The sequence below is a fragment of the Streptomyces aurantiacus genome (assembly GCF_027107535.1).
Lineage (GTDB): Bacteria > Actinomycetota > Actinomycetes > Streptomycetales > Streptomycetaceae > Streptomyces.
In genome coordinates this window covers 1,602,663-2,512,850 of the sequence record NZ_CP114283.1, presented here as the reverse complement: position 1 = coordinate 2,512,850, position 910,188 = coordinate 1,602,663, and the positions used below count along the sequence as shown (strand labels likewise).

Annotated in this window: 803 protein-coding genes, 2 tRNA genes, 3 rRNA genes, 1 other RNA gene, 7 pseudogenes and 4 riboswitches (2 of these 820 running past the window's edge); of the genes and pseudogenes, 369 read left to right on the top strand and 447 right to left on the bottom strand. The window is 71.1% G+C overall.

Features of this window, described 5'->3' with window-relative positions; all coding sequences use genetic code 11:
* A protein-coding gene (locus O1Q96_RS12825) for a Rieske (2Fe-2S) protein (protein WP_269248288.1) crosses the window boundary here: on the top strand, nt 1-431 show its 3' portion. The gene continues 13 nt to the left of window position 1, outside the view; the window shows 431 of its 444 coding nt (coding positions 14-444); the start codon falls outside the window, past its left edge; it ends in the stop codon at nt 429-431.
* A 36-nt stretch (nt 432-467) separates the two neighbouring features.
* Here the strand turns inward: O1Q96_RS12825 and O1Q96_RS12820 are convergent, their stop codons facing one another.
* The 11 genes from O1Q96_RS12820 to O1Q96_RS12770 all read right to left on the bottom strand — a co-directional run bounded on the left by O1Q96_RS12820 (nt 468) and on the right by O1Q96_RS12770 (nt 13,776).
* A complete protein-coding gene (locus O1Q96_RS12820; RefSeq protein WP_269248287.1) occupies nt 468-1,487 on the bottom strand; it encodes an ADP-ribosylglycohydrolase family protein in 1,020 nt (339 codons plus the stop codon).
* The gene (locus tag O1Q96_RS12815; protein ID WP_269248286.1) at nt 1,484-2,284 is read right to left on the bottom strand and encodes an NUDIX hydrolase; all 801 of its coding nucleotides are present in this window, start codon (nt 2,282-2,284) and stop codon (nt 1,484-1,486) included. Before O1Q96_RS12815 ends, O1Q96_RS12820 begins: the two co-directional genes overlap by 4 nt.
* 252 nt (nt 2,285-2,536) lie before the next feature.
* A complete protein-coding gene (locus tag O1Q96_RS12810; protein ID WP_269248285.1) occupies nt 2,537-3,883 on the bottom strand; it encodes a pseudouridine synthase in 1,347 nt (448 codons plus the stop codon).
* Nucleotides 3,883-4,539 (bottom strand): SMC-Scp complex subunit ScpB, encoded by a 657-nt coding sequence (gene scpB, locus O1Q96_RS12805; RefSeq protein WP_269248284.1) that lies wholly within the window; start codon nt 4,537-4,539, stop codon nt 3,883-3,885. Before scpB ends, O1Q96_RS12810 begins: the two co-directional genes overlap by 1 nt.
* Nucleotides 4,536-5,711, bottom strand: coding sequence for a segregation and condensation protein A (locus tag O1Q96_RS12800; RefSeq protein ID WP_269248283.1), 1,176 nt, complete (start codon nt 5,709-5,711; stop codon nt 4,536-4,538). Before O1Q96_RS12800 ends, scpB begins: the two co-directional genes overlap by 4 nt.
* An 18-nt stretch (nt 5,712-5,729) precedes the next feature.
* Nucleotides 5,730-6,296, bottom strand: a complete 567-nt coding sequence (locus O1Q96_RS12795) for a hypothetical protein (protein ID WP_269248282.1) — start codon at nt 6,294-6,296, stop codon at nt 5,730-5,732.
* Nucleotides 6,281-7,417, bottom strand: a complete 1,137-nt coding sequence (locus O1Q96_RS12790; RefSeq protein WP_269248281.1) for a ParA family protein — start codon at nt 7,415-7,417, stop codon at nt 6,281-6,283. The genes O1Q96_RS12795 and O1Q96_RS12790 overlap by 16 nt, the downstream gene beginning before the upstream one ends.
* Nucleotides 7,418-7,838: 421 nt before the next feature.
* Nucleotides 7,839-8,963 (bottom strand): alanine dehydrogenase, encoded by a 1,125-nt coding sequence (ald, locus tag O1Q96_RS12785; RefSeq protein WP_269248280.1) that lies wholly within the window; start codon nt 8,961-8,963, stop codon nt 7,839-7,841.
* A 155-nt stretch (nt 8,964-9,118) separates the two neighbouring features.
* Nucleotides 9,119-11,200 carry a tetratricopeptide repeat protein gene (locus tag O1Q96_RS12780; protein ID WP_269248279.1) on the bottom strand — a complete coding sequence of 694 codons (2,082 nt, stop codon included), beginning with the start codon at nt 11,198-11,200 and terminating at the stop codon, nt 9,119-9,121.
* A gap of 169 nt (nt 11,201-11,369) precedes the next feature.
* Nucleotides 11,370-11,996 (bottom strand): NUDIX domain-containing protein, encoded by a 627-nt coding sequence (locus tag O1Q96_RS12775; RefSeq protein ID WP_269248278.1) that lies wholly within the window; start codon nt 11,994-11,996, stop codon nt 11,370-11,372.
* 112 nt (nt 11,997-12,108) lie between these two features.
* Complete coding sequence (locus O1Q96_RS12770) at nt 12,109-13,776, bottom strand: CTP synthase (RefSeq protein ID WP_217459405.1); 1,668 nt, start codon at nt 13,774-13,776, stop codon at nt 12,109-12,111.
* Between the two features lie 495 nt (nt 13,777-14,271).
* Here O1Q96_RS12770 and O1Q96_RS12765 point away from each other — a divergent pair, with 495 nt between their 5' ends.
* Together O1Q96_RS12765 and O1Q96_RS12760 are read left to right on the top strand one after the other, a co-directional pair.
* Nucleotides 14,272-16,074 (top strand): glycoside hydrolase family 15 protein, encoded by a 1,803-nt coding sequence (locus O1Q96_RS12765; RefSeq protein ID WP_269248277.1) that lies wholly within the window; start codon nt 14,272-14,274, stop codon nt 16,072-16,074.
* Between the two features lie 152 nt (nt 16,075-16,226).
* The gene (locus O1Q96_RS12760) at nt 16,227-17,870 is read left to right on the top strand and encodes a PucR family transcriptional regulator (RefSeq protein ID WP_269248276.1); all 1,644 of its coding nucleotides are present in this window, start codon (nt 16,227-16,229) and stop codon (nt 17,868-17,870) included.
* Between the two features lie 64 nt (nt 17,871-17,934).
* Here the strand turns inward: O1Q96_RS12760 and O1Q96_RS12755 are convergent, their stop codons facing one another.
* The 5 genes from O1Q96_RS12755 to O1Q96_RS12735 all read right to left on the bottom strand — a co-directional run bounded on the left by O1Q96_RS12755 (nt 17,935) and on the right by O1Q96_RS12735 (nt 23,699).
* A complete protein-coding gene (locus tag O1Q96_RS12755; protein WP_269248275.1) occupies nt 17,935-19,071 on the bottom strand; it encodes a glycosyltransferase family 4 protein in 1,137 nt (378 codons plus the stop codon).
* Between the two features lie 533 nt (nt 19,072-19,604).
* On the bottom strand, nt 19,605-21,347 hold the full coding sequence (gene recN / locus O1Q96_RS12750; RefSeq protein WP_269248274.1) for a DNA repair protein RecN: 1,743 nt from the start codon (nt 21,345-21,347) through the stop codon (nt 19,605-19,607).
* Nucleotides 21,348-21,545: 198 nt separating this feature from the next.
* Nucleotides 21,546-22,451, bottom strand: a complete 906-nt coding sequence (locus O1Q96_RS12745) for an NAD kinase (protein ID WP_217459409.1) — start codon at nt 22,449-22,451, stop codon at nt 21,546-21,548.
* Nucleotides 22,448-23,263, bottom strand: coding sequence for a TlyA family RNA methyltransferase (locus O1Q96_RS12740; protein ID WP_269248273.1), 816 nt, complete (start codon nt 23,261-23,263; stop codon nt 22,448-22,450). The genes O1Q96_RS12745 and O1Q96_RS12740 overlap by 4 nt, the downstream gene beginning before the upstream one ends.
* A 7-nt stretch (nt 23,264-23,270) precedes the next feature.
* Nucleotides 23,271-23,699: a hypothetical protein gene (locus tag O1Q96_RS12735; protein ID WP_419587043.1), complete on the bottom strand. Its 429-nt coding sequence runs from the start codon at nt 23,697-23,699 to the stop codon at nt 23,271-23,273.
* Between the two features lie 54 nt (nt 23,700-23,753).
* On the opposite strand from O1Q96_RS12735, the gene O1Q96_RS12730 reads away from it, so the two are divergent.
* On the top strand, nt 23,754-24,101 hold the full coding sequence (locus O1Q96_RS12730) for an SCP2 sterol-binding domain-containing protein (protein ID WP_269248272.1): 348 nt from the start codon (nt 23,754-23,756) through the stop codon (nt 24,099-24,101).
* 40 nt (nt 24,102-24,141) lie between these two features.
* On the opposite strand, the gene O1Q96_RS12725 is transcribed toward O1Q96_RS12730, so the two are convergent.
* The 4 genes from O1Q96_RS12725 to O1Q96_RS12710 all read right to left on the bottom strand — a co-directional run bounded on the left by O1Q96_RS12725 (nt 24,142) and on the right by O1Q96_RS12710 (nt 28,424).
* A complete protein-coding gene (locus tag O1Q96_RS12725) occupies nt 24,142-24,984 on the bottom strand; it encodes an ABC transporter ATP-binding protein (protein WP_269253582.1) in 843 nt (280 codons plus the stop codon).
* 116 nt (nt 24,985-25,100) lie between these two features.
* Nucleotides 25,101-26,120, bottom strand: coding sequence for a FecCD family ABC transporter permease (locus O1Q96_RS12720; RefSeq protein WP_269253581.1), 1,020 nt, complete (start codon nt 26,118-26,120; stop codon nt 25,101-25,103).
* Nucleotides 26,121-26,215: 95 nt separating this feature from the next.
* The gene (locus O1Q96_RS12715; protein WP_269248271.1) at nt 26,216-27,259 is read right to left on the bottom strand and encodes a FecCD family ABC transporter permease; all 1,044 of its coding nucleotides are present in this window, start codon (nt 27,257-27,259) and stop codon (nt 26,216-26,218) included.
* A 136-nt stretch (nt 27,260-27,395) separates the two neighbouring features.
* Nucleotides 27,396-28,424 (bottom strand): HAD hydrolase-like protein, encoded by a 1,029-nt coding sequence (locus O1Q96_RS12710; RefSeq protein ID WP_269248270.1) that lies wholly within the window; start codon nt 28,422-28,424, stop codon nt 27,396-27,398.
* A 72-nt stretch (nt 28,425-28,496) separates the two neighbouring features.
* On the opposite strand from O1Q96_RS12710, the gene O1Q96_RS12705 reads away from it, so the two are divergent.
* Nucleotides 28,497-29,786: a DUF1015 domain-containing protein gene (locus tag O1Q96_RS12705; RefSeq protein WP_269248269.1), complete on the top strand. Its 1,290-nt coding sequence runs from the start codon at nt 28,497-28,499 to the stop codon at nt 29,784-29,786.
* 115 nt (nt 29,787-29,901) lie between these two features.
* Here the strand turns inward: O1Q96_RS12705 and O1Q96_RS12700 are convergent, their stop codons facing one another.
* From O1Q96_RS12700 to O1Q96_RS12675, 6 genes and pseudogenes are all read right to left on the bottom strand, one after another.
* Nucleotides 29,902-30,804 carry a hypothetical protein gene (locus O1Q96_RS12700; protein WP_269253580.1) on the bottom strand — a complete coding sequence of 301 codons (903 nt, stop codon included), beginning with the start codon at nt 30,802-30,804 and terminating at the stop codon, nt 29,902-29,904.
* Nucleotides 30,805-31,404: 600 nt separating this feature from the next.
* A pseudogene (locus tag O1Q96_RS44765) lies at nt 31,405-32,367 on the bottom strand (hypothetical protein); the annotation flags it as partial.
* A gap of 124 nt (nt 32,368-32,491) precedes the next feature.
* Nucleotides 32,492-32,608 (bottom strand): 5S ribosomal RNA (gene rrf, locus O1Q96_RS12690).
* A gap of 135 nt (nt 32,609-32,743) precedes the next feature.
* A 23S ribosomal RNA gene (locus tag O1Q96_RS12685) occupies nt 32,744-35,867 on the bottom strand.
* Between the two features lie 312 nt (nt 35,868-36,179).
* Nucleotides 36,180-37,707: ribosomal RNA gene (locus O1Q96_RS12680) — 16S ribosomal RNA — on the bottom strand.
* Together the 16S, 23S and 5S rRNA genes form the textbook arrangement of a ribosomal RNA operon.
* 542 nt (nt 37,708-38,249) lie before the next feature.
* Nucleotides 38,250-38,891 (bottom strand): DNA-3-methyladenine glycosylase, encoded by a 642-nt coding sequence (locus O1Q96_RS12675; RefSeq protein ID WP_269248268.1) that lies wholly within the window; start codon nt 38,889-38,891, stop codon nt 38,250-38,252.
* Between the two features lie 167 nt (nt 38,892-39,058).
* On the opposite strand from O1Q96_RS12675, the gene O1Q96_RS12670 reads away from it, so the two are divergent.
* The 3 genes from O1Q96_RS12670 to O1Q96_RS12660 all read left to right on the top strand — a co-directional run bounded on the left by O1Q96_RS12670 (nt 39,059) and on the right by O1Q96_RS12660 (nt 41,084).
* A complete protein-coding gene (locus tag O1Q96_RS12670) occupies nt 39,059-39,844 on the top strand; it encodes a sporulation protein (protein WP_269248267.1) in 786 nt (261 codons plus the stop codon).
* A 49-nt stretch (nt 39,845-39,893) separates the two neighbouring features.
* Nucleotides 39,894-40,433 (top strand): YbhB/YbcL family Raf kinase inhibitor-like protein, encoded by a 540-nt coding sequence (locus O1Q96_RS12665; RefSeq protein ID WP_269248266.1) that lies wholly within the window; start codon nt 39,894-39,896, stop codon nt 40,431-40,433.
* A 144-nt stretch (nt 40,434-40,577) separates the two neighbouring features.
* The gene (locus O1Q96_RS12660) at nt 40,578-41,084 is read left to right on the top strand and encodes an HNH endonuclease (protein WP_217452526.1); all 507 of its coding nucleotides are present in this window, start codon (nt 40,578-40,580) and stop codon (nt 41,082-41,084) included.
* A 189-nt stretch (nt 41,085-41,273) separates the two neighbouring features.
* Here O1Q96_RS12660 and O1Q96_RS12655 read toward each other — a convergent pair whose 3' ends face one another.
* The 3 genes from O1Q96_RS12655 to O1Q96_RS12645 all read right to left on the bottom strand — a co-directional run bounded on the left by O1Q96_RS12655 (nt 41,274) and on the right by O1Q96_RS12645 (nt 43,643).
* Complete coding sequence (locus tag O1Q96_RS12655) at nt 41,274-42,215, bottom strand: SPFH domain-containing protein (RefSeq protein WP_269248265.1); 942 nt, start codon at nt 42,213-42,215, stop codon at nt 41,274-41,276.
* A 133-nt stretch (nt 42,216-42,348) separates the two neighbouring features.
* Nucleotides 42,349-42,780 (bottom strand): NfeD family protein, encoded by a 432-nt coding sequence (locus tag O1Q96_RS12650; RefSeq protein ID WP_269248264.1) that lies wholly within the window; start codon nt 42,778-42,780, stop codon nt 42,349-42,351.
* 71 nt (nt 42,781-42,851) lie between these two features.
* Entirely contained in the window at nt 42,852-43,643 is a 792-nt protein-coding gene (locus O1Q96_RS12645) for an ABC transporter ATP-binding protein (RefSeq protein WP_269248263.1), read from the bottom strand.
* 121 nt (nt 43,644-43,764) lie between these two features.
* On the opposite strand from O1Q96_RS12645, the gene O1Q96_RS12640 reads away from it, so the two are divergent.
* The gene (locus O1Q96_RS12640; protein WP_269248262.1) at nt 43,765-44,553 is read left to right on the top strand and encodes a hypothetical protein; all 789 of its coding nucleotides are present in this window, start codon (nt 43,765-43,767) and stop codon (nt 44,551-44,553) included.
* Nucleotides 44,554-44,613: 60 nt separating this feature from the next.
* Here O1Q96_RS12640 and O1Q96_RS12635 read toward each other — a convergent pair whose 3' ends face one another.
* The 4 genes from O1Q96_RS12635 to O1Q96_RS12620 all read right to left on the bottom strand — a co-directional run bounded on the left by O1Q96_RS12635 (nt 44,614) and on the right by O1Q96_RS12620 (nt 47,307).
* On the bottom strand, nt 44,614-44,853 hold the full coding sequence (locus tag O1Q96_RS12635) for a chaplin (RefSeq protein ID WP_217452521.1): 240 nt from the start codon (nt 44,851-44,853) through the stop codon (nt 44,614-44,616).
* 217 nt (nt 44,854-45,070) lie between these two features.
* Entirely contained in the window at nt 45,071-45,316 is a 246-nt protein-coding gene (locus O1Q96_RS12630) for a chaplin (RefSeq protein WP_217452520.1), read from the bottom strand.
* Between the two features lie 184 nt (nt 45,317-45,500).
* Entirely contained in the window at nt 45,501-46,142 is a 642-nt protein-coding gene (locus O1Q96_RS12625) for a response regulator (protein WP_269248261.1), read from the bottom strand.
* Nucleotides 46,135-47,307 carry a GAF domain-containing sensor histidine kinase gene (locus tag O1Q96_RS12620; protein WP_269248260.1) on the bottom strand — a complete coding sequence of 391 codons (1,173 nt, stop codon included), beginning with the start codon at nt 47,305-47,307 and terminating at the stop codon, nt 46,135-46,137. The genes O1Q96_RS12625 and O1Q96_RS12620 overlap by 8 nt, the downstream gene beginning before the upstream one ends.
* A 186-nt stretch (nt 47,308-47,493) precedes the next feature.
* On the opposite strand from O1Q96_RS12620, the gene O1Q96_RS12615 reads away from it, so the two are divergent.
* The 3 genes from O1Q96_RS12615 to O1Q96_RS12605 all read left to right on the top strand — a co-directional run bounded on the left by O1Q96_RS12615 (nt 47,494) and on the right by O1Q96_RS12605 (nt 50,441).
* Nucleotides 47,494-48,192 (top strand): SDR family NAD(P)-dependent oxidoreductase, encoded by a 699-nt coding sequence (locus O1Q96_RS12615; protein WP_269248259.1) that lies wholly within the window; start codon nt 47,494-47,496, stop codon nt 48,190-48,192.
* 121 nt (nt 48,193-48,313) lie between these two features.
* Complete coding sequence (locus tag O1Q96_RS12610) at nt 48,314-49,435, top strand: S-adenosylmethionine:tRNA ribosyltransferase-isomerase (RefSeq protein WP_269248258.1); 1,122 nt, start codon at nt 48,314-48,316, stop codon at nt 49,433-49,435.
* A 298-nt stretch (nt 49,436-49,733) separates the two neighbouring features.
* Nucleotides 49,734-50,441 (top strand): transglycosylase SLT domain-containing protein, encoded by a 708-nt coding sequence (locus O1Q96_RS12605; RefSeq protein WP_217452515.1) that lies wholly within the window; start codon nt 49,734-49,736, stop codon nt 50,439-50,441.
* Nucleotides 50,442-50,535: 94 nt separating this feature from the next.
* Here the strand turns inward: O1Q96_RS12605 and O1Q96_RS12600 are convergent, their stop codons facing one another.
* On the bottom strand, nt 50,536-53,049 hold the full coding sequence (locus O1Q96_RS12600; protein WP_269248257.1) for an ABC transporter ATP-binding protein/permease: 2,514 nt from the start codon (nt 53,047-53,049) through the stop codon (nt 50,536-50,538).
* Between the two features lie 229 nt (nt 53,050-53,278).
* Here O1Q96_RS12600 and O1Q96_RS12595 point away from each other — a divergent pair, with 229 nt between their 5' ends.
* Nucleotides 53,279-55,054 (top strand): streptophobe family protein, encoded by a 1,776-nt coding sequence (locus O1Q96_RS12595; RefSeq protein WP_269248256.1) that lies wholly within the window; start codon nt 53,279-53,281, stop codon nt 55,052-55,054.
* A 154-nt stretch (nt 55,055-55,208) separates the two neighbouring features.
* Entirely contained in the window at nt 55,209-56,414 is a 1,206-nt protein-coding gene (gene serB, locus O1Q96_RS12590) for a phosphoserine phosphatase SerB (protein WP_269248255.1), read from the top strand.
* A 102-nt stretch (nt 56,415-56,516) separates the two neighbouring features.
* Here serB and O1Q96_RS12585 read toward each other — a convergent pair whose 3' ends face one another.
* The 4 genes from O1Q96_RS12585 to O1Q96_RS12570 all read right to left on the bottom strand — a co-directional run bounded on the left by O1Q96_RS12585 (nt 56,517) and on the right by O1Q96_RS12570 (nt 59,037).
* Nucleotides 56,517-57,035, bottom strand: coding sequence for a SixA phosphatase family protein (locus O1Q96_RS12585; protein ID WP_269248254.1), 519 nt, complete (start codon nt 57,033-57,035; stop codon nt 56,517-56,519).
* Between the two features lie 74 nt (nt 57,036-57,109).
* On the bottom strand, nt 57,110-57,325 hold the full coding sequence (locus tag O1Q96_RS12580; RefSeq protein ID WP_269248253.1) for a hypothetical protein: 216 nt from the start codon (nt 57,323-57,325) through the stop codon (nt 57,110-57,112).
* 207 nt (nt 57,326-57,532) lie between these two features.
* A complete protein-coding gene (locus O1Q96_RS12575; RefSeq protein ID WP_254643715.1) occupies nt 57,533-57,649 on the bottom strand; it encodes an SGM_5486 family transporter-associated protein in 117 nt (38 codons plus the stop codon).
* Nucleotides 57,650-57,732: 83 nt separating this feature from the next.
* Nucleotides 57,733-59,037, bottom strand: a complete 1,305-nt coding sequence (locus O1Q96_RS12570) for a CynX/NimT family MFS transporter (protein ID WP_269248252.1) — start codon at nt 59,035-59,037, stop codon at nt 57,733-57,735.
* 103 nt (nt 59,038-59,140) lie between these two features.
* Between O1Q96_RS12570 and O1Q96_RS12565 the strand changes: the two genes are divergently transcribed.
* Nucleotides 59,141-59,836, top strand: coding sequence for a FadR/GntR family transcriptional regulator (locus O1Q96_RS12565; protein ID WP_269248251.1), 696 nt, complete (start codon nt 59,141-59,143; stop codon nt 59,834-59,836).
* Here O1Q96_RS12565 and O1Q96_RS12560 read toward each other — a convergent pair.
* The 3 genes from O1Q96_RS12560 to fabG all read right to left on the bottom strand — a co-directional run bounded on the left by O1Q96_RS12560 (nt 59,820) and on the right by fabG (nt 61,853).
* A complete protein-coding gene (locus O1Q96_RS12560) occupies nt 59,820-60,182 on the bottom strand; it encodes a hypothetical protein (RefSeq protein ID WP_269248250.1) in 363 nt (120 codons plus the stop codon). The genes O1Q96_RS12565 and O1Q96_RS12560 overlap by 17 nt on opposite strands.
* Before the next feature lie 178 nt (nt 60,183-60,360).
* The gene (gene fabI, locus O1Q96_RS12555; protein ID WP_269248249.1) at nt 60,361-61,128 is read right to left on the bottom strand and encodes an enoyl-ACP reductase FabI; all 768 of its coding nucleotides are present in this window, start codon (nt 61,126-61,128) and stop codon (nt 60,361-60,363) included.
* Between the two features lie 5 nt (nt 61,129-61,133).
* Complete coding sequence (gene fabG / locus O1Q96_RS12550; protein ID WP_217454617.1) at nt 61,134-61,853, bottom strand: 3-oxoacyl-[acyl-carrier-protein] reductase; 720 nt, start codon at nt 61,851-61,853, stop codon at nt 61,134-61,136.
* Between the two features lie 186 nt (nt 61,854-62,039).
* On the opposite strand from fabG, the gene O1Q96_RS12545 reads away from it, so the two are divergent.
* From O1Q96_RS12545 to tyrS, 3 genes are all read left to right on the top strand, one after another.
* Nucleotides 62,040-63,563, top strand: a complete 1,524-nt coding sequence (locus O1Q96_RS12545; protein ID WP_269248248.1) for a TldD/PmbA family protein — start codon at nt 62,040-62,042, stop codon at nt 63,561-63,563.
* Nucleotides 63,560-64,978, top strand: coding sequence for a metallopeptidase TldD-related protein (locus O1Q96_RS12540; RefSeq protein WP_269248247.1), 1,419 nt, complete (start codon nt 63,560-63,562; stop codon nt 64,976-64,978). The genes O1Q96_RS12545 and O1Q96_RS12540 overlap by 4 nt, the downstream gene beginning before the upstream one ends.
* A gap of 66 nt (nt 64,979-65,044) precedes the next feature.
* Nucleotides 65,045-66,310, top strand: coding sequence for a tyrosine--tRNA ligase (gene tyrS / locus O1Q96_RS12535; RefSeq protein WP_269248246.1), 1,266 nt, complete (start codon nt 65,045-65,047; stop codon nt 66,308-66,310).
* Between the two features lie 81 nt (nt 66,311-66,391).
* On the opposite strand, the gene O1Q96_RS12530 is transcribed toward tyrS, so the two are convergent.
* On the bottom strand, nt 66,392-66,667 hold the full coding sequence (locus O1Q96_RS12530; RefSeq protein WP_217454613.1) for a GlsB/YeaQ/YmgE family stress response membrane protein: 276 nt from the start codon (nt 66,665-66,667) through the stop codon (nt 66,392-66,394).
* A 211-nt stretch (nt 66,668-66,878) separates the two neighbouring features.
* On the opposite strand from O1Q96_RS12530, the gene O1Q96_RS12525 reads away from it, so the two are divergent.
* Nucleotides 66,879-67,265 carry a DUF3099 domain-containing protein gene (locus O1Q96_RS12525; RefSeq protein ID WP_269253579.1) on the top strand — a complete coding sequence of 129 codons (387 nt, stop codon included), beginning with the start codon at nt 66,879-66,881 and terminating at the stop codon, nt 67,263-67,265.
* A 256-nt stretch (nt 67,266-67,521) separates the two neighbouring features.
* Nucleotides 67,522-67,779: a hypothetical protein gene (locus tag O1Q96_RS12520; protein WP_269248245.1), complete on the top strand. Its 258-nt coding sequence runs from the start codon at nt 67,522-67,524 to the stop codon at nt 67,777-67,779.
* Nucleotides 67,780-67,805: 26 nt separating this feature from the next.
* On the opposite strand, the gene moaA is transcribed toward O1Q96_RS12520, so the two are convergent.
* The 3 genes from moaA to O1Q96_RS12505 form a co-directional block, all read right to left on the bottom strand.
* On the bottom strand, nt 67,806-68,795 hold the full coding sequence (moaA, locus tag O1Q96_RS12515; RefSeq protein WP_269248244.1) for a GTP 3',8-cyclase MoaA: 990 nt from the start codon (nt 68,793-68,795) through the stop codon (nt 67,806-67,808).
* Nucleotides 68,796-68,957: 162 nt separating this feature from the next.
* Complete coding sequence (locus tag O1Q96_RS12510) at nt 68,958-70,586, bottom strand: solute symporter family protein (RefSeq protein ID WP_269248243.1); 1,629 nt, start codon at nt 70,584-70,586, stop codon at nt 68,958-68,960.
* The gene (locus O1Q96_RS12505) at nt 70,583-70,939 is read right to left on the bottom strand and encodes a DUF485 domain-containing protein (RefSeq protein ID WP_269248242.1); all 357 of its coding nucleotides are present in this window, start codon (nt 70,937-70,939) and stop codon (nt 70,583-70,585) included. The genes O1Q96_RS12510 and O1Q96_RS12505 overlap by 4 nt, the downstream gene beginning before the upstream one ends.
* Before the next feature lie 394 nt (nt 70,940-71,333).
* Here O1Q96_RS12505 and O1Q96_RS12500 point away from each other — a divergent pair, with 394 nt between their 5' ends.
* The 4 genes from O1Q96_RS12500 (at nt 71,334) to O1Q96_RS12485 (ending at nt 77,119) form a co-directional block, all read left to right on the top strand.
* Complete coding sequence (locus O1Q96_RS12500) at nt 71,334-72,857, top strand: S8 family peptidase (protein ID WP_269248241.1); 1,524 nt, start codon at nt 71,334-71,336, stop codon at nt 72,855-72,857.
* A 60-nt stretch (nt 72,858-72,917) separates the two neighbouring features.
* Nucleotides 72,918-74,453 (top strand): S8 family peptidase, encoded by a 1,536-nt coding sequence (locus O1Q96_RS12495; RefSeq protein WP_269248240.1) that lies wholly within the window; start codon nt 72,918-72,920, stop codon nt 74,451-74,453.
* A 110-nt stretch (nt 74,454-74,563) separates the two neighbouring features.
* Nucleotides 74,564-75,976 (top strand): CoA transferase, encoded by a 1,413-nt coding sequence (locus tag O1Q96_RS12490; protein ID WP_269248239.1) that lies wholly within the window; start codon nt 74,564-74,566, stop codon nt 75,974-75,976.
* 120 nt (nt 75,977-76,096) lie between these two features.
* Complete coding sequence (locus O1Q96_RS12485) at nt 76,097-77,119, top strand: CopD family protein (protein WP_269248238.1); 1,023 nt, start codon at nt 76,097-76,099, stop codon at nt 77,117-77,119.
* Here O1Q96_RS12485 and O1Q96_RS12480 read toward each other — a convergent pair.
* The 7 genes from O1Q96_RS12480 to O1Q96_RS12450 form a co-directional block, all read right to left on the bottom strand.
* Nucleotides 77,088-77,774 (bottom strand): lysoplasmalogenase, encoded by a 687-nt coding sequence (locus O1Q96_RS12480; protein ID WP_269248237.1) that lies wholly within the window; start codon nt 77,772-77,774, stop codon nt 77,088-77,090. The genes O1Q96_RS12485 and O1Q96_RS12480 overlap by 32 nt on opposite strands.
* Nucleotides 77,771-78,664: a sterol desaturase family protein gene (locus O1Q96_RS12475; RefSeq protein WP_269248236.1), complete on the bottom strand. Its 894-nt coding sequence runs from the start codon at nt 78,662-78,664 to the stop codon at nt 77,771-77,773. The genes O1Q96_RS12480 and O1Q96_RS12475 overlap by 4 nt, the downstream gene beginning before the upstream one ends.
* A 123-nt stretch (nt 78,665-78,787) precedes the next feature.
* A complete protein-coding gene (locus O1Q96_RS12470) occupies nt 78,788-79,498 on the bottom strand; it encodes a VIT1/CCC1 transporter family protein (RefSeq protein ID WP_269248235.1) in 711 nt (236 codons plus the stop codon).
* Nucleotides 79,499-79,604: 106 nt separating this feature from the next.
* Nucleotides 79,605-80,834: an amidohydrolase family protein gene (locus O1Q96_RS12465; protein WP_269248234.1), complete on the bottom strand. Its 1,230-nt coding sequence runs from the start codon at nt 80,832-80,834 to the stop codon at nt 79,605-79,607.
* Nucleotides 80,831-82,117: an amidohydrolase family protein gene (locus O1Q96_RS12460; protein WP_269248233.1), complete on the bottom strand. Its 1,287-nt coding sequence runs from the start codon at nt 82,115-82,117 to the stop codon at nt 80,831-80,833. The genes O1Q96_RS12465 and O1Q96_RS12460 overlap by 4 nt, the downstream gene beginning before the upstream one ends.
* A gap of 20 nt (nt 82,118-82,137) precedes the next feature.
* A complete protein-coding gene (locus O1Q96_RS12455) occupies nt 82,138-83,022 on the bottom strand; it encodes an SDR family NAD(P)-dependent oxidoreductase (protein WP_269248232.1) in 885 nt (294 codons plus the stop codon).
* Nucleotides 83,022-83,819, bottom strand: coding sequence for an acetoacetate decarboxylase family protein (locus O1Q96_RS12450; RefSeq protein WP_269248231.1), 798 nt, complete (start codon nt 83,817-83,819; stop codon nt 83,022-83,024). The genes O1Q96_RS12455 and O1Q96_RS12450 overlap by 1 nt, the downstream gene beginning before the upstream one ends.
* 457 nt (nt 83,820-84,276) lie before the next feature.
* On the opposite strand from O1Q96_RS12450, the gene O1Q96_RS12445 reads away from it, so the two are divergent.
* From O1Q96_RS12445 to O1Q96_RS12425, 5 genes are all read left to right on the top strand, one after another.
* Nucleotides 84,277-85,272, top strand: a complete 996-nt coding sequence (locus tag O1Q96_RS12445; RefSeq protein WP_269248230.1) for a DEDDh family exonuclease — start codon at nt 84,277-84,279, stop codon at nt 85,270-85,272.
* Nucleotides 85,273-85,351: 79 nt separating this feature from the next.
* The gene (locus O1Q96_RS12440) at nt 85,352-85,585 is read left to right on the top strand and encodes a hypothetical protein (RefSeq protein ID WP_217454597.1); all 234 of its coding nucleotides are present in this window, start codon (nt 85,352-85,354) and stop codon (nt 85,583-85,585) included.
* A gap of 49 nt (nt 85,586-85,634) precedes the next feature.
* Entirely contained in the window at nt 85,635-86,426 is a 792-nt protein-coding gene (locus O1Q96_RS12435) for an SURF1 family cytochrome oxidase biogenesis protein (protein ID WP_269248229.1), read from the top strand.
* Between the two features lie 177 nt (nt 86,427-86,603).
* Nucleotides 86,604-88,430, top strand: coding sequence for a glycoside hydrolase family 15 protein (locus tag O1Q96_RS12430; RefSeq protein WP_269248228.1), 1,827 nt, complete (start codon nt 86,604-86,606; stop codon nt 88,428-88,430).
* Nucleotides 88,431-88,435: 5 nt separating this feature from the next.
* The gene (locus O1Q96_RS12425) at nt 88,436-89,191 is read left to right on the top strand and encodes an SDR family oxidoreductase (protein ID WP_269248227.1); all 756 of its coding nucleotides are present in this window, start codon (nt 88,436-88,438) and stop codon (nt 89,189-89,191) included.
* A 152-nt stretch (nt 89,192-89,343) separates the two neighbouring features.
* On the opposite strand, the gene amaP is transcribed toward O1Q96_RS12425, so the two are convergent.
* From amaP to O1Q96_RS12400, 5 genes are all read right to left on the bottom strand, one after another.
* On the bottom strand, nt 89,344-89,922 hold the full coding sequence (gene amaP / locus O1Q96_RS12420; protein ID WP_269248226.1) for an alkaline shock response membrane anchor protein AmaP: 579 nt from the start codon (nt 89,920-89,922) through the stop codon (nt 89,344-89,346).
* Nucleotides 89,923-89,926: 4 nt separating this feature from the next.
* On the bottom strand, nt 89,927-90,601 hold the full coding sequence (locus O1Q96_RS12415) for a DUF6286 domain-containing protein (RefSeq protein ID WP_269248225.1): 675 nt from the start codon (nt 90,599-90,601) through the stop codon (nt 89,927-89,929).
* The gene (locus O1Q96_RS12410) at nt 90,598-90,900 is read right to left on the bottom strand and encodes a hypothetical protein (protein ID WP_269253578.1); all 303 of its coding nucleotides are present in this window, start codon (nt 90,898-90,900) and stop codon (nt 90,598-90,600) included. Before O1Q96_RS12410 ends, O1Q96_RS12415 begins: the two co-directional genes overlap by 4 nt.
* A gap of 122 nt (nt 90,901-91,022) precedes the next feature.
* Entirely contained in the window at nt 91,023-91,217 is a 195-nt protein-coding gene (locus O1Q96_RS12405) for a hypothetical protein (RefSeq protein WP_269248224.1), read from the bottom strand.
* 54 nt (nt 91,218-91,271) lie between these two features.
* A complete protein-coding gene (locus tag O1Q96_RS12400) occupies nt 91,272-91,766 on the bottom strand; it encodes an Asp23/Gls24 family envelope stress response protein (protein WP_269248223.1) in 495 nt (164 codons plus the stop codon).
* Between the two features lie 85 nt (nt 91,767-91,851).
* Between O1Q96_RS12400 and O1Q96_RS12395 the strand changes: the two genes are divergently transcribed.
* The gene (locus tag O1Q96_RS12395; RefSeq protein ID WP_269248222.1) at nt 91,852-92,580 is read left to right on the top strand and encodes a nucleopolyhedrovirus P10 family protein; all 729 of its coding nucleotides are present in this window, start codon (nt 91,852-91,854) and stop codon (nt 92,578-92,580) included.
* A 75-nt stretch (nt 92,581-92,655) separates the two neighbouring features.
* On the opposite strand, the gene O1Q96_RS12390 is transcribed toward O1Q96_RS12395, so the two are convergent.
* From O1Q96_RS12390 to O1Q96_RS12380, 3 genes are all read right to left on the bottom strand, one after another.
* Entirely contained in the window at nt 92,656-93,447 is a 792-nt protein-coding gene (locus O1Q96_RS12390; RefSeq protein WP_269248221.1) for an enoyl-CoA hydratase/isomerase family protein, read from the bottom strand.
* Nucleotides 93,448-93,579: 132 nt separating this feature from the next.
* On the bottom strand, nt 93,580-93,801 hold the full coding sequence (locus O1Q96_RS12385; protein ID WP_006123601.1) for a helix-turn-helix domain-containing protein: 222 nt from the start codon (nt 93,799-93,801) through the stop codon (nt 93,580-93,582).
* Nucleotides 93,802-94,202: 401 nt separating this feature from the next.
* Entirely contained in the window at nt 94,203-95,801 is a 1,599-nt protein-coding gene (locus O1Q96_RS12380) for an ABC-F family ATP-binding cassette domain-containing protein (RefSeq protein WP_269248220.1), read from the bottom strand.
* Nucleotides 95,802-96,059: 258 nt separating this feature from the next.
* Between O1Q96_RS12380 and O1Q96_RS12375 the strand changes: the two genes are divergently transcribed.
* A complete protein-coding gene (locus tag O1Q96_RS12375) occupies nt 96,060-96,473 on the top strand; it encodes a VOC family protein (RefSeq protein WP_217454336.1) in 414 nt (137 codons plus the stop codon).
* A gap of 116 nt (nt 96,474-96,589) precedes the next feature.
* Here O1Q96_RS12375 and O1Q96_RS12370 read toward each other — a convergent pair whose 3' ends face one another.
* From O1Q96_RS12370 to O1Q96_RS12360, 3 genes are all read right to left on the bottom strand, one after another.
* Nucleotides 96,590-98,017 carry a hypothetical protein gene (locus O1Q96_RS12370; protein WP_269248219.1) on the bottom strand — a complete coding sequence of 476 codons (1,428 nt, stop codon included), beginning with the start codon at nt 98,015-98,017 and terminating at the stop codon, nt 96,590-96,592.
* A 158-nt stretch (nt 98,018-98,175) separates the two neighbouring features.
* Nucleotides 98,176-99,312 (bottom strand): alpha/beta hydrolase family protein, encoded by a 1,137-nt coding sequence (locus O1Q96_RS12365; protein ID WP_269248218.1) that lies wholly within the window; start codon nt 99,310-99,312, stop codon nt 98,176-98,178.
* A 562-nt stretch (nt 99,313-99,874) separates the two neighbouring features.
* On the bottom strand, nt 99,875-100,588 hold the full coding sequence (locus O1Q96_RS12360; protein ID WP_269248217.1) for a class II aldolase/adducin family protein: 714 nt from the start codon (nt 100,586-100,588) through the stop codon (nt 99,875-99,877).
* A gap of 194 nt (nt 100,589-100,782) precedes the next feature.
* Between O1Q96_RS12360 and O1Q96_RS12355 the strand changes: the two genes are divergently transcribed.
* The 10 genes from O1Q96_RS12355 to cobI all read left to right on the top strand — a co-directional run bounded on the left by O1Q96_RS12355 (nt 100,783) and on the right by cobI (nt 114,455).
* A complete protein-coding gene (locus tag O1Q96_RS12355; protein ID WP_269248216.1) occupies nt 100,783-101,520 on the top strand; it encodes a lysozyme in 738 nt (245 codons plus the stop codon).
* Nucleotides 101,521-101,688: 168 nt separating this feature from the next.
* Nucleotides 101,689-102,939, top strand: a complete 1,251-nt coding sequence (locus O1Q96_RS12350; protein ID WP_269248215.1) for an inorganic phosphate transporter — start codon at nt 101,689-101,691, stop codon at nt 102,937-102,939.
* Between the two features lie 19 nt (nt 102,940-102,958).
* Nucleotides 102,959-103,180, top strand: a complete 222-nt coding sequence (locus tag O1Q96_RS12345; RefSeq protein ID WP_269248214.1) for a hypothetical protein — start codon at nt 102,959-102,961, stop codon at nt 103,178-103,180.
* Between the two features lie 122 nt (nt 103,181-103,302).
* Nucleotides 103,303-103,443: riboswitch (cobalamin riboswitch) on the top strand.
* Nucleotides 103,444-103,553: 110 nt separating this feature from the next.
* Nucleotides 103,554-104,510, top strand: a complete 957-nt coding sequence (locus tag O1Q96_RS12340) for a cobalamin biosynthesis protein (protein WP_269248213.1) — start codon at nt 103,554-103,556, stop codon at nt 104,508-104,510.
* The gene (locus tag O1Q96_RS12335) at nt 104,507-106,015 is read left to right on the top strand and encodes a cobyric acid synthase (RefSeq protein ID WP_269248212.1); all 1,509 of its coding nucleotides are present in this window, start codon (nt 104,507-104,509) and stop codon (nt 106,013-106,015) included. Before O1Q96_RS12340 ends, O1Q96_RS12335 begins: the two co-directional genes overlap by 4 nt.
* Nucleotides 106,012-109,665: a cobaltochelatase subunit CobN gene (gene cobN, locus O1Q96_RS12330; RefSeq protein WP_269248211.1), complete on the top strand. Its 3,654-nt coding sequence runs from the start codon at nt 106,012-106,014 to the stop codon at nt 109,663-109,665. Before O1Q96_RS12335 ends, cobN begins: the two co-directional genes overlap by 4 nt.
* Nucleotides 109,662-111,752, top strand: a complete 2,091-nt coding sequence (locus O1Q96_RS12325) for a putative cobaltochelatase (RefSeq protein WP_269248210.1) — start codon at nt 109,662-109,664, stop codon at nt 111,750-111,752. Before cobN ends, O1Q96_RS12325 begins: the two co-directional genes overlap by 4 nt.
* A complete protein-coding gene (gene cobO, locus O1Q96_RS12320) occupies nt 111,752-112,351 on the top strand; it encodes a cob(I)yrinic acid a,c-diamide adenosyltransferase (RefSeq protein WP_217454325.1) in 600 nt (199 codons plus the stop codon). The genes O1Q96_RS12325 and cobO overlap by 1 nt, the downstream gene beginning before the upstream one ends.
* The gene (locus tag O1Q96_RS12315) at nt 112,351-113,706 is read left to right on the top strand and encodes a cobyrinic acid a,c-diamide synthase CobB (RefSeq protein ID WP_269248209.1); all 1,356 of its coding nucleotides are present in this window, start codon (nt 112,351-112,353) and stop codon (nt 113,704-113,706) included. The genes cobO and O1Q96_RS12315 overlap by 1 nt, the downstream gene beginning before the upstream one ends.
* Nucleotides 113,703-114,455 carry a precorrin-2 C(20)-methyltransferase gene (gene cobI / locus O1Q96_RS12310; RefSeq protein WP_269248208.1) on the top strand — a complete coding sequence of 251 codons (753 nt, stop codon included), beginning with the start codon at nt 113,703-113,705 and terminating at the stop codon, nt 114,453-114,455. Before O1Q96_RS12315 ends, cobI begins: the two co-directional genes overlap by 4 nt.
* 29 nt (nt 114,456-114,484) lie before the next feature.
* Here cobI and O1Q96_RS12305 read toward each other — a convergent pair whose 3' ends face one another.
* On the bottom strand, nt 114,485-115,213 hold the full coding sequence (locus tag O1Q96_RS12305; protein ID WP_269248207.1) for a ZIP family metal transporter: 729 nt from the start codon (nt 115,211-115,213) through the stop codon (nt 114,485-114,487).
* A gap of 146 nt (nt 115,214-115,359) precedes the next feature.
* Between O1Q96_RS12305 and cobM the strand changes: the two genes are divergently transcribed.
* From cobM to cobC, 6 genes are read left to right on the top strand one after another with little or no spacing between them, the layout of a single operon-like run.
* Nucleotides 115,360-116,178, top strand: coding sequence for a precorrin-4 C(11)-methyltransferase (gene cobM, locus O1Q96_RS12300; protein ID WP_269248206.1), 819 nt, complete (start codon nt 115,360-115,362; stop codon nt 116,176-116,178).
* The gene (cbiE, locus tag O1Q96_RS12295; protein WP_269248205.1) at nt 116,175-117,605 is read left to right on the top strand and encodes a precorrin-6y C5,15-methyltransferase (decarboxylating) subunit CbiE; all 1,431 of its coding nucleotides are present in this window, start codon (nt 116,175-116,177) and stop codon (nt 117,603-117,605) included. The genes cobM and cbiE overlap by 4 nt, the downstream gene beginning before the upstream one ends.
* A complete protein-coding gene (gene cobJ / locus O1Q96_RS12290; RefSeq protein ID WP_269248204.1) occupies nt 117,602-119,287 on the top strand; it encodes a precorrin-3B C(17)-methyltransferase in 1,686 nt (561 codons plus the stop codon). The genes cbiE and cobJ overlap by 4 nt, the downstream gene beginning before the upstream one ends.
* Nucleotides 119,288-119,310: 23 nt before the next feature.
* Nucleotides 119,311-119,919, top strand: coding sequence for a precorrin-8X methylmutase (locus O1Q96_RS12285; protein WP_269248203.1), 609 nt, complete (start codon nt 119,311-119,313; stop codon nt 119,917-119,919).
* Nucleotides 119,916-120,842, top strand: a complete 927-nt coding sequence (locus O1Q96_RS12280) for a sirohydrochlorin chelatase (protein ID WP_269248202.1) — start codon at nt 119,916-119,918, stop codon at nt 120,840-120,842. The genes O1Q96_RS12285 and O1Q96_RS12280 overlap by 4 nt, the downstream gene beginning before the upstream one ends.
* Entirely contained in the window at nt 120,832-121,974 is a 1,143-nt protein-coding gene (gene cobC, locus O1Q96_RS12275) for an Rv2231c family histidinol phosphate aminotransferase CobC (protein ID WP_269248201.1), read from the top strand. Before O1Q96_RS12280 ends, cobC begins: the two co-directional genes overlap by 11 nt.
* Nucleotides 121,975-122,149: 175 nt before the next feature.
* On the opposite strand, the gene O1Q96_RS12270 is transcribed toward cobC, so the two are convergent.
* The 5 genes from O1Q96_RS12270 to O1Q96_RS12250 form a co-directional block, all read right to left on the bottom strand.
* Nucleotides 122,150-123,049: an SCO1860 family LAETG-anchored protein gene (locus tag O1Q96_RS12270; RefSeq protein ID WP_269248200.1), complete on the bottom strand. Its 900-nt coding sequence runs from the start codon at nt 123,047-123,049 to the stop codon at nt 122,150-122,152.
* Between the two features lie 345 nt (nt 123,050-123,394).
* Entirely contained in the window at nt 123,395-124,486 is a 1,092-nt protein-coding gene (locus tag O1Q96_RS12265; protein ID WP_269248199.1) for an amidohydrolase family protein, read from the bottom strand.
* 87 nt (nt 124,487-124,573) lie between these two features.
* On the bottom strand, nt 124,574-125,383 hold the full coding sequence (locus O1Q96_RS12260) for an amino acid ABC transporter ATP-binding protein (protein ID WP_269248198.1): 810 nt from the start codon (nt 125,381-125,383) through the stop codon (nt 124,574-124,576).
* Nucleotides 125,380-126,213 (bottom strand): amino acid ABC transporter permease, encoded by an 834-nt coding sequence (locus O1Q96_RS12255; protein WP_269248197.1) that lies wholly within the window; start codon nt 126,211-126,213, stop codon nt 125,380-125,382. Before O1Q96_RS12255 ends, O1Q96_RS12260 begins: the two co-directional genes overlap by 4 nt.
* On the bottom strand, nt 126,210-127,067 hold the full coding sequence (locus O1Q96_RS12250) for an ABC transporter substrate-binding protein (RefSeq protein WP_269248196.1): 858 nt from the start codon (nt 127,065-127,067) through the stop codon (nt 126,210-126,212). The genes O1Q96_RS12255 and O1Q96_RS12250 overlap by 4 nt, the downstream gene beginning before the upstream one ends.
* A gap of 155 nt (nt 127,068-127,222) precedes the next feature.
* On the opposite strand from O1Q96_RS12250, the gene O1Q96_RS12245 reads away from it, so the two are divergent.
* From O1Q96_RS12245 to O1Q96_RS12225, 5 genes are all read left to right on the top strand, one after another.
* Complete coding sequence (locus tag O1Q96_RS12245) at nt 127,223-128,296, top strand: pyridoxal-phosphate-dependent aminotransferase family protein (RefSeq protein WP_269248195.1); 1,074 nt, start codon at nt 127,223-127,225, stop codon at nt 128,294-128,296.
* A 209-nt stretch (nt 128,297-128,505) separates the two neighbouring features.
* Complete coding sequence (locus tag O1Q96_RS12240) at nt 128,506-129,222, top strand: DsbA family oxidoreductase (protein ID WP_269248194.1); 717 nt, start codon at nt 128,506-128,508, stop codon at nt 129,220-129,222.
* A gap of 104 nt (nt 129,223-129,326) precedes the next feature.
* Nucleotides 129,327-130,376: an aminotransferase class V-fold PLP-dependent enzyme gene (locus O1Q96_RS12235; protein WP_269248193.1), complete on the top strand. Its 1,050-nt coding sequence runs from the start codon at nt 129,327-129,329 to the stop codon at nt 130,374-130,376.
* Nucleotides 130,377-130,430: 54 nt separating this feature from the next.
* Nucleotides 130,431-131,075, top strand: coding sequence for an RNA polymerase sigma factor (locus tag O1Q96_RS12230; protein ID WP_269248192.1), 645 nt, complete (start codon nt 130,431-130,433; stop codon nt 131,073-131,075).
* Nucleotides 131,076-131,100: 25 nt separating this feature from the next.
* Nucleotides 131,101-132,138 carry a maleylpyruvate isomerase family mycothiol-dependent enzyme gene (locus O1Q96_RS12225; protein WP_269248191.1) on the top strand — a complete coding sequence of 346 codons (1,038 nt, stop codon included), beginning with the start codon at nt 131,101-131,103 and terminating at the stop codon, nt 132,136-132,138.
* A gap of 88 nt (nt 132,139-132,226) precedes the next feature.
* Here O1Q96_RS12225 and O1Q96_RS12220 read toward each other — a convergent pair whose 3' ends face one another.
* The 7 genes from O1Q96_RS12220 to O1Q96_RS12190 all read right to left on the bottom strand — a co-directional run bounded on the left by O1Q96_RS12220 (nt 132,227) and on the right by O1Q96_RS12190 (nt 138,861).
* Nucleotides 132,227-132,748 carry a MarR family winged helix-turn-helix transcriptional regulator gene (locus O1Q96_RS12220; protein WP_269248190.1) on the bottom strand — a complete coding sequence of 174 codons (522 nt, stop codon included), beginning with the start codon at nt 132,746-132,748 and terminating at the stop codon, nt 132,227-132,229.
* A 164-nt stretch (nt 132,749-132,912) separates the two neighbouring features.
* On the bottom strand, nt 132,913-133,800 hold the full coding sequence (thpD, locus tag O1Q96_RS12215; RefSeq protein ID WP_269248189.1) for an ectoine hydroxylase: 888 nt from the start codon (nt 133,798-133,800) through the stop codon (nt 132,913-132,915).
* Between the two features lie 5 nt (nt 133,801-133,805).
* Entirely contained in the window at nt 133,806-134,210 is a 405-nt protein-coding gene (locus O1Q96_RS12210; protein WP_217453769.1) for an ectoine synthase, read from the bottom strand.
* 62 nt (nt 134,211-134,272) lie between these two features.
* Nucleotides 134,273-135,544, bottom strand: a complete 1,272-nt coding sequence (gene ectB, locus O1Q96_RS12205) for a diaminobutyrate--2-oxoglutarate transaminase (protein ID WP_217453770.1) — start codon at nt 135,542-135,544, stop codon at nt 134,273-134,275.
* Nucleotides 135,545-135,570: 26 nt separating this feature from the next.
* Entirely contained in the window at nt 135,571-136,110 is a 540-nt protein-coding gene (gene ectA, locus O1Q96_RS12200; protein WP_217453771.1) for a diaminobutyrate acetyltransferase, read from the bottom strand.
* Nucleotides 136,111-136,538: 428 nt separating this feature from the next.
* The gene (locus tag O1Q96_RS12195) at nt 136,539-137,147 is read right to left on the bottom strand and encodes a DUF1349 domain-containing protein (RefSeq protein ID WP_269248188.1); all 609 of its coding nucleotides are present in this window, start codon (nt 137,145-137,147) and stop codon (nt 136,539-136,541) included.
* Nucleotides 137,148-137,331: 184 nt separating this feature from the next.
* On the bottom strand, nt 137,332-138,861 hold the full coding sequence (locus O1Q96_RS12190; protein WP_269248187.1) for an aldehyde dehydrogenase (NADP(+)): 1,530 nt from the start codon (nt 138,859-138,861) through the stop codon (nt 137,332-137,334).
* 130 nt (nt 138,862-138,991) lie between these two features.
* Between O1Q96_RS12190 and O1Q96_RS12185 the strand changes: the two genes are divergently transcribed.
* The 6 genes from O1Q96_RS12185 to O1Q96_RS12160 all read left to right on the top strand — a co-directional run bounded on the left by O1Q96_RS12185 (nt 138,992) and on the right by O1Q96_RS12160 (nt 144,912).
* Nucleotides 138,992-139,765, top strand: coding sequence for an IclR family transcriptional regulator (locus O1Q96_RS12185; protein WP_217453774.1), 774 nt, complete (start codon nt 138,992-138,994; stop codon nt 139,763-139,765).
* A 1-nt stretch (nt 139,766) separates the two neighbouring features.
* Nucleotides 139,767-140,237 (top strand): GNAT family N-acetyltransferase, encoded by a 471-nt coding sequence (locus O1Q96_RS12180; protein ID WP_269248186.1) that lies wholly within the window; start codon nt 139,767-139,769, stop codon nt 140,235-140,237.
* Nucleotides 140,238-140,506: 269 nt separating this feature from the next.
* Nucleotides 140,507-141,505 (top strand): hypothetical protein, encoded by a 999-nt coding sequence (locus tag O1Q96_RS12175; protein WP_269248185.1) that lies wholly within the window; start codon nt 140,507-140,509, stop codon nt 141,503-141,505.
* Nucleotides 141,502-142,758 carry a sensor histidine kinase gene (locus O1Q96_RS12170; RefSeq protein ID WP_269248184.1) on the top strand — a complete coding sequence of 419 codons (1,257 nt, stop codon included), beginning with the start codon at nt 141,502-141,504 and terminating at the stop codon, nt 142,756-142,758. Before O1Q96_RS12175 ends, O1Q96_RS12170 begins: the two co-directional genes overlap by 4 nt.
* On the top strand, nt 142,755-143,405 hold the full coding sequence (locus tag O1Q96_RS12165) for a response regulator transcription factor (RefSeq protein ID WP_269248183.1): 651 nt from the start codon (nt 142,755-142,757) through the stop codon (nt 143,403-143,405). Before O1Q96_RS12170 ends, O1Q96_RS12165 begins: the two co-directional genes overlap by 4 nt.
* A gap of 55 nt (nt 143,406-143,460) precedes the next feature.
* The gene (locus tag O1Q96_RS12160; RefSeq protein ID WP_269248182.1) at nt 143,461-144,912 is read left to right on the top strand and encodes a peptidoglycan D,D-transpeptidase FtsI family protein; all 1,452 of its coding nucleotides are present in this window, start codon (nt 143,461-143,463) and stop codon (nt 144,910-144,912) included.
* Nucleotides 144,913-145,002: 90 nt separating this feature from the next.
* Here the strand turns inward: O1Q96_RS12160 and O1Q96_RS12155 are convergent, their stop codons facing one another.
* The gene (locus tag O1Q96_RS12155) at nt 145,003-146,454 is read right to left on the bottom strand and encodes an NCS2 family permease (protein ID WP_269248181.1); all 1,452 of its coding nucleotides are present in this window, start codon (nt 146,452-146,454) and stop codon (nt 145,003-145,005) included.
* A 289-nt stretch (nt 146,455-146,743) separates the two neighbouring features.
* Between O1Q96_RS12155 and O1Q96_RS12150 the strand changes: the two genes are divergently transcribed.
* The 3 genes from O1Q96_RS12150 to O1Q96_RS12140 all read left to right on the top strand — a co-directional run bounded on the left by O1Q96_RS12150 (nt 146,744) and on the right by O1Q96_RS12140 (nt 149,958).
* Complete coding sequence (locus O1Q96_RS12150) at nt 146,744-147,310, top strand: SigE family RNA polymerase sigma factor (protein ID WP_269248180.1); 567 nt, start codon at nt 146,744-146,746, stop codon at nt 147,308-147,310.
* Nucleotides 147,307-148,149 carry a hypothetical protein gene (locus O1Q96_RS12145; protein ID WP_269248179.1) on the top strand — a complete coding sequence of 281 codons (843 nt, stop codon included), beginning with the start codon at nt 147,307-147,309 and terminating at the stop codon, nt 148,147-148,149. The genes O1Q96_RS12150 and O1Q96_RS12145 overlap by 4 nt, the downstream gene beginning before the upstream one ends.
* Before the next feature lie 135 nt (nt 148,150-148,284).
* A complete protein-coding gene (locus tag O1Q96_RS12140; RefSeq protein WP_269248178.1) occupies nt 148,285-149,958 on the top strand; it encodes a rhamnogalacturonan lyase B N-terminal domain-containing protein in 1,674 nt (557 codons plus the stop codon).
* Between the two features lie 90 nt (nt 149,959-150,048).
* Here O1Q96_RS12140 and O1Q96_RS12135 read toward each other — a convergent pair.
* Nucleotides 150,049-150,930 (bottom strand): annotated as a pseudogene (locus O1Q96_RS12135) (right-handed parallel beta-helix repeat-containing protein); the annotation flags it as partial.
* Nucleotides 150,931-151,174: 244 nt separating this feature from the next.
* On the opposite strand from O1Q96_RS12135, the gene O1Q96_RS12130 reads away from it, so the two are divergent.
* A complete protein-coding gene (locus O1Q96_RS12130; protein ID WP_269248177.1) occupies nt 151,175-153,397 on the top strand; it encodes a glycoside hydrolase family 43 protein in 2,223 nt (740 codons plus the stop codon).
* On the opposite strand, the gene O1Q96_RS12125 is transcribed toward O1Q96_RS12130, so the two are convergent.
* The 19 genes from O1Q96_RS12125 to O1Q96_RS12035 form a co-directional block, all read right to left on the bottom strand.
* Nucleotides 153,378-153,602: a hypothetical protein gene (locus tag O1Q96_RS12125; protein ID WP_269248176.1), complete on the bottom strand. Its 225-nt coding sequence runs from the start codon at nt 153,600-153,602 to the stop codon at nt 153,378-153,380. The two genes, O1Q96_RS12130 and O1Q96_RS12125, sit on opposite strands and share 20 nt — an antisense overlap.
* A complete protein-coding gene (locus O1Q96_RS12120) occupies nt 153,599-154,786 on the bottom strand; it encodes a dienelactone hydrolase family protein (protein WP_269248175.1) in 1,188 nt (395 codons plus the stop codon). Before O1Q96_RS12120 ends, O1Q96_RS12125 begins: the two co-directional genes overlap by 4 nt.
* The gene (locus O1Q96_RS12115) at nt 154,770-155,816 is read right to left on the bottom strand and encodes a pectinesterase family protein (RefSeq protein WP_269248174.1); all 1,047 of its coding nucleotides are present in this window, start codon (nt 155,814-155,816) and stop codon (nt 154,770-154,772) included. Before O1Q96_RS12115 ends, O1Q96_RS12120 begins: the two co-directional genes overlap by 17 nt.
* The gene (locus O1Q96_RS12110) at nt 155,816-156,928 is read right to left on the bottom strand and encodes a pectinesterase family protein (protein WP_269248173.1); all 1,113 of its coding nucleotides are present in this window, start codon (nt 156,926-156,928) and stop codon (nt 155,816-155,818) included. The genes O1Q96_RS12115 and O1Q96_RS12110 overlap by 1 nt, the downstream gene beginning before the upstream one ends.
* A gap of 2 nt (nt 156,929-156,930) precedes the next feature.
* The gene (locus O1Q96_RS12105; protein ID WP_269248172.1) at nt 156,931-158,235 is read right to left on the bottom strand and encodes a pectate lyase family protein; all 1,305 of its coding nucleotides are present in this window, start codon (nt 158,233-158,235) and stop codon (nt 156,931-156,933) included.
* Between the two features lie 141 nt (nt 158,236-158,376).
* Nucleotides 158,377-159,177 carry a rhamnogalacturonan acetylesterase gene (locus O1Q96_RS12100; protein ID WP_269248171.1) on the bottom strand — a complete coding sequence of 267 codons (801 nt, stop codon included), beginning with the start codon at nt 159,175-159,177 and terminating at the stop codon, nt 158,377-158,379.
* A gap of 180 nt (nt 159,178-159,357) precedes the next feature.
* Nucleotides 159,358-160,719 carry an ABC transporter substrate-binding protein gene (locus tag O1Q96_RS12095; RefSeq protein WP_269248170.1) on the bottom strand — a complete coding sequence of 454 codons (1,362 nt, stop codon included), beginning with the start codon at nt 160,717-160,719 and terminating at the stop codon, nt 159,358-159,360.
* A 64-nt stretch (nt 160,720-160,783) separates the two neighbouring features.
* Entirely contained in the window at nt 160,784-162,799 is a 2,016-nt protein-coding gene (locus O1Q96_RS12090; RefSeq protein ID WP_269248169.1) for a pectinesterase family protein, read from the bottom strand.
* A 42-nt stretch (nt 162,800-162,841) separates the two neighbouring features.
* Nucleotides 162,842-164,392: a glycoside hydrolase family 43 protein gene (locus O1Q96_RS12085; RefSeq protein WP_269248168.1), complete on the bottom strand. Its 1,551-nt coding sequence runs from the start codon at nt 164,390-164,392 to the stop codon at nt 162,842-162,844.
* Nucleotides 164,389-165,231: a DUF6807 domain-containing protein gene (locus O1Q96_RS12080; protein WP_419586751.1), complete on the bottom strand. Its 843-nt coding sequence runs from the start codon at nt 165,229-165,231 to the stop codon at nt 164,389-164,391. Before O1Q96_RS12080 ends, O1Q96_RS12085 begins: the two co-directional genes overlap by 4 nt.
* Nucleotides 165,231-166,406, bottom strand: coding sequence for a Gfo/Idh/MocA family protein (locus tag O1Q96_RS12075; RefSeq protein ID WP_269248167.1), 1,176 nt, complete (start codon nt 166,404-166,406; stop codon nt 165,231-165,233). The genes O1Q96_RS12080 and O1Q96_RS12075 overlap by 1 nt, the downstream gene beginning before the upstream one ends.
* A 38-nt stretch (nt 166,407-166,444) precedes the next feature.
* Nucleotides 166,445-167,704: a pectate lyase family protein gene (locus O1Q96_RS12070; RefSeq protein WP_269253576.1), complete on the bottom strand. Its 1,260-nt coding sequence runs from the start codon at nt 167,702-167,704 to the stop codon at nt 166,445-166,447.
* Nucleotides 167,705-167,775: 71 nt separating this feature from the next.
* On the bottom strand, nt 167,776-168,678 hold the full coding sequence (locus tag O1Q96_RS12065; RefSeq protein ID WP_419586749.1) for a carbohydrate ABC transporter permease: 903 nt from the start codon (nt 168,676-168,678) through the stop codon (nt 167,776-167,778).
* Nucleotides 168,675-169,613, bottom strand: coding sequence for a carbohydrate ABC transporter permease (locus O1Q96_RS12060; RefSeq protein WP_217453795.1), 939 nt, complete (start codon nt 169,611-169,613; stop codon nt 168,675-168,677). The genes O1Q96_RS12065 and O1Q96_RS12060 overlap by 4 nt, the downstream gene beginning before the upstream one ends.
* Nucleotides 169,614-169,750: 137 nt before the next feature.
* Nucleotides 169,751-171,514, bottom strand: coding sequence for an L-arabinonate dehydratase (gene araD, locus O1Q96_RS12055; protein WP_269248166.1), 1,764 nt, complete (start codon nt 171,512-171,514; stop codon nt 169,751-169,753).
* Complete coding sequence (locus O1Q96_RS12050) at nt 171,511-172,428, bottom strand: dihydrodipicolinate synthase family protein (protein WP_269248165.1); 918 nt, start codon at nt 172,426-172,428, stop codon at nt 171,511-171,513. The genes araD and O1Q96_RS12050 overlap by 4 nt, the downstream gene beginning before the upstream one ends.
* Entirely contained in the window at nt 172,425-173,081 is a 657-nt protein-coding gene (locus O1Q96_RS12045) for a GntR family transcriptional regulator (RefSeq protein ID WP_217453797.1), read from the bottom strand. Before O1Q96_RS12045 ends, O1Q96_RS12050 begins: the two co-directional genes overlap by 4 nt.
* A gap of 186 nt (nt 173,082-173,267) precedes the next feature.
* The gene (locus tag O1Q96_RS12040) at nt 173,268-174,023 is read right to left on the bottom strand and encodes an MBL fold metallo-hydrolase (protein WP_269248164.1); all 756 of its coding nucleotides are present in this window, start codon (nt 174,021-174,023) and stop codon (nt 173,268-173,270) included.
* 74 nt (nt 174,024-174,097) lie between these two features.
* Nucleotides 174,098-174,706, bottom strand: a complete 609-nt coding sequence (locus tag O1Q96_RS12035; RefSeq protein WP_269248163.1) for a TIGR03086 family metal-binding protein — start codon at nt 174,704-174,706, stop codon at nt 174,098-174,100.
* Between the two features lie 172 nt (nt 174,707-174,878).
* Between O1Q96_RS12035 and O1Q96_RS12030 the strand changes: the two genes are divergently transcribed.
* Nucleotides 174,879-175,856 carry an NAD(P)-dependent alcohol dehydrogenase gene (locus O1Q96_RS12030; RefSeq protein WP_269248162.1) on the top strand — a complete coding sequence of 326 codons (978 nt, stop codon included), beginning with the start codon at nt 174,879-174,881 and terminating at the stop codon, nt 175,854-175,856.
* A 139-nt stretch (nt 175,857-175,995) separates the two neighbouring features.
* Complete coding sequence (locus O1Q96_RS12025) at nt 175,996-177,276, top strand: MFS transporter (RefSeq protein ID WP_269248161.1); 1,281 nt, start codon at nt 175,996-175,998, stop codon at nt 177,274-177,276.
* On the opposite strand, the gene O1Q96_RS12020 is transcribed toward O1Q96_RS12025, so the two are convergent.
* Together O1Q96_RS12020 and O1Q96_RS12015 are read right to left on the bottom strand one after the other, a co-directional pair.
* On the bottom strand, nt 177,210-178,379 hold the full coding sequence (locus tag O1Q96_RS12020; protein ID WP_269248160.1) for a hypothetical protein: 1,170 nt from the start codon (nt 178,377-178,379) through the stop codon (nt 177,210-177,212). The two genes, O1Q96_RS12025 and O1Q96_RS12020, sit on opposite strands and share 67 nt — an antisense overlap.
* Nucleotides 178,376-179,317, bottom strand: coding sequence for a 5-dehydro-4-deoxyglucarate dehydratase (locus O1Q96_RS12015; protein WP_269248159.1), 942 nt, complete (start codon nt 179,315-179,317; stop codon nt 178,376-178,378). The genes O1Q96_RS12020 and O1Q96_RS12015 overlap by 4 nt, the downstream gene beginning before the upstream one ends.
* A gap of 276 nt (nt 179,318-179,593) precedes the next feature.
* Here O1Q96_RS12015 and O1Q96_RS12010 point away from each other — a divergent pair, with 276 nt between their 5' ends.
* From O1Q96_RS12010 to O1Q96_RS11975, 8 genes are all read left to right on the top strand, one after another.
* Entirely contained in the window at nt 179,594-180,418 is an 825-nt protein-coding gene (locus O1Q96_RS12010) for an NAD-dependent epimerase/dehydratase family protein (protein ID WP_269248158.1), read from the top strand.
* Between the two features lie 300 nt (nt 180,419-180,718).
* On the top strand, nt 180,719-181,480 hold the full coding sequence (locus O1Q96_RS12005; protein ID WP_269248157.1) for a DeoR/GlpR family DNA-binding transcription regulator: 762 nt from the start codon (nt 180,719-180,721) through the stop codon (nt 181,478-181,480).
* 110 nt (nt 181,481-181,590) lie between these two features.
* A complete protein-coding gene (locus tag O1Q96_RS12000) occupies nt 181,591-182,958 on the top strand; it encodes an ABC transporter substrate-binding protein (RefSeq protein ID WP_269248156.1) in 1,368 nt (455 codons plus the stop codon).
* The gene (locus O1Q96_RS11995; protein ID WP_269248155.1) at nt 182,955-183,896 is read left to right on the top strand and encodes a carbohydrate ABC transporter permease; all 942 of its coding nucleotides are present in this window, start codon (nt 182,955-182,957) and stop codon (nt 183,894-183,896) included. Before O1Q96_RS12000 ends, O1Q96_RS11995 begins: the two co-directional genes overlap by 4 nt.
* Nucleotides 183,893-184,774, top strand: a complete 882-nt coding sequence (locus O1Q96_RS11990) for a carbohydrate ABC transporter permease (protein WP_269248154.1) — start codon at nt 183,893-183,895, stop codon at nt 184,772-184,774. The genes O1Q96_RS11995 and O1Q96_RS11990 overlap by 4 nt, the downstream gene beginning before the upstream one ends.
* Nucleotides 184,771-185,760 carry a zinc-dependent alcohol dehydrogenase family protein gene (locus tag O1Q96_RS11985; RefSeq protein WP_269248153.1) on the top strand — a complete coding sequence of 330 codons (990 nt, stop codon included), beginning with the start codon at nt 184,771-184,773 and terminating at the stop codon, nt 185,758-185,760. The genes O1Q96_RS11990 and O1Q96_RS11985 overlap by 4 nt, the downstream gene beginning before the upstream one ends.
* A 107-nt stretch (nt 185,761-185,867) precedes the next feature.
* Entirely contained in the window at nt 185,868-186,089 is a 222-nt protein-coding gene (locus O1Q96_RS11980) for a hypothetical protein (RefSeq protein ID WP_269248152.1), read from the top strand.
* Nucleotides 186,090-186,153: 64 nt separating this feature from the next.
* Entirely contained in the window at nt 186,154-187,353 is a 1,200-nt protein-coding gene (locus O1Q96_RS11975) for a TerD family protein (protein ID WP_269253574.1), read from the top strand.
* Nucleotides 187,354-187,570: 217 nt separating this feature from the next.
* Here O1Q96_RS11975 and O1Q96_RS11970 read toward each other — a convergent pair whose 3' ends face one another.
* The 9 genes from O1Q96_RS11970 to O1Q96_RS11930 all read right to left on the bottom strand — a co-directional run bounded on the left by O1Q96_RS11970 (nt 187,571) and on the right by O1Q96_RS11930 (nt 199,204).
* The gene (locus tag O1Q96_RS11970) at nt 187,571-188,470 is read right to left on the bottom strand and encodes a carbohydrate ABC transporter permease (protein ID WP_269248151.1); all 900 of its coding nucleotides are present in this window, start codon (nt 188,468-188,470) and stop codon (nt 187,571-187,573) included.
* Nucleotides 188,460-189,482: a carbohydrate ABC transporter permease gene (locus O1Q96_RS11965; protein WP_269248150.1), complete on the bottom strand. Its 1,023-nt coding sequence runs from the start codon at nt 189,480-189,482 to the stop codon at nt 188,460-188,462. The genes O1Q96_RS11970 and O1Q96_RS11965 overlap by 11 nt, the downstream gene beginning before the upstream one ends.
* Nucleotide 189,483: 1 nt before the next feature.
* Complete coding sequence (locus tag O1Q96_RS11960) at nt 189,484-190,770, bottom strand: ABC transporter substrate-binding protein (protein WP_269248149.1); 1,287 nt, start codon at nt 190,768-190,770, stop codon at nt 189,484-189,486.
* A 259-nt stretch (nt 190,771-191,029) separates the two neighbouring features.
* Nucleotides 191,030-192,070 carry a LacI family DNA-binding transcriptional regulator gene (locus O1Q96_RS11955; protein WP_269248148.1) on the bottom strand — a complete coding sequence of 347 codons (1,041 nt, stop codon included), beginning with the start codon at nt 192,068-192,070 and terminating at the stop codon, nt 191,030-191,032.
* 389 nt (nt 192,071-192,459) lie between these two features.
* The gene (locus O1Q96_RS11950; protein WP_269248147.1) at nt 192,460-193,476 is read right to left on the bottom strand and encodes a 1-aminocyclopropane-1-carboxylate deaminase; all 1,017 of its coding nucleotides are present in this window, start codon (nt 193,474-193,476) and stop codon (nt 192,460-192,462) included.
* A 20-nt stretch (nt 193,477-193,496) separates the two neighbouring features.
* On the bottom strand, nt 193,497-194,144 hold the full coding sequence (locus tag O1Q96_RS11945) for a GntR family transcriptional regulator (protein ID WP_269248146.1): 648 nt from the start codon (nt 194,142-194,144) through the stop codon (nt 193,497-193,499).
* Between the two features lie 114 nt (nt 194,145-194,258).
* On the bottom strand, nt 194,259-195,617 hold the full coding sequence (locus O1Q96_RS11940) for a hypothetical protein (protein WP_269248145.1): 1,359 nt from the start codon (nt 195,615-195,617) through the stop codon (nt 194,259-194,261).
* Between the two features lie 53 nt (nt 195,618-195,670).
* Nucleotides 195,671-197,254, bottom strand: a complete 1,584-nt coding sequence (locus O1Q96_RS11935; RefSeq protein ID WP_269248144.1) for a TROVE domain-containing protein — start codon at nt 197,252-197,254, stop codon at nt 195,671-195,673.
* Nucleotides 197,255-197,755: 501 nt separating this feature from the next.
* Nucleotides 197,756-199,204: an alkaline phosphatase PhoX gene (locus tag O1Q96_RS11930; RefSeq protein ID WP_269248143.1), complete on the bottom strand. Its 1,449-nt coding sequence runs from the start codon at nt 199,202-199,204 to the stop codon at nt 197,756-197,758.
* Nucleotides 199,205-199,514: 310 nt separating this feature from the next.
* Between O1Q96_RS11930 and O1Q96_RS11925 the strand changes: the two genes are divergently transcribed.
* Complete coding sequence (locus O1Q96_RS11925; RefSeq protein WP_217460329.1) at nt 199,515-199,709, top strand: hypothetical protein; 195 nt, start codon at nt 199,515-199,517, stop codon at nt 199,707-199,709.
* A gap of 192 nt (nt 199,710-199,901) precedes the next feature.
* Here the strand turns inward: O1Q96_RS11925 and O1Q96_RS11920 are convergent, their stop codons facing one another.
* Complete coding sequence (locus O1Q96_RS11920) at nt 199,902-201,329, bottom strand: hypothetical protein (RefSeq protein WP_269248142.1); 1,428 nt, start codon at nt 201,327-201,329, stop codon at nt 199,902-199,904.
* A gap of 454 nt (nt 201,330-201,783) precedes the next feature.
* Between O1Q96_RS11920 and O1Q96_RS11915 the strand changes: the two genes are divergently transcribed.
* Nucleotides 201,784-203,616: an endonuclease/exonuclease/phosphatase family protein gene (locus tag O1Q96_RS11915; protein ID WP_269248141.1), complete on the top strand. Its 1,833-nt coding sequence runs from the start codon at nt 201,784-201,786 to the stop codon at nt 203,614-203,616.
* A 121-nt stretch (nt 203,617-203,737) separates the two neighbouring features.
* Here O1Q96_RS11915 and O1Q96_RS11910 read toward each other — a convergent pair whose 3' ends face one another.
* The 3 genes from O1Q96_RS11910 to O1Q96_RS11900 form a co-directional block, all read right to left on the bottom strand.
* Nucleotides 203,738-204,475 (bottom strand): SRPBCC family protein, encoded by a 738-nt coding sequence (locus O1Q96_RS11910; protein WP_269248140.1) that lies wholly within the window; start codon nt 204,473-204,475, stop codon nt 203,738-203,740.
* A gap of 20 nt (nt 204,476-204,495) precedes the next feature.
* Nucleotides 204,496-205,167, bottom strand: a complete 672-nt coding sequence (locus O1Q96_RS11905) for an ArsR/SmtB family transcription factor (protein WP_269248139.1) — start codon at nt 205,165-205,167, stop codon at nt 204,496-204,498.
* Nucleotides 205,168-205,673: 506 nt separating this feature from the next.
* A complete protein-coding gene (locus tag O1Q96_RS11900; RefSeq protein WP_269248138.1) occupies nt 205,674-206,375 on the bottom strand; it encodes an antibiotic biosynthesis monooxygenase in 702 nt (233 codons plus the stop codon).
* Between the two features lie 126 nt (nt 206,376-206,501).
* Here O1Q96_RS11900 and O1Q96_RS11895 point away from each other — a divergent pair, with 126 nt between their 5' ends.
* On the top strand, nt 206,502-207,500 hold the full coding sequence (locus O1Q96_RS11895; RefSeq protein ID WP_269248137.1) for a YihY/virulence factor BrkB family protein: 999 nt from the start codon (nt 206,502-206,504) through the stop codon (nt 207,498-207,500).
* Nucleotides 207,501-207,656: 156 nt separating this feature from the next.
* Here the strand turns inward: O1Q96_RS11895 and O1Q96_RS11890 are convergent, their stop codons facing one another.
* Both O1Q96_RS11890 and O1Q96_RS11885 read right to left on the bottom strand, forming a co-directional pair.
* On the bottom strand, nt 207,657-208,121 hold the full coding sequence (locus O1Q96_RS11890; RefSeq protein ID WP_269248136.1) for a DUF3618 domain-containing protein: 465 nt from the start codon (nt 208,119-208,121) through the stop codon (nt 207,657-207,659).
* A complete protein-coding gene (locus O1Q96_RS11885; RefSeq protein WP_269248135.1) occupies nt 208,118-208,531 on the bottom strand; it encodes a phage holin family protein in 414 nt (137 codons plus the stop codon). Before O1Q96_RS11885 ends, O1Q96_RS11890 begins: the two co-directional genes overlap by 4 nt.
* A 264-nt stretch (nt 208,532-208,795) precedes the next feature.
* On the opposite strand from O1Q96_RS11885, the gene dapA reads away from it, so the two are divergent.
* Nucleotides 208,796-209,701: a 4-hydroxy-tetrahydrodipicolinate synthase gene (gene dapA / locus O1Q96_RS11880; protein WP_269248134.1), complete on the top strand. Its 906-nt coding sequence runs from the start codon at nt 208,796-208,798 to the stop codon at nt 209,699-209,701.
* A gap of 31 nt (nt 209,702-209,732) precedes the next feature.
* Here dapA and O1Q96_RS11875 read toward each other — a convergent pair whose 3' ends face one another.
* From O1Q96_RS11875 to O1Q96_RS11845, 7 genes are all read right to left on the bottom strand, one after another.
* Nucleotides 209,733-210,971 carry a WD40 repeat domain-containing protein gene (locus O1Q96_RS11875; protein WP_269248133.1) on the bottom strand — a complete coding sequence of 413 codons (1,239 nt, stop codon included), beginning with the start codon at nt 210,969-210,971 and terminating at the stop codon, nt 209,733-209,735.
* On the bottom strand, nt 210,968-211,525 hold the full coding sequence (locus O1Q96_RS11870) for a SigE family RNA polymerase sigma factor (protein WP_269253573.1): 558 nt from the start codon (nt 211,523-211,525) through the stop codon (nt 210,968-210,970). The genes O1Q96_RS11875 and O1Q96_RS11870 overlap by 4 nt, the downstream gene beginning before the upstream one ends.
* A 209-nt stretch (nt 211,526-211,734) precedes the next feature.
* Nucleotides 211,735-212,724: a 2,3,4,5-tetrahydropyridine-2,6-dicarboxylate N-succinyltransferase gene (gene dapD / locus O1Q96_RS11865; RefSeq protein WP_269248132.1), complete on the bottom strand. Its 990-nt coding sequence runs from the start codon at nt 212,722-212,724 to the stop codon at nt 211,735-211,737.
* Nucleotides 212,725-212,887: 163 nt separating this feature from the next.
* Nucleotides 212,888-213,868 carry a CU044_5270 family protein gene (locus O1Q96_RS11860; protein WP_269248131.1) on the bottom strand — a complete coding sequence of 327 codons (981 nt, stop codon included), beginning with the start codon at nt 213,866-213,868 and terminating at the stop codon, nt 212,888-212,890.
* 1 nt (nt 213,869) lies between these two features.
* Entirely contained in the window at nt 213,870-214,463 is a 594-nt protein-coding gene (locus tag O1Q96_RS11855) for an RNA polymerase sigma factor (protein ID WP_269248130.1), read from the bottom strand.
* 142 nt (nt 214,464-214,605) lie between these two features.
* Complete coding sequence (locus O1Q96_RS11850; protein ID WP_269248129.1) at nt 214,606-215,142, bottom strand: TetR/AcrR family transcriptional regulator; 537 nt, start codon at nt 215,140-215,142, stop codon at nt 214,606-214,608.
* 22 nt (nt 215,143-215,164) lie between these two features.
* A complete protein-coding gene (locus O1Q96_RS11845) occupies nt 215,165-215,485 on the bottom strand; it encodes a DMT family transporter (RefSeq protein WP_269248128.1) in 321 nt (106 codons plus the stop codon).
* A 236-nt stretch (nt 215,486-215,721) separates the two neighbouring features.
* On the opposite strand from O1Q96_RS11845, the gene O1Q96_RS11840 reads away from it, so the two are divergent.
* Together O1Q96_RS11840 and O1Q96_RS11835 are read left to right on the top strand one after the other, a co-directional pair.
* Nucleotides 215,722-217,473 (top strand): hypothetical protein, encoded by a 1,752-nt coding sequence (locus O1Q96_RS11840; RefSeq protein WP_269248127.1) that lies wholly within the window; start codon nt 215,722-215,724, stop codon nt 217,471-217,473.
* Between the two features lie 375 nt (nt 217,474-217,848).
* Nucleotides 217,849-218,694, top strand: coding sequence for an AbfB domain-containing protein (locus tag O1Q96_RS11835; protein WP_269248126.1), 846 nt, complete (start codon nt 217,849-217,851; stop codon nt 218,692-218,694).
* A 114-nt stretch (nt 218,695-218,808) separates the two neighbouring features.
* Here O1Q96_RS11835 and O1Q96_RS11830 read toward each other — a convergent pair whose 3' ends face one another.
* The 8 genes from O1Q96_RS11830 to O1Q96_RS11795 are packed head-to-tail and all read right to left on the bottom strand — an operon-like array spanning nt 218,809 to nt 225,390.
* Nucleotides 218,809-219,141, bottom strand: a complete 333-nt coding sequence (locus O1Q96_RS11830) for a metal-sulfur cluster assembly factor (protein WP_217460312.1) — start codon at nt 219,139-219,141, stop codon at nt 218,809-218,811.
* Nucleotides 219,138-219,605 carry a Fe-S cluster assembly sulfur transfer protein SufU gene (sufU, locus tag O1Q96_RS11825; protein WP_217460311.1) on the bottom strand — a complete coding sequence of 156 codons (468 nt, stop codon included), beginning with the start codon at nt 219,603-219,605 and terminating at the stop codon, nt 219,138-219,140. Before sufU ends, O1Q96_RS11830 begins: the two co-directional genes overlap by 4 nt.
* 16 nt (nt 219,606-219,621) lie before the next feature.
* On the bottom strand, nt 219,622-220,878 hold the full coding sequence (locus O1Q96_RS11820) for a cysteine desulfurase (protein ID WP_269248125.1): 1,257 nt from the start codon (nt 220,876-220,878) through the stop codon (nt 219,622-219,624).
* Nucleotides 220,875-221,639 (bottom strand): Fe-S cluster assembly ATPase SufC, encoded by a 765-nt coding sequence (gene sufC / locus O1Q96_RS11815; RefSeq protein ID WP_269248124.1) that lies wholly within the window; start codon nt 221,637-221,639, stop codon nt 220,875-220,877. The genes O1Q96_RS11820 and sufC overlap by 4 nt, the downstream gene beginning before the upstream one ends.
* A 7-nt stretch (nt 221,640-221,646) precedes the next feature.
* Entirely contained in the window at nt 221,647-221,979 is a 333-nt protein-coding gene (locus tag O1Q96_RS11810; RefSeq protein ID WP_269248123.1) for a non-heme iron oxygenase ferredoxin subunit, read from the bottom strand.
* Nucleotides 221,979-223,160, bottom strand: a complete 1,182-nt coding sequence (gene sufD / locus O1Q96_RS11805; RefSeq protein ID WP_269248122.1) for a Fe-S cluster assembly protein SufD — start codon at nt 223,158-223,160, stop codon at nt 221,979-221,981. The genes O1Q96_RS11810 and sufD overlap by 1 nt, the downstream gene beginning before the upstream one ends.
* 56 nt (nt 223,161-223,216) lie before the next feature.
* Nucleotides 223,217-224,641, bottom strand: coding sequence for a Fe-S cluster assembly protein SufB (gene sufB, locus O1Q96_RS11800; RefSeq protein WP_217460306.1), 1,425 nt, complete (start codon nt 224,639-224,641; stop codon nt 223,217-223,219).
* Nucleotides 224,638-225,390: a helix-turn-helix transcriptional regulator gene (locus O1Q96_RS11795; RefSeq protein WP_269248121.1), complete on the bottom strand. Its 753-nt coding sequence runs from the start codon at nt 225,388-225,390 to the stop codon at nt 224,638-224,640. Before O1Q96_RS11795 ends, sufB begins: the two co-directional genes overlap by 4 nt.
* Nucleotides 225,391-225,551: 161 nt before the next feature.
* On the opposite strand from O1Q96_RS11795, the gene O1Q96_RS11790 reads away from it, so the two are divergent.
* From O1Q96_RS11790 to O1Q96_RS11775, 4 genes are all read left to right on the top strand, one after another.
* On the top strand, nt 225,552-226,391 hold the full coding sequence (locus O1Q96_RS11790) for an AAC(3) family N-acetyltransferase (RefSeq protein WP_269248120.1): 840 nt from the start codon (nt 225,552-225,554) through the stop codon (nt 226,389-226,391).
* Between the two features lie 68 nt (nt 226,392-226,459).
* Entirely contained in the window at nt 226,460-227,383 is a 924-nt protein-coding gene (locus O1Q96_RS11785) for an ABC transporter ATP-binding protein (RefSeq protein ID WP_269248119.1), read from the top strand.
* Complete coding sequence (locus O1Q96_RS11780) at nt 227,380-228,174, top strand: ABC transporter permease (protein WP_269248118.1); 795 nt, start codon at nt 227,380-227,382, stop codon at nt 228,172-228,174. The genes O1Q96_RS11785 and O1Q96_RS11780 overlap by 4 nt, the downstream gene beginning before the upstream one ends.
* Nucleotides 228,175-228,238: 64 nt before the next feature.
* Nucleotides 228,239-229,246, top strand: coding sequence for a COX15/CtaA family protein (locus O1Q96_RS11775; RefSeq protein ID WP_269248117.1), 1,008 nt, complete (start codon nt 228,239-228,241; stop codon nt 229,244-229,246).
* A 24-nt stretch (nt 229,247-229,270) separates the two neighbouring features.
* On the opposite strand, the gene O1Q96_RS11770 is transcribed toward O1Q96_RS11775, so the two are convergent.
* The 4 genes from O1Q96_RS11770 to O1Q96_RS11755 all read right to left on the bottom strand — a co-directional run bounded on the left by O1Q96_RS11770 (nt 229,271) and on the right by O1Q96_RS11755 (nt 232,716).
* Complete coding sequence (locus tag O1Q96_RS11770) at nt 229,271-230,020, bottom strand: nucleotidyltransferase family protein (RefSeq protein WP_269248116.1); 750 nt, start codon at nt 230,018-230,020, stop codon at nt 229,271-229,273.
* Between the two features lie 18 nt (nt 230,021-230,038).
* Nucleotides 230,039-231,145: an amidohydrolase family protein gene (locus tag O1Q96_RS11765; protein WP_269248115.1), complete on the bottom strand. Its 1,107-nt coding sequence runs from the start codon at nt 231,143-231,145 to the stop codon at nt 230,039-230,041.
* Between the two features lie 172 nt (nt 231,146-231,317).
* Entirely contained in the window at nt 231,318-231,674 is a 357-nt protein-coding gene (locus O1Q96_RS11760) for a hypothetical protein (RefSeq protein ID WP_269248114.1), read from the bottom strand.
* Between the two features lie 85 nt (nt 231,675-231,759).
* Complete coding sequence (locus O1Q96_RS11755) at nt 231,760-232,716, bottom strand: heme o synthase (RefSeq protein ID WP_269253572.1); 957 nt, start codon at nt 232,714-232,716, stop codon at nt 231,760-231,762.
* 355 nt (nt 232,717-233,071) lie between these two features.
* Here O1Q96_RS11755 and tkt point away from each other — a divergent pair, with 355 nt between their 5' ends.
* Genes tkt through pgl form a run of 5 tightly spaced genes read left to right on the top strand, consistent with a single transcriptional unit; the run spans nt 233,072 to nt 239,737 of the window.
* On the top strand, nt 233,072-235,159 hold the full coding sequence (gene tkt, locus O1Q96_RS11750; RefSeq protein WP_269248113.1) for a transketolase: 2,088 nt from the start codon (nt 233,072-233,074) through the stop codon (nt 235,157-235,159).
* A 34-nt stretch (nt 235,160-235,193) separates the two neighbouring features.
* The gene (gene tal, locus O1Q96_RS11745) at nt 235,194-236,312 is read left to right on the top strand and encodes a transaldolase (protein WP_269248112.1); all 1,119 of its coding nucleotides are present in this window, start codon (nt 235,194-235,196) and stop codon (nt 236,310-236,312) included.
* 1 nt (nt 236,313) lies between these two features.
* Nucleotides 236,314-237,840 (top strand): glucose-6-phosphate dehydrogenase, encoded by a 1,527-nt coding sequence (zwf, locus tag O1Q96_RS11740; RefSeq protein ID WP_331276104.1) that lies wholly within the window; start codon nt 236,314-236,316, stop codon nt 237,838-237,840.
* Complete coding sequence (opcA, locus tag O1Q96_RS11735) at nt 237,837-238,958, top strand: glucose-6-phosphate dehydrogenase assembly protein OpcA (RefSeq protein WP_269248110.1); 1,122 nt, start codon at nt 237,837-237,839, stop codon at nt 238,956-238,958. The genes zwf and opcA overlap by 4 nt, the downstream gene beginning before the upstream one ends.
* Nucleotides 238,955-239,737 (top strand): 6-phosphogluconolactonase, encoded by a 783-nt coding sequence (gene pgl, locus O1Q96_RS11730; RefSeq protein WP_269248109.1) that lies wholly within the window; start codon nt 238,955-238,957, stop codon nt 239,735-239,737. Before opcA ends, pgl begins: the two co-directional genes overlap by 4 nt.
* Nucleotides 239,738-239,859: 122 nt before the next feature.
* Here the strand turns inward: pgl and O1Q96_RS11725 are convergent, their stop codons facing one another.
* The 5 genes from O1Q96_RS11725 to O1Q96_RS11705 all read right to left on the bottom strand — a co-directional run bounded on the left by O1Q96_RS11725 (nt 239,860) and on the right by O1Q96_RS11705 (nt 246,589).
* A complete protein-coding gene (locus O1Q96_RS11725; protein WP_269248108.1) occupies nt 239,860-240,699 on the bottom strand; it encodes a carbohydrate ABC transporter permease in 840 nt (279 codons plus the stop codon).
* The gene (locus O1Q96_RS11720) at nt 240,696-242,060 is read right to left on the bottom strand and encodes an ABC transporter permease subunit (RefSeq protein WP_269248107.1); all 1,365 of its coding nucleotides are present in this window, start codon (nt 242,058-242,060) and stop codon (nt 240,696-240,698) included. The genes O1Q96_RS11725 and O1Q96_RS11720 overlap by 4 nt, the downstream gene beginning before the upstream one ends.
* A 5-nt stretch (nt 242,061-242,065) precedes the next feature.
* Nucleotides 242,066-243,391: an ABC transporter substrate-binding protein gene (locus tag O1Q96_RS11715; RefSeq protein ID WP_269248106.1), complete on the bottom strand. Its 1,326-nt coding sequence runs from the start codon at nt 243,389-243,391 to the stop codon at nt 242,066-242,068.
* A gap of 86 nt (nt 243,392-243,477) precedes the next feature.
* A complete protein-coding gene (locus O1Q96_RS11710) occupies nt 243,478-245,151 on the bottom strand; it encodes a glycoside hydrolase family 13 protein (protein ID WP_269248105.1) in 1,674 nt (557 codons plus the stop codon).
* Nucleotides 245,152-245,314: 163 nt separating this feature from the next.
* Nucleotides 245,315-246,589, bottom strand: a complete 1,275-nt coding sequence (locus tag O1Q96_RS11705) for an ABC transporter substrate-binding protein (protein ID WP_269248104.1) — start codon at nt 246,587-246,589, stop codon at nt 245,315-245,317.
* A gap of 163 nt (nt 246,590-246,752) precedes the next feature.
* Here O1Q96_RS11705 and O1Q96_RS11700 point away from each other — a divergent pair, with 163 nt between their 5' ends.
* The 3 genes from O1Q96_RS11700 (at nt 246,753) to O1Q96_RS11690 (ending at nt 250,415) form a co-directional block, all read left to right on the top strand.
* The gene (locus O1Q96_RS11700) at nt 246,753-247,268 is read left to right on the top strand and encodes a PadR family transcriptional regulator (RefSeq protein ID WP_269248103.1); all 516 of its coding nucleotides are present in this window, start codon (nt 246,753-246,755) and stop codon (nt 247,266-247,268) included.
* Nucleotides 247,265-248,035 carry an ABC transporter ATP-binding protein gene (locus O1Q96_RS11695; protein WP_269248102.1) on the top strand — a complete coding sequence of 257 codons (771 nt, stop codon included), beginning with the start codon at nt 247,265-247,267 and terminating at the stop codon, nt 248,033-248,035. Before O1Q96_RS11700 ends, O1Q96_RS11695 begins: the two co-directional genes overlap by 4 nt.
* 88 nt (nt 248,036-248,123) lie before the next feature.
* Nucleotides 248,124-250,415, top strand: coding sequence for an ABC transporter permease (locus tag O1Q96_RS11690; RefSeq protein ID WP_269248101.1), 2,292 nt, complete (start codon nt 248,124-248,126; stop codon nt 250,413-250,415).
* 19 nt (nt 250,416-250,434) lie between these two features.
* Here O1Q96_RS11690 and O1Q96_RS11685 read toward each other — a convergent pair whose 3' ends face one another.
* The 14 genes from O1Q96_RS11685 to O1Q96_RS11620 all read right to left on the bottom strand — a co-directional run bounded on the left by O1Q96_RS11685 (nt 250,435) and on the right by O1Q96_RS11620 (nt 267,789).
* On the bottom strand, nt 250,435-251,406 hold the full coding sequence (locus O1Q96_RS11685) for a DUF3824 domain-containing protein (protein WP_269248100.1): 972 nt from the start codon (nt 251,404-251,406) through the stop codon (nt 250,435-250,437).
* Nucleotides 251,407-251,509: 103 nt separating this feature from the next.
* Nucleotides 251,510-253,165 carry a glucose-6-phosphate isomerase gene (gene pgi / locus O1Q96_RS11680; RefSeq protein WP_269248099.1) on the bottom strand — a complete coding sequence of 552 codons (1,656 nt, stop codon included), beginning with the start codon at nt 253,163-253,165 and terminating at the stop codon, nt 251,510-251,512.
* A gap of 68 nt (nt 253,166-253,233) precedes the next feature.
* On the bottom strand, nt 253,234-254,502 hold the full coding sequence (locus tag O1Q96_RS11675; RefSeq protein WP_269248098.1) for an MFS transporter: 1,269 nt from the start codon (nt 254,500-254,502) through the stop codon (nt 253,234-253,236).
* Between the two features lie 172 nt (nt 254,503-254,674).
* On the bottom strand, nt 254,675-255,010 hold the full coding sequence (locus O1Q96_RS11670) for an RNA polymerase-binding protein RbpA (RefSeq protein WP_003957010.1): 336 nt from the start codon (nt 255,008-255,010) through the stop codon (nt 254,675-254,677).
* Nucleotides 255,011-255,245: 235 nt separating this feature from the next.
* Nucleotides 255,246-255,476, bottom strand: a complete 231-nt coding sequence (secG, locus tag O1Q96_RS11665; protein ID WP_009300451.1) for a preprotein translocase subunit SecG — start codon at nt 255,474-255,476, stop codon at nt 255,246-255,248.
* Nucleotides 255,477-255,621: 145 nt separating this feature from the next.
* Complete coding sequence (gene tpiA / locus O1Q96_RS11660) at nt 255,622-256,398, bottom strand: triose-phosphate isomerase (protein WP_217460280.1); 777 nt, start codon at nt 256,396-256,398, stop codon at nt 255,622-255,624.
* A 6-nt stretch (nt 256,399-256,404) separates the two neighbouring features.
* On the bottom strand, nt 256,405-257,616 hold the full coding sequence (locus O1Q96_RS11655) for a phosphoglycerate kinase (protein ID WP_269248097.1): 1,212 nt from the start codon (nt 257,614-257,616) through the stop codon (nt 256,405-256,407).
* 129 nt (nt 257,617-257,745) lie between these two features.
* Nucleotides 257,746-258,756 (bottom strand): type I glyceraldehyde-3-phosphate dehydrogenase, encoded by a 1,011-nt coding sequence (gene gap / locus O1Q96_RS11650; RefSeq protein WP_269248096.1) that lies wholly within the window; start codon nt 258,754-258,756, stop codon nt 257,746-257,748.
* 191 nt (nt 258,757-258,947) lie between these two features.
* Complete coding sequence (locus O1Q96_RS11645; protein ID WP_269248095.1) at nt 258,948-261,899, bottom strand: M14 family metallopeptidase; 2,952 nt, start codon at nt 261,897-261,899, stop codon at nt 258,948-258,950.
* A 187-nt stretch (nt 261,900-262,086) separates the two neighbouring features.
* Nucleotides 262,087-263,076 (bottom strand): DNA-binding protein WhiA, encoded by a 990-nt coding sequence (gene whiA / locus O1Q96_RS11640; RefSeq protein WP_269248094.1) that lies wholly within the window; start codon nt 263,074-263,076, stop codon nt 262,087-262,089.
* Nucleotides 263,067-264,134, bottom strand: coding sequence for a gluconeogenesis factor YvcK family protein (locus tag O1Q96_RS11635; protein ID WP_217460275.1), 1,068 nt, complete (start codon nt 264,132-264,134; stop codon nt 263,067-263,069). The genes whiA and O1Q96_RS11635 overlap by 10 nt, the downstream gene beginning before the upstream one ends.
* On the bottom strand, nt 264,131-265,228 hold the full coding sequence (gene rapZ / locus O1Q96_RS11630; RefSeq protein ID WP_269248093.1) for an RNase adapter RapZ: 1,098 nt from the start codon (nt 265,226-265,228) through the stop codon (nt 264,131-264,133). Before rapZ ends, O1Q96_RS11635 begins: the two co-directional genes overlap by 4 nt.
* The gene (gene uvrC / locus O1Q96_RS11625) at nt 265,225-267,276 is read right to left on the bottom strand and encodes an excinuclease ABC subunit UvrC (protein WP_269248092.1); all 2,052 of its coding nucleotides are present in this window, start codon (nt 267,274-267,276) and stop codon (nt 265,225-265,227) included. Before uvrC ends, rapZ begins: the two co-directional genes overlap by 4 nt.
* Before the next feature lie 75 nt (nt 267,277-267,351).
* Nucleotides 267,352-267,789 carry a response regulator transcription factor gene (locus O1Q96_RS11620; protein ID WP_269248091.1) on the bottom strand — a complete coding sequence of 146 codons (438 nt, stop codon included), beginning with the start codon at nt 267,787-267,789 and terminating at the stop codon, nt 267,352-267,354.
* A 212-nt stretch (nt 267,790-268,001) separates the two neighbouring features.
* Here O1Q96_RS11620 and O1Q96_RS11615 point away from each other — a divergent pair, with 212 nt between their 5' ends.
* Nucleotides 268,002-268,253: a hypothetical protein gene (locus O1Q96_RS11615; RefSeq protein WP_269248090.1), complete on the top strand. Its 252-nt coding sequence runs from the start codon at nt 268,002-268,004 to the stop codon at nt 268,251-268,253.
* A 104-nt stretch (nt 268,254-268,357) separates the two neighbouring features.
* Here the strand turns inward: O1Q96_RS11615 and O1Q96_RS11610 are convergent, their stop codons facing one another.
* Complete coding sequence (locus tag O1Q96_RS11610; RefSeq protein ID WP_331276036.1) at nt 268,358-268,600, bottom strand: sensor histidine kinase; 243 nt, start codon at nt 268,598-268,600, stop codon at nt 268,358-268,360.
* A gap of 228 nt (nt 268,601-268,828) precedes the next feature.
* Here O1Q96_RS11610 and O1Q96_RS11605 point away from each other — a divergent pair, with 228 nt between their 5' ends.
* The 4 genes from O1Q96_RS11605 (at nt 268,829) to O1Q96_RS11590 (ending at nt 272,270) form a co-directional block, all read left to right on the top strand.
* Nucleotides 268,829-268,987 carry a hypothetical protein gene (locus O1Q96_RS11605; protein WP_269248089.1) on the top strand — a complete coding sequence of 53 codons (159 nt, stop codon included), beginning with the start codon at nt 268,829-268,831 and terminating at the stop codon, nt 268,985-268,987.
* A 228-nt stretch (nt 268,988-269,215) separates the two neighbouring features.
* The gene (locus O1Q96_RS11600) at nt 269,216-270,163 is read left to right on the top strand and encodes a hypothetical protein (RefSeq protein ID WP_269248088.1); all 948 of its coding nucleotides are present in this window, start codon (nt 269,216-269,218) and stop codon (nt 270,161-270,163) included.
* Nucleotides 270,164-270,330: 167 nt separating this feature from the next.
* Entirely contained in the window at nt 270,331-271,362 is a 1,032-nt protein-coding gene (locus O1Q96_RS11595; RefSeq protein ID WP_269248087.1) for a LacI family DNA-binding transcriptional regulator, read from the top strand.
* On the top strand, nt 271,359-272,270 hold the full coding sequence (locus O1Q96_RS11590; protein ID WP_269248086.1) for a carbohydrate kinase family protein: 912 nt from the start codon (nt 271,359-271,361) through the stop codon (nt 272,268-272,270). The genes O1Q96_RS11595 and O1Q96_RS11590 overlap by 4 nt, the downstream gene beginning before the upstream one ends.
* Nucleotides 272,271-272,423: 153 nt before the next feature.
* Here the strand turns inward: O1Q96_RS11590 and uvrA are convergent, their stop codons facing one another.
* Entirely contained in the window at nt 272,424-275,522 is a 3,099-nt protein-coding gene (gene uvrA, locus O1Q96_RS11585; protein ID WP_269248085.1) for an excinuclease ABC subunit UvrA, read from the bottom strand.
* A 223-nt stretch (nt 275,523-275,745) separates the two neighbouring features.
* Here uvrA and O1Q96_RS11580 point away from each other — a divergent pair, with 223 nt between their 5' ends.
* On the top strand, nt 275,746-276,435 hold the full coding sequence (locus O1Q96_RS11580; RefSeq protein WP_269248084.1) for a maleylpyruvate isomerase family mycothiol-dependent enzyme: 690 nt from the start codon (nt 275,746-275,748) through the stop codon (nt 276,433-276,435).
* Between the two features lie 10 nt (nt 276,436-276,445).
* Nucleotides 276,446-277,102, top strand: coding sequence for an MBL fold metallo-hydrolase (locus tag O1Q96_RS11575; protein WP_269248083.1), 657 nt, complete (start codon nt 276,446-276,448; stop codon nt 277,100-277,102).
* A gap of 380 nt (nt 277,103-277,482) precedes the next feature.
* Here O1Q96_RS11575 and aroQ read toward each other — a convergent pair whose 3' ends face one another.
* A complete protein-coding gene (aroQ, locus tag O1Q96_RS11570) occupies nt 277,483-277,956 on the bottom strand; it encodes a type II 3-dehydroquinate dehydratase (RefSeq protein WP_269248082.1) in 474 nt (157 codons plus the stop codon).
* A gap of 103 nt (nt 277,957-278,059) precedes the next feature.
* Between aroQ and O1Q96_RS11565 the strand changes: the two genes are divergently transcribed.
* Together O1Q96_RS11565 and O1Q96_RS11560 are read left to right on the top strand one after the other, a co-directional pair.
* Nucleotides 278,060-279,106, top strand: a complete 1,047-nt coding sequence (locus tag O1Q96_RS11565) for a S66 family peptidase (RefSeq protein ID WP_269248081.1) — start codon at nt 278,060-278,062, stop codon at nt 279,104-279,106.
* 60 nt (nt 279,107-279,166) lie between these two features.
* Nucleotides 279,167-280,471 (top strand): MFS transporter, encoded by a 1,305-nt coding sequence (locus tag O1Q96_RS11560; RefSeq protein ID WP_254645124.1) that lies wholly within the window; start codon nt 279,167-279,169, stop codon nt 280,469-280,471.
* Between the two features lie 74 nt (nt 280,472-280,545).
* Here O1Q96_RS11560 and O1Q96_RS11555 read toward each other — a convergent pair whose 3' ends face one another.
* The 7 genes from O1Q96_RS11555 to O1Q96_RS11525 form a co-directional block, all read right to left on the bottom strand.
* Nucleotides 280,546-281,646, bottom strand: coding sequence for a calcium:cation antiporter (locus O1Q96_RS11555; protein ID WP_269248080.1), 1,101 nt, complete (start codon nt 281,644-281,646; stop codon nt 280,546-280,548).
* A gap of 194 nt (nt 281,647-281,840) precedes the next feature.
* Nucleotides 281,841-282,143 (bottom strand): DUF1330 domain-containing protein, encoded by a 303-nt coding sequence (locus O1Q96_RS11550; RefSeq protein WP_269248079.1) that lies wholly within the window; start codon nt 282,141-282,143, stop codon nt 281,841-281,843.
* A 126-nt stretch (nt 282,144-282,269) separates the two neighbouring features.
* Nucleotides 282,270-283,283, bottom strand: coding sequence for a TerC family protein (locus O1Q96_RS11545; protein ID WP_269248078.1), 1,014 nt, complete (start codon nt 283,281-283,283; stop codon nt 282,270-282,272).
* A gap of 285 nt (nt 283,284-283,568) precedes the next feature.
* Nucleotides 283,569-285,608, bottom strand: a complete 2,040-nt coding sequence (locus O1Q96_RS11540) for a TerD family protein (RefSeq protein ID WP_269248077.1) — start codon at nt 285,606-285,608, stop codon at nt 283,569-283,571.
* Nucleotides 285,609-285,654: 46 nt separating this feature from the next.
* The gene (locus O1Q96_RS11535) at nt 285,655-286,233 is read right to left on the bottom strand and encodes a TerD family protein (protein WP_151478427.1); all 579 of its coding nucleotides are present in this window, start codon (nt 286,231-286,233) and stop codon (nt 285,655-285,657) included.
* Nucleotides 286,234-286,374: 141 nt separating this feature from the next.
* Complete coding sequence (uvrB, locus tag O1Q96_RS11530; RefSeq protein ID WP_269248076.1) at nt 286,375-288,513, bottom strand: excinuclease ABC subunit UvrB; 2,139 nt, start codon at nt 288,511-288,513, stop codon at nt 286,375-286,377.
* 40 nt (nt 288,514-288,553) lie between these two features.
* On the bottom strand, nt 288,554-289,411 hold the full coding sequence (locus tag O1Q96_RS11525) for an MHYT domain-containing protein (protein WP_269248075.1): 858 nt from the start codon (nt 289,409-289,411) through the stop codon (nt 288,554-288,556).
* A 277-nt stretch (nt 289,412-289,688) separates the two neighbouring features.
* Here O1Q96_RS11525 and O1Q96_RS11520 point away from each other — a divergent pair, with 277 nt between their 5' ends.
* From O1Q96_RS11520 to fdhA, 4 genes are all read left to right on the top strand, one after another.
* Complete coding sequence (locus O1Q96_RS11520; protein ID WP_269248074.1) at nt 289,689-290,564, top strand: glycerophosphodiester phosphodiesterase; 876 nt, start codon at nt 289,689-289,691, stop codon at nt 290,562-290,564.
* A 95-nt stretch (nt 290,565-290,659) separates the two neighbouring features.
* Nucleotides 290,660-291,214 carry a methylated-DNA--[protein]-cysteine S-methyltransferase gene (locus O1Q96_RS11515; RefSeq protein WP_269248073.1) on the top strand — a complete coding sequence of 185 codons (555 nt, stop codon included), beginning with the start codon at nt 290,660-290,662 and terminating at the stop codon, nt 291,212-291,214.
* Between the two features lie 198 nt (nt 291,215-291,412).
* Nucleotides 291,413-292,684, top strand: coding sequence for an MFS transporter (locus tag O1Q96_RS11510; RefSeq protein ID WP_269248072.1), 1,272 nt, complete (start codon nt 291,413-291,415; stop codon nt 292,682-292,684).
* 116 nt (nt 292,685-292,800) lie between these two features.
* The gene (fdhA, locus tag O1Q96_RS11505; protein WP_269248071.1) at nt 292,801-294,027 is read left to right on the top strand and encodes a formaldehyde dehydrogenase, glutathione-independent; all 1,227 of its coding nucleotides are present in this window, start codon (nt 292,801-292,803) and stop codon (nt 294,025-294,027) included.
* A gap of 108 nt (nt 294,028-294,135) precedes the next feature.
* Here the strand turns inward: fdhA and O1Q96_RS11500 are convergent, their stop codons facing one another.
* Nucleotides 294,136-294,564, bottom strand: coding sequence for a VOC family protein (locus O1Q96_RS11500; RefSeq protein ID WP_269248070.1), 429 nt, complete (start codon nt 294,562-294,564; stop codon nt 294,136-294,138).
* A 99-nt stretch (nt 294,565-294,663) separates the two neighbouring features.
* Here O1Q96_RS11500 and O1Q96_RS11495 point away from each other — a divergent pair, with 99 nt between their 5' ends.
* Nucleotides 294,664-295,569: a pseudouridine-5'-phosphate glycosidase gene (locus tag O1Q96_RS11495; RefSeq protein ID WP_269248069.1), complete on the top strand. Its 906-nt coding sequence runs from the start codon at nt 294,664-294,666 to the stop codon at nt 295,567-295,569.
* Nucleotides 295,566-296,486, top strand: a complete 921-nt coding sequence (locus tag O1Q96_RS11490) for a carbohydrate kinase family protein (RefSeq protein ID WP_269248068.1) — start codon at nt 295,566-295,568, stop codon at nt 296,484-296,486. Before O1Q96_RS11495 ends, O1Q96_RS11490 begins: the two co-directional genes overlap by 4 nt.
* A 12-nt stretch (nt 296,487-296,498) precedes the next feature.
* Here the strand turns inward: O1Q96_RS11490 and O1Q96_RS11485 are convergent, their stop codons facing one another.
* The gene (locus O1Q96_RS11485; protein WP_269248067.1) at nt 296,499-297,293 is read right to left on the bottom strand and encodes a methyltransferase domain-containing protein; all 795 of its coding nucleotides are present in this window, start codon (nt 297,291-297,293) and stop codon (nt 296,499-296,501) included.
* A gap of 233 nt (nt 297,294-297,526) precedes the next feature.
* Between O1Q96_RS11485 and O1Q96_RS11480 the strand changes: the two genes are divergently transcribed.
* The gene (locus tag O1Q96_RS11480; RefSeq protein ID WP_269248066.1) at nt 297,527-298,654 is read left to right on the top strand and encodes a magnesium and cobalt transport protein CorA; all 1,128 of its coding nucleotides are present in this window, start codon (nt 297,527-297,529) and stop codon (nt 298,652-298,654) included.
* A gap of 63 nt (nt 298,655-298,717) precedes the next feature.
* Here the strand turns inward: O1Q96_RS11480 and O1Q96_RS11475 are convergent, their stop codons facing one another.
* Together O1Q96_RS11475 and O1Q96_RS11470 are read right to left on the bottom strand one after the other, a co-directional pair.
* The gene (locus O1Q96_RS11475) at nt 298,718-299,146 is read right to left on the bottom strand and encodes a CBS domain-containing protein (protein WP_269248065.1); all 429 of its coding nucleotides are present in this window, start codon (nt 299,144-299,146) and stop codon (nt 298,718-298,720) included.
* Between the two features lie 235 nt (nt 299,147-299,381).
* Nucleotides 299,382-300,023, bottom strand: coding sequence for a nucleoside/nucleotide kinase family protein (locus O1Q96_RS11470; RefSeq protein WP_269248064.1), 642 nt, complete (start codon nt 300,021-300,023; stop codon nt 299,382-299,384).
* 158 nt (nt 300,024-300,181) lie between these two features.
* On the opposite strand from O1Q96_RS11470, the pseudogene O1Q96_RS11465 reads away from it, so the two are divergent.
* The 3 genes and pseudogenes from O1Q96_RS11465 to O1Q96_RS11455 form a co-directional block, all read left to right on the top strand.
* Nucleotides 300,182-300,871 (top strand): annotated as a pseudogene (locus O1Q96_RS11465) (DUF2293 domain-containing protein); the annotation flags it as partial.
* 415 nt (nt 300,872-301,286) lie between these two features.
* Nucleotides 301,287-301,766 (top strand): anthrone oxygenase family protein, encoded by a 480-nt coding sequence (locus O1Q96_RS11460; protein ID WP_269248063.1) that lies wholly within the window; start codon nt 301,287-301,289, stop codon nt 301,764-301,766.
* A gap of 241 nt (nt 301,767-302,007) precedes the next feature.
* On the top strand, nt 302,008-303,495 hold the full coding sequence (locus tag O1Q96_RS11455) for a glutamate synthase subunit beta (protein WP_269248062.1): 1,488 nt from the start codon (nt 302,008-302,010) through the stop codon (nt 303,493-303,495).
* A 33-nt stretch (nt 303,496-303,528) separates the two neighbouring features.
* On the opposite strand, the gene O1Q96_RS11450 is transcribed toward O1Q96_RS11455, so the two are convergent.
* Complete coding sequence (locus O1Q96_RS11450; protein WP_269253571.1) at nt 303,529-303,996, bottom strand: carboxymuconolactone decarboxylase family protein; 468 nt, start codon at nt 303,994-303,996, stop codon at nt 303,529-303,531.
* Nucleotides 303,997-304,229: 233 nt separating this feature from the next.
* On the opposite strand from O1Q96_RS11450, the gene pdxR reads away from it, so the two are divergent.
* The gene (gene pdxR / locus O1Q96_RS11445; protein WP_269248061.1) at nt 304,230-305,639 is read left to right on the top strand and encodes a MocR-like pyridoxine biosynthesis transcription factor PdxR; all 1,410 of its coding nucleotides are present in this window, start codon (nt 304,230-304,232) and stop codon (nt 305,637-305,639) included.
* Between the two features lie 504 nt (nt 305,640-306,143).
* Here pdxR and O1Q96_RS11440 read toward each other — a convergent pair.
* Entirely contained in the window at nt 306,144-306,407 is a 264-nt protein-coding gene (locus O1Q96_RS11440; RefSeq protein WP_217460243.1) for a DUF397 domain-containing protein, read from the bottom strand.
* Nucleotides 306,408-307,268, bottom strand: a complete 861-nt coding sequence (locus tag O1Q96_RS11435) for a helix-turn-helix domain-containing protein (RefSeq protein WP_269248060.1) — start codon at nt 307,266-307,268, stop codon at nt 306,408-306,410.
* 178 nt (nt 307,269-307,446) lie between these two features.
* On the opposite strand from O1Q96_RS11435, the gene O1Q96_RS11430 reads away from it, so the two are divergent.
* The 3 genes from O1Q96_RS11430 (at nt 307,447) to O1Q96_RS11420 (ending at nt 310,893) form a co-directional block, all read left to right on the top strand.
* Nucleotides 307,447-308,046, top strand: a complete 600-nt coding sequence (locus O1Q96_RS11430; RefSeq protein ID WP_269248059.1) for an ATP-binding protein — start codon at nt 307,447-307,449, stop codon at nt 308,044-308,046.
* Nucleotides 308,047-308,129: 83 nt separating this feature from the next.
* Nucleotides 308,130-308,588 (top strand): hypothetical protein, encoded by a 459-nt coding sequence (locus tag O1Q96_RS11425; RefSeq protein ID WP_269248058.1) that lies wholly within the window; start codon nt 308,130-308,132, stop codon nt 308,586-308,588.
* A 442-nt stretch (nt 308,589-309,030) separates the two neighbouring features.
* Entirely contained in the window at nt 309,031-310,893 is a 1,863-nt protein-coding gene (locus tag O1Q96_RS11420) for an ABC transporter ATP-binding protein (RefSeq protein WP_269253570.1), read from the top strand.
* 22 nt (nt 310,894-310,915) lie between these two features.
* Here O1Q96_RS11420 and O1Q96_RS11415 read toward each other — a convergent pair whose 3' ends face one another.
* The 3 genes from O1Q96_RS11415 to O1Q96_RS11405 all read right to left on the bottom strand — a co-directional run bounded on the left by O1Q96_RS11415 (nt 310,916) and on the right by O1Q96_RS11405 (nt 313,490).
* Nucleotides 310,916-311,083, bottom strand: coding sequence for a hypothetical protein (locus O1Q96_RS11415; RefSeq protein WP_217460360.1), 168 nt, complete (start codon nt 311,081-311,083; stop codon nt 310,916-310,918).
* A 175-nt stretch (nt 311,084-311,258) separates the two neighbouring features.
* On the bottom strand, nt 311,259-311,954 hold the full coding sequence (locus O1Q96_RS11410) for a DUF899 domain-containing protein (RefSeq protein ID WP_269248057.1): 696 nt from the start codon (nt 311,952-311,954) through the stop codon (nt 311,259-311,261).
* A 177-nt stretch (nt 311,955-312,131) separates the two neighbouring features.
* Nucleotides 312,132-313,490 (bottom strand): amidohydrolase, encoded by a 1,359-nt coding sequence (locus tag O1Q96_RS11405; protein ID WP_269248056.1) that lies wholly within the window; start codon nt 313,488-313,490, stop codon nt 312,132-312,134.
* Between the two features lie 254 nt (nt 313,491-313,744).
* Between O1Q96_RS11405 and O1Q96_RS11400 the strand changes: the two genes are divergently transcribed.
* A complete protein-coding gene (locus tag O1Q96_RS11400; RefSeq protein WP_269248055.1) occupies nt 313,745-314,695 on the top strand; it encodes an endonuclease/exonuclease/phosphatase family protein in 951 nt (316 codons plus the stop codon).
* Nucleotides 314,696-314,717: 22 nt separating this feature from the next.
* Here O1Q96_RS11400 and O1Q96_RS11395 read toward each other — a convergent pair whose 3' ends face one another.
* The 4 genes from O1Q96_RS11395 to O1Q96_RS11380 form a co-directional block, all read right to left on the bottom strand.
* The gene (locus O1Q96_RS11395) at nt 314,718-316,757 is read right to left on the bottom strand and encodes an FUSC family protein (protein WP_269248054.1); all 2,040 of its coding nucleotides are present in this window, start codon (nt 316,755-316,757) and stop codon (nt 314,718-314,720) included.
* A 700-nt stretch (nt 316,758-317,457) separates the two neighbouring features.
* Nucleotides 317,458-318,189 (bottom strand): DUF7873 family protein, encoded by a 732-nt coding sequence (locus tag O1Q96_RS11390; protein WP_269248053.1) that lies wholly within the window; start codon nt 318,187-318,189, stop codon nt 317,458-317,460.
* 76 nt (nt 318,190-318,265) lie between these two features.
* The gene (locus O1Q96_RS11385) at nt 318,266-318,718 is read right to left on the bottom strand and encodes a hypothetical protein (RefSeq protein WP_269248052.1); all 453 of its coding nucleotides are present in this window, start codon (nt 318,716-318,718) and stop codon (nt 318,266-318,268) included.
* Nucleotides 318,719-318,905: 187 nt separating this feature from the next.
* The gene (locus tag O1Q96_RS11380; protein WP_269248051.1) at nt 318,906-320,066 is read right to left on the bottom strand and encodes a peptidoglycan recognition protein family protein; all 1,161 of its coding nucleotides are present in this window, start codon (nt 320,064-320,066) and stop codon (nt 318,906-318,908) included.
* A gap of 152 nt (nt 320,067-320,218) precedes the next feature.
* Here O1Q96_RS11380 and O1Q96_RS11375 point away from each other — a divergent pair, with 152 nt between their 5' ends.
* From O1Q96_RS11375 to O1Q96_RS11365, 3 genes are all read left to right on the top strand, one after another.
* Complete coding sequence (locus O1Q96_RS11375) at nt 320,219-320,689, top strand: pyrophosphohydrolase domain-containing protein (RefSeq protein ID WP_269248050.1); 471 nt, start codon at nt 320,219-320,221, stop codon at nt 320,687-320,689.
* A 203-nt stretch (nt 320,690-320,892) separates the two neighbouring features.
* On the top strand, nt 320,893-321,369 hold the full coding sequence (locus O1Q96_RS11370) for a RidA family protein (protein WP_269248049.1): 477 nt from the start codon (nt 320,893-320,895) through the stop codon (nt 321,367-321,369).
* A 9-nt stretch (nt 321,370-321,378) separates the two neighbouring features.
* Entirely contained in the window at nt 321,379-322,086 is a 708-nt protein-coding gene (locus O1Q96_RS11365; protein ID WP_269248048.1) for a gamma carbonic anhydrase family protein, read from the top strand.
* Nucleotides 322,087-322,221: 135 nt separating this feature from the next.
* On the opposite strand, the gene O1Q96_RS11360 is transcribed toward O1Q96_RS11365, so the two are convergent.
* Nucleotides 322,222-323,223, bottom strand: a complete 1,002-nt coding sequence (locus O1Q96_RS11360) for a LacI family DNA-binding transcriptional regulator (protein WP_269253569.1) — start codon at nt 323,221-323,223, stop codon at nt 322,222-322,224.
* A 268-nt stretch (nt 323,224-323,491) separates the two neighbouring features.
* On the opposite strand from O1Q96_RS11360, the gene O1Q96_RS11355 reads away from it, so the two are divergent.
* Both O1Q96_RS11355 and O1Q96_RS11350 read left to right on the top strand, forming a co-directional pair.
* The gene (locus O1Q96_RS11355; RefSeq protein ID WP_269248047.1) at nt 323,492-324,517 is read left to right on the top strand and encodes a Gfo/Idh/MocA family oxidoreductase; all 1,026 of its coding nucleotides are present in this window, start codon (nt 323,492-323,494) and stop codon (nt 324,515-324,517) included.
* On the top strand, nt 324,514-325,380 hold the full coding sequence (locus tag O1Q96_RS11350) for a sugar phosphate isomerase/epimerase family protein (RefSeq protein WP_269248046.1): 867 nt from the start codon (nt 324,514-324,516) through the stop codon (nt 325,378-325,380). Before O1Q96_RS11355 ends, O1Q96_RS11350 begins: the two co-directional genes overlap by 4 nt.
* Nucleotides 325,381-325,425: 45 nt before the next feature.
* On the opposite strand, the gene O1Q96_RS11345 is transcribed toward O1Q96_RS11350, so the two are convergent.
* The 3 genes from O1Q96_RS11345 to O1Q96_RS11335 form a co-directional block, all read right to left on the bottom strand.
* On the bottom strand, nt 325,426-326,703 hold the full coding sequence (locus tag O1Q96_RS11345) for a glycoside hydrolase family 6 protein (RefSeq protein ID WP_331276035.1): 1,278 nt from the start codon (nt 326,701-326,703) through the stop codon (nt 325,426-325,428).
* A gap of 137 nt (nt 326,704-326,840) precedes the next feature.
* Nucleotides 326,841-327,557, bottom strand: coding sequence for an aspartate/glutamate racemase family protein (locus O1Q96_RS11340; RefSeq protein ID WP_269248045.1), 717 nt, complete (start codon nt 327,555-327,557; stop codon nt 326,841-326,843).
* 2 nt (nt 327,558-327,559) lie between these two features.
* Entirely contained in the window at nt 327,560-329,044 is a 1,485-nt protein-coding gene (locus tag O1Q96_RS11335) for an NCS1 family nucleobase:cation symporter-1 (RefSeq protein ID WP_269248044.1), read from the bottom strand.
* A gap of 266 nt (nt 329,045-329,310) precedes the next feature.
* Here O1Q96_RS11335 and O1Q96_RS11330 point away from each other — a divergent pair, with 266 nt between their 5' ends.
* On the top strand, nt 329,311-330,105 hold the full coding sequence (locus O1Q96_RS11330; RefSeq protein ID WP_269248043.1) for a GntR family transcriptional regulator: 795 nt from the start codon (nt 329,311-329,313) through the stop codon (nt 330,103-330,105).
* Nucleotides 330,102-330,509, top strand: a complete 408-nt coding sequence (locus O1Q96_RS11325; protein WP_269248042.1) for a (2Fe-2S) ferredoxin domain-containing protein — start codon at nt 330,102-330,104, stop codon at nt 330,507-330,509. Before O1Q96_RS11330 ends, O1Q96_RS11325 begins: the two co-directional genes overlap by 4 nt.
* Here the strand turns inward: O1Q96_RS11325 and O1Q96_RS11320 are convergent.
* Nucleotides 330,506-331,537 carry an alpha/beta fold hydrolase gene (locus tag O1Q96_RS11320; RefSeq protein ID WP_269248041.1) on the bottom strand — a complete coding sequence of 344 codons (1,032 nt, stop codon included), beginning with the start codon at nt 331,535-331,537 and terminating at the stop codon, nt 330,506-330,508. The genes O1Q96_RS11325 and O1Q96_RS11320 overlap by 4 nt on opposite strands.
* A 9-nt stretch (nt 331,538-331,546) precedes the next feature.
* Complete coding sequence (locus O1Q96_RS11315) at nt 331,547-332,272, bottom strand: uracil-DNA glycosylase (protein ID WP_269248040.1); 726 nt, start codon at nt 332,270-332,272, stop codon at nt 331,547-331,549.
* A gap of 86 nt (nt 332,273-332,358) precedes the next feature.
* Here O1Q96_RS11315 and O1Q96_RS11310 point away from each other — a divergent pair, with 86 nt between their 5' ends.
* Entirely contained in the window at nt 332,359-332,877 is a 519-nt protein-coding gene (locus O1Q96_RS11310; RefSeq protein ID WP_269248039.1) for an RNA-binding S4 domain-containing protein, read from the top strand.
* A 146-nt stretch (nt 332,878-333,023) separates the two neighbouring features.
* Here O1Q96_RS11310 and O1Q96_RS11305 read toward each other — a convergent pair whose 3' ends face one another.
* From O1Q96_RS11305 to O1Q96_RS11295, 3 genes are all read right to left on the bottom strand, one after another.
* Nucleotides 333,024-333,479, bottom strand: coding sequence for a DoxX family protein (locus O1Q96_RS11305; RefSeq protein WP_269248038.1), 456 nt, complete (start codon nt 333,477-333,479; stop codon nt 333,024-333,026).
* 204 nt (nt 333,480-333,683) lie between these two features.
* Nucleotides 333,684-334,367, bottom strand: coding sequence for a class I SAM-dependent methyltransferase (locus O1Q96_RS11300; RefSeq protein WP_269248037.1), 684 nt, complete (start codon nt 334,365-334,367; stop codon nt 333,684-333,686).
* 103 nt (nt 334,368-334,470) lie between these two features.
* Nucleotides 334,471-335,457, bottom strand: coding sequence for an acyltransferase domain-containing protein (locus tag O1Q96_RS11295; RefSeq protein WP_269253567.1), 987 nt, complete (start codon nt 335,455-335,457; stop codon nt 334,471-334,473).
* A gap of 79 nt (nt 335,458-335,536) precedes the next feature.
* On the opposite strand from O1Q96_RS11295, the gene O1Q96_RS11290 reads away from it, so the two are divergent.
* Entirely contained in the window at nt 335,537-335,800 is a 264-nt protein-coding gene (locus O1Q96_RS11290) for a DUF6343 family protein (RefSeq protein ID WP_269248036.1), read from the top strand.
* Nucleotides 335,801-335,870: 70 nt separating this feature from the next.
* Here O1Q96_RS11290 and O1Q96_RS11285 read toward each other — a convergent pair whose 3' ends face one another.
* From O1Q96_RS11285 to rpsA, 4 genes are all read right to left on the bottom strand, one after another.
* Entirely contained in the window at nt 335,871-336,251 is a 381-nt protein-coding gene (locus O1Q96_RS11285) for a tetratricopeptide repeat protein (RefSeq protein WP_217460217.1), read from the bottom strand.
* A 49-nt stretch (nt 336,252-336,300) separates the two neighbouring features.
* On the bottom strand, nt 336,301-336,903 hold the full coding sequence (coaE, locus tag O1Q96_RS11280) for a dephospho-CoA kinase (RefSeq protein ID WP_269248035.1): 603 nt from the start codon (nt 336,901-336,903) through the stop codon (nt 336,301-336,303).
* Between the two features lie 262 nt (nt 336,904-337,165).
* Nucleotides 337,166-338,104 (bottom strand): PAC2 family protein, encoded by a 939-nt coding sequence (locus tag O1Q96_RS11275; protein WP_217460215.1) that lies wholly within the window; start codon nt 338,102-338,104, stop codon nt 337,166-337,168.
* Nucleotides 338,105-338,499: 395 nt separating this feature from the next.
* On the bottom strand, nt 338,500-340,011 hold the full coding sequence (gene rpsA / locus O1Q96_RS11270) for a 30S ribosomal protein S1 (protein ID WP_269248034.1): 1,512 nt from the start codon (nt 340,009-340,011) through the stop codon (nt 338,500-338,502).
* 421 nt (nt 340,012-340,432) lie between these two features.
* Here rpsA and O1Q96_RS11265 point away from each other — a divergent pair, with 421 nt between their 5' ends.
* Both O1Q96_RS11265 and hrpB read left to right on the top strand, forming a co-directional pair.
* Entirely contained in the window at nt 340,433-341,287 is an 855-nt protein-coding gene (locus O1Q96_RS11265) for a class I SAM-dependent methyltransferase (protein WP_269253566.1), read from the top strand.
* A 4-nt stretch (nt 341,288-341,291) separates the two neighbouring features.
* On the top strand, nt 341,292-343,865 hold the full coding sequence (hrpB, locus tag O1Q96_RS11260) for an ATP-dependent helicase HrpB (RefSeq protein WP_269248033.1): 2,574 nt from the start codon (nt 341,292-341,294) through the stop codon (nt 343,863-343,865).
* Here hrpB and pgfA (O1Q96_RS11255) read toward each other — a convergent pair.
* From pgfA (O1Q96_RS11255) to O1Q96_RS11245, 3 genes are all read right to left on the bottom strand, one after another.
* The gene (gene pgfA / locus O1Q96_RS11255; RefSeq protein ID WP_269248032.1) at nt 343,855-344,847 is read right to left on the bottom strand and encodes a cell envelope lipid trafficking protein PgfA; all 993 of its coding nucleotides are present in this window, start codon (nt 344,845-344,847) and stop codon (nt 343,855-343,857) included. The two genes, hrpB and pgfA (O1Q96_RS11255), sit on opposite strands and share 11 nt — an antisense overlap.
* A gap of 21 nt (nt 344,848-344,868) precedes the next feature.
* A complete protein-coding gene (locus O1Q96_RS11250; RefSeq protein ID WP_269248031.1) occupies nt 344,869-345,003 on the bottom strand; it encodes an SPW_0924 family protein in 135 nt (44 codons plus the stop codon).
* A gap of 143 nt (nt 345,004-345,146) precedes the next feature.
* On the bottom strand, nt 345,147-346,856 hold the full coding sequence (locus O1Q96_RS11245; RefSeq protein ID WP_269248030.1) for a lytic transglycosylase domain-containing protein: 1,710 nt from the start codon (nt 346,854-346,856) through the stop codon (nt 345,147-345,149).
* Between the two features lie 303 nt (nt 346,857-347,159).
* Here O1Q96_RS11245 and O1Q96_RS11240 point away from each other — a divergent pair, with 303 nt between their 5' ends.
* Nucleotides 347,160-348,014, top strand: a complete 855-nt coding sequence (locus O1Q96_RS11240; protein WP_269248029.1) for a DUF4184 family protein — start codon at nt 347,160-347,162, stop codon at nt 348,012-348,014.
* Here O1Q96_RS11240 and O1Q96_RS11235 read toward each other — a convergent pair.
* On the bottom strand, nt 347,935-349,032 hold the full coding sequence (locus O1Q96_RS11235) for a serine hydrolase (protein ID WP_269248028.1): 1,098 nt from the start codon (nt 349,030-349,032) through the stop codon (nt 347,935-347,937). The two genes, O1Q96_RS11240 and O1Q96_RS11235, sit on opposite strands and share 80 nt — an antisense overlap.
* A gap of 235 nt (nt 349,033-349,267) precedes the next feature.
* Nucleotides 349,268-351,994, bottom strand: a complete 2,727-nt coding sequence (gene polA / locus O1Q96_RS11230; protein ID WP_269248027.1) for a DNA polymerase I — start codon at nt 351,992-351,994, stop codon at nt 349,268-349,270.
* A gap of 192 nt (nt 351,995-352,186) precedes the next feature.
* Here polA and O1Q96_RS11225 point away from each other — a divergent pair, with 192 nt between their 5' ends.
* From O1Q96_RS11225 to O1Q96_RS11185, 9 genes are all read left to right on the top strand, one after another.
* Entirely contained in the window at nt 352,187-354,466 is a 2,280-nt protein-coding gene (locus O1Q96_RS11225) for an FdhF/YdeP family oxidoreductase (protein ID WP_269253565.1), read from the top strand.
* A 45-nt stretch (nt 354,467-354,511) separates the two neighbouring features.
* Entirely contained in the window at nt 354,512-355,000 is a 489-nt protein-coding gene (locus tag O1Q96_RS11220; protein ID WP_269248026.1) for a PaaI family thioesterase, read from the top strand.
* Nucleotides 355,001-355,079: 79 nt separating this feature from the next.
* A complete protein-coding gene (locus O1Q96_RS11215; protein ID WP_269248025.1) occupies nt 355,080-355,514 on the top strand; it encodes a hypothetical protein in 435 nt (144 codons plus the stop codon).
* On the top strand, nt 355,511-356,122 hold the full coding sequence (locus O1Q96_RS11210) for a Tat pathway signal sequence domain protein (RefSeq protein ID WP_269248024.1): 612 nt from the start codon (nt 355,511-355,513) through the stop codon (nt 356,120-356,122). The genes O1Q96_RS11215 and O1Q96_RS11210 overlap by 4 nt, the downstream gene beginning before the upstream one ends.
* A 301-nt stretch (nt 356,123-356,423) precedes the next feature.
* Entirely contained in the window at nt 356,424-357,659 is a 1,236-nt protein-coding gene (locus O1Q96_RS11205; RefSeq protein WP_269248023.1) for a branched-chain amino acid ABC transporter substrate-binding protein, read from the top strand.
* Between the two features lie 109 nt (nt 357,660-357,768).
* Entirely contained in the window at nt 357,769-358,701 is a 933-nt protein-coding gene (locus O1Q96_RS11200) for a branched-chain amino acid ABC transporter permease (RefSeq protein WP_269248022.1), read from the top strand.
* Between the two features lie 5 nt (nt 358,702-358,706).
* Nucleotides 358,707-360,530: a branched-chain amino acid ABC transporter permease gene (locus O1Q96_RS11195; RefSeq protein ID WP_269248021.1), complete on the top strand. Its 1,824-nt coding sequence runs from the start codon at nt 358,707-358,709 to the stop codon at nt 360,528-360,530.
* A 5-nt stretch (nt 360,531-360,535) separates the two neighbouring features.
* Complete coding sequence (locus tag O1Q96_RS11190; RefSeq protein WP_269248020.1) at nt 360,536-361,435, top strand: ABC transporter ATP-binding protein; 900 nt, start codon at nt 360,536-360,538, stop codon at nt 361,433-361,435.
* The gene (locus O1Q96_RS11185; RefSeq protein WP_269248019.1) at nt 361,432-362,148 is read left to right on the top strand and encodes an ABC transporter ATP-binding protein; all 717 of its coding nucleotides are present in this window, start codon (nt 361,432-361,434) and stop codon (nt 362,146-362,148) included. The genes O1Q96_RS11190 and O1Q96_RS11185 overlap by 4 nt, the downstream gene beginning before the upstream one ends.
* 99 nt (nt 362,149-362,247) lie before the next feature.
* On the opposite strand, the gene O1Q96_RS11180 is transcribed toward O1Q96_RS11185, so the two are convergent.
* On the bottom strand, nt 362,248-362,904 hold the full coding sequence (locus O1Q96_RS11180; RefSeq protein WP_269248018.1) for an ANTAR domain-containing response regulator: 657 nt from the start codon (nt 362,902-362,904) through the stop codon (nt 362,248-362,250).
* Nucleotides 362,905-363,002: 98 nt separating this feature from the next.
* Between O1Q96_RS11180 and O1Q96_RS11175 the strand changes: the two genes are divergently transcribed.
* Nucleotides 363,003-363,085 (top strand) — tRNA-Leu (locus O1Q96_RS11175).
* Between the two features lie 87 nt (nt 363,086-363,172).
* Nucleotides 363,173-363,961, top strand: coding sequence for a helix-turn-helix domain-containing protein (locus O1Q96_RS11170; RefSeq protein WP_269248017.1), 789 nt, complete (start codon nt 363,173-363,175; stop codon nt 363,959-363,961).
* 10 nt (nt 363,962-363,971) lie between these two features.
* On the opposite strand, the gene pyk is transcribed toward O1Q96_RS11170, so the two are convergent.
* Together pyk and O1Q96_RS11160 are read right to left on the bottom strand one after the other, a co-directional pair.
* Nucleotides 363,972-365,408, bottom strand: coding sequence for a pyruvate kinase (gene pyk / locus O1Q96_RS11165; RefSeq protein ID WP_269248016.1), 1,437 nt, complete (start codon nt 365,406-365,408; stop codon nt 363,972-363,974).
* Nucleotides 365,409-365,540: 132 nt separating this feature from the next.
* Complete coding sequence (locus O1Q96_RS11160; RefSeq protein ID WP_269248015.1) at nt 365,541-366,257, bottom strand: SIMPL domain-containing protein; 717 nt, start codon at nt 366,255-366,257, stop codon at nt 365,541-365,543.
* 137 nt (nt 366,258-366,394) lie between these two features.
* On the opposite strand from O1Q96_RS11160, the gene O1Q96_RS11155 reads away from it, so the two are divergent.
* Nucleotides 366,395-368,203: a bifunctional metallophosphatase/5'-nucleotidase gene (locus tag O1Q96_RS11155; RefSeq protein WP_269248014.1), complete on the top strand. Its 1,809-nt coding sequence runs from the start codon at nt 366,395-366,397 to the stop codon at nt 368,201-368,203.
* 69 nt (nt 368,204-368,272) lie between these two features.
* Here the strand turns inward: O1Q96_RS11155 and O1Q96_RS11150 are convergent, their stop codons facing one another.
* From O1Q96_RS11150 to O1Q96_RS11125, 6 genes are all read right to left on the bottom strand, one after another.
* Nucleotides 368,273-369,694 carry a lysine N(6)-hydroxylase/L-ornithine N(5)-oxygenase family protein gene (locus tag O1Q96_RS11150; RefSeq protein WP_269248013.1) on the bottom strand — a complete coding sequence of 474 codons (1,422 nt, stop codon included), beginning with the start codon at nt 369,692-369,694 and terminating at the stop codon, nt 368,273-368,275.
* A complete protein-coding gene (locus tag O1Q96_RS11145) occupies nt 369,691-371,064 on the bottom strand; it encodes a pyridoxal phosphate-dependent decarboxylase family protein (RefSeq protein WP_269248012.1) in 1,374 nt (457 codons plus the stop codon). The genes O1Q96_RS11150 and O1Q96_RS11145 overlap by 4 nt, the downstream gene beginning before the upstream one ends.
* 433 nt (nt 371,065-371,497) lie before the next feature.
* Nucleotides 371,498-373,999 (bottom strand): aminopeptidase N, encoded by a 2,502-nt coding sequence (gene pepN / locus O1Q96_RS11140; RefSeq protein WP_269248011.1) that lies wholly within the window; start codon nt 373,997-373,999, stop codon nt 371,498-371,500.
* Between the two features lie 108 nt (nt 374,000-374,107).
* Nucleotides 374,108-374,626 carry a response regulator gene (locus O1Q96_RS11135; RefSeq protein WP_269248010.1) on the bottom strand — a complete coding sequence of 173 codons (519 nt, stop codon included), beginning with the start codon at nt 374,624-374,626 and terminating at the stop codon, nt 374,108-374,110.
* A gap of 172 nt (nt 374,627-374,798) precedes the next feature.
* Nucleotides 374,799-375,137 carry a chorismate mutase gene (locus O1Q96_RS11130; RefSeq protein WP_217460192.1) on the bottom strand — a complete coding sequence of 113 codons (339 nt, stop codon included), beginning with the start codon at nt 375,135-375,137 and terminating at the stop codon, nt 374,799-374,801.
* Between the two features lie 25 nt (nt 375,138-375,162).
* The gene (locus O1Q96_RS11125; protein WP_269248009.1) at nt 375,163-376,053 is read right to left on the bottom strand and encodes a helix-turn-helix domain-containing protein; all 891 of its coding nucleotides are present in this window, start codon (nt 376,051-376,053) and stop codon (nt 375,163-375,165) included.
* 150 nt (nt 376,054-376,203) lie between these two features.
* Here O1Q96_RS11125 and O1Q96_RS11120 point away from each other — a divergent pair, with 150 nt between their 5' ends.
* Nucleotides 376,204-377,994 carry a glycoside hydrolase family 35 protein gene (locus O1Q96_RS11120; RefSeq protein ID WP_269248008.1) on the top strand — a complete coding sequence of 597 codons (1,791 nt, stop codon included), beginning with the start codon at nt 376,204-376,206 and terminating at the stop codon, nt 377,992-377,994.
* Between the two features lie 112 nt (nt 377,995-378,106).
* Here O1Q96_RS11120 and O1Q96_RS11115 read toward each other — a convergent pair whose 3' ends face one another.
* Complete coding sequence (locus tag O1Q96_RS11115; RefSeq protein ID WP_269248007.1) at nt 378,107-378,922, bottom strand: S1 family peptidase; 816 nt, start codon at nt 378,920-378,922, stop codon at nt 378,107-378,109.
* 175 nt (nt 378,923-379,097) lie between these two features.
* Between O1Q96_RS11115 and O1Q96_RS11110 the strand changes: the two genes are divergently transcribed.
* Nucleotides 379,098-379,994, top strand: coding sequence for a hypothetical protein (locus O1Q96_RS11110; protein WP_269248006.1), 897 nt, complete (start codon nt 379,098-379,100; stop codon nt 379,992-379,994).
* A gap of 151 nt (nt 379,995-380,145) precedes the next feature.
* On the opposite strand, the gene O1Q96_RS11105 is transcribed toward O1Q96_RS11110, so the two are convergent.
* Nucleotides 380,146-381,093 (bottom strand): SDR family oxidoreductase, encoded by a 948-nt coding sequence (locus O1Q96_RS11105; RefSeq protein ID WP_269248005.1) that lies wholly within the window; start codon nt 381,091-381,093, stop codon nt 380,146-380,148.
* A gap of 1 nt (nt 381,094) precedes the next feature.
* Nucleotides 381,095-381,829 carry an SDR family oxidoreductase gene (locus tag O1Q96_RS11100; protein ID WP_269248004.1) on the bottom strand — a complete coding sequence of 245 codons (735 nt, stop codon included), beginning with the start codon at nt 381,827-381,829 and terminating at the stop codon, nt 381,095-381,097.
* Nucleotides 381,830-381,916: 87 nt separating this feature from the next.
* Between O1Q96_RS11100 and O1Q96_RS11095 the strand changes: the two genes are divergently transcribed.
* The 4 genes from O1Q96_RS11095 to O1Q96_RS11080 are packed head-to-tail and all read left to right on the top strand — an operon-like array spanning nt 381,917 to nt 385,334.
* The gene (locus tag O1Q96_RS11095) at nt 381,917-382,660 is read left to right on the top strand and encodes an enoyl-CoA hydratase family protein (RefSeq protein WP_269248003.1); all 744 of its coding nucleotides are present in this window, start codon (nt 381,917-381,919) and stop codon (nt 382,658-382,660) included.
* The gene (locus O1Q96_RS11090) at nt 382,661-383,524 is read left to right on the top strand and encodes a CoA transferase subunit A (protein ID WP_269248002.1); all 864 of its coding nucleotides are present in this window, start codon (nt 382,661-382,663) and stop codon (nt 383,522-383,524) included. It abuts the gene before it with no gap.
* The gene (locus O1Q96_RS11085; protein ID WP_269248001.1) at nt 383,521-384,279 is read left to right on the top strand and encodes a CoA-transferase subunit beta; all 759 of its coding nucleotides are present in this window, start codon (nt 383,521-383,523) and stop codon (nt 384,277-384,279) included. Before O1Q96_RS11090 ends, O1Q96_RS11085 begins: the two co-directional genes overlap by 4 nt.
* Nucleotides 384,279-385,334, top strand: a complete 1,056-nt coding sequence (locus O1Q96_RS11080) for an NAD(P)H-dependent flavin oxidoreductase (RefSeq protein WP_269248000.1) — start codon at nt 384,279-384,281, stop codon at nt 385,332-385,334. Before O1Q96_RS11085 ends, O1Q96_RS11080 begins: the two co-directional genes overlap by 1 nt.
* 103 nt (nt 385,335-385,437) lie before the next feature.
* Here O1Q96_RS11080 and O1Q96_RS11075 read toward each other — a convergent pair whose 3' ends face one another.
* The 3 genes from O1Q96_RS11075 to O1Q96_RS11065 form a co-directional block, all read right to left on the bottom strand.
* The gene (locus O1Q96_RS11075) at nt 385,438-386,595 is read right to left on the bottom strand and encodes an acetyl-CoA C-acetyltransferase (RefSeq protein ID WP_269247999.1); all 1,158 of its coding nucleotides are present in this window, start codon (nt 386,593-386,595) and stop codon (nt 385,438-385,440) included.
* Between the two features lie 102 nt (nt 386,596-386,697).
* Nucleotides 386,698-387,315 carry a TetR/AcrR family transcriptional regulator gene (locus O1Q96_RS11070; RefSeq protein ID WP_217460180.1) on the bottom strand — a complete coding sequence of 206 codons (618 nt, stop codon included), beginning with the start codon at nt 387,313-387,315 and terminating at the stop codon, nt 386,698-386,700.
* A 48-nt stretch (nt 387,316-387,363) separates the two neighbouring features.
* Complete coding sequence (locus O1Q96_RS11065) at nt 387,364-388,149, bottom strand: SDR family oxidoreductase (protein WP_269247998.1); 786 nt, start codon at nt 388,147-388,149, stop codon at nt 387,364-387,366.
* A gap of 64 nt (nt 388,150-388,213) precedes the next feature.
* Between O1Q96_RS11065 and O1Q96_RS11060 the strand changes: the two genes are divergently transcribed.
* Both O1Q96_RS11060 and O1Q96_RS11055 read left to right on the top strand, forming a co-directional pair.
* Nucleotides 388,214-389,422, top strand: coding sequence for an acyl-CoA dehydrogenase family protein (locus tag O1Q96_RS11060; protein ID WP_269247997.1), 1,209 nt, complete (start codon nt 388,214-388,216; stop codon nt 389,420-389,422).
* Nucleotides 389,422-390,504: an acyl-CoA dehydrogenase family protein gene (locus O1Q96_RS11055; RefSeq protein WP_269247996.1), complete on the top strand. Its 1,083-nt coding sequence runs from the start codon at nt 389,422-389,424 to the stop codon at nt 390,502-390,504. Before O1Q96_RS11060 ends, O1Q96_RS11055 begins: the two co-directional genes overlap by 1 nt.
* Nucleotides 390,505-390,555: 51 nt before the next feature.
* Here O1Q96_RS11055 and O1Q96_RS11050 read toward each other — a convergent pair whose 3' ends face one another.
* From O1Q96_RS11050 to O1Q96_RS11040, 3 genes are read right to left on the bottom strand one after another with little or no spacing between them, the layout of a single operon-like run.
* Nucleotides 390,556-391,275, bottom strand: coding sequence for a vWA domain-containing protein (locus O1Q96_RS11050; RefSeq protein ID WP_269247995.1), 720 nt, complete (start codon nt 391,273-391,275; stop codon nt 390,556-390,558).
* Nucleotides 391,276-391,311: 36 nt separating this feature from the next.
* The gene (locus tag O1Q96_RS11045; protein ID WP_269247994.1) at nt 391,312-392,415 is read right to left on the bottom strand and encodes a hypothetical protein; all 1,104 of its coding nucleotides are present in this window, start codon (nt 392,413-392,415) and stop codon (nt 391,312-391,314) included.
* Between the two features lie 11 nt (nt 392,416-392,426).
* Nucleotides 392,427-392,645, bottom strand: a complete 219-nt coding sequence (locus O1Q96_RS11040; protein ID WP_269247993.1) for a hypothetical protein — start codon at nt 392,643-392,645, stop codon at nt 392,427-392,429.
* A gap of 74 nt (nt 392,646-392,719) precedes the next feature.
* On the opposite strand from O1Q96_RS11040, the gene O1Q96_RS11035 reads away from it, so the two are divergent.
* Nucleotides 392,720-393,559, top strand: coding sequence for a chitosanase (locus O1Q96_RS11035; RefSeq protein WP_269247992.1), 840 nt, complete (start codon nt 392,720-392,722; stop codon nt 393,557-393,559).
* Nucleotides 393,560-393,860: 301 nt separating this feature from the next.
* Here O1Q96_RS11035 and O1Q96_RS11030 read toward each other — a convergent pair whose 3' ends face one another.
* From O1Q96_RS11030 to O1Q96_RS11020, 3 genes are all read right to left on the bottom strand, one after another.
* The gene (locus tag O1Q96_RS11030; RefSeq protein WP_269247991.1) at nt 393,861-395,321 is read right to left on the bottom strand and encodes a glutamate synthase subunit beta; all 1,461 of its coding nucleotides are present in this window, start codon (nt 395,319-395,321) and stop codon (nt 393,861-393,863) included.
* Nucleotides 395,314-399,909, bottom strand: a complete 4,596-nt coding sequence (gene gltB, locus O1Q96_RS11025) for a glutamate synthase large subunit (RefSeq protein ID WP_269247990.1) — start codon at nt 399,907-399,909, stop codon at nt 395,314-395,316. Before gltB ends, O1Q96_RS11030 begins: the two co-directional genes overlap by 8 nt.
* A 402-nt stretch (nt 399,910-400,311) precedes the next feature.
* Nucleotides 400,312-401,043 (bottom strand): VIT1/CCC1 transporter family protein, encoded by a 732-nt coding sequence (locus tag O1Q96_RS11020; protein ID WP_269247989.1) that lies wholly within the window; start codon nt 401,041-401,043, stop codon nt 400,312-400,314.
* A gap of 260 nt (nt 401,044-401,303) precedes the next feature.
* Between O1Q96_RS11020 and O1Q96_RS11015 the strand changes: the two genes are divergently transcribed.
* The 6 genes from O1Q96_RS11015 (at nt 401,304) to O1Q96_RS10990 (ending at nt 408,341) form a co-directional block, all read left to right on the top strand.
* Nucleotides 401,304-402,311: an ADP-ribosylglycohydrolase family protein gene (locus O1Q96_RS11015; protein ID WP_269247988.1), complete on the top strand. Its 1,008-nt coding sequence runs from the start codon at nt 401,304-401,306 to the stop codon at nt 402,309-402,311.
* On the top strand, nt 402,308-403,663 hold the full coding sequence (locus O1Q96_RS11010; protein WP_331276034.1) for an ADP-ribosylglycohydrolase family protein: 1,356 nt from the start codon (nt 402,308-402,310) through the stop codon (nt 403,661-403,663). Before O1Q96_RS11015 ends, O1Q96_RS11010 begins: the two co-directional genes overlap by 4 nt.
* Before the next feature lie 7 nt (nt 403,664-403,670).
* Entirely contained in the window at nt 403,671-404,822 is a 1,152-nt protein-coding gene (locus tag O1Q96_RS11005; RefSeq protein ID WP_269247987.1) for an ADP-ribosylglycohydrolase family protein, read from the top strand.
* Nucleotides 404,819-406,270 (top strand): ADP-ribosylglycohydrolase family protein, encoded by a 1,452-nt coding sequence (locus O1Q96_RS11000; protein WP_269247986.1) that lies wholly within the window; start codon nt 404,819-404,821, stop codon nt 406,268-406,270. Before O1Q96_RS11005 ends, O1Q96_RS11000 begins: the two co-directional genes overlap by 4 nt.
* Complete coding sequence (locus tag O1Q96_RS10995; RefSeq protein WP_269247985.1) at nt 406,267-407,475, top strand: CaiB/BaiF CoA transferase family protein; 1,209 nt, start codon at nt 406,267-406,269, stop codon at nt 407,473-407,475. The genes O1Q96_RS11000 and O1Q96_RS10995 overlap by 4 nt, the downstream gene beginning before the upstream one ends.
* Nucleotides 407,476-407,549: 74 nt before the next feature.
* Nucleotides 407,550-408,341 (top strand): HpcH/HpaI aldolase/citrate lyase family protein, encoded by a 792-nt coding sequence (locus O1Q96_RS10990; RefSeq protein WP_269253563.1) that lies wholly within the window; start codon nt 407,550-407,552, stop codon nt 408,339-408,341.
* Between the two features lie 62 nt (nt 408,342-408,403).
* Here the strand turns inward: O1Q96_RS10990 and lgt are convergent, their stop codons facing one another.
* From lgt to hisI, 11 genes are all read right to left on the bottom strand, one after another.
* Entirely contained in the window at nt 408,404-409,498 is a 1,095-nt protein-coding gene (gene lgt / locus O1Q96_RS10985) for a prolipoprotein diacylglyceryl transferase (protein WP_269247984.1), read from the bottom strand.
* A 118-nt stretch (nt 409,499-409,616) separates the two neighbouring features.
* Nucleotides 409,617-410,390, bottom strand: a complete 774-nt coding sequence (locus O1Q96_RS10980) for a DsbA family protein (protein WP_269247983.1) — start codon at nt 410,388-410,390, stop codon at nt 409,617-409,619.
* Between the two features lie 115 nt (nt 410,391-410,505).
* Nucleotides 410,506-411,321, bottom strand: coding sequence for a tryptophan synthase subunit alpha (gene trpA, locus O1Q96_RS10975; protein ID WP_217460163.1), 816 nt, complete (start codon nt 411,319-411,321; stop codon nt 410,506-410,508).
* A complete protein-coding gene (trpB, locus tag O1Q96_RS10970; protein WP_217460162.1) occupies nt 411,318-412,610 on the bottom strand; it encodes a tryptophan synthase subunit beta in 1,293 nt (430 codons plus the stop codon). Before trpB ends, trpA begins: the two co-directional genes overlap by 4 nt.
* Before the next feature lie 262 nt (nt 412,611-412,872).
* The gene (gene trpM, locus O1Q96_RS10965; RefSeq protein WP_269247982.1) at nt 412,873-413,157 is read right to left on the bottom strand and encodes a tryptophan biosynthesis modulator TrpM; all 285 of its coding nucleotides are present in this window, start codon (nt 413,155-413,157) and stop codon (nt 412,873-412,875) included.
* A gap of 8 nt (nt 413,158-413,165) precedes the next feature.
* Nucleotides 413,166-413,975, bottom strand: a complete 810-nt coding sequence (gene trpC / locus O1Q96_RS10960) for an indole-3-glycerol phosphate synthase TrpC (RefSeq protein WP_217460160.1) — start codon at nt 413,973-413,975, stop codon at nt 413,166-413,168.
* 167 nt (nt 413,976-414,142) lie between these two features.
* Entirely contained in the window at nt 414,143-414,586 is a 444-nt protein-coding gene (locus O1Q96_RS10955; protein ID WP_269247981.1) for a DUF2752 domain-containing protein, read from the bottom strand.
* A 141-nt stretch (nt 414,587-414,727) separates the two neighbouring features.
* Nucleotides 414,728-414,961, bottom strand: coding sequence for an HGxxPAAW family protein (locus O1Q96_RS10950; RefSeq protein WP_217460158.1), 234 nt, complete (start codon nt 414,959-414,961; stop codon nt 414,728-414,730).
* Between the two features lie 168 nt (nt 414,962-415,129).
* A complete protein-coding gene (locus O1Q96_RS10945; RefSeq protein WP_269247980.1) occupies nt 415,130-415,771 on the bottom strand; it encodes a TIGR02234 family membrane protein in 642 nt (213 codons plus the stop codon).
* Nucleotides 415,772-415,917: 146 nt separating this feature from the next.
* Nucleotides 415,918-417,417: an anthranilate synthase component I gene (locus O1Q96_RS10940; protein ID WP_269247979.1), complete on the bottom strand. Its 1,500-nt coding sequence runs from the start codon at nt 417,415-417,417 to the stop codon at nt 415,918-415,920.
* An 11-nt stretch (nt 417,418-417,428) separates the two neighbouring features.
* Nucleotides 417,429-417,830, bottom strand: coding sequence for a phosphoribosyl-AMP cyclohydrolase (gene hisI, locus O1Q96_RS10935; RefSeq protein WP_269247978.1), 402 nt, complete (start codon nt 417,828-417,830; stop codon nt 417,429-417,431).
* Nucleotides 417,831-418,001: 171 nt separating this feature from the next.
* Here hisI and O1Q96_RS10930 point away from each other — a divergent pair, with 171 nt between their 5' ends.
* Nucleotides 418,002-418,637 (top strand): TIGR03085 family metal-binding protein, encoded by a 636-nt coding sequence (locus O1Q96_RS10930; RefSeq protein WP_269247977.1) that lies wholly within the window; start codon nt 418,002-418,004, stop codon nt 418,635-418,637.
* A gap of 116 nt (nt 418,638-418,753) precedes the next feature.
* Here O1Q96_RS10930 and O1Q96_RS10925 read toward each other — a convergent pair whose 3' ends face one another.
* From O1Q96_RS10925 to hisD, 9 genes are read right to left on the bottom strand one after another with little or no spacing between them, the layout of a single operon-like run.
* Nucleotides 418,754-419,110: an MFS transporter gene (locus O1Q96_RS10925; protein WP_331276033.1), complete on the bottom strand. Its 357-nt coding sequence runs from the start codon at nt 419,108-419,110 to the stop codon at nt 418,754-418,756.
* Between the two features lie 32 nt (nt 419,111-419,142).
* Nucleotides 419,143-419,898 carry an imidazole glycerol phosphate synthase subunit HisF gene (hisF, locus tag O1Q96_RS10920; protein ID WP_269247976.1) on the bottom strand — a complete coding sequence of 252 codons (756 nt, stop codon included), beginning with the start codon at nt 419,896-419,898 and terminating at the stop codon, nt 419,143-419,145.
* Nucleotides 419,895-420,293 carry a RidA family protein gene (locus tag O1Q96_RS10915; protein WP_269247975.1) on the bottom strand — a complete coding sequence of 133 codons (399 nt, stop codon included), beginning with the start codon at nt 420,291-420,293 and terminating at the stop codon, nt 419,895-419,897. Before O1Q96_RS10915 ends, hisF begins: the two co-directional genes overlap by 4 nt.
* A complete protein-coding gene (gene priA, locus O1Q96_RS10910; protein ID WP_269247974.1) occupies nt 420,290-421,015 on the bottom strand; it encodes a bifunctional 1-(5-phosphoribosyl)-5-((5-phosphoribosylamino)methylideneamino)imidazole-4-carboxamide isomerase/phosphoribosylanthranilate isomerase PriA in 726 nt (241 codons plus the stop codon). Before priA ends, O1Q96_RS10915 begins: the two co-directional genes overlap by 4 nt.
* Nucleotides 421,016-421,018: 3 nt before the next feature.
* Complete coding sequence (gene hisH / locus O1Q96_RS10905) at nt 421,019-421,669, bottom strand: imidazole glycerol phosphate synthase subunit HisH (protein WP_269247973.1); 651 nt, start codon at nt 421,667-421,669, stop codon at nt 421,019-421,021.
* On the bottom strand, nt 421,660-421,824 hold the full coding sequence (locus O1Q96_RS10900; RefSeq protein ID WP_269247972.1) for a hypothetical protein: 165 nt from the start codon (nt 421,822-421,824) through the stop codon (nt 421,660-421,662). Before O1Q96_RS10900 ends, hisH begins: the two co-directional genes overlap by 10 nt.
* A 4-nt stretch (nt 421,825-421,828) precedes the next feature.
* The gene (hisB, locus tag O1Q96_RS10895) at nt 421,829-422,422 is read right to left on the bottom strand and encodes an imidazoleglycerol-phosphate dehydratase HisB (protein ID WP_055518513.1); all 594 of its coding nucleotides are present in this window, start codon (nt 422,420-422,422) and stop codon (nt 421,829-421,831) included.
* On the bottom strand, nt 422,419-423,534 hold the full coding sequence (locus O1Q96_RS10890; RefSeq protein ID WP_269247971.1) for a histidinol-phosphate transaminase: 1,116 nt from the start codon (nt 423,532-423,534) through the stop codon (nt 422,419-422,421). The genes hisB and O1Q96_RS10890 overlap by 4 nt, the downstream gene beginning before the upstream one ends.
* On the bottom strand, nt 423,531-424,853 hold the full coding sequence (gene hisD, locus O1Q96_RS10885; RefSeq protein WP_269247970.1) for a histidinol dehydrogenase: 1,323 nt from the start codon (nt 424,851-424,853) through the stop codon (nt 423,531-423,533). Before hisD ends, O1Q96_RS10890 begins: the two co-directional genes overlap by 4 nt.
* Before the next feature lie 213 nt (nt 424,854-425,066).
* Here hisD and O1Q96_RS10880 point away from each other — a divergent pair, with 213 nt between their 5' ends.
* The 4 genes from O1Q96_RS10880 to ybaK all read left to right on the top strand — a co-directional run bounded on the left by O1Q96_RS10880 (nt 425,067) and on the right by ybaK (nt 429,223).
* On the top strand, nt 425,067-426,647 hold the full coding sequence (locus O1Q96_RS10880) for an oxidoreductase (protein ID WP_269247969.1): 1,581 nt from the start codon (nt 425,067-425,069) through the stop codon (nt 426,645-426,647).
* A 154-nt stretch (nt 426,648-426,801) separates the two neighbouring features.
* Complete coding sequence (locus tag O1Q96_RS10875) at nt 426,802-427,857, top strand: hypothetical protein (RefSeq protein WP_269247968.1); 1,056 nt, start codon at nt 426,802-426,804, stop codon at nt 427,855-427,857.
* 11 nt (nt 427,858-427,868) lie between these two features.
* On the top strand, nt 427,869-428,609 hold the full coding sequence (locus O1Q96_RS10870) for an LON peptidase substrate-binding domain-containing protein (RefSeq protein WP_269247967.1): 741 nt from the start codon (nt 427,869-427,871) through the stop codon (nt 428,607-428,609).
* A 107-nt stretch (nt 428,610-428,716) separates the two neighbouring features.
* Nucleotides 428,717-429,223: a Cys-tRNA(Pro) deacylase gene (gene ybaK, locus O1Q96_RS10865; protein ID WP_269247966.1), complete on the top strand. Its 507-nt coding sequence runs from the start codon at nt 428,717-428,719 to the stop codon at nt 429,221-429,223.
* Nucleotides 429,224-429,484: 261 nt separating this feature from the next.
* On the opposite strand, the gene O1Q96_RS10860 is transcribed toward ybaK, so the two are convergent.
* The 4 genes from O1Q96_RS10860 to O1Q96_RS10845 form a co-directional block, all read right to left on the bottom strand.
* The gene (locus tag O1Q96_RS10860; RefSeq protein WP_269247965.1) at nt 429,485-430,120 is read right to left on the bottom strand and encodes an AAA family ATPase; all 636 of its coding nucleotides are present in this window, start codon (nt 430,118-430,120) and stop codon (nt 429,485-429,487) included.
* A 34-nt stretch (nt 430,121-430,154) separates the two neighbouring features.
* Nucleotides 430,155-430,997, bottom strand: coding sequence for an ABC transporter permease (locus O1Q96_RS10855; protein ID WP_269247964.1), 843 nt, complete (start codon nt 430,995-430,997; stop codon nt 430,155-430,157).
* Nucleotides 430,998-431,067: 70 nt separating this feature from the next.
* Nucleotides 431,068-432,048, bottom strand: coding sequence for an ABC transporter ATP-binding protein (locus O1Q96_RS10850; protein ID WP_269253562.1), 981 nt, complete (start codon nt 432,046-432,048; stop codon nt 431,068-431,070).
* 202 nt (nt 432,049-432,250) lie between these two features.
* Nucleotides 432,251-433,486, bottom strand: a complete 1,236-nt coding sequence (locus O1Q96_RS10845) for an NYN domain-containing protein (RefSeq protein ID WP_269247963.1) — start codon at nt 433,484-433,486, stop codon at nt 432,251-432,253.
* A 224-nt stretch (nt 433,487-433,710) separates the two neighbouring features.
* On the opposite strand from O1Q96_RS10845, the gene O1Q96_RS10840 reads away from it, so the two are divergent.
* Nucleotides 433,711-433,890 carry a hypothetical protein gene (locus O1Q96_RS10840; RefSeq protein ID WP_143637796.1) on the top strand — a complete coding sequence of 60 codons (180 nt, stop codon included), beginning with the start codon at nt 433,711-433,713 and terminating at the stop codon, nt 433,888-433,890.
* A 142-nt stretch (nt 433,891-434,032) separates the two neighbouring features.
* Here O1Q96_RS10840 and dnaE read toward each other — a convergent pair whose 3' ends face one another.
* Nucleotides 434,033-437,575 carry a DNA polymerase III subunit alpha gene (gene dnaE / locus O1Q96_RS10835; RefSeq protein WP_269247962.1) on the bottom strand — a complete coding sequence of 1,181 codons (3,543 nt, stop codon included), beginning with the start codon at nt 437,573-437,575 and terminating at the stop codon, nt 434,033-434,035.
* A 247-nt stretch (nt 437,576-437,822) separates the two neighbouring features.
* On the opposite strand from dnaE, the gene O1Q96_RS10830 reads away from it, so the two are divergent.
* From O1Q96_RS10830 to O1Q96_RS10815, 4 genes are all read left to right on the top strand, one after another.
* Nucleotides 437,823-439,157, top strand: a complete 1,335-nt coding sequence (locus O1Q96_RS10830; protein ID WP_269247961.1) for a DUF2252 domain-containing protein — start codon at nt 437,823-437,825, stop codon at nt 439,155-439,157.
* Nucleotides 439,158-439,225: 68 nt separating this feature from the next.
* A complete protein-coding gene (locus O1Q96_RS10825; RefSeq protein ID WP_269247960.1) occupies nt 439,226-439,912 on the top strand; it encodes a hypothetical protein in 687 nt (228 codons plus the stop codon).
* Nucleotides 439,913-439,956: 44 nt separating this feature from the next.
* A complete protein-coding gene (locus tag O1Q96_RS10820; RefSeq protein ID WP_269247959.1) occupies nt 439,957-440,757 on the top strand; it encodes a DsbA family protein in 801 nt (266 codons plus the stop codon).
* A gap of 96 nt (nt 440,758-440,853) precedes the next feature.
* The gene (locus O1Q96_RS10815; protein WP_269247958.1) at nt 440,854-442,512 is read left to right on the top strand and encodes an alkaline phosphatase D family protein; all 1,659 of its coding nucleotides are present in this window, start codon (nt 440,854-440,856) and stop codon (nt 442,510-442,512) included.
* 58 nt (nt 442,513-442,570) lie between these two features.
* Here O1Q96_RS10815 and O1Q96_RS10810 read toward each other — a convergent pair whose 3' ends face one another.
* The gene (locus O1Q96_RS10810) at nt 442,571-443,140 is read right to left on the bottom strand and encodes a dienelactone hydrolase family protein (RefSeq protein ID WP_269247957.1); all 570 of its coding nucleotides are present in this window, start codon (nt 443,138-443,140) and stop codon (nt 442,571-442,573) included.
* A 161-nt stretch (nt 443,141-443,301) separates the two neighbouring features.
* Here O1Q96_RS10810 and O1Q96_RS10805 point away from each other — a divergent pair, with 161 nt between their 5' ends.
* The gene (locus O1Q96_RS10805; protein WP_269247956.1) at nt 443,302-444,426 is read left to right on the top strand and encodes a mechanosensitive ion channel family protein; all 1,125 of its coding nucleotides are present in this window, start codon (nt 443,302-443,304) and stop codon (nt 444,424-444,426) included.
* A gap of 105 nt (nt 444,427-444,531) precedes the next feature.
* On the opposite strand, the gene O1Q96_RS10800 is transcribed toward O1Q96_RS10805, so the two are convergent.
* The 5 genes from O1Q96_RS10800 to O1Q96_RS10780 form a co-directional block, all read right to left on the bottom strand.
* Complete coding sequence (locus O1Q96_RS10800) at nt 444,532-446,118, bottom strand: Na+/H+ antiporter (protein WP_269247955.1); 1,587 nt, start codon at nt 446,116-446,118, stop codon at nt 444,532-444,534.
* A gap of 141 nt (nt 446,119-446,259) precedes the next feature.
* Entirely contained in the window at nt 446,260-446,730 is a 471-nt protein-coding gene (locus O1Q96_RS10795) for a GNAT family N-acetyltransferase (RefSeq protein ID WP_269247954.1), read from the bottom strand.
* The gene (locus tag O1Q96_RS10790; protein WP_269247953.1) at nt 446,727-447,671 is read right to left on the bottom strand and encodes an RluA family pseudouridine synthase; all 945 of its coding nucleotides are present in this window, start codon (nt 447,669-447,671) and stop codon (nt 446,727-446,729) included. The genes O1Q96_RS10795 and O1Q96_RS10790 overlap by 4 nt, the downstream gene beginning before the upstream one ends.
* Nucleotides 447,672-447,722: 51 nt before the next feature.
* Complete coding sequence (gene lspA, locus O1Q96_RS10785) at nt 447,723-448,469, bottom strand: signal peptidase II (RefSeq protein WP_269247952.1); 747 nt, start codon at nt 448,467-448,469, stop codon at nt 447,723-447,725.
* 109 nt (nt 448,470-448,578) lie between these two features.
* Nucleotides 448,579-449,718 carry a TraR/DksA family transcriptional regulator gene (locus O1Q96_RS10780; RefSeq protein WP_269247951.1) on the bottom strand — a complete coding sequence of 380 codons (1,140 nt, stop codon included), beginning with the start codon at nt 449,716-449,718 and terminating at the stop codon, nt 448,579-448,581.
* Between the two features lie 611 nt (nt 449,719-450,329).
* Between O1Q96_RS10780 and ileS the strand changes: the two genes are divergently transcribed.
* Nucleotides 450,330-453,503, top strand: a complete 3,174-nt coding sequence (gene ileS, locus O1Q96_RS10775; protein ID WP_269247950.1) for an isoleucine--tRNA ligase — start codon at nt 450,330-450,332, stop codon at nt 453,501-453,503.
* A 255-nt stretch (nt 453,504-453,758) separates the two neighbouring features.
* Here the strand turns inward: ileS and O1Q96_RS10770 are convergent, their stop codons facing one another.
* The 16 genes from O1Q96_RS10770 to rsmH form a co-directional block, all read right to left on the bottom strand.
* Nucleotides 453,759-454,943, bottom strand: a complete 1,185-nt coding sequence (locus O1Q96_RS10770) for a DivIVA domain-containing protein (protein WP_269247949.1) — start codon at nt 454,941-454,943, stop codon at nt 453,759-453,761.
* 55 nt (nt 454,944-454,998) lie between these two features.
* Nucleotides 454,999-455,283: a YggT family protein gene (locus O1Q96_RS10765; RefSeq protein WP_055612103.1), complete on the bottom strand. Its 285-nt coding sequence runs from the start codon at nt 455,281-455,283 to the stop codon at nt 454,999-455,001.
* A 49-nt stretch (nt 455,284-455,332) separates the two neighbouring features.
* Complete coding sequence (locus O1Q96_RS10760) at nt 455,333-455,974, bottom strand: cell division protein SepF (protein WP_217455057.1); 642 nt, start codon at nt 455,972-455,974, stop codon at nt 455,333-455,335.
* A 128-nt stretch (nt 455,975-456,102) separates the two neighbouring features.
* A complete protein-coding gene (locus O1Q96_RS10755) occupies nt 456,103-456,822 on the bottom strand; it encodes a YggS family pyridoxal phosphate-dependent enzyme (protein ID WP_269247948.1) in 720 nt (239 codons plus the stop codon).
* Nucleotides 456,823-456,828: 6 nt separating this feature from the next.
* Complete coding sequence (gene pgeF / locus O1Q96_RS10750) at nt 456,829-457,536, bottom strand: peptidoglycan editing factor PgeF (RefSeq protein ID WP_419586667.1); 708 nt, start codon at nt 457,534-457,536, stop codon at nt 456,829-456,831.
* 26 nt (nt 457,537-457,562) lie between these two features.
* Nucleotides 457,563-458,759: a cell division protein FtsZ gene (gene ftsZ, locus O1Q96_RS10745; protein ID WP_269247946.1), complete on the bottom strand. Its 1,197-nt coding sequence runs from the start codon at nt 458,757-458,759 to the stop codon at nt 457,563-457,565.
* A gap of 278 nt (nt 458,760-459,037) precedes the next feature.
* Complete coding sequence (locus tag O1Q96_RS10740; RefSeq protein WP_269247945.1) at nt 459,038-459,841, bottom strand: cell division protein FtsQ/DivIB; 804 nt, start codon at nt 459,839-459,841, stop codon at nt 459,038-459,040.
* A 23-nt stretch (nt 459,842-459,864) separates the two neighbouring features.
* On the bottom strand, nt 459,865-460,953 hold the full coding sequence (gene murG / locus O1Q96_RS10735; RefSeq protein ID WP_269247944.1) for an undecaprenyldiphospho-muramoylpentapeptide beta-N-acetylglucosaminyltransferase: 1,089 nt from the start codon (nt 460,951-460,953) through the stop codon (nt 459,865-459,867).
* A 6-nt stretch (nt 460,954-460,959) separates the two neighbouring features.
* Entirely contained in the window at nt 460,960-462,318 is a 1,359-nt protein-coding gene (gene ftsW, locus O1Q96_RS10730) for a putative lipid II flippase FtsW (protein WP_269247943.1), read from the bottom strand.
* 380 nt (nt 462,319-462,698) lie between these two features.
* Nucleotides 462,699-464,156, bottom strand: a complete 1,458-nt coding sequence (gene murD / locus O1Q96_RS10725) for a UDP-N-acetylmuramoyl-L-alanine--D-glutamate ligase (RefSeq protein ID WP_269247942.1) — start codon at nt 464,154-464,156, stop codon at nt 462,699-462,701.
* Nucleotides 464,138-465,211: a phospho-N-acetylmuramoyl-pentapeptide-transferase gene (mraY, locus tag O1Q96_RS10720; RefSeq protein ID WP_217455065.1), complete on the bottom strand. Its 1,074-nt coding sequence runs from the start codon at nt 465,209-465,211 to the stop codon at nt 464,138-464,140. The genes murD and mraY overlap by 19 nt, the downstream gene beginning before the upstream one ends.
* Nucleotides 465,211-466,611, bottom strand: a complete 1,401-nt coding sequence (locus O1Q96_RS10715) for a UDP-N-acetylmuramoyl-tripeptide--D-alanyl-D-alanine ligase (protein ID WP_269247941.1) — start codon at nt 466,609-466,611, stop codon at nt 465,211-465,213. Before O1Q96_RS10715 ends, mraY begins: the two co-directional genes overlap by 1 nt.
* Before the next feature lie 4 nt (nt 466,612-466,615).
* Nucleotides 466,616-468,292, bottom strand: coding sequence for a UDP-N-acetylmuramoyl-L-alanyl-D-glutamate--2,6-diaminopimelate ligase (locus O1Q96_RS10710; RefSeq protein ID WP_269247940.1), 1,677 nt, complete (start codon nt 468,290-468,292; stop codon nt 466,616-466,618).
* 79 nt (nt 468,293-468,371) lie between these two features.
* The gene (locus O1Q96_RS10705; RefSeq protein ID WP_269247939.1) at nt 468,372-470,324 is read right to left on the bottom strand and encodes a peptidoglycan D,D-transpeptidase FtsI family protein; all 1,953 of its coding nucleotides are present in this window, start codon (nt 470,322-470,324) and stop codon (nt 468,372-468,374) included.
* 5 nt (nt 470,325-470,329) lie between these two features.
* Nucleotides 470,330-470,884, bottom strand: coding sequence for a cell division protein FtsL (ftsL, locus tag O1Q96_RS10700; RefSeq protein WP_269247938.1), 555 nt, complete (start codon nt 470,882-470,884; stop codon nt 470,330-470,332).
* A gap of 96 nt (nt 470,885-470,980) precedes the next feature.
* On the bottom strand, nt 470,981-471,937 hold the full coding sequence (gene rsmH / locus O1Q96_RS10695) for a 16S rRNA (cytosine(1402)-N(4))-methyltransferase RsmH (protein WP_269247937.1): 957 nt from the start codon (nt 471,935-471,937) through the stop codon (nt 470,981-470,983).
* 449 nt (nt 471,938-472,386) lie between these two features.
* Between rsmH and O1Q96_RS10690 the strand changes: the two genes are divergently transcribed.
* The 4 genes from O1Q96_RS10690 (at nt 472,387) to O1Q96_RS10675 (ending at nt 477,922) form a co-directional block, all read left to right on the top strand.
* Entirely contained in the window at nt 472,387-472,935 is a 549-nt protein-coding gene (locus O1Q96_RS10690; RefSeq protein ID WP_269247936.1) for a beta-class carbonic anhydrase, read from the top strand.
* A 204-nt stretch (nt 472,936-473,139) separates the two neighbouring features.
* Nucleotides 473,140-474,177: an AAA family ATPase gene (locus tag O1Q96_RS10685; protein ID WP_269247935.1), complete on the top strand. Its 1,038-nt coding sequence runs from the start codon at nt 473,140-473,142 to the stop codon at nt 474,175-474,177.
* On the top strand, nt 474,177-475,529 hold the full coding sequence (locus tag O1Q96_RS10680) for a DUF58 domain-containing protein (protein ID WP_269247934.1): 1,353 nt from the start codon (nt 474,177-474,179) through the stop codon (nt 475,527-475,529). Before O1Q96_RS10685 ends, O1Q96_RS10680 begins: the two co-directional genes overlap by 1 nt.
* A complete protein-coding gene (locus O1Q96_RS10675; RefSeq protein WP_269247933.1) occupies nt 475,526-477,922 on the top strand; it encodes a transglutaminase TgpA family protein in 2,397 nt (798 codons plus the stop codon). Before O1Q96_RS10680 ends, O1Q96_RS10675 begins: the two co-directional genes overlap by 4 nt.
* Nucleotides 477,923-478,331: 409 nt before the next feature.
* Here the strand turns inward: O1Q96_RS10675 and O1Q96_RS10670 are convergent, their stop codons facing one another.
* The 3 genes from O1Q96_RS10670 to O1Q96_RS10660 form a co-directional block, all read right to left on the bottom strand.
* Complete coding sequence (locus tag O1Q96_RS10670) at nt 478,332-478,736, bottom strand: DUF3040 domain-containing protein (RefSeq protein ID WP_189779038.1); 405 nt, start codon at nt 478,734-478,736, stop codon at nt 478,332-478,334.
* A 273-nt stretch (nt 478,737-479,009) separates the two neighbouring features.
* Nucleotides 479,010-479,780, bottom strand: coding sequence for a class I SAM-dependent methyltransferase (locus O1Q96_RS10665; RefSeq protein WP_269247932.1), 771 nt, complete (start codon nt 479,778-479,780; stop codon nt 479,010-479,012).
* 317 nt (nt 479,781-480,097) lie between these two features.
* On the bottom strand, nt 480,098-480,673 hold the full coding sequence (locus O1Q96_RS10660) for an SAV_6107 family HEPN domain-containing protein (protein WP_269247931.1): 576 nt from the start codon (nt 480,671-480,673) through the stop codon (nt 480,098-480,100).
* 178 nt (nt 480,674-480,851) lie between these two features.
* On the opposite strand from O1Q96_RS10660, the gene O1Q96_RS10655 reads away from it, so the two are divergent.
* The 5 genes from O1Q96_RS10655 (at nt 480,852) to O1Q96_RS10635 (ending at nt 487,071) form a co-directional block, all read left to right on the top strand.
* On the top strand, nt 480,852-481,769 hold the full coding sequence (locus O1Q96_RS10655) for an ATP-binding cassette domain-containing protein (protein WP_269247930.1): 918 nt from the start codon (nt 480,852-480,854) through the stop codon (nt 481,767-481,769).
* The gene (locus tag O1Q96_RS10650; protein ID WP_269247929.1) at nt 481,741-483,825 is read left to right on the top strand and encodes a YhgE/Pip domain-containing protein; all 2,085 of its coding nucleotides are present in this window, start codon (nt 481,741-481,743) and stop codon (nt 483,823-483,825) included. The genes O1Q96_RS10655 and O1Q96_RS10650 overlap by 29 nt, the downstream gene beginning before the upstream one ends.
* Nucleotides 483,826-483,836: 11 nt before the next feature.
* Entirely contained in the window at nt 483,837-484,478 is a 642-nt protein-coding gene (locus O1Q96_RS10645; RefSeq protein ID WP_269247928.1) for a TetR/AcrR family transcriptional regulator, read from the top strand.
* A gap of 369 nt (nt 484,479-484,847) precedes the next feature.
* Nucleotides 484,848-485,459 (top strand): DUF4126 domain-containing protein, encoded by a 612-nt coding sequence (locus O1Q96_RS10640; RefSeq protein ID WP_269247927.1) that lies wholly within the window; start codon nt 484,848-484,850, stop codon nt 485,457-485,459.
* A gap of 97 nt (nt 485,460-485,556) precedes the next feature.
* Entirely contained in the window at nt 485,557-487,071 is a 1,515-nt protein-coding gene (locus O1Q96_RS10635; protein WP_269247926.1) for a phytoene desaturase family protein, read from the top strand.
* A 66-nt stretch (nt 487,072-487,137) separates the two neighbouring features.
* On the opposite strand, the gene O1Q96_RS10630 is transcribed toward O1Q96_RS10635, so the two are convergent.
* From O1Q96_RS10630 to O1Q96_RS10605, 6 genes are all read right to left on the bottom strand, one after another.
* On the bottom strand, nt 487,138-488,127 hold the full coding sequence (locus O1Q96_RS10630) for an SCO2102 family sporulation regulator (RefSeq protein ID WP_269247925.1): 990 nt from the start codon (nt 488,125-488,127) through the stop codon (nt 487,138-487,140).
* A gap of 57 nt (nt 488,128-488,184) precedes the next feature.
* Nucleotides 488,185-489,108: a methylenetetrahydrofolate reductase [NAD(P)H] gene (gene metF, locus O1Q96_RS10625; protein WP_269247924.1), complete on the bottom strand. Its 924-nt coding sequence runs from the start codon at nt 489,106-489,108 to the stop codon at nt 488,185-488,187.
* 158 nt (nt 489,109-489,266) lie between these two features.
* Nucleotides 489,267-489,917: a thiamine phosphate synthase gene (thiE, locus tag O1Q96_RS10620; RefSeq protein WP_269247923.1), complete on the bottom strand. Its 651-nt coding sequence runs from the start codon at nt 489,915-489,917 to the stop codon at nt 489,267-489,269.
* A 76-nt stretch (nt 489,918-489,993) separates the two neighbouring features.
* Nucleotides 489,994-490,365 carry an Rv2175c family DNA-binding protein gene (locus O1Q96_RS10615; RefSeq protein ID WP_269247922.1) on the bottom strand — a complete coding sequence of 124 codons (372 nt, stop codon included), beginning with the start codon at nt 490,363-490,365 and terminating at the stop codon, nt 489,994-489,996.
* A gap of 201 nt (nt 490,366-490,566) precedes the next feature.
* Nucleotides 490,567-491,730, bottom strand: coding sequence for an NAD(P)/FAD-dependent oxidoreductase (locus O1Q96_RS10610; protein WP_269253561.1), 1,164 nt, complete (start codon nt 491,728-491,730; stop codon nt 490,567-490,569).
* 98 nt (nt 491,731-491,828) lie between these two features.
* On the bottom strand, nt 491,829-492,206 hold the full coding sequence (locus O1Q96_RS10605; RefSeq protein WP_269247921.1) for an avidin-fold protein: 378 nt from the start codon (nt 492,204-492,206) through the stop codon (nt 491,829-491,831).
* A gap of 52 nt (nt 492,207-492,258) precedes the next feature.
* Nucleotides 492,259-492,372, top strand: a riboswitch (TPP riboswitch).
* Between O1Q96_RS10605 and thiO the strand changes: the two genes are divergently transcribed.
* The 5 genes from thiO to O1Q96_RS10580 all read left to right on the top strand — a co-directional run bounded on the left by thiO (nt 492,369) and on the right by O1Q96_RS10580 (nt 497,609).
* Nucleotides 492,369-493,595 carry a glycine oxidase ThiO gene (gene thiO / locus O1Q96_RS10600; protein WP_269247920.1) on the top strand — a complete coding sequence of 409 codons (1,227 nt, stop codon included), beginning with the start codon at nt 492,369-492,371 and terminating at the stop codon, nt 493,593-493,595. It overlaps the preceding riboswitch by 4 nt.
* A 2-nt stretch (nt 493,596-493,597) precedes the next feature.
* A complete protein-coding gene (gene thiS / locus O1Q96_RS10595; RefSeq protein ID WP_217455427.1) occupies nt 493,598-493,798 on the top strand; it encodes a sulfur carrier protein ThiS in 201 nt (66 codons plus the stop codon).
* A gap of 3 nt (nt 493,799-493,801) precedes the next feature.
* A complete protein-coding gene (locus O1Q96_RS10590; protein WP_269247919.1) occupies nt 493,802-494,596 on the top strand; it encodes a thiazole synthase in 795 nt (264 codons plus the stop codon).
* A gap of 142 nt (nt 494,597-494,738) precedes the next feature.
* Complete coding sequence (pknB, locus tag O1Q96_RS10585) at nt 494,739-496,667, top strand: Stk1 family PASTA domain-containing Ser/Thr kinase (RefSeq protein WP_269247918.1); 1,929 nt, start codon at nt 494,739-494,741, stop codon at nt 496,665-496,667.
* Nucleotides 496,668-496,739: 72 nt separating this feature from the next.
* A complete protein-coding gene (locus O1Q96_RS10580) occupies nt 496,740-497,609 on the top strand; it encodes a deoxyribonuclease IV (RefSeq protein WP_269247917.1) in 870 nt (289 codons plus the stop codon).
* Nucleotides 497,610-497,822: 213 nt separating this feature from the next.
* On the opposite strand, the gene O1Q96_RS10575 is transcribed toward O1Q96_RS10580, so the two are convergent.
* Complete coding sequence (locus O1Q96_RS10575) at nt 497,823-498,455, bottom strand: sulfite oxidase-like oxidoreductase (RefSeq protein ID WP_269247916.1); 633 nt, start codon at nt 498,453-498,455, stop codon at nt 497,823-497,825.
* Between the two features lie 185 nt (nt 498,456-498,640).
* On the opposite strand from O1Q96_RS10575, the gene bfr reads away from it, so the two are divergent.
* The gene (bfr, locus tag O1Q96_RS10570) at nt 498,641-499,120 is read left to right on the top strand and encodes a bacterioferritin (protein WP_217455401.1); all 480 of its coding nucleotides are present in this window, start codon (nt 498,641-498,643) and stop codon (nt 499,118-499,120) included.
* Nucleotides 499,121-499,147: 27 nt separating this feature from the next.
* On the opposite strand, the gene O1Q96_RS10565 is transcribed toward bfr, so the two are convergent.
* A complete protein-coding gene (locus O1Q96_RS10565) occupies nt 499,148-499,390 on the bottom strand; it encodes a (2Fe-2S)-binding protein (protein ID WP_269247915.1) in 243 nt (80 codons plus the stop codon).
* Between the two features lie 163 nt (nt 499,391-499,553).
* Nucleotides 499,554-500,906, bottom strand: a complete 1,353-nt coding sequence (locus O1Q96_RS10560; RefSeq protein WP_269247914.1) for a class II 3-deoxy-7-phosphoheptulonate synthase — start codon at nt 500,904-500,906, stop codon at nt 499,554-499,556.
* A gap of 165 nt (nt 500,907-501,071) precedes the next feature.
* Here O1Q96_RS10560 and O1Q96_RS44430 point away from each other — a divergent pair, with 165 nt between their 5' ends.
* Both O1Q96_RS44430 and O1Q96_RS10555 read left to right on the top strand, forming a co-directional pair.
* Nucleotides 501,072-501,128, top strand: a complete 57-nt coding sequence (locus tag O1Q96_RS44430) for a trp operon leader peptide (RefSeq protein ID WP_076973970.1) — start codon at nt 501,072-501,074, stop codon at nt 501,126-501,128.
* 115 nt (nt 501,129-501,243) lie between these two features.
* Nucleotides 501,244-503,214, top strand: a complete 1,971-nt coding sequence (locus O1Q96_RS10555) for an anthranilate synthase family protein (protein ID WP_269247913.1) — start codon at nt 501,244-501,246, stop codon at nt 503,212-503,214.
* On the opposite strand, the gene O1Q96_RS10550 is transcribed toward O1Q96_RS10555, so the two are convergent.
* The 5 genes from O1Q96_RS10550 to O1Q96_RS10530 all read right to left on the bottom strand — a co-directional run bounded on the left by O1Q96_RS10550 (nt 503,157) and on the right by O1Q96_RS10530 (nt 508,343).
* Nucleotides 503,157-504,167, bottom strand: a complete 1,011-nt coding sequence (locus O1Q96_RS10550) for a 2-hydroxyacid dehydrogenase (protein WP_269253560.1) — start codon at nt 504,165-504,167, stop codon at nt 503,157-503,159. The two genes, O1Q96_RS10555 and O1Q96_RS10550, sit on opposite strands and share 58 nt — an antisense overlap.
* Before the next feature lie 168 nt (nt 504,168-504,335).
* Complete coding sequence (locus tag O1Q96_RS10545) at nt 504,336-505,364, bottom strand: 6-phosphofructokinase (protein ID WP_269247912.1); 1,029 nt, start codon at nt 505,362-505,364, stop codon at nt 504,336-504,338.
* A gap of 143 nt (nt 505,365-505,507) precedes the next feature.
* Nucleotides 505,508-506,191 (bottom strand): response regulator, encoded by a 684-nt coding sequence (locus O1Q96_RS10540; RefSeq protein WP_269247911.1) that lies wholly within the window; start codon nt 506,189-506,191, stop codon nt 505,508-505,510.
* Nucleotides 506,188-507,447 (bottom strand): MacS family sensor histidine kinase, encoded by a 1,260-nt coding sequence (macS, locus tag O1Q96_RS10535; RefSeq protein ID WP_269247910.1) that lies wholly within the window; start codon nt 507,445-507,447, stop codon nt 506,188-506,190. The genes O1Q96_RS10540 and macS overlap by 4 nt, the downstream gene beginning before the upstream one ends.
* 38 nt (nt 507,448-507,485) lie before the next feature.
* A complete protein-coding gene (locus O1Q96_RS10530) occupies nt 507,486-508,343 on the bottom strand; it encodes a lysophospholipid acyltransferase family protein (RefSeq protein WP_269247909.1) in 858 nt (285 codons plus the stop codon).
* A gap of 173 nt (nt 508,344-508,516) precedes the next feature.
* On the opposite strand from O1Q96_RS10530, the gene O1Q96_RS10525 reads away from it, so the two are divergent.
* The gene (locus tag O1Q96_RS10525) at nt 508,517-509,326 is read left to right on the top strand and encodes an alpha/beta hydrolase (protein ID WP_269247908.1); all 810 of its coding nucleotides are present in this window, start codon (nt 508,517-508,519) and stop codon (nt 509,324-509,326) included.
* Complete coding sequence (locus O1Q96_RS10520) at nt 509,319-509,981, top strand: hypothetical protein (protein WP_269247907.1); 663 nt, start codon at nt 509,319-509,321, stop codon at nt 509,979-509,981. The genes O1Q96_RS10525 and O1Q96_RS10520 overlap by 8 nt, the downstream gene beginning before the upstream one ends.
* A 59-nt stretch (nt 509,982-510,040) precedes the next feature.
* Here O1Q96_RS10520 and O1Q96_RS10515 read toward each other — a convergent pair whose 3' ends face one another.
* The 6 genes from O1Q96_RS10515 to O1Q96_RS10490 all read right to left on the bottom strand — a co-directional run bounded on the left by O1Q96_RS10515 (nt 510,041) and on the right by O1Q96_RS10490 (nt 515,143).
* Nucleotides 510,041-510,850: an endonuclease/exonuclease/phosphatase family protein gene (locus O1Q96_RS10515; RefSeq protein WP_269253559.1), complete on the bottom strand. Its 810-nt coding sequence runs from the start codon at nt 510,848-510,850 to the stop codon at nt 510,041-510,043.
* 111 nt (nt 510,851-510,961) lie between these two features.
* Complete coding sequence (locus tag O1Q96_RS10510) at nt 510,962-511,915, bottom strand: ROK family glucokinase (RefSeq protein WP_217455389.1); 954 nt, start codon at nt 511,913-511,915, stop codon at nt 510,962-510,964.
* A gap of 53 nt (nt 511,916-511,968) precedes the next feature.
* A complete protein-coding gene (locus tag O1Q96_RS10505) occupies nt 511,969-512,466 on the bottom strand; it encodes a DUF5304 domain-containing protein (protein WP_269247906.1) in 498 nt (165 codons plus the stop codon).
* A gap of 59 nt (nt 512,467-512,525) precedes the next feature.
* Nucleotides 512,526-513,707, bottom strand: coding sequence for an ArsA family ATPase (locus O1Q96_RS10500; protein WP_269247905.1), 1,182 nt, complete (start codon nt 513,705-513,707; stop codon nt 512,526-512,528).
* 42 nt (nt 513,708-513,749) lie between these two features.
* Nucleotides 513,750-514,193 (bottom strand): SRPBCC family protein, encoded by a 444-nt coding sequence (locus O1Q96_RS10495; RefSeq protein ID WP_217455386.1) that lies wholly within the window; start codon nt 514,191-514,193, stop codon nt 513,750-513,752.
* 137 nt (nt 514,194-514,330) lie between these two features.
* Nucleotides 514,331-515,143, bottom strand: a complete 813-nt coding sequence (locus tag O1Q96_RS10490) for a metallophosphoesterase family protein (RefSeq protein ID WP_269247904.1) — start codon at nt 515,141-515,143, stop codon at nt 514,331-514,333.
* A 295-nt stretch (nt 515,144-515,438) separates the two neighbouring features.
* Between O1Q96_RS10490 and O1Q96_RS10485 the strand changes: the two genes are divergently transcribed.
* Nucleotides 515,439-517,235 carry an AMP-dependent synthetase/ligase gene (locus O1Q96_RS10485; RefSeq protein WP_269247903.1) on the top strand — a complete coding sequence of 599 codons (1,797 nt, stop codon included), beginning with the start codon at nt 515,439-515,441 and terminating at the stop codon, nt 517,233-517,235.
* A 210-nt stretch (nt 517,236-517,445) separates the two neighbouring features.
* Here O1Q96_RS10485 and O1Q96_RS10480 read toward each other — a convergent pair whose 3' ends face one another.
* Complete coding sequence (locus O1Q96_RS10480) at nt 517,446-518,588, bottom strand: glycosyltransferase family 4 protein (protein ID WP_269247902.1); 1,143 nt, start codon at nt 518,586-518,588, stop codon at nt 517,446-517,448.
* Nucleotides 518,589-518,709: 121 nt separating this feature from the next.
* Here O1Q96_RS10480 and O1Q96_RS10475 point away from each other — a divergent pair, with 121 nt between their 5' ends.
* Entirely contained in the window at nt 518,710-519,945 is a 1,236-nt protein-coding gene (locus tag O1Q96_RS10475) for a glycosyltransferase 87 family protein (protein ID WP_269247901.1), read from the top strand.
* 23 nt (nt 519,946-519,968) lie between these two features.
* On the opposite strand, the gene O1Q96_RS10470 is transcribed toward O1Q96_RS10475, so the two are convergent.
* The 5 genes from O1Q96_RS10470 to O1Q96_RS10450 form a co-directional block, all read right to left on the bottom strand.
* Complete coding sequence (locus O1Q96_RS10470) at nt 519,969-521,183, bottom strand: hypothetical protein (protein WP_269247900.1); 1,215 nt, start codon at nt 521,181-521,183, stop codon at nt 519,969-519,971.
* 32 nt (nt 521,184-521,215) lie between these two features.
* Nucleotides 521,216-522,226 carry a C40 family peptidase gene (locus O1Q96_RS10465; protein WP_269247899.1) on the bottom strand — a complete coding sequence of 337 codons (1,011 nt, stop codon included), beginning with the start codon at nt 522,224-522,226 and terminating at the stop codon, nt 521,216-521,218.
* Between the two features lie 330 nt (nt 522,227-522,556).
* Nucleotides 522,557-523,588 carry a C40 family peptidase gene (locus O1Q96_RS10460; RefSeq protein ID WP_269247898.1) on the bottom strand — a complete coding sequence of 344 codons (1,032 nt, stop codon included), beginning with the start codon at nt 523,586-523,588 and terminating at the stop codon, nt 522,557-522,559.
* Between the two features lie 354 nt (nt 523,589-523,942).
* Entirely contained in the window at nt 523,943-525,292 is a 1,350-nt protein-coding gene (locus O1Q96_RS10455) for an NYN domain-containing protein (protein ID WP_269247897.1), read from the bottom strand.
* A gap of 35 nt (nt 525,293-525,327) precedes the next feature.
* The gene (locus O1Q96_RS10450) at nt 525,328-525,567 is read right to left on the bottom strand and encodes a hypothetical protein (protein WP_217455377.1); all 240 of its coding nucleotides are present in this window, start codon (nt 525,565-525,567) and stop codon (nt 525,328-525,330) included.
* A gap of 247 nt (nt 525,568-525,814) precedes the next feature.
* Here O1Q96_RS10450 and O1Q96_RS10445 point away from each other — a divergent pair, with 247 nt between their 5' ends.
* The 7 genes from O1Q96_RS10445 to O1Q96_RS10415 all read left to right on the top strand — a co-directional run bounded on the left by O1Q96_RS10445 (nt 525,815) and on the right by O1Q96_RS10415 (nt 532,319).
* On the top strand, nt 525,815-526,555 hold the full coding sequence (locus O1Q96_RS10445; RefSeq protein ID WP_269247896.1) for a rhomboid family intramembrane serine protease: 741 nt from the start codon (nt 525,815-525,817) through the stop codon (nt 526,553-526,555).
* Complete coding sequence (locus O1Q96_RS10440; protein WP_055615922.1) at nt 526,552-526,833, top strand: Lrp/AsnC family transcriptional regulator; 282 nt, start codon at nt 526,552-526,554, stop codon at nt 526,831-526,833. The genes O1Q96_RS10445 and O1Q96_RS10440 overlap by 4 nt, the downstream gene beginning before the upstream one ends.
* Before the next feature lie 223 nt (nt 526,834-527,056).
* Entirely contained in the window at nt 527,057-527,323 is a 267-nt protein-coding gene (locus O1Q96_RS10435; protein ID WP_269247895.1) for a small secreted hydrophilic protein, read from the top strand.
* Nucleotides 527,324-527,435: 112 nt separating this feature from the next.
* On the top strand, nt 527,436-528,827 hold the full coding sequence (locus tag O1Q96_RS10430) for a sensor histidine kinase (protein WP_331276103.1): 1,392 nt from the start codon (nt 527,436-527,438) through the stop codon (nt 528,825-528,827).
* Nucleotides 528,824-529,486, top strand: coding sequence for a response regulator transcription factor (locus O1Q96_RS10425; RefSeq protein ID WP_269247894.1), 663 nt, complete (start codon nt 528,824-528,826; stop codon nt 529,484-529,486). Before O1Q96_RS10430 ends, O1Q96_RS10425 begins: the two co-directional genes overlap by 4 nt.
* A gap of 63 nt (nt 529,487-529,549) precedes the next feature.
* Entirely contained in the window at nt 529,550-530,968 is a 1,419-nt protein-coding gene (locus O1Q96_RS10420; protein WP_269247893.1) for an SLC13 family permease, read from the top strand.
* An 82-nt stretch (nt 530,969-531,050) separates the two neighbouring features.
* Nucleotides 531,051-532,319 (top strand): glycerate kinase family protein, encoded by a 1,269-nt coding sequence (locus tag O1Q96_RS10415; protein ID WP_269247892.1) that lies wholly within the window; start codon nt 531,051-531,053, stop codon nt 532,317-532,319.
* Here O1Q96_RS10415 and O1Q96_RS10410 read toward each other — a convergent pair.
* From O1Q96_RS10410 to ctaE, 6 genes are all read right to left on the bottom strand, one after another.
* Complete coding sequence (locus O1Q96_RS10410) at nt 532,262-533,659, bottom strand: aminotransferase class V-fold PLP-dependent enzyme (protein ID WP_269247891.1); 1,398 nt, start codon at nt 533,657-533,659, stop codon at nt 532,262-532,264. The genes O1Q96_RS10415 and O1Q96_RS10410 overlap by 58 nt on opposite strands.
* A 177-nt stretch (nt 533,660-533,836) precedes the next feature.
* Nucleotides 533,837-533,953, bottom strand: a riboswitch (SAM riboswitch).
* Nucleotides 533,954-534,123: 170 nt separating this feature from the next.
* The gene (gene trpD, locus O1Q96_RS10405) at nt 534,124-535,188 is read right to left on the bottom strand and encodes an anthranilate phosphoribosyltransferase (RefSeq protein WP_269247890.1); all 1,065 of its coding nucleotides are present in this window, start codon (nt 535,186-535,188) and stop codon (nt 534,124-534,126) included.
* A gap of 142 nt (nt 535,189-535,330) precedes the next feature.
* Nucleotides 535,331-536,971 carry a cytochrome bc1 complex cytochrome b subunit gene (gene qcrB / locus O1Q96_RS10400; RefSeq protein WP_269247889.1) on the bottom strand — a complete coding sequence of 547 codons (1,641 nt, stop codon included), beginning with the start codon at nt 536,969-536,971 and terminating at the stop codon, nt 535,331-535,333.
* Nucleotides 536,968-538,035, bottom strand: a complete 1,068-nt coding sequence (gene qcrA / locus O1Q96_RS10395) for a cytochrome bc1 complex Rieske iron-sulfur subunit (protein ID WP_269247888.1) — start codon at nt 538,033-538,035, stop codon at nt 536,968-536,970. The genes qcrB and qcrA overlap by 4 nt, the downstream gene beginning before the upstream one ends.
* The gene (gene qcrC, locus O1Q96_RS10390; protein WP_217455366.1) at nt 538,032-538,841 is read right to left on the bottom strand and encodes a cytochrome bc1 complex diheme cytochrome c subunit; all 810 of its coding nucleotides are present in this window, start codon (nt 538,839-538,841) and stop codon (nt 538,032-538,034) included. The genes qcrA and qcrC overlap by 4 nt, the downstream gene beginning before the upstream one ends.
* A 65-nt stretch (nt 538,842-538,906) precedes the next feature.
* Nucleotides 538,907-539,527 carry an aa3-type cytochrome oxidase subunit III gene (gene ctaE / locus O1Q96_RS10385; protein ID WP_217455365.1) on the bottom strand — a complete coding sequence of 207 codons (621 nt, stop codon included), beginning with the start codon at nt 539,525-539,527 and terminating at the stop codon, nt 538,907-538,909.
* A gap of 189 nt (nt 539,528-539,716) precedes the next feature.
* Here ctaE and O1Q96_RS10380 point away from each other — a divergent pair, with 189 nt between their 5' ends.
* Nucleotides 539,717-540,118 (top strand): DNA-binding transcriptional response regulator, encoded by a 402-nt coding sequence (locus O1Q96_RS10380; protein ID WP_269247887.1) that lies wholly within the window; start codon nt 539,717-539,719, stop codon nt 540,116-540,118.
* A 108-nt stretch (nt 540,119-540,226) separates the two neighbouring features.
* Here the strand turns inward: O1Q96_RS10380 and O1Q96_RS10375 are convergent, their stop codons facing one another.
* The 4 genes from O1Q96_RS10375 to ctaC form a co-directional block, all read right to left on the bottom strand.
* Nucleotides 540,227-541,525 (bottom strand): L,D-transpeptidase, encoded by a 1,299-nt coding sequence (locus tag O1Q96_RS10375; protein WP_269247886.1) that lies wholly within the window; start codon nt 541,523-541,525, stop codon nt 540,227-540,229.
* A 129-nt stretch (nt 541,526-541,654) separates the two neighbouring features.
* Nucleotides 541,655-542,053: a cytochrome c oxidase subunit 4 gene (locus O1Q96_RS10370; RefSeq protein WP_269247885.1), complete on the bottom strand. Its 399-nt coding sequence runs from the start codon at nt 542,051-542,053 to the stop codon at nt 541,655-541,657.
* Nucleotides 542,050-543,783 carry an aa3-type cytochrome oxidase subunit I gene (ctaD, locus tag O1Q96_RS10365; protein WP_269247884.1) on the bottom strand — a complete coding sequence of 578 codons (1,734 nt, stop codon included), beginning with the start codon at nt 543,781-543,783 and terminating at the stop codon, nt 542,050-542,052. Before ctaD ends, O1Q96_RS10370 begins: the two co-directional genes overlap by 4 nt.
* Complete coding sequence (gene ctaC, locus O1Q96_RS10360) at nt 543,780-544,772, bottom strand: aa3-type cytochrome oxidase subunit II (RefSeq protein ID WP_383205481.1); 993 nt, start codon at nt 544,770-544,772, stop codon at nt 543,780-543,782. The genes ctaD and ctaC overlap by 4 nt, the downstream gene beginning before the upstream one ends.
* A gap of 443 nt (nt 544,773-545,215) precedes the next feature.
* Here ctaC and O1Q96_RS10355 point away from each other — a divergent pair, with 443 nt between their 5' ends.
* Complete coding sequence (locus O1Q96_RS10355) at nt 545,216-546,619, top strand: cysteine desulfurase/sulfurtransferase TusA family protein (protein WP_269247882.1); 1,404 nt, start codon at nt 545,216-545,218, stop codon at nt 546,617-546,619.
* 99 nt (nt 546,620-546,718) lie between these two features.
* On the opposite strand, the gene O1Q96_RS10350 is transcribed toward O1Q96_RS10355, so the two are convergent.
* Complete coding sequence (locus O1Q96_RS10350; RefSeq protein WP_269247881.1) at nt 546,719-547,693, bottom strand: carbohydrate kinase family protein; 975 nt, start codon at nt 547,691-547,693, stop codon at nt 546,719-546,721.
* Between the two features lie 162 nt (nt 547,694-547,855).
* Here O1Q96_RS10350 and O1Q96_RS10345 point away from each other — a divergent pair, with 162 nt between their 5' ends.
* Nucleotides 547,856-548,074 carry a hypothetical protein gene (locus O1Q96_RS10345; protein ID WP_269247880.1) on the top strand — a complete coding sequence of 73 codons (219 nt, stop codon included), beginning with the start codon at nt 547,856-547,858 and terminating at the stop codon, nt 548,072-548,074.
* A 235-nt stretch (nt 548,075-548,309) separates the two neighbouring features.
* The gene (locus O1Q96_RS10340; protein WP_269247879.1) at nt 548,310-549,839 is read left to right on the top strand and encodes a hypothetical protein; all 1,530 of its coding nucleotides are present in this window, start codon (nt 548,310-548,312) and stop codon (nt 549,837-549,839) included.
* A 149-nt stretch (nt 549,840-549,988) separates the two neighbouring features.
* Here O1Q96_RS10340 and O1Q96_RS10335 read toward each other — a convergent pair whose 3' ends face one another.
* Nucleotides 549,989-550,345, bottom strand: a complete 357-nt coding sequence (locus O1Q96_RS10335; RefSeq protein WP_055617203.1) for a HesB/IscA family protein — start codon at nt 550,343-550,345, stop codon at nt 549,989-549,991.
* Between the two features lie 384 nt (nt 550,346-550,729).
* Between O1Q96_RS10335 and nadA the strand changes: the two genes are divergently transcribed.
* Entirely contained in the window at nt 550,730-551,914 is a 1,185-nt protein-coding gene (nadA, locus tag O1Q96_RS10330) for a quinolinate synthase NadA (protein WP_217455354.1), read from the top strand.
* Between the two features lie 164 nt (nt 551,915-552,078).
* On the opposite strand, the gene O1Q96_RS10325 is transcribed toward nadA, so the two are convergent.
* From O1Q96_RS10325 to O1Q96_RS10305, 5 genes are all read right to left on the bottom strand, one after another.
* Complete coding sequence (locus O1Q96_RS10325) at nt 552,079-555,219, bottom strand: efflux RND transporter permease subunit (RefSeq protein ID WP_269247878.1); 3,141 nt, start codon at nt 555,217-555,219, stop codon at nt 552,079-552,081.
* A 165-nt stretch (nt 555,220-555,384) separates the two neighbouring features.
* Nucleotides 555,385-556,065: a response regulator transcription factor gene (locus tag O1Q96_RS10320; protein ID WP_217455352.1), complete on the bottom strand. Its 681-nt coding sequence runs from the start codon at nt 556,063-556,065 to the stop codon at nt 555,385-555,387.
* Entirely contained in the window at nt 556,062-557,447 is a 1,386-nt protein-coding gene (locus O1Q96_RS10315) for a sensor histidine kinase (RefSeq protein ID WP_269247877.1), read from the bottom strand. Before O1Q96_RS10315 ends, O1Q96_RS10320 begins: the two co-directional genes overlap by 4 nt.
* A gap of 173 nt (nt 557,448-557,620) precedes the next feature.
* Complete coding sequence (pspAA, locus tag O1Q96_RS10310) at nt 557,621-557,899, bottom strand: PspA-associated protein PspAA (RefSeq protein ID WP_217455350.1); 279 nt, start codon at nt 557,897-557,899, stop codon at nt 557,621-557,623.
* Between the two features lie 33 nt (nt 557,900-557,932).
* Entirely contained in the window at nt 557,933-558,727 is a 795-nt protein-coding gene (locus tag O1Q96_RS10305; protein WP_269247876.1) for a PspA/IM30 family protein, read from the bottom strand.
* 279 nt (nt 558,728-559,006) lie between these two features.
* Here O1Q96_RS10305 and O1Q96_RS10300 point away from each other — a divergent pair, with 279 nt between their 5' ends.
* Both O1Q96_RS10300 and O1Q96_RS10295 read left to right on the top strand, forming a co-directional pair.
* A complete protein-coding gene (locus O1Q96_RS10300) occupies nt 559,007-559,630 on the top strand; it encodes a DUF3043 domain-containing protein (protein WP_217455348.1) in 624 nt (207 codons plus the stop codon).
* Nucleotides 559,631-559,713: 83 nt separating this feature from the next.
* On the top strand, nt 559,714-560,415 hold the full coding sequence (locus tag O1Q96_RS10295; protein WP_269247875.1) for a class I SAM-dependent methyltransferase: 702 nt from the start codon (nt 559,714-559,716) through the stop codon (nt 560,413-560,415).
* 153 nt (nt 560,416-560,568) lie between these two features.
* Here the strand turns inward: O1Q96_RS10295 and O1Q96_RS10290 are convergent, their stop codons facing one another.
* A complete protein-coding gene (locus tag O1Q96_RS10290; protein ID WP_269247874.1) occupies nt 560,569-560,781 on the bottom strand; it encodes a hypothetical protein in 213 nt (70 codons plus the stop codon).
* 216 nt (nt 560,782-560,997) lie between these two features.
* Between O1Q96_RS10290 and O1Q96_RS10285 the strand changes: the two genes are divergently transcribed.
* Nucleotides 560,998-562,197, top strand: a complete 1,200-nt coding sequence (locus tag O1Q96_RS10285) for a bifunctional adenosylcobinamide kinase/adenosylcobinamide-phosphate guanylyltransferase (protein ID WP_269247873.1) — start codon at nt 560,998-561,000, stop codon at nt 562,195-562,197.
* Here O1Q96_RS10285 and O1Q96_RS10280 read toward each other — a convergent pair.
* The gene (locus O1Q96_RS10280) at nt 562,181-563,371 is read right to left on the bottom strand and encodes a class I SAM-dependent methyltransferase (protein WP_269247872.1); all 1,191 of its coding nucleotides are present in this window, start codon (nt 563,369-563,371) and stop codon (nt 562,181-562,183) included. The genes O1Q96_RS10285 and O1Q96_RS10280 overlap by 17 nt on opposite strands.
* 200 nt (nt 563,372-563,571) lie before the next feature.
* On the opposite strand from O1Q96_RS10280, the gene cobT reads away from it, so the two are divergent.
* From cobT to O1Q96_RS10265, 3 genes are all read left to right on the top strand, one after another.
* Nucleotides 563,572-564,711, top strand: a complete 1,140-nt coding sequence (gene cobT, locus O1Q96_RS10275) for a nicotinate-nucleotide--dimethylbenzimidazole phosphoribosyltransferase (protein WP_269247871.1) — start codon at nt 563,572-563,574, stop codon at nt 564,709-564,711.
* A 117-nt stretch (nt 564,712-564,828) separates the two neighbouring features.
* On the top strand, nt 564,829-566,568 hold the full coding sequence (locus O1Q96_RS10270; protein ID WP_269247870.1) for a phosphatidylglycerol lysyltransferase domain-containing protein: 1,740 nt from the start codon (nt 564,829-564,831) through the stop codon (nt 566,566-566,568).
* Between the two features lie 74 nt (nt 566,569-566,642).
* Nucleotides 566,643-567,344: a hypothetical protein gene (locus tag O1Q96_RS10265; protein ID WP_269247869.1), complete on the top strand. Its 702-nt coding sequence runs from the start codon at nt 566,643-566,645 to the stop codon at nt 567,342-567,344.
* On the opposite strand, the gene O1Q96_RS10260 is transcribed toward O1Q96_RS10265, so the two are convergent.
* Nucleotides 567,281-568,048: a hypothetical protein gene (locus O1Q96_RS10260; protein WP_269247868.1), complete on the bottom strand. Its 768-nt coding sequence runs from the start codon at nt 568,046-568,048 to the stop codon at nt 567,281-567,283. The two genes, O1Q96_RS10265 and O1Q96_RS10260, sit on opposite strands and share 64 nt — an antisense overlap.
* Nucleotides 568,049-568,147: 99 nt before the next feature.
* Between O1Q96_RS10260 and O1Q96_RS10255 the strand changes: the two genes are divergently transcribed.
* The 7 genes from O1Q96_RS10255 to O1Q96_RS10225 all read left to right on the top strand — a co-directional run bounded on the left by O1Q96_RS10255 (nt 568,148) and on the right by O1Q96_RS10225 (nt 579,547).
* Nucleotides 568,148-568,924 carry an adenosylcobinamide-GDP ribazoletransferase gene (locus O1Q96_RS10255; protein WP_269253557.1) on the top strand — a complete coding sequence of 259 codons (777 nt, stop codon included), beginning with the start codon at nt 568,148-568,150 and terminating at the stop codon, nt 568,922-568,924.
* A 369-nt stretch (nt 568,925-569,293) separates the two neighbouring features.
* Nucleotides 569,294-570,835 carry a leucyl aminopeptidase gene (locus O1Q96_RS10250; RefSeq protein WP_269247867.1) on the top strand — a complete coding sequence of 514 codons (1,542 nt, stop codon included), beginning with the start codon at nt 569,294-569,296 and terminating at the stop codon, nt 570,833-570,835.
* A 301-nt stretch (nt 570,836-571,136) separates the two neighbouring features.
* Nucleotides 571,137-572,525, top strand: a complete 1,389-nt coding sequence (lpdA, locus tag O1Q96_RS10245) for a dihydrolipoyl dehydrogenase (protein ID WP_269247866.1) — start codon at nt 571,137-571,139, stop codon at nt 572,523-572,525.
* Between the two features lie 67 nt (nt 572,526-572,592).
* Complete coding sequence (sucB, locus tag O1Q96_RS10240) at nt 572,593-574,398, top strand: 2-oxoglutarate dehydrogenase, E2 component, dihydrolipoamide succinyltransferase (protein ID WP_269247865.1); 1,806 nt, start codon at nt 572,593-572,595, stop codon at nt 574,396-574,398.
* Nucleotides 574,399-574,778: 380 nt separating this feature from the next.
* The gene (locus O1Q96_RS10235; RefSeq protein ID WP_217458430.1) at nt 574,779-575,417 is read left to right on the top strand and encodes a GntR family transcriptional regulator; all 639 of its coding nucleotides are present in this window, start codon (nt 574,779-574,781) and stop codon (nt 575,415-575,417) included.
* Nucleotides 575,418-575,720: 303 nt separating this feature from the next.
* On the top strand, nt 575,721-578,426 hold the full coding sequence (aceE, locus tag O1Q96_RS10230; protein ID WP_269247864.1) for a pyruvate dehydrogenase (acetyl-transferring), homodimeric type: 2,706 nt from the start codon (nt 575,721-575,723) through the stop codon (nt 578,424-578,426).
* Between the two features lie 140 nt (nt 578,427-578,566).
* Nucleotides 578,567-579,547, top strand: a complete 981-nt coding sequence (locus tag O1Q96_RS10225; RefSeq protein WP_269247863.1) for a helix-turn-helix transcriptional regulator — start codon at nt 578,567-578,569, stop codon at nt 579,545-579,547.
* A gap of 16 nt (nt 579,548-579,563) precedes the next feature.
* Here O1Q96_RS10225 and O1Q96_RS10220 read toward each other — a convergent pair whose 3' ends face one another.
* A complete protein-coding gene (locus tag O1Q96_RS10220; RefSeq protein WP_269247862.1) occupies nt 579,564-580,532 on the bottom strand; it encodes an SDR family oxidoreductase in 969 nt (322 codons plus the stop codon).
* Nucleotides 580,533-580,654: 122 nt separating this feature from the next.
* Between O1Q96_RS10220 and O1Q96_RS10215 the strand changes: the two genes are divergently transcribed.
* Complete coding sequence (locus O1Q96_RS10215) at nt 580,655-581,173, top strand: DUF4240 domain-containing protein (protein ID WP_269253556.1); 519 nt, start codon at nt 580,655-580,657, stop codon at nt 581,171-581,173.
* Between the two features lie 94 nt (nt 581,174-581,267).
* Here the strand turns inward: O1Q96_RS10215 and O1Q96_RS44200 are convergent, their stop codons facing one another.
* A complete protein-coding gene (locus O1Q96_RS44200; protein ID WP_331276032.1) occupies nt 581,268-581,621 on the bottom strand; it encodes a hypothetical protein in 354 nt (117 codons plus the stop codon).
* A 129-nt stretch (nt 581,622-581,750) separates the two neighbouring features.
* Nucleotides 581,751-582,506, bottom strand: coding sequence for a peptidoglycan recognition protein family protein (locus O1Q96_RS10205; protein ID WP_269247861.1), 756 nt, complete (start codon nt 582,504-582,506; stop codon nt 581,751-581,753).
* Between the two features lie 374 nt (nt 582,507-582,880).
* Here O1Q96_RS10205 and O1Q96_RS10200 point away from each other — a divergent pair, with 374 nt between their 5' ends.
* Complete coding sequence (locus tag O1Q96_RS10200) at nt 582,881-584,065, top strand: MarP family serine protease (protein ID WP_269247860.1); 1,185 nt, start codon at nt 582,881-582,883, stop codon at nt 584,063-584,065.
* A 111-nt stretch (nt 584,066-584,176) separates the two neighbouring features.
* Nucleotides 584,177-584,836: a TetR/AcrR family transcriptional regulator gene (locus O1Q96_RS10195; protein WP_269247859.1), complete on the top strand. Its 660-nt coding sequence runs from the start codon at nt 584,177-584,179 to the stop codon at nt 584,834-584,836.
* 66 nt (nt 584,837-584,902) lie between these two features.
* Here O1Q96_RS10195 and O1Q96_RS10190 read toward each other — a convergent pair whose 3' ends face one another.
* Complete coding sequence (locus O1Q96_RS10190) at nt 584,903-585,391, bottom strand: GNAT family N-acetyltransferase (protein WP_269247858.1); 489 nt, start codon at nt 585,389-585,391, stop codon at nt 584,903-584,905.
* Nucleotides 585,392-585,484: 93 nt separating this feature from the next.
* Here O1Q96_RS10190 and O1Q96_RS10185 point away from each other — a divergent pair, with 93 nt between their 5' ends.
* Together O1Q96_RS10185 and O1Q96_RS10180 are read left to right on the top strand one after the other, a co-directional pair.
* Nucleotides 585,485-586,384, top strand: a complete 900-nt coding sequence (locus tag O1Q96_RS10185; protein WP_269247857.1) for a TIGR01777 family oxidoreductase — start codon at nt 585,485-585,487, stop codon at nt 586,382-586,384.
* A gap of 352 nt (nt 586,385-586,736) precedes the next feature.
* On the top strand, nt 586,737-588,113 hold the full coding sequence (locus O1Q96_RS10180) for an NAD(P)/FAD-dependent oxidoreductase (protein WP_269247856.1): 1,377 nt from the start codon (nt 586,737-586,739) through the stop codon (nt 588,111-588,113).
* Between the two features lie 167 nt (nt 588,114-588,280).
* Here O1Q96_RS10180 and O1Q96_RS10175 read toward each other — a convergent pair whose 3' ends face one another.
* Nucleotides 588,281-589,759: an NsdA family TPR-like regulatory protein gene (locus O1Q96_RS10175; RefSeq protein WP_269247855.1), complete on the bottom strand. Its 1,479-nt coding sequence runs from the start codon at nt 589,757-589,759 to the stop codon at nt 588,281-588,283.
* Nucleotides 589,760-590,018: 259 nt separating this feature from the next.
* On the opposite strand from O1Q96_RS10175, the gene lipB reads away from it, so the two are divergent.
* The 4 genes from lipB (at nt 590,019) to O1Q96_RS10155 (ending at nt 593,192) form a co-directional block, all read left to right on the top strand.
* Nucleotides 590,019-590,807, top strand: a complete 789-nt coding sequence (gene lipB / locus O1Q96_RS10170; protein WP_269247854.1) for a lipoyl(octanoyl) transferase LipB — start codon at nt 590,019-590,021, stop codon at nt 590,805-590,807.
* Between the two features lie 142 nt (nt 590,808-590,949).
* Nucleotides 590,950-591,915: a lipoyl synthase gene (lipA, locus tag O1Q96_RS10165; RefSeq protein WP_269247853.1), complete on the top strand. Its 966-nt coding sequence runs from the start codon at nt 590,950-590,952 to the stop codon at nt 591,913-591,915.
* A gap of 279 nt (nt 591,916-592,194) precedes the next feature.
* Nucleotides 592,195-592,395, top strand: a complete 201-nt coding sequence (locus tag O1Q96_RS10160) for an SCO2195 family GlnR-regulated protein (RefSeq protein WP_217458418.1) — start codon at nt 592,195-592,197, stop codon at nt 592,393-592,395.
* A gap of 98 nt (nt 592,396-592,493) precedes the next feature.
* On the top strand, nt 592,494-593,192 hold the full coding sequence (locus O1Q96_RS10155) for a DUF4191 domain-containing protein (RefSeq protein ID WP_217458417.1): 699 nt from the start codon (nt 592,494-592,496) through the stop codon (nt 593,190-593,192).
* A gap of 230 nt (nt 593,193-593,422) precedes the next feature.
* Here O1Q96_RS10155 and O1Q96_RS10150 read toward each other — a convergent pair whose 3' ends face one another.
* Entirely contained in the window at nt 593,423-593,890 is a 468-nt protein-coding gene (locus tag O1Q96_RS10150) for an RDD family protein (protein WP_269247852.1), read from the bottom strand.
* Between the two features lie 199 nt (nt 593,891-594,089).
* Here O1Q96_RS10150 and glnA point away from each other — a divergent pair, with 199 nt between their 5' ends.
* Nucleotides 594,090-595,499 carry a type I glutamate--ammonia ligase gene (gene glnA, locus O1Q96_RS10145; protein ID WP_217458415.1) on the top strand — a complete coding sequence of 470 codons (1,410 nt, stop codon included), beginning with the start codon at nt 594,090-594,092 and terminating at the stop codon, nt 595,497-595,499.
* 165 nt (nt 595,500-595,664) lie between these two features.
* Here the strand turns inward: glnA and O1Q96_RS10140 are convergent, their stop codons facing one another.
* Together O1Q96_RS10140 and O1Q96_RS10135 are read right to left on the bottom strand one after the other, a co-directional pair.
* The gene (locus tag O1Q96_RS10140; protein ID WP_269247851.1) at nt 595,665-595,961 is read right to left on the bottom strand and encodes a hypothetical protein; all 297 of its coding nucleotides are present in this window, start codon (nt 595,959-595,961) and stop codon (nt 595,665-595,667) included.
* A 218-nt stretch (nt 595,962-596,179) separates the two neighbouring features.
* The gene (locus O1Q96_RS10135) at nt 596,180-596,488 is read right to left on the bottom strand and encodes a hypothetical protein (RefSeq protein WP_269247850.1); all 309 of its coding nucleotides are present in this window, start codon (nt 596,486-596,488) and stop codon (nt 596,180-596,182) included.
* 164 nt (nt 596,489-596,652) lie between these two features.
* Here O1Q96_RS10135 and O1Q96_RS10130 point away from each other — a divergent pair, with 164 nt between their 5' ends.
* The 8 genes from O1Q96_RS10130 to O1Q96_RS10095 all read left to right on the top strand — a co-directional run bounded on the left by O1Q96_RS10130 (nt 596,653) and on the right by O1Q96_RS10095 (nt 605,187).
* Nucleotides 596,653-597,012 (top strand): arsenate reductase family protein, encoded by a 360-nt coding sequence (locus tag O1Q96_RS10130; RefSeq protein ID WP_269247849.1) that lies wholly within the window; start codon nt 596,653-596,655, stop codon nt 597,010-597,012.
* A gap of 147 nt (nt 597,013-597,159) precedes the next feature.
* A complete protein-coding gene (locus tag O1Q96_RS10125; protein WP_269247848.1) occupies nt 597,160-597,828 on the top strand; it encodes an RlpA-like double-psi beta-barrel domain-containing protein in 669 nt (222 codons plus the stop codon).
* A 273-nt stretch (nt 597,829-598,101) separates the two neighbouring features.
* The gene (gene glnII, locus O1Q96_RS10120; RefSeq protein ID WP_269247847.1) at nt 598,102-599,130 is read left to right on the top strand and encodes a glutamine synthetase; all 1,029 of its coding nucleotides are present in this window, start codon (nt 598,102-598,104) and stop codon (nt 599,128-599,130) included.
* Nucleotides 599,131-599,600: 470 nt separating this feature from the next.
* Entirely contained in the window at nt 599,601-600,224 is a 624-nt protein-coding gene (locus tag O1Q96_RS10115) for a winged helix-turn-helix domain-containing protein (RefSeq protein WP_269247846.1), read from the top strand.
* A 102-nt stretch (nt 600,225-600,326) separates the two neighbouring features.
* Entirely contained in the window at nt 600,327-601,319 is a 993-nt protein-coding gene (locus O1Q96_RS10110) for an SDR family oxidoreductase (protein ID WP_269247845.1), read from the top strand.
* Between the two features lie 86 nt (nt 601,320-601,405).
* Complete coding sequence (locus O1Q96_RS10105) at nt 601,406-602,704, top strand: sensor histidine kinase (RefSeq protein ID WP_269247844.1); 1,299 nt, start codon at nt 601,406-601,408, stop codon at nt 602,702-602,704.
* Nucleotides 602,689-603,342, top strand: a complete 654-nt coding sequence (locus O1Q96_RS10100) for a LuxR C-terminal-related transcriptional regulator (protein WP_269247843.1) — start codon at nt 602,689-602,691, stop codon at nt 603,340-603,342. Before O1Q96_RS10105 ends, O1Q96_RS10100 begins: the two co-directional genes overlap by 16 nt.
* 282 nt (nt 603,343-603,624) lie before the next feature.
* Nucleotides 603,625-605,187: a DUF1996 domain-containing protein gene (locus tag O1Q96_RS10095; protein ID WP_269247842.1), complete on the top strand. Its 1,563-nt coding sequence runs from the start codon at nt 603,625-603,627 to the stop codon at nt 605,185-605,187.
* 110 nt (nt 605,188-605,297) lie between these two features.
* Here the strand turns inward: O1Q96_RS10095 and O1Q96_RS10090 are convergent, their stop codons facing one another.
* A complete protein-coding gene (locus O1Q96_RS10090; RefSeq protein ID WP_269247841.1) occupies nt 605,298-605,750 on the bottom strand; it encodes a hypothetical protein in 453 nt (150 codons plus the stop codon).
* 316 nt (nt 605,751-606,066) lie between these two features.
* On the opposite strand from O1Q96_RS10090, the gene O1Q96_RS10085 reads away from it, so the two are divergent.
* From O1Q96_RS10085 to O1Q96_RS10075, 3 genes are all read left to right on the top strand, one after another.
* A complete protein-coding gene (locus tag O1Q96_RS10085) occupies nt 606,067-606,582 on the top strand; it encodes a tetratricopeptide repeat protein (RefSeq protein WP_269247840.1) in 516 nt (171 codons plus the stop codon).
* An 82-nt stretch (nt 606,583-606,664) separates the two neighbouring features.
* Entirely contained in the window at nt 606,665-608,599 is a 1,935-nt protein-coding gene (locus O1Q96_RS10080; RefSeq protein ID WP_269247839.1) for a hypothetical protein, read from the top strand.
* A gap of 116 nt (nt 608,600-608,715) precedes the next feature.
* The gene (locus O1Q96_RS10075; protein ID WP_269247838.1) at nt 608,716-609,432 is read left to right on the top strand and encodes a TetR/AcrR family transcriptional regulator; all 717 of its coding nucleotides are present in this window, start codon (nt 608,716-608,718) and stop codon (nt 609,430-609,432) included.
* Nucleotides 609,433-609,550: 118 nt separating this feature from the next.
* Here O1Q96_RS10075 and O1Q96_RS10070 read toward each other — a convergent pair whose 3' ends face one another.
* The 8 genes from O1Q96_RS10070 to O1Q96_RS10035 form a co-directional block, all read right to left on the bottom strand.
* Complete coding sequence (locus O1Q96_RS10070) at nt 609,551-609,907, bottom strand: 5-carboxymethyl-2-hydroxymuconate Delta-isomerase (RefSeq protein WP_269247837.1); 357 nt, start codon at nt 609,905-609,907, stop codon at nt 609,551-609,553.
* Nucleotides 609,908-609,948: 41 nt separating this feature from the next.
* Nucleotides 609,949-611,571 (bottom strand): fused response regulator/phosphatase, encoded by a 1,623-nt coding sequence (locus O1Q96_RS10065; protein WP_269247836.1) that lies wholly within the window; start codon nt 611,569-611,571, stop codon nt 609,949-609,951.
* A 70-nt stretch (nt 611,572-611,641) separates the two neighbouring features.
* On the bottom strand, nt 611,642-617,089 hold the full coding sequence (gene pulA, locus O1Q96_RS10060; RefSeq protein WP_269247835.1) for a pullulanase-type alpha-1,6-glucosidase: 5,448 nt from the start codon (nt 617,087-617,089) through the stop codon (nt 611,642-611,644).
* A gap of 385 nt (nt 617,090-617,474) precedes the next feature.
* Nucleotides 617,475-618,857 (bottom strand): alpha-amylase, encoded by a 1,383-nt coding sequence (locus tag O1Q96_RS10055; protein WP_269247834.1) that lies wholly within the window; start codon nt 618,855-618,857, stop codon nt 617,475-617,477.
* A gap of 147 nt (nt 618,858-619,004) precedes the next feature.
* A complete protein-coding gene (locus tag O1Q96_RS10050) occupies nt 619,005-620,687 on the bottom strand; it encodes a glycoside hydrolase family 13 protein (RefSeq protein WP_269247833.1) in 1,683 nt (560 codons plus the stop codon).
* Between the two features lie 194 nt (nt 620,688-620,881).
* Nucleotides 620,882-621,793, bottom strand: coding sequence for a sugar ABC transporter permease (locus tag O1Q96_RS10045; RefSeq protein ID WP_269247832.1), 912 nt, complete (start codon nt 621,791-621,793; stop codon nt 620,882-620,884).
* Nucleotides 621,794-621,806: 13 nt separating this feature from the next.
* Nucleotides 621,807-622,811 carry a carbohydrate ABC transporter permease gene (locus O1Q96_RS10040; RefSeq protein ID WP_269247831.1) on the bottom strand — a complete coding sequence of 335 codons (1,005 nt, stop codon included), beginning with the start codon at nt 622,809-622,811 and terminating at the stop codon, nt 621,807-621,809.
* A gap of 154 nt (nt 622,812-622,965) precedes the next feature.
* A complete protein-coding gene (locus O1Q96_RS10035) occupies nt 622,966-624,240 on the bottom strand; it encodes an extracellular solute-binding protein (RefSeq protein WP_269247830.1) in 1,275 nt (424 codons plus the stop codon).
* A 475-nt stretch (nt 624,241-624,715) separates the two neighbouring features.
* Here O1Q96_RS10035 and O1Q96_RS10030 point away from each other — a divergent pair, with 475 nt between their 5' ends.
* Together O1Q96_RS10030 and O1Q96_RS10025 are read left to right on the top strand one after the other, a co-directional pair.
* Nucleotides 624,716-625,750 carry a LacI family DNA-binding transcriptional regulator gene (locus O1Q96_RS10030; protein WP_269247829.1) on the top strand — a complete coding sequence of 345 codons (1,035 nt, stop codon included), beginning with the start codon at nt 624,716-624,718 and terminating at the stop codon, nt 625,748-625,750.
* A gap of 98 nt (nt 625,751-625,848) precedes the next feature.
* Nucleotides 625,849-626,721 carry a phosphatase PAP2 family protein gene (locus O1Q96_RS10025; protein WP_269247828.1) on the top strand — a complete coding sequence of 291 codons (873 nt, stop codon included), beginning with the start codon at nt 625,849-625,851 and terminating at the stop codon, nt 626,719-626,721.
* 135 nt (nt 626,722-626,856) lie between these two features.
* Here the strand turns inward: O1Q96_RS10025 and O1Q96_RS10020 are convergent, their stop codons facing one another.
* Entirely contained in the window at nt 626,857-629,853 is a 2,997-nt protein-coding gene (locus O1Q96_RS10020) for a bifunctional [glutamine synthetase] adenylyltransferase/[glutamine synthetase]-adenylyl-L-tyrosine phosphorylase (protein ID WP_269247827.1), read from the bottom strand.
* A gap of 309 nt (nt 629,854-630,162) precedes the next feature.
* Here O1Q96_RS10020 and O1Q96_RS10015 point away from each other — a divergent pair, with 309 nt between their 5' ends.
* Together O1Q96_RS10015 and O1Q96_RS10010 are read left to right on the top strand one after the other, a co-directional pair.
* Entirely contained in the window at nt 630,163-630,681 is a 519-nt protein-coding gene (locus tag O1Q96_RS10015; protein ID WP_269247826.1) for a pyridoxamine 5'-phosphate oxidase family protein, read from the top strand.
* A 43-nt stretch (nt 630,682-630,724) separates the two neighbouring features.
* Nucleotides 630,725-631,165, top strand: a complete 441-nt coding sequence (locus O1Q96_RS10010) for a VOC family protein (RefSeq protein ID WP_269247825.1) — start codon at nt 630,725-630,727, stop codon at nt 631,163-631,165.
* 147 nt (nt 631,166-631,312) lie between these two features.
* On the opposite strand, the gene O1Q96_RS10005 is transcribed toward O1Q96_RS10010, so the two are convergent.
* A complete protein-coding gene (locus tag O1Q96_RS10005) occupies nt 631,313-632,674 on the bottom strand; it encodes a glutamine synthetase family protein (protein WP_217458370.1) in 1,362 nt (453 codons plus the stop codon).
* A 309-nt stretch (nt 632,675-632,983) separates the two neighbouring features.
* Here O1Q96_RS10005 and O1Q96_RS10000 point away from each other — a divergent pair, with 309 nt between their 5' ends.
* Nucleotides 632,984-634,183 (top strand): globin domain-containing protein, encoded by a 1,200-nt coding sequence (locus O1Q96_RS10000; protein WP_269247824.1) that lies wholly within the window; start codon nt 632,984-632,986, stop codon nt 634,181-634,183.
* Nucleotides 634,184-634,290: 107 nt separating this feature from the next.
* On the opposite strand, the gene O1Q96_RS09995 is transcribed toward O1Q96_RS10000, so the two are convergent.
* Nucleotides 634,291-634,722 carry an RrF2 family transcriptional regulator gene (locus O1Q96_RS09995; protein WP_269247823.1) on the bottom strand — a complete coding sequence of 144 codons (432 nt, stop codon included), beginning with the start codon at nt 634,720-634,722 and terminating at the stop codon, nt 634,291-634,293.
* A 153-nt stretch (nt 634,723-634,875) separates the two neighbouring features.
* On the opposite strand from O1Q96_RS09995, the gene O1Q96_RS09990 reads away from it, so the two are divergent.
* From O1Q96_RS09990 to O1Q96_RS09980, 3 genes are all read left to right on the top strand, one after another.
* Nucleotides 634,876-635,544 (top strand): thioredoxin-like domain-containing protein, encoded by a 669-nt coding sequence (locus tag O1Q96_RS09990; RefSeq protein WP_269247822.1) that lies wholly within the window; start codon nt 634,876-634,878, stop codon nt 635,542-635,544.
* Nucleotides 635,545-635,549: 5 nt separating this feature from the next.
* Entirely contained in the window at nt 635,550-636,173 is a 624-nt protein-coding gene (locus O1Q96_RS09985; protein ID WP_269247821.1) for a DUF305 domain-containing protein, read from the top strand.
* A gap of 344 nt (nt 636,174-636,517) precedes the next feature.
* Nucleotides 636,518-638,419, top strand: coding sequence for a S53 family peptidase (locus tag O1Q96_RS09980; protein ID WP_269253554.1), 1,902 nt, complete (start codon nt 636,518-636,520; stop codon nt 638,417-638,419).
* 5 nt (nt 638,420-638,424) lie between these two features.
* Here O1Q96_RS09980 and O1Q96_RS09975 read toward each other — a convergent pair whose 3' ends face one another.
* Entirely contained in the window at nt 638,425-639,294 is an 870-nt protein-coding gene (locus O1Q96_RS09975) for an alpha/beta fold hydrolase (RefSeq protein ID WP_269247820.1), read from the bottom strand.
* A complete protein-coding gene (locus O1Q96_RS09970; RefSeq protein WP_269247819.1) occupies nt 639,291-640,034 on the bottom strand; it encodes a DUF998 domain-containing protein in 744 nt (247 codons plus the stop codon). Before O1Q96_RS09970 ends, O1Q96_RS09975 begins: the two co-directional genes overlap by 4 nt.
* A 227-nt stretch (nt 640,035-640,261) precedes the next feature.
* On the opposite strand from O1Q96_RS09970, the gene O1Q96_RS09965 reads away from it, so the two are divergent.
* The gene (locus tag O1Q96_RS09965) at nt 640,262-642,016 is read left to right on the top strand and encodes an NAD+ synthase (RefSeq protein ID WP_269247818.1); all 1,755 of its coding nucleotides are present in this window, start codon (nt 640,262-640,264) and stop codon (nt 642,014-642,016) included.
* 142 nt (nt 642,017-642,158) lie between these two features.
* Here the strand turns inward: O1Q96_RS09965 and O1Q96_RS09960 are convergent, their stop codons facing one another.
* The 4 genes from O1Q96_RS09960 to O1Q96_RS09945 form a co-directional block, all read right to left on the bottom strand.
* Nucleotides 642,159-643,376 (bottom strand): MFS transporter, encoded by a 1,218-nt coding sequence (locus tag O1Q96_RS09960; protein ID WP_269247817.1) that lies wholly within the window; start codon nt 643,374-643,376, stop codon nt 642,159-642,161.
* 86 nt (nt 643,377-643,462) lie between these two features.
* On the bottom strand, nt 643,463-644,500 hold the full coding sequence (locus O1Q96_RS09955; protein WP_269247816.1) for an endonuclease/exonuclease/phosphatase family protein: 1,038 nt from the start codon (nt 644,498-644,500) through the stop codon (nt 643,463-643,465).
* A 196-nt stretch (nt 644,501-644,696) separates the two neighbouring features.
* Nucleotides 644,697-645,350, bottom strand: a complete 654-nt coding sequence (locus O1Q96_RS09950; RefSeq protein ID WP_269247815.1) for a TetR/AcrR family transcriptional regulator — start codon at nt 645,348-645,350, stop codon at nt 644,697-644,699.
* A 185-nt stretch (nt 645,351-645,535) separates the two neighbouring features.
* On the bottom strand, nt 645,536-647,110 hold the full coding sequence (locus O1Q96_RS09945; protein ID WP_269247814.1) for an MFS transporter: 1,575 nt from the start codon (nt 647,108-647,110) through the stop codon (nt 645,536-645,538).
* A 207-nt stretch (nt 647,111-647,317) separates the two neighbouring features.
* Between O1Q96_RS09945 and panB the strand changes: the two genes are divergently transcribed.
* The 3 genes from panB to O1Q96_RS09930 all read left to right on the top strand — a co-directional run bounded on the left by panB (nt 647,318) and on the right by O1Q96_RS09930 (nt 650,261).
* Complete coding sequence (gene panB / locus O1Q96_RS09940; protein ID WP_269247813.1) at nt 647,318-648,181, top strand: 3-methyl-2-oxobutanoate hydroxymethyltransferase; 864 nt, start codon at nt 647,318-647,320, stop codon at nt 648,179-648,181.
* 218 nt (nt 648,182-648,399) lie between these two features.
* Nucleotides 648,400-649,434 (top strand): ATP-binding cassette domain-containing protein, encoded by a 1,035-nt coding sequence (locus O1Q96_RS09935; RefSeq protein WP_269247812.1) that lies wholly within the window; start codon nt 648,400-648,402, stop codon nt 649,432-649,434.
* Nucleotides 649,431-650,261, top strand: coding sequence for an ABC transporter permease (locus O1Q96_RS09930; protein WP_269247811.1), 831 nt, complete (start codon nt 649,431-649,433; stop codon nt 650,259-650,261). The genes O1Q96_RS09935 and O1Q96_RS09930 overlap by 4 nt, the downstream gene beginning before the upstream one ends.
* Nucleotides 650,262-650,296: 35 nt before the next feature.
* Here the strand turns inward: O1Q96_RS09930 and O1Q96_RS09925 are convergent, their stop codons facing one another.
* A complete protein-coding gene (locus O1Q96_RS09925) occupies nt 650,297-653,770 on the bottom strand; it encodes an AfsR/SARP family transcriptional regulator (RefSeq protein WP_269247810.1) in 3,474 nt (1,157 codons plus the stop codon).
* A gap of 178 nt (nt 653,771-653,948) precedes the next feature.
* On the opposite strand from O1Q96_RS09925, the gene O1Q96_RS09920 reads away from it, so the two are divergent.
* Entirely contained in the window at nt 653,949-654,749 is an 801-nt protein-coding gene (locus O1Q96_RS09920) for a site-2 protease family protein (protein ID WP_269247809.1), read from the top strand.
* Here the strand turns inward: O1Q96_RS09920 and O1Q96_RS09915 are convergent.
* From O1Q96_RS09915 to O1Q96_RS09905, 3 genes are all read right to left on the bottom strand, one after another.
* The gene (locus tag O1Q96_RS09915; RefSeq protein ID WP_217455546.1) at nt 654,739-654,927 is read right to left on the bottom strand and encodes a hypothetical protein; all 189 of its coding nucleotides are present in this window, start codon (nt 654,925-654,927) and stop codon (nt 654,739-654,741) included. The genes O1Q96_RS09920 and O1Q96_RS09915 overlap by 11 nt on opposite strands.
* Nucleotides 654,928-655,056: 129 nt before the next feature.
* Nucleotides 655,057-655,761, bottom strand: a complete 705-nt coding sequence (gene npdG / locus O1Q96_RS09910; protein WP_269247808.1) for an NADPH-dependent F420 reductase — start codon at nt 655,759-655,761, stop codon at nt 655,057-655,059.
* A 37-nt stretch (nt 655,762-655,798) separates the two neighbouring features.
* A complete protein-coding gene (locus tag O1Q96_RS09905) occupies nt 655,799-656,878 on the bottom strand; it encodes a sialidase family protein (RefSeq protein WP_269247807.1) in 1,080 nt (359 codons plus the stop codon).
* 103 nt (nt 656,879-656,981) lie between these two features.
* Between O1Q96_RS09905 and O1Q96_RS09900 the strand changes: the two genes are divergently transcribed.
* Both O1Q96_RS09900 and O1Q96_RS09895 read left to right on the top strand, forming a co-directional pair.
* On the top strand, nt 656,982-657,584 hold the full coding sequence (locus tag O1Q96_RS09900; protein ID WP_269247806.1) for a hypothetical protein: 603 nt from the start codon (nt 656,982-656,984) through the stop codon (nt 657,582-657,584).
* A 151-nt stretch (nt 657,585-657,735) separates the two neighbouring features.
* The gene (locus O1Q96_RS09895; protein ID WP_269253553.1) at nt 657,736-659,010 is read left to right on the top strand and encodes an MFS transporter; all 1,275 of its coding nucleotides are present in this window, start codon (nt 657,736-657,738) and stop codon (nt 659,008-659,010) included.
* An 88-nt stretch (nt 659,011-659,098) separates the two neighbouring features.
* Here the strand turns inward: O1Q96_RS09895 and O1Q96_RS09890 are convergent, their stop codons facing one another.
* Nucleotides 659,099-659,329, bottom strand: coding sequence for a hypothetical protein (locus O1Q96_RS09890; RefSeq protein WP_269247805.1), 231 nt, complete (start codon nt 659,327-659,329; stop codon nt 659,099-659,101).
* A gap of 58 nt (nt 659,330-659,387) precedes the next feature.
* Here O1Q96_RS09890 and map point away from each other — a divergent pair, with 58 nt between their 5' ends.
* Both map and O1Q96_RS09880 read left to right on the top strand, forming a co-directional pair.
* Nucleotides 659,388-660,245 (top strand): type I methionyl aminopeptidase, encoded by an 858-nt coding sequence (gene map, locus O1Q96_RS09885; RefSeq protein WP_269247804.1) that lies wholly within the window; start codon nt 659,388-659,390, stop codon nt 660,243-660,245.
* A gap of 195 nt (nt 660,246-660,440) precedes the next feature.
* Nucleotides 660,441-661,100 carry a biliverdin-producing heme oxygenase gene (locus O1Q96_RS09880; protein WP_269247803.1) on the top strand — a complete coding sequence of 220 codons (660 nt, stop codon included), beginning with the start codon at nt 660,441-660,443 and terminating at the stop codon, nt 661,098-661,100.
* Between the two features lie 150 nt (nt 661,101-661,250).
* On the opposite strand, the gene O1Q96_RS09875 is transcribed toward O1Q96_RS09880, so the two are convergent.
* The 3 genes from O1Q96_RS09875 to O1Q96_RS09865 form a co-directional block, all read right to left on the bottom strand.
* A complete protein-coding gene (locus tag O1Q96_RS09875) occupies nt 661,251-661,895 on the bottom strand; it encodes a PhzF family phenazine biosynthesis protein (RefSeq protein ID WP_269247802.1) in 645 nt (214 codons plus the stop codon).
* Nucleotides 661,896-661,987: 92 nt separating this feature from the next.
* Nucleotides 661,988-663,457, bottom strand: a complete 1,470-nt coding sequence (locus tag O1Q96_RS09870; protein WP_269247801.1) for an HtaA domain-containing protein — start codon at nt 663,455-663,457, stop codon at nt 661,988-661,990.
* A 64-nt stretch (nt 663,458-663,521) separates the two neighbouring features.
* Nucleotides 663,522-664,934 carry an HtaA domain-containing protein gene (locus O1Q96_RS09865; protein ID WP_269247800.1) on the bottom strand — a complete coding sequence of 471 codons (1,413 nt, stop codon included), beginning with the start codon at nt 664,932-664,934 and terminating at the stop codon, nt 663,522-663,524.
* A 240-nt stretch (nt 664,935-665,174) separates the two neighbouring features.
* On the opposite strand from O1Q96_RS09865, the gene O1Q96_RS09860 reads away from it, so the two are divergent.
* The 7 genes from O1Q96_RS09860 to O1Q96_RS09825 all read left to right on the top strand — a co-directional run bounded on the left by O1Q96_RS09860 (nt 665,175) and on the right by O1Q96_RS09825 (nt 672,846).
* Nucleotides 665,175-666,176 (top strand): heme/hemin ABC transporter substrate-binding protein, encoded by a 1,002-nt coding sequence (locus tag O1Q96_RS09860; RefSeq protein WP_269253552.1) that lies wholly within the window; start codon nt 665,175-665,177, stop codon nt 666,174-666,176.
* A complete protein-coding gene (locus O1Q96_RS09855) occupies nt 666,173-667,282 on the top strand; it encodes a FecCD family ABC transporter permease (protein ID WP_419586618.1) in 1,110 nt (369 codons plus the stop codon). Before O1Q96_RS09860 ends, O1Q96_RS09855 begins: the two co-directional genes overlap by 4 nt.
* A complete protein-coding gene (locus tag O1Q96_RS09850; RefSeq protein WP_269247799.1) occupies nt 667,279-668,112 on the top strand; it encodes a heme ABC transporter ATP-binding protein in 834 nt (277 codons plus the stop codon). The genes O1Q96_RS09855 and O1Q96_RS09850 overlap by 4 nt, the downstream gene beginning before the upstream one ends.
* Nucleotides 668,113-668,289: 177 nt before the next feature.
* A complete protein-coding gene (gene efeO / locus O1Q96_RS09845; protein ID WP_269247798.1) occupies nt 668,290-669,441 on the top strand; it encodes an iron uptake system protein EfeO in 1,152 nt (383 codons plus the stop codon).
* A gap of 14 nt (nt 669,442-669,455) precedes the next feature.
* Nucleotides 669,456-670,829, top strand: a complete 1,374-nt coding sequence (efeB, locus tag O1Q96_RS09840; protein ID WP_269247797.1) for an iron uptake transporter deferrochelatase/peroxidase subunit — start codon at nt 669,456-669,458, stop codon at nt 670,827-670,829.
* Nucleotides 670,830-670,832: 3 nt separating this feature from the next.
* A complete protein-coding gene (gene efeU / locus O1Q96_RS09835) occupies nt 670,833-671,690 on the top strand; it encodes an iron uptake transporter permease EfeU (RefSeq protein WP_269247796.1) in 858 nt (285 codons plus the stop codon).
* Between the two features lie 151 nt (nt 671,691-671,841).
* Nucleotides 671,842-672,846 carry an SCO2278 family lipoprotein gene (locus O1Q96_RS09825; RefSeq protein WP_269247795.1) on the top strand — a complete coding sequence of 335 codons (1,005 nt, stop codon included), beginning with the start codon at nt 671,842-671,844 and terminating at the stop codon, nt 672,844-672,846.
* A gap of 196 nt (nt 672,847-673,042) precedes the next feature.
* Here O1Q96_RS09825 and O1Q96_RS09820 read toward each other — a convergent pair whose 3' ends face one another.
* On the bottom strand, nt 673,043-673,774 hold the full coding sequence (locus tag O1Q96_RS09820) for a bifunctional DNA primase/polymerase (protein WP_269247794.1): 732 nt from the start codon (nt 673,772-673,774) through the stop codon (nt 673,043-673,045).
* A 167-nt stretch (nt 673,775-673,941) separates the two neighbouring features.
* Here O1Q96_RS09820 and O1Q96_RS09815 point away from each other — a divergent pair, with 167 nt between their 5' ends.
* A complete protein-coding gene (locus O1Q96_RS09815; RefSeq protein ID WP_269247793.1) occupies nt 673,942-674,769 on the top strand; it encodes a glycerophosphodiester phosphodiesterase in 828 nt (275 codons plus the stop codon).
* 67 nt (nt 674,770-674,836) lie between these two features.
* Here the strand turns inward: O1Q96_RS09815 and O1Q96_RS09810 are convergent, their stop codons facing one another.
* Nucleotides 674,837-675,493 carry a TetR/AcrR family transcriptional regulator gene (locus O1Q96_RS09810; protein ID WP_269247792.1) on the bottom strand — a complete coding sequence of 219 codons (657 nt, stop codon included), beginning with the start codon at nt 675,491-675,493 and terminating at the stop codon, nt 674,837-674,839.
* A gap of 102 nt (nt 675,494-675,595) precedes the next feature.
* Here O1Q96_RS09810 and O1Q96_RS09805 point away from each other — a divergent pair, with 102 nt between their 5' ends.
* Nucleotides 675,596-675,820: a DUF6243 family protein gene (locus O1Q96_RS09805; protein WP_269247791.1), complete on the top strand. Its 225-nt coding sequence runs from the start codon at nt 675,596-675,598 to the stop codon at nt 675,818-675,820.
* A gap of 100 nt (nt 675,821-675,920) precedes the next feature.
* Here O1Q96_RS09805 and O1Q96_RS09800 read toward each other — a convergent pair whose 3' ends face one another.
* The 3 genes from O1Q96_RS09800 to O1Q96_RS09790 form a co-directional block, all read right to left on the bottom strand.
* Complete coding sequence (locus O1Q96_RS09800; protein ID WP_269247790.1) at nt 675,921-676,904, bottom strand: small ribosomal subunit Rsm22 family protein; 984 nt, start codon at nt 676,902-676,904, stop codon at nt 675,921-675,923.
* An 82-nt stretch (nt 676,905-676,986) separates the two neighbouring features.
* Nucleotides 676,987-678,165 carry a serine hydrolase domain-containing protein gene (locus tag O1Q96_RS09795; protein ID WP_269247789.1) on the bottom strand — a complete coding sequence of 393 codons (1,179 nt, stop codon included), beginning with the start codon at nt 678,163-678,165 and terminating at the stop codon, nt 676,987-676,989.
* The gene (locus tag O1Q96_RS09790) at nt 678,117-679,460 is read right to left on the bottom strand and encodes a Bcr/CflA family multidrug efflux MFS transporter (RefSeq protein WP_269247788.1); all 1,344 of its coding nucleotides are present in this window, start codon (nt 679,458-679,460) and stop codon (nt 678,117-678,119) included. Before O1Q96_RS09790 ends, O1Q96_RS09795 begins: the two co-directional genes overlap by 49 nt.
* Before the next feature lie 114 nt (nt 679,461-679,574).
* Here O1Q96_RS09790 and O1Q96_RS09785 point away from each other — a divergent pair, with 114 nt between their 5' ends.
* Nucleotides 679,575-680,576: a Gfo/Idh/MocA family protein gene (locus tag O1Q96_RS09785; protein ID WP_269247787.1), complete on the top strand. Its 1,002-nt coding sequence runs from the start codon at nt 679,575-679,577 to the stop codon at nt 680,574-680,576.
* Nucleotides 680,577-680,730: 154 nt separating this feature from the next.
* On the opposite strand, the gene O1Q96_RS09780 is transcribed toward O1Q96_RS09785, so the two are convergent.
* Nucleotides 680,731-682,377: an alkaline phosphatase D family protein gene (locus O1Q96_RS09780; RefSeq protein WP_269247786.1), complete on the bottom strand. Its 1,647-nt coding sequence runs from the start codon at nt 682,375-682,377 to the stop codon at nt 680,731-680,733.
* Between the two features lie 143 nt (nt 682,378-682,520).
* Here O1Q96_RS09780 and O1Q96_RS09775 point away from each other — a divergent pair, with 143 nt between their 5' ends.
* On the top strand, nt 682,521-683,309 hold the full coding sequence (locus O1Q96_RS09775) for an SDR family oxidoreductase (protein WP_269247785.1): 789 nt from the start codon (nt 682,521-682,523) through the stop codon (nt 683,307-683,309).
* A 139-nt stretch (nt 683,310-683,448) separates the two neighbouring features.
* On the opposite strand, the gene O1Q96_RS09770 is transcribed toward O1Q96_RS09775, so the two are convergent.
* On the bottom strand, nt 683,449-683,775 hold the full coding sequence (locus tag O1Q96_RS09770) for a nuclear transport factor 2 family protein (RefSeq protein WP_269247784.1): 327 nt from the start codon (nt 683,773-683,775) through the stop codon (nt 683,449-683,451).
* Between the two features lie 150 nt (nt 683,776-683,925).
* Here O1Q96_RS09770 and O1Q96_RS09765 point away from each other — a divergent pair, with 150 nt between their 5' ends.
* Together O1Q96_RS09765 and O1Q96_RS09760 are read left to right on the top strand one after the other, a co-directional pair.
* Nucleotides 683,926-684,492: a DoxX family membrane protein gene (locus O1Q96_RS09765; RefSeq protein ID WP_269247783.1), complete on the top strand. Its 567-nt coding sequence runs from the start codon at nt 683,926-683,928 to the stop codon at nt 684,490-684,492.
* Between the two features lie 102 nt (nt 684,493-684,594).
* Nucleotides 684,595-684,918 carry a MazG-like family protein gene (locus O1Q96_RS09760; RefSeq protein WP_269247782.1) on the top strand — a complete coding sequence of 108 codons (324 nt, stop codon included), beginning with the start codon at nt 684,595-684,597 and terminating at the stop codon, nt 684,916-684,918.
* A 47-nt stretch (nt 684,919-684,965) separates the two neighbouring features.
* Here O1Q96_RS09760 and O1Q96_RS09755 read toward each other — a convergent pair whose 3' ends face one another.
* The 5 genes from O1Q96_RS09755 to O1Q96_RS09735 all read right to left on the bottom strand — a co-directional run bounded on the left by O1Q96_RS09755 (nt 684,966) and on the right by O1Q96_RS09735 (nt 690,493).
* Nucleotides 684,966-686,183 (bottom strand): GTP-binding protein, encoded by a 1,218-nt coding sequence (locus O1Q96_RS09755; RefSeq protein WP_269247781.1) that lies wholly within the window; start codon nt 686,181-686,183, stop codon nt 684,966-684,968.
* Between the two features lie 105 nt (nt 686,184-686,288).
* Nucleotides 686,289-686,981, bottom strand: a complete 693-nt coding sequence (locus O1Q96_RS09750) for a response regulator (protein WP_269247780.1) — start codon at nt 686,979-686,981, stop codon at nt 686,289-686,291.
* A gap of 256 nt (nt 686,982-687,237) precedes the next feature.
* Nucleotides 687,238-689,259, bottom strand: a complete 2,022-nt coding sequence (locus tag O1Q96_RS09745) for an ABC transporter permease (protein WP_269247779.1) — start codon at nt 689,257-689,259, stop codon at nt 687,238-687,240.
* A gap of 47 nt (nt 689,260-689,306) precedes the next feature.
* Complete coding sequence (locus O1Q96_RS09740; protein ID WP_269247778.1) at nt 689,307-690,032, bottom strand: ABC transporter ATP-binding protein; 726 nt, start codon at nt 690,030-690,032, stop codon at nt 689,307-689,309.
* Nucleotides 690,033-690,124: 92 nt separating this feature from the next.
* Entirely contained in the window at nt 690,125-690,493 is a 369-nt protein-coding gene (locus tag O1Q96_RS09735; protein WP_269247777.1) for a DUF4333 domain-containing protein, read from the bottom strand.
* 166 nt (nt 690,494-690,659) lie between these two features.
* Here O1Q96_RS09735 and O1Q96_RS09730 point away from each other — a divergent pair, with 166 nt between their 5' ends.
* Nucleotides 690,660-691,976, top strand: a complete 1,317-nt coding sequence (locus O1Q96_RS09730) for a sensor histidine kinase (protein WP_269247776.1) — start codon at nt 690,660-690,662, stop codon at nt 691,974-691,976.
* A gap of 65 nt (nt 691,977-692,041) precedes the next feature.
* Here O1Q96_RS09730 and O1Q96_RS09725 read toward each other — a convergent pair whose 3' ends face one another.
* A complete protein-coding gene (locus O1Q96_RS09725) occupies nt 692,042-692,557 on the bottom strand; it encodes a YceI family protein (protein WP_217455513.1) in 516 nt (171 codons plus the stop codon).
* 105 nt (nt 692,558-692,662) lie between these two features.
* On the opposite strand from O1Q96_RS09725, the gene O1Q96_RS09720 reads away from it, so the two are divergent.
* Nucleotides 692,663-693,184, top strand: coding sequence for a MarR family winged helix-turn-helix transcriptional regulator (locus tag O1Q96_RS09720; RefSeq protein WP_269247775.1), 522 nt, complete (start codon nt 692,663-692,665; stop codon nt 693,182-693,184).
* 77 nt (nt 693,185-693,261) lie between these two features.
* Here O1Q96_RS09720 and O1Q96_RS09715 read toward each other — a convergent pair whose 3' ends face one another.
* Both O1Q96_RS09715 and O1Q96_RS09710 read right to left on the bottom strand, forming a co-directional pair.
* Nucleotides 693,262-694,569 (bottom strand): SGNH/GDSL hydrolase family protein, encoded by a 1,308-nt coding sequence (locus O1Q96_RS09715; protein WP_269253550.1) that lies wholly within the window; start codon nt 694,567-694,569, stop codon nt 693,262-693,264.
* A 206-nt stretch (nt 694,570-694,775) separates the two neighbouring features.
* Nucleotides 694,776-696,098 carry an extracellular catalytic domain type 1 short-chain-length polyhydroxyalkanoate depolymerase gene (locus O1Q96_RS09710; protein WP_269247774.1) on the bottom strand — a complete coding sequence of 441 codons (1,323 nt, stop codon included), beginning with the start codon at nt 696,096-696,098 and terminating at the stop codon, nt 694,776-694,778.
* A 306-nt stretch (nt 696,099-696,404) separates the two neighbouring features.
* On the opposite strand from O1Q96_RS09710, the gene O1Q96_RS09705 reads away from it, so the two are divergent.
* Nucleotides 696,405-697,076, top strand: coding sequence for an enoyl-CoA hydratase-related protein (locus tag O1Q96_RS09705; RefSeq protein ID WP_269247773.1), 672 nt, complete (start codon nt 696,405-696,407; stop codon nt 697,074-697,076).
* Between the two features lie 30 nt (nt 697,077-697,106).
* Here the strand turns inward: O1Q96_RS09705 and O1Q96_RS09700 are convergent, their stop codons facing one another.
* Together O1Q96_RS09700 and O1Q96_RS09695 are read right to left on the bottom strand one after the other, a co-directional pair.
* Nucleotides 697,107-697,874 carry an SDR family NAD(P)-dependent oxidoreductase gene (locus O1Q96_RS09700; RefSeq protein ID WP_269247772.1) on the bottom strand — a complete coding sequence of 256 codons (768 nt, stop codon included), beginning with the start codon at nt 697,872-697,874 and terminating at the stop codon, nt 697,107-697,109.
* A complete protein-coding gene (locus O1Q96_RS09695; RefSeq protein ID WP_269247771.1) occupies nt 697,871-698,830 on the bottom strand; it encodes an alpha/beta hydrolase in 960 nt (319 codons plus the stop codon). The genes O1Q96_RS09700 and O1Q96_RS09695 overlap by 4 nt, the downstream gene beginning before the upstream one ends.
* 399 nt (nt 698,831-699,229) lie before the next feature.
* Between O1Q96_RS09695 and O1Q96_RS09690 the strand changes: the two genes are divergently transcribed.
* Nucleotides 699,230-700,003, top strand: a complete 774-nt coding sequence (locus tag O1Q96_RS09690) for a TetR/AcrR family transcriptional regulator (protein WP_269247770.1) — start codon at nt 699,230-699,232, stop codon at nt 700,001-700,003.
* 41 nt (nt 700,004-700,044) lie between these two features.
* On the opposite strand, the gene O1Q96_RS09685 is transcribed toward O1Q96_RS09690, so the two are convergent.
* On the bottom strand, nt 700,045-701,130 hold the full coding sequence (locus tag O1Q96_RS09685; protein WP_269247769.1) for a WD40 repeat domain-containing protein: 1,086 nt from the start codon (nt 701,128-701,130) through the stop codon (nt 700,045-700,047).
* Between the two features lie 297 nt (nt 701,131-701,427).
* On the opposite strand from O1Q96_RS09685, the gene O1Q96_RS09680 reads away from it, so the two are divergent.
* The 3 genes from O1Q96_RS09680 (at nt 701,428) to O1Q96_RS09670 (ending at nt 703,172) form a co-directional block, all read left to right on the top strand.
* Nucleotides 701,428-702,255: a class I SAM-dependent methyltransferase gene (locus tag O1Q96_RS09680; RefSeq protein ID WP_269247768.1), complete on the top strand. Its 828-nt coding sequence runs from the start codon at nt 701,428-701,430 to the stop codon at nt 702,253-702,255.
* Nucleotides 702,252-702,434, top strand: coding sequence for a hypothetical protein (locus O1Q96_RS09675; RefSeq protein ID WP_269247767.1), 183 nt, complete (start codon nt 702,252-702,254; stop codon nt 702,432-702,434). The genes O1Q96_RS09680 and O1Q96_RS09675 overlap by 4 nt, the downstream gene beginning before the upstream one ends.
* Before the next feature lie 195 nt (nt 702,435-702,629).
* On the top strand, nt 702,630-703,172 hold the full coding sequence (locus O1Q96_RS09670) for a hypothetical protein (RefSeq protein ID WP_269247766.1): 543 nt from the start codon (nt 702,630-702,632) through the stop codon (nt 703,170-703,172).
* A gap of 375 nt (nt 703,173-703,547) precedes the next feature.
* Here O1Q96_RS09670 and O1Q96_RS09665 read toward each other — a convergent pair whose 3' ends face one another.
* Genes O1Q96_RS09665 through O1Q96_RS09650 form a run of 4 tightly spaced genes read right to left on the bottom strand, consistent with a single transcriptional unit; the run spans nt 703,548 to nt 711,965 of the window.
* Nucleotides 703,548-704,846 (bottom strand): TIGR02679 family protein, encoded by a 1,299-nt coding sequence (locus O1Q96_RS09665; RefSeq protein ID WP_269247765.1) that lies wholly within the window; start codon nt 704,844-704,846, stop codon nt 703,548-703,550.
* A complete protein-coding gene (locus tag O1Q96_RS09660) occupies nt 704,843-709,018 on the bottom strand; it encodes a TIGR02680 family protein (RefSeq protein WP_269247764.1) in 4,176 nt (1,391 codons plus the stop codon). Before O1Q96_RS09660 ends, O1Q96_RS09665 begins: the two co-directional genes overlap by 4 nt.
* Nucleotides 709,015-710,358 (bottom strand): TIGR02678 family protein, encoded by a 1,344-nt coding sequence (locus O1Q96_RS09655; RefSeq protein WP_269247763.1) that lies wholly within the window; start codon nt 710,356-710,358, stop codon nt 709,015-709,017. The genes O1Q96_RS09660 and O1Q96_RS09655 overlap by 4 nt, the downstream gene beginning before the upstream one ends.
* Nucleotides 710,358-711,965, bottom strand: a complete 1,608-nt coding sequence (locus tag O1Q96_RS09650) for a TIGR02677 family protein (protein WP_269247762.1) — start codon at nt 711,963-711,965, stop codon at nt 710,358-710,360. The genes O1Q96_RS09655 and O1Q96_RS09650 overlap by 1 nt, the downstream gene beginning before the upstream one ends.
* Nucleotides 711,966-712,521: 556 nt before the next feature.
* On the opposite strand from O1Q96_RS09650, the gene O1Q96_RS09645 reads away from it, so the two are divergent.
* Entirely contained in the window at nt 712,522-713,415 is an 894-nt protein-coding gene (locus O1Q96_RS09645) for a replication-relaxation family protein (RefSeq protein ID WP_269247761.1), read from the top strand.
* Nucleotides 713,416-714,228: 813 nt separating this feature from the next.
* On the opposite strand, the gene O1Q96_RS09640 is transcribed toward O1Q96_RS09645, so the two are convergent.
* Nucleotides 714,229-715,119 carry an IS3 family transposase gene (locus O1Q96_RS09640; protein WP_269253549.1) on the bottom strand — a complete coding sequence of 297 codons (891 nt, stop codon included), beginning with the start codon at nt 715,117-715,119 and terminating at the stop codon, nt 714,229-714,231.
* Nucleotides 715,120-715,142: 23 nt separating this feature from the next.
* Complete coding sequence (locus tag O1Q96_RS09635) at nt 715,143-715,430, bottom strand: transposase (protein WP_269246258.1); 288 nt, start codon at nt 715,428-715,430, stop codon at nt 715,143-715,145.
* Between the two features lie 151 nt (nt 715,431-715,581).
* Here O1Q96_RS09635 and O1Q96_RS09630 point away from each other — a divergent pair, with 151 nt between their 5' ends.
* On the top strand, nt 715,582-715,920 hold the full coding sequence (locus O1Q96_RS09630; protein ID WP_269247760.1) for a hypothetical protein: 339 nt from the start codon (nt 715,582-715,584) through the stop codon (nt 715,918-715,920).
* Nucleotides 715,921-715,952: 32 nt separating this feature from the next.
* Here the strand turns inward: O1Q96_RS09630 and O1Q96_RS09625 are convergent, their stop codons facing one another.
* A complete protein-coding gene (locus tag O1Q96_RS09625; RefSeq protein WP_269247759.1) occupies nt 715,953-716,480 on the bottom strand; it encodes a GNAT family N-acetyltransferase in 528 nt (175 codons plus the stop codon).
* Nucleotides 716,477-717,730 (bottom strand): helix-turn-helix domain-containing protein, encoded by a 1,254-nt coding sequence (locus tag O1Q96_RS09620; RefSeq protein WP_269247758.1) that lies wholly within the window; start codon nt 717,728-717,730, stop codon nt 716,477-716,479. Before O1Q96_RS09620 ends, O1Q96_RS09625 begins: the two co-directional genes overlap by 4 nt.
* Nucleotides 717,731-718,117: 387 nt before the next feature.
* On the opposite strand from O1Q96_RS09620, the gene O1Q96_RS09615 reads away from it, so the two are divergent.
* The 12 genes from O1Q96_RS09615 (at nt 718,118) to O1Q96_RS09560 (ending at nt 728,105) form a co-directional block, all read left to right on the top strand.
* Nucleotides 718,118-718,522, top strand: coding sequence for an ATP-binding protein (locus O1Q96_RS09615; protein ID WP_269247757.1), 405 nt, complete (start codon nt 718,118-718,120; stop codon nt 718,520-718,522).
* 107 nt (nt 718,523-718,629) lie between these two features.
* Entirely contained in the window at nt 718,630-719,175 is a 546-nt protein-coding gene (locus tag O1Q96_RS09610; RefSeq protein WP_269247756.1) for a DUF6624 domain-containing protein, read from the top strand.
* Nucleotides 719,176-719,428: 253 nt separating this feature from the next.
* Nucleotides 719,429-720,361: a hypothetical protein gene (locus O1Q96_RS09605; protein ID WP_269247755.1), complete on the top strand. Its 933-nt coding sequence runs from the start codon at nt 719,429-719,431 to the stop codon at nt 720,359-720,361.
* Between the two features lie 131 nt (nt 720,362-720,492).
* The gene (locus O1Q96_RS09600; protein ID WP_269247754.1) at nt 720,493-721,977 is read left to right on the top strand and encodes an amino acid permease; all 1,485 of its coding nucleotides are present in this window, start codon (nt 720,493-720,495) and stop codon (nt 721,975-721,977) included.
* On the top strand, nt 721,977-723,368 hold the full coding sequence (locus tag O1Q96_RS09595) for a glutamine synthetase family protein (RefSeq protein WP_269247753.1): 1,392 nt from the start codon (nt 721,977-721,979) through the stop codon (nt 723,366-723,368). Before O1Q96_RS09600 ends, O1Q96_RS09595 begins: the two co-directional genes overlap by 1 nt.
* Complete coding sequence (locus tag O1Q96_RS09590) at nt 723,361-723,879, top strand: GntR family transcriptional regulator (RefSeq protein WP_269247752.1); 519 nt, start codon at nt 723,361-723,363, stop codon at nt 723,877-723,879. Before O1Q96_RS09595 ends, O1Q96_RS09590 begins: the two co-directional genes overlap by 8 nt.
* 222 nt (nt 723,880-724,101) lie before the next feature.
* Nucleotides 724,102-725,124 (top strand): radical SAM protein, encoded by a 1,023-nt coding sequence (locus O1Q96_RS09585; RefSeq protein WP_269247751.1) that lies wholly within the window; start codon nt 724,102-724,104, stop codon nt 725,122-725,124.
* The gene (locus O1Q96_RS09580; protein ID WP_269247750.1) at nt 725,121-725,762 is read left to right on the top strand and encodes a dTMP kinase; all 642 of its coding nucleotides are present in this window, start codon (nt 725,121-725,123) and stop codon (nt 725,760-725,762) included. The genes O1Q96_RS09585 and O1Q96_RS09580 overlap by 4 nt, the downstream gene beginning before the upstream one ends.
* Nucleotides 725,755-726,261, top strand: a complete 507-nt coding sequence (locus tag O1Q96_RS09575) for a hypothetical protein (RefSeq protein ID WP_269247749.1) — start codon at nt 725,755-725,757, stop codon at nt 726,259-726,261. The genes O1Q96_RS09580 and O1Q96_RS09575 overlap by 8 nt, the downstream gene beginning before the upstream one ends.
* Nucleotides 726,258-727,055 (top strand): STM4013/SEN3800 family hydrolase, encoded by a 798-nt coding sequence (locus O1Q96_RS09570; RefSeq protein WP_269247748.1) that lies wholly within the window; start codon nt 726,258-726,260, stop codon nt 727,053-727,055. The genes O1Q96_RS09575 and O1Q96_RS09570 overlap by 4 nt, the downstream gene beginning before the upstream one ends.
* Nucleotides 727,056-727,073: 18 nt before the next feature.
* Nucleotides 727,074-727,511 (top strand): NUDIX hydrolase, encoded by a 438-nt coding sequence (locus O1Q96_RS09565; RefSeq protein ID WP_269247747.1) that lies wholly within the window; start codon nt 727,074-727,076, stop codon nt 727,509-727,511.
* An 81-nt stretch (nt 727,512-727,592) separates the two neighbouring features.
* A complete protein-coding gene (locus O1Q96_RS09560; protein WP_269247746.1) occupies nt 727,593-728,105 on the top strand; it encodes a hypothetical protein in 513 nt (170 codons plus the stop codon).
* Between the two features lie 418 nt (nt 728,106-728,523).
* Here the strand turns inward: O1Q96_RS09560 and rnpB are convergent.
* From rnpB to O1Q96_RS09530, 5 genes and pseudogenes are all read right to left on the bottom strand, one after another.
* Nucleotides 728,524-728,939, bottom strand: an RNA gene (gene rnpB / locus O1Q96_RS09555) — RNase P RNA component class A.
* 172 nt (nt 728,940-729,111) lie between these two features.
* A pseudogene (locus tag O1Q96_RS44425) lies at nt 729,112-729,831 on the bottom strand (DMT family transporter); the annotation flags it as partial.
* A gap of 82 nt (nt 729,832-729,913) precedes the next feature.
* Complete coding sequence (locus O1Q96_RS09540) at nt 729,914-730,765, bottom strand: AraC family transcriptional regulator (RefSeq protein WP_269247743.1); 852 nt, start codon at nt 730,763-730,765, stop codon at nt 729,914-729,916.
* 14 nt (nt 730,766-730,779) lie between these two features.
* Nucleotides 730,780-731,289, bottom strand: coding sequence for a TetR/AcrR family transcriptional regulator (locus tag O1Q96_RS09535; RefSeq protein ID WP_269253548.1), 510 nt, complete (start codon nt 731,287-731,289; stop codon nt 730,780-730,782).
* A 73-nt stretch (nt 731,290-731,362) separates the two neighbouring features.
* Nucleotides 731,363-731,875, bottom strand: coding sequence for a DUF4260 family protein (locus tag O1Q96_RS09530; RefSeq protein WP_269247742.1), 513 nt, complete (start codon nt 731,873-731,875; stop codon nt 731,363-731,365).
* A 214-nt stretch (nt 731,876-732,089) separates the two neighbouring features.
* Between O1Q96_RS09530 and O1Q96_RS09525 the strand changes: the two genes are divergently transcribed.
* Both O1Q96_RS09525 and O1Q96_RS09520 read left to right on the top strand, forming a co-directional pair.
* Nucleotides 732,090-732,869: a MerR family transcriptional regulator gene (locus tag O1Q96_RS09525; protein WP_269247741.1), complete on the top strand. Its 780-nt coding sequence runs from the start codon at nt 732,090-732,092 to the stop codon at nt 732,867-732,869.
* Complete coding sequence (locus tag O1Q96_RS09520; RefSeq protein ID WP_269247740.1) at nt 732,866-733,495, top strand: hypothetical protein; 630 nt, start codon at nt 732,866-732,868, stop codon at nt 733,493-733,495. Before O1Q96_RS09525 ends, O1Q96_RS09520 begins: the two co-directional genes overlap by 4 nt.
* Here the strand turns inward: O1Q96_RS09520 and O1Q96_RS09515 are convergent.
* Nucleotides 733,446-734,885, bottom strand: coding sequence for an RNB domain-containing ribonuclease (locus O1Q96_RS09515; RefSeq protein WP_269247739.1), 1,440 nt, complete (start codon nt 734,883-734,885; stop codon nt 733,446-733,448). The genes O1Q96_RS09520 and O1Q96_RS09515 overlap by 50 nt on opposite strands.
* 90 nt (nt 734,886-734,975) lie before the next feature.
* On the opposite strand from O1Q96_RS09515, the gene yaaA reads away from it, so the two are divergent.
* Together yaaA and eda are read left to right on the top strand one after the other, a co-directional pair.
* Entirely contained in the window at nt 734,976-735,758 is a 783-nt protein-coding gene (gene yaaA / locus O1Q96_RS09510; protein ID WP_269247738.1) for a peroxide stress protein YaaA, read from the top strand.
* A 73-nt stretch (nt 735,759-735,831) separates the two neighbouring features.
* Entirely contained in the window at nt 735,832-736,515 is a 684-nt protein-coding gene (gene eda / locus O1Q96_RS09505) for a bifunctional 4-hydroxy-2-oxoglutarate aldolase/2-dehydro-3-deoxy-phosphogluconate aldolase (protein WP_269247737.1), read from the top strand.
* A 266-nt stretch (nt 736,516-736,781) separates the two neighbouring features.
* Here the strand turns inward: eda and O1Q96_RS09500 are convergent, their stop codons facing one another.
* The 5 genes and pseudogenes from O1Q96_RS09500 to O1Q96_RS09480 form a co-directional block, all read right to left on the bottom strand.
* On the bottom strand, nt 736,782-740,138 hold the full coding sequence (locus tag O1Q96_RS09500; RefSeq protein ID WP_269247736.1) for a S8 family serine peptidase: 3,357 nt from the start codon (nt 740,136-740,138) through the stop codon (nt 736,782-736,784).
* Between the two features lie 183 nt (nt 740,139-740,321).
* A pseudogene (locus tag O1Q96_RS09495) lies at nt 740,322-740,981 on the bottom strand (histidine phosphatase family protein); the annotation flags it as partial.
* Between the two features lie 191 nt (nt 740,982-741,172).
* Nucleotides 741,173-741,916: a zinc ribbon domain-containing protein gene (locus tag O1Q96_RS09490; RefSeq protein WP_269253547.1), complete on the bottom strand. Its 744-nt coding sequence runs from the start codon at nt 741,914-741,916 to the stop codon at nt 741,173-741,175.
* Nucleotides 741,913-742,761, bottom strand: coding sequence for a Nif3-like dinuclear metal center hexameric protein (locus tag O1Q96_RS09485; RefSeq protein WP_269247735.1), 849 nt, complete (start codon nt 742,759-742,761; stop codon nt 741,913-741,915). Before O1Q96_RS09485 ends, O1Q96_RS09490 begins: the two co-directional genes overlap by 4 nt.
* 120 nt (nt 742,762-742,881) lie before the next feature.
* Nucleotides 742,882-743,922 (bottom strand): annotated as a pseudogene (locus O1Q96_RS09480) (ABC transporter substrate-binding protein).
* Between the two features lie 207 nt (nt 743,923-744,129).
* Here O1Q96_RS09480 and O1Q96_RS09475 point away from each other — a divergent pair.
* Both O1Q96_RS09475 and O1Q96_RS09470 read left to right on the top strand, forming a co-directional pair.
* Nucleotides 744,130-745,308 (top strand): annotated as a pseudogene (locus tag O1Q96_RS09475) (hypothetical protein); the annotation flags it as partial.
* A gap of 879 nt (nt 745,309-746,187) precedes the next feature.
* Nucleotides 746,188-746,364, top strand: coding sequence for a hypothetical protein (locus O1Q96_RS09470; RefSeq protein ID WP_269247734.1), 177 nt, complete (start codon nt 746,188-746,190; stop codon nt 746,362-746,364).
* A gap of 163 nt (nt 746,365-746,527) precedes the next feature.
* On the opposite strand, the gene O1Q96_RS09465 is transcribed toward O1Q96_RS09470, so the two are convergent.
* The 3 genes from O1Q96_RS09465 to O1Q96_RS09455 form a co-directional block, all read right to left on the bottom strand.
* Complete coding sequence (locus O1Q96_RS09465; RefSeq protein WP_269247733.1) at nt 746,528-747,481, bottom strand: 3-oxoacyl-ACP reductase; 954 nt, start codon at nt 747,479-747,481, stop codon at nt 746,528-746,530.
* A gap of 38 nt (nt 747,482-747,519) precedes the next feature.
* Nucleotides 747,520-748,596 carry a Zn-dependent alcohol dehydrogenase gene (locus tag O1Q96_RS09460; RefSeq protein ID WP_269247732.1) on the bottom strand — a complete coding sequence of 359 codons (1,077 nt, stop codon included), beginning with the start codon at nt 748,594-748,596 and terminating at the stop codon, nt 747,520-747,522.
* Between the two features lie 159 nt (nt 748,597-748,755).
* A complete protein-coding gene (locus tag O1Q96_RS09455; protein ID WP_269247731.1) occupies nt 748,756-749,631 on the bottom strand; it encodes a MaoC/PaaZ C-terminal domain-containing protein in 876 nt (291 codons plus the stop codon).
* A gap of 466 nt (nt 749,632-750,097) precedes the next feature.
* Here O1Q96_RS09455 and O1Q96_RS09450 point away from each other — a divergent pair, with 466 nt between their 5' ends.
* The 4 genes from O1Q96_RS09450 to O1Q96_RS09435 all read left to right on the top strand — a co-directional run bounded on the left by O1Q96_RS09450 (nt 750,098) and on the right by O1Q96_RS09435 (nt 754,032).
* Nucleotides 750,098-750,997: an ABC transporter ATP-binding protein gene (locus O1Q96_RS09450; RefSeq protein WP_269253546.1), complete on the top strand. Its 900-nt coding sequence runs from the start codon at nt 750,098-750,100 to the stop codon at nt 750,995-750,997.
* Nucleotides 750,997-751,716 carry an ABC transporter permease gene (locus tag O1Q96_RS09445; protein WP_217455481.1) on the top strand — a complete coding sequence of 240 codons (720 nt, stop codon included), beginning with the start codon at nt 750,997-750,999 and terminating at the stop codon, nt 751,714-751,716. Before O1Q96_RS09450 ends, O1Q96_RS09445 begins: the two co-directional genes overlap by 1 nt.
* 64 nt (nt 751,717-751,780) lie before the next feature.
* On the top strand, nt 751,781-753,229 hold the full coding sequence (locus O1Q96_RS09440; RefSeq protein WP_269247730.1) for a sensor histidine kinase: 1,449 nt from the start codon (nt 751,781-751,783) through the stop codon (nt 753,227-753,229).
* A gap of 170 nt (nt 753,230-753,399) precedes the next feature.
* Nucleotides 753,400-754,032, top strand: a complete 633-nt coding sequence (locus tag O1Q96_RS09435; RefSeq protein ID WP_269253545.1) for a response regulator transcription factor — start codon at nt 753,400-753,402, stop codon at nt 754,030-754,032.
* A gap of 135 nt (nt 754,033-754,167) precedes the next feature.
* Here O1Q96_RS09435 and O1Q96_RS09430 read toward each other — a convergent pair whose 3' ends face one another.
* The 5 genes from O1Q96_RS09430 to O1Q96_RS09410 all read right to left on the bottom strand — a co-directional run bounded on the left by O1Q96_RS09430 (nt 754,168) and on the right by O1Q96_RS09410 (nt 760,695).
* Nucleotides 754,168-755,010 (bottom strand): hypothetical protein, encoded by an 843-nt coding sequence (locus tag O1Q96_RS09430; RefSeq protein WP_269247729.1) that lies wholly within the window; start codon nt 755,008-755,010, stop codon nt 754,168-754,170.
* On the bottom strand, nt 755,010-755,483 hold the full coding sequence (locus tag O1Q96_RS09425) for a SigE family RNA polymerase sigma factor (RefSeq protein WP_269247728.1): 474 nt from the start codon (nt 755,481-755,483) through the stop codon (nt 755,010-755,012). The genes O1Q96_RS09430 and O1Q96_RS09425 overlap by 1 nt, the downstream gene beginning before the upstream one ends.
* A 126-nt stretch (nt 755,484-755,609) precedes the next feature.
* Complete coding sequence (locus O1Q96_RS09420) at nt 755,610-757,046, bottom strand: MFS transporter (RefSeq protein WP_269247727.1); 1,437 nt, start codon at nt 757,044-757,046, stop codon at nt 755,610-755,612.
* Between the two features lie 170 nt (nt 757,047-757,216).
* Nucleotides 757,217-758,416, bottom strand: coding sequence for a lipid-transfer protein (locus O1Q96_RS09415; protein WP_269247726.1), 1,200 nt, complete (start codon nt 758,414-758,416; stop codon nt 757,217-757,219).
* Nucleotides 758,413-760,695, bottom strand: coding sequence for an acyl-CoA dehydrogenase family protein (locus tag O1Q96_RS09410; RefSeq protein ID WP_269247725.1), 2,283 nt, complete (start codon nt 760,693-760,695; stop codon nt 758,413-758,415). The genes O1Q96_RS09415 and O1Q96_RS09410 overlap by 4 nt, the downstream gene beginning before the upstream one ends.
* A gap of 254 nt (nt 760,696-760,949) precedes the next feature.
* Here O1Q96_RS09410 and O1Q96_RS09405 point away from each other — a divergent pair, with 254 nt between their 5' ends.
* The 9 genes from O1Q96_RS09405 to O1Q96_RS09365 all read left to right on the top strand — a co-directional run bounded on the left by O1Q96_RS09405 (nt 760,950) and on the right by O1Q96_RS09365 (nt 770,432).
* Nucleotides 760,950-762,704 carry an MFS transporter gene (locus O1Q96_RS09405; RefSeq protein WP_269247724.1) on the top strand — a complete coding sequence of 585 codons (1,755 nt, stop codon included), beginning with the start codon at nt 760,950-760,952 and terminating at the stop codon, nt 762,702-762,704.
* Between the two features lie 180 nt (nt 762,705-762,884).
* A complete protein-coding gene (locus O1Q96_RS09400; protein WP_269247723.1) occupies nt 762,885-763,535 on the top strand; it encodes a class I SAM-dependent methyltransferase in 651 nt (216 codons plus the stop codon).
* A 159-nt stretch (nt 763,536-763,694) separates the two neighbouring features.
* Nucleotides 763,695-764,696, top strand: a complete 1,002-nt coding sequence (locus O1Q96_RS09395; protein ID WP_269247722.1) for an AraC family transcriptional regulator — start codon at nt 763,695-763,697, stop codon at nt 764,694-764,696.
* Between the two features lie 120 nt (nt 764,697-764,816).
* Nucleotides 764,817-765,323 (top strand): RICIN domain-containing protein, encoded by a 507-nt coding sequence (locus O1Q96_RS09390; RefSeq protein ID WP_269247721.1) that lies wholly within the window; start codon nt 764,817-764,819, stop codon nt 765,321-765,323.
* Between the two features lie 103 nt (nt 765,324-765,426).
* Entirely contained in the window at nt 765,427-765,975 is a 549-nt protein-coding gene (locus O1Q96_RS09385; protein ID WP_269247720.1) for an RICIN domain-containing protein, read from the top strand.
* Nucleotides 765,963-767,147 (top strand): sialidase family protein, encoded by a 1,185-nt coding sequence (locus O1Q96_RS09380; protein WP_269247719.1) that lies wholly within the window; start codon nt 765,963-765,965, stop codon nt 767,145-767,147. Before O1Q96_RS09385 ends, O1Q96_RS09380 begins: the two co-directional genes overlap by 13 nt.
* A gap of 148 nt (nt 767,148-767,295) precedes the next feature.
* Nucleotides 767,296-768,273 carry an N-acetylmuramoyl-L-alanine amidase gene (locus tag O1Q96_RS09375; protein WP_269247718.1) on the top strand — a complete coding sequence of 326 codons (978 nt, stop codon included), beginning with the start codon at nt 767,296-767,298 and terminating at the stop codon, nt 768,271-768,273.
* A 158-nt stretch (nt 768,274-768,431) separates the two neighbouring features.
* Nucleotides 768,432-769,298, top strand: coding sequence for a DUF5336 domain-containing protein (locus tag O1Q96_RS09370; RefSeq protein ID WP_269247717.1), 867 nt, complete (start codon nt 768,432-768,434; stop codon nt 769,296-769,298).
* A 126-nt stretch (nt 769,299-769,424) separates the two neighbouring features.
* Nucleotides 769,425-770,432, top strand: coding sequence for an LLM class F420-dependent oxidoreductase (locus tag O1Q96_RS09365; protein ID WP_269247716.1), 1,008 nt, complete (start codon nt 769,425-769,427; stop codon nt 770,430-770,432).
* Between the two features lie 112 nt (nt 770,433-770,544).
* On the opposite strand, the gene O1Q96_RS09360 is transcribed toward O1Q96_RS09365, so the two are convergent.
* The 3 genes from O1Q96_RS09360 to O1Q96_RS09350 are packed head-to-tail and all read right to left on the bottom strand — an operon-like array spanning nt 770,545 to nt 774,183.
* Nucleotides 770,545-771,303 carry a hypothetical protein gene (locus O1Q96_RS09360; protein ID WP_269247715.1) on the bottom strand — a complete coding sequence of 253 codons (759 nt, stop codon included), beginning with the start codon at nt 771,301-771,303 and terminating at the stop codon, nt 770,545-770,547.
* Entirely contained in the window at nt 771,290-772,882 is a 1,593-nt protein-coding gene (locus tag O1Q96_RS09355; RefSeq protein WP_269247714.1) for a VWA domain-containing protein, read from the bottom strand. Before O1Q96_RS09355 ends, O1Q96_RS09360 begins: the two co-directional genes overlap by 14 nt.
* Complete coding sequence (locus O1Q96_RS09350) at nt 772,879-774,183, bottom strand: hypothetical protein (RefSeq protein WP_269247713.1); 1,305 nt, start codon at nt 774,181-774,183, stop codon at nt 772,879-772,881. The genes O1Q96_RS09355 and O1Q96_RS09350 overlap by 4 nt, the downstream gene beginning before the upstream one ends.
* A 268-nt stretch (nt 774,184-774,451) precedes the next feature.
* Between O1Q96_RS09350 and O1Q96_RS09345 the strand changes: the two genes are divergently transcribed.
* Nucleotides 774,452-774,745 carry a hypothetical protein gene (locus tag O1Q96_RS09345; RefSeq protein WP_269247712.1) on the top strand — a complete coding sequence of 98 codons (294 nt, stop codon included), beginning with the start codon at nt 774,452-774,454 and terminating at the stop codon, nt 774,743-774,745.
* A gap of 22 nt (nt 774,746-774,767) precedes the next feature.
* Here the strand turns inward: O1Q96_RS09345 and O1Q96_RS09340 are convergent, their stop codons facing one another.
* Genes O1Q96_RS09340 through O1Q96_RS09330 form a run of 3 tightly spaced genes read right to left on the bottom strand, consistent with a single transcriptional unit; the run spans nt 774,768 to nt 778,371 of the window.
* Nucleotides 774,768-775,838, bottom strand: a complete 1,071-nt coding sequence (locus tag O1Q96_RS09340; RefSeq protein ID WP_269247711.1) for a prenyltransferase/squalene oxidase repeat-containing protein — start codon at nt 775,836-775,838, stop codon at nt 774,768-774,770.
* Nucleotides 775,835-776,638 carry a class I SAM-dependent methyltransferase gene (locus O1Q96_RS09335; protein ID WP_269247710.1) on the bottom strand — a complete coding sequence of 268 codons (804 nt, stop codon included), beginning with the start codon at nt 776,636-776,638 and terminating at the stop codon, nt 775,835-775,837. The genes O1Q96_RS09340 and O1Q96_RS09335 overlap by 4 nt, the downstream gene beginning before the upstream one ends.
* Nucleotides 776,632-778,371: a glycosyltransferase family 4 protein gene (locus tag O1Q96_RS09330; protein ID WP_419586589.1), complete on the bottom strand. Its 1,740-nt coding sequence runs from the start codon at nt 778,369-778,371 to the stop codon at nt 776,632-776,634. The genes O1Q96_RS09335 and O1Q96_RS09330 overlap by 7 nt, the downstream gene beginning before the upstream one ends.
* Before the next feature lie 220 nt (nt 778,372-778,591).
* Here O1Q96_RS09330 and O1Q96_RS09325 point away from each other — a divergent pair, with 220 nt between their 5' ends.
* Nucleotides 778,592-779,245, top strand: coding sequence for a TetR family transcriptional regulator (locus tag O1Q96_RS09325; RefSeq protein ID WP_217452439.1), 654 nt, complete (start codon nt 778,592-778,594; stop codon nt 779,243-779,245).
* Here O1Q96_RS09325 and O1Q96_RS09320 read toward each other — a convergent pair.
* The 3 genes from O1Q96_RS09320 to O1Q96_RS09310 form a co-directional block, all read right to left on the bottom strand.
* Nucleotides 779,229-779,735: a hypothetical protein gene (locus O1Q96_RS09320; RefSeq protein ID WP_269247709.1), complete on the bottom strand. Its 507-nt coding sequence runs from the start codon at nt 779,733-779,735 to the stop codon at nt 779,229-779,231. The genes O1Q96_RS09325 and O1Q96_RS09320 overlap by 17 nt on opposite strands.
* Before the next feature lie 123 nt (nt 779,736-779,858).
* Nucleotides 779,859-780,092 (bottom strand): ferredoxin, encoded by a 234-nt coding sequence (locus O1Q96_RS09315; RefSeq protein ID WP_269247708.1) that lies wholly within the window; start codon nt 780,090-780,092, stop codon nt 779,859-779,861.
* 3 nt (nt 780,093-780,095) lie between these two features.
* Nucleotides 780,096-781,553: an aldehyde dehydrogenase gene (locus tag O1Q96_RS09310; RefSeq protein ID WP_269247707.1), complete on the bottom strand. Its 1,458-nt coding sequence runs from the start codon at nt 781,551-781,553 to the stop codon at nt 780,096-780,098.
* A 198-nt stretch (nt 781,554-781,751) separates the two neighbouring features.
* Here O1Q96_RS09310 and O1Q96_RS09305 point away from each other — a divergent pair, with 198 nt between their 5' ends.
* A complete protein-coding gene (locus O1Q96_RS09305) occupies nt 781,752-782,774 on the top strand; it encodes a Strvi_7410 family MBL fold metallo-hydrolase (RefSeq protein WP_269247706.1) in 1,023 nt (340 codons plus the stop codon).
* A gap of 97 nt (nt 782,775-782,871) precedes the next feature.
* On the opposite strand, the gene O1Q96_RS09300 is transcribed toward O1Q96_RS09305, so the two are convergent.
* On the bottom strand, nt 782,872-785,103 hold the full coding sequence (locus tag O1Q96_RS09300) for an ATP-binding protein (protein WP_269247705.1): 2,232 nt from the start codon (nt 785,101-785,103) through the stop codon (nt 782,872-782,874).
* A gap of 337 nt (nt 785,104-785,440) precedes the next feature.
* On the bottom strand, nt 785,441-785,605 hold the full coding sequence (locus O1Q96_RS09295) for a hypothetical protein (RefSeq protein ID WP_269247704.1): 165 nt from the start codon (nt 785,603-785,605) through the stop codon (nt 785,441-785,443).
* 75 nt (nt 785,606-785,680) lie between these two features.
* Between O1Q96_RS09295 and O1Q96_RS09290 the strand changes: the two genes are divergently transcribed.
* From O1Q96_RS09290 to O1Q96_RS09260, 7 genes are all read left to right on the top strand, one after another.
* Complete coding sequence (locus O1Q96_RS09290; RefSeq protein WP_269247703.1) at nt 785,681-786,622, top strand: PP2C family protein-serine/threonine phosphatase; 942 nt, start codon at nt 785,681-785,683, stop codon at nt 786,620-786,622.
* Nucleotides 786,623-786,743: 121 nt separating this feature from the next.
* A riboswitch (cobalamin riboswitch) is annotated at nt 786,744-786,823 on the top strand.
* A 231-nt stretch (nt 786,824-787,054) separates the two neighbouring features.
* Nucleotides 787,055-788,308 carry an SCO2321 family membrane protein gene (locus O1Q96_RS09285; RefSeq protein ID WP_269253543.1) on the top strand — a complete coding sequence of 418 codons (1,254 nt, stop codon included), beginning with the start codon at nt 787,055-787,057 and terminating at the stop codon, nt 788,306-788,308.
* Nucleotides 788,305-788,958, top strand: coding sequence for an SCO2322 family protein (locus O1Q96_RS09280; RefSeq protein ID WP_269247702.1), 654 nt, complete (start codon nt 788,305-788,307; stop codon nt 788,956-788,958). The genes O1Q96_RS09285 and O1Q96_RS09280 overlap by 4 nt, the downstream gene beginning before the upstream one ends.
* A gap of 13 nt (nt 788,959-788,971) precedes the next feature.
* Nucleotides 788,972-790,210, top strand: a complete 1,239-nt coding sequence (locus O1Q96_RS09275) for a CbiQ family ECF transporter T component (protein ID WP_419586583.1) — start codon at nt 788,972-788,974, stop codon at nt 790,208-790,210.
* On the top strand, nt 790,207-791,919 hold the full coding sequence (locus tag O1Q96_RS09270) for an ABC transporter ATP-binding protein (RefSeq protein ID WP_269247701.1): 1,713 nt from the start codon (nt 790,207-790,209) through the stop codon (nt 791,917-791,919). Before O1Q96_RS09275 ends, O1Q96_RS09270 begins: the two co-directional genes overlap by 4 nt.
* Nucleotides 791,916-792,788 (top strand): ECF transporter S component, encoded by an 873-nt coding sequence (locus O1Q96_RS09265; RefSeq protein WP_269247700.1) that lies wholly within the window; start codon nt 791,916-791,918, stop codon nt 792,786-792,788. Before O1Q96_RS09270 ends, O1Q96_RS09265 begins: the two co-directional genes overlap by 4 nt.
* Before the next feature lie 268 nt (nt 792,789-793,056).
* On the top strand, nt 793,057-793,545 hold the full coding sequence (locus O1Q96_RS09260; RefSeq protein ID WP_419586580.1) for an aggregation-promoting factor C-terminal-like domain-containing protein: 489 nt from the start codon (nt 793,057-793,059) through the stop codon (nt 793,543-793,545).
* Between the two features lie 197 nt (nt 793,546-793,742).
* Here the strand turns inward: O1Q96_RS09260 and O1Q96_RS09255 are convergent, their stop codons facing one another.
* Nucleotides 793,743-794,912 (bottom strand): steroid 3-ketoacyl-CoA thiolase, encoded by a 1,170-nt coding sequence (locus O1Q96_RS09255; protein WP_269247698.1) that lies wholly within the window; start codon nt 794,910-794,912, stop codon nt 793,743-793,745.
* Nucleotides 794,913-795,224: 312 nt separating this feature from the next.
* Between O1Q96_RS09255 and O1Q96_RS09250 the strand changes: the two genes are divergently transcribed.
* Both O1Q96_RS09250 and O1Q96_RS09245 read left to right on the top strand, forming a co-directional pair.
* Complete coding sequence (locus O1Q96_RS09250; protein WP_269247697.1) at nt 795,225-796,469, top strand: cytochrome P450; 1,245 nt, start codon at nt 795,225-795,227, stop codon at nt 796,467-796,469.
* Between the two features lie 174 nt (nt 796,470-796,643).
* On the top strand, nt 796,644-798,329 hold the full coding sequence (locus O1Q96_RS09245; RefSeq protein ID WP_419586577.1) for a hypothetical protein: 1,686 nt from the start codon (nt 796,644-796,646) through the stop codon (nt 798,327-798,329).
* Here O1Q96_RS09245 and O1Q96_RS09240 read toward each other — a convergent pair.
* A complete protein-coding gene (locus O1Q96_RS09240) occupies nt 798,262-800,316 on the bottom strand; it encodes a bifunctional glycosyltransferase 87/phosphatase PAP2 family protein (protein ID WP_269247695.1) in 2,055 nt (684 codons plus the stop codon). The genes O1Q96_RS09245 and O1Q96_RS09240 overlap by 68 nt on opposite strands.
* Nucleotides 800,317-800,626: 310 nt before the next feature.
* On the opposite strand from O1Q96_RS09240, the gene O1Q96_RS09235 reads away from it, so the two are divergent.
* Complete coding sequence (locus tag O1Q96_RS09235) at nt 800,627-801,298, top strand: O-methyltransferase (protein ID WP_269247694.1); 672 nt, start codon at nt 800,627-800,629, stop codon at nt 801,296-801,298.
* Between the two features lie 97 nt (nt 801,299-801,395).
* Here O1Q96_RS09235 and O1Q96_RS09230 read toward each other — a convergent pair whose 3' ends face one another.
* Nucleotides 801,396-801,791 carry a hypothetical protein gene (locus tag O1Q96_RS09230; protein WP_269247693.1) on the bottom strand — a complete coding sequence of 132 codons (396 nt, stop codon included), beginning with the start codon at nt 801,789-801,791 and terminating at the stop codon, nt 801,396-801,398.
* A gap of 170 nt (nt 801,792-801,961) precedes the next feature.
* Here O1Q96_RS09230 and O1Q96_RS09225 point away from each other — a divergent pair, with 170 nt between their 5' ends.
* Nucleotides 801,962-802,366 (top strand): DnaJ family domain-containing protein, encoded by a 405-nt coding sequence (locus O1Q96_RS09225; RefSeq protein WP_269247692.1) that lies wholly within the window; start codon nt 801,962-801,964, stop codon nt 802,364-802,366.
* Nucleotides 802,367-802,532: 166 nt separating this feature from the next.
* On the opposite strand, the gene O1Q96_RS09220 is transcribed toward O1Q96_RS09225, so the two are convergent.
* The 3 genes from O1Q96_RS09220 to O1Q96_RS09210 form a co-directional block, all read right to left on the bottom strand.
* Nucleotides 802,533-803,132: a hypothetical protein gene (locus O1Q96_RS09220; RefSeq protein ID WP_269247691.1), complete on the bottom strand. Its 600-nt coding sequence runs from the start codon at nt 803,130-803,132 to the stop codon at nt 802,533-802,535.
* A 200-nt stretch (nt 803,133-803,332) separates the two neighbouring features.
* The gene (locus O1Q96_RS09215; protein ID WP_269247690.1) at nt 803,333-804,019 is read right to left on the bottom strand and encodes a hypothetical protein; all 687 of its coding nucleotides are present in this window, start codon (nt 804,017-804,019) and stop codon (nt 803,333-803,335) included.
* Nucleotides 804,020-804,198: 179 nt separating this feature from the next.
* Nucleotides 804,199-806,307, bottom strand: coding sequence for an MDR family MFS transporter (locus O1Q96_RS09210; RefSeq protein WP_269247689.1), 2,109 nt, complete (start codon nt 806,305-806,307; stop codon nt 804,199-804,201).
* A 334-nt stretch (nt 806,308-806,641) separates the two neighbouring features.
* Between O1Q96_RS09210 and O1Q96_RS09205 the strand changes: the two genes are divergently transcribed.
* On the top strand, nt 806,642-807,847 hold the full coding sequence (locus O1Q96_RS09205) for a peptidoglycan-binding domain-containing protein (protein ID WP_269247688.1): 1,206 nt from the start codon (nt 806,642-806,644) through the stop codon (nt 807,845-807,847).
* Between the two features lie 176 nt (nt 807,848-808,023).
* Here O1Q96_RS09205 and O1Q96_RS09200 read toward each other — a convergent pair whose 3' ends face one another.
* Nucleotides 808,024-808,707 carry an HAD family hydrolase gene (locus O1Q96_RS09200; protein WP_269247687.1) on the bottom strand — a complete coding sequence of 228 codons (684 nt, stop codon included), beginning with the start codon at nt 808,705-808,707 and terminating at the stop codon, nt 808,024-808,026.
* A gap of 321 nt (nt 808,708-809,028) precedes the next feature.
* Here O1Q96_RS09200 and O1Q96_RS09195 point away from each other — a divergent pair, with 321 nt between their 5' ends.
* From O1Q96_RS09195 to O1Q96_RS09185, 3 genes are all read left to right on the top strand, one after another.
* The gene (locus tag O1Q96_RS09195) at nt 809,029-809,673 is read left to right on the top strand and encodes an HNH endonuclease family protein (RefSeq protein ID WP_269247686.1); all 645 of its coding nucleotides are present in this window, start codon (nt 809,029-809,031) and stop codon (nt 809,671-809,673) included.
* 97 nt (nt 809,674-809,770) lie between these two features.
* Nucleotides 809,771-811,414: an alkaline phosphatase D family protein gene (locus O1Q96_RS09190; RefSeq protein ID WP_269247685.1), complete on the top strand. Its 1,644-nt coding sequence runs from the start codon at nt 809,771-809,773 to the stop codon at nt 811,412-811,414.
* 425 nt (nt 811,415-811,839) lie between these two features.
* The gene (locus O1Q96_RS09185; protein WP_269247684.1) at nt 811,840-812,292 is read left to right on the top strand and encodes a DoxX family protein; all 453 of its coding nucleotides are present in this window, start codon (nt 811,840-811,842) and stop codon (nt 812,290-812,292) included.
* A gap of 189 nt (nt 812,293-812,481) precedes the next feature.
* On the opposite strand, the gene O1Q96_RS09180 is transcribed toward O1Q96_RS09185, so the two are convergent.
* Nucleotides 812,482-813,162, bottom strand: coding sequence for a superoxide dismutase family protein (locus O1Q96_RS09180; RefSeq protein WP_269247683.1), 681 nt, complete (start codon nt 813,160-813,162; stop codon nt 812,482-812,484).
* A gap of 304 nt (nt 813,163-813,466) precedes the next feature.
* Between O1Q96_RS09180 and O1Q96_RS09175 the strand changes: the two genes are divergently transcribed.
* Nucleotides 813,467-814,132, top strand: coding sequence for a DedA family protein (locus O1Q96_RS09175; RefSeq protein ID WP_269247682.1), 666 nt, complete (start codon nt 813,467-813,469; stop codon nt 814,130-814,132).
* A gap of 184 nt (nt 814,133-814,316) precedes the next feature.
* Here O1Q96_RS09175 and O1Q96_RS09170 read toward each other — a convergent pair whose 3' ends face one another.
* Nucleotides 814,317-814,556, bottom strand: coding sequence for a DUF2277 domain-containing protein (locus tag O1Q96_RS09170; protein ID WP_269247681.1), 240 nt, complete (start codon nt 814,554-814,556; stop codon nt 814,317-814,319).
* A gap of 142 nt (nt 814,557-814,698) precedes the next feature.
* On the opposite strand from O1Q96_RS09170, the gene O1Q96_RS09165 reads away from it, so the two are divergent.
* The gene (locus O1Q96_RS09165; protein WP_269247680.1) at nt 814,699-815,106 is read left to right on the top strand and encodes a hypothetical protein; all 408 of its coding nucleotides are present in this window, start codon (nt 814,699-814,701) and stop codon (nt 815,104-815,106) included.
* A 146-nt stretch (nt 815,107-815,252) separates the two neighbouring features.
* Here O1Q96_RS09165 and O1Q96_RS09160 read toward each other — a convergent pair whose 3' ends face one another.
* Both O1Q96_RS09160 and O1Q96_RS09155 read right to left on the bottom strand, forming a co-directional pair.
* Nucleotides 815,253-816,671, bottom strand: a complete 1,419-nt coding sequence (locus O1Q96_RS09160; RefSeq protein WP_269247679.1) for a coiled-coil domain-containing protein — start codon at nt 816,669-816,671, stop codon at nt 815,253-815,255.
* 82 nt (nt 816,672-816,753) lie between these two features.
* Complete coding sequence (locus O1Q96_RS09155) at nt 816,754-817,572, bottom strand: DUF4097 family beta strand repeat-containing protein (RefSeq protein WP_269247678.1); 819 nt, start codon at nt 817,570-817,572, stop codon at nt 816,754-816,756.
* A 208-nt stretch (nt 817,573-817,780) separates the two neighbouring features.
* On the opposite strand from O1Q96_RS09155, the gene O1Q96_RS09150 reads away from it, so the two are divergent.
* From O1Q96_RS09150 to O1Q96_RS09130, 5 genes are all read left to right on the top strand, one after another.
* Nucleotides 817,781-817,852: transfer RNA gene (locus O1Q96_RS09150), tRNA-Val, on the top strand.
* Between the two features lie 249 nt (nt 817,853-818,101).
* Nucleotides 818,102-819,505 carry a Tat pathway signal sequence domain protein gene (locus tag O1Q96_RS09145; protein WP_269247677.1) on the top strand — a complete coding sequence of 468 codons (1,404 nt, stop codon included), beginning with the start codon at nt 818,102-818,104 and terminating at the stop codon, nt 819,503-819,505.
* Nucleotides 819,506-819,651: 146 nt separating this feature from the next.
* Nucleotides 819,652-820,254: a DUF4383 domain-containing protein gene (locus O1Q96_RS09140; protein WP_269247676.1), complete on the top strand. Its 603-nt coding sequence runs from the start codon at nt 819,652-819,654 to the stop codon at nt 820,252-820,254.
* Nucleotides 820,255-820,263: 9 nt separating this feature from the next.
* Entirely contained in the window at nt 820,264-820,482 is a 219-nt protein-coding gene (locus O1Q96_RS09135) for an FmdB family zinc ribbon protein (protein WP_269247675.1), read from the top strand.
* Between the two features lie 99 nt (nt 820,483-820,581).
* Complete coding sequence (locus tag O1Q96_RS09130; RefSeq protein ID WP_269253541.1) at nt 820,582-821,286, top strand: DedA family protein; 705 nt, start codon at nt 820,582-820,584, stop codon at nt 821,284-821,286.
* Here the strand turns inward: O1Q96_RS09130 and O1Q96_RS09125 are convergent.
* From O1Q96_RS09125 to O1Q96_RS09115, 3 genes are read right to left on the bottom strand one after another with little or no spacing between them, the layout of a single operon-like run.
* On the bottom strand, nt 821,213-822,031 hold the full coding sequence (locus tag O1Q96_RS09125) for an HAD family hydrolase (RefSeq protein ID WP_269247674.1): 819 nt from the start codon (nt 822,029-822,031) through the stop codon (nt 821,213-821,215). The genes O1Q96_RS09130 and O1Q96_RS09125 overlap by 74 nt on opposite strands.
* Before the next feature lie 5 nt (nt 822,032-822,036).
* Entirely contained in the window at nt 822,037-824,625 is a 2,589-nt protein-coding gene (locus O1Q96_RS09120; protein ID WP_269247673.1) for a phosphoribosyltransferase, read from the bottom strand.
* Nucleotides 824,626-824,653: 28 nt separating this feature from the next.
* Nucleotides 824,654-825,820 (bottom strand): HpcH/HpaI aldolase/citrate lyase family protein, encoded by a 1,167-nt coding sequence (locus tag O1Q96_RS09115; RefSeq protein ID WP_269247672.1) that lies wholly within the window; start codon nt 825,818-825,820, stop codon nt 824,654-824,656.
* 199 nt (nt 825,821-826,019) lie between these two features.
* Between O1Q96_RS09115 and O1Q96_RS09110 the strand changes: the two genes are divergently transcribed.
* The gene (locus O1Q96_RS09110; protein WP_269247671.1) at nt 826,020-826,862 is read left to right on the top strand and encodes a TerD family protein; all 843 of its coding nucleotides are present in this window, start codon (nt 826,020-826,022) and stop codon (nt 826,860-826,862) included.
* A gap of 125 nt (nt 826,863-826,987) precedes the next feature.
* On the opposite strand, the gene O1Q96_RS09105 is transcribed toward O1Q96_RS09110, so the two are convergent.
* The 6 genes from O1Q96_RS09105 to O1Q96_RS09080 all read right to left on the bottom strand — a co-directional run bounded on the left by O1Q96_RS09105 (nt 826,988) and on the right by O1Q96_RS09080 (nt 831,730).
* Entirely contained in the window at nt 826,988-827,728 is a 741-nt protein-coding gene (locus tag O1Q96_RS09105) for a TerD family protein (RefSeq protein WP_269247670.1), read from the bottom strand.
* A gap of 118 nt (nt 827,729-827,846) precedes the next feature.
* Entirely contained in the window at nt 827,847-828,992 is a 1,146-nt protein-coding gene (locus tag O1Q96_RS09100) for a DUF475 domain-containing protein (protein ID WP_269247669.1), read from the bottom strand.
* Between the two features lie 270 nt (nt 828,993-829,262).
* On the bottom strand, nt 829,263-829,838 hold the full coding sequence (locus O1Q96_RS09095; protein WP_269247668.1) for a TerD family protein: 576 nt from the start codon (nt 829,836-829,838) through the stop codon (nt 829,263-829,265).
* Between the two features lie 126 nt (nt 829,839-829,964).
* Nucleotides 829,965-830,540 (bottom strand): TerD family protein, encoded by a 576-nt coding sequence (locus tag O1Q96_RS09090; RefSeq protein ID WP_055617911.1) that lies wholly within the window; start codon nt 830,538-830,540, stop codon nt 829,965-829,967.
* Nucleotides 830,541-830,700: 160 nt separating this feature from the next.
* Entirely contained in the window at nt 830,701-831,159 is a 459-nt protein-coding gene (locus tag O1Q96_RS09085; protein ID WP_269247667.1) for a peroxiredoxin, read from the bottom strand.
* Between the two features lie 133 nt (nt 831,160-831,292).
* Nucleotides 831,293-831,730, bottom strand: coding sequence for a DUF3052 domain-containing protein (locus O1Q96_RS09080; protein ID WP_055519877.1), 438 nt, complete (start codon nt 831,728-831,730; stop codon nt 831,293-831,295).
* Between the two features lie 497 nt (nt 831,731-832,227).
* Here O1Q96_RS09080 and aceE (O1Q96_RS09075) point away from each other — a divergent pair, with 497 nt between their 5' ends.
* Complete coding sequence (gene aceE, locus O1Q96_RS09075; RefSeq protein ID WP_269247666.1) at nt 832,228-834,975, top strand: pyruvate dehydrogenase (acetyl-transferring), homodimeric type; 2,748 nt, start codon at nt 832,228-832,230, stop codon at nt 834,973-834,975.
* A 265-nt stretch (nt 834,976-835,240) separates the two neighbouring features.
* On the opposite strand, the gene O1Q96_RS09070 is transcribed toward aceE (O1Q96_RS09075), so the two are convergent.
* Nucleotides 835,241-835,549 carry a small hydrophobic protein gene (locus tag O1Q96_RS09070; protein ID WP_269247665.1) on the bottom strand — a complete coding sequence of 103 codons (309 nt, stop codon included), beginning with the start codon at nt 835,547-835,549 and terminating at the stop codon, nt 835,241-835,243.
* Between the two features lie 308 nt (nt 835,550-835,857).
* Complete coding sequence (locus tag O1Q96_RS09065; protein ID WP_269247664.1) at nt 835,858-837,477, bottom strand: MFS transporter; 1,620 nt, start codon at nt 837,475-837,477, stop codon at nt 835,858-835,860.
* Nucleotides 837,478-837,611: 134 nt separating this feature from the next.
* On the opposite strand from O1Q96_RS09065, the gene O1Q96_RS09060 reads away from it, so the two are divergent.
* The 3 genes from O1Q96_RS09060 (at nt 837,612) to O1Q96_RS09050 (ending at nt 840,659) form a co-directional block, all read left to right on the top strand.
* Nucleotides 837,612-838,307, top strand: a complete 696-nt coding sequence (locus tag O1Q96_RS09060) for a TetR family transcriptional regulator (protein WP_269247663.1) — start codon at nt 837,612-837,614, stop codon at nt 838,305-838,307.
* 173 nt (nt 838,308-838,480) lie between these two features.
* Nucleotides 838,481-839,704 carry an alpha/beta hydrolase gene (locus tag O1Q96_RS09055; protein WP_269247662.1) on the top strand — a complete coding sequence of 408 codons (1,224 nt, stop codon included), beginning with the start codon at nt 838,481-838,483 and terminating at the stop codon, nt 839,702-839,704.
* A 67-nt stretch (nt 839,705-839,771) separates the two neighbouring features.
* Nucleotides 839,772-840,659 carry a DUF4429 domain-containing protein gene (locus tag O1Q96_RS09050; protein ID WP_269247661.1) on the top strand — a complete coding sequence of 296 codons (888 nt, stop codon included), beginning with the start codon at nt 839,772-839,774 and terminating at the stop codon, nt 840,657-840,659.
* A gap of 40 nt (nt 840,660-840,699) precedes the next feature.
* Here O1Q96_RS09050 and O1Q96_RS09045 read toward each other — a convergent pair whose 3' ends face one another.
* On the bottom strand, nt 840,700-841,716 hold the full coding sequence (locus tag O1Q96_RS09045) for an aldo/keto reductase (protein ID WP_269247660.1): 1,017 nt from the start codon (nt 841,714-841,716) through the stop codon (nt 840,700-840,702).
* Complete coding sequence (locus O1Q96_RS09040; RefSeq protein ID WP_269247659.1) at nt 841,713-842,177, bottom strand: MerR family transcriptional regulator; 465 nt, start codon at nt 842,175-842,177, stop codon at nt 841,713-841,715. Before O1Q96_RS09040 ends, O1Q96_RS09045 begins: the two co-directional genes overlap by 4 nt.
* Before the next feature lie 96 nt (nt 842,178-842,273).
* Here O1Q96_RS09040 and O1Q96_RS09035 point away from each other — a divergent pair, with 96 nt between their 5' ends.
* Complete coding sequence (locus O1Q96_RS09035; protein ID WP_269247658.1) at nt 842,274-842,744, top strand: GNAT family N-acetyltransferase; 471 nt, start codon at nt 842,274-842,276, stop codon at nt 842,742-842,744.
* 91 nt (nt 842,745-842,835) lie between these two features.
* On the top strand, nt 842,836-843,684 hold the full coding sequence (locus tag O1Q96_RS09030) for a serine hydrolase domain-containing protein (RefSeq protein ID WP_269247657.1): 849 nt from the start codon (nt 842,836-842,838) through the stop codon (nt 843,682-843,684).
* Here the strand turns inward: O1Q96_RS09030 and O1Q96_RS09025 are convergent.
* Nucleotides 843,681-844,331 carry a pirin family protein gene (locus O1Q96_RS09025; protein WP_269253540.1) on the bottom strand — a complete coding sequence of 217 codons (651 nt, stop codon included), beginning with the start codon at nt 844,329-844,331 and terminating at the stop codon, nt 843,681-843,683. The genes O1Q96_RS09030 and O1Q96_RS09025 overlap by 4 nt on opposite strands.
* Nucleotides 844,332-844,415: 84 nt before the next feature.
* Between O1Q96_RS09025 and O1Q96_RS09020 the strand changes: the two genes are divergently transcribed.
* The 5 genes from O1Q96_RS09020 to O1Q96_RS09000 all read left to right on the top strand — a co-directional run bounded on the left by O1Q96_RS09020 (nt 844,416) and on the right by O1Q96_RS09000 (nt 849,452).
* A complete protein-coding gene (locus O1Q96_RS09020) occupies nt 844,416-845,621 on the top strand; it encodes a PucR family transcriptional regulator (protein ID WP_269247656.1) in 1,206 nt (401 codons plus the stop codon).
* Nucleotides 845,622-845,710: 89 nt separating this feature from the next.
* Nucleotides 845,711-846,646 (top strand): ACP S-malonyltransferase, encoded by a 936-nt coding sequence (locus O1Q96_RS09015; RefSeq protein WP_269253539.1) that lies wholly within the window; start codon nt 845,711-845,713, stop codon nt 846,644-846,646.
* A gap of 22 nt (nt 846,647-846,668) precedes the next feature.
* Nucleotides 846,669-847,736, top strand: coding sequence for a ketoacyl-ACP synthase III (locus O1Q96_RS09010; RefSeq protein WP_269247655.1), 1,068 nt, complete (start codon nt 846,669-846,671; stop codon nt 847,734-847,736).
* Nucleotides 847,737-847,807: 71 nt separating this feature from the next.
* Nucleotides 847,808-848,071, top strand: a complete 264-nt coding sequence (locus O1Q96_RS09005) for an acyl carrier protein (RefSeq protein ID WP_269247654.1) — start codon at nt 847,808-847,810, stop codon at nt 848,069-848,071.
* Between the two features lie 85 nt (nt 848,072-848,156).
* Entirely contained in the window at nt 848,157-849,452 is a 1,296-nt protein-coding gene (locus tag O1Q96_RS09000) for a beta-ketoacyl-[acyl-carrier-protein] synthase family protein (protein WP_269247653.1), read from the top strand.
* 72 nt (nt 849,453-849,524) lie between these two features.
* On the opposite strand, the gene O1Q96_RS08995 is transcribed toward O1Q96_RS09000, so the two are convergent.
* A complete protein-coding gene (locus tag O1Q96_RS08995) occupies nt 849,525-850,019 on the bottom strand; it encodes a DUF3145 domain-containing protein (protein ID WP_269247652.1) in 495 nt (164 codons plus the stop codon).
* Between the two features lie 264 nt (nt 850,020-850,283).
* Here O1Q96_RS08995 and O1Q96_RS08990 point away from each other — a divergent pair, with 264 nt between their 5' ends.
* Nucleotides 850,284-851,198: an SGNH/GDSL hydrolase family protein gene (locus tag O1Q96_RS08990; protein WP_269247651.1), complete on the top strand. Its 915-nt coding sequence runs from the start codon at nt 850,284-850,286 to the stop codon at nt 851,196-851,198.
* A 41-nt stretch (nt 851,199-851,239) separates the two neighbouring features.
* Here O1Q96_RS08990 and O1Q96_RS08985 read toward each other — a convergent pair whose 3' ends face one another.
* Nucleotides 851,240-853,687 carry a glycoside hydrolase family 3 protein gene (locus tag O1Q96_RS08985; protein ID WP_269247650.1) on the bottom strand — a complete coding sequence of 816 codons (2,448 nt, stop codon included), beginning with the start codon at nt 853,685-853,687 and terminating at the stop codon, nt 851,240-851,242.
* A 113-nt stretch (nt 853,688-853,800) separates the two neighbouring features.
* Here O1Q96_RS08985 and O1Q96_RS08980 point away from each other — a divergent pair, with 113 nt between their 5' ends.
* Both O1Q96_RS08980 and O1Q96_RS08975 read left to right on the top strand, forming a co-directional pair.
* Nucleotides 853,801-854,400: a TetR/AcrR family transcriptional regulator gene (locus O1Q96_RS08980; RefSeq protein ID WP_217452500.1), complete on the top strand. Its 600-nt coding sequence runs from the start codon at nt 853,801-853,803 to the stop codon at nt 854,398-854,400.
* Nucleotides 854,401-854,510: 110 nt separating this feature from the next.
* Nucleotides 854,511-855,758, top strand: coding sequence for a pyroglutamyl-peptidase I (locus tag O1Q96_RS08975; RefSeq protein ID WP_269247649.1), 1,248 nt, complete (start codon nt 854,511-854,513; stop codon nt 855,756-855,758).
* Between the two features lie 15 nt (nt 855,759-855,773).
* Here O1Q96_RS08975 and O1Q96_RS08970 read toward each other — a convergent pair whose 3' ends face one another.
* Nucleotides 855,774-856,571 (bottom strand): EI24 domain-containing protein, encoded by a 798-nt coding sequence (locus O1Q96_RS08970; protein ID WP_269247648.1) that lies wholly within the window; start codon nt 856,569-856,571, stop codon nt 855,774-855,776.
* Nucleotides 856,572-856,855: 284 nt separating this feature from the next.
* Here O1Q96_RS08970 and O1Q96_RS08965 point away from each other — a divergent pair, with 284 nt between their 5' ends.
* The gene (locus O1Q96_RS08965) at nt 856,856-859,411 is read left to right on the top strand and encodes a M14 family zinc carboxypeptidase (RefSeq protein ID WP_269247647.1); all 2,556 of its coding nucleotides are present in this window, start codon (nt 856,856-856,858) and stop codon (nt 859,409-859,411) included.
* 67 nt (nt 859,412-859,478) lie between these two features.
* The gene (locus O1Q96_RS08960; protein WP_269247646.1) at nt 859,479-860,627 is read left to right on the top strand and encodes a serine hydrolase domain-containing protein; all 1,149 of its coding nucleotides are present in this window, start codon (nt 859,479-859,481) and stop codon (nt 860,625-860,627) included.
* 102 nt (nt 860,628-860,729) lie between these two features.
* On the opposite strand, the gene O1Q96_RS08955 is transcribed toward O1Q96_RS08960, so the two are convergent.
* Both O1Q96_RS08955 and O1Q96_RS08950 read right to left on the bottom strand, forming a co-directional pair.
* A complete protein-coding gene (locus O1Q96_RS08955) occupies nt 860,730-861,158 on the bottom strand; it encodes an organic hydroperoxide resistance protein (protein ID WP_269247645.1) in 429 nt (142 codons plus the stop codon).
* Nucleotides 861,159-861,313: 155 nt separating this feature from the next.
* Nucleotides 861,314-862,336, bottom strand: a complete 1,023-nt coding sequence (locus O1Q96_RS08950; protein ID WP_269247644.1) for an NADP-dependent oxidoreductase — start codon at nt 862,334-862,336, stop codon at nt 861,314-861,316.
* A gap of 111 nt (nt 862,337-862,447) precedes the next feature.
* Between O1Q96_RS08950 and O1Q96_RS08945 the strand changes: the two genes are divergently transcribed.
* Nucleotides 862,448-862,918 carry a MarR family winged helix-turn-helix transcriptional regulator gene (locus tag O1Q96_RS08945; RefSeq protein ID WP_269247643.1) on the top strand — a complete coding sequence of 157 codons (471 nt, stop codon included), beginning with the start codon at nt 862,448-862,450 and terminating at the stop codon, nt 862,916-862,918.
* A gap of 223 nt (nt 862,919-863,141) precedes the next feature.
* On the opposite strand, the gene O1Q96_RS08940 is transcribed toward O1Q96_RS08945, so the two are convergent.
* Entirely contained in the window at nt 863,142-863,876 is a 735-nt protein-coding gene (locus O1Q96_RS08940; protein ID WP_269247642.1) for an SCO2400 family protein, read from the bottom strand.
* 255 nt (nt 863,877-864,131) lie between these two features.
* Here O1Q96_RS08940 and O1Q96_RS08935 point away from each other — a divergent pair, with 255 nt between their 5' ends.
* The 8 genes from O1Q96_RS08935 (at nt 864,132) to O1Q96_RS08900 (ending at nt 874,572) form a co-directional block, all read left to right on the top strand.
* Nucleotides 864,132-865,292 (top strand): mandelate racemase/muconate lactonizing enzyme family protein, encoded by a 1,161-nt coding sequence (locus O1Q96_RS08935; protein WP_217454381.1) that lies wholly within the window; start codon nt 864,132-864,134, stop codon nt 865,290-865,292.
* A 115-nt stretch (nt 865,293-865,407) separates the two neighbouring features.
* Nucleotides 865,408-866,421 (top strand): zinc-dependent alcohol dehydrogenase, encoded by a 1,014-nt coding sequence (locus O1Q96_RS08930; RefSeq protein WP_269247641.1) that lies wholly within the window; start codon nt 865,408-865,410, stop codon nt 866,419-866,421.
* 132 nt (nt 866,422-866,553) lie between these two features.
* Nucleotides 866,554-867,522, top strand: coding sequence for a hypothetical protein (locus tag O1Q96_RS08925; protein ID WP_269247640.1), 969 nt, complete (start codon nt 866,554-866,556; stop codon nt 867,520-867,522).
* A gap of 134 nt (nt 867,523-867,656) precedes the next feature.
* Entirely contained in the window at nt 867,657-868,772 is a 1,116-nt protein-coding gene (gene chvE / locus O1Q96_RS08920) for a multiple monosaccharide ABC transporter substrate-binding protein (RefSeq protein ID WP_269247639.1), read from the top strand.
* 32 nt (nt 868,773-868,804) lie between these two features.
* Complete coding sequence (gene mmsA, locus O1Q96_RS08915) at nt 868,805-870,346, top strand: multiple monosaccharide ABC transporter ATP-binding protein (protein WP_269247638.1); 1,542 nt, start codon at nt 868,805-868,807, stop codon at nt 870,344-870,346.
* 5 nt (nt 870,347-870,351) lie between these two features.
* Nucleotides 870,352-871,596, top strand: coding sequence for a multiple monosaccharide ABC transporter permease (gene mmsB / locus O1Q96_RS08910; RefSeq protein ID WP_269247637.1), 1,245 nt, complete (start codon nt 870,352-870,354; stop codon nt 871,594-871,596).
* Between the two features lie 49 nt (nt 871,597-871,645).
* On the top strand, nt 871,646-872,737 hold the full coding sequence (locus O1Q96_RS08905; RefSeq protein ID WP_269247636.1) for an aldose epimerase family protein: 1,092 nt from the start codon (nt 871,646-871,648) through the stop codon (nt 872,735-872,737).
* 128 nt (nt 872,738-872,865) lie between these two features.
* Nucleotides 872,866-874,572: a pyridoxal phosphate-dependent aminotransferase gene (locus tag O1Q96_RS08900; RefSeq protein ID WP_269247635.1), complete on the top strand. Its 1,707-nt coding sequence runs from the start codon at nt 872,866-872,868 to the stop codon at nt 874,570-874,572.
* 152 nt (nt 874,573-874,724) lie between these two features.
* On the opposite strand, the gene O1Q96_RS08895 is transcribed toward O1Q96_RS08900, so the two are convergent.
* On the bottom strand, nt 874,725-876,161 hold the full coding sequence (locus O1Q96_RS08895) for a family 43 glycosylhydrolase (protein ID WP_269247634.1): 1,437 nt from the start codon (nt 876,159-876,161) through the stop codon (nt 874,725-874,727).
* Entirely contained in the window at nt 876,143-877,132 is a 990-nt protein-coding gene (locus O1Q96_RS08890; RefSeq protein ID WP_269247633.1) for an arabinan endo-1,5-alpha-L-arabinosidase, read from the bottom strand. The genes O1Q96_RS08895 and O1Q96_RS08890 overlap by 19 nt, the downstream gene beginning before the upstream one ends.
* Before the next feature lie 234 nt (nt 877,133-877,366).
* On the opposite strand from O1Q96_RS08890, the gene O1Q96_RS08885 reads away from it, so the two are divergent.
* Nucleotides 877,367-878,113 carry an intradiol ring-cleavage dioxygenase gene (locus O1Q96_RS08885; protein ID WP_269247632.1) on the top strand — a complete coding sequence of 249 codons (747 nt, stop codon included), beginning with the start codon at nt 877,367-877,369 and terminating at the stop codon, nt 878,111-878,113.
* Nucleotides 878,114-878,214: 101 nt separating this feature from the next.
* Here the strand turns inward: O1Q96_RS08885 and O1Q96_RS08880 are convergent, their stop codons facing one another.
* The gene (locus tag O1Q96_RS08880) at nt 878,215-878,493 is read right to left on the bottom strand and encodes a hypothetical protein (RefSeq protein WP_269247631.1); all 279 of its coding nucleotides are present in this window, start codon (nt 878,491-878,493) and stop codon (nt 878,215-878,217) included.
* A 119-nt stretch (nt 878,494-878,612) separates the two neighbouring features.
* On the opposite strand from O1Q96_RS08880, the gene O1Q96_RS08875 reads away from it, so the two are divergent.
* Both O1Q96_RS08875 and O1Q96_RS08870 read left to right on the top strand, forming a co-directional pair.
* Complete coding sequence (locus O1Q96_RS08875) at nt 878,613-879,518, top strand: LysR family transcriptional regulator (RefSeq protein ID WP_269247630.1); 906 nt, start codon at nt 878,613-878,615, stop codon at nt 879,516-879,518.
* A gap of 67 nt (nt 879,519-879,585) precedes the next feature.
* Nucleotides 879,586-881,106, top strand: a complete 1,521-nt coding sequence (locus O1Q96_RS08870; RefSeq protein ID WP_269247629.1) for a helix-turn-helix domain-containing protein — start codon at nt 879,586-879,588, stop codon at nt 881,104-881,106.
* A 164-nt stretch (nt 881,107-881,270) separates the two neighbouring features.
* On the opposite strand, the gene arfA is transcribed toward O1Q96_RS08870, so the two are convergent.
* The 9 genes from arfA to O1Q96_RS08825 form a co-directional block, all read right to left on the bottom strand.
* Nucleotides 881,271-882,782: an arabinosylfuranosidase ArfA gene (arfA, locus tag O1Q96_RS08865; protein WP_269247628.1), complete on the bottom strand. Its 1,512-nt coding sequence runs from the start codon at nt 882,780-882,782 to the stop codon at nt 881,271-881,273.
* Between the two features lie 66 nt (nt 882,783-882,848).
* Entirely contained in the window at nt 882,849-883,853 is a 1,005-nt protein-coding gene (locus O1Q96_RS08860) for an arabinan endo-1,5-alpha-L-arabinosidase (RefSeq protein WP_269247627.1), read from the bottom strand.
* A 22-nt stretch (nt 883,854-883,875) separates the two neighbouring features.
* Entirely contained in the window at nt 883,876-884,736 is an 861-nt protein-coding gene (locus O1Q96_RS08855) for a carbohydrate ABC transporter permease (protein WP_269247626.1), read from the bottom strand.
* Nucleotides 884,733-885,674, bottom strand: a complete 942-nt coding sequence (locus O1Q96_RS08850; protein WP_269247625.1) for a carbohydrate ABC transporter permease — start codon at nt 885,672-885,674, stop codon at nt 884,733-884,735. Before O1Q96_RS08850 ends, O1Q96_RS08855 begins: the two co-directional genes overlap by 4 nt.
* Entirely contained in the window at nt 885,671-887,029 is a 1,359-nt protein-coding gene (locus O1Q96_RS08845; RefSeq protein ID WP_269247624.1) for an extracellular solute-binding protein, read from the bottom strand. The genes O1Q96_RS08850 and O1Q96_RS08845 overlap by 4 nt, the downstream gene beginning before the upstream one ends.
* Before the next feature lie 159 nt (nt 887,030-887,188).
* Entirely contained in the window at nt 887,189-888,082 is an 894-nt protein-coding gene (locus O1Q96_RS08840) for an SMP-30/gluconolactonase/LRE family protein (RefSeq protein WP_269247623.1), read from the bottom strand.
* Nucleotides 888,079-888,852: an IclR family transcriptional regulator gene (locus O1Q96_RS08835; RefSeq protein WP_269247622.1), complete on the bottom strand. Its 774-nt coding sequence runs from the start codon at nt 888,850-888,852 to the stop codon at nt 888,079-888,081. The genes O1Q96_RS08840 and O1Q96_RS08835 overlap by 4 nt, the downstream gene beginning before the upstream one ends.
* A 230-nt stretch (nt 888,853-889,082) precedes the next feature.
* Complete coding sequence (locus O1Q96_RS08830) at nt 889,083-890,324, bottom strand: PucR-like N-terminal domain-containing protein (RefSeq protein ID WP_269247621.1); 1,242 nt, start codon at nt 890,322-890,324, stop codon at nt 889,083-889,085.
* Nucleotides 890,325-890,326: 2 nt separating this feature from the next.
* Complete coding sequence (locus O1Q96_RS08825; protein ID WP_269247620.1) at nt 890,327-890,479, bottom strand: hypothetical protein; 153 nt, start codon at nt 890,477-890,479, stop codon at nt 890,327-890,329.
* A gap of 324 nt (nt 890,480-890,803) precedes the next feature.
* Here O1Q96_RS08825 and pgfA (O1Q96_RS08820) point away from each other — a divergent pair, with 324 nt between their 5' ends.
* The 10 genes from pgfA (O1Q96_RS08820) to O1Q96_RS08775 all read left to right on the top strand — a co-directional run bounded on the left by pgfA (O1Q96_RS08820) (nt 890,804) and on the right by O1Q96_RS08775 (nt 903,385).
* Nucleotides 890,804-891,781, top strand: a complete 978-nt coding sequence (pgfA, locus tag O1Q96_RS08820) for a cell envelope lipid trafficking protein PgfA (RefSeq protein WP_269247619.1) — start codon at nt 890,804-890,806, stop codon at nt 891,779-891,781.
* A gap of 504 nt (nt 891,782-892,285) precedes the next feature.
* Entirely contained in the window at nt 892,286-893,437 is a 1,152-nt protein-coding gene (locus O1Q96_RS08815) for a glycosyltransferase family 4 protein (protein WP_269247618.1), read from the top strand.
* Complete coding sequence (locus tag O1Q96_RS08810; RefSeq protein WP_269247617.1) at nt 893,434-894,201, top strand: class I SAM-dependent methyltransferase; 768 nt, start codon at nt 893,434-893,436, stop codon at nt 894,199-894,201. Before O1Q96_RS08815 ends, O1Q96_RS08810 begins: the two co-directional genes overlap by 4 nt.
* Nucleotides 894,198-898,703: an alpha-(1->3)-arabinofuranosyltransferase gene (locus O1Q96_RS08805; protein ID WP_269253538.1), complete on the top strand. Its 4,506-nt coding sequence runs from the start codon at nt 894,198-894,200 to the stop codon at nt 898,701-898,703. The genes O1Q96_RS08810 and O1Q96_RS08805 overlap by 4 nt, the downstream gene beginning before the upstream one ends.
* On the top strand, nt 898,700-900,022 hold the full coding sequence (locus tag O1Q96_RS08800) for a condensation protein (RefSeq protein WP_269247616.1): 1,323 nt from the start codon (nt 898,700-898,702) through the stop codon (nt 900,020-900,022). The genes O1Q96_RS08805 and O1Q96_RS08800 overlap by 4 nt, the downstream gene beginning before the upstream one ends.
* Nucleotides 900,019-900,759, top strand: a complete 741-nt coding sequence (locus O1Q96_RS08795; RefSeq protein ID WP_269247615.1) for a class I SAM-dependent methyltransferase — start codon at nt 900,019-900,021, stop codon at nt 900,757-900,759. The genes O1Q96_RS08800 and O1Q96_RS08795 overlap by 4 nt, the downstream gene beginning before the upstream one ends.
* Nucleotides 900,760-900,762: 3 nt before the next feature.
* Nucleotides 900,763-901,773 carry a hypothetical protein gene (locus O1Q96_RS08790; protein WP_269247614.1) on the top strand — a complete coding sequence of 337 codons (1,011 nt, stop codon included), beginning with the start codon at nt 900,763-900,765 and terminating at the stop codon, nt 901,771-901,773.
* On the top strand, nt 901,682-901,981 hold the full coding sequence (locus tag O1Q96_RS08785; protein WP_269247613.1) for a Trm112 family protein: 300 nt from the start codon (nt 901,682-901,684) through the stop codon (nt 901,979-901,981). Before O1Q96_RS08790 ends, O1Q96_RS08785 begins: the two co-directional genes overlap by 92 nt.
* The gene (locus O1Q96_RS08780; RefSeq protein ID WP_269247612.1) at nt 901,978-902,811 is read left to right on the top strand and encodes an FkbM family methyltransferase; all 834 of its coding nucleotides are present in this window, start codon (nt 901,978-901,980) and stop codon (nt 902,809-902,811) included. The genes O1Q96_RS08785 and O1Q96_RS08780 overlap by 4 nt, the downstream gene beginning before the upstream one ends.
* Nucleotides 902,777-903,385, top strand: a complete 609-nt coding sequence (locus tag O1Q96_RS08775; protein ID WP_269247611.1) for a hypothetical protein — start codon at nt 902,777-902,779, stop codon at nt 903,383-903,385. Before O1Q96_RS08780 ends, O1Q96_RS08775 begins: the two co-directional genes overlap by 35 nt.
* Nucleotides 903,386-903,395: 10 nt before the next feature.
* Here O1Q96_RS08775 and O1Q96_RS08770 read toward each other — a convergent pair whose 3' ends face one another.
* Nucleotides 903,396-904,280: an ATP-grasp domain-containing protein gene (locus tag O1Q96_RS08770; protein WP_419586551.1), complete on the bottom strand. Its 885-nt coding sequence runs from the start codon at nt 904,278-904,280 to the stop codon at nt 903,396-903,398.
* Between the two features lie 171 nt (nt 904,281-904,451).
* Between O1Q96_RS08770 and O1Q96_RS08765 the strand changes: the two genes are divergently transcribed.
* On the top strand, nt 904,452-905,534 hold the full coding sequence (locus tag O1Q96_RS08765) for a MerR family transcriptional regulator (protein ID WP_269247610.1): 1,083 nt from the start codon (nt 904,452-904,454) through the stop codon (nt 905,532-905,534).
* Here the strand turns inward: O1Q96_RS08765 and O1Q96_RS08760 are convergent.
* Together O1Q96_RS08760 and O1Q96_RS08755 are read right to left on the bottom strand one after the other, a co-directional pair.
* Complete coding sequence (locus O1Q96_RS08760) at nt 905,531-906,202, bottom strand: Type 1 glutamine amidotransferase-like domain-containing protein (RefSeq protein WP_269253536.1); 672 nt, start codon at nt 906,200-906,202, stop codon at nt 905,531-905,533. The genes O1Q96_RS08765 and O1Q96_RS08760 overlap by 4 nt on opposite strands.
* Before the next feature lie 158 nt (nt 906,203-906,360).
* Nucleotides 906,361-907,083, bottom strand: a complete 723-nt coding sequence (locus O1Q96_RS08755) for a FadR/GntR family transcriptional regulator (RefSeq protein ID WP_269247609.1) — start codon at nt 907,081-907,083, stop codon at nt 906,361-906,363.
* Nucleotides 907,084-907,380: 297 nt separating this feature from the next.
* On the opposite strand from O1Q96_RS08755, the gene O1Q96_RS08750 reads away from it, so the two are divergent.
* Both O1Q96_RS08750 and O1Q96_RS08745 read left to right on the top strand, forming a co-directional pair.
* The gene (locus tag O1Q96_RS08750) at nt 907,381-908,751 is read left to right on the top strand and encodes an SLC13 family permease (protein ID WP_269247608.1); all 1,371 of its coding nucleotides are present in this window, start codon (nt 907,381-907,383) and stop codon (nt 908,749-908,751) included.
* A 139-nt stretch (nt 908,752-908,890) separates the two neighbouring features.
* Nucleotides 908,891-910,188: the 5' portion of an acyl-CoA synthetase gene (locus O1Q96_RS08745; RefSeq protein WP_269247607.1), read on the top strand. The gene runs 199 nt beyond the window's last position; the window shows 1,298 of its 1,497 coding nt (coding positions 1-1,298); its start codon is at nt 908,891-908,893; the stop codon falls past the right edge of the window.

Sequence of the window (910,188 nt, the reverse complement as noted above, 5' to 3'; positions counted from 1 at the left end):
CGACGCGGCGCACGGTGCTCGTGACGGGCGCGGCGGGCGCGCTGCTCCTGGGCTGCAGCAAGTACGGCGACGAGAACGGCGGGGGCGACACGGAGGAGGCGCCCTCTTCGGCCCCCTCCGGAAGCGGGAGCCGGGCGCCCGGCGGCGAGGAACTCACCAGGACGGGTGACGTCCCGGTCGGCGGCGGCAAGATCTTCAAGGACGAGAAGGTCGTCGTCACCCAGCCCGAACTGGGCGACTTCAAGGCCTTCTCGGCGGTCTGCACCCACTCGGGCTGCATCGTCGCCAACGTCTCGGACGGCACGATCAACTGCACGTGCCACGGCAGCAGGTTCCGTGTCGCCGACGGCTCGGTGGCGGGCGGCCCGGCGCCGAAGCCGCTCCCCGCGAAGCAGATCACGGTCACGGGCGACTCGATCAGCGTCGCCTGACCCAAGCGGCCCGTCACACCGGGCCGGCCGGGCCGGTCAGGCGTCCCAGAGCGCGCCGAAGGACATCAGGTCCCCCTGGTGCTCGATCCTGTCGGCCCATTCCGTGGGCCATGCGTCGGCGCCGAGGTGCGCCCCCGCGAAGGCGCCGGCCAGACAGGCGATCGAGTCCGAGTCCCCGGAGGTGCAGGCGGCCCGGCGCAGGGCCGTCACGGGCTCGTCGACGAAGAGCAGGAAGCACAGCAGTCCGGTGGCGAGGGCCTCCTCGGCGATCCACCCGGGGCCGGTGGCGAGGCACGGGTCCGTCTCGGGCGACGGCGACCGCAGGGCCCGCTGAAGCCGTTCCAGGGCTTCCAGGCACTCGTCCCAGCCGCGCGAGATGTAGTGCGCCGGAGTCGGGTCCTGGGCGCGGGCCCACAGGTCGCCCAGCCAGCGGTCGTGGTAGCGCGTCCGGTTCTCGTACGCGTACGACCGCAGGAGTCCGACCAGGCCCGTCGGTTCGGTGCCCTGTGCGAGCAGCCGTACCGCGTGCGCGGTGAGGTCGGAGGCGGCCAGCGCCGTCGGGTGGCCGTGGGTGAGGGCGGCCTGCAACTGGGCGGCGCCCGCGCGCTGTTCGTCGCTGAGCCCAGGGACGAGGCCGAGGGGCGCCACGCGCATGTTGGCGCCGCAGCCCTTCGAGCCCACCTGGCTGGCGTCCTGCCAGAGCCGGTCCGCGCTCTTCAGCTTCTCGCAGGCGACGAGGCAGGTACGGCCGGGCGCGCGGTTGTTCTCCGGGGACTGGTACCAGTCCACGAACTCCTCGCGCACGGGCCGCTCCATCCGCTTGGGCCCGAGGAGCCCCCGGTCCATGGCCGTCCGCAGCCCCCGCGCCAGCGCCAGGGTCATCTGCGTGTCGTCCGTGACGAAGGCGGGGTCCGGCAGCTCCATCTCCCGCCAGGGTCCGCACTTGGCGAGGATCGACGGCACGTCGTTGAACTCGGTCGGGAAGCCGAGCGCGTCCCCGAGGGCGAGCCCGACCAGTGCCCCGGTGGCGGCGTGCTTTCTGACGGTCGTGGTCATGAGGATCGTCCTTCCGGAGACGAGGACTGCGAGGGGGACGGCGGCGGGGACCGGTGGGCACCGGGAGAGGGGCCGGTCCCGGCGGACGGTGGTGCCGGAGCCGGTCGCAGCAGCGGCGGATGCAACGCCGTGGCGGCGCCCGCCCGGTACAGCGCGGCGGGCTTCCCCCGGCCTCCGGTCAGCCGGGCCGCACCCGGGACCGGCTCGACGAACCCGGGCGTGGCGAGGACCTTGCGCCGGAAGTTCGGGCGGTCGAGCGCGGTCCCCCACACCGTCTCGTAGACCTGCTGGAGCTCCCCGAGTGTGAACCGGGGCGGGCAGAACGCCGTGGCCAGGCAGGTGTACTCCAGCTTGGCGCCGATCCGTTCGTGGGCGTCGGCGAGGATCCGGTCGTGGTCGAAGGCGAGCGGGCCGAGTCCGCCGTACGGCAGCCATCGCGCGCTCGCCGCGTCCCCGCCGCCGCGCGGCTCGGGAGGGTCCGGCAGCAGCGCGGTGTACGCCACGGAGACCACCCGCATCCGGGGATCGCGGTCCGGCTCGCTGTAGGTACGCAGTTGCTCCAGGTGCAGCCCCGAGACGTCCGACAGGCCGGTCTCCTCGGCCAGTTCGCGCCGGGCGGCCGTCCCGGCGGACTCCTCGGGCAGCACGAACCCTCCCGGCAGTGCCCAGCGGCCCAGGTACGGCTCCTGCCCGCGCTCGATCAGGAGCACGTCCAGTACGCCCGTCCGGACCGTGAACACCGCGAGATCCACGGTGACGGCGAAGGGCTCGAAGGCGTACTTGTCGTAGCCCTCCATACCCCCTCCTCGTGCCGCCTCGACGGCTGTCGGTGCCCTGCCGGGCGACGGCGGAGGACCGGGACCACCCCCGTGGGCCCTGCTCCACCGGCCGCGCCCGGCAGGGACGCTCTTTAATAGTCAGTACGACTATAAATAGCGAACCGTGTGCCCACAACCCCCGGACACGAATCGGCCGGCCCCGGGAAGATCCCGGAACCGGCCGATGCCGTGCGGACGAGGACGGCGGAAGAGGTCCCCGCCGCGAGACGCCTAGAGGTCGACCTCCTGCATCAGCATCCCGACCTCGGTGTTGGACAGCCGCCTCAGCCAGCCCGACTTCTGGTCGCCGAGGGCGATCGGCCCGAAGGACACGCGCACGAGCTTGTCGACCGGGAAGCCGGCCTCGGCGAGCATGCGGCGCACGATGTGCTTGCGGCCCTCGTGCAGCGTCACCTCGACCATGTAGTTCTTGCCGGTCTGCTCGACGACCCTGAAGTGGTCCGCCTTCGCGTACCCGTCCTCCAGCTGGATGCCGTCCTTGAGCTGCTTGCCCAGGTCGCGCGGGATCGGGCCCACGATGTGCGCGAGGTAGACCTTCTTCACGCCGTACTTGGGATGGGTCAGGCGGTGCGCCAGCTCACCGTGGTTGGTGAGCAGGATGATGCCCTCGGTCTCGGTGTCGAGCCGTCCCACGTGGAAGAGCCGCGTCTCGCGGTTCGTCACGTAGTCGCCGAGGCACTGACGGCCCTCGTTGTCCTCCATGGTGGAGACGACACCGGCGGGCTTGTTGAGCACGAAGAACTGGTACGACTGCGTGGCCACCGTCAGCCCGTCGACCCTGATCTCGTCGTTCTCCGGGTCGACGCGCATGCCCTGTTCCACGACGATCTCGCCGTTGACCTCGACGCGGGACTGCTCGACCAGCTCCTCGCAGGCACGCCGCGAGCCGTAGCCCGCGCGCGCGAGCACCTTCTGCAGGCGCTCGCCCTCCTGCTCGGCGCCCGGGAAGGTCTTGGGCGTCTTGACCTCGGGCCGGCCCGCGTACCGGTCCCTGTTGCGCTCCTCGGTCCGCGTCTCGTACTCACGGGAGCGCGCGTTCTCCGTACGGCCGCCGCGCTGCTGGCCCTGCCTGGGGCCGCCCTTGGCACCGCCGCGGGCGGAGCTGCCGCGCCCGGACTTCGCACCCTCGTGGGTGGCGCCGGGGCCTACGTCGTAACGACGCTCCTCGGGGCGGGGCTTGCTGGGGCGCTTCGGCCTGTCGTCGGACCCTCCCGCGCCGTTCTGCTGGGGGCCCCTCCCCGCGGTCCCCCGGGAGTCGTATCCGCTGCCGGAGGTGCGGGGGCCACCGCCTCCGCCACCGGAGCCACGGGGGTTGCCGCCGCCGAAGCCACGAGACCCCCCGCCACCGGATCCGCGGGAGTTACCGCCTCCACCGCCAGAACCACGGGGGTTACCGCCTCCACCGCCGGAACCACGGGGGTTACCGCCTCCACCGCCGGAACCACGGGGGTTACCGCCTCCACCGCCGGAGCCGCGGGAGTTACCGCCCCCACCGGTCCCGCGGGGGTTGCCTCGCCCGCCGCTGTTCCTGCCACTGCCGCTGCCACTGCTTCGCATCAAAGTTCCGTCGTCGTCGTGTCGTCTGCATCTGCGTCCGGCGCATCCGGATCGAACGACGGGACCCCTTCCAGCGTCTCTGCCTCGATCGCGTCCGCCTCCGGAAGGAAGGGCGCGAGCTCCGGGAGCTCGTCCAGGCCGCGCAGGCCCATTCGCTCCAGGAAGTAGTTCGTCGTCCTGTACAGGATCGCACCTGTTTCGGGTTCCGCGCCCGCCTCCTCGACCAGACCGCGCTGAAGGAGGGTGCGCATGACCCCGTCACAGTTCACTCCGCGGACCGCCGAGACCCGGGAACGGCTGACCGGCTGCCGGTACGCGACCACGGCGAGGGTCTCCAGTGCGGCCTGTGTGAGCCGGGCCTGCTGCCCGTCCAGCACGAACCGCTCGACGGCCGCCGCGTACTGCGGCCGGCTGTAGAACCGCCAGCCTCCGGCGATGAGCCGCAGCTCGAAGCCACGGCCCTGGACGGTGTACTCGTCAGCCAGCGCCCGCAGCGCGTCCGCGACCTGCCGCCTGGGCCGCTCCAGAATTTTCGCGAGGTGCTCCTCGGTGGCGGGCTCGTCCACGACCATCAGGACGGCCTCCAGGGCGGGCCCGAGGTCGAGATCCGCGACGCCGCGCGCCCCTGCCGGGGCCTCGGTGGTGTCCTCGCTCACACCTTCTCCTCCTTCACCGGCTCAGGCGGTCTGTCGAACTCGTCCGTCACCGTCGGCTGCGCCCCCCCCTCCCCGCCCGTCCAGCGCACCACCAGCTCCCCCAGAGCCTCCTCCTGGTCCAGGGAGACCGCCTTCTCGCGATAGAGCTCCAGAAGGGCCAGGAAACGCGCCACGACGGTGAGGGTGTCGTCGGTGTCGTCGACGAGCGAGCGGAAACTGGCCTCCCCGAGCTCCCGCAGCCGCGCCACCACGATCGCCGCCTGCTCCTGCACGCTCACGAGCGGCGCGTGGATGTGGTCGACGTACACCTGGGGCTTCGGCTTCGGCTGCATCGCCTTCACGGCGAGCCTGGCGAATCCTTCCGCCCCGATGCTGATGACGACTTCCGGCAGCAGCTCGGCGTGGTGGGGCTCCAGCCCGACGGTCCGGGGGTACCGCCGCGCCTCCTCGTCGAGGCGCCGGTTGAAGATGTCGGCGATCTGTTTGTACGCGCGGTACTGCAGCAGGCGCGCGAAGAGCAGGTCGCGGGCCTCCAGCAGCGCCAGATCGGCCTCGTCCTCGACCTCGGCGGACGGCAGCAGGCGGGCGGCCTTCAGATCGAGCAGGGTCGCCGCGACGACCAGGAATTCAGTCGTCTGGTCGAGGTCCCAGTCCGGCCCCATCGCCCTGATGTGCGCCATGAACTCGTCGGTGACCTTGGAGAGGGCCACCTCGGTGACGTCCATCTTGTGCTTGGAGATCAGCTGAAGCAGCAGATCGAAGGGGCCCTCGAAGTTGGCGAGCCGAACGGTGAAGACACCGTCACCGGGTTCGTCGGCCTCGACGGAGGCGGACTGCTCCCCAGGGAGTTCGACGGAGGCGGGCCCCTCCTCGGGGCGGACGGCTTCGGACTCGCGCTCCGGGTCGCCCGTGGCGTCCTGGGCAGGCGTTCCCCCGGGCGGCGGGGGTCCCTCCGCCCGGACGGGGCCGAGGGTGGGGGGCGGTGGCGGGTGCGGCGCTTCACGGTCCGCACCCGGGGACCCGTCACCGGACGCGGACGGTCTCTCCGGGTCGGACGGTCTCTCCGCTGCCTGCGGCTCGGCGGGGGGCACGCCCCGAGGCCCCCGCCCCAGCGCGCGCCGCCGGCCACCGGTACCGCCGGAGGCAGAGGCAGGGACGTCGTTCGAGGTCATAGCCGTCGCAGGCTACCGCTACCGCCCGCGCAACCGTCGTACGAGGATGCTCGCGTCTCCGCGGGACTCGAGATCCGCGAGGACCACGGCGACGGCCTCACGCACGATCCGTCCTCGGTCGACCGCGAGCCCGTGCTCCCCGCGGAGCACCAGCCGGGCGTGTTCGAGGTCCATGAGCTCCTCGGCGGACACGTACACCGTGATCTTCTCGTCGTGCCGCTCGCGCCCGCTGGGCCGCCGTCCGGAGCCCCGGCCGCGCTTGCGGGGCTGCGCCCCGGCAGAACCTTCCTGCACCCCCTGACGTCGTCCGGAGGGGTCGGCCGTGACGGCGCCCCGGCTGCGGGACTCCCCGTCGGCGGAGTCGGCGTCGGCCGCGACGTGTTCGTCGCCCTCGCCGTCCCCGCCCTGCACGGGCACCGACTGCGGCGTGTCCTCCCCGGAGGCTCCGGCGTCACTCTCGCCCGCCGGAGCCGGTACCCGGGCCTCGCCGTTGACCGGACGCCTGGGGGTGGACGACTGGAGGGCCATCCCCCCGGTCGTGCGGAACAGTTCGTCGGCCCCCGGCAGACTCACTCGGCGTGACACCGGGCGAGCACCTCCCTGGCGAGCTGACGGTAGGCGGCGGCGCCGACGGAGTTGGAGGCGTACGTCGTGATCGGCTCACCGGCGACCGTGGTCTCCGGGAAGCGGACGGTCCGGCCGATCACCGTGTGGTAGACGTGATCGTCGAACGCCTCGACCACGCGCGCGAGCACCTCACGGCTGTGCACGGTGCGCGAGTCGTACATCGTGGCGAGGATGCCGTCGAGCTCCAGCTCGGGGTTGAGCCGCTCCTGGACCTTCTCGATGGTCTCGGTGAGCAGCGCGACTCCGCGCAGCGCGAAGAACTCGCACTCCAGTGGCACTATCACCTTGTGGGCGGCCGTCAGCGCGTTCACGGTGAGCAGGCCCAGGGAGGGCTGACAGTCGATCACGATGTAGTCGTAGTCGGCCATCAGCGGCTTCAGGGCGCGCTGCAGAGTGGACTCGCGGGCGACCTCGCTCACCAGTTGCACCTCGGCGGCGGACAGGTCGATGTTGCTGGGCAGCAGGTCCATGTTCGGGACCGCTGTCTTCAGGAGCACCTCGTCGGCCGCCATGCCCCGCTCCATGAGCAGGTTGTAGACCGTGAGGTCGAGCTCCATCGGGTTGACGCCGAGGCCCACGGACAGTGCGCCCTGCGGGTCGAAGTCGACGAGCAGAACCCGGCGTCCGTACTCCGCGAGAGCGGCACCCAGGTTGATGGTCGACGTCGTCTTTCCGACGCCGCCCTTCTGGTTGCACATCGCGATGATCTTCGCGGGGCCGTGATCGGTCAGCGGGCCCGGGATCGGGAAGTACGGCAGCGGGCGTCCGGTCGGGCCGATGCGCTCACGGCGCTGGCGCGCCGCGTCGGGCGCGAGCGTGGCCGCGTACTCCGGATCGGGCTCGTACTCGGCGTCGGGGTCGTAGAAGTGCCCCTCGGGCAGGTCGTCGTAGTCGGCGAAGTGGGTGCGGTTCTCGCCACTTCCGTTGCCGGCCATGGCGTTCACGTGATGGCCATCCATGCTCTGGTGTGCGGGCTGAGTCGTCCGCGAGGTGTGGTGACTCTGGTGGGCTGCGAAGGTGCGCACAGCGACGGAGCCGACAGCCTCGAGCCCCGTGGGCCTCGAGCCCTGCGCAGGCATTCCTGGTTGACCACCCCCGGGAGTAAATGTCGACTCATTCACAAGTCGTCTTACCTCCTTGGTGACCAGGAAATTTCTCGATAGGTCAGCGTGGCACCATGCCGACGGTTGGCGACTCTATGGCGTGTCACCGCTCCGCAGCAACACAATCCGCCGGACCCGGCCGGATGTGTCGGCAAGGGAACACCCCTCTGTCAAGGGCGTAAGGGCGTCGCACGGCAGGTTTCAAGGGTGTGCGAAACGGTTCAAGGGTTACGTTCGAGGCGAGTTGAACGAGTCTCGCAAAGTGACCCGAGACACATCCGGCCGGGCCTTGTGGGACAAGGTCCGGCCGTACGTGCGATGTTGACGACCCGTGTTGACGTATCGCCTTTTGTCGGTGGAGAGATCCTTGGCGAGGCGGGACAAACCGGGTCGTACGTCAGCCGAGCAGGGTCTCCAGCTCGGCGTGCTCCAGGCCGTGGGCTTCCGCGACCTCACGGTAAACAACCTTGCCGTCATGGGTGTTGAGACCCCTGGCGAGCGCCGGGTCACGGCGCAGCGCCTCGACCCAGCCGCGGTCCGCGAGCTCCACGATGTACGGCAGCGTGGCGTTCGTCAGCGCGTATGTCGACGTGTTGGGAACGGCGCCGGGCATGTTGGCCACACAGTAGAAGACCGAGTTGTGGACCGGGAAGGTCGGCTCGGCGTGTGTCGTCGGACGCGAGTCCTCGAAGCAGCCGCCCTGGTCGATCGCGATGTCGACAAGAACACTTCCGGGCTTCATCCGTGACACGAGCTCGTTGGTGACCAGCTTCGGGGCCTTGGCGCCCGGGATGAGCACGGCTCCGATGACGAGGTCCGCCTCCAGGCAGGCCTTCTCGAGCTCGTAGGCGTTGGAGACGACGGTCTGGATCTTCGTACCGAAGATCTTGTCGGCTTCCTTGAGCTTGTTGATGTCACGGTCGAGCAGGGTCACGTGGAAGCCCATGCCGATGGCGATCTGTGCGGCGTTCCAGCCGGAGACTCCGCCGCCGATGACGACGGCCCGGCCGGCGAGCACGCCCGGAACGCCGCCGGGCAGCACACCGCGGCCGCCGTTGGCGCGCATCAGGTGGTAGGCGCCGACCTGCGGGGCGAGGCGGCCCGCGACCTCGGACATCGGGGCGAGCAGGGGCAGCGCGCGGCTGGGCAGCTCGACCGTCTCGTAGGCGATCGCCGTGGTGCCGGAGACCAGGAGCGCGTCCGTGCACTCCTTGGAGGCGGCCAGGTGCAGGTAGGTGAAGAGCGTCTGGTCCTTGCGCAGGCGGTGGTACTCCTCCGCGATGGGCTCCTTGACCTTCAGCAGCAGGTCGGCGGTGGCCCAGACCTCGTCGGCGGTCTGCAGGATCCGCGCACCGGCGGCGACGTACTCCTCGTCCGGGATCGACGAACCGACACCGGCGTTCTGCTCGACGAGGACCTGGTGGCCGTGGCGCACCAGCTCGTGCACACCGGCGGGGGTGATGGCCACCCGGAACTCGTTGTTCTTGACCTCGCGGGGGATGCCGACCTTCACGTCGATCACGGTCCTTGACTCAGAAGGGGTCTGGGAGTAGGCAGCGCAAGACGGGACGATGCCAGCCATACCCGGATGCACGGGAGCACACCGGGAGACACCACGAAGAGACGCGGCGGAGCCAGTCTAATGAAGGGATTCTCTCTGTCTAGCCTTTCAATGCATCAATCTTCTTCGGATGCACTACGGATTTCGCAGGCATCGGCGTCCCGTTCCCTGGCTGATGCACTCTCAGGGAGCTCGTCACCCAGCATCTGCTCGGCCGTGACGCGGTGCAGCCGGGCGGCCGCGGGGTCCCCCAGCCGGTCCAGCGTGTCGGCGAGCCGGACCTGGAGCGCGGCCTGCAGCCGGACGTCCTCGGCGTGGCGCGCCCACTCGACCGCCTCCTGGCAGGTGACGAGGGACTCCTCGGGCCGGCCCGCGTACTCCTGCACCCGCGCCATCTCGCTCAACGCCCTTGCCTGACCTGCCACATCACCGGCCCTGCGGTGACCGGTGACGGCGGATCGCCAGCTGCGCAGCGCCTCGCCGTAGCGGCCCGCGTAGGTGTGCGCGGTCGCGATCCGGCCGTGCAGCCGGGCCGCGTCCGCGCGCTCGTCCCGGGCGAGCCGCTGGGCGAGCGCGCGCCCGTACCAGTCGGCGGCCCGGTCGTAGTCCCCGAGCTCCTCGTGAGCGCCGCCTACGGATTCCATCGCGCGGCCGGTCGCGTACGGGTCGTTCGCCTCCCGGCCGGCGTCCAGAGCGGCCCGGTAGCGGGCCAGAGCGTCCGTGGTGCGGCCGGTCTGGGCGTCCAGATCCGCGAGGTTCAGCAGCGCGGCGGCCTTCTCGCGGGGCAGGTTGCGGCGCTCGGCGACATCCAGGACGAGCCGGTGGATGCCGTACAGCTCGGGTGCCGCGGCCTGCGTACCGACATGGGCGACCATCGCCTTGACCAGGGCGGCCATGAGGCGGCGGGCCAGCGTGTCCAGCTCCCCGTCGGCGACCGCGAGCCGGGCGGCGGCCAGCAGGGCGGGCTGCCGGATGCGCAGCCAGTCGGCGGCCGCTCGGGGGTTCGGGAACCGCAGCGCGCGGGGCATTTCGGCGAGCTTCTCGCGGGCGGGCGAGCTGTCGGTCTCGGTGATCGCACGGCAGGACACCAGGAGCCGTACGGTCCGCTCCAGCATCCGGGCGCGGGCCAGCTGGACCTCGGCCGCGCGGTCCTCGGTCCCGGTGAGCGAGCGCAGCAGCGGCATCAGGCAGCCGGGCACCTCGTACTGCGGCAGCGGCGACCGGACGGCGCGTACGAGCCCGAGCCCGGTGAAGTCGTCCAGGGTGGTGCGGGCGGCGCCGACCGAGCAGCCGGCCAGCGCGGACGCGGTGTGCGGATCCACGAGGCCCGCGGGGGCGAGCGACAGGAGTCGCAGTATCCGCGCGGCCGCCGACGGCAGGGCGGCGTACGAGAGCCGGAAGACACGCTCCAGGACCGGACTCTCGTCGCCGTCGGTGCGCAGTTGCTTGGCGAGGTCGGCGACGGCCGCCTTGGGCCGGTGGGCCAGCCAGGCCCCGGCGAGGACGAGCGCCGCGGGCTGGGCCGCGCAGATCTCCACGAGCCCTTCGGCGGCACGCGGGTCCACGGTGATGCGCACGGAGCCGGTGTACCGGTCGAGGAGGTCGAGTGCGGATTTCGTGTCGAGGCCGCCGAGGGTGCAGGGGCGGACGTCGGAGATCCCGGTCAGGGGGCCGCCGGAGACGGCGACGACGAGACAGTCGGGGTTCTCCGGGAGGAGCGCGTCGACCTGTCCGGCGTCCGCCGCGTCGTCGAGCAGGAGCAGCGTCCGGCGGGTGGCGAGCGCCTCGCGCAGCCGTTCGGAGAGGTCGTCCTCGTCCGCTCCGGCCGGGGCGGTCAGTTCGAGTGCGGTGAGCAGGTCACGGGCGGTTCGTTCGGTCGGCACGGGCGTGCCGTCGGGCTCGGAGAGCCGAGCTCTCAGGACGCCGTCGGGGTAACTGTCCGCGACCTGCCGCACGAGCTCCTCGGCGAGTGCGGTGCGGCCTGAGCCGGGCCTGCCGGCGATGAGCAGCACGCGCGCGCGTGGCGCCTTCCGGCCGGCGAGGGTGTCCAGTCCCGCCCGCTCGATGTCGGCCCGCAGTTCCTTCAACTCTCTTGTACGGCCGAGGAACTGACTCTCCGTGAGGGAGGACTCGGCAGCCGGGGGCCGCCCTTCCTCCGACACCGTCGTGCCGCTGACGTCCACCGCCTGGTCCGTCACGGGCCACACTCCCGTCCCACTGCGCGCAAGCCCGCCGGGACTCCGGACGGGGCGTTTTCAGAGCCTAGTTCACGCTCTGCGACGATCCGTGCGGAGCGCGGCGGGCACATCCCCCGATCGGATCAGGCGATCGTCACACCGGTGGGCCGACTGCACGCACCCGAGTGACTCAGGCCTCGAACGGACGCGCGGGCCACGGCGCCTCGGCCGGCCTCAGGGCGTCCAGGCCGTCGCCGCCGCGGGCCGCGACCAGCGACAGAACGCCCACCACGAGACAGTTGTTGTGCAGCTCACCGGCGAGGACACCACGGACGAGCTCGTCGACCGGGACCCGGGAGAGCTCCATGTCGGCCTCCTCGTCCTCGACCTCGAAGCGCTGCCCCTCGGCCTCGGAGAGATCACGGGCGAGGAAGATGCGGACGGCCTCGTCGCAGCCACCGGGCGTGGTGAACACGTCCGCGAGCACACGCCAGTCCTCGGCCTTGACGTGGGCCTCCTCGTAGAGCTCGCGCTGCGCGGCGTGCAGCGGGTTCTCGCCCGGGATGTCGAGCAGGCCGGCCGGGATCTCCCAGAGCTTGTGGCGCACGGGGTGCCGGTACTGGCGGATGACCAGGGCACGGCCCTCGTCGTCGAGGGCGAGGACGGCGACCGAACCGGGATGCACCTGGTAGTCCCGGTGGACGACCGATCCGTCGGGCATGACCACGTCGTCGGTGCGCACGGAGGTCTTGTTGCCCACGAACGGGGTCTGGGTCGCCCTGACCTCCCACTCCTCGGCGGTGTCCTTGATGGTCATGTCGACTTGTCCTCCCACACGCACGAACCTGCGCCGCGTCAGATGCACACGGCGAAAACCGGGGCACGCGCCCCAAAAAGACGCGTACCCCGGCAACCGTACAACCCTCGTGCTACTTGGCCGTCTTGCGCTCCACCGCGGCCCTGACCAGGCCCGCGAAGAGCGGGTGCGGCCGGGTGGGACGCGAGCGCAGCTCGGGGTGCGCCTGGGTCGCGACCAGGTACGGGTGGACCTCCCGCGGGTACTCCACGTACTCCACGAGCTTGCCGTCCGGGGAGGTGCCGGAGAACTGCAGGCCGGCCTTCTTCTCCAGCTCGGCGCGGTAGGAGTTGTTCACCTCGTAGCGGTGACGGTGCCGCTCCTCCACGTACTCCTTGCCGTCGTAGACCTCACGCACGATGGAGCCCTCGGCGAGCTTGGCGGGGTACATGCCCAGGCGCATCGTGCCGCCCATGTCGCCGTCGCCCGCGACGATGTCGAGCTGCTCGGCCATGGTGGAGATGACGGGGTGGCCGGTGGCGGAGTCGAACTCGGTGGAGTTGGCGTCCGCGATGTCGGCGAGGTTGCGCGCGGCCTCGATCACGATGCACTGCAGGCCCAGGCACAGGCCGAGCAGCGGGATCCTGTTCTCGCGGGCGTACTGGATGGCGCCGACCTTGCCGGACACGCCGCGGTCGCCGAAGCCGCCGGGGATACAGATCGCGTCGACGTCACCGAGCTGCTCGGCGGCGCCCGAGGGGGTCTTGCAGTCGTCCGAGGCGACCCACTTGATCTTCACCCGGGCCTTGTTGGCGAAGCCGCCCGCGCGCAGGGCCTCGGTGACCGAGAGATAGGCGTCGGGCAGGTCGATGTACTTGCCGACGAGTGCGAGGTTGATCTCGTGCAGCGGCCTGTGGACGCGGTCGAGCAGGTCGTCCCAGGTCGTCCAGTCCACGTCCCGGAACGGCAGGTCCAGCTTGCGGACCACGTACGCGTCGAGGCCCTCGGTGTGCAGGACCTTGGGGATGTCGTAGATCGAGCGGGCGTCGGGGCAGGCGACCACGGCCGCCTCGTCGACGTCGCACATCAGCGAGATCTTGCGCTTGATCGCGGTGGGCACCTCCCGGTCGGCGCGCAGCACGATCGCGTCCGGCTGGATACCGATGTTGCGCAGGGCCGCAACCGAGTGCTGGGTCGGCTTCGTCTTCAGCTCCCCGGAGGGGCCGATGTACGGGAGGAGCGAGATGTGGACGACGAACACGTTGTCGCGACCGACCTCGTGACGGACCTGGCGGACGGTCTCCAGGAACGGCAGCGACTCGATGTCGCCGACCGTGCCGCCGACCTCCGTGATGACGACGTCGACGTCGTCGGTGGCCATCCGGCGGATGCGGTGCTTGATCTCGTTCGTGATGTGCGGGATCACCTGCACGGTGTCGCCGAGGTACTCACCGCGCCGCTCCTTCGCGATGACCGTGGAGTAGACCTGCCCGGTCGTGACGTTCGCGGAGCCGTCCAGGTCGACGTCGAGGAAACGCTCGTAGTGCCCGATGTCGAGGTCGGTCTCGGCCCCGTCGTTGGTGACGAACACCTCACCGTGCTGGAAGGGGTTCATCGTGCCGGGATCGACGTTCAGGTACGGGTCGAGCTTCTGCATCGTGACCCGCAGACCCCGCGCCTTGAGCAGCGCGCCCAGGCTGGAGGCGGTCAGGCCCTTACCGAGGGAGGAGGCGACACCCCCGGTGACGAAGAGGTGCTTGGTCGTCGTGGCTGTGCTGCTTCGGAAAGCAGCGGGCGGCATGGCCAAGAGGGGGCTCCCGTGGTCGCGGTCTGGAGTGCGGTACGGCTGCCCGGCCCGGAGGTTTCCGGAGGTGCCGTCGCTGCGGTTCGGGGGGCCCTTTTGCTGCCGGGGCACCCACCGGTCCACGGGCTACCAGGGTATCAGCGACGGGACGAGGCCGCTTCCGGCCACGCTCCGCGCACGGGCCGACACGGACCACGGTCGTGCTCACTCGTTCGGCTCAGACGGGTTGCAGAGAGGGGCGCGCGGAACATCATCGTGCGTCGTATCCTGCTCGGACACTCGCTGCCGACCCAGGCCGGCAAACGGCACCACCCCGCCGGTATTCCTGGACCCGGATCTCGTCAGTTCGCCTCGCGACGGCAATCACTGCAACCATCGACATGCGTGACACGCGACAACTGACGTTCCGCAACGACGCTTTACCAATGATCCTCTGACCGCAAAGAGCGACCGCCCCCTGGGGGCGACGTGGCCGTTCGACTGGAGTTGCACGTGGCCGGGCGCATCGAAGACTACGCACTTATCGGAGACATGCAGACGGCCGCGCTGGTCTGCAGGGACGGCACGGTGGACTGGCTGTGCCTCCCCCGCTTCGACTCCCACGCCGTCTTCGCAGGACTGCTCGGTACGGAGGAACACGGGTTCTGGCGGCTCGGTCCCGCGCACGCCGCCGACGCGGCACCGCCGACGGCGGTGCGCCGCCGCTACCGCGGTGACTCGCTGATCCTCGAATCCGAGTGGGACACGTCACGCGGCACGGTCCGCGTGACCGATTTCATGCCCCCGCGTGACGGCGCGCCCCAGCTGATCCGGATCGTCGAGGGCGTCACGGGCCGCGTCCCGATGCGCTCCGCGCTGCGGATGCGTTTCTCGTACGGGCGTGTGGTGCCCTGGGTGCACAAGCACGAGGGCCGGACGGTGGCTGTCGCCGGGCCCGACTCCGTGTGGTTCGACACCGAGTGCGAGACCTACGGCAAGGCCCTCACGACGTACTCGGACTTCACGGTCGCGCCGGGCGACCGGATCGCCTTCACGATCTCCTGGGAGCCCTCGCACAAGCAGCCGCCCGCCCTGCCGGAGCCGGAGGCCTCCCTGGAGGCCACCGAGGAGTTCTGGCGCGAGTGGGTGGAGCAGTGTACGTACCACGGGCCGTACCGCGAGGCCGTGGTCCGCTCGCTGATCACGCTGAAGGCGCTGACGTACGGACCGACGGGCGGCATCGTCGCCGCTCCCACGACCTCTCTGCCGGAGGAGATCGGCGGTGTCCGCAACTGGGACTACCGCTACACGTGGCTGCGGGACGCGGCGATCACCCTCTCCTCCCTGCTGCGCACCGGCTACCGCGAGGAGGCGCGGGCCTGGCGCGAGTGGCTGCTGCGCGCGGTCGCCGGCGACCCCGAGAACCTGCAGATCATGTACGGCATCGCGGGCGAACGGGAACTGGGCGAGGCGGAGCTCGACTGGCTGCCCGGGTACGAGAACTCCGGGCCCGTGCGCGTCGGCAACGGAGCCGCCCACCAGCTCCAGCTGGACGTGTACGGCGAGGTGACGGAGGCCCTGCACCTGGCCCACATGACGGGTCTGGCCCGCAACGACTACGCGTCCCTGCTCCAGCTGAAGCTGATCCGCTACCTCGAGGACCACTGGGACGAGCCGGACGAGGGCATCTGGGAGGTGCGCGGCCCGCGCCGTCACTTCGTGCACTCGAAGGTGATGGCCTGGGTCGCCGTCGACCGGACGATCAAGCTCATCGAGTCCGGCGACGCGGACGGCCCGCTGGAGAAGTGGCGCGAGCTGCGCGACGACATCCACCGGGACGTGTGTGAGAAGGGCTACGACAAGGAGCGCAACACGTTCACGCAGTCGTACGGCTCGAAGGAGCTGGACGCCTCGCTGCTGCTGATTCCGCAGATGGGCTTCCTGCCGCCGGACGACAAGCGGGTGATCGGCACGATCGAGGCCATCCAGCGCGAGCTGTCCACGTCGGACGGCTTCATCCTGCGCTACCCGACCTCCGGTGAGGACGCGGGCGTGGACGGCCTCGAGGGCGACGAGGGCGCGTTCCTGGCCTGCTCGTTCTGGATGGCGGACGACCTCGCGATGATCGGCCGGGTGGACGAGGCCCGCAAGCTCTTCGAGAAGCTGCTGGCGCTGCGCAACGACCTGGGTCTCCTCGCGGAGGAGTGGGATTCGCGTCTGCAGCGCCAGGTCGGCAACTTCCCGCAGGCGTTCAGCCACGTGCCGCTGATCGACACGGCGCTGCGTCTGACGGCGTCCGGGGCGTACGGCGGCTGACGGCCCCTGGGCCCGCCGCCGGGCCGTGCGGGAGCCTGCCGGTGCGGGAGCCTGCCGGTGCGGCGGCCTCCGCCCGGCCGGGGCCCGTGCGGCGCAGCGCGGCAGGCGCACACCGTGTCACCGCAGGTGGCGGACGAGGTAGCGTCCGCCTCATGGACAGCCGTGTCGACACCCCGGACGCGCAGGGTGGCGGGATCACCGTGCAGCGGGCCCTGGAACTGCCCGGCCTGCGGGGCGGCCTGCCCGAGGTCCTGGCGGGTGCCGACCGGCTGGGCCGTACCGTGCGCTGGGTGCACGCGGGCGAGGTCCCGAACATCGCCTCCCTCCTGAAGGGCGGCGAACTGCTCCTGACCACGGGCTACGGCCTGGGCACCCGCCCCGCCGACCAGCGCGCCTTCGTCCGCACGCTCGCCGAGCGCGGCATCGCCGCCCTGGTCGTGGAGTTGGGGCCGCGCTTCACGAAGCTGCCCGCGGCGCTCGTCGAGACGGCACGCACGGCCGGTCTGCCGCTGGTGCAGCTGCACCGCGAGGTGGCGTTCGTGACGGTCACGGAGGAGGTCCACACCGAGATCGTCAACGGCCACTACGCGCTGCTCCAGCGCGCCGAGGAGGTGCACCGGCGCTGCACCCGGGCCCTGCTCGACGGTGGCGGCATCCCGCAGGTCCTCGGCATCCTGGCCGACTTCAGCGGCAATCCGGTCTTCCTGGAGAGCCCGGACGGACAGCTCCTGTACGCAGCCGGGGCAGGCCCCGCGAACGCCGACCCGCTCCAGGTGTGGGAGGGGCTGCGGGGCCAGCACAAGGACGATCCGCCCGCCGGTTCGGTCCTCGTGGAGGTACCCGGCGGCGGGCCCGGCGGCGGCCCCGGTTCCGTCCGCGCCCGGCTCGTCCTCCTCCCCGTGAACGCGCCGCTCGCGCCCGTGCACCGGATCGCGGCGGAGCGGGCGGCGGGCGTCCTCGCCGTGGTCCTGATGCAGGCCCGCCAGGAGGAGGAGTTGGCAGCCCGCGGTCGCGGCGACTTCCTCACCGACCTCGCCGAGGGCCGGATCGCGGCCGAGGACGCCCCCGCGCAGGCCCGTGTCCTCGGCTTCAAGCCCGGCGGGAGCCCGCTGCTGCCGGTCGTGATGCGCCTCGCCGACGGGCTCTCCCCCGGCGGCGGCTGGGCCGTGCTGGCACGCGCGGTCGCCGAGGAGCTCACTTCGGTGGGCGTACCGGTCCTACTGGGCGTACGCCCCGTGGAGGGCCGTGTGCCGCTGCTGGTGGGGCTGCGGGCGGAGTCCGAGCGGACGGTGGTCGCCGACCGTGTCGCCGCCGCGCTGCGGGCGGGGGTGGAGCGGGCGGGGATGCAGCGGCCGGGTGCGCAGCCGCCGGTCGTGGTGGTCGGTGTGGCGGGTGGCTGGGCTGCGGCGTCGGCGGGCCTGCGGCACGCGGCCGAGACGTCCACGGCGGCCCAGGGGCTGTCCGACCGGCCCTGGTACGACGCCCGGCGCCTGGACATCGACCTGCTGCTGTGGCGCCTGCGGGACCATCCGGACCTGGCCGCCTTCGTGGACCGCGCGATCGGTCCTCTGCGCGACCACGACAACCGCTCCAGGCCGCCGCTGCTGCCCACCCTGCAGACCTACCTGGCGCACGCGGGCCGCAAGGCGGAGACCGCGCGCGAGCTGCACCTCAACCGGCAGACGCTCTACAACCGGCTCGCGCGGATCGGGGAGTTGCTCGGAACGGACCTCGACGATCCGCAGACGGTACTGGCGCTGAGCCTCGCGCTGCGGGCCCGCAGACTCGTCCCCTGAGCGTCGCCCGGATCGCCGGGCCTGCCGCCCCGATCACGGGCTTTGCCGCCCGGGCCTTCAGCCCCTACGGGAGCGGCAGGGGCTTGGTCAGCTCGTCGTACACGCTGAGCACCTGGGCCACCGTCTCGTCCTCGGTCGGCCAGGTGGCCGCCTGGCGCGTTCCCCTGTCCCTGAGGCGCTCACACCGGCCCGGGTCGGCGAGAAGGCCCACCACGGCCTCGGAGAGCGCTTCGCAGTCACCGGGCGGGACGAGCTCGGCGGCGTCGCCGACCAGTTCGGGGATACCTCCGGTGGCGACCGCGACCAGGGGCACGCGCGCGTGCAGGGCTTCCTGGGCGAGCACGGAACGCGATTCCGGGCAGCCGGGCAGCAGGGCGAGATCGGCGGCCCCGAGAAGCTCCCCGATGTCGTCCCTCCGGCCGACGAGGCGCACGGGAAGCCCTTCGTTCTCGATACGCCGCTGGAGTTCGCCCCTCAGCGGTCCTTCTCCGGCGATCACGAGCAGGGGCAGGGGGTCGAGCCGTCGCCACGCGCGCGTGGCGTCCAGCAGCGTGTCGTACCCCCGGTGCCGGTCGAGGGATCCGACCGCCATCAGCAGCGGCCGGTCGGTCGCGCCGAGTTCGGCACGTACCTTGGGCCGCATCCGGTCGGCGTCCTCGTCCTCGGCGGGCCGGCGCTGGGCCGGCAGGGCGACCGCGGCGAGCCGCGCGTCCCGCGCACCCCTGGTGCGGGCCCGGTCCACGAGGTCGGACGAGGACCCGAGGACGACCGACGCGGACTTCGCCACCCGCCGCTCCAGAAGCCGCAGCAGGTGGGCCCGCGCGCCCTCGGCGTACGGACGGGTGTGCCAGGTGACGACGAGCGGGACGTGCCGCCCGCTGAGCGCGAGCGCGGCCCTCAGCGCGGCGTGCAGACCGTGCGCGTGCACCAGGTCGGCATCCGCGCAGGCCACCCGCAACGCCGCCACCGAGGCCGGGTCGTTGCGCCTCGGCACATGCACGTGATCGGCGCCGACACCGGTGAAGTCGTACAGGTGGTCGGCCGCTGCCGGGGCGCACACGGTGACCCGCACGCCCCTCGCGACGAGCCCCGAGGTCAGCGACCGGACATGGGCACTGCTGCCCGCGCTGCCGCCGCCCAGCACCTGGACGGCACGCAGCGACGGCTGTCCGTGCGGTGAGTGGCTGCTCACGGGGCTCACGTGGCCGGGGCTCCTGGTTCGGCGTCGGGCGGTCACGAAGAAACGTACAGAAGGAACGGGTGGCGGGGGTGGACCGCTCGTCCTCCTCCTAAGGATGCCAGGACGGAAAGGAGTTGCCGACCACCGAGGGACCGCTGCGGCAGGGGGTGCGCGGCCTGGATGCGGGCAGTCACTCACACGAGTGAGAAAGAGGCGGTGTGCGAAAACAGTCCAGGGCGGGCGTCGCCCCTGGCGAGCCCCCGTTCACGCCCCTTTCGCGCCCCTCCACGCGCTCGATGTGCACCCCAACGACCGTGCGGCGTCGCTCACATCGTCCGCGGCATCGCTCACATCGTCCCCGGACACGGCCGGGGCGGGCGACGAGCCGCAAGGAGCCGCCGAGCGACCTGTGGCCGAACGCCGTTCCACGGGCAGCGAGCGACGGTCGCCGCGTGGGGCCGCCAGGCCCTCGCGGGCGCACCCACCCGTCCGACCTGCCCGCCGGAGCGGCGGCCCGACCGACGGCCGCACCGGCCTGTCCGTCGTACCGGCGCCTAGCCGTCGCCCCGCGCCGCCGCCAGCAGTTCCTCCGCGTGCGCCCGTGCCGTCTCCGAGTCCTCCTGGCCCGCCAGCATCCGGGACAGTTCCCGGATGCGCTCCTCGCCCTCCAGGACCTTCACACCGGAGCGGGTGACCGACCCGTCGTTCGTCTTCTCGACCAGCAACTGCCGGTCCGCGAAGGCGGCCACCTGGGGCAGGTGGGTGACGACGACGACCTGGGCGCTCTTGGCGAGTTTCGCGAGGCGCCGGCCGATCTCGACGGCGGCCTTGCCACCGACGCCGGCGTCGACCTCGTCGAAGAGATACGTGGGCACGGGGTCCGTCCCCGCGAAGACGACCTCGACGGCGAGCATGACGCGCGACAGTTCACCGCCGGACGCCCCCTTGGCGATGGGCCGTGGCGGCGCTCCCGGGTGCGGGGCGAGCAGCAGCTCGACCTCGTCGACACCGGCGGGCCCGTACGAGACCGGACGTCCGCCGACCACCACCCCCTCGGGGTCCCCGGTCTGCCGGATCTCGAACGACACGCGCGCGTGCGGCATGGCGAGGGAGGCGAGTTCGGCGGTCACCGCGGCGGCGAAGCGGTCGGCGGCCTCCGTACGGGCGTCGGTCAGGGACTGTGCCAGTCCGCCCAGTTCGGCCCGCAGAGCGTCCCGCTCGGCGGTGAGCTCGCCGATCCGGTCGTCGTCGCCGTCCAGCTCGAGGAGCCGCGCGGCCCCCTGCTCGGCCCAGGTCATCACGGCGCCCACATCGTCGCCGTACTTGCGGGTCAGCGTGGTGAGCGCGGCGCGCCGCTCCTCGACCGCCGCGAGCCGCAGCGGATCCGCGTCGAGGTCGTCGGCGTATCCCGCCAGCTCCCCCGCCACGTCGCCCAGCAGGATCCCGATCTCCCCGATGCGGCCGGCCAGCGCGCCGAGGGCCGCGTCGTGGGACCGTACGGCGTCCAGGGCCCGGTGGGCGCCCGCGACGAGCGTCGTGGCGTCGATGCCCTCCGGGTCCTCGGGGTTGCCCGCGAGGGCGGCGTGCGCGACCGTGGCGGCCGACGCGAGGGCCTCCGCGTGCCCGAGCCGCTCGGCCTCGGCCGCGAGCTCCACGTCCTCGCCCGCCCGGGGCTCCACGGCGGCGATCTCGTCGAGCCCGAAGCGCAGCAGGTCGGCTTCCTGGGCGCGTTCCCGGGCGCGCGTGGTGATCTGGTCCAGCTCGGCGGAGATGGCGCGCAGCCGCCGGTAGGCGCCCGTGTACTTGGCGAGCGGCACGGCGACGGCGTCGCCCGCGTACCGGTCGAGCGCCTGCCGCTGCCGGGACAGCTTGAGCAGCCCCTGCTGGTCGGTCTGGCCGTGCACGGCCACCAGGTCGTCGGCGAGCTCGGCGAGCAGCCCCACCGGCACGGAACGCCCGCCGAGGTGCGCCCGCGAGCGGCCCTCCGCGGAGACGGTACGGCTGATGAGCAGGGTCCCGTCGTCGAGCTCGGCACCGGCCTCCTCGGCCCGCAGGATCGCCGAGGCGCCGTCGGGGACGGAGATCCGCCCCTCCACGACCGCGTTCTTCGCCCCGATCCGCACGAGGGCGGCGTCGGCGCGTCCGCCCAGCAGCAGGCCCAGGCTGGTGACCACCATCGTCTTGCCCGCGCCGGTCTCGCCGGTCACGGCGGTGAAGCCGGGCGACAGCTCGACTACCGCGTCGTCGATGACTCCGAGCGACCGTATCCGCATCTCCTCCAACACGGACATGACCATACGAGGTTTCTCCCGCCCGGCGCGACGCCGCCCCATTCCCTGCACAAACGTCCAGGTGTCCGCGGTACCCCGGGCGGCTCCCGGCAGTCACCCCGGCTGACGGGAATGCCTGCCTTCTGCGCGTCCGCGGCATCTTCGGGTTCCCGGACGGTGAGGCCCCCTTCCCCCGTGCGGAGCCTCACCCGTTCGGACCGCGGCTCAGTGCGGGGCGCCCCGCCAACCGGCCACCGGCAGCGCGAACTTGGCGACGAGCCGGTCGGTGAACGACGCGTGGTGCAGCCGTGCCAGCCGCACCGGCACCGACCCGCGGCGGACCTCGACACGTGCGCCGGGCGGCAGCTCGATCGTGCGGCGGCCGTCGCACCACAGGACCCCGGGCGGGATGTGCGGCAGGATCTCCACGGCCAGCACCGAGTTCGGCGAGGTCACCAGCGGCTTGGCGAACAGGGCGTGCGCGCTGATCGGCACCATGAGCAGCGCCTCGACCTCCGGCCACACCACGGGCCCGCCCGCGGAGAACGCGTACGCCGTCGACCCGGTCGGTGTCGCGCACACGATCCCGTCGCAGCCGAAGCCGGTGACGGGCCGCCCGTCGATCTCCAGGACGACCTCGAGGAGCTTCTCGGCGGATACCTTCTGCACGGCGGCCTCGTTGAGCGCCCAGTCCGTGTGCACGACGTCGCCGTTGCTGTGCACGACGACATCGACGGTCATGCGCTCCTCGACCTCGTACGACTTGGTCACCACCCGGTCGACGACCTTGTCGAGGTCGTCGCGCTCGGCCTCGGCGAGGAAGCCGACCCGGCCCAGGTTCACTCCGAGCATCGGCACCCCGGAGGCCCGGGCGAACTCGGCACCGCGCAGCAGCGTCCCGTCACCGCCGAGGACGATCAGCAGCTCACATCCGTCGAGGCACTCCGGAGTCGCCTCCTTGACGAGTTCCACCGTCGGTGGCAGCGGCAGGTCGGCCGCCTCCGCCTCCAGGACCCGTACGCCGAGCCCGGAGCGCAGGAGCCCCTCGACGACGAGCTCGGCGCTGCGGATGGCCGCGGGCCGTCCGGTGTGGGCGAGCAGGAAAACAGTACGAGCTCGGGTCTGAGTCAACGCGGCCCCTCCGCCACAGCACGGTCAACGTCGGCCGGGTCCAGTGCGGGTGCCCCGGCACGCAGCCACAGAAAATACTCGACATTCCCGGAGGGGCCGGGCAGCGGACTGGCCGTCACACCCTGCACCCCGAGCCCCAGTTCCCCCGCCTGCCGGGCCACGCCGCGCACGGCGTCGGCCCGCAACTCGGGGCTGCGGACGACTCCGCCGCTCCCGAGCCGTTCCCTGCCCACCTCGAACTGCGGCTTGACCATCATCACCAGGTCGGCTCCGGGTGCCGCGCACCGCACAAGGGCGGGCAGCACCAGGCCGAGCGGGATGAAGGACAAGTCACCGACAACAAGATCCACCGGCTCCCCATCGATCGCCTCCAACGTCAACTCGCGTACGTTCGTACGGTCTTTGACGGTGACGCGTTCATCGCTTCGGAGAGACCACGCCAACTGCCCGTAGCCGACGTCCACGGCGACGACGTGCGCGACGCCCGCGCGCAGCAGCACGTCGGTGAACCCGCCGGTCGAGGCGCCGGCGTCCAGAGCCCGCCGCCCCTCGACCTCCAGGCCGAGCGGAACGAACGCCTCCAGTGCCCCGGCGAGCTTGTGGCCGCCTCGCGAGACGTAGTCGGGGTCGTTGTCGTCCTGGGTGACCACGATGGCCGCGGCGGTCTCCACCTGGGTGGCGGGTTTGGTCGCGAGGGTCTTGCCGACGGAGACCCGGCCGGCGGCGATCAGCTGTCCGGCGTGCTCGCGCGAGCGGGCGAGCTTGCGTCGGACCAGTTCGGCGTCGAGGCGGCGTCGTGCCACTCCTGCCACGTTCGGTTCAGCTCCTGTTGCTGTTGTTGCTGCTGTACGGCGGTTCGGACGGGGGGCCCGAAGGGCCTCGTTGAGGGGTGGTGGTCGGGTGACGGAGGGGAGCCGGAGGTTCCGGGCGGGCGTCGAGCGCGGTGAGCGCGTCACGCAGCCCCCGGTGCACATCCTCGTACACCTGGATGTGGCCGTCCGTGGCGAGGTGGTCCGCGTCGGCCAGCCGGTCGAGCAGGGCGTCGACCTCGGCGTCGCCCGTGGGCGTGCGGGGCACGTGCAGCGGGGCGGGGGCGGCGGGGTCGTACTCGGGCCGGGCGTCCGGCTCACCGCCGGGCCCGGCCGCGCGGTCGGCGGGCAGTGCCGGATCCGCTCCGGGATGGACCGGAACATCCGCCTCCGTACCGAAAGGCCGCGTACCGAGGGATTCGGTCTCGGGGCCGGTCATGGAGTGGCTCATGCCACGACGCTACCGCGTGGCGCTGGGGTACCGTCGATCACGATGGCGACGATCGAGGAGTGCCGCAGCGCACTCGACAAACTCTCGGACAGCATGGCGGGCGCGGACGGCGACGTTCGGAGCGCCGCGGCGCTGGACCGCTCGCTGAGCTGCCATGTCACCGATCTCGACGTCACCTTCGTCGGCCGTCTGCGGGACGGCCGGATCACGGTGCTCGACACGGTCGAGGGGCTCCCGCCCGAAAAGGCCGAGATCAGGCTCGCCATGACCGGCGACGACCTGGTGGCGATGGTGGACGGCGAGCTGAACTTCGCGAAGGCCTGGGGCTCGGGCCGGGTCAAGCTCGAAGCGGGCCTGCGCGACCTCCTCCGGCTCAGAAAGCTCCTCTGACGCCTCCGTGCCCCTCTGACGCCTCCGTGCCCCTGCCCGGTCACCCCTTCGTGAGACCGACGGGCACGGGAGCCGTACGTGCCCTGCGCGCCGCGGGCACCACCAGCGGCGTGCCCGTCTCCGGGTCTTCGATGACCTGGCAGCGCAGCCCGAAGACCTCTTCCACCATCTCGGCGGTGACGATGTCGGCCGGGGCGCCCTCCGCGATCACCGACCCGCCCCGCAGGGCGATCAGGTGGGTGGCGTACCGGGCGGCGTGATTGAGGTCGTGCAGTACGGCGACCAGCGTGCGGCCCTGCTCCTCGTGGAGCTCGGCGCACAGGTCGAGCACATCGATCTGGTGCTGGATGTCGAGGAAGGTCGTCGGCTCGTCGAGCAGCAGCAGCGGTGTCTGCTGGGCGAGCGCCATCGCGATCCACACGCGCTGGCGCTGGCCCCCGGAGAGCTCGTCGACGTACCGGTCGGCGAGCTCCGCGACGCCGGTCGAGGCCATGGACTCCCGTACGACCCGCTCGTCCTCGGCCGACCACTGGCGCAGCAGCCCCTGGTGCGGGTACCGGCCGCGCCCCACGAGGTCGCCGACCGTGATGCCGTCGGGTGCGGTCGACGACTGCGGGAGCAACCCGAGCGTCCTCGCCACCTTCTTCGCGGGCATCGACTGGATGACCTGCCCGTCGAGCAGCACACGGCCCTGGTTCGGCTTCAGCATGCGCGACAGCGCGCGCAGCAGCGTGGACTTGCCGCAGGCGTTGGGGCCGACGATCACGGTGAACGAGTTGTCCGGTATCTCGACCGACAACCGTTCGGCGATGACGCGCTGGTCGTAGGCCAGGGTGACGTTCTCGGCGGACAGGCGGTTCACAGTGCTCCTCGGGTTGTTCATGTGCGGCCCGCCACCGGCGCCCGTACCGCTCCTGGCGGGGGCGTCCGTGCTCGTCTCCGCGGGGGCCTCCGTACGTGCCGGGCTGCCGGCGCCCGGGCTCGTCCCGCCGTCGGCGTTCATATCCGGCCCGCCTTGCGCTCGGTGACCAGGAGCCACAGCAGATAGACACCGCCGAGCACTCCGGTCACGACGCCGACGGGCAGCTGGTCGGCTCCGAAGGCCCGCTGGGAGGCCCAGTCCGCGACGACGAGGAGCGCGGCGCCCATGCACGTCGCCGGCAGCAGGTTGGGACCCGGTGAGCGGGTGAGGCGCCGCGCGAGTTGCGGCGCGGTGAGCGCGACGAAGGCGACCGGGCCCGCGGCGGCGGTGGCCGACGCGGTCAGCAGCACGGCGGCCACCATCAGCAGCAGCCGCGTCCGCTCCACCGGCACGCCGAGCGCGTACGCCACGTCGTCGCCCATCTCCAGCATCCGCAGGGCGCGCGCGTTGCCGAGGACCAGCGGTACGAGTACGGCGCACAGGCCGAGCAGCGGCCAGACCTGGGACCAGTCACGGCCGTTGAGGGAGCCGGTCATCCAGACGACCGCGCGGGCCGCGTCGACGAGGTCCGCCTTGGTGATCAGATAGCCGTTGACGGCCGTGACGATCGCGGAGACGCCGATACCCACCAGCACGAGCCGGTATCCGTGCACGCCCCTCTTCCACGCGAGCACGTAGATGGCGAACCCGGTCACCAGACCGCCGGCCAGCGCACCCACGGCGACCTGGGTGGCGCTTCCCGAGAACAGCACGATCATCACGAGCGCACCGGCGGTCGAGCCCTGCCCGAGGCCGAGTACGTCCGGACTGCCCAGCGGATTGCGGGAGATGGCCTGGAAGAGCGCGCCGCCGAGTCCCAGTGAGGCGCCGACGAGGAGCCCCACCAGGACCCGCGGCAGCCGCAGCTCGTTGACGATGAACTCCTGGCCCGCGTCGCCGTTGCCGAGCAGCGTCCTGAGGACGTCGCCGGCGGGGATCGGGAAGTCGCCGGTGCCGATGAGCACGACCCCCGCGGTGAGCGCCGTCACCAGCAGCAGGGTGACGACCGTGAACACGCGGACGTCGACGCGGACCGACAACCCGCCGCCGGCACGGATCGCGCGGCCGCGGAAGGCCCGGTCGGTGGCGGCCCGCTCGTGGTCGGCCTGCTCGCGTGGGGCCCGCTCGCGTGGGACTTGGTTGCGTGGGGCCTTCACAGCTGTGCCGTCCTCCGCCGTCGTACGAGAAAGATGAAGACCGGGCCACCGAGGATCGCGGTGACGATGCCGACCTGGAGTTCCGCGGGCCGGGCGACCACGCGGCCGACGACGTCGGCGCCGAGCAGCAGCACCGGCGACAGCACGGTGGCGTACGGCAGGATCCAGCGCAGGTCGGGCCCGGTGAAGGACCGGACGACGTGCGGGACCATCAGTCCCACGAAGACGATCGGCCCGCAGGCCGCGGTCGCGGCTCCGCAGAGCACCGTGGCGGCGGCCATGGACAGCGCGCGGGTGCGGTTCAGATGCGCTCCGAGCGCACGTGCGGTGTCGTCCCCCATGGCCATGGCGTTCAGCGGCCGGGCGAGCGCCAGCGCGAGGACCGTGCCGACCACGATGAACGGGAGCACCTGCCGGATGGTGCTTTCGGTGGCCGAGGCCAGCGAACCGACCGTCCAGAAGCGCATCTTGCCGAGCGCCGCCTCATCCATGATCATCACGGCCTGGAGGTAGCCGTAGAGCGCGGCACTGATCGCGGTGCCGGCGAGCGCGAGCCGCACCGGCGTCGCCCCCCTGCTGCCGCCGAGGAAGTACACCAGCGCCCCGACGACGGCCGCGCCCGCGAAGGCGAACCACACATAGCCGTTCAGTGAGGTGACGCCGAAGAAGGTGATGGCCGTGACGACCGCGGCGGACGCGCCCGCGTTGATACCGAGCAGCCCGGGGTCGGCGAGCGGGTTGCGGGTGAGCGCCTGGAGCACCGCCCCCGCGAGACCGAGCGCGGCGCCGGCGAGGAGCCCGAGGACCGTACGCGACAACCGCTCGCTCACCACGACGTCGCCGTACGTCCCCGAGTCCTCGAACAGGCCGTGCCAGACCTGCTCCAGCGACAGCTCTTTCGCGCCGATCGCGATGCTCGCCAGGGCGACGAGCACCAGTACGGCGAGGGAAAGCAGGAGCCCTGCGGCTCGAATCGCCCGGCGGCTCGGGGGCGCGGGGGCGGTCTCCGCGCGCGGTTCGGGGGGACTGTCGACCAACACGTAGTTAGGTTAGCCTACCCTCGCAAGCCGCTTCGATCCGCGTACGCGTTGGCCTGCGCGACCTCCCCCTTCGGCCGCCATGCGCCGAAGACCGCGAGCCGAGCGGACGGTCCCGGGCGCACAGTGATCAGAGCCCTCAAAGCCCCAGCCGTGCCAGCGCCTTGCCTCCGTCCAGTTCGCAGGTGCCGTCGCCGGCCGCCGTCCAGGCTGCGGCGCACAGGGCCCGCAGCCCGTCCATCGGCTCGCCCTCACCGTCCAGTTCGAGCCGCTCGCTCCCGGCCGTCGCCGTGTAACCCCCGCACCGGAAGCCACCGCCCGCCTCGACGACTTCGGGCTGGCCGGTCAGCAACCCCCGCAGGTCGGCGTCGACATAGGTCGGCCGGTGCTCCGGCGGCGCCGCGAGGAGCTGCGGCCCGTCGGTCACCCCGGTCAGTACGAGCAGCGAGTCCACCTCTCCGTTGAACGCTCCCTCGATGTCGGTGTCGAGCCGGTCACCCACGACCAGCGGTCGCACGGCCCCGGTCCGCAGGATCGTCTCGCGGTGCATCGGCGGCAGCGGCTTGCCCGCCACCTGCGGCTCGGCGCCCGTCGCGATCCGTACGACCTCCACGGCCGCCCCGTTGCCCGGAGCGATTCCGCGCGCGCTGGGAATCGTCAGGTCGGTGTTGGACGCGAACCACGGCACCCCGCGCGCGACGGCGTAGCTGGCCTCCGCGAAGCGTCCCCAGGGCAGGTCGGGCCCGCCGAAGCCCTGCACGACCGCCACCGGCTCGTCGTCGGCCGACTCGACCGGCTCCAGCCCCCGCTCACGCAGGGCGACCCGCAGCCCCTCTCCGCCGATCACCAGCACGCGGGCCCCCTGGGGCACCTGCTCGCTGATCAGCCGGGCCACGGCCTGCGCCGAGGTGATGACGTCCGACGCCTCGGTCGCCATGCCCAGCTCCGTGAGGTGCTCCGCGACGGCGTCGGGCGTTCGCAGCGCGTTGTTCGTCACGTACGCGAGCCGCATCCCGCCCGTGCGGGCCGTACCGAGCGACGCGACCGCGTACGCGATCGCGTTCCCGCCCGCGTACACCACGCCGTCCAGGTCGAGCAGCGCCGTGTCGTACGCCTCACTCAGGGCCGTGTCACTGCCATCGGGCCGCGTCCTCGCGGTCTGGCTCATTACGCATCGCTCCTCGTTCGATCCCATTCCCCCGATCATCGCGCATGGCACCGACACACTTACGATGCATCAATGAACACTGCAGGTACCGCGGACGTACCGGCACGCATGGGCCTTGATCTCACCCCGTTCCGGGGCCTGCGCTACGACCCCGACCGGGTCGGCAGCCTGTCCGCCGTGACATCCCCGCCGTACGACGTGGTCGTACGGCCCGACGGTCTGCACCACCTCGAATCGGCGGACCCGCACAACATCGTCCGGCTGATCCTGCCGCAGGCCACCACGCCCGGCGTCCGCAACGAGCAGGCGGCGGACACCCTGAACCGCTGGCTGTCCGAGGGCGTCCTGACGACCGACACCGAGCCGGGTCTGTACGTCTACGAGCAGCGGGACCGCGATGGTCTTCTCCAGCGGGGTGTCATCGGGGCCCTGCGCCTGTCGGAACCGGCGGACGGCGTCGTGCTGCCGCACGAGGACGTCATGCCGCACGTCGTCGCGGACCGCGCGGCCCTCATGCGAGCCACCTCCGCGAACCTCGAACCCCTGCTGCTGACCTACCGGGGCGACGGCACCGACTCCGGGACGACGGCCGTCATCGAGCGCACCGCCGAAGGCCCGCCCCTGCTGTCCACCACCACGGAGGACGGCTTCAGCCATCGTCTGTGGGCCGTCACCCAGCCCACCGATCTCGCCGAGGTGCGCACGGACCTGGCCGGCCGCCAGGCGCTCATCGCGGACGGCCACCACCGCTGGGCCACCTACCTGCGTCTACGCGCGGAGCACCCCTCCCCCAGCGCCTGGGACTTCGGTCTGGTGCTGTTGGTCGACACCGCCCGCCATCCGCTCCGCGTCCGCGCGATCCACCGTCTCCTGCACCGCCTCCCGGTGCCCGAGGCCCTCGCCGCCCTGGACGGGTCCTTCCGCATACGCGACGTGGCCGGGCCCCTGGACGAAGCCCTGTCCGCCCTGTCCACCGCGGCTGCCGATGGAAACGCCTTCCTCCTCGCCGGCGACGGCGCCTTCCACCTCGTGGACCGCCCCTCCCCCGAACTCCTCGCCCGTACGATCCAGCAGGACCGGCCGGAAGCCTGGCGCACCCTCGACGCGACAGTCCTGCACGCCACCCTCCTCGACCATGTGTGGCGCATTCCGGACGTCCCGGAGCACATCGCGTACATCCACGACACGGCCGCCACCGTGGCCAAGGCCGAGCGCGACGGCGGCACGGCCGTCCTGATGCACCCGGTCCACGAGGAGGTCGTACGGGCCCTGGCGAGCCAGGGTGTCACCATGCCCCGCAAGTCGACGTCCTTCGGCCCGAAGCCGGCATCGGGCCTGGTGCTCCGCGCGCTCGGCGTCTGACTCGGCTCCCGGCGACACCGCAACACCGCAACACCGCAACACAAACGGGCGGGACCCCCTCCAGGGGATCCCGCCCGCACGCTCCTACAAGTCCGACTCCGGCTGCTGAGGGACCTCAGTCCTCCAGGTCGTCCTTGCTGCTGTCCTTGACAGCGTCCTTGTCGACGTCGGCGCCCTTGTCGACGTCGGCGCCCTTGTCGACGTCGTCACTGTCGACGGCGCCCTGCGATTCGCCCACAGAACCTTCGGTCTCCTCGACCGCCTCGACGGCCTCGGTCTCCGGCACCTCGGCGGTCACGACCTCCGGCACCTCGACGGTCACGACCTCCGGGAGACTGTCGCCATCGCGCTCCAGCTCCGGCTCGTCCTGGCCATCTCCCCCGCCCTCGTGCTCGTCTTCGTCGAATGCGTCCATGAACTCGACACCGTCGAGCTCCGCGAGCCGGTCCGAGGCGTCGGTGCTGCCGTCCTTGTCGGACTCGACGGCCTTGGCGAACCAGTCGCGCGCCTCGCCCTCACGCCCGGCCGCGAGCAGCGCGTCGGCGTACGCGTAACGCAGCCGCGCGGTCCAGGGCTGTACGGAGTTGGAGGCCAGCTCGGGGCTCTGCAGCGTGACGATGGCCGCGTCGAGCTGGTCCATGTCCCGCCGTGCACCGGCCGCCACAAGCCGCATCTCGACCTGGCCGGCCTTGTCGAGCTTCTGCACCTCGGGAGCCCCGGCCATGTCGAGCGTCCTCTCCGGACGTCCCAGCCCACGCTCGCAGTCCGCCATCACGGGCCACAGGTCGACGTTTCCGGTCATGCGCCGCGCGGCCCGGAACTCGGCGAGCGCCTCGCTGTACTTCTGGTTCGCGTACGCGGCGAAGCCGGCCGCCTCCCGCACGGCGGCGACACGCGACGCGAGACGCAGCGCGACCCTGGAGTAGCCGTACGCACCTTCGGGGTCCTCGTCGATGAGCCGGGCCACCATCACCAGGTTCCTGGAGACGTCCTCGGCGAGCCCCTTGGGCAGGCTCATCAACTCCTGTCGTACGTCCTTGTCGATCTCCTCACCCGTGACGTCGTCCGGGATCGGCAGCCGTTTGATCGGCTCGCGGTCGCGTTCCCGCTCGTCGCGGAAGCGGCCACCACCGCCGCCACCGCGCCGGTCGTCCCGGCGATCATCGCGCCCACGGAACCCGCCGCGGTCGTCGTCGCGGCGAGGCCCGCCCCGATCGTCCCGCCCGCGGAAGCCGCCACCACCGCGGCTGTCGTCGCGCCGGAAGCCGCCACGGTCGCCACCGCCACGGTTGTCATCACGCCGGTCGTCGCGGCGGAAGGGGGGACGGTCGCTGTCACGCCGGGGACCGCGGTCGTCGTCACGACGGAACGCCGGACGGTCACCACCACGGCTGTCATCACGACGGAAGCCGCCACGGTCGCCGCCACTGCGGTTGTCATCACGCCGGTCGTCGCGGCGGAAGGGGGGACGGTCGCTGTCACGCCGCGGGCCACGGTCACGGTCGTCACGGCTCGGCCCGCTGGGTCGGTCGTCACGCCGGAACGCCGGACGGTCACCGCCACGGTTGTCGTCACGCCGGAAGCCGCCACGGTCGCCGCCGCCACGGTTGTCGTCACGCCGGTCGTCACGACGGAACGGGGGACGGTCACCGTCACGCCGAGGGGCGCCGCGCTCATCGTCACGACGGAACGCCGGACGGTCACTGCGGTTGTCGTCACGCCGGTCGTCGCGGCGGAAGGGGGGACGGTCGCTGTCACGCCGCGGGCCACCACGGTCACGGTCGTCACGGCTCGGCCCGCTGGGTCGGTCGTCACGCCGGAATGCCGGACGGTCACCGCCGCGGCTGTCGTCACGCCGGAAGCCGCCGCGGTCGCCGCCACTGCGGTTGTCATCACGCCGGTCGTCGCGGCGGAAGGGGGGACGGTCGCTGTCACGCCGGGGACCGCGGTCGTCGTCACGACGGAACGCCGGACGGTCACCACCACGGCTGTCATCACGACGGAAGCCGCCGCGGTCGCCGCCACTGCGGTTGTCGTCACGGCGGAAGCCGCCGCGGTCGCCGCCGCCACGGTTGTCATCACGCCGGTCATCACGACGGAACGCGGGACGGTCACCACTGCGGTTGTCATCGCGGCGGAAGGGGGGACGGTCGCTGTCACGCCGCGGGCCACGGTCACGGTCGTCGCGGCTCGGCCCGCTGGGTCGGTCGTCCCGACGGAACGGCGGACGCCCTCCACGGTCGCCGCCACCACGGTTGTCATCACGACGATCGTCACGACGGAATGCCGGACGGTCACCGCCGCGGTTGTCATCACGGCGGAAGCCGCCGCGGTCGCCACCGCCACGGTTGTCATCACGCCGGTCGTCGCGGCGGAAGGGGGGACGGTCGCTGTCACGCCGGGGACCGCGGTCGTCGTCACGACGGAACGCCGGACGGTCACCACCACGGCTGTCGTCGCGACGGTCGTCACGCCGGCCGGACCCACCACGGTCGTTGTCCCGGCGCGGTCCTCCGCGGTCACCACTGTCCCGGCGTCGCTGGTCGCGCTCCGGTCGCTCGTCGGGAGAGTTGGTGGACATGGGTGACTCCTGTCATCGGTACCGCAAGTCATTCTCGCGCAGCCGGGTACCCGGCGCGCTTCGGAAAACAAAAAAGGACCTTTGGTCCCAGCGAGTCGCTGGGACCAAAGGTCCTCCAAAAATTGTTCGGCGGCGTCCTACTCTCCCACAGGGTCCCCCCTGCAGTACCATCGGCGCTGTAAGGCTTAGCTTCCGGGTTCGGAATGTAACCGGGCGTTTCCCTCACGCTATGACCACCGAAACCCTTTCAGACACCCTGCCATAGACAGAGCTGTGAACGGGCAGCGAACAAGCACACTATTCAATTGATTAGTGGAACTGTTCAGCCAGCACAACCGTTCGTTGTCTGGGAACTACACAGTGGACGCGAGCAACTGAGGACAAGCCCTCGGCCTATTAGTACCAGTCAGCTTCACCCCTTACAGGGCTTCCACATCTGGCCTATCAACCCAGTCGTCTACTGGGAGCCTTAACCAATCTAGTTGGTGGGAATACTCATCTCGAAGCAGGCTTCCCGCTTAGATGCTTTCAGCGGTTATCCCTCCCGAACGTAGCCAACCAGCCATGCCCTTGGCAGGACAACTGGCACACCAGAGGTTCGTCCGTCCCGGTCCTCTCGTACTAGGGACAGCCCTTCTCAATATTCCTACGCGCACAGCGGATAGGGACCGAACTGTCTCACGACGTTCTAAACCCAGCTCGCGTACCGCTTTAATGGGCGAACAGCCCAACCCTTGGGACCGACTCCAGCCCCAGGATGCGACGAGCCGACATCGAGGTGCCAAACCATCCCGTCGATATGGACTCTTGGGGAAGATCAGCCTGTTATCCCCGGGGTACCTTTTATCCGTTGAGCGACGGCGCTTCCACAAGCCACCGCCGGATCACTAGTCCCGACTTTCGTCCCTGCTCGACCCGTCGGTCTCACAGTCAAGCTCCCTTGTGCACTTACACTCAACACCTGATTGCCAACCAGGCTGAGGGAACCTTTGGGCGCCTCCGTTACTCTTTAGGAGGCAACCGCCCCAGTTAAACTACCCATCAGACACTGTCCCTGATCCGGATCACGGACCCAGGTTAGACATCCAGCACGACCAGACTGGTATTTCAACGACGACTCCACCATGGCTGGCGCCATGACTTCAAAGTCTCCCAGCTATCCTACACAAGCCGAACCGAACACCAATATCAAACTGTAGTAAAGGTCCCGGGGTCTTTCCGTCCTGCTGCGCGAAACGAGCATCTTTACTCGTAGTGCAATTTCACCGGGCCTATGGTTGAGACAGTCGAGAAGTCGTTACGCCATTCGTGCAGGTCGGAACTTACCCGACAAGGAATTTCGCTACCTTAGGATGGTTATAGTTACCACCGCCGTTTACTGGCGCTTAAGTTCTCAGCTTCGCCAAACCGAAGTTTGACTAACCGGTCCCCTTAACGTTCCAGCACCGGGCAGGCGTCAGTCCGTATACATCGCCTTACGGCTTCGCACGGACCTGTGTTTTTAGTAAACAGTCGCTTCTCGCTGGTCTCTGCGGCCACCCCCAGCTCACCGAGTAAATCGGATCACCAGTGATGGCCCCCCTTCTCCCGAAGTTACGGGGGCATTTTGCCGAGTTCCTTAACCATAGTTCACCCGAACGCCTCGGTATTCTCTACCTGACCACCTGAGTCGGTTTAGGGTACGGGCCGCCATGAAACTCGCTAGAGGCTTTTCTCGACAGCATAGGATCATCCACTTCACCACAATCGGCTCGGCATCAGGTCTCACCCTTGATGTGCGACGGATTTACCTATCACACGGGCTACACCCTTACCCCGGGACAACCACCGCCCGGGATGGACTACCTTCCTGCGTCACCCCATCACTCACCTACTGCAGGTCTGGTCCGTCGGCTCCACCACTTTCCTTTCCCCGAAGGGTCCGGAACGGCTTCACGGACTTAGCATCGCCTGGTTCAATGTTTGACGCTTCACAGCGGGTACCGGAATATCAACCGGTTATCCATCGACTACGCCTGTCGGCCTCGCCTTAGGTCCCGACTTACCCTGGGCAGATCAGCTTGACCCAGGAACCCTTAGTCAATCGGCGCACACGTTTCTCACGTGTGTATCGCTACTCATGCCTGCATTCTCACTCGTGAACCGTCCACCACTGCCTTCCGGCGCGGCTTCACCCGGCACACGACGCTCCCCTACCCATCCCAGCGGGCGTTGGCCCTATATGCTGAAATGACACGACTTCGGCGGTACGCTTGAGCCCCGCTACATTGTCGGCGCGGAATCACTAGACCAGTGAGCTATTACGCACTCTTTCAAGGGTGGCTGCTTCTAAGCCAACCTCCTGGTTGTCTGTGCGACTCCACATCCTTTCCCACTTAGCGTACGCTTAGGGGCCTTAGTCGATGCTCTGGGCTGTTTCCCTCTCGACCATGGAGCTTATCCCCCACAGTCTCACTGCCGCGCTCTCACTTACCGGCATTCGGAGTTTGGCTAAGGTCAGTAACCCGGTAGGGCCCATCGCCTATCCAGTGCTCTACCTCCGGCAAGAAACACACGACGCTGCACCTAAATGCATTTCGGGGAGAACCAGCTATCACGGAGTTTGATTGGCCTTTCACCCCTAACCACAGGTCATCCCCCAGGTTTTCAACCCTGGTGGGTTCGGTCCTCCACGACCTCTTACAGCCGCTTCAACCTGCCCATGGCTAGATCACTCCGCTTCGGGTCTTGAGCGCGCTACTGAATCGCCCTATTCGGACTCGCTTTCGCTACGGCTTCCCCACACGGGTTAACCTCGCAACACACCGCAAACTCGCAGGCTCATTCTTCAAAAGGCACGCAGTCACGACCCACAGAGTAAACTCTGTGAGCGACGCTCCCACGGCTTGTAGGCACACGGTTTCAGGTACTATTTCACTCCGCTCCCGCGGTACTTTTCACCATTCCCTCACGGTACTATCCGCTATCGGTCACCAGGGAATATTTAGGCTTAGCGGGTGGTCCCGCCAGATTCACACGGGATTTCTCGGGCCCCGTGCTACTTGGGTGTCTCTCAAACGAGCCGTTGATGTTTCGACTACGGGGGTCTTACCCTCTACGCCGGACCTTTCGCATGTCCTTCGCCTACACCAACGGTTTCTGACTCGTCTCACAGCCGGCAGACTGTGAAAGAGAGATCCCACAACCCCGCATGCGCAACCCCTGCCGGGTCTCACACACATACGGTTTGGCCTCATCCGGTTTCGCTCGCCACTACTCCCGGAATCACGGTTGTTTTCTCTTCCTGCGGGTACTGAGATGTTTCACTTCCCCGCGTTCCCTCCACACACCCTATGTGTTCAGATGTGGGTGACAGCCCATGACGACTGCCGGGTTTCCCCATTCGGAAACCCCCGGATCAAAGCCTGGTTGACGGCTCCCCGGGGACTATCGTGGCCTCCCACGTCCTTCATCGGTTCCTGGTACCAAGGCATCCACCGTGCGCCCTTAAAAACTTGGCCACAGATGCTCGCGTCCACTGTGCAGTTCTCAAACAACGACCAACCACCCATCACCCCGCCTTCACAGGCGAGTGCACTGGGGCCGGCACTGAAGGCAGCCATACGGCCATACCCTCAGACACCCAACAGCGTGCCCGGCACCCTCGCCGCTTCCCTCATTCTTTCCACGCCCCGAAGGACAGTACTGGAAGGAGAAGACGACCAAGAGTGCCGAATAATCAACGTTCCACCCATGAGCAACCACCGTCGAACGTGTGCCGACGTAATGGCCCTGGACCACCAAGCAAGCTTGGCGGCCTAGATGCTCCTTAGAAAGGAGGTGATCCAGCCGCACCTTCCGGTACGGCTACCTTGTTACGACTTCGTCCCAATCGCCAGTCCCACCTTCGACAGCTCCCTCCCCACAAGGGGGTTGGGCCACCGGCTTCGGGTGTTACCGACTTTCGTGACGTGACGGGCGGTGTGTACAAGGCCCGGGAACGTATTCACCGCAGCAATGCTGATCTGCGATTACTAGCAACTCCGACTTCATGGGGTCGAGTTGCAGACCCCAATCCGAACTGAGACAGGCTTTTTGAGATTCGCTCCACCTTGCGGTATCGCAGCTCATTGTACCTGCCATTGTAGCACGTGTGCAGCCCAAGACATAAGGGGCATGATGACTTGACGTCGTCCCCACCTTCCTCCGAGTTGACCCCGGCAGTCTCCTGTGAGTCCCCATCACCCCGAAGGGCATGCTGGCAACACAGAACAAGGGTTGCGCTCGTTGCGGGACTTAACCCAACATCTCACGACACGAGCTGACGACAGCCATGCACCACCTGTCACCCGACCACAAGGGGGGCACCATCTCTGATGCTTTCCGGGCGATGTCAAGCCTTGGTAAGGTTCTTCGCGTTGCGTCGAATTAAGCCACATGCTCCGCTGCTTGTGCGGGCCCCCGTCAATTCCTTTGAGTTTTAGCCTTGCGGCCGTACTCCCCAGGCGGGGAACTTAATGCGTTAGCTGCGGCACCGACGACGTGGAATGTCGCCAACACCTAGTTCCCACCGTTTACGGCGTGGACTACCAGGGTATCTAATCCTGTTCGCTCCCCACGCTTTCGCTCCTCAGCGTCAGTAATGGCCCAGAGATCCGCCTTCGCCACCGGTGTTCCTCCTGATATCTGCGCATTTCACCGCTACACCAGGAATTCCGATCTCCCCTACCACACTCTAGTCTGCCCGTATCGAATGCAGACCCGGGGTTAAGCCCCGGGCTTTCACATCCGACGCGACAGACCGCCTACGAGCTCTTTACGCCCAATAATTCCGGACAACGCTTGCGCCCTACGTATTACCGCGGCTGCTGGCACGTAGTTAGCCGGCGCTTCTTCTGCAGGTACCGTCACTTTCGCTTCTTCCCTGCTGAAAGAGGTTTACAACCCGAAGGCCGTCATCCCTCACGCGGCGTCGCTGCATCAGGCTTTCGCCCATTGTGCAATATTCCCCACTGCTGCCTCCCGTAGGAGTCTGGGCCGTGTCTCAGTCCCAGTGTGGCCGGTCGCCCTCTCAGGCCGGCTACCCGTCGTCGCCTTGGTGAGCCACTACCTCACCAACAAGCTGATAGGCCGCGGGCTCATCCTTCACCGCCGGAGCTTTCAACCCCCACCCATGCGAGTGGAAGTATCATCCGGTATTAGACCCCGTTTCCAGGGCTTGTCCCAGAGTGAAGGGCAGATTGCCCACGTGTTACTCACCCGTTCGCCACTAATCCCCACCGAAGTGGTTCATCGTTCGACTTGCATGTGTTAAGCACGCCGCCAGCGTTCGTCCTGAGCCAGGATCAAACTCTCCGTGAATGTATTCCCGTAATCGGGAGAACACCACGAGAGCGGAACAGTCAACCGGAATAAGGAAGACTGTTCACAGCGTCCTCGCTGATGCGCCTACCGAACTCACGTCCGGCAGGACTTTTTCAAAGGAACCTCCACCCACCACAAAGTGATGGACGGGGTATCAACATATCTGGCGTTGATTTTTGGCACGCTGTTGAGTTCTCAAGGAACGGACGCTTCCTTCGTACTCACCCTCTCGGGCTTTCCTCCGGGCGCTTCCCTTCGGTCTTGCGTTTCCGACTCTATCAGACCGTTTCGGGCCGTGATTCCCAGTCGGTGGGATTTGCCTTTTGGCCTCGCGGCCTTTCGACATTCACTACGTTAGCCGATCCTCTCGGCAACTCATAATCGAGTTCCGCGAGTTCCAATTCAGACATGCGGACATGCTGAATAGACCCTCGCTGAGAGGAAGTCGTAGGTAGTGGGTTGGCCACTTCCGGCTGCAGGCTGAACGCCGTACCCGGGTCAAGCGGCTCGGGCTACGTTACGGATCGCCCAGGGGCGAGTCAAGTTCGGCGCCGACGAGGGGTGTGCGCCCGATACGGGCTCACCGTCGGGTCGTTGGTGATCCAGAAGCGCCACGGGTGGACACCTCCGTCGCCGGCCACTCCGGTTCGCGGACCGTTGAGTACCTGGTCGGAGGGTGCCGGGGTGCCCCTCAGCAAGGTCATCGACGAACCCTCGGGGGCGCAGGCGTCCGTACCGTCGAAGGACCGGTCGACCCCCAGTGCTGTGGCCAGGCGGGCGGGGCCTTTGGCCAGTTCTCTGTCATGTCGGGCCGAAAGTCGACGTTTGCGGGCCAGTTCGGCACCTTTGGTGATCTCCCCGGCGCGCAGCAGGACGCCGCTCGCCGTGCCCTCAGGGCCGCAGACCAGGTTCATGCAGTGCCACATGCCGTAGGTGAAGTAGACGTACACGTGTCCGGGCGGACCGAACATCACCGCGTTGCGGGCCGTGCGGCCGCGATAGGCGTGCGATCCGGGATCGTTCGGACCGTCGTAGGCCTCGACCTCCGTGAGGCGGAGCTCGATCGGACCGTCCGGGGTGGTGCACACGAGCAGACGCCCCAGCAGGTCGGGGGCGACCTCGAGAACGGGTCGGTCGAAGAAGTCCCGGGTGAGGGGCGTACGGTCAGGGGCCGCGATCATGGCGTACGAGCGTAGTGCAGACGTGTGACTGCGCGCGGGGTGGTCAGGGAGCGCCCGCCTTGCCAGGGTGAGGGCGCGGAACCGGACACGGCTGGATCGCGTTTGTATGGATCAAGGATTCGATCCGGACAGATCAACAACGGGGCGTTGCCCGAGGAGGAAAAGACATGGGGTTCAAGCGGCTGCTTGCGAGCCTGGGGGCCGGTGGGGCTTCGGTCGAGACGGTGCTGACCGAGGTCAACGTCGTTCCCGGCGGTGTCGTCCAGGGTGAGGTGCGGATCCAGGGCGGATCCGTGGCTCAGCAGATCGAGGGGCTGTCGGTCGGGTTGCAGGCCCGCGTGGAGGTCGAGGGCCCGGACGACCAGGAGCACAAGCAGGACATCGAGTTCACGAAGACGCGGCTCGGTGGTGCTTTCGAGCTGGAGGCGAACGCGGTGCACGCGGTGCCGTTCGGGCTCGAGATCCCGTGGGAGACGCCGATCACGACCATCGCCGGTCAGCCGCTGCACGGTATGAACGTGGGTGTGACCACGGAACTGGAGATCGCGCGCGCGGTGGACTCCGGTGACCTGGACCCGATCAGCGTGCACCCGCTGCCGGCGCAGCAGGCTCTGCTGGACGCGTTCATCCAGCTCGGTTTCCGCTTCAAGAGCGCGGACCTGGAGCGCGGCCGCATCCGGGGCACGCGCCAGAAGCTGCCGTTCTACCAGGAGATCGAGTTCTTCCCGCCGCAGCAGTACCGCGGTCTCAACCAGGTCGAGCTGAGCTTCGTCGCGGACGACCGTGAGATGGACGTCGTCCTGGAGATGGACAAGAAGCCGGGGCTGTTCAGCGAGGGCAGCGACTCGTTCCGTTCCTTCAAGGTGGGTCTCAACGACTTCCAGGGGACCGACTGGGCCGCGTACCTCAACCAGTGGCTGTCCGAGGTCGGCAGTCGCCGCAGCTGGTTCTAGGCTCGGGCGAGAGTTTCCACAGAGCAGGAACCGATCAGGAGGTGCCGAGGTGACGGAGTCCACGAGGCCGCCGCTTCCCCATGACTTCCATCCCGTCGTGCCGTCGTTCACGGTCACGAGTGAGGACGTCGAACCGGGCGCGACGCTGGACGACGCTCAGGTCTACGCGGCCGGGAACACCTCGCCGCAGTTGCGCTGGGAGGGCTTCCCGGCGGAGACCGGGAGTTTCGCCGTGACGTGCTTCGATCCGGACGCCCCCACGGGGAGCGGATTCTGGCACTGGGTCGTGTTCGACATTCCGGCTTCGGCGACGGAACTGCCGACGGGTGCGGGCACGGGGAAGTTCGAGGGCCTGCCGGAAGGCGCGGTCCACGTGCGCAACGACTACGGGTCGAAGGACTTCGGGGGCGCCGCGCCTCCCGCGGGTGACCCGGCACACCGGTACGTGTTCACGGTGTACGCGGTGGACCAGGAGAAGCTCGGTCCCGACTCGGACGCTTCACCGGCCGTCGTGGGCTTCAATCTCCGGTTCCACACGTTGGCGAGGGCGCAGGTCGTCGCCGAGTACGCGGCTCCCGCGGAGAGCTGAGCGTTCGCTGAACGTTTGCCCGTCTCTGGTCTTGGAATTGATCAGAGGCGGGCATTTTTATTGCGTTGTCCATCTCGGCGTGCCCGGCCAGAGTTGATCCAAGCTCGCCACGCGGTGGGCCGGTGCACATGGGAGGTGGGCTGGATGCGTGACACGCTGGTGCTGAATGCGAGCTTCGAGCCGCTGTCGACGGTGACGTTGAACCGAGCCGTCGTTCTGGTGCTGCAGGACAAGGCCGTCGTCGAGCAGGCCCACCCCGAACTGCGCATGCGCGGAGCCGCGCTGGACATACCGGTGCCGCGGGTGATCAGGCTCTGCCGCTATGTACGGGTGCCGTTCCGAAGACAAGCACCGTGGTCGAGGCGGGGTGTGCTGGTACGTGACCGGCACAGGTGCGCGTACTGCGGCCGTCGGGCGACCACGGTGGACCATGTGGTGCCGCGGGCGCAGGGTGGTCAGGACTCCTGGCTGAACACGGTCGCCTCGTGCGCGGAGGACAACCATCGCAAGGCCGCGCGTACGCCGGATCAGGCGGGGATGCCGCTGCTGCGGCAGCCGTTCGAGCCGACGCCGGCCGATGCGATGCTGCTTGCGCTGGGGCGGGACGATCTTGAGGGTCTGCCGGAGTGGCTGGCCCAGCCGGCCGCGTGAGCGGGTCCCTCCGGGGACTGTGAGGCGCTGCCGGTGAGGTGGTGAGTCGGGTGCGGGTCCGTCATGGCTGGTCGCGCAGTTCCCCGCGCCCCTGAAGCACCGCGCCGTTTCCGGTGCTCCCCGAGGACTGCCTCGCAGCAGAGCGGGGGCTCACCTCTTGTGAGGTGAGCCCCCGTCTGTCTGTGTCTGTCAGTCCACCGACGGCTTTTCGCGGCGTTCCGTGCCGCCGTTGCCCGAGCCGCCGCCCATGCCGCCCATCGGGCCGAAGTTGCCCATCGCTCCGCTCAGGCCCTTGAGGGCGTCGCCGATCTCGCTGGGCACGATCCAGAGCTTGTTGGCGTCGCCTTCGGCGATCTTCGGGAGCATCTGGAGGTACTGGTAGGCGAGGAGCTTCTGGTCCGCGTCACCGGCGTGGATGGACTCGAAGACCGTACGGATCGCCTGGGCCTCACCCTCGGCGCGGAGGGCCGCGGCCCTGGCCTCGCCTTCGGCTCGGAGGATGGCGGACTGCTTCTCGCCCTCGGCGGTGAGGATCTGCGACTGGCGGATACCTTCGGCGGTGAGGATCGCGGCGCGCTTGTCCCGGTCGGCGCGCATCTGCTTCTCCATCGAGTCCTGGATGGAGGTGGGCGGCTCGATCGCCTTCAGCTCGACGCGGTTGACGCGGATGCCCCACTTGCCGGTGGCCTCGTCGAGCACTCCGCGCAGGGCCGCGTTGATCTCCTCGCGGGAGGTCAGGGTCCGCTCCAGGTCCATGCCGCCGATGATGTTGCGGAGCGTGGTGACCGTGAGCTGCTCGATCGCCTGGATGTAGCTGGCGACCTCGTACGTCGCGGCGCGGGCGTCCGTCACCTGGTAGTAGATGACCGTGTCGATGTTCACGACCAGGTTGTCCTGGGTGATCACCGGCTGGGGCGGGAAGGGCACGACCTGCTCGCGGAGGTCGATGCGGTTGCGGATGGAGTCGATGAACGGGACGACGATGTTGAGCCCCGCGTTGAGTGTCCTCGTGTAGCGGCCGAAGCGCTCGACGATGGCCGCGCTGGCCTGTGGGATCACCTGGATGGTCTTGATCAGGGCGATGAAGACCAACACCACCAGAATGATCAGGACGATGACGACCGGTCCCATCGTGGCTCCCCGTACCCTTCTCCGCCTCGGCGCTTGCCGGAAGATCTTGTGATTGTCGAAGATCTTGCTGGACGAGTGTGTCAGACCACAACTCGCCACGTGCAACGTTCCGTTCACTGGACGCCGCGAGGGGTCACATGACGATCGCCGTGGCCCCCTCGATCTCCACGACGTCCACCTCTTGGCCTACGTCGAAGGCGCGTCCCGTGTCCAGGGAACGAGCGGACCAGATCTCCCCGGCGAGCTTGATCCGGCCACCCGAACCGTCGACCCTCTCCAGGACGACGGCCTGCTTGCCCTTCAAGGCATCGATGCCCGTGGCCAGTTGGGGTCGCTGAGAGCGATGTCGGGCCGCGACGGGGCGTACCACCGCGATGAGGGAGACCGAGACGGCGGCGAAGACCACGACCTGGATGACGACACCGCCTCCGATCCCCGCGGTCACGGCGCCCGCCACGGCGCCGACGGCGAGCATTCCGAACTCCGGCATCGCGGTCACGACCAGCGGGATTCCGAGCCCGACCGCGCCGATCAGCCACCACACCCATGCGTCGATGTCGTCCACGTGGTCATGGTAGGTCCGCGGGTCCGTCCCGGACAGGGCGCCGATCAAGTTGGGGCGGGTGTTCCTGGTTGTCAGGACAGGGGCAGGCCCTGCGCGGTCCAGCGGTCGCCGGCCTGGCCGACGACGAGCGGGAGGCCGAAGCACAACGACAGGTTGCGCGAGGTGAGTTCGAGCTCCAGGGGGCCGGCCGCGAGCACCTTGCCCTGACGGATCATCAGGACGTGGGTGAAACCGGGGGCGATCTCCTCGACGTGGTGCGTGACCATGATCATGGAGGGGGCGATCGGGTCGCGGGCGAGGCGGCCGAGGCGGCGTACGAGGTCCTCGCGGCCGCCGAGGTCGAGTCCGGCGGCCGGCTCGTCGAGGAGCAGCAGCTCGGGGTCGGTCATCAGCGCGCGGGCGATGAGGGTGCGCTTTCGCTCACCCTCGGAGAGCGTGCCGAACCGGCGGTCCACGTACTCGGTCATGCCGAGGCGGTCGAGGAACGCGCGGGCGCGCCGCTCGTCGATGTCCTCGTAGTCCTCGTGCCAGCCGGCCGTCATGCCGTACGCCGCGGTCAGCACCGTCTGCAGGACGGTCTGGCGCTTGGGGAGCTTGTCGGCCATGGCGATGCCGGCCATGCCGATGCGCGGGCGCAGTTCGAAGACGTCGACCCTGCCGAGGGTCTCGCCGAGGATGGTGGCGGTGCCCTGGCTGGGGTAGAGGTAGCTGGAGGCGAGGTTCAGAAGGGTCGTTTTTCCGGCGCCGTTGGGTCCGAGGATGACCCAGCGCTCGCCCTCCTTGACCGACCAGGAGACCTGGTCCACCAGAGCCCGGCCCTCTCGGACCACGGATACGTCCTCAAGCTCCAGTACATCGCTCATGAGCGCGCTGTCTCCCATTGCAGTCTCGGCCGTCGCTGTCGTCTGTGGACGAAGCCCCCAGGGAAAACCTACGCCACCGGTCGACCCGTCCAATCCATCGGCCGGTCCTTAGGGTGGGGGCATGCTTTCGGAACCACGCTCAGGACGGCTGGCCGCATGGGGAAATGCCCTGTTGGCCGGTTTTGCTTCGCCGGACGACGCGGTCGTCGCCATCGTCGGCGAGGACGTCGTGCACCGCGTCGAGGGGCTGCCCGGCGAGACGGGGCCCGTCGGACTCACCCTCGCCCTGGGGCGGCTGCGCGCGCTCGGGGTGACCGGGCTGCGGGTTGCGCTGCCCGCGCCCGGGCATCCGCTCGGACTGAGCGGGCCGCCGGACTTCAACGCGCGCGCACTGGAGGCGGAGGAGGCGGTGGTCTGCCACGGGGCCGGGCTGGGGCTCGTGCCCGAGGTGTACGAGGCCGGCCCGGACGGCGACGTGCACGTGGAGGTCGTCTGGCACTGCCTGGCCGTGCGCGAGGCGCCACCCGCCGACGTGCCGTCCCTCGGTGAGGCGGAGCGGGAGCTCGCGGAGGCGTTGCGTGACGCGACCGACTTGTTGTCACGGCTCGACGTGGCGGGCTCGGGCCCGGTCGCCGAGGCGGCGATCGACGCGTACCGGGCGCGGGCCGAGCGGGACGGTGAGGCGCTCGCTCCCGGCTACCCGCCGCGGGCGGTCCGCGTGTTGGCGCTGTCCCGGCGCATCGGGCTGCTCATCTCCGTGGCGTACGAGAACGGGCACGGCGGCGCTGTGAGCGCGGCGGAGATGGCTGCACGCTCCGAGGCTCTGCGTCCGGTCGAACGGACGGCCAGGCGGGCTCAGGTCGCGGCGTACAACGCGTTCGTGGAGGAGAGAGAGCGCGGGGTCCGCTGAGGCCCCATGGCGAAACCCCGCGGACCGTGCGGTCCGCGGGGCTCTCGGCCGGGCAGGGCGTCAGTCGTTCACGGCCTCGTTGCCGAAGGTCGGGTTCAGGAGCCCGATCACGTTGACGCTGTCACCGACGACGTTGACGGGGACGTGGACCGGGACCTGGGCGACATTGCCCGAGCCGACGCCCGGAGACTTCACGGCAGCGCCGTCGGCAGCCGAGTCGGCGACCGCGGCACCGGCGGAGGCACCCGCCGCGAGGCCGGCGACGGTTACGGCCATGGCGGCCTTCTTGGCGATGTTCATGAAAAGCGTTCCTCCTGCGTTCGCGTGTCCGGCCCAGCCGCAGGCCGTGGCCTGAGCTACGCCCGGAACATCGGAACGGCAAGGCGGGTGGGCGCGTTCTGCCCGTTCGGGTCTTTGATCCGACGAGCCGAAGAACGGACCGGCCCCCCAGGCGAACCTGGAAGGCCGGTGGTCACTGCTGACCCGCGTACGGGTCGCTGCGGACCCTGGGCGTACGTCAGCCGTTGATGCCGTCGTTGCCGAAGGCCGGGTTCAGGATGCCGACAACGTTCACGGTGTTGCCGACCGCGTTCACCGGGATGGCGACCGGGACCTGGACGAGGTTGCCCGAGGCGACGCCCGGCGAACCCACGGCCTGGCCGCCCGCGTGCGCACCATCGGTGGCGGAGGCGAAACCGGCACCGGCGGCAACCAGGCCACCGGCCACCATCGTGACGGCTGCGGCCTTCTTCAGGTTCTTCACTTCGTGAGCCCTCTCCTTGTGAACCACTGCGGCAAAGCGCCGCAGCACGCACTGGAGAACGGCGGAGATCGAGGAAGGATGCGCCATCCGGGGGACATTCCCACGACGGTATGAATCTCAGCCCGGAAGAAGACCCTCCGCTTTTCCGGCACGAAGAGCCGCGATCGAACCGATCAGCAGGTCATCAGCCCGCCACGCCGTGCCGTACGGCCCACAGTGCGGCCTGGGTGCGGTCGGCGAGGTCCAGCTTCATAAGGATGTTCGAGACATGCGTCTTGACGGTCTTCTCGGAGAGGACGAGGGCACGGGCTATCTCGCGGTTGGAGCGGCCGTCGGCGATCAGGCCGAGCACCTCGCGCTCCCGCTCCGTGAGCGAACCGCCTCTGCCCTGGCCGTAGTTGGTCTCCTCCTGGGACAGCAGCGCCCCGGCCACCTCGGCCTGGAGCAGGACGTGCCCCGCGTGCACCGAGCGGATGGCGCCGGCGAGGGCGTCGGGGTCCACGTCCTTGTAGACATAGCCCGCGGCGCCCGCGCGCAGGGCCGGGACCACCGTGCGCTGTTCGGTGAAGCTGGTGACGATGAGCACGCGCGCGGGGTTGTCGAGTGCGCGGAGCCTGCGCAGGGCCTCCACGCCGTCCATCCCCGGCATCTTGACGTCCATGAGGACGACGTCGGGCTTCAACTCCTCGGCGCGGGCGACTCCTTCGGCGCCGTCGGACGCCTCACCCACGACCTCGATGTCGTCCTGCACTTCGAGGAACGTGCGCAGCCCCCGGCGGACGACCTGGTGGTCGTCGACGAGCAGCACCTTGATTGCGTCAGCCACCAGGGACCTCCATCTCGATCGTGGTGCCCTTTCCGGGCGCCGATTCCACCCTGAGCGTGCCTCCGACGCCGTTCGTACGGTCACGCATGGACACCAGGCCGAGATGGCGGCCCGCGCGGCGGGTCGCCCGGGGCTCGAAGCCGGCGCCGTCGTCGCTGACGCGCAGCACGGCGCCCTGGCCCCGCCTCTCCAGGGTGACGTCGACGCGGGCTCCGCCGGAGTGCCGCAGCGCGTTGTGCAGGGCCTCCTGGGCGACCCGCAGCATGGCCTCCTCCTGGGCTGCGGGCAGCGCGCGGACACTCCGGCTGTCGAAGGTCACGCGCGCGGTGTGGGCCCGGTCGAGGACCTGTATCTGGGTGCGCAGCGTGGCGACCAGGCCGTCCTCGTCGAGGGCGGCGGGGCGCAGCTCCACCACGGCGGCGCGCAGTTCGTCGGCGGCCTCGGCGGCCAGCGTCGCCACCTGGTGCAGTTCCCCCTTGGCGCGGTCCGGGTCGCGGTCCACCAGGGCCGCGGCGGCCTGGGCGGTGAGGCGCAGGGAGAACAGCTTCTGGCTGACGGCGTCGTGCAGTTCGTGGGCGAGGCGGGACCGCTCCTCGGCGATGGTCAGCTCGCGGCTGCGCTCGTACAGGCGGGCGTTCGTGAGGGCGATCGCGGCGTGCTGGGCGAGGATCCGCAGCAGTTCCTCGTCGTCCTCGGTGAAGCCGCAGGCCGGCTCGCGGCCCGCGGGGTGTGAGGGGTCGCCCGCCGCGGGACGCAGCTTGTTGGCGAGGAAGAGGGCGCCGATGACCTCGTCGCCGTCGCGGATGGGCAGGCCCAGGAAATCGGACATGTCGGGGTGGGCGGAGGGCCAGCCCTCGAAGCGCGGATCCTGGCGCACGTCGGCGAGGCGCTCGGCGCGGGCCTCCTGCAGCATCGCGGCGAGGATGCCGTGCTGGCGCGGAAGCGGGCCGATGGCCTTCCACTGGGCGTCACTGACACCGTCGACGACGAACTGGGCGAAGCCGCCGTGGTCGTCGGGAACCCCGAGCGCCGCGTACTGCGCGTCGAGCAGTTCGCGGGCCGAGGCGACGATCGTCTTGAGGACGTCACGCACCTCCAGGTGCCTGCTCATCGCGAGCAGCGCGGAACTCACCGCGTACAGGCCCGACCGGGGTCCTTGACTCATGACCTCACGGTACCGGCGGGGTGTGACAGCGCGTATCCGACCTGTGGCGGCCCTCCCTGGGCCGCTGGACCTAGGGCGAAGGGCCCCGGCGCATGGGGCCTGCGCACGAGGCGGCGAGGGCCTCCTGGTTCCTACGTTGAGGACGGCTGCCGGGAGCGGCGGCCGTGCGACGAGGGGACGGACGTCATGCCGGTAGCGATCATCACAGGGGCTTCGAAGGGGCTGGGGCGCGCGCTCGCCGAGGCCCTGGCGGAGCGCGGCTGGGATCTGGTGCTCGACGCCAGAACGGGCCCGCCCCTTCGGGAGACGGCCGCGGCCCTCGGCGCGTACGGGACACGGGTGCGGGCGCTGCCCGGGGACGTCACGGACGGTGCGCACCGTGCCGGTCTGGTGGCGGCGGCGCGGGAGCTCGGCGGCGTCGATCTCCTGGTGAACAACGCGAGCGCGCTGGGCGCCGAACCGCTCGTACGGCTCGAAGCGCTGGCGCTGGAGGGGCTGCGGCGCGCTCTGGAGGTCAACGTGGTCGCGGCGCTCGGGCTGGTCCAGGAGGCGCTGCCGCTGTTGCGCGAGTCGCCGGCGGGCACGGTGATCGACGTCAGTTCGGACGCCGCCGCCGAGGCGTACGAGACCTGGGGCGGCTACGGGGCCTCGAAGGCGGCGCTCGACCATCTCTCCGCGGTGCTCGGGGCGGAGGAGCCCGGGCTGCGGGTCTGGGCGGTCGATCCGGGTGACATGGCCACGGACCTGTACGCGGCGGCCGTACCCGACGACGACGATCCGCGGCCCGGTCCGGCGAGTGTCGTCCCGGCCTTTCTGCGCCTGCTCGACCGGCGTCCGGAAAGTGGCAGGTACGCGGCGCCGGCCCTCCTGGAGGTGACCCGATGAGCCGCTCCGCCGTCGCCGGGCCTCGTGTCGCCGCGGCGACCGGTGCCGGTGCTGTCTCGGAAGGGTCCGCCCGGCGTCCGGTGAGCGGGCGCTCCGGGGCCTCGTCTCCGCAGGGTCGGCGATGACGACCGCCATGGGGAGGCCTCCGTCCGGTCGCGGCAGGACGGGGTGGAGGGTGCCGGAGGAGCTGTCGGCCCGCGTGCCGGCCGAGCAGCGGGGGCCGGGGCTCGACCGCGACGCGGTGCGGCTGCTCGTCTCCCGCGGGGCCCAGGTGTCGCATCACGCGTTCGTGGATCTGCCGGGGCGTCTGCGGGCCGGGGACCTCCTCGTCGTGAACACGTCCGCGACGCTGGCGGCGGCGGTGGACGGAAAGGTCGGGCACGCGCGCGTGGTGGTGCATTTCTCCACCCACGGCGACGACGGGCGCTGGGCCGTGGAGCTGCGGGAGCCCGATGGGAGGGGCACCACGCGCGCGCGGGCGGGCGGGCCCGCCGGGGCGGAGGTACGGCTCCCCGGGGGCGTTCGGATCGTGCTGGAGGAGCCCCTCACCGGGCGGAGCGCACGGCTGTGGTGGGGGCGGGCCTCGGATCCCGACGTCCTGGGGCTTCTGCGGCGGCACGGGAGGCCCGTCCGGTACTCCTACACGGAGAGGGACCAGCCGCTGTCCGCGTACCAGACGGTGTTCGCGCTGCCGTCCGCGGACGGGTCGGGGAGCGCGGAGATGCCGAGCGCGGCGCGGCCCTTCACCACGCGGCTGGTGGCGGAGCTGGTGAGCCGTGGTGTGCAGTTCGCGCCCGTCACCCTGCACACGGGGGTCGCCTCGGCCGAGGCGCACGAACCGCCGTACCCGGAGCGTTTCGCGGTGCCGGAGGCCTCGGCGCGGCTGATCAACGCGGCTAAGGCCGGCGACGGCCGGGTCATCGGGATCGGCACCACGGCCGTGCGCGCCGTGGAGTCGGCGGCCGGCACCGACGGGGTGGTGCGGGCGGCGGAGGGCTGGACCGGCCTCGTGGTGACCCCGGAGCGCGGGGTGCGGGTCGTCGACGGGCTGCTCACCGGGCTGCACGAGCCCGAGGCCTCCCATCTGCTGATGCTGGAGGCGATCGCCGGCGGGGTGGCTGTCGACCGCGGGTACGACGAGGCGCTGCGGGGGCGCTACCTGTGGCACGAGTTCGGCGACGTGCACCTCATCCTCCCGGAGGAGGACCCTCACACAGAGCATTGCTCCAGCAACTGCTGGTGAGACCGCACCCCGGCCGATGTGAGCCCGCACATAGGACGCACATCACGTACGAACGGACATAGGAGATATACGGACTCATGGTGAGCGGGGCAGACGTATCGGTCTGCCCCGTTTTGCCCCTACGGGGTCCACTACCCGAGGTCGTACGTCACACCTTTGCCAGGGAAAATTGCGGTCGCTAAGAATGGCTGCCGTCGCTCGGCGCCGCAGGTACCTACCCGCGGCGTTTGATCCGGAAACACTTTGTCCCCTCCGGACCGAGAGCGGCCTCCGCGCTATTCGAAGAGGTCCCTCAGCCATGCCCAAGCAGCTCCGCACTCCTGGTCATAGTCCCGCGCTGACCAAGACCCACAAGCTCTCGTTCGCCGGTGTCGCCACGCTCGGCGCCGCGGCCCTCGCGTTCTCCCTCGTACCGGCCGAGACCCAGGCAAGCGCCGACTCGGTCGCCGCCGCTCCGGCCTCCGTCTCCTCCCAGCAGCTCAAGGTCGCGACCGTCGGCCTCAGTGGCCAGCTGGCCGACGCCCAGGCCGCGGCCGCGAAGAAGAAGGCCGCCGACGCGGCCGCCGCAAAGAAGGCAGCCGACGCCGCCGCGAAGAAGAAGGCCGAGGACGCCCGCAAGGCGAAGGAGGCCGCGAGCCGGTCCGCCAAGCGTGCCGCGGTCAAGCCGGCCGCCGCCAAGACCTACGCGAACAACCTCGACGGCTGGATCCGCCAGTCGCTGGACATCATGAAGAAGCACGGCATACCGGGTACGTACGACGGTCTGCACCGCAACATCATCCGCGAGTCCGCGGGCGACCCGAACGCGATCAACAACTGGGACATCAACGCCATCAACGGTGTCCCGTCGATCGGTCTGCTGCAGGTCATCAAGCCCACCTTCGACGCCTACCACGTCGCCGGCACGGTCAAGAGCCAGTACAACCCGGTCGCCAACATCACCGCCGCCGCCAACTACGCGGCCGACCGGTACGGCTCGATCGACAACGTCAACGGCGCGTACTGAGGTCTGCGCGGACCTCTGACCCGTACGCCCGAAGGGCGGCACCCCACCGGGGGTGCCGCCCTTCGCGTGTCCTGGGACCGCTCGTGCCCGGGAACTACTTCCGCATGACCTCCGGCTCGTGGCGGCGCAGGAAGCGGGCCACGAGGAAGCCGCAGACGGCGGCCAGGGCGAACAGGGCGGTCATGTCCAGGGCCCACGTCAGGGCGTCGTGGTCCCAGAGCGGATCCGAGTCGGTCGAGTTGTGCGGGTTGATCTTGTTGAAGTCGAGCGTGGTACCGGCGGCGCCGACGGCCCAGCGCGACGGCATCAGGTACGAGAACTCGTTGACGCCGAGGGCGCCGGCGAGGGGGAACAGGCAGCCGGTGAAGACGACCTGGATGATCGCGAACATCACCAACAGGGGCATGGTCTTCTCGGCGGTCTTCACCAGCGAGGAGATGACCAGGCCGAACATCATCGAGGTGAAGCCCAGCGCCATGATCGGCAGGGAGAGCTCGATCGCGACCGCGCCTCCGAGGATGAGGCCCTCGTCGGGGATCGTGCGGCTCATGAAGCCGATCGCGCCGACCAGTGCGCCCTGGAGCATCGTGATGACGCCCAGGACGATCACCTTGGACATCAGATACGCCGAGCGCGACAGGCCGGTCGCGCGCTCCCGCTCGTAGATGACCCGTTCCTTGATCAGCTCACGGACCGAGTTGGCGGCGCCCGCGAAACAGGCGCCGACGGCGAGGATCAGCAGCACCGTGGCGGCCGTGCTGTTCGGGATCGGCAGGCCGTTCGGACCCAGCTGCTTGTTGACCAGCAGCGTCTTGTCCGGCTCGATGAGCAGGCTGACCGCGCCGAGGACCGCCGGCAGGATCACCGTCAGGGCCAGGAAACCCTTGTCGGACACGATGACCGAGACGTACCGCCGGACCAGCGTGCTCAGCTGGGAGAGCCAGCCCTGCGGCTTCGGCGGCCGCATCGCCTGCGGCGACGGCATGTGTACGGACTGCGGGGCGACGGCGTCGATGTCCGCGGCGTACATCTGGTAGTGCTGCGAGCCCTTCCAGCGGCCCGCCCAGTCGTAGTCGCGGTAGTTCTCGAAGGCGGAGAAGACATCGGCCCAGGTGTCGTAGCCGAAGAAGTTCAGTGCCTCCTCGGGCGGACCGAAATAGGCCACCGAGCCGCCGGGCGCCATGACCAGAAGCTTGTCGCAGATGGCCAGCTCGGCCACGGAGTGCGTGACGACGAGGACCGTACGGCCGTCGTCGGCGAGGCCGCGCAGCAGCTGCATGACATCGCGGTCCATGCCCGGGTCGAGACCGGAGGTCGGCTCGTCCAGGAAGATCAGCGACGGCTTGGTGAGCAGCTCCAGGGCCACCGAGACGCGCTTGCGCTGGCCACCGGAGAGGGAGGTGACCTTCTTCTCCTTGTGGACGTCGAGCTTCAGCTCGCGCAGCACCTCGTCGATCCGGGCGTCGCGCTCCTGCGTCGTGGTGTCCGCGGGGAAGCGCAGCTTGGCCGCGTACTTGAGGGCCTTCTTGACGGTCAGTTCCTTGTGCAGGATGTCGTCCTGCGGGACCAGACCGATGCGCTGACGCAGCTCGGCGAACTGCTTGTAGAGGTTCCGGTTGTCGTAGAGGACGTCGCCCTGGTTGGCGGGGCGGTAGCCCGTGAGCGCCTTCAGGAGCGTCGACTTGCCGGAACCGGAGGGGCCGATGACCGCGATGAGCGACTTCTCCGGTACGCCGAAGGAGACGTCCTTGAGGATCTGCTTGCCGCCGTCGACCGTGACGGTCAGGTGGCGGGCCGAGAAGGAGACCTCACCGGTGTCGACGAACTCCTCGAGGCGGTCGCCCACCAGGCGGAACGTCGAGTGGCCGACGCCGACGATGTCGTTCGGGCCGAGCAGCGCGGAGCCGCCCTTGGCGATCGGCATACCGTTGACGTACGTGCCGTTGTGCGAGCCGAGGTCGCGGATCTCGTAACGCCCGTCGGGCGTCGCGTGGAACTCGGCGTGGTGGCGTGAGACCTGCAGGTCGGACACGACCAGTTCGTTCTCCAGCGCACGGCCGATGCGCATCACACGGCCGAGGGACATCTGGTGGAACGTGGTCGGGCTGCGGTCGCCGTAGACCGGCGGCGCCCCCGCGCCCCCACCGGGTCCCTGCTGCTGCGGGATGTGCCCGCCCTGCTGGGGCTGCTGCCAGCCCTGCTCCGGCGCGGGCTGCTGCGGCGGCGGCGCCTGCTGGGCCCAGCCGGCCGCCGGTGCGCCCTGCGCCGCGTACGGCTGCTGCTGCGCCTGCGGTGCGGCGGCCGCGGCGCCCGACAGGCTCAGGCGTGGTCCGTCGGTCGCGTTGCCGAGGTGCACGGCCGAGCCGGGGCCGATCTCCATCTGATGGATCCGCTGCCCCTGCACGAATGTGCCGTTGGTGCTGCCGTGGTCCTCTATGACCCAACTGCGGCCGCCCCAGCTGATCGTGGCGTGACGCCAGGACACCCTGGCGTCGTCGAGCACCACGTCCCCCTGCGGATCACGCCCGAGGGTGTATGGCCTGGACGCGTCGAGCGTCCAGGTCCGTCCGTTCAATTCCAGTACGAGTTCCGGCACTCCATGCCCCACTGTGTTGTCCCCCGAGTTACCCCCAACACAGGGAGTCTAGGGATGTCGAACATCGTGGGGAACTATTTCAGTAGGAGGCCTCTGACCGAAAGTCGGGCCCCGTGAAGACCGCGTACGGGCGGCTTGTCCGTTTCCGTTGACGGGGTTGAAACCGGCCCGGAGAGTGGTAATCCCACGCGAGGGGGACACCGCGGTGGAAGTGTCGCGGTGCGGAGTCGGGGGGCTGACGATGAGCGACGGGTCCGTGGGACACGGCAGGCGCGTGCCACTGGGTGATGTGCTGTTGTCCTCGATCGCCGCCGTGAGCTGGGCGTTGATCGGGATGGCGGGCGTCGCGGCACTGGGCCTGCATCTGCTCGGCGCGGACGCGGAGGCCTCGCTCGGGCCGATGACCGCGGCGGTTGTGGCGCTCGGGGCGGGTGGTTCGGTGACTCCCTCGGGTGACGTGTCGGCTTTCGGCCTGGACGGCGCGCAGGCCGAGACGGCCCTCCAGATCACGCCACTCGGTGTGAGCCTGGTGGGCGCGCTGCTGCTGTCCTGGTTCTTCCTGCGTTCCCTGCACGGTGCGGGAGCGGTGATCGCACCCGCCGAACTGCTCGCGCGGGCGGGCACGGTGGCCGCTCTCTTCGTGGCGATGCTGGGCGGTCTCGCCTGGGCGGGACACGACATCATCACGATCGACGGCGGTTCGCTCGGGCTCGACGAGCTGCCGGGCGGCGGGCTGCCCGACGCCGTGGAGGTGCCCGGGCTCGGCGACATCGGCGGCCTGCTGCCGGACCGGCTCGGGGATCTCGCGGAGGCGAACGCCCAGGTGGGCTTCACCGTCGAGACGGTACCGACCCTCCTCGGCGGCCTGGGCTGGGTGCTCGGCGTCCTGGTGATCGCGCTGCTGGCCTCGCGCCGGACCCCGCTGCCGCCCGGCTGGACAGCGGTGCACCGCCTGGTGCGTCCCGCGGTGTCCGCGCTGGTCACGGTTGTGCTGGTGGCGGTCCTGGCGGGCTGCGCGGCGGCGGCGTACGCGGCTCTCGGCGACGACAACCCCAAGCGGATCGCCGGCGCCGCCCTGCTCGGGGCGCCCAACGGGGTGTGGCTCGGCATCCCGATCGGGCTCTTCGTGCCGTGGGACGGGAAGGCGACGGGTCCGTTCCTCCAGTTCCTGCCGGATCCCATGGACGACCTCCTGAAGTTCTCCGAGCAGCCCGTCACGCTCGGCAGGCTGGCCGAACTGGACAGCCGCGTATGGCTGTTGGGGGTCGCCGCGGCCCTGATGATGCTGTTCGCGGGCGTCCTGACCGCGGCGCGCACGCCGTTCGTACGGGAGCGGGGCGTCCTCGGTTTCGCGGGTCGCTGCGCGCTGCGGCTGGCGGTCGTGACCGCGTCGGCGATGCCGTTGCTGGCCTGGCTGACGGAGGTGTCCGTGGACGCCTCCCTGTCCGTGCTGGGCATCGACGCGTTCGACTCCGGGATCGAGCTGCGGGGGCAGCTGGGCATGGCTCTGCTGCTCGGTGCGCTGTGGGGCGCGGGAGCGGGGGCGGCGGGCGCGCTGCTCGCGTGCGCCACGGGCGCCGCCGGCCGGCAGGCGGCTCCGCAGGCACGGGTCGGGGCGGGCACCGGGTCCGGTGCCCCGTACGCGGAGGCCGCCGGGGAGGCCGGGCCCTACCACCCCGGAACGCCGTTCCGGCCGGCGAACCCGGACACGAACCCCTATCTGCGGCTGCCCGACGAGCTGCGGGAGCCCGGGCCCGGTCGGGGACCCGGCGCGCGGACCCCCGGTGCTCCTTCCTCCCCCGGCGGGCAGGCTCCCGGCGGGCGGCTCCCCGGCGCCCGGCCGCCCGACGACGTGTACGGGGCTCGGACGGTGGCCGGGCCCTTCATCCCGCCTCCCCCGCCGCCGGCCGGTCCGGGGTCTCGGCACCGCTCCCGGTCGTCGCAGGACGGGCCGCCTCCCCCGCCGGACGAGCTGCCGCCCCCGCCCCCGCCGCGGAAGCCGGGCGGACGGCGATGACCAGGGACGGGACGAGGGCCGGGGCGAAGAGCGGGACGAGGGGCGGACATGATCCGTACGGTCCGGGGACATCCCGGGGACACCTACTGTTCCGTGTCCGTCAGGCGGACCTCGGGGGCGGGCGGCACGGGGTGCCGGATACGGTGTGAACACCATGAGCTCATCGCAGACCTCTGACGTTCCCACTCTCCTCGTCAAGATCTTCGGCAAGGACCGTCCCGGTATCACGGCCGGGCTCTTCGACACCCTTGCCGCCTACTCGGTCGACGTGGTCGACATCGAGCAGGTCGTCACCCGTGGCCGGATCGTGCTGTGCGCGCTCGTGACACATCCGCCGGCCGGTCTGGAAGGCGATCTGCGGGCCACGGTGCACAGCTGGGCCGACTCGATGAGGCTGCAGGCCGAGATCATCTCCGGGCACGGCGACAACCGGCCGCGCGGGCACGGCAGGTCGCTGGTGACCGTCCTCGGGCATCCGCTCACCGCGGAGTCGACGGCCGCCATCGCCGCCCGGATCACCGGGACCGGCGGCAACATCGACCGTATCTTCCGGCTGGCCAAGTACCCCGTGACGGCCGTCGAGTTCGCTGTCTCCGGTACGGAGCCCGAGGCGCTCAGGACCGCCCTGGTGACCGAGGCCGCGGCTCTCGGCGTCGACATCGCGGTGGTCGCCGCCGGGCTGCACCGGCGGGCGCAGCGCCTGGTCGTCATGGACGTGGACTCCACGCTCATCCAGGACGAGGTCATCGAGCTCTTCGCCGCACACGCCGGCTGCGAGGACGAGGTCGCCGAGGTGACGGCGGCCGCGATGCGCGGGGAGCTGGACTTCGAGCAGTCGCTGCACGCGCGCGTGGCGCTCCTCGAAGGGCTCGACGCCTCCGTGGTGGACAAGGTGCGCAGCGAGGTGCGGCTGACGCCGGGCGCGCGCACGCTCATCCGTACGCTGAAGCGGCTCGGTTTCCAGGTCGGGGTCGTCTCGGGCGGGTTCACGCAGGTGACGGACGATCTCAAGGAGCGGCTCGGGCTCGACTTCGCCCAGGCCAACACGCTGGAGATCGTCGACGGGAAGCTGACGGGCAGGGTCACCGGCGAGATCGTGGACCGCGCGGGCAAGGCACGGCTGCTGCGCCGGTTCGCCGCGGAGGCGGGCGTACCGCTCACTCAGACGGTGGCGATCGGTGACGGCGCCAACGACCTGGACATGCTCAACGCGGCCGGCCTGGGGGTGGCCTTCAACGCCAAGCCGGTAGTGCGCCAGGCGGCGCACACCGCGGTGAACTTCCCCTTCCTGGACACGGTCCTCTACCTGCTCGGTGTGACGCGGGAAGAGGTCGAGGCGGCGGACATGCACGTGGACTGACGCGTCCCCGCAACCCACCCGGGTCCTCACCCGGGTCTCCCACGACAGGGACGGGGCCCGGCACCGTGAAGGTGCCGGGCCCCGTCCGCGTTCGGCGGGTGACTACTCGGACGGGTCCCAGTGCTCGACCAGCGTGGCCGCGCCGGGCTCCAGGCTCTTCCACGAGCCGGTGAAGGAGAACACGGCGAAGGCGGCGGCGGGGAACTCGTGGCGGCTCAGCCGCTCCTGCGCGTCATCCTCGGACCGGTCGGCCAGGATGTCCGCGAGGCCCTGCACTCCGGGGTTGTGCCCGATCAGGAGGGCGTTGCGCACGTCGTCCGGGGTTTCGTTGAGTACGGCGATCAGCTGGCCGGGTGAGGCCTCGTAGAGCCGCTCCTCATAGACCGTTTTCGGCCGGTGCGGGAGCTCATGGACGGCGAGCTTCCATGTCTCGCGGGTCCGGACCGCGGTGGAGCAGAGGGCCAGATCGAAGGGGATGCCGGAGTCGGCCAGCTTGCGTCCGGCGACGGCGGCGTCCTTGCGGCCCCGCTCAGCGAGCGGACGCTCGTGGTCGGGCACGTCGGGCCAGTCGGCCTTCGCATGCCGGAAAAGGACAATCCTGCGGGGTTCTGCGACGCTCATGAGTCCCAGCTTCGCACGAAACACGCCATGGGGCGCAGGGAGTTGATGCGCTGCCCGCCATGGGCGCCGGGAACTCAGGAGTCCTCGTGCAGCACGATCTGCTGGATCCGCTCGAACAGGTTTCCGACCACCGGGTCCGTGCCCGCCGCGTGGGCGTCCGCCGGGTTCAGGATCAGCAGCAGGAGCGCCACGAAGGCGAGCGCGGGGAGGACGAGCGCCCACCAGGGCAGCGTGACCTCGACGCCGCGCCTGCTCGCCGGACGGGGCGTGATGTGCGTAGGGGCCGACATGCCGCCTCCGTGGGGCTCCGAGTGGTCCGTGGTCCGCGTCCTCGCGGTCACATCTCGAAGGTACGGACTCGGGAACGCCCAACCCATCCGGTGATCCACCCACTTGACCCTGACACTCACCCCCTAGGGGATGGTGGGGACAACCCCACCATCGCGTCGCGCGGAGGTCGGGGCGTCGGGGTCACGGCCGGTGGCGGACCGCCGCGTTCAGGGGGAGGCGATCGACGCGATGACGCCGATGACCACGAAGATGAGAAGGAACGCGCCGAAGACGAGCAGCATCTTCTTCTGGCCGTTCTGAGGGTTCGGATCGAGCACGGGCATACGGCAAGTCTCGCACCCTCCGCCCGCCCCCTCACCGGTGGGGTCGGCCCCCCGGGGCGGCCACGCGCACGCCGTCCGTCATGTCACCGCGCGGCCTCGTCCTCCACGGTGCGGTCGCGGCCCGCGAGGACGCCCACCACGATCTGCGGGACCATCAGGCCCGTCATGAGGGCGATCGGCAGTCCCCAGCCACCGCTGTGCTGGTAGAGCACGCCCACCAGCAGCGGGCCGGGGATCGAGATGAGGTACCCGGTGCTCTGCGCGAAGGCCGACAGCTGCGCGACCCCCGCGCCGGTCCTGGCCCGCATGCCGACCATCGTGAGGGCCAGCGGGAACGCGCAGTTGGAGACGCCGAGCAGCAGGGCCCAGGCCCAGGCGCCGCCCGCCGGAGCGAGGTAGAGGCCCGCGTAGCCGACGAAGCCGCAGAGGCCGAGGGCGACCACGATCGGTCCCTGGTGGGGCATCCGGGTGGCCAGCCGCGGAATGACGAAGGCCAGCGGCACGCCCATCACCATCGTGACCGCGAGCAGCAGTCCGGCGGTGCCCGCCGGGACACCCGCGTCCCGGAAGATCTGCGCCATCCAGCCCATCGTGATGTACGCGGCGGTGGCCTGGAGCCCGAAGAACACGGCGAGGGCCCAGGCGGTACGGCTCCGGGTGATCCGCAGCGGAGCGGCCTCCTGCGCCGATCCGGAGGCCGCGGCGGGGACGCGCTCGGCGGACAGGGCCGTGCCCCGGGCCCGCGCGAGGGGGATCCACGGCAGGACCGCGACGGCCGCGAGGCCCGCCCAGACGGCGAGACCCGACTGCCAGGCGCCTCCCAGGGCCCGTGTCATGGGCACGGTGACGGCGGCCGCGGAGGCGGTGCCGAGGGCGAGGGCCATGGAGTAGAGGCCGGTCATGGAGCCGACCCGGTCCGGGAACCAGCGCTTGACGATCACCGGCATGAGGACGTTGCTGACCGCGATGCCCATGAGCGCGAGGGCGCTGGCCGCCAGAAAGCCGGCCGTGCTGCCCGCGAACGGCCGGACGGCCAGGCCCGCACCGATCGCCAGCATGCCGGCGCAGACCACGGCGGCGGGTCCGAAACGGCGGGCGAGGCGCGGTGCCATGACGCCGAAGACGGCGAAGCACAGGGGCGGTACGGAGGTGAGGAGGCCGGCGACGCTGCCGCTCATGCCGAGTCCGTCGCGCACCTCTTCGAGGAGGGCGCCGAGGCTGGTGATGGCGGGACGCAGGTTGAGGGCGGTCAGGACGATGCCGACGATCACCAGGCGCGTCATCCACGCGCGCGTGACGGGCGGCCGGAGGTCCGCGTCGTGCGCGGAGCTGCGTATCGGTGGTGCCATCGTCGTCCGGGTTTCCTCGCCAGTCATGCGCCCCATCATAGAATCATGGGATGATTGGTTGTCCACTCCCCTGGTGCACAATTCCCTGGCACCCGTATCGCGGTGCCTCCTCCTGGTGCACCCCCTGGCGCGAAGGACCGTCATGCCGCTGAGCCACCCCCGCCGTTCGGCGCTGTCCGAGCAGGTCATCGCCGCACTGCGGAACCAGATCACCTCCGGCGAGTGGCCGGTGGGCGCCCGCATCCCCACCGAGCCGGAACTGGTCGAACAGCTGGGGGTCGCCCGCAACACGGTCCGGGAGGCCGTCAGAGCGCTCGCGCACAACGGCCTGCTCGACATCCGGCAGGGCTCGGGCACCTACGTCGTGGCCACCAGCGAGCTGGCCGGTGTGATGCACCGCCGGTTCGCGGACGCCGATCCGCGGCACATCGCCGAACTGCGCGCCACGCTGGAGTCGAGTGCGGCGAGGCTGGCCGCCGAGCGCCGCACCGAGCGCGATCTCAAGCAGCTGGACGCACTCCTCGTACGCCGGGAGGAGGCCTGGGAGTCAGGGGACGCGGAGGCCTTCGTGAGCGCCGACACGACCTTCCACCTGGCCGTGGTCGCCGCGTCCCACAACGACGTCATGACGGCGATGTACGCGGACCTGGGCGAGGTGGTGCGCGACTGGCTGCGCGAGGACATCGGCGAGGAGCTGACGCCCGGGACGTACATGGACCACTCGCGCCTGGTGGACGCGATCCGCACGGGCGACGCGGAGACGGCCGCCTCGGAGGCGGCCGGTTATCCCTTCCAGTGCCGCCCGGGGCGGCCCGGGAACGTCACCTCCGGTGGCTGACCCACGCCGAGCGGACCTCCTTCCAGCAGCGGCCGGTCAGCCGGACGGTCTGCGCGGGCCCCGCCTCGACCCTCGTCCCGTCGGCGTCGATGTCCCACCACCGGTCGCACTCGATGTGCAGGCCGACCCGGTCGGGCTCCGGGTACGGGTTGTGGCAGTACGCCGTCACGTACGAGCCGTCGACGACGGTCCGGCAGACCGCTCCGAAGGGTCTGTCGTCATCGTCCTGCGAGGGCACGCGCGCGTGGGGCGCTGTTTCCGCGGTGTGCGAGACGGCGTCGAAGGGCAGCACGAGCAGAAGGGTCAGAGCGGCAAGCAGCGGGGGAAAACGCTGGGAGAGGCGCACAAAGGGACCTCCTCGGCCGGGCTGGGGAGGGGCATCTCGGGAGGGGAACTCCTACTCCAGAGTGGGCCGTTACCTCCCGTCGCCGCCCGGCCGGTGGGGCCGAACGGGTGACGCCCCGCTCCCCGCGCGCTGCGGGGAACGGGGCGCCGACTCCGTACGAGGACCTTCGCGGGGGCGTTTACGCGCCGATCGCGTGCAGACCGCCGTCGACGTGGATGATCTCGCCGGTGGTCTTCGGGAACCAGTCACTGAGCAGGGCGACGATCCCGCGGCCGGCCGGCTCGGGGTCCTTGAGGTCCCACTCGAGCGGCGAGCGGTCGTCCCAGACCGCGGCCAGCTCGCCGAAGCCCGGGATGGACTTGGCGGCCATGGACCCGATGGGGCCCGCGGAGATGAGGTTGCAGCGGATGTTCTGCTTGCCCAGGTCGCGCGCCATGTAGCGGCTGGTGGCCTCCAGGGCCGCCTTGGCCGGGCCCATCCAGTCGTACTGCGGCCAGGCGTACTGCGCGTCGAAGGTGAGGCCGACGACGGAGCCGCCGTTCTGCATCAGCGGCAGGCAGGCCATGGTCAGCGACTTCAGGGAGAACGCCGAGACGTGCATGGCGGTGGCCACGGACTCGAACGGCGTGTTGAGGAAGTTGCCGCCCAGGGCGTCCTGCGGGGCGAAGCCGATGGAGTGCACGACGCCGTCCAGGCCGCCCAGCTCCTCACCGACCAGGTCGGCCAGGCGCGCCAGGTGCTCGTCGTTGCTGACGTCGAGCTCGATGACCTTGGCGGGCTTGGGCAGCTTCTTGGCGATGCGCTCGGTCAGGGTGGGCCGCGGGAACGCGGTGAGGATGATCTCGGCGCCCTGCTCCTGGGCCAGCTTGGCCGCGTGGAAGGCGATGGACGACTCCATCAGCACACCGGAGATCAGGACGCGCTTGCCCTCGAGAATTCCGCTCATGGTGATCAGTGACCCATTCCCAGTCCGCCGTCTACGGGGATGACGGCTCCAGTGATGTACGAGGCGTCGTCCGAGGCGAGGAACCGCACTGTCGCGGCGATCTCCTCGGGCTGCGCGTACCGGCCGAGCGGCACCTGCTTCACGATGCCCTCGCGCTGCTCGTCGGTGAGCACCTTGGTCATGTCGGTGTCGACGAAACCGGGCGCGACGACGTTGAAGGTGAGGTTGCGCGAGCCCAGCTCGCGGGCGAGGGAGCGCGCGAACCCGACCAGGCCGGCCTTGGACGCGGCGTAGTTGGCCTGGCCCGGCGAGCCGTACAGACCGACGACGGAGGAGATCAGCACCACGCGGCCCTTCCTCGCGCGCAGCATGCCGCGGTTGGCGCGCTTCACGACCCGGAAGGTGCCCGTCAGGTTGGTGTCCAGGACGGACGTGAAGTCCTCCTCGGACATCCGCATCAGCAACTGGTCCTTGGTGACACCGGCGTTGGCGACGAGAACCTCGACCGGGCCGTGCTCGGCCTCGATCTGCTTGTAGGCCTGCTCCACCTGCTCGCTGTCGGTGATGTCGCACTTGACCGCGAGGCAGCCCAGTTCGGTGACGGCGGCCGGAGGCTCGCCCGTACGGTATGTGATCGCGACCTTGTCGCCCGCGTCGACGAAAGCGCGGGCGATGGCAAGGCCGATGCCCCGGTTTCCTCCGGTGACGAGAACCGAGCGGCTCAACGGATCACCCTTTCGATAGCCGGTCTGGTACCTCAAAAACCTATCGGTACCGTCAGCCTTGCGGAGAATCGGGCACCGACAGTGGCTTGGGGGACTCACTGTCGGATCCCTACAGAAAGGTGTGGCCGCCGGGCCCGCCCGCGCGACATGATCGGACCGACAGGCGACGACAGCAGGGAGACCTCCGTGCCCCATTCCATCGACGAAGCCTTCGCGGCACTGCCGCTGAGGGCCCTGGCCGACGCGGCGCTCGCGCGGGCCCGGGCGCTGGGCGCCGACCACGCCGACTTCCGGTTCGAGCGGGTGCGCAGCGCGGCCTGGCGGCTGCGGGACGCGAAGCCCGCCGGCTCCTCGGACACCACGGACCTCGGCTACGCGGTGCGCGTGGTGCACGGCGGCACCTGGGGGTTCGCGTCGGGTGTCGATCTGACGATGGACGCCGCCGCGAAGGTGGCGTCACAGGCCGTGGCGATGGCGAAGCTGTCGGCGCAGGTGATCAAGGCGGCGGGTTCGGACGAGCGGGTCGAGCTGGCGGACGAGCCCGTGCACGCCGAGCAGACGTGGGTCTCCTCGTACGAGATCGACCCCTTCTCCGTGCCGGACCAGGAGAAGTCGGGGCTGCTGGAAGAGTGGAGCGCGCGGCTGCTCGCGGCGGACGGCGTCAGTCACGTGGACGCCTCGCTGCTGACGGTGCACGAGAACAAGTTCTACGCGGACACGGCCGGCACGGTGACGACCCAGCAGCGGGTCAGGCTGCACCCCCAGCTCAATGCCGTGGCCGTCGACGAGTCGAGCGGCGAGTTCGACTCGATGCGCACGATCGCGCCGCCCGTCGGGCGCGGCTGGGAGTACCTGACGGGCACCGGCTGGGACTGGGAGTCGGAGCTCGCGCGGATCCCCGAGCTGCTCGCCGAGAAGATGCGGGCGCCGAGCGTCGAGGCGGGGTTGTACGACCTGGTCGTCGACCCCTCGAACCTGTGGCTGACCATCCACGAGTCCATCGGCCACGCCACCGAGCTGGACCGTGCGCTCGGCTACGAGGCGGCGTACGCCGGGACGTCGTTCGCCACCTTCGACCAGCTGGGCAAGCTGAGGTACGGCTCCGAGCTGATGAACGTGACGGGTGACCGCACCGCCGAGCACGGTCTCGCGACCATCGGGTACGACGACGAGGGCGTCGCCGGGCAGTCCTGGGACCTGGTGAAGGACGGGACGTTGGTCGGCTACCAGCTGGACCGCCGGATCGCGAAGCTGACCGGCTTCGAGCGGTCCAACGGCTGCGCGTACGCCGACTCCCCCGGCCATGTGCCCGTACAGCGCATGGCGAACGTGTCGCTCCAGCCGGATCCCGCCGGGATGTCCACCGAGGACCTGATCGGGAGCGTCGACCGCGGTATCTACGTCGTGGGCGACCGGTCCTGGTCGATCGACATGCAGCGGTACAACTTCCAGTTCACCGGGCAGCGGTTCTTCCGGATCGAGAACGGCCGGATCACGGGCCAGCTGCGGGATGTCGCCTACCAGGCGACGACCACGGACTTCTGGGGCTCGATGGCGGCCGTCGGCGGCCCGCAGACGTACGTCCTGGGCGGCGCCTTCAACTGCGGCAAGGCCCAGCCGGGCCAGGTCGCGGCGGTCTCGCACGGCTGCCCGTCGGCCCTCTTCAAGGGTGTCAATATCCTCAACACGACCCAGGAGGCCGGTCGATGAGCGCGCGCACGCCCCATGGCAGTACTTCCTCGACGAACAAGCCGCACGAGGTCGTCGAGCGTGCCCTCGCGCTGTCCCGGGCGGACGGGTGTGTGGTCATCGCCGACGAGCGGTCGACCGCCAACCTGCGCTGGGCCGGCAACGCGCTGACGACGAACGGTGTCACGCGCGGGCGCACGCTGACCGTCATCGCGACGGTCGACGGCCGCGAGGGCACCGCCTCCGGTGTCGTCTCGCGTTCGGCAGTGACCCCGGACGAGCTGGAGCCCCTGGTGCGGGCCGCCGAGGCGGCTGCGCGCGGGGCGGGCCCGGCCGAGGACGCACAGCCGCTCGTGGCGGGCGTGTCCGCCTCCCCCGACTTCACGGACGCGCCCGCCGAGACTTCGTCGGCCGTCTTCACGGACTTCGCCCCGGCACTGGGCGAATCGTTCGCACGCGCGCGTGCGGGTGGACGCGAGCTGTACGGCTTCGCCAACCACGAGCTCGTCTCCAGCTATCTCGGCACGTCCACGGGGCTGCGCCTGCGTCACGACCAGCCCACCGGGACGCTGGAGCTGAACGCCAAGTCGCCGGACCGTACGCGCTCGGCGTGGGCGGGGCGCTCGACGCGGGACTTCAAGGACGTGGACCCGGCGGCGCTCGACGCCGAGCTGGCCGTCCGGCTGGGCTGGGCGCAGCGGCGTGTCGAGCTGCCCGCCGGACGGTACGAGACGCTACTGCCGCCGACCGCCGTCGCGGACCTGCTGATCTACCAGATGTGGTCGGCGGCGGCCCGGGACGCGGCGGAGGGCCGGACGGTGTTCAGCAGGCCCGGCGGCGGTACGCGCGTCGGCGACCGGCTCACCGACCTGCCGCTGACCCTGCGCAGCGACCCGAACGAGGCCGGGCTGGAGAGCGCCCCCTTCGTCCTCACGCACTCCTCCGGGGACGACGCCTCCGTCTTCGACAACGGGCTGCCGCTCAGCGCCACGGAGTGGGTCCGCGAGGGTGAGCTGAAGCATCTGACGAGCACGCGGCACAGTGCGGGCCTGACCGGGCTGCCGGTGGCCCCCGGTATCGGCAACCTCATCCTCGACGGCGGCGACGACACCTCTCTGGAGGAGATGGTCGCCGCCACGGAGCGCGGGCTGCTGCTGACCTGCCTCTGGTACATCCGCGAGGTCGACCCGGCGACGCTGCTGCTGACCGGACTGACCCGGGACGGCGTCTACCTCGTGGAGAACGGCGAGGTCACCGGCGAGGTCAACAACTTCCGGTTCAACGAGTCGCCGGTGGGCCTGCTGGGGCGGGCGACCGAGGCGGGACGGACGGAGAAGACGCTGCCGCGCGAGTGGAGCGACTGGTTCACCAGGGCCGCGATGCCCGCGCTGCGGGTGCCGGACTTCAACATGAGCTCTGTCAGCCAGGGCGTATAACCTCGATAGCCTCGCAGTCGGCCGTTTTCCGGCTGCCCGAAGATCACCCAAGGAGACACGAGAACCGTGACGGACATCGTCGACGAGCTGAAGTGGCGCGGGCTGTTCGCCCTGTCCACCGACGAGGACGCATTGCGCAAGGCGCTCGCGGACGGTCCCGTCACGTTCTATTGCGGCTTCGACCCCACCGCGGCCTCGCTGCACGTCGGGCACCTGGTGCAGGTCCTCACCATGCGCCGCCTCCAGCAGGCGGGTCTGCGCCCGCTGGCCCTGGTGGGCGGGGCGACCGGCCAGATCGGCGACCCGCGGCCGACGGCGGAGCGCACGCTCAACGACCCGGAGACCGTCGCCAACTGGGTCGGCCGGCTGCGCGGCCAGATCGAGCCGTTCCTGTCCTTCGAGGGCGAGAACGCCGCGGTGATGGTGAACAACCTGGACTGGACGGCCGGTCTCTCGGCCATCGAGTTCCTCCGGGACATCGGCAAGCACTTCCGCGTCAACAAGATGCTCACCAAGGACTCCGTCGCCCGGCGTCTGGAGTCCCAGGAGGGCATCAGCTACACGGAGTTCAGCTACCAGCTGCTCCAGGGCATGGACTTCCTGGAGCTGTACCGCAGGTACGGCTGCACGCTCCAGCAGGGCGGCAGCGACCAGTGGGGCAACCTCACGGCGGGCCTGGACCTGATCCACCGGCTGGAGCCGGACGCCGCGGTGCACTGCGTCGCGACGCCGCTGATGGTCAAGGCGGACGGCACCAAGTTCGGCAAGACCGAGGGCGGCGCCGTCTGGCTCGACCCGGAGATGACGACGCCGTACGCGTTCTACCAGTTCTGGCTGAACGTGGACGACCGCGACGTGTCGACGTACATGCGGATCCTGTCCTTCAGGTCCCGCGAGGAGCTGGAGGAGCTGGAGAGGCAGACCGAGGAGCGCCCTCAGGCCCGCGCCGCCCAGCGGGCGCTGGCCGAGGAGCTGACGACGCTGGTGCACGGCGCCGGCCAGACGGCCGCCGTGATCGCCGCGTCGCGGGCGCTCTTCGGCCAGGGCGAGCTCGCCGAGCTCGACCCGGCGACGCTGAGCGCCGCGCTCTCCGAGCTGCCGCACGTACGGGTTTCCGAGCCCGGCCCCGTGGTGGACCTCTTCGCGGAGGTGGGCCTCGTGGCCAGCAAGTCGGCGGCGCGAAGGACGGTCAAGGAGGGCGGGGCGTACGTGAACAACGTGAAGGTCGCCTCCGAGGACGCCGTCCCCGGCAAGGAGGACCTGCTGCACGGGCGGTGGCTGGTGCTGCGGCGGGGCAAGAAGAACCTTGCCGCCGTGGAGGTCGCTCCGTAGGAAAAGGGCGCCCGCTGCCGCCGGCGCCCGGCTCGCGAGGGAGGGCGGGTCCGCCACGGACCCGCCCTCCCTCGCGTGCGTTCAGGTTCTCTGTTTGTTGCCTCGCATCGCCGTGTAGAGCATGTCGCCCAGGAAGACGATGACGACCGCGGCGGCGAGCTGGAGGGCGTGCCGGCCCCAGTCGATGCCACTGGTCTCGTCGATACCGAAGCCGCGGGCGATCGCGTTGCCGACGATCGCGCCGATGATCCCGAAGATCGTGGTGAGCCAGAGCGGGCTGTGCTGTTTGCCCGGAATGATCGCCTTGGCCAGCAGGCCCAGTACGAATCCCACGATGATCGCCCACAACCAGCCCATGGCTGCCTCCTATACGGCTCTACGCGAGCATTACGCCCAGTGTCGGGCCGGTTGCCGTACGGCGCATGTCGGGCACGGCCGTACGCGGTACGGCGCAGTCGTCACCAGCCGGACCGGAGCCGACCCGGTCTCGTGGGCGGCGCAGCCGCGGCGTAACGTGGAGGTCCGTACGGGCCGGGAGCGTCCGATGCAGGCGGGGTGGTGGAGCGTGATGCGCAAGCAGAGCGACGCCGAGGTCTTCCGGATCACCGGGGCCCGGCAGGGGCTCGCCGACGACGTACGGGGCAGGCAGCGCCGCTACATCATCTCGATGTCCGTCCGCACGGTCTCCGTGGTCCTCGCGGCCACCCTGTGGAACGTCGAGCGGCACGTCGCGGTCGTTGCGCTGGTGCTCGGCATCCTGCTCCCCTACATCTCCGTGGTGATCGCCAACGCGGGCCGGGAGAACGCGCCCTCGCTGCCGTCCACCTTCGTGACCGCGCCCACCCGTCCCATGCTGGCGGAGCCCGGTGCCGGAGGCGTCGCGGAACCCGCCCCGGAGGACCTGGCGGCCGACCCGGACGCGCGTCCGCGGGGCGAACCGCGCGAGCGGGCCTGACCACGGAGGATGCTCCGAAAGCGGAATCCGGACCCCCCGCAAAGCTCAGGAAAAGCTCAGATCAATCATGTTGTTCCGTTGCCGGGCAACGGGTTACCCGTGACATACTTGGAACGCGCTCCGCATCCCCCGTCGGAGCGACAGACCGACGCCGGGCAGCTCCCCCCGTGGCTGCTCGGCGTCGCCTTTTGCGGGGCCTGCCGGACGGGCACATCCGCCGGTCCTACCGGGTGACTCCTCGACTAGGGTCGAGGACGTGATTCTGAACGTCCCCGGTTCCGACCCGGAGTCCTCCTCTTCTCCCATCTGCTCCGCCAAGGCCTGCCGGGCGGACGCCGTGTGGGTGCTCGCCTGGAACAATCCGAAGCTGCACACACCTGAGCGGCGCAAGACCTGGCTCGCGTGCGAGGAGCACCGCGAACACCTGTCGAAGTTCCTGGGCACGCGCGGCTTCCTGAAGGATGTCGTGCTCATGGAGGAATGGGAGTCCGCGGAGCGGCCGCCCGAGAGCTGAGCGGGCGGCGCCCCCGCGCCGGGCCGTCAGCCGCCGATCGCCGACATCGGGCGGTCCGGCTGTACGAACGACGGGTCGTCCAGACCTGCTCCGGCCTTCTTCCCCCACATCGCCAGCCGCCAGATCCGGGCGACCTCCTCGTCCGGCGCGTCCGAGCGGAGCGCCGCCCGCAGGTCGGTCTCCTCCGAGGCGAAGAGGCAGGTGCGGACCTGGCCGTCCGCGGTGAGCCGCGTACGGTCGCAGGCCGAGCAGAACGGGCGGGTGACCGAGGCGATCACTCCGACCCGGTGCGGTCCGCCGTCCACGACCCAGCGCTCGGCGGGCGCCGAGCCGCGCTCCTCGGACCCTTCCTCCGTGAGCTCGAAGCGCGTACGCAGCGAGGCGAGGATGTCCCCGGCGGTGACCATGCCCTCGCGCTTCCAGCCGTGCTGCGCGTCGAGGGGCATCTGCTCGATGAACCGCAGTTCGTAGTCGTGCTCCACGGCCCAGGCGAGCAGGTCCGGCGCCTCGTTCTCGTTCAGTCCCGGCATGAGTACGGAATTGACCTTGACCGGCGTCAGCTCCGCGGCGCGGGCCGCTTCGAGGCCCTCGATGACGTCCTTGTGGCGGTCACGGCGGGTGAGGGTCTTGAAGACGTCCGGGCGCAGGGTGTCCAGCGAGACGTTGACCCGGTCGAGCCCTGCCGCCTTCAGGGCGGTCGCGGTGCGCTTGAGGCCGATGCCGTTCGTCGTCAGGGACATCTGGGGGCGGGGCTCAAGAGCGGCCACGCGCTCCACGATCCCGACGAGACCGGGGCGCAGCAGGGGCTCGCCGCCGGTGAAGCGGACCTCGGTGATGCCGAGTCGCGTCACCGCTATGCCGATGAGACGGACGATCTCGTCGTCCGTGAGCAGGTCGGGCTTGGCCAGCCACTGCAGGCCCTCCTCGGGCATGCAGTACGTACATCTCAGGTTGCACCGGTCGGTCAGTGAGACGCGCAGGTCGGTGGCCACCCGGCCGTAGGTGTCGATGAGCACGTGGGCCCCCTCCCTCGATACGGACCTGACTGCTTCGAACGATCAGTCGACCCGATACCTGCGAGCCTACGTGAAGGGACCGACAACGAGAGTGGCCCGATCGCTCCAGACATGCCGCGGCCGCGTCGTAGGGATCTACGACGCGGCCGCTCGGTGTGACGGTCAGTGCGCTCCGGTTCCGGTGAGGGAGCGGACCTCCAGCTCGGCGTACTTGCCGGCGTCCGCCTTCTCCTTGGACAGGAGGGTGCCGACGAAGCCCAGCAGGAAGCCGACCGGGATGGAGATGATGCCCGGGTTCTCCAGCGGGAACCAGTGGAAGTCGACGTCCGGGAACATCGAGGTGGCCTTGCCCGAGACGACCGGCGAGAAGAGCACCAGGCCGACCGCCGTGGTGAGGCCTCCGTAGATCGACCACAGCGCGCCCTGGGTGGTGAACCGCTTCCAGAAGAGGCTGTAGAGGATCGTCGGCAGGTTGGCGGAGGCGGCGACCGCGAAGGCGAGGGCGACCAGACCGGCGACGTTGAGGTCGCGGGCGAGGGCGCCGAGGCCGATGGAGACGACTCCGATGCCGATGGTGGCGTAGCGGGCGGCGTTGATCTCCTGCTTCTCGGTCGCCTGGCCCTTCTTGATGACGTTCGCGTAGATGTCGTGGGCGAACGACGAGGACGAGGCCAGGGTCAGACCGGCGACCACCGCGAGGATCGTCGCGAAGGCCACCGCGGAGATCGTGGCGAGCAGGATCGCGCCCCAGGCCGAGTCGACGCCGCCCAGATGCAGGGCGAGCAGTGGCGCGGCCGTGTTGCCCGCGGGATTGGATTCGACGATCTCCTGCTTGGAGATGAGGGCCGCCGCGCCGAAGCCGAGCGCGATGGTCATCAGGTAGAAGCCGCCGATGATGCCGATCGCCCAGTTCACGGACTTACGGGCGGCCTTGGCGTTGGGCACGGTGTAGAAGCGGATCAGGATGTGGGGCAGACCGGCCGTGCCCAGCACCAGGGCGATGCCCAGCGAGATGAAGTCGATGCTGGAGGTGGTCGTGAGGCCGTACTTGAGGCCGGGCTCCAGGAAGGCCGCGCCCTGGCCGCTGTTCTTGGCCGCCGATCCGAGCAGGTCGGAGACGTTGAAGTCGAACTTGAGCAGCACCAGGAAGGTGATGAGCAGCGTGCCGCTGATGAGCAGCACGGCCTTGACCATCTGGACCCAGGTGGTGCCCTTCATGCCGCCGATGGTGACGTACACGATCATCAGGATGCCGACCAGGGCGACGATGCCGACCTTCCCGGCGTCACTGGTGATGCCGAGCAGCAGCGAGACCAGGACGCCGGCGCCCGCCATCTGCGCGAGCAGGTAGAAGATCGACACGACGATGGTAGAGGTGCCGGCCGCGGTACGCACCGGGCGCTGGCGCATGCGGTAGGCGAGGACGTCGCCCATGGTGTACCGGCCGGAGTTGCGCAGCGGCTCGGCGACCAGGAGCAGCGCCACCAGCCAGGCGACCAGGAAGCCGATGGAGTACAGGAAGCCGTCGTACCCGAAGAGGGCGATGGCGCCCGCGATGCCGAGGAACGAGGCGGCGGACATGTAGTCGCCGGAGACGGCGAGGCCGTTCTGGAAGGCGCTGAACTGGCGGCCGCCCGCGTAGAAGTCGGCGGCGTCCTTGGTCTGCCGGCCCGCCCAGACGGTGATGACGAGGGTGGCGACGACGAAGACCGCGAACAGGGCGATGATCAGCGGCCGGTGCTCGCTGGCCTCCCCCGCCGCGAGTGGGACCTGGGTGATCGCGGGGCTCATGCGCCGCCCTCCATCCGGGACTTGATCGCCTCGGCCTTGGGGTCGAGTTTGGTGGACGAGTGCCGCTCGTACCACCAGGCGATGAGGAACGTGGTGAGGAACTGGGCGAGGCCCAGGACGAAGGCAACGTTGAAGTTGCCGACGAGCTTGGTGCCCATGAAGTCGTCCGCGTAGATCGACAGCAGGACGTACAGCAGGTACCAGCTGATGAAGCCGACGGTCAGCGGGAAGGCGAAGGAGCGGTGGGCGCGGCGCAGTTCACCGAACTCAGCGCTCTCCTGCACCTCTACGAACTCCGCGGTGGTCGGGAGATGAGGTTCTGCTTTCGAGGGGGGCGGTGCGTCGGTGGCCACGGAGTCTCCTCGCGTTGCGGGTGCGGGTGCGGCTTCGGACGGGGGTGTCTCGGGATCGGGGGACGGGCTGGGTACGGACATGGCTGATTTCTGACCTCACGGTGACGTGGATCACGTTGTCCGGGGGGCGACGTCAGGTACCCCGGGCGTGATCCAACAGGGGGCCCGATGGTGCTCGTGCTCCCTGCTCAACGTCACGGCGCCGCGTGGGGAGCGGTTCAACACGCGGCACTTCTTTCGGAACTCGTCGTCGGCGTTTCACAAGACATCCCCGTAAGTCATTGCTGGCCAGGGACGACGGGAGATAGCTTCGCCCTGCACCACCCCGTCATGTACCTGCCCGAGCACCACCTGTGTTCGGGCTGGTTCCGTTTCCGGATGAAGTGGAGATCCCATGGCTCATCTGCGTTCCAGACGCCGTCTTGCTCTCGCCGTGCCCGTCGCGCTGTCCCTCACCGCCTCGCTCGGCTTCCTGCCGGGTGTCGCCTCGGCGGCCCCGCAGGCCGCGCCCGCCGTCACGGCGGCCGACGGACCGAACCTCGCGTACGTGGTCAACACGAAGACCGACCACCGCACGATCGGCTCGGTGAAGAAGGCGATAGCCAAGGCCGGCGGCACGGTCGTCACCACGTACGACAGGATCGGCGTCATAGTCGTCCACTCGGCCAACCCCGAGTTCGGGCCGAAGATCCGTGCCGTGCGCGGTGTCCAGTCCGCCGGTGCCACGCGTACGACGCCGCTGACCGCGGCGGGCACGACGGACGAGGGCGCCGCCGACTACCTCTCGGCCGCCGAGGCCGCCAAGGTGAAGGCCGCGGCCACCCCGAAGAGCGAGCCCCTCGAGGCCGACCAGTGGGACCTGCGCGCGATAGGCGCCGACAAGGCCGCACAGATCAACCCGGGCAGCAAGAAGGTCACGGTCGCCGTGATCGACACGGGTGTCGACGACACGCACCCGGACCTGGCCCCGAACTTCTCCGCCAAGCAGTCCGCGAACTGCGTGGGCGGCGTGGCCGACACGAGCGAGGGCGCCTGGCGTCCGTACACCGCCGAGGACTACCACGGCACGCATGTCGCCGGTGAGATCGCCGCCGCCCGCAACGGCATCGGCGTAGCCGGTGTCGCGCCCGGCGTGAAGGTCTCCGGCATCAAGGTCAGCGACCCGGACAACGGGCTCTTCTACCCGGAGAGCGTCGTCTGCGCCTTCGTGTTCGCCGCCGACCACGGCGTGGAGATCACGAACAACAGCTACTACGTGGACCCGTGGCTCTACAACTGCATGGACGACCCCGACCAGCGGGCGATCGTCGACGCGGTGAACCGGGCCCAGAAGTACGCCACGAAGAAGGGCACCCTGCACCTCGCGTCGGCGGGCAACTCGAACCACGACCTCGACTCGGACGCGATCGTCGACGACTCCAGCCCCGACGACTCGACGCCGGTGACCCGCACGATCGACCCGCACGAGTGCTTCGACGTTCCGACCCAGCTCCCGGGCATCGTCACGGTGAGCGCGACGGGCGTGCAGAACCTCAAGTCGTACTACTCCACGTACGGCAAGGGCGTCGTCGACGTCGCGGCCCCCGGCGGTGACCGGCTCTACCAGATCCCGGACACCCCGTCGAAGAACGGCCGCATCCTCTCCACGATGCCGAACAACCAGTACGGCTTCCTGCAGGGCACCTCGATGGCGTCGCCGCACGCCGCGGGTGTCGCCGCGCTGCTGAAGTCCGAGCACCCGTGGGCGAGCCCGGCCCAGCTGCAGGCGCTGCTGAAGGCCCAGGCGGACAACCCGGGCTGCCCCGACTCGTACGACCAGGACGGCAACGGCACGCAGGACGCCACCTGTGAGGGCGGCAAGCGCGTGAACGGCTTCTACGGCTTCGGCATCGTCAACGCGCTGAAGGCCGTCAAGTAGCCCGAGTCTCCTGGGGATTCCCGCACGGCCCATGAACTCGAGAAACGAACTGGAGACAGCATGACCGCGCCTCACACGCGCTCGCGCCGCGTCATAGCCATCCCGATGGGCATGGCCCTGGCCACGGCTCTCGCCTTCCTGCCGAACGTCAGCGCGTCCGCGGCTCCGGCGCCCGACGCGGCCGACGTGGCCGGACAGCTCTCGGCGGAGGCGACCCCGCTGAGCTACGTCGTCAACGTCCGTGCCGGCCACGGCCCTTCCTCGCAGGTGAAGAAGGCCATCGCCAAGGCCGGCGGCACGATCGTGACGTCGTACGACAGGATCGGCGTGATCGTCGTCCACTCGTCGAACGCCGACTTCGCGAAGACCATCCGCAAGGTGCGCGGGGTCGCGTCGGCGGGCTCGACGCGTACGGCGCCGCTGCCCGCGCAGTCCACGACCGACGTCGGCACCCCCAAGGTGCTCACCGCGAAGCAGGTCGCGGACGTCGAGGCGGCGGACGGACAGGACCCGCTGGAGCCCCTGCAGTGGGACCTGCCCGCCATCAAGGCGGACAAGGCGCACAAGAAGACGCTCGGCAGCAAGAAGGTCACCGTCGCGGTGATCGACACCGGCGTGGACGACACGCACCCCGACATCGCGCCGAACTTCGACCGCAAGGCGTCGGTCAACTGCGTGTCGGGCAAGCCGGACACGACCGACGGGGCCTGGCGGCCGAGCGCCGCCGAGAGCCCGCACGGCACGCATGTGGCGGGCGAGATCGCCGCCGCGAAGAACGGTGTCGGCGTCACGGGCGTCGCGCCCGGCGTGAAGGTCTCCGGCATCAAGGTCTCCACGACGGCCGGCTTCTTCTACACGGAGGCCGTCGTCTGCGGCTTCATGTGGGCGGCCGAGCACGACGTGGACGTCACGAACAACAGCTATTACACCGACCCGTGGTACTTCAACTGCAAGAACGACCCGGACCAGAAGGCGCTCGTCGAGGCCATCACCCGGGCGTCGCGGTACGCGGAGAAGAAGGGCACGGTCAACGTCGCGGCGGCGGGCAACGAGAACTACGACCTCGCCGCGGACTCGATCACCGACCCGACCTCGCCCAACGACACGACTCCGGGCGAGCGCGTCATCGACCCGTCCGAGTGCCTCGACATCCCGACCCAGCTGCCGGGTGTCGTCACGGTCGCGTCGACCGGCGCGAAGGGCATCAAGTCGTCCTTCTCGAACCACGGTCTGGGCGTCATCGACATCGCTGCCCCCGGCGGCGACTCGACGCGCCTGCAGACCCCCGCCCCGCCTGCCACCAGCGGTCTGATCCTCGGCCCGATGCCGGGCGGCACGTGGGGCTACATGGCCGGTACGTCGATGGCCTCCCCGCACGTCGCGGGCGTCGCCGCGCTGATCAAGTCGACGCACCCGCGGGCCTCGGCGGCCATGGTCAAGGCGCTGCTGTACGCGGAGGCCGACGCCACGCCGTGCACCAAGCCGTACGACATCGACGGCGACGGCAAGGTCGACGCGGTCTGCGAGGGGCCGAAGAACTACAACGGCTTCTACGGCTGGGGTACCGCGGACGCGCTGGACGCGGTGACGAAGTAGGGCGCACCACCTGAGGGCGCCTCTCGCTGGCGCCTCTCGCGGGGCCGGGCAGCCGTGTGCTGCCCGGCCCCGTCGTCATGTCGCCCGAGCGCACCCGGCACAGTGTCCCCATGACCGCCACCGACTTCGCATGGGCCGCGCTGGGCGGCGATCCCGCGCTGCCGTCCCGGATCTCGACCGTCGTACGCCCCAGGACACTGGAATCACGGCTGCCGGTACGGGAGTTGGCGCGGGCCTGCGTGGGCGTGTGCGCGCTGGCCGCCGCCGAGCTGGGCGCGCGGCGGGCGGGACGCCCGGACGTACCCGGGGTGCGGGTCGACGACGGGGCCCTCGCCACGGCGTTCGTCAGCGAGCGGCATCTGCTCGTCGACGGGCGGGCGCCGGTCGCCTTCGCGGCGCTGTCGCGGTTCTGGCGGACGTCGGACGGCTGGGTGCGGACGCACGCCAACTACCCGCATCACCGGGCGCGGCTGCTCGGCGCGCTGGGGCTGCCCGCGGACACCGCGGACGCGGCCTCGGTCGCCCCGGTGCTCGCCGAGCGGTCGGCCCTGGAGGTCGAGGAGACCGTGTGCGCGGCCGGTGGTCTCGCCGTCGCGGCGCGCACCGCCCAGGAGTGGGCACGGCATCCGCAGGGGGTGGCGGTCGCCGGGCGGCCGCTGGTCGAGCGCGCCCGGCTCGACTCCGCGGGCACGCGCGGCCTCGCGCCCGCCGGACCAGGGCCGGTCCTGCCCGCCGCCGGGCTGCGCGTGCTCGACCTCACCCGTGTCATCGCCGGGCCCGTCGCGACCCGGACCCTCGCGCTGCTCGGCGCGGACGTGCTGCGTGTCGACCCGCCCGGGCTGCCCGAACTGGCCGACCAGCACGCGGACACCGGCTTCGGGAAACGGTCCGCCACGCTCGACCTGACGACCGGTCGGCGGGCCTTCGAGGAACTGCTCGCCGCGGCGGACGTCGTCGTGACCGGCTACCGCCCGGGGTCCCTGGACCGGTTCGGGCTCTCCCCCGAGGCGCTGGCCGAGCGGCGGCCCGGGATCGTGGTGGGCCGGCTGTCGGCGTGGGGGGCCTACGGGCCGTGGGGCGGCCGGCGGGGGTTCGACAGCCTCGTGCAGGTCGCTACGGGTATCGCCGCCCGCGAGGGCTCCGGGGAGCGGCCCGGGGCATTGCCCGCGCAGGCTCTCGACCACGGCACGGGGTATCTGCTAGCGGCCGGGATCCTGCGCGCCGTCACTGAGCAGTTTGACGAGGGCGGGTCACGCCTCGTGGAGCCGGCGCTGGCCAGGACGGCGGGGTGGCTCATGGGTGAGGACATGGGGGGCGAGGGAGGGGCGGACGCCGCCGGCCCGGACGACGGCTCCCTCGGCGATCCGGATGCGTACGACGGCCCGGGTCCGTGGCTCGCGGAGACGGACAGTGAGCTGGGCCGGCTGAGGTACGCCCTGTCGCCGGTGTCCTTCACGGGCGGGCCGTCGGACTGGGCGCGGCCGCCCGGCCCCTGGGGCTCGGATTTCCCGCGCTGGACCTGAGTCGCGGGACGGTCGCAGGCGTATGAATGGGCGGAATGCCCGTGGGACGGGCGGAATGCCGCTGCGCCAGTTGTTTTCCAGGACTTGCCCCGATCTGGGACGACTGGTGAAGATCTTGAGGTGAGTTCGATAAGACCGACTGCCGACACGGGTGGCGGGGCGGGCGCGCCCCGGGTGAGTGCGGCCTCCGTGCAGCGTTCCGTCATCGTCGTGGCCCTGGTGGCCCTTGCCGCGCTGATCCCGCTGCTCGGGCCCTCCGTCGCGCTGCGCGGCACGGGTGAGGCCGCCGCGCCCGGTGCGGGCGGGATCGCGCTGCTGCGGGCGGTCCTGTTCGCGGCGGTGTGCGTGCCGGCCGGCGAGCTCTTCGTCGCCCACTTGGCGCGCCGGGTGCCCGGCGCGCCGCGGGAGGACGCGCCGCGCAGCTGGGCCCCGGCCGCGGCCGCCGTCGGTTGCGTCGCCGCGCTCGGTCTCGCCTCGGTGGTGGCCACCGGGAATCTGGTGCCGCGCAGCGTCTCCGACATGGACATCGGCGGGCTCTACCAGTCCAGGGACGGCGCGCTCGCGCTGCTGGAGGTCAACGCGTTCGTCGTGGCGGGCCTGTGCGCGCTGTCGCGCCGCCCGTCCACCCAGGTCTGGCCGCTGGCCGCCGTCGCCGTCGCGGAGGCGCTGCGCGCCCATCCGGTGACCGAGCTGAGTCCGCTGGTCGGTTCGGGCCTGACGCTGGTGCACGTGATCTGCGCGGCGCTGTGGGCGGGCGGGCTGCTGTACGTGCTGCGGACGCTGATGCGGTGGCGGCACACGGCTCCTGTGGAGGGGGCCGCGCTGTTGGGTCTCTACGCGCGCGTGGCGGCCGTTCTGCTCGCCGCGATCACCGCGACGGGGGTAAGCAGCACCCTGCGCCGGATGCCGCCCGGCACCGTCCTGGAGCAGCTGACGACGACGGCGTACGGGCGCACGCTGGTCGCGAAGATGCTCCTCGTGGTCGTCGTCGCCGTGCTCGCGCTGTGGGCGCGTCACCGGCTGCGGCGGGCGGCCGATCCGCTCACCGCCCACTCCCCCGCGCGCGCGGAGGTCGTGGTTCTGGGCCTGGTGGTGGCGGTGTCGGCCGTGCTCACGGCAGTGCCTGTGCCGATCCGCTGGTGAGCGGCCGGGTTTCTGGGGGCGAGCGGACGGCGAGCACGCCCGCTGCCAGCAGGCACTGGGCCGCGAGGTAGGTGAGCATGATCCAGAGGTCGGGCCGTGGCGGCTGCGGCCAGTCGGCGACACCGGTGGCGATGAGGGTGTCCGACAGCATGAACAGCGCGCCGCCCGCGCCCGCGACGGGCCCGAGCCGCGTGGCGCCGTACGCCATCGCGGTCAGCAGCAGGCTGTAACCGGCGACCGGGACGCGGAGGTCCGCCGGAAGGCCCGGCCACAGGAGGGTGACGGTGGCCACGAGGGCGAGGACGTACGCGGCGGCCGTGAGACGGCTTCCCCGCGCGCGGGGGGAGCTTTTCGCGAGGCTCCTCCTGAACAGCAGCAGGTAGCACACATGGCCCGCCGCGAAGGACGCCATCCCGGCGAGGAACGCCGGTTCGGCGTCGAGGAGGAGCAGGACGTCGCCGCCCCAGCCGAAGAGCAGGGCGCCGACGAGGAGCGCGGGCCCGCCGTACAGGTGGGCGCAGACGGCGAGCAGGGGCATCAGCAGCGGCTTGGCCAGCGTGTGACCGGTGTCGTGACCGAGGGCCAGCGAGACGAGATCCACGACGCCCGCCAGGCCGAAGGCGACGAGCGGCACGCGCGCGTGGCGTGCGTTCACGCGGCGGGCTCCGTGAGGGACTTCTCCGGGGCGGCGGCCCGCGCCGGAGCGGGTGCCGGCACCGCCGGCTGCCAGCCCGGTCCCCGGAACACCCGCCCCGCCCGCTCGCGCCAGCTCCCCGCCGCCCGCAGGTCCCTGGCGATGGCGGCGTACTCGTGGGTGGCGACCCGGAGCGGGTTGTACGTGCCGATGTTCTTGGTCAGTCCGTACACCGGCCGGTCCGTCTCCGGGACGAACGACCCGAAGAGGCGGTCCCAGACGATCAGGATGCCGCCGAAGTTCCGGTCCAGGTATCCGCCCTGGGAGGCGTGGTGGACCCGGTGGTGCGAGGGCGCGTTGAAGACGGACTCGAAGGCCCGGGGCAGTTTGCCGATGCGCTCGGTGTGGATCCAGAACTGGTACACGAGGTTCACGGACGAGCAGAAGGCGAGCGCCGCCGGATGGACGCCGAGGGCGATGAGCGGGACGTAGAAGGGCCACACGGTCCAGGTCGTCCAGGGCTGTCGCAGGGCGGTCGTGAGGTTGAACTTCTCGCTGGAGTGGTGCACGACGTGACAGGCCCACAGGACGCGGATCACGTGGTGCCCTCGGTGGGACCAGTAGTAGAAGAAGTCCTGGCCCAGCAACATCAGTGGCACGGTCCACCACAGGACGGGCACGTGCAGTGGTGTCAGCTCATATACGGCCGTGTAGACGGCGAGGATCGGGATCTTCCACAGGAAGTCGAAGGCCAGACTGCCCAGGCCCATGCCGACACTCGTGGCGGCGTCCTTCGTCTCGTATCCCGCGGCGGACTCGTCCGGATGGACGCGGACACTCACCATCTCCACCACGGTGAGCAGCACAAACGCGGGTATCGACCACAGCACGACATCGGGCAGGTTCGGCATGTCTGCACCGTAGGACGGCCCGTCGCCCGCGGCTAGACGTTGTTACCCACAAGTATTACCAGGGGTACGCGCTTGCTTCTTGGCGATCTCCACCAAGGGGCCTCGCCCCCGGAACAGGGGTCGTCACACGCCCGCCGCCCCCAGCAGCGCCCCCGCCCCGTACGTGACGGCCATGGCCAGCCCTCCGCCCAGCATGTTCCGCGCCACGGCCGGGCGCGGGCTCGCGGCTCCCAGGCGCGCGCTCCCCCACCCCGTGACGGCCAGCGCGGCGAGCACCGACCCCACGGTGACCGGGAGCCTCGCGTCGGCGGGCGGCAGGACGATGGCCAGCAGCGGCAGCAGCGCCCCGACCGTGAACGCGAAGAAGCTCGCCCAGGCCGCGTGCCACGGGTTGGTCAGCTCGTCCGGGTCGATGCCGAGCTCCACGCGCGCGTGCGCCCGCAGCGCGTCCCGTTCGGTGAGCTGTTCCGCCGCCTCCCGGGCCACGTCCAGCGAGAGCCCGCGTTCGGCCAGCAGGCCGGTGAGCTCCTCCAGTTCCGCCTGTGGCTGTTCCCGCAGTTCCCGTTGTTCCAGCGCCAGGGCCGCCTTCTCGGAGTCCCGCTGGGTGGAGACGGAGACGTACTCTCCGGCGGCCATGGACATCGACCCGGCGAGGAGCCCCGCGAGCCCGGCCGTGAGGAGCGCGGAGCGGTCGTCCGTGGCCCCGGCGACGCCGACGACGAGGCCCGCCGTGGACACGATGCCGTCGTTGGCGCCGAGCACGGCGGCCCGCAGCCAGTTCAGCCGGGAGGCGAGCGCACCGCCGTGGGCCTCGTCGTGGATCGGTTCGGTCACAGGGGCGAGGATCCCACCACGCGCGGTTCCCGCCCCGGACCGACCCGGCACGGGAACCGCGCCCGCCCGGCCCGGGATCCGGCGGGGCCCCGGCGGACGAATCCCGTCACCAGACCCGTACCGACCCTCCCCGGGCGAACACCGGACTCGTCGCGTCCGCCGGAGGCTCCTCGAGGGGTTCGGCGATCTCCTCCACCGTGGGCCCCACCTTCGCCGCGACGCGATCGAGGAGGTCCAGGTCGAAGCCGTAGACCCGGGCCGCGTTCCCGCCGGTCATCGCCGTGATCTCCTCGCGCGTCAGACCCGCGTACGCGATCCGCAGTCCCTCTCTGCTGTAGGGGTACGTGCCCTCGTCGTGCGGGTAGTCGCTGCCCCACATGATCTTGTCGAGGCCGATGCGGTCCCGCAGCGGCACCTCGTGGGGGCGCATGAAGCTCGCCCCGACGAAGCAGTTGTCCCGCCACACCTGTGAGGGCCCCTTGCCCATCGAGGCGGCGAGCCCGGCACCGAACTTGGACTCGGCCGTGGACGCCTTCGCCGCCGCGGCCACCAGACGGCCGTGGTAGTAGTCCAGCATGTCGAGCACCCCGGGGATCCAGCCCGAACCCTGCTCGGTCAGCACCAGTCTCAGGCCGGGATGCCGGCGGAACGCGCCGCCGAAGACCAGGTGCCACAGCGCGCGGTGCGAGAACCAGGTCGTCTCCACCATGAAGACCGCCCGGGCCGCGGGCTCCTCGCCCAGCGGCGGCGAGGCCGAGCCCGCGTGGTGGTTCACGGGGACGCCCAGTTCCTCGCACACCGCCCAGATGGGGTCGTACGCCGACGAGTACAGCTCGGGCAGTCCCGAACCGGGCGGGGTGCCGGGCAGCAGCAGCCCTCCGGTGAGGCCCGCGTCGACGGCCCACCGGATCTCCTTCACCGCCTCGCCGACGTCGTTCAGAAGGATCTGGAAGACGCCCGCCCGGCGCCCGGGGGCCGCCGCGCAGAAGTCCGCGAGCCAGCGGTTGTGCGCGCGCAGACCGGCCCAGCGCCGCGCGAACTCGCCGACCGTCGGCGCCGGTGCCATCAGGGATCCCGACGGGAAGAACGGCGGGATGGTGTTGGGGAAGACGACCTCCGCGACGATCCCGTCCCGCTCCAGCTCCGCGAGGCGCCGGTCCGAGTTCCAGTTCTTGTCGGCCGTGTCGGCCATCAGGTCCTCGTACGGGTTGACGTACGAGGCCGCCCAGCCGTCGAAATCGTCGTGGAACGCCTTCGCCAGGTAGGGCCGGTAGTCGAGGAGGTCGGCTCCGGCATGGCAGTCGGCCGAGATGACGGTGTACCGGTCCTCGCTCACGGGGCCACCCCGAGGACCGGGAAGTCGTGATCCGTCAGCCAGTGCCGGCCCACTTCGCGCGAGCGCGCCCAGGACGCCTCGACCGCCTGCTGGTCCTCGGACTGGCCGAGCTCGGCCGGGGTCGGACCGATACGCCGCGCGAGGGGGGCGAGCTTTCCGGTGTCGAAGCCGAAGACCTCCGCGGCCGCGAGGCCCAACATGCGGCGCGTCTCGGCGACGGGGATGTCGTGGAAGGTCCGCGACAGCCACGCGCGCGTGTCGGGCCAGGTGCCCTCGGGGTGCGGGAAGTCGCTGCCCCAGAGGATGTTGTCGACACCGATCTCGTACCGCTGGGCCAGCTCGCGGCGCTTGGTGTTCGTCGCGCAGACGAAGACCTGGCGGTCCAGGTACTCGTGCGGCGGGCGCGTCAGCTCCGCGAAGGGGGACAGCTTCTTGCCGCCGTGCGCGCCGAGGTACAGCCGGTCCATGAACCACAGCAGGTTCGGCAGCCACCAGCACCCGGACTCCGCGACCCCGAACCTGAGTCCGGGGTGCCGCTCGAAGACGCCCGACCAGAGCAGGAACCACAGCGGCCGGGCCGGCCACCAGGTCACCTCGCTCACGTAGATGCCGAGGTGGTCGCCGTACTCGTGGCGCGGCGCCGCTCCGGAGTGGGTCAGCACGGGCATCCCGCACTCGGCCGCCGCGGCCCACACGGGGTCGTAACGGCGGTCGTGGTACGGCTCCTTGTCGACCCACATGGAGGGGATCATCAGGGCGCCGAGTCCGGACTCCCTGGCGCGGTGGATCTCGGCGACGACCCGGTCGGTGGGGGCCGTGACGGGCAACAGGGCGACTCCGCAGTGCCGTTCGGGGTTCTCGCCGACGAACTCCGCGAGCCACCGGTTGTGCGCCTGCGCGCCCGCCATGCCGAGTTCGGGGTCGTGGTCGCCGGAGAGCCCGAGGCCCACCCCGAAGGGTGCGGCCGTCCGGCTGTCCACGGCGTCGGCGTCCGGGAAGACCACCTCGGCCGCCACGCCGTCGCCGTCCAGTTCCTTGAGGCGCTGCGCGGGGTCCCAACCACCGCGCAGACCCTCCTCGTTGTCGTGGAACCACTTGTCCGCGAAGGCCTCGTTGCGGATGCCGAGGCGGGTCATCTCCTCGCGGCGGCGGTCGCGTCCCGCGAGGAACTCGTCGAAGTCCCGGTGGAAACGGGCATCCAGATAGGGCCGGTACTCCTCGGTGGGCAGCCCAGCGTGGCAGTCGGAGGAGATGATCAGGTAGGGCTCCGTTGCAGAGGCCATAGCGGCTCCTCGGTCGGTCCTCAGTCCAGGATGAAGCTCTCCAGGTACGCCGGATCGGCGCGGTCCAGCATCGACTGCGAGCGCGCCCGTATCTGCGCGTCGCTGTGGCCGCTCTCGGGCAGCAGCCAGAACCGGCCGGCCCGGATGCCGTCCACCACGAAGCCGGCGACCTCCTCGACCGGCGTGAACCGCACCTCCTTCCCGGCCTCCTTCATCGCGGCCTCCCACTGGCCGAGGCTGCGGTAGGGCGTCCGGCGGGGCCGCTGCTTCGCGTACCGGTCCGGCCGGTTGCGATGCGACTCCCACAGGCCCGTACGGAGCATGTGCGGTCCCGGGAAGAGCACGGAGGCCCCCACGCGCGCGTGCTCGGCCTTCAGATGCGCGTACAGCGACTCGGTGAGCGTCACGACGGCCGCCTTGGTGACGGCGTACACGGAGGCGGTGGGCAGGGGCGCGATGCCGCCGTCGCCGGATGAGGTGTTGACGACGTGGCCCGGTTCGCCGCCCGCCAGCATCCGCGGCACGAAGGCCTGGACGCCGTGGAAGACGCCCCACACGTTGACCGCGAAGGCCCATTTCCAGTCGTTCGGGTCGTGCTCCCACATGCGCCCCTCGGCGCCCGAACCGACCCCCGCGTTGTTGCACAGGACATGCACGGCACCGAACCTCGCGTACGTCTCCTCGGCGAGCGCGACGACCTCCTCGCGCTCCCCGACGTCCACCACACGTGCGTGCACCACGGCTCCGTCCTCGCGCAGCCCGTCGGCGGCCTTCTCCAGGGCGCCCTTCTCGACGTCCGCGAGGACGACCTTCAGCCCTTCGGCCGCGAACCGCCGGGCCATCGCGAGCCCGATGCCGCTCGCCGCTCCGGTGACGACGGCGACCTGCCCCTCCTCCAGATCCATCAGGCACTCCCTTCAGGGGGGCCGTCGAGGATCTGCCGCGGATCGTCGTAACGCTGGTGGATGTACGGCAACAACGCCTGTGCGTCCACCCGTTCGACGACCCTGCCTCTCTGGTCGGTCGTCTTCTCGCCGAGGGTGATCTCGACGAGGGTGCGTACGGGCAGGTCGGCGACCGGGTCGTACATCGATTCGCGCAGGACGACGTCGCCGGTGATCCGCTCCAGCCTGCGCACCTTCTCGTTGCGCACGCAGTGGACGAGGACGGGGTCGGCGTCGAAGCCCGAACCGTCCACCGCCGGAAGGAACTTGAAGTAGAAGTCGGTCTTCGGGAGCGGCTCCGGGACGGGCAGCGGCCCGCTGACGGCCCCGCGCACCTCGACGAACTCGATGCCGTGGCGGGCCAGGGCGGCGCGTACGACGAGGCCCTCGCGCTCGACCGTCACCTCGCCCAGCTTCTTGGGCTCGCCGAAGACCTCGCGGCCGCCGACGAGGGCCCGTTCGTGGGTCATCGGCATGACGAGCGGATACCAGCCCTCGACGCCGTCGTGCGCGGCGGCCACGGCGAACGAACCGGCACCCAGGGGATATCCGGCCAGGTCGACCTTGCTGATGTTCACCCGGACCAGAGGGCGTCCGGTGGGTTTGAGCGGAGGCGGCAGGACCGCCGCGACCGCGTCCGGGTCGCTCTCCCAGAGGGCCACCACGCCGGTGGACCAGATGTCGGGGAGCCGGGAGCTCGCGGTGCGCGCGGCGGCGATCTCCGCCCCGGTCCGCGCGCCGTACCGTACGCGTGCCATGCCGTACCGCCCTTCGCGTCGCGTGCATTCCAGGCGCGCAGCACAGTCGCATCGAGCACGGCAATGGTCCATAGCCGTGCAGGCACGAGCCCGCACGAAATCGGCGGGGCAGGCCCGCCCGGGCCCCGGACGGCACCCCTGCCCGCCACGCAACTCCCGTGCCGCGCGGCGCGTTTCGGGGGCGGCGGGCGGCGGGCGGTTCCGCACGTGTGGGCGCGCCCCGGCGCAGTACCCGGGCGCGGGGGCGCTCGGGGGCGCGTACGGGGGACGAGGACCCGCCACCCGCCCGCGCCGTCGCCCGGACCGTCCGCACGGGGAAACCGTCCGCCCTCTTCGAGAAGGCGCTGGTGGCCGCGCTGTTGACGGAGACTTCTGACGGAATGCCAGACTCCGGATGCTCCCCGGAGCCGGACTCCGGGGACAGGACTGTCAGTCGCGCCCCTTATCCTCAGTGACCATGCTCGAAGACCGTCAGACCGCACCGTCCGCCGCCCCGTGGCCGGCCGCGTATCCGCAGGGGTACGCGGTCGTCGACGTGGAGACCACCGGACTGGCCCGTGACGACCGCATAGTGTCGGCCGCGGTCTACCGGCTGGACGCGCGCGGCGAGGTCGAGGACCACTGGTACACGCTGGTCAACCCGGAGCGGGACCCGGGCCCGGTGTGGATCCACGGCCTGACGAGCGACGTGCTCGAAGGGGCTCCCCTGTTTCCGGAGATCGCCGAGGAGTTCACGGCCCGGCTCCAGGGCCGGGTGCTCGTCGCACACAACGCGGTCTTCGACTGGGGGATGATCGCCCGGGAGTACGCGCGCGCCGAGCGTGAGGCACCGGTCCGTCAGCGGCTGTGCACCATCGCCCTGTCCAAGGAGCTGGGCCTGCCGCTGGCCAACCACAAGCTGGAGTCGCTCGCCGCGCACTTCGGCGTCGTGCAGCAGCGCGCGCACCACGCGCTGGACGACGCGCGGGTGCTCGCGGAGGCGTTCCGGCCGAGTCTGCGGGCCGCCGCGCGCGACGGTGTACGGCTGCCGCTGCTGGAGTGCCGGCCGCTGACGGAGTGGTCGGACCGCTCGGCCCCGCGCATCGGACGGCAGTCCGGGGGCTACCCGTCCGGGGGTTATCCGTCGGGGAGTTGGCGCCCCTCGCGCAAGCGGCCCGCCTGCCCGTACCCGAACCCGGGACGGTACGAACCGGGCAGGCAGCTCAAGCAGGGCATGCGCATCGCGTTCTCCGGGGACACCTCGGTCGAGCGCGACCTCCTCGAGGACCGCGCCGTAGAGGCCGGACTGCATGTCGCGACGAGCCTGTCCCGGCTGACCAGCCTCCTCGTCACGAACGACCCCGACTCCGGTACGTCCAAGGTGGTCAAGGCCCGGCAGTTCGGCACCCCGGTCGTCGACGAGGCGGCCTTCGGGCAGCTCCTCGGGAACGTGGAGCCGGCGTCGGACGCGTGACCGTGCGGACGGGTGATTGCCGCGCGACTCGCCCGGAGCCCTCTCGCCCGGGCCTTCGCGACGGCCCACCCTGTGGCGCATGGCGACATGTGAAGTTTGCGGCAACAGCTACGGAATGACCTTCGAGGTGCACGCGCAGGGCGCTGTGCACGTCTTCGACTGCTTCTCCTGCGCGATCCACCGCATGGCACCCATCTGCGAGCACTGTCGTGTCCAGATCATCGGGCAGGGCGTCGAGGTCGAGGGCCACTGGTACTGCGGTGCCCACTGCGCCCGCGCGGAGGGAAAGGTGGGGATCGTCGACAAGGTGTGACCCGGTACCCGACCGAACACACCCCACGGCCCGGTTGTACGGTCGTGGGGTGTACCGCTTCCTGTTGTCCCGGCAGTGGGTGATCCTCACCCTCATCACGCTCACGCTCATCCCGACGATGATCGAGCTGGGTTTCTGGCAGCTGCACCGGCACGAGCACAAGGTCGCGCTGAACCACGTGATCTCCGACTCGCTGGCCGCGAAGCCGGTCCCCGCCGAGTCGCTCACCGCACCGGGCCGGGCCGTCGGGCGCGACGACCTGTACCGCCGGGTGACCGCGAAGGGCACCTTCGACACCGCCGACGAGGTGGTGGTCCGCCGCCGCACCAACTCCGACGAGGAGGTGGGCTTCCACGTGCTGACACCGTTCGTCCTGGACGACGGCCGGGTCCTCATGGTCAACCGGGGCTGGATCCCCGCGGACGGCGCGCAGACCGAGTTCCCGAAGATCCCCGCGCCCGCGAAGGGCGAGACCACCGTCACGGGCCGGCTGATGGCCGACGAGACGACGGCCGACAGCGGTATCAAGGACGTGCGCGGCCTCCCCGACCGCATGGTCATGCTGATCAGCAGCGAGCAGCAGGCGAAGGCCCTCGGCAAGGAGGTCCTCGGCGGCTACGTCGAGATGACCGCGCCCGAGCCGAAGGGCGACAGCCCCGAACTGATCGCGGAACCGGACCACAGTGGCATCGGCCCCCACATGGCGTACGCGATCCAGTGGTGGCTCTTCGCCGCGGGCGTCCCCGTCGGCTGGGTGGTCCTGGTCCGCCGTGAGCGCCGCGACCGGGCGGAGGCGGCCGAGGCCGAGTCCGCGCCGGAGGCCGAGCCCGCCGTCGTCTGACTCCGGAAACCGGGCCGCACCCCGTCTTTCCAGGAGTGCGGAACCGCGTCCCCTCAGGGTCGCGGTGAACTGGGCGTCAAGCCCCCACCGGAACCGCGACACAGCCGAACCGACAAAGGGATCAGGCGAGCCGATCCGCCGGGATTGATCACCGGATCCGCCGGGAACCCGGCACACGTGCACCCTTCCATCGAGGACTACGCGCTCATCGGCGACCACCAGACCGCCGCCCTGGTAGGGCGGGACGGTTCCATCGACTGGCTCTGTCTGCCCCGGTTCGACTCCGCGGCCTGCTTCGCGAAGCTGCTGGGGGACGAGGAGAACGGACACTGGCGGATCGCGCCGGAGGGAGCGGGCGTCTGCACGCGCCGGGCCTACCGGCCCGACACCCTCGTGCTCGACACCGAGTGGGACACCGAGGAGGGCACGGTACGCGTCACCGACCTGATGCCCCAGCGCGACCGCGCACCCGACGTCGTACGGATCGTCGAGTGCCTCAAGGGCCGGGTGACCGTGCGCAGCACGCTGCGGCTGCGCTTCGACTACGGCTCGGTCGTACCGTGGGTACGCAGGTCGGACGGCCATCGGGTGGCCGTCGCGGGCCCCGACTCGGCGTGGCTGCGCAGCGAGCCCGAGGTGCACACCTGGGGCGAGGACTTCGGGACGCACTCGCAGTTCACGATCGACGAGGGCGAGCAGGTCGCCTTCGTCCTGACCTGGCACCCTTCGCACGAGGCGCGCCCCGAGCGCGTCGACCCGTTCGATGCGCTGACCCACAGCGTCTCCGACTGGCAGGCCTGGGCGGCCCGCTGCCGCTACGACGGACCCCACCGGGACGCGGTCGTCCGCTCCCTGATCACCCTCAAGGCCCTCACGTACGCGCCGAGCGGTGGCATCGTCGCGGCCCCCACGACCTCGCTCCCCGAGGAGATCGGCGGCGTCCGCAACTGGGACTACCGCTACTGCTGGCTGCGCGACTCCACGCTCACGCTGGGCGCGCTGCTCGCGTGCGGCTACCAGGAGGAGGCGGAGGCCTGGCGCGACTGGCTGCTGCGCGCGGTGGCGGGCGATCCGGCGGACCTGCAGATCATGTACGGGCTGGCGGGCGAGCGGCGGATCCCCGAGTACGAGCTGGCGTGGCTGCCCGGCTTCCGCCGCTCGGCACCGGTGCGGATCGGCAACGACGCCGTACGGCAGTTGCAGCTCGACGTGTACGGAGAGGTGATCGACTCGCTCACCCTGGCGCAGCACGGGGGTGTGCCGGCCAAACCGGACATGTGGCGGCTGCACCAGGCCCTGATGGACTTCCTGCACGAGGCGTGGCGCAAGCCCGACGAGGGGCTGTGGGAGGTGCGCGGGCCGCGCCGTCACTTCGTGCACTCGAAGGTGATGGCGTGGGTGGCCGCCGACCGCACCGTACGCACCCTGGAGGAGAACCCCGGGCTGGACGGGGACGTGGAGCGCTGGCGCGCGATGCGCGACGAGGTGCACCGCGAGGTGTGCGAGCGCGGATTCGACCCGGAGCGGAACACGTTCACCCAGTCCTACGGCTCCCGTGAGCTGGACGCCGCGCTGCTGCTGATCCCCCGCCTCGGCTTCCTGCCGGCCGACGACCCGCGGGTGGTCGGGACGGTCGACGCGGTGCGCACGGAACTCGCCCGTGACGGCTTCGTGCACCGCTACGACTCCGACCGGGGCGGATCGGACCTGAAGGACGTCGACGGACTGCCGGGCGGCGAGGGCTCGTTCCTCGTCTGCTCGTTCTGGCTCGCCGACGCCCTGCACCTGACGGGCCGTACGAAGGAGGCCCTCGACCTGTTCGAGCGGCTGGTCGCGCTCCGCAACGACGTGGGGCTGCTGGCCGAGGAGTACGACCCCGTGGCCGGCCACCAGCTCGGGAACTTCCCCCAGGCGTTCAGCCACATCGGGCTGGTGGGCTCGGCCCTCGCCCTGTTCGACGGCACGGGGGAGGCTGGAGTGCCCGATGCGGACGAGGCAGGATAGGAGCCATGGATCTTGGACTGAAGGACCGCGTCTACGTCGTCACCGGAGCAACGCGCGGCCTGGGCCACGCCTGCGCCCGTGAACTCGTCGGCGACGGCGCGAAGGTGGTCATCACCGGGCGCGACGAGAAGACGGTGGGCGAGGCGGCCGCGGCGCTCGGCCCGAACGCGCACGGCGTGGCCGTGCACAACGCCGACCCCGCGGCCCCCCAGAGCCTGATCGCGGCCGCCCGGGAGCGCTTCGGCGGCTTCGACGGCATCCTGGTCAGCGTCGGCGGCCCGCCGCCCGGTTTCGTCGCCGACAACACGGACGAGCAGTGGCAGTCGGCGTTCGAGTCGGTCTTCCTCGGCGCGGTCCGGCTGGCGCGTGCGGCCGCCGCCGAGCTGGGCGAGGGCGGGGTCATCGGCTTCGTGCTCTCCGGCTCGGTGCACGAGCCGATTCCCGGTCTGACGATCTCCAACGGTCTGCGTCCCGGGCTCGCGGGCTTCGCCAAGTCCCTCTCCGACGAGCTCGGCCCGCGCGGCATCCGGGTGGTCGGTGTGCTGCCGGCCCGGATCGACACGGACCGCGTGCGGGAGCTGGACGGGTACTCGGCCGATCCGGAGGCCGCCCGGGCTGCCAACGAGGCGCGGATTCCGCTCCGCCGGTACGGGAGGCCGGAGGAGTTCGGCCGAACGGCCGCGTTTCTCCTGTCGCCCGCGGCGTCCTATCTGACGGGGATCATGGTGCCGGTCGACGGTGGGGCCCGGCACGGGTTCTGAACCCGTGGGCCGTACGGGCTGTGAACCCGCGGATCGCTTGGGTTCAAGACCCGTACGGCCGTCCCGTTCCTGACGGTCGTCCTTCGCCCGCGGGCCGTGGGGGCCGGTCGCGCAGTTCCCCGCGCCCCTCAGCCGTGTCCCAGGGGCGCGGCTCAGGTGACCCTTTCCGCGGCGTGTCTGGCGCCGTGCAGGCGGACCTCCGTCGGGAGGGACGTGAGGCCGGCCGAGTCCCTCGCGTGGGCGAGTGCCTCCGTCGTCAGCCGGTACAGGGTGTCCTCGGGGTCGGCGTGCGGCTCCAGCAGCAGCCGCACCCGCGCCCCGGGGCCGCCGCGCCGCCCGGTGAGCGACACCCGCGCGCCCCGCACCCCGTCCAAGGCGCCCGCCTCACCGCCCAGTACGCCCTCCAGGGCCCGCCCTCTCAGCAGCGCGCCCTCGCCGTCGCCGGTGTCGACGAGCACCTCGGTGAGCCGGCGCCGCCGCAGCACCGCGACGAGCCACCACAGGGCGAGCAGCACGGCCACGGCCAGCACCGCGATGACGGTCGGCCACCACCAGCCGTCGTCCCGCCAGCGCGTCCGGTCGGCGTCGCTCAGCAGCACGTCGTGCCGCCCGTCGTGGATCCACCACGAGGGCGGGTCCACGCCGAGGCCGATGGCCAGCACGGAGCCGCCGAGCACCACCAGGAGCAGGCCCGCGAGGCCCAGCAGGACCCGGTTCGCGATCCTCAGCACCGCTTCACCCCTTCCTGTCCGACCGTGCGACACGCACCGACAGCGCGGGCCGCCGGGCGAGGCCGAGCCGGCCGACGCCGTCGGTGAGCGCGGCGTCCAGGTCGGCGCGTACCTCGTCGAGTTCACGGAAGTGGGAGACCGCGCGGACGTCGACCTTCGTACGTCGCATACGGACCTTGACGGATTGCACGCCGGACACTTCCATGGCCCGGTCGCGCAGCACCATGGCGGCGGCGTCCCGGTGCAGTCCGGCCCGTACGTCGGTGTGGGCGCGCCGCATCGGCAGGACGCCGCGCAGTCCGGGGGTCGCGGCGAGGACGATCAGCCACAGGCCCAGAACCGTCGCGACACCGGCGCCGACGAGCATCCAGGTGTCGTCGAGGGGCCGCTCGGCCAGCTCGTCGGCCAGGGACCTGCGCCAGTGCATGGCGGGCCGGTCGGCACGGACGGCGGCGACGTCGTACAGCAGGAGGCCCGCGGCGGCCAGGACCAGCAGCGCGAGGACGCCCGCGGGGACTCGGCGGGCGGACCAGAACCGGCCGCTCCCGTCGGACGTGTCCCCGAGGGTCGGCGGGGGTGCGGGGTCCGCCGCGGAGGCGGACCGGCCGGGTTCGGCCTCGGTCGTCTTCTCAATGACGGGCAGGTGTCGGGTGTCTCCGGATCCGTGGAGCTCGCTCATTGCGTCCTCCCCTGTACCGCGCCGCGCGTCTGTGCGGAATGCAGCCGCTCCACCTGGACGGCGACCTCGGGTACTTTCATTCCCGCCAACGCCTCTACCCGCTGGGCGACTTGGCGACGCACGGCACCGCACCGGGCGCCGATGTCGCCGGGGTAGCCGAGTTCCACGGTGACCCGGACACGGGCGAGGCCGTGGTGGACGACGACCGTGGCGTGCGGGGGCGCGGCGTCGGGGGGCGGCGCGTCGAGCGCCTCGCGCGCCGCCTGTGCGGCGATCTTCGCGACGACCCGGTCGGCGATCCGGGTGGCACCGCGCTCGCCCGGCGCGACGGCGTGGCTCGGACCGCCGGGCCGGACGAGCGCCCGGGACCCTGCTGCCTCACCGGTCTCCGCGGCCGTGGCGGACTCACCGGGCACGCCTGTCACCGCCGGCGGTCGTCGCGGGTGCCGCGGGAACGGAAGAAGTCACCGGGATCGAGGTCCCCTTCCAGGAAGCGGCCCACGACGAAGCCGGTGGCTCCCAGCGCCGCCACCAGGAGGAAGGCACCGAACCCGCCGAAGTACCCGGCGAAGCCCAGCGCCATTCCGGCGATCATGCCGATCACGGCCATGCTCATGGTGCGCTCCTCAGCAGGTCACTCAACAGGCACCGGCGGGTCGCCGGTGCGGCGTCACTGGAGCCGGGACTCCGGTTCCTCGTCCTCTTCGTCCGGCAGCTTGACATCGCTGACCGCGATGTTGACCTCGACGACCTCCAGGCCCGTCATCCGCTCGACGGCCGCGATGACGTTCTCCCGTACGTCGCGGGCGACGTCCGCGATGGACACGCCGTAGTCGACGACGATCTCCAGGTCGAGCGCGGTCTGCAGTTCACCGACCTCGGCCTTGACTCCACGGGTGGCGGACTTGGCGCCGCTGCCCGGCACCCGGTCGCGTACGGCGCCGAAGGTCCGCGAGATCCCGCTGCCCATGGCGTGCACGCCGAGGACGTCACGGGCGGCGAGCCCGGCGATCTTCTCGACGACGCCGTCGGCGATGGTGGTACGCCCCCGGGCGGCCGGGTCACCACCCCCGCGCTTGGTCATCCCGGTCTTCCTCGTCTGCTGCGGGTCCGTCTGCTCGGCCTCGGGGCTCTCCGGCCGGTTCCGCTGCGTCATGTCGCTCATCGCCGTGCATCCCTTCGGTAGGCCTCTTCGCCCACACTAAGTCGGGTTGCCGCGTCGCGCGCCGGGGATACGGCAGGCTGGAGTAATGACGGCGGACCGATGGACCCAGGCGGTACGGCACCAGATCGGCCTCGGCAGGCTGCTGCCGCTGGGCGGCGCTCGCGACGGCGCGTGGATCACGGAGGCGGCGGCCACTTCCGTGCTGCGCCGCGCGGTGCGTCATGTGCCGGGCGTACGTCTCGACGCGCTGCGGCTGTCCCTGGCCGACCCGGACGGCGCGTCCGAACCCGCCGTGCCCCCGCCGCCGAGCGCGCTGCCACCGGGCCCCCTGCGCATCACCGCGGAGTTCGCGGCGCCGCTCACCCCGGACGAGCCTCTCCCCACGACCGCGTCCCGCCTGCGCGCGGCCCTCGCCTCGACGGCGACGGACGGACTGGGTCTGTCGGTCACGGAGGTGGACCTACGGGTGACGGGTCTGCTGGAGGAAGGCGCGGGCCCTCCGCTGCCCGCCGAGCCCGACGCCGACGACGTACACCCCGACGAACCGCGCCCCTCGCCCGGCACGGACGAGGCACGCGTGAGCGCCGCGGCCCTGTCCGTGCCGGGCGTGACCGCCCTGACCCGCAAGGCCCGCGTCGAAGAGCGCCACGCCGACACGGCCCTCCCCCGTCGGCACGTCCTCGTGGAGATCAGGGTCGGGACGGCCGGGCGGGCACTGGACGTGGCCCGGGCCGTCCGCGCGAAGGTCACGGAGGCGCTTCCCGATCACCCATCGGTGGCTGTTCTGGTGACCGCGGTGAGCCCGGGCTCCTAGGCGCTCGGGGCCAGGAACGTCATGCGGCTCCGTCGTGGGCGTCCGGCCCCGCACCTGCGCCCGCTCGGGACGGACTCAGTCGCCCACCCCGGCGAGGTCCCGCAGTCGCCGCCCCTGGGCGGCACGCTCGGCGGTCCGCTGCTCCTCGTACGTACGGCTCACCGCACCCTGCAGCAGGGTCTTCGTCTCGATGAGGGCGTCACGGGGCGTGGCGAGCAGCGCGGCGGTCAGTTCACCCACCGTGTCGTCGAGCTGGCCGGCCGGTACGGCGATGTTCGCGAGCCCGGTCCGCTGGGCCTCGTCGGCCAGCACGAACCGGCCCGTGGCGCAGATCTCCAGCGCCCGGGCGTAGCCGACGAGTCCCACCAGCGGATGCGTGCCCGTGAGGTCCGGGACGAGGCCTAGGCCGGTCTCGCGCATGGCGAACTGCACGTCGTCCGCGACGACGCGCAGGTCACACGCGAGCGCGAGCTGGAAGCCCGCCCCGATGGCGTGTCCCTGCACGGCGGCGATGGACACGATGTCGCTCCGTCGCCACCAGGTGAAACCCTCCTGGTATCCGGCGATGGCCGCGTCGAGCTCGGCGTCGGTTCCCCTCGCGAGATCGATGAAGGACGGTTCGCCCTCGAACCCCTCGGGCGTGAACGCCTGCCGGTCGAGCCCCGCGGAGAAGGACTTGCCTTCGGCGCGCAGCACGACGACACGGACGGTGCCCGGCAGCAGCCGACCCGCCTCGGCCAGCGCCCGCCACAGAGCGGGGCTCTGCGCGTTGCGCTTGGCCGGGTTGGTCAGCGTCACCGTGGCGATCGCCTCGTCGACGGTGAGCCGTACGCCGTCCTTGTCGAGCAGCGGGTCGAACGAAGCCATGGGGCGCCTCCGATGGGTGCGGTCAGAGCGGGTGCCGTGGAAGCACACCCTTAAGTGACTGCACAGTAACCACCCGGGCGGTCGATCGACCGACCGGGTGGTCACCATCGGAGAACGAGGCGCCGCCCGGCGTCAGGCCGACGCGGCCTTCTTGCCCCGCGTCGCTCCACCACGCCCACGCAGCGTGACGCCCGACTCACTGAGCATCCGGTGCACGAAGCCATACGAGCGGCCGGTCTCTTCGGCCAGCGCCCGGATACTCGCACCGGAGTCGTACTTCTTCTTCAGGTCTGCCGCGAGCTTGTCGCGCGCGGCGCCGGTTACCCGGCTGCCCTTCTTCAGAGTCTCGGCCACCCGTGCCTCCTCAAGGAAGTGCGCTCTGGACTTCTCATGATCACCCCTCAAGAGCTTCCTGGCCACCCATTCGGCAAGGTCAGTAGGACAAGCTTTGTGCCGCGGAAGCCCGTCACCACGAGCGGAATCAGGGATTCCATCCGTCCTTGTCCGTACGGCCGAACGAGGTCGGCCGTGAATGTCCAGGTCAGCGACGCGCGACGGCCGGACCCTCGGGAAGGAGGAGCCCGGCCGCGAAATCGATGTAGGACACACCTCGGTACGAGGAGATCTCACACAGATGATGGATCACGGATCGGCCGAATGATCCATACGAAGTGGATCAGTGATTCGATCAAGCGCCCGGACTGCACGCGGAACCGCACGGGGGCCGCGTGTGGACCGGCCGCCGGTCCGGCCGCTCAGGCGAGGGCCACCAGGTCCAGGTAGTCGGCGCCCCACAGGTCCTCGACGCCGTCGGGCAGCAGGATGATCCGCTCGGGCTGGAGCGCCTCGACGGCTCCCTCGTCGTGGGTGACGAGGACGACCGCGCCCTTGTAGGTGCGCAGGGCGCCGAGGATCTCCTCGCGGCTGGCCGGGTCGAGGTTGTTCGTCGGCTCGTCGAGGAGCAGGACGTTCGCCGACGAGACCACGAGGGTGGCGAGCGCGAGGCGGGTCTTCTCGCCGCCGGACAGGACACCGGCCGGCTTGTCGACGTCGTCGCCGGAGAAGAGGAACGAGCCGAGCGTCTTGCGGACCTCGACGAGGTCCAGGTCGGGGGCGGCCGAGCGCATGTTCTCCAGGACCGTGCGCTCGGGGTCGAGCGTCTCGTGCTCCTGCGCGTAGTAGCCGAGCTTGAGGCCGTGGCCCTCGATGACCTCGCCGGTGTCGGGCTTCTCGGCGCCGCCGAGGAGGCGGAGCAGGGTCGTCTTGCCGGCGCCGTTCAGGCCGAGGATGACGACGCGGGAGCCCTTGTCGATGGCCAGGTCGACGTCGGTGAAGATCTCCAGCGAGCCGTACGACTTGGACAGGCCCTCGGCCATCAGCGGGGTCTTGCCGCACGGGGACGGCTCGGGGAAGCGCAGCTTGGCGACCTTGTCGGACTTCCGCTCGGCCTCCAGACCGGCGAGGAGCTTGTCCGCGCGCTTGGCCATGTTCTGCGCGGCGACGGTCTTGGTGGCCTTGGCGCGCATCTTGTCGGCCTGCGAGTGGAGGGCGGAGGCCTTCTTCTCGGCGTTCTGCCGCTCGCGCTTGCGGCGCTTCTCGTCGGCCTCGCGCTGCTGCTGGTACAGCTTCCAGCCCATGTTGTAGACGTCGATCTGGGCGCGGTTGGCGTCCAGGTAGAACACCTTGTTGACGACCGTCTCGACCAGGTCGACGTCGTGGGAGATCACGATGAAGCCGCCGCGGTACGTCTTCAGGTAGTCGCGCAGCCAGACGATCGAGTCGGCGTCGAGGTGGTTCGTCGGCTCGTCGAGGAGCAGGGTGTCCGCGTCCGAGAACAGGATGCGGGCCAGCTCGATACGGCGGCGCTGACCGCCGGAGAGCGTGTGGAGGGGCTGGCCGAGCACCCGGTCGGGCAGGTTGAGCGCGGCGGCGATGGTGGCGGCCTCGGCCTCGGCGGAGTACCCGCCCTTGGTGAGGAACTCGGTCTCCTGGCGCTCGTACTGCCGCATCGCCTTCTCGCGGGTGGCGCCGGAGCCGTTCGCGATGCGCTGTTCGTTCTCGCGCATCTTGCGGATCAGGGTGTCCAGGCCGCGCGCGGAGAGGACCCGGTCGCGGGCCAGCATGTCGAGGTCGCCGGTGCGCGGGTCCTGCGGGAGGTAGCCGACCTCGCCGGAGCGGGTGACGGCGCCCCCGGCCGGGGTGCCCTCGCCTGCGAGGACCTTGGTGAGCGTGGTCTTTCCCGCTCCGTTGCGGCCGACCAGACCGATGCGGTCGCCCTTGGTGATACGGAAGGTGGCGGACTCGATGAGGACGCGGGCACCGGCACGCAGCTCGATACCGGAAGCGGAAATCACGGACAGACTCCTGGGCAGGGTTGGTGACGGGGCGGGCGGCTGTGGTCGTTCACGCCGTCTAATGCGCGAGGAGAATGGCCATGGGCCAAGTCTAACGGGGCGATGCAACCACTTTTCCTGCGTGCGGGTGTTCGGGACTGTGACGCTCATTGCCCGGCAGGGCGTTGTCGGTGCCGGGTGCGAGACTGTGGGGCAGGTCACATTCAGGCGATGTTCCGGCAGCGGGGCGGAACAGCGGGACCAGAGGGAGTGATCGGTATGGCAGGCACGGACGGCGGGCGCCCGAGCATCTATCCGACGTTGCTGTACGCGGACGCCAAGTCCGCGATCAAGCAGCTCACCGAGGCCCTGGGCTTCACCGAGGCCTCGGTGTACGAGGACGAGGACGGCAAGGTGGTGCACGCCGAGCTGGTGCAGGGCAACGGCGCGGTGATGCTGGGCTCCAAGGGCACGGGCAGCCGCTTCGACGAGGCCATGAAGAGCGCGGGGCCCACCGGGGTGTACGTCGTCGTGGACGACGTGGACGCACACCACCAGCGGGCCGTCGACCACGCGGCGGAGATCCTGATGCCCCCGACGGACCAGGACTACGGGTCGCGGGACTACATGGCCCGGGACATCGAGGGCAACATCTGGAGCTTCGGCACGTACGCCCCGGAGACCCGGGTCTGACCGGTCGGCCCCTGTCCGGCCGACCCCGGAGTCGGCCCGTCGGTCAGCCGGCCAGCGGAACCGGCTGACCGGCTGACGATCAGCCGTTCGTCCGTCCAACCGCCCTGTCCGGCGGCCTAGTTGCCGCCGGTGTGGACCTGGAAGGCGGCACGGCGTACGGCCTTGGCGAGGGCCGGATCGGGATGGGCGGCGGCGAGCGCGACCAGGACCTGGACGGTGCGGGGGTGGCCGACCGCGCGTACCTCGTCGAGGAGCGCGGGGACGGTCGGCTGCACCGCGGACTCCAGGTGCCGTACGAGGAGCGGGGCCTCGCCGTGGTCGGCGACGGCAGCGGCCGTGTCGACCCACAGCCAGGTGGCCTCCTCGCGGGTGAGCACCAGGTGGGCGTCCTCGGGGTCGTGCCCGTCGTGCTCGGCGAGCCACAGCAGGGCGTACGGGCGCAGGTAGCTCTCGTCCGCCACGGAGCGGACGTCCGGCTCGGCGGGGGCGCCGACCACGCGCAGCGCCTCGAAGGCCAGCCCGCGCAGGAGGGCGTCCTCGCCGCGCGCGGCGCCGAGCAGTTCGGTGACGGCGCTGCCCACGGGACGGGCGGCGAGCCAGGCTCGGTACTCGGCGCGGGCCGCGTTGGGCCGCAGCTGGGCGCAGCCGCGGAGCATGTCCTCGGCGCCCTGCTCGATGTTCCCGGCGGGGCTCTGGGCGGCCACGCAGATCTGCTCCAGCTTGACCCAGACGGCCCAGCTGCCGAGCGGGGTGAGCGTGGCCTGGCCGTCGGCGCAGGTGAGGGCGCCGACGGCCGCGAGGGCGTGCAGGGCCCAGTCGAGCAGGGGCGCGAGGGGGGTGTCCTCGGCCGGGCGCTCCACGGGCTCGGGCTGCGGTCCGTAGGGGATCTCGCAGCGCTCGGTGCGCAGTTCGGTGACGCGCTGCTCCAGCAGGTCGAGGAGCTGCGGGACGGGGACGGGGCCGGCGGACAGCTGGAGGAAGGAGAGGACCTGCGGCATCGCCGAGACGACCTCGGCGACGGCGGCGGGTTCGCGTCCGTCGGGGCCGGGGTGGGCGATCGACCAGGCGTCGAAGAAGGCGACCCAGCCGCGCAGTACGGCGCTGTCGTCGCGGTTCCAGGCACGCAGCCGCCAGCCGGGGCGTGCGGTGCCCCCGTGCACCTCGACGAGGCCCGCCAGCCGGGCGATGTCCCAGTCCGCGCGGACCTGGTCCGGGGTCAGGGACAGGTCCGTGGCGGCCCGTTGGGCGGTGGCGTCGGAGAGCGTGCCCTTGCCCTGCGAACCGTCGTCGTCAGTGCCGCCGGAGGCGGTGGCGTCGCGGTGCCGGCCGGAGCTCAGGGTGGCGTCGGCCCAGCGGGCGACCCGGGCCGCGCCGGCGAGCACGGCGCGCGCCATACGCGCGAGTTCCGCCGGTGCCGGTGTGCCCTCCGGCGGGCGGGGCGCGGGTCGGCGGGCGGGCCGCTGGGTCATCGCTCGGGGGGCGGCGGCCAGGGTTCGCGGGCGGACGAGTCGGAGCCTGGAGTCGCGCGGGATACGGGACGTCACGGGGGCAGTCTTCCGGTTGACGGTCCGAAAACCCAAACGGAATGCCGCGCGGGGCCGTGGGGGCGGTCCGCGCACCGGTTCCGGCGGGCGCCCCCGGGGTGTGCGCGACCTGCTGGTACATGGTTAAACGGAAGCTCCGGCACCGGGGCGGGAGGCGGTTACATCAGTGGGGTGAGGAAGCGGCGGAGGGCCTCTTCGTAGCCGGTCGGGTCGGCGTTCCACATGGCTCCGTGCGGTGCGCCGTGGACCGTGCGCAGGGTGACGAGGTCGGGGCGGCTGGCCGCGAGACGGCGCGAGGGCCCCCAGGGAGCGACGGTGTCGTCGGGGCCGTGCAGGACGAGAGCCGGCACCTTGAGCCGTCCGGGGGCGGCGGCGTCCTCGACGCGGTCGCCGTGCAGGCCCGTGCGGCCCTGGGCGGCACGGACGGCCAGGGGCAGCAGGGCGCCGGGGGTGCGGCGCGCCGTGGCGAGGGCGCGCAGCGTGGTCTCCCAGCTGAGGACGGGTGAGTCCAGCACGAGGCCGCGGATCCGGTCGCGGAGCGGGGAGTGCGTGGCGGCGCGCAGGGCCATGGTGGCGCCGGTGGACCAGCCGTACAGGACGACCCGTTCGGCGCCGTACCGCACGGCGAAGCGGATGGCCGCGTCCAGGTCGCGCCACTCCGTCTCGCCGAGGTGGCTGAGGCCGTCCCGGGGGCGGGGCGCGCCTAGGTCCCCGCGGTAGGCGAGGTCGAGGACGGGGAAGTGCTGGCGGTGCAGGAACTCCATGACGTTCATGGGGTGTTCGCGGGTGGTGCCGAGGCCGTGCACGGTGATCACCCAGGTGTCGCGGGCGGCCGGCACGAACCAGGCGGGCAGCGGGCCCAGTTCGCCGGGGACGTCCACGTCGGCGTGGTCGAGGCCAAGGGCTGCGCCCGGGTCGCCGATGTGCAGGCCGGGGGTGAACCAGACCTTGTCGCCGGGTTCCAGCGTGCCGTGGGTGACGCGCTCCAGGCGGCGTACCACCGTGTCGGCGGTGTGCGGGGCGCCGGTCAGGAGCGGGCCGACGACCGCGTGACTGCCGTCGCCGCTGAGACCGTAGACGCCGGGGCGCTGGGAGGCGAGGGCGCGGGTCAGGGCGATCCGGCCCGCGGCCGTGGCGTGCACGGTGAGCCGGGGTTCGGTGGGCAGCGGTCTGCCCGGCGGCGCCTTCAGGGCGGCGTCGCTGGCAAAGCGGCCGGCCGCGACGGTGGCCGCGCCTGCTATGGCCACGGTGACGGCGGTGGACAGGGCTGCGGTCGTCGGCTTCACGGTGCGCACGGGTCCAGTCTCCTGACCGAGCCCGGTGTCGGCCAGTGGACAGGGCGGCAGGGGTGAGTCCGGCACCGCCGTGAAGGTACGCCGCGCTGTCGCACCGCCCCGGTCGGCGCCGCACGGCGGGAAGGAGAACCCCGGCGCCGTACCTGCGGACCGCGAGGGCCCGGTGCCGTCTCTGCGCTGCCCGCGAGCCCGGCACCGCCCGGTGCAGCCGGGTGCCAGGTTCCCGGCAGCGCGGAGCCCGGGAGGCCGTACCGGGCCTGCGCAGCCGAGAGCCCTTCCCCTCGGTGCTGTCTCGGCACCGCCGCGGCGCTGTCTCGGCGCATCTTCGGCACCGCCGCGGCGCTGCGAGGACCGGAGGCCGGTGGCGCCCCCTGCGAGCCGCCGCCGTCCCTGCGCAGCCGTTGCCCCGGCTCCCCTGCGCCGTCTCGGCGCCGGAGCCCGAGAGGCCCGTGCCGCCCTTGGAACCCTGGACCCCTGGTCGCCGCCGAGAGCCCGGCACCGCTCCCGGGGAGCCGCGAACCCGGCCCCTCGGCCGGCCCGTGGCGCGGTCCGGCGCGGCCGCTCAGGGCTGCGGCTGCCCGTACCCCTTCAGTCGTTCCCCCGCTTCCGCCACCTGGGCCTCGGTCAGCAGGGTGGGGGTGAGGCCGGGGACGGACGACGCGGTGAGCCACACGCGGCACATCCATTCGAGCTGCGCGGTGCGGTCGTAGGCCTGGGAGAGGGTGGCCCCGTGGGCGAGGGTGCCGTGGTTCTGGAGGAGGCAGGCGGTGCGGTCGCGCAGGGCCCCGAGCATGTTCTCGGCCAGCTTCTCCGTGCCGTAGGTCGCGTAGGGGGCCACGCGGACGGGCCCGCCGAGGTCGGCGGCCATGTAGTGGACGAGGGGCAGCTCGCCGACGAGGGTCGACACGGCCGTCGCGTGCACGGCGTGGGTGTGGACGACGGCGCGCGCGCCGGTGGCTCGGTAGACGGCGAGGTGCATGGGCGTCTCGCTGGTCGGAACGAGCGGACCGAGCACATGCCGGCCGTCGAGGGAGACCCCGCAGACATCCTCGGGTGTCAGCCGGTCGTACGGGACCCCGGTCGGCGTGACCAGGACGGTGTCGCCCACCCGCACCGACACGTTGCCCGACGTGCCGACGACCAGGCCCTCGGCCACCGTCCGGCGGGCCGTCGCCACGAGCTCGTCCCACGCGCGGGCCAGCTCCTCCCCCACTCCGGGCGCGCCCGCCTCTTGCGCGCCCCGTCCGTCTTCCGTGTCCCGCCGCCGCTCAGCCATGCCGCGATCCTGCCAGCAGCCCGCCCGGAGTCCGTGCGGACGAGGGCGCGGTCGGGCGGAAACGCGCGACAGAAGTACCGCGAACAGGAACGAACAGGTCGTCAAGTGTCCATGGCCGTCGGACGGCTGACTTTCCGTGATCTTCCAGTACTCTCTGGGAGATTTTTCGTGTGTGCTGCCATTCCGGGGGAAACATGGCTCGTGATCACCAACCGTCCCGTCACCGCGCCCGCCTCGTCGCGGCCTCCGTGGCGACGGTGGCACTCGGCGGTACGGCTCTCGCCGAGGTGCCGGCCTCGGCCGCCGACCGACCCAGGGGACACGACGTGTCCTCGCACCAGAAGAACGTGAACTGGCCGGCGGCGAAGAGCAAGGGCGCCGCGTTCGTCTACGTGAAGGCGACCGAGTCCACCACGTACCGCAACCCGTACTTCGACGGGCAGTACAACGGCGCCCGCGAGGCGGGCATCGTCCGCGGCGCCTACCACTTCGCACTGCCGCACAGGTCGTCGGGAACGGCCCAGGCCGCCTACTTCCTGCGCAACGGGGGCGACTGGCGGGCGGACGGCTGGACACTGCCGCCCGCGCTGGACATCGAGTACAACCCGTACGGCGAGAAGAAGTGCTACGGCCTGAGCAAGGGCAGAATGGTCGGCTGGATCAAGGCCTTCAGCGACGAGGTGAAGCGGCAGACCGGCCGCCGGCCGGTCATCTACACCAACCGCGACTGGTGGAAGACGTGCACGGGCGACAGCCCCGCCTTCGCCGACCATCCGCTGTGGCTGGCCCGCTACAGCGCGTCCGCGGGGCCGCTGCCGGCGGGCTGGGAATTCTGGACGTTCTGGCAGTACGACAACAGCGGCAGCCTGCCGGGTGACCAGAATCTCTTCAACGGGTCACCGTCCCAGCTGAAGAGATTCGCAAGGGGGTAGCGGACCCCTCCGTTCCGCCTCTGTTCGAGGGTCTTGGCCGCCGGTCCGACACAAGCGGAACGGCGGCACCTCTATCGGGTCACCCCATCGCCGGACTCAGTTCATCTTCCGTTCATCCAGGTTGCCTACGTTCCCCATGCCACTGTCGTCCAACAGAAGCCTGGGTAAATGGAACACATCACGCTCCTCCTCGGAATCGTGATCGTCACCGCTCTCGTGTTCGATTTCACGAACGGTTTCCACGACACTGCCAACGCGATGGCGACGACCATCTCGACCGGCGCTCTCAAGCCCAAGACGGCGGTGGCCATCTCCGCCGTGCTGAACCTCGTCGGTGCGTTCCTCTCCGTGGAGGTCGCCAACACGATCTCCAAGGGCCTCGTCGACGAATCCGGTATCCAGCCAGAGGTGATCTTCGCTGCGCTCGTCGGCGCGATCCTCTGGAATCTGCTGACCTGGCTCGTCGGACTGCCGTCCAGCTCCTCTCACGCCCTCATGGGCGGTCTCATCGGCGCCACGGTCGCCTCGGCCGGAATGGGCGCCGTCCACGGCGACGTGCTCGTCACCAAGGTCCTGATCCCCGCCATCGCCGCTCCGATCGTGGCGGGTCTCGCCGCGCTCCTGGCGACCCGGCTGACGTACAGGCTCGGCAAGCACACGGGCGAGAAGTCGTCGGCGAAGGGCTACCGCGCCGGCCAGATCGCCTCCGCGGGCCTCGTCTCCCTCGCCCACGGCACCAACGACGCGCAGAAGACCATGGGCATCATCACCCTGGCCCTGGTGGCCGGTGGCGCCCTCGCTCCCGATTCCGACCCGCCGGTCTGGGTCATCCTCTCCGCGGGTGTGGCCATCGCGCTCGGTACCTACCTGGGCGGCTGGCGCATCATCCGCACGATGGGCAAGGGCCTGACCGACCTCCAGCCCCAGCAGGGCTTCGCCGCCCAGACCAGTGCGGCCACGGTCATCCTGGCCTCCTCGCACATCGGCTTCTCCCTCTCCACCACGCACTCCGTCTCCGGTGCCGTGATGGGCGCGGGCCTCGGCCGCAAGGGCGGGGTGGTCCGCTGGTCCACCGCCACCCGGATGTTCGTCGCCTGGGGCCTGACCCTGCCGGCCGCGGCCCTGGTGGCCGCCCTCGCCGAGTACGTGACCTCCTTCGGGAACTGGGGCACGGGCCTCGTCGCCCTCTTCCTGGTCGCCTCCAGCGGCGCGATCTGGCTGGTCTCCCGGCGCCAGGTGGTCGACCACACCAACGTGAACGACACCGACGACCCTTCCGGCGTGGTCACCACGGCCATCGCCGCCGTCACCCCGCCTCCGCTCGGCAGCACGGTCGAGGACCTCACAGCCACCATCCCGGCTCCGGCCGAGACGCCCGCGAGCCCGTCGGCACCGTCCACGCCGTCGGCCGTGGTCTGAGCCCCAAGGAAGAGACAGCATGAAGATCGACTGGGCAGCCCTCGGTTCCGTGTTCGGAACCAGCCTCATCGTCACCGTCGCCCTCGTGGGCCTCTTCACCCTCGGCATCGTCGGCCTCTCCAAGCGGGAGTCGGCCTCCGCCCAGGGCAACTCCGCGACCCTCGCGGTCACCGGCGCGTACGCCTGCTTCGCGGCCTGCACGGCAGCCGTGTCGTACGGGATCTATCTGATCGTCGCCTGACCCCGCAGCACGTCCGTTCCGTACGAGACGGCCCCGTCGACCCCCTGGTCGGCGGGGCCGTCCCGCGTCCGCGTGTGGGGCTCAGCACACTCTCCCTTCGCAGGTCAACAGCAAGTTGACGGGTGTTCTCGGGCCGTGGTGGACTGCCGGAGCCATGTACGACGGCAGAAGAGGAAGCCGGTGCGAATCCGGCGCGGTCCCGCCACTGTTACCGGGGAATCCATCCCCCGGGAGCCAGGAACTCTCGCCGTCGGTCTCGTCGAACCAGGGCGTGGACACCCTGAGTGAGGACATATCGCCATGCGCGGCTGCCTGTTGTGGACCAGTGTGCCCAGTACGAGGGTTCCGCCTAGCGTGACGGCGGGCTGAACCGATGCGTGCCGACCGCGTCTTCGCGTACGGCGCCGCCGCCGGCCTCCTCGGTGACCTGCTGCTCGGCGATCCACGCCGGGGGCATCCGGTCGCCGCGTTCGGCCGGGCCGCGGGCGCCGTGGAGCGCGTCCTGTGGCGTGACCACCGCGGGTGGGGTGCGCTGCACACCGCCGTGTGCGCGGGCGGCGCCGTGGCCCTCGCCGTGGCCGCCGACCGTTCCGTACGTACCTCCCGTGCCGCCTCCGTCGCACTGACCGCCGCCACCACCTGGGCCGTCGTCGGGGGGACTTCACTAGGCCGGGAGGCCCGCGCGGTCGCCGGGGCGCTCGACGCCGGGGACGTCGACGTGGCCCGCGAGCGGCTGCCGCACCTGTGCGGGCGTGATCCGCAGGCGCTGGACGCCGACGGGATCGCCCGTGCCGTGGTCGAGTCGGTCGCCGAGAACACCTCCGACGCGGTGGTGGGCGCCCTGGTGTGGGGCGCCGTGGCGGGCGTGCCCGGTCTGGTCGGGTTCCGGGCCGTCAACACGCTGGACGCCATGGTCGGACACAGATCGGCCCGCCACCGCCGTTACGGGTGGGCCTCCGCGCGGCTCGACGACGTGGCGGGATGGCCGGGAGCCCGGCTGACGGCCGCCCTCGCGACCGTCGCCGGAGGCGACCCGCGGGGAGCGGTCCGCGCCTGGCGGGCGGACGCCGGCCGGCATCCGAGTCCCAACGCCGGCCCCGTCGAGGCCTCGTTCGCGGGGGCGTTGGGGGTGCGGCTCGGCGGAACACTCTCGTACGAGGGGCGGGTCGAACACCGGCCCGTGCTCAACGGTCCCGGGCGGGCCGTACGGGTCGCGGACATCGAGCGGGCCGTCCGGCTCTCGCGACGCGTGAGCCTGCTCGCGCTGGGTGCGAGCGTCGCGGGGCGGCTGCTCGCCAAGGGGCTTCTCACGAAGGGGCGTACGACATGAGCGGGGGACTCCTCGTCGCCGGCACCACGTCCGACGCGGGCAAGAGCGTCGTGACCGCCGGGATCTGCCGGTGGCTGGTGCGGCAGGGCGTGAAGGTCGCGCCGTTCAAGGCGCAGAACATGTCGCTGAACTCGTTCGTCACGCGGGAGGGCGCGGAGATCGGCCGGGCGCAGGCCATGCAGGCGCAGGCCGCCCGCGTGGAGCCCACCGCGCTGATGAACCCCGTGCTGCTCAAGCCGGGCAGTGACCGCAGCAGCCAGGTCGTCCTCATGGGCAAGCCCGTGGGCGAGATGACTGCGCGCGGCTACCACGGCGGGCGCCAGGAGGCGTTGCTCGGGACCGTGCTGGACTGTCTGGCCGAGTTGCGGGGCACGTATGACGCGGTGATCTGTGAGGGGGCGGGCAGTCCCGCCGAGATCAACCTGCGGCGGACGGACATCGTGAACATGGGGATCGCACGCAACGCGCGGCTGCCCGTGCTCGTCGTCGGCGACATCGACCGCGGAGGGGTCTTCGCCTCCTTCTTCGGCACGGTGGCCCTGCTGTCGCGCGAGGACCAGGAGCTCGTCGCCGGGTTCCTCGTCAACAAGTTCCGCGGGGACGTCTCGCTGCTCGAACCCGGCCTCGACATGCTGCACGGGCTCACCGGGCGGCGCGCGTACGGCGTCCTGCCCTTCCGGCACGGGCTCGGTATCGACGAGGAGGACGGACTGAGGGTCTCCCTGCGGGGCTCGGTCCGGGAGTCCGAGGTCTCCTCCCCGGTCGGCGAGGACATTCTCCGGGTGGCCGTCTGCGCGATCCCCCTGATGTCCAACTTCACGGACCTGGACGCCCTCGCCGCCGAACCGGGCGTCGTCGTGCGGTTCGTGGACCGGGCCGAGGAACTGGTGGACGCCGACCTGGTCGTCGTACCCGGCACCCGGGGCACGGTCAAAGCCCTGGAGTGGCTGCGGGAGCGCGGTCTCGCGGACGCCATCTCCACACGGGCCGCGCAGGGCCGACCCGTCCTCGGTGTCTGCGGTGGCTTCCAGATCCTCGGCGAACACATCGAGGACGAGGTCGAGTCGCGCGCCGGCCGGGTGGACGGGCTCGGACTCCTCCCCGTACGCGTGCGGTTCGCGAGGGAGAAGACCCTCGCCCGTCCCGTCGGCGAGGCCCTCGGCGAACCCGTCGAGGGGTACGAGATCCATCACGGGGTCGCCGAAGTGACCGGTGGCGAACCCTTCTTGGACGGCTGCCGGGTCGGCGAGGTCTGGGGCACGCACTGGCACGGCTCGCTGGAGTCGGACGGTTTCCGCCGTGCCTTCCTGCGGGAGGTGGCCGCCGCCGCGGGGCGCCGCTTCGTACCGGCCGCCGACACGTCGTTCGCAAGGCTGCGCGAGGAGCAGCTGGACCGGCTCGGCGATCTGATCGAGGAACACGCGGACACGGACGCGCTGTGGCGGCTCATCGAGTCCGGCGCGCCTTCAGGACTGCCCTTCATTCCACCGGGAGCGCCCGCATGAGCACAGTGTTGTTGTTGTCGACCGCCGACACGGATCTGCTGGCGGCGCGTGCCTCCGGCGCCGCGTACCGGATCGGCAATCCGACCCGCGTGGACGTCGCGGAGGAGCTTCCCGCGCTGGTCGAGGGCGCGGACATCGCCGTCGTACGGCTGCTGGGCGGCAAGCGTGCCTGGGAGGACGGGCTCGCCGCTCTCAGGGCGTCCGGCGTCCCGACCGTGCTGCTCGGCGGCGAGAGCGTGCCCGACGCGGAGCTGATGGCCGAGTCGTCCGTGCCCGCGGGTGTCGTCGCGGAGGCACTGCGCTATCTCGTCGAGGGCGGCCCGGACAACCTGGCCGAGCTGGCCCGCTTCCTCTCCGACACCGTGCTGTTGACGGGCGAGGGCTTCGAGGAGCCGCGGAAGATGCCCGAGTACGGAGTCCACGGCGGGCGCACGCACGTCGAGGGCCGTCCGACCGTGGGCGTGCTCTTCTACCGGGCCCACCACCTGAGCGGCAACACGGCCTTCGTGGACACGCTGTGCGACGCGATCGAGGCCCGGGGCGCCAACGCGCTTGCCGTGTACTGCGGTTCGCTGCGCGGCGCCGACGCGGAGCTGTACGAGATGCTCGGCAAGGCCGACACGCTGGTCGCCACGGTCCTCGCCGCAGGCGGCACGCACGCCTCGAAGGCGTCCGCGGGCGGTGACGAGGAGGCCTGGGACATCGGCGCGCTCGCCGACCTCGACGTCCCCGTCCTGCAAGGGCTCTGTCTGACCTCCTCCCGGTCGGCCTGGGAGGCGTCCGACGCGGCGCTGTCCCCCATGGACGCGGCGATGCAGGTCGCGATCCCGGAGTTCGACGGTCGCCTCATCACGGTCCCGTTCTCGTTCAAGGAACAGGGCCCGGACGAGGTGCCGGTGTACGTCGCCGACCCCGAGCGGGCCGCGCGGGTCGCCGGAATCGCCGTGCGCCACGCCCGGTTGAAGCACAAGCCCAACGCGGACAAGAAGCTCGCGCTCGTCTTCACGGCCTATCCGACCAAGCACTCCCGGGTCGGCAACGCGGTCGGGCTCGACACCCCCGCGTCGGCGGTACGGGTCCTCGACGCGCTGCGGGACGCCGGGTACGCCCTCACCGAATACCCGGACAACGGCGACGAGTTGATCCACCGGCTCATCAACGCCGGTGGCCACGACGTCGAATGGCTCACCGAGGAGCAGCTCGCCGCCGCCCCCGCGCGGGTGCCGCTCGCGGACTACCGGGCGTGGTTCGACAAGCTCGACCCAGGGCTGCGCGAGGGGATGCTGGAGGCGTGGGGCGAGCCGCCGGGCGGCCTGTACGTGGACGGCGACGACATCGTGCTGGCGTCCCTGCAGTTCGGGAACGTCGTCGTGATGATCCAGCCGCCGCGCGGTTTCGGCGAGAACCCGATCGCGATCTACCACGACCCGGACATGCCACCCTCGCACCACTACATGGCGGCCTACCGCTGGCTGGAGAACAGCTTCGGCGCGGACGCCGTCGTGCACATGGGCAAGCACGGCACGATGGAATGGCTGCCGGGCAAGGGGCTCGGGCTCGGCGCGGGCTGCGCGCCGGACGCCGTCCTCGGTGAACTCCCGCTCGTCTACCCGTTCATCGTCAACGACCCCGGCGAGGGCACCCAGGCCAAGCGCCGCGGGCACGCCACGGTCGTCGACCACCTCGTCCCGCCGATGGCCCGCGCGGACACCTACGGCGACCTCGCGAAGCTGGAGCAGCTCCTCGACGAGTACGCGCTCGTGTCCGACCTGGACCCGACGAAGGCACCGGCCGTGCGGGCCCAGATCTGGACGCTGGTCAAAGCGGCCGAGCTGCACCACGACCTGCATGTGGACGACCAGCCCGACGACGACGCCTTCGACGAGTTCGTCATGCACATCGACGGCTATCTGTGCGAGATCAAGGACGTGCAGATCAGGGACGGTCTGCACATTCTCGGCGGCGGCCCGGAGGCCGAGCCGCGCGTGAACCTCGTGCTGGCCGTGCTGCGGGCCTCACAGGTGTGGGGCGGCGCGGCGAACGCGCTGCCGGGCCTGCGGGCCTGTCTCGCCGAGCACTTCGGGCTGGTCGAGAAGGAGTTGCTGGCCGAGCCCGGCGCGCCGCTGAAGGTGCCGGTCGAGCTGAGCGACCTGGTCCAGGGGCCGTCGCGGTCGGCGGCCGACGCGATCGACCTCCTCGAGCAGCTGTGCCGCCGGTTCGCGGAGGGCATGGAGGAGCGCGCCTGGGACGCCGGTACCGTCCCCGCCCTCGTGCGCGAGGTGCTGGGCGGTGAACTCCCGGACGCCGTCGCGGTGTTGGAGTTCGCGTGCCGTGAGGTCGTGCCGCGGCTGGCCCGTACGACGGACGAGATCGACCACATCCTCAAGGCGCTGGACGGCGGTTACGTCCCGGCGGGCCCTTCGGGCTCACCGACCCGCGGACTGGTGAACGTCCTGCCGACCGGGCGCAACTTCTACTCGGTCGACCCCAAGGCCATTCCGTCCAGGCTGAGTTGGGAGGTGGGGCAGTCCCTCGCGGACTCGTTGGTGCAGCGGTACCTCCAGGACACCGGCGACTACCCGAAGTCCGTCGGCCTGACGGTCTGGGGTACCTCCGCGATGCGCACGCAGGGCGACGACATCGCGGAGATCCTGGCGCTGCTGGGCTGCCGACCGGTGTGGGACGACGCGTCGCGGCGCGTCACCGGCTTCGAGGTCGTGGGCCTGGAGGAGCTGGGCCGGCCGCGCATCGACGTCACCGTCCGTATCTCCGGCTTCTTCCGTGACGCGTTCCCGCACGTGGTCGGGCTGATCGACGACGCGGTGCGGGCGGTGGCGGATCTGGACGAGCCCGCCGACCGCAACTACGTGCGCGCGCACGCCGACGAGGACACCGCCGAGCACGGCGACCGGCGGCGCGCGACAGCCCGTATCTTCGGCTCGAAGCCGGGCGCGTACGGGGCGGGACTCCTCCCGCTCATCGACGCGCGCAACTGGCGCTCCGACGCCGACCTCGCCGAGGTGTACGCGGTGTGGGGCGGCTACGCGTACGGACGCGGACTCGAAGGGCGGGCGGCGCGCGGGGACATGGAGACGGCGTTCCGGCGGATCGCCGTCGCGGCCAAGAACGTCGACACCCGCGAGCACGACCTCGTCGACGCCGACGACTACTTCCAGTACCACGGCGGCATGGTCGCCATGGTCAGGCATCTGACCGGCACCTCCCCCGAGGCGTACGTCGGTGACTCCGCCACTCCCGACCAGGTCAAGACCCGCACCCTCGGCGAGGAGACCCACCGGGTCTTCCGCGCCCGGGTGGTCAACCCGCGCTGGATGGCGGCGATGCGGCGGCACGGCTACAAGGGCGCCTTCGAGATGGCGGCCACCGTCGACTACCTCTTCGGGTACGACGCCACCGCCGGGGTCGTGGACGACTGGATGTACGAGAAGCTCAGCGCCGAGTACGTCTTCGACGCGGAGAACCAGGACTTCATGAAGAAGTCCAACCCGTGGGCCCTGCGCGGCATCACGGAGCGGCTCCTGGAGGCCGCCGAGCGCGGGCTGTGGGCCGAGCCCGACGCGGACACGCTGGAACGGCTGCGGGCCACCTATCTGGAGCTCGAAGGCGACTTGGAGGGCGACGACCAGTGAGTACCCCGTTCCCGTTCACGGCCGTGGTCGGCCAGGACGACCTGCGGCTCGCGCTGCTGCTGAACGCCGTGTCGCCCGCGGTGGGCGGCGTGCTCGTCCGCGGCGAGAAGGGCACCGCCAAGTCCACGGCCGTGCGCGCCCTCTCGGCGCTCATGCCGCAGGTGGACGTCGTGGCAGGCTGCCGCTTCTCCTGCGCGCCGGCCGCCCCTGATCCGGCGTGCCCGGACGGCCCCCACGAGGCGGGGCCGGGGGTGTCCCGGCCGGCCCGGATGGTCGAACTGCCCGTCGGCGCCTCCGAGGACCGCCTCGTCGGCGCCCTCGACATCGAACGGGCCCTCGCGGAGGGCGTGAAGGCCTTCGAGCCGGGGCTGCTGGCCGACGCCCACCGCGGACTCCTGTACGTGGACGAGGTCAACCTCCTCCACGACCACCTCGTCGATCTGCTGCTGGACGCGGCCGCGATGGGTGCCTCGTACGTGGAGCGCGAGGGCGTCTCCGTACGGCACGCGGCGCGGTTCCTGCTCGTCGGCACGATGAACCCCGAAGAGGGTGAGCTGCGGCCGCAGTTGCTCGACCGGTTCGGGCTGACCGTCGAGGTCGCGGCCTCGCGTGAGCCCGACCAGCGGGTGGAGGTGGTGCGGCGGCGGCTCGCGTACGACGACGACCCGGACGGGTTCGCGACGCGCTGGGCCGACGAGGAGTCCGCCGTACGGGCCCGGATCGTGGCCGCGCGGGAGCTGCTGCCGTCGGTGCGGCTCGGCGACGGCGCGCTCCGGCAGATCGCGGCGACCTGCGCCGCGTTCGAGGTGGACGGCATGCGGGCCGACATCGTGATGGCCAGGACCGCCACCGCGCTGGCCGCGTGGTCCGGACGCACCGACGTGCTGGCCGAGGACGTGCGGCAGGCCGCGCTCCTCGCGCTGCCGCACCGCCGGCGGCGCAACCCCTTCGACGCGCCGGGCCTCGACGAGGACAGGCTCGACGAGACGCTGGAGGAGTTCGGCGGCGGGGACGACGCGGCGGGCTCCGACACCACCGGCGGCCCCGACGGCTCCCATGACTCCGACAGTTCCGACGGCTCCGACGAGGACGACCCGGATCCGGACGGGCCCGGTGGCGGGCGGCCCCCGCAGCACGGGCCCGACGACGGCGACGAGGGTGACGGCGGCGAGAGCTCCGGTGAGGTGCCCGCGCAGGGCACGCCCTCCGAGAACGAGAACGGGCAGGCGCCGTCGCCCGGCGCGGGCGAGCAGTCCCCCGTACGGGCCGCCGAGCCCTTCCGCACGAAGGTGCTGAGCGTGCCCGGTCTCGGCGAGGGGGCCGCCGGCCGGCGGTCCCGGGCCCGGACCGAGCACGGCCGCACCACCGGGGCGCGCCGGCCGCGCGGGGCGCTCACCAAACTGCATCTGGCGGCGACCGTGCAGGCCGCGGCCCCGCACCAGCGGGCGCGCGGCCGGTCCGGGCCCGGTCTCGTCGTACGGCGGGACGACCTGCGGCAGGCCACGCGGGAGGGCCGCGAGGGGAACCTGGTGCTGTTCGTCGTGGACGCGTCCGGGTCGATGGCGGCCCGGCAGCGGATGAGCGCCGTGAAGGGCGCGGTGCTGTCGCTGCTCCTCGACGCCTACCAGCGGCGGGACAAGGTGGGGCTCGTGACCTTCCGGGGGTCCGCGGCCGAGGTGGCGCTGCCGCCCACCTCTTCGGTGGACGCGGCCGCGGTGCGCCTGGAGTCGCTGCCCACCGGTGGCCGTACGCCGGTCGCGGCCGGGCTGCTGCGGGCGCACGACGTGCTGCGGGTGGAGCGGCTGCGGGATCCGGCCCGCCGGGCGCTCGTGGTCGTGGTGACCGACGGGCGGGCCACCGGTGGACCGGAGCCTGTCGCGCTGGCCGGAAGGGCCGCCCGGCTGTTCGCCGCCGACGGGGTCGCGTCCGTCGTCGTCGACTGCGAGTCGGGGCCCGTACGGCTCGGGCTCGCGGGGCGGTTGGCGGGTGAGCTCGGCGGTACGGCGGTGACGCTGGACGAGTTGCGGGCCGACTCGATCGCCGGTCTGGTCAGGGACGTTCAGGGCAACAGCAGGAGGGCCGCGTAATGCCTCAGGGACAGCCGAGTGTCGTGCCGGACGACGGCCTGACGACCCGTCAGCGACGGAACCGGCCGCTCGTCGTCGTGCACACCGGGATCGGCAAGGGGAAGTCCACCGCCGCCTTCGGGCTCGCCCTGCGCGCCTGGAACCAGGGGTGGCCGATCGGGGTGTTCCAGTTCGTCAAGTCCGCGAAGTGGAAGGTCGGCGAGGAGAACGCCCTGCGTGTCCTCGGCGCCAGCGGTGAGGGCGGGTCCGTCGACTGGCACAAGATGGGCGAAGGGTGGTCGTGGGTGCAGCGCGACTCCCAGATGGACAACGAGGAGAAGGCCCGCGAGGGCTGGGAGCAGGTCAAGAGGGACCTCGCCGCCGAGACGTACAAGCTGTACGTACTCGACGAGTTCGCCTATCCCATGCACTGGGGCTGGGTCGACGTCGACGAGGTCGTGGCGGTGCTGCGGGACCGGCCGGGCACCCAGCACGTCGTCATCACCGGGCGCAACGCTCCCGAGAAGCTCGTCGAGGTCGCCGACCTCGTGACCGACATGTCGAAGGTCAAGCACCCGATGGACGCCGGGCAGAAGGGGCAGAGGGGCATCGAGTGGTGATGTCCCGCGTCCCCCGGCTGGTCGTCGCCGCGCCCTCTTCGGGCAGCGGCAAGACCACCGTCGCCACAGGGCTGATGGCCGCGTTCGCCGCGCGGGGGCTCACTGTGTCCCCGCACAAGGTGGGGCCGGACTACATCGATCCCGGCTATCACGCGCTCGCCACCGGGCGCGCGGGGCGCAATCTCGACGCCTATCTGTGCGGGGCGGAGTTGATCGCGCCGCTGTTCGCGCACGGCGCGCGCGGGTGTGATCTCGCCGTGGTCGAGGGCGTGATGGGGCTGTTCGACGGGGCCGCGGGGGAAGGGGAGCTGGCCTCCACCGCTCACGTGGCGAAGCTCCTGCGGGCGCCCGTGGTGCTGGTCGTGGACGCCTCCTCGCAGTCGCGGTCCGTGGCCGCGCTGGTACACGGTTTCGCATCCTGGGATCCCGAGGTGCGGATCGGCGGGGTGATCCTCAACAAGGTCGGGTCCGCCCGGCACGAGGAGTTGCTGCGGGAGGCTCTGGACCAGTCCGGGGTGCCCGTACTGGGAGTGCTGCGGCGGGCTCCGCAGGTGGACACGCCTTCTCGGCACCTCGGGTTGGTGCCTGTCGCCGAGCGGCGGGCGGGGGCGGTCGCGGCGGTCGCCGCCATGGCCTCGCAGGTGCGGGAAGGGTGCGATCTGGATGCGCTGTTCGCGTTGGCACGTGGCGCCGGGGAGTTGTCGGGGGACGCCTGGGACGCGGCCGAGGCCGTGGCCGGGCCGAAGGAACACGCGCCCGTCGTGGCTGTTGCCGGTGGGCCCGCCTTCACCTTCTCCTATGCCGAGCATGCCGAATTGCTTGCCGCCGCCGGCGCCGAGGTCGTCACCTTCGATCCGCTCCGGGACGAGCAACTTCCGGACAGGACAAGGGGGTTGATCATAGGAGGCGGGTTCCCCGAGGTGTACGCGCCGGAGTTGTCCGCCAACGAGCCGTTGCGCAAGGCCGTGGCCGCGCTCGCCGAGAGCGGGGCACCGGTCGCCGCCGAGTGCGCGGGGCTGCTCTACCTCTCCCGTGAACTCGACGGCCTGCCGATGTGCGGTGTCGTCGACGCCGAGGCACGGATGGACGAGCGGCTCACGCTCGGATACCGGGACGCCGTGGCGGTCTCCGACAGCGTCCTGGCTCAGGCGGGCACCCGGATACGAGGACACGAGTTCCACCGGACCGTCATGGACCCGGGGGCCGGGACGGCTCCCGCCTGGGGGCTGCGCACCCCCGTACGGCGGGTCGAGGGTTTCGTACAGCAGGGTGTGCACGCGAGTTATCTGCACACGCATTGGGCGTCCGTTCCCGGTGTCGCCCGCCGGTTCGTCGAGAGGTGTGTCGGGTCATGAGCAACAGCAGGCTGATCGGGGTCGGGGTCGGGCCCGGGGATCCCGAGCTCGTGACCGTCAAGGGCGTCGACCGCCTCCGGGCGGCGGACGTCGTCGTCGTGCCCGTCATGGCCGCGCCCGACGGCAGGGACGGCGGTGAGCCCGGGCGGGCCGAGTCCACCGTGCTGCACTACGTGGGCCAGGAGAAGGTCGTACGTGTCGTCTTCGCGCTCAACGAGCGGTCCGACCGGGGCCGCCGCGAGGCCGCGTGGGACGCCGCCGGCGAGCGGGTGGCCGAACTGCTGCGGGCGCACGGCACCGTGGCCTTCGCCACGATCGGCGATCCGAACGTGTACTCGACGTTCACCTACCTCGCGCAGACCGTCGCCCGGCTCGTGCCGGGAACCCTCGTCGAGACCGTGCCCGGCATCACCGCCATGCAGGACCTCGCCGCCCGGTCGGGGGCGGTACTGACCGAGGGGACCGAACCGCTGACCCTCGTGCCCGTCACCGCGGGAGCCGCCGTGCTCAAGGACGCGCTGAACGGGCCCGGGACGGTCGTCGCCTACAAGTTCGGGCGGCTCGCCCAGGAGGTGGCCGCGGCACTGCGGGAGACCGGCCGGGCCGAGGACGCCGTGTGGGGGTCCGCGCTGGGACTGCCCGAGGAGTCGATCAGGAGCGCGGCGGAACTGGACGGCGCCCCGCTGCCGTACCTCTCCACACTCATCGCGCCCGCCCGGCGCCACGGCGGACGCGGCGGCAAGCTGTGAGGTCCGTCAGAGGGCCGCACGGCCGTGCCTCACTCCGCGATGCCCACGACCAGCCAGATGAACCCCACTCCGGCGAGCGTGCACAGCAGCGTGGAGCGGGCCGGGTGTTCGTGGTGGGCCTCGGGGAGGATCTCGGCGGCCGCGAGATAGAGGAGCGCGCCGCCGAAGAACCCGAGATATCCGCCGAGCAGGTGTTCGGGGATGGTGAAGAACAGCGTCGAGGCGGCGCCTGCCACGGGGGCCGCCGCGTCCGCGAAGAGCATCGCGACCGCCTTGCGGCGGGCGTTCCCGTACAGCGTCGTGATCGTGTACGTGTTGAAGCCGTCCGCGAAGTCGTGGGCGATCACCGCGACCGCCACGGCTGCTCCCATGCTGCCGCCGACCTGGAAGGCCGCGCCGATCGCCACCCCGTCCATGGCGCTGTGGCCGACCATCGCGGCGGCGGCCGTCAGGCCCACCTGGGGCGTGCGGCCGTCGTGCTCCCCGGCGCCGTGCGCGGCCTGACGTACGGCGAGGAGCCGTTCCACCATGTGGGCCAGCAGGAAGCCGGCCACGAACAGCAGCAGCGCGGCCGGTACGCCGAAGACCTCCTCGCCCGCCGCGTCGAGTGCCTCCGGCAGCAGGTCCAGGCCGACGACGCCCAGCATCAGGCCGCCGGCCAGGCCGAGTACGAGGTGGCGGCGGTCGGTGACGCGTTGCGCCGTCCAGCCGCCTGCCAGCGTCATGAGGAACGCGCCGAGCGCGACGAACACCGCCATAGGCCCTTGCTATCCGATCAACCCGTCCTCACGCACGTCCGCCGCACATCCGAGGCCCCTCGGCTTCCGGAACACGTGCGCTGATGTCCCCCGACACCCACGGCACCCGCAGCACTCGCAGCCTTCCCAGGAGAGGACCTCATTCCATGGCCGATGCCCCCACCGGCAAGGTGACCTTCGTCGGCGCCGGGCCCGGCGCCGCCGACCTGCTGACGTTCCGTGCCGCGCGCGCCATCGCCGAGGCCGACGTCGTGATCTGGGCGGCCAGCCTGGTGCAGGCGGAGGTTCTCGAACACGCCCGTGAGGGTGCCGAGATCCTGGACTCGGCGACCATGTCGCTGGAGGACGTCGTCGCCGTGTACGAGCGGGCAGCGGCGGACGGCCTGAAGGTGGCCCGCATCCACTCGGGCGACCCGGCGCTCTGGGGCGGCACGCAGGAGCAGGTCGACCGGTGCGCCGGAATCGGTATCGAGACCGAGATCGTGCCCGGCGTCTCGTCCTTCTCGGCCGTCGCCGCGCTCGCCCAGCGCGAGCTGACCATCCCCGAGGTGGCGCAGTCCGTGATCCTCACCCGGCTCGGCGGGGGCAAGACGCCGATGCCGCCGGGCGAGGAGGTACGGGAGTTCGCGCGGCACGGCACCACGATGGCCCTGTTCCTGTCGGCCGCCCGCAGCGGGCAGCTCGTACGGGAGCTGCTGGAGGGCGGGTATCCGACCTCGACCCCGGTCGTCGTCGCCTACCAGGCGACCTGGCCGGAGGAACTGATCGTGAGGTGCACGATCGAGACGCTGGAGGAGACCGTCAAGGAGCACAAGCTCTGGAAGCACACGTTGTTCCTGGTCGGCCCGGCCCTCGAAGCACACGGCACGCGCTCGCACCTCTACCACCCCGGCCACTTCCACGGCTTCCGCAAGGCCGACCCCCAGGCCCGCAAGGCGCTGCGGACGCGGGGTGCCACACCATGATCACCGTCGTCGGTACGGGCACGGGGGCGCCCCTTCCCCCGGACGCCGAGGTGGCGCTGGGCGGAGCGGGGCTCGTCGTCGGTGCCCGGCGTCACCTGGACCGCGCCGCACTCCCGGACACGGCCTCGCGGATCGTCCTCGGCCCGCTCGCGCCCGCCCTCGACGCGATCGAGCGGTATCTGGAGAAGGCGGAGACGGCGGCGGAGGCGCAGGCCGCGGCGGAGGCCGAACCCGCGGCGGAGGCAGCGGCAGCGGCAGCGGCAGCGGGGAACGCGACGGCGGACCGGACGAACCCGGCGGCGTGGTCCGCCGGCCAGGGCCGGGTCGTCGTGCTGGCTTCCGGGGACCCCGGGTTCTTCGGGATCGTCCGGGCGCTCGCGGAGCGGTTCGGGGCCGGGCGGCTGGACGTGCGCCCGGCGGTGTCGTCCGTCGCCACCGCCTTCGCGCGGGCCGGGCTGACGTGGGACGACGCCGTGGTGGTGAGCGCGCACGGACGCGACCTGCGGACCGCCGTGAACGTCTGCCGGGCCCACCCGAAGGTGGCCGTGCTCACGGGCCCCGGCTCCGGGCCCGCGGAGCTCGGCGCCGCGCTGCGGTCCGGCGACCGGATGCTCGTGGTGGCATCGGCGCTCGGTTCGGGTTCGGGAGCGAGCGCGGGTGCGGGTACGGGTGCCGACGAAGGCGCGGGTTCGGGTTCGGGTTCCGGTGAGCGGGTGGAGCGGGTGACGCCCGCCGAGGCCGCCGTACGCGACTGGGGTCAGGCGGTGAACGTCGTGCTGTGCCTCGACGAGTCACGCGTCCTGTCGCCCGCGCGCACCATCGCCGGTCCGGCGCCGACGCCCTCCCGATGGGCGCTGGCCGAGAGCGAGTTCACCCACCGGGACTCGATGATCACCAAGTTCGAGGTACGGGCGCTGGCGCTGGCGCGGCTCGGACCGCGGCTCGGTGACCATGTGTGGGACATCGGCGCCGGGTCCGGTTCGGTCGCCGTGGAGTGCGCCCGGCTCGGGGCCGCCGTGACCGCCGTGGAGAAGACCCGGGACGGCGTGGAGCGGGTGCGCGCCAACGCGGCCGCGCACGGGGTCGACGTGACCGCCGTGCACGGGGCCGCGCCGACCGTGCTGTCCGACCTGCCCGACCCCGACGCCGTGTTCGTCGGCGGGGGCGGGCGGGAGCTGCCCGCCATCGTGACGGCCTGCGCGCGGCGGGCGCGGCGGTCGGTCGTCGTGGCGATGGCCGCGCTCGACCGGGTTCCGGCGGTGCGGGACGCGCTCGTCCTGGCCGGGCTGGACTGCGAGGGCGTCCTGTTGCAGTCGTCCCGGCTCGCGCCGCTGCCCGGGGACGTCACCCGGCTCGCGGCGACCAACCCCGTGTTTCTGCTGTGGGGCGTCCGGCCTCCGGCGCACAGTGAAGGAGTCACCCAGTGATCGGCCTGATTTCCGCGACGGCCGCCGGGTCGGCGGGCTGCGAGCGGGTGGCCTCGGCCTGGCCCGGCCGCACCCGCGTCTACGAGGGCCCCGTCGGGGATGCCGTGCGGCGGGCTTTCACGGAGTGTGATCAGCTCGTGTGCTTCCTCGCCACGGGGGCCGTGGTGCGGCTCGTCGCGCCGCTGCTCGCCGACAAGGCGTCCGACCCCGGAATCGTGTGCGTCGACGAGGGCGGGCGGTTCGCGGTGTCGCTGGTCGGCGGTCACGGGGGCGGCGCCAATGAACTCGCCCGCCAGGTCGGGGAGTTGCTCGGGGCCGAACCGGTCGTGACGACCGCCACCGACTCCGTCGGCGTGCCGGGTCTCGACACGCTCGGCTTCCCGGCCGAGGGTGACGTGGCGGGGGTGTCGCGGGCCATGCTGGACGGTGAACCGGTCGTCCTGGACGCCGAGTTGACCTGGCCGCTGCCGCCGCTCCCGGCCCTCGCACCCGAGGGTGCCTACTCGATTCGCGTGACCGACAGGGCCGTTGAGCCCGCCGAGCGCGAGGTCGTTCTCCGGCCGCCTTCCCTCGTCGTCGGTGTCGGCGCCTCCAAGGGTGCTCCCGTCGACGAGGTGCTCGGGCTCGTCGAGGAGGCTCTGCGCGATGCCGGGCTGTCCGCGAGGTCCGTCGCCGAGCTCGCCACCGTCGACGCGAAGGCCGGTGAGCCCGGCATCGTCGGGGCGGCCGAGCGGCTCGGGGTGCCGTTGGTGACGTACCCCGCCGAGGAGTTGGCGAAGGTGGAGGTGCCGAACCCCTCGGCCGCGCCGCTCGCCGCCGTCGGTACGCCCTCCGTCGCCGAGGCGGCGGCGCTCGTCCGCGGCGGCGAACTCCTCGTGCCCAAGCGCAAGTCGGCCGCGGTCCCGGCGATGGCGACCTGCGCGGTCGTCCGCCGGGCCGCGCGCGGGCGGCTCGCGGTGGTCGGGCTCGGGCCCGGCGCCCGGGACCTCCTCACCCCGCGCGCGAAGGACGAACTGCGCCGGGCCTCCGTGCTCGTGGGCCTCGACCAGTACGTCGACCAGATCCGCGACCTGCTGCGCCCGGGCACCCGCATCCTGGAGTCGGGGCTCGGGGCCGAGGAGGAGCGGGCCCGCACGGCCGTGGCCGAGGCCCGGCTCGGACAGGCCGTCGCGCTGATCGGCAGTGGTGACGCGGGGGTGTACGCGATGGCGTCGCCCGCGCTCGCGGAGGCGTCCGACGACATCGACGTGGTGGGGGTGCCCGGGGTCACGGCCGCGCTCGCGGCCGGGGCGATCCTGGGTGCGCCGCTCGGCCACGACCACGTGTCGATCAGCCTGTCCGACCTGCACACTCCGTGGGAGGTCATCGAGCGCCGGGTACGGGCGGCGGCCGAGGCCGACATCGTGGTCACCTTCTACAACCCGCGCAGCCGGGGCCGTGACTGGCAGCTCCCCAAGGCGCTCACGATCCTCGCGGACCACCGTGAGCCGACGACGCCCGTGGGAGTCGTGCGCAACGCCTCCCGGCCGGACGAGTCCAGCCGGGTCACCACCCTCTCGGGACTCGACCCGGCGACGGTGGACATGATGACGGTGGTGACCGTGGGCAACACGGCGACCCGTGAGATCGCCGGCCGTATGGTGACGCCGCGCGGCTACCGCTGGCAGGAGGAACCCAAGTGAGCCAGGTGGACCGAGGACCCGGGGTGAGCCGTGTGTTCCCGCAGCCGCGGGTCGTGCACCCCATCGAGGAGGAGTCCTTCCGGCGGCTGCGGGCCCGCCTCGACACCTCGCACTTCCCGCCGCTGACCAGGGCCGTCGTGGAGCGGGTGATCCACTCCGCGGCCGACCTGGAGTACGCGGCGGACCTCGTCACGAACGAGGGCGCGCTGGAGAAGGCGCACCGGGCCCTGCACGACGGAGCGCCCGTCGTCGTGGACGTGGAGATGGTCGCCGCCGGCATCACGCGCCGCGAGACCGTGTGCCGGCTGAAGGGCGCGAAGTCCGGTCCGGGGCTGACCCGTTCGGCGCACGCGATCCGGCTCGCGTACGAGCAGGTCGGGCCCGGTGCGCTCTGGGTGATCGGCTGTGCTCCCACCGCGCTGGAGGAGCTGCTCACCCTCGACGCCGCCCCGGCGCTCGTCATCGGTCTGCCCGTCGGTTTCGTCGGTGCGGCCGAGTCCAAGGCGGCGCTCCGCGAGAGCGGGCTGCCCGCCGTCAGCAACGTGTCCGAGAAGGGCGGTTCGGCCGTCGCGGCGGCCGCGCTCAACGCCCTGCTGTACCACCCCGTTTCGTATCCCGAGGAGAAATCGTGACCACCCCCGCCCCCGCCCTGCTCATCGCCGGCCATGGCACCCGGGACGATGCCGGAGCCGAGGCGTTCCGCGACTTCGTCCGGGAGCTGGGCCGCCGCAACCCCGGCCTGCCCGTGGCGGGCGGCTTCATCGAGCTGTCCCCGCCGCCGCTCGGCGACGCGGTGGCCGAGCTGGTCGAGCAGGGGGTGCGCAGGTTCGCCGCGGTTCCCCTGATGCTCGTGTCCGCCGGGCACGCCAAGGGCGACATCCCGGCCGCGCTGACCCGCGAGAAGGAGCGGCACCCCGGGATCTCGTACACGTACGGGCGTCCGCTGGGCCCCCACCCGGCGCTGCTCACCGTGCTGGAGCGACGGCTCGACGAGGCGCTCGGCGGGTCGGTGCGCACGCCCGAGGACCGGGCCGAGGTGACCGTGCTGCTCGTCGGGCGCGGCTCGACCGACCCGGACGCCAACGCGGAGGTGCACAAGGCGGCGCGGCTGCTGTGGGAGGGGCGGGGTTACGCGGGCGTGGAGACGGCGTTCGTCTCGCTGGCCGCGCCGGACGTGCCGTCGGGCCTGGACCGCTGTGTGAAGCTCGGCGCGCGGCGGATCGTCGTGCTCCCCTACTTCCTGTTCACCGGCATCCTCCCGGACCGGGTGCGGCAGCAGACCGAGGGCTGGGCGACGGCGCATCCGGAGACCGACGTGGTCTCCGCGGACGTCATCGGACCGGAGCCGGAGCTGCTCGACCTGGTCATGGAACGCTACCGGGAGGCCGTCGAGGGCGATCTGCGGATGAACTGCGACTCCTGCGTCTACCGGATCGCGCTGCCCGGCTTCGAGGACAAGGTGGGTCTTCCCCAGCAGCCGCACTTCCACCCGGACGACGACGGGCACCACCACGGACACCACCACGGCGGCCACACACACTCCCATGCACACTGACAGCGACGACAGAGACGGCCCCGGCTTCCGGGGCACCGGTGGGCCCGGTCCTGGCGAGCACGGTCCTGGTGGGCACGGCCGGGCGCACGACCTGCGCCACCACGGCGACGCCGAGGTGCGTGACGACGGCTCGGCGCTCGTCGACCTCGCCGTGAACGTCCGTGCCGGTACTCCCCCGGCCTGGCTGCGCGATCACATCGCCGAGTCGCTGGGCGGGCTCGCGGCCTACCCGGACGGGCGGGCCGCGCGGGCCGCCGTGGCCGCGCGGCACGGACTGCCCGTGGAGCGGGTGCTGCTCACGGCCGGAGCTGCCGAGGCCTTCGTGCTGCTCGCCCGGGCGCTGAAGGTCCGTCACCCCGTCGTCGTGCACCCGCAGTTCACCGAGCCGGAGGCGGCGCTGCGGGACGCGGGCCACGCCGTGGACCGGGTGCTGCTGCGGCCGCAGGACGGTTTCCGGCTCGCCCCGTCGGCGGTTCCCGAGGACGCGGACCTGGTGGTGATCGGCAACCCGACCAACCCCACGTCCGTCCTCCACCCGGCCGGCCTGATCGCCCGACTCGCCCGTCCCGGGCGGACGTTGGTGGTCGACGAGGCGTTCATGGACGCGGTGCCGGACGAGCGGGAGGCGCTCGCGGGGCGCACCGACGTGCCGGGGCTCGTGGTGCTGCGCAGCCTCACCAAGACGTGGGGGCTCGCGGGGCTGCGGATCGGTTACGTGCTCGCGGACCCCGGGACGGTCGCCGGGCTCGAGCGCGGACAGCCGCTGTGGCCGGTGTCCACGCCCGCGCTGGCCGCCGCCGAGGCCTGTATGACCCCGAGGGCCCTCGCCGAGCAGGCCCAGGCGGCCCGCCGCGTCGCCACGGACCGGGCCCATCTGGTCGCGGGACTCAAGGAGTTCGCGTCCGACGGGGTCCGGGTCGCGGAGCCCGCCGAGGGGCCCTTCGTCCTGGTCGGCCTCCCCGGGGCGGCGGCGGTCCGGGCCCGGCTGCGCCGACTGGGCTTCGCGGTGAGGCGCGGCGACACGTTCCCGGGGCTGGACGAGACCTGGCTGCGACTGGCGGTACGCGACCGCCCGACGGTCAACCGCTTCCTCCAGGCCCTGGACCAGGCACTGAGCCTGCGAGACGCCTGACCGGCGATCGGGCGACTCCGGCTGAGCTCCCCCCCATTCCAGGGCGCGAGGAACAGCGCGCCCGACCCCCACCGCCTCCTCAGGGGCGCGAGGAACGGCGCGACCAACCCCCACCGGCCCGCGGACGACACTCGACCCTCCCCTCCCCGCCCCTCCTCTCCCGCCCCCGGAGGGGTCAGCTCCTCCGGCGGCGGGCCATCGCGAAGGCTCCGCCGCCCGCCACCAGCAGGGCGACCGCCCCCGCGGCGACGTACGGCGTGGCCGAGCTGCCTCCGGTCTCGGCGAGGTTGGCTTCTTCGACGGGCGCCCCCTGCGGCTCGACCTCGGCCGCGGGTTCGGTCGGAGCCGCCGCCACGGTGGGTGACTTGCAGGTGGCCTCGGCCAGGGTGACCGTACCCTCGACATCGGCCACGTTGAGCTTCAGCGGGTTCACGGAGACCTTGAGTTCGAGCGCGGTCGCGGCGGCCGTACGCGAGGTGGTGCGCAGGGACGTCAGGTCGAGGCGGACCTCACCGACGCCGGGCACCTTCACCTCCGTGATGCCACCGGCGGTGAGCGTGGTCCTCTTGCCGAGCACCGTGACCGCGCCCAGCGGATCGGCCGAGGCGACCGGCTTCTCGCCCGCCGCGCAGACCGCCTTCGCGGTGACCTGGTCGACCTCGATCAGGGAGAGCAGGGGCAGGCCCGGGAGGTGCACCTTGGCGTGGGCGAGGTGCACCGAACCCTCGGCCTTCTCCTCGGTGACGGTCGCGCTAGCCCTGGCGACCTCCGCTCCGAGGACGGTGAACGCTCTGCCGCCCTCGACGCCGTCCAACTTCGCGGTGAGCGTGGTCTTCTCGGCACTCCGCGGAGCCCGGACCTCGTTGAGCGAGACCGCGAGCGGGACGTCGACGGTCCGGTCGAGCAGGGAGACGTCGAGCCCGGTGCGCAGGACGACGGCTCCGGCGCGACCGCGGTCGTCGGTCGCGTGGGCCTGGCCCGCACCGGCCAGGGTCGCGGGACCCGCGGCCAGGGCGGCGGCGGCCGCGGTGGCGGCCACCCTGCGTGCGGGCATGCGGAAAGCGTTGCTGTTCAAGGTGGTGGGACCCCCACATAGACAGAACCGGAGACGCGACGCCGCCGGAGGCTCCGCGCACGGGGACCTGTGGGGAGCGTCCGGCGGCGTCGATGCGGGAATCCTCACGCACGGAGAGTGAACAGTCCCCAAGCTGAGGGGAGTTCACCCGTACGTGGAGTTTCCGCGCACCTCTTCGAATGACCCGGCACGTACGTTCCCCGTGGTCACCCGGATCACCGAACTGGCTCGAAAGCGCCGGTCGACGCGCCGGAGCTCGTGCGGGAGCGCGGAGCGGGCACGCGCGGCCCACCGGTCACGCTCCGTCAGCTCGCCGCCGCCCGGCCCGAGCGGCGGGAGGCGCGGCTAACCGACGATCCTGCCGTTGAGCACCACCCGTCGCGGCGCCGCCAGGACCCGGACGTCCGCCCTGGGGTCCTCTTCGTACACGACGAGGTCGGCCTGCGTGCCCTCCTCCAGGCCCGGCCGTCCCAGCCATGCCCGGGCACCCCAGGTGGTGGCCGAAAGCGCCTCGACGGGCGGGATCCCGGCGGTCACCAGTTCGGCGACCTCCCCCGCCACCAGGCCGTGCGGAAGCGTGCCGCCCGCGTCGGTACCGACGTACACCGGGATCCCTGCGTCGTACGCGGCGCGCACGGTGTCGTAGCGCCGCTCGTGGAGCCGCCGCATGTGCGCCGACCACTGCGGGAACCTGGCCTCGCCCCCGGCCGCGAGCTGCGGGAAGGTCGCGATGTTGACGAGGGTCGGGACGATCGCGACACCGCGCTCCGCGAACAGCGGGATGGTGTCCTCGGTCAGTCCGGTGGCGTGCTCGACGCAGTCGATGCCCGCCTCGACGAGGTCGCGCAGCGAGTCCTCGGCGAAGCAGTGCGCGGTGACCCGGGCCCCGAGGCGGTGGGCCTCGGCGATCGCCGCCTCGACCTCGGCGCGGGGCCAGCACGCGCCGAGGTCGCCCGTTGCGCGGTCGATCCAGTCCCCCACCAGCTTCACCCAGCCGTCGCCGCGCCGGGCCTCCCCGGCCACGTACGCGACGAGGTCCTCGGGCTCGATCTCGTGCGCGAAGCCCCGGATGTAACGGCGGGTGCGGGCGATGTGGCGGCCCGCCCTGATGATCTTCGGCAGGTCGTCGCGTTCGTCGGCCCAACGGGTGTCGGAGGGCGAGCCCGCGTCGCGGATGAGCAGCGTGCCGGCCTCGCGGTCGGCCAGGGCCTGCTTCTCGGCGACGTCGTCCGGGACCGGACCATGGGGGCCGAGGCCCACGTGGCAGTGGGCGTCGACCAGTCCGGGCAGTGCCCAGCCGTGCACGGTACGGACGTCGCGGGCGCCGTCGGGGCGCTCGTACGTGATCCGTCCGGCGACGACCCAGAGTTCGTCCCGGATGTCGTCGGGGCCGACGAGCACCCGTCCCTTCACATGCAGCACCGGCTGATCGCTCATGGGCAGCACCTTAGTTCGGCGACCGCGGGTGGTCCGTGGCCGGTCGCGCCCACGCGGCGCAGCCGCACATCGACACGGCCCCGCGCCTCACGGGGCGCCGTCCTCCTCCACGTCAGCCATCGCCGGGTCCAGCAGGCGGGACAGGAAGTGCCTGGTCCGCTCGTGGGTCGGATTGCCGATGACCTGGGCGGGTGCGCCGGCCTCGACGACGACACCGCCGTCCATGAAGACGACCCGGTCGGCGACCTCGCGGGCGAAGGTCATCTCGTGGGTGACGACCATCATGGTCATGCCCTCGTCGGCGAGCATGCGCATCACGGCGAGTACGTCCCCGACGAGCTCCGGGTCGAGCGCCGAGGTGGGCTCGTCGAAGAGCATCACCTGGGGGCCCATGGCGAGCGCGCGGGCGATGGCGACGCGCTGCTGCTGGCCACCGGAGAGGGACGCGGGATACGCGTCCGCCTTCTCCGAGAGCCCGACGCGGCGAAGGTTCTCGGCGGCGACCTTCGCGGCCTCCGCCTTGTCGCGGCCCAGCACCCGGCGCTGCGGCAGCGTCAGGTTGTCGGTCACCGACAGGTGCGGGAAGAGGTTGAACTGCTGGAAGACCATCCCGATCCGGCGGCGCACGGCGTCGATGTCCACATCGGGGTGGGTGACCTCGGTGCCGCCGACGAAGACCTGCCCCTCGGTGGGTTCCTCAAGGAGGTTCACGCAGCGGAGCAGGGTCGACTTGCCCGAACCGGAGGGGCCGATGACGCACACGACCTCGCCGGAGCCGACCTCCAGGTCGATGCCGCGCAGCACCTCGTTGTCGCCGAAGGACTTGTGCAGGCCGCGGACCTGGATCTCCGGCGTACCGGCCGTGCCGCTCCTGCTGCTGCTGCTGTCACTGCTCACTTGGTGGCCTCCCCGGCCTTCGCCTCAAGGCGGCGTACGACGAAACCGAGCGGGATCGTGACCAGCAGATAGCACAGGCCCGCCACCAGGATCGGTGTCGAGTTGGCGGTCTCGCTGGCCAGGTCGCGGCCGAACTTGGACAGTTCGCGCTCCTCCAGCGTGACCCCGAGGAACAGCACGAGTGAGGAGTCCTTGAAGAGGAGCACCAACTCGTTGGTGAGCGGCGGGATCACGATCCGGAACGCCTGCGGAATGATGATGGACACCATGGCCCGGGCGTGGGAGAAGCCCAGCGAACGGGCCGCCTCCATCTGCCCCTTGGGGACGGCCTGGATGCCGGCGCGGATCGTCTCCGCCATGTACGCGGCAGCCACCAGGCCGAGCGCGAGCGCGACCTTGCCGTACGTGCCGCCGGGGATCTCCGTGCCGGGGAACGCCAACGGCACGGCGACGCCCACGAAGATGAAGATCAGCAGGGCGGGCAGCCCGCGGAAGATCTCGATGTAGATGCCGGCCAGCCAGCGGTACGGACCGACCGAGGAGAGCCGCATCAGGGCGACGACCACGCCGAGGGCGAGGCCGAAGACGAACCCGGAGATCGTGTAGAGGACGGTGTTCTTCAGCGCCAGCGTGATGATGTCGGGGAACATCCGCTCGGCCAGGTCGACCTGGGCGAACTGGTTCCGCAGCTGCCCCCAGTCGGCCGTGACGCCGAGGGCGACCAGCGCGGCGACGAACACCGCGTACTGGACGCCCTGCGACACGGCCCGCTTCTGGCGCCTGGTCAGACCGCTCCTGCGTGGCTGGACCTTGGTGTCGGTCCCACTCATGAGGAGGCGGACGGGGAGGCCGAGGCGGCGCCCGCCGCGCTCTCGTCGTACGGTCCGATCCACTTCTCGTACAGCTTCTTGTACGTGCCGTCGGCCTTCGCGTCCGCCAGTGCCTTGTTGACGGCTTCGCGGAGCTTGGTGTTGCCCTTCTTCATCGTGAAGCCGTACTCCTCACCGGTGTTGATGTTGTCGGCGACCTCGAAGGCGGCGGCGTTGGCCTTGTCCTTCAGCCAGCCCTGGACGACCGGGTAGTCGATGACGACGGCCTTGACCTGGCCGGTGCGCAGGCCGTTCAGGAGGGCGTCCGAGGACTCGAAGGAGACCGGGTTCAGGCCCTTGCTCTTCGCGTACTCCTCGCCGGTGGTCTGTGCCTGGGCACCGACCTTCTGGCCCTTGAGGTCCGCGAAGGAGGAGATGCCGCTCTTCTTGTCGGCCAGGACACCCTGGGTGGCCTCGAAGTACGGGTCGGAGAAGTCGACGTTCTTCTTGCGCTCGTCGGTGATCGTCATGCCGGCCGCGGCGAGGTCGCACTGGCCGGAGTTGAGGGACCCGCCGGTCTTGAAGTTCTCGAAGGGCTGGTCGAGGATCTCCTGCTTCACGCCGAGGTCCTTGGCGACCAGGTCGACCAGCGACACGTCGAAGCCCTGCACCTTGCCGTCGATCTCCGACTGGAACGGCGGGTACGGCAGGTGCGTGCAGGTGGTGAGCTGTCCGCCCTTCACCAGCTCGACCCCGTTCGCGGTGGTCTTCTTCCCCCCGTCGTCGTCCGAGGAGCAGCCGGCGACGAGCAGCAGCCCGGCCGTCGCGGTGGTGGCGGCCAGAATGCGGGTCCGGCGCCCGAGGACCATGTTCACGGGGGGTGACCTCCTGTGGGGAAACTGTGGCTTCTGATTATAAGGATTGGTTTGAGGCACTCAAACCAATCCCATGGCCATTGAGCTGTCCGGCCTCAGAAGTCGCCGGTGGGGCGAGCGCTGGGACGCCGGTTACGCTCGTTGCTGCCTACCCCGTGAGTGAAGAGAGCAACGCCGTGACCCACCCCTTCCTGGACCTGGTGCCGCTGAGCGCCGCGCATTTCGCGTCGATCGAGGACCGCGTGGCGCGGCTGCTCTCCACCGAGCAGGACGTCGTGATCACGCAGGGTGAGGCGCTGCTGCCCCTGGAGGGGGCCATCCGTGGCACCGCGGGCCCCGGCACGACGGCCCTGAACGTGATCACCGGTCCGTACGGGCAGACGTTCGGCGACTGGCTCCGGGACTGCGGGGCGACGGTCCACGACCTGGCCGTCCCCTTCCACACGGCGGTCACGGCGGCACAGATCCGTGAGGCCTTCGCCGAGCACCCGGAGATCGACTTCGTCTCGCTGGTGCACGCGGAGGCGGCCACCGGGAACACCAACCCGGTCGCGGAGATCGGCGAGGTCGTACGGCAGCACGGCGCCCTCTTCTACCTGGACGCGGTGGCCTCGATCGGCGCCGAGCCGGTGCTGCCGGACGCGTGGGGCGTGGACCTGTGCGTGATCGGGGCACAGAAGGCGATGGGCGGCCCCGCCGGGGTCTCGGCGGTGTCGGTGAGCGAGCGGGCGTGGGCCCGCATGTCCGCGAACCCGCACGCTCCGCGCCGCTCCTATCTCTCCCTCCTGGACTGGAAGGAGCGCTGGACCGACGCCGGCCGCAAGACCCTTCTCCATGCTCCGGCACAGCTGGAGATGCTGGCCCTGGACGCGTGTGTCCGGCGCATCGAGGAGGAGGGGCTCGACACCGTGATGTCCCGCCACGCGGCGGCCGCGGCGGTGACGCGGGCGGGGGCGGTCGCGCTGGGCGCGGGGATCGAGCCGTACGTGCGCGAGGCCTCGGAGGCGGCGCCGGTGGCCACGACGTTGCGCACCCCCGCCGGGGTGAACGCCGCCGAGCTGGTGGCCAGGGCGCTGGCCGCCGATCCGGCGCTTCCGCTGGCCGCGGGCGGCGGCGCCCTCGCCAAGGAGATGATCCGGGTCAACCACTACGGCCCCGCGGCGTCCGAGGCCACCGTCCGGGCCTGCCTGTCCGCGCTGGGCGCGGCGCTGGCCGACACGGGGGCCTGAGCCCAGGGTCCGCCTGCGGGCGGGTGGGGGCCCTTTCTTCGGGGCGCAGCCCCCTGAAGGGGCGCGGGGAACTGCGCGACCAGCCGCAGCGGACCCGCGGTCATCGGCGCACACCGGCGCCCGCCCGGGAATGAACCCCAGCCGTTGAACGTTCACGGACTTGGCGGAGGGTGCCTCCGCGTACGTACGAGCCGGAAAGAAGCCGAGACATGCGCGTCGAGATCTGGAGCGACATCGCCTGCCCCTGGTGCTACGTGGGCAAGGCCCGCTTCGAGAAGGCGCTCGACGCCTTCGCGCACCGCGACGACGTCGAGGTGGTGCACCGCTCGTTCGAGCTCGACCCGGGCCGGGCCAGGGACGACGTCCAGCCGGTCCTCGCGATGCTCACCAAGAAGTACGGCATGAGTGAGGCGCAGGCGCAGGCCGGCGAGGAGAACCTGGGCACCCAGGCCGCCGCGGAGGGCCTGGAGTACCGCACCCGGGACCGCGACCACGGCAGCACCTTCGACATGCACCGGCTGCTGCACCTCGCCAAGGACCGGGGCCGCCAGGACGAGCTGATCGGGGTGTTCTACAGGGCGAACTTCGCCGAGGAGCGCTCCGTCTTCGACGACGACGAGCGGCTCGTGGAGCTGTCCGTCGCCGCCGGGCTCGACGCCGGCGAGGCCCGCGCGGTGCTGGCCGACCCGGCCGCGTACGCCGACGAGGTCCGTGCCGACGAGCGCGAGGCGGCCGAGCTGGGCGCGAACGGTGTGCCGTTCTTCGTCCTCGACCGCAAGTACGGCGTCTCCGGCGCCCAGCCCGCCGAGGTCTTCGCGCAGGCCCTGGAGCAGGCGTGGGCCGCCCACTCCCCGCTGAAGCTGATCCAGCAGGACGACGCCGAGGAGTGCGGCCCCGACGGATGCGCGGTGCCCCAGCAGCACTGACGAGGGGAAATTCGCAGGTCGGAGCCGATCTATAAGCGCTCCTTGGCGAAACCACGTAGAAATCGGCAATGGACGGGGAGTTCCCGGGGCCGCAGAGTGGTCGCATGGAGACCTTCGAGAGCCTCGTCCGAGCCGAGTTCGCCCCGAAGAACACCTATCTGAACACCGCCAGTACCGGGCTGCTCCCGGCCCGCGCGGTCGACGCCGTCCGGGCCGGCGTCGAGTCCGTGGCGGCCGGGCAGCCGCAGGACATGTTCGCCGACGTGGAGGCGGCCCGCGCCTCCTTCGCCCGGCTCGTGGGAGTGTCGGACCGCCGGGTCGCGGCCGGGGCCTCGGTCGCCGTCTACACCGGGCTGATCGCCGCCTCGCTGCCCGAGGGCGCCGAAGTCCTCACCGCCGAGGCCGACTTCACCTCCGTGGTGAACCCCTTCCATGTGCGCCGCGACCTCAAGGTGCGCACGGTGCCGCTGGAGCGGATCGCCGAGTCGGTGCGCCCCGGCACCGCTTTGGTCGCGGTGAGCGCCGCCCAGTCCGCGGACGGCCGGATCGCCGACCTGCCCGCGCTGCGCGAGGCCGCCCGCGAACACGGCGCCCGTACGTACGTCGACGCGTCCCAGGCCGCCGGATGGCTCCCGGTGGAGGCGGACGCGTACGACTACGTCTCCTCCGTCGCCTTCAAGTGGCTCGTCTGCCCGCGGGGCGTGGCCTTCCTGGTCGTTCCGGAGGATCTGGGCGGACTGGACCCGGTCTTCGCGGGCTGGGTGGCGGGAGAGCACCCGTGGGACAGCTGCTACGGGCCGGTCGAGGAACTCGCCCACTCCGCGCGGCGGTTCGACGAGAGCCCGAGCCTCTTCTCGTACGCCGGTGCCCGCCATTCCCTGGAACTGATCGAGAAGCTGGGCGTGGACGCCGTACGCACCCATGACCTCGCACTCGCCGACCGGTTCCGGGCAGGCCTGGCCACGCTGGGGCAGGAGCCGGTCCCGGCGCCGGGCTCGGCCATCGTCTCCGTGCCCGGACTCGGCCACCGGCAGCCGGAGTTGAGCCGGGCGGGCATCGAGGTCTCCGACCGTGCGGGCCATCTGCGGGCCGCCTTCCACCTGTACAACACGACCGCGGACGTGGACCGGCTGCTGGACGTCCTGTCCGGCTGATTCCCCGACCCACTGGCGCACGGCCGACGGGGACGCTAGGAAGGGCACCACGAGGTGGTGGTGCCGGTGGAGCCAACTCTCCACACGCCCGAACGGCCTTCCGCGGACGCGGAGTTGCACCGGAGGCTGGTGTACGGCGACGAGAGCGCGCTGGCCGAGGCGTACACGGCGTACAGCGGGCTGGTCCGGCGGATCGCCGTACGGGTCACGCAGAGCGCGGCGGCCGCCGAGGACGTGGCGCAGGAGGTCTTCGCCCAGCTGTGGAGCAGGCCGTACGCCTTCGACGCGCGCCGGGGCTCGCTGCGCACCTGGCTGTCCCTGCTCGCGCACCGGCGGGCCGTGGACTGGGTGCGCGGCGAGGCCCGGCACCGCAAGGACGCCCGCACGGACGACTCCGCCCTGCACGCGATCCCGGACGCCCGGCCCGGCCCCGACGAGGCGGTCGTCGACCGCGAACGCGCCCTCCTGCTGCACTCCGCCCTGGCCGAACTCCCGCAGTCCCAGCGGGAGGTGGTCCACCTCGCCTACTTCGCGGGGCGCACCTACCGTCAGGTGGCCGTCGAGCTCGGCATCCCGGAGGGCACCGCCAAGACCCGTCTGCGGTCGGCGCTGCGCAGGCTGGCCGCTTCCTTGGCCGATCCGGCCGATCCGCCGGACCCGCCCGGCCCGGCGGATCCGGCGTGGGAGAGGGGCGCATGATGGCGGCAGGGGAAGGAGGCGTCCGGTGAGCGACGATCACGACGGCGTGCCCGAGCTGCTGGCCGCCCGGGCCCTCGGCATGCTGCGGGCCGCGGACGAGAGGACGGTCCGGTCGCACCTGGCCGGGTGCGAGAACTGCGCCGCGGAGGCGGAGCGGCTTTGCGAGACGGTACGGCTGCTGGACGGGCCCCCGGGAGCGCCGGAGCCGGCCGCCGCACAGGACGGTCCGGCCGGACCGGACGGGGTACTCGCCGTCGCTCTGCGGGCCCGGCCCGCCGTGCCGTCCGTCGCCGCACACGCGGCCCCGTACGCGGCCGCGGTCGGCGGCCTCGCGGCGCTGCTGCGCGAGGTGGAGGCCTCGGGAGCGTGGGGCACGCCCGTGGTGCACGACTGGGACGTCCGGGACACCGTCGGCCATCTCATCGCCGCCGACGAGCAGTTGGCCCGGTTCCTCGGTGTGCGGACCCACGCGCCGGCCTCCCGGGTCACGCGGGACATGGCGTGGGAGGAGGCCTGGCAGACACGGACCACCGAAGTGATCGCGTACGAACGGGCCCGGGCACCCGGGGAGACGGTGGCGGCGTGGTCCGCCAGGGCCGCCGCGCTGCTGGCCACACCCGAGGCCCGGGATCCCGAACGGGCCGCGCTCGCCACGACGTTGACGGGCGTGCGGCTGCCCGTGGCCGACCATTTCCTCGGGCGCGCCTTCGAGACGTGGATCCACACGCACGACATCGGCCGCGCGCTCGGGATCGCCGTGCCACCGCTGCCCGGGGACCGTCTGGGGCAGCTGGTGCGCCTGGCCGTGCGCATGCTCGGTCTGGCGCTGGGGCCCACGGCGGCACCGGTGCTGTTCACGGTGACGGGCGGCGAGGCCTGCGCACCTCGGGTGCTGGGCTCCGAGGACGAGCCGGTCCGGGGTGAACTCACCCTGGACGTCGTGGACTTCTGTCTGCTGGTGGGAGGACGGCACACGCCCGCCGGGGTGCCCAGGGGTGCGGCGGGCGACGAGAGCGCCGTACGGAACGTGCTGGAGCGGGCGGCGTCGCTGGCCTGGCTGTAGGCAGCACTCCCCCTGGCGCCGGTCCGGCCCTGTTCCGGTCCTGTTCCGGTCATGGGGCGGCCCTGGCCCGGCAGTGACCTGTCCGCGGTCAGTCCTTGGCGGGGGTCCGGCAGTCGGCCGTCTCCGCGCACAGGTTCGCCTCGACGCGGGAGAGGAGTCCGGCGAGCTGTGCGCGCTCGGCGGGGTTCAGCCCGGCGAGGGTGTGCTCCTCCAGTCCGGCCCAGGCGCCCGAGACCTCGTCGTGCAGCCCGCAGCTCTGCTCCGTCGCCTCGACGAGGACCGCACGGCCGTCCCTGGGGTCGGGGCGGCGGCGTACGTGTCCGGCCTGCTCCAGACGCTGGAGCATCTTCGTGACCGTCGACGGATCGAGGTCCACGGCCTTGATCAGTTCCGCTTGGCGTACGGCGCCCACGGCCCACAGGTACATCATCACGGACTCCTGACCGGGGTAGAGCCCGGCCCCTCGCAGCAGCCTGCCCGCCGCGACGCGGTGCAGCCTGGCCACCCTGGCGAGGGCGTGACCGACCGGGCCGCCGCGCGCGGCGGACGGCAGGTGGTCGGTACCGGCAGGTCCGGCCTGCGTGGCCGCGACCTCCTGGAGGGCACTCATCTTCGGCTCCCGGTTCCCACGTACGAATCCTTTCCGCCCGGCCTCGGACCGAGCGGTGTCCGGCCCCCCACGGGCGGGCCGAGGGCACCCCGCGCCGCACGGCGATCGGCCCGGTGTCCGACTCGTGCGAGTCGGACACCGGGCCGATCGCCCTCGGGCGACGGTCACTTCACCGGTGTGAAGTCCCTCGCTCCGATGAACTCGGGCCGGCGCACCGGCGCCGCGAACGGCTCCACCGCCGTGTTCTCCACGCTGTTGAACACGATGAAGACGTTCGAGCGCGGGAACGGCGTGATGTTGTCGCCCGAACCGTGCATGCAGTTGCAGTCGAACCAGGTCGCCGAGCCGGCACGGCCCGTGAAGAGCTTGATGCCGTGCTGTGAGGCGTACTTGGTGAGCGCCTCGTCGGAGGGCGTGCCCGCGTCCTGCATCTGCAGCGACTTCTTGTAGTTGTCCTTCGGCGTCTCACCGGAACAGCCGAGGAACGTGTGGTGCGACCCCGGCATGATCATGAGGCCGCCGTTGGTGTCGTGGTTCTCGGTCAGCGCGATCGACACGGACACCGTCCGCATGTTCGGCAGGCCGTCCTCGGCGTGCCAGGTCTCGAAGTCCGAGTGCCAGTAGAAGCCGCTCGCCCCGAAGCCGGGCTTGACGTTGATCCGCGACTGGTGCACGTACACGTCGGAGCCAAGGATCTGCCGGGCGCGGCCCACCACACGCTCGTCACGCACCAGTTGGGCGAAGATCTCGCTGGTCCTGTGGACCTCGAAGACCGAGCGGATCTCCTGCGACTGCGGCTCGATGATCGAGCGCTCGTCGGCCCGGACCGCCGGGTCGGCGATCATGCGCTCCAGCTCGGCCCGGTAGAGCGCGACCTCGTCGTCGTCGATGAGCTGCTCGACCGCGAGGAAGCCGTCACGCTCGTACGACTGCAGATCGGCGCCCGGGATGGGCCCGGGCGTGCCGGGCTCGCTCCACACGACGGGGTCCTGCCGGGGTACGGACACCTCGCCGGCGCCGCGACTCGGATACAGGTCGGTGATCGTCGTCATCGGGATCAGACCTCCTCGGGTTCGGTGAGCAGGGGGTAGACGCCGTTCTCGTCATGGTCCTCCCGTCCGGTCACCGGCGGATTGAAGACACAGATGCAGCGGAAGTCCTCCTTGATCCGCATCGTGTGCCTCTCGTGTCCGTCGAGGAGGTACATGGTTCCCGGCGTGATCGTGTACTTCTCGCCGGTCTCGTCGTCGGTGAGTTCGGCTTCGCCCTCCACACAGACGACGGCCTCGATGTGGTTCGCGTACCACATCGACGTCTCCGTACCCGCGTACAGGGTCGTCTCGTGCACGGAGAAGCCGACCCTCTCCTTGGCAAGGACGATGCGCTTGCTCTCCCAGGTGCCCGACGCGGATTTCACGTGTCGGTCAGTGCCTTCGATCTCCTTGAACGAACGGACTATCACGGTGCTGCGAAGCCTCCTTCAGGCTGTTCTGCGGTAGGGGCGCTTCAGGTGGTTCGGGGCGTTCAGGCCGTCTCTCGTACGGCGCGGGCGAGGGTGCGCAGTCCCTCGTCCAGTTCGTCGGGCGTGATGGTGAGCGCGGGGAGGAGTTTCACGACCTCGCTCTCCGGGCCCGACGTCTCGATCAGCAGGCCGAGTTCGAAGGCGCGGTGGGCCACCCGGCCCGCACGCTCCTTGTCGTGGAACTCCAGGCCCCAGACGAGGCCGCGGCCGCGGTACTCCTTGACGTCAGCGAGGTTCTCCTCGGTGATGGAGATCATCGCCTGCTCGACCTGCTCGCCACGGGTGCGCGTCTGCTTCTCCATGGCGGGCCCGTCGGACCAGTACGTCTCCAGGGCGGCGGCGGCCGTCACGAAGGCGGGGTTGTTGCCGCGGAACGTGCCGTTGTGCTCGCCGGGCTCCCAGATGTCCAGCTCGGGCTTGAACAGGCACAGGGACATGGGCAGTCCGTAGCCGCTGATGGACTTGGAGACGGTCACGATGTCGGGCACGATCCCCGCCTCCTCGAAGGAGAAGAACGCGCCGGTGCGGCCGCAGCCCATCTGGATGTCGTCGACGATCAGCAGCATGTCCTGGCGCTCGCACAGCTCGGCGAGGGCGCGCAGCCACTCGGGACGGGCGGCGTTGATGCCGCCCTCCCCCTGGACCGTCTCGACGATCACGGCGGCGGGCTTGTTGAGGCCGGAGCCCTGGTCCTCCAGGAGCCGCTCGAACCAGAGGAAGTCCGGGACCTGCCCCTCGAAGTAGTTGTCGAAGGGCATCGGCGTGCCGTGCACGAGCGGGATGCCGGCGCCCGCGCGCTTGAAGGCGTTGCCGGTGACGGCGAGCGAGCCGAGCGACATGCCGTGGAAGGCGTTGGTGAAGGAGACGATGGACTCGCGGCCCTTGACCTTCCGGGCCAGTTTCAGCGCGGACTCGACGGCGTTGGTGCCGGTCGGGCCGGGGAACATGACCTTGTACGGCAGGTCGCGGGGTCGCAGGACCAGGTTCTGGAACGACTCCAGGAAGCTGCGCTTCGCGGTCGTCGACATGTCGAGACCGTGCGTGACGCCGTCGCGTTCCAGGTAGTCGATCAGGGCGCGTTTCAGTACGGGGTTGTTGTGCCCGTAGTTGAGTGATCCGGCGCCGGCGAAGAAGTCGAGGTACTCGTGGCCGTCCTCGTCGAACATGCGGCTGCCCTGCGCGCGGTCGAAGACGGTGGGCCAGCTGCGGCAGTAGCTGCGCACCTCCGACTCCAGGGTCTCGAAGACGCTCAGGTCGGGCTGGGTGATGGTCACGGCGTTGCTCCTCAGGCGTGGGGGGATCAGATCGACAGGGGACCGATGCGGTACAGCACTTCGGGGTCGTGCGGTCCGTCGGGGAACTGCCCCGTGTCGAACAGGACCTCACGCTCGACGGTCGCGCCGTGGCGCGCCGCGTACGAAGTGAACAGCCGCTCGGACGCGGTGTTGCCGGGGCTGATCGTGGTCTCCAGACCGGTCAGCTCCTGCTCGCGGCCGATCCGGAGGGTCAGCCCGTCGAGGAGGGCCGCGGCGAGACCGCGTCCACGCTGTGCCGCGTCGACGGCCACCTGCCAGACGAGGAGGGTCCCCGGGCGGTCCGGCCGGATGTAGCCGGTGACGAAGGCGACCGGCTCGCCGTCGGCCGTACGCGCCACGGCCGAGGTGCCGGCGAAGTCACGGCACCACAGCAGGTAGCTGTACGAGGAGTTCAGGTCGAGGGTTCCGGAGTCCTTGGCTATGCGCCAGAGTGCGGCTCCGTCCGCCACGTGCGGACGGTCGATCCGCAGCCCTTCTGGCATTTCCAGGAATTCCGCTTGCAGGTCAGCTTGTGCGGCGGTCATGTCGATTGAATTTACCCAGCGAAAGTCGAAATTGCATCGCCGGACGGGGTTACGCGAAGAGGACTCATGTGTTATCACGCGGGCGCGGGCCGCGCGTGGACCTAGTTGAAACCGCCACTTTGTCCAGAAAATACCGGACGAAACGGACTCCTTGTGTATTGCGTCACAGCCGTGTAATCGCCACGAGACCTGCCCGAATTGTGGGATCGATGTTCGCAAAAATTTGGCGTTTAAGGTCTCGAAAAGCGGGCAGGAGAATACGGGAAGCCGCGCCAAATAGGCGCAGAATTAGACGCTCCGATTAAAGCAGATCAGAATTCGGTAATGAGACGCTGACGCACTGTCGCCCTCTCGGACGCGGCGCACCGCGAGAGCGGCCGGGAAACGGGGAAGCGGCGCTCCCGAGGGAGCGCCGCCGTGCGCGGGGCTCAGCTGCCGTCCCGCAGGTCCGCGGGCCAGTCCGGGCGGAACTCGATGTGGTCGTACGTGACCACGCAGCCCTCGCCCATCGGGGACTGGGCCATGAAGCCGACCAGGGCGGCACCGGTCCTCTCCTGGTCGGCCAGGGTGAAGAGGCGGACGAAGGTCCAGCGCTCGCCGTCCCTGGAGGCGTGGAAGGCGAAGGCGCGGCCGGTGCGGCTCATCCGGAGCCAGACCGAGCTGCCTTCGACCGCGAAGGAGTTGGCGTCGTCGGAGTGACCCCGGGTGACGACCGTGCAGACGGTGGGCACGTCCGGGGAGTACTCCAGGCAGAGCTTGGCCCAGGCCCGCTCGCCCACGTGCGCGTACAGCACGCCCGCGTCGAAGGCCCCGCGGAAACCGACCGTGACGCGGGCGATGAGCTGGAAGTCACCCTCGGGCGCCCCGAGCAGCCGGGGCGCGTCGGACGCGGGGTCCAGCCCTTCGTCGGTGGGCGGCACGAACCGGTCCTGCCGCGCACCCGCCCATCCGGTGAGCACCCCGTCCTCGTACGACCAGTGTCCGTCGGGCCCGTAGGTGCGGAGGGGGAAGGGAAGTTCGGGAATCTTTACGTCCATCGCCCGAGTCTGTCAGGTGCACCCCCGCGCCCTCCAAGGAGTTCGAGGTCGATGGACACCCCTTCAGGAGCGCGGAGTGGGGGGCGCCCTTTCAGGAGCGCGGGGAACTGCGCGATCAGCCACAACGGGCCCGCAGCCGCACAAGCGACCGCGGGCCCGGGGCCCAAGGGCAAAAAGCGGAGCGCTACCGCTCCAGGCGGCCGTCGTAACGCCGCGGCAGGCCCAGCGGGTTGTCGTCCCGCAGCTCAGGCGGCAGCAGCGCCTCGGGGGCGTTCTGGTACGCGACCGGCCGCAGCCACCGCTCGATGGCGGTTCCGCCGACACTCGTGGACGTGGACGTGGTCGCCGGGTACGGCCCGCCGTGGTGCTGGGCCGCGGCCACGGCGACCCCTGTCGGCCAGCCGTTCACGAGCACACGCCCCGCGAGCGGCGTCAGCTCGGCGAGGATCTCCGCGCCGCGCCCCTCACCCGCGGCCTCCTCCGTGGAGAGGTGGACCGTCGCGGTGAGGTTGCCGGGGAGCCGGGCGAGCACCGCGTTCGCCTCGGTCTCGTCCTCGTAGCGCGCGACCACGGTGACCGGGCCGAAGCACTCCTCCAGCAGGAGGTCGTACTCGCCCTCGGCGGCCAGCTTCTGCGCGGGAACCGTCAGGAAGCCGGGGCTCACGGTGTGCTCACCGCCCGCACCCGGCGTCACCGGGGCCTCCACGCCGGGGAGCCCGGCGCGCTCGGCGACACCCGCGACGAAGTTGTCGCGCATGCGGTGGTCGAGGAGGACACCCGACTCGGTGTCGCTCACCGCGTCCGTCAGGGACTTCAGCAGCCGGTCGCCCGCCGCGCCGGCCGGCGCCAGCACCAGACCGGGCTTCACGCAGAACTGGCCGACGCCCAGCGTCATGGAGCCCGCGAGCCCCGTACCGATCGCCTCGGCGCGCTCGGCGGCCGCGGCCTCGGTGATGACGACCGGGTTCAGCGACCCCAGCTCGCCGTGGAACGGGATCGGCACGGGCCGGGCGGCCGCCGCGTCGAAGAGGGCGCGTCCGCCGCGTACCGAACCGGTGAAGCCGGCGGCCGTGACCAGCGGGTGCTTGACCAGTTCGACGCCCGCCTCGAAGCCGTGGACCAGGCCGAGGACGCCGTCGGGGATGCCGTGCTGGGCGGCGGCCCGGCGCACGACGGAGGCGACCAGCTCGGACAGGCCCGGGTGGTCGGGGTGCGCCTTGACGACGACCGGGCAGCCCGCCGCGAGCGCGCTCGCGGTGTCACCGCCGGCCACGGAGAAGGCGAAGGGGAAGTTCGAGGCCGAGTAGACCGCGACGACGCCCAGCGGCACCTTGTAGCGGCGCAGGTCCGGGATCGGCGGGGTGGCGGTGTCGTCGGGGTGGTTGATCACGACCCCGAGGAACTCGCCCTCGTCGACGATGTCCGCGAAGGCCCGCAGCTGGAAGCAGGTGCGGGCGAGTTCGCCGGTGAGCCGAACCGGGCCGAGCGCGGTCTCCGCGTCGCCGGCCTCGACGAGATGGTCCTTGGCGCCTTGGAGCTCGTCGGCCGCGGAACGCAGGAAGGCCGCGCGGACCGTGCGGTCGGCGAGTGCCCCCCTGGCGGCGTGCGCGGCGCGGACGGCCTCGTCCACCTCCTGGGCTGTGGCTTCCACCGCAACCTGCTCGCGCTGCTTCCCGGTTCGGGGGTCGACACTCCAGACTGGTGCTGCTGCCACCGCGGGTCCCTCCAGATGTAATGCCGCAGTACATGTGCCACTCACCAGGGGCGTTCGATATGCTGAACGCTGTCTCTGGTGGTGAATATGCTGTGGAGACTATTTCCCGGCCAACTAGGGGGTCAAGGCGATGTCGGCAGTCGAGACGGGCGGCGGAGCACAGGTCAAGTCCGCGGTGCGGACCGTTGAATTGCTCGAGTACTTCGCCGGACGCCCCGGCATGCACTCCCTGGCCGCCGTGCAGGAGGCCGTCGGGTACCCCAAGTCCAGTCTCTACATGTTGCTGCGCACTCTTGTCGAGCTCGGCTGGGTCGAGACCGACGCGACGGGTACGCGGTACGGCATCGGCGTGCGGGCGCTGCTCGTCGGCACGTCGTACATCGACGGTGACGAGGTCGTCGCGTCGGCGCGGCCGACGCTGGACCGGCTCTCCGACGACACGACGGAGACCATCCACCTGGCGCGCCTCGACGGCACGAACGTCGTCTACCTCGCCACCCGCCAGTCCCAGCACTACCTGCGTCCCTTCACGCGCGTGGGGCGCCGGCTGCCCGCGCACTCGACGTCGCTCGGCAAGGCGCTGCTGGCCACGCACACGGACGAGCAGGTCCGCAAGCTGCTGCCGGAGACGCTCCCCGCGCTGACCGAGCACACGATCACCGACCGGGAGAAGCTCATCGAGGAGCTGAACCTCGTGCGGGAGCAGGGGTTCGCGGTGGACCGCGAGGAGAACACCCTGGGGCTGCGCTGCTTCGGCGTGGCGATCCCCTACCGGACGCCCGCGCGGGACGCGATCAGCTGCTCGGTGCCGGTGGCGCGGCTGACGCCGGCGCACGAGCAGATGGTGAAGGACGCGCTGTTCGACGCGCGGGACCGGCTGACACTCGCCACCAGGAGGCTCTGACATGGAGATCGTGCTCCGAGAGGTCCACGACAGCGACCTGCCGGTGTTCTTCCGGCAGACGAACGATCCCGAGTCCGTGTCCATGGCCGCCTTCACGACCAAGGACCCGACCGACCGGGACGCCTTCGACGCCCACTGGAAGCGGAACCGCGCGTCGTCCGCCGTGATCCGCACGGTCCTCGTCGACGGTGACGTCGTCGGCAGCGCGTCGGTGTACGGCCCGCCGGACGAGCGCGAGGTGACGTACTGGATCGACCGCGCCTACTGGGGGCGGGGGATCGCCACCGCCGCGTTGCGGGCGCTGCTCGCCGCCGTGCCCGAGCGGCCGCTGTACGCGCGGGCGGCGGCGGACAACGCGGGGTCGGTGCGGGTGCTGGAGAAGTGCGGGTTCGTCGTGACCGGGCGGGACCGGGGGTTCGCGAACGCACGCGGCGAGGAGATCGACGAGGTCGTTCTGACACTGCGGGGGTGAGCGGCGGGTTGAGCGCCGCGGGTGCGTCGGCGGGACTGCGGTCGGCTGTCCGGTGCCGGTCGCCCGCGCCCCTGAAAGGATTGCGCCGTTCCCCGCGCCCCTCAAGAGACTGCGCCGTTCCTCGCGATCCTGAACGACCGCGCCGTTCCCCGCGGCCGGTCAAGGGCGCGGGTGGTCTGTTGTGTTGCCGGGGGTCTCCCCCCTGTGGCGGAGGTGGATCGTCGTCGGGCAGGACGTGTTCTGCCGGGTGGGACGGGAGCCTGGTGGGCATGACGCAGATGCTCCCCTCCGCTCCTCCGCCGGCTCCCCCGGCACCCGTCGGCGTGAGCCGCCTCCGCCGGGTGCTGCGTGCCGTCGCCGTCGTGTCCTGTGTGCCGTACGTGTCGCTCAAGGCCGCCTGGCTGGCCGGCAGTCACCTGGGGGTCCCCGAGGGCAGCCCGCTGCTGGACCACCGGGCGGCGACGGCCGTGGCCAACGGGGTGAGCGTGCTGCTGGACAGCGTGGTGGTCGTCCTGGCGCTGCTGCTCACCCGGCCCTGGGGGCTGCGGGTGCCCGCCTGGCTCCTGGCCGTCCCCCTGTGGGTCGCGACAGGGCTGCTCGCCCCGATCATGACCGGATACCCGCTCCAACTGATCGTCCGGATGTTCGACGGGGGCGCTGACCGGGCCGCGGGCACGGACGGGGAACCCTTCCTGGACGAATGGGTTTTCGGGGTCGTCTACACCGGCTTCATCGTGCAGGGGCTCGCGCTCGGCACGCTCTTCGTGCTCTACGCACGGGACAGGTGGGGGCATCTGTGGCGGGAGTGGCCCGCGGGCCACGGTCGCGGCACACAGCGGGCCGCCGCCGTGACAGCGGGCGTCCTCGCCCTGTTCCCCGCCACCCTGCACCTCCTCTGGGCCTGCGGCGCGACCACCGGGCTCGACGACGGCCGTGCCGAGGACCGTACGAGCGACTTCCGTGTCCTGGAGGGCATGTACGTCGTCTTCCTGGCCGCGGCTGTCGTGGGCGCGTACCTGCTCGCGTTCCGGCGGCCCGACCGCGCCCTGTCCGTGAGCGTCCCCTCGGTTCTCGCCTGGGCCGGGTCCGCGGCCGTGGCCTGCTGGGGCGGCTGGCTCACGCTGGCGAGTCTCGGCGGTGCGGACGGCATCGCCGAGCAGCCGACGACAGAGATGCGCCTCGCCTACGCTGGGCAGATGATCGTCGGCGTCCTCGTGGCGGGCGTCGGTGCCTCCGTCCTCGCCGAGCGATCGAAGCGACCGGCGTGATCGCACTCGCCCGGGCCCTGTTCGGGAAGTGGGCGCGCCGCCGGTGGATCCATCTGGTCCTCGGCGGCGCGCTCGCCATGCCGTACGTCTTCGTCGGCGAACTGCTCGTCGGGCCGTTCACCACGTCCGCGCACCTGTTCAGTTCGCTGTCCCACCAGCTCGTGGCCTTCGGCGCCGGGCTGCCCCTCGCCGCGGTCACCGGGGTGTTCCCCCTGACCCGGCCGATGTCGGTGGCCGTCGTACGGTCCCTGTGCGGGGTCGACGGCGACCGCCTCGCCGAGGGGCCGGCGCGGACCCGGCAGGCCAAGGGGCGCACAGCCGCATGGTTCACGCTGCATCTCGGCCTCGGCGCGGTGATCGCGGGGATGTCCCTGGCGACGCCACCCTTCGCGGTGGCGCTGATCGTGCTGCCGCTCTACGCGGGTCTGCGCGGCTCACAGCTCGACCTGCCCGAACTCTTCGACCACACCTGGGCGCTGGCGCTCTCCCCGGTCGCCGGCGTGGCGATGCTGCTGGCCCTCGCCGGGTGCGCGGCGGGCGCGGGCACGCTGCTGGCCCGCTGGGCGCCCGCGCTGCTCGGGCCCACGCCCGAGGACCGGCTCGCCGTCGCCGAGTCCCGGGCCGCCGACCTCGCCGTGCGCAACCGGCTCGCCCGTGAACTGCACGACTCCGTCGGCCACGCGCTGAGCGCCGTCACGCTCCAGGCGGGCGCGGCCCGCCGGGTGCTGGACAGCGACCCGGAGTTCGTACGCGAGGCGCTGGCCGCGATCGAGGACACCACGCGGCGCACGGTGGGCGAACTCGACGCGGTGCTGGGCGTGCTGCGGGACGCCGACTCCCCCGGTACCGCCCCTTCGCCCGCGCCCACCCTCGCCGCCGACCTCGACGGCCTCCTCCGGCGCACCCGCGCGGGCGGGCTTCCCGTGACCGCCACCGTGGAGGCGGACCCCGAGTCGCTGCCTCCGCTCGTCTCCCGTGAGGCGTACCGCATCGTGCAGGAGGCGCTCAGCAACGCTCTCAGGCACGCGGGCCCCGAGACGCCGTTGACCCTGCGCATCGCCCTCGCCGGCGGGGAGCTGGACATCACCGCGGAGAATCCGGCGCCGGATGCCGGTGTCCCGCGCCCCGGTGGCGGCCACGGGCTGCGCGGCATCGCCGACCGGGCCCGGCTCCTGGGCGGCACCAGCCGGGCGGGCCCGGTGGACGGGGTGTGGCGGCTGAACGTACGACTCCCCCTGGAAGGACCCGTATGACCATCCGGATCGTCCTCGCCGACGACGAACGCATGGTGCGCACCGCGCTGCGCGCGATCCTGGCCGCCGAACCCGATCTGGAGGTCGTCGGTGAGGCGGCCACGGGCGCCGAGGCCGTGTCCGTCGTCCGGGATCTCGGGCCGGACGTCGTCCTCATGGACGTGCGGATGCCCGGGATCGACGGCATCCGCGCCACCGAGCAGATCCTGGCGACCCTGGCGGAGCCGCCCCGCGTCGTCGTGGTGACGACCTTCGAGAACGACGCCTACGTGTACGAGGCACTGCGCGCCGGAGCGTCCGGGTTCCTGCTCAAGCGCGCGGAGGCGGACTCCCTGGTCCAGGCCGTACGGCTCGTGGCGCACAGCGACACCCTCCTGTTCCCGGCGGCGGTGCGGGCACTGGCCACCGAGTACGGGCGGTCCAGGACCGCGCCGCCGGCCTGGGTGGCGCGGCTCACGGGACGGGAGAGCGAGGTCCTGCGGCTGGTGGCGGCCGGGCTCACCAACGCGGAGATCGCGGACCGCATGGGCGTCGGGGCCGCCACGGTGAAGACCCATGTGGCGGCCGTCCTCGCGAAGACGGGGACCCGGGACCGTACCCAGGCGGTCATCGCGGCGTACGAGGCGGGCTTCATGAACGGCGGATGAGAAATCGGGACAGGAGGGAACGATCGGCCGTTCCCCGCTCGTCCTTCAGAGCGGGATGAACAAAACGATCAGGCGCGCCTCCGTCTTCACGCTGCTGCTCGTGCTCGCCCTGCTGGTCAGGGCGACATGGGTGCAGTTCTACGAGGGCCGGGCGCTCGCAGAGGACAAGGACAACCGACGGAACGCGATCGAACAGTACGCGTACCCCCTCGGGAACATCATCGTGGGCGGTGACGCGGTCACCGGTTCCGCGCGGACGAAGGGCAGCGACCTCGCGTACAAGCGCACGTACACCGACGGCAGCCTGTACGCGTCCGTCACCGGATTCAGTTCACAGGTGTACGGGGCCACGCAGCTGGAGGGCATCTACCAGGAGCTGCTCGACGGCACGGACAACCGGCTGAAGAACCCTCTCGACACGGTCACCGGCAAGCGCTCCGACCCGGGCGACGTGGTCACGACGATCGACCCGGACGTGCAGAAGGCTGCCTACGAGGCGCTCGGCGACAAGAAGGGCGCGGCCGTGGCGATCGACCCGAAGACCGGCAGGATCCTCGGCGTCGTGTCCACCCCCTCGTACGACCCCTCGGTGCTCAGCACGGGCGACTCCGACGCCTGGGAGAAGCTGACCAAGAACCCCGACAAGCCCATGACGAACCGGGCGCTGCGCCAGCCGCTGCCGCCCGGCTCGACGTTCAAGCTGGTCGTGGCGGCCGCCGCGCTGGAGGACGGCCTGTACTCCTCGGTGGACGAGCGGACGGACAGCGAGAACCCGTACACGCTGCCGGGCACGACCCGGGTCCTGGAGAACGAGAACACGTCGGCGCCCTGCGAGAACGCGTCGATCCGTGTCGCGCTCCAGTACTCGTGCAACAACGTCTTCGCGAAGATGGCCGTCGACCTCGGCCAGGACAAGCTGAAGGCGATGGCCGAGAAGTTCGGCTTCAACGACGCGTCGCAGGACGTTCCCGTGCGGGCGTACACGAGCGTGTACCCCTCGGACATGGACAAGTCGTCCACGGCCCTGACGGGTATCGGGCAGTTCGACGTGACCGCGACGCCGTTGCAGATGGCCATGGTGTCGGCCGCCATCGCCAACGGCGGGAAGCTCGTCTCGCCGCACATGGTGTCGCAGATCAGCAACGCCGACGGCGACGTCCTGGAGAACTACGACGACGAGACGGAGAGCAAGGAGATCGTCGGTTCGTCCACGGCCGAGCAGCTCCGGTCGGCGATGCAGACGGTCGTCGACGAGGGCACGGGGACGAACGCGCAGATCTCCGGCGCGACCGTGGGAGGCAAGACCGGTACGGCCCAGCACGGCGAGAACAACAGCAAGACGCCGTACGCGTGGTTCACGTCGTACGCGAAGGACGACTCCAGCGGCAGGGAAGTGGCCGTGGCCGTGCTGGTCGAGCAGTCGAACGCGGCGCGGTCCGAGGTGAGCGGGAACGGGCTGGCGGCACCGGTCGCGAAGGCGATGATGCAGGCCGCGCTGAAGAACTGAACGGTTCCGGCCGGGCCGCGCCCCTGAAAGATCGCAGTGTGCCCCGTGTCCCTTCCGGGGCACGGGGCACAGCGCGATCCGCCGCGTCGGCTACTTCACGTCCAGGATCTGCTCGATCGGGTCGATGGCGAAGTACACCAGGAACAGCGCCGCCGCTCCCCACAGGAGCCAGTGGACCTCCTTGGCCCTGCCGAGCACCGTCTTGATCAGGACGTAGGCCACGAAGCCCGCCCCGATGCCGTTGGTGATCGAGTAGGTGAACGGCATCACGGCGATCGTCAGGAACGCGGGGATGGCGATCTCGTACCTGTCCCAGTCGATGTGCTTGACCTGGGTCATCATCAGGAAGCCGACCGCGACGAGGGCCGGGGCGGCCGCCTGCATCGGGACGATGGTCAGCAGCGGGGTCAGGAAGAGCGCGAAGGCGAACAGCCCGCCCGTGACCAGGTTCGCGAAGCCCGTGCGGGCGCCTTCGCCGACGCCCGCCGCCGACTCGATGTACGACGTGGCCGAGGAGGCGGACGAAGCTCCGCCCGCGACGGCCGCGGCGCCGTCGATGAGCAGGACGCGGCCGAGGCCCGGCACCTTGCCCTCCTCGTCCAGCAGTCCGGCCTCGGCGCTGATGCCGACGACGGTGCCCATGGTGTCGAAGAAGTCCGACAGGATCAGCGTGAAGACCAGCAGCACGACGGTGATCACGCTGACCTGGCCGAAGGCACCGAACAGGCTGAAGTCGCCGAGCAGTCCGAAGTCGGGCGAGGCCACGACGTCGTCGGGCACTCTCGGCGTGGTCAGGCCCCAGCTCTTGATGTCGGCGATCTCGTTGATGACGATCGCGACGACCGTCATGGTCACGATGCTGATCAGGATCGCGCCCCTGACCTTGCGGGCGAGCAGCGCGACGGTCAGCAGCACACCGAGGCAGAAGACCAGGATCGGCCAGCCGGCGAGCGCGCCGGCAGCGCCCAGCTGCACCGGGACGGTGGTGCCCGCGACATCCGGTATGCGGGTGACGAAACCGGCGTCGACGAAACCGATGAAGGCGATGAACAGGCCGATGCCGACGCTGATCGCCTGCTTGAGCGGCTGCGGGATGGCGTGCATGACGGCCTCGCGCAGTCCCGTCACCACCAGGACGCAGATCAGCAGGCCTTCGAGGACGATGAGGCCCATCGCGTCGTCCCAGCTCATCAGCGGGGCGATCTGGAAGGCGACGACGGCGTTGAGGCCGAGTCCGGCGGCGAGCGCGAGCGGCAGGTTGCCGCCGACCCCCATGATGATCGTCATCACCGCGGCCACCAGTGCGGTGGCGGTGACCAGTTGGACGCTGTCGAGCTGACGGCCGAACTTGTCCTCGGCGCTGCCCAGAATGATGGGATTCAGGACAAGGATGTACGCCATCGTGAAGAACGTGGCGAAGCCACCACGTACTTCCCGGCCGAAGGTGGAACCCCTGGCGGAGATCTTGAAGAACCGGTCGACGCTGTTCGCCGGGGGTGGTGCGGCGCCGGGCCGGTCTTCCACCTTCTGTGTTTCGGACATGACTGATGCTCCTCGTTACCTGCGTGATCGGTGTGCGGATGCTGGCTGGATTGTTCCCGCGTTGAACCGTCCTCAGGTTTTCATCGTGTTACGGAATCGAGTTCGGCCTGCCAGATGACGTTCGAAGTGCCATACAGCGTTCGAAGTGCTGTACGAACGCCTGATACTCTCTCGGATCTCGCCCCACAGGGACACCGTTCCTTCACACCCGCCACAGGGGCCGTATACGTACGTACTCGTGAGGGCCGTCAGGCGTACCGCGCAGGAATCGACAGGGAGAGGTCCGCCCGTGGGCACTGTCGTCGACGACGCCGCCTCCGTGGAGTTCCACGATTTCTTCGAGCGGCACTACGCCGAACTGGCCCGCCTGGCTCATCTGCTGACGGGTGAGCCGGATGCGGCCGACGACCTGGCGGCGGACGCACTGCTCGCGCTGTGGCACCGCTGGGACCGGGTGCGCGCGGCGGACCATCCGGTGGCGTACGCGCGGGGTGTGGTCGCCAACATGGCGCGCAGCCGGATCCGCAGCGCGGTGCGCGAACGCAGGCGCGTCACGCTGTTCTGGTCGCAGCGCGAGGACAGGACCGAGAACCCCGACATACCCGGCATGGTGGATGTGCAGGAGGCTCTGCGCGGACTGCCGTTCCGCAAGCGGGCGTGCGTCGTCCTGCGTCACGCCTTCGATCTCTCGGAGAAGGACACCGCGCTCGCCCTCGGTGTCTCGGTGGGTACGGTGAAGAGCCAGACGTCGAAGGGAATGGCGGAGCTGCAGCGGCTGCTGGGTTCCCAGGAGGCTCCGCGGCGGATGCACGCGGCGGCGCTGCGTGCCGGTGGAACCGAGGGGAGGGGACGATGAAGGACGTGCACGAGGAACTGCGCGCCCGGCTGCGGGACACGGCCGAGGCGTACGAGCCCGATCGCGCGCGCATCCTGGCCCGCGTCGAACGCGGCATGGCCGGCGCGGACAGCGCGAGGCGTCCCTCTCCGCGCCCGTCCGCGCTCGGCTGGTTCCGTGTCGTCGGCGCCACGGCCGCGGTCGCCGGTGTGCTCGCGGTGGGCGGGTACGCGGTCGCGTCGGCGGTGAAGGACGGGGAGGCCGCCGATCAGACGGTCGCGGTGACGCCCACCCCTGATCCCTCGCCGGAGGCGACGAGCCGCGCCCCGGTGCCGCCGGACCCGGCCAAGTCGTCCCGCCCGCCGAACCGTCCGAGCGGTACCCCGGCCTCCCCCACCGCGAGGCCCGAGGACTCCGCGCCGGCCGAGCCGCCCGTGACCGCCGGGACGGAGGACGGCCCGCTGTGGTCGGACGGCTCGGTCGACCCGCACAGCAACGAGTTCTGGGCGCAGAGCAACGTCACGCTGAAGACGAAGGAGAAACTCACCGCGCTGACCGTCGTGCTGAAGGTCAAGCAGACCGGTGGGATCACCTCGGCGGGTGCCTGGCGTTCCGCGCCCGAGGAAGACTTCACGGTGACCGTCGGCGAGAAGGACGGCTTCCTCGTCCACACCTGGGTGCTCAAGCCGGGCCGTACGGTGTGGCCGGGCGAGTGGGTGTTCGCGGGCCAGTACGACCACGACCGGGGCGGCCGCGACGCCGGCGACGACACGTATACGGCCACCGCCCGCGCCGGGGGCGAAGAACTGGACGTGGCGGGCGACTTCGCCCGCACCGACTCCGACGACGGCGACTCGTAGGGCGGGAAGGTCCGAAAAAAACCTCGGCCGCGCGGCAACCCGGGGCTCGCGGGTGGCGACCATGAGACGCAAGGTCTCTCCCCCCACCTGAACATCACGTACCAGTGACGTGACCCGGCATCAGGAGCACCGCACTTGAGCGCGCACCGCAAGCACCTCACCCGTCGCCGATTGCTGGCCGCGTCCTCCCTGGGCGTCGCCGGCACCGCCGCGGCGGTCGGCACCGGACTGCTCTCCCCGGCGTCGGCCGCGACGTTCGGCTACTCGGACGACGGCTCCCACTACGTGATCGACACCGGCGCCTCGCTGGTCCTCAAGGTCTCCAAGTCGAACGGCGACATCAACTCGCTGGTCTACAAGGGCAAGGAGTACGAGGGCTTCGAGGGCAAGCACTCGCACGTCGAGACCGGGCTCGGCGCGTCCACCGTCACCGTCGAGCAGTCCGAGTCGACGATCCTGGTGAAGGTCGCGCACGGGGCGATCACACAGTGGATCGCGGCCCGCAGCGGCCAGAACAACGTGTACCTGTGGACGGACAAGGCCGACTCGTCGTTCACGGCGACCCGGTTCATCGTCCGCCTCAGGCCCGGGATCTTCCCCACCTCGGACCCCGACGCCTGGACCTCGTCCGACACCGTCATCGAGGCCTCGGACGTCTTCTCCCGCCCGGACGGCACCACGCGCTCCAAGCACTACTCGGGCAAGCGCGTCATCGACTACGACCACATCGGCTACACGAACGGCTCGGCCGCGCTGTGGCTCGTGCGCTCCAACCACGAGAAGGCCTCCGGCGGGCCCTTCTACCGCTCCCTGCTGCGGCACACCAACTCCACCAGCGCCGCGCTCTACGAGATCCTGCACTACAACCAGTCGCAGACCGAGCCCGAGCGGTACGGACTGCAGGGCCCGTACGTGCTGAGTTTCACCGACGGCGGGGCACCCTCCTCGTCGCTGTTCCACGCGAACCTCGACACGTCCTGGGTGGACGGTCTGGGGATCACCGGATGGGTCGGCAGGTCGGGGCGCGGCCGGGTCGCGGGTGTCGGCCTCAAGGGCATGGACGCCGACCACGCGTACACCGTCGGATTCGCCAACTCCGCCGCGCAGTACTGGGCGAGGGCCGCCTCCGGCACGGGCGCCTTCTCGTGTCCCGGGATGCTGCCGGGGACGTACACGCTGACCGTCCACAAGGGCGAACTCGCCGTCCACACGGCGTCGGTGACCGTGAGCGCGGGCGGCACCACGACCCTGAACAGCATCACCGTCGGCAACGACCCGAGCACCGCGAACACGATCTGGCGGCTCGGGGACTGGAACGGCACGCCCGGCGAGTTCAAGAACGCGGACCTGATGACGTACGCGCATCCGTCCGACAGCCGCGCGGCGAAGTGGACCGGCAACGTCGTCATGGGCGGCGGCGACGAGGCGGCGTCCTTCCCCTGCTACATCTGGTCGGGGATCAACGACGGCGTCCTCGTGTACTTCAGGCTGACCGCGGCACAGGCCGCCGCGGCGCACACCCTGCGCATCGGGGTCACGAACGCCTACATCAACGGACGCCCGCGGGTGACGGTCAACGACTGGGTGTCGGCGATCCCGTCGCCGCCGTCGCAGCCCTCGACACGGTCCCTCACCACGGGCTCGTACCGGGGCAACAACCACACGTTCACGTACAACGTCCCGGCGAGTGCCTGGAAGACGGACACCAGTCAGTACAACGTGCTCAAGCTGAACATCGTCAGCGGCTCCTCCGGGACCGCCTACCTCAGCGCGGGGACGTCGTTCGACTGCATGGATCTGCTGGCCTGAGCCCCCCTCGGCCGGACAGAGAGCGCCCCCGCCGGTGACGACCGGCGGGGGCGCGCCCCACAAGCCGGCTCAGTCGGCCCCGTTCCCCTCGGAGCGGTTCCGGACAAGCCGGGCCTCGCCGTTCACCGAGTGGAAGCCCGCGGAGGCGTTGTCCCGAGCCACGTTGTCGCGGACGACATGGGCCGCCGAGGCACCGCCGCCGCCGAGTTCGAACCCGTTGCCGTCGCCCTCGAAGGCGGTGTCCTTCCAGCGGTTGCTCCCGTTCCCGTACGCCGACGAGTGCTCGACGGTGACCGGGCTGGAGAACTGCCACAGGTCGAGGCCGTCGTCGGAGTTGTCGAACAGGCGGGCTCCGGTGATCCGGTTGCCGGTGCCCGAGCCGAACTTCACGGCGATGCCGTCGGCGTTCCGGCCGTGGCCCGCGGCGTCGTAGTTGCCGTGACTGTCCACGTTCCGCACGAGGTTGTCCGTGGTGCCGTCACCGCGCAGGGTGAAGCCGGAGTCGCCGTTGCCGGCGGTGACGAGGTTCTCGAAGACGCCGCCGACGGACGAGGTGGCGACGAAGCCCTGGGCCGGGGAGTTCTGCCAGGTGATGTCCTGGACGGTCCAGTGGTCGCCGTCGATCGCGGCCAGCCACGACCCGGGGGCGAGCTTCGAGCCGTCGATCCGCACCTTCTCGCCGTCGTGCGCCCGGAGCGTGATCCGGGCCGAACCGGTGCCGTTCGCCGCCGACTCGAGGGTCCGCGTCGGGTGGTACGTGCCGCCCCGCACCTCGATGAGGGTGCCGGCTGCCGCGTCCCTGACCGCGGACTCCAGTTGCGCCGTGGTGGAGACCGTGACCGCCGAGGTGGCGGCGCCGGCTCCGTCGGGCGCGAGGCCGAGGAAGACGCCGCACGCCCCGGAGGCGACGGCCACCGCCGCGGCGACGGAGAAGGTGCGGGTTCCGCGGTGGCGTCCGGTGCTGAGACGCACGGGGTCGTTCCTTTCCTGGAGGACGGGGACGAGAGGCGGGGCCGGGGCCGCTTCCTTCACCCGGCCCCGCCTCTGCTCCCTGGTCGCCGCCCGGCGGCGGAAGGTTGCCGGGCCGCACGAAACGAATCGAAACTTTCGCTCGCCCGGACCGCGCGTCCACCGATTGACGCCCCCGTCCGCCACTGGTGACACTCCGAGGGCAGTCCATCCCAACAGAATCCACCAGACCCCCACAGGATGTGTCATGCGCCCCCGCACCGTCAGAGCGCTCCTGATCCCGCTGTTCGCCCTCCTTCTGAGCCTGCTCGCCGCCCCACCGAGCCCGGCGGCCCAGCCCGAAGCCCCACCCGGAGCGCCACACGTGAACAAACAGAAGTACGCCGGCTACCTCTTCGCCTACTTCACCGGTGAGGGCACGGCGGACGGCGAGCAGATCCGCTACGCCCTCAGCCGCGGCAACGACGCCCTGCACTGGCGGGAGTTGAACGCCGGCAAGCCCGTCCTCACCTCCACGACCGGCGAGAAGGGCCTGCGCGACCCGTTCGTGATCCGCTCCCCCGAGGGCGACAAGTTCTACATGATCGCGACCGACCTGCGCATGTACCGGAACTCCAGCGGCAGTTGGGACGACGTCCAGCGCCGCGGCAGCAAGTCGATCATGGTCTGGGAGTCCACCGACCTGGTCCACTGGACCGACCAGCGCCTGGTGAAGGTCTCCCCGGACAGCGCGGGCAACACCTGGGCGCCCGAGGCCTACTGGGACGACAGGCTCGGCGAGTTCGTCGTCTTCTGGGCGTCCAAGCTGTACGCCGACGACGACCCGGACCACACCGGCTCGACGTACAACAGGATGATGTTCGCGACGACGAAGGACTTCCGTACCTTCAGCGAGCCGAAGGTCTGGGACGACCCCGGCTACTCGGTGATCGACTCGACGGTCGTGAAGCACAAGGGCACGTACTACCGCTACACGAAGGACGAGCGGGACCCCACCTCCTCCAGCCCCTGCTCGAAGTTCGTCACCGCGGAGAAGTCGACGTCCCTCACGGACACCTCGTACGACTTCGTGTCGGACTGCATCGGCAGCGGGTCGATCGACCGGGGCGAGGGCCCGACGGTCTTCAAGTCCAACACCGAGAAGAAGTGGTACCTGTTCATCGACGAGTACGGCGGCCGCGGCTACGTGCCCTTCGAGACGACCGACCTCGACTCGGGCCGGTGGACGATGTCGAAGGACTACCAGCTGCCCGCGAGTCCGCGGCACGGCACGGTCATGCCCGTGACGCAGGCCGAGTACGACCGGCTGCTCGCCGCGTACCCGGCGACCGGCACCTCGGTCGTGGACGCGACGGTGAAGAACCAGAAGGGGTACGCGGTCGTCACCGAGGCGGCGTCGAAGGTCGTGCTGCCGATGAAGCCGGGCGAGAACCTGGCGAGGCTCGCGCCGGAGCTGTGGCTCGGTGAGGGGGCCCGGGTGAGCCCGGCGTCCGGTACCCGCCGTGACTTCCGCAAACCCCAGAAGTACACGGTGACGGCGGCCGACGGCACGACCCGCACCTGGACGGTGGAGGCCGTGCCCGCCCGCAGCCCGGTCCTGCCCGGGCTGTACGCCGACCCCGACGTGCAGTACCTGGACGGCCGTTACTGGATCTACCCGACGACGGACGGCTTCCCGGGCTGGAGCGGCACGAAGTTCAAGGCCTTCTCGTCGAAGGACCTCGTCCACTGGAAGGACCACGGGGAGATCCTCGACCTGGGGCCTGACGTGTCGTGGGCGGACAGGAACGCCTGGGCTCCGGCGATCGCCGAGCGCGACGGCAAGTACTACTTCTACTTCTGCGCCGAGCAGCAGATCGGTGTGGCGGTGGCCGACTCCCCCGCGGGCCCCTTCAAGGACGCCCTCGGCAAACCCCTGGTGGCGAAGGGCGGTTCGCTCAAGGGCCAGATGATCGACCCGGCGGTCTTCACGGACGACGACGGCACGTCGTACCTGTACTGGGGCAACGGCCACGGCTATGTCGTCCCGCTCAACGACGACATGGTGTCGTTCGACGCGTCGAAGGTCGAGGACATCACCCCGGACAACTTCCGGGAGGGCTCCTTCGTGGTCAAGCGCAAGGGCACGTACTACTTCATGTGGTCCGAGGACGACACCCGCAGCGAGAACTACCACGTCGCCTACGCGACGGGTCCCTCCCCGGTCGGCCCGTGGACCAAGAAGGGCACGATCCTGTCCAAGCGCCCGGAGTACGGCATCCTCGGCACGGGCCACCACTCGGTGGTCAACACCCCGGGCACGGACGACTGGTACATGGTCTACCACCGGTTCGGACTGAACGGGCCCGGCCGGGCGGGCGGCGACGGCACGCACCGGGAGACCACCGTGGACCGCATGCGGTTCGCGGCCGACGGCTCGATCCTGCCGGTGGTGCCGACCCTGGAGTCGGTCAGGCCCGTGAAGCGGTAGCCCCGGCCCGGTCCATCGTCGCGCCGATGGTCGTGCTGCCCGTGGTCAGGAACGTGGTCACGGGCAGCGCGCCGTCCGACCGGCGGACGTCGAACACCGTCGAGGCGTGGGCCGGCGCCGAGGGCGGGGCCGCGCCTGCGGACGGAGCGGTACGACGGGACATGGGCGGGGGAACCGCGCCGAGCGGTGCGGGGGATCGGGTCACAGGACGGAGTCGAGCCATGCGAGGACCTCGTCCTGCTGAGGCGCGGTGAACACATGGCCCAGCTCGGGCCAGACCTTGGTGTGCAGCCGCTCCCCGGCATGACGTGAGCGCCAGACGGCGCGCATCTTCTCGTACGCGACCCGGACGCCCTCCGCGGGGAACAGGGGGTCCTGGGCGCCGTGGAAGAAGAGCATCGGCCTGGGTGCGGCGATGCTCGCCACGTCGGGGAAGTCGAGGTGCCGGGCGAGCCCGGGATGGAGCATGCAGTAGGAGGACTGGCCGCGCAGGATGTTGTTTCCGGGCACCATGACCTCCTTCAGCCCGGTCATCCAGCACACGCTCGCCGCGGCCGCGAGGTCGTCGCTGAGGGCGGCCGCCTGCCAGGCGCGGAAGGCGCCCATGGAGAAACCGAGGGCCGCGACCCGGTGCCGGTCCACCCGGTCGAGGCCGGCCAGGAAGCGGGCGGCGCGCACGTCCTCGCGGGCCATGAGTCCGGCGAGCGACGAACCCAGGTTGAGGAAGTTGCTTGCCAGGGCCTGCTGTTGCTCGTAGGTGACCGGCCCTCGGTCGCCCCAGCCGAGGGCGTCGAGGGCGAGGACCACGTATCCGCGCCGGGCCAGCTCGTCACCGACGAACCGTCCGCTGAAATACCGGTCGGCCCAGGCCTGCGCGGACGCGAGCCGTGCCTGCCCGGCGCCCCAGGGCCTGATCAGCTTCTCCTTCCCGATGTCGAACCTGGAACCGTGGTCGTGCAGCAGCAGGACGGCCGGGAAGGGCCCGGTGCCGTGCGGGGTGAGCAGGGCGCCGCGGACACGCTCGTACCGGGTGAGGGAGAGGGTCACCGTCTCCCGCGTGTATCCGTCGCCCTCGGAGCGGTCGCCGGACTCCATGGCGTAGGGAGTGGTGTCCCGGTCGACGAACAGGTGCTCCTCGACCGTCGCGCGGGCCGCCCGCCGCCAGGCCCGGAAGTCCCGGACCGGGGAGGTGCCCCAGGCGAGCGGGAAGCGGAGCTCGTCCTTGAGGAGGGGGTGGAAGTCGGGGAGATTGCCCTCCACGATGCCCGCGACGGGGGCGGCGTGTGCCGGGGACGCGCCGGCCCCCGCCGCGCCGAGCAGAGCCGCCGCCCCCGCGCTCGCCACGAACGCCCGTCGGCCGAGCGGTGACTGCTCAGGCCCGTCGCTCATACGGCCTCCAGTCGCCGAGGTACGTCCCGCGGGTGTGCGAGGCGGCTTCGGCGGGCGTGAGTTTCGGCCGGTTCTCCGGTACCGATGTCACCGCGCCCGGACCGGAGTTGGCGTACTCCCGAAAACGCATGGTCTGCCAGGGATGGGCCGCGCGCATGTCGGTGTACGGCGCCACCGCGTCGATGCCCGGCCCCAGCCGGCTGTCGCGCACCACGAGCGACGGCCAGGCGGTCGTCTCGTAGGAGGGCACCCACGGCCGGGCGATCTTGTACGCGCCGTCCTCGGCACCGGAGGTGATCCGGCACCGCACGGCGAGGAAGCCGTACGGATTCGCGCGGGCCGTGGCCGGGGCGAACACCATGCCCTCGGGCTTGAAGTCGACGTCCCGGTCCAGCGTGTGGAGGTGGCACCGCTCGAAGACCGCCCTCGCCCGGCCGAACACGAAGTCCACGTCACCCTCGACATGGCAGTCCCGGTAGTACTGCCGGTCGAAGGCGTCGAGCGCGGTGGTGTCCGCGAACAGCGTGTCCTGGTGGCCCAGGAAGCGGACCCGCTCGAAGTGCGACCTGTCCCCGGTGACGTACGCGGCCACCGCCTGGGTGCCCGTGATCTCCGGGTGGTCGGCGCGCAGCCAGTCGTTGGCGATCGTCAGACCGCACACGGTCAGACCGGGCGCCGCGCAGGTGAAGGTCGCGGAGCCCGCGGTGCCGTAGGTGCCGGAGCCGTCCGGCTTCTGCGTCCCGTTGGCGTTGTCGTGGACGATGACCGTGTCCCGCGGGTCACGGCCGGCGCCCAGGAGCGTCAAGTCCCTCGTGCTCGCGGGGATGTTGACGACCTCGCGGTAGGTCCCGGGGTGCACGACGATCGTCCGGCCCGGACCGTCGGCCGCGTCGACGGCCGCCTGGACCGAGTCGCCGGGGCGCACGTGCAGCACACGGCGGCGCGGGTCCGCGGCGGCCGGGGACGCGCCGCCGGCCGCCAGAGCGCCCACGGTCCCGGCGATCCCGGTGAGCAGGGTGCGCCGGCGCATCAGCACCCCTGCCAGGGGGCCCAGTCGCCGAGGTGTGTCCGGCGGGTGTGGGAGCGGGCCTCGGCGTGCGTGAGCTGGGGCCGGTTCGCGGGAACGGTGATCGCGGCGCCCGGCCCGCTGTTGCGGTACTCGGCGAACCGCTGGTTCTGCCACGGGTGTCCCGCCGCCATGTCGGTGTACGGCTGCACCGCGTCGATCCCTCCGCCGAGGCGGGTCTCGCGCACGGTCAGCATGGGCCGCGCGGTGGGGTCGGAACTGGGCACCCAGGGGCGGGCCAGTTTGTAGTAGGCGTCCGGCGCCTCACTGGTGACCCGGCCGCCGGTCACCAGATAGCCGCGCGGATTGGCGCCCGCGGTCGAGGGCGCGAAGACGAAGCCGTACGGGGCCCCGGTGAGGTCGGTCCGCTTCAGGGTGTGGAAGTGGCAGTCCTCGAACACGGCGGTGGCCCGCCCGAACACGAAGTCCACGTCCCCTTCGGCGTAGCAGTGCGCGAAGTACTGGCGGGCGAAGGTGCCCAGGGCCATGGAGTCGGCGTACAGCGTGTCCTGGTGTCCCAGGAACCGGCAGTGGAGGAACGCCGACCGGTCGCCCTGCACCTTGATGGCGACGGCCTGCGTGCCGCTGATCCCGGGATGGTCGGCACGCAGCCAGTCGTTGGAGAAGGTGATGTCCCGGGCGGTGAACCCGTCGGCCTGCACGGTCGTGGTGGCCGAGCCGGTCGTGCCGTGGGTGCCGCCGCCGGGCTTCGGGGTGCCGGCCGCGTTGTCGTACACGATCACGACGTCGCGCGCCCGGCCGGAGGCCCCGATCCAGGTCATCTCCTTGCGGGCGGCGCTGACGGCGACGGTCTCGCGGTACGTGCCCGGGGCGAGGACCAGGGTGTACCCCTCCCCGCTCGCGGCGTTCACGGCGGCCTGGACGCTGGTGTGGTCGCCGAGGCCCGCGGGGTGGACGTACAGGGTCCGCTCGTCGAGGCGGGCCGACGGGGAGCCGTACCGCCCGAAGGGGGAGCGCCCCTGCGCGTGGGCCTGGGAGGAGGCGCCCAGCGCGAGTGCGGCCCCGACGCTCGCGACGACGAAGGACCGTCTGCTGACGTGTGCCGGCAGGGTCATGGTCAGCAGACCTTTCCGGCGCCGGCGCGGCTGTTGACGATGCCCGGCACGGCCCGCGGCGAGTCGACCTTCGTCCGGAGGGTGGGCTTCCACCCGGCACCCGACTGGAGGGTCTCGCCGGGGATCTCGGCGTTGTGCACGGCGATGAGGTCGGTGCGCTTTCCGTTGACGTAGTTGTTCTCGGCGGTCAGCGGCGCCTCGTTCCACTTCTTGAGGACCTTGCCGACAGAGGCTCCGGCCGGCAGCGAGATCGCGTTGTCGCTGGCGTACAGCTGCGAGGAGATGCCGACGCCGAAGATGTAGTAGTCGTCCTTCTGCTCCTCGCCGACCACGTAGTGGTTGTTGTAGACGTCGACCTGTCCGAACCGCACCCGCGGAGAGCGCTGCAGGATCCCGTCGAAGCGGTTGTGGTGCATGGTGACCTTGAGCTTGCCCGCGTCGGTCGTGGCGGTGCTGTCGCTGTTCCCGATGAGCATGTTCTTGTCGTGGTCCTGGAAGCGGTTCCAGGACACGGTGACGTGGTTGGCGCCGCGCACGATGTCCGTCAGCCCGTCGTGCTGCTGGAACACCTTGCCGAAGTAGCTCGGCCGCTCGCTGTCGGGGTAGCGCCCGTCGGTGAACGTGTTGTGGTCGATCCACACGTGGTCGGTGCCGAAGACGACCACGGCGTCGTACTCGGAGTTCCAGTTGCCGGTCTTGTTGTCGTCGGTCGGGTCCCACTTCGGGAAGCAGTCGAGCGGGGCCTCGATGGTGAGGTTGCGCAGGATGACGTTCGAGACGCCCTTGATCTGGAGGCTGCCGCCGAGGATGCCGGACTTCTTGCCGACGCCGACGATGGTGGTGTTGCTCGGGATCGCCGCCTTGATCGCCGAGTCCTGGTTGGCGGCGGACGCGACCCGCGCGTCCTCCTGCGGGCCGCTGGCGACCACGTCGTTGCCCCAGACGGCCGGGTCGTAGTCCTTCAGGTACTGCTGGAGGTCGTACCCGCCGGTGGTGAAGGCCTCACAGCCCTCCGAGACGGCGTCGATCATCCCCTTCACCTTGATGATCTTCGGCGCGTTCCCGCCGGCCTTCAGCGCGGCCTTGAACTCCGCCCAGGTGGTGACGGTGTAGACCTGCGAGGAGTCGGCGGCCGAGCCACCGGTGGTACCGGCCCCCTCGGACCCCCAGCCGTCACCGGCGGCGAGGGTCTCCCGCCCGAGGTCCCGGCCCTGGGCATGGGCGACGGTCCCGGTCGCGGTGAGGACGAGAGCGGTGCATCCGACGACGGATGTAATGGCATGGGCATGCCACATACGAGAACGCATGAGTGTGGGTTCCTTCCGGACAAGAACATGGATGACCGCCCCTGCATCAGGGGCGCGGGGCTGTGACTGGCGCGGCCGCGCCGCGAGGGCGCGACCGGCGACGGCGGACCGGCAGCTACGAGCCGGCCCTCTGCCGGGGCACTAGGACTCGGGCCAGGTGATCCAGGACTCGGGAATCTCGCGGTCCAGGCGCCGCACGTCCCGTGGCGCGAGCACCCGGCGACGCGACAGCTCCCCCGCCACCAGCCGGGCCACCGCGATGGCCCCCGGCGGGTTGAAGTGCGTGTTGTCCTGCTCGGTGGCGGTCCAGTTGAAGTACTTCTTCGTCTCCTCCACACCGAGCTTCTGCCACAACGCGATCGACAGGGCCTGGATGTCGAGCAACGCCACCCCCTCCTCCTCGGCGAGGGCCTTCATCGCGGCGGGATACTCGCCGTGGGTACCCACGGCGTTCCCGGCGGCGTCGAACTTCCGCCGCTCCACGGACGTGGCGAGCACGGGCCGCGCACCACGCGCCCGCGCCCCGTCGACGTACTGACGGAGGTAGTCCTGGTACGTGGTCCACGGCTCGGTGTACCGCGTGGGATCGGCGGTCTTGGAGTCGTTGTGCCCGAACTGGACGAGCAGGAGGTCGCCGGGCCGGACGGCCGCGAGGACGGCGTCGAGACGCCCCTCGTCGATGAAGCTCTTCGAACTCCGGCCGTTCACGGCGTGGTTGGCGACGGTCAGCCGCTCCTGCAGGAAGAACGGAAGCGCCATGCCCCAGCCCGTCTCGGGCGCGGCGTCGGCGTACTTCTGGGCGGCGGTGGAGTCACCGGCGATGAAGAGAGTGCGCCCACGTGGCCGTCCGTGCGGAGCGGCGACTGCGGGCCCCGTCGCCGCGACGGCGAGGGGGACGGCGGCGAGCGCCGCGGTGGTGACCTGTCTGCGGGTGAGTGACACTGCGGTGTGCCTTTCTCAACAGCCTTGCGGGACAAGTACGTTCAGTGATGCCTTCAAGGGGCCCGCGCCCCGAAGGGGCGCGGGGAAGTGCGCGACAAGCCCCCCGCCGGCCGGCAGCCGGGTAACGGCCCAACCGGCGGGGCGGAACGCGGGCGTTCCGGCGGGGTCGAACGTGGAGCGTTACCCCTTCTGCTCGTTCCACTCCGTCTGGGCCTCGTTGAGCTGGTCGGCCAGGGTGTTCAGGAAGTCCTTGGCGCTCATCGACCCGTTCATGACCTTCTGGAAGGCCGGCTCGTTGTCCGTCTTCGAGATGGTGTTCCAGTCGGGCAGGTAGTACGGCAGCTGGACGATGGTCGTGGAACCGTCGGTCAGCGCCTCGGCCGCGAGCTTGGTCGGCTCGGCCTTGGAGACCCAGGCGTCCTTCGCGGCGTCGTTGTTCGACGGCACCTGGCCGGCGGACTCGTTGAACTTGGAGTTCTGCGCCTTCTCGGTGGCGAACTCGATGAACTTCCAGGCGGCGGCCTTGTTCTTGGAGCTCTTGAACATCCCCAGTCCGTCGACGGGGTTGGAGACCTGGACGCGCTTGCCGCCGGCGCCGACCGGCTGCGGAATGCCCCGGAACTTGTCGGCTCCGAGCGCCTTCACGTGATCCTGGTAGGAGCCCAGGTTGTGGTTGAGCATGCCGATCGTGCCGGAGTCCCACTGGGCGACCATCTTGGTGAAGTCGTTGTTGAGGTCGGCCGCCGGGGTGACCTTCTTGAAGAGGCCCACGTACTTCTCCAGGGCCGCCACGTTCTTCGGGTCGTTGACCGTGGTCTTCTCGTTCGCCGAGTCCCAGAAGGACGTGATGCCGGACTGCCCGTACATCGCGTCCAGGGCCTGGGCGATGGAGCCGGCGCCACCGCGGATGGTGTAGCCGAACTCGTTCTTGTCCTTGTCGGTGAGCTTCTCGGCGGCCTCGTAGAACTTGTCCCAGGTGGTCGGAGCGTCCAGACCGGCCGCCTTGAACAGGTCGGTGCGGTAGTAGAGGACGCCGTTGTTGGCGGAGGTCGGGATCGAGTACAGCGTGCCGTCACCACCACCGGCGGCCTTCAGCGACTTGAGCATGTCCTCGTTGAGCTTGCCGCTCAGGGAGGACTTGCCGAGGCGGTCGTCCAGCGGCTCCAGCGCGTTCTGCGCGGAGAAGCCCGCGAGCATCGCCGCGCCGACGCCACCGACGTCCGGCAGGCCGGCGGCCTGGATGGAGGTGTCGACCTTCGACTGGTACTCGGTGGCCGCGATCGGGACGTACTTGACGTCGATGTCCGGGTTCGCCTTCTCGAAGTCGGCGATGATCTCCTTCCAGATGTCGGTGCGGACACCGCCGTTGTTGTCCCAGAAGGTGATCTCACCCTTGCCGCTGCCGTCGGACCCCTTGTCGCCCGTCGAACCGCTGCCGTCGTCACCGCAGGCGGTGGCGGTCAGCGCGAGTACGGCGCTCACGGCGACGGCGGTGGCGGAGCGGCGCGCTCCTCTGCTGCTCCTGCGAATGCTGTTCTTCATGATCGGCTCTCTTCTTCTGGATCCAACGAGGGTTGTGTCGCTGTGAGGTGTGAAGCTGTGGGGGTCAGTGGCGGGCGTGGGGTGCCCAGTCGTCGGTCCCGGCGAGGTAGTCGGTGACCGTGTGTGTGGCCGCGTCGGCGCGGGGCAGTTGCGGCCGGTCGGCGGTGACCGCCGCTCCGGGGCCGTGGGTGCGGTACTCGGTGAAGCGCGCGTCCTTCCACGAGAAGCCGCTCATGTCGGTCCACGGCGAGGACTTGATCGCGGCGGGCAGCTCGGTGTCGCGGAAGAGGACCTGGGCGACCGCGTCCGGCTCGCCGCCCGGGTGCCAGGGTCGGCCGAGGTGGAAGGACCCGGCGGGCGCGTCGCTCACGACCTTCGACCTGGTGATCAGGAACCCGTACGGGTTGTTCTTCCAGGTCGAGGCGGCCGTGATGTAGCCGTTGTTGGTCGCCGAACCGCGGCTCAGCGCCTTGATCACGGACCGCTCGACGACGGTGGTCGCCCGTCCGTAGATGAAGTCGACGTCGCCCTCGATGTACGAGTCACGGACGTAGACCCGGCTGATCACGTCGAGCTTGGGGCTGTCGGTCATCAACGTGTCCTGGTTGCCCAGGAAGGCCGTGTCCTCGAAGACGATCCGGTCGCCCGTCGTCTTCATCGCGAGGGCCTGCTCGCCGTTCAGTTCGTGCGCGGCCTCGTCGAAGTCGTTGCTGAAGGTGAGGTTGCGCGCGGTGACGTCACTGGCGGCGATCCGTACGGTGGCACTCCCGTTGGAGCCGCCGTGGGCCGCGGGGGTGTCGAAGACGATCACGGTGTCGGAGCGGTCCCGTCCGGTCCCCTGCAGCACCAGGTGCGGCTTGCCCGTTGGAATGCGGACCTGCTCGCGATACGTTCCGGGCGCGACGCGGATCGTGACCGTGCCGGTGTTGCCGTCGGGCACGGCGTCCACGGCGGCCTGGACCGTCCGGTGATCGGCGGGCACGTTCAGGACGGTGTTCGTGCCGAGCCGCTTCTGCGGTCCGGAGAACTTCGACACGAGCGCGGGCACCGCGGCCGCCGGGTCGAGCCGGTAGTCGTAGAAGTCCCGCGGGTCGAAGGCCGCGCCCCACGCCTCCTGGCGCCCGGTGGTGTTCCGCAGGATCGACCCGCGCTGCACCAGCTCGGCGGTGGCGTCCGCCTGGTAGGGGTGCTGGACATCCTTGTAGTAGCTGTTCTCGATGACCATCTTCGTCTGCCCGCGCGACCAGTTGCCGTACGTCCACACCGGGTCGCCGGGGTCCGCCTGCGCGGTCATGTAGTTGTTGTAGAGGTGTGCGTAGGCGCAGTTGTCGGCCGACGGGTTGCGCTGCTTCGTGCTGCCGAACCAGTTGTGGTCGATGGTGATCTGCGTCTTCACGTTCGGCGTCCAGCCGATGCCGAAGGTCTTGTTGTTGTTCTCGAAGCGGTTGTAGGAGACGGTGACGTACTCGCTGTCCTTGCGGACGTCGAGCTGCCCGTCGCAGATCCGCGAGAAGCGGTTGTGGTCGATCCAGACGTGGTGGACGGTGTCCATCTGGATGCCGTCGAAGTCGGTGTCCTTGCAGTCCCAGTTGCCCTCGACGTACGAGTCGCGGATCGTCAGGTTGCGGATGATCACGTTGTGGGTGCCGGGTGCGAGGTGCAGCTCGCCCTGGACGAGCTCGCCGGCCGTGCCGACGCCGATGATGGTCTTGTCCGAGGCCACGACGACGTTCGCGCCGAACGGCTCGGCCTTGATCGTCCCGGCGACCCGGATGACGTACGGCTCCTCGGCGGCCGCGTACCGCTCCAGGTCGGCCTGGGTGGTGACGGTGACGACCTTGCCGCCGGCGCCGCCCGTCGTACCGCCTTCGAGGGAGGCGAATCCGTGCGCCCTGTCCGCCCAGCGAGGCGAGGCGGAGGTGCCGGGAGAGGACACCGGGGCGTTGTCGGAGGCCGCCTCGGCCGGCGTGAGGGCACCGAGTCCCAGCGCGGCCACCAGGGCGGTGACCGTGCACAGGACCCGGCCGGTGCCGGGACCGGAACCCGGTCTCGGCAAGCGCTTGCTACGGAAGTGCGTCATTGCGGCTCCCAACAGGCTTACAACGGTGATGACTTCGAGCGGTCAGGCGAGTGGCGCGGTGATGCGGAACTGCGTGAACGTGGCCGCCCCGGCGTGTCCCCCGCCGGTCGGCGCGACGCCGAAGAGGCCGAGCAGGGCGCCGACCCAGCGCCAGGGGGTGGCGGCGAAGACCTGTCCGGAGCTCTCCCAGCCGCTCCCGAGGTCGTACGAGAAGCGGCAGCGCGCCCCGGCACCGGCCTCGATCCGCAGCCGGACCCGCCCCTCGGGGGCCATCCGCGGATGGGCGGCGTCCCGCTCCCGCTCGGCCACCGACTCGGCGAACCGGTGCACGAGGTGGACCGTCCCGTCCGCCCCCCGTTCGAGCCCGATCCAGCTGAACGAGTCGCCCAGCACGGCGAGTCCGGCCCGCGCGCCCGGCTCCTCGGCGTCGAGCCGCAGCTCGGCCTCGACGGTGCAGGCCGTCCCCGGCAGCCGCTGGGTGAGTACGTTCGCCAGTTTGCGCAGATCGTGCGCGTCGGCCGTCCGTACGCAGGTCAGCCGCAGTCCGTCGCCGGAGTGCTGGGTCGCCCAGCCGTCCTGCGGGTTGGCGGTCCACTGCCACTGCCGCCCGAACCGCCCGCCGGGGAAGTCGTCGTCGGTGGCGGGCGCCGAGAGCGGCTGCCGCGGCAGGTCGGGCTTGCGGTGCACGGCGACGGGTGTCCCCTCGTCTCCGACGACCGGCCAGCCGTCCGTGCCCCAGCGCATCGGCTGGAGGTGGACGACCCTCCCGTACGCGCCCTTCTCCTGGAAGTGCGCGAACCAGTGCTCGCCGGACGGGGTGGTCACCCAGCCGCCCTGGTGAGGGCCGTTGACGTCGGTGTCACCCTGCTCCAGGACGACCCGCTCCTCGTACGGTCCGAAGAAGTCGCGCGAGCGGAAGGCGCCCTGCCAGCCGGTCTCGACGCCGCCCGCGGGGGCGAAGATCCAGAACCAGCCGTCGTGCCGGTACAGCTTCGGCCCCTCCAGCGTGAACCAGCCGGGGATGCGGTCGCCGTCCACGATCAGCTTGCCGTCGTCGAGCAGGCCGGTGGCGTCGGGCCGCATCCGGTGGCCGGTGAGCCGGTTCTTGACGCCGGAGCGGGACTTGGCCCAACCGTGCACGAGGTACGCCTCGCCGCTCTCCTCGTCCCACAGGGGACAGGCGTCGATGAGTCCCTTGCCCGCCTTGATCAGGTGCGGGCGGGTCCAGGGCCCGCGTATCTCGGGTGCGTTGACCTGGAAGATGCCGTGGTCGGGGTCGCCCCAGAAGATCCAGAAGCGGTCGTCGTGGTGGCGTAACGACGGCGCCCAGACACCGCAGTCGTGCCGCGGCTTCCTGAACTCGCGTGCCGGTTCGAGGCGTTGGAGGGCGTGGCCGACGAGGGTCCAGTTGACCAGGTCGCGGGAGTGCAGCAGCGGCAGGCCCGGGGCCCGGCCGAAGCTGGAGGCGGTCAGGTAGTAGTCGTCGCCGACGCGCAGCAGGTCGGGGTCGGACCAGTCGGCGTTCAGGACCGGATTGCGGTAGGTGCCGTCGCCGAGGTCGGAGGTGAAGGCGGGTGCGCCCTGGCCGCTCACGGGCTCACCGCCTTGCGGACGAGCGCCGCCGCCTCGCCGCGGCCGAGGCGGCCGTCGGCGACCACGGTGACGACCCGGCGTACGACGGTCTCACCGGCCGGGACGGGCAGCCGCTCCTCGGGGGCGAGGGACGAGCCGACGCCCGGGTACTCGGCGGTGCGCACGAACCACGGGTCACGGCGGGTCAGGTCGGTGGCTCCGGCGAACACCAGCGTCCAGGTCGCGCCCGCGAGCGCCACCCAGCCGGTGCGCGCACCGTGCGCCGCCTCCTCGCCCTCGGTGTCCGCGGTGAACACGGCGGGCGGCTCGGCCTCCTTGCGGGCCCGCCAGAAGAAGCCGCCGTAGGCCGCGCCGGGCCGGCCGTTGGTCGCCGGGCTGCCGATCGACAGGGGTTCGGACGTGGTGTTGGTGAGCGAGAAGGTGAAGTCCAGCGCCCAGGCCGTCTCGGTGAGTTCGGTGGCCGCGACCGTACGCCGCTCGCGCAGCAGCTCGGCCCCCGCGGCCACCCAGCGCAGCTCCTCCACGAAGCCGTCGGGGTCGCGCAGCTGGAAGGCGGAGTGCCGCTGGGCGCCGTGGTTGTCCAGCTCGGTCGGGCCCTGGTCGCGCACGTACGTGCGGCCGCCCCAGAAGTTGTGCCCCTCGACGTCGGGTACGGCGACACCGACGCCGAGGTGATGGAGGTGGTCGGCGGGGCTGAGTTCGGTGACAGCCGTGCCGGCCAGGGTGGTGACGGGGTGGAGGTAGGGACGCGGCGACAGCTTGGGCGCCAGCTCGGGCCGGGTGATGTAACGGCCGACCGGGCGGCCCGCGACGCGCAGGACCAGCGACTCGTTGTTCATCAGGTGCTCACCTCTTTCGGGGGTGCCCAGGAGGCACCCAGCTCGGAGTAGAGGGCGAGGGTGTCGGCGGCGGCCTCGACGAGGGTGTCGACTCCGTGCACGACCCGGCGGTTCTCCTCGGGTTCGAGGTACCAGGCGTCGGCGGGCAGGGCGAGCGGGTCGGGCGCCTGCCGGATCGCTTCGACGACCTTCATGAAGGCGCCCGTCGACTCCGGTGCGACCAGCAGCTCGGCCCTGCCTTCGAGGTGCTCGACGAGGTTCTCCAGCAGGTCGGTCCTGGCGTACGTGTACTCCTGCGGGCCGTGCCCCGAGCGCTGGACGAGGACGCGGTCCTGCTTGTACCAGAAGGTGATCCGGCCGCTGGTGCCGTGCACGAGGACGTACGGCTCGCCGGGGTGCTCGGCGCACAGGGTCGCGGCGACGGTGATGCGGCTGCCGGCCGTGGTGGTGACGCGGACGCAGGAGGTGTCGTCGGACTCGATGTCGTTGGCGCGCAGCAGTTCGGTCTCGATGCCGGTGACGTCCTCGGCGCGGGTGGCGCCGTCGAGCGCGAGGGCGGTGGCCACGGCGTGGGCGAGGGGGTTGGTCAGCACGCCGTCGAGGACGTCGACCCCGTTCATCCGGCGCCGTCCCGCCCAGGGCGCGCGGCGGTAGTACTCCTCGGCGCGCGCCCAGGCACCGGCCCCGCCGATGCCGTCCACCCGGCCGATGGTGCCCTGCGCGACCAGCTCCCGGATCGCGGGCACGGCGTGCGAGCCCAGCGACTGGAAGCCGATCTGGCAGACGACGCCGGCCGCGGCGACCCCGTCGGCCATCCGGCGGAACTCGGCGTACGACGGCGCGGGCGGCTTCTCCAGCAGCAGGTGGACGCCCCTGGCGGCGGCCGTCAGCGCGAGGTCGGTGTGGGTGGGGATCGGCGTGCAGATCACCGCGATCGCGGCGCCGGTGGAGTCCAGCAGGGCGCCGAAGTCGGCGGACTGCTCGGGGAGTTCGCCCGGCGCCCCGAAGTCCTCCAGCTCCTCGCCGGTGAGCGGGGTCAGCTCGCAGATCCCCGCGAGGCGTACCAGGCCCTTGTCCTGGAGGCGGCGGATGTTCTGCAGGTGCCAGCGGCCGTGACCGCGGGCGCCCGCGAGGACGACGGGGACGGGGCCTTCGTACGAGGTCGTGGATGTCATGGACCCCATCGAAGCGGTACCGGGCCCGGTGGCGGCGCTCATCGGATCCTCCCCGCTCCCGCGCCGCGCGCCACGTCACGGTCGGCCTTGGCGGCGCTGTCGACCGTGCCGTGCAGGGCGGGCGTCCAGCCGACGTCGGCGGTCAGATCGCGTTCGCTGCCGGAGTTGTAGGCGTTGTGGATGGTGAGCAGGTCGACGGGGAATCCGTTGAAGAGCGTGCCGGTCTGGTGCAGGGCCGTGCCGTTCCAGCTCTTCACCAGGTCGGCCGCCTCGATGTGGCCGGGCGTGGTGAAGGCGTTGTTCTCGGCGTAGAGGGCCGACTCGGTGGAGACGCCGAGCGAGTACCGGTGGTCGTGGGCGTCGGCCGGGACGACGTACCGGTTGTTGTAGAGGTGCACCTGGCCGAAGCGGACGCGGGGAGCGCGCTGGACGACGGACTCGAACTCGTTGTGGTGCAGGGTGACGCGGAGCTTTCCGCGGTCGCCGGTGGCCGTGTCGCCGTTGCCGATCAGCATCGCCTTGTCGTGGTCGGCGAACCGGCTCCAGGAGACGGTGACCAGGTCGGAGGCGTTGGTGATGTCCAACAGGCCGTCGTGGCGCAGGTAGTTGCGGCCGAAGTGGGTCGGCTCGTCCTCGTCGGGGTGGCCCTTGTCGGAGGCCGTGACGTGGTCGATCCACACATGGGTGGCGCCGCGCAGCCACAGCGTGTCGTACGCCGTCTTCCAGTCGCCGAGGCCGCCGGTGTTGGGCTGCCAGACGGGGAAGCAGTCGTAGGCGTCCCGCAGTTCGAGGTTGCGGACGATGACGTTGTCCGCGTCGCGGACCTGGAGGCTCGCGCCCTTCAGTACGGCACTGTCGCCGAGCCCGACGATCGTGGTGTTGGAGCCGACGGTCAGTTCCACCCGGGCCGCCTGGGCCGCGGCGGAGGCCTGGCGGGCCTCCTCCTGCGGGCCGGCGGGCTTGGCGGAGCCCCAGGTCCGCGGGTCGTACGCGGCGAGGTACTTCTTCAGGTCGTAGCCGTCGGTCGCGTAGTCGTCGCAGTCCAGCCGCCTGCCCGCGTCGTCGGTGTTGGCGTCGATCGTTCCCGCGACCTTGATGATCTTCGGGGTCGCGCTGCCGCCGTCGAGGGCGCGGGCCAGTCCGGCCCGGTCGCGCACGGTGAAGACATGGGCGTCGTCTGCGGAGGAACCCCCCGTGGTACCTCCGTCGGCGGCCGCCCAGCCGTCGTTCGCGGGCAGGGTGTCGCGGCTGATGTCGCGCGCCTCGGCGTTCGCGGGCGCCCCGAGGGCGGCCAGCATCCCGCAGGCGAGGGCGACCTGGAGGGCGCGACGCCCTCCTCTCGTGCGCGGCAGCGGGGTGCGTATTCCTCTCATCCCTTCACCGCCCCGGCGCTGAAGCCCGTGATCAGCCACTTCTGGATGAAGGCGAAGACGATCACGACGGGCACGGCCGCGATGATGCCGCCCGCGGCGAGTGCGCCCAGGTCGACGCTGTCGGCGCTCATCAGGCTGTTGAGGCCGACGGGGATCGTCTGCTTCTCCTGGTTGCTGAGGAACATCAGGGCGAACAGGAAGTGGTTCCAGGAGTGCACGAAGGCGAAGGAGCCCACCGCGATCAGTCCGGGCCGCAGCAGCGGCAGGACGACGACCCGGAAGCCGGTGAAGCGGTTGCAGCCGTCCACCCAGGCGGCCTCTTCGAGGGAGTACGGCACGTTCCGGATGAAGCCGCTGATCAGGATCATCGACAGCGGCAGCTGGAAGACCGTCTCGGCGATGATGACGCTCACCAGCGAGTTGATCATCTGGAGCTCGGCGAAGATCTGGAACAGCGGCACCAGCAGCAGCGCGCCCGGCACGAACTGCGAGCAGAGCAGCGCCAGCATGAAGGCACGCTTGATCTTGAAGTCGAAGCGGGCAAGGGCGTAGCCGCCGGCCAGCGCGACGAGCGTGGTCATGAGGAGCGTGGCGATACCGACGTACACGCTGTTCTCGAAGTACGTGCCGAAGCTGCGGTCGTTCCAGACCTTGTCGAAGTGCTCGAAGGTCATCGGCCACGGCACGAGCGAGGTCGAGCCGGTCGGCCGGAGGGCGAAGAGCAGGATCCAGTAGAAGGGGATGAGCGTGAAGAGCAGGTAGATGCCGAGCGGGAGATAGATCTGCCAGCGCGGCGCCTCGTCCCATGCGCGCCTGCTCTTGTTCGGACGCTGCGGCGGTTCGTCGGCCACCGGCGCGGGCACGGCCGGAACAACGGTGTCGATGTCCTTGGTGATCACTTGTCCCCACCCACTCCGAACTTGCTCAGCCGCAGATAGACCATCGAACAGAAGAGCAGGATCACGAACGCGACGGTGGTCAGGGCCGAGGCGTAGCCGAAGTTGTGTGCGTCGACGCTGGTGTTGGCGATGTAGAGCGGGAGTGTCGTCGTTTCTCCCGCGGGTCCGCCGCCGGTCAGTGTGTAGAGCAGGTCGACGTTGTTGAACTCCCAGACCGCGCGCAGCAGTGTGGAGAGGATGATCGCGTCCTTGAGGTGGGGCAGTGTGATGTGCACGAACTGCTTGAAGCGGCTGGCGCCGTCGACCTCGGCGGCCTCGTAGAGGTCCTTCGACACGGACTGGAGGTCGGCGAGGATGAGGATCGCGAAGAAGGGCACGCCTCGCCAGAGGTCGGCGACCACCGTCGCCGGGAAGACCGTCGAGGTGTCGGACAGCCAGCTCGTGCCGTACTCCCCGATGCCCATGTCGGCGAGGTAACGGGTGATGCCCGTCTGGGAGTTGTAGAGCAGTACCCAGATCGCGGAGGTGAGCACGCCGGAGACGGCCCAGGGCGAGAAGACCATGGCGCGGCCGAGCGAGCGCCCCACGAAGGTCTGGTTGACGATCAGTGCGAGCGCCAGGCCGAACAGCAGCTGGAGTCCGACCTCGACGACGACCCACTTCGCGCTGAAGACCAGCGTGTCCCAGAACATCGGGTCCTCGGTGAAGAGGTGCACGAAGTTGTCGAAGCCCGCGAAGCCGTTCCGCCACGGTTTGGTGGGGTTGAAGTCCTGCAGGCTGTAGTAGAAGACACTGAGCACCGGGTAGGCGATGAAGCCCAGCATCAGCAGTCCCGCCGGGGCGATCAGCAGATACGGGAGCCTGCGAGGCGTCGCCGAGCCACGGCGCCGCCGGGGTGGCGCGGGCTGCTTCGCCACGGCTGCGGCTTGGGCCATGACTGTTCTCCGTTCTCGGGTGTGCGGGTCGAGCCGGTGGTACGGGCGCCCGGCCTGAGGGCAAGCGCTTTCACGTACGGTGTGCGTGAGCCCGGGCCGCGAGGTGCGCGGCTCCGGGGTGGTTCAGGAGGTACGGGTCAACCCGCGTACGGGTCGGCCACCTTGCCCGGCCGGGCAAGGAAGGCGAAGTCGCAGCCGGTGTCGGCCTGGGTGATCTGTTCGTTGTAGAGCGCGCCGTAGCCGCGCTCGTAGCGCTCGGGCGGCGCGGTCCACTGCGCCCGGCGCCGCTCCAGTTCCTCGTCGTCCACGTTGAGTCGCAGCGCGCGTGACGCGACGTCGAGGGTGATGGAGTCCCCGGTGCGGACCAGGGCGAGCGGCCCGCCGATGTACGACTCGGGTGCCACGTGCAGCACGCACGCGCCGTAGCTCGTGCCGCTCATCCGGGCGTCGGAGATCCGCACCATGTCCCGGACGCCCTGCTTCAGCAGGTGGTCGGGGATCGGCAGCATCCCGTACTCGGGCATGCCCGGGCCGCCCTTGGGGCCGGCGTTGCGCAGCACCAGGACGGTGTCGGCGGTGATGCCCAACTCCGGGTCGTTGATGGTGCGTTGCATGGTCCTGTAGTCGTCGAAGACGACCGCCGGACCGGTGTGCTTGAGCAGGTGGGGCTCGGCGGAGATGTGCTTGATGACCGCGCCGTCGGGGCAGAGGTTGCCGCGCAGGACGGCGACGCCTCCCTCGGCGGCGACGGGGTTCTCCCGGGTGCGGATGACGTCGTCGTTGTGCACCTGCGCGGAGGCGAGCTGTTCGCGCATGCTGTCGTGCGAGACGGTCGGCCGGTCCAGGTGCAGCAGGTCGGTGATCCGCGACAGGAACCCGGGCAGTCCGCCGGCGAAGTGGAAGTCCTCCATGAGGTACGTCCGGCCGCCGGGCCGCACGTTCGCGAGGACCGGCACCGTGCGGGCGATCCGGTCGAAGTCGTCGAGGGTGAGCCGGGCTCCGGCTCGTCCGGCCATCGCGATCAGGTGGATCACGGCATTGGTGGAGCCGCCGAGTCCGAGGACGGTCGTCACGGCGTCCTCGAATGCCTCCTGGGTGAGGATGGCGGACAACCTGCGGTCCTGGCGGACGAGTTCGACGATCCTGAGCCCCGAGGCGGCGGCCATCCGGTCGTGCCCGGAGTCGACGGCCGGGATGCTGGAGGCGCCCGGCACGGTGACCCCGAGAGCCTCGGCGGCCGCGGTGAGCGTGGACGCCGTACCCATGGTCATGCAGTGCCCGGGAGAGCGCGCGAGACCGCTCTCCAGTTCGGTCATCTCGCAGTCGCCGATGAGTCCGGCGCGCTTGTCGTCCCAGTACTTCCACATGTCGGTGCCCGAGCCGAGGATCTCGTTGCGCCAGTGGCCGGGCAGCATGGGTCCGGCGGGCACGAACACGGTCGGCAGGTCGACGGTCGCGGCGCCCATGAGCAGCGCGGGTGTGGACTTGTCGCAGCCGCCCATGAGGACGGCCCCGTCCACGGGGTACGACCGCAGCAGTTCCTCGGTCTCCATCGCGAGCATGTTGCGGTAGAGCATCGGGGTCGGCTTCTGGAAGGTCTCGCTCAGCGTGGACACCGGGAACTCCAGCGGGAAGCCGCCGGCCTGCCACACGCCCCGCTTGACCGCCTGGGCACGGTCCCGCAGGTGGACGTGACAGGGGTTGATGTCGGACCAGGTGTTGAGGATCGCGATGACCGGCTTGCCGAGATGCTCCTCGGGCAGGTAGCCGAGCTGGCGGGTGCGGGCGCGATGGCTGAAGGAGCGCAGGCCCTCGGTTCCGTACCACTGGTGGCTGCGCAACTGCCTCGGGGCGTCCGGGGTTTGGCTCTCCTCTGCCGCTGCCGGGCTGGCGTCGGTCATATGGACCACCCCGCTGCGATGGCGGCGACCTCGGCGCGTTCGGACTCGGGGAGCTGCTTGCTCGGTGCGCGGACCTCGCGGCGGCACAGGCCGAGCGAGGCCAGGGCCTCCTTCACGACCGTCACGTTGTTGGCGGAGCCGTTGGCCGCGCGCAGTTCCTCGAAGCGGCGGATCTGCTCCCAGACCTTCATGGCGCCCGCGTAGTCCCCGGCCCGGAGTGCCTCGATCATGTTCAGCGAGACGGCCGGGGCCACGTTCACGAGCCCCGAGGTGAATCCCGTCGCTCCCGCCGAGAAGTACGAGGGCGCGTAGGGCTCCGCGAGACCGGCCACCCACACGAAGCGTTCGAGCCCGGCGTCCCGTGCGAAGGCGGCGAACCGGGCCGCGTCCGGCACGGCGTACTTCACGCCGATGACGTTCGGACAGGCGTCGGCCAGCTCGGCGAGCCGGGTGCCGGCGAGCACCGGGTTGCGGATGTACGGCACGACGCCCAGCTCGGGGACGGCCTCCGCGATCGCCCGGTGGTAGTCGACCCAGCCGCCCTCGGAGACGTACGGGTGCACGGGCTGATGGACCATCACCATCTGTGCCCCGTGGTCACGGGCGTGGCGCGCGGAGGCGACGGCGGTCGGCACGTCGTGCCCCACCCCGACCAGGACGACCGCCCGGTCCCGGGCCTCCTCGATGGTCAACTCCGTCACGACGCGCCGCTCTTCGGGAGACAGTGCGTAGAACTCGCCGGTGTTGCCGTTCGGCGTGAGGATGCGTACGCCGCCGTCGAGGATCCGGCGCAGCAGGACGCGGTGGACGTCCCGGTCGATCGAGCCGTCCTCGGCGAACGGGGTCACGGGGATCGCCACCACGTCGGCGAGGGCGGCCCGCTGGGCCTCGAACGTGGGCGTGGTCGCGGTCATTCCTGCTCATCCTTTCCCTGGACCTCGGGGAAGGCCCGTTGCACGAACGAGGCGATGTGCGAGTGCAGAGCGCGCGCCGCGCCGTCCGAGTCGCCTTCGAGGGCGAGCCGCAGGATCTCCCGGTGCTCGGCCGCCTCGCGTTCCCAGGACGGGTCGGCGGCCCAGGCGACCGCGGAGACCAGGGCGGCCTGGTCGCGGACCTCGTCGAGCATCCGGCCGAGCAGCGGGTTGCCGCAGCGGACGTAGAGGGAGCGGTGGAACTCGCGGTTGGCGAGCGAGCGCTGGGCGGTGTCGGTGGCCGAGTCGGCGCGTTCGAGCGCCTCGCGCGCCGTGTCGAGGGAGGAGCCGCGCCGGACGGACCGTCGCAGTGCCTCCGGCTCCAGCAGCAGCCGTACGTCGTACACCTCGCGCGCCATGTCCGCGTCCACCATGCGCACCGTGACGCCCTTGTACTGGTTCATCACGACGAGCCCGGTGCCGGCCAGGGTCTTGAGCGCCTCGCGCACCGGGGTCTTGGACACCCCGAACTGTGCGGCGAGCTCGGTCTCGACCAGGGCCTGCCCTGGGGTCAACTGCCCGGTGAGGATGCGGTGTTTGATCCCTTCCAGCACGAACTGCGTGCGGGAGGGGATCGGCGTGGGCACAGAGGTCATGCGCGCCTCTCGGTGTCACGGAGCCCTCAGGGAGCGGGGGCTCGCGTATCTGATCTCGCGTATCGCGTCTCATATATGACGTACGAAGTACGACGCGATGAAGCTAGGAGCAGCCCTGTGTTTCGTCAATGCTTCTGACAAAAGAAGCGGAAGTTGAGATCGGGCGACGCCGGGACGGGCGTCGGCTCAGACGGTCCGCACGTCGCCTTCGCGGGCCATGGACGTGCGTCCGTCGCGGAAGACCGCCGCGGCGCGTCCGGTGGCCGCGGCGGGGGTGAGGGTGGGCCCGACATGGGTGACGAGCAGTTCGCCCACGCGTGCGGCCCGGGCGGCCTCGCCGGCGTCCTCGGGGGTCAGGTGGACCTGTTCGCCTTCGCGATGCCGGTCGATGTCCGCCTCGCAGAGGAACAGGTCCGCCCCCTGGGCGAGTTCCACGAGCGCGTCGCACGGGCCGCTGTCCCCCGAGTACGCGAGCACCCGTCCCTCGCACTCGGCCCGCAGCCCGTACGCCTCGGTGTCGTGCACGACCGCGTGGCTGGCGAGCAGCAGCCCGCCGTACCGCACCTCGTGTCCGTCCTCCAGGTCCCTGACGTCGAAGATCTCGCGCAGGAAACCGTCGTCGGGCCGCCCGAAGAACGCCGCCAGCCGTCGGCCGCACCCCGCCGGCGCGTACACGGGGAGGGGCGCGGCAGGAGTGAGCCCGCCGTGGGCGAGCCCGTAGAACGCCGCCAGGAGGTCGGCACAGTGGTCGGCGTGCAGATGCGAGATCCAGATCGCCGACAGCCCCGCCGGATCCGTGTGCCGCTGCAACTCGGCGAAGGTCCCCGGCCCGGCGTCCACCCAGACCTCCGCCCCGCCTCCACTCAGGAGATAGCCACTGCAGGGGCGCCCGGGCCGGGGATGCGGGGAGGCGGTACCGAGAGTGGTGAGAGTGAAGGCCATGCCGGGAGCGTACGTTTCCGCCGATGCGGGGGGCTGGGGATGCGGGTACCCGGGGCCGCCCCGCCACCGCCCGCTCAGCCGGTGGTGGTCCCCCAACCCGGGTCCCGGCCGCTCAGTCCGATCACCCGGTCGAGGAGGGCCGCCCCCTCGGGTACGGCCACCACCGGGCCGAAGATGCTGTCGCGGCCCGGGTCGTCGGTGGACGCGGCCAGCATCTCGTACGCCACGCGCAGGGCCGCCGCGTCAGGGGTGTACTCCTGGCCCGTCGCCCGGGCCAGGTCCCAGCCGTGCACGACGAGTTCGTCGGCCGCGACCACGCCCGCGATCTCGCCCGGCAGGTCCACACCGCCCGCCCGGGTCTGCCCCGTCCACGCGGCCGGGTCACGCCAGGCCGCGGCCAACTCTGCGAGCAGTTCGGGCAGTTCGGCGCGCCATTCGGGTGTGACGTCCGGCAGCCGGGAGGTGGGGTCGGTGTCCGTCGTGGCCCCGAGGTTCTTGCGCCCTGCGTCCCGGAAGGCCTCGGACAGCCCGGCCAGGTGCCCCAGCAGATGGCGTACGGCGTACTCCGGGCACGGCGTCGCGCCCGCCAGCTGGTCCTCTCGCACCTCCTCGGCGAGTCGCGCCACGATCAGGGCCTGCGGCCCCAGGTCGAGCGTTGCCGGGGTGGTGGCGCCGTCGCCCATGCTGGGCTCCTCTCGTCACGGGGTCTTCGGTGGGTAGACCGCCGGCCGTACGGAAACTCATCGGTCCCGCTCCCAAGATCGTGCTCAGGAGTCTGGTCAGGCGTGCGAACCGCCGAGATGCTCGGTGCAACCGGGATGGCCGGTGTCGGGGACCGCGAAGGGGTGCCACGCCATGAAGGCGATCGTTCAGGATGCCTACGGATCAGCGGACCTCCTCGAACTGCGCGACATCGACCGCCCCGTGCCCCGCGACGACGAGGTGCTCGTCGAGGTGCGCGCGGCCGGCGTCGGCCCCGAGGTGTGGCACCTCATGACGGGCCGGCCCCATGTGGCCCGCGCCGTCCTCGGGCTCCGCAGGCCCAGGAACCCGGTGCGGGGCTGGGACGGCGCCGGACGCGTCGAGGCCGTCGGGGCGAAGGTGACCGACTTCGTGCCGGGCGACGAGGTCTTCGGCAACTGCGAGGGCTCGTTCGCCGAGTACGCGCGCGCCAAGGCCACGAAGCTCGCTCCCAAACCCGCGAACCTCACCTTCGAACAGGCCGCGGCCCTCCCCGTGTCGGGCATGACCGCCCTCCAGGCCCTGAGCGGCAGGGCCCGCCCGCGCGCGGGCCAGAAGGTCCTCGTCATCGGCGCCTCCGGCGGAGTCGGCTGCTACGCCGTCCAGCTCGCCTCGATGTACGGCGCCGAGGTCACCGGCGTCTGCGGCCCCGGCGGGGCCGACTTCGTACGGTCCCAGGGCGCGGCGCACGTCATCGACTACACGCAGGGGGACATCACGGACGGGCCGCACCGCTACGACGTCGTCGTCGACAACGCGGGCCTGCGCCCCCTGCCCGCTCTCCGCCGCGTCCTGACCCCGCGCGGCACGCTCGTGATCGTCGGCGGCGAGGGCGGGACGGCGTTCTTCGGCGGCATGAGCCGCGGCCTGCGGGCCGTGCTGCTCTCGCCGTTCGTCGGCCACCACCTCGGCAACCTGGTCTCCGTCGCCCGCCGAGAGGACCTCCTGACGCTCAAGGAGCTCGCCGAGAAGGGCGCGGTGACTCCGCCCGTCGACCGCGTCTACCCCCTGGCCGAGGCCGCCGAGGCCGTCCGTCATCTGAAGGAGGGCCACCCCCGGGGCAAGCTCGTCGTCACCGTCGGAACCGGGTGAGGTCCGCCGGGCACCCCGGGCCTCGCCGCTCGCCGTGCGGGGGCCCTAGGGCCCCGACGGCGGCCGCCCCCGGCACGTCCACGGGCTAGGGCACCTGCCCGATCCCCGCCCCGAGGCCTTAGCCCCACCATGAACAGGCATGACGACACAGCCTGAGCGGACCACACGGACGGCCCGGACGACCTGGGCGGCGGGGCGCGTGCTGAGGGACCGCAACGCGAGTCTGTACCTGGGCGGGGTCGTCGTCTCAGGATTCGGCACGTCGGCGATGGGGCTGGTGTCCGGGATCTGGGTGAAGGACCTGACCGGCTCGGACGGCCTGGCCGCGCTCTGTGTCTTCGCCCTCTGGGCGCCCACCCTGATCGGCCCCGCCCTCGGCACCCTCGCGGACCGGACCCGCCGCAGGCCGCTGCTGGTGTGGACGAACCTGGGCCTGGCCGTGCTCCTCCTGTCGCTCCTCGCGGTCGACTCGGCGGGCACCCTGTGGATCCTCTTCGCCGTTCTCCTCCTCTACGGAGCGGCGGGCGTCGTCCATGACGCGGCGGAGTCGGCCCTGGTGGCGCAGGCCGTCGACACAAGGCTCCTCGGTGACTTCAACGGCCTGCGCATGACGGCCAACGAGGGCATGAAGCTGCTCGCGCCGCTCGCCGGGGCGGGGTTGTACGCGGCGTACGGGGGCGCCCGTGTCGCGCTCCTGGACGCGTTCACCTTCGCCCTGGCCGCAGGCCTCTACACACTCCTGCGCGTCCGCGAACCTGAGCCGCTCGCGAGCCCCGCCCGGGAGAACTGGCGCACCCGGACGGCCGAGGGCGCCCGGTACCTGTGGAGCCACGCGGCACTGCGCCCGCTCGTCCTCGCCGGCGGCACGACGATGCTCTTCGCGGGAGTGAACGGCGCGACGATCTACGCGGTGGCGGAAGGCCTCGGGCACTCCCCCGCCTACGTGGGTCTCCTGTACGTCGCCCAGGGCGCGGGTTCGGTGGCCGTGGGCCTGGCCGCGGGCCCGCTCCTGCGCCGGCTGGGAGAACGCCGTTTCGCGGGGTACGGCATCGCGCTGACCGCCGTTGCCGTGACGGTCCGCGCGCTCCCGTACGACGTGGTGGTCCTCGCCTCGGCGGCGTTGGTCGGCGTGGGGCTCCCCTGCGTGCTGATCGCGGCCCTCACCGCGGTGCAGCGGGACACCCCGGACGCCCTCCTGGGCAGGACGACGGCGACCGCCAACACGCTGCTGTTCGCGCCGAGCGCGGTGGGCCTCGCGCTCGGCGCCGGACTCGTCGAACTCGTCCCGTACCAACCGATGTTGGTGGCGCTGGGGCTCACCCGCCTGGTGACGGCCGTGCCTGTGCTGCGGCGTCAGCCCAGCCGCTCCAGCGCCCGGGCCACCAGCGACAGGTCCTCGTCGGACGCCAACCCCGCGTGATACAGCCGCACTTCGGTGGCGCCCAGCCCGGCCGCTCGTGTCACGTCCTCGACGAGGGTCGCCGGGCTGCCGCCCATCCCGCTCACCACGGGGAAGTTGGCCGCCAGCACGTTCCCCCCGGCGGCGTGCCCGGCGAACGGGGCCAGCGGCTCGGGCCCCGCGGCGCACGGCACGACCACGCCGTCGGCGACCGACAGGATGTGCTCCGGATCCACCCCGGCGTTCGCGCCCACGCGGTAGGACTCCGGGTCCGCGTGCAGCAGGATCTGGAAGCCCTCGGGGGCCGCCGCGCGCACGGCGCCGACGACATCCGTCTGGAGCGAGCGGGCGACCGAGTCGCGCCAGGTGCGGGTGACCGTCGCGAGTTCGCCGCCGAGCAGCTTCTCGACGGCCTCCCAGCCCCCGTCGGGGCCCCCGCCGCGCCACACGGGCTCCAGCGCCCGCCGGACCGAGGCCGCCAGCTCATCGGGGTCGAGACCCAGTTGCACGTACCCGTCGCGGCACGAAGGGCAGAAACACAGCGACATCAGGTACGTCCCGGCGTCCCCGAGTGCCACACCCGCCGTCTTGTCGTGGGCGTGGAGGTGCGGGAGCCCGTACCAGCCGAGTGACTCCAGTTCCGTACCCGCCGCCCCCGGCCGTACCGCCGCCTCCACGGCGAGGTCGGTCAGGTACACGCGCATGTCGGGCTGCGCGACGCAGGGAGCCCACGGATAGCGGTCCCCATAGGCGTTGACCACGGAGGTGTCCGGGAACTCCTCGCCCATACGGGAGTTGTGCGCGAGGACCACCCAGGTGTGCACGTCGAGACCGGCCCCGGCGAGCGCCGCGGCGGCCTCCCCGTACGCGTCCCCCGGCGCCCAGTCCCCGGCGGCGTAGGGCCGCAGCCTGCGCCCCTGCCAGCGCCCGGCGTCCACCGGGTAGAGCACGGCCGCGTGCAGCGCGGTCACGATGCGACGGCGGGGGTGACGGGGCGTCAGCGCACGTGTGGAGTGGTACGCGGACGCGAGCGTCGCCTGGCGCACGCCGAGCCCGGCGATGCGCTCCGCCGCGTCGGGGTCGCCGTTGACGTCCCACGGATAGACGAAGGTCGACGCCTTCACATGCCCTCCTCGACAAGCGCGTGGCCCCGCTCGATCAGCTCGGCGAGCCGTTTGACGTGGTCCTCGGCCGGCTCGTGCAGCGGTGGCCGCACCTCGCCCACGTCGAGGCCCCGCAGCCGTACGCCTGCCTTGACCAGCGACACAGCGTACCCACGGCCCAGGGCGCGCAGTTCGACGAGGGGCCGGTAGAAGCCGTCGAGCAGGCGGTTCACGGTGGCGTCGTCGCCCGAGCCGAGGGCCCGGTGGAAGGCGAGCGCGATCTCGGGCGCGAAGCAGAAGACGGCGGACGAGTACAGCGTGATGCCGATGCCGCGGTAGGCGAGGCCGGTGAGCTCGGCGGTCGGCAGCCCGTTGAAGTACAGGAAGTCCCCCGGGACCTCGGTCCGCACGGCGCTCACGATGCGCTGCATCAGGTCGAGGTCGCCGGTCCCGTCCTTGAAGCCGATGATCCCCTCGGTGCGGGCCAGCGAGACGACGGTCTCGGGCGTGAACACGGCGTTGTCCCGCTGGTACACGACGACGTCGAGCGAGGTGGCGGCGGCCAGCTCCGTGTAGTGCCGCAGCAGGCCCTCCTGCCCGGCGACCACGAGATACGGCGGCATGGCGAGCAGCCCGTCCGCGCCGGCCTCCTCGGCGAGCCGCGCGTACCGCACCGCGAGCGCCGTTCCGTATCCCGCGCCCGCGACGACGGGCACGCGGCCCGCGGTCTCCTCGACGGCCGCCCGTACGCACTCCTGGAACTCCTCGGGCGTGAGCGCGTGGAACTCCCCCGTGCCGCAGCAGGCGAAGACGGCGGCGGCCCCGGCCTCGACGCCCCGGTGGACGTGCTCGCGGTAGACGTCCAGGTCGACGGCACCGTCACGGTCGTACGCCGTGACGGGGAAGAACAGCGGCCCGCTCGGAATGCTGAGTCGAGCGGCAAGGGGGGCTGACGTCACGGGCTCTCCCTAGAGCATGCACGCACACGCCACCCGTGCACGTTTCTGATTGGCGTCCATATCTCTGAACAGCACCACGCTAAAGCGCTCTCTTGGGGCCGGTCAAGCGGGCAAACCCGCATTCCCGGAGCAACGGAGGGCCGGAAACGAAGCGGAAGGGGCAGCGGTTCCGCCTGTGTCGCGCGACACTTGACGCGGCCGGTGACACATCCCTAGCGTGTCCACGGATGTGAATGCCGTACACGAATACGGCTGCCGATTCAAGGAGACCCGAGGATGCCCGCTCCCCGCACCGTTCTGCTCACCGGCGCCGCCGGCGGCCTCGGCACCCTGATGCGCGGGCTGCTGCCCGCCTACGGTTACGAGCTGCGCCTCCTGGACGTGCTCCCGATCGAGGGCGAGCCGGACGCGATCACCGCGGACCTCGGCGACAAGGAAGCCCTGCGCGAGGCCGTCCGAGGCGTGGACGCCGTCATCCACCTCGCGGGCATCTCCCTGGAGTCCACCTTCGAGAAGATCCTGAAGGCGAACATCGAGGGCACGTACAACCTGTACGAGGCCGCTCGCGAGGAAGGCGTCCGGCGGATCGTCTTCGCCTCCTCCAACCACGCGGTCGGCTTCACGCCGCGCCCCGAGGGCGAGGCGCCCCACGCACCCGGTGCGCTGATCCCCATCGACACCCCCCGCCGCCCGGACACCTTCTACGGCCTGTCGAAGTCGTTCGGCGAGGATTTGGCGCAGTTCTACTGGGACAAGCACGGCACGGAGACCGTCTCGGTACGCATCGGCTCCTGCTTCCTGGAGCCGACCAGCGTGCGCATGCTGTCGGTCTGGATGAGCCCCGGCGACGGTGCCCGCCTCTTCCACGCCGCCCTGACCGCCGAGGACGTCGGGCACACCGTCGTCTACGGCTCCTCCGTGAACACCCGCCTGTGGTGGGACCTCTCGACCGCCCGCGGACTCGGCTACGAGCCCCAGGACGACTCGGAGCAGTACGCCGAGAAGCTGATCGCGGAGCAGGGTGAGCTGGACCCGCACAACCCGGACCACGCCTGCCTGGGCGGACCCTTCGTGACCAACCCGCCGGTGTGGCCGTACTGACACCGGCGCCGGGCCGCAACCGGCCCCATCGACACCTCGAACCACTCCACACGACCACCTCACGGGGCGGGCGGGCACCGAACGGGCCCGCCCGCCCCGTCGTTCGGGCATGCCCACTGCCCGAATTCCGCTCCCCCGCAGGTCCGACGCGGGCAGCGGTCGCGTCGAACGGGCACACACGGGCGCCATCGGAGCCGCAACAGACCTGGTCAGTGACGCGCACCCGCTGTAGAACTTCCCCCATGGGCCCCACCGGGCCCGAACGGGCAGTGAGCGGGTGAGCGGAAGCAGGTGTCGGGCATGGGCGCGGAGGAACGTCAGCGGGAGATCGTGCAGACCGCCCGCCGCACCGGCGCCGTCGACGTGAACGCGCTCGCGGCCGAGCTGGGCGTCGCCAAGGAGACCGTGCGCCGGGATCTGCGCGCCCTGGAGAACCACGGACTGGTCCGCCGCATCCACGGCGGCGCCTATCCCGTGGAGAGCGCCGGCTTCGAGACGACACTCGCCTTCCGCGCCACCAGCCACGTACCGGAGAAGCGCCGGATCGCGGCCGCGGCGGCCGAGCTGCTCGGGGACGCCGAGACGGTCTTCGTCGACGAGGGCTTCACCCCGCAGCTCATCGCCGAGTCACTGCCCCGGGACCGGCCACTGACCGTGGTCACCGCGTCCCTGGCCACCGCGGGCGCGCTCGCCGAGGCCGACCACACGACGGTGCTGCTGCTCGGCGGCCGGGTCAGGCCCGGCACGCTGGCCACCGTCGACCACTGGACGACGAAGATGCTCGCCGGCTTCGTCATCGACCTGGCGTTCATCGGCGCCAACGGCATCTCCCGCGAACACGGCCTCACCACCCCCGACCCGGCCGTCAGCGAAGTCAAGGCACAGGCGATCCGGGCCGCCCGGCGCACGGTCTTCGCGGGAGTGCACACCAAGTTCGGCGCCGTCAGCTTCTGCCGGTTCGCCGAGATCAGCGTGCTGGAGGCGATCGTCACCAGCACGCTCCTCCCCACCTCCGAGGCCCACCGCTACTCGATGCAGGGCCCCCAGGTCATCCGGGTCTGAACCAGAACCCGCCACAGCGTCCGTACCTCCGACCGCCCACCCGACCCACTACAGAGGCATCGCACTCCCCCAGGCCATCCGAAATGTACTGATACATCCAGGAGTGATCCATGCGCACCCAGAGCCGACGGAGGCCGCGCGCGCTCGCCGCGGCCGCCGCAGGGACGCTGCTCGCCCCGCTGCTCTCCGGTTGCTGGGCCGGAGCGGGCGGAGCGGGCTCCGGTGGCAACTCCATCAACGTCCTCATGGTCAACAACCCCCAGATGATGGAGCTGCAGAAGCTCACCGCCGCCCACTTCACCAAGGAGACCGGCATCAAGGTGAACTTCACCGTGCTGCCGGAGAACGACGTCCGCGACAAGATCAGCCAGGACTTCGCCAACCAGGCCGGCCAGTACGACGTCGCCACCCTGTCCAACTACGAGATACCGATCTACGCCAGGAACGACTGGCTGCACGAGATGGACTCGTACGTGGCCAAGGACCCGGCGTACGACGAGCAGGACGTCCTCAAGCCGATGCGCCAGTCCCTCACCGGCGAGGACGGCAAGCTCTACGGACAGCCCTTCTACGGCGAGTCGTCCTTCCTGATGTACCGCAAGGACGTGTTCGAGGCGAAGGGCCTCACGATGCCCGAGCGCCCGACCTGGACACAGGTCGCCGCACTCGCCGCCGAGGCCGACGGCGCCGAGTCCGGGATGAAGGGCATCTGCCTGCGCGGCCTGCCCGGCTGGGGCGAGGTCATGGCTCCCCTCACCACCGTGGTGAACACCTTCGGCGGCACCTGGTTCGACAAGAACTGGAAGGCACAGCTCGACTCCCCCGAGTTCGAGAAGGCGACGAAGTTCTACGTGGACCTCGTCCGCGAGCACGGCGAGTCCGGCGCGGCCCAGGCCGGCTTCGCCGAGTGCCTGAACAACATGACCCAGGGCAAGGTCGCCATGTGGTACGACGCCACGTCCGCGGCCGGTTCCCTGGAGTCGGCGAAGTCCCCGGTCAAGGGCAAGATCGGCTACGTACCGGCACCGGTCGAGAAGACGGACTCCTCAGGCTGGCTCTACACCTGGGCCTGGGGCATCCAGGACGCGTCGCGCAACCCCGACAAGGCCTGGAAGTTCGTCTCCTGGGCGTCCGGCAAGGAGTACGAGCAGCTGGTGGGCGACAAAGTCGGCTGGTCCGACGTCCCGGCCGGCAAGCGCGCGTCGACGTACACGAACGCCGCCTACCTCAAGGAGGCCGCCGCCTTCCAGGAGATGACCAAGGAGGCCATCGAGGGCGCCCGGCCCACCGACCCCGGGGTGCAGCCGCGGCCCGCGCCCGGCATCCAGTTCGTCGGCATCCCCGAGTTCACCGATCTCGGCACGAAGGTCTCCCAGGAGATCAGCGCGGCCATCGCCGGGCGCCAGTCCGTCGAGTCGGCCCTGAACAAGTCCCAGAAGCTGGCCGAGGAGATCGCCGAGGAGTACGAGGGACGATGACCGCGACAACGACAGCCCCCGTGGCCGCACCATCCGTACGCACGGAGAAGAAGCCCCCCTCCGGCCGCCTGCGCGCCTGGGCGACCCGGGCCCCGCTCCTGCCCGCCCTGATCTTCATGATCGCCGTGACCCAGCTCCCGTTCGTGGCCACGCTGGTGATCTCCTTCTTCGACTGGAACTCCCTCTATCCGGACGCCCGCAGCTTCACGGGCTTCGGCAACTACTTGGAGGTCCTCGGCGACGCGGCCCTGCGCAGGTCGGTCTGGACGACCATCCTGCTGACGGCCACCGTCGTCCTCGTCAGCCTCGTCCTGGGCCTCGGCCTCGCCCTCCTCCTCGACCGGAGGTTCCGGGGCCGCGGCCTGGTCCGTACGCTCCTGATCGCGCCCTTCCTGGTGGTCCCCGTGGCGGCGGCCCTGCTCTGGAAGCATGTGCTCTACAACCCCGAATACGGCCTGCTCAATGGGTTGTTGCACTATGTGGGCGGACCACAGCCGGACTGGATCTCCAACACCCCGCTGCTCGCCGTCGAGATGTCCCTCGTCTGGCAGTGGACGCCCTTCATGATGCTGATCCTGCTGGCGGGGCTGCAGAGCCGCGACCACCAGCAGATCGAGGCCGCGAAGGTCGACGGCGCGAGCGACTGGCAGGTCTTCCGCTATCTGACCCTCCCCCACCTGCGCCGCTATCTCGAACTGGGCGCCCTGCTGGGCTCGATCTACATCGTGCAGAACTTCGACGCGGTCTTCACCATCACGTCCGGCGGCCTGGGCACCGCGAACCTGCCCTACACCGTCTACCAGAGCTTCTACCAGGCCCACGAGAACGGCCTGGCCTCCGCCGCCGGCGTTCTGGTCGTCATCGGCTCGATCATCATCGCGACCTTCGCACTGCGCGTGGTCTCGTCCCTGTTCCGCGAGGAGGTGGGCCGCGCATGAGCGCCACCGCTGTACGTGAACGTCCCCGCACCACCGGGTCCGGCCGTCCCGGCCCCCGCCCCGTCAAGGGAAGGGGCCTCGGCCTGGTCGCCTGGCTGGCCGGCGTCGTCTTCTTCCTCCCCATCGCATGGATGGCGCTGACGTCCTTCCACTCCGAGGAGGACGCGGCGACCAACCCACCGTCCATCGGAGCCGCGCTCACACTCGACGGCTACCGCGAGTTCTTCGGCACGGGTGGCGGGGCGAGCCCCTGGCCCGCGCTGATCAACTCCACGGTGGCGTCCCTCGTGTCGACGCTCCTGGTCCTCCTCCTGGCCCTCCCCGCGGCCTACGCACTCTCCATCCGCCCGGTGAAGAAGTGGACGGACGTCCTGTTCTTCTTCCTCTCCACGAAGATGCTGCCGGTCGTCGCGGGCCTCCTGCCGATCTACCTCTTCGCGAAGAACACGGGAATGCTGGACAACATCTGGCTCCTGGTCATCCTCTACACGTCGATGAACCTGCCGATCGCGGTGTGGATGATGCAGTCCTTCCTCGCCGAGGTGCCGGTCGCCATCATCGAGGCGGCGCAGATCGACGGCGCGAAACTGCCGACGATCCTCGCCCGGGTCGTGGCGCCCATCGCCCTTCCGGGCATCGCCGCCACCGCCCTCATCTGCTTCATCTTCAGCTGGAACGAGCTGCTGTTCGCCCGGGTGCTCACGGGCGTGGTGGCGGAGACGGCCCCCGTCTTCCTCACCGGCTTCATCACCAGCCAGGGCCTGTTCCTGGCGAAGGTGTGCGCCGCCTCGCTCGTCATCTCCCTGCCGGTGCTCGCCGCGGGGTTCGCCGCCCAGGACAAACTGGTCCAGGGCCTGTCACTGGGAGCCGTGAAATGAAGGCCGCCGTCATCGAGTCCGTGGGAAAGGCCGTCGTCGCCGAGGTCCCGGACCCGACGCCAGGACCCCGCGAGGTCGTCGTGGAGGTCGCGGCCTGCGGGCTGTGCGGCACGGACCTGCACATCCTCCAGGGCGAGTTCGCGCCCGCACTGCCGATCGTGCCCGGGCACGAGTTCGCAGGCGAGGTCGTCGAGGTCGGCAGGCAGGTCACGGAGCTCTCGGTCGGCGACCGGGTGGCCGTCGACCCCTCCCTCTACTGCTACGAGTGCCGGTACTGCCGTACGGGCCACAACAACCTCTGCGAGCGCTGGGCGGCGATCGGCGTGACGACGGCGGGCGGCGCCGCCCAGTACGCGCTCGCCCCGGTCGCGAACTGCGTGAAGCTCCCCGAGCACATCCGTACGCAGGACGCGGCCCTGGTCGAACCCCTCTCCTGCGCGGTGCGCGGCTACGACGTGCTGAACTCCCGCCTGGGCGCCCACGTGCTGATCTACGGTTCCGGGACCATGGGCCTGATGATGCTGGAGCTCGCCAAGCGGACCGGGGCGGCGAGCGTGGACGTGGTGGACATCAATCCGCAGCGGCTGACCACGGCCGAGCGGCTCGGTGTCTCGGCGACGGCCACCGGTGCCGACGAGCTGGACCGGCCGCAGGGCTGGGACCTGGTGGTCGACGCCACGGGCAACGCGGCGGCGATCCAGGACGGTCTTGAGCGGGTCGCGAAGGCCGGCACGTTCCTGCAGTTCGGCGTGGCCGACTACGCGACACGGGTCACCATCGACCCGTACCGCATCTACAACCAGGAGATCACCATCACCGGCTCGATGGCCGTGCTCCACAGCTTCGAGCGGGCGGCCGAGCTGTTCGCGACGGGTGTCCTGGACCCGGACGTCTTCATCAGCGACCGGCTGCCCCTGGACCAGTACCCCCAGGCACTGGAGCAGTTCGCCTCGGGCGTCGGCCGGAAGATCGTGGTGGTCCCGTAGGAGGATCGGCCCCCGCGCCCCGGAAAGGGGCGCGGGGAACCGCCCGACGAGCCACCGGGGGCGAAAACCCTTGGGGCGGTGGGGCCTCGCCCGCCTACCATCCCCTCATGCCCCGCCCACACGGCTTCGCCTATGCCCACCACCCCGACGGCACCGTGACGATCACCCACGGAACCCGTCCCGCCACCACCCTCCGCGGTCCGAGGGCCGTCCAGTTCCTCGCGGAAGCGGAGTCCGGCGACCCGCAGCTGGTCATGGCCCGCTGGACGGGCAACTACAAGCGCGGCAACGAACGAACCGCCCGCGACCACCCCCGCAACCGACGCTGACCCAATTGGCCGCTTGGTAAGGGAACGGTAAAGCGGGTCCGCTCGTTCACCCGGCATGACAGCTATGACCCCCGGCTCGAACATCCCTCTCCCCGTCACCCGCGTGACGGTGGACGTCGCCGCCCCGGTGCGGCTCGACGTTTCGGGCCTGCTGCTCACCGCCGACGGCAAGGTGCGCTCCGACGACGACTTCATCTTCTACAACCAGCCGACCGGCCAGGGCGTGACGTACCGCTCCGGCGGCGGCAGCACCCCCGACTCGATCACGGTCGACACGACCGCCGTGCCCCCGGGCATCGAGAAGATCGTTGTCACCGCGAGCCCGGACGCCGCGGGCCAGACGTTCCAGGGCGTCGAACCGACGGCGACCATCCGCAACGCGGACGACGGCTCGGTCCTCGCCTCCTTCACCCCGCCCCAGCTCGGCTCGGAGACGGCCCTGGTGATCGTCGAGGTCTACCTGCGCAACGGCGCGTGGAAGGCCCGGGCGGTCGGCCAGGGATACGCGAACGGCCTGGCGGGCATCGCCACGGACTTCGGCGTGACCGTCGAGGAACCGGCCGCCCCGGCCCCGGTCGCCCCGCCGGCCCCCGCGGTCCAGGCGCCGGCGCCCCCGGCCCCGCTCGCCGCACCCGCCGCTCCGCCCGCGCCCCCGGCGGCCCCTGCCGCCCCCGCCCCGGGCGCCGGGAAGATCAATCTCGACAAGGGCCGCGTAAGCCTCCAGAAGAACCAGACCGTGTCCCTGGTCAAGGGCGGCCGCCCGTTCCTCTCCCAGGTGAAGATGGGCCTGGGCTGGGAGCCCGCGTTCCGCGGCAAGGACATCGACCTGGACGCGTCGGTCATCGCGTACGGCCCGCAGCGCAACCACATCGACAGCTGCTACTTCGGCAAGCTCTCGATCGTGAACGGCGCGATCAAGCACTCCGGTGACAACCTCACGGGCGAGGGCGGCGGTGACGACGAGGTGATCGTCGTGGACCTCGGCCGGCTCCCCCAGGACGTCACCGGCCTGGTCTTCACGGTGAACTCGTTCTCCGGCCAGAAGTTCACGGAGGTCGCCAAGGCCTACTGCCGGCTCATCGACGCCGCCACGGGCGAGGAGCTGGTCCGCTTCGACCTCACCAGCGCGGAAGCCCAGACCGGCGTGATGATGGCCAAGCTCATCAAGCAGTTCTCCGGCGAGTGGGAGATGACGGCGCTGGGCAACTTCGTCAAGTCCCGCACGGTCCGCGGCATGGTGAAGCCGTCCGCCCAGGCGCTGTAAGCAGCGCCCGGACCCATCGAGGTAGTACTGGGCCGGCTGCTGGACACGCACCCCGGCGAGGAAGTCCCGCACCTGCGCGACGACCTGCTCCCGGTGCGTTTCCAGCAGCCAGTGCCCGCCGAGGCACCCGGCGCCGGACCCCGCGGACGCTCCCTCTCCGCGTCCACCGGGCCCGACACCGTCACCGCCCTCGCCCCTCGCCCCTCGGCCGGCCCGGTCACATCTTCGTCGCGCCCGCCGCCAGGTCCCGCAGGAAGTGCCGGGCCCCGATCAGGAACACCACGATCAGCGGGATGACGCTCATCAGCGCTCCGGCCATCACCACGGCGTAGTCGGTGTTGTAGGCGACGTTGAGGTTGGCCAGGGCGACCTGGAGCGTGAGCCGGTCGGGGTTGACCAGGACGACCAGCGGCCAGATGTAGTCGTTCCAGATGCCGATGAACGTGAAGATGCCGAGGAAGGCCAGCGCGGGCCGGAACAGCGGCATCGCGACCTGCCAGTAGAGCCGGAAGAAGCCGGCGCCGTCGATCCGTCCCGCGTCGAGCAGTTCGTCGGGCAGCGAGTTCTGCGCGTACTGGCGCATCCAGAAGATGCCGAAGGCGTTGGCCGCGCCGGGGATGACCAGGGCCTTCAGCGTGCCGGCCCAGCCGAACTGGGCCATGGTGACGAACTGCGGCACCAGCGACAGCTGCGCGGGAATCATGTAGGTGGCCATCAGGGCGCCGAAGAGGAACTTCTTCGCCGGGAACTCGTACTTGGCGAAGGCGAAGGCGGCCAGGGAGTCGAAGAACAGCACCAGGACGGTGCCGGTGGTGGCGACCACCACGGTGTTGAACAGCGAGGTGAAGAAGTCGATCCGCTCGAGCACCTCCCCCATGTTGTGCAGCAGTTGGGTGCCCGGCACCAGCCTGGGCGGAGAGCTGAGGATGTCCTGGGTGGTGACGGAGGCCATCACCACCAGCCAGTAGAAGGGGAACATCGACACCAGCACCCCGAGGAGCAGGGCCACGCGGACCCAGATCCGGGTCGCCCGGCTGCCGGAACCGATGGCGAGCCCCGCGTTGGAGGGCGCGCGGTCGGCGGTCGCCGCGGAACCCCGTCGATGTTCAGCGGCCATTGCGGGCCCCCTTGCGCAGCGAGATGCCGCGGCGGCCGTCGCGGTCGGAGCCGGACACCAGCCGCCAGTTGATGACCGCGAAGAGCCCGATGATCGCGAAGAGCAGCCAGCCCATCGCCGCCCCGTAGCCGAACTGCAGGTCGTTGAAGGACTTCTGCCACAGGTAGAGCACGATGGTCATACCTTCCTGGCCCGGCCCGCCGGTGGTCCCGGGGTCGTCCGAGTAGAAGAGCACCTGCGATTCGGTGAAGATCTGCAGGCCGTTGATCGTCGACGTGATGACGGCGAAGAGGATCACCGGCCGCAGCTGCGGCACCACGACCCGGAAGAGGGTCTGCCGGCTGTTCGCCCCGTCGACCCGGGCGGCCTCGAAGAGTTCGGTGGGTATGGCCTGCAGCCCGGCCAGGAAGATCAGGGCGTTGTAGCCGACCCACCGCCAGATGATCATGATCGAGATCGCCGACTTGATGCCGAGCGAGGAGCTCAGCCAGCCGACGCCGTCCTCCACCCCGACGGCCTTGAGCATCGAGTTGGCCAGGCCGGCCTGGGCGAAGACCGAGCCGAAGACGATGGTCATGGCGACCATCGAGGTGACGTTGGGGATGAAGTACGCGACCCGCCAGGCGGACGCGTAGCGCACCTGCGAGTGCAGCAGGAAGGCGAGGACCAGGGCCAGGAACAGCATCGGCACCGTGGAGAGGAACCAGATCTGGAAGGTGTTGAGGATGGAGTGCCAGAACACCGAGTCCCTGAGCAGCCACTCGTACTGCTGCAGGCCGACGAAGCGCATGTCCCCGATGCCGTCCCAGTCCTGGAAGGACAGGTACAGGGAGAAGACCACGGGGAACGCGCCGAAGACGGCGAACAGCAGGTAGTACGGGGAGATGGCGAGGTACGGCGGAAGGTGGCGCCGCCACCGGCCGGACGGTGTGCCGGTGCCCGCCCCTCGGCCGTCAGCCCTCTCGCTCCGTTCGGCGTCGGGAACCCGCGCCGCGTCCGCGACGGTGGCCATGTCAGCTCACCCCCCGCTGGGACAGGGCGGATTCGGCGGCGTTCATGGCGTCCCGCCACGCTCTGTCGGGATTCTTGCCGAGCGTTTCCACGTTGGTCAGCTCCTGGAAGACGGGGGTGTTGGCGGTCGCCTCGTAGGGGCTGGAGAACGTGACCGGGGCCTTCTCGGCGGCCGGACCGAAGACGTCGACGGGGATCTGGCCGCCGAAGAAACGGTCGGGCCTGCGCATCGCCGGTCGGCTGTAGGCGGCCGGGGTGGTGGGGAACAGGGCCATCTCCTGATAGCTCTTCAGCTGGTTCTCGGGCCCGAGCATCCACTTCAGGAAGGCGAACGCCCCTTCCGGGTCACGGCAGTAGCGGGTGATGCCCACGTACGAGCCGCCGTAGTTGGTCGGCCCGGCGGGCATCCGGGTCAGCCGCCAGTTCCCGGAGGTCTTCGGTGCCACCTGCTTGAGACCGTTGATCGCCCACACCGCGTTGATCACCGTGGCGACCCGGCCGCGGCTCATGGCCGCGTTGTAGTCGGGCGTCGAGTCCAGAACCCGGGCGCTGAGCCCCTGGCGGTAGGTCTCCACGGCCACGTCCCAGGCGTGCTTGACGTGTTCCTGGTCGCCGATGAAGCGGTCGTCGGCGTCGACGAACTGCTTCGGGCTCTGGTACAGGACCATCCGGAAGACGTAGCTGATCTGGGAGACGAGGTACGGCTTACCCGGCGCCCGCTCCCTGAGGGTCCGCCCGACCCGGAGGTACTTCTCCCAGGTCGAGGTGGCCTGTGCGACCTCGTCCGGCTCGGTCGGCAGCCCCGCCTTGTCGAAGAGGTCTCGGCGGTAGAAGAGCGCGGTGGGTCCGGCGTCGAGAGGGAACCCGATCACCCGGCCGGACGGGGTGGTGGCGGCCTTCCACTTCCACTCCAGGTACTGGTCCTCGATCGCGCCCACGCCGAGGTCCCGCAGGTCCAGGAACTCCTGCTCGTCCGGGAAGAACTCCGAGACACCGGAGTTCACACACGCCAGGTCCGGCACATGGGCGCGGGCGGCCATGCTGGTGCGCAGCTTCGCCTTGTAGTCGCCGGCGATGGGCGACCCCTTCACCTTCAGCCCGGGCACCCCGGGCACGGAGCGCTTCGCGGTGGCGAGCAGCTTGTCGCTCAGGGCTCCCTGCCAGTACCAGATGCTGAGATGGTCGGTGCCCGCGGAGGCCGAGCCGTTGCCCGCCCCGCATCCCGACAGGCCGAGCACGGCGGCACCCGCACTGCCCAGCGAGGCCCCCAGCAGACCCCTGCGGGACATCGTTCGGTGTTCCATCGGCGCGCACTCACTTTCCGGGCACGGTCCGGCCGGGGCATGGCGCGGCCTCGGGCCCGTCTACGGGTGGGGGGAAGACCAGGACAACGATGTCGGCGGGTGTTTCCAGGGCTCGGGCCGACAGCGTCGCAGGGTCCGTGAGCGTTCACGTGAACGTTGCCGTCGAGTATCGGGGCGGCCGAAAACCAGTGTCAAGGGACGTACGAGGTCAATGTGCCGAGGCGGACCGGCAGTTCGCGCGGGATCAGGCGGAGGCTCGTACCACCAGCTCGGGAACCACCCAGGCGTCCGCGCCTCTCAGCGGTTCCTCACCGGCGCGCAGCCGGGCCACCTGCTCGACGGCCAGCCGGCCCAGCCGTCTCTTGTCGATGTGCAGGGTGGTCAGGGCGGGCTCCACCAGTTCCCCCAGCGACAGCCCGTCGAAGCCCATGACGGCCAGATCGTCGGGCACCCGGCGCCCGGCACGCCGAGCGGCCCGCATCGCGCCGACGGCGATCAGGTCGTTGAACCCGAAGACCGCGGTGACGTCGGGCCGGTCGCGCAACAGCCGCTCCATGCCCGCCTCGCCGCCCGCGACGCTGTGCTCGGGGCACAGCACGACCCAGCTTTCGTCGACGGGCAGTCCGTGCCGCCGCGCCTGGGCCAGGAAGGCCTCCCGCCGAGGGCCGGGAATCTCGAGCCGGTCCCCGTCCAGCATGCCGATCCGGCGGTGCCCCGCACGGACCAGATGGGCGATGCCCTGCTCCACTCCGACGGCGGCGTCGATTCCCACGGCCGCGAACCGGGTCTGCTGCGGCCCACGCTCCAGCAGCACCAGCGGCACACCTCCCAGCCGCCGGGCCAGGACGTCGTCCTCGTTCTTGAAGTACCCCACGACCGCGTCCGCCTGATGGGACAGCACGTCGAGTGCCTCGCGCTCCCTGGCGTCATCGGTACGGGAGTCCCACACGACCACCTGCCAGCCGCGCTGCTCGGCGGCCTCCAGCACACCGGCGGCCACCTCGGGGAAGAACGGGTTCATCAGGTCCGGGATGACCAGCCCCGCCGTCACCGTCCCCTTCCGCACCAGCCCGCGAGCGAACCGGCTCGGCCGGTAGTCCAGCACCCGCGCCGCCTCCAGCACCCGCTCCTTGGTACCCGGGTCGATCTCACCCTTGTCGTTGACGGCCCGTGACACCGTCTGGCGCGACACTCCGGCCAACTGGGCCACGTCATGAATAGTGGCCCGCCGGCGAGAGCCGTCAGGCCGTCCGGTAAGCGGCTCCCGCTGATCGTCACCCCACACGCCGAGCACTGTATCCGGCCACACGAGCACAAGCCCCCACACCCCGGCGTCACCCCAAGACGCATACGCCAAGGCGAACCCGCCGACACGCCCCACGCCACCCACCGCGAACCCGGTGACGCACGCCGGGCCCTCACCACGCACCCGCCGTGCACCCGCCAACGCACGCGGGGGCGGGGCCGTGCCGGTATGTCACGTTCGCAGCATAGGGCTCCCGCAAAAGACCCGTACTCATGACAACTCAGGGCAGTAGGCCCGGAAGGCTGCGAACGGACATACCGGCACGGCCCCGCCCCCACCACCCACGAGCCGGAACCTGGTGCACGAGGCACGAGGCACGAGGCACGAGGCACGAGGCACGAGGCACGAGGCACGAACAAGCGAGACAGTCAGAACAAGGCGCTGTAGGCATTCAACGCAGGCTGCCCACCGAGATGGGCATACAGCACGGTCGAGTCCGGCCCGATCTCCCCCCGACCCACCAGATCGACCATCCCGGCCATCGACTTCCCCTCGTAGACGGGATCGGTGACCATGCCCTCGGTCCGCGCGGCAAGCCGCATCGCCTCCAGCGTCACCTCGTCGGGAACGCCGTACGTGCCCGCGTGATACCGCCCGTCCAGCTCGACATCGGCCTCGGTCAACTCCGCCGCGACGCCGATCAGTTGCCCGGTGTTCTGCGCGATCCGCGCGATCTGCGCCCGGGTACGGCCGGGATCGGCCGACGCGTCGATGCCGATGACGCGCCGCGAACGGCCGCCCGCCTCCTCCAGCGCACGGAACCCGGCCACCATCCCCGCCTGCGTCGACCCGGTCACGGAACAGACCACAACGGTGTCGAAGAAGACGCCCGACTCCCGTTCCTGTTCGGCCACTTCGTAGGCCCACCCGGCGAACCCGAGCCCGCCGAGCGGATGATCGGAGGCTCCGGCGGGAATGGCGTACGGCTTCCCGCCCGCGCCCTCGACCTCCCGCAGCGCCTGCTCCCAGCTCTCCTTGAAGCCGATCCCGAACCCGGCTCGCACGAGCCGCACGTCCGCACCCGCGAGCCGGCTGATCAGGATGTTGCCGACCTTGTCGTAGACGGAGTCGGGCCAGTCGACCCAACTCTCCTGCACGAGAACGCACTTGAGCCCGGCCCGAGCGGCACAGGCGGCGACCTGCCGGGTGTGGTTGGACTGCACTCCGCCGATCGAGACGAGCGTGTCGCACCCCTGGGCGAGCGCGTCCGCGACGAGGTACTCGAGTTTGCGGGTCTTGTTCCCGCCGTAGGCGACACCGGAGTTGCAGTCCTCCCGCTTGGCCCACAGCGAGGCCCCACCGAGGTGCGCGGTCAGCCGCTCCAGCGGATGGACGGGCGAAGGCCCGAACAGGAGGGGGTAACGCTCGTACGAGGAAAGGGACATGGGTCCTCCCGGGGTCGGAATCAGTCGCCGTCGGCGAGGCCTTCGAGCCCGCGCCAGATCTCCGCGGTGACCCGGACCGCCTCGTCCACGTCACCGTCCGCACACGCCTCGATGAGCCGCTCGTGCAGTCCCGCCGAACGGCAGTTGCCGCCTTCGCCGAAGCGCCGCCGTTCCAGTCGGCGGATCAGCGGCGTGTACCGCGTGACGGTGGCCGCGACCGCGTGGTTGCCGCTCGCCCGCACCAGGACGTCGTGCAGTTCGTCATCGGCACGCAGGGCGGCGTCCACGTCCCCGGCGCGTACGGCGTGCGCGAACCGCGCGTTGGCCGAGCGCATCGCGTTCACGTCGGGCCCGCGCAGCCGGGGCACGGCGACCCGCGCGGCCAGTTCGTGCATGGCCCCGACCACGGCTGCGGCGTCCCGCACGTCGGCGGCGACCACCGGAGTCACCCGTGTGTAGCTCTGCGGCTTGCTCTCCAGCAGGCCTTCGTCGACGAGACGCGAGAAGGCATCCCGCACCGGCGCCCGGGACAGCCCGAGCCGCTCGGCGAACTCGGCGTCCCGCACGACCGCGCCCGGCTCGATCTCCCCGGTCACGATGGCGTCGCGGATCGCGGCGTAGGCCTGGTCCCTGAGCAGGGTGCGCGGCACCGGTCGCATGGCCTCCATGAACTGAAATGTTAGATGTCAGTCCGCAGCCACACAAGACCAGTACCCACCCGAGCCCGAGCCCGAGCCCGAGCCCTCAGGCCCCCTCGGCCCGCGGCACGAGAGCCCGGGGGATCACTCCTGGGGAACGAGATGCTCCACCGCTTCGGAAACAAGGTCCGCGCCGTACCCGAACCGCTCGCCGAGCGCCGCGCACCGGTCGTACTGCTCGACGCTGAGCCACTCCGAGACCGTGTGCAGGGCCCGGAGCAGCAGCCGGTACCCGAGACCGGGGTCGACCCGGACGACGACCTGCTCCAGCACTCCGGCCTGCTCGTCCGTCAACAGGTGCTCGGCGTCCCGCAGTGCACGCAGGACCGCGTCGGCCAGGTCGTCCCGTACAGGCGGCAGGACGGCGGTGTGGGCGGGAGCGACCTCCCGGAGCCGGGCGGCGCACGCGTCGGAGACCTGCCGGAGCCAGTCCCTTCCGCCGGTCCCGAAGCGGTCGGGGTTCACGTTCGCCGCGGCTGCCCAGAGCGTGGTGATGGTGTCGGTGGACAGCGGGGACCTCAGCAGCCGGACGGCGTCCTCCCACAGGACGAGCGCCTGGACTCCCGGGGTGCGATATCCGTCGGCCTCGATGGTCGCCCGGAGGAGTTCGGGCTGCGGAGTGCTCCGCTCCCACACCGGGTCGAACTGCCTGGCGAGCTCGGAGAACCCGAAGTCGGCCTCGAAGTGGCACCGGGCGACGTGCAGGGGCCGCCACACGACGGTGAGCCCGTCATGGACGACCCCCATGTGGTAGCCGAAGGGCTCGCCCAGGTCGAAGAACCGGTTGAAGCGCTCCTCCGGGACCGGCACGCAGGCGGTCTTCAATGCCCGCAGGAAGAGCCGGAACCCGAGATCGAGGTCGGCGCGGGTGACGACCTCTTCGAGCGCCGGCACCAGACCGGGCGCGGTGAGTTCTCCGGCGGAGGACCGGATTTCCGTCAGGATCGCGTCCCGTACGGCGTCGTCCGCGACGGGAAGGCGCCAGAACGGCCAGGAGGCGGCCGGTTTCCGGCCGACCATCGACCGGGGCGGATGCGCCGCGCAGGTCGCGTCGATCCGCCCCAGCCAGTCCCGCACGCCGATCCCGTGGGCCTCCGGATCCCAGGCGCTCCCCGTGGCAGCCGCCCACACCACGCGGAGCACCTCGTCCGGCAACGGCGACTCCAGGAGCCTTCGCAGGTCCGCTCGGAGTTCCTCGGCGTATCCCCAGTCGTCGTGGAACACGTCGAACCCGAGTGCGCGGCGCTCGTCCTCGCCGAGCCGCTGGATCCCCGACATGTCGAGGGCCGTCTCCTCCTCGTACGCGACGATCTTCGCCGTGACGAGTGCGAGTGCCGCCTCCTCGCTGCCGGGCGCCGCCCCGTCGGCGAAGCTCTCGGTCAGACCGCTGAGTCCGAGATCTCCGTCGTACATCTCGAAGTACGGGTTGCGCCGTTCCTGCACGTTCCAGCCCTCTCCGAAGGTCTCGGTCCTTCCCGAACCGTGCTCGCGGTCGCTCAGGCGGCCCAGGGCCAGTCGGCGTCCCGAGCCGCCTCCAGCAGCGGAACCATCCGGAAGGCCGCGTCCGAGAGGCCTCCGAACGTGTGCCGGTTCCCCGAGCCCGAGGGGGCGTGGCCCGCCCGGTACCCGGCGAGGTTCCAGGTGTAGACCGGCACGTGCGCCGGAACCTGCTCGGTCGGGTCACCGTAGTGGCTGTACGTGGCCTGCTCGTCCGTGACGATCAGTACGCGGTCGTGCTTGCGGTAGTGCTTGCGCACCGCCTCACTCGTGTTGGTGCCGCCGAGGTCGCCGAAGCGCCCCAGCGTCTTCAGCACCGAGTCGCCCTTGCGGATCTTCACGGCCTTGCTGCCGGTGCCGAACTCGACGAGGTCGGCGTTCGCCGCCCGCAGCGCGAGCGCCGTTCCGAAGATCGCCGCCGCGTCGGCCCGGTTGAGCTCGGAGCGGTCGGACAGCCGCGAGTAGAACATCGACCCGGACCGGTCGACGAGGACGAGCGTCCGCCCGCCCAGGGCCGGCACGTTGGCCAGCGAGTGGCCGAGCGCCTGCTCCAGCGGGTACGACCAGCGCAGCGACGGCGCGTGCTGGTACGCGGCGAGGTAGCGGAACGGGAACTGCCGCGAGCGCGCCACCTCCGCCGGGTCGCTGATCTTCGCGGCGACCTCGGCCGCCACCTCGTCCGAGACTCCCGCCTCGTCGAAGTTGCGCAGGTTCCGGACGAGCGCCATGGCGCCCATGGACGGGATCACGGCCTCCCAGGCCGCGGCGTCCATCGGCCCCTGGAGCCAGCCGGCCAGCGACTCCCACGTCATCCCGGCCGCGGCGAGCCGCTCGGCGCCGCCCTCGGACGTCACCACCGCTCGCCGCTCCGCCACCGGCACCGCCATCAGCTCGCGGTGCGCGGTGAGCACCCGGTCGGACGCGGGCGGCACGGCGGTGTCCGGGTTGTGCCGGCGGTCGAGGGCGTACCGGAACAGGTCGCCCTGCCACGGCTTGTCCGGGTCCGGCGCCGCGTGCACGAGGTTGAGGATGTCGCCGAAGCGGTAGCCCTTGGACGCGGTGTCGTACTTCAGCAGCGACTTGCCGCCGTAGAGCCGGCGGACGGCGTCGGCGACACCGCGCTTCACGGGCTTGGGCACCGCGCGGCCGTACCGCGCGGTCCAGTACGCGAGCAGCTCGCCGGGCTCGTCGGGGCGCCGCAGCACGGAGGCGACGACCTGCCGGTTCGCCGGGCCGTCGGTGGCGCCCGCGTCGAGGCGCGCCTTGACGTACTCGGCGGCGCCCACGATCGACGCGGTCCGCATGTTGCCCTCGCCGCGCAGCCAGTCGAGCAGGGCGGCCGTCCAGGACGGGTCCGCGACGGCGAGCTGCCGTACGAGCGCGGCGAACCGGTCGTCGCGCGCGTCGCCGTCCTCGTAGAAGGTCTTCTGCGCGACGAAGTTGGCGATCGACAGCAGGAAGAGCTCGGAGCGCGGGTCACGCTCCTGGCCCCGGCCGCCCTCGTAGGTGCGCAGGACGCGGCCGGTCGAGGTGACACGGGAAGTGCCCTGGGCCTTCGCCGCCTTGGTGTTGAATCGCGCCATGGTGAATTCCCCCGAATTCATTGGTGTTTCGGAGGGAGGCGCAGCAAATGGAGCGTGCCCGAGATCAGGATTCGGCGGCGGACTTAATCGGATGCTCTACCGGATTGAGCTACACCGGCCCAAGGCCGATGACGGGATTCGAACCCGCAACCCTCTGATCCCTGAAGTAACCGCTGCCTGCGCACCGGGCACACACCATGTGCTGCGCCTCCCGAGATCAAGTCGGCCGCGGCGGGGATTCTTTGAGAGAGAAGTAGCCGCGGCCATCGCACCGGGAGGTGCATGAAGTTGTGGTGTCCAGAGTTCAAGGCCGGCGGAACCGACGTAGGTGCTCTGACCCCTGAGCTACACCGGCGCGTGGTACCGGTGACGGGACTCGAACCCGCGGCCGCCCCATTAGTAGTGGAAGTAGGTCCTGCCTTCGCACCTGGACGTTGTTCACTCTAGGAGGCGTACCGCGGGTCGGGCGAGCGATTTAATTCCCGCTGTGGGACAGGTATTTCAGCCGCGCTTCTGACGCTTCCACGGTCCCTTGACGGCCACCATGATGCCCGGCTCCTGAATGTTGGCGTACAGGGTGCGTCCGTCGGGCGAGAAGGTGACTCCGGTGAACTCGCTGAACTCGGGCTCGGCCTCGGTGCCGATGTTCAGGTCGTTGCGGGCGATGGGATAGGTGCGGCCGCTGTCGGTCGCGCCGAAGAGGTGGGAGACGCCCTCGCCGTCCTCCGCGATGACGAGGCCGCCGTACGGGGAGACGGTGATGTTGTCGGGACCGTCGAAGGCACCGTCCTTGGACGGGTCGGGGTTCACCCCCAGCAGCACCTTCAGGGTCAGCGTGCGGCGCTTGGGGTCGTAGAACCAGACCTGGCCGTCGTGCTGGACCGGGCTCTCCTCGCGGGCGTAGGAGGAGACGAGGTAGGCGCCGCCGTCGCCCCACCACATGCCTTCGAGCTTGCGGGCGCGGGTGACCTCGCCGGTGCCGAACTGCTCGCGCACGGCGGTCTTCCGTCCGTCGCGGTCGGGCACGTCGACCCAGTCGACCCCGTACACCGTGCCGATCTTCGTGGCGCGGGACAGGTCGTCGACGTAACGGCCGCCGGAGTCGTAGCACTTGGGTGCCTGGAGCACGCCGGCGTTGTCGGCGAGGGTACGGAACTTGCCGCGGCCGTGGGTGAAGCCCTTCGGCGGGACCCAGCGGAAGAACAGGCCGTTGGGCTCGGAGTCGTCCTCGGTGAGGTAGGCGTGGCCGCGCTTGGGGTCGATGACGACGGCCTCGTGGTCGTACCGGCCGAAGAACTTCAGGGGCTTGGGGTTCCGGTTGGCACGGCGGTCGCAGGGGTCGACCTCGAAGACGTAACCGTGGTCCTTGGTCATGCCGTTCTCGCCGGCCCGGTCGGAGTTCTCCTCGCAGGTGAGCCAGGTGCCCCACGGGGTGCTGCCGCCCGCGCAGTTGGTGGAGGTGCCGGCGATGCCGACCCACTCGGCGACCGCGCCGCCGGGACGCACCTCGACGACCGTGCAGCCGCCGGACGCGGCCGGGTCGTAGACGAGGCCCTCGGTCAGCGGGACCGGGTACTTCCAGTTGGCGCGCGGGCCCTTCAGCTCGTGGTTGTTGACCAGGAGGGTCGTGCCGCGCGGGCCGTCGAAGGCGGCCGTGCCGTCGTGGTTGGAGGGGGTGAACTCGCCCGACTCCAGCCTGGTCCTCCCGCTGTGGGTGATGACGCGGTACGAGAACCCGGCGGGCAGCGCGAGGATGCCCTTCGGGTCGGGCAGGAGCGGTCCGTAGCCGACGGCTCCGCCGTGCCGGTCGGCGTCGTCGCCCGCGGTCTCGGTGTCCGTGGACGCGAGGGCGCCGGGCGCGGTGGCGAGGGTGCCGACGCTGCCGACCAGGGCGACACCGGCACCGGTGATCGCGGATCGTCTGGCGAAGTCCCTGCGGGTGAGCGACATGCTGTCTCCTGTGACGGTGGAGTGTGACCGTGGCGAGGGGTGACGCGCGCAGGGTGGCGGACCCGGCTGTCGGCCACACGGTCCCGCCCGTGGCTGAACACCGGTTGAACGCCGTCCGACGGCCCGGGCCCCCCTTGCGTGAACGCGGCTCGATCCGCCCTTCCGGGCCGACGGCACCCCATACGGCCCATCAGTCCTCGCATCCGAACTGTTGGGCGGAATAATCTCGGTACCAACGACCCGCACGACCCATGGGAGGCGAGCCGAAGTGGACGCACGTCAGGCACGCCGTCTCCATGAGGAGCGGCTGATGGCACTGGCCAACGTGAGCGGGGTCGGTACCGGCCGCGACGAGGACTCCGGCGAGGACGTCATCGTCGTGTTCGTCACCCGCAAGGTGGCCCGCGACCACCTCAGCCCGCAGGACGTGGTCCCGGACGAGCTCGAAGGGGTCCCGGTACGGGTCCTCGCCATGGGCGACCCGGAGCCCTCGGACGAGCCCTGACCCCTGGTCTCCCGGGTTGTCTCCCGGGGTACTGCGCGCGATCCCCCGCTCCTCGAGCGCCGGAGAGGCCGAGCATCAGCCCGTCCGGCGGTCGAGGAGGAGGCGGCGCTTCAGACGGAAGCCGGCGCTGGGGGCGGCGGGGCGTAACCAGTCCCCTCCCCCCTCCAGCCCCCTCTGCCCCCTCTGCCCCTTCTACCCCCCTTGCTGCGACCGCGCCTTGAACGCGGCCTTGCGGGCCTCCTTGGCGACCTTCTTGTCGGGGTGCAGCCGCCCCATGGCCTCCAGCACGTCCGGTGTGGCGGGGTGGTCCACCCGCCACGCCGCCGCGAAGAAACTGCCGTGCTGCGCCGCGAGCCCCTCGACGAGCGCCTGCAACTCCTCCGAGTTGCCCTCCGCGGCCAGCTGCGCCGCGATCGTGTCGACCGTCAGCCAGAAGACCATCTCCTCGGACGGCGCGGGCACGTCCGGTACGCCCCGCTCGGCGAGCCAGACCCGGGCGAGCCCGCCCAGCTCGGCATCGTCGAGCACCTCGCGCAGCGCGGGCGAGGCCTCCGTGCCGACGAGGGACAGGGCCTGCTGGCAGCGCAGCCGACGCAGCGGCGCCCCCGCGTCGGCGCCCCGGGCCGCGGTGAGCAACTCCCGTGCGGCAGCGAGGGGTTCACGCCGCGCGAGCCACTGCTCGGTCTCCGCCTGTGCGGCCGTCGGAGGGAACGTGGAGGTGCTGTCGAGGAGCACGTCGGCCCCCTTGTCCGCGAGGTCGCCCACCGCGGGCGCCGCGAATCCGGCCTCCAGGAGCCGCGCCCTGATGCCGTACACCCCGAGCGGGGTGAGCCGCACCATCCCGTACCGGGAGACGTCCGTGTCGTCCACGGGCTCGGCGGGTTCCTCGTCGATGTCGGCCATGAGTGCCTCGTCGACGGGCTGGAAGTCGACGAGGCCGACCGGCTCCAGGAGCCGGAACTGGTCGTCGAGCCGCATCATCGCGTCCGACACCTGCTCCAGGACGTCGTTGGTGGGCTCGCCCATGTCGTCCGGCACGATCATCGACGCGGCGAGGGCGGGCAGCGGCACCTGGCCGTCGCCGGGCCCGTCCTCACCGGCGGTCAGCAGGTAGAGGTTGCCGAGCACCCCGTCGAGGAACTCGGCCTCCGCGTCGGGATCCCAGTCCAGTGCGGAGAAGTCGATCTCGCCGCCCTCGTCCACGGCCTCCATGAGGTCGTCCAGGTCGGGCACGCTCGCGTCGGCCAGCACCGTCTCCACGGCGCCGAGCCACAGGCCCAGCACGTCCTGCGGCGCACCCGAGAGGACGACACCGAGGTCGGCACCGGCGGTGACCGTGCCCTCCTCCTCGTCCACGACCGCGACGAGCCCGGTGTCCACGGCCACCCGCCAGGCCTCGCTCGCACAGGCCGCGGCGTCCTCACCGTCGAGCCCCAGTTCCGCGGCGGCGGCCGGCAACAGTTCCTCGACGAGTTCGCCACCGGCACCGACCCGGGTGTCCGGGCCGGCCCAGCGGACGAGCCGCACGGCACGGGAGAGAAGCGGTGTGGCGAGCGCGTCCCGCGCGAGCTCCGCTTCGGAGTGCAGACGCACCGGCGGCAGGGGGGAGCTGTCTGACATCGGCTGGTTCTCCTAGGACGAACAGTCGGACGTGCATCTCGGCGTCCGTCTCGGACGCACATTTCCGACGGCCGTCACGGACGAACCTGACGTCCACGGGGTCCGCGAGCCACGAAATGCGCGAGGTCCGCGGGCCGTCCGGAGAACGCTCATGAGCCGCCCCGGAAATGCAGCCTCAGCCTAGACGGATTTGGACCCATGCCGCCCGGTTCATGAACCTGTCAGAAGTGTTAACCCCGGAAACCTTGACAAGTGCCGTGGCCAGACACGAGATTGACGCGCGTAGAAACTCACGGGTAGCAACTCCGTGCCCTGCTTCTACGCGCGTCACCGACCGCCCCACCGGTCGCGGCTCCCCACGGCTTCGCGTTCGTCCTGTCGCACCGCTCCACCCTCATCCGTCGAATGTTCCGCCCTCGTCCCGGCGCCCACGCACGTCCCCGGAGGGATTTCGTTGCCGAGCAAGTCTTCCGCGCGCATAGCCGCGCTCACCGTCGCAGCCGTCTGTTCCACGGTTTCCTCGGTGGTTCTCATCTCGCCCGCCCACGCGGATGCCGTCGCCGTCCACGACATCCAGGGCTCCACCCGGACGTCCCCGCTCGCGGGCCAGCAGGTCACGGACGTGGCCGGCATCGTCACGGGTGTACGGACCTACGGTTCGTCCCGCGGCTTCTGGATCCAGGGTCCGTCCGCGGACGCCGACCCGGCCACCAGTGAGGGCGTCTTCGTCTTCACCAGCTCCACGCCGAAGGTCGCGGTCGGCGACTCGGTGACCGTCTCGGGCACCGTCACGGAGTTCGTGCCGGGCGGCGCCGCCTCCGGCAACCAGTCGGTCACCGAGATCGTCCGGCCGACGGTGACGGTGGTGTCGAGCGGCAACGCGCTGCCGAAGGCCACGGTCATCGACAGCCGTTCCGTACCCTCCGTGTACGCGCCCGAGGGCGACGCCGCGGCGAACGGTTCGGTGGGCAACCTGACACTGCGGCCCAAGAAGTACGCCCTCGACCACTACGAGTCCCTGGAGGGCATGAACGTCGCGATCGGCTCCTCGCGCGTGGTCACCGCGACCGACCCCTTCTCCGAGCTGTGGGTGACGGTCAAGCCGCACGAGAACCCGAACCGCCGCGGTGGCACCGTCTACGGCGCCTACTCCGCGCAGAACACCGGTCGGCTGCAGATCCAGTCGCTGATCCCGAGCGCCACCGAGCCGTTCCCGACGGCGAACGTCGGTGACACGCTGAAGGGCACCACCGAGGGCCCGCTCGACTACACCCAGTTCGGCGGCTACACGCTGACCGCCCGCACCCTGGGCACGGTGAAGGCCGGCGGCCTGGAGCGCGAGACGACGCGCAAGCAGTCGCGTTCGGAGCTCGCGGTGGCGACGTACAACGTCGAGAACCTCGACCCGACGGACAGCACGTTCGCCGAGCACGCGGCCGCGATCGTGGACCACCTCCAGTCGCCCGACATCGTGTCCCTGGAGGAGATCCAGGACAACAACGGCGCGAAGAACGACGGTACGGTCGCCGCCGACCAGACGATGCAGAAGCTGATCGACGCGATCGTCGCCGCGGGCGGCCCTGCCTACGAGTGGCGTTCCATCGACCCGGTGAACCTCGCGGACGGCGGTGAGCCGGGCGGCAACATCCGCCAGGCGTTCCTCTACAACCCGGCACGTGTCTCCTTCGTGGACCGCGCGGGCGGCGACGCCTCGACCGCCGTGGGCGTCACGAAGGTGCAGGGCAAGGCGCGGCTGACGGTCTCCCCGGGGCGTATCGACCCGGCGAACGCCGCGTGGACGAACAGCCGCAAGCCGCTCGCGGGCGAGTTCTCCTTCCGCGGCAAGCCGGTCTTCGTGATCGCGAACCACTTCGCGTCGAAGGGCGGCGACCAGGCCCTGCACTCGCAGTTCCAGCCGCCGGCGCGCAGCTCGGAGACCCAGCGCCACCTCCAGGCGACCGCGGTGAACGCCTTCGTCAAGGACATCCTGGCGAAGCAGAAGAACGCGGACGTCGTCACGCTCGGCGACATCAACGACTTCGAGTTCTCGCAGACGACGAAGCTCCTGGAGGACGACGGCGTCCTGTGGTCGGCCGTCAAGTCCCTGCCGAAGAGCGAGCGTTACAGCTACGACTACCAGGGCAACAGCCAGGTCCTCGACCAGATCCTGATCAGCCCGTCGATCCGCGAGGACTGCGACTTCAGTTACGACAGCGTGCACATCAACGCTGAGTTCTCCGACCAGATCAGCGACCACGACCCGCAGGTGCTGCGGTTCCGCCCGTAGCCGTTCCGGCCCCGTAGCCGTTGCGGTCCCGCCGGAGGCTCTCCGGCCGTACGCCACCGAGCCCGGCCCCGATGTCAGGGGGGCCGGGCTCGGTCGTTGCGTACCTCGACGGGAGAGGGCCTCAGGCTCCGAAGGCGTGGTCGAGCCAGCCCTGCCAGGCGGTCTCGTTCCGCTCGGCGTCGGCGTCCGGTGCGAAGTCGTGGACGCTGATGCCGACGGGCGCGCCCCAGTGGTTGCGCCCGAAGAAGCGGATGAGGGCGTCGTCGGTCCGCAGCCCGATGAAGTACGGGTTGCGGTAGTCGAGCACGGCGTCGAGCTGCTGCCCGTCGGGGCCCTGGACCCGTACGCGTGCTCCTACGGCGGTCTCGTCCGCGAGGCCGAGCGCCCGGCCGACGACGGTGAAGGCGCCGGAGGCCTTGGACGCGTCGGGTCCGTCGAACGCGGCGAAGGCGGCCGGCCGGGCCGCGAAGCCCGTCAGGTACTCGCGCAGGGTGTGCAGGTAGAAGTCCGTGTGCTTGTCGGCGCCGTCGTACTGGTTGTCCCAGTCGTCGACGAAGATGCCGCTGTGCACGTACCGCACCCAGGCGCGCCGGCCGTCGTCACGGGGCTCGACGGTGTAGTCGAGCTGGTTGACGGTCTGCTCGGAGATTCCCTCGACGTCCTCGACGCGGTTGGTGTAGCGGTGCGGCGGGTCCCAGGTGACGACCTCGGACCCGAAGGGCCCCTTGCCGCCCACGTGCGGCTCCGGGGGATCGAGCGGCCACAGCCAGCCGCCGGTACCACTGGTGAAGGCGTCCCACACCTGGGCGGGCGTGGCATCGACCTCGAACTCGCGGGCGATCTCGAATTCCTTGGACATGGTGGGCTCCTGCGCGTGGACTAGGCGTGTGGATCGGTGAGTTCGGACACGACCGAGGGTGTTCCGGGCGGGCGTGTCCCGGGTGAGGGCGGCCCGGGCGGGCGCTCCCCGGCTTTGACCGTGGGGTGGACGGCGACGACGATGCGGTGGTCCCGGCCGCCCTCGGCGTCGGCGGCGTCGTACTTGCGGATCAGGGCGCCGACGCCGACCGTGAGTTCCTGGATGAACGCGGCACGGTCGGCGGCCGACGCGAAGCGCACCTCGCCGTCCAGCGCGTAGGTGGCCAGCCGTTTGTGGGCCTTGGCCGCCCCGGTGATCAGCGAGCCGACGTCCCGTACGAGCCGGGCGCCGAGCGCGAGCAGCCAGCGGGCGGAGAGGTGGTCACGGAAACGGTCCGGGTCGGGCTGCACGGCGGCGAGCGCGAGCGGTGAGATGACGTACGACGCGGCAGTGGCCCGCATCAGCCGCTCGGTGACATTGCCCTTGCGTCGCTCGCCCGCCAGCTCGACCAGGCCGTGCCGCTCCAGCTCCTTCAGGTGGTAGTTCACCTTCTGCCTGGGCAGACCGACCTTGCCGGCGAGCATGGCGGCCGACGCGGGGCCGCCCGCCAGCTCGGCAAGGAGCCTGCTCCTTATGGGGTCCAGCGAGGCGACAGCCGCCGCCGGGTCCTCGATCACGGTCACGTCCAGCATGACTCCACCGTCTCACCGAAAACTTTTCTTGTCCAGGAGATTCAGATTGTCGGTATGGCGGTGACGGTGGCTGTGCCGATCAAGGGGTCCCGACCGCAGGGGTCGCATCGGCTGCAGGGGTCGCATCGACCGCAGGGGTGTGGCAGCCGCATGAACCGCGGCGGCGGCCATGCCGATCAGCGGCGGCCGTGGGCCCTCGGGCCGGACACGGGCGGGCTGCCGTCCGAGCGGCCGGCCGCCAAGGGCGAGGGACTCCGGGCGGCGGGAGGCGGGAGGCGAGAGGCGGAAGGCGGGCGGTCGTCACACCGGGCGAGGGCTCAGGCGCACGGAGATCCAGGTCGCCCCGCCCGGAGCCCGGCGGCCGAAGAGTGAGGCCCGGGCCCAGGAGTGTGTTCCTGGGCCCGGGCCTCGCACCGGCGCCCTTCCCGTCCCCACGGAGGGCGCTCGGTAAGACGCCGGATCACCGCCGCGGGTTCATTCCTCCGGCGGCCGAGTTCCGGTCGGGCTCACTCCGGGACGAGACCGAGGGCGTAGGTGTAGCGGCTGACCGTGGACCGCTTCAGTCCGGGATACGTCTGCACGCGCTCCCACAGCGGCGTACCCGATCCCACGCCGTCGCCCGGCGCCCCCAACGCCTCGAGGTGCGCCTCGGCGCTCTCCCACTCGGCGTAGTTGAGGACCTTCGTGCCGTCGGTGCTCAGGTGGAAGTGGGCGGAGATCCCACCCGGGTGCGGGTCGGGCTCGCTCTCCAGGGCCTCGAACACCGCGTCCACCCAGGCCCGTTGCCGCTCGGGATCCGCCCCTTCGAACTCCACCTCGACGATCACGACGCAGCCGGGCACCCGCGTCTCCGCCGGCCGGACACCACTGCGGTACCGGCGGTACCGGTCGAGTGCCACCCGCTCGATGCCGGGCACGGCCACGTCGATCTCGTCCACCCGCTCCTGCCGGTGGACCTTCACGAACGCCTCGAAGTCCTGCTCGCTCCTCCACTGCGACTGGTGCAGCAGGGTCGTGCCGTCGTCCCCGGTGTGGACGTAGTACCCGAGCAGCCCCTCGACCGGCCATGGGCGCCTCTCCCAGGTGGCGGCGATCGCCTCCACCGTCGCCCGCTGCCGGTCGGGGGTCCCCACCCGCCAGGTGCTGAAGAACGGGGCGCCGACCTCAGGGCGGGTGAGTTCGGGGTGCACATCGGTACGACGGGTCATCACAACCTCCGGTGATCGCTGCTCAACGCCTGCGGCACCCACCCTCCGACCTCGATCGGACTTCAGGTCAAGCCCGGTCGTCGCGCCGGAGGGTTCACCCGGGCCGGAGCGGCAACCCGCCCGGTCATGGAAGCGAACCGGCCCCTGACGGCGAAGGACAGCCCCGGCAAGCTGCCCGGACGCTCGTGGTGGGCCGTGGTGCGGCGCACGGTGAAGGAGTTCCAGGACGACGAACTCCCCGATCGCGCCGCCGCGTTGACGTACTACGGGGTCCTGTCGCTGTTCCCCGCGCTCCTGCTCCTGGTGTCCTTGCTCGGCGTGGTCGGCGACCGCGTCACCGACAGGCTGCTCGACAACGTCCAGCGGCTCGCCCCGGGCCCGGCCCGGGACATCCTGCGCGACGCGGTGGTCCAGCTCGGCGACAGCGGCGGCACCGGCGGCCTTCTCGCGGTCGTCGGCATCCTCGTGGCCGTCTGGTCCGCGTCCGGCTACGTGGCCGCGTTCATCCGTTCCTCGAACGCGGTCTACGACCTCCCGGAGGGCCGTCCGGTCTGGAAGCTGACCCCGCTGCGGCTGGCCCTGACGGTCGTCCTGATGCTGATGCTCGCCGCGAGCGCGCTGATCGTGGTGTTCACCGGCCCGCTCGCCGAGCGCGTGGGCGCGGCCTTCGGGCTGGGCGACGCGGCGATCGCCACGTGGTCGGTCGCCAAGTGGCCCGTCCTGGTGCTGCTGGTCGTCCTCATGATCACGCTGCTGTACTGGGCCGCCCCCAACGTCCGCGGCCGCGGCTTCGGCCGGATCAGCCCGGGCAGCCTCCTCGCCGCCGTCCTCTGGCTGCTGGCCTCGGCGGCGTTCGCGGTCTACGCCGCCCACTTCAGTCTCTACAACAAGACGTACGGGACGCTCGCGAGCGTCATCGTCTTCCTGGTGTGGCTCTGGCTCACCAACCTGGCGATCCTGCTCGGCCTGGAGTTCGACGCGGAGCTCGCCCGGGAGCGGGCGATCACGGACGGGATGCCGGCGACCGAGGAGCCGTACGTGGAGCCGAGGGACATCCGGAAGTGGCCCGCGCGGCTTCGCGCCTCGTGGCTGCGCAGTCACCGTGGGGACGGCGAGACCGGGTAGGACCGCGAAGAGCGGCGAACCGGACAGGACCACAGCGGGCGGCGGGGCCGAACCTCTCCGCCCCGCCGCCGCCCTGGAACCACCCGATCGCCGCTCGCCGTGCTCCGCCCGGTCGATGACGCCCGCGCCCGGCCGGTGGTGCGCGTACCCGTCCGGTCAGCGGTGGCCGTTGCGCCGCCGACGCAGCAGCCAGGCCGCCACGACCGCTCCGGCCCCGGCGACCAGGACGGGCTTGCGGTACCTCAGCCCGGCCTGGACGACCGCGGTCGCGGCGTCGCGCACCGGCTGCGGCACGTGTTCCTGGACGACGTGCCCGGCCTGGACGGCCTTGCCCTGCACGACATGCCCGGCCTCGGTGGCCTTCCCCTGTACGACGTGGCCCGCCTGCGCCGCCTTGCCCTGCACGACGTGGCCGGCCTCGGCGGCCTTGCCCTTCAGCTCGGCGCTCCGGGCCTTCGCACGAGCCCGTACGTCGACCTTCGCCGCCAACTCCTCGACCGTGACGCCGAGTTGCTCTCGGGTCGTCTCGATCCGGCGTCGCAGCTCCTCCGGCCCCTCGGCCGCGTCGGTGGGACTGTCCGTGGCGCCGCCGGCCTGCACGGCATCGTTCCTGTCGTTCATCGGTGCGCCCTTTCCTTGATCTCGTCGACGTCGGCCCGCACGCTGTCCATCGCCTGCTCGGGCAGCGGCGGGGTGGCGCGGCTGAATTGCGCGCGGCCGGTCTTCGCCAGCACCCCCGCGACCACGAAGAGCACGACTGTGACGATCAGTGCCGCCGCCCACACGGGCAGCACCAGGGAGAGTGCGGCGGCGCCGGTCGCCGACAGGGCCATCAGCCCCACGTAGGCGACGGCACCGGCCGCGCCGAGCAGCCCGCCGCCGCGCCCCGCACGCCGCCCCTTCTCCGTCAGTTCCTCCTTCGCGAGCTGTATTTCCTGCCGTACGAGCTCGGAAAGCTGTTCCGTGGCCTGCCCGACGAGTTCACCCACCGAGTGCTGCTCCTCCGGCCGCCGGTCCGTGGTCCCGGTCATGGCGTCCTGCCTCCTTTCGTCCGGGGCCGCCCGGGTACCCTGCCGGGCCGCCGCTACCCCTTCCCGGAGCCGCGAGCGCCTGGGCGGGACAGCACCGGGCCGGCGGTACCGGACACCGGTCACCGACCGCCGCACCCGGCGTGGTGGCGCGAACCGGGACGAGCGCCCAGCGCGCCCCAGGAGACACACTCCGTAGCCTTCCTTACGGATAGCGCGTAGGAGAATTAAGTGGAGCTTCCAGGTCGGCGGGCCGAGACTGCTTGCATGACCACGACCACACCTCCCCGTCCTCGTCCCTTCGGCCGCGCGCTCTGCGCGATGGTCACGCCCTTCACCGCCGAGGGGCTGCTCGACCTGGACGGTGCGCAGCGGCTGGCCGAGCGGCTGGTCTCCGAGGGCTGCGACGGACTGGTGCTGTCCGGCACGACCGGGGAGTCGCCGACCACCACGGACGCCGAGAAGTCCGCGCTCGTACGGGCGGTGGCCGAGGCCGTCGGCGACCGTGCCGCGATCGTCGCCGGCGTCGGGACCGCCGACACCCGTCACTCCGTCGAGCTCGCGCTGGACGCCGAGAAGGCGGGCGCGCACGGCCTGCTGGCGGTCACGCCGTACTACAGCAAGCCCCCGCAGGACGCCGTCGAGGCACACTTCCTGACCATCGCGGACGCCTCCGGGCTACCGCTCGCCCTGTACGACATCCCGGGCCGCACCGGCACCCGGATCGAGCCGGAGACCATGCTGCGGCTCGCGGGGCATCCGCGGATCGTCGCGGTGAAGGACTGCGCGTACGACCTGCTCGGCACCCAGAAGGTGCTGGCCCGCACGGATCTCGCGTACTACGCGGGCTGTGACGAGTACGCGCTGGCCCTGTACGCGGTGGGCGCCGCCGGATACGTCAGTACGGTGGCCAACGTCGTGCCGGGTCTGCTGCGGGGCGTCCTGGACGCGTTCGACGCGGGAGACACCGGGGGCGCCGCGCACCGCCAGCGACGGGCCGTCGCGCTCATCGAGGCGATGATGGCCTCGGGCCTGCCGGGCTCGGTCACCGCGAAGGCCCTTCTCAACTCCCTGGGTCTGCCCGCCGGTCCGGTGCGGGCACCGCTGCGGCCCGCCGGCCGGGAGGTGGTCGACGGGCTGCTGGCCGAGTACGAGCGGCTGGTGGCCTCCTGATCGGGGTCCCTGCCGAGGGCTCGGCGTCCGCTCAGCGGGCGGCGAAGACCGGGTTCCAGCGCCCGGGCGCGCCGTCGTTCCCCTTGCGGAAACCGCTCAGCGGGATGGTCTTGTCACTGCCGATCGTGACGAGCACGAGCCGGTTGTGGAACTCGTTCGAGCCGGGTGTGATGTCCCAGGCGATGAGCCGCTTGTTGTCGGCCCAGGCGAGCAACTGCTGGCCGGGGATCTTGTGGAGCCGCTTGCCGGTGTAGGGGTCGTTGATCTCGGACGCGGTGGTCTTGATGCCGCCCGCGAAGTCGCCGGCGGCGAGCTTGCCGTCCGGGGAGAGGCGGGCGTCGACGGACCAGTGCAGGTACTTCTCCTTGGCCGGCGTGGCGACCTCGTTGCCCTCGAAGTCGTAGTACTGCACGTTGGGTTCCATGATGAGCCCCGAGTACACCAGCTTGGCGTCGGCGCTGAAGGCGAAGTCCTGGCGGGCGTTGAGGGACCCCCCGGGCATGTCGTCGTCGTTCTTGTGCACCGTGACCTTGCTCCAGGATCCCTTGCCGGAGTCGGCGTCGAGGACGTAGAAGCCGGTCCGGTGCGACTCGCCCCACTGCGGTCCCCAGTCGTTCTTCTTGCCGTCCCCGTCGGCGTCGTTGGGAGCCAGCTCCTGCATGTCGGGGTTCTTGCTGTACGTCGTCGCCACGAGCTTGCTGCCGTCGGCCGAGAAGCTGACGCCCGCGACGGCGCGGTCGACGGTGATCCAGCGCTCGACCTCGCCGGTGAGCAGGTCGAGCAGCCCGATCCGCTTGGTGGGCAGCCCTTTCTCCAGGACGGCGGCGGTGCGCATGCCGGGAGCGACGTCCAGGAAGGACCACTTCGGGCTCTTCACGTACTTGCCGGTCTTCTGGTCGAGCAGGTGGTAGCTGCGCTGGAACACGCCCCGGTCCGCGCCCGTCAGGACGGTGCCGGCCGTGTAGTAGGCGGCCATCGCGGTGTCGCCCACCGCGATGAAGTCGCGCGGGGGTGTCTGGTCCGGGTGGGCGATGATGTCGCTCTGGTTCATCTGGGTGGCGAGCCGCGACTCGTCCTTGCCGTCGTACAGGACCGGGACGGCCACTCCGACGGCGACGGCGACCGCCGTGGCGACCGCGGCGCCGGCGATCGTACGGGTACGGCGGCGGCGGCGGACGGCGAGGACGCGGCCCGCGAAGCCGGGCTGCGGGGTCGTGGTCTCCGAGGCCTGCTCGTGCAGGGCGTCGCGGACGAGCTGATCCATGTTCACGGACGTACCTCCACTGGCGAGAAGTCACGGGACGGGTTCTGTTCGGCGTCGGACAGGCCGAGGACGGCCAGCTCCGGCGCCAGGGCGCGCAGCCGGGCGAGCGAGCGGTGTGTGGTGGACCGCACGGTCCCGACCGAGCAGCCGAGGATGCGGGCCACGTCGGCCTCCGGCAGGTCCTCGAAGTACCGCAGCACGAGCACGGTCCGCTGCCGGGCGGTGAGCCGCGCCAGCGCTCCCCGCATCACGATCCGCAGCTCGGTGGCGGAGGAGGCGTCGGCGCCGCCCGTCGCCTCGGGCGGCTCGGCGACGGTCAGTTCCCGCCGCCGCCACTTCAGCCGCCACCGGCTCACCTGCTGCCGGTACAGGATCTGCCGTACGTACGCCTCCGGCTCGTCGATCCGATGCCACCGCCCGGCGGCCTTGATCAACGCGTTCTGCAACAGGTCCTCGGCCGCGTGCCGGTCCCCGCCGCTGAGCAGCACAGCTGTCTTCAGCAGCGCCGACGACCGGTTCTCCACGAACTCATGGAACCGCTCGTGCCCCTGGGCATCCATCGTCACCTTCTCTTCCCCGCGGGTTCGTCCCCCCGCTCCCACTCGTACTGACGCGCGGGGGTGCCTGCCGCTATGCCGCATGCGATGAGAAATTCTCACGGTCCGGTCGGCTCCGGCCGCGGCGCGCGGGCCGGCGGGTGCCCGCACAACGCCGAGCGCCCTCCCACGGCTGTGGGAGGGCGCTCGGTTCGAGCAGGTCGCGGCGCGGCTCAGTTGTGGCTGTGGAGCACCTCGTTGAGGCCGCCCCACACCGCGTTGTTCGGCCGCGCCTCCACCTTCCCGGTGACCGAGTTGCGGCGGAACAGGATGTTGGAGGCACCGGACAGCTCACGGGCCTTGACGATCTGGCCGTCGGGCATCGTGACCCGGGTCCCGGCGGTGACGTACAGCCCGGCCTCGACGACGCACTCGTCACCGAGGGCGATGCCGACGCCCGCCTCCGCCCCGATCAGGCAGCGCTCGCCGATGGTGATGCGGACGTTGCCGCCACCCGACAGCGTGCCCATGGTGGAGGCGCCGCCGCCGATGTCCGAGCCGTCGCCGACCACGACACCGGCGGAGATACGGCCCTCGACCATCGACGTGCCGAGCGTGCCGGCGTTGAAGTTCACGAAGCCCTCGTGCATGACCGTGGTGCCCTCGGCGAGGTGCGCGCCGAGACGGACCCGGTCGGCGTCGGCGATGCGGACGCCCTTCGGCGCCACGTAGTCGGTCATGCGCGGGAACTTGTCGATGGACGTCACGGCCAGGTGGAGGCCCTCGGCGCGGGCGTTCAGCCGGGCCTTCTCCACATCGTCCACCGCGACCGGGCCGAGCGAGGTCCAGGCGACGTTGGCGAGGTGGGCGAACAGCCCGTCGAGGCTCTGCCCGTGCGGCTTCACCAGCCGGTGCGAGAGCAGGTGCAGGCGCAGGTAGGCGTCGTGCGCGTCGACCGGCTTCTCGTCGAGCGAGGCGATGACCGTACGGACCGCGACCACTTCGACGCCCCGGCGGGCGTCCGGGCCGATCGCCTTCACGGCGCCCTCGCCGAGCAGTTCCACCGCGCGTTCGGCGGGCAGCCGCTCGGAGCCGGAGGGGCCGGGCTCGGCGACCAGTTCGGGAGCCGGGTACCACGTGTCGAGGACGGTGCCGTCGGTGGCGATCGTGGCGAGCCCGGCGGCGACGGCGCCGGTGGTGCGTGTAGCAGTCGTGTCGGTCATGAGGGAAACCTAACGGGCGCGGAGCCGTCCGGGCGAACTCGTGGACGGGCCGTCTCAGGGAACGGGCGCCGAACGGGCGTGGCGTCCGTTCCCCGAGCGCGTCCGGCCGGGTGTCCGGGCGGTCCTCGCACCCCCGTGGCGCGGACCGCCCGTGCTCATGGGGTCAGCTGCGACGGCCGGCCTTGTCGACCACCGCCATGGCCACGGTCGAGTTGCCGCCGACGACCTTGCCGCCCTCGGTGAGCCGCCTGCCGACGACCCGGTAGGTCTGCGGGTCGAGCAGCCACTCGTCTCCCATGTTCAGGCCCTTCGGCCCGGCGTCCGTCCCCTCGTACCGCAGTGCGATCACCGGGCGTCCGGCGGCGTTCCGTACGACGTGGTCGGTGACCTCGCCGCCCGGCAGGGTCGCGAGCGCGCGGTAGAGCCCGGCCAGCCCTTCGGACGGCATCACCTGGGTGTCGAGGAGGACGCTGATCTCCCGGTAGTCCCGCTGCGTCTCGGTCTCTCCCTCGATGTCCCCGATCGCGTGCTCGTCGCGGATCACCTCGAGCGCCTTCTCACCGTCGGCCGGCACGGTGGTCATGAACCGGTACATCTCGCGCGGCGAGCGGTCGTCGCCCTCTCCCCCGTTCTCCAGCCGCATGCTGCGGATCTCGAGCTTCGCCCCCGGCATGGGCAGGACGGAGCCGATGGCGCTGCCGTCGTAGCGGATCCACTGCCGGGAGCTGAAGTGGTTCGTCCGCCCCTCCTCGGGGGGCTTCCGTCCGTCCTCCTGGACGGTCTCGGTGTAGATCCACTGCTTGGCGCGCGGCACCGTGACCGGTCCCTGCCGCTCCACCGCCCGGGCCGCCCGTTCCAGCAGCTCGGCCGCGCTCATCCCCTTCAGGCTGACGCTCGGGGAGGCCGCGGGCCGGACCGTCCGGCCGGAGTCGCTGCCCTCCGCCAGCACGGACGCCGTGACGGCGACCGCGGTCACCGATGCCACGACGGCGGCGATGACGAACTTCCGGCGCCCCCACACCGCGTGGGACCGCCATCCCGTCGTCGCCGCCTCGGCCAGTCGCGCGCGCCCGGGGGCGAGCCGCGCCCGGTCCGGGACGGGCGCATCCGCACGGAGGTTCCGTACCTCGGTCATCTCGTCCATGTCAGATCACCTCCGGGGTGTCCGGTACGAATGCGGGATCGGCGCCCAGGGCGGTACGCACCTTGCGCCGGGCTCTGTTGAGCCGGGAGCGGACCGTCCCGACGGGTATGTCCAGGGCCTCCGCGACCTCCTGGTACGTGAGGTCGGCCCAGGCGACGAGCAGCAGCACGTGCCGGTCCCCCGCCGGCAGTGCGGCCAGGGCGCCGGCGAGCGGTGCCTGCGCGGCGACGCGGTTCTCGGTCTCCTCCACCCATGACGCGGCGACCGGGTCGGTCCCGGTCCGGGCCAGTGCCCTGAGGGCCCGGACCTCGGTGCGGCGCTGCTTGCCGATGAGGTTGCCCGCGATGCCGTAGAGCCAGGGGCGCGCGTTGGCCCGGGTCAGGTCGTAGCGGGTGCGGATCCGGAACGCCGTGAGGAACGTGTCCGCCGTGATGTCGTCGGCCGCCCCGTCCCCGAGCCGCCGGGTCACGTACCGGTGGATGTCCGGCGCGTACCGGTCGTAGAGCCGGGCGAACAGCTCCGGTTGCTCCAGAGACTGGGCGACGACCTCGGCGTCGTCGTGCACCTCGGCCTCCGGTGCCGGTGGTCCGGTCACAAGTCCTCCCCCTGTTGGTCGTGCCGAGCCTTTCACCGCCTGTTCCCCGCAGGGCGGCGGAAGGTTCACGGTTCCCGCGCGGCGGACGGAGGGAGAGGGCCGAAGGCGGGCAGCGCGGGAAGGGGACGCAGAGGGGGTGGGTTCAGGGGATCATCCGCGCCAGCATCTCGCGGGCGTACGCCTCGTCGTACTCCGTGCCCGTCAGGAGCACCTGCAGACAGATGCCGTCCACCAGCGCGACGAGCGCCCGCGCGGTGGCCTGGTCCGTGCGGCGGCCGATGCGGTCGGCGAGGTCGTGGCACCATTCGGCGGCGACGGGGCGCAGGGCGGGGCGGCGCAGGGCGGCGAGGTACAGCTCGTACTCGAGCTCCGCCCCGGCGCGGTCGCCCGCCAGCCACTCGCCCGTCACCGCGGCGAGTTCGCCGGCCAGGTCGGCGTCGGTGTCCTCGAAGGAGCCCCTCGCGGCGAGCACCCGCGCGAAGCCCTCGTTCGCCTGCCGCAGCGCGGCGACCATCAGCTCGTCGAGGGTCCGGAAGTGGTACGTCGTCGAGCCGAGCGGCACATCCGCCTCGGCCGCCACCGAGCGGTGGCTCAGTCCGGCGATACCCCTGGCGGCCACGACGCGGATCGCCGCGTCGATGATCCTCTGCCGTCGCGCGGGGTCGTAACGCCGGGCCATCAGCGGCCGCCGCCCGAAGTCATCAGTGCGCCCCGCCCACGTTCAGCACGACGACCCCGCCGATGATCAGCGCTGTTCCGGCGAACTTGGTGAAGCTCAGCCCCTCCCCGAGGAACACGATCCCGATCACCACGATGGCCGCCGTGCCGAGCCCGGACCAGATCGCGTACGCCGTGCCGACGGACACGGTCTTGAGCGTCTGCGCGAGCAGTACGAAGGCGATGATGTAGCCGAGGGCGGTCAGCACGGACGGCCAGAGCTTGCTGAAGCCGTCGCTGTACTTCATGGCGGTCGTGGCGGCCACTTCCGCGGCGATGGCTCCGGTGAGCAGCGCGTATCCCATGCGTACGAAGGTACGCATCGATATGTACGCCCGTACGCAGAACCGGAAAGCCCGTCCGGGACGCGCACCTCCCGTGGCCGCGGTCCCCGTCGGCGCCACGCGGACCCCGCGACGGCCGGCTGTGCGAATGTGCGCACCGAGCTTCCCTCGTTCGCTCGTTTTCCTTATGGAACAGGGCAGTTACCGCTGGTTACTGTGCGGCACTCCGGACCGCTGTCGCACCCATGGAGACAAACATGAGCACTGGAGTCCCCCCTCGTCGCGCCCGGTGGCTGCGCCCACTGGCGGCGGGAGCGCTCGCCGTGGCCGCGCTGACCGCGACACCCTCGGCCGGCGGGGCGCCGGCCGCCGCCGACGGGGCCCGCACCGAGACACCGGTGTCCTCCGCGTCCCCGGTCAAGGGCATCACGGAGACCCAGGTCTCGCTGCGGATCCCGCTGCCGGCCTCCGTCGGGGCCCACCCGGCGCGCTGCGACCGGCTGTCGTACCTGCGCTACCGCTCCTCCGACGGACCGTCGAGGTCGGCCGACGCCGACCGGATCCTGGTCGCCCAGCCCGGCATCCTGGAGGGCGCGGGCGCCTTCGACAGCGTGGCCCGCAACACGGTGCGGGCGGCGGCGGACCAGGGCGACCACATCGAGTTCTGGGCGCTGGACCGGCGCTCCAACTGCCTGGAGGATAACGCCGGGGTCGCGACGGGCAGCGTGGGGAAGGCGGTCGGCTACTACTACGGGGGCCAGAAGGTGGACGGCCGCGCCTTCGACGGATTCCTGACGAGCGATCAGGTGGGCTGGCTCGGCGAGGTCGGCCTGGAGCAGACCGTCCGGGACCAGTACGACCTGCTGACCGCCGAACTGCCCGACCAGAAGCTGCGCAAGGAGAAGGTGCTGTGCGGCGGGCACTCGCTCGGCGGGGTGCTCACCGGCGTCTTCTCCACCTGGGACTTCGACGGGAACAGCGCGACGAAGGCGGACGCGGGCTTCAACCAGTGCGCGGGCTACTTCGCCCTGGACACGACGATCGCCGTCAACCTCGACGACCTGAACGGCGGTTCGGGCACCCTCGACGGCGGCCTGCTGCCCAAGGGCATGGTCCCGGAGACGGGCCTCGGCTTCACCGCCGTACAAGCCGGCCTGCGTACCGGCGTCCTGCCCCGCTTTCTCGCGCTTCCTGCGGTGCTCAACCCGGAGATCATGAACGTGCTCGCGATCAGCGGACTGGCCGCGCGCACCGCACCCGACACACAGTCAACGCTCCAGGACGCGCTGCCGGAGAACACCAACATCGAGACGACGTCCCGCACGATGTTCTCGAAGAACGCGGCCGTGTTCCTGAGCGGAAAGCCGACGATCCGCGACTTCCGCCTCACCAACGAGGCGGTCCTGGGCGCCTTCATGGACGACAACTCGGCTCCGTTGTCCTTCATCCAGACCAGCGTGGGCCTCTTCGACGGCGGCCGGATCGCCGACAAGAACTTCCCGGTCTCGAACGACGTCCAGGGCTCGCCCGCCCTGTTCGGAACGGAGCTGAAGGCGATCCCGGACGAGCCGGGCGGCCCTCTCTACACCTGGCGCAACTTCGACCGGGTGGGCGCGGCGGACGACCCGGTGCACCGCTCGGCCGACGGCACGCCGTTCACGACGGCCGCCAAGGAGGTGTCGGACATCGGGGAGTTGGCCCGCAGTCTCTCCGAGCAGCCGCTGGACTTCACCGAGGACTACTTCCCGACGAAGCTCATCACGGACATATCCCTGGTGGACGACCCGCGAATCGCACGGCACATGGTGCACTCCGCAGGCCCGACCGCCAATCCGGCGATCACCTTCGTCGCGGGTGACGGCATCCTCGCCGACCACGTGCCGGCGGACAAGAACCCCATCGTCCTTCCGGGTTACCAGCACCTGGACGTCCTGACGGCGGCCCCGGTCCAGAACGGCGGAGGCCGCGAACGGATCGCCACGCTCCTGTCGGCCTTCGGTGCGCGTTAGGCCCTGAGAGGAAATCCCCCCGGCCGCACGCGTGGATCCGCTTCGGCGCCCGAACTCCCCCTTCGGGCGCCGGAACCGCCTCCTCAGGGCCCTGATCTCTAATCCTTAAGCCTTGAACTATCTTTCCCGGCCGACACGTTCGACGATCGGCGGCAACTGTCGGACAGTCGTTGCGGCTTCCGGCGGAAACCGCTCTCAGAAACGCTTACTCGAAGCGCACAGGTTCCACTAATGTTCCCCTCGTCGCGCACGCGGATCCCCCGGCCACAGCCGTACCGCGTGCCCGCGACCTCCGCCTCCTTCTTGTGCCACGCCCTTGTGCCACGACACATGACCGATCCGCGTCCGCCCTCGGCGACGCTGGGGGAACCGCGCATGCCAGAAAGAAAGACCGGGTCGGCTCCCGACCCGTCGGCCCACCCCCCGAAGGTGTGGGAGACCGGCGAATCCCTGGACGAGTCCCGCATACCCGGAACACGCAGGCTCTGGCTGGCCGGAGCACTCCTCGTGGCGGTCCTCGCCTCCACCGTGACGGCGGTGACCGTGCTGGAGGACGGCACGGGCACGTCGACGAAGGACCAGAAGCAGAACACCACGTCCGCCGCGGACGAACCGGTCACGCCCCGCGTGCCCGCCGCGACGGCACCGAGTGGGAAGAGCGGCCTGGCCGCTCCGGAGGGCCCCAAGGAGAAGGAGGACGGCACGTCCTCCGCACCCGAGGACAAGCAGCAGGGCGGCGCGAAGCCCGATCCCGTCACGCGGCCCTCGAAGTCCGCCTCCCCCAAGCCGTCCACCCCGCTGAAGTCCGTCCGGGCGGTCAACTACCCGGACCGCTACTGGCACCTCTCGTACGACTCGGTACGCCTCGACCAGGTGAGCTCCCACAGCTCGTCCCGGACCAGGCAGGAGGCCTCCTTCAAGGTCGTCCCCGGCATCGCCGACTCCAGCTGTGTCTCCTTCTCGCTGGGCGACAAGCGCTACCTGCGCCACCAGAACTTCCGCCTGCGTGCGGACCGGCACGACGGCTCCGAGTACTTCAAGCAGGACGCCACGTTCTGCCCCCGCCCGTCGGTCCACTCCGGAGCCGTCGCGCTGGAGTCGTACAACTTCCGCGGCCGCTTCCTGCGCCACCGCAACTTCGAGCTCCGTCTGGACCCGGCCGAGTACAACCAGCTCTACCTGGCGGACTCGGCGTTCCGGCTGGTCAAGGGATTGAGCTGAGCAAGAGACCGGGCTGAGCGAGCCGCTCACGGTGTCCGCCGACGCGCGACACCGCCCCCACACGAGCGAGGCCCCCGGCGGACATGCCGGGGGCCTCGCTCGTACAGCCGGGTGTCAGACGTTGAAGCCCAGCGCCCGGAGCTGGTCACGGCCGTCGTCCGTGATCTTGTCCGGGCCCCACGGCGGCATCCACACCCAGTTGATGCGCAGTTCGTTGACGATGCCGTCCGTGGCGGACTTGGCCTGGTCCTCGATGACGTCGGTCAGCGGACAGGCCGCCGACGTCAGGGTCATGTCGATCGTCGCGATGTTCGCGTCGTCGACGTGGATGCCGTAGATCAGCCCGAGGTTGACGACGTCGATGCCCAGCTCGGGGTCGACCACGTCGTACAGGGCCTCTCGGACTTCTTCCTCCGAGGCCGGTTTCATCTCGATGGTCTCGCTCATGCCGTCTTCCTTTCGGCGCCGGCCTCGCCCAGGGCCTGGGCCGTCGCGTCCTTCCAGGCCATCCAGCTCAGCAGCGCGCACTTGACGCGGGCCGGGTACTTGGAGACCCCGGCGAACGCGACCGCGTCCTCCAGGACCTCCTCCATCGCGTCGTCCGGTGTGATGCGGCCCTTGGACTGCATCAGCTCCAGGAAGGTCTCCTGGATCTTCTGCGCGTCGGTGAGCTGCTTGCCGACGAGGAGCTCGTTCAGCACGGAGGCCGAGGCCTGGCTGATGGAGCAGCCCTGGCCCTCGTACGAGACGTCGCTGATCGTCGTGCCGTCGTACTTCACGCGCAGGGTGATCTCGTCGCCGCACGTCGGGTTGACGTGGTGCACCTCGGCGTCGCCGTCCCGCAAGCCCCGGCCGTGCGGGTGCTTGTAGTGGTCCAGGATGACTTCCTGGTACATCGAATCCAGCTTCACGGTTTCAGCACGCCCCTCAGCCGAAGAAGTTCCGTACGTGCTCCAGACCGTCGACCAGTGCGTCGATCTCGGCCGGCGTGGAGTACAGATAGAACGACGCTCGCGTGGTCGCAGGAATTCCGTAGCGCAGGCAGACGGGGCGGGCGCAGTGGTGTCCCACCCGGACCGCGATGCCCTGCTCGTCGAGGACCTGGCCCACGTCGTGCGGGTGGATGTCACCCAGCGTGAACGAGATCGCCGCGCCGCGGTCCTCGGCCGTCGTCGGGCCGATGATCCGCAGGTCCGGGACCTCCGCGAACCGCTTCACCGCGTACTCGGTGAGCGCGTGCTCATGGGCGAGGATCTTGTCCATGCCGATCGCGCTCAGGTAGTCGATCGCCGCACCGAGACCGACCGCCTGGGCGATCGGCGGGGTGCCCGCCTCGAACTTGTACGGGGCGGGAGCGTACGTCGACGAGTGCATCGACACCGTCTCGATCATCTCGCCGCCGCCGAGGAACGGAGGCAGGTCCTCCAGCAGCTCCTGGCGGCCCCACAGGACGCCGATGCCGGTCGGGCCGCACATCTTGTGGCCGGTGAAGGCCACGAAGTCGGCCTGCAGCGCCTGCACGTCCAGCGGCATGTGCGGGGCGGCCTGGGAGGCGTCGATGCAGACCAGCGCACCGACCTCCTGCGCGCGGCGCACTATCGCCTCGACCGGGTTGACCGTGCCCAGGATGTTCGACACCAGCACGAAGGAGACGATCTTCGTCTTCTCGTTGATGATCTCGTCGATGTTGGACAGGTCGAGACGGCCGTCGTCGGTGAGGCCGAACCACTTCAGCTTCGCGCCCGTGCGCTGCGCCAGCAGCTGCCACGGCACGATGTTGGAGTGGTGCTCCATCTCCGTGATGACGATCTCGGTCTCGTGGTCCACGCGGTAGGGCTCGTCGGCCCAGCCGAGCATGTTGGCCACGAGGTTGAGCGACTCGGAGGCGTTCTTCGTGAAGATCACCTCGTCGCGGCTCGGCGCGTTGATGAACGCGGCGACCTTGTCGCGCGCGCCCTCGTACAGCGCCGTGGCCTCCTCCGCGAGCACATGCACGCCGCGGTGGACGTTGGCGTTGTAGTTCTCGTAGTAGCCGCTGAGTGCGTCCAGCACCTGGCGCGGCTTCTGCGAGGTCGCCGCGTTGTCCAGGTACACGAGCTTCTTACCGTCGTGGACCCGGCGGTCCAGGATGGGGAAGTCCTTACGGATCGCCTCGGTGTCGAGGAGGCCCGGCAACTGCGTCACGCTGATGCGCCACCCTTCGTGTATACCTCGTAGCCCTCGTTCTCCAGCTTGTCGGCGAGTTCGGCGCCGCCGGACTCGACGATCCGGCCGCCGGAGAAGACGTGCACGTGGTCGGGCTTGATGTAGCGCAGGATGCGCGTGTAGTGCGTGATCAGCAGGGTGCCGACCTCACCGGTCTCACGGACGCGGTTGACGCCCTCGGAGACGACGCGCAGGGCGTCGACGTCCAGGCCGGAGTCCGTCTCGTCGAGGATCGCGATCTTCGGCTTGAGCAGCTCCAGCTGGAGGATCTCGTGGCGCTTCTTCTCACCGCCGGAGAAGCCCTCGTTCACGTTGCGCTCGGCGAAGGAGGTGTCCATGTTGAGACGCTCCATGGCCTCCTTGACCTCCTTGACCCACAGCCGCAGCTTGGGGGCCTCGCCGCGGATCGCGGTGGCGGAGGTGCGCAGGAAGTTGGAGACCGAGACACCGGGGACCTCGACCGGGTACTGCATCGCCAGGAACAGGCCCGCGCGGGCACGCTCGTCGACGGACATCTCCAGGACGTCCTCACCGTCGAGGGTGACGGTGCCGCCGGTGATCGTGTACTTCGGGTGACCCGCGAGGGAGTAGGCGAGCGTCGACTTGCCGGAGCCGTTCGGGCCCATGATGGCGTGCGTCTCGCCCTGCTTCACGGTGAGGTCGACGCCCTTGAGGATCTCCTTCGTGGCGTTGTCGGCCTCGACGGTGACGTGCAGGTCTCGGATTTCAAGCGTTGCCATGGGTACCTCAGGACTCCTGGGTGAGGGAGGCGTGGACGTCGACGAAGACGCTGCCCCCTTCGATCTTTACGGGATATACGGGGACGGGGCGCGTCGCGGGGAGACCGGACGGCTTACCGGTTCTGAGGTCGAACGCGGAGCCGTGCAGCCAGCACTCGATCTGACAGTCCTCCACCTCGCCCTCGGAGAGCGAGACGTTCGCGTGCGAGCAGATGTCGTGGATCGCGAACACCTCCCCCTCGGTCTGCACGAGCGAGACCGGCGTGCCGTCGAGTTCCACCCGCTTCGGGGTGTCCTTCTCCAGCTCGCTCAGGTCGCAGGCGCGTAGGAAGGCAGTCATCAGACCGACGCCTCCAGCTCCTCGTCGATCTTCACGAGAAGGCGCTCCTGGATGTCGTCGACACCGATCTGCTGGACCAGCTCGGCGAAGAAGCCTCGGACCACCAGGCGACGGGCCTCGTCGGCCGGGATGCCGCGGGCCATCAGGTAGAAGAGCTGCTCGTCGTCGAAGCGGCCGGTCGCCGAGGCGTGGCCCGCGCCGACGATCTCGCCGGTCTCGATCTCGAGGTTCGGCACGGAGTCGACCCGGGCGCCGTCGGTCAGAACCAGGTTCCGGTTCATCTCGTACGTGTCCGTGCCCTCGGCCTTGGCCTCGATGAGGACGTCACCGATCCACACCGCGTGGGCGCCCTCGCCCTGGAGCGCGCCCTTGTAGACGACGTTCGACTTGCAGTGCGGGGTGTTGTGGTCGACGAGGAGGCGGTGCTCCTGGTGCTGGCCGGCGTCCGTGAAGTACAGGCCGAAGAGCTCGGCCTCGCCGCCGGTGCCGGCGTAGGCGATACGCGGGTGCAGGCGTACGAGGTCGCCGCCGAAGGTGACCACGAACGACTTGAAGGTGGCGTCGCGGCCGATCAGCGCGTTGTGCTGGGCCACGTGCACGGCCTTGTCGTCCCAGTCCTGGACGGAGACGACGGTCAGCTTGGCGCCGTCCCCGAGGAGGTAGTCGACGTTGGCGGCAAGTACGGCGTCACCGGTGTGGTCGATGACGACGACGGCCTCGGCGAAGGCTCCGAGCTCGACGACCTGGTGGGCGTAGGCGACGCCGCCCTCGCCGTGCACGGCGATGCGGATCGGCTCGGTGAGCACGGTGTCCTTGGGGACGGTGATCACGCCGGCCTTCTCGAACGCCGAGTACGCCTGGGCGGCGATGCGGTCCACCGGGGTGCCGGCCCTGCCGAGGCGGGCGTCGTCACGGCCGACGGCCTCGATCGTGACGCCCTCGGGCGCCTGGACGTCGACCTTCAGGCCGTCGCCGGTGGCGGCCGCGGTGCCGTCGTGCAGGCCGCGCAGCCGCTCCAGCGGAGTGAACCGCCACTCCTCCTCGCGGCCGTGGGGGACCGGGAAGTCCCCCACGTCGAAGGACGGGGGCGCGCTCATGCGCGTGGCGACGGTCGACTCGGCGGCCACCGCGATCTGGCCCGCGGTGGTGGAGCCCACAGGGATGTTTTGCGCCTCAGCCATGGCTGTCGGTCTGCTCTCTTCCTACGTCGGAAATCTAACGACTGCTGGGGGCGGGTCTAGCCGACCGCGCCTTCCATCTGCAGCTCGATCAGCCGGTTGAGCTCCAGGGCGTACTCCATGGGCAGCTCCTTCGCGATGGGCTCGACGAAGCCGCGCACGATCATGGCCATCGCCTCGAACTCGGTCATGCCCCGGCTCATCAGGTAGAAGAGCTGATCGTCACTGACCTTGGAGACGGTGGCCTCGTGGCCCATGGACACGTCGTCCTCGCGGACGTCCACGTACGGGTACGTGTCGGAGCGCGAGATGGTGTCGACGAGCAGCGCGTCGCACAGCACGTTGGACTTGGAGCCGTGGGCGCCCTCGCCGATCTCGACGAGACCGCGGTAGGACGTACGGCCGCCACCGCGCGCCACGGACTTCGAGACGATGTTGGAGGAGGTGTTCGGCGCCATGTGGACCATCTTGGAGCCGGCGTCCTGGTGCTGGCCCTCGCCGGCGAAGGCGATGGACAGGGTCTCGCCCTTGGCGTGCTCGCCCATCAGGTAGACGGCCGGGTACTTCATGGTGACCTTGGAGCCGATGTTGCCGTCGACCCACTCCATGGTCGCGCCCTCGTAGGCCACGGCACGCTTGGTGACCAGGTTGTAGACGTTGTTCGACCAGTTCTGGATGGTCGTGTAGCGGCAGCGGGCGCCCTTCTTCACGATGATCTCGACCACCGCGGAGTGCAGGGAGTCCGACTTGTAGATCGGCGCCGTGCAGCCCTCGACGTAGTGGACGTAGGCGTCCTCGTCGACGATGATCAGCGTCCGCTCGAACTGGCCCATGTTCTCCGTGTTGATACGGAAGTAGGCCTGGAGTGGGATCTCCACGTGCACGCCCTTCGGCACGTAGATGAAGGAGCCGCCGGACCACACCGCGGAGTTCAGCGACGCGAACTTGTTGTCGCCGACCGGGATGACGGTGCCGAAGTACTCCTTGAAGAGCTCCGGGTGCTCCTTCAGCGCCGTGTCGGTGTCCATGAAGATGACACCCTGCGCCTCGAGCTCCTCGTTGATCTGGTGGTAGACGACCTCGGACTCGTACTGGGCCGCGACACCGGCGACGAGGCGCTGCTTCTCCGCCTCGGGGATGCCGAGCTTGTCGTACGTGCTCTTGATGTCCTCGGGCAGGTCCTCCCAGGACTGCGCCTGCTTCTCCGTGGAACGCACGAAGTACTTGATGTTGTCGAAGTCGATGCCGGAGAGGTCGGAACCCCAGTTCGGCATGGGCTTCTTGTCGAACAGGCGCAGGCCCTTGAGACGGAGCTTGGTCATCCACTCCGGCTCGCTCTTCTTCGCGGAGATGTCCCGGACGACGTCCTCGTTGATACCGCGCTTGGCAGAGGCACCAGCCACGTCGGAGTCGGCCCAGCCGTATTCGTAGTTGCCCAGACCCTCGAGCTCGGGGTGGGCGGTCTCCTCGATGGGGAGTGTCATGCGGGGTTCCTCCCGGCGGTACGTGCGGATGCGTGATCAGTGGTCTTGGGAAGCGTGGAAATCTTGGGGATGAACGTCGTGCAGACCCCGTCGCCGTGGGCGATGGTGGCCAGCCGCTGGACGTGCGTCCCCAGCAACTGGGAGAAGACCTCGGTCTCCGCCTCGCACAGCTGCGGGAACTGCTCGGCGACATGGGCGACCGGGCAGTGGTGCTGGCAGAGCTGCTCGCCGACCGGTGCACTGCGCGCCGTTGCAGCGTACCCGTCCGCGCTCAGGGCCTTGGCCAGCGCTTCGGCACGCTTCTCGGGGGCGACGGACTCGACGGCCCTGCGGTACGCCTCGGCCTGGGCGGCCATCCTGGCGCGGGCGAAGGCGACGAGCGCCCCTTCCCCGCCCTCACGCTCGGCGATCCAGCGCAGGGCGTCGGCGGCGAGCTTGTCGTAGGACTGGTCGAAGGCGTCCCGGCCGCAGTCGGTCAGGGCGAACACCTTGGCGGGCCGTCCGCGCGTACGGGCGCCGTAGACCCGCTGCTCGCGGGCCTCCACGACGTCGTCGGAGACGAGGGCGTCAAGGTGACGGCGGACGGCGGCCTGGGTCAGGCCCAGCCGTCCGGCCAGGTCGGCCACGGTCGACGGGCCGTGGTCCAGGATGGAGCGCGCGACGCGGTTGCGCGTGGAGCGCTCACCGGTCGCGAGTTCCTCCTGAGGGGCCCCCGAGGGGGTCTCCCGAACCTCACCGACGTTTTTCACAACGCCATTGTTGCGTAATTCCTCAGAGACTGACAAGCCGCGTCCACGCCGGGCAGGGTGCGGTGCATCACTTAGGTAAACCTAATCTGACCTGCGGCAATGATCTTTGATCGATCAAATTCGGTGGCGGCACACGGGGTCGTCGGCGAGACTGCCGAACCATGCCGACACCCCCTCCGACCGGCCCTCTCGTCACGCGCGCCACCCTCGCCGCGGACCTGCGCGCACTCGGTGTGCGCCCCGGCGAGACGCTCCTCGCGCACTCGTCGCTCCGTTCCCTCGGCTGGGTCAACGGAGGTGCCGTCGCCGTCGTACAGGGACTGCTCGACGCGCTCGGCCCCGACGGCACTCTCGTGGTTCCCACCCAGTCCGGGGACCTCTCCGACCCGGCCCTGTGGAGCAACCCGGCCGTGCCCGAACAGTGGTGGCCGACGATCCGCGCCACGATGCCCGCGTACGACCCGCTCGTGACGCCCTCGCGCGGCGTGGGCGTCGTCCCGGAGACCGTGCGCACCTGGCCCGGCGCCCTGCGCAGCGCGCATCCGCAGACCTCGTTCGCGGCCGTCGGCCCGGGCGCGGCGGCGGTCGTCGGGGACCACGCCCCGGACTGCCGGCTGGGCGAGCGCAGCCCGCTGGCCCGCCTGGAGGAGAGGGGCGCCCGGGTGCTGCTGCTCGGCGCGGGCTACGACTCCTGCACCGGTTTCCACCTCGCCGAGTACCGGATCCCCTCGCCCCGGGCCGAGGTGGGGAGGTCCGTGCTCACTCCGGAGGGGCCGCGCTGGGAGGTCGTGACGGAGGTCTCGGTCAGCTCGGAGGAGTTCGACAGCCTGGGTGCCGACTTCGAGCGGGACCGGCCGGTCGTGCGTGGCCGGGTGGGCGCGGCCGACGTGCGGTTGTTCCCCCTGGCCGACGCAGTGGCCTACGCGCAGCGGTGGCTCGCGCTGCACCGCTCGCGGGAGGAATGGATCATGGACGACGCGCCCGTCCCGCGTCGCTCGTGACCCGACCCGCCCTCCGGCACCCGCCCGCCCGTCCCTAGACTTGGCGCTCATGCGAAGCGAGGCCGCCCATGCGAAGTGAGCCAGTCGTCCAGGTCAACGGTCTGGTGAAGCGGTACGGCAGGAAGACCGCGGTGGACGGCCTGGACCTGGTGGCCCGGGCGGGCGTCACCGCCGTGCTCGGCCCCAACGGCGCGGGCAAGACGACCACCGTCGAGAGCTGCGAGGGATACCGCAGGCCGGACTCCGGAACCGTCCGTGTGCTGGGCCTCGACCCGGTGCGCGAGGCATCCGCCCTGCGCCCCCGCGTCGGCGTGATGCTCCAGTCCGGCGGCGTCTACTCCGGCGCCCGCGCCGACGAGATGCTCCGGCACGTGGCCGGGCTGCACGCGCATCCGCTGGACGTGGACGCGCTGATCGAGCGCCTGGGCCTCGGCAGTTGCGGCCGGACGACGTACCGCCGGCTCTCGGGGGGCCAGCAGCAGCGCCTCGCGCTCGCCATGGCCGTCGTCGGCCGCCCCGAGCTGGTCTTCCTGGACGAGCCGACCGCGGGCCTCGACCCGCAGGCACGCCGGGCCACCTGGGAACTCGTACGCGATCTGCGCACCGACGGTGTCTCGGTGATCCTGACCACGCACCACATGGACGAGGCCGAGCAGCTCGCCGACGACGTGGCGATCATCGACGCGGGCCGGGTCATCGCCCAGGGTTCCCCCGAGGAGCTGTGCCGCGGCGGCGCCGAGAACACCCTCCGCTTCAGCGGTCGCCCCGGCCTGGACGTGACCTCCCTCCTCAAGGCCCTCCCGGCCGACTGCACGGCGGCCGAGCCGACCCCGGGCACGTACCGGGTCGGCGGCAAGATCGACCCGCAGCTCCTCGCGACCGTCACGACCTGGTGCGCCCAGCACGGGGTGATGCCGGAGAAGATCTCCGTGGAGCGGCACACCCTGGAGGACGTCTTCTTGGAGCTCACCGGTAAGGAGCTGCGCGGATGAGTGCGGAATCGGACGTTCGGGCCACGGGCGGGGGCACGTACGCGCCGAGGCCGGGAGCGGCCCCGCTGCCCCGGATGATCGCGGCGCAGGCGGCGCTCGAGACGAGGATGCTGCTGCGCAACGGCGAGCAGCTGCTTCTGACCGTGATCATCCCGACGCTGCTGCTCGTGCTGTTCAGCGCGGTGGACGTCGTCGACACGGGCGAGGGCGAGGCCGTCGACTTCCTGGCGCCGGGCATCCTCGCGCTCGCCGTGATGTCGACGGCGTTCACCGGTCAGGCGATCGCGACGGGCTTCGAGCGGCGGTACGGCGTGCTGAAGCGGCTCGCCGTCTCGCCCCTGCCCCGCTGGGGCCTGATGACGGCCAAGACGCTGTCCGTGCTGGTCACGGAGGTGCTCCAGGTGATTCTCGTGACGGTCATCGCCCTGACGCTCGGCTGGTCGCCGGAGGGCAACCCTTTCGCCGTACTGCTGCTCCTCGTCGTCGGCACCGCCGCCTTCTCCGGTCTCGGTCTCCTCATGGCGGGCACGCTGAAGGCAGAGGCCACGCTGGCCGCCGCGAACCTGGTCTTCCTGCTGCTGCTCGTGGGCGGCGGGGTGATCGTCCCGCTGGACAAGTTCCCGGCGGCGGCGCAGGACGTCCTCGGCCTGCTGCCGATCACAGCGCTCTCGGACGGTCTGCGGGACGTGCTGCAGCACGGGTCCGGCATGCCCTGGGCGGACCTCGGGATCCTCTCCGTGTGGGCCGTGGTGGGCCTCGCGGCCGCCGGCAGGTTCTTCCGATGGGAGTGACGGCACGGTGGCGGAAGGTGGCAGGGAGGGGGCTCGTGAACGCGTGCACAAGCAGCCCCCTACGATGGATCCCGTGCCAAACGTGACCCGAGCGGACGCCGCTCAAGCCGTGCGCAACCCGCTCGCCTTCATCGCCGGGCGCTGGACCCCGTCACCCCGGACGGTCCGGCGCGCCGCGCTCGCCGCGCTCGTCATGGCGGTGCTGATCGTGGTCACCGGTGGTGCCGTCCGGCTGACGGGCTCGGGCCTCGGCTGCCCGACCTGGCCGAAGTGCACCGACGACTCGCTGACCACCACGAGCGAGATGGGCGTGCACGGCGTCATCGAGTTCGGCAACCGCATGCTGACGTACGTCCTGTGTGCCGCGGTCGGCTGGGCGATCATCGCCGCGCGCTCGCAGAAGCCGTACCGGCGCAGCCTCACCCGGCTCGGCTGGACGCAGTTCTGGGTCGTCATGGGCAACGCCGTCCTCGGTGGCGTCGTCGTCCTCGTCGGCCTCAACCCGTACACGGTCGCCGCCCACTTCCTCCTCTCCACCGCTCTGATCGCCGTCGCCACGGTGATGTGGCAGCGCACCCGGGAGGGCGACGACGCGCCGCGCCCGCTGGTGGGCAAGCCGGTGCTGCAGATGGCGTGGATCCTGGTCGCCACCACCGTGCTGCTGATCGCGGTGGGCACGGTCGTGACCGGCGCCGGCCCGCACGCCGGTGACTCCAGCGAGGTCGAGCGCATCCCGCTGAACTGGGAGAACGTCACCAAACTGCACGCGGTCCTGGCCTGGATCGTGGTGACGCTGGCCTTCGCCCTGTGGTTCGTGCTGAAGGCCGTCGACGCGCCCCCGGCTCCCCTGCACCGCACCCGCGATCTCTTCCTGGTGCTCCTCGCGCAGGGAGCGATCGGCTACGTCCAGTACTTCACCGACCTCCCGGAGGTCCTGGTCGGCCTCCACATGTTCGGCTCCTGCCTGGTGTGGATCGCCACCCTCCGGGTGCTCCTGGCGCTGCGGGAGCGGCCCGAGATCGTGGCGGAACTGCCGGGCCAGTCGACACGGTCGGCACTCAGCCGCACCTGAGCGGACGTCGGGCGCGCCCGTGCGTCACGTGTACGCGGCCACCAGGCGGTCGATCGCCGGTCCCAGGTAGTCACGGGTGAGCTGACCCCTGCGGGCCGCCCACTCCCGGCCCGTGGCTCCCGGCTCCTCGTACCGCCGTCTCCTGACGTCCTGGACCACCTCGACGGGTGCGCCGAGACCGGGCAGCAGACCGAGGGCCTCCCGCTTGGTGATCAGCCGCCCCTCCCTCAGGGTGACCGCGGCACGGGCGTGGGTGACCAGCCCCAGGTCCACCCACACGTCCTGCGTCCAGTCGGCGGACCGGTCGACCTGCGGTCGCCAGAAGTCCCGCTGGTCCCGCGCGACGAACTCGGCGAGCTCGTCGTCCGTCACGGGCGGCAGCAGCTGCTCGGGCGGCTGCCCGGACAGGACCAGTCCGAAGGTGTGCAGTTCGCGCCGGGTCACCGGCGTGACCGTCCGCTTGAAGAGCCGCTGGTGCGCCCACGTGAGGTGCCGCCGCTCCGCGCCGGCCGCCGTCGCGGGCGTCAGATAGGTGCAGTGCAGTTTGGCGACAAGCGGTTCGGTACGCAGCCTGGCGTGCAGCAGGGCCACCCGCCAGACCGTCCTCGCCGTGATCGTCCCGTCGAGGACCACGATCAGGTCCAGGTCGCTGCGGCCCTCCTGGTAGTCGCCCCCGCCGAGCGAGCCGTGCGCCCACGCGGCGACGGGGGTGAGTCCGCGCAGTTCCGTGAGAAAGCGGTCGAGGAGCCGGTCGGTCGCGCCGCTGCGAGTCATGCACCCAGTCTGTGCAGTTCACTCCACCCCGTACACCCGCCGTGCGTTTCCCGCCGCGATCAGTCCCGCCACCCGCTGCGCGTCGGCCAGCGACCATGCGCCCTCCGCCACCCAGGTGCCGAGCACCCGTGCGAGCGCCTCCCGGAAGAGCCGGGCTCCGACCACGTGGAGCTCGGGCAGCCCGTGGGCCCCGCTGGAGAAGAGGAGCTTGCCGAAGGGGGCGAGCTCCAGGATCTCCGAGAGGACGGCCGCCGCCCGCGCCCCGGTCCGCACGAGCGCCGCGCCCAGGTCGGCGTACACGTGCGGGAAGACCCCGGCGAGGTGCGCCGCGTGCCGGTGGTACGGGTAGCCGTGCAGCAGCACCAGGTCCGTGCCGAGGCCGGCCGTGGCGCGGGCGAAGTCGGTGAGCAGGACGGGATCGGTGCGGTCGATCCGCATGCCCGGTTCGCCGAGACCGGCGTGCAGCTGGAGGGGCAGGCCCGAGGCGACCGCGATCCACAGCAGGTGTCGGAGCAGGACCGGATCGCTCACCGCGCCGCCCACCGGGCGGCCCGCCAGCCACCGCCCCGCCGCGCCCCGCACCTCTCCGGGCCCGGGCGGTTCGGGCGCGAGCGCCAGTCCGTGCCGTACGCCCGCCACCGACGTGAAGGCCACGGCGTGCACGGCCGCCCCGTGCACGGACTCGGCGAGATTGGCGAGAAAGGACTCGACGGTGCCGGAGGTGTCGGCGACCTGCTCGGCGAGCAGTTCGAGCCGGACGATCTCGTGGGCGTCGGCCGCCCCGGTGGAGGCCATCTCGCCGGGGCCGGTGAGGTCGCCCGGCAGCCCCGTGTCGACCAGATAGGTCGTGATGCCGCTTCCCCGCAGCAGCTTGCGCCCCGACTCCAGCACGCCGAGCTCCCGGCGTCGCGCCAGGTAGCGGGCGGGCGGGCAGTGCGGTTCCAGCCCGAGCAGCGGGGGGCACCAGCGGCGTACGGCGAACCCGGTCTGCGTGTCGAAGAAGGTGGTGCCTGCCGCGGGCGGCCCCTCGCCCCTGGCCAGCTGGGCCTCGAAGGTGCCGAGGCCCAGCTCCGTCCGCAGCACGCCGTGGCAGTACTGGTCCACCAGCGACGGCGTTTCGATCATCCGGACTCCCCCCGCGTAAGGGCCCTGCCATTACGGGGCCTAACGGGCGAGACAGGGGTCAGGTGTTGGCCTGGGGACCGCGGGTCGGTCGTGGCCGGCCGGGCCCGTGCGGCGGAGCCGCGGACATCACGGTCCTGGGCTCCGAGCGAGGGCGCGGCGGCCGGGACCGGGTTCAGGCGTTGCCGGGGCCGCCCACCTGGATGCCCGCCATGCGGGTCCACTCGTACGGGCCGGTCCTGACCTTGTTCGCGAACTCACCGTCGAAGTCGTCGTGGACGGTGATGCCGGATTCCTTCACGGCCTGTTCGGCGACGGCGTAGCTGGGGGCCACGAGATCGCCCCAGTCGCCGTCCTCACCCACGAGGACGATCCGGGCGCCCTTCTGCCCGAGGTAGGCGATCTGGCCCTCGGCGCCGCCGTGGGCCTGCGCGAAGGAGGAGATCTGCTTGGCGAGCTTCGCCGCGCGGCGCTCGGTCCTGGCGTCCCGCTCGGGGCCCGCGCCCTCGTCAACCTGCTGGATGTCTGCCATACCAGGATGCTACCGACGGGTAGATCGACTGGCGACGCCCGGGCTCAGTGGTCTTCCCCACGCACCCGGGCCGGGGCGCGGAGCGTCAGCGCAGGAAGGGGTCCACCGCCACTGCCACGAACAGCAGTGACACGTACGTGATGGACCAGTGGAAGAGCCGCATCTCCTTCAGCTTGGCGCCCACGGCGCCGTTCTTCGCCCGGGACTGCAGGCCGTGCGCCTCCCAGAGCCAGAAGCCTCCGGTCACCACGGCGACGACGGTGTAGAACCAGCCCGTGTAGCCCAGCGGCGTCAGCAGCAGGGAGACGGCGACCATGGCCCAGCTGTAGAGGACGATCTGCCGTGCGACGACCCGGTTGGAGGCGATGACCGGCAGCATCGGCACGCCCACGCGCGCGTAGTCCTCCCTCACCTTCATGGAGAGCGGCCAGTAGTGCGGCGGCGTCCAGAAGAACATGACGAGGAAGAGGATGACCGGGGCCCACGACATGGAGTCGGTGACGGCGGACCAGCCGATGAGGACGGGCAGACAGCCGGCGATGCCGCCCCACACGATGTTCTGCGACGTACGCCGCTTGAGGATCATCGTGTAGACGACGACGTAGAAGAGCAGGGCTCCGAGCGACAGCCAGGCGGACAGCCAGTTGACGGTCAGACCGAACAGAAGTGTGGAGACCACGGCGAGCGTGACGCCGAAGGCGAGGCACTCGCGCGGGCTGACCATCCCGGTGACCAGCGGCCGCTGCGACGTGCGCTCCATGAGCGCGTCGATGTCACGGTCGATGTACATGTTCAGGGCGTTGGCGCCGCCGGCGGAGAGGTAGCCGCCGAGACAGGTGAGGAGCACCAGCTTCAGATCGGGCACACCCTGCTGCGCCAGGAACATCACCGGAACGGTGGTGATCAGCAGCAGTTCGATGATCCGCGGCTTGGTGAGAGCGACGAACGCCTTGACCCGGGCCCCGAACGGCCGGTGGTTCGTACCCTGGCTCGTCCCACCGAGTACTCCCGCTGGACGGGATTCAACGGCCGTCACGCACACCCCTGACAGAGACATCCCAGCGAGCCCCGGGTGTGAACTCCCGGTAAAGGCTCGCGCGTACCACGCCACTGTAGACGTTGCCCAGACCCCGGCTCTCGCGGGGGTCGTCTCGTGTTGGAAGGGTCCCGCGAAGGACTGATCGGCTGCGGATTGAGCAGTCGGTTCAATGGTTCCGTATTCACTTGCCGAATACGGAACGCGCCGGTCGGGAGGCGGAAGAGGGAGAGTCCCGGCAGTCTGGAATGACTCGAAAAAATGCGCGTTCCCACGGGGGTAGGCTCGACAGCGAGCCGGTGGGCGCCACGTGCACCGGCATTCGACATGTGGAACATGTGGAGAGGAGCCCTGACCCAGGGTGAGCACCAAGCCGACCACAACAGACCTCGAGTGGACCGAGTTGGACCAGCGGGCCGTCGACACCGCCCGCATCCTGGCCGCCGACGCCGTACAGAAGGTCGGCAACGGCCATCCGGGTACGGCGATGAGTCTGGCACCCGCCGCGTACACCCTCTTCCAGAAGGTGATGCGGCACGACCCGGCGGACCCCGACTGGACCGGCCGCGACCGCTTCGTGCTGTCCGCGGGCCATTCGTCCCTGACCCTCTACACCCAGCTGTACCTGGCCGGCTTCGGCCTGGAGCTGGACGACCTGAAGTCCTTCAGGACGTGGGGCTCCCGCACCCCGGGGCACCCCGAGTACGGGCACACCCCCGGCGTGGAGACGACGACCGGGCCGCTGGGCCAGGGTGTCGCCAACGCGGTGGGCATGGCGATGGCCGCCCGCTACGAGCGCGGCCTGTTCGACCCGGAGGCGGCCCCCGGCACCTCCCCGTTCGACCATTTCGTCTTCGCGATCGCCGGTGACGGCTGCCTCCAGGAGGGCATCTCCGGCGAGGCGTCCTCGATGGCGGGCCACCAGAAGCTCGGCAACCTGGTCCTGCTGTGGGACGACAACCACATCTCGATCGAGGGCGACACCGAGACCGCCGTCTCCGAGGACACGGAGAAGCGGTACGAGGCCTACGGCTGGCACGTCCAGCGTGTGGAGCCGCAGGAGAACGGCGACCTCGACCCGGCCGCCCTGTACGCGGCGATCGAGGCCGCGAAGGCGGTCACGGACAAGCCGTCGTTCATCGCGATGCGCTCGATCATCGCCTGGCCCGCCCCGAACGCCCAGAACACCGAGGCCGCGCACGGCTCGGCGCTCGGCGACGACGAGGTCGCGGCCACCAAGCGTGTCCTCGGCTTCGACCCGGAGCAGTCCTTCGAGGTCGCCGACGAGGTGCTGGCGCACGCGCGCCGGGCGCTCGACCGCGGCCGCGAGGCCAAGGCCGAGTGGGAGAAGGGCTTCGCCGCCTGGCGGACCGCCAACGCGGAGCGCGCAGCCGAGTTCGACCGCATCGCCGCGGCCGAGCTGCCCACCGGCTGGGAGGAGAAGCTCCCGGTCTTCGAGACGGGCAAGGGCGTCGCCACGCGTGCCGCGTCCGGCAAGGTCCTCCAGGCTCTCGGCGCGGTCATCCCCGAGCTGTGGGGCGGTTCGGCCGACCTCGCCGGCTCGAACAACACGACCATCGACAAGACGAGTTCGTTCCTCCCGGCGGACAACCCGCTGCCGGAGGCGGACCCGTACGGCCGCACGATCCACTTCGGCATCCGCGAGCACTCCATGGCCGCGGAGATGAACGGCATCGCGCTGCACGGCAACACCCGCATCTACGGCGGCACCTTCCTGGTGTTCTCCGACTACATGCGCAACGCCGTACGCCTGTCCGCGCTGATGCACCTGCCGGTGACGTACGTGTGGACGCACGACTCGGTCGGACTCGGCGAGGACGGCCCGACGCACCAGCCGGTCGAACACCTCGCCTCCCTGCGCGCCATCCCGGGCCTCAACGTCGTCCGTCCGGCGGACGCCAACGAGACCGCGATCGCCTGGCGCGAGATCCTCAGGCGCTACACCAAGGTCTTCGGCAAGGGCGCTCCGCACGGTCTCGCGCTGACCCGTCAGGGCGTACCGACGTACGAGGCCAACGAGGATGCGGCGAAGGGCGGTTACGTGCTCTTCGAGGCGTCCACCGGGACGCCGGAGGTCGTGCTCATCGCGACCGGGTCCGAGGTGCACGTGGCCGTCGAGGCGCGCGAGCAGCTGGAGGCCGCGGGCACGCCGACACGGGTCGTCTCCATGCCGTCCGTGGAATGGTTCGACGAGCAGGACCAGGGGTACCGGGAATCGGTGCTTCCCCCGTCCGTGAAGGCGCGCGTCGCGGTCGAGGCCGGTATCGGTCTGACCTGGCACCGCTTCGTCGGGGACGCGGGCCGCATCGTTTCCCTGGAGCACTTCGGTGCTTCGGCCGACGGCAAGGTCCTCTTCCAGGAGTTCGGTTTCACTGCCGAGAACGTCGCGAACGCCGCCCGGGAATCGATCGCCGCAGCCCAGCGCTGACGCCGACATACGACACGTAGGAGATGCATTTTCCATGACAGACGCACTGAAGCGCCTCTCCGAGGAAGGCGTCGCGATCTGGCTGGACGACCTGTCGCGCAAGCGGATCACGTCCGGCAACCTCGCCGAACTGATCGACCAGCAGCACGTCGTGGGCGTCACCACCAACCCGTCGATCTTCCAGAAGGCGATCTCGCAGGGCGACGGCTACGACCAGCAGCTGTCCGACCTCGCCGCCCGCAAGGTCACCGTCGAAGAGGCCATCCGCATGATCACGACGGCGGACGTCCGTGACGCCGCCGACATCCTGCGCCCGGTCTTCGACGCGACCCAGGGCCAGGACGGCCGGGTCTCGATCGAGGTCGACCCGCGCCTGGCGCACAACACCAAGTCGACCGTCGCCGAGGCCAAGCAGCTCGCCTGGCTCGTCGACCGGCCGAACACGCTCATCAAGATCCCGGCGACCATGGCGGGTCTGCCCGCGATCACCGAGACGATCGCCCGGGGCATCAGCGTGAACGTCACGCTGATCTTCTCCCTGGAGCGCTACCGCCTGGTCATGGACGCGTACCTCGCGGGCCTGGAGAAGGCCAAGGCCGCGGGCATCGACCTGTCCGGCATCCACTCGGTGGCGTCCTTCTTCGTGTCCCGCGTGGACACGGAGATCGACAAGCGGCTCGACGCCCTCGGCACGCCCGAGGCCAAGGCCGCCCGCGGCAAGGTCGGTCTCGCCAACGCGCGGCTCGCCTACGAGGCGTACGAGGAGGTCTTCTCCTCGGACCGCTGGGCCGCCCTGGACAAGGCGCAGGCCAACAAGCAGCGTCCGCTGTGGGCCTCGACCGGCGTCAAGGACCCGGCCTACAAGGACACCCTGTACGTCGACGACCTGGTCGCGCCGAACACGGTGAACACCATGCCGGAGGCGACCCTGTTCGCCGCCGAGGACCACGGCAAGATCACCGGCAACACCGTCGCCGGTACGTACGAGCAGGCGCGCGCCGAGATCGACGCGGTCGAGAAGCTCGGCATCTCGTACGACGAAGTGGTCCAGCTCCTGGAGGACGAGGGCGTCGAGAAGTTCGAGGGCGCCTGGAACGACCTGCTCAAGTCGACCGAGGCGGAGCTCCAGCGCCTCGCCCCCTCGGAGGGCTGAAATCTTGTCAAGCAGCAATCCGCTGCGTGACCCGGCGGACCGACGGCTCCCGCGTATCGCGGGGCCGTCGGGCCTCGTCATCTTCGGGGTCACGGGCGATTTGTCCCGTAAAAAGCTCATGCCTGCTGTTTATGACCTTGCCAACCGCGGCCTGCTGCCGCCGGGGTTCTCCCTCGTGGGCTTCGCCCGCCGCGAGTGGGCGCACGAGGACTTCGCCCAGGAGGTCCACGACGCCGTCAAGGAGCACGCCCGTACCCCCTTCCGTGAGGAGGTCTGGCAGCAGCTCATCCAGGGGATGCGCTTCGTCCAGGGCACCTTCGACGACGACGACGCGTTCGAGCGGCTGCGCGAGACGATCGGGGAGCTGGACAAGGCACAGGGCACGGGCGGCAACTTCGCCTTCTACCTCTCCGTGCCGCCGTCCGCGTTCCCGGTGGTCATCCAGCAGCTGAAGAAGCACGGCCTCGCCGACCAGACGAGCGGCTCCTGGCGGCGCGCGGTCATCGAGAAGCCCTTCGGCCACGACCTCAGGTCGGCGGAGGACCTCAACACGACCGTCGAGGACGTCTTCGCCCCGGACCAGGTCTTCCGCATCGACCACTACCTGGGCAAGGAGACGGTCCAGAACATCCTGGCGCTGCGCTTCGCGAACCAGATGTTCGAGCCGATCTGGAACCGGTCGTACGTCGACCACGTACAGATCACGATGGCCGAGGACATCGGCATCGGCGGCCGGGCCGGGTACTACGACGGCATCGGCGCCGCCCGTGACGTCATCCAGAACCACCTGCTCCAGCTGATGGCCCTCACGGCCATGGAGGAGCCGGCCTCCTTCGACGCGGACGCGCTCGCCGCCGAGAAGACCAAGGTGCTCGGCGCGGTGAAGCTGCCCCGGGACCTGGGCGAGAGCACGGTCCGCGGGCAGTACGCCGAGGGCTGGCAGGGCGGCGAGAAGGCCGTCGGCTATCTCCAGGAAGACGGCATCGACGCGAAGTCGAAGACCGACACGTACGCCGCGATCAAGCTGGAGGTCGACAACCGCCGCTGGGCGGGCGTCCCCTTCTACCTCCGTACCGGCAAGCGCCTCGGCCGCCGTGTCACGGAGATCGCCGTCGTGTTCCAGCGCGCCCCGCACTCCCCCTTCGACCACACCGCGACGGAGGAGCTGGGCCAGAACGCGATCGTCATCCGCGTCCAGCCCGACGAGGGCATCACGGTCCGCTTCGGCTCCAAGGTGCCCGGCACCTCCATGGAGATCCGGGACGTGTCGATGGACTTCGCGTACGGCGAGTCCTTCACGGAGTCGAGCCCCGAGGCGTACGAGCGGCTGATCCTCGACGTGCTGCTGGGCGACTCGAACCTCTTCCCGCGCACCGAGGAGGTCGAGCTGTCCTGGAAGATCCTCGACCCGATCGAGGAGTACTGGGACAGGCACGGCAAGCCCGCGCAGTACCCGTCGGGCACGTGGGGGCCCGTCGAGGCCGACGAAATGCTCGAGCGAGACGGACGGAGCTGGCGTCGGCCATGAAGATAGATCTCACGGACACCACGGCCAGCAAGATCAACAAGGCGCTCGTGAAGGGCCGCCGGGCCATCGGCACCCCCGCCGTCGGCATGGTCCTCACCCTCGTCATCGTCACCGACGAGGAGAACGCCTACGACGCCCTGAAGTCCGCCAACGACGCCTCGCGCGAGCACCCCTCGCGCACCCTCGTCGTCATCAAGCGCGTCTCGCGCTCACCCCGCGACCGCACGAAGTCCCGTCTGGACGCCGAGGTGCGGGTCGGCGCGGACGCGGGCACCGGTGAGACCGCCGTCCTACGGCTGTACGGCGAGGTGTCCGACCACGCCCAGTCCGTCGTGCTGCCGCTGCTGCTGCCGGACGCGCCGGTGGTGGTCTGGTGGTCGGTGGACGCCCCCCGCGACGCGGCGGGCGACCCGCTGGGCGCCCTGGGCCAGCGCAGGGTCACCGACAGCTACGCGGCGGAGAAGCCCGTCGAGGAGCTGCGGGCCCGCGCCGAGAGCTACGAGCCGGGTGACACCGACCTGGCGTGGGCCCGGATCACCCCGTGGCGCTCGATGCTGGCCGCCGCCCTCGACCAGGTCGACTGCGAGGTCGTCTCCGTCGAGGTGGCGGGCGAGGAGGCCAATCCGAGCGTCGAACTGCTCGCCATGTGGCTCGCCGACCGCCTTCACGTGCATGTGCGGCGCGCCGTCTCCGCCGGTCCCGGCCTGACCCAGGTGCGGCTGGAGACGACCGGCGGGCCCATCACACTGCACCGGTCGGACGGGGCGATGGCCACGCTGGCCCTGCCGGGCCAGCCGGACCGTGCGGTGGCGCTCAAGCGCCGCGAGACGTCCGAGCTGCTCGCGGAGGAACTGCGCAGGCTCGACCCGGACGACACGTACGCGTCCGCGCTGCGGTTCGGGGTGGACCGGCTCGGTGGGATCCAGTCGGTTTCGCAGCGGCCCGAGGCGTCCACGTGGACCCCGGGGTCCCTTCCGGTCCGGCCGGTCCAGGAGTCCCCGGCCCCGGACCGGTCGTCGGCTCCGGCGCTGCCGCCCGCCTCCCCGGCGGGCGACGGCGACTCCACTCGTCCGACACCGGCCCAGATGCCCCCGGTCAAGAAGGCGGACCCGCAGTGAGCACTCCTCAGCTGGTCGTCCACCGTGACAAGGAGCTGATGGCCCAGGCGGCCGCGGCCCGGCTGATCACGAAGATCGTGGACGCGCAGGCCTCTCGGGGGCAGGCCTCGGTCGTGCTGACCGGTGGCCGCAACGGCAACGGCCTGCTGGCCGCGCTCGCGGCCGCGCCCGCCCGGGACGCCGTCGACTGGAGCCGTCTCGACCTGTGGTGGGGTGACGAGCGGTTCCTGCCCGAGGGCGATCCCGAGCGCAATGTCACCCAGGCCCGCGAGGCGCTCCTCGACTCGGTGCCGCTGGATCCCGAGCGCGTGCACGCCATGCCCGCGTCGGACGGTCCGTACGGCAAGGACGCGGACGCCGCGGCGGAGGCCTACGCGGCCGAGCTCGCGAAGGCCGCCGGGCCGGAGAACCACGGCCCTGTCCCGTCCTTCGACGTGCTGATGCTGGGCGTCGGCCCGGACACGCATGTGGCGTCACTCTTCCCTGAGCTGCCTGCGGTCCGCGAGACGGAACGGACTGTCGTGGGTGTGCACGGTGCTCCGAAGCCGCCGCCGACCAGGATCACCCTCACGCTGCCCGCGATCCGGGCGGCGCGTGAGGTGTGGCTGCTGGCGGCGGGCGAGGACAAGGCGCAGGCCGCGGCCATCGCGTTGTCCGGCGCGGGGGAGATCCAGGCACCGGCGGCCGGCGCCCACGGCCGGTCGCGGACCCTGTGGCTGCTGGACTCGGCCGCCGCGTCCCGTCTGCCGCGCTCGCTGTATCCGCCGGCTTCACCCTGACGGGCTGAATGATTGCGCGGTTCCCCGCGCCCCCGGTGGGGGGCGGGGAGCCGCGGGACCAGCCACGGCCGGGCCCGCGCACCCGAAGTCGCACCGGCCGGGGCCCGGGGCGAAGGCCCGGATCACTTCACCGACCCCGCCATGACCCCCTGCACGAAGTGGCGCTGGAAGGCGAAGAAGACCACCACCGGCACCACGAGCGACAGGAACGCCCCGGGCGCGAGCACATCGATATTGCTCCCGAACTGCCTTATCTGCGACTGGAGTTGGACCGTCAACGGTTGCGCCGAACTGTCGGCGAACAGCAGCGCGACCAGCATGTCGTTCCAGACCCACAGGAACTGGAAGATGGCGAGGCTGGCGAGGGCCGGGCGGCCGACCGGCAGCACGAGCCGGGTGAAGATCCGCCATTCCCCGCCACCGTCCATCCGCGCGGCCTCCAGCATCTCCTTCGGTATCTCCGCGAAGTAGTTGCGCAGCAGGAAGATCGCGAACGGCAGCCCGTACGACACGTGGAACAGGACGACCCCGGGGATCGTGCCGAACAGTCCCAGTTGCCCGAAGAGTTTGGCCACCGGCAGCAGGCCGATCTGCACGGGAACCACCAACAGGGCGACCACCAGCAGGAAAAGAGGGTCCCGCCCGGGGAAGTCCAGCCAGGCGAAGGCGTATCCGGCGAGCGCGGCGAGGACGACGACGAGAACCGTGGTCGGCACCGAGATCAGCACGGTGTTCCAGAAGGCCTGTGTCATTCCCGCATTGCCCAGCAGCGCCGAGTAGTTGTCGAAGGACAACTGGCTGGGACTGGTGAGCGACGTCCACCAGCCGCCCGTCGCGGTGTCCTCGGCGGACCGCAGCGACGACAGGAAGAGCCCGGCGAGCGGGGTGAGCCAGATGAGGCCGATCAGCACCAGGAACGCCTGCACCAGGCTGCTGCCGAGCCCCCGCCTGAGCGCGTTCATCGTTGACTCCCTCGGAAGCGGCGGACGTTGAAGACCATGGCGGGGATCACGAGGAGCAGGAGCAGCACCCCGAGCGCGCTGCCGAGGCCCTGGTTGTTGCCGCCGCCGAAGGACACCAGCCACATCTGGGTGGCGAGCACGGTGGCGTCCTCCTGGACCGGTCCCGGCGCGATGATGTAGACGAGGTCGAAGACCTTCATCACGTTGATCACGAGGGTCACGAAGACCACGGTGAGCACGGGCGCGAGCAGCGGCACGGTGATGCGGCGGAAGATCTGCCACTCGTTCGCGCCGTCCATCCTGGCCGCCTCCAGCGCGTCACGCGGCAGCGCGGCGAGTCCGGCCCCGATCAGCACCATGGCGAAGCCGGTCCAGATCCACAGGTAGGCGCCGATGATGGCGGGTGTGACGAGCGCGGGTCCCAGCCAGGAGATGCCCTCGTACGGCGGGGCGAAGTTCGAGGCGGGCAGCCGCACGGTGTACGAGCCCGGTTCGAGGTCCTGGAAGCGGAAGGAGCCGTCGGCCGCCGTGGCGGCGCTCGCGACGGTCCTCCCGTCCCGTACCGCCTCGACCTTCATCTGCGGCAGGCCGCTCTCGGTCCTGTCGACCCTGCCCTGCGCCCCTCCCCCGCCCCGGGTGAAGTCCAGGTAGACGACGCCGCGCAGTTCGTCGGCCGACGCCTTGCGGGCCGCCGCCGCGTGCGCGGGGCGCGCGCCCGCCGGCAGGTCCTCGGCGCGGACGCCGACCAGGCCGAGCCCGACGGTGTCGCCGGGGGACGCCGCGGCCGTCGTGCGGTACGAGCCGTCGGCGCCCCTGGCCAGGCCCTGGCCTTCACGGGCCCGGGCGTTCGGGTACGACGACGTGCCCTGGAACGCGTCGTGCACGGAGACGACGGCGGCGTTCAGGACGCCCTTCTCGGGGTCCTCGTCGTACGCGAGCCGGAAGATGATGCCTGCGGCGAGGAAGGAGACGGCCATGGGCATGAACAGCAGGAGCTTGAACGCCGTTGCCCAGCGCACCTTCTCGACCAGTACGGCGAGGACGAGACCGAGCCCGGTGAGCAGGGTGGGCGCGACGACGACCCAGACGGCCGTGTTGCGGACGGCCTTCAGCGTGGCGGGGTCGCGGAACATCTCGGTGTAGTTGTCGCCGCCGACGAACCGGTCGCCGGACGCGTCGAAGAAGCTGCGGCCCACGGAGAACAGCACGGGGTAGACGACGAGCGCGCCGAGCAGCAGCAGGGCGGGGAAGACGAACGTGAGGGCGACGACCCGGGCGCGGCGGCGGGCGCGGCGCCTCGGGTCATGGCCGGCCGACGCGACGGGCGGGTGGCCCGCCTCTTTCAGCAGGGTGGCGGTCACGGCGATCAGCCCTTGTACGCCTTGGCCGCCGCCTTCTCCAGCGCGGCCGCGGTCCCCTTCGGGTCGGACGGGTCGCGCAGGAAGTCCTGGAGGAGCTTCCACTCGCCGGCGCCCTTGGTGCCGCCGAACGCGGCCGGGGCCTGGTCCGACATGTCGAAGCGGACCGAATCCCCGGCTTCCACAAGGGACTTGGCGGTCTCACGGGTGGTGTCGTCGCCGTACGAGGCGAGGTCGAGCTTCTTGTTCGGGGAGAGGAAGCCACCGGCCTCGGCCCAGACCGCGGAGGCCTCGGGGGTCGCGAGGTACTCCAGGAACTCCATGGCGGCCTTCTGGTTCCTGCCGTCCTTCAGGACGACCGCCGCGTCGCCGCCGCTGACGACGGGCGCCTTGCCGTCGCCGACCGCGGGGAAGGGGAAGAAGTCGGCGTCCTCACCTATCTTCCGGCCGTACTGGTCCTTGGCGACGCCCGCCACGAAGTCACCCTCGTAGACCATGCCCGCCGCGGGCTCGGGTCCGAAGACCTTCTCGACGGAGCCCGGGAAGTCGGTGTTCAGGGCCCCCTTCTGGCCGCCGGCTATCAGCTCCTTGTCCTGGAAGAGCTTGCCGAGGGTGGTGAGGGCCTGGACCACGGTGGGGTCGGTCCACTTGATCTTGTGGGCGGCCAGGGCGTCGTACTTCTCGGGGCCGGCCTGCGAGAGGTAGACGTTCTCGAACCAGTCGGTGAGCGTCCAGCCGTCCTGTCCGGCGACGGAGAAGGCCGCGAGGCCCGACTCCGAGACGGTCCGGCCGGCCTTCAGCATCGCGTCGTACGACACCGGCGGCTCGACGCCGGCCTCGTCGAGGGCGGCGGGGCTGTACCAGACGGTCGACTTGTGTGCGGCCTTGAAGTACAGGCCGTACAGGGTGCCGTCGACGCTGCCGTAGTCCTTCCACACGTTCGCGTAGTTGCCGCTCACGGACTGCTCGGCCGTCTTGGAGAGCGGCTTGAGCCAGCCCTCCTTCGCGAACTGCTGGAGCACGCCGACCTGCGGGACCATCACCACGTCGGGGGCGTTGCCGCCCTCGATCTTGCTGCCGACGACGGTGGAGACGTTGTCGCCGGTGGAGGTGAACTGGGTCTTGGCGCCGGTCTTCTCGGTGAACGCGTCCAGGACCTTCTGGAAGTTCTTCTGTTCGCTGCCGGACCAGACACCGGCCACGTTGATGGTCTGGCCGCTGAGCGGCTTGTCGCCGCCTCCCGCGGAGACGGGTCCGCCGCCGCAGGCGGTCGCGCCGAGGGCCAGCGCGAGGGCGGTGCAGCTCGCGAGCAGGGTCGTACGTGGTCGCATCATCGTTGATGTTCCTTCGGGAGCAGGGGATATGACGGGACGTCGGACAGTGCGGTCGGTGCGGGAGTCGGCGGTCGGGGTGGGGACGGTCAGGGATGGGGGTGGTCGCTGATCCACCAGGCGGCCGTCGAGCCGGGCAGGACGCCCGGGGCACAGGGGCCGCTGGCCAGCAGAGGGGTGCCGGCGACCGGCGCGGGCGTCGGGGCCGTACCGAAGTTGACGGCGCAGACCAGGCCGTCGCCGCGGACGAAGGCGAGGACGCCGGGCTGGGTGTCCAGCCAGCGCAGCGTCCCCTCACCCAACTGGGGCATTCCCGCTCGCAGTTGGAGCCCGTCGCGGTAGAGGTGCCAGAAGGACCGGGTGTCGGCGAGGGCGCGCTCGGTGGCGTACTCGGCGAAGTAGGCGGGCTGCGGCAGCCACGGCTTGGCGCTCTCGGCGCCGGAGGTGAAGCCGAACGGCGAGGCGTGTCCGGACCACGGCAGCGGCACTCGGCAGCCGTCCCGGATCCGGGCGCGGCTGCCGGTGCGGCGGTAGATCGGGTCGGTGAGCACGTCGTCGGGCAGATCGACGACCTCGGGCAGCCCGAGCTCCTCCCCCTGGTAGATGTACGCGGCTCCGGGCAGCGCCAGCATCAGCAGGGCGGCCGCGCGGGCGCGGGCGGCGCCCAGCCCGCTGCCCTCGGTGCCCAGTTCGCCGTAGCGGGTGACCGTGCGGACCTGGTCGTGGTTGTTGAGGACCCAGGTGACCGTCGAGCCGGTGCCCGCGATGTCCTGCATGGCGTGGGAGATGACCTTGCGGAAGGCGTCGGCGCTCCAGGGCGCGCTGAGCAGGTCGAAGAAGAAGGCCTGGTGCAGTTCGTCGTGCCGTACGTACAGGGCGTGTTCGCGGGCGGTCGGCACGGAGACCTCGCCGACGAGCAGCCGCTCCCGGCCGTCCTGGGCGGTGTACTCCTCGCACACCGAACGCCAGTGCCGCCAGACGTCGTGCACCTCGGGCTGGTTCCAGGCGAGCGGGTTGACGGAGTCCCGGGTGCGGGCGTCGGCCTCGGGATCGGGCGAGTCCGGCAGCCCGGGGTGCTTGTAGAGACCTGCGGCCACGTCGATGCGGAAGCCGTCGACGCCCCGGTCGAGCCAGAAGCGCAGGACGTGGTCGAAGTGGGCGCCGACCTCGGGGTTGCGCCAGTTCAGGTCGGGCTGCTCGGGCGTGAACATGTGCAGGTACCACTGGCCGGGGGTGCCGTCCTGTTCGGTGACCCGGCTCCAGGCGGGGCCGCCGAACATGGCGTGCCAGTTGTTGGGCGGCTCCGCGCCGCCCGGGCCCCGGCCGTCGGCGAAGTGGAAGCGGGCGCGGGCCGCACTGCCCGGCGCCGCGGCCAGGGCCTCCTGGAACCAGGGGTGCTCGCCCGAGCAGTGGTTGGGGACGATGTCGAGGAGCACCTTGACGCCGAGCCGCCGGGCGTCCGTCATCAGCAGGTCGAACTCGCCTAGGTCGCCGAAGAGCGGGTCGACGTCGCAGTAGTCGGACACGTCGTAGCCGTGGTCGTGCTGCGGCGAGGGATAGAAGGGGCTCAGCCAGACCCCGTCGACCCCCAGCTTCTTGAGGTAGGGCAGTCCGGCCCGTACCCCGGCGAGATCGCCGATGCCGTCCCCGGTGCTGTCCAGGAAGCTCCGGACGTAGACCTGGTAGATCACTGCGTCGCGCCACCAGTGGTGCATGTTGAGCGTCACCCGTTGACCTGTCTGTGCGTGCCTCCGGTTATGCATGCATGTTAAGTAGGCGTGTCGCGCAGGTGTCAACGAGTCGATCGAATCCATCTGAGAGTTGGGATTTTATATCCGCACTTTTCCACCTCGAAAGCGAAGAACGAGACGGTCGTGTTACTTAACATGTAACTATGATCCTGCCGGAGTGCGGCGAAGGAGAGGCTCAGCCTCGGCGCGAGATGTCCGCAAGCTCCCGCGCCAGGCGTCGCACCGCGGCCTCGGGCGTCTGATGCCCGGTCATCGCGTCGTGCACCACGGCCTGCACGGCCAGGCTGACCTGGTCGTAGCGCGGACTCTTGGGGCGCGGCGCCGCCGCGCGGACGCTCGCGCGGAGCGTCGGAAGATAGGGGAACCGCCGGATCAGCTCCGGGTCCTCGTAGAGCGCGGTCCGCACGGGCGGCAAGGCACCCTTGGTCAGCACCTGCCGCTGCATGCGCTCGCTCGTGAGATACGCGATGAGGCGCGCCGCGGAGTCGGGGTGCCGTGCATGCGCGCTGACCGCGAGATTCGAACCGCCGAGCACGCTCGTACCCGGCCCGTCGGGTCCGGGCAGCGGCACCGCGCCCACCTTGCCGGCGACCGGCGAGCCCTGGGCGGAGGCACCGACATAGGCGTACGGCCAGTTGCGCAGGAAGAGGAGGCGCCCGTCCTGGAAGGCCTGCTTGGACTCCTCCTCCTTGTAGGCCAGCGCCTTTTCGGGGATCCAGCCGTCGCGCACACCGCGGGCCAGGAAGCCGATGCCCTCGCGGGCCGCCGCCGAGTCGACGGTGACCCGCTCGCCCTCGTCGCCGAGGATGCTGCCGCCCGCCGAGTAGACCGCCTCGGCGGCGTTCACCGTGAGCCCCTCGTAGGGCAGGAACTGGCCCGCGTAGCCGTCGAGCCCGTGCTTCGGCGCGATGGTCCGCGCCTGTTCCTCCAGCTCGGCCCAGGTTCGCGGCGGCGGGACACCCTCCTTGTCGAGGACGTCCTTGCGGTAGAGGAGCAGTCCCGCGTTGGTGACGTAGGGAACCGCGTACAGCCGGTCGTCGTACGTCGCCGTGTCCACGACCGGCCGGAGGAACCCGTCGAGCGGGAAGCGGTCCCGGGACAGCGGCGAGATCCAGCCCGCGGCGGCGAACTCCGAGGTCCAGGCGACGTCGATGTTCAGGACGTCGAAGCGGCCCCGGCCACCGCCGCGCAGGTCGGTGGTCATCTGCGCCCGGGTCTCGTCGGCGGAGTCCGGCAGTTCGACGAGGGTGACCTTCTCGCCGGGGTGGGTGCGGTTCCAGCCGTCGAGCAGCGGTCCCAGATAACCGGTGAGGTCCCCGGCGGTGGCCAGAGTGAGCGGGCCTCGCCCGCCGCCGCGCGCCCCGTCGGCCTGCACGCCCGAGGCGACGTATCCGGTCAGAACCACGGCCGCGACCAGGAGCCCCCTACCCGCGGCATGCAGCCACCGCATAGGTTCCTCCCTGGTACACCCGGCTGCCGGGCGCCTTCACCCGGAGTCAGAGGCCATGTATACCCGTTAGGTATGGGCGATACTAGGGCCTGCGGCACATCGGCCCCGGGCACCCGGGCCTGCGGCACCCGACAAGGACCGGAGAAGGGGGAGGAGAGCACGAGTGCGGCTGCCCCTCCTGGCCCTGCTGGCACGCGGCCCGGCCCACGGCTACGAGCTCAAGCAGGACCTTGAGCAACTGCTGGGTGCCGCGTACCCTCAGCCGAACGTCGGCCAGATCTACGTGACGCTCGGCCGCCTCGAGAAGTCGGGACTGATCGAGGGCGAGGAAGTCGAGCAGTCGAGCCGGCCCAACAAGAAGATCTACCACCTCACCGACGCCGGGCGTGAGGCCTTGCGCGCCTGGTACGAGGAGACGGCGGACGAGCCGCGCGTGCGGGACGAGTTCTTCATGAAGCTCGCCCTCGCGCCGCGGACCGGACTCGCCGACCAGATCGCCCTGATCAACAAACAACGACGCGAGTACCTGAACACCATGCGCGACCTGTCGAAGCTCGCCGCGGCCGAGAGCCGGGACAACCGCATCTCCCAGCTGCTCATAGAGGGCGCCATGCTGCATCTGCAGGCCGACCTCGACTGGCTGGAACGGTGCCAGGAGGAACTGGAGGAGCTGGAATGAGCCGCACCGCTCCTTCGCCGCGTGCCGAGGGCGCGCCCCTGTTGCGTGCCGAGGGCCTGGTCAAGACCCACCACGGCGAGGGCGCCCCCGCGCACGCCGTGCGCGGCGTGGACCTCTCCGTACGACAGGGCGAGTTCGTGGCCGTCACCGGCCCGTCCGGCGCCGGCAAGTCGACCCTGCTGCATCTGCTCGGCGGGCTCCAGAGACCGGACTCCGGCAGCATCTGGCTGGACGGCGAGTGCACGGACGCGTACAGCGAGGCCCGCTGGGCCGTCGAGCGCCGGCGCCGGATCGGCATCGTCTTCCAGTTCTTCAACCTGGTGTCGAACCTGTCGGTCGCCGACAACGTCGAGCTGCCCGCCCTCCTCGCCGGCCTCTCCCCCCGACAGGCGCGCGCCGAGCGTGAGGGGCTCCTCGCCGAGCTGGGCCTGGAGGGCAAGGAGCGCAGCATGCCGGGCGAGCTGTCCGGCGGCGAGCAGCAGCGCGTGGCGCTGGCCCGAGCCCTGGTCAACCACCCTCGGCTGCTGCTGGCCGACGAGCCCGCGGGCAGCCTCGACAGCAAGGGCACCCGGGAGGTGACCCGGCTGTTGTCGCGGTTCCACCGACGCGGCCAGACCATCGTGCTGGTCACGCACGACGCACGGCTCGCGAGCGCCGCGGACCGGGTGATCAGCTTCTTCGACGGCCGCATCGCCGACGACGCGGTGCTCGACAGCCCGCCCGCCCGCGGCAAGGGGATATCCGGCGTGCTGGAACTGAGGGACTGAGCGCGTGCCCGAGCCTTCGCCCCGGATCCCCTCCCGGGCCCTCTCCCCCGTCGGTTTCCCCTTCCACGAGCCGAGAGGCTGAGCGGGCGTGCGGGCCACCCTGCGCTGGGCGCACGCCGATCTGCGCTCGCATCGCGGCGAGGCGCTGTTCATCGTGCTCGCCACCGCCGGGATCGTCGCCTCGCTGCTGCTGGCCACGGCCCTCTTCGGATACGCGACCAACCCCTGGCAGCGGGTCTTCACCCAGTCGCAGGGCGCGCACGTGTGGATCCACACCGGCCCCTCGGCCGACGCCGGAAGACTCGCCGGAGTGGAGGGCGTGGAGTCCGTCGCGGGCCCGTACCCCACCGCCGCCGCGACCGTCGAGTCGCGCGGCACCCGTGCCTCCGTCGAGCTGCGGGGTACCACCGACCGGCCCTCGACCGGCCGTCCGCTGATCACCTCCGGCCGCTGGCTCGACTCGGCCACGCCGGACGGTGTGGTGCTGGAGAGCAGCCTCGCCCGGGCCCTGTGGGCCGAGCCCGGGGACACCCTCACCGTGCCCGGCACCGGGCGGACCCTGACCGTCCTGGGCGTCGCGGACGGCGCCGAGCCCCGCTACAGCCCGGGCGAGCGGTCGGGCCTCGTGTGGGCGCTCCCCTCCGCCGTGCAGCGCACCGACGGACGCGGCGGCCAGGTGGCCGGACTGCGGCTGACCGACCCCGACGACACGGACTACGCCGTCCAGCGGGCCGTCACCCTCCTCGGCGCCAAGGCGGTCAGCGACGTGTCCAGCTGGCAGCAGGCCCGGGCCGAGGCCCAGGGCGGCAACCGGCTGCTCGGCCAGATCCTCGGACTGTTCGGCCTGGGTGCCCTGCTCGCCGCCGCGCTCGCGGTGCACGGCGCGATCGGTACCCGCATCCGCGGCCATCTCCGGGACATCTCCGTCCTGAAGGCGATCGGGTTCACACCGGGCCAGGTGGTGCGGATCTTCCTCCTCCAGCACGTGGCGTTCGCGCTCCTCGGCGCCGTGCTCGGCGCCGCCCTCACCCAGGCCCTGGGCAGCCGGGCACCGGGGCGTCCGGGGGACGCGGTCGGGGTGTGGCAGGGCCTGCCGGGACACACGGCCGCGCTCCTCGCCGTACCCGTGGTCGTGGTGCTGTTCATCGCCGCGACGACCGCACTCGCGGCCTGGCGGGCGGGGCAGGTGCCCCCGGTGCCGGGGCTGCGGGCCGCGGCACCGCTCGGCGGCCGGCTCTCCGGCCCGGCGCGCTCGGCGCTCGGGCTGCGGCTGCCGTCGGCGCTGGTCCTGGGCTGGCACAAGGCGTTCTCCCGCCGCCCGCGCTCGCTGGCCACGGTGGCCCGGCTGGCCCTGCCGCTGCTGCTCATCGTCGTGGCCATGAGCGCGTGGACCACCATCGACCGCTTCCAGAGCAGGCCCGACCGGATCGGTCTCGCGGCGGCGCTGACCGTACGGGCGGACGAGAACCTGAACGATCCGGACGTACGCGCCCTGCTGGCCCGGAATCCGCAGGTCGCCGCCGTCCATCCGGGCGTCGAGGTGGCCGCCCTGGTCCCGGGCCAGACGGGCACGATCGCACTGCGCGGGCTCGGCACCCGCCGGGACCCCTATCCGTTCTCGCTGGCCGAGGGCCGCGCCGCGCACGGGCCCGACGAGGCGGTGGCCGGTCAGGGACTGCTCGACCTGCTGGACGTGCGCGTCGGTGACTGGGTACGGATGACGGTGGGCGCCCGGCCCCAGGTCCTGCACATCGTGGGGCGGAGCATCGAGCCGGAGAACGGCGGCCGGGTCATCTCCACCTCGCTCGACACCCTCCGGGAGAACGACCCGGGGCTCCGGGCGACCCTGTACCAGCTCCAGCTGCGCCCCGGCGCCGACCCGCACCGGGTGGCCGCCGCGCTGACCGCCGTCACGCACGGCGACGTCAGCGCGTACGCCGTGCCCAACCCGGCCGACGGACTGTCGCCGCTGCGCGCCGTCGTCGCGGGGCTGATCGCGGTGCTGGCGCTGATCGGTCTGATCGAACTGCTCACCGCGATCGGCGGCACCGTGCGCGAGGGCGAACGAGACCTGCTGGCCCTGAAGGCGATCGGGCTGACCCCGCGGCAGATCACCGCGGTCACGGTGACGGCCACGGCGTGCACGGCGCTGGCCGCGGTCGTCGTCGCAGCGGCGCTGGGGGTGCCCCTCGCGCACTGGCTGATCGACGCCCAGGGCAGGTCGAGCGGCATCGGCGCCGGGATCGCCCGGGGGCCCTCCCCCGTCCTGCTGCTGCTCCTCGGCGCGGCCGCCGTGCTCGGCGCCGCCGCGCTCGCCGTGCTGCCCGCGGCCCGGGCGGCCCGCCGCAGACTCGCGGACACGCTGAGCGCGGTGGCCTGAGCCGCCGGGTCGGGCCGCGTCAGGACCGGTACGGCGACTGCGGCTGCTGGGGCGGTCCGTACGGGTTGCCCTGGACATACGGCGGGTGCGGCACGCCGTTTCCCGGTGGATACGGCTGGCCCGGAGGTGCGTAGGGCTGCCCCGGCGGCACGTACGGCTGACCGGGAGGCGCGTACGGCTGGCCCGGCGGCGGGTACATGTTCCCCTGGGGCGGCACGAACCCGTTGTGCGGTGTGTACGGCCGCGTCTGCGGGAGCGTCGCCGGATGCGCGGACAGCCGGATCCCGTGGTGGCGTCGGAGCCGGTGCGTCTCCAGGGCGGCGATGCCCGTGACCGTCAGCGGGGCGCCCAGGATGAAGACGACCCCCAGCTTGAAGCTGAGCCCGTGCAGATCACCGGTGACCAGGTCCGGAAGGGCCATCAGCCATGTCGTCACCGTGGCGAGCAGCGCCGGCAGGGCGCGGTGCACGGCGGCGGAACCGAAGAAGTTCCCGGACAGCTGCACGGCCCCGTACATCAGGAAGCCGGTGATCCACATCGCCGGCAGGCCGAGCACCACCGTCCAGATGGCGCCGAGCTGGATCGACAGCTGCCACAGCAGCACCGTCCCGACGACCATGCCGATGAAGAGCAGCAGCAGTTTGAGCGAGTTGAACAGGGACCCTCGCAGCTCGCGGATCCTGCCGGTGCGCCGCCAGACGAAGAGCATCACGCCCACCGTCAGAGGTGTGATGAACAGCAGGACGAGGGCCGCGACAACGATGTTCTCCAGGATCTCCCTGAAGTCGAACCTGCCCTCCACGAACGTGTACACGCCGAACGCCGCGACGGCCCCGGCGACGACGCGCACCCGCTTGAGGCGCTCCACCGACGGATCGACCGCCGGCGGGATCCACGCCGGGTGGAACACCGCCTGGGCCACGGCCTTGGGCTGCAGAATCGACGCCACCGACAGGTTGCGGCTGAGCCATCTTCCGCGCGAACCAGCCATGTTCAGCTCCCCCGAGCCCTCGACGCCATGATCGGCCGGAATTCTACGGGAGGCGGACGCCTGACGTGCCGTCCGCCTCCCCACCCACACGACTACTCCACGCCTACTTCCGGCCCCGCAGTTCCCGGTACTTGGCCACGAGCGCAGTGGTGGACTCGTCGAGGCCAGGCACCTGAGCCCCCTCCGTCAGAGCGGGCTCGACGCGCTTGGCGAGGACCTTGCCGAGCTCGACGCCCCACTGGTCGAAGGAGTCGATGTTCCAGATCGCGCCCTGCACGAACACCTTGTGCTCGTAGAGGGCGACGAGCTGGCCGAGGACCGACGGGGTGAGCTCGCGCGCGAGGATCGTCGTCGTCGGGTGGTTGCCCCGGAACGTCTTGTGCGGCACCAGCTCCTCGGGCACGCCCTCCGCCCGCACCTCGTCCGGGGTCTTGCCGAACGCCAGCGCTTGCGTCTGGGCGAAGAAGTTGGCCATCAGCAGGTCGTGCTGCGCCTTCAGCCCGTCACTGAGCTCCGCGACCGGCTCGGCGAAGCCGATGAAGTCCGCGGGGATCAGCTTCGTGCCCTGGTGGATGAGCTGGTAGTAGGCGTGCTGCCCGTTGGTGCCCGGTGTGCCCCACACGACGGGGCCCGTCTCCCACTCCACCGGGTGCCCGTCGCGGTCCACGGACTTGCCGTTGGACTCCATGTCGAGCTGCTGGAGGTACGCGGTGAACTTGGACAGGTAGTGCGAGTACGGCAGCACCGCGTGCGCCTGCGCGTCGTGGAAGTTGCCGTACCAGACACCCAGCAGGCCGAGCAGGAGGGGCACGTTGGACTCGGCGGGCGCGGTCCTGAAGTGCTCGTCGACGAGATGGAATCCGTCGAGCATCTCCCGGAAGCGGTCCGGACCGATCGCGATCATCAGCGAGAGACCGATCGCGGAGTCGTACGAGTAGCGGCCGCCGACCCAGTCCCAGAACTCGAACATGTTGGCCGTGTCGATGCCGAAGTCCGCGACCTTCCCGGCGTTCGTCGACAGTGCCACGAAGTGCTTGGCGACGGCTTCCTGACCGGCCTTCAGCTCGGTCAGCAGCCAGTCGCGCGCCGAGGTCGCGTTGGTGATCGTCTCGATGGTGGTGAAGGTCTTCGAGGCGATGACGAACAGCGTCTCGGCCGGATCCAGGTCCCGCACGGCCTCGTGCAGGTCGGCCCCGTCGACGTTCGACACGAAGCGGACCGTCAGATCCCTGTCGGTGAAGGACCGCAGCACCTCGTAGGCCATCGCCGGGCCCAGGTCGGAGCCGCCGATGCCGATGTTCACCACGTTCTTGATGCGCTTGCCGGTGTGCCCGGTCCACTCGCCCGAGCGGACGCGCTCGGCGAAGCCGGCCATCTTGTCGAGGACCGCGTGCACCGCCGGTACGACGTTCTCGCCGTCGACCTCGACGACCGCGTCGCGCGGGGCGCGCAGCGCGGTGTGCAGGACCGCCCGGTCCTCGGTCGTGTTGATCTTCTCGCCGCGGAACAGCGCGTCCCGCAGGCCGGCCACGTCCGTCGCCGCGGCCAGCTCGCGCAGCAGCCGCAGCGTCCGGTCGGTGACCAGATGCTTGGAGTAGTCGACGTGCAGATCACCGACCTGAAGCGTGTACGCGGCGCCGCGTCCCGGGTTCTCCTCGAACAGCTCGCGCAGGTGCGTCTCGGCGAGTTCCTCCCGGTGCTTGGCCAGAGCGGTCCACTCGGGCGTCTGGTTGAGCCTGGTACGGCTTTCTGCGTTCATCTCGGACTTCCGCCTCTTTCCTGCCTGTGCTGCGTACCTTGCCCCGCTGCCGGTCCCAACCTAATTGATCAGGGAGTGACGTGAGCTGTCGTCCCGTCGTCGTCCGGTTCAACAACAGATACGTCCGGCTCGAGCGCGGGTATCAGCGCGACGACGGACAGAACGAAGAAGGCGGCCGCGAGCAGCGCCGGAGTGTTCAGCCCCCAGGCGGTGGCCACGAGCCCGCCCAGCAGTGCGCCCAGCGGTGCTCCCGCGACGGCCAGGGTGCGGAAGGCCGAGCTGACGCGGCCGAGCATGCCGGCGGGACTGCGCTGCTGCATCAGCGTCCGCGTGTTGACGTTCCACACCATCCCCATGAACCCGAAGACGGCGAGGCTCGCGACGAGCGCGGCCAGGTTGCGCACGGATCCCATCACGACGAGGGCGCCGATCTGTACCGCGCCGGCCAGCAGCACCCCGCGGATCCGCCCGACGCGCTCCACGAGCCGCCGGTTCACCACTCCCCCGGCCAGGCTGCCGACCGTGTACGCGGTCATCGCCGCCGCGTACCCCGCCTCTCCCGCGTCCAGCCGACCGGTCACGAGCAGCACCATCGTGGCGATGAGAGCGCCCATGCCCACGTTGCACAGTGCGGTGGCGGCGCAGAGTCCGCGCAGCACCCTGTCGCCCCACAGTGCGCGCAGCCCTTCGGCGATCTCCCGGCGCAGGGTGTCGCCCGCCGGTCTCGGCGCGTGCCCGGGCGCGGCGATCCTGAGGGAGGCCACGAGCGCGGCCGCCACCAGGAAGGTCACCGCGTCGGCCGCGAAGGGGACGGCCGCTCCCGCGGCGAGCAGCAGCGGTACGAGGGGCCCGGCCAGGAGGCCGCCCGCCATCTGTTGTCCGGTCATCAGCCGGGAATTGGCGCTGTCCAGCGTCTCCTTGCCCACCAGCGCGGGCAGCAGGGCCGTGGAGGCGTTGTCGAAGAGTGTCTGCAGGGTGGTCAGGGTGACGGCCAGCCCGATGAGCAGGGCGATGGAGGCGTGCCCGAGCCAGACGGCCACCGCGAAGGCCCCCATCAGCAGACCTCGGGTCAGATCCACGGCCCACATGGCGCGTCGCTGGTCCACCCGGTCGGCGACGGCCCCGCCCAGCAGCCCGAAGACGATCCAGGGCAGATAGCCGCAGGCGGTGACGGACGCGACGAGCAACGGCTCGTCGGTCAGCGTGACGGCCAGCAACGGCAGCGCGGCCGTGCGCAGCGCGTCGCCGAAGCTGGAGAGCACGGCGGCGCTCCACAGCCGTCCGAATCCCCCGCGCCACGCGGGCGCGCCGATGTCTTTCGTACCGACCGTCGCCACCGTGTCCCTCCCCCGGATTCCGTTGATCCAGAAACCGTAGAGGGCACCACTGACAATGGGCCGCGGAGCTGTGCGGCCAAGGACGTAGGAGAAATACGTCCGGTCGGACAATGGGTTTGTCGAAAGACACTTCCGGCCGGGCACCTCGCGGTGTCCGGCCGGATCTCAATTCCTAGATTTCGCCCCGCAGTTTGGCGAGCGCCTCGGCGAGGATCGCCTCGCCGTCCGCGTCGCTGCGCCGTTCCCGTACATACGCGAGGTGCGTCTTGTACGGCTCGGTGCGCGGCGGGTCCGGCGGGTTGTCCCGGTCCTGTCCGGCGGGAAAGCCGCAGCGCGGGCAGTCCCAGGTGTCGGGGACCTGCGCGTCGCTGGCGAAGCTGGGCTGCGTCTCGTGCCCGTTGGAGCACCAGAAGGAGATGCGCAGCCGGGGCGCGGACTCGCCACGCTCGGCCTCGCCCATCGGCCCCGCCCCGACCCGGCTTCCTCGGATCGCGTTGCCACTTGCCACGGTCGTAACTCCCTGCGTGATGGTGCCGCGAAACGAGTCGGCGTGACGCTTCGCTGCGAGCGCCTCAGTCTACGTAAGGCCCAACGCGCGTCCAGTGATTCGAGTTACACCCTGCACACAGACGCAAGCCCCATGATAGGCCGCGCCTGCGGGCGCGCACCGGACATGGGGCCTTACGTGCGGAATGTGCTTGCGTAATGTGCGTTTGTGCTGCTGTGGCGATGTCGGCCAGTGATCAGTTGTTGACCTTCATCAGAATGCCCAGCACCACAATGCACGCGAACCACAGCAAACCGACCACCACGGTGATGCGGTCGAGGTTGCGCTCGGCGACCGAGGATCCACCGACGGACGACTGCATGCCGCCACCGAACATGTCGGAGAGGCCGCCGCCCTTTCCCTTGTGCATCAGCACCAGCAGCATCAGCAACAGGCTGAAGACGATCAGGGCGATCGAGAACCCCATAACCACGGCTGGACCAACTTCCTCGGACTTAGACGGACGACGGGGGCCGGTGCTTCGGGTTCGAAGCCTCCCGGCCCCCGCAAGGGTACGACGTAACACCGCTACCGCATACTCGCAGCCTGGCGGTTCACGTCCGGAGTGCGACTTACTGGTCGCGGAACCGGACGATCTTGACGAACTCGTCGGTGTCCAGCGACGCGCCACCGACCAGGGCGCCGTCGATGTCGGGCTTCGCCATGATCTCGGCGACGTTCCCGGACTTCACCGAACCGCCGTACTGGATGCGGACGGCGTCGGCCACTTCCTGCGAGTACAGCTCGGCGAGCTTGCCGCGGATCGCCGCGCAGACCTCCTGGGCGTCGTCGGCGCCGCAGACCTTGCCGGTACCGATGGCCCAGACCGGCTCGTACGCGATCACGATCGACTCGGCCTGCTCGGCGGGGACGTCCTTGAGGCCGCCCTCGACCTGGGTGAGCGTGTGCGCGACGTGGTTGCCCGCCTCGCGGACCTCCAGCTCCTCGCCCACGCACAGGATCGGGGTGAGGCCGTGCTTGTGGGCGGCCTTCACCTTGGCGTTGACGATCTCGTCGGTCTCGGCGTGGTACTGGCGGCGCTCGGAGTGGCCGATCGCCACGTACGTGCACTTGAGCTTGGCCAGCATCGAGCCGGAGATCTCGCCGGTGTAGGCACCGGAGTCGTGCGCCGAGAGGTCCTGGGCGCCGTACTTGATCTTGAGCTTGTCGCCGTCGACCAGGGTCTGTACCGAACGCAGGTCCGTGAAGGGCGGCAGGACCGCGACCTCACAGGCGTCGTAGTCCTTGTCGGCGAGGGCGAAGGCGAGCTTCTGGACGTGCGCGATGGCCTCGAGGTGGTTGAGGTTCATCTTCCAGTTGCCCGCCATCAGCGGCGTGCGAGTGGTCATACGGGGTCAGTCCTCCAGTGCGGCGAGGCCGGGGAGCGTCTTGCCCTCGAGGTATTCGAGGGAGGCGCCACCGCCGGTCGAGATGTGGCCGAATGCCGTCTCGTCGAAGCCCAGGATGCGGACGGCCGCGGCGGAGTCGCCGCCGCCGACGACCGTGAAGGCCGGGGAGTCGAGAAGGGCCTGGGCGACCGCCTTGGTGCCCTCGGCGTAGTCGGGGTGCTCGAAGACGCCCATGGGGCCGTTCCAGAAGACGGTGGCGGCGTCGGCGAGCTTCGAGGCGTACAGCTTGCGGGTCTCAGGGCCGATGTCCAGGCCCAGCTGGTCGGCGGGGATGGCGTCCGCGGCGACGGTCTCGGGGTTCGCCGGCGCCTTGGTCTTCAGGTCCGGGAACTCGGTGGAGGTCAGCACGTCGACGGGGAGGACCAGCTCGACGCCGTTCTTCTGCGCCCGCTCGATGTACTCCTGGACGACCGGGATCTGGTCCTCCTGGAGGAGGGAGGTGCCGACCTCGTACCCCTTGGCCTTGAGGAAGGTGAACACCATGCCGCCGCCGATGAGGAGGCGGTCCGCCCTGCCGAGCAGCTGGTCGATGACAGCGAGCTTGTCGGAGACCTTCGAGCCGCCGAGGGCGACGACGTAGGGCCGCTTGACGTCCTCGGTGAGCTTCTTCAGCACACCGACCTCGGTGGCGATGAGGAAGCCGGCGGCGTGCGGCAGCCGCGCCGGGAGGTCGAAGACCGATGCGTGCTTGCGGTGCACGGCGCCGAAACCGTCGCCCACGTACACATCGGCCAGGGCGGCCAGCCGATCGGCGAACTCGCCGCGCTCGGCGTCGTCCTTGGACGTCTCGCCGGCGTTGAAGCGCAGGTTCTCGACTACCGCGACCCGGCCGGGCTCCAGCCCGTTCACGGCGTCGTGGGCGGCGGGGCCGACGGTGTCCTGGGCGAACGCCACGGGCGCGTCGAGGAGCTCAGCGAGCCGTTCGGCGGCGGGCCGCAGCGAGAAGGCGGGGTCCGGGGCGCCCTTGGGGCGTCCCAGGTGGGAGGCGACGACCACCTTGGCGCCGGCCTCGGCGAGGGCCTTGACAGTCGGCAGGACGGCACGGATGCGGCCGTCGTCGGTGATCCGGCCTTCGGCGAGCGGCACGTTCAGGTCGGCGCGCACGAAGACCCGCTTGCCGTCGACCCCTTCGGCGAGAAGTTCGTCGATCGTCTTCATAAGTGGACTCCTAGGGTGGCTCTTGCGTCCCAGAGGGCTGATCGCTCAGCACGTGCCACAGGGCCCGGGGTGCGCGGCGGTGCGCTGCCCGGGCCCTGTGCTCACATCGAGGTGCCTTGCTTCTTGGACCTAGAGCTGGTCGCCGACGAAGACCGTGAGGTCGACGAGGCGGTTGGAGTAGCCCCACTCGTTGTCGTACCAGCCGAGGATCTTCACCGAGTTGCCCTCCTGGACCATGGTCAGGGAGGAGTCGAAGGTGCAGGAGGCCGGGTCGCCGACGATGTCCGAGGAGACGATCGGGTCCTCGGTGTAGGTCAGGAAGCCCTTGAGGTCGCCGTCGTCGGCGGCCTTCTTGAACGCGGCGTTGACCTCGTCCTTGGTGACCTCGCGCTGCAGCGTCACGACCAGGTCGGTGGCCGAGCCGGTCGGGACCGGAACGCGCATCGCGATGCCGTCGAGCTTGCCCTTGAGCTGCGGGAGGACCAGGGCGGTGGCCTTGGCCGCGCCCGTGGTGGTCGGGATGATGTTCTCGGCGGCGGCGCGGGCGCGGCGCAGGTCCGAGTGCGGGAAGTCCAGGATCCGCTGGTCGTTCGTGTACGCGTGGACCGTGGTCATCAGGCCCTTGACGATGCCGAAGTTCTCGTCGAGAACCTTGGCCATCGGCGCCACACAGTTGGTGGTGCACGAGGCGTTCGAGATGACGTGGTGGTTGGCCGCGTCGTACTTGTCCTGGTTGACGCCCATCACGATGGTGATGTCCTCGTCCTTGGCCGGAGCCGAGATGAGGACCTTCTTGGCGCCGCCGGCGATGTGCTTCTCGGCGTCGGCCTTCTTGGTGAAGATGCCGGTCGACTCGATCACGATGTCGACGCCGAGGTCGCCCCACGGGATGTCGGCGGGGTTGCGCTCGGACAGCACCTTGATGGTCTTGCCGTCGACGGTGATCGTGTCGGCGGTGTGGGACACCTCGGCCTTGAGGCGGCCCAGGATGGTGTCGTACTTGAGCAGATGTGCGGTGGTCGCGGTGTCACCCAGGTCGTTGACAGCCACGATCTCGATGTCAGCACCCTGCTCCAGCAGCGCGCGGAAGTAGTTACGACCGATGCGGCCAAAGCCGTTGATGCCTACGCGGATCGTCACGAAACCGATCTCCTCGTTGGTACGCCGGGTTCGACACCGGCGAGCTGTATGGGATGTCCCCGACCGCCTACGACCCTACCTCCCTGAGGCTCCCGTGGTGACATCGAGATACCCCATACACGGCAGGGCGGTCCGTACCCGCCAGTAGGGGTACGGACCGCCCGGGCTCGAAGCCCCGGTGTTCGACCGTGTCAGCCGCGCAGGGCGGCCAGCGCCTTGCCCAGCAGGGCCGTGCGGTCGGCCGCCGCGGTGACGTGCTCCAGGCCGAAGCCGAACAGCACGGTGTCACGCGTGGTGACCGCTCCGTACGTCTTGAAGAGCTCGCCGGACAGGCCCCAGTCGTTGACGACCGCGGGGCTGCCCGCGGGCGGCCCGGGAACCTTCCAGGCGCCGAGCGACGTCTCGAAGCCCTCGGTCTCGCCGGCCGTGCCGCCGAGGACGACGGAGGCGTTGTCGGCGAGGACTCCGTGGCCGCCGGAGCCCGGGTCGCTGATGTAGCTCAGCGACACCTCCACCGTCTTCCCGGCGTACGCGGACAGGTCGAACTCGACCTGCTGCCAGCCGTCCGAGGCCCCGGTGAAGCTGTTCCAGGAGCCGCTCGTGCCGGTCGGGGTGCAGCCGCCTTCGCCCAGGGTCAGATAGCGCTTGAGGGCGGGGTGCGCCTGGATGAAGTAGCCGGCCTCGCACTCGGCGGGCACCGCGGTGCCGGTGGCGCCGCCCTTCTCCGGGAGCGTGGTCCAGTCGTCGGCCCCGGCCGTGTGCGCCTCCAGGGCCGCGTGGTCGTAGCCCTCCTCGGTGTCCCACAGGAGCCTGGTGCGCAGGGTGGGCGCGTCGGCCGCGCTCACCGAGGTGAGGTCGATGGTGCGGGTGAGCCGGTTCCAGGCGTAGTCGGAGTGGGTGACGGCCGCCATGGAGGTGCCCGCGTACGGGCCGTACGGGTTGACGGTGCCCGGGTACGCTCCGGCTCCGGCGCTCGCGAACTGCGGGAACGTGGAGACGGGCAGGGTGTCCGAGGTGACGCTGTAGGCGCCCGCCGCGTTCAGCGGGTTCCCGGGCGTGTCGCCGAGCGGGCCCGCGGCACCCCCGAGCTTCCCCGAACCGGTGAAGGCCGTGACGCCCGGAGTGGTCGTGCGGGAGTAGGCACCCAGGTAGTACTGGCTGAAGTCGTTGGTCAGGGCGCCCGGCAGCGCGACCTGGCCACCTGCCTGCTCGCCCGCCTCGATCAGCTTGCCGCCCTCGTTGAGGTAGGCGCGCAGCTGCAGCTGGGTGGTGTAACCGGGGCGGTCGGCTCCCGTGTAGTGGACGACCGTCTTGAAGTGGCCGAGGACGCCGAGCGCGTCGGGCGCGCCCTGGGTGGTGACGTCCCAGACGAGGGCCTTGCGGCCGTTGGCCTTCAGGGCGTCGACGTACAGCTGTGCCTTCGTCGCCGCGGCACCTTCCTCGGCGACCACCAGCGTGTCGGCGCGCGGCCGTTCGGCGATCGTGTACGTGAAGCGCTCACTGGAGGTGGGCTTTCCGCTGCGGGTCTCGCCGGTGAACCAGATCTCGACCTTGTCGCCCGGCTCACCGTCCTGGACCGGGGCGCGGTACTCGTCGAAGTAGCGGTTGTCCTCGCCTCCGAAGGTCTCGCCGCCCTTCCAGGGCTTGAGCGCCTGGTCCCACGTACGGCCGTTGTTGACGCGGTACTTGAGCTCCTTGTCGCGTACCGACCTGCGGGCGACCACCGAGATCTCCTGGTCGGCGCCCCGGGAGTACGACGTCGCGAAGGGGGCCGGAGTGAAGTCGGGGGCGTCGACGCCGACCGAGGACTTCGGCCGGTCGGGCCTGGCCGCCGACTCGGCGACGGAGAGCGCGAACGGGACGTTCTTCGCGAACTCCTGCTGGATCAGCTTCTCGTCGTCCGGGAAGGTGAAGACCGAGGCGCAGTCCGCGGCGTTCCAGGCGTCGTTAGGGTCGAAGTTCGACACGGTCTGGCAGGTCGACATCTCGGGGGTGAACATCGCCGTGCCGTTGACGTTGGACGCGTGTCCGTCGGCCTCGCCGTTGGTGGTGTAGAGCTCGGAGGAGACCTGCGGGTGGTAGCCGGGGACCGCCGGGTTCTCGGGCGTGCCCGCCAGGGACTTGTAGAGCACGTCGTCGGGGCTCGGGGTCGCCACCTGCCAGCCGACCCCGTAGAGGATCAGTTCGGCGGCGGAGTGGTAGTTGATGCCGTACTCGAAGCCGATGCGCTTCTGGAAGGCGTCGATCGCCTTGGTCTCGGGCTCGGAGCCGGGGCTCGCGCCGCGGTAGGTCTGACTGGTCGGGTACGGGGACGAGCCCTCGTTGTCGTAGCCCCACTTGTAGGCGAAGTTGCGGTTGAGGTCGACGCCGTCGCCGACCGTCCAGACGCCGTCGCCGTTGACGTCACGCATGTTCTTGCGCCACTGGCGGTCACCGTCGGCGTCGAACGTGAAGTCGTAGCCGTCGGGGTTGGCGGAGAGGACGAACCACAGCTCGGTGGAGTTCACGAGCTTGGTGATCCGCTGGTCCTTGCCGTAGTTGTCCAGGTAGTGGTGCATCAGGCGCCGGGTCATCTCGGGCGTGATCCACTCACGGGCGTGCTGGTTGGACATGTACAGCGTGGAGGGCTTGGCGCCGTCCTTGGTCTTCTTGGCGTTCTTGGTGAGCTTGACGGCCAGGATGTCCTGCCCCTGGAGGGTCTTGCCGATGGAGACGACCTTCGTCAGGGACGGGTTCTGCTGCCCCGTTCTGACGATCTCCTCCTTCAGGTTGCCCTTGCCGCTGTACGGCCGGTAGACGCCGTCCCCCGCGGCCGCCACGCGCGCGCGTGCCTTGGCCGAAAGTTTGTGCTCGGTGAGATCGACGCCCTTCTTCTCCAGGCGGTCGGCCTCCTTGTCGGTGAGGTAGACCTCGACCGTGGCCGTGCCCTTGCGGGGTACTCGTTCACCCAGTTCGTGACTGTCCTGGCCCGCCGCGAGGAGCAGGGGTACCTGTTCCTTCGTGACGTCCGCGCGGAACACCTTGACCTCGTCCGCGCCCGGGTCGGCCGCGGCACCGGGTTCGGCCTGCGCCATGGGTGCGATGGCCACTCCGCCGAGCAGGAGTGCGCCGGCAGCGAGGATCGATCTCGCTCTTCGTCTCATGAGCCCCCCTTGCAGTAGTCCGCCACAGCGGCGAACAGATGCCAGGCTCATGACACTTCATGGTCAAGTCAAGAGTGCCTCAAGGACAGCGAAACGCCGGTGCGGTTACCCCAAATGGGCGCGCGCACCGGCGGGTTGGCGATTTCGGGGCCGGCGGCCGGGAGGCCGGCGCGGTCCGGTCCTCGAATCAGCCCACGAGGTTGTCGGCCATCTCCTCGGTGAGCGTGGACTCCGTGCCCGGGATGCCCAGGTCCTGGGCCCGCTTGTCGGCCATGGCGAGCAGTCGGCGGATACGGCCCGCGACGGCGTCCTTGGTCAGCGGCGGGTCGGCGAGCGCGCCCAGCTCCTCCAGGGAGGCCTGCTTGTGATCCATGCGCAGCCGTCCGGCGGCCGCGAGGTGCTCCGGGACCTCGTCCGCGAGGATCTCCAGGGCACGCTGCACGCGGGCTCCGGCGGCGACCGCGGCACGGGCCGACCTGCGCAGGTTGGCGTCGTCGAAGTTGGCGAGGCGGTTGGCGGTGGCGCGGACCTCGCGGCGCATCCGCCGCTCCTCCCAGGCCAGCACGGACTCGTGGGCGCCGAGGCGGGTGAGGAGCGCTCCGATGGCGTCTCCGTCGCGTACGACGACCCGGTCCACGCCGCGCACCTCGCGGGCCTTCGCGGGGATCGACAGGCGGCGGGCGGCGCCGACCAGCGCGAGCGCGGCCTCCGGGCCCGGGCAGGTCACCTCCAGCGAGGACGAGCGGCCGGGTTCCGTGAGCGAGCCGTGGGCCAGGAACGCCCCGCGCCAGGCCGCCTCGGCGTCGCAGGTGGCCCCCGAGACCACCTGCGGCGGCAGACCCCGGATCGGGCGTCCACGGCCGTCCACGAGGCCGGTCTGGCGGGCCAGCTGGTCACCGCCGGCGACGACCCGTACGACGTAACGGGAGCCGCGGCGCAGACCGCCGGGCGCCATCACGATCAGTTCGGAGCTGTGGCCGAAGATCTCCAGGATGTCCCGCTTGAGCCGTCGTGCCGCCATCGCGGTGTCCAGCTCCGCCTCGATCACGATGCGGCCGCTCACCAGGTGAAGGCCGCCCGCGAACCGCAGAATGGAGGAGACCTCCGCCTTTCTGCAGCAGGTCCGGGTGACGGGAAGCCGGGAGATCTCGTCCTTCACCGCTGCCGTCATCGCCATGGGCCGATCCTTCCATGCATCCGAAAAATACGGTCGTACGCGGCGGCCAACAGCTCCGGATCGTGCCTCGGAGTGCCGTCGGTCCTGGCCACCGGCGCCAGCTCGACCGCTGCGCCGAACCGCTCGGCGGCTTCGGCGAGTGACTCGCGGTCGGGCACGGCGGCCTCGTCGGCCAACACCACGTCCAGGGCGAGTTTAGGGGCGTGTCGTCCCAAAACCTCCAAATGACGCTGCGGTGAGAAGCCTTCTGTTTCTCCGGGTTGCGGAGCGAGGTTCAGCGGGAGGACCCGGCGCGCCTTCGTCTCGGTGAGGGCGTCGAGCAGCTCGGGCACGAGCAGGTGCGGGATCACCGAGGAGAACCAGGAGCCGGGGCCGAGGACCACCCAGTCCGCGTCGAGGACCGCGGCGACGGCCTCGGGCACGGCCGGCGGGTCGTGCGGCACGAGGTGCACGGACTGCACCTCGCCGGGGGTGAGCGCCACGGTGGCCTGGCCCCGGACGGTGTCGACGTCCTCGGGCCGCTCCGGGTCGTGGCCCCTGACCAGCGCCTGCAGCTCCAGGGGTACGGCGGACATGGGCAGCACCCTGCCGTGCGCGCCGAGGAGCCTGCCGACCAGGTCGAGCGCCTGCACGTGGTCGCCGAGCTGCTCCCACAGGGCGACGATCAGCAGATTGCCGACCGCGTGCTCGTGCAGCTCGCCCTGGGACTGGAAGCGGTGCTGGATGACGCGGGCCCAGGTCTGACCCCAGTCGTCGTCGCCGCACAGCGCGGCCAGGGCTTTGCGCAGGTCACCGGGCGGGAGCACGCCCAGCTCGTCGCGCAGGCGGCCGCTGGAGCCGCCGTCGTCGGCGACCGTGACGACCGCGGTGAGGTCGCCGGTGATGCGGCGCAGGGCGGCGAGTGAGGCGGACAGCCCCATGCCCCCGCCGAGCGCGACGACCTTGGGCTGGGCGCCGCGGCGGCGCGGCTTGGCACCGCGGGCCTCGGCGGGCTTGCCGCCGCGGCCCTCGGCGCCGACCCGCCGCAGCCGGCTCAGCCGCAGAGAACGTCCATTCATTCGCGGCCCATGTCCCGGTGGACGACGACCGTCTCCACTCCCTCGGCCACCAGGCGGGCGGCGAGCTTCTCCGACGTGGCGACGGAGCGGTGCTTGCCGCCGGTGCAGCCGACCGCGATGGTCACATAGCGCTTGCCCTCACGGCGGTAGCCGGTCTGGATCAGGCGCAGCAGCTCGGCGTACCGGTCGAGGAACTCCTTGGCGCCGGGCTGGTTGAAGACGTACGCGGCCACCTCCTCGTTGAGGCCGGTGTACTGGCGCAGCTCCGGGACCCAGTGCGGGTTGGGCAGGAACCGCATGTCCACGACGAGGTCGGCGTCGACCGGGAGGCCGTACTTGAAGCCGAAGGACATGACGGTGGCCCGCAGCTCGGGCTCCTCCTCGCCCGCGAACTGGGCGTCCATCTTGGCGCGCAGCTCGTGCACGTTCAGGCTGGAGGTGTCGATCACCAGGTCGGCGTCGCCGCGCAGCTCGCGCAGCAGCTCGCGCTCGGCGGCGATGCCGTCGACGATGCGGCCGTCGCCCTGGAGGGGATGCGGCCGGCGCACCGACTCGAAGCGGCGCACCAGGGCCTCGTCGGAGGACTCCAGGAAGACGATCCGCCGGGTGACGTGCTTGGTCGCCAGGTCGGCGAGGGAATCTCGGAGGTTGTCGAAGAAGCGGCGGCCGCGGACGTCGACGACGACCGCGATCCTCGCCACGTTCCCCTGCGAGCGGGCGCCGAGCTCCACCATGGTGGGGATCAGCGCAGGAGGCAGGTTGTCGACGACGAACCAGCCGAGGTCCTCCAGACACTTGGCGGCGGTCGACCGGCCCGCGCCCGACATCCCGGAGATGATCACCAGCTCCGGGATGGCCGCCTCGGGGACGCCGGGCGTCTCGATGGTGGTGCCCGTGTTCACTTCCGCTCCGTCTTCCTTCGCCGCTTCGCCGGCCGCGTCGTCCGCCGCCGGCTCCTGCGGGCGATCCTCGCGTGCCTGCTTGTGCGATGCCTCGGTCTCAGCTGTGTGCGGTGCCCCGGCTGCGGCCGTGCGCGGCTCTTCGGTCTCCGCCGTGCGTCCTGCCGAGGGTTCTTCCTGCTGGTGCTCGGTCATCTCTCCTGCCCCCGTCGTTCGTCCGGGGCGCCCGCGGACACGGGCTCCCCTGCGGCACCCGCCGTCGTTTCGGGTGCCTCTTCCACGCGTTCCTCGTCTTCCATGATCTCTCCGGTCGCGGTGTTCACGGCGGGGGCCGCCGGGGCCGCCCGGGCGAAGGCCACAGCGACGGCCTCGGCCGTCTTGCGGCCTATGCCGGGAACCTCGCAGATCTGGTCGATTGTCGCGGATCGCAGGTTTTTCACCGAACCGAAATGCTTGATCAGCGCCTGCTTGCGCGTCTCGCCGAGTCCCGGCACGTCGTCGAGCGGGCTCGCCCTGAAGCGCCGGGCCCGCTTGGCGCGCTGATAGGTGATCGCGAAGCGGTGCGCCTCGTCGCGCACACGCTGAAGAAGATAGAGCCCTTCGCTGGTACGTGGCAGCACCACCGGGTCGTCCTCGCCGGGCAGCCACACCTCTTCCAGGCGCTTGGCGAGGCCGCAGACGGCGATGTCGTCGATGCCCAGCTCGTCCAGGGCCCTCTGGGCGGCCGCGACCTGCGGCTTGCCGCCGTCGACGACGACCAGCTGCGGCGGGTACGCGAAGCGCTTGGGCCGCCCGTCCTCCTCGGTGGGACCGGACTCGCCGTCGGCCCACTCACCGGTCTTCTCCTTCTCGCCGAGGTAGCGCTTGAAACGGCGGGTGATCACCTCGTGCATGGACCGGACGTCGTCCTGGCCCTCGAAGCCCTTGATCTGGAAGCGCCGGTACTCGCTCTTGCGCTGCAGCCCGTCCTCGAAGACGACCATCGACGCCACGACGTCGTCGCCCTGGAGGTGCGAGATGTCGTAGCACTCGACGCGCAGGGGCGCGCTGTCCAGGCCGAGTGCCTCGGCGATCTCCTCCAGGGCCCGGGAGCGGGTCGTCAGGTCGGAGGCGCGCTTCGTCTTGTGCAGACCGAGCGCCTGGAGCGCGTTGCGCTGGACCGTCTCCATGAGGGCCTTCTTGTCACCGCGCTGCGGGATCCGCAGTGACACGTTCGACCCGCGGCGCCCGGTGAGCCATTCCTGGACGGGCTCCACAGGGTCGGGCAGCGCCGGGACGAGCACCTCCTTGGGTACGGAGTCGCCGGTCTCCTCCCCGTACAGCTGCTGGAGCGCGTGCTCGACCAGGTCGCCGGTGGTGACCGCCTCGACCTTGTCGGTGACCCAGCCGCGCTGGCCCCGCACCCGGCCGCCGCGGACGTGGAAGATCTGTACGGCGGCTTCCAGTTCGTCCTCGGCGAGCGCGATCAGGTCGGCGTCCGTCGCGTCGGCGAGCACGACGGCGCTCTTCTCCATGGCCTTCTTGAGGGCCCCGATGTCGTCGCGCAGGCGGGCGGCGCGCTCGTACTCCATGTCCTCGGCGGCGTCCGCCATCCGCCGCTCCAGGCGGCGGATGTACGTGCCCGTGCGGCCGGCCATGAAGTCGCAGAACTCCTCGGAGAGTTCGCGGTGCTCCTCGGCCGAGACGCGTCCGACGCAGGGGGCGGAGCACTTTCCGATGTAGCCGAGCAGGCAGGGGCGGCCCGTCCGCTCGGCGTTCCGGAACACGCCGGCGGAACACGTCCGCACCGGGAAGGCGCGCAGCAGGAGGTCCACGGTGTCGCGGATCGCCCACGCGTGCCCGTACGGACCGAAGTAGCGCACGCCCTTCTTCTTGTGACCGCGCATCACCTGCACCCGCGGGAACTGCTCGTTCAGGGTGACCGCGAGGTACGGATAGCTCTTGTCGTCGCGGTACTTGACGTTGAACCGGGGGTCGAACTCCTTGATCCAGGAGTACTCCAGCTGGAGCGCCTCGACCTCCGTGGACACCACCGTCCACTCGACCGACGCCGCGGTGGTGACCATCGTGCGCGTACGCGGGTGGAGGCCGGAGAGGTCCTGGAAGTAGCTCGCCAGGCGCTGGCGCAGGCTCTTCGCCTTCCCGACGTAGATCACCCGGTGGTGCTCGTCGCGGAATTTGTAGACCCCCGGCGAGTCGGGGATCTGTCCCGGCTTGGGGCGGTAGCTGGAGGGGTCGGCCATGTCTCACACCCTACTGGCGGGGTGTGACAGCGCGACGGCCTGTCGGCGCCCGGCCGGACCCGGTCCGGCCAGGGACTACCGCGACTCCAGGAAGGTCAGGACGGCCGGCACCCGGCGGTGGCCGTCGGCGGCCTCGGGGAGGCCGAGTTTCCCGAGGATGCTCCGCAGGTGCTTCTCGACGGTGCCCCCGGTCGCCCAGGGACGTCGGCCGATGCCGGCGTCGGAGCAGCCCTCGGCCATGAGCTCCGGGGCGTCCTCGACCTCCACGATGGCGGACAGGACGAGAATGCCGAGGTCGGGATACCGCTCGCGGATGCCGCGGGCCGCTTTCAGCCCCTCCGTGGAGTGGGTGGGCGGCATCCCGATGTCGACGATCACCTGGTCCGGGAGATGCTCCTCGACCAGGTCCACAAGCGCGCCGGCGTCGCCCGCCCGGCCCGCCACCTCGTGGCCGAGCCGCTCACAGGGGCTCACCGGCCCCTCTCTGAGCAGGACGTCGTCGGCGGCCAGCACACCCTCCCGCGCGCGGGAGGGTGTGCTCCGTCCATGGTGCTCATCGTCCGCTCGGCCGCCCGGTATCGCACCCGTCTGCGGTACTTGTCCGCGGTACGCGTCCAACAGCCTGCCGGGCTTGGACGGTTACGGCTGGCCGGTGGCGGGCAATGGAGGTGGACCGGAACCCGTTTCGGGGGCTGGCCGTGACGACACGGAAACAGTTCGGGGCAATGCTCGTACCAGTGCAGATGCAGGTGGACCGGGCGCCCCGGACAAAGGGCGTCGGGTCGATGACCGAAGGGCTGCGGAAGATGCGACAGACACGGATCGAGAAACCACGACGGTCGGTCCGGGTCCGCCCGTACGAGGACGAGGAGCGGTACGGCGACGGTCTGCTGTCCGGCCTCGACCCCCGCGACCCCGACATCGTTCGTGCCAAGCGCCTGCGGTCGGCACGGCACGGCGGGGACCCCCGCCCCTGAACCGGACGGTTCTGCCACCTTCCGTGCAGGCAGCCCGGAGCGTACGCGTGTCACGGATCCAGGACTCCCCCTCGTCGGTTCACCGTCGCGCACGCTCCGGGCCGTCATCGGTCCGGGGACACCTCGCCGCCCATCTCCTGGGCGTCCTGCGGCAGAGGCAGCCTCACCATGAGCGTGGTGCTCCTGCCCGGCGGGCTCCGCACGCTCAGCCTGCCGCCGATCGCCTCGACCCGGTCGGAGGGGCCCACCAGCCCCGCTCCGCCGCCCGGTTCGGCCCCTGCGACCCCGTCGTCGCCGATGACGGCCTCCAGGGCTCCGTCGTACGTCCGCGCCCGCACCTCGACCACCGCCGCGCGCGTGCTTGGCGGCGTTGGTGAGGCATTCGGAGGCCACGTAGTAGACGACGCGACCACTTCGGTCTTCAGGTCGTCGGCGTCGCCTCCACAGGCGCGGAGGCGGTCGCACGGGCGCGGGAACTGACTCCGGACGTCGCTCTCATCGACCTCGACGGCTACGGCTACGGCTACGGCTACGGCTACGGCTACGGCTACGGCTACGGCGAGAACGGCCTCGACGTGGTGGGAGCGCTCGCCGCCTCCGTGCCCGCGGTGATGCTCGTCTCGACCCACTCCCTGGAGGACTTCCAGGAACTGGTGGCGGCCGGCCCGGCCCGCGGCTTCCTGCACGAGTCGGCGCTGTCCGCGCGGGCGGTCCGGGACCTGCTGGAGCGGTGAACGGACACCTCGACGCGGTACTCCGAGGGACCACGCGGAGCGCCCGGACAGTGAAGTTGCGCATCAGGTGTTGTCCGGGCCTGGTCAACAGGCTTCAATGCGGGATGACTTGGGCCGGGAACCACGGCGTACGCATGTGACCATCCCCCGTACACCGACCGGGCGGCCCCTCCGAACAGCGCGAACGGCCCGACCAGCCCTCGCGAGCTCGCACAGAGAGGCCCCTGCATGCGGCACGGCACACAGCACGCGGACGTCGCCGCGGCGGAACTGGAGACGGCCCTGCGGGGCGGCCCCTTCCATGTCGCGCTGCGCGCCGCGATCACCGCCCGTGGACTGCCGCTGCAGCGCGTGCAGCACCATCTGACGCGGTACGGGGTCAAGGTCGGTGTGACGAGCCTCAGTTACTGGCAGCAGGGCGCCAGGCGCCCGCAGCGCGCCGAGTCACTGCGCGCCGTGCGCGCCCTGGAGGAGATACTCCAGCTGCCCGACGAGTCGCTGATCCGGCTGCTCGCGCAGGCGGACGACCGCTCGGGCGCGCAACGGCCGGCGGCCCGCTCGTACCGCTCGCTGGTCGAGGCCTCCGGAGTCCTGGAGAAGCTGCTGGCCGAACTCGACTCACCGTTCGACGGCGGGCTCCTCGGCCTCGGCCACCACGAGCGGGTACGGATCGGCACCCACCGCGAGCTGCTGGGGCGTGACTCCCAGCACATCGTGCGGGCCCACAGCGACGGCGTCGACCGCTATGTGGCCGTCCACCACGGCGACCCCGGCTGCGCCCCGGAGCACATGAGCGTGCGCGCCCTGGAGAACTGCCGCACCGGCCGAGTGCTCCGGCACCACGAGACCGGCGTCCTCGTGGCCGAGCTGCTCTTCGACACGCGCCTGCGGGCGGGCGACACCTTCCTGTTCCGCTACGGCGTGGAGGACGGCACGGCCGGCGCGTCCGGCGAGTACGTCCGGGGGTTCGGCTTCTCCGGCGGGCAGTACGCCCTCGAGGTGCGGTTCGCCGAGGAGACACTGCCCGTGCGCTGTCACCGGTTCACCCAGCACTCGGCGGCGGCGCCCCGCAGCGGCCGTCAGGAGCTGCCGCTGAGCGGCCACCACCGGTCGGTCCACATGGTGGAGCAGCGGGTGCGGTCGGGGATCGTGGGGATCGCGTGGGACTGGGAGTGATCCGCAGGGGCCGGACACGACGTGAGGGGCCGCGCCACCGCCCGTAGGGCGGCTGACGGCCGACCGACTATCAGCCATCAACTGACGTAAACGCTTACGTAAGCGTTTACGTCCACTCCCGAATGAGGTACTTTCGCGGGCCGGCAGCCGCATCCGAGGAGGCACCCTTGGCGACGATGGCCGACGTGGCCCGGCACGCGGGCGTTTCCGTCGCGACGGTCTCCCACGTGCTCAACGCCACACGCCCGGTGCTTCCGCACACCCGCCAAGCCGTTCTCGACGCCATCGACGCTCTCGGCTACACCCCGAACAGCCTGGCCAGATCCCTGGTCACCGCACGGACGCGGTCCATCGGGCTCGCGGTGTCGGCGATCAGCAACCCCTATTTCACGGAGATCCTCCAAGGCGTGGAGGCCGGCGCGCTGGAGCACGGCTACGGCCTGCTGATCGCGGATCCGCACGACGATCCGGCCCACGAGCGGAAAGTGGTCCAGCTTCTGCACGAGCGACGCGTGGACGGCATGATCGTCGCGCCCTCCGCGGATCCCCAGGGGCTGATCGGCTACCTCGCGCGGCACGACGTACCGACGGTGTTCCTGGACCGACTGGTCGACGGAGCCCGGGCGCCCGGCTTCGCGTTCGACCAGGTGTGCGCGGAGAACGCCGAGCCCGTCTCCCTCCTGGTCACCCACCTCGCCGAGCTGGGCCACAGGAGGATCGGTCTGGTCGCGGGACTCCCGGGGCTCAGTACGACGACCGAGCGGATCACCGGCTACCGGCGCGGCCTCGCGTACGCGGGACTCGCGTACGACGAGCGGCTCGTGGTCCCCGGCAGTTCCGAGGCGGCGGGGGCCGAGCGGGCGACCGAGGCGCTGCTGTCCCTTCCGGCGCCGCCGACGGCACTCGTCACCGCCAACAACGCGATGACCATCGGTGCCCTGCGTGCCGTGCGCGAGCGGGGCCTGTCCGTGCCCGGCGACCTGGCCCTGTGCTGCTTCGACGACTTCTCCTGGGCGGACCTCTTCTCGCCCCGGCTCACCGCGATCTCCCAGCCGAGCAAGGAGATCGGGGCCCGGGCCGTGCGGCTGCTGCTGGAGCGGCTGGGCTCGCCCGGTCGTGCGGCCCGTACGGTCCGGCTGCCCTCCACCTTCGTACACCGCACCTCGTGCGGCTGCCCCGAGAAAGGATCCGACTCGTGATCGTCGTCGCCGGTGAGGCCCTGATCGACCTGGTGCCCAGTGAGAAAGGCGCGCTCGCCGGGCTCGCGCCGCGCCGCGGCGGCGGTCCGTACAACACGGCGGTGGCGCTGGGTCGGCTCGGCTCCCCCACGGCCTTCTGCTCCCGGGTCTCGAACGACGCCTTCGGCGAGGCTCTGGTCGGCGGGCTGCGCGAGGCAGGTGTCGACGTGTCATCGGTGCAGCGGGGCGCCGAGCCGACGACCCTCGCCGTCGCTTCCATCGCCGCGGACGGCTCGGCCGGCTACTCCTTCTACGTCGAAGGGACCGCGGACCGGTTGTTCTCAGCGCCCTCGCAGCTCCCGGGCGGGACGCGGGCGGTGTCCTTCGGTACCTGCTCCCTCGTCCTGGAGCCGGGCGCGAGCGCGTACGAGAAGCTGATGCGGAGCGCGTCCGCGCAGGGCGTGTTCACCGCGCTCGATCCGAACATCCGCGCGGGGCTCATTCCCGACCCGGACGCCTACCGGGCCCGGTTCAAGAGCTGGCTGCCGTCGGTGTCGCTGCTCAAGCTGTCCGAGGAGGACGCCCGGTGGCTGGGCGGCACTCCGCGCGAGTGGCTGGCCGCGGGGCCCTCGGCCGTGGTGGTCACGCGGGGCGGCGACGGACTGACCGCCTTCACCCCTGACGGCGGGGAGTACTCCGTGCCGGGTGAGCGGGTCGACGTGGTGGACACGATCGGTGCGGGCGACACGGTGAACGCGGCGCTGCTGCACGGTCTCGCCGCCCGCGACGCGCTGTCCGGGGCGGGTCCGACCGGCCTGGGGGCCGACGGCTGGGGCGAGTTGCTGCGGTTCGCCGCACGAGCCGCGGCGGTCACCTGCTCCCGGGCGGGCGCGGAACCGCCGTACGCCCATGAGGTGGACGCCTTCTAGGGACTGGGTGCGGTTCGCCGCAGCCATACGGCTGGGCCGCGGGCAGGCAAGCGAACGAGGCCTGCCTGCCGCGCAACGCGCCGCGCCCCACGGGGAGTTCCCGTGGGGCGCGGCGCGTTGCGGTGACACTCTGCCGAGGCGTTCGGGCCTGTCTCAGGCCTTTCGGGCTCGGGTCGTCGTCTTCTTCGCCGGGGTCGCCTTCTTCGTGGCCCCGGTGGCTTTCTTGGCGGCTGTGCCGTTGGCGGCGGTGGTCCTGGCCGCGGCGGACTTCGCCGTCGTGGTCTTGGCCGTCGTGGTCTTGGCCGTCGTGGTCTTGGCCGTCGCCGTCGTCCTCGTCGTCGACCTGGCCGCCACGGCCTTCTTGGCGGCGGCCTTGCGCGGGGCCTCGACCTGCGAGGCGTCGCTGACGCGATCGGCGCCGAGGACCTCCTGCAGGAACTTGCCCGTGTGGCTGGCCGGTACCCCGGCGACCTCCTCGGGTGTGCCCTCGGCGATGACGATGCCACCGCCGGCGCCGCCCTCGGGGCCCATGTCGACAACCCAGTCCGCGGTCTTGATGACGTCGAGGTTGTGCTCGATCACGATGACCGTGTTGCCCTTGTCGACCAGGCCGGACAGCACGACGAGGAGCTTGCTGATGTCCTCGAAGTGCAGGCCGGTGGTCGGCTCGTCGAGGACGTACACCGTGCGTCCGGTGGACCTCTTCTGCAGTTCGCTGGCGAGCTTGACCCGCTGGGCCTCACCGCCGGACAGGGTCGTCGCGGACTGGCCGAGCCGGACGTAACCGAGACCGACGTCGTTGAGCGTCCTGAGGTGGCGGGAGATCCCCGGGACGGCCTCGAAGAAGTGCATGGCCTCTTCGATCGGCATGTTCAGGACGTCGGCGATGGACTTGCCCTTGTAGTGGACGTCCAGGGTCTCCCGGTTGTAGCGGGCCCCATGGCAGACCTCGCACGGGACGTACACGTCCGGGAGGAAGTTCATCTCGATCTTGATCGTGCCGTCGCCCGCGCAGTTCTCGCAGCGGCCGCCCTTGACGTTGAAGGAGAACCGACCCGGCAGGTAGCCGCGGACCTTCGCCTCGGTCGTCTCGGCGAACAGCTTGCGGACGTGGTCGAAGACGCCGGTGTACGTCGCCGGGTTCGACCGGGGCGTGCGGCCGATGGGCGACTGGTCGACGTGCACGACCTTGTCGACGAGGTCGTCGCCGTCCACGCGCGTGTGGCGGCCGGGAACGCTCCTGGCGCCGTTCAGCTCGCGGGCCAGATGCGTGTACAGGATGTCGTTGACCAGCGTCGACTTGCCCGAGCCCGAGACACCCGTGACGGCCGTGAGGACACCCAGCGGGAACGACACGTCGATGTCCCGGAGGTTGTTCTCGCGGGCTCCGTGCACGGTGAGCTGCCGGGAAGGGTCGCGCGGGCGCCGGACGTCGGGCAGCGGGATGGCCTTCTTGCCGGACAGGTACTGACCGGTCTGCGACTCCTCGTTGGCGAGCAGCTCCTTCAGGGAGCCGCTGTGCACGACGTGGCCGCCGTGCTCACCCGCGCCGGGGCCGATGTCGACGATCCAGTCGGCGACCTTGATGGTGTCCTCGTCGTGCTCGACGACGATGAGCGTGTTGCCCATGTCGCGCAGCCGGACCAGGGTCTCGATGAGGCGGTGGTTGTCCCGCTGGTGCAGGCCGATGGAGGGCTCGTCGAGGACGTACAGGACGCCGACGAGGCCGGAGCCGATCTGGGTCGCGAGACGGATGCGCTGGGCCTCTCCTCCGGAGAGGGTCCCCGCGGCGCGGTTCAGCGAGAGGTAGTCCAGGCCGACGTCGACCAGGAACCGCAGCCTTTCGTTGACCTCTTTCAGAACGCGCTCGGCGATCTTCTTGTCACGCGCGTCGAGCTTCATCTTGCCCAGGAAGTCCGCGCAGTCGCTGATGGACATGGCGGAGACCTCGGCGATGGACTTCTCCATGACCGTGACCGCGAGGACGATCGGCTTGAGGCGCGTGCCCTGACAGGTGGGGCAGGGCACCTCGCGCATGTAGCCCTCGAAGCGCTCGCGGCTCGTGTCGCTCTCGGCCTCGCTGTGCCGCCGCTTCACGAAGGGAACGGCACCCTCGAAGGGCGTGGTGTAGACGCGCTCCCGGCCGTACCTGTTCCGGTAGCGGACCTCGATCTGAGTCTTGTGTCCGTGGATCAGGGCCTTCTTGGCGCGCTGCGGGAGACCGGCGAAGGGGATGTCGGTCCGGAATCCCAGTGCGTCCGCCAGGGCCCCGATGAGGCGCCCGAAGTAGTCCTTGGTGTGGCCGTGCGACCAGGGGTGGATGGCGCCCTCGTCGAGGGACTTGTCCTCGTCCGGGACGATCAGCTCCGCGTCGACCTCCATGCGCGTGCCGATGCCCGAGCAGTCGGGGCAGGCGCCGAAGGGCGAGTTGAAGGAGAAGGAGCGGGGCTCCATCTCCTCGAAGGACAGGTCGTCGTACGCGCAGTACAGGTGCTCCGAGTACATGCGCTCGCGCTCGGGGTCGTCCGAGGGGAGGTCGACGAAGTCGAGCACCACCATGCCGCCGGAGAGGCCGAGCGCGGTCTCCACGGAGTCGGTCAGGCGGCGCTTGGCGCCCTCCTTGACCGTGAGGCGGTCGATGACCACCTCGATGGTGTGCTTCTCCTGCTTCTTCAGCGTGGGCGGGTCGGTGAGCTGAATCGTCTCGCCGTCGACCCGGGCGCGGCTGTACCCCTTGGTCTGGAGATCGGAGAAGAGGTCGACGAACTCCCCCTTGCGCTCGCGCACCAGCGGGGAGAGGACCTGGAAGCGGCTGCCCTCCGGGAGCTCCAGGACCTTGTCGACGATGGCCTGCGGCGACTGACGCGAGATGGGGCGGCCGCACTCGGGGCAGTGCGGCTTGCCGATGCGCGCGAAGAGCAGCCGCAGGTAGTCGTAGACCTCGGTGATGGTGCCGACCGTCGAGCGCGGATTGCGCGAGGTCGACTTCTGGTCGATGGAGACCGCCGGGGAGAGACCTTCGATGAAGTCGACGTCCGGCTTGTCCATCTGGCCGAGGAACTGCCGGGCGTACGAGGACAGTGACTCCACGTAGCGCCGCTGCCCCTCGGCGAAGATCGTGTCGAAGGCCAGCGAGGACTTGCCCGACCCCGACAGGCCCGTGAAGACGATGAGCGAGTCGCGCGGGAGGTCGAGCGAGACATTCTTCAGATTGTGCTCGCGCGCTCCACGGACGATGAGACGGTCGGCCACGCCGGTCCGCACCTTTCTTGAGAGAAGTGACAGGGGCGAGGCCCCCGTCCTTCTCAGACTAGGGGGAGCCACTGACAGCGCCGGTCTGGTTCGCCTCTTGCCCAACAATTCCGGGCCTCCAGGAATGCCCGGCGCTGCCCCCGACCTTATAGCACGTGCATTCGATTCACGGAGGTCGTCCACCACCTTCACCCGAACGTGTGGCGGAGCTATCGTCGGGCCCATGAACGATCATGTGCGCGACCTGGCGTCTGTACGTGACGCGACCGATCGGCTGCTCACCGCAGTCGCCACGTTGGACAGCGCCGCCGTGACGCAACCGTCACGGCTCCCCGGCTGGAGCCGCGGCCACGTCCTGGCCCACCTCGCCCGCAACGCGGACGCGCTCCTGAACGTCCTGGAGGGGCGGCCGATGTACGCCTCCGGTGAGGCCCGGGACGCCGACATCGAGCGGGACGCCCCTCGCCCCCTGGAGACACAGCTCGCCGACCTGCGCGAGAGTGCCGCCCGCTTCCAGGAGGCCGCTTCCGCGCCCGCCGACTGGTCACGCACCGTGGAACTGCGCAACGGGGTCACCGACTCGGCGGCCCGGGTGCCGTTCCGTCGGTGGATCGAGGTCGAGCTGCATCAGGTGGACCTGGGAATCGGGTACGAGCTGGAGGACCTCCCGGAGGACTTCGTCCGCCGGGAGGTGGCCTTCCTCACGGACCGTTTCGCCGGGCATCCCGGGGTGCCCTCCACGCGCGTCACGGACGGCACGCACGTGTGGAGCACGGGACGTGACTCCGGCAGCGACACCGAGATCACCGTGACCGGTCCCGCGCCCGCCCTGCTCGGGTGGCTCGCGGGGCGCCGCGACGGGGCCGCTCTGCTCGTCGACGGCGGACCGCTGCCGGTTCTGCCCCCGCTATAGGCTGAGCGGTATGACGTACAGCGGAGCGGTGAAGGTCGGCGGCCCTGCGGATGTGCACGAGCTGCGGGACCTGATGATCTCCAAGGTCGCGGTCGGCCCGATGGACAACAACGCCTATGTGCTGCGCTGCCGGGCCACGGACGAGCAGCTGCTGATCGACGCGGCCAACGACGCCAGGACGCTGCTCACACTGATCGGCGCCGACGGCATCGCGTCCGTGGTGACCACGCATCAGCACGGCGACCACTGGCAGGCGCTCGCGGAGGTCGTGGCGGCCACGGGCGCGCGTACGTACGCGGGACGGGACGACGCCGAGGGCATCCCCGTGCCGACGGACGTTCCACTCGGGGACGGCGACACGATCCGGGTGGGACACGTGGAGCTGACGGCACGTCATCTGGTGGGCCACACCCCCGGGTCGATCGCGCTGGTGTACGACGACCCGCACGGTCATCCTCATGTGTTCACGGGTGACTGTCTGTTCCCGGGCGGTGTGGGCAACACACGTAAGGATCCGGAGGCGTTCGCCAGTCTGATGCACGATGTCGAGACGAAGATCTTCGGCACGCTCCCGGACGAGACCTGGGTCTACCCGGGACACGGCGGCGACACGACGCTGGGCGCGGAGCGGCCGCACCTGCCGGAGTGGCGCGCGCGGGGCTGGTGAAACCGCCCGTGCCGCCCGGCGAGGAGCTGAACGCCTCGATGCCGCGCGGGAGTCGGTGAGGCGCACGATGCCGGATGCGAGGCCGGTCACCACACGCCCCGCCGCGCGCCCCGTGTGAACCGAGTACACGCGCCGGCGCCCTGCGCGCGCTCCCCGCGCCTGCGGGCGCGCGGTCCACTGATGGCAGTCCCGCACAGGATGACGGCTCCTGCGCGGACGGGCCGCCGGCCTTACGATCCCCGCCCTCGGCCGGCGGCCCCGCCCTGGCAGCGGTGGCCGACGTCCGGCGGCCACCGCCCCGGGCGCCGTGTCCGGTCCTTCCCGCGCCCGCCCGGCCCGTCGGTTCCGTCCGAGGCCGACCGCCCCGCCTGCCGCGGCCGTCAGGTCGCCGTCCGCCCCGTCCCCGCCATCGCCGCGACCCGCTCCACACCGAACACGTACCCCTGCACACCACAGCCGGCGATGACACCGTCGGCGCGCAGGGAGACGTACGAGTGGTGCCGGAACTCCTCGCGCTTGTGGATGTTGGAGATGTGGACCTCCAGAACGGGCAGGCCGTCACAGGTGTTGAGCGCGTCCAGGATCGCGACGGAGGTGTGCGAGTACGCGCCCGGGTTGATCACGATCCCGCAGTGGCCGAGGCGTGCCTCGTGGATCCAGTCGACCAGTTCGCCCTCGTGGTTGGACTGCCTGAAGTCCACCGTGCCGCCGTGCGCGGCCGCCGCCTTGGCGCACATCGCCTCGACGTCGGCGAGGGTGTCGGAGCCGTAGATCTCCGGCTGTCGCTGCCCCAGGAGGTTCAGATTGGGGCCGTTGAGAATCATGATCGGGGCGTTGGCGAGGGTGCGGGGCACGGTTCCTCCGGTCCGCTCGGGTGATGCGGCCCTTTCAGGACCGCTGGTCGGACCCGGTTTATCACGGTGCGCCGACACCGGGTCGGTCCCTATTCTCCCGGGCATGACGACACCCGCGTATCCGCCCAAGCCCGTGCCCGGAGACCGGGTGGCCGTGATCTCCCCGGCGGCCGCCCTGCCGGGGATCCTGCCGCTCCCCTTCGAGCTGGGCCTCTCGCGGCTGCGCACCGAGTACGGCCTCGAACCGGTCGAGTATCCGGCGACCCGGACGATGGATTCGACACCGCGGGAGCGCGCCGCCGACATCCATGCCGCGTTCGCCGACCCGGACATCAAGGCAGTCATGGCATCGATCGGCGGCGACGACCAGATCACCGTGCTGCCGCTGCTGGACCGGGAGCTCGTCCGTGCCAACCCCAAGCCGTTCTTCGGCTTCAGCGACAACACCAACCTGCTCGCCTTCCTGGCGAACTGCGGGATCGTCGGCTACCACGGCGCGAGTGTGATGACCGAGTTCGGCCGCCCCGTCGCCATGCATCCCCTGACCGCCGAGTCCGCCCGGGCGGCGCTCTTCACCTCGGGCTCGTACGAGCTGCGGCCCGCGGCGGACTGGCGTGACGTCGACCGCGACTGGGCCGACCCCGCGACGTTCGAGTCCGAACCGGTGACCCGGCCCGGCACCGGGTGGACCTGGGTCAACCCCGACCGTGTGGTGGAGGGCCGCAGTTGGGGCGGCTGTCTGGAGACCGTCGGCTGCCTGCTGATGGCCGACCGGGAGATCCCGGGCGACCCCGCGGTCCACGACGGAGGCGTGCTCTTCCTGGAGACCTCGGAGGAACTGCCGAGCGACGAGGGGGTGTTCCGCGTCCTGCGGGGCATGGGAGAGCGCGGTCTGCTGCAGCGCTTCTCCGCACTGCTGATGGGCCGCGCGAAATCCTGGTCGTTCGAACATCCCAACAGCCCTGAGCAGGGCGCCCGTTACGCCGCCGACCAGCGTGCGGCCGTACAGCGCGCGATGCGGGCGTACGCCCCCGACGCCACGGTCGTCTTCGATGTGGACCTCGGTCACACGGATCCGCAGATCGTGATCCCCTACGGCGGGGTGATCCGGGTCGACGGCCCCGCGCGGCGCATCACGGTGACGTACTGACACCGGCCGGGCCTCCGCGCGCCCCCGTAACCCATCGTCACCGTGGGTGGTTGACGCGGCATGGACCGTGCACGCACCGTAAAGCCCCCTTCCATGCTGCGGCTCGCCGTCGCCGCGCTCGCCGGGACGGCCATCGAGTTCTACGACTTCTTTGTCTACGGGACGGCGGCCGCCCTCGTCCTGGGCCCGCTGTTCTTCCCCACCTTCTCGCCGGTGGCGGGCACGCTGGCGGCCTTCGGGACGTTCGCGGTCGGGTTCGTGGCGCGACCACTGGGTTCGGTCCTGTTCGGGCACATCGGGGACCGGCACGGACGGCGGCCCGTGCTCGTCGCCTCCTTGCTGCTGACCGGCGCAGCGACCGTCGCGGTCGGCTGCGTACCGACGTACGACTCCATCGGTACGGCCGCTCCCGTACTGCTCCTTGTGCTGCGTTTCCTGCAAGGGCTGGGGCTCGGCGGGGAATGGGGCGGGGCGGTGCTGCTGACCGCGGAGCACGCGCCCGCCCATCGTCGCGGGCTGTGGTCGAGCTTCCCCCAGATCGGGCCGGCGCTGGGTTTCGTCCTCGCCAACGGTGTGATGCTGGCGCTGTCGGCGACGCTCTCCGAGGCGCAGTTCGCGTCCTGGGGCTGGCGGGTGCCCTTCTGGGCGGCGGGCGTGCTCGCCGCCGCCGGGCTGTGGCTGCGGTCCTCCCTCGCCGAGAGCCCGCAGTTCCTCGAAATGCGGGAGCACGCGCGCGTGCCGCTCGCCGAAGTGGTCCGCGGCCACTGGAGGTTGGTGCTGCTGACGGCAGGGGCGCTCGCGGTCGGTTACGCGCTGTTCTACGCCGTGACCACCTGGTCCCTCGCCTACGCGACCGAGCGGCTCGGGGTGAGCCGTACCGTCATGCTGGCCTGCATCATGGCGGCCGTCGTGGTGAAGGGAGCGCTCACTCCGGTGGCGGCCGTCCTGGGCGACCGCTACGGACGGCGGCCACTGTGTCTCGCGGGTTGCGCGGGTGCCGCGCTGTGGATGTTCCCCATGATCGCGCTGCTGTCGACGGGTGAACCGCTGCTGATGTTCTTCGGGTTCCTGGTGGCGCTGATCGCGTTCGTGACGATGTTCGCCGTGATCGCCGCGTATCTGCCGGAGCTGTACGAGCCGCGGGTGCGCTGCACGGGCGCCGCGGTCGGCTACAACCTGGGCGGTGTGCTCGGCGGCGCGCTCACCCCGATCGTGGCGACGGCGATCGTCGAACAGAGCGGACGGGTGCCGTGGGGCGTGGCCGCCTACCTGACAGGCGTCGCGCTGCTCAGCCTGGGGTGCTTCGCGTTGCTCCCGGAGACCCGGCCGGTGACCGTGGTGGCTGCCGAGCCGGCCACGGGGTGAGGGATGCCGGTGTCTGAGGGCCGGCGACCGGTGGCTGGTCGGACAGCTCGGCGCGCCGCTTCAGGACCCGGCCCCTACGGGTTGATCGCGAGTTCCAGATAGGCCGCGAACAGGACCAGATGCACACCGCCCTGAAGCGGGGTCGCCCGGCCGGGGACCACCGTGAGGGAGCTGACCACGACGGTCAGCGCGAGCAGCACCATGTGGGTGGCACCCAGGCCGAGGACGAGCGGGCCGGAGAGCCAGATGGACGCGACGGCCACGGCCGGGATGGTCAGGCCGATGCTCGCCATCGCCGAACCGAGGGCCAGGTTCAGGCTGGTCTGCACACGGTCACGGCGGGCGGAGCGCAGCGCGGCGATCGTCTCCGGAAGCAGGACGAGCAGAGCGATGATCACGCCGACCACGGCGTGCGGCATCCCGGCCGCCTCCACCCCGGACTCGATGGTGGGTGAGACGCCCTTGGCGAGTCCGACCACGCCGACCAGCGCCAGGCCGAGCAGTCCCAGACTGGTCCTCGCCGTCCCGGAGGAGGGGGTGTCGGCGTGGTCGTCCGCGTCGATCACCTCGCCCTGTCGTGTGATCGGCAGGAAGTAGTCGCGGTGCCGCACGGTCTGCGTGGCGACGAACATGCCGTACAGGACGAGCGAGGAGAGGGCGGCGAAGGTCAGCTGGGTGGTGGAGAACTCCGGGCCCGGCTTGCTGGTGGTGAAGGTCGGCAGGACCAGGCTGAGCGTCGCCAGTGTCGCCACGGTCGCGAGAGCCGCGCCGGTCCCCTCCGCGTTGAACACCGCCAAGCCGTGCCGCAGCGAGGCGACCAGCAGACTCAGGCCGACGATTCCGTTGCAGGTGATCATCACTGCCGCGAAGACGGTGTCGCGGGCCAGCGTGGAGCTTTTGTCCCCGCCGTCCGCCATGAGGGTGACGATGAGCGCCACCTCGATGATCGTGACGGCGACGGCGAGGACCAGCGAACCGAAGGGCTCACCCACCCGGTGGGCGACCACCTCGGCATGGTGGACCGCGGCCAGCACGGCACCGGCCAGCACCAGCGTCACCAGGGCGACGACCGCACCGGGCAGATCACGGCCCCATGTGAGGACCAGCAGGACGATCGCGATCACCGGCACGACGGCTGTCCACTGCGTCACGAGTGACCGGAGCCGAACGAGCATGCAGCGATCGTCCCAGCCATGCGCCGGCCCCGCACTCCGATGGGGCGGTGCGGGACCACGGCAGGAAGCGCGGCGAACGAGCCACCGGCTTCCGCCCTCCTGGCGCCACAACCACAGCCGTGTCCCTGGCTGTCGTCGCTGCCCCTGCGGCCATGGCCGCGGCCGCGGCCTTTGCCGCTACGGGCGCCCGTGCACTACTTGATCTCGGTCATCTCGCGTACGTCGCAGTCGGTGAACTGCGGAGGCCGGGTACACAGCGCTGCCATCCGCTCCGCCATCCTGGTCGTCTCGGGATCGTTGCTGTTGCGCATCGCGTCCTCGTACGACTCGAACTCGATGACGACGAAGTAGCGGTTGGGTGTGTTCCGGTCCTGCAGGAGCATGCGGTGCGTGGGGCCGCCGTCGCGGCCCACGGAGCGCTTCTCGGCCTCCTGGGCCAGTTCCCGCATCTCGTCGATGCGCTCGGTCTCGAAGTCGATGATCTGCACGAACTTCATGGGTGCCTCCATCCGGCCAGGCGTCCCCGGGCCGGGGACCACTCAGCACACAAGCAAGCACCGGGAGCGACGGTCGGCAATTCGCCGAGCGCCACTCCCGGTGCTGATTGGTGCTACGTCCGACGGTCAGACGTCGATGCTGTCCTTCTCGGGCCCTTCGGCCTTCTGGGTCTCTTCAGCCTTGCGGGCTTCTTCGGCCGTCTGCTTCTTGGAGGCGATCAGGCTGGTGATCGTGGTGACCACCAGGACGGCACAGATCACGCCGAGGGAGACCGGGATGGAGATCTCCGGAACATGGACGCCGGACTCGTGCAGCGCGTGCAGCACCAGCTTGACGCCGATGAATCCGAGGATGACCGACAGGCCGTAGCTGAGGTGGACCAGCTTCTTGAGGAGTCCACCGATCAGGAAGTACAGCTGCCGCAGGCCCATCAGCGCGAACGCGTTGGCCGTGAAGACGATGTACGGGTCCTGCGTCAGGCCGAAGATCGCGGGGATCGAGTCGAGCGCGAAGAGCACGTCGGTGGTGCCGATCGCCAGCATGACGACCAGCATCGGGGTCATGACCCGCTTGCCGTTCTGCTGGATCCACAGCTTGGTGCCGTGGTAGCGGTCGGCGACACCGAAGCGGCGCTCGGCGGCCTTGAGCAGCCGGTTCTCCTCGAACTCCTCGTCCTCGTCGTTGGCCCGGGCTTCCTGGATCAGCTTCCAGGCGGTGTAGATGAGGAACGCGCCGAAGATGTAGAAGACCCACGCGAAGCTCGCGAGAATCGCTGCACCCGCGGCGATGAAGATCGCACGCAGGACCAGGGCGATGAGCACACCGACCAGGAGCACACGCTGCTGGTACTGCGTGGGCACCGCGAACTTCGCCATGATGAGGACGAAGACGAAGAGGTTGTCGACGCTCAGAGACTTCTCGGTGATGAAGCCCGCGAAGAACTCTCCGGCGGGCTGACCACCCGAGAAGACGAGCAGTCCGAGTCCGAACAGTGCGGCCAGGACGATCCAGACGACCGTCCAGATCCCGGCTTCCTTGATTGATACGTCGTGCGGCTTGCGGCCGATGAAGAAATCGACCGCGATGAGGGCCGCGAGGCCCACGATCGTGAGGACCCAAAGGGTCACGGAAACATCCACTGCGCCTCCGGCAGTACGTAACGGCAAATGTCAGCGTCGTCGCTGCCGGAGGTCTCTTCCACCCGATGTGTCCGGGGCGCGCGATGCGTCCGGTGCACTTCGGGCCGACGCCCCGGGATCTGGCCAGATCCGTATTGACGAGTACGTCGCAGTAGGTAGGGAGTACTCCCCTCCGTACGGACGACAGTACCCCAATCACCAAGGAAAGGTAAAGTGCTTGGTAAAAGAAAGGCCAAGTTCCCTGGTCAGACGACTTGACGAAGTCTTGGGAAAGCCTGATGGAGCTCAGCGGTTCCAGGAGCGACGGGCGGCCGCGACCTGGGTGAGGACGTGCTGGAGCACCTGGCTGCCCGGCGGGACGTGCGAGGGGTCGTAGGTCCACGTGTGCCCGACCCACGGGTCCGCGAGATGGTCGTCGGGCACCGGCGTGAGCCGGAGCAGCGACCGCCACAGCGGGTCGAGCAGCGGCCCGTACGCGGCGGCGTCCTCCCGGTCGGCGACCAGCATGAGATGCACACCGACAGCCGGACCTTCGTCCGCGAGATAGCGGAGCTGGGTCACGGCGCGGTCGTCGAAACCGTGCGGGAAGTCGTTGACGATCAGCAGTTGCTCGGCCGTGTCGAGGTCGGGCGGCAGGGAGTCCGCCGCACCGCCCCGGATGGCCATCTGGACCAGGTCGACCCGCTGGGTCAGCCGGGCCAGCACGTCGGTCACCCCCGCGGCGCCGACGGCGGGCGGTCCGGCCAGCACACCGGTGCTCACGAGCGGCGCGAGGGACGAGGCCGCCGAGCCCGCCGCGTCGATGACGTGCACGGTGTATTCGCCCGCCGGGTAGACGGCGAGGAGCCGGGCCGCATGCGCCACGGCCGTGTCCATGGCGAGGCGGCGCAGGTCGTCGGAGTCCGCGATCGAGCCGTCGAAGGACCCGGTACGGCCGCTGTCGATCCACAGACCGCGCTCCAGCGGCAGCCTCACCAGCATCGGGATGCTCATACCCGCGCTCTCGGGCAGGTGCAGATCTCCCAGGCGCAGAGCCATGGGGATCTCCATCGGCACCCGGTAGCCGTGCCAGGCGGGATTGTCCCAGCGCGCGAACGCGGGCGGCAGTGCGGGCTCGACGACCTCGGCCTCGGCGGTGAGCTGGGCGAGGTCGCGGTCGAGTGCCTGCCTGGCCCGGTCGATCAGCTCGGCGTGCTTGGCGCGGGCCGTCTCGCGGGCGGCGTCGCCCTGCCCGCCTATGCGGCTGCGGGGGTCTGAGAGGACTTTGTCGAGCTCCTGCTCCATACGGGACTCGGCGAAGTCGACCGCGCTGCGATATGCGGCGGTGGCACGGGCCAGGTCCTCGAACATGCCCCACACCTGGTTGTAGAGGCGCTCCTCCATGGACCAGCCGGTCGCGTCGCCAGCCACGGGCTGTGCGGGCTGCCCCGGCTGGGCCGGGGGTGCGGTCGGCGGGGGCGGAGGCGGCGCGGCGGCCTGCCTGCCCGGGTGGCTGTAGTTGACGGGGCCGCCGGCTCCGGGTCCGGCGGGCTGGGTGACGGCGGACGGGTCCGTCGGCGGGGTCGCCGCGGGGTAGCCGGACTGCGGCCCGCCGTGCCCGGCACCGGACGCCGTGGATCCCGGCCCGCCCGGGTGTCCGTGCTGCGGCGACACCTGGCCGGGACCGGCCTGGGACGTCGATCCGCCCTGGTCCTGGCCCAGGGCGGGGGCGGCGGCGTGCCGCGAGCGGTCGCCCTCGGCCGTACGCGGCGGTGGTGCGGCCACCGAGCGCGCCAGGCCCTGGGCCACCGCCTCGTTGATGCTGCCCGCGAGCTGGTGGGCCTGGGGCAGGCCCTGGTCGGCGAGGAGCTCGGCGAGGCCGCCCGCGTAACCCTGTCCCACGGCGCGCACCTTCCAGGCGCCCTGCCTGCGGTAGAGCTCGAGTGCGACGACCGCCGATTCGACGTCGAGCCCCGTGACCGTGTAGCTGGCGACCTCGGAGCCGTCGAGTCCGGTGACCGCGACGAAGGGGGCGGCGACAACGCCGAACCGCACCGGGCCGCCCACTCCGGACGGCAGTGCGAGCAGCACGCTGACCCGGTGCACGCTCTCCGGCAGGGCGTCCAGATCGCACGCGAGCCGGTGATCGGCCGCCGCCTGCTTGGACACCTCGATGCCGGGCAGAGTGGGTGAGCCCGGGTGGGCCACCCACTCGACACCGTGCACCCTGCCCTGCTCGTCGCTGAGCGTGGCCCCGGCCACGATCGGCTTGCCGGCCGACACCCGGATCTCAAGTCGTGCCTGGGAGAGCGGGTGGTTCTGCCCCCGGACCAGCTCAGCCGTCATCGCCTTCGTTCCCCCTATGTACTTCGTGCGCCGGGCGCCGGGCTGTCTACAGGTGCGGCAGGATCGCCGGCATCAGGTCCTGGAAGGTGCGGCCGTTGGCAGGCGTACCGAGAGCGGTCATCTGCCAGCCCGTGCCCGCACGGTGGACCTTCGCCATGATCTGTGCCGTGTACTGGCCGCCGCCGGCCAGGGTGTACCTGGCGAGCTCCTGGCCGTTGGTCTCGTCGACCAGACGGCAGAACGCGTCCTGCACCTCCTGGAACGTCTGGCCGGTGAACGAGTTCACGGTGAAGACGATCTGGTCGATGTGGACCGGGATGCGCGCGAGGTCGACGAGGATCGCCTCGTCGTCCCCGCCCTGGCCCACGCCGCCGACGAGGTTGTCACCGGTGTGCCGCACGGAGCCGTCGTCGCTGACGAGGTGACGGAAGAACACCACGTCGACCGGCTGCTTGTCCGCGAAGAGCACGGCGGACGCGTCGAGGTCGATCTCGCGGGTGCGAGAGCCGAACAGGCCACGACGCGGGGCTGCCTGCCAGCCGAGCCCCATGCGTACCGCGGTCAGCGTGCCTCCGTCGTTCTTCTGCAGACTGATGGCCTGACCCTTGGTCATGTTGACCGTCACGCGCTGTTCCCTTCTCGGACCTGTCCCCTGTTGCCGCAGAAACCTGCGGTTGACCAGCAACCCTACGCAGGGCCACTGACAGTGCCGAAGCCTGGTGCACACTTTGTGTCGGTCTTGCAACACAGCGCGGCAGCACGGGCGTCAGGCGATACCGGCTTCCTTCATCTGCCGCAGCTCCTTCTTCATCTCCGAGACCTCGTCACGCAGCCGCGCGGCGATCTCGAAGTGCAGGTCAGCGGCGGCCGTGCGCATCCGCTGCGTCATCTCCTCGATCTGCTCCGCGAGTTCCGCCGCGGGGCGGTCGGTCGGCACGGTCTCCTTGCTCCTGCCCTTGGCGGAACCGGCTCCCTTGTCCGCCTTCGACCCGAGTGCGGGCACGGGGGCCTTGGCGCTCTTGCCGTCCTTCGACTTGCGGTAGCCCGAGCCGAGCAGCTGCTCCGTGTCGACGTCCTCGCGGGCGATCTGCGCCACGATGTCGTTGATCTTCTTACGGAGAGGCTGCGGGTCGATGCCCCGCTCCGTGTTGTACGCGACCTGCTTCTCCCGGCGGCGGTTGGTCTCCTCGATGGCCTTCTCCATCGCCGGGGTGATCTTGTCGGCGTACATGTGGACCTGACCGGAGACGTTGCGGGCCGCGCGGCCGATGGTCTGGATCAGCGAGGTACCGGAGCGCAGGAAGCCCTCCTTGTCGGCGTCGAGGATCGACACCAGGGACACCTCCGGGAGGTCGAGTCCCTCCCTGAGGAGGTTGATGCCGACGAGGACGTCGAACTCTCCGGCGCGCAGCTCACGCAGCAGTTCGACCCGGCGCAGGGTGTCGACGTCGCTGTGCAGGTACCGGACCTGGATGCCCATTTCGAGGAAGTAGTCGGTGAGGTCCTCGGCCATCTTCTTGGTGAGCGTGGTGACCAGGACCCGCTCGTCCTTCGCGGTGCGCTCGCGGATCTCGTGCACCAGGTCGTCGATCTGGCCCTCGGTGGGCTTGACGACGACCTCGGGGTCGATGAGGCCGGTGGGGCGGATGATCTGCTCGACGAAGCCGTCCCCGCGCGAGAGCTCGTACTTGCCCGGTGTCGCGGACAGGTAGACGGCCTGGCCGACGCGCTGCTGGAACTCCTCCCACTTCAGCGGGCGGTTGTCCAGGGCGGACGGCAGCCGGAAGCCGTGGTCGACGAGGGTGCGCTTGCGGGAGGCGTCGCCCTCGTACATCGCGCCGATCTGGGGCACGGTGACGTGCGACTCGTCGATGACGAGCAGGAAGTCGTCCGGGAAGTAGTCGAGCAGCGTGTTCGGCGGGGAGCCGGGCTCACGGTCGTCGAAGTGCATCGAGTAGTTCTCGACGCCCGAGCAGGAGCCGATCTGGCGGAGCATCTCCAGGTCGTACGTCGTGCGCATGCGAAGGCGCTGGGCCTCCAGGAGCTTGCCCTGCTTCTCCAGCTCCGTCAGGCGCTCGCCGAGCTCCTTCTCGATGGCGTGGGCGGCGCGCTCCAGGCGCTCGGGTCCGGCGACGTAGTGGGTGGCCGGGAAGACGTACTGCTGCTGGTCGTCGCTGATGATCTCGCCGGTGAGCGGGTGCAGTGTGGAGAGCGCCTCGATCTCGTCGCCGAACATCTCGATGCGGACGGCCAGCTCCTCGTAGACCGGGAAGATCTCGATGGTGTCGCCGCGGACACGGAAGGTGCCGCGGGTGAAGGCCAGGTCGTTGCGCGTGTACTGGATGTCGACGAAGCGGCGGAGCAGGTCGTCGCGGTCGATCTCGTCGCCGACCTTGAGGTTGACCATGCGGTCCACGTACTCCTGCGGCGTGCCGAGACCGTAGATGCAGGAGACCGAGGCGACCACGATGACGTCCCGGCGGGTGAGCAGCGAGTTGGTGGCGGAGTGGCGCAGGCGCTCCACCTCCTCGTTGATCGAGGAGTCCTTCTCGATGTAGGTGTCCGACTGCGGGACGTAGGCCTCGGGCTGGTAGTAGTCGTAGTACGAGACGAAGTACTCGACCGCGTTGTTCGGCAGCAGCTCGCGGAACTCGTTGGCCAGCTGGGCGGCCAGCGTCTTGTTCGGCGCCATCACGAGGGTGGGACGCTGAAGCTTCTCGATCATCCACGCGGTGGTCGCGGACTTGCCCGTGCCGGTCGCGCCGAGGAGGACGACATCCTTCTCACCTGCGAGGATGCGCCGCTCGAGGTCGGCGATGGCAGCGGGCTGGTCGCCGCTGGGCTGGTAGGGACTGACGACCTCGAAAGGCGCCACCGTGCGTTCGATCTTGGATACGGGCCGCATGGGATCAACCGTACGACCCCGCACTGACAACGGGGTCCCGTCACCAGTTCTGCGGGGTGCGGGAGCCGTGGTGACGGGAGCGCGGGCCGGGCACGTGCCGACGGCCGGTGGGGCGGACCGTGTGGGCCGGGATGCCCGGCTTCTGCTCGACTGGGCTCCAGTCGGGCTTGCCCATGACCATCAGCGGGTCGAACATCACGACGACGCCGGCCAGCAGCAGGAAGGCCAGCGGGCCGATCATCAGGGGCGCCAGCAGGGATGCGGGTGAGTCCCCGGAAGGAGTACTGGCGGCGCTGTGCAGATGGACGCTCAGGGCGGCCATCCCCGTGTAGTGCATGCCGCTGACGGCGAGACCCATCACGAGGCTCGCGCCCACGCTCCACAGGAAGCCCCGGACCTGGCCCGCCGCCCACAGGGCCGCGATCGCGGCGGCGACGGCGATGAGGACCGAGGCGCCGACGGTGAAGGTGTTGTACTCGAGCTTGCCGTTGAGGCGCATTCCGGCCATGCCCAGGTAGTGCATCGAGGCGACGCCCAGACCGGTGATGGTGCCCCCGGTGAACAGGGCCGTTCCGGAGGCCCCCCGGTATCCGACGATGAAGATCCCGATGCCGACCATGAGGATCGCGACGCCGAGGCTCGCGAAGGTCATCGGCTTGTCGTAGTGGATCGGGGTCTCCCGGACCGAGAAGCCCATCATCGCGATGAAGTGCATGGTCCAGATGCCGGAGCCGATCGCCGCGGAGCCGAGCGCGAGCCAGCCGGGGCGCCAGGAGCGGGTGACGAGCATCGATCTCGTGGTGCAGCGCAGGCCGAGCGCTCCACCGAGGCAAGCCATCAGGTACGCCACGAGCGGCGTGACGAGTCCATAGCTGAATCCGTCGATCGTGCCCTGCATGCGCGGTTGCCCTTCCGCCCTGTTACATCCCGGAACCCCGTGAATTGCCCCCGTCCCGGCAGCGCCACGGCGACCAGGGTTGACGCAGAGAGTATGACTCGCGCCGGAACGCTCGAACGATTTTGCGGCAAAGAATCACGGCCTTGCCGCAGTTGTGCAGCACGCGTGATCGGACTTGGGCAACTCCATTCAATCTATGGCCATCCTGCGCCCCCCTGTTGTTGACCCCCTGCTGTCACTCTGGAACCGTCCGTGATCGCAGACGCAAGGAGTACGCATGCACGCGCGCGCTGCCGCCGCCACGACCACCGCGCTCCTGGGAGCCGCCGCCCTCGTTCTCCCCATCCCCACCGCTCACGCGGCCGTGAGCACCGACCATCCCCTGGTCATCGCCCATCGCGGCGCCTCGGCCCAGGCCCCCGAGAACACGCTCGCCGCCATCGACAAGGCGGACCGTCTCGGGTTCCGCTGGGTCGAGAACGACGTCCAGCGCACCAAGGACGGCCAGCTCGTCGTGATCCACGACGACAACCTGGCCCGCACGACCGATGTGGAGGAGGTCTTCCCCGGGCGGGCCCCCTGGAAGGTGAAGGACTTCACCGCAGCGGAGATCGCCCGCCTGGACGCCGGCAGCTGGTTCAGCCCTCGGTACGCGGGCGCACGCGTACCGACGCTGAAGCAGTACATGAACCGGGTCTCGCGCAACCACCAGAAGCTCGTCCTGGAGATCAAGAACCCCGCGCTGTACCCGGGCATCGAACGGCAGACCCTCAAGGTCCTCAGCAACGAGGGCTGGCTGGGCCCGGCCCACGTGCGGAGCAAGCTGGTGATCCAGAGCTTCAGCGCGGACAGTGTGCGTACCGTGCACGCGCTGCGGCCCGACATCAAGACGGGCTTCCTGGGCACTCCGGCGGTCGCGCAGCTGCCCGCGTACGCGGAGTTCGCCGACCAGATCAACTCGTCGCACACGACGATCTCCCTCGGCTACGTCGCCGCGATCCACGCGCTCGAAGGGCCGCACGGCAGGCCCCTGGAGATCTTCACCTGGACCGTCGACACCGCGCAGGGCACCCGGCGCGTCGCGGGCTTCGGTGTCGACGGCGTCATCACGAACAAGCCGGACGTGGTGCGGGAGGCACTTCGCGAGGGCTGAGCCCTTGGGTTAACGGACCCACGCCGGTGGGCGTGGACGCCGGTGGGCGTCCACGCCCACCGGCGTTGTCAGTGGTGCGCCGTACCGTGGAGCGCATGAACAGCCATGGGCAGAACGAGCAGCGGGTGGTGTGGGCCGTCGTCGACAGCGGCATCGGCCCGCTACTGCTGGCGGCGACCGGCGAGGGCCTGGTCAGCGTTGCCTTCCACGCCACGGACGCGGTGCGCGACAGGACGCTCGAGCGGCTCGGCTCCCGGTTCGGCACCGAGCCCGTCGAAGCCCCGGAGTCCCCGTTGCTGGCCGAGGCGATACGCCAGGTCGCGGCGTACTTCGCGGGCGAGCTCCACGACTTCGAACTGCCGCTGGACTGGTCCCTGATCTCCGGGTTCAACCGCCAGGTGCTCCGCGAGCTGTCGTCCGGCGTTCCCTACGGGGCGGTGGTGGGCTATGGCGACCTGGCGCGTCGGGTCGGCCGGCCGGGGGCGGCCCAGGCGGTGGGGATGGCCATGGGAGCCAATCCGCTGCCGGTCGTCGTGCCCTGTCACCGGGTCGTGGAGCGCGACGGCGGCATCGGCGGGTTCGGGGGCGGCGTGGAGACGAAGCGGAAGCTGCTGGCGCTGGAGGGTGTGCTGCCGGAGCCCTTGTTCTGAGGGATGCCCTTCTCAGGGGGCGTGTTGCAGGATCGGCTCCGAAGTCGCTGTTCGTGAGGGGTCCTGGAGACAGGACGAGGGGGAGACCATGCCGGTGACCACGTTCTGCTTCACTCGTGTGCACGCGTCCGACCCGGTGCAGTTCACCGGCCCGGGTGGCGTAGCCGCCGTCGGTCTCCCCACTCGGGCGGGGTCGCGGTGACCGCCGTCGAGCGCCAGGTCGGCGCGCCTTTCGACGCGGCCGGACTGTCCGCCTTGCGACGCCGGACCTCGGCCGTGCTCATAGCCAGTCAGATCCTCGGCGGGCTCGGTGTGGCCACGGGGATCGCGCTCGCCGTGATCCTGGCCCAGGAGGTCGCCGGTACCGAGGCGCTCGCCGGGCTCGCGCCCACCGCGACCGTCGCCGGGACAGCGGTCCTCTCGGTACCGCTGGCCGCGCTGATGACCGCGCGCGGGCGCCGGCCGGGGCTCGTCCTGGCCTACCTCGTCGGAGCGCTGGGAGCGGGGGTCGTCGTGGTCGGCGCGGCCGTGGGCAGCTTTCCGCTGCTGCTGGCCGGCATGGCGGGCTTCGGCGCGGCCTCGTCGGCGAATCTGCAGGCGCGGTTCGCGGCCGCCGACCTGGCCGAGCCCGAGCAGCGGGCACGCGCCATCTCGAACGTCGTGTGGGCCACGACGATCGGCGCGGTCCTCGGCCCCAACATCGCGGCGCCCGCCGGCCGCAGCGTCTCCGGGCTCGGCATACCGGAGGCGGGGGGCCCCTTCCTGTGGGCAGCCGGGGTCTTCCTCATATCGGCGCTGCTGGTGGCGGTGCTGCTGCGGCCCGATCCGCTCCTGACCGCCCGCGCGCTGGCGCCGGTCGAGGAACAGTCGCCCGCCGCGCGGTCCATCAGGGCGGGGGCGGCCGCCGTCCGGGCGTCCCCGCGTGCACGGCTCGCCCTGGTCACGGTGGCCGTGTCGCACACGGCGATGGTGTCGGTCATGTCGATGACGCCCCTGGACCTCGGCCACCACGGGGCGGGCATCGATCTGATCGGGCTCGTCATCAGCATCCACATCGCGGGGATGTACGCGTTCTCGCCCGTCATGGGGCGGCTGTCCGACCGGTTCGGGCGTCTGCCGGTGATCGCTCTCGCCGTGGCGCTGCTGGCCTGTGCCGCGCTCCTCGCGGGTACCGCGGGTGCCGACCACGAGCAGACCGCCGCCGGGCTCTTCCTGCTGGGTCTCGGCTGGTCCGCGGGGCTCGTCTCCGGCTCCGCGCTCCTGACCGACTCCGTGCCCCAGCCCGCGCGTGCTGCCGCGCAGGGGCTGTCCGACCTGACCATGAACACGGCCGCGGGGCTCGGCGGGGCCGCCGCCGGTCTCGTCGTCGCCCAGGCGAGCTACGGCTGGCTGAACCTCGTCGCCGCCTGTCTGCTGCTGCCGCTCGGCGCGCTGGTGCTGTTCACCAGGGGCCGGCCCTCCCGGTCGTGAAGGGCCCACGGGGCCCGCGCGAAGGCTGGCCGGAACGGCGTGGCGGTAGCAGACTCCGCCCTGCGTACAGCCACTGGCATCCGAAGGCACGGGGGCCGAAGGGACGGCGATCACGTATGAGCGGGAACAGGGCAGTCGCGTACCTCAAACCGGGCGCGGTGGAAGTCAGGACCATCGACTACCCGACGCTCGAACTGCAGGACGGGCCGGGGGTGGCCGCCGCGAACGTCGGCCGCACGTGCCGGCACGGAGTCATCCTGAAAGTACTCGCCAGCAACATCTGCGGCAGCGACCAGCACATGGTGCGCGGCCGTACGACAGCGCCCGAGGGCCTTGTCCTCGGGCACGAAATCACCGGAGAGGTCGTCGAGCGCGGCCCGGACGTCGAGTTCGTCGAGGTCGGGGACATCGTCTCGGTGCCCTTCAACATCGCCTGCGGACGGTGCCGCAACTGCAAGGAGCGCGCGAGCGGCATCTGCCTGAACGTCAACCCGGCCCGCCCCGGGGCGGCCTACGGCTATGTCGACATGGGCGGCTGGGTCGGAGGCCAGGCGGAGTACGCCATGGTCCCGTACGCGGACTTCAACCTGCTGCGGTTCCCGGACCGGGACCAGGCACGCGAGAAGCTCCTCGACCTGACCATGCTGTCCGACATCTTCCCGACCGGCTTCCACGGCGCGGTGACCGCGGGGACCGAAGTGGGATCGACGGTGTACGTCGCCGGTGCGGGCCCGGTCGGTCTCGCGGCCGCGGCGTCGGCGCAGCTGCTCGGTGCGGCCGTCGTCATCGTCGGCGACCTGAACGCCGAACGTCTCGCGCAGGCGCGGAGTTTCGGCTGCGAGACGGTCGACGTCAGCCGGGGCGACGTCGGCGAGCAGATCGAGCAGATCCTGGGTGAGCCGGAGGTGGACGCGGCCGTCGACGCGGTCGGCTTCGAGGCGCGGGCCCATGGCCCCGACGCTCCGGAGGCGCCCGCCACGGTGCTCAACTCGCTGATGGGCATCACGCGCGCGGGCGGTGCGCTGGGTATTCCGGGCCTGTACGTCACGGACGATCCCGGCGGGGCCGACCAGGACGCGCGGACCGGGACGCTCAAGGTGCGCCTCGGCCTGGGATGGGCGAAGAGCCATCGCTTCACGACAGGTCAGTGCCCTGTGATGCGGTACCACCGAGGGCTGATGAAGGCGATCCTGCACGAGAGGGTGCACATCGCCAAGGCCGTCAACGCGACGGTGATCGGTCTGGACGACGCACCGCGCGGCTACGCCGAGTTCGACCAGGGCGCCGGCCGCAAGTACGTGCTGGATCCGCACGGGGTGCTGAACGGGATACAGCCCGTCTGAGGAACCGGCCGGGCGATGCCTCGTCAAACGGGGTGCCCCTGCTCGTGGGCACCCCGTTTCCCTCGGTCGATGGTCCGCGGTGGCGGTGGCGGTGGCGGTGGCTGAGAACTACTCGTAGTGCCGGGCCTCGAAGATGTTTCCGTCCGGGTCCCTGAAGTAGAAGCTCCGCCTGGCCTTTCCGCGGGCGCCGAAAGCGTCGTACGTGAAGTCCGAGAGCGGTACGGCGCGTTCCTCCAGGCGGGCGTGGAGCGCGTCGAAGGCCTCGCCCGTGAGCGACAGGCACACGTGATTGACCGGGTGGCCCGCGCTGTCGGCGGCGCCGGGCACGACGTTCATGCGCGCGGCCATCGTCAGGGGTGCCAGGTCGAAGATGGTCTCCTCGTTGAGGCGTACGGAAGGGAAGGACGCCTTTCCCTCGGCGAACTCGGTGACCCTGAGGGGTTCGAGACCCACCGCCTTCTCGTAGAAGTCGGCCGAGGCGACGGGGTCGCGTACCCAGAGGACTACATGGTCGAGACGTGTCGTGTTGTCCGTCATGCCCTCAGACTGCTGCCCTCTTGAGCCGGCCTCAAGGGTTTGGCCGGGCGCGTCGCCCGCCAGGGATGAGGGGAGAACCGACAGACAGGAGGCACGCGCGTGCTGGTGGTGTCCGAAGAGGTGCGGGAGGCGCTGGCCGCGGGGCGGCCCGTGGTGGCACTGGAGTCCACGATCATCGCGCACGGACTGCCGCGTCCGCGCAATCTCCAGGTGGCCGTGGAACTGGAGGACGCCGTACGCCGGGAGGGCGCCGTTCCGGCGACGATCGCCGTGCTCGACGGGCGACCCCACGTGGGCCTCGACAAGGAGCAGGTGGAGCGGGTCGCCAACGAGGACGGCATCCGCAAGCTCGGGCATCGCGATCTGCCGCTCGCGGTCGCCGCCGGAGCCAGCGGGGCCACCACGGTGTCGGCGACGGCGCTGCTGGCCGCGCAGGCAGGTGTGCGGGTGTTCGCCACGGGCGGCCTCGGGGGTGTGCACAGGGAGTGGACGGCGACGCAGGACGAGTCCGCCGACCTCGGGCTCCTCGCCCGTACCCGGATCACGGTGGTGTGCGCGGGGGTGAAGTCGATCCTGGACGTGCCGGCGACCCTGCAACGCCTGGAGACACTGGGGGTCGCGGTCGCCGGATACGGGACGACGCGCTTTCCCGGCTTCTACCTGTCGGACTCGGGACACCCGGTGGACTGGACACTGGAGTCGCCCGGCGAGGTCGCGGCCGTCATGCGCGCGCAGGACGCGCTGGACGGGCCCGAGTCGGCGCTGATCGTCGCCAATCCCGTGCCCGAGGCGCAACAGCTCGATCCCGGGCTCCACGCGCGCGTGCTGGCCGACGCGCTGCACGCGTGCGAGGCGGAGGGCGTGAGCGGCCAGGCGGTCACTCCTTTCCTCCTCGACCACCTGGTGCGCCACACCGACGGGGCGTCACTGGAGGCCAACCTCGCGGCGGTGCGCGGCAACGTACGGCTCGCGGGCGGGATCGCGGCGGCCTGGGCGCAGGGGTGACCGGGGCGGGAGGCTCCGGTGGGGCTCTTCTTGTCGTCGGTGACGTCATCACGGACGTCGTGGCCCGGCACCGCGGGCCCCTCGCGCCGGGCACCGACACGGCCGCCGCCGTCCGGACCGTGCCGGGCGGCGCGGGCGCCAACGTCGCGTGCTGGGCGGCCCGTCGGGGCGGTACGGAGGTGCGGTTCCTCGGCCGGGTCGGTGCCGACTCCGCCGCGTGGCACGAGCGGGAACTGGTGGACTGCGGAGTGCGGCCCCATCTGGTCGTCGACCCGCGGGCGCCGACGGGGACGGTGATCTGCCTGGTGGACGCGGATGCCTCGGCGGAGCGCACGTTCCTCACGGACAGCGGTGCGTCCCTGCGACTCAGTGCGGACGACTGGTCGCCGGCGCTCCTTGACGGGGTCGCGTGGCTGCACCTGTCGGGCTACCTGTTCTTCTCCGAGCCGTGCCGGGCTCTGGTGGCGGCGGCGCTGGAGTCGGCACGCGCGCGTGGTGTACCGGTGAGCGTGGATCCCGCCTCGGCGGGGTTCCTCGCCGTGCTGGGCGCGGACCGTTTCCTCTCGCTCGTCGAGGGGGTCGACGTCCTGCTGCCGAGCCGGGACGAGGCCTGTCTGCTCACAGGCCTGCCCGATGCGGGGGACGCGGCGGCCAAGCTGAGCCGGCTCATTCCGCTGGTGGTGGTCAAGCAGGGCGACGCCGGGGCCCTCGTCGCCCGGTCGGGGGCGGTCCGGGCCCGGGTTCCGGCAAAACCGGCGGCTCCCGTCGACACCACGGGCGCCGGTGACGCCTTCACCGGCGCCTTCCTGGCCACGCTGCTGGGCGGCGGCCGGCCGGAGGAGGCGGTCACCGAGGGGTGCCGAGCCGGGGCACGAGCGGTGGAGCAGGTGGGCGGGAGGCCGGAGCGAGCGGCGTAGCCCGCCCGGGCACTACACCTTGCGTCCCCATGCCGAGATCAGTGGAGCCGTGGTCAGGTCCATCCCGCCCGCGGCGACGTTCGCCAGGTGGCGGTCGATGTCCTGGTCGGTGGCGAGGCCCGCCGCGACGAGCTGGTCACGGACCTGGCCGACCGTCTCGGACTCGAGCGCCCGGCAGGCGGAAGCGGTGATGGGGAAGTACGCGTCGGCCTCGACCTGCCGCAGTCCGGCCTCGCGGAGCAGCCGGGGAAGCCTGCGCCCGTACGCCGGTTCGACGCCGCTTTCGGCGAGCGTGTCTCGCACCGCATGGCGCAGCCGGTTGGCGAGCTGCTGCTCGGGGCCGCGCTCGTCCGGGCAGGCCAACGGCTGCATCGTGGGGTCGGCCTCCTCGACCAGAAGTCGTCCGCCGGGCCGCAGCGCCCTGATCATCGAGTACAACGCCCGCTCCCTGTCCGGCACATGAGCGAGGACGAGTCGGGCGTGCACGAGGTCGAAGCCCTCCCCCGGCGGCTCGTCGACGCCCACGTCGTGGACGCGCAGCTGGATCGGCGGGCGAACGCTCGAGGGCGCCCATGAGGTGTCGAGGTCGGTCGCGACGACCCGTCCGGTGGGGCCGACCCGCTTGGCGAGCCAGGACACCACGGACATGCCTCCGGCGCCCACCTCCCAGCAGCGCCAGCCGGAGCCGATGCCGAACCGTTCGATGTGCCGGAACGTCGTGGGGTCGAAGAGAGCGGCGAGGGCGTCGAAACGCTGCCCCGCATCGGGCTGGCGGTTGTCGAGGAGGTGCGCGTCGGTTCGCATCATGCGCTGATCATCCCATTTATCCATCTTGTCCGGAGTGGTCGACGCTCCCGGCGCGAGCGCGTCGCACTCGGCGGATCCGCGGCCCCGACGCCCCGTCAGCATCGGGCGAAGCAGTGGTTCCGGAACGGAATGTTCCGTTCCCCCAGGCGTAACCGGCCGCCAAAACATCCTGGCAGACTGGCCGCGGCAAGGCGCAGAGGGCGGCGCGAGGAGATCCACGCAAGGAGATCCAGATGTCCATGGCAGTGAATCTGCGGAAGGTCACAGGCCTGAGCAAGGTCGGCGGCCTCCGCAGAGTGGCACGGCTGACACGGCGGCGCACTCGTGTCGACCTGAGCCACCCCGCCCGGTCACCGCTGGGTTCCGCGGTCGTGAACTGCGTGGCGTACGAGGAAGGGGCCAGGGTCCCGGCCGGCCGCGATCTGGTCGAGACGGTGGAGCGGATCCGCAAGGCCGACGGCGGCTTCGTCTGGCTCGGGCTGCACGAGCCGACCGAGGTGGAGTTCGCGGGCATCGCCGAGCTCTTCGATCTGCACCCGCTGGCCGTCGAGGACGCGGTGGACGCCCACCAGCGCCCGAAGCTGGAGCGGTACGGCGAGACGCTGTTCGCGGTGTTCAAGACGGTCTGCTACGTCGAACACACCGAACTGACGGCGACCAGCGAAGTGGTGAACACCGGCGAGATCATGGTGTTCGTCGGCCGGGACTTCGTGGTCACCGTGCGGCACGGTCGGCATGGTTCCCTCGGCCCGCTGCGCGAGGAGCTGGAGGCCGACCCGCAGCAGCTCGCCAAGGGGCCGGCCGCCGTACTGCACGCCATCGCGGACCATGTGGTGGACGACTATCTGAACGTCACGGACGCCGTCCAGGAGGACATCGACGAGGTCGAGACGGACGTGTTCGCGGAGAACGGCGCGCGGGCCGACCCCGGGCGCATCTACCAGCTCAAGCGTGAACTGCTCGAGCTGAAGCGGGCAGTGGTCCCGCTGGGCCGGCCCATCATGGATCTCGCCACGCGGCCGATACGGGTGATCGACCCGGAGATACAGGCCTATTTCCGGGACGTCTCCGACCACCAGCTGCGAGCCGCCGAGCAGATAGCCGCGTTCGACGAACTGCTCAACTCGATCCTGCAGGCGCATCTCGCACAGGTCAGCGTCGCGCAGAACGAGGACATGCGGAAGATCACGGCGTGGGCGGCGCTGATCGCCGTGCCGACGATGGTCTGCGGTGTCTACGGCATGAACTTCGACCACATGCCGGAGCTGCACTGGAAGTTCGGCTACCCCCTGGCGGTCGGCATGATCGCCGTCGCGTGCTTCACCCTCTTCCGGGGTTTCAAGCGAAACGGCTGGCTGTGACGCTGCCCGCCCGGCACGGTCTGCCGGGCGGGGCCTCCCCGTAATGCCCTGGGAGCTACGCCGTCAGCGTGCCGCGCCCTTCGCGTAGACGCCCTCGACCCAGCCCGCGAGCTGTTCGTCCGTCAGGTGCCTGGCCAGATCGGACTCGCTGATCATTCCGACCAGGCGCTTGTTGTCGATCACAGGGAGGCGACGGATCTGATGACCCTGCATTTCACCGAGCACGTCGCTGACGTCGGCGCTCGCCTCGATCCAGCGTGGAGTGCCCTTGGCCATCTCGCCCGCGGTGACGCGGGCCGGGTCGTGGCCCATGGCCACACACCCGATCACGATGTCGCGGTCCGTGAGGATGCCGCAGAGCCGTTCGTTCTCGTCGCTGATGGGCAGCGCGCCCACGTTGAGTTCACGCATCAGCTGTGCGGCCCGATCCAGAGTCTCGTGTGCGGGGATCCACTGGGCGCCGCGGTGCATGATGTCTCCGGCGGTGGTCATGTAGTACCTCCCGGTGCCGGACGGCCGGCGCGGCGCGGGCACGCACCGCTGGTCCCGGCGCCATACATTCTCGCCGGGTACGAGGAGATACGCACCCGGAGGTCCGCGGTCACCGGCTGACATCCGCGCCCCACCCTTCCCTGTCCCGCAGCGGGAAGCCGGCGATCCGCCCGGTCAGCGGAGGACCGGGACCCTCTGGCTGTCGGCTGTCGGCTGTCGGCTGTCGGCTGTCGGGTCAGCCGTTCCACGCCGGGTGGCGCGGGTCGTCCGCGCGCACCAGGACATCGGCCGTGTCCCCCGGAGCCGTCTCGCTCTCGTAGCGCTCGTACGCGGGGAGCGTCCAGTGTTCTTCTTCCGGGGTGCGCCGGCGCAGGGCGGCCGGGGAGAGGTGCACGTGGACGGCGAGGTCGAACGGGAACCAGTGCCGCAGGAGCAGTGGTCCGTGCAGCAGCAGCACGGCGCCCGGAGGGAGTTGGATGTACGGGCTGCGGGTGGCGCGGTCGGTCGCCGGGTCCAGGAGGTCGGGCAGGACGCGTCCGTCACCGCCCGGTTCCAGCGGGCCGAAGACCTCGCGCCACAGGGCACCGGTGTCGAGCCGGCCGTCGTAGTAGGACTCCACGTCCTGGCGGCCGTACTCGAACCGGAGCGAGGCGGGCCTCAGATAGCCCTCCGTGCTGATGACCAGGGCGAACCGGCCGCGCGGGCGAAGGGCTTCGGCGACGCGTTCGGCGAGGTCGCCCGGGCGGGCGGCCGGGGCACCGTCGAAGGCGATGCGCGGCCAGGGGCTGCCGTCGGCCGGCTCCAGGTCGAGCAGGCGCTCGGCGAGGAGTTCGCCGAGCCGGTCCCAGGTGATCGCTTCGAGTCGCACACGGCCCATGATGCCGCGCGGGCGCACATGTACGACGGCCGCATGTTCATGAGCGGCTCCACCGCGCCGGGTGGCGCGACCGGCGACACGGCGACGAGGGAAGGGACTGCACAGGAGAGGTTCGCGGGTCGGCGTGCGCCGGGTCTCCGGCCGGGAATGAACCGCCCATGGCGACCACGGCAACTCCTCCGCCCCGCATCGGGCCTCTCGTCGTCCAGCCGTTGAAGAGGCGGCACTGTGGCGAGTGCCGGTGCGGTCCCCTCCCGCTGCTGGTGCTGGAGGAGGGGACACCGCGGTGTCTCGACTGTGCGGACCTCGGGCACCTGGTGTTCCTGCCGCGGGGTGACACGGCGTTGACGCGGAGGTCGCGGGAGGGGAGCGGATTGTCGGCGGTCGTGGTGCGGTTCAACCGGCGACGGGGCCGGTACGAGCGACAGGGGGTGCTCGTCGAGGAGGCGGCGCTCGCGCGGGCCGAGGAGCGGTGTCTGGCGGACGCGGAGGCGCGACGGCGGCGCCGTGTGCGGGACGCTCGGCGGCGGGCCGCGGAGGATGGGCGGTTCACCGACGCCTTCGCGTGGGAGATCCGGCGGCGGTTCCCCGGCTGCCCGGCCGACCGGGCGCGCGCCATCGCCGCGCACGCCTCGCTGCGGGGCAGCGGGCGGGTGGGGCGCAGCGCCGCCGGGCGCGCGTTGTCCGAAGCGGCGGTGCTGTCCGCCGTGCGCGCGGCGGTCCGGCACACGGACACCCCGTACGACCAGTTGCTGATGAGGGGGGTCCAGCGCCACGAGGCCCGCCGCCGGATCGCTCCCGCGGTCGAGGCGACGCTCGCGGAGTGGCGTGAGAGCGGACGGACAGGCGGTGGACGGACCGGGGACGAGCGGGCCGGAGAAGGGCGGGCCGGGAGCGGACGGACCGTGGACGGCCGGGCCGCAGACGAACCGGCCGGGGACGAACCGGCCGGGGACGAAAGGACAGCGGACGGACAAGCCGAAGACGGACGGGCCGGAGAGGGACGGGCCCGGGGCGGGCGGCCTCGGCGCGGGTCCCGGGCCGGGTGGTCCGAGGCCTCGGGAGAAGCCCCTCCCCCGGCCCTTGAGACGCCCGGACATGCCTCCGAGCCCTTCGGCCATGGTGACCCTCCCCGTACGGCATTTCACTTGTGGTGACAGGGAGTGCCGTGCAGGATCTTCGGGTTCGGAGTCGTCCGGCCCAACGGTTCCGGGAGCGGTACGCGGGTTGTCAGCCAGAGGTTTTGCCTACACGGGAGTGGCCATGATCGAGGGACCGTACTTCGTGCTCACCGTGGTGGGCGTGCTCGGCACCGGGCTGGTGGCCGGGGCCTTCTGCGCGTTCTCCACGTTCGTGATGAAGGGCCTGGCCGCGCTGCCGCCGGCGCAGGGCGTCGCGGCGATGCAGGCGATCAACGTGACCGCGCTGACGCCGGCCTTCATGCTCGTGTTCCTCGGCCCCGCCGTGGTGTGTGCCGTGATCGCGGTGGTCACCTTCGTGCTGTGGCCCGACGAGGGCACGGTGGAGCTGCTGGTGGGCAGCGCGCTGTACCTGTTCGGCTGTTTCGGGGTCACGATCGCCGCGAACGTCCCGCGCAACAACAAGCTCGCGGGGATGGACCCCGGTTCCCCGGAGGCCATCGCGTACTGGCCCACATATGTGAGCGAGTGGTCGAGGTGGAACCACATACGGACGGTCGCCGCGTCGGCCGGAACGATCTCCTATGTGCTGGCGCTGACCTGAGAGCACCGGAGCGGCGTACGGGCGCTCCGGAGCAGCTCTGGGCGCACCGGAGCGGGTTCGGGCACACCCGAGCGGCGTTCGAGTGCGCCGGAGGGGCGCTCACCTGGGGCGGGCTGGGCGGCGGCGTCGTATCGTGGCGGGGAGAGTCTGCCGATAGGCCCTGCGAGCCGCCCGGACCACGGTGTCGGAGCTGGTGGCGGAGACGGTACGGGCCCCGTTCGCATACGCGAGGGAGACGGCCATGGCCGATCCCAAGGGTTTCCTCAATGCCTCCCGCGAGGAGTGGCCGCGCCGGCCCGTCGGGGACCGGGTGCGGGACTGGGACGAGGTGTACGTTCCCGGGGCGCTGCTGCCGATCGTCCGCACGCAGGCCGACCGGTGCATGGACTGCGGCATCCCCTTCTGCCACGACGCGTGTCCGCTGGGCAATCTGATCCCCGAGTGGAACGACCTCGTCGCGCGCGACGACTGGCGTACGGCGAGCGACCGGTTGCACGCGACGAACAACTTTCCCGAGTTCACCGGCCGGTTGTGCCCCGCCCCGTGCGAGGCGGGCTGTGTGCTGGCGATCAACCAGCCCGCGGTCACGATCAAGAACGTGGAGGTCGCCATCGCAGACCGGGCCTGGGCCGACGGGTTCGCGCCGCCGCGACCGCCGGACCGGCTGTCGGGGCGGACCGTCGCCGTGATCGGCTCCGGCCCCACGGGGCTCGCGGCGGCGCAGCAGCTGACCCGCGCCGGACACACCGTCGCCGTCTACGAGCGGGACGACCGGCTCGGCGGGCTGATGCGGTACGGCATCCCCGCGTTCAAGATGGAGAAGCGGCACCTGGAGCGACGGATCGCGCAGATGCGGGTGGAGGGGACCAAGTTCCGTACGTCGACCGCCGTCGGCCGGGACGTCGGGGCGGCGGAGCTGCGGGCCCGGTACGACGCCGTCGTCCTGGCCGTCGGCGCCACGGCCTGGCGTGAACTGCCGGTAGAGGGTCGGGAGTTGAGCGGAATCCATCAGGCGATGGAGTATCTGCCGCTGGCCAACCGGGTGTGCGAGGGGGATCTGGAGACGTCTCCGCTGTCCGCGGCGGGCAAGGACGTCGTGATCGTCGGCGGCGGCGACACGGGCGCGGACTGTCTGGGTACGGCGGTACGCGAGGGGGCGAAGTCCGTGACCCAGCTGGACATCTACGCGCAGCCGGGGGCGGAGCGCGACGAGGACTTCGAACCGTGGCCGGTGTACCCGAGGATCTACCGCTTGTCGGCCGCGCACGAGGAGGCCCGGGACCTGGAGACCGCGCCCGCGGCCGACGCGGACGCCCGGCTCTTCGCGGCGTCCACGCTCCGCTTCACGGGGGACGCGGCCGGGCGGGTGCGTGCGCTGCACCTCGTCGGGGTCGACGCCGAGCGGCGCCCTCGCTCCGGCACCGGGCGCGTGCTCCCCGCCGACCTCGTGCTGCTCGCCCTCGGGTTCTCCGGGCCCGACCGCTCCGACGGCCTCGTCGACCAGCTCGGCATCGGCCTCGACGCCCGCGGCACGATCGTCCGTGACGCGGAGTTCGCGACCGACGTGCCGGGTGTGTACGCCGCCGGGGACGCGGCTCGCGGTCAGTCCCTCATCGTGTGGGCGATCGCCGAGGGCCGGGCGGTGGCGGCCGCGGTGGACCGCCACCTGACGGGCGACTCCCGGCTGCCGGCGCCGATCGGACCGCACGACCGGCCCATGACGGCGTGACCCGGGAGCACCTCGCCCACCCGTCGGCGCCGGTCAGCGTGTGTCCGTCCCCGCCACCTTCGCCGTCGACAGGGCGACCCGGTTCCAGGTGTTGATCGCGAAGATCAGGGCCAGTACCCGGGCCAGCTCCGTGTCGTCGAAGTGCGCGGCGGCCTCGGCGTAGACGTCGGCGGGGACGCCCCGGTCGGCGACCAGGGTCACCGCCTCCGTCAGAGCGAGGGCCGCCCGCTCCCTGTCGGTGAAGAAGTGCGGGGCCTCGCGCCACACCGCGACCAGGTGCAGCCGGTCCTCGCACTCGCCGGCCCTGCGCGCGTCGTTGGTGTGCATGTGGAGGCAGTACGCGCAGTGGTTGAGGTGCGAGGCGCGTATCTGGATCAGTTCGACGAGGGCCGGGTCGAGCCCTTCACGGGCCGCGGCGTCGAAGCCGACGAGGGCACGGAAGGCCTTGGGGGCGGACTTCGCGAAGTCGAGGCGACCATTTTCGGCCACCCGTGCGCGCACTCCCGCTCCCGCGGGAGCCTCGGCCCTCGCGTGCGTCGCAGTCGCGGTACCGGTCGCCCTCGCCGTGCCGGTCGTGTTCGCCCCGCTCGTCCCGGGCGCCGCGTACGCGCCGGTATCCGCAGTCGCCGCGTTCGTCGTGGCCGTCGAACTCGTCACGGCCTGGGCGTTCGTCGCGTTCGTCGTCATGACCATGAATCTATGCGGCTCAAAGACCCGCTGTAGGGTGCATTTCCATGGTGGATTCACGGGTCAATCCTGCGGAGCACATCGGTGTCGACCTGCATCTGGAACTGTCCGGCCCGGGCGGTCGCCGTGCCGCCCTCATCCGCGCCCTGCGCGAGGCGATCCGCAGTGGGCGTCTCGCTCCGGGCACCCGGCTGCCCCCGTACCGCTCGCTCGCCGCGGATCTGGCGGTGGCCCGCAACACGGTGGCCGACGCGTACGCCGAACTCGTCGCCGAGGGCTGGCTCACCGCGCGGCAGGGCTCGGGCACGCGCGTCGCCGAGCGTGCCGAGCCGCTGGGGACCCGGGCGCGCGTACCCAAGAAGGCACCTCCACGCGCGCGTGGACCGCGGCACGACCTGCGACAGGGCGCCCCCGACGCGTCGTCGTTCCCCCGCGCCGCCTGGTTCGCCTCGTACCGGCGGGCTCTCCAGACGGCTCCCAACGAGGTGTTCGGTCCCGGCGATCCCGCGGGGCGCCTCGAACTGCGGGAAGCGCTCACGGAGTACCTGGCACGCGCGCGTGGCGTGCGCACCGAGCCGGGACGGATCGTGATCTGTTCGGGTTTCGCGCACGCCCTGCGGCTGCTCTTCCCCGCGGTTCTGCGCGGCCCCCTGGGCGTCGAGTCGTACGGTCTCGCCTTCCACCGGGGGCTGCTGACGGCGGCCGGGGTGCGGACCGTCCCGCTGCCTCTCGACGAGGACGGCGCCCGGGTCGACGGCCTGGACAGGGAACGGGCCGTACTGCTCACGCCCGCGCACCAGTTCCCGACCGGCGGACCCCTGCATCCCGCTCGGCGTGCCGCCGTCATCGACTGGGCACGCGCGCGTGGAGGGGTGGTCCTGGAGGACGACTACGACGGCGAGTTCCGCTACGACCGCAAGCCCGTCGGAGCCGTACAGGGCCTCGATCCGGAGCGGGTCGTCCACATCGGCTCGGTCAGCAAGAGCCTGTCGCCCGCGGTGCGGCTCGGCTGGATGGTCCTTCCCGAGCGGTACGTCGAGGACGTGCTGGCGGCCAAGGGTGAGCGGGAGGCGTGGGCGAGCGCCCTGGACCAGTTGGCGCTCGCGGACTTCGTCGCGTCAGGGTCGTACGACCGTCATGTGCGGCGGATGCGGCAGCGGTACCGGAGCCGGCGGGACCGGCTGGTCGGGGCGCTCGCCGAACACGCGCCGCACGTCGAGGTCACCGGGATCGCGGCCGGACTGCACGCGGTGCTGCGGCTGCCACCGGGCAGCGAGCGGTCCGCGGTCAAGGCCGCCGTGTGGCAGGGCCTCGCGCTGGACGGGCTGGCGGAGTTCCGGCACCCGGAGGCGGTCATGGCCTCGCCGGACGGGCTCGTCGTGGGTTACGCCACGCCTTCGGACCACGCGTACGGGGCCGCGCTGGAGGCGTTGTGCGCCGCGCTGCCGCCCCCGTGAGGGCAGGGCAGGTGGCCGGAACCCTCATGCGCCGGGGCCCAAGCGGGTGCCATGCCCGGGCGACGACCTCGGCGTACCTCGTCACATCGGAATGCCGGGATACCGGGATACCGGGATACCGGGATACCGGGCGGGTGTCCCCGTCGGACGCGGTCGGTTTGACGCGATGTCGCGGTCGGACCGCCGCCCTTCGAGCGGGTCCTCTGCGCGCCGGCCTCGGCCCGGGCCCCACCAGTCGCCGGCCCCCGGTGGGGCGGTGAGCCGGCTCGTGGGCGCGCCACGGCGCAGATGGTTCTGGTTCCGGGTCGGTGATCCGTGTCGGCCGAAGCGGCCTTGCGTCGATGCGTCGATCGGATCAGCTCCGCGTCGGGCGGGCCGGCCCTGAAGTGACCGGATCGGCGCCGAGCCGACCGGGTCTGCCGTAGGCCGAGGCGGAGAGACAGAATGAGCGGAGACAGAGGGAGCAGAGAGAGACGGGGAACGGGAAGAGGCCGGTCAGCGGCCTCAGGAGAGCAGGAAGTCCGCCTCCCCCGCCTTCGCTCCCTGGATGAACGCGGTCATCTCACCGGGGGTGTAGATGAGGGCCGGACCGTCAGGGTCGGCCGACTGACGGACCGCGATCCGGCCGTCGGCGAGCTTCATCGCCTCCAGGCAGTTGCCGCCGTTGCCCCCGCTCCACGGCTTGTGCCAGCCTTCGCTGCCCAGTTCCCTGGCGGGCATGCCGTTGTAGATCCGCGCGACGCGTATCCGGGACTTGATGCGATCCATTCACAGCTCCTTGCGGAGATCCAGCAGGATCTCCTTCGTGCGATGTGCCGTGGCGGCCTGCGCCGCCATGCGGTCCATGACCTCGAGGTGGGTTGCCACCTCGGTACGCGCGTCCAGGTAGACGGCGCCGGTCAGGTACTCGCTGTAGACCATGTCCGGCAGTTCGGGCATGGCAAAGCGGAACAGCACGAACGGCCCGTACGTGCCCGCGTGCGGCCCCGATGAGAACGGGGCGATCTGCAGGGTCACGTTGGGCAGCTTCGTGGCCTCGAGCAGCCTGTCGAGCTGGCCGCGCATGACCTCGGGGCCGCCCACCGGGCGACGCAGGGCGGTCTCGTCCATCACGGCCCAGAACCGGGGCGCGCCCTCGCGCGTCAGCAGTTCCTGCCGTTGCATACGCAGCGCCACATGGCGCTCGATGTCCTCGGGTCTGGTCTGGCCGATGGCGCCGGATTCCATGACGCCACGCGCGTACTCCTCGGTCTGCAGCACTCCGGGCACGAAGTGGGGTTCGTAGGACCGGATGAGGGAGGCCGCTCCCTCCAGGCTCACGTACATCGAGAACCAGCCCGGCAGGATGTCGTGGAACCGCTGCCACCAGCCCGGCTGGTTCGCCTCCTCGGCGAGCGTGACGAAGGCCTCGGCCTCCTCGTCGGCGACGCCGTACGACTTCAGCAGGAGCTGGAGGTACGGGATCTTGAGGCTTACCTCGGCCATCTCCATACGGCGGACGGTGGCGGCGGTGACACGCAGGATGCGCGCCGCCTCCTCACGCTTGAGCCCCGCGCGTTCCCGCAGGTCCAGCAGGCGCCGTCCGAGGACGACCTGCCCGACCGTCGGCGCGGACCGCGGCTCGCTCACGTCCACCTCCATTTATGTCCAGACAGCCGGGGCGGCGCCTGTTCGGGCCCCGTACGGGTACCCAACTGACGCCGCGCCACGTGCTGTTGCGAGCAGTGTGCCATGGCCATACCGCACAGAACACTGCACTCTGCAATTTTCAGAGTGACACTTGCCAAGTGTTCACGACGGGGAGATAGTGGCAAGCGTGATTCCGTCCGCGCCGTTAGGAACAGACGCCGCCGAGGACCGGTTCCGTCTTGGTGCCACTGCCGGGGTATGCCCCGACACTGCCGCCGAGCGCCGGTTCCGCTTCGAGCTGGCCGCACATCCGGGCTCCCCTGCACAGGCCCGGCACCTGACGCGCGCCCGGCTCTCGGGATGGGCGGTCTGCGAGGACACCTGTGACACGGCAGAGCTCGTCGTCTCCGAACTGGTCACCAACGCCATAGTGCACACGGCGAGCCGCCATGTGGTGTGCGAGCTGCACGACGGCGAGGACCTGGTGCGGATAGCAGTCCGTGACGAGGGATGTGCGCCGGGTGAGCCCCACCCGTCGCCACAGCGTCCCGAGGAGGAGCACGGGAGGGGACTGCTTCTCGTCGCGGCGATGTGCACTGCCTGGGGCGCCCAGGAAACCGGTCCCGGACTGCTGGTCTGGGCCGATCTGCCGCGCTCGGCGAACAACGGCGCCGAGCCGCGGTCGGACCTGGGCTGGAGTGCGAGGAGCCGGCCGGCCCCAGCCGGCTCCTCGCCGACGGGGATACACCCGCCCGCGGCCGGGCATGGATGGTTTTGACCTGAATCGTTCCAGCCGGTCTCCGGCCGGTTCGGACATCGCGAGACCCAGACCGGAAAACTGCGAGAACGGACGGGGGCCGAATGGGTGTGAGGGCTGGCTCGGTCGGTGCGTCACGGGTGCTGAGCCTGGACACGTTGGTCCGCATCGAGCGCGGCCGGACGGCGTCGGGCGCGGGCGCGGGCGCGCCACGGCCGCTGACCGTGCCGGAGGGCATGCGGGCCCCGCTGGGCTGTGACGCGGTGGCGATGCCCGCGAGACTCGGCCCGCTCCTGATGCCCCGGCTGCCGCGCGTCGGCTGTGTGTACGCCGACAGCACGCACTGGTGGTGGCTCGTGCCCTCCGACTCCGATGTCGCCCTCGACTGGCCGGCGCCCGCGCACTACGCCACGGGTGCGCTCGTCCCCGCCTCGCCCGGTTTCCCCGGACTGATCCACACGCCGGACAGCACCCTGCCGTACACCCCGCCGATCCCCCTCTACCTGGCCCTGTGCCGGCTGACCGGGACGCCACCGGCCTGGACCCGGCAGATCAGCGCCTGATTCGCGGCTTCGTCGCAGGAACTCCCCCGGTGCCCGGGCGCGTGGAGGCGCGCGTTCCCGGTCATGGCACAGCGCGCGGCCACAAGCGCCCGGGCGTGCTCCGGTCACGCCGTGACGGAGCGTGCGCGCGCCCTGCCCGACGGCGCCCTCCGCCGCGATAGTGGCCGTTCGTCCACGATCGGGGAGGTCATCGGTGGGGTCTGCTGAATCGGTGGAATCATCGGAGGGCACTGCGTCGGCGGGATCCGGTAAGCCGGGGAAGACGAAGGGACCCGGGAAACCGAGCAACACGACGGGAGCCGCGAAACCGAGGAAGACCGCGGGAGCCACGAAGCAGGAAGAGGCATCCTCCGGGTCCGTCGGCAAGAAGAGCGGGACAGGCGACGGCCCCGAGCCCTCCGAGTCCGAACGGCTGCTGTTCGGCGGGCCGTTGCGCTACGACATGGGCTGGTCGCAGCATTCCAACGCGTTCATGGAGCTGAACTTCCGTGCCATGGTGACGCGGCTGCCCGCACTGCTCGCGTCCAGTTTCCGGCTGGCCTGGCAGGCGGACCGCCGGGCCGCGCGGATCGTCCTGGGCGCGGAGGTGGGCCGCGGGCTGGCGCAGGCGGTGAGCCTGCTGGCGGTCAACAGCGTCCTGGGGCGCCTGATGGAGCGCGGCCAGGTCGCGGACAGGCTGCGGGAAGCGGTGCCCGCGCTCGTCACGGTCGCCGTGGTGATGCTGCTCGCCGCGCTGCTGCGGGCCGCCTCGACGTACGCCACCGGCCGCCTCGAGCCGAAGGTGGAGCGTGTCGCGACGGAGCAGTATCTGGAGCGGGCCGCGGTGGTCGAACTGTCGGCGATCGAGGACGAGGCCTTCCACAAGCTGCTGGACACCGCGCAGTACGGTGCCTCGTCCGCCCGGCGCATGATCGGGATCGCCACACGCGTGGTGAACGCGATGATCTCGCTGATCGCGGCTGCGGGCGTCCTGACGGTGCTGCACCCGGCGCTGCTGCCGCTGCTGGTGACGATGACGCTGCCGAGCGCGTGGAGCGCCCTGACCATCGCCCGGCGCCGCTACGCGTCGTGGCACGCCTGGGTGCAGCACGCCAGGGCCGGCCGCCTGATCAGCGGTCTGCTCACCGAGCCCGCCGCCGCGCCGGAGATCCGCGTCCACGGCGTCGGCCCGTTCCTGTTGAAGCACTTCCGCTCCATGTCGGAGGCCGCCGAGACCGAACAGGCCCGCCTCGCCCGCCTGGAGGCACGGACCGGTCTGATCGCGGCCACCTGGACGGGGCTCGCGACCGTGGCGACGTACGCGACTCTCGGCTGGCTGCTGCTGGCCGGCGCGATGGCGCTGTCCGTGGCGGGCACGGCGGTCATCGCGATCCGCACGGGCTCCGCGAATCTCGACACGCTCGTCCTGGAGGTCAACACCCTGCACGAGGAGGCCCTGTTCGTCGGGGATCTGCAACGCCTGCACGTGGAGGCGGCCGGGCGCACGATCCCCGTCGGCGGCGAACCGCTGCCCGAGAAGCCGCGCGAGATCCGCTTCGAGAACGTCACGTTCACCTATCCGGGCAGCGCCGCCCGGCCCGCTCTGTCGGACCTGTCGCTCAGCGTGCCGCTCGGCAAGATCGTGGCGCTCGTCGGGGAGAACGGTTCCGGGAAGACCACCCTGGTCAAGCTGCTGTCAGGGCTGTACGCGCCACAGCGCGGCCGGATCCTGTGGGACGACGTCGACGCGGCGACCGCCGACCGGCGGCAACTCGCCGAGCGGATCGCGATGGTGGCGCAGGACTTCAAGAGGTGGCCGTTCACGGCCCGGGTGAACGTCGCGATCGGCCGGGCCTCCGCGCCGCTCACCGACGAGCGGCTGGGCGAGGCCGTCACCGAGGCGGGCGCCGAGGACGTGGTGGCGGACCTGCCGCGGGGTCTCGACACACTGCTGGCCCGGATGTTCAGCGGCGGGCACGAGCTGTCGGGCGGCCAGTGGCAGCGGCTCGGTATCGCACGGGCGGCGTACCGACGGGGCGCGATCCTCGTCGTGGACGAGCCGACGGCGGCCCTCGACGCACGCGCCGAACTGGAGGTCTTCGAGAAGATCCGGGCTCTGGCGGGCACCGGTCAGACGGTCATCCTGATCACGCACCGGCTGGCGTCGGTGCGCCACGCCGATCTGGTGCACGTCCTCGACCAGGGCCGTCTCGTGGAGTCCGGCACCCCGGACGAGCTGCTCTCCACGGGAGGGGTCTACGCGGAGCTGTACGGACTGCAGGCCGGGCAGTTCTCGGTGAAGGTACCGGCCCCGAAGGCGGGCTGAGATCCGCGCCGGCCGGCCCCGCTCACTCGGCGAGCTCCCGCACGACGACCAGGAAGGTGTCCGTGGACAGGTCCATCACGACCTCGACGTGCTGTCCCTCGAGGCGGCGCGCATGCGCGAACTCTTCCGCGGGCCATGATCCACGCGGCCCACCGGCGGGAAAGCGCTCCAGCACCGTTCGCCCGTTCACCACCCTGCACCTCCATGTTCGCGCCGCTCTTCTGAGAGCTCTTGAAGAGTTAAACGCCAATCATGGGGTGAAGGTCTCGCGAAGTGACGGCACTGAGACGTAGTCGACACACGGTCACAGTGGATCGTGCGGTCGCTCTCCGCCTGCCCCACGCCTCCCTCGCGGGGGCACGCGCTCAGTCCTCGTATTCGTCGTGGTACCGGATCCGCTCACTGCCCGCGGGCGCGCCCAGGGCCGACGCGCGCCCCGCGGGCCGCTCCCATTCCTCCTGCCGGCCGAGGGCGGTGAGGTCCAGGAAACTCGTGGTGGAGCCCAGTCCGTCGAGTCCGCGCTCGTAGGCCGAGTAGGTGTGGAAGACCCGGTCCCGGTCGCGGAGGAAGCAGCTCACCCCCGGCCGCTCATGGGGCTCCTCGCCCTCCGTGCCTTGGACCGACGCCAGGAAGTCGTGGTTGAAGTCGTTCCCGTACGACGAGTACCAGGGCACGGTCCACCCCATCCGCGCCTTGAAGGGCAGGATTTTCGTGTAGGGCGCCCGGGAGACCACGGCCAGTTCGGTGTCCCGCGCGCGCAGGTGCGCGAGGTGCGCGATCTGGTCGACGAACGCCGAGCAGCTGCGGCAGCCCGCGTCCCACTCGGGCGCGAACATGAAGTGATGGACGACAAGTTGATGCCGTCCTGCGAAGAGGTCGAACAGCGTCGCCTTGCCGTCGCCGCCCTCGAAGACGTACTCCTTGCCGATCTCGACCATGGGCAGACGTCGCCGCTCCGCGTTGAGGGCGTCCCGCGCACGGGTCGCGGCCTTCTCCTTGGCCAGCAGTTCCTCGCGCGCGGCGCGCCACTCCTCGCGCGAGGCGATCGGCGGAAGTGTCATCGCTGCTCCTTCGGTGCGGTGCCATCTCCCAGGTGGACCGAAGGGACGAGCGGAACTCATCGGTGGGGCGGGGATTTTCTTTTCCGTACGTGTCCGGGCCGGCATCCTCCGAGGTCCGCGGCCCGGCGGCCTTCTGTATCGGGCCCGGCGGCTTCTCGTGTCCGGCCCGGGTGCGTCTCAGGTGTCGTAGTCCTGGATGCGCTTCCCGTGGCTCCGGTCGATGAGTGCGGGCATGCGCTCGTTCATCTCCCGTACGACCGCCGGGACGTCGAGGGTCAGAAGCTCGCGGTCGCGCATGAGGATCCGGCCGTCGACGATCGTCGTGCGTACGTCACCGGCGCGGGCGCTGTGCACGAGGGTGGCCGCGAGGTCGTGGACGGGCTGGGTGTGCGGGCCGGTCAGGTCGACCAGGATGATGTCGGCCCTGCGTCCCGGCGCGAGGCTCCCGATCTCCTGCCCGAGTCCGACGGCCCGGGCGCTCTGCAGCGTCGCGTGGTGCAGGGCCTGACGTGACGTCAGGCAGCGGGCGTCGGCCTCGGTGAACTTCTGGACGAGCGCGGTGAGCGCCATGGACTCCCATACGTCCAGGGAGTTGTTGGACGCCGCCCCGTCCGTGGCGAGTCCCACGGAGATGCCGAGTTCACGCAGGGCGCGTACCGGAGTGGTCGTGGGCCAGGCGAACTTGAGGTAGCCGCGCGGGGCGCTGGCCACGGCGATCCGGCCGGTCGCGCGGGCGAGGACGGGCAGGTCGCGTTCCATGATGCCGGTGCCGTGCGCGAGGAGCAGGTCCGTGTCGAGGAGGCCGGTGGCGGCCAGGGTCTCGATGGGTGTACGGCCGTGGCGGGCGAGGCCGGCCTCCGCCTGGTCACGGTTCTCGGAGGCGTGGATGTGCACCAACAGGCCGTGTTCCGCGGCGAGTTCCGCGGTGGCGGCGAGGTCGGAGTCGTCCACGGTGTAGGGCGCGTGCGGGGCGAGCGAGGTGGTGATGCGGCCCTCTGCGGTGTCGCGGTTGCGGAGGGCGAAGTCGAGGGAGCGCTCGCGGCCCGCCGCGCCCTGGGAGGAGAAGAAGGCCTGCCCGAGGTTGGCGCGCAGGCCGCTCTCGGCGGTCACGGCGGCGACGGTGTCCATCGAGAAGTAGTGGTCCGCGAAGCAGGTGACACCGCCGCGGATCATCTCGGCGCAGGCGAGCCGCGCGCCCAACTCCACGTCCTTCTCCTGGAGGTTGGACTCGATGGGCCACACGAAGTCGTTGAACCACTCATCGACGGGCAGGTCCTCGGCAATGCCGCGCAGGGTGACCATCGGAGCGTGGGTATGGCAGTTGACGAGGCCGGGCATCGCGACCTGGCCCCGGGCGTCGATGCGTTCGTGGGCGGGGAGGCCGACCGGCCCGGTGGTGATCGCCTCGATGCGGCCGTCGCGTACGACGATGGTGGCGTCCTCGACGAAGCCGATCTGTTCATGATCGTCGTGCACGAGGGCGGTACATGCGCTGATGATGAGATCAGCGGCGCTCTTCGCGTGGGCCGGGGACATCGGACCGGTCCTCGCGTGGGCCGGGGAACTCGGGCCTGACTGCGCAGGGTCCGAGGGACTCGGGTGGGTCTTCGCGTCGGGCGTGGGCTCGGGCGAGGTCATCACGCCACCGTACGGCGGGATCGTGCCGCCGGGTGACGTGAACCGCGCACCCTGCCCCCGCCCTGTCGCCCTGGCGGTTTCACGCGCACGCTGGCCTCACCATTCGACGGGCGGCGCCCCTTGGACGTGGCGCGTCCGGGAAGGAGCCCGGCATGCTGCTCGGCACCTGGAACCTGGAGAACCTGTACCGGCCGGGCGGCGCGTTCGGCCCCCGCACCGAGGCCGCGTACAAGGCGAAACTCACCTCCCTGGCGGCCGTCGTCAGGGAGCTCGATCCCACGCTGCTCGGCGTGCAGGAGGTCGGCGACCCGGAGGCCCTGGAGGACCTGGCCGGGATGCTGGACGGGGACTGGCACATCGTGCTCTCGGAGCATCCGGACAGCCGCGGCATCAGGGTCGGTTTCCTCAGCCGGACGGCGCCGCGGACGATCACGGACACCAACGACTTTCCCCCACCCCTGCGGGCGGTCCAGGGCGACGACGACGGTGAACCGGTGCCCCGGACGGGCCGCGGAATCCTGGCCGTGGAGATGACCGCCCAGGGCATGACCCTGTCTGCGGCGGTCTGCCATCTGAAGTCGAAGCTGCTGACGTACCCGGGCAAGCGGTTCCAGCCACGGGACGAGGGCGAGCGGGCCCGCTACGGCGCGTACGCCCTGTTCCGGCGTGCCGCCGAGGCCACGACGCTGCGGACCGTCGCCGACGGTCTCCTCGACGGCAAGGGCAAGAAGCGGAACGTGGCCGTGCTCGGCGACCTCAACGACGAGGTCGCGGCCGCCACGACCCAGATCCCGCTAGGTCCGGCCGGCTCGGAGATCGGCACGGTCGGCTTCGAGCGGCCCGACCGGGGCGACGCGGCACGGCTGTGGAACATCGCGCCCCTCATCCCGGAGGAGCAGCGTTTCTCCCGCGTCCATGCCGGGCGCCCCGAACTGATCGACCACATACTGGTCAGCCGTCTGCTCCTCGACCATGTGACCGGGGCCGGGACGGGCGCCCCGGTCCAGGAGACGCCGCTGCCGTCGGTCGACGAGGATCCGGCCGCGCGCCGGGACGCCGCGGGGTCGGACCACGCGCCGGTGTGGGCACGCATAGAACCCTGAGGGAGCGGTGCGGCAGCCGTTCTCAGGCGCTGCGCAGCCCGGGCGGGGACTCCGCCGCGAGCCCGGCGCGTTCCCGCTGGTCGACGAGTTCGTCGAGGAGCGTGGCGAGGCGTTCGGTGTGCCGCGGGGTGAGCCGTCCCGTGTCGTCGAGGTGCACGGCACAGGCGGTGGTGGTGTCCACCAGGCGTTCCAGGGTGGCGGCGACCTCGTCGGTGCCTTCCGTGTGGCGGGCCAGGGTGGGCAGTTCGGCGGAGGCCCGGTCGATCGCGGCGCGGGCCTCGGCCAGCGTCCGGTAGGCCTCGCGGCGCAGCGCCCAGCGGGCGGCCCGGTCGTCGGTGGCGTTCAGCACGTGCGTGAGGTAGGCGTGCGCGGCGTCGGTGGCGGAGGCCAGGCGTGCCTTCACGTTCCCTCCGCGCTGCCCCGGAGCCGGCAGGTGCCCGACGATCAGCACGATCGCGCAGGCCAGCAGCGTCTCGCCGATACGGCTCCAGGAGGCTTCCGGCTCACCGCCGACGATGACGAGGGCGAGCACGAGGACGGTGACCACGGCCGTCTGCGCGGCGAAGTGCCGGGTGGCGACGGGGATGAGGGCGCCGCTGACCGCCACGAGCGCGACGAGTCCCTCGGGCCGGGGCAGCACCGCCGCGAACCCCGCAAAGACGAGGGCGCCGAGGACGGTGCCGGCGGCCCGGTTCAGTACGCGTGAGACGAGCGGGCCGAGGTCCGGCTTCACGAGGAACACGGCGGTCGCGGGCAGCCAGTACCAGTGCACGTGGTGCAGTGCCTGCGCGACGGCGGCGCTGGCGCCGTAGCAGAGGGCGACACGGAATCCGTACTCGCGCCCTGCCGTGCCGGTGACGGTGCGCAGGAGTGCTTTGGCGCGCAGGGGCCGTAGGTGCAGTCCCTTGCGTGCGGTCTGCTCGGCGCCGCGTCCGAGCGGATGGCTGCCGGCGTCACCGCGGACGCCCGGCTCCTGGCCGTCCCTGCCTCCGGCGTACCGGGCACTCCTGACGCTCCCGGCGTCCCGGGTGCCCTCGCCACCCCCGGCACCCCCGGCGTTCCCGGTACTCCCGGTCTTCTTGCCGCCGCGGTCGAAGGCTTCGGCGGCATGCAGCAGCGCGTCGTCGAGGGCCCGCAGTCCGGGTACGGTCCGGGCGGGCGCGGGCAGCGGCCCGCAGGGTGCCCCGGTCCGCACGGCGGCGGCGAGCCGGCGCGGCCCCTCCGCGGTACGGGCGGGCAGGGCGTCCCCCGCCCAGGCCAGCGCGGTCGCGGCCTCGGCGAGCGGCAGCGCGGCCGCGTACTGCGCCCGCAGCCGCCGCTCGGCCGAGGAGCTGGCGTACCGCCGCAGCCGCGGACCCGCGAGCGCGTCCTGGGCGTGATCGAGCGCGGCGGTGAGGGCGGCCCGCCGGGCCCCGGCCTGCCCGCCGCCGACAGCTGTCAGCAGCCCGGCGACGGCGTCGTAGACGTCCGCGACGGCGTCCCGCTCCCCGTCGAACCGAAAATCGACGGCCAGGGCCCCGGATTTCGTCCCGGGCGTGGGCAACGCGAGCCGCAGTACGATCAGCCAGCCGGCGCCGGCGAGAAAGACCAGAGCCCGCTGCCAGCCGGCCTCGGGCAACGGCATCCCGGCCCCGATGGCCGCGGCGACGAGCAACTGCGTCCCGGCCCCCGAGGCGACGGGTCCCACAGCACTCACGGCTCCGGCGAGCAGCCCGAGGGCCGTGAGTATCAGGGTCAGCGGAACGGCCCCGAGGCCCTCCCCTGCGTACGTACCGACGACGAGCCCCGCGGCCCCGGCCAGCGCGGGCACCCCGATCCGGTGCACGGCGACCCGCCGGCTCCCGGGCCGGTCGTTGATCCCGGCGAGCATGGCGCCGAGGGCGGCCATGACACCGAGGGACTCCCGCCCCGCGAGAACCGCCGCGAGCAGCAGCGGTCCGGCGGCGAGCGCCCCGCGCACGACGGCGTTCCACGGCACCGGGCCCCGCTGCGTGCGCAGCGCGTGGGTGAGCCAGGGCGGAAGGACCTGGGAAGCGGCGGAGAACGGGCGAGGAACGACCACGGGCGAGGGGCTCCTGTCGGTTCGAGGGCGAGGTGTTTGCCTTCGGGCGACGTCGGCCTGGGCGGTGGTGTCCACGGTAGGCGGGACTTCTGGAGCGTATGGGACGTATACGTTTCGGCGGTGTGACGATCGTCGGGAGGGCCGCGTTCTTTATGTACGCAATCAGGAGGGGCCGGGTGCACGGTCGTGGGACCGGACCTGATGCGTGACTGCGGGAGCGGACCGGCCGCGGGCCGCCAGGAAGCGGAAGCAGGCCCCGGGCGCTCGAACGGGAGCGGGCTCGGAGGCGTAGCCGGCCTCCGAGCCCTGTGATGCCGCCCATGTGGCACGCCGGCACGCTTGAGGACCCAGGTCAGTGTTATGTCGCCGCGTCCTGCCTTTGGACCACCGCACATCGAGCTGTGCGGGCCGGACTTGAACCGGCATTTCGACGCCCGGAGCCTGGGTCCGGTCGATCCGGCGATCGGCGGCGAATGCTGAGTCTGGAGCAATAGTCTGAGATTGATCGCGGTCTGCCTCTGCCAATTGGGCTACCGCGGCGCGAGACACCCTGTACGACGTGTACGGGTGCCGGGTCGGTGCCGCGGGGAGGACTCGAACCTCCACTGGAACCGCGCAGTCACGACAAGCTTCAGGTTCAGCTTGCGCTCCTCGCGCACCCCGGTCACAAGGGACCGGGGAGTCTTTGAGAGTACCCGAACTACCCGAACAGGTAGCCGAAGACAGCGTCCCCGACGCGCTGGTCGGTGACCTCCGCGCCGTTCGCTTCCTCCCGGGCGAACTTGACGGCCTGCTGGAGCTTCTCGACCCGGTCGAGCAGTTCGTTGACGCGCCGGGCGGGAAGGGCACCCGAGAACTTGACGGTGGTCCAGTACCCGACCGGGATGTCCTCGTAGTACACCTCGACCTGCGCCGGGTGCTTGTCGGTGGCCTCCGCCTTCACGTGGTTGCGGGGAACCTTCTTCGTCCGCAGCGTCCTGACCGGCTCGGTCTTCCACGCGTCGGTCGACGGGTCCTGCACCCACGACTCGGAGGCGTCGAGCACGGGCAGCTTCCGCACGAAGGTGTTGAGATCGGTGAGCTGCTTCTCGAGGAAGAGCAGATAGGACACCGGGACGTCGGCGACGAGCACCCGCCCGTCGACCTTCACGTCCGCGCGGGCCTCACAGTTGGCCCAGTCCTTGGTGGCGGTCACATCGAACAGCCGGGTCAGCGTCGCCGCGGTGTCCCGCAGCACGTCCTCCGCCTGCACCTGCACCCGCGTCGACTCGGGCGGCAGCTGCTCGCCCTCTTCGTCCTTGGGCTGATACGTACGCGAGATTCCGGCCAGCAGGGCCGGCTTCTGCAGCCCGTGATGGGCAGCCGTCAGGTCCTGATGGGACTTGGACTTGATGCCCTTCTCGACTGCGATGATCTGATTGAGTTTCGCCACACCGGTGACGGTAGCAGCGGCAACGGCCCCTGATCGAAGGGTTTTTGAGCGCCTACGGTCTCGACGTGCCCCGTCGTCACCCGCCTCGCCGTGGATCTCCGGCCGACCGCGTGTCCCCGATCGTCAGGCTGCCCCCCACCGTATGCGCCTGAACCGCCGCGCCGTTGGTCACACTGCCGCTGATCGTGTTGTAGGCGATGCTCGTCGCAGGGGGCGTGGGCGGCGGGCCCAACTCGGCCAGCAGGGCGCGCAGTTCCGCCGCCGCCTCCGGGTCGTCACGCAGGGTGCGGCGGAGCCGGCTGCGCCAGGACGCCTGTACGTCGGCCGCGGCGTCCTCGTCGTCGTCGTTCCGCGCGGCGACCAGATCGGCCCGCGACTCCTCCAACTCGCCCGCGACAGCCTCTTCGTCACGTCCCCGTGAGAACAGGACGACAACCCGGTCCCGTACGTTCCCCCAGCCGTCGCTCACCATCTGCTGCACGAGAGCCGTGGCCCCCGCCGCCGCCAACGCCGTCAACTCCGCGTCCATCGGGTCCCCTTCGTCGCCTTCCGGGAAACCAACGTTAGCGGGAGCGGCCGACAACGCTCACGCACGTGGGGCAGGAACCCCTCGGACTCCTACCAGGTCGGCGGGGTGGCCCGGCCCACAGCCACGGCCACCCCGCCGAACTCGGCTCCGGCCGGAACAGCCGGAGCCCGACCCGGTTCCGGCCGGCTCAGCTCCCGCCCGCCACAGCCTTCCGCAGCGTCGCCAGCTCCGTGTACATCACTTCGCCCGGGCACTCCGTCGCCATCCAGTCGCGGTGGCCGCTGATCTCGTCGACGTCCCTGGTGGTGCCGTTGATCGGGTTGGTGTACGTGACCTTGGCCTGCGGGTCGACGCCGTGGAAGCGGGTCAGGGCGCGGACCAGGCCCGTGAGGGCCTTGCGCGCGGCGTCGGTCGGGCCCTGCTCCATCAGGTTGCCGAGGAGGGCGATGCCGAGGTTGCCCGAGTTGAAGCCGCCCACGTGGAAGGCGGTCACGAGTTTGCCGTCCGGGTCGTGGGCCGGGATGCCGTCGTCGCCCGAGTAGCGGCCCTCGTAGATGTTGCCCTTCTCGTCGATGAGGAAGTGGTAGCCGATGTCGCCCCAGTCGTTGGTGATCGCGTGCAGCTGGTAGATCGCGCGCACCGTGGCGGCCGGGTCCGGGTCGTTGTTGGCCGTGGCGGTGTGGTGGACCGTGAGGGTCTGGAAGGGGTAGTACGCCGTCGGCGTGTTCTCCGTGCCGTCCGGCTTGAAGCGGAGCTTCTCGTCCGCGCCCCAGGCCGCACGCGACAGGTAGGCGACGCCTCGTACGCGCGTGGTGTCCTCCGGCACGGCCACCTTGCGCGCCGGGCCCTGCGTGGTGTCGATGGCGAGCGAGCGCAGACCCGTGGCACCGTCCGGGGCCTTCAGCTCGTAGCCCGAGGCCTGGTCCGCGGGGATGAGCAGCGCGCCGCCGTTGCTGTCCGAACAGCCGTTGCCGCTCAGGGACTTCCAGGCGCCCTTGGCGCCGTCGGCGTCGGTCAGCCGGATGCCGCCGCCGGCGGCCTTGCCGGTGCCGCTCCAGCGCACGCCCACGTAGCCGATGGGGAAGGCCGCCTCGACGGGGGCCTCGCCCTTGGCCGCCTTGGCACGGGTCTTGGGGAAGGTCTCCGTGGTCGTGCCGGGCTCGGAGGCGGTGGCGTCCGAACCAGCCGCTTCCGATGCGGTGTTGGCCATCACGACCGGCGTGAGCGCGGCGCCCGCCGCGACCGCGCCCGCGGCACCGATCAGCCCGCGTCGCGTGACACGTGACGGGGCGCGATGCGAGGCGGGAGAGTCGGAAGGAGCGGAGGGAGTGGTGGGGGGAACAGTCATGGGGGTTCCTTAGGTGTTCCTGGTCGTTCCTGCCTGACGGCCGCGGGGGCGTGTGGGGTGCGCGAAGCCACGCTCCAGCCATGCTTGAAGACGCAAGGATCATAGATGTTCGAACCGCCGGTACGATCCGCGACCCCCGATAGAGTCCCGTGATGCAGCCTTCCGCCTCTCCCCCTCCCTCTCCTTCCTCCGCTTCCTCCTCCCCGAGCCCCTCCTCGCCCGACTCGCCCGCGCGATTGGTCCGCGAGTTCCATCTGGCGTTCGGGCTCGGCATCCGCGCGACTCCGACCGAGGTGTCTCCGGAACTGGCTGCTCACCGTGGGGAGTTGCTGGCCGAGGAGGCCGCAGAGGTGGCGGAGGTCTCCGTGGCCGGGCCGCTCGACAGGCTGGCGCACGAGCTGGCGGACGTCGTGTACGTCGCCTACGGCACCGCGCTCGTGCACGGCATCGACCTCGACGCGGTGATCGCCGAGATCCACCGCGCCAACATGACGAAGCTCGGACCCGACGGCCGGGTCAGCCGCCGGGCCGACGGCAAGGTCCTGAAGGGAGAGCACTACCGGGCGCCGGACGTGTCGGACGTCCTGCGCAAGCAGGGCTGGGAGCCTCCACCGGCCGGCTGACACCCCTGCGAGCCACACACACGGAAGACACAGTGAGGCCACCGGGAAGGGCGTGGGGGTACGGACGGGAGGCCGTCGGGAGGGAGCACGGAGGGTGTTCGGCGGGCAGCGGCGGATATTCGGATGCGGCTCCGCGAGCCGAGGTCGCATCATCGGCGGGGTTGCACGACAGCACCCACCGATCCGCCCGCGGGAGGCCACCTATGCTGAAGCGCGTCACCGTTCCCACCCTCTTCGCACCGCCCACCTACTCCCATGCCTCCGTGGTCGAGCCCGGTACGCGTCTCGCGCTCCTCGCCGGATCCGTGCCCCTCAACGCCGACGGCGAGCTGGTCGGCCCGGGCGATCCCGTACGGCAGGCCGAGCAGGTGATCGCCAACCTGGGTGAGCAACTCCGGGCGGTCGGCAGTGACTTCGAGTACGTCGCGTACACCGACGTGTATGTCGTGAGCGCCGACACCGCGGTGCTCTCCCAGGTCTGGGACGTCGTGGAAGCCTCCCGTCTCAGCGTCGGCCCGCACTCCTCCACCCTCCTCGGTGTCGCCTGCCTCGGTTACCCGGGCCAGCTGGTGGAGATCACGGCGACAGCCGTGGTCCCGGACCCGGCCCCTGGGACCGACGCCGGCACCGGCACCGGCACCGGCACCGGCACCGGCCAAGAGTCGTCGAACCAGGCCTAAAGTCGGCGGATGCTGATCGAACACCGCGGGCAGCGCCCCGTCGTCCCCGCCTCCGCCTACGTCGCCCCGTCGGCGGTCCTCTGCGGCGCCGTCGTCCTCGGCGAGCGCGCCCGTGTGCTGCACGGCGCCGTGCTCACGGCGGAGGACGGCGAGGTACGGACCGGCGCGGACGTCGTCGTCATGGAGAACGCCCTCGTGCGGGGCCGCCGACGCCACCCCGCGCTCATCGGGAACGCCGTCCTCATCGGCCCGCACGCCCACGTGAACGGCGCCCGGATCGAGGACGAGGTCTTCGTGGCCACCGGAGCCTCCGTCTTCCCCGGAGCCGTCGTGGGCGCCGGTTCGGAGCTGCGGATCAACAGCGTGCTGCAGGTGAACTCGGTCCTGCCGCCCGGCACGGTCGTACCCATCGGGTGGATCGCGGCCGGCGCCCCGCAGGCCCGGCTCTTCTCACCCGACCAGCACGACGAACTGTGGGAGGTGCAAAGGGATCTGGACTTCCCGGGAACGGTCTACGGAGTTCCCCGCGGCACCTCCATGCGGGACATCATGGTGCGCCAGAGCGACTTCTACAGCGCCCACCTGGACGACCGCGAACTGGACAACCAGGAACTCGACGACCGGGAAGCGGCCGACCGCGAACCGGACGACCACGAGCCGGACGACCGCGAGCCGGGTGATCAGCCGCCGTCGGCCAGCCAGTCGGCAGCCACCTGAGACGCGCCCGACGGCGAGGCCCATCGGGCCAGGCCCATCGGACCCGGCTCTCCGGGCCCGACCCGTCGGACCCGCCCCGTCGACTTCGGCCCAGCGCCCGCGGCCACACCCGTGCCCGCACCCGCACCACGCCCGTCACCCGACCCGGGGCACCCCGCTGCTCCCCCGTACCACCAGCTTCGGATCCAGTACAGCCTCCCGCGGTCCCAGGTTCGGGTTCTCCAACCGCTCCACGGCGAACCGCACCGCGTACTCCGCCATGAGCGCGGCGTCCTGACGGACCGTCGTCAGGCCGATCGGCATCAGGTGCGACAGGTGGCTGTCGTCGTAGCCGACGACCGACACCTCGTCCGGCACCTCGACACCCGCCCGGGCGAAGGTGATCAACAGGCCCATCGCACAACGGTCGTTGCCCGCGAGGATCGCCGTGGGCAGCGCCGTCCGGCCGGAGCGTTCGGCCTCGGCGATCAGCAGGCGTCCGGCCTCGACGCCCGCCTGCTCCGTGTGGGCGCCGGGGATCACCCGGATCTCCTCGGCCAGGCCGTGTCTGCGCATCGCGGCACGATAGGCGCGGCGGCGCTCGGCGGACCCCGGGTCGCGGCCGCCGTCGACGTGGGCGATCCGCCGGTGCCCGAGCTCGACGAGGTGACCGATGGCCTGCCGCACCCCCTTCGTCTCGGCGGTGTGGACACTGTCGACGTGCACCCCGGGGAGGTGCCGGCCGACCGAGACGGCGACGGTGCGGTGCCCCAGCGCGTCGAGGCGGTCGGGGTCGGAGGCCGGACCGAGCAGGATCAGCGCCTCGCAGCGGTGGCTGAGCAGCGCTTCGACCACTTTGCCCTCGTCGCGTCCCGGGGCGTGCGCGGACAGCAGCACGTCGTAGCCGAGCCGCTCGGCCTCCGGGTAGATGCCCTCGACCAGGTCCGCCTGGAAGGTCTGGTGGACGGTGAGGACCACGCCGAGCGTGCGACTGCGGCCCCGGGCGAGCAGCCGGGCCGCGCTGTCGGGCCGGTAGCCGATCTCGTCGGCCACGCGCAGCACCCGGTCGCGCGTCTCCTGGCCGGCCCCCGGCCGACCGCGGAAGACGATCGAGACCAGCGCCCGGGAGACGCCCGCCTTCGCGGCGACGTCCGACATGGTGGGGCGCCGTCCCGCCGTCGCGCCGTCATCCCGCCCCGTACCCGATACGCCCACCTGTGGCTCCATCCTTCCGCGCCTCCTCCCCGCCCCACGGATGACGCGGAGGACACGAATCCTTCGGCGACCACCTATTGACATGACATTTGAACAGGGGCCATCGTACTCGCACTAGAGCGCGCTAGTAGAGCGCGACAGTACACTCCCGAACCCGTCCGTCGCCCGCGGGGTTCCGGGACTCCGGAGCTTTGGAACGAAGGATCCGACCATGACTGTGCGTGTAGGTGTCATCGGTGCCGGAATGATCGGCCAGGACCACATCCGGCGGCTCACCGACGTCGTCACCGCGGCACGGGTCACCGCGGTGACGGACATCGACGCGGCCCGTGCGGAGGAGGTCGCCGCGCGCGTCGGCGCCGTCGCGCTGTCGACCGGCGCCGACCTGGTCGGATCTCCCGAGGTGGACGCCGTGCTCGTCACCTCCTGGGGCCCCACCCACGCGGAGCACGTACTGGCCGCGATCGGCGCCGGGAAGCCGGTGTTCTGCGAGAAGCCCCTCGCCACGACCGCCGACGACTGCCTGCGGATCGTGGAGGCCGAGCGCGCACACGGCCGCCGACTGGTCCAGGTCGGCTTCATGCGCCGCTTCGACACCGGCTACCGGCGGATGAGGGAGGTCATCGCGGCCGGAACCATCGGCGCCCCGCTGATCGTGCACTGCGCGCACCGCAACCCGACCGTGCCGGACGCCTACCGCTCGGCGATGGCCGCTCAGGACACCGCCGTCCACGAGATCGACGTGCTGCGCTGGCTGCTCGACGACGAGATCGTCTCCGCGCAGGTTCTCACCCCACGCGCCACGAGCAAGCGGTTCGAGCACCTCAAGGACCCGCAGATCATGCTCTTCGAGACCGCCGGCGGCGTCCGCATCGACCTTGAGGTCTTCGTCAACTGCCAGTACGGCTACGACATCCAGTGCGAGACCGTCGGCGAGGACGGCCTGGTCCGGCTGCCCGACCCGGCCGCCGTGGAAATCCGTACCGCCGGACTGCACAGCACCCCCGTGCTCCAGGACTGGAAGGGCCGCTTCGCCGACGCGTTCGACACCGAGTTCCGCGAGTGGATCGCAGCCGTCGAAGCCGGCGCGGCGCCCACCGGCCCGAGTGCCTGGGACGGCTACGCCGCCACCGTCATCACGGACGCCGCCGTCCGCTCACTGGAATCCGACGGCACCGTCGTCACCGTGGACATGAAGCCCCGCCCGGCCCTCTACGCAACCGGAGGCACCGCGTGAAGATCGCCCTCGACCCCTACATGCTCCGGGCCCTTCCCCTGGAAGAGATGGTCCGCACGGTCGCCGAACTCGGCTACAGCCACATCGAGTTGTCGCCGCGCGACGACTTCATGCCGTTCTTCCTGCACCCCCGGGCGGACGACGAGCGCGTCGCGCACCTCAAGCGGTCCCTCCGCACGCACGGGGTGCAGCTTGCCTCCGTGCTGCCGCTGTACAAGTGGTCGTCGCCCGACGAGGCCGAACGGCGGACCGCCGTGCGGTACTGGAAGCGGATGATCGAGATCACCGCCGAACTCGACTGCCCCCTGATGAACTCGGAGTTCAACGGCCGCCCCGAACGGGCCGCCGAGAGCGAGGCCGCGTTCTGGCGCTCGATGGAGGAACTGCTGCCGGTGTTCGAGCGCGAGGGCATCGCGCTCAACCTGGAGGCCCACCCGGACGACTTCTGCGAGGAGAACACCCCGGCCGTGGACCTGGTCCGCGCCGTCAACAAGCCCTGGGTGAACTACCTCTACTGCGCCCCGCACACCTTCCACCTCTCCGGCGCCGACCCGACGGCGGACATCGCGGCGATGATGCGCTACGCCGGCGACAAGCTCCAGCACGTGCACATCGCCGACTCCTTCAACCACAAGGGCTCCTCCGGGCTGCGCTACATCCTCAACCCGCCCGGCACCGCCGCCCGCATCCACCAGCACCTGGACATCGGGCAGGGCGAGGTCGACTGGGACGTCTTCTTCGCCACTCTGCGCGAGCTGGACTTCGACGGCGTCGCCACAGCCTGCGTCTTCGCCTGGGAGGAACGGGCACGCGAGTCCTCGGCCTTCATGCTCGACCGCATCACCAAGGAGCTCTCCGGCTGACACCCGCCGATGTCCCCTGGCCCCCCTCCCTCCCCAACTCGCAGATCATCCGAGGGCGTTGCGGGCCAGCTCCAACGCGTACGACGGCCACCACTGCCCGGCGGCCGGTCCGCCCCGGCAGGTGCCGTCCGACTCGCCCGGGCGCTTGATCCACAGGTAGGCGTCGATCAGGGGCGCACCCGTGGCGGCGGCCGGCGCCGTGCCCAGGGCCCGGCCCGGCGGGTTGCACCAGGCCTCCGTGCCGTCGTGCGGGCCGTTGCCGTTACGGCTGCTGTCGATCACGAAGTGCTTGCCGCCGAGCGCCGCGGACAGCAGGTCGCCGTACGCCGAACTGACAGCGTCCGTCTGGAAGTTGGAGACGTTCAAGGCGAAGCCGTCAGCATGCGCGATACCCGACTCCTTCAGCGGCTCGACCAGCCGTGACGTGTCCGGGTGCCAGGTCGCGTTGCCCGCGTCGAGGTAGACGCGGGTGTTGGGCTGTCGCTTGAACCGGTCCACCGCGTACGCCAGCAGCGCGTACCTCTCCTCCGGCACCACACGTCCACAGCCCGCCACCGTCTGCGCCACGGCGTCCGGTTCGACGATCACGTACGCGCTCCGGTCGCCGATCCCCGCCGCGAACTCGTCGACCCACTCCCGGTATCCCGACGCACTCCAGGCTCCGCCGCCCGAGTAGGAGCCGCAGTCGCGGTGCGGGATGTAGTAGGCGACGAGTACGGCCGTACGCCCTTCCCGTGCGGCGGCGGTGGTCCGGGCCTCCACGACCGCGCGCGGCTCGGGCCCGTTCAGCCAATCGGCCTGGGGACGGGTGGCGATCCGCTCCATCAGCAGAGCGTCGGCCTCTCGTCCCGTACGACGCCATTCGGCGGCCTGTCCGGCGGCACGTGACTCGGGGTCGACCCAGAAGGAAACCTCCGGGGCCGCCTGCTCCGAGCCACTGTCGGCGCTGCTCCGGACCGTGCGCCGGGCTTCGCCCCCGGTTCCGTTCAGGGCGTCGGCCCCGGCCCCGCTCCCCTCTCCCTTCCCGGTCCCGGCCACTCGGGGCTCCCCGCGACCGGCCGGGCCGACGCCCGGACCGCCGTCCGAGCGGGCGCCCGATCCGACCGCGGGTCCCGCGGCCGGCCAGAAGGGCGGCCCGGCCTGGGCGGCGACGCGGGCGACGGCACCGGAGCCGACGCCCAGGTCGACACCCCAGCCACGCACACTCGCGGAGGCGTCCGCTCCCGGAGCCCCACCGCCCCACAGCACCGCCGAAGCGGCCGCCCCCATGGCGACGAGCGTGACGGCGAACACCCGGACACGGGCACCGACAGATGCGGCCACGACCGACTCCGTTCCCACCGCCGACGGCAACGGCGGCGACTCGTCCGTAGGCCGCCGGCTCGCACGCCGGCGCCCTTCCCGGAGTCTGCTTCACCCGCGATCCGCCGCCCCGCCCGCCGCATCCGCGGCACCCGGAATCACTCCGACGGCGGCGCCCAGGTCCGCCGCTTCGGCAGCGGCTTCGCGTAACCGCCCGCGCGGCTCGTCGTGAGCCCGAGCGATACGAGCGACTCGGCGAGCTTCACCGCCGCGCCGACCCCGTCGACGACCGGCAGCCCCAGCTTCTCCCCCACGGCCCGCTGCAGACCGGTCATCCCGGCGCATCCGAGCACCAGGACCTCGGCGCCGGCGTCCCGGGCGCGTTCGGCCGCGGCGACGAAGGCCGCTTCCGTGCGCTCGGCATCGCCCAGGTCGAGAACACCCAGCCCCGTGCCCACGACGACCGCACAGTTCTGGGCGACCCCCGCCGTGTACAGGCTGTCCTCGATCTGCCCGGCCGAGCGCTCCAACGTGGTGACGACCCCGTACCGCCGCCCGAGCAGGCACGCGAGATGGGCCGCCGCCTCGGTGATGTCGACGACGGGTACGTCCACGAGTTCCCGTACGCCCTCGCGCCCGTGCTCCCCGAATCCGGCCATGACGACGGCTTCGTAGGGCCCTTGGTACGTCCGCAGGGTGTCGAGGACGGCGGCTGCCGACAGATAGCTGTCGAGCCAGCCCTCCGCGGACTCGGGCCCCCACGTGGGGGTGAGTCCGAGCACGGTGGTGCCCGGGCCTGCCGCGGCCCGGGCACCTCGCACGATCTCCTCGGTCATCCCCTGCGTCGTGTTGCAGTTGGTGACGACGATCCGCACGCTCAGCCCTCCAAGGGAGTCGGGCCCGGCTCGGCGGCGGGGGCCGTGGCGGCGCGCTCGGAGCGGCACAGCAGCGCGTACAGTCCGGCGGCCAGCGCCGTCCCGATGAACCAGGAGTACGGGGCGACCTCGCTGAAGGTCGTCACGAGGGCGAGCACCGCGGAGACACCGGCCGCGGGCAGGAACGCCCACAGGGCCTTGGGGTTGACGCCCTTGCGGTAGTAGTAGCGGGAGCCGGGCCGGGCGTTGAACAGTTCGTCGACGTCGATGCGGCCGTGCTTCACCCAGAAGTAGTCGAGCATGATCACGCCGAACAGCGGGCCCAGGAAGGCGCCGAGGCCGCCCAGGAAGTAGTTGACGACCGTGGGGTTGGAGAAGAGGTTCCACGGGGTCACGACCAGCGCGGCCACCGTGCTGATCATGCCGCCGATCCTGAAGGTGATCTTCTGCGGCCAGACGTTGGCCAGGTCGTAGGCGGGGGAGACGAAGTTGGCGACGATGTTGACGCCCATGGTGGCGATGGCGAAGGTCAGCGCGCCCAGGATCAGGACCCACTTGTTGCCGATCTCGGCGACGAGGTGGGCGGGGTCGGTGATGGCCTTGCCGAACACCTCGATGGAACCGGCCGTGACGATGACCGACACGATGACGAAGGCCGTCGAGTTGATCGGCAGACCCCAGAAGTTGCCGCGCTTGACCGTCTTGTAGCTGGGCGCGAAGCGCGAGAAGTCGCAGAAGTTGAGCATCAGCGTGCCGTACGTGGCGAGGATCAGCCCGATCGCGCCGAACCACTGCCGCCACTGCTCACCCACGGAGACCGGGTTCGGGGTCGAGGTGAGCGAGATGGTCCAGCCGGCCTTCGCGAGGATCCAGATGGCGAGGACGATCATCACCAGCCAGATCGCCGGCCCGCAGAAGTCCTGGAACTTCCGTACGGACTCCATTCCCTGACTGATGATCAGTGCCTGGACGAGCCACAGCGAGACGAACGACAGCCAGCCGAGTGCGTCGAGGCCGAGGAAGGAGTTGTGGGTCCAGGACTCGAGGCCGGGCCAGGCCGCGAGCAGCATGATGTTGACGGCGACGGAGGCCAAATAGGTCTGGATGCCGTACCACATGATGGCGATGACGGCCCTGATCAGGGCCGGGATGTTGGCGCCCCAGACACCGAAGCTGATGCGGCTGATGACCGGGAAGGGCACGCCGTGGCGCTGTCCGATCTTGCCCATCCAGTTCATGCCGACGTAGATGAGCACGAAGCCGACGAGCAGGGAGGTGAAGATCTGCCAGACGTTCATGCCGAGCACCAGCAGGCCGGCCGCGAACGTGTAGTTGCCGAGGTTGTGGACGTCGGACATCCACATGGCGAAGAGGTCGAAGACCTTCCAGTTGCGCTTGCCCGCGGGCGCGAGGTCCTCGTTGGTGAGCCGGGGATCGGGGACGAACGCTGGCGCGCCGGTGGCAGCGGCGGGATCGGCGAGGGACACAAAGCCTCCATGAGCGGGAGAACGACGGGAGGACTGAGGGACGAGGGCGGAACGGTGGACGGGACGGGGACGGCGGGGGGCGACGGGCGGGCGCGGCGGTGGATGACGGCCAGTGCGGTGGGTGGTGGAGGACGGGGCCGCGGGAAGCAGGTCGAGCCTTTTTGGTATACCAAACTGTGGTCATGCTCCCGCCATCGGTGACTTCTGGCCATGTCCGTACGGTTACAGCTCGGTAAAACAGTCCCGGCGTCGGCGAGGATGGACGCATGACGACGGTGGAACCGCTGGGGGCGGTACGCGAGCGGGTGCTCAGCTCGCTGCGGCAGGAGATCATCGCCGGGCGGCTGCTGCCCGGCGACCGGTTGGTCGAGCGTGAGCTGGCCGAGCGGTTCGGGGTCTCCCGCGTGCCGGTCCGTGAGGCGATCCGCGCCCTGGTCGCCGAGGGGTTCGTCCACTTCGAGACCCCGCGTCGCACGGTCGTGCGCCGGCTGACCCCCGCGGACGTCGCCGAACTCTTCGAACTCCGCGAGGCACTCGAGGTGTACGCCACCGGTCTGGCCGCCCAGCGCGCCACCCGCGCCGACCTGGCCGAGCTGGAGGAACTCCTCGACCGTGCGGCGGACGCGACCGACGCCGACGACGCGGAGGCGATCACGGACGTCAACACCCGTTTCCACGACCGGATTCTGGCGATGGCAGGGAACAGCCTGCTGATCTCCGTGATGGAACCGGTCGACGGCCGGCTGCGCTGGCTCACCCGCCAGAACGAGGAATGGCCCCAACTTCTCGCCGAACACCGCGAGCTGTACGAGGCCATCGCCTCGGGCGACCGTGAGCGGGCCCGCTCACACGCCCTGGCCCACGTCCAGGCCAACTACCGCTCGACCGTCCGCCACCTCTTCGGCGACACCAACTCCGGCAGGGACGCGGACATGGGACCAGGCGAAGACAAGGGCCCAGGCGCAGACACCGGCACGGGCACGGGCACTGGCACAGGCACTGGCACAGGCATCGCGGTCCCGGGCAGCGGCTCCGGTACCGATTCCGAAGGAGAAGTGTGACTGTCCGTACGGCGATCGGTGCCGCAAGGAACCGGCCCTGCACGCTCGTCGTCTGCCGCGGCTGCTGCTGCGGCGACGCGCGCAAGTACCCCGGCTACGACCACGACTGGCAGCTGGACCGGTTGCGTGCCGCCGCCGAGGCCTCCGGCGGCCGCCTCGCGGTCCGTACGACGGACTGCCTCGGCCCCTGCGACCAGGCCAACATCATCGTCGTACAGCCCTCGGGTGAGGGCCGCAGGCGTGGTGGCCGGGCCGTGTGGATCGGCTGGTCGATGGGCGACGACTGCACCGACGAGATACTGCGCTGGGTGGAGGCCGGCGGGCCCGGCGTCACCGCTCCCCCGGCGACCCTGGAGCTGCAGTTCGTGCAGTCGGCGGGCGAACGGGACCGGGCGCGCCGCTAGGGGGTTCCACGGGCCGCGTACCTGTCGGTGGCCGCGACCAGGGCGTCGACCACGCCGGCCGCGCCCGCGTTGTGTCCCACGTCGTCGACGACTGTCAACTCGCTGCCGGGCCAGGCGTGGTGGAGCCGCCACACGGTGCCGAGGAGGTTCCCGAGGTCGAGGCTCCCCTGGACGAGAGTGCCGGGAATGCCTCTGAGGAGCGGGGCATCGCGCAGCACGACGGCCTGGGCTCCTCCTCCACCGTCACCACCGCCCTTGCCCTTCCCCTGTCCGTCTCGGTCGCCGTCGCCGTTGCCGTCCGCCAGGAAGTGGTCGTTGCCGAAGTAGTGGGTGACGGTGCGGGCGAAGGCCAGGCGGAACACCGGGTCCTCGTACCGCTCCACCGACCGCGGCGGAGCGGGAACGATCGCCGTCTCCCAGTCGGTCCAGGCGCGCGCGGCCCGGGCTCGCACCTCCGGGTCCGGGGACTCGATCAGCCGGTTGTACGCGGCCGCCAGGTTCCCGTCGCGCTCGTCCTTGGGCAGCTCGGCGAGGAACCGCTCGAAGGCCTCGGGGAAGATCTGCCCAAGTCCCCTCGTGAGGAGGTCCACTTCGGCACTGGACGCGGTGGCCACGCCCGTGAGCACCAGCTCCGACACGGCCCCGGGATGCGTCTGCGCGTACCGCAGCCCGAGCACGGAGCCCCATGAGACACCCCACACGAGCCATCGCTCGATGCCCAACTCCCGCCGCAGCAGCTCCAGATCACCGATCAGCCGCGCCGTCGTGTTGACGCTCATGTCCGTCTCGTACGCGCTCGCGTGCGGCGTCGAGCGTCCGCAGCCGCGCTGGTCGAGCAGGACTATGCGGTACGCGGCCGGGTCGAAGTAGCGCCGGAAATAGGGGCCGCAGCCGGATCCGGGCCCACCGTGCAGCACCACCGCGGGCTTTCCCCGAGGGTTCCCGCACACCTCCCAGTACACAAGGTTGCCGTCACCGACGTCGAGCATGCCGTGGTCATACGGTTCGATCTCCGGATACGGGCTCATCGCGCGACCCTAGCCCGCCTGCTGGACGGTCGGCAGTCCCGCCGTCCGAGCCGCCGTACGCAGCACGTCCCGCAGCATCTGGGGGGTCAGCCGGCCGGTGAAGGTGTTGCGCTGGCTGACGTGGAAGCACCCGAAGAGCTCCAGCGGCCGATCCGGGCCCTCCAGCTCGACCCGCGCCCCGTGGGCGAAGGCCGGCCGGGGCCGGGGCACCTGCCACCCCGCCTCGGCGAACGCGGGCAGCGCTGCCTGCCAGCCGAAACCGCCGAGCACGACGACCGCGCGGAGCGTGGGCCTCAGCAGTCGCAGCTCGCTCACCAGCCACGGGCGGCAGGTGTTCCGCTCCTCGGGCGTCGGCTTGTTGGCGGGCGGCGCGCAGTGCACGGGCGACGTGACGCGGACGCCGTACAGGGCCAGCCCGTCGTCGGCGCTCTCGGACGTGGGCTGCGACGCGAGACCCACGTCGTGCAGCGCCGCGTACAACACGTCTCCGGACCGGTCTCCCGTGAACATCCGCCCGGTCCGGTTCCCGCCGTGCGCCGCGGGAGCGAGCCCGACCACCAGCAGGGAGGCGTCCGGCGGTCCGAAACCCGGCACCGGGCGGCCCCAGTACGTCCAGTCGGCGAAGGCGGCCCGCTTGGTGCGGGCGACCTCCTCCCGCCAATCGACCAGCCGCGGGCAGGCCCGGCATCCGGCGATCCGTTCGTCCAGCCCGGCCAGGCTGCGGTCCTGATCCATGCCACCACGGTATGCCTGGGCAAGGGCGGACCGAAGCGAGGGAAAACGACTCCGACCGGGCGCCCGCCGAGGGCTATGGTCGGACCATGGCTTCAGGGACTCAGGGGAACGCGGCGCGGCACGAGGACGACGGGCCGGGCGCGGCCGGCTCCGCCGATGCCGTGACCGATGCAGATGCCGTGGCCGTCGCGAAGGCGGCCGCGCCCACGAGCGGTGAGACCGTGCGTGTCGACAGCTGGATCTGGTCCGTCCGCCTCGTGAAAACCCGTTCCGCGGGCGCCACGGCCTGCCGCGGCGGTCACGTCCGGGTGAACGGCGAGCGGGTCAAGCCCGCGTACGCCGTCCGCGTCGGCGACGAGGTACGCCTGCGGCACGCGGACCGGGAGCGGATCGTCGTCGTGAAACGCGTGATCCGCAAGCGGGTCGGGGCTCCGGTCGCCGCCGAGTGCTATGTCGACAACAGCCCTCCGCCACCGCCCCGCGAGGCCGTCGCCCCCGCGGGCATCCGGGACCGGGGCACGGGCCGCCCCACCAAGCGCGACCGCCGCGACCTGGAACGCCTCCGTGGCATCGGCTCGCCCGACGGCACCCCGAAGGCACCCTGACACCTGCGGCGGAGCCGCACGGCTGTTTGCCCGGCCTGGACTCGTGCCGAGGGCGGTCTTCCGAGTGCCGGACTTCGGAGAGGCACCGCGCGGCGCGGCGTCCGGCAGGGCTGGGAGGCCCGCCGGACGCCGTCCGGGCTCCGTGCTCAGGACCGACGCCGGACCAGCCTCGGCAGCTCCGCGGCCTGCCCCCGTCGTGCCCAGGCGATCAGCGCGAGCGGCACGATCAGGATGAGCGGGGTCGCCGCGTACTCCCCGTCGAACACGGCGATCTGCGTGATGAACGCACCCACCATCAGCGCGCTCAGCGAGACGGCTGCCACGGAGGCCAGTACGGGGATCACCAGCGCTATGCCGCCGGCCAGTTCGAGGAGACCGATGGTGTACATCCCGGCGCTGCCCCAGCCGATCTCGTCGAACGACTCGACCGCCGAGGAGTGCGCGACGAGCTTGGGCACCGCGCTCGCGATCACGTAGAAGAGCGCGAGCAGCACCTGCAGCCCTCGCAGTGCGAGGCGGGCACGGCGGCCGCGGGCGGTCGCGGACTCGGCGACGACGGTGCGGGCCGGGGCGGAGGCGACGGGAACGGTGGTCTCGGACATGGGGATCTCCTGTGAAGCGGGGCGCGTTGCTGTCAGAGGGACAGACCGCCCCGCCGCCCGAAACTCATCGCCTCACGGCAGCACTGCTCCAGGCAAGGTGCGTGGCACGACGGCACGGCCCGCCTCAGGACACCCTCGCGCTCGCGACACCCCTCTCCCGCCCCCTCCTCATGACATCCCCGCGCACGACACCCCCTCGGGACCTCACGCCGCCACAGGCACCGCCCGTACCCAGACCCGGTCCTCCGTCAGATACCTGTCGACTCTCAGCCCCGCCTCGCCCAACGCCTCCTCGAACTCCTCCTTGGTGAGCGGCCGGGCGAGGAACGTCTGCGTCCACACGGCGTCCGGGAACACATACTCCGCCCGCACCGAATTGACCCCGTCCCCGACGGGCTCCGCGGACAGCATGCGGATCGTGAACCCGCTCGGATCGACCCGCTCGCGCGGCAGATCGGTGTGGTAGTTCTCGCCCTCGCGCTGAATCAACACACAACCGCCGTCCGCGACATGGCGTCGGCACACGTCCAGCATGCCGCGCCGCACCTCGGTGTCCCCGCTGTGCACGAGGAACGACGCGAGCATCACCACATCGAATCTCTCCCCCAGGTCGAGCGTCTCGATCGCGCCGCGTATCGTGCGCGTCCCACGCACCCGCTCCAGCATCTCGGCGGACTCGTCCACGGCCGTCACGGTGAATCCCCGCTCCAGGAGCGGATGGGTCATCCGCCCCACCCCGCAGCCCAGTTCGAGAATGTGCGCTCCCGCCGGCACGGCCGAGGCGATGATGTCCGGCTCGTCCTGCACGGGCAGTCGCGAGTACAGCTCCACCGCGCAGCCGTCCGGCGTGATGGCGCCGGGTCCAGTCCCCTCGTATCCCTCACGCATCTCGATCGTCATATCAGCCCAACGGCTCGTGCCCGCCGCCCCGTTCCCGCCCCGGCCCCTTCCACCCGTCCGGGTGAACGGCGATCCGGCCGGGAACTTTCGGCTACAACGCGAACCAGCCCTGCCCGCCGTACCAGTGGCCACCCGCCCGCAGGTGGTCGCCCACCGCGCGCTCGACCCCGGTCCGCCGCGGAAGGTCCTCCACGGGCAGCTCGGGGTCGCCGAAGACGAACCCGACGGGTGCCTTGTCGTCCGCCTTCGTCTCCTCGTGGGCGACCTTGAACCGCTCCTGGAAGCGCACGATGTTGGAGTCGGCCGGCAGATACCGCTTCAGTTGCGGGTCGAGCAGCCAGGAGTGGCAGACCGCCACCTCGTAGTGCTCGTCCGGGTAGTGGCGCGCGAAGAACTCCCGGGCCAGGTCCAGGGACCGGTCGCAGGCCTCCGGCGACAGGGGCCCCCGGAAGTCGGCGATGTGCAGGCTCAGACAGAGCTCGCCGGGGCCCGTGCCGAGCCCCGCGGCCGAGGCCGCCCGCCCGGTGTGCCCGCCCAGCCGAGCGCGCTGGAACTGCAGCCGCCCGAGTTGGTACAGCTCGCCGTGGAAGTGCAGAGCGATCCACCACGGCACCTGCAGCCCGATCGTGCCGGTCCGCCTGGCGTGCACGGCCAGGTGCCGGCCCAGGTCGGCGAGGGTGCGCCGCGAGACGTCCGCCGGCATGTCCCGCTGCCGGTGGTAGGCGCGCACGTACGGCAGCGCGGCGATGAAGACGAACACGTGGAAGGTGCGGCCGAGCGCCCCGGTGGACTCCGGGAACACCGGCGGTTCCCACCCCTTGCCGACCTCCCCCATGTCACGGACGAACCGGTCGACGCACCTCCTGAGCAACGCCATCGCCTCCGGGTCCGCCGCCAGCCGGGCGCGCAGTGAGACGAGTTCGTTGACGTGCTCGTGCGGCACGGACAGGTCGAGCAGCAGGTCAGGCAGCTCGACCGCGTCCGGCAGGCCCGCATCCGTACGCGGTTCGCCCTCGTTCTCCAGGTCCCTCAGCCACCGGGCGAGCTTCTCGTCCGCCCGCAGCTCCTCCACCAGCAGCACAGCCGCTCCCGTTCGTCCGTCCCTTGGTGAACGTGCACCACGAAGAGTACGTTTTTCCGTAGGAGCAGTGGTCCCCATGCGTACAGGCAGTGAACCCACGACCGCGCGCAGTGCGCTGCGGGCTCGCCTGTGGCTCAGTGTGTGGGGCCTGGTGTGGGCGATCATCGGGACGGCCGCGTTCGCCCTGGTCGGGCGTCCCGGCTGGGCGGTCGCCTGTGGCGTGCTGTGGCTGGTCGTCACCGTCGACCTGACGATGATCCTCAGGCATCTCCGCCAGGGACCGCACTACCAGCCCGGCCGCGACATCCCGCCGTACTCGCCGCCGGAGCACCGCGTGTAGGGCGGGTCGTCGGTCCGGGCCGCCGACCTGGCACCGGGGCAGGCCGGGCGGGTTCAGGAGCGGGCCGGGCTCAGGAGTCGAACCGTGCCGCGGTCAGGTACTCCGGCTGTGGGTCCAGAGCCGCCGCGAGCCGGAAATGCCGTCTGGCCTGCTCGGGCCGTCCGGAGCGCTCGTAGGTGCGGGCGAGTGCGAAGTGCGCGAACGCGTTGTCCGGTTCGCGCTCCAGGACGATGGTGAACTCCAGCTCGGCGGGCCGCAGTTGCGCCGCGGCGAAGAAGGCGCGCGCCCGCAGCAGCCGTGCCGCCGTGTTCTCCGGGTACGCGGCGATGACTCCGTCGAGCAGCTTGACCGCGCCCCTGGGGTCCCGCGCGGCGAGCAACTGCTCGGCGGCACGGAAGTCGATGACATGCGTCTCCGGAGTACGTCCGGCGAATCCGCTGGTCTCGGGCACGGCAGAGTCCTTCCCTCACTGCAGGGAATCAACGCCTCGAAGGCACCCGCTATTCCGAGGCCGCCCGCCGCACGAGGTCCGTCCACACGTCGTGTACCCGCCGCCGCAGCGCATCGAGTGGCACGTCGTTGTCGATGACGACGTCCGCGATCTCGCGGCGCTGCTCGCGGGTGGCCTGGGCCGCCATCCTGGCGCGCGCGTCCTCCTCGGTCATGCCGCGCAGCCGGACGAGACGGTCGAGCTGGGTCCCGGTGCTCGCGTCGACCACGATCACGAGGTCGTACAGCGGGGCGAGGCCGTTCTCCGTGAGCAGGGGCACGTCGTGCACCACCACGGAGTCCGCGGAGGCCGCTTCTTCGAGCTCGCGGGAACGGGCACCCACCAGCGGGTGCACGATCGAGTTCAGCACGGCGAGCTTCTCCGCGTCCGCGAAGACGATCGAGCCGAGCTTCGGCCGGTCGAGGCTGCCGTCCGCGGCGAGCACGTCCTCGCCGAAGGCGTCGACGACCGCCGCCAGCCCGGGTGTCCCCGGCGCGACGACCTCCCGCGCGATCCTGTCCGCGTCGATCAGCACGGCGCCGTGCTCCACGAGCAGCCGCGACACCTCGCTCTTGCCGGCGCCGATCCCGCCGGTCAGGCCCACCTTCAGCATGCCGAGAAGCTTAGGGCCCGCCACCGACGGCGCCCCGGCGGGGCCGCGCGGGCCGCACGCTGGTCGCCGAGGACCGCGCTTCTCGCGGGGGGGGCGCCTAGGGGGCTTCTGATGGATCTCCGCGGCGTCACGACGCCCGGCACGCACTCTCGTCGCACCGGGCACAGACCCAAGTACGTCCAGTACGCGGGCCTGCGCCCGGCACGCCGAGAGCACGCACCGGACGCCGCTCCTCCTTCCACGGAGATCCACCAGAAACCCCCTAGGCGTCGCCCTCCCGCTCGGCGAGGAACCGCTCGAACTCGAGGCCGATCTCGTCCGCCGACGGGATGTCCACCGGCTCCGCGAGCATGTTGCCCCGCGTCTCGGAGCCCGCCGCGGCGTCGTACTGGTGCTCCAGTCCCTGGACGAGTGCGACGAGCTCCTCGTCGCCCTCCTGGATCTGCCGGTCGATCTCGGTCTGTGTGCGGTGTGCCTCGGTGCGCAGTCCGTGCGCGATCCCCGGCAGGACCAGGCCGGTCGCGGCGGTGATCGCCTCCATGACGGTCAGTGCGGCGTCCGGGTACGGGGAGCGGGCGATGTAGTGCGGCACGTGCGCGGCGACCCCCAGGATGTCGTGCCCTGCCTCCATGAGGCGGTACTCGACCAGTGCCTCGGCGCTGCCCGGAACCTGTGCCTCGTCGAAGGGGCTGCGGTGGCCGGGGACGAGGTCCGTGCGGTTGCCGTGCGGGGTGAGGCCCACGGGGCGGGTGTGCGGGACGCCCATGGGGATGCCGTGGAAGTTCACGGACAGACGTACGCCGAGGCGCTCCACGATCTGCTGGACGGCCGCCGCGAAGCGCTCCCACTCCACGTCCGGTTCGGGTCCGGAGAGCAGCAGGAAGGGCGCGCCCGTGGCGTCCTGGACGAGCCGCACCTCCAGCGTCGGCTCCTCGTACTCGGCCCAGCGGTCGCGCTTGAACGTCAGCAGCGGGCGGCGGGCGCGGTAGTCCACGAGCCGGTCGTGGTCGAAGCGGGCCACGACCTGGTGGGGCAGCGAGTCGAGCAGCCTGTCGACGATCTGGTCGCCGGTCTCGCCCGCGTCGATGTATCCGTCGAAGTGGTAGAGCATGACAAGACCGGCCGACTCCTGGGCGAGCGCCATGTCGACGACTGCCAGGCCCTTCGGCTCCCACGCGTACAAACCCTGCGGATCAAGCACTGTGACCGCTCCTCCTCGTGTTCGTACTCAACAACGCGGGCCAGGACACGGGCATTCCCGGTTCACGTCGCTTCGCTGTCCCCTCTTACCGGCATCTCATGCCCACGACGAGCACACACGTGCGTGCGACGACGGCCGCACGCACGTGCGCCGGTTCGCATCAAGGCCGGACCAAGGCGGTGGCCGTGTGTGGGCAACTCCCGGCGCGAGCACGCCCAAAGGGCCGTCATCGCGTGGTGGAGGGACGCGTCACCGCACGGGCGCGGGGCCCGCCGGACAGCACGGGGGCGGACGCGAGAGCCCGCGAAACGGTGGGCGGGACAACGCACCGAGGGCCCGCACCCAAGTGGGTGCGGGCCCTCGGTTACCAGCTAGCTACCGCTGGCGGTGAGCTTTCAGCTCTGGCCGCCGGCGAGCTTCTCGCGGAGAGCAGCCAGGGCCTCGTCCGACGCCAGGGCGCCGGAGTTGTCGTCCGACTCCGAGGAGTACGAACCGCCGCCACCGGCACCGCTGGAGGCGGCCGGAGCCGCACCCGGGGTGGTGACACCCTCGGCCTCGGCCTGGGCGTCCGCCTCGCGGGACTTGATGACCTGAGCCTGGTGCTGCTCGAAGCGGGTCTGCGCCTCGGCGTACTGCGTCTCCCACACCTCACGCTGGGACTCGAAGCCCTCGAGCCAGTCGTTGGTCTCGGGGTCGAAGCCCTCGGGGTAGATGTAGTTGCCCTGGTCGTCGTACGACGCGGCCATGCCGTACAGCGTCGGGTCGAAGTCGACCGAGGCCGGGTCGGCACCGAAGGCCTCGTTGGCCTGCTTCAGCGAGAGGCTGATGCGACGACGCTCGAGGTCGATGTCGATGACCTTGACGAAGATCTCGTCGTTGACCTGGACGACCTGCTCCGGGATCTCCACGTGGCGCTCGGCCAGCTCGGAGATGTGGACCAGACCCTCGATGCCCTCGTCCACGCGGACGAACGCACCGAACGGAACCAGCTTCGTGACCTTGCCGGGCACGACCTGGCCGATCTGGTGCGTGCGCGCGAACTGCTGCCACGGGTCTTCCTGCGTCGCCTTCAGCGACAGGGAGACACGCTCGCGGTCCATGTCGACGTCGAGGACCTCGACGGTGACTTCCTGGCCAACCTCGACAACCTCGGAGGGGTGGTCGATGTGCTTCCAGGAGAGCTCCGAGACGTGCACCAGACCGTCGACGCCACCCAGGTCCACGAAGGCACCGAAGTTGACGATCGAGGAGACGACGCCGGAACGGACCTGACCCTTCTGCAGGGTGGTGAGGAACGTCTGGCGGACCTCGGACTGGGTCTGCTCCAGCCAGGCACGGCGGGACAGGACCACGTTGTTGCGGTTCTTGTCCAGCTCGATGATCTTGGCCTCGAGCTCCTTGCCCACGTAGGGCTGGAGGTCGCGGACACGGCGCATCTCAACGAGGGAAGCCGGCAGGAAGCCACGGAGGCCGATGTCAAGGATGAGACCACCCTTGACGACCTCGATGACGGTGCCGGTGACGATGCCGTCCTCTTCCTTGATCTTCTCGATGGTGCCCCAGGCGCGCTCGTACTGGGCGCGCTTCTTCGAGAGGATCAGGCGGCCTTCCTTGTCCTCCTTCTGGAGAACAAGGGCTTCGATCTCGTCGCCGACCTTGACGACCTCGTTCGGGTCGACGTCGTGCTTGATCGAGAGCTCGCGGCTCGGGATGACACCTTCGGTCTTGTAACCGATGTCGAGCAGGACCTCGTCCCGGTCGACCTTCACGATGACGCCGTCGACGATGTCGCCGTCGTTGAAGTACTTGATCGTCTCGTCGATCGCGGCGAGGAAGGCTTCCTCGTTACCGATGTCGTTGACCGCTACCTGCGGAGTGGTAGAGGTGGTCTCGGTGCTGCTCGTCATGTGGGAAAGGGCTCCGGTACGGACAGTGAGTCGTAGGTACTGCTTACGCCGGGAGCCCGTTTCGCTCTGTACAAGGCCGGACAGCCAAGGAAGCGCCAGATCCGGATGGTGTTCACGAAGAACACCGCCGGTGGCGCCTCGACAACCGAGGGGTCATACATACAGATGCGAGCGCAGCCTGCTACGTCTGAGGAGCGCAGGCCCGCAGCGCAACTTGTAGCATACGGGGGCAGCCGGACAGGGTCAATGCGCGAAGGCGCACACCCGGGGCGGATCGCCGCATACCCGGCACAGAACCCACGCGACGGCAGCCGCACATCGGACAACGCCACGAGTCCACACGGATCTTGGGGCCCTCTTCCGTGACAACCCGCCGGAGCGGGTCGTACGGAAGAGTCCGCAGGTTAATACGAGGGAGCCGATCATCCAAGAGCCCGAACAGTCCGAGCCCGAGGCGACCCGGCGGGAGGCGGGGGGCTCCGAGAGCTCCCGGGCCAACCGTGGCTGGTGGGACCGGAACGCGGACGACTACCAGGTCGAGCACGGCACGTTTCTCGGCGACGACCGTTTCGTGTGGTGTCCCGAGGGCCTCGACGAGATCGAGGCCGAGCTGCTCGGCCCGATGGAGGAACTGAAGGGGAAGGACGTCCTGGAGATCGGCGCGGGCGCCGCCCAGTGCTCGCGCTGGCTGGCCGCCCAGGGTGCCCGCCCGGTCGCTCTGGACCTTTCCCACCGCCAGCTCCAGCACGCCCTGCGGATCGGCGCCGACACCGTCCGGCTCGTGGAGGCGGACGCCACGGCGCTGCCCTTCGCGGACGGCTCCTTCGACCTGGCGTGCTCCGCGTACGGAGCGCTGCCGTTCGTCGCCGAGCCCGTGAGGGTCCTCCGGGAGGTGCGCCGGGTGCTGCGCCCGGGCGGCCGGTTCGTCTTCTCCGTCACCCACCCGGTCCGCTGGGCCTTCCCCGACGAACCGGGACCCGAGGGTCTGAGCGTGGCCGCCTCCTACTTCGACCGCACTCCGTACGTGGAGCAGGACGAGGAGGGGAACGCCGTGTACGTCGAGCACCACAGGACGGTCGGCGACCGTGTCCGGGACGTCGTGGCGGGCGGTTTCCGGCTGGTCGACCTGGTCGAGCCGGAGTGGCCTGCCTGGAACACCCAGGAGTGGGGCGGCTGGTCCCCCCTGCGGGGAAACCTGATCCCGGGCACGGCGATCTTCGTGTGCGAGCGAAGCGAGACGGGGGCACCGCCGGCCGGAGGCCGGGGGAGAGACTGAGCGTGTGATCCGTCATGACGCCCTGGACCTTCTGCCCGTACGCGGAGCGCTGCCCGGCCTGAGCGACGCCCTGGAGGGGCACGGCGCCGCGGTGCTCGTCGCGCCACCCGGCACGGGCAAGACGACCCTCGTGCCGCTGGTGCTCGCCGGGCTGGTCGGCGAGGGGCCCCCGCGCCGTGTCGTCGTGGCCGAGCCGCGGCGGATCGCGGTGCGGGCGGCCGCGCGGCGGATGGCGTGGCTGCTCGGCGAGAAGGCCGGGGAGAGCGTCGGGTACACCGTGCGCGGGGAGCGGGTGACCGGGCCGCGCACGCGCGTGGAGGTGGTCACGACCGGGGTGCTGCTGCAACGGCTGCAACGGGACCAGGAGCTGACGGGCGTCGACGCGGTCGTGCTCGACGAATGCCACGAGCGGCATCTGGACGCGGACACGGCGGCGGCGTTCCTGCTGGACGTGCGGGCCGCCCTGCGTCCCGAGCTGCGGCTGGTGGCCGCCTCGGCGACGACCGACGCGCAGGGGTGGGCGCGGTTGTTCGGCGACGCACCGGTGGTCGAGGCGGCGGGTGTCTCCCATCCGGTCGAGGTGGTGTGGGCGCCGTCCGTGCGCCCTGTGCGGCCGCCCCATGGGATGCGGGTGGATCCGGTGTTGCTGACACATGTGGCGTCGGTGGTGCGGCGGGCGCTGTCCGAGCGTGCCGGGGACGTCCTGTGCTTCCTTCCCGGGGTCGGGGAGATCGCGCGGGTGGCGGGGCAGCTCGGCGGGCTCGGCGATGTAGAGGTGCTGCAGGTGCACGGGCGGGCGCCGACGGCGGTGCAGGACGCGGTGCTGTCCGGCGCTGCGGGACGCCGGGTGGTCCTCGCGACGTCGGTGGCCGAGTCGTCGCTGACGGTTCCGGGTGTGCGGGTGGTCGTGGACTCCGGGCTGGCCCGCGAGCCGCGGGTGGACCACGCGCGGGGCCTGAGCGCGCTGACGACCGTACGGGCCTCGCAGGCGGCCGGGCGGCAGCGGGCCGGACGGGCGGGACGCGAGGCGCCGGGTGCCGTGTACCGCTGCTGGGCGGAGGCGGAGGACGGGCGGCTGCCGCGTTTCCCGGCGCCGGAGATCAAGGTGGCCGACCTGACGGCGTTCGCCCTGCAGGCGGCCTGCTGGGGCGATCCCGACGCCTCGGGGCTGGCGCTGCTGGATCCGCCGCCGGGAGGCGCCATGGCGGCCGCCCGGGGTGTTCTGGAGGCCGTCGGCGCCGTGGGCGACGGCGGGCGTCCGACCGGCCGGGGCGTACGGATGGCGCGGCTCGGGCTGCATCCCCGGCTGGGGCGTGCGCTGCTGGACGCGGCGGCCTCCGTGGGTGCGGAGCGCGCGGCGGAGGTGGTCGCCCTCCTGAGTGAGGAACCGCCGCGGGAGTACGGGGACGACCTCGCCTCCGCTCTGCGGGCCGCGCGGCGTGGGGGTGACGCGTATGCCGGGCGGTGGCGTACGGAGGTGCGGCGGCTGCGGGCGGTGGCGCCCGCGGCCCGGCCCGGCGGCCGGACCGCGCCAGAAGCACCGCTCGACGGCGGGTCCGGTGCGGCCGGGCGCGCGGTTCCCCGCACCCCTGACGGTGCCCTCACCGACGACCAGGTAGCCGGGCTCGTCGCCGCGCTCGCCTTCCCCGAGCGGGTCGCTCGGCGGCAAGGGGGGTCTTTCCTCATGGTGTCCGGGACCCGGGGTGAAGTCGGTGACGGCAGTGGGCTGCGGGATGCCGGCTGGATCGCCGTCGCGGTCGCCGACCGGCCGCTGGGCGCGGGGCACGCGCGCGTGCGGCTCGGGGCCGTGGTCGACGAAGAGGTTGCCCGTGAAGCGGCCGGGACCCTGTACGCCCAGGGCGACGAGGTCCGCTGGGCCGACGGGGAAGTCGTGGCTCGGCGCGTCGAGCGGCTCGGGGCGGTGGAGCTGACCGTGCGGCCGCTGCGTGACGCCGACCCAGGTCTCGTACGGGAGGCTCTTCTCCAGGGACTGGCGGAGGAGGGTTTCGGGCTGCTGCGGTGGTCCCGGGACGCCGAGGTGCTGCGGCAGCGGCTCGGGTTCCTGCACCACCGGGTCGGTGCTCCCTGGCCCGAGGTGTCGGACGGTGCACTCCATGCGCGCGTGGACGAGTGGCTGGAGCCGGAGTTGAGCCGGGCGAGGCGGCGGGCCGATCTGGGAAGGATCGACGCCGGGCAGGCCCTGGGCCGGCTGCTGCCGTGGGCGTCCGGGGAGGCGGCCCGGTTCGACGAGCTGGCGCCGGAGCGGTTCGAGGTGCCGAGCGGGTCCAGGATCCGGATCGACTACGCGGATCCCGAGCGGCCGGTGCTCGCGGTGAAACTGCAGGAGATGTTCGGGGCGCAGGAGTCGCCGGCCGTCGCCGGGGTCCCGGTGGTGGTGCATCTGCTGTCGCCCGCGGGGCGCCCGGCCGCCGTCACCTCGGACCTCGCGTCCTTCTGGAAGGACGGCTACCGGGGTGTGCGGGCGGAGCTGCGCGGGCGGTACCCGAAGCACCCCTGGCCCGAGGACCCGGCGACCGCACCGCCGACGCGGCACACGAACGCGCGCCTCAGGCGCTGACGGGCTCCTGCTCCCGGGGCTCGGTCGGCGAGGGGTCGCCTGGGCGGCGGCCACGGGCCTCCAGGTACAGGGAGAGGGACAGCAGTCCGATGCCCAGAACCAGGAAGCCCCAGGGCAGGTACGAGGTCATCAGCAGGACGAGGAGTCGCTGGGACTTGACGAGGTCGACCGTGGAACGGATGTAGTCCTCGCGCATCTTCACGTGCCCGGCGAAGGCCGTCACCTTGTCGCGGTCCCCGAGGAGGGTGCCGCCGCGCAGCTCCTCCTTGTGGATCTCCTCCCCGTACACGGGTGCGCCGGTGACGGGTTCGACCCAGAACCTGCGGACCGTGGTGTACCAGCGGGTCGTGCCCGTCTTGGCGACCGACTCCGCGGTGATGCCTTCGACCGGCATGGTCTTCGGGAAGGGCACCTTGGTCCAGGGGAGGGTCTGCTCGAAGTAGTAGACGTCGACGCCCCGGAAGTCCTGGGTGCCCTTGTAGTGGATGGGCGCGGTGATCCGGGCCTGCGCGTCGAAGTACTCGTAGTCCCTCTTCTCCGTCAGGAAGGGCCACTTGAACTCGATGCCCTCGCGTTTGACGGGGTCGCCGTCGACCATCTCGCCGGTGGCGTGGACGGGTTCCTGGGTGTGCGCGTCGAAGATGTACCGCTCGGGGATCTTGGAGACCATTTCGCCGTCGGGGCCCTGGACGTAGGAGAGGCCGTCCCAGACGACGACGTCGCGGCCCGCGGTCCTCTCGATCTTCTCGGAGGCTTCGACGTTGCCCTTGAGGGTCTGCACGATGGTGACCTTGTCGACCTTCTTGGCCGTCATGCTGCCGTAGTCGAGGAGGGTCGCGTCCTTCGCCTCGAGGACCATGTCCTGGTACTGGTTGGCGGGGATCTTGGCCAGGCGCGGGAAGGCGTACCAGCGCAGCAGCGGGGACAGGGCCGTGAAGAACACGGCGAGGGCGAGCAGGATCAGGCTGGCCTTGCGGCGCATCTCGGCGGCCCTCCCTGTGCGTTACGGGTGGCTGGGGACGGTGGTGAGCATCGGCTCGGGTGACGTCTCGCCCGACGGCGATCCCATGGCGGTGATCGTGAGGACCAGCGCGAACGCGACGGCGAGACCGGTCGCGGTGGCGATCAGGGCACGCATGCGGGCCTCCCGGCACGGACGGAACTGATACGTCGTCAGGTCGGGCACCGTAGCAACGGGCGGGCGAGATGAGAACACGTTGCACACACAGACAGCGGTGCCCCCTCGCCCGTCGGGCGAGGGGGCACCGTGGGCCCACGGGTCTAGGAGGCGGCCGCCGCCACCTTCAGCTCGACGGTCAGCGTCGCGCCGCCGGTCGTGGTGATCCGCAGCAGGTACGTGCCGGCCGTGTCGTCCGCGTACAGCTTCGGGAGCTTCAGCAGGCCGTTCTCGCCCGTCTTGAGGCCGGCGAGGGTGCGTACCGTCTTGCCGGCCGCGTCCTTGAAGTACGGGCCCTTGTCGTTCTCGGTCGCGTCGCCTGCCGCCTTGATGAGCGTGGCGGTCGCGGCGACACCGTCCGCGGCGGCTCCCTTGTAGGTGGCCTTCACCTCGACCTGGTCCGCGAACTCGCCGCCCGGGACGCAGGTCAGCGCGGTGTCGGTGGTGCGGGCGAGGCCGTCGGCCTGGCGGGCGGTGACGGTCGCCGCGTAGTCGAGGCCGGCGACGGAGCGGCCGACGACGGTGGCGCGGACCGTGAATGCGCCGGTCTTCTCGCCGGCCTGGAGGGCGGGCGCGGTCGCCACGCCGGAGCCGTCGGTGACGGCGGTCGCGACGCTCTCACCGCCGGTGAAGACCGCGTCGGTGTCGCCGACGATCGTGAACCGGACGCGGACCTTCGCGACGGCCTTTCCGGCCTTGGTCTCGGTCCTGGCGGCGACCTTCTCGGCGAAGGCGTCGCCCGCGGTCGCGGTGAGCTTGCCCGTACCCGCGTTCTCCAGGCGGTCCACCGTGTCGGTGGGTGTGGGGGTGCTCGGCGGCGTCGACGGCGTGCCGGGAGGGGTGCTCGGCGTGCTGGGCGGCTTCGGGCTCGGGCTCGTGGAGCCGCCCGAGCCCGGTTCCTGGCTGGTGGGTGGCTTCGTGCCCGGAGGGGTCGGCGTCGGGGTGGTGCCGCCCCCGCCGCCGGTGTTCCCCGTATTGCCGCTGTTGCCGTCGCTGCGGCCGGAGGGCAGCGTGCCCGTGCCGTCCGGAACCTCGTGGGTGCCCTTGCGGTAGTACTCCAGCCACGACAGGACCGTGTTCAGATACTCCGTCGAGTTGTTGTAGCTGAGGATCGCGCGCCTGAGGTCGGCGCGGTCGGACAGGTCCCAGCCGAACCGGCACAGGTAGTGGCCGGCGGCGAGGGCCGCGTCGTAGACGTTGTTGGGGTCCTTCTTGCCGTCGGCGTTGCCGTCGCGGGCCGCCCACTCCCAGGTGGACGGGATGAACTGCATGGGCCCGACGGCGCTGTCGTAGCTGCTGTTGCCGTCGTACGCGCCGTTGTCGGTGTCCCTGATGAGCGCGAAGCCGTTGCCGTCGAGCTGCGGGCCGAGGATCGGGCTGATCGTGGTGCCGTTCGCGTCGACCTTGCCGCCGCGGGCCTGTCCGGACTCGACCTTGCCGATGGCCGCGAGGAGTTGCCAGGGGAGGTTGCACCCCGGCTTGGAGTCGCCGAGCGCCGCCTCGGCCTTCTTGTAGGCGTCGAGGACGGTCGCGGGTATGCCCGCCTCGGCGTCACCCGTGGCGGCGGGCGTGCCGGCGCCCGCACTGGGGGGCGCCGTCGGGCTGTTGAGCGGCGGGAGGTCCGTGTAATAGGGCGAGTTGCCGGTCGCGCTGTCGTCGGCGAGCACATCGGGCGAGGAGCCGGTGTTCTGTCTGCCCTGCGACGTGTCCGTCACGCCCGGGGCCTGGGACGCGGACAGGGCCGCCACCGCGACCGCTGCCACGGCCGTGGTCGCGGCCCCCTTGACGACCCGCCTGCCGAATTGCGCCGCCATTGCGTGAACCCCTCCCGATGGACGATCGCCCGTGTTCCGCGCGTTCTCCTGCTGTCCGCTGCTGTGGGCCGCACTCCCCAGTACGGCAACCCAGGTGACCCTACGACAACTTCCGCCGCGCAGACACCTGTTCGTGCCCGATTTTCACCGGTTGGCCACATCCCGTTCGTCCTGCCCCGGCGACACCGGACCATGCGCGTCCGCCGGGAACCGTTCACGCGATACTGGGCGTCACCGATCAAGGGACGGCCAGGACCGTCAGAACCGTCGGATTCCGGTCAACGTCGTTCTCGGGGAGCCCAGTTGCCGTTCACTCTCAGCCATGTCGCGGCGGTCCTGCCTGCCGTGCGTGCCGACGGGTCCGGACGCGGCCGACTGGTCCCGGCCGTGCTCGTCGCCGGTTCGCTGGCGCCCGACATGACCTATTACGTGGCGAGTGTGCTGCCGGAGGCGATGGAGTTCGGCGATTTCACGCACTCGTTCACCGGGGTGTTCACGTTCGACGTCCTGGTCGCCTGGGTGCTCGTGGGTGCCTGGCTGGTGCTGCGCGAGCCGCTGGTGGCGTTGCTGCCGCGAGGCCGGCAGGGGCGGATCGGGGCCCTCCTGCGCTGCGGTGCGCCGCGCGCCCGCCCTCGGCCGTCGCTCGCCCTGTGGTGGTACGTGTCCGCGGTGTCCGGCGCGCTGACCCATGTCGTGTGGGACGCGTTCACGCACCTCGACCGGTGGGGCATGCGGGTGTTCCCCGCGCTGGGGCGGGAGATCGCGGGCTCGCCCCTGTACTGGTACCTGCAGTACGGCGGTTCGGCGGTCGCGGCCGTGGTGATCGCCGCGTTCGTCGTGGTGGCCGTGCGGCGGCAGCACGACGCGGAGCCGGTGGGCGTGCCCGTGCTGTCGGTGCGCGACCGCTGGCTGGCGGCGGCGCTGATCGGCGGCTGCGCGATGGCGGCGGCCGCGCAGCGGGCGATGCGGTGGTGGGACTACTGGGGTTCGCGTGCGAAGCCCTGGGAGCTGATCCCCACCGTGTGCTTCGGGGCGGGGGCCGGGCTGGCCGTCGGTCTGGCGGTGTACGGCGTGGCGGTCAGGGTGTGGCGCCCGGCTCCGGTGCGTCCCAGCCCGGCAGCGGATCGTACGGAGCGGAGCCGTCCGGTTCGTCGCTGATCGCCGCCGGCGGGGTGAGGTCGCGGCCGAGGACGCGGCCCTGGCCCAGCCCCCGGTGCACGGCCTGCGCTATGCGCTCGATGGTGCGGACGCCGTACGCCTTCGTGGGGTTGTCGTGGGACAGGACGACGATCCGGTACGTGCGGCCCTCGCCCGTGAACGCGCCGACACTGTGGACGCGCCAGCCGTGGGTGGAGCGGGGCAGCCAGCCGTTCTTGACGTGTGCCTTCAGCCCGGCCGGCATTCCGGCGGGAACACCCCAGCGCTGGTCGGAGCGGACCTCGGAGAGCAGTTTGAGGCCGTACGCGCGGGTGCGGAGAAAGGAGCGGGTGTTCGTCAGGACGTCCAGCAGGCGCATCTGGTCGTCGGCCGTGGTGCGGGTGAGGCCCCAGTAGCCGCCGGGTCCGAGGACGGTGGCGCGGGTACGGACACGGGCGAGGAAGCCGTTCAGGTAGGTGTGGCCGAGGGCGGTCCACAGCCGCCAGGCGGCGTCGTTGTCGGAGCTGACGATCATGGGGCGGACGTTCGTCGTCTCCCAGCCGGTGAGCTTGCGGCCCCGTTCCTCGGCCCGCCTCAGCAGCCCTTCCATGATCAGTACCTTGGCGACGCTCGCGGAGTCGTACTGCCGTCGGCTCGCCAGTTCGCAGGTCAGGCCCAGGTCGTCGTGCACGGCCACGGAGACCGTGCCTTCCCGGGACGACAGCGCTGCCCGGATGTCGTGCGACAGGCGGGTGGCGAGGCCGGGCGCGTGAGGAGCGTGGCAGGTGACGGAGTCGGTGGGGTCGTCGGAGTGGACGCGGTGGCCGGGGGTGCCGGCCTGCCGGTACTCGCCGGGGGTGTCCGCCGGGACGCGTCTGGTCGCGGCTCCGGTGGGGATTCTGGGACTGGCGGCAGCGGCCGAGACGGCGGGGGCCGGTGCGATGAGCACCGAGGCAAGGGCTGCGACGAGCGCGGTGCGGCAGTGTCGTACGGACGGTACGTACCGCGTGCGCCGCGTGTTCCGTATGTGAGGACGCATGCCCGCATCCTTGCGGCGTGCACCACCCGGGGCTCCCCGTCGGCGTCCACGCGGGTGACGGGCCCCTCCCGGGAACTGGGGATGGAGAGGTGGCGGGCGGGGCTTGAGGGGTGGTGTCGGGTGCGCGTCGTGGGGGCTTGGTCGCGCAGTTCCCCGCGCCCCTCTGAAGGGGCGCGGGGAACTGCGCGGTCGGCCGCGGCGGGCCGGCGGCCGAAGTGCCTCTCTTGCGGCGGAGCTAGTGCGCCGCCGACTCCCAGTCCGCGCCGGAGCCGACCGAGACGTCCAGGGGCGCCCGGAGCCGCACCGCTCCGGCCATCTCCCGGCGGACCAGTTCCTCGGCCTTCGCCCGCTCGCCCGGAGCGATCTCCAGGACGATTTCGTCGTGGACCTGGAGGAGCATGCGGGACTTGAGGTCCGCTTCGCGCAGGGCGCGGTCCACGTTCAGCATGGCGATCTTGACGATGTCCGCCGCCGTGCCCTGGATCGGCGCGTTGAGGGCCATGCGCTCGGCCGCCTCGCGGCGCTGGCGGTTGTCGCTGTTGAGGTCGGGGAGGTAGCGGCGGCGCCCGAAGAGCGTCGCCGTGTAGCCGGTCGCCCGCGCCTCGTCGACCGCGCGGCGGAGATAGTCCCGTACTCCTCCGAAGCGCTCGAAGTAGGTGTCCATCAGGACCCGCGCCTCGCCGGCGTCGATGTTCAGCTGCTGGGAGAGGCCGAAGGCCGACAGGCCGTAGGCCAGCCCGTACGACATGGCCTTGATCTTGCGGCGCATCTCCGCGTCGACGGCCGTCCTCTCGACGGAGAACACCTGGGAGGCGACGGTGGTGTGCAGGTCCTCGCCGGAGCTGAACGCCTCCAGGAGGCCCTCGTCCTCGGAGAGGTGAGCCATCACGCGCAGCTCGATCTGGCTGTAGTCGGCGGTCATGAGGGACTCGAATCCCTCGCCGACCACGAAGCCGCGGCGGATCGCGCGGCCCTCCTCGGTACGGACCGGGATGTTCTGCAGGTTCGGGTCCTGCGAGGAGAGGCGGCCCGTCGCGGCCACCGTCTGGTGGAAGGTGGTGTGGATGCGGCCGTCCGCGGCGATCGTCTTGATCAGGCCCTCGACGGTCACCCGCAGTTTCGCCTGCTCACGGTGGCGCAGCATGAGGACCGGCAGTTCGTGGTCGGTCTGGGCGGCCAGCCAGGCCAGCGCGTCGGCGTCCGTCGTGTAGCCGGTCTTCGTCTTCTTCGTCTTGGGCAGGCCCAGCTCACCGAAGAGGACTTCCTGGAGCTGCTTGGGCGAGCCGAGGTTGAACTCGTGCCCGACCGCCGCGTGCGCCTCCTTCACGGCCTGCTGGACCGCGCCCGCGAACATCTGCTCCATGGCCTCCAGGTGGGCCCTGTCCGCGGCGATGCCGTGCCGCTCCAGGCGGGCGAGCAGTGTCGAGGTGGGCAGCTCCATGTCCTGGAGCAGGTCGGCCGCGCCGACCTCCTTGAGCCGCTCCGCGAAGGCCTCGCCCAGGTCGAGGACGGCCCGGGCCTGGACCATGAGCGCGTCGGCCTCGGCCGCGTCGTCCGCGCCGAAGGCGAGCTGTCCGTCGGCCGCCGCGGCGGGCGCCAGCTCCCGGCCGAGGTACTCCAGCGACAGCGCGTCCAGGTCGAAGGAGCGGCGGCCCGGCTTGACGAGATAGGCGGCCAGGGCGGTGTCCATGGAGATGCCCTCGACACTCCAGCCGTGCTCGGCGAAGACCCGCATGACGCCCTTGGCGTTGTGCAGCACCTTGGGACTGGCGGGGTCGGCGAGCCACCGCGCGAACGCGTTCTCGTCGGCCTCGTCGAGCTGCGTTGGGTCGAACCACGCGGCGGCACCGCCGGCCGCGGCGAGGGCGACCTCGGCGACCGATCCCGTACCGAGCGCCCAGGTGTCGACCGTGGCGACACCGAGGACCGCCGTGCCGTGCTCGGCGAGCCAGGGTCCCAGCTCGCCCGCGCCGATGACCGTGCCGTCCACGGCCACGCCCGGGGCGGCCGGCGGGCCGGCGTCGGCCTCCTCCGCCCCGGGGTCGACGGCCAGCAGCCGCTCGCGCAGCGACGGGTTACGGATCTCCAGGGTGTCCAGGACCATCGCGAGCGCCGTGCGGTCGTACGGGGCGCGCTCCAGGTCGGCGACCGTCTTCGGCAGCTCGACGTCACAGACCATCGCCGTCAGGCGGCGGTTGAGCTTGACGGACTCCAGGTGGTCGCGGAGGTTCTGCCCGGCCTTGCCCTTGACCTCGTCGGCACGCTCGACCAGCTCCGCGAACGACCCGAACTGGTTGATCCACTTCGCGGCGGTCTTCTCGCCGACGCCGGGAATGCCCGGCAGATTGTCGGACGGGTCGCCGCGCAGGGCCGCGAAGTCGGGGTACTGGGCGGGGGTGAGGCCGTACTTCTCGAAGACCTTCTCCGGGGTGAACCGCGTCAGCTCGGAGACCCCCTTGGTCGGATAGAGCACGGTCGTGTGCTCGGAGACCAGCTGGAAGGAATCGCGGTCGCCCGTGACGATCAGCACGTCGAAGCCCTCGGCCTCGGCCTGCGTGGCGAGCGTGGCGATGATGTCGTCCGCCTCGAAGCCGTCGACGGCGAACCGGTCGACGTGCATCGTGTCGAGGACCTCGCCGATCAGCTCGACCTGGCCCTTGAACTCGTCCGGCGTCTTCGACCTGTTGGCCTTGTACTCGGCGAACTCCTCGGAGCGCCATGTCTTGCGGGACACGTCGAACGCCACCGCGAAGTGCGTGGGCGCCTCGTCGCGCAGCGTGTTGGCGAGCATCGACGCGAAGCCGTAGATCGCGTTCGTCGGCTGGCCCGTCGCCGTCGTGAAGTTCTCCGCGGGCAGCGCGAAGAACGCTCGGTACGCCAGCGAGTGCCCATCCATGAGCATCAGTCGCGGGCGTCCGCCGCCGGAGGTCTTCTCGGTCTTCTTCGAAGCTGAATCTGCCACGCCCCCGATCCTGCCACGCCCCACTGACAGTCGGCCCCGCCCCGCCGCCCGCCGGCCGCGTGCCCGCGTCACGGTTCGTCCCCCGGCGGGGCGCGCGCACGATCGTTCTCCGGGACGGGCCGCGATCGGTGTCACCCCCACGTGGGAGGATCGGAGACGTACCTCACACGTGTGCTCGAAGAGGAGGCCGAGATGGCCGGCAAGCCGCCCCAGAGTGATCCGGTTCAGGACGCGCCGCAGGTCGCCGGGCCGAAGCACGCCGCGGCCGGGCTGCCCGCCATCGGGCACAGCCTGCGCATCGCCCAGCAGCAGATGGGTGTGAAGCGCACGGCGCTGACGCTGCTGCGGGTCAACCAGAAGGACGGCTTCGACTGCCCGGGCTGTGCCTGGCCCGAGCCGGAGCACCGGCACACGGCGGAGTTCTGCGAGAACGGCGCGAAGGCGGTCGCGGAGGAGGCCACCCTGCGCCGCGTGAGCCCCGACTTCTTCGCCGCCCACCCGGTCGCCGACCTCGCGACCCGCAGCGGCTACTGGCTGGGCCAGCAGGGCCGCCTCACGCATCCCGTGTATCTCGCGGAGGGCGCCGACCGCTACGAGGCGGTGCCGTGGGAGCGCGCCTTCGACATCATCGCGGAGGAGCTCACCGCCCTCGGCTCCCCCGACGAGGCCCTGTTCTACACCTCGGGCCGTACGAGCAACGAGGCGGCGTTCCTCTACCAGCTGTTCGCCCGCGAGTTCGGCACGAACAACCTCCCCGACTGCTCCAACATGTGCCACGAGTCGTCCGGGTCCGCACTGAACGAGACCATCGGCATCGGCAAGGGCAGCGTCCTCCTGGACGACCTGTACCAGGCCGACCTGATCATCGTGGCCGGGCAGAACCCGGGCACCAACCACCCGCGCATGCTCTCCGCCCTGGAGAAGGCGAAGACCAACGGCGCGAGGATCATCACGGTGAACCCGCTGCCCGAGGCGGGCATGGAGCGGTTCAAGAACCCGCAGACCCCGCAGGGCATGATCAAGGGCGCCGCGCTCACCGACCTGTTCCTGCAGATCCGCATCGGCGGCGACCAGGCCCTCTTCCGTCTCCTGAACAAGCTGATCATGGAGACGGAGGGTGCCGTCGACGAGGCCTTCGTCAACGAACACACCCACGGTTACGAGGAGTTCGCCGAGGCCGCCCGCGCCGCCGACTGGGACGAGACGCTCACCGCGACCGGCCTCACGCGCGCGCAGATCGACGAGGCGCTCGGCATGGTCCTCGCCTCGCAGCGCACCATCGTCTGCTGGGCGATGGGCCTCACCCAGCACAAGCACTCCGTGCCGACCATCCGCGAGGTCGTCAACTTCCTCCTGCTGCGCGGCAACATCGGCCGGCCGGGCGCGGGCGTGTGCCCGGTGCGCGGCCACTCGAACGTGCAGGGCGACCGCACGATGGGCATCTTCGAGCGCCCCGCACCCGCCTTCCTGGACGCCCTGGAGAAGGAGTTCGGCTTCGCCCCGCCGCGCGGCCACGGCTACGACGTCGTGCGGGCGATCCGCGCGATGCGTGACGACAAGGCCAAGGTCTTCTTCGCGATGGGCGGCAACTTCGTGTCGGCCTCCCCCGACACCGAGGTCACCGAGGCGGCCATGCGGCGCGCCCGCCTCACCGTGCACGTGTCGACGAAGCTCAACCGCTCGCACGCCGTCACGGGCGCGCGCGCCCTGATCCTGCCGACCCTCGGCCGCACGGAGCGCGATCTCCAGGGCGGCGGCGAGCAGTTCGTGACCGTCGAGGACTCCATGGGCATGGTGCACGCCTCACGCGGCCGCCTGGAGCCCGCGAGCGAGCATCTGCTGTCCGAGCCGGCCATCGTGTGCCGCCTCGCCCGCCGCGTCCTCGGGAACGAGTCCCGCACCCCCTGGGAGGAGTTCGAGAAGGACTACGCGACCGTCCGCGACCGCATCGCGCGCGTCGTCCCGGGCTTCACCGACTTCAACGCGCGCGTGGCCGACCCGAACGGCTTCGCCCTCCCGCACGCCCCGCGCGACGAGCGCCGCTTCCCCACGGCCACCGGAAAGGCCAACTTCACGGCCGCGCCCGTCGAGTACCCGAAGCTCCCCGAGGGCCGCCTGCTCCTGCAGACCCTGCGCTCGCACGACCAGTACAACACCACGATCTACGGTCTCGACGACCGCTACCGAGGTATCAAGAACGGCCGCCGGGTGGTCTTGGTGAACCCCGACGACGCCCGCGACCTGGGCCTCGCCGACGGCTCGTACACCGATCTGGTCAGCGAGTGGAAGGACGGCGTGGAGCGCCGCGCCCCCGGCTTCCGGATCGTGCACTACCCGACGGCCCGCGGCTGCGCGGCCGCGTACTACCCGGAGACGAACGTCCTGGTGCCGCTGGATGCCACCGCCGACATCAGCAACACTCCCGCCAGCAAGTCCGTCGTCGTCCGTCTGGAACAATCGGCCACCAACTGAGCGTTCGCTTAGACGCCAGGATCGACGACGAAGGAGCCGGACCCCATGGGCGAGCAGCAACACGTCAAGTTCCCGCAAGAGGTCATCGACGAGTACTCGGCGCTCGGCGTGGACCTGGTCGCCATGTTCTCCGCCGGACACCTCGGGGCACGCATGGGCGTCCAGATCGTCGAGGCCTCCGCGGACCGCGTCGTGGGCACCATGCCGGTCGAGGGCAACACCCAGCCGTACGGGCTCCTGCACGGCGGCGCCTCCGCCGTGCTCGCCGAGACGCTCGGCTCGGTCGGCGCCATGCTGCACGGCGGCAGCTCCAAGATCGCCGTCGGAGTCGACCTGAACTGCACCCACCACCGCGGCGCCCGCTCCGGCCTGGTCACCGGAGTGGCCACCCCGCTGCACCGGGGCCGCTCCACCGCCACCTACGAGATCGTGATCAGCGACGAGGACGGGAAGCGGGTGTGCAGCGCGCGGCTGACCTGCATGCTGCGCGGCGTGAACCCGAGCGACGCGGAGCGGGTCGGCGCGACAGGCTGAGCCACCGGGCGGCCATCCTCCGACAGCCTTTGTACGCAACGGCGTTGATCCCGGGCACCCGGCGGCCTAGCGTCAGAGGATGGGAACAGGCGGGGCCTCCGGGCCGAGGCGGGCGCTCGGGCGGGGTGCGGGGCCGGCGCTCCTCGCCGCCGCCCTGGTCACCGGATGCGGCGAACCGGACACACCGGACGGCGCGAGCGCCGCGCGGCAGAGCGCGTCTCCCGGCTCGGGGGCGGCATCCTCGCCCGCAGCGACCCCGCCCGAGGACCTGTGCGCACGGATCGTCGCCCACTGGTCGCGGGAGGTCCTGGACGACGGCACCTACGGCGACTACCAGTCCATGGGCCTGTCCAACGGCCAGTACGAGATCCTGCGGGACGTCGTGGACGCCGCCAGGGCCACGAAGGCCCGCGAGGGCCAGAAGGCCGCGGAGCGGCTGATCGACCGTGAGACGCGCACCGGCTGCGAGGCCTGGTACCGCGACGGCGGTCCGGGCGAAGGGCCATGGATTTGAGCGGTGTGGGGCCGGTCGAACCGGGCGAGGGCACGCGCGTGTGGGACGCCGCCGAGCCGCCCCCGCCACGCAGCCCCTCACAGCCGTACGGCCGCCTGGTGGCGCTCTACGCCCGGCACCGCCGCGCCGCGCTCGCGTCCGCGACGGCGGCCGTGCTCGTCGCGGGCGGCGGCTACCTCTACGCGACCCGGCCGCACGAACCGCCGGCCGGACCCGCCCCGTATCCGTCCCAGGCGGTCGACGTCACCTACCTGGGCAGGGAGGGCACGCCCGCCGGCGCGCCGCGCGGCAGCTTCAGCTTCGGGATGAAGGTCACCGCGCTGTCCGGTCCGCCGATCACCGTCGTGCGCATTTCCCAGCCCTACGCCGGTCTCGCCCTGACGTCGGTGCCGAAGCCGCCGTTCCGGACCAGAACGGGCTTCGGCCACAAGATCGTTTTCACTCTGCATGTCACGGAATGCGCGCATACGCCGAGGAATGCCGGACTGCCTTTCCTGGACGTGACTCTGCGTAATACGCGCGCAATAGAAGACCACAGCTTCATTCTGGGCGAGCGCTACGCGCACGACCTCTCGGAGGCCCTTCAAGTAGCCTGCAGCAACGAGTGACTGTCACTAGCAAAATACTGGAACGCTACTGAAATCACCGCCGCCCGTCCTGCAGGTTCTCACTATGTGGACAGGACGAATCGGCCGGAATTCCGCCCATCCACCCACTGAGTACCGCTCTGCATTACCTCGTGTCATAACAAGAGCGTCACAGCCTGGGTCAGACTCTCCTCCACGTTCCCTTCACCCGCTTAGAGTCACGGCCAGTCACCGCGCCACCGGATTCGAACAATTTTCGGCCCAGCGCTCGACTCGGCCCGTTCCACGAGGAACGGCCGCGCCAGGGAAAGGACTGCTGATCGTGCGTCAACGTTCGCTCATCGCCATCACCGCCGCACTGGCGGCGGGAGCACTCACCCTCACCGCCTGTGGCTCGCGCGACGACGACGGCGGCGGCTCGGACTCCGGCGACGGCGGCACCACTGTCGTCATCGGCGTCGACGCCCCGCTGACCGGCGACCTCTCCGCGCTGGGCCTCGGTATCAAGAACTCCGTGGACCTCGCCGCCAAGACCGCCAACAAGGAAAAGACCGTCGAGGGCGTCACCTTCAAGGTCGAGTCCCTCGACGACCAGGCGCAGCCCTCCGCGGGCCAGCAGAACGCCACCAAGTTCGTCGCCAACAAGGACGTCCTCGGTGTCGTCGGCCCGCTGAACTCCTCCGTGGCCGAGTCCATGCAGAAGGTCTTCGACGACGCCAAGCTCGTCGAGGTCTCCCCCGCCAACACCAACCCGGCCCTGACCCAGGGCACGGAGTGGAACGGCGGCACGAAGGCCCGCCCGTACAAGTCGTACTTCCGCACCGCGACCACGGACGCCATCCAGGGCCCGTTCGCCGCGCAGTACGTCTACAACGACGCCAAGAAGAAGAGCGTCTACGTCATCGACGACAAGAAGACCTACGGCGCCGGCCTGGCCGCCACCTTCACCGACGAGTTCAAGAAGCTCGGCGGCAAGGTCGTCGGCACCGAGCACATCGACCCCGACACCAAGGACTTCTCCGCGGTCGCCACCAAGGTGAAGACCTCCAAGGCGGACGTCGTCTACTACGGCGGTGAGTACCCGCAGGCCGGCCCGCTGAGCAAGCAGATCAAGGCCGCCGGCGCCAAGGTCCCGCTGGTCGGCGGTGACGGCATCTACAGCGCCGACTTCATCAAGCTGGCCGGCGCCAGCGGCAAGGGCGACCTCGCCACCTCGGTCGGCGCGCCGGTCGAGGAGCTCCCCTCCGCCAAGGAGTTCGTCGCCAACTACAAGGCCGCGGGCTACAAGGAGGCCTACGAGGCGTACGGAGGCTACTCCTACGACTCCGCCTGGGCGATCATCGAGTCCGTGAAGAAGGTCGTCGAGGACAACGACGGCAAGCTCCCGGACGACGCCCGCGCCAAGGTCACCGAGGCCATGCAGAACGTCTCCTTCGACGGCGTGACCGGTAAGGTCTCCTTCGACGAGTTCGGTGACGCGACCAACAAGCAGCTCACCGTCTACTCGGTCGAGGGCACCGATTGGAAGTCCGTGAAGTCCGGCACCTACAAGGACTGACCCACCCGCACCACCCACGAGCCGCGCGGGGCGCCGCACCACTGGCGCCCCGCGCGGACTCGCATCCGGTCACATCCCTCGACTATCCGAACGTCTCGGAGGACATGCGGTGAACGAACTGCCGCAGCAGCTGGTCAACGGCCTGCTACTGGGATCCATGTACGGGCTGGTCGCCATCGGCTACACGATGGTCTATGGCATTGTCCAGCTCATCAACTTCGCCCACGGCGAGATCTTCATGACCGGCGCCTTCGGGGCGCTCACGGTCTACCTGTACGTACTGCCCGACGGCACCACCATGTGGATCGCCCTGCCGCTCATGCTCGTCGGCGCCGTATTCGTCGCCACCACCGTGGCGGTCGGCGCGGAACGATTCGCCTACCGGCCCCTGCGCACCGCGCCACGGCTCGCCCCGCTCATCACCGCCATCGGCCTCTCCCTGGCCCTCCAGCAGGCGGTGTGGGCCTGGTACCCCAACGCCAAGTCGGCACGCACGTTCCCGCAGATCGAGGGCGGCCCCTTCGAGATCGGCAGCGTCACCTTCCAGACCGGTGACATCTTCCTGTTCTCCGCCGCCCCCATCAGCATGGCGATCCTCGCCTACTTCGTCATGAAGACCCGGACCGGACGCGGCATGCAGGCCACCGCCCAGGACCCGGACACCGCCAAGCTCATGGGCATCAACACCGACCGCATCATCGTGGTCGCCTTCGCCCTCGGCGCCGCGTTCGCCGCCGTCGGAGGCCTCGCCTACGGCCTCAAGTACGGCCAGATCGACTTCCGCATGGGCTTCATCCTCGGACTCAAGGCCTTCACCGCCGCCGTCCTCGGCGGCATCGGCAACATCTACGGCGCCATGATCGGCGGCCTCGTCCTCGGCCTCGCCGAAACCATGGCCACCGCCTACATCGCCGACGTCCCCGGCATGGAACAGCTCGGCGGCCAGTCCTGGGCCAACGTCTGGGCCTTCGTACTCCTCATCCTCGTGCTCCTCTTCAGGCCACAAGGCCTGCTCGGCGAGCGCGTCGCGGACAGGGCGTGACACCGATGACCACACACACCACCACCCAGACGCTCGCCAAGGACCCCTCCGGCGCCACCTCTGGACTCATCGGCATCCCGCCGCACCTCGGACGCGCCCTCGCCACCGGCGGCGGCATCCTCACCGTCATCTCCGCCTTCCTCGCCTGGACCTGGACCGACGCCTTCCCCGGCGACCTCACCTACTACGGCTACCCCGGCGGCCTCCAGGTCCTCGTCCTCATCGGCGGCGCCCTCACCGCCCTGCTCGGCCTCGCCTCCTACGGCATCAAGGGCCTGCGCTGGCTGGCACCGGCAGGCGCCGACAGCGCCATCAAACTCGCCGCACTCGCCGCGTTCGCCACCGCCTGGTACACGATCATCGCGATCAGCACCCAGCTCGGCGGCCTCGCGAACCTCGAACCCGGCGGCTGGGTCGCGGCCATCGCCACCCTCACCGCCCTCCTCGGCGCACTCTCCCTGCCGTTCGAACGACCGGCACCGGATCCCTTCGACCCCGAAGACACCGCCTGGGAGCAGTTCCGCCACAAGGCCCGGCACGAACGCACCATCATCAAGGCGGCCTTCGCCTCCGGCACCGCCGCCCCGGCCCGCAAACTGCCCGCATACGCCGAGATCCTCATCATCGGCGCGGCACTCACCCTCGGCCTGATCGTCTTCACCTACGGCATCGGCACCGAGTACGACGAACTCTTCGTCGGCTTCCTCATCACCGCCGGCTTCTGCTTCGCCGCCGCCGCCAAAGCCGGACTCGTCGGCCGAGTCTCCGCACTCACCGCCAAGCACCGCAACGTGACGATGATCGGCGCGTTCGCAGCAGCCGCCGCCTTCCCCTTCACCCAGTCCGACGACCAGTACGCGACCATCGGCGTCTACATCCTGATCTTCGCCACCGTCGCCCTCGGCCTCAACATCGTCGTCGGCCTCGCCGGACTCCTCGACCTCGGCTACGTCGCCTTCCTCGGCGTCGGCGCCTACACCGCGGCCATGGTCTCCGGCTCCCCCTCCTCACCCTTCGACATCCACCTGCCGTTCTGGGCCTCCGCCCTCCTCGGCGCCGCCGTCGCCATGGTCTTCGGCGTCCTCATCGGCGCCCCCACCCTGCGGCTGCGCGGCGACTACCTCGCCATCGTCACCCTCGGCTTCGGCGAGATCTTCCGCATCGGCGTCCTCAACATGGACGGCACCAGCGGCCCCGACATCACCAACGGCTCCAACGGCATCGCGTCGATCCCGAACCTCAACATCCTCGGATTCGACTTCGGCCAGGAACACACCATCGCCGGAATGACCATCGCGCGATTCGCCAACTACTTCCTGCTGATGCTCCTCATCACCTTCGTCGTCGTCATCGTCTTCCGACGCAGCAGCGACTCCCGCATCGGCCGCGCCTGGATCGCCATCCGCGAAGACGAGACAGCCGCCCTCGCCATGGGCATCAACGGCTTCCGCGTCAAACTCATCGCCTTCGCACTCGGAGCCGCCCTCGCCGGCCTCGCCGGAACCGTCCAGGCACACGTCACCTACACCGTGACCCCCGAGCAGTACCAGTTCGCCCACGTCGTCCCGCCCAACTCGGCCTTCCTGCTCGCAGCGGTCGTCCTCGGCGGCATGGGCACCATCAGCGGCCCCCTCGTCGGAGCCGCACTGCTCTACCTGATCCCGGCCAAGCTCCAGTTCCTCGGCGACTACCAGCTCTTCGCCTTCGGTCTCGCGCTCGTCCTGCTGATGCGCTTCCGTCCGGAAGGCCTCATCCCGAACCGGCGCCGCCAGCTCGAATTCCACGACGAGGCGGAAGCCCCCACAGTCCTCAGCAAGGCAGGGGCCTGACCACGATGACTACCAACACCACCACCAAAGACGCCACCCCGGGCGCAAGCACCCCCGGCGAGACCGTGCTCGACGCACGCGGCGTCACCATGCGATTCGGCGGCCTCACCGCCGTACGCAACGTCAACCTCACCGTCAACAGCGGCGAGATCGTCGGACTCATCGGCCCCAACGGCGCCGGCAAGACGACCTTCTTCAACTGCCTCACCGGCCTCTACATCCCCACCGAGGGAGAAGTCCGGTACAAAGGCACCGTCCTGCCGGCCCAGTCCTTCAAGGTCACCGCCGCCGGCATCGCCCGCACCTTCCAGAACATCCGTCTCTTCGCCAACATGACGGTCCTGGAAAACGTGCTCGTCGGCCGCCACACCCGCACCAAGGAAGGCCTCTGGTCCGCACTCCTGCGCGGCCCCGGCTTCAAAAAAGCCGAAAAAGCCTCCGAAGAGCGCGCCATGGAACTCCTGGACTTCATCGGCCTCGCCCACAAGCGCGACCACCTCGCCAGGAACCTCCCCTACGGCGAACAGCGCAAGCTCGAAATCGCACGGGCACTCGCCAGCGAACCCGGACTCCTCCTCCTCGACGAGCCCACCGCCGGCATGAACCCGCAGGAGACGCGCGCCACCGAAGAACTCGTCTTCGCCATCCGCGACATGGGCATCGCCGTACTCGTCATCGAGCACGACATGCGGTTCATCTTCAACCTCTGCGACCGCGTCGCCGTCCTCGTCCAGGGCGAAAAGCTCGTCGAAGGCGACAGCGCCACCGTCCAGGGCGACGAACGAGTGGTCGCCGCCTACCTCGGCGAACCCTACGAAGACGCACCCGGCCACGCCGAGGTCGCGGAGGTCGAAGCGGCCGAAGCACAAGCCGACGCCGCGCCCCGCAAGGAGACCGACCGATGACCGCACTGCTCGAAGTCGAGGACCTCCGAGTCGCCTACGGCAAGATCGAAGCCGTCAAGGGCATCTCCTTCAAGGTCGAAGCCGGCGAAGTGGTCACCCTCATCGGCACCAACGGCGCCGGCAAGACCACCACCCTGCGCACCCTCTCCGGCCTCCTCAAGCCCGTCGGCGGCCAGATCAAGTTCGAAGGCAAATCACTCAAGAAGACCCCCGCCCACCAGATCGTCGCCCTGGGACTCGCCCACTCCCCCGAGGGGCGGCACATCTTCCCCCGCATGACGATAGAGGACAACCTCCGACTCGGCGCCTTCCTCCGCAGCGACAAACCAGGCATCGAAAAGGACATCCAGCGCGCCTACGACCTCTTCCCCATCCTCGGGGAACGCCGCAAGCAGGCCGCAGGAACCCTCTCCGGCGGCGAACAGCAAATGCTCGCCATGGGCCGCGCCCTCATGTCGCAGCCCAAACTGCTCATGCTCGACGAACCCTCCATGGGCCTCTCACCGATCATGATGCAGAAGATCATGGCCACCATCTCGGAACTCAAGTCCCAGGGCACGACGATCCTCCTCGTCGAGCAGAACGCCCAGGCGGCGCTCTCCCTCGCCGACCACGGACACGTCATGGAAGTCGGCAACGTCGTCCTCTCCGGCACCGGCCAGGACCTCCTGCACGACGAATCGGTACGCAAGGCGTACCTCGGCGAGGACTGAGCCGCACACCACGGCCCAGCACCCCGCACACGGCTGAGGCCCGCACCCGATCTTCCGGGGTGCGGGCCTCAGCCGTACGAACAACCGCTCGGACGGACCTCAGTCCTTCGCGGCCTTCTTCTCGTCCGCATCCAGAATGACCGCCTCCGCCACCTGCTGCATCGACATACGACGATCCATCGACGTCTTCTGGATCCAACGGAACGCCGCCGGCTCCGTCAGGCCGTACTCCGTCTGCAGAACCGACTTCGCACGGTCCACCAGCTTCCGCGTCTCCAGACGCTGGGTGAGATCCTCGATCTCCTTCTCCAGCGTCTTCAGCTCCGTGAACCGCGAAACAGCCATCTCGATCGCCGGAACCACGTCACTCTTGCTGAACGGCTTCACCAGATACGCCATCGCACCGGCGTCACGCGCCCGCTCGACGAGATCACGCTGCGAGAACGCCGTCAGCATCAGCACCGGGGCGATGGACTCCTCCGCGATCTTCTCCGCGGCGGAGATGCCGTCGAGCTTCGGCATCTTCACATCGAGGATCACGAGGTCCGGACGGTGCTTCCTGGCGAGCTCGACAGCCTCCTCGCCGTCACCGGCCTCGCCCACGACCGAGTACCCCTCTTCCTCCAGCATCTCCTTGAGGTCGAGACGGATCAGCGCCTCGTCCTCGGCGATGACGACACGGGTCGTCAGCGGAGGCACGTGCGACTTGTCGTCGTCGGGCGCGTCCACGGGCTGGGGCGACTCGGGGGCGGTCACGGGGGCTCCTCGTTACGGGCCGGGCAGGTGCTGCTGTGCATGCAGCCTACCTAGGGGCGGCGTCATACGGTGACCCGGTACACTTCCGTGAGTGCCTGGCCGGGTTGGTGGAACGGTATACACGGAGGTCTCAAACACCTCTGCCTGAGAGGGCTTGCGGGTTCGAATCCCGCACCCGGCACACTTTCCTGCCAAGCGGATGTTCCCATTCTCGTGAACATCCGCATTTTGCTGCGCACAGTCGCGATTGGTAACACAAAGTGTTCGCATGAACTTCCACGGCACTGAGGTGCGACAAAAGGCAGTCACGCTCCTACGAAACGGCGTGAGCAACGCCGACGTGGCACGGACGTTCAACGTCCCGCCCGGCACGATCAGCTACTGGAAGCACCTGGACCGAGCGAAACGCGGCGAGTGTCGAGGGAAACACGACCCCAAGTGCCCCCGGTGCGACCGCCGGGAGCTGGATGAATCCGCCTACAGCTACCTGCTCGGTCTGTATTTGGGCGATGGCCACATCAGCCACTACTCCGAGCACCGCGTGCCCAACCTCATGATCACCTGCTGCGATTCATGGCCCGGCCTCTTGGACGACTGTGAACTCGCCATGCGCGCGGTCCTCCCCGACAACTCCGTCTGCCGCGTCCGCAAGATCGGTTGCCACAACGTAAAGGTCTACTCAAAGCACCTGCATTGCCTCTTTCCCCAGCACGGCCCCGGCAAGAAGCACGACCGCCGCATCGCCCTCGAACCCTGGCAACAGGAGATCGTCGACGCCCACCCCTGGGAGTTCATCCGCGGGCTCATCCACTCCGACGGGTGCCGAATCATCAACTGGACGACACGGCTCGTCGCTGGCGAACGAAAGCGCTACGAATACCCCCGGTACTTCTTCTCCAACAAGTCGGACGACATCCGCAAGCTCTTCAGCGACACCCTCGACAAGGTCGGCGTCGAGTGGACCACCCTTGCCCGCGGCAGCGACCCGTACAACATCTCCGTCGCCCGCAAAGCCTCCGTAGCCCTCATGGACGCCCACGTCGGCGCCAAGTACTGACGCCACGCCCCTACTTGGGGCTGTCGTCCTCGCCGATGTGGTGGACGCGGACCAGGTTCGTCGAGCCGGAGACTCCGGGTGGGGAGCCGGCCGTGATGACGACGATGTCGCCCTTCCGGCAGCGGCCGTACTTCAGGAGCAGCTCGTCGACCTGGTCGACCATCGCGTCCGTGGTTTCGACGTGCGGGCCGAGGTACGTCTCGACGCCCCAGGTCAGGTTCAGCTGGGAGCGGGTCGCCGGGTCCGGGGTGAAGGCGAGGAGGGGGATGGGTGACCGGTAGCGCGACAGGCGGCGGGCGGTGTCGCCGCTCTGGGTGAAGGCGACCAGGAACTTCGCGCCGAGGAAGTCGCCCATGTCGGCGGCGGCCCGGGCGACCGCGCCGCCCTGGGTGCGGGGTTTGTTCCGCTCGGTGAGGGAGGGGAGGCCTTTTGCGAGGATGTCCTCTTCGGCCGCCTCGACGATGCGGGCCATCGTGCGGACGGTCTCGATGGGGTGTTTGCCGACGCTGGTCTCGCCGGAGAGCATCACGGCGTCCGTGCCGTCGATGACCGCGTTGGCCACGTCGCTGGCCTCGGCCCTGGTGGGGCGGGAGTTGTCGATCATCGAGTCGAGCATCTGGGTGGCGACGATGACGGGCTTGGCGTTGCGTTTGGCGAGTTTGATCGCGCGTTTTTGGACGACGGGGACCTGTTCGAGGGGCATTTCGACGCCGAGGTCGCCTCGGGCGACCATGATGCCGTCGAATGCGGCGACGATGTCGTCGATGTTGTCGACGGCCTGGGGTTTTTCGACTTTGGCGATGACGGGGAGGTGGCGGCCTTCTTCTTTCATGATGCGGTGGACGTCTTCGATGTCGTGTCCGCTGCGGACGAAGGAGAGGGCGATGACGTCGCATCCGGTGCGCAGGGCCCAGCGGAGGTCTGCTTCGTCCTTGTCGGTGAGGGCGGGGACGGAGACGGCGACGCCGGGGAGGTTGAGGCCTTTGTTGTCGGAGACGATGCCGCCTTCGATGACGGTGGTGTGGACGCGGGGTCCGTCGACGGAGGTGACTTCGAGGCAGACCTTGCCGTCGTCGACGAGGATGCGTTCGCCGGGGGTGACGTCGGTGGCGAGGCCGGGGTAGGTGGTGCCGCAGGTGTGGCGGTCGCCTTCGGCGTCTTCTTCGACGGTGATGGTGAAGGTGTCTCCGCGTTCGAGTAGTACGGGTCCTTCGGTGAAGCGGCCGAGTCGGATCTTCGGGCCTTGAAGGTCGGCGAGGATGCCGACGCTGCGGCCGGTTTCGTCGGAGGCCTTGCGTACGCGTTGGTAGCGCTCCTCGTGGTCGGCGTGGGTGCCGTGGCTGAGGTTGAGGCGGGCTACGTCCATTCCGGCTTCGACCAGGGTCTTGATCTGGTCGTAGGAGTCGGTGGCGGGGCCCAGGGTGCAGACGATTTTTGCTCGGCGCATGGTGTGAGCCTAGGCCTTACCGGTGGGTAGGGAATTGATGCTGTGTGACTGCTCAACGGCCTTTGCGTACAGGGTTGTTGCCAAGTGTTGAAGTGGGCGTCGGGGTGCTCCGACGAGCATTTCTGGGGGTGTTCACAGGGTGGGCGGTGACATGGTGAAGCGGGCGTTGACCTGTGCGTGGACGTGTTGGCGTTCGGGTTCGAGGTCGAGGGCGGGGGGCTGGTCGGGGTCGGCGGCGTCGAAGGCCATGGTGCGCATGGAGCGGGACTGGGCTTCCATGGCGTAGGGGCGGGCGTCCTCGGCTCCGATGTCGGCGAGTTCGAGGAGTGCGGTGAGGGTCGCGCCGAGGGCTTCGGCGTATTCGCGGGCTCGTTGGACGGCTTCGCGTACTGCTTGTTGCCTGGCGTGGCGGTGGGCGGGTGAGTCGGGGCGCAGGGCCCACCAGGGGCCGTCGACGCGGGTGAGGTCGAGGTCTGCGAGGCGGGTGGTGAGTTCGCCGAGGGCGGTGAAGTCGGTGAGTTCGGCGGTGATGTGGACGCGGCCGTGGTGGGCGCGGACGCGTTCGCCGCGGCCGTGTCTGGTGAGTTCCGGGGTGATGGAGAAGGCGCCGGTCTCGAGTTTTTCGACGGCGTTTCCGTAGGTTTTGACCAGGTCGAGGACGGTGGTGTTGCGGCGGGTGAGGTCGCCGAGGGCGTCTCGGCGGTCGGTGCCGCGGGCGCTGACGGTGATGCCGATGCGGGCGATCTCGGGGTCGACTTCGAGGTGGGCTTCGCCGCGGACGGCGATGCGGGGGGCTTCGGGTGTGCCGTAGGGGGTGGTGGGCCTTGGTTCCTCGTGGGCTGAGGTCATACGTCCCACTCTGTCACCGGCGGCCCGTTTCCGGCTCCTGCCGGTCACCAGATCGAAACCTGTGGGGGGTGTTGCGGTGCGTCATGAGCGGGTCAGAATCTACGCGCGTTGTTCACCGTTCCCGAGGAGTGCCCACCATGCCGTTGAACCGTCGGAAGTTCCTGAAGAAGTCCGCTGTGACCGGGGCCGGTGTCGCCCTGACCGGGGCGGTCGTGGCGCCGAGTGCGGAGGCGGCGGTGGCGGCGGGTGGCAGGAAGCCGAAGCCGAAGCGGTACTCGCTGACGGTGATGGGCACGACCGATCTGCACGGGCACGTCTTCAACTGGGACTACTTCAAGGACGCGGAGTACAAGGACGCGGCGGGCAACGCGCAGGGGCTGGCGCGGATCTCGACGCTGGTGAACGCGGTGCGCAAGGAGAAGGGCCGCTGCAACACTCTGCTTCTGGACGCGGGTGACACGATCCAGGGCACGCCGCTGACGTACTACTACGCGAAGGTCGACCCGATCACGGCCAAGGGCGGGCCGGTGCATCCGATGGCGCAGGCGATGAACGCCATCGGGTACGACGCGGTGGCGCTGGGCAACCACGAGTTCAACTACGGCATCGAGACGCTGCGGAAGTTCGAGGAGCAGTGCCGTTTCCCGCTGCTCGGTGCGAACGCGCTGGACGCGAAGACGCTGAAGCCGGCCTTTCCTCCGTACTTCATCAAGAAGTTCCAGGTGAAGGGTGCTCCGCCGGTGAAGGTCGCGGTTCTCGGTCTCACCAACCCGGGTATCGCGATCTGGGACAAGGCGTACGTTCAGGGCAAGCTGGTCTTTCCCGGGCTGGAGGAGCAGGCTGCGAAGTGGGTTCCGAAGCTGCGGTCGATGGGCGCGGACGTGGTTGTCGTGTCGGCGCACAGTGGGTCGTCCGGTACGTCGTCCTACGGTGACCAGTTGCCGTACATCGAGAACTCGGCGGCGCTGGTGGCGCAGCAGGTGCCGGGGATCGACGCGATTCTGGTGGGGCATGCGCATGTGGAGATTCCCGAGCTGAAGGTGACGAACGCGAAGACCGGGAAGACGGTTGTTCTGTCGGAGCCGCTGGCGTATGCGGAGCGGTTGTCGCTGTTCGATTTCGAGCTGGTCTTCGAGAAGGGCCGGTGGGTGGTCGAGTCGGTGGCGGCGTCGGTCCGCAACTCGAACTCGGTGGCGGACGACCCGAGGATCACGAAGCTTCTGAAGGACGAGCACGACGTGGTCGTGGCGTACGTCAACCAGGTGGTCGGTACGGCGACGGAGACGCTGACGACGGTGGAGGCGCGGTACAAGGATGCGCCGATCATCGACCTGATCACGAAGGTGCAGGAGGACGTGGTCAGGGCGGCGCTGGCGGGTACGGAGTACGCGTCGCTGCCGGTGTTGTCGCAGGCGTCGCCGTTCTCGCGTACGTCGGCGATCCCGGCGGGGGACGTGACGATCCGGGATCTGTCGAGTCTGTACGTGTACGACAACACGCTGGTCGCGAAGTTGATGACGGGTGCGCAGGTGCGGGCGTACCTGGAGTTCTCGGCGCAGTACTTCGCGCAGACGGCGGCCGGTGCGCCGGTGGACGTGGAGAAGCTGACGAACGCGGGCAACCGGCCGGACTACAACTACGACTACGTGTCGGGTCTGACGTACGACATCGACATCGCGCAGGCGGCCGGGTCGCGGATCAGGAATCTTTCCTACAACGGTGCGGCGCTGGACGACGCGCAGCAGTTCGTGTTCGCGGTGAACAACTACCGGGCGAACGGCGGTGGGGCGTTCCCGCACGTGGCGTCGGCGAAGGAGCTGTGGGCGGAGTCGACGGAGATCCGTACGCGGATCGCGGAGTGGGTGACGGCGAAGGGTTCGCTGGACCCGAAGGAGTTCGCTTCGGTGGACTGGAAGCTGACGCGTGAGGGGACGCCCGTCTTCTAGGGCGTGTGTTTGGAGGGCCTGTCCGGCTTTCTCGTTCGCCTCGGGGCGGCGGGGAGGTCGGGTGGGCCCTCAGTCCTTGAGGGGTGTGAGCATCCTGGGCTGTCTGGCGGATGGGATCTGGGGTTGTGGGGTGAGGCCGAAGGTCGTGAAGGCCGTTCGGTTCGGCAGGGGGTAGGGGTCTTTGCCTGTCAGGGAGTTGAGGATGCCGGCGCTGCGCCAGGCGGTGAGGCCGAGGTCGGGGGCGCCTACGCCGTGGGTGTGCCGTTCGCCGTTCTGGATGTAGACGGATCCGGTGACGGAGGGGTCGAGGACGAGGCGGTGCCGGTCGTCGATCCTGGGGCGGTCGGAGGCGTCGCGGCGCATGTAGGGGTCGAGGCCGGCGAGGATTCCGCCGAGGGGGCGTTCGCGGTAGCCGGTGGCGAGGACGACGGCGTCGGTGGTGATGCGGGAGCGGCTGGCCTGCTGGACGTGTTCGAGGTGCAGTTCGATCTTGGTGGTGGCGATGCGGCCCGCGGTGCGGACGAGGACGCCGGGGGTGAGGACGGTTTCGGGCCAGCCGCCGTCGAGGGTGCGGCGGTAGAGCTCGTCGTGGATGGCGGCGATGGTGTCGGCGTCGATGCCCTTGTGGAGTTGCCATTGGGCGGGGACGAGTCGGTCGCGTACGGGTTCGGGCAGGTCGTGGAAGTAGCGCGTGTAGTCGGGTGTGAAGTGTTCGAGGCCGAGTTTCGAGTACTCCATGGGTGCGAAGGCCTCGGTTCGGGCGAGCCAGTGGATCTTCTCCCGGCCGGCGGGGCGGTTTCTGAGGAGGTCGAGGAAGACTTCGGCGCCGGACTGTCCTGATCCGATGACGGTGATGTGGTCGGCGGTGAGGAACCGGTCGCGGTGGTGGAGGTAGTCGGCGGCGTGGATGACGGGGACGCCGGGTGCTTCGACGAGTGGGCGGAGCGGTTCGGGGATGTGGGGGGCGGTGCCGATGCCGAGGGCGATGTTCTTCGTGTAGGTGCGTCCGAGGGCTTCTGCTTCGCCGTCGGTGTCGAGTTGGGTGAAGTCGACTTCGAAGACGTCGCGTTCGGGGTTCCAGCGGACGGCGTCGACCTGGTGGCCGAAGTGGAGTCCGGGGAGGCTGTCGCTGACCCAGCGGCAGTATGCGGCGTATTCGCTGCGGTGGATGTGGAAGCGCTCGGCGAAGTAGAACGGGAAGAGTCGTTCGCGGGTCTTGAGGTAGTTGAGGAAGGTCCAGGGGCTCGCGGGGTCGGCGAGGGTCACCAGGTCGGCGAGGAAGGGGACTTGGAGGGTGGTGCCTTCGAGGAGGAGGCCGGGGTGCCAGTCGAAGGTGGGGCGCTGTTCGTAGAAGGCGGTGTCGAGTTCGGTGAGGGGGTGGGCGAGGGCGGCGAGGGAGAGGTTGTTGGGGCCGATGCCGATGCCGACGAGGTCGCGGGGGGCTTCGGGTTCGTGGCGGGTGGGGGGCGTGGGGGGTGGCGTCGGCCTCATCGTGCGGTGTGTCCTTCCACGAGTTCCAGGAGCGCGGTCAGGTCGCCGGGTCCGGTGTGCGGGTTGAGCAGGGTGGCCTTGAGCCAGAGGCGGTCGTCCGGTCGGGCGCGGCCGAGGACGGCGCGGCCTTGGGTGAGGAGGGTGCGGCGTACGGCGGCGACGGTGTCGTCGGTGGCGTGGGTGGGCCGGAAGAGGACGGTGCTGATGGTGGGCCGGTCGTAGAGCTCGAAGTGGGGGTGCCGGTGGATGAGTTCGGCGAGTTCGGCGGCGCGGGCGCAGACCTGGTCGACGAGTGCGCCCAGTCCTGTGCGGCCGAGGGTCTTGAGGGTGACGGCGATCTTGAGGATGTCGGGGCGCCGGGTGGTGCGCAGGGAGCGTCCGAGGAGGTCGGGCAGGCCGGCTTCGGTGTCGTCGTCGGCGTTGAGGTAGTCGGCCTGGTTGTTGAGCGCGGTGAGGTCGTGGGGGTCGCGTACGGCGAGGAGGCCTGCGGCGACTGGTTGCCAGCCGAGTTTGTGGAGGTCGAGGGTGACGGTGTGGGCGCGGTGGAGGCCGTGGAGTTTGGGGCGGTGGCGGTCGCTGAAAAGGAGGCCTCCGCCGTAGGCGGCGTCCACGTGGAGGCGGGCTCCGTGGGTTTCGCAGAGTGCGGCGATCTCGGGGAGCGGGTCGATGAGGCCGGCGTCGGTGGTGCCGGCGGTGGCGGCGACGACGACGGGGCCGGGGAGTGTGGTGAGGGCTTCGTGGAGTGCGACGGGGTCCATGGTGCCTGCGGGGGCGGGCACGGTGACCGGTTCGGGGAGGCCGAGGAGCCAGGTGGCGCGGTGTAGTGAGTGGTGGGCGTTGGCGGCCTGGACGAGTTGTACGTGGCCGTGGGCTTCACGGGCCAGGAGGAGGGCGAGCTGGTTGGCTTCGGTGCCGCCTGTGGTGACGAGGGCGTCGGGGTTCGTGGTGGTGCGGGTGGTCGGTGCGTAGACCTCGGTGGCGAGGGCTCTGGTGACGAGGGCTTCCAGCTCCGAGGCGGCCGGGGCCTGGTCCCAGGAGTCGAGGGACGGGTTGAGGGCGCAGGCGGCGAGGTCGGCGGCGGTGGCGACGGCGAGGGGTGGGCAGTGCAGGTGGGCCGTGCAGAGGGGGTGCGCGGGGTCTGCGGCGCCTGCGGTGAAGGCGTGGACGAGGGTGCGCAGGGCGTTCTCGTCGCCGTGGTCCGGCAGGATGTCGCCGACGGCGTCGCGCAGGCGTGCGGCGACCTCGGCGGGGCCGCCGGCCGGGAGTGGGCCGCCGCGGGCGGCTGTGCCGGTCTGTAGCGCGTCGAGCACTGTGGTGAGCAACGGTCGCAGGGTGTCCGGGCCTTGGGGGCCTGATGCGAGCGGGCTCATGGTCGTCCTCCGGGGCGCGCGGCGGGGGCTTCCAGCGGGAAGCTTTCAGCTTGTCGCGTTTGGGCCGACGTGCCCGGGGAGTTCAACGATCGGCACCCGAAAGTGGGTACTGCCGTGCGGGGAATCCGTGCCGGGTCCCTGCGGGGCTTGTGCGTGTGGGGCTTGTGCCTGTGGGTGGCTGCGGGTTCGTTTTGGTTGCTCGCGCCGTTCCCCGCGCCCCTGAGGGGGCGGAGGCCTCGGCCGGGCGAATCGTGCGGGCCGCTTCGCCGCGTTCGCCCTGCGGGACTTGTGCGTGTGGGGCGGCTGCGGGTTCGTTTTGGTTGCTCGCGCCGTTCCCCGCGCCCCTGAGGGGGCGGAGGCCTCGGCCGGGCGGGCGGTGTGAGCTGGTCCGCTGGGCCCGCGCCCTCCGGTGCGGAGGGCGCGGGGTGGTGGGTTATGCCTCTCGTACTCGTAGGGCCCTTGCCAGGTCGTCCAGTTGGTCGGTCAGTTTGCGCCGGAGGGCGGGGGTCGGGTCGGCCTTCTTGAGGCACTGTTCGCCCAGGCGGAGTGTCTCGGGGGTGACGGCGTACGCCGGGAACGCCCAGCGGCCTGCGGCCTCGGCGATGGCGGGGCCGCGGCGGGCGGCGAGGGCGACGGCGTCCTCGAAGTACCGCGGGACGAACTCTCGTACGAGGTCTGCCTGTTCGGGCTGCCAGAAGCCTCGTGCGGTGGCGGTGAAGAGGTAGTTGGAGAGGTCGTCCGTGGTGAACATGGCCTCCCAGGCGGCGCGCTTGGCCTGCGGGTCGGGGAGGGCGGCGCGGCAGCGGGCGGCGCCTTCCTGGCCGGAGGCACTCGGGTCCTGGACGAGTTCGGCCTCGATGACGGCGTCGTCGATGGCGCCGAGGACGGAGAGCCGGCCGAGGATGCGCCAGCGCAGTTCGGGATCGAGCTCGGGTCCGCCGGGGACGGTGCCTTCGGAGATCCAGGCGCTGATGGTGTCGGGCTGGGCGGCGACGTCGATGAGGTGGCGTACGGCGATGAGGCGCAGCCCGGGGTGGTCGCCGTCCTCGGTGCGGCGGATCAGGTCGCGGCACAGGGAGGCGAGGGTGGCGAGGGCGGTGGGCCGGTCGTGGGCCGGGAGGAACCGGTCGGCGACCTGGGTGGCGGCGAAGGTGAGGACGCCCTGGACGACGGCGAGGTCCGTCTCCTCGGGGAGGTGGGCGCGGGCGGTCTCCAGGTAGGAGGCGGGGTCGAGGTCGCCGTCGCGGACCATGTCGCGCAGGGTGTTCCACAGGACGGCGCGGGTGAGGGCGTCGGGGACGCCGGAGATGCCGCGCAGTGCGGTCTCCTCGGACACGTCGTCGAGGCGGATCTTCGCGTAGCTGAGGTCGAGGTCGTTGGGGACGACGAGGGCGGGGCGGGTGCCGGGGCGGGAGTCGGCGGACGCGCTCTGCGGGATGTCCGTCTCGTACCGCTCGCGCAGGACGAGCGCGCGGTCGTCGTTGAGGTCTCGGTCGTAGACGCCGACGTTGACGCGGTGCGGGCGGCTGCCTTCGCGCTCGACGGTGAGGGTCCACTCCCCCGGTTCGGCGGTGACGGACGCGGTGAGGGTGTCGACGCCGGTGGTACGCAGCCAGGAGGCGGCCCAGGCGTGGACGTCGCGTTCGGTGGCCGCGGCGAGGGATTCGATGAAGTCGGCGAGGGTGGCGTTGCCGAACCGGTGGCGGGCGAAGTGGGTGTTGATGCCGGCGAGGAAGTCCTTCTCGCCGAGCCAGGCGACGAGTTGGCGCAGTGCGGAGGCGCCCTTGGCGTAGGAGATGCCGTCGAAGTTGAGCAGTGCGGAGGCGGTGTCGGGGACGGCGTCGGGGTCGGGTGCGACGGGGTGGGTGGAGGGCCGCTGGTCGGCGTCGTAGCCCCAGGACTTGCGGACGATGCCGAAGTCGGTCCAGGTGTCGGTGAAGCGGGTCGCTTCGGTGAGGGTCTGGTAGCCCATGTACTCGGCGAAGGACTCGTTCAGCCAGATGTCGTCCCACCAGCGCAGGGTGACGAGGTCGCCGAACCACATGTGGGCCATCTCGTGGGCGATGACCATGGCGCGGGTCTGGCGTTCGGTGTCGGTGACGGCGGAGCGGTAGACGAACTCGTCGCGGAAGGTGACGAGTCCGGGGTTCTCCATGGCGCCGGCGTTGAACTCGGGCACGAACGCCTGGTCGTAGGAGTCGAAGGGGTAGGGCTCCTCGAACTTCTCGTGGTAGCGGTCGAAGCAGGCGCGGGTGATGTCGAGGATCTCGTCGGCGTCGGTGTCGAGGTGGGGGGCCATGGAGCGGCGGCAGTGGATGCCGAAGGGCAGGCCGCGGTGTTCGGTGCGTACGGAGTGCCAGGGTCCGGCGGCGACCGCGACGAGGTAGGTGGAGATCGGCGGGGTGGGTGCGGCCTGCCACACTCCGTCGCCGGTGCGGGTGGTGACGCTGTTGGCGAGGACGGTCCACTTGTCGGGGGCCGTCACGGAGAGTTCGAAGACGGACTTCAGGTCGGGCTGGTCGAAGGCGGCGAAGACGCGCTGGACGTCGTCCATGAACAGCTGGGTGTAGAGGTATGTCTCACCGTCGGTGGGGTCGGTGAAGCGGTGCATGCCCTCGCCGGTGCGGGAGTAGCGCATGACGGTGTCGATGCGCAGTTCGTGTTCGCCGGCGGTGAGGTTGTCCAGCGGCAGCCGGTTCCCGTCCAGGGTGTCCAGGTCGAGGTGGTGTCCGTCGAGGGTGGCGGAGCGCAGTTCGGCGGGCTTGAGCTCGACGAAGGTGTCCCCGTCCGCGCGGGCCGTGAAGATGATGGCGGTGCGGGAGTCGAAGGTCTCGTCGCCGCGCGTGAGGTCGAGCTCGATCCGGTAGCGGTGGACGTCGAGGAGCTTGGCACGGGTCTGCGCTTCGTCGCGCGTCAGTACGGACATGGGTGCCATGCTGCCTGATGGGCGGGGTCCGGCACAGGGGCGGCCCGGTCTGTCGGCGTCACGCCCGGTGGTGCCGCGCGCCCGTCGTTCCGCGGTCGCGCGCCTGTTCCGGGGCCCTTAGGCGGTGCGGCCCTGTTCCTGTTGGCGGGGGGCGGGCCGCTGGGCGGTGATGCGGGGGTCGTAGCGGGTGGCGGGTTCCTGGCCCTTCACCAGGGCGCGTAGTTCGCGGGCTTCTCGTTCCAGGGACCGGTAGCGCTGGTGGGAGTCGTACAGGTAGCGGACTTTGGTGCGCAGGGTCCAGGGGTCGACGGGTTTCATGACGAGGTCGGCGACGCCGAGCCGGAAGGCCGCGGAGGTGAGTTCGGCGTCCTGGCCGAAGCCGGTGACGAGGATGATCGGGATGAGCTGGGTCTGCTCCACGCCCCGCATGTAGCGGACGACGTCGAGGCCGCTGACGCCGGGCATGCGGACGTCGAGGAGGAGCAGGCCGACCTGGCCGCGCAGGACTTCCTTGAGCGCGCCGTCGCCGCTGGTCGCCCGTGTCAGCTGGTAGCCGAGCGGGGCCAGGGCGCTTTCCAGTGCGTAGAGCGTTTCCTCATGGTCGTCGACTATGAGGATCTTGGCATCCGGCGGCATGGAGCGACGTCCCCTCGCTAGGACCATCAGCTTATGTCCGAACCGACTGACTGGGAGTACTCGTGGACTGACAAGGAGTGCTCAGCGCAGGATGCCTCATTTCGGTGCGCGCGCCGAGGGGGCGGGGCGCACTACGGCCTGAGATGCGGGACGTACGGGGGGTGGTGCGTGCTCATTCCCGGGTGTTGGCGTCGTCCGCGATGCGCTCGTGATGGCGGATGACCTCGGCGATGATGAAGTTGAGGAGTTTCTCCGCGAACGCCGGGTCGAGGTTGGCGTTTTCGGCCAGTCTGCGCAGCCGGGCGATCTGCTGGGCCTCGCGGGACGGGTCGGCGGGCGGCAGTTGGTGGGCGGCCTTGAGATGGCCGACCTGCTGGGTGCATTTGAAGCGCTCGGCGAGCATGTGGACGACGGCGGCGTCGATGTTGTCGATGCTCTCGCGCAGTCGGGCGAGTTCGGCGCGGACGGCCGGGGCGGTGTCGCCCGTGTTGCCGGTGTTGCTGGTGGTCATGGGGGCCAACCCTACGTGGCGTGCCTCAGGTGGGGTGCGGCCGCTCGATCGTCGGCGGATCGTCGGGGTCGGGCACCTGGTTGCTCCAGCCTCCGGGGACCGTACGGCCCTGTTGTTCCCGGAAGCGCACGGGTGCCATGCCGACGCGGCGGGTGAACAGGCGGGAGAAGTACGCCGGGTCGTCGTAGCCGACGCGGCGGGCGACCGCGGCGACGGGGAGTCCGGTGGCGGCGAGGAGTTCCTTGGCGCGGCCGAGGCGGATGCCGAGGAGGTAGTCCTTGGGGCTGCAGCCGGCGCCGCGGCGGACGGCGGTGCGCAGTTCGGCGGGGGTCATGCCGTGCCGGGCGGCGTGGTCGGCGACGGTGAGGGCCTGGCAGGCGTCGCGGGCGAGGGCCTGGAGGACCTGTTCGCCGTCGGGGGCGGTGTCGGCGCGGGCGCGGCGCAGGGTGACGAGGAGTTCGTGGACGGCGGCGCTGGTCTCGACCTCCAGGAGGGGGTTGCCGCGGCGGGCGGCGCGGGCGATGCGGCCGACGGTGGCGCGGGCCGGGCCGGGGTCGGAGAGGGGCACGACGGGTCGGTCCGGTTCGATGTAGCCGAGTTCGGTGTAGGTGGCGGTGGTGGGGCCCGTGAAGTCGACGAAGGCCTCGTCCCAGCCGGTGTCGGGGTCGGGCGCGTAGTGGTGGGGTACGCCGGGGGTGAGCCAGAGCAGGGCGGGGGCGGTGACCGTCGTGCGGTGTCCGTCGGGGGTGCGGAGCCAGCCGCGGCCGGTGCTGACGACGACGGCGACGTGGTGGTCGAGGGTGCGGGGCCCGACCGTGGGCAGCGCCCCGTGCTGGAGGCCGACGCCGAGGCAGACGAGGCCGAGTCTGTGGTGGGCGGGGCCGGGGGTGAAGAACCGCATCCAGGTGTGGTACATCCGCTTCCTCCGCTTCCTCCGCTTTCCTGCCGCCGGGGCGAGCGGTGTCCGCCGTGCGCGTCGGTGGGTCCCGCGTCCGGTCAGTTGCGTCCAACCGGTGCCGATCTTTGTCCATGGACCGGGTCGCCCGCCAGGGGTGAGGGTGGCGGCATGAGCGAGTTCGCGGTGGGGGACACCGATTTTCTGGTGGACGGTCGGCCGGTGCGGGTGTTGTCGGGGGCGCTGCACTACTTCCGGGTGCACGAGGGGCAGTGGGGGCACCGGCTGGCGATGCTGCGGGCGATGGGGCTCAACTGCGTGGAGACGTACGTTCCGTGGAATCTGCACGAGCCGCGTCCGGGCGTGCCGCGGGACGTGGGGGCCGTGGGCCGGTTTTTGGACGCGGCGCACGAGGCCGGGCTGTGGGCGATCGTGCGGCCGGGTCCGTACATCTGTGCCGAGTGGGAGAACGGCGGGCTGCCGCACTGGCTGACCGGCCGGCCCGGCGTCCGGGTGCGTACCCGCGACGACGGGTTCCTGGGGCCGGTGGAGCGCTGGTTCTCCCGCCTGTTGCCGCAGATCGTGCCCCGGCAGTTCGACCGTGGTGGCCCGGTGGTGATGGTGCAGGTCGAGAACGAGTACGGCAGCTACGGTTCGGATCAGGTGTATCTGCGGCGTCTCGCCGAGGTGTTGCGCGCCGGGGGCGTGAGCGTGCCGCTGTTCACCTCGGACGGCGCCGAGGACCACATGCTCACCGGCGGTTGCCTGGAGGGTGTGCCGGCCACGGTGAACTTCGGCTCGCATGCCCGCCGGGCTTTCGAGGTGCTGCGCCGGTACCGGCCGACGGGGCCGTTGATGTGCATGGAGTTCTGGTGCGGCTGGTTCGACCACTGGGGCGGCGAGCACGCGGTGCGCGACCCGTCGGACGCGGCGGAGGCGCTGCGGGAGATCCTTGAGTGCGGGGCCTCGGTCAACCTCTACATGGCGCACGGCGGCACGAGCTTCGGCGGCTGGGCGGGCGCCAACCGGGGCGGCGCGCTGCACGACGGGGTCCTCCAGCCGGATGTGACGTCGTACGACTACGACGCGCCGATCGACGAACACGGTCGCCCCACCGAGAAGTTCTGGCGGTTCCGGTCGCTGCTGGCCGCGCACGCGGAGGGGCCGCTGTCCGCACTGCCTCCCGAGCCCGCCTCGTTGGGCTCGCCCGCCGCCGTGGACCTGACGGGCTGGGCGTCCCTGCCCGCGGTGCTCGACGCGCTGGGCGGGTCCGAGACGCACGCTCCCATGCCGCCCACGTTCGAGGAACTGGACGTCGACCGGGGGTTCGTGCGCTACACGGTCGACGTGCCGGGGCCGCGGCAGCCGTATCCGCTGACTGTGCGCGGGCTGCGGGATCTGGCGGTCGTGTACGTCGACGGGGTGCCGGCCGGGGTGGTCACCGAGGACGAGCCGGAGCTCGAGGAGGCGGTCGCGGGGCCCGCGCGCGTGGAGCTGTGGGTGGAGTCGCTGGGGCGGGTCAACTACGGGCCGCGGACCGGGGAGCCGAAGGGTCTCACGGGGGGTGTGCTGCACGAACGGCAGTATCTGCACGGCGTGCGGGCGCGTGCGCTGCGTCTGGACGCGTTCGACGCGGGTGTGGAGGGGGTGCCGTTCGGGGCGTTGCCGGGGGTGGGCGCCCCCGGTCTGTACCGCGGCACCGTGTCGGTGCGCGGCGCAGGCGACGCCCGTCTCGAACTGCCGGGCTGGACCCGGGGGTTCGTGTGGGTGAACGGCTTCGCCCTGGGCCGCTACTGGTCCGTCGGGCCGCAGTCGTCGTTGTACGTCCCGGGGCCGCTGTTGCGGGAGGGCCCGAACGACGTCTGGGTACTGGAGTTCGAGGGCTCGGCGGCGCCTCCGACGCTGTCCGGAGTCGGAGGCGAGGCCGGAGCCGAGGCCGGGGAGGCGGGTGACGGCGGTTAGCCGTCGCCCTTCAGGGGCGCGGGGAAGCGCGAAGGCCGCCCGCCCCGGGAACGCAAGAAGGCGGGCGCCCACGGCGCTGGCACCGCGAACACCCGCCCACCCGGCCGGACGGCTAGAGCGTCGCCGCGGCTCGGGCTATCGCGCTGGCGAACGTGGAGACCTCGGTGTACACACCGGGCACCATCGGGCGCGCGCATCCGTCGCCCCAGCTGACGATCCCGACCTGGAGCCACTTCCCGGCGTCGTCCTTGCGGAACATGGGTCCGCCGGAGTCGCCCTGGCAGGTGTCGACCCCGCCACGCGGAACGCCGGCGCAGATCTCCTGCCCGGCGATCAGCCTGCCGCCGTAGTGCTGCTTGCACCGGCGGTCGGCGACGAAGGGCACCTTGGCCTTGAGCAGCTTCGAGGAGCCGGCGTTCGCGCCCTCCCCGGTGTCGCCCCATCCGGCGATGGTGAACGTGCCCTTGTTGTAGCGGGTGTTCGTCGCGATCTTCAGCGTGGGCAGGTCGATGGGCCGGGCGAGCTTGATGAGCGCCCAGTCCTTGCCGTTGCCGTCGTAGCCCGGGGCCTGGACGACCTTGGTGGACTTGACCTTGATCCCGCCCGCGGCGTCGAGGTCGGTCTTCCCGGCGGTCGCGGTGATGCCGGTGGTGTTGCCCGAACCGCCCACGCAGTGCGCGGCGGTCAGGACGACGTCCTTCTTGTAGAGCGACCCGCCGCAGCCCATGGACAGGCTGACCATGAACGGGAACTCGTTCTGTGCGGCGGGCGTGCCCCCGACGATCCTCGTCCCGGGCCTGTCGTCCTGCGCGGGCGCGGCGTGCGCGGCCAGGGGCTGGAGGCTGGCGGCCGCGAGAGTGACGGCACCGATCGCCGCGGCCCGCCTGTAAGCCGGTCTCCTGAGAAGACCGAGCGTCCTATTGGTCAACTTGTTCCCTTTCGAGGGGGGTTGAGCGCACAGTGAGTGCATAGAAGTATGAAGATCATGCGGCATGGGTGGCAAGGGCGGATGTCACTTCCCTGTCAGGGAACCCAACCCGCGAGAATCCGCTCGCGTCCCCTTAGAGTGGAATGAGGTTCGGGGCCTCCATGGGGGTACGGGCGTGGCGAACGGCGGTCCGGTCGAGCACGGCTATCCACACCTGGAGACGGTGCGGGCGGCTGTCACCGCGCTGTACAAGAGGCTCTCGTACGACACCGTCCACATGTTCGCCACCAGCGTGGCCCCCGCCGACGTGGCGTTCTGCGACACCGACGACCTGTACCTGGGCGCGCAACGGGTGTCCCGGGAGCTGGTACGCCACTTCCGGCTGCCGGACGCCCGAATGATCATCAGCTTCCGGGAGATGGGTCACGCGGCGAACGTCGAGCTCACCGCGGGCCCGGAGTACTTCATCGAGCTCAACGACCGCTTCCGCACCCACCGCCGGGACATCGGTGCCGCGCTGGCGCACGAGGTGATGCACGTCTGGCTGCACCGCCTCGGCCTGTCCTTCCCCGGCACGCGCGACAACGAGATCCTCACGGACACGGCGACGACGTATCTCGGCGCGGGCTGGCTGCTGCTCGACGCGTACCGGGAGGACGCGGCGTCCTCGCAGAAGCTCGGCTATCTGACGCCGGAGGAGTTCGGGTACGTGCTGGCCAAGCGGTCGCTGGTGTTCGGGGAGGACCCTTCCACGTGGTTCACCAGTGCGCAGGCGTACACCGCGTACACGAGGGGCATGACCCGGGCCCGCCGCGACGAACGGCAGCCTCCGCTGACCGCGGCCGGCTGGGCGGGGCGGCGGCGCTACGCCCAGGACCGCCGCCACGCCCAGGACCGCCCCGTGCCGCGTCCGGCCGCGGACACCGGGTACACCTTCACGCCGGCCGGAGGGGGTCCGCTGCGGGTCTCGTTCCCCTGCCCGACCTGCCACCAGCGGATCCGGGTGCCGGTACGCGGCCGGGTGCGGGCGCGGTGCGGGCTGTGTCGCACCGTGCTGGAGTGCGACACGTAGACGGCGGGCCGTGGGCGGGCCGCGGACGCACGGTGGCCGGTCGCGCGCGTTCCCGCGCCCTTCGGCGGACCACCGGCGCCCTCCGCCCGGGAGCACCCGGCGGCGGTGCGCGGCCTTCCGCTTCTTCCCGTTCTCCGCGGCCCGCCCCCGGTCACTGCGCCCCGTGCACCCGGGGCGGCGCCTGTGCCTCCGCGAGGAGTTTCAGTGCCGTGTCCCCGGCCTCGGACGGAGTCCACCGCGCCCCCTTGTCGGCGCTCGGGCCGGGCCGCCAGCCGTCCATGACGGTGATGCGGCCGCCCTCGGTCTCGAAGACCCGGCCGGTGACCCCGGCGCTCGCGGCGGAGCCCAGCCAGACGACGAGCGGTGACACGTTCTCGGGTGCCATCGCGTCGAAGCCGCTGTCCGGTGCCGCCATGGCCTGCGCGAAGGCCGCCTCGGTCATCCGGGTCCGCGCGGCCGGCGCGATGGCGTTGACCTGCACTCCGTAGCGCCCCATCTCGGCGGCGGCGACGAGGGTGAGTCCGACGATGCCGGCCTTGGCCGCGCTGTAGTTGCCCTGCCCGACGGACCCCGACAGGCCTGCTCCGGAGCTGGTGTTGACGACCCGGGCCTGCGGCATCCGCCCCGCCTTCGCCTGCGCCCGCCAGTGCGCGGCGGCGTGCTTGAGCGGCAGGAAGTGGCCCTTCAGATGGACCCGCATGACGGCGTCCCAGTCGTCCTCGTCGAGGTTCACCAGCATCCGGTCGCGCAGGAACCCGGCGTTGTTCACGAGCGTGTCGAGTCGCCCGAAGGCGTCCACGGCCGTGTGTACGAGGGATGCGGCACCCTCGGTCGTCGCGATGTCCCCGGCGTGCGCGACGGCCTCGCCGCCTGTCGCCGAGATCTCCTCGACGACCTGCCGGGCCGGGCTGTCGGCCCCGGGCGAACCGTCGAGCCCGACACCCAGGTCGTTGACGACGACCCGCGCGCCCTCCGCCGCGAAGGCGAGCGCGTGGGCCCGTCCGAGCCCGCGCCCGGCACCCGTGACGATCACCACCCGGCCGTCGCAGATGCCCGTGCGGCCGCCCGCGCCCGCGTCCGGATACGTGCCTGAGGTCATGTCACTTCTCCTTGTTGACGGTCGCCGCGTCCAGGAAGGCGGGCCGCTCGCCGCCCCCGTGCACGAGGAGGCCGGCGCCGGTGATGTACGCGGCGGCGTCCGACGCGAGGAAGACGGCCGCCCCGCCGATGTCCGAGGGCGCGGCGAGCCGCCCCAGCGGGACGGTGCGGGAGACGGCCTCGATGCCGTCCTCGCCCCCGTAGTGGAGGTGGGACAGCCCGGTGCGGACCATCCCCACGACGAGCGTGTTGACCCGCACGTCCGGTGCCCACTCCACGGCCATCGAGCGTGCCAGGTTCTCCAGTCCGGCCTTGGCCGCCCCGTAGGCCGCCGTGCCGGGCGAGGGCCGGGTCCCGCTGACACTGCCGATCATCACGATGGAGCCCCGGGCGGGCTTCAGCCGGTCGTACGCCGCGAGGGAGACCGTCAGGGGGGCGGTGAGGTTGAGGTCGATCACGCGTGCGTGCCACTCGGCCTCCGTCTCCGTGAGCAGCCGGTAGGGGGCGCCTCCCGCGTTGTTGACCAGGACGTCGAGCCGCGGCAGCCGCTCGAAGAAGGCACGTACGGCCGGCGGGTCGCGCAGGTCGAGAGGGGCGAACCCGATGCCTTCCAGGGGCACTTGAGGTGGTCTGCGCGCACAGACCAGGACCTCGTCGTCCGCGTCGGCGAAGGCCCGGGCGATCCCGGCGCCGACCCCTCTGGTCCCGCCCGTGACCACAACGAGCCGCTTGTCCACAGGGCCTCCCGCTCGCCGGTATTCGCTGTTACTTTCAGAGCTGACCGCACCTAACAAACGTTTGGTGGAAAGGTAGCTGATGCGTCCATGAGTGTCTCCACCTCGTCCCCGGAAAAAGGGATTTCCGTCGTCACGGTCGACTTCCCGCCGGTGAACGCGCTGCCGGTGCGCGGCTGGTTCGAGCTGGCCGACACCGTGCGCGCGGCGGGCCGCGACCCCGGGATCCGCTGTGTGGTGCTGGCCGCCGAGGGGCGGGGGTTCAACGCGGGCGTGGACATCAAGGAGATACAGGCAGAGGGCGACAGCGCCCTGCTCGGCGCCAACCGCGGCTGCGCCGAGGCCTTCGCCGCGGTGTACGAGTGCGAGGTGCCGGTGGTGGCGGAGGTGCACGGTTTCTGTCTGGGCGGAGGTATAGGCCTGGTGGGCAACGCTGACGCGATCGTGGCGAGCGAGGAGGCCACGTTCGGTCTGCCCGAGCTGGACCGGGGCGCGCTGGGCGCGGCCACGCACCTGGCCCGCCTGGTGCCGCAGCACCTGATGCGGGCGTTGTACTACACGTCGCGCACGGCGACCGCGGCGGAGCTGCACGGCCACGGGTCGGTGTGGCGGGTCGTGCCGCGTGACGGGCTGCGCTCCGCCGCGCTGGAGCTGGCCCGGGAGATCGCGGGCAAGGACGGGCAGCTGATCCGGCTCGCCAAGGCGGCCATCAACGGCATCGATCCTGTCGACGTGCGGCGCAGCTACCGCTTCGAGCAGGGGTTCACGTTCGAGGCGGGCCTCGGCGGCGTGGGCGACAGGGTCCGGGACACGTTCGGAAAGGCGGGCGGGTAGATGGGTGACAAGACGATGACCGCCGACGAGGCAGTCTCCCGGCTGGAGAGCGGGATGACCCTCGGTATCGGGGGCTGGGGCTCCCGCCGCAAGCCGATGGCGCTCGTGCGCGCACTGCTCCGCTCCACGGTCACCGATCTCACGGTCGTCTCGTACGGCGGCCCGGACGTCGGCATGCTCGCGGCCGCCGGGCGGATACGGAAACTGGTCGCCCCGTTCGCGACGCTCGACTCGATCCCGCTCGAACCGCACTTCCGGGCGGCCCGTGAGAGTGGCTCCCTCGACCTGATGGAGATCGACGAGGCGATGTTCATGTGGGGGCTGCGGGCGGCCGCCAACCGGCTCCCGTTCCTGCCGGTGCGGGCCGGTATCGGCTCGGACGTGATGCGGGTCAATCCGGGGCTGCGCACGGTCACTTCGCCGTACGAGGACGAGTCGACGGGCCTGCGTGAGACGTTCGTCGCGATGCCGGCCCTGCGTCTGGACGCGGCGCTGGTCCATGTGAACCGCGCGGACCGCGCGGGCAACGGCCAGTATCTGGGCCCCGACCCGTACTTCGACGACCTGTTCTGCGAGGCGGCCGCGACGGCGTACGTGTCCTGTGAGCGGATCGTCGACACGGCCGAGCTGACGAAGGCGGCGCCCCCGCAGACCCTGCTGATCAAGCGGCTGGGCGTGACCGGCGTGGTGGAGGCGCCGAGCGGTGCCCACTTCACGTCGTGCGCGCCCGACCACGACCGGGACGAGGCCTTCCAGCGGCTCTACGCGTCCATGCCCTGGCCCGAGTTCGCCGAGAGGTTCCTCTCGGGCGACGAGCAGGACTACCGGACCGCCGTGGAGGCCTGGCACGAGGAGCAGCGATGAGTACGTCGACGAGCACGGCCCTGAGCGGTGTCACCCGGGCCGAGTACTGCGTGATCGCCTGCGCCGAGGCATGGCGGGACAACGGCGAGGTGCTGGCCAGCCCGATGGGTCTGATCCCGTCGGTCGGAGCCCGCCTCGCCCGGCACACCTTCTCACCCGACCTGATGCTGACCGACGGCGAGGCCATGCTGATCGGCCCCGACGGCACCCCGGAGGGCTGGTTGCCCTACCGGCAGCATCTGGCCCTGGTGACCGGCGGGCGGCGGCACGTGATGATGGGCGCGAGCCAGATCGACCGCTTCGGCAACCAGAACATCTCGTGCGTGGGCGACTGGGAGCGGCCCACCCGGCAGTTGCTCGGGGTGCGGGGCGCACCGGTCAACACGCTGAACAACCCGGTCAGTTACTGGGTGCCCAAGCACTCGAAGCGGGTCTTCGTCGAGAAGGTCGACATGATCGGCGGGGTGGGGTACGACAGCGCGGCGGCGGCCGGCCCGACGGCGACCCGTTTCCACCGCATTCCGCGGGTGGTCTCGAATCTGGGGGTGTTCGACTTCGCGACCCCGGACCACTCGATGCGACTGGCCTCGCTGCATCCGGGGGTGACGGTCGAGGAGGTCCTCGCGGCGACGGGCTTCGAGTTGGCCGTCCCGGACGAGGTGCCGTACACCCGTGAACCGTCCTCGGCGGAGCTGGCGTCGATCCGCGAGGTCATCGATCCGCGGGGTCTGCGCGACCGTGAGGTCAGGGGCTGATGGAGACCGCACTGACCAGGCTCGTCGGCGTGCGGTATCCGATCGTGCAGACCGGGATGGGCTGGGTGGCGGGCCCGCGTCTGGTCTCCGCCACGGCGAACGCGGGTGCGCTGGGCATCCTCGCCTCCGCGACGATGACACCCGACCGGCTGCGGGCGGCGATCCGCGAGGTCAGGTCCCGTACGGACGCGCCGTTCGGGGTGAACCTGCGCGCGGACGCGGGGGACGCCGGCGACCGCGTGCGGATCATCGTGGAGGAGGGCGTGAAGGTCGCGTCCTTCGCGCTGGCTCCCTCCCGTGAGTTGATCGCCGAGCTCAAGGACGCGGGCGTTGTCGTCGTCCCGTCCATCGGGGCCCGCCGCCATGCGGAGAAGGTCGCGGCGTGGGGCGCGGACGCGGTGATCGTGCAGGGCGGTGAGGGCGGCGGCCACACCGGTGAGGTGGCGACCAGCGTCCTCCTTCCCCAGGTCGTGGACGCCGTCGGCATACCCGTCGTCGCGGCGGGCGGTTTCTTCGACGGCCGGGGCCTGGTCGCGGCCCTCGCGTACGGCGCGTCCGGCGTCGCCATGGGCACCCGTTTCCTGCTGACCTCGGAGTCGACGGTGCCGGACGCGGTGAAGGCCCGGTATCTCGCGGCCACGGTGAAGGACGTCACGGTGACGACCGCCGTGGACGGGCTGCCGCACCGCATGCTCCGTACCGACCTCGTCGACTCCCTGGAGGGAGCGGGCCGCGCGAGAACCCTGACCCGGGCGGTGCGCCGAGCCGCCGGGTTCAGGAAGCTGTCGGGCCTCACCTGGTCGCGGATGATCCGCGACGGCCTGGCGATGAAGCACGGCAGGAGCCTGACCTGGAGCCAGGTCCTCCTTGCCGCCAACACCCCGATGCTGCTGCGCGCGTCGATGGTCGAGGGCCGCGCGGATCTCGGGGTGATGGCCGCGGGCCAGGTGGCAGGCCTGATCGAGGACCTGCCGTCGTGCGCGGAGCTGGTGGAGCGGGTGATGGCGGAGGCCAGGGAGACGCTCGGCGCGCTCCCCGGCCCCGGCTCACCGTGAGCACCTCCACAGGGGCGCCCCGTCGGGACGCTCCGTCAGTACCCTCCGTCGGGAGGCGGGATCTGCGGGACGGGCCCTCGCCCGCCCGCAGCCGGCAAGCGGCCTAGAGCCGCTCGACGATGGTCACGTTGGCCTGTCCCCCGCCCTCGCACATCGTCTGCAGCCCGAACCGCCCTCCGGTCCGCTCCAGTTCATGCAGGAGGCTCGTCATCAGCTTCACTCCCGTGGCGCCCAGCGGATGCCCGAGAGCGATCGCACCCCCGTTGACGTTGACCCTCCCGGGGTCGGCCCCGGTCTCCTTCAGCCAGGCCAGCACCACGGGCGCGAACGCCTCGTTGATCTCGACGAGGTCGATCTCACCGATGGACATCCCCGCCTTCTTCAAGGCGTACGCGGTGGCGGGTATCGGCGCCGACAGCATCCGTATCGGGTCCTCCCCGCGCACGGAGAGGTGGTGCACGCGCGCCCGGGGGGTGAGGCCGTGCTCACGAACGGCCCGCTCCGAGGCGAGCAGCATCGCGGCCGCCCCGTCGGACACCTGCGAGGAACAGGCGGCGGTGATGGTGCCGCCCTCCACGACGGGCTTCAGCCCGGCCATCTTCTCCAGCGAGGTGTCCCGCCGGGGCCCCTCGTCGACCGCGACATCCCCGAACGGCACCGTCTCGCGCGCGAAGCGTCCCTCGTCGATGGCCCGTAGCGCCCGCTGGTGGGACCGCAGGGCGAACTCCTCCTGGTCCCGCCTGCTGATGCCCCACTTGGCCGCTATCAGCTCGGCGCCGTGGAACTGGTTGACGGGCCGGTCGCCGTACCGTGCCCGCCATCCCTCGCTGCCGGCGAACGGCCCCTGGGTGAGTCCCAGCGGCTCGGCGGCCTGGCGGGAGGCGAAGGCGATGGGGATCTGCGTCATGTTCTGCACACCGCCGGCGACCACGAGGTCCTGTGTGCCGGAGAGCACGGCCTGCGCGGCGAAGTGCACGGCCTGCTGCGAGGATCCGCACTGCCGGTCGATCGTCACCCCCGGCACCTCCTCGGGCAGCCCGGCCGCCAGCCAGCACGTCCGCGCGATGTCACCGGCCTGCGGCCCCACGGCGTCCAGACATCCGAAGACGACGTCCTCGACGGCGGCCGGGTCGACTCCGGAGCGCGCGACCAGGGCCTTCAGCACGTGCGCGCCCAGGTCGGCCGGGTGGACCCCGCTCAGTCCCCCCTTCCGGCGCCCCACGGGTGTACGGACCGCTTCGACGATGTAGGCCTCGGCCATGACGACTCCCCTGCTTCAACTGCCTTCTACGGCTGGTCTCTTGTCTTCCCCGGCTGTTCTCTCGCTGTCCACGGATGTTCTCTCGCCGTGTACGGCCGCTCTCTACGGCTGGTCTCGTACGGCGATCCCGTCCAGCACCATCGACAGGTACTGGCGGGCGATCTCGTCGGGGCTGTGCTGTCCGCCGGGCCGGTACCAGGACGCGGCGACCCACACGGTGTCGCGCACGAAGCGGTAGGTGAGGCGGATGTCGAGGTCGTCCCGGAAGACCTCGCCGGCCACGCCCCGCTCCAGCGTGGACAGCCACGCCTTCTCGAACCTGCGCTGCGACTCGGCGAGGAACGCGAAGCGCTCCTGCGCGACGAGCTGCCTGGACTCCTTCTGGTAGATCGCGACGGCCGCGCGATGCCGGTCGATCTCCCGGAAGGACTCGGTGACCAGGGCCTCCAGCGTCTCGCGCGGGCCGAGCTCGGCGTCCAGGACGGTGTCGTACCCGTCCCAGAGCTCGTCCAGGAAGGTCCGCAGGATCTCCTCCAGCATCGATTCCTTGGAGTCGAAGTGGTAGTAGAGACTGCCCGCGAGCATGCCCGCGTGGTCCGCGATCTTGCGTACGGTGGTGGCGTTGTAGCCCTGCTCGGCGAAGACCTCGGCGGCGGTACCGAGGAGTTCACGGCGCCGCTCGGGCGAGGCGGTCACCTGGGGCTTCTTCTTGGTAGGCACGGTTCCATTGTGGTGTGCGGGGCCTCGGCCCGGCCCCACGCGGAGTGCTCACGCATGCTGGCTGCTGACGGAGACGACCTCGCCGGTCAGGTACGAGGAGTAGCCGGAGGCGAGGAACACGATCACGTTGGCCACCTCCCACGGCTGCGCGTACCGCCCGAAGGCCTCGCGGGACGTCAGCTCCTCCAGCAGTTCGGGAGTGGTCACCTTCACCAGGTGCGGATGCATGGCGAGGCTCGGCGAGACGGCGTTGACCCGCACTCCGAAGGCGGCCGCCTCCATGGCCGCGCACCGGGTCAGTGCCATCACGCCCGCTTTCGCGGCCGCGTAGTGCGCCTGGCCGGCCTGGGCGCGCCAGCCGACGACGGAGGCGTTGTTGACGATCACGCCGCCGTGGCCGCCGTCGCGGAAGGCCCGCAGGGCCTCGCGGGTGCACCGGAAGGTGCCGCCCAGTGTCACGTCGAGGACCTTCGACCACTGCTCGTCGCTCATGTCGACGAGGTCCGAAGTGCCGCCGAGGCCCGCGTTGTTCACCACGATGTCGAGCCGCCCGTGCAGCCGCGTCGCCGCGCCGAAGAGCGCGCGCACCTGGGTCCCGTCGGTGACGTCGCATGCGAGCGCGGCGACCCCCTCGAACTCCCCGGCCAGCTCCTCCTCGTACTCCTTCAGCCGCCGCTCGTGCGCGTCGCTGATCAGCACGCGCGCGCCTTCCTCCAGGAAGCGGCGGGCCGTGGCACCACCGATCCCGGCGCCCGCGGCGGCCGTGATGACCGCGGTGCGCCCCTTCAACAGCCCGTGCCCGGGCACGTACACCGGACCCTCGACGTCTGCCATGGGCCCACGCTAACCTACCAAACACTTGTTAGGGAAGCGTGCCGCCACCGAAGGAAGCCGCCCGATGGACCTGACCCACTCACCCGCCGACGAGGCGTTCCGTGCCGAGGCCCGCGCCTGGCTCGACGTGCACGTACCGGCCGGGCCGCTGCCCTCCCTGGAGACCGAGGAGGGCTTCGCCGCCCATCGCGCCTGGGAGGCCGAACTCGCCGCGGACCGCTGGTCGGTGGTGTCCTGGCCTGCCGCGTACGGCGGCCGGGATTCCGGGCTCCTGCGCTGGCTGGTCTTCGAGGAGGAGTACTACGCGGCGGGCGCCCCCGGGCGGGTCGGCCAGAACGGCATCAACCTCCTCGCGCCGACGCTCTTCGACCACGGAACGGAGGAGCAGCGCGCGCGGATCCTGCCGCCGATGGCCTCCGGCGAGGTCGTCTGGGCACAGGCCTGGTCGGAGCCCGAGGCCGGCTCCGACCTCGCCTCACTCAGGTCCAGGGCGGTACGCACGGACGGCGGCTGGCTCCTGAGCGGGCAGAAGACGTGGTCGTCACGGGCCGCGTTCGCCGACCGCGCCTTCGGCCTGTTCCGCAGCGAGCCGGACACCCCGAAGCCCCATCAGGGCCTCACCTACCTGATGTTCGGCCTGCGCGCTCCGGGCGTGACCGTCCGCCCGATCGGCAGGCTGGACGGGAAGCCCGCCTTCGCGGAACTCTTCCTGGACGAGGTGTTCGTACCGGACGAGGACGTGATCGGCGAGCCCGGGCAGGGCTGGCGGGTGGCCATGTCGACGGCGGGCAACGAACGCGGCCTGACGCTCCGCTCCCCCGGCCGGTTCCTGGCCTCGGCCGACCGGCTGGCAGCGCTCTGGCGCGAGCACGGCCGGGACCCGTTCACCCGTGACCGCGTGGCGGACGCGGTGATCGGCGCCCGCGCCTACCAGCTGTTCACGTACGCGGCCGCGTCCCGCTTCCTCGACGGCGAGCCCGTCGGGCCGGAGTCCAGCCTGAACAAGGTGTTCTGGTCCGAGTACGACATAGCGCTGCACGAGACGGCACTCGATCTCCTCGGCGGGGACGGAGAGCTGGCGGGCGGGCAGATGGCGGGCGGGCGGGCGCCGGACGGGGAGTCGGCGGACGGTCCTTCGGCCGGCGCGGACGGCGGCGGATGGGCAGAGGGGTACGTCTTCTCGCTCGCGGGACCCATCTACGCGGGCACGAACGAGATCCAGCGCGACATCATCGCCGAGCGGCTGCTCGGCCTGCCGAAGGGACGCCGCTGATGCGTTTCCTCCTGGATGCCGAACAGACCGCGTTCGCCCGCTCCCTGGACGCCCTGCTGACCGCGGCGGACACCCCTTCGGTCGTACGGTCGTGGAGCGCCGGCGACCCTACGGCCGGGCGGGCCCTGTGGTCGCGTGTCGCCGACGCGGGGGTGTTCGCACTGGCGGTGCCCGAGGCGTACGAGGGCTTCGGACCTCGACCCGTCGAACTGGCCGTCGCCTTCGTGGAGTTGGGGAGGCACGTGGTGCCGGGACCGCTGGTGGAGACGGTGGCGGCGGCTTCGTTGCTCACCGATCCGGGTCCGGCGAAGAGATTCCTGCCGGGGCTGGCCGCCGGGGAGACCGTCGCAACGGTGGCCCTGCCGGGCTCAGGACCGTACATGCTGGACGGCGACGTCGCGGATGTGGAACTGACCGTGACCGGGGGTTCTGGCGGAACCGGGGCGTCCGGGGCAACGGTGTCCGGGGCCGGGGAGCCCAGCACCGGGGAGCTGCGGCTGACGGTTGTTCCAGGATCCGGCTCCTCCGAAGCCCCGGGCGGACGGGTTCGCCGCTCCCTCGACCCCGCCCGGCGGCTGTGCCTCCCTCGTCCCGGAGGTGAACTCCTTGCCGCCGGCCCCCACCTCGCCTCCGGCGCGGACGCGGCCCTCGTCTGGGCCCGCCTCGCGACCGCCGCCCAGGCCCTCGGGGTGGGCCTCGCCCTCCTCGACAAAACGGTCACCTATGTCAAGCAGCGCAGCCAGTTCGGCGTTCCCATCGGCTCGTTCCAGGCGGTCAGGCACCGGCTCGCCGACGCGAAGATCGGCCTGGAGTTCGCGCGCCCCCTGCTCTTCGGCGCCGCGCTGACGATGGACCCGGCCGACGTCGCCGCCGCGAAGGTCACCGCCTGCGAGGCGGCCTACGCGACCGCCCGCACGGCCCTGCAGCTGCACGGCGCGATCGGCTACACCGCGGAGTACGACCTGTCCCTGTGGCTGACCAAGGCCCGGGCGCTGCGGGGCGCTTGGGGCACCCCGCAGCAGTGCCGGGAACTGGTGCTCGCCGCGGACGTCGTCAGTGGTGGTGCTCGTCGCTGTTCGTGAGCTCGTGGTACTCCTCGGCGCGAACCGGTCCCGGTGGGAGCGTCCGTGCGGTCACCGGACGATGCCCTGCCTCCGCGCCGCGGACAGCCAGTGGGGGAACTCGCCCACCAAGCGGTCGTACAGCTCGTCGTCCGAGACCCGTCGCGGATCCGCACCCGCGTGGAAGAAACCGGCGTTGTCGACGACCCGCTTGGCCGGGACCGCCAGGTCGTCGAGCCTGCGCAGGAAGTCGAACTGCTTGCTCGACGTGTCCCCGAACCCGATGAACTGCCAGAAGAGCGGCAGCTTCGCCGCCTTGCACAGGTACCGTTCGGCGGCGAGCTTGTTGATCGGGCCTCCGTCGGTCTGGAAGACGACGAGCGCGGGATCCTTGGAGCCGCTGTCGAGGTAGTGGTCGATGACGGCGTCCATCGCCAGGTGATAGCTCGTCTTCCCCATGTGCCCGAGCCCGGCGACGATCCGCTCGATGCGCCCCTGGTGGTTGTCGAGCGCGATGTCGGTGACGGCGTCGATGTCCGTGGAGAAGAAGACGACGGGCACGGTCCCGTCGTCGTCGAAGTGCGCGGCCAGGCCCAATACCCGGTCGGCGAGCGCCTGCACGCTGCCGTTCGCGTAGTACGGCTTCATGGAACCCGAGTAGTCGACGACGAGATACACAGCGGCACGCTGCCCGTTCAGGCCGTGCTTGGTGAGCGAGACTCCCGCGCTCTTGTAGAGGCTGACCAGCGCGGGGGCGCTCTCCTCCACCTTGGTGAGACTGATCCCGGCCATGCTGGCTCCTTCCGGCCATGATCCGACCGGGTGAGCCTAACCGGCCGCCCGCTCCTGGAAGGCCGGCAGTTCGTGGAGCCGTCGCCTGGCCGTGTCGTCCATCAACTCGACGAGTGGGAAGACCAGTTCCCACAGGTCCTCCTTGTCGACGCCGCGGGCCAGTGCGTCGAGGTCGAGGTCGTCGAGCGCTCCGGTGGCCTTCGCCACGGTCCGTCGGGCGGTCGGCGGCAGCACCCCCACCATGGGCAGGAAGTCCGACCAGAGGCCGGTCGCCACCACTCCTCGCACGAGACCGTCGAGCACGGCGGGGTCGCGCAGCGCGGGCAGCGCGGCGACGGCTCGCAGCTCGTCCTCGCTGAGCAGGGACACGATCGGCAGCAGCGACTCCCACAGGTCCTGCTCGGCCGTGACCCGTACCAGCGAGTCGAGGCGGGCCTCGGGCTGTGCGGCGGTCAGTGAGGCGATCCGGGTCCGCTGGGCGCCGGCCGCCATGCCCGCGACGGCCATGGCCTCGGGCCACAGGCCGTGGTCGGCCGCGGCCTCGATGACCGAGGAGACGCGCTCGTCGTCCAGCAGCTCGACGATGTGTGCGAGCCGTTCGGGATGGTCGATGACGAAGCCCGTGCGCAGCAGTGTCGTGTCGTCGAGCTGCGGCAGGACCGTCCTCAGGGCCGAGTCCCGCAGGTGGCCGACGAACCGGCCCATCGTGAGGTGGTCGCCACGCTCGGCGAGGACGAGGGCGATGCGTACGACGATGCCGTCGTCCAGCCTGCCCATGATCCCGGCGATGCGGCGCGGGTCGAGGTGGTGGCAGCAGCGGGCCGTGAAGTCGGCGGGGAGCCGGTCGATGATGTCGGCCGCGCGGGCCGGTTCGAGGCGGCCGGCGAGTGCGGCGGCCAGGCGTGGGCCCAGCGCCTTCTGTGCGATGCCCGCGGCGACAGCGGCGGGCAGGAGTTTCGTCAGGGCGGCGATGCGGTCGAGTGTTCCGGGGGTGTCGTCGAAGAGTGCGGCGACGGACCGCTCGCGGAAGAGACGTACGTCCTCGACGGGCAGCTCTTCGAGGAACGCCAGCGTCTGTGGTTCGACGTCCAGCAGTCGGGCGAGCTTGAGGGTTTCGGCTCTGCCGCGCAGCGTGTCCATGCGGTTGTCCCCTAGCGGAAGAGCATCCGGCGGACAGGTTCCCTGGTCAGGGCCGGTACGAGGGTGAGGGCATCCTCGACGGCCTCCGTCAGTCCGGATGCCCTGCGTTCCCGGGCCCGGCGCAGTGCCTGGGCGAGCGACCGGGCCTGCGTGCCGTCCAGCGTCCCGAAGCCCTCCGGCAGGGGGCTGCCCAACTCCGCCCGCAGCAGCGCCAGTTCCTCCGCGCTCACAGGTCCTCCCCCGACGCTCACAGACACTCCACCCGATGCGGCACGCCGCTGAGGGCCGATCGTACTCTTTGCCCATGAAACGCGCTGGCCGTCTGCTGTTCGTCGCCGTCCCTCTCGTCGCGGTGGCGGCGTACTTCGCCGTGCCCGGCCAGAGCGGTGACGACTCGCGCTCGGACGCCCGGACCGCCTCTCCCGCCCGCTCCGCCGACGGACGGGGCGGCCTGGACTCGCCGGACAAGAAGGAACTGGCCCAGCGGATCGTGTCCAGCGCCGAGAACTCCAGCCTCGACTGGCGCGGACAGTACGACTACGTCGAGGACATAGGCGACGGCCGTGGTTACACCGCCGGCATCATCGGCTTCACGACCGGTACGCACGACCTGCTCGACCTGGTCGAGCGCTACACGAAGTCCCACCCGGACAACGCCCTGGCCCGCTACCTCCCCGCACTCCGGGAGGTCGACGGCTCCGAGTCCCACGAAGGGCTGGGCTCCGGGTTCGTCGCGGCCTGGAAGGCGGAGTCCCGGACAGCGGTGTTCCGTCGCGCGCAGGACTCCGAGCGCGACCGGGTGTACTTCGACCCGGCGGTCCGCCTCGCCCGGCGCGACGGCCTGGGCGCGCTCGGCCAGTTCATCTACTACGACGCCATGGTCATGCACGGGCCCGGCACCGATCCCGGCTTCTACGGCATCCGCGAGCGGGCCATGGAGCAGGCGGACACTCCCGCGGAGGGCGGCGAGGAGGAGGCCTACCTCGACATCTTCCTGGACGCCAGGAAGAAGACGATGAAGGAAGAGAAACGGGACACGTCCCGGGTGGACACGGCCCAGCGCCAGTTCCTGTACGACGGCAACCTGGACCTGGACACCCCCTTGAAGTGGAAGGTCTACGGCCAGCCGTACGAGGTCCGCTGACCCCGGCGGGAGGCTGCGTCATCGCTTGGGTGCGCGGGGAACGGCGCGGTCCTCAGGGGCGCGGGGAACTGCGCGACCAGCCCCCACCGACCCGCGGACGAAAACCCTCCGGCCCGTCCGGCGAGGACGAGGCCGCAAGGCCGAAGCGGGGGCCTGGGGGCGCCGGCCCCCGGACGGGAGCCCCAGTCGCAGGAGGCTCCCAGACGCACCGCGGCGCCCACCAGGAGTCCGGTCGGGGACACAGCGGGCGCCGCGCTCAGTTCCGTACGCCGTTGTACGGGACGTCTTTGGGGGTGGAGCGTCAGACCATCAGGGAACGGTCCGTGGGGCGGACCGGAGCCGGCAGTTCGCTGACCCCGGTCAGGAAGCGGTCGACCCCGCGGGCGGCCGAGCGGCCCTCCGCGATGGCCCAGACGATGAGGGACTGGCCACGCCCGGCGTCACCGGCGACGAACACGCCGGGAACGTTGGTCGCGTAGTCGCCGTCGCGCGCGATGTTGCCGCGCTCGTCGAGTTCGAGGGCGAACTGGGAGACCAGACCGTTCTCCTGGTCGGTGCCCGTGAAGCCCATGGCGAGGGTGACCAGCTGGGCGGGGATCTTGCGCTCCGTGCCCGGCTTCTGGGTCAGCTTGCCGTCCACGAACGCGACCTCGACGAGGTGCAGCCACTGCACGTTGCCGTCGTCGTCGCCCTCGAAGTGGGTGGTGGAGACGGAGTAGACCCGGTCACCGCCCTCCTCGTGCGCGGAGGTCACCTTGTAGAGCATGGGGAACGTCGGCCAGGGCTGGTGGGGAGCGCGGTCCTCGCCCGGCTGCGGCATGATCTCCAGCTGCGTGACGGAGGCCGCGCCCTGGCGGTGGGCGGTGCCCACGCAGTCGGCGCCGGTGTCGCCGCCGCCGATGACGACGACGTGCTTGCCCTCTGCGGTGATCGGAGGCGACACGAAGTCGCCCTCCTGCACCTTGTTGGCGAGCGGCAGGTACTCCATCGCGAAGTGGATGCCGTTCAGTTCACGGCCGGGGACCGGCAGGTCGCGGGAGACGGTGGCGCCGGCGGCGATGACCACGGCGTCGTACCGCTTGCGCAGGTCGGTCGCCTTGAGGTCGCGGCCGATCTCGATGCCCGTACGGAAGCGGGTGCCCTCCGCGCGCATCTGCTCGATGCGCCGGTTGATGTGCCGCTTCTCCATCTTGAACTCGGGGATGCCGTAGCGCAGGAGGCCGCCGACGCGGTCCGCTCGCTCGTACACGGCGACCGTGTGGCCCGCCCGGGTGAGCTGCTGGGCGGCGGCCAGTCCGGCAGGGCCCGAGCCGATGACCGCGACCGTCTTGCCGGAGAGCCGCTCGGGGGCCTGGGCCGCGACGTCGCCGCTGTCCCACGCCTTGTCGATGATCGAGACCTCGACGTTCTTGATGGTCACGGCGGGCTGGTTGATGCCGAGCACGCACGCCGACTCACAGGGAGCCGGGCACAGCCGCCCCGTGAACTCGGGGAAGTTGTTCGTGGCGTGCAGACGCTCCGACGCGGCGGACCAGTCCTCGCGGTACGCGAAGTCGTTCCACTCGGGGATGAGGTTCCCCAGCGGACAGCCGTTGTGGCAGAAGGGGATGCCGCAGTCCATGCAGCGTGAGGCCTGCGTGGGGATGATGGGCAGGAGGGAGCCCGGAACGTAGACCTCGTTCCAGTCCTTGACGCGCTCCTCGACGGGGCGCGTCCTGGCGACCTCGCGGCCGTGGTTCAGAAAGCCCTTGGGATCAGCCATTGGTCGCCGCCTCCATCATCTTCTCGGTGATCTCGGACTCGGTGAGTCCGGCTCGCTCGGCGGCGTCCTTGGCGGCGAGCACTGCCTTGTACGTGCTGGGGATGATCCTGCTGAAGCGGTCCACGGCGGTGTCCCACTCGGCCAGGAGCTTCTCGGCGACGGTGGAGGCCGTCTCCTCGTGGTGCCGGCGCACGACGTCGTGCAGCCACTTCTTGTCGGCGTCGTCCAGTGCCTCGACGGCGCCGAGGTTGCCGGCGTTGACGTTGTCGCGGTTCAGGTCGATGACGTACGCGATGCCGCCCGACATGCCGGCCGCGAAGTTGCGGCCCGTCTCGCCGAGGACGACGGCGTGACCGCCGGTCATGTACTCGCAGCCGTGGTCGCCCACACCCTCGGAGACGACGGTCGCGCCGGAGTTGCGGACGCAGAAGCGCTCGCCGGTGCGGCCGCGCAGGAAGAGCTCGCCGCCGGTCGCGCCGTACGCGATGGTGTTGCCCGCGATCGTGGAGAACTCGGCGAGGTGGTCGGCGCCCCGGTCGGGACGGACGATCACGCGGCCGCCGGAGAGGCCCTTGCCGACGTAGTCGTTGGCGTCGCCCTCCAGGCGCAGCGTCACGCCGCGCGGGAGGAAGGCGCCGAAGGACTGGCCCGCGCTGCCGGTGAAGGTGATGTCGATGGTGTCGTCGGGCAGGCCCGCGCCGCCGAACTTCTTCGTCACCTCGTGGCCGAGCATGGTGCCGACCGTGCGGTTGATGTTACGGATCGCGACCTGGGCGCGGACCGGCTGGGCGTCGGTCGCGCTGGACGCGGCGAGGGCGTCGGCGGCGAGCTTGATCAGCTCGTTGTCGAGCGCCTTCTCCAGGCCGTGGTCCTGCTCGATGACCTGGTGGAGGGCCGCCCCCTCGGGCAGTTCGGGCACGTAGAAGAGCGGGGCCAGGTCCAGGCCCTGCGCCTTCCAGTGGTCGACGGCACGGGCGACGTCGAGGGTCTCGGCGTGGCCGACGGCCTCCTCGATGGAGCGGAAGCCCAGTTCGGCGAGGATCTCGCGGACCTCTTCGGCGATGAACTTGAAGAAGTTCACGATGTACTCGGCCTTGCCGGTGAACCGCTCCCGCAGGGCCGGGTTCTGGGTGGCGATGCCGACCGGGCAGGTGTCCAGGTGGCAGACGCGCATCATGACGCAACCGGAGACGACGAGCGGCGCGGTCGCGAAACCGAACTCCTCGGCGCCCAGCAGCGCGGCGATGACGACGTCACGGCCGGTCTTCAACTGGCCGTCGGTCTGTACGACGATCCGGTCGCGCAGGCCGTTCAGGAGCAGCGTCTGCTGGGTCTCGGCGAGGCCGAGCTCCCAGGGACCGCCCGCGTGCTTGAGCGAGGTGAGCGGGGATGCGCCCGTGCCGCCGTCGTGGCCGGAGATCAGGACGACGTCCGCGTGCGCCTTGGAGACACCCGCGGCGACCGTGCCGACGCCGACCTCGGAGACCAGCTTCACGTGGATCCGCGCCTGCGGGTTCGCGTTCTTCAGGTCGTGGATCAGCTGGGCGAGGTCTTCGATCGAGTAGATGTCGTGGTGCGGCGGCGGGGAGATGAGGCCCACGCCGGGGGTGCTGTGCCGGGTCCTGGCGACCCAGGGGTACACCTTGTGGCCGGGCAGCTGGCCGCCCTCGCCGGGCTTGGCGCCCTGGGCCATCTTGATCTGGATGTCGTCCGCGTTGACCAGGTACTCGGACGTGACGCCGAAGCGGCCGGAGGCGACCTGCTTGATGGAGGAGCGGCGCGCCGGGTCGTAGAGGCGGTCCGGGTCCTCGCCGCCCTCACCGGTGTTGGACTTGGCGCCCAGCTGGTTCATGGCGATGGCGAGCGTCTCGTGGGCTTCCTTCGAGATGGAGCCGTACGACATGGCGCCGGTGGAGAAGCGCTTGACGATCTCGCTCGCCGGCTCGACCTCGTCGAGGGAGATCGGCTCGCGGCCGGACGTGAAGCCGAAGAGACCGCGCAGCGTCATGAGCCGCTCGGACTGCTCGTTCACGCGGTCCGTGTACTTCTTGAAGATGTCGTAGTTGCCGCTGCGCGTGGAGTGCTGGAGGCGGAAGACCGTCTCCGGGTCGAACAGGTGCGGCTCGCCCTCGCGGCGCCACTGGTACTCGCCGCCTATGTCGAGGGCGCGGTGCGCGGGCGCGATGCCGCTGGCCGGGTACGCCTTCGCGTGGCGGGCGGCGACCTCCTTGGCGACGACGTCGATGCCGACTCCGCCGATCTTGGTGGCCGTGCCGTTGAAGTACTTCTGCACGAAGGCCTGGTCGAGGCCGACGGCCTCGAAGACCTGGGCGCCGCGGTAGGAGGCGACGGTGGAGATGCCCATCTTGGACATGACCTTGAGGACGCCCTTGCCGAGGGCGTAGATCAGGTTGCGGATGGCCTGCTCGGGCTCGATGCCGGGGAGGAACGTCCCTGCCCTGACCAGGTCCTCGACGGACTCCATCGCCAGGTAGGGGTTGACGGCCGCGGCGCCGAAGCCGATGAGGAGGGCCACGTGGTGGACCTCGCGGACGTCGCCCGCCTCGACCAGCAGGCCCACCTGGGTGCGCTGCTTGGTGCGGATGAGGTGGTGGTGGACGGCCGCGGTGAGCAGCAGCGAGGGGATCGGCGCGTGCTCGGCGTCGGAGTGCCGGTCCGAGAGGACGATCAGCCGGGCGCCGTTCTCTATGGCGGCGTCGGCCTCGGTGCAGATCTCATCGAGTCGGGCGGCGAGCGAGTCGCCGCCGCCGGAGACGCGGTACAGGCCGGACAGTGTCGCGGCCTTCATGCCGGGCATGTCGCCGTCGGCGTTGATGTGGATGAGCTTGGCCAGCTCGTCGTTGTCGATCACCGGGAAGGGCAGGGTGACGCTGCGACAGGACGCGGCGGTCGGCTCGAGGAGGTTGCCCGCGGGGCCCAGCGAGGAGCGCAGCGAGGTGACGAGCTCCTCGCGGATGGCGTCCAGCGGCGGGTTGGTGACCTGCGCGAACAGCTGGGTGAAGTAGTCGAAGAGCAGCCGCGGGCGCTCGGACAGGGCCGCGATCGGCGAGTCCGTGCCCATGGAACCGAGCGGTTCGCCGCCGGTCTTGGCCATCGGCGCGACGATGACGCGCAGCTCCTCCTCGGTGTAGCCGAAGGTCTGCTGGCGGCGGGTGACCGAGGCATGGGTATGCACGATGTGCTCGCGCTCGGGCAGGTCGGAGAGCTCGATCTCGCCGGCTTCGAGCCACTCCGCGTACGGGTTCTCGGCGGCGAGGGCGGCCTTGATCTCGTCGTCCTCGATGATCCGGTGCTCGGCGGTGTCCACGAGGAACATGCGGCCGGGCTGCAGGCGGCCCTTGCGGACGACCTTCGCGGGGTCGATGTCGAGGACGCCGACCTCGGAGCCGAGGACGACGAGACCCTCGTCGGTGACCCAGTAGCGGCCGGGGCGCAGGCCGTTGCGGTCGAGGACCGCGCCGACCTGGGTGCCGTCGGTGAAGGTGACACAGGCCGGGCCGTCCCAGGGCTCCATCTGCGTGGAGTGGAACTGGTAGAAGGCGCGGCGGGCCGGGTCCATGGAGTCGTGGTTCTCCCACGCCTCCGGGATCATCATCAGCACGGAGTGCGGGAGGGACCGGCCGCCGAGGTGCAGCAGCTCCAGGACCTCGTCGAAGGAGGCGGAGTCGGACGCCTCGGGCGTACAGATCGGGAAGATCCGGTCGAGCTTGTCCTGCTGTCCGAACAGGTCGGAGACGACCTGGGACTCGCGGGCCGCCATCCAGTTGCGGTTGCCCTTGACCGTGTTGATCTCGCCGTTGTGCGCGACGAAGCGGTACGGGTGGGCGAGCGGCCAGCTCGGGAAGGTGTTCGTGGAGAACCGGGAGTGCACGAGCGCGATCGCGGAGGCGAAGCGGCGGTCGGACAGGTCCGGGAAGAAGGGCTCCAGCTGGCCGGTGGTCAGCATGCCCTTGTAGACGATGGTGCGGGCGGAGAGCGACGGGAAGTACACGTCGGCCTCGCGCTCGGCGCGCTTGCGCAGCACGAACGCCTTGCGGTCGAGCTCGATGCCCTGGCTGGCCCCGTCCGTGACGAAGACCTGGCGGAAGAGGGGCATCGTCGAACGGGCGGTGGCGCCGAGGAGTCCGGGAGCGACCGGGACCTCGCGCCAGCCGAGGACCGTCAGTCCCTCGTCGGCGGCGATCGTCTCGATGCGCGTGACGGCGGCGTCGATGCCGTCCGCGGGCAGGAAGGCGGTACCGACCGCGTACGCACCGGCCCCGGGCAGATCGAAGTCGGTCACCTCGCGGAAGAAGGCGTCCGGGACCTGGGACAGGATGCCCGCGCCGTCACCGGAGTCGGGCTCGGCGCCGGTGGCACCGCGGTGCTCCAGATTGCGCAGAACCGTGAGCGCCTGCTCGACCAGCGCGTGGCTCGCCTCGCCGGTGAGGGTGGCCACGAAACCGACGCCACAGGCGTCGTGCTCGTTGCGGGGGTCGTACATACCCTGCGCGGCAGGGCGAGCATCCATGAAGGACCAGTTCTGGCCATTCTCGGAGTGCTGGGACGGCTGGCGCGGCGTACGCATCGGCTCTCCCGTCGTCGTCGTGGCTGGGGGCGCCTCCCAGGCTCTTGCGGCTCTGGGGGAGCGAGTGCCGAGGGACGACGTTGGCCCTCTGCGAAAGGTGCAAAATTTCGTGCAGGTTACATGATGGGACGGATCTCGGGAACCGGATACCGCGTTCCAGCATGCGGACGCCACGGGTGCGGCGGGGTGCCGCTCGTGGCGGCTGAACAAGGGGGCCTTTTCGGACAGATCAATGACCGTCGGCCCGATCGCGGCAGGCAACGTCACCCACCGCTTCACAGGAGGAGCGGGCGTCATTGCCCGCAGCGCTTACGGCTCATGCCCAGTGGTTAAGCATTCGAAACCGCCGAGTAACGACTACTTATGCAGTCCCTTGCATAGCCGATCACCTCAGCGGTGCGGTCATCCTACGGCCGTACCGAAGAAACCGCCCAGGGCGTACGTCACACCGGCGGCGGCCGCACCCAGCGCGAGCTGCCGCGCCCCGCTGTACCACCAGGATCTGGCGGTCACCTTGGCCACGATCGCGCCGCAGGCGAAGAGCCCGAGGAACGCGAGCAGCAGGGCGGGCCAGAGGGTGGTCGCGCCCAGCAGGTACGGGAGGACGGGGAGCAGGGCCCCCAGGGCGAAGGAGCCGAAGCTCGACACGGCGGCGACGGCGGGCGAGGGCAGGTCGCCGGGATCGATGCCCAGCTCCTCCCTCGCATGTATCTCCAGGGCCTGCTCGGGGTCTCTGGACAGCTGCCGGGCCACCTCGCGGGCGAGACCGGGGTCGACCCCCCGCGCCTGGTACAGCTCGGCCAGCTCGCGCTCCTCGTCCTGGGGATGCTTCCTCAACTCCCGGCGTTCGACGTCGAGTTCGGCCTCGACGAGTTCGCGCTGCGAGGCGACGGAGGTGTATTCGCCGGCGGCCATGGAGAAGGCTCCGGCGGCCAGGCCCGCGAATCCGGTGATGACGACGGCCCGGGAGGAGACGGCTCCGCCCGCCACGCCCGTCATCAGCGCCAGGTTGGAGACGAGTCCGTCCATCGCGCCGAAGACGGCCGGGCGCAGCCACCCCCCGTTCACGTCCCGGTGGGTGTGGTTGTCGCGGTGGGCCTCATGGAGTGCCGCCTCGGTCTCGATGATGGCCATTCCAGGGCCCTCCAGGTGCTTGATTGGATTAGTTCTACTTTTGGACAACGCCGAAGGTACGCCTGAAATTTCTCGCTCGCCAGCAAGGAAGGCCGTACTTACCTGCACTTTCGCCTCATCCGCTCATCCGTGGTGACCTGCGCACAGATGTCGACCGGGTGATGCTGAGGCGCGCGAGGCTCCGGTGAACCGCTCCGTGGGGACACATGCGCAAAGGGTCCTTCCGACCTTCCGGGACCCCGCGACGGAGAGGCACCGCCATGGCTTCGATTGCCTGCGTTCCGCCGGTCCCGGCGCCAGGAGGCGCCACCGCTCTCCGTGAACGGGCGCGCGGCGCACTGCTGGGGCTCGCCGTGGGTGACGCGCTGGGGGCACCGGCCGAGAACATGAAGCCGTCCGAGATCCGCGCGCGCTGGGGACGCATCACGGGGTACGTGGCCGAGAAACCGGCCGGCACGGACGACACCGAGTACGCGATCTTCTCGGGGCTGCTGCTCGCCCGGCACGGTTCGGCGCTCACGGCCCGGCACGTGGAGGCGGCCTGGCACCAGTGGATCGCGGACCGCGACGAGGGCCCGTTCCGGGGTGCGGGCTTCAGCGAGCGGGGCACGCTGGAGAACCTGCGCCGGGGGCTGGCCGCCCCGATCTCCGCACAGCACCGGCACGCCTGGAGCGACGGCCTCGCCATGCGCGCGGCCCCCTTCGGCGTCTTCGCGGCGGGCCGCCCCGCGGAGGCGGCCAGGCTGGTGGCGATCGACGGGTCGGTGAGCCACGACGGCGAGGGCATCTACGGCGGCCAGGCGGTCGCCGCGGGCGTCGCGGCGGCGATGGCCGGCGCCCCGACGATCGTGGTCGTCGCCTCCGCACTGGCCGTCGTCCCCGACGACTCCTGGACGGCACGCTCCCTGCGCCGGGCGGTGGCCTGTGCGCACCGCGGCGAACGCGCGGTCCGCTCGGCCGTCGTCATCGGCGGCTACCCCTGGACCGACCTGGCCCCCGAGGCCGTGGCCCTCGCCTTCGGCGCGTACGCGGCCGCCGACGGCGACTTCACGGAGGCGGTCCTCACGGCGGTGAACATGGGCCGGGACGCCGACACCACGGCCGCGGTCGCGGGCGCCCTGGCCGGCGCGACGAAGGGCGCCTCGGCGATCCCCGCCGCCTGGGCGGCGGCGATCGGCCCGGCCCGAGGCAGCTGTCTTCCCGCCATGCAGGGCCATCACGTCCTGGACGTGGCGGACCTGCTGACCCCGGACGAGGTGTCCCTGTGAATCCCGAACCGACCACCCACCTGCTCGACAGCGCCCCCGCGGCGGCGCTGGGCCTCACCGCCCCACCGAAAGCCGGGGCAGCCCGCACCCCGTCAGGGGCGCGGGAAACTGCGCGACCAGCCACGACGGACCCGCAGGCGACAAACCGCCCGGAACCTCTGCTGGGGGCGCGGGGAACTGCGCGACCAGCCCTCACGGACCCGCACATCGCCCACCGCCCCCAGGCCCGACGCCGCATCGAGGGCCTCCTCCTGGGCCTGGCCGCGGGCGACGCCGCAGGCTGGCCCGCGGCCAGGCACCGAGCCGCCCGCATGCCCGAATGGACACGACGCCTGACCCGCGAGCTGGACACCTTCGCGGAACAGAACGCGACGACCACCCTCCCCGTCCCCATCGCCCTGAACCAGCCACCGGAGCCGCTGCGGCTCGGCCCGTCGGACGACGCCGAATGGGCGGCGTTCGCGGCGGAGGCGGTCCTGCGCGCCGCCGACGCCGGCGCGCTCGGCGACCTGAGCCGGGAGCGCCGGATGCGCGCGGCCATCGACCTCTCCTGGAACGCCGTGGCCAGCGAGGTCGCCGCGGCAGCCGACCGCGCCCCCGAGATCGAGTCCGCCGTACTCCCCCTGCGCGCCCGCATCTCGGTACGGGCCGGCCTCGGAAACCTCGCAGCCGGACTGCGCCCGCCGGCCTCCGGCCACGACAACCCCCACTACTTCGACGACGCGGCCTGCGTACGGGCGTGCGTACTGGCGGTGGCCCACGCGGGAGACGCCCGGTCCGCCGCGGAACTGGCCGAGTTCGACGCCCGCTACACACAGGACGGTGACGGCGTGCACGGCGCCCGTGCGATGGCCGCGGCCGTCGCACTCGCGCTGGGCGGCGCGGACGTGGACTCCTGCGCGGCGGCGGCCCTCGCCGAACTCCCGGAGGCCACGGAGATCGGCCGCAACGCACGGCACGCCCTCGCGCTCGCCCGTGACTCCATGACGGAGGGGCACGGCGCCTTCGGTGTCGTCCCCCTCCTGGAACACCAGATCGTCGACCACGTCTACAGCTACGGCATCGCCGCCGCCGAGACCGTCCCGGTCGCCCTCGCGCTCGCCGTCGCCGCACACGGCCGGATCGCGGAGGCCGTGCCCGCGGCGGCCTGCCTGTCCCGGGTCGCGGACTCGGCCCCGGCCCTCGCCGGCGCACTGACCGGCGCGCTCGGCGGCGGCGCGGCGATCCCCGCCGCCTGGCGCGACACCTGCCGCACCCTGTCCGGCTGCGCACTGCCGCGGCTGACCGGCACGGACCTCATCGGACTCGCCGAACTGCTGGAAGCGACGGAACTGGCCCTCCCGGAGGGATGATTCGGGCATGACGCCCAAAGGAGAAGGAACAGGAACCCTCGACGAACGGATCACCGGAGCCCTCGTCGGAGCCGCCGTCGGCGACGCGCTCGGCGGCCCCGTCGAGGGCTACTCCCCCGACCAGATCACCGAACGCCACGGCGGACGCGTCCACGGCATCGTCGGCCCCTGGCACGGCGACGACTGGCGCACGGCCCGCCCTGTCGCCCCGTACCACAAGGGCGACGGCCACGTGACCGACGACACCCTGATGACGCACGCCCTGGTACGGGTGTACGCGACGGTCCGCGACCATCTCGACGCGTACGCCGTCGCCGGGCACCTGGTGCCCGACCTGATGACAACGCCCCGCTGGATCCCGGAACTCGAGGCGGACGCCCTCCCCCTCCAGCGGATCTTCCTCGCCGAGAAGTGGCTGGTGGCCCGGATCCACTACGGCCACGTGGACCCCCGGGAGGCGGGCACCGGCAACATCGTCAACTGCGGTGCCGCGATGTACATGGCCCCGGTCGGCCTGGTCAACGCGGCGAACCCGGCGGGCGCCTACGCCGAGGCCCTGGACATCGCGGGCGCCCACCAGTCGTCGTACGGGCGGGAGGCGGCCGGTGTCTTCGCGGCGGCCGTGGCGGCCGCCTGTGCCCCGGGCGCGACCCCGGACTCGGTGGTCGAGGCCTGCCTGGCGGTGGCGAAGGACGGCACGCGGGCCGCGATCGAGACGGTCTGCGACACGGCGGCGCGGTACTCGGACTTCGAGTCGGCGCTGCGCCCCGTGCGCGAGGCGGTCGCCCCCTACGACACGGTCGGCCCGGACTACCGGAGCCCGTCCCTGGGCGCCCGCCGCCCCTCCCGCATCCACTCCATCGAGGAGCTCCCGGTGGCCCTCGCCATGCTGCTGGTCTCCCGCGGCGACTACCGGCACGCGGTGCTGGGCTCGGTGAACTACGGCCGCGACTGCGACTCCATCGCCACGATGTCCGGTGCCCTGGCGGGCGCCCTGGGGTCGGAGATCCCGTCCGACTGGGCCAAGACGGTCGCCGAGGCCAGCCGTCTGGACCTGCGGGCACCCGCGACGACCCTCGCGGAGGTGACCCGCGAGATCTTCGCCCGTGACGTACGGCGCCGCCGGGCCCACGAGACGGCGTACGCGGAGCTGTCATGACCCCTCTGCGTCTGACCTGGGTCCAGCCGGAGGACCTGCTCGGTCACGAACTCCGTCAGGCGAGGCAGGACGGCCGCGAGCCGTCGGCCGTCGCGGCCCGCTGGCGGACGGCCGGCGGCCCGGACACGCCTCTGCGCGCGGGCTCGTCCAAGACCCCCGCCTCCCCCTACCTGCGGGCACTGGCCCGGGACCTCCTGGACGAACTGGCGGACCTGCCCAGCGCGTTGGCGGACACGGAGCCGACCGACCTGTCCAGGATCCGCGCCCTGTGCCCCGACTGGCCCACAACGGCCCCCCACCGCGCGCCCGGGCGCCCTGCCCCGGCCCCCGCCGCACTCCAGCCCCGCATGGAGGCCGCCTGGCTGGGCAGAGCCGCGGGCTGCCTGCTCGGCAAGCCGGTGGAGAAGCTGCCTCTGGACGGCATCCGCCAACTCGCCCGGGCCACCGGCAACTGGCCCCTCACCACCTGGTTCACGGAACGGGGCCTGCCGCCCGAGCTGAAGGCCGCCTTCCCCTGGAACCGCCGCTCCGCCCCCACCTCCCTCGCCGAGAACATCGACGGCATGCCGGAGGACGACGACCTCAACTACCCCGTCCTGAACCTCCTGTTGCTCCAACGCCACGGCAGGCACTTCAGCACCACGGACGTGGCCCGGCTCTGGCTGGACGAACTCCCCGCAGGCCGTACGTTCACCGCGGAACGCATCGCCTACCGCAATCTCCTGGACGGCGTCGAACCCCCGCACACGGCACGCCACCGCAACCCGTTCCGCGAATGGATCGGCGCCCTGATCCGCGCGGACGTCCACGGCTGGACCAACCCCGGCACCCCCGCGGCCGCCGCGGAACAGGCCCACCGGGACGCCACCCTCACCCACACCGCCAACGGCGTCTACGCGGCGATGTTCACGGCGGCCGCCCTGTCCGAGGCAGCCACCGGCACCAGCGACATCCACACCTGCCTCCGCACGGGGCTCACCGTCGTACCCCCCGGCTCCCGCCTCGCCGTGGCCGTCCGCCACGCGGTCCGACTGGCGCGGGAGCAGCGGGACTTCGACCGTGTCGTGGACGAACTGCACGCCACCCACGCCTCGTACCACTGGGTGCACGCCGTCCCCAACACGGCCCTGCTCGCCGCCGCCCTCACCCACGCGGACGGCGACTTCGCCGCCTCCGTCTGCCGTGCCGTGTCGGGCGGCTGGGACACGGACTCCAACGGCGCGACGTCCGGCTCGATCGCGGGTCTGCTCGCCGGGAGCCCTCGGGCCCTCCCGCCCCGGTGGACGGCCCCCCTCAAGAACCGCCTGGCCACCTCCGTCGGCGACTTCGACGGAACCGGCTTCGACGCCCTCGCCCACCTGACAGCCCGGCTGACCGCCGCACCGGCCGCCGCACCGGCCGCCGCACCGGCGGCCCGTCCCAGCCACCAGGAGGCCCCGCACCCATGACCCCCACCACCGCGACCACCCCGGCGCCCCTCGACGGCCTCCGCGTCCTCGACCTCGCGACCCTCTTCGCCGGCCCCCTCGCCGCCACCATGCTCGGCGACTTCGGCGCCGAGGTCATCAAGGTCGAGCACCCCCGACGGCCGGACCCGTCCCGCGGCCACGGCCCGTCGAAGGACGGCATCGGTCTGTGGTGGAAGCTCCTCGGACGCAACAAACGCACGATGACCCTGGACCTCTCCACGCACGGCGGCCGTGCCACCCTGCTGCGCCTCGCCGCCACCACCGACGTGATCATCGAGAACTTCCGGCCCGGCACGCTGGAGAAGTGGGACCTCGGCTGGGAGGAGCTCTCGGCCGCGAACCCCCGGCTGGTCCTCACCCGCGTCACCGGCTTCGGCCAGTTCGGCCCGTACTCGCGGCGCCCCGGCTTCGGCACGCTCGCCGAGGCGATGAGCGGGTTCGCCGCGATCACCGGTGAGCCGGACGCCCCGCCGACCCTGCCGCCCTTCGGCCTCGCCGACTCCATCGCGGGCCTGGCCACGGCGTACGCGGTGATGACGGCCCTGGCGGGCCGCGACCGCACGGGCCGTGGACAGGTCGTGGACATGGCGATCATCGAGCCGATCCTCACGGTCCTCGGCCCGCAGCCGCTCTGGTACGACCAGCTGGGCCACGTCCAGCCCCGCACCGGAAACCGCTCCCAGAACAACGCGCCCCGCAACACCTACCGCACCGCCGACGGCACCTGGGTCGCCGTCTCGACATCGGCGCAGTCGGTCGCCGAACGCGTGATGCGCCTGGTCGGCCGCCCCGACCTGATCACCGAGCCGTGGTTCGCCACGGGCGCGGACCGGGCCCGCCACACCGACGTCCTCGACGAGGCGGTCGGCTCGTGGATCGCCCGTCACACCCGCGCCGACGTCATCGCCGCGTTCGAGAAGGCGGAGGCGGCGGTGGCTCCCGTCCAGGACATCACCGACGTCATGGAGGACCCGCAGTACGCGGCCCTCGACACGATCACCACCGTCGACGACCCCGAACTGGGCCCGCTGCGCATGCAGAACGTCCTCTTCCGCCTCACCGACACCCCCGGCGGGATCCGCTGGGCGGGCCGTCCGCACGGCGCCGACACCGACACGGTGCTCACCGAACTCGGCCTGACGGTCGGCGAGATCACCGAACTCCGGGCGGAGGGCGCCCTGTGACCACTGAACCCGCGGGAGCCGCGGAACCCGCCACGGAACCCGCGAGGGCCTGGGGAGCTCTCCCTCTCACCTGGCTGTACGTTCCCGGCGACCGGCCCGAGGTGGTGGCGAAGGCCCTGACCGCCGGCGCCGACGTGGTCGTCGTCGACCTGGAGGACGCGGTCGCCCCCGGCCGCAAGGAGTACGCCCGCGCCGCCACCGCAGACCTCCTCGCGGAGCCGTACCCGGTCCCGGTCCACGTCCGCGTCAACGCCCCGGACGGCCCGGAGTGCGCCGCCGACCTCCACGCCCTCGCCGCGCTCCCGGCCCTGGCGGGCCTGCGTCTGCCGAAGGTCTCCTCCCCTGCCCAGGTCGTACGGACGGCGGACAGGGCCCCGCATCTCCCTCTGTACGCCCTCCTGGAATCCGCCCTCGCCGTCGAGCACGCGTACGCGATCGCCTCGGCCCACCCCGCCCTGCGCGGCATCGGTCTCGGCGAGGCGGACCTCCGTGCCGACCTGGGGGTACGCGACGACACGGGCCTCGACTGGCCCCGCTCCCGAGTGGTCCTGGCCGCCCGCGCGGCGAATCTCGCCCCGCCGGCCCAGTCCGTCCATCCCCGCGTGCACGACCTCGCCGGCCTGGCCGCGTCCTGCGCCCACGGCCGCGCCCTGGGCTTCCTCGGCCGCGCGGCCATCCATCCCCGCCAGCTCCCCGTCATCGAGGCCGCCTACCTGCCGACCCCCCAGGAGATCGAGACGGCCGAGTCCGTCATCGAGGCGGCGGCCACCCGGCCCGGCGCCCAGGCCCTCCCCGACGGCCGCTTCATCGACGCGGCGGTCGTCGCGGGGGCCCACCGCACCCTGGCACTGGCCCGCCGCCCCTGACCGCACACAGGGCAGGGGCGCCCCCAGTGCTGGGGGCGCCCCTGTCCACGTACTCGCTCAGGTCAGGACTTCTTCGCCGACCCGGCTTCGTCCTTCGTCGCGGCGGAACCCGTCGAGTCCGCGGTCCCGGAAGCCGAGGAACCGGCGTCGGACCCGACCGGCTTCGTGCCGTCCCCCTCGGACTTCTCGTCCTCGGACCTGGTCTCGTCGGACCCGGCGTCGCCGTCGGTCTTCTTGTCCCCGGACTTCTTGTCCCCGGACTTCTTGTTCTCGGGCTTCTCGTCCTCGGACTTCTTGTCCAGGTCCACCGCGGCGCCGTCGTCCGTGTCCCCGTCGGACGCGCTTGGCTCGACGACCTCTTCCCGGCCCGGCCTGCGCCGCGCCGACAGCACGATGTAGAGCACGGCGAGGAGGAAGACGACGATCGAGGTCCACTCGTTGAGACGCATCCCGAGGAAGTGGTGGGCCTCGTCGACCCGCATGGCCTCGATCCAGAAGCGGCCCGCGCAGTACGCCGCGACGTACAGGGCGAAGGCGCGGCCGTGGCCGAGCTTGAAGCGGCGGTCGGCCCAGATGACGAGGACCGCGACACCGATGCACCACAGCGACTCGTACAGGAACGTCGGGTGGTAGTAGCCCGGCACCCGGCCGTCCGTCGAGGACGTGATGTGCAGCGCCCAGGGGAGGTCCGTCTCCCGCCCGTACAGCTCCTGGTTGAACCAGTTGCCCCAGCGGCCGATGGCCTGTGCGAGGGCGATACCAGGGGCGAGGGCGTCGGCCCACGCCGGCAGCGGGATGCCACGGCTGCGGCAGCCGATCCAGGCACCCACCGCGCCGAAGGCGATGGCCCCCCAGATACCGAGGCCGCCCTCCCAGATCTTGAAGGCGTCGACCCAGTCCTGACCCTCGCTGAAGTACAGCTGGTAGTCCGTGATGACGTGGTACAGCCGCCCGCCGACGAGGCCGAACGGCACGGCCCACACGGCGATGTCCGCCACGGTGCCTGAACGGCCTCCCCGCGCGATCCACCGCTTGTTGCCGAGCCAGACGGCTACGAAGACGCCGATGATGATGCAGAACGCGTAGCCGCGCAGCGGAATGACGCCGAATAGTTCGTATACTCCGCGCGACGGGCTGGGGATGTAGGCAATTTCCATGGCGGAGTCGACGCTACCCTGCCGGGCGCCACGTACGGCAACCCGCCCGGGCTACGGGTCCATAACGAGACCGGCGGGACCGCTGGGGCCGGTGGTGCACCCGTGCGGCCCGCCGCGCTCACGCCTTGCCGGCCTGCTGCACCATCTGCTTCAGCTTGGCCGGGGTCATCGTCTGGTCCTGGTAGATGTTCTTCCCGTTCAGCAGCACCGTCGGGGTGCCGCTGAAGTTGCCACTCTGGAAGGCCTTGTGGGACTTGGCGACCCAGCTGTTGTGCGTGCCGTCCTCCACGCACTTCTTGAAGGGGTCGGTGGTCAGTCCGTCGACCTTGCCCGCCAGCTCGATCAGCTTGCTGTTCTTCGCGTACGCGTCGTCCGTCTCGGCGGGCTGGTTCTCGAAGAGCACGTCGTGGTACGCGGTGAACTTCCCGGCGTCCTGGGCGCAGGCCGCGGCGTTGGCGGCGTGCAGGGAGCCGCTGCCGCCCATGTTCCCGTCGATCAGGGTCGCGAGGTGGTACTCCACCTTCAGCTGTCCGGCGCCCGTCAGCTCGTGGATCGTCGAGCGGTAGGCGTCCTCGAAGCTCTTGCAGGCCGGGCAGCGGAAGTCCTCCCACACGGTGAGAGTGGACTTGGCACTCTCCTTGCCCGCGGGGATGGCCAGGCTGTCGTCGCCGTTCGCCCCCGAGGGGGCCGTCAGCGGGCCCGCCGTGTCCGCCTCGTCCTTGCCGGAGTTCGCGGCCAGTACGCCGATCACCGCGGCCAGGCCCAGCACGGCGACGACTGCCCCGCCCACGACCAGTACCCGGCGGCGCTTCTCCGCCGCCTTCTGCTTGTCTCGCTCTTCCGCCAGCCGCTCGCGGGCGGTGCGCTTTCCCTCACGGTTCTTCTCGCTCACATCCCGCAGAACGAACCGGGGAGGCGCTCCGCGCCTCCCCGGCCTCAGGTCCACCCGTTCGAGTGAGCGGATTGTCCGTTACGTACATGAACAGCCGTACGAGAACGAACGGTTGTCACTTCGTGCCGCGCACGCCCTTGGCGAGATCGGCGGCGAGAGCGCGTACGGCGTCCAGGCCGGCGGCCTCGTCCGGGGCGTCCAGCATCAACTTCACGAAGGCCGAGCCGACGATGACGCCGTCGGCGAAGCCGGCCACCTCGGCGGCCTGCCGGGCGTTCGAGACGCCGAGGCCGACACAGACCGGGATGCCGGTGGTGGCCTTGGTACGCCGGACAAGGTCCTGCGCCTGCGCGCCCACGGACTCCCGGGTGCCGGTGACGCCCATCAGCGAGGCCGCGTAGACGAAGCCGGAGCCCGCCGCGGTGATCTCGGCCAGCCGGGCGTCCTTGCTGCTGGGGGCGACGACGAAGACGGTCGCGAGGCCGTGCTTCTCGGCGTGCTCCCTCCACAGCGCGGACTCCTGCACGGGGAGGTCGGGCAGGATGCAGCCGGCCCCGCCCGCTTCGGCCAGTTCGGCGGTGAAGCGCTCGACGCCGTAGCGGTCGATCGGGTTCCAGTACGTCATCACGAGGACGGGCTTGCCGGTCGCCTCGTACGCCTCGCGGACCGTGCGCATCACGTCCGCGATCCTGACGCCGCCGCGCAGGGCGATGTCGTCGGCGGTCTGGATGACCGGGCCGTCGAGGACGGGGTCGCTGTGCGGCAGCCCCACCTCGACGACGTCCGCGCCGCCCTCGAAGACGGCCTTGACGGCCGCGATCCCGCCGTCGACGGTCGGGAAGCCGGCCGGGAGGTACGCGATGAGGGCGGACCTGCCCTCGGCCTTCGCACCGGCGAGCGTGTCGCTCAACAGCTGGATGTTGCCGCTCACTTGGCGTCCCCCTCGATCTCGGCACGGTCGCTGTCGGCGTCCGCCTCGACGACGGCGTCGGCGCCCTCGTCGTACAGGCCGAAGTAGCGGGCGGCCGTGTCCATGTCCTTGTCCCCGCGGCCGGACAGGTTGACGACGATCAGCCCGTCCGGGCCGAGCTCCCTGCCGATCTCCATGGCTCCGGCGAGCGCGTGGGCGCTCTCGATCGCCGGGATGATGCCCTCGGTGCGGGAGAGCAGGCGCAGGGCCTGCATCGCCGCGTCGTCGGTCACGGCCCGGTACTCGCCGCGGCCGCTGTCCTTGAGGTAGGCGTGCTCGGGGCCGATGCCCGGGTAGTCGAGTCCGGCCGAGATCGAGTACGGCTCGGTGATCTGGCCTTCCTCGTCCTGGAGGACGTACGAGCGGGAGCCGTGCAGGATGCCCGGCTCGCCGGCCGTCAGCGTGGCCGCGTGCTCGCCGGTGTCGATGCCGTGCCCGGCGGGCTCGCAGCCGATCAGGCGGACGTCCGCGTCCGGGATGAACGCGTGGAAGAGGCCGATGGCGTTCGAGCCGCCGCCGACGCAGGCGACGGCCGCGTCGGGGAGGCGGCCGGCACGCTCCAGGATCTGCCTCCGGGCCTCGACGCCGATGACGCGATGGAAGTCGCGGACCATGGCGGGGAAGGGGTGCGGGCCCGCGACCGTACCGAACAGGTAGTGGGTGCGGTCGACGTTGGCGACCCAGTCGCGGAAGGCCTCGTTGATGGCGTCCTTCAGCGTGCGGCTGCCGGACTTCACGGCGATGACCTCGGCGCCGAGCATGCGCATCCGGGCCACGTTCAGGGCCTGGCGCTGTGTGTCGATCTCACCCATGTAGATGGTGCATTCGAGGCCGAACAGCGCGCAGGCGGTGGCCGTGGCGACGCCGTGCTGGCCCGCGCCGGTCTCGGCGATGACGCGGGTCTTGCCCATGCGTTTGGTGAGCAGGGCCTGCCCGAGCACGTTGTTGATCTTGTGAGAACCGGTGTGGTTCAGGTCCTCGCGCTTGAGGAACACCCGGGCGCCACCCGCGTGTTCGGCGAAGCGCGACACCTCGGTGAGGGAGCTGGGGCGGCCGGTGTAGTGGACGAGCAGGTCGTCCAGCTCCCGGGCGAAAGCGGGGTCGGACTTCGCCTTGTCGTACTCGACGGCGACCTCGTCCACGGCGGCGACCAGCGCCTCCGGGATGAACTTTCCGCCGAACGCGCCGAAGTACCCCTCGGCGCTGGGAACCTGACCCTCGGGGTCGGGAATGAAGAACTCGCTGGGCATGCGGTTACCTCGCTGGGGCGTGGCCCCGGTCTACAGGTCGGATGACGGTCACATGTGCGCCGCGTCCGCCGGCGGTTCGTCTCCCCGGCCGTGGCGGTCGCGGTGCCGCCGGACCCGCGCCGCGTGTCGTCGAGGCGCGGAAGGAGTTCCCGGGCCACAACGGGCCGGCAACGAGCAGGAGAGAGTGGCACCCACCCGGCCGCGGCGCGGAGAGAGCCCGCGCGACGGGGATCGGGTGGCGCCGAACCGGGCCCCGGCCCGGTCAGGAGACGGGGCGGAGTCCGTGGGCGGCGGTGGCGCGTACGCGCCGACGCCATCGCATGCCGTTGACCTGGCCCGGCTCGTCGCCGATGACGTACCGCACCCGGCGCCCGTGCACACGCCTGGCGGGCGCGCGGCAGCCGCGCGGACGGCAGCCGCGGGCGAGCCGGGCGTAGGGGCCGCGGGCCACCGAAGGCCCCGCGGCGGCGGACCGCACACGCGCCGGACCACCGTCGGGGCATGAGCCCGGACGGGTGGTGGCGGCGGGGGTACGGCCGGCGTTCATCCGGGGTGTCAGCCCCGTCCGTGCCGCAGCGCGGGGTGCGCGCCGGCGGCGACCAGGTCGGAGACGGCGGTGCGCGGGTCCCGGCCGGTGACCAGGGACTCGCCGACCAGTACGGCGTCGGCGCCGGCGTTCGCGTAGGCGATGAGGTCGTGCGGACCACGGACGCCGGACTCCGCGATCTTCACGATGTGGGCGGGGATCTCGGGTGCGACGCGCTCGAAGGTGCCGCGGTCGACCTTGAGGTCCTTGAGGTTGCGCGCGTTGACGCCGATGACCTTCGCGCCGGCGTCCACCGCCCGCTCGACCTCGTCCTCGTCGTGCACCTCGACGAGCGGGGTGAGTCCGATGGACTCGGCACGCTCGATGAGGGACTCCAGGGCGGGCTGGTCGAGCGCGGCCACGATGAGCAGCGCGAGGTCAGCGCCGTACGCCCGGGCCTCCCACAGCTGGTAGGACGTGACGATGAAGTCCTTGCGCAGCACCGGGATGTCGACCTTGGCCCGCACGGCCTCCAGGTCGGCCAGCGATCCGCCGAAGCGGCGCTGCTCGGTGAGCACGGAGATGACGGACGCGCCGCCCGCCTCGTAGTCCGCGGCGAGGGCCGCGGGATCGGCGATCGCAGCGAGCGCGCCCTTGGACGGGCTGGAGCGCTTGACCTCGCAGATGACCTTGACGCCGTCGCCGCGCAGGGCCGCGACACCGTCCTTGGCTGCCGGAGCCTTCGCGGCGCGCTCCTTGAGCTCGTCGAGGCTGACGCGCGCCTGTCGCTCCGCGAGGTCGGCACGGACTCCGTCGATGATCTCGTCGAGCACACTCACGCGAGCGGCCCCCTTCCCTGACGGTTGGCACTTGCAGCGGTTCTGCGGTTGACCCCGGATCCGTCGCATCGGACGAAACCGGTGGTCACTGCGATGGTATCCGGAGGAGGGCTTAGGCCTCACATCCGGTTGACGGCGGTCCCACTACCTGGACATTCGCACATTGATCAAGGGTGGAGCCAGCCACCGAACGGCAGGTTCCGGACAACGGTGAAGACCAGCAACAACGCGCCCAGCGCCCACAGCAAGGACGGCCCCGGATCGACGCGCGTCGGCCGTCCACGGACCGAGCGGACCACCCAGACGGTCCACAGCGCGGCGAAGACGGCGTAGCCGAGAACGGCGACCGCGTTGGCCCCGAGGGCCGTCCCGAGGTCCCCGTGCACGACGGCGTACGCGCTGCGCAGCCCGCCGCAGCCGGGACAGTACAGGCCGGTGTACTGCAGCAGCGGGCAGGCGGGGTAGTGCCCCGGTTCGTTCGGGTCGACGGTCCCCACGTACGCGAAGGCGCCGACGACGGCCGCGAGGATCCCGCCGGGCACGACGAGCCGTCGCGGCAGGGATCCGGGAGCGGGCGTCACCCTCTGGGAATCGGCGTTCACCCGTCGCATTGTGCCGCGCCGGGGTGGACCGCGCACCGGCCCGCGCCGTGTGCGGGCCCACGCACGGACACACGGAGAAGGCGGCTCCGGCGTTCGACGCCGGACCCGCCTCCCGTGATGCCGTGGAACCGTGCCACCGTACGGACGGGCTCAGCTCTCGGCGGACGCCACCTGGTGGGTCGGGTGCGTGCGCTTCGGCTGGCCGAGGCCCGCCGCGCGCATGGCCATGCCGACCACGCCGCCGAGGACGACGATGACCATGCCGGCCCAGAAGCCCAGCGGGCTGGCCATCACCATGAAGGCACCGGAGACGCAGAAACCGATGAAGGCGATGATGACACCGGTCCAGGCGGCCGGGGTGTGACCGTGGCTGCTGCCCGCCATGACTTGCTCCTCGTTGCTGTGTGCGTATGTGAGTCGGACGCTCGCCGCCCATTGTTCCGTACCTGCGGGACCGCTCGGAGCCGGGGGTGCCGCGCCCCCGCAGGGCGCGGGGAACCGCGGGACCGGCCGCCGCTCACGGCGGTTCCGGCGGACCGGGTGGCAGTTCCCTCAGGCGCTTGTCGGGTCCTCGCCGCGGTCGAGGGCCTTCCAGATCTCCTCGGGCCGGTCGGTGTCCGCCGGGGCCCGGGTCCTGCGCACCCGCGGGGCGCCGTCGCGCTCGTACCGTCCCGACATGGTCGGCCACAGCCGTCCGTAGCGCAGGGCGAGGAGGCCCGCGAGGAGGAGCAGCAGACCGCCCGCGGCGGCCACGTACGGCCAGGCGGTGTGGGTCATGGTGTCAACGGTCGCCGCGGTGTCCCCGGTGGCCTGGGCGGCCTTCTCGTCGAGCGCTGAGCTGTCGGACACACCGAGGAGCGCCGAGGCGATCGTGCCCGCGCCGGAGAGCGCGAGGAGTCCGGCGACCAGGAAGCGGCCGGCCCGGCGGACGGCGAAGACGGCGACGAGGGAGGCCAGTCCCACTATCGCCAGGGAGGCGGGGACGCCCGTGACGTCGCTGCCCGTGGCGCTCAGCGGGAATTCACCGCCGGCGACGGTCGCGGTGCCGTCCGACCAGCCACGGCGGGTGGCGAGCAGCACGACGGCCGCGCCGAGCGCGCCGGACAGCAGGGCGAGGGCGAGGCTTCGGCGGCCGGACCGGGCGGGTCCGGGGGCTTCGGATCGGGGGTGCGGAACAGCAGTCACGTGCTCCACTATCGCCTGAACCCCGGGCGAACCGTCACCCGGGGCTCACGTGAGACGCGTCGCACTGGGCGCCTATGTCCGGTTCCGGGCGTCCGGAACGGTGCGTGACGTGCCGTTTCCACCGGTGTGCGTCGTCCCCGGGGCCGGTGCGCGCCCTACTGGGCCAGCCGGTTGGCCGTGTGGACCGCGCGGAGGACCGCGGCGGCCTTGTTGCGGCACTCGGTGTCCTCGGCGACGGGGTCCGAGTCGGCGACGACTCCGGCGCCGGCCTGCACGTACGCCGTGCCGTCGCGGAGCAGGGCCGTACGGATGGCGATGGCGGTGTCGGAGTCGCCCGCGAAGTCGAGGTAGCCGACGCAGCCGCCGTACAGGCCGCGCCGCGAGGGCTCCAGTTCGTCGATGATCTGCATGGCGCGGGGCTTGGGGGCGCCGGAGAGGGTGCCGGCGGGGAAGCAGGCCGTCAGTACGTCGAAGGCCGTACGGCCTTCGGCGACCCTGCCGGTCACGGTCGACACGATGTGCATGACGTGCGAGTAGCGCTCGATGGACATGAAGTCGACGACCTCCACGGAGCCGGGCTCGCAGACCCGCCCCAGGTCGTTGCGCCCCAGGTCGACGAGCATCAGGTGCTCGGCGCGCTCCTTGGGGTCGGCGATCAGCTCGTCGGCGAGGGCCTGGTCCTCCTGGACAGTGGCGCCGCGCGGCCGGGTACCCGCGATGGGGTGCACCATCGCCTGGCCGTCCTCGACCTTGACCAGGGCCTCCGGGGAGGAGCCCACGACGTCGAAGCCGTCGAAGCGGAAGAGGTACATGTACGGCGACGGGTTGGTGGCCCGCAACACCCGGTACACGTCCAACGCGCTTGCCGTGCACGGCGTCTCGAAGCGCTGGGAGGGGACGACCTGGAAGGCCTCGCCGGCCCGGATGCGCTCCTTGATGTCGTCGACGGCGTCCTGGTAGTCGGGGCCGCCCCACAGCGCGGTGTACTCGGGCAGTTCGGACGGCGGGAGCGCGGCCGGGGGCTGCGAGACGGCTCGCGAGAGGTCCGCCTCCATGGCGTCGAGGCGGGCGACCGCGTCGGTGTACGCCTCGTCGACGCCCGTGTCGAGGTCGTTGTGGTTGATCGCGTTGGCGATCAGCAGGACCGAGCCGTCCCAGTGGTCCAGGACGGCCAGGTCGCTGGTGAGCAGCATGGTGAGCTCGGGCAGCTTCAGGTCGTCGCGCTCGCCGGGGCCGATCTTCTCCAGCCGGCGCACGATGTCGTAGCCGAGGTAGCCGACCATGCCGCCCGTGAAGGGGGGCAGCCCGGACAGATCGGAGCCATGGGCGAGGTCGTGCGGCGTGTGGAGGGCCTCGATGGTGGCGCGCAGGGCCGCGAGGGGGTCGCCCTGCACGGGGACGCCGACGGGCGGGGTGCCCAGCCAGTGGGCCTGGCCGTCGCGCTCGGTGAGCGTGGCGGACGAGCGGACGCCCACGAAGGAGTAGCGGGACCAGGTACGCCCGTTCTCCGCGGACTCCAGGAGGAAGGTGCCGGGGCGCTCCGCGGCGAGCTTGCGGTAGAGCGCGACGGGGGTGTCGCCGTCCGCGAGGAGCTTGCGGCTGACGGGGATGACTCGCCGGTCGGTGGCCAGCTTGCGGAACGTCTCTAGGTCCATGGCGGCTGACCTTACTGATCCACTGCCGGTGCGCCGGAATCGGCGTCCCCCAGCAGCACGTCGGCGTCGAAGCAGGTGCGGTCGCCGGTGTGGCAGGCGGCGCCGACCTGGTCGACCCTGACGAGCACGGTGTCGGCGTCGCAGTCGAGGGCGACGGACTTGACCCACTGGACGTGTCCGGAGGTGTCGCCCTTGACCCAGTACTCCTGGCGGCTGCGCGACCAGTACGTGCACCGGCCCGTCGTCAGGGTGCGATGCAGTGCCTCGTCGTCCATCCAGCCGAGCATCAGCACCTCGCCGGTGTCGTACTGCTGGGCGATGGCGGGAACGAGCCCGTCGGCGCCGCGCCTGAGGCGGGCGGCGATCTCGGGGTCCAGGCCGCTGGGGCTGCCGGGCGTGGGCGTGCTGGTCATGCCGACCATTGTGCCGCGCCGGCCGGACGCACCCGGACGCCGTCCACTGGATGAGAGAGGCCGGTGCGCCGGAGGCCGGTCATCCGCGATTTCGGCTCCAGGACGCCTTGACGAGGAGCCGGCGGCCGTGAGAACTGGGCGGACCGCGGGGACGGTCGTAGGCTGGCAGGTATGTCGACCCATGCCAAGCGTGAACGACTTCTCTTCGCCGATCTGTTGGAGGCCGTGGGCCCGGAGGCCCCGACCCTCTGCGAAGGCTGGAACACCCGTGACCTCGCCGCCCACGCCGTGGTGCGCGAGCGTCGCCCGGACGCCGCCGGCGGCATCCTGATCAAGCAGCTCGCGACCCGTCTGGAGCGGGTGAGGGTGGAGTTCGCGGCGAAGCCGTACGAGGAGCTGATCCAGCTGATCCGTACGGGGCCGCCGCGTTTCTCGCCGTTCTCCCTCAAGCAGATCGACGAGGCGTCGAACGCGATCGAGTTCTACGTCCACACCGAGGACGTACGCCGTGCCCGGCCCGACTGGGTTCCCCGCGTGATCGACCCGGTCTTCCAGGACGCCCTGTGGTCCCGTCTCGAACGGACGGCCCGTCTGATGGGCCGTGGCGCGCCCACCGGGCTGGTCCTGCGCCGCCCGGACGGCCAGACGGCCGTGGCCCACCGGGGCACCCCCGTGGTCACGGTCACCGGCGAGCCCTCCGAGCTCGTCCTCTTCGCGAACGGCCGTCAGAGCGCCGCCGACGTGGAGCTGGAGGGCGACAAGGACGCGATCGCCAAGCTCCACGAGGCGAAGCAGCTGGGGCTGTAGCACCTGGCGCGCGGCCCGCGGCCCGAAGGGGACGCGGGCCGGGACCCGTGCGGCGCCGGGGTCGTGGGCGCGACCGGCCCCGCCGCCCGCGTACGGTCTCGACTCCGCCTCTGCCACTACCGGGGAAGCTCCGCTCGCCGCAGCGGCCGGGAACGCAGCCCGAGGATCCCGCCGAGGACGCACACGGCCGCGCTGGCCACGAAGACGGGGCCGGTCCCCCAGAGGGCGATGCCCGCCCCGGTCACCGGGAACGTGAGCGGGGCGAGCCCGAGGCTGAACAGGCTCGACACGGAGGTCACCCGCCCCACGAACGCGGGATCGGACTCGGTCTGCACCAGCGCCCCGCTCAGGGCTCCGCTCAGTCCTGCGAGCAGCCCGACGGCGAGCGCCGTGCCGAGGGCGGCGGCGACGGTCTGCGTGTACGCGAGCGCGCCGATGGCGACGGCCCCGGCCGTCAGGCAGCCGGGGCTCACCGATCACTCGTCACCACGGCCTCACCGGGGCATCACCGCACCGGGTGTCCCGCCTCCCGCAGCGCCTGCTTGACCTGGCCGATCCGCAGGTCTCCGAAGTGGAAGACGGACGCGGCGAGCACGGCGTCCGCGCCCGCGGCGACGGCCGGCGGGAAGTCGTCGAGCCGGCCCGCGCCGCCGGAGGCGATGACCGGAACCGTGACGTGCCTCCGTACGGCCTCGATCATCTCGATGTCGTAGCCGTCCTTGGTGCCGTCGGCGTCCATGGAGTTGAGCAGGATCTCGCCCGCGCCCAGCTCGGCGGCCCGGTGCGCCCACTCCACGGCGTCGATCCCGGTCCCCTTGCGGCCACCGTGGGTGGTCACCTCGAAGGAGCCGGTGTCCGTCCTGCGCGCGTCCACCGACAGGACCAGCACCTGCCGTCCGAACCGCTCCGCGATCTCGCGGATCAGGTCGGGCCGGGCGATGGCCGCGGTGTTCACCCCGACCTTGTCCGCGCCCGCGCGCAGCAGCTTGTCGACGTCCTCGGCCGTACGGACGCCACCGCCCACCGTCAGCGGGATGAAGACCTGCTCGGCGGTGCGGCGCACCACGTCGTACGTGGTCTCGCGGTTGCCGGAGGACGCGGTGATGTCCAGGAACGTCAGCTCGTCGGCGCCCTCGGCGTCGTACACCTTGGCCATCTCGACGGGGTCGCCCGCGTCGCGCAGGTTCTGGAAGTTGACGCCCTTGACGACCCGGCCGTTGTCGACGTCCAGGCAGGGGATGACTCGTACGGCCAGGGTCATGACTCGGGCGCCTCTCGGTACGCCTCCACCTCGACCTCGACCACCAGACCGGGGTCCACGAAACCGGAGACGATGATCATTGATGCCGCGGGCCGGACGGTGTCGAACAGCTCCTTGTGGGCGCGCCCGATGTCCTCCACGTCCCGGGCGTGCGTGAGGTACATGCGTGTACGGACGACGTCCTCGCGGCCGAGGCCCAGCTGCTTCAGGGCCGCCAGCGCGACGTTGAACGAGTTGACCGCCTGCTCGTACGGGTCGCCCCCGGCGATCTGGCCGTCCACCACGGAGGTGCAGCCGGAGACCAGAACCAGGCCGTTCGGCAGCTCCACCGCGCGGGAGTAGCCGAAGGCCTCCTCCCAGGGGGCGCCCGTCGTGACGCGTCGTACGGCGCTCACGCGGACACCGCCGCCAGGGCCTCTTCCAGCGTGAACGCCTTCGCGTACAGGGCCTTTCCGACGATCGCGCCCTCGACACCGAGGGGCACCAGCTCGGCGATGGCACGGAGGTCGTCCAGCGAGGACACGCCTCCGGAGGCCACCACAGGGCGGTCGGTCGCCGCGCACACGTTCTTCAGGAGCTCCAGGTTCGGGCCCTGGAGGGTGCCGTCCTTGGCGATGTCCGTGACGACGTACCGCGCGCAGCCCTCCTTGTCGAGGCGCTCCAGCGTCTCGTAGAGGTCGCCGCCGTCACGGGTCCAGCCGCGGCCGCGCAGGGTGGTGCCCCGTACGTCGAGGCCGACCGCGATCTTGTCGCCGTGCTCGGCGATGACCTTGGCGACCCACTCGGGGGTCTCCAGGGCGGCGGTGCCGAGGTTCACGCGGGTGCAGCCGGTGGCGAGGGCCGCGGCGAGGGTGTCGTCGTCACGGATGCCGCCGGACAGCTCCACCTTGATGTCCATCGCCCGGGCGACCTCGGCGATCAGGGCGCGGTTGTCCCCCGTGCCGAACGCGGCGTCCAGGTCGACGAGGTGCAGCCACTCGGCGCCCGACCGCTGCCAGGCGAGGGCCGCCTCCAGAGGAGAGCCGTACGAGGTCTCCGTACCGGACTCGCCGTGGACGAGGCGGACCGCCTGACCGTCACGGACGTCGACGGCGGGGAGGAGTTCGAGCTTGGCCATGGTCTACAGGGTTCCGATCCAGTTGGTGAGCAGCTGGGCTCCGGCGTCGCCGGACTTCTCGGGGTGGAACTGGGTGGCCCACAGGGCGCCGTTCTCGACGGCCGCCACGAAGGGCTTGCCGTGCGTGGACCAGGTGACGAGCGGGGAGCGCATCGCCGGGTTCCCGGTCTCGAGGGACCAGTCGTGGACGGCGTACGAGTGCACGAAGTAGTAGCGCGCGTCCGCGTCCAGGCCGGCGAAGAGCTGGGAACCGGCCGGTGTGTCGACGGTGTTCCAGCCCATGTGGGGCACGATGTCGGCCTGCAGCGGCTCGACCGCGCCGGGCCACTCGTCGAGGCCCTCGGTCTCGACGCCGTGCTCGATGCCCCGCGCGAACAGGATCTGCATGCCGACACAGATGCCCATGACCGGGCGGCCGCCGGCGAGCCGGCGTCCGACGATCCAGTCGCCGCGCGCTTCCCTCAGCCCGCGCATGCAGGCGGCGAAGGCACCGACACCGGGCACGAGCAGCCCGTCCGCGTTCATGGCCGTGTCGTAGTCGCGCGTTATCTCGACGTCGGCGCCCGCGCGGGCGAGTGCGCGCTCGGCGGACCTGACGTTCCCGAAGCCGTAGTCGAAGACGACCACGCGCTTTGCCGAGGTACTCAATTCCACACCTCCAGTCGGAGGACACCTGCCACGAGACACATGCCCGCGCCGATCGACAGCAGGACGATGAGGCTCTTGGGCATCTGCTGTTTGACGAAGGAGTAGATCCCGCCGAGCAGGAAGAGCCCGACGACGATCAGGATGGTGGAGAGGCCGTTCATGGCTTTACAGCGCACCCTTCGTGGAGGGAAGGATGCCCGCCGCGCGCGGGTCGCGCTCGGAGGCGTACCGCAGGGCCCTCGCGAGCGCCTTGAACTGGCACTCCACGATGTGGTGGGCGTTGCGCCCGTACGGCACGTGCACGTGCAGGGCGATCTGCGCCTGGGCGACGAAGGACTCCAGGATGTGCCGGGTCATCGTCGTGTCGTACTCGCCGATCATCGGCGCCATCTTCTCGGGCTCCGTGTGCACGAGGTACGGGCGGCCGGAGAGGTCGACGGTCACCTGGGCGAGCGACTCGTCCAGCGGGACGGTGCAGTTGCCGAAGCGGTAGATCCCCACCTTGTCGCCGAGCGCCTGCTTGAAGGCGCCGCCCAGCGCGAGGGCGGTGTCCTCGATGGTGTGGTGGGAGTCGATGTGCAGGTCGCCCTCGGTCTTCACGGTCAGGTCGAACAGACCGTGCCGGCCGAGCTGGTCGAGCATGTGGTCGTAGAAGCCGACGCCTGTCGACACGTCGACCTTTCCGCTGCCGTCGAGGTCGATCTCGACGACGACGGAGGTCTCCTTGGTGTTCCGTTCGACACGGCCTACGCGGCTCATGCGCTCTGCTCCTTCTTCAGTTCACGGACCGCGTCGAGGAACGCGTCGTTCTCGGCCGGGGTGCCCGCGGTGACCCGCAGCCATCCCGGTACGCCGTTGTCCCGGACCAGAACTCCCCGGTCGAGGATCTTCCGCCAGGCCTCGTGCGAGCCGTTCTCGCCGTCGAACCGCCCGAACTGGACGAAGTTGGCGTCGGACTCGGTGACGTCGAAACCGATCGCGCGCAGTTCGGCGACCAGCCGGTCCCGCTCGGTCTTCAGCTGCTCGACGTATCCCAGCAGTGTGTCGGTGTGCTCCAGGGCGGCCAGCGCGGTCGCCTGCGTGACGGCCGACAGGTGGTACGGCAGCCGTACGAGCTGCACGGCGTCCACGACGGCCGGGTGCGCGGCGAGATAGCCGAGGCGCAGGCCGGCCGCGCCGAACGCCTTCGACATCGTGCGCGAGACGACGAGATTCGGCCGACCTTCGAGCAGGGGCAGCAGCGAGTCGCCGTGGCTGAACTCGACGTACGCCTCGTCGACGACGACCATGGACGGCCTGGCGGCCTGCGCGGCCTCGTACAGCGCGACGACGGTCTCGGGCGGAACCGCGTTGCCCGTCGGGTTGTTGGGGGTCGTGACGAACACGACGTCCGGCCGGTGCTCGGCGATCGCCCTCTCGGCGGCGGCGAGGTCGACCGTGAAGTCCTCGTTGCGGGGGCCGGAGATCCATCCGGTGCCGGTGCCGCGCGAGATCAGGGCGTGCATCGAGTACGAGGGCTCGAAGCCGATCGCCGTGCGGCCGGGTCCGCCGAAGGTCTGCAGGAGCTGCTGGATGACCTCGTTCGAGCCGTTGGCCGCCCAGACGTTCTCGACACCGACCGTGTGTCCGCCGGTCCTCGTCAGATAGGCGGCGAGCTCCGTGCGCAGTTCCACCGCGTCCCGGTCGGGGTAGCGGTTGAGGCTGCGGGCGGCCTCGCGCACCCGCTCGGCGATCCGCTCGACGAGCGGCTCGGGCAGCGGATAGGGGTTCTCGTTGGTGTTCAGCCGGACGGGGACGTCGAGCTGGGGCGCGCCGTACGGCGACTTGCCGCGCAGCTCGTCACGTACGGGGAGGTCGTCGATGCCGGTCACTTGCTGGGCACCTTCCAGTCGAACCTTGCCTTGACGGCGGCACCGTGGGCGGGGAGATCCTCGGCCTCGGCGAGCGTCACCACGTGGTGGGCGACCTCGGCCAGCGCCTCGCGCGTGTAGTCGACGATGTGGATGCCGCGCAGGAAGGACTGGACGGACAGGCCCGAGGAGTGGCAGGCGCAGCCGCCGGTGGGGAGCACGTGGTTGGAGCCGGCCGCGTAGTCGCCGAGCGAGACGGGCGCCCAGGGGCCGACGAAGACCGCGCCCGCGTTCCGTACGCGGTCCGCGACCGCGCTCGCGTCGGCCGTCTGGATCTCCAGGTGCTCCGCGCCGTACGCGTTGACGACGCGCAGGCCCTCCTCCACGCCGTCGACCAGCACGATCGCGGACTGCCTGCCGCTCAGCGCCGGGACGATCCGGTCGTCGACGTGCTTGGTCGCGGCGACCTGTGGCTCCAGCTCCTTCGCGACCGCGTCGGCCAGCGCGACCGAGTCGGTGACGAGGACGGCGGCCGCGAGCGGGTCGTGCTCGGCCTGGCTGATCAGGTCGGACGCCACGTGCACCGGGTCGGCGGTCTCGTCCGCGAGGATCGCGATCTCGGTCGGGCCGGCCTCGGCGTCGATGCCGATCCTGCCCGCGAAGTACCGCTTGGCGGCGGCGACCCAGATGTTGCCCGGCCCGGTGACCATGACGGCGGACGGGCAGGACTCGGTGCCGTAGGCGAACATCGCCACGGCGGTCGCGCCGCCGGCCGCGTACACCTCGTCGATCCCGAGCAGCGCGCAGGCGGCGAGGATCGTGGGGTGGGGCAGACCGCCGAAGTCCGACTGCGCGGGTGAGGCGAGCGCGATCGACCTGACGCCCGCCTCCTGGGCCGGCACCACGTTCATGATCACGGACGAGGGGTAGACCGACCGGCCGCCGGGCGCGTACAGCCCGACCCGGTCGACGGGCACCCACTTCTCGGTGACCGAGCCGCCGGGCACGACCTGGGTGGTGTGCGTGCTGCGGCGCTGCTCGCGGTGGACGGTGCGGGCGCGGCGGATGGACTCCTCCAGGGCCGCGCGGACGGCCGGGTCGAGCCGGTCGAGCGCGTCGGTGAGGGCCTGCGCCGGGACCCGTACGGATTCCAGGCGGACGCCGTCGAACCTCTCCGCGTAGTCGATCAGCGCCGCGTCGCCCCGATGATGCACGGCCTCACAGATCGGCCGCACCTTCTCCAGGGCGGCCGAGACGTCGAAGTCGGCCCGGGGCAGCAGGTCGCGCAGAGCGGAACCCTCGGGGAGGGCGTCGCCGCGCAGATCGATTCGAGAGATCACATGTCCAATTCTCGCAGACGGCCGTCGGACGCCGGACGGCTGTATCAACCGCTGATACGGGCTGTGGACCACCGGAATGCGTGTGGCCCGAATTCGCACCTGACAGTCACACTGAGTGACCTACTTCACTCTGGGTGTTCAGGCGGTCTCTCAGTGGGCATCACGTGGACAACTGTACGAAACCCGCGAGTAGCAGAGGAGAGAGAGAAGACCGTGACCGAGGGGACCGGCCTCCGCGCCGGTGAGCTGCCCGAAGACCTGACCGGCGCCGAGGCCGGCATGTGGCAGGCGTTCCGCAACGGCAGCGTGTACGACCTGCGCGCCGGAGACAGCGTCGTCGACGATCCGCACGGCGGCCACCCGTGGGGCCCGGAGCGCACCGTGCGGGCACGGATCGTGTGCTGGCTGCTGCTGGACGGACCGCCCGCGCTCGACGGGCGCGTGGCCTCCCTGAAGCTGACCGGGGTGCAGATCGTCGACACGCTCGATCTCGCGGGCGGCACCATCGAGCCGTATGTCGAGATGAAGGGCTGCCGCTTCGAGAAGGAGGTCCTGCTGCCCGAGTCCCGGTTCACCACCCTGCGCCTGGTGGACTGCGCGATACCGCGGCTGGAGGCGGCCCGGCTGCACACCGAGGGCGATCTGCATCTGCCGCGCTGCCGCTTCCACAACGGCGTACGCCTCACCGACGCGCAGATCGGCACGGACCTGCTGCTCAACCAGGCGGTGATCTACCGGGACCGGCGCGGCAGCTCCCTCGTCGGCGACGGGATGACCGTCGGGCAGGACCTGCAGGCCGAGATGCTGGAGTCGCACGGCGAGCTGAGCCTGCGCGGCGCCAAGGTGGGCGTCTCGCTCAGCCTGCGCGGCAGCCGCCTGACCAATCCGTACGGGCGCCGGGCGCTGAACGCGCCGCAGCTGACCGTCGAGCGCACGGTGTATCTGACCCCCGCGGGCCTCACCGACCCCGTGCAGAGCAGCGGACGCACCCCCGCACGCGGCACCCGGGTGCAGCGGTTCGAGTGCGCGGGCGGGATCCGGCTCGACGACGGCCGGTTCGGGGACGCGGTGGACCTGGAGCAGGCCCGCCTCATCCTGCACGACGACCAGGAGGTCTCGCTGCGCCGCGTCCAGGTGCCCGAGCTGCGCTTCCTCGGCGAGCGCCCGCAGCGCGGCCGGATCGTGCTGAACGGCGCGCGGGTGGTCACCCTCATCGACCAGGCGGCCAGCTGGCCGGGCACGGGCCAGCTGCAGATGGGCGGCTTCCAGTACGAGTACCTGGTGCCGCGCGGCCCGTTCCCGCTCACCCGCCGCCTGGAGTGGGTCGCCGCGGCCACCGCGGAGTACAACCCGGAGCCGTACGAGCGGCTGGCCACGGTGCTGCGCAACGGCGGCGAGGACGAGGACGCGCGCGAGGTGCTGCTCGCCAAGCAGCGCCACCGGCGCGAGAACCTGCCGATCGCGGCCAAGCTGTGGGGGTACGCGCAGGACTGGACGGTCGCCTACGGGTACCGGCCGGGGCGCGCGGCCGTGTGGATGGCCGTGCTGTGGGCGGCGACCTCGGTCGCGTTCGCGCACGCCGATCATCCGCCGCTCAAGAGGGGTGAGCATCCGCCGTGGAACCCGGCGCTGTTCGCGCTGGACCTGCTGCTGCCGGTCATCGACCTCGGCCAGGTCGGCTTCTGGCAGCTGCGCGGCGGCTGGCAGTGGCTGTCCGCGGTGGTGATCCTGCTGGGCTGGATCCTGGCGACGACGGTGGCGGCGGGCGCGACCCGCACGCTCCGCAGGGGCTGAGCGACCCCGCCCTCCGCAAGGGGACCGCACAGCCGCTCGACATGTGAGGAACAGTCACCTTTTACCTGGCCTTGACCAATCCACACGCAACCAATCCACGGTTACAAAAGCGTCACCGCGCTCCCTCTGGTACCCGTCCGACCTGCGGATTTCAATGGGCAGCACCATGGCACTGCTGCGCGCGCTCCTCCGTACGGCCCGGATGGCCAAGAACACGTCGAGCCTCGCCGCCGGACTGCCCGCCGACGACGAGGTGCTCCTCGACGCCCCGGACGAACGGCTCGGTCCGGCCCTGGTCGCAGCGGGCCGCGGCGCGTACGGACCGGCCGGCGAACTGCTGTCCGCCACCCGTGAGGCCGCCGAGTGGGAGAACCGGGACCGGTACACGATCCGCCTCGCCGCATTCGCCCTCTCCCGCGGCGAGTGGTTCGACGAGTGGCGGTCCGCCGCCCCGCACGACCCGGACGCGACCTTGGTCAAGGCCGAGCTGGCGGTGTGCCGGAGCTGGAAGTCACCGGCCCGCGCCGAGTTGCTCCGCCAGGTCGGGCCGCTGATCTCCGCCGCCGCCGAGAGCTCCCCGCGCGATCCGGTGCCCTGGCGCATCGCGCTCGACCACGCCCGGGGCACGAACGCGCCGCACACCGACTTCGAGCAGCTGTGGGCCCAGGCCGTGCGCCGCTCCCCGCACCACTACGGCTGCCACGTGGCGGCCCTGCAGTACCTGTCGGCCGCCTGGTACGGATCGCACCGCGAGTGCTTCGACTTCGCCGAGCGGGCCGCGCAGGACGCACTGCCCGGTTCGCTGATCCAGGCGCTGCCCGTCCGCGCGGCCTTCGCCTACCTGACCGAGGGCGGCGGGGCGGCCGTGAGCCGCAAGCGCCTCGACGCGGCCGCCGACCTGGCCGTCGCCCTCTCCGCGGAGTACGCGGACGGCGACCCGTGGCCCGCGGAGGTCCGCAATCTGCTCACCTACGTGCTGATCCGGCTCGAACGCTGGGAGGACGCGCTGGAGCAGCTGCGCAGGATCGGCCCGTACGCCACCTCGTTCCCTTGGGACCGCGTCTCGGGCGATCCGCTCGGCCAGTTCCTCGAACTGCGTGACGGAATCCGGCTCCAGGTGGCCTCGGACAGGCCACTGAAAGCACGGAACAGGGATCTTCCGTATCCACAAAGTGAGCACGACGGACGTACGCCCTCCGGTGACCATTAGGATTTTGCGTCGTGACCACCGTCCGGCTCCCACTCTTCCCCCTGAACTCGGTGCTGTTTCCCGGGCTCGTCCTGCCTCTGAACGTCTTCGAGGAGCGCTATCGCGCGATGATGCGCGATCTGCTGAAGACCCCCGAGGACGAACCGCGCCGGTTCGCCGTCGTCGCCATCCGCGACGGCCACGAGGTGGCGCGCACCGCACCCGGCATGCCGGACCAGACCGCCGTGCCGCAGCGCGGGCCCTCGGCCGGCTTCGGCGACGACCCGGTGAAGGCCTTCCACACGGTGGGGTGCGTCGCCGACGCCGCGACCGTCCGGGAGCGGGCCGACGGCAGCTTCGAGGTGCTCGCCACCGGGACGACCCGGGTACGGCTGCTGTCCGTGGACGCCTCAGGGGCCTATCTGACGGCCGAGCTGGAGGAGCTGGCGGAAGAGCCCGGCGAAGAGGCGGGGGCGCTCGCCGAGGGGGTACTGCGGGCTTTCCGGCAGTACCAGAAACGGCTGGCGGGGGCGCGGGAGCGGTCCCTGTCGACCGGGGCCGACCTGCCGGACGAGCCGGCGGTCGTCTCGTACCTGGTCGCGGCCGCGGCGATGCTCGACGTCCCGGCGAAGCAGCGACTGCTCCAGGCCCCGGACACGGCGGCCCGGCTGCGCGAGGAGCTGACGCTGCTGCGGGCGGAGACCGCGATCATCCGCAATCTGCCGTCGTTGCCCGCGTCGGAGCTGACGCGCGGGCCGACGAGCCTCAACTGACGTGAGCCCTGCCTGCGCGGACCCGCGCAGGCACTGAGCGGGCACTGGACCGGCGCAGGCACCGGACCGGCGCGGATGCGGGTCTCCCGGCGGCGAAGAAGGATCTCTTGGCGAAGAAGTCGAAGAAGCAGCAGCAGCAGACCGGCGGGACACCGGCGACCGTGGCACTCACCGCGGCAGGGGTCGGGTTCACGGTCCACGCCTACGCACACGATCCGGCGCATCCCTCGTACGGCGAGGAGGCCGCCGAGGCGATGGGCGTCTCGCCGGACCGGGTCTTCAAGACGCTGGTCGCGGACGTCGACGGAGAACTGACGGTCGCCGTGGTGCCCGTGGCGGGCTCCCTCGACCTGAAGGCGCTGGCGGCGGCGGTCGGCGGCAAACGGGCCGCGATGGCCGATCCGGCCGCCGCGGAGCGCACCACGGGGTACGTCCGCGGGGGAATCTCGCCGCTCGGGCAGCGCAGGAGGCTCCGCACCGTGCTGGACGCGTCCGCGGGCGGGCACGCCACGATCTGCGTGTCGGCGGGGCGGCGGGGGCTGGAGGTCGAGCTGGCTCCGGACGACCTCGTGAAGCTCACGGACGCGGTACTGGCACCTGTCGGGCGTGCGTGACCCCTCGACGGGGGCCGGGTTCTCGGTTAAGTACCGAGGACATGTCGAAGAAGACGCGCAAGCGGAAGTGGCGGGTCAGAAAGGGACGGGCGAACCACGGACGCAGGCCCTCGTAGGCCGCAGACGCTGGTAGCCGCCCCGCCGGTGGTCGAGGGCACATGAGCTTCCGTGGGGCCTCGTCGCGCACACGCGGCGGGGCCCCCACCCTTGAACCAGGGCCGCGCGCCCGGACGGGCACGCCCGCCGCCCCGGGTCGCGTCGTCAGGCAGGAGGGCCCGGCGGGTAGGGGTACTGGTCGGGTTCCGGGTCCCGCGGGGCGAACAGAGCCGTCAGGCCGAGGTGGATCAGCAGGGCCGAGAGGGACCAGGCGAGCAGGGCGCCCTTGGCACCGAGCTCCAGCGGGGCGTCGAAGACGACTCCCTTGCCGACCTCCTTGGCGTGCCCGATCACGTCCTGGGTGGGGCCGAGCCAGATGCCGAGGCGCCAGGCGAGCAGCGAGCCGAGGATGCCGCCGACGGTGAGCGCGAGGACGAGCGGGATGCCGCCCCGACGCCGTACGAGGAACACGGCGAGCGCGCTGACCAGGCCGAAGCCGAGTGCCAGCAGGGTGAACATGCCGTCGACGCCGACCGCCTGCTCGCCCTCGGTGTCCTTGAGATAGACCGCCGTGCTGTCCGAGACGAGCGGGACGTGCGGCGCCAGCCACCACCACAGGACACCGAGCAGCACCCCGCCGAGCGCCATCGCGACCGTGACGATCGCAGCCTCGCGCAGTTCCGTCCTCAGCCCGGGACCGTCCTCCTCCTGACCGAGCCCGTACCCGGGGGGCGGCGCCTGCCAGGTGTGGTGCGGAGGCTGGTCGTTCGGCTGCGGAGGCGGAGTCAGCGGTGCGGTCACACTGACATCGTGCCAGGCCCACCCCCGGGCCGCGTCACCGGACGGCCGCCCGGCGGTAGGCCCAGGTCGCGACGGCCAGCGAGGCGACACCGACGCCCGCGCACACGGCGAGGTCGAGCAGGACGACGCCCCAGTCCGGGTCCGGCCCGAAGGTCAGCCCGAGGGCCTCGACGCCGTAGGTGGAGGGCAGCAGGTCACGCGCGTACTGGACGACCGTGGGCAGCCGGTCCGGCGGCAGCACACCGAGCAGCAGCGCGGCCGACATACCCAACTGGCCGAGCAGCGTGGCCAGTTCGGGACGCGGCGCAAGGAGTCCGAGCGCCGCTCCGAGCCCGGCGAGGGCCGCGCCCGCGAGCGGGATGACGGCGATGAGGATCCACAGGTGCGTCATCGGCAGCTGGAAGAGCACACTGCCCACGACGGCGGTCACGAGCGTGCCGGGCACGGTGAAGGAGGCGTACGCCGCGGCCGCGCCCAGCACGACGGCGGCGGGCGGCACGGGCAGCGTCGCGTAGTGGTCGAGGCCGCCGCTGGCGCGCAGCTGACCGAAGTACTGGGCGAGCAGGTTGAGCGCGACGAAGGCGACCACGAGGACCGACGAACCGGCGACCACCGCCCTCGCCTCGTCGCCACCGTCCACGACCCCCCGCATCAGGACCATGATCCCGACGGACTGGAACGTCGCCACGAACAGCAGGGGGATCCGCGCCACCCGGGCCCGGGAGAGCTGTGCCCGGTAGACGGCGGCCAGCGCCGGCCACAGCCGCGCACGCGGCCCGAGCGCGGCCACGGCACGGGCACCGTCCTCGGTGTCCACGCCCCGGTTCACGTCCGCGCGGGCTGCGCCGGGCAGGACCTCGGCGGGTACGACACTCACGTCGAGCGGCTCCTGTTCGCTTCGGCTGTCGTCCTGTACCTGTTCCGTACGGCTGCGGGGGCCCGCGTGCTCATGCCTTGACCAGCCCCCGTACGTTGCCGGTGCTGCCGCCCAGTGCCAGATACACGTCCTCCAGGCTCGGGGTGGCGAGCGTGAAGTCGTCCAGGGCGGCGAAGGCCGCACCCCCGGTGACCGCCGCCACGGCCGCGCGGGCCTCCTCGGGGGCGAGCCGCAGCGACCAGCGACGGCCCGACTCTACGGCGCGGTCGCGCAGGGCGGCGACCTCCGGCACGTCGAGCGGCGCGCGCTCGCGCCAGACGAGGTCGAGGCGCACCTCGCCGGCGACCTGCTCCTTCAGCCCGGAGGGGGTGTCGCAGGCGATGACGCGGCCCTTGTCGAGTACGGCGACGCGGTCGAGGACCGTCTCCGCCTCGATGACGTTGTGGGTGACCAGGAGGACCGTCGTGGCGTGCTCGGCCCGGCGCCGGTCGACGGCGCCCCAGACGGCACGGCGGGCGACGGGGTCCATGCCGGTGGTCGGCTCGTCGAGGACGAGGAACGGCCGGGCGCCGACGAGCGCGGTGGCGAAGCAGGCGAGCCGCCGTTGACCGCCGGAGAGCTTCTTGAGGGGCCGCGAGGCCAGAGCGGTGAGTCCCAGCTCCTCCAGGACCGCGTCACGCTCGGCCCGGGCCGCGCGCACGTCCAGGCCGCGCAGCCGTCCGGTGGTCTCCGCGGCGAGCGACACGGTCAGCTCGTCGAGCGCGGTGGACTCCTGCCCGAGGTAGGCGAGGATGCGCGCCGCCCGCTCGGGGTGGCGCACGACGTCGTGCCCGAGGATCTCGACGCTGCCGCGGTCCGGGCGCATCAGCCCGGTCAGCTGGCGTACGAGGGTGGTCTTGCCGGCGCCGTTCGGCCCGAGCAGCCCGAAGATCTCGCCTCGTCTGATGTCGATCCGTACCCCGTCGGTGGCCCGCACCTCGGGTGTTCCGGGTGCTCCGCGCCGTCCGCGCACCGCCGGATACGTCTTCGTAAGATCCCGCACCGCGCACACGACATCCCCACCGTGCCCGTCCCGGACTGCCTGTGCGGTGCGCGTACTCACGAGAATTGAGAGTACGGGGTCACGGACACCCAGCGACGCCCGGGGCGGGGATACGCCCGATATCGGCCACATCGGGGGCGCGGGGAACCGCGCGACAAGCCCCCACTCACCCGCAGATCACACACAACACCCGTCGGCGTCGGCCAGCCCTCTACTCCCCCGCGGGAGCGTGCTCGGCAGCGGTCCGTACGTCGATCTCCCGCCAGAACCCGGCCCGGATCGCATACCGGTCGTGTTCGTCGATCTGGTCGTCCTTGTGGGCGAGCAGCCCGAACCGCGCGGCATACCGCAGCAGCTCACCGTCGATGCGGTGCGGCACCCGCGGATACATCGTGGACAGCTTCGGCAACTGCGCCTGGTCCGACAGCCGCTCCATCCACCGCCGCGCGAAGACCTGCCCGACCTCGAAGGGGTCACCGCCCACCGTCGTGATGTCCTCCTCGCGGTCGGCCCACCGCTGCTCCGCCGAGGTGAGCTGCGCGAGCGTCGGCAGCAGCGCGGACTCCGCGGACTCGGCGGCGGTGCCGGGCCGGTCGACCCACCCCTTGTCGGAGGACCAGCGGAGCGTGGCGCTCGCGGGCTGCTGGGGGGCCTGCGCGCCGGGGGCGCCGGGCGCGCCGGGCGCGCGCAGCGCGGCGAGATCCTTGGGCGTCGGCACGCCCTTGGCGGCCGGTACCCGCACCTCCGCGCCGTTCTCACCCGGGTCGGCCTGTGCGTGCTCGGCCTCCCGGGCGGCCCGCTCACCCGTGGAGCTCGGCGCGGACTCGGGCAGCGGCGCGGAGAGGATGGCGGCGATCTCGGGCCGCGGCACGGGCGTCGGCGCGCAGATCCCGCCGAGTTCCTTGGCCCGTACGGCCTTGGTGATCCAGATCCGGTCGAGTACGCGGCGCTCGTCGGCCTCGGCGACGAGGTCCTCCGACTGGTTGTAGTCGCCGTCCGCGGCCTGCACGGCCCACAGGTGCACGGCGACCCCGTGTTCCTTGGCGGCCATCATGCCGGGCAGCAGATCCCCGTCACCGGTGACGAGCACGACGTCGGAGCAGGCACGGTTGCGCGCCAGTTCCGTGAGCTCGGCGTGCATGGCGGCGTCCACGCCCTTCTGCGCCCAGCGCCCGTCGCTGCGGGTCAGCGCGCCCAGACGCACCGTGACTCTGGGCATCACCCGCAGCCTGCGGTGCTCCGGCTGCGGTACGCGGTCGGGGGCCCCGTCGAACCAGTAGATGCGCAGCAGGGGCCGTTCCGTCTCGGACTCGGCGCGCTCGCGCAGCCCTTGGATGAGGGCGGCGTGGTCAACGGTGATCCGGGATCGCGAGGGTTCCCCGGCGAGGAGACTGGCAGCGGCCCCGAGCAGATAACCGGCGTCCACCAGGACAATGCAGCGGTCCACGCGATCCACCCTCTTTCCGGGAGGTTTGCTTCGGGCTTCCTTCGAGTCTGCCCGACCACGCGGAGGTTAACGGCCGGAACTCGATCTTCGGCGTGGCGGATCGGAGGAGTACGCACCGACAGGCCTTATTACGCACGGTAATTCTCCGAAATGCGTGACTTCTCAGCCTATGTGAGTCTGGTCCCGGCCCTGGCCCCTAGATCCCCCGTAGGAGGCAGATCGTCATGGCCAAGAACAAGAACCGCAAGCAGGGCGGCCAGCAGGACCGCTCCTCGCAGGCCGAGCGTGCGCAGGAGCAGGCCGACCGGTCCTCGGCGGAGGCGCAGCAGTCGCCGATGTCGCAGGCCCAGGGCAGCCCCGCCGATGTTGCCCGTAAGCACCAGAAGCGCTTCGGCCACAACTGAGGCAGGCGCACGGGCCGTTACGGCCCTGGCACACGTCGAGGGGCGCACCCGGCAGCGGGTGCGCCCCTCGCGCGGTTCCGGAGGACCGGCGCCGGGCCGGTGACTCGCGTGGAACCAGTGACTCGCGTGGATCAGGAAACGGTCAGCCGGTGGCCAGGCAGGACGGGCCGAGCAGCACCTTCAGGTCTCCGAAGAGCGCGGGGTCCGGCTTCACCCGGTGCCGGTCGAGCCGCAGCACCGTGGTCCTGCTCGGGCCCTGGAGCCTGATCCGCACCTCGCTCTCGCCCTTGTGGTGGCTGAGGATCTCGCCGAGCCTGCTGATCATGGGCGGGGTGACCTTCAGGGCCGGGATGGTGAGGATCACGGGCGCGTTGGTGCCCGCGTTCGAGAGGTCCGGGACCTGCAGCTCCATCGCGACCAGGCGGGGTACGTCCTCGCGCTTGTCGAGGCGTCCCTTGACGAACACGACGGCGTCCTCGACGAGTTGGGTGGACACCAGCTGGTAGGTCGCCGGGAAGAACATGCACTCGATGGAGCCGGCGAGGTCCTCGACGGTGGCGATGGCCCAGGCGTTGCCCTGTTTGGTCATCTTGCGCTGGAGGCCGGAGATGATGCCGCCGATGGTGACGACCGCGCCGTCCCCGTGCTCACCGCCGGTGAGCTGGGCGATGCCCGCGTCGGCCTTGTCGGACAGCACGTGCTCCAGGCCGAAGAGCGGGTGGTCGGAGACGTACAGACCGAGCATCTCCCGCTCCTGGGCGAGCAGGTAGGCCTTGTCCCACTCGTCGGTGGTGAACTCCACGTCGAGTCCGAAGCCGGGCTCGGTGTTGTCCGCCTCGCCCATGCCGCCGAAGAGGTCGAACTGCCCCTCGGCCTCTTTCCTCTTCACCGCGACCACGTTGTCGATCATCGGCTCGAAGTGCGCGGTGAGGCCCTTGCGGGTGTGCCCCATGGTGTCGAAAGCACCGGCCTTGATGAGCGACTCCGTGGTGCGCTTGTTGCAGGCGGCCGCCTCGACCTTGTCGAGGTAGTCGGGGAACGAGGCGTACTTCCCCTTGGCCTTGCGGCTGCGGATGATCGACTCGACGACGTTCGTACCGACGTTGCGGACCGCCGAGAGGCCGAAGAGGATCACGTCGTCGCCCTGCGCGGCGAAGTTCTGCTCCGACTCGTTGACGTTCGGCGGCAGGACCTTGATCTTCATGCGTCGGCACTCGTTGAGGTAGACCGCCGACTTGTCCTTGTCGTCCTTGACCGAGGTGAGCAGCGCGGCCATGTACTCGGCCGGGTAGTTCGCCTTCAGGTAGCCGGTCCAGTAGGAGACCAGTCCGTACGCGGCCGAGTGGGCCTTGTTGAACGCGTAGCCGGCGAAGGGGACCAGCACGTCCCACAGGGCCTGGATCGCCTCGTCGCTGTAGCCGTTCTTCCGGGCGCCCGCCTGGTAGAGGACGAAGTTCTTCGCCAGTTCCTCGGGCTTCTTCTTGCCCATCACGCGGCGGAGGATGTCGGCCTCGCCGAGCGAGTAGCCGGCGATGATCTGGGCGGCCTTCTGGACCTGCTCCTGGTAGACGATCAGACCGTAGGTGACCGCCAGAACCTCTTCGAGCGGCTCCTCCAGCTCCTTGTGGATCGGCGTGATCTCCTGGCGCTTGTTCTTGCGCTCCGCGTAGTTGATGTGCGAGTTCATGCCCATCGGGCCCGGCCGGTAGAGGGCCGAGACGGCGGAGATGTCCTCGAAGTTGTCGGGCTGCATCTGGCGGAGCAGCGAGCGCATCGGACCGCCGTCGAACTGGAAGACTCCGAGGGTCTCACCGCGGCAGAGCAGTTCGAAGGTCTTGGGGTCGTCCAGCGGGAGGGCGAGCATCTCCAGGTCGATGCCCTTGTTGGCCTTCACCATCTTGATGGCGTCGTCCATGATCGTGAGGTTGCGCAGGCCCAGGAAGTCCATCTTCAGCAGGCCGAGCGACTCGCACTGCGGGTAGTCCCACTGCGTGATCGTGACGCCGTCGGTGTGGCGCGTCCAGAGCGGGGCGTGGTCGACGATGGGCTCGCTGGACATGATCACGCCGGCCGCGTGCACACCCATCTGCCGGACCAGGCCCTCGACGCCCTTCGCGGTGTCGATGACCTTTTTCACGTCCGGCTCGTTCTCGTACATCCCCCGGATCTCACCGGCCTCGCCGTAGCGCGGGTGCGAGGGGTCGGTGATGCCGTTCAGGTCGATGCCCTTGCCGAGGACGTCGGCGGGCATCGCCTTGGTGAGCCGGTCGCCCATCGCGTACGGGTAGCCCAGCACGCGCGCGGAGTCCTTGATGGCGTTCTTCGCCTTGATCTTGCCGTACGTGCCGATCATGGCGACCTTGTCGGCGCCGTACTTCTCCGTCACGTACCTGATCACCTCGACGCGCCTGCGCTCGTCGAAGTCGATGTCGACGTCGGGCATGGAGACGCGCTCGGGGTTGAGGAACCGCTCGAAGATCAGACCGTGCGGGATGGGGTCGAGGTCGGTGATGCCCATGGCGTACGACACGATCGAACCGGCCGCGGAGCCACGGCCGGGGCCGACCGCGATGCCCTGCTTCTTGGCCCACATGATGAAGTCGGCGACGACGAGGAAGTACCCCGGGAACCCCATCTGGATGATGACGTCCATCTCGTACTCGGCCTGCTTCTGGCGGTCGTCGGGGACGCCGCCGGGGAAGCGGCGCTCCATGCCGCGGCGCACCTCCTCCTGGAACCAGGTGACCTCGGTGAAGCCGTCGGGGATGTCGAACTTCGGCATGAGGTTCTTCGCCTCGAACATGCCCGTCGTGTCGATCTGCTCGGCCACCAGAAGGGTGTTCGCGCACCCTTCCTGCCAGGCGTCCGAGGAGTCGACGGCGTACATCTCGTCCGTCGACTTCAGGTAGTAACCGGTCCCGTCGAAGCGGAAGCGGTCCGGGTCGGAGAGGTTCTTGCCGGTCTGGATGCACAGCAGCGCGTCGTGCGCGGTGGCCTCGTGCGCGTACGTGTAGTGGGAGTCGTTCGTCACCAGCGGGGGGATACCCAGCTTCTTGCCGACCCGCAGCAGGTCCTCGCGGACCCTGCTCTCGATCTCGATGCCGTGGTCCATCAGCTCCAGGAAGTACCGGTCCTTGCCGAAGATGTCCTGGTACTCCGAGGCCGCCTTCACCGCCTCGTCGAACTGGCCGAGGCGCAGGCGGGTCTGCAGCTCGCCGGAGGGGCAGCCCGTGGAGGCGATCAGACCCTCGGACCACTGGGAGATGGTCTCCTTGTCCATGCGGGGCCACTTCTGCAGCCAGCCCTCCGCGTACGCGTCCGAGGAGAGCTTGAACAGGTTGTGCAGCCCCGTGCTGTTCGCCGCCCAGATCGTCTTGTGGGTGTAACCGCCGGAGCCGGAGACGTCGTCCCGCTTCTGGTGCGGCTGGCCCCACTTGATCTTGCGCTTGTTGCGCCGCGACTCGGGGGCGACGTACGCCTCGATCCCGATGATCGGCGTGACGCCGGCCTTCTTGGCCGAGTGGAAGAAGTCGTACGCCCCATGGAGGTTGCCGTGGTCGGACATGGCGATATGGGACATACCCATCTCGTTGCACGCGTTGAACATGTCCTTGAGCCGCGCGGCACCGTCCAGCAGCGAGTACTGGGTGTGGACGTGCAGGTGCGTGAACGGCGGCTTTGACACGGCTTCGGCCTCCAAGAAGAACTGGCGTCGACGAGCTCCCGACAGGCTGCGGACAGTCTGGCGGACAGCGTCGAAGTCTATGCCGGAGCACTGACACACGGAGCTGTCTCCCCCGTACCTTCGTGCGGGGGAAACGGGCACTCCCGCGAACTCCCGTCCGTTGGAGGATGACGGAGACATCCGTCACGGCGGACGGCACATTCCGTCCTGTTCGTCATGCACCACCTGCACCAGGAGGCACCCACCGATGTCGGTTCCGCAGCTCAGCGCCGAGCAGCGCGGGGAACAGATCCTCGCCGTCTTCGACACCGCCTTCGGCGATCTGCTGGCCGCCGACCCGGCCGCGTTCCGCGTGAAGTTCCGGAAGATGGCGGCCTCGGCGTTCGCGTTCTACCGCGGGACGGCAGGGCTCTTCTACCAGGACCTGGAACAGGAGGCGGCCACGCACAGCGGGCCGTACCTGGACGAGCGCACCTCGCGCGTGTGGATCCACGGCGACCTCCACGCGGAGAACTTCGGCACGTACATGGACGCCCAGGGCCGCCTGATCTTCAACGTGAACGACTTCGACGAGGCGTATGTCGGCCCCTTCACCTGGGACCTCAAGCGCCTCGCGGCCTCCCTGGCCCTGATCGGCTACGCGAAGGCCCTGAGCGACGAGCAGATCACCGCCCTCGTCCGGACGTACGCGGCCGCCTACCGCGAGCGCATCCACGCCCTCGCGACGGGCGCCAAGAGCGACGAGGTGCCGCCCTTCACGCTGGACACCGCGCAGGGCCCGCTCCTGGACGCCCTGCGTGACGCCCGCTCGCTGACCCGCTTCGGGCTGCTCGACTCGATGACGGAGATCCGCGACTTCGAGCGCCGCTTCGCGCCGGGCGGCGGCTCCATCGAGCTGGACGCGGCCACCCGTTACAAGGTCCTCGCGGCCTTCGACGGTTATCTGGAGACCCTGCCGGAGTCGTCCCTGGACCGCCCGGACTCGTACCGGGTGAAGGACGTCGTGGGCCGCCGCGGCATCGGCATCGGCTCTGCCGGTCTGCCCTCGTACAACATCCTTCTGGAGGGCGCCACCGACGCCCTGGAGAACGATGTGGTGATCTACATCAAGCAGGCCCAGACCCCGGCCGTCTCCCGGCACGTCACGGACCCCTCGATCCGTGACTACTTCCAGCACGAGGGCCACCGCACGGTGATCTCGCAGCGGGCCCTCCAGGCGCACGCCGACCCGTGGCTGGGCTGGACCGAGCTGGACGGCGCGGGCCAGCTGGTCGCCGAGGTCTCGCCGTACGCGGTGGACCTCGACTGGAGCGACATCGACGACCCGGAGGAGATCGCGGCGGTCGTCGCCGACCTCGGCCGGTCGGCCGCAACCATGCACGCGGCCGCGGACGACGAGAGCGGCCACTCGGAGCTGGTGCCGTTCTCCACGGAGCGCGCCATCGACGCGGCGATCGCGGGCGACGAGGACAGCTTCGGCGACCTCCTCGTGGACTTCGCGCACGACTACGGCGCCCGGGCGCGCGCCGACCACCAGATCTTCGTGGACCTGTTCCGTAACGGACGGATTCCGGGTCTGTAGCCATCCCCCCACTCACAGGACTCCTTTAGGGGTCCCTTACAGGAGTACGTGACAGACTCTCCAGCGCTATGGACATATCCGGGACCCAGCTCAGAGCCGTGCGCGCGGCGCTGTTCACGGCGCTGGTCGTGACGCTCAGCACCGCGTCGCACGTGCTGCTGTCCCGGGTCCCGCTGCCGCTGACGACCGTGGCCGCGATCGCCGGTGCCGTCTTCGTCGTCGCGTACGCGCTGGCGGGCCGGGAGCGCGGCTTCGGGCGGATCGCGGCCCTGCTGATCCCGCTGGAGCTGGCCGCCGACACCCTGTTCACGGCGGGGCAGCACGCCTGTTACGGCAAGGCGGGCGGCCCGGTCGCCGGCCCCCTGCGCTCGGTCGGTCTCGACGTGCTCTGCGGTGGCGGCGAGGTCGGTGCCCCGCTGGCCCGGGTGACGGGCGGGGAGTCCCCGCCCGCCGCGGCCCTGCTCGCGCAGGCCGACCCGGGCGCCGCCTGGCTGCTGCTCGGCGCGCACGTCGGGGTGGGCCTCCTCGCTGCCGCCTGGCTGCGGCGCGGTGAGCGGGCCCTGGCCCAGCTCCTGGACGCGATGGCCGCCGCCGGCTTCCGTCCGCTGATGGTCGCGGTCGCCACGGTGACCGTGCGCCTCACTCCGGTACGCCGGCTGCCGCGGCCCACGCGCCGGGTGGCCGCCACGCGTACGCGGCTCTTCGTGCACTCCCTGGGGCGGCGTGGACCGCCGTGCTCGGCCGTTCCCGCCTGAGCACGCCAGTCCCCGTACACCTGCCATCACCATGGAGAACGATCATGAGCAAGCGGAACAGCCAGGCCTCGAAGTCGGCGGCCCGTGAGCGGCTGCGCGTCGAGCGCGAGCGCCAGGCCAAGCGTGACAAGGCCAGGCGGCAGGTCATCGTCGCCGGTTCGATCGTCGCGGTCCTCGCGATAGCCGGCGGCATCGGCTACGCCGTCGTACAGAACAACGAGCCCTCGAAGTGGGACGCGGCCGCCGACGCGAAGGTCGTCGCCCCCGCCAACACCAGTGGCAAGAACGGCACGACCGTCGTCATCGGCGACTCCAAGACCGACAACACCGTCCACCTCTACGAGGACCCGCGCTGCCCTGCCTGCGCGTCCTTCGAGCAGACCATCGGCGAGACGGTCAACAAGGGCATGACGGACGGCGACTACAAGCTCTCCTTCACCCTCGGCACGTTCCTCGACGGCAACCTCGGCGGCGAGGGCTCGAAGAAGGGCGTGAGCGCGCTCGGTGCGGCGCTGAACGTCAGCACGGACGCGTTCCTGGAGTACAAGACCGCGCTGTACTCGGCGAAGTACCACCCGGAGGAGACGAAGGACGATCTCGCCAAGGACAGCTACCTGATCAAGGTGGCGAACACGGTGGACGCGCTGAAGGACAACAAGAAGTTCCAGGACGCCGTCAAGAAGGGCACGTACGACGCCTGGGCGATGAGGATGAGCAAGTCCTTCGACGATGCCAAGGGTGTCGACTCGACTCCGACCATCAAGATCAACGACAAGGTGGTCAAGAACCCGAGCACGGTCGCCGACTGGCAGAAGGCGCTCAAGGACGCGGGCGTCACCAAGTAGCGCGGTCCGTAAGGGTGGGCGGACTTTCCGTGTTCGCCCACCCGTCACGTCCCTACGTCTTACAGAAAGCCCTACCCATCAGTAATCTGACCGGCCGTGACCAGTCGACTCAGATCCCACTCCAGCCCCGATCCCGCTGCCCCGCGCCGCCGTACGGTGGTCAAGGCGGCCGCGGCCACCGCCGTGCTCGGGGCCCCGCTCGCCGCCGCGATACCGGCCCGCGCCGCCCAGGCCTCCGCGTTCCTGCACGGTGTCGCCTCCGGTGACCCGCTGCCGGACGGCATCCTCCTGTGGACCCGGGTGACCCCCACGGCCGAGGCCGTGCCCGGCTCCGGGCTCGGCCCGGACGTCGAGGTCGGCTGGACGGTGGCCACGGACAAGGCGTTCACGAACGTCGTCACGAAGGGCTCCACCACCGCGACCGCCGCCTCCGACCACACCGTCAAGGCGGACATCCGGGGCCTGAAGCCCGCCACGGACTACTGGTTCCGCTTCTCCAGCGGCGGCACCGACTCGCCGGCCGCCCGCACCCGCACGGCCCCCGCGCACGACGCCGCCGTGGCCGGCATGCGCTTCGGCGTGGTGTCCTGCGCCAACTGGGAGGCCGGCTACTTCTCCGCGTACCGGCACCTCGCCGCCCGCGGCGACCTGGACGCCTGGCTGCATCTGGGCGACTACATCTACGAGTACGGGACCGGCGAGTACGGCACACGGGACACCGTCGTACGCCCGCACGCCCCGGCCCACGAGATCGTCACCCTCGCCGACTACCGCACCCGGCACGGCCGTTACAAGACCGACCAGGACCTCCAGGCCCTGCACGCCGCGGCTCCGGTCATCGCGATCTGGGACGACCACGAGTTCGCCAACGACACCTGGTCGGGCGGCGCCGAGAACCACACCGAGGGCACCGAGGGCACCTGGTCCGCCCGTCAGTCGGCCGCCAAACAGGCCTACTTCGAGTGGATGCCGGTCCGGCCCGCGATCGAGGGGACCACCTACCGGCGGCTGCGCTTCGGCAAGCTCGCCGACCTCTCCCTGCTCGACCTGCGCTCGTACCGCTCGCAGCAGGTGAAGGTCGGCAACGGCACGGTGGACGACCCGAACCGTACGCTCACCGGCCGCGCCCAGCTCGACTGGCTGAAGACGGGTCTGCGGACCTCGGACACCAGCTGGCGGCTGGTCGGCAACTCGGTGATGATCGCCCCGTTCGCCATCGGCTCGCTCTCCGCCGAACTCCTGAAGCCGCTCGCCGAACTGCTCGGCCTGCCCAAGGAGGGCCTCGCCCTCAACACCGACCAGTGGGACGGCTACACCGACGACCGCCGCGAACTGCTCGCGCACCTGCGGGACAACGCGATCCGCAACACGGTCTTCCTCACCGGTGACATCCACATGGCCTGGGCCAACGACGTGCCGCACAACGCCGGTACGTATCCGCTGTCGGCCTCCGCCGCCACCGAGTTCGTCGTCACGTCGGTGACCTCCGACAACCTCGACGACCTCGTCAAGGTCCCCGAGGGCACGGTCTCGGCCCTGGCCTCACCCGTGATCCGGGCCGCCAACCGGCACGTGCACTGGGTCGACACCGACCGGCACGGCTACGGCGTCCTGGACCTCACCACCGAGCGGGCGCAGATGGACTACTACGTCCTCTCCGACCGCACGTCCAGGAACGCGACGTCCTCCTGGGCACGTTCGTACCGCACACGCAGCGGCACGCAGAAGGTCGAGCGGACGTACGACCCGGTCTGATCCCGCGGCGACGGACCAGCCACGGAGGCCGACGCGACGACGGCCTCCGGCTGTCGGCCTACAGGCTGTCGAGGAAGCCGAGCGCCACCCGCCAGGTGGCCTCGGCGGCCTCCTCGTCGAAGTCCGGCAGGCCGGGATCGGTGTAGAGGTGCCCGGCGCCCGCGTACCGGTAGATCTCCACGTCGGCCCCGGTCCTGCCCATCTGCAGATACCAGGCGTTCAGCCAGTCGTCGGGCTCGAAGGCGTCCGGCTCGGCGACATGCAGCTGGACCGGCAGCTCGTCCACCGAGGCGCTCTCCGCGATGTCGGACGTGCCGTGCAGAAGCAGCAGCCCGCGGGCCTTGTCGTCGCCGAGCGCCAGGGTCTGCGCGGTCGCCGCGCCCAGCGAGAACCCCGCGTACACCAGCCCGCGCTCGGAGTACGGCGCCGCCGCCAGGATGGCGCGCCTGAGCAGCTCCTCCTTGCCGAGCTCGTCCTTGAAGACCCTGCCCTCCTCGACGGTCTCGAAGGTGCGCCCCCCGAAGAGGTCGGGCGTCCACACCTCGTGACCCGCGGCACGCAGCCGGTCCGCCGCGTCCCGCACCGCGGGCCGCAGGCCGTAGGTCGAATGGAAGAGCATGATGTTCATGAGCCCATGGTGCCAGCCGCGTACGACACCGCCGGAACGGGGCCGACCAGGCACGACGGCAGCCCGTGGAGCCGCCCGCTGCACCGGACGGCCGGGCCGGTGAGCGGATGAGACCCGGACCACATGTTCATGACCGGCCCTGGCCGGTTACGGTCGAAGGCATGGAGAACGTGCTTCGCCCGCTGATCGTGATCGGCGGCTCGCTCGTACTGACGCTGCTCGTCGGCTGGCTGGTCGACCTGCTGCTGCGACGTGCCGATCAACGCCACCCTCAGGTCCCGCTGTGGGGCCTGCTGCGCCGCTGCCGTCTTCCACTGCAGTTCGTGATGTGCGCGGCGATGCTGAGAGGATCGTACGACCAGGCCGAACTCACCAAGGAGCACTCCGCGGGGGTGGGTCAGATCCTGACCCTGGTCCTCATCGGTTCCACGGCCTGGCTGCTGGTGCGTATCGCGACGGCGATCGTCGACTCCTCGTACTCCCGCTACGCCAACGCCCACCGCGATCCGGCCAGGGTCCGCCGTGTCCGTACGCAGGTGGCGCTGATCCAGCGGGTGGTCGCCGCGATCGTCGGTGTGGTGGCCGTCGCCGCGATGCTGCTGACCTTCCCCGCGATGCGCGCGGCCGGTGCCTCGCTGCTCGCCTCGGCCGGCATCCTCGGCATCGTCGCCGGTGTGGCCGCGCAGTCCACCCTTGCCAACATGTTCGCCGGGTTCCAGATCGCATTCGGCGACATGGTGCGGCTCGGCGACACGGTGGTGGTGAACGGCGAGTGGGGCACGGTCGACGAGATCACGCTCACCTTCCTGACCGTACGCACCTGGGACGAGCGCCGGTTCACCATGCCGGTGTCGTACTTCACGTCGCAGCCCTTCGAGAACTGGTCCCGAGGTGGCGTGCAGATGACCGGTACGGTCTTCTTCCACCTGGACCACAGCGCACCCGTCGAGGAGATGCGCGCCAAACTCCGCGACATCCTCCGCGAGTGCCCCGCCTGGGACGGGCGCGACTACGGCCTCGCCGTCACCGACTCGACGCCCAGCACGATGGAGGTGCGGGCGCTCGTCACGGCGAAGGACGCGGACGACGTCTGGACGGTCCGCGTCACCGTCCGCGAGCAGATGCTCCGCTGGCTGACCAACCACCACCCGTACGCCCTGCCCCGCGTCAACACGGCCGACGCGATCCTGCGGCCGGGCACCGTCCACGCGAACGGAAACGACCCACAACGCCCGCGAACGGCCCGCAGCCGCGCCGTGGAGACCCCGCGGGCGGGCCGGGGCTGAACCTGTCCCCGCGCCCCGGCAGGGGTGCGGGGAACCGCCGCGGCAAGCCTCCGCCGTCGGCGCCCGGTCACGAAGGGCCGGACCCGTTCCACCTGCTGGAAGGGGTCACCGCAGGCTCCGCACGTCCAGATGCCGCAGCACCCGGTCCACCACCTCGGGATCCGCCCCCGCCTCACCCCGCGCCGCCAGCACCTCGTGCCGGGCCGCGGACAGCATCTCCCCCTGGATCCGCCGCACCCGTTTGATCCGGCGGGCCCGCTGCTCGTGTGCCTCCTGCCGCTCGTCCTCCCCCATGTCGGGACTGATCCGGTAGCCGATGTCGAACGCCCGCCGCAGCAACTGCTCGGTGAGCTCCTCCGGCAGGTCCTCCGTCTCCCCGATCTCCCTGAGCCGTGCCTTCGCCGCCTTGGCCGCCCGCACGGCGAGCGTCTTCTCGAACTCCTTCTCCCGGCCGGTGTCGGCCTGCACCCCCAGCTTCCGGACCAGCCACGGCAGACTCAGCCCCTGCACCACGAGCGTCGCCATGATCACGCCGAACGCGATGAAGATCATCTCGTCCCGGTTGGGGAAGGGCGCCCCGTTCTCCATCTCCAGCGGAATGGCCAGCGCGAGCGCCACGGACGCCACCCCGCGCATCCCGGCCCACCACATGACGACGGTCTCCCGCCAGGTCGTCGGGATGTCCTCGTCGTGGTCCCGTTTCGCGTGCAACCGCTTCGTCAGCCACGTGGCGGGCAGCAACCACGCCAGCCGTACGAGGACGACGACCCCCACGATCGCGGCGGCCCAGCCGAGCATCTCCCCCCACCGCCCCGACGCCGTCCTGATCGCGTTGTGCAGCTCCAGCCCGATCAGCCCGAACGCCACCCCGGTGACCAGCGTGTCCACGATGTTCCAGAAGGTGTGCCCGGCGAGCCTCGTCATGACGTCGTCGGGGTCGTTCGCGTACTCCGCCAGGAACAGTGCCGTGGTGAGCACCGCGAGCACTCCGGACCCGTGCAGTTCCTCGGCCATCACGTACGAGGCGTACGGCACGAGCAGGGTCAGCCCGATCTGCAGCGTCGGGTCCCCGAGGTAGTCCATCAGCCGGTTCGCGCCCCACCCGAGTCCGACTCCCACGGCGATGGCGACGACGGCGGACAGCAGGAAGTCGAGAGCGGCGCCCGGCAGCGAGAAGGAGCCGCTGACGGCGGCGGCGATGGCGACGTGGTAGAGCACGATGGCCGTCACGTCGTTGAACAGCCCTTCGCCCTCCAGGATCGACACCAGGCGGCGCGGCAGACCGAGTTGTCCGGCGACGGCGGTCGCGGCGACCGGATCGGGCGGCGCCACCAGCGCGCCGAGCGCCACGGCGGCGGCGATCGGCAGCCCGGGCACGATCGTGTGGGCGACCGCCGCGACCACGGCGGTGGTGACGAACACCAGGGCCACGGCGAGCAGGAAGATCGGCCGTTTGTTGGCGGTGAACTGCCGCCAGGAGGTGCGCCGTACGGCGGCGTAGAGCAGCGGCGGAAGCAGCGCGGGCAGAATCAGCTCGGGCGGGATGTCGACGTTCGGTACGAAGTCGAGGACGGCCAGCACTATCCCGAGCAGTGTCATCAGCACCGGGGAGGGGAGGCCGAAGCGATCCCCGAGCGGGACACTCACGACGGCCCCGAGCAACAGCACGAACAACAGGGCCAGCTGGTCCACGGTCAGCGCTCCGAGGTGGTCTGGGAAGCGGGCGGTCAGACCCCCAGAGTGCCACCGAAGGCCCGGCCCGCGAGTGACCGCCCCCGCCCCGGCCTCCCCCGGAAGCCGGAAGAAGAAGCAGGGGCCGGAGCGGTCACGAACCTAGAGAGTGCGCCGCATGGCCCGATGCGGCATCCCCGCGTCCAAGAACTCGGGCCCGTAGGCCACGAAGCCCAGCCGCTCGTAGAACCCCAGCGCATGCGTCTGCGCGTGCAGATCGACCGCTGTCAGCCCGCGCGCGCGGGCCGCTTCCTCGATGCCCCTCACGAGCGCGGCCCCGATGCCGAGCCCGCGCGCGGCCTGCACGACGGCGAGCCGTCCCAGGGATCCGACGCCGGCCTCGCCACCGGTCCTGGCGGCCGCCCCGTCGCCGTACAGCAGCCGTCCCGCGCCGAGCGGCATGCCGTCCTCGCGCACGGCGAGCACGTGCACGGCGTCGGCGTCGTACGTGTCGTACTCGAGGTCCGCGGGGACCCGCTGCTCGACGACGAAGACCTCCTTGCGCACCGCGAAGCAGGCCTCACGGTCGGCGGGGTCCTCGGCGACCCGCACCACATAGGGCGACGAGGTCACGCGTAGCTCTCCTCCCGCACGCGGTCCAGCGCCTTCTGCAGGTCCTCGGCGTAGCCGGACTCGAACTCGACCCACTGCCCGTCCCCGGGGTGCTCGAAGCCGAGCCGTACCGCCTGCAGCCACTGCCGGGTGAGCCCGAGCCGCTTGGCGAGGGTCGGGTCGGCGCCGTACGTCAGGTCACCGACGCACGGATGCCGGTGGGCCGACATGTGGACGCGGATCTGGTGCGTGCGCCCGGTCTCCAGCTTGATGTCGAGCAGCGAGGCCGCGCGGAACGCCTCGATCAGGTCGTAGTGCGTGACGGAGGGCTTGCCCTCGGCGGTGACCGCCCACTTGTAGTCGTGGTTCGGGTGCCGGCCGATGGGCGCGTCGATGGTGCCGCTGGTCGGGTCCGGGTGGCCCTGGACGAGCGCGTGGTAACGCTTGTCGACCGTGCGCTCCTTGAACTGGCGCTTGAGCGACGTGTACGCGTACTCCGACTTGGCGACCACCATCAGGCCCGACGTGCCCACGTCGAGGCGGTGCACGATGCCCTGGCGCTCGGCGGCGCCCGAGGTCGAGATGCGGTACCCGGCGGCGGCGAGGCCGCCGATCACAGTCGGCCCGGACCAGCCGGGACTGGGATGCGCGGCGACCCCGACCGGCTTGACGATCACGACCACGTCGTCGTCGTCGTGCACGATCTCCATGCCCTCGACGGGCTCGGCGACGACCTGCACGGGCGCGGGTGCCTGCGGCATCTCCACTTCCAGCCAGGCACCGCCGTGCACCCGCTCGGACTTCCCGACCACCGAGCCGTCGACCGTGACCTTCCCCGCCGCGGCGAGCTCGGCGGCTTTCGTGCGGGAGAAGCCGAACATGCGGGAGATGGCGGCGTCGACGCGCTCGCCCTCCAGGCCGTCGGGTACGGGCAGGGTGCGGATCTCGGGAACGGTGCTCACCCGTCGAGTATGCCGGACGGGTCGGACACCGCCGTACGGCAGCCTGGCCGCTCAGTCCTTGTGGACGGTGCCGTCCGGGTCCAGGCCCCGGAAGGACAGCAGCACGATCAGGATGCCGCCGCAGACGATCGCGGAGTCGGCGAGGTTGAAGACCGCGAAGTGCTTGGGTGCGATGAAGTCGACGACCGCGCCCTCGAAGACGCCCGGCGAACGGAAGATCCGGTCGGTGAGATTGCCGAGAGCGCCGCCGAGCAGCAGGCCGAGCGCGATCGCCCAGGGCAGGCTGTAGAGCTTGCGGGCGAGCCGGGCGATCACCACGATCACAGCCGCGGCGATCACCGTGAAGATGATCGTGAAGGCCTCGCCGAAGCCGAAGGCCGCGCCCGCGTTGCGGATCGCCTCGAACCGCAGCCAGTCTCCGATGATCTCGATCGGCTCGTGGTGCTCCAGCTTCGCGACCACGATCAGCTTGCTGATCAGGTCGAGCGCGTACGCCAGGCCGGCGACCGTGAAGAGCACGGCGATCCGGCGCCTGCCCCGGGGCTGCCCGGCCTCGCCCGACGATCCCTCGGAGCCCGAATCGGCGGTGGAGCCGGCATCGTCACCGGAAGGGCCGGAAGAGGAGTCGGCATCGGCTCCGGGACCGGCGGCAGGGCCGGGCCGCGCGGCCCCGGCGCCCCGCGCCCCCTCGGCGTCCGAGCGCTCGCCCGACGCCGCGCTCCTGTCGGGCTGCTCCGGGTCGGCCCCCGCCGCGCCCGGGGTATCCGGCGTACCGATGATGCGCTCCGCCTCTGCCACGTGAGTCCCTCAACCTAGGTGCCTGACTGAGGACGAGAGTACGGCACGGGCCGCCGCGGCCATGTGCTCAGGAGGCCCGCCGGGCGCAAGGCCGTCGATCAGTGACCGGTCAGTAGCGGCGCTCCTGCTTCTGCTTGCACTCGACGCACAGGGTGGCGCGCGGGAAGGCCTGCATGCGGGCCTTGCCGATGGCGTTGCCGCAGATCTCGCAGAGGCCGTAGGTGCCCGCGTCCAGCCGTTCCAGGGCGCGCTCGGTCTGCTCCAGCATCTCCCGGGCGTTGGCCGCGAGCGCCATCTCGCTCTCGCGTGTGATGTTCTTGGTGCCGGTGTCCGCCTGGTCGTCGCCCGCGCCGTCCCCGGAGTCGCGCATCAGGCCCACGAGGGACTCCTCGGTGTGCGTGATCTCGGCCCGCAGCCGGAGCGCCTCGGAGAGCAGTTCCTCACGTGCCTCCGTGGCTTCCTGAGGGGTCCATGGGTCCTCACCGGGGCGTACCGCGAGTTCGCCGGGTTCCGCCGCGGCCACCCGCGCCTTGGGAACCGCGGTGGCCTTGCCCGCCGCAGCGGCCGTACCAGAGGTCTTCTTCGCAACCACCGTCGTGGCTCCCGTCGTCTCGGCGGCCTCCGCCGCTCCCTCGGCCGCGGAAGCGACCGCCTTCTTGGCCGTACGTGTGCCTTTTCGGCCCGCACTCCTGGAGGACGCCGTGGCGGGGCCCTCCGCCCCCTCGGCGGCGGCACCCTGCACCGAGGCACTCTTCTTGGCGGCTGTCCTGCGAGCCGCCCGCTTCACCGGGGCGGCGGTCTCCTTCTCCGGAACGGCCTCGGCGCCGGCCGTCTTCGCGGACCCGGTCTTCGTACCCGCTCTCCTCACGGCCGCCGTCCCGCCGACGGCCTTCTTCGCAGAGCCCGCCTTCTCGGCAGGGGCCGTCTTCGTGGAGGCCGCCCTCCCAGCGGCCGGCTTGGTGGCAGTCGTTTTCGTGGAGGCCGTCTTCGAAGAGGCCGATCCGGTGGCGGCCGTCTTCGTAGAGGCCGTTCTCGTGACGGTCGACTTCGTGGTGGTCGTCTTGGTACGAGCTCTCTTCTGGGCGGCTGTCCCGTCGGCCGGCCGGTCGGGAGGCTTCTTCGCGGCGGCCGGCTTCCCGGCCGCGCTCTTCTTGCCGCCGACTTCCTTGGCCGCTGCCTCGGAGCCACCGGCCGCCCCCATGGATCTGCCGGACGCCGACTGCTGTACGGCGGTCTTTTTCGCCACCATGGCCGCGGCCCCTTCACATTCTGTGACCTTGCACGCGAATCGTGCTGGGACGATAAATCGACTTGAGTCCCGCGGCAACGGGGCACGCCGCCCGATCCGCCCGCCCCGCGCGTACCGCACGACGAGTCTGCAAGCGTTGTGCCCAGCTCCCCGCCCGGTAACCCGCCGAGGGGACCGTCCCAGAATGCGAACACCGGCGCCTCGGCATTCGGCTCAGTGCGCCCCTCTCCCCACGCCCCGCCGCGCCGCCTCCGCGAACCCGTAAAACCGGTCTGCCACTGTCGGCCGGGCGCCGTACACTGGGCGGAGCGAGAAGCGTGGATGGGGACGAGTAGCGGCGTACGCGGCCAAGAGCGACCCGGGGACGGTGTGAGCCCGGGGGCGAGCGCGAAGCGAAGATCACCCCGGAGCCGCCGGAAGAAAGCCGCAGCGAGGCAGCAGCGGCCGGTAGACCCGGCATCGCGACCCCAATGAGGGGGCTCACCGGCGCGTATGCGGCGGCGGAGGGCCAAGGAGGGTGGTACCGCGGGAGCGCGCCGCACACGGCGTAGGTGACAGCACAGCTCTCGTCCCTCCGGACGGAAGGCAGAAAGTCCGCCGGAGGAAGCTCGTTGAACACGCAGCCGAGTACACAGCCGCAGTACCGCCAGGTCCCGGCCCAGGTCGACCTGCCCGCCCTCGAGCACGCGGTGCTCGACTTCTGGCGTGAGCAGAAGATCTTCGCCAAGACCCTGGAGCAGTCCGAGGGCCGCCCGGAGTGGGTGTTCTACGAAGGCCCCCCCACGGCCAACGGCATGCCCGGCGCCCACCACATCGAGGCGCGCGTCTTCAAGGACGTCTTCCCGCGCTTCCGCACCATGCGCGGCTACCACGTGGCCCGCAAGGCCGGCTGGGACTGCCACGGCCTCCCGGTGGAGCTGGCGGTCGAGAAGGAGCTCGGCTTCACGGGCAAGAAGGACATCGAGGCGTACGGCATCGCCGAGTTCAACGCCAGGTGCCGCGAGTCCGTGACCCGTCACACCGACGCCTTCGAGGAGCTCACGACCCGCATGGGTTACTGGGCCGACCTCAACGACCCCTACCGGACCATGGACCCGGAGTACATCGAGTCCGTCTGGTGGTCGCTCAAGGAGATCTTCAACAAGGGCCTGCTGGTCCAGGACCACCGCGTCGCCCCCTGGTGCCCGCGCTGCGGCACCGGCCTGTCGGACCACGAGCTGGCGCAGGGCTACGAGACGGTCGTCGACCCCTCGGTGTTCGTCCGCTTCCCGCTCACCTCCGGTCCGCTCGCGGGCGAGGCCGCGCTCCTGGTGTGGACGACGACCCCGTGGACGCTCGTGTCCAACACCGCGGTCGCCGCCCACCCCGAGGTCACCTACGTGGTCGCGACGAGCCCGTCCGGTGACGAGAAGCTCGTCGTCGCCGAGCCGCTCCTCGAGAAGGCGCTCGGTGAGGGCTGGGAGGTCACCGGCCGGTCCTTCACCGGCGCCGAGATGGAGCGCTGGACGTACCAGCGTCCGTTCGAGCTCGTCGAGTTCCCGGCCGAGGCCCACTACGTGGTCAACGCCGAGTACGTGACCACCGAGGACGGCACGGGTCTGGTCCACCAGTCCCCCGCCTTCGGTGAGGACGACCTCAAGGTCTGCCGCGAGTACGGCCTGCCGGTCGTGAACCCCGTGCGCCCCGACGGCACCTTCGAGGAGGACGTTCCCCTCGTGGGCGGTGTCTTCTTCAAGAAGGCCGACGAAAAGCTCACGGAGGACCTCCAAAGCCGCGGCCTGCTCTTCAAGCACATCCCGTACGAGCACAGCTATCCGCACTGCTGGCGCTGCCACACCGCGCTCCTCTACTACGCGCAGCCGTCCTGGTACATCCGCACCACAGCCATCAAGGACCGTCTTCTCCAGGAGAACGAGAAGACCAACTGGTTCCCGGACTCGGTCAAGAACGGCCGCTACGGCGACTGGCTGAACAACAACATCGACTGGGCCCTGTCCCGCAACCGCTACTGGGGCACCCCGCTGCCGATCTGGCGCTGCGAGGACGACCACCTCACCGTCGTCGGCTCCCGCGCAGAGCTCACCACGCTGACCGGAAGCGACCAGTCGGAGCTCGACCCGCACCGCCCGTTCATCGACGACGTCACCTTCGCCTGCCCCCAGTGCGAGAAGGCCCAGCGCGAGAAGACGGCCACGCGCGTGCCGGAGGTAATCGACGCCTGGTACGACTCGGGTTCGATGCCGTTCGCGCAGTGGGGCTACCCGTACAAGAACAAGGAGCTCTTCGAGAGCCGCTACCCGGCGCAGTTCATCTCGGAGGCCATCGACCAGACGCGCGGCTGGTTCTACACACTGATGGCCGTCGGCACGCTCGTCTTCGACAAGTCGTCGTACGAGAACGTAGTGTGCCTGGGCCACATCCTCGCCGAGGACGGCCGCAAGATGTCCAAGCACCTGGGCAACATCCTGCAGCCGATCCCGCTGATGGACCAGCACGGCGCGGACGCCGTCCGCTGGTTCATGGCGGCCGGCGGCTCCCCCTGGGCGGCCCGCCGCGTCGGTCACGGAACCATCCAGGAGGTCGTCCGCAAGACGCTCCTCACGTACTGGAACACGGTCGCCTTCCAGGCCCTGTACGCGCGCACGGCCAACTGGGCACCCAGCAGCGCCGATCCGGCCCCGGCGGACCGCCCGGTCCTCGACCGCTGGCTCCTGTCCGAACTCCACGCGCTCACCGACCAGGTGACGCAGGCTCTGGAGGCGTACGACACCCAGCGCGCCGGCAAGCTTCTCTCGGCCTTCGTCGACGACCTGTCCAACTGGTACGTACGCCGCTCCCGTCGCCGCTTCTGGCAGGGCGACAAGGCGGCGCTGCGCACCCTGCACGAGGTCGTCGAGACGGTCACACGCCTGATGGCCCCGCTGACCCCGTTCATCACCGAGCGGGTCTGGCAGGACCTGGTGGTGCCCGTGACCGAGGGAGCCCCCGAGTCCGTACATCTGACGTCCTGGCCGGAGGCGGACCTGTCCGCCATCGACCCGGAGCTGTCGAAGCAGATGGTGCTGGTACGCCGTCTCGTGGAGCTCGGCCGTGCCACGCGCGCGGAGTCGGGTGTGAAGACGCGTCAGCCGCTGTCCCGCGCGCTGGTCGCCGCGACCGGCTTCGCCTCCCTCGACCGCGAACTGCACGCGCAGATCACGGAGGAGCTGAACGTGAGCTCGCTCGCGTCTCTCGCGGACGTGGGCGGTTCGCTGGTCGACACGACGGCCAAGGCCAACTTCCGGGCACTGGGCAAGCGATTCGGCAAGGGCGTCCAGGCGGTGGCGAAGGCTGTCGCCGAGGCGGACGCGGCCGCGCTGTCGCTGGCGCTGCGCGAGGGCACGGCCTCGGTGGAGGTCGACGGTGAGACCGTGACGCTCGCCCCGGACGAGGTGATCATCACGGAGACCCCGCGTGAGGGCTGGTCCGTCGCGTCGGACTCCGGTGCGACGGTCGCCCTCGACCTGGAGCTCACCGAGGAGCTGCGCCAGGCAGGCCTCGCCCGTGACGCGATCCGTCTCATCCAGGAGGCCCGCAAGAACAGCGGCCTCGACGTGGCCGACCGGATCGCCCTGCGCTGGACGTCCACGGACCCGAAGGTCGTCGCGGCGCTCACCGAGCACTCCGCGCTGATCGCCGACGAGGTGCTCGCCACCGACTTCGGGCAGGGTGCGGCGGACGACAGCTACGGCTCCCCGTTCACGGACGAGTCCTTGTCGCTGACGTTCCGCCTGCGCAAGGCGTAGCGAGAAGCGGGGAAGACACGGCCAGGGCGCCGCAGCCCGTCGAAGGCCCGGGTCCGCCGAGATTCTCGGCGGACCCGGGCCTTCGGCGTTGCGTACCCGCGCACAGGTGCGCCCGTACCCGAACACGTACAGCAGGAGCCTCTCCGGCCGGGCACCCCCGGGTTGTCCGGCCGGACACGCCAAAAGGGCGGAGCCCCCGGGATTCCGGGGGCTCCGCCCTGAACGCTGCCGACGCCTAAGGCGTACCGGAGGCCGTCAGTTGTCGTCCTCGTCGATCAGGAAGCCACGCATCGGCGAGGGCGCCTGCTGCATGGGCGACGGGCCCTGCGGCCGCACCGGCGCCATCGGCTGGGTCATGGCCGGCGACATCTGCTGCTGGCCGCCGTAGGACGGAGCCCCGGGACCGGGGCCGCCCATCTGGTTGCCACCGTAGGACGGCGCGCTCGCCCCGGCCGGAGCCATGGACGGGCTCGGCGACGAGGGGAGCGAGGCGGTCGCCGGTGTACGCGGCGGAGCCAGCGAGTCGTCGGCCTGGGTCTCCAGCTGACGCAGCTGCGACTCCAGGTAGGACTTCAGGCGCGTGCGGTACTCGCGCTCGAAGCCGCGCAGGTCCTCGACCTTGCGCTCCAGCGTGGCGCGGGCGGACTCCAGGGACCCCATCGCGACGCGGTGCTTCTCCTGCGCGTCCCGCTCCAGAGCGTCGGCCTTGGCGCGGGCGTCGCGCTCCAGGCCCTCGGCGCGGCTGCGGGCCTCGCCGACGATCTTGTTGGCCTCGGAACGGGCCTCGGCGATCGCCTGGTCGGCGGTCTGCTGGGCCAGCGAGAGGACGCGAGCGGCGCTGTCGCCACCGGGGCCCTGACCGGGCTGTCCCATCTGCGGTCCGTGACCGCCCATGGGGCCACCCATCGGGCCGCCCATCTGCTGGGGCATCTGCTGCTGCATCTGCTGCTGCTGCTGCATCTGCTGCATCTGCCCCTGCATCTGACCGGGGCCCTGGCCCATCGGTCCCTGGCCCATGGGGCCCTGACCCATCGGGCCGGGACCCTGCTGGCCACCCTGGCCGCTGGGGCCGGCGGGCAGCTGCGGCGCACCGCTCGGCAGCTGGGGCGGGCCGCCCATGGGGCCACCCATCTGCTGCTGCGGCGGGCCCGATATGCCGGCGGGTACGGGAGCACCGGGACCACGCATGCCCTGTGGCGGGCCCTGCTGTTGCTGCTGGTCCTGTTCGGGCGGCTTGCGCATGCCCTGTTGCTGGTTCTGCGCGGCGGCGCGTGTGGCGGCGGCCAGCTTGGCGCGCAGGTCCTCGTTCTCGCGGAGCAGGCGGGTCAGTTCGGCTTCGACCTCATCGAGGAAGGCATCGACCTCGTCCTCGTCATAGCCTTCTCGGAGGCGGACGGTCGTGAACTGCTTGTTCCGCACGTCCTCGGGGGTCAACGGCATCTCTTCACCTCAACGTAGTCGTCGGCATCGTCGGCGTTCGGCAAGACCGTATCGTTCACAGCCGGCTCACAACGGAGATCAGGATGTAGACGATGATCATCAGTACGAAGAAGGACAGGTCGAGCGCCACGCCCCCGAGACGTAGCGGCGGAATGAACCGCCGCAGAAGCTTGAGCGGTGGATCAGTGACAGTGTAGGTGGCCTCCAGAACGACCACCATCGCCTTGCCGGGTTGCCATGAGCGGGCGAACTGGAAGACATAGTCCATGACCAACCGGAAGATCAGCACGATGAGGAAACACATCAGCGCGACGTAGAGAACCTGCGCAACCACGCTCATGATCCGTGCGTCCCTCTCCCCTGTTTCCGTGCTTGTCCGGTCCTGCGTCTCAGCTCTGGTTGAAGAACCCGCCCTCTGCGATGCGAGCCTTGTCCTCCGCCGTGACATCGACGTTAGCAGGCGACAACAGGAACACCTTCTGCGTCACCCGCTCGATGCTGCCGTGAAGACCAAACACCAAACCGGCCGCAAAGTCGACAAGTCGCTTCGCGTCTGTGTCATCCATCTCAGTCAGATTCATGATCACCGGGGTGCCCTCACGGAAGTGTTCCCCGATGGTACGGGCCTCGTTGTAGGTCCGGGGGTGCAGCGTGGTGATCCTGTACGGCTCTCGTTCCGACACGACCTTGGGCATGATCACCGGTGCGTTCTTCTCCAGGCTTTGACGTTCTTGTGTGATGGACGCCACGGGGGCGATTCGCGCCGGACGCCCGGATTCCGCGGACAGCGAAGCGGAATGGGGCACGGGATCACGCTGGACCGACGGTTGCACCACTCGTACCGATTCGTCCCGTTGGGACTGATGTGACTGGTGCGACTGATGCGGCGGCTCATGCCGCCGGCGGTCCCGCTCGGGCTCCGGATCGAGTTCGGGCTCGAAGTCGTCGTCGGGGTCGAAGCCCCTGCCGTCGTACCCATCGTCCTCCACGAGGCCGAGGTAGACCGCCATCTTGCGCATCGCGCCGGCCATGCTCTGAGTCCTCCGCTCTGTGGTGGATCGGCTGACTGTTGCCAAGTGCCCGCGATCCACGAGGTCGTATGCCCGCCGATCGGCGGTAATGACCATATTTTCTGCTGTGGTCCGACTTCTTGGCGACGTTACCCGAGCCTGGGGCGGACGCCGAGTACCGCAGTGCCGACGCGCACATGTGTCGCTCCGGCCGCCACTGCTTGCTCGAGGTCCGCACTCATCCCTGCCGAGACCATGTTCGCAGCCGGATGAGCGCGGCGCAGGTCAGTCGACAAATCCATCAGCCGCCCGAACGCCGCCAGTTCACGCCCCGCGTACGGGCCGGTGAGCGGGGCGACGGTCATCAGTCCGTCGAGCCGCAGCCCCGGAGCCTGTGCGACGAGGCCGCCCAACTCCTCGACGCCGTCGGGCCCTACACCACCGCGCTCGCCCCGTCCACCCTCCTCCGCGTCGAGCGCGACCTGGATGAGGCAGCCCACTTCGCGGCCCGACCGCTCCGCCTCCTTCGACAGGGCGGTGACGAGCCGTGCCCGGTCTACGGACTGCACGACATCCGCGTAACCGACCACGGAACGCACCTTGTTCGTCTGCAACTGGCCCACGAAATTCCAGGAAAGGGGCAGATCGGAACAGGCTTCGGCCTTGGGCGCCGCGTCCTGGTCACGGTTCTCGGCGACATGCCGGACACCCAGTTCCGACAGGATCCGCACATCCTCGGCCGGGTAGGTCTTGGTGACCACGATCAGGGTCACCTCTTCGCGCTTGCGCCCGGCGGCCACGCACGCCGCGGCGATGCGTTCCTCCACCTTCGCCAGGTTCGCGGCGAGTTCGGCCCTACGGTCCGTCATGTCCGATCAGTCCAGCCACACATAGCCCGCGAGCCGACCGGTGGTGCGGTCGCGGCGGTACGAGAAGTGGTCGTCGGACTCGATCGTGCAGACCGGCGACCGCTCCCGGTCACGCACTCCGAGCCTCTCCAGCTGCGCATGCACCCCCGCGGTCACGTCGACCGCCGGCGTGCCCCACGTCGTCTCGGCGTACGCCGCGGGTTCGGCGGCCGCGACCTCGGTCCGCATCGCTTCCGGCACTTCGTAGCACCGGCCGCAGACGGCGGGGCCGGTGCGGGCGACGATCCGCGCCGGTTCGGCGCCGAGCTCCACCATGGCCTCGACGGCGGCGGGCACCACGCCCGCGACCATGCCCGGCCGGCCCGCGTGGGCGGCGGCCGCGATCCCGGCGACGGGGTCCGCGAGCAGCACGGGCGTGCAGTCCGCGGTGAGCACGGCGAGGGCGAGGCCCCGGCGTGCAGTGACGACGGCGTCGATCGGCGGCACCGGGCGGTCTCCCCAGGGCTCGTCGACCACGGCCACGTCGGGTCCGTGGACCTGGTTCATCCAGACGACCCGCGCCGGGTCCAGCCCGAGCGACTTGGCCGCCAGTTCGCGATTCGTCCGTACGGTTTCGGGGTCGTCGCCGACCGCTCCGCCGAGATTGAGCTCCTCGTACGGAACGGCGCTCACCCCGCCCCACCGGTCGGTGAAGGCGAAGTGCGCGCCGCTCACTGTGCTCGTTCCGGAGCGCCGTCCTATCACTTGAGGAAGTCCGGCACGTCCAGCTCCTCCGCCGCGCTGTCGGAGTAGGTCCGCGACGGCGGTACCGGCGGGGAGACCGGCGGCAGTTCGCTGCTCGCCGGCTCCGGGGCGGGCTCCGGCGCCTCCTTCGGCGTGACGCTGCCGAGCGAGCCGAAGGAGGGACGGCTGTCGTTGGAACGCGCCGGTGTGGGCTCGTCGCGCTTGGCGGAGGACGAACCGAGCACGGTGTCCCGCTTGGACGGGGGCTGTCCGCCGTCGAAGCCCGCCGCGATGACGGTGACCCTGACCTCGTCGCCGAGCGCGTCGTCGATGACCGCGCCGAAGATGATGTTGGCCTCGGGGTGCGCGGCCTCGCTCACCAGCTGGGCCGCCTCGTTGATCTCGAAGAGACCGAGGTCCGAGCCGCCGGAGATCGAGAGCAGTACGCCCCGGGCCCCGTCGATGGACGCCTCCAGGAGCGGCGAGGAGATCGCCATCTCCGCGGCGGCCACCGCGCGGTCGTCGCCGCGGGCCGAGCCGATGCCCATGAGAGCCGAACCGGCCTCGGACATCACGGACTTGACGTCGGCGAAGTCGAGGTTGATCAGTCCGGGTGTGGTGATGAGGTCGGTGATGCCCTGAACACCGGAGAGCAGGACCTGGTCCGCCGACTTGAAGGCGTCGAGGACCGAGACCTGGCGGTCCGAGATGGACAGCAGCCGGTCGTTGGGGATGACGATGAGGGTGTCGACCTCTTCGCGGAGTTCCGCGATGCCGTCCTCGGCCTGGTTGGCGCGGCGCCTGCCCTCGAAGGTGAACGGGCGGGTGACCACGCCGATGGTGAGTGCGCCGAGCGACCGGGCGATGTTGGCCACCACGGGGGCGCCACCGGTACCGGTGCCACCGCCCTCGCCGGCCGTCACGAAGACCATGTCGGCCCCCTTGAGGACCTCCTCGATCTCCTCGCGGTGGTCCTCTGCGGCCTTGCGGCCGACGGCCGGGTTGGCTCCGGCGCCGAGTCCGCGGGTGAGTTCGCGGCCGACGTCGAGCTTGACGTCGGCGTCGCTCATCAACAGCGCCTGGGCGTCGGTGTTGATGGCGATGAACTCGACACCCTTGAGACCGACCTCGATCATCCGGTTGATGGCATTGACACCACCGCCGCCGACACCGATGACTTTGATGACTGCGAGGTAGTTCTGCGGTGCTGCCACGTCGAAGGCCTCTCGCCTCGAGTTACGTGTCGCCGCCTCGCGAGTGACCCGCGATCCGACGACTGATGCCGAATGGGACGGTCCGAACGCCGACCCGAACCCTAACGCTGAAGTTTAGGGTTACCAGTGTGTCTGTTCCTTGGACTCTTCCGAACAGGACACTAAGTCGACAAGTGGCGCACGTTCAACGAACACGCCGAACCTCCCGTTTTTCTTTTCACCCTATGTGATCAGCCGTAGCGTTGCCCAACCAGGGTTCTGGCCTGCGCCGATGTGCGTCAACTCCCTGATGACGCAGGCGCGGTGGGAACGCTGACATCGAAGTGCCGCGCCTCGGGAGAGGCTTTCATGAGAGCGGTGAGCGTATGCGCTTTGGCGCGGCCCTTCTCGCCACTCCCCCATGCGACGGTGCGGTCACCGCTCAACTCCAGCGAGATGGAGTCGTACGAACGGACCTTGACCACCCGGGTGGCGCGCGCGACCGCGGCCGGAAGTGACCGGGCGACGAGCACCGCCTCACGCATCAGCCGATCGGAGCCGAAGCGGCGCAGGCTCGCGGATCCGGACACGGTCAATTCCAGTGCGGGCACGCCCTGCGGGGGGCGTGAAACCGTCGCATAGCGCACACCCTTGGCGTCCACTTCAACATATTTGCCCCCCTTTCCGGTGTTTTCGGCAATGAGAACCGGGGTGCGTTCGGTCACTTTCAGCCCGATTCCATGGGGCCAGGAACGGGCGACGTCAACCGAGTCAATTCGGGGCAATTTCCGGAGCAGTCGCGCCTCGATCTCATCGGTGTCGACGGAAATCAAAGGCGATCCGACCCGGACATCGGCCGCCTCGACGACCTGATCGGGCGTCAGTACCCGCGTCCCCGAGGCCGATACGCGCTCCACGCGGGTCCACTGCGAGCCGTAGAGCACCCAGATGCCGCCCGCGGCGAGCAGAGCCAGACAAACGGCCGAAATGATGAGCGCACGAGGTCCCGGCAGCCTCTTGAGGAGGGGCGGCCGGGGCGGGCCGGAGTCCGGATCCTGTCGGTCTTGCCGTTCGCCGCGTTCGGCGGTGGTCGGTCCGGCCACGCTCCCCTGCCTTCTGCCACGCGCTAGCGGCGTGACGCGATCGCCTCGTACACCATCCCGACGAGCAGGTCGTCGGCGTCCCGGCGGCCGAACTCGGAGGCGGCGCGGGACATCTCGAACAGCCGGTGCGGATCGGCGAGCACGGGCAGGACGTTGGCCTGCACCCACTGCGGCGTCAGTTCCGCGTCGTCGATCAGCAGTCCACCGCCGGCCTTGACCAGCGGCTGGGCGTTGAGCCGCTGTTCGCCGTTGCCGATGGGCAGCGGGACGTAGACGGCGGGCAGCCCGACGGCGGAGAGTTCGGCGACGGTCATCGCGCCCGCACGGCAGAGCATCATGTCGGCCGCGGCGTACGCGAGGTCCATCCGGTCCACGTACGGTACCGGGATGTACGGGGGCATCCCCGGCATCTGGTGGACCTGCGGCAGTTCGTTCTTCGGGCCGACCGCGTGCAGGATCTGGATCCCGGCCTGCTGGAGGTACGGAGCGGCCTGCTGGACCACCTCGTTGAGGCGGCGTGCGCCCTGCGAGCCGCCGGAGACCAGCAGCGTCGGCAGGGAGGGGTCGAGCCCGAACGCGGCACGGGCCTGCGGGCGCACCGCGGCCCGGTCGAGCGTGGCGATCGAGCGGCGCAGCGGGATGCCGATGTAGCGGGCGCCGCGGAGCTTGCTGTCCGGGGTGGAGACGGCGACCTGGGCCGCGTACCGCGAACCGATCTTGTTCGCGAGTCCCGGCCGGGCGTTGGCCTCGTGGACGACGATCGGGACGCCGAGGCGCTTGGCCGCGAGGTAACCGGGGAGGGCGACGTAGCCGCCGAAGCCGACGACCGCGTCCGCCTTGGTGCGCTCCAGGATCTGCTCGGCCGCCTTGATCGTGCCGCGCAGCCGTCCGGGGACGGTGATCAGCTCGGGGGTCGGCTTGCGCGGCAGCGGTACCGCGGGGATGAGCCCGAGCTCATAACCCCGCTCTGGTACGAGTCGGGTTTCGAGTCCGCGCTCCGTGCCCAGGGCCGTGATTCCCACGGTGGGGTCCTGCCTGCGCAGGGCGTCCGCGAGGGCGAGCGCGGGCTCGATGTGGCCGGCGGTCCCCCCACCGGCGAGTACGACATGCACCGAAATTCACCGCTCTCCGGACGAACGCGCCGAGGCACGCCGTCTCATCGTGTTCCACTTCCGAGGCTCCCGACCCGCGGAGCCTCTCACCGCAGCCCGCTTTCTGCCAAAGCGGGGTTGCCGCATCGCGAGCGCCGCCCGCGCAGCGGGATCCTCACGCGCGAAGGCGATGAGGAGCCCGATGGCGAACATGGTCGGCAACAGGGCGGAGCCCCCGTAGGAGAACAGCGGGAGCGGGACTCCGGCGATCGGCAGCAGGCCGAGCACCGCACCGATGTTGATCACGGCCTGGGCCGTGATCCAGGTGGTCACGCCTCCCGCGGCGTACCTCACGAAGGGGTCCTCCGTGCGTCCGGCCACGCGGATACCCGCATAGCCTAGAGCCGCGAAGAGGGCGAGCACCGACAGCGTCCCCGCGAGGCCCAGTTCCTCCCCGGTGATGGCGAAGATGAAGTCGGTGTGCGCTTCGGGCAGTTGACCCCATTTTTCCACACTCGCGCCGAGGCCGGAGCCGAAGAGCCCGCCGGAGGCGAGGGCGTAGATGCCGTGCACGGCCTGCCAGCAGGAGTCGCCGGGGCCCGGTTCGGTGGCACCGAGGCAGGCGAGGCGGGCCATGCGGTTGGGGCTCGTCCTGATGAGGATCACGCCGATGGTCGCCGCGATGGCGAGTACCCCGCCGAAGAGCCGGGTCGGCGCCCCCGCGAGCCACAGGAGCCCGAACAGGATCGCGGTGAGGATGATCGCGGTGCCCATGTCGCCGCCGAGCATGATCAGCCCGAGGAGCATGAAGGCCACCGGTACGAGCGGCACCAGCATGTGCTTCCACTGGGTCAGCAGCCGCCGGTCCTGCTTGCGGGCGAGCAGGTCGGCGCCCCAGAGCACGAGGGCGAGCTTGCCGAACTCGCTGGGCTGGAGCTGGAAGGGTCCGCCGACCGAGATCCAGTTCTGGTTGCCGTTGACCGCGACTCCTATCCCCGGCACCTGGACGAGGATCATCAGGAAGACCGAGCCGAGGAGCATCGGGTACGCCAGCGCCCGGTGCAGCTTGGACGGCATCCGGGAGGCGGCCAGCATCAACAGGCCGCCGAGCACGGCCGCGAGGAACTGCTTGCGGAAGAAGTACGAACCCGGCAGCGAGAGCTGGAGCGCGGTGATCTGCGACGCGGAGTACACCATCACCAGGCCGAGCACGGTGATCAGGAGGCTGCCGCCGAGGATCAGGTAGTACGCGGTCAGGGGCCGGTCCCAGGCACGCCGTGCGCGGCCGTAGAGACGGCGTACGGGGTTGTCGCGGGGTGGGCGGGGCCCGGCGGGCCGCCGGGTGGCCCGCTGGACGGGAGGACGCCCTGTACGGCTACTGGGCACGGCCGGCTCCCCTCGCTGTGGGAGGGCGTCCCGCTGGGGGGCCTCCGGGACTGACGGGCACTGGGCCGGGGGGTTTTTTGAAAGTCCTGTGCGGTGCCCACGGTGTTCGGTGCGTGGCCTCGGCGTGCCGGACGAAGGCCCTCGTACTGGACGTACTTGGGTCTTCGGCCGGTGCGGCGAGTGGGGGTCCCCCCGGCCGGAGGCTGGGGGAGCGTGCCGGGCGCCGTGGGTGCTGTGCGGGACTTTCACAACACCCCCCAGGGGCCGTCCGGCACAGCGCCGTGCCGCCGGCGGAAGGCCGCCGCCGGTACACCGACCACGATGGCGTCACGCGTCGCTCCCAAGGATCCCGGGCGCCCGGGCCGGCCGAGGGCCTGCCGTCAGGCGCCCGCGGCGCCGAGTCCGCGGACCGCTTCCGCGAACATGTCACCGCGCTGGTTGTAGTTGGCGAACATGTCCATGGAGGCACAGGCCGGCGCCAGGAGCACCGTGTCGCCGGCGCGGGCGAGCCGTGTCGCCTCCTGGACCGCCGCGGGCATCGCCCCAGTGTCGGTCCGGTCGAGGTCGACCACCGGTACTTCAGGGGCGTGTCGCGTGAGGGCTTCGCGGATGATGGCCCGGTCCGCGCCGAACAGGACGACGCCCCGCAGTCGCTTCGCCGACCTGGCGACGAGTTCGTCGAAGGTCGCGCCCTTGGCGAGTCCGCCCGCGATCCACACGATCGACTCGTAGGCCGCCAAAGAGGCTTCCGCCGCATGCGTGTTGGTGGCCTTGGAGTCGTCGACGTAGGCGACGCCGTCCACGTCGGCCACGTGCTCGATGCGGTGGGCGTCGGGACGGAAGGCCCGCAGTCCGTCGCGTACGGCCGTGGCGGGCACTCCGAAGGCGCGGGCCAGGGCCGCCGCCGCAAGGGCGTTGGCGATGTTGTGCGGGGCGGGCGGATCGACGTCCGCGATCTCGGCGAGCTCCTGGGCCTGCTTGTGCCGGTCCTCGACGAAGGCGCGGTCGACCAGGATGCCGTCCACGACCCCGAGTTGGGACGGTCCCGGCGTGCCGAGCGTGAAGCCGACGGCCCGGCAGCCCTCCTCGACGTCCGCCCGGCGCACCAGGTCCTCGGTGGCCTTGTCGGCCACGTTGTAGACGCAGGCGACCCGATTGCCCTCGTAGACGCGGCCCTTGTCGGCGGCGTACGCCTCCATGGAGCCGTGCCAGTCGAGGTGGTCGGGGGCGAGGTTCAGTACGGCCGCCGAGTGGGCGCGCAGGGACGGCGCCCAGTGCAGCTGGTAGCTGGACAGTTCCACGGCGAGGACGTCGAGGCCGGCGTACGCGTCGTCGTTCTCCAGCACGACGTCGACGATCGGCGTGCCGATGTTGCCCACCGCCGCGGTGCGCAGGCCCGCGGCGGCCAGGATCGACGCGAGCATCCGCGTCGTGGTGGTCTTGCCGTTGGTGCCCGTGACAGCCAGCCACGGCACGGCCTTGCGGCCGTCGAGGCCGCGCAGGCGCCAGGCGATCTCCACGTCGCCGACGACGTCCACGCCTGCCTCGGCGGCGGCCAGGAAGAGGGCACTGCCCGGCTTCCAGCCGGGCGAGGTGACCACCAGGTCGGTGCCGTCGGGCAGCGTCTCGGCGTCCGCGAGGCGCACCGGGATCCCCTGCTCCCGAAGGGAGGCGGCCCGCTCCCGGTGCGCCGGGGAGTCACCCCCGTCGACGACCGTGACCGACGCGCCGAGGCCGGCCAGGGCGCGGGCGGCACTGATGCCGCTCACGCCGAGGCCGGCGACGGTGATGTTCTTGCCCTGCCAGGCGGAGGCGGTCGTCACTTCTTGGCTGCCCATCCCGCGTAGAAGAGGCCGAGTCCGACGATGACGCACATGCCCTGGATGATCCAGAAGCGGACCACCACAAGGACTTCGGACCACCCCTTGAGTTCGAAGTGGTGCTGGAGCGGCGCCATCCGGAAGACGCGTTTTCCGGTCAGGCGGAACGAGCCGACCTGGATGACGACCGACATGGTGATCAGGACGAAGAGACCGCCGAGCAGGGCGACCAGCAGCTCGGTGCGCGAGCAGATCGCGAGGCCGGCCAGTGCTCCGCCGAGCGCCAGGGAACCGGTGTCACCCATGAAGATCTTGGCCGGTGAGGTGTTCCACCACAGGAAGCCGAAGCAGGAGCCCATGAGCGCTGCGGCGACCACCGCGAGGTCGAGCGGATCTCGTACCTCGTAGCAGGCGGCCGGGTTGGTGAGGGTCAGCGCGTTGGCGCAGGACTCCTGGAACTGCCAGACCCCGATGAAGGTGTACGCGCCGAACACCATCGTCGCCGCGCCGGTGGCCAGACCGTCCAGACCGTCCGTCAGGTTCACGCCGTTCGACATCGCGAGGATCATGAACAGCGCCCAGACGACGAACAGCACCGGGCCGATGGACCAGCCGAAGTCCTGCACGAAGGAGAGCCGGGTGGAGGCCGGGGTGTTGTTGCGGTTGTCCGCGAACTGGAGCGCGAGAACCGCGAAGGTGATGCCGACGATCAGCTGGCCGGCCATCTTCGCCTTGGCCCGCAGACCGAGCGAACGCCGCTTGACGATCTTGATGTAGTCGTCGAGGAAGCCGACCACGCCCATGCCCGCCATCAGGCCGAGCACCAGCAGACCGGAGAACGTCGGCGGCTTCCCGGTGATCACCTTGCTGAGGAAGTACGCGAGGAGCGTGGCCAGGATGAAGGCGATACCACCCATGGTCGGCGTACCGCGCTTGGCGTGGTGCTCGCGCGGGCCGTCGTCACGGATGTACTGGCCGTAGCCCTTGCGGGCCAGCAGCTTGATCAGCAGAGGGGTGCCCACGAGGGTCAGGAAGAGGCCGATGACTCCCGCGAACAGGATCTGATTCATCATCAGACGGCAACCTCGCCCTCGGTGCCCTGGACCAGCGCCTGCGCGACCCTCTCCAGCCCGACCGACCGGGACGCCTTCACGAGTACGACGTCTCCCGGACGCAGCTGACTGCGCAACAGGTCGACCGCCGACTGTGCGTCGGACACGTGCACCGACTCCTCACCCCACGAACCCTCGTTATATGCGCCCAGTTGCAGCCAGGACGCTTCCCTGCCCCCGACCGCGACGAGCTTGCTGACGTTGAGCCGGACGGCGAGCCGTCCGACCGCGTCGTGCTCGGCGAGCGCCTCGTCCCCGAGCTCGGCCATCTGACCGAGCACCGCCCAGGTCCGCCGCCCCTTGCCCATGGCCGCGAGCGCGCGCAGAGCGGCTCGCATGGACTCGGGGTTCGCGTTGTAGGCGTCGTTGACGACCGTCACGCCGTCCGGGCGCTCGGTGACCTCCATCCGCCAGCGGGAGAGGGAGCCCGCCTCGGAGAGCGCGGTGGCGATCTCGTCTGCGGACATGCCCAGCTCATGGGCGACGGCGGCGGCGGCGAGCGCGTTCGACACGTGGTGCTCACCGTACAGGCGCATGGTCACTTCGCTGCACCCGGAGGGTGTGTGGAGCCTGAACGCGGGCTGTCCGCTCCCGGTGAGCCGCACGTTCTCGGCCCGTACGTCCGCTTCGCCGGACTCTCCGAAGAGGATCACGCGTGCCTTCGTGCGCGAGGCCATGGCCCGTACGAGGGGATCGTCGGCGTTCAGGACGGCCACGCCGCTCTCGGGGAGGCTCTCCACCAACTCGCCCTTGGCCTGGGCGATCTGCTCGCGGCCGCCGAACTCACCGATGTGGGCGGTGCCGACGTTGAGGACGAGGCCGATCTTCGGAGGCGTCAGGTCCGCGAGATAGCGGATGTGCCCGATCCCGCGGGCACCCATCTCCAGGACCAGGAACCGCGTCTCCTCGGTGGCGCTGAGCGCGGTGAGCGGCAGCCCGATCTCGTTGTTGAGGGAACCGGGCGTGAAGACCGTCGGTGCCTTGCTGCGGAGCACCTGGGCGATCAGGTCCTTGGTGCTGGTCTTGCCGGCGGAGCCGGTGAGGGCCACGAGGGTCGCGCCGAGGCGCTCCACGACGTGGCGCGCGAGGGCGCCGAGGGCCCTCTGGACGTCCTCCACGACGATCGCGGGCACTCCGACGGGCCGGGAGGCGAGGACGGCCACGGCGCCCGCCGCGACGACGTCCGCGGCGAAGTCGTGACCGTCCACGCGCTCACCCGCGAAGGCGACGAAGAGGCTGCCCGGCTTCACTTCCCGGGAGTCCCTGACGACCTGTCCGGTGACCTGGACCGACGAATCCGGTATGTCGTGCGTCTGCCCGCCGACGACTGAGGCGATCTCGGCGAGAGAGAGGGCGATCACAAGTTCATCCCTGGGTCTTCTGGATAGCTTCGCGGAGCACCTGACGGTCGTCGAAGGGACGGATCACTCCGGCGATGTCCTGGCCCTGTTCATGGCCCTTGCCCGCGATCAGCACGGTGTCGCCCGGTTGTGCGCGGGCGACGACCGCGGCGATCGCGGCGGCCCGGTCCTCGAAGACCTGGACCTCTCCGCGCTCGTGCGCCGGCACCTCGGCGGCGCCGGCGAGCATCGTGGCGAGGATGGCGAGGGGGTCCTCGCCGCGGGGGTTGTCCGAAGTCAGTACGGCGGTGTCGGCGAGCCGGGCCGCCGCCGCGCCCATGGGCTTGCGCTTGGTCCTGTCGCGGTCGCCGCCGCAGCCGAGCACGATGTGCAGCTCGCCCTCGGTGACCTTGCGCAGGGCCCGCAGGACGGACTCCACGGCGTCCGTCTTGTGCGCGTAGTCGACGACCGCCAGGTAGGGCTGCCCGGCGTCCACGCGCTCCAGCCGGCCCGGCACGCCCGGTACGGCGGCGATGCCGTCCGCGGCGGTCTGCGGGTCGATTCCGGCGACGGCGAGGGCGACGATCGCGGCGAGTGTGTTGGCCACGTTGAAGGGGCCCGCGAGCGGCGACTTGGCGGTGATCCGCTCGCCCTCGGGTCCGATCGCGACGAAGGCCGAGTCCATCGGGCCGACCCGGACCTCGTCGGCGCGCCAGTCGGCGTCCGGGTGCCCCTCCGCGGAGAACGTCACCACGGGGACGCCCGCCTCCTTGACGAGCCTGCGTCCGTACTCGTCGTCGAGGTTGACCACGCCGAGCCTGCTGCGCTGCGGCGTGAACAGCTGCGCCTTGGCCCGGAAGTAGTCCTCCATGTCGGAGTGGAACTCCATGTGTTCCGGGCTGAGGTTGGTGAAGACCGCGATGTCGAAGACGCAGGCGTCGACCCGGCCGAGGACCAGGGCGTGGCTGGAGACCTCCATGGCGACCGCCTCCACGCCGCGTTCGCGCATGACCGCGAACAGCGCCTGGAGGTCGGTGGCCTCGGGGGTGGTGCGCTCCGACTTGATGCGCTCGTCACCGATGCGCATCTCGACCGTGCCGATCAGGCCGGTACTGCGGACGCCCTTCAGACCGCCCTCGACGAGGTACGCGGTCGTGGTCTTCCCGGACGTTCCGGTGATGCCGATCTGGAGCAGGTCGCGGCCCGGGTGACCGTAGATCGAGGCGGCCAGCTCGCCCATCCGCGCGCGCGGGGCGTCCACGACGAGGACGGGCAGTCCGGTGGCCGCGGCGCGCTCGGCCCCGGTCGGGTCGGTCAGCACGGCGACGGCGCCGAGGCCGGCCGCCTGCGTCACGAAGTCGGCGCCGTGCATCCGGGCGCCGGGCAGCGCGGCGTAGATGTCGCCCGGGCGTACGGCGCGCGAGTCATGGGTGATGCCCGTGACCTCAGCGGCGCCCGCAGCGCCTTCAGGGCGGTTCGCGCCCAACTGACCGGCGAGTTCCGCGAGGGGTGTGGCGGAGTTCTGAACCGGTCGCGGCGGCCCCGGGTATGTCACAGGAACGCCCTTCTGGGTGGTTTGGGACTGATCAGCGTGTGGCACGGCGGTGAGCGTACCGGGCACACCCCCGCCGGAGCGAAGCGAGGGGCGTGGCGGGGCGGGCGGCGAGCCCTCGCTCCCGGGGTCTGGAGTGATCGTTGTCACGAGCTGGTTCCTGGTCGGTGTTCCGGGCGGTGGCACGGGGTGTTCCGGTCTGTGCTGATGAGGGCGTGATCGGTGCCGGTCAGGGCGTGAAGGTGACGGGAAGTCTGGCGGCCGTGGCCCCGGTGGGCGGCACCTGGAGGGTCTTCAGTGCGAACTCCAGTACCTCCTTGTAGACGGGCCCGCAGATCTGGCCGCCGAAGTAGCTGCCCTTGGTGGCGTTCTGGATGGCGCAGTACACGGTGACGCGGGGCTTGTCCGCGGGCGCGAACCCGGCGAAGGAGGAGGTGTAGCCGCGGTAGCGGCCGGTGGCCGGATCCACACGGTTGGCCGTGCCGGTCTTGCCCGCGACGCGGTAGCCGGGAACGCGCGCCTTGGTGCCCGTGCCCTCCTCGTCGTCCACGACGGACTCCAGCATGTGAGCGAGGGTCTTTGCGGTCTTCTCGCTGATGACCCGTGTCTTCTTGGCCTTGGCGGCCGGGGTGAAGCGTCCGTCGGCTCCCTTCGTGCCGCGCACGAGAGTCGGTTCGACGCGTACGCCGCCGTTGGCGATCGTCGAGTAGACGGAGGCCGCCTGCATCGCGTTGATGGACACGCCCTGGCCGAAGGGAATCGTGTACTGCTGGGAGGTCGACCACTGGTCGGCGGGGGCGAGGATGCCCTTCGTCTCGCCGGGGAAGTCGAGCCCGGTGTACCCGCCGATGCCGAACCTGCGCAGGTAGGAGTAGAGGACCTGGTTGGCCTCCTTCTGCGTCTTGCCGAGCTGGCCGGTTGCCAGGATGGTGCCGATGTTGCTGGACTTGGCGAGGACGCCGTTGAGCGTCAGGTACCAGGTCGGGTGGTCGATGTCGTCCTTGAAGAGCCGGTCGCCGCGGTGCAGCCGGTTGGGCACGGTCACGTGCGTGGCGGGTGTGGCGGCGCCCTCCTCCAGGACGGCGGCCATCGACATGACCTTGGCGGTCGAGCCCGGCTCGTAGGCGTCTTCGAGGCCCCAGTTGTGCAGGGCGCCCCCGTCGGCCTTCGACAGGTCGTTCGGGTCGAAGCCGGGCGAGTTGGCCATCGCGAGGATCTCGCCGGTCCTGTTGTCCTGCACTATGACGTAACCGCGGTCGGCCTTGGACTCCTTCACCTGCTCGGTGATGGCGTTCTGGGCCGCCCACTGGATGTCGCGGTCGATCGTCAGCTCGACCTCGGAGCCGGCGACGGCGGGCTTCTCGGTGGAGCCCGCGGTCGGCACCTGACGCCCACCGGACTGGGCGTAGCGGATCTCGCCGTCCTTGCCGGACAGCTTCCCGTTGAGCTGCTGCTCGATGCCGCCGCCGCCCTTGCCGTCGGCGTTGACCCAGCCCAGTATCCCGGCGCCGAGGTCACCGTTCGGATAGACCCGCTTGCTGCTGGGCTCCTGGAGGACGCCCGCCAGGACGTTCACCGCGGACCCGTCCTCACCCGCTTTTTCGGCGAGCGTGCTCTTGAGGTCCTTGATCTGTGTCCAGACCTGGGGGGTCTGGCGACGGGCGAGTACGACGTACCGGGTGTTCTTGGTACGGAGCCTTTCGGCGATGTCGTCGGCGTCCTTGCCGAGGATCGGACCGAGCAGGGCGGCGGCCTGCTCGGGGGCGTCATCGATCTTCGTCGCCTTGCGCGTGAAGAGCGTGGGGTCGGCGGTGATGTCGTTGGCGTCGACGCTGATCGCCAGGTCGACGCCGTTGCGGTCGGTGATCCCGCCGCGCTCGGCGGCCAGGGTGCGGCTGAGGTACCGGTTCGCCTCGGCCTTGGCGGTGTACTCGCTCGCGTCGACCGCCTGCACCTGGAGGAGCCGTACGACGAAGGCGGTCAGTACGAGGGCCAGGGCGAGGCTGACCAGCCGCAGCCGCGGACGGGGGCTGCCGAGCCGGATGACGCGCGGGCTCCGGGCGCGGGGCGGGGCGGGGCGACGCGCTGGCCGGGCGCCGGGCCCGGGGCGGCGCTGGCCGCCCGGCCTGGCGGACCGGGCGGGCGCGGGCACCCTGCGGCGCGGGGGTTCCCTGTCGGACACTTCCGTCACCTGCCGGGAGTCGTGGAGGTCGGCGTGGGCTGCGGGGCGGGCTCCGTGGCCGGATCCGGCGCCCCGGTGGGCGTCGGGGCCCCGGTGGGCGTCTGCGGCTGGGTGGGCGTCTGCGGTTCGGTGGGCGTCGGGGCCGGTGCGGGGGCGAACACCTCGGGCGGACGGATCACGGACACGGACGACTGCTCGGCGGCCGCGCTGGGGACACCGCGGACCGTGCCGTCGGGGTTGAGGAAGGCCGGGTCGCCGCCGGGCACCATGCCCAGCTCGCGGGCGCGGCGCTGGAGGGCCTCGGGGGCGGAGTAGGCGTCCACGTCCTGCTGGAGCGCCTGCTCCTCGTCGGTGAGGCTCTTGGTGTCCTTCTGGAGGTCGTCGAGCTGGAACGAGCCTTCGCTGAGGGCGGAGTTCAGCACCAGGAGCCCGATGAGACCGCCCCCGAGCAGCAGCACGACCAGGAGGACGAAGGGGGTACGGGCCGCCTGTCCGGAGCCCGTCGGGAACAGCCGCGCCAGCCGGGCCGCCCGCCCCCTCAGTTCGGGTTTCCTATTCACTCACCCTCCAGGTGAGTTCGGGTTTCCGACCGATGGGTCCGGGTTTCCGGCCCATGCGCCCAGCGAGTTCGGTTGTCCACCTCACGCACCCTTCCGTCACTCGGCGTCCTCCCGGATGCGCTGCGCCCCGCGCAGCCGCGCCGGGGCCGCCCGCCGGTTCTCCGCGACCTCTTCCTCGGTGGGGAGTTCGGCACCGCGCGTGAGCAGCTTGAGCCGGGGCTGGTAACGCTCGGGGACGACCGGCAGTCCGGGCGGCGCGGTGGTGGCGGCGCCCGCCGCGAACACCTGCTTGACCAGCCGGTCCTCCAGGGAGTGGTACGACAGCACGGCGATCCTGCCCCCGACGGCGAGTGCCTTCACGGCGGCGGGGATCGCCCTCTCCAGGACGGTGAGTTCGCCGTTGACCTCGATGCGCAGCGCCTGGAAGGTCCGCTTGGCGGGGTTGCCGCCGGTGCGCTTGGCCGCCTGCGGCAGGGAGTCGCGGATCAGCTCGACGAGCCGCGCGCTGTTGGTGAAGGGCTCCTTGTCCCGCTCGCGCACGACCGCGGACACGATCCGCTTGGCCTGCTTCTCCTCGCCGTAGGCGCGCAGGATCCTTACGAGCTCCCCCGGCGGGTAGGTGTTGAGGACCTCGGCCGCGCTGATGCCGGTCGTCTGGTCCATGCGCATGTCGAGCGGGGCGTCCTGGGCGTAGGCGAAGCCGCGGTCCGCCTCGTCGAGCTGCATCGAGGAGACGCCCAGGTCGAAGAGGATGCCCTGGACGCTCGGGGGGCCCAGGCGGTCGAGCACGTCGGGCAGCTCGTCGTAGACCGCGTGCACCAGTGCGGCCCGGTCGCCGAAGGGTGCGAGCCGCTCCCCGGAGAGGCGCAGCGCCTCCTTGTCGCGGTCCAGGGCGACCAGCCGGGCCTCGGGGAACCGGCTGAGCAGGGCCTCGCTGTGACCGCCGAGACCGAGCGTGCAGTCGACGACGACGGCTTCCGGCCGCTCCAGGGCGGGGGCCAGCATGTCCAGACACCGCTGGAGCATCACCGGGACGTGTCGACTCTGGCTCAAGGGGCCCTCTCAGGTCCGGCGCGTCCGGTACGCACCGCCGGGTCCCCGCGCTCCCGCGGCCGACGCGGGGAGTGTCCCCGGGTGAGGGGGAGCGCCTGCCGGCGCCGGAGGCGTCAGCCGACCGGGAGCGGGAGGAGGCCGAGCCGTACGTACGCGCCGCGCACGCGGGGAGATCCCGGCACCTCGCCGGGCCTCCTGGGGAAAGCTGTCCAGCAGGGAGGCCGTCTCGCCTCCCGCTTCGCGTCACTTTAGTCCACGGTGTCGCGCGGTCAACGAACCGGCCTGCGCGTCGCGGCTCTCACCCTCGGTCAAGCGGCAAACCGGGAAATTCCACCCGTACGGGTGCACTCGATCCACCCTTGTGGGTTACCTCACAACAACGCTCATTGATGTTCTTTGTCCCCTCTCACAGCAGGCCCGGACGGCACGTGACCATTACCGTCATAGGTATGACGACTTCCGCATCCGTTCCCACAGAACCCGAAGACGCCATATCCACCGACGGCACGGTGACCGACCGCCTCGTCGAGGCCAACGAGCGGTACGCCGCCGCCTTCACCGATCCCGGCATGGACGCCCGTCCCGTGCTGGGCGTCGCGGTCGTGGCCTGCATGGACGCCCGTCTCGACCTGCACGACGCCCTGGGCCTGGAGCTCGGCGACTGTCACACCATCCGCAACGCCGGCGGCGTCGTCACCGACGACGTGATCCGCTCCCTCACCATCAGCCAGCGCGCGCTCGGCACCCGCAGTGTCGTCCTCATCCACCACACCGGCTGCGGCCTGGAGTCCCTCACCGAGGACTTCCGCCGCGAGCTGGAGATGGAGGTCGGCCAGCGCCCCGCCTGGGCCGTCGAGGCCTTCCCGGACGTCGAACAGGACGTACGGCAGTCCATGCAGCGCGTACGTACCTCTCCGTTCCTTCTGCACACGGACGACGTACGTGGTTTCGTATTCAACGTGAAGACCGGCCTGCTGCGTGAGATAGACCCCACCTGACGCCAGTTCGACCCGGTCAAACACCGCAAGACCTTACATATCGCGGCCAGTTATCCACAGGCGAGTGACACGAACCGGTAACGGCAACAAGAATGCGTGTGTGGCGTCACGCGGAACTTTTCACGCGTGGTGTCCGTGTTCGGGGTGGGCCGGTCCGCATCGCAGAGCGTCGGCCCGGAGAAAGAACGGGCCGAGGAGGGCCGGGTGACGACCTATGACGATCGAGCGAGCCTTACAGATCTGACCGCCACTGTGGAGAGAGTCCGCAGTTCGGTGGAGGAAGTGATCGAGGGCAAGCCTGAGGTCGTACGGCTTTCGCTGACCGTACTGCTCGCCGAGGGACATCTTCTGATCGAGGATGTCCCCGGCGTCGGCAAGACCATGCTGGCCAAGGCACTGGCGCGGTCCATCGACTGCTCAGTGCGACGTATTCAGTTCACGCCCGACCTGCTGCCCTCGGACATCACAGGCGTGTCCATCTGGGACCAGCAGCGCAGGGACTTCGAGTTCAAACCGGGAGCGATCTTCGCGCAGATCGTGATCGGCGACGAGATCAACCGCGCGTCGCCCAAGACACAGTCGGCACTCCTGGAGTCCATGGAGGAGCGCCAGGTCACCATCGACGGGCAGACCTACGAGCTGCCCAGCCCCTTCATGGTCGTGGCCACGCAGAACCCGGTCGAGATGGAGGGCACCTACCCTCTGCCGGAGGCGCAGCGCGACCGTTTCATGGCCCGGGTCTCCATCGGCTACCCCAGCGCGGAGGCCGAGCTGCAGATGCTCGACATCCATGGTGGTGCCTCCCCTCTGGACGACCTTCAGCCGGTGGCGCACGCGCACGAGATCCTGAAGCTCATCGACGCGGTCCGCACGGTCCACGTCGCCGACCCGGTCCGCCGGTACGCAGTGGATCTGGTCGGGGCCACGCGCAGCCACCCGGACCTGAGACTCGGCGCCTCGCCGCGCGCCACGCTGCACCTGCTGCGCGCTGCGAAGGCGTCCGCCGCTCTCAGTGGCCGGGACTACGCGCTGCCGGACGACGTCCAGGCCCTCGCCGTCGCGGTCCTGGCCCACCGGCTGCTGCCGACCGCCCAGGCGCAGCTGAACCGTCGTACGGCCGAGCAGGTCGTCCTGGAGATCATCCAGCGCACGCCGGTGCCCGCGGCGCCCCAGTCGCCGGGTGGCCTGGCGATGGGCCGCGGCACGTCCGCGTTCGGCCAGCAGCCGCCCCGGAGGCTGTGATGACCACCGGGGGGATGCCCGCAGCGACGGCCGAGGAGGACAAGGGCGGGCTGCGCACGGCACTCGCCGGCCTCACCACACGCGGGCGGTCGTTCCTGGCCGCCGGCATCGCGGCCGCCATCTGCGCGTACGTCCTGGGGCAGAGCGATCTGCTCCGGGTCGGGCTGCTGCTCGCCGTCCTGCCACTGGTCTGCGCGGCCGTGCTCTACCGCACGCGCTACCGGGTCGCCGGCAGTCGCCGCCTCTCCCCCGGGCGCGTGCCGACGGGCTCCGAGGCACGTGTGCACCTGCGGATGGACAACGTCTCGCGGCTGCCCACGGGTCTGCTGATGCTCCAGGACCGGGTGCCGTACGTGCTCGGGCCGCGGCCCCGGTTCGTACTGGACCGGGTCGAGGCGGGCGGGCGGCGCGAGGTGTCGTACCGCGTGCGGTCGGATCTGCGCGGCCGCTATCCGCTGGGCCCGTTGCAACTGCGGCTCAGCGACCCCTTCGGGATGTGCGAGCTGACCCGTTCCTTCTCGACGTACGACACCCTGACGGTGATCCCGCGCGTGGAGCCGCTGCCGCCGGTGCGGCTGACCGGTGAGGCGAAGGGGTACGGCGACGGGCGGCAGCGCTCGCTGGCCCTGGCCGGCGAGGACGACGTGATCCCGCGCGGGTACCGCTACGGCGACGACCTGCGCCGGGTCCACTGGCGGCTGACGGCCCGCTACGGCGAGCTGATGGTGCGCCGCGAGGAGCAGCCGCAGCGGTCCCGCTGCACGGTGCTCCTCGACACCCGCGGCATCGCCTTCGCCGGTGCGGGACCTGACTCGGCCTTCGAGTGGGCCGTGTCGGGCACGGCGTCGACGCTGGTGCACATGCTCGAACGCGGCTTTTCGGTACGGCTGTTGACCGACACCGGCACCTCGGTACCGGGCGAGGGCGCCGACGGGTTCGCCGGGGCGAGCCAGGAGTCGGCGGACGCGGCGGGACTGATGATGGACACCCTCGCGGTGATCGACCACTCCGACGGTACGGGCCTGTCCCGGGCGTACGACGTACTGCGCAGTGGCAACGAGGGGCTGCTGGTGGCCTTCCTCGGCGACCTGGACGAGGAGCAGGCGACGGTGCTCGCCAAGATGCGCCAGCGCAGCGGCGGGGCCGTGGCCTTTCTGCTGGACAGCGAATCGTGGGTGCGGGGCGCCGCCGACGAACAGAGCGAGGAGCGGCTTCGGATGCTGCGCGAGGCGGGCTGGACCGCCCTGGCCGTCCCGCCGGGCGTCGGCCTGGGCGATCTGTGGCGGGAGGCGGACCGACAGCGCAACGGTGTCGCCTCGACGGGCAGTACGGCAGGAGGCGGTGGCTCATGAGCGGACGCGCGCGACTCGCGCTGTGCGCCGCGGCGGCGACGCTGATGGCGGCCTGTGCGCTGCTGCCGCTGGTCGATCCGGCGACCTGGTTCCTTCAGGCGACGTTCCTGCTCGCGGTGCAGACCGGGGTGGGTGCGGCGGCCCGGCGGGTACCGCTCGCGCGGCCGCTGACGATCGCGGTGCAGGCGCTGGTGACCCTGATGCTGCTGACGCTCTCGTTCGCCAGGGAGCAGGCCATCGCCGGGCTGCTCCCCGGCCCCGACGTGTTCCGGTACTTCGGTGAGCTGCTGCAGGCCGGCGCCGACGACGTGGGCCGGTACTCGATTCCCGCGCCGCTCTCCGACGGCATCCGGCTGATGCTGGTCGGCGGGGTCGTGGTGATCGGACTCGCGGTGGACGCCCTCGCGGTGACGTTCCGCAGTGCGGCTCCCGCCGGACTGCCGCTGCTCGCGCTGTACTCCGTCGCCGCGGGCCTCGCGGACGGCGCCGCCGGATGGGTCTGGTTCCTGCTGGCGGCCGCCGGCTATCTGGTGCTGCTGCTGGCCGAGGGGCGTGACCGGCTCTCGCAGTGGGGCAGGGTCTTCGGCGGCGGACCCCGTACGCCGGGCGCGGACCCTTCGGATGGAGCGATCGCGCCGATCCGTACGGGGCGGCGCATCGGCGCCGTCGCGCTCGGCATCGCCCTGGTCGTCCCGCTCGCCCTGCCCGCGCTCGACGGCGGGCTGCTGGACGCCGCGGGGACCGGCGTCGGCACGGGGACCGGAGGCGGCGGCACGATCTCCGCGGTGAACCCGCTGGTCTCGCTCCGCGACAGCCTCAACGTGGACGAGGACCGCGAGGTCATGTCCTACCGCACCAACTCCGAGGAGACGCAGGACCTCTATCTGCGGATCGTCTCGCTCGACGAGTTCGACGGCACGGCGTGGAAGCCGGCCAAGCGTCATGTCGACGACGTGCCGGAATCGTTCCCGACGCCGCCCGGCCTCGGTGACGACGTCCAGCGCACCGAGATCCAGACGAGGATCTCGGCGGCGGACTGGTACGCGCAGGACTGGCTGCCGATGCCCTACCCGGCCAGCCAGGTGGGGATCGGCGGCAAGTGGCGGTACGAGCCCGTGGGCCGCACCCTCGTCGGCGACCACGGCCAAACCACGCGCGGCCTGGAGTACACGGTCAAGAGCCTGATCGTGCAGCCGACCGCGGAGCAGCTCGCCAACGCGCCCGAAGCGCCAACGGTGCTGAAGCGTGAGTTCACCAAGGTGCCCGAGTCCCTGCCGCCGGTGGTGGGGCAGACCGCGCAGCAGATCACGGAGGGCTCGGCCAACGACTACGAGCGCGCGGTGAAGCTGCAGGACTGGTTCGCCCTGGAGGGCGGCTTCACGTACGACACCGAGGTGCAGGTCGGCAGTGGGTCCCAGGCCATAGCGCGCTTCCTGAGGGAGAAGGAGGGCTTCTGCGTCCACTTCTCCTTCGCGATGGCCTCCATGGCGCGCACGCTGGGCATACCGGCCCGCGTCGCGGTGGGCTTCACTCCTGGTTCGCCCAAGTCGGACGGCACGACGTCGGTGGGGCTGCGGGACGCGCACGCCTGGCCGGAGCTGTACTTCGAGGGCGTGGGCTGGACCCGCTTCGAGCCGACGCCGAACCGGGGCACGGTTCCGGAGTACACCCGCACGGACACGCCCGGCACGACCCTCCCGAACCCGGACGTGCCGTCACGGTCCTCGTCCACGGCGCCCTCCGCCGAACCGTCGAGCAGTGAGAGCTGCACGGCGGCGGAGAAGAAGCTGGAGCAGCCCTGTGGCAGCGAGTCTCCGCAGGTGGCCTTCGGGGCGACCGACGACGGTTCGCCGTGGCTCCTGATCATGGGGCTCACGCTGGCCGGGCTGGGAGTACTCGCGGTACCGCTGCTGCCGATGCTGTGGCGGATGCGGGCCCGCTCCGTACGGCTCGGCCCGCACGGCAGGACCGAGGCGGACGCCGCGGCGGCCACCCTGGCCGCCTGGCAGGAGGTCAGTGACACGGCGTGGGACTACGGGATCGCGCCCGACGAGTCACAGACGCCGCGCAAGGCGGCGGCGCGGATCGTCCGTATCGGGCACCTCGAGCCGGAGGCCGCGGCCTCCGTCCACCGGGTCGCCGACGCGGTGGAGCAGGTCCTGTACGCGCCACGTCCCCGGCCCACCGCAGGTCTGGCCGATGACGTGCGCCGGATGACCGCGGGCCTCAGCGCCACGGTCAGCCGCGGTACGCGTCTGCGCGCACTGCTCGCACCGCGCTCGGCCGTACGGGTGGCGTGGGCACTCTCCGAGGGCTGGACCGCGCTGAAGTCCCGGGTCGCGGCCCGCTGGACGGCGGCCGTGCGCCGGCCCTCGGGGCAGGGCAGCGGCTGAGGACGGTCCGGCTTCCGCAGCCGGGAGGGGGTGTCTGCCCAGGTCGGGTGGGCACCCCCTTTTCCTCGCTCAGCTGCCCTTCGACCGTCTCTTCGCTGAGCACGGCTGTTCAGCCGGCTCTTCGCTGTGTGGCTCCTCGGCCCACTTCGCTGAGCCCGGCTGGCTACCCAGTCGGCTCTTCGCAGGCTCCTCGCTGAGCGCGAGGGCTCCGCCTTCTCCTCGCTGTACGGGTTCCTCGGTCGTCGAGGCGTTTTTGCGCCGTCTGCGGCGGGGCTCCGGGCCTGCATCGCGGGGGTCCGGACGGGCCCCGAAGCAGGCTCTGCAGTGGTGCGGCTGGGCACGCTGAAGGGGCGGCCACCTGGTGGTGGTCACCCCTACCTGCGTGCGTCTGTCGGCCGAGACCGGTGGGCTACTGGCCGCCCTGCTCGTCACGGCGCCGCTGCCAGCGCTGTTCGATGCGGTCCATCATGGAGCGCCTCTGCCGGCCCTGACGACGGGCCTGCGGAGCGCCCGGCGCACCCGCCGCGGGCTGTTCACCCGGCTTGGGAGCCTTGCGCCAACCGGTGACGGCGAGCACCGCGCAGCCCAGCATGACGAGAAAACCCACCACGCTGACCCAGATCTGCTGTGCGACCATTCCGGCCATGAGGAGCGCGATACCTACGAGGAAGCCGGCGACCGCCTGGTAGACCCGTCGCCGGGTGTACGTGCGCAGCCCGCTTCCCTCAAGCGCTGTCGCGAACTTGGGATCTTCGGCGTACAGCGCTCGCTCCATCTGCTCGAGCATTCGCTGCTCGTGCTCCGAGAGCGGCACGGCGTCCTCCTCATCGTGCAGTCGCCGGGGCGACCGGGGGTCCCTTCAGGATAGGCAGGGAATCGTCCCCGTGAAACCCGCCCCTCTGCGCCAATTCGCCAACCGGAACCCGCCATGGCGTTCCGATCCACTGAGGCGTAGATTCCCCAGCGACCGGCCCGTCATGCCGGACGGCCTCCCTCGATCATACGGCTCCGCGCGCCCGATCGGGGGGCCTGTGGCGTACTCCATCTGCTGTCGCGCCCCTGATCAGCGGTGCGAGCAGGCGGCAGATCACCCCTCGGAGGACTCACGCGTCTCACCGAGCACATGGAGCTGCGTCGCGACGGAGTGGAAAGCCGCGAGTTCGGCGGCCGCGGCCTCCAGTTTCAGCAGGGCGTCCAGAGCCCCCGGCTCGGTGTCCACGAGGACCCCGGGGACCAGGTCCGCGAAGACCCGTACGCCGTGCACGGCACTGACGCCCAGGCCCGCGCTCTCCACCAGAGAGGTGAGCTGACCGGCCGTGAAGCGCCGGGGAACAGGATCACCCTCGCCCCAGCGGCCGTCCGGGTCACTCAGCGCCTGGCGGGCCTCCGTGAAGTGTCCGGCGAGGGCTCGCGCGAGCACCGCGCCGCCCAGGCCGGCGGCGAGCAGGCTGAGCACGCCCTCGGGGCGCAGTGCGCCGACCACGTTGCGGATGCCCTCGGCGGGGTCGTCCACGTACTCCAGCACGCCGTGGCAGAGCACCGCGTCGTAGCCGCCGCGCTCGACAACGTCGAAGAGGCCGTGGGCGTCGCCCTGGACACCTTGGACGCGGTCGGCGACGTCGGCCTCCGCGGCCCGCCGCTCCAGCGCGAACAGCGCGTTCGGGCTGGGATCCACGACGGTGACGCGGTGGCCGAGGCGGGCCACGGGCACCGCGAAGTTACCGCTGCCGCCTCCTGTGTCGAGCACGTCGAGCGACTCCCGGCCCGTGGCCTTGACCCGGCGGTCGAGGGCGTCCTTCAGAACGTCCCAGACCACGGCGGTACGGAGAGAAGCGCGGGGGCGCATCGGGTCCGACACGGCAGTTGACTCCTCGGCGCGGCACCGCCTCATGCACGGCGGAGCGATGGGGATACCTCCCCGCCCTGTTCGGCGCCGGGGAGATGCAGGCGCCCCCAACCCTATTGCCTCGCGCCCCGGTCCCGGCCCCCCGTCTCGCGCGCCGGACGAACGCCCCCTCACCGGCCCGAACCGCCCGGCGGAAGGTGAAGTCGCGCGGCTCGCCGCCCTGCCCGGTCCGCGGGCCCGCACCGGCTCGCTCTCCCGCGCCCGCCCCTTCGGCATTCGGCACCTCGGCACCTCGGCATCCACCGGCTCGGACCGGGTCCCGGCCGCCGTCACCCCGCGTCCGGCACGTCCGACACCTCCGGTACGCCCGGCATGGTCCGCGTCTCCTGGTCGCCCTCCTGCCGCGGCTGGGGCAGGACCGGCTGGAGCACCAGCATGCGCTCGACGAGGCGGAGGAACATCGCCACGTCACGCAGCAGGTCGTCGGCGTCCCGGATGCTGGCCGCCCCCTGGATACCGGCCTCCGCGCGGGCGCGGCGACGCGCTCCGGAGGCGAACAGCACGCTCCACTCGTCAAGTTCGGGTGCTATCTCGGGGAGCACTTCCCAGGCGCTCCGGATCTTGGCCCGGCGCTTTTCGGTGGTCTCGGGCCGGCCCCGGGCGGCGAGGACGGCCGCGGCGGTGCGCAGGGCGGCCAGGTGTGCCGTGGCGTACCGCTCGTTCGGCGTTTCCAGCAGGGCCGCCTCGTCGAGTCCGGCGCGGGCCTGGGCGAGCAGATCGAGGGCGGCGGGCGGGGCAGTTGCCCGGCGGAGCACGGGGTGCACGTCGCTCGCCGGTCCGGTCAGTGAGGGGGCAGGGCCGGTGGCGCGGCGCCGACGGGCGGCGGCTGCGTGGTAGCTGGCCATGACGAACCTCCTGTCGTCAGTGTGACGGCACGCCCGATACGGGATGCCGTATGTGCCCATCGTGCGGTATGCCACTGACAATCCGTTCTGACCTGCGCTTTTGCCTCGTTCACAGGTTCGGTATAGTTTTTGCACTGACCAGTCAGTTCAAAAACGGTTCGGCTCAAGAACCCGGAGGGTGGGGGAAGTTGTGGACGGTCCGCACGGACTCGGCGTCACGGCCGAGGACTTCGGGCTCAAGGGGCCCCGCGGCTGGGCGTTCCGCGGTATCGGTATCGACGCGGAGCCCGGCTCGCTGATCGCGATCGAGGGGCCGTCCGGCTCGGGCCGCACGTGCCTGCTGCTCGCGCTCACCGGGCGGATGAAGCCCACCGAGGGACTCGCGAGGGTGGGGCAGTGCGAGTTGCCGAAGCAGATGGCGGCGGTCCGCCGGTTCAGCGCGCTGGCCCATGTGCCCGGCGTCACCGACCTGGAGCCCGCCCTTTCCGTCGCCGAGCATCTTCGGGAACGGGCACTGCTCGAGCGGCGGTTCGGCGGCTCTGTACGCGGACTGCTGCGGCCTCGCCAGGAGCGGTTGACGCAGGCGCGGCTGCGGATCGACAGCGCTCTGGCCGCCGCCGGGCTCGACCGGGAGGCGCTGCCCAAGGGTTCCAGGACCGCCGTACGGGACCTGGAACGCCTGGAGGCGCTGCGCCTCTCCGTGGCCCTGGCCCTGATCGGCCGACCCCGGCTGCTCGGAGTCGACGACACCGACCTGAAGCTCTCGGGGGCCGAACGGGCCGAGGTCTGGGCCCTGTTGCGCTCACTGACCGAGGCCGGGACGACGGTCGTGGCCGTGTGCAGCGAGGCACCCGAGGACGCGCTCGTGGTGCCCACCGGGCCCGCCGACAGGCCGGCCCGCCCGGAGCGACAGCCGGGCCGGACACAGCAGGAGCCCGGGCGGGACGAGCCACAGACACCGGACGAACCGGCCGGGCAGGACGAGCCGCACGCACAGGACGCTCCGGACCGTCAGGACGACCAGGACGACCAGGACGACCAGGACGACCAGGACAAGGAGACGGTGGATGCGCTCGCCGAAGCTGGCCGCGCTTGAGCTCAGGCGATTCGGCAGGGGCAGGCTGCCGCGCGCGGCGCTGGTCGCTCTCCTGCTGCTGCCCCTGTTGTACGGCGCGCTCTACCTGTGGTCGTTCTGGGATCCGTACGGCCGTCTCGACCGCATCCCCGTGGCGCTGGTGAACGACGACAAGGGAGCCACCGCCGGTCACAAGAAGATCGTGATGGGCGACGAGATCACCAAGGGGCTGCGGAAGAGCGAGACGTTCGAGTGGCACGAGGTGAGCGCCGCCGAGGCCCGCTCGGGCGTGGAGGACGGCAGGTACTACCTGTCGCTGACCATGCCGTCCGACTTCAGCGGGCGGATCGCTTCCAGCTCCGGCGACTCGCCGGAGACGGGCGCCCTCCAGGTGCGTACGAACGACGCGAACAACTACATCGTCGGGCAGATCTCGCGGACGGTGTTCGCCGAGGTGCGCACGGCCGCCTCGACCAAGGCGTCCCGGTCGTTCCTCGACCGGATCTTCGTCTCGTTCTCCGACATCCACGGGAAGACCGAGAAGGCCGCCAAGGGAGCCGACAGCCTCAAGGGCGGCATTGGCAAGGCCAAGAAGGGCTCCAAGGACCTCGCGGACGGGCTCAAGGACGCCGAGGAGGGCAGCGGCAAGCTCTCCGCCGGGCTGAAGAAGCTCGACACGGGCGCGGGTGACCTGGAGGACGGGTCGCGGCAGGTCTCCGAGGGGACGCGGGCCCTCGCGGACAAGGTCAACGGTGTCGCGGACAAGGTGGGGCCCTTCCTGAAGGGCAACGAGAAGGAGATCGGCGACACCGCTCGGCTCGTCGCGGACTCCGCCTCGGCCATCCGCCGCAACCTCGACACGCTGGTGAAGACGGCCCCGACCGCCGCCAAGAGCGCCCACACGGCGTCCGACACCCTGAACGGCGTCCACAAGGCGCGCTGCGAGAACCTGCCCCTGCCCGACGCCGCCTGCCCCGACCTGAAGAAGGCCAAGGACGCGGCCGCGGACGTGGCGAAGGTCGCCGACGACGTCAACACGCTGGTGACCGGGCAGGACGCCGACCTGGAGTCGCTCGACAAGCATCTGGCCACCCTGGAGAAGCAGGCGCGGGCGCTGGCCGACCGCTCGCCGCACCTGTCCGAGGACCTCGCCACGACCGTCTCCAGGATCAACGCGCTCGACAAGGGGGCCGGGAAGGTCGCCAAGGGGGCGAAGACGCTGCACACGGGGCTCGGCACGGCCAAGAAGGGCGCGGACGACCTCGACAGCGGGGTGGGCAGGCTCGGGACGGGCGCGGACGACCTCGAAGGGGGCATGTACAAGCTCGTCGACGGTTCGGGGAAGCTCGCCGGCGGACTGCACGACGGTGCCGGCCAAATCCCGGACTACGACAAGAAGGACCGCGAACAGCGCACCGAGGTCATGGCCGACCCCGTGCGGCTCGCTTCGAAGGACCTGCACAAGGCGCCCAACTACGGGACCGGTTTCGCCCCGTACTTCATTCCGCTGTCCCTGTGGGTGGGGGCGATGGTGGCATACATGCTGATCCCGCCGCTCAACCGGCGCGCGCTCGCCGCGGGCGCCTCGGCCTGGCGCATCGCGCTGGCGGGCTGGCTGCCGGTGGCCGCCCTGGGAGTGCTCCAGACGGTCGCGCTGATGTCCGTACTGCACTGGGCCGTCGGCCTGGAACCGGTGCGGGCGGCCGGGACGGTGGGCTTCCTGTTCCTGGTGACGGCCTGCTTCGCGGCGCTCGTGCAGTGGCTCAACGCACGCTTCGGAGCGGCCGGCCGGATCCTCGTCCTGGCGTTCCTGATGCTGCAGCTGACGTCGGCCGGGGGCACGTATCCCGTGCAGACCAGTCCGGGCTTCTTCAACGCGATCCACCCCTTCATGCCGATGAGTTACGTCGTCGACGCCCTGCGCAGGCTCATCACGGGCGGCGGACTGGGGCCCGTCTGGCAGGCGTGCGCCGTGCTCGCCGCCTTCACGCTGGGCGCCCTCGCGCTCACCGCGGTGTCCGCGCGCCGGCGGCAGGTGTGGACCCTCGACCGACTGCACCCGGAGCTGAGCCTGTGACAATCAGGGCCATGGAAAGCAGCAGGACGGTGGACAGCGGCGGCGGCCGGAGACAGGCGACCCGGCAGAAGCTCTACGAGGCGGCGGTGACCCTCATCGCCGAGCAGGGCTTCTCGGCCACCACCGTGGACGAGATCGCCGAGCGTGCCGGAGTGGCGAAGGGCACGGTCTACTACAACTTCGCGAGCAAGTCCGTCCTCTTCGAAGAGCTGCTCCGGCACGGTGTGGGACTCCTCACCGCGTCCCTGAGGGAGGCGGTGGAGAAGACCGACCAGGACGGCGGGAGCAGGGTCGACGCACTGGACGCGATGATCCGGGCGGGCCTCGTCTTCATCGGCCGCTATCCGGCCTTCACCCAGCTGTACGTGGCGGAGCTGTGGCGCACCAACAGGGCATGGCAGTCCACGCTGATGGTGGTCCGTCAGGAGGCCGTCGCCGTCGTCGAGGACGTCCTGCGCGACGGAATCGCCGGCGGCGAGCTGAGCGACGAGATCGACACCCCGCTGACGGCGTCGGCGCTGGTCGGGATGGTGCTGGTGGCGGCTCTGGACTGGCAGGCCTTCCAGCCGGAGCGTTCCCTGGACGACGTCCACGCGGCGCTGTCCCTGCTGCTCCAGGGAAGGGTCGGCGGCAGCGGGCTCGCACCCGGGTGACACGAGCGGGCGCACACGAACGAAGCGCCGGTCCGAAGTGGCCGCGTCCCCCGCGGGCCACGCCGGACCGGCGCCCCTTCCTTGCTCCCCGTGCTTCCCCCGTCGGTCCCCCGTGCGAGCTCCCCCGGGTCCCCCCGTGCCTCGCTCCCGCCGAGTTCTCGGCGGAAGGAGCGGTCGAGGGCGCTGCGCCGTTCCGCCGCCCCGTGTCGGCGGTACCGGAGCCGCGCCCCTTTCCGTGCCTCCACTCTCCCGTTCGCGCAGGTCGGCACCCATCCGCGCGCGTACTCAACTCACCCTCTAGGTACGGATACTCAGCCGTGCGCACTCAAGCCCAGGACACGTCGTTGCCGACTGGTTACGATCGCCCCCGTGTCCGTACTCCCTCTGGTCTTCACCAGCGGCTGGGCCAGCGGTGTCAACGCGTACGCGGTGGTGCTGCTCCTCGGCGTCTTCGGCGCGACCGGGCTGAGTGACGAGGTGCCCGAATCGCTGCAGCGCCCCGAGGTCCTCGTCGCGGCGGGCTTCCTGTTCGTCTGCGAGGCCGTCGCCGACAAGGTCCCGTACGTGGACTCGGTGTGGGACTCCGTGCACACGGTGATCCGGCCGGTGTCGGGGGCCGTCGTGGCGGCGCTGCTCGCCGGCCAGAGCGGTTCGCTGTCCGAGCTGGCGGCGGGGGCGATCGGCGGCTCGTCGGCCCTGGCCAGCCACGTCGTCAAGGCCGGGACGCGGATGGCGGTCAACACCTCGCCGGAGCCGTTCAGCAATGTCGTGCTGAGCACCGCCGAGGATCTCGGCGTCGCCGGGATCATCACCTTCGCGATGTTCCATCCGGAGGCCGCGGCGATCATCGCGGGTGTCCTGCTGCTGTCCGGTCTGCTGGTGCTCTTCTTCCTGCTCTCCCGGATCAGACGGTTCCTGCGCCGCAGGGCCCGGCGCCGCGAGGAGAGACGGCTCGCGCGGCGGACGGTCCCGCCCGGCTGACCCGGCGGACAGCCCGCCCCGGCACCTTCCACGGGTGGTCCTCCGGTCGTCCGGGGCTGTGGACCGGTTGTCGGTGGCGGCCGATAAAGTCCCTGGCATGGCACGGATTGCGGTGATCGGCGCCGGGATGGGCGCGATGGCGGCCGCCGCCCGGCTGGCCGTCGCGGGCCACCGGGTGGCGGTGTACGAGCGGACGGAGACGTACGGCGGAGCGGTGGGCCGCTTCGAGCGCGACGGCTTCGCCTTCGACACAGGACCCGGGCTGCTCCCGGTCCCGGCGGTCTACCGCGACCTGTTCGTCAAGACGGGCAAGGAGCCCCTGGAGGCCTGCGTCGATCTCGTCCAGGTCGACCCGGCGGCACGGCACGTCTTCGCCGACGGCACGGCGGTCACCCTGCCCAACGCCTCGCGCGCGGGGGTCGTCTCGGCCCTGGACGAGGCCCTGGGAGCGGGGGCGGGCGAGCGCTGGGGCGACTTCCTGGTCCGGGCGCGCGAGGCCTGGGACCGGACGCGGCGGCCTCTCCTGGAGGAGCCGCTGTGGCCCGACTGGCAGGTGCTGGGCGAGCGCGAGCCCTACCCGGCGCTGCGTCGGCGCCGGCTGCTGCGCACGCGTACGGCCCGCCGGCTGTCGGAGGTCGGCGCCTGGGAGCTGGGCGATGCGCGCCTCACCGCCCTTCTGGAGAGCCACGCCCTGGCGTACGGCCTCGACCCGGGCACCGCCCCGGCGAGCGCGGCCGTCCTGCCGTACATGGAGCACGCCTTCGGCGCCTGGTATGTCCGGGGCGGCATGCGGGAGTTGGCACGGGCCGTGTACGAGCGGTGTGTGGCCCGCAGGGTGGAGTTCGCCTTCGGGGCCGAGGTCGTCTCCGTCACGGAGAAGGACGGCCGGGCGACCGGCGTGGAGCTGCGCGACGGGACCGTCGCCGAGGCGGATTTCGTGGTGGGCGGGCCGCCGGAGCTGCTGGAGCGCCTGACGGGTCGCGACGATCTGTACGCGGGCGAGGCGCCCGAGCGGCGTCCCGGGGCGCTGTCCTGCGGCAGGGCCGTGGTCTGCCTCGCGCTGCGCGGTCCGCGCGAGGCGGGCGCCGTGCACCGCACGGTCGTGCACACCACGGACCGGGCCGGGGAGCTGGGCCACACCTTCGGGACGGGTGGGGTGCCGCCGCGGCCCACCGTGTGGGTGGACCGTCCTGACGACCCGCTGCTGCGTCCCGACGACGCCCACGAGTCCGTGGTCCTCACGGCCACCGTGCCGTCCCTCGCGCGCTACGACTGGGCCGCGGCCGGTGCCGCCGACGCCTTCGCCGACCGGATGGTCGCCGCCGCGGAGCGGGCGGTGCCGGATCTGCGCGAGCGCATGCTGTGGCGCGAGGTGCGGACGCCCCTGGACACGGAGCGGGAGACCGGAGCCGAGGGCGGCGGCGTGCCCGCTCCCGCGCTGGCCGGCGAGGGCGGCACCCTGCTGCGGCCCCCGAACAGCACCCGTGTACCCGGGCTGTTCGCGGTCGGCGGCTGGGCGCACCCGGGCGGCGGACTTCCGCACGCGGGCATGTCGGGGGCGCTGGTCGCCGGACTGATCGTGGAGGGGCCGGACTTCAGGGGTTCGCAGTGACGCGCGAGGGGCGGACGCCGCGGTGAGAGGGGCCCGGGCGCTCGGTACGGGAGCCCGGGCCCTGGTTCAGAACCGGTACTGCTGTTCGTCGTACCCGCCGCTCTGCTGCCCGTTGCCGTTGCCGCCCTGCTGTCCGTTGCCCTCATAGGGATAGGACTGCTCCGGCGGGAGTTCGCCCCCGAACGGGTCCTCGGTGCTGCGCTGCTGCGGCACCCAGAGACCGCCGGGCGGGGTCTCGCCGCCGTAGGCGCCCGCGGCGTACTGGTCCTGGCCCTGCTGCTGCCCGTACTGCTGCTGCGAGGTGTCGTAGGACTGGCCGTACGAGCCGGCGTCGTAGGACTGTGTACCGACGTACGGGTCGGAGTAGGCGGCGTACTGCTGCTGACCGGCGTCGTAGCCGTACTGCTGCTGGTCGTAGCCGGAGTAGCCGTCGTACCCGTAGTTCTGCGCGAACTGGTCCTGGGCCTGCCCCTGGGCCTGCCCCTGGGCCTGCGCCTGGGCGGAGGCGGCGTACTCCGCGTCGGTGGCCGCGGCGTAGGCGGCGTCGCTGTACACGCCGTACTGGCCGGTGTCGTCGGGCAGCGGCTGCGGTTCGTAGACGGCGGTGGCGTCGGCGGCGGGATCGGGACGCCGGCCGAAGACCGAGTCCTCGTGGCCGAAGGCGTCGTCCCGGCCGAAGCTCTGGTCCTGGCCGAAGTCCCGCTGAGGATACGTTCCGCTGTCCGTGGCCTGGAGGTCGGTGACCTCCAGTGACGGGTCCTTGCGGTCGGGTTCGCCGCGGCGGCGCTTGTTGACGCCCGGGCGTCCGGCGACGGCCCAGCCGGACGCGAATCCGCTGCGGAACGACAACGTGACGTACGTCTGTCCGACGGCGAAGGCTGCCGCGCCCAGGCCGATGACCACCACGGACGGAATCAGGACACCGATGACCACGCCGAGGAAGCCGGCGAAGGCCAGCAGCCGCCAGCGCAACCGCGCCTTGTACTGCAGCAGGACCTCGCCGAGCAGCCACAGTGCGACGATGCCGAACGCGATATAGAGGACCGTCCAGCCCATGTACGCCCCTCTCCCAGGTGGCCGCTACGCAGTGTGTCGTACGACGATGCGACCGGTCTAGGCCTGCTGCGGGTGATGCAGGCCCAGGTTCTCGTAGATTTCCAGCGTCGCGGTGGAGTTGTTCAGCGTAATGAAATGCAGTCCGGGGACTCCCTCGGCCAGCAGCCTCGCGCAGAACTCCGTGGCGAACTCGATGCCAATGGAGCGTACAGCCGCCGGATCGTCCTTGGCTGTGAGGATCCGCTCCTTCAGGGCGTCCGGGAAGGAGGCGTTGCTGAGCTGCGGCAGCCGTTCCAGCATCTTCACGCTGGTCACCGGCATGACCTCGGGGATGACCGGCGTCACACAGCCCGCCGCGTCGACCCGGTCACGCAGGCGCAGGTACGCCTCCGGCTGGAAGAACATCTGTGTGATCGCGTAGTCGGCGCCCGCCCTGCACTTGTCGACGAAGTGCGCGACGTCCGTGTCCCAGTCCGCGGACCGCGGATGCATCTCCGGGAAGGCCGCGACGCCCACGCAGAAGTCACCGGCCTCCTTGATGAGCCGGACGAGTTCGGCCGCGTAGGTGAGGCCCCGGGGGTGCGCCACCCAGTCGGCCATGGGGTCGCCGGGCGGATCGCCCCGTACGGCGAGCATGTTCCGGATCCCGGCGTCCGCGTACTGGCCGATGATGTTGCGCAGTTCCGCGATGGAGTGGTTGACGGCCGTGAGGTGGGCTACCGGGGTGAGCGTCGTGTCGGCGACGATCTGCTCCGTCGCCTTGACCGTGCCGGCGCGGGTCGTGCCGCCCGCGCCGTACGTCACGGAGACGAAGCTGGGAGCGACCGCCTCGACCCTGCGCAGCGCGTTCCACAGGTTCCGCTCGCCCTTTTCGGTCTTCGGTGCCCAGAACTCGAACGAATACGTCGTCTTGCCGGTCGCGAGCATGTCGCGCACGGTGCGTGCGCGGTCAGTCCTGGTGGAAGCAGATCCGAGGGCCATACCGGCAGGTTAGTCAGGGGGAGGCGGTCCCCCAACCGGATGCGGAGAATTTGCCCGCTTTGTCGACTTGTTGTCCACCCCTCGGACACCGAGATTCCAGCGAACCTCCGGCCCGGCCCCTTTCGCACACCGGCCTCCGGCAGCCTCAGGGCTCCGGCTCACACCGCCCGCAGCCGCTTCGCGAACTCGGCCGCCGCAGCGCCGGGATCGTCCGCCTCGGTGATCGCCCGTACGACGACGACACGGCGGGCGCCCGCTTCGAGCACCTCGTCGAGGTTGCCGAGGCCGATGCCGCCGATGGCGAACCAGGGGCGGTCCGTGGCGAGCGCGGCCGTGGCCCGGACCAGGTCGAGGCCCGGTGCGTGGCGCCCCGGTTTGGTGGGGGTCGGCCAGCAGGGCCCCGTGCAGAAGTAGTCCACGCCGCCCTGGACGGCGGCTGCCGCGGCCTCCGGCCCTGCGTGCGTGGACCGGCCGATGAGGACGTCGTCGCCGAGGATCGCCCGGGCCGCGGGCACCGGGAGGTCTCCTTGGCCGAGGTGCAGGACGTCGGCCCCGGCGGCGTGGGCCACGTCGGCCCGGTCGTTGACCGCGAGCAGTGTGCCGTGCCTGCGGCAGGCGTCCGCGAGGACGGCGAGGTGTTCGAGCTCCTCGGCCGCCTCCATGCCCTTGTCGCGCAGCTGCACGATGTCCACGCCGTTCGCGAGGACCGCGTCCAGGAAGCCGGCGAGGTCGCCCTGGCGCCTGCGGGCGTCCGTGCAGAGGTAGACCCGGGCGTCGGCGAGCTGTGCGCGTGCGGTGGATACGGGCATGCCAGGGTCCCCCGGGACGAGTCGGTGGCGTACGGGCCGCGGGATCGCGGCCCGTACGCCGAACGGCGTGATGCGGTCAGACGGCGAGCGCCTGGGCGCGACGCTTCACCTCCGTGCCGCGATTCTCGCTCAGAGCCTGCGCGGGGGTGCCGGGCAGGCTCTCGTCGGGCGTGAAGAGCCACTCGAGCATCTCTTCGTCGGAGAAGCCGTCGTCCCTCAGGAGCGTCAAGGTGCCCGCCAGGCCCTTGACGACCTTCTGCTCGTTCCCGTCGATGAAGTCGGCGGGGACGTGCAGCGCGCGGTTCTCACCACGGCGTACGGCGATGAGCTGGCCTTCCTTGACCAGCTGCCGGACGCGCGTCACCTCGACACCGAGCTGTTCGGCGATGTCGGGGAGGGTGAGCCAGGCGGGGACGAGAGCATCGATCTTTGCGTCAATCTCGGTCACGAGGACAAGCGTGCCACGACCCCGGCCGGGGGTGCACTGCCGAGTCCCCCGGCCGTCGTCCGTGCACTCCCCCGCGGCCGTCCGGCGTCGCCGGGCCGGACCCGGCGGCGGCCGCTCCGGCGGGCGAGGACCGCGGCCCGAGCCGACGGGCGGAACGCCGTCGTCGACGTGGGTCCCTCGTCGTGTCGGACCGTCGTCGCGTCAGACCGTCGTCGTCTTCAGAGGGCGCGACGGGTCCGACAGCAGAGCCGGGTCCATTCGGGTGCCCGACTCGATCAGCCGCCGCCCCTGCGCCAGGTCCCGGGGCCTGCCCACCGCCAGGACCGCGACCAGGCGGTTCTCCCGGAGCCAGCACACCGACCAGGACGGTCCCGCCGGGTCGCCCCGCCGGACCAGGGTGTCCGCGGACCCGTGATGCCCCGCGTACTGGACGAAGCGGCCGAACTGCTCGGACCAGAAGTACGGCACCGGGTCGTACACGACGGGCGTCTCACCGACGATGTTCGCCGCGACCGTGCGCGGGCCCTGGAGCGCGTTGTCCCAGTGGTGGACCAGCAGGCGCTCGCCGTAGCGGCCCGACGGGAACGAGGCGCAGTCGCCGACCGCGTACACGTCCGGAACGGAGGTGCGCAGGTGGTCGTCCGCGACGATCTCCCGGTGGGCGCCGAGCTCGATCCCCGAGCCGGCCAGCCAGCCCGTCGCGGGCCGCGCCCCGATACCGACGACGACGGCCCCCGCGGGCAGCCGCGAGCCGTCGTCCAGCACCACCGCGCCGGGCTCGACGCGCTCCACGCGCGCGTGGGTGCGCAGCGACGCCCCGCTGTCCGCGTACCAGGTGGCCATGGGGGCGGCCACCTCGGCCGGCAGCGCGCCGACGAGGGGCCGGTCGGCGGCCTCGACGACGGTCACCGAACACCCCGCCTCACGCGCCGCCGTGGCGAACTCCGCGCCGATCCAGCCGGCGCCCACCACCACGATGTCGTGCTGACGGGCGAGGACGGGGCGCAGCCGCTCGGCGTCGTCCAGCGTGCGCAGCAGATGGACTCCGGGTACGCCCTCGGCGCCCGGCAGCCGGATGGGTTCCGCGCCCGTGGCGGCGACCAGCACGTCGTAGGGGACGGGTCCGTCCGCCGTGTGGAGTTCGCGCCGGTCCGGGCTCACGCCGGTCACTTCGAGTCCCAGGCGCAGTTCCACGTCGAGGGCCTCGAAGTCGACGTCGAAGGCGGAACCCTCGGCCTTGCCGAGCAGAACGGCCTTGGACAGCGGCGGGCGGTCGTACGGCTGGTGGGGTTCCGCGCCGATCAGGAGCACGCTGCCGGTGAAGCCCTGTTCCCGCAGGGCCACCGCCGTCTGCACCCCGGCCATGCCCGCACCGACGATCACGACGCTCCGTCGCGCCGCCGGGCTCCGTCCCTGCGTCAGCTCAGTCACACGATCACCATAGACACTGGTGAAATCGTCGGTCAGGGGCGTGATCCGTGAGCTGTTGCACAGGGTCGGCTGTCGGCGACCTCTTCGACCACACTTGTCCCGCTGCCCTCCTGGGACTCCCACTCCCAGGTCTCCTCCAGCCGCACCCGGCCGTCGGGGGTCTCGGTGACCCGGGACACGCAGTGCCCCGAGGAGGTGGTCCCGTCCGCCTTCAACTGCACGTACCTGAAGTCGAGTCGGTCGCCCTCGCGCGTGCCCACCAGGCGGCCGCGCACGACGTCGCCGCCCGCGTACTCGGCCCAGATCCCGCCGTCCTCCTCGTGGTACACGAACCGCGTGCGCGTCCCCACCTGGCCCGGCGCCTGGTCGGCCACCGGGGCGAGAACGAGTCCGTCGAGCGAGCGGGCCATGCCGTGAGGCTCCCTTACTGAGGTGCGGGACGAAGGGCTAGGGTGGCCAACGTAAAGCACTCGCGGGAGCCCGGACGCACCGGGCTGAGAGGGAGGCTGGGCGGCCTCCGACCGTACGAACCTGATCCGGGTCATGCCGGCGAAGGGAGGAGCTGGACGCCCATGTCGCGTACACCGCAAGCACCTTCACCGAAGTCACCACCGCGGGGAGCACGCCCGCCGGGGCCGTCGTCGGGCACGCCCGACGTCCTGGTCGTCGGGGGCGGGATCATCGGTCTGGTCACGGCCTGGCGGGCCGCGCAGCGCGGGCTGACCACCGCGCTCGTGGATCCCGATCCGGGTGGCGGCGCCGCGCAGGTCGCGGCCGGGATGCTGGCCGCCGTCACCGAACTGCACTACGGCGAGCAGACCCTGCTCGGCCTCAACCTGGCCTCCGCACGGCGCTATCCGGACTTCGTGGCCGAGCTGACCGGGGCGACCGGCGAGGACCTCGGCTACCGGCGGTGCGGCACGCTGGCCGTCGCGCTCGACGCCGACGACCGGGCCCACCTGCGGGAACTGCACGCCCTGCAGCAGCGGTCGGGCCTGGAGTCGGAGTGGCTGAGCGGCCGCGAGTGCCGACGCCTCGAGCCGATGCTCGCGCCGGGCGTGCGCGGCGGTCTGCGGGTGGACGGCGACCACCAGATCGACCCTCGGCGGCTCGCGGGGGCCCTGGTCACGGCCTGCGAGAGGGCCCAGGTGGCCTTCCACCGGACGTGGGCCGAGCGGCTGGTCGTCGTACGGGGCCGGGCGGCCGGAGTCGCCACGACGGACGGCACCGAGCTGGGGGCGGGGCAGGTCGTCCTCGCCGCGGGCAGCCTCAGTGGGCGCCTGACGGGCGTGCCCGAGGACGTGCTGCCGCCGGTGCGTCCGGTGAAGGGGCAGGTGCTGCGGCTGACCGTGCCGAAGCGGTCCGCGCCCTTCCTGAGCCGGACCGTGCGCGCCGTGGTCCGCGGCAGCCACGTCTATCTGGTGCCGCGCGAGAGCGGCGAACTGGTCGTCGGCGCGACCAGCGAGGAGCTGGGCTGGGACACCACGGTGACCGCGGGCGGCGTGTACGAGCTGCTGCGGGACGCCCACGAACTCGTGCCCGGCATCACCGAGCTGCCGCTCACCGAGACACGGGCCGGGCTGCGCCCGGGCTCGCCCGACAACGCGCCCCTGCTCGGCCCGACCGAGCTGCCCGGGCTGCTCCTGGCGACCGGGCACCACCGCAACGGCGTGCTCCTCACGCCCGTCACCGGGGACGTCCTGGCGCACGCCCTGACCACGGGTGAACTGCCGGACGAGGCACGCCCGTTCACGCCCAGGCGGTTCGGCGCCGCCGCACTCACGGAGCAGCCCGTATGACCATGACCGTCTTCGTCAACGGGGAGCGGCGGCAGCTCGCCGCGGACACCGCCCTCGACGCCCTCGTCGCCGCTCTCTGCGCGGCCCCCTCCGGCATCGCCGCCGCGCTCAACGAGACCGTCGTTCCGCGCACGCAGTGGTCGGGGACCCTCCTGCGCGAGGGAGACCGCGTCGAGGTACTCACCGCCGTCCAAGGAGGCTGACCGATGGCCGACGACCCCTTCGACCTCGGCGGTACGCGCTTCACGTCCCGTCTGATCATGGGCACCGGAGGTGCCCCCAGCCTCGACGTCCTGGAGCGTTCGCTCGTCGCGTCCGGCACGGAACTGACGACGGTCGCGATGCGACGCGTGAGTCCCGGGGCGCACGGCTCGGTCCTGTCCGTGCTCGACCGGCTCGGTATCCGCGTGCTGCCCAACACGGCGGGCTGTTTCACCGCCGGGGAGGCGGTCCTCACAGCCCGTCTGGCGCGCGAGGCGCTCGGCACGGACCTGGTCAAGCTGGAGGTCATCGCGGACGAGCGCACTCTGCTGCCCGATCCGATCGAGCTGCTCGACGCGGCCGAGACCCTCGTCGACGACGGCTTCACGGTCCTGCCGTACACGAACGACGACCCGGTGCTCGCGCGGAAGCTGGAGGACGTGGGCTGCGCCGCGGTCATGCCGCTGGGCTCGCCCATCGGGTCGGGGCTCGGGATCCGCAACCCGCACAACTTCCAGCTGATCGTGGAGCACGCGCGCGTGCCGGTCATCCTGGACGCGGGGGCGGGCACGGCGTCGGACGCCGCGCTCGCCATGGAGCTGGGCTGCGCCGGTGTGATGCTCGCCTCGGCCGTGACCCGGGCCCAGGAGCCGGTCCTCATGGCCGAGGGCATGCGGCACGCGGTGGAGGCCGGACGGCTCGCGTACCGGGCGGGACGCATTCCGCGCCGCCACTTCGCGGAGGCCTCGTCGCCGGTGGACGGAATCGCGCGACTGGATCCGGAACGCCCCGCTTTCTGACCTTTGGCCTGAACGCCCGTCCGAATCCGTGCGTGGTGCCGCCGTGCTCGGCGTGCGACGTCCGTCACAGCTCGGCTGCAGTACCGCCCCGGATTTGCCCGGGCGGGAGGCGCCGTCAGTGGCGGCTCGTACACTCACCTGCGTGGATACGACCCTTCAGGACCCGCTCCTCGGGCACGTGCTCGACGGCCGCTACCGCGTCGACGCGCGCATCGCGGTCGGCGGGATGGCCACGGTCTACCGGGCCGTGGACACCCGTCTGGACCGGGTGCTCGCGCTCAAGGTGATGCACCCGAACCTGGCGGCCGACGTCACGTTCGTCGACCGCTTCATCCGCGAGGCCAAGTCGGTGGCGAGGCTCGCCCATCCGAACGTGGTCCAGGTCTTCGACCAGGGCACCGACGGCGCGTATGTCTATCTGGCGATGGAGTACGTGGCCGGATGCACCCTGCGCGACGTACTGCGCGAGCGCGGGGCGCTCCAGCCGCGGGCCGCGCTGGACATCCTGGAGCCGGTGCTGGCCGCGCTCGGCGCCGCGCACCGCGCCGGGTTCGTGCACCGCGACATGAAGCCGGAGAACGTCCTGATAGGGGACGACGGCCGGGTGAAGGTCGCGGACTTCGGTCTCGTACGGGCCGTGAACACCGTCACCCAGACGACGGGCGCCGTGCTGGGCACTGTGTCGTATCTCGCACCGGAGCAGATAGAACACGGCACGGCCGATCCCCGGGTCGACGTGTACGCGTGCGGCATCCTCCTTTTCGAGATGCTGACCGGCGACCGCCCCCACCTGGGCGACTCACCCGCCACGGTGCTCTACAAGCACCTCCACGAGGACGTGCCCCCACCGTCGGCGACCGTGCCCGGCCTGGCCTACGAGCTCGACGAGCTGGTCACGTCGGCCACCGCCCGCAACCCCGACGTGCGCCCGTACGACGCGGTGGCGCTGCTCGCGCAGACCCTGGACGCACGGAACGCGCTGAGCGCCGACCAGCTGGACGCCGTGCCGCCGGGAGCCGTCGCGGGCACGGACCGCCCCGACCCCGAGAGCCGTACGAGCGTGATCCCGCGCTCGCTGTCGGTGCCGCGGCCCCTCCCGGTGAACGACGACGACGCGGAGCTCAACCGCACCAGCTTCCTGCCGTCCCCGGCCCCCGCGCCCCCGCGCCGCGGCCGTGGCCCGGTACCCCGGCGGGGCATGCTCGCGATCATCGCCGCGGTCCTGCTGACCCTCGCGGTCGGCGCGGGGGTCTGGTACATCAACTCCGGCCAGTTCACCGAGGTCCCGGCGGTGCTCGACAAGACCCAGGCACAGGCCACCCGGCAGATCCAGGACGTGGGCCTCGATGTGAAGCACGTCAAGGGCGCGTACAGCGACACGGTCAAGCTCGGCAGGGTCATCAGCAGCGATCCCGCGACGGGCGCCCGCATCCGCGACAACGACTCCGTGACGCTGACGGTCTCCAAGGGCCCGAAGACCGTGCGCGTGCCGGACCTGGAGGGCTACGCGCTCGACAAGGCCAAGGAGCGCCTGAAGAAGGAGGGGCTCGCGGCGGGCATGGTCACCAGGGCCTTCCACGACGACGTCCCCGTGGGCTTCGTGATCAGCACGAAGCCGGGCGCGGGCACCGAGCGCCGCGGCGGTTCGGCGATCGCGATCGTCGTCAGCAAGGGCAGCCCGGTGGACGTGCCAGACGTGGTCGGCGACGACCTGGAGGACGCCAGGCAGGAGCTGGAGGACGCGGGCCTGACCGTCGAGGTCGCCTCCGGGCGCATCACCTCCGACCACGAGGCCGGTCAGGTGGCCGAGCAGTCCCCGGGACCCGACCGCCAGGTGACACAGGGCGACACGGTGAAGCTGACGGTGTCCAAGGGCCCGCCGATGATCGAGGTCCCGGACGTCGTGGGCGACAGCGTGGACGACGCGAAGCGGAAGCTGGAGGCGGCCGGTTTCGAGGTCGAGGAGGACCGCGGTCTGCTCGGCCTCTTCGGCGACACGGTCAAGAGCCAGTCGACGGACGGCGGCGACACGGCGCCCAAGGGGTCGAGGATCACCATCGAGATCCGCTGAGCAAGGCCCGGCGGGGGCCTCCCGAGGGCCTCCGCCGACGGGGCACCGGGGACCGCGTGACACCCTTGTGGGGTGAGCATCCAGCAGTCCCGCAACCCCGTCGGCAGTCATGTCCCGGTCGCCGGAGGCCTCGCCTCCGTAGGCCTCTCGTACGCACGTGACCTGGCCGCCGAGACGGTCCAGGTCTTCGTCGCCAACCCGCGCGGCTGGGCGACCCCGCCCGGAAACCCACTGCAGGACGAGGAGTTCCGCGCGGCCTGTGCCGCCGGGTCCGTTCCCGCGTACGTCCACGCGCCCTACCTGATCAACTTCGGCTCGCACACCGAGGCGACCGTGGAGAAGTCGGTGGAGTCGCTGCGGCACTCGCTGCGCCGGGGCCGCGAGATCGGGGCGCTGGGTGTCGTCGTGCACACGGGCTCGGCGACGGGAGGCCGGGAGCGCCCGGTCGCGCTCCAGCAGGTGCGCGACCGTCTGCTCCCGCTGCTCGACGAGCTGACCCATGACGACGACCCGTACCTCCTGCTGGAGTCGACAGCCGGCCAGGGTGCCTCGCTGTGCTCCCGGACCTGGGACTTCGGGCCGTACTTCGAGGCGCTCGACGCCCATCCGAAGCTGGGCGTCTGCCTGGACACGTGCCACATCTTCGCCGCGGGCCACGACCTCACCGGGCCCGCGGGAATGCACCAGACCCTCGACCTGCTGGTGGACACGGTCGGCGAGGGCCGTCTGAAGCTGATCCACGCCAACGACTCCAAGGACGTGGCCGGCGCCCACAAGGACCGCCACGAGAACATCGGCGCCGGTCACATCGGCGAGGACCCGTTCCGCGCGCTGATGACCCATCCCGCCACCGAGGGCGTACCGCTGATCATCGAGACGCCCGGCGGCAAGGAGGGGCACGCGGCGGACGTGGAGCGGCTGAAGAAGCTCCGGGACGGCTGACAGACCCGGGAGGGCCGGGGACCACCGCGCTCGGCCGGGGCCACGTGCCGACGCTGGTACCGGCGATCACGCCGACCTTCTCCTGGTGGATGCCGGCGATCGCCCCTCGCCGCCGCGTTCGTGGTCACGACGCCGGCCGACCAGGAGAAGGTCGGCCGCGGCAAGGGCCACGCGGTGGTGCATCGGGACCACCACTGACGGCCCCGGGAGGCGTCAGAGCTCGGGGCCGTCCCCGGGCTCCTCCTGGTACGAGTAGCGCTGCTCGCGCCAGGGGTCGCCGACGTTGTGGTAGCCGCGCTCCTCCCAGAAACCGCGGCGGTCGGCCGTCATGTACTCCACGCCGCGGACCCACTTGGGGCCCTTCCAGGCGTACAGCTGCGGCACGACCAGGCGCAGCGGAAAGCCGTGCTCCGCGGTGAGCAGCTCGCCGTCCTTGTGGGTGGCGAAGATCGCGCGCTCGGACGCGAAGTCGTCGAGGCGCAGATTCGAGCTGAAGCCGTACTCCGCCCAGACCATGACGTGGGTGACGGCCGGTGCGGGCGGGGCGATGTCCAGGATCGTCCGGGCCGGGATGCCGCCCCACTCGGCCCCGACCATGCTGAACTTCGTGACGCAGTGCAGATCGGCCACGACCGTCGCGTACGGCAGGGCCGTGAACTCCTCGTGGTTCCAGCAGTGCTTCTCGCTGTCGGCGGTGGCGCCGAAGACCCTGAACTCCCAGCGCTCGGGGCGGAACTTGGGGACGGGTCCGTAGTGCGTGACCGGCCAGCCCCGCTGCAGTCGCTGCCCCGGCGGAAGCTCCGACTGCGCTGCTTCTCCAGATTCACGATCCACCGGCTGACCCATGACTCCATCCTGACAGACCAGGGGCGGTGGACATGACCAGGTCCACACCCCTTCGGGCAACTCCGACAAGTTGGACTAAGCCTGTACTTACTTACTAAGCATGCACTTACTGGACGATCTTCGACCGCCGGTGCAATCATGCGGCACAACCTGCCAGTTCCCCCCGGTTGGAAGGAGCCTCTGCGATGCAGGGCGACCCCGAGGTCATCGAATTCCTCAACGAGCAGTTGACCGCCGAGCTCACCGCGATCAACCAGTACTTCCTGCACGCGAAGATGCAGGAGAACTTCGGCTGGACGAAGCTCGCGAAATACACGCGGCACGAGTCCATCGACGAGATGAAGCACGCGGAGGTGCTCACCGACCGGATTCTCTTCCTCGACGGCCTGCCGAACTACCAGCGGCTGTTCCACGTCCGGGTCGGGCAGACGGTCACCGAGATGTTCCAGGCGGACCGGCAGGTCGAGGTCGAGGCCATCGACCGGCTCAAGCGCGGTATCGAGGTGATGCGGGCGAAGGGCGACATCACGTCGGCGAACATCTTCGAGTCGATCCTCGAGGACGAGGAGCACCACATCGACTACCTGGACACCCAGCTGGAGCTGGTGGAGAAGCTCGGCGAGGCGCTCTACATCGCGCAGCTCATCGAGCAGCCCGAGAGCTAGGCGGCCGGAGAACCGGGGCCTCGGAGGCTAGGCGGCCTCTCCCAGCGCTTCCACTTCCGCGAGCGCGGGAACGCCCTGGTCCACCTGCTCGCGGCCCGGGAAGGCGCCACGGCCGAGCAGCGCCTGAATGCGCCGTACGCAGGATCCGCAGTCGGTGCCCGCCTTGCAGGCGGACGCTATCTGCCGGGGGGTGCAGGCGCCGTCCTGCGCGTGCTTCCTCACCTGCGCCTCGGTCACTCCGAAGCAGTTGCAGACGAACACGCGGTTCACCTCCCGACGGGGATTCGATGGGTCACGCCGTCCCCGATGATCGGTGAGGCTAACCTAACCTTACCCGTCGAGTCTGAGGCATAAAAGTGGGCTGGGGCGCGGATCGCATGTGATCCGCGCCCCAGCCCAGCTGCCTGTAACAGCCGAAACGGCTGCTGATCTACTACTGGTCGCGGTACATCTCCGACACCAGGAACGCCAGGTCAAGGGACTGGCTGCGGTTCAGGCGGGGGTCGCAGGCCGTCTCGTAGCGCTGGTGCAGATCGTCGACGAAGATCTCGTCGCCGCCGCCCACGCACTCGGTGACGTCGTCACCGGTGAGCTCGACGTGGATGCCGCCCGGGTGGGTGCCGAGGCCCTTGTGGACCTCGAAGAATCCCTTGACCTCGTCGAGCACGTCGTCGAAGCGCCGGGTCTTGTGACCGGAGGCCGCCTCGTAGGTGTTGCCGTGCATCGGGTCGGAGATCCAGGCGACGGTCGCGCCCGAGGCGGTGACCTTCTCGACCAGCTCGGGCAGCTTGTCGCGGACCTTGTCGGCGCCCATGCGGACGATGAAGGTCAGCCGGCCCGGCTCGCGGTCCGGGTCGAGCCGCTCGATGTACTGCAGCGCGTCCTCGGCCGTCGTCGTCGGGCCGAGCTTGATCCCGATCGGGTTGCGGATCTTCGAGGCGAACTCGATGTGCGCGCCGTCCAGCTGGCGGGTGCGCTCACCGATCCACACCATGTGGCCCGAGACGTCGTACAGGTGTCCGGTGCGCGAGTCGACCCTGGTCAGCGCCGACTCGTAGTCGAGGAGCAGCGCCTCGTGGGAGGCGTAGAACTCGACGGTCTTGAACTCCTCCGGGTCGGTCCCGCAGGCGTGCATGAAGTTCAGCGCCTGGTCGATCTCGCGCGCCAGCTGCTCGTAGCGCTGCCCGGACGGCGAGGTCCTCACGAAGTCCTGGTTCCAGGCGTGCACCTGGCGCAGGTCGGCGTAACCGCCGGTGGTGAAGGCACGCACGAGGTTGAGCGTGGAGGCGGAGGCGTTGTACATCCGCTTCAGGCGCTCGGGGTCCGGGATCCGGGCCTTCTCGTTGAAGTCGAAGCCGTTGACCGAGTCGCCGCGGTAGGTCGGCAGGGTCACGCCGTCGCGGGTCTCGGTGCCCTTGGAGCGGGGCTTCGAGTACTGGCCGGCGATGCGGCCGACCTTCACGACCGGCACGGACGCCGCGTACGTGAGGACCGCGCCCATCTGGAGCAGGGTCTTGAGCTTGTTGCGGATGTGGTCGGCCGACACGGCGTCGAAGGCCTCGGCGCAGTCGCCGCCCTGAAGAAGGAACGCCTCGCCCTTGGCGACGGCTCCCAACCGGGCGCGCAGCTGATCGCACTCGCCGGCGAAGACGAGCGGCGGATACGACTCGAGGTCCGCGATCACTTCGCGCAGAGCCTCGGCATCGGGGTACTCGGGCTGCTGCGCCGCGGGAAGGTCTCGCCAGGTGTTGCCAGCGCTCGCGCTGGACTTAGCGTTCACGGTCACGACGTCAACATTACGGGGTCGTGTCGGGCGTCCATCCACATGCTCATCAAGTGAGACGGGTGGCGCTCGATCGAAGCGGCGGGAGACGGGCCCGGTGAAGGGCAGGGGCCCGGAGCGCTGTGTCCCGGGCCCGTGACGCACACCATCTGGGGTAGGGTGCGGCGCATGTTCGCGCACTCGATCCAGAACTGGTGGTGGACCGCTCATCCGGCGGCCCACTGACTGCGCGTACGCAACACTTCGCGAAGGCCGCCCGAGGGGCGGCCTTCGGTGTTTTCGCCACCGGGACCGTTCCTCTCCCTCTCTCCTCACCGAGACGCCGAGAAGGAACACGGACATGAACCTGCTCGACCTGCTGGACGATCCCCGACCGTTCGCCCTGCTGCGCCGCCGCACACCGGGCCACGCCGTCGAGAAGGGCGACACCGTCGAGCTGCTGCTCGGCCCGGTCGCCGAGTACGAGCGGCTGGCCGACATCCCCGAGGGCCTCGCTCTCATCCCGTACCGCCAGATCCGTGAGCGCGGCTTCGACGTCCGCGACGACGGCACACCCCTGTCGGTGCTCACCCCGCAGGAGTCGTACGAGATCCCCCTGGAGCGGGCCCTGGCCGAGTTGCCCTCGCACGAGGTGCGTGTCGAGGGCGAGGGCTTCGACGTGCCGGACGAGGAGTACGCGCGGATCGTCGGGCGGGTGCTGGACGAGGAGATCGGGCGGGGCGAGGGCGCGAACTTCGTCATCCGGCGGACGTACGAGGGGGAGATCCCGGGGTTCGGGCGGGCCGACGCGCTGGCTCTCTTCCGGCGGCTGCTGGTCGGCGAGCGGGGCGCGTACTGGACGTTCGTCGTGCACACGGGACATGAGAAGGAGCCCGGAGGGCCTTCCTTGGAAGGCCGGGGGCGGGGGCGGGAGACGGGTGGGCGGACCCTCGTCGGGGCGAGTCCCGAGGTGCATGTGCGGATGTCGGGCGGCACGGTCGTGATGAACCCGATCAGCGGGACGTACCGCTATCCCGCCGAGGGGCCGACGCCCGAGGACCTGCTGGGGTTCCTGGCCGACGGCAAGGAGATCGAGGAGCTCTCGATGGTCGTCGACGAGGAGCTCAAGATGATGTGCACGGTCGGCGACATGGGCGGGGTCGTGATCGGGCCGCGGCTGAAGGAGATGGCCCATCTCGCGCACACCGAGTACGAGTTGCGGGGCAGGTCGTCGCTGGACGTGCGTGAGGTGCTGAAGGAGACCATGTTCGCCGCGACCGTCACCGGGTCGCCGGTACAGAACGCGTGCCGGGTCATCGAACGGTACGAGCCCCTCGGGCGGGACGGTGTCGGGCGCGGGTACTACGCGGGGGCGCTGGCACTGATCGGGCGCGACTCGGGGGGCGCCCAGACCCTCGACTCCCCCATTCTCATCCGGACCGCCGACATCGACGCGGGCGGACGGCTGCGGGTGCCGGTGGGCGCGACACTCGTCCGGGGGTCGGATCCGGCGAGCGAGGTCGCGGAGACGCACGCGAAGGCGGCGGGCGTGCTGGCCGCCCTCGGCGTACGCCCCGGGCGCCCGGGCGGGAGCGAGGTGCGGGCGAGCCTCGCGGACGATCCGCGCGTGCGGGCCGCCCTCGACGGACGGCGGGCCTCGCTGGCGCCGTTCTGGCTGCGGATGCAGGAGCCGTCGGCCGAGCTCGTGGGCCATGCGCTGGTCGTGGACGCGGAGGACACCTTCACCGCGATGCTCGCGCATCTGCTGCGCTCGTCCGGCCTGGAGGTGACCGTACGGCGGTACGACGAGGCTGGGCTGCGGGAGGCGGTCCTCGCACACGAGGGCCCGCTGGTGCTGGGCCCCGGCCCGGGCGACCCGTCCGACATGACGGATCCGAAGATGGCCTTCCTGCGCGGCCTCACCGCCGAGGTGGTCCGCGGGCACCGGCACGGCGTCCTGGGTGTCTGCCTCGGCCATGAGCTGATCGCGGCGGAGCTGGGACTGGAGATCGTGCGCAAGGAGATTCCGTACCAGGGCGCCCAGGCGGACATCGACCTGTTCGGGCGGACGGAGACCGTCGGCTTCTACAACAGCTTCGTGGCGCGGTGCGACGACGAGACCGCGGCCGAGCTGGCGGCCCACGGGGTCGAGGTCGGCCGGAGCCCGTCGGGAGAGGTGCACGTGCTGCGCGGGCCGGGCTTCGCCGGGGTCCAGTTCCACCCCGAGTCGGTGCTCACCCTGCGCGGCGCGGAGATCGTGCGGGACCTGGTGCGTCAGGTGCGCGAAGGAGCGGGCACCAGCACGTTCTCGGAGCGGCGGCCCGCCGTGTAGTCGAGGACGTTGGCCACCGTGGTCTCGATGATCTGGCCGACCGCGTCCGCGGTGTAGTACGCCTGGTGGGAGGTGACGACGACGTTCGGGAACGTGACGAGGCGGGCCAGGGTGTCGTCGTCCACGCCCTCCAGGGACCTGTCGAGGAAGAAGAGCCCGGCCTCGGCCTCGTAGACGTCGAGGCCGACGCCCGTGAAGCGGCCCGCGCGCAGTTCGGCGACGAGGGCCCGGCTGTCGACGAGGCCGCCGCGGCTGGAGTTCACCAGGATCGCGTCGTCCTTCATCGTGCGCAGGGCCGCGGCGTCGAGGAGGTGCCGGGTCGCGGGGAGCAGCGGTACGTGCAGGCTGACCAGGTCGGACTCGGCGAGGAGCCGCTCCTTGGGCACGTATTTCATGCCGAGTTCCAGACAGGCGGGGTTCTCGGCGGCGTCCCAGCCGAGGAGGTTCATCCCGAAGCCGTGGGCGATCCGGGTGAACGCCTCGCCGATCTTGCCGGTGCCGAGGATGCCCGCGGTGCGGCCGTGCAGGTCGCGGCCCATCAGCCCGTCGAGCCGGAAGTCGAAGTCGCGTGTGCGGTTGGAGGCGCGGACGATCCGGCGGTTGACGGCCATGGCGAGGGTCCAGGCGAACTCGGCGACGGAGTGGGGCGAGTAGGACGACACCCGCGCGACCGTCATACCGAGCCGCTCGGCGACCTGGAGGTCGATGTTGTTGAAACCGGTGGAACGCTGGGCGACCATCTGGGTGCCGCCGGCCGCGAGGGTCTGCAGGACGCGGTTCCCGAGCGCGCAGTTGACGCTGGTGGACACGGTCTCGTAACCGGCCGCGATGGGGGCCGTGTCCTCGCTGAGGAAGACGTCCAGGCAGCGGACCTCGTGATGCCCCTCGGCACGGAAGGCCTCCTCGATGAGGGGCTTCTCGTCGGCCTGGACGCCGAAGGCGAGGATCTCCACGGGGCCCTCCGGGGGTTTGGCGGGGTTCTCGGTCACCCGGTGAATATACGAACCCCGGGAGGATTTCGCCCCCGCCGTCCCGTCCCGTCCGCGGGGCTCCGCTCCCGAACCCCCGGTCCTCAAACGCCGGACGGGCTGAATTTTCAGCCCGTCCAGCGACAGGGAGGGTCAGCCGAAGAAGACGCCGACCTCCTGGTACAGCCGGGGATCCACCGTCTTCAGGCGGGCCGTGGCGTCCGCGATCGGGACGCGGACGATGTCGGTGCCCTGAAGCGCCACCATCTTGCCGAAGTCGCCGTCCCGGACGGCCTCGATGGCGTGCAGACCGAACCGCGTGGCGAGCCACCGGTCGAACGCACTGGGAGTGCCCCCGCGCTGGACGTGGCCGAGCACCGTCGTGCGGGCCTCCTTGCCCGTGCGGCGCTCGATCTCCTTGGACAGCCACTCCCCCACGCCGGAGAGCCGCACATGCCCGAAGGAGTCCAGCGATCCGTCCTTGAGGACCATGTCGCCGTCCTTGGGCATCGCACCCTCGGCGACGACCACGATCGGCGCGTACGAGGCCTTGAAACGCGAGGTCACCCAGGCACAGACCTGGTCGACGTCGAAGCGCTGCTCGGGGATGAGGATGACGTTCGCACCGCCCGCGAGGCCCGAGTGGAGCGCGATCCAGCCCGCGTGCCGGCCCATCACCTCGCAGACCAGTACCCGCATGTGCGACTCGGCGGTGGTGTGCAGCCGGTCGATCGCCTCGGTCGCGATACCGACGGCGGTGTCGAAGCCGAAGGTGTAGTCGGTGGCGGACAGGTCGTTGTCGATGGTCTTCGGTACGCCGACGACGGGCACCCCGTACTCGTCGGTGAGCCGCGCCGCGACCCCGAGGGTGTCCTCACCGCCGATCGCGATCAGGGCGTCCACCTCGTACTTGGCGAGGTTCTCCTTGATCCGGCGGATGCCGTTCTCGGCCTTGAGGGGGTTGGTGCGCGAGGAGCCGAGGATGGTGCCGCCGCGCGGCAGGATGCCGCGCACGGCGGGGATGTCGAGCCGGACGATGTCGCCTTCCAGCGGACCCCGCCAGCCGTCCCTGAAGCCGGTGAAGTCATAGCCGTACTCCTGCACGCCCTTGCGGACGATGCCCCGGATGACGGCGTTGAGCCCGGGGCAGTCGCCGCCTCCGGTCAGTACTCCGACCCGCATGGAAAGTCCTTTCGCCGCGGTTGGCTGACGGGACTCACGCTAATAGTGATCCAGGTCACTTCAGCAGGGGGCGGAAGGTCAATTCCGGTGAATTGTGCGGGTGTTGATCTCGCGTCTTCACTCGATGGTGGGTATCGACGGGTTTACGCGTCGTCGAGGCCCCGCTCTATGGCATAGCGCACCAACTCCACGCGGTTGTGCAGCTGGAGCTTGCCCAGGGTGTTCTGGACGTGGTTCTGCACGGTGCGGTGGGAGATGACGAGGCGCTCGGCGATCTGCTTGTAGCTCAAACCCTTGGCCACCAGCCGGAGCACTTCGGTCTCGCGGTCGGTGAGCTGCGGGGCCCTGGGCTCGTCGCCGCCTGTGGCCGGCCCGGGGTCGGAGGCGAGCCTGCGGTACTCGCCGAGGACCAGGCCCGCGAGGCCCGGGGTGAAGACGGGGTCGCCGACGGCCGTGCGGCGCACCGCGTCGATCAGCTCCTCCGTGGAGGCCGACTTGAGCAGATAGCCGGTGGCGCCCGACTTGACCGCCTCCAGGACGTCGGCGTGCTCGCCGCTCGCGGAGAGGACCAGGACCCGCAGGGCGGGATCGGCGCCGACGAGTTCCTTGCAGACCTGCACACCGGGCTTCGCGGGCAGGTTCAGGTCCAGCACGAGGACGTCCGGCCCCACGGCCTGCGCGCGGCGCACCGCCTGCTCGCCGTCGCCCGCGGTCGCGACCACGTCGAAACCGGCCTCGTCCAGGTCACGCGCGACCGCGTCCCGCCACATGGGATGGTCGTCGACCACCATGACCCTGATCGGATCCTGGTCCTGTCGCTCACTCATGCCTTCTCCGCCTTCCCCCGCCTGTCCTTCGGCCCCTTGGAGGCCTCCGGAGCGCACGCGCCCTTCGGTACTTTCAGTTCGACTTCCGTGCCCTGGCCCGGTACCGAGATCAGCTCGGCCGTGCCGCCGATCTCGCGCAGCCGTCCACGGATCGACAGGGCCACGCCGAGGCGCCCCTCCCCCTCGGCCTGGACGAGCCGTCCCTCGGGGATGCCCGGACCCTCGTCGCGTACGGTCACGATCACCTCGTCCGGCTCGTCCTCCACCAGGATCCACGCCCGGGCGTCGGCGCCGACGTGGCGGTGGACGTTGTCCAGAGCGGCGCCCACGGCGGCGGCCAGCTCCTTCGCGGCCCGGGCCGCGAGCGGCACCGGGGTGCCGGGCTCGGAGAACGTCACCCGTGCGGTGGCGTACGGGGCGAGCAGCGAGCGCAGGTCCCAGGGGGCCGAATCGCCCTGGGCGTCGGGCTCGTCCACCGCGCGCACGACGGCGCCCTCGGCCTCGTCCTCCGACACCCGCGAGACCGGTACGAGCCCGCCGGAGACCAGGGTGCGCAGCGCGACCTCCTGTTCGCCGGCGAGGCGGCCCAGGTCCGCGGCCTCCCCGCCGATCGCGGCACCGCGCCGCTGCACCATGGCGAGCACCTGGAGGACGCCGTCGTGGATGTCGCGGGCAAGCCGCTCCCGCTCGCGCGTCGCCGCCTCGATCTCCAGGGCGCGGGCCAGGGTGCGCTCGGAGGCCCGGGCGACCTCGACGACGTACCCGATGGCGATGGAGGCGACCCAGACGAGCAGGACGTTGTGGAGGGTGTCCTGGCTGAGCGCCCCGCGCTGCACGACGTTGGCGACGCCGACGAGCGCCGAGGCGAAGGCCGCCCAGCGCCAGCCGCCCTTGATCGCGAACGCCAGCACGGAACCCGCGGTCCATATCGACGGGAGGGTCGGGCCGCCCGCCACGATCCGGTCGTGGGCGTCCGCGATCGGTGTGAGCAGGATGCCCGCGAGGGCGACGGTCAGGTCGGCCGCGAGGAAGCGCTTGGTGCAGCTCGCCGCGCCCGCCACCTTGGGCAGGGTCGCGAAGGTCCACGCGAAGAGCACCACGAAATAGGCGATGGCCACTTCGGGGCGGACGAACTCGTCGTACTCCGAGACGAACAGGCCGATCGCGTAGAACAGCGTCAGGACGCGGTACCCGGTCAGCGCGCGCCACAGCGGCTGCTCGACCGACATTCTCATGACTCTTTCGCGCTTGGCCATGTCCCCCACCACTCCATCCCCCGGCGCCGCGTCTACGTCTAGGAGCTGGACTCTTCCTTCGTGTCCTGCGCCTTCACGGCCTGTTCCTGCCCGGTCTGCTCCTGCCCGGCCTGCTCCCGCGCCCGGTCGGCTTCCTTCAGGGCGTCCGTCCGGGCCCGCTCGGCGTCCTTGCGGGCCTGGTCGGCTTCCTTCTGGGCTTCCTTGAGCGCCTGCTTCTGCGCTTTCGCCGCATCCGCGATCTGCCGCTTGGCGGCCGTCGCGTAGATGTCGACGTACTCCTGTCCGGAGAGCTTCATGATCTCGTACATGACCTCGTCGGTCACCGCGCGCAGGACGAAGCGGTCGTGCTCCATGCCGTGGTAGCGGCTGAAGTCCAGCGGCCTGCCGATGCGGATGCCCGGGCGCATCAGCTTGGGCATCACCTTGCCGGGCGGCTGGATCTTCTCGGTGTCGATCATGGCGACCGGGACGACGGGGGCTCCGGAGGCCAGCGCCACGCGCGCGAGACCGCCGGGCTTGCCGCGGTAGAGCCGGCCGTCGGGCGACCGCGTGCCCTCCGGGTAGATGCCGAAGAGCTCGCCGCGCTCGAGGACGTCGATGCCGCTCCTGACCGCCGCCTCGCCCGCTCCGCGCGCTCCGGAGCGGTCCACGGGCAGCTGGCCGACGCCCTTGAAGAAGGCCGCCGTCATCCGGCCCTTCACACCGGGCGTCGTGAAGTACTCGGCCTTCGCGATGAAGGTCACCTTGCGGTCGAGGACCGCGGGCAGGAAGAACGAGTCCGAGAACGACAGGTGATTGCTCGCCAGGATGGCCGGGCCGTCGGCGGGAATGTTCTCGAGGCCTTCCACCCAGGGCCTGAAGGCGAGCTTCAGTGGCCCTCCGATGGAAAACTTCATTGCGCCGTAGATCACCCGAGTGCCTCCTGTGTCCGTCGCTCAGACCTTAACCCGGAGCACCGTCAATGGGCCCGACGGCCCTGGTCGGTGTCAGTGCGGTCGCGTACGGTGAAGTACGCCTCGAAGCTTCGGGGTGATCGTCACATCGCCCTTGAATGAACAGGAGACCGAAGGTGCCGGTCCTTCCCGGAGCTGAGCCGTTCCACCACGAGGGCGGAGAGGTCGGGGTCCTCCTCTGCCACGGCTTCACCGGTTCCCCGCAGTCGCTGCGGCCCTGGGCCGAGTATCTCGCCGAGCGCGGTCTGACCGTCTCGCTGCCGCTGCTGCCCGGGCACGGCACGCGCTGGGAGGACATGCAGCTCACCGGCTGGCAGGACTGGTACGCGGAGGTGGACCGTGAGCTGCGCGCCCTGCGCGAGCGCTGCTCCCAGGTCTTCGTCTTCGGTCTCTCCATGGGCGGCGCGCTCACCCTGCGGCTCGCCGCGAAGCACGGGGACGAGGTCAGCGGCATCGTGGTCGTCAACCCGGCGAACAAGGTGCATGGCGCGGCGGCGTACGCCCTGCCGGTGGTCCGCCACTTCGTCAGGACCGTGAAGGGCATCACCAGCGACATCGCCAAGGACGGCGGCATCGAGATCGGCTACGACAAGGTGCCCCTGCACGCGGCTCACTCGATGCGCATCTTCTACCGGCTGCTCGACGGCGAGCTCCCGCAGGTGACCCAGCCGATGCTGCTCCTGCACAGCCCGCAGGACCACGTCGTGCCGCCCGCCGACTCGGCCCGCATCCTCAGCCGGGTGTCGTCCATGGATGTCACGGAGATACTTCTGGAACAGAGCTACCACGTCGCGACGTTGGACCACGACGCGGACCGGATCTTCGAGGAGAGCTTCGCCTTCGTCTCCCGGCTCGCACCCGGTGCCGGCAAGGAGGCCGGCGCGGGTCAGTCGGGTCAGCAGGAAGGGACGGCCACTGGTGGCTGAGCACGACGCGGACCGCGAGCCCGAGGAGAAGGACGCGCCGCCCGGCGAGGAGCAGGGCCCGTCGTTCGACGAGGCCGCGGCCTGGGACGCCATCGTCGCGGGGTACGGCGACGAACCGCCGGACCCGCCCGGTGCCAAGCCCTTCAAGTCGGTGGAGGACCTGGCGCTCCTGGAGCCGGAGACGAACGACTCCGGCGATCCGGGCGACTCCGACACGAAGAGCTCGGCCACGCCGAAGGGCGCCAAGGGCTCGAAGGGCGGTACGGACACCGCGGAGTCGGAGGCGGAGGACGAACCGGCCGCCGAGAAGCCGCTCGGCAGTTCGGTCGCGTTCGCGCCGGGCGTCGCCGGCCCGCGCGACTACGCCGCTCCGGAGCCGGCCGAGGAGGACTTCGACGAGGACGACGAGGGCCACTTCGTGCCGCCCGAGCCGCCCGAGCTGCCCGCCGCGGACACGACGTCCAAGTTCGCGTGGCTGGGCGTGATCGGCGGCCCCGTGCTGCTCCTCCTCGCGGTCCTGCTCGGCTGGGACATGACGTGGTGGCTCGCCACCCTCGGTATCGGCGGCTTCCTCGGCGGTTTCGCCACGCTGGTGGGGCGGATGCGCAGCGACGACGAGGACGAGGACGATCCGGGGCGCGGCGCGGTGGTCTGACGCGTCTGCCTGTACGTACGAAGGCCTGCCCGGATGCTCCGGGCAGGCCTTCGAGGCGTTCAGGCGAACGAACGGCCCTCCCCGGAACCGCCCTGGGCGCCCGGTGTGGCCGGAATCCTGAGGGCGGCCAGTACCGGAAGGTGGTCCGTGGCCGCCCTCAGGTCGGCCTCCGTCACTCCGGGGTGGTCCAGGGGCACCCCGCAGCCCAGGAACCGCACGCCCTGCGTGGCGAAGAGCGCGTCGATGCGCTGGTGGGGGTCGCCGGGCGTCGAGGTGTACTCCCCGCCCCAGGGGGCCACCGCCCAGCCGTCCTGGAGCTCCGTCGAGAGGCGCCTGAACGTGCGGCCGCCCGGGCGTTCGTTGAGGTCGCCGCCCGCGACGGCGTACGGGGTGTCCAGCGCCGACAGGTGGTCGAGGAGCAGGCGGCCCTGCTCGTGGCGCTCGTCCTTCTGAAGGGAGAGGTGGCAGCTCAGTACGCCGACGCGGGCGCGGCCGAACCGTACGACCGCGGTGGCGAAGCCGCGCCGGTGCAGGCCCGGGGTGAGCGGGAGGAGCACGTCCTCGGTGCGTTCGACCGTGGCCCGCAGGGAGCACAGGAGGGCGGGGCCGGAGGCCGTGGCGCCGCCCGAGAGGACGACCTGGCCCGAGGCCGCCGCCAGACGGGCCAGTTTCTTGCGCCAGCGGAAGAAGCGGGGGGCCTCCTGGATCAGGACGAGGTCCGGTGCACAGGCGGTGATCACCCGGGCGAGTGCGGCGGTGTCGTCCCGCATGGAGCGGATGTTGTAGCTGAGCACCCGGATGACGGCCGAACCGTCGGATTCGGTACGGGGTGCTGGTAACGGACGACTGGCTGTGGGGCTGGTCGGCATGGTGATCAAGGTATAGGCCCGGGAGGTGTCGGGTCGTGCGTTTGCCGCGGGCCCCGAAAACACGAACGCCCGCCGCTCCCCGAAGGGCGCGGCGGGCGTCATGGAAGCGCACTACATGATCGGGTCGGGCTCCCGGGCCAGGTCGGCCGCGCCCACCAGCCCCGCCTCGTTCCCCAGCCGCGCGGCGATCACGTCGGCGACAGGACGCCAGTTCCCGCCGACCAGCCACCGCTTGTACGACTTACGGATCGGGTCGAGGACCAGCTCGCCCTCGTCCGAGAGACCGCCGCCGACGATGAAGGCGGACGGGTCGAAGAGCGAGGCCAGGTCGGCCAGACCGGCTCCGGCCCAGCGGGCCAGCTCGCGGTAGGAGTCGACGGCCACCGGGTCACCCTGGCGCGCGGCCATCGAGATGTGCTTGCCCTCGATGCCGTCGGGAGAGCCGTCACCCAGCGAGAGCAGGATGTCCGCGTTCTCGGGGGTGGCGTTCGCGCGCTGCTTCGCGTAGCGCACGAGGGCGCGCCCGGACGCGTACTGCTCCCAGCAGCCCTGGGAGCCGCAGCCGCACAGCAGGCCGTCCGGGACCATCCGGATGTGGCCGAACTCGGCGGCGACGCCGAAGTGCCCGCGGCGCAGCTTGTTGCCGATGATGATGCCGCCGCCCAGGCCCGTGCCGAGCGTGATGCAGATGACGTTGCGATGACCCTTGCCCGCACCGAACTTGTATTCGCCCCAGGCGGCCGCGTTCGCGTCGTTCTCCACGACGACCGGCAGGCCCACGCGGGCCTCCACCTCGTCCTTGAGGGGCTCCTGCCGCCAGTCGATGTTCGGCGCGAAGTAGACCGTCGAGCGCTGACGGTTGACGTATCCGGCGGCGCCGATGCCCACGCCGACGATCTCGTGCCCGGCCCTGGCACCCTCGACGGCCGCGGCGATCGCGTCGACGATCGCCTGCGGCGTGGTCGGAGTCGGCACCTTGAACGTCGAGAGGATGTTGCCTTCCTCGTCGACCACCCCGGCCGCGATCTTCGTGCCGCCGATGTCGACGCCGATGGTGAGTCCCATGAATCCCTCAGTTTCGGTCGAGCCCCGCTACGGCCAACCGTACCCGAGCGACTTCAGTCAAGGTCGATGTGTTCACCGCTGCCGGTGCCCTCGTCCCGGGGGCCCGGGGCGGTGTCACGGGCGGTCCAGCGGCGCTCCTGCGCCGCGACGGCGGAGCGGTACGCGGCGAGCAGTTCGGTGCCGGCGGTGGCCAGGTGGTCGAACACGTCGGGGTTCCGCTCGATGACGGGCTCGACGGCGGCCTTGGCCTGCTGCACGACCTGGTTCACCATCTGCTGGGCCGCGCCGCCGGCGACCGCGCCGAACAGCGGCGACTGCAGTCCGGACAGTTTGTCGGCGACCGCGTCGACGAGTTTGCGCAGTTCCTCGGCGGCCGAGCCGGGCGGCTGGCCGTTCTGGGCGCGGCGACGGGCCTTCTCCGCGGCAAGGTCCTCGGCGCACGCCTTCGCCCAGGCATCGGCGTCGGGCGCTCCTACCTCGTCGCGCTCCGTGTCACGCACGTCGTCGAGCGCGTCCTCCCCGGCGTCGGACGTGGGGTGCTCATCGCTCATGGCGGACTCCAAGCATTGGCTCTGTGTCTCTCGACGTTACCCGAACGGGGGTATGCCGTTCACCGTGTCCGCGGCCACAGATCCGGGTCGGGTGCGAAGCGGACACGCAGTTCGCCCTCGCGCAGGGACGCGCCGTCCACCGTGCAGCGGCGCAGGGCGGACGGGAGTGCGACGATCCGGCGGAACTGCCCGGCGGCGACGACGAGTTCGTCCCCGCGCCGCACGAGGTCGAGTTCCTCCCGTATCGCGCCGGGGAGCGGGATGTGCCAGACGAGCGCGCCCTCGTCGGCGAGCCGGTCGGCGACGGGCCACTCGAAGGGGCCCGGGGCGTCGCCCGGGGCGGGCACCTGGAGCGCGGCGAGGTCTTCTGCGCCGCGCGGGTCGCGGCCGAGGTGCGGGACTTCACGTACGTCGTACGTCTGTCCCCATGCGTCGCGCCACTCGTCGAGGGCCTTGCGCTGCTGGGCGGCGAGGGAGGACAGCCAGGTGTCGGGGGACGCGTCGGGCAGGACGCGGTTCGCGATCAGGGCGTCGGTGCGCAGGCCGCGCAGGGCGAGGCCGGTGGCGGCCGACCGTACGGCGTCGGCTCCGGCCGGGCCCGGCTCGGCGACCAGCCGAACGGTCGTGGCCGGGTCCTCGACGGCCAGCTGGACCGCGGCCAGTTCGACGTCCCAGCGGGCCGCCGTCTCGTACAGCCGTTCGGACGGCATCGGCACGCCGGCCAGGCGGCCGAGGACGGGGCGCAGGGCGCGGGCCGCCTGGCGTTCGGCGGGGAGCAGGCGGCGCAGATAGCGGCGCAGTTGTTCGGGCAGCGCCAGGAGGGCGAGGGCCTGCGGGGCGGGCGGCAGGTCGACGACCAGCAGGTCGAAGGTGTCGGAAGCGGTGGCGTCGCGCAGGGCGCGGAGCAGGGCGAGTTCCTCGCCGCCGGGGAGGGGGGTGAGTTCCTCCGCGTCCAGACGGGCCGCGCCCAGCAGGTCGAGGGCGGTGGAGACCCGTTCCTGGAACGCGAGGAGATCCGCCCGGAAGCCCTCGCCGGCGTCCGGTCGCCAGGCCGTGAGACCGGGGAGGATCTCGGCCGGTGTGCCGCCGGTGGGGGTTCCGAGGACGGCGCCGAGGGTGTCGGTGCGGTCCGCGGAGAGCACCAGGGTGCGGGTGCCCCGGCGGGCGGCCTCCAGAGCGGTGGCCGCGGCGACGGTGGTACGGCCGGAGCCGCCGGGGCCGGTGATCAGGATGGTGCGCATGTGGGTGAACGGTACGGGGTGGGGCGGCCGAAGCGGCTGCCGCTACTTCTCGCCCGTCTCCACGCGCTTCTTCAGTCCCGCCAGGGCGCGGTCGATGATGACCTTCTCCGCCTTGCGCTTGATCATGCCGAGCATCGGGATCTTGACGTCGACGGTGAGCTGGTAGGTGACCTGGGTGGCGCTCAGGCCCGCGGGCTTGAGGATGTACGAGCCGTCCAGGGAGCGGAGCATCTGGGACTTGACCAGGGTCCAGGAGACCTCGTGGTCGCCGGTCCAGGTGTAGCCCAGGGTCTGGTCGTCCTTGATGGCGCCGGCGTCCATGACGAGGCGTACCTGCTCGGCGCGGCCCTTCTCGTCCGTCGCGAGCACCTGCGCCTCCTTCACCTCGCCCGTCCAGTCCGGGTAGCGGGCGAAGTCGGCGATGACCGCCATGACGTCGGCCGGCGCCGCCTCGATCGTGATGCTCGAGCTGGTGTGTTCGGCCATCGCTGTGGCTCCTCCAGATGCGGTCCGGGCAGGGGGTGTTCTACGGGGTACGAACGCTTTCCACCTGTGTGTGCAGCGTGAAGGCTACCGCGCGGCGGGCCGGCTCCCGCCCCCGGCCCCGCGGCCGCCGGGAGCCCTCACCACTGCAGTACCCACGGCTTCCCGGATCCGGCGAAGTGCCCCACGTTCACGCACTCGGTGGCGCCGACCCGCATCCGCCGGGCGAGTGGCTGGTGGACGTGGCCGAAAAGCGAGTACCGCGGCCGGGTGCGCCGGATCGCGTCGAGCAGCGCGCGGCTGCCGCGCTCGAACCGCCGGGCCACGGTGTCGTAGACGAGTTCGGGGATCTCCGGCGGGATGTGCGTGCACAGCACGTCGACCTCTCCGACGGCCTCTATCTTCGCCGCGTACTCCTCGTCGCTGATCTCGTACGGCGTCCGCATGGGCGAACGCAGTCCGCCGCCGACGAAGCCGAAGACCCGGCCGCCGATCTCGACACGCTCGCCGTCGAGCACGGTGGTGCCGGGTCCGGCGTACTCCGACCAGAGGGACGGTATGTCGACGTTGCCGTAGGTGGCGTACGTCGGAGTGGGGAACGCCGCGAACAGTTCGGCGTACTGCTTCCGTACGGCCTTCTCGATGGCGGGGCCGCGGTCGACGCCCGCCCACAGGCGCGCGCCCAGGGCCCGGGCGTCCTCGTAGCGGCGGGCCGTGCGGAGCTCGACGATGCGGTCCGTGTTCTCGGTGCCGAACAGGTCGGGGAAGATGCCGCGGGAGTGGTCGGCGTAGTCGATGAAGAGCACGAGGTCGCCCAGACAGATCAGGGCGTCCGCGCCGGCCCCGGCCCTGGCCAGGTCACGGGCGTTGCCGTGCACGTCGCTCACGACATGGAGCCGTGTCCTCGGGGTCTCTCGGATGCCGCCGCCGTCGCCGCGTTGTGTGCCTGCCATGACGATCAAGGGTAAGCCTGTGGAGCAAACGTGTGTAGATGCGGGCGGACCTGCGGTTACTACCCGGTCAGTAACGCGTTGGACTACTGTGCGCGGAGGAACGCCAACACGTGTGACGCGGGGAACATCTCATGGACCCCCCTGTCCTAGAGGCAGTACCGGCGGGTAACGTCCGGGCAGTCCAGTCGTGCTCAGGGTTTCAACAACCGTCTCCCGGAGCACCTGCCCGAGCCTTGGACCACTCCGTCGCATCACACGAAGTCGTGGCGTCGGCGCCCTATGAGGAGCAGCAGTCTTGCGCGAGTTCAGCCTTCCGGCTTTGTACGAGGTCCCTGCGGACGGCAATCTGACCGACATCGTCCGCAGAAACGCCGCGCAGCATCCTGATGTCGCGGTCATCGCCCGCAAGGTCGGTGGCAGCTGGACGGATGTCACGGCCACGGTCTTCCTCGCGGAGGTGCAGGCCGCCGCCAAGGGCCTGATCGCCTCGGGCATCGAACCGGGTGACCGCGTCGGCCTGATGTCCCGCACGCGGTACGAGTGGACGCTGCTGGACTTCGCGATCTGGAGCGCGGGCGCGGTCACCGTGCCGGTGTACGAGACCAGCTCGCCTGAGCAGGTGCAGTGGATCCTCGGCGACTCGGGAGCCACCGGGATCGTCGTGGAACTGGACGCGCACGCGGCCTCCGTGGAGTCGGTGCGCGACCGGCTGCCGCACCTGAAGCACGTGTGGCAGATCGATCGCGGCGGTGTCGAGGAACTCGGCCGGGCCGGCAAGGACGTGACGGACGCCGCGGTCGAGGAGCGCAGTTCGCTCGCCAAGGCCGACGACCCCGCGACCATCGTCTACACGAGCGGTACGACCGGGCGCCCCAAGGGCTGCGTGCTGACCCACCGCAGCTTCTTCGCGGAGTGCGGCAACATCGTGGAGCGGCTGCGGCCGCTCTTCCGGACCGGCGAGTGCTCGGTCCTCCTCTTCCTTCCGCTCGCGCACGTCTTCGGGCGGCTCGTGCAGGTCGCGCCGATGATGGCGCCGATCAAGCTGGGCACCGTCCCGGACATCAAGAACCTCACGGACGAACTGGCCTCCTTCCGGCCGACGTTGATCCTCGGTGTGCCGCGCGTCTTCGAGAAGGTCTACAACTCGGCGCGGGCCAAGGCGCAGGCCGACGGCAAGGGCAAGATCTTCGACAAGGCGGCCGACACGGCGATCGCGTACAGCCGCGCCCTGGACACCCCGGCGGGCCCCTCCATCGGCCTGAAGATCAAACACAAGGCGTTCGACAAGCTCGTCTACAGCAAGCTGCGCGCGGTGCTCGGCGGCAAGGGCGAGTACGCGATCTCGGGCGGCGCTCCGCTGGGCGAGCGTCTGGGGCACTTCTTCCGCGGCATCGGCTTCACGGTCCTGGAGGGCTACGGCCTCACCGAGTCCTGCGCGGCCACCGCCTTCAACCCGTGGGACCGCCAGAAGATCGGCACGGTCGGCCAGCCGCTGCCGGGTTCGGTGATCCGCATCGCGGACGACGGCGAGGTGCTGCTGCACGGCGAGCACCTGTTCAAGGGGTACTGGAACAACGAGGGCGCGACCGAGGAGGCGCTCGCCGACGGCTGGTTCCACACCGGTGACATCGGCACCCTCGACGAGGACGGCTACCTCCGCATCACCGGCCGCAAGAAGGAGATCATCGTCACCGCGGGCGGCAAGAACGTCGCGCCCGCCGTGATCGAGGACCGCATCCGCGCGCACGCGCTCGTCGCCGAGTGCATGGTGGTGGGCGACGGGCGGCCGTTCGTGGGCGCGCTGGTGACCATCGACGAGGAGTTCCTGGGCCGCTGGGCCGACGAGCACGGCAAGCCCGCGGGCTCGACCGCTGCGTCGCTGGGTCAGGATCCGGATCTGCTCGCCGCGATCCAGAGCGCTGTCGACGACGGCAACGCCGCGGTGTCGAAGGCGGAGTCGGTGCGCAAGTTCCGTGTGCTGTCCCACCAGTTCACCGAGGACTCCGGCCATCTCACGCCGTCACTGAAGCTCAAGCGCAATGTGGTGGCGAAGGACTACGCGGACGAGATCGAAGCGATCTATCGGGGTTGAGGGCGCCCACTCGCCGTGGGGCGGGGGGGGTGCGTTTGCGGCTTGCCCGCCGCGGTGGCTTGTCGCGCCGTTCCCCGCGCCCCTTCGAATGCGGCTTTCCCGCCATCGTGGTTGCTCGCGCAGTTCCCCGCGCCCCTGAAAGGGCTACGCCCTTCAGCGCGCGGGGAACGGCGCGACAGGCCACAGGTCAGCGAGTAGCCTCCACCGGCGCTACAGCAGCTCCTTGAGACCCTCCGCCAGGAGGTCCCAGCGCCACTTCTCCTCGACCCATTCCCGTCCCCGCTCCCCCATGCGGCGGCGCAGTTCCGCGTCGCCGAGGAGCGCGACGACGCGATCGGCCGTGTCCCCGGCGGAACCGCCCCGTACGACCCAGCCGGTCTCGCCGTCGAGCACGGCGTCCGGCGCGCCCCCCGAGTCACCGGCGACGACGGGAAGCCCCGTCGCGGAGGCCTCCAGGTAGACGATGCCGAGCCCTTCGACGTCGAGCCCTCCTCGGCGCGTACGGCACGGCATGGCGAAGACGTCGCCCGCGCCGTAGTGGGCCGGGAGCTCCGACCAGGGCACCGCGCCGGTGAAGCGGACGGAGTCGGCGACACCGGTCTCGTGCGCGAGCCTGCGCAGGTCCTTCGCGTACGGTCCGCCGCCCACGATCAGCAGCACCGCCTCGGGCTCGCTCGCCAGGATGCGCGGCATCGCGAGGATGAGCGTGTCCTGGCCCTTGCGCGGGACGAGACGGGACACGCAGACCACGACCGGGCGGTCCGTCAGCCCGAGGCGGTCCCGGACGGCGTCCCCGCCCGAGCCGGGGTGGAAGGTCTTCTCGTCGACACCCGGCGGCAGTTGCACCATCCGGGCGGCCGCTCCGGGCGTCAGCGCGGTGGCGATCCGCGAGCGCGTGTACTCACCGAGATACGTGATCGTGTCCGTGGACTCGCCGATCCTGCGCAGGAGTTGCCGCGCGGCGGGCAGTTGCGCCCACCCCGCCTCGTGCCCGTGGGTGGTGGCCACGAGGCGCTCCGCGCCCGCCTTCCGCAGCGCCGGTGCGAGCAGTCCGAGCGGCGCCGCCGCGCCGAACCACACCGAGGTACAGCCGTGCTCCCGCAGCAGCCCGACGGCCCGCCGGGAGACCCCCGGAGTCGGCAACAGCATGGTTGTTCGGTCGCGTACGATGACGAAGGGCTGTTCGGCGTCGAAGGCGGCTGTGGCCTCGGCTCCCTCCCGGCCCCGCTTCCAGGTGGAGGCGTAGACGACGAGCCGCTCGGGGTCCAGGCGCAGCGCCATGTTGTGCAGGAAGGCCTGGATGCCGCCCGGTCTCGGCGGAAAGTCGTTGGTCACGATCAGGGTCTTGTGCATCGCCGTCGACAGTACCGAACCCGCACCCCGCGACTGAGCGCGGCCGTGCTTCACGGCTCTCGCACAGCGGCGCGGTCCATCATGGCCCGCACAGGATCCGTACGGAAAAGGGCAGGTGCGCATGGCGGGAGCCAGGGGGACGAGGTTCCCGTACGTACTGCTGGTGACCTGGGGTCTGACGAGGCTGGCGCTGCTGCTCCTCGTCTTCAAGGTGATCGTCTTCCCCGGCCCGGACGTCACGAGTGACGTCACGGTCACCTACCAGGGCTGGTACGAGGTCCTGCGCACCGGCACGTTCCCGCTGGACGACGTGACCTGGCAGTACCCGCCGGCGGCCGCGCTCGCGATCCTCTCCCCGTCTCTGCTGCCGTTCCTCGCCTACACCGAGGCGTTCTTCGTCCTCGCCTTCGCCGCCGACCTGGTCGCCCTCGGACTGCTCCTGTACGCGGCCCGGAGCCCGGGCAGGTCACGGCGCGGTGCCTGGGTGTGGGTCGTGGGCGTGCCCCTGCTCGGCCCGACGGTGTACTCGCGGTACGACGTGATGGTGACCGCCGTCGTCGTGGCCGCGATCCTCGCGGGCGTCCGGAATCCGAAGCTCATGGGCGCGCTGGCCGCGTTCGGCGCGCTGCTGAAGGTGTGGCCGCTGCTGCTGCTCGTGGGCACGACCGGGCGCAGGGCCTGGGCCTGGGCGGCCGGGACGGCCGCCGGGATCGCGCTGCTGTTCACCGTGTCGATGCCGGGCGCGTTCGCGTTCCTGACGTTCCAGCGCGACCGCGGGACCGAGGTCGAGTCCCTCGGCTCGCTCGTCTTCCACATCGCCCGGCACCACGGCTGGGAGGGCCAGGTCCTGCTCAACTACGGCTCGGTGGAGTTCCTCGGGCCGTATGTGGACGTGGTGAGCACGGTGGCCCTGATGCTGACCGGGCTCGCGTTCGGCTGGCTGCTCCTGTGGCGGCTGTGCGCGACGCGGTTCCTGGTGCACACGGTCGCGGACGCCGCGTTCGTGGCGGTGCTCCTGTTCACCACGACGAGCCGGGTCATCAGCCCGCAATACATGGTGTGGCTGGTGGGTCTGGCCGCCGTGTGCCTGGTCTTCCGCGGCAGCCGGATGGGCCTGCCGGCGGGGATGGTCGTGGTGGCGAGCTTCGTCACCGTCCTGGAGTTCCCCGTCTACTTCGCGGACGTCGTCGCCAGCAACAGCCTCGGGATCACCCTGCTCGTGATCCGCAACGGCCTGCTGGTCGCCGCGACCGTCACCGCGGGCACGCTCCTGTGGCGCGACACCGTGTCGTACGCGGACGCGGCTCCCGCGGCCGGTCGGCCGGCTCCCGTCGGCAAGGAGTCCCTGACCCCCTGAGGGCACGGGCCCGGCCGCGCACGTCACCCGAGCCGGTCGCGCAGGTACTCCCGCCACATCCGCGTGAACTCCTCCGGCGTCGTCTCCAGGACCTCCCGCAGCCCCGCCTCCACCGCGCCCGCCCGCTTGTCGTGGGCCCCCACGGCCCGGTAGAACTCCCCCAGCCGCACCTCGCCCCACCGCTCGGCGATCAGCCGGCAGGCCAGCCAGCCGCTCTCGTAGGCCCGCGCCAGCTTCCCCGCGTCCCCGCCGAAGCCGAAGTCCTTGTCGCCCGGCAGAGCGGCCGGGACCCGGCCCTCGGCCACGGCCCGCGCCAGCTCCGGCGCGACCTGCGTCGCGGTGCGGCCGGTGCCCCGGTAGCCGACCCAGTCCGCGTACCCCTCGGACAGCCACAGGGGGGTCGCCGCCGAGGTCGAGGTGCGGGTCGCGACATGGGTCGTCTCGTGCGTGAGGACGACCTGCCGGCCGAAGGAACCCAGCACTCCGTACGCGTCGGGGTTGACGATGATCCGGTCGGCGGGTGTCTTCCCGGAGCCGCCCGTCTCCCCCGTGGTGACCGCCGCGATCCCCCGGTACCCGGACGCGGGCGCCCCCAGCAGCTCCCCCATCCCCTCCAGCGACGCCGGTACGAGGACGACGACCTGCCCCGGCCAGTCCCCGCCCCACGCCTCACGCACCGCGGGCACCGCACGGTCGGCGAGCTTCGCGTAACCGCGCAGGGCGCCCCGGGGCTGCCCGACCCCGAGGACGAGGCTGTGCTCGCCGCGTACGGCCAGCACGGGGCCCTGCTCCCACAGCTGCCGGCCGGCGTCGGCGGCGGGCCGGTCGGCGGTCACGTACCAACGCCCGTCGGCGCGGGCGAGGGTCAGCGTGCGGGCGGTGACGACGGGCGCCCGGTCGTAGCCGTCCATGCGGTAGCGGAGGTCCGCGTCCGCCGTGGCACGGTCGCCGGAGCGGCGGAAGCCGGTCACGCGGTACGACCAGTCGGTCAGCGGAACGGCCCGCAGGTTCCTGAACTCGGCGCGCGCGGCGCTCCGTTCACCGGCGTCGACGGAGTCCGGCGCGCCCGTCGCCACGAAGTCCCGCTCGCTGCCGTCACGCACCGCCGCGGCCCGCCGGTCGAGCACGCGCTGGACGTCGGCGGACGAGCCGTCGGTCCCCGAAGGGCCGCCGCAGCCCACCAGAGTGGCCAGCAGCAGCCCGACGACCCACCTCGGCGCACGCCCACGACCAGCCACGGTCCCGATCGTACGGCGCCGGGCCCGACGGGTCAGGGGCGCGTCACCGTGTTCACGGGCATCATGCCCACCGGGTCGTAGCGCACGGGAGCGCCGGGGTAGGGCGCGTGGATCACCTGGCCGTTGCCCACGTACATCCCCACGTGGCTGGCGTCGCCCCGGTAGGTGACGATGTCCCCGGGCTGCGCCTGGGAGAGCGGCACCGGCCGTCCGGCGTGCGCCTGGGCCTGCGAGGTCCGCGGCAGACCGACACCGGCCTGCGCGTACGACCACTGCGTGAGGCCCGAACAGTCGAAGCCCGTGGGCCCGTTGGCACCCCAGACGTACGGGCGGCCGAGGGCTGAGCGGGCCGCGGCGACGGCGGCGGCCGCACGCCCGGAGGACGGGACGGCACCGGTGAGGTCGGGAGTCCTGCCGGAGCGGGAGGCCCGGTCGAAGGCGGCGCGGTCGCCCTCCGGCATCGCGTTGAGCAGCCGTCGCGCCTTGGACAGCTTCTGCTCGACGGTGCGCTTGTGCCGGGCGACGGCCTTGCGGCTCCTGTCGAGCTCGGAGAGCTTGCGGGTCGCCTCCTCGCGTTCCTGGGCGAGGTCGCGCATGGCGCCCTGGAGTTCCCTGAGTTCCCCGGCCTGGCGGGCGCTGATCCGGTCCAGCGCGGCCGCCTTGTCGAGGTACTCCTCGGGGTCGTCGGAGAACATCAGCGCCAGAGACGGGTCGAGGCCGCCGGAGCGGTACTGGGCCCCGGCGAGCGAACCGAGCGCGTCCCGCATGGTGTTGATGCGGTCCTGCTGTCTGGCGATCCGGTCCTGCGACCTGCCTACCTGCTCGCGCAGGGTGTCGGCGCGTTCGTCGGCCTTGTTGTACGACTCGGTGGCCTGCTCGGCCTCCTCGTACAGCCGGTCCACCTCGGCGCGGCTGTCGTCCTGCGGCGCGGCACCGGCCGGCAGGACGCCGAGGGCCGCGGCCGCGGCGGTCAGTACGCAGAGGGTGGCGCCTCTGGCGCCCCGGTCGAAGCCGGACGGTGCTGGGCGGCGATGGGACCCCACAGGAAGCCGCTCTCCCTTCCGCTGACGAACCCCCGGAGTTGGGGGAACCGCGCCAGACAGTAGTCGTGCGACTACGCGGCGGCCAAAGAGCCATACGTGTACACAACGCGACGCCCCGCCTCAGACGCAGGTCATCAGCGGGGCGTGGAGTCAGCGGGAGGCACGGTAATTCGCCCGTTCGGGCGGCGCGGCGATCGACGCCGGGGAGGGGCGGGAGAGGACCGGGACCGGACGGGCCGTCGGATCGGGGCGGCCGAACGGGCCGTCGTACCCCGGCGATCGGACGAGCCGTCGGACCCGGCGATCAGCCGGCCGGACGAGGGCCCGGGATCAGACGCGGACGCCGAACTGGAAGGTGCCGATCGTGCTCATCGACTCGAGGCGGACGACAGTGCCCGGCTTCGGGGCGTGCACGATCACACCGTTTCCGGCGTACAGGCCGACGTGTCCCAGGCTGTTGAAGAAGACCAGGTCGCCGGGCTTGAGCTGGTCGCGGCCGATCTTCACGCCGTCGTTCTGCTGCGTGTACGTGGTCCGGGATATCGACACCCCGGCCTGGCTGTACGCCCACTGGGTCAGCCCGGAGCAGTCGTACGAGTTGGGGCCGCTGCCACCGGAGACGTACGGCTTGCCCATCTGGGTCTTCGCGGCGGCGAGGGCGGCGGCACCACGTTCGGAGGCGGGAACCTCGTTGCCGAGCTCGACGCGGTCACCGGCGGAGCGGCTGGCGCGGTCGTCGGCGGCCGTCATGGCCGCACGCTCCTTGGCGGTCAGGGTGTTGAGCAGCTTGCGCGCGTCGGTGAGCTTGCCCTGGACCTCCTTCTTCTTCTGGTCCAGGGTCTTGCGGGTGTCGGCGAGCTCCTTGAGCTTGCCGGAGGCCTCCTGGCGCTGCTGGGCGAGAACCCGCTGCTTGTCCTGGACCTTCTTCAGCGCCTCGACCTGCTGAGAGCTCAGCTGGTCCATGGCGGACGCCTTGTCGAGGTAGTCGTCCGGGTCCGAGGAGAGGAAGAGCTGGACGGAGGGGTCGATGGCGCCCGTCCGGTACTGGGAGCTGGCCATCAGACCGAGGCCGTCGCGCATGGAGTTGAGATCGTCCTGGCCGCGTGCGACCTGATCCTGGAGAGTGTCGATCTCCTTCTCGAGCTTCTCCTGCTTCTCCTCAGCCCCGTTGGCCTTGTCGGTGGCCCGCTCGACCTCTTCGTAGAGCTTGTCGACCTTGGCCTTGACCTCGTCCTTGCTCGGCTTCTCGCTGGGCGCGGCGTTGGCCGCCTGCGAGCTGAGGGCAACGGCTGCGGCAGCGGCGGTGGTGAGCACGGTCACACGGGTGCGGCTCGGCTGCTTCGGTCGACGGTGGGACGCCACGGAGGCGAGCTCCTTCATTACCTCAGCCGCCCACCGAAGACGCCGGTTGGCGGTGCCCCTCCACCGTCACTCCCAATGAGTGATCACCCGAGTAGAGGTTCGAGGCCTGACCCTAGTGACCACCCTGTGATCAGTTCAAATCCTCCTCGGAAAAATCTCGGTCACCGACCGCATTCTTTGCACTCAACTCACGTGCAGTAATGCGTGATTGACACTACGTTGCGTGAAGGTTTCGCCAATTCGGGCAAGTCGACCATGTGTTGCGCTTGGGGCGTCCGGCGCGTATGTGACGTACGAGACAGAAAGGCGGCCGTGGACGGCCCGAGCGGCGGGGCTGCCCGCGAACGGCCTCTCTCAACCCCTCGACAGGCGCTTGAGCAGCACCACGGAGGCCACCGGCCGCGCGCCCGCACTGGCCACACCGTCGGCCACCTCGCGGTCGGTGGAGACGACGATGACGGGCCGGCCCGGGGGCTCCGCACGCACCAGCTGGCGGATCAACTCGTCCGCGGTGACGCCCGGCTTGGAGAACAGCACCCGCACCCCGCGCGGCGGCGCGAGCAGCACCGGGGCGGCCAGCTCGGCCCCGTCGAAGACACAGGTGACCTCGGCGCCGGTCTGCGCGGCGAGCTGTGAGAGCTGGCCGAGGAGCCGCAGGCGCTGCTTCTCCAGCGGCATCTGCGGATAGCCGGTCTTGGTGACGTTGTAGCCGTCGACGACCAGGTGCGCCTGCGGCAGCGCGAGCAGCTGGTCGAGGATCGCTGGATCGTTCTCGGACAGCGCCCGGGCGGCGATGTCCTTCGGTGTCATGCGTCCCGGCTCGACCGCGTCCACGGTCTCCGCGGGCCGCACCGACACCGGCGGCAGAGCCAGTTCGCGGCGCAGCCCCTGAGTCGCGTCGAGCACGGTGTCCAGCAGCAGCCGTACCCGCATGTCCTCGACGCTGCGGCCTTCGCGGGCCGCGCGGCGGGCGGCTTCCAGGGCCGCCTCCGCCTCACCGAGCCGCGACTTCAGGCGCCGGCTCTCGCTCTCGGCGGCCGACACCTGGGCCTGGCCGTCGCCGCGTACGGACTCCATCTCGCCCCGCAGCTTGCGCAGGGCGGCCTCGCCGCGCTTGACGTCACTGAGCGCCCCGCGCAGTTTGCGGTGCAGCGACTCGGCTTCCTTCTTCGCCGCTTCGAGCTCGGTGCGCAGCCGCTCCGTCTCGGTACGGGTCTGGCCGCGGGCCTCGGCGAGCTCCTCGCGCAGCCGCTCCAGCTCGGCGCGGCTCTCCTCGTCGGCGCGCTCGGCGTCCGCCCGCAGTGCCTCCTCGCCCGCGGCGGTCACCAGCTTGACCCAGCCCGGGGGCCGCAGCACATAGGCCGCGGCCGCCACGTCGAGCGGGTCCGCGGCCGGGGGCGCAGAGCCTGAGACGAGAGCGCCGGACAGCTCCGGCTGCGCGTCTCTGAGTTTCTCGGCGATGCGCTGTCTGAAGAGCGGGTCCGTCTCCATGGCCGCCGCCATCGCCGTACCCGCGAACTTGGCGCGGCGATTGGGGGCGAACCGGGCGTACTGCCTCAGCTGGGCGGGCAGTTCGGCCACGGTCAGCCCGCCGAAGCCGTCCGAGACGATCTGTACGACCTTGCGGCGCACACCGTCGGGCAGCGGACGATCGAGCACCTCGGCGTCGCCGTCGTCCGGCTCCTCGCCTGTGGTCTCCACCATCCTTCACCCCATCGTCCGTGCGGGGCCCGCTCCTGTCAGGAGCCGGCGCCCGGCCTGTCCACCAGTTCCACCTGATCCACCGCGTTGCACCAGCGGCAGCGCACGGACTCGATGGTCTCACTGACCACGTCGCGCTCCTCGACCTTCGGTTCCCCGGCCAGGTCGAGATGCACGTACTCGACGACCTTCGACGAACGGGTCACGTCGAATCGCGTCAGGTTGCCGCAGAGCGTGCAGCGCCAACGGGTCTCGGTGGTCGGGAGGGGAACCGTCATCGTGGCAGTCGCTCTCTTTCCTGGATCTCCGCGGCGCACCAGCTGTCCTGGAGCGTGTGGCTCGTAACCCTACGGCCTGGCGCGTACCGAGCGCTCCGCTGGAGGGGTGGTCCGAAAACCGCGGGCCGTCCGTGACCGGTCACGGACGCGCGGCGGGCCGTCGCCATGTCACGGCCCCGCGCCCCCGCGGGGCGCGAAGCGGCGAGGCACTCTGCGCCGATCGGTTCCGTTACGTCATGATCTGCCCATGATCGGCAACTGGGGCAGGACCGTCGGCAGGACGGCCGGAGCGGCCCGGGGGCAGTCCGCTCCGGTGACCTACGGACTGATCGCCCTGTGCTGTCTGGTCTTCGTGATCGGCCCGGCCTCGGGCCTCGGGCCCGCGTACGGCACCGGCGACGAGCTGCTCTCGGCGCAGCGGGCCTATTTCGAACGGTGGGGGGTGGTGCCCGTCGAACTGTTCCAGGGGAGGCCACGGGCCGCCGTCACCCCGGCCACCGCGCTCTTCGTGCACGGCAGCTGGCTGCATCTTCTGGGGAACATGCTCTTCCTCTATGTCTTCGGGGCGATGGCCGAGGAGAGGATGGGCCACGTCCAGTTCGCCCTCTTCTACGTGGGCTGCGGCTACCTCGCCCTGCTCGGCTACGCGGCCGCCCACGCCGACTCGGCACAGACCCTCGTCGGCGCGTCAGGGGCGATCTCCGCGGTCCTCGGCGCCTTCCTCTACCTGTTCCCCAAAGCCAGGGTGACCAGTCTCTTTCCGTTCCTCTTCTTCCTCCCGCTGCGGTTTCCCGCCTGGGTCGTGCTCCCGTTCTGGGTGTCCCTGCAGTGGCTGGCCGCCGGGCGCGCGACACAGGGCCCCGGCGTCGCCTATCTGGCGCACCTGCTGGGCTTCTCGGCCGGCTTCCTCTACGCGTGGGTGCGGTACGGCCGTCCGGCTAGAGTGAAATCCCCAGCGCCGGCCACCGAGGGAGAAACCCAGCCGTGATCACCGCGATCGTGCTCATCAAGACCAGCGTGGACCGGATCCCCGAGATCGCCGAGTCGATCGCCGCGCTCGACAGCGTCAGCGAGGTCTTCTCCGTGACCGGCACGTACGACCTGATCGCCATGGTCCGGGTGAAGGCCCATGACGACCTGGCCGATGTCATTCCCGGGATGATCAGCAAGATTCCGGGGGTGGAGGGCACGGACACGCATGTGGCGTTCCGGACGTACTCGCAGCACGACCTCGAGGCCGCGTTCGCCATCGGGCTCGACAACTAGTCCGGATCGCGGGGCCGGGTGCCGGCTGCGGGTCGGTGGTGACCGACCGCACGGTTTCCCGCGCCCCCCGGGGGGGGCCGCTCACCGGCGGAGCCGAGGAGCGCCCGTGGCGGGGTGGCCGCCGCGTCGAGCCCTCGGGCCCACCGGCCCCCGCATCCCAGGATGAAGAGTTCTTCATCCGGCGCTCATCCGGGCGCACCCCCGGGCCCCGCACCATCGGCCCATGGTCTTCTCCCACCGTATGGCGGCCCTCGCCGCCGTCGTGGTGATCCCGCTGGGGATCGCCGCCACCAGTTACGCCCTGACCGACAGTCCGGAGTCCCCGAAGGTGCCGCCCAGAGTCGAGCTGGAGAGCGGTTCGCCCTCGGCGGCGCCCACCTCCGCGAAACCCACCCCGACCCCGACTCCGACCCCGAGTGACGAGGTCGTGTCACGGCCTCCGGTGAGTGATGACGACGATGACGACGACGGCCCGGGAGACGACGGCTGAGCCCGTTCCCGCACCCATGCCCGGGTCCGCTCCCGCATCCTTGCCCGGCTCCGTGTCCGTGCGTCGGCGGGTCTCGGCCCGGGTCCGCATCCTGCTCTGGCTGCTGCTCGTGATGGCCGTGGCCTTCGCCGCCGTGGCCACGACCACCCGCTCGATCCTCCTGCGGGACGTCGACTCCCGCGTCAGCGGCCTGCTCGCCCAGGAGACCGGCGAGTTCGCGCACTTCGAGGAGCGCGGGGTGGATCCCACGACCGGCCGGCCCTTCAGCGATCCCGGACGGCTGCTGCGCGTCTTCCTGGAGCGGCAGTACGCCGACCCCGACGAGGAGCTGATGGGGCTCCTCGCCGGCCCCTCGGGCGCCGCCCCGGCGAAGCTCGTCCAGGACCGCGAGATCCCCGTGGAACTGCCTCTGCACCGGGATGCGGCGGCCCGTCGGCAGATCTTCGCGTCGACCGCGTCCACCGGTACGCTGCACCGCGCCGCCGGGGACGTCCGGTGGGCCAAGGTCGCCATCGCCCGTCCGGGCGGCGAGCCGGAGGCGGCGTTCGTCGTCGCCTTCCACCCGGGGCGCGAACAGGCCCGCGCGAACGAGGTGTTCCGCATCCTGCTGGCCATCTGCGGTGTGGCGCTGCTGCTGACGACGGGGATCGCCTGGGTGGTGGCCGGCCGCATCCTCAAGCCCGTACGGCTGGTGCGCACCACCGCCGCGCAGCTCACGGAGCAGGACCTCACGCGGCGCATCCCGGTCCGTGGCCACGACGACATCGCCGCGCTGGCCGAGACGTTCAACGCGATGCTGGACCGGCTGGAGCGCGCCTTCGCCGCCCAGCGGGAGTTCGTCGACGACGCGGGCCACGAACTGCGCACCCCGATCACCATCGTGCGCGGCCACCTGGAGCTGATGGGTGACGATCCGGCCGAGCGGGAGGAGACGGTCCGCCTGGTCACCGACGAGCTGGACCGGATGAGCCGCATCGTCGAGGACCTGCTGCTGCTCGCCCGGACCGAACGGCCCGACTTCGTCACCCCCGAGCCGGTCCAGCTCGCCGAACTCACCGCCGACGTCTTCGTCAAGGCCCGCACCCTCGGCGACCGGCACTGGGAGCTGGCCGAGGTCGCCGAGGGCGAGGCCCGGCTGGACCCTCAGCGCGTCACCCAGGCCATGGTGCAGCTCGCGCAGAACGCCGTGCAGCACACCGTCCCCGGCCAGTCGATCCGCATCGGCTCGCACGTCCTGGACGGACGCGTGGAGCTGTACGTGTCCGACTCGGGCCCCGGTGTGCAGCCGCAGGACGCCGAGGTCATCTTCGAACGCTTCCGCCGCGGCACCGCCCGGCGCGGTACCCGGGGCAGCGGCGCGGGCCTCGGCCTGTCGATCGTGCGGGCGATCGCGCAGGGGCACCGCGGCGGCCGGGTACTGCTGCGGCAGACCGAGGGCGGCGGGGCCACCTTCGTACTCGTGCTCGCACGGGAAGAGGAACACATGACGGGACTGCACGCATGAACCGCATCCTGATCGTCGAGGACGAGGAGCGCATCGCCTCCTTCGTCGAGAAGGGGCTGCGCGCGGGCGGCTTCACCACGACCGTCGTGGCGGACGGCGACTCGGCGTACGAGTACACGCTGACCGGCGGTTTCGACCTGGTGATCCTCGACATCGGGCTGCCGGGGCGGGACGGCTTCACCGTGCTGCGCGAACTGCGCGAGGCCCGTGTCACGGTCCCCGTGATCGTGCTGACCGCCCGGGACTCCGTACGCGACACGGTGGCCGGCCTGGAGGGCGGCGCCGACGACTGGATGACCAAACCGTTCCGATTCGAGGAACTCCTCGCCCGGGTGCGCCTGCGGCTGCGGACGGCGGCCGGAACGCCCGAGGTCACCGTGCTGCGCGGCGGTGACCTGACGCTGGACCTGCGCACCCGGCGGGCTCGGGCCGGCGAGCGGACCGTCGACCTGACGGCCCGCGAGTTCGTGCTTCTGGAGCTGTTCCTGCGGCACCCCGGACAGGTCCTGTCGCGCGAGCAGATCCTGTCGCACGTGTGGGGGTACGACTTCGACCCCGGGTCCAACATCGTCGACGTGTACGTGCGCGCGCTGCGCAAGAAGCTCGGGGCCGAGCAGGTGGAGACCGTGCGGGGAATGGGATACCGGCTCCCCGGGTGAGCGTGAAGCTTCCTTCATGTGGGGCTCATTGGAGGCTCACGGCCCGGCCGGACTCTGGGACCTGTGAGCCTGAACCTCCTCCGAACCGTCACCCTGTGCGTGGCCCTGAGCCTCTGCGCCCTGCTGGTCGTGCCCGGCAACTTCCCCGGGCTCGGCGCCGACGCCCGTCTGACGCTCGCCGTGTTCACGCTGGCGACCTGCGCGTGGATCGGTACACCCATCGACGACACGTACATCGCCCTGGGCGCGGGGCTCGCCCTCACCGTGACCGGGGTGATCAGCAGCGACACGCTCTTCGGCACCCTCGGCGACTCGACGGTCTGGCTGCTGATCTGCGCCTTCGTGCTCGCGGCGGCGGTGACCCGGACCGGGCTCGCCGGGCGGGCGGCGGCGTTCCTGGTCGGCGGGGCGCGCGGCGTGCGGCAGTTGGTGCACCTGACCACCGCGGCGCTCGTCGTGACGGCGTTCGCGGTGCCCGCCACCTCCGGCCGGGCCGCACTGGCACTGCCGGTGTTCCTCGCCCTCGCCAAGGCACTGGCCGACCGGAGACGACTGGTCGTGATGCTGGCGCTGCTCTTCCCTACCGTGATCCTCCTGTCGGCGGTGGCGACCCTGATCGGTGCGGGAGCGCATCTGATCACGGTGTCGGTGCTGTGGGAGACCACGGGCGACCGCATCGACTTCACCCAGTGGCTGCTGCTCGGCCTGCCGCTGGCGGTGGTGTCCTCCCATCTGGCCGCCGAAGCGGTGCTGTTGACGACCACTCGGCGTTCGGACCGCCGAACTCCCGTACGGATCACGGCCGATGACATCCAGCGGCACAGCGAGCGGCCGGTCACCGGCCCCTGGACACCGGCCGAGTCGCGGTGTGCGCTGTTGCTCGCCACCGTGGTCGTGCTGTGGTGCAGCGAACCGCTCCACCAGGTGTCGCCGGCGGTCGTCGCGCTGATCGGCGCGGTCGTCGCGGCCTCGCCCGCCCTCGGGACGGTCGGCCTCAAGGACGCACTGAAGACCGTGCCCTGGTCGCTGCTCCTCTTCATGGCCGCGACGATGGCGATGGGGGTCGCGCTCGCGGACTCGGGGGCGGCGAAGTGGCTGGTGTCCGGCCTGCCGGTCGACGTGGAGCCGTGGCTCTTCCTCGCGCTCGTCGTCGCGGTGAGCACGGCGGCCCACCTCGTCCTGCAGTCCCGCTCGGCCCGCTCGTCCGTCCTCGTGCCGCTGGTCGTCGCGGCGGCCGTGGGCGCGGGCGTCAACCCGGTCGCGGCGGCGCTGGCGTCCACCGCGGCGGCGGGCTTCTGCCACACACTGCCGGCCTCCGCGAAGCCCGTCACGCTCTTCGCGGAGATACCCGGCACGCCGACCTACACCCCGCGCGACCTGCTGCGCCTGTCCGCGGTTCTCGCCCCGCTGACGGCCGCCCTCGTCCTGCTCTTCGCCCTCGCCGTGTGGCCGCTGTTCGGCGTGCCCGTGCTGAAGCCCTGACCCCTGAAGCCCCGACCCCCGATCGCCGGGACCTGGAAGGCCCGGATCCCGGACGTCCCGCAGCTCTGAAGGAGCCCCGCCCATGCTGACCCGTTTCGCCGTCGCCCCCAGCGGCTTCAAGGAGTCCCTGTCCGCCCAGGCCGCCGCCGACGCCATCGCGGCGGGCGTACGCCGTGTCGTCCCGGACGCCGAGGTCGATCTCATTCCACTGGTGGACGGAGGCGAGGGCACCGCCCGGGCCCTCGCCACGGCGACCGGGGGCCGGCTGGTCGCCCTGCCCGCCACCGGCCCGCTGGGCGAGCCCGTGGGCACCCACTTCGCGCTGCTCGGCGTGGGTGGCACGGCCGTCGTGGAGATGGCGGCCGTCGCCGGCCTCTCCCTCGTCCCGCACTGCCTGCGCGATCCGGGCGCCACCACCACGTACGGCGTGGGCGAGCTGATCCGCGCCGCCCTCGACACGGGCGTACACCGCGTGCTCGTCGGCTGCGGCGACTCGGGCACGTCGGACGGGGGCGCCGGCGCGCTCCAGGCGCTGGGCGCCAGACTGCTCGACGCGGACGGCTTCGAACTCCCGCACGGCGGAGCCGAGTTGGTACGCCTTCAGCGCATCGACCCGACGGGCCTCGACCCCCGCCTCGCGGACGTGGAACTGCTGGTCGCCTGCAACCCGTACAACGTGCTCTGCGGTGAGCTGGGCGTGGCCCGTGTCTTCGGTCCGCAGAAGGGGGCGACTCCCGCACAGGTCGAACAGCTGGCGGCCGGTCTGGAGAACTGGGCGCGCGTGCTCACCCGGGACCTGCCGGTCACCGGCGACCTGTACGGCGGCCCCGGTACGGGGGCCTCCGGCGGCCTGGGCGCGGGCCTGGCGGCTCTCGGCGCCCGTCTCCTCCCCCGCTTCGAGGTGCTCCTCGACCACCTCGACCTGGACGCGCGGCTGGCCCGCGCCGACCTGGTCCTCACCGCCGAGGGCGCCCTGGACCACCAGACACCGCGGGGCAAGGTCCCGGCCGAGGTGGCCCGCCGCGCCAAGCTCCACGGGCGTCCGGTCCTCGCCCTCGCGGGCACCCTCGGCGAGGGCGCGCACACGGTGCCCGGCGTGGACGCGTACAGCGGGATCCTGCCCGCTCCGATGGCACCGGCCGAGGCGTTCCTGCGGGCCGGCGAGCTCCTCACGGACGCGACGGAGCGGGCCCTGCGCATGGTGGTACTGGGCGCCCAGCTGCCCACCGGGCCACGGCCCCGGACGCCTGAAGCGGCACCCACGCCCCTGTCCGCACCCCTGTCCGCGCCACTTCAGACGCCGTTGTCCGCCCCGGTGTCCGGGACGCAACGGCCGTCCTCCGTACGGTAGTTCCAGCGCGCGCCGTCCGTGACAAGCTCCTTCACGGCTCGCACGAACCGCTCCACGTGCTCGTCGGGCGTGCCCGCGCCGAAGCTGACCCGGATGGCGTTGAGGGACTTCTCGCCGGGGGCCGCCTCGGGGGCACCGCACTCGCCCTGGGTCTGCGGGTCGCTGCCGAGGAGCGTACGGACGAGGGGGTGGGCGCAGAAGAGGCCGTCACGGACGCCGATGCCGTACTCGGCGGAGAGCGCGGCGGCGAAGTGCGAGCTGTTCCAGCCGTCGACGACGAAGGAGATGACGCCGACGCGCGGGGCGTCGTCCCCGAAGAGCGAGAGCACGCGGACCTGCGGCACCTCGGCGAGGCCCCGGCGGACGGTGTCGACGAGGTGCTGCTCGCGGGCGACCAGGGTGTCGAAGCCGGCCTCGGTGAGCGCCTTGCAGGCGGAGGCGATGGAGTAGGCGCCGATGACGTTGGGCGACCCGGCCTCGTGCCGTGCGGCGTTCTCGTGCCACTCCACGTCGACGCCGCCGTCACTGCGCCGCGACACCTTCCGCGAGGCACCCCCGCCGACGAGGTACGGGGCGGCCTCACGCAGCCAGTCGAAGCGTCCCGCGAGCACACCCGAGCCGAACGGCGCGTACAGCTTGTGTCCGGAGAAGGCGACCCAGTCCACGTCCAACTCCAGTACGGAGACGGGGTGGTGGGGCGCGAGCTGGGCCGCGTCGAGGACGATCCGGGCGCCCTGCGCATGGGCGGCGGCGGCCAGTTCCCGTACGGGCCACAGTTCACCGGTGACGTTCGAGGCGCCCGTGACGCACACGAGTGCCGGTCCGTACGGGTCACGGTCGGCGAGGGCCCGCTCCAGTGTCGCGACGGCCTCACCGGGCGTGCGCGGGGCGTCGAGGTACGTGACCCGGGCGTCCTGCCACGGCAGCAGTGACGCGTGGTGCTCGGTCTCGAAGACGAAGACCTGGCAGTCGGCGGGGAGGGCGGCGGCGAGGAGGTTGAGCGAGTCGGTGGTGGACCGGGTGAAGACGACCTGGTCGTCGCTCCGGCAGTCGAGGAACTCAGCGACCGTCCTGCGGGCGTTCTCGAAGAGGTCCGTGGACAGCTGGGACAGGTACCCGGCCCCGCGGTGCACGCTGCCGTAGTACGGGGCGTACGCGGCCACGTCGTCCCACACCCGCTGGAGGGCGGGGGCGCTGGCGGCGTAGTCGAGTGCCGCGTAGGTGACCTCGCCGCCGATCACGAGCGGAACGGTGACGTCCCGGCCCAGCACGGGCAGGGGCCCGGAGGCGTCGGTGTCACAGCAGGCGGACCGGTCGGAGGCAGCGGTGGAGACAGACATGGCGAACTCCTGTGAGAGGCAGGCGAAGTCACTGTGCGGGCGGGCACGGCCCGGCACAGGAAAGGTGAAGGGGGTACGCGGAGGTGGGGCTCGGCGCCCTATCGCATTCGCTTGCTCATGAAAGACTCCCTCGAACGACCAGGACCCCTGGTGTCTCCGCTCACAGAAGCGGCGAGGGGTCCGCGCTTGCCGTAGACCTCACTGCCTACGACCTGGTCTTCACCCGGGGCACCCCGCCACGGACGGAGGGTTGCCGGACAGTCGGCCGGGGCCTCATGACTGTCACTCATGACCTGCCAGCATCTTGCCACACGATCACCGGGGCGCAACCCCGCTGTCCGCATACCGGGACGATGCCCCCTGGACGACGACTGCCCCGCGCCCCTGCAGGGGCGCGGGGCTGCCGTCGTCCAGGGGCGCGGGGAACTGCGCGACCAGCCCCCACCGGGCCGCGGACGACAGCGCTACCGGTGGGTGGCGGCCACCCACCGCTCCAGCGACCGCAAGGCCGCCCCGGAGTCGATGGCCTCCGCGGCGCGGGCCATCCCCGCCCGGATCTGCTCCGCGAGGGAACCGGACCCCGGCGACAGCGCCACCAGCGCCGCCGCCGAGTTCAGCAGGACGGCGTCCCGTACGGGGCCCGTCTCCCCCTGGAACAGCCGCCGCGCGACATCCGCGTTGTACGAGGCGTCGGCGCCCCGCAGCGCCTCCACCGGCACCAGCTCGATTCCCACGTCACGCGGGTCGAAGGCCTCCTCTCGCACCTGCCCGTCCCGTACGACCCACACCCGGGACGTGGACGTGGTGGTCAGCTCGTCGAGCCCGTCGTCCCCGCGGAAGACGAGCGACGAGTTGCCGCGCTCCGCCAGGACGCCGGCCACGATGGGCGCCATGGGCGCGTGCGCCACCCCGACCGCCTGCGCCTTCACCCGTGCCGGATTGGTGAGCGGGCCGAGGAAGTTGAAGGTCGTCCGGATACCCAACTGTCCCCGTGCCGCGGCCACATGACGCAGCGCCGGATGGAACTTCACCGCGAAGCAGAAGGTGATCCCGGCTTCTTCGGCGACCTCGGCGACCCGCCGCGGCGTCAGCTCCAGATTGACGCCGAGCTTCTCGAGGACGTCCGAGGCACCGGACGCGGAGGACGCCGCGCGGTTGCCGTGCTTGACGACCTTGGCACCCGTACCGGCGATGACGACGGCCGACATCGTCGAGATGTTGACGGTCTTCGCCCCGTCCCCGCCGGTACCGACGATGTCGACGGTCTCCCCCGGCACCTCGATCACGTTGGCGTGCGCGTACATCGTGCGGACCAGGCCGGTGATCTCCTCGACGGTCTCGCCCTTGGCCCGCAGCGCCACCGCGAACCCGGCGATCTGGGCGTCGGTCGCCTCGCCCCGCATGATCAGGTCCATCGCCCAGGCCGTGTCGTCGGCGCTCAGGTCGCGGCCGTCCAGCAGGCCGTTCAGGAGAGCGGGCCAGGAACGGCCCGCCGCGAAGTCGCCTCCAGCGGGGGTCACAGCACTCATTTGCCGCTCCTGGGTTCGTAGACGCGCGACGGTGGATTCACCCTGCGTACAGGGACGGGTCCACCCTATCCAGCCCTTGGGACGGCAAAGAGCCCCGTCCATGCAATGGACGGGGCTCCAGCCGTGGCGAACAGGTCGGAGATCAGTGGTGGCCGTGGCCGCTCGTGATCTCCTTGTACTCCTCAGCGGTCGGCTTCGGGATCTGGTTGTCCTCACCGAAGTAGGCGTTGCTGAGCTTGGCACGCAGCTTCTGCGGGCCCTTCACCTTGCGCTCGACACCGTTCTCGTCGACCACCGGGCCGATCTGCGCCGGCTCGTACTGCTCGTGCGCCGTGAGGGTGTGCAGGGCCTCCTGGCTGAGCGGCTCGTGCACCTCGACGAACTCACCGTGCGGCAGGCGCTTGATGATGCCCGACTCGCGGCCGTGCAGCACCTTGTCCTTGTCCCGGCGCTGGAGGCCGAGGCAGATCCGCTTGGTGGCGACGAACGCGAGGACCGGTCCGAGGAAGAACCCGATGCGGACGAACCAGGTGACCGCGTTGATCGACAGATGGAAGTGTGTGGCGACGATGTCGTTGCCACCACCGATCAGCATGATCACGTACGCGGTGACCCAGGCGACACCGAAGGCCGTGCGGGTCGGTGCGTTGCGCGGACGGTCCAGGATGTGGTGCTCGCGCTTGTCCCCGGTGATCCAGGACTCGATGAACGGGTAGAGCGCGATCATCGCGAGGAAGATACCGAAGACCACCAGGGGGATGAACACGCCCAGGACGAGGGTGTGTCCCCAGATGTTGATCTCCCAGCCGGGCATGGCTCGGATCAGACCCTCGGCGAAGCCCATGTACCAGTCGGGCTGGGCGCCCGTGGACACCTGGTCCGGCCGGTACGGCCCCAGCACCCAGATCGGGTTGATGGTCGCGACCGCGGACAGCATGGCGATGAACCCGAAGACCAGGAAGAAGAAGCCTCCGGCCTTGGCCATGTAGACCGGCAGCAGCGGCATGCCGACGACGTTCTTGTTGGTCTTTCCGGGACCCGCGAACTGGGTGTGCTTGTGGTAGAAGACCAGGATCAGGTGGCCGACCACGAGCCCCAGCATGATGCCGGGCAGCAGCAGGATGTGGATCGAGTAGAACCGCGCGACGAAGTCGCCGCCCGGGAACTCCCCGCCGAACAGGAACATCGAGATGTACGTGCCGACGATCGGCATCGACAGGATCGCGCCCTGGGTGAAGCGGACACCGGTGCCGGAGAGCAGGTCGTCCGGGAGCGAGTAACCGGTGAAGCCGGTGAACATGCCCAGGACGAACAGCAGGAAGCCGAACAGCCAGTTGATCTCACGCGGCTTGCGGAACGCGCCGGTGAAGAAGACGCGCATCATGTGCACGAACATGCCGGCCAGGAAGACGATCGCCGCCCAGTGGTGGATCTGCCGGATCAGCAGACCGCCACGCACGTCGAAGCTGATGTCCAGCGTGGAGGCGAACGCCTCCGACATCAGCTGTCCCTGCAGCGGGACGTAGCTTCCGTGGTACTCGATCTCGTTCATCGAGGGGTGGAAGAACAGCGTCAGATACACACCCGTGAGGATGATGATCAGGAAGCTGTAGAGGCAGATCTCGCCCAGCATGAAGGACCAGTGGTCCGGGAAGATCTTGCGCATGTTGGCCTTGGCGAGGGAGTAGATCCCCAGCCGGCCGTCGGCCCAGTCGGCGACGCGCTCGCCGGCCGGTGCCTTCTCGCGCGAGCGCGAGTCTGCGGAGTTGGTCGTAGTGCTCATCCGCGCTCCCAGAAAGCAGGACCGACGGGCTCTGCGAAGTCGCTGAGCGCCTCGAGGTAACCCTCGTCGTTCACACCGATGCGCAGCTGCGGCAGGGCGTGACCGGCCGGACCGAAGATCACTCGGGCACCGTCGGAGAGGTCGAAGGTGGACTGGTGGCACGGGCAGAGCACGTGGTGCGTCTGCTGCTCGTACAGGGAGATCGGGCAACCGACGTGGGTGCAGATCTTCGAGTAGGCCACGATGCCCTCGTGGGACCACTCGAGCTCCTGCTTGTCCTTGATGTTCTCCGGCTGCAGCCGGACGATCATCAGGGCCGCCTTGGCGATCTCGGTCTGGAAATCGTGGTCGTGCTCCTCCAGGCCCTCAGGCATGGCGAAGGTCAGCGACCCCACGGCGACGTCGGACGGACGCAGCGGCTCGTTCGTGTTCATGTTGACGAGCAGCTTGCCCTTGGACCACAGCGTGTGCCGGAGCTTGTCCTCCGGCAGCGGACCGAGGTCGCGCAGCAGGACGATGCCGGACAGCGGGAACAGGGTCAGCGCGCCGAACATCGTGTTGCGGATGAGCTTGCGGCGGCCGAGCGCGGACTCCTTGGCACCCTGCTTGAAGTCGGCCAGAACCTTGGCCTTGACCTCGGGCTCCGCCGCGATGGGGTGGCGCTCGTCGGCCATCTCCTCGTCGGACATCAGGGTGCGGGCCCAGTGGACCGCGCCCGCGCCGATGCAGAACAGCGCCAGGCCGAGCGTCATGCCCAGGGCGAAGTTCAGACCGCTGATGTGACCGAGCGGGAAGATGTAGACGATCTTGTCGGCCGGGATCGTCACGAAGGACGCGATGAACCCGACCGTGGCCAGCATCGACAGCGTGAACAGCAGGGCGACCGTGCGCTCGGACCGCTTGGCGGCCCGCTCGTCGATGTCCTGGATGCGGTGCTCGTGCGGCGGCAGACCGGGATCCGCGAACGGGTGCTTCTCGTCCGCGACACCCACGGCACCGTGCGCGTGCTCGTCGTCGGCCCGCTCGGCGGGCAGCTTCTCTTCTGGAATGTCTTGGCTACTCATGACTTCTTGGCCTTTGCGGTCCGGGCGGCGACCCACACGGCGACGGCGATCAGTCCGCCGAGACCGAAGATCCAGCCGAAGAGGCCTTCACTGACCGGCCCGAGGCCGCCCAGCTCCAGACCACCGGGGCTCTCCGAGTCATCGCTGTTGACCGCGTCGAGGTACGCGATGATGTCCTGCTTGTTCTTCTCCGTCAGCGTGGTGTCGGGGAAGGAAGGCATGTTCTGCGGGCCGGTCTGCATGGCCTCGTAGAGGTGCTTCGGGTCGACATCCTCCAGCGTCGGGGCGTACTTGCCGTTTGTCAGCGCGCCGCCCTTGCCGGTGAAGTTGTGGCACTGCGCGCAGTTGGTCCGGAAGAGCTCGCCACCCTCGGCGATGTCCGCGCCCTCGGCGCTGTACTGCTCCTCGGTCGGCACGCTCGGGCCGGCGCCCAGTGAGGCGACGAACGCCGCGAGCTGGTCGATCTCGGCCTGCGAGTAGATGACCTTCTTCTTCGGGACCTGCGCGCCCGGCTGCTGGGCCGGCATACGGCCGGTGCCGACCTGGAAGTCGACGGCCGCGGCGCCCACGCCCGCCAGACTGGGACCGTCGGTGGTGCCTTCACCGCCCGTGCCGTGGCAGCTCGCGCAGCCGACGGCGTAGAGCTTCTTGCCCTCGTCGATGGCGAGGGACTGGGCGGATGTATCGGCCTGTGCCTTGTCCGCGGGCGCGAACGCGGTGTACAGCCCCCCGGTGGCCGCCAGCGCGAGGAGTAGGACGACGACCGCCGCCAGCGGATGGCGTCGTCGTGCGGAGAGCTTTTTCACGGATTACCCCGGTGTCAGGATCTTCAGCGTCGATGCTTCTGGAATGTGCGCGGGAACGGGCCCGGCTACTTGATCATGTAGATCGTGGCGAAGAGGCCGATCCAGACGACATCGACGAAGTGCCAGTAGTAGGACACGACGATGGCGGCGGTCGCCTGCTCATGCGTGAACCTGCGGGCGGCGTAGGTGCGCCCGAGGACCAGCAGGAAGGCGATGAGACCACCCGTCACGTGCAGGCCGTGGAAGCCGGTGGTCAGGTAGAACACCGAGCCGTACGGGTCCGACGAGAGCGACAGGCCCTCGTGCTTGACCAGCTCGGTGTACTCGTAGACCTGACCGCCGATGAAGATCGCACCCATCACGAAGGTGACGATGAACCACATCCGGAGCTTCTTCACGTCCCCGCGCTCGGCGGCGAAGACGCCGAGCTGGCAGGTGAGGGAGGAGAGCACCAGGATCGTGGTGTTCGTCGCCGAGAACGGGAAGTTCAGGCTGGACGCCATTTCCTTCCAGTGGTCGGGACCCGTCACCGATCGCAGGGTGAAGTACATCGCGAAGAGGGCCGCGAAGAACATCAGCTCGGAACTCAGCCAGATGATGGTTCCGACGCTGGTGAGGTTCGGTCGATTGACCGACGGGTGCGCGTGCCCGGTATCTACTGTCGTTGCTGTCGCCACGACCGACATTATGTCGGTCGCTTATCCCGCCCTCACTCCCGGGGGTGCCGTTCGGGGTGTCTGTGGGGTGTGTCCAGCCCGTATGGCCCATCGAAGCCCTGTCCGAACCGGTGTTGACCACGTGGTCGAGGGAGTAGCATCCGCGCAGCGGACCCTGTCCGTGATCTGTCTCTACGACGCTGACGTCCCGGAGGAAGAATGCAGCCGACCGCAACGGTGCTGGTCTACAGCGACGACTCCAACACCCGCGAACAGGTGCGGCTCGCGACGGGCCGCAGGCCCGCGACGGACGTTCCCCAGGTCGAGTTCATCGAGTGCGCCACCCCTGCCGCGGTCATCAAGGAGCTCGACCGCGGCGGCATCGACGTGTGCGTGCTGGACGGTGAGGCGGTTCCCGCGGGCGGGATGGGGATCTGCCGGCAGATCAAGGACGAGATCTTCAACTGCCCGCCGGTGCTGCTGCTGATCGGACGGCCGCAGGACGCGTGGCTGGCCACGTGGAGCCGGGCCGAGGCCGCGGTGACCCTGCCGGTGGATCCTGTGGAGTTCGCCGCCGCCCTGGCCGGACTGCTCCGCGGCAAGCGGGCCCTGAGCGCCTAGTCGCCGTCCCACTGGCGTGGTGGGGCGAGGGCGACTGCCGGGGTCGGTGTGGCCGGTCGCGCGGTTCCCCGCGCCCCTCTCGGGCCCCTGCGGGCCCTCATGGGACTGCTACGCGGGCTCGGGGTTCAGGCGCAGGCGGTCCTCGGGGGCCGGGCCCTCCGTGGTGTCCGCCACCAGGGCACTGCCCTTGCGCCATTTCTTCCAGGTCAGGTTCCAGTCACCGAAGCCGTTGCCGAACGCGTCCATCGTGTTGCCGTACGAGTTGACGACCTTGACGATGTCGCCGGCGCGGACGGTCTCGAAGAACCACTCGGCGTTGGCCATGCTCATGCCGGTGCAGCCGTGGCTGACGTTGGCCGCCCCCTGCGAGCCGGTGGACCAGGGCGCGGCGTGCACGTACTCGCCGCTCCAGGTGACCCTGGTGGCGTAGTACACGGGCAGGTCGTAGGACTCCGCGCTGCCCTCGGCGATGCCGATGCTGGTGCCGCGCATCCGTACGAAGTACTCCTTGCCCAGCACGACCTTGACGCCGTTGCGGGTGTCGAAGCCCGGTTTGCCGGTGGTGACGGGGATCGTCTTGATCGCCTCACCGTTCCGGTAGACCGTCATCGAGTGCGACGCGGCGTCCGTCACGGCCTCGATGCGGTCGCCCGTGGTGAGCGTCAGGGGCTTGACCTCGCCGCCCCAGAGCCTCTCGGCGACCTTGATGCCCGAGAGGTTGCTGTACGCCCGGACGGTGGCGTTGCTGGGCCAGTACTCCTTGGGGCGGTAGTGCAGCTTCTTGTCGTCCACCCAGTGCCAGGCGCCCTGGACCGCGGGCTGCGACCGGACCTTGAGGGCCCGTTCGACGACGGCCCTGGCGGCCTTGTCCTTGACCGGGACGCTGAGCTCGGCGGTGATGGGCTGGCCGACACCGTACGTGCCCCTCTCGGGCCCGAACGTCACGTTCAGCCGCTTCTTGGTTCTGGGGGTGCTGGTGTCGAAGCCGACGACCTTGCGTCCCGGCGCGCCGTCCTCGTCCTCGGTGCTCACGCGCACCGTGTAGTGGGCTCCTGCGGCGAGCGGTGAGGTGCTGTGCCAGCGGCCTCCGTCGGCCGACAGTTCGCCCGCCACGTACCGCCCTGCGGCGTCCGTGGCCGTCACGTCGGTGATGCGGCCGTCGGAGTCCTGGGCGGTGATCTCCAGGGGCTTGTCCGGGTCCGCCTTCTTGCCGTCGCTCACGGCGGCGCTGAAGGAGACGTCCTCGGCCGCGTCGTACGGCTTGGCGGAGAGCGGGTGGCCGTCGGAGCCGCAGGCCGTGGTGCCCACGGCTATGGCGGCCATCAGTGCCGTGCAGCTGACGGCGGTACGGTTCCGCGGGCGCGCCGCACCTGTGTCGGCGCCCCTGGAGGAAGCTGAGTGGCTCATGTCCTCAACGTAGGAACGGCTGTCGGTCGCGGCGCGCCGAGTGGGCCGTGCGGGGGACGGAAAGCGTGGCAAAAGAGGGAAGCCCGGACCTCCTGACGGAGTGTCCGGGCTTCCTTCGCTCAGCGCGTGCTACTGGTTCTGGCTTTCTCCGCGGTAGTACTCGAAGACCCAGCCCCACAGGCCGATCACGATGATCGGGGCCGAGAAGTAGAGCAGCCACCAGCCGAAGACGACGCCCATGAAGGCGAGCGCGCCGCCGATGCCGAGGGAGAGCGGCTGCCAGCTGTGCGGGCTGAAGAAACCGACCTCACCGGCGTCGTCCGCGACGTCGGCCTCCTTGTTGTCCTGTGCGCCCGTGTCGACCCGCCGGGCGGTGAACCACAGGTAGTAGCCGATCATGACGCTCAGGCCGAAGCCCAGGAAGAGCGCCGTGGTGCCGGCCGGCTCCTTCGACCACACGCCATAGACGATCGCCATGACGAGGATGAAGACGGCGAGCCAGATGAACATCTTGCCCTGGACCTTCACTTGCCGGCCTCCTTTCCACCAGCGAGGGCCTTCTCACCGTGACCGGCGTTCTCGAGCTGATCGAGAGCGGCGATCTCCGGGTGGTGCAGGTCGAAGGCCGGGGATTCGGAACGGATCCGCGGCAGCGTGAGGAAGTTGTGCCGCGGCGGCGGGCAGGACGTGGCCCACTCCAGCGAACGGCCGTAACCCCACGGGTCGTCGACCTCGACCTTCTTGCCGTACTTGGCCGTCTTCCACACGTTGTAGAAGAAGGGCAGGATCGACAGGCCGAGCACGAACGAACTGATCGTCGAGATCGTGTTCAGCGCGGTGAAGCCGTCGGCCGCCAGGTAGTCCGCGTACCGGCGCGGCATGCCCTCGGCGCCCAGCCAGTGCTGGACGAGGAAGGTGCCGTGGAAGCCGATGAACAGGGTCCAGAAGGTGATCTTGCCGAGGCGTTCGTCGAGCATCTTGCCGGTGAACTTCGGCCACCAGAAGTGGAAGCCGGAGAACATCGCGAACACGACCGTGCCGAACACCACGTAGTGGAAGTGCGCCACCACGAAGTACGAGTCCGAGACGTGGAAGTCCATCGGCGGCGAGGCCAGGATGACACCGGTCAGACCACCGAAGGTGAAGGTGATCAGAAAGCCGGTGGCCCACAGCATCGGGGTCTCGAAACTCAGGGACCCCTTCCACATGGTGCCGATCCAGTTGAAGAACTTCACACCCGTCGGCACGGCGATCAGGAACGTCATGAACGAGAAGAACGGCAGCAGCACACCGCCGGTGACGTACATGTGGTGCGCCCACACCGTCACCGACAGGCCGGCGATGGCGATGGTCGCGCCGATCAGGCCCATGTAGCCGAACATCGGCTTGCGGGAGAAGACCGGGATGACCTCACTGATGATGCCGAAGAACGGCAGCGCGATGATGTACACCTCTGGATGCCCGAAGAACCAGAACAGGTGCTGCCACAGCAACGCTCCGCCGTTGGCCGAGTCGAAGATGTGCGCGCCGAACTTGCGGTCCGCCTCCAGCGCGAACAGCGCAGCCGCCAGGACGGGGAAGGCCAGCAGGACCAGGACCGCGGTCAGCAGCACGTTCCACACGAAGATCGGCATGCGGAACATGGTCATGCCGGGCGCGCGCATGCAGATGATGGTGGTGATGAAGTTGACCGCGCCCAGGATGGTGCCGAACCCGGAGAACGCCAGACCCATGATCCACATGTCGGCGCCGATGCCCGGCGAGCGGACCGCGTCGGACAGCGGGGAGTAGGCGAACCAGCCGAAGTCGGCCGCGCCCTGCGGGGTGAGGAAACCACCGACCGCGATGAGCGAGCCGAACAGGTACAGCCAGTAGGCGAACATGTTCAGCCGCGGGAACGCCACATCGGGGGCACCGATCTGCAGCGGCATGATCCAGTTCGTGAAGCCCGCGAACAACGGCGTCGCGAACATCAGCAGCATGATCGTGCCGTGCATCGTGAACGCCTGGTTGAACTGCTCGTTCGACATGATCTGCGTGCCGGGACGGGCCAGTTCGGCGCGCATGAACAGCGCCATCACGCCGCCGATGCAGAAGAACGCGAACGACGTGACCAGGTACAACGTGCCGATCGTCTTGTGGTCCGTGGTGGTGAGCCACTTGACCACGACGTTGCCCGGCTGCTTGCGCCGGACCGGTACCTCGTTCTGATAGTGCTCGGTCTCGGCGGCACCCTGAGGTTCGTTGAGGATGCTCACAGTACGTTCGTCTCCCGTTCCTTCTCGTGGTCCGTCTGCTCGATGCCGGCCGGGACGTAACCGGTCTGGCCCTTCTCGGCGAGCTCCTTGAGGTGGGCCTCGTAGCGCTCGGGAGAGACGACCTTCACGTTGAAGAGCATCCGGGAGTGGTCCACGCCGCAGAGCTCGGCGCACTTGCCCAGGAAGGTGCCCTCCTTGTTGGGGGTCACCTGGAAGGAGTTGGTGTGACCCGGGATGACGTCCTGCTTCATGAGGAACGGCACCACCCAGAAGGAGTGGATGACGTCACGCGAAGTGAGGACGAAGCGGACCGTCTTGCCCTTGGGGAGCCAGAGGGTCGGACCGGGGTTGTGCGTCTGCGGGTTCTCCGTGCCGGGTGTACCGACGTCGTAGACACCACCGGCGCCGGCCGGGAAGTCCTTCTTGAACCGTTGCGGAATCGCGTCCAGGTTCTTGTCGGTCTTCGCGTCACCGGTCGAGCCGTCGACGTTCTCGATGTAGTTGAAGCCCCAGCTCCACTGGAAGCCGACGACGTTGACCGTCACATCGGGCTTCTTGTCGAGACTGAGGAGCTTCGACTCGTCGCGGGCCGTGAAGTAGAACAGCACCGAGACGATGATGAGGGGGACCACCGTGTACAGCGCCTCGATGGGCATGTTGTACCGGGTCTGCGGGGGAACTTCGACCTTGGTGCGGCTGCGCCGGTGGAAGAACGCGCTCCACAGGATCAGGCCCCAGACCAGCACGCCCGTGGCGAGCGCTGCGGCCCACGAGCCCTGCCACAGGGAGAGGATCCGAGGAGCCTCTTCCGTGGTCGGGGTGGGCATACCAAGGCGGGGAAAGTCCTTGTATGTGCAACCGGTCGCGGTCGCCAGGACCAGGCCCGCAGTCAGTGCCTGCAGCAGCTTCCGCCGCATCGGGCGCCGCGGCATGGGGGTACCGCCCGCGCCCCCTGGGGCGTGGGGGAGGTCGGAGCCGTAGGGACTCACGTAGCGCCTTCCCGAGAGTCTCGCCCGCGCGGTCGGCTGCGGCCTTCTCGCCGGTCGGTCGCCGCCCTGCGTCGGGCAGGGGTTTGGATGTTTATGCGGACCAAACCCTACTGGACGCTTTTTGGGGTCGCGCGGGGAGGGTCCCCAACGCGCCGCCGCTCACCCCGAAGGGGTGGAACGCGTGGCTCTGCGAGGCATGTGACGGGGCGTTCGAGTGCGGTCCCCGCAGGGCGCGGCGGGGCGCCGAGAGCTCTGTCGGTGCCGTGCGTCGGCGGCTGCTGCGGCGGCGCTGTGGCCGGTGCGCAGCTCCCCGCGCCCCCAAGAAGGGGCTCCGCCCCGCCCCCGCCCTTCAGGGGCGCGGGGAACTGCGCGAGCAACCCCCGCGCACCCGCCGACGCCCAACCCCAGGCACCCCACCCCGCGGGGAGCGTTAGCGTGGCCCCGTGTCCTACTTCGACGCCGCGTCGTCCGCTCCCCTCCACCCCGTGGCCCGCCAGGCCCTCCAGGCCTCCCTCGACGAGGGCTGGGCGGACCCGGCCCGCCTCTACCGCGAGGGCAGGCGCGCCCGGTTGCTCCTGGACGCCGCCCGTGAGGCCGCCGCCGAGGCGATCGGCTGCCGTCCGGACGAGCTGGTGTTCACCTCGTCCGGCACACGCGCGGTGCACACGGGGATCGCCGGCGCGCTCGCGGGCCGCCACCGCGCCGGACGCCACCTGATCGTGTCCGCCGTCGAACACTCTTCGGTGCTCCATTCGGCGGAGATCCATCGGCGCGAGGGCGGCACGGTGTCCGAAGTGCCCGTTCTGCGTACCGGTGCGGTGTCCCCCACCGCGTACGCCGATGCCCTTCGCCCCGACACGGCGCTCGCCTGCCTCCAGTCCGCCAACCACGAGGTGGGTACGGAGCAGCCGGTGGCGGCCGCCGCCGAGTCGTGCCGTGCGGCGGGCGTGCCGCTGCTCGTGGACGCGGCGCAGTCACTGGCCTGGGGGCCGGTCGAGGGCGGCTGGTCACTGCTGACGGGCAGCGCCCACAAGTGGGGCGGGCCCGCGGGGGTCGGACTGCTCGCCGTGCGCAAGGGAGTGCGGTACGCGCCCCAAGGTCCTGCCGACGAGCGGGAGTCGGGACGCTCGCCGGGTTTCGAGAACATCCCCGGCATCGTCGCCGCGGCGGCCTCGCTGCGTGCCGTACGGGCCGAGGCGGCGGCCGAGTCGGACCGGCTGCGGGAGCTGACGGACCGGATCCGGTCACGGGTGCCCGAACTGGTCCCGGACGTGGAGGTGGTGGGCGACCCGGCCGGCCGGCTCCCCCATCTCCTCACCTTCTCCTGTCTCTATGTCGATGGAGAGACACTGCTGCACGAGCTGGACCGTGCGGGATTCTCCGTCTCGTCCGGATCGTCCTGCACGAGCAGCACGCTGACGCCGAGCCATGTGCTGAAGGCCATGGGCGTGCTCAGTGAGGGCAACGTACGGGTGTCCCTGCCCCTCGGTACGCCGGAGGAGGACGTCGACCGTTTCCTGGACGTCCTGCCCCGTACGGTGGCGGCGGTCCGCGAGAAGCTGGGCGCGCCGACGGCCGCCGCGGTGACGCCGGGCCGGGCCGGCTCCCCCGCCGCCCCGGCCCCGCTGGTGGTGGACGCCCTCGGCAAACGCTGCCCGATTCCCGTGATCGAACTCGCCAAGGTCATCACCGACGTCCCGGTGGGCGGCACCGTCCGTGTCCTCTCGGACGACGAGGCGGCCCGCCTGGACATCCCGGCGTGGTGCGAGATGCGAGGGCAGGAGTACGTGGGCGAGGAACCGGCGGAGGGCGGAACGGCGTACGTGGTCCGCCGCCTGGCCCCCTAGGACATCCGCCCCCGAAGGGGCGCGGGGAACTGCGCGAACAGCCCCCACGCACCCGCGGACGGCAACGAACCGAAGCACACCCTCAGAAGGGCACCGGCACTAAGCCAGGTGCCCCTGGACCTCCGAGGCGGCGTCGTGCCCGTATGCCTTCGTGAACCGGTCCAGGAAGTGCGAGCGCCGCAGCTGGTACTCCTGCGTGCCCTTGGTCTCGATGACGAGCGTCGCGAGCATGCAGCCGACCTGCGAAGCACGCTCGTGCGAGACACCCCAGGCCAGCCCCGACAGGAAGCCCGCGCGGAAGGCGTCGCCGACGCCCGTCGGGTCGACCTTCGCCGTCTCCTCCGGGACACCGACCTCGATCGGGTCGGCGCCGACGCTCTCGATCCGCACCCCGCGCGCCCCGAGGGTCGTCACCCGGTGACCGACCTTGGCGAGGATCTCGGCGTCGCTCCAGCCGGTCTTGGCCTCGATGAGCCCCTTCTCGTACTCGTTGGAGAAGAGGTACGTCGCGCCGTCGAGAAGGAGGCGGATCTCGTCGCACTCCATGCGGGCGATCTGCTGGGAGAAGTCGGCGGCGAAGGGGATCGAGCGGGCCCGGCACTCCTCGGTGTGCCGGAGCATCCCCTCGGGGTCGTCCGCGCCGATCAGGACGAGGTCGAGTCCACCCACCCGGTCGGCGACCTTCTTGAGCTCGATGAGACGGGCCTCGCTCATGGCGCCGGTGTAGAAGGAGCCGATCTGGTTGTGATCGGCGTCCGTGGTGCAGACGAAGCGCGCGGTGTGCAGCACTTCGGAGATCCGGACGGACGCGGTGTCGACGCCGTGCCGGTCCAGCCAGGCCCGGTACTCGTCGAAGTCGGAGCCGGCGGCCCCGACCAGGATCGGCGAGGTGCCGAGCTGGCCCATGCCGAAGGCGATGTTCGCACCCACGCCGCCCCGGCGTACGTCCAGATTGTCGACCAGGAAGGAGAGGGAGACCGTGTGCAGCTGATCCGCGACCAGTTGGTCGGCGAAGCGGCCGGGGAAGGTCATGAGGTGGTCGGTGGCGATGGAGCCCGAGACTGCGATACGCACGGCTAGGACACACTCCTGCGAGGAGGGGGATTGACAGTTCACGCTACCGGGTCGGAGTACGGCAGGCGGCGGGGTCTTCCTGGAGTCCGTCACGTCGAAGCAGGCAAAACTACCCAATAGTAGGGCTTTTTTCGTGGGACCTGAGGTGCGTACGGTGCCGTCATGACGAACCTCAAGATCCATGGTGATGCCCCGCTCGGCCCCGAAGGCGTGGCGGGCGGGCTCGCGGAGCTGCGGGGTGACTGTGCGCGCATGGCCCCGCACTGGTCGGCTCCCGCCCGGATCACCGCCCTCCCGGTGTCCCCGTCGCTCATCCACGGTGTGACCGTGCCGCCCGCCTCCGCCCGCCTGCTGGACGGCATGTCCGACTACGGCGACTGATCGGCTCCGACGAGAGTGCGGGACCGTGACGCCGTGCGGCTCCGCCGCAGGGGCGCGAGCAGTCACTGACGGCCTGCGGATTTCGAACCCGCTCCCCCCGGAGGGAACCGCGCGCTCCCCCGCCGCGTCCCATCGCTGTCCCCCGTAAAGGGGAGGCAGGATACGACCCTGCTGTGCCCTGACCCGGTCAGGGGTGGGTCCCATGGGACAGCGGTGTGGCAGAAGGAGCGATGCGGTGGACACCGAGCGACCCGACAACGAAGCGGCCGGCGCAGCCGACGAGGACCAGCCGCGCCGACGGCGTTCGCCGGTGGCCGTCGCCTCGGTGGCGGCCGCGGTGATCCTCGTGGGTGGCGGCGGGGCGTACTTCGCCGCCACCGCGTCCGGCGGTTCCGGCGGTTCCGGGGGCAGGGACAGTTCCGGTACGCCGGGCGGTGACGGCAGTCCGCCGCTCCTCGCCCTCGGCGGTTACACGGAGAGCGGTGCGAGCGGCACCGGCGGCACGAACGGCATCGCTCCCGGCGAGCCCGACCCGAACGGCGCGACCTACCGCGCCGAGGGCGAGCTGCCCGGCGGCCCCTCCTCCTCGGCCGTCTACCGGGCGAAGGGCGAGGTCACCGCGGCGGAGGTGGCACGGCTCGCGAAGGCCCTGGGCGTGGAGGGCACCCCGAAGGCGGAGGGGGACGCCTGGAAGGTCGGGGCCACCAAGGACGGCTTCGGGCCCGGTCTGCAGGTGAGCAGGAAGGCGCCCGGCATCTGGACGTTCAGCCGTTTCGCGGCCCGCACCGACAACTGCAGGAGCACCACGGTGTGCGCGAGCGGGAGTGCCGAGGGCGCCGAGACCGACCCGGTGAGCGCCGAGGCCGCGAAGAAGGCCGCGGCACCGGTCCTCAAGGCCGTCGGCCAGGACGACGCGAAGCTCGACGCAGGCCAGCTCATGGACGCCGTACGCGTGGTGAACGCGGATCCGGAGGTCGGCGGGCTGCCCACGTACGGCTGGACGACCGGCGTCCAGGTCGGCCCGGACGGCCAGGTGGTGGGCGGCAGCGGCCAGTTGAAGGCACCGGTGAAGGGGGACACGTATCCCGTCATCAGCGCGCGGAAGACGCTCGGCCTGCTGAACGGGTCAGGGACGGGCGGCGGGCGCGTGGGGATCGGTGGCTGCGCGAGCCCCGTGCCGCTGAAGGACAGGAACAAGACGCCCTGCGAGGCGTCGACCACGGCGCCGAAGCCCGCTCCGGTCGTCGTCGAGGACGCGGTGTTCGGCCTGGCCGCGCACTTCGTGGACGGCCGGCAGGCGCTGGTGCCGTCCTGGCTCTTCGAGGTACGGCCCCCGGGGGCCGACGACAGCTTCACGGTCACCCATCCCGCGGTCGACCCGAAGTATCTGACCTCCCCGAAGCCGTCCGAGGCCCCTCCGAGCGAGAGCCCGACTGCCCGGCCCAGCCCGCGGACGAGCGAGCCCGGCGGCGGGACCTCCGCGGCGCCCGCGACGCGGGACGTCCGGGTCGAGGGCTACAGCGTGAAGGGCAGGGAGCTGACCGTGCGCTTCACGGGCGGCGTGTGCAGCGACTACGCGGCGTCGGCGGACGAGACCGGCGGCAGGGTGACGGCCCGGGTGACCGAGACCTTCGACCCGGACGCGGTCTGCATCCTGATCGCCAAGGTCTTCCACAGGAAGGTCGAGCTCAAGGAGCCGCTCGGGGACCGGAGGGTGGTCGGCGACGACGGCAAGGCCGTACCCCTGGAGAAGGACCTTCCCTAGCCTGCCAGGCAGCCGGGGAAGGGGACTCCCCGGTCACTGGTACGCGAAAGGCGGCGCCCCGTTGGAGGGGGCGCCGCCTTTCTGCGATGCTCGGCACCCGGTCGGGGCCGCCGCGCGGAGGCCGGCTCGGCCGACCGGGAGCGGCAGTCCTAGCTGAAGGAGTCGCCGCAGGCGCAGGAACCCGTCGCGTTCGGGTTGTCGATCGTGAAGCCCTGCTTCTCGATGGTGTCCACGAAGTCGATCGAGGCGCCGCCCAGGTACGGAGCGCTCATGCGGTCGGTGACGACCTTCACGCTGCCGAACTCCTTGACGACGTCACCGTCGAGGGAGCGCTCGTCGAAGAAGAGCTGGTATCGCAGGCCGGAGCAGCCGCCGGGCTGAACGGCGACGCGCAGCGCCAGGTCGTCGCGACCCTCCTGCTCGAGCAGGCCCTGGACCTTGGCCGCGGCGGCGTCCGACAGGAGGATGCCGTCGCTCACGGTGGTGGTCTCGTCCGATACGGACATCTGCTTCTCTCCCGGGTTGTACGGAGACTGCTTGCCGACGGTTGCAACCGGCGGGGCCGCGGATTCATTCCGGGCCGAGCGTTGAGTCTTCGGGTTCTCTCTTCATGCTCGCACACACCGCGGAAAGCGGAAAACAGCCTGTGGACAACCCCACGGGCCGGGCCGCGGAACGATCTCCGTCCCGGCCTCCGCCGCGATTCCGGCCCACTTCCGCCCCGCTTCCGGCGGACCCCACGGGATTCACGTCACATGGACGTTATGGACATCGTCAACGTGACGTGAAGCGGTTATGATAGATAACGTCATTTCGACGAAAAGGCGTGTCCTGCTCGGTCGTTCCAGTCGGTCGGCCGAGCGAGCCGCAGAACAGAAAGGGTGCGTGTCGTGACCACCGCCCAGACCCAGGAACTCGACGTACAGCCGACGCCCCTCGCCCTGCTGCTCCTCGGCCGTGAGGCCGACCCGCGGAGCGAGCGCGGCGTCGACTGTCCCGGTGACCTGCCCTCGCCGTCCGACCCGGACCTGGTGGAGCGCGCCCGCGCCGCCAAGGAGAAGCTCGGGGACAAGGTCTTCGTGCTCGGCCACCACTACCAGCGCGACGAGGTCATCCAGTTCGCGGACGTCACGGGGGACTCCTTCAAGCTCGCCAGGGACGCCGCCGCGCGCCCCGAGGCCGAGTACATCGTCTTCTGCGGTGTGCACTTCATGGCCGAGTCGGCGGACATCCTGACCTCCGACGACCAGCGGGTGGTCCTGCCGGACCTGGCCGCCGGGTGCTCGATGGCCGACATGGCCACCGCCGAGCAGGTCGCCGAGTGCTGGGACGTGCTGACCGAGGCCGGGATAGCCGAGCAGGTCGTGCCCGTCTCGTACATGAACTCGTCCGCGGACATCAAGGCGTTCACAGGCAAGCACGGGGGCACGATCTGCACGTCGTCCAACGCCAAGAAGGCGCTGGACTGGGCGTTCGAGCAGGGCGAGAAGGTGCTGTTCCTCCCCGACCAGCACCTGGGCCGCAACACCGCCGTGCGGGACATGGGCATGTCGCTCGACGACTGCGTCCTGTACAACCCGCACAAGCCGAACGGCGGGCTGACCACAGAGCAGCTGCGGGACGCGAAGATGATCCTGTGGCGGGGGCACTGCTCGGTGCACGGCCGCTTCTCGCTCGACTCGGTGAACGACGTGCGGGAGCGCATCCCGGGCGTGAACGTCCTCGTGCACCCCGAGTGCCGGCACGAGGTCGTGGCCGCCGCGGACTACGTGGGCTCCACGGAGTACATCATCAAGGCGCTGGAGGCGGCTCCGGCCGGCTCCAAGTGGGCCATCGGCACGGAGCTGAACCTCGTCCGCCGCCTGGCGAACCGGTTCGCCCCCGAGGGCAAGGAGATCGTCTTCCTCGACAAGACGGTCTGCTTCTGCTCGACCATGAACCGGATCGACCTTCCGCACCTGGTCTGGACCCTGGAGTCGCTGGCCGAGGGCAACCTCGTCAACCGCATCGAGGTGGACCGGGAGACTGAGCAGTTCGCGAAGCTGGCGCTCGAGCGGATGCTGGCGCTGCCGTAGGGCGCGCCCTTCTGGGGGCTGCTGCCGGTGCTGCCCCCAGCCCCCCGCTGTCGGCCCCGCGGCCTTGTCCTTGAGCGGCGGACGGGCCGAAGGGCTCTGTCCGCCGGTTCTTCGTGGCTGATCGCGCAGTTCCCCACGCCCCTTGAAGGGGCGCGGGGAACTGTCTACAGCTGAGCGCCGGCCGGTTCCGGCTCGTCCGAGGCGGACGACGCCGGCCGGTCGGGAACCCCGGCCCTGGCCGCCTGCTTCGCCGCCTTCTTCTTCGCGCGGCGCTCCTTGCGGAGTTCGACCATCGCGTAGAGCGTCGGCACCAGGAGCAGGGTCAGCAGCGTCGACGTGATCAGACCGCCGATCACCACCACCGCCAGGGGCTTGGCGATGAAGCCGCCCTCGCCGGTGATGCCCAGAGCCATCGGCAGCAGGGCGAAGATGGTCGCCAGGGCCGTCATGAGGATGGGGCGCAGGCGGTGCCGGCCGCCTTCCACCACGGCCTCGACAACGCCGTAACCCTGCTTGCGGTACTGGTTGATCAGGTCGATCAGCACGATCGCGTTGGTGACGACGATGCCGATGAGCATCAGCATGCCGATCATCGACGGCACACCCATCGGGGTACCTGTGAGCACCAGCAGACCGATCGCGCCCGTCGCCGCGAACGGGATCGAGACGAGCAGGATCAGCGGCTGGATCAGCGACCGGAAGGTCGCCACCAGCAGCATGAAGACGATCGCGATCGCCGCGAGCATCGCGAGGCCGAGGGACGCGAACGCGTCGTCCTGATCCTCGGAGACCCCGCCGATGGCGGCCGTGGCACCGGCCGGCAGCTTCAGCTCGTCGAGCTTGGCCGTCAGGTCGGCGCTGACCGCGCCGGTGTTGTCGCCCGTCGGCTTCGCCGTGATCGTGGCCGCGCGCTGACCGTCGATGCGGGTCATCGACACCGGGCCGTCGACCAGCTCCACCGTCGCGATGTCACCGAGCTTCACCGCGCCGAGGTTCAGGTTCTTCAGCTCGGACAGCGTCTCGGCCGGCTGCGCCGACTTGATGACCACGTCCCGCTCGGTGTCGTCCAGGATGGCCTTGCCGCTGGTGGTGCCGCGCACGGCCTGGCCGACGGCCGCGCCGAGCGTGGCGTCGTCGAACCCGGCGGCGGCCGCCTTGTCGTTGGCCCGGACCGAGATCCGCGGCACGGACTGGGCGAGGTCGCTGGTGACGTCGGTGACGTCGTCCAGCTCGGCGACCTCGTCCCGGACCTTCTCCGCCGCCTCGCGCAGTACGCCGGCGTCGGCGGACTTCACCACGACGCTCAGGTCCTGGCTGCTGAACCCGTCACCGGCCGCGACCGTCGTCGTACCGATCCCGGAGAGCCCGCCGAGCCCTTCCTCGATGCGGTCCTGGACATCGTCGAAGGAGGCCGAGTCGGCGACCTTGACGGTGTAAGAGGCCTGGTTGGTGTCCGTGCCCCCGCCGAACGCGGCCAGGAATCCGGAGGAGCCGATCGTGACCTGGTAGTCCTCGACGCCCTTGACGCCGGCGAGCATCCGTTCGACCTTCTTGGCCTGGGCGTCGGTCGCCGCCAGGCTGGTGCCGGGCTTCAGCTCCTGCTTGACCGTGAGGACCTCCTGCTCGCCCTGGTCGAAGAAGTTGGTCTTCAGCAGCGGCGCCATGCCGAACGTACCGACAAGGACGACCACCGCGATCGCCACGCTGGTGAGGCGGCGACGGGTCGCGAAGCGCAGCACGGGAACGTAGAAGCGCTGGAGACGGCTGCGCGCCTCCTTCTCCTCGGCCTTGCGGCGTGCCTCCTGCGGGTCCGCCCCACGCACGTCCTTGGGAGCACGCAGGAACCAGTACGAGAGCACCGGTACGACCGTCAGCGAGACGACCAGCGAGGCCAGCAGGGCCGCCGTGACCGTCAGGGAGAACGAGCCGAACAGTTCGCCGACCATCCCGCCGGTCAGACCGATGGGCAGGAAGACCGCGACGGTTGTCAGCGTCGAGGCGGTGACCGCGCCCGCGACCTCCCGTACGGCCTTGAGGATGGCCTCCTCGCGCTCCTCGCCGTAGCCGAGGTGCCGCTTGATGTTCTCCAGCACCACGATCGAGTCGTCGACGACCCGGCCGATGGCGATGGTCAGCGCGCCCAGCGTCAGGATGTTGAGCGACTCGCCGCGGGTCCACAGCACGATCAGCGCGAGGACGACCGACAGCGGGATGGAGACCGCGGTGACCAGCGTCGAACGGAGCGACGCCAGGAAGACCAGGATGACGAGGACCGCGAAGACGAGCCCGAGGCCGCCCTCGGTGGTCAGGCCCTTGATGGACTTGGAGACGGCCGGGCCCTGGTCGCTGACGACCGTCAGGGTGGCGCCGGATCCGAGGTCCTTGCGCAGGCCCGGCAGCTTGTCCTGGACCGCGTCCGAGACGGCGACCGCGCTGCCGTCGTGGTCCATGGTGACGGAGACGGCGAGGCTGGGCTTCCCGTCGGTACGGGTGATGGACTCCGTCTTGGCGGGCTTCTCCTCGACGGTGGCGACGGCGCCGAGGCGTACGGGCTTCTTGCCGCCCTCGCCGGTGACCATCAGGTCCTCGATCTGGCGCAGCGAGGTGAATCCGCCGCCGACCTGGACCGTGCGGTTGCTGCCGTCCTCGTCGAAGGATCCGGCCGGTACGGTCGCGCCGCCCGCCTGGAGGGCCTGGCCGAGGGCGGCCGGGGTGAGTCCCGCCTTCGCCAGCTTCGCGTCGTCGGGCGTGACCGCGACCTCCAGGTCCCGGACACCGTCGACCGTGACCTGGCCGACGCCGTCGATGTCCTTCAGCGCGGGCACGACGGTGCGGTCCAGCTGGTCCGAGAGGGCCTGCTGGTCCTTGCCCGAGGTGACGGCGAGGACGACGGTGGGTATGTCGTCGGTCGAACCGGCGACGACCTGCGGGTCCACGTCGTCCGGCAGCTGGGCGCGGGCGCGGTTCACGGCCTGCTGGACATCGGCCACGATCCGGGCGGAGTCGTTGCCGTAGTCGAAGGAGGCCATGATCAGGGCGTTGCCCTCGCTGGCCGTGGAGGTGACACCGGAGATTCCGTCGACCGCTTCGAGGTTGTCCTCGATGGGCTCGACGACCTGCTTCTCGACCACGTCGGGGGATGCGCCCTGGTACGGCGCCAGGACCGACACCATCGGCAGTTCGATGGTGGGCAGCAGTTGCTGCTTGAGCTGCGGGATCGCTATCGCTCCGAAGGCGAGCGCGATGATCGACATCAGCCCTATGAGGGCACGCTGAGCGAGGCTGAAGCGGGACAGCCAGGACATGGGCGGCGGGTCTCTCTTCTGTGGCTTGGGGCTGTGGAGCGGAAGAACGGGCTCATGTGAGCGTCCGCCTATCACTCTGAGCCATGCGCGAGGCCCCTCCCCTCGCCCCCAGGTCCCGTTTACTTATGCGGCGCATACCGCGACCGCAGTACGTGCGGGTGGAGCTCACTCCACCCTTGGGCGTACCAGTCCCGACTCGTACGCGATCACCACGAGCTGGGCCCGGTCGCGTGCTCCGAGCTTGGCCATGGCCCGGTTGACGTGCGTCTTGACCGTGAGCGGGCTGACCTCCAGCCGCTCGGCGATCTCGTCGTTGGAGTGCCCGCCGGCGACCTGGACGAGGACTTCGCGCTCGCGGACGGTCAGCGCTTCGAGCCGTTCGGCGCGCGCGGGGTCCCGGTCGTCGTCGGCGTCTCCCTGCGCGAGGAACTTCGCGATCAGTCCCTTGGTGGCCACCGGCGACAGCAGCGCATCGCCGCCCGCAGCGACGCGGATGGCGTTGAGCAGTTCCTCCGGCTCGGATCCCTTGCCGAGGAAACCGGAGGCTCCGGCCCGCAGCGACTGCACCACGTACTCGTCGACCTCGAAGGTCGTCAGCATGACGACCCGCACCTGGGCGAGGCCCGGGTCGGCGCTGATGAGCCGGGTCGCGGCCAGCCCGTCGGTGCCGGGCATGCGGATGTCCATCAGGACGACGTCGGCCCGCTCCTCGCGCGCGAGCCGCACGGCCTCCGCACCGTCCGAGGCCTCTCCGACGACTTCCATGTCGGGCTCCGAGTCGACCAGGACCCGGAACGCGCTGCGCAGCAGAGCCTGGTCGTCGGCGAGCAGGACACGGATGGTCATGCGGGGTTCCCCCTGGCTGCCTTGTTCGTGGACGCGGTGGACGCGGTGGACGCGGGACCGCCGGACGCGGCCGCGTCCCTGCCGGTGGTGGCCGGGGAGGCGGCCGGCGTGGTCCCGGCCCGGGAGCCGGCCGCGGTGGACGCCGTACCCCCGGTGCTCCCGGTACTCCCGGCGCTTCCCGTACCGCTCTTGACCGGCAGGATCGCATGCACCCGGAAGCCGCCCCCGTATCGGGGTCCCGCGGTGCAGGTGCCGCCGAGCGCGGTGACCCGCTCGCGCATGCCGAGGAGCCCGTGGCCGCCGTTCTCCTCCAGGCGGGCGACGGCGTCGTCGCCGGGGCCGTTGTCCAGGACGGTGATCTCCACGTTCGGTCCCACGCGTACGACGCTCACCTCGGCCTTCGCCTCCTGGCCCGCGTGCTTGCGCACATTGGTGAGGGCTTCCTGGATGATCCGGTACGCGGCCAAGTCGACGGCGGCGGGGAGGGTCGTGCCGTGGTCGGTGCGGGCCACTTCGACGGGCAGGCCCGCGCTGCGGAACGTACCGACGAGCTCTTCGAGGCGGTGCAGGCCGGGCGCCGGTTCGGTGGGGGCCTCGGGGTCACCCGACTGTCTCAGCAGGCCGACCGTGGCACGGAGTTCGTTGAGCGCGGAGCGGCTGGCCTCGCGGACGTGGGCGAGAGCCTCCTTCGCCTGGTCGGGACGCTTGTCCATGACATGCGCGGCGACTCCGGCCTGCACGTTGACGAGGGCGATGTGGTGGGCGACGACGTCGTGCAGGTCGCGGGCGATGCGCAGGCGTTCCTCCGCGACACGGCGGCGGGCCTCCTCCTCGCGGGTGCGTTCGGCCCGCTCGGCGCGCTCTCTTATGGCGTGCACGAAGTCGCGGCGGCTGCGGACCGCGTCTCCCGCGGTGGCGGCCATGCCGGTCCAGGCGAAGACGCCGAGGTTCTCCTGGGCGTACCAGGGCTGGGGGCCGGCGAGCATGGCGATGCCGGTGAGGACCGTCATGGTGAGGAGGCCGACCCGCCAGGTGGTGGGGCGGTCGGTCGCCGCGGCGACCGTGTAGAGGGCGACGACGGCGGACATCGCGACGGGGGCCCTGGGGTCGCCGGTCACGAACTCCACGACGGACAGCGCGCTCGTCGCGGCGAGGACCTTCATGGGGCTGCGGCGGCGGAAGACCAGCGCGCCGGCCGCGAGCAGTGTGAGGACGATGCTGAGGGGGTCGGGGGTGCGGATGTCCCAGGCGGGATGGTGCCGTCCGTTCGGCTCCGCGAACGCGCCGGCCACCATGCACGCGAGGACGGCTGCCGCCAGTGCTCCGTCGACCACCAGGGGGTGGGACCTCAACCAGTCCCGGGCGCGCGTCAGTGTGCTCACACCTGTTTACGGTACGGGGCTTTCGGCGCTGTCACGGGGGACGGTCCCGAACCCTCGCCCGAGCTTCTCCCGCGGGCCCGGTCGGACGGCTCTCCCAGTGCCCGCGCCCCAGGGACGGATGTCCGGGGGCGGAACACAGGGAACAGGAAGGGGCGGCCGGGGCGAGAACCCCCTCAGCCCGGGATCAGGCCGTCGTCGCTGAGCATCTCCCGGACCTCCGACAGTGTCGCGTCGGGGGACGGGAGGATGAGCTCGGAGGGTTCGAGGGAGTCGTCGGCAAGGGGGACGCCCAGACGGCGTACCGCGTCGAGCAGCGCTCCCAGCGTCCGCCGGAAGCCCTCCTCGTCACCGGACTCCATCTCCGCGAGGAGCTCGTCGTCCAGCTTGTTCAGTTCGGCGAGGTGACCGTCGTCCAGCCTCGCCTGTCCCTCCCCCATGATCCGTACGATCATGACGCCCTCCTCGGCGTGGGACGCTGCCCGCGGCTACTGCTTGTCGAAGCGCGGGGTGTCCTGCGGCTTCTGCTGGGACTGAGTCTGACCCGGACCGCCCTCGATCGCCTGCTGGGACGAGGGGCCCCCGGCCAGCTCGGCCTTCATGCGCTGGAGCTCGAGCTCCACGTCCGTGCCGCCGGAGAGCCGGTCGAGCTCGCTCTGGATGTCGTCCTTGGCGAGCCCGGAGTGGTCGTCGAGAGCGCCGGAGGCGAGCAGCTCGTCGATGGCACCGGCCCGCGCCTGGAGCTGCGCGGTCTTGTCCTCGGCCCGCTGGATGGCCATGCCCACGTCGCCCATCTCCTCGGAGATGCCGGAGAAGGCCTCTCCGATCCGGGTCTGCGCCTGGGCGGCCGTGTACGTCGCCTTGATCGTTTCCTTCTTGGTGCGGAAGGCGTCGACCTTCGCCTGGAGGCGCTGGGCGGCGAGGGTGAGCTTCTCCTCCTCGCCCTGGAGGGTCTGGTGCTGCGTCTCCAGGTCGGTCACCTGCTGCTGCAGCGCGGCACGGCGGGACAGGGCCTCACGGGCCAGGTCCTCACGGCCGAGCGCGAGCGCCTTGCGCCCCTGGTCCTCCAGCTTGGAGGACTGGCCCTGCAGCTGGTTCAGCTGCAGTTCCAGGCGCTTGCGGGAGGTCGCCACGTCGGCGACTCCGCGGCGCACCTTCTGCAGCAGTTCGAGCTGCTTCTGGTACGAATAGTCGAGGGTTTCGCGCGGGTCCTCGGCCCGGTCAAGGGCCTTGTTCGCCTTCGCGCGGAAGATCATCCCCATACGCTTCATGACACCGCTCATGGGCTTCGCGCGCCCCCTTCTGACGGACTTCCAGCTCCAGCGACTGCAACAGAACCCACAGTACGGGCCCTGCATCCATTACCGCACTGTTCGGGGACGGATGCGCTCATCCCCAAGGACGACTGCTGACGATCCCGCTCCGGCGTAGGGAGTAGGTGACCCCCGGGGTTCGTGCGGGGGTCGGCCGGGAGAACCTCACACCACCACCCCTTTTCGGACCGCTCTGTCCCCCTGGAGACGACCGGTGTTGCCGGATCGTTCCCCACAGGGCTGACGTCCATGCCTCCGTACCCATTACCCTTGGGTTTTGTGTTCCGTAGCCGTGCCAAGGATGAGAAGGCCCCCGCCGACAAGGCGCTGACCGACTCCACTCAGACCCGTGACCCGCAGGCCCCCAAGGGTCGGCCCACGCCCAAGCGCAGTGAGGCCCAGTCCCAGCGGCGCAGCGTGGCCAATACGCCGACGACGCGCAAGGAGGCCGCCAAGCGACAGCGTGATGATCGCCGTGCCCACATGGAGAAGCAGCGCCAGGCGCTGGCCAGCGGCGACGAGCGCTATCTGCCCGCCCGTGACAAGGGCCCCGTGCGCAAGCTCGCGCGGGACTTCGTCGACTCGCGGTTCTGCATCGCCGAGTTCTTCCTGCCGCTCGCCGTGGTCATCCTCGTTCTGAGCATGGTCCGCATCCCGCAGCTGCAGAACGTGGCGCTGCTGCTGTGGCTCTTCGTGATCGTGCTGATCGTGGTCGACTCGGTCGGTATCGCGATCCGCCTGAAGAAGCAGCTGAACACGCGCTTCCCCGACGAGGCCAAGCGTGGCGCGGTCGCCTACGCGCTGATGCGCAGCCTCCAGATGCGCCGCCTCAGGCTGCCGAAGCCGCAGGTCAAGCGTGGAGAGCGGCCCTGAGCGCGGCATCTTTCACGGGGGGCGCGGCACAGGCCTGGCTGAGCAAGCTGGGCGGCCTGCGTGATGTCGTACGGCAGGAACTGGTGGCCCGGCAGCTCGACGAGCAGATAGCCGGGCGGTTCCCCGTGGGGCAGCGGCTGCGCGTGCTCGACGTGGGCATGGGCCAGGGCACGCAGGCGCTGCGGCTGGCCCGGGCCGGCCACCAGGTGACCGGGGTCGAGCAGGACTCCACGATGATCGCGGTGGCCCGCGAGGCCCTCGCCTCCGAGCCGGAGGGCATCCGCGGCCGGGTGCGGCTCGTCGAGAGCGACGGGCGGGACACCGGGGTCCACTTCCTGCCCGGCAGCTTCGACGTGGTGCTGTGCCACGGCGTACTCATGTACGTCGAGGAGCCCGACCCGCTGCTGGCGGGGCTCGCGCGGATGCTGGCCCCCGGCGGACTGCTGTCCCTCCTCGTGCGGAACGCCGACGCGCTGGCCATGCGGCCGGGGCTGGCCGGCGACTGGGCGGGCGCGCTGGCCTCCTTCGACACCGGCTCGTACACGAACCGGCTCGGGCTCGACGTACGGGCCGACGGGCTGGACACCCTCACCGGCACCCTGGCCGGGATCGGGGCGCCGCTGCACGCCTGGTACGGGGTGCGGGTCTTCACGGACACGGCCGCCGACGACGCGGTGGTGCCGGACGACGTGGACGTCCTGCTGGCCGCCGAGGAGCGGGCCGGGCGGACGGATCCCTACCGCCGGGTGGCAGCGCTGCTGCACCTCTGCGGCGTACGCGGCTGACGACCTCTCCGCCAGGGGCGGGCCGTGGTCGACGGGCCGCCGAAGGAACCGAGGACGACGGCGTGGCCCGTGACCGACGGGTCGCACGGCCGGGCGGCGAAGAGGCCGCGGCCGTCGCACGGTCGCGGCCTCTCACTCGAACGGGCTACGAGCCTAGGAAGCCTCGGCGTGCAGGCTCATCGGGCCGTAGATCTCCGTGGCGTCCTCGAAAATGCGGACCTGGTCCGCTCCCCCTTCGGCCAGCTCCTTCCAGTGCTCGCCGAGCCAGGACTCGGCGTCGCCCTGGGTGGTGAACTCCTCGGGCTGGACCGCGGGCTGGACCTCTGTCCCATCGGCCTTCTCGAACCGCCACGTCCATGCCGCCATGTCAGCCTCCCAAAAGTACCGAGCAAGATCGGGCTCCTGGCGCCAGCCTAGGGGCTCCGCCGGTCGTCCGGTGTTCAAAGGTGCAGGTCGAGAACTGTGGGGTGCCGGTGCCGGGCGGACGGGGACCGCTCGCGCGACGTCCCGCGGCCCAGAAGAAGCGCGCCATTGTGCACCCCTGACGGGCACGAGCCGCGCAGACACGGAAAAATCGGCTCCGTGGAAGTGACTCTGCTTGGTACCGGCGGGCCCATGGGGCTGCCCAGGCCCGACTGTTCGTGCGCCGTCTGCGCGGTGGCGCTCGGTGAGGGCGCCCGGGCGGCCGCCGCCCTGCTGGTGGACGGGACGTTGTTGCTGGATCTGACGCCCGGGGCGGCCTTCGCGGCGGCCCGGGCCGGGCACTCGCTGAACGGGGTGCGACAGGTGCTGTTGTCGCACCCCCATGACGGCCCCGCCGTGGAGGTGCCGGCGGGGCTGCCGCAGCCGGGGCGGGTGCCGGACGGGCGCGAGCTCACCCTGCTGACGGGGCATCGGGTGCGGGCGCTGCCGATGGACGCCCCGGGCACCGGGTACGCGGTCACGGGTCCGGACGGGCAGCGGCTGCTCTATCTGCCGCCGGGCGCGGCCCCGGCGGGCCTGGACGAGACGGCCGAGATGTACGACATGGTGGTCGGGGACGTCGTCGGGCGGCCGGACGCGCTGGCCCGGCTGAGGCTGGTCGGAGCCGTCGGGCCCGCCACGGACGTGATCGCGGTGCACCTCGACCACGACGTGCCGCCGGGCCGTGAGCTGGGGCGGCGGCTCGCGGCCGCGGGGGCACGGGCCGTGCCGGACGGCACGACGCTGACCGTGGGGGTGTACGAGGACGTGCCCGACGTGCCGCGCCGGACGCTGGTGCTCGGCGGGGCGCGCTCCGGGAAGTCGGTGGAGGCGGAGCGACGGCTGGAGGCCTTCCCGGACGTGCTGTACGTGGCGACGGGCGGCGCGCGCAACGGGGACGGGGAGTGGGCGGCCCGGGTGCACGCGCACCGCGAGCGGCGTCCCGGCTCCTGGCGTACCACCGAGACCTGTGACCTCGTACCGGTCCTGAAGGAGGACGGGCCGCCGGTGCTCATCGACTGTCTGTCCCTGTGGCTGACAGACGCCATGGACTCGGCGGGCGCGTGGGACGACGACGAGTGGGCGGGCGGCGGCGAGCGCGCGCTGCGGGCGCGTGTCGAGGAGCTGACGGCCGCCGTCCGTGAGACCCGCCGCACGGTGGTCGCCGTCTCCAACGAGGTCGGTTCCGGCATCGTCCCCGCCACCCCTTCCGGCCGTCGCTACCGCGACGAACTGGGCCGCCTCAACACGGCGTTCGCCACCGAGTGCGAGCACGTGCTGCTGGTGGTGGCGGGACAGGCGCTCACGCTGAAGGGCTGAGAGGCTCGCCAGGCCCGCGCTCCGGGCGGGGCCCGGGCCGGCGGGACGGCTCGCGCGCGTTCTTGCGGGCGATGATCCGGTACGCGTTCGAGAAGCGTGTGCGGCGCAGGAGCGGGGCCAGGGCGTGGTCCAGCACGAAGGCGGAGGCGAGCAGCGGGGTGGTGGCCCGGGTGAGCGCCGTCCGGAGGGTGCGCTGGAGGTCGGTGGGCGGCGAGGGCCGCCAGGGCTCGTCCCCGCCCGGCAGCCGGTTGCCGATCGCGAGGGCCAGGGCGCCGGTCAGGTCGTAGGGGACGTGCGGTTCGCGGCGGTCGGTGGAGACGACCGTGCAGCCCAGTTCGTCGAGTTCGTCGAGCAGGTTGCGCAGGGGAATGAGGTGGAGGTGCTGCGGCTGGCAGTACGACACCCACCACTTGCCCAGCAGCGCGCCGAACGCGCAGTCGGGGTCCGGGACTTCGACGAGGAGATGCCCGCCGGGGCGCAGCACGGCGAGCGCGGCGCGCAGTTCCACGCGCGGGTCCGGGCTGTGCTCCAGGTGGTGGAACATGCTGACCACGTCGTAGCGGGCACGCAGCCGCTCGACCAGGTCGGGCAGCAGGCCGCGGTGCGCCTCCTCGACCCGGCCCGCGGCCCGGGCCTTCTCGACGCGCGCGGTGGGGTCGAGCCCGTCGAAGGCCGTGTAGGTGTACAACTCCTTGGCCGCCGCCGGGAAGTGGCCGTGGCCGGTGCCGACGTCCAGCCAGCTCTCGGGCTCCGGGAACGGGAGCATCGCGCGGGCCGCGGCCTCGTGGCGCCTGCGGCCGGCGCGGGCGCGCAGGATCCGCTCGGCGAAGCTCTCGTGCTCCTCGCCGTTCTCCCGGCTCTCGTGGTTCTCGTAGAAGTCCCGGTAGTAGAAGGCGAGGCCCTCCGCGGTGAGGCGGGGGTTCTGGAAGGCGTGGGCGCAGTCCTCGCACTCGTCGACGACGAAGGTGCCGGGCTTGTGCTGGAGCAGGTCGGGGGTCCGCAGCCGGGTGCGCAGCCGCCGCGAGCCGCACCAGGGGCAGTCGGGCCTGCGCGGTTCGTGGAAGCGGTCGGTGCCCCGGGCGAGTTCGCCGAGATACACGGCACGGCGCTGGGCGACGGTCGGCCGTGCGGGGGGTGTGACGGGCGTGGGGGGTGTGGGGGGTGTGGGGGGCATGGTCTGTCTGCTCCTGCCGGTCCGACGGGGTAAGACCCTGTAGAGGCTGATATGTGCCGTTACCAGCTGATACAAACCGGTATGACAATCCACTGCAAACCGGAACGTATGGGATCGCGATCTTCGACGCAACGACCTGGCACATCCCACTGACCGCCCGTCAGGATCCCGGTCCGATCACTGCCGGTACTGTTCGGCGAATGAGCCCGCTTAATCTCGACGACTTCACCGATCTGATCGAGCGCCCGGACGGTGGCGTCCGCCGTGACGCCGAGGCGCGCCGGGAGCGCCAGGTCGTGCCGCCCGGGGCGCTGGGCCGCCTCGACGAACTCGGTGAGTGGCTGGCGGCGGCACAGGGGGCGGTGCCGGTGCGGGCGGTCGAGCGTCCGCGCGTGGTGCTGTTCGCGGGTGATCACGGGGTTGCCGGACTGGGGGTGTCGGCGCGGCCCGCCGGGAGCGCGGACGAACTGGTGCGCTCCGTGCTCGACGGCGCGAGCCCCGTGTCCGTACTGGCCCGGCGCCTCGGGGTGCCGGTGCGCGTGGTGGACATGGCGCTCGACTGCGAGCCCGGCACCCTGCCCGACGAGGTCGTGCGGCACCGGGTGCGACGCGGGTCCGGGCGGATCGACGTGGAGGACGCGCTCTCCCTGGAGGAGGCGGAGACCGCGTTCCGGGCGGGCATCGCCGTCGCGGACGAGGAGGCGGACTCCGGGACCGACCTCGTGGTGCTCGGGGACGTGAGCGTCGGCGGGACGACCGCCGCGGCCGTGCTGGTGGCGGCGCTGTGCGGGACCGACGCGTCGGTCGTCACCGGGCGCGGAGGGCGGGCCATCGACGACCTCGCCTGGATGCGCAAGTGTGCGGCGGTCCGTGACGCGCTGCGCCGGGCCCGGCCCGTTCTCGGGGACCAGCTCCAGTTGCTCGCGACGGTCGGCGGCGCGGACCTCGCCGCGATCACCGGCTTCCTGCTGCAGAGCGCGGCACGGAAGACGCCGGTGATCCTCGACGGAGTCGTCTCCGCGGCCTGTGCACTGGTCGGGCAGCGGGTCGCCTTCCGTGCGCCGGACTGGTGGCTGGCCGGCCAGAGCAGTGGCGAGCCCGCGCAGGCCAAGGCGTTCGACCGGATGGCGCTCGAACCACTGCTCGATCACGGGGTGACGGTCGGCGAGGGAGCGGGGGCGTTGCTCGCGCTGCCTCTGGTGCAGGCCGCGGCGGCGCTGGCCGCGGAGCTTCCCGAGGTGCCGGAGGCGGCTCCGGAAGCCGCCGAAGCGCCCGCCGAAGCGCCTGAAGCCCCGGAGACCCCGGCCCCGGCCCCGGCCCCGGCCCCGAGGGACGCATAGCCGCTTGAGCGGGGTTCGTCGTGTTCGGGCGTGTGGCGGCCCGGTCGCGCAGTTCCCCGCGCCCCTGAAGGGCGGGGCTACGCCCTTGTCACCCCCTGCCCCATATGATCCATTTTCATGGGAAGAGCCCGAATCGCCGCCGCGTTCGCCGTCTGGTACCTCCGCGTCGTCTCGTTCCTCAACTTCCTCAGCGCCGTCTGGGTCTCGCTCGGCCAGGACGTGCGCCGCCACAACACGGAGAACTACTTCACTCCGTACCTGCTGACCGCGGGCTTCGCGTCGGGCGTGTTCACGATGTTCCTGGCGATCACCATGCGCCGGCGCAAACGGGCGGCCTGGATCCTCAACCTGGTGCTCGCCGGGCTCTTCCTGCTGCTGTTCGCCTTCGCGATGATCTTCCCGGAGATCCGTCGGTACCCGCAGAACTGGATCTCCCTCGTCCTGACGGCGGCGTTCGTGGCGTCCCTCGTCGTCGGCCGACGCGAGTTCTACGCGAAGGGCGACCGCTCGAACCCCAGACTCGCGGCGGCCGTGGGCGTCGGCGGGCTCCTGCTCTGCTCCCTGCTGGCCGCGCTGCTGGTGACTGTCACGAACCACGCCCACGACGCGCACCTCTCGACCTTCACCGACCGCTGGCGCTACGGCACCCTGCGGCTGATCTCGGTCGCCGCCGACGACTCCCGCTTCCCCGGGATCACCACTCCCAACTGGGTGAACGTCACGATCAACGTGCTGAGCACCCTGCTCGTCCTCGCCGTCTTCTACGCGGCCTTCCGCTCCCGCCGTGCCGTCGACCCGCTCACCGAGGACGACGAGGAGCGGCTGCGGGCGCTGCTCGACCGCAACGGCGACCGGGACTCCCTCGGCTACTTCGCGCTGCGCCGCGAGAAGAGCGTGGTGTGGTCGCCGACCGGCAAGGCCGCCGTCGTCTACCGGGTCGTCGGCGGTGTCTCGCTGGCCTCCGGCGATCCCATCGGCGATCCCGAGGCATGGCCCGGAGCCATCGACCCCTGGCTCGCCGAGGCCCGCGCGCACGGCTGGATCCCGGCGGTGATGGGCGCGGGCGAGGAGGCCGGGACCGTCTACGCCCGGCACGGGCTGGACGCGCTCGAGCTCGGGGACGAGGCGATCGTCGAGACCGCCGATTTCACCCTCGACGGTCGGGCCATGCGGACCGTCCGTCAGGCCTACAACCGTGTGCGGCGCGCGGGCTACCAGGTGCGCGTCCGGCGCCACGAGGACATCCCGGCCGACGAGATGGCGTACCTCCTTGAGCGCGCCGACGACTGGCGGGACGGCGCGACCGAGCGGGGCTTCAGCATGGCGCTGGGGCGGCTAGGGGACCCCGGTGACGGCCGGTGCGTGATGCTCGAGTGCCGGGACGGCGGCGGCGAGGACGGGGCGGGCGAGCTGCGGGCGGTGCTGTCCTTCGTGCCCTGGGGGCCGCGCGGGCTCTCCCTCGACCTCATGCGGCGGGACCGGGACTCCGAGAACGGGCTGATGGAGTTCATGGTCATCGAGCTCCTCCAGCAGGCCCCCGAGATCGGAATCACTCAGGTCTCGCTCAACTTCGCCATGTTCCGTTCCGTCTTCGAACGTGGCGCGCGCCTCGGCGCGGGGCCGGTGCTGCGGCTGTGGCGCTCACTGCTCAGCTTCTTCTCCCGCTGGTGGCAGATCGAGTCCCTGTACCGCGCCAACGCCAAGTACCGGCCCATCTGGGAACCGCGGTTCCTGCTCTTCGAGAAGAGCGGCGACCTGCCGCGCATCGGCCTCGCCGCCGCCCGCGCGGAAGGCTTCCTGGAGGCGCCGGGCCTGCCGAAGTGGCTGCACCGCAAGCACCTGGAGTCGCACAGATGAGGACGTACGGATGAGGGCGCACGGAGCGGCGGTCCCGCGCCGATGACCACGCACGGACGGGACGGTGCGCGCCGGTGAACTCCCTCGGCCGCGCCGCCCGCGCCGAGTGGGGCCCGCTGTACGCGGCCGTGCGCGCGGGCCTCGCCGCGAGGCGATGGCGCGCGATACCCATGACCGTCGGCGCGGTGTGCCTGACGGCGCTCCTGCAGTACGCGCAGAACCAGTCCTGGGGCTACCGGTTCGTCCAGGACATCGGTGCCGTCCGCGCCGAGGACCCGCTGGGCCCGGCCCTCCTGCGCACCCCGCTCTCCGTCTTCGTACCGGCCCTGGATCTGCCCGTGTGGGGCGCGCTCGCACAGATCCTCGTCGTGTTCGGGATCGCCGAGATCTGTCTGGGCCGGTGGCGGACGCTGACCGTCGCGTACGTCGCCACGCTGGCCGGGACCCTCTACGCGCGCGTGGGCATCGCGCTGGGCCCCCACGGCCCGTTGGGACTGCCGGCCTCGGACGCGCTGGTCGTGGACACCGGGCCGTCGGCGGCCGTGGTCGGGCTCGCCCTCTTCCTCGGGTGGCGGTACCGCGCGTACCGCACCGCGGGCGCCGTCGTCGTGGCCATGATCGTCGAGGTGCTGGTCAAGGAGAACCTGGCCGGCAAGGAGCACCTGGCCGCGATCGCCGCCGTGCTGGCGGTGTGCGCGATCTCCGCGTTCCGTCAGCGGCGTTGCGGCAGGGAGCGGACGGGTTCGGGGTCGGGCTTGCCGCCGATCAGGTCCTGAAACCTGCGGCGGGGTCCCGCCCACCGGCGGTCGTGGTGGTAGGCCCGCAGCCGGGCCTTGGCTCTGGCGCGCGGCCGCCGGCGGTAGAAGCGCCTGGCCCACGGGGAGGTGGGGCGGGCCAGACGGATCACGCCGACCAGGGCGACGAGCGGGACGACCACACCGAAGATCGCCATGCGTGCCTTGCCCTTGCTCAGGGCCAGCAGCGCGATGAGGAAGTTCAGCGCGATGCTCACGATCACGCCCGCGCGGTCCTGCAGTTCCTCCTCGGTGAGGTCGTTGACGCCGAACGGCAGGAAGCCGCTGAGCATCAGGCCGACCAGGGCCGCCGTGACGACCACGACCTCGACGCTCTTGCGGCCCTCCTCGCTCCAGTACACGTCGTCGAGATGCAGGATCAACGCGAACTCGTCGAGTACCAGGCCCGCGCCGATCCCGAACACCACGGCGAACACGGCCGAGCCGAACCCGTGCCGGCCGCTGCCCACCGCGCCGAAGCCGCCGATCACGGTCAGGACGACCCCGGGGACGACGTGGTGGATGTGGACGCCGCCGGCCTTCACGTTGCCGAAGGGGCCCTTGCCCGCCCGGATCATCCGGACCACGATCCGGGTGATCACAAAGGTCAGCACGAAGGAAGCGAGCGCCAGCAGCAGCGGCAGCTTCCCCGGCTCGATGATGTTCCGTGTCCACCAATGCCCCATATGCGCACTTTATCCACGGCTGCCGTGAGGGGCTTCCGGCCCGCCGGGTAACCTGCGCCGGTGTCCACGCCCCCGCCCGAGACGCCCGAGGCCTCCGAGATGTCCTGGTCCGACGGGCTGCGCTTCGCCTTCGGCACCCTCACCGTGTTCCCCGTGACGGTGTCCCGCTGGGACCGCGAGGCCGCGCGCACCGGGATGCTGAGCGCGCCCGTCGCCGGGCTGGCCGTGGGTTTTTTCGCCGCCGCGACGGGCCTGTTCCTGCTGCTGGTCGGGGCGGGTCCGCTGACGGCGGCCGTGGCCACCGCCGCCGTACCCGCCGTCCTCACCCGCGGCCTCCACCTCGACGGCCTCGCCGACACCGCCGACGGCCTCGGCAGCGGCAGGCCCGCCGAGGACGCGCTGCGCGTCATGAAGCAGTCGGACATCGGGCCGTTCGGCGTCATCACCCTTGTGTTCGTGCTGTTCGCCCAGGTGGCGGCGCTCGCCGAGGCGTACGGGTCCTCGTGGGTCCGGGGCGCCCTCGCGGCCGTCGTGTCCGCGACCGTCGCCCGGCTCGCGCTCACGCTGGCCGCCCGGGCGGGGGTGCCGGCGGCGCGGCCCGAGGGACTGGGTGCGGCGGTCGCGGGCGTGGTCTCCCCCCGGGCGGCGCTGCTCGTGGCGGGCGGGGTCACCGTTCTCGTCGCGGCGGGCACGGGGGCGTTCCTCGGAGCCCGCGGTCTCGTCCTGGGCGTGCTGGCCGTGCTCGTGGCGTGCGGGTGCGCCGAGTTGCTGCTGCGGCACTGCGTCCGCAGGTTCGGCGGGATCACCGGCGACGTCTTCGGCGGCCTGGCCGAAACCGCCGCCACCGCGACGCTGGTGGTCCTCACTCTCTCGTGAGCGGCGCGGAGCGGTTCGGGTTCGGTTGTTCGGGTTCGGGTTCGGGTTCGGGTTCGGGTTGTTCGTGTACTTCCGGCGGCGGCCGTGCGCGAAGGCCGCGACAAGTGCGCGGCGTCCGCCGGGAGTCCGGAGCGGCCCGCCCGATAACGCGATGCGGGGAGAGTGGCGCTCACCGCGAACGGAAGGCGTGCGTTCCGGGACACAGCGGGGACGGGCGAGAAGTGGCCAGGCCATCACACAGGGATGAACACCCGCTGGAATGAGCGAAACGCGCCACCGCGCGTAGGCTCGTGCCCGGGACTCCAAACGCCCCGGCCGAGCTCACCCCCGCCGGCCACAGCAACTCAACGGAAGCGAGATTTCACCACCGTGACTGCTCTCACTCTCAGCACCGCCGCGGCGCCCGGCCTGCGAGCCGACGCGATCGTCGTCGGTGTCGCCAAGGGCACTGGATCCAAGTCCGGTGACCTGGTTGTCGCGCCGGGCGCCGAGGCCGTGGACAAGGCGTACGACGGCAGGCTCGCCGGCGTTCTGGAGACCCTCGGCGCCTCGGGCGGCGAGGGCGAGGTGACCAAGTTGCTTGCGCCGTCCGGCTTCAAGGCGCCGCTCGTGCTGGCGGTCGGTCTCGGTGCCCTCCCCGAGAAGGACGACTCCTTCTCCGCGGAGACCCTGCGCCGCGCGGCCGGCGTCGCCGCCCGCGCCCTGGCCGGCACCAAGAAGGCCGCGTTCGCCCTGCCTGTCACGGACGCCGCCGACGTCGGCTCCATCGGCGAGGGCGTGCTGCTCGGCGCGTACTCCTTCGACGCGTACAAGGAGACCGGCAAGGACGGCAACGGCGCCAAGAAGGGCAAGGCCCCGCTCGCCGAGGCCGCGCTGCTCGGCGGCAAGCCCCGTGACAAGGCGTTCAAGGCGGCCGTCGAGCGCGCCACCGCCGTGTCCGAGGAGCTGAACCGCGCCCGCGACCTCATCAACACCCCGCCGAACGACCTGAACCCGGAGGCCTTCGCGGCCGTCGCCCAGGCCGCGGCCAAGGAGCACGGCATCAAGGTGCAGGTGCTCGACGAGAAGGCCCTCGCCAAGGGCGGGTACGGCGGCATCCTCGGCGTCGGCGCCGGTTCCGCGTCCGCGCCCCGCCTCGTGAAGCTGTCGTACACGTCGTCCAAGGCGAAGAAGCACCTCGCCTTCGTCGGCAAGGGCATCACCTACGACTCGGGCGGCATCTCGCTCAAGCCCGCCGGGCACAACGAGACGATGAAGTGCGACATGAGCGGCGCCGCCGCCGTGTTCTCCGCGGTCGTCGCCGCCGCCCGCCTCGGCCTCGAGGTCAACGTGACCGGCTGGCTCGCGCTGGCCGAGAACATGCCGTCGGGCTCCGCCACCCGTCCGGGCGACGTGCTGCGCATGTACAGCGGCAAGACCGTCGAGGTCCTCAACACCGACGCCGAGGGCCGGCTCGTCCTCGCCGACGCGCTCACCAGGGCGTCCGAGGAGAAGCCCGACGCGATCGTCGACGTGGCGACGCTGACCGGCGCGATGATGCTGGCGCTCGGCAACCGCACGTTCGGGATCATGGCGAACGACGACGCGTTCCGCTCCGCGGTGCACGAGGCCGCCGAGGAGGTCGGCGAGGCCGCCTGGCCGATGCCGCTGCCGGAGCACCTGAAGAAGGGCATGGACTCGCCCACCGCCGACATCGCCAACATGGGCGAGCGGTACGGGGGTGGTCTCGTCGCCGGGCTCTTCCTGAAGGAGTTCGTGGGCGAGGGCATCACCTGGGCGCACCTCGACATCGCGGGGCCCGCCTTCAACGAGCAGGGGCCCTTCGGGTACACCCCCAAGGGTGGGACGGGGTCGGCCGTACGCACGCTGGTGCGGCTTGCCGAGCTGACCGCCGCGGGGGATCTGGGCTGACGCCCGCCCCACGGCCCGGCTCGGACCGCCCTACGGCGGGTGCGGGCCGGGTGTGGCCGATCGCGCAGTTCCCCGCGCCCCTGAAGGGGCGCGGGGGTGCGCGGCCCCGGTGAACGCACTGCCGTGTGATCGATCAGACGTCTCACTGCCCGGCCCGGCGTCCCGCCTGTCGCCGACAAGTGCGAAGATGGGTTCTCGGCAGGACAGGGCCCACCTCAGGGCCGAAGAAAGAGCGGCCGGACACCAGCCGCCGCCCGGTCGACGCAGACCGGCGTAGGCGCACATGCATGGAGGACGTGACGTGGCGAACGACGCCAGCACCGTTTTCGACCTAGTGATCCTCGGCGGTGGTAGCGGAGGCTACGCCGCGGCCCTGCGCGGAGCGCAGCTGGGCCTGGACGTCGCCCTGATCGAGAAGAACAAGCTCGGCGGCACCTGCCTGCACAACGGCTGCATTCCCACCAAGGCCCTGCTGCACGCGGGCGAGATCGCCGACCAGGCACGCGAGAGCGAGCAGTTCGGCGTCAAGGCCACCTTCGAGGGCATCGACATCGCCGCCGTCCACAAGTACAAGGACGACGTGATCAGCGGCCTCTACAAGGGCCTGCAGGGCCTGGTGGCCTCGCGCAAGGTGACGTACATCGAGGGTGAGGGCCGCCTGTCGTCCCCCACCTCCGTGGACGTCGGCGGCAAGCGCGTCGAGGGCCGTCACGTGCTCCTGGCGACCGGCTCCGTGCCGAAGTCGCTGCCGGGCCTGGACATCGACGGCAACCGCATCATCTCCTCGGACCACGCGCTGACGCTGGACCGCGTCCCGCAGTCCGCGATCGTGCTGGGCGGCGGCGTCATCGGCGTCGAGTTCGCCTCGGCGTGGAAGTCCTTCGGCACCGACGTCACGGTCATCGAGGGTCTCAAGCACCTCGTCCCGGTCGAGGACGAGAACAGCTCCAAGCTTCTTGAGCGCGCGTTCCGCAAGCGCGGCATCAAGTTCAACCTCGGCACGTTCTTCGAGAAGGCCGAGTACACGCAGGACGGCGTCCGCGTGACCCTCGCCGACGGCAAGACCTTCGAGGCCGAGATCCTGCTCGTCGCCATCGGCCGCGGCCCGGTCTCCGCCGGTCTCGGCTACGAGGAGCAGGGCATCGCGACGGACCGCGGCTACGTCCTGGTCGACGAGTACATGCGCACGAACGTGCCGACCGTCTCGGCCGTGGGTGACCTGGTCCCGACGCTCCAGCTCGCGCACGTCGGCTTCGCCGAGGGCATCCTGGTGGCGGAGCGTCTCGCCGGTCTCAAGACCGTTCCGATCGACTACGACGGCGTGCCGCGGGTGACGTACTGCCACCCCGAGGTCGCCTCCGTCGGTATCACCGAGGCCAAGGCCAAGGAGATCTACGGTGCGGACAAGGTCGTCGCTCTGAAGTACAACCTCGCGGGCAACGGCAAGAGCAAGATCCTCAAGACCGCGGGCGAGATCAAGCTCGTCCAGGTCAAGGACGGTGCCGTGGTCGGCGTCCACATGGTCGGTGACCGCATGGGCGAGCAGGTCGGCGAAGCCCAGCTGATCTACAACTGGGAGGCGCTGCCCGCCGAGGTGGCGCAGCTCATCCACGCCCACCCGACGCAGAACGAGGCGATGGGCGAGGCCCACCTCGCGCTCGCCGGCAAGCCGCTGCACTCGCACGACTGACCGACCCTCGGTCACCACACGACGCGACGACCCAGACTTCCGCAATTCGTAAGGAGCAACCGAAACCATGGCGGTTTCCGTAACCCTTCCGGCGCTCGGCGAGAGCGTCACCGAGGGCACTGTCACCCGCTGGCTGAAGGCCGAGGGCGAGCGTGTAGAGGCCGACGAGCCGCTGCTCGAGGTGTCGACCGACAAGGTCGACACCGAGATCCCCTCCCCTGCCGCCGGTGTGCTCGCCTCCATCAAGGTCGCCGAGGACGAGACCGTCGAGGTCGGCGCCGAGCTGGCCGTCATCGACGACGGCTCGGGTGCGCCCGCTGCCGAGTCCGCTCCGGCCGCCGAGCCCGCTCCCGAGGCGGAGCCCGCTCCGGAGCCTGCCCCGCAGGCCACCCCGTCCACCGAGGCCGCCGCTCCGGCGCCGGCCCCGACCGCCGAGGCCGCCTCCGGCGGCGGCTCCGCCGAGGGCACGGACGTCGTCCTGCCCGCGCTCGGCGAGTCCGTCACCGAGGGCACCGTCACCCGCTGGCTGAAGGAGGTCGGCGAGGAGGTCGCGGAGGACGAGCCGCTGCTCGAGGTCTCCACGGACAAGGTCGACACCGAGATCCCGTCGCCCGCCGCCGGCGTGCTGCTGGAGATCGTGGTCGGTGAGGACGAGACCGCCGAGGTCGGCGCGAAGCTCGCCGTCATCGGTGCCCCGGGCGCGGCTCCGGCCGCGGCGGCCGCTCCCGCCGCCCCTGCTCCGGCGCCCGCCGCCGCTGCCCCGGCTCCGGCTCCGGCCGCCCCCGCGGCTCCGGCGCCCGCCGCTCCGGCTCCGCAGGCGCCGTCGGCTCCCGCCCCGCAGCAGCAGACGGCTCCGGCCCCCGACCCGGCTCCGGCCGCGCCGGTACCGGCTCCCGCTCCCGTCACCCCGGCCCAGGCGCCTGCCGCGACCTCGGGTGACGACGGCGCGTACGTGACCCCGCTGGTGCGCAAGCTCGCCGCCGAGAACGGCGTCGACCTGGCCTCCGTCAAGGGCACCGGCGTCGGCGGCCGTATCCGCAAGCAGGACGTCCTCGCCGCCGCCGAGGCCGCGAAGGCCGCGGCCGCAGCCCCGGCTCCGGCCGCGGCCGCGCCGAGCGCCGCCAAGAAGGCGCCGACGCTGGAGGCCTCTCCGCTGCGCGGCCAGACCGTGAAGATGCCCCGCATCCGCAAGGTCATCGGCGACAACATGGTGAAGGCCCTGCACGAGCAGGCCCAGCTGTCCTCGGTCGTCGAGGTGGACGTCACCCGGCTGATGAAGCTCCGCGCGAAGGCGAAGGACTCCTTCGCGGCGCGCGAGGGCGTCAAGCTCTCCCCGATGCCGTTCTACGTGAAGGCGGCGGCCCAGGCACTGAAGGCCCACCCGGCCGTCAACGCCCGGATCAACGTCGAAGAGGGCACGATCACCTACTTCGACACCGAGAGCGTCGGTATCGCGGTCGACTCCGAGAAGGGCCTGATGACCCCGGTCATCAAGCACGCGGGCGACCTGAACATCGCCGGTATCGCCAAGGCCACCGCCGACCTGGCGGGCAAGGTCCGGGCGAACAAGATCACCCCGGACGAGCTGTCCGGCGCGACCTTCACCATCAGCAACACCGGTTCGCGTGGTGCGCTCTTCGACACGATCATCGTGCCGCCGAACCAGGTCGCGATCCTGGGCATCGGTGCCACGGTCAAGCGCCCGGCCGTCATCGAGACGGAGGAGGGCACGGTCATCGGCGTCCGTGACATGACGTACCTGACGCTCTCCTACGACCACCGTCTGGTGGACGGCGCGGACGCCGCCCGTTACCTGACGGCGGTCAAGGCGATCCTGGAGGCGGGCGAGTTCGAGGTCGAGCTCGGCCTGTAGGCTCCGCCGCCGCATCGCACGACGAGGTGCCCCCGCCCGGTCTACGGGCGGGGGCACCTTTTGCGTTGTGGCCAGGCTGCGGGCCGGTGGGGGTTGGTCGCACAGTTCCCCGCGCCCCTGAAGGACGAAAGGCCGGGGGCGCAGCCCCGCTTTTCAGGGGCGCGGGGAACTGCGCGACAAGCCACGACCGACGGAAAGCCGCCAGACAGCCTGCGGGCCCCTCCCCCTGTCGCGCACAACCAAGCCGACAAAGCCACGTGTGCGGCTCATCTCACCTGCGGGAAAGCACCCCCGCGCACCCTTCCCGGAGGGACTACCGGCCTTATTGTCTAGAAGTCAACGCCCTCGGGGCCGGAGCGCCCCAGCCTAAGGAGCCCCCAATGACCGCGCCCGTCGTCCACTCGCTCCGCGAGCAGATCCGCGAGCACATCGTGGAGGGGATCGTGAGCGGCCGCTGGAAGCCGGGCGAGCGGATCGTGGAGCGGCGGATCGCCACCGAGCTGGAGGTCAGCCAGACGCCCGTGCGGGAGGCCCTGCGCGAGCTGGAGTCGCTGCGCCTGATCGAGTCGGCGCCCAACAAGGGCGTCCGCGTACGGAACCTGACCGCGGCGGACCTGGAGGAGAGCTACCCCGTGCGGGCGGGGCTGGAGGCCATCGCGGCCGAGCTGGCCGCCGAGCGCCTCGCCGCCGACTGCTCGGCGCTCGAACCGCACGTCACCGCCCTGTACGAGGCCGACCGCAAGGCCGACGGCACCGGCCAGGTCCGCCACACGGTGGGCTTCCACCGCGAGCTGGTGCGGGCCGCGGGCAACTCCGTGCTGCTGCACACCTGGGAGGGTCTGGGCATCGAGGTCTTCACCGCCCTGTCGATCCGCTGGCTGGGCACGGTCCAGCAGTCGTACGCGGAGGAGCACGAGGCACTGGTGGAGGCGTTCCGGCGCCGGGATCCGCTGATCGCCGAGCTGGTCAAGGCGCATGTGCTGGGGTGCGCGCCGCGGACGGGCAACGAGCCCGCGTAACCGCGATCCCGTCCCGGCGGTCGCGAGCAGTGGAGCGCCGGCCCGCTCAGAAGTACCCCCGACGGCCTGTCTCACCTGCGAAAACAAGGCACCGCGTGCCTGCGGCCAAGGCACCCCGTGCCTACTTTGTCGTGATCAAGAGGTTTTCCCCTTCAACCCTTTGATCGATCATCGATCAGCGAGTTACAGTCACCGACGGGCTCCCACACGAGCCCGCCGCCCTGTCCTGCCAAAGACCAAGGGCACCCCCCGTAGAACCCCTTGCCGACGAGGGAACCCCCTCCGCATCCGGAAGGCGGCGCAATGACCGACCCCACCGCAATCCAGCCGAGCGAGCTCGACCAGCTCCCGGACCGCGACCCGGAGGAGACCGCCGAATGGCAGGCCTCCCTGGACGCCGTCACCAAGGCGGCCGGGCCGCACCGAGCCGCGTATCTGATGCGCCGCACGCTGGAGCGCGCCGAGGGCAACGGCCTCGCGCTGCCCAAGCTGCTTGAGACCGACTACGTCAACACCATCCCGACCGCCGCCGAGCCCACCGCGGACGGCGACGAGGCGATGGAGCGCAGGATCACCGCGTGGAACCGCTGGAACGCGGCCGCGATGGTGACCCGGGGCGCGAAACACGGCGTGGGCGGGCACATCGCCACCTTCGCCTCCGCGGCCTGGCTCTACGAGACGGGCTTCAACCACTTCTTCAAGGGCAAGGAGGCCGACGGGTCCGGCGACCAGCTCTACATCCAGGGCCACGCCTCCCCCGGCATCTACGCCCGCGCCTTCCTCGACGGCCGCCTCACCGAGGCGCACCTCGACAAGTTCCGCCAGGAGGCGGGCGGCAACGGTCTCCCGTCGTACCCGCACCCGCGCCGGCTTCCCTGGCTGTGGGAGTTCCCGACGGTGTCGATGGGCCTCGGCCCGCTGTCTGCCATCTACCAGGCGCGCTTCAACCGCTATCTCACCAACCGCGGCATCAAGGACGTCTCGGCGTCCCACGTGTGGGCGTTCCTCGGTGACGGCGAGATGGACGAGCCGGAGTCGACGGCGGCCCTCGCACTCGCCTCCCGCGAGGGTCTCGGCAACCTGACCTTCGTCATCAACTGCAACCTCCAGCGCCTCGACGGCCCGGTCCGCGCGAACTTCAAGATCGTGCAGGAGCTGGAGGCCCAGTTCCGCGGCGCCGGCTGGAACGTCATCAAGTCGCTGTGGGGCAACGCCTGGGACGAGCTGTTCCGGCTCGACACCACCGGCGCCCTCGTCCGCCGCCTCCGTGAGGTCCCGGACGCGCAGGTGCAGACGTACCAGACCCGCGACGCCGCCTACATCCGCCAGGACTTCTTCGGCGCCGACCCGGCGCTCGTCGAGCTGGCGAAGCTGCTGAGCGACGACAAGATCCTGGAGTGCTTCCACCTCTCCCGCGGTGGTCACGAGGCGCGCAAGGTGTACGCCGCGTACAAGGCGGCCGTCGAGCACAAGGGCGCCCCGACGGTCATCCTGGCCCAGACGGTCAAGGGCCACACCCTCGGCGAGGGCTTCGCGTCGAAGAACGCCAACCACCAGATGAAGAAGCTGTCGACGGACGAGTTCAAGCAGATGCGTGACCTGCTCGAACTGCCCATCTCCGACAGCCAGTTCGTCGACGGGGTCGTCCCCTACGGTCACCCGGGCGCCGACGCCCCCGAGGTCCGTTACCTCCAGGAGCGCCGCGCGGCCCTCGGCGGCCCGGCCCCCGCCCGCCGTACGCACGCCCTCGCGCCGCTGCCCGCCCCGGCCGACAAGGCGTTCACCGCCTTCGACAAGGGCTCCGGCTCGCAGAACATCGCGACGACCATGGCCTTCGTACGCCTGGTCAAGGACCTGGTCCGCGACAAGCAGTCCGGCAAGCGCTGGGTGCCGATCGTCCCCGACGAGGCGCGCACCTTCGGCATGGAGAGCCTCTTCCCGTCCCTCGGCATCTACTCGCCGAAGGGCCAGACGTACGAGCCGGTCGACCGTGACCAGCTGATGTACTACAAGGAGGCCAAGGACGGCCAGATCCTCAACGAGGGGATCACCGAGGCCGGTTCGATGGCGGACTTCATCGCCGCGTCCACCGCGTACAGCACGCACGGTGAGGCGATGATCCCGTTCTACATCTTCTACTCGATGTTCGGCTGGCAGCGCACGGCCGACCAGATGTGGCAGCTCGGCGACCAGCTCGGCCGCGGTTTCCTCGTCGGCGCCACGGCGGGCCGTACGACGCTGACGGGCGAGGGCCTGCAGCACGCGGACGGGCACTCGCCGGTCATCGCGGCGACGAACCCGGCCGCCATGAGTTACGACCCGGCGTTCGCGTACGAGGTCGCGACGATCGTCAAAGACGGTCTGCGCCGCATGTACGGCGAGGCCGCGCCCGGCGAGGACTCGAACGTCTTCTACTACCTCACCGTCTACAACGAGCCGATCCCGCAGCCCGCGAAGCCGTCGGGTCTCGGTATCGACGAGGGCATCGTCAAGGGCCTCTACCGCTTCAACACGGCGGAGTCGGCCGGGGTCCAGGTCAACGCCGCCAACGCCCCGCGCATCCAGCTCCTCGGCTCCGGTACGGCGATCCACTGGACCCTGGAGGCTCAGCGGCTGCTCGCGGAGGAGTGGGGTGTGGCCGCGGACGTCTGGTCGGCCACGTCCTGGACGGAGCTGCGCCGGGACGCGCTGGAGGCCGACGCGGCACTGCTGCGCGGCGAGGAGCGGGTGCCGTACGTGCGCCAGGCGCTGCACGGTGCCGAGGGGCCCGTCCTCGCGGTCTCCGACTACATGCGGCAGGTGCCCGACCAGATCGCGCAGTGGGTCGAGCAGGACTACTCGTCGCTGGGCGCCGACGGTTTCGGCCTCTCCGACACCCGTGAGGCGGCCCGCCGCCACTTCGGCGTCGACGCGCAGTCGATCGTCGTGGCGGCGCTGGCGCAGCTTGCGCGGCGCGGCGAGGTGCCGGCTTCCGCGGTGAAGGAAGCGCGGGGGCGGTACGGGTTGTAAGTGCCGTAGGCCGGCTGCGGGCCGGTGGGGGCTGGTCACGCAGTTCCCCGCGCCCCCGGACAAAGCGGGGCTGCGCCCCTGCTTCGTCCGGGGGCGCACCCCGTACGGCCCGCACCCGGCCACCCGGCAGAATGTGCCGCATGCGTGCTGCCCGGCTCATCAAGATGGTGTTGCTGCTCCAGTCCCGGCCGTCGATGACGGCCGCCGAGCTCGCCCGGGAGCTGGAGGTGTCGGAGCGCACGATCACCCGGGACGCGCAGGCCCTCTCGGAGGCCGGCGTCCCGGTGTACGCGGACCGGGGCCGGGTGGGCGGCTACCGGCTGATCGGCGGGTACCGGACGAGGCTCACCGGTCTCGCCAGGAGCGAGGCCGAGGCCCTGTTCCTCTCCGGGGTGCCGGGCGCACTCCGCGAGATGGGCCTGGAGGACGCGGCTTCCGCCGCCCGGCTGAAGGTGTCCGCCGCCCTGCTGCCCTCCCTCAAGGACGCCTCCCGGACGGCGTCCCAGCGCTTCCATCTGGACGCGCCCGCCTGGTTCGCCGAACCGAAGCCCCCCGAGCTGCTGCCGTCGATCGCCGAGGCGGTCTGGGACGACCTGCGGGTCACCGCGCGCTACCGACGCCAGGAGGCCGACGTGGAGCGCGAGTTGGAGCCGTACGGTCTCGTGCTGAAGGCGGGCGTCTGGTACGTGTGCGCCCGGGTCACCGAGTCCGGTTCCTTCCGCGTGTACCGCATCGACCGGTTCACGGCGGTCGAGCCCGGCAGCGAGCGCTTCGACCGCGACGAGTCGTTCGACCTGCCGGGTTTCTGGGCGGAGCGGGCCGCGCAGTTCGCCCGCTCTCTCCTGCGGGCGACGATCGTGGTGCGTCTCACCGAGGCGGGCGCACGGCGGCTGAAACACACCGTCGACCCGGTCTCGGCGCAGGAGGCCCTGGCCGAGGCGGGCCCGCCCGACGACAGGGGCCGGATCACGCTTACGCTGCCCGTCGAGTCGTACGACGTCGCGTACACCCAGCTGCTCTCCCTCGGCCCCGAGGTGGAGATCCTGGAGCCGTCCGGGCTCAGGCGGCGTTTCGCCGAGGCGGCGGCCCGGACGGCCGTGTACTACGACGAGCAGGGCTGAGGGGCTCCGGCGGGGGCTACCGGTAGCCGGTCACGTCCGCCGGCCTGCCCTGCGACTCCACCTCGATGAGGTAGCGCCACGCGTCGGGCGCCGAGCCGTCGACGTCCGTGAAGCCGTACTCCTGGGCGAGGCCGCCACTCGACAGCGACCGCCCGTTCCAGCGGGCCACGTCGGGGTCGGCGGCGAGCGCGACCAGGGCCCGGCCGACGTACGTGGGCGTCTCGGAGATCGCGAAGTGCGGGACGTTCTCGCAGGCGTCCCGCCAGTTCTCCTCGGTGACCTTGAAGGCGGTGTCGAGCATGGCCTCGGAGCGCAGCCAGCCCGGAGTGACGCAGACCGCCGTGCAGCCGTGCTCCTTCAGCTCCTCCCCCAGGTCGTACGCCATGCGGATCGGGGCCGTCTTGGCGAGGTCGTAGAACAGCGGTTTGCGGTAGCGCCGGTTGTACTCCTCGGTGCCGTCGGTGACCTCGACGAGCAGCCCGCCGGGATTGCGGACGAGCAGCGGCAGCGCGCAGTGACTGGTGACGAGGTGCGACTCGATGCCGAGACGCATGATCCGCAGCCCCTTGCCGAGGTCCATGTCCCACATGTCGGGCTGCTTCTCCGCCGACCAGTCGAGGTGGACGTCTCCGCCCCAGATGTCGTTGACGAGGATGTCGAGCCGGCCCTGCTCGCGGTCGATCCGGTCGACGAGCGCGCGCACCTGCTCCGGTTCGAGGTGGTCCGTCGGTACGGCGATCCCGCGGCCGGCGACACCGGCGGCCGCGTCGACCAGTTCGCCCGTCTCCTCGATCGTCTCGGTGGTCCGGCCGACCTCGCTGACGTGCTCGCGGGTCGTGCGGCCGGTCACGTACACCGTGGCTCCCGCGCGTCCCAGCTCGACCGCCATGGCCCGTCCGGCGCCGCGGGTGGCACCCGCCACCAGGGCGATCCTCCCGGCGAGCGGCTGCGCGATCCCCTGTGCTGGTTCCTCTGTTCTCTCCATACGCCGAGCATCCCGCCGAATACCGACACCTGCTGTCGGACTTTCCGCAGGCATGTGCGCGGATAACGATCCGCCTGTCCCCGGGTGCGCGGGCCGGTCACAGGCCCGATGCTTGTCCCGTGATGGACGAGACGGAGTTCTGGGAGCTGGTGGACGCGACCCGCGAGGCCGCCGAGGGCGACCCCGAGGAGCAGGCCGATCTACTGGTCGAGCGGCTCCTGCAGCTGGACCCCGAGATGGTCCTGGACTTCGCCCGCCACTTCGAGGCCCGCTACAACCGCGCGTACACCTGGGAGCTGTGGGGCGCGGCCTGGATCCTGCTCGACGGGGCCAGCGACGACGCCTTCGACTTCTTCCGCTGCTGGCTGATCGGCCAGGGCCGGGAAACCTACGAGAGCGCCGTGCACGATCCGGACAAACTGGCCGACCTCCTGACGGACTTCGACGACGAGGTCGACGGGGACGGCGAGGAGCTGGGCTACTCGGCGGACGAGGCGTACGAGCAGCTCACCGGTACGGTAGCGCCCGACCTGGGTATCGCGGCGGCACCGCCGGAGCCGCTGGGCACCCCGCTCGACCTGGAGAACCACTCCCTGCTGGCGGAGCGTTTCCCACGGCTGTGGGACCGGTTCGCGGACTGACGCAGTCAGACACCGGCCGCCTCTCCCGCCGGACTCGCCCGCCCGCTCCTCCTGCTCCTGCCCCGCTCCCTCTCGCCCGGCTCCCCGGTCCTCACTACCGGGCCGGGCCCCGCGACCTCTCGAACCCGGTCCCCTGCGCTCCTGCGGGCCACGGCGAGCCCGCTCCCGGGGCGCTGTGCGGGGGTGCGGCGTTCGCCCGGTCCAGCGCGGACGCGGTGGCGGCGGACGGCCCCACCACGACGGCGGCCACCACACAGGCCACGGTCCACGGGCCGCGCACCACCCGCGCCCACAGGGACGTGCCCCGGGACGGCGGCTGCCTTCGGCCGGGCCCGCCGATGGCGGTCCCGGCGCCCGGGCCCCCGCGCCCGCCCGTGTCCGCGCGGCCGTTGCCGTTGCCGTGGCTGTGGCTGTGGCTGTGGCTGTGGCTGTCCGTACGACTGCTCATGTCCCTGCGACCGTTCATGATCCCCGCCTCCAGTCGGTGCGTGCCCCGACGTTAGAAGGCGTGGCTCGGGGTGGTCCGTGAACCGGCTGTGGCGTACCTGTGAGGCGGCGGTACCGGGCCGCCGCGGGCCTAGAGCCTGCCCTGGAGGCGGGCCGCGTGCTGTCTGATCTCGGGGAGCCTGGCCATGAGGGCGGCGCCGGGGCATGCGGTCCAGTAGCCGTCGGTGTGGCCGGAGACGGCGGTGAAGGTGCCTCGGGTGCCCGCACGGTACTTGCTCAGGCTGTTGGTGGAGACGAGCCGCACGGTGGCGCGCGGGTCGATGCCCGTGAGGCCCAGTTTCCAGGCGGCGACAGCCGCTATGGCGTCGGTCATGGCCTTGGGGACCGGCACGCCCGAGGTGAAGGTGCCGAGCGCGGCGATGCCCGTCGTGCCCACGTTGAAGCCCTGGGTGTGGGCACCGACGACGGCGCGGTCGGCGCCGCCCGCCCGGCCTTCGTAGATCGTGCCGCAGCGGTCGACGAGGAAGTTGTAGCCGATGTCGTCCCAGTGCCTGACTCCGGCCTGCCCCGTGTAGAGGTACTGGATGATGCGGGGCGCGTCGGCGCAGTCGTACCCGTTCGGCGAGTCGGTGTGGTGCACGAAGACGGCGGACACACGGTCGGCGTACCGGGTGGGCGGCCGGGTGTAGGAGGCGTCGCCCAGCCAGCGTTCCCTCGGCACGATGGGGGGCTTCGCGGCCTTGTGGCCGACCGCGGCGGCCCGCGCCACGACGGGGCGCTCGGCGTCGCCCGCCGTCCGGTCGATGCCCACGGCGCAGAGCACCAGTCCGGCGACGGCCACGAGACCGGGGACACAGGCGAGGGCGACACGCGCGCGACGGGGCACGCGGGCCAGGAACGGCGGACGTGGTCCGCCCGGCGCGCGTGTGGGAGGTGTACGCCCCGGCCCATCCCTCCGTGCCGTGAGCGCGCGCCCCTGCCGGGCTCGTCGCATCGAGCGCCCCAGCTTCTCGCGCAGCCCTCCCGGCACGCCCCAGGTGCGTCGTGGGGGCGGGGTCCGATGGGCGCACATGGGACCCACTCTCCGGGACACCTGGGACGTCCGCGATGTGTGCTGTGCCACCCGGTGGAACCAACGCCCCGGTCCGGGACGTTTCTACAGGTCCACGCACGTGTGCCGACCGGCCGGTTCCACGCGCGCGAACCTGATCACTGGGCCCGCCCGGCACGTACTAAGGGGCCCAAGAGAAAGGGAGCTCCGTGGACCTGCTCGACATCATGCTGTTGCTGGTCATCCTCGGCTATGCGGCGTCCGGCTACCGGCGCGGACTGGTCGCGGGCTGTGTCTCGCTGGCCGGCTTCGTGGGCGGTGCCGTCATCGGCGTGTGGGTACTGCCCTGGGTGATGGACCTGGTGGAGACGGGGACCACGGCCGCGACGGTGACGGCGGTGCTCACGGTGCTGCTGCCCGCCGCCGCGGGCCACGAACTGGCGGGGCGTCTGGCGCTGCGGCTGCGCCGCGAGCTGGACCGGGGCCCCCTGCGCGTGGTCGACGGAGTGGGCGGCGCGGCGGCGAACACGGTCGCGGTGCTGCTCGTGGCCTGGGTGGCCGCGAGCGTCCTCGGCGCGTCCGCCTCGCCCGTCGTCACCTCGTCCATCCGCGGCTCCGCACTGCTCGGCACGGTGCAGGACGCGATGCCGGAGGCCACCCCGGCCTGGTTCTCCCGGGCCACCTCGGCGCTCACGGAGGCCGGCTTCCCGCAGGTCTTCAACCCCTTCGAGAACGAGCCGACGGCCAGCGTCGCCAAGCCCTCGGGGGACAGCGTCACCTCGGCGGCCACGCTGGCCGCGCAGCGCTCCACGGTGAAGGTCGAGGGCGCGGTCGGCACCCAGGGCCGCGAGGGCAGCGGTTTCGTGTACGCGCCCGAGCACGTGATGACCAACGCCCACGTGGTGGCGGGCATCGACAAGCCGACCGTGCGCGTGGGCGGCACGGGCCGGGCCTACGAGGCGACGGTCGTCCTGTTCGACCCCGAGAAGGACGTGGCCGTGCTCGACGTACCGGGGCTCAAGGCGCCCGTGCTGCCCTTCGACAACAGCGCGGCCCGCGGCGACGCGGCCGTGGTCGCGGGCTACCCGCAGGACGGCGGCCTCGACCTCCAGGCCGCCACGGTCGCGAACAAGATCAAGGCCCGGGGCCAGAACATCTACGGCTCCGACCCGGTCACCCGCGAGATCTACTCGATCCGCTCCACGGTCCGCCCGGGCAACTCCGGCGGGCCCCTGCTGACCACCGGCGGCAAGGTCTACGGCGTCGTCTTCGCGCGTTCCACGAGCGACGCCGAGACGGGATACGTGCTGACCGCCGACGAGGTCGCGGACGACGCCGAGCGGGCGGCGACCGCCTCGTCGCCGGTGGACACGGGTGACCTCGTGACGTCCTGAGGCCCCTGTTCCCCGGGCGTCCACGCCGTGCGTCCCGGCCCGCCCGAGGGACACGTTCCGCCGACCGGGCGGCCCGTGTCTCCGTCTCCCGCCGGGCGTACGCTTCCTCGCGTGAGCACCGAGCCGTCCCGAGCGACCAGGACCCCGTCGCTGACCGAACGCCGCAAGGCGGCAACCCAGCTGGACATCGCCCGCGCCGCCGCCGAGCTCTTCACCGAGCGCGGTCCCGACGGCACCACGGCCGAGGAGATCGCCGTACGCGCCGGCGTCGCACCGCGCACCTTCTACCGCTACTTCCGCAGCAAGCAGGACGCCGTCGGCCCTCTGCTCGCGATCGGCGGGGACCACTGGCGCGAACGGCTCGCGGGGGCCGAGCCGGGCACGCCGCTGCCCCGGGCGCTGGAGTCGGCCGTCACCGAGTCGCTGACCGTCCCCCACGAGGCCAAGGCCGAGGGCATGCGCTGGACACGGGGTCTGCTGCGGGCCGCCGCCGGGGACCCGGCGCTGCGCGCGGTCTGGTACCGGGTGAACCAGGAGTCCGAGGACAGGCTCGTTCCCGTCGTGGCCCGGCTGGCCGGGGACGACGCCGACCCGCTGGAGATCCGCTTCGCCGCCGCGGCCGCGACGGACGCGATCAGGGTCGCCCTGGAGACCTGGGCCGAGTCGGACGCGGGCCTGGAGGGTCCCGGCTCCCCCGCGGAGCTCGCGATGCGGTGCCTGCGTGAACTGACGGGCGGTATGCGGCTGCTGACGGAGCCTCAGCAGGACTGACGCCCGACCGGGCCCGGCCCGCTCCGGACGCAGGAGCGGCGGTGGCAGCGGCAGCGGCAGCGGCAGTCAGAGGCTGCGGCCCATGAGCACGTCGTCCACGTACTCCCCGTCGAGATGGAACTCGCCCGGCTGGATCCCCTCCACCACGAAGCCCTCCGACTCGTAGAGCTTGCGGGCGGGTGTGTTGTGGCCGAGGACGCGCAGGGTGATCCGGAGCGCGCCCTGGCGGCGGGCCTGAGCGACGACGGCGCGCACCAGCGCCCGGCCGACGCCTTGGCCGCGCACCTCGGCGGCGACGGCGAGTCCCTGGATCTGCCGTACGTGCGCGTTGGACGCGAGCGGAGTGGGGTAACCGAGCCGTACGTAGCCGACGACACGCCCGCCCACCTCAGCGACCAGGTGGTCGTGGGGCCCGAAGCGCTCGTTGAAGAACGGCTCGTACGGCGGCTGGTCGCGGGGTCTGACCGCGTGCAGATAGGACCAGGTCGCGCGGTCGAGAAGGGCCAGCACCTCTTCGTCGTCGGGCACTGCGACGCGTATGTACGGCTCGGGCATGCAGATCACTGTAGGGCGGCGCGGCGGGAGTCGCCCTCGTGTCCGGGCACCCTCGGCGCGATGCTCCCGGCGAGGCAGGCGGAGTATGGGGGCATGGATGCTTCGCGAATCGCCGTGGCCGGTGCGTCCGGCCTCATCGGTACGGCCCTGGTGCGCTCACTGACCGCGGACGGGCACGAGGTGGTGCGGCTGGTGCGCCGCAGGCCCCGGGCGGACGACGAGGTGGAGTGGGATCCCGGACGGCAGTACGTGGACACGGCGGGACTCACCGGCTGCGACGCCGTGGTGAACCTCGCGGGCGCCGGGATCGGCGACCGCCGCTGGACCGACGCGTACAAGCGGACGATCCGCGACAGCCGGGTGCTCGGCACCGCCACGCTCGCCAAGGCCGTGGCCGCCCTCGACGAGCCGCCGCGGGTCTTCCTCAACGGCAGCGCGATGGGCATCTACGGAGACACCGGCGAGCGGGCCGTGGACGAGAGCACGCCCCCCGGGGACGGGTTCCTGCCCTCGGTGTGCGTGGAGTGGGAGGAGGCGGCGGCTCCGGCGCAGGAGGCGGGCGTACGGACCGTCCTCGCGCGCACCGGGCTGGTGGTGGCGGCGAAGGGCGGTGCCTGGGGCCGCCTCTTCCCGCTGTTCAAGGCGGGGCTCGGCGGGAGGATGGGCGACGGGCGGCAGTACTGGAGCTACATCGCGCTGCACGACCACGTGGCCGCCGTGCGGTTCCTGCTCGACTCCGAGTCGCTGTCCGGGCCCTTCAACCTGACGGCCCCGGAGCCCCTCACCAACCGCGAGATCACCGCCGCCATGGGTCGTGTCCTGCGCCGTCCCATGCTCTTCGCGGTGCCCGAGCCCGTCCTGAGGGCCGCGCTCGGCGAGATGGCCCAGGAGGTGCTGGGCAGCCAACGCGTACTGCCCACGCGGCTGTTGGAGTCGGGCTTCACCTTCGCGTTCCCCGGCATCGAGGACGCCGTCCGGGCGGCCCGGGCGTAGGGGCTGCCGCCGGCCCCGGCGGCCGGGCGGACGTCCGGCGCCGCGGCCGAAAAGCCGCGGGCCGGGACCCCTCGGCCCGGACGCGGCCGAGAGCCCGGGGAGGCCGGGCGGCCCCGCCGGCGGGGCCGTCCGGGCCGACGGCCCCACTCCCCTTGCCGGGGTGGGCAGTTGGCCCGGGCATAGTCGGCGGTCCGGGGCGCCGACCAGATGCGACCGGCGTGCGACCGTGCCCTGTCCGTGCGCGACTTCGCCCGACCGGCAGCGGCCCTAACCTCGACCCGAACTCGGGTATTCCGGAAGCCCGTTGGGGGCATGACGCCCCCAGCAGCCGCGCGACCTCGAGGAGGGGCACGTGATTGAGCCCGCTAATCAGGCGGACGTCGTCATCGTGGGGGCCGGGGTCGCGGGACTCTCCGCCGCCCATCGGCTGAACAGCGCAGGTGTGACGACCGTGGTCCTGGAAGGCGCCCCCTGCGTGGGCGGCCGTATGACGACCGAGAAGGTGGACGGTTTCCGTCTCGACCGCATCGGCCGGTTCCTCTCGACGTCGTACCCGGAGCTGCGGCTGACCCCGGGCCTCGACGCCCTCGTCCTGCGCCCGTTCGCCCCCGGTGTCCTCGTCCACGCCGAGGGGCGTGTGCACCGTGCGGGTGAGCCCGCGAGCGCCGGGGGCGCAAGGGGCGCACTCGATGCGGCACGCGCCTTCGTGAGCCCCCCGCGAAGGGTTCGGCAGATATCCGCGGCCATCGCTCCGCCCGTGTCGCGGGCCTTCCCCCCGCTCGGGGGCTCACTCGACCAGGCCCGGCTGGCCGCGGCCCTCGGCCGGATCGCGACGGTCCCCGTGGGGCGGCTGCTGGCCCGGCCCGAGCGGCCCGCGGGACAGGCGCTTGCAGCCCGCGGCATGCCCGCCCGGACGGTCGAGGGGTTTCTGCGCCCGCTCCTCGCCGCGCTGCTCTGCGATCCGGATCTGACGTCGTCCAGCCGGTGTGGCGACCTCGCCCTCCGGGCCTTCGCCTCGGGCCGGCTGTGCATCCCGGAGGGCGGCGCCGACATGCTGCCGGAGCTGCTCGCGGGGGCCCTGCCGCCCGGGACGGTCCGCACCGGCGTGCGGGTCACCTCCGTCTCGACGACCTCCGTGACGACGGCCGAGCACGGTGAACTGCGGTGCCGGGCCGTCCTGGTGGCGACCGGGGCCCGCGACGCCGCAGAGCTGCTGCCCGGCCTGCGGGTGCCGCCGCTGCATCCGGTGACGGTGGTGCACCACACGGCGGACGAGCCGCCCCTGACGGACGCGGCGCTGCTCCTGGACGCCGACCGCCGGGGCCCGGTGGCCCATACAGCGGTCGTCAGCCAGGTCGACCCGTCCCGCGCCCCCGTGGGCCGCGCCCTGGTCTCGTCCACGATCCTGGGGCCGCCGCCCGCCGATCTGGACCGGACGGTGCGGGCGCACCTGGCCGCGCTCTACGGCACCGCCACACACCGGTGGGAGCTGCTCGCGGTCCACCACACGCCCGACGCGGTGCCCGCGATGCTGCCGCCGCACGACCTGCTGCGCCCGGTGCGCCTGCTGGCGGGCCTGTACGTCTGCGGCGACCACCGCGACACCAGCACGGTCCAGGGAGCCCTGCACTCGGGTCACCGGGCCGCGGCGGCCCTCCTGGCCGATCTCGGCGTCGACTCGGCATCAGAGGCGACACCGTTACCGGCCTCCTCCGCCGCAGCCGCGTAGCAGAACCGAACCGCCGTCGCCGGAACCGGGGGTGGAGGTCCCGTCGCGGGGCAGGACCTCCACCCCCTCCTCCACTGCGCCCCGCAAGAGGCGCGGGGAACGGCGCCCAGCCACACACAGCCCGCAGCCGCGACACCGCCCTCCCCGCGCCGGACCTCCGGCGGCCCTCAGCCGAGAGAGGCGACCTTGTCGCGATACCCCCGCACCGGCACCGCGTCCTTGTACGGTTCGAGCCGCCGCTCGAAGTCACGTACGTACTCCAGCGCCCGCACCGACCGCATCTCCGATGCCTGCGCCGCCGCCTCCGCGCCCAGCTGGCAGGCCTGGTCGAGCTCGCCGAGACCGAGCCTGGCCGAGGCCAGGACCACGCGGCAGAAGAGACGGCTGCGCGCGTACCCCGGAGCGCGCAGCTGCAGGGAGCGCTCGGCGTGCTGCGCGGCCGCCCGGTACTGCTGGAGGTCCCGGTGGCAGTGCCCGAACTCGTCCGCGAGCTGCGCCTCGTCGAAGAACCGCGCCCAGTACGGGACTTCGTCCCCGGGCCGGGCCGTCTCCAGCGCCCGCTCGGCCCGCACCAGCGAGGCCGTGGCCGCCCGCACCTCGCCGAGCACGCCGTGCCCGCGCGCCTCGACCGCGTACAGCAGCGCCTGGACGACGGGCGGCGCGGAGGAGCCCACGCCCTGCTGGGCGACGCGGGCCAGCTGGACCGCCTCCCGGCCGTGCCCGAGATAGACGGCCTGCCGGCTCATCGTCACGAGCACGTACGAGCCGTACGCCCGGTCCCCCGCCGCCTGCGACAGCCGCAGCGCCTGCACGAAGTACCGCTGTGCCAGTCCGTGCGCGGCGATGTCGTACGAGGTCCAGCCCGCCAGCCGGGTCAGGTCGGACGCCGCCGCGAACAGGCGACGACCCGCCTGCTCGCCGTACGTGCCGCGCAGCATCGGCTCCAGCTCGTGCTCCAGGTACCGCACGAGGGCCTGCCGGGCGTGCCCTCCCCCGTAGGTGTTGTCGAGCGCGCGGAAGAGTTCGCCGACCGATCGCAGCGCCGCGATGTCGCCCGCGGTCACCCGCTGCCCCGGCCCGCGCTCGGCGGTGGTGCGCTGCCGGGAGGCGGGCCCCGCCCCTTCGAGCGCGGGCGGGAACTTCGGGGCGGCCGGGCGGCCCTGTACGGGGATGCGCGCCGCAGCGGGGTCGCCGCGGCTCACCCGGTCGTCGGCCCGGCCGATCAGCCAGTCGCGGCTGGGGACGACGAGTCCCGCCGGGGTGAACGCGATCTTGCGCAGTTCCGCGTGGCTGCCCGAGTCCTTGCGCCACAGCCCGCCGACGATGTCGACGGCCTCCTCGGGCGTGGCGGCGAACTCGAGTCCCGCGTAGACCGGCGCGCAGGCGTCGAGCCCGAGGTCCTGCGCGCTGAGCCGGCGGCCGAGGCGGCGGGTGAACACCTCGGCGATGAGCGCCGGTGTGGTGCCCCGGGGCTGCTGCCCGCGCAGCCACCGGGTCACTGATGTCTTGTCGTATCTCAGATCGAGACCGTGTTCGAGGCCGAGCTGGTCCACTCGACGGGCGAGCCCCGCGTTGGAGAACCCCGCTTCTGCGATAAGTGCGGCGAGCTGACGGTTGGGGGTGCGCTGCGCGGGTCGTTCCGTCATCTGCGGTGCGAACTCCTGCCTTCCGGGCTGGGGGCCTGCACGGACAGGCCCGGGTGAGGTCGGCCGCCATGCTGTGAGCAGCCCTTATTAGCCTCGTGAACGGCGCGAATGTAGCGGTCCGTGAGCACCCGATCGCACACTTCGACACGCATTCATCCGATCGTGTGAGGATTGCCCCCAGGGCTGACGCACACGGGTCGGACGTACAGTGGCGTGGGGCCGTTATGAGCCTTACGACTCTTGCAGGGAGGCGCTTGCCGTGAGTGAGCTGCGGTTCGTCCGCATGGGTTTCGGTGCGGACGCCGTCGAGTACCAGGAGGCCTGGGACGAGCAGCGACGTGTCCACGCGGCCCGCTTCCAGGACGAGGTTCCCGACACGTGCCTGCTCCTGGAGCACCAGCCGGTCTACACGGCCGGCCGGCGCACGGCGGACAGCGAGCGGCCCCTCGACGGCACGCCCGTCGTCGACGTGGACAGGGGCGGGAAGATCACCTGGCACGGTCCGGGCCAGCTGGTCGGCTACCCGATCCAGAAGCTTCCGCGCCCTGTGGACGTCGTCGCCCATCTCCGGCGCCTGGAGGACGCGATGATCCGTGTGTGCGCGGAGTTCGGCGTCGAGACCAGCCGGGTGGAGGGGCGGGCCGGTGTCTGGGTCCTCGGTGACCCCGTGGCCGAGCGGCCGTCCCTCGGCGGGCTCTCCCTCGACTTCGACCCCCGGCTGGCCGACGAGGAGTTCGACCCGCGGCTGGACGGGCCCGAGTACGCACCCTCCAACGCCGGTCAGCGGCGCGAGGACCGCAAGATCTGCGCCGTGGGGATCCGGGTCGCCAAGGGGGTCACGATGCACGGCTTCGCTCTCAACGTGAACCCTGACGTGGCGAGCTTCGACAAGATCATTCCCTGTGGGATCCGTGATGCGGGGGTCACGTCGCTCGCGCACGAGCTGGGACGTGACCTGACCATCGCGGAGGTGCTGCCCGTCGCCGAGCGGCACCTGGCGGACGTCCTCGGCAACGCGGAGCTCCGGCCGCGGGCCGTGGCCGTGTAGGGACCGTTTCCCCGCCGCGCCGCCCCTGCCTGCCCCGCCTGGGAATGCACCCCCGTTCCCGAAGGTTGCCCACCCCGGGGGCCGAGAACCGCACGGGCGTACCCTGGTGTACGCCGAAGAATCGAAGCTACAGGGAGCCGATGTGTCCGCAGTCGCACCCGACGGACGCAAGATGCTGCGCCTGGAGGTCCGGAACGCCCAGACCCCCATCGAGCGCAAGCCCGAGTGGATCAAGACCCGGGCGAAAATGGGTCCCGAGTACACGAAGATGCAGAACCTCGTGAAGAGCGAGGGCCTGCACACGGTCTGCCAGGAGGCGGGCTGCCCCAACATCTACGAGTGCTGGGAGGACCGCGAGGCCACGTTCCTCATCGGTGGCGACCAGTGCACGAGGCGCTGCGACTTCTGCCAGATCGACACGGGCAAGCCCGAGGCGCTGGACCGCGACGAGCCCCGCCGCGTGGGCGAGTCCGTGGTCACCATGGACCTCAACTACGCGACCATCACCGGCGTCGCCCGTGACGACCTCGACGACGGCGGCGCCTGGCTCTACGCGGAGACGGTCCGCCAGATCCACCAGCAGACCACGGACCGCGCCGAGGGCCGGACCAAGGTCGAGCTCCTCGCCCCGGACTTCAACGCCGAGCCGGCCCAGCTCGCCGAGGTCTTCTCCTCCCGCCCGGAGGTCTTCGCACACAACGTGGAGACGGTCCCCCGCATCTTCAAGCGCATCCGCCCCGGCTTCCGCTACGAGCGCTCGCTGAAGGTCATCACGGAGGCCCGCGACTACGGTCTGGTCACGAAGTCGAACCTGATCCTCGGCATGGGCGAGACCCGCGAAGAGGTCAGCGAGGCCCTGCGCCAGCTGCACGAGGCGGGCTGCGAGCTCGTCACCATCACGCAGTACCTGCGGCCCTCCGTGCGCCACCACCCCGTGGAGCGCTGGGTGAAACCGCACGAGTTCGTGGAGCTGAAGGACGAGGCCGACCAGATCGGCTTCTCCGGTGTCATGTCGGGCCCGCTGGTCCGCTCCTCGTACCGGGCCGGCCGTCTCTACCAGATGGCGATCGAGAAGCGCGGATCGTACGTCGCCTCGCAGGCTCTCTGAGCCGCACCCGGCGCCCCACCGGATGGCACGCAGTGCCAGACGAATGTGTGAATCAGCGCACAAGTCACTACTCGCGAGTAATGGCCAATAGGACGCGGTCCCGACCGTCCCCGCAGATGGGGGCCCTGTCAGGGCCGCGTCGGCGTTTCAGGCATGCACAGCAAGGCTTCATTGGCGTTTGACCGGCCGGTCACGCCCTGGTAACACCATTCAGTGACCCTGGTCTTACACCCCGTAGAGCCCGAGCCAGAGCCATCGTCCCGAGGGGGGACCTCCATCATGCAGGCAGCGCCCGTACGCGCCACCGCGATTCCGTCGTTCACCGATGCACTCCGTGCCGTCGAATCCCTGCTCCTCAGCAGCGGCCAGCGCACGGCCCGCCGCAACGCCTGGACCTCCGTCCTGGAGGACCGCCGCCGCGCCAAGGACCGGGGCGAGGCGCAGCGCGTCCTGGAGCAGTCCTTCGTCGTCCGCCCCTGAGCGCGGGGCGCGTCGGGGACCCGACACGGAGCCGCGTGACGCGGGCCGACCCGGCACCGGCGTCGTCGGCGCTTGTGGCGCCACGTAGACTTCACGGCATGGCGAGGAAGGAACCCGCAGCGGACGCTGCGAACCCCGGGCGGCTCAAGCAGATCGCCCTGACTTACAAGATGACCCGCAAGGCCGATTCCAAGATCGGTCTTGTACTCGCGGCTGTCGGAATCGTCACCCTCGGTGTCTTCCTCGCGATCGGTTTTTTGATCGGGTACCCGATCTATCTCGGAATTCTCGGCCTGCTGCTGGCTTTCCTCGCGACGGCGATCGTCTTCGGACGCCGCGCCGAGCGTGCGGCCTTCGGGCAGATGGAGGGCCAGCCGGGCGCGGCGGCGGCGGTGCTCGACAATGTCGGGCGCGGCTGGACGACGACTCCGGCCGTGGCGATGAACCGCAGCCAGGACGTGGTCCACCGGGCCGTCGGCAAGGCCGGCATCGTGCTGGTGGCCGAGGGCAACCCGAACCGGGTGAAGAGCCTGCTGGCCGCCGAGAAGAAGAAGATGGCCCGCATCGTCGCGGACGTGCCGGTGCACGACATCCTCGTCGGCACGGGTGAGGGCCAGGTCGAGCTGAAGAAGCTCCGCACGACGATGATGAAGCTCCCGCGGGTCCTGACCGGCCCGCAGGTGACCGCGACCAACGACCGGCTGCGCGCTCTCGGCGACCTGATGAGCAACATGCCGCTCCCCAAGGGCCCGATGCCCAAGGGCATGCGGATGCCGCGCGGCGGCAAGATGCGCTAGCGGCCACACCCGCACTGCCACCGGCTCCAGTGATACGGGGCTCTCCGCGACCACCGACGGTCGCGGAGAGCCCCGTTTCCGTCGGGCCGGGCACGTATACGGCGAGGTGCGTACGGCGTGATGCGAGGGGCCCCGGAACCGATCGGTTCCGGGGCCCCACGCATCACGGCTCTCGAAGACCTGTCGCGGTGCGCTCGTGCGAGCTGCGGGTGAGCTGACCCGAATGGCGGTCAGACCCTGATCTCGACCGTGCCGGCCATACGGTCGTGCAGCCCGCGCCCGTCGCGGTCCCAGATCAGGGCCGGGAGGGCGAGGAACAGCAGGATCGTGCGCAGCAGGGCGCGCAGCGGATGGACACGACCGGTGGCCAGGGTGACCACCCGCAGGCCGAAGAGCCGCTTGCCCGGTGTGCAGCCGATCGTGCCGAGAGTGAGGACGATCAGCGTGAACAGGATGATCGGTGCCCAGACCTGGGCCGCCCTGTTGTAGCTGTCGGTGATCAGGCCGTATGCGATCAAGAGGCACAGGCCCCAGTCGACGGCCAGGGCGCCCAGACGCCGTCCCGGGCGCGCGATCGATCCGGGGCCGGACTCGGGCAGACCCAGCTGCTCGCCGCGGTATCCGAAGTCGGCACCGGCTTCCTCCGCGGCCGCGCGGGGTCCGGAGAGCCACGATCCGATTACTTGCCTGTTGTCCACCCGTCCAAGGTACTGCGCCCGTTTTGCCATGCGGACAGGTGGGGTGCGACGGGCCGGGTCCGGTTAACTTGGGCGAAACAAATGGGTCACGCTTGAGAAACCACCCGTCCCTAAGGTCGGGATCAGCGTGTGCCACCGCACTGGCCGCACGAACGAACTACCACCCCGGTCCGAAGTGGGCGGGAGTAGGAGGAGCTGGATGTTCCAGAACGCCGACGAGGCCAAGAAGTTCATCAAGGACGAGGACGTCAAGTTCGTCGACGTCCGCTTCTGCGACCTGCCGGGTGTGATGCAGCACTTCACACTGCCTGCAGAGGCCTTCGACCCGACCGAGGAACTGGCCTTCGACGGCTCCTCCATCCGCGGCTTCCAGGCCATCCACGAGTCCGACATGGCGCTCCGCGCCGACCTGTCCACCGCGCGCGTCGACCCCTTCCGCCGCGACAAGACGGTCAACATCAACTTCTTCATCCACGACCCGATCACGGGCGAGCAGTACTCCCGTGACCCGCGCAACGTGGCGAAGAAGGCGGAGGCGTACCTCGCGTCGACCGGGATCGCCGACACCGCGTACTTCGGCCCCGAGGCCGAGTTCTACGTCTTCGACAGCGTGCGCTTCGACACCAAGTCGAACGAGGCCTTCTACCACATCGACTCCGAGGCGGGTGCCTGGAACACCGGCGCCGTCGAGGACAACCGTGGTTACAAGGTCCGCTACAAGGGCGGGTACTTCCCGACCCCGCCGGTCGACCACTTCGCCGACCTGCGTGCCGAGATCTCCCTGGAGCTGGCCAAGTCCGGCCTCCAGGTCGAGCGCCAGCACCACGAGGTCGGCACCGCCGGCCAGGCCGAGATCAACTACAAGTTCAACACGCTGCTCGCCGCGGCCGACGACCTCCAGCTCTTCAAGTACATCGTGAAGAACGTCGCCTGGCGCAACGGCAAGACCGCGACCTTCATGCCGAAGCCGATCTTCGGTGACAACGGCTCGGGCATGCACGTCCACCAGTCGCTGTGGACCGGCGGTTCCCCGCTGTTCTACGACGAGGCGGGCTACGCGGGCCTGTCGGACACCGCCCGCTACTACATCGGCGGCATCCTCAAGCACGCCCCGTCGCTGCTGGCCTTCACGAACCCGACGGTGAACTCGTACCACCGCCTGGTCCCCGGCTTCGAGGCCCCGGTCAACCTGGTCTACTCGCAGCGCAACCGCTCCGCGGCCATGCGTATCCCGATCACGGGCTCGAACCCGAAGGCCAAGCGCGTCGAGTTCCGCGCGCCCGACTCCTCCGGCAACCCGTACCTCGCCTTCTCGGCACTGCTGCTCGCGGGCCTGGACGGCATCAAGAACAAGATCGAGCCGGCCGAGCCGATCGACAAGGACCTCTACGAGCTGGCCCCCGAGGAGCACGCGGGTGTCGCCCAGGTCCCGACGTCCCTCCCGGCCGTCCTCGACCGCCTGGAGGCCGACCACGAGTTCCTGCTCGCGGGCGACGTCTTCACGTCCGACCTGATCGAGACGTGGATCGACTACAAGCGCACGAACGAGATCGCGCCGCTGCAGCTGCGTCCGCACCCGCACGAGTTCGAGCTCTACTACGACGTGTGATCCACACGGCGTCCGCCCGGTGCCCTGTCGGCGCCGGTCGGGCGTGGAGCCTCGCGGCTTTTCACGGAGCCCCGTCACCGCCTTCGGGCGGCGGCGGGGCTCCGTCGTTCCCCGCCCGGTATGGGACGCCGCGCTCTCCCCCGGGCGTGCTCTTCCGGGACGGCCTCACTTCTGACGGGTCATCCAGGGGCGTTCGCGGCGGTAGCGGCGCTCCCACCTGGCCATCTGGTCCCGGCGCTGCCGGTAGGCGCGATAGCTGTTGTCGCCGCCGCGTGCCGACGGTCCCGAACCGCCCGACGGCCTCGTGGCGCCGCCGGGCGACGACGAGCCCGGGGATCGCCGACCGGTGCGGACGTATCGCGTGTGCAGGTAGAGCAGGGCGCCCGCGGCGAGCCACCAGACCGGGTTGTCGAATCCCAGGACGACCAGAGCGAGGACCGCTGAAATGATCAAGGTACCCATGACGGGTCTCCTTGTACGTGGAGGGCGTGACCTTGAGATGTCCGACGTGACGCCGGGAGTGTGCGCCGGCCCGCCGGTACGTCGAGCGTAGCCCTCCGGATGCCGGGTGATGCCCCTCCGGCGGGGACCGACACCGGCCCGGTCCGCGGACGCACCGTCACGCAATGCCCTCAAACCGGTGCGCCGCCCGGGAGGCGGGCGGCGCGACGGGCCTGGGTTCAGCGGGTGTACCTCATCAGAGCCCGGACCATGTGGCAGGTCGTGTCCGACGGAGGGTGCACACCCACGAGTTGGGCCGTGCTGCGGATCTTCTCGTTGCGCGCCTGGTTGGGCATGTAGACGCCGGAGTCGAGGAGGGCGATGGCGAGCCTCATCGCCTTGAGGCGGCGGTTGTGCATGACGTACCACTCGCGAGGGCGTCCCGCGGGCAGCGGACGCTTCTCGACGGGCTCGTACGGCAGGTCGAGCAGGACCGCCCTCTTGGATGTGGACTGGGTGGGCAGCGGACTGAGTGCGGCAGCGGGCACAGGCATCCTCCTGTCGCGGTCAGGGCACCGGCCGGCGTCTCCGGCGGCACCCTCGAACACTGCTTCTATTCTACTGCCGCCCACTGACAATCGCCCCTGGCCAGAGGGGCTTTGAGGGTGCCGTGACGGATGAGTGGCACGGTGTTTCGCGTACCTTGTGCGGCATGGAGATCTGGATCAACCCAGCCTGTTCGAAGTGCCGCGGCGCCATGAAACTGCTGGACGAGGAGGGGGCCGACTACACGGTTCGGCGGTACCTGGAGGACGTGCCCGACGAGGCCGAGATCCGGGAGGTCCTGGAGCGGCTCGGGCTGGAGCCCTGGGACATCACCCGGACCCAGGAGGCCGAGGCGAAGGAACTCGGAATGAAGGAGTGGGCGCGGGACGCCGGTTCGCGGGAGCGGTGGGTCAAGGCCCTGGCCGGACACCCCCGGCTCATCCAGCGGCCGATCATCACCGCGCAGGACGGGACCGCCGTGGTGGCCCGGACGGACGAGGCGGTGCGGGACGCCCTGGGCAGGTGACCGCGGCAACCGGCGCCGAGGACAGGGCGGTTGATGTGATCCACGTTACTTCGGTGACTCGTGTTAACCGCTGAGCAACCTTGTTCGGTATCTCGTACATAACGGCGGACGGCCGCCGACCGGGGCGGCCGGGGACAGGAGCCGTTCATGTCGCGCAGGAGAACTCTCGACCCGAAGAAGAAGATCGCGCTGCTGGTGAGCGCCGCAGCGGTGGCCGGCGGCGGGGCCTTCGCCCTGGCCTCCACCTCGAACGCGGCGCCGGCCGCGCAGTCCTCGGTGGTCTGCGACGGGCTGGCCACCGCGCTCGGCAACAACGAGAAGTTCATCGAGGGGCAGCGCACCGCCCCGGACGCCCAGTCCCAGGCGCGGATCGCCAACCGCGAGGCGGTCATCGCCCAGATCAAGGTGCAGCAGGAGGCGTCCGGTTGCACGGTCGGCGAGTCCGACGCGAACGTGGGCGCCGGAGCGGAGGCGGGCGCGCAGGCCCCCGCCGAGTCCGCACCCGCCGAGCAGCCGTCGCAGAGCGCGTCCGCGCCGGCCGCCGGGGCGGGCGACGACGCCGCCGCCGGTGAGCAGGTCTGCAACGGGTCCACGGTCACCCTCTCCGGCGAGGCGGGCGCACCGGCCGCGTCCAGCAACCAGTTCCCCGCCGGCACGAAGCTCAGGGTCACGAACCTGGACAACAACAAGTCCACGACCGTGGAGGTCACTTCGGTCTCCGGCAGCTGCGCCCTCCTGAACAACGCGGCGTTCGAGCAGGTGCGGGAACCCGGGAAGTTCCTGATCCGCAAGGCCCTCATCGAGAAGGTGGGCTGACGGAGCCCGTCCCACCGAGGACGCGCTCCGTGCCACGCGGCAGCAGGGTGGCGGCCCCGGCCGCCACCCGAAGCCCGCTCCCCCCGAGCGGGTCGCCGCCGCTCTCGGCGAGTGAGTCGCAGCACAGAGGCACCAGGTAACACGGGGTTCACATTCGAGCAATGACCGGGAAATCGCCTGTTGGCAGGCTGCGGGCATCCTCGCGGCGCCCCAGTGCCGCAGCGCCGCAGCACCCGCATTGCGCGTAGAGACCCACCCCGAAGGATGTGTCCCGTGGCCTTCAAGGCTGAGTACATCTGGATCGACGGCACCGAGCCGACGGCCAAGCTCCGTTCGAAGACGAAGATACTGGCGGACGACGCGAAGGGTGCGGAGCTGCCGATCTGGGGCTTCGACGGTTCCTCCACGAACCAGGCCGAGGGTCACGCCTCCGACCGGGTGCTCAAGCCGGTCGCGTCCTTCCCGGACCCGATCCGCGGCGGTGACGACATCCTCGTCATGTGCGAGGTCCTCAACATCGACATGACGCCGCACGAGTCCAACACCCGCGCCGCGCTCAGCGAGGTCGTGGAGAGGTTCGGCAGCCAGGAGCCGATCTTCGGCATCGAGCAGGAGTACACCTTCTTCGACGGCGAGCGCCCGCTCGGCTTCCCCGTCGGCGGCTTCCCGGCCCCGCAGGGCGGCTACTACTGCGGCGTCGGCGCCGACGAGATCTTCGGCCGTGACATCGTCGAGGCCCACCTGGACAACTGCCTCAAGGCCGGTCTCGCCATCTCCGGCATCAACGCCGAGGTCATGCCCGGCCAGTGGGAGTTCCAGGTCGGTCCGGTCTCCCCGCTGGAGGTCTCCGACCACCTGTGGGTGGCCCGTTGGCTGCTCTACCGCACCGCCGAGGACTTCGACGTCTCCGCGACGCTGGACCCGAAGCCCGTGAAGGGCGACTGGAACGGCGCGGGCGCGCACACCAACTTCTCCACGAAGGCGATGCGCGAGGGTTACGACGCGATCATCACCGCGTGCGAGTCGCTGGGCGAGGGCTCCAAGCCGCTCGACCACGTCAAGAACTACGGCGCCGGCATCGACGACCGCCTCACGGGCCTGCACGAGACGGCCCCGTGGAACGAGTACTCCTACGGTGTCTCCGACCGTGGCGCCTCGGTCCGTATCCCGTGGCAGGTCGAGAAGGACGGCAAGGGTTACATCGAGGACCGCCGCCCGAACGCCAACGTCGACCCGTACATCGTGACGCGGCTGATCGTCGACACGTGCTGTTCCGCCCTGGAGAAGGCCGGACAGGTCTGATCCGGCTGTTCCTCCGCAAGGGCGCCCACCTGCTCGGTGGGCGCCCTTGCGCGTCCGCCCCGGGGTGAGGCGGTTCATGGGCGGGTGCGGGTGGGTGAGGGCTTGTCGCGCGGTTCCCCGCGCCCCTGGGTGAGCAGGCCCCCTCGGCAGGTGAGAAGGCAGCCGACTCCGGCGCGAGCGGGAGGCAGGGCGTCACATCGTGGCCGAGAGGTGTCCGGCCTGTGAGAGGAGACTGATGCCGACGTCCCGCGTCTGCTTCAATGAGGGCATGGCCAGCTTCCGGAAGTGCATTGCGACGGGTCGTCATGACCTGGAGCCCTTCTGGCCCTCCCGTCAGCACCACGACTTCGACCGGGTGTGTTGTCGCGCGACGAACGCGCCGGCCCTCTAAAGCCGTACCTCCCGGCCTTCGGCCAGCGCGCACGACGTACGTCCTCCGACGACCTCTCGCGCGAAAGAGCTGACCTCTCATGGCGAACACCCGTTCCTTCTCCGCCGTTGCCACCGCCCCCACCCCGGCCCCCGCCACGGGCCCGGCACGCCACCGGCTGCGTTCCGTCGACCGGGACGCGGACTGGGGACCTGCCCGCCCGGACGGAGCCGGGAACCCGGGCAGGGACGTCACGGCCTTCCTGCCGCCGGGAGCCACCTGGCTACCCGCTCCCCCGCACACCCTGCCCACGCTGCCGGGCCGGCCGCCGATGATCGGGTACCTGGTGCTCGTACCGGCCGACCAGCCGTCCCTCCTGCCGGTCGCCGCACCGGAGACGGCCCGGGCGGAGTCCCAGGAGTCCGGCGACGGCTCCCGTGTACGGGTCGACACCCTCCGGCGCACCGCCGAGGTCGACGGGCGGCCGCTCGACCTCACGTACCTCGAGTTCGAGCTGCTCGCGCACCTGGTGACGCACCCGCACCGGGTGCACACCCGCGACCAGTTGGTCACCACGGTGTGGGGCTACGGGCACGTGGGCGACGGCCGGACCGTGGACGTCCACATCGCCCGGCTGCGCCGCAAGCTCGGCGCGGAGCACCGGGACACCATCCGGACGGTACGACGCGTCGGATACACGTACGCGCCCACGACCGGGAGTTGACGCCGCCCCCGGCCCGGCCCTGAACCGCCCCGCCGGCGGAACGGTTCTCCTGTGGGCAGATTCCCGTTCCGTCGCGCGGCTCAGCAGGGCAGAGTCACCCGCATGAGACTTCTGATGCTGGGTGGTACGGAGTTCGTCGGGCGGGCGGTCGTGGAGGCGGCGCTCGGCCGCGGCTGGGACGTGACCGTCTTCCACCGGGGACGGCACGCCCCGCCCGCCGGGGTGACCTCACTGCACGGCGACCGCACCGCGCCCGACGGGCTCGCGGCCCTGGCGGAAGGAGAATGGGACGTCGTGGTCGACACGTGGTCGGCCGCTCCCCGGATCGTGCGGGACGCGGCCCGGCTGCTGAAGGACCGGGCCCGCACGTACGTGTACGTGTCGAGCTGTTCCGTGTACGCGTGGCCGCAGCCGGCCGGCTACGACGAGAGCGCCCCGGTGGTGCAGGACGCCGCCCCCGACGCCGGGCAGACCGACTACGCCCGCGACAAGCGCGGTGGCGAGCTGGCCGTGCTCGACGCGTTCGGCGAGGAGCGGGCACTGCTGGTGCGGGCCGGCCTGATCCTCGGCCCGTACGAGAACATCGGCCGCCTGCCATGGTGGCTGGCCCGGGCCGAGCGCGGCGGGCCCGTGCTCGCACCGGGCCCCCGCGAACTCCCCCTCCAGTACGTCGACGTCCGCGACCTCGCCGAGTGGACCCTCACGGCCGTGGAGGGCGGTGCGAGCGGGGCGTACAACCTCATCAGCCCGTCGGGGCACGCCACCATGGGGACGCTGCTCGACGCGTGCGCGCGGGTCACGGGCGGCGCGGCCGAGCTGCGGTGGACCGAGCCCGACGTGATCCTGGCGGCCGGCATCGAGCCGTGGGTGCAACTGCCCGTGTGGGTGCCGCCGGGCTCGGAGTCGCACGACATGATGCACAGGGCCGACGTGTCGAAGGCCGTGCGGGACGGGCTCCGGTGCCGTCCCGTCTCCGAAACGGTCGCCGACACCTGGAGCTGGCTGCAGGACATCGGCGGTGCCGCTCCCCAGCGCCCCGACCGGCCCGTGGTGGGGCTCGACCCCGTCGTGGAGGCGAAGGTCCTGGCCGGCTGAGCGCGGCGGGGGGTGGTGCCGGCACCACCCCCTTCCGGGTGGTTCGGCCCCCTGACCGCGGCGACGAGTTGGGCGAGACTGAGGGCATGGACAGCAACGAGGACGGCAGGACGGACGACAACAGGACGGTCGGCAGGGTGCGGGCCGCGGCGCTCGCCGGGGTGCGGGCTCTGGTGCTGGCCGTGGTGGCGCCGGCCGGGTCGATCGTCCTGTTCGTGCTGGCCGTCGTGTCGATCGTCCTGGTGCCCCTGGGCATCGGCATCGTCACGACACCGTGGGTACTGGCCGCCGTGCGCGGCTTCGCCGACTGGCGGCGGCTGGTGGCGGCCCGGTGGTGCGGGGTGCGGATTCCGCCCGCGTACCGGCCGGTCCCGAAGGGCGCCAATCCGTGGGGCCGGTGCTTCCACCTGCTCGGCGATCCGGCCGTCCGGCGGGACCTCCTGTGGCTCCCGGTCGACATGACCGCGGGCTTCGTCACCGCGCTGCTGCCCGCCGCGCTGCTCGCCTATCCCTTCGAGGGGTTCGCCCTGGCCGCCGGGCTGTGGCGGGTCTTCACCGACGGCACGTACGTCGGCTGGTGGTACGGGTTCGTGCCGGTCGGCGGGCAGCTCAGCGCGCTGGGCGCGGCGGCCCTGGGCGCCGCGCTGCTCGTCACCTGTGTCTACACGGCCCCCTACCTCCTGCGCGTCCACTTCCTGCTGACGCGGTCCGTCCTCGCGTCGGGCCAGGGAGAGCTCGCCGAGCGCGTCCGCGTGCTCACCGAGACGCGGCGCGACGCGGTCGACACCTCCGCGGCCGAACTGCGCCGGATCGAGCGGGACCTGCACGACGGGGCACAGGCGCGGCTGGTCGCGATGGGCATGGATCTCGGCACGATCGATGCCCTGATCGAGAAGGACCCGGCGAAGGCCAGGCAACTGCTCGCACAGGCACGCAGGTCCTCCGCCGAGGCCCTCACCGAACTGCGCGACCTCGTACGGGGTATCCATCCCCCCGTGCTCGCGGAGCGCGGACTCGGTGACGCGGTCAGGGCGCTGGCGCTGCGGATGCCGATCGGGACGGAGGTCGACATGTCCCTGACCGGCCGGCTCGGGGCGCCGGTGGAGTCCGCGGCGTACTTCGCCGTCAGCGAGGTCCTCACCAACGCGGTCAAGCACTCGGGTGCCGAGCGCATCTGGGTCGACGTCCATCACGCCCCGGTGCACGGCGGCATGCTGCGGGTCACCGTCACCGACGACGGCAGGGGCGGCGCCACCACCGGCGGGGGCTCGGGACTCTCCGGAGTCGAACGGCGACTCGGTACATTCGACGGCGTCCTTGCCGTCAGCAGTCCCGTGGGCGGCCCCACCATGGTGACCATGGAGATCCCTTGCGAGTTGTCCTAGCCGAAGACCTGTTCCTGCTGCGTGACGGCCTGGTGCGGATGCTGGAGGCGTTCGACTTCGAGATCGCCGCCGCCGTCGAGAGCGGACCCGAACTGACCCGGGCCTTCGCCGAGTTGGCACCGGACGTCGCCGTGGTCGACGTACGGCTGCCGCCCTCGCACACCGACGAGGGTCTGCAGTGCGCGCTCGCGGCCCGCCGGGCCAGACCCGGGCTGCCGGTGCTCGTGCTGTCGCAGCACGTCGAGCAGTTGTACGCGCGTGAGCTGCTCGCCGACGGGGCCGGCGGGATCGGATACCTGCTCAAGGACCGGGTGTTCGACGCCGAGCAGTTCATCGACGCGGTGCGCCGGGTGGCGGCGGGCGGTACGGCGATGGATCCGCAGGTCATCCAGCAGTTGTTGTCGCGGCGCCAGGCCGACGACCGGCCGCTGGGCCGGCTGACCCCGCGCGAGCTGGAGGTTTTGGAACTGATGGCGCAGGGCAGGTCGAATGCGGCGATCGCGGGCCAACTCGTGGTCACGGAGCGGGCGATCGCCAAGCACACGTCCAACATCTTCGCGAAGTTGGACCTGGACGTCTCGGACGATGACAACCGGCGCGTTCTGGCGGTTCTCGCCTATTTGGACCAGGGCCGCTGAAAGGCCCCGGAAGAAAGGCCGGCGGAGATCGGCGACGGTCGCGCACGGGCCGGCCGGAAGACCGGTCCCGCGTTCCGTTTCCGCTGAATGATATTCAAAATTCGCGCCGCAACTGCCGTTGTTTCAGGGGCTTCTGAGCCCCTTGCGCCGGAATTGCACCTCAGAAGCCCCAGTAATTTCCGAGGCCTCTGAACGCCCCATGAACCTCCTCCGTATTGAACGGAGCCGCTTCACCTCCTGCCGGGCGCCTCGATGCCCCCGCAAGGAAGCCAGAGGAGTTCCATGGGACGCACGAACCGTAAACGCCGCTCCACGCTCGCCAACCGGGCGATAGCCGCATCGGCGGCTCTCGCACTGGGTGGCGGCGGTCTGCTTGCGGCCAACATCTACGCTTCCGCGGGCGAGGGCAAGAACTCGACGCGGAACGCACAGACGAACGCCGCATCTGTGGCCACGATCAAATGCCCGGACGTCGGACAGCAACTGACCGATGTCCCCAAGGGTGCGCGCGCCGGTGTCGACAAGGAGCTGGCGCAGCTCGACCAACAGGTCACGGAGGCCTATAAGCGTCTTGCGGACACACGCCAGGCTCAGGCGGGGGATACCGGCTTCGTCAACAACGCCATCCTCGGCCCGCTGAAGTCCAAGCGGGTGGCCACGATCGACCGCATCAACATCAACATCAAGCGAGCCGGTGGCAAGGCTCCGCAGGGCGCCGACCAGCTCGCCGAGTGCCAGGGCATGGGGGCAGACCAGATCAACGCCGGTGAAGGCCAAGGCCAGAACAACGGCGGCCAGAACGGTAACGGCGGCCAGGACCAGGGCAATGACGGCGGCCAGGACCAGGGCGACAACGGCGGTCAGGACCAGGGGGGCAACGGCGACCAGGGTGGCGACGGCGACCAGGTCATCAACGGCCCGGTGGCAGCCGACTTCCAGGACATCACCCAGGTTCAGCCGAACGGCGGCGCCAAGGGTGTAGGTGGAAACGGGCTCCCGGCGAACGGTGACGGTGGTTCGACGGGTACCTTCACCACCAGCTGTGGCACCAACGGGAACGACAACCACAACTCGGACAACATCATCGTCGCTCCGGGTGTCGACAACGGTGCGCAGCACACGCACGACTACGTCGGCAACCAGGACAACAACGCCTTCACCAGCGACCAGGAGTTCCTCCAGGCCGACACCAGCTGCCAGAACCAGGGCGACAAGTCGTCGTACTACTGGCCGGTGCTGCGTCTGCAGGATGGTACGGCCGAGTTCGACGCGAACGACCTCGGTGGCGGTGCGGAAGGCAACATCGGCAAGATCCTCGAAGCCAGCGCGGCGGAGCTGAAGTTCGTCGGCAACAAGGCGGGCGATGTCGTCGCGATGCCGCAGGCCCTGCGCATCATCACCGGTGACGCCAAGGCCTTCACCAACGGCCTGGCCAACGCCAACACGAACTGGAGCTGCACCGGCTTCGAGGACCGGCAGCTGACGGACAAGTACCCGATCTGCCCCGAGGGCAGCTCGGTGGTGCGGACGTCCTTCTTCCAGAGCTGCTGGGACGGCCAGAACATCGACAGCGCCAACCACCGCACGCACGTGGCCTTCGTGCAGGAGGACGGCACCTGCGCCAACGGCTTCCAGGCCATCCCCCAGCTCCAGGCCCGTCTGGTCTACGACGTTCCGGCGCCGCAGATCGAGAACGGACAGGTCGTGAACCCGTTCGCGGTGGACGGCTTCCCGGACCAGCTGCACAAGGCGATCACCGACCACAACGACTTCATCAACTTCTTCGACGAGAACACGATGAACGAGGTCGTCGACTGCATCAACAGCGGCCAGGACTGCCAGTAGCACCAGGCAGTGAGCAGTAGGAAGCCGGCGGTGGGATCTCCCACCGCCGGCTTTCGTCCGTCTTCCCGACCCGCGCGGTCGGCCGTGGCGTGGCCGCTGTCGTGACGAGGTCAGCTCTTGTGGCTGCCGCTCTTGTGCCCGCCGCTGTTGTGGCTGCCTCCGGGGTTCATGTGCTCGGAGCCCTCCTCCATGGTCCCGCCGAGCTGGTCACGGAGCGCCGTGACCGTCTTCTCCTTGCCGACGGCGACCCACTTGCGGCCGACGAGGTAGTAGCCGCCGTAGTCCTTCGCCTCGTTCAGCCACTCGCGCTGCCCGCGGTCGGTGGCGAACGTCGCGAGGACGTACTTGCCGTCGGAGCTCTTGCAGATGGCCTGGCGGATCGTGTCCGCGTCCGTCTGCATGTTCGGCTTGCAGCCCGCCTCGCTCGCGATGTGCTCCAGGCTCCCGGACGCGGTCGCGGGTACCTTCGCCCCGCCGTCCCCGGAACCGCAGCCGGTCACCGCCAGCAGTGCCAGGGCCGCCCCGGCCGTACCGGCCGCGAGCCTCTTCCTCGTCACACTCATTCGTACGTACCTCCGGGTCGGTTCCGGCCTGGGAGACTGGGTCCCGGCCCACGCCGTCGAGAGCCCCGGCAGAAGGGCCCCGCCTTCGATACGGCTCCGGCATGCTCCGCGCTCAATCGGCTGCCGTACGGGCATGCGATCCTCTTCCGTCTCGGTCCCGCCCAGCATGACGGCACAGGTGAACGGTTCCGTCCTACCGGCACCGCGGGGCACGGCGCAGTGACGTGGGCCACACCGGCCGTCGAGGAGGCGGCCCTCGGCGATGATCGCGTAAAACCGGTGCGGGTCGCGGGCACACCCGTGCGAGGCTGACCCCATGACGGCAGAGACCGCGGCAGCGGACTGGGAAGAGCGCGTGGCGGCCGCCTGGGCCGGCTTCGACGACCACATGCAGGACCGGGCGGCCGACTTCCGCGCGGTGATCGACGGGCTCGTCGCCGAACTGCCCGCCGACAGTCCGGTCGGCCCCTTCGAGCAGGCCTGCGCCTGGGACTCGACCGGCCACTCGGACAAGGCCGTGCCGCTGTACCGGGAGGCCCTGGCGCGCGGGCTCGACGGATACCGCGGGCGGCGCGCGAAGATCCAGCTTTCCAGTTCGCTGCGGAACATCGGACAGGCGGAGGAGGGCGTCAAGCTCCTCACACCCGAACTCGACGGCCCCTCCGACGAGTTGGACGACGCCGTGCGGGCCACGCTCGCGCTGTGCCTGGCGAGCCTGGGCCGCGAGCGCGAGGGACTCTCCCTCGCACTGGGCGCACTCGCCCCGCACCTGCCGCGCTACCAGCGCTCGATGGCGAACTACGCGCGTCTGCTCGTGGCGCCGGAGAAGTAGTTCCGGCCCGGTTCCGGAGCAACTCCCCGCGGACTCGGGGCAGTCCAGGTGACCAACCGCCGATTCGCTCGTTCTGCTGAACGTGCAGTCACAGGATGTCGCCCCGCGCCCCAGCCCCGCATCAGCCGCCGCCTGCGGACCGGTGGTCGACGTAGAGCAGGCCGAGGCCTCGCTCGTCGAGCACTACCCGCGGCTCGTCCGGCTCGCCTATCTGGTACTGCCGCCGAGCCTCGGCCGCAACCGCCGGGTGCTCACCGCGCACGCGCTCACCCAGCGCACCCTGCCCCGCGGCCGGATCTCCGGTGACGCCACGGTCGTCCCGGCCCAGAAGGGCGCCGCCCCGGGCCGCGACGGCGATCCCGGATACGCGTACGTGCGCCTTCGCGTGCTGCGTTCGGCGCTGGAGGCCGGCCGGCCGCTGACCTTCCGGGCCTGGCCCAAGCGGGCGCAGCTGCCGCCGCTGCTCCCCCAGGTGTGGGGTCTGCGGCTCTTCCCGCGGTCGGGCGGAGCCGACGAACTCGCCCTGGACCAGAGCCTGTCGGGCCTGTCCGCCCCGGCCCGTGCCGCCTACGTCCTGCGTGGACTGGAGCGGCTGGCCGACGCGGACGTGCGCAAGGTGCTGGCCGCGGCCGGCGAGGACGACCCGGCCGCCGCCCTCGCCGAGGCGGACGGCGTGGACGCACGGCACGAGCTGCTGGTGTCCCCCGAGTTCGACCCGTGCTCCCTGCACGCCCGGCCCACCGATCTGATGCGGCGCCGCCAGCACACGAAGGCGGCGATCGCGGCGGCCGCCGCGGTGGCGGTCTGCGGGGCGCTCCTCGGCCTGCCCGGCGAGGGCTGGGGACCCGACGGGGCGGCCGCGCCCCCGTACGCACGGAACCCGTCGGCCCAGGCCGCCCTGGACCCCGGCAGACTCACACGGGTCCCGGCGGTCGCGTGGCAGTCGTCCGCGCGCACCGACTTCTCCGTGTGGCCCGCGCGCGGCGGACTCACCGGCGACAAGGCTCTGCTGCGCCGCGCGCTCGCCGTCTGGGCCCGCCCCGGCGGGTCCGTACAGGTTTCGGCCACCCCGGGCACCCCGGCGGGCGCCCCACCGGGACCGCCCCAGCTGCTGTTCGCGGGCGAGGTCGACCAGAGCCGGGTCGTGCTCCTCCACGACGGGCTGCGCATCGTGCGGTACGCCGAGCCGAAGGACGGCACCCAGGGCGCCGCCCTCGACTTCGCCCGGGTCGACGGCGCCACGGGGTCGGACGCGAGCGCGGTGGTCCTGGGCCGCGCCGACGGCAACGTCCGCTATCTGACGGCCCCCTGGGTGCGTACCGCCGCCGTGCGCGACCTGCTGAAGTCCGGCGCCGGTACGACCCGGCTGGCGCGCACGGCCGACGGGGTCACCGAGCCGTTCGCCAGTCCGGCCCAGCAGACCGGCGCGTGCCGCTCCTGGAACGCGCTGGAGCTGACGGACCGGACGGACACCCGCCTGACGACCGACCTCGGGGAGCTGACACCGGCCCGGCTCACCTCGGGACACCCCGGGCGGCCCCACGACGCCTCGGCGGCGACCTGGGCGCCGCTCGCCTGCTCCCTCGCGGACGTCCGCGGCCAGGGGGTCCGCTCGGTGAACTCCTGGCAGTACGCCCGCCAGCCCCTCCCCGACACGAGCGGCACCGCCGACTGGCTGTGCACCCGGGCCGACACCTGGCGCGGCGGGGGCCCCCGGGTGCTCGCCCAGTTCCACGCTCCCGGCCAGCCGTACGGCGCGGTCGTGGCGAAAGCGGAGAACGTGGCCGCCTGCAGTGCGAAGGACCCCCATGTCCTGGCGGGCGTGCTGTGGAAGTCCGCCACGGGTGACTGGTATCTCCTCGCCGCCGGAAGCAAGGACACGGCGTCGATCCGTGCGTCGGGCGGGGTGAGAGGAACCGCCCGCGGGAACCTCCTCGACGTACGGACCGAGCAGGGCGCCCAAGCGGGCCTGGAGGGGACGCTGGACGGCGGACGGCAGATCGCCGGGCTCCGCTGAGCCGGGCGGCCGGAGCAGGCGGCCGGAGCAGGCGGCCGGGGCGGGCGGCCGGGGCCGGCGAACATCCCTCCGGCACCGGTCCGTTCGCGGCCGGATCCGATCGGTAAGGTGTTCGTATGACAACCGGGGTGCGTCGCAGGATGGGCGTCGAGGAGCGGCGACAGCAGTTGATCGGCGTCGCCCTCGACCTGTTCAGCCGACGCTCGCCGGAAGACGTCTCCATCGACGAGATAGCCTCCGCCGCGGGCATCTCACGACCGCTGGTCTACCACTACTTCCCCGGCAAACTCAGCCTGTACGAGGCGGCGTTGAAGCGCGCCTCGGACGATCTGGCGGAACGTTTCATCGAGCCCAGGGAAGGCCCGCTGGGCGCCCGGCTGCTGCGGGTCATGCGGCGTTTCTTCGACTTCGTGGACGAGCACGGTCCCGGTTTCGCGGCGCTGATGCGCGGCGGCCCGGCGGTCTCCGCGGGCGGGGTCCCCTCGATGAAGACGGTCACCCGCACGAACGCCCTCATCGACGGCGTTCGTCAGGCCGCGTACGTCCAGATCCTGGCCCATCTGCGCGTCGACCGGCCGCCGGCCCGTCTCGAACTGGTCATCCGGTCGTGGATATCACTGGCCGAGGCGACCGCCCTGATCTGGCTGGACGGCCGCCGCATCCCGCGCGGCGAGCTGGAGGCCCAACTGGTCCACGACTTCGCGGCCCTGGCCGCGGTGAGCGCCGCGTACGACCCGGAGATGGCAGCGATCCTGCGAGGCGTCCTGGCGGAAGAACCCCCCGAGGGCCCTTTCGCGGACCTGATGGGCCGCCTGGTCTCACTCGCGTCCTGACCGAGCCCGGACGACGCGCCCCCGACAGGGCGCGGGAACGGCGCGATCCTTTCAGGGGCGCGGGAAACCGCGCGACCGGCCCCGCCCACCCGCACCGTGAACCCGGGCCTCCCGGACGTCAGTCCACGAACTTCTCGTACGACGCGTCCAGATCCCGCACCTCGGCGGAGGCGTGCAGCGCGACCCCCTCCGCCGGCTTCACATGGGCCCGCACCAGCCCGAGCGTCCGCTCGGTCAGCGCGGCCTTGGTCTCGACCGTGCGCCCGGCGAGCAGCGCCAGCGTGACGTGCACCAGCGCATGCCCCGACACCTCCGAGCCGACGACGACGTCCTCGACCGGCCGGAACCGCGTCTTGCAGGCATCGCTCTTCGCGGCGGCCGTGTCCACCACCATGGCGTGCAGCGCGACGGCGAATCCCCGCCGGTCGAAGGTGTCGGCGAGCGACGTGGAATAGTCGACGGTGATCTGCGGCATGGGCACTCCTGTTCTAGGACAACAGGAGTCCCACCCTAGCCTCAGCCCGACGACAGCCTCAGCGCGAGAAGCGCGATGTCGTCCTCCCGCTCACGGCCGAAACAGTCGAGGAGCGTGTCGCAGAGTGCGTCCAGCCCCGGCAGGGCTCCGGCGGAGGCCGCGCGGAGATGGTCCATCGAGGTCGCGAGGTCCGTACCCCGAGTCTCGATCAGGCCGTCGGTGACCATGAGGAGCCGGTCGCCCGCTGCGAGGAACAGCTCGGTCGGCGCCGGGTGGGGCAGCCCCACCCCGAGCAGCGGGCCGGCGGCCTTGGCGTAGTCGGCGCCGCCGTCCCCGATGATCAGCGGCGGGATGTGGCCTGCGTTCGCGACGAGCACACGCCCGGTGGCGGGGTCGATCAGGGCCAGGCAGACGGTGGCGGTGACTTCGGGATGGTAGTGCTGGAGCATCCTGTCGAGGCGCTCGGCGAGCACGGCCGGGTCGCTCTCGTCGACGCAGTAGGCGCGCAGCGCGTGCCGGATCTCGACCATGACGGTGGCCGCCTCCAGCGAGTGTCCGACGACGTCGCCCACCGCGGCGAGCACGCCGTCACGGGTGCGCAGCGCGGCGTAGAAGTCGCCGCCGATCTCGGTCTCCTGCGACGCGGGCACGTAGCGGACCGCGACGTCGAGGCCCGGCAGTTCCGGCAGCCGGTGCGGCTGGGGCAGGAAGCTGTGCTGGAGGGTGAGGGCGACATGCCGTTCGACCTGGTACATGAGCAGTGGTTCGGCGGCCAGGGCGGTGGCCTGGGCGAGCCGGGCCACCAACGTCTCCTCCTCCGGATTGACCCTGCGCACACCACGGGTGGGCGTGGCCAGGCACACCGAGGCCTTGCCGTCCTGGGTGAGGTTCAGCACCAGGCGGGCGTCGTGCTGCACGCCGGGCCGGAAGAAACCGGCGGGCCACAGCGGGGCGGCCACCGTGGTGATCCGCACCCCGGCCTGCCCGCGGGTGAGGCGCCGGAGCAGCCCGGCCACGGTCCGGTGGGCGCCCTCGTCCGGCGGTGCGAGCGAGGTGCGGTCCCGTGAGACGCCGTGGTACAGCACGTCGTCCGGGCCGAGGAAGAAGACGGCGGCGGGGCCGCCGGTGAGCCGTGCGGTGCCGTTGGCGGCGGCGTCGGCGAGCTCCTGGAGGGAACGGGCCGCCTGGATGGTGACGATGGTCTCCGACAGGAGCGTCAGCCGCCGTGCCAGCGTCTGGTCGTCGGCCCGCAGCCGTGCGGCGCGCACCGCGGCCCGGACGACCGCGTCGATCTCCTCGGGCTCCGCGGGCACCGTCACGAACGCCTCCCCGCCCGCGTCCAGTCCCCGGCAGCGGTCGCCCGGGGCCACGGGCGAGGCGGAGAAGTGCACGACGGGCAGGCCTGCCATGTGCGGCCGGGCCTTGAGCCTGCGGCACAGTTCAAAGCCGCTCATGTCCGGCAGGGTCACGTCGACGAGGGCCACGTCGGGCAGCGTTCCCCGGCGCAGTCGTGCGTCGAGTTCGACGAGCGCCTCGTGGCCGGAGGCGACCGGGACCACCTGGTGGCCGGCCCGGCGCAGCAGGGCGGCCATGGCATACCGGCCGGCCGCCACGTCGTCGACGAGCAGCACGGTCGCGTCTGTCCGCTTGCCGTTGACGTCCATCTGCCAGCCCTTGGACACGCCGGTGGGGCGGACCGGGATCCCGAGTCCGCCCCACCAAGATAGTGCCCTGTCAGGAGGTGCGGGAGAATACGGCCACGGTCCGTCCGGGAACGGCGAACGTGCCCGATGCCGGCTCGTAGGAGGCGGACTTGACGGCAGGGTCCGCGCCCCCGGCCTGTACGGGGTGCAGTTCGTATGCCGTGCCCTTGAGATCCGTCACTCTCTGCTCCCGTGTTCCGGGTGTCGCGTTGAAGACGACGACGAGGTCGCCGAGTTCCATCGTGATCACGCCGGGCGTCTCGTCCGCACCGGACAGCGGGAAGGACAGCTTCGACTGCACCTGTTCCGCGCTGCCGAGCCCGAAGTCGCCCTCGGTCGTACGGATCCGCAGCAGATCCCGGTACGCGGCCGCGGCGCCCTCGATCTGCGGGCAGCCCACCTTGAGTCCCGCGGACGTCAACAGGGGCTTGCCGTAGGGCCACTTGGTCCCGTTGTCGGCGGCCGGCGGCAGTCCGCGCCCGAATCCGTTGCCGTCCCGGCAGTCCCAGTGGACGGCGTTGAACCAGTCACCGCTGTCGTACGAGTTGCGGTCCAGGGACTTGGACCGCAGCAGGTCGGTGCCGGCCTGGGAGAGTGCCGGGCCCTGCGACAGGGTGGCCGTGGCCATCGCGAGGACCTGCATCCGGGCCCGGTCGGCGGCCGGGGTGTCCTTCGGCAGCTTGAAGGCGAGTGCGTCGAACAGTGACTCGTTGTCGTGCGCGTCCACGTACGCGAGGGCGTCGCCCGGCGCGTCCGCGTAGCCGGCGGGGGCCCCGTTGTAGTCGACCTCGGAGCCCTTCACCTTCTTGCCGCTGGTGTCGGTGAAGCCGTAGTGCGCGAGGTTGCCGGACAGGCCCACCTTGATCAGGTCCTGGTAGTGCAGGAGACGGGCCTTCTGCTCGGCCGGGGTGCCGTTGCCCTTCGAGGAGTTGGGGTCGGTGTAGAGGCCGGACGCGAAGCCCTGGACGCCCGGGTCCTCGTCGAACGGGCCGCCGCCGCGCACGGCGTCACGGGCCCGGTCGGAGAAGGTGGCGATGCCGGTACCGGCCATGTTCTTCTGCGTGGCCTGGACGAAGCGGGCGTCGTCCGCGATCTCGCCGAAGTTCCAGCCCTCGCCGTAGAGGACGATCTTCTTGCCGTCGACGCCGTCCTTGGCGGGGGTGAGCGCGTCGAGGGCCTTCCTGACGGCCAGGATGTTGGCCTTCGGGTGGTGGCCCATGAGGTCGAAGCGGAAGCCGTCGACCTTGTAGTCCTTGGCCCAGGTGACGATCGAGTCGACGACCAGCTTGCCCATCATGGCGTTCTCGGGTGCCGTGTTGGCACAGCAGGTGGAGGTGGCGACGCCGCCGTCGGCGAGGAGCCGCTGGTAGTAGCCGGGGACCACCTTGTCGAGCACGCTCGTGTCCGCCTGGCCGCTCGCGGTGGTGTGGTTGTAGACCACGTCCATGACGACCCGCAGGCCGTCCTCGTTCAGCGACCTGACCATCTTCCGGAACTCGACGGTACGGTCCGTCCCGTCGGGGTCGGTGGCGTAGGAGCCCTCCGGGACCGTGTAGTGGTACGGGTCGTATCCCCAGTTGTAGGCGTCCTTCGCGGCGGTCTTCGCCACGCATTCCTGCTGCTGGTCGGAGTCGGCGGCGTAGGAGGCGAGGTCGCAGCCGGTGGCCGCCTGGTCCGCCTTGCGCTCCGGGATGGTGGCGATGTCGAAGGCGGGCAGCAGGTGCACGTACGAAGTCCCGGACGCGGCGAGCTTCTTGAGGTGCCTGGAGCCCGCGCTGTTCTTGTCGGTGAAGGCGAGATAGGTTCCCTTCTCCTTCGCGGGGACGGTCTTGTCCTCGACGGAGAAGTCCCGGATGTGCAGCTCCTGGATCTGCGCGTCCTTCAGCGGGACGGCCTTCGGCTTCTTCAGGCCGGACCAACCGCCCGGGGCGAGGGCCCTGTCGTCGAGGTCGACGACGAGACTGCGTGTGGAGTTCGCGGTGAGGGCGACCGAGTAGGGGTCGGTGACCTTGTTGGTGACGACCTCGCGGACGCTGGGTGCCCACACCTTCACGACGTACCGATAGGCCTTGTTCTTCCAGGAGCCGGGGCCCGAGACGGACCACACGCCGGTGGCACCGTCCCGCTTCATCGGCACGGTCCTCGCCGACGCGCCCTTGTCGCCGATCTCCAGCTTCACGTCCTGCGCGGTGGGCGCCCACACGGAGAGCGTCGGCCGGCCCTTCGTGAACGCCGGCCCGAGATCCGCCTTCGTGGCACTGCCGTACAGGTCGTCGAGCACGCCCGCGATCTGCACGCCGGTCGCCGCCGACACGGCACCATTGGCAGCCCGCTGGGAGGCAACGAGCTGGCCGTGCAGCGCCTCGCGCACCCGGTCGCGGTCGCGCGGGTCGACGGACCAGGCCGTGTACGCCTTGAGGTGCGGGAACCTGGCCTTCTGCGCGTCCGTCAGCGTCGTCCGGCCGAGCCGCAGCCAGCGCTCGTCGTCGCTGGTGAGGGTCCCGTCCTCGACCTCGATGGTCCCCATGCGCGAGTACAGCAACTGGGTGGACGCGGCCGCCTCGTCGCCGTTCCAGGCGACCGTGTTCCGGTCGATCCAGACCGCCTTGGAGGTGGTCAGGTCGAGCGCGGCCGCGCTGCCGGCGGGCTGCGGGAGCAGGTACTTCTCCTGACCGCTCAGCAGCCACACCTCGTGACCGTTCGCCGTGAGGTCGAGCGACTGGTCGGTGGGCAGGTCCTTCTCGTCGCCCTTGTGCAGGATGTAGCTGAGGCTGGTGGCCCCTTCCGCGAGCGGCACCTCGAAGACGGCGCCGTACGCGTCGGTCCGCACCGGCTGCAGCGGCTTCGACCAGTCCGTGGGGTTCGCGGCGCCGGCCCAGGTGTGCAGGCCCCAGCCGTCGTACTTCCCGTCGGCGCGGTGGTAGTGGAGCACGGCCTTCGACTTGTCCGGCGAGGGGTAGTCGGCGTCCGGCCGCTCGGTCCGTACCGCTTCCTTGCCCTGCTCGACCCAGACCTCGCCCGTCCTGGTGACGTCGATCGTGCGGTCGGCGGAGACGTCCTTGTTGCCGTCCTTGTCGATGACGAGGAAGCTCACGTTCGACGCGCCCGGCTTCAGTTTCACGTAGGCGAAGGCCCCGTAGGCGTCCCGGCCCACGAAGTCGTGACCGTCCGGCCAGGTGGTCGTCTCGCCGTCGGCGATGTCGCCCCAGGCGTACAGCCGCCAGTCGGTGTAGTCGCCGTCCGCACGCTTGTAGTGGACGACGGCGTACTCCCGCGAGGAGGCCGTCGGGATCTCCTCGGCGGGCGGGGTGCCGGTGGTGGAGGCGGCCGTCCCACTCGCGGTACGCCCGGCCGAGTCGATCACAACGGCCTTGTAGCGCAGGGCGGTTCCGGCCGGTACGTCGTCCCCGACGACCTGGGTGACCTTGTACGGGGCGTGGTCGGCGGAGCCGAGCGTCTTCCACCTGCCGTTGCCGACCTGGGCGGCGAAGACGACGCGAGCCAGGTGGCCGCCGTCGACGTCGGCCGTCAGCTCGACGGTGCCGGTGGCGCCCTCGGCGGGAGCCTTCAGGGTGACGGTCGGCCTGTCCCCCGGCGCGTCCGGCCTGCCCGCCGCTTTGTACACGACCGAGGAGCGGGCCGGGACGGTGACGGTGACCTTCTTGTCGGAGCCGCTCCTGAGGGACTTGTCGGTGCCGTCGGTGCCGTAGGTCCCGCGGAACGTCATGTCCGCGGAACCGGTCGCGAAGGTCGCCTCCTTCGCCCGGTCGGCGTTGTTCACGGCGACGACGTACTCGATGCCGCTCTTCGCGTCCGTCCGGGAGAAGGCGTAGACGCCTGCGCCGTCGGCCGCGTACCGCTCGGTCTGGATGCCGTCGGCGAGGGCCGGGTTGTCCTTGCGGAGCTTCGCGAGCGCACTGATCCGCCGGTAGAGCGGCGCACTCGTGTCGTACGCGTCCTCGGCGTGCGTGCGGTCGGTGCCGAGCTCGTCGTCGTCCAGGTAGTCGGCGGTCTTCGAGGCGAACATGGTCTGGCGGGCGTCCTTGTCGCCGCCCGCGCCGGTGAAGCCCTGCTCGTCGCCGTAGTAGACGACGGGGTTGCCGCGGCCGAGGAACATCAGCTCGTTCGCGAGCCTGTCCTTCTTCACCAGTTCCGCGTCGGAGGCCTTCGGATCGTCCTGCTTGAGGAAGGTGCCGATGCGGCCCATGTCGTGGTTGCCGAGGAAGGTGACCTGCTCGTACGCGTTGGCCTTGTCCGTCGTGTACTTGTAGTCGTCCCCGAAGACCGAGGCGAGCCGCTTCGCGCTGCCGCCCTGCGAGACGTAGGCGCGCGCCGCGTCCTGGAAGGGGAAGTCCAGCGTCGAGTCGAGGCGGCCCTCGGTGACGTACGGGGAGGTGATCGACGTGTCCGCCGAGTACACCTCGCCGAACATGAAGAAGTCGTCACGGCCCTGCTTCGCCGCGTACGCGTCGAGGGCCGTGGCCCACTGGGTCCAGAACTCCGTGTTGACGTGCTTGACGGTGTCGATCCGGAAGCCGTCGATGTCGAAGTCCCTGACCCACCGCTGGTAGATCCGCTCCATGCCGCGGACGACCTCGGGACGCTCGGTCCACAGGTCGTCGAGACCGGAGAAGTCGCCGTACGTGGAGTTCTCGCCGGCGAAGGTCGAGTCGCCGCGGTTGTGGTACATCGACGTGTCGTTGAGCCACGAGGGCACCTTGACGTTCTTCTTCGCGGCGGGCACGACGGGCGTGCGCGGGAAGGAGTCGTCGTCGGTCTTCGGGAAGTCCCGTGTGCCGTCCGCGTGGTCGGCGTCGTCGAAGGGCTCGCCGTCCTTCGTCAGGTACGGGAAGGCGCCCTTGGAGAGGTACCCGTAGGTCTTCTCCTTGTAGTCGACGACGTCGGCCGTGTGGTTGGTGATGACGTCGAAGAAGACCTTCATGCCCTTGGCGTGGGCCTTGTCGATGAGCCTTTCGAGGTCCGCGTTCGTGCCGAAGTGCGGGTCGACCTGCGTGAAGTCGGTGATCCAGTAGCCGTGGTAGCCGGCCGATGCGTCCTTGCCGGTGCCCTGAACGGGCTGGTTCTTGAAGAGCGGCGCCATCCAGATGGCGGTGGTGCCGAGCCCCTTGATGTAGTCGAGCTTCTTCGTCAGGCCCTTGAGGTCACCGCCCTGGTAGAAGCCCTTGTCGGTGGGGTCGTACCCGGTGTCGAGGCGGGAGCCGGTGAGGCCACCCCTGTCGTTCGACGTGTCGCCGTTGGCGAAACGGTCGGGCAGGACGAAGTAGAACTGCTCGCGGGTCAGGTCGTTGCGGGCGGGCGTCTTGGCCAGCGCCGCGTCCGACGGGGGTGCGGGCGGGGCGGCCGCGCGGGCGGCGAAGGGCTGGACGAGCGCTGCCGCGAGAGCGGCCACGGCGACGGCCGCGACTCGTCTGCGCTGCGCGGAACGGCGCACCCAGGGCGCCGGCCATCTCGGTATCACAGGCGTGAACTCCTTGCGATTACGGCTCAATCGGGTCCGACCCCGCGCCGCGGCACGGCTTCGGTGCCGGGCGCCCGCGTGACCGTATCGCCAACGAAAGCCTTACAGCAAGAGTCTTGAAAACAACAGCAAGAGATTTCAGCGTCAATCTTGGCGGTTGTTCTCCTTGCGGGCGTTCTCCTTGCCCGGCGCGGGGCCGAATGTGCGGCGGAAGACCTCGACGAGGGCGCCGGTCACCCAGGGCTCCGCGGTGCGCTCACGGTGACCGCCGGGCCGAGGGCGTCCTCGTCCCCGGCCCGGCGGGTCCACGTACCCGTGGCGCTGATCCTGATGCCCGCCCTGAGCCGGCTGCCGGTGCGCACGCCGCCCGAGCCGGGCGCGCCTGTCAGCAGCTCGACTTCCCCACATAGACCGCCAGCGCGGTCTGGGAGCCGAGGGTCGCGGTGAACTGGCCGGAGCCGTTGACCGTCACGGTCGTGTTGCTCTGCACATTGCAGTACGTGCCCGCCGCGAGCGAGGTCTGGTAGGTGCGGGTCAGCGACGACGACTCGTGGTTGACGGCCACGAAGCCCTTGCCGCCCCGGCCGAACGCGATGGCGTCGCCCCCGTTGTCCCACCAGTTGGTGACGGACTCACCCCGGGTGGCGTTGCGGAAGGCGACCATCGACTGGATCTCCGGCCAGGCGTGCTGGCACTTCCAGCCGTCCTGCCAACAGGCGTTGACCGTACCGCCGTTCGGCGGGCCCGCGTCCGTGGAGGAGAACTCGTACCCGGAGTTGATGTCGGGTGCGCCGTACGGGTACGCCAGCATGAAGACGTTCGCCAGGGTGTAGTTGGCGTTGTCCTTGTAGCTGAGCGTGGAGCCGTTGCGCTCGGTGTCGTGGTTGTCGACGAAGACGCCCGAGACGCCACTGCTCATGTAGCCCCAGCCCTCGCCGTAGTTCTTCAGATAGGCGAGGTTCTCGTTGTTGAAGACCCTCTTGAGGTCGAACGCGTACCGGAACTCCTGGACGTCGCCCGTGCCGGTGTACTCGGTCGGCTGGACGGCCTCACCGGCGCCGTGAATGGCCTCCTGCTTCCAGTACACGGACGAGTTGCTCAGCCTGCCCTTGATGTTGGCGAGGTCGGCGGCCGGGATGTGCTTGGCAGCGTCGACGCGGAAGCCGTCGACGCCGAGCGAGAGCAGGTCGTTCATGTACTTCGCGATGGCCCCGCGGACGTACTCCTCGCCGGTGTCCAGGTCGGCGAGCCCGACCAGCTCGCAGTTCTGGACGTTCCCGCGATCCTGGTAGTTCGTGATCTGCGCCGTGCAGTTGTCGAAGTCGGGCGCGGAGTACAGCCCCGGGTAGGTGTACTTCGAGTAGGACGAGCCGCCCGTGCCGGTACCGCCGCCGGCCGACATGTGGTTGATCACCGTGTCGGCGACGACCTTCACACCGGCCGCGTGGCAGGTGTTCACCATGTTCTGGAAGGCCGTACGGTCGCCGAGCCGGCCGGCGATCCGGTAGCTGACGGGCTGGTACGAGGTCCACCACTGAGAGCCCTGTATGTGCTCGGCGGGTGGCGAGACCTGGACGTACCCGTAACCGGCGGGGCCCAGGCGGTTGGTGCACTCCTTGGCCACGGAGGCGAAGTTCCACTCGAAGAGGACGGCGGTGACGTCCTTGGCGCCGGGAGGGGCGGCGTGCGCGGTGCCCGTGGTGCCCGCGGGGAGGACGAGCGCGGCCGCCGCGAGGGCGAGCGAGGCGCGGAGGGCTCTCTTGGCCATGTGGGGGCCCTTCTCCGTTGAAGGTTCTTGCTGCAAGATTCAACCGCCAGGCGGTGCGCCAGATAGTAGAAGCCCGCCTCCCAAAGCGGAAGACGGGCTTCTGAAAACTCCGGAAAGTTCTTGCAGAACCTCTCGGTTGATGGACGGTCAGTCAGCGATCCACCACACCGTGGCGTCGGCGGGCAGCTTCGCCTCGCCGTCGTCCGTCACCGTCACCTCGCCGCTCGCGAGCAGCACCCTCCCGTACGCGGGGACGGTCACCGACTCGCCCCCGGTGTTGGTGGTGCAGGCGAACGCCCCCCGCCGGAAGGCGAGTACACCCTCGGGCGCCTTCAGCCACTCGACACGGTCGCCCGCGCCGAGGTCGGCCCGCTCGCTCCGTACGGCGAGCGCGGACCGGTACAGCTCCAGGGTCGAGCCCGCGACGCCGGTCTGCGCCTCGATGCTCAACTCGCCCCACCCCGAGGGTTGCGGCAGCCAGCTGCCACCGCTGCCGAAGCCGTACGACGAGCCGTCCCGGGTCCACGGGATCGGCACCCGGCATCCGTCGCGGAACCCGTCCTGGCCGGCGCCGCGGAAGTACGCCGGGTCCTGGCGCACCTCGTCCGGCAGGTCGACGACGTCCGGCAGGCCCAGTTCCTCGCCCTGGTACAGGTACGCGGAGCCCGGCAGCGCCAGCATCAGCAGGGTCGCCGCGCGTGCCCGGCTCAGGCCCAGTTCGCGGTCTCCGGCGGTGCGGATCTGGGTGCCGAGCCCGGCCGGGTTGGCGAACCGCGTCGCGTGCCGGGTCACGTCGTGGTTGGACAGCACCCAGGTGGCGGGAGCGCCCACGGGACGCATCGCGTCGAGGGTGCGGTCGATGCAGGAGCGAAGTTCCTCGGAGTCCCAGTGGGTGCTCAGGTACTGGAAGTTGAAAGCCTGGTGCAGCTCGTCGGGGCGCACGTAGTTGGCGGTGCGCTCGATGGTCGGCGTCCACGCCTCGGCGACGAAGATCCTCTCGCCCGCGTACTCGTCGAGGACGATCCGCCAGTCCCGGTAGACCTCGTGCACACCGTCCTGGTCGAAGAACGGCATGACGTCGTTGCCCAGCAGCTTGAGCTGCTCGTGGGATCCAAGGTCCGGCAGCCCGTCCGCCTTCACCAGCCCGTGTGCCACGTCGATACGGAATCCGTCGACGCCCATGTCGAGCCAGAACCGCAGGATGGAGCGGAACTCGTCACCGACGGCCGGATGGTCCCAGTTGAAGTCGGGCTGTTCGGGCGCGAAGAGGTGGAGGTACCAGTCCCCCGGGGTGCCGTCCGGCTCGGTGACCCGGGTCCAGGCGGGGCCGCCGAAGATGGACTCCCAGTCGTTGGGCGGCAGTTCACCGTTCGCGCCCTTGCCGGGACGGAAGTGGTAGCGCTCCCGCAGCGGCGAGCCCGGCCCTTCCGCAAGGGCCCGCTTGAACCACTCGTGCTGGTCGGAGGAGTGGTTGGGCACGAGGTCCACGATGATCCGCAGGGCGAGGTCGTGGGCGTCGCGGATCAGCGCGTCGGCGTCGAGGAGGTTGCCGAACATGGGGTCCACGGCCCGGTAGTCCGCCACGTCGTAGCCCGCGTCGGCCTGCGGCGAGGCGTAGAAGGGGCTGAGCCACACGGCGTCCACACCGAGGTCGCGCAGATACGGGAGTCTGGAACGAACGCCCTCCAGGTCGCCCATGCCGTCGCCGTTGCTGTCGGCGAAGCTGCGCGGATAGACCTGGTAGATCACCGCGTCGCGCCACCAGTCGCGGCGGTCGGCGACGGTTGCGAGAGCGGAGTTCGGTGCCGGGTCGGCGGAGTGCTGGCTCATGGCTTCCTTGGTACGTAACGGAGTCATCGGGTCAGGGTCAGGTAGGCGGCGGAGTGATGAGGCGGCCGCGGTCACAGCGGGGTCGGAAAGCGACCACGGCCGCCACCCGCGCCCCGTCAGGGGCGCGGGGAACTGCGCGACAAGCCACGACGGGCCGCCGGACGACCGACGACCTCATGGCTCGCCGCGAACGGCTAACCCTTCGTGCCGCCCGCGGTCAGTCCGGTCACCAGGTTCTTCTGCACAAGGTAGAAGAACGCGGAGACCGGGATGGCCACCAACACCGCGGTGGCGGCCATGAGGTTGCGCTGCGCGTCGTGTTCGCTGACGAAGCTCTGCAGGCCGACCGCGAAGGTGTACTTCGTGTCGGACAGCATGAACGTCGAGGCGAACGCGACCTCGCCGAACGCGGTGATGAAACTGTAGAAGGCTGCAACGGCCAAGCCGGGCTTGGCGAGCGGCAGGATCAGTCGCGCGAACGTGCCGAACGGCGAGAGCCCGTCGACACGCCCCGCCTCGTCGATCTCGAAGGGGATGGTGTCGAAGTAGCCCTTGAGCAGCCACGCGCAGTACGGCACCGCGGTCGAGCAGTAGACGAGGATCAGGCCGAAGTAGTTGTCGATGAGCTGGAGTTCGCTGAGGATCTCGTACATCGGGACCATCAGTACGGCGACCGGGAACATCTGGGTCACCAGCAGCACCCACATGAACTTCCGGTAGCCGGGGAAGCGCATGCGGGAGACCGCGTACCCGGTGGTGGCGGCGACCATGACGCCGATGACCGTCGTGCCGAGCGAGACGATGAGCGTGCTCTTCAGCCAGTCGAAGAACGGCGTGTGCTGCAGCACGAACGAGTAGTTGTCGAACGTCATCTTCCCGAGGATGCCCCCGGGGTGCAGGTAGTCGTCCTTGTCCGGGCCGAGGGACAGGTAGATCAGCCACGCGATCGGGAAGAGCGCGATCAGGCTCGCGACGCCGAGGATGCCGTGCGAGGTCAGGGTTCCGGCGAGGCTGCGCTCGCCGCGCCGTGGTCCTTTGCCCGCCGGCGCGGTGCCCGCGGGGTCCCTGTCCGCCGGGGCGGAGGACTTGACTGTCGTGGTGCTCATGGGGACTCCTGCCTCAGATCGCGAGCTGCTGCTCGTTGCGGGCCAGCCAGCGTCGGTAGACGGAGGTGAAGACGATCAGGATCGAGAGCAGCAGGACTCCGTACGCGGCGGACTGCGCGTAGTCGCGCGGCTGCTGGCCGAATCCCAGGTAGTAGGCCCAGGTGACGAGGATCTGCGCGTCCGGTGCGGTGTCGCCGAAGAGCAGGAAGATGATGGCGAACTGGTTGAACGTCCAGATGACGCCGAGCAGGACGACGGTGGAGCTGACCGGCCGCAGGCCCGGCAGGGTCACGTGCCGGAACCGCTGCCAGGCGTTCGCGCCGTCCATCTCCGCGGCCTCGTACAGGGCGGCGTCGATGGACTGGAGGCCGCCGAGCAGCGAGACCATCATGAACGGCACTCCGCACCAGGTGTTGACCATGATGGCGGCGAACCGCTGCCAGAAGGTGTCCTCCAGCCACAGCGGTGTGGGCAGATGCACCGCTTCCAGCATGGAGTTGATGACACCGCCGTCGGCGAGCATGAAGCGCCAGCCGAAGACGGTGACGAACGTCGGCACGGCCCACGGCAGGACGAGGACGAGGCGGTAGAAGGTCCGGCCCCGCAGCTTCTGGTTGAGCAGCAGGGCGAGACCGAGGCCGATGGCGTAGTGGAGCAGCACGCACAGGGCCGTCCACACGATCGTCCAGATGAAGTGCGACCAGAAGCGGTCGTACGCGGTGGGGCCCCACAGGATGTCGGCGTAGTTGTCCAGGCCGATGAACTTGTAGGTGGCGTCGATGTGGTTGACGCCGATCGTGCGGGCCGAGTTGAGGCTGTTGGCGTCGGTGAACGTCAGGTAGATGCCCCGCACCAGCGGATAGAGCACCAGCACACCGAGCACGAGGACCACCGGGGCGGTCATCGCGTACGCGTACCAGTACTTCTGGTACGAGTGCTTCATGCGCTGGAGCGGACCGGGGCGTGGGGCCCGGTCACCGCGGCGTTTGCCGGTCGCGCGGTCGATGACGACTGTCATGATTCGACACCTTCTGGAAAATCTGGCGTTGGGCGCACGTTCTGGAGGCTCGGCGGGCGGGGCGTGGACCTCTGCCGGTTCCGGTGGCGGTCACACGCACGGCCGGTGGCCGCGGGATCCGTCCCCCCTGAGAGGATCCCGCGGCCACCCGGGCTCACTTGCTGAAGTCCGGGACCAGTTTGGCGATCGCGGTCTCCGCGTTGCCCAGACCCTTGTCGAGGGACTCCTTGCCGCCGGCGATCTTCGGCAGCTCGGTGTCGAGCGGACCCCACAGCGAGCTGTACTCGGGCAGCGCCGGGCGCGGCTGGGCGGCGGAGAGCACGCCCTGGTAGCCGGCGATGCCCGGGTCGGACTTGACCTCGGTGGTGTAGGCGTCGTCGCGCGTCGGCAGCGTGGAGTTCTTGAGGGCGATGGTCTCCTGGGACTTCGCCGAGGTCATGAACTTCACGAACTTGAGCGAGGCCTCCTGGTGGGCCTTGTCCGAGCCCGCGTACACGGAGAGGTTGTGGCCGCCGGTCGGGGCGCCCGCCTTGCCGCTGGAGCCGGCCGGGACGGTGGCGATACCGAGGTTGGTCTTGTCCTTGAAGGCCGAGCCCTTGTAGAAGTTGGTGATCTCCCACGGGCCCTGGACGATCGAGGCGACCTTGCCGTTGACGAACGCGTCCTGGATGTGGGCGTACGCGTCGGCGGTGGTGTCGGCCTTGTGCAGGCCCTTGCCGTCGAACAGGCCCTTCCAGGTGCCGTAGGCCTTCTTGGCCGCGGGCGAGGCGACGGTGATCTTCTTGGCGTCGGCGTCGACCGTGTCGGTGCCCTCGCCGTAGAGGAAGGACTGCGCGTAGTAGGCCTGGGTGGATCCCCAGTAGCCGTCGACGCCCGTCTCCTTCTTGATCGTCGCGGCGTCCGTCTTGAGGTCGGCCCAGGTGGTGGGCGCCCCGTCGATGCCGGCCTTCTTGAAGAGTTCCTTGTTGTAGACCAGCGCGAGGGTGTCGGTGACCAGCGGCACACCGTACGTCTTGCCCTCGTACTTGGCCTGCTCGATCAGGCTGGGCTGGAACTTGCCCTGGTCCGCGAGGGCCTCGGTGCCGTCGAGCGGCAGGAAGAAGCCCTTCTTGGCGAACGCGGGGGTCCAGCCGACCTCGGAGCGCAGGATGTCCGGGGCGCCCTTGGAGCCGGCGGCGGTGTCGAACTTGTTCTGCGCCTGGTCGAAGGGCACGTTGACGTACTTGACCTTGATGTCCGGGTTGGCCTTCTCGAATTCCTTCGCGAGGGCCTTGTACGTCGGTGCCTCGTTCGTGGCGTTGGACGTGTCCCACCACGTGATGGTGACCGGGCCGTCCGCCTTGCCACTGTCGTCGCTGTCTGAGCCGCAGGCCGTCGCCGCGAGGGCGAGGGACGCCACCAGTGCGGTGGCCGCTATGCCACGCCGCATGAGTTCTCCTTGAGGGTGAAAGCCCGTGTACTCGAGGGAGCGGCCCCGTCCGCCGCCCCTCCCGACTCGCCGACCGCACCGTTGCCGCCGTCGGGCGACGTGAACGTAACAGCGATGAAAGCGGCGCGAAAGACCTTGCAGCAAAAAAGTGCAAGACCGGCGGAGAGTTACCCCGGCGTGACCTCTCCTCGACCGCCCCGAGGCCTTGGTACAGGCCCGTTCACCGGGAGCGGAGCCCCTGTGCAAGACTCTGCAAGCCCTTGCCACAGCCGTCCGTCGCGGGGATCATCGGCCCGGGGCGCCTTGCAGGAACCAGCCCGTCCCCACGGGCGCACGCGGCGGACAGTGACCGCAATGCCGACCAGAATCACGAGGGAACGCGATGACGCAGCAGCCCGGAGCGAGCCGCCCAGGTGCCCGCACACGGCGTTCGGTCGGTGGGCAGGGTGAGACCCGGCCGGTACAGTCCCATCCCGTGACCACACGGCTTGCCGACATCGCAGCCCAGGCGGGGGTGAGCGAAGCGACCGTCAGCCGCGTCCTGAACGGGAAGCCGGGCGTCGCCGCGACCACCCGCCAGTCCGTTCTCGCCGCGCTCGACGTGCTCGGCTACGAGCGGCCCGTACGTCTGCGGCAGCGCAGTGCGGGGCTCGTCGGGCTGATAACCCCGGAGCTGGAGAACCCGATATTCCCGGCCCTGGCCCAGGTGATCGGCCAGGCGCTGACGCGGCAGGGCTACACGCCGGTCCTCGCGACCCAGACCCCGGGCGGTTCCACCGAGGACGAGCTGACCGAGATGCTGGTCGACCGGGGGGTCGCCGGCATCATCTTCGTCTCCGGGCTGCACGCGGACACCTCCGCGGACATGCAGCGGTACGAGCAGCTGCGCGGCCAGGGGGTGCCGTTCGTCCTCGTCGACGGGTTCTCGCCGAAGGTGCAGGCTCCCTTCATCTCGCCGGACGACCGGGCGGCGATGGCCCTCGCGGTCACCCACCTCGTGTCCCTCGGCCACACCCGGATCGGCCTCGCCCTGGGCCCCAAGCGGTTCGTGCCGGTGCAGCGCAAGATCGAGGGCTTCGTCCGTACGATGCAGGACCTGCTGGGCCTGACCGCGGACGACGTCGAACAGCGTCTGGTCCAGCACTCGCTGTACACGCTGGAGGGCGGCCAGGCGGCCACCGCGGCGCTGATCGACCGCGGCTGCACGGCCGTCGTCTGCGCGAGCGACATGATGGCCCTCGGCGCCATACGGGCCGCCCGGCAGCGCGGTCTCGACGTCCCGAAGGACGTCTCCGTCGTCGGCTTCGACGACTCCCCGCTGATCGCCTTCACGGACCCGCCTCTCACCACGGTCCGCAAGCCGGTCCCGGCCATGGGCCAGGCCGCGGTGCGCACGTTGCTGGAGGAGATCGGCGGGACGCCGGCGCCCCACAGTGAGTTCGTGTTCATGCCGGAACTGGTCGTGCGGGGGTCGACGGCCTCGGCCCCTGGGGACCGCAGTCGTGCGTAGGCAGTAGGGCCCCACCTACTCCAGGTGTAGAACGTGCGACCAGGACCCACCCGAGGGATGATCGGTGAGGAAAGGCTCATCTGGCAGACTCTGTCCCTATGGGTGAGAGCACCGTGACGACACTGGAAGGCCAGGAGCAGGCCCCTCCACAGCCCGTCGCGGACGAGGCGAACGGCCGCGCGGGACACCGTTTCCTGCGCCGGCTGCGTACGCCCCGCCGCCCCCGGCTCTGGTTCGAGATCCTGCTCATCGCGGTGAGTTACTGGACGTACTCACTGATCCGCAACGCCGTTCCGGAGCAGAAGGCGCAGGCGCTGGAGAACGCCGACTGGATCTGGAAGGTGGAGCACCACCTCGGCATCGCCGTGGAGGAGTCCGTCAACCACGCCGTGGACTCGGTGACTTGGCTCATCGTCGGCATGAACTACTACTACGCGACGCTGCACTTTGTGATCACCCTCGGCGTCCTGGTGTGGCTCTACCGCAGCCACCCGGGCCGGTACGCGGCGACCCGCATGGTCCTCTTCGCGACGACGGGTGTGGCCCTGGTCGGTTACTACCTGTATCCGCTGGCCCCGCCGCGCCTGATGAACGGCAGCGACTTCATCGACACGGTCGTCGTCCACCAGACCTGGGGCTCCATGGCCTCCGGCGACCTGAAGAACATGTCGAACCAATACGCCGCGATGCCCTCCATGCACATCGGCTGGTCCTTGTGGTGCGGCCTGACGATCTTCGCCCTGGCCTCGGTCCCCTGGGTCCGCATCCTGGGCCTGCTCTACCCCACGGCCACCCTGGTGGTCATCGTCGCCACGGCCAACCACTTCTGGCTGGACGCGGTGGGCGGCATGGCGTGCCTGGCGTTCGGCTTCGCGGTCGCCAGGCTCTGGTACGGCTCCCTGCCGTACGCGCTGCCGCAACTGGTCCCGGCGAGAGAGCCGGGCCGGTTCCGGCTGCAGAAGAAGGCCTAGCCGCGGGCGGGGCGACCTGGTCAGGAAGCGGCGCCGCTTCCGTCCGCGACCTCCCGCGGCGCCGCCAGGAGGCCTGGCGGGGCGGGTGGCGGGACCGTCGGTCCCGTACGTTCGCGACGGTCGGTGCCCGGGAGGTCACGCCCCGTAGAACCGCTCGTCCACCACGGCCCGTGCCCGTCGCGTCGTACGCCGGTAGTCGTCGAGCATGTCCCCGACGTGCCCCGGCCCGTACCCCAGGTACCGCCCCACCGCGGCCAGTTCGCGCCCGTCGGAGGGGAACGTGTCGCCGGCCCGCCCGCGCACCAGCATCACGGCGTTGCGCACCCGGGTGGCGAGCACCCAGGCCTCGTCCAGGGTCCCGGCGTCCTCGCCGGAGATCAGCCCGGCCGCACACGCCGCGGCCAGGGCCTCGCGCGTACGCGTGGTCCGCAGCCCCGGCTCCGCCCACCCGTGCTGGAGCTGGAGCAGTTGCACGGTCCACTCCACGTCGGACAGACCGCCCCGTCCCAGCTTGGTGTGCAGCGTCGGGTCGGCCCCGCGGGGCATCCGCTCCGACTCCATCCGGGCCTTCAGCCGCCGGATCTCCCGCACGGCGTCCTCCCCGAGCCCTTCCGCCGGATACCGCAGCGGATCGACGAGCTCCAGGAACCGCTGCCCCAACTCCTCGTCCCCGGCGACGACTTCGGCACGCAGCAGCGCCTGCGACTCCCACACCAGCGACCACCGGCGGTAGTAGGCCTCGTAGGACTTCAACGTCCGTACGAGCGGGCCGGACTTGCCCTCGGGCCGCAGGTCGGCGTCGATCAGCAACGGTGGGTCGGCGCTGGACATCTGCAGCAGCCGCCGCATCTCGGAGACGACGGCGCTGGCGGCCCGGGCGGCCTCCTCCTCGCCGACGCCCTCCCGGGGCTCGTGCACGAACAGCACGTCCGCGTCGGACCCGTAACCCAGTTCGTGTCCGCCGAAGCGGCCCATGCCGATCACGGCGAAGCGGGTGGGCAGCGTGTCGCCCCAGCCGTCCCGGACGACGGCCCGCAGGGTGCCCGCGATCGTCGCCGCCGTCAGGTCCGAGATGGCGCCCCCGACCAGGTCGACCAGCGCGCCCTGGTCGGCGTTGGCCGGCGTCTCCTCGGTGCCGTACGAGCTGACGATGTCGATGGCGGCCGTGCGGAACAGCTCCCGCCGCCGTACACCGCGGGCCGCGGTGACCGCGGACTCTCCCCCGGCGGCCCGCCCCACCGCGGAGAGGATCTCCTGCTCCAGATGGGGCCGGGCACGCGGTTCGAGCCCGCCGCTGTCCCCGTTCCCGAGCAGGGCCACGGCCTCGGGCGCGCGCATCAGCAGGTCGGGGGCGAGCCGCCCGGCGGACAGGACCCGGGCGAGGTTCTCGGCGGCGGCCCCCTCGTCCCGCAGCAGCCGCAGGTACCAGGGCGTCTTGCCCAGCGCGTCCGAGACCTTGCGGAAGTTGAGCAGGCCCGCGTCGGGGTTGGCGGAGTCCGCGAACCAGCCCAGCAGGACGGGCAGCAGGGTCCGCTGGATGGCGGCCTTGCGGGAGACGCCGGAGGCCAGCGCCTCCAGGTGCCGCAACGCGGCGGCGGGGTCCGCGTAGCCCAGGGCGACCATCCGCTCCCGGGCCGCGCCCGGACTCAACCGGACCTCGCCCGGCGCGAGTTGGGCGACGGCGTCGAGCAGTGGACGGTAGAAGAGCTTCTCGTGGAGGCGCCGCACCACACCGGCGTGCCGTTTCCATTCACGGTTCAGCTCGGTGACGGGGTCGGTCCGCAGTCCGAGCGAGCGCCCGATACGCCGCAGATCTGCGTCGTCCTCGGGCACGAGGTGCGTACGCCGCAGCCGGAAGAGCTGTATGCGGTGCTCCATGGACCGCAGGAACCGGTAGGCCTCGTCGAACTGGACGGCGTCGACGCGCCCCACGTACCCGCCCGAGGCCAGCGCCTTGAGGGCGTCCAGCGTGGTCCCGCTCCGCAGCGACGTGTCGACCCGCCCGTGCACCAACTGCAGCATTTGTACGGCGAATTCGACGTCCCGCAACCCGCCGGGCCCCAGCTTCAGTTCACGCTCGATCTCGGCGGGCGGAATGTTCTCGACGACGCGCCGCCGCATCTTCTGCACGTCGGCGACGAAGTTGTCCCGCTCGGCGACCTGCCACACGAGCGGTGACAGCGTGGCGACGTACTTCTCGCCCAGCTCGACGTCCCCGGCGACGGCCCGGGCCTTCAACAAGGCCTGGAACTCCCAGGTCTTGGCCCACCGCTGGTAGTAGGCGAGGTGGCTGCTGAGCGTCCGTACGAGAGGTCCGTTGCGCCCCTCGGGCCGCAGGTTGGCGTCCACGGGCCAGATGGACCCCTCGACGGTGGTCTCGGAACAGATCCGCATCAGATGGGACGCCAGCCGGGTGGCGGCCCGCAGGGCCTTGTCCTCGTCGGCTCCGTCCACGGCCTCACCGACGAAGATGACGTCGACGTCGGACACGTAGTTCAGCTCGTGGCCACCGCACTTGCCCATCGCGATCACCGCGAGCCGGCACATCGCGGCGTCCTCGGGCGCGGCGGTCCGGGCGATGGCGAGCGCGGCCCGCAGGGTGGCGGTCGCGAGGTCGGCGAGCTCGGCGGCGGCCTGCACGACGTCCGTCGTCCCGCACACGTCACGGGCCGAGATGGACAGCAGGCAGCGCCGGTAGGCGACCCGCAGCGACACGGGATCGGTGGCCTCGGCGAGCCCGCGCTCGAACTCCGCTACGCCCGGGTGCAGGTCCTGCGCCTCGTACGTCACGAGGGCCTGCCAGTCGAGGGGATGGCGCGCGAGGTGGTCGCCGAGCGCGGTGGACGCGCCGAGGACCCCGAGCAGCCGGTCGCGCAGCGGTTTCGACGCGATCAGCGTGTCGAGCAGTTCCCGCTGTCCCGCGGGGCTCTCCTGCGCCTCGACGAGTCGTACGAGCCCGAGCAGGGCCAGATCCGGGTCGGCGGTGGCCCCCAGCGCGTCGAGCAGCACCGGGTCGTTCGTCACCGCCGCGAGTTCCGCGCTGTCCAGCAGCCGCTCGGCCGCCGACGGATCGGTGAAACCGTGCCGCAGCAGACGCGTGAAGGTACTGCTCCTGCGTCCCGGCACCGTCATCCCGGCCTCCGTCCTCCCACACGATCAAGGTCGTACGGGGTCGAGCCTAACCGGAGAGCCTGGGCGAAGCGCCTGGACGCGGAGGACGGTTTCGACGCCCCGCGCGCCTCGGCCACCGCCACGGGCCACCGCGCCGGACCGCCCGCTCCCCGGGGCGCGGACCGCGCGAGGGGAGCCGGAGGCCGCGCGAGGCGAGAACGGGTCGCGCGGGACCGATGAATTCCGCCGCCGGCCGGGGTCTGCCCTCATGGAAACACCCGTGGTCCGCCGAGGGCCACCCGCAGTCCGCCAGGCCCAGGAGGAGAGCGCATGGAACCACGGTCCGAACTGGATGCCCGTTACAGCGACGAGACCGCCACCGCCCGCCCCTGGTCCGAGGCCGAGGCCCTGCTCCGTGCGGCGGAGCTGTTCTGGATCTCGACCGTACGGCCCGACGGGCGGCCGCATGTGACACCGCTGCCCGCGGTGTGGTCGCGGGGCGCGCTGCACTTCTGCACCGGCCCCGAGGAGCGCAAGGCACGCAATCTCGCCCTGAACCCGCACGTCGTACTGACCACCGGCACCAACACCTGGAGCGAGGGATACGACCTCGTGGTGGAGGGCGAGGCGGTCCGGGTCTCCGACGACGACAGGCTGCGCGAGCTGGCCGCTGCCTGGGAGAGCAAGTACGGCAGTTTCTGGCACTTCGAGGTGCGGGCCGGGCACTTCCACCACGGTTCCGGCAAAGCCCTCGTCTTCTCGGTGGCGCCCGGGACCGTTTTCGGCTTCGGTAAGGGGGAGCCGTTCAGCCAGACCCGCTGGCGGTTCGACCGACGCACGACCTGCTGACTGACGTACGACCTACTCATCGCGTACGACAAAGGAGTCGTCCATGGACATGGCCTTCGAAGTGATGGTGCTGCCGGTCTCCGACATCGACCGGTCCAAGGCCTTCTACCAGGACAAGGTCGGCTTCCACGTCGACCTCGACCAGGAGGTCATGCCGGGTACCCGCGTGGTACAGCTGACGCCCCCGGGCTCCGGCTGTTCGATCGCGCTCGCCCAGGGTGTGCCGATCCCGACGGGTACACCGCAGCCGGGCACGTACCACGGTATGCAGCTGGTCGTGGCGGACGCCAAGGCGGCGTACGAGGAGCTGACGGCCCGGGGCCTGGAGCTGAGCGAGCCCGTCCAGTACGCCCCTCAGGACGGCGGCACGTTCATGCACTTCACGGACCCGGACGGCAATGGCTGGGCGATCCAGGAATTCCGCGAGCGCGCCACGAAGCCCTTGCACCAGCTGATGAAGGATTCGTCGGACCAGGCACAGTGACGGAGACCCTCGTCCGCCGCCGCTGAAGGCCCCGCACCCTTCAGGGGCGCGGAGGAACGGCGGCCGCGAACGGCGCGGGGATACGGCGCGGGCAACCGCACCGTATCCCCGCGCCCTACGGACGACCCGCAGGCCCCGAGCGGAGCGCTACAGCACCGGTAGGTTCTTCCGCAGCTCGAAGGCCGTCACCTCGCTGCGGTACTCCTCCCACTCCTGGCGCTTGTTGCGGAGGAAGAAGTCGAAGACGTGTTCGCCGAGGGTTTCGGCGACCAGTTCGCTGCGTTCCATGAGGGTGAGGGACTCGCCCAGGTTCTGGGGCAGGGGCTCGATGCCCATCGCGCGGCGCTCGGCGTCCGAGAGGGCCCAGACGTCGTCGTCGGCGCCGGGGGGCAGCTCGTAGCCCTCCTCGATGCCCTTGAGGCCGGCGGCCAGCAGGACCGCGTACGACAGGTAGGGGTTCGCGCCCGAGTCGAGGGAGCGGACCTCCACCCGTGCCGAGCCCGTCTTGCCGGGCTTGTACATCGGGACGCGGACCAGGGCCGAGCGGTTGTTGTGGCCCCAGCAGATGTACGAGGGGGCCTCGCCGCCGGCGCCGGCGGTGCGCTCGGAGCCGCCCCAGATGCGCTTGTACGAGTTGACCCACTGGTTGGTGATCGCGGCGATCTCCGCCGAGTGCTTCAGCAGACCCGCGATGAAGGAGCGGCCGACCTTGGAGAGCTGGTACTCGGAGCCCGACTCGTAGAACGCGTTGCGGTCGCCCTCGAAGAGGGAGAGGTGCGTGTGCATGCCCGAGCCCGGGTGCTCGCTGAACGGCTTCGGCATGAACGTCGCCTGGACGCCCTGCTCCAGCGCCACCTGCTTCATGACCAGGCGGAACGTCATGATGTTGTCGGCCGTGGAGAGCGCGTCCGCGTAACGGAGGTCGATCTCCTGCTGGCCCGGCGCGCCCTCGTGGTGCGAGAACTCGACCGAGATGCCCATCGACTCCAGCATGGTGATCGCCTGGCGGCGGAAGTCCATGCCGACGTTGTGCGGGGTGTGGTCGAAGTAGCCGGAGTTGTCGGCCGGGGTCGGCCGCGAGCCGTCCGTCGGCTTGTCCTTCAGCAGGAAGAACTCGATCTCCGGGTGGGTGTAGAAGGTGAAGCCCAGGTCGGAGGCCTTGGCCAGCGCCCGCTTCAGCACGTACCTCGGGTCCGCGAAGGACGGGGAGCCGTCCGGCATCAGGATGTCGCAGAACATGCGTGCCGTGCCGGGTGCCTCCGCCCGCCACGGGAGGACCTGGAACGTCGACGGGTCCGGCTTGGCGATCATGTCGGATTCGTACACGCGGGCGAAGCCCTCGATGGCCGACCCGTCGAAGCCGATGCCCTCGTCGAAGGCCTGTTCCAGCTCGGCCGGGGCCACGGCCACGGACTTGAGGAAGCCCAGCACATCCGTGAACCACAGGCGTACGAAACGGATGTCGCGCTCCTCCAACGTACGGAGCACGAACTCCTGCTGCTTGTCCATCTTCCGCTTCCACCCAATCCTTGCTGGTCAGGCCGCCTGCTCCCGTCCCGTGGGAGGCGGTCGGGCACCTGAGCATCACACCACAACAGCGTTTCATGCGCGTTGCGGACCTTGATCGTCCCGTCGGCTTCCGGCTGAACGCCTCGCGGCCGGCGGGTGTACTGCTCTGTCGCCCATCTTGCCTGCTGAGTGCCGTACATGTAATGGCCGACCACTGCCGTCTCTCCGTCTCCTTCCCGCACCCTCTTTAATTTGCATCTCATATGCAAGTTTTAATACGGTGCGGGCAGCCGAGTCCGAGGAGCCCTGATGCTGTCCGAACAGTCCGCCGCCACCGTCCGCGCCACCCTTCCCGCCGTCGGCGGGGCCCTGAGAGAGATCAGCGACCGCTTCTACGCGGGGCTGTTCGCGGCCCACCCCGAGCTGCTGCGCGATCTCTTCAACCGCGGCAACCAGGCCTCCGGAACCCAGCGCCAGGCCCTGGCGGGCGCGTTCGCCGCGTTCGCCACCCAGCTCGTCGAGCGGCCGGACGAGCGGCCCGACGCGATGCTGAACCGCATCGCGCACAAGCACGCCTCCCTGGGCATCGCCCCCGAGCAGTACCCGGTCGTCCACGAGCACCTCTTCGCCGCCATCGGCGATGTGCTCGGCGAGGCGGTCACCCCGGAGGTGGCCGCCGCCTGGACCGAGGTGTACTGGCTGATGGCGAACGCGCTCATCGCCGTCGAGAAGCGGCTGTACGCGGCGAGCGAGGCCACCGGCGGGGGCGGCCCGCGCACCTGGGAGGTCGTCGAACGCGTCGAGGAGACCGCGGAGGTGGCCACCTTCCTGATACGCCCGGCCGACGGCGCCCCCGCACCCGGCTTCAGGCCCGGCCAGTACGTCTCCGTGCGCGTCGAGCTGCCGGACGGGGCCCGCCAGACGCGCCAGTACAGCCTCGTCGGCGCACCCGGCCCGACCGTGCGCCGGATCGCCGTGAAGCGGGTGCACGGCGGCGCGGCGCCCGACGGGGAGGTCTCGAACCACCTCCACGCGCGCGTGGACGTCGGCAACACGATCGAGGTGTCCGCCCCGTACGGCGATCTCGCCCTCGACGACGCCACGGAAACGCCGCTGCTCCTCGCCTCGGCGGGTATCGGTGTGACGCCGATGATCGCCATGCTGGAGCACCTCGCGGGCCTCGGACACCGCGCCCCGGTGACCGTGGTGCACGCGGACCGCTCCCCCGCCGAGCACGCCCTGCGCGACGAGCACGAGGCCCTCACGGCGAAGCTCGCGGACGCGGTGGCGCACTTCTGGTACGAGCGGCCGGAGCCGGGCCACCCGGCCGACCGCACGGGCCTGGTGGACCTCTCCGGGATGGCGATCGCGCCGGGCACGCGCGCGTACCTGTGCGGTCCGCTGCCCTTCATGCGAGCGGTGCGCGGCGGGCTGATCGGAAAGGGGGTCGCGCCCGCCGACATCCACTACGAGGTGTTCGGGCCCGACCTCTGGCTGGCCCGGGGCTGACAGCGGAGGACGGGACGCCGGCCGCGCCCGGGCCCCGGGCCGGCCGGTCCGTGGCCGGCGCCCGAAGGCCCGGGCCGCCGGGCCCGGGCGCTCCGCGCGGGCCCGGCCTACCGCCTCGTGATGCCCAGCAGCAGCGGGCCGGTGGGGGCGGCGACCATGTCCGTGACGGTCAGCGGGTCCAGGGAGGCGTAGAAGGCCTCCTGGGCCCGGCGCAGGGCCCCGCGCAGCCGGCATCCCGTGTTCAGCGGGCAGGGCGCGGACCCCTCGCAGTCGACGACGTCGCCATCACCCTCGAAGGCCCGCACGACCGCGCCGACCGAGGCCGTTCGCCCCTCCCCCGTCAGAGCGAGGCCGCCGCCGCGGCCGCGGCGGGCGTCGAGCAGGCCGAGGTGCTGAAGCTCGGCGACCACCTTCGCGGCGTGCGTGTACGGCACTTCCATGGCGGCCGCGACCTCCCGGGTCGTCGGCGTCGTCCCCTCGGTGACGGCGAGCCGCATCAGGACGCGCAGTGCCAGGTCGGTGGATCGCAACAGCCGCATACCGCCAGCGTAAATAATGCGCATCCGAGGTTCAAATTATCGTCCGGGGTCCCGGCTTCGGCCATTCCTGCGGGCTCCCCGCCTACACCGGCTTCTCCCCCACTACGATCAGCTGACCACTCCACTGCCCCTTTTCCCCAGAAGGACCACCCCATGGGTTCCGCCAAGAAGACAGAGACCACGTCGCGCAAGGCGCGGATAGAGGAGATGCGGCGCGCCGAGCAGGCCCGTGAGCGCCGCAACCGGTTCCTCACGATCACCGCCAGCGTGATCGTCGTCGCCGGTCTCGTCGCCGGTGGCGCGTTCCTGATCAAGTCGCAGACCGACGACAAGGACAGCGCGTCGAGCGACTCCAAGTCGGCGTCGGGGAAGTTCGTCACGGGCAAGGACGGCGTGAAGACGTGGAGCACGAAGCTCACGCAGAACCACGTCACGAAGAACGTGACGTACCCCATGGAGCCCCCGGTCGGCGGTGACCACAACCAGGTCTGGATGAACTGCAACGGCGACGTCTACGACCAGGCGATCAAGAACGAGAACGCCGTGCACTCGCTGGAGCACGGCGCGGTCTGGGTGACGTACAACAGCAAGGCGTCGGACGCCGACGTGAAGGCGCTCGCCGCGAAGGTCAAGAAGACGCCGTACTCGCTGATGAGTCCCGTCGACGACCAGAAGGACCCGATCATGCTCTCCGCGTGGGGCCACCAGCGGACGGTGAAGGGTGCGAGCGACCCGGACGTCGCCAAGTTCTTCGAGACGTACGTCCAGGGCAAGCAGACGCCCGAGCCGGGCGCCGCCTGCACCAACGGCCTGTCGAAGTGAGGAAGATGAAGTCCGCCGGCTGGATCAGCGGGGCCGCCGCGGCCGTCCTCGTGGCGGCCGGGGCGATCACGTACGCGGTGGCCGACGGCGACGACTCCGGGATGAAGCCGCCCGCGGCCGACTCCGCGGACGCGGGCTTCGCCCGTGACATGGCCGTGCATCACCAGCAGGCCGTCGAGATGTCGTACATCGTGCGCGACCGCACCGACGACGAGGAGGTGCGCCGCCTCGCGTACGACATCGCACAGACCCAGGCCAACCAGCGCGGCATGCTGATCGGCTGGCTGGACCTGTGGGAGCTGCCCAAGGTGTCCGCCGATCCGCCCATGGAGTGGATGGGCATGGCCGGCATGGGGACCGGTGAGGACGGCGCGCTCATGCCGGGCATGGCGACCAACACGCAGATGGATTCGCTGCGGGGGCTGAGCGGCAAGGCGGCCGAGATCCGCTACCTGCAGCTCATGTACACGCACCACGTGGGCGGCGTGCACATGGCCGAGGGATGTGTGGAGCGGTGCCGGGTCGGCGTGGAGCGGCGGCTCGCGCGGGGCATGGTGCAGGCCCAGGAGTCGGAGATGAAGCTGATCTCGGACCTGCTGAAGCAGCGCGGCGCCAAGCCGCCGAACTGACGCGGTACCGGCCCCGTCGAGAGATCCCTCGGCGGATCCGGCACCGGCTCCGCCGAGGGCCCCGTCGAGGGCTCCTCAGCGGCTTCCGTAGTGGTCCCGTAGTGGGTTCCGTAGCGGGACCCTGCCGCGGTCCTTTGGGGCGCGACCCGGCTTTATGTCGGTCATCGCGCCCCAAATCCTTTGCGTATACGGTTCCTTGGGCTCCTTTTGGCCCAGCCGTGCCCCGGCCATTCCCCTGGCATGAATGGTTGATCGCAAGAGTGACCCCCATCCAGTGATCCTTCAGGGGGTTCTCCATGAGGTCCAAGAGATCCAACCGTGCCTCGGTGCGCGCCGGCGTCAGCATGGCGGCGACACTGCCTCTGCTCGCCGGTGCGCTGGCGCTCGGCATACCCGCGGCCCACGCCTCCGACGCCCCGGCCGGCCGTGACACGCTCCAGGGCACCAAGCCCCTGTGGGCCACGGCGCGGGCGGACAAAGGGGCCACGGCGAACAGCTCCCGGGTGTCGGCCCGTGTCTATCTCGCCGGCCGGGACGCGGCGGGCCTGAGCGCCTACGCCAAGGCCGTGTCCGACCCGTCGTCGGCCTCGTACGGGAAGTATCTCAGCGCGCGGCAGGCCCAGGCCCGCTTCGGTGCGACCAAGGCCCAGGTGGCCGAGGTGACCTCCTGGCTGAGGTCGGCGGGACTGACCGTCACCGGTACCAGCCGGCACTACGTGTCGGTGACCGGTGAAGTGGCCGACGCCGAGAAGGCGTTCGGCACCCAGCTGCACAATTACACCAAGGGCGGGAAGACCTACCGCGCTCCCGCCGAGACGGCCTCGGCACCGGGCGGCCTGAACGGCGCCGTCCTCACCGTGACCGGCCTGGACAACGCCCCGCACAAGGCGGACCACTCCGACACGCTGCCGCCGCCGGACGCGGTGTTCCGCAACGCCGGGCCGTTCTCCTCGTACTACGGCTCGAAGACCGCGACGGCCCTCCCGGGCGCGTACGGCACGAAGATCCCGTACGCCGTGAAGGGCTACACCGGCAAGCAGTTGCGGGCCGCCTACGGGGCGGGCCGGGCGACCGGCAAGGGCGTGACCGTGGCGATCACGGACGCGTACGCCTCGCCGACGATCGCGGCGGACGCGGCCACGTACGCGGGCAGGCACGGCGACGCGGCGTACGGCGGCGGCCAGTTGCGGCAGGTGCTGCCCAGCGCGTACACGCGGACCGAGGAGTGCGGGGCGGCCGGCTGGTACGGCGAGGAGACCCTCGACGTCGAGGCCGTGCACGCGGTCGCGCCCGCCTCGGACATCGTCTACGTGGGCGCCGCGTCCTGCTACGACGACGATCTGCTCGACTCGCTCGGCAAGGTCGTCGACGGGCACCTGGCCGACATCGTCTCCAACTCGTGGGGCGACATCGAGGCCAACCAGACCCCGGACCTCGCCGCCGCCTACGACCAGGTCTTCCAGCTGGGCGCCATCGAGGGCATCGGTTTCTACTTCTCGTCCGGCGACAACGGCGACGAGGTCGCCAACACCGGTACGAAGCAGGTCGACACCCCCGCCAACTCGGCGTGGGTGACGGCGGTCGGCGGCACCTCGCTGGCCGTCGGCAAGGGCGACGCGTACAAGTGGGAGACCGGCTGGGGCACGCTCAAGGCCACGCTGTCGGACAACGGCAGGAGCTGGACGGACTTCCCGGGCGCCTACACCTCCGGCGCGGGCGGCGGCACCAGCGCGACGGTGAAGCAGCCGTTCTACCAGCGGGGTGTGGTGCCGTCCGCCCTCGCGAAGGCGAACGGCAAGCAGGCCATGCGCACGGTGCCGGACATCTCCGCGATCGCCGACCCCAACACCGGTTTCCTGGTCGGGCAGACGCAGACCTTCCCGGACGGGACGCAGAAGTACGGCGAGTACCGCATCGGCGGCACCTCCCTCGCCTCGCCGGTCATCGCGGGCATCCAGGCGCTGGCCCAGCAGCAGCGCGGCGGCCGGCCGATCGGATTCGCCAACCCGGCGATCTACGACCGGTACGGCACGAAGCTGTACCACGACGTCACGGACCGCCCCACGGGCCGTGAACTCGCGGTGGCGCGGGTCGACTTCGTCAACTCGTTCGACGCGTCGGGGGGTCTGCTGACCTCGGTCCGCAGCCTCGGCAAGGACAGCTCGCTGAAGGCCGTCCGGGGGTACGACGACGTCACCGGCGTGGGTTCGCCCGCACCCGGATACGTGAACTCGTACCGCCACTGAGGCCCTCAGGCCTCGCGCGCCCGTCCCTCGTCCTCGTCGGCGAGGGGCGGGCGCGTGCCTGTCTCCAGGACCGCGTCCGCCACGTCCCGGGGACGGTCGAGCATGACGAGGTGGCCGGCGGGGGCGGACACCCGGAACGTGCCGCCGAGCCGCTCGGCGAGGCGTTCCTGCCGCTCCAGCCACCGCCGCGGACCGCCGGCGTGGGCGGCGAGCACGGTGACGCGCGCGTCCAGCGGAAGCCACTGCCGCAGCGAGGCGAGCTCGACGGCCTGGTCCCGGTAGCGGGCGTTCTCGGCGAGGACGGCCCGCAGGAAGCGGCTGGTGGAGTAGGCGCGCCGGACGAGGTCTGCCGGGGCCGGGTCGCCGCCGCCTCGGCGTCCGGCCCGGACCGCGGTACGCCGCAGTAGCGGTCCGACGGCCCGTGGGAGGCCCGCGCCGGCCAGCAGCGTGCCGCACGCGCGCGTGGCGGCGTCCCGGAGCGCGGGGGCGGCCCGCGGGCGCGGCTTCTCCTCGACCGCGGTGTCGACCAGGACGAGCCCGGCCGTCCGCTCCGGGTACAGCCGTGCGAAGGCCTCGCAGTGGAATCCGGCGAGCGAGTGGCCGACCACGGTGGCGGGTGTGCCGACGCCTGTCGCGTCGAGCACGCGCGCGATGCGCTCCGCCTCGCCGGTGAGCGTGGGCCACGCGCGCGCGTGGCCGCTGAGCCCGAGGCCCGGCCGGTCGAAGCGGACGACCGTGCGGTGCGGGGCGAGGAGCGGTACGACCGGGTCCCAGTCGAACCACGCCATGCCCAGGCCGACGCTGAGCAGGCACGCGGGACCGGTGCCTTCGACCCGGATGTGGTGGGGGACGCCGCCGATACGTACGAAGGTCATGGCCGGGCGTCCCGGGAGGGCACACGTGCGGCGCCCCGCACCTCGGGGATCCTGCCTGGGAGGGGTGCGCCGGGCGCCGGGGCGCGCAGGAGGGAGAGGGCCAGCACGCCCAGCCAGATCGCGACCACGCCCACCTGGAGCCGTTGGGCGAGGCCGATGCCCCAGCCCTCGTGGCCGGTCTCCAGCGCGGCGATCGCGGCCAGCGTCCAGACGGTGGCGGCCAGTTCGAGCACGACGAGACCGGGCCCGGAGCGGGCCGGCGGCGACCCGGGCGCGCGGCGCCGGGCGGGGGGTGTGAGGGCCACCATGGCGACGAGGATGCCGCACAGGGCGACCGTGCTGCTCACGGTGTGCGCGGAATGGGCCCAGGGCACCAGGCCCGTACGCTCCTGTGCGGCGCACACCGGGTCCGCGGTGGGCGTGCAGCTGAGCGGCAGGCGGGAGTCCACCGCGGTGGCCGTGCCGAAGAGGACGAGCGCGACCCGGCCGACGAGCGCTCCCGGTCCTCCGCGGGGCAGCACGCGGAGGGCCAGCAGGCCGCCGGCCGCCACGAGCACGCCCGCGACGAGGTCCGTCGTGCGGAACAGGGTGCCGTACGGCTGGTCGGCCGCGGCCAGTTCACTCACGTACGCGTGCGCCGGGGAAAGGCCTGTCGGCAGGACGACTTCGAGTGTCCAGGCCGTGTAGGCGAGCGCGCCGAGGGCCAGGAGGACGGCTGCGGCCGTGCGTGGTGTGGTCATCGACGACCATGATCGGGGCAGGGCCGGGGGTTCGCATGCCGTTCGGGCACCCGCGTGTTGTCCGTGGCCGGCCGCGCCCGCCCGGCGGAGCCGCACAGCGAGGCGGCCCCGCGCCCCTGACGGGGCGCCCGCTGTGAGGGGGCCCGCCGCCGCGGGACTTGCCGGGTGGGGCGCCCCACACCCCTCCCCCGGCCCATCGCGTCGCTCTGACGATTACACTGGAACGCGTGCCTCAACTACGTCTCGCTCTGAATCAGATCGACTCGACCGTCGGCGATCTCGCCGGGAACGCCGAGGCGATCGTCCGTTGGACCCGGCACTCCGCCGAGCAGGGTGCGCATCTGGTGGCGTTCCCCGAGATGGTGCTGACCGGGTATCCCGTCGAGGACCTGGCTCTGCGCTCGTCCTTCGTGGAGGCGTCCCGCGCGGCCCTGCGCTCGCTCGCCGCGCGGCTCGCCGACGAGGGGTTCGGGGAGCTGCCGGTCGTCGTCGGCTACCTCGACCGCTCCGAGAAGGCCCAGCCCAAGTACGGCCAGCCGGCGGGCGCCCCGCGGAACGCGGCGGCCGTGCTGCACGGCGGTGAGGTGGTCCTCACCTTCGCCAAGCACCACCTGCCGAACTACGGCGTCTTCGACGAGTTCCGCTACTTCGTGCCGGGTGACACCCTGCCGGTCGTGCGGGTGCGCGGCGTCGACGTCGCGCTCGCCATCTGCGAGGACCTCTGGCAGGACGGCGGCCGGGTCCCGGCGGCCCGTTCCGCCGGGGCCGGTCTGCTGGTCTCGATCAACGCCTCGCCGTACGAGCGCGACAAGGACGACACCCGTCTCGGTCTCGTGCGCAAGCGCGCGCAGGAGGCCGGCTGCACGACCGCGTACCTGGCCATGATCGGCGGTCAGGACGAGCTCGTCTTCGACGGCGACTCGATCGTCGTCGACCGCCACGGCGAAGTCGTCGCGCGGGCCCCGCAGTTCGCCGAGGGATGCATCGTCCTCGACCTGGACCTGCCCGCCGCTGCCGCCGAGGTTCCGTCGGGGGTTGTGGACGACGGGCTGCGCATCGACCACCTCGTCCTCTCCGAGGAGCCGCTGCCCGCGTACGAGCCGGAGCTCTCCGGCGGGTACGCCGAGCGGCTGGACGACGACGAGGAGGTGTACTCCGCGCTCGTGGTGGGGCTGCGGGCGTACGCGGCGAAGAACGGTTTCCGGTCCGTGCTGATCGGGCTCTCGGGCGGTATCGACTCCGCCATCGTCGCGGCGATCGCCTGCGACGCGCTCGGCGCACAGAACGTGTACGGCGTGTCGATGCCGTCCAAGTACTCCTCGGACCACTCCAGGGGTGACGCGGCGGAGCTGGCCCGGCGGACCGGGCTCAACTTCCGGACCGTACCGATCGAGCCGATGTTCGACGCGTACATGGGGTCGCTGGGGCTCACCGGTCTGGCCGAGGAGAACCTCCAGTCACGGCTGCGCGGCACCCTGCTCATGGCCCTTTCCAACCAGGAGGGGCACATCGTGCTGGCGCCGGGCAACAAGTCCGAGCTGGCGGTGGGGTATTCGACGCTGTACGGCGACTCGGTGGGCGCGTACGGGCCGATCAAGGACGTCTACAAGACGTCGATCTTCCGGCTGGCCGAGTGGCGCAACCGCGCGGCGGCCGAGCGGGGGCAGACCCCGCCGATCCCGGAGAACTCCATCTCCAAGCCGCCGAGCGCCGAGCTGAGTCCCGGCCAGGTCGACACGGACTCGCTGCCGGACTACCCCGTCCTGGACGGGATTCTGGAGCTGTACGTCGACCGTGACACGGGGGCCGACGCGATCGTGGCCGCGGGGTACGACCGCGAGGTGGTCATGAAGACCCTGCGCATGGTCGACACGGCGGAGTACAAGCGGCGGCAGTATCCGCCGGGGACCAAGATCTCCGCCAAGGGGTTCGGCAAGGACCGGCGGCTGCCGATCACCAATCGGTGGCGGGAGAGCGTCTGACGAGGGCACGAGGAAGGGGGCGCCCGGTGTCGGCCGGGCGCCCCCTTCTTGTTGTTCTCGTCCGCCGGGTTGGTCGCTCGCTGCGGGTGGGCGGGGGTTGGTCGCGCAGTGCTCCGCTTCCCCCGAATGGCTGCGCCGTTCGTCAGAGGTGGGCGGGGGTTTCCGTGGGGTGGGGGGTGTGTGTGGCCACCACACGGCCCTTGTGGGGGGTGGTCCGGCGCCGGTCCACCGTGTACGCGATCGTCGCCACGCCGAGTCCCAGGACGGCGAGGGCCGCGCCCGCGAGGGCCGGGGACGTCACGCCGAAGCCTGCCGCGAGGGCGAGGCCGCCGATCCAGGCGCCGCCGGCGTTCGCGAGGTTGAAGGCGGCCTGGTTGGCGGAGGACGCCAGCGAGGGGGCCGAGGACGCCTTCTCCATGACCATCAGCAGGAGCGGGGAGCTGGTGACGAACGCCGCCGTGCCGAGCAGCACCACGGCGAGGGCCGCGCTCCACGCCGTGGCCATCAAGGCCGGGAAGACGGCCAGGACCGCCACCAGCGAGATGAGCCCGCCGAACAGGGTGGCGCGCATCGAACGGTCGGCCAGGCGGCCGCCGAGCAGGTTGCCCGCGGTCGCGCCCACGCCGAACAGCGCGAGCAGCAGGGTCACGCTGGAGTCGGCGTATCCGGCGGAGTCCGTGAGCATCGGCGTGATGTAGCTGTACGCCGAGAAGAGCGCGCCGAAGCCCGCGACGGTCGTGCCGAGGGCGAGCCAGACCGGGAGCGACCTGAGCGCGGCCAGTTCGCCGCGCAGGCCGGCGGCGGGGGCGTGCGCGTGGTCGCGGGGCAGCACCAGTGCGAGGGACGCGATGGCCGCCAGGCCGATCGCGCTGACGCCCAGGAACGTGGCGCGCCAGCCGAAGTTCTGGCCGACGAGGGTCGCGGCGGGGACTCCGGCGATGTTCGCGACGGTCAGGCCGAGGAACATCAGGGAGACCGCGCGGGCCTTGCGCTCGGGGGCGACGAGGCCGGTGGCGACGACGGCGCCCACACCGAAGAAGGCGCCGTGGGGCAGGCCGCTCAGGAAGCGGGCGGCGACCAGCCAGTGGTAGTCGGGGGCGAGGGCCGAGAGCGCGTTGCCCGCGACGAACAGCACCATGAGACCGATGAGGACCTTGCGGCGGGACATGCGGGCGGTCACCGCGGCGAGCAGCGGGGCGCCGATGACGACCCCGATCGCGTACGCCGAGACCAGGTGTCCCGCGGTGGGGATCGAGATGCCCAGGTCGTCCGCGACGTCGGGCAGCAGGCCCATCATCACGAACTCGGTGGTGCCGATGCCGAAGGCGCCCACGGCTAGGGCGAGCAGGGCCAGGGGCATGAGGGACCTTCCAAACGAGTGCGGTGTTCCGTACAGCTTATGTTCATCTACGGAACAAAGCATCCCGGGCCCAGTATTCCCAGGGGTTACGAGGTGGTTGCCGAAAGCTTCACGCGGGCGGCGATCGGAAGATGGTCGCTGCCCGTCTCGGGGAGGGTCCACGAGGTGACCGGCTCGACACCCTTGACCATGATCTGGTCGATCCGGGCCATCGGGAACGACGCCGGCCAGCTGAACCCGAAGCCGCTGCCCGCGGCGCCCTGCGTGGAGCGCATCTGCGAGGTGACGGCGTTCAGCGCACGGTCGTTCATCGTGCCGTTCAGGTCGCCGAGGAGGGCGATCTGCGGCAGCTTCTCGTCGGCGATGGCCTCACCGAGCGCGTCGGCGCTCTTGTCGCGCTGCCGCGCGGTGAATCCGGCCTCCAGCTTCACGCGTACGGAGGGGAGATGGGCCACGTACACCGCGAGTTGCCCCTCGGGCGCGGTGACCGTCGCCCGCATCGCGCGCGTCCAGCCGAGCTTGATGTCGACGGGCCGGGACGCGCTCAGCGGGTACTTGCTCCACAGGCCGACCGTGCCCTGCACGGAGTGGTACTTGTACGTCGAGGCGAGGGCCCTCTCGTACACCGGGACCGCCGAGGTCGTCAGCTCCTCCAGGGCCACCACGTCCGCACCGGACGCGGCGACGTCGCGGGCCGTGCCGGCCGGGTCCGGGTTGTCGGCGTTGACGTTGTGCGTGGCGACGGTGAGGTCTTCGCCGGGGCCCGTCCGGTCGACGAGCAGCCCGCCGAAGAGGTTGAGCCAGACGACGGCGGGCAGCAGCACGGCGATCAGCGCGGTCGCGGACCTGCGGACCAGGGCCAGGACGAGCAGCACCGGCACGAAGAGGCCCAGCCAGGGCAGGAAGGTCTCCAGAAGACTGCCGAGGTTGCCGATGGTGTTCGGGATCTGCGCGTGCAGAACCATCACCAGGGCGAGCACGAGGGCGAACGCGGCGAGGACGATCCCCCGGCGCCAGATGCCCCGGTCGGCGCGGAGCGTGGAGAACAGGCGCCGGAGCCGGGTTCCTCTGCGGTCGGGCCCCTGGCCGCCGCTGCCCGTCTCCGTCATGTACGCCTGCGCCATACCGTCGCCTCACCAACTGCCGTTCACATCGTCCCCGCGTCTAAGACCCTAGGGGATGATCGCGTCCGTTCCCGCCGTCTCTTGACGGCCGTACGGGCACGAGGACGAGGAAGTGGGTGTGCCGAGTTCCGGCAGCGGGCCCATCGGGGCAGCTTGTGACGAAACATGCACATTCGCCCGGGAGTCGGGGCGCGGCTCAGGGGGCGGCGGGTCCCAGCCCGGCGAGGACGGCGTCGACGATCCGTTCGGACAGACCCTCCTCCAGCCCGGCGTCCGGGCGGATGACGGCGCGTACGAGCATGGGGCCCACGAAGAGGTCGTTGGCCAGTTCGACGTCGACGTCCGCGCGGATCTCGCCGTTCTCCTGGCCGCGGCGCAGCACGTCGAGCACCCTCAGGCGGCGCGGCTCGATGACGGCCGCGTGGTACACCTTCCACAGCTTGGGGCTGCTCTTCATCTGCGCGAAGACGTTGTGCATGATCGCCGACGAGCGGCTCACCAGCCCGCGCTGCCGGAGCGATTCGAGCAGGACGATCAGGTCGTCGCGCATGGACGTGCCGGGCAGTTCCGGGTCGGGCGGTTCGGCGGTGCGCAGCACGTCGCAGAAGAGCTCCTCGCGGCCGCTCCAGCGCCGGTAGATGGTGGCCTTTCCCACACCGGCGATGCGCGCGACCCGCTCGATGGAGATGTCCGCGAGCGGAACGCCCTCCTCCAGCAGCTTCATGACGCCCTCGACGATCGAGCGTTCCACCGCCTCGCTACGGGGGCGCCCTCTGGCGGCCCCGCCCCGTACGGCCGTACCCGCCTCGCGCTCCGCGCCGCCCACGTGTTCGCTCCGCTCTCCTCGCATGCCGCTGTCCTGCCACCGCGCCGCCGCACTGTTCCGCCGCTCCCCGGACAAGCTGATTGTCCCTGGCCGACCGGGGCGGCGGCGGCCCGCCCTGCCGAGCCGTACGCCCCGGCGGAAGGCCGGCCGGTCGTCCGCGGGCGCGTCGTGGCCGGGCGCGCGGTTCCCCGCGCCCCTTCGGGGACGCTTCAGTGGTCGGCGCCCACCAGTTCCTCCTCCTTGCCGGCCGGGTCCGGGGTGCGGCCCGGCAGGTACAGGCCCACGACCACCGCGCCCACGAGGGCGACGCCCGCACCGCACAGGGCCGTGACGTGCATCGCGTGCAGGAAGGCGTCGTTGGCCGGGCCGACGAGGGCGTCCCCCTTCGGGCCGAGCTTCGCGGCGAAGCCGAGTGTCGCCTCGATGGACTCCCCCGCGGTGTGCCGTGCGGCGGCGGGCAGCTCGTCCTCGATGCCCGAGCGGTACGCGGCGGACAGGACCGAGCCGAGCACGGCGATGCCCAGGGCGCCGCCGACCTGCCGGAAGGTGTTGCTGAGCGCGGAGGCGGAACCCGCCTTCTCGCGGGGCAGGGCCTGCATGATCACGACACTGGTCGGCGTCATGATGTGCGCCATTCCCGCGCCCATCAGGAAGAAGACGACCTCCAGGATCCAGATCGGCGTGTCCGCCTCCAGCGTGGCGAACGCGGCCAGCATCGCGGCGATGATGAGCATGCCGCCGGTCGTGGTGGCCTTGTTGCCGAAGCGGTCCACGACGAGCCGGGCGCGCGGCGCGAAGACGAGCTGCGCGACGGCCAGCGGCAGCATCAGCAGGCCGGTCTGCAGGGGCGAGTATCCGCGCACGCTCTGCGTGTAGAAGACGGCGAAGAAGGTCACGCCCATCAGCGCGAAGAACACGAGCGCGATGGCGGCGATGGCCGCCGAGAAGACCTTGTTCCTGAAGTGGCCGACGTCGATGGACGGGTGGTCGCTGTGCTTCTGGTGCACGACGAAGCCGACGAGTACGGCGAGCCCGGCGCCGATGGTCGCGAGGACCATGGGGTCGGTGAAGTCGGCGAGCTGGCCGCCCTTGATGATGCCGTACACCAGCAGGACGAGCCCGACGACGGACAGCCCGACGCCCACGAGGTCGATCCGGCCGGGCTTCGGGTCGCGGGAGTCGGGGACGAGCCAGACCATCAGGGCGAGCGCCACGACCACGATCGGCACGTTGACCAGGAAGACGGATCCCCACCAGAAGTGGTCGAGCAGGACCCCTCCGGTGATCGGGCCGATCGCGATGGCCAGGCCCACTCCGCCCGCCCAGATGCCGATGGCCTTCGGCTGTTCGTCACGCTCGAAGACGTTCATGAGGACGGCGAGCGTGGCCGGCATCACAAAGGCGGCGCCGAGGCCCATCACCGCGCGGAACGCGACGAGCTCGGCCGGGGAGCCGGAGGAGGCGGCGAGCGCCGAGCCGATGCCGAACACGAGGAGGCCGCCGAGGAGGACCTTCTTGCGCCCGAGCCGGTCGCCGAGGAGGCCCGCGGAGAAGAGCAGGCCCGCGAAGACGAGGGTGTAGGAGTTGATGGCCCATTCCAGCTGGCTCTGGGTCGCTCCCAGGCCGGTCGGGGCGGGTGTCGAGATGGTCTTGATGGCGACGTTGAGGATCGAGTTGTCGAGGACGACGATCAGCAGGCTCAGCATCAGGACGCCGAGGATCGCCCAGCGTCGCCGGTGCACGGCTTCCGGTGTCCGGGAGGCGGGAACGGCAGGAGTTGTCATGGCTACGAGGCTATGCAAGTTTCGATACGAGACCGTCTCGTATCGAAATCTCTTACCGAAGCCTTACGCACCGTGGAGGCCGCTTCGGCGCCCGGCGGAGGAGGGCCGTGGTGGCCCCCCTAGCCGTTCGAGGGCACGAGGTGCCACCATGGACGTGATCCGGGGACGCCGTCAGGGTGCCTCGAGATGACAGAAGGAGCCGTTGCCATGACGCAGCTTTCGGCTGCCCACACCACCGACAGCAGCAGCAAGGCGCTGTACGGGGGCAAGGGCACACGCCGTATCACCGTCCGCGACATCACCGTCGCCAAGGAGCGCGGCGAGAAGTGGCCGATGCTCACCGCGTACGACGCGATGACCGCGTCCGTCTTCGACGAGGCCGGCATCCCGGTCATGCTCGTCGGCGACTCGGCGGGCAACTGTCACCTGGGCTACGAGACGACCGTGCCCGTCACGCTCGACGAGATGACCATGCTGTCGGCCGCCGTCGTACGGGGCACCTCGCGCGCCCTCATCGTGGGTGACCTGCCCTTCGGGTCGTACCAGGAGGGGCCCGTGCAGGCGCTCCGGTCGGCCACGCGGCTGGTGAAGGAGGCCGGGGTCGGCGCCGTGAAGCTGGAGGGCGGCGAGCGCTCGCACCGGCAGATCGAGCTGCTCGTGGAGTCCGGCATCCCCGTCATGGCGCACATCGGCCTGACGCCCCAGTCGGTGAACTCCATGGGATACCGCGTCCAGGGGCGCGGCGAGGAGGCCGCACAGCAGCTGCTGCGGGACGCGAAGGCCGTCCAGGACGCGGGTGCGTTCGCGGTCGTGCTGGAGCTCGTGCCGGCCGAGCTGGCCGCCGAGGTCACCCGGGTGCTGCACATTCCGACGGTCGGTATCGGTGCCGGGCCCGACACGGACGCGCAGGTTCTCGTGTGGACCGACATGCTCGGGCTCACGGGCGGCAAGATGCCGCGCTTCGTGAAGCAGTACGCGAACCTGCGTGAGGTCATGGGCAACGCCGCGAAGGCGTTCGCCGACGACGTCGTCGGCGGAACGTTCCCGCAGGAGGAGCACTCCGTCCACTAGTCCACTGCGGCACCAAGGCAGCCCGCCGATCTTCCCCCGTCGGCGGGCTGCCGTTTTGCTCCGCGGGGGGCACGGTATTCGGCTGCGGGTCCGTCTCGGCCGGCCGCGCAGTTCCCACCGGCCCGCACCCGGCATCGGAGCGAGCGACTGTCGATGACATGTCGAGCCTGTCGGTGGGCTGTCGGTGGTTTGTCGGTGAGGGCTGGCACCTTGGCGGCATGACGCGAATCGACAAGAACCCCCGGCAAGAAGGCGGCCGCCGCGACGCCGTCACCGTCCGGGGACTGGTCAAGCACTACGGCGAGACCAAGGCACTGGACGGCGTGGACCTGGACGTGCGCGAGGGCACCGTCATGGGTGTGCTCGGACCGAACGGCGCCGGCAAGACCACCCTCGTACGGATCCTGTCCACCCTTCTCATGCCCGACACCGGGCAGGCGACCGTCGCCGGCTACGACGTCCTGCGCCAGCCTCGGCAGTTGCGCCGGGTGATCGGCCTGACCGGGCAGTACGCCTCCGTCGACGAGAAGCTCCCGGGCTGGGAGAACCTCTACATGATCGGCCGGCTCCTCGACCTGCCCCGCAAGGACGCCCGCGCCCGCGCCGACGAGCTGCTGGAGCGCTTCTCGCTCACCGACGCCGCAAGGCGTCCGGCGAGCACGTACTCCGGGGGTATGCGGCGGCGGCTGGACCTGGCCGCGTCGATGATCGGGCAGCCCTCCGTCCTCTTCCTCGACGAGCCCACCACCGGTCTCGACCCGCGCACCCGCAACGAGGTGTGGACCGAGGTCAAGCGCATGGTCGGCGACGGTGTCACCGTCCTGCTCACCACCCAGTACATGGAGGAGGCCGAGCAGCTCGCCTCCGAACTGACCGTCGTGGACCGCGGCAAGGTCATAGCCAACGGCGCCATCGAGGAGCTGAAGGCGAAGGTCGGCGGCCGTAGTCTGCGGGTCCGCCCGGTCGATCCACTGCAGCTGCGGCCGCTGGCCGTCGCGCTCGACGAACTGGGGCTCACCGGGCTGGCCACCTCCACCGTGGACACCGACCGCGGTGACGTCCTGGTCCCGATCCTCAGTGACGAGCAGCTGACCGCCGTGGTCGGCGCGGTCACCGCGCGCGGCATCACGCTCTCCTCCATCACCACCGAACTGCCCAGCCTGGACGAGGTGTTCCTGTCCCTCACCGGCCACCGCGCCAGTGCCCCGCAGGACGCGACGCCCGCCCCCGACCTCGAGGAGGTCGCCGTATGAGCGCCGCCACCACCACTCTCTCCGCCGCCGGCGACATCAGGGCGGACGCCCGTATCTCGCTGCGCGGCCACCTGCGCCACACCGGCGCCCTCGTCCGCCGCAACCTGCTGTGGATCCGGCAGGACCCCGAGTCGATGTTCGACGCGCTGCTGATGCCGGTCGTCTTCACCCTGCTGTTCGTGTACGTCTTCGGCGGCTCGATCGGGCAGGCCCTGGGCGGCGGGCAGGACGGGTACGTGCAGTACGTGATCCCCGGCATGATCGCGATGATGAGCATGACGCTGTCCCAGGGCGTCGGCACGGGCTTCAGCCAGGACTTCAACTCCGGTGTCATGGACCGCTTCCGGTCGCTGCCGATCGGGCGCGGCTCGGTGCTGTTCGCGAAGGTCTCGGTGGAACTGGTCCGCATGCTGTTCGCGACGACCGTGCTGATGATCGTCGCCGTCCTGGTCGGGTTCGACATCAACAGCTGGCCCGGCCTGTTCGCGGCCGTGGGCCTGGCCGCGGTGTTCGCCTCGTCGATCATGTGGGTGTTCCTCACCCTGGGCGTGATCCTGAAGAACGCGCAGTCCGTCCAGGCGATGGGATTCCTCGTGCTGTTCCCGCTGCAGTTCGGCTCGTCGATCTTCGCCCCGACGGCGTCGATGCCCGGCTGGCTGCAGGCGTTCACCGACTACAACCCGCTGTCCACGCTCGCGGACGCGGCCCGTGGGCTGATGGTGGGCGGCCCGGTCGCGCACGACCTGTGGGTGACCCTCGGCTGGTCGGTGGCAATCACCGCGGTGATGGCGCCGGTCGCGATCCACAAGTTCCGCACCAAGAGCTGAGTGGGCCGGGGCCCCGTCCTCGCCTCGAACGCGCGTCAGAGCAGGGCGGTGGCCTCCTCGAAGGAGAGGCTGCCGCCCTCCGCGTACGCGGCCTCGTACGCCTCCTCGCCGAGGACCGCGCATGCCTCGGTCTCGGCCCGGTCCCGTGCCTCGCGCTCCGCGGTGGTCCGGAAGTGGGCGGGCGGCAGCAGCCCGTCGGCGACGCCGAGGCAGCGGGCGGCGTCCCGGGCACGCCGGCCGCCGTCCAGGCCGGACAGCACGAGGGCGGCCGTGGTCAGCTGCATGGACCTCATCTGCGGCGACAACATGCGGGTCAGGGGGTCGTCCGCCTGCGCCAGGGCGCCCCGGATCTTCACCGACGCCTCCTCGTAGAGGCCCTCCTGGACGTCCAGCCAGGCCTCGACACCGAGGACGTATCCGTTGAAGACCACGAAGCGCACGGCGGCGAACTCGGCGCGCAGCCGGCTGATCTGCTCCCGGGCCTCGGGGACGCGGCCCGTGCGGCTGAGCCACATCGTGAGGGAGAGCCGGGCCGCCGGCATGGCCTCGTTGTGTGCGCCCTGTCCTTCCTCCAGGACGTCGCGCAGCAGCCGCTCGCCCCGCTCGGTCTCGCCCGAGTCGATGAGGACGCTGCCGAGACGGGTGGTGAGGATGGCCGTCTGGGCGCGGGCCCCGAGTCGTTCGGCGTGGGTGATGGCCCGCGTGTAGTCCGCGGCGGCCAGGGCGTTGTCGCCCTTGCGTTCGTGGGCCTCGCCGCGGACGGAGAGCGCCTCGGCGGTGCCCCAGGCGTCCCCGATGCCGGCGAAGATCTCCAGTGACTCGTCGGCGTCACGGGTCGCGTCGCCGGCCCAGTCGCTGCGGTTGGCCAGGACGTTGGCGCGCATCTGCAGGGCGACGGCCAGCTCCCACCGGTAACCGAGCTCGCGACAGGTGTCGATACTCGCGTCGACCACCTCGCGCAGCCGGTCCATGTCGCCGGTCAGCATCACGGCGAAGAACCAGAGGTAGCCGGGGTTGCGGCAGACCTGCGGGAACCCCGGCCGGTACGCCTCGGTGATGGCCAGCAGCTTCGCCTCGGCCTCCGGCGTGCTCCAGGTCTCCAGCTCCAGGTCCATGCAGGCGAGATGGATGAGGTGGACACCGCGCCGGGCCTCCTGGAGGACCTCGGGCCGCATCGGCGGCGGCGTCGCGGTACACGGTTCGTACAGCGGGACGGCCGGCTCCGCGGGCGGCGCGAACGGGTCGGGGCCCAGTGCGATGACCTCGCGTGACCAGTTGCGGAGCGCCGTGCGCGCGTCGCGGATCTGCCAGTACCAGGCGAGCGAGAGGACGAGGCAGAGCGCCTCCTGCTCGTCGCGCTCGGCGACGGCGTGGTGCAGGGCGGCGCGCATGTTCTCGCCTTCGAGCTGGAGCAGATCGATGGCCGCGCGCTGGCCGGGGCCGCGCAGCTTCGGGTCGGTGGTGCGGGCGAGTTCGCGGTAGTACGTGAGGTGGGCGCGCTCGGCGGCGGAGCGGTCGCCGGACTCGTCGAGCCGCTGTCCGGCGTACTCGGCGACCGTCTCCAGGAGCCGGTAGCGCATCCCGCCGTCGGCCGCGCCTTCGGAGGAAGGCGCCGCGACGACAAGGGACTTGTCGACGAGCGAGCCGAGAGCCTCCAGCGCGGCGGGTCCGCAGACGGCCTCGGCGGCGGCGAGGTCGCAGCCGCCGGCGAACACGGACAGCCGCCGCAGTACGTCGCGTTCGTCCTCGTCCAAAAGTTCCCAGGACCAGTCGACGACGGCACGCAGGGTCTGCTGGCGGGGCAGTACGGTACGGCTGCCGGAGGTGAGGAGACGGAAGCGGTTGTCGAGTCGGTCGGCGATCTGGCGCGGGGTCAGCATCCGCAGCCGGGCGGCGGCGAGTTCGATGGCGAGCGGCAGTCCGTCGAGCCGCCGGCAGATCTCGGCGGCGGCCTCCGGGGCGTCCTCGATCCGGAAGCCGGGCCGGGCGGCCGCTCCCCGGTCGGCGAGCAGCTTCAGCGCGTACGGCTCGGGCAAGGGCTCGACGGGCCTCAGCAACTCCCCCGGCACGCCGAGAGGTTCACGGCTCGTGGCGAGAACGGTCAGTCCCGGGCAGCGTTCGAGCAGCTGCTCGACGAGCCGGGCCGCGGCGTCCACGACGTGTTCGCAGTTGTCGAGGACGATCAGCATGCGGCGTTTGGCGCAGTGCTCGGTGAGCCGGACGAGCGGGTCGTCGTGCCGGTCGGTGACGGCCCGCATCTCCTCGGCCCCGGCGCCGCGCAGCACGGTCTCGCGCGCCCCGAGCGCGGTGAGGACGGCCTCGGGGACGGCCTCCGGGTCGTCCACGGGTGCGAGCTCTGCCAGCCACACCCCGTCGGGCAGGGTCTCGGCGACGCTCTCCGCCGCCTCCTGCGAGAGCCGGGTCTTCCCGGCGCCGCCGGGCCCGAGCAGCGTGACGAGCCGCGCCGACGCGAGGTCGCCGCGGATGGTCGCGAGGTCGCTGCTCCGGCCGACGAAGGAGGTGAGCCGGGCCCGGAGGTTGCCGGGGACCACGGCACGCTCCCGCACCTCGGACCCGGCGCCGCGGCGCCCCTCGTCCGGTGCCGGGGCGGGCCGGTGCGGCGCCGCACCGGGTCCACGGCCGTACGAGGCGGGGTCGGGCCCCCGGCGGTCCGGGACCGGTTCGGGACCATGCCCGGCCGGCGCCTGCCCGGGGCCCCGCCCCTCCGGCGCCCCGGCTCCACGACCGTTCGGTGACCGGCCGGGGTCGGACCCGGCAGGTGTTCCCCGTAGCAACTCTCCGTGCAGTGACCGCAGTTCGGGACCCGGGTCCGCGCCCAGCCGGTCCGCCAGGAGTTGGCGTACGGACTCGTAGGCGGCCAGTGCCTCCGCGGCGCGGCCCGCGTCGCGCAGGGCACGCAGGCGCAGCGACTGGAGGGGCTCGTCCAGGGGGTGTGCGTCACAGAGGGCGGTGAGGTCGGGCAGGGACTGTTCGGCGTGGCCGAGGGCGAGGGCCGCGGTGAGGCGGGTCCGCCGGGCGTCGAGGCGGCGGGACTCCCAGCGGGACGACTCGGCCGAGCGGTCCGGGAGGTCGGCGAGGGCGGGCCCCCGCCAGAGGGCGAGGGCGTCGTCGAGGATGACGGCCGCCTTGCCGGGGTCGTCGTCGGCCAGCGCGCGGGAACCCTCGCCCGCGAGCCGCTCGAAGCGGTGCAGGTCGATGTCGTCGGCCGCGGCGCGCAGCCGGTAGCCGCCGTCGGCGGAGCCGATCGCGTCCGCGCCGAGGGCCCTGCGCAACCGGCCCACCAGGGCCTGCAGCGCGCCCGTGGCGTCGGCCGGCGGGTCGACGCCCCACACCTCGTCGACCAGCACGGCGGCGGGCACGGCCCGTCCGGGGCGCAGGGCGAGCACGGTCAGCAGGGCGCGCAGCCGCGCGCCACCGACCGGGACGAGGGTGCCGTCGTTGCGTAGTGCCTGGGTGGTGCCGAGGATGCGGTAGCGCACGGAGACCATTGTCCCTGTCGGCGTCCCGGACCCGCCCGGATTTTCGACCGCGTGGGCCGGGAGGAGCCTGGGACGGAGGCGGGGGCCGCAGGAACCCCGACCCTGCCCAGGACGTTCCCCCCACAGCACCGGTACGGTCGACCCGCCACGCCCGGCCCCGATCGAGAAATCCAGGGAGTCCCACCCCATGACGAGCGCCACCACCCGGCACAGCGACCGGCGGATCAGTCCCGTCTTCCTCGGGATCGTGGCCGTCGCGGCGGTGACCGGATGGGCCACCTGGACGGGCTTCGCCGAGCAGCCAGGGGTGGCCGTCTTCCTGTTCGTGACAGCGGCCTGGATCGTCTCGCTCTGTCTGCACGAGTACGCGCACGCGCGCACGGCCCTGCACAGCGGCGACATCTCGATCGGCGCGAAGGGCTATCTGACCCTGAACCCGCTGAAGTACACGCACGCGCTGCTCAGCATCGTGCTGCCCGTCATCTTCGTGATGATGGGCGGTATCGGCCTGCCGGGCGGCGCGGTGTGGATCGAGCGGAACCGGATCCAGGGCCGCTGGAAGCACAGCCTGATCTCGGCGGCGGGCCCGCTGACGAACGTGCTGTTCGCGGTGGTCTGCACGGCCCCGTTCTGGCTGGACGCGCTCGACGGCGTCCCGGCCGACTTCCAGTTCGCCCTGGCGTTCCTGGCGTTGCTGCAGGTCACGGCCGCGCTGCTGAACTTTTTGCCGGTGCCGGGCCTGGACGGCTACGGCATGATCGAGCCCTGGCTGTCGTACAAGATCCGCCGCCAGGTGGAGCCGCTCGCACCCTTCGGGCTGCTCCTCGTGATCGCCGTCCTGTGGATCCCGGCGGTGAACGGCGTGTTCTTCGACATGATCGACGCGCTGCTGCGCGCCCTGGACATCGACGAGCTCCGTACGTACTGCGGGCAGAACCTCTACCGGTTCTGGACGGAGACCGACCAGTACTGCTCGGTCAGCCCGTGACGGACGACGCCCTGCGCCGCGCGCGGTCCCGGCGCAGGTAGTACCAGGTGGTGTTGGACGACAGGCCCGCGAGCAGCACCCACACGATCCCCAGCCAGCTGCCCTGGGCGAAGGAGACGACGGCCGCCGCGACGGCGAGGACGCAGACGACGAGGGCGTAGAGGGCGAGTCGGGACATAGGGGTCGGCTCCTGTCGGGGAACTCGGGGCGCGCGGCGGAACCCGGAGGGGGACACTGCTCGGCTCCAGTGTCCCCCACGTCCGGAGCGCGCCCGCACGCCCTCCCGCACACCCGCGGGTGCGCACGCCTACACGTCGGTCAGGCGCAGACCCGCGTGGGCCTTGTACCGCCGGTTCACCGAGATGAGATTCGCCACGAGCGACTCGACCTGGTGGGCGTTGCGCAGCCGGCCCGAGAAGATGCCGCGCATGCCCGGGATGCGCCCGGCCAGCGCCTGGACGATCTCGACGTCCGCCCGCTCCTCGCCGAGCACCATCACGTCGGTGTCGATCTCGGTGATCTCCGGGTCCTGGAGCAGGACGGCCGACAGGTGGTGGAAGGCGGCGGTGACCCGGGAGTCCGGCAGCAGCGCGGCGGCCTGTTCGGCGGCGCTGCCCTCCTCGGGCTTCAGCGCGTACGCGCCCTTCTTGTCGAAGCCGAGCGGGTTGACGCAGTCGACGACGAGCTTGCCGGCCAGTTCCTCCCGCAGCGACTCCAGGGTCTTGCCGTGTCCGTCCCACGGCACGGCGACGATCACGATGTCGCTGCGGCGGGCGGTCTCGGCGTTGTCGGCGCCCTCGACGCCGTGGCCGAGCTCGTCGGCGGCCGCCTGCGCGCGCTCCGCGGCCCGCGAGCCGATGATCACCGGCTGGCCCGCGCGGGCCAGCCGGTAGGCGAGGCCCTTGCCCTGCGGACCGGTGCCGCCGAGCACGCCGACGACGAGCCCCGAGACGTCGGGCAGGTCCCAGGGGTCCTTCGCGGGGGCCTTCTGTGCACTGTCAGTAGAGGTCATGGGCCGACCTTACGTGCGTGGTTCGCGTCCGTGCCGGTCAGGTGAGGGCGGTCACGGGGATCCGCCGGAAGGTGATCGTCTCGTACGCGCCGAAGTCGCCCGTCTCGTAGAGGAGTCCGAGGGTGTCGGCGTCGACGCGCACGAGGTCGGAGTACGCGGCGGGCAGTCCGTCCACGGTGTGCGCCGACCGCCAGGTGACGCCGTCGTCGGTGCTGGCGCGGATCGTCATCAGGGCGCGGAAGCCTGGGTCGGCGGGGCCGGAGTAGAGCAGGACGTCGGGGTCGCGGAGCTGGAGCACGCTGCCCTCGACGACGGGACCGGTGAGGCCGGCCTGCGGGCGGAAGCGCTTGAGGAGGGTCCGGCCGCCGTCCCGGGAGCAGGCGTCCGCGCGGGTGCCGGGGGCGGTGGAGTCGGTGCGGGTGTTGAAGTAGACGCGGCCGTCGGGGAGTTCGGCGGCGGTGGTCTCGTTCACGTTGATGTAGCCGTCGGTGTTGTCGTCGACGTACCCGATGGTCCAGCTCTCGCCGTGGTCGTCGCTGAGCAGGCAGTGCCCGCCGTTGTACTTGCCCTCGGTGCCGTTGTCGGCGCCGGCCGGCGGGAGGGAGTGGTTGGCGGGTACGACGATCCGTCCGCCGGTCAGCCGCAGGGCGTGGCCCGGGGTGGTGGCGTACCAGCGCCAGGCCGGCTTCTTCGTCTGCCCGGTGATCTCCTTCGGGCGCGACCAGGTCAGCCCGTCGTCGTCGCTGTGGCAGATCCAGACGCGGCGTCCGTCGGCGGCGCTCACCGTGCCGCGGCGGATGGCGTCCTCGGTGGCGAGGGCGGCGTTGCGGACGTGGACGAGCAGGATCCGGCCGGTGCCGAGGACGACGGGGGCCGGGTTTCCGGCGAGTGCGTCGCCGTTCTCCGCGGCGACCTGGAGCGGCCCCCAGGTCAGTCCCCCGTCCGTGGACCGCTTCAGCACGATGTCGATGTTCCCGAAGTCGTCGCGGGAGCCGACCCGGCCCTCGCAGAAGGCGAGCAGGGTTCCTTCCGCCGTGGCGACGACGGCCGGGATGCGGAAGCTCGCGTAGCCCTCCTGTCCGGCCCGGAACGGCACGGACACCTCGCTGCTGGTCATGACAACCTCCCCTTGCCGAGTGAGTGGGGCACTCTGCCCACGTCGGGCGAATTCATGGTGAACTCCACCTGTCGAGTGGCCGGTTGCGGCAGGATGCGTGCGCATGGATGCCGTACGGGTGGCCTTGTTGCGCGAAGTGCTCGCCGGGACCGAGTGGCTGGGGGCGACCCGGCGGTTCGCGGGGGCGCTGCGGTCGTCCGTGCTGCCCCACGGGGGCGGGCTGCTGCTGGTGGGGACGGTGGAGTACGAGCCGTGGCACCTGGCGGCGCATCTGGTGGACGAGGCCGCCTGGTCGGGCACGCCCGAGCTGACGCCGACGCTCGTACGGCACGGGGCGCGGCCCGGTGACCCGGCCCATCTGGCCGTGGGACTCGGCCGGATCGAGGCGGCCCGGCGGGGCGAGACCCTGCTCGTCGTGGCGCCGGGCGCGCCGGGCGCCCCGCTCCTGGAGCGGGTGCACGACGCGCGCCGGGCCGGGGCGACGGTCCTCGCCCTGGACTCCGGCGACCGCGAGCTGCACGCGATGGCGCACGAGGCGCTGGCGGTGCCGTGCGAACCGGACCTGGACCTGGACACCGTGCAGCACCTGGTCAGTGCGGCGGCCGGGGAGAACTCGCTGCCCGCGCCCCGGGGCCGCCGGCGTTTGGGGGACCGGTTGTCGCGGCTGGCCGACCGGTTGACGGCACCGCCGCCGGCGCGCTGGTGACCTGAAAGCCTCTGGCGGCCGGAAAAGCGTTTGTACCGGCCGGGCCCACGACGGAGCATGTCCCGTCGTGACGGAACTGACGGAACGCGATGCCGACGACGATGCCGGCGCCCCGGCTCCTGCCCCCGGTGCCGGCGCCGGCGCCTCGCGGCTGCGCGCGCTGCTGCCCGATCTCGCCCCGTGGCGGACCTCCCCCGACTTCCGGCGGCTGTGGGTGGCCGGGCTCATCACCAACTTCGGCAGCTTCCTGACGTTCGTCGCGCTGCCGGTGCAGATGAAGGAACTCACCGGGTCCGTGGTGGCCGTCGGCGCGATCGGCGCCGTGGAACTCGTACCGCTGATCGTGTTCGGGCTGTACGGCGGGGCGCTCGCCGACGCCCTGGATAAGCGGAAGCTGATCGTCTGGACGGAGGCGGGGCAGGGGCTGCTCTCGGTCGCGCTGCTCGTCAACGCGCTGCTCCCGGATCCCGTGGTGTGGCCGCTGTACGCCGTCGCCGCGCTCTCCTCCGCGCTCGTCGCGGTCCAGCGGCCGGCGCTGGACGCGCTCACCCCGCGCATCGTCAGACACGAGCACCTGCCGGCGGCCGCCGCGCTCAACTCGCTGCGCTGGACGGTCGGCGGGGTCGCCGGGCCGGCCCTCGCGGGGCTCGTCGTGGCGTACGCGGGGCTCGGCTGGGCCTATGCCGCCGACCTCGCGACCTTCGTGGTCTCGCTCGTCCTCGTCCTGGGCCTCGCCTCGTCCCCCGCCGCGCACGAGGCGGCGAAGCCGTCACTGAGGTCGATCGTGGAGGGCGCCCGGTACGCGTGGAGCCGCAAGGAGCTGCTGGGGACGTACGCGATCGACCTGGCCGCCATGTTCTTCGCCTTCCCGCTCGCCGTGCTGCCCTTCCTCGCGGACGAGCTGGACGCCGAGTGGTCGCTCGGGCTGATGTACGCGGCGCTGCCCGCCGGGGCGCTGCTGGTGAGCCTGACGAGCGGGTGGACCTCGCGGATCCACCGGCACGGGCGGATGGTGGTGCTGGCGGCGGCGTTCTGGGGGCTCGCGATGGTGGCCGCGGGAGCCTCTCACAGCGTCTGGCTGGTGCTGCTCTTCCTGACCCTGGGCGGCTGCTTCGACATGGTCAGCGGGATCTTCCGGGCGGCGATGTGGAACCAGACGATCCCGGACGAGCTGCGCGGGCGGCTGGCCGGCATCGAGCTGCTGTCGTACTCGGTGGGGCCCCAGCTGGGCCAGGTCCGTGCCGGCGGGATGGCCGCGTGGATGAACGTGCGGGCGTCGGTGTGGGCCGGTGGTGTGCTGTGCGTGGCCGCGGTGGGGGCGCTGGCGGTGTGCCTGCCCAAGCTGATGACGTACGACGTGCGGACCAACGAGCACGCGGTGCGGTTGAAGGAGGCGCGGGAGGCGGCCGCCGGCGGCGGTTCCTAGCCGCGGACCCGCGCCCCGTCAGGGGCGCGGGGACCGGCGCGACCGGCCACGACGAACCCGCGGGCCGACGACCGTGGCCGGTCGTCCGCTAGTCGTTCTCCGAGCCCCGCGCCGCGGAATCGTGCCAGCGGGGGTCGTTCTCCCATTCGGCGTTGCGCTCCCGGGCGGTGTCCATCGCGTGCTGCGCCTCGGACCTCGTGGCGTAGGGACCGAAGCGGTCCTTCGCGGGGCACTCGGGGCCTTCCTCGACCTTCTTGTGTTCCAGGCAGTAGTACCACTCGCCCGGTTTCCCGACCGTCCGCTTCTTGAACAGGGCCATGACCAGCTCCTCTCGCCACCGACATGTTCCCCCATCCCCGCTGGTTAGACTCCCTGGCATGTCTGGCCAGTCGCTGCTCGTTCCAGGGGAGCTGTCCCCCATCCGTACCGTGCCCGGAAACATCCGCCGCCCCGAGTACGTCGGCAAACCCGCGCCGACCCCGTACACCGGGCCGGAGGTGCAGACGCCCGAGACGATCGAGGCGATGCGTGTCGCCGGCCGGATCGCCGCGCGGGCGATGGCGGAGGCCGCGAAGCTCATCGCGCCCGGTGTCACCACGGACGAACTGGACCGGGTCGCCCACGCGTACATGTGCGACCACGGCGCCTACCCGTCCACGCTCGGCTACCGCGGTTTCCCGAAGTCCCTGTGCACCTCCGTGAACGAGGTGATCTGTCACGGCATCCCGGACTCCACGGTCCTGCGGGACGGCGACATCATCAACCTCGACGTGACGGCGTACATCGGGGGCGTGCACGGCGACAACAACGCCACCTATCTCGTCGGCGACGTGGACGAGGAGTCGCGGCTGCTCGTCGAGCGGACCCGTGAGTCCCTCGACCGTGCCATCAAGGCGGTCCGGCCGGGCCGTCAGATCAACATCATCGGCCGGGTCATCGAGTCGTACGCGAAGCGGTTCGGGTACGGGGTCGTGCGGGACTTCACCGGGCACGGCATCAACTCGGCGTTCCACTCCGGCCTGATCGTCCCCCACTACGACAGCCCGCACGCGACGACCGTGATCCAGCCGGGGATGACCTTCACGATCGAACCGATGCTGACGCTGGGGACCCACGAGTACGACATGTGGGACGACGGGTGGACGGTCGTCACGAAGGACCGGCTGCGGACCGCGCAGTTCGAGCACACCCTCGTCGTCACCGACACCGGGGCCGAGGTGCTCACCCTCCCGTAGCCGTGGGGCCCAGTCCCACCTGCCTTTTCTCCGAAGCCGCCCGCTCGCACAGAGTGGGCGGCTTCTTCATGTGGACCGGACGGGCATCCGGGGTACGATTTTGCCGACAGGACGTCGGGAAAATCGTTGACTTAGGTAAGCCTAACCATAGAAGATGGGCCCGGCTCCCGTCTCCCTTCGGCCCCGGAGGTCTTCATGAACTCGTCGAGCACACCGTTCTCGACGCTCATCCGCACCGCGTCGCACGAGCAGCACGTGGAGGCGGAGACCTCGACGTTCATGAGCGACCTGCTCGGCGGCAGTCTCGGCGTGGACGCGTACGCGCGCTACACCGAACAGCTGTGGTTCGTGTACGAGGCGCTGGAGTCGGGCGCGCGGGAGCTGGCGGCCGATCCGGTGGCGGGCCCGTTCATCCGGCCCGAGCTGCTGCGGCTCGCCTCCCTGGAGCGGGATCTGGCCCATCTGCGGGGTGCGGGCTGGCGCGAGGGACTCACCGCGCTGCCGGCGACCGAGGAGTACGCGGCCCGGGTCGCCGAGTGCGCCCGTACATGGCCCGGCGGGTATGTCGCGCACCATTACACGCGCTACCTCGGTGACCTCTCCGGCGGGCAGATCATCCGCGGCAAGGCGGAGCAGACCTGGGGGTTCGCTCGCAAGGGCGACGGGGTGCGGTTCTACGTCTTCGAGGACATCGGGAACCCGGCGGCGTTCAAGCGGGGGTATCGCGAGCTGCTCGACGGTGTCCTGGCGGACGACCTGGAGAAGCAGCGGATCGTCGCCGAGTGCCGGCGGGCGTTCGCTTTGAACACCGGGGTGTTCCAGGCGCTGGGCGAGGAGTTCCGCCTCAGCGCGTGACGTTCCACCGGGGGCGTGTTTTCGGGTGCGGGTCGGCTGTGGCCGGTCGCGCGGCTCCCCGCACCCCTCGAGGACTGCGCCGTTCCCCGCACCCTCGAAGGCACAGGATCGCGGCGTCCCGTGCCCCTTCGGGGTGCGCTCGCGTGGTGTTCAGCGTTCGAGGAACACTCTGCCGCCCAGTTCCACCCAGCCCTCCGGCTGCGGAGCCGTGAGGAGCTGTGAACCGGCGCCCTGGACGATGTTCAGGGCGCGGCCCAGCCGGGCCGTCAGCTGGAGGGCCGCGGCGCCCGTCGCCTCGTCCTCCTGGACGCCGTCGCCCCGGCCGGGGAAGCCACGAGCGCGGACGCGGCCCGCCGCCTCGTCCTCCCACGCCCAGGCGTAGACCCAGTCCCCCGCCGGCGGCACCTCCAGCGCGTCGACCTCGGCGGCCGTGGTGTACCTGCGCAGGGTGCGCGGCTGTGCCCACTCCGGGCGGGCCTCGATCCAGGTGAACTCTCCGTCGAGCCGGGTGCCCACCACGCCCGCGGGCGTGACGAGTTCGGGCACGTCGAGCAGCCAGGCCACACCGACGCAGGGGTATCCGGCGAAGGGCAACCGCACGCTGGGTGTGTAGATGTCGATGACCCCGCGTTCGGGGTCGTCCACGAACACCGTCTCGCTGAATCCGAGTTTGGCCGCGAACGCCTGCCGCTCGTCCTGCTCGGGCAGTACGGAACCCTCCCGCACGACCCCGAGTTCGTTGCCGTACTCACCGCGCGGCCCGCAGAAGACCCGCAGCACGTCGTAATCAGTCACGCGGGCATTCAAACACCACCGGGCCTGCGCACACGCATCCGGCCGCCGTCCCCGGGGCGGGGGCCGGCGGCCGGGTGCGTGTCGCCTTCGGGTCAGGCCTGGGCGGAGCCCGTCATACGGCGGCGGCGTACGGCGAACACCACGGCCGCGCCCGCCGCGACGGTGACCGCGGCGGCGGCTCCGAGCGCGCCGACGGGGACGTCGGAGCCGGTGGAGGCGAGGCCGCCCGTCACCCCGCCCGTGGTGGAGCCGGTCGTACCCGCACCGCCGGAGGTCGTGCCGCCCGTCGTGCCGGTGGACGACGTCGGGCCGGTGTCCGGGAGTTCGGCGTCCTCGGACAGGGACACCGAGAGGTCGACCGGGTCGAGTTCGGCGCCGGCCTGGTAGAAGCCGCCGAAGGCCTCGGCGCCCGCCTTCGTGAGGGTGGCGGTGACGTCGTCGAGGGTGATGACGTCGTTCTTCGCCGTCAGGTCGGCGGACTTGGGCCTGAGCTCGGCGAGGGTCACGTCGGCGGACTTCTCACCGAGGCTGTCGACGTCGGCGGTCAGCCTGCCGGAGCGGCCGTCGATCGCCGTCTTGAGGTTGCTGAGGGTGAGGTCGAGGCCGTAACTGCCGTTGTCCTCGTGGCCCTTGAAGTTGACCGAGCCCTTGAAGGAGGCCTTGAGGGTGTCGGCGTCCGTGTCGTAGGTGCCGGTGGCGTCGGCGAAGGTGAAGATCCCGTTGCCGGACGCCTGCGAGGCCCCGCCCGAGACGGTGACCTTGCCCTTGGCCACGCCGTCCACGACGTACGTACGGAAGGACTGCTTGACGCCCCAGCCGAGGCTGCCGTCGGTGATGTCGCCCGCGGTGTCCGCCCCGGTGGGCGAGGGGGCCGGGCTCGTGGACCCCGTCGGGTCCGTGGAGGGCGTGGTGGACGGAGTGCCCGAGGGAGTGCCGGACGGCGTGGTGGAGGGGGTGGCCGACGGGGTCGTGGAGCCCGAGGGTGTCGGGTTCGGCGACTCGGTCTTCTTCTCCAGCACGGTCAGGGGGTCACCGGCCGCACCCGTGTAACTGGCGCTGCCGAGGACGTCTCCGGCCTCCTTCGTCAGCTTGGTCGCCATCTCCGTCATCGTGCGGTTGACGGTGACCTCGGCGAGCGGCACGTCCTGCTGGGTCGTGCCGCTCTTCGTCACGTCGGCGGTGACTTTGGCGGCCTTGCTGTCGAACTTGACGTCGGAGAGGGCGAGTTCGAAGCCGTGCGGCTTGGAGACGATCTTCAGGGAACCTTCGAAGCCGAGTGCCACGGTGTGGGCCTCGGAGTCGTAGCTCCCCGTGCCGTTGACGAAGGTGAACGCGCCGTTGTCCTTGGCCTGGGTGGCGCCGCCCTCGGGCGTGAAGCTGCCGCCCGCCACCCCGGTGACGTACGAGCGGTACGACTGCTTGATGCCCCAGGTCAACTCGTAGCCCTTGAGCGGCACTTCGGCGGCGGACGCGGAGGTCGCGGCGATCGCGGTGGCGCCGAGCGTGAGGGCGGTCGCGCAGGCTGCGGCGAGGGCTGTGGGACGGCGGCGGTTGGCGGCCATGGTCGTGTTTCTCCTCGGATAGGTGGGCGGGAGTCCGCTCGACCGGCGGACGGCGGTGGAGAGTTCAGCTCTCTTCGGGGGCGCCGCCGGCCGGCCGCGCACGGCGCCTGCGGACGACGAGAAGGGCGGCGGCCACCGCGATCAGGGAAGCGGCCGCGAGGCCGACGGGCAGGACGGGGAAGCCCGTCTCGCTCGCGGTGGCCTCCGTCCTGGGCTCCGCGGTCTTCGGCTCGTCCGCGGCGGCTTCGGGAGTGGCCGACTCCGTGCTGCCCAGATCGGGCAGGGCGGGCAGTTCCGCGCTGTCGGTCAGTGCGACGGCGAGGGAGACCGGGTCCATCGCCGTGCCCGCCCTGTACATCCCGCCGAAGGCCTCGGCCCCTTCGGCGGTGAGCTTCGCGGGCGCCTCGGTCACCCGGGCGAGGCCGTCCTTCGGCTTGAGGTCCTTGGCGGTGAAGATGACGAGCGGCACCTTCTTCTCCGTGGCGCTGCCGCTGGTGACGTCGGCGTAGAGCGTGCCCTTCCCGCTGTCCGTGACCTCGGTCCGTACCTTGCCGAGCTCCAGGTCGAGGCCCTGTTCGCCGGTGAAGCGGACGGCTCCGGCGAAGGTCGCGTCGAGGGTCTGTTTCTTCTCGTCGTAGGTGCCCGAGCCCTCGGGGAAGCGGAAGAGCGCACCGCCGTCCTGGGCGCCCCCGCTGAGCTTCCACTCGCCGTCGGCGATGGCTCCGGTGACGTACTCGCGGAAGGTCCTGCGCACACCCCAGTCGACGGCGCCGTCCTCGATCCGGCCGGAAGTCTCCTTCTTCGCCTTGGACTTGGACGGGGAGGGGGTCGGCGTACGCGACGGCTCGGCGGCGGCCGCCGGCTTCACGTCCGCGGAGAGGCTGACCGGGTCGAGGGCGGTGCCCGCCGTGTAGTACCCGGCGAAGGACTTGGCGCCCTGGGCGGTCAGCGTGGCGGGCAGGTTGTTCAGCTGGACGGCGTTGCCGCCGCCCTTCATGTCGATGCCGCCCAACGAGAGGGAGGCGAAGGGCACCTGTGAGGACGTCGTGACCGCCCCGGTGCCCTTCGCCTTGCTGGTGACGTCGGCGTAGAGGGTGCCGCCGTTGCCCGCGAGGCGGACGGTGGGGCGGCTGATCGTCAGGTCGAGCTGGTGGCTGCCGTCGCCCTTCTTGTGGCCGAGGAAGTGGACTCCGCCGGAGAAACCGGCGTTGAAGGAGCCCGAGGAGCCGTCGTACGTGCCGGTCGCCGAGTGGAAGCGGAACTGGCTGCCGCCGACCGTTGCGGCGCCACCGGTGAGCGAGAAGGAGCCGTTTGCTATCGGTCCGGTGACGTAGCTCTGGAAGGAGGATTTGATGCCCCAGTCCAGGCGGCCGCCCTGCACGGTCCGGTTCGCCGCCTGGGCCTGGCCGGCCGGGAGCAGTGCCACCAGGACCGCTGCACAGAGCAGGGTCACGCAGGTGCGTGGGTGCGAGGGCATGGACGTCCTCCGGAGCGGGCGGGATCTGGCCGGATGTGATGCCATCCTGGCGAGATAGGTAAGGCTAACCTAAGCTATGTCCGCCGGGGCGGGAAGCACCGGATGAGACAGAAGAGGGACCGCGGGTTCTTGTCGGCAGCCGGCCGGTCGTGGCTGGTCGCGCGGTTCCCCGCGCCCCTGACAGGGGCGCGGCCCCTGCCGTACCGGTCAACCGGAAGGACAGACGCGGTCGTGCGACGCATGCGTGTACGAGTGGCGGGAGCACTGCTTGCGGTGCTGGCGATCACGGCGACGGGCTGTTCCTCCGAGGCGGGATCGTCCGCGAGCGAGCCGGCGGCCGAGGCCGGGGCCGGCGCCGCCGCAGACCGTGTCGAGCCCCTGACGGACACCCCCGCCCCCCGGCTCCCGGTCACCGTGCGCTCGTCCGACGGCCGTGACGTCACGGTCGAGGACGCCGGACGCGTCGTGCCGCTCTCCGGCAGCCTCAGCGAGATCGTCTTCACCCTGGGCCTCGGCGACCGTGTCGTCGCCCGTGACATCACCGCCACCTTCGCGCAGGCGGAGAAACTGCCGGTGGTCACCCGCAACCACGACGTCTCCGCGGAGAGCGTGCTGTCGCTGAAGCCCGACCTCGTGCTCGCCGAGGCGACCACCGGGCCGGCGGAGGCGATGAGCCAGATCCGCGACGCGGGCATACCCGTCCTCGTCGTCGCCCCGGCCCGGGGCCTCGACGACGTGGGCCCGCGGATCGAGGCGGTCGCCGACGCCCTCGGAGTCAGCGCCGCGGGGAAGGAACTGACCCGGCGCTCCGAACAGCGGATCGCCGCCGTGCGCAAGGACATTCCGCAGCGCACCGACAAGCCGCGTGTGGCGTTCCTGTACCTCCGCGGCTCCGCGTCCGTCTATCTGATCGGAGGCAGGGGCTCGGGGGCCACCTCCCTGCTCGAAGCGGCCGGTGCCGTGGACGCAGGCGCCGAGGCGGGTCTGAAGAAGGACTTCACAGCGATCACCACGGAGGCCCTCGCCCAGGCTGCCCCCGACGCGATCCTCGTCATGTCCAAGGGCCTGGAGTCCGTCGGCGGCATGGACGGCCTGGTCGGGATTCCGGGCGTCGCACAGACCCCCGCCGGGATGGACCGCCGGGTCGTCTCGGTCGAGGACGGTGTCCTCCTCAACTACGGCCCCCGCACGGACCAGGTACTCAAGTCCATCGTCAGCCAGTTGTACGAGGACACCGAGTGACCGTGACCGACAAGGCCGCCGCCCACGAGGGCCTGGTCCCGCAGGCCCCGCCCGCGAGCCCCCCTCCCCGCCGGTCCCGTCGCGGCGCAACCTGGCTGCTCGGCATCGGCCTGGCCGCCCTCCTCCTGCTGCTCACCCTGGCCTCCGCCGGACTCGGCGCGTACGAGATCCCGCCCGGTGACGTCCTGGCGTCCGTCGCGCACCGCGCGGGCCTGGGCGGCGGCGAACTGCCCCGCGTCCCCGAGTCGGTGCTCTGGAACGTGCGCTTCCCGCGGATCGTGCTCGCACTGCTCGTCGGTGCCTCGCTCGGCTGCGCGGGCGCGCTCATGCAGGGCGTGTTCGGCAACCCGCTCGCCGAACCGGGCGTCATCGGCGTCTCGTCGGGGGCTGCGGTCGGCGCGGTGGCCGCGATCTCGCTCGGTCTCGGCTTCCTCGGCACCTGGACGGTTCCGGCCTTCGCCTTCGTCGCGGGGCTCGGCACGGCGCTGCTCGTGTACTCGATGTCCCGCTCGGGCGGCCGTACGGAGGTCGTGACGCTGATCCTCACCGGTATCGCGGTGAACGCCTTCGCGGGCGCGCTGATCGGCCTGTTCATCTTCCTGGCCGACACCGCGGCGGTGAACCAGATCACCTTCTGGCAGCTCGGCTCGCTCTCCCAGGCGACCTGGCCGAAGGTGCTGGCGGTGCTGCCGTGCGCGGCGGCGGGACTGGTCGTAGCTCCGCTCTACGCACGGAAGCTGGACCTGCTGGCTCTCGGCGAGCGTCCGGCGCGGCACCTGGGTGTGGACGTCGAGCGGCTCCGGATCGTCCTGGTCCTGGTGGTCGCGCTGCTGACCGCCGCGGCCGTCAGCGTCTCCGGCGTCATCGGTTTCGTCGGGCTCGTCGTCCCGCACCTGCTGCGCATGGCGGCGGGCCCGGGTCATCGTTTCCTCCTTCCGGGCAGCGCCCTGGGCGGTGCGGTGGTGCTGCTCGCGGGCGACCTCGCGGCCCGGACCGTCGCCGAGCCCGCCGAGCTGCCGCTCGGTGTACTGACCGCGCTCTTCGGCAGCCCGTTCTTCTTCTGGCTGCTGCGCAGGACCCGTCGCAGGCAGGGAGGCTGGGCATGAGGTGGCTCCGCACGAGGACCGCTCCGCCGGACCCCGTGGCGCCCGGCGACGTACTCGCCGAGGCCGAGGCCCTGCGGGTCCGGCTCGGCGCCCGCGAGGTGCTGTCCGGCGTGGACGTCAGGGCCCGCGCGGGCGAGGTGCTGGCACTGGTCGGCCCCAACGGGGCGGGCAAGTCCACCCTGTTGGGCGCGCTCGCCGCCGACCTCCCGGCCGACGCGGGTGTCGTACGCGTCCACGGCCGCCCCGTGTCCGGCTGGTCGGCGCACGAACTGGCCCTGCGCCGGGCGGTGCTCCCCCAGTCCGCGTCGCTCTCCTTCCCGTTCCCGGTCGAGGAGGTCGTACGGATGGGGCGGGCGCCCTGGGCGGGCGGGGCGCAGGAGTACACGAGGGAGACGGACGACGAGGCGGTGACCGCGGCCATGGCGGCGACGGAGGTCACCGAGTTCGCGGCCCGGCCCTTCTCGGCGCTCAGCGGCGGCGAGCGGGCCAGGGTCGCGCTCGCCCGGGTGCTCGCCCAGCGGACCCGGCTGCTGCTGCTCGACGAGCCGACGGCCGCTCTGGACCTGCGGCACCAGGAACTGGTGCTGCGGATCTGCCGGGACAGGGCACGCGACGGGGACGCGGTGGTCGTGGTGCTGCACGATCTGGGCCTCGCGGCGGCGTACGCGCACCGGGTGGTGATCCTGTGCGCCGGGCGCGCGGTGGCCGACGGGGCGCCGGCCGAGGTCTTCACCGACCGACTGCTTTCGGACGTCTACAAACAGCCGGTGGAGGTCTTCGCCCACCCGCGCACCGGTGGGGTCCTGGTGGCCCCCGTGCGGGGTTCTTGACCCGTCTTTGACCGTTACGTGGGGGGTGTATTGGGCCTCCGTGACCCGGTCGTGCTCATACGGCGTCCATGAGAGCTGAATCACTGGACGGGCGTCTTTCGGTCAGGTAAGCCTCAGATAAGTTAGGCCAGCCTCACTCGGAACCTCTGCCTGCCCTGTGACCCTCTTGGAGCCTGTATGCGAGCCGTCCGACTCTCCGTCACCGCCGCCGCGACCGTGGCGGCGCTGGCCGCTGTCACGGGTTGCACCGAGAAGAGCGACGCGTCCGGCGACGACCGTGTCGTCGAGGTGACGGCCACGGACACCAAGTGCGAGGTGTCGAAGAAGGAGTTCCCCGCCGGTCACGTCCAGATCGACGTGACCAACAAGGGCTCCAAGGTCACCGAGGTCTATCTCCTCTTCCCCGACGACCGGATCGTCACCGAGCGCGAGAACATAGGCCCCGGCACCAGCCAGAAAGTCACCGCCGAGGTGAAGGCGGGCGACTACCGGATCGCCTGCAAGCCCGGCATGAAGGGCAAGGGCATCCGTCAGGACGTCAAGGCCACCGGCACCGGCAAGGTCGCCGAGCGCGACCCGCGCCTGGACGCGGCGGTCGCCTCCTACCGGGAGTACGCGCAGGAGCAGGCGGACGAGACGCTGCCCAAGGCCAAGGTCTTCACCGACGCCGTCAAGGCCGGTGACATCGAGGCCGCGAAGAAGGCCTACGCCGACTCGCGCATCGGCTGGGAGCGGACCGAGCCGGTCGCCGAGTCGTTCGGCGACATCGACCCGAAGGTCGACCTGCGCGAGGACGGTCTGGAGGAGGGCCAGGACCTGGAGAAGGACTGGACCGGCTGGCACCGCCTGGAGCGCTCGCTCTGGAAGGACAAGAAGCTCACCGACCGGGACTCCGAGCTCGCCGACCAGTTGGTCAAGGACCTGGAGGACTGGCAGAACCGGGTCGGCAAGGCGGAGATCACCCCGACCTCGATGGCCAACGGCGCCAAGGAACTCCTGGACGAGGTCGCCACCGGCAAGGTCACCGGCGAGGAGGAGCGCTACTCGCACACCGACCTGGTCGACTTCAAGGCGAACGTCGAGGGCGCCGAGAAGTCGTACGAGCTGCTGAAGCCGGTCGCCTCGGAGAACGACGCGGCGCTGACGAAGGAGCTCGACACGCAGTTCGCGGCGCTCGACACGCTGCTGGACAAGTACCGCAAGGACAAGAACTCCTACGAGTTCACCTCGTACGACAAGGTCGGCAAGGCCGACCGCAAGGAGCTCTCGGACGCGGTGAACGCGCTCGCGGAGCCGCTGTCCAAGCTCGCCGCCGCCGTGGTGAAGTAGGGGGGCCTGACGCCATGACGGACGCCACGAACCCCACGGACGCCGCGAACAGCACGAATGCCGGTGATTCCGCCGGCCGGACCGATTCCGCGGCCCGGACCGGCTCCACGGACCAGGCGGACTCCACGGCCCGGGCGGGCTCCGACTCCCGTACGCCGTCCCGGCGTTCGCTGATCGGCTGGGGCGGTGCCGGGCTCGCGCTGGGTGCCGCCGCGGCAGGCGGGGCGGTGGCCGCGACCCGCAGCGGCGACGACGTCGAACCGACCGCCGCCGGGGCGGGCGCCGCGGTCGCCTTCCACGGCACCCACCAGGCGGGCATCGCCACCCCGGTGCAGGACCGGCTGCACTTCGCCGCCTTCGACGTGAAGACGACGGACCGGGCCGCGTTCGTCCAGCTGCTGAAGGACTGGACCGAGGCGGCCCGGCGGATGACCGCCGGGCACGCGGTGGGCGAGGGCGCGTACGGCGGTCTGGCCGAGGCTCCGCCGGACGACACCGGTGAGGCGCTCGGGCTCAAGCCGTCGCGGCTGACCCTGACCATCGGTTTCGGCCCCTCGCTGTTCGAGCGGTTCGACCTCGCGGACCGGCGGCCGCAGGCCCTCGTCGAGCTGCCGAAGTTCGCGGGCGACAACCTCGACGGGAACCGCAGCGGCGGCGACCTGTGCGTCCAGGCGTGCGCGGACGACCCGCAGGTCGCGGTGCACGCGATCCGCAACCTTGCCCGGATCGGCTTCGGCAAGGTCGTCGTCCGCTGGTCCCAGCTGGGCTTCGGCAAGACGTCCTCGACGACTCCGGAGGCCCAGACCCCCCGCAACCTCATGGGGTTCAAGGACGGCACCCGCAACATCGCGGGCACGGAGACGGACCGGCTGAAGAAGTTCGTGTGGGTCGAGGAGAAGGACGGACCGGCCTGGATGACGGGCGGCTCGTACCTCGTGGCCCGGCGCATCCGCATGAACATCGAGACGTGGGACCGGACCTCCCTCCAGGAGCAGGAGGACATCTTCGGCCGCGACAAGGGCGAGGGTGCTCCGGTCGGGAAGGCGAAGGAGCGGGACAAGCCGTTCCTGAAGGCGATGAAGCCCGACGCGCACGTACGGCTCGCGCACCCGGACACCAACGCCGGGGCGACGCTCCTGCGCCGCGGCTACTCCTTCACGGACGGCACGGACGGGCTGGGCCGCCTGGACGCGGGCCTGTTCTTCCTCGCCTACCAGCGGGACGTGCGCAAGGGCTTCATCCCGGTGCAGCGGAGCCTGGCGCCGGACGCGCTCAACGAGTACATCCAGCACGTGGGTTCAGCGATCTTCGCGATTCCGCCCGGCGTCCGTGACAAGGACGACTGGTGGGGCCGGGCGCTGTTCTCGAAGGACCCCAAGGAGGCGTAGGCCGTGTTCGGCAACTATCTGATCGGTCTGCGCGAGGGCCTGGAGGCGAGCCTCGTCGTCTGCATCCTCATCGCCTACCTGGTGAAGACGGACCGCCGGGACGCCCTGAAGCCCGTCTGGATAGGCATCGGCGTCGCGGTGGGGATCGCCCTCGGCTTCGGCTTCGCCCTTGAATTCGGCTCCCAGGAGCTGACGTTCGAGGCGCAGGAGGCGCTCGGTGGTTCGCTGTCCATCGTCGCCGTCGGCCTGGTGACGTGGATGGTCTTCTGGATGCGGCGGACCGCCCGGCACCTGAGGTCCGAACTGCACGGCAAGCTGGACGCGGCCCTGCGGATGGGTACGGGTGCGCTGGTCGCGACGGCGTTCCTGGCGGTGGGGCGCGAGGGCCTGGAGACGGCCCTGTTCGTCTGGGCGTCCGTGCGCGCGTCGGGCGACGGCACCCAGGGCCCGCTGATCGGCGTGCTTCTCGGCATCCTGACCGCGGTCGTGCTCGGCTACCTCTTCTACCGGGGCGCGGTCCGCATCGACCTCGCCAAGTTCTTCACCTGGACCGGCGGCATGCTGGTGATCGTGGCCGCGGGCGTCCTCGCGTACGGCGTCCACGACCTCCAGGAGGCGGACTTCCTGCCGGGCCTGACGAACAAGGCCTTCGACATCAGCGGGACCATCCCCCCGGACAGCTGGTACGGCACGCTCCTGAAGGGCGTCCTCAACTTCCAGCCCGATCCGACCGTCGTCCAGGTCGTCGTGTGGGTCGCGTACCTGGTGCCTACGCTCGCGTTCTTCCTGGCGCCCCAACGGTCCGACCGGGCGGGGGCGAAGCCGTCCGCTCCGCTCCGCGAGGAGGTCGAAGAGGTCTGAGACCGGGCGGAAGCGGTCCGCAACGGACGCCCGGGATCCCGCCGCGAGCGCAATAGATCACAGTGCGGGCCCGGTACGTGATCCCGCCGCCCGCGTCCTTCCCGGCCCCGGTAGGGTTTCGCCTCCGGGAAGGGGAAGGTGAAGGCACCTGATGAGCAGGGATCGCGGCCCACGTAGGCCTCGCAGGCTTGGCCGGAGCGCGCTGACAGCGGCCTCGGTGACCGTGCTGTCGGTGACGGCGAGCGGGTGCGTGGTGGTGCACGGGGAACGGGAGATCCTCCCCGGGGCCACGAAGGCCGAGGCCGCGCGCGCCCTGAAGGACTTCACCGCCGCCTACAACGAGGCGAACGGCGCCAACGACCCGTCCCTGGACGCGGACCGGGTCACGGGCGCCCTCGGGGACATCGACGGGGCGAAGCTGAAGGCCGGTGGCACGAACCAGCCGGGCGGCAATCCCGACTACGTGCCTTTGACGCTCACCGACACCGAGTTCACCATTCCCGAGAAGGCCGGCTGGCCGCGCTGGTTCGTCGCCGACTCGAAGGCCAACAAGGGCCGTGGTGAGGACCGTTGGCTGCTGGTGTTCACCCGTGGCGACGCGAACGAGCTGTGGCAGGTCTCCTATCTGACGATCACCGCCGCCAAGGAGATACCGGAGTTCAAGAAGGACGAGGACGGCTGGGCCGAGCCGGTCACGGCGGACGCGGCGGACCTGGCGGTCGCCCCGAGGAGCCTGCCCCAGCAGTACGCGACGTACCTGAAGGACGGCGGCGACGCCTTCGCCCCCGGCGCCCACACCACCAAGTGGCGCTCCGACCGGGCGGCGAGCGCGGCCCGCCCCGGTCTCGCCCAGCAGTACATCGACGAGCCGCTGGCCTCCGGCGACTACGCTCCGGTCGGCCTGCGCACCACGGACGGCGGCGCCCTCGTCTTCTTCACGACCCGCCACTACCAGAAGCAGACGGCGGCCCAGGGCGTCCCCATCAACGTCACCAACGCCGACGTGAAGGCCCTGATGACGGGCGAGCCCAAGCAGTCCCTCACCCTGGAGTCCATCTCCAACCAGGCGGTCCTGGACCCCGCGAGGTCCGCACAGAACCCAAAGGTGCAGTTCCTGGGCAGAATCCAGGGCCTGACGGCGGCGAAGGGCGAATAGCGCTCCAGCGGGAGTGCGAGGTTCGGCAGGCTTTTTGTGGGGGGCGCGGGGAGCTGCGCAGTCCTTTCGGGCGCCCGGGGAAGAGCTCAACCCTCAGGGGCGCGGGGAACTGCGCAGTCTTTTCAGGGGCGCGGGGAACTGCGCGACCAGCCACAGCCGGCCCGCAGGCGAAGAACCCACCCCGACGGAGTCACCGTCACCCCCGCAACGGCCACGCCGCAATCTGCTCCCGCTCGACCCCCGCATACCGAGCACATTCGTCGGTCAGCACCTCGAGCAACGACAACGGATCCGGCAACGGATGCTCGGGCCCCCGCGCCCACTCCACCGTCAGCTCCCCGGCCAACCGCGCCGGCGGCACCAGCACGTACGACCCCCGGCAGTGCCACCGCAGCCCCGGATGCTCGTCCATCGTCTCGGGATGACAGTCCAGCTCGCACGGCCACCACTCGTCCTCGTCCTCGGGCGTACCCCGCGTGGCGGTGAAGAAGAGCATCCGGTCATCCCCCGAGAGGGCGACGGGCCCGACCTCGACACCGGACGCGAGCAACCGCTCGAGCGCCTCCTGCCCGGCTTCGAGCGGCACGTCCAGCACGTCGTGCACCATGCCGGTCGCGGTGATGAAGTTGGCCAGCGGCTGATGCCGGGCCCACCGCTCGATCTGCGCCCGGTCGGTCGTGGACTGCGTCTGCCAGGCGAACGAGACCGGGTGGCGCGCGGGGGTGGGACACCCGACGCGATCACAGGAACACCGGTAGGCGGAGGGATGGGCGGCGGGCGCGAGCGGCAGCCCGGCCTCCGCGGCGGCGAGCAGCAGTTCCTCACGGCTTGCGGAGTCGGCCGCGGCGTCCGGCCGTGGACGCCGGCCGCGCAGCCACTGGGAGATCCTGCCCTGCCCGCCGGAGCGGCCGCCCGTCTCTGCGCTCATCGATCCCCTCGCCTGGCTATCGTGCGGAAAGCATGCCTCATGGTCGCACCATCCTGCGCTTCGGGGGGCCGGAGCCCACATCCGGGGTAGGTGGGGCAATGCCCACCCGGGCAAGGATCGAGTGTCATTACATACTTTGACGTGATTTGCCCGCCTACGGTGTCGGCATGGTCACACGGACTGCGCTGACGGGCATCGCCGGTCTCACGTCACTGGCTCTCGTGGGGCAGGCCGGGGCGGTCGCTCCGCTGGAATGGGGCGCCGGCCCGCTGACGGTGGCCGCGCTCCCCCGCGTCGTCTACACGGCGCACCGCGGCGGCGCCCGGGAGGTCCCGGAGAACAGCATGTCGGGGCTCATGACCGCGTACGAGCGCGGGACGGCCCAGGTGCTCGACCTGGACACCCGGATGCTGCGCGACGGGACGGTGGTGGTCATGCACGACGCGACCCTGAACCGCACGACCTACATGGGCGGCCCTGTGCACGCGCTGGACCGGCGGGACTGGCAGGGCGTGCGGCTGCGCCCCCGGGCCGCGCTGCCGGGCAGCTGGCGTTCGGAGCGCCCGCCGACGCTCGCCGAGGTGCTGGACCGTTTCGGCGGGCGGGTGGTGCTGATGCTGGAGGCGAAGGACCCGCGGAGTCTGGGGGCCCTCGCCGCCATGGTCAGGGCACGCGGCCTGACCCGCTCGGTGCTGGTCAACTCCAACCATCCCGCGGTGGCCCTGCGCACCCACCGCATGGGCCTGCTCTCACAGTTGTGGCGGTCGGCCCGGCAGATGCGTACGGACCGGCCGGAGCGGTGGCGCCCGTTCGTGGACGTCCTGGACGTGGACCACAGGGCCCGTGACCGCGATCTCGTACGGGCCGTCAGGTCCGGCATCCCGCGCGTGTGGGCGCACACGGTGGTGACCCGCGCGCAGCGCGACCGGGCCCTCGCGCTCGGCTGCGACGGCATCATCACGGACGCGCCGGGACGGCTGGCACGACGCGGGTGAGGCCTCGGACCCGCTCACGAGGACGCGGGACGAGGACTTGGCCGTGGGCGCCCGTGCGGGCCCGCACTCAGCGGGGAGCGAGGCCGTGGAGTGCATACTCGACGAGCTTGTCCGTGTACTCGTACGAGATGGGGCCCGTGTACTGGAGCCAGCGCTGGGCGAGCGGCGAGACGAAGAGTTCCAGGGCGATGCGGGGGTCGACGTCGGGGCGTACGGCACCCTGCTCCTGGGCGGCGCGCAGACGCTTCACGTACAGCTGGAGCTGGGGTTCGAGGAGCCTGCCGACGAACTCGCGGCCGACCTGTTCGTTGACGACGCCCTCGGCCGCCAGGGCCCGTGACGGGGCCTCGAACCTGGGGTCGAGCAGTTCGTCGACGGTGGCGCGCAGGACCGCCTTGAGGTCCGCCTCCAGGTCACCGGTGTCCGGGATCCCGTACTCCGCGTACTCCCCGATGACCTCGGGCCGGGCCGCATCCTCGGCCGCCCGGGCGCTCAGGTCGAGGAACGCCTCGAGGAGGACCTCGGCCTTCGACGACCACCAGCGGTAGATCGTCTGCTTGCCGACGCCGGCGCGGGCGGCGATGCCCTCGATGGTCGTCTTGGGATAGCCGACCTCGGTCACGAGTGCGAGGGCGGCGTCGTAGATCGCGCGGCGGGACCTCTCGCTGCGCCGGGCCGAGTCGGGGGCGGGCTTCTGCTGGGGCTGAGCGGACTTTTGGGCCATGGGTCGAACTTAACAGGTTGACAAGACGATACGTCTCGCCGGACAGTGGAGTCACTGAATCGAGACGGTTCGTCTCGTTGGGTCGAGTGGGAGGAGGCCGTGATGAGCCGAGGTGGAGCCGGAAACATGCTGGGAGTCGGCGGCAGCCGCAGCAACCTGAGCCGCAAGGCGCTGCGTGGCGGTGGCCGGGGCAAGCAGGTGGGCGGCGGGATCGACCCGCAGGACCGGAAGAAGGAACTGCTGCGCAGGTTCCAGGAGAAGCAGGCGGCCCAGGAGGGCACGGCTCGCGACGCGCCGGAGGAGGAGGCGACGGGCGAGACGCCGTGAGCGTACGGCGGGGAGACGCGGCCCGGCCCGGCCGGAGGCGGAAGCCTCCCGGACGGGCCGCCGTGCTGTCTGAACGCCGGGCCGGCGGGGTTGTCGGGCGCTAGGCCGGCGGCCAGCTGTCGCCCCAGTCCGCGTCGCGGGCCGCCTTGTAGAGGAGGCCGTGGCGCTTCGTCACCGTCGAGCGGCCGAGGCGCTCCTGCGTCTCGCACAGGTCCAGGAGCACCTGGCCCTTGCGGATCTGCGGCCGCCGCACGACCCGCGACGGCGCCGGGGTCGCCGGGAAGCGCGTGGCGGCGACGTAGCTGAACTTCTCGTCTTCGTACGCCAGTGAGCCGCCCTTGACCTGCCGGTGCAGGGAGGATCGGCTGACCCGGGCCGAGAAGTGGCACCAGTCCTCGCCCGCGACGATGGGGCAGGCCGAGCTGTGCGGGCAGGGGGCGGCGATGTGGAAGCCGGCGCCGATGAGGCGGTCGCGTGCCTCGATGATCCGGAGGTACCCGTCCGGCGTGCCGGGCTCGATGATCACGACGGCCGGAGCGGCGGCCGCCGCCGCGTCCACGACGGCGGTGCGGGCGGACTCCGTCAGCTCGCCGAGTACGTACGACACCGTGACGAGGTCGGTGCTCTCGATGGCGAGCGCCGCCCCGATCCGGGCGCGGTGCCACTCGGCCGACTTCAACAGCGGGTGGTGCGAGGCGAGTTCACGGCCGAGGGCGAGCGCGGGGTCGGCCCAGTCGAGCACGGTCACCGGCCGCTCCTCGGGCCAGGTGGCGTTCACGGCCCAGGTCGCCGCCCCCGTGCCGCCGCCGACGTCGACGTGGCTGCCCGGCACCCACTCCGGCGCGGCGTCCGCGAAGGCGTCCAGCGCGGCCCGTACGGCCTCGAAGGTCGCGGGCATCCGGTACGCGGCGTACGCGGCCACGTCCGCGCGGTCGCGCAGGATCGGGGCGTCCGTCGGAGTGGTCCCCCGGTAGTTCGCGATCAGCCGGTCGACGGCCTGCGCGGCCACCTTCGGCGGCAGGCCGTCGAGCAGCCCCGCAAGGGCCGCGCGCAGGGTCTCGGCTGGGGAAACGGGGGCGGTCACGAGGGAATTCTACGAGGGCTACGGGCCCGGGATTCCGCGGGCGTCGCGCACCGGGCCTCGCAGTCCCCGAGCGGTGCGGCTCTCACGCTCCCCGTACCGCCCTGGCCAGCCGGGTGGCCGCCGCCGCGCGAGGTCCGTTGTCCGGGGGCCGGCGGCGCGGGTGGACGGTGTTGGCGAGGAGGACGAGGAACGTGTCCGTCGCCGGGTCCATCACCAGTGACGTACCCGTGAAGCCGGTGTGGCCCGCGGCTCCGCGGCCGGAGAGCGCGCCCATGAACGACGGACTGTCGAGGGCGAATCCGAGCCCGGGCGGCGACAGGAGGAGCTCGACGTAGTCGGGGCCGAGGATCCGGGCGGTGCCGTAGGAGCCGCCCGCCAGCAGGGTGCGGCAGAAGACCGCGAGGTCGCCCGCCGTCGAGAAGAGGCCCGCGTGGCCCGCGACCCCGCCGAGCGCCCACGCGTTCTCGTCGTGGACCACGCCCCGCAGCATCCCGCGGTCCGCCTTGGCCCAGGGCCGGCGCTGGTCCTCCGTCGCGGCCGCGTCCGCGCAGGGCCCGAATCCGGTGGCGGTCATGCCGAGCGGCCGGGTGATCCCGTCCCTGACGAGGACGTCCAGCGGGCGCCGGGTGATCCGTTCCAGGACCTGCTGGAGGAGCAGCATGTTGAGATCCGAGTAGGTGTACGCGCCGCCGGGCGCCGTCACCGGCTTCTCGGCCCGCAGCATGGCGAGCCGCGCCCTGTCGTCCGGGCAGTCGTACAGCGGGAGCTCGGGCCGCAGCCCGGAGGTGTGGGTGAGCAGGTGCCGCACGGTGATGCCGTACTCGGCGGCCGCCGTGAAGCCCGGCAGGTACGCCCCCACCCGGGCGTCGATGCCCAGCGTGCCGCGCTCAAGCTGCTGCACCGCGGCGACGCTCGTGAAGAGTTTCGTGAGGGACGCCAGGTCGAAGGGCGTGCGCGCCGTCGCCGGCACCCACGCCCCGCGCGGCAGCTCCACGCCGGCGTCCGTCTCCTCGTCGTACGCGCAGTACCGTGCGGCCCATCCCGCCGACTCCTCGACGGCGATCACGGGCCCCCGCCCGGCGACGAGCACGGCGCCCGCCGCCCAGGGCCGGTCCCCGTCGGTGAGCCGACGGAACTCCCGTACGAGACGGTCGAGTTCCTCCGGGTCGAGCCCGGCGCGTTCCGGCGTGCCGGGGCGCAGTCGCGGTGCGCTCAGCTGCCTGCTCCCTTCGCGTCCGTCTGATTCCGCCAGGGACGGCACAGTGCCATGAAGCAGCCGACGGCCACCAGTGAACACGCGAGCTGGACGACGGCCATCGGGACGGCCGTGTGCTCCCCGGCGACGCCGACCAGGGGGGTGGCGATCGCGCCGACGAGGAACGAGGAGGTACCGAGCAGGGCGGACGCGGAGCCCGCGGAGTGCCGGGTGCGCATCAGGGCGAGCGCGTTGGTGTTGGGCATGCACAGGCTCATCGCCGACATGAGGACGAAGAGTCCGACGGCGATGGGGACCAGTCCCACCTCGCCGAAGGCGCCGGTGGCCATCAGGAGCAGCGCGGCCGACGCGACGGTGATGATCGCGAGTCCGACGCCGAGTGCCTTGTCGAGGCTGACCCGGCCGACGAGGATCTTGCCGTTGATCTGGCCGACGATCACGAGCCCGATGGAGTTGACGCCGAAGAGGATGCTGTACGTCTGCGGGGAGGCTCCGTAGATCTCCTGGATCACGAACGGCGACGCGGAGATGTACGCGAAGAGCGCGGCGAAGGCGAAGCCGCCCGTGAGCATGTAGCCGGTGAAGACGCGGTCGGCGAGCAGGCCGCGCATGGTGCGCAGGGCCTCGGCGGTGCCGCCGGCGTGGCGGCGCCCGGGCGGGAGGGTCTCGGGCAGCAGCCGCCAGACGACGACGGTCAGCAGGATTCCGATGACGGTCAGGATGTAGAAGACGCCCCGCCAGTCGGTGATCCGCAGGACCTGCCCGCCGATGAGGGGCGCGATGATCGGCGCGACCCCGGAGATCAGCATGAGCGTGGAGAAGAACCGTGCCATGTCCACGCCGTCGTACAGGTCGCGTACGACGGCCCGGGCGATGACGATCCCGGCGGCGCCCGCGAGGCCCTGGAGCAGCCGGAAGGCGATGAGCAGTTCGATGGTGGGGGCGAGCGCGCACACGGCGGTGGCCGCGATGTAGACGAGCAGGCCGGCGATCAGGGGCCGCCGCCGTCCCCACTTGTCGCTCATCGGGCCGACGACCAGCTGCCCGAGCGCCATGCCGGCGAGGCACGCGGTGAGTGTCAGCTGCACGGTGGCCGCCGACGCGTGCAGGGCGTCGGTGACCTCGGGGAGCGCCGGGAGGTACATGTCCATGGACAGCGGCGGTACGGCGGTGAGACCGCCCAGGATGAGCGTGACCAGGAGTCCCACGGAGCGGCGGGCGCCCGGTGGCGGGATCGGCGGCGCCGCGGCGGCGGTCGTGCTCTCTTCGGTGACCGCCGCGCTCGGTATGTGTGCCTTCCGGCCGTCCTGGTCCCGCGTGGTGCGGCCCCGCTCGGGCATGTGCCCCTCCCTGTCTGTGGAATCCGCCACCTATGCTCTCAGCTCGTACAGGTGGTCGAGACCATCGAGTCGTCGACCGTCGGGTCTTGTGCTCACGGAGCGAGGGGTTTGGGGATGGCGGAGGAACGCGTGCGGTGGGGTGTGCTGGCGACCGGTGGGATCGCTGCGGCGTTCACTGCGGATCTCATCGATCTGCCGGACGCCGAGGTGGTGGCGGTGGCGTCGCGCACCGAGGAGTCGGCGAAGACGTTCGCGGAGCGGTTCGGGATACCCCGGGCGTACGGGGACTGGGAGTCCCTCGCGGCGGACGAGGACGTGGACGTCGTGTACGTGGCGACTCCGCACTCGGCGCACCGGGCGGCGGCCGGACTGTGCCTGGAGGCGGGGCGCAACGTGCTCTGCGAGAAGGCGTTCACGCTGAACTCGCGCGAGGCCGAGGAACTGGTCGGCCTCGCGAAGGAGCGCGGGAGCTTCCTGATGGAGGCCATGTGGATGTACTGCAACCCGCTGATCCGGCGCCTCAAGGCACTGGTCGACGAGGGGGCGATCGGAGAGGTCCGCACGGTGCAGGCCGACTTCGGGCTGTCGGGGCCCTTCCCTCCCACCCACCGGCTGCGCGATCCGGCGCAGGGCGGCGGCGCCCTCCTCGACCTCGGTGTCTACCCGGTGTCGTTCGCGCACCTGCTGCTCGGGGAGCCCTCCGAGGTGACGGCGCGGGCGGTGCTGTCGGAGGAGGGCGTCGATCTCCAGACGGGCATGCTGCTCTCCTGGGAGAGCGGCGCGCTCGCTTCGCTGCACTGCTCCCTGGTGGGCGGCACGTCGACCTCGGCGTCCGTCACCGGGTCCGAGGGCCGCATCGACATCCCGTACGGCTTCTTCCACACCGACCGTTTCCTGCTGCACCGCGACGGCCGTGACCCGGAGGAGTTCACGGCGAGCGCGAGCGACGGCACCCGAGCCAGCCTCAAGCACGAGGCCGTCGAGGTCATGCGCTGTCTGCGCGCGGGCGAGACCGAGTCCCCGCTGGTCCCCCTCGACGGCTCCCTTGCGGTCATGCGCACCCTGGACGCGGTCCGCCACAACGTGGGCGTCCACTACCCGGGAGAACCCGCCTGACGGCCTGGAGTTCTCGGGGCGCGGGGAACTGCGCGGTCTTCCAGGGGCGCGGGGAACTGCGCGGTTCTCAAGGGGCGCGGGGAACTGCGCGACCGGCCACGACGGCCCCGCGGCCGACGAACCACCGCAGTCCCCCGCCCCCCCCGGCGGAGCCCTACGCCGGCTTCAGCCCCTGATCACCGACCTCGGTGACGAACGACGCGGCGGTCGTGATCGGCGCCCCCGGCGTCGTCACGGCCGCCACCGTCTTGAAGTCGGCCCGCGCCGACTCCCGCCCGAGCCGCACCGTCGTGTAGCCGCGCCGCCCGTTGTAGAACTTCAGATGCGGGTTGGCCTGCATGTACGTGTCCCAGTTGGCGGGCTTCTCCGCACCGTCCCGGCCGCTGGTGACGGAGGTGGTCACGATCTCCGTACCGAGCGTCCTGGACGCGGGGTCGTCGAAGTCGTCCTTGATGTCGAAGGCGTACCCGACGTGGACGTCCCCGGTGAACACCATCAGGTTGTCGATCCCGGCGGACTTCGCGCCGGCCAGTACCCGCGCGCGCGAGGCCCGGTAGCCGTCCCACGCGTCCATGGACACCCGGGACGGCACGGTCAGGTCGAATTTCCGCTGGGAGAAGATGACTTGCTGCGGGAGCACGTTCCACAGCGCCTTCGAGGCGTGCCAGCCGTCGAGCAGCCAGCGTTCCTGCGTCTCACCGGTGATCGTGCGCGACGGGTCGTCCGTCTCGGGGCCGGGGACGTCGGCTCCGTCGCCGTACGCCTGGTCCGAGCGGTACTGCCGGGTGTCGAGGATGTCGAACTGCGCGAGCCGGCCCCAGTTCAGGCGGCGGTAGAGCTGCATGTCGGTGCCCTCGGGCCGCTGCGGGCGGCGCAGCGGCAGGTTCTCCCAGTAGGCGCGGTAGCCGGCGGCGCGGCGCAGCAGGAACTCCTCCGGCGGTACGGCGTTCTCCGGTATGTCGTCCGCGTAGTTGTTCTCGACCTCGTGGTCGTCCCAGGTGACCACGAAGGGGTGCTTGGCGTGCACGGCTATCAGGTCGGGGTCGGTCTTGTAGAGGGCGTACTGCAGTCGGTAGTCCTCCAGGGTGATGGTCTCCCTGTTGAAGAGGTCGGGCAGTACGCGGTCGGTGTAGTTGCGGGCGCCGCCCACGGAGTTGACCGCGTACTCGTAGAGGTAGTCGCCGACGTGGAACACCACGTCGACGTCTTCCTCGGCGAGATGACCGAACGCGGTGAAGTACCCGTCGTGGTAGGCCTGGCAGGAGACCGCGGCCAGCTTCAGTTCGGAGACGTCCGCGCGGGACGAGGGCGCGGTGCGCGTTCTGCCGACCTCGCTGATCCAACTGCCCACCCGGAAGCGGTAGTAGAAGACCCGGTCGGAGTCGAGGTGTCCGACCTCGACGTGCACGGAGTGGTGGAACTCGGGGTGGGCGACGGCCGCGCCACGTCTGATCACGTGACGGAACCGCTCGTCGCGGGCCAACTCCCAGCGCACGAGGACGCGTTCCGGCGGGAGGCCGGAGTCGGCCTGGTACGGGGTCGGCGCGAGCCTGGTCCACAGCAGCACGGAGTGGGCCTGCGGGTCACCGGAGGCGACACCGAGGGTGAAGGGGTTTTCGGTGATCTTCGCCGCGTCGAGCTCGGCGGCGCCCGCCACACCCGCGGTCGGCAGGTTCGTGGCGAAGGCGAGCGCGGCGGCCGCGCCGGTGACGGTGAGGAAGCGGCGGCGCCCGAAGTGACGGGCGGCGGCCCGCAGTTCGGGAGCATGCTCGTTCGTTCGCCGGTGACCTGAGGCTGTCATCTGGCTCTCCCCTGACAGTTGTTGTACCAGTTATTGGAGTGGTCAGGGTCAACTGTGGACTGTCGCGGACACAACAGTCGGGTGTCGGACGAATGAGTACTGAATGTCGGACCGTCGGACGTGCTCCCGTACCCTGCGGGGCCATGAACGCCAATCGGACGAAGATCGCGATCGTGACAGGCGCGGGCTCGGGCATCGGCCGTGCCGTGGCTGTCGAACTACTGCGGACCGGCTGGTCGGTGGCGCTCGCCGGCCGTCGCGCGGAGCGGCTGGAGGAGACGGCGGAGCTCGCGCGGGCGGCCCTCGGCGGGGAGCCGTCCGGGCAGGACAGCACGTCCCTGTGTGTGCGCACCGATGTGGCGCGGCCCGAGGAGGTGGCCGCGCTCTTCGCCGCCACGCGGGACCGCTTCGGGCGGCTGGACCTGCTCTTCAACAACGCGGGCACGTTCGGCCCCGGGGGCGTGCCGTTCGAGGAACTGCCGTACGACGCCTGGCGTCACGTGGTCGGCACGAATCTCGACGGGGCGTTCCTGTGTGCGCAGGCGGCGTTCCGGCAGATGAAGGAGCAGGATCCGCAGGGCGGAAGGATCATCAACAACGGCTCGATCTCGGCGCACACGCCCCGCCCGCACTCGGCTGCGTACACGGCGACGAAGCACGCGCTGACCGGCCTGACCAAGTCACTGTCCCTGGACGGCCGTTCGTACAAGATCGCCTGCGGCCAGATCGACATCGGCAACGCGGCGACCGACATGACCGAGCGCATGCAGACGGGAGCGCTGCAGGCGAACGGCGAGACGGCGCCCGAGCCCGTGATGGACGTCGCCGACGTGGCCCGCACGGTGCGGCACATGGCGGAGCTGCCCCTGGAGGCGAACGTGCAGTTCGCGACGGTGCTCGCCACCGCGATGCCCTATGTGGGCCGCGGGTAGCTCCTCGGGTGGGCCGAGTTGGCTCCTCGGGTGGGCCGGGCGTGGAGGGTGCGGCACGGACGCCGCGCGGATCTGCCGGAAGGCCGCTGTGCCCGGCCGCTCCGGCAGTTCCCTGCCCCCGGTCGCTCCGGGGGTCCGGCTACGCCTGGCCGGTCGCGAAGTGGGTGATCCTGCCGCCGTCGTCGACCGTGAAGCTCCACCTCGTCCGCATCTCGCCCCAGGCGTCGTTGCTGTAGCGGGCGAGGAGGGCGAGGCCGCCGTCCGCCTCCTTGTCGACCTCCATGTGACCGTGCGAGTCGAAGATCTCCCGCGCGGTCCAGTCGTCGAGGTCACGCTCCGAGCCGTCGTCGGACATCGTCGCGCCGGGCGCGAGGGCGGCCCGGAAGGCGTCGCGGTCGTGGGCGTTCACGGCGCTGACGAAGTCCCGGACGGCGGGGTGGCTCAGCTTGGCAACCTGAATCGTCATGTCCGCCAGACTCACACCGCCCCGGCGCCCCCGCCACCCGAACGGCGGCGCGGGCCGGGACCCGGGTGAGTGTTCGGTGCGACGGTGGGCAGGCGCGTACGAGACCGAAGCGACCGTTCGAGTGTGGATGTGCGAGGAGTGACGCGAACCGTGACCTCTTTCGACCGACGTGATCTGGGACTGCTGCTGCTCCGCTTCGGTACGGGCGGAGTGCTCGCGGCGCACGGGGCACAGAAGCTCTTCGGCTGGTTCGGCGGTGGCGGAATCTCCGGCACCGGCGAGTTCATGGAGTCCGTGGGGTACGCGCCCGGCAGGGCGAGCGCTGCCGCGGCGGGCCTGGCGGAGGCGGGCGGCGGCACTCTGCTCGCGCTGGGCCTCGCGACCCCGGCGGCCGGAGCGGCCGCGGCGGGGGCGATGGCGGGAGCCTCCGCGGTGCATGCGCCGAACGGCTTCTTCGCCCAGAGCGGCGGCTACGAGCACGCGGCGTCGCTCGGACTCGCGGCGGCGGGCCTCGCCGTCACGGGCCCCGGACGGCTTTCCCTGGACCATGTCCTCGGGCACCGGGTCGACCGCGGCTGGATGGTGCCGGTCGCCCTCGCCGGGACGGCCGCCGCGACGCTGGCCGTGGTCGGCGCCCGCTACAAGCGGGTGCGCGACGAGAAGGAGGGCCGGCAGGGGGAGTTGTTCGACGAGGAGGGCGTGGCGTACGGCTCGTAGGGCGGACGCGGCCGGCGGCCGGCAGCTCCTGGGTCCGCCCCGGGTCCGTGGCCATGACCGGACCGGACCGGCCTGTCAGTGACTCATGACAGGCTGATCGCCATGAGCGACGACGATCTCTGGGAGTCCATCGACCGCCTCCAGGACTGGCTGGTGCGCTCCCAGCCGTCCCGACCCCCTCAAGAGGCCCTTCTGCTGCGGATGTTGAAGCTTTCGGAGGAGGTCGGCGAGGTCGCCGAGGCGGTGATCGGCGTCACCGGGCAGAACCCTCGCAAGGGCACGTCGCACACCTGGGACGACGTCCGGTCCGAGCTGTGCGACGTGATCATCACAGCTGCGGTCGCGCTGCGGACGCTGACACCGGAGGCCCGTGAGGTCTTCACCACGCACCTGGCACGGGTGACGGACCGCTCGCTGGAGCGGTGACGGCCCGCTCCTGAGGGATGTGGGCCCCTCGCCCCCCTCCTCACCCCTCAGGAGGCGGCCGCATGCTCGTGTTCGCAGGTGTCGTCGATGCCCGCGGTGTCCCAGGCGGGGAACGGGTCGTCGTACGGCGGGCGTTCGGCCTGGGTCAGGAGGCACTTCGTCAGCGCCGCGCGCAGGGGCTCGGCGCGCAGTCCGACGCCGATGAAGACCAGCTCCTGCCCCGGGACGACCTCGGGGTCCTCGGCCGCCGACGGTTCGAAGCGGGCGACGGAGCCGGCCTGCGACCACAGGCCGGTCACGTACGGACGACTGGCCAGCCGGAAGAACCCCTTCGAACGCAGGACCCGGCCGAAGGCCCCGCTGTCGAGTTCCTCGGTGACGAAGGTCCACAACCGGGCCGGATGGAAGGGCAGTTCGGAACGGAAGACCGTACTGGAGATGCCGTACTCCTCGGTCTCCGGCACGTGTTCGCCGTTGAGCTCCATGACCCAGCCCGGCGCCTGCTGGGCCCGCTCCAGGTCGAACAGTCCCGTGCCGAGCACCTCCGTCAGGTCCACGCGGCCCAGTGTGGCCGAAAGGACACGGGCCACCGGGTTGAGGCGGGTCAGCGCGGCCCGCAGCTCGTCGGCGGTCTCCGTGTCGACGAGGTCGAGCTTGTTGAGGACGATGACGTCGGCGAACTCGACCTGGTCCACGAGCAGATCACTGACGGTCCGCTCGTCGTCCTCGAACGGGGCGAGCCCGCGCTCGGCCAGCTCGTCCCCTGCCGCGAGCTCCGGCAGGAAGTTCACGGCGTCGACCACGGTGACCATGGTGTCGAGGCGTGCCAGGTCGCCGAGCGTGGCCCCGTCGTCGCGCGGGAAGGCGAAGGTGGCGGCGACGGGCAGCGGTTCCGAGATGCCGCTCGACTCGATGAGCAGGTGGTCGAAGCGGTCCTCGCGGGCCAGCCGGTCGATCTCCTCCAGCAGGTCGTCGCGCAGGGTGCAGCAGATGCAGCCGTTGGTCATCTCGACCAGGCGTTCCTCGGTACGCGAGAGAGCGGCCTCGCCGCCGCGGACCAGCGCGGCGTCGATGTTGATCTCACTCATGTCGTTGACGATGACGGCGACGCGCAGCCCTTCGCGGTTGCCGAGGACGTGGTTGAGGAGGGTGGTCTTGCCCGCCCCGAGAAACCCGGAGAGCACGGTCACCGGGAGCCGGGGGTCGGGGCCCTCGTCGCCGCCCCCGTCGCGGTCAAGGTTCTGAGTGGTCGCGGGGACGGTCATGTCACGCTCCTGGTCCGGTCGCTCCCCCGGCCGGGTGAGCGACGCACACGCTACATGAAAATGGATCCCATTTACATGTAGGGCTCCGGGAGTGCTTCCCGTCCGCTACGTCCGGCCGTCCGCGTGGCCGGTCCGCCAGGCCCAGGCGGCGATCTCCACACGGTTCCGGGCCGGGAGCTTGTGCTGGACGCTGGTGAGGTGCGTCTTCACCGTCGAGAGGGAGACGAACAGGGACGCGGCGATCTCGGCGTTGGTGTGCCCCAGGGCCACCAGCCGCACGACGTCCAACTCCCTCTCGGTCAAGGGTTCCTGGGGGTGGGCGGGAGCGGACGCGAGGGGTGACGGCGCCGGTGCCCGGGTGGCCGTGACGTGCTGGAGGAGACGCACGGTGACGGACGGGGACACCAGCGAGTCGCCGACGGCAGCGGCCCGGACGGCCTCGGCGAGGAGGACCGGCCCGGAGTCCTTGAGGAGAAAACCGCAGGCGCCGCCGTTCAGGGCGCCGTAGACGTACTCGTCGAGGTCGAAGGTGGTGACCACGACGACCCGCATCGGGTCGCGGACGCCCGGCCCCGCCAGCAGACGGGTGGCCTCCAGCCCGTCCAGCTTCGGCATACGGATGTCCAGCAGGCACACGTCGGGCCGTAGCCGCCGGGCCAGTGTCACGGCCTCCTCGCCGTCGGAGGCCTCGGCGACCACCGTGATGTCGGGCTGCGCGTCGAGGAAGAAGCGGAATCCCGTACGGACCATGTCCTGGTCATCGGCGATCAGGACACGGATCGGGGTGCGGTCGGTCATGGGCGCATCTTGCCTGACGTGAAGGACGGAACGGGAGAGAAGCCCGGGCGGGGTGCGCCCGGGCGGAGGGCTCGGGCGTACCCCGCTCGGGGCTCGGGCGTACCCCGCTGGGGGTGCGGGGTGCGGGGTGCGGGGGTGGGGAGGGGTGCGGGGTGGGGGCCCGGAGGTCATGAGCCGGGCCGGAGCCGGGCAGCCATGTGCCGGGCCGGATCCGCGCGATCAGAGGCCGCCTCCCCCTCGGCGCACGCGTCGGGCGTCAGTCCGGCTGCTGGGACGGGTTGTCGGTGACCGCGCGGAGCAGCGGGCGGCTGGCCCCGATCGCCGTGAACATCGCGGCCGCGCCGAGCAGGGCGCAGAGCCCCAGTCGCAGCGCGCCGGTCGCGTCGAGCGTGGTGCCGCCGGCCTCGTTCAGCTTCACCGCCGCGTACACACCGCACCCCGTCATGGTTCCGGCAAGGAGGACGAGCGGGACCACGGTCTCCCGGACCCTGGCCCGGTCCAGAACCCGGAGCGGGGTACCGGCCAGCCGGAGCAGGCCGTAGACGCGGCGGCGGTCCAGGACGTTCGCCGCGGCCGTGAGACCGGCTGAGGCGGTGGCGACGAGGAAGCTCACCGCCATCGACGCGAGGCTCAGATCCCGCAGCTGGTCCTGCACGAGATCGTCCACCGCGGTGAGGCTCTTGTCGGTGTATGGGGGTGAGACGGGGTTCAGCGGCGCCAGCGCGGTCGCGGCGGCATCGAGCCGGGCCGGGTCGCTTCCGGAGATCCGGGCCAGGATGCCCGGGCCGCCCAACAGCAGTGACCCGTCGGACCGATCCCCGGTGAGGGCCTGGACGGTGGCAGGCACCCCGGCGTCCTTCAGCAGTTCGCGGGCCCGGTCCGCGCTCTCCCGTACGGCGGCCCGCCCATGTGCCCCGTCCGGGGCGGCGACCGCGACCTGGTCCGGGTGCTCGAAGGTGTCGAAGCTCAGGTGCGCGACGGAGAAGAACCCGGCCACGAAGCCCGCCAGGACCAGGCCGCTGACGGTGCGCCAGGCTCCGCGCGGGTCGTCGCTGAGCCTGCGGGCGGCCAGCAGGGTGGCAGGCCTGCGGGCGAACCGGGCCAGCACCCTGCCGATCCGGTCGGTCGCCCACGGGCCGACGATCCAGAAGGCCCCGTAGAAGAGGATCAGCAGCGCGACCTGCTGGGAGATCCTCAGGCCGCCGTCCCGCGCCGTGACGACGACGTAGAGCACGAGGCCGGCGAAGAGGACCAGGCGGATCATGCGGGTGCGCCGCGGGTCGGACTGCTGGGCGACACCGAGAGGTGAACGCACCACCTCGCGCAGCGCGCTGACGGCGCTGAGTGCGGTGAGCGAGGCCACCGAGGCGACCACGGCGGCCGACCCGGCCACGCCGACCCACAGGTCCGCGGCGAACCAGGTGCCGATACCGAACGGCAGGCCGGCCAGGGCGGGCAGCAGCGCCGCGTAGGCGAGGGCGCCGGTGGCCGCGCCCGCCGCGCCGACGGCCGCCGCCTCGGCGCCGGTCATCGCGAGGATCTGCCGGGGTGTCGCCCCGGCCAGTCGCAGCGCGGCGAGGCGCTGTTCGCGGCGGGCGGCGCCGAGCCGCCCGGCGGCGGTGGCCAGCACGATCACCGGCACGACGAGCAGGCCGATGCCGATCAGCGCCCCGGACCGGTCCTGTGCGGTGAACACGCTTGGGGTGGTGCCGGAGAAGCCGGAGACGACCGCGCGGCCGGCGAGCCCGGAGTCCATCACCGGCTGACCCGCGGCCTCGGACACCGCCGGGTCGGAGGGAGCCCGGCCGATCACGGCGAGGAGTTCGCCGGGGGCGGCCAGTCCGGCGTCACCGACCGTCCCGTACGCCCGGGGCTCGGGAAACCGGTCGGCGAGCTGGTTGCGGGGCAGCCTGTGCACCAGCTCGGCGAGGGCGGGCGAGAGGTAGACCTGGCCCGGCTTCGGGAAGGCGGCCACGCCGGGCGGTGCGGGGGTGGCCTCGCGGCCCGGCAGCTGGGCGAGGTCGACGACGGTGACCGGTTCGCCGCGTACGAAGGTGGTGGACAGGGTCTGGACGGCGGTCCCGTTCCTGTCGGGCTGCGGCGTCCGCCAGTCGGTGCGGTCGGCCCGTGTGCCGGCCCCGGACCACGCGGCGAGCAGGACGAGCAGCACCAGGGCGCTGACGGCGGCGGCTCCGGCGGCCAGCAGATGGGACTGCAGTCCGCGGCGGCCGGAGCGGCGGGCGAGGTGCCAGGTCAGGGGCAAGAGGGGGGAGGGCATACGGGGCTCCGGTGGTACGGGTCGGGGGTGGACGGCAGGGCTCTCGGTCAGGGGGCCACCGTGTACTGGCTGAACCCGAGGACCCGGCCGTCGCGGACCTGGAGGACCCGGTCGCAGTGGGCGGCGACATCCGCGTCGTGCGTGACCATGACCAGCGACGCGCCCTGTTCGCGGGTGACCCGGGTGAGCAGCCGGACGACCTCCTCGCCGGTGGTCTGGTCCAGCGCGCCGGTCGGCTCGTCGGCGAAGACCACGTCCGGCTCGACGGCCAGCGCGCGGGCGATGGCGACCCGCTGGGCCTGCCCGCCGGACAGCTGTCCGGGGCGGCGCTGCTCCAGCCCGTCCAGGCCGAGCGGGGCGAACCAGCGCCGGGCCCGGGCGACGGCCTGCTTGCGCGGTACGCCCTCCAGCATCAGCGGCAGGGCGATGTTCTCCTCGGCAGGCAGCTCCGGCAGCAGTTGGCCGAACTGGAAGACGAAGCCGAACCGCCGCCTGCGCATCGCGCTGAGCCGGTTCTCGCCCCAGGTGTCGATGCGCCCCCAGCCTTCGGCCGGGGGGACCCCCATCTCGCTTCGCTCGCCCCGCAGCAGGACCTGCCCGGCGTCCGGGCGGATGATCCCGGCGAGGATGTGCAGGAGTGTCGACTTGCCGGACCCGGACGGGCCCATGATGGCCAGCGACTCGCGCTCGCCGACCTCGACGTCGACTCCGTCGAGTGCCGTGGCGGACGCGTACTTCTTGACCAGGCCGAGCCCGGACAGGACGGTGCCCATGATCGTGTGCCGTTCCCTTCTCGATTCTCAATTCGCCGTGCCCGGTTCGCGGTTCGCGGTTCGCGGTTTTTCGCCGGGCGTCAGGACGCGTCTCAGCGTTCGAACTTCCAGGTGATCGACGTGCCGGTCGCCTCGACGGCACGCACCGGGATCTCCACGCGCTTGCCGTCCGGCGTCTTCGCGGTGCAGGTGACGGACGCGCCGGCCACCGCCTTCAGGCCGCTCGGGCAGGACACCGCGCCGATGTCACGGCCGACCCACGGCAGCGGCTGGTACTTGGACTCGATACGGCCCTGGAGGATGTCGGCGCTGAGTGCCTTGTGGCCGTCGACGGTCACACTGGAGTACTTGTCCAGTCCCGTGGTCGACTGGGTGCCGCTGACCGCGTAGGTCACTCCGGCGCCCGCGCCGACGAGGACGGTGGCCGTGGCACCGACGACGATCATGTGCCTGCGCTGCATGGGGTTCTCCTTGGAGCCGGGGGTTGGCGTCGAGGTGTTCGACATGCCTCGACTCTCGCCTCCGCCCGGCCCCCGGCGCCTCGGCCGAACGGCCACTGTCCCCGGGGTACGTGTGCCACCGGGTCAGCCGATCGGCCGATCCACCCGCCCTCCCCCGCTCCGTACGGTGAGCGGCGTGAATCTCGTGCGTCCGACCGACGACCCCACCGCGCCCCGTTCCCGCCGGCAGAGCTGCCTGCGGACGGCCGGCGTCACCGTCCTGGTTCTGCTGGCCCTCGTGGACCTGCTGATCGCGGCCTCCGGGAACAGCGCCGTGTGGCCGCTGTTCGTGGTGCTTCCCCTGGGGCTCGCGGCCCTGCTCTGGCCGGTCGGCCACCGTCCCGAGTGGCTCACCCCACAGGTGCGTACGGGCGTGCCCGCGGGCGTCTCCCTGGCGCTGACCGCCGTGGCCGCACCGAGCGGCCGGATGGACGGGTTCGGACCGGGCGAGATCGCGATCCTGCTCTGCCTGCTGCTGGTGGCCGTGCGCGACTGCCCGCCGCAATGGGCGGTCATGTGTGCCGTACTGGACGGCGCGGCCGTCGTGGTCCAGCCGCTGCGGATGGTGCAGGACGCCCTGAAGATGAACGACACCTCGAGCCTCTTCGGGGCCACGCTGGTGCTTCTGCTGCTGGTCGGCATCATGGCCGGGCTCGGCGGCTACCTGCGGACCCTGGACCATCGGCGAGGGGTCGCGGTGACCGAGACCCGCCGCTCGGAACGCCTCGCCATGGCCGCCGACCTGCACGACTTCGTCGCCCACCACGTCACCGGCATCCTCGTCCAGACCCAGGTGGCCCGCATGATGGTCACCACCGAGCCCGAGAACCTGGACCCGGTCCTGGCGGGCATCCAGAACGCCGCCACCGAGGCCCTCGCCTCGATGCGCCGTACGGTCGGCATCCTGCGCGAGGCCCCGCACCCGACCGCCGGACCGGAGAGCGGCGGGTCGAACGGCGCCGGGCCGGATGGCGGCGGACCGGCGAACACCGGGCCGGAGACCGCCGGTCTCCACCCCGCGGGCGACCTGGCGGCGCTCGCCGACCTGGTCGAGAGGTTCGGCGGTCCGGCCGGGCCCCGGGCACTGCTGGACCGCGACCCCTCGGTGCCCGGCAGCCTGCCCCACGAGGTGCAGGCCGCCGCGCACCGGGTCGTCCAGGAGGCGCTGACGAACGTACGCCGTCACGCGGCCGACGCCACCGAGGTCACGGTCCGTCTGACGTACGCGGAGGGCACCCTGCGGGTGCTGGTGCGCGACGACGGCCGGGGCGGCACGCAGATGCCGCACGCGGCCCGTGGCGGCGGTTTCGGGATCGTCGGCCTCACCGAACGCGTCACCGCGCTCGGCGGGGAACTGCGCACCGGGCCACGCCCGGACACCGGCTGGGAGGTCACGGCCCTGCTCCCCGCGGTGGGGACGCGTGGGAAGCGCCCGACACCCTGACGCGGGAGCCGGTCGGTCTGCCGGCGGCGGGTGCCGTGCGCTGTCGCCCCTCCTACGCGGGCCTCCTACGCGGGCGTGCGCGTGAAGCCGAGCGTCGCCGTGACCGTGGTCAGGCCGCGGATCATGCCCAGTTGGTTCCAGCCCATGCCGAACTGGTCCCGGTCCACGGTGAACTCCGCGGTGAGCGTGACCGCGTCGGCGCTCGCTCCGGTGACCCGGGCGGTGACGGACTGCGGTCGGCTGATGCCGCGGACGGTCAGCTGACCGGATATCTCGGCCGTGTCGTCCTGGCGGACCACGGCGTCGCGGACGGCGAAGACGAGCGAGGGGTGCCGCTCGGCGTCGAAGAAGTCGCCGCCGCGCAGGTGCTCGTCCCGCTTGCCGTTCTTGGTGTCCAGGGACGCGGCGTCCACGGTGATCGTGCCGCGCGCGGTGCCGTCCGGCCGGACCTCGCCCTCGCCGGTGACGCCGCCGAAGGCACCCTTCACCGTGACCATGCCCCACATCGTCCGGTGCTTGATGGCGACGGTGGAGCGGGCGGGGTCGAGCTGCCACAGTCCGGTTTCCACGGCAACGGTCATGGGACTTCTCCTGGTGGTTGCGAGCGATGCACTCAGTAATCCAAATTTGGATGACCACACGCTAGCCCATCATCCAAATTTGAACAATGGGTAGACTGGGTGACTATGGCCGCCTCTTCCGACCCTGCTGACCAGCCCGAACACGAGCCGACGGGTGACTCCGGGCTGCTGCCGGCCGAACTGCGGTCCTGGATGCGCCTGTTGGCCGCGGCCGGGGCGATCGAGCAGCTGCTGCGGTCCCGCGTGAAGGACGTCATGGGCGTTTCGCACGACGAGTTCCTGGTCCTGTGCCTGCTGGCCGACCAGCCCGGCGCCACCCTGCGGATGACCCGGATCGCCGAGCTGCTGGGCCGCCCGAAGACACGGCTGACCTATCAGGTGGCCTGTCTGCAGCACGCGGGGCTGATCACCAAGAACGCGGCGTGCGGCGACCGGCGCGGCATCGAGGTGGCCCTCACGGACAAGGCCCGCCGCCTGGTGAGCGAGTCCACACGCCCGCTGGCCGACGCCGTCTCGCAGGCCATCGCGCAGACTGCCTGCGCCCAGCGGTACACGCAGCTGCACGATCTGCTGCCGGTACCGCCGGACCCGGACACCGAGGGGCACACCCCCGAGAAGCGCGCGTAACCGAAGGCCGGGACGCCGGGAAACCGGAGTGCGGGATCGGCGGAGCGTCCGGGCCTTCGGACGTCGAGCGGGCCCGGTCAGCCCGCCCGGCCGTGGAAGAGCCGCAGGGGCACCGCTGCCGCCAGGGTCCGGTAGCCCTCGGGGTTGAGGTGCAGCCAGTCCCCGTCGTGCAGCGTGGGCCTCAGGCGCCGCGGGTCCTGCGGGTCGCGTACGGCACGGTCGAAGTCGACGACCGCGTCGAACCGTCCACTCGTACGGATCCAGGTGTTGATCTCCTGCCGGGACGCCTCGCGGTGCCCGGCGGGATCGTCGTACATCGTGTTGCCGCCGAACGGGGTCAGCGTGGCCCCGTACACGCGGATGCCCTGCGCGTGCGCCCGGACGACGATCTGTTCGTACGCGGCGATCAGTGCGGCCGTGACGTCGCGCTGGGCCGCGGGTGTGGCGGCGGCGGTGCCGACGTCGTTGACCCCTTCGAAGAGGACCAGCCAGGAGACTCCGCTGCGGGACAGGACGTCCCGGTCGAGCCGGGCGAGGACGTTGGGGCCGAGGCCGTCGTTGAGGACGCGGTTGCCTCCGGCGGCCTGGTTGAGGACCGCGACCTCGTCGGTCGCGGGGTGCGCGCGCAGCCGGTCCAGGAAGCGGTCGGTCCACCGGTCGTTGCCGTTGGTGGTGGAGCCGCGGCCGTCGGTCAGCGAGTCGCCCACGACGGCGACCGCCGCCGCGTCGGGACCGGAGAGCACCTCGACGTCGCTGAGCAGGTACCAGTGGTTGACGGCGGTGGCCTGTGGGAGGTCCGGGTCCCGGGTGTGGTCGGCCTTCTGGAGGTACGAGGTGGTACGCGATCCGGGGTGCGAGGTGAGCGCGCGGGAGGGCTGGCCCTCGGCGAGGTAGGCGGTCACGGTCAGGTTCGAGCCCGGCCGCAGGCCGAAGTCCAGTGGGTCGGAGACGAGTTGGGCCCCGACGGGCACGGTCGCCGACGCACGTCCGGCGAAGGTCACCCGCCGCAGTGAGCCCGGTTCGACCGCGCTGACACCCGCCCGGCCGTCGAGCGGGAGAGCCACGGTCACCGCGGTCAGAGGCAGCGGGGTGTCGCCGAAGGCGTTGGAGAACCGCAGCCGCATGCGTCCGCCGCCGGTCGAGACGCGCACGGTCTGTCGCAGCGTCGTGTCGACCAGGACCGCACGGTCCTCGGTGAACGGCGGAGGCGGCATGTTGCCGGGCTCGGTGAGCTGCGGCATCGCGGTCCAGGTGTTGACCCAGTGCCGGGCGGAGGACGCGGCCGGAGCGGCGGCACGGTCCGCGGGCCGTGGGCCCTTGGCGAGGGCCACCACCGCGGACGCGGTCACGAGGAGGGCCAGGACCAGTACGCAGGTGGTGATCAGGTGGGCGGGCGACGGCGTTCTGGACGAGGTCGACCCTCTCGGCGGTTTCACGGAGGACGGCGGCTTCACGGATGTCGACGGCTTCACGGGCGCGGCTTCTCCTTCTGGACTTCTGGAGCGGAAGACGGGCCCCGGTGGCCGGTAACTCTTCACCGGCCACCAGGACATGACGGGACGTCAGCAACTGTCGGATGGGGAGGCGGCCGTCAACTGCTGCTGCAGGTCGTTCCGTTGAGGGTGAAGGTGCCGGGGCGCGCGCTGTTCCCGGTGTGGTTCGCCTGGTATCCGATGCTGACGCTCGCGTTCGCCGCGATCGTGCCGTTGTACGCGGCGTTGGTGGCCGTCACCGCGCCGCTCGCCGGGGCGTACGTGGCACCCCAGCCGTTGGTGATGCTCTGCCCGGACGGCAGGGTGAAGCCCAGCTTCCAGCCGTCGATGCGGGTGGTGCCGGTGTTGGTGATCGTCACGGAGCCGGTCAGTCCCGTGCTCCAGGCACTGGTCGTGGCGGTCACCTTGCAGGCGCCCGGCTGAGGTTGGGGCGCGGGTCCCGAGCTGTCCAGGCCGAAGAAGGTGAGGGCCCGGGCCGCCATGCCATTGGCGTACAGGTTGTGGCCCACGCCCTGGAGGCTGATCGCCTCGACGGGGGCCCGGTCGCCGGTGGCGCCGTAGCGGGTGCGGGTCCAGCCGGACTGGGGTGAGTCGGTGGCGGCCGGGGTCTGGCTGACGCCCAGCACGTTGGTCCACTGCTTGATCTGCTCACCGAAGTTGGGGTAGCGCAGCACGTCGTCCTCGGTGCCGTGCCAGACCTGCATGCGCGGCCTGGGGCCGGTGTAGCCGGGGTAGGCGTTGCGGACCAGGTCGCCCCATTCCTGCGGGGTGTGGATCGAGTTGCCGCCGGAGCACTCGCTGTTCCACTCGGAGCCGTTGGTGGTGGCGAAGCAGCCGAACGGCACGCCGGAGAACGCGGCCCCTGCCGCGAACACGTCCGGATAGTCGCCCAGCAGGACGTTCGTCATCATCGCGCCGGAGGAGATGCCGGTGGCGAAGATCCGGCCGGTGTCGGCGGAGTAGGTGCGGGTGACCCAGTCGACCATCGACTTGATGCCGACGGGGTCGCTGCCGCCGCCGCGCTTCAGTGCCTGGGGCGAGGCGACGTCGAAGCACTTGCTGGCGCGGGTGACCGACGGGTAGACGACGATGAAGCCGTAGCGGTCGGCGAGGGAGGCGTACTCGGTGCCGGAGTACATCGCCGGGCCGGATCCCGTGCAGTAGTGGACGGCCACCACGACCGCGGGGTTCGCGGTGACGCTGTCCGGTACGTACAGGTACATCTGCAGGTTGCTGGGGTTGCTGCCGAAGTTGGTGACCTCGGTGAGCGCCGCGGTGGGAGCCGCCTCGGCGCTTTCGCGGGCGGCGGCTCCGGGTGCGTTCAGGAGCATCGCGGCGAGCAGGGACACGAGCGCTCCGAAGAGCACTGCGAGCCCCGAACGCGACGGTCTCCCGACGGTGTTGCTGCCAGTGGCGGACATGTCGGTCCCTTCCGGATCACGACTGGGGGATGGCACGGCGCAGCGACACCACGCGACGGGGCCGGTCGCATGGCATGGTCATGACTGTCGTGGAAGCGCTCCCACAGGGTGGAGACCGAAACCGGCCACTACGTATGGCGCGTTTCGACGGACCGCCCCAACAGGCCGTATCGGCAGCGTGTTTCGCGGACCTCTTGCAGGCTCTATGTCCCGTGTCATAAGTTACCGACAAGTAGCTTCATGGTCGAGGCTCGGCCCGCCCACTCGCGTCGGCAGAGGCTCGCCACCCAGCCCGAAGGGGGCACCATGCCCGTACTCGACCGCCAGGACGACGTCTTCGTCCTCGACCTCGGAGACGGCGAGAACCGATTCCACCCCGACTGGCTGGCCTCCGTGAACGCGGCCCTGGACGAGGTGGAGAAGGCGGAGGGCCCGCGGGCCCTGGTGACCGCCGCCACCGGCAAGTTCTACTCCAACGGCCTTGACCTGGACTGGCTGTTCGCCCATGCCGACCAGCACCAGGAGTACGTCGTCGGCGTCCACGAGCTGTTCGCGCGGACGCTCTCCCTGCCGCTGGTCACCGTGGCCGCCCTGCAGGGGCACACCTTCGCGGCCGGCGCGATGTTCTCCCTGGCCCACGACTTCCGGGTGATGCGCGCCGACCGCGGCTACTGGTGCCTGCCCGAGGCCGACATCAACATCCCCTTCACCCCGGGCATGTCCGCGCTGATCCAGTCCCGGCTGACGCCGCGCACCGCGCACGAGGCCATGGTCACCGCCCGCCGCTTCGGAGGCGACGACGCCCTCGCCGCCGGGCTCGTCGACCACTCGGTGGCCGAGGACGCCGTACGCCGCACCGCGGTGGAGCTCGCCCGGGCCCAAGCCGGCAAGGCGGGCCCCACGCTCGGCACCATCAAGGCCCGTATGTACGCGCCCGCCCTGGACGCGCTGCGGAACGGGGACAACCCTCTCGGCTGAACCCGGTTCCGGCCTCGTCCGGGCGGGGCCTCAGACGGCGGACCAGCCGTTGTCGACCGGGAGGATGACGCCGTTGACGTTGCTCGCGGCGTCGGAGGCCAGGAAGACGATGGCGGCCGCCTGCTCGTCCGCGGTCGCCGTACGGCCGGCGTTGCCCAGATGGCGCATGATCACGGACGGTCCGTGCGCGTCCCGGTCCAACTCGACCTGGATGTTCGTCACGGTGCCGCCGGGGGCGATCGCGTTCGTCCGCACTCCCTTGTCGCGGTACATGACGGCGAGGGACCTGGTGAGGCCGGCGATGCCGTGCTTGGCGACCGTGTACGCGGTACCGGCGGCGCTGCCGCGCAGGGACGCCTCGGAGGCGGTGAACACGATCGCGGCGTTGCCGCTCGCGAGGAGGTGGGGCAGCGCGGCGCGGCTGAGCAGGAACGGCGCGGTGAGGTTGATCCCCAGGACGCGCTCCCACTCGGCGTCGCTCGTGTCGGCCGCGGCCGACATCCTGTCCATGACGCCCGCGTTGTTGACCAGTACGTCGATGCCTCCGAAGGCGTCCACGGCGGTGGCCACGACCCGGTCGACGACCTGCTGATCGCTGAGGTCCCCGATCACGGTGACGGCGGTGCCGCCGGCCGCGGAGATCTCCCTGGCGGCCGCCTCGGCGCCCTCCCCGTTGATGTCGGCGAGGACCACGCGGGCGCCCTCCGCCGCGAACCGCAGCGCGGCCGCGCGGCCTATGCCGGAGCCGGCCCCCGTGACGACGACCGCCCGGCCCGACAGACCTGTGGTGGAACTCATCGCTGCTCCTCCTTGAGGGTCTCGTCGGGCGCGGTGGCCCGTCGTACGCGCTCGGCGATCAGGGCGTACACGCCTCTGGCCGTTTCGGCGTCCTTCTGGTCGTAACCGTGATCGGCGCCCGGAACGTCGTAGTGACCGAGCAGCGCGCCGACCCCACGCAGCCGCTCGGCGTAGCGGACGCCCTCCGCGCGCAGGAGATCGTTCTCGGCGGTGACGACGAAGGCGGGGGCGATACCCGTGAGGTCGGCCGTGTCCGACGGATGGGCCGGGGAGACCAGAGGGTCGGTGCGCTGACGCGGATCCGGTACGTACGAGGAGTCGAAGACGTCCGCCATCCAGGGGCGCAGCATCGGCCTGGCGATGGCCGCGCGCTTGTCGCGGGCGCCGGTCGCGAGGTCGAAGGGCGGGTAGTGGAGCACCTGGAGCGCGATGACCGGCGCGCCCTCGTCCCCGGCGTCCAGGGCCTGCCGGGCGACCGCCGCCGCGAGGCCGCCACCGGCGCTCTGCCCGCCCACCGTGAGCCGGGTGCCGTCCCAGCCGTGCTCCGCGCCGTGTTCGGCGACCCAGCGGACGATCTCGTACGCCTGTCGGGGCGGGGCGGGGAACGGGTGCTGAGGAGCGACGGCGTAGTCCACGTTGACCACGGCCACCCCGGCCTCCGCAGCGAGGAACCGGCACAGGGGGTCGTCCAGCCCGATCGGCGGCAGGACATAGCCACCCCCGTGGAAGTTGACGTGCACCGGCACAGGCGTGCCCGGGGCGATGTCCGGCAGGTAGACCACGGCACGGGCCGGCGCGACCGAGGTCGGGACGGTCAGCTCGCGGGTGGTGCGGGGGTACTCCGGATAACGCTTGTAGAGGGAGGACGCGAGGTGCCGTTCGATCACCAGGCTGTTGACCCGCTGCATCGCTCTGGCGACGAGGGAGGCCACCGCCGGGCGGGCGAGGAGGGGCATGACTTGCTCCGTTCGGTGGGGCGAGGAGGCGGGCCGTGAGGGGGCGGCCGACGTGACGGATCCTGCCCGTCGGCGAGGGCGGGGGGCGGGGACCGGATCCGGCCTCAGCCGATCATGATGTGCCCGGCCCGCGGGGACCCGGTGGACGCGCGCCGGAGCGGTCGCGCGGGGCGACGGCCGACTCCGTCCCGCCGGCGCCAGACGCGCCGTTGTTGATGTCGACGCTGACGCCGTCGCCAGCTGCGGTGTCCTATGGCACGGATGGCACGGATGCCAGAGTTGGCACGGATGCACGGTTGGCACGGCCGCTCCTCCTCCGGCAGCGCCGGGCGCTCCCCGGGGCCACTATCCAGCACATGTCGGTTATCCGACAAGTGGCGGAAAGGCTAAGCTCGGCCCATGCCCGCGTCCGCCATGGATCCCCGCACCCGCCGCTCTCGCTCGGCCCTGGAGACAGCCCTGCGGGAACTGATCACCGAGCGGGACCTCAGCCAGCTCTCGGTCTCCGACATCACCAAGCGCGCGGGTGTCAACCGGTCGACGTTCTACGAGCACTACACGGACGTGCACGATCTGGCCGCCGCCGCGTGCACGTCGGTCTTCGACGAGTTGGTGGCCGCCAGTCCGGTACCCCTCGCGCCGCTCGACGCCGAGGGCGTTCCCGTGGCCGACCCGTTGCCGGACCTGTTCGCACACGTCGCCGAGAACGCCCCGCTCTACCAGGCCCTGTTGGGTGACGACGGCAGCGCCCGTGTCATCAACCACCTGCTCCATCGCATGGCGGTCGCCGCCCTCGTGCGCCGCGTCCCGGCCGACGCGGAGGCCCCGCTCGCCACGATCCCTTCGGCCGGACCTGTCGGGCCGGTCGGGCCGGTCGGGCCGGTCGGGCCGGTCGGGCCGGTCGGGCCGGTCGGGCCGGTCGGGCCGACCGTGCCGCTCACCCCGTTCGGCGCCGAGGATTCGGTGGACGTCCCGCACGATCCGGCCGCCGTGTTCGTGGCGGGCGCGGTTCTCAGCACCGTCATCGACTGGCTGCGCCGCGACTGTCCCGGCACGCCCGAGGCTATGGCCGCCGCCCTCTGGCCGCTCCTCATCGGCACGGCGAAGGCGGCGGGCTGGACACCCGGGCCACAAGGGCCACAAAGGACAGCCGGGACCGCGGATCCCGGATGACCACGGCACCGAGCTCCGCGAAGGCCCCGGTCAGCGCGGCGCTAGCCGTTCCACTGCCACACCCGCACCAACTCGGTACTGCCCACGGCGGCCAGCAGATCACCGTCGGGGTGGACGGCGAAGTCGTCGTACCGACCGGCCTGTTCCAGGTGCGTGATCTCCGGGCCGGCGGTCACCTCCGACAGAAGACCGCGCCGCAGCCACAGCACACGGCCCTCGTCGGCGCACACCAGACGCATGCCCTTGGCCCCGAACCCGTCGAAGCGTTCCTGCCCGCTGAACTCGCGGTGCAGGACGACGTCATCGGTGCCCGTCCGCCAGACGATCAGCTCACGGAAGCTCGCACAGGCGACATACCGGCCCGACGGTGAGACGGCGAGCCAACAGCCCGGCTTGAGGACCTCCATCCAGTTGCGGATCCGCTTCTCGACCGGCGGTCCGTTCTCACGGTGGACATGGACGCGGTTGGTGGTGGCCATGGCGACCACCGAACCGTTCGCACTGATCGACGTGGCCGCGAGCCCGGCCGGGCAGGGCACCTCCCGGAGGATGCGGCCGTCGTCGAAGCTGCGTACGGCCAACCGGCGCTTGTCGTGGGTGGCGAGCACCTCTCCCCCGCTGGTGACCAGGAACTCATCGGTGCGCAGCGGGACCGACCGGTACTGGTGCTCGCCCGACCTGCCCGAGAAGTTCACGACGTCCAGGCTCCTGGGACGGGCCACCGCGACACTGTGCCGGGTCGGGGACACGATGGCCTGGTGGCCCAGGCGGAGTTCGGCTCCGCCGGGCACCCCGGGCAGTTCCTCCCCCGAGTTCAAATCCCACCGCTCGACCGCGCCGTCCCCCGCTACGACGACGGCCGTGTGGTCGGGACCGAAGCCGATCGTCGACTGCCCGTCGGTCCGGCGGGTCCGGCGCATCTGCCGGACCCCGTCGCCCAACCCCGCTCGGGAGGACGGAGAGACGGTGAGGTTGTAGAGCAACTCGAACGTGAACGCGGCGGCGTGGCGGGAGGCGGCCGGCTGCCAGACGCGGTCGTTGTCGTCACCCTTGTCGGAGAGCCGGTCCGAGATCCCCCGCACCACGAGGGCGCCGGTTCCCGCGTTCAGGGGGCGCGCTGCGGCCACAGCGCACTGGGGCGGAGTGCGATGAGTGGCAGACGAGTCGGGCTGTACGCCGAGCGCGTCGCCTGATTCCGGGGGCGACCTTCGAGCGCGTCGCCTGGTTCGAGTCGGCGACCTTCGAGAGAGCGTTGCGCGTCGGGCCATCGTGTGCGCCGGGCGGGTCACGTTGTCCAGGGCGGTGAACGGCAATCACTGCCAACGACGCGCGCAATCACCCAACCACTGACGTATTACGCACTGTTGCCGTTCAGGCACCCGCGATAGCCTGCCGATGTCCGGACACAGACGCCACGAGGCTGCATGGACGAAGGACACAGCACAGGCGGTGACACACGGGGCACGAGGGGGATCGTGGAGCGGCGCGACGCGCGTGGGCACTACGAGGAGCTGGCAGCAGAGTACGACGAGCACTGGGTCTACGGCCCCGACTATGTTCCCTGGATGTCCGGCCGGATCGCCGAGGCGTTGCAGCTCGGCCCCACGGACCGGATCGCCGACATCGGCTCGGGCACCGGCCTGTTCGCCAAAGAAGTAGCCAGGCAGGTCCAACCACGCCGTCCCCTTCTGTGCGTCGATCCGTCCGAGGCGATGCTCCGCTGGCTCGGCACACCGCCGCCGCCCGATCTGACGCCGGTCGTCGCCTCCGCCGAGGACATCGCCGAAGGGCGCGCCCACCTGCCGTACGAGCAGCTCGACGCGATGTGGTTGAAGGAGTCGGTGCACCATGTGGCCGACCCCGCGCGCACACTCCAGGGTCTCAGCGACCAACTGGCCCCCGGAGGTCGACTGCTGGTGGTGATGCTCCCTGCCACCATCCAGTACCCGCTGTTCAGCGCGGCCCTCGACCGTTTCGAGGAGCTGCAGCCGGCCCCCGCCGCCATCGAGCGGCATCTGCGCGCGGCAGGGCTTCAAGCCGAACTCACCCACGTCGAGCACGAGCTGCGCATCGGCCGGGACAAGTACCTCGGCATGGTCCGAGCCCGCTACATGTCCCTGCTCTCCACCTTCAGCGACAGTGAGATCGAGAAGGGCGTCGAAGAGATGCGGATCGCCCATCCGGAGCCCGTCCTGGTGTTTCCCGACCGGTTCGCGTTCATCCTCGGACAACGAGGGAGTGAAGACGCGTGAGTACCGTGGTCGACGAGCGGCTGAGGCGCCTACGGAGTGAACTCGACGATCACTCGCGGATCGCCGATCGGCTGGGGCTCGATCTGGAACGGCCGCTGAGGTCCCTCAACGACGGTTATCCCGAGAACGCCGTCGCCTTGATCGGCAAACTGACCGAGAAGTTACTCAAGGAGCTGTAGCGCCACCACGGCATCGAGGGCGACCCCTCGACCAAGGCCCTGAACGACCTCGTCAAACGCTGTCGTCCGCACATACGCAGCAGCACGGTCATCGACGCACTCGAAGACATCCGTCGGCTCCGCAACCGGTCCACGCACGACGGGTACGACATCAGTGACGAAGACGGGCTGCTGGCGGTCCGCCGGCTCGTCGACGTGCTGGTCTGGTTCACCAACACCGGAAGCGCGGCGCTTCTGGGCGGTGAACCGGACATGGCGCCCGAGGTGGCTCGCCGCTGCGAGTTCCTGGCCGGGCTGTACGTCACGCTCGGCTACCGGCAGGCCAAGCGGTTCGTCCTCAGCCCCGACACCGTGTACCAGCTCTTCTGCCGCGAGTCGGGGATGCGCCTGGAGTATGTGGAGCTGATGCTTTCCAGGGACGCGGACGATCTGAACACCGTCCTTGCCGCGAGCGGTGGCGAGCTGCTGCGCACCCGGCTGCCCAAGCTCACCCGGTTCGTCGTGGTGGACGACGACGGTGGCGCGGCGCCCGGCGCTCTGCATCGGATGCTGGGTCTGGACTTCCGGATCGTGCGATACGACGGTTTCGTCGACACCATCGTCAACCTTGACGCCCACCTCGCCGATCTCACCCCGGCGGACGACCCCGACGACCCGGCCGAGCCGCGGACCGCCGTCGCCGCGGCCGCGCTCACCACCGACCCGCACACCGGCGAGTCGAAGGATGGCCCTTGGTGAGCGGAAGAGCTGAGTTCGAGCCAGACCAAAGTGCGGTACCCGGCGACGTCGGGTACCGCCTCCAACGACAAACCTGGATGATGAGTTCGCAGTCGGTACCGAGATCGGCGACGGCTCCGTAGAGAGTCGATCCGAACCAGCCAGAGCCCGTCGCGCGCCCCTCCACTCCAGGGACTTTCAGCTCTCTGAGGGACTTCCGAGGGACTTTTCGCTGCCCAACGCGACAAGCCCCTGAAAGATCGGAAAGGGCTTCCGTCGCAGATCAGAGACCCTTTCCAAGGCAACGCCGCAAGTGGCGGCATACGAGTCGGGCTGTACGCCGGGGACAGGTTCAACTCGTATCGCGTCGTCTGGGCGTGCCAGTGTCCTCGCGGGTCAGGCGAGGTCCTCCAAAAGCAGGTCGAGCGCCGCCTCCTCGTGGAGGGCGATGCCCAGGGCGTCCATGGTCGGTGCCAGTTCTATGTCCCATACGGCTTCCACGCGCGGACCGGTGAGGAGAAGCTGCGGAGTGCCGTGTATCTGGGTGCGGGTCGCGAGGTACTCGTAGTCCTGCGCGCTCATGCGCCATGCCTGCGCTCTGTACCGTTCCACGACGCGGTTGGCCAGTGTGATCCCCGGCCAGTCGAAGTCACCGTGGTATGCGAACGCGCAGCCGGCGGTGGCCAGCGCGTCGAGCAGGGTGCGGACGACCGTCGTCGCGCTGCCGGAAGTGCAGACCAGGGTTGCGGTACAACCGGCGTCGGCGGCGGCTTCGACCACGCGTGGGTTCTCGCATACGTGGATCCGGGTGCGGGGTGGCATCTCCAGGTGGAGGGTGCGTAGTTCGCGCAGGGTGAGGTGGGTCTCCAGATTGTGGTCCGCGCGCTCTTGCAGGATCTTCTCGCCCCAGCTCGCGCCTGTGGGCCGCAAGCCGTAGCTGAGGACTGTGCTGGACACCTCGTCCGGGGTGACCGAGGCCTGACGCCACAAGGTCCGGCGGCCCGGTGCGTCAGCGGGGACGTGCGTGTCGGATGCCAGGGCGATGCCGCGCAGGACCAGACGGGAGAGCAGGGTGCCGTCGTCCAGGCCATGGGCCGAGCCAGTGGTGCGGGTGGCGAGTTCGCCGCGGCCCCAGACGGCTGGGGTGTGTTCCGCGTGCGGGCCGGGGAAGAGCGTGGCCAGCGTCCGGATCGCCTGGTGGATGATCGTGGTCGCGGTGTGCTGGTCCTGGCGGGCGAGCGTCCCTGCGCGTCGTATCTCCTCCATCCACCGGGCCGTCCAGGGTTGGGGGGCCAGTGGTGTGTCGGCGAGGGCCGCTTCCGCCGCGGACCACAGGCTGGCGCGTTGCGCCGCGGCTGCGTCCCGCGCCGCCCGGCGGTCGGTCAGGGCCGGGCCCAGTGCCGTCAGGGTCTCGGCCAGGCCGCGGCCGGCCGCGCTGGTGCGTAGACGGGTGTTCAGGTCTGGCAGGTGGATCGTGGCGGTGGAGGTGGTGAGCGGTTTCGCGAGGAGGAGGGAGAGGTCCTGGCGTTCCTGCGTGTCCAGGTGCTGGAGTCTGATTGTGCCGGTCGGTTGCAGGCCGTTGCGTTCGAGGCGGGTACGTGCGGCTGTCCAGAGGCGGGCGAGGCCGGGCCGGGTGAGGAAGGCCAGTGTCTCGGCGTCCAGGGGCGTGCTGTTCGCCGCTCGGTGGCCCGTCATACCGACACCAGCCGCCTCTGCCGACCGTTCCACGTGTAATGGAGGGTTGCCACTCCCCTCACGTGCGGATCACGCAGGCACTCGTAGATGTGCAGCGAGGGCACGTCGGGCCAGTTGCCGATGAGGCGTTCGCTGGTGAGGACGAAGTCCAGGTCCAGGTCGACCAGGATGCGGCCCAGGCGCGCGTGGGTGGGTTCGTCGACCTTGGCAAACGCGTCGTCCAGCAGGATCAGCCGGGGGGCGTACGGGGCGGTGTCGGCGAGGCTGGTGAAGTGGGCGGCTGCGGCGGCGAAGAGGACGAGGTAGGACAGGACGCGTTGCTCGCCCTGGCTGAGGCCCGTACGGCCGGTGAGTTTGCGGCGGCTGCCGGGTGCTGCGTCGTTGACCACCCAGGGGGTGAAGGTGAACCAGGCGCGGTAGTCGAGGGCGGTGCGCAGGTGGGCCGCGTAGCCCGCGCCCGGGTCTGCGCGGCGAGCGTCCTCGATGCGCCGCTGGAGTACGTCGCGGAGCTGTTCGGACTCCTCGCGGGTGCGCAGGCCGGAGGGGCTGCGCAGGAGGTCGACCGCTGCCTTGACGTCGGCCTCCACGCCGTCCGCCAGTTTCCAGTCGAGTGTGACGCCCAGCCCGTGTGAGGTGCGGACGGTGGACAGGGTGCCGTTCAGAGCGGCGACCAGGGCGCCCGCGGCCAGGACCTGACCGGAGAGGTGGTCGCCCAGCTCGCCGGTCAGGAACCGCTGGAACACCTCTCGTTCGCGCTCCGTCAACCGTTCGCGTGCGTCGGCGGCCTGGGCGGCGATGCGTTCTCCGACCGCGGCGATGTCGTGCGGGCCGTGGTCGTCGACGAGATGGCAGACCTTGATGCCGTCGTGTTCCTCCAGTGTGGCGTCGTAGCCTCCGGAGAGCTGGTCGCGCAGCTCGGTGTGGCGGTTGAGGAGGGTGGTGTCCGAGATGTCGCGGCGCTCGGTGTCGAGGCTGTTGCGTACGGTTTCCACGAGCCGGCGCAGTGCCTTGGTGCGGTCGTGTGTGCCGTCCTTGGCGAAGGGGGGCTGGCCTTCCGCGTCCTGTGCTCGTGTGTCGAGGCCCGCGCCTTTGGTCACGCCCGGCAGGGACAGCGCTGTACGCAGTCGCCTGCCCTTGTCGATCGTCTCGCCCTCCTGCGTGGCCAGCGCGGCCCGTCGGACCCTCTCGTCTTCCTCTGCGCGCACGCGTTCGTCGTGTACGGCGTTCACGTCTCGTGCTGCGCCGGGGAGTTGGCGCCTCACCGCCTCCAGGCGTCGTTTCGCCTCGTCCTCGCGGGCGAGGATTTCTTGTTCCGGCGCGTCCAGCGCCTGCTCCAGGCCCAGGACCGTGCGGCGTGCGGCCTCCAGGCGCGTGAGCGGCTCGGTGTAGTCGGACTGTGCTTCCCGAGTGGATGTCAGGGCGCGGTCGTGGGCTTCGCGGCCCTGGCGGTGGGCGTCGGTGGCGGACGTGATCGCGTGCAGCCGTCGGCGCAGTCGTTCCGTGCCTGTGCCGAGGCGGTCCAGGGAGAGGCGTGCGGAGTCGAGCGCGGCCGGGTCGATGGGGAGGTCGTTCGCGCTCGCGGTCGCCTCGGCCTCACGTCTGGCGGCGACTGCCCGGGCGCGGGCCTGCTCCGCTTCGCGGGCGGCTGCGGATGCCTTGCCGGCCAGTACGTGTGCGGCGCGCTCGGCCTCGGTGGTGCGGGCCCACGCGTCGGTCAGTGGGCGTGCTGTGGGCGGGTGGCTCAGGGTGTCGGTCACGTGTGCGCGGTGCTCCGACAGGATCCGCAGGCCTTGCTCCTGCTCTGTCAACTTCTCCTGTACATGAGCGAGTCGCCGGTCGAGTTCGGTCAGGGCCCGGCGGCGGGTTTCGGCGCGTACCTCGGCGCCGACGTACTCGGCGGTCTGCTTGGTGTGACGGCCCCGGGCGACGCCCAGCTTCCAGGAGCCGTCGGTGCCGATCGCGGATTCCGCCATCGTGCCCCTGGTCGCGTCCGTGACCAGGGCCACGGTATGGAGCAGACGCTCGACCTGCTCGGTGCTCACCGCGCTGTCCGGTGCCGGGACCGGGCGCAGTGCCTCGGCGAGTGTGGGTTCGGCGGCCGGTGTGCCGGGGGTGAGGAGGGTGTCGCGCGTGGCCGGGTCCAGGACGGTGCCGTCGGAGCACACCCAGGCGTCGAGCAGACTGCTGGCCTCGAGTGCGGCTTCCAGGCCCGCCCGTGCCTCGGGCTCCAGGCCGTCGGCGAAGTCCACGAGCCGGTACAGGGGTGCGCCGGTGCCGGGCGTGCGGGGGGCCGAGCGGTGGGGCGCAGGGGCTGGCTCGGGGTCGGTGCGGGCTTCCCAGTCCTTCCGCTCACGCGCCAGGCGGTCTTGTTCGGCGGCCAGTTCGCGGATGGCCACCGCCCGTGCGTCGCGCTGTTCGCCCAGTGCCGCAAGCCACGGCTCGACGGCCGACCGGGCGGTGTCGGCCACCTCGTCGGGGGCGTGGGCGGGCAGCGGGCCCTCCGCCGGGTCGTGGGCGATCAGGGCGTGCACGGCGTCGAGGGACACGCTGGTGAGACTGTGCACCTGCTCGGTCCAGGTCCGTACGGCGTCCGTGTAGGCCTGCCCTTCACGTGCCGTCTCCTCCCATCGGCGTCCGGCCCGCTCACGTGCCTCGTCCGCCTGCTCCTCCAGACGCTCCCGGGCGGCATCGGCCTCGTGCGCCTCTTGCTGGGCCCGGCGCGTCGTGTCGATGAGCGCGGCCAACTCGGTCACGGCCCGGGTGCGGTTCCTGATGACGGGTCCAGCGGCGTCCAGTTGGGAGTCCAGGGCGAGCAGGGCACCCGCGCAGGTCTCCGTGTCGATGGCCAGCACCTCGTTGTGCCGCACGAGGTGGAAATCACCGTCGGGGGCGGTCAGTTCGGCCACTGTCGCATCCGCGACCGGGGTGACGGGGGCCGCCACGGGCTCGCCCAGGTGCGCGGGGTCGAGACCGACACGCTCCGCCTCACGCAGCAACTCACCATATGTGGTGCTGAGTTCGACGAGTTCCGCGCCGAGCCTCCCGGCTTCCTCGGTGAGCCGGTGTCCTGTCTCTTCCTGGCTGCTGTGGGCCTGGCGCAGGGCCTTGAATGCGGTCGCTGCCGCACTGTGCAGGGCGGTCACGGTGGCGCGCTTTTCGCCGAGTTCCTGCAGGCTTCGGTAGGCAGTGCTGGCGTGCAGGGCGGCGAGGTCGGTCTCGGCCTCCTCCGCCTGCGAGGTGAGGGTGTCGAGGCGGGCGGCGAGTTCGTCCTCACGCGTGCGGAGCGCCGCCACCTTCTTCACCGCTTCGCCGGCCGAGCGCCGATGCTCCGTCAGCCGTTCCAGTTCGCCGTTCACCTCATCAGCCCGGCGGCGCAGGGCCCCGTGCAGGTAGCCGCGGTACCCGGTGAGGAAGGTCCGCAGTGCCTCGTCGGTCCGCTCCAGGCGCCCGAGGTCGGTCCGTACGGCGTCCAGATCGTCGAGGTTGCGGGCCACCTTGTCCACGACCTCGTCGTCGAGCGCGGGAAGCGTCTCCGCGAGGACGGAGACCAGACCGCCGGAATCGATACGGTCGCCGATGGTGGGGCGGCGCAGGCGGTGCAGCAGATGCAGCAGGTTGCGGTAGCGCGCCGGATCGGTGAGGCCGAACAGGTGGCGGGCGACCCTGGCCCGGTGCTCCACGGCACGGTCGGTGACGTACTCCGGGCCGACGAGCGACTTGAGCTGCTCGATCGGCAACGGCTGACCGGCGACGGCCAGGTGCAGGTCCTCGCCCACCCGCAGCGGGGTGACGAAGAAGAACGGCTTGGCCGTCCTGGTCGACTGGGAGGCGCGGACGGCCGCACCGAGCGTGAGGTGGTGGTCGTTGCCCTCCTCGTCCGTGCGCACGAACTCCACCCACAGGTAGCCCAGCCGGTTGGTCTGCTCGAAACCGTCCAGCATCAGCCACAGGAGCGTGGTCCGGCCGGTCCCGGTGGCATCCAGAGCGCGGGCGTCACCGTCGAGGAGGTACGGCAGCAGCATCTCCAGGGCCTTGGACTTGCCGGCGCCGTTCTTGCCGCGCAGCAGCAGGCGGCCGTCGCCGAAGGCGAACTCCTGCTCGTCGTACTGCCAGACGTTGCGGATGCCGGCGCGGTGCAGGCGGTAGCGGTGCGGGAAAGGGGGGCGGTTCACCGGGTCGGCTCCTTAAGCTCCTGCGAGACGTCGTCCGCTGGGGGCTGCTCGGTACGGGAGGTGACGGCCACCGTGGTGGCGAACCGAGCGGCCGCGGCAAGCAGCACCCACCCGCCCGCCCCGTCCTGCCCCCGGGCACCCGAGACGTCCGTGACGGACCGGCCGTCCAGCGCTGCCTCCTCGTATTTCTCGGGCAGGCCGTGGCCGTCGGCGCGCACCGCGCCGACGGGTGCCATCAGGTGCATGCGGACCAGAAGATCCAGGACGGCGGCGAGCAGCCCGTCGCGGTTGTCCAGCAGGCCTCGCTGCCAGTTGCTGCGTCGGCCGTACTCGTCGACGAGTTCATCGAGCAGTTCGGGCAGCAGCCCGTCCGGGACGGGCACGCCGATGACCAGTTGCCCGCCGACCGCGGGGTGGCCGGGATCCTCGGGGCGCAGTCGGTCGACCAGCCGTCCGATCAGCAGCAGCGCCGCCTGGGCGACGGTGCCGGTGCCGGGCAGGTGCAGGTCAGTGAGGTCGCCGTCCGGGTCGACGAGGGCGATGCCCTCGGCACGGATCTCGGCCTCCAGGCCCAGCAGTTCGGAAAACGCCTGGGATTCACGGCGCTGCCGGGTCCGCAGCCATTCCCGCTCGGCGCCGGTGAGGTCGTCGAGGTGGACGGCGGGTGTCTCGACGAGGCGTCTGCGCACGTACGTGCGCGGGCCGCCGAAGCCGGGGTCGGCGGCCCGGCGGACGAGATCTGCTCCGTCGCGGCTTTGCGCCAGCGGTCCGGCGGCGACCGCGCGGGCGATCTCGCGGTCCACGGTCAGCAGCGCCTCGCCGCCCTGTTCCGCGGCGACCGACGAGACGTGGCCCTCGGTCTCTGCCAGCACGCCCCAGTCGACGAGTTGGCGCAGCGCGGCGGCGAGGGTGCGCCGCTCCGCCTGACGGCCGGTGTCACTGATTTCGATCCCGGCGTCCACGGCCGCGGCCCGCAGGTCGGCTACGAGCCGGGAGAGCAGGAGCTGCTCGGGGGCGGTGACCAGGACTGAGAGGGCGAGTGCCAGATAGGCGTACGTCCGTGGAGTGAACGGCGTGCCGGTGGAGGGCCGCTCCAGGCGGTGGCCGGAGCCAGGGCCGAGGCCGGCCTTGAACAGGCGGGCGTAGGACGCCTCGACGAGGAGTCGGTAGCCGAACACCTGCTGGAAACGCTGGGCGAGCCAGTCGGCGTGGCGGCGGATCAGCGGGAAGGTGTCGCTGTGCGGGCCGTTGCTGGTGATCAGGGGGTGGGCCAGCAGCAGGCGGGCGGCGGTGCGGCGTTCGGCGGCAAGTGCCACATCGTGGGCGGAGGGCAGGGGCATCAGGCGCTCGCCTCCTCGGCTGCGGCGGACGCCGAGGCGCTTTCGACGGCCAGGGTGAGATCGTCCGCCGTCAGGTCGCCGTCCACGGAGCGCAGCAGGGTGTGTCTGCCCGGGGTGCGCCACACCGTCAGCCTGATGCCCAGATCCGCGTCACCTGCCTGCGCGCCGTCGAGCTGGAAGTCACCGGCTTCCTTGTGCAGTTGAGCGTGGCCGAGGGCTGCGGTGAGCAGTTCCAGCAGTAACCGCATGGCGGCGGAGCCCAGCCTCACCTGGTCGAACCGGCCCGATGCGCTGCGCAGTTCGGCGGCCGCATCCCGGCGGGCGGCGGCCTGCTCGCGCGCCTGCTCCAGGAGGCGGCACTTCTGCTCGCGGTGGTCCTCCATGGCCGCCGACCTCCCGCGCGGGGCCCGGCTGCCTCGCTCGCGCAACGCCACCGGCACGTCCACGACGGGCCCGGTCCACCAGCTCACGTACGCCGGTACGGACTGGTCGGGATCCGGTGCCACGCCCAGATGCCGTGCCCCGTACAGCCCGAAGGCGGCGACCGCGATGTCGTGGGCCTCCTCGGGCTCCGCGGCGTCGAACCAGGCCGCGAGCCTGAGCAGGTCCTTGCGGCGGGACATCTCCCCCGACGCGGAGCGCAGCATCCGCTTGGCGTTGGCGAGCAGCGACTGCAGGGCGCGCAGGGTCGCGTCCCGGAGCTGGTCCACTTGGCTGCCGTGGCCGTCGCTGTCGGCAAACCAGTCGCGCAGCCCCTCCCAGTCGGCCAGTGCCCGTCCCCGGCTGCGCTGCACCCGCGTCTCGGGCAGGGCGTCGGACAGTGCTCCCAGGCCTGTCGCATGGGTGTCGATGCGGTTCAGCAGCGTGGGCAGGTGCGGCCAGATCTCCCGCAGGTGGGCGGCGATGCGCGGGGCGCGGAAGGACACGTCCTCAGTGATCGCCTCCACGTAGTCGAGCAGCAGTTCCTTGAACCCCTGGTACTCGGCTCCGTCGAGGTCGTAGCGGGCGAGCACCTGGCCGAGGTAGGCGTAGAAGTCCCGTACCGACTCGGCGAATTCGGCGAACTGTGCGAAGAGGGTGCTGATCTTTTCCAGTGCCTGCTGCGGGTCCGTGCCGCCCGGCGTGGCGGCCAGGGCGGCGATCTCTTTGAGTCCCCGGTCGACGAGGGTGAGCAGCTCACTGCTGACCTCACGCGCGGCGTCCGCTCCCGCCAGCACCTCGTCGGCGTCGCGCTGTACGCGTTCGCCCAGCTTGGACAGCTGGTAGCGGGACCGGGAGCGTTGGTACTCGGCGATGCTGGTCGCGGTGACCGTGTGCGTGCTGCGCAGCAGATTGCCCCAGCGCACGAGCTGTTCGAGCCGCGCGGTCAGTGTCTCCGCGCCGAGCGCTGCCGCCGGCTGCCTGGCCTGTGCCAGCTTGGCGAGCACCTCGGGTACGGCCAGGTCCGCGAGCAGGGTGCCGCAGAACACCCGCATCACCGCGACGTACTCCAACCGCTCGGGCGCGCTGAGGTAGGCGTACGCGCTCAGCCGCTGCCAGGTCTCGGTGTCGCTCTCCTTTCCGGACCGCTCGGCATGTGGTTCTTCGTACAGTTCGTCCCCCACCATGCTATCGAGCGTACGGACCGGCACTGAGACTCCGGAGAAGGTTCGGAGAATCCGGCCGGGCGTGCAGGCTCTGCTGCTCGGATCGCTCGACCGCTGTAGCGGGCGTGCCTGACGCCCCGGCTCCGGTGGCGCGTGATGGCGCTGCGGACCAGCGCCGGATCCGCGGCGCGAGCGCGCTGGCCCCCGCCGGCGCGCAACCTCACCAGCGGCGCCCCGATCCCCCGGCGGCCCGCGCCCGCCCGTTCGCCCGCCGTCCCCTGCCCTTCTTCTGATTTCGGGGCGAGCGTGGGGGTGTGCAGAGGGGGATGTCGGGCTGGCGACCACGCCAGCGAGGGCGTGGTGACCTGCAGGTACGCCGCCCATGGCGCGCAAGGCACGGACAGCTTTCGCGGGGATTGTCGGCGGGGATATCAGCCTGGTCAGCAGGAGTGTTGTCGCATCGTGACCGTGGTCGGGTCTTGGTGGTCGCACGGGTGGTCGGGGTCGGCTGCTGCTGTGACCGTACGCGTGGCACCGGTCAGGTCGGCGCCACCTGCAAACGAGAGGCAGGCCCACGATGACGGACGTGGATACAGGCGGTGGGGACCGCCTGGCACTGGCGGTGCTGACGCAGTACCGGATGGCCACCACCGAGCAGTTGCACCGGCTGATCGCACCGGGGGTACGTAGCGAACAGACGCGGCGACGGATGGCCAAGCTGCGCAATGAGGGACTGGTCGACCGCATCACCCTGCCCCGGGCGGGACGGCTGCGCGTGTGGTTTCCGACGTCCTACGGCGCGCACATCGCCTCGGAATGGCCGGAGCTGCGCGGTCGGCGACCACCGAAGACGGTGTCCGACCCGACAGCGGCAAGACTGCGGACAGGACACACGCTGACGGTGACCGATACCGCGCTTGCCTTCGTCGAAGACGCGCGCCGATGCGGCGATCTGTGCCGGCCTCTGGACTGGATCCCCGAGGTCCACCACTCCCTCGGAGCCGGCGAGGCTGTCATACCCGACGCCCTCATGTACTACCAGCGAGGTCCCGCCGATGGCGGGTCAATGCTGCGAGCTTTCATCGAGGTTGACCGGGCCACCATGGGCCCGGAACGCCTGGCCGCGAAAATCGGCGCCTACGCTCGCCTTCACCGCTACACCCCCACTCCCGTCGCCCGCCGCCGAACCGCCTTCACGCAGGACCTGGTGGAGGAGGAATGGCGGCGGCGCTATCCGCTCTTTCCTCGCGTCCTGTTCGTCCTGGACGGCACCGGCCCAGTAGGCGTCACCACACGCATCCGCGCCCTGCATGCAGCTGCCCAGGACCCGGCTGCGGACGGCTTCCTCCGCTACGTTCCCGTCCTCGTGGCGTCACTGACAGACCTGCGCAGCGACGGCCCTTCCGCACCCGTCTGGCACCCCGTCCAAGACCCCGGCGCCGCAGTCACCTGGAGCCAGTCGCTCTTGTAGGCGCCCTGCGCAGCGCGCACCGTCCGCGCGTGGCAGCTTCGCAAGGCCCGACCATGAGCCCGACCACGCCTGCGCAAGGCCCGACCACGGACCCGACCACACCTGCGCAAGGCCCGACCACGGACCCGACCACACCTGCGCAAGGCCCGACCACGGACCCGACCACACCTGCGCAAGGCCCGACCACGGACCCGACCACACCTGCGCAAGGCCCGACCACAGCAGGTCACAGTGATACGCACGAGCACTGCGCATCGAGTGCGCAGTGGATGCGCAGTGCTCGTGGACGGCTGCGCAGATGGAGTCGCGGACCAAGCGGCACCTGCATAACCGCCCCGGAAGACGCTGTTGCGCACCCGACCACCAGCGGATTCCGCCTAGGGGCGTCTACGCGCCAAGTGCGCAGTGGAGGCGTCGGCGATGCCGGGGTGCCGTAGCACCAGGACGGGCGTGTCGGTCCTGGGCTCTGGAGTTTGTCGCGCCGGTGTTCGTCTCGGTGTGATCAGGCCCGGCCACCAGGCGCGCGAGCCGGTGCCGGTGCGCCAGTGGTCGAGCCAGTCGCAGATCCCGGTGATGGCTTGCGTCTGTCCTGGCACCGTGTGGCCGTGGCCAGCAGCTCGAAGGGTCCGGCTATGCCGTGGGTAAGGCCGAGGTTGCCGTGTCCGCCAGGTCATCGTGGCGAAGGTTGCCGGTCAGGGCTGCCGCTGGTCCACCAGCCCGGCATGGGCTGCGCGTCGATCGTGATCAGTTCGGTCCGTCGCACCAGGTACGCGAGGGCTCTGAAGTTCCCCCCGCGAACTGGACAGCGGGTGTTTACGCTGCCGGGACGAGGCTCTGCCTGAGCAAGGATCTCGTTTCGAGCGGGGTGACGTACCCGTAGTCGGGGTGCCGACGGAGCCGACTGCGGTTGTACTCGACCTCGACGTAGCGGAAAACGTCGGCCCGGGCGGCCTCGCGGGTCTCCCACATGGTCGTCCCGATCTCCGCTTTCAGGAGGGCGAACCAGCTCTCCGCGGCGGCATTATCGTAACAAGAACCGACGCGCCCCATCGACTGCCTCATGCGCAACTTGCGTATTTCTGTGCGGAATTCGTCACTCGTGTACTCGCTGCCGCGATCCGTATGCATGATGCAACCGTGTTCCAGGCCGCCACGCCCGGCCGCCATCCGCAGGGCATTGACCGGCAGCTCGGCGCGGTGGTGGTCGGCCACCGCCCAGCCGACCACCTCCCGCGTCGCGAGATCGATACAGGTCGCCAGATACAACTTCCCTTCCAGCGTGCTGAGTTCAGTCATGTCGCCGACGAGCCGCATCCCGGGCCGGGGCGCGGTGAAGTCCCGGCCGATCAGGTCGAGCGCGAACACCGCCCGCTTCGCCTGCCGGGTCAGGCCCCGCCGCCGGCGGCGGGTGATCCCGACGATCCGGTGCCTGCGCATCAACCGCTCGACCTTCTTGGAGTTCACCACCCGCCCGGCCCGCCGCAGGGCGGCGTGGATCCGCGGGGCCCCGTAGGCACCGCGAGATCCGGCGTGAAACACCCGGATCTCGCCCACCAGTACCTCCTCGGCCCGCTCCCGCACCGTCCGGGCCGGCCGTGACGCCTTGTGCGCGTAGTAGGTGGAACGGGGCACTCCCAGCACACGGCACAGAAACGCAATGCTTTGACCTGCAGGATTACCCTCCGATGCCTTCTCCGCATCGATGAAACGACACCGTGCCGCGGTGTCTACCTCATCTTGTCCTGAGCGAAGAAGGCGGTCGCTTTTCCCAGAACCTCGATCGTGGCCTCCTGCTCGCGAACCTTCCGCCGCAGCCGGACCAACTCCTCACGCTCCGCAGTGGTCAAAGCCCCGGCGGGCCCCTCACCGCGGTCGGCCTTCGCCTGCTTCACCCACCCGCGCAGCCCTTCCGGACTCACGCCCAGATCCCGCGCGACCTCAGTGACCGTCTTCTCCGAGGACAACGCCAGGGCGACCGCGTCCCGCTTGAACTCGGCCGTGTACCGCTTGCTCATGTTGCTCTTGTTACCCACTACCTCTGACTGCTTCCTCCGGGACCATCCGTCCCAGTATCAAGCTGTCCGGCCGACAGGGGGAACCTCAAGTCGCCATATCTCGTTCTCGGCGACACGGATGGGTTCGGCATCAGTGGGATCAAAGCCTGCGATGCCGCAGGCCCTCTCCATCGCCGCACGGGCAGGGGCGGGGAGGTCGTCATGTCTGCAGGGTCCCCTTAATCCGCTGGCGAAGATCCACAACCGCTTCCAACTTGCGGTGCTGGGCGGCGAATCGGCCGAGCTCCCTGAGATCGTCGGCAGCCCGACGCGAAGTGAGGAGACCGACATCGTTGAGGGCCTTGTAGCCGATTCCCACACCGCGGACACCGTCTACGACCGCCGCCACGGCGTCAGCACCCGGGATCCGCTCGACAAGGTCCCGCAGTTTGGCGGCTCCGCCCGAGCGACGGTCGCAGCGGCCCGCGCGGAGGCATCCGAGATCGCGTGACTACCCCGCCCTCGTCGAGGGGGCGGGGCCGATCATGGGTGCAGTTGCTTCACCATGACCGCGTAGACAGGGGAGTCTGCGAACGGCTGCTGCTCGCCTACCCTCTTGTAGCCCCACGTCTCGTACAGCTCTTGCACCTTCGGGTGCGTCACGTCGACCAGGAGCACGGCCAGATCTTCCTCGCGCTCCTCCAGCAGCGCTTCGTGCAGACGATCTGAGACGCCCTGCTTCCGCCACTTCGGGCGCACCATGACCTCGGAGACTGCGTAGGTCGCGGTGTAGCCGTTGTTCGGCTCGAAGGCTGTGGAGCGCCACCATTCGCGGCCCGGCTGGAGCGGAGCGCCGTACGCGAAGCCAGTCGGCTCCTCTCCGTCAAAAGCGACGACGCAGGTGAAACCATCCATCTCTGACCAATGATCGACAAACCAGGGGAACCGCTGGTTGAACTCGTCGTCCATTGCGTCGGCGTAGGCGTCGGCGTGCACATCGATCAGCATCTGCTTGAAGCCTTCCGGAAGGCTTCCCTCACCGTAATGCCGCAGGTTGATCCCCCTGGTCACGCTTGACTCCATTCATCTCGCATACGGTCTGCCCAGTCACGGGCGTACGTCGTGGACGGCGCCAGCCGGAACAGGTCTCTGTGAAAGTCTCCGATCAAGGTACGCAGTCGTCCAGGTAGCGGAGCGCCATCCATGATCGTGAAAATGGTTGCTGCGGTTATCGTGGCCTGTTCTGGCTCTCCCTGCCAGAGCTGTGCGCGCGCGAGCTGACACGTGGCTAGGGCCCGGTTGCGCTGGAACTCAGGCGGGATCTTGGCCAAGGCGCGATGCGCCATTGACTCGGCTTCGGCGGACCGCCCGTTGTCGTTGAGGATGATTGCCGCGAGGTGGTTGAGTTCGGCTGACCCGTAGAACGCGGTCCACCGGGGCCGCTCGACCTCGGCCGCCTTCCGAAGGGCTTCCTGTGCTGCACCCAGAGCCCTCTTGGCGGCCCGCGGGTCTCCCAGGGAAGAGTGAGCCAGGGCAAGGCGGACGCGGCCCATGGAGCTGAAGAACGGGTCTCGACGGGCGGCTTGGGAGGCGCTGGCCGCCTGCGCTGCTGCGAGTTGCTCTGATCCGTTCTTGCGCTGGTAGGCGAGCATGGCCATGTTGATCCACACGCGCATCCCCGTAGCCGGATCCTGAGAGAGGCCGGCGAACGTGGTCGACTCGTACAAATACCTCTGGGCCGTATCCAGGTCGCGCAGGTCGATACAGGACCAGGCCGCGATGGTGGTGTACTCCGCCGCAAGTGCGTACAGGGCACGGCGCACACGCTCACTGGCGTTCCGCTGCTGGAGCTCCAGAACTTCGGCGCGGCCTTCGAGGGCGGCGGTGGCCAACGATCTGTGCCCGCCTTGCCGGTCATCGGCCTTCACGAGATCGTCCATACCGGCCGATGCCCGGATTACGTCTGCCATGCCCACTGACCGGCGCTGTTTCTCGCGGGGGACAGCGGCGACTGCCATTCCAGTAGAGGAAAGCATGAAGTTGCGACGCCGCACTGGGTCCTCCGGGGGGTGTTGCATGGAGCTGGGTGCGCTGAACCCCAATTCCGCCACAGGGCAGCCGAACACACGCTGAAGTGCAGCGCAAGTGCGGCCGATTGGGCGTCGGCTTGACCCATTGAGCAGGTTACGAACTGTCCGCGAGGAGATCTCCCCCGGCCGGCCGGTGATCTCTTGTAGCGCTGTGTTGAGCTGAGCAGCTAACTCGTCCTGGGTGAGGCCGAGTTGTTCCATCCGGCGCTGGAGGGTGAGGTTCGCTCCCATCTGCCGAACGTAGCGCCGCCGTCACCGCATTGCCCAGGTCTCGGGTAATGGGATCGTAAAGTCTTCCGGTTGGGGTGCGTGCACGAAACCAGAACCCTTCCTGTTGCCCGCCGCTGATGACTCGTTGACTGGTTATCCGGCCGCCGCATCGGGTTCGGCATGGCGGTGCGGCGGAGAGCCCCGTCCCGCCTTCCCCGTCAGGGCCGAGTACCCCACGCCGGAGGAAACGACCTCGTGACCATGACCGTCGCAAAACCGAATCAATCGCGGAGGCATAGGCACCCCGTGAATCCGCAGATGACGAACTCCTTGCTTCCCTTCCACCCCGTGGCCGTGCAAACGACCCGCGAAGCCTCCTTTCGGTACATCCCGTGCAGCGGTGCCGACATGGCCTTCGCACGGAACATCGGCTCGGGAAACGGCAACGTCGACCCCCTGGACCGGCTTTGGCCAAGACGCATCCGGAGCGTCATCAGGCACGCCCTGAGCCGCTGGGAACCCGCAGAGTTCATCGACGCAGCCGAACTGCTCGCTTCCGAGCTGGTGACCAACGCACTCCAGCACGGCCGCGGTGACGTTCGCGTGCTTCTGACCTTCGCAGACGGCTGCATGCGACTCGAAGTGCGGGACGACTCGCCTGAAAGTCCCGTCCTGCGCGACGCCTCCGACACGAACGAGACCGGCCGCGGCCTGGCCATCGTCAGGGCCGAGGCCCACGACTGGGGTATCAGCGACAACGGCCGGACGACCTGGTGCTCCCTCGTCCTGCCGTCGCTCAGCCCTACCCCCTGAACGCCACCGGCCCGCAGCCATCAGACCTGGCTCCCCCACAGGACCTGGTTCACGTCTGGCGGCGGGCCGGCGGCCCCACCTTCCGGCCCTTGAGGACTCGACCCTCCATGACCACCCAACCTCAGCCCTCCCGCCCGGACCTCGGCACGGACCTCGTGCGCTGCATGTGGCGTGCGATGGAGGCCGAGTCCAGCATGCCCAGAACGGACGCTGCGGCGCGCGTCATCGCCGACATATTCGCGCAGGAGGTAGACCTTCTGCGGAGCATGCTGGACGAGCACGGGTGGCCGGGACACCGGCTCGTGGGCGAGCGGGGCTCGCGAGCCGCCTGGCAGATTGCCACGTACTGCGGGGACGACGCGCTGCAGGCCCGCGCGTGCGACCTGCTGGAGAAGGCGGTGCGTCAGCAGGACGCCGACCCTCTGCACTACGCCCTGCTGGCTGACCGCCTGTGCCTCAACCGCGGTGAACCCCAACGATTCGGAACGCTCTACATCCCGACGCACAGCGGCGTCTTGGAGCTCTACCGCGTAGGGGAGCCCGAGCGGCTCGACGACAGGCGTCATGCGCTGGGCCTCGAACCGCACGCCGCGTACGCGCGCAACCTCCGAGCGGACGTGCTGTCGCCGGACGTCACCTCACCCCCCAGCTAGCCCTCAGACGCCGTCGAGCCGCAGTCGCACCACCCGTGTCCCCGTGCGGGTTCCCGTCGGCTGCCGCTCGGCGGCTCTCCACCCCCGACTCCTTTGAGGACTCGACCCCCCATGTCCCGCTTACGCACACAGACCCGGTGCGTCCCTCTGGCCGCCCCTCTTCGCCTGACGCGGGGGTGCGCCGATGCCCTCAGATGACATGTCCTTGATCCCCCCTCATGCGGCGGGACGGGACGAGGAATTGCGCCTTGCGATGGAGGATCTGCGCCTGGACCGGTGGCTGGCCGCGAAGCAATTGCTCCGGGACACGGGTGACGACTGGACGCTGCGTACCTCCCGCAGTCAGGTCCTGGCCTACGTCGCTGCCGACAGCAACGCGATCGACGCGTGGTGCATTGAGGAACCCAACGACTGGGATGCGCTGATGATGCGGGCCCGCGTGCTGACCCAGCGCGTGCTCAACGCTCACCGCGATGGGGTGCCCCGGCGGGACCTAATGAACGCCGTCTACGCGGCGCGCACCGCGTGCAGCCTTGCAGCCAACCGGTGGCCGGCTGATCCGGTGCCCAACGTGTGCTACTTGGCTCTGGTGCAGACCGACACAGACTGTGGGGCACCCCACAATCCACTGCACTGGGCTGCGCGTGACGACATGCTGCCACCGGGGCCGTGGAAGTTGCTGGACTGGGCGCGTGAGCGGGACCCGTACAACCGCGAGGCGTTTCACCGGATGCTCAACGTCCTTCACGCCCGCGGTGAGGACGGTCTGTACTTTGCCCAAGGGGCGGCCGCTTCCGCGCCCGCGGGATCAGCCTTGAAGGTGCTGCCGCTGTACTCGTTCGTCGAGAGCTACCGCAGGCAACGAGAAAACGGGCAGACCCTCAGCGCCACGGGGTTCTGGGCCATCGGGGGCCAAGCCCGGCACGCCCGCCGGGCGCTGCATGACTGGTTTGAGCAGACCACGCCAGCGGCAGGCCAGCCCGACACTCGTTCGTTGCTGGACCTGAACTATCTGGCGTACGGGCTCACTGCCACCGGCGTGGGAGACGCGGCCGGCGTGTTCGAGGCGATCGGCCCATATGTGACTACCGCGCCGTGGGTCCTCGTCACGCCGAATCCCGCTTGGTGGCAGGACGACTTTCTTTCAGCGCGGGGCCGGGCCCTGAGTGTTGGCGGCCGCCGATGAGTATCCGAGCCCTTGCGCAGCCACGCGGACCGCCTCCGTGGCCTCTTTCGAACCACTCGGCCGCCGCCAGCCTTCACCCGTCCTGTTCTCCTTCTCCTCCGAGGTGTCCGTTGTCTCACAGACGTACCGCCATGCTGGACGATGACGCCGCGCTGCGTTCGCACGGCTATACCCCCGAACTGGCCCGCAAGATGGGCGGCTTCGGGAACACCGCCATTTCCTTTACCGTCATCTGCGTCCTGGCCGGCGGCATGACCATGTTCGGCTTCGGGATGAACGCCGGCGGCCCCGCCGTCATCATGGGCGGCTGGGTCGGCATCGGCTTCATGACGCTGATCCTCGCCATGTGTCTGGGCGAGGTCACTTCCGCCTACCCCACCTCCGGCGGTCTCTACTACATGGCCCACCGGCTCGGCGGGCAGGGCTGGGCCTGGGTGACGGGCTGGCTCAACCTCCTGGGCCTCGTCGGCGCGATCTGCGGCATTGACTACGGGTGCGCCCTGGTCGTCGGCGCGTTCGCCAACCTGCAGTGGGGCCTGGATCCCACGCCAGGAACAACGTTTCTGATATTCGTCGGCATTCTGGTACTGCACGGGATCCTGAACTCGTTCGGGGTGCGCCTGGTCAATGTGCTCAATTCGATCTCGGTGTGGTGGCAGCTCAGCGGCGTGACGCTGATCGTTGCGACACTCGCTCTGGCCCCCGGTGAGCGTCAGAGCGCGGACTTTGTTTTCACGCACTTCAACAACGGCACGGGCTTCGACAACCCTGCCTTCGTTGCAGGGCTGGGCTGCCTGATGGCGGCGTACACGTTCTGCGGCTACGACGCCTCTTCCCACCTGTCGGAGGAGACGAAGCAGGCGCAGATCGCGGCGCCGCAGGGAATGGTCCGCGCCGTCGCATGGTCGCTTGGGGCCGGGTTCGTTCTGCTGGCGGGACTGCTGTTCGCCATCGAGGACTACGCGGGCACCCTGGGTACCAGCACGGGCTTCCCGCCGGCTCAGATCTTCATCGACGTCCTGGGCACGGGCGTGGCGAAGGGGCTGCTGCTCGTCGTCATCCTGGCGCAGGTGTTCTGCGGGAACGCGGAGACGGCCGCGGCCTCCCGCATGGCGTACGCGTTCTCGCGCGACGGGGCACTGCCGTTCTCCGCAACCTGGCGCCGCGTCACTCGCCGCACCAAGACCCCCCTCCCTGCGGTGTGGCTGTGCGTGGGCATTGCGCTGCTCCTGGCCCTGCCCAGCCTGTACTCGCCCACTGCATACGCGGCCGTCACCGCGATCAACGTCATCGGTATCACGCCCGCCTACGTGATCCCGGTCTACCTGCGGCGGCGCCACCCCGAGAGGTTCGAGCCAGGCCCGTGGAACCTCGGCCGCTGGAGCAAGCCGCTCGGCTGGACCTCTGTCGGCTACGTGTGCGTTCTGACGGTCTTCTTCTGCCTGCCGCAGTCGTCGCCGGTCACCGTTGAGACGTTCAACTACGCGGGCGTCACCCTCGTCGCCGTCCTCCTCCTCTCCTGGCTCACGTGGATCACCAAGGGCCGGCGCAGCTACAGGATTCCGACGCTCGGCAGTGAAGCCGAGTCCATCGCGTACTCCGAGGGCGTGGTGTGATGGGCAACGAGGCGAGCCCCAGTCACCCCGCCGCGCCTGTGCCCCTCCTGACGGTTGACGAGCTGCGCGCCCTCGTGCCGGACCGTGAGGTCACGACGGTCATGGTGGCTGTCCCGGACATGGCGGGCCGGCTGAAAGGCAAACGCGTCGAAGCGTCGCACTTCCTGGACGGGCTTCCTGCCGGGCCGGAGATGTGCAAGTACGTGCTGGCCACGGACGTGGACATGAATGCGCTGCCGGGGTACTCGCTCGCGGGCTGGCACGAAGGGTTCGGCGACCTGCGCGTCATCCCCAACGTGGCCACGATCCGCCGGATCAGCTACCTGCCGGGCACCGTCCTGGTGCATGGCGATGCCGTGGACTCCGGCGGCTGGCCCGTCGAGGTCGCACCGCGGGAGATGCTCCGCAGGCAGCTTGAGGCCCTCACCGCCCACGGGCTGCATGCGAAGGTGGGCATCGAGAGCGAGTTCGTGCTCTACAAGGGCACCCCAACGCAGGTCCGCCGCCGTGGCTACCGGGATCTGACCCCGGTTTCGCCCTTCAATCTCGACTATGCGCTGGACCATCCGCCAGCCCTGAGTGCGTTCTTCAGCGACCTTCAGGAGACATTGCATCAGGCAGGCTCTCCTGCGGAGGCCATCAAGACGGAAGGGTCACCCGGCCAGATCGAAGTGACCTGGCCCTACGGGGACCCGATGCGGGCCTGCGACACCTACACCGTCCAAAAGCACGCCGTCCGTCACCTGGCCGCACAGCACCGCATGACGCCCACCTTCATGGCCGCCCCCCAGACCGGCGTGGGCAGCGGCATGCACCTCCACATCTCCCTGTGGACCGACAACGGCGAGCCCGCGTTCGGTGTGCAGCGGCCCGACGAGCTGCCCGAACTGCTGGAGCACTCCCTTGCCGGCCTGCTCTCCGGCCTGCCTGGCATGGCCCTGTGGTATGCCCCCACCCTCAACTCGTACAAGCGGTATGTCCCGCGTCAGTTCGCTCCCACGGCCTTCACCTGGGGGTGGGACAACCGCACCTGCGCAATCCGGGCCGTGGGGCACGCCGCCAGCACGCACCTGGAGGTACGGCTGCCGGGCGCCGACGCCAACCCCTATCTCGCCCTGGCCGCGACGATCGCCGCGATCAACCACGGCATCAGCGACCAGCCAGAGCTGCCAGAACCCTGCACCGGCGACGCCTACGAGACGCACGGTCTGCCGCGAGTGCCCCGCAACCTCGACGAGGCCGTCTTCGCCTTCCTGCAGAGCAAGACAGTGACCAACGCCTTCGGCCTTCCTGTCGTGGATCACTACACACGTGCTGCCGGGCTGGAGATCGCCGCGCTCGCGGGACAGGTCACGGACGTGGAGCGGGAGCGGGGGTTCGACCGTGCCTGAGCCCGCACGCGTCCGCATCGAGAAGGCTGTGCGCCAGCGTCTTCGCGACGGCACGTACGCCCCCGGGATGCGGCTGCCCAGTGAGATTGCCTTCGCCCGCGAATTCGGTGTGTCCGCCGCTCGGATCCGTGAGGCTCTGCTGCCTCTCAAGGAGGACGGCACGCTTTACACCCTGGGGAGTCGGGGAACCTACGTTGCCGATCCGGGTAATCCGCGACCTGGCGAACCCGGAAGCCGCCGCAACCGCCTCGACCAGTCGCTTCGTCAGAGGCTGGATGACCACACCTACAGGCCGCTGACGTGGCTTCCTTCGTTGCGCGCACTCGCCGAAGAATTCGGGACCTCCCGCACAACGGTTCACACCGCTTGCGTTGCGCTGGAGGGCGAAAAGCTCCTGCGCATCGTGAACGGAGTCGGCACCTTCGTCATCCACCCGCAGAAGCCTTCGGCGCGCCCCCGGGCCGAGCTGATGCCTCGCCGCTCCGTGAGAGGCCCTCAGCAGACGACGTAGCTTCTGCCCGCGGCCTCCTTGGGCCTTTTGGGCAGGTCAAGACCCCGGCGCGGGGATGAGTACCCGTTTCGTGTTCCTCCCCCACGACAAGGTCCAGCTCCGCGCCGGGACCCGCCGGACATCAAATTTCGACCCGTGCATGACGACCTCCGCCGCCGGAGCAGCTACGGCTACCCGCCCGGTGACGCCTGCAAGTCCTCATGGACCGACTGGAGGCTACAAATGCGAGACCGCGTACCAATCACCGAGGACGCCGTCGACTACACGGCCTTGAAGAACTTCGCTGCTCTGCGTGGGCAGCTGCGCGTCTCTTTCACCCCGCGCTGCAACATCGCCTGCTGGTTCTGCCACAACGAGGGAGATGTGCCGCCCCCGCTGACCCGCATCGATCGGTCTCAGCACCCCCGCCAGCGCGTTCTGGGCCCCGAGGACTACCTCACGATCATCCGCTCACTGATGGAGGCTGGTCTTCAGCGGGTGTACTTCACCGGAGGCGAGCCGCTGACCTCCCCGCTGGCCCGCCCCGTCCTGGAGCACCTCCCCGAACCCGGCCCCGATGCCAGCTACACCCTGATCACCAACGGCACTCGGGTCCCGACTCACCGGGAATGGCTGGCCGGAACCCGCCTCGACAAGATCAAAGTCAGCCTCCACTACTTCTCCGACTCCACGCTGCGATCCATCGCCAACACACGAATCGGCATCGCCGCAGTACTCGACGGCATAGAGGTAGCCCGCGAGATCTGCGAGCGTGTCGAGCTGAACACCCTGCTCCAGCGTGAGAACGCGCACGAGATCCCCCGCATCCTCGACTTCGCCCTGGAACGGCGGCTGCCGGTCCAGTTCATCGAGCTGGTCGGCACCGACTTCAACGAGGCCCGCGCCAAGTCCGCTGTACCGGCCGATGCGGTCGTGGCGTATCTGCGGACGCTGACCAGTGATGAGCACACCGAGGTCGCCGGCGTCGGCCAAGGGCGCCGCGTCTTCCGCATCGACGGCATCGAGATCGACGTGATCCACCGCAACCTGGGCCGTCACCACGTCGGCCAATGCGGTTCCTGCCTTCGGCGCACGGACTGCGTTGAGGGTTTCTGGGCGCTCCGCGTGGACCACGCCGGCGGCCTTCAGCCCTGCCTCCTGCGCGACGACCTCCGCATGGACATCGCACCCTTCCTGACCGACCCGCAGCGCCTGGCCCACAACGCGGCCAGCCATGTCACCGCCTTCACGGAGGGAACCCTGTGAGCCCGCATCTGCCCCCCGCCTATCGGCCCCTCCACATCGAGGCCACGCAAGGGCCGCTCGTCGTCCTTGAGGGCGTCTCCGGCATCGGAAAGTCCACTCTCGCCCGGCTGCTCACCAAGCGGCTCGGCGCCACGAGTATTCACACCCTGCCCGGCCCGCACTCCGACTGGTCGTCCGACGTGAACGTCCGGCTGCGCCCGCTGCCGCAGTTCGCGTTCTACCTGTCCGGGCTTCTGCACGGCTCGGACTGCATACACAAAGCCCGAACGTTAGGCCCGGTCGTCGCGGACCGGTACACGTCGTCGGTGATCGCCTGCCATGCGGCGGTGCACGGCGTGCATGTCGACGACGTCACCCGGTTGCTGGAGCCCTACCGCTCCTACTTGATCCAGCCCACCCACACGTTCTACCTGGCTTGCTCGGAGCACTCGCTGCGCTCGCGTCTTGCTGGCAAGGCGGATGTGAAACGTGACGACATGGACCTGCTCGATGTCCCGGGCCGGCTTGAGGCCCTGCTGGAGAACTTCGCAGCGGTGGCCGAGCAGGACCCCACCGCTGTGCGACTGGACACCGACGACAAGACGGCCGAGGAACTCGCCGACTGGATCATCAACCACCTGGAGAGGGACCGTGCTTAACCCCATCGACACCGAGACCGTCATCTGTGACGGTGGCGCGGTCGGCATGTTCCCAGGCCAGATCCACGAGGGTGTGGCCTGGTGGATCGGCGCCTGCCTCGTCGTCACCCAGAAGGCACCAAGCGTCGTCGTCGCCCACAACGGGCACCCCGCCATCGCCAAGTTCGCCCACCGACTGTGTGAAGGTGCGACCAACGCCCAGCATTACGCCTGCACCGTTCGCTCCATGGGCTGTCAGACGAAGGAACGCCTTCTCGACACGCTCCAACAGCTTCATGGGGTGCCGGGGGCATGGCTAGTTGCCGAAGAGACCGAAGGCGTCACGACGGTACGGATCCAGCTCTTCGACGAGCAGGGGGTCATGCTTGACGAGACCAACGGGCTCGTTGAGATCCGGCGCCTGATCGCTGCAGACAGAGTGCCGATCCCGGTCAATGACAGCTCGAAAGGCGTGATCCAGCCCTGGCCATACACGCCGACCGGCAGAGACGACCTGTGATCGACGCAGCCGAGATCGTCCGGTCCGGGGCGAGCATCGTGTTCGTCACCCTCGACTCTCTGCGGTACGACGTCGCGCAGAGAGTCCTCGAAGCCGGGCGCACGCCGTGCCTGGCCGAACGGCTGCCTGGTGGGGTGTGGGAGCGGCGGCATACGCAGGGCACCTTCACTCTCCCCGCCCACATGGCGTTCTTCTCCGGCTTTCTGCCCAAGCTGCCTCAGCCGCTCCAGCCGGCTCGACTGTGGGAGTGCCGCCCGCCAGCCTTCAAGACGGTGCCGCCCGAGACGTTCATCTTCGACGCCCCTAACCTCCTTCAAGGCCTGGCCCAGCACGGCTATCGCACGGTGTGTGTCGGCGGCGTCACCTACTTTTCCAGGGAGACCCCACTCGGATCGGTGCTGCCCGACCTGTTCAGCGAAGACCACTGGCGGCCCGAGTTCTGTTCACCAGAGCTCGACTCCACTCGCCACCAAGTCGACCAGGCCCTGGAGCTCGCCGAGCAGTATGCCGGGCGACAACCGTTGTTCCTGTTCGTCAACATCTCTGCCACACACGTCCCCCACGGCCACTACCTGGGCACAAGCGAGGACACCACAGCCTCACAGGCCGCGGCGCTCGCATACGCCGACGCTCACCTCGGCCGTCTTCTCGATGGAATCGCCAGCAGGGGCAGATGCTTGGTCATCCTGTGCGCCGACCACGGCGACGCGTACGGAGATGACGGCTATCACGGCCGCGGCATCGCCCATCCTGTTGTACTCAACGTGCCTTTCGCGGCGTGGGTACAGCAATGACCGCTACTCTCGCGCTGCATGAGCAACGATGCGATGCGTGATGCCTCCGTGGTGGTAGCGCGAGACCAGGACGGTTTGGTTGCCCTGCTGAGCGCCCACTTCACGAAGCACGGAGGCGAATACCTCTTTCTCCCCGGGGGCCGACGCGAAGACGGCGAAGACCCCGGGGAGTGCGCACGCCGCGAGCTACGCGAGGAAGCGGGAATCCAGGCTGAGCACTGGACTTCTCTCGGCTCCTACGCGATCACTCTCGGCTCCACCGCTCGCGTGCACCTCTACGAAGCGACCGGACTCACCTGCGGGCCCCAGGAACTTACCCCCAGTGAGGAGGGCTTCAAACTGTCCTGGTGGCCGATGCGCGACGCCCTCGAAGCCGTTGCAGAAGGTCGTTTCCTCCTGCCCGCCGGTCCCTTGGCCCTCCTGCTCGCCGCTCGTCGGGCAGAGCCGCAGCTGTAACAGATTCGCGCATCTCGACGTTCGGAGGCGGTGAAGGGGGTTGCGCTGTACGTGTCAACCCCGTCCTGAACCGGAGGTACGGTGACGACCGCAACAGTTCCCCTTCCCGCCGCGACGAGCCGCTCTCAACTGCAAGAGAGCCTCTTCGCGTGGCTGGAGCCGAAGATGGCGCTCGCTGTGCCCGCTCCGGAGACTGAGCCGGAGCAGAAGACCGCCCCTCCGGCAGAGCCGCCCGCAGCCGAGGAAGAGGCGCCCGACCTCTCCCACGTGTGGGTCGTAGCCGCCGAGGTTGAGGTCGCTCCGAAAATTGCGAGCGTGGCCGACTATCGCGGATCCTTCAAAGCTGCCGCAGGCCTGCGCGTTGACGCACTCGAGGTCTACTGCAAGGGCTGCCGCCGCCCCTACGACGAAGTCAAGGGCGACGACTGCGCAGCGAAGATCGACAACACCCATCTGATCGGCGGAGACCAGACCCGGCGCGCAAAGCGGAAGATCCCCACGCCTCCTCCGAACGCACGGATCATCCGAGGCGGGACGATCAACCGGCAAGGCATCAGCGCGTACGTGTCGGGGGTGTCCCGGCCCAAGCGCTGAGGACGCGACACTAACGCCGCCCCCTGTCCAGGGTGCGCGGCGTGACTACTCAGCGAACCTCCAGGGCGCTCGCCCGCGAAGCCGCCGGCCTGTGCCTCACCGCGTTCGGCGTGCTCGGCGTCCTCTTCGCTCTGGGCATGATCCATCTGATCGTCGGCTTGTCCGCAGCCATGGCGGGGGTCCTCGCACTGGGGACGTTGGCCAAGCCGGAGCCGGACGCGCCACGGTGGGCCCATGGTCTGCGATTCGCGGTCTGTGGGGTCGGCTACGGCGGACTGACCTGCTGCGGCTTTGCCCTGTACCGGCCCATCGGTGCGCGACCCCGTTTGAACCGGTACGGAACGGGGTCTGCTCAAGTCTCTGATTCACAAAAAAGGGCCCCTGACCAGCAATCTCCCTGGTCATGGGCCCTTAGCGGCAGACGAGTCGGGCTGTACGCCGGGTTCTGTCGCCGGTCGACCTCGCGGTCGGCCGGGAGACGGCCATCCATCTAGGGCCGGCGTTGCCGCCGGCCTCGTGCGGTCTACCCGCGGACTCGGGCGAGCAGCCCTCGAACGTCCGCGCAGGGCCGTCCTTCTTGCGAAGAGACGGCCCCTCTTGACCTTGCTCCGGGTGGGGTTTACCTAGCCGCCTGAGTCGCCTCAGGCGCTGGTGGTCTCTTACACCACCGTTTCACCCTTACCTGGGACCGAGGTCCCGGGCGGTTTGTTTTCTGTGGCACTGTCCCGCGGGTCACCCCGGGTGGCCGTTAGCCACCACCCTGCCCTGTGGAGCCCGGACGTTCCTCGGGAAGCGCCCCCGAAGGGGACTCCACGCGGCCGTCCGCCCGGCTCGTCTGCCGTGTCGACCATGCTACCGGGCTTCCGGCCGGCTCCGCTCCCGAGGGCCCGGCGAGCACGACGGGCGGCTCCCCCTGCTTCCCCGGCCCCGCCCCCGACCCCGCCGTCGCCAGGAACGACCCCAGCAGGATCAGCGTGAACGCCGCCACCACTCCCGCCGTCAGTTCCTCGTCCAGGAACAGGACCCCGGCCGTCACCGCCACCGCCGGGTTGACGTACGTGAAGACCACTGCCCTGGTCGGGCCCGCCTCCCTGATCAGTTCCAGGAAGACCACGAAGGCCAGGGCCGTGCAGATCACTCCCAGGCCGGTGAGGGACGCCAGGACCGACGGGGAGGGGACCGATGTCGGCCAGGACAGCGCCGCCGCCGGGGCGTACACCAGTGCCGACAGGAGCAGGCACGGGGCGATCAGTTGCAGCGTCGGGACCGGTTTCAGGTAGCGGGTCATGATCAGCGGGGCCATCGCGTAGCCCACCACCGTCACCAGCATCTCCGCCAGGGAGCGGACGTCGCCGCCGGTCAGGTGCGGGGCCGTCAGGACCGCCACCCCGCCGAGGCCGAGTGCCAGGCCCGTCATTCGGCGGGCCCCCAGACGTTCCGTCTCGCCGAAGAAGCGGGCCAGGAGTATGCCCACGATCGGTACGCCCGCGATCAGCAGGCCCGCCGTCGAGCTGGAGAGGTGGCGTTCGGCGTCGGTCAGGGTCCACCACGGGCCGATGATCTCTATGCAGGCGAAGGCGAGCATGGGGCGCCAGTGCGTCCGTACGACTCCGGTCAGGTTGCCCTGGCGGATCGCGAAGGGCAGGAGCAGTGCCGCGCCCAGTGCACAGCGTACGAACACCACCATCGACGGGGACATGTCGCCGTCCACCGCCACTTTGATCATCAGGTAGGGGATGCCCCAGAGCACTCCCATGAGGGAGAAGAGAAGCCAGCCACGTGCAGTCATGCGGGCAGTCTCGGCGGGGTCAGCGGCGGGCGTCTTGAACGCTGTTGCGGTACGCCGCCGGGGTCACCCCCAGCACCCGCCGGAACCAGCGTGTCAGGTGCGCCTGGTCCGCGAAGCCCACGAGTGCGGCCGCCTCGGCGGGGCGGTGGCCCGACTCCAGCAGGCACCGGGCACGGTTCACCCGGTACTGGGCGAGCCAGGCGTACGGAGGCATCCCCATGCTCGTACGGAAGGCGCGCAGCAGTTGGTAGCGGGACAGGCCCAGGTCGGCGGCCAGCGCGGCGAGTGAGGGCGGGGCGAGGAGTTCGTCGGCGAGGCGGTCCCGTACCGCCTCGGCCACGCGGCCGGCGCCCGGGATGGTGTCGCACACGTGGCGGGCCGTGGAGTGGCGGCGGGCGAGGGCGGTGAGCAGCCACGGTATGCGGGACTCGGTCTCCAACGGGTCGGGGCAGACGCTGAGTTCGGTGTGCGTGAGGCGCAGGGCGGTGGCCAGTTCGGGGTCGTCGAGGAGGGGTTCGCGGAAGTCCGGGACGCCCAGGGTGCCCTCGGTGAGCAGGGGCACCTCGGCGTACAGGGCACGGTAGGCGTAGCCGTCGTCCGCCGCCGGGGCGCCGGTGTGCACCTCGCCCGGGCCCAGGACGACGATCGAGCCGGGGCCGGGGCGGATGCGGCCGCCGCGGTAGTCGATGACCTCGGCGCCGCCGACGCAGACGCCGATGGTGAACTCGTCGTGCGCGTGGGGCGCGTACCGGTGGCGGTCGAAGCGGGCCGTCAGGAGGTCGAGCGGCCGGCCGGATCTGCCGAGGGTCGCCCTGGTCCAGACGGCCTGTTCACGCCCGGCCGTGCGTTCGTGCTCACCCGCTGCCCCCATGGCGGCGCACCCCCTCAGGAGTGCAACGCGCGCGTGCCCCGTTTCCATGCCCCGGCGAGGTCGGCGTCCTCCGGAAACCTGCCGTGGATCTCCAGGATCACCATCCCGTGGGCGAACGCCCAGGTCGCGCGGGCCAGGTCCGCGTCGCCGTCGCAGGCCCGGACGAGCGGCGCCGCGGCGCGGGCCTCCAGGCCGGGCGGGAGGGCGGCGCGGGGCAGCGGGCGCTCGGTGGCCAGGCAGTAGAGGTGGGGGTGTTCGAGGGCGTACGCGCGGTACGCCTCCGCCAGGGCCGGGATCGAGCCCGGGGTCCCGGCCTCGGCCGCCTCCAGGGCGTCGGCGGACTCGGCGAGCATCTGCGCGATCAGCTCGACCTCGACGGCGGACTTGTCGGGGAAGTGCTTGTAGAGGGACGGGGCCTTGATGCCCAGGTGGTCGGCGAGGGCCCGCATGGTCAGCGCCGCGGGGCCGGACTCCTCCAGGAGTGCGCGGGCCGCCGCGACGATCGCGCGGGCCCGGGGCGACAGCCCACCGGCCCCGGCCCCGGCCCTTCGCCGGTCGGCCTTGGCGCCTTGTTCGTCGGCCTTGGCCTCTTGCCGGTCAGTCACGCTGGAAGCCCTCCTTCGTCCGCAGTCCGTAGCCGAAGGCGCGATCGTACGAGATGTGGGCGAGCCAGCCGCACAGGGCCGCGAACACCGGGGGCCAGGCCACGGGGCCGAAGGCGTAGAGCGTCATCAGGGCGAGGGGGAGGGCCGCCCGGTGCGCGGCGTTGTAGTACGGCACCGCGCGGGGCGGGAGCTGCCCCTTCGCCATGCGGGGAGCGTCGCCGAGGCCGACCAGGAAGGTGAGGTCGGGGGCGATGAAGAACGCCGCGGCCACGAGTCCGGCGAGCCAGCCGTGGTTCGCGCCTTCGAGTACGGCGAAGGCCGACCAGAAGAGGGCGTTCAGCAACCAGGCCGTGCGGCGGGTGACGGCGAGGGCTCCTCGGCGTCGCAACACCGTGGCCGTGCCGGTGGTGCGGGTCGAGCCGACAATGCCGGTCGAGCCGCCGGCGCCGGTCGTACCGGTCGTACCGGTCGAGCCGACAGTGCCAGTTGCGGTGCTCGTGCTCATCGGTGCCTCCTGAGGGCGGGCGGACGGCGTGGCAGCCGGTCGACGATCACCGGCTAACACTGTTAGCCACAACCGTAAGGCTAACGCCGTTAGCCGTCAAGGGGTGGGCGGGAGTGCGCCAGACACCCGCCCGGCGGGTGGGCCGGAGTGCCGGACACCCGCACGGCGCACCGCCGCTTGACCCCGACGCAACGTCAACGTTTCTACTGAGGGCATGCGGATCGGAGAGCTCGCCTCGACCGTCGGCGTCACGACGCGGACCGTGCGGCACTACCACCACCTCGGGCTGCTGCCCGAACCCGAGCGGCGGCCCAACGGCTACCGCGACTACGGACTGCGGCACGCCGTCGCGCTCGCCCGGATCAGGCGGCTGACCGAGCTGGGGCTCGGCCTCGCCGAGGTCCGGGACGTCCTCGCGGACGACGCGGGCCGCGACCTCGCCGAGGTGCTCGCGGAACTCGACGACGACCTGGCACGGCAGGAGGCGGCGATCCGGGCCCGGCGGCTGCGGCTGCGCGCCCTGCTCGACGGCGGTGACATGCCCGCCGAAGGGCCCGTCTCTCCCGAACTCGCCGCTATTTTCAGCGAGTTGACCCGGTATCCGGAGCCGGCGATGGCCGCGAAGGACCGCGAGATGATCGCCCTGCTCGAAACGGTCGCCGCCCCCAAGGACCGGGAGCGTCTGCTGTCCGCCCTGCGCGCCGCCGCCGACGTGCCGGGCGCTGCCGAGCGCACGCACAGGGCGTACGGACTGCTCGACGACCTCGCCGACGCCGACGTGGCCGACCCGCGCGTCGAGGAGGCCGCCCGCGCCCTCGCCGAGTGCCTCCCTGACGAGGCCCTGACGGACATGGGACTCGCCCAACTCGACCTGGACGGAGTCGGTATGAACGACAACGGCGGCTTCCTGGGCGCCTTCCTCGACGACTTCCCGCCCGCGCAGGCCGCGGCGGTCCGGCGGACGATGCACCTCCTCGTGGAGCGTGCGCGATGAGGGCCCCGAGGGCCCTGCGGCGGCTCTTCGCCCATGAGGTGCGGCTGCTGGCGAGCATCGCCCGGTGGGCCGCCCGGCGCCCGCACGGCGTGGAGCGGGGCCGCGCCTTCGGGTACGCCCGGGGGCAGGGCGCCATGATGTTCGGCTTCGCCTTCGTGTGCGTGCTCGAAAGCGCGTGCATGGCGGTGCTCCTGCGCAACCATCCCGCCGTGCACCGGGTGGTGCTGGTCCTCGACGTCTACACGCTGCTGCTCGTCGTCGGCATGCACGCGGCCGCCGTGACCCGTCCGCACGTCCTCGACGGCACGGTCCTGCGCATCCGCCGGGCCGCCCATGTCGACCTGCGCGTCCCGCTGTCCGCCATCGCGTCCGTACGCCGCGAGCTGGTCACCACGCACGAGCGGAGCGCGGGACGGCTCGACCTGGCCATGGCCGCCCAGACCACGATCACACTCGAACTGGCCGCCCCGGTACGGCATTTCACGTTCCTCGGGCGCCCCCAGGACGTACGGCTGATCCGCTTCCACGCCGACGAACCCGACGCACTGGTACGCGACCTACGAGCCGTACGCGAGCTCACGCGGGAGCGAACAGCACCTTCGCCGACCCCGGGTCGGCCTGGGTGAGCCGCACCCGCAGCCGCTCCCCCAACGGCAGCGGCCCGCTCCCGCCCTCGACGCGGGCGACGATGGCCGGGTCCGCCAACTGGACGGTCCCGACGGAGGGTTCACGTTCCCGTACGTCCACGACCGTGCCGTCGAAGAGTTCACCGACGCGGTCCTTGAGCAGGGCCGCCTCGACGAGGTCGACGCACCCCCGCTCGACCGCGCCCGCGCGGCGCGTACCCTCGGCCATCCGCTTCGGCAACTCGTCGAGGGCGGCGAGCACCCACTCCGGCGGCTCCTCCCCCGCCACCGCGGCCAGGGACAACTCGGAGGCGTACCGGTCGACCAGGCGGCGCAGCGGAGCCGTGCAGTGGGCGTAGGGGGCGGCGACGGCGGCATGCGTGGTGAGGTCCGGGACGACGCCGCCTTGGAAGACGGTGTAGCCCGCGCCGCGCAGCAGCGTCGTGCATTCCTGGAGGAAGGCCGCGTGGTGCGGCCGGTTCGGATCGAGCGAGCGGATGAGCTGCGCGTACGAGACGTGGTGCGGCCAGTCGATGCGCAGCGCCGTCGCGGTGCGCCGCAACCGGCCGACGGCGCCGTCGGGGGCGGCCGGGAGCGTGCGCAGGATGCCGGTGCCGTGCGTGAGCATCAGCTCGGCCGCGGCCATGCCGGTGAGGAGGGAGATCTGCGCGTTCCAGCCGTCGGCGGGCAGCGGTGCGCGGTAGGCGAGTTCGTACGTGGCGTCGCGCTCGACGATCTCCTGCTCGGGGACGCTCAGCGAGATGCCGCCGCGCGCCACCTCCCGCTGTTCGCGCAGCAAACCGATGTCCTTGAGGAGGGCGAGCGGTTCTTCGGCGGTGCCCGCGTCGATCCGCTGCTGCACGGACGCGTAGTCGAGTTTGGCGCGGCTGCGGACGAGGGCCCGGCGGACGTCCGTGGCGGTGGGACTGCCGTCCGCGTCGAGGTCGATGGTCCACAGGACGGCCGGGCACGTCTGGTCCGGGAGGAGGCTCCCGGCGCCCTCGCTCAGCGCCGGCGGGTGGAGGGGGATCCTGCCGTCCGGGAAGTAGAGGGTCGTGACCCTGCGGTGTGCCTCCGCGTCCAGTGGTCCCCCGGGTACGACGTATGCGGCGACGTCGGCGATGGCGTACCGCACGCGGTAGCCGCCCGGGCGGCGGGACAGGTGCATCGCCTGGTCGAGGTCGGTCGACGTGGGCGGGTCGATGGTGAAGAGGGGAACGTCCGTCGCGTCGTACGCCGGCAGTGTCGGTTCCCTCGCGGCCCGCTCCGCCTCGGCGAGCACGTCCGGCGGGAAGGACTCGGGCACGCCGAGTTCGGTTCGCAGAGCGCGCAGCGCGGCCCGCAGAGGAGCCTCGGCTGCACCGGTCACACGTATCTGGCGGCGTGGCATAGGGCGAGCGTAGGTCGGGGTGGGGCGGGCGGCACCCCGTAGGCTGGCGCGTGCTTCTCGTACGTACCGAAAGTCCCAAGGAGAACCGCCGTGCTCGTGCTGCTGCCGCCTTCCGAAGGAAAGGCTCCCTCCGGGCGGGGCGCGCCGCTGAAGCCGGAGTCCTTGTCGCTGCCGGGGCTCTCCGCAGCGCGGCAGGCGGTTCTCGACGAGCTGGTCGAGCTGTGTGTCGGCGACGAGGAGAAGGCGCGCGAGGTGCTCGGGCTGAGCGAGGGCCTGCGCGGCGAGATCGCCAAGAACACGGAGCTGCGGACCGCGGGCGCGCGTCCCGCCGGGGAGATCTACACGGGTGTCCTGTACGACGCCCTCGGCCTGGCCTCCCTCGACACGGCGGCCAGGCGGCGGGCCTCGCGGTCGCTGCTCGTGTTCTCGGGGCTCTGGGGCGCGGTCCGGGTGACGGACCGGATTCCCTCGTACCGCTGCTCGATGGGTGTGAAGCTGCCGGGTCTCGGGTCGCTGGGCGCGCATTGGCGGGCGCCGATGGCCGCCGTGCTGCCCGAGGCCGCCGGGAGCGGGCTCGTGCTGGACCTGCGGTCCTCGGGGTACGTGGCCGCGTGGCGGCCGAAGGGCGAGGTCGCGGGGCGGACGGCGAGCGTGCGGGTGCTGCACGCGCCGACCCGGAAGGTGGTCAGCCACTTCAACAAGGCGACCAAGGGGCGGATCGTCCGGAGCCTCATGGAGTCCGGGTCCGTGCCGTCGGGGCCCGCGGAGCTGGTGGAGGCGCTGCGGGACCTGGGGTACGTCGTGGAGGCGGCGCCCCCGGTCGGTACGGGCAAGGCGTGGACGCTGGACGTGCTGGTGGACGAGATCCACTGAGCGCGATCAGTCACCTATTGCACCCTGTGCAACGGCCTTTGCGGGGAGTGTTCGTCGCGGGCAGGATGAGGGCATGGCCCTGCCCTCGCCCGCATTCCCGTCACCCTCGTCACCCTCGTCATTCCCGTCGCCCTCGTCCCTGCTGGAACTGGCGCCCGTCGTGCCCGTGGTCGTCGTCGAGGACGTCTCGGACGCCGTGCCGCTGGCTCGGGCGCTCGTCGCGGGCGGGCTGCCCGCGATCGAGGTGACCCTGCGGACCCCGGTGGCGCTCGACGCGATCCGGGCCATCGCGGACGGGGTGCCGGACGCGGTGGTCGGGGCGGGCACGGTCATCTCGCCGGAGCAGACCGCGCTGTCGGTGGCCGCCGGGGCGCGCTTCCTCGTCAGCCCCGGCTGGACGGACGCACTGCTCGACGCCATGAAGGCGTCCGGAGTGCCGTTCCTGCCAGGGGTGTCGACGACGTCCGAGGTCGTGGCGCTGCTGGAGCGGGGCGTGCGCGAGATGAAGTTCTTCCCGGCTCAGGCGGCGGGCGGCACGGCGTATCTGAAGTCGCTGGCCGGACCGCTGCCGCAGGCCCGCTTCTGCCCCACCGGAGGCATCGGCCCCGCCGTGGCCCCGGAGTACCTGGCGCTGCCCAACGTCCTGTGCGTGGGCGGCAGTTGGATGCTTCCGCCGGATGCGATCGCGTCCCGGGACTGGCCGCGGGTGGAGGAACTGGCGCGGGAGGCCGCGAGCCTGAGGCACGCCTCACGCTGAGGCGACTCACGACTCGCGACCCGCGACCCGGGACTCGCGACCCGGGCAGCCCGAACACCCCGAGCGCCTCGGGCACTGTCGGACCCGCGCGCCGAGCCACCCGCCGTCGAACCCGCGCGTTCGGCCGGTTCGCCCAGGGCCGTTGCCCCGCCCGTCAGTACTGCTTGCCGGTCGGCCGGACGTGGCTCCGGCCCGGTCCCCGCGGGTGCGGGGCCGGGCCGGAGGGTTCACCGGTGCCGGGCACCGGTCACCGTCGTGCGGTCACCTCACGGAGCGAGCCGGTAGGCGTTCGTGATCGTCTCGCGCACCGTGTTGCCGCCCTTGTCCTTCAGGTCCACCCGGAAGGTCACTGCCTTGGCGGTCGCCGGGTGCTTCACGCTCACCGAGCGCGCCCCGTTCGCGTCGGTCGTCACGGTGAGCGGCTTCCACGTCCGGCCACCGTCGAAGGAGACCTTGACGGTGAGCGTGGCGACCTGCCCGGCCGCGGCGGCCGCGCCGCCCAGCTTCAGCGGCACCTTGAGCGTGCCGCCCGCCGGAGCCGTGCCGCGCAGGGTCAGCTTCGGCGCGAACCGCACCGTCGACAGCGGCAGCCTGACCATGTCGTCCGACGCCGGCCGGGCCGAGGTGAACGTCCACACCCCTGTCACCTTCGTACTGGTGGAGGTGTCCGCGGCGGCGCGGCTCGCCTCGACCGTCAGACGGTACGCGGCGGAGGCGGCGGGGACCTCGGTGCTCAGCCAGTCCGTGGCAGGGCCCTCGCCGAGGATGCGCCCACCGGACTCCAGCCGGGCGAAGCCCTTGGTGACCGTCGAGGAGCCCAGGTTGCCGCCGCCGTCGTTGAACAGCGGGACCATGGCGAGGACGGAGTCGCCGATCCGCTCGGCGCCCTGCTGGTGCGGGCTGCCCGCCGCGAGGTCGGGACCGACCACACCGGTGTTGAACTTCAGCGTGTGGCTGGAGCCCGGCCGGTAGGTCACCTCATCCTTCGCGTAGATCATGCGCGCCTCGCTGCGGGCGTCGAGCTGCAAGGCCCTCCAGGACCAGCGCACGCCGGCCGTGCTGAGGTAGTGCGTGGTGGACCGCGGCAGGGTCTGCTCCGGCGGTTCGCCGATACCGATGCTCCTCCCGTCCGCGTCCAGCGGCGTGATGCGGACCTGGCCCTTGACTCCGGTGACGGAGGCACCGAAGCCGAGCTTCACCTCGGCCACGTCGGCCCGGGTGACGGTGCGGTTCAGGCCGGTGAAGAAGCTCCCCTTGCGGTTGAAGGCGAGCCGGTAGTCGACGTTCTTGCCGGCCGCGCCGGGCGTCTTCCACACGCCGTTGAACTGGGCCCGCATCGTGTCGGAAGCCGCGCCGATGGCGGCGGTGCGGATCGGCGGCACCCCGTTGGTGGACCAGGTGTTGGACCCCGCGGCATCGTCGTAGTAACCGACGACGGAGGTGACGAGCTTCGCGGCCGGATCCGGGGCCTTCACGACCATCGGCTTCGCCTTGCGTGAGTCGAGAGTGACCGAGACGTCCTTGTCCACCTTCAGAACCGGCTGGACGAAGAAGCCCACCTCGTTGTCCTCGGCGAAGACCAGGCTCTCCAACTGGTAGGAGCCCTTGGGCAGTCGCTGGACCACCGTGCCGTTCTCGCTGGACGGGAGCTCCGTGCGGGCGCCGTTTCCGTCGACGGGGTTGATCGTCGTCGCGTAGTTGGACGCGTTCACCCCGTCGGCGTCGATGTGCCGCACCGTGACGTCGTACGACTCCACCTCCCGTTCGACCACGAGTCCGGTGCGCACCTGCTGGCCGTCGCCCGACGCCAGCACGGTGCCGCCGAAGACGCCGTCGACGGCGCCCTTGCGTGTGTCGGCGGTGACGGTGGTCTTCGCGGTGCCGCCGGCCGGGACGGTGAGCTGCGCGTCCTTGACGGTGAACATGCCGGCCGGCACAGGGTCGCCCGACGAGTCGGCGCCGGAGGCACTCAGCTGCAGGGTGAGGGCCTCGGTGCCGTGGTTGCGGTAGGTGAGGGTCTTGGTGACCGGCTTGTCGTCGGCGTGCGGCCAGGCGTGCGTGCCGAAGCCGAGGGAGCCGGGCTCGGCGGCGACCCGGGCCGTGGCGGCGCGTGTCAGGTCCACGCGGCCCGCGCCCTGCTGGTTGGCGTTCAGCAGCGGGTGGGGCTTGGCCGAGCCGGTCAGGAGGGACTTCAGCCGGGCCCCGTCCCAGTCCGGGTGCTGCTGGAGCACCAGGGCGGCGGCGCCCGCGACGTGCGGAGCGGCCATCGACGTGCCGGACTGGGATACGTAGCCCTCGTCCGAGGGGCTCTCGCTCTGCGTGGTCAGGGCGGCGGTGATGTCCTCACCGGGGCCGGTGATGTCCGGCTTGGGCGCTCCGTCGAGGGTCGGGCCGCGGCTGGAGAACACGGCGAGCTCGTCCTGCTTGTCCACGGCGCCGACGGTGAGCGCCTCGGGGGCGCTGGCCGGCGACCTGACCGTACGGGGCCCGTCGCCCTCGTTGCCCGCGGACACCACGAACAGGGCCTTGTCGGAGAGCCGGGCGACTGCCGTCTCCACCGGGTCGTCACCCGGGGAGTCGGTGAAGCCCAGACTCACGTTGACGACCTTCGCGCCCTGGTCGACGGCCCACTCCATGCCGGAGACGATGTCCGACATGCTTCCGTCGCCGTCATCGTCCAGGACCTTGCCGTCCAGCAGCTGCACGTCGGGCGCCACACCCTTGTAGCGGCCGCCGGACTTCGCCCCGCTCCCGGCGAGGATGGAGGCCACGTGCGTGCCGTGCCCGTAGCGGTCCTTGGTGTCGGGGGACGTGCTGAAGTTCTTCTGCGCCGTCTCGACGCCCTGGAGGTCGGGGTGGGTCTCGTCCACACCGGTGTCCAGGACCGCCACCTTGATGCCCTTGCCGGTGTAGCCCGACTTCCACATGTCGGGCGCGCCGATCTGCGGCACGCTCTCCGCCAGGGTGGGCCGGACCTTCGCGTCCAGCCAGACGTGGGCGACGGGCCGCGCGGAAGCGGCCGTACCGCCTGCCGTACGGCCCGACGAGCGGCCGGTGACAGCCGCCCACACCGCCTGGGCACCGGACTTGGGCACTTCGAAGGCCTCACCGTCGACCACGGGCAGCGCACGGCGCTCCCGGACGGCCACGCCCGCGAGCGGGTCGCGGGCTCCGTTGCGGGCCCCGGCTCCGGCGCTGTCCTTCCAGTAGCCGACGATCAGCGGCAGCGTGGTGCTGCGCGCGTCGCCGTACCCGTCCTTGACCAACTGCACGACGTCGAAGAGCTGCCGGTCGAGCACCCCGTCGGCGACCAGGCGCAGGGCGTCCTGCGGGACGACGTACGTGTGGCCGGTCTCGCGCCGTATCGAGAAGCCGATCTTCTCGCGGCCCTTGCCGCGCACGAGTTGGACCACCTGGCCGTCGGAGTCGACGGTCACACGGTCACCGGTTATCAGCGTGACGGTCGCCGGTTGCTTCGCCTTCGCCCAGGCCTTCTTCCCGTCCGGCGTGGCGGAGCCGGCCGCCTGCGCCGGCTGGCCGCCGGCCGACACCGCCCCCGTGACCAGCGCCCCGGCCATCGCGGCGGCCAGAGCCGCCGTTCTCGCGCGTGCTGTGAACCCCATTCGCGTTCCCCCGCTTCGTGTGCATGCCAACGCGTTCTCCGGTACTACGCACGGGGAAGGCGTTCGGTTGCCTGCGGTACTCGCGAATCGCGCCGGGGTCTGACGGCGCGTGGGGAACGGCGCGTCGGCCCCACCGGCCCGCGACCGTCCACCAGTCGCGGGCGGCCCTCCCCCACCGCCCGGCTAACGCAGCGCTGACGTGTCGTTGAGGAACCGGACGCTCGCGTTCCCGTCCGCGTAGTACGCCACCGCCGACAGCGAGGCCGCGGACAGTTCCATGCGGAACAGGGCTTCCGGCGGGGCGCCCAGGGCCAGCCGTACGAGGGTCTTGACGGGCGTGACGTGGGAGACGAGGAGCACGGTACGGGTGGCGTACGACGCGAGCAGTCTGTCGCGGGCCTCGGCCACGCGCCCGGCCACCGCCTCGAAACTCTCGCCGCCGCCGGTCGGTTCGGCGTCCGGTGAACCCAGCCACGCGGTCATGTCGTCCGGGTACCGCTCCCGTACCTCGGCGAAGGTCAGGCCCTCCCACGCCCCGAAGTCCGTCTCCCGCAGCCCTTCTTCGACGCGTACGCCGAGTCCGAGCGCGGCGGCGACGATCTCCGCGGTCTCACGGCAGCGGGCGAGGGGGGAGGACACGATGTCCTGCACGGTGCCTTGGGCGGCGAGCGCGCTCGCGACGCGTGCGGCCTGGTGGCGGCCCACGTCGGACAGCGCGGGGTCGCTGCCGCCGCTGCCGGAGAACCGCTTCTGGGGGGTCAGGGGGGTCTCGCCGTGGCGCAGCAGTACGAAGGTGGTGGGGGTGCCGAGGTCGGGCGGGGCGGCCCCTCCGACGGCCGGCGCCCGCGAGGCCACGTTCCGTGCGGACCGGCTGTCATCGGCGTCGGAGGGGGCGGTGGTGGTCGCCCGGCCGCCGGTTGGCCGTGGCTGGGCGCGCTGTTCCCCGCGCCCCTCGCGGGGCGCTCCCGTCCCGGGGACCGCGGGCCCCGGGACGCCCCGGGCACCCCCGTCGGCCTCGGCGGTCAACTCGCTTCCTACAGGCCGGACTCGGACGTACGGATCAGGATCCGGCGGCAGTTCTCGCAGCGCAGCACCGTGTCCGGCGAGGCCGCCTTCACCTCGTTGACCTCGGTGATGTTCAGCTCCAGGCGGCAGCCCTCGCAGCGGCGCTGGTAGAGGCGGGCCGCACCGACGCCGCCCTGCTGCTCGCGGAGCTTCTCGTACAGCTTCAGCAGGTCGGCGGGCAGGGAACCCGCGATGACCTCACGCTCCTTGGTGACCGTCGCGGCCTCGCTGTCGAAGGCCTCGACCGCGCTGTCCCGGCGGGCCGTCGCGTCGTCGATCTTCGACTGGACGGAGGAGACCCGCCCGGTCAGCTCGGCGACCCGCTCCTGCGCGGACTCGCGGCGCTCCATGATCTCCAGGACGACGTCCTCAAGATCACCCTGCCGCTTGGCGAGGGAGACGATCTCGCGCTGGAGGTTCTCCAGGTCCTTGGGGGACGTGACGGCGCCGGAGTCGAGGCGCTGCTGGTCGCGGGAGGCGCGCTGGCGCACCTGGTCGACGTCCTGCTCCGCCTTGGTCTGCTCGCGGGAGCAGTCGCTCTCCTCCGTCTGCGAGGCGACCAGCAGGTCACGCAGCTGGGTGAGGTCCTTGGTCAGCGACTCGATCTCGGCGTGCTCGGGCAGCGACCTCCGCAGGTGCGCGAGCTGCTGCAGGCGGGCGTCGAGGGACTGGACGTCGAGAAGTCGGATCTGGTCGGCGGGCGCGGCGTTCAGTTGGGGGCTCCAGGTGAAGGGGAGTGGGAGTTCCACGGGTCGGTGACCGTCTTCGAGACGTGGACCCGCAGGTCCCAGCCGTGACGGTCGGAGATCTCGTCGAGCTGGGCTGCGGCCAGCTCGCACCAGGGCCACTCGGTGGCCCAGTGCGCCGCGTCGAGCAGCGCGAGAGGACTGTGCGTGCCGTCCGCCATGAACTCCGACGCCGGATGGTGGCGCAGGTCCGCGGTGAGGAAGGCGTCCACGCCCGCGGCGCGTACGTCGGCGAAGAGGCTGTCGCCGGAGCCGCCGCTGACCGCGACGGTCCGCACGACTGCCTCGGGGTCGCCCGCGACGCGGATGCCCTGCGCGGTGGCGGGCAGCCGCTCGGCGGCGCGGGCGGCGAACTCGCGGACGGTGACCGGATGGTCCAGCTCGCAGACGCGCCCCAGGCCGCGGCGGCCCTCGGGGTCGGCGGGGTCCGGCACCAGCGGGCGTACGACCCTCAGGTCCAGCGCGCCGGCGAGGGCGTCGCTCACTCCCGGGTCGGCGCGGTCGGCGTTCGTGTGGGCGACGTGCAGCGCGATGTCGTTCTTGATCAGGGTGTGCACGACGCGGCCCTTGAAGGTCGAGGCCGCGACCGTCGTCGTACCGCGCAGATAGAGCGGGTGGTGGGTGACCAGCAGGTCCGCGCCCAGCTTCACCGCCTCGTCCACGACCTCCTGGACCGGGTCGACGGCGAACAGGACACGGGACACCTGCTGGTCGGGGTCTCCGCAGACCGTCCCGACCGCATCCCATGCCTCCGCGCTCCCGGGGGGCCAGAGGGCGTCGAGCGCGGCGATTGCTTCAGACAGACGGGGCACGAACGAAAGGCTACCTGCCTTGTGTCCGTGCCCCGCCGGTCGCGGGCCACGTGACCAGCTGTGACCGGGCGACCCCGCTCCGGGCGCCCGGTCGTGCGCCCCGCCCTGCCGCTTCGGCGGCTACTTGGCGAGGAAGCCCTCGAGATCGTCGAGGACCTCGCCGGCGGCGGTCACACCGAGGCCGAGGTACCAGGTCTCGTCGGGTACGTCCTTGGCCTGTCCGTTCTGCACGGCGCCGAGCTTCTTCCAGAGCGGGTTGTCCTCGGCGCTCGCGCGGTCGGTCTTCTTCGCGTCGCCGTAGACACCGGTGAAGATCCAGTCGGCGTCGGCCTCGTCGATCCTCTCCGGGCCGATCTCCGCCGCGAGGTCGTTGATCTGCTGGTTCTTCGGGCGCGGGATGCCGACGTCGTCGAGGATCGTGCCGATGGATGAAGGACGCCTTGGCGTAGAGGCGGATCATGCCCGGCAGGTAGCGGAGCATGGTGACGGTCGGCTTGTCGGCGCCGAGCTCACCGCCGAGGGCCTCGGCCTTCTTCTCGTACGCGGCGAGCCGGGTCTTCGCCTCGGCGGTCCTGTCGAGTGCGGCGGCGTTGAGGAGGTAGTTCTCCTTCCAGGTGAAGCCCGGGCGGATGGAGAACACGGTCGGCGCGATCTTGGAGAGCTGCGGGTAGAGCTTGGCGGCGCGCAGCTCGCTGCCGAGGATGAGGTCGGGCTTGAGGCCGGCGATGGCCTCCAGGTTGAGGGCGTTGATCGTGCCGACGTCCTTGGGGCTGCCCGCGTCCTTCTTCAGGTACGAGGGGATGCCGGCCGACCCCTCGGTGGGTGCCCAGCCGACGGGCTTCACGCCGAGCGAGACGACGTTGTCGAGTTCGCCCACGTCGAGGACGACGACCCGCTTGGGCTCGGCCTTCAGTTCGGTCTCGCCGATGGCGTGCTCGATGGTGCGCGGGAACTTCCCGGTCTTGGCCGTGGTGCCCATGTTCGCCGTCTCCTCGGCCGCCTTGGAGAAGTCCTCGCCGCCCACGGCGAGGACTTGCCGCCGCTGCCGTTGTCGGACTTCTTCGAGTCGGAGCCCGCGTCGCCCGACGAGCAGGCGGCCAGGGACAGCGCCGTGGCCACGGCGAGGGCGACAGCGGCGGCGCCGCGGCGGCGTGGGGACATCAGGAACACACTCCAGGCGTTGCTCAGCCGACGCACAGGCTGTACTTAGGCCGCCCTAACCACAGGTGCCCTCATCTCGTCCAGCACACCCGCCCCTGTTCCCTCAGGCGAATCGAAAGTCGGCCACTCTTATGTGTGAAGGGGCTGCCTGCCGGTCCCACGTCTGTGCGTGCGAAAACTAGTTTCGTCGCCGGAGGTGACCGAACGATGGCGGCCTGTGCGATCGAGTCCGCGGCTGTGCCCGGGAACGAGTGGGCCACGCGGGCAGGGTGCGTGATCACCGTCGACGGGTCCTACGCGGCCCGGCTGGCCCGCAGCGGCGAGTCCTGGTTCCCGGAGCGCTGGACGCTGGACGGCCCCGAGCCGTACGCGGTGCCGCTGCCCGGCAACCAGCCGGAGGAGCCCGGCACGGAGGTGCTGCCGCTGGCGGACGGGCGGGTGCTCATCCACCGGCTCGTCGACGGCCGGCACGCGTTCTCGCTGCTGTACCCGACCGGCCCCGGGACGGGCGAGGTACCGCTCGGCGCGGTGGAATGCCCCGAAGCGGGAACGGAGATGCGGCTGCTGCCACCTGCTCCGGGCGGCACACGCGCGTACGCCCTTGCCGTGGGCCGCAGTTCGACCGCCGTGTGGCTCGTGGCGGGCGGCGCCTTCGGGCCCGAGCATCTCGCGGAGGTTCCGGGCCGCTGCTCGGGCGGGGTGTGGCTGGGCGGCGGGGACCGACTGCTGGCGCTGGACCGGGAGTTGGACGGCCGCACCAAGACGGTGGTGGCCGACCTGGAGCGCGGGGGCGAGCTGTCGCCGCTGCTGCAGATCTCCGAGAAGAGCAACGACCGGCTGCTGCTCGCGGACGCCGACAGCGGGCTGCTCCTGATCCGCTCGGACGCGCCCTCACCCGGGCAGGAGCGGCTCGGCTGGGGCGTGCTGGGGAGCACGCTCCCGGTCCGGTTCCCCGAGTGTCTCCACCTGGCCGGATGCGCGGTCACGCCGTTCGCGATCCAGCCGGGCCTGGTGCTGACGCCGGAGAGCTGCGGGGTCGCGCTGCGGATCGACGGCGCCTCGGGCAGCTGGCTCGGCGTATGGCGTCCGACCGAGCGGCATGTCCACCAACTCGCCCCACCCGAGGGATGGTTGACGGGGGCCGGTCGGTGGACCAAGGACGGGGTGCTTCAACTGCCGTACGCGACGGGGACGGTGCCGTGCGGCGTGTCACGGATGGAAGCACCCACGGGGGCGGGGGACGCGGGCCCGGGGGACCCGGACCGCACGGCCGAGGCGCCGGGGGAAGCGCCGCGGGGGCCGTCGGTCACGGGTCCCCCGGAGCCTGTCGTGGCCCGGCCGGTACCGCTTCAGCAGGCCCCACTGACGGGCCGGACGGTCGCGAACGCCTTCGCGGGACGGCGGTTGGCGGAAGCGGCTTCGAAGGGCCGGGCACCCGACGAGGCGGCGGGAGGGCTTGCCGGAAGGGGGCCCGGCGGGGGGAGCGTCCAAGGGGCGGCCCCGGTGGGCATGCAGAGGGCGGACCAGGCGAGCAGCCAAGGAGCGGGCCGGACGAGCACGCAGGACGCGCGCCGGGTGGGCACGCAGGCGGCAGGCGCCGGGGCTGTGGGAAGCGCCGGGGCTGTGGGAGGCGCCGTGGAAAACCGTTCCGTCGCGGCGACGGACCGTTCCGCCCCGGCGACGGACCTTTCTGCTCCGGCGGCGCAAGACACCCTCGCCGGGGCGGTCAGCACGGCTGTCCGGGCAGGAAGCGCCAGTGCGGAGGCCGTAAGGACAGTTCCTGCGGCGCAAAGTACCGTCGGCGCGGTGGGGCACCCCGTCCCGGCGGCACAAGCCACCGCCGCCCTGCCGGGAGAGAGTGTTCCGGCGACGCGCGGCACCGCCGCCGCGGCAGCAGAACGCGCCGCCCCCGCCCCGGCGTCCGGCGAAAGCATTCGCCCGTCGTTTCCGGCTGTCGCCGGAATCAGCCTGCCGGCAGCGCCCATGAGCATGCCTCCGGCGGCACCCACAGGCGTTCGCCCGGCGGTCCCCGGAGGGCTTCGCCCCGAGGGCTTCGAGTCGGTGAAACCCCTGTGCGTCGAGCAGGTCAGTACCGAGGCGCCGCCGGCCTTCCGCACGCTCCGGACGACCGCCGGGACCACCCCGTCTCTCACCCCTCCCAAAGTGACCACCGAGTAGCCCCAACCACCCCTCAGGCCGGTCACATCCGCCCGTTAGACTCGCCCGCGCTGTAAAGAAGGATCTTGTTGACGGGGTGAATCACACATGAGCGACACGAGCACCATGGAGATGACGGACACCGACCCGCGGGGGGCGTTGGCGCAGGCCACCGCCGACGGTGGCCAAGGTCGGCACCGGGGACCGGTTTCCGCCCAGGAGGACGGGGCGACCCCCCGCGGGCGGCACCGCAGGCCGGCCGAGCAGAGCGACACGGCGGCCTGACCACACCGCAGGTCCGCACCGTGAAGCGGCCCCGCCCGACATCTCGTCGGGCGGGGCCGTTCCGCGTGGGTCGCGGCCTTCGCGGTCGTGCCCGGATGCCCGTCCGGGACTGTCCGGGGAGCGCCTCAGGGACCGACCTGGGTACGTCATGGGTACGTCACGGTCACTCGTGCCGCAGACCCAGTACTTCCGCCGCCGCGAACGTCTCCCCCGCCGGCCGGTCCGCGAAGTGGGGCGTGAGCAGCGCGTCCAGTTCCTCAAAGGTGAAGGCGTCCTGCTTGGTGTCGAACTTCGCCGCCACACGCGGCCGTTCGACGGCGGCGACCATCCCCCCGTGCACGACGAGGAGCTGACCGTTGACGTGGGCGGCCGCCGGTGAGGCCAAGTAGCCGACGAGCGGGGCGACATGCTCGGGAGCGAGCGGGTCGAGCCGCCCCTCGGTCTCCTGGCCGCCCGGTTCCTGGAAGCCCGCGAAGACGTCCGCCGTCATCCGGGTCCGGGCCCGAGGGCAGATCACGTTCGCCGTGACGCCGTACTTGGCGAGCGCGAGCGCCGACGAGGTCGTCAGTCCCACGATCCCGCCTTTGGCGGCCGCGTAGTTGGGCTGCCCCGCGGAGCCCGCGAGGAACGCCTCCGAGGAGGTGTTCACGATCCGCCCGTACACCGGCGCGTCCGCCGCCTTGGACCGTGCCCGCCAGTGCGCGGACGCGAAGTGGGTGGTGTTGAAGTGGCCCTTCAGATGGACCCGGATCACGGAATCCCACTCGTCCTCGGACATCGAGAAGACCATCCGGTCGCGCAGGATGCCCGCGTTGTTGACGAGGACGTCCAGCCGCCCGAACTCCGAGATCGCCAACTCGACCAGCTCTCGCGCCTGTTGGTGGTCGGCAACGTCACCGGTGTGTGCGACCGCCCGGCCGCCCGTCGCACGGATCTCGGCGGCGACCTCCTCTGCGGGCGCGGCCGAGGCGGCGCCTGACCCGTCCCGGCCGGGCTGTCCGAAGTCGTTGACGACGACGGCGGCACCGAGCCGGGCGAGTTCCAGCGCCTCCGCCCGGCCGAGGCCGCGGCCCGCACCCGTGACGACCGCGGACCGGCCCTCGAGTGGCAGTGACATCAGGGTCCTTCCGGTCGACAGCAGTGGGGTTCGGAGCGTCAGATCTCGATGCACGTACGCAGCGCCACGCCCGTACGCATCTGGTCCAGCGCCTCGTTGATGTCGCTCAGCGGCACCCGGTGCGTGATGAGGCCCTCCAGGTCGATGCGTCCGGCGCGCCACAGCGCGATCGTCCGCTCGTAGGACCGCAGGACGTCCCCGCCGCCGTACATCGACGGCAGGATCCGCTTCTCGTCGAAGAACAGCTCGAACATGTTGAGCTGGAGGAAGTCGTCCATGGCGCCCGCGCCGACCACGACCAGGGTGCCGCCGCGGCGCGTGTTGTCGTACGCGGTGCGGGCGGTGGCGGACCGGCCCACGACCTCGAAGACATAGTCGAAGCCCTCGCCCGCGGTCACCGACTGCTTGGCGTCGGGGAGTTCTTCGGGCGAGACGGCCCTGGTGGCGCCGAACTTCAGCGCGGCCTCGCGGCGCGAACTCACCGGGTCGACGGCGACGATCTCGGCGGCGCCCTTGAGCCGGGCACCCTGGATCGCGGAGATGCCGACACCTCCGCAGCCGATGACGGCGACCGACGAACCGGCCTCCACGTCGGCGGTGTTGAGGGCCGCGCCGAGTCCCGTGGTGACTCCGCAGCCGATGAGAGCGGCGATGTCGAAGGGCACGTCATCGGGGATCGGCACGGCGCAGCCGGCGTCGACGACGACCTCCTCGGTGAAGGTCCCGGTGCCCGCGAAGCCGAAGACGTCGCCGCCGGGCCGCTTGAAGTTGGGCGTGCCCGCGTTCATGAAGCCCGCCAGGCACAGCTCGGTCTGGCCGCGCTTACAGGCGGGGCACACGCCGCACGCGGGCAGCCAGCAGACGACGACCCGGTCGCCGGGCTTGACGCTCGTGACGCCTTCGCCGACCTCCAGGATCTCGCCGGCGCCCTCGTGTCCGGGGATGAACGGCGCGGGCTGCGGCAGGACCCCGGCCATCGCCGAGAGGTCCGAGTGGCACAGGCCGGTGGCCCGCACCCGGATTTTCACCCGGCCCGGCCCGAAGCCCGTCGCCTCGACGTCGTCGAATATCTCCAGCTTGTCCTGGCCGATCTCGTGCAGTACGGCTGCGCGCATGGTGCGGCTCCCCTCGGAAACGTACGTACGACACTCAGGTGGGCCGACACCCGGGTGCGGGACTCACGGGTGGGACTCACGGCGGGATGTGCAAGCGGGACGCATGGGCTGCGGCGGGCGGGGCTCAGGTGTGCTCCGCGACTCGGGGGTGTCCACGACTCAGGTGTGCTCCACGACGGTGTCGGCCAGGACCGGCGCGTCGTCCCGGTCGGCCGCCCCGACCGTCACCCGGACCGTGCCGTCCCCCTGCCACATGCGGATGCGCAGGGTCTCGCCCGGGTACACGACCCCGGCGAAGCGCGTGGTGTAGGAGCGGACCCGGCCGACGTCGCCGCCGAGCACCGTGTCCACGACCGCCTTCAGCGTCATCCCGTACGTGCACAGCCCGTGCAGGATCGGGCGGTCGAAACCGGCGAGCTTGGCGAACTCGGGGTCGGCGTGCAGGGGGTTCCAGTCGCCGGAGAGCCGGTACAGGAGCGCCTGGTCCTCACGGATCGTGCGCTCGACCTGCCGGTCCGGTGCGCCCGTCGGTGGTTCGGGACGGACGGAGGGGCCGCGGTCGCCGCCGAAGCCGCCTTCGCCGCGTACGAAGATCTGGGCGTCGTTGGTCCACAACGGGCCCTGCTCGTCGCGCACTTCGGTGCGTACGACGAGGATGGCGGCCTTGCCCTTGTCGTACACGTCCGCGATCCGGGTGGTGGCGACCGCCTCGCCCTCGACCGGGATCGGCCGGTGCAGCACGATGGTCTGGCCGCCGTGCAGGACATGGGCGAGGTTGACGTCGACGCCCGGCATGGAGAGGCCGTTGATCACGCCGGGGGAGCCCGCGCCCGCGACGGTCGCGAAGCTCGGCAGGACGTGCAGCCTGGACTCCAGGGTGTAGCGCAGTTCGTCGGGGTCGGTCGCCGGGCTGCGCCTGTCCGGATTCGCGGCCGCGCCGAGGCCGAGGTGGTAGAGCTGGACGTCCTTGTGGCCCCAGGCGATCCCGGCGGACCGGGGCTCGGCCGCGAGGGCCCTGGCAACGTCGATGGGCATGGGGCTCCTGACTGCTGGGCGTGAAGACCCCGGTGCGGCCGTCCGCACCGTCGGCCGCACCGAGGTCGACCTTGAACCGGGGAACCCGCCTGTTCTAGAACGCGTTCCAGTCCGGCGAACCCCTGTATAGCCGAGCCCCCGGCACATGTGAAGACTCCTGACGCCATGTCAGATGTGGTGTCGGGCGTTGGGTGCCGGGTGTCGGGTGTTGGGCGTCGGGTGCCCGGCCCGGATGCCACGGGCGGGGTCGGCACCTGGGTTGCCGGAGCCCGGCCGTGACATTTGTCCTGCCCGAGTCCGTACATGCGCATCTGCCGTGCACCACCCACCGGTTCGTAGCGTCGTACCCATGACGAAGACGGGGACGAAAACAGGCACGACAGGCACGACAGGCACGACAGGCAGGACGGACGGGACGGGTCCGAGGGCGGACGGGACGGCGGCGGACTCCGGCACGGACCGGGCCGTGTCCTTCACCGGGGCGGTCAAGACCTTCGGTGCGGTACGGGCCGTGGACGGCGTCGACCTGGAGATCTCACGCGGCGAGACGGTCGCGCTGCTCGGCCGCAACGGCGCCGGCAAGTCCACCGCGATCTCCCTCCTGCTGGGCCTGAACGAGCCCGACGAGGGCGTCGTCCGCCTCTTCGGCGCCGCCCCGGAACACGCCGTGCGGGCAGGCCGGGTGGGCGCCATGCTGCAGGACGGCCGACCGGTGCCGAGGGTGACGGTGGGCGAACTCGTCGGGTTCGTGGCCGGGACCTACCCCGCGCCGATGCCCGTCACCGAAGCGCTGGAGCTCGCGGGGATCGCCGAGTTGGCCGGGCGGCGCGTCGACCGGCTCTCCGGAGGCCAGACGCAGCGGGTGCGGTTCGCCGTGGCCCTGGTCGGGAACCCCTCGCTGATCGTGCTCGACGAGCCGACCGCGGCCCTGGACGTCGAGGCCCGGTACGCCTTCTGGGACGCGATGCGCGCCTACGCCCGCCACGGCCACACCGTCCTCTTCTCCACGCACTATCTGGAGGAGGCGGACGTCAACGCCGACCGGATCGTCGTCGTCGACCACGGGCGCGTCGTCGCCGACGGCACCGGCGAGCAGCTCAGGCGGGCCGCGGGCGGCAGCCTCGTCGCCTTCGACCTCGCCGGGGCGGCCGCGGACGGGCTGTCCCGGCTGCCCGGGGTGGTCTCCGTGGAGGTACGCGGCGACCGGGCCCGGCTGCGGACCGACGACCCGGACGCCACGGTGATCGCCCTCGCGGAGCGCGGCGCGATACGCGGCCTGGAGGTCGCGCCCGCCTCGCTCGACGACGCGTTCCTCGCCCTGACCTCCCCCTCCGCCACGCGGCCCGCTTCTCTGGAGACGGTGTGATGCTCGACTACCTGCGGCTCGAAGTGCGCCGGACACTGCGCGACACCGGTTTCGTGATCGGCGGTGTCGTCATGCCGGTGGTGATGTACCTGCTGTTCACGAACCTCGGCGACGGCAGCGACGGCGGCTGGAAGACGGCCTCCATGATCGGTATGGCCGCGTACGGCGCGATGGGCTCGGCCCTGAACACCGGCGGCGGAGTCGCCGAGGACCGGTCGATCGGCTGGCTGCGACAGCTGCGGATCACCCCGATGAGCCCGCGCCAGGTCGTGACCGCACGTGCGCTGACCGGTGCGGTCACGGTCCTGCCGGCGATCCTCGCGGTCCTCGCCGCGGGCGGCCTGGTCAACGGTGTACGTCTCGACGCCTGGAAGTGGGCGGTGATCGCGCTGCTGCTGTGGCTCGGCTCGATCCCCTTCACGCTGCTCGGTCTCGGCAACGGCTACCGCCTGACCGCGCAGGCCACGGGCGTGGTGAACATGGTGTGCAACCTGACGCTCGCAGTGGTCGGTGGGCTGTGGTTCCCACTGAGCCTCTTCCCCGGCTGGCTGCGGTCCCTGTCCTCCTACACGCCCACGAACCGCTTCGCTCAGCTCGGCACCGCCGTCGCCGACGGACGGGCACCCGCCCTCGGAGCCGTGCTGGTGCTGACCGGCTGGCTGCTGGCCTTCGGCTCGTACGCTGTGGTCTCGTACCGCAGGACCGCACGGACCGTGTGAACCGATCCGTCAACCGTGTGAACCGATGAACCGATCCGTGGACCGTCCGAACGGAGGTGGGGACATGCCCTGGTCGCAGCGGGTCAGCTGCCGGATGGCCGAGTGGCAGGAGTCGCGGACGCACCGGAAGGCCGACCGGGACGCGTTCGCGGCCGACCGGAAGGCCGGGCGGCGAACCGGGAAGCTGCCGGAGCACCTGGGCCCGCCGCCCAGCGGTTTCGCGCTCCTCCCCTGGCTCCTGATGGGCATGGGCGCCTTCTCCAACCTCTTCCAGGGCCGGACCCCGAACCCGTGGGTCGGCGGCATCGGCCTCTTCGTCTTCAACTCCCTCTACATCCACGTGGTGTTCCGCGCCTTCACGAAGGAGGCCCGCGAGGCTCTCTCCACCCGGGCCGCGCTGATCGCGCTGGGCGTGGTGACGTGCCTCCTCGGCGGTCTGTACGGCGGCAGCTGGCTCCTGTTCTTCCCGCTGCTCGGCCTGGCCGCGGGCGCGATCGTGCGGGGGCGGTGGCTCGGCAGGACCGGCATCGGGCTGAGCGCGCTCGCGGGCGTCGTGGCCGGACTCCGGGACGGCTGGGGCGCGGTGAACGTCGCGTACGGCACGTTCCTGTCCACCATGGTGACCGCCGCGATCCTGTCCCTGTCCGAGGCCGTACGTGAACTGCGCTCCGCCCGCGAGGAACTGGCCCGCCGCGCCGTCGAGAAGGAACGCCTGCGCTTCTCCCGCGACCTGCACGACCTGCTCGGGCACACGCTCTCCGTCATCGTCGTGAAGTCGGAGGCCGCCCGGCGCCTCGCCCACCGGGACCTGGACGCGGCACTCCTGCAGGTCTCCGACATCGAGTCGGTCGGCAGGCAGGCCCTGACGGAGATACGCGAGGCGGTCACGGGTTACCGGGAGGGCAGCCTGGCCACGGACCTCGACCGGGCGCGCTCGGCGCTCCTGGCGGCCGGCATCGAGCCCGTCGTCCGGCAGTCGGGGCCGCCGCTGTCCGCCCAGACCGAGGTGCTGCTCGGCTGGGTCGTCCGCGAGGCCGTCACCAACGCCGTCCGCCACAGTGGCGCTACTCGCTGCGAGATCACGGTGGAGGGGGCGCCGGAGCGGGTCCGGGCGTGCATCTCGGACAACGGGGGCGGTGCTGGTGTTCGTCCCAGGTCCGGCTCGGGCTCCGGCTCCGGTGCCGATGCCGGTCCCGATGCCGATGCCGGTTCCGGTTCCGGTTCCGGTTCCGGTTCTGCTGACAGCGCCGGGGCATCTGTCGCCCCGAACCCCGTCTTCCCCGGCTCCGGGATCGGCGGTACCGGCCTCAAGGGGCTGACGGAACGGCTTGCGGCGGCGGGCGGGTCCCTGGAGTCGGGGGTGGGACCGCGGGGCGGTTTCGTGGTGACGGCAGAGCTTCCCGTTGAGGCGGCGGAGGGGGCTGAGGCGGGTGCGGTGACGCCCGCCGCGGCGACCGCGTCCGCGCCTGCGGCTGCGACCGGCGAGGTCGTCACCTCGGGGAGGGTGGCCTGAGCCTGCCGGCAGTGGTACGTCGGGTGCGGGTTCGCTGTGGCTGGTCGCGCAGTTCCCCGCGCCCCCGAAGTGCGGGAGCCGGTTGGCCGGTTACGGGTTGCCGTGGCTGGGCGCGGCCTTGCTCGCGGCCCCTGTGGTGGGGTGCCGCCTACTCTTGGGCCGTGAACGAGATGCCTCGGGACCATCGGCCCGCCAAGTCCATTCGTGTTCTCCTCGCCGAGGACCAGGGGATGATGCGTGGCGCTCTTGCCCTTCTGCTAGGGCTGGAGGCGGACATCGAGGTGGTCGCGCAGGTCGGGACGGGGGACGCGATCGTGGGGGCGGCCCTGCAGTCGCGGCCCGATGTCGCGCTGCTGGACATCGAACTGCCCGGTATCAGCGGGCTGGACGCCGCCGCGCTGTTGCGGGACGAGACGCCCGACTGCCGGGTGCTGATCCTCACCACCTTCGGCCGGCCCGGGTATCTGCGGCGGGCCATGGAGGCGGGCGCCGCGGGATTCCTGGTCAAGGACGGGCCCGTGGAGGAGCTGGCCCGGGCGATCCGCCGCGTGCTGACCGGGGAGACCGTCATCGATCCGGCGCTCGCCGCCGCCGCACTGAGCGCCGGGCCCAATCCGCTCACCGCCCGCGAGTGCGACGTGCTGAAGGCCTCGGCCGACGGCGCGACCGTCTCCGACATCGCGTCCACCCTGCACCTCTCCGAGTCGACCGTCCGCAACTACCTCTCCTCCGCGATCGGCAAGACGAGCACCCGCAATCGCATGGAGGCCATGCGGGAGGCCCGGCAGCAAGGGTGGCTCTAAGGCTGAGGGCCGAGGGTGTAGAGCCGCGCTCCCCCGGGCCGGCCCCGGCCGCCACGCCGCCTCATTCCCTGGTCAGCGCGCCACCTCTTCGCCGCCTTACCCCCTCGGGTGTCCCCGTCGGCCCCCAGCGCGGTTCTACTCCGTCACCTCCGCCGACTCGTAGGACACGCCCTCAGGTGCCAGGCACACGAACCAGGTGGGCTGGGAACCGGCTACCGGGCGGATCGCGAGCGCGTCACCGCCTCTGACGCCGGTGTCACTCGAAACCCGGCGGGCATCGGTCGTCGTGCCGTCGTCCCAGGTGCAGGTGACGCGCCGCGCGGTGGGAGCGACCTTGCCGATCACCAGCCGCTGAGCTGCGTCGGCCTTGTCGGCGTCGTTCGTCTCCAGCGGCATCCCGTACGCCTGGATGTCCTTGCCCGACAGTGAGTCGCCCTTCTCCACCGACCCCTGCACCACCACCGAGGGAGCACCGAACCCCACGGTCAACCGCACGAACACCCAGCCCTTGCCCACGATGTCCTCGGCCTTCCGCACTTCGCTCGGCCGGACGCCGTACTCGTTCATCGAGTCGAACCGCAGCTGTGCCTCCGCCTTGTCCTTCGGTGCCGACCACACGTCGATCTCGACCTGCCACTCCTTGCCCCGGTCGGTCCCGATCGCCAGTGTGGTCCGCCGGGCCGCGTACTCGTCCGGCTGATCACTCTTCACGGGCTTCGTGGCTGCCGGGGCGACCCGTCTCCCGTCACCGTCCAGCGCTCCGGCCAGCGCCAGGGACCCCGTCGAGCCCGCGATGACCAGTGCCGCCGCCGCGGCCAGCGCCCACCGGCGCGCCTTGCGGCGCCGGCCGCCCCGAACGACCGCCTGGTAGGGGGCTATGCCGATCTCGACCTCGTCCGCGGCGTCCGCCAGCAGGAGGGCGATGTCCCTGTGCGAGCTGTGCGTCATGTCGTGGTTCGTCTCCCGGTCCGCGCTCATCACTTCCGCCCTCCGTGCGTCACCGTGTCGGCCAGGTCCGGTATGGCGCGGAGCTTGGCGATCCCCTTCGCCGCGTTGCTCTTCACCGCGCCCACCGAGCAGCCCATCGCCTGTGCCGTCTGTGTCTCGCTCAGGTCCTCCCAGTAGCGCAGGACCTGGGCGATCCGGTCTCCCGTGTCGGGCCGCTCGGGTGTGAGGTCCGTGTCGGTCCTGGGGGCCAGGAACTCCTTGAGGCGCCTGCGGTGCCTGCGCGCGTGAGCGTTGATCATCAGACGCCACACGTACGCGTCGGGGTCGTCCGCCGTGCTGACCTTGCGCCAGGCCACGTACGCCCGCTCCAATGACGACTGGACCAGGTCCTCCGCCGCGTGCTGCTCCCCCGTGAGGAGAAATGCCGTACGCATCAGCCGTGGCCAGCGGCCGATGACGAAGCTCTGGAACTCCTCGTCCTGAGCCTGTTTCCGATCCCCCATGAACACCTCCTAGATGTCCAATAGAGTCCATAGGTCCCGTATTTCGTTGCCTCCCGCAGACGATCGGTTTTCGAGGTCGCGCGCGGCATCGCACCAGGCCGGAGCACCCCGGGCACGCGTCACCCCTCAGGCCTTCGTGACCGGCCCGCGCGGCAGCCACACCAGCATCAGCACCGCGCCGGCGAGCATGACGCCCCCGCCCGTCCGGAACACAAGTGCGTATCCCTCCGTGAGGGCCTCCGGCGAGGTCCCGCCATCGGTACGGGCCGCCGCGATCGTGGCCATCACCGACAGGCCGAGCGAGCCGCCCATCGTGCGCGAGGTGTTGACGAGACCCGAGACCAGTCCGGCGTCCTCGGGCTCCGCGCCGGAGGTGGCGAGCGCGGCGAGCGGCGTCGCGGAGAGTCCGGCGCCGAGCATCATGAGGATGCCGGGGAACATGATCGCAGTGAGGAACGGGCCGTCCGCGGTCATCGTGGACTGCCAGCCGAACCCGGCCGCCGCCACCAGCGCCCCGATCACCGCGACGTTGCGTGCTCCCACGACCGGCATGAGCCTCGGAGCGGCCTTCGAACCGATGATCACGGCCAGGGAGCTGGGCACGAGCGCGAGTCCGGCGTCCAGGGGTGTGTAGCCGAGCACGTTCTGCGCGTACAGCGTCATGAAGAACCACATGCAGAACATCGCGGACCCGCACAGGAACATCGACACGTTCGCCGACGACACGGATCGCACCCGGAACAGCTTCAGCGGCATCAGTGGCGTCTTCGTCCGTGCCTCGACGAGCAGGAACAGCCCGATCAGGACGGCTCCGCCGGACAGCGGGACCAGCGTCGCGGCGGACGTCCACCCCGAGGCCTCGGTCTGCACGATCCCGTACGCGAGGGTCGCGAGGCCCGACGTCACCAGCACGGCGCCCGGCAGGTCGAGCCGCCGGCCGCCGCCGACCCGGCTCTCGGTGAGCCACCACAGGGCGCCGGCCAGCACCACGGCACCGATCGGCACGTTGATGAGCAGGACCCATCGCCAGTTGAGCCCGTCGACCAGGAGTCCGCCGACGAGGCCGCCCGCCGCGCCACCCCCACCGCCGACCGCGGTCCAGGTCGCGATGGCACGCGCGCGTGCCGCCCCCTCGGGCACGGCCGACGTCAGGATCGTCAGCGTCGAGGGCGCGAGCACCGCCGCCCCGAGCCCTTGTACGGCCCTCGCGGCGAGCAGTTGCCACTCCGCCTGGGCGAGACCGCCCGCGAGCGAGGCCAGAGTGAACAGCGCCAGCCCGACCAGGAACATCCGCTTGCGCCCGTACAGGTCGCCGGCCCGCCCGCCGAGCAGCATGAAACCGGCGAAGGCGATCGTGTACGCGTTGACGACCCACTGGAGTCCCGGCGCGCTCAGGTCCAGGTCGGACCGCATCGACGGCAACGCCACGTTGACGACGGACACGTCGAGGACCACGAGGAACTGCCCCGCGCAGGCCAGGGCGACCACCACCCAGGTGGGTGGCGTGGGGCGACGGGAGACGGGTGTCTCTGCGGTGGCTCTGAGCGTGGGCATGGGAGTCATGCTCGCAGGGGCCCTGCGCCCCGTACATCGTAATTTCGCTGCATGACTCGTCCGCCGCAGGACCTAGGCCGGAAGCGGGCCGGACCTGGGCCGAAGGCAGGCGGGTCCCGGGCCGGGCTCAGCCGGGCCCGGGCCGAACCCGGACCGTCCGGGCCCGACCCCTGTCCCGTTCAGGCGCGCCTGAGAAGTGTCACCACCGCCGCGCCCCCGAGCCCGATGTTGTGCGCGAGCCCCACGCGCGCGTGTTCCACCTGCCGGGCCTGCGCCTCGCCCCGCAGCTGCCACACCAGCTCGGCCACCTGCGCGATGCCCGTGGCGCCCAGCGGGTGGCCCTTCGAGATGAGCCCTCCCGAGGGGTTCACGACCCACCGGCCGCCGTACGTCGTGGCGCCGGACTCCACGAGCTTGCCGGACTCCCCCGCCTCGCACATGCCGAGCGCCTCGTAGGTCAGCAGTTCGTTGACGGAGAAGCAGTCGTGCAGTTCCACGACGTCGACGTCCTCGATGCCGAGCCCGGCGCTGTCGTACACCTGCCGGGCGGCGGCCCGTGACATCGGCTGCCCGACGACGTCGATGCACGACCCCGAGGCGAACGACTCCTCGGTGTCCGTGGTCATCGCCTGCGCGACGATCTCCACGGCCCGCTCCCCCAGCCCGTGCCGCTCCACGAACCGCTCCGACACAACAACGGCGGCGGCCGCTCCGTCCGAGGTCGGCGAGCACTGGAGCTTGGTCAGCGGGGAGTGCACGGTGCGTGCGGCGAGGATCTCGTCGACCGAGTAGACATCCTGGAACTGCGCGTACGGGTTGTTCGCCGAGTGCCGGTGGTTCTTGGCTCCCACGGCCGCGAGCTGCGCTTCGGTCGTGCCGTACCTCTCCATGTGCTCACGCGCGGCGTTCCCGAAGATCTGAGCGGTGGGCGGCGTCATCTCGAAGCCGTGCCGGGCAGCCATGACGCCGTAGTGCCGGGCGACCGGTGACGCCTTGAAGTCGCCCCCGTCTCCCCCTCCGGCCCCGCCGCCCAGCGCGCCGCGCGTCATCTTCTCGAACCCCACTGCCAGTACGCAGTCGCTCGCACCGCCCTCGACGAACTGCCGCGCGAGCATCAACGCGGTCGCGCCCGTCGCGCAGTTGTTGTTCACGTTGTAGACGGGCACACCGCTCAGGCCGAGTTCGTAGGCGGCCCGCTGCCCGGCCGTGGAGGCCTGGAAGCAGTGGCCGACGGGCACCTGCTCCACCGCGTCGTAGGAGATCCCGGCGTCCGTGAGGGCGCCCGTGCCCGCCTCCCGGACCATGTCCCAGTACTGCCAGTCCCGGGTCTCCGGCTTCTCGAACCTGGTCATTCCCACACCGACGACGTACGCCTTCATTGGCTCTCCCCAGTTCCTGGTCCCTGGTCGCGCGGCAGGCCGAGGATGCGCTCCGCGACCACGTTCAGCTGTACCTGTGTCGTCCCGCCGGCGATGGTCAGACAGCGGGAGAGCAGGAACCCGTGCACCGCCCGCTCCGCCGCTCCCTCACGCAACGCCCCTTCCGGGCCGAGCAGTTCGAGCGCGAGCTCGGCGACCTGCTGCTGGTGCACGGTCTGTACGAGCTTGCGTACGGAGGCCCCGGCGCCCGGGTCCGCGCCGGAGACCTGCCGCATGGTGGTCCTCAGACCGATGCAGCCCAGCGCGTGCGCCTGCGCGACCAGGGCGCCGACGCGCGCCCGCACACAGTCGTCGAGGCCCGCGGAACGGACGACGATCGATTCGAGACCGGTGCCGAAGGTCAACTGGTCGGCCATGTGGACGCGTTCGTTGCCGAGGGTGTGGCGTGCGACCCGCCAGCCGTCGTCGACCGCACCGACCACGGCGTCGGCGGGGAGCAGCACGTCGTCGAAGTGGACCTCGTTGAACAGCGATTCGCCGGTGATCTCCTTCAGCGGCCGGATCTCCATGCCGTCCGTCGTCCTCATGTCGACGACGAAGTACGTGAGCCCCTTGTGCTTGGGCGCGTCCGGGTTCGTCCGGGCCAGCAGGATGCCGTAGTCGGCCCGCTGCGCCGAACTCGTCCACAGCTTCTGTCCGTTGACGCGCCAGCGGCCGTCCGCGGTCCGTTCCGCGCGGGTACACAGCGAGGCCAGGTCCGACCCTGCTCCGGGTTCGGAGAAGAGCTGGCACCACAGCGTGTCCCCGCACAGGGTCGGCAGCAGGTACCGCCGCTGCTGTTCGGGGCTCCCGTGGGCGATGAGGGACGGTACGACCCAGGTGGCGATCCCCAGTTCGCTGACGCGCACGCCTGCCGACGCCAGCTCCTCCTGGACACAGAGCTGCTGGACGGGTCCGGCGCCGAGGCCGTACGGCCGGGGCAGGTGCGGGGCCGCGTATCCGGTGGGTGCCAGTTCCCGTCGTACGGCGGTCGGTTCGAGTCCGCGTACGCGCTCGATCACCTGCCGGGCCGCTGCCCGGTGGTGCGCCGCCTCGTCCGGAGGAAGCTCGGTACGCAGCTCGCGTCTCGCCCCGCCCTCCGCGGACCGCGCCGCCCGCAGGAAGTGCCCGCCACCGAGCAACTGCCGTGCCACGAGGGCCCGTCGGAGGTAGAGATGCGCGTCGTGCTCCCAGGTGAAGCCGATGCCGCCGAGCACCTGCACGCAGTCCTTGGCGCACGAGAAGGCCGCGTCGAGCCCGAGCCCGGCGGCGAGCGACGACACCAACTCGCGTACGGGCGGCGCCTCCCGGACCGAACGCGCGGCGTCCCAGGCGAGTGCCCTGGCCTGCTCGACGCGCACCAGCATGTCGGCGCACAGATGCTTGATCGCCTGGAACTGCCCTATCGGCCGCCCGAACTGCTCGCGCACCTTCGCGTACGCGGTCGCCGTCTCCAGCGCCCAGGCGGCGGTGCCGCACGCGTCGGCGGCGAACACGACGGCGGCGAGGTTGCTGACGAGACCGGAGTCGATGCCGAGTATCCGGCCGGCGGGGACGTGCAGGGCCGTGGCCACGACTTCGGCGGTCGCCCGTGTCGGGTCGGCGCTCTCGTGGACGCGGACGTCGAGGTGTGCGGCGTCCACGGCCGCCCACAGGGTCCGGCCGTCCGGCGCGGACGCCTCCAGGATCAGCAGGTCCGCGTCACCGCCGGACAGGACGGGAGGAGCCGTTCCGTCGAGTACGTACCCGTCCGCCGCGGCCACGGCGGTCAGCGTCCCGGCCCCGAGGGCGACCGCCCCGATCCGCTCCCCGGCGGCCACCGCCCGCAGCAGCCCGGCCACGTCGGCACCGGCCCCCTCCCGCGCACCGGCACCGGCGCCCGGCTCTGCGCTCTCGCCCTCCTCCGTCCTCCGCGACCCGACCCCGCTCGCGAGCACCGAGGAGGCGAGCGCGTTCGCCACGAACGGTCCCGGCAGCGCCGCCCGGGCGGCCTCCTCCAGGACGACGGCGAGGTCGAGAACCGTCCCGCCCCCACCTCCGTACGCCTCCGGGAGGTGTACGCCGGCGAAGCCCTGCTCGGTGAGCGCGTCCCAGTAGGCGGGGCGTCCGCCCTGGCCACCGGGTGCGTCGAGGAGTTTGCGCACCTCCTCGGGTGGCACCGTCCGCGCGATCCAGCCGCGCACGGACTCGGCGAGTTCCCGCTGTTCCGGCGTGATCCCGATCCCGGTCCCGATTCTCATGCGGCGAAAGACTAGAACACGTTCCAATCTGACGGAAGGTCAGATCCCGTACCGATCCGCGGACCGGAAGCTCCGGCCCGCGACCGGACGCCCTGGTCCACCCAGCCCGATCCATCCGGCCGCACGTAACGGGCCGGCCACACGTAATGGGAAGGTCAAGAATTCGTTAGCGGCTCGAAGCAACGGAATAGTTGCCCGGGCGCACGGGGTTCACCCTGCACCTACCTCGCTCCCGCCCCTGGAGGCTGCACGTAATGACCCGGACAACGACGGACCCGCGCACGCGAAGGCCGAGCGGCAGCGGAATCGTCCCGGTACTGGCCTTCGCGGGCATCGTTGTCGCGGTGATGCAGACCCTGCTCGTGCCGGTCATCAAGGACCTGCCGGAGCTGCTGGACACCTCTCCCGGCAACGCCACCTGGGTCATGACCTCGACCCTGCTCGCGGGCGCGGTGTCCACGCCGATCATGGGCCGTCTCGGTGACCTCTTCGGCAAGCGGCGCATGCTGATCACCAGCCTGGCCGTGATGGTCGTCGGCTCACTCGTCGCCGGATTCACCAGCGACCTGCTCGTGATGATCGTCGGCCGCGCCCTCCAGGGCTTCGCGATGGGCGCCATCCCGCTCGGCATCGGGCTGATGCGCGACGGGCTGCCGCTGGAGAAGCTCGGCTCGGCGATGGCCCTGATGAGCTCCTCGATCGGTGTCGGCGGCGGACTCGCCCTGCCGCTCGCGGCCCTGGTGGCGCAGCACGCCGACTGGCACGCGCTGTTCTTCGGCTCGGCGGGCCTCGGCGTCCTCTCGATCCTGCTCACCCTGATCTTCGTACCGGAGTCCCCGATGCGGGCCGCGGGCACCTTCGACGCCCTGGGCGCCTTCGGGCTGTCCGCCGGTCTGGTCCTCTTCCTCCTGCCGATCACCAAGGGCAGCGACTGGGGCTGGACGTCCGGCACGACCCTCGGCCTGTTCGGCGCCGCGGCGGCCGTCCTCCTCCTGTGGGGCGTGATGGAGCTGCGGGTGAAGGCTCCCCTGGTCGACCTGCGCACCACGGCCCGGCCCGCGGTGCTCTTCACCAACCTCGCCTCGATCATGGTCGGCGTCGCCTTCTACGCCGTCTCCCTCGTGCTGCCCCAGCTGCTCCAGCTGCCCACGTCGACGGGGTACGGTCTCGGCCAGTCCATGGTCGTCGCGGGTCTGTGCGTGGCTCCGCTCGGCCTGACGATGATGTTCACGGCGCCGGTGTACGCCCGTATCTCCGCCAAGTACGGCCCCAAGGTCACCCTGATGATCGGCATGCTGATCATCGCGGTCGGGTACGGCGCAGGGCTCGGCCTGATGAGCGCCGCCTGGCAGACCGTCGTCATCGCGGTCGTCCTGGGCGCGGGCATCGGCCTCGCGTACTCCTCGCTGCCCGCGCTGATCATCGGCGCCGTGCCCCCGTCGGAGACCGGCGCCGCCAACGGCCTCAACACGCTGATGCGCTCCATCGGCACGTCCGTGTCGAGTGCCGTGATCGGCATGGTCCTGGCGAACACCGCGAACCATGTGGGCGGGGTCGCGGTCCCCACGATGCACGGCTTCCGGGTGTCCTTCCTGATCGCCACGGGCGCGGTGCTGCTCGGCCTGGTGTTCGCGGCGTTCCTGCCGGGTCGCCGCACGGCGAACGCGGAGAAGCCGCATCTGGTGGCGTCCAGTGAGGACACTCCCGAGGAGTGGCAGGCTGCCGACGGGGGCACGGACCGGGCCGGGTTCCATGGCCATGTCCTCACCGCCGACGGTGTTCCGGTCGCCCGGGCCAAGGTCACCCTGATCGACCGGCGGGGCCGGCAGGCGGGGGCGACGCTGTCCGCGGAGGACGGCGGGTACGTCCTCACCGTGCCGTCCGAGGGGGCGTACGTCCTCGCCGTGACGGCGGGTGGTCATGCGCCGCTCGCCTCGGGGGCGAGCCATCCCGGGGGTGGCCGGGCGGTCGAGGTGGATCTCGCGCTGCCCAGCGTCGTCCCGGCGTAGTCGCTCCGCGGGGTGGGCGGATTCCGGTGCGGTTCGTCGGGGCTGGGCGCCCCGTTCCCCGCGCCCCTCACGGGGCGCCTCCTGGCGGGGCGCCACCCTGCGGGCGACCCCCTCGTCGGCTCGGTCGGGGCGTGGGGCACCATGGGCGCCAGACCACCCCGTACCAGCTGGAGGAAGCCCATGGCCTCGGTGCCCGCGCCCGAGATCCTCGCCGCGTTCGAGGGGGCCAAGGGGTTCATGCCCGTGGGTGAAGGGCTCGCGTTGTACGGGGCGGCCGTCGAGGCCGGGCGGCTGGGGCTGCCCCTGCTGGAGGTCGGCACGTACTGCGGGCGGTCCACGATCCTGCTCGCCGACGCCGCGCGCGAGGCCGGCGTCACCGCGATCACCGTCGACCACCACCGCGGTAGCGAGGAGCAGCAGCCCGGCTGGGAGTACCACGACCCGGCGACCGTCGACCCGGAACTCGGGCGCATGGACACCCTTCCCGCCTTCCGGCGCACGCTCCACAGGGCCGGTCTGGAGGACCACGTGGTCGCGGTCGTCGGCCGGTCGCCGCAGATCGCCGCGTTCTGGAACTCCCCCCTCGGCCTCGTCTTCATCGACGGCGGCCACACCGACGAGCACGCGACCGGCGACTACGAGGGCTGGGCGCCCCATGTCGCCGAGGGCGGACTGCTCCTCATCCACGACGTGTTCCCGGACCCGGTGGACGAGTTCACCGGGCAGGCGCCGTACCGCGTCTACCTCCGGGCACTGGAGTCGGGCGCCTTCACGGAGGTCTCGGCGACGGATTCGCTGCGGGTGCTGCGGCGGACGGGCGCGGGCGTCTGAGCGCGGGCACGGGTGTCTGAAGGCGGGCGTCCGAGGGCGGGCGCGGCCGGAGTCGGGCCTTCCCCGGGCACCCCCGACTCGCTGTGTGAAGGTTGAAGTACCCTCCGCGAGGGCGGAATTGGACGGCCGTACGCCCGGTGGCCGGAGAGAGCGAGCGGAATGATCGGGACGGTATTCCGAAGCGACGACGTGCCGGTGGAGGACAGGTTCGACTACTGGTGTCAGCTGGTCCACCAGGCCGTCGCGCCGAGCCACATCACCAGTGACTACGCCGCCGACTTCTGGGCGGAACAGCACATGATGGAGCTGGGGCCGGTGATGGTGTGGCCGGTGTCCGTGCTGCCGACGCGGTTCCGGCGGACCGAGAAGCTGGTGCGGCAGTCCGACCCCGACATGTATCACCTGTCGCTGGTGCTGGGCGGTGGGCTGGGGGTCGAACACATCGGGCGGACCGACATGTACGGCCCACGCGACCTGTGGGTGACCGACACGGCGAAGCCGTACGAGGTGCGGCCCCCCGACGGGGCGCGGCGCCCGGTCCGGGGCGTGGGGGTGGACTTCCCCAAGGCGCTGATGCCCGTGTCACCGAACCGGGTCCGGGAGCTGCTGGGCAGGCGGCTGTCGGGTCGGGAGGCGACGGGCGCGCTCCTGACGGCGTTCCTCACGGGCCTGGAGCGGGAGTCCAATTCCCTCCGGCCGTCCGACGCGCCACGGCTGGGCGTGGTGCTGGTCGACCTGCTGTCGGCCTGGTTCGCCCAGGTGCTCGACGCGGAGGACGCCCTGTCGCCGGAGACCCGCCACCAGACCATGGTGGCCCGCATCCGGGCGTTCGTCCGGCAGAACCTGCACGACCCGGACCTGACGCCGCCCGTGATCGCCGCGGCGCACCACATCTCCGTCAGCTATCTGCACCGGCTCTTCAAGGACCACGCGCAGGGCGAGGGCGAGACGGTCGCGGCCTGGGTCCGCACGCAACGCCTCGAGGGTGCCCGCCGCGACCTGGCCGACCCCGCGCTCCGCACCACCCCGATCCATGCCGTCGCCGCCCGCTGGGGCCTTCCCCGCGCCTCCGACTTCACCCGCGCCTTCCGCACCGTGTACGGGCTCACGCCCAAGGAATACCGGCTCCAGGCTCTTTCCTCGCCGGAGCAGGCGGAGTAGACGCAGAGCGCAGGATCTGTGGACTCACCGCTCACGACAGCCCCAGGAGTCTCGCCGCATTCTGACCAGGCACGTCTCGCACACCGTTCCCGACCGGACCGAACCGAGGGGCGCATCACCATGTCCAAGACCACGAAAATCATCGCGCGAGTGTCCGCAGTGGCCACCACAGCCGCCTGCGCACTGGCCTTATCCACAGTGGCCCAAGCCGACGCAGCCGCCTACAAGACTCTCGTCAACCTGAACAGCGGAAATTGCCTGGCCGTTCCCAACGCCAGCACGGCCAACGGCACCGGCCTGATCCAGTGGGACTGCAGCGGCGACGGTGAACAGCAGTGGCAGCTGGAAGCGGTGGAGGGCGGAAACGGCGACCGCTTCCGCGTCCGGAACCTGAACAGCAACAAGTGTCTCGCCATGCCCAACGCCAGCACGGCCAACGGCACCCAGGCCATTCAGTGGACGTGTGGCGGCGGCAGCGAGCAGATCTGGATCCACGACAGCATCAAACGCCTGCGGAACCTGAACAGCGACAAATGCCTGGCCATCCCGAACGCCAGCACGGCCAACGGCACCGAAGCCATTCAGTGGACCTGCTCCACGAGCACGGACCAGCGGTGGCTCTGGTAGTAATCAACTGGGGTGGCCCTCTTTCTGAGGGCCACCCCTCGTTCTCGAACACGCAGAAAGGGATGAGCAGTTGACAAGGAGCAGAGCGTCAGCGAACTCCAGGGTGCGAAGACGAGCCGTCGCCGCGGCGGCCGTCGCCCTGCTGAGCGCGCCTGTGCTGACGGGGTCCTCGCTGACCGGTACCGCGTCGGCGGCGGAGAGCACCGTGGCAGCCGGGACCGCCACGGCGGCCGCGGCGGCCGAAGCCCCCGTGTACGCCCGGCTCTACAACCAGAAGACCGGCCAGTGCCTCGCCGTCCCCAGCGGCAGTACGACCAACGGCGTCGAGATAATCCAGTGGACCTGCAGCACCAGCGAGAGCCAGTACTGGACGCTCGAAGCCGTGCCGAACGGCTACCTGGTGCGCAACCTGGCGAGCGACAAGTGCCTGGCCATCCCCAGCGGCAGTCCCACGCCCGGCGTCACGCCCATCCAGTGGCCGTGCAGCGACGAGGGTGACGAGCAGGTCTGGACGCGCGAAAGTCTCGACCGGCTGAAGAACAAGAAGACCGGTCTCTGCCTGGCCATCCCCAACAGCTCCACGACCGACGGAGTCAAGGCGATTCAGTGGGACTGCTCGGAGGAGAGTGTGGACCAGCAATGGCTCTGGTAACGGAACAGCAGGCCTCGCGTCGGCCGCGGCCGGCACTCCTGGCGACACTCCTCGCCCTTGTCGCCGCCGTCCTCGGGGCCCTCCTCATCGCCCCCGACCGCGCCTCCGCCGAGGGAGTCTCCGGCGAGGTGACGGTCTACCGGAACGCGGTGACCGAGGGAGACGGCACCCGCACCCCCGACATCATCAGCACCAGCGCGAACAACGCGGTCGTCGCCTGGCGGGAGGGCACCACCGCCGCGGTGATCAGCAAGCCCGGCGCGCGCGTCGTCGACCGCGGATACATCCGGTACTCGTACACCACCGACGGCGGCGCGCACTGGAGCCGCCCGCAGACCCTGGCGCAGGAGACCAGCGAGTACGCCTGGCACTACGTCGTCCTGTACCGGACGGGCAACGAGATCTTCGCGTACCTCGGCCGGACCACCGCCACCGAGAGCAACAACGGCCTGCCGATCAACGCCGTCGTCGCCAAGCGCAGCATCGACGAGGGTCACACCTGGCAGGACTTCACCGTCAATATGCCGCTCGACCTGGACACCACCGACAACACCGGCTCCGGCCTGGGGAACCTCGCCCTCGCCGGACGTCCGGTCCAACTGGCCGACGGAACACACGTCATGCCGTACTGGGCGTCGGGCAGGAAGAACGGGGCCCTGTACTCCACGGACCTCGTGAACTGGACGGCAGGCACTCCCGCGGCCAACGCGACGGGCTATCTGGCGGGCGAATCGCAGCTCGTCGTCTCGCAGGACGACCCGAACAAGCTGGTCATGGTCGCCCGCAACACCCTCAACGGCGGAACACAGAAGTACGCGCTGACGGCCACCAGCACCAACGGCGGCCGGTCCTGGACCTCCTTCGCCCTGGACACCAACGTGCCCGGGTACGACTCCAAGGTCTACTTCACCAAGGACAGCACCGGCCGGTACCTGACCATCTACAACACCGCCGACGACAAGCTGGCGCTGAACTACAAGGTCAAGGCCCCCGGCAAGTCCTGGCGAGCGGCCAAGTTCTTCGCCGACGGCGCCGCGGAGACCACCAGCGACGGTGCCGGCTGGGACAGGTACCCGATGGCCGACGAGTACGCGCCCGGCAAGTTCTTCGTCGTCTGGGAGCACGACACCTCGCGCATCAAGGTGAACAAGCTCGACATCTCCGACACGTAGGCCTCCGCAGGACGGCCGTACGCGACACATGCGGGCCGGAGCCCCCGATCAAGGGCGCTCCGGCCCGCACGGCGTGGTCGTCGACGCCGTCAGCAGCGTGGAGCAGGGAAACCTGCGGACGTCGGAGCCTGCCCGTAAGGTGGCACGCGTGTCGTACGTAGGTCCTGACTTCGAACCTCCCCGTCCCCCGCGCCACCCCCTGCGCGGCCCCCTGACCGTGGCCGTCGCCGCGCTCGTGCCGGGCGCGCTGGTGGGCTGGCTGGTGTGGCAGACAGTGGGGGACTCCGGCGGGGACGCAGAGGCGTCAACCTCGTCCGCGTACTCCTCGTCGGGCCGGTCCGCCGCGCCGGGCGCCTCGGACCACGGCAAGGAGCAACCCGGCGACTCCGGCCGGACGAGCGACAGCGAGAGGCCCGGCGGGGCGCCCTCCGCCTCGGCCCCCGCCGACTCCGGCCCGCTCAAGGGCAAGGTCGTCGTCATCGACCCCGGTCACAACCCCGGCAACTTCCAGCACACGTCCGACATCAACCGCAAGGTGAACATCGGGACGAACTGGAAGGAGTGCGACACGACCGGCACGTCGACCAACGGGGGTTACACGGAAGCCAGGTTCACCCTCGACGTCTCCCGCCGCCTTCGCGCGATCCTCGAGAAGGAGGGCGCCACGGTGAAGTTCACCCAGGACGGCGACCGCGCCTGGGGTCCGTGCGTGGACGAGCGGGCCGAGATCGGCAACAAGGCGGGCGCGGACGCCGTCGTGTCGGTCCACGCGGACGGTTCGGCGGCAGGCAACCGCGGCTTCCATGTGATCCTGCCGGGCTCGGTGCGCTCCGGCGCCGCAGACACCCGCCCCATCGTGGACTCGTCACGCGACCTGGGCGAGCGCATCGCCAAGAGCTTCCGGCGCACCACCGGCAGCGCGCCCTCCAACTACATCGGTGGCGGCACCGGTCTCGATGTGCGCAAAGACCTCGGCGGTCTCAATCTGTCAACGGTTCCGAAGGTGTTCCTCGAGTGCGGGAACATGCGCGACAGCAAGGACGCCTCGCAGCTGACCAGCGGCACTTGGCGCCAGAAGGCGGCGCAGGGAATCTCTGATGGAATCGTGAGTTTCCTGCACGGGTAGTGATCAGCGGGTTCATCCGGGCGGACACCTCCGTGGGGCGGGCGATAGTGTCGTCCCTACGATGGGGGGCCACCCCCGCGCTTCCCACCGCAGCCTGACGGCGACACGGTGACAGCGATGCCTCCACCGATGACGAGACGACTGACGAAGGACCTGAAGTGAATATCCGCTCCCTCACTCGAGGCGACGGCGTGGTGATCGGAGCAGCGGTTCTGCTGTTGATCGCGTCGTTCCTCGACATCTACTCACTCGACGGGGCCCCCGACGACTACGAGATCCCGAACGCCTGGGAGAGCGCGCCCGTCCTGATGGGTGTCGTCCTCGCGGGCATCATCGGCGCCGCGCTGATCGTCGTCGCGCGGGGTCTGCCGCAGGTGCCGAAGGTCGCCGGTCTGGACCTCGGCCATTTCGGCATCGCCTTCACGGTGTTCGCCGCCTGGAGTGCGCTCGCGAACATCTTCGACCCGGCCGGCGGCGCGGACAACATCGGCCCCAGCGCGGGGGACGGCGGGGTGGACGCGGGCATCGGCCTGATCCTCGCCCTGATCGGCACCCTGGTCCTCGCCGGCGCCGCGGTCGCCACCAGCCTCGTCCCGGCGCTCAAGGGCCCGCTCATGCCCGCCCCCAAGCCCGCCGCCCCCCAGCCCTACGGCGGTCAGCCGCAGGGTGGTTACGGCTACCCGGGCGCCCAGCAGCCGGGCCAGCCCTACGGTGGTCAGCCGCAGCCCGGAGGGCCGGGCCAGCCGGGTCAGCCGTTCGGCGCCCAGCCCGGTCAGCCCCAGCCTCCGCAGCAGGCGCAGGCCCCGCAGGCGCAGCAGCCCGCCGGGGAGTTCTCCCCGTTCTGGTTCGCGGTGCCGGTGGCGCGTCCGTTGTTCGCGGAGGACGGTTCGCCGACGCCGATCGCCGAACTGGCGCCGGGCACCTGGTACCTGGCCGTCGAGCAGCGCGGTCCGAGCCTGGTGGCCCAGACGCAGGACGGCCGCCGCGGTGTGCTTCAGGACACGTCCGGGATCCAGCGGGGCTGACACGCCACCGCCGGTCCCGACACGGCCCTTCGCCCCAAGAGCTCTTCGGAGCTCTTCCGGGCGGGGGGCCGTTCCCGTAAAGTCGGCCGGACGACCAGGTATCTGACGGATCGTCAGGAGTGGTGTATGCGGCTCGGACTCGCCCTCGGCTACTGGGGCCGCGGCCCCTCCGCGGACCACGTGCCCCTCGCCCAGGAGGCCGAGCGGCTCGGCTACGACTCGGTGTGGACCGCCGAGTCCTGGGGCTCCGACGTCTTCACCCCGCTGACCTGGATCGCCGCGCAGACATCAAGGATCAAGCTGGGTACGGCGATCGCCCAGATGGCGGCCCGCTCCCCCACCACGACCGCGATGCACGCGCTCACCCTCGACCACCTCTCCGGCGGACGCGTGATGCTCGGGCTCGGGCTCTCGGGTCCGCAGGTCGTGGAGGGCTGGTACGGGCGGCCGTTCCCCAAGTCACCGCTCACGGCGACCCGTGAGTACGTCGACGTCGTACGCCAGGTCCTCAGGCGCGAGGCCCCGGTCGAGCTGGACGGGCGCTTCCACTCCCACCCGTACCGGGGAGCGGACGGTACGGGACTGGGCAAGGCCCTCAAGCCGATCACGCATCCGCTCCGGTCCGAACTGCCCGTCCTGCTGGGGGCCGAGGGGCCGAAGAACATCGCGCAGACGACCCGGATCGCCGACGGCTGGCTGCCGCTGTACTGGTCGCCGACGAGGACGGACGTGTACGAGGCCTCCCTCGCCGCGGCTCCCGAGGGCTTCCTCATCGCGCCCATGGCCCGGGCGCAGGTCTGTGACGACGTCTCCGAGGGGCTGCTGCCCGTGAAGGCGATGCTCGGCTTCTACATCGGCGGCATGGGGCATGCGGCCCGCAACTTCCACGCGGACCTGATGGCGCGGATGGGCTTCGAGGAGGAGGCCCGCCGCATCCAGGAGCTGTTCCTCGCGGGCCGCCGCGAGGAGGCCGTGCTCGCCGTGCCGGACGCCTTCGCCGACGAGATCTCCCTGGTCGGCCCGCGTGAACGGATCGCGGAGCGGCTGGAGTTGTGGCGCAAGGGGCCGGTGACCGACCTGCTCCTCCTGTCGCCGGACCGGCTCACGCTGCGGACGCTGGCCGAGCTCAACTGAGACGCTCCGCTGTGCGCCGGCCATCGTCTGCGGGTGCCTTGTGGCTGGGCGCGCAGTTCCCCGCGCCCCTTCGGGACGCGCCTCTTCGAGAGCGGTCCCTCGGGGCTCGGGGTCAGCGGAAGATGGCTATGGCCTCCAGCGTCACCTCGCGGCTGTCCGGTCGCCAGCCGGTCATCTTTCCGAGGCAACGGGCCTGGAACGTCCCGCTGTTGAGGCGCTCGTTGCGCAGACCTCCCGCGGCGCACGTGACACGGACGTGGGCAGGCTCCCCGGGATCGCCGTACGGGGCGCGCAGCACGATCTCCTCCGCGGTCTCCGACTCCACCAGGAAACGGCCGCGGACCGAGACGAACTCCTCGATGTCGCTCAGCGCGACGCCGCCCCGGCCGGCGTCGGGGCCGAGCGCGTCCGCGAGGGCGCGGTTCGGGGTGATGTCCCCGGAGCGCAGGTCCGCGTGGACGATGACGTCGGCCCGTTCGAAGGCGTCCATCAGCATCCCGATCACGGAGATCGGCTCGCTCTTCTGCACGTAGCTGCTGAACTTCTCCTGGGAGACGTCCCGGTTGGCCTTGACCGTCCACGGCAGCAGCCTGCCCACGAGGCCCACACTGGTGTTGACGTTGGTCCGGTGCTCGACGGCCTGTTCCAGAGCCGCGCTGTAGTTGCCGATGCGGTAGAGGTCCATCACCGCCTTCTCGTCCAGGTAGAAGCAGACGCTGTACGCGGACCGCTGCCCGACGGTCCGCCGTCTGCGCTCGCGGACGTGCCGCACCAGCACGACGGCGAGCGTCACCAGACCGGCTGCGGTGACGAGCCACACCGTCATCCACGGCCACCACACACCCCACCACTGCGCGTCAACGACAGCCACGGATCTCCTTGAACGCCTCGGAAAGGGATGAGTCCCGCGCGTCCACCATGCGCCCGCCGGTCTTCGCCGCGGCGCGCCGCAGTGCCCCGGCGTCGGCCTCGCCGAAGTGCACGGGGTAGGTGTGGACCGCGGTCCGGGTTCTGGCGGGCCGGGCCTCGTAGCGGCGTACGAACTCCTCGTACGCGAGGCCCGCGTTGTTCTCGCCGTCCGTCATCAGCACGATGGACAGGGGGCGTCCGGGTTCGGCCGCCACCGCGGAGGAGGCCGTGCGGTAGCCGTGGTCGAGCGCCGTCCAGACGGCGGTCGCGTCGCCGTAACCGCCGCGCGCCACGACGTCGGCGAGTGCCCTGAGATCCGCCTGTCCGGCCTTCTGTCCGCGGACGGTGATGGTCCGCTCCTCCAGGATCCGCTCGCCGAACCGTACGACGGTCAGCCGTTCGCCCTGGTAGAACCGCGCGAACCCGCCCTTCGCCGAGGTGTCCGCGCCGCTGAGGGCGGCGAAGGCCTCCCGCAGCTCCGCCATGCGTTCGCCGCGCATCGACCCGGAGAAGTCGAGCAGGAAGATCACCTGGCTCGCGACGCGGCGGCGGGGGTCGCCGTAGTCGTCGAGCAGGCGTTCCAGGACGCCCGGCCGGTCGGGGAAGTAGAGCGCGTTGCCGACCGGTGTGCGCAGCCCGCCTTCCCGGGCGACCGAGGGGTTCACCGGGCGCCGCAGCGCCGTCCGCATGATCTTCTCCTGTACGGAGTCCCGCCGGAGCCACTCCACGACCTTGTCGTACGCGGGCCGCCGCTCCGGGTCGAGGAGGAGCAGCGGGAAGTCGGCGAGGACGGTGCCGTCCTGCGGGCGCACGATCTCCAGCTTCTCCTTCAGGCGGCCGCCGGCGTTGAGGGCGAGCAGGTCGGACTCGTAGGTGATGAGCGCGTTCGCCGTGCCGGGGTGGGCGACGAAGTCGTCGAGCAGGTCGCGGGTGGAGGCCGCGGTGAGCCGCTGCCCGGAGCGGAAGCCGCGCAGGCGGTCGCAGGAGACGTCGTCCTCGCGCAGGGCGCCGCCGGTGCCGGCCGCCGCGGTGGCGACGCCGACGAGCGCGGCGAGGCCGGTGCCCGTCCGCCGGGGGTCGGCCATGCCGAAGCGCACGGTGCCGGTGGCGGCGGCGTCGGCGAGGTCGGCCCAGCTGAGGCGGGATCCCGGGGAGCCGGCGCGCAGTTCGCGTGCGGCGTCCGGGCGCAGGCCGACGACGACCGGGGAGAGCATGGTCGGGGTGCGCGGCATCCGCCGGGCGGCGTCCCGGTGCCTCAGCCGGAAGGAGCGGTCGGTGGAGAGCCAGGCCAGCTCGTGCCCGCCGCTGTTCCTTCCGGTGGCGGCCAGCGCGTCGCCGGTGTCGGCGTCGGTCTGGTAGTCCATGTCGAGTTCGACACCGGTCTCGGCCCTCAACTCGCCCAGGAGCGGCTCCAGTACGGCGAGGTCGGGGCCCGCGAGGACGCGCAGGGTGGTCCGGTCCTCGTCGCCGCCGGAGCAGGCAGCTGTCCCGGTCGCGGTCAGGAGCAGACAGAGCGTCAGGATGCCCAGGCGGCCCCTCACTTGGCGCTCTTCTGCGGTGGCGGGCAGTCGCCGACGGTCTGGATCATCCGCTCCAGGAGGGGCAGACGCGGGAGGACCGCCTTGGTGTCGTCGGCCGAGGTGACCGGCACCTGGATGCCGCGCTCCGCCAGAAAGGCGGCCAGCTGGTCGCTGGTCGAGCCACTGGTGGCGTCCCGCACGCGGAATCCCAACTCCATCGCCTTGTGCTGGAGTTCGGGGTTGTTCGTGACCAGTTCGCCGAGCCGCTCGCCGTCGCCGGTCAGGGCGACGAGCTGGGGTTCGGTGACGAAGCGGGTCGAGGGGTAGAGCAGGACACGGCCGTTGTCGGGCTTGCCGTGCGTGGCCTCGTACCGGATCTGGTGGGCCAGGAACTGGTGCTCGTAGATCACCGAGATCGGGGCGATGCTCTTGCCGTCGACGGACAGGTAGGTCTCGGCGCGCTCGGAGCCCGGCAGGCCCTGCTCGATGAGCAGGGCCTTGACGGCGCGGGCGTAGACGTCGGCCTCCTTGTCGCTGTTCGGGGCGTCGTTGTGGTGCCACACGAAGGAGACGAGGCCGAGGTAGGTGCCGCCGGAGTTGGAGTCGCAGACGTCGGAGGTCTGGGCGAGGACCTTGTTGCCGTTCTGCACGCCGTGGTTCTCGATCCCGAGGTCCTTCCAGCGCTTTCCCTCCTTGGTCTGCTTCAGGAACTTGTCCATGTGGAGCGTGTAGTACAGCGGGCGGCCGGCACCGCCGGGCTGGGGTTCGGCGATGCCCACGTCGTCCAGGGTCTCGGCGTACTCCCGGTACGTGGCGAGGACGATGGGGCTGACGAAGGGCCGGTAGGTGAGGACGGGACGCCCTGCCTTGGCACGTTCCCGTGTGATCAGGTCGGCGGCGGGCTGCCCCGAGGGGAAGACGACGTCGTACCCCTCGACGTCCTGGGTGGCGATGTCCCGGGAGCCCATGCGGGTGATGTTCACCCGGAAGCCGTGCTCCATCAGGATGCGGCGGACTTCGGGGTCCTCGAAGAAGTCCCGTTTGGAGGCCATCTTCGCGTCGATGGTGACGACCCGGTCCAGCGGCAGCGTCAGATGGCCGGAGGCCAGGAGCAGGACGAGGCCGATGACGGGGACGGGCAGCGCGAGGGCCAGCGTGCGGCGCAGCCGGCTCCGTACGGGTCCGCCGACGGCCAGTCGGGGCTCCCCCGCGGGAGAAGCGGCGGGGCGGACGGGCCCCGGGGACGGCGCGGGCCCGGTGGCTCTCGCGGGACCGACGGTGCTGGCGGGTCTGGCGGGTCTTCGGGCTCTGTTCGCGGACAACGTCTCCCCCTACTGTGGGGCAGGATCGTCGGTGACCGCGCTTACCGCCGAACCGCCTCACGGCGTACGGCAGTTGAAGTCCAGAGTAAGCGCTGTTGAACCATCGTGAGGAGAGCCGCGACACGGTCTTCGGCCGCCTCGCCGCACTCGGACCGGAAGCGAAGTCCGGCCCCCCCGCGCCCTGTTGGCGAGGCCTCCGAGAGGGCCCGGACCGAGGTCGGAACCAGATGTGAGGTTTCATACGGGATTCAAGGGCTACCCGCAAGACATGTCCCCTCGAACTCGCAACGGTTCCAATCAAGCCGGTACGGTCGTCGCGATCGTTGCTGACATCATGGCCGTCATCCTCGGCCTCTGGATCCTGATGTATCTACTGGACGCCAACCAGGGCAACGCCTTCGTCCAGTTCATCCACGACGCGGCCCGCTGGCTCGCGGGCTGGTCGCACGACCTGTTCACGTTCGACGAGCAGTGGGCACGGGTCGTCGCGGGCTACGGCCTCGCAGCCGTCGTCTACCTCTTCATCGGGCACGCGATCGCCAACCGCGTACACCGCCACTGAGCCCCAGCCGACAGCAGTCCCCCTACTGGCAGCAGTCGGGGTCCAGTCCCAGCGGCAGGCGGTCGCCGCCGAAGACCGCGCAGGTCGCCTCGTCGCCGCCGAGTGCGGCGACGGCGAGGAGGAGTGAGCCCGCCGTCCAGGAGGTGAGCTCCTCCGGCCAGATCGCCCTGGAGTCGAAGACATAGCCCGTCCAGTACAGGCCCGACCCCGGGTCCCGCAGGTGCTGGATCGACTGCAGGATCTCCAGGGCACGGTCGGACTCGCCCACGGCCCACAGGGCCAGGGCGAGTTCGGCCGACTCGCCGCCCGTCACCCACGGGTTCGGCACCACGCACCGCACACCGAGCCCGGGGACCACGAAACGGTCCCAGTCCCTCTCGATGCGTTCCTTCGCCTCGGCGCCGGTCAGCGCGCCGCCCAGCACCGGGTAGTACCAGTCCATCGAGTAGCGGTTCTTGTCGAGGAACCGCTCGGGATGCCGGCGGATCGCGTGGCGCAGCGCGCCGAGCGCCAACTCCCAGTCGGGCTGCGGCTCTTCGCGCTCCTCCGCGATGGCGAGCGCGCAGCGCAGGGCGTGGTGGACGGACGAACTCCCGGTGAGCAGCGCGTCGCCGACGGCCGTGCCGTCGTCCTCACGCTTCCAGCCGATCTGCCCGCCCGGCCGCTGGAGTTCCAGGACGAACTCCACCGCCGCGAACACCGAGGGCCACATGCGGTCCAGGAAGGCGTCGTCGCCGGTCGCCAGGTAGTGGTGCCACACGCCGACGGCTATGTACGCGCAGAAGTTGGTCTCGCGGCCGCGGTCGGTGACGTCGGCGGCGTCCCCGTCGGCGTAGGCGGCGTACCAGGAGCCGTCCTCGTTCTGGTGCCGGGCCAGCCACTCGTACGCCCGGGCGGCGGCCTCGTGCTCGCCGGCCGCGTCCAGGGCCATGGCGGCCTCGGTGTGGTCCCACGGGTCGAGGTGGTGGCCTCGGAACCACGGGATGGCGCCGTCGGCGCGCTGCACGGCCAGGATGCCCCGGACGGTCTGCGCGGCCTCCTGCGCGGTGAGCACCCCGGTCAGGACGAGGTGTTCGGTACGCGGTGTCGTCACGAAGCGTCCACAGCGGCTGCGTTCGCGGTGGCCTCGTCCGTGGACGCCGGGTCCACGGGAGCCTCGTCGGTCACACTGCCGGCGGGCAGGTGCGGCTTGGTCGCGTACGCCACGAAACTCTTGCCGATCAGCGGGTTGAGCGCCTGCTCCGCGACCCGGGTCGCGAGGGGCTTCTTCATGATGTCCCAGACCAGGAGCTTGTGGTACGCCCGCACCGGCAGCGCCTTGTCGTTGTCGACGCCGAACGCGCACTTCAGCCACCAGTAGGGGCTGTGCAGCGCGTGGGCGTGATGCGTGCCGTACGGCTTCAGACCCGCCTCACGGATCTTGCCGAGCAGCTCGTCGGCCCGGTAGATGCGGATGTGGCCGCCCTCGACCTCGTGGTACGCGTCCGACAGTGTCCAGCAGACCTTCTCGGGCCCGTAGCGCGGGACGGTGATGGCTATGCGCCCGCCGGGCCTGAGCACGCGGACCATCTCGGCGAGCACCCCCTTGTCGTCCGGGATGTGCTCCATCACCTCGGAGATGATGACGACGTCGAACGACTCGTCGGGGAAGGGGAGCCGGAGCGCGTCCCCCTCCATCGCGGTGGCGGTGGCGCCCTCCGGTGCCTCGCCCGCCTCCTTCATCGCGGCGAACCACTTGGCGACCTCGCGGATCTCCTCGGCGTTCTGGTCCAGCGCGACGACCTGGGCGCCGCGCCGGTAGCACTCGAACGCGTGGCGTCCCGCCCCGCACCCGAGATCCAGCACACGGTCCCCCGGGGCAAGCGGAAACCGGGAGAAGTCGACGGTCAGCACGTGGTCCTGCTTTCGCGGTGAGGGGTGTCCACGGGGGCGGGGGCGTGGTTCACGGAGGTGGGGGTGTGGTTCACGGGGGCGGAACCGTTGCCCGCGGGGGTGGCGGCCACCGTGTCCGCGGAGGCGGCCGACGCGGTGCCGGACGTGCGGTTCGCGGAAACGGCGGGCGGCGCGTCGGCCGGGGCGGGCGTCGTGGACGCGGGGGCGCCGGCCGTCCTGTCGGCCGTCCGGGCGGGCGCCGCTGTGGCGGAAGCCGCGCCCGAGGTCCTGGTGGGCGCCGCGGGTGCTGTCGTGGCGGATGCCGTGTCCGCCGCTGCGGACGACGCCGAGGGGGCTGCGGCGGCGGGCGCGCGGTCCGCGTCCCGTGCGGCCGCGGAGCGGGCGGGAGGTCGGGGCGCGGGGCTGCTCGGGGTTCCTGACGCGGAGCGGTGGGTGGCTATCGCCTCGCGGTAGCGGGCCGCCGTGCCCTCCGCGGCCCTGGCCCACGTGAACCGCTCCAGGACGCGCCTGCGCCCGGCGGAGCCGAGCCGCTCACGCAGACCGGCGTCGCCCAACAGCCTGCTCAGCGCGGCGGCCAGCGCCCCCGCGTCGCCGGGCGGGACCGCCAGACAGGCCTCGCCGTCGGGTCCGGTGACCTCCGGTATGGCCCCGCCGGTCGTGGCCACGAGCGGCGTACCGGTCGCCATCGCCTCGGCGGCGGGCAGCGAGAAGCCCTCGTACAGGGAGGGAACGCAGGCGACTTCGGCGGACCGTACGAGGTCCACGAGTTCCGCGTCCGAGATGCCCTTCACGAACCGGACGGCGCCTTCGAGCCCGTACCGCTCGATGAGCTGGGCGACGGGCCCGTCCTCGGCACGCCTGCCGACGACGACGAGGTGGGCGGCCGGGTGCTCGGTGCGGATCTTCGCGAGCGCCTCGACGAGGAAGACGAGGCCCTTGAGGGGGACGTCCGCGCTGGACGTCGTGACGATCCGGCCCGGCACCTGCGGCACGGACGGATCGGGTGAGAAGAGGTCGGTGTCGGCGCCGATGTGGACGACGTGGATCCGGTCGTCTCGCACACCGAGGTGGTCGACGATCTCCTGACGGGACGTGCCGGAGACGGTCAGGACGGACGGCAGGCGGCGCGCGACACGCTTCTGCATGCGCGTGAACGCGTACCAGCGCCGGACGGACATGCGCCTGCGTCGCCCCTCGGCGGCGTCCAGCTCCAACTGCCGGTCCACCGTGATGGGGTGGTGGATGGTGGTGACCAGCGGGGCGCCCACGTCACCCAACAGCCCGTATCCCAGCGTCTGGTTGTCGTGCACGACGTCGAAGTCGCCGCGCCGGGCCCGCAGGTGGCGGCGGGCACGCAGGGAGAACGTCAGCGGCTCGGGGAAGCCGCCGGTCCACATCGCGGCGACCTCGACGGCGTCGATCCAGTCTCGGAACTCGTCGCGCCCGGGGGTGCGGAAGGGGTCGGGGTGGCGGTACAGGTCGAGGCTGGGCAGCTCGGTGAGGGAGAGCCCGTCGAGTCCCTCACCCTCGTCGAGCACGGGATAGGGCTGCGAGCCGATCACCTCGACCTGGTGGCCCAGCCGGGCGAGCTCGCGCGAGAGGTGTCGTACGTAGACGCCCTGGCCGCCGCAGAACGGGTTCCCCTTATAGGTGAGGAGCGCGATGCGCAGCGGTCGGTCGGCGTCGGCGGCCGAGCCCGCAGGGAGGCCTGCCTCCATGGCCTCATGGGTCACTCTCGGCCCCCTTCTTCCAGCTCGTTCCCGCGAGATTACTTCGGGACGGTAATCTAGAACAAGTTTCAGACTTGATCGTTCAGGGAGCATCGAATCTACCGGCAGGTAGCCCTCCTGTGAGCGGTGGATCGGGTGATTCACGCCACGACGGGGCCCTACTCTGCTGTCACCCACCCGCCCCCACCGCCCTCTGTTGTACGAACGTCACGGAACGGGATCCATGCCTGCGGAAGCCAAGAGTGCGGCGAAGGCCGCGCAGCCGCCCGTACGGGCGGCGCAGCCGGTCACTCCCCCGCTCACCGAGCGCCAGGAGGCGCGACGACGGCGCATCCTGCACGCGAGCGCGCAGCTGGCGAGCCGGGGCGGCTTCGACGCGGTACAGATGCGGGAGGTGGCGGAGTCCTCGCAGGTCGCGCTCGGCACGCTCTACCGCTACTTCCCGTCCAAGGTGCATCTGCTGGTCGCGACCATGCAGGACCAGCTGGCCCACATGCACGGGACGCTCCGCAAGAAGCCGCCGGCCGGTGACACGGCGGCGGAGCGGGTGGCGGAGACGCTGATGCGGGCCTTCCGCGCCCTTCAGCGCGAGCCGCATCTCGCCGACGCGATGGTCCGAGCCCTCACGTTCGCCGACCGCAGTGTCAGCCCGGAGGTCGACCAGGTCTCCCGGCAGACGACGGTGATCATCCTCGACGCCATGGGCCTCGACGATCCCACCCCCGCCCAGCTCTCCGCCGTCCGCGTCATCGAGCACACCTGGCACTCGGCCCTGATCACCTGGCTCTCCGGCCGTGCCTCCATCGCCCAGGTCAAGATCGACATCGAGACGGTGTGCCGGCTGATCGACCTGACGGAGGTCAGGGAGACGCGGTAGTCGTGACGGAGGTGCAGTCGAGCCGCGTGGCGGAGATGGTGAACGGCGGAGCGTCGGGGTCCTCCTTCGAGAGGGCTCTCGTGAAGACGTACATGCCCCAGTTCGCCCTCGTCAGGAACCAGGTGGCGCCGCCGTCCTCCGGCTTGCGGAACACCTGCTCCCAGCCGCGGCTCTTCAGGTCGGCCACCACCTTCGAGACGGCGGCCGGCTTCGGCTCGCCGTTCGTCCGCACGCCGACGATCAGCCGGCAGCGGGCGGGCTCCCCGTTGCGGTCGTCGACACCGTCGAAGCCTCCGGCGGCGACGGCCACCCGCACGTTCCGCTGCACCGTGGCGCGGCTCAGCCGCATCTCCTTCGCCGGCGAGGCGGACGTCGAACTCTCCTTCGGACGGGGCGACTCGGACCCGGCACCGTCATCGGTCCCGCCGCCGCACCCCGTCAGCAGTACGGCCGCCACCACGGCACCCGCCGTCAGCGCCACTGCGCGCATCCCCGCCCCCTGTCCGCCACAGCCCCGGGCGATGCGCCCGGGGTCGTGACGCGGAGTTTCGCACAGGCTCCCGGGTCACCGACCGGGAGGGAGCCCGGGGCACTTCGGGCAGGCGCGGCGGACTCACTCCTCGGGCGGGAACACCGCCTCCCCGCTCCCCAGCAGGGAGATCGTGATCGCCTCGACCGGGCACCCCTCCGCAGCCCCCAGAACCTTCTCGTTGGCGTCCGTCTCGGCGTCCGTGGGGTGGGACTGCATCGCGGAGTCGAGGCGGAAGTCCGTCGGGGCGAGGTGGGTGCACTGGGCCGAGCCGATGCAGAGGGAGCGGTCGACCTCGACGTGCCAGCGATCACCCATCCCTCAGGCCTCCCAGCCGGCCGGCAGGTGGATCATCTTGTGCTCCAGGTACTCGCCGTAGCCCTCGGGGCCGAACTCGCGGCCCAGGCCCGAGTTCTTGTAACCGCCGAACGGGCCGAGCATGTCGAGGCTGAAGGTGTTGACGGAGTACGTGCCGGTGCGGACCTGCCGGGCGACGTCGATGCCGCGGGCCACGTCGGCCGTCCAGACACTGCCGCTCAGGCCGTAGTCGGAGTCGTTGGCGATCTTCACCGCCTCCTCCTCGTCGCCGTAGGGGAGCAGGCAGATGACGGGCCCGAAGATCTCCTCGCGCGCGATCCGCATGGAGTTGTCGACGTCGCCGAAGAGGGTCGGCTCGACGTACCAGCCGCGGTCGAGGCCGGGTGGGCGGCCGCCGCCGGCGAGGATCTTGGCACCCTCCTCCTGGCCTATGCGGATGTAGTCGAGGCTGCGCTGCTGCTGCCGCTGCGCGACCAGCGGGCCGACCTGGGTGGCCGGGTCGAGCGGGTCGCCGACGACCAGCGCGTTCGCCGCCGCGGCGAACGCCTCCGCGAACTCGTCGTAGCGCGAGCGCGGCAGGAGGATGCGGGTCTGGGCGACGCAGGCCTGACCGTTGTTCATCCAGGCGGCCGAGGCGATGCCCGGGACGGCGGTCTCGATGTCCGCGTCCGGCAGGACCAGGGCGGCCGACTTGCCGCCCAGTTCCAGTGTGACGCGGGTGAGGTTGCGCGACGCGACCTCCATGACGCGCCGGCCGGCCGCGACCGAGCCCGTGAAGGAGACCTTGTCGATCCCGGGATGCCCGACCAGGTACTCGCTGACCTCGCGGTCCGCCGGCAGGATCGACAGGACCCCCTCCGGCAGTCCGGCCTCCTTCGCGATCTCGCCGAGGATGTACGCGTCCAGCGGCGACTCGGGCGAGGGCTTGAGCACGACCGTGCAGCCGGTCAGCAGCGCGGGCGCGAGCTTGGCCGCCGCCACGAACTGCGGGACGTTCCACGGGGCGACGGCCGCCACGACCCCCACCGGCTCACGCCGCACGAGGATGCGCCCGAGCACCCCATCGCGGGTCTCCTCGTACGTGAAGTCCCGTGCGACGGTGATCGCCGCGTCCCACACCATCATCGCGCCGAGGGCCTGCGCGAGGACGCTCCAGGAGTACGGGGAGCCGTTCTCGGAGGAGATGACCCGGGCGATCTCCTCGTGCCGTACGGCGATGGCGTCCTTGATCCGGCCGACCACCTCGATCCGCTCGTCGAGGGACATCCGCGGCCAGGGGCCCTCGTCGAAGGCGGTACGCGCCACCGCGACGGCCCGGTCGACGTCCTCCCGCGAGGCGTGCGGCACCCGGCCGATGACCTCCTCGGTGTGCGGGGAGACCACCTCGATGACGTCCCGGCCCAGGGGAGCGGCCAACTCCCCGCCGATGAACAGCTGTCCGTGTTCCACGAGCTCGGTCATGACCGACTGCCTCTCCGAGGACATTTCCTGACGGTGCATCAGACACTGAAACTGATACCAGTTCCACTTGGAGGAGTCCACGGAGCTCACAGCACTTCGCTCGCTCCGCCTCCTGCCGTGCGGGGCGGTTGAGCGACGTGGGCTCCCATTGGAACTGGTTCTAGTTATAGTGACCGGAAGTCGGCGACAGGGGAGCCCATGCCACAGGTGACCGATCACGGCGGAGGCGTACGGTCCGTCGAGGTCCCCATCCCGGACAACCCCCTCGGCAACACGCTCGTGTACGTCGTGGACACCGACCGCGGACCGGTACTGATCGACACGGGCTGGGACGCTCCCGCATCCTGGGACGCGCTCACCGACGGGCTGACGGCCTGCGGGACGGCGGTCGGGGAGATCCACGGAGTGGTGATCACCCACCACCACCCGGACCACCACGGGCTGTCGGCCAAGGTGCGGGAGGCGTCGGGCGCGTGGGTGGCCATGCACGCCGCCGACATCTCCATCGTGCGGCGCACCCGGGAGACCCGGCCCGAGCGCTGGTTCGCCTACATGGTGGACAAGCTGACGGCGGCGGGGGCGCCCGAGGAGCACGTGGCGCCGATGCGCACCGCCCGCTCCCGGTTCCCCGGCTTCTCCCCCGCGCTCCCCGACCGTGAGATCGTCCCCGGCGAGCTCCTCGACCTCGCCGGCCGGCGCCTGCGCGCGATCTGGACCCCGGGCCACACGCCCGGCCATGTCTGCCTGCACCTGGAGGAGGACCATCCGGCACAGCTGCCGGGCCACGGGCGCCTGTTCTCCGGCGACCACCTCCTGCCGAGGATCACCCCGCACATCGGGCTGTACGAGGACCCGGACGACGACACCGTCCCCGATCCGCTCGGCGACTACCTCGACTCCCTGGAACGCGTCGGCGGCCTCGGACCGGCCGAGGTGCTCCCCGCCCATCTGCACGCCTTCACCGACGCCCCGTCCCGCGTGCGGGAGTTGCTCGACCACCACGAGGACCGCCTCACCGGTCTCCTCTCCCTTCTCGGCACCCCGCTCACCGTGTGGCAGGTCGCCGAGCTCATGGAGTGGAACCGCCCCTGGTCCGACATCCCGTACGGCTCCCGGAACATCGCGGTCTCGGAGGCGGAGGCCCACCTGCGCCGCCTGGTGAAACTGGGGCGTGCGGAAGCCGTGACGGGAAGCGATCCGGTGACGTACGTGACCGTATGACGACACGTCAGCAGCCGCTGCCTGGAAGGCCCGTGCCTCAACTGCCGCTGCCCGGAGGGCCGGGGCTTCGGCAGTCCCTGTCCGGCCGGCCGGTGCTTCAGGGGCCCGGGCGGCGGCGGTCCGGGACGCCGCCCACCGCGTAGTCGATGCCCCGCTCGTACGACATGGCCAGTCCCTCCGCGTACGCCTCGGTGTAGGCCTCGTCGCCGATCTCCCGGCGGACCAGGTGTTCACGGGCGCGGCGGGCGGACATCAGGTCCGGCGACTGCATGTGGACGCTCCCGACGCGCTCCCAGACGCGCTGGCCGACGGCGAGGAGGCGGGCCGCACGATGCCCGTCACCGGTCGCGACGACCGCCGAGGCCAGCACGTCGAGGGTGAGGGCGACACCGAGCGTGCTGTTCAGCAGCGAGTGCCCGACGATGGCCGTGCGGGCGTTGCGCACCGCCGCCGGGAGGTCGCCCTCGTCCAGGTCGGCCTGGGCGACGAAACAGTCGGCGAAGGCGCCCACCCAGCACTCGCCGCGCCGCGCGCTCTCCTCGCGCACCTCGTCGGCGACCTCACGGGAGCGGACGAGGTCACCGCTCAGCAGGTGGACGAAGGACAGCCCGAGCCGCACCTGGAGCTGCGCGGACCCCAGCCAGTCGTCGCGGACCGGGAGCAGTTCGGCCTCCCGGAACACCACCAGCGCCTCGGCGAGCCTGCCGCGCAGGAGCAGGTGCCCGCCGGTGAGGTACGCGGCGGCGACGACCGCCACGGGGTCGCCCTGTTCCACGGACGCCGCCGTACAGACCGCCGCCCAGCGCTCGGCGCTGTCCAGGTCGCCCTGGAGGAGCGCGACCGCCCCCCTCACCCACAGGGCGCGCACGAAGTCGGGGCCGGGCTCCGGATCGGCGGTGAGTACCTGGTCGAGGCAGTGCTGCGCGTCCCGCAGGTAGCCGCAGTGGCGCCACAGGAAGCCGATGTCGGCCGCCGTGCTCAGGGCGCCCGGGCCGTCGTGCCCGGACAGCGCGTAGTCCATGGCGGTGCGCAGGTTGGCGTGTTCGGTGACCGTACGCTCGCACCACAGCACCTGGCGGCCGGTGTTCCACTCCGCGCAGCCGCTGCGGGCGAGGCTCCGGTAGCGGTCGAGGTGCCGCATCCGCAGGACCCGCTCCTCGCCGAGGGCGCGCAACCAGTCGACGCCGAACTCGCGCACACTGTCGAGGAGTTGGAAGCGGTCGTCAGCCGTGCGGTGGCACAGCACGATGGACTGCTCGACGAGCCGTTCGAGCAGGGCGGCGATCCGCCCGGCGGGCAGGGGGCCGCCGGCGCAGACGTCCTCGGCCGCGGCCAGGTCGAAACCGCCGGTGAACACGGAGAGCCTGGCCCACAGCAACCGCTCCAGAGGCGCGCACAGTTCGTGGCTCCAGCCGATGGCCGTGCGCAGGGTGCGGTGCCGCAGCGGCCCCTCGCCCGGCCCCGACGCGAGCAGGTCCAGTGGGGACGGCAGACGCTCGCCGAGCCGTTCGTCCAGCGCGCCGAGGGAGAGTTCGGGGAGGCGGGCCGCGGCCAGTTCGATGGCCAGGGGGATTCCGTCCAGGCGACGGCAGATGGCGGCGACCGTGCCGGTGGAGTCCCCGTCGAGGACGAAGCCGGGCCACGCCTCGACCGCCCGCTGCGCGAACAGGTCGAGCGCGTCACCGGGACCACCCCGGTCACCGGCGTCCTCCCCTACCGGCGTGCCCGCCTCCTCCCGCACGGGCACCGCTCCCTCCCGGTCCTCCGCTGCGGGGGACGCCCTGGCCTGCCTCGTGGGGCCGGCGTCCTCCCTCACCGGCAGCGGGGCGACCTCGACGCGGAGTTCGGACGGATGACCGAGGTGTTCCCGGCTGGTGGTCAGGAGCCGCAGGCCCGGTGCGGCGGGGAGCAGGGCGCGGGCCAGGTCGACGCAGTCGGGAAGCAGGTGCTCGCAGGAGTCGAGGACGATCAGTACGTCCTTGTCCCGCAGCCATTCCGCGAGCACCTCGGTCACCGGACGGGTCGACTGGTCGGCGAGCCGCAGCGCCTCCATCACGGCGAAGCCCACCAGGCCCCGGGCCCGCAGCGGCGAGAGCTCCACGAACCAGACGCCGTCCGGATACCGGTGGGCGGCACGGCGGGCGGCACGCAGGGCGAGCCGGGTCTTGCCGACGCCGCCGGGCCCGACGAGCGTCACCAGGCGCTCGCGATCCCCGGCCGGGCCCAGGACCGCGTCGAGCCGGGCCAGTTCGGGGCGCCGGCCGACGAAGCTCCGTGTCTCGGGCGGAAGATTTCCCGGCCGCCCGCCGGTCGTCCTGTCCTCTGGCACGGCAACGCCCTCCCCGCACGGCACACGGACGAGCCCCGTGGGACCCCGCATCCGGGCCAGTGTGACCCGGTCACCGGGACGCTTCGCACCGCTCCGGTGATGCGGACACGAACTCGGTCCATCGCCGTCACTTCCGGGCACATTCCGGAGAGATGCGATCAACTCCCCGTCGTTGCGGGTGCGGAGGGAGATATTCGGAGACCGTCGTCCAGTGGCGGACAGAGAGCGGGGCGAGCGGATGACCCGCGACAGCGAGGACGCGGCGGGACATCGCTCCGCGGGGCCCCGGAAGTGGAAGTGGGCGCGGGTGTGGAACCGGGTACTCCCCCGCAAGCGGTCACGGCAGCTCCGTACGGACGGGCAACCTTGTACGGGCGGGCAGCCTCGCGCACACGGGCATCCCCGCACAGACGGACAGCACGGCACAGACGGACAGCACCACCCGGACGGGCAGCTCCCGGTGGACGGGCAGCTCCGTGCGCAGGGGCGGCTCCGGTCGCACCGCCGGTCTCCCGGACACGGCGGGCCTTCCGGAAACGACACACCCTCCGGGCACGGCCCGCCTCGTGCGGCCGCAGTGTCCGGCCACCTCGGCAAGCTCTCCGAGGGCCGGCTCCTCGCGCCTTCGGCGGTCTGCGTGCTCATCGCCCTGCCCGCACTGTTGCTGGACCGGGTGCCGCCCGCCGTCACGCTGGTCCAGCTGCTGCTCGGCGGCGCGCTCACCGTGCACGCGGTGCGGCAGCGGGACCGGCTCGCCGCCCGGCTAGCCGAGGTGCGCGAGGTCGTGCGGATCACCCAGGAGGCCGTCCTGCGGCCGCTCTCCCGGGACTTCGCCGGCACGCATGTCTCCACGCGCTACCACTGCGCCGCGCGCGAGTCGGCTGTCGGCGGTGACCTGTACGACGTGGCGGTGACGGCGTTCGGCCTGCGGGTCCTCGTCGGCGACGTGCGCGGACACGGCCTGGAAGCCGTTCGGCTGTCCGCCGAGACGGTGGCCGGGTTCCGCGAACTCGCCTACACCGTACGGGACTTGACGGCGGTCGCCACCAGCCTGGACAGCCGCCTCGCGCCGGGCCTGGGCCCGGAGGACTTCGTCACCGCCGTCCTCGCCGAGTTCGCCCCGGGCGAGGTCCGCCTGGTCAACTGCGGGCACCCGGCGCCCTTGCGCTCGGGCCAGCGCGTCGAACTCCTCGAACCGGCCGTCCCCGCCCTTCCGTTGGGTCTGTGCCCAGATCCCCGCCAGTACCGCGTACGCCTCCAGCCCGGCGACCGTCTCCTCCTCTACACGGACGGTCTCACCGAGGCGCGGGCTCCCGACGGCACGCTCTTCCCCGTCCTCACCGAGGCGGCCCACGCCCTGCGCGACCCGCTCCCCGACGAGGCGCTCGACACCCTCTACCTCCGGCTCCTCGCCCACACGGGAACCGCCCCCGCCGACGACCTGGCCCTCGTCCTGTGCCAGCCCACGCAGGCCACGGTCCCCGTACCGCCGGCGGTCCACCGCACCCACAGCCCCTGAGCCCCCCGGGCCCGGGACCCGTGAGCGGCGCGCACAGCTCCGCCGGCCTCCCGTCCGGCCGGGCCCGAGGGCCATTGCTACGGGCCGGTACAGTGAGCGGGTCGTCATCACACTCGTACGGGGGGAAGCCGGTGCAAAACCGGCGCTGACCCGCAGCCGTGTGCCGCCCTCGGTCGAGACGGGCGGTGAGCCGGAATGCCCCGTGCGGAAGTGACCGGCTCGCGTCACCGGGACCGCCGGTGACCGGCACCGTCGAGGCATACGGAGCCGAGCCGCCCGGTGCTCCGGGCTGCCCGGCTCCCCCGCGGGGACGCGCCGGTGCGGAGCCGGCGGACGTGCAAAGGCCCGAAGGCCCGAGCGCGGTCGCCGACCCGGCACCGACCGCGGCGCCCCGCGGGCGAACCCGTGAGCACAGAGAGGCACCCGCCGATCATGTTTGTCCGCCGCAGCGCCGTGGTCCTGGCCGCCACCGCCGTGATCGGCACGGCCTTCGCGCCGGCCGCCCTCGCCGACGAGTCGCCCTCCGCATCCCCGTCCCAGGCCCTCCCCACGGGCCTCTACGGCAGCACCGACCCCACGTACGACGGCGTCTGGCGCCAGTCGCTGGCGCTGCTCGCCCAGCACACGGTGGGCGTGAAGCCCGCGGCGAAGGCCGTCGACTGGCTCACCGGACAGCAGTGCGCGAACGGCGCCTTCGCGGCCTACCGCGCGGACCCGGCCGCGAAGTGCGACGCCAAGACGCAGATCGACACGAACAGCACGGCCGCCGCCGTCCAGGCCCTGGCGGAACTCGACGCGGACGACGCCGCGACCGGCCCGGCCGTGAAGTGGCTGAAGTCCGTGCAGAACAAGGACGGCGGCTGGGGCTACCTCCCCGGCGGGGCCAGCGACACCAACTCGACGTCCGTCGTGATCGGGGCCCTGGAGGCCACGGACACCGACGTGGAGGGCGTGCGGTCGAAGGGCGGCCGGACGCCGTACGACGCTTTGCGCGGGCTGTCCGTCCCCTGCGACGAGGACGGCGGGGGCGCCTTCGCCTTCCAGCCCGACAAGAAGGGCGGGCTTGCGGCGAACGCGGACGCCACAGCGGCCGGGGTGCTCGGCGCGCTCGGTGAGGGGCTGGCGGCGGAGCCGGACGACGAGCCCGTCTCCCCCAAGGCCCCCACCTGTGCGGGCAAGGGCTCGGTGACCCTGGACGAGGCGGCGGCCAACGGTGCCGGGTACCTGGTCGGGGCGGTCGCGAAGACCGGCCACCTGGAGTCCTCCCTGCCCGGCGCCGAGGACCAGCCCGACTACGGCAACACCGCCGACACGGTCGTCGCGCTCGCCGCGGCGGGCCGGGCGGCGGACGCCAAGAAGCCGCTGGCCTGGCTGGAGAAGAACGCCGACGCCTGGGCGGCGAAGAGCGGCCCGGCCGCGTACGCGCAGCTGATCTTCGCGGCGCACGCCACCGGTTCGGACCCGAGCGACTTCGGCGGGGCCGACCTGGTCAAGCAGCTCGGCCTGACCGGCCCCGCGACAGAGGCCTCCGGCGACTCCGCCGCGCCGGCCGACAGCAAGGACGAGCAGGGCGGGAACGAGGACGACGGCGGGGTCAGCGTCTGGTGGATCGTCGGGGTCGGCCTGGTCGGCGGCATCGGCGTCGGCTTCCTCATCAGCGGCCGCACCAGGAAGCAGCAGCTGTGACCCGCCGCCGCCCGGCCCTGCTGGTCCTGGGCCTCCTGCTCGCCGTACTCGGTACGGCGGGGCAGGCCCAGGCGGCCGGCTACCGCTACTGGTCCTTCTGGGACCGGGACGCCGACGGCGGTACGTGGGTGTACGCGACGCAGGGCCCGTCGACCGCGCGGCCGTCCGACGGAGACGTCCAGGGCTTCCGGTTCTCGGTGAGCGAGGACTCGAAGGACTCGGCCAAGCCCCGCGGGGCGGCCGAGTTCGCGACGATCTGCGCGAAGACGCCCGCCCGGGAGGGTACGAAACGGGTCGCCCTCGTCCTCGACTTCGGTACGGCCGCGGACGCCCCGGCCGGCTCGACACCGCCGGGCCCGCGCACCGCCTGCGCCCGCGTCGGCGAGGACGCGACGACGGCCGACGCCCTGGCCGCCGTCGCCAAGCCGCTGCGCTACGGCACGAACGCCCTGCTGTGCGCCATCGAGGGCTACCCCCGCACGGGGTGCGGCGAGGCCGTGTCGGGCGACCGTCCGAAGGCCTCCGCACCGCCCGGCGAGCAGAGCGGGTCCGGGGACGGCGGACCGTCGGTGGGCCTGCTGGCCGGGGCCGCCGCCGTGGCCGTACTGGGTGCGGCCGCGATCTGGCAGGCGCGTCGGCGTCGCGGCTGACGGGACGTACGTGATGGAGGGCAACAGGGAACTCGGGGTGGGGCGAGCACAGGCACAGGCACCGGCACCGGCACCGGCACCGGGCAGCGTGTCCCGCCGGGTCCTGCGGCGCCTTCGTGCCCCTCGGGCGACGCGTGCCAACGCCCTGCATCCCGGCGCCTGGTGGGTCTGGGCCCTGGGTCTTGGGACCGCCGCGTCCCACACCACCAACCCGCTCCTGCTCGCCCTGCTCGTCGGCGTGGCCGGTTACGTGGTGGCCGCGCGCAGGACGGAGGCACCCTGGGCCCGCTCCTACGGCGCCTTCGTCAAGCTCGCCCTCGCCGTGCTAACCATCCGGCTGGCCTTCGCCGTCCTCCTCGGCTCCCCCGTCCCGGGCACGCATCTCCTCGTCACCCTCCCCGAACTCCCCCTCCCCGACTGGGCGCAGGGCATCCGCGTCGGTGGCCGTGTCACAGCGGAGGGCCTGGTCTTCGCCCTCTACGACGGTCTGAAACTCGCCACGCTCCTCATCTGCGTGGGCGCGGCGAACGCCCTCGCGAACCCGTCCCGTCTCCTCAAGTCGCTCCCGGGGGCCCTGTACGAGGCGGGAGTGGCCGTGGTCGTCGCTCTCACCTTCGCCCCGAACCTGATCGCGGACGTCCAGCGGCTGCGCGCGGCCCGGCGCCTGCGAGGGCGCTCCGACAACGGTCTGCGCGGCCTGCTCCAGGTCGGACTGCCGGTCCTGGAGGGCGCGTTGGAGCGTTCGGTGGCGCTCGCCGCGGCGATGGACGCGCGGGGTTACGGCCGTGCCGCCGAGGTGGCGCCCGGTGTCCGCCGCACCACCGCCGCGCTCACCCTCGGCGGTCTGGTCGGGGTCTGCGCGGGGACGTACGGCCTGCTCACCGCGGAGGGCGGCAATTACGGCCTGCCCGTGCTGCTCGCCGGACTCGCCGCGGCCCTGGGCGGTCTGCGGCTCGGCGGCCGCCGGTCGCTGCGCACCCGGTACCGGCCGGACGCGTGGGGGGTCCGCGCGTGGCTCGTCGCCGCGTCCGGGGCGGCCGTCGCGGCGCTGCTGATCCTGTACGCCTCCTACGACTCGGCGGCGCTGCATCCGGGCGTCGTCCCGCTGACGGCGCCGGCGCTGCCGCTGTGGCCCGCGGCGGCGATCCTGCTAGGCCTGGGCCCGGCCTTCATCGCCCCGTCCCCGGCCGCCCCGGCCTCCGTCCCATCCCCCGCTCCCCTTCCCGGGGGCACCGGCAAGGAGTCGTCGTGATCCGCTTCGAGGATGTCTCCGTGACGTACGACGGGGCGTCGGAGCCCACCGTCCGCGACATCGAACTCACCGTTCCCGAGGGCGAGCTGGTGCTGCTGGTCGGGCCGTCCGGGGTCGGCAAGTCGACACTCCTGGGCGCGGTGAGCGGTCTGGTCCCGCACTTCACGGGCGGCACCCTGCGCGGGCGCGTGACGGTCGCGGGCCGTGACACCCGCACGCACAAGCCGCGCGAACTCGCCGACGTGGTCGGCACGGTGGGCCAGGACCCGCTGTCGCACTTCGTGACGGACACGGTCGAGGACGAACTCGCCTACGGAATGGAGTCGTTGGGGCTCGCGCCGGACGTGATGCGCCGCCGCATCGAGGAGACCCTGGACCTGCTCGGTCTCGCCGACCTGCGCGACCGCCCCATCTCCACCCTGTCCGGCGGCCAGCAGCAGCGGGTGGCGATCGGCTCGGTCCTCACCCCGCACCCCAGGGTCCTGGTCCTCGACGAACCGACCTCCGCCCTCGACCCGGCCGCCGCGGAGGAGGTCCTCGCCGTCCTCCAGCGTCTCGTCCACGACCTCGGCACGACGGTCCTCATGGCCGAACACCGTCTGGAGCGCGTCGTCCAGTACGCCGACCAGGTCGCCCTCCTCCCGTCCCCCGGCGCCCCACTGGTACTGGGTACGCCCGCCGAGGTCATGGCCGTCTCGCCGGTGTACCCGCCGGTGGTGGCCCTGGGCCGGCTCGACGGATGGTCTCCCCTGCCGCTGACGGTCCGGGACGCCCGGCGGAGGGCGGGAGAACTGCGGGAACGCCTGGAGGCACTCACGTACGACGACCCGGCCGCCGCAGGAGCCGTATCCCCCGCAATCAGCGGCCCGAAGCCCTCCCGGCGCCCTCGGCTCCTTGGCAGGCGCCCTCCGGAGAGCTCTGCCGACGTCCACCCGGCGGTGGTCGAGGGCCTCGCCGTCCGCCGCGGCCGCACCGAGGTGCTCCACGACGTCACCCTGAGCGTCGCCCCCGGAGAGACCGTCGCGCTCATGGGCCGTAACGGCGCCGGGAAGTCGACGCTGCTGTCCGCCCTCGTCGGCCTCGTCCCGCCCGCCGCGGGCACCGTACGCGTGGGCGGGGTCCAGCCCCACCGCACGGCGCCCGCGGAGCTCGTCCGCCGCGTGGGCCTCGTACCGCAGGAGCCCCGGGACCTGCTGTACGCGGACACCGTGGCCGGCGAGTGCGCGGCCGCGGACACCGACGCGGGAGCCGGGCCGGGAACCTGCCGGGCCCTGGTGTCCGAGCTGCTTCCGGGCATCGGGGACGACACCCATCCACGGGACCTCTCGGAGGGGCAGCGGCTCACGCTGGCCCTGGCCGTCGTGCTGACCGCCCGTCCGCCCCTGATCCTTCTCGACGAACCGACCCGCGGCCTCGACTACGCGGCCAAGTCCCGGCTGGTCACCCTCCTGCGGTCGCTCGCGGCGGAGGGTCACGCCATCGTCCTGGCCACCCATGACGTCGAACTGGCCGCCGAGCTCTCCCACCGGGTCGTCATCCTCGCCGACGGCGAACCCGTCGCCGACGGCCCGACGGCCGAGGTCGTCGTCGCCTCCCCGTCCTTCGCCCCGCAGGTCACCAAGGTCCTCTCCCCGCAGAAGTGGCTGACCGTGACGCAGGTGCGCGAGGCGCTCCACGCGTCCGGGCCGGCGGAGGGCGCGGGCTCATGAACCTCCCGCCTCGGCCGCCCCAGCCCCAGGCCCGCCCCATCCGTCTGGGCCCCCGCTCGGTCGCCACCCTCGTCCTGGTCGGTGCCGTCGGTCTCGCCGCGCTCACCTGGCCCTTCTTCAGCGGTCCGACCTCGCAGGTCGGCGCCCACTCGAAGGACGCGCCGTGGCTGTTCGCCGGGCTGCTGGTCCTGCTGGTCGGGGTCGTGGCGGCGACGATCTCCGAGTCCGGGCTGGGCCCCAAGGCCGTGGCCATGCTCGGGGTGCTCGCCGCGACCGGGGCGGCGCTGCGGCCGGTCGGGGCCGGCACGGCGGGGATCGAGCCGATGTTCTTCCTGATGGTGCTGAGCGGGCGGGTGCTCGGGCCGGGATTCGGCTTCGTGCTCGGGGCGGTCACGATGTTCGCGTCCGCGCTGCTCACGGGCGGGGTCGGGCCCTGGATGCCGTTCCAGATGCTCTCGATGGGCTGGTTCACGATGGGTGCGGGGCTGCTCCCGGGTCCGGACCGGCTGCGCGGCCGGGCCGAGTTGGCGATGCTCGCCGCGTACGGCTTCCTCGCGGCCTTCGCGTACGGCACGTTCATGAACCTGGCCGGCTGGCCCTTCATGGACGCGCTGTCGTCGAGCGTGGCCTTCGACCCGGCAGACGCCGTGGACACCAACCTGGCCCGGTTCGTCGCGTACTGCCTGGCCACCTCCCTCGGCTGGGACCTGGGGCGGGCCACGGTGACCGTCGTCCTGACCCTCACTTTGGGCGCGACGGTCCTCAAGGCACTCCGCCGGGCCACGCGGAGGGCGGCTTTCGAGACGCCGGTCACGTTCCAGGACCCCGATGGTGCGGCGCCCGTCACACCGCCCGGCCGCGCCCTGTAGAACCGGCAACTACTTCCTGTTACACCGGCCGTGAGGCGGCCCACAGGACCTTGGTCCTCGACGAAGCGCGATCGTAGATCTTTTGGCCTGTCATGCCCACATCGTTTCCTGCTCTGACCTGCGGATTGAGAGCCACGTCACAGAAGGACCTTTTCCGGCACATACGACCACAACTAGCAAAAGGGGTCATTGCGGACGCCTTGTCGGCCTGGTTCTCTGGAGGAGTCGCAAGGCGCCGACGTGCCCATCCGGGCCTCGGCGCCGCCGCATGCCAGGGCTGCACGTCACGGCGTACGAGCGACCGTCCCGTCCCCGAAGAAAAAGGTTCTCCGTGTCCTTCTCCACCCGCATTCGTCGCATCGCCTCCCCGAAGCAGGCCCTCACCGGTGCAGCCGTGGCACTCGCCACCACCGGCATGGTGATCGCGGCGTCTCCCGCCCAGGCCGCCACCCCTACGGCGGCCACCTCCGCCTCGGCCAAGGCGATCGCGCAGAAGATGATCCACAACGACGCCCAGTACAAGGCGTTCGCCAAGATCGTCGAGCACGAGAGCGGCTGGGACGTCGACGCCACGAACGCCTCCTCCGGCGCCTACGGCCTGGTCCAGGCCCTGCCGGGCTCGAAGATGGCTTCGGCCGGATCCGACTGGAAGACGAACCCGAAGACCCAGATCGAGTGGGGCCTCGACTACATGAAGTCCCGCTACGGCAGCCCCGTCGGCGCCTGGAACTTCTGGCAGGCCAACGGCTGGTACTGACCGGCCCGCACGACACCCCCGTACGCGAAGGCGGCGGCCCCGATCCCCGGGCCGCCGCCTTCGCCATGCGCCGGCGGGACACGTCCGGAGCCCCGAGGGCCGTCCGTGGTGAACTTGCGGCCACCGGCCCCATCCCCGACCGGAGGCCGCATGAGCGCCGCAGAGACAACGGACAACCGCTACAACCGCTACAACCGCTACAACCGCTGGATGATCGTCCCCGTGGCCAGCGCCCCGCCCGCGCACATCGTGATGAGCGCGAACTCCTTGTCCCGCCGCTCCAGTTCGTGAAGCGCCGTGATGATGAGCCGCGCCCCCGTCGCCCCCACCGGGTGACCCAGTGCTATCGCGCCGCCGTTCACGTTCACCTTCTCCAGGTCCTGTTCGAAGACCTGGGTCCAGCTCAGCACCACGGAGGCGAAGGCCTCGTTGATCTCGACGATGTCGATGTCCTTCAGGGACATCCCGGCCTTGCCCAGCACGGCCTTCGTCGCGTCGATCGGCCCGTCGAGGTGGAAGTGCGGGTCGGAGCCCACCAGCGCCTGGGCGACGATCCGGGCGCGCGGCCGCAGCTTCAGCGCCCGCGCCATCCGCTTGGACGCCCACATGATCGCGGACGCTCCGTCGGAGATCTGTGACGAGTTGCCCGCCGTGTGGACGGCCGTCGGCATGACCGGCTTCAGGCGCGCCAGAGCCTCCATGGAGGTGTCGCGCAGCCCCTCGTCCCGGTCGACGAGCCGCCACATGCCCTGCCCGGCACTCTGCTCGTCCTCCGTCGTGGGCACCTGCACGGCGAACGTCTCGCGCTTGAAGCGCTCCTCGGACCAGGCGATCTCGGCCCGCTCCTGCGAGACGAGCCCCAGCGAGTCGACGTGTGCGCGGGTGAGACCGCGACGGCGTGCGATGCGCTCCGCCGCCTCGAACTGGTTCGGCAGGTCCACGCTCCACTCGTCGGGGAACGGCTTGCCCGGCCCGTGCTTGGACCCGGAGCCCAGCGGCACCCGCGACATGGCCTCGACGCCGCACGAGATGCCGACGTCGATCACGCCCGCCGCGACCATGTTGGCGACCATGTGCGAGGCCTGCTGCGAGGAGCCGCACTGGCAGTCGACCGTCGTCGCCGCCGTCTCGTACGGCAGCCCCATGGCCAGCCAGGCCGTGCGGGCGGGGTTCATGGACTGCTCACCGGCGTGCGTCACCGTACCGCCGACGATCTGCTCGACGCAGTCCGCGTGGATGCCGGTACGGCCGAGCAGTTCACGGTAGGTCTCGCCCAGCAGATAGGAGGGATGCAGGTTGGCGAGCGCGCCGCCGCGCTTGCCGATGGGCGTGCGTACGGCTTCGACGATCACGGGTTCCGCGGCCATGGGGAGTTCCTCTCCTCGGGTCACCCGCGCGGCGCGGGCGTCCCGGCCCACCCGCCACGCTGAACTAGTACGCGTTCTAGTTCTGCCTGCAGTCTGCTGACACGGCGTCCGCCACCGCAAGGGTCGTGCAGCTCCCGAAGTCGCGATCTGCACCGATCCCGCACGGAATTCGGGGTGCCGCACCTCTTGCCTCTTGTAGAACCCGTTACTACCTTCACGGCAATTCCCGGTTCCTGATGGGCCGTCAGAACCCGACGGTCACCCGCACACCACCAGCACAGAACCCGACCGTCGCACGACCTGGAGTTGCCGATGCCCTGTCCAGCGCTGCCCGACGGGTTCGATTTCACCGACCCCGATCTGCTGCACCACCGCGTGCCCCTCCCGGAGTTCGCCGAGCTGCGTCAGGCCGAACCGGTGCGCTGGATACCCCAGCCGCCCAATCTCGCAGGCTTCGAGGACGAGGGCTACTGGGCCGTCACCCGGCACGCCGACGTCAAGTACGTCTCCACGCACCCCGAGTTGTTCTCCTCCACCCTCAACACCGCGATCATCCGCTTCAACGAGCACATGGAGCGCGACGCGATCGACGCCCAGCGGCTGATCCTGCTCAACATGGACCCGCCCGAGCACACCCGGGTCCGCCAGATCGTCCAGCGGGGCTTCACCCCCCGCGCCATCCGCGCCCTGGAGGAGAACCTGCGCGGCCGCGCGGTCCGGATCGTCGAGACCGCGCTCGCGGACGCCGGCCCCGGCGGTTCCTTCGACTTCGTCACCCAGGTCGCCTGTGAGCTGCCCCTGCAGGCGATAGCCGAACTGATCGGCATCCCGCAGGACGACCGCGCCAAGATCTTCGACTGGTCCAACAAGATGATCGCGTACGACGACCCGGAGTACGCGATCACCGAGGAGGTCGGCCAGGAGTCGGCCACCGAGATCCTCGCCTACGCGATGAACATGTCCGCCGACCGCAAGCAGTGCCCCGCCAAGGACATCGTCACCACGCTGGTGGCCGCCGAGGACGAGGGCAACCTCGCCTCCGACGAGTTCGGCTTCTTCGTGCTGATGCTGGCCGTCGCCGGCAACGAGACGACCCGCAACGCCATCACGCACGGCATGCACGCCTTCCTCACCCACCCCGACCAGTGGGACCTCTACAAGCGGGAGCGCCCGGCGACCGCCGCAGAGGAGATCGTCCGCTGGGCGACACCCGTCGTCTCCTTCCAGCGCACGGCGACCCAGGACACCGAGCTGGGCGGCAAGCTGATCAGGAAGGGCGACCGCGTCGGCATCTTCTACTCGTCCGCCAACAACGACCCGGAGGTCTTCGACACGCCGGAGGTCTTCGACATCAACCGAGACCCGAACCCGCACCTCGGATTCGGGGGCGGCGGCCCGCACTTCTGCCTCGGCAAGTCCCTGGCCACCCTGGAGATCGACCTCATCTTCAACGCGATCGCCGACGCGATGCCCGGCCTGCGTCTGGTCGGGGCCCCGCGCCGACTGCGCTCGGCCTGGATCAACGGCGTCAAGGAACTGCAGGTCAGCGCCGGTTGAGCCGCCGGTGACCCGCTTCGTGGGAGGCAGGGGCATTCCCCCCTACGCCGCGCCCCTGCCTCCCCCGGGTCCAACCGGACCCGGGCGGGAGGAACGTTTCCACTCCCTGGCACGTCTTCACGGGTGGCACAGACAACGCACACCTTCGAAGACTTCGAACGGAAACGCCGAGCCGTGGTCGCAGCCGAACCGTCCCCCAACCGGGCGGAAGGCGTCGGCTCCTTGCGGAAGCGGGACCTCCGGCCGGTTCTGGGCCGGCACCGTGTGCCCCTCCTCGCCACCCTCGCGACCGTGCCGCTGTACGTCGTGTGGTGGCTGTTCCTCGCCACCGGCGGCGGTGATCTGGCGGCCCAGGAGGCCTGGGCGGACTTCGCGTCCCGGCACGGCGACTCGGCGTACAGCCTCTTCTGGTACGGCGGGATGCACACCGCCAACTACAGCCTGATCTCGCCCTATCTGATGGCCGCCTGCGGCGTGCGGACGGTCACCGTGGCGGCCGGGCTGCTGGCCGCCTGGCTGGCCGCGGCGCTCATCGTCCGTACGGGGATCCGCCGCCCCCTCGGCCCGGCGCTGCTCGCGTCGCTCGCGCTGTGGTGCAACGTCGCGTCGGGGCGTACGACGTTCGCGCTCGGAGTCGCCTTCGGGCTCGCCGCCTGCCTGCTGCTGACCCGCGAGCGGCGGATACCGCAGGCTGTGGTGTACGCGGCGCTCTCGGCCATGGCGAGCCCGGTGGCAGGCCTGTTCCTGGTCGTCGCGGGAGCCGGCCACGCCCTCGTGCGGGACCCGGGCCGGGCCGCCGCGCTGATCGTGCCCCCGGTCGTGGTGGTGGGCGCGACCACCCTGCTCTTCCCGTTCACCGGGGAGCAGCTGATGCCCGCCGCCCGCATCTGGCCGCCGGCGGTGATCGGCGTCGTCGTGCTGACGCTGGCCCCGCGCGGATGGCGGGTACTACGCTGGGGCGCCGTCGTGTACGCGGCCGGGACGGTTCTCACGTATCTGGTCCCCTCGCCCGTCGGCACGAACGTGGAACGCCTCGCGGAACTGTTCGCGCCCGCCGCCCTGCTGGCCGCGCTGCTCGCGGTGCCGGGCTCCCGGAACACCTCGAAGGCCGACGCCCACCGGTGGCGCAGCGACAGACGAAGGCGCGTCGCGCTCACGATGGCGCTGGTCTTCTCCGTGTGCTGGGTGGGCAAGAAGACCGTCGACGATCTGGAGGTGTCGACGGTGGTGCCCGCCTGGGCCCATGACACGACCAGCGTCGTGGAGGCCCTCGACCGGCTCGGCGCCGACCGCACCCGGGTCGAGGTGGTCCCGGCCCGCAACCACCGCGAGGCCACCGCGCTGGCCCCGCACGTCAACCTCGCACGGGGCTGGAACCGGCAGCTGGACATGGAGCGCGGCCGCCTCTTCTACGACGGGACGTTCTCGGAGAAGACGTACCGGGCCTGGCTGGACCGGTGGGCGGTCGGCTTCGTCGTGCTGCCCTCCGGGAAGCCGGACGGCTTCGCGGAGGACGAGGCGCGTCTGGTCAGGGGCGGCACCCCGTGGCTGGAGCCGGTGTGGCGGGACGCGAACTGGCGGATCTACCGGGTCCGCGGGGCGGTGCCGCTGGTGTCGCCGCCCGCCACGGTCCTGCGGGCCGACAGCGCCGAGATCGTGGTGCGTGTCCCGCGCCCCGGCCCGGTGACCGTGCGGGTCGCCTTCTCGCCCTGGCTGTACGCCGAGGGCGGCTGCCTCGACAAGCAGGGCGAGTTCACGCGGCTGACGGTGACTGAGCCGGGCGAGTACCGGATCAGCTCGGGGTACGGTCCTTCGCCGGGACCGGCTCCGCGATGCCGGCCTCCTCGGCAGGTTCCGTGAGCGGCCGCGGCCTCGGTCCCTGGAGCAGGTGGGTCAGCGCGAAGCCGGCACCGACGACGGCCGCGCCGCCCACCGCGTCCAGCACCCAGTGGTTGCCGGTCGCGACGATCGCGGAGACCGTGAACAGCGGGTGCAGCAGGCCGAGTGCCTTCATCCACCACCGGGGGGCGAGGATCGCGATGACGAGCCCGCACCACAGGGACCAGCCGAAGTGCAGCGAGGGCATCGCCGCGTACTGGTTGGTGAGCGCGGTCAGCGTCCCGTAGTCCGGCTGGGTGAAGTCCTGCACACCGTGCACGGTGTCGATGAAGCCGAGACCCGGCATCAGCCGCGGCGGGGCCAGCGGGTAGAGCCAGAACCCGACGAGCGCGAACAGCGTGGCGAAGCCGAGCGCCGAACGGGCCCAGCGGTAGTCGGCGGGCCGGCGGACGTACAGGACGCCGAGGACGCTCAGCGGCACCACGAAGTGGAACGACGTGTAGTAGAAGTTGAAGAAGTCCTCCAGCCACCCCACCCGCACGACCGCGTGGTTGACCCAGTGCTCGATGTCGATGAAGAAGAACTTCTCGATCGAGTGGATCTGCTCGCCGTGCTGCTCGGCGGTGGCCCGGCCGCCGCTGTTGGTGCCACCGGTCGCCGCGAGTCTGACCTGCTGGTAGGCGGAGTAGCCGACGCGGATCAGCAGCAGTTCGAGGAGCAGGTTCGGCCGGGTGAGGACCCGGCGCAGGAACGGCAGCAGGGGCACCCGCTTCCACCGGGTGGGCACGGGCTGCGCATACCGCGTCGGGACCGGCGAGCGGTAGTACTCGGACGTACGCGACAGGAACGGCACGGCGGTCGCCGCGGCGAGTGCGGCGAGCAGGACGACGTTGTCGCGCAGCGGGTAGAGCGACTCCATGTTCGGCAGCATCATCTTCGCCGGCAGCGTCATCACCAGGATGACGGCGACCGGCCACACGTACCGGTCACCCGCCTTCTTCCCGACCCGGCCGACCAGCGCGAGCAGCACCCACAGCAGCTGGTGCTGCCAGGTCGTCGGCGACACGAGGACGGCGACACAGCCGGTGATCGCGACGGCGAGCAGCAGCTGCCCGTCGCGGGCGTAGCGCACGGCGCGGCGCAGTCCGAGCACGGCGACGGCCGTGCCCAGTGCCAGGAAGAGCGCGATCTCCGGCGGGCCCTCGACGCCGATCCGCAGCAGCGCCCCGTGCAGCGACTGGTTGGCGAGGTCGTCGGCGGGCAGGCCGAGGCCGACCCCGGCCAGATGGTGCACCCAGTACGTGTACGAGTCGTGGGGCATCGCCGCCCACGCGAGCGCCGTGAGCGCGGCGAAGGTGAGTCCGGTGGAGGCGGCGGCCCGGCGGCGCCCGGTGAACCACAGGAGCGGCGCGAAGAGGAGCACGGTCGGCTGCAGGGCCGCCGCGAGGCCGATGAGTACCCCGCTCGCCCGTTCCCCGCGCACGGCGAAGCATCCGAGGAGCACCAGCAGGACGGGGATGATGCTGGTCTGGCCGAGATACAGCGTGTTGCGCACGGGCAGCGACAGCATCAGGAGGGTGATCGCGACCGGAGCGGCCAGGAAGGCCGTACGACGGCTCACGGGCTGCGGCAGTGCGCGGGCGGCGACCAGGCCGAGGGCCGCGACCAGCAGCAGCGTGCCGAAGGTCCAGCCCCAGCCGAGGGCCTGTTCGGCCGCCCGGGTGAGGGGTTTGAGGACGAGTCCGCCCAGCGGTGTGCCCGTGAACCGCGTCGAGTCGTACAGCGATCCGTTCACATGCAGCACGCCGTCGGGGCCGACCCAGGTCTCCAGGTCCGTCAGCCGTTCACCTTTCGGCGTGCTCAGGACAACGGCGACCTGCCGTACGGCCAGCACGGCGGCGACCAGCCACAGGCCCGCGCGGACCATGCCCAGTCGTGCCTTCGCCGCCCCGAGCCCCGTCGCCCCGAAAGCGTCACCTGGTCGCCCACCGTGCTCCACGTTCGCCACGCGCCGTCGGCCCTCCCGCCCCGTTCGTCCCCTGCATCCCATGAGTCCCATGAGTCGCGTGCGCCTGTTTCCTGTCCGAACCATACGAGGCTCGCACCACCCCCGACGTGAGACGCGGGCAACCCCCACTTCACCTGACGTCCTCCAGCCTTTTGTCCGGATGAAGGTGTTGTACGGCCGATGCGGATCCCCGGCACGCCGCGACGCGCGGGCGTGACGGAAATACAACCAGTCAACGTGCCGGTGACCGGCTATATTCGGCGACGCAACTAGTTAGGTCGTCTAACTAGGCAGGCGAAAGGTATGCCGCATGACCGATCCGCAGCTCTGGCACGACGTGGACGACTACTTCACCGGCCTCTTCACCCCGCCGGACGCCGCCCTGGGTGACGCGCTGCGCGACAGTGACGCCGCCGGGCTGCCGCCGATCAACGTCGCCCCGCCCCAGGGCAAGCTGCTGCACCTCCTCGCCGCGGTCCAGGGTGCGACCCGCATCCTGGAGATCGGCACGCTCGGCGGGTACAGCACCATCTGGCTGGCCCGCGCCCTCCCGCAGGACGGCCGTCTGATCACCCTGGAGTACAGCGGACATCACGCCGAGGTGGCCCGGCGCAACCTCGCCCGCGCCGGCCTGGACAAGATCACCGAGGTCCGTGTGGGGCCCGCCCTGGACAGCCTGGCGAAGCTGGCCGAGGAGCAGACCGCCCCCTTCGACCTGGTCTTCATCGACGCGGACAAGGTGAACAACCCGCGCTACGTGGAGTGGTCGCTGAAACTCTCCCGCCCGGGCGGCCTGATCATCCTCGACAACGTCGTCCGGGGCGGCGCCGTCACCGACGCCACCGGCGACGACCCGAGCGTGCGGGGCACCCGCGAGGCCCTCGAACTCTTCGCCGGGCACCCCGGACTGAGTGCCACGGCGATCCAGACGGTGGGAGCGAAGGGGTACGACGGGTTCGCGCTGGCGCGCGTCCTGCCGTAGGCGCGGCTCACGCCCCGGCACGGGCCCCTTCCGCTCGCGTCGGGGCACCGGCCCCTTCCGCCCACGACCGGGCGCGGGACCGTCGCGCCCGGGGTTCTCAGGCCTCGTGGTAGAAGCCCACGTTCACGCTGCACGGACCCGTGCGGTCCTGGATGACGATCTCGCCGGCACCGCCCGGCGGCAGCTTCGCCGTCCCGCCGTACGGGAGCGCCTGCGGGGCCCCGCCCACCAGCGCGAACCGCACCTCGGACGACGGGTCGTCGTGCGTGCCCCGCAGCCAGGTCACCTGCCAGGTCCCCTCGGGTCCGCACAGGAACTCCAGGTGGACCCGGGAGACGAACAGCCAGTCGTCGGGCGTCGCGAGGCGGCAAGCGCCCCGGTCGCGCCCCACCCGCAGCATGGCGCCCGGCTCGCTCGGCGCGTCGGCCATCTGCATTCCGGCCGTCGCGCCGGCGTCCGTCCCGGACACCGAGGCCATGGTGAGTTCGAGCACGTGCGCTCCTTCGTTCCCGCGCGTTCCCGCGATTCCAGTCGTGCCGCGCCGGGACACTGTCGATGCCCGGCGACGTACCGCCGCCGAATGATAAATCGCCCGGACGTGCAGCGTCCCGCACAGTCGCATACCGCTCGGGGCGCTCTCGCGCCCTCCGGCACAATGGACGCATGACCGAGCGCAAGCCTCCCGGTGTCAGCTTCGAGTCCTGGATCGACAAACAGATCCGCGAGGCGGAGGCCCGCGGCGAGTTCACCGAACTCGCCGGTGCGGGCAGGCCGCTGCCGAGCGGACCCGACACGTCGTACGACGAACTGTGGTGGATCAAGCAGAAGATGGCCCGCGAGGGCATGTCCGTACTGCCCCCGACACTGGCGTTGCGCAAGGAGGCGGAGGACGCGCTGGAGGAGGCCGCCGGGGCGCCCTCGGAGCGGGTGGTGCGCCGGATCGTCACGGAGATCAACGCGAGGATCCGCGAGATGATGTTCAAGCCGCCACCCGGACCGCCGCTGGGCCTCAAGCCGTACGACGTGGAGGAGATCGTCCGCGAGTGGCACAAGCGCCGCGCGGGCTGACACTCCGGGGGCGGGACGCTCCGCGGCCGACACGAGTGGGCCCCGTCCGGGCGATGTGCCGGGCGGGGCCCACTCGTGTCCCGTCCGCACGTCGCCCGGACGGGGCCGTTCCATCTGATCCAGCCAAGTCACCTGCCGCGCAACGGAGTTGGCGGTGGCGGGTGGGTCACATCTTCAGGAGCCGTTCGGCCAGTTCGCGGTAGTCCCGCAGGGCCAGCCTCAGCTGCTCCGTGTCGGCCTTGTCGTCGCCGGTGGTCTGCCAGGACGTACGCAGGGTGCGTCGTCGCTGGGTCACGGCGTCGGCGAACCGCTCCGTGACCTCCTGCAGCACCTGGTCCGCCTCCTCGACCGAGCCGCGCGGCTCGTCGACGAACGCGGTGACCGCGTGCTGCAGCCGCAGCGACCACTTGTCGCCCTCGTCGTGGGGCATGAGCCGCCCGCCGACGTTCTCGGTGCTCCCGCCGCTCGTCCTCGTCCCGGCACCGAGGTCGCCGTCGCGGGACGCCACGCTCCGGCCGCCGTGGCCGTCCTCGTGCGCACCCGCTCCCGCCGGGCCGGAGATGCCGCCCTCGTGAGCCGGTGAACCGTCGCGTTCCACCGAGTCCGGACGGGCCGGAACGCTCTCGCGGCCCGCCGAGTCCCGGCCGCCGCGGACACCGTCCTGGCCCGCCGTGTCACGGCCGCCCAGGACGCCGTCACGCGTGCCCGACCCGGCCCGTGCCCCGACGCCCTCGGGGGCGCGGGGCGAGGTCTCACGCTCACCCACGCCGGCGGGCGTGCCGGGGACCGCAGAGGCAGCGCCGGTACGCGTACCGGATCCCTCGCGCCCGATCACACTCTCTCGCACCGCGTCACCGCCACCGCCGGATTTGCTCGCGCCACCCGTTCCCGGCGTCCTCGTCACGTCGTCCCGCTCGCTGCGCTGATCCCTGGACGGTCCAGCCGCGTTGTTGTCCGGCATAGCTCTCAACTCCCCTTTACATGACGCCTGTTGAGCGCCCACGGCGAGTGCGAACGGCCGCGGGAGCTGTCGGTCCGGGAGGTCGCGGCTGCTTCCGCGTCGCCCTGTTCGGCCTTGCCCAGCCGCGCCCTGTCGTCGCGGCCGGAGGTCGTCAGGTCCTCGAAGAGGGCCCGTGCCTCGACCAGGGCCTCACGCAGTTCCTCGGTACCGACCCGGCCGGCGTCCGCGCCGTTCGCGTGCGCGGCCAGGTGGACGCGTCGGTAGCCGTTCACGTGGTGCGCGTGGTGCACGGAGAGCGCGGAGAGCTGCTCCTCGTAGCGGCCACCGTCCGGGAAGCCGCGCGCGCCCGCCACCTCGGCGAGCAGCCGGTCCGCCTCGACGACCGCGTCACGCGGCGAGTCGACGAACTGCTCCTGGATCGCGGTCCAGCGGACCGTGTACCGGTCCTGCGCCGCGGGGTCCAGCGGCTGCGTACGCAGCGACCCGTGCCGCTCCACGCGCTCCTCGAGCTCGCGTTCGGCAGCCTTGGTGTCGCCGTCGTGCCGGGCGACCGCCCGGTCGTACTCGGGCCCGAAGCGCCGCTTCAGGCCTCGCCCGCCGCCCGCACCGCGGGCCATCACGAGCCGTGCGATCACGGCGGCGACTAGGGCCACCGCGACCACGATCAAAACGATGATCACGCCTGTGGACATGGATTGCCTTCCGGGTTCTGGGCCCAGTGGGCCCCAGTGGGCCGCTTCTCTGCCCGGGTTGCCCGGAGTGGGCCGTCCAAACGGCAACAGTCACATTCGGAAGAAGGGGCGGCGCCGGTCAGGACGCTCCCGGGACGGTTCCCGTCCGTCGCGGTGGTGCAAGGCGGCGCCGGGGCGCCTCACTTGCCGAGCCAGGCCCGGCCGGCCGGCCCGGGCGCCGCCCCGTCGTGCGGCCGCTCCTCGTCGGAACCGCACATCTCGGCGTTCAGCTCCGCCACCAGCTGGGTGAGGTCGGTGGGCCGGTCCGGTCCCCACCAGTCGCCGAGGAGTTCGGCGAGGGAGTCCTCCCGGGCCCCGGCCAGTTTCTCGGCCACCTCACGGCCCTGCTCGGTGAGGACGAGTTCGAGGCCCTCGCGCACGGCGAGACGCCGCTCCTCCACCTGGCGTGCGGCCGCGATGACGATGTGCAGGGGAACCGAGCTGCGTTCGGCGAGAGTGGCCGGTTCGGCCCAGCCGTGACGCCGGATGCGCAGCAGCAGCCAGCTCGCGCCGGGCAGCAGGTCGTACCCGGCCCGGGCGGTGATCTTCTCGTAGATCTGCCGCCGCCCCTCCCGGGTGCCGAGCACGGACAGCGCGCGGCACACCTCGTCGTACGAGGTGCGTTCCACGGGGTTGCTGGCGAGGGTCTGGGTGGCGTCGGGCGCCGTCACCGAGGCGCGCAGCCGGTCCTCGCGCAGGAACCAGGCGAGCACGAACCCGACGAGGGCGACCGGGGCCGCGTACAGGAAGACGTCCGTGATGGAAACGGAGTACGCCTCTACGACGGGTGCCCGGAGTGCGGGCGGCAGGTCGGCGATGATCTTCGGATCGGATTTCAGCGCGTCGGCGCCCAGGCCCGGCGGGAGCTCCTGGCCGCGCAGGACGGTGGCGAGTTCGTCGCTCAGGCGGCTCGCGAAGACCGAGCCGAAGATGGCGACACCGAACGAGGCGCCGATGGAGCGGAAGAAGGTGGCGCCGGAGGTCGCGACGCCCAGATCCTCGTACGAGACGGCGTTCTGCACGATCAGGACGAGAACCTGCATGACCAGGCCGAGTCCCAGGCCGAACACGAGGAAGTACGCGCTCATCTCGCCCGTGGAGCTGTCCATGTCGAGGCGGTGGAGGAGCAGCAGCCCGAGGGCCGTCACGGCCGTGCCCGCGATGGGGAACACCTTCCAGCGGCCCGTGCGGCTGACGATCTGCCCGGAGACGGTCGACGAGATCAGCAGTCCGGCCACCATCGGCAGCATGTGCACGCCCGACATGGTGGGCGAAACACCCTGGACGACCTGGAGGAACGTCGGCAGGTACGTCATGGCGCCGAACATCGCGAAGCCGACGACGAAGCTGATCACCGCGGCGAGGGTGAAGGTGCGGATCCGGAACAGCTTCAGCGGGAGCACCGGTTCGGCGGCGCGGCGCTCGACCGCCACGAAGACCACGATGAGCACGGCGCCCAGTACGGCGAGCGCGACGATCTGCGGCGAGTCCCACGCCCAGGTGTTGCCGCCGAGCGAGGCGACGAGGACCAGACAGGTGGCGACGGACGCGATCAGGAGCGTGCCGAGGTAGTCGATCGTGTGCCGCCGGGAACGGACCGGGATGTGCAGGGCGGCGGCGATGACGGCGAGCGCGACGATCCCGACGGGAAGGTTGACGTAGAAGACCCAGCGCCAGCTCAGGTGCTCGGTGAACAGGCCGCCGAGCAACGGCCCGAGGACGCTGGTCGCGCCGAAGACCGCACCGAACAGGCCCTGGTACTTGCCCCGTTCGCGAGGGGAGACGAGGTCGCCGACGATCGCCATCGACAGCACGATGAGTCCGCCGCCGCCGAGGCCCTGGAGGGCACGGAAGGCGATCAGCTGGGGCATGTTCTGCGCCATGCCGCACAGCGCGGAGCCGATGAGGAAGATCACGACAGCGATCTGGAACAGCTTCTTGCGTCCGTACTGGTCACCGAGCTTGCCCCAGAGCGGGGTGGCGGCCGTGGACGCCAGCAGGTACGCCGTGACGACCCACGAAAGGTGGTCCAGGCCGCCGAGGTCGCTGACGATGGTCGGCAGCGCGGTCGACACGATCGTCTGGTCGAGCGCGGCGAGCAGCAGCCCCAGGAGCAGCGCCCCGATCGGGACGAGGACACCGCCCGGCTTCCGCTCCTGACCGGCCGGTGCGCCGCGTGGACGGTTCCGGGCGTCGCGGGATGTCTTCCGTGTGTTCACGCCGTCCGAACCATGCGCGTCCCCGGCCATGAAGACCTCCCGGCCACGAGAATCCCGTTGCTCTTCCATCCTGGTCGGTGTGACCGGTTATGGCCTGTTGAATCCAGCCAGGAGCCCTGGATTCCGGGGGTATCCGGGAGATTGTGTGGAGGGGGTCTGCATAATCGCTGGTGTTCGAACGGGGAGGGATCCACACATGAGTGACCGGAGCGGTCATATATGTCCGGAATGCGGGACACCTCGGGAGTCGGGGGGCTCCCCCGCCTGCGGCTGCGCCCGCAGAGCGGCGGACGAGCTCCTGGAGACCCGTACCGCCGAGGCGGCCGCCGCGGAGGACTTCGACCCGCTGCGCATCCGCCCCTACGTGGACCTGGGGGTACGGGACACCTCGGCCGACGCCGGATCCCCGGGCGCCTCCACCGAACCGGCGAGCACTGAGGACCACCCCGGGCCCCGCACGCGGTCGGCCGAGCCCGCGGCCCCGACCGGCACCGCGAGCGAAGGGCCGTCCGGCGCCGGGAGTTTCGCCGGGCACGGAAGCACGGGCGGCACGAGGAGCCCGTACACCGGGGCACCCGCCTCGTACGGCACCGACGGCTCCGTCCCGTACGGAACCGGGGGCCGTCCAGGGCCGCAGGACCACGCGGGGCCCGGCGGCCGGGAACCCCTCACGACACCCATGCCCTCGGCCGGCCACACGGGCCTGCACGGCCCACCGGACCTACGTGACTCACCGGGCTCACCGGGCTCACCGGGCTCACCGGAGCATCAGAGTCCGCTCGAAGCCTTTGGGGCGTCCGGCACTCCGGGGGCCCACCCCGCCGACGCGTTCGCCGACACCGACGCGACCTCGCGGCTGCCCCGCGTGGCAGCCCTGCCGCACCCGGTCGGCACCCATCTCTTCGATACCCGGCCACCCGGCCCCGATCCGGCCCCCGCCGCCGCTCCCGCCGACTTCCCGGACGACTCCACCGAGCCCCCGAGCCGGCGCCGCCGTTTCGCGCTCGTGGGCGCCGGCGCCACCGCCGTCGTGGTCGCGGCCGCCGGGTTCGCGAGCGGGCTGTTCTCGTACGAGTCGCCGTCGCGGGATAGCGCCGCGCCGGACGACATACGGGCGAGCGTGCCGGACACGTCCGTGGACGAGTCGTCCCCGTCCGCCTCCGCGTCGCCGAGCCCCTCGCCGTCGGCCTCCCCGTCCGCGTCGCCCAGCGCGAGCGTCACACCGTCGGCCACACAGCCGGCCGCCCCGCCCACCCCGTCCCGGGCGGCCACCACGTCGAGCACGCCGTCGGCCGACTCCCCGACCGGTACCACCCCGCCGCCCTCGGGCCCACCGGAGAAGGGCGTGCAGCCGGTGCTGCGCCGCGGCGACACCGGCCCCGAGGTCACCGAACTCCAGCTGCGCCTGCAGCAGTTGGCGCTCTTCGTGGGCGACTCGGACGGCGACTACGACAACCGGACCGAGAACGCCGTACGCAACTACCAGCTCACCCGAGGCATCAACGATGAACCGGGCGTATACACCGAAGAAACCCGGAACCGCCTGGAAACGGAAACATCAGAACCGTAGCCCCGCCCTCTTCAGGGGCCCGGGGAACTGCGCGCCAAACCCCCACCCACCCGCACGAGAGCCCACCCGCAGCCCCGCCCCCTCAGGAGCGCGGGGGCCTGCGCGGTCGACCACGGAGCACCCGCGCCCGCCCCGCAGCACCCGGCACCCCGAGCCGACCCCCGTCAACCCGCACGTCACCCCACGTGCAGCCGAACCGCCCCACCCTCAGCACCTTCGACACCCTCGACGACCTCGACCCGAACCTGCCGAAGATCCCGCACCACCACATCCGGCCGATGAAACCCGGCCCGGGGCCCCACCCCGACCACCCGCATCCCGGCGGAGCGCCCCGCCGAGATCCCCGCCCCCGAGTCCTCGAACACCACACAGTCCTCGGGCGATGCACCCAACTCGGCCGCCGCCTTCAGAAACCCTTCGGGATCCGGCTTGCTCGCCCCGACGGACTCGGCGGTGATCCGCAGCTCGGGCAGCTCCAGTCCCGCCGCCCCCATTCGCGCGGTGGACAGTGCCACATCCGCGGACGTCACGAGCGCGTGCGGCACCCCGCGCAGAGAGGCCAGGAACTCCGCGGCCCCGGGGATCGCCACGACCCCGTCCATGTCGGCGGTCTCCTCGGCGAGCATGCGCGCGTTGTCCGCGTGGTTCTGTTCCATGGAGCGGCTCGGCAGCAGCACGGCCATCGACGCGTACCCCTGCCGTCCGTGGACGACCTTCATGACCTCGTCCCCGTCGAGCCCGTGCCGGTCGGCCCAGCCGCGCCAGACGCGCTCGACGACGGCGTCCGAGTTGACGAGGGTGCCGTCCATGTCCAGCAGCAGGGCACGGGCGGTCAGCACGGTCGTGGCCGTCATCGGCATGCTCCAAAGCGTGGAAGAGGGGGCCACGCGCGGCCCCGGGGGAACAAGGCGGCCCCGCCCGCCGGTCAGGGAGAACGGACGGGAGCCACTTTGTTCCTCCACGGTACAAAACAAAGGGGCCATCCCGCCACCATCCCCGGGGACTCATTCCGCACAAGGGCACGACAAACCGGGCGGCCCGACCCGAAAGTCCCGCCATAAACCTTGTCGTGTCATGCGCGCGTCATTAACTTCTCACCTGACGCTCATCTCCCGGAAACCGGCCACCGCGAGCATTCAGTCGCCCGCTGGTCAACTTCCCCCCGCCCCAAGGGAGTTCGCATGCCCAGGTTCTACGCGCGTCGACGGTTGAGTCTAGCCGCCGCCTTCACCGGACTGATAGCCATGGCCGGGCTCTTCAACGGCCCGGCCGCCTCGGCCGCCCTGCCCACCCCGGTCAGCGCCGCCACCGCCCGTACCTACCTCGCCTCGCTCACCGTGGCGACCGAGGACCGCACCGGCTACAACCGTGACCTCTTCCCGCACTGGATCACCATCAGCGGCACGTGCAACACCCGCGAGACGGTCCTCAAGCGTGACGGTACGAACGTCGTCACCAGCTCCGCCTGCGCGGCCACCAGCGGCAGCTGGTACTCCGTCTACGACGGCGCGACCTGGACCGCGGCCGCCGACCTCGACATCGACCACCTCGTGCCGCTGGCCGAGGCCTGGGACTCCGGCGCCGACAGCTGGACCACCTCGCAGCGCCAGGCCTTCGCCAACGACCTGACGCGCCCCCAGCTCATCGCCGTCACGGACAACGTGAACCAGTCGAAGAGCGACCAGGACCCCGCCGAGTGGATGCCGTCCCGCACCGCCTACGCCTGCACCTACGTGCGCGCCTGGGTCCAGGTGAAGTACTACTACGACCTGTCCGTCGACTCCGCGGAGAAGAGCAAGCTCAGCTCGGTCCTCAGCGGCTGCTGACCGAAAGTTCCCAGGATCTCCCGTGATCTCTCGCCGGAATCTCCCCACCGGGCTCCGTCGTTCCGTACCGTACGGGGCGATGGAGGAGGGTGATCACGTGGCGAATCTGCGCCTGGGTCCACTGCTGAGGTACGTCGACGGCTCGTCCGCGACCGTCTGGGTCGAGGCGAGCCGTCCGTGCACCGCCGAGGTGCGCTGCGCGGACGGCGGCGGCGGTGAGAGCCGCACCTTCCAGATCGCGGGCCATCACTACGCCCTGGTCCACGTGACCGGACTGACACCGGGCACGACTTCCGCGTACGAGGTCCTGCTCGACGGGGCGCAGGTCTGGCCCCTGCCCGACTCTCCGTTCCCGCCCTCCGCCATCCACACCCCGGTGGACGGCCAGGAGACCGCCCAGGTCGCCTTCGGCTCCTGCCGCTGGGCCTCGCCGCCCGCAGGCGAGAAGGACCCGGTGGGCCCGGACGCCCTGGACACCCTCGCGGCCCGGATCGCCGAGGACCCCCAGGGCGAGCGCCCGGACGTCCTGCTGCTGCTGGGCGACCAGGTGTACGCGGACGAGGTGTCCAAGGCCACCCGCCACTGGCTGAAGGCCCGCCGCGGTCTGCACGAACCGCCGGGCGCCGAGGTCGCGGACTACGAGGAGTACACGCACCTCTACTACGAGTCGTGGCTCGACCCCGAGGTCCGCTGGCTGCTGTCCACGGTGCCCAGCTGCATGATCTTCGACGATCACGATGTCATCGACGACTGGAACACCAGCGAGGCCTGGGTCACCGACATGCGGGCCACGCCCTGGTGGCGCGAGCGCGTCCTGAGCGGCCTGATGTCGTACTGGGTCCACCAGCACCTCGGCAACCTCTCCCCCGACCACCTCGCCGAGGACCCCCTGTACGCGGCCGTCCGCGCCACGCCCGACGGCACGGACGCCCTGCGCGACTTCGCCGCCCAGGCCGACGCCGAGCCTGCCTCGGTCCGCTGGAGCTACCGCCGCGACTTCGGCCGCGCCCGCCTCCTGATGGTCGACAGCCGCGCCGCCCGTGTCCTCGACGAGCAGAACCGTTCGATGCTCGACGAGAAGGAGTGGACGTGGCTGCGCGAGCAGGCACTGGACGAGTCCGGCGCGTACGACCACCTCCTCATCGGCACCTCGCTGCCCTGGCTGCTCCCCAACCTCGTGCACGACGCGGAAGCGTGGAACGCCGCGATGTGCCGGGGCGAGCGGGGCGAGCGCTGGGAGCGGCGCGGGGAGAAGATCCGGCGGGCGGCCGACCTGGAGCACTGGGCGGCGTTCCCGTCGTCCTTCGACGCGCTGGCGGAGCTGATCGCCGAGGCCGGCTCGGGTCCCGGGGCACCGGCGACGGTGTGCGTGCTGTCCGGGGACGTGCACCACGCGTACATCGCCGAGCCGGTCTGGCGGAAGGGCCTGCCGGGGCCGGACGCCCGGGTGGTCCAGCTGACCTGCTCCCCCGTCCACAACTCCATCCCGCCCTACATCAAGATCGGCTTCCGCTTCGGCTGGAGCGGGGTGGGCCGGGCCATCGGCCGTCGCTTCGCCCGGCACGGCAGGGTCACGCCCCCGCCCGTCGACTGGCGCAAGACCGGGGGCCCCTGGTTCGGCAACCAGCTCATGACGCTGACCCTGCGCGGCCGTTCGGCCCGGCTCCGGCTCGACCACGCGCGGGAGGAGCGCGACGGCGGGGCCAGGCTGCGGACGATCGCCGAATCGGAGCTCAGCTAGTCCGCGGCCACGGCAGTGACGGCGGCGCCGACGGGCGAAGGGCCGACGGGCTGTTCGCGCGGACCGGGCAGGCACCGCCTCTCGATATCTGACGTTCCGTCAAATATGCATGCAATGAAGGCAGTTCGTGAACGGCGCACGGCCGGATGATGTGCACCGGGTGACCGCGGCCGGGGTCCGGTCGCGTGTGGACTAGGTCACCCCGCCGGACACCGACGAGCCGTCGCCGGGCCGCGCTTCGGGCGGTCGCCGCCCAGGCCGGCCAGGGGGTGGAGCCCTGTTCGACACCCGCTTCGATGGTTCAACCATGGCCAAAAGTTGAACTTGCAAGCATTGAACAGGCACACCTAACGTGGAGCACTCACTCGGTTCCGTCCCCTACCGGTCCCCCCGGGACCGTACTCAGACCGAAGGAGTTCCCCCACATGACCGGACGCCTCAACAGCGCCCAGCCGTACGCCATCGGCCTGTTCCGCATCGTCATCGGCCTGCTCTTCGCCTGCCACGGCGCCGTATCGCTCCTCGGCGTCCTCGGCGGCGTGGACGGCAAGGGCGCCACCGTCGAAACGGGCGCCTGGCCCAACTGGTACGCGGCTGTCATCGAGCTCGTCGGCGGCACTCTGGTCCTGCTCGGCCTCGGCACCCGCATCGCGGCGTTCATCGCCTCCGGCGCGATGGCCTACGCGTACTTCAAGGTCCACCAGCCCGAGGCCCTGTGGCCGATCGACAACAACGGTGAAGGCGCGGCCATGTACAGCTGGTCGATGCTCCTGCTCGTCTTCACCGGCTCGGGCGCGTTCGGCCTCGACCGGCTCTTCGCGGGCCGTTCGTCCGCGACGGCCGAGGAGAAGCGCTCCGCGGAGCCCGTCAGGGCCTGACGCACGTACGACCCGACGCACAACCGGACACACGATCGGTGACACGGTTGCCGGCACCACCGCACGTGCGACTCCAGGCGGCGCCCGTCCCCTCACTCGGGGGCGGGCGCCGTCGCGTCGTCAGGCAACGTCGAACCGTCAGGCCCGTCGAACCGCCGCACCTGACGAACCGACAGGCCTGACGGGCTCTCAGGTGGCCCACCCGAAGGGCACGGTGAAGCACGCCAGCCGCGCGCCGGAGCCGCCCTGTTCGCCGTGCAGCACGACGGAGGCGGCCTCACCGCGCCGGAAGTTCCAGTCGTGGCGCGCGCTCGCCCCGCCCGCGCCCTTGGCGTCGGCGGTGAAGTCGAGCCACACCTCGTTGTCCGCGTTCACGTCGGCGGGATCGGTGGACGGCCGGTGCTGGTAGTGCCCGCCCGCCGCGGCCGGATCGGTACCGCACGGGTTGCGGTGCACATGCACCCCGTACGCGTGCCCCGGCTTCAGCCCCGTCGCCCGCAGCCTCACCGTCGTACGCCCGCGCTCCTCGCTGTGCTGACTCACCTCGATCCACGAGGCGGCGGGCACGAGCCCGGTGTCGTACGTGACGGCCGCCGACGGAACGAGGGCGCCGAGCGGAGCGAAGCGGGCATCCGTCCGCATCCGGTAGCCGGGGATCGTACCGGTGGCATCCGGGCCGGCGATCTCCGCGCCCGCGCCCTCCTCGCCGGGGACGCCCGCGCCGGCCGTGCCCGGCGAGACGCCCGGGACCCGCGGGAGGCGCGGGGCGTCCGAAGCGCCGGCCGCTCCTGCCGCTCCTGCCGCTCCTGCCGTGAGCACGACCGATGCCAGAGCACCGGCCACGAGCACCACCACTCCGGCCGACCTCACCGCCCTCGCAGTTCCCTCTGCTCCCGCTGTCGCTGCTGTTGCTCCTGCTGCTGCCGTCATCGCCGGATCCGCTCCTCACACCGTCGGTCACCCCCATTCGTTGGTACGGGACGTACGACCAGCCCGCCCCGGGGACGTGGCAGCCGGGTGAACATGGTGTGGCGAACCCACGATCCCCCTGTGGATCTCCAGTCGGACTCGAGGCGTACGCTGTATGGCTGTCACAGGCCGCTCCTGCCGCTCCCCGCAACATCGGGGCACGCGGCACGGTCCGGGCCTACGGGGGAGACACAGGGGAGTTTCGGTGCTTGAGAGTGTGGGGTCGCTGTCCGGCACCCCTTGGATCTACAGCCAATGGATCTATGCCGTAGTGGCGCTGTCGGTCCTTTTCGACGTATTTCTGCCGGTGCTGCCGAGCGGCGTCCTCGTCATCACGGCGGCGACGGCGGCCGCGGCCGGCACCGGAGCCGCGGCGACCGCGCACGTGCCGGACATCCTGTCGCTGATCCTCTCGGCCGCGACCGCGTCGGTCCTCGGGGACCTGGTGGCGTACCGGCTGGCCTGGCGCGGCGGCGAGCGGCTGGACCGGGCCATCGCCCGCTCCCGCCGCCTGACCAGCGCGCAGGAACGTCTCGGCGCGGCCCTCACACGCGGCGGCGGCGCCCTGGTCGTCCTCGCCCGCTTCGCGCCCGCTGGCCGCTCGGTCGTCTCCCTCGGCGCGGGCGCCGCACACCGGCGCGTCCGCGAGTTCCTGCCCTGGTCGATCCTCGCGGGCCTCGCCTGGGCCGCGTACAGCGTCGCCCTCGGCTACTTCGGCGGGCAGTGGCTGGGCGCGACCTGGTTCGCGTCGGGCATCTCGCTGGTGGCGCTGTTCGGGGCGGGGGCGGGGGCGGCGTACCTGATGCGACGCCCGTCGCCGTTGCCGGTACCCCTGCCGGTGCCCGTGGCGGAGGCGGGCCCGAGCGTCTGAGGCCCGGGGCGGGACCAGGTATGGCGGGACAGGGAGCGACACCACCGGGGCCTGTCAGAGGCGCCGGTACCCCTGCCGGTCGTCAGGGCACCCCACAGCGGGGCCCGGCGAGCGACCCGCCATGGGACCGCGGCAACCGGGCGGCCGGACGGCCCGTACCGGCGGGCATCCCGGGACCGTGCGGTCAGCCCGCCGCCCGGTGGGGCGGAGCGGTCTGCCCGCGCACCTCCAGGCCGGCCAGCAGCTCGGCCGTGGCCTCCGCGATCGCGTCGACCGCGCGGTCGAAGACCTCGCGGTTGTGGGCGGCCGGGGCGCGGAACCCCGAGACCTTGCGGACGTACTGAAGAGCGGCGGCACGGATGTCCTCCTCCGTGGCCTCTTCGGGAAGGACCGGGGGACGAAGTGTCTTGATGCTGCGGCACATGCGTCCAGTCTCGCGCGCGGCACTGACAACGCGAGCGGAAACAACGGTCCGCGCACCCCGTCCCGGCATGCGCCAGTCACAGTTCGCGTGAAGTCCCCCGGGAAACTCGCATCCCAAAATCGAACAGGCGTAGCATTGTCATGTGGCTGCGACCTACGAGTTCCCAAGCGACCTCCTGGCCGGTCAGGAGGAACTGCATCAGGTCCGGGCCGAGCTTCTGGCCCTGCTGAAGCGGCTTCCCTGGTCGGTCGAGCCCCTGGACGGCTTCAGTGACGACCACGGCTGGCGCAAGGTGGAGCGCCCCGCCTCCCCCGGCTGGACACCCGACGAACAGGCCGAGGTGGAGAAGCTACGGGAGCGCGAGCGTGAGCTCGCCGTCTACGTGACCTGCCACCGTTTCTGGTCGGAGGTCACGACCGCGGAGAAGGTGGATGCCCGGATGACTCTCAAGCACGTACGAGAGACGGACGTACGCGAGCCGGACGTACGCGAGCCGGACGTACGGGGAACGGACGCGCAGGAGGCGGGGGAGAAACAGGGACCCGCGTGAGGCCGCGCACTCGGCCACGCGCCGCCGCACGCCCTCTCACCACGGCTTCCGGCGGGCAGCGGGAAGGCTCTCCGCAACCGCCGAAATCTCCCCTCAGGACCCTCCCCGAACCGCCCGGACCCTCCCGGAGCCTCTCGGACCGTCGGTCAGGCCCCGCCCCCGCGCTCTTCCCGGATCTGTGAGACCACGCCGGACACCGACCCGCGCACACCCTCCAGCTCGGTCAGGAAGTGCCAGTAGTCCGGGTGCCGACCCTCCAGCGTGCCGATCGCGCGGTCCAGACGAGCCACCGCCTCGTCGAGGGGGCGCGCCTGCCGGGGGTCCGGGGTACTGCGGCCGGCCATCGCGAGACGCTGCGCGTCCCGGATCGCGAACCGCGTACGGTCGATCTCCCGCTGCGGGTCCTTCGACACCTCGTTCAGGCGGCGCAGCCGGTCCCCGGCCGCGGAGACGGCCTCGTCGGTGGTGTTCAGCAGCGCCCGGACCGTGGACAGCAGCGATGTGGCGTCCGCCCAGCGCTGCTCCTCGCGGGCGACCCGCGCCTCCGTCAGCTTCCGCTCGGCCCGGCGGACGGTCTCCGCGGACTGGTCCGGCACATGCTGGAGGTCCTGCCAGCACGCGGCCGCGAACCGTCGCCGCAGCTCACTGAGCACCGGATCCACCTGCCCGGACCGCGTGGTGAGCGCCTGCGCGCGCGTCCGCAGCGAGACGAGACGGCGGTCGATCTCGGTGGCCCGCTCCGGCAGCCGCTCGGCCTCCGCGCGCACGGTCCCGGCATCCCTCGCGACCCGGTCGGCCCGCTCCAGGGTCTCGGGCACACCGTGCTGCCCGGCGCCCTGGTTGAGCTTGGTCAGCTCGGGGGCCAGCGCGGCGAGGCGGGCGGCCAGGTCGTCGGCCTTGAGACCCGATCCCCGTACGGCGTCCAGTGCGTTCGACGCGGCGAGCAGAGACTGGCGGGCGCGCTCGACGGCCGGGGCGAGGCGGGCGAGCTGCGTCTCGGCCTTGCCGAGGAGCGGGCCGAGCCCCTGCTCGAAACGGTCCAGCTCCTGCTTGACGCGGGCCAGCTCGTCCTTGGCCTTGGTCAGCTCCGTGCGTGCGTGGGCGGCGACGGAGGCCTCGAGGTCGTCGCGGTCGAGATCGTGGGCGTCCACCGCGCCGATGTATGTACTGCTGGCCTCGTCGATACGCCGGCCGAGCGCCTCGAAGTCGGCGACCGCGCGGCGGGCCGCCGGGGAGTCGTCGACGGCGGTGATGGTCTCGATCGAGATGCGCAGATCACGCTGCGCCGTGTCGAGTTCGTAGAACGCGGCCGCCGCGGCGTCCTTCGCGGCCTGCGCCTCGGCCCGCTGGCTCTCGGAGCGCCCGCCGAACCACCGGCGGGTGCCGCCGCCCGCGAACGCGGCGGGCATGGCGAGCGCGAGCAGTGGAAGCGGCAGGAGGACGAGGGCCAGCAGGTCGCGGCCGGCGCCGCGCGTCCTCGCGGACCCGAAATCGGCACAGGAGGGAGGTACTTGCTGTGCGCATGGCACAAACGGCGTGTACGGCTGCGAAGGTGTCGCCGTCACTTCCCTCTCCCGTGCTGTGGTCCGTCCGGCCCCGGTGCCCCGTGCCATTCTCCCACCAGGTAAGGACGAACACACGGGCCGGTTAGTTCGCCGTACGCACGGTGACTTTCCCGTCCTCGGTGTGGGCTGACACCACATGGGAGCTGCCCTTGTCACGGGGTACCGACACATCCACGGAGCCGTCTTCCGCGTCGGCGTCGACACGGTAGGTGGCGTCCGGCAGCCCGATGGTGAGCGAACCGTCCTGCCCGCGCGCCGAGACCCGGTCCGGGACCGAGGCGAATTCGAGCCGGGTGGAGCCGTCGTGGGTGTTCACGTCGACGCGCCGGGAGCCGATGCCGGTCGCGTGCACCGAGCCGTCGTCGGTGCGCAGGGTCAGCGGCCCGGAGGCATCCTCGACCCGGACGGATCCGTCGCTCGCCCGGATGGTGAGCGCCTCCTTGAAGCCGGTGGCCCGCACGCTGCCGTCGTCGTCGTTCACCGTGACGGCCACGCCGCGCGGCACCACGATGCGGTGCTTGGCCGAGCAGTCGGCGACCACACCGGAGCAGTGCATACGGAGCTTGAGCGTGTCGTCCTTCATCCCCCAGGTCACCTCGGGGTCCCCGCCGATCGCGACACGGCCCTCGAACCACCGGGTGACCTCCACCTTCTCCACGTCCGCCACGACCAGCTCCAGCGCCGAGTCGTCGGAGTCGACGGTCAGCGTCCGGCCGTCGAGCGCGAAGGAACGCTTCTCCGGGTCCGTGTCGTCCCCCGCGCTGGCACCGCACCCGGAGGCGAGCAGCCCCGCGGCGAGGACACCCACCCCGGTGGCGGCGAGGGAGACCCGGCGCCCCCTCCCACCGAACCGGCCCGGACGCCGCACATCACTGCTCGAAGAACGCTGACGACCACTCATGACGGGACTCCCCCAGATTCGAACGCCCTCGGCCCCACGCTGTGACCCGGACACACTTCGACCGTACGGATCCGGCCCCCGCCAAGGGATCCGGGCCGCTCCCGAATGAGGGGTGGGGAAAACCCCCGCATCAACCGGCAGCCCGCAGAACCCCGGGAACGGGTTTGCGGGGCACCTCCCCGGGCAATGTAGGCTGTCGACTCGTCCCGGGCGCGTAGCTCAGCGGTAGAGCGCCGCCCTTACAAGGCGGATGTCGGCGGTTCGAAACCGTCCGCGCCCACGGGAGCAGCACGCAGCTCAGCGTGCGGTTCGGCCCCTCGCCCATCGGGTGGGGGGCCGTTCGCGTGGACGGGCCCCTTCCCTCCGGGCCGGGCTCTCCCCCTCCGTCCCCGCCCCCCCAACGCCCGCAACCGTCAGGGCCGTTGACCCGTGCCACATGGGCCAGCACAATGGGCGCGCGCCGCTTGAGAGCGCTCTCAATCCCGGTGTGGCGTGCGCATCGGGGGCCGTATGTTCTCCAGGGAGACCCATGACCGGCAGACAAGGTTCGAGTTCGGTGTTCAGTCGTCGTGCGCTCATCGGCACCGGACTCGGTGTCGGCGCCGCGGTCTTCACCGCGGCGGGCACCGGCGCGGCGCGGGCGGCCGGCGACGCCGGAGGTTCTGGGGGCGCCGGGGGCGCCGTCCGGCGGGGGCATGCCTTCCTCTCCGCCGCCATGGACGCGTATCCGGACCACGGTGACGTCCGTCTGACCCAGAGCTACACGGACCAGGCCGGTCTGTTCAGCACGGCGTTCACGTACGACAACGCCCTCGCGATCCTGGCCCATCTGGCGACCCGTACCACGGACGGCCGGGCCCGGGCCGTGGCGCTCGGCGACGCGCTGCTCTACGCCCAGGCCCACGACCCGGTGTACGACGACGGCAGGCTGCGGCAGGCCTACAACGTGGGGCCGTACGTCTTCTTCGACGGGGTGCCGCAGCCGGACGGGTTCGTCCGGGCGGACGGCACCGCCAACGTCGGGACCCAGTTCGGCTTCACGGGCACGGCGGTCGGTGACATGGCCTGGGCCGGTATCGCCCTGAGCGCCCTCGCCGACCGCACCGGCGCCCGCCGCTTCCTCCACGGTGCCGTACGGATCGGTGACTGGATCGAGCGGACCGGGCGCACGGACGAGCCCCTCGGCGGCTACAAGTTCGGCGTCGACGGGGCGAACGTGAAGCTGCCCTTCACCTCGACCGAGCACAACACCGACCTCGTCTGCCTCTTCGGGCGGCTCGCCCGGCTCACCGGGAACCGTGTGTGGCTGGAGCGGCGCGCACGGGCCCGGGCCTTCGTCGAGAAGATGTGGGAGCCCTCCGGAAACTTCTTTTACACCGGCACCAACGACGGCGTGAGCGTCAACAAGTCGCCCGTCCCCGAGGACACCCAGACCTGGACCCAGCTCGCCCTCGGCTCCCGCCCGTACTCCCGGTCGCTGGACTGGGCCGCGGCCGAGCTGGCCGTCCTGGACCACGCCGACCGGCGGAACAGCACGGTCCCCGCGGGCCAGTCGTACGCGGGCGTCACCTTCAGTTCCGTCAGTCTCCTGGCGAACGAGGACGCCCCGATCGCGGAGTTCCAGCCGAAGCCGGACCGCAACGGTGTGTGGTTCGAGGGCACCGCCCATCTCGCGCTCGCGCTGCGGGACCGGCACGGCCGCGGCGACGAGGTGCGGGCCCGCCGCCTGATCGCCTCCATCGAGCAGGCCCAGGACCTTCTCGGCACCGACCAGACGATCAACAAGAAGGCTCTCCCCGCCCGCTCCGGGGTCGTCTCGGCGAGCAGCCCGCTCGACACCGGGTTCGGCTTCGGCTACTACCCGTACCGGCACGCCGGTGCGACCGCCTGGTACCTGCTGGCGGCGACGCGTACCAACCCCCTCAAGGCCTGACCGGGCGGCGGCGCGACATCCGCCCGGGGCTGGCGTGAGAGCCGCCCCGGGCGGCGGCGCGACATCCGCCCGGGGCTGGCGTGAGAGCCGCCCCGGGCGGATGCTGGGAGTACGGACGCCCTCCGCTCGCTCCCGAGGAGGCGGACATGGCCACGCACGCACTGCGCACCGCGCCCAAGCGGCGGATCAGGCTCGACGAACACCTCCCGGTCGATCACCGTCTCAGCAGGTTCTACCGGATCGGCGCGGGGCTGATGGGCCTCGTGCTGCTCGCCTTCGGCATCCTGGGTCTGATCGACAAGGTCGGGTTCTTCGACACCCGCGGCGACGAGGTCGCGGGGCTGAGCACCAACGGGGCGCTCAGCGTGCTGTCGATCTGCGTCGGGCTGCTGCTCCTCGTCGGCATGGTGATCGGCGGCAACGTCGCCTCGACGCTGAACATGGTCCTCGGTGTCCTCTTCATCCTCAGCGGCTTCGTGAACCTCGCCCTGCTCGACACCGGCTTCAACTTCCTGGCCTTCCGCATCCAGAACGTGCTGTTCAGCTTCGTGGTCGGCGTGCTGCTGATGTTCTTCGGGATGTACGGGCGCGTCGGCTCGGCCCTGCCCCACGACAACCCGTACTGGCGGTCCCGCCACCCCGAGCAGGCCGCCCGCGAGCAGCGGCTGAGGGCGGGGGCCGACCTGCGCGCGAGGGCCCTCGCCAAGGGCCGCAGCTCTCCTCTGGGAGAGGACCGGGCCGCCCGCTAACCTGGGCCCATGCCTCGCTACGAATACCGGTGCCGGACCTGCGGTGACACCTTCGAGAAGAGCCGGCCGATGGCCGAGTCGTCCGCGCCCGCGGCCTGCCCCGCCGGCCACGACGACACCGTGAAGCTGCTGTCGACGGTCGCCGTCGGCGGCGCCGCCTCGGCGCCCTCACCCGCGCCCCGTGCCGGAGGCGGTGGCGGCTGCTGCGGCGGGGGCTGCTGCGGCTGACACCCGCGCCGGGCAGCGGCTTCAGTCTGGCTTCAGCTTCGGTTCACTAGCGTCGGATGTGTGACCGACAGCAGCGCACCCCAGTGGATCAACAGCCTCATGGACACGCTCGGGGCCCCGGGCGCGGGCATCGCCATCGCTCTGGAGAACCTCTTCCCTCCCCTGCCGAGCGAGGTGATCCTGCCGCTGGCGGGGTTCGCGGCGAGCACCGGGCAGATGAACCTGTTCGCCGTGCTGCTGTGGACGACGGCCGGTTCGGTCGTCGGTGCGCTCGCTCTGTACGGCGTCGGTGCGCTGCTCGGCCGCGACCGCACGGTGGCGATCGCGGCCCGGCTGCCGCTGGTGAAGGTGTCGGACATCGAGAAGACCGAGGCGTGGTTCAACCGGCACGGCACCAAGGCCGTGTTCTTCGGCCGGATGATCCCCATCTTCCGCAGTCTGATCTCGGTGCCGGCGGGCGTCGAGCGCATGCCCCTGCCCGTCTTCCTGGGCCTGACCACGCTGGGCAGCGCGATCTGGAACACCGTCTTCGTCCTCGCCGGCTATCTGCTCGGCGAGAAGTGGACCGAGGTCACCGGCTATGTCGCGACGTACTCCAAGGTGGTGCTGGCCGTGGCGGCGCTCGCGCTGCTGGTGTTCGCGTGCGTACGCCTGTTCAGGCCGGGGCGGGGCGGCCGACGGCGTGGCGAGGAGACGGAGACAGAGCCGGAGACGGTCGGGTCCGCGACTTCTAGCGGGCCTCGCGGAGGAACTCCCGCAGGATCCGCTCCCCCGCCGCGACACCGCGCTCCGGAAGAGCAGTGATCCCGGGCGCCGTCCACCCCGCGTCGGCCAGTTCACCGTGGCCCGGGCGCCAGCCGCGGTCCGCGGCCAGCAGCAGGTCGGCGTCGAGGAGGGAGTCCCCGGCCGCGAGGGTGAGGGTCGCCCCCGTACGGCGGACGACCTCGCGCATGGCGGCGCTCTTGGTGAGCGGCTTCGGTACGGCGTAGAGCTTGCGGCCCTGTACGGACACGGTCCAGCCGCGGTTCTCCGCCCAGACGGCCAGCTCCTTCACCCAGTCCTCGGGAAGCAGTTCCCGCTCGAGGACCAGGTACACGAAGAGGTCCTCGGCGACCCGGTGCTTGCGCACCCACAGCGGGTCGGCGGTGGCCTCCATGTGGGCGCGCACCTCGGCGAGCGGGGCGCACTCCCGTGCCAGGAGCTCGGTCACCCGGGCATGCCACGCCGGGTCGGAGACACCGTCGACGAGGACGTGGCCGCCGTTGGCGCAGATCGCGTACTTCGGGGCGGGGCCCGGGAGTTGGATCCGCTGGTACTGCTTGCGGGTCCGGGTGGTGGTCGGGACGAAGTCCGCCACGTCACCCAGTTCGGCGAGCAGTCCGGCCGCGGTCTCGGTCATGTAGGAGAGCGGCTTGCGCTCGTGCACCTCGACGCTGAGCAGCCGGGGCGCCCGCTCGTCGGGCATGGTCAGCGCGAGCGCGGCCGAGGAGTAGATGAGGGTGCGGTCGAGGTCGCTGGCGACGAGGACCCTGGGTGAGGTGGTGGGCATGGACATCAGACTGTCACTGCCTTGCCGTCGGCGCCGGTCGCGCCGCGCGTGTACTTGGGGTGGATCAACCCGACGCAGGTGTACGGGAGTTCGGCAACCTCCTCGACGGGTACGCCGCGCTGTTCGGCGAGCAGGCGTACGTGGTCGAGGTCGGCGCCCGCTCCGGCCCGGGCGAGGATCTTCCAGGGGACGCGGCGCAGCAGCACCCGGGTCGCCTCTCCGACGCCCGGCTTGACGAGGTTCACGTCGTGGATGCCGTACTCCTCGCTGATCCGCTCGACGGCCGCCCAGCCCTCCCAGGTCGGGGTGCGGTCGGTGGAGAGCAGTTCCTTGACCCGGTCGTCCACCGCGTCGCCGACCTCGTCGAAGCGGTCGGAGACGGCGTCCAGGAAGTCGACGGAGACGTCCACGTCGGCGAGTTCGCGGTAGAACTTCGCGCCGTGGTAGTCGTGTTCGCCGACCAGGTCCGCGCGGAGCACCGTGCGTGAAATGAGGCCGGAGACCGTGGAGTTGAGGCAGGCGGACGGGATGAGGAAGTCCTCGCGGGTGCCGTAGGTGCGCACGCAGGACCCGGGGTCGGCGAGGACCGCTATCTCCGGGTCGAAGCCGGTGATGCCGTCGGAGGCCGCGAACTCCTCGATGGCCTGGGCGAGTTCGCGGGTGATGGCGCCCTTGCCGGTCCAGCCGTCCACGAAGACGACGTCGGCCGGGTCGTGGTGGGCGGCCAGCCAGCGCAGGGCGTTGGCATCGATGCCGCGGCCGCGCACGATGGAGACGGCGTAGTGCGGCAGGTCGAGGCCGTGGCGGTGCTGGGCCCATCGGCGCATCAGGACGCCGACGGGGGTGCCGGCGCGGGCCAGGGAGACGAGCACGGGGCGCGGTGAGCGTTCCGCCAGCACGGTCTCGGTGACCGCGCCGACGGCCAGGGCGATGCGGGCGGCCGAGACGGCGAGGGCGCTGCGGAACAGCTCCTGGTACTGGGGGCTCGGCTGGTACTCCACCGGGAGCGACTCCGCGTAGTGGGCGCCGCCGCTCTGGATGGCCTCCTCGCGCTCCTCGGTCGGCGCCTCCAGCCGGGTGTCCGAGAGGTCCTGCAGCAGCCAGCCGACCTCGTCCGACGCGTACGAGGAGAAGTCGGGGCCACGGAGGGGCTCGGACAGCATGAAGGGCCTTTCGGTGGGCGACTGGGCGGGCGGCCGTTCGGGAACGTACGAGGGGACGACGGCGAGCAGCACGCTGGGCGTGTGGGCGGCGAGCTGCGCCAACAGGCCTTCCGGTGCGTGCAGTTCGGGAGTGTCGGCGGCGGAGTCGACCACGGCGACGACGGCGTCGAAGCCGGCGCCGGCGACGTTGTACGCGTACCGCTCGCCGGGGCCGTCCGCCGGACCGTCGTGGGCGGGGAAGACGAGCCGGGTGCGGATCGCGTAGCCGGGGTCGTCGACGGCGAGCACGGGAGAGCGGGTGGTCGTGGAGTAGCGCACCTCGGCGTCGGTCAGCTTCTCCAGCGCGACCCCGAGGCGGAGCGGCGCGTACATCAGCTCCTCGCAGCCGAGCACGAGCACGTGGCCGGTGCCGGGCGGGAGGGCCTCGGCTATTCGGGCGGCCATGGCGGGCAGGGCGCCCTCCAGGCGGACGCGGTGCTCGGGCGTGAAGCCGTGCCGTCCGCCGTCGGCGAGGCCGTGCGGCCAGCCGAGGTCCACGGGGACGACGCTGCCGGGCTCCGGGCGTGGTGCGGGCGCCACGGCCGCCTTCTCGTGCTCGGCGACCAGCGCCTGCCCCTTCTCCAGTACGCCGTCGGGCAGCCGTACCGTGCCGGAGGCGGCCGTCACGAGGTCCACGGTCGCGTCGATCTCGCGGGCGAAGTCCGCCAGCCGCCCGAGGTCCGCGGCCGAGCGCATGTCGACCAGGGTGACTATCACGTACCGGCCTCGCGGATAGCGTTCGTGCAGGTCACGGATGGTGTTGAGGATCGTGTTGCCGGTGGAGAACTCGTCGTCGACGAGGACGAGCGGGCCGTCCGAGGCCAGCAGAGCGGGATCCTCCGGGAGCAGCAGGTGCGAGGTGGCGTGCGAGTGGGACTCCTCGAAGCCGCCCGCCGGTGCGACGCCCTCGACCGGGCGCCGGGTCGAGTGGAGGCAGGGGGCGAGGCCCACGCCGTCCGCGACCGAGTGGCCGAGGCCGGTGGCCGTCTCGGCGTACCCGAGGACGACGGCCCGGCGGGCCTCGTCCTCCCCGAGCAGGTCGCGCACGCGGAGTCCGAGCGCGAAGCCGTATCCGTACACGACGGCGGGTGACTGCGGTACGTGCTTGCCCAGCACGTTCGACACGAGCAGATGGGCCCGCTTGGGGTTGCGCCGCAGGGCGAGCCCCAGCAGTTCGCCGAGGCCCTCGTCCCCGACGAGCTCGACGCCGAGCCGTCCGGCGACCCAGCTCCCGGACCAGATCCCGCCTGCGGGCCCCTCGGCCGACCCGGCCGGGGACGAGGCCTCGCCGGCGGACCCGGCCTTGGTTCCGGCCTTGGTTCCGGCGTTGGTTCCGGGGCGGAAGCCCGTCGCGGACCAGACGCCGGACCCGTCGTTCACAGCCTTGTTCATGGATTCCTTGGGTGTCAGCCGGTGTGTGTCAGCCGGGGATTCCGGCGGCGAGCAGCTCCACGAAGCCGATGTCCTCGTTCGTGACGCCGAAGACCTCGGCGCGCTGAAGGGTGCGCTCGGCCCAGGCGCGGTGCGGCTTCACCTCGTTCATCTTGTTCGTGTACGCGGACCGCAGTACGCCTCCGCCGCCCCGCTCCGGTCGCAGGATGTCCTGGGCGTCGCTGAACTCCTCGTGACTGACGACGGACAGGGCGTGCACGGGCAGCACGTGCGAGGGATGGATGCAGGTCTTTCCCTGCAGGCCGTTGGCCCGGTCGAGGGCGATCTCGCGGAGCAGGCCGTCCATGTCGTGCTCGATGAGGGAGGCCCGCAGGGCATCCGCCTTCGGGTGGAAGGGGCTACGGCGCAGTTGCGGCTTGAACATCCGCTCCTGGACGCGGAAGTACTCCCACACGGGCCCGGTCACCGTGAATCCGGTGCCGTCGGCCCGCCCGAGGACGTTCACCACGTCGGCGATCACGGAAGCCACTATCTGCACGTCGTACGCGGTCATGTCGGGCGCCCGGCGCAGCCCGTAGGCGGAGCAGAAGTCGGTGACGCCGAGGCGCAGGGCGAGCACGCGGTCGCGGTACTTGTCGACGGCCCGGTAGATCCCCGCGAGGACCTCCGCCCTCGACTCGCGGTACAGCAGATCGGGCGACTCCAGGACGGGCATGGCGAACAGGCGCCGCCCGCTCGCGCCCTCGGCCGCCGTGAGCGCCTCCAGGAAGGGGATGCCCCGCTCCTCGGTGAACTTGGGCAGCACGAATCCGGACAGCAGCCGCACGGACGCGCCGAGCCGGTGGACGAGGTCGGGGATCTGCTCGGGCGCCCTGACCCGGACGAAGAGCAGCGGCAGCAAGGTCTCGGGGCAGCGTTCGGCCAGGTCACCGAACTGCCGGACCAGGTTCTCCTCGGCCTCGACGACGTCCGCGTCGTCGATCGAGTCCTCCAGGCACACCACCATCGAGACGACACCGCGCTGGGCCTGCTTCACGATGTCGTCGGCCAGCTTCTGCCTGGTCGCGGGGCTGTAGAGGGTGGCTCCGAGGGCTGCGGCGAGCACCCGGGGCGGGGAGTCCGCGGTGAAGGCGCACGGCTCCTGGAAGAAGAGGCGCTCCCGCACCTCAGGGGCGATGTGACCGAAATGACGCATGAGTCTCCCCCAGGGCGGCTAGTCGGACTGACGATATGTGGCCGGTAATAGTACGTAGGGATCCGTGTCGGAGATTCCCACCGGGCATGAAGTTCAGGTAACGCACACAAACACCATTGTGCGTCTGCCCGCATTATCCGGCCGGACGCAGGCTCACCCCACGTTGTCGTGACCAGGACCGAGAAGGCAGGATGACCGCATGACGCACGCCATGCTGAAGGGGTCGAACGTCCCGCTGGACGCCACCGCGGTGCGCGCCGTACTGCGCTGGACGCCGGGGCGGGGCGTTCCGGACGTGGATGCCTCCGCGCTGCTCCTCGGTCCCGACGGGCGTGTGCGGTCCGACGAGGACTTCGTCTTCTACAACCAGCCCCGGCACCCTTCCGGCAAGGTCTGGCGGCTCGGCAAGAAGCGCGTGAACGGAGGCCTCGCGGAGGGGCTCACCGACACGATTCGGTCGGATCTGGCCGACATTGATCATGCCGTGGGCCGGATTCTCCTTGTCGCTTCGGCCGACGGCGTCACCTTCGACCGGGTCAGCGCCCTGCGGATCCTGCTGTTCGACGCCGTGCTCGGGGACGCCGAGCCGCTGGCGTACTTCGACATCAAGCCGGAGACCGGCGAGGAGACCGCGCTGGTCTGCGGCGAGCTGTACCGGCGCGGCGAGGGCTGGAAGTTCCGGGCGCTCGGCGAAGGCTATTCGGACGGCCTGCAGGGGCTGGCGTCGGACTACGGCATCCTGGTGGACGAGTCCGAGGCCGAGGACGGCCCGGCGCCCGCCGAGCAGCCCGGTTCGCAGCCGCTGCCGCCGGAGCAGCCCACCACCCAGGTGCCCCAGCAGCCGGTCCAGCCCGCGTACGGCTATCCCCCCGCCGCTCCCGGCCCGGAGCCCACCCGGCAGCAGCCGCCCGCCACCCAGCCCGCGTACGGCTACCCGCAGCCCACCAGCCAGCCCGCCTACGGCTATCCGCAGCCGGTCAGCACCCTTCCCGACCCGGACTTCCGGCTTCCCCCGCAGGGCCCCCAGTTCATCGGCCGCTAGGCCGGCGCCCGCGCCCCGAAGGGGCGCGGGCGCCTGCGTGACAAGCCGCACCGAACCCGCAGCCGCCGCTGGACCCGCCCTGCCGAGCTCTGGGGCGCCCCGGCTGAGCCACGTGGCAGCGCTTGTCAGCGGCCGGCCTTCGCCTTGTAGCCCCGCCCCCAGGTGAGCCCCCAGCCGTAGAGCCGGTCGAGCTCGGCCTGGAAGCCGTAGACGAACTTGACCTCGCGGCGCACCACCAGCTCGTTCTTCACGTTCTCGATCATGACCACCGCGCAGGACCTGGCCTGGGAGTGGCGCTCGTCGAGGCCGATCTCGATCCGGGGGCCGTTGCTCGGGTACAGGGTCACGATGGCGTGCGTACGGTCGAAGGCGGGGGTCTGGTCGTAGATGTAGACGAAGACCAGGAGCCGCTTGATCTCCTCGCGGTGGTCGAGGTTGACGAAGATCGTCTCGCCCGATCCGGAGCCGAAGCGGTCGTCACCGCTGAGTTTCACGTACGGCGCTCCGTTGAGCTCGCCCAGGAAGCCGCCCAGTGGCTGGACGACGCCCTTGGTGCCGTCCGCGAGCTCGTACATGCAGCCCAGGTCCAGGTCGACGTTGACCATGCTCTGGGTGTGCGCCTGCACCACTTCCGGCTTGAACGCCTTGAAGGGGTGGCGCAGCAGGCTCTCCCGCTGGGGCCCGCCTATGTCGGAGGTGCGCATCCGCCAGGAGAGGTTGACGCGGAGGTTGCCGGTGGCCGCGCCCTGCTTGGTGAGTGAGATCGTGTGGTTCCGCTTGGTCAGTTCGATGGCGTTGGTCGACGCGCTGCCCGAGTCGAACGGCGTCGACCGCCCGCTGCGCCACAGGCCTTCCCAGAAACTCATTCCCGCCCCCACGCTTGCCTGTTGAGCCCCGACGAGTTCGGGGACGCATACGCCGGGGCGGCCGCGAGGACATCCTCGACGACCGCCCCTCACAGAGCGTTCCTCCCACGGACCGGTGTCACACCCCGGACGAGACCTCTGTCTTGTCGCCCGAGGCGTCAGCTTTTCCCTCGGCGGCCTCCAGTGCCTTGTTGCGGCGCACGGAGGACCAGAAGGACCAGGCGATCAGGACGACACCGATGAGGCCGGTGACGATCTCGTTGACCTCGAACCGGATGGTGATGAGCAGGATTCCGGCGAGGGCGCCGATCGCGTAGTGGGCGCCGTGCTCCAGGTAGACGTAGTCGTCGAGGGTGCCCTGGCGGACCAGGTAGACGGTGAGCGACCGGACGTACATGGCGCCGATACCGAGGCCGAGGGCCATCAGGATGATGTCGTTGGTGATGGCGAAGGCGCCGATGACGCCGTCGAAGGAGAAGGACGCGTCCAGGACCTCGAGGTAGAGGAACATGAAGAACGCGGCCTTGCCGACCATGGCGCCCGCGGAGATCTCCTTGCCCTTGGCCTTGGCCTCCTCCTCGGCCTCGTGCTCGCGCTCCTCGGCCTCCTCCAGGCGGTTCTCGAAGAATCCGGAGAGGCCGCCGACGACCAGGTACGTGATGAGGCCGGCGACGCCGGAGAGCAGCACCGTCTCCGTCTTGTCGGCGGACCCCGCGTGCAGGTGGGCGTGCGGGGAGAGGAACAGCGCGGTGCCCAGCAGGATGATCAGCGCGATGCAGGCCGAGAGCATGTCGACCTTGCCGAGCTTGGCGAGCGGGCGCTCCAGCCAGCCGAGCCACTTGATGTCACGGTCCTCGAAGATGAAGTCGAGGAAGATCATCAACAGGAACATGCCGCCGAAGGCCGCGATCGACGGGTGGGCGTCGGTGACGAGTTCCTGGTAGCGATCCGCGTCGTTCAGTGCCAGGTCGACCGCCTCGATGGGGCCGAGTGAGGCGCTGATCGCGACGATCACGACAGGGAAGACGAGCCGCATTCCGAAGACGGCGATGAGGATGCCGATGGTGAGGAAGATTTTCTGCCAGAAGGCACTCATCTTCTTCAGGATCCCGGCGTTGACCACCGCGTTGTCGAAGGACAGCGAGATCTCGAGGATGGACAGGATCAGCACGATCCCGAAGGCGGTCCATCCGCCGATCAGCACCGCTGCGACCAGGCCGAGCGCGGTGACCGCGAACGACCAGCCGAAGGTTTTCAGAACCACTGGCTACCCAATCATGAGTATGGGGGGCTACCCCCGGACGAAGTCCGGAGGGGGTTTCCCCCCGCCGTACCCGGCTTTACGAAACATTGACCACGAAGTCTAGAGGGCAGGCTCCCCGGAGGAGCGGGCCGGGCCCGTCTCCCCGGAGAGTCGCAGGTCCAGGGCGTCCGAACGCGGGTGACGCGCCTTCAGCCACTCCGGACACCTCGCTTTTGAGACACCACGGCCGACCCTCCCGACTCACAGGGGTCGCCTTCCGCGCACCGTGCTCTACGAAACGTGAACCCCGAAGTCCAGGGCGATGCCCCGCAGTCCGGACGCGTACCCCTGGCCCACCGCCCGGAACTTCCATTCGACGCCGTAGCGGTAGACCTCACCGAAGATCATCGCGGTTTCCGTGGAGGCGTCCTCGGAGAGGTCGTAGCGGGCGAGCTCCTGGCCGTCGGCCTGGTTGACGACCCGGATGAAGGCGTTGCTGACCTGACCGAAGGTCTGGCCGCGGTTGTCGGCGTCGTGGATCGAGACCGGAAAGACGATCTTGTCCACGTTGGCCGGCACCTTCGAGAGGTCGATCAGGATCGACTCGTCGTCGCCCTCGCCCTCACCCGTGAGGTTGTCCCCGGTGTGCTCGACCGAGCCGTCCGGGCTCTTGAGCTGGTTGTAGAAGATGAACCACTCGTCGCCGAGCACCCGCCCCGAGTTGCACAGCAGTGCGCTGGCGTCGAGGTCGAAGTCGGCTCCGGTGGTGGAGCGCGCGTCCCAGCCGAGCCCGATCAACACCTGCGTGAGGTTCGGTGCGGCCTTGGAGAGGGAGACATTGCCCCCCTTGGCGAGCGTGACGCCCATGTTCCTTGTCCTCCCCGGTGAAGCCATTGGGTTGTCCAGCACGTCCGGCGCCGCACTAGGAGTGTGCGGCGCCGGACGGGAAGTGGTGGATCGGCCCGGGGTCGCAAGAGACCCCGGACGCAGGGCTCAGACGTTGACGCCGAAGTCCTGCGCGATGCCGCGCAGGCCCGAGGCGTACCCCTGGCCGATGGCGCGGAACTTCCACTCCGCGCCGTGACGGTACAGCTCGCCGAAGACCATCGCGGTCTCCGTCGAGGCGTCCTCGGAAAGGTCGTAGCGGGCGATCTCCGCCTCGCCGGCCTGGTTCACGACGCGGATGAACGCGTTGCGCACCTGACCGAACGACTGCTGGCGGTTCTCGGCGTCGTAGATCGACACCGGGAAGACGATCTTCTCGATGTCGGCCGGGACCCCGGCGAGGTTGACCTTGATCTGCTCGTCGTCGCCCTCGCCCTCACCGGTGGTGTTGTCCCCGGTGTGCTCGACCGAGCCGTCGGGGCTCTTCAGATTGTTGAAGAACACGAAGTTGGCGTCACTGCTGACCTTGCCCTCCGCGTTCGTCAGGATGGCGCTGGCGTCGAGGTCGAAGTCCGTACCGGTCGTGGTGCGGATGTCCCACCCCAGACCGATGATGACCGCGGTCAGGCCCGGGGCCTCCTTCGACAGCGATACGTTGCCGCCCTTGCTGAGGCTGACTCCCACGAGTCCTCCCATTGGTGTCCGGGGGCGGGAAGCCCCGTAGTGCGTTGGTATCGGATCAACGTGTCGATCCTAGTGACGGGTTCCCCGCCACCGCAGGCCCTGGGCACGAAGAATCCCGAAGTGTCGGCATCCCGGCCCGCCGGGCGCGGCGGCGTCTGGATCACAGGGCGTCGAGCGCCCGTACGTACGCGTCGAGGTCGCGCGCGTCCGGCAGGGCGTTGACGACGGTCCAGCGGACGACGCCCTCCTTGTCGATGACGAAGGTGCCGCGCACCGCGCAGCCCTTGTCCTCGGCGAAGACGTCGTACGCCCGCGAGACCTCGCCGTGCGGCCAGAAGTCGGACAGGAGCGGGTACTCCAGGCCCTCCTGCTCGGCGAAGACGCGCAGGGTGTGGATGGAGTCGTTCGAGACGGCCAGGACCTGGGTGTCCCGGTCGGAGAACCGCGGCAGGTTGTCGCGCAGCTCGCACAGCTCGCCGGTGCACACGCCGGTGAAGGCGAAGGGGTAGAAGAGCAGCACCACGTTCTTCGCGCCCTGGAAGTCCGAGAGCTTCACGGTGGCGCCGTGGTTGTCCCTGAGCTCGAAGTCCGGAGCCTTGTCGCCGACCTCGATCGCCATGGTCCTGCATCCCTTCCGTCGGGTCCGTCGGGCTGTTCGGGTGACGTCCACCCTACGCAGCGCTCCCGCCCGCCCATGGACGAGGCCCCCGCCGACGGGATGTCGACGGGGGCCTCCTGGCCTCGGCTGCGCCTCAGCGCTTCTTGGCGGCCGTCTTCGGCGTCGCCAGCTTCGTGCCGCTCCAGTCCTTCCCCACGCTGATGCCCTTGGTCTGGGACAGACCCGCGGTCGTCACAGCTTCGGCGATGTCGCTGGGCTCCACATAACCGTCTCGGCCGGTCTTGGGCGTCAGCAGCAGGACGGCGCCGCCCTCTTCGACGTACGTGGTGGCATCCACCAGCGCATCCGTCAGGTCGCCGTCGTCGTCTCGGAACCAGAGCACCACGGCGTCGGCGACGTCGTCGTACTCCTCGTCCATGAGCTCGCTGCCGATTACTTCTTCAATGGCCGAGCGGAGCTCCTGGTCGACGTCGTCGTCGAAGCCGATCTCCTGGACCACCTGCTCGGGCTGGAATCCCAGCCTGGCGGCCAGGCTCGTCCGCTCCTCCGCGTGGTCCGCGGTCGCGCTCACGGGTTGCCTCCTGATCATGTTCGGTAATGGGGTCCTCCCCGGCTCGGGCGAAGCCGAGACCTTGGGGAAGTTCAAGCCACGCGCGTGCGCGAAGCATTGGCCGTAGTCCACACGGGCGGGACGGATCGCGCAAGTACCCGGCGGTCGAGACCGCCGAAACGGTGACGATCCCGGCCGTGTCGTCGCAACTCCAGTCAGGGAATCACAACCACCGGTGACGCACACCACAGCGATCTGCCCGCTTTGCGAATTTCGGAACCCTACGAGGGTACGAGACTCGAATGGCTTTGCGGTACGCGTGACGGGTCGGGCGTATCGTTGCGATTTGCCGGACCCGCCTTTGGGGGAACGGGACGAACCTGTCGGTTACCTCTCGGTAGAGATGACGTTTCCGCTCCTGAGGTACACGATGGGGAACGGCGCAGACGCCCAGGAAACCAGAGAAAATCCCAAGAAAAAACCGAGAAGAAGCGGCCCCCCGAGAGCGAAGGAACAGCGTGGCTTCCGGACCCGATCGCAACCCGATCATCATTGGCGGCCTTCCGAGTCAGGTCCCTGACTTCGATCCCGAAGAGACCCAGGAGTGGCTCGACTCCCTCGACGCCGCTGTCGACCAGCGCGGCCGGGAGCGAGCGCGTTACCTCATGCTGCGACTGATCGAACGGGCGCGCGAGAAGCGCGTGGCCGTGCCCGAGATGCGCAGCACGGACTACGTCAACACCATCGCCACCAAGGACGAGCCGTTCTTCCCCGGCAACGAGGAGATCGAGCGCAGGATCCTCAACGCGACCCGCTGGAACGCGGCCGTGATGGTGTCCAGGGCCCAGCGCCCCGGCATCGGGGTCGGCGGCCACATCGCCACCTTCGCGTCCTCCGCCTCGCTCTACGACGTGGGCTTCAACCACTTCTTCCGCGGCAAGGACGAGGGCGACGGCGGCGACCAGATCTTCTTCCAGGGGCACGCCTCCCCCGGCATCTACGCACGTGCGTTCCTCCTGGACCGCCTCGACGAGGGGCAGCTGGACGCCTTCCGGCAGGAGAAGTCGAAGGCCCCGCGCGCACTGTCCTCGTACCCGCACCCGCGGTCGATGCCGGACTTCTGGGAGTTCCCGACCGTCTCCATGGGCCTGGGTCCGCTCGGTGCGATCTTCCAGGCGCGGATGAACCGCTACATGGAGGCGCGCGGTATCGCGGACACCTCCAAGTCACACGTCTGGGCGTTCCTCGGCGACGGGGAGATGGACGAGCCGGAGTCGCTCGGCCAGCTGTCCATCGCCGCGCGCGAGGGCCTGGACAACCTGACCTTCGTCGTCAACTGCAACCTCCAGCGCCTCGACGGGCCGGTGCGCGGCAACGGCAAGATCATCCAGGAGCTGGAGTCGCAGTTCCGCGGCGCCGGCTGGAACGTCATCAAGCTGGTGTGGGACCGCAGTTGGGACCCGCTGCTCGCACAGGACCGCGACGGCGTACTGGTCAACCAGCTGAACACCACACCCGACGGGCAGTTCCAGACGTACGCCACCGAGACGGGCTCGTACATCCGCGAGCACTTCTTCGGTCACGACCACCGGCTGCGCGCGATGGTCGAGAACATGACCGACGACCAGATCCTGCACCTGGGCCGCGGCGGTCACGACCACAAGAAGGTCTACGCGGCGTTCTCGGCGGCCAAGGAGCACAAGGGCCAGCCGACGGTGATCCTGGCCCAGACGGTCAAGGGCTGGACGCTCGGCCCGAACTTCGAGGGCCGCAACGCCACGCACCAGATGAAGAAGCTGACGGTCGCCGACCTCAAGGGCTTCCGTGACCGGCTGCACCTGCCGATCTCCGACAAGGAGCTGGAGTCCGGCGTGCCGCCGTACTTCCACCCGGGCCGGGACTCGGAGGAGATCCAGTACATGCACGACCGCCGCAAGGGGCTCGGCGGGTACGTCCCGACGCGTGTCGTGCGGTCGAAGCCGCTCGCGCTGCCCGAGGACAAGACGTACGCGAGTGTGAAGAAGGGCTCGGGTCAGCAGTCGATCGCCACGACCATGGCGTTCGTACGGCTCCTCAAGGACCTCATGCGGGACAAGGAGATCGGCAAGCGGTTCGTGCTGATCGCGCCTGACGAGTACCGCACCTTCGGCATGGACTCGTTCTTCCCGAGCGCGAAGATCTACAACCCGCTCGGGCAGCAGTACGAGGCCGTGGACCGGGACCTGCTCCTCGCGTACAAGGAGTCGCCCACCGGGCAGATGCTGCACGACGGCATCTCCGAGGCGGGCTGCACGGCTTCACTGATCGCCGCCGGCTCGGCGTACGCGACGCACGGCGAGCCGCTCATCCCGGTGTACGTCTTCTACTCGATGTTCGGTTTCCAGCGCACCGGCGACCAGTTCTGGCAGATGGCCGACCAGTTGGCGCGCGGTTTCGTGCTGGGTGCGACGGCGGGACGCACGACGCTGACGGGCGAGGGTCTGCAGCACGCGGACGGGCACTCCCAGCTGCTCGCCTCGACGAACCCGGGCTGTGTCGCGTACGACCCGGCCTACGGCTTCGAGATCGCGCACATCGTGAGGGACGGACTGCGCCGCATGTACGGCTCGTCCGACGAGCACCCGCACGGCGAGGACGTCTTCTACTACCTGACCGTCTACAACGAGCCGATCCAGCACCCCGCCGAGCCGGAGAACGTCGACGTCGAGGGCATCCTGAAGGGTATCCACCGCTTCGCGGCAGGGACTTCGGGCTCGATCCCGGCGCAGATCATGGCGTCCGGTGTCGCGGTGCCGTGGGCCGTCGAGGCTCAGCGGATCCTCGCCGAGGAGTGGAACGTACGGGCCGACGTCTGGTCGGCGACCTCCTGGAACGAGCTGCGGCGTGAGGCCGTCGAGGTGGAGCGGCACAATCTGCTGCACCCCGAGGAGGAACAGCGGGTTCCCTATGTGACGCGCAAACTCTCGGGCGCCGAGGGGCCGTTCGTGGCCGTCTCCGACTGGATGCGGTCGGTTCCTGACCAGATCTCGCGATGGGTGCCGGGGACCTACCAGTCGCTCGGCGCGGACGGGTTCGGCTTCGCCGACACGCGGGGCGCCGCCAGGCGGTTCTTCCACATCGACGCGCAGTCGATCGTGGTGGGGGTGCTCACGGAACTCGCCCGGGACGGCAAGGTCGACCGCTCGGTGCTCAAGCAGGCGATCGACCGGTACCAGCTGCTGGACGTGGCGGCCGCGGATCCGGGCGCGGCGGGCGGCGACGCGTAGCGCTCCGCTTCGGTGCCGTAGTGCGGTGAGGGGTGGTGGGCCTTGGGGCCCGCCGCCCCTTCGGCTTTTGTGACGCGGGGCGTCGGCATGCCCGGAGAGCGGACGAGGGGTAGGGGGGTGGGTGTCGGCAGGGGCGGGTGCGGGTCGTGGGCGGCTGGTCGCGAGGTTCCCCGCGCCCCTGGAGGGCGGGCGTACCGCGGCCGGACAGCGCGGTTCCCCGCCTCCCTCCACGGGAGCGGGGAACCGTCGTCCTGGGTGGTCCCGGTCAGAACATTCCGGTGCCGGGGCCTGCCGTGCCCGCCATCCACACGATGGCCAGGACGGTGTCTATCACTCCCAGTACCAGCGCGATCAGCGCCGGCAGGGGGCGGCCGCCGCTCCAGCGGCGCCCCATGGCCAGCCAGCCGCAGACGATCGCCACGGGACCGAGGATGATCCCCAGGACGAAGAATCCGGCGACTGCACAGATGACTCCGATGATTCCGAGCGTCGCGCTGTCCGGCCCGCTCCGTGACCCCGTACGGCGACGCGAGCGAGGGTGTTTGCGCGTGGTGTGACCGAAGCCCGCCATCATCAACTCCCTGACCTCTGAGCCGACCGAATGCCGGTCGGTTCTGGCTCGGAATTCGGGTACCCCGGTCCTGTCGCTTCAGACCCGTACTTCTTTTCCTCGGTCGCGCGGCGTGCTGCCCCCCTCCGGCAGCACGCCGCGTCCTCACCGAACTGCCCGTTCCGCACGGATCAGTTGAGAGCACTCTGACCTGCGGCACGGTCAATATGAAAGTCACATGGGACGGTGTCACTCGGATAGGCGAAAGCCCCGCCGAGTGAACTCGACGGGGCCGGGCCCGAGATGACGCGGACGGCGGACGGGAGAACGGACTAGATGTGTCCGACTCCCGCACCGGCTTCCGCGTTGGCGCCCCGCTTCGTGAGGAAGGCGACGAACACGGCCACCACGGCGACGGCTGCCGCGACGAGGCTCGCCAGGCTCATGCCGGAGATGAACGTGTCGTGGGCGACCTCCGTGATCTTCGCCGCGACCGCGTCCGGGGTGCCGGGTGCCACCGGCGGGGCACCGACCTGGACCGCCTCGGCGGCCTGGTCGAGCTGTTCCGGGGAGAGCTTCGGGAGCCCCGCGTCCGCCCAGTTGCCCGCGAGGTCGGTGTCGACCTTGGAGGCCATCACGGCGCCCAGGACCGCCGTGCCCAGGCTGCCGCCGATCTGCATGGCGGCCTGCTGGAGACCGCCGGCGACCCCGGAGAGCTCCATCGGCGCGTTGCCCACGATGACCTCGGTGGCGCCGACCATGACCGGCGCGAGGCCGAGGCCGAGCATCGCGAACCAGATCGACATCAGGCCGCTGCCCGTGTCCGTCTCCAGCGTCGACACACCGAACATGGCGATGGCGGTGAGGGCCATGCCTCCCGCGAGCGGAACACGCGGGCCCGTCTTGCTGATCATCGCGCCGGCCAGCGGGGAGCCGACGATCATCATGCCGGTGAGCGGCAGCAGGTGCAGGCCCGCGTCGATCGGGCTCATCCCGTGCACGTTCTGCAGGTAGAAGGTGACGAAGAACAGGCCGCCCATGAAGGCGATCGCCATGAGCACCATCAGGACCACACCGGCCGACAGCGCCACGGAACGGAAGAGACCGAGCGGGATGAGCGGCTCGCGCACCCGGTTCTCCCAATACGCGAACACGGCGAAGCCGAGGACGGAGATGCCGAGGAACGACCAGGTCAGCACATCTCCCCAGCCCCACTCCGGGGCCTTGATGAGCGCCCAGACCAGGCAGAACATGGCGCCGGACAGCAGACCGATGCCGAGCAGGTCGAAGGAGCGAGGAGCGTTCGCCGCGCGGTGGTCGGTGAGGATCACCGCACCGAGGACGACCGCGAGGATGCCGACCGGCACGTTGATGAAGAAGACGGACTGCCAGCTGACGTGCTCGACGAGCACACCGCCGAGGATCGGGCCGCCCGCGGTGGAGGCGCCGATGACCATGCCCCAGATTCCGATCGCCATGTTCAGCTTCTCGGCCGGGAAGGTGGCCCGCAGCAGACCGAGCGCGGCGGGCATCAGCAGCGCGCCGAACAGACCCTGGAGCACACGGAAGACGACGACGAAGGCGATGCTGTCGGAGAGGCCGATGGCCCCCGAGGCGGCCGCGAAGCCGACCACGCCTATGAGGAAGGTCTGACGGTGGCCGAACCGGTCGCCGAGCTTGCCCGCCGTGATCAGCGTGACCGCGAGGGCGAGGAAGTAGCCGTTCGTGATCCACTGGACGTCGGCGAAGGTGGCGCCGAGGTCCTTCTGGATGGCCGGGTTCGCGATGGCCACGATGGTGCCGTCGAGGGCCACCATCATGACGCCGACCGCCACGGTGATCAGGGTGTACCACGGATGTCCGCGCAGCCCCTTGGCCGGGGCCGGACCGGAGGCTGTGGCCGGGGCCTCGTCGGCCGGGCCCGTCTTGTCGACGGTGGTCTGACTAGTCATGCGTTGGAGGTTAGTGACAGCCGCTGACAATTGACAAACCAATTCACAATTCGGTAACTGACATGTCATTCGCGAAGCGGGTGCGCTGAACGGATGGACACCTGAGTGCCCACCTGAGGACGAGAAGAGGACTCATGGACACGGCGCCACGACCGGGCCTGCGCGAGCGCAAGAAGCAGCGCACCCGGGACGCGCTGGTACGGGCCGCCCTGGAGCTGTTCACGACCAACGGCTACGAGCGGACGACCGTCGACGAGATCGTGGAGACGGTCGACGTCTCCCAGCGGACCTTCTTCCGCTATTTCGCGGGCAAGGAGGAGGCCGCCTTCGCCGTCCAGGAGATCGCGGAGACGCACTTCCTCGACGCGGTGCGCCAACGCCCGCCCCACGAACCTCCCTTGGACGCGCTGCGCCGGGCCGTCCTGGCGAGCTGGGACACCATCGGGGAGGCCATCGAGGCCGTCGTCCCGATCGAACTGCACATGCGCACCTTCCAGTTGATCGAGTCGACGCCCGCGCTGCTCGCCGCCCACCTGCGCCGTCACGAGGGGCTGGAGGAGGAGCTCGCCCGGATGATCGCGGAGCGTGAGGGCGTCGACGTGGACACCGATCCGCGACCGCGGGTGGCGGTGGCCCTGTTCGGCGGCGTGATGCGCCTGACGGGCCGGGCGTGGGGCGCGGGCGAGGACTTCAGCGTGGCGGCGATGCGCGAGCTGGCCGCCTCCTATCTCGACCAGATGGGGCCCGCGTTGGCGGTGAACTGGCACACGGGCGAGGAGCGCGGCGACAAGGACGGCGAGAACAGCGAGAAGGGCGGGAACGGGGAGTAAGTCCTGCCGCACGCACAGTGACGTCCGGATGGGCACAGATCACCCCATGTACGCACACGCCGTGACCGCCCATCAGGAGGCCGGTCCACTTTGCCCCAAATACCCCAACGGAAACGTGATCCGCCTCACTCGGTTAACGCGAGACACTCTCGTTCTCCTAGTGTGTCCTTTCAGTGACTTCCTTCGACTCCACTCCCCAACTCAACGTCTGGCGCATGCTGCTCGCGCTGGCCGTGGTGTTCGTGATGCTCGGGACCACCGGCTGGACCGCGGTGCGCAATCACAGAGGGGCGCCCACACCGCTCTCGGCCTCTCTGTCCGCCTGGGAACGAGGTCACATAGGCGGACGCGAGCTGCCGGACCTGGACGGGACGACGCCCGCCCGGCTGACCCAGTTCTTCGCCTCGCTCGACGCGCACCAGCGCGCCCGGCTCGCGGCCCGCTATCCGCTCGCGGTCGGCAACATGAACGGGGCGCCGGTGAAGCTCCGTTACCGCGCCAACCGCATCGCCCTCGACCAGGCACGCAAGGTCGAACGCACACGCATGCGCGACCACCGGCTCTCCGCGGCCGGCCAGCACGACGCGGGCCGCCGAATGCACCGGTACGAGGCGCTGATGGCGGGCAAGCGCCACATCCTCGCCTTCGACCCGATGGGTTCGGGCCGGGTCGCGGAGGTCTTCGGAAACCTCGGCAGGGCCGAGCGGGTCTCGGTCGTGGTGCCCGGCGTCGACACCGACCTGCTGACCTTCCAGCGCACCGAGCGCAAGTACACGGCGCCCGTCGGGATGGCCAAGGCGCTGTACCGCGCCGAGCGGGAAGCGAGCCCGCAGACGCGTACGGCCGTGATCGCGTGGGCCGACTACACGACACCGAGCGGACTCGGCATGGACGCCGCCACCGGCATCCGCGCCGAGGAGGGCGCGGTCCGGCTCGGCGCCCTCGTACGGGCACTGCCCGGCCGTTCGAGCGTCGCGCTGTACTGCCACAGCTACGGATCCGTGGTCTGCGGTGTCGCCGCGCGTTCACTGCCGTCCCGGGTCTCCGACATAGCGGTGGCGGGCAGTCCCGGTATGCGGGTGGAGAAGGTGGCGCACCTGCGGACCTCGGCCCGGGTGTGGGCCGTACGGGACTCCGACGACTGGATCCAGGACGTACCGCACCTGGAGGTCGGCGGGCTCGGTCACGGCGCCGACCCCATGTCCTCGGCGTTCGGCGCGCGCGTGCTCTCCGCGCGGGGCGCCAAGGGGCACACGGGGTATTTCGAACCCGGCACCGACAGCCTGCGCAACTTCGCCGAGATCGGTATTGGCGCGTACCGCGCGGTTCGCTGCGCACACGAGGATGACGCGTGCAGGGAGGGTTTGTCCGACACGGCTGAAGTCGGACGCGCGTAGAGAACGAAGAAAGTGCGGTCCGCTCAGGGAGGGGACTAGGAAGCGCATGCCGCATACGATGGCCCGCATGGGTGACGTACTGGCCGGATTTCATGCCGCCTGGGAGTTCGAGTCCGACTCCGTGCTCATCCGCTTCGAACGGGGGATCCGCACGCCGAGGCTGTTCCAGGCACTCGGCGAGCGCCGCATCCCGCTCGACGCGATCGCGGCGGTGACGCTGACGCCCGGCAAGCGCGGGACGGTCGTTCTGCGTGCCGTGCCGAGACCGGGGGCGGACCCGCTCATGGAGGCGGCCGCGGGACAGCTCAAGGAGGCGTACGACCCCTACCGCCTGGTGCTGCCCGCCGAGCGCGAGACGCTCGCCGAGTACTACGCGGACGAGCTGCGTGCGATGCTCCCGCCCGAGGACCAGGGCCCGGCCGAGCGCTATCTGGTGCAGCCGCCGGAAGCGCCGATGCAGTTCAAGGCGTACGACGGGAAGGCGTCCTTCGACGGGAAGTCCGTGGCCTTCCGGTGGTTCTGGACAGGGGCCTCCTCCGCGAAGTGGAAGGCCGGTGACCAGGCCTTCGCCGTGTCCGACCTGTGTGGGGTGGAGTGGCGGTCGTCCGAGGTCTTCGAGGGACATCTGCGGCTCATCCGCCGCGAGGCCGCGGTTCCACAGCCGGCCCAGCCGGACCAGGATCCGGCCGCCGTCGTCTTCGGGCTGGGATACGGGCCGGTCCACGAGTCGTTGCCGTTCGCCGCGGCCGTCCTGGCCGCGGTGCGGTCGGGCGGGCCCTCGGCGCTGCCCGAGGGTTCTTCCGCGGGGCCGGCCGTCGGCACGACCCCGGGGCCCCGGCGGGATCCGGCCGACATCGCCGACCGGATCCGGCATCTCGGCGAGCTGCACGGGGCGGGACTCATCACGGACGAGGAGTTCTCCGTGAAGAAGGCCGAGTTGCTGGCCGAGCTGTGAGTGTCACGGTCCCGCGCCCGCGAGGGGCGCGGGATGCGGTCTACTCCCTGCCCGCCGACGTGAACGTCATGTCGCCGTAGCGGTCCCCCGCGACCTTCGCGGCGATCGGCTCCAGTGCGGCCAGGTCGGCCTCGCTCAGCTCGATACGGGCCGCCGCCGTGTTCTCCTCGACGCGGGCGCGCCTGCGCGTGCCCGGGATGGGGACGACCGGCAGTCCGTGCACCGCCGCCTGCTGGTGGACCCAGGCCAGGGCGATCTGGCCCACGGAGGCGTCGTGGGCGCCCGCCACCGCGCGGACCGGCTCCAGCAGGGCCGCGTTCGCCGCCGCGTTGTCGCCCGTGAAGCGGGGCTGCTGACGGCGGAAGTCACCGGCGGTGAGGTCCTTGTCGGCGTTCGCGAAGGAGCCGGTGAGGAAGCCCCGCCCGAGCGGGGAGTACGGGACCAGCGTCACGCCCAGTTCACGGGCAGCCGGAACCACACCCGCCTCGATGTCCCTGCTGAACAGCGACCACTCGGACTGGACGGCCGCGATCGGGTGCACCGCCTGCGCGGCACGCAGTTCGCCGCCCGTGACCTCGCTGAGGCCCAGCTGCTTGACCTTGCCCTCGCGGACCAGCTCGGCCATGACGCCGACGGTCTCCTCGATGGGGATGTTCACGTCACGGCGGTGCATGTAGTAGAGGTCGATCACGTCGACGTCCAGGCGCTGGAGGCTCGCCTCCACGGCCTGCCGGATGTACGGCGCGTCGTTGCGGATGATCCGCCTGGTCGGGTCGTCCGGCGGGATCGCCAGGGCGAACTTCGTCGCGATGACGACCTCGTCGCGGTGCGCCCCGAAGAACGGCGCGAGGAACTTCTCGTTCTCCCCCTGCCCGTACGCGTCCGCCGTGTCGTAGAGCGTCACGCCCAGCTCCAGGGCGCGCTCCAGCGTGGCCCGCGCCTCCTCGGCGTCCGTCGGGCCGTACGCGAAGCTCATGCCCATGCAGCCGAGGCCCTGCACACCGACCTCGGGGCCGCCCGTACCGAGCTGTGCCTTCGCGATCCTGCTGTCCGTCATCGGGACCTCTCCGACGCCAGGGCCCGCCCGGCGTCCGCATAGAAACTGATCTTCCGGTCGAGCACGGCGAGGGTGTCCTGGAGCTCGGCGATCCGGGCCCGCACGTCCCGGCGGGTCGCCTCCAGGAGCTCGAAGCGGTCGGCGTACGTGTCGTCGCCCTCGCGCACCATCTCCGCGTACCGCACCATGTCGGCGACCGGCATTCCGGTCAGCCGCAGCTTGCCGACGAGGTCGAGCCAGTCGAGATCGCGGTTGCTGTACCGCCGCTGGCCCGTGTGCGAGCGGTCGATGTGCGGCATCAGCCCGATCCGCTCGTACCAGCGGAGGGTGTGCGCCGTCAGGCCGGTGAAGGCGACGACCTCGCTGATCGTGTACTGGTCCCGGCCGTCCGGACGCCGCTCCGCGTGGGGCGGACCGGCGCAGATGTCGGTCCCGGCCTCCGTGGTCTCCATCACCGTCATGGCCTCAACGCTAAAACCTTGGAGTGCACTCCAAGCAAGCGGATTCCGGTGAAATTCCGACGACACCCGGGCGCCGCGCTGGCTACCGTGCCGATCATGAGCCTTGTACGTCGTGCCGTGCCCGAGGACGCCGAGGAACTGCTCCGCCTGCGGCAGGTGCTGATCGACTCCCAGCCCGGGGCGGACACGTCCGCCGACTGGCACGCCGAATCCCTGACCACGGTACGGGGTCGGCTGGCCGATCCCGACGGGGGTTTCGCGGCCTTCGTCGTCGATCACCCCGAGCGGGTGGGGGCCCTCGGGGCCCTTGTGGTGGGGACGTTGGAGTACCGGATCGGGCGGGCCGGGAATCCGCACGGGCGGATCGGATACGTGTTCAGCGTCGCCACCGACCCGGATGCACGGCGGCGGGGGTACGCGCGGGCCTGCATGGAGGCGCTGGTGGAGTGGTTCCGTGAGCGGGGAGTCGGTCAGATCGATCTGACCGCCTCGGTGGAGGCCGCGCCGCTGTACGCGTCGATGGGGTTCGTCCGTAGCGCGGATCCCTTGATGCGGATCCGGTTCTGAGCTGCGGGTGCGTCGTGGCTGGTCGCGCCCACGCGGCGGAGCCGCATAGTCGCAGCCCCGCGCCCCTGACGGGGCCCGTAGGCTCGTACGCATGTCTTTGCAGAGTCTCGCGCTGATCGAGAAGTGGCCCGTTCCCACCGCTGCCGCCGCCGTCGTGCGGGCGGACGGCACCGTGCTCGGGTCGCACGGACCCACCTCGCAGCGGTTCGCGCTCGCCTCCGTGACGAAACCGCTCGCCGCGTACGCCGCTCTGGTCGCGTACGAGGAAGGGGCCGTCGAACTCGACGAGCCCGCCGGGCCCGAGGGGTCGACCGTGCGGCATCTGCTCGCGCACACGAGCGGGCTCGCCTTCGACGAGCACCGGGTGACGGCTCCGCCCGGGCAGCGGCGGCTGTACTCCAACGCCGGATTCGAGCAGTTGGGCGACCACATCGCGAAGGCGACGGAAATCCCCTTCGCCGAGTACCTGAAGCAGGCGGTCCTCGAACCGCTCGGCATGACGTCGACGACCCTCGACGGCTCGCCCGCCAAGGACGGCGTCTCCACCGTCGACGATCTGGTGCGGTTCGCCGCCGAGGTGCAGGCGCCGCGGCTGCTCGACCCGCGGACGGTCGCCGCAGCGATGACCGTGCAGTACGCGGGGACGAAGGGCGTCCTGCCGGGGTACGGGCACCAGAACCCCAACGACTGGGGCCTCGGCTTCGAGATCCGGGACTCCAAGTCGCCGCACTGGACGGGGAGTTCGTCCTCACCCAGGACCTTCGGGCACTTCGGTCAGTCCGGTACGTTCCTGTGGGTCGACCCGGCCGCCGGCCGCACGGGTGCGGCCTGCGTGGCGCTGACGGACCGGCCGTTCGGGGCGTGGGCGGCCGAGGTGTGGCCCGCCTTCACGGACGCGGTGCTGGCCGAGCTCCAGGGCTCCGGGGGACAAGTTCCCTAGGTCATCTCCCAGAGCAGCAGCTCCGCCTCGCCCCGGGCCACCGCCTCCAGGTCCTTCGCGTCCGTGATGCGGGCCGCGTCCCCGGGGCTCAGCACCCAGCTCTCCAGCAGGACCTCGCCGCGTACGACGTGCACGTACACGAAGGGCGCGTCCGGCACCGCCGTGCGCTCCCCCGACGCGAGACGGCGGACGTGGAGCATGGCGGCCGCCTCCGGCACCGCGTACGGCGTGGAGTCGGCGATGCCGTGGACGACTTCGTACACGGGATCGCCGCCCGGCTCCAGCGGGGCGAGCCACATCTGGACGAAGAGCAGGGGCGCGTCGCCGTCGTTGCGTTCGACGTGGCGGACGCCGCCCGCGGAGCTCAGGCGCTGGACGTCCCCGGGGCGTACGACCGACTCGTGGCCCGCCGTGTCCCGGTGCGTGAGTTCGCCCTCGACGACCCAGGTGACGATCTCGGTGTGGCTGTGCGGGTGCTCGTCGAAGCCCGCGCCCGGCGCGAGCCGCTCCTCGTTGCAGGCGATGACCGCGCCGAAGCGGAGGTTGTCGGGGTCGTAGTGGGGGCCGAAGGAGAAGGCGTGCAGGGAGTCGATCCCGGCCGCCGGATCGCCTCCGCGGTAGCGCTCGTCGGCGCGCCGTACGTCCATCACGCACCCCACGGTAGACCCGTGGGCCGGGCCGCCCGTGACCCACCGCCGCATACTCCCGTCCGGATAAGGCAGTCTTGTCCCGTGCCCGAACCCGAATCCAGCAACACCGAACGCGCTGCGCGCGCCGCCCATACGCACGCCGCGACCCTGAAGCGGCTGGAGAAGTCGTCCGGGAGTCTCGCCGCCCAGGCCATCGCGCGTATGGACGAGACGCTCTCCTGGTACCGGGCGATGCCCCCGGAGAACCGGTCGTGGATCGGCCTCGTCGCACAGGCCGGTATCGCCGCGTTCACGGAGTGGTTCCGGCATCCGGACGCTCCCCAGGCGATCTCCACGGACGTCTTCGGCACCGCCCCGCGCGAGCTGACCAGGGCGATCACCCTGCGTCAGACCGTGGAGATGGTGCGGACGACGATCGAGGTCATGGAGTCCGCGATCGACGAGGTCGCGGTCCCGGGCGACGAGAACGTCCTCCGTGAGGCGCTGCTCGTGTACGCGCGTGAGATCGCCTTCGCCACCGCCCAGGTGTACGCGCAGGCCGCCGAGGCACGCGGCGCCTGGGACGCCCGCCTGGAGTCGCTGGTCGTGAACGCGGTCCTCTCGGGCGAGGCGGACGAAGGGGCGGTGTCCCGGGCCGCGGCCCTCGGCTGGAACTCGCCCGAGCATGTGTGCGTGGTGCTGGGCACGGCACCCGACGGTGACAGCGAGCTGACCGTCGAGGCCATCCGGCGGGCCGCCCGGCACGCCAAGCTCCAGGTGCTCACCGGTGTGCTCGGTGACCGGCTGGTCGTCATCGCGGGCGGCAGCGACAACCCCATCGCCGTCGCCAAGTCCCTCATCGGCCCGTACGCCGCCGGAGCCGTGGTGGCCGGCCCGGTGGTGCCCGACCTGCTGGCCGCGACCCGTTCCGCGCAGGCCGCGGCCGCCGGGCTCAAGGCGTGTTTCGCCTGGCAGGACGCCCCGCGGCCGGTGCTGGCGGACGATCTCCTGCCGGAGCGCTCGATCGCCGGGGACCCCTCGGCGCGCGAGCAGCTGGTGGAGGAGATCTACAGACCGCTGGAGGAGGCCGGATCCGCGCTGCTGGAGACTCTGAGCGTCTATCTCGAACAGGCGAGCAGTCTCGAAGGGGCGGCGCGGATGCTCTTCGTGCATCCCAACACCGTGCGCTACCGGCTTCGACGTGTGACTGACGTCACCGGCTGGTCGCCTTCAGACGTACGTTCGGCGTTCACGTTGCGGATCGCGCTGATCCTGGGACGTCTGGCCGATGGAGATCCCCAGCTCTAGGCTTTTGTCGGGGACCTACAATTCCCCCTCCTGTTCTTCGTCCCTGTCCCCACGGGCGGCCGTACCCGTCCACAAGAGAGAGTGTGAGAGTGCTCGTACTCGTCGCTCCCGGCCAGGGTGCCCAGACGCCCGGCTTCCTGACTCCCTGGCTCGACCTCCCCGGTGTCCGCGGTGCCCTTGAGGCATGGTCCGACGCCGCGAAGGTCGACCTGATCCGATACGGCACCGAGGGCGACGCGGACGAGATCCGCGACACCGCGGTGGCGCAGCCGCTGCTGGTCGCGGCCGGACTGGCCTCCGCGTACACGCTCTTCGACGACCCCGCCGAGCTGCCCCGCAGGGTCGGCGCCATCGCCGGACACAGCGTCGGCGAGCTGACCGCCGCCGCGCTCGCCGGAGTGCTTCCCGACGAGGACACCGTCCGTCTGGTCCGCACCCGCGGGCTCGCCATGGCCGAGGCCGCCGCCGTCACCAGGACCGGGATGTCCGCACTGCTCGGCGGCGACCCCGAGGTGACGATTGCGCACCTGGAGAAGCTCGGCCTGACCCCGGCGAACGTGAACGGCGCGGGCCAGATCGTGGCCGCCGGCACGCTGGAGGAGCTGGCCGCCCTGGACGCGGACAAGCCCGAAGGCGTACGCCGGGTGGTGGCCCTGAAGGTCGCGGGCGCGTTCCACACCCGTCACATGGCTCCGGCGGTCGACGCCCTCGCACAGGCCGCGGCGGAGCTCTCACCGGCCGACCCGGCGATCCCGTACGTCTCGAACAAGGACGGCCGGACCGTCGCCACGGGTGCCGAGGTCGTCGCCCGGCTCGTCGGTCAGGTCGCCAACCCGGTCCGCTGGGACCTGTGCATGGAGACCTTCAGGGAACTCGGCGTGACCGCGCTGCTCGAGGTGTGCCCCGGCGGCACACTGACCGGTCTCGCCAAGCGCGCGCTGCCCGGCGTGAAGACGCTGGCGCTGAAGACACCCGACGACCTCGAAGCGGCTCGCGAGCTCATCGCCGAGCACGCCTCCGCCTGAGCGCGTAAGGAGCCGACAGAGCATGTCGAAGATCAAGGCCCGCAAGGGCTCCCCGTACGCGCGCATCCTCGGTGTCGGCGGCTACCGCCCGGTCCGTGTCGTGCCGAACGAGGTGATCCTCGAGCACATCGACTCGTCCGACGAGTGGATCCGCTCGCGCTCCGGCATCGAGACCCGGCACTGGGCGAACGACGAGGAGACCGTCGCCGCGATGTCGATCGAGGCGTCCGGCAAGGCCATCGCCGACGCCGGCATCGGCGCCGAGCAGATCGGCGCCGTCGTCGTCTCGACCGTCTCCCACTTCAGCCAGACCCCGGCCGTCGCCACCGAGATCGCCGACAAGCTCGGCACGAACAAGGCCGCGGCCTTCGACATCTCCGCGGGCTGCGCCGGCTTCGGCTACGGACTGACCCTGGCCAAGGGCATGATCGTCGACGGCTCCGCGGAGTACGTCCTCGTCATCGGCGTCGAGCGGCTGTCCGACCTGACCGACCTGGAGGACCGCGCGACGGCCTTCCTGTTCGGCGACGGCGCGGGCGCGGTCGTCGTGGGCCCCTCCGAGGAGCCGCACATCGGCCCCACCGTCTGGGGTTCCGAGGGCGACAAGTCCCACACGATCAAGCAGACCGTCTCGTGGGACCGTTTCCTCCCCCACTCTCGGCTTCGCTCGAGCGGGGGGACCCCCACCGGCGACGTGTCCCAGCTGCCCCTGGACTCCAAGGGCGAGGTCAAGTTCCCCGCGATCACGCAGGAAGGCCAGGCGGTGTTCCGCTGGGCCGTGTTCGAGATGGCGAAGGTCGCCAAGGAGGCGCTGGAAGCCGCCGGACTCACTGCGGACGACTTGGACGTCTTCATTCCCCACCAGGCCAACGAGCGGATCATCGACTCGATGGTGAAGACTCTCAAGCTGCCGGAACACGTCACGGTCGCGCGTGACGTGCGCACCACCGGCAACACCTCGGCCGCCTCGATCCCGCTCGCGATGGAGCGGCTCCTGGCGACCGGCGAAGCGAAGAGCGGCGACACCGCGCTCGTCATCGGCTTCGGGGCGGGTCTCGTGTACGCCGCGACGGTCGTTACCCTCCCCTAGGCACACCGTCCGGATCTTTCCGGCCGGGAGTACCGCCACACCCTCTGGATACACAAGAAGGAGCGCCTGACATGGCCGCCACTCAGGAAGAGATCGTCGCCGGTCTCGCCGACATCGTGAACGAGATCGCCGGCATCCCGGTCGAGGACGTCCAGCTGGAGAAGTCCTTCACCGACGACCTCGATGTCGACTCGCTGTCCATGGTCGAGGTCGTCGTCGCCGCCGAAGAGCGCTTCGACGTCAAGATCCCGGACGACGACGTCAAGAACCTCAAGACGGTCGGCGACGCGACCGAGTACATCCTCAAGAACCAGGCGGACGTCCAGAAGGGCTGAGCCATTCCCTGGCCCGGACACTGCTAGCCCCGCCACCCGGCGGTGGCGCCGCTGAATCCTCGTATCCGTTGGAGAAAGAGTTCCCGTGAGCCCGACCAATCGCACCGTGGTCGTCACCGGTATCGGCGCAACCACACCGCTGGGTGGCGACGCAGCCTCGACCTGGGAGGGCATGGTCGCCGGACGTTCCGGTGTCCGCCCTCTGGAGCAGGAGTGGGCCGCCGACCAGGCGGTCCGTATCGCGGCGCAGATCGCCGTGGAGCCGGGCGAGGTCATTCCGCGCCCGCAGGCCCGCCGTCTCGACCGCTCGGCGCAGTTCGCGCTGATCGCGGCCAAGGAGGCCTGGGCGGACGCCGGTTACACCGGACGGGCGGGCGCCGAGGCGTCGGCCGACGAAACGCCGGGTGCCGCTGTCGACCCCGATCGTCTCGGCGCGGTCATCGCCTCCGGCATCGGTGGCGTCACGACCCTGCTCGACCAGTACGACGTGCTGAAGGAGAAGGGCGTACGCCGCGTCTCCCCGCACACCGTTCCCATGCTCATGCCGAACGGCCCGTCGGCCAACGTGGGTCTGCTCGTCGGCGCGCGCGCCGGTGTGCACACCCCGGTCTCCGCCTGCGCGTCGGGCGCCGAGGCCATCGGCTACGCGATCGAGATGATCCGTACCGGCCGCGCCGACGTCGTCGTCGCCGGTGGCACGGAGGCGGCGATCCACCCGCTGCCCATCGCCGCGTTCGGCAACATGATGGCGATGTCCAAGAACAACGACGACCCGCAGGGCGCCTCGCGTCCCTACGACATCGGCCGTGACGGCTTCGTCCTCGGCGAGGGCGCCGGCGTGATCGTCCTGGAGTCCGCCGAGCACGCCGCCGAGCGCGGCGCCCGCGTGTACGCGGAGGCGGTCGGCCAGGGCATCTCGGCCGACGGCCACGACATCGTGCAGCCGGAGCCCGAGGGGCGGGGCATCGCCCAGGCCCTGCAGAACCTGCTCGACAGCACCGACCTGAACCCGGCGGAGATCGTGCACGTCAACGCGCACGCGACCTCGACGCCGGCCGGTGACGTGGCCGAGCTGAAGGCGCTGCGGAAGGTCTTCGGCGACGACGCCGACCACTTCGCCGTCTCCGGTACGAAGTCCATGACCGGGCATCTGCTGGGTGGCGCGGGTGGTGTCGAGTCGGTGGCCACGGTGCTGGCGCTGTACCACCGGGTCGCGCCGCCGACCATCAACGTCGACAACCTCGACCCCGAGGCCGAGGCGACCGCCGACATCGTTCGTGGTGAGGCGCGGAAGCTGCCTGTCGAGGGTCGGATCGCCGCGCTGAACGACTCGTTCGGGTTCGGCGGGCACAACGTGGTTCTGGCGTTCCGTACGGTCTGAATTCGGCCGTTCTTGTCGTGACGGTGAGTGGCCCGGCTCCTCTTCGAGGAGACCGGGCCACTTGTCGTTCGGTCAGACCACCTGGTGGAGCCAGCGGACCGGGGCGCCCTCGCCGGCGTGGCGGAAGGGTTCCAGTTCGTCGTCCCAGGGCTTGCCGAGGAGCTTCGTGAGCTCGGACTCCAGCTGCGTCTCGCCTCGCTGGGAGCGGGCCAGGGCGGCCCGCAGACGGTCCTCGGGGATGAGGATGTCGCCGTGGATGCCGGTCACCGCGTGGAAGATGCCGAGGTCAGGGGTGCAGCTGTAGCGCTCGCCCTCGGCGGTGGCGCACGGCTCGGCGGTGACCTCGAAGCGCAGCATCTGCCAGCCGCGCAGCGCCGAGGCGAGTTTGGAGGCGGTGCCGACCTCACCCTGCCAGGAGAACTCGGATCTCCAGGTGCCGGGCGCGGCGGGCTGCCGGATCCAGTCGAGACTGACTCGCGTGCCGAGCACGCCCGCGACTGCCCACTCGACGTGCGGGCACAGCGCGCGCGGCGCGGAGTGCACGTAGAGAACTCCACGTGTAGTCACTGGGGCCTCCGGACAGAGCGGGCATCTTGTAGCTTGGCGGAACGATCAGTGGCAGGGCGGCCACGTGGCGAGGCTACCGTGCGACGGCGCAAGGAGTGTGACGTACCGTCGGTCCCAGCGCCCGGAAACACCGAGGTTTCACCCGGCGGGACGCGTGGCGGGCCTCCGGCCGGGTGTCCGGGGGTGTCGCCGGGTACACACAGTCACCCGGCAGGACGCTTCGGGGGCGGGCCGGCGTTGCGTGACGAGCGAGGGGAACTGGGGATGCGGAACCGTGGTCACCGTTCGCGGGGCCTCCTCGCGGCCTTCGCGGCTGCGGTCGTCGGCGTCGCGGGACTGACCGGATGCGACGCGGTCGGCGGAAACGCCCCGGGGCCCACGGGCACTGCCGCACAGGCCGGGAAGCCGTCGCCGAAGCCGACTCCCGCCTGGGACCGCAGTCCGCGCTCTCTCGCGGCGGTCGGCGACTCGATCACCCGCGGTTTCGACGCCTGCTCGGTGCTGTCGGACTGCCCCGACTCGTCGTGGGCGACCGGCACCGACGCGAAGGTGAACAGCCTCGCGGTACGCCTCCTCGGGAGGGCCGGGGCCGCGCAGCGCAGCTGGAACTACGCGGAGACCGGCTCCCGCATGTCCGACCTGCCCGGCCAGATGGCGCAGGCCGCGGCCAGGAGGCCGGAGCTGGTCACGGTGATGGCCGGCGCGAACGACGCCTGCCGCGCGTCGGTGTCCGCGATGACCTCGGTGGCGGAGTTCCGCGCCCAGTTCGAGGACGCGTTGACCACGCTGCGGGAGTCCCTGCCGAAGACGCAGGTGTACGTGTCCAGCGTGCCCGATCTGAAGCGGCTGTGGTCGCAGGGCCGGACCAACAAGCTGAGCAAGCAGATCTGGAAGCTCGGCATCTGCCCGTCGATGCTCGGTGACGCCGACGCGCTGGACTCGGCCGCGACGCTGCGGCGGGACACGGTCCAGGACCGGGTGGAGGCGTACAACTCGGTGCTGCGGGAGGTGTGCGCGAAGGACCGGCGGTGCCGGTTCGACGGCGGCGCGGTGTTCGAGTACCGCTTCGGGACCAAGCAGCTGAGTCACTGGGACTGGTTCCACCCGAGCAGGAACGGGCAGGCGCGGCTGGCCGAGATGGCGTACGCGGGCGTCACCTCGCGTACGCCTCCGAAGTGAGGGCGGGGCGCCGTTCTGAGAGCCTGCCGCCGCCCTGGTGTTCAGATCTCGACTGTGGTCCTCAGCCTGCGGTCCGCGATCGAGCGGGATGCCTCGATGTCGTACGAACCCTTCATGCGCGTCCAGGAGTCGGTCTTCTCGTCCCAGATTTCGAAGGCCCGGTCCGGGAGTTCGACGGTGACCTCCGCGCTCTCGCCCGGGGCCGCCTCCACGGACGCGAAGCCCGCCAGCGTGCGAGCCGGGCGGGCGGCCTCGGGCTCCGCGGGGGCCAGGTAGATCTGGACGGTCTCGCGGCCCCTGCGCGTACCGGAGTTGGTGAGACGGACCGTGACGGTCGTGCCCGTCACGTCGATGGCGTCGTACGTCCAGTCGGTGTAGCCGAGGCCGTGGCCGAAGGGGTACGCCGGAGTGCGGCCCTCCTTCTCCCAGGCCCGGTAGCCGATGAACACGCCCTCGGTGTAGTGGAGTTCGCCGTCGGCGGGGGTGACCCGGGTGACCGGGGCGGCCTCCAGCATGCCCCAGGTGGTGGGGAGCCGGCCGCCGGGCTCGTGGGCGCCGGTGAGGACGTCGGCGAGGGCGGCGCCGCCCTCCTGGCCCGGGAACCAGCCGAGGAGCACCGCGGAGACCTCGTCGCGCCACGGGAGTTCCACCGGGGAGCCGGAGTTGACGACCACGACGGTGCGGGGGTTGGCGGCGGCGACCGCGCGGACCAACTCGTCCTGGCGGCCCGGGAGTCGCAGGTCCCTGCGGTCGAAGCCCTCGGACTCGACGCGCTCGGTCGTGGCGACCACGACGACCGCGGTGTCGGCGGCGCGGGCCGCCTCGACGGCCTCGGCGATCAGTTCTCCGGGGTCGCGCCGCGGCTCCTGGTGGGCGAGCGTGAAGCTGATGACCCTCATGGGCAGGTTGTCGGGGAGGGCGACGACGTGACGCAGTGAGATCTCGTGGGGCCGGCCGGCGGTCAGGTCCACCGTGGCGTGCTCCACGGGGGCGCCGAAGAAGGTCACGAACGGGTCGTCCTCGTCGGTGCTCTGGAGCCCGTCGAAATACTGCGTGCCGTCGACGGTGAGCGTGAAGGCGCCCAGGCCCTTGATTCCGAAGGTGTGGGGGCCGCTCTCGCGCGGGGTGAAGGTGCCGGTCAGTTCGACGCTGTGGAGGCTGTCGTGGGTGACGCCGTCGGGCAGGTCGTCGCCCATCCACTGGAGGTGGCCGTTCGGCGCCGAGCCCGTGCCGACGACGGTGCCCTCCGCGTCGCGGCAGACCGCGCGCAGCTCGAACCCCTTGTCGGCGACGGCCAGTTCCTCGTTCAGGTCGGCGCCGAGGGCGTACGTCAGTGTGCCGTCGGGCAGGGCGGCGGTGAGGCCGTCGAGCGGGGAGACGATCCGGGCGGGGAAGACGGTGGCGGAGCCGCCGCCGAGGACGCGGGCGTCACGGGCGGCCGAGCCGATGAGCGCGACCGAGTGCCCCTCGGGGACGGGGAGTGCGCCTTCGTTGCGTACGAGCACGAGGGCGCGGCGGGCGATCTCGCGGGCCAGTGCCTCTCCGTCGACGTGCGCCGGGGGTTCGGTGACCACCGGTTCGGCGCCCTCCAGGATTCCGACGCGGGCGGCGAGGCGCAGGACGTTGCGCACCGCCTCGTCGACCTTGGCCTCCGTGGTCTCCCCGGCCCGGACGGCGGCGGCGAGCGCGGGCCCGTACACGGTGGTGGGGCCGGGCATCGCGACGTCCAGGCCGCCCTCGATGCCGCCGACGGTGGAGCGGGCGGCCATCCAGTCGGAGACGTTGAAGCCGTCGAAGCCCCACTCGCCGCGCAGGATCTCGTTGACCAGGTAGCGGTGTTCGCTCATCGTCGTGCCGTTGACCGAGTTGTAGGCGGTCATGATCCCCCAGGGGTGGGCGTTCTCGACGATCGCCTCGAAGGGGGCCAGGTAGAGCTCGCGCAGGGCGCGCCGGGAGACCACGTTGTTCACGGTGAAGCGGTCGGTCTCGGCGTCGTTGGCGACGAAGTGCTTGACGGTGGTGCCGACGCCGCCCTCCTGCACGCCGGTCACGTAACCGGTGCCGATCCGCCCGGTGAGGTACGGGTCCTCGCTGTACGCCTCGAAGTGGCGGCCGCCGAGCGGCGAGCGGTGCAGGTTGACCGTGGGGGCGAGCAGGACGTGGACGCCCTTGCGGCGGGCCTCCTGGGCGAGGAGCCGGCCGGCGCGGCGGGCCAGGGCGGGGTCCCAGGTGGCGGCGAGCGCGGTCGGGGACGGCAGGGCGATGGACGGGTCGTCCGAGGTCCAGCGCACGCCGCGGACGCCGATCGGACCGTCGGACATGACCAGGGACTTCAGTCCGATCCCGGGCAGCGCGGGCAGGGACCACATGTCCTGGCCGGCGAGCAGCCGCGCCTTCGCGTCCAGGTCGAGGGCCGCGAGGGCCGCCTCGACGGCCGCCTCGCGTGCCTGGTCGGCCGGGGTGGACCGGGTTTCCTGGGTTCCCGCCATCGCGGCGCCTCCTCGTTGAAGTCCGTTCCGTCGCTCCATCCTGCACGCGCCACCTGTTGATCGGTAGGTTTCGTTACCTGTACGTTACACAAGCCGGGTGTGGGGTCATACCCGTGTCGTACGGTGACGTCATGACGAGCGGGGCGCCCAGGTCGGCCAGGGGCACGGAGCGGCGTGCGGAGATCCTCCGGGCGGCGCTGGAGGTGATCGCCGAGCGCGGCTACCGGGGCGCGAGTATCGCGGCGGTCGCCGAGCGGGTCGCCCTCACCCCGCAGGGGCTGCTGCACCACTTCCCGACCAAGGAGGCGCTGCTCGTCGCCGTACTGGCGGAGCGCGACCAGTGGGACGCGGTCCCCGGCTCCGGGTGGCGCCTCGATCTGCTCGGCCAGCTGGTGGAGTACAACGCCATGCGGCCCGGCATCGTGCAGACCTTCTCGGCCCTGCTCGGCGAGAGCGTCACGGAGGGGCACCCCGCCCGCGAGTTCTTCACCGAACGGTACGAGGCCGTGCGCGCGAACATGGCTCGGACGCTGCGGGCCGAGTACGGGGAACGGCTGCCGAGCGGACTCACACCGGAGCGTGCCGCTCCCCTGCTCGTCGCCGTGATGGACGGACTGCAGTACCAGTGGCTGCTGGCACCGGAGTCGGTGGACATGCCCGCCGCGTTCCGGGACTTCCTCACGCTGCTGGGCGAGGACGGGGACCGGCCGTAGCGGCCGGCGCGCGCCCCAGGGGCCACGTGCCATGGCGTGCGCCCCTTCCGTCACGCATACTGCCGCCATCCGACGACGGCCCCACTCGCGACGGAAGGACCTGAACCCCCTTGACGCACATACGTGTTCGGATCGGCGCCCTCGGCCTGGCTCTGCTGACGGGATTCGCCGCACCGCCCGCACTCGCCGCGGAGGACCCCGCGGCCGCGCCCACCGTGGAGGAGCAGCGCCTCGACCGGGCGGCGCCCCAGGAGATCCTGGACCGGTCCGGATTCGCCACGGTGGCACCCGAGTTCGCCCGGAGCCTCGGCAGGGCCCGCTCGTACGCGCAGGCCGAGCGGGTGGCCGAACGGCAGGGCGCTCGGCTGTGGCAGCGGGCGGTGGACCGGGCTCAGGGCCGCGGCCCGGCGGGCGGCGACCTCAGCAGGGACGACGACCGGCCGCTGTACTGGGCACGGCTCGGCATGACACGTGAAGTACGCCAGTGGCAGCCGGAGTTCGGCCTCACCGAGGCGCAGCGCGCCAAGCTCCTCGCCGCGCTGGAGCGGACCTCGCGCGGCCAGGACACCATCCGGTATCCGCACTCCAAGGGCGTCAAGCGGATCCTGGTGACCGGCTTCGACCCGTTCACGCTGGACCGGGACGTGCGGATCTCGAACCCGTCGGGGGCGACCGCGCTCGCCCTGGACGGCACGGTGATCAGGACGGCGGACGGTCCGGCGCGTGTCGAGACCGCCGTCTTCCCCGTCCGCTGGCAGGACTTCGCCGAGGGCACGGTGGAGCGGACACTGCGCCCGCACCTGCCCGGACTCGACCTGTTCACGACGGTCAGCCAGGGCCGGGTGGGGCGCATCGACATCGAGCGCACCAACGGGGCCTGGCGGGGCGGCTTCCCGGACAACGAGAACGTCTCGCGCACCGAGACGGTCCCGGTGAACGACCCGGCCTCGCAGCCGCAGTGGACGTCGACGACCCTGCCGTACAAGGACATCGTCGCGGCGAGCACGGGACGCTTCCCCGTGTACGACAACACGTCGGTGACCGAGATCCCGGCGGGCGGGACAGCACCCGTCGTACGCCCCGAAGGGCCGACCGCGGGCTCGACCGCCCGGGCGGGCGGCGGGGGCGACTACCTCTCCAACGAGATCGCGTACCGCGCGACCCTCCTGCGTGACCGCCTCGGTCTGGGCGACTCGCTCCCCGGCGGCCATGTCCACACGCCGGTGCTGCAGTTCGGGGCGGGCAACACGGATCCGGCGAGCGGGAAGGTCACCGATCCGCAGTTCGTCCAGAACCGGCTGGACATCATCGCGCAGGTGCGGTCGATCCTGTCGGTGGCGGCCGACGCCACCGACTGAACCCGGCGGCGAGCGTCAGCGGCCGAGTGCGTCCGCGTGGTCCTCGTCGTCCGGGGTCTCCTCGCGTGTCTCCTCGCCCAGCAGGTCGCGGGCCATGAGTGTGGCGCCCGCGACCGCGCCGGGCATCAGGAAGACGGCGACGAAGGGAACGAGGAAGGCGAGACCCAGCGGGGTGCCGAAGCCCCAGATCAGCCTCTTGCGGGAGCGGAGCATGGCGAGGCGGTCGCGCAGGACGACACCGCGGCGTTGCATCGCGACCGCCGTCAGCTCCTCGGTGAGGAAGAAGCCGGTGACGAGGAAGCCGATCACCGGCACGACGGTCTGTCCGACGAACGGGACGAACCCGAGCGCGAAGAGCAGCACCGCCCACACCAGGGCCCTGGCCACGATCCGGAGGCTGTCCCGGGCGGAGATGAGCAGTTCGCGCCACAGGGGCAGGCCCGACTCGGGGGCCGTGCCGTCCGGGGAGACGTCCCGGTCCACCTTCTCGGAGAGGGTCTCGTAGAAGGGCTGGCCGAGGAGCAGGGTGACCGCGGTGAAGGTGAGTACGGACAGGAGGAGCGCGAGCGCGAAGAGGACCGCCGTCAGGAACCCGCGGAAGAGACCGAGCCAGGGGCTCGTCCAGTCGTCGGCGAAGGGGGTGGCCCAGGCGACGAAGTCGGTGCCCCACAGAGCCAAGGCGGTCAGTGCCGCGGCGTACAGCACGAGGGTGATCAGGCCCGGGATCAGACCGAAGCCGAACTGTTTTCCGTGGCGGGCCACCCATCGCTGGCCCCGCATCAAGTACCTGAACCCCGTGCCTAGATCATGCATGGCTGCACTTTACCGGGGCGGTGGTCCGGGCCTTCCCCGGCCGTCCGCCGGGTGAGAGCGGTGCGGAGCCCGTGGTGCCGGGTGGGGGTCGGTTCCGGCCGAGCGCGCCGCTCCCCGCGCCCCTGACGCGGTGCCCGGAAGGCACACCTGCACCGCTCCGGGCCCGGGGGCCGGCGGCATGCGTGACGTCAACGCCCCCTTGTTGCGGGAGAGTCGAACAGGTAGACCTCGCGTACCGATGTCAACGATGTGACCTGTGTCAGGCACTCTCCGCGGAGGAACGCGTGCGCCTACCGAGACCCGTCCTGATCGCCACGGCCACCGCCACCGCGGCGGCCTCGCTCCTGCTCACCCCGAACGGCGCCGTCGCCGACCCCACGCCCCGCCCCGGAGCCCCGGTCCGTGAGGGATCCGGCCCGCCGAGCCCCTCGGACCGTGCCGCGACGGCCGCCGAGAGCACGACCGAGCGTGCCCTGACCGCCCCGGTCACCGAACTCGCTCCGGACCGGGAGGGCTCACGCGGCTATCCGCGCGAGCAGGTCCTCGCCCCGGACCCGGAGAACCCGGTCGACAAGTCCCTCAAGCTGGGTCTCACCCCGTACCACGCCATCGCGCCGAAGCTGAACGCCCTTCAGCGGCTGGGCGACCGGGTGAGCGTGGAGGTCGCGGGCCGCTCGGCCGGCGGTCACCGTCTCTATCTGGTCACCGTCACCGCGCCCGAGTCCGCCCGGCAGGCCCGGGCCCAGGAACGGATGCGCGAGCTGATCGAGAACGCGCCCGCGGCCGCCGCCAAGGACCCGTCCGTCAAGCGCGGTTACAAGACGCCGGTGTTCTTCAACAGCAACATCCACGGCAACGAGTGGGAGGGCACGGACGCGGCCCTCGCACTGATCGAGCGGCTGGCCACGGCGCGGGACCGGCCGACCACCGACCTCCTCGCCCACAGCCGCGTGTACTTCAACATCACCGCCAACCCGGACGGCCGTATCGCCGGCACCCGCGCGAACTCCAACGGCTTCGACCTGAACCGGGACTTCGTGACCGCCTCGCAGCCCGAGGTCCGGGCGATGCGCCGGATCGCGATCGACAAGCAGCCCGCGCTGATGGTCGACCTGCACGGGTACGTCAACGGCACGCTCATCGAGCCCACCACTCCCCCGCACGGCGAGAACTACGAGTACGACCTCTTCCTGAAGAACACCTACGCCAACGCGCTCGGCATGGAGGCCGCCGTCAACGGCCTCCGCTACACCCCCGCGCAGGACGGCGTGGAGCCCGCCCAGATCCCGTTCCGGGACCAGGAGGAGGGCTGGGACGACTGGCCGCCGATCTTCACCCCGCAGTACATGCCGTTCCACGGCACGGTCGCCGCGCACACGGTCGAGTTCCCGATGGCGGTGAACAACGACGAGTACGACGACCTGCCCGTCGCGGAACTGCGCCGCCGGTCGGCCATCAACGTGGCCATCGCGGGCGCGGCGATGCGCGCGAGCCTCGACTACGCCCGCACACACCGCACTTCACTCGTCGCCGACCAGATCGAGGTCTTCCGCCGGAGCGTGACGGGCGCCGCGCAGGTGCCGGTCTCGCCGGAGACGGTGCCTGGCGTCCCGGGCATCGGCCCGGAGGACGTCTACACGACGGACTTCCCCCGCGCGTACGTGATTCCGGCGGGCGCCGGCGCCCAGCGCTCGGCCCCCGCCGCGGCCCGCCTCGTCGACCACCTCCTCGCCAACGACGTACGGGTCCGGCGCGCCACGAAGGACTTCAGGCTCGGCGGCAAGGCGTACGCGCGGGGCTCGTACGTCGTCGATCTGCGGCAGCCCAAGCGCGGCATGGCCAACGTGATGCTGGCGGACGGCCGGGACATCAGCGACAAGGTGTCGGTGATGTACGACATCTCCGGCTGGAGTCTCGGACGGCTGTGGGGGGCGACCGTCGACACGGTACGCACCGCGAAACTCACCGTGCCGGACCGCGCGGTCCACGCGGCCGCGAAGGTCGGTCATGTGGCGCCCCGCGGCACGCTGCGCCTGCGCCTGGACGACGCCCGTGAGATCGCGGCCCTCAACTCCCTTCTCGCGGACGGTGTCGCGGTGCGCCTGGCGGCCGACGGCAGCGCGGTCGTGCCCGCCTCGGCCCGCGGGAGGGCCGCGGCCCTGGCGAAGAGGTACGACGTCGCCTTCGACGCGACGAAGACCACCGGCGGCACTTCGCTGCGGCGGGTCCGGGTCGCCGCAGCGGTCACGCCGGGCGAGCTGTTCGCGCTGCGCGAGATGAACTTCGACGTGACCCCGGTGTCCACGGCGATCCTCAACGCCGGATTCGACTGGTCGAAGGCGGACGTCCTGTTCGCGTCCGCCGGGCTGAACCGGGCGGGCCTCGGCACGGCCGCACGCGCCGCTCTGGACGGCTTCCTGGCCCGTGAGGGTCTCGTGGGCCGCGGAGCCACCGGAGCGGCCCTCAACGCCGCCGCGGGGCTCCTCGCGGTCAGGCCGGTACAGGGCAACCAGGACGCCAACGGCGTGGTGCGCGTGGTCAACTCGCCCGGCGGTGTGGCCGACGGCGCCCCGGACCACGGTTTCGTCTACGCGCCGCTGTGGTTCACGGACCTCGGCGCCGGGGTGCGCGTGGAGCAGTCCTACGCGAAGGGGAACCCGCTCGTCTCGGGTCACTGGCGCGCCCTGGAGGACGGCAGCGGCGGCCCCGCGCAGGCGGCGGGCCGGGCTTCGGTGGTGAGCGGGCCGCGTGCCGTCCTGTTCGGCACGGAGCCTCTCTTCCGTGACCATCCGAAGGGGGAATTTCCACAGGTGGCACGGGCCTTGCTGACAGTGTCCTGAGGAAGCCCCGGGGGAACGTCCTCACCACGCGCAACCTGGCAGAACAGCGAAACCGAGGAGAGCACGGATGGCACAGGAGATCCACGGCACCGTCGCCGAAGGCTACGAGGCGGTGCGTGAGGAGTTCGCGTCCGTCGTCGCCGCCGAACGCCCGGACTACGCGGGCCAGTTGAACGCGTACGTGCGGGGGCGGCGGGTCGTCGATCTCTGGACCGGCGCGGACACCGACGGCGACACACTGTTCGGGGTCTTCTCCTCCTCGAAGGGCGCGGCCCACCTGGTCGTCGCCCTGCTCGTGCAGGACGGCACGCTGGAACTCGACCGTGAAATGGCCCACTACTGGCCGGAGTTCGCGGCGGAGGGCAAGTCCGGGGTGACCCTGCGGGACGTGCTCGCCCACCGGGCGGGCGTGATCGGGGCGGACGCGGGCCTCACCCTCGACGAGCTGGCCGACGACCGGCTGATAGCCGAACGGCTCGCCGGCCAGCGGCCGTTCTGGCGGCCGGGCGCGGCCTTCGGCTATCACGCGCTGGTGATGGGCGCGCTCACGGGCGAGGTCGTACGACGGGCCACGGGCCGTACGCTCCAGGAGGTGTACGAGGAGCGGGTCCGCGCCCCGTACGGGCTCGGCTTCTATCTGGGGCTGCCCGAGTCGGAGGAGCCCCGCTACCGCTCCGTACAGCCCATGGCGCCGACACCTCCGGAGCAGGCACTGCTGGACTCGACGCCGAAGGGCCCGCACACGCTGGCCTCGATCGCGTTCAACGAGCATGTGCCGGGGGCGGTGCCGCTGGTGGACTTCCCCAACTCCCGTGCCGTGCGCGCCCTGGGCCAGGCGTCGGCGGGCGGGGTCGCCTCCGCGCGCGGGCTCGCCGGGATGTACGCGGCGGCGACCGGGCAGGTCGACGGCCGGGCACCACTGCTCAAACCGGACACGATCGCGGAGGTCGGGCAGATCCACTCCGTCGGCTACGACCTGGTCGCCCGTGCCCACAAGTCGTACGGGCTCGGCTTCCAGGCCACGGCCGACATGTGGCACCCGTTCCTGGGCGCCGGCGCCTTCGGGCACAGCGGGGCGGGGGGCTCCCAGGGTTTCGCCGACCCGCGCAGCGGTCTGGCCTACGGGTACACGCGGCGGCGGATCGCGTTCCCGGGCGGGGCGGCGCCGGAGAACCAGCGGTTGGTCCGGGTGGTTCACGAGGCGGCACTCGCGTGAACGCCGCCTCGTGAACCGGGGGTCGGGGGCGCGCCGTTCCCGCGCCCCCGACCCCGGTATGGCGGTGAGACGGTAGGGGGCGGTAGGGCGGTAAGGCCGTGATCAGGTCAGGGTGACCGTGATGTTGTTCCTGGTGGCCTTCGAGTACGGGCACACCTCGTGGGCCTTTTCGAGCAGCGAGCGGGCCGTGGTGGCGTCGACGTTCGGGATGTCGGCGGTGATCTCGACGATGAGGCCGAAGCCGTCGCCGTTCCTGCCGATGCCGACCTTCGCCGTGACGGTCGAGCCGGAGAGGTCGGCCTTCTCCTGGCGGGCGACGACGCCGAGGGCGCCCTGGAAGCAGGCGCTGTAGCCCGCCGCGAACAGTTGCTCCGGGTTGGTGCCGGAGCCGCTGCCACCCATCTCCTTGGGCGGGTTGACGACGACGTCGAGCGTGCCGTCGTCGGTGGCGACCCGGCCGTCGCGGCCGTTCTCGGCGGTGGCCACAGCGGTGTAGAGGACATCAGAGCGTCGGATTGCGGAGCTGGTCATACGGTGCGTTCCTCCTAGGTCCGCCGCGACTCGCGCCCACGATTCACGACAGCTTCGGAAAGAAGTTACCGCATGCTGGAAGTTCAGCAGAAGCCTGCCGTCGCCACCACCGGCGCCGCGACCGGCCCGTCCGCCGATCTGCCTGCCTGCCTGCCTCAGAGCGTGACGATCATCTTTCCCGTGTTGTCGCCGCGCAGGACCCCGAGGAACGCCTCCAGGTTGTTCTCGATGCCCTCGACGACCGTCTCGCGGTACTTGAGCTCGCCGGCGGCGACCCAGGGGCCGACCTCCTGCACGAACTGCGACTGCAGGTCGTAGTGGTCGCCGACGAGGAGGCCCTCGATACGGCCGCGGGTCGCGATGAGGCGGGCGAGGTTCTTCGGGCCGGGCGCGGGCTCCGTGCTGTTGTAGACGGAGATCATTCCGCAGATCGCGATACGGCCGTGGAGGTTCAGGGAGCCGATGGCGGCCTCCAGGTGATCGCCGCCGACGTTGTCGAAGTAGACGTCGATGCCGTCCGGGGCGGCCTTCCGCAGCTGCTCGCCCACCGGGCCGCTCTTGTAGTTGAACGCGGCGTCGAAGCCGTACTCGTCCACCAGGAGCTTGACCTTCTCGTCGGAGCCCGCGGAGCCGATGACCCGCGAGGCGCCCTTGAGCCTGGCGATCTGGCCGACCTGGCTGCCGACGGCACCGGCGGCGCCGGACACGAAGACCGTGTCGCCCTCCTTGAAGGAGGCGGTGCGCAGGAGGCCCGCGTACGCGGTGAGACCGGTCATGCCGAGGACGCCCAGGTACGTGGACAGGGGCGCGGCCTCGGGGTCCACCTTGACGGCCTGCTTGGCGTCGACCACGGCGTACTCGCGCCAGCCGAAGAAGTGCAGGACGTGGTCGCCGACGGAGATGCCCTCGACGTTCGACGCGATCACCTCGCCGACCGCACCGCCCTGCATGACCTTGCCGAGCTCGAAGGGCGCGACGTACGACTTGGCGGCGCTCATGCGGCCGCGCATGTACGGGTCCACGGAGAGGTGCTTGTTGCGCACCAGCACCTGGTCGGGGCCGGGCTGCTTCAGCTCGGCCTCGACCAGGGCGAAGTCCTCGGGCTTCGGCCAGCCGACCGGGCGGCTGACGAGGTGCCATTCGCGGTTCACGGACGGGAGCTCGGTCGTGTCGGTCATGAGGTGCGCCTTTCCTGCTGCAACGGCTTCTACATCAAAATGCTTCAGTACCTGAAACAACCATGCTCCTGAATATTTCATGATGTCAAGTAACGGGGTAGCCTGGCGGTCATGGCCACACAGAAGACTCCCCGATTCGACCCACTGACACTCGAGGTCGTGGACCTCATCGGCACGGTCGTGGCCCGCTACCACGAGGAGTACGAGGACGCGGCGGCGGAGCACGCGCTGACGGGGGCGCAGGCCCGGCTGCTGAGCCTGCTCTCACTGGAGCCGTTGCCCATGCGGCGGCTGGCCCAGAAGCTCAAGTGCGAGCCGTCGAACGTCACCGGGATCGTGGACCGGCTGGAGGCGCGGGGGCTTGCGGAGCGGCGGCCCGACCCGGCGGACCGGCGCGTGAAGCTGGCCGCGGTGACGGAGGAGGGGCTGCGGGTCGCCCGGAGCCTGCGGGACTCGCTCCACTTCGCGCGGGAGCCGCTGGCGGGGTTGTCGCGGGAGGAACGGCTGTCTCTGCGGGGGTTGCTGCTGCGGATGCTTGATGGCTCCGCCGGGGTGGGGGGATCAGGCTCGGCCGGTCTGTGAGGCGCGGGTCGGTTGTGACTGGTCGCGCAGTTCCCCGCGCCCCTAGGAGGGTGGGGGCTGTGGACGGCTGCCGCCTGCGGGCGAGTGGGGGCTAAGCGCGCCGTTCCCCGCGCCCCTAGGGGGGGTGAGGGCTGGGCGCGCCGTTCCTCGTGGCCCTACGGCGCTGAGTGCGCCCCCTCGGGGGCGCGGGGAACTGCGCGGGCGGCCACGGTCGGCCCGCGGGCTATGAACACCACCACAGGAACCGTGTGCACGGTTCCGACTCTGTCGGGTTCGGGGTCGGGTTCTTCGTCGTGGGGTCGGGGTCCGGCGTGCCCGGGCCCTCGGTCGCGGAGTCGCCCGGGGCGGTCTGTTCCGGGGCCGGGGCCGACGACCGGGGTTCGATCGAACGGGACGGGGCGGCCGATTCCGTACCGTCCCCGCCCTTGCTGTCGCCCTCGTCCTTCTCCTTCTTGGACTTCTTCGACTCCGACGCCGAGGGAGAGGCCGACACCTCCGGGGATCCCGAGCCCGCCCCGCCGGAGGAACCGGACCCGCCGGACGACACCGAGCCGTCGGCGGAGGCCGGGGAACCGGACGAAGCGTCGTCCGCCGCGGCCGCCTTCGGCTCGGACGACGGCGCCTCTATGCCCAGCTCCGCCAGGCTGAGCCCGCCTGCGGCGAGCAGCAGCCCAGCGCCCACGAGCAGCACCCGCTTGCGGCGCCGCCGGTGCAGCGCGGCGCGCCGGTCGCGGCGGCCGGCGCGGACCCCGCGCCTCCCGCGCCGCCGGGACCCGGACCGGCGACCGGCGCCGCCCTCCGGCTCGCCGCCCTCGTCCGACGGGTCGTCGCGCTCGTCGACGTCCTCACGATCGTCCAGGGAAGCCGCGTACTCCTGGCACGCTTCGGCCGATGTACCGCACCCCGGGCAAGCGAGGGCGCCATTGAGGTGCCGTTGGCACGGGTCGCAGTAGTCCATGACGCCGGAAGACTAAACTCCGCGCAGGTCACGTTCACAGTCGGCCCTGTGAAAGTTCTGTGGCGAACCACCCGTTCCGGCGCGGCGAGTTGAGGACAGGCCGGACCATTCGCCGCCTTCTCAGCGCACCCGCGTCGAAACCGTTATGTGTTCGACCCATTGACACTGCCGCCGCCTCATCCTTACTGTCACGCCAGGATTTCGAACGTGTGACGAAATTTCGAACAAGTCCGAAGAGTACAAGGGGCAATTTCAGTGCGCATCACCGGAATCAGCACACACGTGGTCGGGACGCCGTGGCGCAACCTGACCTATGTCCAGGTGCACACCGACGACGGCATCACCGGCATCGGTGAGACCCGCATGCTGGGGCACACCGACGCGCTGCTCGGCTACCTGCGGGAGGCGGAGGTCAACCACATTCTCGGTTCCGACCCCTTCGCTGTCGAGGACCTCGTGCGTCGCATGAAGTACGGCGACTACGGGCGGGCCGGCGAGATCGTGATGTCCGGCATCGCCGTGATCGAGATGGCGTGCTGGGACATCAAGGGCAAGGCCCTCGGCGTACCCGTGTGGCAGCTGCTCGGCGGCAAGGTCACCGACCGCGTCAAGGCGTACGCGAACGGCTGGTACACCACGGAGCGCACTCCGGAGGCGTACCACAAGGCCGCTCAGGGGGTCATGGAGCGCGGGTACAAGGCGCTGAAGATCGACCCGTTCGGGACGGGCCACTACGAGCTCGACCACGAGCAGTCGCTGTACGCGGTCTCGCTGATCGAGGCGGTCCGTGACGCGATCGGCCCCGAGGCCGAGCTGATGCTGGAGATGCACGGCCGCTTCTCGCCGGCCACCGCGATCCGGCTGGCCCGCGAGCTCGCGCCCTTCAAGCCGGCCTGGCTGGAGGAGCCGGTCCCGCCGGAGAACCTGAAGGCCCTGGAGAAGGTGGCGGCGAAGGTCGACATGCCGGTCGCGACCGGTGAGCGCATCCACGACCGCATCGAGTTCCGCGAGCTCTTCGAGAGCCAGGCCGTGGACATCATCCAGCCGGACGTCGGCCACATCGGCGGCATCTGGGAGACGCGGAAGCTGGCGGCGACCGCCGAGGCCCACTACGTACTCGTGGCGCCCCACAACGTGGGCGGTCCGGTCCTCACCGCCGCCTCCCTCCAGGTCGGCTTCACCGCGCCGAACTTCAAGATCCTGGAACACTTCAACGACTTCGCGGACGCGGACATCAAGAAGGTGATCAAGGGCGCCCCGCAGGTCGTGGACGGCTACTTCGAGCTGTCGCACGAGCCCGGTCTCGGCGTCGAGCTGGACACGGACGCGGCGGCGGAGTTCCCGCAGCAGCAGGCCCGCTTCGACCTGTGGGCGGACGGCTGGGAGCAGCGCAAGCCCAAGGGCGGCGACAAGTGACGGCGCCCGCCCGCGGAGCAGATCACGCGCCGCCCCGGCCACGCGCCGCCCCGGCGGACCGGAGGGGCCACCGCCCCTCCGGCGCCGCGCCCCGCCTCACGGACACGGAGCCGTCATGAGCGCCGCAGCACAGGCCGTCGTGATCGAGGGGCCGGGCGAGCACCGGCTGGCCCCCCACGAGCCCACGGCGCCCGCGGCGGGCGAGGCCCTCGTACGCGTCCATGCGAGCGGGATTTGCGGAAGCGACCGCGAGGTGTACCAGGGCAACCGCCCCGAGGGGTACGTCCGTTACCCGCTGACGCCGGGCCACGAGTGGTCCGGCACGGTGGAGGCGGTCGGCACCGGGGTGCCCCAGAACCTGGTGGGCCGCAAGGTGGTGGGCGAGGGCTTCCGCAACTGCCAGGTCTGTGACCGCTGCCACGAGGGCGAGACAACGTTGTGTACGGCCGGCTACGAGGAGACGGGCTTCACCCAGCCCGGCGCCATGGCCACCACGCTCACGCTGCCCGCCCGGCTGCTGCACGTCCTGCCGGAGGACGCCGACCTGACCGCGGCCGCGCTCCTGGAGCCCGCGGCCTGCATCGCGGCGGCGGCGCTCAAGGCGGACGCGCGGCCGGGTGAGCGGGTCGCGGTCGTCGGCACCGGAACGCTCGGCATGTTCGCCGTGCAGTTCCTGAAGGCGGGCTCGCCCTCGGAACTCCTGGTGGTGGGCACCCGCCCGGACCGCGAGGAGCTGTCGAGGACCTTCGGCGCCAGCGACTTCCGTACCCGGGACCAGGAGCTGCCCGACGACTTCGACGTGGTGATCGAGACCGCCGGGTCGGCGACCGCCGCGACGACCGCCGCCTCCCTGCTGAGGCGCGGCGGGCGTCTCGTCCTCACGGGCATCCCCGCCTCGGGCGCCGAGGGTCTGGACCCCACCGATCTCGTCGTACGGCAGCTGGAGGTGCACACCGTGTTCGGTGCGCCGCCGGAGGCCTGGGCGCACACGGTGCGGGTCTTCGGCGCAGGTCTCCTCGATCCGCTTCCGCTGGTCACGCACGAGCTGCCGCTGGACGAGTTCGCCCACGCCATCGAGCTGGTGGGGTCCGGCGATCCGAAGGTCGGCAAGGTATTGCTGCGGCCCTAGGGCCCCGTACCGCCGACCCCCGATGCGTACGCCGGTACGGAGTACCTGACGACTCCGTACCGGCGTACATCCACTGCCACGAACCATGTCCGGCATGTCGAACACATACTTCGCCAGAGCTAAGGAAAGCCAGTGACCGACGCTTCTCCCAAGGCGGCCCGTCGACCCGGTGAGCAGGCGCTCGCCGCGCTCGGCCTGGGCGCGCCCGCCCTGTCCCCCGCCGACGCCTCACCGCACGCCTTCCCGGAGGGCGGCCGCTGGCGCACCGAGATCCCCTCGTGCGAGGGGCCCGAGGCAGTGGCCGTGGTCCTCAAGGAGGCCTCGCGGCTCGACGTGCCGATCCACCGGATCAGCCAGGGCAGCGGTGTCTGGATGCTGACCGACGCCGAGATCACCGAGATGGTCGAGTCCACCGCGGAGCGTGACATCGAGCTCTGCCTCTTCACCGGTCCGCGCGGCACGTGGGACATCGGCGGCTCGACCCGTACCGACTCGCGGGGCGGCGGTCTGCGCGCCCGCGGTCACGATGCGGTGGCCGGCTGCGTCGAAGACGCCGTCCGCGCAACGGAGTTGGGCGTAAAGTGCCTCCTCGTGGCTGACGAGGGCGTGCTGTGGACTCTGCACAGGGCCCGTGTCGCCGGGATCATCCCCGCCGACACCACGCTCAAGGTCTCGGCGCTCATAGGTCCGGTCAACCCGGCCGCGTACGCCGTGTACGAGCAGCTCGGCGGGGACTCCATCAACGTGCCCAGCGATCTCACGCTGGACCACCTGACGGAGATCCGCAGGGTCAGCGCAGCCCCCATGGACATGTACATCGAGGCGCCCGACGATCTTGGAGGCTATGTACGCATGTACGAGGTCGCCGAGCTGATCCGCCGCGGCGCACCGCTGTACCTGAAGTTCGGCCTGTCCAAGGCTCCCGGGATCTACCCGTACGGCCACCACATGCGGGACCTGACGCTGTCCACGGCGCGGGAGAGGGTGCGCCGCGGCCGGCTCGCCCTGGACCTGCTGGCCCGGCACGGGGCGGACGGCGACATGGCGCCGCTCGGCTCGCGCCTGCCGGGAACACTCCAACGGTTTGACATTCCCTCATAACGTTCCGAACACACCCCCTTCACAAAAGACGACGCGGCCGAACACAATCCCACACACCTCCCTCGGTCGTTCTTCGCTCCACTCCTCGCACCTCCAGAGACCGAGCCCCGTCCAGAGCATCAAGGAAGATGATCATGCGCAATCGCAAGGCAGCCCTCTCCGCCATAGCCGCGGCAGCGTCCCTCGCCCTCACCCTCTCCGCCTGCGGGCAGGACAGCGAGGGCGGCAGCGGTGACAGCGACAAGGCGGACGCGAAGGGCTCCACCGTCGGTATCGCCATGCCCACCAAGTCTTCCGAGCGCTGGATCGCCGACGGCGCCAACGTGGAGAAGAACCTCAAGGCGGCCGGCTACAAGACCAAGCTGGCCTACGGCGAGGACGACCCGGACACCCAGGTCTCGCAGATCGAGAACATGATCACGCAGGGCGTCTCCGCCCTGATCATCGCGGCGATCGACAACAAGTCGCTCGACAACGTTCTCCAGCAGGCCAAGGAAGCCGACATCCCGGTCATCTCCTACGACCGCCTGATCCTCAACTCGCCGAACGTCGACTACTACGCGTCGTTCGACAACGAGAAGGTCGGCGCGCTGCAGGGCGGCTACATCGTCGAGAAGCTCGGCCTGAAGGACGGCTCCAAGAAGGGCCCGTTCAACGTCGAGCTCTTCGCCGGCTCGAACGACGACAACAACACCCAGTACTTCTTCAAGGGTGCGATGAGCGCCCTGCAGCCGTACATCGACAAGAAGCAGCTGGTGGTCAAGTCGGGCCAGACGAAGCTCAACCAGGTCACCACGCTGCGCTGGGACGGTGGCACCGCCCAGAAGCGCATGGAAGAGCTCCTGACCGCGGCGTACCGGAAGGACAGGGTCGACGCGGTGCTCTCGCCGTACGACGGCATCTCCATCGGCATCCTGTCGGCGCTGAAGTCGGACGACTACGGCTCCAAGAACAAGCCGCTGCCGGTCGTCACGGGCCAGGACGCCGAGGTCGCCTCGGTGAAGTCGATCATCTCGGGCCAGCAGACGCAGACGGTCTACAAGGACACCCGCAAGCTCGCCGAGGTCGCCGCGAAGATGGTCGACGCGGTGCTGAACGACAAGAAGCCCGAGACCAACGACACCAAGACGTACGACAACGGCGCGAAGGTCGTTCCCGCGTACCTCCTGGAGCCGGTGAACGTCGACAAGTCCAACTACAAGGAAGTTGTCGTCGACTCCGGCTACATCAAGGAAAGCGACCTCAAGTAACCGCCGTTTCCCAAGGATTGGAAGGCACGACCATGGCGGGACCCGTCCTGGAAATGCGCTCGATCGTCAAGACCTTTCCCGGCGTCAAGGCGCTGTCGGACGTCTCCCTGAGCGTCCGACCGGGCGAGGTCCACGCCATCTGTGGTGAGAACGGCGCCGGAAAGTCGACCCTCATGAAGGTCCTCTCCGGCGTCCATCCGCACGGAACGTACGAGGGTGACATCCTCTTCGAGGGTGAGACCTGTACGTTCAAGGACATCCGGGCGAGCGAGCAGCACGGCATTGTGATCATCCACCAGGAGCTTGCCCTGGTGCCGTACCTCTCCATCGCGGAGAACATCTTCCTCGGCAACGAGCACGCCACGCGTGGGCTCATCAGCTGGAGCGAGACGCTGAAGCACGCGACCGAGCTGCTGCGGCGCGTCGGGCTGAGCGATCACCCCGACACCCGCGTCGCCGACATCGGCGTGGGCAAGCAGCAGCTCGTCGAGATCGCGAAGGCGCTGTCGAAGAAGGTGAAGCTGCTGATCCTCGACGAGCCGACGGCGGCTCTGAACGACGAGGACAGCGGCAAGCTCCTGGAACTCATCCTGGGTCTCAAGGAACAGGGCATCACCTCGATCATCATCTCGCACAAGCTCAACGAGATCGAGACGGTCGCGGACTCGGTGACCATCCTGCGCGACGGGCGGTCCATCGAGACCCTCGACGTGAAGGCCGCGGAGACCACCGAGGACCGGATCATCAGCGGCATGGTCGGACGCGACCTCGACCACCGCTTTCCGGAGCGCACCCCGCACCAGCCCGAGGCGGGCGCGGCTCCGGCCCTGGAGATCCGCAACTGGACCGTCCACCACCCGATCGACCAGCAGCGCAAGGTGGTCGACGACGTGTCGCTCCAGGTGCGCCGCGGGGAGATCGTCGGCATCGCCGGACTCATGGGCGCCGGGCGCACCGAGCTGGCGATGAGCGTCTTCGGGCGCAGTTACGGCCGGTACGCGAGCGGCACCGTCCTCAAGGACGGCACCGAGATCCGTACGAAAACGGTGCCCGAGGCGGTCAAGCACGGGATCGCGTACGTGACCGAGGACCGCAAGCACTACGGTCTCAACCTCATCGACACCATCAACCGGAACATCTCGCTCAGCGCCCTCGGCAAGGTCGCCAAGCGCGGTGTGGTCGACGAGCACGAGGAGCGGCAGGTCGCCGAGGGCTTCCGCAAGTCGATGAACATCAAGGCGCCGACCGTCTTCGAGCCGGTGGGCAAGCTGTCGGGCGGCAACCAGCAGAAGGTCGTCCTCAGTAAGTGGATCTTCGCGGGCCCCGACGTGCTGATCCTGGACGAGCCGACCCGCGGCATCGACGTGGGCGCCAAGTTCGAGATCTACACGGTCATCGACAAACTGGCCGCCGAGGGCAAGGCGGTTGTCTTCATCTCCTCCGAGCTGCCGGAACTGCTCGGAATGTGCGACCGCATCTACACGATGGCCGCCGGTCGGCTGACCGGAGAGGTCCCGCGGGCCGAGGCCACGCAGGAAGTGCTGATGCGCCAGATGACGAAGGACAAGAGGTAAGACCGATGAGCACGAATGTGACCGCCAAGTCCCCGGCCCCGGCGCCCGCCGGCAAGGGCGGCTCGACCGGGGGCGACGGCCTGCTGCAGCTGATGGTGGAAGGCATGCGCCGCAACATGCGGCAGTACGGCATGCTGATCGCGCTGGGCCTGATCGTGGTGCTGTTCGCGGTGTGGACGGACGGCGACCTGCTGCTGCCGCGCAACGTCTCCAACCTGGTGCTGCAGAACAGCTACATCCTGATCCTCGCGATCGGCATGATGCTCGTCATCATCGCGGGCCACATCGACCTGTCGGTCGGATCACTCACCGCCTTCGTGGGCGCGGTGGCGGCCGTACTGATGGTCAAGCACGACGTCGCCTGGCCGGTGGCCGTGGTGCTGTGCCTGCTCCTGGGCGCCGCCGCGGGGGCCCTGCAAGGGTTCTTCATCGCCTATCTCGGCATACCGTCCTTCATCGTCACCCTCGCCGGCATGCTGCTCTTCCGCGGTCTGACCGAGATCTTCCTCGAGGGCCAGACCATCGGCCCGTTCCCGGAGGGTCTGCAGAAGGTCTCCAACGGCTTCCTTCCCGAGGTCGGCCCGGACACCAACTACCACAACCTCACGCTGCTGCTCGGCTTCGCCGTGATCGCGTTCGTGGTGCTGCAGGAGGTCCGTGACCGCAGGCGGCAGCAGGAGTTCGACCTCGACGTGCCGCCCGCCAAGCTGTTCCTGCTGAAGCTCGTGGCGCTGGTCTCCGCCGTCCTGACCGTGACGATGATGCTCGCCAGCTACAAGGGCGCCCCGGTGGTCCTGCTCATCCTCGGCGTCCTCGTCGTGGGCTTCGGCTACGTCATGCGCAACGCCGTCATCGGCCGCCACGTGTACGCGATCGGCGGCAACCTGCCCGCGGCGAAGCTGTCCGGTGTCCGGGACAAGAAGGTCACCTTCCTGGTCTTCCTGAACATGGGCATGCTCGCGGCGCTGGCCGGCCTGGTCTTCGCGGCCCGCTTCAACGCGGCTTCGCCCAAGGCCGGTGTGAACTTCGAACTCGAGGCGATCGCCGCGTCGTTCATCGGCGGCGCGTCGATGAGCGGCGGCGTGGGCACGGTCCTCGGCGCGATCATCGGTGGTGTCGTCCTCGGTGTCCTCAACAACGGCATGAACCTCGTCGGCGTCGGCAGCGACTGGCAGCAGGTCATCAAGGGCCTGGTGCTGCTCGCGGCGGTCGGCTTCGACGTCTGGAACAAGCGCAAGGTCGGTTCGTAGCAGGCGGACGGGGCCCCGCGGACACACGGTCCGCGGGGCCCCGTTTTCTGTGTGCGCGACAGGAACCACCCACGTCTCGGGAAGACAGGAACCGGTGAAAGAACTCTTCGGCGAACTCTCCGACGGAACGAAGGTCCACCGCTGGTCGCTGGAGAACGGCGGCACCCGGCTGAAGGTCCTCTCGTACGGCGGCATCGTCCAGTCCCTGGAACTCCCCGACCGGCGCGGCCGGTACGCCAACGTCTCGCTGGGCTTCGAGACCGTCGAGGCGTACGAGACGTCCAGCCCGTACTTCGGCGCCCTCGTCGGCCGGTACGGCAACCGCATCGCCAAGGGCCGGTTCACCCTCGACGGTGAGGACCACCGGCTCCCCGTCAACGACGGCGACAACAACCTGCACGGCGGGCCCGAGGGCTTCGACCGGCGGATCTGGGAGGTGGAGGAGTTCACGTCCGCCTCCGACGTGGGCCTGGTCCTGCGCCGCACCAGCCCGGACGGCGAGATGGGCTACCCCGGCACGCTGACGACGAAGGTCACCTACACCCTGACCGCGAACGGCGACTGGCGCGTCGACTACGAGGCCACCACCGACCGGGCCACGGTCGTCAACCTCACCAACCACGTGTACTGGAACCTCGCCGGTGAGGGCGGCGGCTCCGTCCACGACCACGAGCTGATGATCGCCGCGTCCCGCTACACGCCGGTCGACGCCGCACTCGTCCCGACCGGCGAACTCGCCGACGTCACGGGCACCGCCTTCGACTTCCGACGGCCGAAGACGGTCGGGGCGGACCTGCGGCAGGCGGATCCACAACTTCTGTACGCCAAGGGCATCGACCACAACATGGTCCTCGACAAGGGACTCACGCAACTGCCCGAGCACGTCGCGACCCTCCGCGAGCCGGTGTCCGGCCGCGCCCTGAAGGTCGCCACGACCGAGCCCGGCCTGCAGTGCTACTCCGGCAACTTCCTGGACGGCACCCTCGTCGGCCCCGGCGGCCGCACCTACCGGCAGGGCGACGCGCTGTGCCTGGAGACCCAGCACTTCCCCGACTCGCCGAACCGCCCGGAGTTCCCGACGACCGTGCTCAGGCCCGGCGGAACGTACCGGTCGACGACGATCCACTCGTTCAACCTGTGACCGCCCTTCACAGCTGGTTCACAACTTCCACATCAATACACAGTCGTTGAACAGAGACACACAGCCGTCCGTACTAAGGGGCGGCCCGCGTATCCCCGCTCGGGCCGCCCCTCAAGGACGGAGGGTCCATGGCCGACAATGTCACCTCGCTGTTCCGCACCGGCGCGCACAGCCCCTCGATGGCCGCGCTGGCACGCGAGAGCGGGGAGGCGGGTCCGCTGGACTTCTGCATCCCGTGCAATCCGTACTTCCCCACGCCGGCGATGTTCGACGAACTGACGCACCGGCTGCGCGACATCATCACGTACTACCCGAGCAGTGCGGACACCATCACCGGGGAACTGTGCAACCTGCTCCAGCTGCCGCCGCAGTGCGTGGCCATGGGCAACGGGTCGACCGAACTCATCACCTGGATCGACCACCTGCTGGTCCGGGAGTCCCTCGCCATCCCCGTCCCCACCTTCGGCCGCTGGACCGACCAGCCGCTGGAGACCGGCAAGCGCGTCGACATGTTCCCCCTCCAGGAGAGCAACGGCTTCGCCCTCGACCCGGCGCAGTACATCCAGTTCATCCGCTCCCGCGGCACCCGCGCGGCCGTCATCTGCAACCCGAACAACCCCGACGGCGGCTTCCTGCCCAAGCAGACGATCCTGGCCTTCTGTGACGCGCTCGCGGACCTGGACCTCATCGTCATCGACGAGTCGTTCCTGGAGTTCGCCGACGCGGAGAACGAACCGAGCGTCGTCGAGGAGGCGGTGATGCGCCCCAACGTCATCGTGCTGCGCAGCCTCGGCAAGAACTTCGGACTGCACGGCGTGCGCTTCGGCTACATGGTCGCCAACCCCGGTCTGGCCGGCCGCATCCGCTCGATGCTCCCGAAGTGGAACCTCAACGCCTTCGCGGAGACCGTGGTGTTCATGCTCAGGGACCACGGTCCCGAGTACATGGAGAGCCTGCACATGGTGCGCCGCGACCGGCTCGACATGGCACGCCAGCTCTCCACCCTGCCCGGCCTCACGGTCTACCCCTCGCAGGGCAACTTCCTCTTCGTGCGCCTCCCCGTGGGCGCCGAGGGCACCGTGGTCCGGGACCGGCTGCTCACCGAGCACCGGATCCTGGTGCGCGAGTGCGGCAACAAGATCGGCTCTTCCAGCCGCTTCCTGCGGCTCGTGGTGCGCCCCCAGGTCGACGTCCGTCGCCTGGTGTCCGGCCTGGAATCGGTGCTCTACGGGACCAGGAGGGGAGCCGCCGTGCCCGAGTTGAACACAGGGACCAACTACAGCTCGGGTACGGCGGCGGTCGACCGCCTCGTCAGCTCGACCAACGGCCAGGGGTACCCGGGGCTCGCCGCCGCGGCGAACGGCATGCCCGGCCAGCCCCAGCCGCTCACGGCCGCGGCGAACGGGATGGCCGGGCAGCCCCAGCCCCTGGTCGCCGCCGCGAACGGCATGGCGGGCCAGCCCCAGCCCCTCGCCCCGGCAGCCAACGGGATGGGCAACGGGATGGCCGGGCAGCCCCAACCGCTCGTCGCGGCGGCCAACGGAATGCCCGGACAGCAGCCCCTGGTCGCCGCCGCGAACGGGATGGTCGGTCAGCCCCAGCCGCTGACCGCCGCCCAGACGCGCGGTACGACGGGCATGCCCGGTGGGCTGACCGCCGTGAACCCCCAGGGCCAGCCCCAACCGCAGCCGCAGGGGTACCCCCAGCCCCAGATGCCGCAACAGCAGCAGATGCCCCAGCCGGTGCCGCAGCAGCCCACCGGCTGGCCGAACGCGCCCGCCGCCTCCAACGGCGCCGGATGGCCGGCGGCCGGCGCGGTCAACCGGGTCGGCTGACCACCGCCCCGATCCCCGACCACCAAGGGTCGTGGGAGGGGCTCAGCCGTCCAGGGGCGCGGGGAACTGCGCGGCCAGCCCCGCCCACCCGCACCCGACGAACAGGTCCGAGCCCCTCCCCCGCCCCACCCCTCACCGCACCGCGCAGACCATCACGCCGCGTTGAACCGCCACTGCTGGCAAGCGTTGTTCAACCACGTCCACTGCCGGACATCCGCCCCGTCGGCCCCGGAACAGTCGGCGACATCCGCGACCTTGCCGGTGGCCTGGTTCACCACCCGCACGTAACCCCCGCTCGTGGCAAGGAACCGGAACCGCTGACAGGTGTTGTCCAGCCAGCTCCACTGCCGCAGATCGGCCCCGTCGGCGGACGAGCAGTCGGCCGTGTCCAGCACCTTGCCGGACGCCACGTTCACCAGCCGGCTCGTGTCGTCGCCCCGGTCCTCCACCCGCCACTTCTGGTTGTTGCCGCCGTTGCAGGCGTACTGCTGGACATTGGCCCCGTCGGCACCCGAACTCCCCGCCACCTCGAGGCACTTGCCGCTGTTGCGGTTGGTGAGCGTGTACGTCGTGGACGTGGACGAGGGCTCCCCGGACGGCCCGGCCATGCTCGTCCCGAGCGCGACCGGCGAACCGAGGTTCGGCGAACCGTCCGCGTTCCAGGTGAACTTCTGGGCCCGGGTCGTGCGCCCGTTGTCGCAGCCGTCGCCCGCGCTGTCGTTGGCGTGGTAGACGATCCAGCTCTCGGTGCCGTCCGGCGAGTTGAAGAAGCCGTTGTGGCCGGGCCCGTAGACCCCGGCGGCATCGTTGCGCTGGAAGACCGGCGTGGACTTCTTCGTCCAGGAGGACGCGGCGAGCGGGTTCGAGCCGGTCAGGGTCAGCTGCCCGAGCTTGTAGTCGGGCGTCCAGCACCCGCTCGCCGAGTAGATGATCCGCGTCACGCCACCGCGCTGCAGGACCTCCGGCCCCTCGTTCACCGTCCCGCCCGACTTCTCCCAGTCGTACGTCGGTGTCGAGATCGTCGAGAAGGAACCACTGAGCGTGTACGGGTTGGACATCGGCGCGATGACGAGGTTCTGGGTCCCGCCGCCCATGGCGCTGCCCAGCAGATACAGCTGCCCGTTGGCGTTCAGAACGCTCGCGTCCAGCATCCAGGCGCTGTTGAGCTGGTTCTTGTACGTGTACGGGCCCATCGGGTCGGAGCCCGCGCTCTCCAGGACGTGGGTGCGCTGGGTCTGGTTGTAGTCGGAGACGTTCTGGCCGGCCACGAAGTACAGGTACCACCTGCCGCCGGAGTAGAAGAGCTCGGGCGCCCAGATGTTGCAGCAGCGCGAGGCCGCGTCCCCCTTCCACACCTGCACGCTGGGCGCGGTCGACAGCCCGGCCAGCGTCGGCGACTTGCGCATGGTGATGACGTCGGTCCAACTCGTCGTCACCAGGTAGTAGTTGCCGTCGTGGTAGGAGATCCAGGGGTCGGCGCCCTTCACCGACTTGACCGGGTTGGTGAAGGTGGCCGCGCTCGCCGACGACTGTCCCAGGGACAGGGCGAGCAGCAGTGCGGCCAGCAGGGTCAGTAGGCGACGGGCCATCCGCTGCTCCAGTTCAGTAGGTTGATGCCGAGTCTGGGAGTCCCGTTGTCCTGGCCGTCGTAGTAGTGGTAGACGATCAGGTCTCCGTCGGAGTCCGCCAGGATCGACTGGCCGCCCGGGCCGATGTACCGGCCGTGTGACTCCAGTACGGGCGTGCCGCCGTTGTTCGTCATGGCGACGCCGTTCTTGTCGTAGTACGGCCCGGTGACACCGGTGGCCCGGCCGACCTTGACCTTGTAGGTGGAGCCGGTACCGGCGCAGCAGGTGTCGTACGAGGCGAACAGGTAGTAGTGGCCGCCCCGCTTGACGATGGACGGCGCCTCGACGGCCTTGGTGCCGGTCGGGCGGGAGGCGATCGAGTAGCGCGTGGTGTTCGACGAGAGCTGCTTGCCGGTCGACGGGTCGATCCGGATCAGCTTGATCCCGGTCCACCAACTGCCGAAGGACAGCCACCACTTGCCGTCGTCGTCGACGAAGAGGTTCGGGTCGATGGCGTTGTAGTCGCTGGAGGTGGTGGACGTGTAGACCACCCCCTGATCACTCCAGGAGCCCGGCAGCCCGGTCGCCGAAGTGGCGAGCCCCAGGGCCGACCTGTTCGAGCCGAAGGTCGAGACGGCGTAGTACATCAGGTACCTGCCGCCGTGGTACGAGATGTCGGGCGCCCATGCCTCGGTCGCGTACCCCGACCACCAGCCGGGCTTGGTGCGGAAGGCGTCGGCACCCGCGCCGAAGGCGATCCGGTTGCCCGACGTCTTGTGGGTCAGGCCGCCGCCGGTGGCGTACAGCAAATACTGGCCCGACGAGGTGCGGATCATCGTCGGGTCGTGGACGACGGTCGAGCCGGTGACGGTGCCCGGGTTCGGGTACGCGGAGGCGGTGCCGGGGACGAGGGCGAGCAGGATCGCCACGGGGAGGGCGAGAAGCGCTGTTCCGCGGCTCGCACGGCGGGGGCTGTCGGAGGTGCGGCTCACGCGAAGCCTCCTACAAGTGGGGGGAGTTGTTCGACATTCCGTACGACGGTCATTACTTCGAACGGGACCGTAGAATCGAACCCCTCGCGCGTCAATGGTTCGCGCGGCATCTCGCACCCCGGGAAGCGTCGAAAGTGTTTCGACGGCCCTGCTGTCTCACAACGGACTTGACGGCGCATCACTTTGCCCAACGCACAGCACGTCGACAGATTCCGCTTCTGCGGTGCCGTGTTCATGACAGACGCATCGATCGGCCGCAGAACCCTGCTCGTCGCCACGGGCGCCACGGTGACCGCACTGGCCGTGGGAGCCACCACCCCGGAGGCCCCCACCGCCGCCGACCAGGCACCGGCAGCCGCCGCGGCGGTCTGCACCCTCACCAAGGAGATGACCGAAGGCCCCTACCACCTCGACGGACAGCTCGTCCGCGCCGACATCAGCGAGGACAAGACCGGCATTCCGCTTCAGCTCACGCTCACCGTCGTCGACGACGACACCTGTGCTCCGCTCGGCAACGCGCTGGTGGAGATCTGGCACTGCGACGCGCTCGGCGAGTACTCCGGGTTCGTCGGCGGGAACGGGCACGACGAGCCGGACAACGGCACGTTCCTGCGCGGCGGGGTCCTCACGGGCTCCGACGGCGTCGCGAGGATCACCAGCGTCTACCCGGGCTGGTACCGGGGCCGCTGCATCCACATCCACGTGAAGGTGCACACCGAGGTCACGCTGACCTCGGACGGGTCCTTCGAGGGCGGTCAGGAGCTGCACACCGGGCAGTTGTTCTTCGCCGAGAGCATCACCGCGAAGGTGGCACTGGTGCCCGCGTACGCGGTCAACACGGTGCCGCGGACGACCCTCGCGCAGGATTCCCTCTACGACGAGGGAGGGGCGGCCTCCGGGCTGCTGACCCTGACCGCGCTGGGCGGTTCGACGACGGCGGGTTACGCGGGCACCCTGACCCTGGGCGTCGAATCGGGCTGAGCACGCCGGGCACCGGCTGAGCCTGGAGGACAGGGGCGCAGCCCCGTCCTCCAGGGGCGCGGGGAACTGCGCGATCAGCCCTCACCAGGCCCGCGGCGAAGTCACCGAACCCCTACCGTCCCGGAACCGACACCGGCGGCCCCCGAGTCGACGGCCCTCGAGTCGACGGGCCGGCTGCGGGAGGCGACACGCATACCGCGGGCGTCCACGACACGCATCTGGAGCGAGCCGCATCCACAGCGGGTCCACACGGTGTGGCCGGCCCCCGTGCCGTGCCGGGACAGCACCTGGAAGGGCTCGGCACGGTCCGGCCAGCCGCAGTGCGGGCACGCGTCGCCGTCGGGCCTGCCATGGGCGTGGACGTGGGCTGTGCTGGTCATCTGTCTGCACCTCTCGTGCGTAGTGGCCGGGCGGACCGTCGCGACACCTCCAGCGTGTATCGGCACCACCGTGTACGTCCAGGTTGACTTTCTGGACCTGACCTTGAAGCGTGGACTGCATGATTGACCTGCGCCGGCTTCACGTCCTGCGGGCCGTCGAGCACTACGGCACGGTGACCGCCGCCGCCCGCGCCCTGCACCTCACCACCTCCGCCGCCTCGCAGCAGGTCCGCCAGCTCGCCCGTGAGCTGGGGGTCGACCTGCTGGAACCCCAGGGGCGTGGCGTACGGCTGACCCCGGCCGGGCGGAGCCTGATCACGCACGCCGACGCGATCCAGGCCCGCTGGGACCGGGCGGAGCTCGATCTGCGAGCCGACCACGCCGTTCCGGCCGGACTGCTGCGGGTGAGCGGCTTCCCGATGGCGATCTCGGTGCTGCTCGCCCCGATGGCGGCCCATCTGCGCGAACGCCATCCCCGGCTCGCCGTCGGGATCCGGGAGGCGGAGGTCCCGGAGAGCTTCGACCTGCTCTTCGAGGGCGAGACCGATCTCGCCATCGTCGAGGCGACCCCGCGCAACCCGCCGCTCGGGGACGCACGCTTCGACCAACAGCCGTTGCTGGACGACCCGTTCGACCTGGTCGTGCCCGACACGCACCGGCTGGCCGGGCGCGGCCGGGTGGACCTGGCGGAGGCCGCGCGCGAGGACTGGATCGCGCAGGTCCCGGACAGCCCCTGCCGTCCACACGTGCTGTCCGCGTGCGGCGCCGCGGGCTTCACCCCCGACGTCGTCCACCAGGCGAGGGACTGGAACGTCATGGCCCACCTCGTCGCGCACGGCCTCGGTGTGGCGCTCATCCCGCGGCTCGCCCATCTGACCCCGCACCTGCCGATCACCCGTGTGCGGTGCACGGGCGACCCGCACCGCAAACTCCTCACCTGCACCCGGGCCGGAGGCCACGAACGTCCGGCCGTCGCGGCGGCGTTGGGCGAACTGCGGGAACTGGCACCGACCGCTGTGGCATGAACGCCACAGGTCGGCCTACTAGGGTGCCGCTGTCGGACGGTGGACGCGGCGCCGGGAAGGTGAGGCTGTGGAGGTGCTGGGACACGGGGAGGCACTCGACGAGTTGCTGCGGCTCGTGCGGCGGCAGGGAACCCCGGCGGAGGTGCTGGGGCTGCTCGCCCGCCGGACCGGGGCACAGGCCGCGTGGATCGGACCCGGGGGCGCAGTCGAGACGGCCACGGCCGGATATCCCCCGCGGATGACGGCCGCGCTGACGGAGCACGTGGAGCGCCTGGCCGGCGGGCGGCTGGCCGCCGCCACGACACGGGTCGGTGAGTCGGAGGTACGCCTCGAAGCCTTCGGCGGGCGCGAGCCGCGTCCGGTGCTGGTGACCGTCAGCACGTCGGCGCTGTCACGGGAGGCGGCCGCACTGGCCTCGCAGGCTGGCGGCCTCATCGACCTGCTGAGCCGGGCGTCGGAGGCCGACACCGGCTCACGCGGCTACGAGGCGAAGGCGGCCCAGCTGCGGTTCGCGGTCCTGACCGCCCTGCTGGCCGGGGATGTCACACTGGCGCGCCGGATGACCACGGGTGACGTCCCGCCGCTGCTGAACGCGGAGCGCGTACGGGTCCATCTCCTGCACTGCCCGCCCGCCGACCGCGACCGGCTGGCCCGGACCTACCTGGACCCGTCGGGCTACCACGGCTCGGGCCTGATGGTGAACTGCCCTGTGTTCAGAGAGCAGTTGATCTGCCCCGTCTCCGACGACCCGGATTCCGGCAGCCATTTCCGGCAGGGCGAGGTGCTGCGCCGACTGGTCAGGGAGAACCCCGGGTACGCGCTGGGCGTCAGCAGACCCCACCCGCTCGCCGCCACGGCCGAGGCGTACGGCGAGGCCGTGCACGCCCTCGCCGTCGCCCGCAACTCCCCCGGCCGGCTGGCCGCCTACCGGGGGCGGCCCTCACTGGCGCACGTCCTGCCCCACCGGGCGGCCCTCGCGTGGGCGCGCGCCTACCTGGAGCCGCTGCAGGCCGCCCCCAAGCCCACCGTGGACGTCGTCCGCCTGGCGGTGACGTTCTCCCGGTCCGGCGTGGCCCGGCTGCTGCACCTGAGCCGCACCACCGTCACGGCCCACTGCCGCCGGGCGGAGGAGGCGCTGGGCATCGACCTCGGCGAGGTCCGCACCCGCGCCACACTCGACCTGGCCCTGTCCCTCACCGCCCCGCAGCCCGACCCCGCCGACAGCGTCCAGCTGGTCGCGCCGCCGCTGGGCGAACTCCTGCGCACCTCCCCCGCCACGGCCTGGGCGGAGTCCTTCCTGCACCCTCTGCACGACACCCGGCACCGCGACCTGTACCTCACCGTGGCGGCCTGGATCGACGCCAACACCGACGCCCAGCGAACGGCCGCGCACCTGGGCCTGAGCCGCAACACGGTCCGCGCCCATCTGCGCGCCGCCGAACGCCTCCTCAACCGCGACCTGCTGACCACCGGTTCGGGCACCCACGACCTCGTCCACGCCCTGCGGGTGACAGCTGGACAGCGTGCACACCCGCCGGCCGAATCTGATCACCGTGCACGGTGGTCCTCGAAGGACGTCGCCTCCTAACGTGCTCATGGAAGGACAGCCGCCCCGATCTGTCGACACAGCGACAAGCGGGCCGCCCGCCTTCCGTACGGTGCGGCGGCGAATGGTCCACGGGGGAGACCATTCGCCGCGCCCCTGCCGGAGAGGGCGGGGGCACCGCGCGCCGCGAGGTCCGTTCGGATCCGTCAGGCGAGCCGGATCACGTTCCAGGACATCGGCTCCAGAACCGCACCCAGGGTGCCTCCCTGGAGCGTGGTCCCCTCGACGGCCCGCGGAGCGACCCGCTCCGGCTCGTCGAGGGTGTTGCGGGCGTCGGGGTCGGCGTCGGCCAGAACGCTGTGCTCCACGACGGCGGTCAGGCCCAGCGAGCCGAGCGCCACTTCGAGGGGCAGCGCGTCGGTCCGGCTGCGGTTGACCGCGAAGACGGTGACCGAACCGTCCTCGGCCCGTACGGCGGTGGCGTGCAGCAGGTCGGCCTCCCCGTACTTCTTCGTCTCGTACGTCGGCGACTCGACGCGTACGTCGAGGACCTGCCCGCGCCCGTACCGCGAGGCCTGCGCGAACGGGAAGAAGGTCGTCTGCCGCCAGGCCGGGCCGCCCGGCTCGGTCATGATCGGCGCGATGACGTTGACGAGCTGGGCGAGGCAGGCGACGGTCACCCGGTCCGCGTGCCGCAGCAGCGCGATGAGGAGTGACCCGAAGACGACCGCGTCCATGACGGAGTAGTTGTCCTCCAGGAGCCTCGGGGCCTCCGGCCAGTCCAGCGGATCGGCCTTGGCGGAGTCCTCCCACTCCTGGAGGTACCAGACGTTCCACTCGTCGAAGGAGAGGTTGATCTTCTTCTTGGACTTGAGCTTCGCGCCCACGTGGTCGCAGGTGGCGACGACGTTCTCGATGAACGACTCCATGTCGACGGCCGAGGCGAGGAAGGAGTCGAAGTCGCCGTCGGTCGGCCAGTAGTAGGCGTGCAGGGACACGTAGTCGACGAGGTCGTACGTCTCCGCCAGGACCGTCGCCTCCCACTCGGCGAAGGTCGGCATGGACTGGCTCGAGGAGCCGCAGGCGACCAGCTCGACGGAGGGGTCGATCTGCCGCATCGCGCGGGCGGTCTCGGCGGCGACGCGGCCGTACTCCGCGGCGGTCTTGTGGCCGGTCTGCCAGGGCCCGTCCATCTCGTTGCCGAGACACCACATCTTGATGCCGTACGGATCCTTGTCGCCGTGGGACGCCCGCAGGTCCGAAAGCGCGGTTCCGGAGGGGTGGTTGGCGTACTCCTGGAGTTCCAGCGCCTCGGCCACTCCCCTGGTGCCGAGGTTGACCGCCATCATCGGCTCGGCCTGGGGGCCTATCTTCTTCAGGAAGGCGATGTACTCGGCGAGCCCGAAGCGGTTGGACTCCGTGGAACGCCAGGCGAGGTCGAGACGGCGGGGCCGCTCCTCGGCCGGGCCGACCGAGTCCTCCCACTTGTAGCCGGAGACGAAGTTGCCGCCGGGGTAGCGGACGGCGGTCACGCCGAGCTCGCGGACGAGCTCCAGCACGTCCGTGCGCAGCCCCGCCTCGTCGGCGGTGGGGTGGCCCGGTTCGAAGACGCCGGTGTAGACACAGCGTCCGAGGTGTTCGACGAAGGATCCGAAGAGGCGGGGGTTGACCTCACCGACGGTGAAGGCGGGGTCGAGGGTGAAGCGGGCGGTATGCATGTGCGCCTTTCAGGGTGGTGGCTTGTGTGTCGTTGGCGGGTGCGGCTGCGTCGTGGCTGGTCGCGCTCACGCTGCGGAGCCGCGTGTCGGCACAGTCCCGCGCCCCTGGAGGACGGCGGGCCAACCGTTGGCCTTCCAGCTCAGCCGGTTCAGCCCGAGCTTCGGTGTGCCCTCATCGTCCGCGTCGTAGTAGTGGTATGCCAGCCAGTCCTGTCCCCGGTCCCGGAAGACCGACTGGCCGCCCGTGCCGACGTACCTGCCGTGGCCCTCCAACAGTAGGTCGCCGCCGCCCTCCAGCATCGGGGTGCCCGTACTGTCGGCGTACGGACCGGTGACCTTCGAGGATCTCCCCACCTTGATCTTGTATGTCGAGTTCACGCCCGCGCAGCACGTGTCGTACGAGGCGAAAAGGTAGTAGTGGCGGCCGTGGCGGACGATGTACGGGCCCTCGACCGCGTACGGGGCGTCCGGGCGGGTCGCCAGGTGGTGGACGGCCGTGCCGGGGACGGCCTTTCCGGTGGCCGGATTCAGTTCGACCATGCGGATTCCGGTCCAGTACGAGCCGAACGCCATCCACAGTCTGCCGTCCGCCCTGGTGATCGCCGGGTCGATGGCGTTCCAGGTGTCGGTCGTCCCGGAGGTGAGGACCTTGCCGTGGTCGGTCCAGGTGCCGGGCTTGCCGGACCTGGACGTGGCGACACCGATCGCGGAGTGGTTCGTACCCCAGGAGGAGACCGCGTAGTACAGCCAGTACCTTCCCGCGCGGTAGGAGATGTCGGGGGCCCAGGGGTCGCCGGTGCCGTTGTACTCGTACCACCAACCCGGCGGCTCGGCGAAGGCGTTGCCCGCGTCCTCCCAGTGTCTGCGGTCCTTCGACAGGCGGGCACCGATGATCCCGCCTGTCGAATAGGCGGCGAAACCACCGGACTTGAGGCGGATGACGGTCGGGTCGTGGATGATCCGCTGCCCGCTGATCGGGAGGGGGTCCGGGTACGCGGTGGCCTGTGCCGCCGTCGGCAGCAGGCCGAGGAGGGCGGCGGCGAAAACCGTCACGAGTCTTGGGCGCTTCAACTGTGCGGCTCCTTGGGAGAGTTCACTGGCCCGCGAGGCCGGTGTGCGCGACACCCGCCACGATCTGGCGCTGGAAGAAGACGAAGACGATGATCAGCGGCAGGCCCGCCATCAGGCCACCGGCCATGAGCTGGGCCCACTGGATGCCGTAGGAGTTCATGACGGTCGCGATGCCGTTCGGCATGGTCATCAGGTCGGGGTTGTTGGTCACCATGTACGGCCACAGGAAGTTGTTCCAGGACGCGATGAAGGTGAAGATGCCGACCGCGGACAGGGACGGGCGCGACAGCGGCACGATGATGGTGAAGAAGACCCGCCAGCGGCCCGCGCCGTCGATGAAGGCGGCCTCCTCCAGCTCGCGCGGAATGCCCTGGAAGAACTTGTAGAGGATGTAGACCATCGCGGCGGGCGCGCACTGCGGCAGGATCATGCCCCAGTAGGTGTCGACCATCCCCATCTGCTGGACCGTGGTGAACAGCGGCACACCGAGGACGGCGGGCGAGACCATCAGGCCGGTCATGACCAGGCCCAGCAGGAAACCCTTGCCGCGGAACTCCGTACGGGCGAAGCCGTATCCGGCGAGCGCGCTCACGCTCAGCACCACGGCCGTCACGCACACCGAGACCACCAGCGAGTTCACGAACCAGTTGGCGATGTTGCCGGTCTCGAAGATGGCCGTCCACGCCTGGGTCGTCCACTCCTTCGGCAGCCAGCGCGGCGGCACCGCGACGGCCTCGGTCTCCGACTTGAGCGAGGTGAACAGCGCCCAGGCCAACGGCGCGAGGAACACCGCCGAGACGACGGCGCCGAGGAGGGTGAGCACGATCTGGCTGGGCGTCCAGACCTTGCGGGGCTTGACGCGTGTCTGTGCGGCGGTGCTCATCGGCCGCCCTCCTCACGGTTGCGCAGCAGCCACATCCGTGCGAGAGCGACCGCCGCGATGATCACGAAGAAGATGATGGAGATCGCGGAGGCGTAGCCGACGCGGTAGCTGGTGAAGCCCTCTTCGAGGGTGTACTGCACGAACGTCCTGGTGGAACCCTCGGGTCCTGGCAGGAAGTCCATCATCACCACGGCCTGGTCGAAGACCTGGAGCGAGGCGAGGATCTGGAGCGCGATGACGAGGCCGGTGATGTGCCGCAGCATCGGAAGGGTGATGTGGACCATGCGGTGCCAGGCGTTCGCGCCGTCCAGCTTCGCGGCCTCGTAGAGGTGCGCGGGGATGCCCTGGAGGGCGGCGAGGTAGAGCAGAAAACTGAAGCCGACCGTCCACCACAGGGTGCAGATGACGACGGCCAGCATGGCGTACGACTTGTCGGTCAGCCACGCCGTCTCGATGCCGAATACGTGGTTGATCATGCCGGTGCCGGGGTTGAACAGCCACTGCCACAGGTTGGCGGCGACGGTGGACGGCAGCAGGAACGGGGCGAAGAAGCACAGCCGCCACAGCCACTTGCCGCGTTCGATGTGGTGGGCGAGCATCGCGAGGAGGAAGGCGAGGACGGTGATGCAGGGCACGACCAGGAGCGTGAAGTAGGCGCTGTGGCCGAGCGATTCCCACACCAGCGGGTCGTCCAGGGCCTCGCTGTAGTTGTCGAGGCCGATGAAGCTCGTGGCGTCGCCGGAGATGTTGGCGTCCGTGAAGCTGAGATAGAGGCCGCGCAGCAGCGGCCAGATCACGAACAGCGCGAACAGCACGAGGAACGGGGCGACGAACCAGGCGCCGTGCTGGAAGCCCTGCTTGCGGCGGACGGCGGCGCTGCCTGCGGCGGTCCTCGCGCGCGTCGCGGTGATGACGGTCTCTGCGCTGGTCACCGTCATGCGGCCGCACCTCCCTGCGCGGCGGTCCTGCCGTCCATGGGGTTCTTCATGGCGAGCAGTTCAGTGAGGGTGCTCTTCATCCGGCGGGCGGCGGCGTCCGGCCGGGCGGAGCCCATCGTCGAGGAGACGACGATCGGGCCGACGCGCTGGGCCAGGATTCCGGTGGAGCCGGCGAACCACACCTTCGGCTCGGTGGCCTGGTGGTCCATCGCCGAGACGTACTCGCTCTGCGGGTTCAGCTTCTTGTACGCGGCCGTGGAAAGGGTCGGCGTGTACGCGGGGATGTGACCGCCGGCCGCCCACTGCCGGGCGTGCTGGACGATGTAGGCGGCGAGTTGGTGTGCGCCCTCGTTGGCGGCTCCGCCGCGGTCGGCCTGGTGTGGCAGCACGAAGGCGTGCGACTCGGCGTGGGTGGCCTGCTCGCCGAAGACGGGCGGCAGCGGGGTGGCACCGTAGTCGAGCTTCGCGCTGTCGAAGACCGGCACCGACCAGTTGCCCTCCCAGACGAAGGGGCCGCCGTTGACGAACTGCTCGGCGCCGGCGCCGCCCGCGAATCCCGGGTCGACGTACCCGTCGGTGATGTGGCGGCGCAGGAAATCCAGGACCTGGACGGCCTTGTCGGTGTCGAAGGTGACCTCGGCGTCGGCGTCGTCGAACCAGGTGCCGCCGAGCTGGGTGTAGAAGGCGACGAAGAACCACCACTGGAAGTTCTGGTCGCTGGACCACATGCCGATGGTCTGCAGGCCCTTCCTGGTGGCCTTCTTGGCCTCCTTGAGCACGTCGAACCACTCGTCGACGGAGGTGACCGGCACGATCCTGCCGTCGTCGCCGAGCAGACCCGCCTTCTTCAGCACGTCCTTGCGGTAGAAGCAGAGCTGGACGTGGATGTCGAGAGGGAGGGCGTAGAGCTTGCCGTCGACGAGGGCGCGCTTCCACAGCTCGGGGTTGAAGTCCGCTTCCCGCACGCCGTACTTGGCGAGCAGGCCGACGTCCCAGGGGTCCAGGAGCCGGCCCGGCGAGAAGCCGGTGACCCGGCCCAGGTGCATGACGCCGAGGTCCGGTGCGCGGTTGCCCGCCGCCGCCATGGCCAGCTTGGTGTAGAAGGGGCTCCCCCACTGGAGGGTGGAGTCCTTCACGTCGATGCCGGGGTTCGCCTTACGGAAGGCGTCCAGCATCGCGATCATGTTGTAGCCGTCGCCTCCGCTGAAGAGGTTCCAGTAGGCGACGCGGGTGTTCGCGCCGGAAGCGAGCGCGTCCGCTCCAGTGCCGAGCGCGGCGAATCCGAGGCTTCCCGCGACCGTCAGGCCGCTCAGTCCCGTCAGTAACTGCCTGCGATTCAGGCCAGGTCGTCCCATACCCTGCCCACCTGTTCGAAATTTCGATGGATGCTCGTAACTTCGAACGGGACCGTAGATAGGAAGCGCTTACTCGTCAATGGTTTGCGCAAAAACAGCGGCCCGCGTCCGGTGACCGGACGCGGGCTTCAGGTGTTCTGCGGGACCTCGGCCGCGCTGTCAGCCAGCGAACGCGGGCTGGGGCAGACCCCTGCCCGCGCCGGGGACGACGAGCACCGAGCCGGCGAGCGGGTGCGGCGCGTCCAGACCCGTACGGGCTGTCGTGATGTACAGATCGGTCAGTTCGGCGCCGCCGAACGTACAGGCCGTGGGGCGCGGCACGGGCAGCTCCACGACGCGGTCCAGTTTGCCGGTCGGGGTGTAGCGGCGGACGGCGCCGCCGTCCCACAGGGCGACCCAGACGCAGCCGTCGGCGTCGACCGTGAGGCCGTCGGGGAAGCCGTCGCCCTCCTCGATGCTCGCCAGCAGGCGCCTGTTGGTGATCTGCCGGCCGTCGAAGTCGAAGACGTCGATCCGGCGCGTCGGTGAGTCGATGTAGTACATGAGGCGGCCGTCGGGGCTCCAGCCCGTGCCGTTGCTCACCGCGACGTCGTCGAGGACGGTCACGGTCGTGCCGTCGGCGTCGACCCGGGAGAGCGAGCCGCCGCCCGGTGCCTCGTCGTAGCGCATGGTGCCCGCCCACAGTGCGCCGTCGGGCGCGACCGCCGCGTCGTTGGCGCGCCGGCCGGGGACGACCTCCCGGTGCAGCCACCGGAATCCCCCGAAGCCCTCGGCGGGGTTGCCGCCCGAGCCGCCGGCCGGACCGGGAGCGGGGTCGTAGAGGCCCACTCCGTCGCGGAGGTTGACGACCAGGCCGCCGCCCACCCGCGGCTTGGCGGCGCCCACGTGCTGCTCGGTGGCCATGACCGTGCGACGGCCGGAGACCGGGTCGTAGGTGAAGACCCTGGACCCGAGGATGTCGATCCAGATCAGCCGCTGGGCGTCGGCGTCCCAGGTGGGGCCTTCACCGAGGGCCGCCTCCGCCGGGACGGCCGTCTCGTAGGGGCGCGTCATACGACGCTCCGGTGTCCGAGCCGCTCCGACAGCTCGGCGGCGCCCTTCGCGGCGAGCTGCTCCAGCTCGGCCCGGTGGTCCTCGCTCCAGCGGATCATCGGTACGGAGATGGAGAGCGCGGCCACGACCTGGCCGGTGCGGTCGCGCACCGGCGCGGCGACACAGCTGACGTCGGGGTTCGACTCGCGGTTCTCCACCGCGACACCGCGGGCGCGGATCTCGGTGAGTGCCTCGCGCAGGGCGGCCGGGTCGGTGATGCTGTTCGGCGTCATCCTGACCAGGTCGGCGTCCTCGGGGATCCGCGAGGTCAGCTCGGGCTCGGACAGCGAGGCGAGCAGCATCTTGCCCACGGAGGTGCAGTGGGCGGGGAGCCGGCGGCCCGCGGCGGACACCATGCGTACGGCGTGCGTGGAGTCGACCTTGGCGATGTAGATGACGTCCGTGCCCTCCAGGATCGCCACGTGCACGGTCTCGTCGCAGGTCTCCGCGACGGACCGGGCGACCTGCTGGCCCTCGGCCGCGAGGTCCAGCTGCTCGGAATAACGGCTGCCGAGCTGGTACGGGCGCACGCCGAGGCGGTAACGTCCGGGCTGACCCGGTACGGGCGTGATGTACGAGCGGGCGGCGAGCGTGGTCACCAGTTCGTGCACGGTGGTGCGCGGCAGCTGGAGCCGGCGCACGATGTCGGGGGCGGAGAGTGTGCCGTCCCCGTCGAGGAAGAGCTCGAGTATGTCGAGAGCCCTGGTTACGGCAGGTACGAGGCGTCCCACAACTGGCCCCCTTCCTTGTGTTCGAAATTTCAACAGCCGATCGGCATAGCGAACACAGGCTACTCATACCGTTACGACCGGGCAATGGGCGTGCGGTCACGGGTGGGAAAGCGGTTGCGGACGGTGGGAGGCCCACGGGCCGAGCCGGACGGCCCCGGACGGCCCCGGACGGCGTGCACGGGCACGGACGGGCTGGACGTTGACCCGTGGGCGGGCGGAGGAAGGGGACCTCAGCGCCGGGCGCGGGGGTCGCCCAGCTCTCCCCGGAGCCGCTGGGCCCTCAGCACCAGTTCGAGCTCGAAGCGCCGGTCGGGGTCGTCGACCTCGTCGCCCCACAGTTCCCGGATCTGCCGGAGGCGGTACCGCACGGTCTGCGGGTGGACCCCGAGCCTGGCGGCCACCTCGGGGGCGCCGCCCCGCGTCTCCAGCCAGGCCAGCAGCGTCTCGGCGAGCCGGCGCCCGTGCGTGGGACCACAGTGGGCGAGCGGCTCCAGACACCGCAGGGCCAGGTCGTCGATGAGCTCCTCGGGCTGCAGCAGGACCAGCGCCTCGGTGTGCTCGGTGCAGTACAGCACCTCGCCCGCCGGCAGCAGCCCGCGCTCCATCAGCCGTACCGCGGCCTCGGCCCAGCGCAGCGACTTCGCCGCGTCGGCCAGCGGGACCGGCGGGCCGATCGCGCCGGCCCATCCCGTGAGCGCCCGGTGCAGCAGCTCCGGGCGGCCGGCGGCATCCGGCTCGGGCACGACCATCCGGGGCTGCTCGCACTCCATGTCCAGCAGCACGGCCTGGCCCACGGCGGGAGCGACGGCCTCCCGGGCCGGCCGCAGCAGAACGCCGACCGCGACCTTGTCCGGCAGCGGCCAGCCGATCCGCGCGGCCCGTTCGGCGAGGGCCTCGGCCGGATCGCCGCGGTGGTGCTCGGCCAGCAGCAGTTCCATCAGCCGGCGCTGCAGGCGCAGCCGCTCCCCCGCCTGCCGGGCAGCGGCCTCGGCGTAGCCGCGTACGGACTGGTCGACCAGCCCGTCCAGGTACTCGTAGCCCGCGTCGACCAGCTCGTACATGGCGGGCGGCGGGATCTCCACACGCTGCCCGATCTCGGCGAAGCGGCGCCAGGCCAGCCGCACGCCGAGCCGGTAGATCGCCTGGAGCGAGTCCAGGCTGCGGCCGTTGAGACCTTCACCGCGGCCGAACTCCTGGAAGACCTCGGGGTGGACGCGCGGTCTGCCCTCCGCGTTCTCCAGGTGCTGGACGAACACCTCGATGGCCCGGCGGATCCCGACGAGCGCCATCGGCTCGCCGGAGTCGTCGAGCACGACGGGCAAGTGGGGATACTCGTGCCGGATCTCCTGGAGGATCTCCTCGGCGAGCACGGGCGCCTCGGCCATCGCGAGCGCGGCGAACTCCCGCACCTGGACGCGGGGAACGTCGTGCCAGGCCGAGCGCACCGTGACGGGTCCGGGGCGTGGGGCCATGGTCAGCGCTCCCGGCCGGCCGTCTCATAGGTGACGAGTGGCGTGTTCGGCTGGTCCGGGGTCGCGTCGAGCAGCGCGACGATACCGAGGGCGGCGCCCACGGCGAGCAGGGCGGCGGCGGCCACGGTCAGCAGGGCGGCGAGCAGTCTGGGCATGGAGGGTCAGCCTCTCTGTCGGAGGTCGTTCCCACCCGAGCACTCCGCTGGGAACTCCAGCCGCGATCCGCGGCCCGTACGTGGCCGATGGCGCCCACGTGGCGGAGCCGCACATGCCACCGTCCCGCACCCCTTCGGGCGCGGTACGTCCCCTTTGTCACCCGGTCCAACCTCGCCCCGTCCGGCGAGCCCCCAGTCTCGACAACGCATTGACACTTCGTCAAGGGTGCGCCTACGGTTCCCGGCCCATACCGCACCTGCACCCTCCCCCACCGTGCCGGCACACCCGCGTGCCGCGTCACCACGAGCCCTTGGAGTGCCCGGATGCGCCGTACTGCCACACCCTTCTCGCTGGTCATCCTGGGTCTGGGCGTGTTCCTGCTCGTCCTGTCCCCGCTGCTCGCCTGGTACGTCGAACCACGTGCCCAGCGCACGCCCGTCGACATCGACTCGACGACCGTTTTCACCGGTACGGGCAGCTATTTCGACACCGACGAGATCGAAACCGTCCGCGACAAGAAGATCACCATCACCCGGCAGGTCCGCGGCGACGTCGCCGACAGCGAGAAGAGCGGCCGGGCGGTCTGGGACGTGTCCACGTCCGTCGACACCGACAAGTCGCTGCCCGCGGCCGACCCGCACGACTCGCTCCAGTGGACGATGGAGCGCTGGGTGACCGACCGGAAGACGAACAAGCCGGTCCACTGCTGCGACGAGAAGCCCTACTACGAGGGCGAGGCGTACCTGAAGTTCCCCTTCGACGTACAGAAACGCTCCTACATCTGGTGGGACAACACCCTCGGTTCGACCGTCACGCTGGAGTACAAGGGCAAGAAGAAGATCCAGGGGTACGAGGGCCTCCGGTTCACCGGCAAGGTGCCCGCCACCAAGACCGGCAGCCGGCTCGTACCCGGCACCATCGTGGGCGAGAAGGACGCAGGTCAGGTACTCGCCGAGGAGTGGTACGCCAACCACGGCATCGAGCTCGTCGCCGACCAGCGGACGGGCCGGATCATCTACGCGGCGATCGGCCCCCGCAAGACGCTCCGGGCGCCCGGGGGCGAGAAGGACGCCGTCGTCCTGCTCGACAGCGAGCGGATCGCGTTCACCCCGGAGACCCAGAAGGAGCAGGTGGACCTCGCCGACACGGACAGCGGCCTGCTGCGCATGGTGGGGCAGACGCTGCCGCTGGGGACGGGTGTGGCGGGCCTCGTCCTCGCCGTCGTGGGTGCCGTTTTGGTCGTACGCGGGCGTCCGCATCCCGATTCGCCCGAGAGTTCCCAGCAGCCGCTCACAATGTGATGAGACATCAGCCCGACAAACACCGAACTTGTCACTTCGGTGAGTAGCCGCATCGGACCAGCGGGCGAAAACTATCCACCCCACCCGAACACAGCACACCCACAAGCCCGTCACAGCCCGCCCCCGTCACCACCACGGAACAGCCCCACAGAACGGCAGCGCCGACCGGTTGCACCGTTCCGCACGGACCGCTCCACCGATCCCTACGGATTCTCGCCGCGGGAATTTCAGGTTCCCGCACCGGAACGCACCGAAGGCGCGGGGATTCGCCCGACGCAAACCCGGAACCCGGAACGCACCGGGCCGACAGCCCCGCACCACGGGAACCGACAGCTCCACAGCGCGACCTCCGTACGACCGCACGGCGGCGGGCCCCCCACAGGCCCCGTGCCGCACCCCGACCTCGACCGATCCGCACCGGGAGACCGTCACCACCGACGCACCACGCCGTACCCACCCCCACCCCCACGCTGGTTCCGCACCCCGAGACGAGTTGGAGCACCGATGCCCCAGCACGTGCCTTCGTCGTTGCGCGACGCTTTCCCACGCGCCGCGCAGCGACACCCGGCGCTCCCCCCACAGCCGCGCCGAATCGTTTTCCTCGCCCGTCGTGACTTCGGCAACGAAGCCGCGGGCGGCTCCGAACTGCTCGTCGACAGACTCGCCGAAGGCCTGACGCACCTCGGTCACCAGGTGACCCTGCTGTGTGGCGGCCCCGCCGCGTACCGCGACTACCGTGTCGTGTCGGCGGGCGGCGACCTCGGTCACTACCTGCGCGCCAGATCGGCCTTCCAGCGCCAGGTCGGCGACTGCGACCTGCTCGTCGAGGTCTGCAACGGCATGCCGTACCTGGCGCCGCTGTGGCACCGCGGGCCCACCCTCTGTCTGGTCAACCACGTGCACACCGACCTGTGGCGGATGCGGTTCGGCGGACCGCTGGCACCCGCCGCCCGGCTCGGACGAAGACTCGAGCACTGGGCACTGGCAGGCGCTCAGCGCCATGGTCTGCTGGTCGCCGTCTCCCCCTCGACGGCACAGGCGCTGCGCGCGATCGGGGTCGAGCGCGACCGCATCCGGGTCGTGCACAACGGCGTGGAGGAACCGGGCCCGCCCACCGAACGCTCGCCGGAGCCGATGTTCCTGGCCATGGGCCGGCTCGTCGAGTACAAGCGGATCGACCTGCTGCTGCGTCTGTGGGAGCGGGTCCGCCCGGTCACCGGCGGCCGGCTGGTGATCGTCGGCGACGGACCCGAACGGGAACGTCTCCAGCAACTCGCGGGTCCCGGCGTCGAGTTCAGGGGCCATGTCTCCGAGGCGGAGAAACACCGCCTGCTCTGTGCCGCCTGGCTGCTGCTGCACCCCTCGGCCGTCGAGGGGTGGGGCCTGGTGGTCACGGAGGCGGCGGCCCGCGAGACCCCCGCGATCGCCTTCGACGTGCCCGGCCTGCGCGACTCGATCGTGGACGGCGAGACGGGCCTGCTGGCCCGCGGCGAGTCCTCGTTCGCCGCGGCCTGGTGCACCCTCGCCCTGTCCACCCGGCGCCGCGTCCTCATGGGCAAGGCGGCCGGCGACCGTGCCGCCCAGTACCGATGGCACCGCACGGTACGTCAGTTCAGGACGGTGGCGACCGAGGCGGTGCGGAGCTGGACGCCATGACCTCTCGGCGGAAGAACCCGACCCCGGGGCCGGGCACGGGCCTCAGGGACCCTTCGCTGCGCCGCTCCCTCGCCCTCTTCCGCGCCTTCCGCCACGAACAGGACGACCCCGAGGGCTGCTACTCGCTGCTCGCACGGGACGCCGCCGACCAGGTGGAGGCGTACGACGGTCCGGTGAAGGGCCGGACCGTCGTGGACGTGGGCGGCGGGGGCGGCTACTTCACCGAGGAGTTCCGGCGGCGCGGCGCACACGGCTATCTCTTCGAGCCGGACATGCACGAGCTCGGCCCGAAGCCGCCGGAGGGGTCCGTCGTCGCCGACGGGTATCTGCTGCCCCTCGCGGACGGTGTGGCGGACGTGTGCTTCTCCTCGAACGTGCTGGAGCACGTCGCCGACCCGCAGACCTTCCTCAGCGAGATGGTCCGCGTCACCCGCCCCGGCGGACTGATCTACGTGTCGTTCACCAACTGGCTGTCCCCCTGGGGCGGTCACGAGTGGGCGCCCTGGCACTACCTGGGCGCCGACCGGGCCCGCGCCCGCTACATGCGCCGCACGGGCAGGCCCGCCAAGCACACCCTCGGCGAGAACCTCTTCGCCGTGCACATCGGACCCACCCTGCGGCAGGTGCGTGCCCGGGACGACGTCACGGTCGTCTCGGCGCGCTCCCGCTACTGGCCGTTCCTCGCCCAGGCCGTGACCAGGGCGCCGGGACTGCGTGAGTTCGCGACCTGGAACCTCCTCCTCATCCTCCGGCGGTGTCCATGACCAGCACGGTCCAGGCCCCTCCCCCGGCGACGACTCGCCCCCTCGCCCCGGACCCCGGCCCTCCGCAGGGGCCCCGGTCGAGGCGGTGGCTGCTGGGATTCTGGGCCGTGGTCCTCGTGCTGTTCCTGGCCGTGGACCCGGGCAGGCAGACCTTCGACACCAAACTGGGGGTCGCGCTCGACCCCTGGCAGTTCCTGGCCGACCTGGGCCAGTTGTGGCACGACCGGGGCGGCTTCGGCGGGATCGCGGACCAGTACGTCGGTTACGCGTTCCCGATGCTGCCGTACTACGGCCTGACCGAGCTGATCAACCTGCCGGTGTGGCTGGCCGAGCGGCTGTGGATGTCGCTCATCGTGACGGTCGCCTTCTGGGGTGCGCTGCGGCTCGCCGAGCGGCTGGACATCGGCAGCGGCGCGTCCCGGCTGCTCGGCGCGGTGGCGTACGCGCTGTGGCCGGTGTTCACGGTCGTCGTCGGCTCGACCTCGGCGGCCGCGCTCCCCGGAGCCTTCCTGCCGTGGGTGCTGCTGCCGCTGACGAACGAACGCCACAGCGCCCGGGTCGCCGCCCTGCGCTCGGCGCTGGTCATCCCCTTCATGGGCGGTGTCAACGCGGCCTCCACGCTGGCCTCCCTGCTGCCCGTCGGTCTCTACCTGCTCTCCCGTCCGCGCGGCCCCCGGCAGCGCAAGCTGATCGCCTGGTGGGTGCCGGGCGTGCTCCTCGCGACGCTGTGGTGGGTGGTCCCGCTGCTGATGCTGGGCATCTACGGCGAGAACTTCCTTCCGTACGTGGAGACTTCGCAGACCACGACGAACACCATGTCGGCGACGGAGACCCTGCGCGGGGCCGGCAACTGGGTCGCGTACCTGCACTTCGGCGAGGCCTGGCTGCCCGCGGGCTGGACGGTGGCGGCCTCGGCGGTCGTCATCGTCTCCTCTGCGCTGGCGGCCGGACTCGGTCTGGCCGGCCTGGCCCGGCGGGACATGCCCGAGCGGCGCTGGCTCGTGCTGACCGTGCTGTCGGTCGCACTCATCACCCTCGCCGGTTACGGCGGTTCGTTCGGCGCGCCCTTCCACGGCGTGGTCCAGGACTGGCTGAACGGGGGACTCGTCCCCTTCCGCAACATCTACAAGTTCCAGACGGGGCTGGCCCTCGCGCTGGTCCTCGGGCTGATCCACCTGGTCGGTGTCGCCTCCCGGCCCCAGGGCGCCCGTCCCGTGCGCGGCCGCCGGTTCGCCCCGCTGATCGCGGCGGTCCTCGTACTCCCCGGTCTCGCCTGGCCCTATCTCAACGGGTCCATCCTGCAGCCGGGTTCGTTCCAGCAGCTCCCCACGTACTGGTCGTCCACGGCCGACTGGCTGAAGAAGTACTCGCCGGACTCGCGCGCCCTGGTCGTGCCGGCCACCGCGCACGGCATCTACACCTGGGGCTCCCCCATCGACCAGCCCCTCGACGTGCTCGCCGACTCCCGCTGGGCCCAGCGGGACTACGTGCCGTTCGGCACCGCGGGCAACCGGCGGGCGATGGACGCGGTCGAACAGTCCCTGCTGACGGGCGGTGAAGTCCCGGGTCTGGCCGACTACCTGAGCCGGGCCGGCCTCCACTACGTCGTCGTGCGCAACGACCTCGACCCGGACCAGCTCGGCTATGTGCCGAGCGCGACCGTGAAGCGGACCCTGGCGGAGTCGGGCTACCGGCGGGTGACCGGCTTCGGCCCGGTGATGACGGGCGGCCGCATCCCGGAGGGCACCCCCATACAGATAGAGGGGCTGTATCCGCGGCAGCGGGCCGTCGAGATCTACGAGCCGGCGAGCCCGGACGTGCAGCGGCCCGGACAGGCCGGGCTGAAGGCCGTCGCCGACACGGCCGTCGTGTCCGGCGGGCCCGAGGCGCTGCTGCCGCTGTCCGCCGACCCGACGATGCGGGACCGGGCGACCGTGCTGACCGGTGACAACCATCCCGGTCTCGGTTCCCCCGACCTCCAGGTGCTGGGTGACGGGCTGCGGCGCGCGGACACCCGGTTCGGCCTGGTCAACGCCAACACGTCGTACACGTACACCCGCGACGAACGCAATCACTCGGACAGTTTCCAGAACGCCGGGGAGAAGCCGCACCAGATCCTGCCGACGGAGGGGATCGGGCACCAGACGGTGTCCGAGCTGCGCGGGGCGCGTTCGGTGACCGCCTCGTCGAGCGGCAACTGGCTGTTCCACCTTCCGCAGTACGACCCGGTGAACGCCTTCGACGGGAACCCGGACACGGCGTGGGCCGAGGGTGCGGCGGGCTCGGCGGACGGCGAGTGGCTGCGGATCGACTTCACGGACGAGACGGAGATCCCCGACTCGATCCAGGTGACACCGCTGCCGCAGGACAGTGTGCGCTCGGCGGCGACCCGGGTGCGGGTGGAGACGGAACGCGGTTCCGAGACGAGCACCCTCCAGGCCAACGGCCTGCGGCAGCGCATCAAGGCCCCCGAGGGGGCGAGCGGCTGGCTGCGGATCACCGTCGTCGACTCGGCGGCCCGGCACTCGGGCCTGTCCGGCGCCGGTTTCTCCGAGGTCTCCATTCCCGACGTCCAGGTGACGCGCATGCTGCGGCTGCCGACGGACGCCGAGCGCAGCGACGCGGCCGCCGAGGTCGTCTCGCTGCACCGGGCGACCGACCCGGGCGGCTTCTCCCCGACGGGCACGGAGGTCGGGCTGCACCGCCGCTGGACCTCTCAGTCCGCCGGCACGTACGCGCTGAAGGCCAGCGCGATCCCCGTGCCGAGTGACGCGCTGGACGCGCTGCTGTACGAGGTCGCGCCCGACCAGCAGAACCGGATCCTGGCGACGGCCGACTCGACGGCCCTCCTGGGCACGGGCCTTTCGCCGCGCAACCTCACCGACGGTGATCTGACCACCGCGTGGATCGCCGGGGACAAACCGACCATCCATCTGCGCTGGCCGGCCGAACAGGCGGTGGGCGAGATCGTCCTCGCCCCGGCCGGAGGGCTGTCCGCCCGGCCCACCGAGGTCAACATCAGCTCGCCGAACGGCTCGACGATCGCCGGTGTCGACGAGAACGGCAACGTCCGCTTCGACCCGATCACCACGGACCGGCTCGACATCACCGTCACCGAGACGGCCCCGACGACCGTCCACAACCCGCTCGCGGACGAGGACCTGCAACTGCCGGTCGGCCTCACCGAGGCGTACGTCCCCGCCCTGGACGAGTACCGCACCCCGCAGCCCCGGTCGTCGCGCACCTTCGACCTTCCCTGCGGCAAGGGTCCGATGCTCGCCGTGGACGACGAGCTGTACGAGACGAGCGCCAAGGGGACGGTACGGGACCTCGTGGACCGGCGGCCCGTGGAGCTGACGCTCTGCCAGGAGGGCCGCGCGGACGCCGAGTTGTCGCTCGGGTCGGGCTCCCACCGGGTCGAGGCCGGTGACGCCGGGCCGCTGGCCGTCACCGACGTGACGCTGACCCGCGGCACGGTCACCGCTCCCGCCGCGCTCGACCGCGAGCTGGGCATCAAGGACTGGCTCGGCGACCGCCGCGAGGTGTCCGTCGGCTCGGGCGCGGCCTCGTACCTGACGACGTACGAGAACTTCAACGACGGCTGGAAGGCCACGCTGAACGGCCGGGAGCTCAACCCGGTACGGCTCGACGGCTGGCAGCAGGGCTGGCGGATCCCGGCGGGCGAGGGCGGCACCGTGCAGCTCTCCTACGCGCCGTCCACGCTGTACGAGGCCGGGCTGATCGGCGGCGCGGTCGCCCTCCTGCTGCTCGTGGGGCTGGTGCTGTACCGGCGGCAGGAACCCAACCCCGACGAGGCGTCGCCGGAGCCGCCCCCGCCCGGGCTGATCCTGGGCACGGTCGTGCTCACCCTGGTGGGGATCGTGATCGCCGGGTTCTTCGCGCTGCTGGTGCCGCTCCTGGCGCTGCTGGCCCGGCGGCGGCACGCGCTGCTGGTGCCGATCGCGTTCCTCGCGCTCGCCGGGGCCGGGATCGTCGCCGCGGCGGGATCCGGGGAGCCGGTCGGCGAAGGCGTCGGAGCGTTCGGGCACACGGCCCAACTGCTGGCGCTGATCGGGCTGTTCGCGGGCCTGGTGTCGGTCGGGGAGACCTCGTACGGGACGCGGGGCGGCGGAGGCCGGGCCGCCGGACATCCCGGCGCGAGCACGCTGCCGCCTCCACCTCCGGGATCCGCGGCGCCGACGGGATTCCTGCCGCGGCGGCGGCGAGGGGAGAACGCGGGACCCGGGGCGACCGCCCCGGCCGGGACGCCGTCAGGTACACCCGGGGCGCCGCCGCCGCCCTTCACGCCGACCGGGCCCCCACCGCCCGAGTCCGGTCCGACCGTGTCGGCCCGCGGACCGGGGTCCGCACCGACCGAACCCGACCCGCCGACCATGCGGATGCCGTTCCGCAAGCGGGGGGACGAGGAGACGGGGGCCGCACAGCCCGAGGACACCAGGGCGGCCCGCCGTGAGGAGAAAGGGGAAGGCGAACCCACATGACCACCCTGGACCACCCGGCCCGTGACGGCACCGGCGGCCCCGCGGGGCCGCCCGCCCGCATCCCGTTCCCCGTCGTGGACGAGGTCGCCCGCCACTGCCTCCAGCAGCAGGAACCGGAGACCGTCCACATCGAGGTCCACCTTCCGGGGCGCCTCGACCCGGACCGCCTGCGCAGGGCGTTCGCCGGGGCCCTGCACCGCCACCCCCGGATCCTGATGCGCGAGGCGGCGCGCCCCTGGTACGGGCGGCGGTACGAGTGGGAGCTCACCCCCGACGCCGACGTGGAGGCCGTGCTGTTCCCGGAGCCGGACCGGGACGCGCTGAAGCACGCCCGGGACCGGGCACTGCGCGACGCCCCGCCGCTCTCGGCGTCGCCGCCGATCCGCCTGGAGGTCGTCCGCGATCCGCAGGCCGACGACACGGTCCTGTTCCTCACCATCAACCACACCGCCCTGGACGGTCCGGCGTGTCTGCGGGTCCTGGCGACCGCGGCGGAGCTGTACGGCGGCCGCGACAACTCCCCGGCGGCGCCCCCGAAGCGCACGACGGCCGAGACCCCGAGCGCCGTCGACACCCCCTCCACCTGGGCGCCGCCCGCCCGGGTGGCGCACGGCGCCCCCGAGCCGTCCCCCGGAAACGGGCTGCTCGTCGCCGAGTTCAACGTCCCGCACCGGCCCAAGGGCTCCCCGTACACCGTGAACGACCAGCTCATGGTCGCCACCGCCCTGATGATCGCCCACTGGAACCGGGAGCACGGCGCCCGCCCGCGCCCGCTGCGCATCACGATGCCGGTCGACGACCGCCCGCGCGGCACGGACATGCCGATCGGCAACGGCACCCGTCTGGTGGAGGTCTCCTTCGCCCCCGAGGAGCTGGACGCCTCGGACATGACCGCGCTGCTGTGTCGTACGGCGGACCGCACCCGCGCGCTCAAGGCCCAGCCGCGGCCGCAACTGGGCCACGGGGCTTCCCTCTTGACGGCTCCGGTGGTCCCGGTGGCCTGGCGGGCCGCGTTCACCAGAGGGCTGCGGAGAGCCGCCGGGCCCTGGACGTCCACCACCCTGCTCAGCAACATCGGCCGCGTTCCGTACGCCCTCGACTTCGGCGAGGAGGCGGGGCGGGCGCACGCCGTCTGGTTCTCGGCGCCGGCCCGCATGCCGCGGGGCCTGACGGTGACGACGGCCTCCACGGCGGGCCGCCTGCACGTGGCGCTGCGCTGGTCCCGCGCCCTGCTGAGCCACGGTGACGGCTGCCACCTGCGTGACCTCTTCGAGCACTATCTGCACGCGACGGAACACGCCACGGAGAGTGCCCCATGACCACGGCCCCGCCCCGCCGGCCCCCGCACGGCCTGCGGGACTTCTACGAGGATCCGGCCGTCCCGGTCGCCTCCGGCACGCCCCGGAGCCTGCGCCAGGCCCGGATGCTCGCCGACGCGCTCGGCCCGGCAACGTCCGGTCCGCGCACGGTCATCGACATCGGCTGCGGCGACGGCACCGCGGCCGCGACGGCCGCACCGCTCCTCGCCGGCCACCGCATCATCGGCGTCGACTGGTCCCAGGACGCCCTCAGACGCGCCCACGCCCATCTCCCGTACGCGGTACGCGGTGAACTCACCGACGGCGGGCTGCCGTTCAGGTCCGCCTCCGCCGACGCCGTCCTGTTCAGCGAGGTGATCGAGCACCTCGTCGACCCGGACGCGGCACTCGACGAGATCCACCGGATCCTGCGCCCGGGAGGTCATCTCATGCTCTCCACCCCGAATCTGGCCGCCTGGTACAACCGCGCCCTGCTCCTCGCCGGTGTCCAGCCCGTCTTCTCCGAGGTGAGCCTGCGCGCGATCCACGGCCGCCCCGGCTCGGAGGTGGTGGGCCATCTGCGGCTCTACACGGCCCGCGCACTGCGGGAGTTCGTGAGCGCGTCGGGCTTCGAGGTCGCGGCGCTGCGGGGCGCGCCCTTCCACGGCGTGCCGCGGCCGCTGCGCCCACTGGACCGGCTGGCGTGCCGCGCCCCGTCGATGTCCTCGATCCTTCTGCTGCACGCGCGAAGGACGTAGACCATGTGGTGGGGAGTGGCCGCGGCCCTGCTGGCGAACCTGTTGTACAGCGCCGGATTCGTGCTGGAGAAACGGGCGTTGGCGGCACTGCCCGAGGTGAGTGTGCGACAGCCCGCCCGCCTCCTGCGGCTGGTCCTCGGCAGCCCGTTGTGGATCGGCGGGTCCCTCTCCCTGGCCTCGGGCTTCGGCGCGCAGCTCGTCGTCTACCGCACCCTGCCGATCGCCGCCGCGCAGGGCATCTTCGTCTCCGGCCTCGTCATCCTCGTCCTGCTCTCGTCCGTGCTGCTCGGCGAGGAGACCTCGGGCCGCGAGCGGTACGCGCTCGGCGCGATCCTCCTGGCGCTCCTCATGGTGGTGCTCTCCCTGAAGGAGGGCTCCGACACGGTCAGCCACAGCGCCCCCGCCCCGCTGATCCTGCTCGTCTGCGTCCCGTCGCTCGCGCTGGGTGTCTGGCTGTACGGATCGGCCGAGCGCCGCGCCCGCCACCGGCACCGCATGCCGACGACGGGCGTCGAGTACGGCGTGGCGGTGGGCCTGCTGTACGGGGTCAGCTCACTGGCCATCAAGGGCGTGTCGAGCCATCTCACCGCGAGCGGGTTCGGCGGCGCGGTGCTCGCTCTGCTGCGCTCCCCGTACCCGTATCTCCTGCTCTTCACCGGCGTGTTCGGCCTGATCATGTCGCAGGCGGCGCTGCAGCGCTGCCGGGCCTCGCTGATCGTTCCGGTCTGCACGACGGTGACGTGTCTGTTCACGGCGGTGCTCGGCACCCTCGCGTTCGGCGAGGCGCTGCCGGAGGACCCGCTGCGGCTGGCGCTGCGCATCGGCGGTACGGCGCTGGCGGTCTCCGTGCTCCTCGCGATGCCCAAGCACGACCCACCGGCCAAGCCGCAACCCCCGCAACCCAAAAGGGAGTTGATCAGTGATGAATCCGGACGACCCGCTGCTGAGGATACTGGCGTGCCCGCTGGACAAGGGGCCGCTGCATCTCCTCGAGAAGGAGACGGTGAGCACTGAGGGCGCCGAGAGCACTGAGGGCGCCCTCTACAACCCGCGTCTGCGCCGCCGTTACCCGATCGTGGACGGCATCCCTCAACTGCTCCCGTCCTCCGGAGAGCAGGTGACGGACACCGAACACGAGGCACTGCTGCTGCGCATCAACGGGGACGGCGACGTCAACGGCTCCGCCCGCGGCCCCCAGAGCCCCGGGATGATGACCTCATGACCCTGGCAGCCCGTCTGGCCCCCCTCGTGCCGGTGCGCCTGGTCGCCGCGGCCGCCCGCTTCGTCTATCCGCGCTTCGAGCCCGAGCTGGCCCGGCTCGGCGACCTCTGCCCGCCCGACTGCGGCACCGCGGTGGACGTGGGCGGCTGGTACGGCCCCTGGACACGCCGCCTGTCGGACCGGGCACGCCGCGTGGTGACGGTCGAGCCGGTCCCGCACCTGGCCCGGCTGCTCGCCGCCACGACCCCCGGGAACGTCCGGGTCGTCCACGCGGCCGCGAGCGACCGGTCCGGCACGGCCCACCTGTGGCTGCCGGCCGGCGACAAGGGCGACCGGGGCGTCTCGTCCCTCGTCCGGCGGGACATCCACGCCCAGTCCGTGGACGTCCCCTGCCTGACCCTGGACAGCCTGAACCTCCACGACGTCGGCTTCGTCAAGATCGATGTGGACGGCAACGAGCTGGCGGTGCTGCACGGGGCAAAAACCCTGCTCACCCGCGACCGCCCGGCCCTGTTCGTCGAGCTGGAGGCGCGCATCCAGCCCGTCGACACGGTGGTGTCCCATCTCGCCGAGCGGGGATACGAGGGCTGGGTGCTGCCCGGCGACACCTGGGTGCCGCTGTCCTCCTTCGACCTGGAGGCCCACCAGGCGCGTACCTCGCACGTGGCCGCGCAGGGCCTGCTGCGCCGGGTGCGGCCCTTCCGGGGCTCCGGGTACGTCCGGTACGTGAACTCGGTGCTGTTCCTCCCGGACGGCCGGCGCCCGGGCGAGCAGCACGCACAGCGGGTACGACACGATGGGACGCATGCCTCCCGCGAAGCGACCGGCTAGCCCTGGCCCGTTCACCCCGCTCGACTTCCAGCTCGTCCTGCTGCGCCGCATGGCCGACCACAACCCCGACCTCGTGGAGGACGCCCGTCACGCACTGGGCGTCTCCGTGGCGCAGATGCGTGAGGCCAACCGTCGTTGGCAGGCCATGCGGCACGCGCCGCGGAGCCGGGGCGCGGTCTCCCGGTACCGCTCGATCCTGGGCGAGGCGGAGTCGGTGGTGCCCCGGCGGATCGGCGACCTGTCCTGCGAGGCGTTCCTGTGGCCGGTGCCCCTCTGGCCGGACCTGCGCTTCGAGGTGCTGGTGGCCCCGGGCGGCGTCGCCTGGAACGAGTGGCTGGTCCGCGCCCCGGACGCCCCCTCCCCCGCGCCGCGCACGCTGGAGGACCTGACGCCCTGGTCCTGCACGGTCGACGAGGCCGCCCGCGCCTTCGCACCGGCGCGGCCGATGGAGGGGACGGCGCCGACGCGGTGGGGGCTGGCGTTCACGGCGCCGGACGGTTCGGACGTACGGCGGGACTGCGTGGCGGAGTTCACCTGGGGGCTGCTTCAGCGGGTGGCCGTCGCCGGGCCGTGACCCCGGACCGTCACCGGGCGCCGGCTTTGACGACCGTCTCGGCGACGACCGGCACGGAGGCCTCGTGCAGGAAGAGGAAGAGGTTGGGCTCGACGAGTTCCAGCTCCATGACGCGCGGTGCCCCGTCGTCGCCGTCCACCAGGTCCACGCGGGCGTAGAGCAGCTCCGGCGCACCCGGTACGGCGGCCAACGCCCGCTCGGCGACGGCGAGTTCGGCGGCGCTCGGCTCCCAGGTCCGCAGGTTCGGGTGCGGGACCTTGTCGTCGTCGTACGCGGTGCCGGGTTCGAGGACGGCGCCCTTGCGGATGGCGTGGAGGAAGCGCCCGCCGAAGAACTGGAGGGCCCGTTCGCCCGCCGTGTCGATGCTCCGTACGTACGGCTGCACCATCGCGGTCAGCCCTTCGGCGTGCATCCGCTCCAGGTGCCGTACGGCGCCCTCGTGGTCCTCGGACGTGTAGCGGGCCGCGTACCGGGCGCCGGCCCCCGAGGTCGGCTTGACGACGTACTCGCCGTCGGCGGGCAGCTCGGCCGGGTCACCCGGAACGAGGTACCGGGTCTCGACGACGGGCACCCCGGCGGCCGCCAGGTCGCCCAGGTACCGCTTGTCCGCGTTCCACCGCACGACCGCCGGCGGGTTGGCCAGCGTCGTCGCGGCCCCGCAGCGGTCGGCCCACGCCAGGAACTCGGCGGCCCGCCAGCTGTAGTCCCAGGTGGACCGGATCACGGCGAGGTCGAAGCCGCCCCACTCGACGTCGGGGTCGTCCCAGCACACGACGGAGGTGTCCGCGCCCGCCCGCCGCACCGCGTCCGCGAGGACGGGCAGGTCACGGTCGTAGCCGGACTCCCGCACCTCCCGGCAGGTGACCAGTGCGATGCGGGCGGTGGTGCGTGCCACGGCAGGCTCCTCGAGGTGTGTCGGCTCCGGTGGTCCCGCTCGCAGGTTAACAACCGGCCCGGGAACCGGAACGGGCCGCTTGACCTTCACCTTCGGTGAGGCCACAGCATCGGTGGCACGACAAGGAACGGCAGACCGACCGGCCGACCGGCCGCTCACGGGGGTGCGCGCATGGAGATGCTGACGATCGGAGCCTTCTCGAAGGCGTGCCGGCTCTCACCGAAGGCACTTCGGCTGTACGACGAGCTGGAGCTGCTGCGCCCCGCGCGGGTGGACCCGGAGACGGGCTACCGCTACTACGCGTCCGGGCAGCTGGAGCAGGCGCGCCTGGTGGCGTGGCTGCGTCGGCTGGGCATGCCGCTGGCCGAGATCCGCGCGGTCCGCGCACTCGGTCCTCAGGCCGCAGCGCGGGAGATCCGCGCCTTCTGGTCGCGGGTCGAGGCGGAGACCGCGTCCCGCCGTGACCTGGCGGCCTTCCTCGTCGACCACCTCACGAGATCCACCCCGAGCAGGGAGACCACCATGCTGGAACTCCGATATGCCGCACTCTCCGACACCGGCCTCGTCCGCCCCGTCAACCAGGACACGGCGTACGCGGGCACCCGCGTCCTGGCCGTCGCGGACGGCTTCGGATCCGGGGGCGCCCCCGCGAGCGTCGCCGCCGTCGAGGCCCTGAAGTTCCTGGACGACGAGCCGCTCCCCGCCGGCAGCGTCCTCAACCTCCTGGAGGACGCGGTCCAGGGCGCCACCGCGGCCGTCCGGGAGGTGGCCGGCCCGACGGACGACATCGGCACGACCCTCACCGCGATGGTGTGGACCGGCTCCCAACTGGCCCTGGTCCACATCGGGGACTCCCGCGCCTATCTGCTCCGCGACGGTGAGCTCTTCCGGATCACCCACGACCACACGATGGTCCAGTCGATGCTCGACGAGGGCCGCCTGACACCGGAGGAGGCCACCGCCCACCCCCAACGCGCCCTTCTCCTCAAGGCGTTGCCGGGCGACGGCCCCGGTACGGCCCCCGACCTGCGCCTCCACGACGCCCGCGCCGGCGACCGCTATCTCCTGTGCTCCGACGGTCTGTCCGCGGTCGTGCCCGAGGACACCGTCGGGCACCTCCTGTCCGCCACCTGCGAACCGGCCGAGGCAGTACGGGCCCTGGTGGCGGCGGCGAACGACTCCGGCGGCCCGGACAACGTGAGCTGCGTGGTGGCGGACGTGGTGGGAGCGGGGCCGGCGGAAGGCGCGCGCTAGATCCCCGGCAGGCGGCGTGGCTCCACGCGTTCCTCCGTGGCCGCGTCGCCGTCGCGGGTCACGATGTACGCGCCCTTGCCCGGGATCTCGGTGACGGCCTCGACGAGGTCGGTGCCGCGGTAGACGAGGCCCACCCCGTCGTCCGTGCAGTGGGTGGTGGGGAGGGTGCCGTCGGCCACGAGGTCGTGGATCAGGGGGCGACGGCCCGCATCGGTGTCGTAGTGGACTCCGTTGCCGTAGGGGAGAAGGCCCAACGCATTGGTCACGGGCCGCAGTTCGGGGCCGAAGGAGTCCGTGGTGCCGCCCTGGAACCAGCAGATCGAGCCCGCGCTGACACCGCTGAGGACCACCCCGGAGTGCCAGGCCCTGCGGAAGATGTCGTCGAGGCCGTGGACCCGCCAGACCGCGAGGAGGTTGGCCACCGAGCCGCCCATGACCCAGACGACGTCCTGGTCGAGGACGCTGCCCTCGATGTCCTCGAGGTTGGGCATCGGGAAGAGCTGGAGGGGCGTGAGGTCGAAACCCGCCACGCGGGCGGCCTCGCCCATACGTGCCGTGAAGTGTTCCGCGTCGCCTATCGCCGTGCCCACGTACATCACGCGGGGGCGGCGGCCGTGGGCACCGGACAGCTCGACCGCGTGGTGCACGAGGGCGTCGAACATCACCATGGTCCGGCCTCCGGCACGGTGACCGCCGGAGGTGGCGAGCACGGTCGGCTCGCGCCCGCCCGTCGGGGACCGCCCGGCCGACGGGGACGGGCCCGGCGGCGGGGACGTGGTCGGCGCGGGGGTGTGCAGGCTCATGGCAGGGATCCTAACGAGCCCTGTCACACGCCCTGTTCGTCGTTCCCGTCCGGGTCCCAGGCCAGCAGCCGTACCTTCGCCACCGTCTGTACGTGCCTGCGCATCGCGGCGGCGGCCCGGCCCGGCTGCCGGGCGACGATCGCGTCGAAGATCGCGCGGTGCTGTGTCAGGGAGCGGGTGGGGCGGCTCGGCTGGCGCAGCGACTCGTGGCGGCTCTCGGTGATCTGGTCGGCGATGGAACGCATGAACTCGGCGAGGATGGTGCTGTGGGCCGCCGCCGTGACCGCCGCGTGGAAGAGGCGGTCGCCCTCCACACCGTGCCCGCCCTCCGCGATCTCGGCCTGCATCCGGACGAGGGCCGAGTCCATGGCCGCCACGTCCTCGTCGGTGCGCCGCTCGGCGGCCAGTTCGGCGAGCTTGGTCTCCAGGGCCTCGCGGGCGTCGAGCACGTCGGGCAGCCTGCGGCGGCGCTCGACGAGCTGCTCCACCGGTTCGGCGTCGAGGGTGTCGCGGACCAGGTAGGTGCCGCCGCCGTGGCGGACCTCGACCAGACCCTGGACCTCCAGGACCACTATGGCCTGCTTCACGGAGGCGCGGCTGACGCCGAGTCGGGCCGCCAGGTCGCGCTCGGGCGGGAGCCGGTCGCCCGCGCCCAGGCCGCCCTCGGCCGCGTAACTGCGCAGCCGGTCGAGGACCTGCTCGTACAGGCGGGGCTTGGCCGCCATCGGGCGCAGCGCGTCGCTCATGCCCGTCCCCCTTGTCCCCTCTTGCGCGGTGTTCGTCCCCCGCCGCCGCAGCGTAACACCGGGGACGCCCGAGCCGTCCGATCAGTGGACACGTGGCCCAGTGGACAAGTGGCTGAGCCAATTTACGCCCGATCCCTTGACGCTCTCCACCCCTGCGACCCAATGTGGTTCAGCCACTTGGCCAATCCACGACCCGGCTCCGAGTGGCTCGGCCACTCAGCCACTCCTGTCCGTCCCCACCGCCTGCCCATCCGCCCGCCCGCCCGCTCGACAAGGGACCCAAAGACGGGAGCCCGCATGTCCGCCGAACTGATATCGATCCTCGTGCTCGTCGTGGTGTTCGTGATCGCCACCACCCGCTCCATCAACATGGGCGCCCTCGCCTTCGCCGCAGCCTTCGGAGTCGGCGAGCTCGTCGCGGACCTCGACGCCGACAAGATCTTCGCCGGTTTCCCCGGGGACCTCTTCGTCGTGCTCGTCGGCGTGACGTACCTGTTCGCGATCGCCCGCGCCAACGGCACGACCGACTGGCTGGTGCACGCCTCCATCCGGCTCGTGCGCGGACGGGTGGTGCTGATCCCGTGGGTGATGTTCGTACTGACCGGCGCGTTGACCGCGATCGGTGCGGTCAGCCCGGCCGCCGTCGCCATCGTGGCGCCGATCGCCCTGAGCTTCGCCGCGCGGTACTCCATCAGCCCACTGCTGATGGGCGCCATGGTGGTGCACGGCGCACAGGGCGGCGGCTTCTCCCCCATCAGCATCTACGGGTCGATCGTCAACGGCATCGTCGAGCGCGAGGGCCTGCCCGGCAACGAGGTCGCCCTCTTCCTCGCCTCGCTCATCGTCAATCTCGTGATCGCGGGGGTGGTGTTCGTCCTGTTCGGAGGGCTGAAGCTGAGGGGTGACGGCGTCCTCGTGGAGGCGGCCACGACATCGGGGAAGGCGGGCAAGGTCGCAAACAGCGCCGGCGCCCGAGCTGGTTCCGGCACCGGCACCGGCACCGATGAGAACGCGCGCGAGCGGGAGCACGGGGAGGGCGCGTCCGAGGAGGCCGACGAGGACACCTCCCGTCTCAATCCGGCCCGCACGGCCACCCTCGCCGCGCTCGTCGCCCTCGTCGTCGCCGTACTCGCCTTCGACCTGGACGCCGGGCTCACCTCCATCACCCTCGCCGTCCTGCTCAGCACCTGCTGGCCCGAGGACAGCCGCAACGCCGTCACCCAGATCGCCTGGCCGACGGTCCTGCTGATCTGCGGTGTGCTGACGTACGTCGGCGTCCTCGACCAGATGGGCACGATCGACTGGGCGGGTGAGGGGGTCAGCGACATCGGCGTCCCCCTGCTCTCCGCCGTGCTGCTCTGCTACATCGGCGCGCTGGTCTCCGCGTTCGCCTCCTCGGTCGGCATCATGGGGGCGCTGATCCCGCTGGCCGTGCCGTTCCTCGCGCAGGGTGAGATCGGGGCGGTCGGCATGGTGGCGGCGCTCGCGGTGTCGGCGACCGTGGTGGACGTGAGCCCGTTCTCGACGAACGGGGCCCTGGTCCTGGCGGCGGCGCCCGACGTCGACCGGGAGCGCTTCTTCCGGCAGCTGATGATGTACGGAGGGGTCGTGGTGGCCGTGGTCCCGGCCGTGGTGTGGCTCGCCCTGGTGGTACCCGGCTGGGGGTGACACCGACGCCCGCGGCCCGGCCCCCGGCACGGCGCCCCGCCCCGACACCCCGCCCCGGGCGCCCGCCGCCGCCCGACGACCAGTGAAACTGACAGCCGACGACCGACCAACACGACCGACGACCAAGGAGTACGCTCGCGTGTCCCCTCTCTTCCCGGCCCTGACCGAGGCACTGGCGGACCCGGACGGCACCGCCGCGCACCGGTCGGCCCTGCGCTTCGGCGACCGCTCCCTGACCTACGGCGAACTCGCGACGGCCGCCGCCCCGCTGGCCGCCCGTATCGGGGAGGCGGGCCGGATCGCCGTCTGGGCCACTCCCACCCTGGAGACGGCGGTCGGCGTGGTCGCCGCGCTGCTGGCCGGTGTCCCCGCCGTGCCGCTCAACCCGAAGTCGGGCGGGAGCGAGCTGGGACACATCGTGGCGGACAGCGCGCCGACGCTGGTGCTCGCATCGGCGGGCGACCAACTGCCGCCCGCCCTCTCGGCGTTGGAGCGCGTCGACGTGGACGTCGACGTACGTGCCGCACCGGCGACGGCAGCCCCCGCCGCCGAGGCCCTCGCCTCCGGCCTCTCCCCGGAGGCCCCCGCCCTCGTCGTCTACACCTCCGGCACCACCGGCCCTCCGAAGGGTGCCGTCATCCCCCGCCGGGCCGTCGCCACCACCCTGGACGCCCTCGCGGACGCCTGGCGGTGGACCGGCGACGACGTCCTCGTACACGGCCTTCCCCTCTTCCATGTGCACGGACTGATCCTGGGCATCCTCGGCCCGTTGCGCCGCGGCGGATCCGTACGGCATCTGGGACGTTTCGACGTCACGGGCGTGACAAGGGAGTTGAGCGCGGGCGCCACGATGCTGTTCGGGGTCCCGACCATGTACCACCGGATCGCCGAGACCCTGCCCGACGACCCGGCTCTCGCGAAGGCGCTGGCGCGGGCGCGGCTGCTCGTGTCGGGATCGGCGGCCCTCCCGGTGCACGACCACGAGCGGATCGCGGAGGCGACGGGCCGGCGGGTCATCGAGCGGTACGGGATGACGGAGACGCTGATGAACACCAGCGTCCGCGCGGACGGCGAGCCCCGGGCCGGCACGGTCGGCGTCCCGCTGCCCGGCGTCGAACTGCGGCTGACGGAGGAGGACGGAACGACGGCCCTGGCGGCGTACGACGGGGAGACCGTGGGCGAGATCCAGGTCCGCGGGCCGAACCTCTTCACCGAGTACCTGAACCGGCCCGACGCGACGGCGGCGGCCTTCACCGAGGACGGCTGGTTCCGCACCGGCGACATGGCGGTGCGCGACCCCGACGGGTACGTGCGCATCGTCGGCCGCAAGGCCACCGACCTCATCAAGAGCGGCGGATACAAGATCGGGGCGGGCGAGATCGAGAACGCCCTCCTGGAACACCCCGGCGTGCGGGAGGCCGCGGTCACGGGCGAGCC

Excerpts from the sequence above, each read along its gene's own strand:
- O1Q96_RS11770 (WP_269248116.1), bottom strand. The coding sequence starts at position 230,020 with ATGACTCGCAGCGGCGCGACCGACCGGCTCCTCGACCGCTTTCTCACG.
- O1Q96_RS11425 (WP_269248058.1), top strand. The coding sequence starts at position 308,130 with ATGGGTGTGAGGGCTGGCTCGGTCGGTGCGTCACGGGTGCTGAGCCTG.
- tpiA (WP_217460280.1), bottom strand. The coding sequence starts at position 256,398 with ATGACCACTCGCACGCCGCTGATGGCGGGCAACTGGAAGATGAACCTC.
- O1Q96_RS10010 (WP_269247825.1), top strand. The coding sequence starts at position 630,725 with ATGGACATGGCCTTCGAAGTGATGGTGCTGCCGGTCTCCGACATCGAC.
- O1Q96_RS08805 (WP_269253538.1), top strand. The coding sequence starts at position 894,198 with ATGACCAGCACGGTCCAGGCCCCTCCCCCGGCGACGACTCGCCCCCTC.
- O1Q96_RS12675 (WP_269248268.1), bottom strand. The coding sequence starts at position 38,891 with ATGATCGCGGCCCCTGACCGTACGCCCCTCACCCGGGACTTCTTCGAC.
- O1Q96_RS09250 (WP_269247697.1), top strand. The coding sequence starts at position 795,225 with ATGCCCTGTCCAGCGCTGCCCGACGGGTTCGATTTCACCGACCCCGAT.
- O1Q96_RS11920 (WP_269248142.1), bottom strand. The coding sequence starts at position 201,329 with ATGTCAGACAGCTCCCCCCTGCCGCCGGTGCGTCTGCACTCCGAAGCG.
- fabI (WP_269248249.1), bottom strand. The coding sequence starts at position 61,128 with ATGAGCGGAATTCTCGAGGGCAAGCGCGTCCTGATCTCCGGTGTGCTG.
- O1Q96_RS12490 (WP_269248239.1), top strand. The coding sequence starts at position 74,564 with ATGACCGCCACCGACTTCGCATGGGCCGCGCTGGGCGGCGATCCCGCG.
- O1Q96_RS10590 (WP_269247919.1), top strand. The coding sequence starts at position 493,802 with ATGGCCGACGACCCCTTCGACCTCGGCGGTACGCGCTTCACGTCCCGT.
- O1Q96_RS09955 (WP_269247816.1), bottom strand. The coding sequence starts at position 644,500 with ATGGCGCAGGCGTACATGACGGAGACGGGCAGCGGCGGCCAGGGGCCC.
- thpD (WP_269248189.1), bottom strand. The coding sequence starts at position 133,800 with ATGACGACGATCACCGACCTGTATCCGAGTCGCGGCGCCGGCGAGGTG.
- O1Q96_RS09470 (WP_269247734.1), top strand. The coding sequence starts at position 746,188 with ATGAGCGACACGAGCACCATGGAGATGACGGACACCGACCCGCGGGGG.
- O1Q96_RS09010 (WP_269247655.1), top strand. The coding sequence starts at position 846,669 with ATGTCGAAGATCAAGGCCCGCAAGGGCTCCCCGTACGCGCGCATCCTC.
- trpB (WP_217460162.1), bottom strand. The coding sequence starts at position 412,610 with ATGCCCAGCGAGTTCTTCATTCCCGACCCCGAGGGTCAGGTTCCCAGC.
- O1Q96_RS11905 (WP_269248139.1), bottom strand. The coding sequence starts at position 205,167 with ATGCTGGACGTGACCGTGATCGAGGACCCGGCGGCGGCTGTCGCCTCG.
- O1Q96_RS09515 (WP_269247739.1), bottom strand. The coding sequence starts at position 734,885 with ATGCCACGCCGCCAGATACGTGTGACCGGTGCAGCCGAGGCTCCTCTG.
- O1Q96_RS08855 (WP_269247626.1), bottom strand. The coding sequence starts at position 884,736 with ATGAGCACCGCCGCACAGACACGCGTCAAGCCCCGCAAGGTCTGGACG.
- O1Q96_RS12730 (WP_269248272.1), top strand. The coding sequence starts at position 23,754 with ATGGCGACGATCGAGGAGTGCCGCAGCGCACTCGACAAACTCTCGGAC.
- O1Q96_RS09095 (WP_269247668.1), bottom strand. The coding sequence starts at position 829,838 with ATGGGCGTCACGCTCGCCAAGGGGGGCAATGTCTCCCTCTCCAAGGCC.
- O1Q96_RS12500 (WP_269248241.1), top strand. The coding sequence starts at position 71,334 with ATGGCTCATCTGCGTTCCAGACGCCGTCTTGCTCTCGCCGTGCCCGTC.
- O1Q96_RS10675 (WP_269247933.1), top strand. The coding sequence starts at position 475,526 with ATGAGCGGACGCGCGCGACTCGCGCTGTGCGCCGCGGCGGCGACGCTG.
- O1Q96_RS11810 (WP_269248123.1), bottom strand. The coding sequence starts at position 221,979 with ATGACTGCCTTCCTACGCGCCTGCGACCTGAGCGAGCTGGAGAAGGAC.
- O1Q96_RS10555 (WP_269247913.1), top strand. The coding sequence starts at position 501,244 with ATGAACCTGCTCGACCTGCTGGACGATCCCCGACCGTTCGCCCTGCTG.
- O1Q96_RS11560 (WP_254645124.1), top strand. The coding sequence starts at position 279,167 with ATGGACCGTGCACGCACCGTAAAGCCCCCTTCCATGCTGCGGCTCGCC.
- O1Q96_RS09995 (WP_269247823.1), bottom strand. The coding sequence starts at position 634,722 with ATGCGGCTGTTGCGATCCACCGACCTGGCACTGCGCGTCCTGATGCGG.
- O1Q96_RS12450 (WP_269248231.1), bottom strand. The coding sequence starts at position 83,819 with ATGGCACGCGTACGGTACGGCGCGCGGACCGGGGCGGAGATCGCCGCC.
- O1Q96_RS09615 (WP_269247757.1), top strand. The coding sequence starts at position 718,118 with ATGGCCTTCGCACGGAACATCGGCTCGGGAAACGGCAACGTCGACCCC.
- O1Q96_RS09465 (WP_269247733.1), bottom strand. The coding sequence starts at position 747,481 with ATGTCACTGCCACTCGAGGGCCGGTCCGCGGTCGTCACGGGTGCGGGC.
- O1Q96_RS10075 (WP_269247838.1), top strand. The coding sequence starts at position 608,716 with ATGACAACCGGGGTGCGTCGCAGGATGGGCGTCGAGGAGCGGCGACAG.
- O1Q96_RS08945 (WP_269247643.1), top strand. The coding sequence starts at position 862,448 with ATGGCCACACAGAAGACTCCCCGATTCGACCCACTGACACTCGAGGTC.
- O1Q96_RS09260 (WP_419586580.1), top strand. The coding sequence starts at position 793,057 with ATGCCAGGGCTGCACGTCACGGCGTACGAGCGACCGTCCCGTCCCCGA.
- O1Q96_RS08940 (WP_269247642.1), bottom strand. The coding sequence starts at position 863,876 with ATGGACTACTGCGACCCGTGCCAACGGCACCTCAATGGCGCCCTCGCT.
- O1Q96_RS09985 (WP_269247821.1), top strand. The coding sequence starts at position 635,550 with ATGAAGTCCGCCGGCTGGATCAGCGGGGCCGCCGCGGCCGTCCTCGTG.
- O1Q96_RS12350 (WP_269248215.1), top strand. The coding sequence starts at position 101,689 with ATGGAACACATCACGCTCCTCCTCGGAATCGTGATCGTCACCGCTCTC.
- O1Q96_RS11405 (WP_269248056.1), bottom strand. The coding sequence starts at position 313,490 with ATGTCCCCGGCCCACGCGAAGAGCGCCGCTGATCTCATCATCAGCGCA.
- O1Q96_RS09720 (WP_269247775.1), top strand. The coding sequence starts at position 692,663 with ATGGCCGCCTCTTCCGACCCTGCTGACCAGCCCGAACACGAGCCGACG.
- O1Q96_RS09540 (WP_269247743.1), bottom strand. The coding sequence starts at position 730,765 with ATGGGGGCAGCGGGTGAGCACGAACGCACGGCCGGGCGTGAACAGGCC.
- O1Q96_RS09630 (WP_269247760.1), top strand. The coding sequence starts at position 715,582 with ATGCCGCAGGCCCTCTCCATCGCCGCACGGGCAGGGGCGGGGAGGTCG.
- mmsB (WP_269247637.1), top strand. The coding sequence starts at position 870,352 with ATGAGCACGAATGTGACCGCCAAGTCCCCGGCCCCGGCGCCCGCCGGC.
- trpM (WP_269247982.1), bottom strand. The coding sequence starts at position 413,157 with ATGAACGCCGGCCGTACCCCCGCCGCCACCACCCGTCCGGGCTCATGC.
- O1Q96_RS11895 (WP_269248137.1), top strand. The coding sequence starts at position 206,502 with ATGGAAGCGAACCGGCCCCTGACGGCGAAGGACAGCCCCGGCAAGCTG.
- O1Q96_RS10755 (WP_269247948.1), bottom strand. The coding sequence starts at position 456,822 with ATGACGGACCGTAGGGCCGAACTCGCCGCGAACCTGGCGAAGGTGGAG.
- O1Q96_RS09320 (WP_269247709.1), bottom strand. The coding sequence starts at position 779,735 with ATGCGCGCAGTGGCGCTGACGGCGGGTGCCGTGGTGGCGGCCGTACTG.
- O1Q96_RS10130 (WP_269247849.1), top strand. The coding sequence starts at position 596,653 with ATGGAGATCTGGATCAACCCAGCCTGTTCGAAGTGCCGCGGCGCCATG.
- O1Q96_RS08825 (WP_269247620.1), bottom strand. The coding sequence starts at position 890,479 with ATGCCCAGACTGCTCGCCGCCCTGCTGACCGTGGCCGCCGCCGCCCTG.
- O1Q96_RS11790 (WP_269248120.1), top strand. The coding sequence starts at position 225,552 with ATGCCGACACCCCCTCCGACCGGCCCTCTCGTCACGCGCGCCACCCTC.
- O1Q96_RS11130 (WP_217460192.1), bottom strand. The coding sequence starts at position 375,137 with ATGACCACCAGCAACACCGGCAACACGGGCGACACCGCCCCGGCCGTC.
- O1Q96_RS10950 (WP_217460158.1), bottom strand. The coding sequence starts at position 414,961 with ATGGCGGGCAGCAGCCACGGTCACACCCCGGCCGCCTGGACCGGTGTC.
- O1Q96_RS09890 (WP_269247805.1), bottom strand. The coding sequence starts at position 659,329 with ATGGCCCTGTTCAAGAAGCGGACGGTCGGGAAACCGGGCGAGTGGTAC.
- O1Q96_RS10095 (WP_269247842.1), top strand. The coding sequence starts at position 603,625 with ATGGGACGCACGAACCGTAAACGCCGCTCCACGCTCGCCAACCGGGCG.
- O1Q96_RS12235 (WP_269248193.1), top strand. The coding sequence starts at position 129,327 with ATGGAGACCTTCGAGAGCCTCGTCCGAGCCGAGTTCGCCCCGAAGAAC.
- O1Q96_RS11645 (WP_269248095.1), bottom strand. The coding sequence starts at position 261,899 with ATGAGACGAAGAGCGAGATCGATCCTCGCTGCCGGCGCACTCCTGCTC.
- O1Q96_RS11945 (WP_269248146.1), bottom strand. The coding sequence starts at position 194,144 with ATGGAGGCCATGCGACCGGTGCCGCGCACCCTGCTCAGGGACCAGGCC.
- O1Q96_RS09435 (WP_269253545.1), top strand. The coding sequence starts at position 753,400 with ATGCCTCGGGACCATCGGCCCGCCAAGTCCATTCGTGTTCTCCTCGCC.
- O1Q96_RS11320 (WP_269248041.1), bottom strand. The coding sequence starts at position 331,537 with ATGAGCCCGTATCCGGAGATCGAACCGTATGACCACGGCATGCTCGAC.
- O1Q96_RS10430 (WP_331276103.1), top strand. The coding sequence starts at position 527,436 with ATGGCCGTGGCCTTCGCCGCCGTGGCCACGACCACCCGCTCGATCCTC.
- cobM (WP_269248206.1), top strand. The coding sequence starts at position 115,360 with ATGGCCGATGCCCCCACCGGCAAGGTGACCTTCGTCGGCGCCGGGCCC.
- O1Q96_RS12790 (WP_269248281.1), bottom strand. The coding sequence starts at position 7,417 with ATGCCTGCGCAGGGCTCGAGGCCCACGGGGCTCGAGGCTGTCGGCTCC.
- O1Q96_RS09345 (WP_269247712.1), top strand. The coding sequence starts at position 774,452 with ATGTCCCCTCGAACTCGCAACGGTTCCAATCAAGCCGGTACGGTCGTC.
- O1Q96_RS11655 (WP_269248097.1), bottom strand. The coding sequence starts at position 257,616 with ATGAAGACGATCGACGAACTTCTCGCCGAAGGGGTCGACGGCAAGCGG.
- pgfA (WP_269247619.1), top strand. The coding sequence starts at position 890,804 with ATGCGCCGTACTGCCACACCCTTCTCGCTGGTCATCCTGGGTCTGGGC.
- O1Q96_RS11225 (WP_269253565.1), top strand. The coding sequence starts at position 352,187 with ATGGCCGGCAAGCCGCCCCAGAGTGATCCGGTTCAGGACGCGCCGCAG.
- O1Q96_RS09030 (WP_269247657.1), top strand. The coding sequence starts at position 842,836 with ATGTCTTTGCAGAGTCTCGCGCTGATCGAGAAGTGGCCCGTTCCCACC.
- O1Q96_RS09255 (WP_269247698.1), bottom strand. The coding sequence starts at position 794,912 with ATGGCCGCGGAACCCGTGATCGTCGAAGCCGTACGCACGCCCATCGGC.
- O1Q96_RS12655 (WP_269248265.1), bottom strand. The coding sequence starts at position 42,215 with ATGGGACCGGTCGTCATCGTCCTGATCATTCTGGTGGTGTTGGTCTTC.
- O1Q96_RS12405 (WP_269248224.1), bottom strand. The coding sequence starts at position 91,217 with ATGAGCATGGCCGTGATCGGCATGATCGCCGGAATGGCGCTGGGCTTC.
- O1Q96_RS11190 (WP_269248020.1), top strand. The coding sequence starts at position 360,536 with ATGACTACCAACACCACCACCAAAGACGCCACCCCGGGCGCAAGCACC.
- O1Q96_RS10270 (WP_269247870.1), top strand. The coding sequence starts at position 564,829 with ATGGGAAGAGCCCGAATCGCCGCCGCGTTCGCCGTCTGGTACCTCCGC.
- O1Q96_RS09310 (WP_269247707.1), bottom strand. The coding sequence starts at position 781,553 with ATGACCGAGCTCGTGGAACACGGACAGCTGTTCATCGGCGGGGAGTTG.
- O1Q96_RS09745 (WP_269247779.1), bottom strand. The coding sequence starts at position 689,259 with ATGCCCTCCCCCCTCTTGCCCCTGACCTGGCACCTCGCCCGCCGCTCC.
- O1Q96_RS12220 (WP_269248190.1), bottom strand. The coding sequence starts at position 132,748 with ATGAGTGCCCTCCAGGAGGTCGCGGCCACGCAGGCCGGACCTGCCGGT.
- O1Q96_RS10495 (WP_217455386.1), bottom strand. The coding sequence starts at position 514,193 with ATGGCCGAACACACCAGCTCGAGCATCACGATCGAGGCGGCGCCGGCC.
- O1Q96_RS11105 (WP_269248005.1), bottom strand. The coding sequence starts at position 381,093 with ATGACCTCAGGCACGTATCCGGACGCGGGCGCGGGCGGCCGCACGGGC.
- O1Q96_RS10325 (WP_269247878.1), bottom strand. The coding sequence starts at position 555,219 with ATGTCCTGGCTGTCCCGCTTCAGCCTCGCTCAGCGTGCCCTCATAGGG.
- O1Q96_RS08850 (WP_269247625.1), bottom strand. The coding sequence starts at position 885,674 with ATGACGGTGACCAGCGCAGAGACCGTCATCACCGCGACGCGCGCGAGG.
- O1Q96_RS09265 (WP_269247700.1), top strand. The coding sequence starts at position 791,916 with ATGAACCTCCCGCCTCGGCCGCCCCAGCCCCAGGCCCGCCCCATCCGT.
- sucB (WP_269247865.1), top strand. The coding sequence starts at position 572,593 with ATGGCGGTTTCCGTAACCCTTCCGGCGCTCGGCGAGAGCGTCACCGAG.
- O1Q96_RS09810 (WP_269247792.1), bottom strand. The coding sequence starts at position 675,493 with ATGGCCCAAAAGTCCGCTCAGCCCCAGCAGAAGCCCGCCCCCGACTCG.
- O1Q96_RS10175 (WP_269247855.1), bottom strand. The coding sequence starts at position 589,759 with ATGACGGAACGACCCGCGCAGCGCACCCCCAACCGTCAGCTCGCCGCA.
- O1Q96_RS11050 (WP_269247995.1), bottom strand. The coding sequence starts at position 391,275 with ATGGCCGGGATCAGTCTCACCAAGGTGGAGGAGAGCGCCCCCGCGCTG.
- O1Q96_RS09990 (WP_269247822.1), top strand. The coding sequence starts at position 634,876 with ATGGGTTCCGCCAAGAAGACAGAGACCACGTCGCGCAAGGCGCGGATA.
- O1Q96_RS11985 (WP_269248153.1), top strand. The coding sequence starts at position 184,771 with ATGAAGGCCGCCGTCATCGAGTCCGTGGGAAAGGCCGTCGTCGCCGAG.
- cobN (WP_269248211.1), top strand. The coding sequence starts at position 106,012 with ATGAGCACAGTGTTGTTGTTGTCGACCGCCGACACGGATCTGCTGGCG.
- O1Q96_RS11970 (WP_269248151.1), bottom strand. The coding sequence starts at position 188,470 with ATGGCCGCTGAACATCGACGGGGTTCCGCGGCGACCGCCGACCGCGCG.
- O1Q96_RS11695 (WP_269248102.1), top strand. The coding sequence starts at position 247,265 with ATGAGCCGCACCGCTCCTTCGCCGCGTGCCGAGGGCGCGCCCCTGTTG.
- O1Q96_RS12120 (WP_269248175.1), bottom strand. The coding sequence starts at position 154,786 with ATGAGCGACGGGCCTGAGCAGTCACCGCTCGGCCGACGGGCGTTCGTG.
- O1Q96_RS11935 (WP_269248144.1), bottom strand. The coding sequence starts at position 197,254 with ATGGCGCGATTCAACACCAAGGCGGCGAAGGCCCAGGGCACTTCCCGT.
- O1Q96_RS44200 (WP_331276032.1), bottom strand. The coding sequence starts at position 581,621 with ATGAGCAGTCGTACGGACAGCCACAGCCACAGCCACAGCCACAGCCAC.
- O1Q96_RS09155 (WP_269247678.1), bottom strand. The coding sequence starts at position 817,572 with ATGAGTGGTCGTCAGCGTTCTTCGAGCAGTGATGTGCGGCGTCCGGGC.
- O1Q96_RS12800 (WP_269248283.1), bottom strand. The coding sequence starts at position 5,711 with ATGACCTCGAACGACGTCCCTGCCTCTGCCTCCGGCGGTACCGGTGGC.
- O1Q96_RS08755 (WP_269247609.1), bottom strand. The coding sequence starts at position 907,083 with ATGAGCGACGCGCTGCGCCCGATGGCGGCCAAGCCCCGCCTGTACGAG.
- O1Q96_RS08840 (WP_269247623.1), bottom strand. The coding sequence starts at position 888,082 with ATGACGCGCCCCTACGAGACGGCCGTCCCGGCGGAGGCGGCCCTCGGT.
- O1Q96_RS10155 (WP_217458417.1), top strand. The coding sequence starts at position 592,494 with ATGGCGAGGAAGGAACCCGCAGCGGACGCTGCGAACCCCGGGCGGCTC.
- O1Q96_RS09920 (WP_269247809.1), top strand. The coding sequence starts at position 653,949 with ATGACGAGCGCCACCACCCGGCACAGCGACCGGCGGATCAGTCCCGTC.
- O1Q96_RS09530 (WP_269247742.1), bottom strand. The coding sequence starts at position 731,875 with ATGAGCACGAGCACCGCAACTGGCACTGTCGGCTCGACCGGTACGACC.
- O1Q96_RS11420 (WP_269253570.1), top strand. The coding sequence starts at position 309,031 with ATGGGCTGGTCGCAGCATTCCAACGCGTTCATGGAGCTGAACTTCCGT.
- O1Q96_RS10020 (WP_269247827.1), bottom strand. The coding sequence starts at position 629,853 with ATGACGGTGCCGGGACGCAGGAGCAGTACCTTCACGCGTCTGCTGCGG.
- O1Q96_RS10045 (WP_269247832.1), bottom strand. The coding sequence starts at position 621,793 with ATGAGCACCACGACAGTCAAGTCCTCCGCCCCGGCGGACAGGGACCCC.
- O1Q96_RS09860 (WP_269253552.1), top strand. The coding sequence starts at position 665,175 with ATGCGTGTACGAGTGGCGGGAGCACTGCTTGCGGTGCTGGCGATCACG.
- fdhA (WP_269248071.1), top strand. The coding sequence starts at position 292,801 with ATGAGCGGGAACAGGGCAGTCGCGTACCTCAAACCGGGCGCGGTGGAA.
- O1Q96_RS10930 (WP_269247977.1), top strand. The coding sequence starts at position 418,002 with ATGTCGACCCATGCCAAGCGTGAACGACTTCTCTTCGCCGATCTGTTG.
- O1Q96_RS10235 (WP_217458430.1), top strand. The coding sequence starts at position 574,779 with ATGACCGCGCCCGTCGTCCACTCGCTCCGCGAGCAGATCCGCGAGCAC.
- O1Q96_RS09525 (WP_269247741.1), top strand. The coding sequence starts at position 732,090 with ATGCGGATCGGAGAGCTCGCCTCGACCGTCGGCGTCACGACGCGGACC.
- O1Q96_RS11155 (WP_269248014.1), top strand. The coding sequence starts at position 366,395 with ATGCCGTTGAACCGTCGGAAGTTCCTGAAGAAGTCCGCTGTGACCGGG.
- O1Q96_RS09040 (WP_269247659.1), bottom strand. The coding sequence starts at position 842,177 with ATGACGGTGATGGAGACCACGGAGGCCGGGACCGACATCTGCGCCGGT.
- O1Q96_RS09585 (WP_269247751.1), top strand. The coding sequence starts at position 724,102 with ATGCGAGACCGCGTACCAATCACCGAGGACGCCGTCGACTACACGGCC.
- opcA (WP_269248110.1), top strand. The coding sequence starts at position 237,837 with ATGAAGATAGATCTCACGGACACCACGGCCAGCAAGATCAACAAGGCG.
- O1Q96_RS11095 (WP_269248003.1), top strand. The coding sequence starts at position 381,917 with ATGAGTGTCTCCACCTCGTCCCCGGAAAAAGGGATTTCCGTCGTCACG.
- O1Q96_RS10435 (WP_269247895.1), top strand. The coding sequence starts at position 527,057 with ATGGTCTTCTCCCACCGTATGGCGGCCCTCGCCGCCGTCGTGGTGATC.
- chvE (WP_269247639.1), top strand. The coding sequence starts at position 867,657 with ATGCGCAATCGCAAGGCAGCCCTCTCCGCCATAGCCGCGGCAGCGTCC.
- O1Q96_RS12735 (WP_419587043.1), bottom strand. The coding sequence starts at position 23,699 with ATGACCGGCCCCGAGACCGAATCCCTCGGTACGCGGCCTTTCGGTACG.
- O1Q96_RS10510 (WP_217455389.1), bottom strand. The coding sequence starts at position 511,915 with ATGGGACTCACCATCGGCGTCGACATCGGCGGCACGAAGATCGCGGCC.
- O1Q96_RS12195 (WP_269248188.1), bottom strand. The coding sequence starts at position 137,147 with ATGGACGTAAAGATTCCCGAACTTCCCTTCCCCCTCCGCACCTACGGG.
- O1Q96_RS12110 (WP_269248173.1), bottom strand. The coding sequence starts at position 156,928 with ATGACCCTGCCGGCACACGTCAGCAGACGGTCCTTCGTCGTCGCGAGC.
- O1Q96_RS09145 (WP_269247677.1), top strand. The coding sequence starts at position 818,102 with ATGACCGGCAGACAAGGTTCGAGTTCGGTGTTCAGTCGTCGTGCGCTC.
- O1Q96_RS12725 (WP_269253582.1), bottom strand. The coding sequence starts at position 24,984 with ATGAACAACCCGAGGAGCACTGTGAACCGCCTGTCCGCCGAGAACGTC.
- O1Q96_RS12255 (WP_269248197.1), bottom strand. The coding sequence starts at position 126,213 with ATGAGTGGGACCGACACCAAGGTCCAGCCACGCAGGAGCGGTCTGACC.
- O1Q96_RS12580 (WP_269248253.1), bottom strand. The coding sequence starts at position 57,325 with ATGTCGGCCCCTACGCACATCACGCCCCGTCCGGCGAGCAGGCGCGGC.
- O1Q96_RS11370 (WP_269248049.1), top strand. The coding sequence starts at position 320,893 with ATGCTGAAGCGCGTCACCGTTCCCACCCTCTTCGCACCGCCCACCTAC.
- O1Q96_RS12400 (WP_269248223.1), bottom strand. The coding sequence starts at position 91,766 with ATGAGCGACATGACGCAGCGGAACCGGCCGGAGAGCCCCGAGGCCGAG.
- O1Q96_RS11015 (WP_269247988.1), top strand. The coding sequence starts at position 401,304 with ATGGCTTCGATTGCCTGCGTTCCGCCGGTCCCGGCGCCAGGAGGCGCC.
- O1Q96_RS10025 (WP_269247828.1), top strand. The coding sequence starts at position 625,849 with ATGGGTGAGAGCACCGTGACGACACTGGAAGGCCAGGAGCAGGCCCCT.
- O1Q96_RS10900 (WP_269247972.1), bottom strand. The coding sequence starts at position 421,824 with ATGAACGGCCTCTCCACCATCCTGATCGTCGTCGGGCTCTTCCTGCTC.
- O1Q96_RS10635 (WP_269247926.1), top strand. The coding sequence starts at position 485,557 with ATGGCACGGATTGCGGTGATCGGCGCCGGGATGGGCGCGATGGCGGCC.
- O1Q96_RS09115 (WP_269247672.1), bottom strand. The coding sequence starts at position 825,820 with ATGCGTCATTTCGGTCACATCGCCCCTGAGGTGCGGGAGCGCCTCTTC.
- O1Q96_RS11145 (WP_269248012.1), bottom strand. The coding sequence starts at position 371,064 with ATGAGCCCGCTCGCATCAGGCCCCCAAGGCCCGGACACCCTGCGACCG.
- O1Q96_RS12610 (WP_269248258.1), top strand. The coding sequence starts at position 48,314 with ATGACGACCGCCATGGGGAGGCCTCCGTCCGGTCGCGGCAGGACGGGG.
- qcrA (WP_269247888.1), bottom strand. The coding sequence starts at position 538,035 with ATGAGTAGCCAAGACATTCCAGAAGAGAAGCTGCCCGCCGAGCGGGCC.
- O1Q96_RS09225 (WP_269247692.1), top strand. The coding sequence starts at position 801,962 with ATGACCGAGCGCAAGCCTCCCGGTGTCAGCTTCGAGTCCTGGATCGAC.
- efeO (WP_269247798.1), top strand. The coding sequence starts at position 668,290 with ATGCGAGCCGTCCGACTCTCCGTCACCGCCGCCGCGACCGTGGCGGCG.
- O1Q96_RS10260 (WP_269247868.1), bottom strand. The coding sequence starts at position 568,048 with ATGGGGCATTGGTGGACACGGAACATCATCGAGCCGGGGAAGCTGCCG.
- O1Q96_RS09050 (WP_269247661.1), top strand. The coding sequence starts at position 839,772 with ATGGGTGACGTACTGGCCGGATTTCATGCCGCCTGGGAGTTCGAGTCC.
- O1Q96_RS09650 (WP_269247762.1), bottom strand. The coding sequence starts at position 711,965 with ATGGTGGGGGACGAACTGTACGAAGAACCACATGCCGAGCGGTCCGGA.
- O1Q96_RS12495 (WP_269248240.1), top strand. The coding sequence starts at position 72,918 with ATGACCGCGCCTCACACGCGCTCGCGCCGCGTCATAGCCATCCCGATG.
- O1Q96_RS09275 (WP_419586583.1), top strand. The coding sequence starts at position 788,972 with ATGGAGGGCAACAGGGAACTCGGGGTGGGGCGAGCACAGGCACAGGCA.
- O1Q96_RS09110 (WP_269247671.1), top strand. The coding sequence starts at position 826,020 with ATGACGCACGCCATGCTGAAGGGGTCGAACGTCCCGCTGGACGCCACC.
- O1Q96_RS09430 (WP_269247729.1), bottom strand. The coding sequence starts at position 755,010 with ATGAGCGCGGACCGGGAGACGAACCACGACATGACGCACAGCTCGCAC.
- O1Q96_RS10070 (WP_269247837.1), bottom strand. The coding sequence starts at position 609,907 with ATGCCGCAGATCACCGTCGACTATTCCACGTCGCTCGCCGACACCTTC.
- O1Q96_RS12090 (WP_269248169.1), bottom strand. The coding sequence starts at position 162,799 with ATGACGCACTTCCGTAGCAAGCGCTTGCCGAGACCGGGTTCCGGTCCC.
- cbiE (WP_269248205.1), top strand. The coding sequence starts at position 116,175 with ATGATCACCGTCGTCGGTACGGGCACGGGGGCGCCCCTTCCCCCGGAC.
- O1Q96_RS12670 (WP_269248267.1), top strand. The coding sequence starts at position 39,059 with ATGGGGTTCAAGCGGCTGCTTGCGAGCCTGGGGGCCGGTGGGGCTTCG.
- O1Q96_RS09235 (WP_269247694.1), top strand. The coding sequence starts at position 800,627 with ATGACCGATCCGCAGCTCTGGCACGACGTGGACGACTACTTCACCGGC.
- O1Q96_RS11250 (WP_269248031.1), bottom strand. The coding sequence starts at position 345,003 with ATGCGTGCCCTGATCGCCACCGCGACCGGTCTCGCCGTCGCGTTCGCG.
- O1Q96_RS09445 (WP_217455481.1), top strand. The coding sequence starts at position 750,997 with ATGCTCGACTACCTGCGGCTCGAAGTGCGCCGGACACTGCGCGACACC.
- O1Q96_RS09605 (WP_269247755.1), top strand. The coding sequence starts at position 719,429 with ATGGAGGATCTGCGCCTGGACCGGTGGCTGGCCGCGAAGCAATTGCTC.
- O1Q96_RS11300 (WP_269248037.1), bottom strand. The coding sequence starts at position 334,367 with ATGCGTGAGGGATACGAGGGGACTGGACCCGGCGCCATCACGCCGGAC.
- trpD (WP_269247890.1), bottom strand. The coding sequence starts at position 535,188 with ATGAGTGCTGTGACCCCCGCTGGAGGCGACTTCGCGGCGGGCCGTTCC.
- O1Q96_RS09060 (WP_269247663.1), top strand. The coding sequence starts at position 837,612 with ATGGACACGGCGCCACGACCGGGCCTGCGCGAGCGCAAGAAGCAGCGC.
- O1Q96_RS10280 (WP_269247872.1), bottom strand. The coding sequence starts at position 563,371 with ATGCCCCCCACACCCCCCACACCCCCCACGCCCGTCACACCCCCCGCA.
- O1Q96_RS11860 (WP_269248131.1), bottom strand. The coding sequence starts at position 213,868 with ATGGACGAGATGACCGAGGTACGGAACCTCCGTGCGGATGCGCCCGTC.
- O1Q96_RS09065 (WP_269247664.1), bottom strand. The coding sequence starts at position 837,477 with ATGACTAGTCAGACCACCGTCGACAAGACGGGCCCGGCCGACGAGGCC.
- O1Q96_RS11525 (WP_269248075.1), bottom strand. The coding sequence starts at position 289,411 with ATGCAGGGCACGATCGACGGATTCAGCTATGGACTCGTCACGCCGCTC.
- O1Q96_RS11045 (WP_269247994.1), bottom strand. The coding sequence starts at position 392,415 with ATGGACACGCTGCGCGGCAGAGCCGAAACCCTCAAGCTCGCCCGACTG.
- O1Q96_RS12640 (WP_269248262.1), top strand. The coding sequence starts at position 43,765 with ATGCTTTCGGAACCACGCTCAGGACGGCTGGCCGCATGGGGAAATGCC.
- sufB (WP_217460306.1), bottom strand. The coding sequence starts at position 224,641 with ATGACACTCCCCATCGAGGAGACCGCCCACCCCGAGCTCGAGGGTCTG.
- O1Q96_RS11455 (WP_269248062.1), top strand. The coding sequence starts at position 302,008 with ATGGCCGATCCCAAGGGTTTCCTCAATGCCTCCCGCGAGGAGTGGCCG.
- O1Q96_RS10005 (WP_217458370.1), bottom strand. The coding sequence starts at position 632,674 with ATGGACAAGCAGCAGGAGTTCGTGCTCCGTACGTTGGAGGAGCGCGAC.
- O1Q96_RS12815 (WP_269248286.1), bottom strand. The coding sequence starts at position 2,284 with ATGGAGGGCTACGACAAGTACGCCTTCGAGCCCTTCGCCGTCACCGTG.
- panB (WP_269247813.1), top strand. The coding sequence starts at position 647,318 with ATGACGCAGCTTTCGGCTGCCCACACCACCGACAGCAGCAGCAAGGCG.
- O1Q96_RS10545 (WP_269247912.1), bottom strand. The coding sequence starts at position 505,364 with ATGCGGGTCGGAGTACTGACCGGAGGCGGCGACTGCCCCGGGCTCAAC.
- O1Q96_RS12425 (WP_269248227.1), top strand. The coding sequence starts at position 88,436 with ATGGATCTTGGACTGAAGGACCGCGTCTACGTCGTCACCGGAGCAACG.
- bfr (WP_217455401.1), top strand. The coding sequence starts at position 498,641 with ATGCAGGGCGACCCCGAGGTCATCGAATTCCTCAACGAGCAGTTGACC.
- cobC (WP_269248201.1), top strand. The coding sequence starts at position 120,832 with ATGCACACTGACAGCGACGACAGAGACGGCCCCGGCTTCCGGGGCACC.
- pepN (WP_269248011.1), bottom strand. The coding sequence starts at position 373,999 with ATGGCACCCATGTCCGTACTGACGCGCGACGAAGCGCAGACCCGTGCC.
- O1Q96_RS11215 (WP_269248025.1), top strand. The coding sequence starts at position 355,080 with ATGGGAACAGGCGGGGCCTCCGGGCCGAGGCGGGCGCTCGGGCGGGGT.
- O1Q96_RS09780 (WP_269247786.1), bottom strand. The coding sequence starts at position 682,377 with ATGACAGCCTCAGGTCACCGGCGAACGAACGAGCATGCTCCCGAACTG.
- O1Q96_RS10190 (WP_269247858.1), bottom strand. The coding sequence starts at position 585,391 with ATGCCCGAGCCGTACATACGCGTCGCAGTGCCCGACGACGAAGAGGTG.
- O1Q96_RS11760 (WP_269248114.1), bottom strand. The coding sequence starts at position 231,674 with ATGGCAGACATCCAGCAGGTTGACGAGGGCGCGGGCCCCGAGCGGGAC.
- O1Q96_RS12305 (WP_269248207.1), bottom strand. The coding sequence starts at position 115,213 with ATGGCGGTGTTCGTCGCGCTCGGCGCGTTCCTCATGACGCTGGCAGGC.
- O1Q96_RS10445 (WP_269247896.1), top strand. The coding sequence starts at position 525,815 with ATGATCGGCAACTGGGGCAGGACCGTCGGCAGGACGGCCGGAGCGGCC.
- O1Q96_RS09705 (WP_269247773.1), top strand. The coding sequence starts at position 696,405 with ATGCCCGTACTCGACCGCCAGGACGACGTCTTCGTCCTCGACCTCGGA.
- O1Q96_RS11950 (WP_269248147.1), bottom strand. The coding sequence starts at position 193,476 with ATGTCCCTTTCCTCGTACGAGCGTTACCCCCTCCTGTTCGGGCCTTCG.
- O1Q96_RS10380 (WP_269247887.1), top strand. The coding sequence starts at position 539,717 with ATGCAGCCGACCGCAACGGTGCTGGTCTACAGCGACGACTCCAACACC.
- O1Q96_RS10630 (WP_269247925.1), bottom strand. The coding sequence starts at position 488,127 with ATGGGCTGGACGGTCCTCTATATCGCGTTCGGCATCGTCGCACTGTGG.
- O1Q96_RS12540 (WP_269248247.1), top strand. The coding sequence starts at position 63,560 with ATGAGCGCGCGCACGCCCCATGGCAGTACTTCCTCGACGAACAAGCCG.
- O1Q96_RS12460 (WP_269248233.1), bottom strand. The coding sequence starts at position 82,117 with ATGGCCTCTGCAACGGAGCCCTACCTGATCATCTCCTCCGACTGCCAC.
- O1Q96_RS09690 (WP_269247770.1), top strand. The coding sequence starts at position 699,230 with ATGCCCGCGTCCGCCATGGATCCCCGCACCCGCCGCTCTCGCTCGGCC.
- pyk (WP_269248016.1), bottom strand. The coding sequence starts at position 365,408 with ATGCGCCGAGCAAAAATCGTCTGCACCCTGGGCCCCGCCACCGACTCC.
- O1Q96_RS11975 (WP_269253574.1), top strand. The coding sequence starts at position 186,154 with ATGACCCCCGGCTCGAACATCCCTCTCCCCGTCACCCGCGTGACGGTG.
- O1Q96_RS08955 (WP_269247645.1), bottom strand. The coding sequence starts at position 861,158 with ATGACCAGCTCCGCAATCCGACGCTCTGATGTCCTCTACACCGCTGTG.
- pgi (WP_269248099.1), bottom strand. The coding sequence starts at position 253,165 with ATGAACGCAGAAAGCCGTACCAGGCTCAACCAGACGCCCGAGTGGACC.
- O1Q96_RS09735 (WP_269247777.1), bottom strand. The coding sequence starts at position 690,493 with ATGCAGCGCAGGCACATGATCGTCGTCGGTGCCACGGCCACCGTCCTC.
- hisF (WP_269247976.1), bottom strand. The coding sequence starts at position 419,898 with ATGACCCTGGCCGTACGAGTCATCCCCTGCCTGGACGTCGACAACGGC.
- O1Q96_RS10660 (WP_269247931.1), bottom strand. The coding sequence starts at position 480,673 with ATGGCCAGCTACCACGCAGCCGCCGCCCGTCGGCGCCGCGCCACCGGC.
- O1Q96_RS12155 (WP_269248181.1), bottom strand. The coding sequence starts at position 146,454 with ATGTCCGAAACACAGAAGGTGGAAGACCGGCCCGGCGCCGCACCACCC.
- O1Q96_RS10825 (WP_269247960.1), top strand. The coding sequence starts at position 439,226 with ATGGACATATCCGGGACCCAGCTCAGAGCCGTGCGCGCGGCGCTGTTC.
- O1Q96_RS12105 (WP_269248172.1), bottom strand. The coding sequence starts at position 158,235 with ATGCGTTCTCGTATGTGGCATGCCCATGCCATTACATCCGTCGTCGGA.
- O1Q96_RS10480 (WP_269247902.1), bottom strand. The coding sequence starts at position 518,588 with ATGCACAAGACCCTGATCGTGACCAACGACTTTCCGCCGAGACCGGGC.
- pgfA (WP_269248032.1), bottom strand. The coding sequence starts at position 344,847 with ATGCGCCGCAAGGCCAGCCTGATCCTGCTCGCCCTCGCCGTGTTCTTC.
- O1Q96_RS12585 (WP_269248254.1), bottom strand. The coding sequence starts at position 57,035 with ATGAGCGTCGCAGAACCCCGCAGGATTGTCCTTTTCCGGCATGCGAAG.
- O1Q96_RS12525 (WP_269253579.1), top strand. The coding sequence starts at position 66,879 with ATGCGCAAGCAGAGCGACGCCGAGGTCTTCCGGATCACCGGGGCCCGG.
- O1Q96_RS10610 (WP_269253561.1), bottom strand. The coding sequence starts at position 491,730 with ATGGCCGGGGTGCAGACGGCGGTGGCCCTGCGGGAACAGGGCTTCACC.
- O1Q96_RS08895 (WP_269247634.1), bottom strand. The coding sequence starts at position 876,161 with ATGGCCCGTCGCCTACTGACCCTGCTGGCCGCACTGCTGCTCGCCCTG.
- O1Q96_RS10085 (WP_269247840.1), top strand. The coding sequence starts at position 606,067 with ATGACGGCAGAGACCGCGGCAGCGGACTGGGAAGAGCGCGTGGCGGCC.
- O1Q96_RS11850 (WP_269248129.1), bottom strand. The coding sequence starts at position 215,142 with ATGGCCCGGCGTTACGACCCCGCGCGACGGCAGAGGATCATCGACGCG.
- O1Q96_RS12415 (WP_269248225.1), bottom strand. The coding sequence starts at position 90,601 with ATGAGCGAGCTCCACGGATCCGGAGACACCCGACACCTGCCCGTCATT.
- O1Q96_RS11000 (WP_269247986.1), top strand. The coding sequence starts at position 404,819 with ATGACCCCTCTGCGTCTGACCTGGGTCCAGCCGGAGGACCTGCTCGGT.
- O1Q96_RS09755 (WP_269247781.1), bottom strand. The coding sequence starts at position 686,183 with ATGACCGTCCCCGCGACCACTCAGAACCTTGACCGCGACGGGGGCGGC.
- murD (WP_269247942.1), bottom strand. The coding sequence starts at position 464,156 with ATGGGCAGCCAAGAAGTGACGACCGCCTCCGCCTGGCAGGGCAAGAAC.
- O1Q96_RS10375 (WP_269247886.1), bottom strand. The coding sequence starts at position 541,525 with ATGAGCCACTCAGCTTCCTCCAGGGGCGCCGACACAGGTGCGGCGCGC.
- O1Q96_RS09905 (WP_269247807.1), bottom strand. The coding sequence starts at position 656,878 with ATGACCAGCAGCGAGGTGTCCGTGCCGTTCCGGGCCGGACAGGAGGGC.
- O1Q96_RS09775 (WP_269247785.1), top strand. The coding sequence starts at position 682,521 with ATGAACGCCAATCGGACGAAGATCGCGATCGTGACAGGCGCGGGCTCG.
- O1Q96_RS09785 (WP_269247787.1), top strand. The coding sequence starts at position 679,575 with ATGGCGGAGGAACGCGTGCGGTGGGGTGTGCTGGCGACCGGTGGGATC.
- O1Q96_RS11460 (WP_269248063.1), top strand. The coding sequence starts at position 301,287 with ATGATCGAGGGACCGTACTTCGTGCTCACCGTGGTGGGCGTGCTCGGC.
- O1Q96_RS09520 (WP_269247740.1), top strand. The coding sequence starts at position 732,866 with ATGAGGGCCCCGAGGGCCCTGCGGCGGCTCTTCGCCCATGAGGTGCGG.
- O1Q96_RS10105 (WP_269247844.1), top strand. The coding sequence starts at position 601,406 with ATGGACAGCAACGAGGACGGCAGGACGGACGACAACAGGACGGTCGGC.
- O1Q96_RS09215 (WP_269247690.1), bottom strand. The coding sequence starts at position 804,019 with ATGTCCACAGGCGTGATCATCGTTTTGATCGTGGTCGCGGTGGCCCTA.
- O1Q96_RS11480 (WP_269248066.1), top strand. The coding sequence starts at position 297,527 with ATGTCCATGGCAGTGAATCTGCGGAAGGTCACAGGCCTGAGCAAGGTC.
- recN (WP_269248274.1), bottom strand. The coding sequence starts at position 21,347 with ATGGTCATGTCCGTGTTGGAGGAGATGCGGATACGGTCGCTCGGAGTC.
- O1Q96_RS11885 (WP_269248135.1), bottom strand. The coding sequence starts at position 208,531 with ATGACCGGGACCACGGACCGGCGGCCGGAGGAGCAGCACTCGGTGGGT.
- lgt (WP_269247984.1), bottom strand. The coding sequence starts at position 409,498 with ATGGAAATTGCCTACATCCCCAGCCCGTCGCGCGGAGTATACGAACTA.
- O1Q96_RS09635 (WP_269246258.1), bottom strand. The coding sequence starts at position 715,430 with ATGAGCAAGCGGTACACGGCCGAGTTCAAGCGGGACGCGGTCGCCCTG.
- O1Q96_RS10220 (WP_269247862.1), bottom strand. The coding sequence starts at position 580,532 with ATGGAGAGAACAGAGGAACCAGCACAGGGGATCGCGCAGCCGCTCGCC.
- O1Q96_RS11360 (WP_269253569.1), bottom strand. The coding sequence starts at position 323,223 with ATGTCGGACGTCGCCGCGAAGGCGGGCGTCTCCCGGGCGCTGGTCTCG.
- O1Q96_RS12700 (WP_269253580.1), bottom strand. The coding sequence starts at position 30,804 with ATGAGCCTGCCCAAGGGGCTCGCCGAGGACGTCTCCAGGAACCTGGTG.
- O1Q96_RS10780 (WP_269247951.1), bottom strand. The coding sequence starts at position 449,718 with ATGGTGGCGAAAAAGACCGCCGTACAGCAGTCGGCGTCCGGCAGATCC.
- dapA (WP_269248134.1), top strand. The coding sequence starts at position 208,796 with ATGACCACGACCACACCTCCCCGTCCTCGTCCCTTCGGCCGCGCGCTC.
- O1Q96_RS08830 (WP_269247621.1), bottom strand. The coding sequence starts at position 890,324 with ATGGCCCCACGCCCCGGACCCGTCACGGTGCGCTCGGCCTGGCACGAC.
- O1Q96_RS09805 (WP_269247791.1), top strand. The coding sequence starts at position 675,596 with ATGAGCCGAGGTGGAGCCGGAAACATGCTGGGAGTCGGCGGCAGCCGC.
- glnA (WP_217458415.1), top strand. The coding sequence starts at position 594,090 with ATGTTCCAGAACGCCGACGAGGCCAAGAAGTTCATCAAGGACGAGGAC.
- O1Q96_RS10540 (WP_269247911.1), bottom strand. The coding sequence starts at position 506,191 with ATGAGTGAGCGACAGGACCAGGATCCGATCAGGGTCATGGTGGTCGAC.
- O1Q96_RS09980 (WP_269253554.1), top strand. The coding sequence starts at position 636,518 with ATGGCGGCGACACTGCCTCTGCTCGCCGGTGCGCTGGCGCTCGGCATA.
- O1Q96_RS11330 (WP_269248043.1), top strand. The coding sequence starts at position 329,311 with ATGACGACGGTGGAACCGCTGGGGGCGGTACGCGAGCGGGTGCTCAGC.
- qcrB (WP_269247889.1), bottom strand. The coding sequence starts at position 536,971 with ATGAGCACTACGACCAACTCCGCAGACTCGCGCTCGCGCGAGAAGGCA.
- O1Q96_RS11780 (WP_269248118.1), top strand. The coding sequence starts at position 227,380 with ATGAGTGCGGAATCGGACGTTCGGGCCACGGGCGGGGGCACGTACGCG.
- O1Q96_RS10115 (WP_269247846.1), top strand. The coding sequence starts at position 599,601 with ATGGCGAACACCCGTTCCTTCTCCGCCGTTGCCACCGCCCCCACCCCG.
- hisI (WP_269247978.1), bottom strand. The coding sequence starts at position 417,830 with ATGACCAGCACGCCCACGCCCGGCAGCCCCAGCGGCCTGGACCCCGAG.
- O1Q96_RS10770 (WP_269247949.1), bottom strand. The coding sequence starts at position 454,943 with ATGCCGTTGACCCCCGAGGACGTGCGGAACAAGCAGTTCACGACCGTC.
- O1Q96_RS09195 (WP_269247686.1), top strand. The coding sequence starts at position 809,029 with ATGCCCAGGTTCTACGCGCGTCGACGGTTGAGTCTAGCCGCCGCCTTC.
- O1Q96_RS10320 (WP_217455352.1), bottom strand. The coding sequence starts at position 556,065 with ATGACCATCCGTGTCCTGCTCGCCGACGACCAGGCTCTGCTGCGCAGC.
- O1Q96_RS08790 (WP_269247614.1), top strand. The coding sequence starts at position 900,763 with ATGTGGTGGGGAGTGGCCGCGGCCCTGCTGGCGAACCTGTTGTACAGC.
- O1Q96_RS11900 (WP_269248138.1), bottom strand. The coding sequence starts at position 206,375 with ATGACCCGTCGTACCGATGTGCACCCCGAACTCACCCGCCCTGAGGTC.
- O1Q96_RS09420 (WP_269247727.1), bottom strand. The coding sequence starts at position 757,046 with ATGACTCCCATGCCCACGCTCAGAGCCACCGCAGAGACACCCGTCTCC.
- O1Q96_RS10940 (WP_269247979.1), bottom strand. The coding sequence starts at position 417,417 with ATGGACCTAGAGACGTTCCGCAAGCTGGCCACCGACCGGCGAGTCATC.
- O1Q96_RS09135 (WP_269247675.1), top strand. The coding sequence starts at position 820,264 with ATGCCTCGCTACGAATACCGGTGCCGGACCTGCGGTGACACCTTCGAG.
- O1Q96_RS09185 (WP_269247684.1), top strand. The coding sequence starts at position 811,840 with ATGACCGGACGCCTCAACAGCGCCCAGCCGTACGCCATCGGCCTGTTC.
- O1Q96_RS10645 (WP_269247928.1), top strand. The coding sequence starts at position 483,837 with ATGGAAAGCAGCAGGACGGTGGACAGCGGCGGCGGCCGGAGACAGGCG.
- O1Q96_RS09750 (WP_269247780.1), bottom strand. The coding sequence starts at position 686,981 with ATGACCGACCGCACCCCGATCCGTGTCCTGATCGCCGATGACCAGGAC.
- O1Q96_RS11135 (WP_269248010.1), bottom strand. The coding sequence starts at position 374,626 with ATGCCGCCGGATGCCAAGATCCTCATAGTCGACGACCATGAGGAAACG.
- O1Q96_RS09045 (WP_269247660.1), bottom strand. The coding sequence starts at position 841,716 with ATGACGGACAGCAGGATCGCGAAGGCACAGCTCGGTACGGGCGGCCCC.
- O1Q96_RS11725 (WP_269248108.1), bottom strand. The coding sequence starts at position 240,699 with ATGAACGCGCTCAGGCGGGGGCTCGGCAGCAGCCTGGTGCAGGCGTTC.
- O1Q96_RS09035 (WP_269247658.1), top strand. The coding sequence starts at position 842,274 with ATGAGCCTTGTACGTCGTGCCGTGCCCGAGGACGCCGAGGAACTGCTC.
- O1Q96_RS12615 (WP_269248259.1), top strand. The coding sequence starts at position 47,494 with ATGCCGGTAGCGATCATCACAGGGGCTTCGAAGGGGCTGGGGCGCGCG.
- O1Q96_RS11600 (WP_269248088.1), top strand. The coding sequence starts at position 269,216 with ATGCGGCACGGCACACAGCACGCGGACGTCGCCGCGGCGGAACTGGAG.
- O1Q96_RS09770 (WP_269247784.1), bottom strand. The coding sequence starts at position 683,775 with ATGACGATTCAGGTTGCCAAGCTGAGCCACCCCGCCGTCCGGGACTTC.
- O1Q96_RS12810 (WP_269248285.1), bottom strand. The coding sequence starts at position 3,883 with ATGCGAAGCAGTGGCAGCGGCAGTGGCAGGAACAGCGGCGGGCGAGGC.
- O1Q96_RS10040 (WP_269247831.1), bottom strand. The coding sequence starts at position 622,811 with ATGACAGTCGTCATCGACCGCGCGACCGGCAAACGCCGCGGTGACCGG.
- O1Q96_RS11160 (WP_269248015.1), bottom strand. The coding sequence starts at position 366,257 with ATGACCTCAGCCCACGAGGAACCAAGGCCCACCACCCCCTACGGCACA.
- O1Q96_RS12130 (WP_269248177.1), top strand. The coding sequence starts at position 151,175 with ATGCGCCCCCGCACCGTCAGAGCGCTCCTGATCCCGCTGTTCGCCCTC.
- O1Q96_RS11930 (WP_269248143.1), bottom strand. The coding sequence starts at position 199,204 with ATGTCGCTCACCCGCAGGGACTTCGCCAGACGATCCGCGATCACCGGT.
- O1Q96_RS12075 (WP_269248167.1), bottom strand. The coding sequence starts at position 166,406 with ATGACATCCACGACCTCGTACGAAGGCCCCGTCCCCGTCGTCCTCGCG.
- O1Q96_RS09970 (WP_269247819.1), bottom strand. The coding sequence starts at position 640,034 with ATGACCACACCACGCACGGCCGCAGCCGTCCTCCTGGCCCTCGGCGCG.
- O1Q96_RS09120 (WP_269247673.1), bottom strand. The coding sequence starts at position 824,625 with ATGAACAAGGCTGTGAACGACGGGTCCGGCGTCTGGTCCGCGACGGGC.
- ctaE (WP_217455365.1), bottom strand. The coding sequence starts at position 539,527 with ATGTCGGTCGTGGCGACAGCAACGACAGTAGATACCGGGCACGCGCAC.
- thiS (WP_217455427.1), top strand. The coding sequence starts at position 493,598 with ATGACCGTCTTCGTCAACGGGGAGCGGCGGCAGCTCGCCGCGGACACC.
- thiE (WP_269247923.1), bottom strand. The coding sequence starts at position 489,917 with ATGCCCGTATCCACCGCACGCGCACAGCTCGCCGACGCCCGGGTCTAC.
- O1Q96_RS09425 (WP_269247728.1), bottom strand. The coding sequence starts at position 755,483 with ATGGGGGATCGGAAACAGGCTCAGGACGAGGAGTTCCAGAGCTTCGTC.
- O1Q96_RS10215 (WP_269253556.1), top strand. The coding sequence starts at position 580,655 with ATGGACGAGACGGAGTTCTGGGAGCTGGTGGACGCGACCCGCGAGGCC.
- O1Q96_RS09825 (WP_269247795.1), top strand. The coding sequence starts at position 671,842 with ATGAGCAGGGATCGCGGCCCACGTAGGCCTCGCAGGCTTGGCCGGAGC.
- O1Q96_RS11195 (WP_269248021.1), top strand. The coding sequence starts at position 358,707 with ATGACCACACACACCACCACCCAGACGCTCGCCAAGGACCCCTCCGGC.
- ectA (WP_217453771.1), bottom strand. The coding sequence starts at position 136,110 with ATGACCGCCGCACAAGCTGACCTGCAAGCGGAATTCCTGGAAATGCCA.
- O1Q96_RS09925 (WP_269247810.1), bottom strand. The coding sequence starts at position 653,770 with ATGGTCTCCGTGCGCTACCGCATCCTCGGCACCACCCAGGCACTACGC.
- O1Q96_RS10055 (WP_269247834.1), bottom strand. The coding sequence starts at position 618,857 with ATGGCCAAGAGAGCCCTCCGCGCCTCGCTCGCCCTCGCGGCGGCCGCG.
- O1Q96_RS12565 (WP_269248251.1), top strand. The coding sequence starts at position 59,141 with ATGCCGCTGAGCCACCCCCGCCGTTCGGCGCTGTCCGAGCAGGTCATC.
- O1Q96_RS09880 (WP_269247803.1), top strand. The coding sequence starts at position 660,441 with ATGAACTCGTCGAGCACACCGTTCTCGACGCTCATCCGCACCGCGTCG.
- O1Q96_RS12240 (WP_269248194.1), top strand. The coding sequence starts at position 128,506 with ATGCGCGTCGAGATCTGGAGCGACATCGCCTGCCCCTGGTGCTACGTG.
- O1Q96_RS10805 (WP_269247956.1), top strand. The coding sequence starts at position 443,302 with ATGGAGAACGTGCTTCGCCCGCTGATCGTGATCGGCGGCTCGCTCGTA.
- sufD (WP_269248122.1), bottom strand. The coding sequence starts at position 223,160 with ATGGCTGAGGCGCAAAACATCCCTGTGGGCTCCACCACCGCGGGCCAG.
- O1Q96_RS09665 (WP_269247765.1), bottom strand. The coding sequence starts at position 704,846 with ATGACGGGCCACCGAGCGGCGAACAGCACGCCCCTGGACGCCGAGACA.
- O1Q96_RS09325 (WP_217452439.1), top strand. The coding sequence starts at position 778,592 with ATGCCTGCGGAAGCCAAGAGTGCGGCGAAGGCCGCGCAGCCGCCCGTA.
- O1Q96_RS11870 (WP_269253573.1), bottom strand. The coding sequence starts at position 211,525 with ATGGATGCCCAGGGGCACGAGCGGTTCCATGAGTTCGTGGAGAACCGG.
- O1Q96_RS08765 (WP_269247610.1), top strand. The coding sequence starts at position 904,452 with ATGGAGATGCTGACGATCGGAGCCTTCTCGAAGGCGTGCCGGCTCTCA.
- O1Q96_RS10820 (WP_269247959.1), top strand. The coding sequence starts at position 439,957 with ATGAGCAAGCGGAACAGCCAGGCCTCGAAGTCGGCGGCCCGTGAGCGG.
- O1Q96_RS11075 (WP_269247999.1), bottom strand. The coding sequence starts at position 386,595 with ATGGCCGAGGCCTACATCGTCGAAGCGGTCCGTACACCCGTGGGGCGC.
- O1Q96_RS09400 (WP_269247723.1), top strand. The coding sequence starts at position 762,885 with ATGGCCTCGGTGCCCGCGCCCGAGATCCTCGCCGCGTTCGAGGGGGCC.
- O1Q96_RS11775 (WP_269248117.1), top strand. The coding sequence starts at position 228,239 with ATGGATCCCGTGCCAAACGTGACCCGAGCGGACGCCGCTCAAGCCGTG.
- map (WP_269247804.1), top strand. The coding sequence starts at position 659,388 with ATGTCTGGCCAGTCGCTGCTCGTTCCAGGGGAGCTGTCCCCCATCCGT.
- O1Q96_RS10335 (WP_055617203.1), bottom strand. The coding sequence starts at position 550,345 with ATGTCCGTATCGGACGAGACCACCACCGTGAGCGACGGCATCCTCCTG.
- O1Q96_RS09935 (WP_269247812.1), top strand. The coding sequence starts at position 648,400 with ATGACGCGAATCGACAAGAACCCCCGGCAAGAAGGCGGCCGCCGCGAC.
- O1Q96_RS12340 (WP_269248213.1), top strand. The coding sequence starts at position 103,554 with ATGCGTGCCGACCGCGTCTTCGCGTACGGCGCCGCCGCCGGCCTCCTC.
- cobO (WP_217454325.1), top strand. The coding sequence starts at position 111,752 with ATGCCTCAGGGACAGCCGAGTGTCGTGCCGGACGACGGCCTGACGACC.
- O1Q96_RS12375 (WP_217454336.1), top strand. The coding sequence starts at position 96,060 with ATGGCAGGCACGGACGGCGGGCGCCCGAGCATCTATCCGACGTTGCTG.
- O1Q96_RS11005 (WP_269247987.1), top strand. The coding sequence starts at position 403,671 with ATGACGCCCAAAGGAGAAGGAACAGGAACCCTCGACGAACGGATCACC.
- O1Q96_RS12775 (WP_269248278.1), bottom strand. The coding sequence starts at position 11,996 with ATGACCATCAAGGACACCGCCGAGGAGTGGGAGGTCAGGGCGACCCAG.
- O1Q96_RS08990 (WP_269247651.1), top strand. The coding sequence starts at position 850,284 with ATGCGGAACCGTGGTCACCGTTCGCGGGGCCTCCTCGCGGCCTTCGCG.
- O1Q96_RS12025 (WP_269248161.1), top strand. The coding sequence starts at position 175,996 with ATGACGACACAGCCTGAGCGGACCACACGGACGGCCCGGACGACCTGG.
- O1Q96_RS11385 (WP_269248052.1), bottom strand. The coding sequence starts at position 318,718 with ATGGACGCGGAGTTGACGGCGTTGGCGGCGGCGGGGGCCACGGCTCTC.
- O1Q96_RS09695 (WP_269247771.1), bottom strand. The coding sequence starts at position 698,830 with ATGCCCCTCCTCGCCCGCCCGGCGGTGGCCTCCCTCGTCGCCAGAGCG.
- O1Q96_RS08960 (WP_269247646.1), top strand. The coding sequence starts at position 859,479 with ATGGCACAGGAGATCCACGGCACCGTCGCCGAAGGCTACGAGGCGGTG.
- O1Q96_RS09315 (WP_269247708.1), bottom strand. The coding sequence starts at position 780,092 with ATGGGTGATCGCTGGCACGTCGAGGTCGACCGCTCCCTCTGCATCGGC.
- O1Q96_RS11910 (WP_269248140.1), bottom strand. The coding sequence starts at position 204,475 with ATGTCCAAGGAATTCGAGATCGCCCGCGAGTTCGAGGTCGATGCCACG.
- uvrC (WP_269248092.1), bottom strand. The coding sequence starts at position 267,276 with ATGGCCGACCCCTCCAGCTACCGCCCCAAGCCGGGACAGATCCCCGAC.
- O1Q96_RS11715 (WP_269248106.1), bottom strand. The coding sequence starts at position 243,391 with ATGATGCGACCACGTACGACCCTGCTCGCGAGCTGCACCGCCCTCGCG.
- priA (WP_269247974.1), bottom strand. The coding sequence starts at position 421,015 with ATGGCCAAGCTCGAACTCCTCCCCGCCGTCGACGTCCGTGACGGTCAG.
- O1Q96_RS09170 (WP_269247681.1), bottom strand. The coding sequence starts at position 814,556 with ATGTGCCGCAGCATCAAGACACTTCGTCCCCCGGTCCTTCCCGAAGAG.
- O1Q96_RS10500 (WP_269247905.1), bottom strand. The coding sequence starts at position 513,707 with ATGCGCACCATCCTGATCACCGGCCCCGGCGGCTCCGGCCGTACCACC.
- macS (WP_269247910.1), bottom strand. The coding sequence starts at position 507,447 with ATGGCCAAGCGCGAAAGAGTCATGAGAATGTCGGTCGAGCAGCCGCTG.
- O1Q96_RS08845 (WP_269247624.1), bottom strand. The coding sequence starts at position 887,029 with ATGGGACGACCTGGCCTGAATCGCAGGCAGTTACTGACGGGACTGAGC.
- O1Q96_RS09200 (WP_269247687.1), bottom strand. The coding sequence starts at position 808,707 with ATGCCGATGACGGCCACGACCGTGCTGACCGCCCGTGCCCTGCTGCTG.
- metF (WP_269247924.1), bottom strand. The coding sequence starts at position 489,108 with ATGGCCCTCGGATCTGCTTCCACCAGGACTGACCGCGCACGCACCGTG.
- O1Q96_RS09850 (WP_269247799.1), top strand. The coding sequence starts at position 667,279 with ATGAGGTGGCTCCGCACGAGGACCGCTCCGCCGGACCCCGTGGCGCCC.
- O1Q96_RS12165 (WP_269248183.1), top strand. The coding sequence starts at position 142,755 with ATGACCATCCGGATCGTCCTCGCCGACGACGAACGCATGGTGCGCACC.
- O1Q96_RS08785 (WP_269247613.1), top strand. The coding sequence starts at position 901,682 with ATGAATCCGGACGACCCGCTGCTGAGGATACTGGCGTGCCCGCTGGAC.
- O1Q96_RS11440 (WP_217460243.1), bottom strand. The coding sequence starts at position 306,407 with ATGGATCGCATCAAGTCCCGGATACGCGTCGCGCGGATCTACAACGGC.
- araD (WP_269248166.1), bottom strand. The coding sequence starts at position 171,514 with ATGACCGACGCCAGCCCGGCAGCGGCAGAGGAGAGCCAAACCCCGGAC.
- O1Q96_RS09915 (WP_217455546.1), bottom strand. The coding sequence starts at position 654,927 with ATGTCCCGACTCGCCCTCTACGCCCTCGTCGTCTGCGTCCTCGCCGTC.
- O1Q96_RS11995 (WP_269248155.1), top strand. The coding sequence starts at position 182,955 with ATGACCGCGACAACGACAGCCCCCGTGGCCGCACCATCCGTACGCACG.
- O1Q96_RS08930 (WP_269247641.1), top strand. The coding sequence starts at position 865,408 with ATGAGCGCCGCAGCACAGGCCGTCGTGATCGAGGGGCCGGGCGAGCAC.
- O1Q96_RS11550 (WP_269248079.1), bottom strand. The coding sequence starts at position 282,143 with ATGAAGTTCGTGCAGATCATCGACTTCGAGACCGAGCGCATCGACGAG.
- O1Q96_RS12620 (WP_269248260.1), bottom strand. The coding sequence starts at position 47,307 with ATGAGTCAAGGACCCCGGTCGGGCCTGTACGCGGTGAGTTCCGCGCTG.
- O1Q96_RS08815 (WP_269247618.1), top strand. The coding sequence starts at position 892,286 with ATGCCCCAGCACGTGCCTTCGTCGTTGCGCGACGCTTTCCCACGCGCC.
- O1Q96_RS09620 (WP_269247758.1), bottom strand. The coding sequence starts at position 717,730 with ATGGGAGCGAACCTCACCCTCCAGCGCCGGATGGAACAACTCGGCCTC.
- O1Q96_RS11375 (WP_269248050.1), top strand. The coding sequence starts at position 320,219 with ATGCAGCCTTCCGCCTCTCCCCCTCCCTCTCCTTCCTCCGCTTCCTCC.
- efeB (WP_269247797.1), top strand. The coding sequence starts at position 669,456 with ATGACGGACGCCACGAACCCCACGGACGCCGCGAACAGCACGAATGCC.
- O1Q96_RS09820 (WP_269247794.1), bottom strand. The coding sequence starts at position 673,774 with ATGAGCGCAGAGACGGGCGGCCGCTCCGGCGGGCAGGGCAGGATCTCC.
- O1Q96_RS12530 (WP_217454613.1), bottom strand. The coding sequence starts at position 66,667 with ATGGGCTGGTTGTGGGCGATCATCGTGGGATTCGTACTGGGCCTGCTG.
- O1Q96_RS12070 (WP_269253576.1), bottom strand. The coding sequence starts at position 167,704 with ATGCTGGCCGCCCTCGGGGCGCCCGCGAACGCCGAGGCGCGCGACATC.
- O1Q96_RS11150 (WP_269248013.1), bottom strand. The coding sequence starts at position 369,694 with ATGAGGCCGACGCCACCCCCCACGCCCCCCACCCGCCACGAACCCGAA.
- O1Q96_RS08880 (WP_269247631.1), bottom strand. The coding sequence starts at position 878,493 with ATGACCAGCACAGCCCACGTCCACGCCCATGGCAGGCCCGACGGCGAC.
- O1Q96_RS09415 (WP_269247726.1), bottom strand. The coding sequence starts at position 758,416 with ATGAAGGCGTACGTCGTCGGTGTGGGAATGACCAGGTTCGAGAAGCCG.
- O1Q96_RS09950 (WP_269247815.1), bottom strand. The coding sequence starts at position 645,350 with ATGCGAGGAGAGCGGAGCGAACACGTGGGCGGCGCGGAGCGCGAGGCG.
- thiO (WP_269247920.1), top strand. The coding sequence starts at position 492,369 with ATGTCGCGTACACCGCAAGCACCTTCACCGAAGTCACCACCGCGGGGA.
- O1Q96_RS12335 (WP_269248212.1), top strand. The coding sequence starts at position 104,507 with ATGAGCGGGGGACTCCTCGTCGCCGGCACCACGTCCGACGCGGGCAAG.
- O1Q96_RS10160 (WP_217458418.1), top strand. The coding sequence starts at position 592,195 with ATGCAGGCAGCGCCCGTACGCGCCACCGCGATTCCGTCGTTCACCGAT.
- O1Q96_RS12355 (WP_269248216.1), top strand. The coding sequence starts at position 100,783 with ATGGCTCGTGATCACCAACCGTCCCGTCACCGCGCCCGCCTCGTCGCG.
- O1Q96_RS10840 (WP_143637796.1), top strand. The coding sequence starts at position 433,711 with ATGGCCAAGAACAAGAACCGCAAGCAGGGCGGCCAGCAGGACCGCTCC.
- O1Q96_RS11380 (WP_269248051.1), bottom strand. The coding sequence starts at position 320,066 with ATGACTGTTCCCCCCACCACTCCCTCCGCTCCTTCCGACTCTCCCGCC.
- O1Q96_RS11080 (WP_269248000.1), top strand. The coding sequence starts at position 384,279 with ATGGAGACCGCACTGACCAGGCTCGTCGGCGTGCGGTATCCGATCGTG.
- O1Q96_RS11185 (WP_269248019.1), top strand. The coding sequence starts at position 361,432 with ATGACCGCACTGCTCGAAGTCGAGGACCTCCGAGTCGCCTACGGCAAG.
- O1Q96_RS10765 (WP_055612103.1), bottom strand. The coding sequence starts at position 455,283 with ATGAGCGTGGTTGCGCAGGTTCTCTACGTCGCGCTGATGTGTTTCCTC.
- O1Q96_RS11400 (WP_269248055.1), top strand. The coding sequence starts at position 313,745 with ATGCTGCTCGGCACCTGGAACCTGGAGAACCTGTACCGGCCGGGCGGC.
- O1Q96_RS12660 (WP_217452526.1), top strand. The coding sequence starts at position 40,578 with ATGCGTGACACGCTGGTGCTGAATGCGAGCTTCGAGCCGCTGTCGACG.
- O1Q96_RS12395 (WP_269248222.1), top strand. The coding sequence starts at position 91,852 with ATGACGGCGGACCGATGGACCCAGGCGGTACGGCACCAGATCGGCCTC.
- O1Q96_RS09455 (WP_269247731.1), bottom strand. The coding sequence starts at position 749,631 with ATGCCCATCGACGTTGCCAGGGCCCTCGCGGCCGAGCCCCGGTCCGCC.
- O1Q96_RS11890 (WP_269248136.1), bottom strand. The coding sequence starts at position 208,121 with ATGAACGACAGGAACGATGCCGTGCAGGCCGGCGGCGCCACGGACAGT.
- O1Q96_RS11540 (WP_269248077.1), bottom strand. The coding sequence starts at position 285,608 with ATGACGGCTGAGCTGGTCCGGGGGCAGAACCACCCGCTCTCCCAGGCA.
- O1Q96_RS10955 (WP_269247981.1), bottom strand. The coding sequence starts at position 414,586 with ATGCGACGGGTGAACGCCGATTCCCAGAGGGTGACGCCCGCTCCCGGA.
- O1Q96_RS10300 (WP_217455348.1), top strand. The coding sequence starts at position 559,007 with ATGCCTCCGTACCCATTACCCTTGGGTTTTGTGTTCCGTAGCCGTGCC.
- O1Q96_RS11220 (WP_269248026.1), top strand. The coding sequence starts at position 354,512 with ATGGGCGAGCAGCAACACGTCAAGTTCCCGCAAGAGGTCATCGACGAG.
- O1Q96_RS12455 (WP_269248232.1), bottom strand. The coding sequence starts at position 83,022 with ATGGATCTGGAGGAGGGGCAGGTCGCCGTCGTCACCGGAGCGGCGAGC.
- O1Q96_RS09500 (WP_269247736.1), bottom strand. The coding sequence starts at position 740,138 with ATGGGGTTCACAGCACGCGCGAGAACGGCGGCTCTGGCCGCCGCGATG.
- cobI (WP_269248208.1), top strand. The coding sequence starts at position 113,703 with ATGAGCAACAGCAGGCTGATCGGGGTCGGGGTCGGGCCCGGGGATCCC.
- O1Q96_RS10290 (WP_269247874.1), bottom strand. The coding sequence starts at position 560,781 with ATGGCGGCATGGACGTGGCGGTTCGAGAAGGCCGATGGGACAGAGGTC.
- O1Q96_RS12050 (WP_269248165.1), bottom strand. The coding sequence starts at position 172,428 with ATGACCGCGACCACGCCCACGTTCGAGGCCCAGCGGGCCGCCCTCGCC.
- O1Q96_RS12595 (WP_269248256.1), top strand. The coding sequence starts at position 53,279 with ATGAGCGACGGGTCCGTGGGACACGGCAGGCGCGTGCCACTGGGTGAT.
- tal (WP_269248112.1), top strand. The coding sequence starts at position 235,194 with ATGACAGACGCACTGAAGCGCCTCTCCGAGGAAGGCGTCGCGATCTGG.
- O1Q96_RS09130 (WP_269253541.1), top strand. The coding sequence starts at position 820,582 with ATGGACACGCTCGGGGCCCCGGGCGCGGGCATCGCCATCGCTCTGGAG.
- O1Q96_RS10305 (WP_269247876.1), bottom strand. The coding sequence starts at position 558,727 with ATGAGCGGTGTCATGAAGCGTATGGGGATGATCTTCCGCGCGAAGGCG.
- O1Q96_RS10255 (WP_269253557.1), top strand. The coding sequence starts at position 568,148 with ATGTCCTGGTCCGACGGGCTGCGCTTCGCCTTCGGCACCCTCACCGTG.
- O1Q96_RS10000 (WP_269247824.1), top strand. The coding sequence starts at position 632,984 with ATGCTGTCCGAACAGTCCGCCGCCACCGTCCGCGCCACCCTTCCCGCC.
- O1Q96_RS09710 (WP_269247774.1), bottom strand. The coding sequence starts at position 696,098 with ATGTCCGCCACTGGCAGCAACACCGTCGGGAGACCGTCGCGTTCGGGG.
- O1Q96_RS11355 (WP_269248047.1), top strand. The coding sequence starts at position 323,492 with ATGACTGTGCGTGTAGGTGTCATCGGTGCCGGAATGATCGGCCAGGAC.
- O1Q96_RS10455 (WP_269247897.1), bottom strand. The coding sequence starts at position 525,292 with ATGGTGGAGACCACAGGCGAGGAGCCGGACGACGGCGACGCCGAGGTG.
- O1Q96_RS10650 (WP_269247929.1), top strand. The coding sequence starts at position 481,741 with ATGCGCTCGCCGAAGCTGGCCGCGCTTGAGCTCAGGCGATTCGGCAGG.
- O1Q96_RS11065 (WP_269247998.1), bottom strand. The coding sequence starts at position 388,149 with ATGGCAGACGTCGAGGGTCCGGTGTACGTGCCCGGGCACGGGCTGTTG.
- O1Q96_RS10760 (WP_217455057.1), bottom strand. The coding sequence starts at position 455,974 with ATGGCCGGCGCGATGCGCAAGATGGCGGTCTACCTCGGCCTCGTGGAG.
- O1Q96_RS11520 (WP_269248074.1), top strand. The coding sequence starts at position 289,689 with ATGCACGCGCGCGCTGCCGCCGCCACGACCACCGCGCTCCTGGGAGCC.
- O1Q96_RS11485 (WP_269248067.1), bottom strand. The coding sequence starts at position 297,293 with ATGATGCGAACCGACGCGCACCTCCTCGACAACCGCCAGCCCGATGCG.
- O1Q96_RS10035 (WP_269247830.1), bottom strand. The coding sequence starts at position 624,240 with ATGCGGCGTGGCATAGCGGCCACCGCACTGGTGGCGTCCCTCGCCCTC.
- O1Q96_RS11170 (WP_269248017.1), top strand. The coding sequence starts at position 363,173 with ATGAACTTCCACGGCACTGAGGTGCGACAAAAGGCAGTCACGCTCCTA.
- O1Q96_RS10415 (WP_269247892.1), top strand. The coding sequence starts at position 531,051 with ATGCTGACCCGTTTCGCCGTCGCCCCCAGCGGCTTCAAGGAGTCCCTG.
- O1Q96_RS12160 (WP_269248182.1), top strand. The coding sequence starts at position 143,461 with ATGAACAAAACGATCAGGCGCGCCTCCGTCTTCACGCTGCTGCTCGTG.
- cobT (WP_269247871.1), top strand. The coding sequence starts at position 563,572 with ATGAGCCCGCTTAATCTCGACGACTTCACCGATCTGATCGAGCGCCCG.
- O1Q96_RS12035 (WP_269248163.1), bottom strand. The coding sequence starts at position 174,706 with ATGGGCGACGGCGCCACCACCCCGGCAACGCTCGACCTGGGGCCGCAG.
- O1Q96_RS08885 (WP_269247632.1), top strand. The coding sequence starts at position 877,367 with ATGACAGACGCATCGATCGGCCGCAGAACCCTGCTCGTCGCCACGGGC.
- O1Q96_RS09305 (WP_269247706.1), top strand. The coding sequence starts at position 781,752 with ATGCCACAGGTGACCGATCACGGCGGAGGCGTACGGTCCGTCGAGGTC.
- O1Q96_RS12360 (WP_269248217.1), bottom strand. The coding sequence starts at position 100,588 with ATGGCTGAGCGGCGGCGGGACACGGAAGACGGACGGGGCGCGCAAGAG.
- O1Q96_RS11835 (WP_269248126.1), top strand. The coding sequence starts at position 217,849 with ATGCCAGAAAGAAAGACCGGGTCGGCTCCCGACCCGTCGGCCCACCCC.
- O1Q96_RS11020 (WP_269247989.1), bottom strand. The coding sequence starts at position 401,043 with ATGGCCATCATCGAGACCGAGGCGGCACTCCATGAGGCCCACCGCGAC.
- arfA (WP_269247628.1), bottom strand. The coding sequence starts at position 882,782 with ATGCATACCGCCCGCTTCACCCTCGACCCCGCCTTCACCGTCGGTGAG.
- O1Q96_RS11290 (WP_269248036.1), top strand. The coding sequence starts at position 335,537 with ATGCGTACAGGCAGTGAACCCACGACCGCGCGCAGTGCGCTGCGGGCT.
- O1Q96_RS09930 (WP_269247811.1), top strand. The coding sequence starts at position 649,431 with ATGAGCGCCGCCACCACCACTCTCTCCGCCGCCGGCGACATCAGGGCG.
- O1Q96_RS10140 (WP_269247851.1), bottom strand. The coding sequence starts at position 595,961 with ATGGGTACCTTGATCATTTCAGCGGTCCTCGCTCTGGTCGTCCTGGGA.
- O1Q96_RS08750 (WP_269247608.1), top strand. The coding sequence starts at position 907,381 with ATGTCCGCCGAACTGATATCGATCCTCGTGCTCGTCGTGGTGTTCGTG.
- O1Q96_RS12115 (WP_269248174.1), bottom strand. The coding sequence starts at position 155,816 with ATGCGCCGGCGCACCCTGCTCACCGGGATCGCCGGGACCGTGGGCGCT.
- O1Q96_RS11830 (WP_217460312.1), bottom strand. The coding sequence starts at position 219,141 with ATGAGCGAGACCATCGAGATGAAACCGGCCTCGGAGGAAGAAGTCCGA.
- O1Q96_RS09365 (WP_269247716.1), top strand. The coding sequence starts at position 769,425 with ATGCGGCTCGGACTCGCCCTCGGCTACTGGGGCCGCGGCCCCTCCGCG.
- aceE (WP_269247864.1), top strand. The coding sequence starts at position 575,721 with ATGACCGACCCCACCGCAATCCAGCCGAGCGAGCTCGACCAGCTCCCG.
- O1Q96_RS09565 (WP_269247747.1), top strand. The coding sequence starts at position 727,074 with ATGAGCAACGATGCGATGCGTGATGCCTCCGTGGTGGTAGCGCGAGAC.
- O1Q96_RS12040 (WP_269248164.1), bottom strand. The coding sequence starts at position 174,023 with ATGGCCTTCACTCTCACCACTCTCGGTACCGCCTCCCCGCATCCCCGG.
- O1Q96_RS12095 (WP_269248170.1), bottom strand. The coding sequence starts at position 160,719 with ATGAAGAACAGCATTCGCAGGAGCAGCAGAGGAGCGCGCCGCTCCGCC.
- O1Q96_RS08760 (WP_269253536.1), bottom strand. The coding sequence starts at position 906,202 with ATGGTGATGTTCGACGCCCTCGTGCACCACGCGGTCGAGCTGTCCGGT.
- O1Q96_RS09945 (WP_269247814.1), bottom strand. The coding sequence starts at position 647,110 with ATGACAACTCCTGCCGTTCCCGCCTCCCGGACACCGGAAGCCGTGCAC.
- O1Q96_RS12445 (WP_269248230.1), top strand. The coding sequence starts at position 84,277 with ATGCTCGAAGACCGTCAGACCGCACCGTCCGCCGCCCCGTGGCCGGCC.
- O1Q96_RS09125 (WP_269247674.1), bottom strand. The coding sequence starts at position 822,031 with ATGCCCACCACCTCACCCAGGGTCCTCGTCGCCAGCGACCTCGACCGC.
- O1Q96_RS09005 (WP_269247654.1), top strand. The coding sequence starts at position 847,808 with ATGGCCGCCACTCAGGAAGAGATCGTCGCCGGTCTCGCCGACATCGTG.
- O1Q96_RS12265 (WP_269248199.1), bottom strand. The coding sequence starts at position 124,486 with ATGAGCGATCAGCCGGTGCTGCATGTGAAGGGACGGGTGCTCGTCGGC.
- O1Q96_RS11035 (WP_269247992.1), top strand. The coding sequence starts at position 392,720 with ATGAAACGCGCTGGCCGTCTGCTGTTCGTCGCCGTCCCTCTCGTCGCG.
- O1Q96_RS09140 (WP_269247676.1), top strand. The coding sequence starts at position 819,652 with ATGGCCACGCACGCACTGCGCACCGCGCCCAAGCGGCGGATCAGGCTC.
- pspAA (WP_217455350.1), bottom strand. The coding sequence starts at position 557,899 with ATGATCGTACGGATCATGGGGGAGGGACAGGCGAGGCTGGACGACGGT.
- O1Q96_RS10050 (WP_269247833.1), bottom strand. The coding sequence starts at position 620,687 with ATGAGCCAGCACTCCGCCGACCCGGCACCGAACTCCGCTCTCGCAACC.
- O1Q96_RS09380 (WP_269247719.1), top strand. The coding sequence starts at position 765,963 with ATGGCTCTGGTAACGGAACAGCAGGCCTCGCGTCGGCCGCGGCCGGCA.
- O1Q96_RS10690 (WP_269247936.1), top strand. The coding sequence starts at position 472,387 with ATGACGACTTCCGCATCCGTTCCCACAGAACCCGAAGACGCCATATCC.
- O1Q96_RS11615 (WP_269248090.1), top strand. The coding sequence starts at position 268,002 with ATGCTCGTACCAGTGCAGATGCAGGTGGACCGGGCGCCCCGGACAAAG.
- O1Q96_RS11965 (WP_269248150.1), bottom strand. The coding sequence starts at position 189,482 with ATGGCCACCGTCGCGGACGCGGCGCGGGTTCCCGACGCCGAACGGAGC.
- O1Q96_RS08795 (WP_269247615.1), top strand. The coding sequence starts at position 900,019 with ATGACCACGGCCCCGCCCCGCCGGCCCCCGCACGGCCTGCGGGACTTC.
- O1Q96_RS10830 (WP_269247961.1), top strand. The coding sequence starts at position 437,823 with ATGTCGGTTCCGCAGCTCAGCGCCGAGCAGCGCGGGGAACAGATCCTC.
- O1Q96_RS10185 (WP_269247857.1), top strand. The coding sequence starts at position 585,485 with ATGGATGCTTCGCGAATCGCCGTGGCCGGTGCGTCCGGCCTCATCGGT.
- O1Q96_RS11310 (WP_269248039.1), top strand. The coding sequence starts at position 332,359 with ATGGCTTCAGGGACTCAGGGGAACGCGGCGCGGCACGAGGACGACGGG.
- eda (WP_269247737.1), top strand. The coding sequence starts at position 735,832 with ATGGCCCTGCCCTCGCCCGCATTCCCGTCACCCTCGTCACCCTCGTCA.
- O1Q96_RS10575 (WP_269247916.1), bottom strand. The coding sequence starts at position 498,455 with ATGGGTCAGCCGGTGGATCGTGAATCTGGAGAAGCAGCGCAGTCGGAG.
- O1Q96_RS12440 (WP_217454597.1), top strand. The coding sequence starts at position 85,352 with ATGGCGACATGTGAAGTTTGCGGCAACAGCTACGGAATGACCTTCGAG.
- uvrB (WP_269248076.1), bottom strand. The coding sequence starts at position 288,513 with ATGCGGCCCGTATCCAAGATCGAACGCACGGTGGCGCCTTTCGAGGTC.
- O1Q96_RS09105 (WP_269247670.1), bottom strand. The coding sequence starts at position 827,728 with ATGAGTTTCTGGGAAGGCCTGTGGCGCAGCGGGCGGTCGACGCCGTTC.
- O1Q96_RS12605 (WP_217452515.1), top strand. The coding sequence starts at position 49,734 with ATGCCCAAGCAGCTCCGCACTCCTGGTCATAGTCCCGCGCTGACCAAG.
- O1Q96_RS12185 (WP_217453774.1), top strand. The coding sequence starts at position 138,992 with ATGTCGGCAGTCGAGACGGGCGGCGGAGCACAGGTCAAGTCCGCGGTG.
- O1Q96_RS12390 (WP_269248221.1), bottom strand. The coding sequence starts at position 93,447 with ATGGCTTCGTTCGACCCGCTGCTCGACAAGGACGGCGTACGGCTCACC.
- O1Q96_RS11245 (WP_269248030.1), bottom strand. The coding sequence starts at position 346,856 with ATGGCGGCGCAATTCGGCAGGCGGGTCGTCAAGGGGGCCGCGACCACG.
- O1Q96_RS11060 (WP_269247997.1), top strand. The coding sequence starts at position 388,214 with ATGGACCTGACCCACTCACCCGCCGACGAGGCGTTCCGTGCCGAGGCC.
- O1Q96_RS08950 (WP_269247644.1), bottom strand. The coding sequence starts at position 862,336 with ATGACCGACACGACCGAGCTCCCGTCCGTGAACCGCGAATGGCACCTC.
- O1Q96_RS10345 (WP_269247880.1), top strand. The coding sequence starts at position 547,856 with ATGACGAACCTCAAGATCCATGGTGATGCCCCGCTCGGCCCCGAAGGC.
- O1Q96_RS11785 (WP_269248119.1), top strand. The coding sequence starts at position 226,460 with ATGCGAAGTGAGCCAGTCGTCCAGGTCAACGGTCTGGTGAAGCGGTAC.
- O1Q96_RS08800 (WP_269247616.1), top strand. The coding sequence starts at position 898,700 with ATGACCACCCTGGACCACCCGGCCCGTGACGGCACCGGCGGCCCCGCG.
- O1Q96_RS12000 (WP_269248156.1), top strand. The coding sequence starts at position 181,591 with ATGCGCACCCAGAGCCGACGGAGGCCGCGCGCGCTCGCCGCGGCCGCC.
- O1Q96_RS11500 (WP_269248070.1), bottom strand. The coding sequence starts at position 294,564 with ATGACGGACAACACGACACGTCTCGACCATGTAGTCCTCTGGGTACGC.
- O1Q96_RS11685 (WP_269248100.1), bottom strand. The coding sequence starts at position 251,406 with ATGGCTGGTTCGCGCGGAAGATGGCTCAGCCGCAACCTGTCGGTGGCG.
- O1Q96_RS09865 (WP_269247800.1), bottom strand. The coding sequence starts at position 664,934 with ATGCCCTCGCACCCACGCACCTGCGTGACCCTGCTCTGTGCAGCGGTC.
- sufC (WP_269248124.1), bottom strand. The coding sequence starts at position 221,639 with ATGGCAACGCTTGAAATCCGAGACCTGCACGTCACCGTCGAGGCCGAC.
- O1Q96_RS12705 (WP_269248269.1), top strand. The coding sequence starts at position 28,497 with ATGAACACTGCAGGTACCGCGGACGTACCGGCACGCATGGGCCTTGAT.
- O1Q96_RS10450 (WP_217455377.1), bottom strand. The coding sequence starts at position 525,567 with ATGACGGTTCCCCTCCCGACCACCGAGACCCGTTGGCGCTGCACGCTC.
- O1Q96_RS09960 (WP_269247817.1), bottom strand. The coding sequence starts at position 643,376 with ATGCCCCTGGCCCTGCTCGCCCTAGCCGTGGGCGCCTTCGGCATCGGC.
- O1Q96_RS11120 (WP_269248008.1), top strand. The coding sequence starts at position 376,204 with ATGAGCGAGTTCGCGGTGGGGGACACCGATTTTCTGGTGGACGGTCGG.
- O1Q96_RS08780 (WP_269247612.1), top strand. The coding sequence starts at position 901,978 with ATGACCCTGGCAGCCCGTCTGGCCCCCCTCGTGCCGGTGCGCCTGGTC.
- O1Q96_RS08900 (WP_269247635.1), top strand. The coding sequence starts at position 872,866 with ATGGCCGACAATGTCACCTCGCTGTTCCGCACCGGCGCGCACAGCCCC.
- O1Q96_RS11555 (WP_269248080.1), bottom strand. The coding sequence starts at position 281,646 with ATGCTCGTTCGGCTCCGGTCACTCGTGACGCAGTGGACAGCCGTCGTG.
- O1Q96_RS12175 (WP_269248185.1), top strand. The coding sequence starts at position 140,507 with ATGACGCAGATGCTCCCCTCCGCTCCTCCGCCGGCTCCCCCGGCACCC.
- O1Q96_RS11125 (WP_269248009.1), bottom strand. The coding sequence starts at position 376,053 with ATGTACCACACCTGGATGCGGTTCTTCACCCCCGGCCCCGCCCACCAC.
- O1Q96_RS09070 (WP_269247665.1), bottom strand. The coding sequence starts at position 835,549 with ATGATGGCGGGCTTCGGTCACACCACGCGCAAACACCCTCGCTCGCGT.
- secG (WP_009300451.1), bottom strand. The coding sequence starts at position 255,476 with ATGGGGTTCTCGATCGCCCTGATCGTCTTCAGCCTGTTGCTGATGCTG.
- O1Q96_RS11710 (WP_269248105.1), bottom strand. The coding sequence starts at position 245,151 with ATGCATAACCGGAGGCACGCACAGACAGGTCAACGGGTGACGCTCAAC.
- O1Q96_RS08810 (WP_269247617.1), top strand. The coding sequence starts at position 893,434 with ATGACCTCTCGGCGGAAGAACCCGACCCCGGGGCCGGGCACGGGCCTC.
- O1Q96_RS11635 (WP_217460275.1), bottom strand. The coding sequence starts at position 264,134 with ATGAATGGACGTTCTCTGCGGCTGAGCCGGCTGCGGCGGGTCGGCGCC.
- O1Q96_RS11235 (WP_269248028.1), bottom strand. The coding sequence starts at position 349,032 with ATGCGTCCTCACATACGGAACACGCGGCGCACGCGGTACGTACCGTCC.
- O1Q96_RS11090 (WP_269248002.1), top strand. The coding sequence starts at position 382,661 with ATGGGTGACAAGACGATGACCGCCGACGAGGCAGTCTCCCGGCTGGAG.
- O1Q96_RS09390 (WP_269247721.1), top strand. The coding sequence starts at position 764,817 with ATGTCCAAGACCACGAAAATCATCGCGCGAGTGTCCGCAGTGGCCACC.
- pdxR (WP_269248061.1), top strand. The coding sequence starts at position 304,230 with ATGGTGGATTCACGGGTCAATCCTGCGGAGCACATCGGTGTCGACCTG.
- O1Q96_RS09645 (WP_269247761.1), top strand. The coding sequence starts at position 712,522 with ATGACGGACGTGGATACAGGCGGTGGGGACCGCCTGGCACTGGCGGTG.
- O1Q96_RS12060 (WP_217453795.1), bottom strand. The coding sequence starts at position 169,613 with ATGGCCCAAGCCGCAGCCGTGGCGAAGCAGCCCGCGCCACCCCGGCGG.
- O1Q96_RS09900 (WP_269247806.1), top strand. The coding sequence starts at position 656,982 with ATGGATGCCGTACGGGTGGCCTTGTTGCGCGAAGTGCTCGCCGGGACC.
- O1Q96_RS11960 (WP_269248149.1), bottom strand. The coding sequence starts at position 190,770 with ATGTCCCGCAGGGGTCTGCTGGGGGCCTCGCTGGGCAGTGCGGGTGCC.
- O1Q96_RS08775 (WP_269247611.1), top strand. The coding sequence starts at position 902,777 with ATGGGACGCATGCCTCCCGCGAAGCGACCGGCTAGCCCTGGCCCGTTC.
- O1Q96_RS08970 (WP_269247648.1), bottom strand. The coding sequence starts at position 856,571 with ATGCATGATCTAGGCACGGGGTTCAGGTACTTGATGCGGGGCCAGCGA.
- O1Q96_RS10515 (WP_269253559.1), bottom strand. The coding sequence starts at position 510,850 with ATGCCGACCAGCCCCACAGCCAGTCGTCCGTTACCAGCACCCCGTACC.
- O1Q96_RS12475 (WP_269248236.1), bottom strand. The coding sequence starts at position 78,664 with ATGCCGAACCTGCCCGATGTCGTGCTGTGGTCGATACCCGCGTTTGTG.
- O1Q96_RS12180 (WP_269248186.1), top strand. The coding sequence starts at position 139,767 with ATGGAGATCGTGCTCCGAGAGGTCCACGACAGCGACCTGCCGGTGTTC.
- O1Q96_RS10605 (WP_269247921.1), bottom strand. The coding sequence starts at position 492,206 with ATGGCCCGCTCGCTCGACGGACTCGTTCTCGCCCCGGTGGCCGACCAG.
- O1Q96_RS09595 (WP_269247753.1), top strand. The coding sequence starts at position 721,977 with ATGGGCAACGAGGCGAGCCCCAGTCACCCCGCCGCGCCTGTGCCCCTC.
- O1Q96_RS09610 (WP_269247756.1), top strand. The coding sequence starts at position 718,630 with ATGACCACCCAACCTCAGCCCTCCCGCCCGGACCTCGGCACGGACCTC.
- O1Q96_RS11410 (WP_269248057.1), bottom strand. The coding sequence starts at position 311,954 with ATGACACTTCCGCCGATCGCCTCGCGCGAGGAGTGGCGCGCCGCGCGC.
- O1Q96_RS11840 (WP_269248127.1), top strand. The coding sequence starts at position 215,722 with ATGAGCACTGGAGTCCCCCCTCGTCGCGCCCGGTGGCTGCGCCCACTG.
- O1Q96_RS12005 (WP_269248157.1), top strand. The coding sequence starts at position 180,719 with ATGGGCGCGGAGGAACGTCAGCGGGAGATCGTGCAGACCGCCCGCCGC.
- O1Q96_RS11315 (WP_269248040.1), bottom strand. The coding sequence starts at position 332,272 with ATGGATCAGGACCGCAGCCTGGCCGGGCTGGACGAACGGATCGCCGGA.
- dapD (WP_269248132.1), bottom strand. The coding sequence starts at position 212,724 with ATGACCGACACGACTGCTACACGCACCACCGGCGCCGTCGCCGCCGGG.
- O1Q96_RS09680 (WP_269247768.1), top strand. The coding sequence starts at position 701,428 with ATGGACGAAGGACACAGCACAGGCGGTGACACACGGGGCACGAGGGGG.
- O1Q96_RS09790 (WP_269247788.1), bottom strand. The coding sequence starts at position 679,460 with ATGCCCGAGCGGGGCCGCACCACGCGGGACCAGGACGGCCGGAAGGCA.
- O1Q96_RS09405 (WP_269247724.1), top strand. The coding sequence starts at position 760,950 with ATGACCCGGACAACGACGGACCCGCGCACGCGAAGGCCGAGCGGCAGC.
- O1Q96_RS11085 (WP_269248001.1), top strand. The coding sequence starts at position 383,521 with ATGAGTACGTCGACGAGCACGGCCCTGAGCGGTGTCACCCGGGCCGAG.
- O1Q96_RS12570 (WP_269248252.1), bottom strand. The coding sequence starts at position 59,037 with ATGATGGGGCGCATGACTGGCGAGGAAACCCGGACGACGATGGCACCA.
- O1Q96_RS12010 (WP_269248158.1), top strand. The coding sequence starts at position 179,594 with ATGCCCGCTCCCCGCACCGTTCTGCTCACCGGCGCCGCCGGCGGCCTC.
- O1Q96_RS12345 (WP_269248214.1), top strand. The coding sequence starts at position 102,959 with ATGAAGATCGACTGGGCAGCCCTCGGTTCCGTGTTCGGAACCAGCCTC.
- O1Q96_RS12080 (WP_419586751.1), bottom strand. The coding sequence starts at position 165,231 with ATGAACAACGAGTCGCTGGTCCTGCGCGTCGCGGGCCGCCCGGTCGGC.
- O1Q96_RS11925 (WP_217460329.1), top strand. The coding sequence starts at position 199,515 with ATGGCACTGGCCAACGTGAGCGGGGTCGGTACCGGCCGCGACGAGGAC.
- O1Q96_RS09085 (WP_269247667.1), bottom strand. The coding sequence starts at position 831,159 with ATGGCGATCGAGGTCGGCGACAAGGCTCCGGACTTCGAGCTCAGGGAC.
- O1Q96_RS12820 (WP_269248287.1), bottom strand. The coding sequence starts at position 1,487 with ATGACCACGACCGTCAGAAAGCACGCCGCCACCGGGGCACTGGTCGGG.
- O1Q96_RS12315 (WP_269248209.1), top strand. The coding sequence starts at position 112,351 with ATGTCCCGCGTCCCCCGGCTGGTCGTCGCCGCGCCCTCTTCGGGCAGC.
- O1Q96_RS09975 (WP_269247820.1), bottom strand. The coding sequence starts at position 639,294 with ATGACCTTCGTACGTATCGGCGGCGTCCCCCACCACATCCGGGTCGAA.
- O1Q96_RS10810 (WP_269247957.1), bottom strand. The coding sequence starts at position 443,140 with ATGAACATCATGCTCTTCCATTCGACCTACGGCCTGCGGCCCGCGGTG.
- O1Q96_RS12760 (WP_269248276.1), top strand. The coding sequence starts at position 16,227 with ATGGACAGCCGTGTCGACACCCCGGACGCGCAGGGTGGCGGGATCACC.
- serB (WP_269248255.1), top strand. The coding sequence starts at position 55,209 with ATGAGCTCATCGCAGACCTCTGACGTTCCCACTCTCCTCGTCAAGATC.
- O1Q96_RS10410 (WP_269247891.1), bottom strand. The coding sequence starts at position 533,659 with ATGTCTGTCTCCACCGCTGCCTCCGACCGGTCCGCCTGCTGTGACACC.
- O1Q96_RS12575 (WP_254643715.1), bottom strand. The coding sequence starts at position 57,649 with ATGCCCGTGCTCGATCCGAACCCTCAGAACGGCCAGAAGAAGATGCTG.
- O1Q96_RS09460 (WP_269247732.1), bottom strand. The coding sequence starts at position 748,596 with ATGCGCGCAGCCGTACTGCACGAGATCGGCCAGGACAAGCTGGAGATA.
- O1Q96_RS09815 (WP_269247793.1), top strand. The coding sequence starts at position 673,942 with ATGGTCACACGGACTGCGCTGACGGGCATCGCCGGTCTCACGTCACTG.
- O1Q96_RS12510 (WP_269248243.1), bottom strand. The coding sequence starts at position 70,586 with ATGAGCCCCGCGATCACCCAGGTCCCACTCGCGGCGGGGGAGGCCAGC.
- mmsA (WP_269247638.1), top strand. The coding sequence starts at position 868,805 with ATGGCGGGACCCGTCCTGGAAATGCGCTCGATCGTCAAGACCTTTCCC.
- mraY (WP_217455065.1), bottom strand. The coding sequence starts at position 465,211 with ATGATGAATCAGATCCTGTTCGCGGGAGTCATCGGCCTCTTCCTGACC.
- O1Q96_RS10530 (WP_269247909.1), bottom strand. The coding sequence starts at position 508,343 with ATGAAGTTTTCCATCGGAGGGCCACTGAAGCTCGCCTTCAGGCCCTGG.
- O1Q96_RS10995 (WP_269247985.1), top strand. The coding sequence starts at position 406,267 with ATGACCCCCACCACCGCGACCACCCCGGCGCCCCTCGACGGCCTCCGC.
- O1Q96_RS09410 (WP_269247725.1), bottom strand. The coding sequence starts at position 760,695 with ATGAGAATCGGGACCGGGATCGGGATCACGCCGGAACAGCGGGAACTC.
- O1Q96_RS12030 (WP_269248162.1), top strand. The coding sequence starts at position 174,879 with ATGAAGGCGATCGTTCAGGATGCCTACGGATCAGCGGACCTCCTCGAA.
- O1Q96_RS10015 (WP_269247826.1), top strand. The coding sequence starts at position 630,163 with ATGGAACCACGGTCCGAACTGGATGCCCGTTACAGCGACGAGACCGCC.
- O1Q96_RS12645 (WP_269248263.1), bottom strand. The coding sequence starts at position 43,643 with ATGAGCGATGTACTGGAGCTTGAGGACGTATCCGTGGTCCGAGAGGGC.
- O1Q96_RS09285 (WP_269253543.1), top strand. The coding sequence starts at position 787,055 with ATGTTTGTCCGCCGCAGCGCCGTGGTCCTGGCCGCCACCGCCGTGATC.
- rpsA (WP_269248034.1), bottom strand. The coding sequence starts at position 340,011 with ATGACGAGCAGCACCGAGACCACCTCTACCACTCCGCAGGTAGCGGTC.
- O1Q96_RS08985 (WP_269247650.1), bottom strand. The coding sequence starts at position 853,687 with ATGGCGGGAACCCAGGAAACCCGGTCCACCCCGGCCGACCAGGCACGC.
- O1Q96_RS12710 (WP_269248270.1), bottom strand. The coding sequence starts at position 28,424 with ATGAGCCAGACCGCGAGGACGCGGCCCGATGGCAGTGACACGGCCCTG.
- O1Q96_RS11765 (WP_269248115.1), bottom strand. The coding sequence starts at position 231,145 with ATGATCGAAACGCCGTCGCTGGTGGACCAGTACTGCCACGGCGTGCTG.
- O1Q96_RS10490 (WP_269247904.1), bottom strand. The coding sequence starts at position 515,143 with ATGGCAGGCACACAACGCGGCGACGGCGGCGGCATCCGAGAGACCCCG.
- O1Q96_RS09600 (WP_269247754.1), top strand. The coding sequence starts at position 720,493 with ATGCTGGACGATGACGCCGCGCTGCGTTCGCACGGCTATACCCCCGAA.
- O1Q96_RS10125 (WP_269247848.1), top strand. The coding sequence starts at position 597,160 with ATGTCGCGCAGGAGAACTCTCGACCCGAAGAAGAAGATCGCGCTGCTG.
- hisB (WP_055518513.1), bottom strand. The coding sequence starts at position 422,422 with ATGAGCCGCGTAGGCCGTGTCGAACGGAACACCAAGGAGACCTCCGTC.
- O1Q96_RS10110 (WP_269247845.1), top strand. The coding sequence starts at position 600,327 with ATGAGACTTCTGATGCTGGGTGGTACGGAGTTCGTCGGGCGGGCGGTC.
- O1Q96_RS09395 (WP_269247722.1), top strand. The coding sequence starts at position 763,695 with ATGATCGGGACGGTATTCCGAAGCGACGACGTGCCGGTGGAGGACAGG.
- O1Q96_RS12635 (WP_217452521.1), bottom strand. The coding sequence starts at position 44,853 with ATGAACATCGCCAAGAAGGCCGCCATGGCCGTAACCGTCGCCGGCCTC.
- O1Q96_RS10225 (WP_269247863.1), top strand. The coding sequence starts at position 578,567 with ATGCGTGCTGCCCGGCTCATCAAGATGGTGTTGCTGCTCCAGTCCCGG.
- O1Q96_RS11845 (WP_269248128.1), bottom strand. The coding sequence starts at position 215,485 with ATGGGATACGCGCTGCTCACCGGAGCCATCGCCGCGGAAGTGGCCGCC.
- O1Q96_RS10475 (WP_269247901.1), top strand. The coding sequence starts at position 518,710 with ATGGCGGGAGCCAGGGGGACGAGGTTCCCGTACGTACTGCTGGTGACC.
- O1Q96_RS11470 (WP_269248064.1), bottom strand. The coding sequence starts at position 300,023 with ATGGGCCGTGTGCGACTCGAAGCGATCACCTGGGACCGGCTCGGCGAA.
- O1Q96_RS11055 (WP_269247996.1), top strand. The coding sequence starts at position 389,422 with ATGCGTTTCCTCCTGGATGCCGAACAGACCGCGTTCGCCCGCTCCCTG.
- whiA (WP_269248094.1), bottom strand. The coding sequence starts at position 263,076 with ATGGCGATGACGGCAGCGGTGAAGGACGAGATCTCCCGGCTTCCCGTC.
- O1Q96_RS08875 (WP_269247630.1), top strand. The coding sequence starts at position 878,613 with ATGATTGACCTGCGCCGGCTTCACGTCCTGCGGGCCGTCGAGCACTAC.
- O1Q96_RS09870 (WP_269247801.1), bottom strand. The coding sequence starts at position 663,457 with ATGGCCGCCAACCGCCGCCGTCCCACAGCCCTCGCCGCAGCCTGCGCG.
- O1Q96_RS12145 (WP_269248179.1), top strand. The coding sequence starts at position 147,307 with ATGAAGGACGTGCACGAGGAACTGCGCGCCCGGCTGCGGGACACGGCC.
- O1Q96_RS10680 (WP_269247934.1), top strand. The coding sequence starts at position 474,177 with ATGACCACCGGGGGGATGCCCGCAGCGACGGCCGAGGAGGACAAGGGC.
- O1Q96_RS09725 (WP_217455513.1), bottom strand. The coding sequence starts at position 692,557 with ATGACCGTTGCCGTGGAAACCGGACTGTGGCAGCTCGACCCCGCCCGC.
- O1Q96_RS10875 (WP_269247968.1), top strand. The coding sequence starts at position 426,802 with ATGGGCAGCACCATGGCACTGCTGCGCGCGCTCCTCCGTACGGCCCGG.
- O1Q96_RS11575 (WP_269248083.1), top strand. The coding sequence starts at position 276,446 with ATGACGTACAGCGGAGCGGTGAAGGTCGGCGGCCCTGCGGATGTGCAC.
- O1Q96_RS09440 (WP_269247730.1), top strand. The coding sequence starts at position 751,781 with ATGCCCTGGTCGCAGCGGGTCAGCTGCCGGATGGCCGAGTGGCAGGAG.
- O1Q96_RS11305 (WP_269248038.1), bottom strand. The coding sequence starts at position 333,479 with ATGTCCGAGACCACCGTTCCCGTCGCCTCCGCCCCGGCCCGCACCGTC.
- O1Q96_RS09210 (WP_269247689.1), bottom strand. The coding sequence starts at position 806,307 with ATGGCCGGGGACGCGCATGGTTCGGACGGCGTGAACACACGGAAGACA.
- rapZ (WP_269248093.1), bottom strand. The coding sequence starts at position 265,228 with ATGACCGAGCACCAGCAGGAAGAACCCTCGGCAGGACGCACGGCGGAG.
- O1Q96_RS11365 (WP_269248048.1), top strand. The coding sequence starts at position 321,379 with ATGCTGATCGAACACCGCGGGCAGCGCCCCGTCGTCCCCGCCTCCGCC.
- O1Q96_RS11030 (WP_269247991.1), bottom strand. The coding sequence starts at position 395,321 with ATGGCTGATCCCAAGGGCTTTCTGAACCACGGCCGCGAGGTCGCCAGG.
- O1Q96_RS09655 (WP_269247763.1), bottom strand. The coding sequence starts at position 710,358 with ATGCCCCTGCCCTCCGCCCACGATGTGGCACTTGCCGCCGAACGCCGC.
- O1Q96_RS10065 (WP_269247836.1), bottom strand. The coding sequence starts at position 611,571 with ATGGACGTCAACGGCAAGCGGACAGACGCGACCGTGCTGCTCGTCGAC.
- O1Q96_RS11565 (WP_269248081.1), top strand. The coding sequence starts at position 278,060 with ATGACGACACCCGCGTATCCGCCCAAGCCCGTGCCCGGAGACCGGGTG.
- O1Q96_RS11515 (WP_269248073.1), top strand. The coding sequence starts at position 290,660 with ATGAACAGCCATGGGCAGAACGAGCAGCGGGTGGTGTGGGCCGTCGTC.
- O1Q96_RS10505 (WP_269247906.1), bottom strand. The coding sequence starts at position 512,466 with ATGAGCGATGAGCACCCCACGTCCGACGCCGGGGAGGACGCGCTCGAC.
- O1Q96_RS11980 (WP_269248152.1), top strand. The coding sequence starts at position 185,868 with ATGCCCCGCCCACACGGCTTCGCCTATGCCCACCACCCCGACGGCACC.
- O1Q96_RS10425 (WP_269247894.1), top strand. The coding sequence starts at position 528,824 with ATGAACCGCATCCTGATCGTCGAGGACGAGGAGCGCATCGCCTCCTTC.
- O1Q96_RS11705 (WP_269248104.1), bottom strand. The coding sequence starts at position 246,589 with ATGCGGTGGCTGCATGCCGCGGGTAGGGGGCTCCTGGTCGCGGCCGTG.
- O1Q96_RS09740 (WP_269247778.1), bottom strand. The coding sequence starts at position 690,032 with ATGGGCACCGTCCTGTCCGGGCTCGGCCTGGTCAAGAAGTACGCGTCC.
- O1Q96_RS09025 (WP_269253540.1), bottom strand. The coding sequence starts at position 844,331 with ATGGACGTACGGCGCGCCGACGAGCGCTACCGCGGAGGCGATCCGGCG.
- O1Q96_RS10090 (WP_269247841.1), bottom strand. The coding sequence starts at position 605,750 with ATGAGTGTGACGAGGAAGAGGCTCGCGGCCGGTACGGCCGGGGCGGCC.
- gltB (WP_269247990.1), bottom strand. The coding sequence starts at position 399,909 with ATGCGTACGCCGCGCCAGCCGTCCCAGCACTCCGAGAATGGCCAGAAC.
- O1Q96_RS12045 (WP_217453797.1), bottom strand. The coding sequence starts at position 173,081 with ATGACCTCTGTGCCCACGCCGATCCCCTCCCGCACGCAGTTCGTGCTG.
- coaE (WP_269248035.1), bottom strand. The coding sequence starts at position 336,903 with ATGCTGAAGGTGGGCCTGACCGGCGGGATCGGCGCCGGCAAGAGCGAG.
- O1Q96_RS11990 (WP_269248154.1), top strand. The coding sequence starts at position 183,893 with ATGAGCGCCACCGCTGTACGTGAACGTCCCCGCACCACCGGGTCCGGC.
- O1Q96_RS12770 (WP_217459405.1), bottom strand. The coding sequence starts at position 13,776 with ATGCCGCCCGCTGCTTTCCGAAGCAGCACAGCCACGACGACCAAGCAC.
- O1Q96_RS09700 (WP_269247772.1), bottom strand. The coding sequence starts at position 697,874 with ATGAGTTCCACCACAGGTCTGTCGGGCCGGGCGGTCGTCGTCACGGGG.
- O1Q96_RS09760 (WP_269247782.1), top strand. The coding sequence starts at position 684,595 with ATGAGCGACGACGATCTCTGGGAGTCCATCGACCGCCTCCAGGACTGG.
- O1Q96_RS11475 (WP_269248065.1), bottom strand. The coding sequence starts at position 299,146 with ATGACCACCGCCGGAGACATCATGCACCGCGGCGCCCAGTGGATCCCC.
- O1Q96_RS11580 (WP_269248084.1), top strand. The coding sequence starts at position 275,746 with ATGAACGATCATGTGCGCGACCTGGCGTCTGTACGTGACGCGACCGAT.
- npdG (WP_269247808.1), bottom strand. The coding sequence starts at position 655,761 with ATGACCTCTACTGACAGTGCACAGAAGGCCCCCGCGAAGGACCCCTGG.